This is a genomic window from Rhodanobacter sp. FW510-R10, assembly GCF_058781105.1.
The window spans coordinates 115,344-1,038,089 of the sequence record NZ_JBYSWL010000001.1 but is presented as its reverse complement, the minus strand read 5'-3'; the positions used below and the strand labels follow the sequence as shown (position 1 = coordinate 1,038,089).

Genomic DNA, 922,746 nt, shown 5'->3' with positions numbered 1-922,746 from the left:
CGAGGCCATGCGGCTGAGTATTGCCGCGCAGCGCGCTGCCTTGTACGAGAGGAACAACCAGCTCGACCAGGCCCGCCGGGAGCTCCTGAAACTACCCTTGGCCGCGCTCGATGCGCTACCGCCGAACGCCACGCAGGCGCGTGCGGACGGGTGGCGCGCCCACGCGGCACTCGCCATGCGGCGTGGCGCGGCGGCCGAAGCCGCCTCGCTGTACGAGCAGGCACTTGCCGTTGCCGCCGATGATGAAACCATCGCCAGCGCGAACTTCGGCCTCGCCGCCGCGTACGATCGCCACGGACATCACGGGCAAGCGTGGGCTGCCCTGCAGGCTGCCCACGCCGCGCAACTCAAGCTGGCGCAGGATGTGACCCCTGAACTGCTGGCCTCGGACAGCCGCCTCCTGCCGATCGCCGGGCACACGGTCAGTGCAGCCGAATATGCCGAATGGAAGCCGGCATCCGCGCCGGATGACGCTTACAGTCCGCTGTTCGTGGTCGGCTTCCCGCGCTCGGGTACCACTTTGCTTGAGCAGATGCTCGATGCGCACCCAGGGTTCGCCTCGATGGACGAGCGCGCCTTTGCCCACGAACTGACCGGATGCATGGAGCAGGCCGGCCAGAAGTATCCGCAAGACCTCGCCAAGCTGACCCCGCATGAAATCGAGCAGTTGCGTGCGGTGTACTTCGGGATGGTCGCCCGCGTCCTGCCGGATCTCGGCCAGCGTCGGCTGGTGGACAAGAACCCGCTGAACATGCTGTGCCTGCCCATGATCATGCGGCTGTTCCCGGAATCGCGCATCATCCTGTGCCTGCGCCACCCGTGCGACGTCCTGCTGAGCTGCAGCATGCAGCCGTTCCGCTCGCCGGCGTTCATGGTCCTGTGTTCCTCGCTGCCGCGGCTGGCGCAGGGTTACGTCCGGGCCTTCGAGTACTGGTACGGGCAGGCCGAGGTATTCGCCCCGCACGTGCTGGAGTGGCGCTATGAATCGGTGGTCAGCCAGTTCGATACCGAGGTTGCGCGCCTGGGCCGATTCCTCGACGTCACTGACACTTCCGCGATGACGCGCTTCGCCGAGCACGCCCGCAACAAGCAGTTCATCAGCACGCCAAGCTACGCGCAGGTCACCGAGGCCCTGTATCGCAAGCGGGTCGGCCGCTGGGAAGCCTATCGGGAGCAGTTCACGCCCGTGCTTCCTATCCTGCAGCCATGGCTCGATCGCCTCGGCTACAAAGCCTAGGAATCACCGGCTTCACAGCCCGGCCAGCCGATAGCCGACCTGCAGCTCGGTCAGCAGATATTCCGGCTGCGCCGGATCGTCTTCGAGCTTGCGCCGCAAGTTGGCCATGTGCACGCGCAGGTAGTGCGCACGATCGACATAGGCTGGTCCCCATACCTCGTGCAGCAGCTGCCGGTGGGTCAGCACACGGCCACGGCCGCGGATCATCGCCACCAGCAGGCGGAATTCGATCGGCGTCAAATGCACGACCTCGCCGCACTTGCGGACTTCGTGGGTGGCCAGATCGATATGGACGGCACCGAACGAAACCTCGCTCGAACCCGTTGCTGAATCGCCCTGTCGCCGGCGCAACTGGGCGCGGACGCGGGCCAGCAATTCCGGCACGCCGAAAGGCTTCACCAGGTAATCGTCGGCGCCGGCGTCCAGCGCGGCGACCTTCTCTTCCTCGCGTTCACGCGCCGACAGCACCACGATCGGCAAGGCCGACCAGCTTCGCACCTGGGCGATGAGAAGCTTGCCGTCCGCATCCGGCAGGCCCAGATCGACGATGGCCAGATCGGGTTGCCGCGTGGCGGCCTCGAGCAACGCGCCCTTGCAGGTTTCGGCTTCGAACACCTCGAAACCCTCATCCTGCAACGCCGTGCGCACGAAGCGGCGGATGTTGGCATCGTCTTCGACCAGCAGGATGCGTGCGGCACTCATGCCGATTCCACCTCGGGGGGCGGCGACGCAGGCAGGGTCACCACGAACACCGCGCCGTGCGGATATCGTTGTCGCGCCTCGACCCTGCCGCCGTGAGCCTGCACGATACGGCGCACCAATGCCAGGCCCAGGCCGGCGCCGGCGACGGCGGACTCCCGCCTGCCCCGCTCGAACGGATCAAACAGCTTGTCCACTGCTACGGGCGGCAGGCCGGGCCCGCTATCACTCACCTCGACCAGTGCACTGCCGCCTTCGTGACGCACCCGGACTTCGATGGGCGTACCCCCAGGGGTGTGTTTGGCGGCATTGTCCAGCAGATTCACCAGCACCCGTTCGATCAGCGTGGCATCCACTTCCAGCAGCGGAAAATCCGCAGGGATGTCGACGGTCACCGGGTGCGCGCGCAGCGGCTCGCGCAATTCGCGCAGGGCGATGCCGAGGAGCTCCTCGAGCGAGTGCCATTGCCGCTTGAGTTCGACGCCGTGCGACTGCAATCGCGCCAGATCCAGCAGGTTCTCGATCAGGCGCAGCATCGCCTGGGCCTGCTCGCCGATGGACGCCACCAGCGCCTCGGCAGGCTGGCTGCGGATCTGGGGCGCAACCGCCTGTGCGGCACCCAGAATGGTGGTCAAGGGCGTGCGCAAGTCGTGCGACATGGCGGACAGCAGCGTGTTGCGCATGCGCTCGCCCTCGATCGCCACCAGGGTGTTCTGCGCGACCTCGACGAAATGCACCCGTTCCAGCGCCAGCGCCAGCTGGTTGCAGCAGGCCTCCAGCAGGCGTTGCTCCTCCGGCTCAGCCAGTACTCCCTCCTGCGCAAACTCCAAGGCCAATACGCCACGCACCCGCATCGGCGCCTTCAGCGGCAGATAGCGCGCACGCGCGGCGGCCAGGGTGTCGGTGCCGGCGCCGGCTGCCTCGGCATGGTCGTAGACCCACTGCGCAATGCTCTCGTCCACGCCAATCGCACTGCCCCTGACCGCACGCACGCGGTCTTCCGCATCCGGCAGGGCCAGACCGACTCCGGCCAGGAAGTCGCCCTTGAAATCACGCAACGCGATTTCCTCAATCTGTTCCGCGGTCAACGCCCCGGAAAGCGCGCGTGCCAACCGTGCCAGGGCGACCGCGCGCCGCTCGCGCGCTTCCGCCACGCGTGCCGCGCGGCGCAGGCGGGCGGTGAGCTGGCCGACAATCAGCGCCACGGCCAGCATCAGCCCGAAGGTGAATACGTACTGCGTGTCGCCGACGCTCATCGACAGCCGCGGCGACACGAAGAAGAAATCAAAGCAGGCCACTGCCAGGAACGCCGCCCACGCGCCCGGGCCGCGGCCCCAGCGCAGCGCGACGATGGCCACGGTGAGCAGAAACACCATGACCACGTTAGCCAACTCGAACACCTGCAACAGCGGCGACGCGAGGGCCGTGGCCACGAGGCAGGCGAGCGTCGCCCAGGCATACGGCAGCCAGGCGATCCGGGGCCTGGGCGACTTCCGCCCAGCAGGCCGCTGGCGGTCGACATTGGCGGCCATCACCACCAGGCCAAGGTCAAGGTGGGTCCTGCCGATGCGGTCCGCGGTGGAGTGCTGCCAGAGGCGCCAAGGCTGACGTGGCCGAAGTCCCAGCACGATGCGGTTGACGTTGCGCGCGCGGGCGCAGGCGACCAGCGCACCGGCGACGTCGCTGCCCGGCAAGGTCACGGTTTCGGCTCCGAAGCTGGCGGCAAGCGCCAGGGTCTGCACGACGCGGTGACGCACGCTCCGACCGTGCCGCTGCGGCACGTCGACGTGCGCGGCGATCCAGTCCGCTTCCAGCTTGCGGGCCAGCCGTGCCGCCTCGCGTACCAGCCGCTCATCGTCCGCGGTACCGGCGATCCCCACCAGCAGCCGCTCGCGGGTGGGCCACACCGCCTCGATCGCCCGCGTGCGGCGGTAGTCGCGCATCTGCACGTTCACGCGATCGGCGGCGCGGCGCAAGGCCAGCTCGCGCAGCGCGATCAGGTTGCCCTTGCGGAAGAAGCGCTCGCGCGCACGCTCGGCCACCTTGGGCAGATAGACCTTGCCGTCGGCGAGCCGCTTCAACAGTTCATCCGCTGGCAGATCGACCACCACGACCTCATCGGCCCGGTCGAACACGTGATCGGGAACGGTTTCGTGCACGCGCACGCCGGTGATGCGCCCGACGATATCGTTCAGGCTTTCCAGGTGCTGCACATTGAGCGTCGAGTACACGTCGATGCCGGCATCCAGCAATTCCTCGACGTCCTGCCAGCGTTTGCGGTGCCGACTACCCTCGACGTTGGCGTGGGCCAGCTCGTCGACCGCGACGAGATTCGGCCGTGCCGCCAGCGCGGCGTCGATATCCAGCTCACGCAACACGTGACCACGGTATTCAAGTTCGCGCAGCGGCAGGCGCGGCAGACCCGCGAGCAACCGCGCGGTCCCGGTACGTCCATGTGTTTCGGCCACGCCCACCAGAACGTGCCTGCCTTCGGACTGCAGCTGATGCAGCGCCTGCAGCATCGCGTAGGTCTTGCCCACGCCGGGGCAGGCGCCAAAGAAGATCCTCAATTTGCCACGTGCGGCCTGGCGCTGTTCGTCGGCGACTTCGGCGAGCAACCGATCAGGATCGGGGCGCGTGGCGTTCATCGGCGCGGATTATCCTCCACGTCCGGTCGGGCGTCGTCCAGCGCCAGATTCAACGCCAGCACGTTGACCCGCGGCTCTCCGAACAGGCCCAGGGAAGGCGTTTGCGTGTGGCGTGCGATCAGCTCCCGCACCTGTGCCAACGGCAACCCGCGCATGCGCGCCACGCACGGCGCCTGCCACAACGCGGCCGGCGGCGAAATATCCGGGTCCAGCCCGCTGGCCGAAGCCATGACCAGTTCGGACGGAACCGGTCCAGGTGCATCGGGGTTGGCCGCCTGCAGTGCGGCGAGCCGGTGCTTCACGGTATCGATCAGTGCCGGGTTGCTGGGGCCGAGATTGCTGCCGCCCGAAGCCATGGCGTCGTATGGCGCCGACGTGGTGGCCGATGGCCGGCCCTGAAAGTAGCGGGGCGCATCGAAATGCTGGCCGATCAGCGCGCTGCCGACCGGCTTGCCGCCGCGCACGACGATGCTGCCGTTGGCCTGGGAAGGAAAGAACACCTGCGTGAGCGCAAAAGTGGCCAGCGGATAGATGACGCCGGTGATCACGCTCAGCAACACGAACAGGACCAACGCGGGACGAATCAGCGAGTACACGGCAGCGCCTCACAAAATGATGGATAAGGTCAGGACGGCGCGCGTGCCGCCGAGATCCTCATGCACGAACGGATCACGGAAGCTGGCAACGTGTGCATGGAACGCGGCGTTGGTGGCGTGGCTCAGGGTCGCCGCCAATGTCCAGCAGTGGTCGAGCGCGTAACTGGCCGCCAGCGCGAAATCCGCATAGCCCGGATCGCGGGCACCGTTTGCCAGGGGCATGGCCAGGATCGCGGCATAACGCGTGCGCCCGGCATGCAGGTGCAGGTTCCAGCGTGGCGAGAGCGGCACCTCTCCATCCAGCTGTAGGTAATCCGTGCCGCGCGTGCTGCCGGTGTAATGCCGTTGACGGACGGGTCGGCCACGGCCGTGCCGGAGCCGGTCAGCCCGAAGCACAACAGCAGGAGTCGGGGCGCTGTCATCGATGCGCCTCAGCCCAGGTGCAGCGCGGTCAGCAGCAGGTCGATCAGCTTGATGCCAGCGAAGGGCGCGAGCAATCCGCCGAGGCCGTAGATCAGCAGGTTGCGCCGCAACAGTTCGGCTGCAGGCCGCGCGCGCCAGGCCACGCCCTTCAGCGCCAGCGGGATCAGCAGCACGATGATCAGCGCATTGAAGATCACCGCCGACAGGATGGCCGATTCGGGCGAATGCAGATGCATCACGTCCAGGACCGCAAGCTGCGGATAGGTGCCCGCGAACGCCGCCGGGATGATCGCGAAATACTTGGCGACGTCGTTGGCGATGCTGAAGGTGGTCAGCGCGCCGCGCGTCATCAACATCTGCTTGCCGACTTCCACGATTTCCAGCAGCTTGGTCGGGTTGCTGTCGAGGTCGACCATGTTGCCGGCTTCCTTGGCCGCCGGCGTGCCGCTGTTCATCGCCACCGCCACGTCGGCCTGGGCCAGTGCCGGCGCGTCGTTGGTGCCGTCGCCGGTCATCGCCACCAGGTGTCCTTCGGCCTGGTGGCGGCGGATCAAGGCCAATTTGTCTTCGGGCGTGGCCTCGGCGAGGAAATCGTCCACGCCCGCTTCGGCGGCGATCGTCGCGGCGGTGAGGCGGTTGTCGCCGGTAATCATCACCGTCTTGATACCCATGCGGCGCAATTCGGCGAAGCGCTCGCGAATGCCGCCCTTGACGATGTCCTTGAGCTCGATCACCCCGAGCACGTGCACGCCATCCGCGACCACCAGCGGCGTGCCGCCCGCCCGCGCGATCGATTCGGCACTGGCCCGCACGGCTTGCGGCATCCGTCCGCCGGCGTTCGCGACGAACGCCGCGACCGCGTCGACGGCACCCTTGCGGATGTGGCGCCCACCCGCATCGACGCCGCTCATGCGCGAGCGCGCCGAGAACGCCACGAATCCGACGTCGTGCAACGGGTGTTCGCGCAGGGCGTATTGCTGTTTGGCCAGGACCACGATGGAACGGCCCTCCGGTGTTTCGTCTGCCAGCGACGCCAGCTGCGCGGCAGCGGCCAGTTCGCGTTCGTCGACACCAGGCGCCGGATGAAAAGCCGCGGCGTGGCGATTGCCGAGCGTGATGGTGCCGGTCTTGTCCAGCAGCAGCACGTCCACGTCACCCGCAGCCTCCACCGCGCGGCCCGAGGTCGCCATCACGTTGGCGCGCAGCATCCGGCTCATGCCGGCAATGCCGATCGCGGAGAGCAGCGCGCCGATCGTGGTCGGAATCAGGCACACCAGCAGTGCCACCAGCACGACCACAGGCACCGCGGCGCCACCGGCCGCCTGCGCGCTGTAGATGGAGAACGGCAGCAGCGTCGCGCACACCACCAGGAACACCAGCGTCAGCGCCACCAGCAGGATGGTCAGCGCGATTTCGTTGGGTGTGCGTGACCGCCTGGCACCCTCAACCATCGCGATCATGCGGTCGAGGAAGGCCTCGCCCGGCCTCGCGGTGATGCGCACCACGATCCAGTCCGAGAGCACGCGGGTACCACCGGTGACGGCCGAACGGTCGCCGCCGGATTCGCGGATCACCGGCGCGGATTCGCCGGTGATCGCCGATTCGTCGACGCTCGCCATGCCTTCGATCACCTCGCCGTCGGCGGGCACGGCATCGCCGGCTTCGACCAGTACCACCCTGTCGCGGATCAGCTCGTCGCTGGGCACCGGCAACCATGAGGCGCCGAAGTGCGGTTGCTGCAAAACCTTGGCGTACACGCGCTGCTTCGCCGCCCGCAACGCCGCGGCCTGGGCCTTGCCCCGCCCTTCCGCGAGCGCCTCGGCGAGATTGGCGAACCACACCGTCAACCACAGCCACGCCGCCACCGCAAAGACGAAAGTCGGGTCGGGTGCGGTGTGACCCCTCAGCGCGACGAATCCAAGCAGGGTGGTCAGTACGCTGCCGACCCACACCACGAACATCACCGGGTTGCGCCACTGCGCCCGAGGCTGCAGCCGCCGCAACGAATCGGCCAACGCGGGTTTGAGCAGCGCCGAGGTGAACAGGGGATGCGCGGCGGATGGTTCCGTCATGGTCGTGGCTCCGGATCAATGCGCGCCAAACAGCATCAGGTGCTCGGCGATCGGCCCCAGCACCAGGGCCGGGATGTAGTTGAGCGCGCCGACCAGCAGCACCGCGCCGATCAGCAGCACCACGAACAGCAGGCCATGGGTCGGCATGCTGCCGGATGACACCGCGAGCCGCGGCTTGGCGGCGAGGCTGCCGGCCAGCGCCAGTACCGGCACGATGGTCAGGAAGCGTCCAAACCACATCACGATGGCGAGCATCACGTTGTAGAACGGGGTGTTGGCGGAAAGGCCGGCGAACGCCGAACCGTTGTTGTTCGCGGCCGAGGTGAATGCGTACAGGACTTCGGAGAAGCCGTGTGCGCCCGGATTGAGCATGCCCGCGCGCCCCGCCTGCACCATCACCGCCAGCGCGCTGCCCACGAGCACCAGGACCGGCACCGCGAGGATCACGATGGCGGTCATCTTCATCTCGAAGATGCCGATCTTCTTGCCCAGGTATTCCGGCGTCCTGCCGATCATCAGGCCGGCAATGAACACCGCGAGGATGGCGAAGATCAGCATGCCGTACAGGCCCGAACCGACGCCGCCAAACACGACCTCGCCGAGCTGCATCATGAACATGGGCACGCCGCCGGCCAGCGGCATCAGGCTATCGTGCATCGCGTTGACCGCACCGCAGCTGGCTGCCGTAGTCACCGTGGCAAACAACATCGACGCGACCGTGCCGAAGCGCGTCTCGATACCTTCCATGTTTGGTCCCGTGACGCCAAGATGCGCCAGCGCGGGATTCGGCTGCGCCTGCCAGTGCACGCCTACCGCATACAGCGCGAGGAACAGCAGGCTCATCGCCGCCAGCACGGCGACGCCTTGCCGCCGGTCGCCGACCATGCGTCCGAACGTGAATACCAGCGCGGCCGGAATCAGCAGGATGGCCAGCATCTCCAGGAAATTGCTCAGGCCGTTGGGGTTCTCGAACGGGTGCGCCGAGTTGGCATTGAAAAAGCCACCACCATTGGTGCCAAGCAGCTTGATCGCTTCCTGTGAGGCGACCGGACCCAGCGGAATGGTTTGTTGCGCGCCCTGCAGCGTGTGCACCGCCACCGGCGCGGCGAAATTCTGCGGCACGCCCTGGTTCACCAGAATCAAGGCAAATGCGAACGACAGCGGCAACAGGATCCACAACGTGGTCCGCATCAGGTCGCACCACGCGTTGCCGAGATGCTTCGCGCCACTGTGGGCGAGGCCGCGGACCAAGGCGATCGCCACCACGATGCCGGTCGCGGTGGACAGGAAATTCTGCACCGCCAGCGCCAGCATCTGGGTCAGGTGACTCATCGTCGACTCGCCGGCGTAGCCCTGCCAATCGGTATTGGTGACGAACGAAACCGCGGTATCGAAAGCGGAATCCGGCGCCACCGCGCCCAGCTGCGCGGGGTCCAGCGGCAGCCAGCCCTGCACGCGCTGCAGGGCATAGACGGCGACCAGGCCGACGACGTTGAACACCACGATCGCGCCGGCGTAACGCCACCACGGCATGTCCTCGTTGGCGTCGCTTCCGACCAGGCGCAGCAGGCCCCGCTCGGTCGCGTTCATCCAGCGCCAGCGGGCGGCGAAACGGCCGTCGAGCACGCCGTCGATCCAGCGCCCCAGCGGCCATGCCAGCGCCATTAGAACGGCCAGGAACAGCGCAACCTGGAACCAGGGATTGGCGTTCATTCCAGGTGCTCCGCGTCGATCAGCGCGTACAACAGATACGCGAACAAAGCACAGGCCAGGAAGCCCGCCAGCAGATGGATCCAGGCTGGTTCAGCGCTCATGACGCCGCCCCAGCCGCCGGCAGGTCTGAATCAAGCCGATCATCGCCCAGCCGAAGCCGAGGATCAGCGGGATGTAGATGACGTCCATCGCCCGCTCCGCCCTTCAATTGGCACAGCGAAGCGTAAGCATGTGGCCATCAAGGAGGTGCAGGGATTGCCCCGCTGCGCATCAAGACGGCATCAAGGCGGGGCGCCATGATCAGCCGCGTCAAGTCTGGCCTGCCACGATGTTGACGCTGAGGGCGATGACAATGACGTTGAAGAAGAAAGCCAGGACGCTCTGCACCAGAACCACCCGCCGGATGACCCGCGCGTTGATCTGCACATCGGACACCTGGAAGGTCATGCCGATCACGAACGCGAAATATACGAAATCCCAGTAATCCGGATCGGTCTTGCCTGGGAAATCCAGCCCGGCGTGTTTGACTCCGTAGTCGCCGTAGAACTCGTGGGCATAGTGCAGCGCAAACATCGTGTTCATGAACAACCACGCCAGGATCAGGCTGCCCACCGCCAGCGCGATCTGCAGTCCACCCGCCTGTCTGGTCGTGTGCAATTCAGCCGCCAGCGCAAGCAATGCAACGATCGCCACCGCTGCGCTGCTGAGCAGAAAGCCCCAGTAACCCTCATCTTCCTTGCGGGCCCGGTGACGGATCAGGCGGGTATCCGCATGCGTGAACATGGCGGCGGTGGCGATCAAGAAGATCACGGCAGCGACATCGAACGACAGCAGGACACCCCGGTCCGGCTTCACGCCCAGTGCGATCAACGCCGCGGTCAGCAGCAGAAACAGCGCCGCACAGGCGCTGAAGCGCAGGTGTCGCCGCAAGTCATGCCAGTACCGGGCCAGCCACTGGTCACGCGGGCGATCTGTGGTCGGGATCATGGCAGCACTCTTCTGTGGCTGGTCGACGCGGTGGCAACCGCGCCGGTCGTGGGATTTGCGTGCGACAGCCGAATGCCGGCCACGATAGCGCGTACGGCCGGGAAGCAACGAAAAAACCCCGCCGAAGCGGGGTTTTTCCTGTGGTATGGAACGTAGTGCCGGAGCTCAGAAGTCCATGCCGCCCATGCCACCCATGCCGCCACCCGGGGCGCCGCCGTGGCTGTGCTCTTCCTTCTTCGGCAGTTCGGCAACGACGGCCTCGGTCAGGATCGCCAGGCCGGCAACCGATGCGGCGTACTGCAACGCCGAGCGCGTCACCTTGGTCGGATCCAGGATGCCCATTTCCACCATGTCGCCAAACTCGCCCGTGGCCGCGTTGTAGCCAAAGCTGCCCTTGCCTTCCTTGACGCGGTTGACGATGACGGACGGTTCCTCGCCGGCGTTGAACACGATCTCGCGCAGCGGAGACTCCAGTGCGCGCCGCGTCACGGCGATGCCGAGGTTTTGGTCCGGGTTGTCGCCGGTCAGGCCTTCCAGGGCCTTCAGCGCACGGATCAGGGCCACGCCGCCGCCGGGGACCACGCCTTCCTCGACTGCCGCACGCGTGGCATGCAGAGCGTCTTCGACGCGGGCCTTCTTCTCTTTCATTTCCACCTCGGTCGCGGCGCCGACCTTGATCACCGCCACGCCACCGGCCAGCTTGGCCACGCGCTCCTGCAGCTTCTCGCGATCGTAGTCCGAGGAGGTCTCCTCGATCTGCGCCTTGATCTGCTTGATGCGCGCCTGGATCTCGCCGGCATCGCCGGCGCCATCGATGATGGTGGTGTTTTCCTTGGTGATGATGACGCGCTTGGCACGGCCAAGATCGGCGACTGCAGCCTTCTCCAGGGACAGACCCACTTCCTCGGACACAACCTGGCCATTGGTCAGCTTGGCGATGTCTTCCAGGATCGCCTTGCGGCGGTCGCCAAAGCCCGGCGCCTTCACGGCGGCGACCTTGACGATGCCGCGGATGGTGTTGACGACCAGGGTCGCCAGGGCCTCGCCCTCGACTTCCTCGGCGACGATCAGCAGCGGCTTGCTGGCCTTGGCGACGGCTTCCAGTACCGGCAGCAGGTCGCGCACATTGGAGATCTTCTTGTCGTGGATAAGAATGTATGGGTCATCCAATTCGACCTGCTGGCTGGCCTGGTTGTTGATGAAGTACGGGCTGAGGTAGCCGCGATCGAACTGCATGCCCTCGACCACGTCCAGCTCGTTGTCCAGGCCGGAACCCTCTTCCACGGTGATCACGCCTTCCTTGCCGACCTTCTTCATCGCCTTGGCGATCAGGTCGCCAATATCAGCATCGGCATTGGCCGAAATCGTGCCGACCTGGGCAATGGCCTTGTCGTCCGCGGTCGGCTTGGACAGCTTCTTCAGCTCGCCGACGGCCGTGGTTACGGCCTTGTCGATGCCACGCTTCAGGTCCATCGGGTTGATGCCGGCGGCAACGGCCTTCAGGCCTTCGCGGATGAACGACTGCGCCAGCACGGTGGCCGTGGTGGTGCCGTCACCGGCGTTGTCGGAGGTCTTGGAGGCGGCTTCCTTGACGATCTGCGCGCCCATGTTCTCGTAGCGGTCGGCCAGCTCGATCTCCTTGGCGACGGACACGCCGTCCTTGGTGATCGTGGGAGCGCCGAAGCTCTTCTCGAGCACGACGTTGCGGCCCTTTGGGCCGAGCGTGACCTTGACTGCATTGGCCAGCGTGTTCACGCCCTTGAGGATGCGTGCGCGGGCGTCTTCGCCGAAACGTACTTCTTTGGCTGCCATAAAATTTTTGCCTCAAAAATTTTAAATAGGAATGGATTTCGTCTTTGCAAAGTGCTGCGGAAACGAGCCGCAGGCGACTGGGTGCGCGCTTTTCGCGCTCGATCAGTCAGCCCCGCCCTTACCCCTCGATCACCGCCACGATGTCGTCCTCCTTCAGGAAGACCAGATCCTCGCCATCGATCTTGATTTCCTGGCCGGCATATTTGCCGAACAGCACGACGTCACCCTCTTTCAGGGACATGGGACGGACCTTCCCATCGCTCTGGATCAAGCCGGTACCGGCGGCGATGACCTTGCCGCGCGTCGGCTTTTCCGTGGCGCTGTCGGGAATGACGATGCCGCCGGCGGAGACACGCTCCTCTTCCAGGCGCTTGACGATGACACGATCGTGCAACGGACGCATTTTGCTCATGGGTGACTCCCGATTGCGATTGAGGTGGAACAAACGATTCAATACCTGGATTGCCGCGTTGCTAGCACTCCACGGTGGTGAGTGCCAATTCTAGCGAGGCAAAACGCCGATGCAAGCGCGTTCATTCCGGGATCGTGAGAGTTATTGGGGGGCCCCGGCCCACTTTCAAGGGCCGCCTCGCGCGGCGCGGGACGGCGTCGATGCGCTCCATCCAGGACGCTCCACGCGGGTCCCGCCGCGGATAGCGTGGGCACGCTCGGATGACGTTCGCGTACCAGGATCCACGGATGAAACGTCGCGGCCCCGGGCAACATCTCAAGGCTGGGCCATAATAGATGGACGATACGCGGAACCCTCCGCCGGAGTCGCCATGCGTTTGCCTGCCATCTGCCGAACTGTCGCACTGGGCCTGCTGGTACTGGGCCTGCAGCTCGGTGCGCCTGCGCTCCAGGCCCAGGATGCCGACAACCTGCTCCCGGTCACCGAGGCGTTCAAGCTGAGCGCCGACACCAGCTCGCCCAACCTGCTGCACCTGCATTGGACCATCGCGCCGGACTACTACATGTACCGGGGTCGCATCGAGCTCAAGGCTGGCGACGGCCTCAGCCTGGGCACGCTGCAATTGCCGGCCGGCGTCAAGTCGCACGATCCGTACCTGGGTGACGTCGAGACCTACCATCACGACGTCAGCGCAAGCGTGCCCTACGCCGTGGCACCCGGCACTACCCGGCTCAAGCTGGCGGTGCAATACCAGGGCTGCCATGAGGTCGATCCCAAAATCTGCTATCCGCCGCATACCGAGCAGCTCGACTTGCTGCTGCCTGCCGGCGTCGCCCAGGTCCTCCCTGGCCAGGAGCCACCCGGCTTCGGCGGTCTCAGTGCGGCATCGGGTGCGGCGGCCGGTGGCGTGGCATCGCCATCTCCTGCGGACGCCCCCTCATCGCCATCTGCCGGATCCGCCAGCCAGGGCATGACGTCAGCCGCCGTCGAGCCGCCGCCGGCGGGCCTGGTCCCCGAACATCCGCTTTCGCTTGGGCTCCTTTCCGCGCTGCTGTTGGCACTGGGCGGTGGCTTGATCCTGAACCTGATGCCATGCGTCCTGCCGGTGCTGTCGATCAAGGCCGTGGGCGTGCTGGAAAGCGGCCGCGATGACCGCAGTGCACGCCGCCATGCCTGGCTCTACAGCGCGGGCGTCCTGTCCAGCTTCGCGGTACTCGGCTTGACCATCCTGGCCCTGCGCGCGGCGGGACACAGCCTGGGTTGGGGCTCCCAGTTGCAGCAACCGCTGGTGGTCGGCGTACTGGCCTTGGTCATGTTGGCGGTCGGCTTGTCCCTGTCCGGTGTGGTGCAATTCGGCCAGCGGCTTGGCAACACCGGCAGCGCCTTGGCCTCGCGCTCCGGCGCGAGCGGCGACTTCTTCACTGGTGTGCTTGCCGTGGTGGTCGCCAGCCCCTGCACCGCGCCATTCATGGGCGTGGCGCTGGCCTATGCCTTTGCCGCACCGATGTTCCCGGCCTTGCTGGTGTTCCTGGCCCTGGGGGTCGGGCTGGCGCTGCCTTTCCTGGTCATTGGCCTGGTGCCGGCCCTGGCCCGGCTGTTGCCGCGGCCCGGACGCTGGATGGAAACCCTGAAACAGGTGCTGGCCTTCCCCATGTACCTCACCGCCGCATGGCTGGTCTGGGTACTGGCCAAGCAACGTGGCGCCGACGCCGTCGGACTGGTCCTGGTGGCCATGGTGCTGCTGGCCATGACCTTGTGGTGGTTCGAGCACAGCCGTACGCGTGGCGGTGCCAGCAAGGTCTTGGTTGCGGCCCTGGCCGTCCTCACCCTGGCCCCGGTCTACCTGCTGGCCCAGCTGTCGACGCAGCCGGCGCAGTCGCCGGTTGCCGCCGGCAGCGTCGCCTACAGCCCGCAAAAGCTTGCGGCCTTGCGCGCCGCCCATGCTCCGGTGTTCGTCGACATCACCGCCGACTGGTGCGTCACCTGCAAGGTCAACGAACACGCGGTATTGGATACGCAGGACTTCCACGACCTGCTCGAGCGCACCGGCACGGTCTACATGCAAGGCGACTGGACCAATGTCGATCCGACCATCGGCAAGTTCCTGGCGCAATACCATTCACCGGGCGTGCCCTTGTATGTGGTGTTCCCCGCAGACGGCGGTCCGGGCCGGCAGTTGTCGACCGTGCTCACCTCGGCCTTGGTGGAAAAAGCCTTGACGGCTGCGGCCGTGCGCTGAGCCTCGATTCGAAGTGGCCGCCGCAAGTGCGGCAATCTACTGCCATCATCGGCGAACAGGCAGCAACTGGACAATGAGGTCAACTGCGCGCACACTCCCGCGGTCTTGGCTTCCCAATCAGCGGCGGACGTACACGTGGCAAACATCCTGGTGTTGCACGGCCCCAACCTGAACCTGCTCGGTACCCGCGAGCCCACGGTGTACGGCGCCGATACGCTGGAGGAGATCAACCAGCGGCTGCGCGCCCAAGGCGCGGCCGCTGGCCACGAGGTGACCTGTTTCCAGTCCAACGCCGAGCACGAGCTGGTCGACCGCGTGCAGCAGGCCCAGGCGGACGGCACGGCCTTCATCGTGATCAATGCCGCCGCGTTCACGCACACCAGCATTGCCCTGCGTGACGCCCTCGCCGGCGTCAGCATCCCGTTCATCGAGGTGCACCTGTCGAACGTGCACGCGCGTGAGGCCTTCCGCCACCATTCCTTCCTGGCCGCCATTGCAGTCGGCGTAATCGCCGGCTTTGGCGCCGACAGCTATCGCCTGGCGCTGGACGCTGCCATACACCGCTTGCAGGCCCGGCCGGTAGCGGCTTGACGCTGCCGGTCTTCCCTCCGCTCTTACGCGCCTGCCGCAACGGCGCAATCGACCAAAGGCTGAACCCATGGATTTGCGCAAAATCAAGAAATTGATCGACCTGTTGGAGGAATCCAACCTCGCAGAACTTGAAATCAAGGAAGGCGAGGAAGTGGTGCGCCTATCCCGCGTGCCGCAAAACCGCGCTGCACCGAGCACGCCCGCGCCGGCCACCGTTGCGCCGCCACCGGCGGTCGTGCCGATCCCCGCCGCTGCGTCCACGGTAGTCGCTCCGACAGCCGACGCGCTGCCGGCCGGACACGTGGTCAAGGCGCCGATGGTCGGCACCTTCTACACCTCGGCCACGCCGGGAGGGGCTGCGTTCGCCAGCGTCGGCCAGCAGGTCAAGGTGGGCGACACGCTGGGCGTCATTGAAGCCATGAAAATGTTCAACCAGATCGATGCCGAGGTGGCGGGCACGATCAAGGCCATCCTGGTCGAGAACGGCCAACCCGTGGAATTCGACGAACCGATGTTCGTGATTGGTTGAGGCCCTGGCGGTCGCCCGACCAATCGCGGCGCACATGCTACGACTGGTTCCACCGCTCCCTGCATCCAGTGCAGCGTCGAGTCACCAAGCCGAGTCTGAAGTCCCATGCTAGATAAAGTCGTCATCGCCAATCGCGGCGAAATCGCCCTGCGCATCCTGCGTGCCTGCCACAGCCTGGGCATCAAGACGGTCGCGGTGCATTCCACCGTGGATCGCAACCTCAAACACGTGGGCCTGGCCGACGAGTCGATCTGCATCGGCCCAGCGCCGGCAGCGGAGAGCTACCTGAACATCCCGCGCATCATTGCCGCCGCGGAAATCACCGACGCCAATGCGATCCATCCCGGCTACGGCTTCCTGGCCGAACGCGCCGATTTCGCCGAGCAGGTGGAGCAGAGCGGCTTCATCTTTGTTGGCCCCGGTCCCGACGTCATCCGCATGATGGGCGACAAGGTGCAGGCCATCCGCACCATGCAGGCCGCCGGGGTACCCTGCGTACCAGGCTCCGGCGGCCCTCTCGGCGACGACCCCGAAGAGAACGTCCGCATTGCCCGCGACATCGGCTATCCGGTGCTGATCAAGGCGTCCGGTGGCGGTGGTGGCCGCGGCATGCGCGTGGTGCGCACCGAGGCGCACCTGGCCAACGCGGTGATCCTGACCAAGGCCGAAGCCAAGGCCGCGTTTGGCAACGACCAGGTCTATCTCGAGAAATACCTGGAAAACCCGCGCCACGTGGAAATCCAGGTACTGGCCGACGGCCAGGGCAATGCGATCTACCTGGCCGAGCGCGATTGCTCCATGCAGCGTCGCCAGCAAAAGGTGGTGGAGGAGGCGCCGGCGCCAGGGATCAACCCCGAGCAACGCGCCGCGATCGGCAAGGTGTGCGTCGATGCCTGCCTGCGCCTCGGCTACCGCAGCGCCGGCACGTTCGAGTTCCTCTACCAGGACGGCCACTTCTATTTCATCGAGATGAACACGCGCATCCAGGTCGAGCATCCGATCACCGAACTGATCACGGGCACCGACCTGGTCCGCGAACAGTTGCTGATTGCCGCCGGCGAAAAGCTCTCGCTGCGCCAGGAGGACATCAAGATCACTGGCCACGCCATCGAATGCCGCATCAACGCCGAGGATCCGGACACGTTCATCCCCAGCCCAGGCGTCGTGAAGCGCTTCGAGGCTCCGGGCGGCCCCGGCGTCCGCGTGGACACGCACCTGTATGACGGCTATCGCATCCCGCCCAACTACGACTCGATGATCGGCAAGATCATCGTGCACGGACCGGACCGCTCGACCGCTATCGCACGCATGCAGCTGGCACTGGCCGAGACGGTGATCGAGGGCATCAAGTGCAATATCCCGCTGCAGCAGCGGATCATGGCCGATGTCGGCTTCCAGCATGGCCAGCAAAACAACCATTACCTGGAAAAGCGCATCGCCGAGCAGAAGGAAAGCTTCTCCTCCGGCGAGTGACCGGCCAACGCCATGCCGTTCCTCGAACTGTCCCTGGTCATCCGCCCCGAGCAACAGGCCGGCGCCGAAGAAGTGCTGAGCGCGGCGGGCGCGTTGTCGCTCACCCTGCGCGACGCCAACGTGGACACCCCGGACGAGCAGGCCATCTTCGAGCCCGGCGTCGGCGAACTGCCCACTTGGCACAGCAGCGTCCTGAGCGCGCTGTTCCCGGCGCAGACCGAACGCGAGACCCTGGCCGTGGCGCTCGGCCACGCGTTGCCATGGTTCGATCCATCGAAATTGCAGTTCAGCGAGGTGGCCGACCAGGATTGGGAACGGGCGTGGATGGACCAGTTCCGGCCGATGTCGTTCGGGCGCCGCCTGTGGATCTATCCCTGGAACATCGAGCCGCCCGCGATCGACGCGACGCCAGGCGGCAATGGCCCGTCGGCCGCGCCCGTGGTGGTCCGCCTCGACCCGGGCCTCGCCTTCGGCAGCGGTACTCACCCCACCACGGCCCTGTGCCTGGAATGGCTCGATGGCCTGGAACTGGCCGGACGCTCGGTCATCGATTACGGCTGCGGCTCCGGCGTGCTCGCCATTGCCGCGCTCAAGCTTGGCGCCGCACGCGCCCAGGGGATCGACAACGACCCGCAAGCCCTGCTGGCTTCTGCCGACAACGCACGACGCAACGCCGTGGCCGAGCGCCTGAGCCTGCGCCTGGCCACAGAAGGGCAATGCACACCTGCAGACGTGCTGGTGGCGAATATCCTCGCCGGGCCACTCGCCACATTGGCGCCGACCTTTGCCGAGGCCAGCCGCCCCGGTGCCGCATTCGCGATTTCCGGCATCCTGGCAGGACAGGAAGCGGAACTGCTGGAGCGTTATGCGACCTGGTTCGACGCCCTGCAGGCAACGACGCGCGACGGCTGGGTGCGCATCAGCGGCCACCGGCGGCGCTGACCCGGCAGCCGCGGCTGCCGCCGGCGGCGCTTGGGCGAAGGCGTCGCTACACTGCGGGGGATTGCGCGAGGCTCCGCCCATGTATACCCAATGCCCCGAATGCCTTTCGGTATTTGCCTTGAACGCCGTGACGTTGGGGCAGTCGCGCGGCGAACTGCTGTGCGCCTGCTGTGGCACGCGATTCAACGCGCTGGCCACGCTTGCGGAGAGCTTGCCGGGCGGCCCCTTTACGCGGCTGGAAAGCCATGCGGCAGCCGCATGTCCGGTCATACTCGAAGCGCTGGTCCAGCAACCGCAACCCACGCCGCCCGCGCTCCCGGCACTCGAAATCCCGCTGCCCGCAGTTCCCCAGGCCAGCGCGGCGCACGAGGATTTCTCACAATTGGTGTTCACGCCGCGCGCGTCGAGGACCGCCAGACGCCAGCGCAAGCCACTCTCGTATCGGCATCTGCGCCGACCCAGCCCACACCGCGGTTGGTGGACTGCGGCGTGCGTCATCCTGTTGCTGCTGCTCACGGGCCAGGTGGCTTGGGCCGAGCGCGAATTCCTGATCACCCAGCCCGTGACCGGCCACTGGCTGCGCGCGGGCTGCTCTGCCTTGCACTGCACGCTGCCCCTGGTCGCCGCACCCGAGCGATTGCAGGTGGTCGACAGCAACGTACAGGACTATCCCGGCACGACGCGTGCATTGCTGATCAGCGCCCGGATCAGGAATACCGCGGCGTTCGCACAACCCTACCCGGTGCTCGCCGTGAGCCTCTCCGACGCCCAAGGCAAGCGCCTGGCCATGCGCCGGTTGCGTCCGCGCGAGTACCAGGACGATACGCGGGCCTTGCAACGGGGCCTGGGGCCCGGCGAAAGCAGCGTGCTGATGCTCGAGGTCGCCGATCCCGGCGATCGCGCGGTGGAATTCGAATTGGGTTTCGAATAAGGCTTAATTTTGTCCGCCCGCGAGGGTAGACTTGACGGCTTACGCCAGCATCGCTGCTCGCGACGATTCGGCGGTAAGGAGACACGCTTGGCGTTACCCGTGGGCTGCCGATACGCCCGTACCGCCACGCACTACCGAGGGAACAATGCCCACCAACAGCGTCAGATCGTCTGCCCGCCGGGCGGCCAGCAAGCCCGCCGCATTGCCACAATCCGAGGGCACGCAAAGTGCCTTGGCCGAATGCGTGGAACGTACGGTGCGACGCTACCTCATCGACATGGGCGACACCGCCTGCAGCGAAGGCCTGTACGCATTGGTATTGCGCGAGCTCGAGGTTGCCATGCTGCGCGAGGCAATGGCCTTCCACGACGGCAACCAGAGCCGCACCGCCGATGTGCTCGGTATCAACCGCGCCACGCTGCACAAAAAGCTGACCCTGCACGGCCTGATCTAGAAATCCCCACCATGTCCAGCCCCTCTCCCGTACCGGTGCGTCGCGCCCTCATCAGTGTTTCCGACAAAAGCGGCCTGGTCGACCTTGGTCGCCGGCTCGCGGCGCTCGGCGTGGAGCTGCTGTCCACTGGCGGCACGGCGCGAACCCTGCGTGCAGCGGGGATTGCGGTGACCGACGTCGACGCGGTCACCGGCTTTCCGGAAATGATGGACGGCCGGGTCAAGACCCTGCACCCCAATGTGCACGGCGCCCTGCTTGGCCGCCGCGGGACCGACGACGCGGTCATGGCCAAGCACGGCATCCAGCCGATCGACCTGCTGGTGGTGAACCTGTATCCGTTCGAGGCGACGGTGGCCAGGCCCGATTGCACGCTGGAGGACGCGATCGAGAATATCGATATTGGCGGTCCAGCGATGCTGCGCTCGGCGGCGAAGAACTGGAACGACGTGGGCGTGCTCACCTCGCCTGGCCAGTACACGAGCGCGCTGGCCGAGATCGAGCAGCAGGGTGGCCTCAGTCGCACCACCCGCTTCAGACTCGCGGTCGCGGCGTTCAACGACGTGGCGAACTACGACGGTGCGATCAGCGATTACCTCAGCGGCTTGCAGCTCGATGCTGCGCACAAGAGCATCGTCGGCCACGCAGTCTTCCCGGAGCAGGCCAACTTCCATGGCGTGAAGTTGATGGACTTGCGCTACGGCGAGAACCCGCACCAGCAGGCCGCCTTCTACCGCGACCTGCATCCGGCGCCGGGCGCGCTGGCCACGTTCCGGCAACTGCAGGGCAAGGAACTCTCGTTCAACAACATCGCCGACGCCGACGCCGCCTGGGAATGCGTGCGCAGCTTCGTCAAGCCTGCCTGCGTGATCGTGAAGCACGCCAATCCTTGTGGCGTGGCGGTCAGCCTGGACGGCATCGGCCAGGCCTACGACCTCGCCTGGCAGACCGATCCCATGTCGGCCTTCGGTGGCATCATCGCGTTCAACCGCGAGTTGGACGGCGCCACGGCAGAGGCGATCGTGACGCGTCAGTTCGTCGAGGTGGTGCTGGCGCCAGCCTATGCTGCGGAGGCGCTGCATGCGTTCACGAAGAAAGGCAATGTCCGCGTGCTGAAAATCCCGCTGCCAGCCGACACCGGCATGGCTGCCACGCATCCGGGCATCAACCTCAAACGCGTCGGTTCGGGCCTCCTGGTGCAGACCGCCGACACCGGCATGGTCAAGGCCGCCGACCTGAAGGTGGTGACGAAGCTAGCGCCGACGCCGGCACAGATCGACGACCTGATCTTCGCTTGGAAGGTGGTGAAGTACGTGAAATCGAACGCCATCGTCTACGCCAGGAACCGCCAGACCATCGGTATCGGCGCCGGCCAGATGAGCCGCGTGTACAGCGCGAAGATCGCCGGCATCAAGGCTGCCGACGAAAAACTCGAAGTGTGCGGTTCGGTGATGGCGAGCGATGCGTTCTTTCCGTTCCGCGACAGCATTGACGCGGCAGCTGCGGCCGGCATCAGTGCCGTGATCCAGCCCGGGGGCTCGATGCGCGATGCCGAGGTGATTGCCGCCGCCGATGAACACGGCATGGCCATGGTCTTCACCGGCATGCGCCACTTCCGCCATTAGCAAGCCGCAGGAACTGGAGGGTACCGGGCTGATGGCAATGGGCGTGCGTTGCCAAGCGGCGTCGGATCCTTACCTGTGGAGGCAACCATGCATTACGCACTGTATTACTGGAGCGGCGTCCAGGGCCGTGGGGAGTTTATCCGCCTGGCGCTGGAAGACGCCGGCGCAGCCTACACCGACGTCGCATGCGAACAGGGCGACGACGCGATCATGCCGTTCCTGGACGGGGACCGTCCTGGCCCCCTGCCGTTTGCCCCGCCGTTCTTGAAGGCCGGCGCGCTGGTCATCGCGCAGACGGCAAACATCCTGCAGTATCTCGGGCCGCAGCTTGGCCTGGTCCCGGACAGCGAAAGCCGGCGCATCTACGCGCAGCAACTGCAACTGACGATCGCCGATCTGGTCGCGGAGGTGCATGACAGCCACCACCCGATTGCCGGCAGCCTGTACTACGAGGACCAGAAAAGCGAGGCGCGCCGCCGCGCGGCCGACCTGCGCAAGAACCGTCTGCCCAAGTTCCTCGGCTATTTCGAACAGGTACTCGAGCGTGGCGGTGGACACCACGCACTGCACACGCACAGCTACGTCGACCTGTCGTTGTTCCAGATGATGGCCGGCCTGGAATACGCGTTTCCCCGCGCCATGCGCCGCCTGCAGGGCGAGCTGCCGCAGCTGCGTGCCTTGTGCGAGCGCGTCGCCGGGCGGCCAAACATCGCTGCGTACCTGGCGTCGCCGCGACGCTGCGCGTTCAACGAGAACGGCATTTTCCGCCACTACGACGAGTTGGACGACCCGGCCTGAGGCCATGGGGCGCGGTACGATCGGTCACGCCGCGCGAACTTCCACGCCAGCGACCGGCGACTAGCCCCCGCTGGAACGCGCCGTCGCCGGCCGGCTCTTGCCCCATTCCAGAATCTTGTACATCACCGGGCGCACCGGCTTTTGCCCATGCTCATCGACCCAGCGGCCCTGCGCATCGAGCATGTAGCTGTAGGGCACGCCGTTCTTCGGCGTCACCACCACCATGTACAGCTGGCCGGCGCGCCAGTATTCCTGCACGCTGTCGTCGCCACGCTGCCGGATTGTCACCTGGGGCGCCGCCTCGTCGCGGGCACTATCGTCGTCGCGCATCGAGGGCAAGGCGACCGAAGGCGGTGCCATCGGTGAGCCGACGCTGCTCGCGGCCGGCGCCGACCCGCGTACGCCGGGATCATGCAAGGCCGGCGGCGGCAGGGCCGGGCCTGGCGGCGATGCCTGAGGCGCGGCAATGGCTGCCACATGCAGGAGCGAGCAACCCAATCCCATGGCCAGCAGCAAGCGAGCGGTTTTCATGACGGCAACCTCGACCGGATGCGGGAAGCATAGCAGTGGGCCTGCGGCGGCAGCGTAAAGCTTCCACTTGGCGCGCATGCGAGAATGTCATCCCCGGAGTGGGTCGCGCGGCCTGCACCCCTCGCCACCGGTAGCCGGCATGTCCAAGCTGATTCTCGTCGACGGTTCGTCCTACCTGTACCGGGCGTTTCACGCGCTACCGCCGCTGAGCAATTCACTGGGCGAACCAACCGGCGCCTTGTACGGCGTGGTTGGCATGTTGCGCGCAACCCTGCAGGCCAAGGCCAACTATCTGGCCTTCGTGTGCGATGCACCGGGGCCGACCTTTCGCCACGCGTTGTATGCCGATTACAAGGCGACGCGCCCGCCAATGCCGGACGAGTTGCGCGCGCAGATCCAGCCGATGCTGGATGTGGTTGGCGCGCTCGGCTTCCCGATCCTCTGTGAGGCAGGCGTGGAGGCTGACGACGTCATCGGCACATTGGCCACGCAAGCCCAGGCGCTCGGCATCGAGGTGGTGATCTCAACCAGCGACAAGGATCTCGCGCAACTGGTCACGCCGCGCGTCTCCCTGGTCAACACCATGTACAACACCACGCTGGACGAGGCTGGCGTGATGCAGAAGTTTGGCGTGCGCCCCGACCAGATCATCGATTTCCTGACCCTCACCGGGGACAGCAGCGACAACATTCCCGGGGTCCCCAAATGCGGGCCGAAGACCGCGGCCAAGTGGCTGGCTGAATACGGCAGCCTGGACGGGGTGATTGCGCACGCCGGGCAGATCGGCGGCAAAGTCGGCGACTACCTGCGTGCTGCCCTGCCGCAGTTGTCGTTGTCGCGCACGCTGGCCACGATCAAGACCGATGTGCCGCTGTCCCTGCAGCCGACCGACCTGACTCGACGCCCGCCCGACACCGACCTGCTGCGCACGCTGTACACGCGGTACGAATTCAAGAATGCGCTGAAGGAACTCGATGCAGCGGCCACCACCGGCCCAGGCGCACCGGAACCAGCCCATGCGCGCGAGCACGTGCCCGACCCGCACGCCACCGAGGCCGACGCCGGCAGCGCAGCGCCAGGCACGACAGCGCCGGCCGATCTGTCCGCCGCCGGCCGCTACCAGTTGGTGACCACCCCGACCCAGCTCGACGCTTGGCTACAGCGCCTGCGCGGCGCCAAGCTGGTCGCCTTCGATACCGAGACCACCAGTCTCGACGCCATGCGCGCTGACCTGGTCGGCATGAGTTTCTCGGTCGAACCTGGCGTCGCCTGCTACATACCGTTGGCCCACGACTACCCCGGGGCGCCACCACAGCTCGACCGCGATGTCGTGCTCGGTGCGCTGCGTCCGCTGCTGGAAGATCCACAGCGCGCCAAGCTCGGCCAGAATGCGAAATACGACATCAACATCCTCGCCCAATGCGGCATCCAGGTGCGCGGCGTGCAGCACGATTCCATGCTGGAGTCCTATGTGCTGAACGCGACCGCCACGCGTCACGACATGGACTCGCTGGCCAGGAAATACCTGGGCTATGAGACGGTCAAGTACGTCGAGGTCGCCGGCAAGGGCAGCAGGCAGATTCCGTTTTCGCAAGTCGACCTGGACACTGCGTGTCGTTACGCGGCCGAGGATGCCGACGTGACCTTGCGCCTGCATACCGCGCTGTGGCCGCAACTGCAGCACACCCCGGCACTGCAGCAGGTGTACACCGAGATCGAGATGCCGCTGGTGCCAGTGTTGGCCGGGATGGAGCGGCGTGGCGTGCTCATCGACGGCGACGCCTTGCGCCGGCAAAGCCAGCAACTGGGAAAACGCATGCTCGAGCTGCAGGCGCAGGCCCAGGCTCTGGCCGGGCGCGAGTTCAACCTGGATTCGCCCCGACAACTGCAGGCGATTTTGTTCGATGAACTGGGCCTCCAGGCCATACGCAAGACGCCAACCGGCCAACCCTCAACCAACGAGGAAGCACTCGAGGCGATTGCCGACCTGCACGAGCTGCCGCGGGTGATCCTGGATTATCGCGCGCTGGCCAAATTGCGCTCGACCTACACCGACAAGCTCTCCAGCATGGTCAACCCGCGCACGGGCCGCGTGCACACCAGCTACCACCAGGGTGCGGTCGCCACTGGCCGGCTGTCCTCCACGGATCCCAATCTGCAGAACATCCCAGTGCGCACCGAGGAAGGGCGACGGATCCGCCAGGCCTTCATCGCACCGCCAGGCTGGGTCGTGCTGGCCGCGGATTACTCGCAAGTCGAGCTGCGCATCATGGCGCACCTCTCCGGCGACGAAGGCCTGCTGCGTGCATTCCACGAGCACGCCGACATCCATCGCGCCACGGCCGCCGAAGTGTTTGGCGTGGCGCCCGCGGCCGTCACTCCCAACCAGCGTCGGGCAGCCAAGGCGATCAACTTCGGGCTGATGTACGGCATGAGCGCATTCGGGCTGGCGCGCGCCCTGGGCGTGGATCGCGGCGAGGCAGCCGACTACATGGCGCGCTATTTCGCGCGCTACCCAGGCGTACAGGCGTTCATGGAGAACACGCGTGCCCAGGCGCATCGCGACGGCTACGTGCAAACCTTGTTTGGCCGCCGCCTGTACCTGGAAAACCTCACCTCGCGCAATCACGCGCTGCGCCAGGGCGCCGAACGCGCGGCAGTCAATGGTCCCATGCAAGGTACGGCCGCAGACATCATCAAGCGCGCCATGATCCAGGTCGATGCCTGGCTGGGCGGGCGCGACGACGCGCACATGCTGATGCAGGTCCACGACGAGTTGGTGTTCGAAGTACGTGCCGAAGCCGTGGCGACGGTCCGCACCGCGGTCGTCGAACGGATGTCTGGGGCCGCCAAGCTTGCCGTGCCGCTGGAAGTCGGGGTCGGCACGGGGGCGAACTGGGACGAAGCCCATTGAAGCTGAACGGGAAGAAAACCGTCAGTACGCTGGTGCGCCGCCAGAAATCACATACGCCAGCCCGCGCTGGACGCCAATCAGCCTGCAGCAAGGCTTTGCGGCTGCCGGGGAACAAACATTAAATCGGCATGAAGGCATCCCGGCAAAAATCTTTTGCTCGCCGTTGAAACTTTCCCTGCGTGCCGTGTTCTTACTCAGCGGATGCACGCAATGGCATCCCTGGCTGACTCTCTCCCCGAGGGCAGCCCACGGACGCGAACCTCCTCCCCTGGGTATCGCGCCCGGCCCCGGCCCCGAAGACTTCCCCTGGTCTTCGGGGCTTTTTTTTACCCCACGTCCACTTCACGTGCACTTACACCTGCACATACTTCTGGACACCCGCACCAAGGAGTCGCGCATGCGCCTGGGACTGATCATCGCTGGCATCATCCTGCTGCTCGCAGGCATCTGGGTCACCTTTGGCAACGGTACCTACCGCGATACCGATACCGTGGCGCAGCTGGGCCCGGCCAAGATCGAGGCCACGCACGACAAGGCGATACCCGAGTGGCTGGGTATTGGCGGCATCGTCGTCGGTGGCGCGCTCCTGATTGGCGGCTTCGCCAGCCGCAAGCGCAGCTGAAGATCCCCGCGCCGCGCAACGCTGCTGCATGCAAAGGTGACGTCCGCACACAGCAACTACAATGAGGCATGGATGTCACCTATTTGCTCGACTCGCTCAACGCTGCGCAGCGCGAGGCGGTGTGTGCGCCACGCGGGCACTATCTCATCCTGGCCGGCGCCGGCTCCGGCAAGACCCGCGTGCTGGCCCACCGCATCGGCTGGTTGACCCAGGCCGAGGACGTGCCGCCCTGGGCCGTGCTCGCCGTGACCTTCACCAACAAGGCGGCCGGCGAAATGCGCCACCGGCTTGGCGCGCTGACTCCCGGGGGTATCCAGGGCCTGACCATCGGCACCTTCCACGGCATTGCGCACCGGCTGTTGCGCCAGCATTGGCGCGAGGCCGGGCTGCCGGAAGACTTCCAGATCCTCGACAGCGAGGACCAGCTGCGCCTGGTCAAGCGGGTGATCGCCAGCCTTGGGCTGGACGAGGCCAAGTACCCGCACCGCCAGGCCACCTGGCAAATCAACGCCTGGAAAGACGAAGGCAAGCGGGCAGGCAGCATCGAGCATCGCGACCACCCGAGCCAGCAAACCCTGGGCCGCATCTACCAGGCCTACGAGGAGGCCTGCCAGCGCAGCGGCCTGGTCGACTTCGGCGAGCTGCTGCTGCGCGCCCAGGAGCTCTGGCTGAAAAACCCAGCCGTGCTTGAGCATTACCAGCAGCGCTGGCGGCAGCTGTTGATCGACGAGTTCCAGGACACCAATACCTTGCAGTATGCGTGGATCCGGGTGCTGGCCGGCAGCACCGGCAACGTCTTTGCAGTCGGCGACGACGACCAGTCCATCTACGGTTGGCGCGGCGCCAAAGTGGAGAACATGGCGCGCTTCCTGCGCGATTTCCCGGATGTACGCACGATCAAGCTGGAGCAGAACTACCGCAGCACCTCCACCATCCTCACCGCCGCCAACGCCGTCATTGCCCACAACGGCAGCCGGCTCGTCAAGCGTCTGTGGACGGCTGGCGCGCACGGCGAGCGCATCGCGCTGTATACCGCCTACAACGAGCAGGACGAGGCGCGTTTCGTCATCCAGCGCATCCACGAATTCATGGCCGAGGATGGGCGTGCCAGCGATTGCGCGATCCTGTACCGCTCGAACGCGCAATCCCGCAACTTCGAGGAGCAACTGGTCCAGCGCAATATCGCCTACCGCGTCTACGGTGGGCAGCGCTTCTTCGAGCGCGCGGAAATCAAGGACGCGCTGGCCTACCTCCGCCTGGCCGCCAACCGCCAGGACGACGTCGCCTTCGAGCGCGTGGTCAATACGCCACCGCGTGGCATGGGCGAGCGCACGCTCGACATTCTGCGCCGCCGCGCACGCGGCGACGGCACGTCGTTGTGGGACGCGGCGGGTATCGAGCTCGCACGCGGCAGCGAACTGGGCGGCCGCGCCAAGCATGCCGCGCAAGCTTTCCGCGACCTCATTGAAAGCATGCACCAGGCGTTTCAGGCGACGCCGGACACACCGGCGGCGCCAGGCGGGGCGGAATCGGCCACCACCGCGGCACCTGTCCTGCGTGCTGCCACACCGCTCACCCTGCCCGAGCAGGTCGAGCACGCCATCACGCAAGCCGGGCTGCGCGAGTATTTCGAACGCGATGCGCGTGGACATGCCGAGACCCGGGTCGAGAACCTCGACGAACTGATCAACGTGGCCGCGCGCTTCGAGCGTACCGCTGAGGACCTGGAGGCCGGGCTGGATGAGCTTTCCGCCTTCCTTGCCCACGCCGCGCTGGAATCCGGGGAACGCCAGGGCGAGGCCGGCGACGACTGCGTGCAATTGATGACACTGCACTCGGCCAAGGGCCTGGAGTTTCGCGTGGTGTTCCTGGTCGGCATGGAAGAAGGCCTGTTTCCCAGCCAGCGGTCGGTGGACGACGAAGGCCGGCTGGAGGAGGAGCGGCGCCTGGCCTATGTCGGCATCACCCGCGCGCGGGAAAAACTCTACGTGAGCCATGCCGAGTCGCGACGCATGCACGGCACCGAAATGCTCGCTTATCCCTCGCGCTTCCTGCGCGAGATTCCTGCCGGGTTGATCGACGAAATCCGTCCGCGCATCCACGTCACGCGACCGGCCTATGCGGGCGACGGGTATCGCCCGGATACCAGTGCACTCGAAGAATCCTTGCCGGTGAGGCTCGGCCAGCGGGTCAGCCATCCCAGCTTTGGCGAAGGCGTGGTGGTGAGCGCCGAGGGCAGTGGTGCACACACCCGCCTGCAGGTGAACTTTGCCGACGCCGGCAGCAAATGGCTGGTCGCCGCCTACGCCAATCTGACCGCGCTCTAGGGACCACACCGCCGGACCCCTTCCAACTCACCCTGGACGTTACCCCACCGTCATCCCCGCGAAGGCGCACTGCTGTCCGGAACGTTTTGGGGCCGCCTTGGGCTCATCCGCAGCATCGCGCCAGCACGCGAAAAACTGCCTCGTCGTCATTCCCGCGCAAGCGCACTGCTGTCCGGAATAAATTCGTGCCTCGACACCGAAGGCGTTGCGACGCAAGGCTGGATGGCTGCCGCGTGCAACCCAGACTCAAAAATGACGGCTCACCTCTGTCGTCTCGCCCTGGGCCGCAACTCTCCATCGTCATCCTTCCCGGCGTCATCCCCGCGAAAGCGGGGATCCAGTGCCTTTGGATGTCCGTAAAGGCCAAAGCACTGGATTCCCGCTTTCGCGGGAATGACGCCGGAGTGGTGGGGCGAGTGTGGTTCCAAAAACGTTCCGGACAGCAGTGCGCGCAAGCGGGAATGACGCTGAAGGGTTGCGCTTTCGCGGGAATGACGAGAACGGAGCTTCGCGGGAATGACGATTTGGAAGTTTCTCCAATCCCGCGCCTCAGGAGGAATGCACGACCGGCAACTCGACGTAGCTGGCGTGGCCTGGTGCGTGATAGACGCGTTGGGTAGCCGGCTTGAAGTCGCCTGGCTTGGCCAGGAAGATGTTCTTGATGAAGGTCTGCGGATTGCGGTCGTACAGCGGGAACCAGCTGGACTGGATCTGCACCATGATCCGATGGCCGGGCAAAAACACATGGTCGATCGCCGGCAGTTCGAACCGGTAGGGCAAGGGTTCGTTCGGCGTCAAGGCCTGTGGTTGTGACAAGCCCACGCGATAGCGACCGCGGAAAATGTCCATGCTGGTGGCGAGCTCATAGCCGCTCATGTCGGGCTCGGCGGCATCCTGCCGCGGATAGACGTCGATGAGTTTCACCACCCAGTCCGCGTCCGTGCCGCTGGTCGCGGCCGTGAGGTGCACGACCGGCCAGCCGGCGACGTGCACGGCGTCGGTCAGCACGGGCGTCTCGTAGGCCAGCACGTCCGGCCGGGTCGCGAATTGGCGCTGGTCGTCGACCAGCCAGCTGCGCCAAGTGCCGGTCTGCGCCGCCAGGATCGGGCGCGTCCGGTACGGAACGGGCTTGGCCGGGTCGGAAACATATTGGTCATAGCCGCCCGCGACATTGCCTGCCGGCTGCTGGAAGCCCAGGCCGAAACCAGCTTGCAGGTACAGCGGGGTCGGCTGGGCCGGGCAACCCGTGGCACAGCCGGACGGCCAACTCTGCAACTCCTCCCACTGGTTGGTACCGGTGGTGAACACGTTGACCGGCGCGACGTGCTCAGGCGGGGCGGCATCCTTGAGATAGTGGGCGAGGAACGGGCGCAGGATCTGCTCGGTGAAATACAGCGAGGTGTCGGCGCCGAACCGCAGCGCGCCCAGAGAACTGCCATCGCGGTTCTCCTGGCCGTGGTACCAGGGACCGAGGGTCAGATACACCATGTCGTTGCCGGTGTCCTTCGGCTCCAGCGCCCGATACACGGCGAGCGCGCCATAGATGTCCTCCTGGTCCCATTGCCCGGCCACCAGCATCAAGGGCACCTTCAGCGGCTGGCCGGCCAGGATCTTGTCCATGGCCTGGTCCCGCCAGAACGCATCGTAGGCCGGGTGCGCGACGAGCTTGCGCCAGAAGCCGAGCTGCTGCATGCCGTGCGCCTGCGCCACCGCCGATGCCGAACCGGCATCCAGGTAAAGGTCGTAGTCGTCGCGGTAGTCGGTCCACCAATGTTCCTTGCCGCTGCGCGTGGCCTGTTGGTCGTAGATGTACGGGATCATCTGTTCGCGGAAGGCGCCGTTGTGGAACCAGTCGTCGGCCATCCAGCCGTCCACCATCGGGTTCTCGCCGATCACCGCCTTCAACGCCGGATTGGGATCGATCAGCCCGGTCAGGGTTTCGAAGCCGTCGTAGGAAACCCCGATCAAGGCCACCTTTCCATTACTCTCCGGCACGTTCTTCGCCAGCCAGCCAATCGTGTCGTAGGTGTCGGTGACGTCCGACACAGGGGTAGGATTCTGCGGGCCGTAGATCGGGCGATTCATGATGTAGTCGCCCTCCGAACCATATTTGCCGCGGACGTCCTGCACCACGCGGATATAGCCATCCTCAAGCACGATGCGGCTGGTGTTGTCGGGCCCGAGCACGGTGCCCAGCTCGCTGCTGTGCCGGCTCGAGGTACGCCGGTCGGCGTTGTACGGCGTGCGCGTCAGGATGATCCCCGCCCGTTTCGCGCCTTTCGGTATCAGGATGACGGTATTGAGCTTCACGCCGTCACGCATCGGGATCATGACCACCCGCCGCGTGTAATTGAAACTCGACTCCGCAGGCGTGAAATGCGCCGGCGTCTCGCTCGGATAATCCGGGTATTTGTCCTGGGTCGCGCTGGCGGCACAGGCGAACGCAGCGACAAATAGCAGGGAACCCATCAGCACGGATTGCCGGGCGAACCGATGCATCGGTGTCATGGCCGTACCCCCAAGTGGATGCATTTGATATACGCCCTTCACGCGCGGCACGGGAGTGACTGAAGTCATGCCTGCGTGGACACGGCAAACGCGCCGTGCGGCGCGGCGCGCACGGTTGCGGGTGCGGGCGCGGGTGCGGGTGCGGGTGCGGGTGCGGTTGCGGGTGTAGGCGCGGCCCGTATGATGGATGTCCGTGCGCAGGTCGAAGCAGAACCCGCCGCGCCGACTCTTGCGCAAACAGCCATCGAGGTTGACCCATGCAGCCCAGACACCTCCTCGTCATCGGCCTGGTGTCTGGCTTGTGCGCCTGCGGCAACCCCCAAGACAGTGGCAAAGCACCTGCCGCATCCGTATCGACGGCCGCCCAAGGGCCGGCCGCGGCGACCAGTGCCACAGCCTCGAGCCAGCCAGCCCTCACGCCGCAGACCGTCAAATCCGGCGGAGTCATGCCCGAGGCACAACGACGTGCGCATTTCGATCACGCGGAACTGCATTTCACAGTCGACCCGGCGCGTCAGCACATCGACGGCGACGCGCGGCTCACCTTCACCGCCAAGCAAGCCATCGGCGAGGTGCTGCTGGATCTGGACCGCAACCTGCAGATCAGCCGCGTCGCCGTCGACGACAAGCCGCTCGTGCGCCCGGCCTGGAGCAATCCGGACGGCCAATTGCGCATCCAGTTGCCGACCGGACTGGCTGCCGGCGGCAAGGTGACGCTGCAGGTGGTCTACGGCGGCCGCCCGCACGTGGCGCAGAAGGCGCCGTGGGATGGCGGCTTCGTGTGGACGCACACCGCCGATGGCGAGCCCTGGGTGGGTGCGGCGGTTGAAGGCGAGGGATGCGACCTGTTCTGGCCGTGCATCGATCATCCGGAAGGCGAGCCGGACCTGGTCGACACTTACGTGACCGTGCCCAAGCCGCTGGTGGCGCCGGGCAATGGCGTGCTGGTCGGCGTCACGGAAACAGCGGACCAGCGCACCTGGCACTGGCGTGTCAAACAGCCCGACACCTATGCGATAACGCTCAACATCGGGCCTTATCGGGAACTCAAGGGCGACTACCACAGCCGCTGCGGCAATGTGATCCCGATGGCGTTCTGGTACCTGCCGGGCAAGGAGGCGCAGGCCAAGGAGCTCTTCGCCACCTTGCCCAGCATCCTCGATTTCTTCGAGCAGGAGATCGGCCCCTATCCCTTCGGGGATGAGAAGGTCGGCATGGTCGAGACGCCGTATTACGGTATGGAGCACCAGACGATTAACGCCTACGGTGCCGGTTACCCGAAGGACAAGTACGACTTCGACTTCCTCCTACAACATGAGGTTGCCCACGAATGGTTCGGCAACCAGCTGACCAATGCCGACTGGGACGACATGTGGCTGCACGAAGGGTTTGGCAGCTACATGCAGCCGCTCTACGGGCGCTACCTGCACGGTGATATGGCGTATTACGCGATGTTGCACGACATGCGGCTCGGGCTGATGAATCGTTTCCCGCTGGTCTCCGGACACAGCCAGGCCGAGGAAGCGGTGTACGACAAGGATCACGGTCCCGGCAACGACATCTACGCCAAGGGCGCGCTGATGTTGCATTCACTGCGCGAGCTGATCGGCGACGCCGCATTCTTCAAGTCGACGCGCCTGCTCGTCTATGGCCGCGACGACCCAAAACCGGGCAATTTCAAGCCACGCTACGCCACCACCCGCGATTTCATGGACATCGTCAACCAGGTGACCGGCAAGAACCTGGACTGGTTCTTCAAGGTCTACCTGTACCAGGCGAAGTTGCCACGGCTGGACGTGCAGCGTGACGCGGACACGCTGAAGCTGCATTGGGTGGCGCCGCAGGACCTGCCGTTCCCAATGCCAGTCGAGGTGCAGGTCGGCGACCAGGTGCGGACGCTGCCAATGCCGCGCGGCAGCGGCGAGCTCAAGGTCCCGGCCGGCAGCCTGGTGATCGTCGATCCGCACTCGAAGCTGTTGCGGAAGGAACCCTATATCCCGGCTTACCAGGAATGGAAAAAACGGAATGCGTTGGACGCGAAGAAGCCTGGCTATCGCAACCCACGCACGCCGGCCACGAGCGACCCACCGCCGAAACACGCTGCGTCCTGAGCTGCAGGCAAGACGGGCGCAGCTTGCGCTGTGCCCGTCCCGTCACATCGACCCAAGCGTCTGCTCAGAAATCATACGTCACGCCAAACTGCACATAGCGTGGCGTGGTCGCAAACAACGGCACCCAAAAGTTCTTGGACAACTTCCCCGGCCCCGATTCCGACCCGGGCGAGAATTGCAGCATGCGCTGCTGGTCAAACAAGTTGTAGACCAGCACGCTGAAGCCCAGCTTGTGCGCGGCAAACGCCGGGCGGTAGGACACATTCAAGCTGACGATCTCCTGCCACGGCGTGCGCCCGGTACTGCCCGGAGGCGCTGGCGTGCCCTGCGGACCGCAGAAGTGGTACGAACCGCCATAGCCGGACGGGTCGGTCTGCTCGGCCCCGAAGTAACCAAAGCAAAACCGTGGCGTGCCGGACATGATTTGTGCGTTGCCACCAATGAGCCACTCCGGATTGATCTGCCAGTAACCCAGCAGCTTCACCTGGTGCCGCCGGTCGTTGGACTGGCTGCCGTTCGCATAGGTCATCACACCCGGGTTGTCCCAGTCGACGGTTTGCGCCACGTCGGTCTGCCCCGAGCTGGACCGCACCGAGCCTTCCGTGTTGCCGAAGCTGTGCGAGATCGTGTAGTCGATGCGGCCATACCAGGTGCCATCAAATGGATGCTCCAGGTACAGGTCCAGGCCAACGTACTTGCGCAGCAAGGTCGGCATGCCGAAGTCCGACCAGGGAATGCGCATGGTGCCGTAGCCGCCGGACGCCAACGGCACGTTGAACGTTGAGATTTGTCCCATGCTGCTGCCGGGATTCATGATGTAGCAGCCCGAGCCCATGGCTGCCGTCGGGTCGAAGCCCTGCGCTGCACCCTGCTCCATGAACACGTCTTCTGCGCACACGTCATCCAGCATGCGCCGCAGGTGGCGATAGCTCGCCTTGGCGCCCGCAGTCCACTTGGTGCCGAACATGTCGAACGCCTGGTCCACGCCGGCGATGTACTCGTCCTGGTATTCGGCGCCAGCGTTCTTGCTGGTCACGGTCTTGGGATCCGGCGCCTGGCCAAACTCGTTGTTGGCCGACACCGCCGGGTAATTGCCCTGCGGGATCTGGGTCAGACCGGTGGGCGCGCCAGTGGCCGGATCGATCCCGGTGTAAGTGAAGTACTGGTCGGTGACGATGCTTCCGGCGGCACCGCGGATGGCCACATTCGCCGGTTCGGCCATGTAGTAGCGGCCGGCGTTGGCATACACCTTCAGGCTGGAGTCGCCGTGCACGTCCCAGCTCGCGCCCAGTCGCGGCGCCCACTGTGGCTTGGTCAGGCGCAGGTAGGGCACGCCATCCGGGTTGTAGTTGGTGAACTGGTCATTGCGCAGGCCCAGGTTCAGCAGCAGGCGGTCGGTGACTTGCCAGCGGTCCTCGACGAACTGCGCGTACTGCGCGACGCGCACGGACTTGGCGCCCACCGTGCCAATGTGCTTGTCCACGTAGTAACCCTCGCCACCTGGCGCGGCCACCCATTGTCCGGTTTGTGTGCTGATCGGCTTGTTCGGGTCGCCCTTGCCGTAGCGCCAGATGAATTGGCCGGGACCGGAACGGTGCGAGCCCTGGTCCAGGGCCATCACGTTCATGTTGTCGATGCCGGCGGTGAGGTCGTGGCTGCCGAGTTTGTAGGTGATGTCGAAACGCAGATTGCTGGTCTTGTCGTGCGCGCCGGCGTTCGGCACCGTCTGCACGGTCTGCGGCCCAATGAGCGCGCCACCGCCGTAGGCGGGATTCTGGTTTTGCGGATTGGTGACAAAGGGTTCTTCGCTGCCGCTGAATTCGGCGTAGTTGGTCTGCGTCATCTTGCCGAACAAGGCATCGACCGTGAGGTTGTCGGTGAGATAGCCGGTGTATTTGGCGATCCACAGGTCGGCACCATTCTTGGTGTGCAAATCCGGAGCGCGGAAGGCACCGTAGGTGGCTTTGGCCGCAGTGTAGTTGTAGGCGTAGATGTTCCCCGAGTACGACGTCTTGTTCGAGGCGCCGGTCAGCTCGAGGATGTTGTTGTCGTTGATGTTCCAATCCAGCTTGACGTACCACTTCGGATCATGCTTGTTGTAGTTCGTGATTTGGCCTGCCTGGACCGTGTTGCCGCCCGCCCCGCCGTTCGTTCCACTCTCGCGGCTCGCCTCGACCGCACCAAAGAAGAACAACTTGTCCTTGATCAGCGGACCGCCCGCATACAGGTCCTCGGTCACCACCCAGGACTTGTTGTCGCCGTTATACGCATAGAGCTGACCTTGCGTGCCGCCATCGGCGTCGGAGAGGTATTGTGGTCCGGTCGGGAAGTACCAGTTGATCGGCGTGCTTGCCGTGGCCTTGGGTTGATACAACACCTGCCCGCCAAAGTGCCACTCGTTGGTGCCGCGCTTGCCGATCTGGTTGATCACGCCGCCGTCCGAGCGCCCATACCGCGCGTCGTAGCCACCGGTGAGCACCTGCTGCTGGTCGATCGCGCCATACGGCAGGCTGAGGCCGCCGAAGCCATGCAGGGGGTCGGTGGTGTTGAAGCCGTTGATGTAATACGCGTTCTCGGCAATGGACGAGCCGCCAAACGAGTTCAGCACGTCGCCTGTCGGACCCTTGTAATAGCTGGTGCCCTGGATGACGCCAGGCGCCAGCGTGGCGATCGCCTCGGCCGTGCGCTGCAGCGGCAATACCGACAACTGCTTGGACGTCACCACCGTGCGCGAGCCGACCTGGCTGATGTCGATGGGTGGCAGGGAATTGGCGCTGACCGTCACGGCACCCAGCGTGGTGGTCGCCGCCACGAACGTGACCTGGGTACCCGCGCCCACGGTCAGCACGATGTCCGTGCGCGAATCCAGCGGCGCGCCATCCTTTTGCAGCGTCACCGTGTATGTCGTGCCCAACGGCAACGACGTGGCCGAAAAACGGCCGCTGGAATCGACTGGTACGCTGCGCGTCAGGCCATTGGCGCTGGTGATGATCACCGTCTCGCCACCGGCGACCGGCGCGGTGCCGAAAATGCTGCCGGTCGAGGCTTGTGCCTGTACCGGCGCCAGGCCGCCAGCGCCATACAAGCCGCAGGCGGCGGCAATGGCCAAACTCAATGCCGAGTACGCAACCCGGTGCCCAAGGTGCCGCCGTCGCGTGTCCGTTTCACTGCTCATTCTCTTGAATCCTCTCACTTGAGTGCGAAGTCATCCGCGATCGTGTGAGAGGCTCACCTCGTTGCGCGAGTCAGCACTGCCACCAATGAAACTTGCAGAGCTCAGCGCGATCGTGCCGTATGTTGCCTTGGCGTTATGAGCGCGACTTTTTCCCTTGTCAATGTGCAATAAGTACCTGGTGACACATGCCACACGGTATGGCACACGGCAGCAAGTGCCGGCAGCAGCGGCAAAATCCGATGGGGAGTGGCTGGTCGCGGCGGGTCCCGTGTGCATAGGGAATCCACGCGGGGCGACGTCCACGGTCGTCCAACGCTCAAGCTCTCAGGGACGCAGACGCGGAAAGCCTTGTGCATCACGCTCTTCGATCGCGCTCGAGCGGGTGTCGGGATAACGGCCCGCGGGATCCGAAGACGGTGGTTCGGCCGCCGGCTCGCCACGTTCCATGGCGAACGCACTCCGATAGCTGTGCAACGCGGCCGTCGTATCACCTTGGCCCGCGCAGGCCTCGCCAAGCACTTCCCACGCCGCGACAGTCGGTGCCAAGGCCAAGGAGCGCTCGAGATATTGGCGCGACTTGCGCCACTCGCCGAGGCGCACGCCCAGGCGGCCAAGCGCCAACAGCAGCACGGCGTCGTTTGCGTGCGCCTCGAGCCAGGCCTCTGCACGCTGCATGCGCGCCTCAAGGCTGTCGCCGGGCAACGCACCATAGGCGTCGACCAACGCTGGCGACCACTCCCTGCGCAAGGCCGATTCGAGTTCATCCATGGCCGCCAGGGTCTGGCCAAAGGCCGCCGCACGCCGCGCATAAGCCTCGATGACTGCCGGCAGGCGACGCTGCGGTTTCGGTAGCTGCAGCCACAAGCGGTCGAGTGCCGCACCGTCTTTCGCCGCATCGATCAGCGCGACCAGGACCCGCGCTTCCAGGGCGGCAAACCCGCGCATGCCCAGCGCGCCGCTTTTCTGCAACGGGGCCAGCGCCGCCTGTGCACGCGCCGGGTTTCCCGTGGCCAGCGCGGCCAGCGCCAGCTCACGCCAGGCGTTTGGCGTCAGGCTGCCTTTGTCCGCTTCCGGCGCCAGCAAGGCCAGCGCTTCGGCCGGTCGGCCTTCGCGGCGCAGGACGCGCGCACGCAAGGCCCGTGCGGCACTGGGTACCGATTGCGCGGCCTGGTCCAACGCCTCCAGCGCCCGGCCCGGCTCGCCCCGCCGCAGTGCCGCCTCGGCGCTCGCCAGCAAGGCCGGGCCACGCAGGCTGGGCAAGCGCGAAGCACGATTGAGATCCTGTTCGGCGGCGCCATGCCGTCCCTCGATCAAGGCCACCAGGCCATCGCCGAGTCGCTGTTGGCTGACCCGTCGGTGCCGGCGGCTGAAGGCGCCGAACGGCCAGCGCAGCAGGTTCCAGGCCAAGGTCAGCACCAGCCACAGCAACAGCAACAGCGCCACGGCGGCAATCACGGTGGTCTCCGCGCGCCAGCCACGCAGACGCACCAGCACGTAACCGGGGTCGAGCGCCAGCCAATGCCAAGCCAGCGCCGCCAGGGTGGCGATGATGATCAGCAGAAGGAGCTGGCGCCACAGCTTCATGCGCGCGACCCGCCAGGCCGCGCCGCGTCGATCCGACGGGTCACAGCCGCGGAAGCCGCGCCAGCCCCCGCCGAGCTTGCCGACGCCGGGCCCAGGGCGCGCACGGCACGCAGGTCGCGCAGCTCGCGCAACGCCGCCCCGAGCTGCACCGGGGCGCCGACTGTCGTCGCCTGCAATTGCTGCAGTTGTGCCTGGACCTGCCGCACGGCGGGGGTTGTCGTATCGAACTGCGCCGCCACGCCCGTCGCGGCACGCTGCAGCGCGGCTCGGTAAGCCTCGTCATCGTGCGCCAGCCTGGCCGCCTGGGCCTCGACCAAGTCCAGCGCCAGCAATTCCCGGGCAAAACGCGCGTCCTGGAGCGCAAGCGGTCCACCGTTGTCGCGTTGCACCCGGATCACGCCGCGCAGTGCGTGACCAATGCGTGCCCAGACGCCATCCGGTGGATTATTGCTGGACGGTTCCAAGGGCGCGAGCGGCAAGGTCGGCACGCTGCCACGCAGCGCCTGCAGTTGCTTCAGCACCCCGGCATCACCCTGGGGGTGGCTACTGAGCAAGGCCATCCGTTCGACGCGGATCGCCTGGCGTACCGCGCCAAAGGCGCCGTCATCGACGCTCGCCAGGGTGTCTTCGGCCAGCGCATAGGCCTGTTGCGCGCCCTGGGCATCGTGAAACAGCCGATAGCGTTCCATGCCCATGCGCAGCAGCGATTCGGTCTGGTCCAGCAACATCGGCTCGCGGCCGGAGCGCGTGCGCTCGGCCAGCGTGGCCACCGCCGCTTCGAGGCTGCGCACGCGCTGATCCAGCGCGGGCAACTGGGCACTCAGGCCCTGGTCCTGCTGCGCCATCTGCGCGAGCTGCCGGGCGACGTCCGCGCGTTCGCGGTGACTGTCCTGCAGCAAGCTCTCGACCGTTGCCACGCGCCGTTGCACGGCCAGCAAGCTGGCTGCCTCGGCTTGGTTGCCGCGGGCCGACTGCCATTGCCGCCAACCGACATACCCAGCACCAAGTATCGCCAGCAAGGCCAGCAGCAGGGCCAATCCCAAGGTACCGGCGGAATGCTGGACCGGTGGCCGGCCGGTGGCGCCGGGACGCGTGGCGCCTGAACCCGCAGGCGAGGCTGGAGGGGCGCCGTCAGGCGCAGGCGGCGTATCTGCAGTACTCATGCCCGCATGCTAGAAGCCCCGGCCGCAGAAACCAAGCCGGTGGCGGCCGCATCGGTGGGTGCCGTTTCCGGAGGTCACGCCAGGGCCAGGGCGCCAGCCAGCAGGTCGGCCGAAAGCGCCGAAGCTGCCACGTGCACGCGGGCAAAGCCTGCCTCACGCGCCGCGGCAGCCAGCCGCTCGCTGCTCACCACGGCAGTGGCCGCGAGCCAGCGCGCCAACGCCGGCGCCGGCAATTGCCCATGCAGGTTGTGCAATGCTTCGGTGCTGGAGAGCAACACGCAGGCGGAGTGCGGCAGGCGCGACAGCACTGCAAAATGGCGCCGATCCAGCCGCGCCGGCGTGCGCCGGTACACGTGCACCTCGCGCAGCTGCGCCCCGCGCGCGGCCAGCCCCGCCTGCAGCACCCCGCGCCCACCCGCGGCGCCGACCAGGGCGACACGCCGACCGCGCACTTCGGCGAGGGCCGGCAGCCCAAGCACGCCCTCGCTGTCCTGGCGCGAGGGCAGCTGCGGCTCGCGCAGCCCTTGCCGGGCCAATGCCCGCGCCGTGCCCCGGCCCACGGCCAACACCTTGGCGTCGGTGCGTAGGGGCACCAGGCGGGCGGCGAAGCGTACTGCGGCCGGGCTGGTAAAAAGCACGCAGTCATCATTGAGTGCCGCCAACAGCGCTGCGCGGGCAGCCGCGGCATCGGGCACCGCGCGCAAGGCCAGGCCCGGCAGCACGATCGGCACGCCGCCCGCCGCGCGCACGCGGCGCGCCAGCGCACCGGCGCAACCGACCGGCCGCGTGATCACCACGCAGCGGCCATGCAGTCCCGGATGCCCCGCCGCGGCTGCTCCTCGCATGTGGGTTCCTCGCCGATCAATCTGGCTCCAGTGTAGTGGTGGCCATACACTGGAGCGTCCCATCGCCAACGATCCTGTCATGGTGAGTCCCGAATATCCGGTTCCGCAGCACGCCGCCAAGTCATCCGCCACCCGCCTCGCGGCCGCCGAGGCCCTGGTCCGTTTCATGCGTGAGAAGATCCCCCTCGCCCACAGCATGGATGTGCAGTTGGCCACCTGTGACGACGAGGTGCTGAGCCTGCGCGCACCGCTGGCGCCAAACGCCAACGACAAGGGCTGCGCATTCGGCGGCAGCCTGGTGAGCTTGATGACGCTCAATGGCTGGGCCCTGGTGGAGTTGCCGCTGCGCGAGCGCGGCATGGCCTGCGACGTGTTCGTCGGCACCTCGACGGTGCGCTACCTGGCGCCGTTATGGCGGGATTTTCGCAGCGAGGCTGAGCTGGCCGAAGGCAGTGACTGGACAGACTTTTTCGCCAGCCTGGAAGCCAGCGGCAAGGCGGCGGTCGAGATCGCCTGCAGCGTGCCCAACGACGACGGCACCGGACCCGCGGCGACCCTGCAAGCCCGCTTCGTGGCCAAGCGCCGGTCGTGAGCCGCCAGCTTCAGGCAGAATGTCTGCATCCGTCACCGGGGAAGCACATGCGCAGAACAATGCGTCTCGTCGGGCTCATGACCGTAGTCTTGCTTGCCGGCTGCGCCTCGCAAATCCGCAGCGACTCGCTGACCAACACGCTCAAGGCCTATGCCAGCACCCTGCGCTGGGGCGACTTCGCCACCGCAGCGCAATTCGTCGCCCCGGCGACCCTGCTTGCGCATCCCTTGACCAGGCTGGACATGGCGCGCTACCAGCAGGTACGGGTGACCGACTACAACGACGACGCCGGGCCGGTGCCGGTGAGCGACACCGAGGTGCGCCAGAGCGTGCGCATCAGCCTGGTCAACGTCAACACCCAGGCCGAGCGCACCATCATCGACAATCAGGTCTGGCAATACGACGCCACGAGCAAGCACTGGTGGCTGGCGAGCGGCTTGCCGGACATCACCCGCCCCTAGCAGCCGGCCCGAGAAGCACGGACTATGTAAGCACACGTGCAACTGCCAAGATCGCCGCCGGGCGGCGCACCCGTATAATCATCGGTCCACCCACGCCGGCGTGATGGCCGCAGCCCTGGATCGAACATGACCGAGTTTTTGCGCAAGCTGCCGGAATTCATCGGCAACCACCTGGCCCTGGTGGCACTGTTCGTGGTCCTGCTGGTGGCGCTCCTGGTGCTGCAGCTCAAATCGCTGTTCTCCGCGACGCTCGAACTCACTCCCGGCGGACTGACCGACCTCATCAACCACGACAACCCCCTGCTCATCGACCTGTCGGCCATCGTCGACTTCGAGAAAATGCACGTGCCGGGCGCACGCCACGTGGCCATGAGCCAGTTCGACCCGGAGAGCAAGGACTTGATCAAGGCCCGCGAGCTGCCGGTGGTGGTGATCGACCGTGACGGGCGCGGCAACGCCGCCAAGGCCGCACAGCGGCTGGTCAAGGCCGGGTTCACCAAGGTGCACACGCTGGCCGGTGGCACACTGGCCTGGCGCGCCGCCCAACTGCCGGTGGCCAAGGGCAACAAATGAGCCGTCGGCGGGCAAACCCAGGTCCCGCAGCGATCCGCGCAGGCAGGATATCGGCATGAGCCTCTGGTACCAGACGCCCGACCTCGGGTTGGTCAATGGCTGGAGCACGCATACCTTGATGGAGACGCTGGACATCCGCATCACCGCGTTTGGCGATGACTGGCTCAGCGGGACCATGCCCGTCGATGCACGCACGCACCAGCCGTATGGACTGCTGCACGGCGGCGCCTCCGTGGCCCTGGCCGAGACGCTGGGCAGCACGGCCGCCATGCTGACCCTGGATCCAGCCCGCGAAAGGGCAGTCGGCCTGGAGATCAACGCCAACCATCTGCGCGCCGTGCGTTCGGGGCTTGTCACCGGCACGGCCAAGGCCGTACACATCGGCCGCAGCACCCAGGTCTGGGAGATTCGCCTGGTCGATGCCACCGGCGCGCCAACCTGCATCTCGCGGCTGACCATGGCGGTCATCGCCGCGCACAATGTGGCGCCGCGGTGAACGACGGGACGCCGTATGCCGGCCTCACTCCGGACACGGTGCTGAACGCGGTCAGTGTCTGCAAGCTGCAGCCGGATGGACGCCTGCTGGCGCTTAACAGCTACGAGAACCGGGTGTGGCGGATCGGCATCGAGGGCGGCGCGCCGGTCATCGCCAAGTTCTACCGGCCGGGCCGCTGGAGCGACGCGGCGATCGAGGAAGAGCACGCCTTTGCCCAGGAACTCGCCGCAGCCGAATTGCCGATGGTCGCGCCGCTGGCCTTCGCCGGCCACACCCTGCTGCGTTACGCTGGCTTCCGTTACGCGCTGACGCCTCGCATCAGCGGCCGGCCGCCCGAGCCGGGCGCTGCCGGACAATTGCAGTGGCTGGGCCGCCTGATTGCGCGCATGCACGGCGTCGGCGCGCGGCGCGCCTTCGTGCATCGCGGCAAACTGGACCAGGCCAGCATGGTGCAGGGGCCGATCCAGGCCGTGCTCGCCTCCACGCTGCTGCCGGTGATGGTGCGCGGGCACTACCAGGCGGCTGCCACGCGCCTCGGTGCCGCCATCGCAGCGCGCTTCGCGGCACTCGGTCCGCTGCCGCAGTTGCGGCTGCATGGCGATTGCCACCCGGGCAACATCCTGTGGACGAGGGACGGCCCCGCCTTCGTCGACCTCGACGACGCGCGCATGGGACCGGCGATGCAGGACTTGTGGATGCTGGCGCACGACGAGCAGGCCATGCGCGAGGTGCTGGCCGGCTACCGCCAGTTCCGCGACCTCGACCCGACCGAGCTGGCCCTGGTCCCGGCCCTGCGGGCCATGCGTCAGCTGCACTACGCGGGCTGGATCGCCGCGCGCTGGGCCGACCCGGCCTTTCCGCTGGCCTTCCCCTTCGTCGCCGAAACACGCTGGTGGGAAGAGCACGTCAACGATCTGCACGAGCTCGCCGAAAGCATGGAGTGAAGCGGCAGCTCCGCCCGCCTACAATGCCCGCGCTCCCTTGGCCCCGGACCCCACATGCGCCTCATCCTGTTTCGCCTCATCGGCATCCTCGAAATCGCTGGCGGGCTGTATGGCGTCGCCGCCATGCTGCGGCGCGTGCTGCCGTTCAACAACCACGAGAGCGTCGTCGCACTCCTCGGCCTGGCATTGTTTGGTTTCGTGCTGGCCGCGGGCGTGCAATTGCTGGACAACGGCGAACGCGGCGTGCGCATGTCGCGCTGGGCCCAGCTGCTGCAGGTGCCCCTAGTCGCCTTGCCGGTCTTCAGCTACGCCCTGCACAGCGGTGCGTTCGTCAGCGTGTTTACGACGCTGCAGACCGCGCCGCAGTTGGGCCTGGACTGGCACGTCGGCAGCCAGGGTTTCCGCCTTGCCGGATCCGGCCCATCGGTGCCGCGGCTCGGCGTCAACGTGCTTGCCCTCGTGTCCTGGCTGGTGCTGCGCCTGCGCTGAAGCGGCGCCGGCATCCCAAGCGCCGGAGCGGCAGGATGCACCGGCTATCATGCGTCGATGCACGCTCCCGTCGAACTTCCCGTCATCCAGCTTAAGTCGGCACGCAAACCGGGCCATCCCTGGGTCTGGTCGGCGCAGGTGCGCAAGCCGCAGGACAAGCTGCCGCCCGGCACCGTGGTGGCCGTGCACGACGCCGACGACCGCTTCGTCGCGTGCGCGTTCTGGAACAGCCACGCGCGTATTGCGTTGCGCCTGCTCGACGAACTCCCCGAGGCCATGGCCGACGGCCAATGGCTGGCACGGCGCATCGCCGCCGCCGTGCAGCTGCGCCGGCAGTGGCTGCGCCTGGACCAGGTGAGCGATGCCTGGCGCGTGGTGCACAGCGACGGCGATGGACTGCCCGGCCTGGTGGTCGACCGCTACGCGGACACGCTGGTCATCGAGTATTTCACCGCCGGCATGTGGCGCCTGCGCGACACTGTGCATGCGGCGCTGCTGGCGGAGTTCCCCGCCGCGAAGTTGTACTGGTTTGCCGAGACCCGGACGCAGAAGCAGGAGTCGTTCGATTGCCGTAGCCCCGACACGCCGGCGCCGGTTGAAGTGCACGAACACAGCCTGCGCTTCCTCGCCGCCCCCGGCAGCGGCCACAAGACCGGTTTCTTCGTCGATCAGCGCGACAACCGCAGGCGCTTCGCCGAATTGGCGAGGGACCGGCGCGTCCTGGACCTGTGCTGCAACGGTGGCAGCTTCGCCGTGCATGCGATGGCCGGCGGCGCGCGCGAGGCAGTCGGCGTGGACCTGGATGCCGGCATCCTCGAGGTCGCCGCCGCCAATGCCGCCGCGAACGGCGTCGCGGTGCGCTTCGAGCAGGCCGACATCTTCGACTGGGTGCGCGCCGCCGTTGCACGTGGCGAGCGTTACGACGCGGTGGTGCTGGACCCGGCCAAGCTCACCCGCGACCGCAGCAAGGTCACGGACGCGCTGAAGAAATACTTCGCCATGAACCGCATGGTGCTCGACATCATCCCGCCTGGCGGCCTGCTGCTGACCTGCTCCTGCACCGGACTGGTTGGCGAAGCCGATTTCCTGGAGATGCTGCGTCGCGTCGCGCTCAACGCCGGCCGCACCATCCAGGTGCTGGAAGTGCGCGGCGCCGGCGCCGACCACCCGTTTCGTACCGACGTCCCCGAGGGCCGCTATCTGAAGGCCGCCTTCTGCCGCATCGACTGAGCGGCCCATCGTCGCCATCCGTGCGACAGTGTTGCGTAAACTGATCGTCACTCGCTCTTGCCACCGGTAGCCGCATGCCCGTCACCGAAATCCTATTGAGTGTCCTGATCATCGCCGTGGTACTGGTGCTGGTCCTGCAGGCGCTCTCCCTGCTGCGCGGCGAGGGTCACCAGGTGCAGCGCGATACGGAAAGCGCGCGCATCGAGGCTGAGGAGCAACTGCGCGAACTGTCATCCCAGCTCGCGCGGGCGCAGGCGCAAGCCGAACGCACCCCGGTTCTCGAGAACGAACTGAGCAGTGCCCGCGCAGAGGTCTCCACCACCCGCGCGGAGCTCGCTGGAAAATCCAGCCAGTTGGACGCGGCCGCTGCAAACCTGGCGACCGCGGAACAGCACATCGCCACGCTGACGTCCGCGAATCGTGAGCTGCTGGAAAAGCGCGGGGAGCTGCTCGAGTCCAACGCGCGTCTCGAACAGGAGATCAAGTCGGCGAAGCAGCGGGAACAGGAAACCACCACCCTGTTGGCAGGCGCAAAGGAGGAAATGGCCAAAGAGTTCAAACTGGTGGCCGCTACCCTGCTTGAGGAAAAGGGCGCCAAGCTGACCGAGCAGCAGCGCAACACGCTTTCGACCTTGCTCGATCCCTTCAGCGAAACGCTCAAGGATTTCAAGCGCAAGGTCGAGGCCGCACGCGAGACCGACGTCAAGGATCGCGCCGGACTGATCGCGCAAATCCTTGAGCTGACCAAGCTCAACCAGGACATTGGCGCGAAGGCGCAATCGCTGACCAATGCGTTGCGCGGCGAAAGCAAGACGCGCGGCATGTGGGGCGAAGCCGTGCTCCAGCGCATTCTCGAGCTGGCCGGCTTGCGCGAGGGTGCCGAGTTCCGCACCCAGGCGAGCCACCACAGCGACGAGGTCGATGGACGGCTGATTCCCGACGTAGTGCTCGATCTTCCGCACGATCGAGCGATCGTCATCGACGCGAAAGTGTCACTGGTCGCCTATGAGCGCTTCGTGTCGACAAACGACGACGAACAAGCCCGGAGAATGGCGCTGGACGATCACAGTGCTTCGATCAAGCGCCACATCAATGATCTGTCGAAGAAGAACTACCCGTCTTTGTACAACCTCAAGACCGTCGATTTCACGCTGCTGTTCGTGCCGATCGAAAGCGCCTTGATCAGCGCCAGCGAAGCCGATCCCGGGCTCGCCCAGTACGCTCTGGAACGGCATATCGCGCTGGTCTCGCCGAATACGCTGTTCACCGTGTTGCGCACGATCGAATACATCTGGCGCGTGGACAAGACGACCCGCAGCTTGGAAGAGATCGTCAAGCGCGGCGGCTTGATGTACGACGCGGCGGTGCGCTTCGGCGAATACATGGTGGCGATCAACGACGCGCTTGCCAAGGCAACCCTCGCAACGCAGGCGGCGGAAAGGGCGCTGGTCAACCCGCGGAATGGCCTGATGCGACAAGCTGAGCGGCTGCGCGAGCTCGGCATCAAGCCCAAGCGCGACATGCCGGAGCGGCTGTCGTCCGCCGGCACCGGTGAAGAACCCGCGAACGGGCTGCCACCAGCAGAGCTGCGGGATGCCCGCCTGGTCGGCGACGACGAACTGGGCAGCGAGGCCCCCCCCAGCGCAAGTCTCCCGCCCAGGTGAACGCTACACTGCGCTATCCGCAAATCCGAGGCATCCGCATGAGCGAACAGCGCGACCCCGACGACATCACCCAGGAGCAAGCCGAGGAGGCAGTGCGCACCTTGCTGCGCTGGGCTGGCGACGATCCGGCTCGCGAAGGCCTGCTGGATACGCCCGAACGGGTGACCCGCGCCTACCGTGAGTGGTTTGGTGGCTACGCGATCGATCCGGGCGAGTACCTCAGCCGCACGTTCGAGGAAGTGGCGGGCTACGACGAGATGGTGGTGTTGCGCGGCATCGACTTCGAGAGCCATTGCGAGCATCACCTGGCGCCCATCATCGGCCGCGCCCACATTGGCTACCTGCCGACCAACCGCGTGGTTGGCATCAGCAAGCTGGCGCGGGTGGTCGAGGCGTTTGCCAAACGCCTGCAGGTCCAGGAGAAACTCACCGCGCAAATTGCCCAATGCATCCAGGACAACCTGCACCCGGCCGGCGTGGCCGTGGTCATCGACGCGAGCCACGAATGCATGACCACACGTGGCGTGCACAAGCGCGGCGTGTCCATGGTCACCAGCCAAATGCTTGGCGTGTTCCGCGACGATCCGCGCACGCGGGTGGAATTCCTGCAGTTCATCGGCATCGACCGCATCGGGCACTGAACGCCCGGCGCGCGGCGTTGAGGTGATCGTGATCCGCCTTGCCTGGGACGCCGCAACGGCCGCGACCCGGCCGCCTGGCTCAGGCCGAGATTGCGAGTTTCTCGGAGCGGTACAGGCGGGCCGTCACCAGCACCACCGCCAGGGCCGCGAGGCTGGTACCGGCCAGGCACCAGCCCAGGTGTGCGGCGCCGACCTCCCCACCCCGCAGCAGGTCGAGGATGCCCAGGTGCTGGCCGAGCAAGGGCACCAGGTACATCCACGCCTGCGGCTTCACCGGCAAGGCCATCAGCAGCACGCTGGGGATGATCGGCACCATCATCAGCAGCGAGAGATAGGTCTGCGCCTCGCGGAAGCTCCTGGCAAAGGCGGCGACCAGCGATTGCAGGGCGGCAAACAAGCCCACCATCGGCAGTTGCAGCAGCAGTACGAAGGCCGCGAAGTGCCAGCCCAGGTCGACCTCCATGCCCAGCTTGTCGGCCGGTACGAGGCGCCCGACCAGCGCAAAGACCAGCAGGCACAGGAGCAGGCTGACCAGGGAAAACGCAGCAATGGCGAGGAGCTTGCCGGCCAGGATCTGCCAGCGCGGCACCGGATTGGCGAAGAGCGGTTCCAATGATTGGCGCTCGCGCTCGCCGGCGGTCAGGTCGATGGCCAGGTACATGCCGCCCATAAGGATGGTGAGGACGAAGAAGTACGGCAGGATGTTGAGCAGCAGTACCGCGCGGGCCTGCGGTGTCGCCTGGTCGCGCCGGGCGACCACGACCGGCGTGGCCAGGACCGGCGACAAGCCCCGCGCCACCAGGCGCATGGCGCCTTGTTGGCGGGCATAGGCATCGATCAGCTGGGTCACCCGCTCCACCGCAGTGGCCGCATCGCGACGCGAGGAATCGAAAAACACCTCGACCTGCACCGGTTCGCCGCGCCGCCAGGCCTGTGGGTAGGCCGCCGCAATGCGCACCACCACGTCCGCCTCCTGGTCGCGCACGGCGCGTGCGGGATCAGCCACGGCAGGCTGGGGCTCGATGCCGCCGGCCTTGAGCGCCTCGATCACATGCGGGGCGTAGATCGCGCCAATCACCGGCACCGGCAAGGGCTGCGTGGCCTTGTCCAGCTGCTGGTTCACCATGACCACGATCAGCATGACGAAAAACAAGGGCCCGAGCAGCGGCCCGGTGACGAAGGCGCTGACCAGGGTGCGCCGGTCACGCAGGTTTTCGCGTACCTCCTTGGCCAGCACGGTGGACACCGCGGACAGGCGACGCCGCGTCCCGGGCACGGCGCTCATGCCGCCAGGCCCTCGCCGCTGCCAATCAGCTTCACGAAAGCATCTTCCAGGCTGGCTGCGCCGGTCTGTTCGCGCAAGGCTTGCGGCGCCGCGTCGGCCACGATCCGGCCGCGGGCCATGATCACCACGCGGTCACACAAGGCGGCAACTTCCTGCATCACGTGGCTGGAAAAGAGCACGCAGCGGCCCTCGGCACGCAACTCGCGCATGAACTGGCGCAGCGCCCGCGTGGCCATCACATCCAGACCGTTGCTGGGCTCATCCAGGATCACGTTGTGCGGGTCGTGGACCAGGGCACGCGCAATCGCGGTCTTGACCCGTTCGCCCTGGGAGAATCCGGCGCTGCGCCGGTCGGTAATCGAGTCCATGCCCAAGGCGCGGATCAGCGTCTCCACGCGCGCGCCAAGCTCGGCTTCCGGCATGCCATGCAGGCGCCCGAAATACTCGATGTTTTCGCGCGCGGTAAGGCGCGTATACAGGCCGCGCGCATCGGGCAGGACGCCCAGGCGGCGGCGCACGCCCAGCGGGTCCACCGCTGCATCCAGGCCATCGACCAGCACCTGGCCGCGATCCGGGACCATCAGGGTGTACAGCATGCGCAGGCAGGTCGTCTTGCCGGCGCCGTTCGGCCCAAGCAAGCCGGTGATCTCGCCATCGCGGGCAACGAAACTCACCTCGTCCACCGCCACCACCTTGCCAAACGCCTTGTGCAGGGCACGCACCTCGATCATGGCAAGGCCCCATTGAAGTTGAGGAAGATCGGCACGGGCTGCAGGCGCTCCAGGCAACTTGCATCCAGACCCCTGGGGTCGAGCTTGCGGATGAACTGCTTGATCAGCTCGGGGGCGCAGCCGGCCGCCATCACTCCGTGCGCCTGGCCCTTGAGCACCAGCACGCGGGCATCGGCCAGATGGCTCGCCACCTCCTGCGCGTAGCGCGGTGGCGTCACCGGATCGTACTGGCCTGCCAGCAGCAAGCTTGGCTTGGCGCTGACCAACGGGGCATGGAAATCGGCCGGGCGCATCCCCTTGGGCCACACCGAGCAGATCGTCTTGAGCGCATCGAGCAGATGCGTGCCCAGCAACGTGTCGGCATCCTGCGGCCGCGGCCGGTACAAATCCGCATCCTCACTGCAAATCACCGAATACTGCATGCCACTGCCGGCGAGCTCAGTCAGGTCGCCGGAAAGGATCTTCGCCTGGCCGAGCAGCGGGCCGACATCGCCGTGCGCGGCCGCATCGATGGACAGCGGGAGCAGGGCGGCGGTCGCCGACGTGTAGGAAAACATGCGCACGACGCTGGCCAGCAAATCCTCATCCAGCATCTGCTGCGCGCTCTGGTAGGTTTGTGGATCGCGATACGTCACCAGGTGGGGGTTGGCCCGCAAGGCGTCGCGCAACTGCGTCAGCGTCTGCTGCGGATCCCCGAACTGCTTGCGGCAAGCCGGCTCGGCGGTACAGCGCGAAAACAACGCGTGCAGCGCCGCCTCCAGGTCACTGGCGAAGCTTTCCCCCAGCACCAGCGAATTGGGCACCACGCTGTCCAGCACCATGCTGCGCACGGAAGCCGGAAAGGCGCGCAGGTATTGCTGGGCCACGCGCGTACCGTAGGACACACCCACCAGGTCGAAACTGGACGCTCCCAGCGCGCGGCGCACATCCTCCAGATCCTGCACGGCTGCCGTGGTGGTGTAGTAGCGCGGATCGGCATGACGACGCACCGCCGCGAGGCAATCCAGCGCAGCGCGGCGCACCCTGGCCACGTCGAAGCTGGCACCGGCATCGGCCGCCTGCGCCTGGTCCTGCTCGGGGCAGTCCAGTGCATTGGACCCACCGGTGCCGCGCTGGTCGAGCAATACCACGTGGTGGCGCGCCAGCAGCGGCCCGAAGACCGGGGCGATGGTCTGCGCCGACTCCGTGGCCGCCTGCCCCGGCCCGCCGGCAAGGAAGACCAGCATGTCCGAATCCGCCACCTGGGCGCTGGAACGCAGCACCGCCAGGTTCAGCTCGATCGTGCGGCTGCGTGGATCGGCGCGGTTTTCCGGTACCGGAAATTTCGCGCACCAGGCCGGTGTGCTAAGTCCGCTGTGCGGCTGGTGAAGTTCACAGGCGGTCAAGGTCAGGCTGCCCAGGCGCCAGGTTGCCGGCCGGGCGGGAACCGCGTCTGCGCGCCGGGCTGAAGTCGAACGTGCCGCCTGGCTGCTGGCCGACGGCGCCGGGGCCAGGGCCGATGCATTGCCTGCCGGGTCTTGCTGCCTCGCGCCGGCAACCGGCAGCAGCAGGGCAGTCAGGAGTCCCGCGCCAAGCAATGCTTTCAATGCCATGCACACCCTCCGCACCGCCACGATCCAGGTTCGCAGTCCGACGCCTGCGCGGCCGTCAAAGTCATCCCGGCAAGACAGAGTAGCGAATGCACGCCGGCACGCGCCCAGCCGGAGCCGCCAAGTGTGACAGGTACGCCGCGCCGGCAGGCTTCCGGACGCGGCGGCAGGCGACGACGCGCTCAGCGCGAGGAAACGTACTTCTCGCGGCGGATGTGGGCCACCGGCAAGCCGGCTTCCTTCAGCACGGCAAAGGTCTGGTCGACCATTTCCGGATTGCCGCAGAGGTAGGCAATGTCGTGCTCGGCATGCGGCTGCAGCTCGGCCAGCACCTGCTGGACATGGCCGCGGCGATCCCACGGGCGCGGCGTGGCGCGGGCCTCGCGGCTCAGGCAGCTGTAGAACGTGAAGCCGGGGCAGGCCTCCGCAAACGCCTCGAATTGCTCGCCGTAGAGCAACTCGCGTTCGTTGCGTGCGCCGTAGACCAGCACCACCTCGCGCCCACCGGCGGCCAGCAGCCTCTCCATCTGCGGCAGCATGGCGCGATACGGCGTCACCCCGGTGCCAGTGGCCACCAGCAGATAGCGCCGATTGGCGTCGTTGGCCTGCAGGCAAAAGCGCCCGTACGGCCCGCTCGCGTCAATCACGCCGCCGATCGGCAAGTTGGCCAGCAACTGCGTGGCGGCGCCGCCGTCCACATAGCTGACGGCAATTTCAACCTGGTCGATCGGCGACGCGCCATCGCCGACCGTCGCCACCGAATAACTGCGCTTGGTTGCCGTGCCATCGGGATAGGCAAAGTGCACCTGCAGGAACTGCCCGGGCACCAGCGGCAGGGACTGGCCATCGGCGCGCGCGAAGCTCAGGTGACGGACGTTCGGCGCCAGCATGCGGGCGTCGATGAGCTGGAGTTGGAAATGTTCGACCATGGATGGATTGGTATTCCTTGGAATCCCGAGCTTGCCGCGCGCAGGCATTGCGTCATGAAGTGGTTGCTCCGACACGCCGCTTCAAGCCCGCGGGCCCCTGAGTATGGCCTGCCGCGGCCAAGCTATACTAGGCGTTCTGCCGTACGGATCGGCCGTGGATCCGGCGCCCACGGTGCGTGGGTCACGGCCAGGCACGCCAACCGTGGTGCAGCCGGAGGCGCCAGGGCCTGGCGTCGCTTCCGCTGGAAAACCGTCGCCGGGCGCGATAATGCACCTCACCCGTTGGTGGCCGCCGGCGGCGGCAGCCAGGCCGGAACGGCATGGTGCTCTTGCTTCAGGCCCTCCATTCCCTTGCCGCTGGTTCCTTCCATGACCGCAACTCCCGCCCTGGTGGTAGACAACCTGCGCAAGACCTACAGCAACGGCGTCGAGGCGCTGAAAGGGATCAGCCTCACCGTGCAGCAAGGCGATTTCTTTGCGCTGTTGGGTCCGAACGGTGCCGGGAAGTCGACCTTGATCGGCATCCTCTCCTCACTGGTCAATGCCACCAGCGGCGAAGCCCAGGTGTTTGGCGTATCGGTGCAGCGCGAGCGCAGCGCAGCCATGCGGCTGATCGGCCTGGTCCCACAGGAAGTCAACTTCAACCAGTTCGAAAGCCTGTTCGACATCTGCGTCAACGAAGCCGGCTTCTATGGCATCCCGCGCAAGCTCGCAGTGAAACGCGCGGAGAGATACCTGCGCGAGCTGCGCCTGTGGGACAAGGCGAAGATGCCCTCGCGCGAGCTCTCTGGCGGCATGAAGCGCCGCCTGATGATTGCCCGCGCGATGATGAACGAGCCGAAGCTGCTGATCCTGGACGAGCCCACCGCGGGCGTGGATATCGAGATACGCCGCTCCATGTGGGAGTTCGTCAGCGCGATCAACCAGGCTGGCACCACCGTCATCCTCACCACGCATTACCTGGAGGAGGCGGAAAAGCTCTGCCACAACATTGCCATCATCGATTACGGCAAGATCATCGAGAACACCAGCATGCACCGCCTGCTGGCCAAGCTCGACAAGGAAACCTTCGTGCTCGACGTCGTCGCCGTGCCTGACGAACTGCCCACGCTGGATGGCGTCATCCTGCGACGGCGCGACGAGCAGACCCTGGAAGCCGAAATGTCGCGCTCGCACGACCTCAACTCGATGTTTGCGGAGCTGACCGCCAGCGGGATCATGGTGACTTCCATGCGCAACAAGACCAACCGTCTCGAGGAGCTGTTCATGCGACTGGTGGAAGACCAACGGCAGAAAGCCGCGTGAGCCGGCCCATGCGCGAACCCCTCGAGGCCGTGGCCGCAGCCACCTCGCCCGCGTCCGACATCCGGACGCCAAGGCCGAGTCACCTGGATGCGAACCTGGTCGGCCTGCGCACGCTGATCCGCCGTGAAATCGCGCGCATCCTGCGCATCTGGACGCAGACCCTGATCCCGCCAGCGATCACCATGACGCTGTACTTCGTGATCTTCGGCAAGCTCATCGGCAGCCGCATCGGCTCGATCCAGGGCGGGTTCACTTACATGCAATACATCGTGCCCGGCCTGGTCATGATGAGCATCATCACCAACAGCTACAGCAACATCACCAGCTCGTTCTTCGGCTTGAAATTCAGCCATGCGGTGGAGGAGATGCTGGTGTCGCCAATGTCGAACTGGGTGATCCTGAGCGGCTACGTGGTCGGCGCCGTGGTGCGCGGCCTGGCTGTCGGCGTCATCGTGCTGGGCATTGCGCTGTTCTTCACCAGCCTGGACATCCAGCACCCTTTCATCACCTTTGCCTCGGTGCTGCTCGGCGCCGTCATCTTCTCGCTGGCCGGCTTCATCAACGCGGTATATGCGACCAAGTTCGACGACATTGCCCTGGTGCCCACGTTCATCCTGACCCCGCTGACCTACCTGGGCGGCGTGTTCTACTCGATCACCATGCTGGGCGAGCCGTGGCAGGCAATCTCGCGCGCGAACCCGATCCTGTACATGGTCAATGCCTTCCGCTACGGCGTACTCGGCATCACCGACGTCAACGTGCCGATCGCGTTCATGGTGATGCTCGGCTTCGTCGTGCTGTTGTGGATCGTCGCCTTGCACCTGCTCAGGCGTGGCGTGGGCCTGCGCTCCTGACCGGGGCCCGCCCGCAGGCGGGTCCCGCAATGAACCGCCTAGGCGGTAGGCAGGCTCTGCAGGTCCCAGCGCGGATAGACCGGCACGGTGGCGTCCTGGTGCTGGCCACTGGCCAGGCGGATCGCGCCGGCCAGGGCAATCATGGCGCCGTTGTCGGTGCAAAACGCCGGGCGCGGGAAGTACACGCAAAAGCCATCCTGCTCAGCCGCCGCGGCCAGGTCCCGGCGCAAGCGACGATTGGCGCTGACCCCGCCGGCAATCACCAGCCGCGTCGCTCCCGCCGCCTTGAGCGCACGGCGGCACTTGATGATCAGCGTGGCCACGATCGCCTCCTCGAATCCGCAAGCAATGTCCCGGCGCGTCTGCTCGCTGTGGTCGCTGGCCTGCCAGGCCAGCAGCACCTGGGTCTTCAAGCCAGAGAAGCTGAAATCGAGGCCAGGTCGGTCCGTCATGGGCCGGGCGAAGCGGAACCTGCCGGCACTCCCCTGCTCGGCCAGCTTGGCCAGCATGGGGCCACCGGGATAAGGCAGGCCCATCATCTTGGCGGTCTTGTCGAATGCCTCACCGGCCGCGTCGTCCAGCGTGTCGCCGAGGATGCGGTAGGCACCGACCGCCTCCACCGCGACCAGCATGGAGTGCCCGCCCGACACCAGCAAAGCCACGAAGGGTGGCTTGGGTGGGTCGTCTTCCAGCAGGGGTGCCAGCAGGTGACCTTCCATGTGATGCACGCCGAGCGCCGGAATGCCAAGTCCCCAGGCCAGCGCCCGTCCCACGCAGGCGCCCACGAGCAAGGCGCCGACCAGGCCCGGGCCAGCGGTGTAGGCCACGCCACCGAGATCCCGCAGGCCAAGCCCGGCATCGGCCATGGTACGGCGCACCAGCGGCAGCAGTTTGCGCACGTGGTCGCGGCTGGCCAGTTCCGGTACCACGCCGCCGTAATCGGCATGCAGCTTGATCTGGCTGTAAACGTTGTGGGCCAGCAAGCCCCGTCCCGGCGCCTCCGGCTCCCAGCGCACGACGGCCACGCCCGTCTCGTCGCAGGAACTTTCGATGCCCAGTATGGGTTTCAGTGGCCCGGCCTTTGAAAAATCAGTGTTGTCCACAGTACAATGATCGGCTCCGTCCCAATCCAATTTCCGCAAATGCGGAAGGTTACCACCTGGAGTCTTCATGCCCAACGTCAAAGTCCGCGAGAACGAACCGTTCGAGATTGCCTTGCGGCGTTTCAAGCGCACCTGCGAAAAGGCCGGCATCCTCGCCGAGACGCGCAAGCGCGAGTTCTACGAAAAGCCGACCCAGGAGCGCAAGCGCAAGCGCGCTGCTGCAGTGAAACGGCACCTGCGCCGCCTGTCGCGCGACGTTTCGCGCAAGACCCGGATGTACTGAGTCGCCCGGGTCGGCAAACGGCCCGCTCCGATACGCCTGGCCGGAACCGTCACGGCGCGGTGACGCCATTGCCAACTTTGCCCGTCGGGCCACAGGCCGGTGTTGCTGTAAAGTAACGCCGGCCTCGTCGTTTCCGCGCTGGCGCGCGACTGCCCGACCGCCATACCGCTGCCTGCCGAGGTCTCCCATGACGCTCAAGCAACAACTCGTCGAAGACATGAAGACCGCCATGCGTGCCGGCGACAAGCCGCGCCTGGGCGTGATCCGCTTGATGCTGGCGGCCATCAAGCAGCACGAGGTGGACGAGCGCACCGAGCAGACCGACGTCATGGTCATCGCCACGCTGGAGAAGATGCTCAAGCAGCGCCGCGACTCGATCCAGCAATACAGCGCCGCCGGCCGCGAAGACCTGGCCGAGGTCGAGCGCGCGGAGATGCGCGTCATCGAGAGTTACCTGCCGCCCAAGCTCGGCGATGCCGAGATCGATGCCCTGATCACGGCCGCCATCACCGCCACCGGCGCCAACTCGCCGCGCGACATGGGCAAGGTGGTCGGCGCGGTCAAGGCTCAGGCGGCCGGGCGCGCCGACATGGCCGTGGTTTCGGCCCGGATCAAGGCCCGCCTCGCGGGATAAGCCCGCCGCGATGGGCAGCCGGAGGCGCGGCCTATCCATTGCATTCACGCCGACACGGCTACAAGATTGGCGCGCCACGTGCGCGTTTCCTACGACTACCACCACAGCGGGAGTAGTGCCGTGCTGAAATGGGCCGTCATTTTCGCGATTGTTTCGCTGATAACGGGCTGGCTGGGTTTTGCCGGGCTTTCCGGCTTTACCGCGATGGTCGCCAAGGTTCTCTTCTTCATTTTCCTGATCCTGCTGGTACTCGCGATACTCGCCGTGATCGGTATCCTGCATTTGTTCTAGGGGGCCCAGTCCGCTCCAGTAGAATGGGTCCATGGGCGGACTGATTCCGGACAGCTTCATTGACGACCTGCTCGTCCGCGTCGACATCGTCGAGGTGATCGAGCGCCGGCTGCCGCTCAAACGGGCCGGACGCGAATGGGTGGCCTGCTGCCCCTTCCACGACGAGCGCTCACCCTCGTTCTCGGTGAGCCCGACCAAGCAGTTCTATCACTGCTTCGGCTGCGGCGCCCACGGTAGTGCGATCAAGTTCCTCATGGAGTACGACCGCCTGGAGTTTCCCGACGCGGTCGAGGAATTGGCGCAAAGCGTGGGCCTGCAGGTGCCCCGGGAAAGCCGTCGGGATGCGCCACGCGAGGACAAGACTGATTTGTACCAGCTGCTCAACGCGGCCGCAGGCTGGTACGCAGGCGAGCTGCCGAGCAGTGCCGCGGCGCAGGCGTATTGCGTCGAGCGCGGGCTCTCGGCCGACATCATCGAGCGCTTCCGGCTGGGCTGGGCGCCGGCGGGGTTCGATGGATTGATCAAGGCCCTTGGCCGCAATGCGCGGCGCCTGCAGCTGCTGACGGAAGCCGGCATGGTGGCCGGCGGCGACCGTGGCCGGAATTTCGATCGTTTCCGCGAGCGCCTGATGTTCCCCATCCTCGACCGCCGCGGGCGGGTGATCGCATTCGGCGGGAGGATTATTTCAAGCGCGCCTCCCACCCCGGGAGAGCGGGACGCCGGGCCCAAGTACCTCAATTCCCCGGAGACGCCGCTGTTCCACAAGGGCCGCGAGCTGTTTGCGCTGTGGCAGGTACGCCAGGCCAATCGCCAGCTGGCGCGGATCGTGGTCGTCGAGGGCTATATGGACGCGATTGCCCTGCATCAGGCGGACTTGCCGATTGCGGTCGCCACCCTGGGCACGGCAACCACGGCCGAGCATGCGGAAACCCTGTTCCGCGCCGCACCGGACGTGGTGTTTTGTTTCGATGGCGACCGCGCCGGACGCGCCGCGGCGTGGAAGGCACTGGAGGCCGCCCTGCCCAAGTTGCGGGATGGGCGCCAAGCCTATTTCCTGTTCCTGCCGGAAGGTGAAGACCCCGATTCCTTGGTCCGCAAGGAAGGCAAGGCTGGATTCGAGCGGCGACTGGACGCGGCTACCCCGCTCTCGGATTACCTGTTCAACGAACTTGGCCGGGACGTCGACACCAGCAGCCTCGATGGACGGGCCCGGCTGGCCGAGCGCGCCCGACCTTTGCTGGCGCGGCTGCCGGACGGTGCATTCCGCGACTTGTTGGAACAGGAACTGGAGAAGCGCTCCGGCGTACGCGGGCAACGCCACCGCGCGGGGACCGCCACCCCCGTCGCGCGTCGGACCGTCGAGCGCAGCCTGGTGCGCAGCGCCATCACCCTGCTGCTCGCCCAGCCCGAGCTGGCCAGCCAGGTTGCCGCGCCGTACGCCTTCCTGGCCCTCGACAAGCCCGGCGTCAGCGTGCTCGGCGAATTGCTGGACCTGGCGCGGTCCCGGCCCGATACCAATGCCGCGATGCTGGTCGAACGCTTTGCCGGTCGCCCCGAATATGGCGTGTTGCAGGAGCTGGCCGGTCGCGGCAGCGTCGGCGATGCATCGATCCAGGCGGTTGAATTCCACGAGGCGCTGCACCGCATGTGCGAGCAGGCCGCGGCGCAGCGGCGCAGCGAGCTTACCGGCAAGAGCCGCAGCGGCGAACTGGACGCCGCCGAAAAGCTCGAGCTGCGGCAATTGCTGGCCGCACGCGCTGCCCCGCATCCCGCATCATGAATTCCCCGTCGACCAGGCCCGCATCGCCACCGGTGCATGTCCTGCTTGGCCAGCATGGCCGAACATGGCGAGCCGGGCATGACGCCGTGACCGGGAACACCCATGGACCTGCTTGACACGCTGGTCAACCTGTTCGTGCAAAACGGCTACGCGGCGGTCTTCGTGGCGCTGATGATCTGCGGTGCCGGCCTGCCGCTGCCGGAGGACATCACGCTCGTCGCCGGCGGCGTCATTGCCGGACTCGGCTACGCCAACGTGCACGTCATGTGTGCCATGACGTTGTTTGGCGTGCTGCTCGGGGATTCGGCGATTTTCCTGCTCGGTCACTACCACGGCGCGCGCATGTTGGGCTGGCGCCCCATTGCGCGGGTGCTGACGCCATCCCGCTACCTGGCTGTGCAGGAAAAATTCGACCGCTATGGCAATCGCCTGCTGTTCGCGGCGCGCTTCCTCCCCGGCATGCGCACCACCATCTATGTCACCGCCGGGGCCACGCATCGGGTTTCGTTCCCACGCTTCCTGTTGATCGACACCATGGCGGCCATGATCAGCGTACCGGTCTGGGTGTATCTGGGCTATTTCGGGGCCAACAACCATGCCTGGCTGGTGATGTGGATACGCCGCGGCCAGGGCAGCCTGTGGACTGCCGCCGGCCTGCTGCTGGCGCTCCTGTTGTTGCTCTGGTGGCGGCGCTCCCGCAAGCCAAGCGTGCATGGGCAAGGCTGAGGCATACGGGACGTGGCAGACGATGCGGCATCGGCCGCCTCGGTGGCGCTGAAGAACGGGCGGCGACGGTCACAACCCACGTCGGACAGGCGGTACGTGCTCACTCTGGAATCAGCACGTAGGCTGGATTCTTGGCATAACGCCGCAACGGCTCGGCGACCTTGACGCACAACGCGCTGTCGCAGCGGGTCAGGATGCCGCTGCGGGTGGCATGCACAATTTCTTCGGCAAATTGGGCGCTGCGAACCTGCCGTATCGCGTTCCAGCTGGTGTAGCCGGCGACGCCCACTGCCAGCAGCGAGCCAACCAGCAACGCCGCTCCCGCACGCCAAGCCAGCGTGCGCCGGATTGCGGCCAGGTGGCGGCGTTGCTCCTCCAGGCCATTCGCTGCCGCCCAGGCGACCTGGGCACTGGCCTCGAGTTGCCGATTGAATGCAGCGAGCGCGCTGCCGGCTTGGGCGATGACTCCACGTGCCTCCTCGCCCACGATCCGCACGGCCTCGCGCCTGAACCGTTCGGCGCCATCGCCCAAGGTGTGCAGCTCCTGGTCGAGCGCGGTCGTACTGGCGTCCACGCGCGCCACCGCCAGCTCGCTGCGTCGATCCAGTTGCCGGGCAACGGTTGCGAGCTGCAGTACCAGTTGTTTGAGTGCCTCGGTGTCGACGCCATCCATTTCAATCCCCTGGTGGGCAAAGCCGCCGGTTGCGTTTTGGACTCGCCGGCGACAGCCGGCAAGCGCACATGCGGCACTACATGACCGGCGCCGAGTGGGCTTCCAGCGGTTGCGCTGCGCCGTATGGCAGCGCGACAGACAAGGGCCGGGTCGGCCCTGCCAGATCGGATATCTGCAGCGCAGGAACCGCGCGCAGCACCTGCTGTTGCCAGGCCTGGCCCGGTTGCGTGCGCAAATAATCCGCGGCTGCCGCATCCATGGCCTGGGGTTCGCGATGCAGTGCGGCCTGGTACAAACGCGCAATCAACAGGTCGAGCTCGCTGGGGGGCCCGGCCAACGGCGTGGGCCGCTCGAACACCGGGTTCTGCATGGCACGGGCGATGGTCTGGTGCGCAAACTTGGCGTTGAGCGCCTCGTCACGTGGTTCCGCATTCCGCGCGTCGGCAAGCCGGATCGCCAGGCGCTCGTCCACCAGCACTTCGTTGTAGCCATCCGGCGTCGCGCGATCGACCTTGTAGTCGGCGCCATACAGGAAGAGGCCGTCTTCCGAACGATGGATGACGTTCCGTTGTGGATCATCGAACTCCGGTAGCGGCTGCAGGTACCGACGATCGCTCAGCGCGTTGAGATAGGCGATCGCGACATTCCCGGCGCGATTCGACAAGCCATTCAACGAGTAGCTGCCCCCAACGTCGGAATGGGCACCGGGCAAATTGAAGCCGGCAAAGCGGCCATCCGCCGTGATACCCGGGTCGATGATGTGATCGGATTTGAACAGGCGGCGCCGCTCATCCATGGCATTGAGCTGGATGCCGGAAAGCACCGACGGCGGCAGACGCCGGTCTTCGTGCAGGGGCTGGCCGGTGCCGACTGGATCGAACAAGGCCACCACCTGTGCCGTCTTGCCAGGCCCGGCCAGCGCCGGTTCGGTGTACTCGATGGACGCGATCTGGCCGTGCGCGTCGTAGGTGTAGTGGGCACCCGCGGGATCCTGGATACCGCGCTCCGCAACCAGCCTGGCGAACAGTGCCACTTCCTCGCCGCCGCGACTGAAACCGATACTCGCGACACTGATCTGCGCATGCGGATCCTCCTGAATCCATTGCCCTACCTGCTCGATGAACATCTTGTACATCTGCTCGGCGCGCTCATCGGCGGTGTAGCCAAACGCGCCATCGGTGACGCGGGTCAGCCACTGCACCTGGGTGCCAGTCCCCTCCACATATTTGGCTGAAATCCTGCCGTCCGGGTTTTTGCGTAGTTGGCCATAGATCAAGCCGACGTTGGTGGCGTGCTGGGGGTCGTGGATGAAGTCGCTGCCGGTGCCATCGAGGGCAGCGACGAACAGGCGCTCATGCGGATTGCCGGCATGCAGGAACACCGGAGGCGCCAAACCCTCGGCCTGGCGCCGGACCTCGGCGTAGAGCGGGATGCGTGCGCCGCCCAGGAACGTCCGGATCCCTTCGTCGTGCGGTCCGTCAGGGAGCTGGGCGGATTGGTCGGCCATGGCGCCAAACGATCAGTACGTATGGGTCCAAGCCAAAATCACGTCGTCCCGTCGCTTGCTATGGCTGTTCCCCGGGATCTGCTCCGTCTTGGTGGCGATAATCGACTGCATGTAGACGTTAATCGTGCGGTCGTTCACCTCGAGGTAAATGTTTGGCTCGCGTCCCCAGGAGCCCTCGGGAATCTCCGCATCCGGTACGTTGTAGAGCGCACGCTCGTCTTTGAAGATCGCGCCAATGTCCACCTTGGCTACATGCGCCACGCCGTCCAGCGAAGTCCACTGCACGTCGGCCGGCGGCGGGAAGTTCGGCACGCCCGCAAATCCCGCGTAGCGCCAGTGCTGGCGGTAGTCGCCGGGAGGCGGCGCAGGCGATGGCGTGTCCGCATCGCTACGGTGAAAATCGTAATCGGCGTAGATCACCTTGCAACGCAGGGTGTTGTAGCAATGCACGTCGAAATCGTGCTCGGAAAACCGCAATGGGAACATCGATGACGCCGCGGCCTGATCGGCTGCGCTCCTGTCGGGCGTGGTCATGGGGGTCTGGCATCCGGTCACGAAGAAAGCGAGCGAGGCGACGGCAGAAACGTACTGGCGTACATGGTCGAATGGATACATGGTTCTGCTCCCCAGGCCCGCTGGTCATCGTATCCGCCACCCGGTGGCGACCATGTGGGCAGTCGCTGGACCAACCTGTCGTCCTCCGCTCATTTGCAGGCCGCGAAGGGATGCTCCGGATGATCGACCCAGGCTCGCCATATGCAGTAAACTACCAATGTACTTCATGGGTAGAGTTCGCATGAATCAGCCGAATCCCAGCCAGGCAGTCACCATCGACCCCGCCGGAGCCGCCTTGCGGGCATTCTTCCGCATGGCGGAAGCGTGGGATTTGCGCGTCGCGGAACAGCGCAAGCTGCTGGGCGAACCGCCGGAATCGACGTTCTACAAATGGAAGCGCCAGAAGGAGGGTGCGCTGGGACGCGACACGCTGGAACGGATCAGCTACCTGCTGGGCATCTGGAAATCGCTGCAGATCCTGTTTCCGGACCCGGCGCAGGCGGATGCGTGGCTGGCCAAGCCGAACCAGGCGCCAGTGTTCGGCGGGCAGTCCGCACTGCAGCGCATGCTGTCGGGCAACGTCGCCGACCTGTACGTGGTGCGCCAATACCTGGACGCGCAGCGCGGTTAGGGCTTGTGCATGTCGACCGCGACCGTCCCGCCCCCCGTCAAACGCATCCGCTGGACCCGGGCCTGGCGCATCGTGCCCAGCCGCTTCCCGCCCGTCGGCGTGTTCGACCGGATTGCTGATCCGGCCGACCTCGACGCCTTGTTTGCGCTCGAGGCGGCGACCAATCCGCGGCTGCGCGACGCCCTGGATGCGCTGCGCCTGGTACCGCCGGCGCGGCGCGTCAGCGGCCCGGGCAGTACACCGGTCATGGCGGCGTTCACCCATCTCGACCCGGCGGGCAGCCGTTTTTCCGACGGCAGCTGGGGGGTGTTCTACGCCGGGCACAGCGTCACCACGGCCGTCGAGGAGACGGTGTTCCATCGCCAGCAATTCCTGGCTGCCACCGCCGAGCCCGCCTGCGAGATCCAGATGCGCTGCTACCGCACGGCGGTCGACGCCAGGTTGCATGACATCCGCGGCGGCTGGAGCGCGGCGCAGGACGCCGCGAGCTACTCTGCCAGCGTGGCGCTGGCGCGCGAACTGCGCGGCGCCGGCTCCAACGGCATCGTCTACGCCAGCGCGCGGCATCGCGGCGGCGAGTGCGTGGCCGCGTTCTACCCCGACGTGGTAGCGCGCTGTGTGCAGGCACAGCACTTCGTCTACCGCTGGGACGGTCGGCGCATCACGCAGGTGTTGCAAGTCAGCGAAGTCCAGCGGCCCTAGGGAGACTCTGATCTATCGGCGTCATCCCCGCGAAAGCGCACTACTGTCCGGAACGTTTTCGGAACCGCCTTTGCTTCATCTACGGTATCGTGCCAGGACGCCGAAACCCTACCTGGCGTCATTCCCGCGAAAGCGGGGATGACGATGGAGGTTCGAGGGTCTGGGTAAGACAACGGGGTGACCACCTTTTTTTGAGTCCAGGTTGCGCGTGACAGCCGTCCAGCCTTGCGTCGCCACGTCTTCGGTGTCGCGGCACGAATTTATTCCGGACAGCAGTGCGCGAAAGCGGGGATCCAGTGAGGTCAAGCTGTTGAAGTTAAAGGGCACTGGATTCCCGCTTTCGCGGGAATGACGATCGAGAACATGTTGTTCAGAGTTCCCCTAGGCGTCCACGGCCGGGCACGGCGCCCGTGCCGCGAGTTCACACGTCGGCGTCGGTGGCCCAGCCTTCGCCGTTGCCACGGGTGAACACGCGATCATCCTCGAGGACGCTGCGTGCGGCGAACGTCGGTTGCTGCGCCAGCCTGGCGTAGATCGGTGTGAAGTCCGGGCGTGTGGCGGTGAAGAGCTGCTCGAACGCATCGATCACGAAGTAAGTCTGCTGGTAGGTGTCGATGCGATAGCGCGTGCTCATCACGCGCTCCAGGTCGAAGCCGATGCGGTTGGGCGCCGGCGAGTCGAGGCAATAGATGGATTCGCCCTTGGAACTGACGATGCCGGCGCCGTAAATGCGCAGTCCTTCGGCCGTGTTGATCAGGCCAAACTCGACCGTGTACCAGTACAGCCGGGTGAGCCTTGCCAATGCCTCGGGACCAATCGCGAACGCCTTCATACCGCCGCGGCCGTAGGCCTGCATATAGTCGGCAAACACCGGGTTGAGCAGCAGCGGCACGTGACCGAAGAGATCATGGAAGAGGTCAGGCTCACTCAGGTAGTCCATTTGCCCGGGCTGGCGGATCCACCAGGTGACCGGGAAGCGCCGGTTCGCCAGATGGTCGAAAAACACCCGGTCCGGCAGCAAACCCTCCACGCCAACCAGCTTCCAGCCGGTGGCCTTGGCCAGTACCTCGTTCAGCTCGTCGAATTTCGGGATGCCGCCGGCGCCGAGCCCGAAGCGCTCCACGCCATCCAGGAATTCGCGACAGGCGCGGCCCGGCAGCAGTTCGCGCTGGCGTTGGAACAGCGCATCCCAGACCGCATGGTCCGTCGTGCTGTACTCCGCCCATGGTTGCTCGACCACGTCGGTGGCGTACACCGGCACGTAGCCCAGATCGGTCTGTTGATGTTCAATCTTGCGTGCGGCAACCATGGCCCACCTCCCGCATTTTGCTTCGCCCTCCAGCATAGGCCGGATGCGACGCACGATAGTTGCGTTGTACGCGCCATGGCGCGTGCTCATAGGATATCATTGCGTGAAAACATGATGACGTGATTATTTATTGCTTATGACCTCATTGGACCGCACGGACCTGCGCCTGCTGGCCATTCTGCAGACCACGGGCCGCATTACGAACGCCGAGCTCGCCGAGCGCGTCAACCTGTCGGCCTCAGCCTGCCTGCGCCGCGTGCAGAGACTGGAAGATGCCAAGGTCATCCGCGGCTACGCCGTGCACATCGATCCCAAGGCCGTGGGCCTGGGTCTGGAAGCGTTCGTGCGCGTGCAACTGAGCAAGCACGAGTCCAGCGCGGTGGACGCGTTTGCGCAGTTGGTCAATGGCTGGGACGAAGTCATTGCCTGCCATGCCCTGACCGGCAACATGGATTACCTGCTGCACATCCAGGTCACCGACCTGGAAGATTTCTCGCGCTTCCTGCTGGACCACCTGCTGAATGCCGCCGGCGTCGCCGACGTCAATTCCAGCTTCGTGCTGCGCACGGTCAAGCCGCCCGGCGCCTTGCCCCTGTCGCGGGTCATGGCTGGCGGTGCGGCCAACTGACGTTAGACTCGCAGTTTCATGGATACCGATCCCGCTTCTGCTCCCTCACCCGATCCCTGGCGTCCGCTGCGTTTCGGGTGGCGCGTTGCGCTGGTGCTGGTGCACCTCGTCGTCGCCATCCTCATCTGCGCGACGGTCGTGAGCTGGAAACGTGACGCCGTCATGCGCAACGGGCACGAGCCATTCACGCATCGCGTGCAGCGCGCCTGGTCACGCCACTTGCTGCGTATCTTCGGCCTGCGCGCAATTCGTTTTGGCGAGCCGACAAGCGATCCGGCGTTGTTTGTCGCCAACCACACCTCATGGCTGGACATCGAGGCCATGCATACGCAGCGCGCGGCGTGCTTCGTGGCCAAGGCTGAGATCAAGCATTGGCCACTGGTCGGCTGGCTGGCGGCGTCCGCCGGCACGATCTTCCACCACCGCGGCAACAACGGCTCGTTGAACCACGTGATGCAGACCATGGTCGAGCGCATGCGCGCAGGCCGCTCGGTCGCGGTATTCCCCGAAGGCGGCACCAGCCACGACGGGGCCACCGGCGTGTTCCACGCCAGGATCTTCCAGACCGCACTGGATGCCCAGGCGCCGGTACAGCCGGTCGCCTTGCGTTTCGCCCGCAACGGGCAGAGGGTGCTCGATCGCAGCTTCCGCGACGGCGAGAGTTTCGTGCAGAACATCGTGCGGTTGCTTGGCGCACCGCCGCTGGACTTTGAGATCCACTTCCTCGAAGTGGTACCGGCCAGTCCCAATGCGCGCCGGCATATGGCTGAGCTCTCGCGCGCGCGCATCGCCGCCGTGCTGGACATCGACAGTTCAAACAAGCCCCGCGCATGAACCCGCCGCTGGGCACCGAGTTCCATCCACCGTGGCCGCTGCGCAGCGGTCATCTGCAAACCATGTTGTCTTCCAGCGGCGTGCGTCGGTTCCTGTTGCCACGCGCGGCGCGTAGCGTGGCGGTGGACGCACAGCCGGTGATCCTCGACGGGGGCGAACATATCCGCCTCTCCGGTGCGTATACGGCGCAGACTGCGCGCACCGACGCCCGTGGCCTGGCCGTGCTCTTCCACGGCTGGGAAGGCAGCATCGATTCCACCTATGTGCTGCAGACCGGCAGCCGCCTGCTGGCCGAAGGCTGGGACGTGTTCCGGCTGAATTTCCGCGATCACGGTGCCAGTCACCAATTGAACGAGGACTTGTTCCATTCGTGCCGCCTCGACGAAGTGGTGTACGCCGTGGCGGATGTCGCCCGGCGCTGGCCGGCCCGGCCAATGTGCCTGGCCGGATTTTCGCTGGGCGGGAACTTCGCCCTGCGCGTGGCGCTGCAGTCGAGCCGCGTCGGCATTCCGCTGAGCTACGCGCTGGCGGTGTGCCCGATCATCGACCCCAGCGAAGGCCTGTATGCGCTGGAGCGCGGCGCGCCCTGGTTCTATCGGGCCTACTTCATGCACAAGTGGCGGCGGTCGCTGCGCACCAAGCAGGCCATGTTCCCGCAGCACCATTATTTCGAGATGGCCGAGCTGAAGCAGGGCCTGCGCGGCCTGACCGAGGCGCTGGTGAAGCGGCACACGGACTTCGCCTCGCTGCAGCAATATCTGGACGGCTATTCCATCGCCGGCGACGCGCTGCGCTCGATGCAGATACCGGCATGCATCCTCGCCGCACGCGATGATCCGGTGATCCCCGCGCACAGCTTCGACGAGCTGCGCCTGCCGCCCAACATCGAGCTGGACATGGCACCCTACGGCGGGCATTGCGGCTTCATCCGCGACCATGGCCTGACCAGCTTCAGTGACGGCTACATTGCCGCGCGCTTCAACGCGGTCGCCGCGGCCGCCGGGCACTAGCCAGCTGGCGGCTATCGACCACGCGGCCACGACTGCGGACTTCAGCCGAGCACGACGCGCACCAGGTGCGCCGTACCATCGTCGGCCAAAGGCACGTAGCCTTCAGCCAGCGCCTGGCCGTCCAGTTCAAGCCGCTTGATCCCCCGGCCAACGCCGTCGGGGTTTTCCACCGTGATCGCATAGGGCGTCAGGTGCTGCGCGCCGCGACGCTGCCAGGTCATCGAGAAACCCGACCAGGTCGGCGGGATGCAGGGCTCGACGCGCAGCCTGTCCCCATCCAGGTGGAAACCAAGCAGCGCCTCCAGCCCGGCGCGATACAGCCACGCCGCGGAGCCCGTATACCAGGTCCAGCCTCCGCGCCCGATGTGCGGCGCCACCGCGTAGACATCGGCGCAGGCGACATATGGTTCCACCTTGTAGCGCTGCACCGCGGCGGGGTTGTCGCTGTGGTGGATCGGGTTCAGGATGTCGAAGGTGCCCGCAGTGCGCACACCGTCGCCGAGCTGGGCCCAGGCAAACACCGTCCAGATGGCGCCGTGCGTGTACTGGCCGCCGTTCTCGCGCACGCCAGGCGGATAGCCCTTGATGTAGCCGGGGTTCTCCTTGGCGTGATCGAACGGCGGCGTGAACAGGCGGGAGAGGCGGTGGACATGGTCGACCAGCAGCCGGTCCACTGCCGCCATGGCAGCGGCCGCGTGCGGTGCGGGCGGCGCGCCGCTGAGTGTGCTCCAGGACTGGGCAATGCTGTCGATCCAGCACTCCTGGCTGCTGCTGGAACCCAAGGGCGCGCCGTCGTCGTAGTAACCCCGCCGATACCACTGTCCGTCCCAGGCCTGCTCCAATGCCGAACGCAGGGCGTCGGCGTGCTCCAGCCAGCGCTGCGCCCGCGCCTCGTCGCCGCGCTGCCGCGCCAGTGGTGCGAATGCGGCGATGGCCGCGCACAGGAACCAGCCCAGCCACACGCTTTCGCCACGACCCTGGGCCCCGACGTTGTTGTAGCCATCGTTCCAATCGCCGGTGCCCATCAGGGGCAGCGCGTGGGCGCCAAGAGCCAAGCTCGAATCCAGGCCCAACGCGCAGTGTTCGTAGACGCTCGCCGACTCGCCCTGGCCCGGCTGGAAGAAGGCATCGGTCGCGCCTTCGGCAATGGACTGCCCGGTCAGGAACGCCACCGGCTCGTCCAGCAGCGCGACATCGCCGGTGAACGCCAGGTAATGGCTCGCCACGTAGGCCAGCCAGATGCGGTCGTCGCTGATCCGGGTACGGATGCCCTGGCCCTTCGGGGGCAGCCACCAATGCTGCACGTCACCGACCGCGAACTGGCGCCCGGCGGCGCGCAGCAGGTGCTCGCGGGCGAGGTCCGGACGGGTGACGCACAGGGCCATCACGTCCTGCAACTGGTCGCGGAAGCCATAGGCGCCACTCGCCTGGTAGCCGGCTGTGCGCGCCCACAGGCGACAGCTGGTGACCTGGTACAGCAGCCAGTCGTTGAGCATGATGTCCAAGGCACGATCGGGCGTGTGCACCTGCACGGCGTCGAGCACGCCGGACCACTGCGCCGCCACCTCGCGGAGTACCGCATCGAAGTCCCGGTCGCGGTACTTGGCGACCAGTGCCTGCGCGTGGGGCCCATCGGCCGCGTCGCCAAGCAGGAACAATACGTCGATTTCCGTGTGCGGCGGCAGCTCGATCACCGTTTGCAGCGCGCCGCAGGGATCGAGGCCGGCGCCAAGCGCGCCCGACAACGGCTTGCCACCATGCAGCGCCGCCGGTTGCGCCATGCTGCCGAGGGTACCGAGCAGCTCGGCGCGATCGCCACTCAGCGATTGCTGCACGCCGCCGAGGTCCATGAACGCCACGCGGTCGGCAAAGTCCGGACGCCACGGATTGCGTGCCAACAAGGCGCCCGTGTCCGCATCGCGGCTGGTGGCCACGAAGGGTGCCGGCACCGTGCCATTCGCCCCCAGCATCCACTCGACATAAGCGGTGACCCGCAAACGCCGCGTGCGCGCCGAGCGGTTGACCAGCCGCAGCCGCGACAGCTTGATCGAATCGCCGGTGGGCACGCATTGGGTGAGCTCCACGGCCAGCTCATGGGTGACGTGGCCAAAGCGGGTCCAGCCCTTGCCGTGGGTCACGACGTAGTCCGTGTCGGCAAGGCGGATCGGCAGCGCGGTGGCACTCCACAACACGCCAGTGTCCTCGTCGCGCAAGTACAGTGCCTCGTGTGGTGTGTCGCTCACCGCGTCGTTCGGCCATGGCGTCAGCGGGTTCTGCTGGCTGTTCAACGACCAGGTGTAGCCGGCCCCCTCGGCCGAGACGAGGAAGCCAAACGTCGGATTGGCAATCACGTTGATCCACGGCGCCGGCGTGGTATGTCCTTGCCGCAACTCGATGCGGTAGCTGCGGCCGCCATCCACGAAGCCACCAACGCCATTGGGGAACTCGAACGGACCAGGCTCGGGCGAGGCGGCAGCAGCCGGCCGGGTCGCGCGGACAGGCGTCACGGAGACCGGCGGAATCGCCGATGGCGTTGGTGCCGGCTTGGCCGCCGCCGCATCCAGGACGACCCGGGCAAACGCCGTCAGGCCGTCACGCAAGCCAGCGTCAATGCGGTCCTCGCGCAGCGCAAACACTTCGGCCTTGGGCTGCGCGGGGTGTGCCTTCAGCGCCGCCTGCTGCTCGTCGAGCAAGGGCTGCAACGCCGCATCCAGCGCATTGGCATCCGCGCTGCCGTCGGCCGCGCTGAGCAAGACCACGTCCACCGCGAAATACTGCGCCTGCCACCAGCGCTGGACCCGCAACAGTTCGCGCACCTGCTCCAGCCCGGCGCCATCGCGCAGCCGCAACAACAGCAGGGGCCGGTCACCGGATATGCCGGCGACCCACAGCGTGGGCGCGCCGCCATGGCCACGCTGGCGATCCGTGGCCATGGCGCGCTCGCCGGCATCGTTGCCGACCAGTGCGCCCAACCAGCGTTCGGCACGATCGTGCAATGGCGCATCCACGGCGTGGCGCTGCTGCCGATCAGTCGCCTCCTGGCCTGCCGCGGCAAACAAGCGTGCCGCGCTGTCGCCATCGCCAAGCTCGCTGGCCAGGGCCAGCGCCTGCGCACGGTTGTCGCCGACTCGGGTCCACAACAGGAGGGTCACGCTCTCGCGCGGGGCCAACGTGAAATGCTGGCGCAAGCTGGATACCGGATCGAGCACGCAACCCACCGTCCGTTCCAACCGGGCGCCCGGCAGCATGGCCTGCGCATTGCGCAGCGTGCGGCCACGGCCCAGCCAGCGCGCGCGGTCGGTCTCGTAACCGCAGCCATCGTCCACCGGCCGGCCCAGGACCTGCATGGCTTGCGCCAGCCACAGCGTCGGCTCATGGACATCGCGCCGACGCCGCGTCGCCAGCAACATCGCATGGGTCGCATCCCATTCGGTCTCGACGAACATCTTGGAGAATGCCGGATGGGCGTCGTCTGCCGCGGCCGGGCCCAGCACCAGCTCGGCGTAACTGGTCAGCGAGAGCCGGCGCGTGTGGTCGCCATGGTTGCTCACGCTGAGCCGGCGCAGTTCGACGTCACGCCCGGGGTCGACCGCGACCTCGAGCACGCTGTGCACGCTGTGATGGCGACGCACGAAGCGCGCACTACCGGGAGCAAACGTGACCTCATCATCAGGCATCGGCGTGCCCAAGGGTTGCCGCGTGACTGACCAGGCCCGGCCGCTTTCCTCATCGCGCAGGAACAGATAGCTGCCCCAAGGATCGGTTGTCGGGTCCTCGCGCCAGCGCGTCACCGCCGCACCGCGCCAGCGGCTGTAGCCCGAACCCGTGGCGTCGAGCAGGACACGGTAACTGCCATTCGAGAGCAGATGACAGTGCTTGACGGCCATACCGGATGAGTTGGTGGCTGGGGTCATGGTTCGATCTCCTGGCGCAGACGCAAGCTCCAGCATGCGCCGATTCCTGCCTGCATGGCGTCAAGACAACCGATACCGCTCGCCCGGGCAGACGCATTGGCATTCACCTGCACCAACAAGCACGGCAGGGTAGGATGAACGCGACCGTGCATCGCACCGCCCGCGGCCATCGCCATCATCCCGATCAAAGGTTTCGACTCGCGCCCGCATGTCCACTCGTGTGCTGCCATCCACGCAATTGATGCAGCGCCTGCAAAGCAAGGCGTTCGCCTATTTCCGCTACGAGACCAACCTCGAAAACGGCCTGGTGTCAGACAAGACCGCACCGGATTGGCCGTGCAGCATCGCCGCGACCGGGCTGGCCTTGAGCGCGTATCCGGTTGCCGTCGAACGTGGACTCATGAGCCACAAGACGGCGCTCACGCGCACCTTGAAGACCTTGCGTTTCTTCCGCGACAGCGTCCAGGGCAAGGCCGCCAATGCCACCGGCTACCGGGGCTTCTACTACCACTTCCTGGACATGCAGACCGGACGCCGTGCCTGGCACTGCGAATTGTCGACGGTCGACAGCGCCCTGCTGTTTGCCGGCATGTTGACGGCCGCTGCCTATTTCAACGCCGACACGGCGGCGCAACGGGAAGTCCGCGAGCTCGCGCAGTTCCTCTACGAACGTGCCGACTGGCGCTGGGCGCAGGCGGCCGATGGCACGATCGGGCATGGCTGGTATCCGGAACACGGCTTCATCCCCTACCGCTGGCAGGGCTACGACGAGGGCTTGATGTTGTACATGCTGGCCTTGGGCTCGCCGTCGCATGCGGTGCCGCCAGCCGCCTATACGGCCTGGTCGTCAACCTACGAATGGAAGCATTGCTACGACCTCGACTATCTCTATTGCGGGCCGCTGTTCACCCACCAACTGTCGCAGATCTGGCTGGACCTGCGCGGCGTCCAGGACGCGTTCATGCGCGACAAGGGTAGCGACTACTTCGAGAACAGCCGGCGCGCCACCCTGATCCAGCAACGCTATGCCATCGACAACCCGCTTGGCTTCAAGGGTTATGGTAGCGACTGCTGGGGCATCACCGCCAGCGACGGGCCCGGCCCTTTGACGCTGACCGTGGACGGCGTGCAGCGGCACTTCCTCGACTACGCCGGCCGCGGCGCACCCGGTGGCGTCGACGACGGCACGATTGCGCCGTGGGTGGTGGCCGCCTCGCTGCCATTCGCCCCGGACGTGGTGTTGCCGACGCTGCACCACTTCATGCATACCCTGCAGTTGCACGAGCATCATCCGTATGGTTTCAAGGCCAGCTTCAATCAGACTTGCAGTGACGCTGCGTCTCCTTCTTCGCCCGGCTGGGTATCGCCATATTTCTTCGGCCTGAACCTGGCCCCGATCCTGCTGATGGTGGAAAACCAGCGCAGCGGCATGTTGTGGAAGCTGCTGCGCTCGTCCCGGCCCGTGGTCCAGGGCTTGCGCCAGGCGGGCTTTACCGGAGGCTGGCTCCGCCATGACCAGGCATCCGGCGCGTGAAGCCACGACGACCATGACCAGGATTGCCACGCACATGGACATGGCTCTTGCCGCGCCAGCCGCGGGTACCGAAGTGGGCATCGCCGCGCTCCTGGCGCTCGACGACGACGCCTTGCTGGAGCACCTGCAGCGCGCGGCGATCGACTATTTCCTGCATGCTGCCAATCCGGCCAACGGCCTGGTTGCCGACACCACGCGCGAGGGCTCGCCGTGCAGCATCGCGGTGGTCGGCTTTGCCTTGTCGGCCTACACCATCGCGGTCGAGCGTGGCTGGTTGGCCCGCGACGAGGCGCTCGCCCGCAGCCTCGCCGCCCTGCGCTTCTTCCGCGACAGCGAGCAGGACGAGGCGCCGCTCGCGACGGGCTATCGCGGCTTTTACTACCACTTCCTGGACATGCACAGCGGCCAGCGCACCTGGCAGTGCGAGTTGTCGATGATCGACACCGCACTGCTGCTGGCCGGAGCGCTCACCGCATCCAGCTATTTCACCGCGGACACGGCGCCAGAACGCGAATTGCGTGCGATCGTCGACACGCTCTATCGCCGGGTCGACTGGTGCTGGGCGCAGGGCGGCGCGACGACCCTGCGGCAAGGCTGGAAACCGGAAAGCGGCTTCCTCAACTACGGCTGGGATGGCTACAACGAGGGCCTGATCCTGTACGTCCTGGCACTCGGCTCGCCGACCCACGCCATTGACCTTGGCCACTATGCGGCGTGGACCGCCACCTACCAGTGGGAAAACCTGTACGACATCGACTTCCTCTACGCCGGGCCCCTGTTCATCCACCAGTTCTCGCATGCCTGGATCGACTTTCGCGGCATCCGCGACGCATTCATGCGCGAAAAGCACTGCGACTATTTCGAGAACAGCCGGCGCGCCACCGAGGTGCAACGCGAATATGCGCGGCGCAATCCACACTCGTTCCGTGGTTACGCCGAGGATTGCTGGGGCTTGACCGCCTGCGATGGGCCAAGCGATCCGCCCGCGGCGGTGGCCATAACGGGGCGGCCATTGTTTGGCTACGCCGCGCGCGGCGTACCCTACGGCCCGGATGACGGCTCGATCGGCGGCTGGGCGCCGCTGGCCTCCTTGCCGTTCGCTCCGGAGCTGGCCCTGCGCGCGACCCGCGCCATGTTGCGGCGCTATCCCGAAATCCTGCCGGAGCGGCAATTTGCCAGCAGCTTCAACCCGAGCCTGGCCGCTGCCGATGGCCCGGCCTGGGTGGCTGCCGGCCACTTCGGCCTGGACCAGGGCATCGTCAGCCTGATGATCGAAAACCAGCGCAGCGGCCTGGTCTGGCGCCTGCTGCGCGGCTGCCCGGCGATCCGGCGCGGCCTGCAGCGCGCCGGCTTTCGCGGCGGGTGGCTGTAGCCGTGGCCGCTCCTGCCGCCATGCCGGAACGGGCACCACCGCGGCCTTCCGTGCCGGACGATGCCAGCGAGCACGAACGCCTGGCCAGCCTGCACCCGCCTGACTGGCACAACCCGCAGCCACAACCGCGCTACGACCTGGTCGTGGTCGGCGGCGGCACCACGGGCACGGTGGCCGCGCACGCCGCGGCGCGCGCCGGCGCGAAGGTTGCGCTGGTCGAGCGCCACCTGCTTGGCGGCAATTGCCTCAACATTGGCTGCATCCCATCCAAGGCCCTGATCCGTACCTCGCGCCTGTATGCCGAGATGCGCGACGCGGAACGTTACGGTGCGCAGGTCCCCGGCGACATCCGCGTCGACTTCCCCGCCGTGATGCAGCGCATGCGCGCAATCCGCGCCCGGCTCAGCCGGACCTGCTCGGCTGCCGACCTGGCCGCCGCGGGCGTCGACGTGTTCTATGGCCTGGGCCGCTTCACCGGGCCGGACAGCCTGCAGGTCGGTACCACCCAGTTGCGCTTCGGCAAGGCGCTGGTCGCCACCGGTGCGCGGCCGGACACGCCGCCGATTCCCGGCCTGGTGGCGGCCGGCTATTACACCAATGCCAGCGTCTTTGACCTGACCACGCTGCCACCGCGCCTGCTCGTGATCGGCGGTGGTCCACTCGGCTGTGAGATGGCGCAGGCCTTTTGCCGCTTCGGCGCGCACACCACCATCGTCCAGCATTGGCCGCTGTTCCTGCCACGCGAGGAACGCGACGCGGCCCAGATCCTCTCCGCCGCCCTGGCACACGACGGCATCGCGGTGCGCCTCAACACCCAGGTGGTGCGCGTGCGCGAAGAAAACGGGGAAAAACTCGCCGACCTGGTCAGCGACGATTACCACAGCACGATCGCGGTCGACGCAATCCTGACCGGCGCCGGCCGCGTGCCCAGCGTCGAGGGCCTGGGCCTCGAGGCCGCCGGGGTCGCCTACGACGCCGCGCGCGGCGTGCACGTGGACGATTTCCTGCGCAGCAGCAACCCGCGCATCTACGCCGCCGGCGATGTCTGCCTGGAAGACAAGTTCAACGACACCGCCGACGCCAGTGCGCGCATGGCCGTGCGCAACGCGCTCCAAGGCGGACGCGAGCGCCTGAGCAGCCTCATCACCACCTGGTGCACGTACACCGATCCGGAAATTGCCCACGTGGGCATCTACGTGCGCCAGGCACGCGCACGCGGCATACCGGTCAAGACCTATACCATCCTGATGCACGATGTCGACCGCGCGGTGGCCGACAGCGAGGAGGCCGGCTTCGTCAAGATCCACGTGCGCGAAGGCAGCGACCATATCCTCGGCGCCACGATCGTGGCGCGCCATGCCGGGGAGATGATCAACGAAATCACCCTGGCCATGCAAGGAGGCATAGGCTTGTGTGCCCTGGGCCGGGTCATGCACCCGTACCCGACCCAGGCCGAGGCGATCACCAAGGCCGCCGAGGCCTGCGCGCGCGCGCTCGGACGTCCGGCCATCACGCCGCGTTGGCGACGCTGGTTGCACGATGCGGGATGGACTCGAGGAGATTGACATGAAACTGGGCATGATTGGTTTGGGCAAGATGGGCGCCAACATGGCGCAACGCCTGCTGCTTGGCGGCCATGGGGTAACGGGCTTCGATCCCAACGCGGCCGCACGCAAGGCGCTGGAGCAACATGGCGCAGCCTCGGCCGACACGCTGCAGGCCCTGGTCCAGGCGCTGCAGCCGCCGCGCGTCCTGTGGCTGATGGTGCCATCGGGCAAGATCACCGACGACACGGTCGATGCGCTGCTGCCGCTGCTGGCCAAGGGCGACACGGTGATCGACGGCGGCAACTCCAATTACCAGGACACGCTGCGCCGCGCGAAGGTGTACGCCGACCACGGCCTCGGCTATGTCGATTGCGGCACCAGCGGCGGCGTCTGGGGCCTGAAAGAGGGCTACAGCATGATGGTCGGCGGCGCCCCCAAGACCGTCGAAGCGCTGCGGCCCATCTTCGAGACACTGGCGCCGGGCAAGGACCAGGGCTGGGGCCACGTCGGTCCGGTCGGTTCCGGCCACTTCACCAAGATGGTGCACAACGGCATCGAATACGGGCTCATGCAGGCCTACGCCGAGGGCTTCTCGATCCTGAAGCACAAGCAGGAATTCGGCCTCGACCTGCATCAGATCGGCGAGATTTGGCGCTACGGCAGCGTGGTGCGCTCCTGGCTGCTGGAGCTGACCACCGACGCGCTGGGCAAGAACCCGGAAATGGACGGCGTCGCCCCCTACGTCGTGGACTCCGGCGAAGGCCGCTGGACCGTCGCCGCCGCACTCGAGCTCGACGTGCCGGCGCCCATCATCACCGCGGCACTGATCGAGCGCCTGCGCTCGCGCGACAGCGACTCGTTTGCCGACAAGCTGCTGGCCTCGATGCGCAACGAATTTGGCGGCCACGCAGTCAAAAAGGAATAAGGTCGACTGCGCCGCTCAGTGGAGGCGATGGGGACGCCTGTGCCGGCAGATCCCGCTGCAACGCCGTGCGCGTAGGCCGCAAGCGTGTCGGGCGCAGCCATTGGATCGACGAACAAGTCGTCCAGCGTCAGCACTCGCCGTTCGTGCCGGTCGAACACGGAGCTGGTGTTCAGGGGGATTGGGTGCATTCCACCAGCAGGCTCCCACGGGTTTGTCGCCAATGGAACTGCGGTTCACCGGTGCTCAACACCTCGCGGCGGGCGGCTTGCCGGCCTTCAGTGGTGCCCCGCGGTCGGCCTCGTAGGTCAACCGGCCATCCACGATGCGGGCGGGCGCGGTGTAGGGGTGCGGGTTGCCGTGGCGTTCGTCGATGATGTGGATGACCTCGATGCCGCGCACGCTGAGAAAATCGGCGAGCATCGAGCGGTGGCAGCGCCACCACACCGCCTCGGCGCACATGACCGTGGTGCGGCGGCCGCGCGCAAAGTCGAGCAGCTCGGCCACGCCCTCGGCAAATTCAGGGCTCTCCATATAGTCCGCGTAACCCTGGAACGAGGCGTTGCGCCAGGCGGTGTTGCGCGAGCCACGCCGTACCTGGCGGCGTCCACCCAACTGCGGCAACCAGCGGTAGGCAATGCCCTGCGCCGGCAGGCTCACGGCCAGTTCGTCGCGCTGGAAGTACGGGTAACGGCGCGACCCGGGAAAGCGGCGGATGTCTGCAAGGGCCTCAATCGCGTAATGCCCGAGCAGGCCGCGGAACTCTTCCAACGTGCGCGTGGAATGGCCGATGGTCCAGATGCGCGGCACGCCGTCGGAAAAGGGGTCAGTGTCGAACGACACTTACTTAAGCCCCGTCATCCCCGCGAAGGCGGGGATCCAGTGCCTTTGTATGACTCGAAAGCGGGCGTAGTCCATGGATTCCCGCCTCCGCGGGAATGACGAAAAGTGAGGTTTCGCGCTTAAGTAAGTGCCATTCGAGGCAGGGTCATTCTTCGACCCGGCATCCTCCGCCTGACCGTGACCGTTGCCCGAAAAATGACGCTGATCCCTTTTCACGGCTCACTCGATCTTGTGCAGCGCCGAGCCCTTGTGCAGGGCGATGTGCTCGGTCTTGTCGCTCTTGATCTCGTACTGCGGATCGTCCTTGCTGCAGCGGTGCATGTGGCCCTTGTACTCGGTATCGCTGGTGTGCACCTTGATGATCTTGCCGCTGACGTGCCCCGCCTCGGAGTTCCAGCGCACGTGATCGCCCACCTTGAATGCCTGAGTCATGTCTTTACCTCCTCCACCATGCTGCCACGAAGAGAGGAAAAGGGGTCAGCGTCGTTTTTCGACGCCGCATCCACCAACCGGTTCCGACCGCAGGTCGAAAAATGACGCTGACCCCTCTCCTTCACAGCCGCAGCAGGCGGCGCACGACGGCGAGATTGCGCCGGCTGACTTCGGGCGCGAAATCGGTGCCATCCAGGCGCGCGAGGACGCGGCCGTCACCCAGGGTCTTCAAGCCCAGCAGGCGCGCGGGCGGCACCAGGCAATTGCGGTGCAGCCGGACCAGCAGCTGCGGATAGGCGTCCTCCAGCTGGCGCAGCGACTCCTCGATCAGCAACTCGCCATGGCGGTGCCTGACCACGACGTATTTTTCCTCGGCCAGCAGGCAGATCACGTCGTCCAGCAACACGCGGATTTCCTCGCTGCCCAGCCGCCCACGCAGATAGACCGGAGGCTCCTCGGCGGCCTCGGCGAGGCGGCGCTGGGCGCGCACCAGCGCGACGCGCAAACGCTCCAGGCGCACCGGCTTGAGCAGGTAGTCGATGGCATCGAGCTCGAAGGCCTCCAGCGCATGCGTGTCGTAGGCCGTGCAGAAGATCACCTGCGGGCGCCCCTTGCCCATCCAGCGCTGGGCCACGGCCATGCCGTCGAGGCCGGGCATGTTGATGTCGAGCAGCACGATCTCCGGCTGCAGTTCGTGGGCGGCGACCAGCGCGCGCTCGCCTTCTGCGAGCGCTCCCACGACTTCGACACCTTCGCATTCACGGAGCAGTGCGGCCAGGCGGGCCCGCGCCAAGGGCTCGTCGTCAACGATCAGCACGCGGCTCATGGCTGCGCGCCGGGCAGCTGCAGCGTCACCACGAACTGACCCTGCTGCGCACCAGTCTGCATGCTGGCTTGCGCGCCGTAGCGGTAGGCGATGCGCTGGCGCACGTTGTCCAGGCCGTGGCCGTTGCCGGGAGTCGAGGCCGTGTCGGGCAAGGGGTTGCGAATCTCGATCAGCACGCCGGTACCCAGCCGTTCGCCACGCAGGCTGATCTCGCCGCCCCCGCGCAGCGGCTGGATGCCGTGGCGCACGGCATTCTCCACCAGCGGCTGCAACAGCAGGCGCGGCAGTGGGAAGCCGGCCGGCAGGTCATCCAGCTCGCGGTGGACATGCAGGCGCTCGCCCAGTCGCAACTGTTCGATCCCGAGATAACGCTCGATCAACTCCAGCTCCTCGCCCAGCGTGCCGTCTCCAGCGTCATGCTGGTCGAGCGCGGCACGGAAGAGCTCGCACAGATCCTCCACGGTGCGTTCGGCGCCGGCGGGGTCGACCCGGATCAAGGCCGCCACGGTGTTCATGCTGTTGAACAGGAAATGCGGTCGGATGCGGGCCTGCAAGGCTTCCACCTGGGCGCGTGAAACCGCAGCCAGGCGTGCCTGCCACTGCGCCAGCACGTAGAAGTAACGCAACATCGCCGCGCCGAGCAGGGCCGCGATGACCACGTTGTCGCGCACGAACTCCGGCAAATCGGCGCGGATCAGCCCGGTACTCAGCGACGTATCCAGCCAACTGGCAATGCCGCTCGCCACTTGCACGATCAACACCAGGAGCAGCCACACGCCGACATAGGGCAGGCGGCCGGGCAGGCGCTGCAGGAATGGGCGCAGCTTGCACAGCGCCACGGTCATGACCAGGGCGAGCCAGGTGACGAACAGCATGCCCACGCTGTAGGCCGCCCAGTCTCGCGGCGCATCGCGCGCCAGCCACATGATGGTGACCGTCAGCGCACCCACCACGAACAACGCGAACAGCGCCGGCAAGTCGCAAAAGTCCGGCAACGGACTGTGCGAGGGGTTCGCTGCGGGTGAGCGTGAAGTTGTTTTGGCCGGCTGCATGCGCGCCAGTATGCCGCAGCAGAAAAGGTGTCAGGGTCATTTTTCGACCCCGTCTCCTGCAATTGGTCTGGACCGCCGTTCGAAAAATGACCCTGACACCTTTTCTCCCAGCCAGGCGCGCAAGTCGCCGATTTCCTCGGCGCAGACCGCGTGCCCCATCGGGTAGACATGCCAATCGACGCTGTAGCCGAGCGCGCGCAACTGATCGCGGGATTCCGCGCCGCGCCGCATCACCACGACAGGATCGGCGGTGCCGTGACCCCAGAAGATCGGCGTCGCGGCATTGGCAGCGCTGCGCTCCGCGGCCAGCGTGGTGTGGATCGGAACATAGGTTGACAGGGCAACGATGCCAGCCAGCGTCTGCGCGTGACGCAGTCCGGCGGCAAGCGCGATCGCGCCGCCTTGCGAGAATCCGGTCAGCACGATGCGTCTGCTCGGCACGCCGCGCTCGTGCTCACGGACGATGAGCGCTTCCACTTCGCCAATCGAAGCCCGCACGCCTGCTTCGTCCTGGCGCGCCATGAGGTCGAACCCCGCAATGTCGTACCACGCACGCATCGGCATGCCGTTGTTGACTGTCACCGGCCGCACTGGCGCGTGCGGAAAGACGAAACGCAGTGGCGGCCAAGAGGGATCCACCAGCTCCGGCACGATCGGTGCGAAATCATTGCCGTCGGCACCCAGCCCATGCAGCCAGATGATGCTGTGGGTCGGGTTGGGACCAGTCTCGTGTTCGACAGTCGGCAGGCCCATCGCATCCTCGCAAATTCAAACTGGAAAAGCCGTGGCCAATCTACCGCATCGTCATTCCCGCTTTCGCGGGAATGACGATGCGGTACAGGAGTGACGAAGATACGATTATTCAGAGCCCTTCAAGAGCCGGGATGATAGACGCGCTCGGTATGGTCCTTGAGCTCCTCGGGCCAGAAATAGACCGGGCGCAGGTTGCCCGTCGCATAGCGGTTTGCCTGGTCGGTGAAGTGCGCTGAATCGGCATGGCCACTCTGGCCGCCCGCCTTGATCGCGCGCGCACGCACCTTGGGCCCGAATTCAACCGCGGCGACGAAGCTGTTGCCGCTGTTGCCGTAGAAGCGCCTGGTACCGGGCCAGCGGTGGGCGCCAAACGAGGCCAGCGAGCCCCAGCGCGAGGACGTGAACGGCACCGGGATACTCGGCTTGGCATCATCGAAATGCGGCGTCAGCGTGTCGTCCAGGCGCTGGAATCGGTTGACCTCGCCCCAGGGCACGCCCCAACTGCCGAAATCCTGTTGCAGCCGTTCGACAGCTTCGGCCAGCGCGCCCAGGCGTGCCTTGGCCCCGGCCTTGTCGGCCATCGCGTCATAACGCGACAGGCCCTCGGCGGTGTCGGCCTTGCTGACCTCATCCCACAGCGTGTCGCCCCAGAACACGGCCAGGGTGGTCGGCATGGAGGCGATGCCCCAACGGTAGTCCCAGCTGCGCAGCAGGCCGATCGGGCCGGCCAATTTCGCGCGCAGTGGATCGTTCGCGGCGAGCGCATCGTAATCGGCAAGCAGCGGCGGCAGCTGCCGCGCGAAGGCCGGCAGGTAGGAATCGAACGCCTTCGTGATCAGCGATGGAATGCTGAAGCCGTTCGCGTCGGTGAGCAGTCGCGTCGCGTGCAGGCCGCGCGGGTTCTCGCCAAACGTGTCCATGTAGCGCGGATAGTCCGCCTGCTTCGGGCTGTACTTGCCTGCCGCCGAATATGGCCAGTCGTTCGTGTTGAAGACCCAGCCGTTCGGCGGATTGACGACGCTGGGCATGTCCGCCAGCGGCGTCAGCCCCTGCCAATCGGTGGCCGGATCGCTGCCGTCGACCGGCTTGGTGTAATCGAAACGGTTGTCCCGCTTGGGGATGAACTGCGGCATCAGGAATGCGATGTTGCCCTTGTCGTCGGCAAACAAGGTGTTGTTCGAGGAATTCGCCTTGAGCTCGGCCACCTTCATGTAGCTGGCGTAATCGGTCGCCTTGGTGCGCAGCCAGCTCTGCTCCAGCGCCGGGATCGGCCGGTTCATCAGTGCCTCGGCAATCCACTTGCCATTCTCCTCGCGCACGATCGGGCCGTGATGGGTGAAATACCCGGTGAACACGCGCGACTGCATCGTGCCGTCGCCGGCGCGATAGCGCACCGTGATCTGCCGCGTGGTGACCGGCCGCAGTTCCTTGCCGTAGCGATAGAACAGCTTGCCATCCTTGTGCACGATGGTTTCGGCAAATTCGTCCACGGCGTCGACGCCGGTGGACGTGTGCATCCAGCCAATGTGCTGGTTGAAGCCCTGGTAGATGAAGAACTGGCCCCAGGTCGATGCGCCATAGGCATCCAGCCCTTCGTCGCTGGACATTTGCGATTCGCTGCGGAAATAGAACGTGACGTGGGGGTTGATCAGCAGCAGCGCATGCCCGTCGGTCGTGAGCTTGGGTGCAATCGCGATGCCATTAGAACCCGTCGGCTCGGCCCAGCTGGCGGGTTCGGCGGCAGCCAGCGCCGGGTGCTTGTCACCGTAGAACGCCGCCAGCGGCTTCAGCTCCACGCGTTCGGTGTCGCCACCAATACTGCCCTCGGTGAAGGCCAGCGCCATCCACGGCTCATAGTGCGTGATGACTTTCGGCTGGACGTCTGGATGGCTGGCCAGGTACCAGTTCATGCCGTCGGCCCAGGCATCCATCAGCTTGCGCAGGTAGGCCGGGCTTTGCTTGTACAGCTTCTTCAGCACCACCGGGTCGATGAAGAGCTGCTGGCGCAGGTCTTGCCAGATCGCGGCCTCGCCGTCGGCCTGCGCGGTCCAGCCGAGTGCGGTGAGATAGTTGCTCTCGACGCGGTTGAAGTCGTCCTCGCACTGCGCGTAGATCATGCCGAACACCGCGTCGGCATCGGTCTTGCCGTGTACGTGCGCCACACCCCAGTTGTCGCGGGTGATCGTCACTGCCTGCGCCGTGGCCTGCAGCCGCGCGTGTTCGGCCGCGGACACCGCCGGTTGCGCCTGCGTCGATGCGGCGAACGCCAACAACAAGGCCGGCAGCCAAAACCGGCAACACAACGACTTCATTGCAAATGCACGCATGGGCGATGTCCCTCGAGTCCTTGTCATGACGACGGTGGAGGCAGCGGCGCGGTCATCGGTCGCGACCGCGCGTAACCCGCGACGCCGACGCCAACAATATCAGCCTGCGCGGCATGGCGCCGCGGCGCCATGCCAAGACCTGAGGCAACCGGCCGGCAGACCAGCGTACTCACCTATTTCGCCGGCACCGGACCAAGCACCTTCTGCAATGCTGCCAACTGCACATCCAGCGCCGCACGCAGCGTCTGGTAACGGTCGATCGCGTCGTGCCCGATTTTCTGGTCAGCACCATCGGTCATGCCGTAAAGGTAGGTGATGTTGCCCTGCAACTGGGGCTCGCTGTAACGCACGGGCGGGGTCTCCAGTTTGGCCGCGATGGCGTCCAGTTCACGCAGCCTGGCCTTGTCCGCCGCACTGCTCGCGTCCTTCAACCTGGCCTGTGCCGCCTTCAGTCGCTGCACCGCCAGGTTGACATCCGAGACCAGGTCGCGCACGCGCATGTTGTGCTCGAATTGCTGCTGCATGTCGGCCAGCGTCACGCCGTTGACGGCGCTGCGCGGGTCTGCCTTCAGCACCAGGGACTGGGTCTCCGTCCATGCCGCTGCGCCCGCGGAGGCGTCGACGGTCAGGCGCACGCTGTACGCACCCGGTACGGCAATCGGGCCGCGCGCGGGCCGGAAGCCGCCGCTCTTCTCACCCAGCGGCGCGGGGTAAGTCAGGTCCCAGATGAAGCGGTTGACGCCCTGGTGGGCCGGGAGATCCGCGGCCGTATGCCACAGGGGTGCCTGGCCCGGCTTGGGGGCTGCCACCTTGGCTGGCTCACCGGCGGCGGTGAAGGTCCGCACGGTCTTGCCGCTTGCGTCGAGGATCTCCAGCGTGACCTTGCCGGTCGGCTGCTGCGCGAAGTAGTAGTCGATCATCGCGCCCGGCGGCGGATACTGCGGGACCGCCGTGGCCGGGGTGCCCGGCCCGATGCCGAACATGCCGCCGCCTGCGCGGTAGTACATGCGGTAGGCATCGCGCGGTTGGAACAAATGCGCATTGCCAGCCTTGATCGCATCATTCCACTGGTGCAGTGGTGTCAGGTCATCGAGGATCCAGAACGCCCTGCCCTGGGTGGCCAGCACCAGATCCTTGTTGTGCACCGTGATGTCGGTGACTGGCGTCACCGGCAGGTTGAGCTGCAAGGACTCCCAATGGCCGCCGTTGTCGAAGGACACATACAGGCCAAACTCGGTGCCGGCGTAGAGCAGGCCCTCGCGCGAGGGATCCTCGCGCACCACGCGCGTCGGATCGTCGGCCGGGATGCCGTTCTTGCCATCGGTGAGCCGCGTCCAGCTCTTGCCGTAGTCGTCGGTGCGGTAGATGTAGGGTGCAAAATCGCCCATCAGGTAGCGGTATACGGCGATGTAGGCCGAGCCGGCGCGATGCGGCGAGGGTTCCAGATACTGCACGCGTCCGCCCGGCGGCAGGCCCTTGGGCGTGACGTTGGTCCAGGTCTTGCCGTCATCCTGCGTGACGTAGACCGGACCGTCGTTGGCGCCAGTCCAGATGAGTCCCTTTTGCAGCGGTGACTCGCGGATCGCGTACAGCGTGGCGTACATCTCCTCGCCGGTCATGTCGCGGGTGATCGGCGTGCCGCTGATCATCTTCATGTAGCGCGGGTCGTGCGCGGTAAGGTCCGGGCTGATGCGCTCCCAGGTGACGCCTTCGTCGCGGCTGCGATGCACGTACTGCGAACCGTAGTAGATGACATGCGCGTCGTGGGGAGAGAGCTCCATCGGCGAGGTGCGCTGGAAGCGATAGGTGAGCTGGCCCGGCGGCACGCCATACAGCGACTGCGCACCGACCCAATACTGCTGTTCCTGCCCGGACTTGAGCGACATGCGGCTGAACTGGCCCTTGCACGAGCCATACACGATGTCGGGGTCGCTGATGTTCGGCATGATCGGTCCCGTCTCGCAGCCGGGTCCGGTGCGCCATTCCTCGACCTGCCCGGTGTTCAGCGGCAGGCTCGGCACGATCAAGGTGGTGCTGTCCTGCTGCGCTCCGTACAGGCGATAGGGAAACTGGTTGTCCGTCACCACGCCGTAGATTTCCGCGGTGGGCTGGTTGTACTGCGTGGACCAGGTGTGCCCGCCGTCGAAGGAGACATTCGCGCCGCCATCGTTGGCCTGGATCATCACCTTGCCGTCGTGCGGGTTGATCCACATGTCGTGGTTGTCGCCGTGCGGGGTCGGCAGGCGGGCAAAGGTCTTGCCCGCATCGGTCGATTTGAAGAAGCCTTCGGCGCCAGCGTAGACCACGTCCGCATTCGTCGGGTCGGCCGCGAGCGTGGTGTAGTAGAACGGCCGGGTGATGAGCTCTGGTTTGGAGGTCACCAGCGCCCAATGCGCGCCGGCGTCGTCGGAACGGTACAAACCACCACCGGGCTTGGCCTCGATCAGGGCGTACACCCGCTGCGGATTCGCCGCGGTGACGGCGAGGTTGCTCTTGCCGAACAGGCCCGCGGGCAAGCCATTGGACATTCTCGCCCAGTGGTCGCCGCCGTCCGTGCTCTTGTACAGCCCGCCATCGGTCGATCCACTGATGATGGTCCAGGGCTTGCGTTGCCCGTGCCACATGCCGGCGTAGATGACGTTCGGGTTGCCGGGCTGGAACTCGAGATCCGAGGAACCCACGCTGTTGGAAACGAACAGTATTTTTTGCCAGGTCTTGCCGCCGTCACGCGTGCGGAAGACGCCGCGCTCGGCATTGTCCGTGAACGCGTTGCCGACCGCAGCGACATACACGACGTCCGGGTTCGTCGGATCGATGCGCACCGCGCCGATCTGGCCCGCATCGCGCAAGCCGACAAACTGCCACGTGGCACCCGCATCCGTGGACTTGTAGACGCCCCGGCCCGTGGACACGTTGCTGCGGATGCCCTCGGAGCCCGTACCCACATAGACGATGTTCGGATTGGACAACGACACGTCGACCGAGCCCATGGACCCGACGGGTATCTGCCCGTCCGAGATCGGCACCCAGCTCGCGCCCGCATCCGTCGTCTTCCACAGCCCGCCGCTGGCAACGCCCATGTAGAACGTCCGCGGCTGCGACGGCACGCCGGTGACCGTCGTGACCCGACCGCCGCGGGCCGGCCCCACCATCCGGTAGTGCAGATCCGAATGCGCACCCAGGAAATCCGGCGCGTTCTGCGCGGCAGCCGGCAGCGTCAGCGGCAACAACAACGCCGCGGCAAATACGAAGAGCGCAGTCAACCTGGTCATAAGAAACTACCCCTGTCAAACCCATGGAGTGGCGGACGACGAACCGCCCGCCCCATATTGTGTCGCGATCCCCAACTCAGGCCGTCCCTGCCATGCAGCACACGCGCCAGCTTACTTGGGAAAGATGACCGGCAGCACGTTGCCCGTCGTGTAGATGCAGCGGTCGTTGTGTCCACACTCGGAAACAATGATCACGTGGGGCTTCGCGCCCAGGTTGTCCTGGATGTATTTCGCATAAGCCTCTCCCCGTGCACGGCGGGTCGGTCCCTGGGCCATGGCGCCCGGCGAACTGTCGAAGCCACCCAGGGGCAGCACATCCACCTGGCCGAGCAGATAAGTCGTCTTGCGTTCGGCCAATTGCTTGCGCAACTGGTCGGCGCTCATGTCCTTGACGTAACCACCGAGGCCTTCCATGCCCTTGGGCCATTGGTCGTAGGTCGGGACCCTGGTCGCATCGAACGGACCGTACTTGAAGTCGGTGCTGACCGTTTCGCCCTTCATCGCCTCCTTGTAGGCATCTTTCGGATCGGCGTCGCCGACCGGCAAAGGCCGATCCGCGGACGGCCACGCGTAACTCGATGGATTGGCCACCGCATAGCTCATCGTGATGCCATCGAGCGTGCCATCCAGCTTGTTCGCCATCTCATAGCGGTTCGTGAACTGGCCGCCAGCCGAATGCCCGGCCACCACGATATGCGTGAGGTTGGGAAAGTTCTTCTTGTCGGCCAGCCTGCGCACGATCGCGTCGACGAAATCGAACGAGGTGAGCCCGGGATCGGTCACGGATACCCCGCCATCGCGCCAGTTGATCGGGTTGTCCTTGTATTCGGGCCAGACCACCTCGTTCTCCTGGCGCGGATCGCTGCGATCGATCAGGTGCGGCGCAACGACCACGGTATCGTCCAGTGCACTGCCGATGAAAGCCGCCGTGGTTGCCGTACGGAAATAGTGGTCTGCATTGCGCAGCGCCCCGTGGACCATGATCAGCGCACGCGTCACCTTCGGGTTCGGGGTGTCCAGCGCATAGGTCGAAAAAACCATGGAGCGCGCCGGACCATTGCCATAGGTGATCCAACGCTCACAGGCCGTGGCTGCCTCGACGCACGGCATGGCCACCGACGCGGAAGCGCCTTCCGCCTCGGCCGCGGCACCCGGTGTCACCGCCTGGTTCAGTCCCGCCTGGCCTGGTCCCGCGCCACCCGAACCGCACGCGCCCAACAGGCACGCGAGGACGGCGACCGCAAGCGGGCGTCTGGCGCGCGCGAATGTGCGGCCCACCCTGGAACCTGCGAGATGTTGCGTCGGCATGGAAGTCTCCTCTGTATTCCTGCCAATGGTATGCCGTGTCCGCCTTTGCGGAGTCGTAATGACCGTCAGGGATTGGGTACACGGGGCGAACACGAAAGCTTCTGGCGTGCCGGCAACACCAGCAGTGAGGCGCCCATACCTTGTCCACGCTGCGCATTCAACTTGGCGAGCGCGGGTTGCAGGGCCTGCCAGGCGGCCACGGTCGTATTGAAGTCGCGGCAGATTTGCTGGTAGGTCGCGTACTGCGCAGCCACCGGCGCGCGGTCGCTGAGGTAGGTAACCAGTTTCAGCAAGGCCGAGGCCTGGCCATTGGTGCGGCTGAAGCTGAGTGGCCCGGTGACGGCGGGCACGGCGTAGTTGCTGCCCGAGAGGCTGATCATCGCGTCGGCTGCGCGACCCGTGAGCTTGGTCACACTCTCCTCCAGGGTCTTGGCCGCAGTGTTCGTGGCCCCGGCCGGCAGTGCGGCAAGTCGGGCCTGCAGCGCTACGCCCTGCGCATAGGCGTCTTCGCTGGCGGTCATCACGGCGACCACGTCCTGGGCCAGGGCCAATTGCTTGCGCATCCCCTCCAGCACGTCGTGAGCCCCGCCAATCCGCGGATCTTCTTGCACCACCAGGGGCTGCATGGAGGTGGCGCCATCCACGGTCAGCCTGACGGTGTAGTTGCCGGGCACGGCGAGCGGGCCTTGCGGTGCGAATGGCGTGCCCCCAGGCACGGCCTGCATCATGTCGCCATAGCTCACGCGGATGGCCGGCGGAATCGGCCAGCGCAAGTCCCAGGTCACGCGATGCGCACCGGCGGTCGCAGGCAAGGGCAAGCGTGGCTGCAGCCAGTCGCTTTGCACGGGCGGCAGCGGTTGCGTGAGCGGCGGGATGGGCGCGCTGGAATAGGTGCGCACCACGTTGCCGCTGGCGTCGAGGACCTGCAGCTCGACGGCTTGCGCCGCTTGCGCGAGGTAGTAGTCGATGACCGCGCCCTGCGGCGGATTCGGCGCGTGCGGCACCTCGGCCGGGAACGGCGTGTCCTGGTTGACGTTGGCCTGGACGCGGATTGCGGTTTCGGGACGGAACAAGTGCACCGGCTGGGTCGCCAGGACCGTGCTCATCTGCTCGAGTGGGGTGATGTCGTCGAGTACCCAGATCGCGCGGCCGTAGGTGCCGGCAATGAGGTCGTGGCCGTGGATCTTGAGGTCGCGATACGACGCCGTCGGCAGGTTCAGGCGCAGCGGCTGCCACTGCCCGCCGTCATCGAAGGAGACGTAGACCGAGGTTTCCGTACCGGCAAACAACAAGCCCTGCTTGTCGGGATCTTCCCGCACGACGCGCACATAGCTCCCGGTCGGCTGGTCGGTCGGCAGGCCGGCAACGATCGTCTGCCAGGTCTTGCCGAAATCCCGCGTGCGGTAGATGTGCGGCGTGCCGTCGCCGGCGGGGCTGTTGTCGACCGAGGCGTACGCCGTGGCCGCGTCGAAATGCGAGGCCTGGATGTTGACGTCGCCAAACTTGCCGACGCCGGGCGGGGTCACGTCCTGCCAATGCTGGCCGCCATCGCGGCTGAGATAGGCCACGCCGTTGTTGCTGCCGGTCCACAGCACGCCGGCCTGCACTGTCGACGGCGACAGGGAGGTCAGCGCATCGCCGTGGTGCACGCCTTCGGGCGGCGGCTCGGGTGCCTTGCCGGGATGCGCGGTGAGATCCGGGCTGAGTTTGTTCCAGCTGGTCCCGCGGTCGCGGCTCGCCCATACGTTCTGCGTGCCGAAGTACAGGGTTTGCCCATCGGTGGAAAACACGATCGGCGCGGCCACCGCGCGGCGGTAGGCAGTATCGCTGGTGTTGCTGATGCTGCCCGCGCCCGGATCGATGATTTGCGCTTGCCAGGTGCCGCGCTGCAGTCGCGACAGGTAGCCCAGGTCACCGTTGAGGAAGATCTGGTCGGGATCGGAGGGATCCGGGGTGACGAAGCCGGTCTCCCAACCCGGCAACTGGAACCAGTCGAAGAAGCCGTTGATCTGACCGAAGTGGCCACGGCTCGCCACCGCGATTGCGCCGCTGTCCTGCTTGGTGGCATAGATCCAGTACGGGTATCGGTTGTCGGTGCTGACCTTGTAGACCTGTGCGGTCGGCTGGTTGTACCAGAGGCTCCAGCTCGCGCCACCATCCAGGCTCACGACCGCACCCTGGTCGCCGCCATAGACAATGTGGCGGGGATTGGCCGCGTCGATCCACCACTGGTTGGGATCATCGCCGCCGGGCGCGCCCTTGAATGCGACGAGGGTGTGGCCGCCATCGGTCGATCTATAGGCAGCCGTGCCCAACGTGTAGACCACGTCAGGATCGGCCGGATCGACCAAGACCTGCCTGCTCGAGGTATAGATCGTCTTGGTCCCCAGCGACCAACTCGCGCCGCCATCGTCCGAGCGGTACAGGCCGCTGCGGTTCAACAGGTAGAGGCGCTGGGCGCCGGTGTGCTCGGCAACTGCCAGCTCACCGATCGCTGCGGGCTGGTTGCGGCCCACGACCTGCGTCCAGGTGACGCCTGCGTCGGTGGATTTGTACAAGGCAGTCGGCCCCGGATGGGCGAAGGAGCGCTTCGCGCCCGGCGCATGAAACGTCTGCGCCAGCGTGGCGAACACCACCTGCGGATGGTCCGTGGCCCAGGCCAGGCCGGTGGCACCGGATTTCGCGCCGGCATCCAGCACGCGGTGCCAGCTCTGCCCGCCATCGCTGCTGCGGAACACGCCGCGCTGGCCACCCTGCGTGAACGGCATGCCCCGCGTGGCAGCCAGCAGCAGGTGCGGATCGTGCGGGTCGACCAGCAACGCGGCGATGGGGCCCGCATCGCGCAGGCCCGCGCTCTGCCAGTGCGCGCCGGCGTCGGTGGACGTCCAAACGCCGCTGCTGTAGGCCGAGCCGAAGATGCTGCCGGTCCCGGCATAGATCGTTTGCGGCTGCGACTGCGCCACGGCCAGCGCGGTGACGCCGCGGATCTCGTGCACCGCGTCGGTGAGCGGCACCCAGGTGATGCCGGCGTTCTCGGTCTTCCAGACGCCGCCGTCGTCGGCACCCATGTAGGCAATGGCCGGCTGCCCGTCCACGCCCGCCACCGAGCTCACCCGGCCGGCAATGAATGGCCCGACGTTGCGCCATTGCATGCCTTGCAGCAGCGCGGGACTGACCTGGGCCTGCGCGGGACCACTGGCGACGCCGGCGATACCGCATGCCAGCACGATGCCCAGGGCGCGCAGTAGCGCTGTCTTGACCAGTGACGCCACGGCGCAGTCCTCCTCCATGCGATGCCCGGATGCTCCCACCAATTGGATTCAAGCGACATGTGACCTTTGGCACTACGGCCGCCGCGCGCAACGCGGTTCGCTATGCTTGGGGTTTTTCACAGGGGATGGGGACGCTCATGCATCGTTTGCTGTTGGCCGGATGCTTCGCACTGCTGCTGCCCGCGGTGGCCGCCGCACAATCACCGGAGGCGACTGCGGCGCAAAGCGCACTGGACCTGGAAACCATCATGGCCAATCCCGACTGGATCGGCCAGGCGGTGGAAGAGCCGTACTGGAGTGTGGACGGGCGCAGCCTGTATTACTCGCTCAAGCGCGACGCCAGCCCGGTGCGCGACCTGTATCGGGTCGATCCGGCCAATGGCCGCAGCACCAAGCTCGATCCGGCAGCCATGGCCCGCGCCGATGGTCCGGCCGTATTCGACAGCAAACACCGGCATGCCGCCTATTTGCTTCACGATGACGTGTTTGCCGTGGACCTGGCGAGTGGCAGGCGCACACAGCTCACCCACGCCGGGCAGGTCACGCAACAACCGCAATTCTCCGCCGACGGACATGCCGTGCAATATCGGCAAGACACGGACTGGTATCGCTACGACCTCGCCGCCGGCACCACCGCGCAACTGGCCAGCCTGAAGTTTGCCGACGATCCGCAAGCAAAAGCCCCCGATGCACTGGGCGAGTTGCAGCTCGATCTCTTCAAGACACTGCGCCAGCTCAAAGCCGACCAGCAGGCCGAGCGCGACCGCGAGCAGGCGCTGCAGGCCGCCGATCCGGGGCGCACGCCGCAGCCGTTCTGGCTCGGCACGAAGATTGAGCCGGTCGGCAGCGCGCTGTCGCCGAACGGGCGCTACATGGTGGTGGTGACCGTTCCCAAGGATCACGCCAAGGGTGAGGCGCCCAAGGTCAACCATTACGTCACCGACAGCGGTTATACCGAGGCCAAGGACGCACGCACCTATGTCGGCCGCAATGATCCGGCGCCGCAGTCGCTGTTGCTGCTGGATTTGCAGACGCACCAGGTCTACCCGCTCGCGACCGACCAGTTGCCTGGCATCAAGGTGGATCCGCTGGCCGACATTCGCGCCCGCACGGTGGCGGCGCTAAAGCAGGCTGGCAAGGACGACCGGGCCAAGGCGCTCGCGGCACCGACAGTGCGGCCGGTCACGGTCAACCGCGGCCCCCTGGGCGATGGCCTGGTGTGGAGCGAGGACGGCAACCAGGCGGCAATCCAGCTGCGCGCCATCGACAACAAGGACCGCTGGATCGTCACCATCGATTTTGCCAACCACGCCCTGGTGCCGCAGCACCAGCTGCACGACGAAGCCTGGATCAACTGGGCGTTCAACGATTTTGGCTGGCTCAAGGACGGCCGCACGCTGTGGTACCTGAGCGAGGAGAGTGGTTATTCGCAGCTCTACACGAAGCCGCTTGGCGGCAAACCCACCTTGCTCACCGGCGGGGGTTCGTTCGAGGTCAGCGACCCGGTGTTGTCCGAGGACGGCAAGTGGTTCTACCTGCTGGCCAACAAGACTGCGCCCACCAGCTATGACGCCTGGCGGGTGCCCGCGAGCGGCGGCGCGCTGACCCGGCTCACGCAGTACCAGGGCGTCGAGCGCGCGTTGTTGTCGCCGGACGGCAAGCGGCTGGCGGTCCTGCATTCGGGCGCCTACCTGCTGCCGCAACTCGCGGTGCAGGACGCCGCCGGCGGCAAGCCACGCGAGCTCACCGACACCATGAGCAAGGCATTCGCCACGCGTTCATGGATCGAGCCGCAAATCGTGCAGATCCCGTCCTCGCATGGCGCCGGGGTCATCTACGCCAAGTACTACGGACCAGCCGGCACTGCCGCAGCGACTGGTCCGCGCCCGGCCATCCTGTTCATACACGGCGCAGGCTATACGCAGGATGTCTCCCTGCGCGAGACCTACTATGTCCACGAGCAGATGTTCAACAACCTGCTGGTGCAACAAGGCTACGTGGTGCTGGATATGGACTACCGCGGTTCGGCCGGCTACGGCCGCGCCTGGCGCACGGCGATCTACCGCAACATGGGCCACCCCGAGCTGGAGGATCTGCTGGACGGCAAGGCCTGGCTGGTGCAGCAGCACCAGGTCGATCCCAAGCGGGTCGGCCTGTATGGCGGCAGCTACGGCGGCTTCATGACCGAGATGGCGCTGCTGCGTGCGCCCGGCGAATTCGCCGCCGGCGCGGCCCAACGCCCAGTCAGCGACTGGACCAGCTACAACGACCGTTATACGGCGAACATCCTCAACGACCCACAGCTCGATCCCGAGGCCTACCAGCGCAGCTCGCCGATCGAGTTCGCAGCAAACCTGCGCGATCCGCTGCTGATCCAGCACGGCCTGATCGACAACAACGTGATGGCCAGCGACTCGATCCGCCTATACCAGCGCTTCATCGAGCTGCACAAGAAGGACTTCTGGATGTCGCTGTACCCGCTGGAGAGCCACGCCTTCGTGCACGCCGATTCCTGGTACGACGAATACCGCCGCATCGACGAGCTGTTCACCACCTACGTCAAGGGCCGGCGGTAGCGCGACGGGAACTGCATCCGACCCATGACTGACCTCATCCCGTCGTCATCCCCGCGGGGCGCTTTTCAACGGCCGAAGGGCCGGTCAAGCAGCACTGCTGTCCGGAATAAATTCGTACCTCGACACCGAAGGCGTTGCGACGCAAGGCTGGATGGCTGCCGCGTGCGACCCAGACTCAAAAATGACGGCTCACCTCTGTCGTCTCGCCCTGGACCGCAACTCTCCATCGTCATCCTTCCCGGCGTCATCCCCGCGAAAGCGGGGATCCAGTGCCTTTGGATGTCCTAAAGGCCAAAGCACTGGATTCCCGCTTTCGCGGGAATGACGCCGGAGTGGTGGGGCGAGTGTGGTTTCAAAAACGTTCCCGACAGCAGTGCGCGAAAGCGGGGATCCAGTGTTCTTGTGTGTGCATAAGGGCCAAGGCACTGGATTCCCGCTTTCGCGGGAATGACGACGGGCGGTGTTTCGGCGCCTGGCGCGGTGCCGTGGATGAGGCAAAAGCGGTTCCAAAAACGCTCCAGACAGCAGTGCTGCTTGACCGGCCCTTCGGCCGTTGAAAAGCGCCTCGCGGGAATGACGGTTCGGGGTTGATCGGAGTTTCCCCGATCGGTGACAAGGAGGGCAGGCAGATCTCCTGATCCACCTGCCCTCGTTGTTCAACCCGCCGCGTACCGTCGCGACGATACGGTGGCCAGCCCAGGCAGCATGGCTGCCGGGCCTGCCAACTGCATCAGTGCAGCGACGCCAGTTTGACGTTCGGGACCTTCAACGCCTGGGCGACGTCGAACATCGCCTGATTCAGGATCTTGTGCGTGTTTTCATCCGCGCCATGGCCAAACTTGGCATCGATATCCTGCATGACCTGCACATGGATGTCGTGCGACAAGGCGACATCGAACAGGTAGCCCGACCACCACACGCCATCCGGCGCAACACCCGCCTTGACCAGGGCCTCGGCAAGCTTGGCTCCCTTCAAGTCAGCTGGTGCCGCCGGCAGCTTGACGCCTGCCGCCGTGGCGCGCTTGAGGCCATCGTTGACGGCGAAAGTCATGCCGTTGATGAAGTTGGTCACGTTCTTCTCGCCATACTGTTTGTTGAGCTTGGCCACCTCGGCGTTTACGGTCTTCTCGCCAAGCATGGACACCAACGCCGTGGAGAAGCTGAAGTTGGACGCGCCACCACCGGCCTGGACCAGTGCCGCGGTCGCTTCGAGCGCGGGTGCGCCATTGTAGGTAGGACCACCAAACCAGTTCATCGCGGACGCGTTCATCTGGTGGCTGGTCTGGGCCATTTCCGGCATCGCAGGGGCAGCGGCATCGGTGCGGGCTTGCACGGCGGTGGCGGCGCCAAACGCGAGCGCGATGGCGAGGGCTAACACGGTCTTGTTCATGAATGCTCACTCCTTGTAGAAAAAGGGCCGACTTGGCCCGCGGGCGCACGCCCACGGGCTGTCAGTGCGCATGGGATGCGGCACGCGCGCAAAAGGTTCCGGACCCGCACACCGATCCATCCTGTGCGTCGGGAACCTGGAACGGCGCCGCCGCGTCTCATGGCCAACCTGCACGGAGCTCCCATTGATCATGCTCGACGGCCAAACTCTTGCTTCCCCGGCATACACGCCAATTTCCCGGGAGCAACCCGTACCCCTTTCGCGGCGGCCGAGCCGCGCCGAAGCCGAAGCCGCGGTGCGCACGCTGATCCGCTGGGCCGGCGACGAGCCCTCGCGTGAAGGCTTGCGCGACACGCCGGCACGCGTCACCCGGGCGTACGAGGAATGGTTTGCCGGTTACGCGCAGGACCCGGACACCATGCTCAGCCGTACGTTCGAGGAGGTCGACGGCTACTCCGACGTGGTGCTGCTGCGCGACATTCCGCTGCATTCCACCTGCGAACACCATATGGCCCCGATCTCCGGCACGGTCGACATCGCCTACCTGCCAAACCAGCGCGTGGTTGGCATTTCCAAGCTGGCCCGCGTCGTCGAGGCGCTGGGGCGGCGCTTGCAGATCCAGGAGCGCCTGACCGCGCAGATCGCCGACAGCCTCGAACGCGTGCTGCACCCCCGCGGCATCGCGGTGACCGTGCGCGCCAGTCACGGCTGCATGACGACGCGCGGCGTGGGCACGCCCGGCGTCGCCATGGTCACGCGCGAATTGCGGGGCCAGTTCCGTGAGGAGCCCCGGCACGCGGAAATCCTGGCCCTGCTGGCGGAGCGCACCTGATGAACGCACACGCCGGCCTGCACAGCCATGCTGTACAGCCGCGATTCCCGCGCGGACGCACGGGGTTGCGGCCCACGAACCGCGCACTGCCACGAATCGTGCTGGACGCACCAGGGGCAGACGTGCATGCTGCAGGGGTGGGCCATGCCGCGCACAAACCATGGCGATCGCGCGACCGGGTATGCCTGACGGCAGTCCACACGTCCAGGAGGAGAGCAACATGCAAGCACGCGTCACGGCCGCGGCCGGGGATCCTTCCAGTCTCGACGACCAGGCCTTGGTCGCCACGGTCCTGGCTGGCCATCGCGAGGCATTCCGGCACATCATGCAGCGCTGCAACCAACGCCTGTTCCGGGTTGCGCGAAGCGTGGTGCGCAACGACGAGGAAGCCGAAGACATCCTGCAGGAATCCTATCTGCGCGCCTACCACAAGCTGGATTCCTTCCGCGGCGATGCCACCTTGCTGACCTGGCTCACCAGCATTGTCCTCAACGAAGCGCGTGGACGCCTGCGCAAGCGCCATGACATGGTCGACCTGGACCAAGTTGATGCCGATCCCGGCGACAGCCACGTCGTCGCGTTTCACGCGCGCTCGGGCGGCGACGACCCGATGACGGACGCGGCCCGCGCGCAGATGCGTCACTTGCTGGAACGCGCGATTGACGCCCTGCCGCCATCCTTCCGCACGGTCTACGTGCTGCGCGAAATCGAAGGTTGCAGCGTGGAAGAAACCGCAGAACAGCTGACGCTCAATCCGACGACAGTGAAGACGCGCCTGTTCCGTGCCCGCAGGCAGCTGCGCGCCACGTTGCAAGGCGCGGTCGCCAGCACGGTTGCCGAAACCTTCCCGTTCATGGGCGAGCGCTGCGAGCGCCTGAGCAACGCCGTGATGGCCCGGCTCGAAGCCGAAGGACCAGCGCACCCGCGCTGACGCCAGAGTCACCGCCCGGACAAGGTTATTTGCCGCCAGTGCCCGCCACCATCAGCACCGCAAGCGCGAGCGTTTCCACGCCGCGCCTGATGGACGGCTCCGGCATGGGCGCGAAATAGGGCGAGTGGTTGACTGGGACCGGCTTGCCTTCGGCCTTGTACTTGGCAAGCATCGCCGGATCGTCGCCGCCGATGCCGAAGAAGACGGCAGGCATGCCGGCGTGGATATATTCCGAGAAGTCTTCGCTGGGCGAACCCGCGGGCATGTAGGCCGGCTCGAAGTGCACGTCCTTGCCGAACGCGGCCTGCAGCACACCGGCCGAGCGATCAGCCAAGCCAATGTCGTTGTATACCGCGCTGGCACCGCCCGGGTGCTCGACCGTCGGTGCCGGCGCGCCGGCCATGGCCGCCACCGCGTTTGCGGTGCGCGTGACGCCCTCGATCAACCGCTGGCGGGTGACATCGTCGTGCGAGCGCAAGGTCAGCTTGAGGTCGGCGTGATCGGGGATGATGTTGTCCACGGTACCCGCCTGGAACGCGCCGACCGTGACCACGCCAAACGTACCCGGCGCGGTTTCGCGGCTGACCACGGTCTGCACGTCGGAGACGAAATGCGCGCCCATGACGACCGGATCGATGCTCTTGTCCGGCATCGAGCCGTGTGCGCCGCGGCCGTGGAAGGTGATGTCAATTTCATCGGAGGCCGAACTGAGCGTGCCCTCCTTCACCGTCACCGTACCCGCGGGATCGGGGCCGACGTGCGCGGCAAAGCCGACATCGGGCTTGGGCCAACGCGTGAACAGGCCGTCCGCCAGCATCGCCTTCGCCCCGCCTACGGTTTCCTCGGAAGGCTGGCCGATGAACATCAGCGTGCCGTGCCATTGGTCCTTCATGGCGAGCAGCGCCTCGGCGGTGCCCACCCACCAGGCCATGTGGATGTCATGGCCGCAGGCATGGTCGACATAGGTCAGGCGGCCGTCGAGGGTCTGCTGGGCGCGGCTGGCGTACGGCAGTCCGGTCTTTTCCTCCATCGGCAGCGCATCGAGCTCGGTGCGGATGAGGATCGTCTTGCCCGGACCGTTCTTGTAGATGGCGACGATGCCGGTCTTGCCGACATGTTCGGTCACGGTGAAGCCGAGCTTGCGCATCCTGGCGGCGAGCAGCGACGCCGTGCGCTGCTCCTGAAAGCCCAGTTCCGGGTGCCGGTGGATGTCCTGGTACAGCGCCTCGAGTTGCGGGTAGTTCTTGTCCAGGCCGGCGTCGATCCGCGTCCGCGCCGCATGGACGTCAAAGGCCGGCGCCAGCGGCGTCCCGCCACCTGGCGGCTCCTGGGCCAGGGCAAGCGAGGGCAACAGCGCGGCGGCAAGCAGCAGGGCGGGCTTGAGCATGGAGTGTCCCCCGGTGGAGTGGCGGTCGCAGGATTGTGCGCCGCCAGGACGATGACGGCAAACGGACGGCTGGTATGCAGTCGGCGCCCGGATCAGGGCGTGATGCGGGCCAGGTGCGCCGCCAAGGTCGCGGCCGACAGCTCGCCGACCTGGGTGTCGCGCAGCGCACCCCTGGTATCGATGAACATCGTAGTTGGATAACCGCGTGCGCCATACCAGGCGGAGACGTCCATGTGCGGGTCGAGCAAGACGTGGCCGAGCTCCAGGTGCTCGTGCTCGAGGTAGTGCTGCACGGCGGCGATGGATTCGCCCTGGTTGGCAAAGACGAAGCGGACCTGTGGCATCGCCGCCTGTGCCTTGGCCAGCATTGGCATCTCGCGGCGGCAGGGCCCGCACCAGGTGGCCCACAGGTTGATCACGGTCGGTTGCCCGCGCAAATCCTGCAGCGCCACCGGACGCCCCTGCAGGTCCTGCAGCGTCAGCGTCGGCAAGGGTTGCCGCGACTCGCTCAAGGTCTGCGCGGTGAGGCGCCCCAGTCCCCAGGCCAACGTGCCCACCACCAGCACCGCCGCCAGCGGCCGACGCAGCGGCGGCCTTCGCCAGCCGATCGAGGCGCCCGCCAGCGCCAGTACGATCACGCCGGCCAGGACATCGAAGCCGGCGTCGCGGACGTTGAGCATGGACCCGGGGTCTTGTGCGTATTGCGGCCACCAGCGCAGCACGAACGCGATGCGGGAAACGACGAGGCTCACGGCCAGGGCCAGCAACGCCGCATTGTCTGCATCGGCGTAGCCGCGGCGCTTCAGGAAGGCATTGGTGCCCATGCCGGCCAGCACGCCGAACAACAAGGCCAGCACGGCAGTGGAAAACAGCAAGGGTCCGATGTTCACGAATTCCGCATCCCAAAGAGGCGGCAGCCACCCCGCAGGTGCAGCATCCGCCAGATCCGCTGCATGCCGGTTCAATCGTCCACTCTAGCGCGAGTGGATGTTGCCGCCGATGACGCGCTGGACTCACGCGCTCCAGTACACCGTGACCGGCACGCGCTGCTGGTCAAGCACCGCGCGGATCGGATAGTGCGCGGCGTCGCCGGCTCCGCGCATGGCGGCATCGAAAACCACGCGCTTGTCCGCACCGGCCATCAGCAAGTACAGCGCGCGCGTTGCCAGCAGGGTGGGCAGGCTCAAGGTCATGCGGGGTTCGCCGGCAGCCGGGGCGCGCATGGACAGCACGCGCGCGCTGCCCCGCAAGTCCAGTGCCGCAGCGAGGTGATCGCCGCCCGGAAAGAACGACGCGGTGTGCCCGTCGTCGCCCATGCCCAGGACCACCGTGTCAAACGGCAACGGCAAGGCGCCGATGCGCGCCTCCGCCTCGGCCAGGCCCAGTTCCGGCGTCGCGGCACCGGTGTACAGCGGCACAAAGCCCGCTGCCGCCGCGGCGTGCTGCAACAGCGTGGTCTGCACCAGGCGCGCATTGGAGCGTGCATCGTCAGCCGCCACCCAGCGCTCATCGACCAGGGTGACACGCACCTGCGCCCAATCCAGTTCTTCCAGCGCGAGGCGCGCGAAAAACGCCGCCGGCGTGGTGCCGCCAGAGACGGCCAGCAACGCGCGGCCGCGCTCGCGCAAGCCAGCGCGCAATTGGTCGGCCACCCGCGACGACAGGGCGCTGGCCTGGGCCGATCGATCGGCAAATTCGTGCAGTTCGACCTTGTTCACGACGCGCACCTCGATCTGCAGGCGGGTACCCAATGACCATAGCAGGGCCACGCACGCCCAGCAGGCCCGCCGCCCGCTTGCCTCGCGGAGCCAAGGTCGGCGCACATTGTCCGCTTGGCCGTCTGCAGATAAAGTAATGCCGTTCGGGTGTCCCGATGGCGCCTCGCCTAGGGATGAAACGGGAAGCCGGTGCGCAGCGTGTCAACCACACCCTGCAAGTCCGGCGCTGCCCCCGCAACGGTAAGCGAGACAAGACGCGGTCATTGGCCACTGTGCTGACACGGCATGGGAAGGCGCCGCGCCCGGCCTGCAGGTTCTACTGCAGCGACTCGCAAGCCCGGAGACCGGCCCGAACGATACCTGGTGGCTCGCGGTGGGCGAGGCCGAACCACGCGCGTTGGCCGCCGTGCCTGCCGTCGTTCGACCTTCTGCTCTCCGCCTGGTGCCAGCCCATCCCCTTGCATGGGCCGTGCGCGGGTGCGCGGCCGAGGAGCCATCTTGAACAAGACCTTGTTGAGTTTCGCCCTGCTCGGCTGCACGTCCGCCACCTGTGCCGCCGCCGTGGACCAGGCGGGCAACCTGCCTGGGGTACTGGTCACTGCCACGCGCACCGCGATCAGCGCCGAGGACGCGCTGGCCTCCGTCACCGTCATCACCCGGGCCGACATCGAACGCCTGCAACCCCTGTCGGTGGCGGACCTGCTGACCGGCCTGCCCGGCGTGAGCTTTGCCAACACGGGCGGCTATGGCCAGCAGACCTCGCTCTTCCTGCGCGGCACCAACTCCGCCCATACGCTGGTGCTGATCGACGGCGTGCGCATCGGCTCGGTCGCCAACGGCCTGGCTGCATTCGAGCAGTTGCCGGTGGAGCAGATCGAGCGCATCGAGATCGTGCGCGGCCCCCGCTCCAGCCTGTATGGCGCCGACGCGATTGGCGGCGTGATCCAGATCTTCACCCGGCACGGTTCACGCGACGGCGGCGTGTTGCCGTCCTTCAGCGTGACCAGCGGCAGCGAGCGCCTGCTGCGCGGGCAGCTCGGCGTGTCCGGCGGCGGCGCACATGGCTGGTACAACCTGGGCGTGGGCCGGCAACACACGCGGGGCATCAATTCCTGCAAGCTCGGCGCCGCCGAGGCATTTGCCGGCTGCTTCACCGACGAACCCGACCGCGACGGCTCCCGCAACCAGAACCTCGCATTCAGCGGCGGCTATCGCTGGGACAACGGCGCGCAGCTCACCGGCAACTGGCTGCGCAACCTCGGCGAAGTCCACTTCGACGGCAGCTACCAGAACCGCCATCGCACACTGCAGCAGACTGCCGGCTCCGCGCTCAGCTTCAATATGACGCCGGCGTGGAAGAGCACCCTGGGCGTCGGCCAGAACCTGGATCGCTACGACAACTACGAGAACCACGACTTCGTCGGCTACGACTATTCGCGGCGCAACCAGGCATCGTGGCAGAACGATCTTGGCGTGGGGGAAAACCAGCTGCTGAGCCTGGGCCTCGACTGGCAGGGCGAGCGTGTCGAGAGCGACACCGGCTACCTCGCCGACCGCCGCAATGACCATGGCGCGTTCGCGCAGTACCAGGGTACGTTTGGCCGCAACGACGTCGCGCTGTCCGCCCGACGCGACCACAACAGCCAGTTCGGCAACCACAACACCGGTGCGGCTGCCTGGGGCTATCACTTCGACGGCGGCCTGAAACTCTCGGCCAGCTACGGCAGCGCGTTCCACGCGCCCACCTTCAACGATCTCTACTACCCCTACGGCAGCGGCAACCCGGACCTGGAACCGGAGAAATCACGCAGTGCCGAACTGGATCTCAGTCAGCAAAACGGCTCGTGGCACTGGGCCTTGAGCGCGTACCAGACACGCATCGACCAGCTCATCACGCTGGACAGCAAGTACTTCCCCATGAACCTCAGCCAGGCGCGCATCCGTGGCGTGGAGGGACAGCTCGCCGCCCGTCTGGAAGGCTGGCAGCTGCAGGCCTACCTGACCTGGCTGCAGCCGCGCAACGATGACGGCGGCCCAAACGATGGCAAGGCACTGCCCCGTCGTCCGGAACGCACGGCGCGGGTGGACCTGGACCGCCGCTACGGCGCGTTCGGTTTCGGCGCGACAGTTTACGTGGCCGGCCGCAGCTACGATGACGTTGCCAACATCCATCGCCTGGGCGGCTACGCCACCACCGACCTGCGTGCGAGCTGGCGTTTCGGCCGTGACTGGCAGATCGAGGCACGGCTGGCAAACGCCTTCGACCGCGATTACGAGACCGTCTACTACTTCAACCAGCCCGGCCGCGCCTGGTACCTGACCCTGCGCTACAGCCCGACCGCGCCGTAACCGCCCGTTCCCTGCAGGATTCGGGAGGCGAACATGGAAGCCCGCTTGGACGCGGGGCCCCTTCTCCCCTGGCTTTGCCTGGGGAGAGGAAATAAAGGGCTGGCGGGAGCCGTTTGCGGTGCATCCCGGTATGCTTCCGGCCTTGCCCTGACCCCTGGCCCATGTTTGCCACTTTGATCCATCGCCCTGTCGGCACCTCGCTGCTCGCCATCGGGTTGGCGCTTGCGGGCGTGTGGGCATATCTCCTGCTGGGCGTGGCGGCGTTTCCGTCGATCCAGTTTCCCGGCGTCGCGGTGTTTGCGCAATTGCCTGGGGCAAGTGCGCAGACCATGGCGGCAACCGTCGTCGGCCCGCTGGAGCGGCACCTGGGGCAGATCCCAGGTATCCGGCAAATGGTCTCCAACACCCGGGAAGGCAGCACGCAGATCATGGTGCTGTTCAACTTCGGGCGCAGCACCGACGCGGCGGCACGCGAGGTGCAGGCGGCGATCAACGCGGCAGCGGCCGACCTGCCGAGGGGCTTGCCGAATCCGCCGCAATTTTTCAAATTCGATACCTCGCAGATACCGGTCCTGATCGTGTCGCTGACCTCCACCAGCCTGCCGCCGGATCGCCTCTACGACTTGACCGACACCTTGCTGAAGCCCGCGGTCATGCAACTGCCCGGCGTCGCCAACGTGCAGGTCGGTGGCGGCACACCACACGCCGTGCGCATCGAGCTCAACACGTCCGCGTTGGCAAAGGTTGGCCTGACCGCGAACGACCTGGCAAACGCCTTGCGCGCGGCCAACGTCACCGCGCCGCTCGGCACGCTCAGCGATGGCTTGACGCAGATGGCGCTCAGCACCGATACGCTGCGCAGCCCGGCGCAATTTGGACGCCTGGTGATCGCGATGCGCCACGGCGTGCCGATCCGCCTGGCGGATGTGGCGAAGGTCACCAGCGGGCAGCAGGACAAGTACGCCGCGGCGTGGTTCAACGGTGAGCGCGCGGTGACGATGCAGATCAGCAAGCGCTCCGAGGCGAATGCGGTGGCCACCGTCGCCGCGATCCGGGCCGCCTTGCCGCGCCTGCGTGCGCTGCTGCCGGCGGACGTGCAGATCATGCCGGTGTTCGACCTCACGCCGACCACGCTGTCAGCCCTGCACGAGGTGGAAGTCGCGCTGCTCATGAGCATCGTCATGGTGGCGCTCGTGATGCTGGTGTTCCTGCGCCGAACGCGGCCAACGGTGATCGCCATGTTCAGCGTGCCGCTGTCGCTCGCCGGCGCCTTGGTCGTGATGTGGGCGCTGGGTTTCACGCTCAACCTGTTTTCGCTGATCGCGCTGGTGCTGTGCGTCGGCTTCGTGGTCGATGACGCGATCGTGGTGATCGAGAACATCGTGCGCCACATGGAACGCGGCGAGCGGCCCTTGCCGGCGGCACTGGCCGGCGTCCGGGAAATCGGCTTCACGGTGATCTCGATCACGCTGTCGCTGCTCGCGGTGTTCGCGCCGCTGGTGTTCGGCAACAACGTGTTCACGGTGCTGATGCGTGAGTTTGCGGTGACCCTCGTCGCCACGATCGTGATCTCCGCAGTGGTGTCGCTGACCCTGACCCCCGCGCTGTGCGGCCGCTGGCTGACCGATACCGCGCCGCGGGCGAACGGTGGAGACCGCCTGGAGCGTAGGGCGGAGGCGTTCGACCGCGCCCTGCTGCGCGCCTACGAACGCGCGTTGGACTGGGCACTGCGCCACCGCCGCCTGATGCGCTGGCAACCGCTGGTGCTGTTGATCCTCACCGTCTTGCTCGCGGTCGCCGTGGTCAAGACGGCAGGCGGCGGCCTGATGCCGAAGGAAGACACGGGCTTGCTGCAGGCAAGCATCCGCGGCGATGCGAACATCTCGCCGACCCTGCTGGCCACCCGCGTGCGCAAGCTCGCGACGGTGCTGCAGGCTGATCCGGCGGTGCTCGACGTGTCGGCCGAACTCGGCAGCGGCAACGGCCCCAACCCCGGAGCGGTCGGCAACACCGCCAACCTGTTCGTCGATCTGAAGCCGCTCGGGCGCGGCCCAGGCACGCGCCAGGAGACGGCGCAGGAAGTCGTGGACCGGCTCAGCAAGTACTACAAGACGGTTGCGGACATGGACGTCTCGCTGACCCCGGTGCAATTCATCCAGGGCGGCGGGGGTGGCGGCAACGGTGGCGGCCAATACTCGTTTCAGCTCGACAGCACCGATGGCGCGTCGCTGCAGGCGCCGACCCTGCGGCTCGAGCACGTCATGCGCGGCATGCCGCAGTTCCGCGACGTCAGCAGCACGTTCGACAGCATCGGCCTGCAACAGAGGCTGCAGGTCGACCGCGCCGCCGCCGCGCGCCTGCACATCAGCATGGCGCAAGTGGACACCGCGCTCGCCAATGCGTTTGGCCAGACGCCGGTATCCATCATCTACGCGGACGTGAACCAGTACCGGGTCGTGCTGAGCGCGGCCAGCGCCGATTCGCTCAGCCCCGGCACGCTGCTCAACACCTATGTGCGCAACAGCGCTGGCACCATGATCCCGCTGTCGGCCATCGCGACGATCCAGCCGCGCATCGCACCAGTCACCGTGCAGCACTTCAACCAGCTCGAATCCGCCGCGATCAACTACAACCTGGCCAAGGACGTCACCCAGGCCGCCGGGCTGCAACTGGTCAACCAGGCAATGTTCGCCGCGCGACTGCCGCCGGGCGTGGTCAAGCGCTACACCGGCGACAACCAGCAACTGATCGAGGCGCTGAGCAACGCGCTGATCATGCTGCTTGCGGTCATCGCCGCAATGTACCTCGTGCTCGGCATCCTGTACGAAAGCCTGCTGCACCCGCTGACCATCATCTCGACGCTGCCGGCCGCCGGCGCCGGCGCGTTCCTCGCGATGCTGGTCACGCAGAGCCAGCTCACGCTGATGTCGGTGATCGCGGTGCTGATGCTGATCGGCATCGTCAAGAAGAACGCGATCCTGATGGTCGACTTCGCGCTCGTCGCCGAGCGCGAACGCGGCCTGCCCGCGCCCGAGGCAATCCGCGAGGCCGCGCTGGTGCGCTTCCGCCCGATCACCATGACCACGCTCGTCGCCATGGGTGCGGCGCTGCCGCTGGCGATCGGCTTCGGCACCGGCTCGGAAATGCGCCAGCCGCTCGGCATCGCCATCCTCGGCGGCCTGCTGGTCTCGCAGCTGCTGACCCTGCTCAGCACCCCGGCCATTTACCTGTGGCAGCACGACCGCCGCGAACGCAAGGCGCACAAGCGCGCACGCCGCGCCGCCAAGGCACTCGCCCGGGCCTCCGCCAAGCCGTAGGGGCGCGCGAGGGTACCATCGGCACCCGCTGTGGCCGTTTCGACTGCACGATCGTCTCCGTTCCATGGCCATTCGATCGACAAGACCTCGCGATACAGAAAAAGCAGCGCCAAAAGTGCCTGATTCTGGGTCCCCGCCACCTGTCCCTCCACCGCCAACGCACTCAGGAAGCCCTCGACTTCCGTACTCCCCATATCGCACAGATGCCGCTTGCCATTGCTCAGGATGCACCGCGTATTCATCCCGCGTAGGCTTCTTCGCTGCGCCCGGCCATGCCCAATCGGCACATGCGGCCCCGCACTTGATCCAGAAATTTCGGCGGTTGCGACCCTGCGCCATTTGACCCTAACTCCACCTCGTGGAAGGATGCCATCAACGTCCGTACTTGCCTTGGGGAATCCGGGATTAGGTTGCAGGATTAGGCTGCGACGAGCGTGGTAAGTCGTTGATTCGCGTAGATCGGGGATAAAGTAAAGCAATCGGCAATACCGACTTAGATTGCAGGATTACACTGCATTTTGAAGTCTACTAAGCGTTAGCCGTCAATAAACAGGGGGCGTTGTGGTGGATTTCCCAGGAGAAAAGCTGGTTATCAAACTTTGGGAGACCGTTGCCGAGAAGGGCATCGGAAGCCTCTTCAAGCCTTGGCAGATGCGGAGAGAAGGGCGCGTCTCCATAGAACTGAAGCAGCAAGAACTTGTTGCAATTGCGCGGGCCGAGCGTGAAGCAGAGAACATTCGGCGCGGCGACGTGCAGCTCTTAGATTGTACGCCGCAAGTTCTACTGACTAGCGACAAGGCGCCGCCGCCTCCAACGGATGAACCGCCCTGGGCGCAGCAGGCTACGCGTGCAGTTACCAATGTTTTCGTCGCGGAGACGGTGCGACGAGAGGCAAACGTTACGCGAGCACTGCTTCAAGCGGAAGAAGCGTTAGAGTCGGACCCGCAGGTGCCACCCGACGCCAAGGTCAATGAGGATTGGCTGTTTCGCTGGCGCGACAGTGCAAGTCAGGTCTCGACCGAAGAGCTGCAAAACCTTTGGGGCAGACTGCTCGCCGGCGAAGTTAAAGCTCCGGGTACGTACTCCCTTCGAACGCTGGAGTTTCTGCGAAACCTGTCGCAGCAAGAGGCGGAGGCCGTCTCGAAACTATCGCAATTCGTGATCGAGGGTACCATTTACAGGGAGGCTAAAGACCTCCTTGAGGCCGCGGGTGTCAATTATGGATTCTTGCTGCACATGCAACAGCTTGGGGTAGTCGCTGGCGTAGAGGCTGTCGGCATCGAGGTAACTTGGAAGTCGCTGGACAAAGCAAAATTCGTACGGGCTTTTAAGTGTAATTCTGTCGTCCTCATCGCCACCGCTGACGATCCGCAACTCACCATCAAGCTTCCCATCTATCAGCTCACTGCCATTGGGTCGCAGGTTCTGAGCCTCGGTAAATTTGATGCGAACGTCGGGTACCTTGAGAAAGTTGCGGAGCATCTAAAAGGCCAAGGTGTTCAAGTCGAACTCGCTCAGTACGTTGCCGTTTCGCCAACTCAAATACGGTGCTTCAATGGGAGAAGGCTTTGACGGCTAACAACTCAATCCAGCGGACGCAAACCCGCTACGCGGGTCCGCGCCGCTGATTTCGGGCGTTAGATGAAGTGTCTGATATGACAGATAACGAGTTCATTCAAGCTGCTATCGAAGCGAGAGAGGAGGCAGTGCGCTTCTTTTCTTCAGCATCCAAATCTGAGAGGGAACTCTGGGTTGCAAAGGAGTTCTTGGAGAACCTAGGCGCAGAATTTTCGGATGATGAACTCATCGTTCCTGAAAACGATCCACCTGATGTAGTGTTTAGAGATGTACTCTTCGAGGTAAAAGAGATACTGGATCAGGGCCGCCGTAGACACGCGGAATTCAAGGAATCGCTCCGAAAAGCCAAAGCTGCAAAATCCATCGACGAGCTTTTTGAGCAGAGTACTCCTCGGGACATTACGTACACTGAAATCTACGCACTTGTTCTGGAGCAGGCTTCAGAGCTTGCAGGTTCGAAATATCCTTTGGCTGTCCGCCAACAACTGGATCTGCTGTTCTACGTTAACCTAGAAGATGTATATGGATACGTTGCCAGCCCCCTTCCTCCACCAGATGCTATGCGTGCTTTGGGCTGGCGTTCGGTTTCTTTCTTGGCGGGAAAGATTAGTTGTGTGACTGCCGCGCGAACAAATGCACCGAATTTTCTTGTAAAAGTTGAGCATCAGATCAAAAGGCGGCGAACTGGGTAGATGGCGTTCATCTAACCAGTCATTCAAGCGGACGCGCGAAAAGCCGCGCACCGCTTAACTCCGGCGTTAGACCACACCAAAACACACGGCAGGTCGCATGCAAATCGCAATTGTTGACTGCGAAACAACTGGCCTTGATCAACACGACCAGCCAATAAGCATTGCAGTTGTCTTAAGCCGTATTGACGAACGCGGCTTTGGAGACATCTCTGATATTTGGTATGGGGAACAATACCCAAACGTCCCAATATCAGATGGCGCATTCGCAGTACACGGACTCACAAAAGAATCGCTACTTGGCAAGGCCTTTGACTTTGATGGGCTGACCAAAGCGCTCAGTTCAGTGCAATTAATCATTGCCCATAACGCTGATTTTGACTCAAGGATGATCACTAAGATCTATCCTGAAATTAATAAATTTCCTTGGTTTTGCTCTTATAGGCAATGGCCATTCGGGCAACTTCCAAACAAACGCCTCGACACACTCTGCGATCACTTTTCAATTGAAAAACCACTCAAACACAATGCAATTTCAGATGCCAAATGCCTTCATGCCGTCCTAACCAGACACTCCGGAAAGACCACACGGAGTAAAACTTATCTTCACCGGCTAATTAAGAACGATGCATGGATTTCACCAGCAAGGGAATCACTTCCTGACTCTAGTTGGGCAAAGCCAGCCGTAATAATTCATAGCTTTGACAAGGAAGAAATGAAACAACTCTCAACTGGGTCAAAAATTCCGCTTGAAGGCAATCCAAGCTCTGATCGCCTTGTTGCGTATCGAAAAAAACTTCTTTCTGCAGATATCCCAATCTTGTCAATCTTAAAATCTCAAAACCCGCACGTCGCGGAGAAAGCAAAAGCCGGGAAGACAATTTATCTACTTGTAACTGAGAACAATGGCCGCAGCATGGAACTCAGCTTTCAGGCTGATGATCCTGTGGTCTAACAATTCCTTAGGAGACTTCCCGTCAACCCCGGGTGCATGATGCTTTTGCCCTGAGCTTTCGGGCGACTGCTGGTGGTCGTGTTGTCCTTCGTATGGCGTGCTGCTTGGTCAGTTGGTGCGGCGTCGAACGTTGCCAGACTGCATTTCCTTAGACGGTCTTGTTGAGTCGATGCTGCCGGCTCGGACCAGGGTATAAACCGCGCCTGGAGACCTCATTCGTTCAGCGGTGTCGTCGGTGTTCGGGGATCGGCCGAATCACGTTTGGACGTCCAGAATGTTAGTCAGGTTCTCTCCGGGTGGCTCTGACCCGTTGTTGCCGCGTTGCGCTGACGGTGGAATCGGAAGAAGGGTTTCCTCAAGCGAGCTGGACTGGGCGAAGCATCGGGTGGCGCTGGCCGGCGCAGGGGTCGTAGTCCACGTCGTGGGCCAGCATTACCCACAGCTGGCGCGCATGCTTGTTGGCGATGGCGACCAGCACCTTGCCGAACGACAGCCGCGCCGCCAGGGATTGAATCCAGCGTTGTTCGGGCGTGGCCTTTTCCGTGGCGACCGCCTTGGCCCGTTGCAGGCTGCTGCGCGCGCCCTGTATCAACAGCGTGCGCAGGTAGCCGTCGCCGCGGCAGCTGATCGCGCCCAGACGCGTGTGGCCACCGCTGGAGTGTTGGGTCGGCACCATGCCGAGCCAGGCCGCCAGTTGCCGACCGTTGCGGAACTCCTGTGCTTTGCCGAGGCTGGCGATCAGGGCGTCCGCCGTGAGTGCGCCGACGCCGACGATCGCGCGCAGCCGCACGCACCGCTCGTCATCGCGCGCATGGGCTTCGATGCGTGCATCGCACGCGTCGAAGGCCGTGCGGACCTGCGTCCAGTGGACGGCGACGCTGCGGATCAGTTCCTTGAACTCCGCCGGCAGCGCGCTGTGTGCATCCAGATCGGCCAGCACTCGACACAGCGCCTTGTCGCTCTTGGCCATCACGATGCCGAACTCGGCCAGCAGACCGCGCAGGCGGTTGCCAATCGCCAGACCCTCCGCCTTGTAGCCTTCGCGCACCCGGTGCCAAGACAGCCGCGCCTGCTGGTCGACCGACTTGACCGGCACGAAGCGCATGTTGCCCTGGTGGGCGGCCGTGGCGATCGCCTCGGCGTCGTTGCGGTCGTTCTTGCTGCGCTGACTCTTGCGGTACGGCTTGACCAGCTGGGCAGCTATCAGGCGCGGCTGTAACCCGTACTCCATGCAACGCCGTGCCCAATGATGCGCCCCGCTGCACGCCTCCATCGCCACCACGGTTCCCGCCCGTCGCTGCGCCAGCCACACGGCAAAGACGTCACGCTTGAACTCTCGCCGCTCCAGCACGTGTCCGGCGCCATCCATCGCGCACACCGAAAACACGCTTTTCGCCAAGTCCACACCCAGGGTTATAGTGCTCATGGAGACTTCCTCTTCTGTTGACGGTTGTGTCGCAACACCATCATGGCCCTCGAGGCCGAAAGGGGAGGAAGTCTCTTTTTACTCGGTCAACCGGACGCAAATCCCGCTACGCGGTCTTTGCGCCGGTTACCTCGGGCGTTAGCCATCACAGGGGGAAATCATCGATGACCGAAACCACAAATGCTGTCGCCTATCGTCAACTAGGTAAAACCGTCGGAGGCGTTGGCCTTCTGTTGCTTGGCGGGGCCTCGATAGTTTTCGCGCTTAGCTTCGCGGATAAGAGCTTCGGAGGCGAAACGAGTGTGAGCGTACCAACTGTCAGCCCGGGCTTCGAAGTTATCCCAATTGAAGACACCTTCCTGCTTTTAGACCGATCATCGGGCAAAGTGCGAAAGCGCGATAAGTACTCTGGCGCTTGGTGCGAGGAATACGTACAAGGCGTCACCGTAGTGCCTGGCTCCAACGTCCAGAGCACTCACCCGAACCGCCACAAATGCAGCTAGGGAATGGCTAACAAATCATTCAAGCCGATGCCGCTTCGCGGCATGGCTTAATTCTGGCGTTAGGCATTTGAACAGGGGGTTAGAGATGTTCTGCATCCAATGTGGGCAAAAAACCGTTGCGGACTCAAAGTTCTGCGGCCACTGCGGAGCGCCGTTGGCCGCGCTAGCTGGTACGGTCACGCCGGCTGCTGCAATTCCAATTCCACCGGTGCCACGTTCGCAGCCAGCACCTATTGCAGCGCCCATCAGTCAGGTTCGGCCATGGGTTCGCTACTGGGCACGCATATTCGATATTTATGTGGCCGCAGTCGTAGGCGGCATCATCGTTGGCATCGTCAATCCGCATGCGTTCGACCAGCCAGGCAGCGACCAGCTTTTCGCAATAGTGGTCATCTTCCTATGGGTGTTCGTCGAGCCGATTTTCCTATCAACGTCGGGCAAGACACCTGGTAAGTGGCTGTTCAAGACGCGCGTTGTTCCGTCGTCGGGTGGCAAACCAAGCTACTCCGCGGCGCTCACAAGAAGCTTCAAGGTGTGGTGGCGCGGCCTTGGCATCGGGTTCCCCATTGCGAGCCTAATCACATTGATCGTTGCGCACGGCAAGCTTACAAAACAAGGTATTACTTCGTGGGACAAGGACGATAGCTTTACTGTAGTACACGAGCGCATTGGTGCGGTACGTATAACGTTCGCGATCATTGCATTCGTTGTGTTTTTTGCGTTCGTGGTAATTGGAAATGCAGCAAATGCCTAACAACTTGGTCAACCGGACGCAAATCCCGCTACGCGGTCTTTGCGCCGGTTACCTCGGGCGTTAGGGACGGTAATTGCCGTTATCCCCGCGAAAGCGGGGATCCAGTGAGATTAAGCTGTTGAAATCAAAGGCACTGGATTCCCGCTTTCGCGGGAATGACGATCAAGAGCGAATTGTTCAGAGCTTCCTTAGGCAACAAAGAGCGCTCCTCGGTTAACGGAAGCTACGAGTGACAGAGCACTGGATTCCTATCTCCCATGAAAATTGCTCGCAGCTTCGCGGGCCGTTCTATCATGGCACCAAGGCTAAACTGTCGATCGGAGACATAATAACGACCGGACATGTATCGCACTTTGAAGGCCGTGCCTTGAAGCACGTCTACTTCTCTGCCCTACTGGAGCCAGCTATCTGGGGAGCAGAACTTGCAATGTCATTATCCAATTTAGATGATCGTGGGCACATTTATGCAGTTCAGCCAACTGGACCATTTGAGGACGACCCAAATCTAACGAACAAGAGATTTCCTGGAAACCCAACCCGTTCCTATCGCACCAGTTATCCACTCAAGATCGTAGAGATTGTCGAAGATTGGCAAGGGCACTCCGCAGAAGTTCTGCAAGAAATGTTGGACTCTTTGGCAGATCTTAAGCGGCGCGGCCTAGCTTTTGTCGAGGATTAGCGGTTTGCTACCTAACAATTCCCTAGGAGACTTCCCGTCGTTCAAGGCGGATGGCTCCCCCGCCGCTTAACTCCAGCGTTAGAACCACCGGTCAAGTCTCTTGGAGAGGCGTTAGGCCTCACCCCCGCGCGCCGTGCGAAGCTCGCGCACGAGCTCCTTGAGAGCCTCGATACGCTTTCGCCCGGGGAGATCGATGAGCTCTGGCTCGACGAGGCAGAACGTCGGCTCAAGGAGCTCGATGATGGCCATGTGCAGTTGGTGTCTGCCGAAGAGGAGCCCGGCCGAACGGTGCAATGGCGCCACTTCGTACAACGCCTCTTCCGTCGCCGGGTCGCTGTAGCCGAACCAATTCTGCATCAGGCGAATGCGCGGCATGGTATCCATCGGACAGGGCCACCGAGCGTCGCCTGCCTTGGGATAAGGTTTGGATGGCTAAATGTAACCGGGTCTGTTTGGACTTGATCGGAGTTTCCTTTACTGTACGGTGGGACGCAATGAGCACGCCGGGGAGTCGCGTGTTCGCTGCTGCGTATCCAGAGATGTCCGTCGCACATCGTTGACCGCCTGCGCCCGGAGCCGCCATGAAAGCCAACCGCCTTGCCGTTGCCCTCGCCTCGCTGCTGCTGTGCAGCGCTCCTGCTTTCGCGGCGCCGCCTGCCACCGCCAGCACCTCGGCCCAGGCAGGCTCGGACAGCGATTCCGGATCGCCCAGCCTGGTCAAGCGCCTGTCCACGCCCATGGCCACCACCACGCGCGGCACGGTGACGGTGGAGGGCAAGTCCATCAGCTACGACGCCGTCGCCGGCACGCTGGTGATCAACGGTACCGGCAACCAGGAATCCATTCCCCAGGTGGCGATGAGCTACTTCGCGTATTTCAAGCAGGGCGGTGACCCTGCCAAGCGGCCCATCACCTTTGTCTACAACGGCGGTCCGGGATCATCCACGATGTGGCTGCACCTGGGCGCCTGGGGGCCCAAGCGCGTGGTCACCAGTGACCCGACGCATACGCCGGCCGCGCCCTACCAACTGGTCAACAACGACTACAGCCTGCTGGACGCCACCGACCTGGTGTTCATCGACATGCCCGGTACCGGCTTCGGCCGCCTGCTGGCCACCGGCAAGGACCAGGCGGCAATCGCCAAGAGCCACAAGGAGCTCGCCAAGGCCTACTGGGGCGTGGACCAGGATGCCCAGGCGTTCGCACGCTTCATCACGGAGTTCATGTCCAAGTACAACCGCTGGAATTCGCCCAAGTACCTGTTCGGGGAGAGCTACGGCACCACCCGCTCGGCGGTGCTCGCCAACATCCTGGAGCGCCGCTACAACGTGGGCCTCAACGGGGTGATGCTGCTCTCGACGGTGCTTGACTTCACCCTGCGCATCGACGGGGCCGAAACGCATCCGGGCCTCGACATGTCCTACGTGCTTGCGCTGCCGACCTATGCGGCGACTGCCTGGTACCACCACAAGCTGCCGAACTACAGCGGTGGTCTTGCACCACTGCTCACGGAGGTCACCAAGTTTGCGCGGACCGAATACGAGCCGGCACTTTCCGCCGGCTCCATGTTGAACGCCAAGCGCAAGCGAGAGATCGCCGAAAAGCTGCACGCCTACACCGGCCTGCCGGTGGACTATCTGCTGAAGGCCAACCTCAGGGTCGACGGGGGCATGTTCGAACAGCAGCTCCAGGCCGATGCCGACTTGACCACCGGGCGCCTGGACACGCGGTTCTCAGGTCCCGCCATGGATCCGCTGGCCAAGAACCGCAGCTACGACCCGCAATCGGCGGCAATCAGTTCGGCCTACGTCGCGACCTTCAACGACTACGTGCGCAACACCCTGAAGTTCGGCGACCAGATGTATTACCGGCCGTCCGCCTCCGGTGCGCAGGACTTCAACTGGGACTGGGATCACCCGGCACCGGGCGAGTCGTCTGGCCGCGGGAGCGGCGCCAACGTCATGCTCGACCTGGCCTCGGCCATGAAATACGACCCGCTGCTCAAGGTGCGCATGTTCGGCGGCTTGTACGACCTCTCGACGCCGTATTACACCGCCGTCTACGAAATGCAGCACCTGCCGATCCCGGCATCGCTGCAGAAGAACATCAGCTACGCGTTCTACCCCTCCGGGCACATGGTCTACGTCCATGAGCCGTCGCACAAGAAACTGCACGACGACGCGGTGAGTTTCATACGGGCGACCGAATAAAAAACAAACGACAAGACGAAGGGGACGGAGGTTTCCAAAACAATGCGGGCCGGAGGCGGTTATTTCGATTCGATTTCCTTCGTCTCCTTATCCACCTTGTTCAACGCCGCCGACGCAGACGTATAGTGGAAGGAATTTCCACAACGGAGCAGGTCATGGCCAAGGCATTGACGCAAGGCGTCCACCATCTCGGGTTGACGACGCCGGTACTCGAAGACACGGCAAGGTTCTTCACCGGATTGCTGGGCTGGCAGGAAGTCACGCGCACCGACTATCCCGCGGTCTTCGTCAGCGATGGCGCGGTGCTGGTGACCCTGTGGGCAGCCAAGGACGAGCAACCGCATGCGTTTGACCGGCACAAGAACATCGGCCTGCACCACGTCGCCTTCGCGGTCGCCGACGAGGCGGCACTGGGCGCACTGCACCAGAAGCTGCGGGCCGGCGGCGTCCCGATCGAGTTTGCGCCGCAGCCCGTGGGTGGCGGTCCGGCGAAACACACCATCTGCTACGCCCCCGGCGGCATCCGCATCGAGTTCTTCTGCGCCGGGAAATAAGAAGCGGTCCTAAACCGGTGAAGCCAAAGGCATCGCGTAACCGAAGTTCCGCGCCGTTGATGGCAAGTCGCGCTTAACGTGCATATCTCATTCCGCGTGTGAACGCCGTCACGCGAATTGTCGACAGCAGTCCTTCCGTGACCGTGCTTTCCGAAATGTGCACTGAACCCGGGGCGACCAGGTACTTGCGCAGACGGGAGTGGCAACCGGAGTATTGCCGGGAGGCATGGAGCTCCCATGCAGCTCGATCGCTGCACGACGCCAGGCATGGCACCCGGTTCCCCCATTGCTACGGGACACTTCCATGATGACCCAACCCCATCGTCCACTTGCATTGCTTTGTGCTGCCGCCTTGTCGACGTTTGCTGCTGCGGCATGGGCACAGACCCCGCCGCCCGTACCGACGCCGTCCACCAACACCAACACCGACGCCACGCGCCTCGCCGACCGTTACAGCACATTTGCCGGCTCCGACACCAACGCCGATGCCCTGGTGGCTGGCCTGCGCGACGGCACCCTCACCACCTTGGAGACGACGGTCACCGTCGACAACCCGGATGGCACCACCACGACCCAAGTCGTGCCGGACAGCTTCCAGCCCGCGACGGGCAAACTGGGGTACGGCAACGTCAACATCGCGTTGGCGCTGGCCCAGGCAGACTTGAACAAGCTTGGCATCGTCGATCCGACCGGGGCTGAAATCACTGCGGCCCTGAACGGCGGCGATGTCACCCTCGCCGATGGCAGCACGCACACCCTGCAGGGTGTGCTCGCCCTGCGGGCCCAGGGTGAAGGCTGGGGACAGATCTCCAACACCTTGGGCACGGGCAAGCTGGGCAGCGTGGTCAGCGCCGCCGAGAGTGCGAACGCACACGCCGCGCTTGCCCACGCGGGCCGCGTTGAGCGTCCTGCCGACACTGCCGACACTGCTGACACTGCCGACGTCCTGCATCCGGCAAACCCGGCGCATCCAACGATGCCGACCCGGCCCGACCAGCCAGCGATGCCCGCTCGTCCCGAGCGTCCAGCGATGCCGACTCGACCTGACCACCCGATGATGCCCAGCCGGCCTGAGCGTCCCATGATGCCAAGCCGCCCCGACATGCCAAGCCATGTGGGCCGGCCGGGCGGCGGCTAGGCAATCTCCTGCACGTTTCGTTTCCCGCGGGCGCCCAAGGCGCCCGCTTTCTATGCCTATGGGACAAACAACACAATGAACGACAAGAAGTTGCTCGCAATCCTGGTTCCGGCTCTCGCACTGGGCGCGTGGGGAGCACCCGCCTTGGCCGCCGACGCGGGACACTCCACGCTGGCCGCCGGTTTCGACTACAGCAGCGGCAGCTACGGCACCCCGTCCACCACCGATATCTGGGATGTGCCGCTCAGCCTCGGCTATATGGCCGATCGCTGGTCGGTGAAGGTGACCGTGCCCTGGGTCAACATCAGCGGCGCGAACAACGTCATTCCCGGCATCGGCCGCGTGGAGAACGGGAATCCGCAAGGCCGTGGCCAGGGACGCGGCATAGGCAACGGCAACATCATCGGCGGCGGCACCACGGTCGTGGTGCCGGTGACGGAGACCACCGGCTCGGCCTCGGGCTTGGGTGACGTCGTGGCGCAGGCGACCTATGGCGTGGTGCGCGACGACGCCGCCAGGTTCGGTCTCGACCTGACGGGCAAGGTCAAGTTCGGCACCGCCAGCACCAGCAAGGGACTTGGCACCGGGCAGAACGATTACGGCTTGAATCTCGATGCCTACAAGGGCTTTGGCGCGTGGACCGTCTTCGGCGGCGCCGGGTGGATGAAGTACGGCTCGTCGCAGTACATCGTCCTGAACAACGGCTGGAACGCAAATTTCGGCGCGGGCTACAAGCTCAGCTCCACGGATGATCTGGGCGGGTACTTCTACTACCGGCAAAAGATCGCCGACGCCGGCTATGCAGCGCGCGAACTGACGGGCTATTGGAATCACCGCTTCAGTGACGCCTGGCGCCTGCAGGCCTATGTGCTGGCTGGCTTCTCCGATGGCAGTCCCGACTGGGGCGCTGGTGCCTCGCTGCGGTACGCGTTCTGAAGTGAAACGTACGGAGCCGGCACTTCCGCATGTGTGGTACGAACTGCATGAACGCATACCAACGCGGGAGTGCCGGCTAAGCGAACACAAATGCGATGTCCATACCGTCGATCCATGCGGCAGGACCATGCCGCAGACAACCGGAACGCGGAGGTACAGCATGAAAAAAATCAGACTCCTTGCCACGGCGACTGGGCTCGCGCTCTTGGTCGCGGTACCCGCGATCGCCTCTGCCCACACACGGGTATTCGTCGGCGTCAACCTGGGCGGACTGTTCGAACCGGCGCCCATCATGTACGCGCCGCCGCCCACGGTGGTCTACACCAGGCCGGCCTATTACGCGCCGCCCCGTACGTACTACGAGCCGGCGCCTGCCTACTATGCACCGCGCATCTACTACGTGCCGCGCGATTATCGCTACGACCACCGCGGCTGGCGTGACCACGACGAATGGCGCGACCACGACCGCGGATGGCGCGGCCATGGCCGCCATTGGCGCGATGACGACGGGCAATAAGGAATAGCGTCAGAAAAAGCAGTGCCAGGGACAATTGGTACCCGGTGGAAATTGTCCCTGGCACCTTTTCAATAGGTGCTCATCGCGTACGGGCGCGCGGCCACGGCGGTACCCCACTGGCGATTTGGTTGCGCCTGCATGACGAAGTGGAGTTCGCCGCCAGCGGTGACGTCCGTGTAGTCGAGCCAGGTGCGGTCCAGCGGCTTGCCGTCCAGCGTGACACTGCCAATGTAGGGATGGGCCGCGTCCAGGTGCTCGGCGACGATGCGGAAGCTCTTGCCGTTGGGCAGGTGCATGGTGGCGCTGCGCACGAATGGGCGGCCAATCACGTACTGGTTGCTGGCCGGCGCCACCGGATAGAAGCCAAGCGCGGTAAACAGGTACCACGCGGACATCTGGCCCAGGTCGTCGTTGCCGGCCAGGCCGGTCGGCGTCGGCGCGTACTGGGTGTGCATGATCTCGGCCAGGCGCTGCTGGGTCTTCCACGGCGCGCCGGCATAGTCATAGAGGTAGGCGATGTGGTGGCTGGGCTCGTTGCCGTGGGCGTAGTAGCCGATGAGTCCCGAGATGTCCTCGACGTTGGCGAATTCCTTGGGATCGACCTTGGCCTCGAACAGCGCGTCGAGTTTGGCGACCAGCTTGGCGTCGCCGCCGAGCTCGCCGATCAGCCCGGCGATGTCCTGCGGCTCGTACCATGAGTATTGCCAGGCATTGCCCTCGGTATAGTCGCTGCCATAGCCGGCCGAGGCCGGGTCGAACGGCGTGCGGAAGCTGCCGTCGGCTTTCTTCGCGCGAACGAAACCGGTCTTCGGATCGAACACGTTGCGCCAGTTGCCGGCACGCTTGAAGAACGCCTGTGCGACGTCCTGGCGGCCCATGGCCTGCGCCATGCGGGCGATCGTCCAGTCGTCAAACGCGTATTCGACGGTCTTGGACGCGGCTTCGGGTTCGCGGTCGATCGGCACATAACCCAGCTTCATGTAGTCGCCGAGACCGCCATAAGGCGCATAGGTGGCGCTCGCGACCATGGCCTTCAGCGCGGCCTCGGCGTCGAAGCCGCGGAAGCCCTTCATGTAGGCGTCGGCAATCACCGGCACGGCGTGGTAGCCGATCATGCACCAGGTCTCCAGGCCCTGGTATGCCCATACCGGCAGGATGCCGAACGGGCTCGAGCGTTGCGCGGCGAGCAGCGAGTTCACCAGGTCGTTCACGCGCTGTGCCGGCTGGATGAACGCAAGCAGGGGCTGCTGGGCGCGGTACACGTCCCACAGCGACCAGGTGGAATAAAACGTATGGCCGTCCGCCTCGTGCACGCCGTGGTCGGGACCGCGGTACTCGCCGTTGACGTCCATCGCGAGGTTGGGCGCAAGCAGGGCGTGGTACATCGCGGTATAGAAGTTCCTCGTCACCTCCGGCGCGGCATCGACGTCGATCGCCGCCAGCGCCTGGCTCCAGGCGGCGCGCGCGTCGCTGCGGCGCGCATCGAAATCCCAGCCCTGGCCGTCGGCATCGAGGTTGGCCACGGCATTCGCCGCGCTGACCGTGGAGATGGCCACCTTGACCAGCAGCGGTGAGCGGAGCTTGCCGAACTCGAACACGCCTTCCAGTTGCTTGCCTTCCACGGCGTCGTTGCCAGCGGGGTTGGACGCCGGCCCCTGGAAGCCCTTGTAGACGATGTCCTGCTCGCGGTTGACCAGGTCGTGCGAGGTCATCGGCTGCGAGAAACGCATGGCGAAATACAGCTGCCGCCCGGGCGCCCAGCCGCGCGTCTCGCGGTAGCCGGTCACCGTGCCGTCCGCCGCCACCTGCAGCCGCGACCACAGCACCTTGCCCGGGTAGTCGTAGATGCTGGGCCGCAGGTCCAGCAGCACGTGCGCCGCCTGTCCCTTCGGGAAGGTGTAGCGATGCCAACCGATGCGCTGGCCCGCGGTCAGTTCCACGCGCACGCCACTGGTGGCGAGCGTCACCGCGTAGTAGCCGGGCTGCGCCACTTCGCTGGCGTGGCTGAACTCGGAACGGTAGCCGCTGCCGGGCCGGTCGGGACTGCCAGGGTCGAGCTGCGGCTTGCCCACGCCGGGCATCACCATGACGTCGCCCAGGTCGGAGTGCCCGCTGCCGGAAAAGTGGGTGTGCGAGAAGCCGAGGATGCTGTGGTCCTCGTAGCGGTAGCCAGCCGCCCACTTGTAGGCGTGCTTGAAGTCCGGCATGGCCGTGTCGGGGCTGAGCTGGATCATGCCGAACGGCACGGTGGCGCCGGGAAAGGTATGGCCATCGCCGCCGGTGCCGATCATGGGATCGACCGCGGCCCAACCGGTGGGCGTGGTCGGCGCCGCGGCATGCGCGGCGGACAGGTCGCCCAAGACGGTGGCGGCAACGAACAGCAGCGCCGCGCCACAAACGGCGCGCAGCGGAAGACGGGGAACAGACGGCATGGGTACGCCCCTTGGGCTGGCTTGGATCGGCGTTGAAACTAACACGCGACGTGCGCTCGGACACGCTGTGCTGCATGATGCGCACGGTCCGGCAGCGTGGAATCACCTAGGGAAGATCTGCACCATTCGCTCTTGATTGTTCAGACCGTCCCTAAGGGGAGACCTTTCGTTGCCCGAGCCACCATGTGCATCACGCAGCGACGACCAGGACCAGCCATGACCCGCCACACCGCCAGCACCCGCACCGCGCTCGTCGTCATCAACGGCGTGTTCCTGATGTGGGGGTTGATGACCGTCCTGAACGACATCCTGATCCCGCACCTGAAGACCCTGTTCACGCTGAACTACTTCCAGGCAATGCTGGTGCAGTTCACGTTCTTCGGCGCCTACTTCATCATGTCCGTGCCCTGCGGCGCGGTGCTCGCCCGCGTCGGCTACCGCGCCACGATCATCCTCGGCCTGCTGGTCGCCGCGCTCGGCGCGCTGCTCTTCCTGCCGGCGGCGATGCTTGCCTCGTATCCCGTGTTCCTCGGCGCGTTCTTCATCCTGGCCACGGGCATCACCGGCCTGCAGGTCGCGGCCAATCCCTACGTCAGCCTGCTCGGCGACGAGAAGCTGGCGTCGAGCCGGCTGAACCTGGCGCAGATGTTCAACTCGCTGGGCACGGTGATCGGCCCCTATGTGATCGGCCCGCTGATCCTCACCGGCACCACGCTCGGCGCCGTTGCCCTGGCCGGGCTGCCCGAGGCGCAGCAGGTGGCGTATCGGCTGGAGCAGGCGCGGCTGGTGCAGGGTCCGTATCTCGGCCTGGCGCTCGTGATGATCGCCCTCGCCGTCGCCATCTGGCTGTTCCGCCTGCCGCCACTCAAGACCGACGGAGACACGCAGGCCGGAGCCGAACACCGCCTGCGCGATGCGCTGCGCCATCCACACGTCGCGTTCGGCGTCGCCGCCATCTTCGTCTACGTGGGCGCCGAAGTCTCGATTGGCAGCTTCATGATCAACTACATCTCGCTGCCTGGGATCGGCGCGATCGACCCGGCCACCGCGACCCGCTACGTGGCGCTCTATTGGGGTGGCGCGATGGTCGGGCGCTTCGTCGGCTGGCTGCTGATGAAGGCGATCGACCCGCGCACGATCCTCAGCGTGTTTGCCGTAGCCGCCGGCCTGCTGGTGGTCACCACGATGACCACGCACGGCCACGTGGCGATGTGGAGCGTGGTCGCGATCGGCCTGTTCAACTCGGTGATGTTCCCGACCATCTTCACCCTCGGCATCGAGAAGATGGGCGCGCTGACCAGCCGCGCCTCCAGCCTGATGATCATGGGCATCGTTGGCGGCGCGCTGGTTCCGCCCGCGCAGGGTTTCCTGGCCGACCACATTGGCGTGCAGCCCTCGTTCGTGCTGCCGCTCGTGTGCTACGCGTACATCGTGTTCTATGGGCTGCGCGGGTCGCGCGTCGCATGAAGCCGGTGCTGTGCTTCGGCGAGGCGCTGATCGATTTCCATGCGCAGGCCGCGCTCGACGCGCAGGCGCCGCCGGTGTTCGTGCCACATGCCGGCGGCGCGCCGGCCAACGTCGCGGTCGGCGTGGCCCGGCTCGGCGGCCACGCCGCGTTCGTCGGCATGCTCGCTCGCGACATGTTTGGCGACCTGCTGCTCGCGCAGTTGCGCGCGGCCGGCGTCGACACCAGCCATGTGGCGCGCACCGCCGCGGCGCCGACCGCACTCGCCTTTGTCGCGCATGCCGCGGATGGCGAGCGCAGCTTCAGCTTTTACCGCCCGCCGGCCGCCGACCTGCTGTTTCGCGAGGTGCATTTCGACCAGGCCATGTTCCGCGGCGCCGCGGCCTTCCACGCCTGCTCCAACAGCCTCACGGAAGAGGCGATTGCGCACGTCACCGTGCAGGGCATGCGCCGTGCCCGCGCGGCCGAAGCCTTGGTCAGCTTCGACATGAACCTGCGCCCCGCGTTGTGGCCGCGCGGCGGGGATCCGACGCCGCAGCTCTGGCGGGCCTTGGCCGAGGCCGATCTGGTCAAATTGAGTGCCGAGGAACTGGATTTTTTGGCCGCCCCCGCCGGTGGCGAGGCGGTCGTGTTTGCACGCCTCTGGCAGGGCACGGCCCAGTTCATCGTCGTCACCGATGGCGCGCGCGGCTTGCGCTGGTACACGCGCAACCGCCATGGTGAGCTGCCCGCGTTCAGCGTGAGCGCGGTCGACACCACGGGCGCGGGCGATGCGTTCGTGGCCGGCCTGCTGTACCAGCTGTGCGGCGCCGGTGCGCGCGCGCCGGCCTTGACCGGTTTCGCCGAAGCCGACACGCGCCGCGACGACGCGCTACGCTTCGCCGCCGCCTGCGGCGCGCTGGCCGTCACCCGTGCCGGTTCCTTCTCGGCCATGCCGACCCGCCAGGCCGTGCACACCTTCCTGCAGCAAAACGCGTAAAGGCGCGAGCGGCGGAGGCCTGGCAGGCGGTGCGGTTCCGAAACTGCGTGGAGAACGGTCTTAAGTCAAACGCGGACCTCCATCCTCGTCATTCCCGCGAAAGCGGGAATCCAGTGCCTTCATGCGTCCCGGGAAGGCCGAGGCACTGGATCCCCGCTTTCGCGGGGATGACGAAACAGGGAGTCCCGCACCGAGCAGTTGCCGTTCGTCCATGAGCCGAGAACCGGGGCGTAAAATGGTCAGGACGGCGAAGTCGCAGCCGCCCGGCTCCCCGCCCACGCCCCAGGTTGCCCATGGACACGCAGCATTCCAGCCTTCCTGATTTCCGTTCGCCGGCGTTCCTGCGCCAGCACATCCGCGACACCATGGCGTTCTACCACCCGCGTTGCCTCGATCCGGACGGTGGCTGCTTCCACTACTTCCGCGACGACGGCAGCGTCTACGACCGCGAACACCGGCACCTGGTCAGCAGTACGCGCTTCGTCTTCGACTACGCGATGGCCGCGCGCGCATTTGGCGAGCCGGCGTACGTGGACGCCACGCGACACTGCCTGGACTATCTGCGCAAGGCGCATCGCAACGCGGGCAGCGGCGGCTACGCCTGGACGCTGGAGAAGGGTTGGCCGGACGACACGACGAACCATGCCTACGGCGTGGCTTTCGTGCTGGTCGCCTATGCGAGCGCGCACCGCGCCGGCATTCCCGAAGCCGCGGCGTGGATGGAAGAAACCTGGGAACTCCTGGAGCGCCACTTTTGGGATGCGCATGCCGGCCTGTATCGCGACGAGGCCGACTTCGACTGGCATTTCGCGCCCTACCGCGGGCAAAACGCGAACATGCACCTGTGCGAGGCGATGCTCGCGGCTTACGACGCGAGCGGCGAACAGCGCTATCTCGACCGCGCGCTCCTCCTCGCCGAGCATATGACCCGCCGCCAGGCCGCCAAGGCCGGCGGCCTGGTCTGGGAACACTACGACGCGGACTGGAACATCGACTGGGAATACAACCGCGACAACCCCAAGCACCTGTTCCGGCCCTGGGGCTTTCAGCCCGGACACCAGACCGAATGGGCGAAGCTGCTGCTGATCCTGGGCCGCCACGTCGAAGCCGACTGGCTGCTGCCGACCGCGCGCCATTTGTTCGACACGGCCGTCGCCAAGGCCTGGGACGCCGAGTACGGCGGCCTGTGCTACGGCTTCGCCCCGGACGGCACGATCTGCGACGACGACAAGTACTACTGGGTGCAGGCCGAGTCGCTGGCCGCTGCGGCCTGCCTCGCCCAGCGCACCGGCGAGGACGTCTACTGGCAGTGGTACCAGCGCCTGTGGGAATACGCGTGGACGCATTTCGTCGATCACGACTACGGCGCCTGGTACCGCATCCTCGACCGCCGCAACCGCAAGTACAGCGACGAGAAGAGCCCGGCCGGCAAGACCGATTACCACACCATGGGCGCGTGCTACGAGGTGCTCAACGTGCTGGCATAGCTTGCTGGCACCTGCTTGTGCTCGTCATCCCCGCGAAGGCGGGGATCCAGAATGGAACCCGTCCGATGAAGATTCCCAACACGTTGCTGGTCAACTTGCTGGCGCTGCTGTTGACGGCGCTGCCAGCGTGGTGCGCCAGCGCTGCGCCGCCGCCAGAGCCAGAGCCCGTGCCCGTCGACACTGCCGCGATGGCCGCCCAGGTCAAGGCTGAGTTCCTGCACGCGTGGAACAACTACAAGCGCTACGCCTGGGGCCACGACGAACTGCGCCCGCTCACGAAGACCCCATTCGACTGGTACGGCCAGTCGCTGCTGATGACCCCGGTCGACGCGCTGGACACCCTGGTGCTGATGGGCCTCAAGGATGAAGCCGATGCCGACCGCGAGCTGATCGCCACCCGCCTCGACTTCGACCAGGACATCTACGTCAAGAACTTCGAGATCACCATCCGCCTGCTGGGCGGATTGCTATCCGGCTATCAACTCACCGGTGACGAGCGCCTGCTGCACAAGGCCGAGGATCTGGGCACGCGCCTGCTGCCGGCGTTCGACTCACCCACCGGCCTGCCCTGGGAATTCATCAACCTGCGTACCGGCAAGACCCGCGGCGTGGTCACCAATCCGGCCGAGACCGGTACCTTGCTGCTGGAATTCGGCACGCTCAGCAAGCTCACCGGCAAGCCCGTGTTCTATGCCAAGGCCAAGCGCGCGCTGGTCGAGACCTTCCGGCGCCGCTCGAAGATCGGCCTGGTCGGCGCCGGCATCAATGTCGAGACCGGGCAGTGGACCAACCGCGACTCCAGCATCTCCGGCGGCATCGACAGCTACGCCGAGTACCTGTGGAAATGCTGGCGCCTGTTTGGCGACCAGGAGTGCCTGGCGATGTGGAAGGCCAGCATTCCGGCCATCAACAAGTACCTGGCCGACGAGGTGCGCGGCGAGCTCTGGTACGGCCACGCCGACATGCGCACCGGCAAGCGCACCGCCACCACCTACGGCGCGCTCGACGCGTTCTTCCCCGCGCTGCTCGCGTTGTCCGGCGACCTCGACCGCGCCGCGCGCCTGCAGGATTCCGGCTTCCGCATGTGGCAGCTCCACGGCATCGAGCCGGAGGAGCTGGACTACCGCAGCATGCGCGTGCTCGCGCCGGGCTACGCCTTGCGGCCGGAAATCGTCGAGTCCACGTATTACCTCCACCACTACACCCATGACCCGAAGTACCTGGCCATGGGGCGCACGATGTTCGGGGATTTCGTGAAGTACTGCCGCACCGCCGCCGGCTACGCGGCGCTGGAGAGCGTCGTCACCAAGCAGCAGCGCGACGCCATGCAGAGCTACGTGCTGGCCGAGACCTTCAAGTACTACTACCTGCTGTTCAAGCCCGACGCATTGGACTTCGACGCCGTCACCTTCAACACCGAGGCGCACCCGCTGCGGCGCACCTGGCCGGCGGCAGCCGCGGGTGGGGACGGGCCCACGCCGGTGTCCCCACGCCGCTGAGCCACGGCGCACGACAATGGGGGCGAAATGCACCGACGCGAGAACCGCTACATGGCGGCGCGCCGCGTGGCGGAAGCCACGCGGCCAGAACAGGCGCCTGCTACAGCGTCGATGCGGCCGGGGCCGGTTCCATGGCCGGATGAATGACGGGCTTCTCGTGGTCCATGCCAAAGAACCCCCACAGGATCAAGAGCAGGACGATGATACCCACGATCCAGCCCCAATACATCTTGTGGCGCCTGGTGGGGCCGATGGTCGGTGGAGGAGTGCCCTTGCCTGACACATTGCCGCGATCATTCTGCTCGGGCGCCTTGATAGGGTCGGACATGATGGCATCCTCTCGCCTGTGCGGGTTCCTTGATCTTAGCATCGACGCCAAACTTAAGGCCCGGCCGCCCGGCCGGTGGCCGACTGCGGCATGGCCGTCTATTTGCCCGCCACCACCGGCAGCTCGACGTAGCTGGCCTTCCCGGGCGCGTGGTAGATGCGCTGCGTGGCCTTGACGTAGTCCGCCGGCTTGGCGAAGAAAATGTTCGGCACGTAGGTCTGCGGATTGCGGTCGTAGAGCGGGAACCAACTGGACTGCACCTGCACCATGATGCGGTGGCCGGCGCGGAACACGTGGTTTGCGGTAGGCAGTTCGAAGCGGTATTGCAGCGGCTGGTCCGGCGTCAACGCGTGCGGAGTGGAGAAACTCTCGCGATAACGGCCGCGGAAGATGTCCATGGCCACGGCCAGCTGGTAGCCGCCCAGCCGTTGCTGGCCCGACGCCGGCTCAGCCGCCACCTGGTCCGGGTAGACATCGATCAACTTGACCACCCAGTCCGCATCGGTGCCGCTGGTGGAGGCGACGAGGTTCACCTGCGGCTGGCCGGCAATGGTTACGTCCTGGTCGAGCACGGCGGACTTGAACGTGGCCACGTCGGTGCGGCCGGAAAAGCTGCGCTGGTCGTCGACCAGCCAGCGTGGCCAGGTCTGGTCGCCGTCGTAGCCGACCGGCAGGATCGGCCGGGCGCGGTAAGGCACCGGCTTGGCCGGATCGGACACGTAGTCGGTGGTTGCGGCCTCGCCCGCCGACGGCGCCTCGAAACCAGCCGTGTCGCCGGCATGCAGGTAGAGCGGAGTCGGCATGATCGAACAACCCTGGCTGCAGCCCGCGGGCCAGGACTGCAGGCGTTCCCATTGATTGGTGCCGGTACGGAAGGCCGTGACCGGCGCGACGGGATTGGGCGGCGCGTCGTTCTGCAGATAATGGGCGAGGAACGGGGCCAGGATGTGTTCCTGGAAATACGTGCCGGTATCGCTGCCGAAACGGATCGCACCGAGATGGTCGCCCGGTTCAAGCTGCTGGCCGTGGTGCCACGGCCCGATCACCAGGAAGACCATGTCGTTGCCGGTGTCCTTGGGCTCGAGCGCCTTGTAGACGGCCAGGGGACCGTAGATATCCTCCTGGTCCCAGAGCCCGTGGACCAGCAGCATGGGCACCGAGAGCGGCAGCTTGGCCAGGATCTTGTCGAGCGCCTGCCCGCTCCAGAACGCGTCGTAGGCCGGATGCGCGGTGAGCTTGTTCCAGAAGCCGATCTGCCCCATCGCATACGCCTTGCCCATCGCGCCGGCGGAGCCGTAATGCAGGTACAGGTCGTAGTCGTCGTAGAAATTGCTCCACCAGGGTTCGGTGTTGCCGCGCGTCGCCACCTGTGTGTAGATGTAGGGCAGGTTCTGCTGACGGAACGCGCCATTGTGGAACCAGTCGTCACCCATCCAACCGTCCACCATCGGGTTCATCGGCACCACGACCTTGAGCGCGGGATTAGGGTGCACCAGGGCAACCAGGGCCTCGTAGCCGTCGTAGGAAATGCCGAGGACGCCGACCTTGCCGTTGCTTTCCGGGAGGTGCTTGACCAGCCAGTCGATGCTGTCGGAGGTGTCGGTCGCCTCGTCCACCGGCGTGGCGTTGAGCGGGCCACGGAACGGGCGGTTCATCACGAAGTCGCCCTGCGAACCGTACTTGCCGCGGACGTCCTGCACCACGCGGATGTATCCACCCTTGACGATCAGCGCCACCGGATTGTCGAAGCCGTCGTGGGTCTGCAGCGCCGTCGCCATGCTGCCACTCAACTGCGCATGCTCGGTCTGGGTGACCATGCCGGAGGCGTCGTACGGCGTGCGGGTGAAGAGGATCGGCGCATCGCGTGCGCCGCGTGGCAGCATGATCACCGTATGCAGCTTGATCCCGTCGCGCATCGGGATCATCACCTCGCGGATGGTGTAGCCGAAGCTGGAATGATCGGGCTTGAACTGCGCCGGCGTCTCGCTGGGCAAGGCGGGATATTTCGGTGGCGGCGGGTTGTCGGCGGCCCAGGCCACGCCCGCACAAACCAGAAGGGGGGCTGCAAGCCCAACCCAGCAACGGCGAAACGATAGGCCCATGATGGTTCCCCGAATGCAGTCTTGCGGCCACCGACGATAGCGCGATTCATGCGGCCGTGCGGGCCCTCCGTGCCCGTGGGAACCTCAGGGCTGGAGCGCCGTGCAGGGGTCCGCCACAGGGAAACCTATGGACGACCAGAACTCCGGCCTGGCAAGCACCCTACGCTCATGAATGGACACGCTCGAACGACCACATCGTGCAAACGATGCCGCAGCAAGGTGCTTGATCTGCACGGTGCCGGGCACCATATCGCCGGCGTAGGGAAGTGCGCGCCCATTGCGGGCAAGGATGGCTGAGGTGTCGACATTGAAAGTAGGCCTGCGCGCCCTTGGCGCGGTGCGGAGGGCAGCACGCTGGGCGGCGTTGACGATCGCATGGTGCGCACTTGGCCTCGCCTCGGTCGCTGCCAGCGCCGCGCAGCTCTCGGTCGAGGGCGGCCGCAGTTACATGGACAGCCATCCAGCCACGGTACTGTTTGTCGAAGGCGTATTTGCCGGCCATCCACTGGGCGGGAGCCGCATCACCTGGGCGCCGGACGTCTCGCTCGGTTGGATCGGCGGACGCCGCCTGCACCGCTACGACGGTGCCCGCTACACCCCGCGCGATGCGGTGTGGCTGGCGGCCGCGGGCATACGCCTGCAACCTGCGGCCACCGATGCCTGGTACCGGCACCTGTTCTTCAGCGAGCAGCTGGCCGTGCAGAACCGGCACTCGCTCGCCCTCAGCAGCGACTACGAATTCGTCAGCTCGGTGGGCTGGCAGGGGGAGCACTTCAGCTTCCAGCTCCGGCACATCTCCAACGCCGGCCTGCATGGCCCGAACCGCGGCGAGACCATGGCCTTGCTTGGGATCGGCTTCGCATTCTAGGAGTCCGGGCAGCCTCCCGCCCACGCTCCTAGTGCGCAGCCTGCGGCGCCGGTACGGGCGAGGATGCGGGCTTGGTGGCCGCTACGCGTGCGCCCTTGGCGACAAACGGCGGCTTGGCCAGCCAGATCACCAGGATCAGCGCAATGAAGATCCAACCCAGGGCGTAGAACACCTCGTTGAACGAGATCTGGAAGCCCTGCTGGGTGATCATGCCGTTGATCACGCCGGCGGCCCGCTGCGGGTCGCCTTGCCCGATCTGCCGCATGGCTTCGCGCGCCACGGGGTCATAGGCGGTGATGTGCTCGGCCAGCTGTTCATGGTGGCTTACCGCGCCACGGGTCCACATGAGCGTCGTGATGGATGCCGAGAAGCTGCCGGCCAGCGTGCGCAGGAACGTGGACAGGCCGGAACCGGCGGCAATCTCGTTCTGCTCCAGGTCGGAGAGCAGGATCTGCAGCACCGGCATGAAGAACAAGGCCACGCCCAGGCCCTGCCACAACTGCACCATGGCCACGCTGTAGAAGTCCACGTCCAGGTAGAAGTTGGCGCGCATGAAACAGGTGGCGCCCATGACCAGGAAGGACAGCGCGGCCAGCAGGCGCAGGTCCATGCGGTTGGCGTACTTGCCGACGAAGAACACCAGCAAGACGGGGATCACGCCCAAGGGCGCGGTCGCATAGCCGGCCCACGTCGCGGTATAGCCAAGGTTCTGCTGCAGCCACAGCGGTATCAGCAGGGCGATGGCGAAGAACGCGGCATAGCCCAGCACCATGGCCAGCGTGCCGGCGCTGAAGTTGCGGTGGCGAAACAGCTTCAGGTCGACGATGGGGTCATCGTCGGTCAACTCCCAGATCAGGAACACGAGCAGGCTGATCGCCGAGACGATGCTGGTGAGGATGATGAAGTTGGAGTTGAACCAGTCCGCATCGTTGCCCTTGTCCAGGACGATCTGCAGCGCACCCACACCAACGATCAAGGTGACCAGGCCAACGTAATCGATGCGCGGCCGCTCGGTCCTTTCGATCTTGCCACGCAACTGGTTGGCCACGACCACGCTGGCAAAGATGCCGATCGGCACGTTGATGAAGAAGATCCACGGCCAGGAATAATTGTCCGTGATCATGCCGCCCAGTATCGGTCCGGCAATCGGCGCCACCACCGTGACCATCGCCAGCAGGGCGAGCGCCATGCCGCGCTTGGCAGGCGGGTAGATGCCGATCAGCAGGCTCTGCGTGATCGGGTACATCGGGCCGGCCACCGCGCCCTGCAGCGCGCGGAACAGGATCAGCATGCCCATGCTTTGCGAGATGCCGCACATGAACGAGGTGAACGCGAACAGCAGCGTGCACCACACGAACAGCTTGACCTCGCCGAAGCGGCGGGTGAGGAAGCCGGTCAGGGGCAGGGCAATGGCCATGCTCACCGCAAACGAGGTGATCACCCACGTGCTCTGGTCGTTGCTCACCCCGAGGTTGCCGGCGATGGTCGGCAACGACACGTTGGCAATCGTGGTGTCCAGCACCTGCATGAACGTGGCCAGGGACAGGCCAAAGGTGCTGATCGCCAGGCTGGGTGGGCGGAATTGATTCGACATCGGATTTGTTCATGCCGTGTCGGAGCCCGCTGGCGACCTGCGCTCGCCAGCGGGCTTCCACGGTACCGGGGAAAGGGCTACTTGTTGCCGGCCATGTTGGCGTGGATGATCTGCGCAATTGCGGCGTCGGCATGGGCCAGCTGCTGCCGGTAGACGGTGGTGCTGAACACCGGCTCGGCCGGGGCCTGCTGTGCCAGCATGGCACCGCCTCGATGGTGCAGGTTGACATCGACCGTGACCGACATGCCGATGCGCAGCGGATGGGCCTGGAGCTGCTGCGGATCGCTGAACACCACGCGCACCGGCACGCGCTGCACGATCTTGATCCAGTTCCCGGTCGCGTTTTGCGCCGGCAGCAGGGAGAACGCGCTGCCGGTACCCACGCCAAGGCTTTCCACCTCGCCGGTGTACTTCACTGCGCTGCCGTAGACGTCCGAGACGATGGATACCGGCTGGCCGATGCGCATGTCGGTGAGCTGGGTTTCCTTGAAGTTCGCGTCGATCCAGACCTCATGCAAGGGCACGACGGCCATGAGCGGCGTGCCGGGCATCACCCGCTGCCCGACCTGCACCGACCGCTTGGCCACATAGCCGTCCACCGGCGAGACCAGCTGGGTGCGCGCGTCGGTGAGGAAGGCCGCGCGCAGCTTGGCGGCAGCCGCCTGGACATCCGGATGCGAGGCCACCACGGTATCGTCCACCAGCACCTTGCTCGTCTGGTATTGCTGCTGAGCCGCGATCAAGGCGCTTTCCGCCGAGGTCAGGGCGTCGCTGGCGTGCGCCAGCTCCTCGGCCGAGATTGCCCCGGACTTGGCCAGCGCCACGCGGCGCTGGTAATCCGCGCGGGCCTTGGCCACCGCGGTCTTGCGCGCCGCGACGTCGGCCTGCGCGCCGTTGACGCGGCTGTACAGGCCACGCACCTGGCGCACGGTGTTGGCAAGGTTGGCCTTGGCTTCGGCCAGGGCCACGTCGGCATCGCTGGGATCGAGTTTCACCAGCACGTCGCCGGCATGCGCCAGATCCCCATCGTCGGCGCCGATGCTGACCACGGTACCGGCAATCTGCGGCGTGATCTGCACCACGTTGCCGTTGACGTAGGCGTCGTCGGTATCCTCATACCAGCGGCCCTCCAGGAAGTACCACGCACCCCAGCCAATCGCGGCCAGCACGATCCCCACCGCGAGGATGCGCAGCAGCAGGCTGCGCGACTTGCGCTTGGTTTTCCCCGCATCCACGCCCTGCCCGTGGTTGGCGCCTGGCGTGGATGAAGTGGACGCCCCGGTTTCGATTTCGGTCTGGCTGGACATGGGCTGACTCAGGAATGTGCGGATGGGGTGGCGGCAGCTGACTGCGCGGATGGCTGGAAGCCGCCGCCCAGGGCCTGGACCAATTGCAGCGACAGGTCGACCTTGTGCGCCTCCAGGGTGGCCATGCCCTGCTCCGCGCGCAGCAGTTGCTGGCGTACGGTGAGCGCCTCCAGGAAGTTGCCGACCCCAGCCTCGTAACGCTGCTCGGCCAGGTCCCAGGCGGCTTGCGCGGCATCGCGTGCGCGCTGCTGCGCCGCGATTTGCGCGTCGAGCGACTGCAGTGCCGCATAGTCTTCGGCAACTTCGTTGACCGCATCGACCAGCTTCTGGTTGTACTGCGTGACGGCGAGGTCGAACGCGGCATCCTTGCCCGAGAGGTTCGCGCGCAGCCGGCCGCCGTCAAACACCGGCAGGCTCAACGACGGGCCAAGCTGGTAGAAGCGTGCCGGCAGTTTCAGCGGGCTGCCACCCCCCAGGGCAATCACGCCGGCCAGCGCACCCAGCGAGATGTTCGGCAGGAATTCGGTCTTCGCGGCCTGGATGTCCTTGCGCGAAGCTTCCACCCGCCAGCGTGCCGCGACCAGGTCGGCACGATGCCCCAGCAGGCCAAGCGGGAGATTCGGCGGCACCGTCAAGCGGGCCAGCGCCAGGCTGTGCGGACGGGCTATGCGCAAGCCCCGATCGGGACCCGCGCCGAGCAATGCGGACAAGGCCGAGCGGCTGGCCACGACCATCTGCGCGGCGGCGGCCTGCTCCTGCTGTGCCGTGGCGACTTCAGCGGCGCCCTGCTGCAGCTGGATACGGTTGTCGATGCCGGCGGCGACGCGCTGACGGGTCAGTTGCAGCGCCTGGTCGGCGCGCTTGATTTCGGCCGCGGCCAGGTCCTGCTGGGTGAAGGCGGCCCCGAGCCGGGCATAGGCGCGCGCGACATTGGCCGACAACTCGATGCGCGCCGCATGCGCGGCCACGGCGGCGGCGCGGGACTCGCCCACGGCCGCTTGCCAGGCGGCACGCTTGCCGCCCCACAGGTCCAGCCCCCACTTGAAGCTCGCATACGCATACTTGGCGACGCCAAAATGGCCGCCCATCGGCAGCACGGTCGCCGGGATACGTGCACCGGACACGCTGGCACCGGCGTTCACGCTTGGTTTGCGCACCGCGTCGGCCAGGCCAACCTGGGCCTGTGCGGCCCGCGAGCGGGCATCCGCCACTGCCAACCCGGGATTGTGCTGCAGCGCCTCGGCAATCAAGGCGTCCAGCTGCACATCGCCCAACTTCGTCCACCAGTCGGTCGCCGGCCAGGCGTCGCTGGCCTGCGGCACGCCGGCCAGGCTCTGGGCGGCATGCAGCGACGACGCCTCGGTCAAGACCTGCTGTGGGCGCACGCCCCCGCGGTCGGCGCAACCGGCCAGGATCGCGGTCAGGGCGGCCATTGCCGCTATGTATGGCACACGCATGGTTCGGCCTGGGGCAAACGTCAGGATTTATCCCGCAACGCATTCAAGACGCGCTCCAGGAGCTCGCGCAGCTGGGTGCGCTCCGCCGGTGCCAGCGGTGCCTCGGCGGTGCGCATGACGCGCTGGCCGCAACGTCGTGATTGCTGCCAAAGTTCCTTGCCGCCATCGGTCAGCTCGATGCGCAAGGCGCGTCGGTCCTGCTCATGCGGACATCGGCGCAGATAGCCCTTGCGCTCCAGGTGGTCGAGCTGGCGGGTCATGGCCCCGCTGTCGAGATCCACCGCGCGGGCCAGTTCGCCTGCCGTCATCGGACCCAGGGTGGCCAGCCGCTTGACGATGAGGTACTGGGTGAAGCGCAGCTCCGAGCCACGTACCGCAAGCTCGGCTTCCATGGCGCGGAGGATCTCGCTACGCACCAAGCCAAGCAGGATGCCGAGGTTCTCGTGGGGCGTGGTCTGGGATTGTGGCGTGGCGGGCATGGCGGGCTATTTTATTGCCGTTGCTTTAATTGTCAAGGCAACTATATGTAGCGGTGCACGTGGACCTCGGCCTGCCGGGCACACCGCGGCAGCGGCGGTGTCGGGGGGACCCGCGCCTGGCGTCCATTGGTATGTAGCCGGCGCAGGCGTAGGATGCGCGAGGGTCATGCGGCACCGCCACCAACAAGGGAGACCACCATGTTGCGCCATGTCATCATCGTCGCCCTGGCCCTGTGCCTGCCCGCGTTCACGGCGTTCGCCGCCGACACGGACACCAGCTTCTGGCAAACGCCGACCATCCACGGTGCCGGCCGGATCCATCCGATGCCGCAAGCTGCCTACCAGCCCGATCCGCATGCCACCTACAAGGTGGTGTTCAGCCTCGCCCATTTCGGCGCCAAACCCAGCGACGTGAGCCCATCGCTGGAACACGTCGCACGCGCGGTGAACCTCTACGTCAACGCCGGCGTGCCGCTGTCACAGCTGAAGTTCGTGGCCATTGCCTTCGGCCCGGCCACGCCGATCGCGCTGAACGACGCGCAATACCGCGAGAAATACGGCGTGGCCAATCCGAACCTGGCAGTGATCGACCAGTTGCGCAAGGCTGGCATCGACGTGGCGGTGTGTGCGCAGGCGGTGGCCGAGCACCAGTTCCAGTACACCTGGATCGATCCGCGCGTCACCGTGGCGCTGTCCGGGTTGACCACGATCATCGACCTGGAACAGCAGGGCTACGCGCTGGTACCGCAATAGGCCTACCGGCAGGAGAAAGCACGCATGCGCCATTTGTTTCCACGGTTGTGGCTGGCCAGCGCAAGCTGCGCCCTTGCCCTGGGCGCCAGCGCCGCCACGCAGGACGCGGCCAGTGGGAAGTTCCTGCCGCCGTGGAACCCACCGCCTGCCGGTGAACAGTTCAGCGTGCCACCGTTTGACGCCATCGCCGATCTGCATGGCGACATCGTCGATCCGCAACTGGTGGTGTTCTTCGCTGGCAACCAGTTCATGGTGGTGCATGATCTGGTGGCGGCGTTCAAGCTGGCCTACCCCCGGTATTCGCGCGTTTTCGTCGAAACCCTGCCGCCGGGCATCCTGGCCAGGCAGATCGAAACCGGGTCGCTGGTCATGGGTAACCTGCGCATTGCCTTGGCGCCGGACATCTATACGACAGGCAAGGGCGGGATTGCGGCCGCCCAGAAGCAGCATGGCTGGTTTGCCGAAACCCTGGACTATGCACGCAACCCACTGGCCATCTTGGTCGCCCAGGACAACCCGAAACACATCAAGGGCCTGGAGGACCTGGGCCGCGCCGATGTCCGGGTCAGCATGCCGAATCCGGCATGGGAAGGCATCGCCCGACAGATCGAGGCCAGCTATCGCAAGGCTGGCGGCGACGCGTTGGACCACACGATCATGCAGACGAAGGTACGCGACGGCAGCACGTTCCTCACCCGCATCCACCATCGGCAGTCGCCGCTGCGCGTGCTGCAGGGTGAGTCGGACGCGGCGCCCGTATGGTCGACCGAGGCTTATTTCCAGCAGCAGATCCTGCATCACCCGGTTGAAACCGTGGCGATTCCGGCGGCACAAAACGCCATCGCCACCTACACGGCAGCTCGCATGAAACGCGCCCCGCATGAACAGGCGGCGAAGGATTTCATGGCCTTCATGGCCAGTCCGGCAGCGCAGGCGGTCTATCGCAAGTACGGTTTCCAGGCTGCGCAACAATGACGCCCGCCAGACGCCGCCACCTGCTTGCGCTGATCTTGATCGCCTTGCCGATCGCGGCCTGGCAGGCGCAGGCCACGGACGCGGCGGCCATCGCACGCCAGGGCAACGGTCGAGGTGCCGCGCCGTGCATCGCCTGCCACGGCGTCGACGGTGCCGGCCAGGCGCAAGCCGGCTATCCGCGACTGGCGGGCCTTGACGCCGCCTACCTGGAAAAGCAACTCGGCGATTTTGCCAACGGCACGCGCGGCAGCGCGGTGATGCTGCCGACGGCCAGTGCGCTCAGCGCGGACGAGCGCCAGGCGCTGGCCACGTATTACAGCCAACTGCCGTTGCCGCCGGCCCTCGCCAACCCGGCCACCCCCATGCCAGCGGCCGAGAGCCTAGGTGCCCGGCTGGCCACGCGCGGCGACTGGGATCGGGAGGTCCCCGGCTGCGTGCAATGCCACGGTCCTGCCGGCGTCGGCGTGGGCACGCACTTTCCGCCGCTGGCAGGCCAGCCGGCAAGCTATCTCGCCGCCCAGCTGCGGGCCTGGCAACAGGGCACGCGGCACAATGATCCGCTGCAACTGATGCAACATCTCTCCGCCGCGCTGACCGCGCAGGATATCGAGGCGGTGTCGGCATGGTTTGCCGCGCAGCCGCTGCCGGCGCCAGGAATACAACCATGAACAAGGCGATGGCGATTGCCGGCGCGCTGCTCGGCCTGGGCGCATTGTCTGCCTGCACGCCGCAGCCGACGGCAAGCCCATCCGCGCCACCCGCAGCGGCAACGGAGGCAGCGACGGCGAACACGGCTACAGCCGCGTCGGCGCCGGCGCGTTTCACTCCGCCCGCCGAAGCCTCCATCCCCGCCGGACCGTTCGGCGAGGTGATCCGCGCCGGCCGCGCCATCTTCACCGACACGCCCGGCCACGCCAAGGCCTATGTCGGCAACGGCCTGAGCTGCAGCAACTGTCACCTCGATGCGGGCCGCCGGGCCGACTCGGCGCCGCTCTGGGGTGCCTGGGGCATGTATCCGCAATACCGCAAGAAGAACGACCGTGTGAACTCGTTTGCCGAACGCCTGCAGGGCTGCTTCGAGTACAGCATGAACGGCAAGGCCCCGCCGCTGGGCAGCCCCGAAATCGTGGCGCTGGAAACCTACGCATGGTGGATGGCGCAGGGTGCGCCCGTTGGGGTGAAGCTGCCAGGCGCGGGCTATCCCAAAGGCGAAAAGCCGCCGCTGCCGCCGGACTACGCGCGCGGCGCCGCCGTCTACACCAGGAGTTGCGCGCTATGCCACGGCGCGGACGGCCAGGGCCAGCAGGTCGCCGGGCGCAACGTGTTTCCACCCCTGTGGGGGCCGCAATCCTTCAACTGGGGGGCCGGCATGCACCAGCTCGACAATGCCGCCGCCTTCATCCAGGCGAACATGCCGTTCAGTCGCGGCGGAACACTGAGCGCCCAGGAAGCCTGGGACGTGGCCATGTTCATGGATGCCCACGAACGCCCGCAGGACCCGCGCTACACCGGTAACGTCAGCGAGACGCGCAAGCGCTTTCACGACACCCCGATGTCCTTGTACGGCATCGAGATCAATGGCCACGTCCTGGGCACACCGGGCCACGGCCGATGAGGGAATGTCTGAACAATATGCTCTCGATGGTCATCCCCGCGAAGTACCCCTCCGGCGTCATTCCCGCGAAAGCGCACTGCTGTCCGGAATAAATTCGTGCCGCGACACCGAAGACGTGGCGACGCAAGGCTGGACGGCTGTCACGCGCAACCTGGACTCAAAAAAGGTGGTCACCCCGTTGTCTTACCCAGAACCTCGAACCTCCATCGTCATCCCCGCGAAAGCGGGGATCCAGCGCTTTTAAGTGTCTGCAAAGGCCAAAGCACTGAATTCCCGCTTTCGCGCACTGCTGTCCGGAACGTTTTCGGAACCGCCTTTGCTTCATCTACGGTATCGTGCCAGGACGCCGAAACCCTACCTGGCGTCATTCCCGCGAAAGCGCACTGCTGTCCGGAATAAATTCGTATCTCGAGACCGAAACATTGCGCCACATAGCCAAATGGCTGTCGCGTGCAACCTGGACTCAAAAATGGTGGCTCACATCTCTTGTCTCGCCCTGGACCTCGAACCTCCATCGTCATCCCCGCGAAAGCGGGGATCCAGTGCTTTCAGGCGACCAGTAAGGGCCGAAAGCACTGGATTCCCGCTTTCGCGGGAATGACGCCAGGTAGGGTTTCGGCGTCCTGGCGCGATGCCGTGGACGAGGCCAAGGCGGTTCCGAAAACGTTCCGGACAGTAGTGCGCTTTCGCGGGAATGACGCCGGGGGAGCGCCCCGTGGGGATGACGCCGATAGATCAGCCTTTCATAGGTGTGGAAGGCGGCCTGGGCGTCAGGCCGCGCTGCGATCGCCTTGCAGGGCGGCAAGCTCGTCGTCGACCAACATGCGCAACGCCGGATCGCGCAGGACGAACAGGTCGAATACCCCCAGCGCGCGCAACACCGGCAGTTGGGCCAGGAGCTGCGGCTCGACCTGCATGCGCCGTGGTTCCGGGGTGGCCGGATCGAGCATCAGTTGCGCCGCGGCGACGAAGGTGGTGCATGCCTCGTCCTTGGACGGGGCGGTGGATCGCGATGACAGCAGGCAGACATTCATGGCAGCTCCGGTCTTTGGGGGAGGCGGACGAGCGACGTTCGGACGCGGATGGATTCGACAACAAGGACACGCAGTCTAAGCTTGGCGTCACGCGTTCTGATAACGTGGGCCAGTCAAATTCTGTCGCGAACTCGCCAATGGACGCTGCCGCAACATTCCAGCGCATCGAGCGCGCGCACGGGCCGGGCCTGATCGCGTTTGTCATCGACGGGATGGCCCCGGAAGCGGAATCGATCTGGCATCGCCATGTGCGTGGCCAGTTCATGTACGTGGAAACGGGCCTGGTGTGCGTGCGGACGCGCGCCGGCATGTGGGCGCTGACCGCCCATCATGTCGGCTGGATGCCGCCGGGCGAGGAGCACACCGTCACCGTGGTCGAGCCGACCCGGGGCTGGGGCGTGTTCGTCGCACCCGGGGCAGCGGCCAGCATGCCGGCGACACCGAGCGTACTCGGCGCGAACGAGTTGATGCGCGCCCTGGTGCACCGCGCCGCCGGCTGGGCCGACGCGGACGAGCTGGACGACGAGCAGCAGCGCATCATGGACGTGCTGCTGGACGAGATGCGCCGTGCGCGCATCCCCAGCGATCCGCTGCACCTGCCGATGCCCGAGGACCGCCGGCTCCTGCGCATTGCCCGCGCGCTGCTGGCCGAACCGCACGACACGCGCAAGCTCGAGGCCTGGGCCGGTTGGGCCGGGCTGTCCGCGCGCAGCCTCAGCCGGCTGTTCCGCAGCGAAACCGGCTGCAGTTTCGCGCAATGGCGGCAACAGGCCCGGCTGGTACGCGCCTTGGAGCGCCTGGCCGGCGGCGACGCCGTCGCCGAGGTCGCCGGTGCCATGGGCTATGCCAGCGCCAGCGCCTTCGTGGCCATGTTCCGCCGCCACTTCGGCCAATCGCCTGGCCGCTACTTGCTGGCGCGCTCGAGTGCTTGAAGCATGCCGGGCCAACACCCACGCCGACGCCATGGGTGATTTCCTGACGTCATGCCGGACAATAGCCGCTGCCCCCGGACATGGATTGCGATGAGCTTCGTCCTGTTGAGCGTGATCTGCAGCGTGCTGGTGTCGGTGCTGCTCAAACTGACCCGTGCGTGGCGCATCGACGTCGGGCAGGCCATTGCCTGGAACTACGTGGTTGCCGGCGCGCTTGCCGCCGCCCTGCTGCGGCCGCCACTCGCCAGCCTGCAGGCACCTGGCGTGCCCTGGCTGGCCTTGCTGGCGCTCGGCATGCTGCTACCGACGATCTTCCTGGGCCTCGCCGCGGCGGTGCGCCATGCCGGTATCGTGCGCAGCGACGCGGCGCAGCGCTTGTCCCTGGTGCTGTCACTGCTGGCCGCATTCCTGCTGTTCGGCGAAGAACTCACGCCCGCCAAGGCGGCAGGCATGGCCACGGGCCTGGCTGCCCTGCTGTGCATGGTATGGCGCGCGGGCGTGACGGCGCCTGGTGCCGGCGCGGCATCATGGTTCTATCCGCTGCTGGTGTTTGCCGGGTTCGGCACGATTGACATCCTGCTCAAGCGCGTGGCTGCCGCCGGTGTCCCCCTTGGCGCTTCCCTGCTCGGCATGTTCATCCTGGCCATGCTGGTGGCGTTCGCCATGCAAGGCTGGCGGGCGGTCCGTGGCAGCATGCGCTTTACCTGGCGCAGCGCCGCCGGCGGGTTGCTGCTGGGCCTGCTGAACTTCGGCAACATCCTGTTCTATCTGCGCGGCCACCAGGCCTTGCCGCAGCATCCGGCACTGGTCTTCACCAGCATGAATATCGGCGTGGTGGCGCTCAGCGCGGTGGTCGGCCTGCTGCTCTTCCGCGAGCGCCTGTCGGCGTTGAACCTCGCGGGAGTGGCTTTGGTCGCGCCGGCCATTGCGCTGCTTGCCGCCGGCTGAGCCCATCGGTGGTCGGGCACGGGCGCGCGCCGGCAGCAGCTCGGGACTTTCGGCGCTTTCCATTGCCGCCATGGCTGGCTACGGTACGAGGATGCTGGATGGAAGCCCGCCTCTCGTCGCCAGCGCCGCGAACTGGCAGATCATGCCCGACGGCCAGCGCTTGTTCGTGCGCGACTGGCCGCTGGCGCAAGCCCAACGCGGTGTCCTGATCGTGCACGGACTGGGCGAGCACAGCGGGCGCTATGCGCGGCTCGCGCGCTGGTTTCGCCAACGCGGCTTTGCGGTGCGCAGCTACGACCAGCGCGGCCACGGCCGCACGACCGGCCAGCGCGGCGCCATCCGCCGTGCCGACGACCTGGTGGCGGACCTTGGCCGGGTCTACGCCACCTTTACCCAGCAGATACGCACCCCGCCGCTGCTGCTCGGCCACAGCATGGGCGGGGTGGTGGCGCTGCGCGCCGTGCTGGACCGGTGCCTGGCGCCGCCAGGCCTGGTGCTGTCATCCCCGGCGCTGCGCAGCCGGGAACCCGCCTGGGTGCTGCGTTCGGCGCGCGTGTTGGACCGGGTGCTGCCGCGCCTGCCGCTGCGCAACCATCATCCAAAGGCGCTGGTGTCGCATGATGCCCAGGTGGTTGCGGCCTATCGCAGCGACCCGCTGCGCACGCGCTGGATCACGCCACGCCTCGCCAACTTCATTTTTCGCACCGGCGCGGCCTGCATTGCCGACGCGCCCCGCCTCGCGACATCCACCTTGCTGCTGGCGGCCGGGAACGACATGGTGGTCGATCCCACGGGCAGCCGGGAATTCACCGCCCGCGCCGAACCAGGGGGCCAATTGACCGCGCGCATGTTCCCCGAGCTGTACCACGAGGTGTTCAACGAGGCCGAGCCGTGGCGCTCACGCGTGCTGGCCGAACTCGAGACCTGGCTGGCCGTGTCGGCGGCCAGCCGCTCCGGCTACAGCGAGTAGTACATGTCGAATTCAACCGGGTGCGTGCTCGCGCGATAGCGGGTGACCTCCTTCATCTTCAGCGCGATATAGGCGTCGATGAAGTCGTCCGTGTACACGCCCCCGGCCTTGAGGAAGTCGCGATCCTTGTCCAGCGCCGCCAGCGCGCCGTCAAGGCCGGAACATACCTGCGGGATGTTGCGCTCTTCCTCCGGCGGCAGGTCGTACAGGTCCTTGTCCGCCGGCGGACCTGGATCGATCTTGTTGAGGATGCCGTCGAGGCCAGCCATCAGCAGCGCGGTGAACGTGAGGTAGCCCGAATTCATCGGGTCGGGGAAGCGCACCTCGATGCGCCGTCCCTTGGGGCTGGCCACATAGGGAATGCGACAGCTCGCCGAGCGGTTGCGTGCCGAATACGCCAGCATGACCGGCGCCTCGAAGCCCGGCACCAGGCGCTTGTAGCTGTTGGTGGTGGAGTTCGCAAAAGCGTTGATCGCGTGGGCATGCTTGAAGATGCCGCCGATGTACCACAGCGCCAATTGGCTGAGCCCACCGTACAGGTCGCCGGCAAACAGGTTTTCGCCGTTCTTGGCCAGGGACTGGTGCACGTGCATGCCGCTGCCGTTGTCGCCAATCACCGGCTTGGCCATGAAGGATGCCGTCTTGCCGTTCTCGTGGGCGACATTGCGGATGACGTATTTCATCATCATCAGCTCGTCGGCCTTGCGCACCAGGGTATTGAACTTGACCCCGATTTCGCACTGCCCGGCGTTCGCCACCTCGTGGTGGTGCACTTCCACCACCTGACCGAGCGATTCCAGCACCTTGCACATGTCTGCGCGCAGGTCGCTCAGCGAATCGCAGGGACGCAACGGCAGGTAACCGCCCTTGACCCGCGGCCGATGGCCGGTGTTGTTGCTGTCGTACTTGTAACGTGAACTCCACGCCGCTTCGGTCGAGCCGATCTCGTAGAACACGCGGCCCATGTCGTTTTGCCAGCGCACCGAATCGAAGATGAAGAACTCGGGTTCGGGCCCGAAGTACGCGGTATCGGCAATGCCGGTGGATTTCAGGTAAGCCTCGCCGCGTTTGGCGATCGAGCGGGGGTCGCGGCCATAGGCCTGCATGGTCGAGGGTTCCAACACATCGCAATGCATGACCAACTGGCGGTGCGCGCCAAACGGATCCAGTTGTGCGGTATCCGGGTCGGGCAGCAACACCATGTCCGATTCGTTGATGCCCTTCCAGCCCGGGATCGACGAGCCGTCGAACATCTTGCCGTCCTCGAACGTGGCCTCGTCGATCGCATGCGCCGGAAACGTCAGGTGATGCTGCACACCGACCATGTCGACGAAGCGCAAGTCGACGAATTCGATGTCGTGTTCCTGGATCTGGTCGAGCACGGTATTTGCGGACATGGATGAGTCTCGGAAACGGGTGGACCATGGCAGGGGGCAAGACCGCGCCACGGCGGAAAACGGCCGGCGCGCGCCGACCGTTTTGGCCTCGGTCGGCACGCGCAAGCCGCCAGTATTGCATCATGCCCGGTCCGGAAAAAGTGGATTTCGCGGGGTCCCAGCCAAGCCCCTGATCCGTCTGGCCCGCGTGGCTCACATGCCCAGCTTGAAGCCGATATACACCGAACGTCCGACCGCCGGTTCCAGGCCGGTCTGCCAGACCCGGCTGTAGTAGTGCCGGTCGCCAAGATTGCTGACACCTGCCAGCAGCGCGAGGTCGCGATTGACCTGCCATTCGCTGGAGAGGTCCAAGAGCGTATACGCCGGGATCTTCGCCGGCACGAAGGTGTTGCCGGCCCCGGCTGGCAGGTTGGAATCCTGCCAGTACTGGGCCGCCGTCGACACCCCGGTGAGGCTGATCTTGACCTGGTTGTCGACACGCCACGTCACGCCTGCCTTGGCCACGTAGCGCGGCGCATAGGCCGGGATCCTGCCAATTTGGGTGGGATTGAGGCTGGCCACGAAGCGCGCGTTCAGCAGGCTGACGCTGACGAACGTTTCCAGATGCTGGTCGCGGTCAGCCAACTCCGTGGGCGCAAAGAAGTCGTAGGCCAGTTGGCCTTCGAAGCCGCGGCTGCGGGTATCGCCGGAGTTCACCAGGATCACGTCCGTGGCGTTGAGACGCTGGGTTTCCACGCGGTTCTTGAAATCGATCCAGAACACGCTGGCGTCGTAGAACAGCCCGGCCACCGGCGAGCCATGCACGCCCGCTTCCCACGACAGCGACTTGGACGGATCGGGCGCGTGGCCCGGCACCATGTTGGAGAATGGCGAGGCCATGTCGAAGAAGCGCAATGGCCGCCAGCCTTGCGACACGTTGAAATAGGTTTCGTTGCCGGTGCCGAAATCGTTGCCGATGCCAAGCCCGAACAAGGGCAGGCTGCGCGCGTCGGCCTCGTGGATCAGCGGCCGCGTCAGGAATGGCGGACGCACGGTTTCATCCACTGCCACGCGCTCATGCTCCAGGCGGACCGAGGGCACGATGTGGATGCGGTGCGGCAGGCGGAACACGTTCTCGGCGAAGATCGAGGTGTAGTTCGACGAGCGCGCCTGGATCAGGCGCGGCTTGCCGCTGCGGTCGTGGCGGTCGACGTAGAGGTCGGCGCTGGTCCACTGACGGAATGGATCGTCGCCATGGAACGCGACGGCGCCCATGGTGAACGCATTGCCGCGACCCCACCTCATGCGCGCGCGGACATCCACGCCTCCGGTACGGAACTGCTCGTCCACCAGCGTGGTGGTGGCAGGCGGCGGGGCGCCCAACGCACCGCCCGCGCCGCGGCTGGCGAGATCCTGATAGGCGAACCACAGCTTGCCAATCAGCAGCCAGTCGCCGAATTCCTGCTGGTGGCCGAGCACCAGTTGGGTGCGATCCACCCAGTTGCGGTTGTATGGGGCCGGCGTGGCCTTCGGATTGGCCTGCCATTGCGGCAAGCTCAGGCGTCCCGGATCGCCCGCGTCGGCGCGGATCACATGCAGGTCGAGCCAGGAATATTGCTTGTCGTCCGGGCGATACTCCACGTACAGGTCACCCTGGCGCATCTGCGATTGCGCGTTCGGCCGGGTCCCGTCGCTGCGCACATAACCCGCATTGGCGCTGAACGTCCACGCGCCCTTGCTGCCCTCGACCCGGTTGAACGTCGAGTACAGGCCGTGGTTGCCCACCACCTGTTCGGTGCTGGCTGAGAACGGCGCACCAGGCTTCGGGCGCTTGGACACCAGGTTGATCACCGGCGCGGGCTCGGGGCCATACAGCAGGCTCGCGCCACCACGGATCAGCTGCACGTCGGCGATGCCCTGGATCAGCGGCATCGCATACAGGGTGGGAAAGCCGATCCAGTCGGATTCCAGCGGGATGCCGTCCTGCATGACCAGGACATATTCCGACTCCTGCGGATTGCCCAGGCCGCGATAGCTCAGGTTGAACTGCGTTGGCGTCGGCTGCTGCGACACCTGCACGCCCGGTGAGCGCACCAGCAACTGCTCGAGATTGTTGCCGACCACGATCGGCTGCAGGTCCAGGTGCGTCACCGTGGCCTTCTTGGTCACCGTGATCTCAGTGCTGGAGACTTCCGGCATCTGGTACTGCATCTTGCGCTTCTGGATCGTGCGAAAGTCGTTGGCACGCACGTCGATGCCAGGCAGGTCCGTCGTGCCCTGGTTGCCTTGCTGGCCATCGGTCGCCGGCGCCGATTGCTGGGCGCCCGCGAAGGCGGGCACGGCGGCAATGGCCAGCGCCAGCGCGGCGGCAAGACGTGAAGCGGCAATGTGGTGCATAGGAATCATTCCCCGTTGGCGAAACGAAGTACGTTCCGTGATTCGTGGTCCGCGTCGCATGTGCCAAAGGTCATGCCTCGGGCACGGATTCACCGCCACGGATGACGTTAAAGAGAGAAACGGTAGGACAGCTTGACCAGCAGTTGCTCGCTGTCGCGCAGCCGGAAACTGTCCAGGAACTGCGCGGACGCCGATTCCGATACCGGCGCGAGCTGGTAGCCGCCGCGGCCATAGACCACGTACAGGTCCGACAGCGGCGCCAGTTCATAGCGGTAGCGCACCTGCAGGCCCAGGTTGCGTATGTTGAAATCATCCACGGCGTCGGTCGAGGCCGCCGCACGCATGTCCGGGTTGACCCGGTACGGGCGCGGGGAGTTTGCGTCCAGGCCCAGCGCCTGCAGCCGTACCAGCAGGGTTTGCCGGTCGCCGATGTTCCAGGCCACGCCGCCCGCCAGTTGCAGCGATTTCGAGCGGAAGCTTGCGACCAGGTTGTCGTGCTGCCAGACCACCAGCGCCGGCGTGGCGGCGTAGGTCACTTCGGCGAACGTGCTCAGCGCATCGCTGAAGAAATACGTGGGCTGCACCTGCAGCGACCAGTCCCAGCCGTCGTGGACGCCACTGAGCTGGTTGCCGGACAGGGTGGCCTCGCCTGACCACGCCCAGTTGCCCTGCCGCGGCCGCGAGCGCTCCCAGGACAGATAGGGATCGATCGCGGTGCGCATCACGCCATGGCCGCGGGTGATGAGGTCGTCATGCCCCGGCGGCGACATCACCAGCTCGATCGTTTCCTTGCCGCCGTTGCGCAGGTCACCCTCCACGGTGAACCGCAGGCTGCGTCGCAAATCCAGCCCGTGGCTGTTGTTTTCCGCGCTGCCGCGGACCTGGACCTCACGCGCGAGGTAGGCCGAAGTCTCCGGCAGGTCGACGAAACGGCGGCGTACTTCCCAATGCAGGTAATCGAGATCGGCGCGCTGGAGGTAGCCGAAATCGTTGATGTCGAGCCGGTCGTCAAAATGCATCGCGTACCATTCGTGGCTCCAGAGGTTGTTCACCTGATAAGACACGTTCACGACCGCGCCCATGCCCTGCGTGGCCAAGCCAGGCTGGTCGATGTCGCTGCCGACGACGTTGCTGGTCACCAGCACGCGCTCGTTCGGCCGCCAGCGGTAGTCGAACCCCAGCACGGATGCCTCGCGGTCCAGCCACGGATGCCTGACCCGCGTGGCCAGCATGCCGAGGGCCTGGGTGCCGAAATCGTGGTTCAGGCGCAGTGCCGCAAACGTGCGACCGGCATCGCCACGCTCCTGCGCCGCCAGCACGCCGTAGGCCGTGTTGCCGAGCACGCCGTTGAGCTTGACCGCCCCGTCGATGTCGCTCACACCGCTGCCATCGTCCGCCGGCGCGCCGACGCGGCGGGTGTAGATCAGTTGCGAATCTTCCTGCAGCAGGGTGAAGTCGTAGGCACCGTGGTTCTCGGTGAAGAACGGCCGCTTGTCGCTGAAGAACGTCTCCTGCGCGCTGAAATTGACCACCAGGTCGTCGCTCTCCACCTGGCCGAAATCGGGGTTGATCGTGGCGGTCAGCTGGGTCTGGCCGCTGGGCTTCCAGCGCAGGTCGGCGCCGCCGCTCAGTGCGCTGCCGCGGCTGATGTTGTCGAAGCTACCCAACACATGCGGGGTCACCGCCAGCAACGACTGGCGATAGGCTGGCAATTCGACCGGATGGAGGTCGAACAGGAAGCGCGGATGGCCAAACGTGGTAGTCGCTGGCCAAGCCACGCGCTCGCCGGTGGAGCCGAACACCCGGTCCAGGTACAGGCCGACCGTGTGCATGCCGTTTTGCGCCTTTGGCATGGGCGCGGTGTACCAGGGAATCAGGATCTCGGCACTCCAACCATCGGCGTCTTCCTGTACCGCATGCTCCCAGACGCCGTCCCAGTCGCCGTTGAACTGCACCCCGGCGGTCATGGCCGAGTCGCTGATGTCGTTGCTGTTGGTGACAGTAAAGTTGTAGGCGGTACGGCCGTTGGCGTTGAAGTCGAGCACGACGTTGACCCGATCGATCGACGCGTTTTCATCGCGCCGCTTGCGCTGGTGGCTATGCATGGCCTCGGGCTCGGTGACGCGGAAGGCAATGGCCAGGCCGTCGGGCGTGGACAGGATCCAGGCGACGACCGGCAGCCTGGCCGGTTCGCCATTGAACGGCTGTACTTTGCGGAAATCGGTGATGTGCCGGGCACCGCGCCATTCCTCGGCGTCAACGCGTCCATCGACGGTGACCGTCGCCGACGCCGCGCAAGAAGCCAGCGCCAGGGCCAAGGCGGCGCCGGGGCGGCGCAAGCGGCCGGCGGCGGGACTGCGGAAAAGTGGATACGTGCACAACATGACGTGGCTCAGGCCTCTCTGGTGAGCGGCCCTGCCGTGTATTGACGGCCCTCCGCTGCATGGAAGGTCGAAGCCCGCAACCTGGCGAAGCCGCCCGCGGCAGCCTGACGCCTCGAACGAGGGTCAGGGTGCCGCGGGACTGTGGTCGAGCTACCCGACTACGAAAAACGACAGCGGGACACCCCGCTTATGACTTGGTGAGCAGAGCGGTGGCCTTGTCGATCTGGGCGCGATAGCCATCGATGACTTTCGCGGTCACTCCAGCGTATTGGTTTGCCTCATCCCAGCGCCGCGCTTCCAGTGCCTCGCGCACGCCCGGTACGGTCTTCACCCCGTAGCCGGTCAGCATGCCTGGCGCATAGATCATGTGCTTGAACCAGGTGCGGCCCGGCAGGCCCGCCTCGCTGGTCAGCGACTTCTCCATGTTGCCGATCAGCTCGTTCAGCTCCTGCTCTTGTGCCTTCGGGATGTCGTAACCGTTGTCCTGGGCCTTCTTGTAGGCTGCATCGTAGGCCTGCACGCTCTGCGCCAGCTTCTGCACCGCCTCGTCCAGCGGCTTCAGGTCGATGGCCGACATGTCGGACAAGCGTGCCGGCGGGGCAATCTTCTCTGTCGGGTCGGCGGCCAGGTCGAACGCCTTGCTGTCCAGCAATTTGTGCTGGGCATCGGTAGCAGTGCGCGTGCTGTCGACCAGCTTGTGCAGCTCGCCCATGTATTCGCCGAGCTTGGCGCTGAAGTCGCTGAAGCGCATCGGCAGGACGTTCGCATCGGCCATGCGCAGCACCAGGCGGCCAACCACCTTGCCCAAGGCCACGCCGTACTCGAACTTCGGGTCACCAAAGCGTGCGTAATGGTCGAACGTGTCGTACTTGGAGTGGTACACGCCACCCTCGCCTTCGCCGCCAAAACCGACGTTCAACGCGGCAATGCCGAGATGCTGCAGGAACGGGGTGAAGTCGGAACCCGACCCCAGCGCGCCAATGGGCAAGTCGCCGCCCTCGGCCGCAACCTTGGCCGCAGCCTTGGCTTCAGGCGAGTTGCCCTCGTAGCCCGCCACCATCAGGTGCGCACGCAGTCGCTGCTGGACGCTGACATTGGTCTCGGGATCCTGGACGTCCACCGCCACCTGGTTGACCAGATGCTGCAGCGAATGGCTGCCGCCAGCGTGGAGGAAGCCGCGCGACGTGCCGTCGGTGTTGATGTACAGCACGGCCTTCTTGGCCAGTTCCTCCGCATGCGTCTCCACCCACTCGGTCGAGCCGAGCAGGCCCGGCTCCTCGCCGTCCCAACTGGCGTAGACGATCGTGCGCTGCGGGCGCCAGCCCTGCTTGTACAACACACCCAGGGCCTTGGCCTCCTCGAGCATCACCACCGTGCTGGAGAGCGGATCGGCAGCGCCGAACACCCAGCCGTCGCGATGGTTGCCACGCACGATCCACTGGTCCGGCGCGGTCGAGCCTTCGATCTTCGCAATCACGTCGTAGATCGTCTTCTGGCCCCAGTCCGACTCGACGACCATGTGCACCTTTGCCGGGCCGCCACCCATGTGGTAGGGCATGGGCAGGGAACCGCGCCAGCTCGCCGGTGCGACCGGGCCGCCAAGCGCCTTGAGCAAGGGGGTGGCGTCACCGTAGGAAATCGGCAGCACCGGAATCTTCAGGATGGTTTGCGCATCCTTGATGTCCAGGCGCTTGGCGTCCGCGGTCGACCCGACATTCGGGGTCAGCGGATCGCCCGGGTGGATCTGCATCTTGGCCACCGAGCCACGCTGCACGGCCTGCTCCGGACGCCAGCCGCCCTCGGGATAGACGTCGCCCTGGAAATAGCCGTCCTCGTGCGGGTCGGAATAGATCAGGCAACCGATCGCGCCGTGCTCCTGCGCCAGCTCCGGCTTAAGGCCGCGCCAGCCACCGCCGTAGCGCGTGATGACAATCTTGCCCTTGACGTCGATGCCACGCCGGGCCAGTTCGGCGTAATCGTCGGGCAGACCGTAGTTGGCATACACCAGCTCGCCGGTGACGTCGCCATCGCCGCCATAGACGTTGTACGGCGGCAGCACGTCCTTGGTGATGTCGGTCGACGGGTCGCCGGGGATCGGGCCCTCGTTCAGGACGGCATCGTATTTGGTCGGCGCCACCAGCTGCACCTGCACCTTCTTCGGCGTGGGATACAGCACGCTGAACGTCTCGATATGCGCGTCCCAGCCAAACTCCTTGAACTTCTGCAGCATGAACTCGGCGTTGGCCTTGTCGTGCGGCGCACCCACCTGGTTCGGCGCCGAGGCCATGTTCTTCAGCCAGTCACGAAGATCCGTCGCCTGCAGCTGCGCGTCGAAGGTCTTTTCCAGGCTTTGTTGCTTGGTCGCGGCGCTGGGACTGAAGCCCAGCATGGCGCTGCTGGATTGGTCGCCGTTGGCCGAGCACGCGGCGCCCAGCGCAACCACCAGGCAAGCCAGAAGCAATGGCTTGGTCGTCATTCGAATCATGGTTCCACTCCAGGTTGTTGTGACGATAGGGCGCCGGAGAAGGAGCCCGTGGTTGACGCAGAAAGGAAATCACGGTGCGGAAGGCACGCCTGCGCAGCGTGCCCCGCACCCCACGCCTCAGCCGAACGGATGCTCCAGCGACGGGCTCTGCGGGGTGAACCAGCGCGCGCCGTCTTCGGTGATGTGCATGTCGTCTTCCAGGCGCACGCCGAACTCGCCGGCGATGTAGATGCCGGGTTCGTCGCTGAAGGTCATGTTCGGCTGTATCTGGCGCTTGTTGCCGCGCACCAAGTAATACCACTCGTGCATGTCCATGCCGATGCCGTGGCCGAGCCGGTGGCTGAAGTACTTGTAGTCCGGACCATAGCCGGCGTCGACCACGACCTTGCGTGCCGCCGCATCCACCGATTCCATGGCGGCGCCCGGACGGGCGGCCTTGAGCGCCGCCGTCTGCGCGTTGCGCACGATGTCGAACACCCTCTTCATCTTGTCGCTGGGCTTGCCCAGGGTGAAGGTGCGGGTGAGGTCGCTGAGGTAGCCTTCCACGTAGCAGCCGTCATCGAGCATCACCGGCGTGCCCTCGACGATGTGCTGCGGCACGATCGAGCCGTGCGGCTGCGCGGTGAACTCACCCACGTTGACACTCGCAAAGCCGCGTACGCCAAGACGCTTGTAGGCCGCATCGACCCAGGCCGAGACGTGCTGCTGGGTCATGCCGGGCTGGAGTCCCGCCCACACCGCGTGATACACCGACAGCGTGGCATCGCAGGCAATCTGCATCAGCGCCAGCTCGGCCGGACTCTTGACCGCGCGGCAGCCGGCGGTCACCGGCGTGGCCACCACCAGCCGCGCCTGCGGCATGGCCGCGGCAATTCCGGCCGAGCGGAAGAACGGCACCCGCTCCTCGATGCCCAGCGTGCCGGTCGCCGCGTGCTGCTCGGCCATCACCTGGGCCACCAGGCGGTAGGGATCCTCGTGTTCCTGCCAGGTGCGCACCTCATGGCCGAACTTGATCTGTTCGTGCGCGCGGGCTTCCTCGAACGCCGGGGTGATGTAGACCGGGTCGCCCGACTTTGGCAAGACCATGCCCATCAGGCGTTCGCTGTTGCCAAAACGCATGCCGGTGAAATAGTTGATCGTGGTCCCGCCATCCATGAAGACGGCATCCATCTTGTTCTCGGCCATCAGCCGCTGGGCCTTGGCCAGCCGCGCCCGGCGCTCATCGTCGGTGATCGGCACGATCTTGGAGGTGACTGGTTGCAGCGCCATGATGGATGGCGGCAGCTTGGGCTCGGCCGCACCCTGCGCCGCCAGCGCCGTGCCACCAAGCAGCATCGCCGGCACCGCCGCCGCACCCAGGGCCGAAGCCTGCAGAAAACGTCGGCGGCTTGAGCTTACCGAGTCGGTTGGTCCCATGAAGACTTCCTCAAAGTGGGTTTTGCGATCCTGTCACCGCGACTCAGGCCGCGGTTCCGGGGCTGGCTGAAACAATCCCATCGTCTGCCTACGTCAGGGGTGCCGGGGAGAACAACATCCGCAATACCCTGCGGCGATGTCCGCCGACTTGCCCCACAGCACAATGCACTCCAGCGCAGGCAGCCGTGAGTGCCAATGGTCACCAGCCATGCACTCGCTTGCAGCCCTTGCACCCTGGCCACCCGAAGCGCCTCGAGTCCCTGTCCCGAGGACCGCGAAATTCGACGATAACATATCCGCCCCCGCGGACGATGCCGCCGCGGCGCCGGGCGCACGGGGGAATCCCGGCCTGCATTGAAGCTGCAGGCCGGGACACTGCACCAATCAGAACTTGACCTTGGCCTGGATGTAGCCGTAGCGGTCAGGCAACGGGTAGGTGTGGGCGTCGTAGCTGTTCAGCGAGCAGGACACGCACACTGGCGGCTGACGATCCCAGAGGTTGTTGATGCCCGCGATGAGCGTCAAGTCCAGGCTCGTCGGTACCTTCCAGCTGGCGCGCAAGTCCTGCGTAATGAACGTGCCCATGTAATGCGTCCCGTTCGGGCGGAACGGTACTGGCGTGGGATCGTTGCAGATCGGGAACGCCTTCGCCGGGCCGCAATCTTCCTTGACCGGTCCCTTGTAACGCAGGATGGTGGTGACACTCCAGGCCTTGCGCGCCCAGCCCAATTGCAGGTTGGACACCAGCCAAGGGATCGAGCTGTCGCTCAATTCAGCACCGACGCGCTGCGGCTGCTGCGTGCCAGTCGCGTCATAGGCACGGAACGTGGACACGTAGGTGTTGGTCCAGTTTGCGGTGAACGTGCCAACGCTGGTTTCCGGACTGCGCCAGTCGATGCTGAAGTCGAAGCCTGAGGTGTCGATGCGGCCCAGGTTACGCAACACCGCGCTGATGTACTGGATGTCGCCCGTACGCGAACGTACGACGGCGAGGCAGTCCGGATCATTCGGATTGCCGCTGGCCACGCAGTTGACGAGCTCGGTCTTGGCATCGGGCGGCTGGATCGCGTTGCTGAGCAGGATGTGGTAGTAGTTCAGCGTGAAGTCCAGCCGGCTGGACCAGGCCAGGTTTTGCGCCCAGCCCGGGCTGTACACGGCGCCCAGGGTCAAGCTGGTGGAGGTTTCCGGCTTGAGGTTGCGATTGCCGCCGGTGCGGGTACCGATCTGGATGTTGTTCTGCGAATAGCCTTCCGGCACGCCCAGGGCCCGACAGTTCGCGGTGACCTGCGGGCTGGTCAGGAACTGCGCCGAGCAAGGATCCTGCAGCGTGGGATTGAACGTTGACGGCGAGCCGAACAATTCACCGATCGAGGGCGAACGGAAACCCTCGGCCCAGGTGCCACGCAGCACCAGGTCATCGTAGACCTGCCAACGCAAGCCGAACTTGCTGTTCGTCGTGCTGCCAAACGTGGAGTAGTTGGAGTAGCGCGTGGCAGCCGACAGGTTGAGCGACTTGACACCTGGCAGGTTGGCCAGCAGCGGTGCATTGACTTCGAGATACGCCTCGTTGACCGAGTACTCACCCTGCGCCGGCTGCGCGATACCGCCAGTCGCGATGCCCACGGCGTCCGGGATGTAGTCGGCGTAGAGATGGCGATGCTCGATACCGGTGGCGACACCGAGTCCACCTGCCGGCAGGCTGATCAGGTTGTCGGTGGACAGGTTCGCCGTCCAGTCGGTGAGCTGGTTCTGGCTACGATCGACCGCGATGTACTTCAGGTAATTGAGCATGTCCGGGGTGATCGCGCCGGGCGGCCCGAACAGGTTGAGCGGGACGCATTGGTAGATGGCGGCGCACGATGCCGCCGAACCGAGCGCGTTCTTCACATGCAAGGTATTGAAGATGCCCCGCGTCGTCTGGCTCGCCTTGTTGCTGCCGCGGGCAAAATTGACATCCCAGGAAAAGTCGCGGTCGCCCAAGCCAAACATGCCTTGCAGCCCGGTATCGAGCTGCGCCGTGTCGACCGTCTGATTGAAGATGCGCTTGCCTGCCTCGACGATGCGCTTGCTGATGTTGATCAGGTTGGTCTGCGGATTCAGGTCAAAGCCAAATGGATTGTATGGATTGTCCTTGGATATCACCGAGGCCAGGGAAAATGGATTCGTGGAATTCGCGCCATAGGAGAAGGAGTTGGGCGCTGCATCCGTCATCGACCGCCGATTGTTGTACAGGCCGCGCACATACCAGGTGATTGACGGCGTCAGGTCGTAGCGCAAGCTGGTGAACAACGCGTAGCGGTCATTCGGTGTCAGCAAGGCATTGACCGGACCGTAGTTGTAGCGGTCCGGCGTGCCGAACTTGTGGAAATCGTTCGGGTAGCTGGCGACGTTGCCGGTAAAGTTCTGGTTCTGGGCCAGATCATGTCGAACCCCGGACGGATCGACAAACGTATAGCGGCCCCAGGGCTGGGTCGAACTACAGTTGGCCGTCCCGGTACCGGCGACGCATTCGTTGCGGGTACGGTGCCAGTCGGCGCCTTCGATCTGGCTTTGCGTCACGTAGCTCAGGTCGGTGAAGAACTGGAAGCGGTCCCCGGTGTGGCCAAAGGAAAGATCGGACTGCGTGGCCTGCCCATTGATGCTGGGATACGTGCCGAAATAGGTGCTGGCCGCCGCGCCGTCTTGCGTGCGCTTGGTGATGATGTTGACCACGCCGGAAATGGCATCCGAGCCGTACAGCGACGAGGCGCCGTCCTGCAGGATGTCGATGCGGTCGATGATGCTGGCCGGGATGGTGTTCAAGTCCACCGATCCGGACATGCCCGAACCCGAGGTCTCGTTCACCCAGCGCAGGCCGTCGACGAGGACCAGGATGCGCCCTGAACCGAGGTTGCGCAGGTCCATGGCCGCCGAACCCGCGCCGGCGCCGCCGCCGTTGGGGTTGGCGCCGAAGTTGCCCGGCATGCTGAACTTGGTGTTCAGCGCCGCACCGGCCGAAGTAACCTGCTGCAGGATGTCGCCGATGCTGGTCAGGCCGGTCTTTTGCAGCGTCTCGCCGGAAATCGTGAGCACTGGAACCTGGGTCGCCATGTCGGCGCCCTTGATGCGCGTGCCGGTCACTTGCACGGCTTGCAGATTGATGGTCTGGGAGGCCTGCGCCTGCGTGTCGGCCCCCGCCGCCGGCGCGGCCTGGGCAAACAGCACCGAACTCTGCATGGCAGCGCCGGCCGCCAACGCCAAGGACAGCGAAAGCGCAAGTTTGCCTCGTCGTAAAATCGTCGTCATGTATGGTTCCCCGTCAACGTGAAGGTCGTTTACCGTTCAGTGCATACGAATGCCGCACGGTCCCGCAGCCGCAGACCGTCAGCCCCAAAACCCGCGTGCCCCGAGACCTGCAATACCGATCGGCAGGCTTGCCCCGCAACACCCCGCGCACCCTTGCTTGGTGTCGTCCCGCAAGACGACCCCGCGCATTCGTCCCTGTGAAACTGCCGTTTCCGTGACTCAGCGTGGCATGCCTCGAAGGCGACGCTCAACGCTGATCCTGCCCGATGTTAGCACGGTGTTATTCGCCGTATAGCCGTCCATCGCGTTTACGAATTGTTACCTTCTACGCGCTTCCCTGGTTAAATTCAAGGCGGCTTGTTGACGCCGCACAGCGCCAGCGACAACGCACCGCTGCCCACACGCCACCGTGCGCAAGCGAGCTGGGCACTCTTCACGGCACGCCGCGGCTCAGAGCCAGCGCCCATGCGCGGGCGTCGCGCCGCGCCGGAGAGCGGCCCACCGCCACGACCGCAATCCCCGTAAGCTATGGGGCTGCGCACCGTGGCCATGCCAATCGGTGTCCCACGGCAAACGGACGTCCCTGTGACCGATCTCCTCCATGTCATCGCCCTCGGCATCATCGAAGGCATCACCGAATTCCTGCCGATTTCCAGCACCGGGCATCTGTTGATTGCCGAGCGGCTGGGACTCGGGACGCGCTCGGACCTGTTCAACATCGGCATCCAGGCTGGCGCGATCCTGGCGGTCACCCTGATCTACTGGAAGCGCATCTGGCAGTTGCTGACGCGCTGGCGGGAGCGGGAAAACCGCGACTACCTGGTGAAATTGACCACGGCGTTCCTCCTCACTGCCGTGCTTGGCCTGGTCGCGGTGAAGCTTGGTTTCGAGCTCCCCAAGACCGTCACGCCGATTGCCTGGGCCCTGGTCATTGGCGGCATCTGGATGCTGGGGGCAGAGCACATGGCGGCGCGACAGCCAGACCGCAGCGCGGTGACGTGGCGCGTCGCCGTGCTGGTCGGCATCGCACAGATGCTGGCCGGCATCTTTCCAGGCACGTCGCGCTCAGCCGCAACGATCTTCGCGGCGATGTTGTTTGGCACCAGCAACCGAAGCGCGGCCACCGAGTTTGCGTTCCTGGTCGGCATCCCGACGATGTATGCCGCGACCGGCTACGAGTTGCTGAAAGTACTCGGCAGCGGCCGGGCGGTGCACGAGGATTGGACCGCGCTGGGCGTCGGCTTCGTCGTGTCCCTGGTGGTCGCCTTCATTGCCGTGAAGTGGCTGCTCGGCTACATCGTCGGGCACCGCTTCACCCCGTTTGCGTGGTACCGCATCGCGCTCGGGATTGCCTTGCTGCTGTGGCTGCCTGCCGGCGGTTGAGGGACGTCAGCGGCCCACGATGACCGCAAACCAGGTCCAGCCGCGCACGCGCTCGCAAACCAGCTTGGCGCAGGTCAGCATGGGCACTGCCAGCAGCGCGCCTGGAATACCCCACAGCCACCCCCACAGCAAGAGCCAGAGCAGGATCGCGATTGGGCTGAGGCGCATGCTGCGACCCTGGATCAGCGGGGTGATGATGTTGCCCTCCAGCGCGGTGATCGCGGCAAAGGTGAGCGGCGGCAGGAAGACGTCCAGGTTGACGTCCCGCGCATACAACATGCTCACCACCGCGAGCAGGATAGTGGTGAACATGGCGCCGACATACGGGACAAAGTTCGCGAACATGGCGACCGTGCCCCACAACAGCGCATCGGGTACGCCATACAACGTAAGCATGCCGGCGGTGATTGCGCCCAGCGCAGCGTTGATCGAGAAGGCCGTGAGCAGGTAACGCGAGATCTCGGTCTGGATATCGCGGGCAATCTCGACCGCGTAGCGCTTGTAGGCAAAGCCCGGGGTGATTTCGACCAGGCGCCGCAACATCGTGTCGCCGTAGGTCAGGAAGAAGAACACGAGCAGGACCACGCCAAGGATCGCGGCCAGGATCCTGGGGGCGGTGGAAACCACGCCCCAGGGTGTGATGGAAATGGAGGCGGACTCGACCGGCCGCACGCGACTGGTACCGGTGACCAGGGTCTGCGTAGCCCGGTTTGCCGCTTCCAGCGGCTTGGTCACACGGCGAAGCTGGGGCACGAAGGACTTGATCGCCGCCGGGGCGCCATGGAACCAGCCCATCGCCGGCTGAGCCAGCAAGGCGGTACCCGCTCCCATCCCGGCCAGCAAGCTCAGCATCAGCAGGCCCGCCGTCAGCCAGCGCGGGATGTGCAACCGCCGCCCGGCGACGGCAACCACCGGATTGAGCGCCAAGGCGATGAAGGCGGCCAACACCAGCGGTATGAGCAATACCTTGGTGATGGCGACCGTATACAGCAAGGCGAGGAACAGCATGGCATTCAGCACCAGGCGGATCGCCCGGACGTGTCGGCGCAGGCTGCGCATGGCCCGCGCGCGTGGCCTTGCCGGCTGCAATGGGGAGCGCTCCGCGGGGGGAATGTCACCGGCCGCAGACGCAGTGGCCTCGGGACCGCCGGCAGCCAACGGCCCGGTGCCCATGACCCCGGTCGCAAGCTCAGCTGCCCCGTTTGTCCCCATCATGCCCACCCTCGGCAACCTCGTCCGCCGCCGCACGCGTTGTCGCACCAAAGCCATCGATCAATCGCGCGGCAACGGCCACGCCTTCTGCGACGCCACCGCCCAGCAGCGCCCCCAAGCCGGGGATGCGCCACGGGCGCAGTTTCCAGCGGCCCATGACCAGGCCGATGCCGGCGGCGATTCCCAACATCAGCACCACATGCGCGCGCGCGCGCGAGGCCAAGCTGCCAACCGCAGTATGCCACCGCCGGCGTGCCGACTCCGCATCTGCATGCGCCACCCGCACCGCAGTGATGCGGCGAAAGACCTTCACGGCGCTTCCACGTCCGCGGCCCTGGCCGTGGGATCCTTGGGCGCGGCGGTCGGCGGCCCCGTGGTCGCGCGCCCCGCGTGCAGGGAATCGCGCAGCAGGCGGGCACCATGCTCGCGGCTGCGCGGCAAGCTCAACCAATGCAGACAACGCCGGAACAACGCGATCGCGGCCAGCAGGAACACCAACTGCAGGAGTGCCAGCGCCAACAACGCCAACAGCCAGGATCCCCACCATTTGGCCAGGGCCACACCAACCAGGGCCAGCACCGTCAAGCCAAAGCCGACCCCAGCCACCATTGCCGCCAGGCCGGCCATCAGCAGCCACCACACCGCACTGCGGGCCAAGTCCACCTCGGCCCGCAGCAACGCCCACTGCGCGCCCAACAACTGCTTGAACGCGCGGCCGAGCTCGGTCAGTTCGGCCCACCATCCCGGCTGCGCCGGGGGCGCTCCGGGCGACTCCTCGTCCATCGCCATGCACCACTCCGATGTTGCGCCCTCAACGACGCAGGATGCGTCCCAGCAACCACCCTGCGCCGAGCGCAATGGCGACGGACTGCACGGGCTTGTCGCGCACATAATCGCGTGCGGCCTCCAGCCACGCTTCGGTCTGGTCCGCGGTCCGGGCATAGGCCTCGCGCCCGCGCTCGCCGAGATCCGCAGCCTTGTCGCTGGCGCGGTGCGCGGCACCGGCAGCCTTGTCGGTGGTGCGGTGCAATCCTTCCTCCACGCGGTCGGCGGCGCGATCGACACGCTCGGCCGCGCGGTCGACGGCCTCCTTGGTCCCGGCCACCACCTTGGACGTGGCCTGCTTGACCCGCTCCGCATGTTCGTCAATGCGCGAACCCGCAACTTTCGGTTCGATTGGAGAATCCTGGTTGTTCATGAGTACTCCGGTTGGGTATGGGGCCGGTCAGCGCTGAGGTGGGTATCAGGTTGCCCGGCGGAAGAACGCAATGATGGCCAGAATCAGGAAGACCACGAACAGGATCTTGGCGATTCCGGCCGCGGCACCGGCAATCCCACCGAAACCCAGTACCGCAGCAATGATGGCAATGATCAGGAAAACCAGAGCGTAATAGAGCATGACAATGTCCTCGGGTAATGCAAGTGGCATCAAGTCGCGCTTGGCACGGCCAGTCGACCGGCCACGCCATTCAGCCACAGCACTTGCCATGCCCATGTGAAGATCAGCGGCCGCGCGGGGGTGCGCAGCCGCGCCCGGCCGGACGGCATGGTCAGGCTTCGCCGGGCGGATGGCCCGGCAACCAAATGGTTAGTGAGTCACGACCCGTGCCGTTGCGGCCTGGCCGGCAGGGAGCGCAGGTAGGCATACAGTGCGCTGATTTCCTGGTCGGTGAAATTGCGCGTGACGCGCACCGGCATGTAGTCGGTCTGCAGTTTCCGGCCGCCCCGCGCTATACCCTCGCGGAGCGCAGTGCGAAAGTCGGCCTCGCTCCAGTCGGCCAGACCGCCCGCGCCGGTAGTGAGATTCGCAGCGTCGGGCCAGCTCGCCGGCGTCCCGGCCACATGGCCGCCGGCGAAATCCTCATGGTGGCAGCCGGCGCAACTCGTGGCGAGGTAGCCGCCATACGCCGCAGTCGGACCCACCGACAGGGCCTGCACCGGTTTGGCGGCCGCGGCATGGTCGACGATCTCCGCCGGCAGCAGGGGCATCTCCCCAAGCTCAAACAACACGCGCGCAATCGGGCCGACGCGGTTTGCCGGTGTCGAATGCTGGACTGCAGGGATGCTGTGCAAGTACGCCAGCAGATCGCCCATGTCCGCATCGCTGAGGCCGCTGAAATCCTGAGCCGGCATGAAGAGCAGCGAGCGGCCGTCCGGCGCCACGCCATGGCGGATGGCGCGCACCCGGTCCATATCCGTGAGCCCGCCGCCGGGGCCAGCGGCCGTCAGGTTGGGGCCGGAGAAGCGGGCGAACACCGGATCGTCGATGAACGTGGCACCGGCGAGATCATGCCCGTGGCAATCGGTGCAACCTCGGGTCTGCGCGACATGGGCGCCACGTGCAACAGCCGCGGCGTCCGTGGGAACCGGCGGCAATACCGTCTGGACGTGATACACCTTGGCCATGCGCCGTTCGCTCAGCCCATAGGCCGTCGCCAGCACCACCACCAACAGCACGACCACGCCGCCCACGAGGCGGCCAAGCCACTTCCATGCCTTGCGCATAAAGTCCCCGAGCCCCGTAAGGAAGCCTGCAGGCTAGTCCACCGGCCGCTGCCGCGCCACTGTCCCGGCAGTCCCGCTACACGAGGCTGCCGGGGGCTCCATCGCTCCGCGCCCGCGGGTGGCGGTCAGCGCGCAGCCCGACTGGTCGACTCGATGAATTGAGCGACGTCGCCATGCATCTTCTCCAACGACGGCACGTGGGCATAGACCATGTGCCCCGAGGGATACATCTTGTAGCTGATGTTCTTGCGCAGGGAGTCCTGGATAGGCAGGTGCTCGAGTTCGTAGATCGCCGTGTAGAACGGTGTGGCGATGTCGTAATACCCCCCCATCAACAGCACCTTGAGGTTGGAGTTGAACTTCATCGCGTGCGCCAGATCCGGCAGGACGTTCAATGCCATGGACCGCGAGAAGCCGCCTCGGCCAGGCGCAGGCGCCCGGTTGTAGTCCCAGCGGAAATTGGGGGCGACGCGGGCGGAAGGCCGATACACCCAACCGTCGCCAAACTTGAGGTCGTTGTGCATATAGGTGTTCAACGCGGCAACGTAGGCCCCGCTGATCGCTGCCGACTGCGGATCGTAGCCCCGCGACTTGGCCAGCGGATCGATGCTGAGGCCGGTGAAGCGCGAGTCCAGGCGCCCGGCCGTGGTGTCGGTGTCGCCCAGCAACTGCTGCTCGAACATGCCGCCGTCCACCCGCAGGTTGGCCTTGACGAGATACGCCACCGGCAGGCCGATCAGGTCGCTGAGCTTCTGCGCCACGTCCTGCTTTTGCGCCGGGTCCAGGGTGCCGCCGGCCAGCAGGGCCTGCTGGAAATCACTGCGGGCGAACTTGATCGCGTCATCCACCACCTGCTCCACCGTGGCATTGGCATACTTCGGCAGCTTCTTGTGATACCAGGCGGTTGCCGCATAGGTCGGCAAGCCCACGACATAGGGCAAGTCCACGCCGGGGTTGCTGTCCGCCCCGTCCACGCTCAAGGAGAAATTGAGGATCGACGAAAGCAACATGACGCCGTTGAGCTCGACGTTGTATTGCGTCGTCAGCACGTTGGCGAGGACCGCCGAACGCGGTGTGCCGTAGCTTTCCCCAAACAGGTACTTCGGCGAATTCCAGCGGTTGTGCGTGGACAGGAACTGGGTGACGAAGCGCGCAAACGCCTGCGCGTCCTGGTCGACGCCCCAATATTCCTTGGCCAGTTTCTTCTGGCTCTCGGCACGTGCCTTCTCGTCGGCACCTTGCGGCAACAGCCGTCCAAATCCGGTCCCCGGCATGTCGATGAACACCAGGTCGCTGGCGTCGAGCAGGCTGTACTGGTTCTCGACGATCTGGTACGGCGCGGCAGGCGTGTGCGTGTCGTCGTTGGTCACGACGCGCCTGGGGCCAAACGAACCCATGTGCAGCCACATGGTGGCCGAACCCGGGCCACCGTTGTAGATGAAGGTGATCGGCCGGTTCGCCGGTGCCGCGCCCTGGCGAAAATACGCGACGTAGCCGATCGCGACCTCGGGGACGCTTTCGTTGACGCCGGTGCCATCGAGCACGAGCGTGCCGGCCTCGGCCTGGTAATCGATCGCCTTGCCGTTGACCGTCACGCGGCCGCGCGTGAGTGAGGACTGCGGCTTCATGAGCGTTTGGATCAGCTGCGTGGCAGGCAGCGTCGCACTGGATACCGGCGGCGCGGTCTTGTGCTCATCCGGTCCGGCTGCCAACGCGGGCATGGAGCAGAACAGTGCTGCCGCGAGGGCAATGGCAAGTCGATTCGCTTTCATGGGTGGTCCCTGACAAGTGGTGAAAGAGCGGGTTTTACTGGCGCGGTCAGCCCAAGACGGCGATGGCGGTTGCCTGGCGAATACACCTTCATGCGTCCCCGGCTTCCCCCGGCGTACGAGCGCCCGCTGCTCGTCACGACCCAGCGGACAAGCGCCTTGTATCGAACGGAATCGGCGGACTGGCCCCTGGGCCGACCGGCTTCGAACCTAGTCCATGCCATCTCCGGCTGTCAACGCTGAGCGCCGGGCACAGGTCGCCGCGACGCCAAGCCACCGCGCGGCACGTGGTCACCGACTCGGGCCAAATCGCGTATATTCGTGGAGGCGCTGGATCACGGGGACCTGGCCGCCTACATCCGGTCCTGCAGCTTGGATCGGCAACCACCGTCGGGGATAACCAACATGTATCGAGTTTCTGGCAGGGTCTTTGCCGTCGCAGTGCTGGCCATGGCCATTGGCGGCCTGTGCTCAGGGTGCGCCACGGCGGCCACCGCGCAGGAGACCAGCCCCAGCTCGGCAAAGGCCTCGCAGGACGTCTTCCAGCACACGACGGCGATGGAGGGCTTGTTGCCAGTGCACGTCGATGCGCGCGACGGACGCATCCTGGTCACCCTACCCGCCGCGGGTGCCGACGGCATTTCGGGACGCTTCCTCTACGCCACGTCGTTACGCACCGGCCTGGGCTCGGCGCCGACCTTCCTCGACCGTGGGCGCGTCGGGCGTACGCAGCTGATCGCATTCCGGCGCTACGGCAAGAAGCTCGCCGCGGTCTTCGAGAATCCGCGCTTCCGTGCCGCGGGCGAGGGCGCGACGCCGAGCCCGGATTTCGCAACCTCGATCGTCTGGATGGGTGACATCGCAACCACCCTGCCCGACGGCAGCATCGTGGTGGACATCTCCGGCTTCCTCGCCGCCGACACGCTCGGCATCGCGCAGTCACTCGACCAGAGCGGCGACCGCTTCGGTACCGGCGGCGGTGCACAAGGGGCAGGCAAGGGCTTCACGCTCGACGCCAAGCTGAGCGCGGCCGATGCGGGTTCGGTCAAGGTGTTCCCGGACAACGTGGAAGCGGACGCGGTGCAGACCTTCGTCTCGAAGACACCTGGCGCCGAAGTCGCGAACATCGCGCCCGATGCCGGGCAGGTCAGCTTCACCGTGCACCACAGCCTGGTGCGCCTGCCCGCGCCAGGTTTCAAGCCGCGCCAGTTCGATCCGCGCGTCGGCGGCTCGGCCACGCAGGTCGTGGACTTCGGCGCGCCCCTCGGCAGCGACGTGGTGCACGATTACGCCAACCATTTCCGGCTGGAGAAGCTCGATCCCACGGCCGCCCGCTCGCGCGTGCGCAAGCCCATCGTCTACTACATCGACAGCCACGCGCCCGAGCCGATCCGCCAAGCCCTGCTCGATGGCGTCGGCTGGTGGGCCAAGGCGTTCGATGCGGCCGGCTATATCGACGCGTTCCAGGTCAAGGTATTGCCGCCCGACGTCGACCCGATGGACGTGCGCTACAACGTCGTCAACTGGGTGGACCGTGCGACGCGCGGCTGGTCGTACGGCCAGCAGATCACCGACCCGCGCACCGGCGAGATCGTCAAGGGCATGGTGGTGATCGGTTCGCTGCGCGCGCGCCAGGACATCCAGATCCTGGAAGGCCTGGTCGGCGCCGGCCAGATGGGCAAGGGCGGCCCGAACGACCCCGTGCAGGCGGCGCTCGGCCGCATCCGCCAGCTTGGTGCGCACGAGGTGGGCCACACCATCGGCTTCGCGCACAACTTTGCGGCGAGCACGCAGGACCGTGCCTCGGTGATGGATTACCCGCCGCCGCGCGTCAAACTCGTCGATGGCCGCATCGATCTCAGTGAGGCCTATGCAAGCGGCGTCGGTCGCTGGGACATGGCCACGGTCGACTGGCTCTACAGCCAGCCAGCCCCCGGCGTCGACCCGGACCAGGCCGCCTGGGCGAAAGCCACGGCCATCGTCGCCTCGGGACTGCGCTTCATTGCCGACAACAACGCCCGCGCCGACGATACGGCGCAGCCTTGGGCCTCGCTGTGGGATGACGGCACCGATGCCGCCGCCGAGCTCACGCGCCTGATGGGCGTGCGCCGCCAGGCGATCGACCATTTCGGCCTGGCCGAACTGGCGCCGGGCGAGCCAATGGCCAACCTGCAGCGGCGCTTCGTGCCGATCTGGCTGCTCCACCGCTACCAGATGGTCGCGGCAGCGAAAGCGATCGGCGGCGTGGAGATGACCTACGCCGTCAACGGCGGTGGCCGCGAAGTCTCCGCGCCGGTCGCGCCGCAGGCCCAGCGCGCCGCGCTGGCGGCGGTGCTCGGCACCCTCGTCCCTGATCAATTGCGCGTACCGGCCAAGCTGGTGCCCTTGCTGTCGGCGGCGCGCAACGGCAGTCAGAACCGGCAGTTCTCAACCGAGCTCTTCGGCGGTTCGGCCGGCAACGTCTTCGATCCGCTGGTGGCGACCGACACCGCCGCCGAGTTGACCCTGGATGCCCTGCTGGCACCGCAGCGCCTGGCGCGGGTGGAAGCACAGCACGCGCTCGATTCCAATGCGCTCGGCGTGGGCGAGGTGCTTGACCGCCTGCTGGCAGCCACGCTGCCCGAGCGGACTCCCGACGCACTGACCCAGCGCATCGCCTACCGCACGCTCATCACCATGGCCCAGGTCGCGCACAACCCGAAGACCACGCCCGGCGTCGCCGCCGCGCTGGACCAGCGCGTGCACGACGTGGCCACCGCGCTCGCCGCGCGCAGGGGCAGCGCCGAGGAACGCGCATGGGCGGCGAGCCTGTCGCGCCAGTTGCTCGACCCGCAGCAACTCGCCAAGCTGCTGCAGAACCAGCACTCGCGCAGCGTCGCGGTACCGCCGGGTGCTCCGATCGGCGAGCCCGATGGGTTTCCGGACGGCGGCTGAGGGCAAGGGCAATTTCGGGCAGCTTCCCAACGAGGGGTGACCGCCGCTCTTTCTGGCCTCAGGCACGGACCGCCGGGTTGAGGGTGTAGGTGCCCACCAGCTCCGCCTCTGCCAGCACGTGGCCGGCCATGGCCGCACGCAGGGCCGGGAGGTCGAAACCGGGCGCCAGCGACAGGGCCGCGACGTCCAGCGCCGACAGCACGAAGTGGTAGTGGTGCAGCAGCGCGTCGTTCCAGGGTGGGCACGGACCGTCGTAGCCGAGGTAGGTTCCGCCCATGTCGGGGTCGCCGGCAAACCAGCCGGTGAAGTCGTTGACGCCCTGCACGCTGCCCGGTGGCCCCACGGGCGAGCGCTTGCCGCGCGCGGTGACGCCGTCGCTGCAGGCACCGGCCGCCAGCTCGCCGCATTCGCGCGGGATGTTCGCCATCAGCCAATGCACGAACTCCACGCGCGGCAGATTGGCCGGCACGCTTCGCCCAGCCTGGTTCACATCGTCGCCGCGGCTGGGCACGTCGGTGTCGATGCAGGTGAGCACGAACGAGCGCGTGCCCTCCGGCACGCCCTTCCACGCCAGATGTGGGCTGCGGTTGTCCGAGAGCGCGAACGTGGCGGCCGCCTTGCCAAACGCGAACTCGCTCGGAATGGCCTGGCCACCGGCAAAGTTGTCACTGCGCAGCTGCATGGGGTGTCCTCCTGACCAGCACGACGGGGAAAAGCCGAGCCTATACCAAGCGGCCAGGGCGGGCGCTGCCCTGCCCCGGTCGCGGGGCAGGCCCGGTTCACATCTTGCGCGCTACCCTCGCGGCATGCTCGACCACGACCACCGGCCAGCGCCAAAGACTCCGACCGCCCGCGCGCCGGATCACGCCACCATGCTGGGCGGCAAGCCGGCCGGTGCGCTGCTGTGCCTGGCGCTGGCCGCCACGCTTGCAGCCTGCGGCAAGAGCACGCCCGGGACGCCGGGGAATGTGGGCAAGGCCACGACCGCACCGGAAACAGCGCAACCCGCCACCACCCCGCCGCCCGCGCGCGCCGGCTCCAGCGCCAAGTCCCCCGCCACCGCCGCGCCGGCAGCGGCCGCCTCGGCATTCAAAGTCCGCAGCGTCACGCTTGGCAACGCGGTCGACGGGGCGCAGCACATCCGCGAGCCGGCCACGCATTTCGCTCCTGACGACAAGACCATCTACGCCAGCGTGGCCAGTACCGGTACGACGTCTGGCATCGCCCTCAACGCGCGCTGGCATTACCTGGAAGGCGCCGGCCAACTGATCAGCAGCGTTACCCAGCGCCTGGCCAGTGATGGCCCGGCGACCACCACGTTCACCCTGCACAATCCGGACCTGTGGCCTGAGGGCAAGTACGACGTGCAAATCTCCGTCGACGGCACGCCAGTCGACACCCGTACCTTCACCATCGGCAAATAGCCGCCCTATCCGCTGCTCCCACAATAAGGAGCAGGGGCAAGGGCAGCGGCCACGGCCGCGCATGCGGCGCCTGCAAGCCAGCCAGGCAGACGAAAGCACCTCACCCAGGCGGGGCGAGGAGGCGCCGGCGGAGCCCGCCGGCGCGGCGCACCGGCGTGGCGATGGCCGTCTCCAGGGCGGCATCCGTGGCCCACAGCTCCAGCACGCGTCGAGCCCGCGACGCGCCGGTATATAGCAGCTGGCGCGAGAGGATGCGGTTGTCCGCATCCGGTGGCAGCAACAGGGCCACGTGGTCGTATTCGGAGCCCTGGCTCTTGTGGATGGTGAGCGCAAACCCCGCCGCGTGCGCGGGCAAGTTGCCCGGTGCCAGCGCGCGCACGCTGCGCGGTCCGCCGGCTGTGGCCGCGCCGTCACCCGACGTCGCCGCAGCCTCGAACCACACCCGCAATTGGCCGTCCGTGCCCAGGAGACACAGGCCGACGTCACCATTGAACAGGCCAGCCGCCGCGTCGTTGCGCGTGATCAGCACCGCGCGGCCCGGATACCAGGGCGTGCCGCCATGGTCGTCGGCGTCGACGTGCAGCACGCGTTCGATCGCGGCGTTGATCTCGATCGCGCCAAACGGACCTTCGCGCAAGGCGCACAACAGTTGGCGCCGACGCAAGCCGTCCAGCGCCGCCAGCACCAGGTCATCGCGCCCCTCGGGCACCGCGGCATAGGCGCCGCTGTCCTGCAATGATTGCCGCAGCTCGCGGCACCATCCGCGCAGCGCCCGCTGCAGCTCGTGCCCGGTGGCCACCTGGCGGCGGATCACGGCCGCACCGGCAGCCTGCCAGGCCGCGGCAAAGGCGGCCGCGTCGCCTTGCAGGATCGCGTGGTTGATCGCCACCAGATCCTGGTGGGCACGGAAACTGTATTGCAGGCGCACGAGTTCCGGCGCGCTATCGGCCTCCAGCGCACCGACCAGGTCGAGCAGGACCGAGCCGGTGCCCACCGAGGTCAGCTGGTCGGCATCGCCGACGAGGATCAGCGTCGCGGTCGCCGGCAGCGCTTCGAGCAGGGCGCGCAGCAGGGCCAGGTCCACCATCGAGGCCTCGTCGACGACCACGATGTCGGCGGCGAGGGGATCACCGGCATGGTGACGGAAGCCGCCGGAGTGGCCCCGGCTGCCGAGCAGGCGGTGCAAGGTGCCGGCCTCGGCGGCCAGCACATGCTCCAGGCAGGGTTGCCAAGCGGCGGGCAGCGGGCGTTCCACGCGCTCGCGCAAGGCGGCGGCAAGGCGTTGCGCGGCCTTGCCGGTGGGAGCGGCGAGGCGGATCGCCGGCAGCGCCGCGCCATGTTCCGCGGCATTCCTGGCCAGCAGCAGCAACATGCGCAGCACGGTGGTGGTCTTGCCGGTGCCCGGGCCGCCGGTGAGCACGAACAAGCGCTGTCCCGGCACGCCGGCAACGGCCTCGCGCTGGGCCAGCGCAGGGCCAGCGCCATCCGGGAACAATTCGGCGAGATAGGCAGCGGGCGTCTGGACGTCTGCCCCGCGAACGGCACGACGTGCAACGAGTTGCTGCGCCACGGCCACCTCGTGGAGGAAATTCCGCCGCAAATAAAAGTGCCCGCGGTCGATGACGAATGGCGTAGTGGCACGTGCCTGCACTCCGTCCCCAACGACCTGGACCAGCGGCTCGCTGGCCAGCGCCGCCAATGCCGCCGCGTCCAGCGCGCCCATGCCATGGCGCGCAGCATCCGTCCCCTCCAGCGGCAAGGCGCTGTCGCCGTGCCCCTCGGCAAGGCTGGCCCAACCGGCCACCTGGGCAAGCAACGGCGAGCCACCATGGATGGCCACCCAGCGCGCAACGGCGCGATCCAGCGGGCGCCAGGCCTCAGGCGTCGCGGCGTCGCCCGGCAGCGGACGGAAATGATAGCTGCCACCGACTGCGTTCATGCGGCTTCCCCGGCTTGGTCCGGCGTGTCCAGCACCTCGCCGACCGCAGTCAACAGTGCGTCGGGAAAACGGTGCCGCCAGATGCCGGCGTCCGGCGCCAAACCGGCGGCACGCACAAACAGGTAGACGCACTCGCCCAGGTGCTGGTCACGGCGGTACGCGCTGCCCAGGCGCTGGCGCAGGTAGCGGTCCGCCGCCACGGTGTAGATGAGCGCCTGGAAGCGGTAGCGGTGCCGATCCATGCTCGAGCGCAGCGCCTCGCCCTGGTAAGCCTCGAGCGTATCGCCGAGATAGTTGCCCTTGTAGTCGAGCACGTGGAAACGTCCATCATGCTGGAACAAGAGGTCGATCTTGCCGTTCATCAAGCCGCCCAGCACGCGCGTGCTGTGCGGGACGATATCGGGTTCGCCGTGCCGTGCGCAGGCCTCCTGCAGCGCAGCCATGGCGACCGCGCCGAGCGCAAAGGTGAATTCCGTTTCCGGGCGCAGGTCGACCGCGGCCAGGTCGGCAAGGCGCAACGCAGGGGCGTCGCGCAATCCCAGCGGCGCCTCCACCGCCGATTGCAGGCGCTGCGTCAAGGCCTCAACCAAGGCCGACAGGCCAATGCCCGGGCGCCGCACGCCGGCATCGTCCAGGCAGCGCTCGATCAGTTCATGCTGCTCGCCCAGCGGCACGCCAACGGCGCGGTGCTCGAAGACCGCGTGGATCGCGTTGCCGATGTCCGTGCCGCGTACCGTGGCCAGGGCGAGCAGCTCCGGCTGCGGCGCGGTGACGGGGCCTTCGGCTGGCGCGGACACCGCCACGTCGTCCAAGAGGGCAGCCATTTCCGGGTCGGACTCATCGCCCGCCGCGGCCCCGGGATCGGACGCGTCGTGTGCCTCGCCACGCACCAGGGTGGTGAAGCTGTGCCGCGCCTCCAACGGGCCACCGCGCGGCGGTGGCAGGGCACGCGCCGTGCGCGCTTCGTCGCCGCCGGCGGCAGCGCGGAAATCGCGTTGGGCGGCCGGTTCCCAGCCCTCGATCCAGCGCAGCCGCGGCGTCGCCGCAACCAGTTCGCCCGGCCATCCGCCGTCCGCGGGCAGCGGCGGCTGCGCGCGCGCCAGCATCACGTCCAGCGCGCTGCGCGCCGTGCCCGCGGCGGGCTTGTCGCTCTTCCCGTTCGCCGGACGCCCGGGCGGCAGGGCGAAGACGTGGCAGGCATAGATCGCGCGCGTCAACGCCACGTACAACACGCGAAAGCGCTCATCCTGCAGATCGCGCGCTTCACTGTCCTTTGCCGCCACGGAGTATCCAATATGGCGGCAGCCGGCGGCATCACCCACCACGTGCATGCCGGCGCCCAGGCGTTCGCCGTGGTTCCACATCAAGGGCAGGAACACGAGCGGAAACTCGAGCCCCTTGCTCGCATGCAAAGTCAGCAGCTGCACGCGGGCATGGTCCGACTCAATGCGCAGTTGCGCCGCCTCGGCGGCATCGTCGCCAGCGGCCAACGCCTCCTCGCGACACGCGGTGAACCAGGCCAGCAATTCCTCGACGCCGGCCACATCCTCGCTCTGCACCTGCAACAGCTCGCCCAAGTGGCGCAGGTCGGTGAGCGCGCGTTCGCCGCCCAGGGTCTGCAGGAAGCGTGGCGCCATGTGCGCCATCAGCCCATCCACCACCGCCTGCACGCCCCGCTCGCGCCACAGGCCGTGCCATTGCCGAAACACGTGCAGGACCGGCTGCCAGCTCGCCACGTCGTCCGCGCGTTGCCGTAACTGGCCGTAGCGGTCGCCCCAGAGGCGGGTGGCGGTGGCGGCGCGCAGGGCCGGCAAGTCATCGTCGTGCGCGACGGCGTACAGCACGACCTGGAGCTCGCGTGCGAGATCGCCCTGGAACACGCTGCTGCGCGAGGAACTGGCGCAGGGCACGCCGCGTGCCGCGAGCAGGTCGCGCAAGTCGCTGATGTTGCGCCCGGTAGGCAACAACACGGCGATATCCGAAGGCGCCACCAGCCGCCCGCCAATCCGGTGCTGGCCCGATTGCAGCAGCCCGGCAATCTGGTTGGCGCACACGCGCAGCGCCAGCGCGCAGCGCTCGGGCGCGACCACCGGCGCCGCGGCCAGGTAATGGATCTGCAAGGGTTGCGCGCAAGCCTGTCCGGCAACCGTATACGGCTCGGCGGCGCGCCGGTCGCTGGCCTGCACGCGGCGGTAGCGGATCGCCTCCCCGGCGTCCTCATCCGCGCCGAGCACCACGCCGCCATGTTCGTAAAACTGGTTGAACGCCTCGACCAGCGCCGTCGAGGAGCGATGATTGACGTCCAACGTCAGGCGGCCGTCCGCATCGACCTGGGCGGCCGCGCGGCGGTAAGCGTGGATGTCGCCGCCCCGAAAGCGATAGATGGCTTGCTTGGGGTCGCCAATCATCACCAACCGGCCACGCTTGCCGCCGGCGGCGTCGCGGTAGATCGCGTCGAGGATCCCATACTGCTGGCCGTCCGTATCCTGGAACTCGTCCACCAGCGCGACCGGCCAGGCCGCAAACAACGCATCAGCCAGCGGCCGCGCGGCGCTCGCTGCGGCGTCGCGCTGCAGCGCATCGCTGACGGTGCCAAGCAGGGCATCGAATGTCATTTGCCGGCGCAACTGCAACCGCGCGTGCATTTCGTGGCGGACGAACGCACTCGCCTGGTTCCAGAAATCCCGCAGCGCCTGTTCGCGCAATGTCTCGAGCGCGGCTGCCGCCTGGATCGAGAAGCCGGCCGCGGCGATGACTTCCGCATCGTCCAGACCGCGCTTCAGGACGCCCTTGAGCTCGCTGGCGCCATGCAGGACCTCGATCAGCTTTCGATCCGGGAGCGCGCCCTGGCCCTCGATGCATAGCGCCAGCCCCTCCCAAGTCCGGCGCAGCACGCTGCCCTGGCGGAACAGTTCTTCCCTGGCGACCAGGTGCCGCAGCCGCGCCGCCCATGCCGTCGGCAGCAGCTCCTCGAAACGCACGGGGGTCGCCGCTTCGACCGCCACGCCAGGCTGGAGACACAGGGCCAATCCGTTCGCGAGCTCGCGCAGCGACAGGTCGGGCACGACCGAGCGCTGCAACGCCACCAGCGCGTCGGTGTCGTCGCCCTGCTGCAGCCGGCGCCACAGGTCTTCGGCCACTTCCGCCAACAGCGTCTCGCCCGCGACCATGTCGCCGGGGACGAAGGCCACGCCGCAGGCAAACGGATGATCGGCCAGGACGCGCCGACACAGGCCGTGCAGGGTGTTGACCGGGGCGACGTCGAGCTCGGCCAACGCGAGGCGCAGGCGGTCGAAATCGCTGCTGCGGCACGCCTCCGCATCTGCGCCCCCCCAGCGCGCCTGCAGCCACGCCGCGTCGGGCGTCGACCCGGATTCCGGCCTCGCGTCGCCGTCGGCTTGCAGCAAGGCCCATTCCAGCCTGCCCCGCAGGCGCTCACGCAATTCCTGCGCGGCGGCCTCGGTAAACGTGGTCACCACGATCTGCCGCGGGGACAGCCCGCGCTCCAGCAGCAGGCGCAGGTACAGCACGGCGATGGTCCAGGTCTTGCCGGTGCCGGCGCTGGCCTCGATCAGGCTGCGGCCACCAGGGGCCAGGTTCAGCGTGCGCCAGTCGGCGGCCGGGCCGGCGCCAGTGCCCGGGGCTGCCGGCGCGGTCACGGCGCTTCCTCCGCGGCAGCCGGCCCGAGGCTGATGCAGGCATGCAACGCCTGCGCGAACGCGTGCAACGCGTCGAACTCCGGCGTGTCCGGAGCAAAGCTCGCCTCGCCGGCCAGGAGCTGGTTGTAGCCGGGCGCGTAGTTGCGCTCGCCGCCACCACCGTGCGCCGACACCCACGCTTCCGCGGCAGCGGAGGCCACGGGCGGGGCGGGCGCTTCGGCCGCGTCGTCGGCGATGGTCTTGCCGGGTTTGGGATACAGCTCGGCCCTGAGCGACGCCCAGGCGGTTTTTGGGAAATACCGGCGCGGCGCGGCCTGGCCCGCCTGCCACCACTGCAGCAACCGGACCAGGCGCTGCTCGAGGTCGGCCAGCAAGGGCGCGCGCGCAGCCGCGGACGCCGCGAGGAAACGCGCGTCCCAGGCATTGATCGCGTCCTGCCAGCGCCGGTCCTTGCCGGCAACGAGCGCATGCAGGCGCACGGCCGGCACGGCACCGATGTTGCGCGCGCCGTGCAGGCGCAGCAGCGCCCACTCCAGGAACAGCGGCACGCGCTCCTTGAAGCCAAGGTCCGATTCCGCCTTGAGCTTGCCCTTGCCCGCCGGGAACGGGCGCAGCAACTGCCAGTGCGCGACGCCGTCGTGCCCGCCGATGAATACCCGCTCCACCTGGCCGGTGACGTGCCAGGCATCCAGCTCCAGGTCAATCGCGTGGCGGCTGGCCGGCGGCATGCCAGCGGCCCAGCCGGGCAGCGCGCGGGCCTGCTCCAGCAAGGCGTTGACTGCCGTGGACTCGCCCTCCCACGCGGCTGCGCCCGGCCGTCCTGGAGGCATGAGGCCACCCAGCCGCAGCCAGGCCGGCGGCCGCGCCAGCGCCTCGGCACCGGCGCCCAGCCCATCCTCGAAGAACAACCGCGTCGTCACTCCATCGAGCCGGGAGAACTGAGCTGCCAGCGGTTCGCGCTGCGGCAGGCGCTCGTCGTCCAGGGCGTCCAGGCTCAGGTGCAGGCGCTGCTGCAGCAATTGCCTGGCCGGGTCCTTGTAGTAGGTGGTGAGCTCGCGCAGCGTGACCGTGGTGCGCGACACGGCGTCGGCGCTCGTGGTGACGGCCGGGCTTGCAGGCCCGGTCGCCTCCATCGCTGCAGCCTCATCCAGGAACGCCGGCACCGCCGCTGTCCGGGCTTGGCCATGCATGGCGGCAAACGCGGCGCTGTAGGAAAACAGGCGCGGGTCGGCCGCGTCGAAATAGCGCCGGTCGAACGGCTGCAGCGGATGACGCACGCACCATGGTCGCGCGGCCTGCCGGTCATCGGCGCCCAGGCCGGCCTCCGCATCCAGTGCCGTCAGCAGCTCCGCCAGCGGCGCGGCCGGATTGCGCGGCTTGCCGTCGCGCACACCCTGGCCGAGGTAGCTGAGGTGCAGGCGCCGGCGTGCCGACATCAGCGTTTCCAGGAACAGGTAGCGGTCGTCGCTGCGCACATCGCGATCGCCCAGGCGGCGGCAGCGCGTCATCAAGTCGAGCCCGCCGTTGCTTTCCGCGCGCGGAAACTCACCGTCGTTCAGGCCAAGCACGGCCACCACCTGGAACGGGATCGCACGCTTTGGAACCATGCCGCAGAACGTGACCCCGCCCAGCAGGAAGTGCTGACGCTCGGGGACAGCGGCCAGGCGCTCGACCAGCAAATCGCGCACCACGGCAAAGTGCAGCAGCGGATCCTCACCGGCCGCCGCCGGCTCGCCGGCCAGGCTGCGGATGAAGCGCAGCAGCAGGGTTTGCGCATCGCGCGCCGCGCGGTCGGCCGGATCGATGCGGAAAAACGCCTCGAAGCGCCGCTCCAGCAACGGCGCCCAGGCACTCGCCGGCAGGCGCTTGCCGGCCAGGTCACACAGCGCCTGCACCTCGCCAAGCAGTTGGTCCAGCGCGCCCAGATTGCTTGCGGCCGGACCATGGATCGCGGTCAGCGGCACGAGTTCGCTGCCGTCGGGCAAGGTGACGCTGGCCTGGCGGTCGGCGTCCTCGGCATCGGCCATGAGGTAGCCGCCGAGCATGCGTTCCATGGCCCAACCAAACGTGTGCGCGGCAATGGGCGGCACGCCGAAGCGCCCGCGGTAGGCGCCATCGAGCGCCCAGGCGACGCGGCTCTGGCGTAGCCACTGGATGAGTTCATCCAGGCCCTCGGCGTCGAGATCCAAACGTCGCGCCACCTCCGGGATCGCCAGCAGGTCGACGACTTCGGGCGCGGTAAGGCGCGTGCCCGGCAGGTCCAGCCAGCGCCGGAATGCGGTAAACAGGCCGTGGCTGCGCGCCACCGCGACGTCGGCCAGGTGATAGGGCAGGCGCTCACGTGCATCGCCGGGCGCACCGAACACGGACGGAATCAGCGGCACGTAGGCCTGGATGTCCGGCGCCATGACCACGATGTCCGAGGGCTTGAGCGCGGCGCCGTCCGGCCCTGGCGTCGCCAGCGCATCGAGCAGTTGGTCACGCAGGACTTCCAGCTCGCGCAGGCGCGTGTGGCAGTTGTGGACGCGCAGGCTGGCGTCGGCGCGTTCGCTGGCGACGAGCGCCGCGTCGGCGAGATCGACCGTCCGTGTCTGCGGCTGCAACTGGCGGATGCCCTGCTGCAGGCGCTCGAGGCGATTGCGCGCCGGGCTGGACTGCGCGTCCTGCCAATGGCGCACGTCTTCCAGCACGTCGCCCTCATCGGCCGCCAGCGCCAGCATGAAGTGCTGGCCCAGGCGTCCCCAGCTCGCCAGCAGCGGATGGGTCTGCGGGGTCCAGTAGTCGCTGCCGGCGGCCACGTCGATGCGCGCCTCCTCCGCGTGCCGCAGCGCGCGCAGGTCCGGCAACTCGCGCGCCAGGCCACCCCAGTATTCGCGGCAGGGATCGGGCACATACATGGCCACCAGGCGATGCCGGGCAAACGCGCGCAGCACGGCCAGCTCGGACGGGGCGAGGTGGCTCACGCCAAACACGTGCAGGGTCTCGGCCACGTCCGCAGATGGCGCGTCGCGCTCCAGCCGCGCCAGCAGGTCGGCGACGATGTCACCACGGTGCGGGCCGAGGCGGGCGTGGACATACCGCCACAGCGGACCAAGCAACTGCGCCTCGGTGGCGACAGCCACGGCATCCGTGCCGCCGCGCGTCGCCACGTGGAAGCGGCCCTGCTCCCAGGCACGCAACCAGTCGGGCCGATACACCAGGTATTGCGAGTACACGCGGGCCAGCCGGTCGGCCAGTTGGAAACGGCGCCGGGCCGCGTCCGCGCCGTCATCGGCCTGCGCGTGCAGGTAGGCGGCGATGCGCGCGTCGGCCACGTCGGGCACCTCGGCACCCAGCGCGGCGTGCACGGTCCAGCGCAGATGCTGGCGCCGGTAGCCCGGCAGGGCGACCGCGCGCTGGCCAAGCTCCTGCTGCGCCAGCCGGTCGATCCAGGCGCTCGGCAACAGGATGTCCAGGTTCGCCGCAATACCGCCGGGTCCATACTCGCGCGCCAAGGCGCCGCCGAGCCACTGGCGCATGCCGGGATGCGCCGCGATCAGGGTGTGCGGGGTCAGCACATGGCGCGGCGGTGTGGCGGCCAGCAACTGTCGCAGCGGTGGCAGCAAGGCCTCCAGGCGGCTGGCGCGGTAGATCACCAAGCCGTGGGCCTGCGTTGCCGCATCCACTGTCCGCAATCGACCGTTGCTGCCTGCCACCGTCACTGCCTCATTCCACCCTGGACACCCATGCCCGTTTCCCACCAACACGGCATGATCCCATGGAAGCACCAGGCAATCTCAGGCCACGAGACCCGCCCTGCCGAGGCGAGCCTGGCGTACTCGTCCACGCTACTGCGGCGCGGGCGGGCTCGAGGCGGCGACGGCGATCTCCGGCACGGGCAGCGGTGGCAGCGGTATCGGCGGCAGCCACGGTGAACTGCTGGCCGGCGCCGGCACGGGCCTGGCCGCGGCGCTGGCAGCGTCGGGTTGCCAGACGAAGGTCGCCATGCTGTAAGGCGGCAGCGCATAGGAGAAGCGCAGCGTTCCCTGGGTCACCGCCAGCATTTGCTGCCGGGCCTCGCTGTTGATGACCACCAGCACCGCCGTGCCGCCGCCCGCATTGCGGAATGCCACGCTGTCGACGCCGGTGACGCTGCTGGTGGATTTCACCCGCACCGCACCGGGCAGGACAAAGCGGCTGAAGTGGGCAAACGCGTAGTACTCGACATTGCGATGCACCACGGCGGCAGGCTCGCCCAGGGTCATGGCGTGCTGCAGCAGTTCGTCGGCCACGCCAAGCGCCGCATCGAGCGCCTCACCGTGCTCGCCGTTCACGCGCAGCTCGTCCAGCCGTGCTGCCGCGCCGCGCATCGCCGCTGCCACCGCACTTTGCGGCGTATCGATGGTGACCAGCCCGGTGCAGGCATCGCAGCCGCCGGCATGCGGCCCATGCTGCTGGTCGAGCGCCAGGTTCCAGTACAACAGGCCGCCAGCCCAGTTTCGCATCGACGCCATCAGCACGTCGCGCGCATACCAGAGCAGGCGGTCCTTGCGGATCGACGCCCAGTCACCGCTGGAGCACTCGCTGAGATAGACATCCTTGGCAGGGAACGCGCGATGCACCCTGCTTTGCGCGGCGGGGCTACCCCGGTAGCAATGCCACGCGACGCCAGCGACATAATGCGCGGCGTCGCCGTCGGACAACACGCTCATGGGCTGGTCGGGCTCGTCCCAGTTGTGATCCCAACCCAGGATGACCGGCGGCGAGGCCTGGCCGGCCAGCATCGGCCCCAGGTATTGGCCAATGATCCGCGCGCGCGCCGCCGCCGACAGCAGCATGCCCGGATAGGTCTGCGGCTCGAACGCCGGTTCGTTCTGCACGGTGAGCGCGAAGATCGGAATGCCCAGCGCGCGCATGCTGTCCACGTAGCGCGCCAGGTAGGCGGCATACGTGGGCTCATATTGTTCGAGCAGGCTGCCGCTGATCAGGTTCGCGCTGGTCTTCATCCACGCCGGCGCGCTCCACGGCGAGGCGATGATGCGCAACTGTGGATCGATTGCCAGCAGCTCGCGCACGATCGGCACCACCGCCGGCTGGGCGGCCGCCAGGTTGAAATGCGCCAGCTCCGGGTCGACCTGGCCCGCCGGCATGTCATCCAGGGTGTAGTGGCGCAGCGAGAAATCCGAGCCGCCGATGCTCAGCCGCAGCAGCCTGAAATTGAGTCCCGGTGGCGGCCCGAAGAAGTCGCGCAGCACCGCCTGGCGCTGCCGGCTGCCAAGCTGGCTGTAGAGCAGCCAGGCCGAGGAATCCGTCAAAGCCGCACCGAAGCCGACCATGGTCTGGTAATGCTGGCCCAGGTCGACCACCACTTCGGCTGGCGCTGGGCCGCCGCCGGCAGCCGGCACCACGTTCGGCTGGCGTGCCAGCAGTTGGCGTTGGTCGGCTGTGCTCAGCCATACCTCCACCGGTGTTTCGACCTGCGGCAGCGTCGGCAGGGCGACCGGCACGGACACCATGCCGCGGGTGTTCCACAGCACGAGCACGACCAGCGCGAGCAGGGCCAGGAAGCCCGCAGCGGCGATCCCTGCCCAGGCGGGAAGACCGTGGTGCTCAGCCACGGCGAGCCGGTCGAAGGCGGCCAGCGCGGTGCCGCAGCGAACAGCGCGTCACTGCGGCGCGGTTCCCGGGCAGGCCGCTGGCTTGGCGCCGCCGTCCGCCTCGGCCGTGACCCGGATGTCGGCAAACGCCGCCGCGAACGGCTGCCTGGCGATCACCCCGAACGGCACCTCGACCTGGGCAAAATCCAGGTTCGCGGTACTGAAGCAACGCAGCGGTATCGACACCGCATGCCGCGTGCCGGGACGATAGCCCGCAAACAGCCGGCTCACGTCCAGCGTGCGGGTGCAGGCGTTGCCACAGCCCAGGTAGAGCTGGACCTTGCCGGCCGCCGGCGTGTCGATGACCACATCGAACTGCAACGCGCCATGGGCCGCCAGCAGCGCCCGCAGGTCGGCAGCCGGCGCGCTGCGCACGAAAAACCGCGCCGGCGCGTGCCAGGTGACCGCCTTCGCGTCCTGCTGCGTATTCACCTGCACCGTGCGCAGGCTGAGCTGCGGGTGCTGCGCCGGCCAGTCGATGCGCGCGTTGAGGTCGCTGCCCACGGCCTGCGCCTGCGTCCCATCGGCGCTACCGAGGTAGAGCGTGAATGGCGGCTTGGCCAGGGTGTGGAACACGGTGAGCGTCGAGGTCTTGGCGCAGGTGGTGACCCCGGCGTGCGTCGGCAGCGCTGCGAGTTCGCGCCGACTCGGATAGTGCAGGCCGTAGTTGCGGGCAAACAGCCAATCCGCCTTGTCGGTACGGGCATAAGGGCAGGGCACACCTGGCCACGGCATGGCCAGCGTGCCGCGGAAATCGAATGCCGGTTTGCCCGCGGCGCCGGCAAACAGCAGGTCGGCAATCCCGCCGCCCTCGCTGCCCGGCAGCCACGCCGCGATGAAGGCAGTGGACAGGTTGAGAAGATCGTTGACGAACAGCGGCCGCCCGGACAGGAAGACCGTGATCACCGGCTTGCCGGTCGCCGCCGCCGCCCTCAGCACGGCCAGGTCTTCCGGATAACGGTCGCTGTGGCGCAAGGTCGCGGCCGGTGCGAGGTCGCCCAGCATTTCCGCATACGGTGTCTCGCCAATCACCGCAATGACCGCGTCGTACGCCTTGGGATCGATTCCGCGTGCATCGGCGCTGAAGCTGACGTGCGCGGCGCCGTCAACCGCGCGGATGCCGGCAAGCACGCTGGTGGCGTTCGGGAAATCGGCATTGTCGTTGCCCGTGCCCTGCCAAGTGAGCGACCAGCCGCCCACCTGGTTCGCGATGTCGTCGGCGCTCTTGCCGACTACCAGCACCCGGCTGCCGGCCTTGAGCGGGAGCACGTTGTGATTGTTCTTGAGCAGCACCAGCGACTCGCGCACGGCGCGCCGCGCCAATGGCCGGTCCTGCAGCCGACTGGCGTCGCCGGCACCAGCGCCCTGCGAGGGACGCCGGTCGAACGCGCCGATCCGCAACTTGGCACGCACGATGCGGCGCACCGCATCGTCGATACGCGCCATGGGAACCTCGCCAGCCTGCACCTGGCGCGTGGTGTTGGCGATGAACGCGCGCCAATCATCAGGCACCATCACCATGTCGATGCCGGCATTGATGGCCTGCGGGCAGCTGGCGTTGGTGCAGCCGGGCAGCTGGCCGATCGCGTTCCAGTCGGAGACGATGAAACCGGGGAAGCCCATCTTCTCCTTCAGCGCGCCGGTCAGCAGTGCCTGGGCGCCGGTCATCTTGCCGTAATCGATGCCGTCGGCGACGTCGTCCCAGCTGTTGTATGAGGCCATCACGCTGAGTACGCCGGCCTGCAGCGCGCCGTAGTAACCGGCGCCATGCACGTTGATCATGTCGCGCTTGTCGACCTTGGCGACGCCTTGGTCGACGCCGCCGGCGGTCGCGCCATCGCCGACGAAGTGTTTCGCGGTGGCCATCACGTTCGCGTCGCCGAACGCGCCCTGCAGCCCGTCCACGTAGGCGCGCGCATAGACACGCACCAGCGGACCATCGTCGGAGAAGCTTTCGTAGGTGCGTCCCCAGCGCACGTTCTGCGCCACCGCCAGCGTCGGCGCGAATGCCCAGCCGATGCCGGTGGCGCGCATGGCACGTGCAGTCGCCACGCCGATCGCGTGGACGAGCGCCGGGTCGTGCGCCGCACCCAGGCCAATATTGTGCGGAAACAACGTGGCGCCAAACACGTTGCTGTCGCCGTGCACCGCATCGATACCCCAGATCACCGGGATCTTCACCTTGGCGTCGACACTCATCGAGGCGGCGTAATACTGGTCGGCGAGCGTCAGCCAGTCCTGGATGCCGGCGTGCTTGTTGCCATGTGGCCAGGAGCCGCCGCCGTTGAGCACCGAGCCGATGTAGAACTGACGCACCTCGTCGGGCGTGATCGACTTGATCTCGGCCTGGGTCATCTGCCCGATCTTTTGCGCCAGGCTCATCTGCGCCACGATGGCTTGCGCGCGCGCATCGAGCGTCGCGGCGTTCGCGCCTGGCGATGCGATGTGCGGCCAATCCTGGTAATGGGTCTGCGCCAACCCGGCCATCGTGGCCGCAGCGTGCGCCGCTTCAGGTGGGCTGGCCTGTGCCATGACTGCCTCGTTGCCTCCGGCCAGCACCAGCATGGCCGTACAGATCAAACCCATCCCCTTGCTGCCGCTCATCACCAACCCCCGCCGTCGACACCACGTCCACCCGCGCCACGCAGCCATCCACATTCTCGCCAATGGCGCACGCATCTGACGTCGTCGCCGCATGCTACCGCAGTCGATAAACCCTGGAAGCCCAGCTCGCGTCCAGGTGACGTCCTAGAATAGAGCGTCATCCCCACCTGGATCGCCGCTCGTGCCCCATGTCCCAACCGTTGCCTTGCCGATCGCGCTGGCGCTCGAGCTCAGCGAAGGGCAGGCACCCGCGCAACGCACCCTGAGCCGCGACCAGGCCGCCGAGCTGGCCAAGCTGATTGCCAGCGACCTGCACCCGCTGCTGCCCATGGTGGACGAAGCGCGCCTGGCAGTGGCGGGAACCTTGCTCGACACCGCCGAGCTGCTGCGCCCCGGGTTCCCGGTTTGGGCCGCGCTGGAGGAGCTGGCCCGCCGCGTGCCGCGCAGCCACCTCGGCAACGTCGTGGCGTTTGGCCACCACGAAGGCCAGATGCCGGCGCCGCAGTTGGAGCCGGCAGAGGAGTTTGCCGAAGGGCCGCTGCGGCTGTTGCCGATGAGCCTGCTGGCACCGCCCGAACTCGCCGAGGACTTGTCCGAGGCCGTGGAAGACCAGCTCATCGGCCGCGGCGAAGCCGGCAAGCTGACCTCCGATTGGCTCATGCGCAACCTGGACATGCGCCTGGACCACGCCCGTTACCTCAGCCGTAACGACGTGCTGGCGATGGCCAGCGCGCAATACTCCAGCGTCAACCTGTCCGCCTTGTGGGATCTGCTGGAGGCGGCCCTGCTGGCGCCGGAGCGCAGCGAAGCGACGATGAGCGCACGCGGCTTGCCCCTGCAGTTTGCCGACGGGCGCGCGCTCGCCCTGTCGCCGGCCCAATGGCTTGCCGCACAAACTGGCGAAGACGCGCAACGCGCGCACGATTTCGCCGGCATCCTGTTCGAGTTGCGCCAGTACGCCGTGCTGCTGGACGCCCATCGCGTGCCGCTGCATCTGCAACCCGGCGCCAGCCTGGCCAACGCGGCAGGCCCCGGCTACCTGGTGGAAATGCTGGCCGAACGCGAATCCGGCTACGACGCCCCGGAGCTCTTCGCCCATGAGGCGCCGGGGCTCGGCATTGTCGCCGTCACCGTCGCCCAACGCGGCGCCGGCGGTACGGCGCGCGTCCTTGCGCACGGCTACCCGCTGTGGCCGAAGGCGCTGGGACCGCTGCTCTCGACGCTGGCCGACCATTATGCGACCCAGGGCAACATCCAGGCCCTCGGCCGGGTGTGGCTGGACGCCAAAGGCCGGCTCGGCGCGCCCGCCGCGCCGCTGCACTAGCGCCGGCATCCCAAGGCTGGACGGCTGCCGCTCCCGATCCCGGACCAAATACCGGCTTGCCCTCCCACCCCGCCCTCGGCTCACCCTCGGCTCACCCTCGGCTCTACCCTCGGCTCTACCCTCGGCTCTACCCTCGGCTCTACCCTCGGCTCTACCCTCGGCTCACCCTCGGCTCACCCTCGGCTCACCCTCGGCTCACCCTCGGCTCACCCTCGGCTCACCCTCGGCTCACCCTCGGCTCACCCTCGGCTCACCCTCGGCTCACCCTGGACTTCATCCCCGGCGTCATCCCCGCGAAAGCGGGGATCCAGTGCCTTTAAGTGACCAGCAAAGGCCAAAGCACTGGATTCCCGCTTTCGCGGGAATGACGCCAACGGGAGGTTCCCGGCAATGACGACGGGGCGCGGGAATGACGCCAACGGGAGGTTCCCGGCAATGACGACGGGGCGCGGGAATGACGCCGACGGGAGGTCCCCGGGAATGACGACGGGGCGGGAAAATGACGCCGACGGGAGGTTCGCGGGAATGACGACGGGGCGGGAAAATGACGCCGACGGGAGGCTCGTTGGAATGACGACGGGGCGGGGGAATGACGCCGGTGAGTTCCGTGGGAATGGCGCGGGAGGTGATCGCGGATGGGTTCAGGCATCCGTGGGCGGGGCGCTGAATTCGGTCTCGTACATCGCGTAATGGCAGCGCTGCATGCCGAGGCCGGCATAGGTGGCCTGGGCCGTGGCGTTTTCGGTTTCCACATATAGCCGCAGGCCGACGGCACCCGCCTCGCGCGCGCGCTGCTCCGCGGCCCGGTACAATTCGCGGAACACGCCATGGCGGCGCGCCGCCGCCACCACGTACACGCTCTGGATCCACCAGAACGGGCCCCCGCGCCAGTCGCTCCACTCATGCGTGAGCATCAGGCAGCCCACCGGCTTGCCGTCGACTTCCGCCACCAGGTAAAGGCCACGCCCGGGCTCGGCAAACACCCCGGCCACGCCGCGGCGCAGGCAGTCGGGAGCGAGGTGCTTGTGTTCGGTTTCCCAGGCCATGGCGGCGTTCCACGCGCACAGGTTGGGGATGTCGGCAGTTGTTGCCAGGCGCACGCTCACGAATGCTTACTCCGCCATGTCAAACGATGGGTGCATGCTAGAGGCGCCCGCGCCGGAAACCAAGCTGCGGCGCGGCCGCAGGCGCGGTCCAGCGCCAAAGCGTTGCCTTCACGCCGCGCCACGTATGCTGATGGCTCCGGCCATGGGCAACCACCCAGGTTTGCTGAGGCCCCATCGCGGGCTACTGTGCCACCGTGCGCCCGGCTTGTGCGGGCATCACCAGCCAGGAACGACGGGATTTGAACATCGGCAGCTTCTTCCACTGGCCCAAATCCAGGCGTACGCAGCGCGGGCGCGAAGCACGCGGCGACTTGAACAAGGCGCGTGCCGAGGAACGCGCGCTGCGCGCCGAATTGTTCAGCGCCGAGCAGATGGAGCAGCACGGCCGCTTGTTGGCGTCCCGGCATCGGTTGAGCGAACGCTCGCGCGCGGACCTCCTGCTCAAGCGCCTGGCCGAGAACGAGGCCGTGCTGCTCCAGGTTGGCGAGCGCCTGACCGCGGCCAGCCACGCGCACCAGCGCGTCACTCCGGCGGCGGAGTGGCTGCTTGACAACTTTTATCTGATCGAGGAGCAGATCCGCACCGCGCGCCGGCACCTGCCCGAAGGCTACAGCCATGAACTGGCGCGACTGGGCGAGGGCGCCTCGGCCGGCCTGCCACGGGTCTACGACCTGGCCCTGGAAATCATCGCCCATGGCGATGGCCGCGTGGACACGATCGGCCTGAGCCGCTTCGTCCGTGCCTACCAGACGGTTTCAGCGCTGACCCTGGGCGAGCTGTGGGCGATCCCGATCATGCTGCGCCTGGCCTTGATCGAGAACCTGCGACGCGTGGCGGCACAGGTGATGACCGACTCGCGCTCGCGCAACGAAGCGGAACGCTGGGCCGAGGCGATGACCGCCACGGCCGGCACCGACCCCAAGAGTGTCGTGCTGGTGGTCGCCGACATGGCGCGCTCGACGCCACGCATGACCAGCGCCTTCGTCGCCGAAATGGCCCGCCGCCTGCAGGGCCAAAGCCCGGCCCTGGCCCTGCCGCTGAGCTGGATCGAACAGCGCCTGGCCGAGAGCGGGCAGAGCATCGAGCAGTTGGTGCAACTGGAGACCCAGGACCAGGCCGCCAACCAGGTTTCCATCGGCAACAGCATTGGCAGCCTGCGCACCTTGTCAGCGATCGACTGGCGCGATTTCGTCGAACACACGAGCACCGTGGAGCGGGCGTTGCGCACCGACCCGGCGGACGTCTATGCGGCCATGGACTTCGGTACGCGCGACCGCTATCGCCACGCGGTGGAGACGCTGGCACGCCGCCACCACCTGCCCGAGCTGGACGTGGCCATGGCCGCGGTTGGCTGTTGCCATACCGCCGAACCGGGACCGGGCGGACGCTGGCAGCACGTCGGGCATTACCTGATCGGCCGTGGCCAGCGGGAACTGGAACGGCGCCTGGGCGTGCGCCCGCCGCTGCGCGTGCGCTGGCGTCGACTGGTCGCCCGCGTGCCGCTGCCTTTCTACCTGGGCAGCCTGGCGCTGCTCACGGTGGTCTTTGCCCGCGCGCTGCTGCTGATCGCCGTGCGCGACGGCGTGGCGGGCGCCACGCTGTGGCTGCTCGGCGTGCCCAGCGTGCTGCTCGCCAGCCAGCTTGCCCTGAGCCTGCTCAACTGGGTCGTCACCTTGAACGTGGCGCCCAAGTCGTTGCCGCGCATGGACTACTCCGGCGGCATTCCGGACAGCGCCCGCACCCTGGTCGCGGTGCCGTGCCTCATCAGCAAACCGGCCGAACTGGAGGAACTCATCGAGGCACTCGAGGTGCGCTTCCTCGGCAATCGCGACGGCAATCTGCAATTCGCCCTGCTCACCGACTTCGGCGACGCGGCCGAACCCCACCTGCCGGGTGACGAGGCCCTGCTGCGCCTGGCCAAGCTGCGCATCGAAGGCCTGAACCAGCGTTATGCCAGCGCCAATACCGACCGCTTTTTCCTGCTCCACCGGCCGCGCCAATGGAGCACGTCGGAACGCTGCTGGATGGGCCGCGAGCGCAAGCGCGGCAAGCTGGTCGACCTCAACGCGCTGCTGCGCGGCCACGGCCGCGAGCGGTTTTCGTTCGTCGCCGGCGACCTCGACGCGCTGCAGTCGATCCGCTACGTCATCACCCTGGACGCCGACACCCAATTGCCGCGCGATTCGGCCCACGAGCTGGTCGGTACGCTCGACCATCCCTTGAACCGCGCCGTCTACGACGAGCGGCTGCAGCGCGTGGTCGATGGCTACGGCATCCTGCAACCCCGCGTCGGCATCAGCCTGCCGAGCAGCGCACGCTCGCGCTACGCGCAACTGTACGGCAGCGACGCCGGCATCGATCCCTACACGCGCATGGTTTCGGACGTCTACCAGGACTTGTTTGCCGAAGGCTCGTTCATCGGCAAGGGCATCTACGACGTCGACGCCTTCACGCAGGCGCTGGCCGGGCGCTTCCCGGAAAACCGCATCCTGAGCCACGACCTGGTGGAAGGCTGCCACGCGCGCTCCGGGCTCCTGAGCGACGTGCAGGTCTACGAAGAGCAACCGACGCAATACGGCGCCGACGTCAAGCGCCGCCACCGCTGGATCCGCGGCGACTGGCAACTGCTGCCCTGGCTGCTGCCCTGGGCGCCGAGCGCGCAGCATGGCTGGCGGCGCAATGCGACCACATCCCTCTCGCGCTGGAAGATCCTGGACAACCTGCGCCGCAGCCTGGTACCGACCGCGACCCTCGCCTTGCTGGTCTTTGGCTGGCTGCGCATGGACGCCGCCCTGGCCTGGACGGTGGCCGTGCTGGTCATGATCCTGCTGCCACCCCTGCTCGCCACGTTGCTGGACCTGGTGCAAAAGCCGCGCGAGGTGCTGGTTGCCGACCACCTGCGCGCCAACCTGCACAACACGGGCCAGCATCTGTTGCGCATGGGGCTGGGGCTGGCCTGGCTGCCGCACGAGGTGCACTACAGCCTCGATGCGATCGTGCGCACGCTGTGGCGCATGGCGATCAGCCGCCGGCACCTGCTGCAGTGGCGGACCTCGGCCGAAGCAATGCGCACCACCCGCAACAGCCTGGCGGGATTGTGGCGCGCCATGTGGATCGGCCCGCTGCTTGCGCTGCTCCTGCTTGCCGCATTTGCCGTCTGGCGACCGGGCGTGGTCGTGGTCGCGCTGCCACTGCTCGCGCTGTGGTTCTTCTCGCCTGGCATCGCCTGGTGGAGCGGGCAATCCCCGCAGGGCGCGGGTTACGTCCCAGGCCCGGTGCAGCAACGCCTGCTGCACGCGCTGGCACGCCGCACCTGGGCGTTCTTCCATACTTACGTGGGTGCCGGCGACCACTGGCTGCCACCGGACAACGTGCAGTTGGACCCGGTGACCGCGCTGGCCCACCGGACCTCGCCCACCAACATGGGCCTGGCCCTGCTCGCCAATCTGGCCGCGCACGACCTCGGCTACATCAGCACCGGGCGCCTGCTCGAGCGCACGCGCCTGACGCTGGGCACGATGGTCGACCTGCCACGCCATCGCGGGCACTTCTACAACTGGTACGACACCATCACCCTGGAGCCGCTGGCGCCGCTGTACGTCTCCAGCGTCGACAGCGGCAACCTGGCCGGCCATCTGCTGACGCTGCGCCCTGGCCTGCTGGAGACCGTCGACGCCCCGGTATTCGGGCGGCGCCTGCTGCACGGCCTGCGCGACACACTGGACGTGCTCGAAGACACCTACGGCGACAGTCCCGGCCACGCACTGCAGCCGATGCAGGCAGCGCTGGCAGAGGCGCTGGCGGCACCGCCGCAGACGCTGGGCGCGGCTGCCGCCTTGCTGCGCTCGCTGCTCGACCATGCTCATGCCCTGGCGCAGGCCATGGCCGCAGCCGCCGGCAGTGACCGCGCGTTCTGGACGGATGCGCTGATCGACCAGTGCAGCGAGGTCTACGACGAGATCCTCGCCCTGCAGCTGGACCCGGCGCCCGAGGACGACAGCCTCACCGGCATCCCCACGCTGCAGCAGCTGGCACGCATCGAACCCCTGTGCTGGCCGGCCGCCGCGCGCGCCGAGGACATCCGCGAGCGCGCCCGCGAGCGCATCGCGCTGGTCGAGGAGCTGGCGCAAAGCGCAGGCGAGCTGGCGCTGATGGACTACCGCTTCCTGTACGACCGTACCCGCGACCTGCTCGCCATCGGCTACAACGTCAGCGAGCGCCGGCTGGACTCCGGCTATTACGACCTGCTTGCCTCCGAGGCACGGCTGGCGAGCTTCGTCGCCATTGCCCAGGGCGAACTGCCGCAGGAAAACTGGTTCGCGCTCGGCCGCCTGCTCACCAGCAGCAGCGGGCCGCCGGCCCTGCTCTCGTGGACCGGCTCGATGTTCGAATACCTGATGCCGAGCCTGGTGATGCCGACCTACGCCGGCACCCTGCTCGACCAGACCAGCCACGCCGCCGTGGCGCGGCAAATCGAGTATGGCCGGCAGCACAACGTGCCCTGGGGCGTCTCCGAATCGGGCTACAACACCCGCGACACCCACCTCGCCTACCAGTACCGCGCCTTTGGCGTGCCCGGCCTGGGCCTGAAGCGCGGCCTTGGCGACGACGTCGTGATTGCGCCGTACGCAACCGCGATGGCGCTGCTGGTCGACCTCCGCGCGGCGGCGCACAACCTGCAGCGCCTGACCGACGCCGGTGCCGCCGGCCGCTACGGCATGTTCGAAGCGATCGACTACACGCCGGCCCGGCTGCAGCCCGGCCAGAGCTCGGCACTCGTCCGCTCGTACATGGCGCACCACCAGGGCATGACCCTGCTTGGCCTGGACCACGCGCTGTGCGACCAGCCGATGCAGCGCCGCTTTGCGTCCGATCCGCAGTTTCGCGCCACCATGCTCCTGCTGCAGGAGCGCATACCGCGCACCAGCGGCGAGTACATGCGCGTGGGCGGGTTGCCGGAAACCACGACCGCCAGCCGCAGCATGGAAACGCGGCTGCGCGTGTTTGCCGATCCAAACCGCCGGCGTCCAGCCGTCCAACTGCTGTCCAACGGCCGCTACCACGTCATGGTGAGCAGCGCCGGCGGCGGCTACAGCCGTTGCCACGACCTGGCGGTCACGCGCTGGCGCGAGGACATCACCCGCGACGATGCGGGCTCGTTCTGCTACCTGCGCGACGTCGCCAGCGGTGCGTACTGGTCCACTGCCTACCAGCCGACCGTGCGCAAGACCGAGCAGTTCGAGGCGATCTTCTCCGATGCGCGCGCCGAGTTCCGCGTGCGTGAGCGCGATTTCGACGCGCACACCGAGATCGTGGTGTCGCCCGAGGACGACATCGAGCTGCGCCGCACGCACATCACCAACCGCGGCCGCGGCCGGCGCACGATCGAGCTCACCAGCTATGCCGAGGTGGTGCTGGCCCCGGCGATCGCCGACACCCTGCATCCGGCCTTCAGCAAGCTGTTCGTGCAGACCGAGCTGGTGCCTGCCTTGCAGGCCATCGTGTGCAGCCGGCGGCCGCGCTCGCGCGACGAGCACACGCCGTGGATGTGCCACCTGCTTGCCGTGCACAACGCCGACATCGACGAAATTTCCTACGAGACCGACCGCGCACGCTTCATTGGCCGCGACCGCGATCTCGCTGCGCCGCAGGCGCTGGATGCGGACCACGCGCGCCTCTCCGGCAGCGCGGGCTCGGTGCTCGATCCCATCGTCGCGATCCGCTGCCGGATCACGCTGGAGCCCGAACAGGCGGCCGTGGTGGACCTCGTCACCGGGGTCGCCCACGACCGCGCCGGCTGCCTGCAGCTGATCGGCAAATACCGCGACCGGCACCTGGCCGACCGTGTCTTCGACTTGTCCTGGACGCACAGCCAGGTGCTGCTGCGCCAACTCAACGCCAGCCTCGCCGACGCCCAGCTCTACGAGCACATGGCCACCCCCATCATCTACCCGAACGCCCAGCTGCGGGCCGGCGCCGGCGTGTTGCGCGCCAACCGGCGCGGGCAATCGGGGCTGTGGGGGCAATCCATTTCCGGCGACCTGCCGATCGTGCTGCTGCGCATTGGCGAGTTGGCGCACATCGAGCTGGTGCGCCAACTGGTGCGCGCACACGCGTACTGGCGGCTCAAGGGCCTGGCCGTCGACCTGGTGATCTGGAACGAGGATCGCGCCGGCTACCGCCAGGAGCTGCATGACCAGATCATGGGCCTGATCACCTCAGGCAGCGAAGCCAACCTGCTCGACCATGGCGGCGGCGTCTTCGTGCGCGCCGCGCAGCAACTGTCGAACGAAGACCGCATGGTGGTCGAGGCCAGCGCGCGCATCATCCTCAGCGACAGCCGCGGCACGCTGGCCGAGCAGGTCAGCCACCGCGAGGTGGAGACCCACGTCGCCCCGCTGGCGCCGACCGGGCCACGCCAGCCGCCCACGAGCGTCGCTGCACCGACCGCGGCGCCGCCCGCCGCGCCGCGTGGCGGACTGCAGCTCGGGCATGAGCATGCCGGCTTCAGCGCCGACGGCACGGAATACGAAATCCGCCTGCAGGCTGGCACCACGACGCCCGCGCCCTGGGTCAACGTGCTGGCCAACCCGCATTTCGGCAGCGTGGTCTCGGCCAGCGGCAGCGCCTACACCTGGGCCGAGAACGCGCACGAGTTCCGCCTGACGCCATGGGCGAACGATCCGGTCGGCGACGGCAGCGGCGAAGCGCTGTACCTGCGCGACGAGGAGACCGGCCAGGCGTGGTCGCCGACGCCGCTGCCTTGCCGCGGCAGCGGCGAGTACGTCATCCGCCACGGCTTCGGCTACAGCGTCTACGAGCACACGGAAAACGGCATCCGTTCCGAGCTCTGGGTGTACGTGGCGCTCGACGCGTCGGTCAAGTTCTCGCGCCTGGTCGTGCACAACCTGTCTGCACGGCCGCGCGAGATTGGCGTCACGGGCTACGTCGAATGGGTGCTCGGCGATCTGCGCGAAACCACCGCCATGCACATCGTCACCGAAGCCGATCCGGCCACGGGCGCGTTGACCGCGCGCAACGCGTACAACATGGCGTTTCCCGAGCACGTGGCGTTCTTCGACGTGGACGATCCGCAGCGCACGATCGGCGGCGACCGCACCGAGTTCATCGGGCGCAATGGCAGCCTGCGCGCCCCGGCGGCAATGCAGCGCGAGCACCTCTCCGGCCGGCTGGGCGCCGGGTTCGATCCTTGCGGCGCCCTGCAGGTGACCATGGACCTCGAACCCGGCCTGGCGCAGGAGTGCGTGTTCCGCCTCGGCCTCGGCCGCGACCAGGCCGACGCCAAGGCACTGGTGCTGCGCTTCCGAGGCTCCGCCGCTGCCGCGCAGGCGCTGGACCGCGTACGCGCACACTGGCAGCGCACGCTCGGCGCGGTGCACGTGCGCACCCCCGATCCCGCCCTCGACGTGCTGGCCAACGGCTGGCTCCTGTACCAGACCACGGCCTGCCGCATCTGGGCGCGCAGCGGCTACTACCAGTCCGGCGGCGCGTTCGGCTTCCGCGACCAACTGCAGGATTCCATGGCGCTGCTGCATGCCGCGCCCGAGCTCGCCCGCGAGCAGCTGCTGCGTTGCGCCGCGCACCAGTTTGCCGCAGGCGACGTGCTGCACTGGTGGCATCCGCCACAGGGGCGCGGCGTCCGCACGCGTTGCTCGGACGACTACCTGTGGCTGCCGCTCGCCACCGCCCGCTACGTGCTGGCCACGCTCGACACCCAGGTCCTGGACGAAGTCGTCGCCTACATCGAGGGCCGCGCGCTGCGCCCCGACGAGGAGTCTTACTACGACCTGCCGCATCCCTCGGGCCTGTCCGAACCGCTGTACCAGCATTGCGTGCGCGCCCTGGAACACAGCCTGCCGCGCGGCGTGCACGGCCTGCCGCTGATTGGCAGCGGCGACTGGAACGACGGCATGAACCGGGTCGGCGAACACGGCCGCGGCGAGAGCGTATGGCTGGGATTTTTCTCCTGCGAGGTGTTCGGACAGTTTGCCGAAGTCGCGCGGCTGCACGGCGACGAACCGTTCGCACAACGCTGCGCGGACGAGGTCGCCAGCCTGCGCGCGGCACTGGAGCTGCACGGCTGGGACGGCGGCTGGTACCGGCGCGCCTACTTCGACGACGGCACGCCGCTCGGCACCCGCAACGGCATGGAGTGCCGCATCGACTCGATAGCGCAAAGCTGGTCCGTGCTGTCCGGGGCCGCTCCGCCGGAACGCCAGCAGCAGGCCATGGCCGCGCTCGACGAACACCTGGTGCGCCGCGACGCCGGCCTGGTGCAACTGCTCGATCCGCCATTCGACAAGTCCCCGCTCGACCCAGGCTACATCAAGGGCTACGTGCCCGGCGTGCGCGAGAACGGCGGCCAGTACACGCACGCCGCGATCTGGGCCACGATGGCCTTCGCCGAACTCGGCGACATCGCGCACGCCTGGGAACTCGCGCGCATGATCAACCCGGTCAACCACGCACGCGACGCCGGGCAAATGGACGTCTACAGGGTCGAGCCCTACGTGGTCAGCGCCGACGTCTACGCCGTCGCCCCGCATACCGGCCGCGGCGGCTGGAGCTGGTACACCGGCTCGGCCGGCTGGATGTACCGCCTGCTGGTGGAATCACTGCTCGGCCTGCGCCTGGAAGCCGGCAAGCTGCGCTTCGCGCCCGTGCTGCCCGCGGACTGGGAGGGCTACACGATGGCCTACCGCCACCGCGACACCCTCTACCGCATCGACGTGCGCCAAAGCGATGCCGGCACGCAGCGCGAGGTATGGCTGGACGGCACCCTGCAGCCGGATGGCAGCATCCCGCTCCTCGACGACGGCACCGAACACGAAGTCGAACTCAATTGGCCACGGGGTGGGTGACGGGGCTGACGCCCGGCAACTTCGGCGTCAACGGTCCAGCGGGCTCAGTACGCCCTGGCCGCCGCGATTCAGTACGTGGGTGTAGATCTGGGTCGTGGCCACATCCTTGTGGCCAAGCAGTTCCTGGATCGTGCGCAAGTCATAACCAGCCTCAAGCAAATGCGTAGCAAATGAATGCCGTAGCGTGTGGCAGGTCGCCGGCTTGACGATACCTGCCCGCATCCGCGCCGACTTCACCGCGCGCTGCAACGCCGATTCATCCAGATGATGCCGCCGCTCCACGCCACTGCGTGGATCGACACTGCGTACCGACGCCGGAAATACATACTGCCAACCCCGCTCCAGCGACGCGTTCGGATACTTGCGCGCCAGCGCCTCGGGCATCCATACCCGTCCAAACCCTGCCACCTTGTCGCGTTCATGCACGCGCGCGACTTCCGCCAATTGCGCCCGCAACCGATCCGCCAGCGATCGCGGCAACATCGTGCGCCGATCCTTGCCACCCTTGCCCTCACGCACCAGGATTTCGCCGCGCCCGAAATCCACATCCTTCACGCGCAAGCGCACGCATTCCATCAGACGCATTCCGCTGCCATACAACAAGCTGCCCATCAACGCATGCGTGCCGCTCATCTCGCCGAGCAACGCTGCCACCTCGTCACGCGTCAACACCACCGGCAATCGCTGCGGCTTCCTCGCACGCTCGATCCCGTCCAGCCAAGGCAACTCCACCTCCAGCACTTGCTTGTAGAGAAACAGCAGCGCCGAAAGTGCCTGGTTCTGCGTTGACGCCCACACCTGTCCATGCACCGCCAGCGAAGTCAGAAAGCGCTCGATCTCTGCCGCACCCATCTCTGCCGGATGGCGCTTGCCGCTGCCCAGGATGAACCGGCGTATCCAACCCACATACGCTTCCTCGCTGCGCCGCGCCATCCCCCGCCGTCGCATCCTCGCCCGTACCTGATCCAGGAGCTTTGGCGGTTGTGGCGCCCCGCCATTTGCACCATGCCCCGCCTCGTGAAAGACTGCCAACGTCATCTCCGGTCCGAGCAGACACTGCGAGATTAGATTGCACCAAGGGGAACAAGTCGTTGATTTTTGTAAGCTGACGACCCGGAATCGAACCGGCACACCGGGCTAGGCGGCGGGGATTACACTGCTTTTTGAAATCTACTTAGCGTTAGGCGTCACGGGGAGGTTCCGGGCATGCTTAAAGGCTCTTGCCACTGCGGCGCCATCCAAATTGAGGTGCCAGGGCCTCCGCAGTCGCTCATAGACTGCAGCTGCTCCATCTGTCGCCGCAATGGCGCACTATGGGCGCTTTACCAAATTGGCGCAGTTCGTGTCATCGGCTCTCCGCCGGACACTAGCGAGTACATTTGGGGCACAAAGACAATCAAGACGGTCTGGTGCAGACATTGCGGGTGCGTGACGCATTGGGAGCCTTTGCATCCAGAGCCGGACGGTAAGCTTGGCGTCAATATTCGAAACTTTGACTCAAGTGTGGTGGTATCTGTACGCGTTCGCCGCTTTGACGGTGCAGACACATGGGCGTATCTCGACGAGTAGCTTCATTACTCATGCAGCGACGCCTAACATTTCGTTCAAGGCGGACGGCTGCGCCGCCGCTTAACTCTAGCGTTAGCGGCCAAGGGGGGTATATGGGCTGGGTGTCATACTTCGAAGACAACCTTGAACGGCTTCAAGATCACATCAGGAGCGCCGAGGGCTTGCTCCAGAATTCGGAAACGAGCAATGCGGAGCGCTCTACTTCTGCGTTGAAGACATTACTGGAAGCCAAAGCCATTCTTGACGTGATTCTTCAACACGTAGATTTGGCTACATCTCCAGAGCTAGATGCAGCATACGAGCTCAACATGTACAAGCGCAAAATTTCTGCTCTCGAAGCGGAGCTTGCTGCCGAGAAGCAGCGGGTCAGTAAATTGCAAGACGCAGCAGCGATGCAGTCCAAGAGGTTGGAAGCATCAAAAGAACATGTGTCTGGGTTGGTCAAGGACAAACGACGCGTTGAGAAAGAGTTTGAAAAAATCGTCAAGTCAGACTTTGCAGCCGCAGTTGATGTCTTCTCGTCGCCAGCAATGATCAAAAAGCACAAGCCCGATGCGTAGCGTGCGGTCCGCTAACAGTTCAGTCAAGCGGACGCCAAAACCGCTACGCGGTTTCGTCGCCGCTTACTTCAAGCGTTAGACGTCATTAGGGAGAGGTTCGTGGGGCTTCTGGCCGACATTCAGAGCGCCGTAGTTCAGGATCAATCTGACATTGCCCCCATCCTGCTAAGGCTCAGGATGCTTGCGGCTCGTCTTGGGAGTCAGCCGCTCGCCGAGTGGGTGAAACATGAGTCGGAAGGATATCCATTGGAGGTCGACGTCCCCGACTATCGCATCCTCGGCGTTAGCTACACCGCCACCTTTTCGGGGCCTTTCGGTTCTGGCATCAACAACGCGCCAATATCGCCTTACCTGATTGAAAAGTTCGCTGGAGAAAACTGGACACGCTTCAAAATGCGACAAAGCATCGCCGCTGTAGACGAGTTGCTCTCCAACTCTGAAAAAGGCGGCGTACTGCACATTGAAGCCTCTAATCTAATCTTGCTGTTGCAGGGAAAGGTTTATCAAGACTACGCATGCAATGCAGTCAAGGGCACTATCTCGCGCGCATCCTTGGCAGCAATCCGACACGCGGTTATGAACCGAATCCTCGAACTGACGCTCGAAATAGAGAAATCGGTCCCTGAAGCAGCGCACGTGTCCTTGGCAAACCCAGGCGATTTATCCGGTAGCGCAGCTGGGGTTACGACCCAGATAGCTCAGCAGATAATATACGGTAACTACACAGCAGTGTCCGCCCAAGGCGGAGCCAGCGTTTCCATCTCGATTAATACCGGCAATAAGGAGTCCCTGTCCAGATATCTAGAGCAGGCAGGCATTCCTGCTGATGACGCGCGTAACCTTGCCGATCTGGCATCTTCAGAAAAGCCAGAAAGCTTCGCCGAACCAATGGGACCGAGGGTTAAAGAATGGCTCCTACAAAACCTTAAAAAAGCAGGCAGTGGCACGTGGAAGGTCGGGCTGGCTGTTGCGACCGACGTCATTAAAGAAGCACTTTTGAAGTATTATGGATTGAAATGACGTCTAACAATTTGTTCAAAGCGGACGGCTTCGCCGCCGCTTAACTCAAGCGTTAGCCAACACAGGGGGAAGGTATGGGGCTTGCAGTATGGTTTCAGGCGTTCTGCTCGAATCTACAGGTTCGAGATGGCGGGACTATTTCCACCAGATACCAGAACATATCGAGACGCTTGAACACTGACTTCTGGGACACAACGTCAGCGACAGCTCATAGTTGGTACGTCGGATCTTACGGGCGAAACACAGCCGTCGCGGGGTTCAGTGACCTTGACATCATATTTCAGCTACCGTACTCGACCTACCAAACATATGATGCTTATACGGGTAATGGGCAATCGGCGCTCCTTCAGTCGGTAAAGACATCAATTGAGAAAACATACTCAAGGACGAATCTTCGAGCTGACGGCCAAGTAATCCAAGTGCCCTTCAATGACGGAATCACATTCGAGGTGGTGCCGGCTTTCCTTAACAAAGACGACAGCTTTACATTTCCCGATGCCAACGACGGCGGGAGCTGGAAGACGACAAATCCCAAGCCAGAACTTAGGGCAATACGGGATCGAAGCGGTACTACGAACGGAAATCTGATCCAACTTTGCAGAATGGCAAGGGCCTGGAAGCGAAAGTGGAGCGTTCCTATTGGGGGTCTGCTTGTTGATACTCTTGCTTACCAGTTCATTGAGAACTGGTCGCATAAGGACAAGTCGTATCTCTACTACGACTACATGTGTAGAGATTTCTTTGCGTGGATGGCTGCTCAGGACTCTACTCAAACCTTCTGGCGTGCACCCGGAAGCGGGCAATATGTCTACGGAAAGGGACTATTTCAGTACAAAGCGAAGCGCTGCCATAACCTGGCTTTGGAGGCCATAGAACACGAAATTGCGGAACCAAAAAAAGAATGGTCAGCCAAGCAACGCTGGCGCGATATTTTCGGCACAACGTTTCCGGAGTAACACAAAATGGATCTAAAGGTTCTGGAAGGTCAGCTTCGAGAATGCTACGGCCGCGCGGTCTATTCACATAAGACGCATGAGAAGTGTGCGGACATCCTCCTGAGTCGATTAGCTCTGGTGAAACGTTGGCAAATCATTCTCTCCGCTGCCGCAACGGGTGGATTTATTACAACCATTGTGGGTGGTGGTGTTACGGCTGCAATTCTAGGCGCATTAGTCTCCGGCACATTGCTTGTGCTGAATGTGTACACGAAGGACTACGATCTTGGTGAACTTGCTCAGAAGCACAAACAGGCGGCGAATGATATCTGGCTGGTGCGAGAGCAATATTTGTCACTTCTTACCGACCTCAGGAGCGAGGGGAAGGCGCCCGGAGATTTGCTACGTGAACGCGACAGGTTAGTTGCCGAGTTGCATTCTGTTTACGCGGGCTCTCCGAGTACTAACTCTGCCGCATATAAGAAGGCGCAGGAAGGCATACAGAAGAATCAAGAGATGACATTCTCTGACCAAGAGATCGATTCTCTTCTTCCCGAATCGCTCCGTAGTGGCGGCTAACAAATCGTTCAAGGCGGACGGCTACGCCGCCGCTTAACTCCAGCGTTAGAGCACACATGAACGATCACGCCTTGCGGATGCTGAGAGACGCAGAAGATCGGCTCAATGACGCGTCGATTCTCGCCACCAATTTGGGCACCTGTTCGGACGCCGCATCCTTACTTAGAGTCTTGGCCTTTGAAGTTCTCCTAAAGAGTGCGGTCGTTGTAAGCGGCGGCACGCCACCCAGGTCGCACAACTACTGGACCCTTTGGCAGTCTCTTCCAGAGTCTGCCCGAGGCTCTGTTTTGGCCGTGGCGGTAGACCGCATGCCCGGCCATACGGATTTCTCTAACCTCCAGTTGCTTCTCGTCAACTACCGCTTCGTCTTTGAGCGAGCCCGCTACTTCTATGAGTTCTATGAGGGCTATACCCTTCAGGAACAAAAAGAGCTCGGAGACCTATGGGTCAGTCTCGGATCGCTCGAGGCAGAGGCCGATGTACAGTACAAGCCAAATGAGCTCACCTGCCTTACCGATGGCCTCCTTGCGTACGTCAAGGCGACGCTCCAAGTCAGCTAAGGTGCGCTCTAACCAGTCATTCGAGGCGGACGGCTTCGCCGCCGCTCAATTCCAGCGTTACCGGCCATGATTAGCCTCGACGAAATATTGGAGCGATGGATTCCGTACCGGCTTCAGGCCATAGAAACGCTGCAGTTTGCATGGGATTGGATAGTGGAATCGGATGCACCCCGCGAGGTTGTCGTGCTGGTTGATGGGCACAAGAAGCTACAAGGCAACGTTGCGGCCATTGCGAACCCAATGATCGAGATTGGCTTCATACATGCCCGCGCGCTGCTCGAATTCTTGGGCTTGAATGCGCATCGGGGCCGCTTGGTACAAATTACCAAGCGCCGTCCCGGCGATGTGGCGGTGGAGCACTACTCAACGCCAACAAAGCCTCTGTCAAAAGCCAGCCCAGCCAGTGCACTCGCAGCCTATCCGGGGCCACGCGAGGAAGCGGAAGGAGCACTGGTTTCAATATTTGAGCTCACAAACAAGCTGGCTGCACACATCACCGACGGCCTCTGCTCCGAGCGGTGGACCGACAAGCACTTGGATATTGCATGCCGCGGCATTCCCGTGTTGGTGCACAATCACCTGTATGCCAAACTTGACCGTCCAGCTCCAGTGGCTCCGCAAGCAATACCGCATGGCCGCTAACAACTCAATCCAACGGATGCGATAGTTCCTACGCTTTAGTGGACACCCTGAACTAACATTTCAGGAGTGCCCCATGCCCAAGCCAGGTCCGCGAACCACGACCCGCTACAGCAACGAATTCAAGGCCACCGCCGTGCGCCTGAGTGAGCTCCCTGGCGTGCGCGTGCAGGAGGTTGCTGCATCGCTTTACATCCATCCTTTCATGTTGTCTCGTTGGCGAAGACTAGCGCGCGAGGGCGAGATCATGACGAAGGGTGTGGCGGTCGATCCGGCGGTGTCCGCCGAACTGAAAGAGTTGCGTCGGGTGAAGAAGGCCTACGAGCAGTTGAAGCTCGAGCATGACCTTTTAAAAAAAGCGATCGCGTTCACTTCCGCTCGAAAAGCGAACGCTTTGCCTTCATCGAGCAGCAGCAAGAAAGCTACCCGGTGAGGCGCCTGTGCCGTCTGTTCGGTGTCAGTGCCAGCGGGTTTTACGCCTGGCGGGATCGCCCGGCCAGCGAGCGTGCCTTGGACGATGCCCGGCTGATCGATCGTGTGCGACAGGTGCATCGAGCGAGCCGGGAGACCTACGGCAGTCCGCGCGTGCATGCCGAGCTGCGCAAGCAAGGTGAATCCGTCGGCCGCCGCCGGGTCGAGCGGCTGATGCGTGATCACGCAATCAAGGCCTGTTCGGCCACGCTGTATCGGCGCCTGCCCGGACTGGGCCGCTTCTTCGCCAGTGTCGGCAACCAAGTCCATGCCACAACGGTGGAGCGCATCGACCAGGTGTGGGTCACCGATGTGACGTACCTGAAAGTGGCCGGCACCTGGCGCTATCTGGCGACGGTGATGGATCAGTATTCACGCCGCCTGCTGGGCTGGTCGCTGGGCAAGGAAAAGTCGGCCGAGCTGACCCGTCGAGCGCTGGTTGCGGCCGTGCGCCACCGACAGCCTCAACCCGGCACGATGGTGCACAGCGATCGCGGCGTCGAGTTCCTCGCCAGCACCTTCAAACACGCCTTGGCCAAAGCCGGTTTGCTGCAGAGCATGAACCGCCCCCGTCGCATGACCGACAACGCGCACATGGAGTCGTGGAACAAATCCATGAAGTCGGACATGTACCACCGCCAACACTTCACCGACGATCGGACGCTGCGCTCGGCCTTGCGCAGCTACATCGATTTCTACAACCAGCACCGTTTACACTCGGCCTTAGGCTATCGTTCACCGATCGAGTTCGAGGCCCAGTGTGTTTGACCAATGGTGTCCACTTTTTCGTAGGAACTCTCCACTCAACCGCTCCGCGGTTTCGCGCCGCTAAATTCAGGCGTTATGCGTCATCTATCACCACTTGAGGAGTACAACATGGCAGATCAATCAGTGAGCGTGTCAGGCCCCGTCACAATCGAGTCGGACTCAGTGCATCGCGTTGCATTCGATCTAGCTATGGTTGTTATGCGTAACGAGCGCGCAAACGGCAAAGCTCAGCAAGATCGGGAATACTGGCTTACCTTGTACAGCCAATGCCTAAGCGCTGTTCATGGCGGTGATGTGGGCCGCATACTCGGCAAGAAATGACGCCTAACAGTTCGTTCAAGGCAGACGGCTTCGCCGCCGCTTAACTCTAGCGTTAGGCTTAATAAGGGGGCTTATGAAGGGCGATGAATACATCCGTGGCAAGTCGATCGATGACTTGTTGGCCGCTCTGTACACAGACGCTCAAGTAAACAGCAAGGTATGGGAGCAGCAGCGCATGGCAGTCGTCGCACGATCTGCCCAAGAGGTGGCTGGCTCGATCCGCGAGTACACGGAGTCCAACAAGGTGCTTTCGGGTCGCCTACTTTGGCTCAACATAATTCTAGGCGTCTTTACGATTGTCGGCACAATTCTCGCGGTCTGGTCGCTGGTAGCTGCAGGCCGCGCCTAACCACTCGTTCAAGGCGGACGGCTTCGCCGCCGCTTAACTCAGCGTTAGGCCCGCAATCAGCTTGCCGCATCACGAAACGCCTTCAAAACGGCGTTCATTCGGGTTTGCCAGCCGATACCTTGTGCGCGGTACCACTCCAGCACGTCATGGTCCACGCGCAGGGCAATCTGTTCTTTGCGTTCTTCCGGCGGCTTGGCTGGCCGTCCGCGCTTTGCGCGCAGTTCTGCCACGCCGCGGTGCGCGGTGGCGCCTTGCCAATACTTCAGCGTCGCCGCTTTGCTCTTGGGGTCGTACGGCACGTCAGATTTGGGGGTACGCTTGGTAGTACGCTTCACGTTCATAGGGTTCTGCCTCACGGCACGAAATCAGTCGGGGTCCGTCCTCACGGTCGGTCCACACCAGCACAACCACGCGGCCATGCGCCCAGCCCAGGCTCACCAATCGTTGCTCGCCGTAGTCTTTCCGGTCGTCTTCGCGGGTAAGCATCGGGCCATCAAACGCTTCCATGCAGCCGGCCAGGTCAACGCGTGCTTGCGCAGGTTCTTGCGGCGCTTGGCGGGGTCATGGCTCATGCGTAATTACCGTATATGCACTAATGTAGGGTTGCAAGGCCCGCGTGGGCTAACATCTCCTTAGGAGACTTCCCGTCAATACCACGCGCTTGATGCTCTTGCCTTGAGCTTTCAGGCGTTCGCTGGTGAAGGTGTTGCCGTTGTACGGGTGCTGCTTTGCCAGTTTGATGCGGACGGCAACGCTGCCAGACCGCATTTCCTTAGACGGCCTTGTTGCATCGGTGTGACTGATGCGGACCAGGGTATAAACCGCGCCCGGAGACCTCATTCGTTCAACGGTGTCGTCGGTGTTCGGGGATCAGCCGAAACACGTTTGGACGTCCAGAATGTTAGTCAGGTTCTCTCCGGGTGGGTCTGACCCGTTGTCTACCACTTCGTGCTGGCGGTGAAGCGAAATCAGTCCGTCACGCTGTCTGTGTTGAACGATGCATCGGGTGATGAAGGTTGGCACAGGGGTCGCAGTCCACATCGCGCGCAAGCATCACCCACAACTGGCGGGCGTGTTTGTTCGCGATGGCCGCCATGACCTTGCCGAACGGTAGCCGTGAGGCCATTTGGCGTATCCATACTTGCTCCGGCGTGGCTTTTTCCGCGGCGACGGCTTTGGTACGCTGCAGGCTGCTGCGTGCTCCCTGAATCAACGGCGTGCGCAAGTAGCCATCGCAAGCTTCCCCGTCAAGTAGACAGTTAGCGTGGCAGAGGGAGCTTGCCACGCTATTTGCTCCGCTACATGAGTCGGCTTAACTTCGGCGTTAGGCAGCAGGCGCAGATATGGCTCAAGCCGACCGGTCAATGACAGTACACGGCAGTTGTCACTGCGGTCGTGTGCAGGTCGAATTCACTACCAGTGTGGAGCTTGCAAGCACGACACCTCGGGCATGCGACTGCGGCTTCTGCCAAAAACACGGTGCCGCGTACATTTCGGATTCATCGGGCATCCTTCGCATCACCGCTACAGAGCCAAATGCTCTCCAATCCTACCGTCAAGGTTCAAAGCTGGCGTGCTTTCAGCTGTGCAGTCGTTGCGGTGTACTGGTTGCCGTGATCTTCGAGCACCAAGGCAACACTTATGGTGCCGTCAATGTCGGCTGCCTCGATGAGCGTTTGCTCTTTGGTACTTCTGTCCCCGCATCGCCGCAGCAGTTGAGTCCAGAGGAAAAAGTATCAAGATGGTTGCAGGTGTGGGTTCCGGGCGTGCAAGTTGTAGGCCCTGGTGCCTGACGGTTCAGCCAGTGGACGCCAAACCCGCTAACGCGGGTTCGCCGCTGCTTGCCTCGGGCGTTGGTCGGCCATGGCACCTTCAGAAATTATATTGAGTCAAGTGGATAGTCCTGCGCTGGTTGCGACAGCTCGCGGACTCTTCCGCGAGTACGAAAAAGCAATTGGCACCGACCTTGAATATCAAGGATTCGCTGCGGAGCTCGCAGCGTTGCCTGCTCCGTATATGCCACCCGGCGGTGCATTGCTCATAGCACACGTTGGCGCGGACGTGGCCGGCTGTGTTGGCCTGAGACCCATCGACACCCTGACCGGCGAGATGAAGCGCTTGTATGTCCGCCCCGTTCACCGGAGCCTAGGGCTCGGCAAGCGCCTGGTAGGCGCGATGATCCAGGCTGCACGCCAAGCCGGCTACAGGGAGCTTCGCTTGGACACCCTGTCGAGCATGGCCTCGGCTCAAGCGCTCTACCAACGGCTGGGCTTCCTCGAAATTCCGCCGTACAACAGCTCGCACCTTCCAGGCACCCGCTTTTATGCACTCAAGCTGGCCCCCTGACAATTCACCCGGGCGGACGCCAAAACCGCTGCGCGGTTTCGTCGCCGCTTGACTCAAGGGTTAGACGAGGAGCCATGTTCTCTGCCCTCAAAAGCCAAGCCCAGCGGCTCAGGCAGCACACGCTTACCGTTTACTACGCCGCGCGCGATCCGCGGACGCCGTTATTAGTCCGGGTTCTTGCGTTGCTGGTCGCAGCATATGCACTTAGCCCCATCGACCTCATCCCCGATTTCATTCCTGTCATTGGCTACTTGGACGATCTGGTCCTGGTCCCGCTGGGCCTGGCCTTGGTCGTTCGTCTCACACCGCCCGAGGTCCTCCGCTCGGCCCGCGCGCGCTCCCAGGAAGCCTCCACCAAGCCGGTCAGTTATCCCGCCGCGGCATTTGTCGCAGCAGTCTGGGTCGTCGTTCTATGGTTCGTCGCCCGGTGGGCGCTCCGTCTGGCGCGTGTCTGAAGTCGGCACTGCTTCGCGGCGCGGCTGCCGTACGCTTGCGCCGCCCCTGTACCCGCCTTCTGCTACCTTGCATCCAGTGGTACCCATCGTTATCCAACGCAGGAGAAGACCATGCCACAGTATCTGATCGAGCGAGAGATCCCGGGGGCCGGCAATATGTCGCCGGAGCAGTTGCGCGATGCCTCGGCGCATTCCAATTCGGTGCTGTCCAAGCTCGGGCCGGATATCGAGTGGGTGCACAGTTACGTCGCTGGCGACAAGATCTACTGCGTATATAACGCGCCCTCCGAAGACCTCATCAAGTTGCATGCGGAGCAGTCCGGGTTCCCCGCGAACCGGATCACGCGGGTGAGCGCCGTGATTGACCCATCCACGGCGGACACTGCGGGCTGAAGCCTGGCAATCCGTTCGCGGCGCGGTTTCACCCCAGCGTCAGGCACCAGAAGAGGCAGGATGGATCGCACCCAAGCCATGGATTTCGTAAAGACCCACGGCGTCGTTCTCGCATCCGCGAAAGGGCCTGTTCCTTGTCTCACGGATGCAATCGCAGGAGAGCCCGTTCGAGGTAGTTGGTGGGCGCATCCAAAGGGCAAGGAGATATTCCGCATCCTCCAAGGCTTGGCGGAGTCTGACGAGGTATTGGTTTGCAGGCTGTGTGGCGGCAAGGTCACTTATGTACATCGCCGCCTATGGCCTGCGCTCGTGCGGGCCGCTGTGCACTTCAAACCGGAGCAATTGGCGAAGATCCGGGAGGAGCACACTGTGTCAGGCAAGCACGTCATACATGAAACCGCCTACCCTGGCTGGGTTCCGGAGGAGACAAAAATGGCGGCTGGCAAGCTCACAGAGTCTGAGGCGTTGCAGCAGTTGGGTAGGTGCACTGGTGCCTGACATCTCAATCCAACGGTCGCGCACCCGCTGCACGGGCTCGCGCCGCTGATTCCGGTCGTCAGCTGGCGGAGGGTGAACTTAATGCGCCCGAAGGGTGTCAGGTCTGGTTGATTTCAAGCACCACCACGCGGTCATGCGCCCAACCCAAGCCCGCCAGCCGCTGCTCTCCAGGAAGGCAACCTGACACCGTTTCGCGGTTGCTGCCCTTGAACGTCAGGCGCCGTGCCATGCGTTTGTGGTCACTCCACCCGAGGTATCTCGATCCGCAAGGCCTGGTTGCCTTGTGGCGCGAGGCGTTGCTGGCCAGGGCTGTCCTGCGTGGCGAAACACGTGGGTACCTCCACCATCCGCAGCTGGAACGGTTCCGGGCTCATGCGCAGCCACGGGTTGCGATCAACTCGTACCTGGTTGCGGTCTATGCCGAGGCGGTGGCGCGCGGTTATGCGTTCGACCAGGCCAAGCTGGGGCCGGCGCGGGTCGCACAGCCCATCCCGGTCTCCTCCGGCCAGCTCGCATTTGAGTGGCAGCACTTGCTGGACAAGTTGGCCAAGCGCAGTCCCGACAGGCATGCCCAGTTGCAAGGCATCGCTGTTCCCGCTTGCCATCCCCTGTTTCGTCGGCGGGCTGGGCACCTGGCATCATGGGAGCGGGCGCACCGTGGCGACTGACACGGCGCCAGTGGGTGCGCTGCGCGCCCGCCAAGGGCGAAGCAGAGGTCACCATTTCGCCTGGGTTTCTCGCCAGCACGTTCAAGATCGACTTCTACGATCACCACCGCTTGCACTCGGCCTTGAACCACGAGTTGACGATGACAACGGCTGGGCTGCTGTTCCTCATCCGTGGACGCTGATTGGAATGCCTGCCTCTCCTTCATTGAGGCCGCACGCTCACATGCGTGCTGGATCGACCGGGTCAGGCAAAGGTCGCCTTGGCCCCTTGCGCTCGGCCTTGGGGTATCGTTTACCGATCAAATTCGAGGCTCAATGTGCTTGACCTACGGTGTCCACTTCTCGTAGGAACGCTCCCGCCAAGTGCCACGCGGTTCGTCGTCGGCCGAGCTTCGGCGTCAGGCCGCACAACTTACCGCATTGCCAGTTTGGAGAAGCCCATGTTGCGCAAGATCGCTTCGGTCCTCTTTCTGCTGACGGCGCTGGTCATCGCGCTCGGCGCCCTCGGCCACGACTCGCACGCGGCGAGGCTCGCCATCGAACTGGGCAAGCAGCCGCTCGACGCGCACGAAGCCAAGGTGATCATCCTGGTCTGGCATTTTGTCAGCGGCTGCATGATCGTGTTTGGGGCGCTATGCGCCTGGGCATGGTGGCGTGCCCGTCGCGGCGAGCGCGGCGCGTTCTTTGTCAGCGACCTGATTGGCCTGTTCTACATCGTGACGGGCCTGTTGTCTGTCTGGTACTCCGGCAACGTTTTCTTCTGGCTGTTCTTCGTGCTCGGCGCGCTGCTGATCATCACTTCACTGCCATTGCGACGCGCCTGAGGAAGCTCTGAACAATTCGCTCTTGATCGTCATTCCGCTCCGCGGCCTGCCGGCGGATGAACTCAGGCGTCAGATGCTGAAGGAGGGGTCATGGCGGGCGAGGTCGCACTCAAGGCGTTTGGCTTGTGGCTTGTCATCCTTGTGCTCGCGGTGGCGAACGGTGCTCTCCGGGAAGCAGTGCTTATCCCCAAGCTGGGCAGTGCTCCGGGCCTGATCCTCAGCGGCGTGCTCTTGTCTGGCCTGGCCCTGCTGGTCGCGTGCCTGGGCTTGCCTTGGCTCGGCGCGCAAGGCTGGCGGCTCCTACTCATTGGCTTGGGGTGGCTGGTCGCAACGCTGGTCTTCGAGTTTTCGTTTGGCCTCCTGCGAGGAAAGCCGCTCCACGGGATCCTCGCCGCGTACACTTTCAAAGGTGGCAACATCTGGCCCCTGGTGCTGGTCGTCGTTGCACTGGCGCCCTGGTTCGCTGGAAAGCTCCGGGGCGCAGCGTAGTGTGTGTAGCGCCCAACCCTTCATTCGAGCCGATCCCGCATTGCGGGCCACCACCCTGATGCAGGCGTCAGACCTCAGGAGACAGCCATGCCGCGACATGAGAAGATCAACTACGTCGAGTATCCGTCCCGCAACCTTGCGGCGACGAAGCGCTTCTTCGGACAGGCGTTTGGTTGGGCGTTCGAGGATTACGGCCCCGACTACGCCGCATTCTCCGACCAGGGGTTGGACGGCGGCTTCTTCAGGTCTGACCTGGCAGCCCGTACCGAGACTGGCAGTGCTCTCGTCGTCTTCTACAGCGAAGACCTTGAAGCTACGCTTGGCAAGGTCGAAGCGGCTGGCGGCAAAGTGGTAAAACCCATCTTCGCCTTCCCAGGTGGCCGCAGGTTCCACTTTATCGAGCCCGGCGGCAATGAGCTGGCCGTATGGTCCGGAACCTGATGCCTGGAAATCATTCAAGCCGACGCCATTTCGCGGCGCGGCTTAATACTGGCGTCAGGGAAATTCTGAACAACATGTTTTTGATCGTCATTCCCGCGAAAGCGGGAATCCAGTGCCCTTTAACTTCAACAGCTTGACCTCACTGGATCCCCGCTTGATCAGCCTTCGGCTGTTGAAGAGCGCCTCGCGGGGATGACGCCGACAGATCAGAGTTTCCTTAGGAGGAAGGCACGTGATCAGTGACCTCGGCACCCTCCTCTCGAACATGCAGCCAGTTTTGAATCCTGGCCGCTTTGCTTTCGTGGTCCTGCCACCTGGCTCCGGACCCGGCCTCAATTCAATCGTTGCATCAGTCCGTGAGCCTGAAGGTCTTTCCGTTGTCCTGCCCGAAGAAGTTGCCCTTGACCAGGGTTTGCCCGTTGTCTTCACTGCGGCGTGGATTACGCTCACCGTCCATTCGGATCTTTGGGCTGTGGGCCTCACTGCCGCATTCTCCACTGCACTCGGGCAAGCGGGCATCAGTTGCAATGTTGTGGCAGGAATCCATCACGACCATGTGTTCGTCCCTGTAGAGCAGGCGCAAATGGCCATGGATGTCCTGGACGCATTACAGCGATCCGCCGCCGCCTGAGCGTTCGTTCAAGACAAATGGCAATGCCGCCCGCTCCACTCCGGCGTTCACTGGGTGACCAGACGTTTGCCTGTTGAAAAGCGCCTCCCGCCTGGCCGGCCCTTCGGCCGTTGAAAAGCGCCTCGCGGGAATGACGATATAGAGTCGATCAGCGTTTCCTTGGGGTTCCAAACAAGCCGTTCGCAATCGGGAGAAGTCGGATGAACGCATCGCCCAAGTGGTTCAAGATCGTTGCCATCGCAGCCATCGTTTGGAACTTGCTCGGCTGCCTCGCCTTCGCCTCCGAACTCAATCTGTCTCCGGAAGACGTCGCCAAGCTTCCAGAATCCCAACAAGCGCTTTACGCTGCTCGCCCCGCTTGGGCAATTGTCGCCACAGGGACGGCGGTCGTTGGTGGCGTACTTGGTTGCGTCGGCCTGCTTTGGGGCAAGAAATGGGCCTTTCCCGCCTTGGCAATTTCTTTGATTGGCATCCTGGTTCAGGATTTTGGCTTATTCGTTCTCGTAGGCGGCACGACATTGGCCGGCTCTGCAGCAATTGTCATGCAGGCAATGGTGCTGGCCATTGGTATCGGGCTGGTGCTTCTCAGCCGAAAGGCCATTGCCTTGGGCTGGCTGACCTAGTCACAGCTGCAAGCACGTCAACGGTAGCTGATGATTTACAGGACGCCCCGAACGGCAATCCAAAGTGAAAGCGGGCTCTTTGCCACCCTCGATAGTGGAAACCCGTGTGCAATCCTGTTCGGAATCCAGGATGCAAAGCGGGTCGACACGGGTGCAAGGAGGATCGTTCGAGCAGATGCACGTAGTGCCTGCCGCTCAAGCATCAGGCCCACATCCCACCACGCGAGGCGAGAAGCATGAGCAAAGTATTCGTCAACGTTGCACTCAGCCTCGATGGCTACATGGCGCCGGAAGGAATGACCATGGAGAACCCCGGGTACAAGGACTGGGGCGCGAAGTGGGGTGCGCTGATGGCCTGGCTCCTCAATCAACGCTACTTCCGCGAGAACCTCAAGTTCGGACCGGGCGGAGAGACCGGCCCGGTCAACGACCTGGTTCGCAGCACCACGGAGCGCATCGGCGCCAACATCATGGGCAAGCGGATGTTCGACCAGGGCGAGCGTTCCTGGCCGGAGGAGGCTCCGTTCCACACACCGGTATATGTCCTTACCAATGTGAAGCGCGAACCATGGGTGCGCCCTGGCGGGACGAGCTTTTGCTTCATCAATGACGGCGCTGAGCATGCCCTGGCGCTGGCTCGGGAAGCTGCAGGCCGTCGCGATATCCGTATTTCGGGTGGAGCGGACGTGATCCAGCAGTACTTGAACCTCGGCGTGGTCGACGAACTGGAGATTGCCTTGGCACCCGTGTTGTTCGGCGGCGGGCGACGGCTCTTCGAGGGGCTGCACGAGCCCCTGCCACAATTTCGCATCGACAAGGTGCTCGATGGTCCGGCCGCCACCCACTTGCGCTACGTGCGCAAGTGAGGCGAAATGCCGGGGCGTTCAGTTCGATGAATGAACCCGACCCCATCTCCATCCGCGGTTACTGGGGGATACCGGCCACGCCGTTGGACTTGGCGACGGCATTGAAGGCCACGACATCTTTTTGCTGGAAGGCATCGGCTGCCTGGCGGATGGAAGCCAGGGTCTGCGCCAGCGCCTCGTTCACTTCCACCTGCGCGGCGGTGGGGCCGAGCTCGGCGCCGGTGTTGTAGCGGCCGCTGTCCTGCAGGTTGTTGTAGAGCGAGCCCAGTTTCTCGTAGAGCTGCGGGCTGCCCTGGAAGCTGATTTCCGTGCCGTTGCCGCCGCCCGCGAAAAAGAACAGGCGGCTCTCGATGGCCGCCGCCTTCGCGGACAGCGCGTTGGCTGCCTCCCTGACCGCGGCTGCGCCGTGTCCCTCGGGCAGCTTGGCCACCAGCGTGCCGACCTGTTTGCGCGTCGTCTCCAGTGAGTTGATGAGCTGCGCGGCCTGGTTGATCTCATCGGCGATCTGCAGCAACAACGCCTGGCCCGCGCGCATCGTGGTGGCATCGCCCCAGCTCTTGGGGTCGGGGAGCACCTGCAGTTTCGCGCTGCCGACCTGGGAGCCGCCCACGGCCAGACTCACGGTAAACGTGCCCGGCAGGATCCGCGGGCCTTCGGCCGGCGAGGGTCCGCCCCACACCACCAGCGGCCGCCCGGCGTCCGGGGTCTCGAGCCAGTCTTTTCCGGGCGGGCTGGTCAGCAGCGTCGCCTTGGTGAGCGGCGGGTAGCGCAGGTTCCAGGTGACGCGGTTCAAGCCGGGCTTGCCGTCCTCGTGCAGCACGCGCACGGTCTTGCCCGTGCTGTCGGCGATGGTGAGCGTCACGGCGGCGGCCGCCGGCAGGTAGTAATTCAAGTCCGCACCGTCTGCCGCGTTCTCGCCCATGGTGACGCCGTTCGGATAATCCTGGGCACTGGTGACCACGGTGCGGAAGCGATAGGCGGGACGTGGATCGAACAGGTGCGCGGTGCCGGCCTTCGCCACTTCGGGCCAGCCGCGCAACGCCGTGATGTCGTCCAGGATCCAGATGCCGCGGCCATAGGTCGAGACGACCAGGTCGTTGAAGCGCGGCTCGACCGTCAGCCAGCTCACGGGTGCCGGCGGGAAGTTGTTGCGCAGGCGCTGCCAGTGCGCGCCATCGTCCCAGGAAACATAGAGCGCGTTGTCGGTGCCGGCGTAGAGCATGTCCTTGCGCACGGGATCGGCCCGCACGACATGCACGAAGCTGAACTTGGAGTGTGGGATGTCCCCTGAAATGTTCGTCCAGGTCCTGCCGTAATCGGCGGTCTTGAAAATATAGGGAGCGTAATCGCCGGTGAGCCGCGCATCGGCCGACACGTAGGCCGTGCCGGCATCGACACCGGAGGCTTCCAGGTTGATGGTGCTGTCCGCCGGCAAGCCCTTGATGTTGCCGCTGACGTTGGTCCAGTGCTTGCCGCCGTCCCGGGTGAGCTGGACCTGCCCGTCGTAGCTGCCCGCCCAGATCACGCCAGCCGCCACCGGTGACTCGTCAATGATCGCCAGCGTGGCGGAACTGAAGGTCATGAGGTTGTCCGCGGTCAGGCCGCCTGAACCGCCGGTGTGTTTGCCCGTGGTCAGGTCCGGGCTGATGCGCTGCCAGTGCTGGCCCGCATCGGTGGTCTCGTAGACATACTGGCTGCCGACGTAGACGCGGTTATGGTCGGCAGGCGAGATCTCGATCGGGAACGTCCAGTTCCAGCGGTCCCTGGCCTCGGAAGGCGGCGCGCCATAGGTCGCCACCGGCCACACCGCCACGTTGCGCGTCTGGCCGGTGCTCCGGTCGGTGCGCATCAGGTCGCCGTTGTAGCAACCGGTCCAGACGATGTTGCCGTCGGTCGGATCAGGCACCCCGAAGCCGCTCTCGCAGCCCGCGTAGCCGTGCCAGGCGCTGGCGGGAATGAAACCGTTGCTGCCGAAACCGTGGGTGAGCACCCGGCTCGGCCCGATGACGCCGTCCGCGTCCTGGCGGTTGCCAATCACGTTGTACGGGATCGCATTGTCGGTATAGACGTGGTAGATCTGCGCAATCGGCAGGTCCACCACGGCCCAGCTCCTGCCGCCGTTGAGGGTGATGTCGCCCCGGAAGTCGTTCGCGGTCATGATCCGCTCGGGGTTCTTCGGATCGATCCAGATGTCGTGCGTGTCGCCGCCGACGTAGTTGCCAATCTTCGGGTCCTTGGCCGGAGCCGCCGCGGCGCCACGCCGGCTGTTGTTCAGCAGCGTGCGGCCGCCATCCCGCGACACCAGGAACGATTGGGAGACGAAGTAGAGATGGTCCTCGTTTGCCGGGGAGACGGCGAAATTCATGAAATACGCCGGGCGCACCGCAAGCTCGTTGGTCTCCTTGACCAGGGTCCAGTCCGTGCCGCCGTTGGACGAGCGGTACAGCAAGCCATCGCCCTTGGGGCCCTGCATGAGCACGTACACCACTTTCCCGTTGCCCGGAGCCACGCGCACCGTGACCCGGCCAATCATGCTGCCCTTGGCCGGCAGGCCGTGGCCCGCCACCCGCGCCCAGGTACTGCCGCCGTCGTGGGTGACGAACACGCCGCCCTCCGGACCACCGCTGTTCAGGTCCCAGGGCTTGATCTGCAGCGGCCACGCGCCGGCAAACAGGGTGTTGGGATCCTGCGCATCCATGCTGATCGAGGAGCAGCCGGTGGTGTCGTTGATCTTGAGGACCTGGGTCCAGGTCTTGCCGCCGTCCCCGGTGCGAAACACGCCACGCTCGGCGTTCGGACGGTAGGCCTGGCCGATGGCGCAGGCGTAGACGACCTGCGGGTTCTGCGGATCGACGATGATCTGGGCGATGTGCCCGGTCTCGTCCAGGCCCATGTGCTGCCAGCTGGCCCCGGCGTCGGTGGACTTGTAGATGCCGTCGCCGAAGCCGGTGTAGCCGCGGATGATGTACGACTCGCCGGTGCCGGCCCAGACAACGTTCGGGTTGGAAGGGGTGACCGCGAGCGCACCGATCGAGGCCGCGTCCATGGCATCGAACACCGGCTTGAAGTGGACGCCGCCGTCCACGGACTTCCAGATGCCCCCGGACGCTGCGCCGTAATAGAGCGTGCCCGGATCGCCCGGCACGCCGACCACGGCATCGGCGCGGTTCCCCATCGGGCCGAGGTGCCTGAAATGCAGGGCGGCAAGTCCGTCGTCCGGTGCTGGAGCCGCACTGGCGACCGTGGGCTGGAAAAAGCCCAAGCCGGCAAAAGCCAGCGCGGTGAAGAGACGAAGGCCAAGATCGGCCAAGCTGCGAACCGCGCCCTTGTCAGCCATGCTGTCATTCCCCCGGATTGCCCCGGCCAATTCTACACACGGCGGTCCGCCACGCATGGATTCGCGCGGCGACACGGAAATCCCGGGGTCGGTACGATCCGCTCATCTACCCTGGCCACATGGCGGTAGCGAGACAGGCAACCCGCCACGGTCGTACCGTAGCGCGTATCCCTTGGAGATCACCGGCGAGGATTCCTTCCATGCACCATTCCAGACTTTGCGCCCTGCTGATTGACTGCAATACCGGGGACGTCGACGAAGCCGCGGCATTCTGGGCCGCGGCCTTGGGGCGCGCGGTCGATCGTGGACACCCCGAGACGCGTGGCAACTACCGCATGCTGGAGACGCCACCGGACGAGCCCATCGTGCAAATCCAGCGCGTCGACCATGAAAGCCGCGTACACATCGATATTGAAACGGACGATATCCCGGCCGAGGTGGCTCGCCTGGAAAACCTGGGCGCCACGGTGGCCCGCCGCATGGAACGCTGGGTCGTGATGCAGGCGCCGACGGGGCAACGCTTTTGCATCGTCCGGGCGCAAACCCCCGGCTTTCTGGAAAAGGCCAACCAGTGGTAGCCAGGGCAGGTATCGTCTGCCCTGGACAATGCGAGGAACGCTTGGCATGACCGATTCACCCATGCCGGCCGGCACTGCGGACGCCGGCCCGTCCGCGCGGTCCCATGAACACACTGGGCGCGACGTCGAATCGCGGCATCGATCGGCGAACGAGGACCGAGGCAATGCACGGATGACTGCAAAAGCACTGCCGGCCGGCACGGTGCACAAGCTGCCGGCCGATTTCCGGGACGCCATCGAGGCGAACGCGACGGTCCAGGAACTTTGGCGCGACATCACCCCGCTCGCGCGGAACGAATGGATCTGCTGGGTCACGTCGCCCAAGCAGGCAGCCACCAGGCAGCGCCGCATCGCGGTCGGCATCGACAAGATGCAGGGAGGCATGCGCAGGCCATGTTGCTGGCCTGGCTGCCCGCACCGTTGAGGCCAAACCGGCCGGCACGAGCGACGGCAATCCGGTACGCTACAGTCGAAGACCAACGAGACGCGACCTCCGGAGTTCCCCATGTCGAAAACGCCCCGTCCCCTCTTCCTCGGCATCAGCCTGGCCGTTGGCCTCGGCGTACCCCTGGCTGTGGCCGCCGCCAGCGCCGCCCTGGCCGCAGACAACCCGGTTGTGCAACGCCAGGCCTTGATGGATGCCACCGCGGCCGCCGCCGCCTTGTCCGGCGGCATGCTGAAGGGCGAGATTCCCTACGACCGCACCGCGGCCAAATCGGCGATCACCACGTTCTGGGCCGTGTCGCGCAACTATGGACACCTGTTCCCCCCTGGCTCGGAGACCGGCAACAACACCGAAGCCTCGCCGAACGTCTGGAAGAATCGCGCTGACTTTGACCAGCACCTGGCCAAGTTCACCACCGATGTCGACAAGGCCAAGGAAGTTTCCGGCAAGGACGGCCCAGCCGACCTGGCGAGCTTCAAGGAGGCGGTAAATCCAGTCCTGGCCAACTGCAAGGCCTGCCATCGCGACTACCGCATCACCAAGAAGTAGCCGTCCAGCCATGTCCCGCAAGGGAAAGCTCGCGTTCGGTGTGCTGGCGGCGCTGCTGCTGGTTGCCGCCACCGGCTGGGTGGCCAGCAGTCCGCGCCGGCTCGACGCGGCCAGCGTGGCCGCCGCCGGTCCAGGCGACGCCCAGGCCGGCGAGCGGGTCTTCCTCATGGGTGGCTGTGCCTCGTGCCACGCCGCGCCGGGCGCGACCGGCGATGCCCGTCGCGAGCTTGCCGGCGGCCTCGAACTCAAGACCGCCTTCGGCAAATTCGTGGTGCCGAACATTTCGCCCGACCCAACGGACGGCATCGGCCAGTGGTCGTTTGCCGACTTCGCCAACGCCGTGCAACGCGGGGTGGCCCCGGATGGCCATCATTACTACCCGGCCTTTCCTTATCCCTCCTATGCACGCATGACGCTGGCGGACACGGCCGACCTGTTTGCCTTCATGCGCACGTTGCCGCCAGTCAAACACAAGCCGCCGGCCAGCCAAATCCCGTTCCCCTACAGCCTGCGCCGCGGCATCGGTCTGTGGAACCTGGCCTTCCTGCATCCCGATCCGGTGATTGCGCTGCCGCAGGATACCGACCCGGCACTCCTGCGTGGCCGCTACATCGTCGAAGGCCCCGGCCATTGCGGCGAGTGCCATACGCCGCGCCATGCCGCGGGTGGCGTTGATCCGGGGCAATGGCTGGCCGGCGCCAGCAACCCCGATGGCGAGGGCAGCATCCCCAACCTCACCCCCGGCACGGCGGGCCTGGGCGACTGGTCGGCCAAAGACATTGCGTATTACCTGGAGGCGGGCTTCACGCCGGACTTCGATTCGGTCGGCGGCTCAATGGTGGAAGTGCAAGAAAACATGTCGAAGCTGCCGGCCAGCGACCGCGAAGCCATCGCCGCCTACCTCCAGGCCATTCCTGCCCGGCCCAATGGCTATCCGGCGCAGGAACCGAAAGACTGAGCGGTCCGCTCCCGGTCCTGGCGGCACCCGCCCTCTGGTGTTGTTTCGCGGTTGCGCTCATTCTACTGCCGTGCGGCCCTACGGACGTATCTGGTCAGGCCGGCGATAAGGGATACGCAGTGCACTGGCGCTTGTGGTGTGCGTTTTCCTGTGGTCAACCGTTGCGGGCAACGCGGCGCGAGGAACGGTCATGGACCAAATCCCGTTCGTGGAAACCGGCGGTGGCGGACAGCCGGTCCGTACCCTTTCCCTTGTCTTGACGCCGGCGGCCGGGGACGGTCGCCGCGGCGCTGATCGGCTGCGGGCCGAACCACTCGACGACGCCGAGAACCATACCCGGCCTCCCGCATACCGGACGCGATCGCGATGAACCGCGTCTTCAAGGTCATTGACCGTCGGCTCGAGCGTTGTACGCGCGGGACCATTGGCCTGCTGACGATTGTCGGCGTCCTGCTCCTCGCGGGACTCGACTACCTGACCGGGTACGAGTTGTCGATGTCGGTGTTCTATCTCGTGCCGGTGGCCCTGGGAACCTGGTACGGCGGCAAGTGGGTGGGCATCGCCGTGGCCATCCTTTCCAGCGTGAGCTGGTATTTCGCCGACGCGGCAGACGGCCATCCCTATTCGTATCCCGGCATTGCGCTATGGAATTCGCTGATGCGCCTGGGCTTCTACATCATAACCACCCTGCTGCTGAGCGCCCTGCACGAAAGTCTGCGTCGGCAACGGAAGCTGGCGCGGACCGATGCGCTCACCGGCCTGTACAGCCGCCGCGCATTCGAAGGCCGCCTCAAGCACGATCTCGCCCTGGGCCAGCGCCGCAAGAGCGCCCTGACGCTGGCCTATGTCGACCTCGATGACTTCAAGGCAATCAACGACATCCACGGCCATCCTGGCGGCGATGCCTTGCTGCGCCTGATCGGCCAGGTTCTCCGTATGTCGGTGCGCACGGCCGACACCGCAGCACGCATCGGCGGCGATGAGTTTGCGCTGATCATGCCCGATACCGACGCGCACGAGGCACAGCACGTCGTACCCAGGATGACGCTCGCCCTGCGCGCAGCCCTGGACGCCAACGGCTACCAGGTCACCTGCAGCGTCGGCGTGGTCACGTTCCTGGAATCGTCCACCACCCCCGAGGGTGCGCTGGCGGCAGCCGACAACCTGATGTACCAGGTCAAGCACGATGGCAAAGGCGCGGTTGCGTTTGACGTGATCAGCCCGGGCCAGGTGCGGCGCAGCACCGGCAACGCGGCACGCGTCCCCATGTGAAGGACGGCGAGCCGCGCCCATGCCCCGACGCTGACCGCGCGGCCGTCACGTGGCCAGGCGGTACCACCAGCGCTATGCTGCAATGCACGGCATTCGCGCCACCGGGACGATTCCATGCGTACTTCAGCGGTGCTGGACAAGACCACCAGCATTGGTTCACTGGCCGCAGCCATGTCCTGCGCAGGGTGCTTTCCCGCGTTGGGATCATTCGGCGCCGCGATTGGGCTCGGTTTCCTGGCGCAGTACGAGGGCTTCCTGTTCCATACCCTGATTCCCGCCCTGGCCCTGCTCGCGCTCATCGCCAACGCCGTGGCCTGGTACCGGCACCGCATCGCTCTCCGCGGCGTGTTTTCGATCAGCGGGCCGCTCATCATCCTGGTTGCACTGTTCGTGCTGTGGCATTCGGGCTGGGGAGTCGCGCTGTTCTACGCCGGCCTGGCGTTGATGCTGGTCGGGTCCATCCTGGATATCGCCCATCCAGCGCGCCCGCTGCGCTGCCGGCCCGGGCTGGTCGAAACAGCGCCGCGCTAGCTCCCCGCGATGACCGTGGCCATCCGCCCGTTTGCCGCCAACGACTGGCCACGCCTGTGGCCGATCCTGCACGCCACGTTCGCCGCGGGCGACACCTATACGTTTGCGCCGGATGCGCCCGAAGAGGGCATCTTCAAGGCCTGGATCGAGTTGCCGCTGGCCACGTTCATCGCCGGCGATGACGCCGGAGCGGTGCTGGGTTCGTACTATCTCAAAGCCAACCAGCCCGGCCACGGCGGGCATGTGGCGAATTGCGGCTTTGTGGTCGCGGAGTCTGCACGTGGCCAGGGCATCGCATCACGGATGTGCGAGCATGCGCAGGCGACGGCATTGGCGCGCGGTTTCCTGGCCATGCAGTTCAACTTCGTGGTTTCCAGCAACCACGGCGCCATCCGGCTATGGCGCAAGCTGGGCTTCGGGATTGTCGGCACCTTGCCACGCGCGTTCCGGCACCCACAATGGGGGCTCGTCGATGCCCATGTCATGTACAAGTGGTTGGCCGGCTGAACATCTCCGCGGGCACTCTTGGCGCAGGCTGGCAGCAGGTGGGCCCAAACCGATGCGACGCGCTGCGAGGCCACACTGATGGAAGTCGTTTCCAACCGGATGTTCGCGATCAGGCACATCGACCACGTGGTGCTGCGCGTCGCGGATATCGATGTGATGCTGCATTTCTATGTGGACGTGCTGGGCTGCACGGTGGAAAAAGTCCAGCAAGGAGTCGGCCTGTATCAGCTGCGCGCCGGCGGCTCGCTGATCGACCTGGTGCCAGTGAGCGGCAAGCTGGGCAGCTTGGGCGGTGCCGGGCCGGGCGCGGAAGGCCGCAATCTCGACCACTTCTGCCTGAGCGTCGCACCATTCGACGGCGAGGCAATCCTGACGCACCTGCGGACGCTTGGCCATCCGGCGGGGCCGGTCGAGTCGCGCTATGGCGCCGAGGGCGAAGGGCCATCGATCTACGTCAAGGATCCGGAAGGCAACACCGTCGAATTGAAGGGGCCGCCATGGGAAACGCCCGGAGATTCGGCCCATTGACTGTTGACCCACCAGTTGCGGTCACCCCACCCACCCTGGAGCACGCATGAAAACCATCGGCCTGATTGGCGGCATGAGCTGGGAATCGACGGCGAGCTACTACCGCCTGATCAACGAACAGGTACAGCAGCGCCTGGGTGGGCTGCACTCGGCACGTATCCTCCTGTACAGCCTGGATTTCGCGCCCATCGAGCGCATGCAGGCGGAGGGCGATTGGGATGGCGCCGGCATGGTGCTGGCGCATGCCGCCCGCGCGCTCGAAGCCGGCGGCGCAGACTTCCTGCTGGTATGCGCGAACACCATGCACAAGGTAGCGCCGGCCATCGAGGCGGCCGTGCACCTGCCGCTGCTGCATATTGCCGATCCCACGGCCGAGGCCGTCACGCGGGCCGGATATGCGCGGGTCGGCCTGCTCGGCACGCGCTTCACCATGGAAGACAACTTCTATATCGACCGCTTGCGCGAGCGACACGGGCTCGACGTGCTGGTGCCGGACCAGGCCGAGCGCGAGGTCATCCACCGCGTGATCTACGACGAGCTGTGCCTTGGCCATCTGGTGGACGCCTCGCGTGACGCGTATCGCCAGATCATCGCCAGGCTGGTCGAGCGCGGCGCCGAAGCGATCATCCTTGGCTGTACTGAAATTGCCTTGCTGGTGCATGCCAGCGACGCGAGCGTGCCCCTGTTCGACACCACGGACCTGCACGCCCGCGCCGCAGTGGACCAGGCACTCGCGTCGGCCTGAGCGAGACGCGCCAGCCGGCCGCGGGCGGTCCGCGTAAAATGGCGCCGGTCATCGTGCGGCCCGCTTGACCGGCCGCCGCCGCGCCAGGCGCGCACCCATCTGCCGTAATCGGTTGCCCAAGTCATGTCCACGTCCAACGCCCGCGCCGCCATGCTGCGCACCACGCGCAAGCTCGCGCACGAAGCTGATGCGCTGGCCTGGCACACGCCCAGCCACGTGTACAACCCGTTGCTGTATGCCTGGGCCGCGCACCGCATTTACCTGCAACGCTATGCCGGGGCACGCGGCCGCGTATTGCTGCTGGGCATGAACCCCGGTCCCTGGGGCATGACCCAGACCGGCGTGCCGTTTGGTGACGTGGCGACCGTGCGCGAGTGGTTCGGCATCGAATCGCAGCTCGCCGCGAGCTTGCCGCTGCAGCACGCCAAATACCCGATCCTCGGCATGGCCTGCCATCGCAACGAAGGCAGCGGATCGCGACTGTGGCGCTGGGCCGCGCAACGCCTCGGCACGCCGGATGATTTTTTCGCACGCTTCTTCGTGTGGAACTACTGCCCGCTGCTGTTCATCGGCAACAACCGCAACCTCACACCCGAACACCTCGGCCGCGACGAGGCCACCGCGCTCGCGGCCGTCTGCGACCGTGCGCTGCGCGCCGTGGTGCGCGCGCTGCAGCCCAGCGCCATCGTCGGCATCGGCCGCTACGCCGAGCGCCGCGCCACCGAACTCTTCGGCGCCGAGACCGGCATCGGCTACCTGCCCCACCCCAGCCCGGCCAACCCCAATTCGAACAAACACTGGCCCGAACTGGCCGAGCAGGCCCTGGCGCCCTGGCTGCCGCCGCCGAAGCGCTGAGCGTCGACCACCGGCCTGTGCACTCGCCCACACTACAGCGGATAGGCCTTGGCAGCGGACAGCAGCCCCACCCTGGAAGCGGCCAGGACCAGGGCCAGCACCACGCGGTAGGCGTAGGAGCCATACCATGAGCGTGCCCGGCGGGTAACCGCGTCTATCAATCGCAAACGCGGCCTCACCATCGAGATGATCCGCAACCTGCACAAAGAACCTCGGCGTTCCAGCGGAATACCTGATCGGGGCTTGATTTCTTCCCCTTCCTCAGGACGGGCGGAGCAAAAGCGAATGCATGAAGCGCTGCGAGGGGGTGGCTTCCAAACAAACATTGATATCTTGCAAAATAATATTTTGCAAGATAAAATTTTGCAGCTGGAGGTGCCTATGGACCAAGCAACGATCCGCCGCCGCCTGCAAGCATTGCGCGAACGCCGCGACGTCAGCCAGGCCGATCTATCCCGAGCACTGGGCTTCAACGACCGTCAAACCTTGTCCGATATCGAATTGGGCAAGCGCCAGGTCGCGCCCGAAGAGCTGCTGCTTGTCGCCCGATTCTTCGATGTCGGCGCCGACTATTTCACCGACCCGCTGGAACTTGCCGGCGAAGCCAACTTCTCCTGGCGCAAGGCTGCGGCAGCCGATGGCCTGGCATCGTTCGAACAGCGTGCCGGCGGCTGGATCGCCACCTATCGCCATCTGCGCCGCCTCAAGGGGGAATCGGTCAATTCCCTGCTCATGCAGGTTGGCCTGGACCGGAAAAGCTCGTTCGAGGAGGCCGCGGACGAAGGCGATGCGGTGTCGCGCTCGCTCGGTCTGGGCGACGTGCCGGCGGCGAATCTGGCATCCGTGCTTGAAGAGAAGCTCGATACGCTGATCCTGCAGGTCGACACCGTGGCAGGCGTATCGGGCGCGGCCTGTCAGCTGGGCCCGCTCAACACCATCATCATCAACCGCCATGAACCCGTCGGCCGACGTGCGTTCGACATGGGCCATGAGCTTTTTCACCTGCTCACCTGGCACGACATGCCGCCCGAGCACACCGAGGAAGAAGGCAATCTCTCCAAAGGCCAGAAGCGTGTCGAACAGCTTGCCGACAACTTTGCCGCCGGACTGTTGATGCCGCGCCGGCACATCCTGGATCTGGCCAGCAAGGCCGCACCGCCTGTAGACGATACCGCGGCCATGGCCCGATGGATCCGCGAGGCGGCCACGCAGCTGCGCGTAAGCGGCCCAGCCATGAAATGGCGTCTCGTCGCACTGAAACTGCTGAAAAAGGCCGCTGCGGAAAGGATTCCCGACGACTTGCTGCGCACCGACGCGGCAGGCGATGTGCCACCACGATTCAGCCGCCGCTTCGTAGCCACACTGGGCTGGGGCATCGAACACGGCCACTTGTCCGCGCGTCGCGCCGCGACGGTGGTGGGCATCAGCCTCGACGACCTTGGCGCCCTGTTCACCGAGCACGACCTGAAAACGCCGTTCGATCTGTAGCGGAAGCGGCAAGGAAATGGACTTCCACCCCCGCCAGATCGTGCTGATCGACACCAACGTCGTACTCGAAGCGCATCAGACCGGCTGCTGGATACCGCTGGCGCAATACTTCGCCTTGCACACCGTGGCCAAGGTCGTCGAAGAAACCCAAACCGGCTACCAGAACCGCGAGCCCGAGCATTGGATCGACGAATCCACGCTGCGCGGACAACTGGCGCACGTCGAAAACATCACCGAGATGCAACGCGTGACGTTCAACATGACACACGACCATCCCGCGCTCGATGCCGGCGAGCGTGACTTGTTGATCTATGCCGAAACCCTGACGTCGCCCGCGTGGCTGCTCAACAGTCCCGATATGGCCGCCGTGCGCTTTGCCCACCGCATGGGCTGGATCGATCGACTGGTCTCCCTCGGCGCGATGAGCGCACACTTGAAGACGCGACTGAGCCGGAACCTGCGCGACAACTACACGGAGTTCTGGCTATCCCGCAAGCGAACTGAGTTGCTGCTCGGCTAACGCAAGATTGGGGGTCAGGTTTACTTGCGTTCGCTCGGGTTGACCCAAGACAAGGCTAGGCGCTCTTCAAAATAAACCTGACACCGTTCTCGCCCGCTGCCGGCCGCACTCAATCCTCGTCCAGGGCATGGAACTGGGCGACCAGCAGGTCGAGCAAGGCGCGCACGGCCGGCAGCTGTCCGCGCCGCGAGGGATAGACGGCGTGGACGATCTCGTGCCGCGGCTCCCAGCCGGGCAGCACCTGCACCAGGGCGCCGCTGGCGTATCCGTCCCGCACCATCATCCTCGGCAATTGCACGACGCCCACCCCGGCAAGCGCGGCGGCACGCAGCGTCGGCATGCTGCGCGTGACCAGCCGTGGGTGATGGCGGATTGTGGCCCGCGCAGCATCCGGTCCGAGCAGGTTCCACGCATGCACGCCTTGCGGCGTGCCCAGGTCCATGCTTGGCAGCTTCGCCAGGTCGGCCGGCGATTCCGGCACGCGGTCGCAACGTTCCAACAGGGCGGGACTGGCCAGCAGGCACTGGCTGCGGTCGGCCAGCACGCGCAGGACCAGGTCGCTGTCCTCCAACGGCGGCGGACGTACGCGGATCGCGATGTCGACAGCTTCGCCGACCACGTCCACGCGCCGGTCGGTGGCGTCGACGTGCAGCTCCACCTGCGGGTAGCGGACCAGGTAGGCGGCAAACATGTCGCCCACGCTAGCCTCGAGCAGCGCCACCGGGCAGGTCACGCGCACGATGCCGCGCGGCGCCGCCTGGTTCATGGCGATGACCTCGTCGGCCGCATCCGCTTCGACCAGCATGGCCCTGCAGCGCTCGTAGTAGGCGCGGCCCGCCTCGGTCACGGTGAAGCGCCGCGTCGAGCGCTGGATCAGCCGGGTTCCCAACCGCTGCTCCAGCAGGGCAATGCGCCGGCTCAGCTTGGATTTGGGTATGCCCAGTGCGCGCCCCGCCGGAGCAAAGCCGCCATGGTCTACCACTTGGACGAAGTAGTAGAGGTCATTGAGGTCGCGCATGGCCGGTCGTTCCGCATATAGGACGATATGATCGAATACCAGTATCTACCGGAACCAGCGTCCCTCAAATAACATTGCCCCATTGCCGCCAAAGGGTGCGGCACCCCACTGGAGATTCGCCATGAAGAAGGTACTCGGCGTCCACAGCGCCCCCCGTCCGCACTGGGTCGGCGACGGTTTCCCGGTGCGCTCGCTGTTCAGCTACAACGACCTGGGCCGGCACCTCAGCCCCTTCCTGCTGCTCGACCATGCGCAGCCGACCCACTTCGAGCCGGCCAGCCGTCCGCGTGGCGTCGGCGAGCATCCGCACCGCGGTTTCGAGACCGTCACCATCGTCTACCAGGGCGAAGTGGCGCACCGCGACTCCACGGGCGCCGGCGGCACCATCGGGCCGGGCGACGTGCAGTGGATGACGGCGGCCGGCGGCATCGTGCACGAGGAGTTCCACTCGCGGGCGTTCACCCAGCGTGGCGGCACCATCGAGATGGTGCAGCTGTGGGTCAACCTGCCGGCACGCGACAAGCTGGCCGCGCCTGGCTACCAGACCATCCTGGCCACGCAGATCCCGAACGTGGAACTGGCCGACGGCGCCGGGAGCGTGCGCGTGATCGCCGGCGAGTTCGATGGCCAACATGGCCCGGCGCATACCTTCACGCCGTTGGACGTCCTGGACCTGCGCATCAACCAGGGTGCCACGGCACGCCTGCCCACCCGCGACGGTCACACCCTGGCGCTGGTGGTGCTGCACGGCACGGTCATGGTCAACGGTGATGCCATTGCCCGAGAGGGGCAGCTGGTGCACCTGGACCGGGCCGGCCGCGACGTGGAGATCGAGGCCAACAACGACGCCAGCGTCCTGTGGCTCTCGGGTGAACCGATCGACGAGCCGGTGGTTGGCTACGGCCCGTTCGTGATGAACAGCCAGGCCGAGATCGTCCAGGCCATCGACGACTTCAACGCCGGCCGCATGGGCCGGATCGCGGCCAAGGACATGGCCGTGCCCGCGTAAACCCGCGCGGCCCGGGATTTTCCCGGGCCGCGTCAGGCGGGAGGGACCTGGCGCGGGACGCGCGGCACACCGATCCCACACTCCAGCGCAGCCCGATCCCACGCCGCGGTATCGGCAGCGGCGACATAGGTGCTCTGCAGGAAATCCTGCACGTCGCGCTCGGGATCGTCCGCGCGGCGCACGACGTCATAAGGCAGCAGGAATTCCCCCGCGCCTTCGTGGAAGAACGCGCCCTCGGGACGCACCGGTTGGGCCCGGAAAGCTTCCGGCGTCGGATAGGCGTAGGAATAAAAAGCCGCATAGTCGACCGGCCCACCGCCTGGCCAAAATCCGGCGCTGCTCACCTCATGCGAATAGGCCTCGCGCGTCACGGCGTCGGGCAGGTTGGGAACGCCGCCAGGATGCAGCGGCGCCCGACGCCCGGAAAACCGGGTGACCGCGAGGTCGAAACTGCCCCAGAAAAAATGCACGGCGCTCGACTTGCCGAGGAAGCCGGTCCGGAAACGTTTAAGGATGCGGTCCACCTGCAGCAGGATGCGCCAGAAACGTCGCGCGTATTCCGCGTCATACGCCGCGTGCACCGTATCCTCGTGAAATGGGATAGCGTCGACCACTTCGTTTGGACGGCCATGGATGGTGACCTGCAGGCCGAGCTCGCCGAGCGCCGCAAACAGCGCCTGGTGGAACGCGGCGACGGACTGCGGCACCAGTCTTACGTCGCGGCTGGCGCCGGTGTCGACCACGATGCGCAGGACGTGGTCGAGGAAATCGAAATCGATCTGCAAGGTCCGCTCCCCGCACGGAATCGGCGTGGTGGTCAGTCCACGTGCCGTCACGTGCAGCGTGGTGTGCCACGAGTGGCACAGCCACGGCGTCTGCGCCACCCGTATCTGGCCGACGATCTGCGTCCACAGGTGCAACGTCGTGCAGGTGTCCTGCCACGCCGCGTAGGGAAGTTCCGGCCAGATTTCGTCGTTCATTTCCGAATCCGTCGAGGGTGTCCCGTGCAGTGACGGCCTGCGTCACGCAGGCGTGCTTGACCCATCTTACAGAGCGGGCTGCAGGAGCAAGGCGCACCGCTGCCACAGGCGATCCGGCGCCCCATGCGGCGAGCGCGCCATACTCAGTGCGCCGTATTCCACCCCGGCGCCGCAAACGCCTCCACCAGAAAGTCCACCAGCCGCCGCGTCTTGATCGGCAGGTGCTTGCGCGATGGATACACCGCGTGGATGCCGAGCGTCAATGTGCGCCAGGCCGGCAGCAATTCGACCAGGGCACCGCGGCGCAGGTCGTCGGCGACGATGAAATCCGGCTGCAAAATGACCCCTTGGTGCTCCAGCGCGACGGCGCGGCAGGTATCGCCGTTGTTGGCGTGGATGCGCGCATGGGTGCGCACGGCGACCTGGCCGCCGTCCGCTGCGGTGAACGTCCACTCGTTCCTGGCCGCGAAGTAGCTGTAGGAAATGACTTCGTGCCGCGCCAGGTCGCTCGGGTGCGCGGGCGTGCCGTGCTGCGCCAGGTACTCCGGTGACGCGCAGGCGACCATGCGGGTCGTTGCGAGTTGCCGGCTGACGAGTTGCGAGTTGGCCAGGTTGGTGATGCGCACGGCCAGGTCGTAACCCTCCTCGACCAGGTCGACGACGCGATCGCTGAGTTCGATGTCCAGGGACACTTTCGGATACAGCTGCGCGAAGCGGCCCCACAGCGGCGCCAGATGCATGATCCCGAAGCTGAGCGGCGCGTTGATGCGCAGCATGCCGCCGGGTTCGCCGCTGCGCGAGCTGATTTCCGACTCCGTCTCGTCGACCGCGGCCAGCATTTCCTTCGCGCGGGCGAAGAACAGCTGGCCGTCGTCGGTCAGCGACAACCGCCGCGTGGTCCGGTGCAGCAGGCGCGCACCGAGGCGCTGTTCAAGCTCGGCGACGTGCCGCGACACCGCCGCCTTCGACAGCCCGATCGCCTCGGCCGCGCCCACGAAACTGCCGGCCTCGACGACGGCGACGAAGCTGGCCATTTCCTGGAATTTGTCCATGGCGCCGACCTTTTGTCTCGGAAATCGAGACAGTTATTCAATCAAAAGCCGATTTATCCACATTTCATTGGCCAATAGAGTACTCCCCATGCCCCGGATGTCCCGGGCAACAAACGGAGACCACGCATGAACATCACCCTGATCGGCACCGGCAACATGGGCTCGGCGCTCGCCAGTCAACTCACCCGCGCCGGCCACGCCGTGCGCATCACCGCGCGCGACCTGGCCAAGGCACAGGCCCTCGCCGCCGCGAATCCCGGCGCGGTGGCGGCGGCACCTGCCGATGCGCTGGCCGGTTCGGACGTCGTGATCGTCGCCACCGGTTACGCCGATGCGGTGCCAGCGCTGCATTCGCTGGGTTCGCTGGCGGGCAAGGTGGTCATCGACATCACCAATCCGCTGACCGCCGATTTCATGGGCCTGACCCTGGGTCACGACACCTCGGCCGCCGAAGAGATTGCCAGGGCTGTCCCCGAAGCGGAGGTGGTCAAGGCGTTCAACACGCTGTTCGCGCAGGTGCTGGCCGACGGCTCGCGGTTCGCCAATGGCCAGATCGCCCCGGCGTTTTTCGCCGGCGACAGCGAACGGGCGAAGCAGACTGCAAAGGCGCTGATCGAAAGCCTCGGTTTCACGCCAGTCGATGCCGGTCCGTTGAAGAACGCGCGCTACCTCGAACCGCTGGCCGCGCTGAACATCTATCTCGGCTACGGCGCCGGCCTCGGCACCGCGATCGCGCCGACCTGGATCCACAAGGCCTGACGTGCATCGCTTCAGCCGCCCATCACCCATCTCCACTTCCCAAGGAATCGCCATGAATGCATCACTCGCGCTGTTCGGCCGCATCGGCCTCTCGCTCATCTTCCTCATTTCCGGCTGGGGCAAGATCGCCGCTTACGCCGGCACCCAGCAGTACATGGAATCCGCCGGCCTGCCCGGCGCCTTGCTGCCGCTGGTGATCGCGCTCGAGCTCGGCGGCGGCCTGGCCATCCTCAGCGGTGTGTTCACCCGCTGGATCGCGCTGGCGCTTGCGGCATTTGCGCTCGCCAGCGCCGCGCTGTTCCACGCCAACCTCGACGACGCCGCGCAGGCGATCAACTTCTGGAAGAACGTGGCGATGGCCGGGGGCTTCCTGATGCTCGCCGCATACGGTGCCGGCACGCTCAGCCTCGATCATCTGTGGCACAAACGCCGCAGCGCTTGAGCTCCGTAGCGCCATCCCTGGCGCAGCGGGCGCATCAGCGCCCGCTGCGCCAGGGAGCTTACTCCGCCGACACTGAGCAAAAACCGTGGACTGTTGTAGAGTTTGCCCGGGTCGTCGAAACCACTGCGGGCCATCGGCAGGAGAAACCAATGCTCACCAGTACGCCGGTCCGCTACAACCGCACCGCGATCGCCCTGCACTGGCTCATCCTCGCCCTGCTGATCGTCCAGTACATCGTCGGCTGGTCGATGCCGCACATCGGCCGCGACACGCCGGTGACCACGCTGATCAGCCTGCATTTTTCGTTCGGCGCGCTGATCCTCGCCGTCGTCATCGTGCGCCTGGGCTGGCGGATCAGCCATGGCGTACCCGCACCCGAGGGTGGCATCCCGCAGTGGCAGCTGCGCTTGGCAGGCGTCGTGCACCGGCTGCTGTACCTGCTGCTCATCGTCGTGCCGCTGCTGGGCTGGTTGAACGCTTCATATCGCGGCATGCCAATCACGTTCTTCGAGCTCTTCCACGTGCCGCCATTGATCGACAAGGCTGCCGCCGGCTGGGCCTGGACCGGCGACACCCATATCGTGATTGCCGAGTTCGCCATCCTGCCGTTGGTCGGCTTGCACGTCGCCGCGGCGCTGTACCATCACTTCATCCGCCACGATCGGGTCCTGCAGCGCATGCTGCCGGGCGCGTGACACCAGCCAACCCCGGCGCCGGCCATCCAGGTCACCCACCTTGCCGGATGTCCGCGGCAAACGGCAGACAGGCGACGCCTACTCCGGCGCCTGGCCTGCGTATCGTTGGTGCAGCCTCACCGGGCCGACGCGCCTCGCGCTGCGCTTGCGGATCCAGAGGTTGATCAGTTCGACGAAGACTGAGAACGCCATCGCGGCGTAGATGTAGCCCTTCGGGATGTGCTGGCCGAAGCCGTCGGCGATGAGCACCAGGCCAATCATGATCAGGAAGCTCAGCGCGAGGATCTTGACGGTCGGGTGGCGCTCGACGAAATCGCCGATGGGCTTGGCGAAGAGCAGCATGAAGCCAATCGAGACCAGGATCGCGACAACCATCACCCAGCGTTCGTTGACCATGCCCACGGCGGTGATGATCGAGTCGAGTGAGAAGACGATGTCGAGAAACATGATCTGCGTGACCACGCTGCCGAACGATGCCGCCACGGCGCTGCCCGCAGTCACTTCTTCGGTCGCGCCCTCCAGCTTTTCATGTATTTCGTGCGTCGCCTTGGCGATCAGGAACAGTCCACCGCCGACAAGGATCAGGTCCCGCCAGGAAAAGGCGTGGCCCAACAGGGCGAACAGCGGGGCGGTCAGGCCGATGATCCAGGTGATCGCAAACAGCAGTGCCAGCCGCGTGACGGCGGCCAGGGTAATGCCGACCCGCCGTGCCCGGTCGCGCCTTTTTTCGGGCACCCGCGAAGCAAGGATCGAGATGAAGATGATGTTGTCGATGCCGAGCACTAGCTCGAGCGCAGTCAGGGTCGCCAGCGCGATCCAAATCTCGGGGTTCAACAGGGCGTCCATGGGCGTTCCGTTGGGTTGTGCGTCGCGGGAGGGCGGAGCGGACGAGTGCCACCGCTCCGCGGGTTGGATTGTGGCCGCCACAACGTGCAGGCTGCGTTCTTGCGGCGCCCAGGTTGATGCAGCGGCGAACGCCGCCGCGGGCGTACGCAGTCCGCAGTCGGCATATCAGAATACTTCGCATAGACAGCCCGGCCACGTTCCGGACCTCCGGAATCGGACTGCGTGACTTTTGACGGTAATCAACATGCAGGGCATTCGTCGGTTCAAGACTGCGCCCGTATCCAGCCACCACGCTGGAAGCGCGAGGAGCATGCCCATGAACACTAGCCGGAATAGCCTGAGTCCGAGATGGTCTGATGCCATGCGTGGACCGCCATGCTGGAGAGCCCTGATCGTGCTTGCAGGGTTGCTGGGCGCCCCCACCATGGCGCTGGCGGTGCCCTCCTATGCGCGACAAACGCAGCAGCCATGCGTGGCCTGCCATGTGGGCGGCTTCGGGCCGGAGCTCACCCAGTTCGGACGCCAGTTCAAGCTCATGGGCTACACCATAAAGATTGGCGAACAGACGGACGTGCCGCTGTCGGCGATGCTGGTCGAGTCGTTCACGCACACGCAGAAAGCCCAGACGGAAGCCCCGGCCAAGGGCTTCGGCACCAACAACAATACCGAACTGCAGCAGGCCTCGGTGTTCCTGGCCGGTCGCTTGAGCGAGCACGCGGGCGTATTTGCCCAGGCGACCTACTCCGAGAACGGCAGCCTGCTCGGCTGGGACAACATGGACTGGCGCTATGCGCGTCTGTTCAATGCTGGCGGCAGCCACAGTGGCATCTGGGGCATCTCGCTCAACAACAACCCCACCGTCAGCGACGTATTCAACACCGCACCGGCATGGAAGTACCCTTACATGTCGGCCGATCTGGCTCCCGAAGCGCCTGCCCAGCCAATGCTCCTCGGTGGCCTGGCTGCCCAGGTGGCAGGTGTCAGCGCCTACATGCAGCTGGATGGCAGCTGGTACATGGAACTGGGCGGCTACCGCTCCTTGTCGCCCGCATTCCTGCGCCACGTCAACGCCGGCTACGACGGCCGCCTGAGCGGGGTCACGCCGTATGCGCGCCTGGCCTACACCTGGAATCTGCCCACCGGCAGCTTCTCGGTTGGCAGCTTCATGTTGGACATGCGGCGCGGACAGGTCGGCACCAACGCGATCGGTAACGCGGTGGCGCTGCCCGGGCCGACGGACCGGTTCCGCGACTTCGGCGTGGATTCCAGCTACCTGTACGCCAATGGCGATAACATCATCACCGTCGACGGGCTCTACGTCCACGAGAGCCAGCGCCTGGATGCCACCTATGGCGCTGGCGGGTCGGACCACCTGCACGACACCCTGCAGTCGCTCAGCCTCAAGGGCAGCTACTGGTACCGCCACACCTACGGCGTGACCCTGGCGTCGTTCGTCTACAACGGCAGCAGGGACGCCACGCTCTACGGCAACGAGGGCTCGCCTAATACGCAGGGCGAAAGTGTCGAGCTCGACTACAGCCCGTTCGGCCAGTCCACCTCCTGGCATCAACCCTGGGCCAACGTGCGGCTGGGCCTGGAATACACCTACTTCAACCGTTTCAGCGGGCGCGTGCACGACATCGACGGCGCAGGTCGCAACGCCAAGGACAACAACACGTTCTACTGCTACGTGTGGCTGGCGATCTGAGCTCGACATCTTGCCTGCCAACGGCTGTCGGCCCAGCCCGAAGGCACGCCTTCGTGGACTTCAGGCGCAACCGGTACCCGGACGGGGAGGTCGTCTTGCAGGGCTGAGTCATCCAGCGCCTTCGAGAATTTTGCCGAGCCACTGACCCCGGCTTTCGCCCGCCCGGCCTCCCGGCGGAAAGCCTGATCGGGTCCTGATCCAATCAATGGATTAGGGAAAGGACTTCCTCCGTCCCGGTTTCGTGGTTCTGGCATGACCTTCGGCCGGTGACCTTACGGCCTGCCAGTGACTAGACTTCCGTGGCCACCGCGCGCCCGGTCCGGCACCCATCCGCTCCGCCGGCAAGCGCCGGGGCACGCGCGCAAAGAATCCGGAGAAAGCCTGTCATGTGGAAGCGAAGCCTGTTCCTTGCCGTCAGCCTCCTTTTCGCCGCATGGGCAGGTCCTTCCCCGGCAGCGCCCGCGACGCCGCCGGCGCAGGCCGATGCGTTCGGCAACCTCGCGTTCCGCAACATCGGCCCGTCGATCGCCGGGGGACGCGTGACCTCGGTCACGGGAATCCCAGGCCGGCCCGGCACGTATTACATCGGCGCCGCCGGCGGTGGGGTGTGGAAGACCACGGACGGCGGCTATGCATGGACGTCCATCTTCGGCCGCCAGGCCACGGCGTCGGTCAGCGACGTCGTGCTCGATCCGTCCAATCCGGACATCGTCTGGGTGGCGACGGGCGAGACCAACCTCCGCAACGACGTGCTGGATGGCGCCGGCCTCTACCGCTCGACCGACGCCGGACACACCTGGCAGCTGATGGGCTTCAAGGATGCGGGCAACATCGCCCGCGTCGTCGTCGATCCCCACGACGGCAACACGGTGTGGGTGGCGGTGTTCGGCCACGTCTGGGGCCCCAACGCCGAGCGCGGTGTATTCAAGACGAGCGACGGCGGCAAGACGTGGAAGCACGTGCTCTTCGTCGACGACCACACCGGCGCGATCGACCTCGCCATGGCCGGCGACAACGCCAAGGTGCTGTTTGCCGGCATGTGGCAGGCGCAGCGCTATCCGTGGAAGCTCGACAATGGCGGTTCGGGCAGCGGCCTGTGGCGCTCCACCGATGGCGGCGACACCTGGCAGCGCCTGGAGGACGGCATTCCCAAGGGGCCACTCGGCCGCATTGCCGTCGCCGTGGCGCCCAGCAACACGAACCATGTCTATGCAATCATCGAGGCGAAGCACGGCGAAGGCCTGCTGTTCGATTCGAAGGATCTCGGCCTGCACTGGAAGCGCGTGAGCGATGACTACAACATCGACCAGCGCCCGTTCTATTTCTCCCGCGTCTACGTCGCGCCGAACGACGAGAACCGGCTCTACTTCGGCTCGTTCTACCTGATGCAGTCCAATGACGGGGGCCACACGGCCCATCCGCTGGACACCGACGTCACCGTGCACGTGGACCACCACGGCTTCTGGCAGGATCCGCGCGATCCGGACCGGATGATCCAGGGCAACGACGGCGGCGTGTACCTGACGCGCGACGCCGGCGCGCATTGGCGCTTTGCCGACACGCTGCCGCTGGCGCAGGTCTACCACGTCGCTGCCGACAATCACGCGCCGTACAACGTCTGCGTGGGCCTGCAGGACAACGATGGCTGGTGCGGGCCGTCCACGCCGCCGCCGGAAGAGCGCTTCGTGCGCAAGGTCGAGAACCGCGACTGGTGGGCAACGCACCTGGGCGACGGCCAGTACATGGTCCCGGCGCCCAGCGATCCCGACCGCATCTACGTCGATGGGCAGAATGGCAACATCGCCCGCTACGATGCGCGGACGCGCAACCGCATCAACATCAAGCCCTATCGCCCGCTTGCCAGCCTCGAGACCAAGGACCACGCCTGGCGCTTCAACTGGACCGCGCCCATTGCCGTATCAAGGACCGACGCCGACACCGTGTACCTGGCCGGTAACGCCGTGTTCAAGTCGACCGACGCCGGCCAGACCTGGAAGGCCATCAGCCCCGACCTGACCCGCGACGACAAGACCAAGCAGCTCTACTCGGGCGGCCCGATCAACCATGACCTGTCGGGTGCGGAGGTCTACGACACTCTGCTCGCGCTCGAGATCGCGCCGACCGATCCCAATGTCCTCTGGACCGGCAGCGACGACGGTCTCGTGCATGTGTCGCGCGATGACGGCGCGCACTGGAGCAACGTCACGCCGCCCGGAGCGCCCAAGTGGGCGCGTGTCTTCAACATCGGCGTGTCCCCGTTCGATGCCGGCACCGCGTACGTGGCGTTCGACAACCACGAGATGGACGACCGCAAGGCGTACGCATGGGCGACGGGCGACTACGGCAAGTCCTGGCACCGCATCGATCAGGGCCTGCCGGCCGAAGCGGCCATCGTGGTGCGCGAGGATCCGGACCGGAAGGGCTTCCTGGCTCTCGGCAACATGACCGGCCTCTGGTACTCGCGCGACGCCGGCGCGCACTGGCAGGCATTTGGCGCGGGCTTCCCGGTCGTGCCGGTCTTCGACGTCCAGTTTGCCCATGGCGCGCTCATCGTTGGCACCCACGGCCTCGGCACGTTCGTGCTGGACAACCTGCGCCCGTTCGAGGAAATGGACGACGCGGTCGCCAAGCAGGCGTTCCATCTCTTCACCGCGGCGCCGGGCACCCAGTATTCGGCCGCCGCCGGGCGCACGCGCAAGGACGTGCTCATCGACTATTGGCTGAAGGACGCACTCACGCCCACGCCCGAAGACAAGGCGGCAGGCCACACGCCGGTCAAGCTCGTCGTGACCGACGACAAGGGCCAAGTCATCGACACGTACTACGGCCCGGCCAAGTCCGGCGTCAACGAGTTTGGCTGGAACATGACCTACGCACCCGCGCTCGCGCTTGCCACCGGCAAGGCAGAGGGTGGAAAGCGTCGCTCCGGGCCGGCCGTGCTGCCCGGCACCTACCGCGTCACGGTCACCGCGGCAGGGCAGACGCAGGCCACGGACATCAACGTGCGTGGGGACCCGAATCTCGCCGTGGCACCCGATGTCGCGCGCGATAACCTCGCGTTCGCACTCGAGCTGCGCAACCGGACGAGCGCGTTCCACGACATGTTGAATCGGATCCGCGACATGCACCGCATGCTGCATGGCTATGCCACGTCGGTGGCGAAAAACGACGACGCTTCGCCTGCGGCTGCCGCGCTGGCCGCGCAGGCGAAGCAGCTCGACAAGACACTCACCGAGCTTGGCGACAGCGTGTACAACCCGGTGATACAGCGCGACGCAGGCGACACGGTGCATTTCCCCGGACGGCTGAACCGCGATCTCGGCAGCCTGGGCAACCCGAATCCGACCCGGCCACCCAACGCGACCGAGCGGGCGACTGCCGCCACCGCCGCCGCCGCGCTGGAGCAGGTGCTCGCCCGTTTCAACGGCCTGCTCAAGGGCGACGTCACCGCGTACAACCAGGCGGCGTTTGCCGCCGGCGCGCCCACCGTCGCGACCGGCGAACCCATCCGCGTCACGGAAGTCCAGATGTAGCGCGGACAAGGGGACGGGCGGAAACGGCGTCAGGCACGGGGAAACCCGGCACATGACACAACCCGTTCCGTCGTGGGAACCGCGGCCGCGCTGGTGCTGGCGATGCCGTCTGTGGCGCCGGCGCGTAGCCGGCCCGGCGCGGAGCGCGCAGAATGCGCCTATCCCAGGGCCGTGGGAGCGGGCCATGTCGGCACTGATCGTGTCTTCGCGGTTCTACTTGATCGTGTTCTATGTCGCGATCTTCGTGTGCTTCGCGCCGGAATGGCTGGGCACGTTTCTCCAGCGCGTGGAGCGGGGCGCGGTGAAACGCGACCGCGGTTCACACGCGTGGTTGCTCATCGCGATGGGCGCAGGCATGTTCGCGGCGTTCTTCCTGGTCAACGCCCATTTCCCGGGCACGACGTTGACGCGGAACCAGCCGTTGCAATTCTGGATCGGCATCGCGGTGATGATGGCCGGGCTTGCGCTGCGCTGGTACGCGATCCGTCTGCTGGGGAAGTTCTTCACCCGCACCGTGGCGACGCGCGAAGGCCAATACGTGGTCGAACGCGGGCCTTACCGGCTGATCCGGCATCCATCCTATTCGGGCACGCTGCTGATGTTCCTCGGCATGGGTATCGCGATGACCAACTGGGCAGCGCTGTTGGCGATCATGGCGGGAGCCGCAATCGGGTACGGTTACCGCGTGCGGGTCGAGGAACAGGCGCTGTGCGCCGACATCGGCCAGCCGTATCGCGATTACATGCTTCGCACCAAGCGGTTCGTGCCGTTTGTGTGGTAACCCAAGCGGGCTGCGGGCTGTGAATGGGTGGATCGCACCTACGCGTATGGCCGGAGGCGCAGCACGAGGCGGAACAACCAGCGCCCCGATGGCGCGGTCGGCCGTGTCAGGGGCCCAAGCAGTTGGTTGGGTGACGGCGGCACCGCGGTCATCCGATCCGGCTTCCCGCAGTCACGAAGGATCGCTTCGGCTGCATGGAGCCGTTCGTCCAACCGCCGCTCGTAGCCGCGCAGCAGTTGCGTGACCAAAAGCACCCCGACTCCCACTCCCAGCAAGTCGCGGAAGAAGCTCGTGGTGTCCGTCCCCGCCTGCTCCGTCATCCTCAGTGCCGCTCCCGGTTCGGTGCAACGGGAATGGAGCGTGGTAGCGATGGGTGGACTCGAACCACCGACCCCAGCATTATGAGTGCTGTGCTCTAACCAGCTGAGCTACATCGCCTTGGGGCTGCCGCGCGGACGCGGCGAATGCGCGCCGGCGGGCGCACGAGTGTAGTGGGGCGTCGGGGCTGGTTCAAGCGCGGCCGGTTGCTGCCGCGTCGTCCGCTGTGGTTGAATCGACCTGCAGTGGGGGAGCCCACGCAATGCGCGCGCGTGGGCGGAGAGGACATGATCGACATCGACGGCTACCGCCTGAACGTGGGCATCGTGCTGCTCAACGACGCTGGCCAATTGTTCTGGGCAAGGCGGATTCATCGTGACGGCTGGCAGTTCCCGCAAGGCGGCATCCGCTCCGACGAGACGCCGGAAGAGGCCATGTTCCGCGAACTCGAGGAGGAAACCGGACTCACCGAGCAGCACGTGGAAATCGTCGCGGCAACCCACGGTTGGCTGCGCTACCGCCTGCCGGAGCGCTACGTCCGCCGGCACCAGCGGCCGACGTGTATTGGCCAAAAGCAGGTCTGGTACCTGCTGCGGCTGCGCACCACCGAGGACGCGCTGCAGCTCGATGCCGGCGACAAGCCCGAGTTCGACCTGTGGCGCTGGGTGGATTTCTGGTATCCAGCCGTCCACGTCGTGCCGTTCAAGCGCGACGTGTACGAGCGCGCGCTGCGCCAGTTCGCGCCGCTGGTCGAGCAACTCTTCAGTATGGAGCTGGGAACCCAGCCGCCGCGGCCGGCGCAGGCAGCCGCAGAGGGCTGAGTAAACCGGTATTCCGACAGCAGCAGCCGACACCGTTGCCCCAAGGCATTGACAATCGTTCGCATTTGCGTTCTTATGCGCGCCATGTACGTGTGCAACTGCAATGCCGTGACCGATGCCGACATCCGCCGCGAGGTGGCCGGCGGCGTGCAGACGTTTGCGCAACTGCAGGAACGCACCGGCTGCAGCGACTGCTGCGGCTCCTGCGAGGCCGAGGCGCGCGACGCGCTGGCCAAGGCCCACGGTGCCGTCAACGGTCGGACGGCGTCGCTGGCGATTTCCGTCCTGGCCCGTTGCTGTCCGGAGTAAATCCGGCGCTCGCCGCATCCCGGCTCCTTCGTCGTCCTTCCCGCCTCTTCTCGTCATTCCCGCGAAAGCGGGAATCCAGATGCTCCTGCCTTCCTGTTGCCAACGGCAAAGGCCCTGGATTCCCGCTTTCGCGGGAATGACGACGGGGGGTGCGGGAAAGACGGGAGCGGCGGGGAGCGGCGAGGAGGGCGGGAATGACGAGCGGCGCGTCGTTGAATCGACCGGCATCACGCAACGGGTGGCACACCTTTGTATAGTGGCTGCACCCCTCGTGCCCCGGAGCGCGCCATGCAAGGCGACAAGAAAGTCATCGAGTTCCTCAACAAGACCTTGTTCAACGAGCTGACGGCAATCAACCAGTATTTCCTGCATGCGCGCATGTTGAAGAACTGGGGCTACGCCGAGCTGGCCGAGCACGAGTACAAGGAGTCGGTCGAGGAGATGCACCACGCTGATCATTTGATCGAGCGCATCCTGTTCCTGGACGGCCTGCCGAACCTGCAGCACCTGGGCAAGCTGCACATTGGCGAAAACGCGGTCGAAGCCCTGCAGGCGGATCTTGACCTGGAGATGGCAGCCGCGCCGGACCTGCGCGCCGCCATTGCCTACAGCGAGCAAGCTGCCGATTTCGTCAGCCGCGAATTGTTCCGCTCCATCCTGCACGACGAGGAAGAGCATATCGACTGGCTGGAGACGCAGCAGCGGCTGATTGCCGAGATTGGCGCCGAACGTTACCTGCAGGGCAAGATCGACAGCTGAGCGGCGGGATGCGGCCACTGGCCGGCCCCGGTATGCTAGGACGTGGGCGATAGAAGGCGCCCACGCTCCTTGTCCCCATCCGTATCGACCCCAGATTCCACGCCATGGAAACTCTCCTCGCCATTCCCGATTACCGCAGCACCGGCGCCCCGCTGCGCTTCACCCAGGCCGCCGCGCACAAGGTACGCGAACTGGTTGCCGAGGAAGGCAATCCGAACCTGAAACTGCGCGTGTACATCAGCGGCGGCGGCTGCTCGGGCCTGCAATACGGCTTCACCTTCGACGAGGAGCAGGCCGAGGACGACATCGCCGTGGTACGTGAGGACGCCACGCTGGTGTGCGACCCGCTGTCACTGCAGTACCTCGCCGGCGCCCAGGTCGACTACACCGAGAACCTCAGCGGCGCGCAGTTCGTCATCAGCAACCCGAACGCGAAGACCACCTGCGGCTGCGGCTCCTCGTTCACTGCCGCCTGAGGCGCTGGCGTGGACGAGGATCCGGCGGCGCCCCTGAATTGCTTCGCCGGACTCAGCCGCGCGCTCGACCGCACTTCCGAGCACCGCAACGACGCGGCGTGGATCGCCGCCCGCGCGCACACCGCCGCGACCCGCTACATATTGTTGGACGCCAACGGCGAGGCCTTCCTGCAGCGCGACCGCGCCGCGCTGCGCCTGCTTGATGACGGCGAGCGCGAGCGCCTGCTGGGTTCGTTGAAACCGAGCTTCCTCGGCAACATGGACGATCGTCCCTGGTTCCTGCTGGCGCTGGATGCAGCCCAAGACGCCGAGGACTTGGCCGCCACCTTGCACGCCCGGCGCATGGGCCTGCGCGCCGCCGGCCTGCAGTTGGAGGCCAGGCAGGCCGCGCTGTTCGCCTATGCCAAGGGCCTGGCGCATTGGCAGCGCGAGACACGGTTTTGCCCGTATTGCGGCTCGCCGTTGCTGCTGGTGGCCGCAGGACACCGCGCGGAATGCACGAACGCCGAGTGCGCCCGCCTGCAATTCCCGCGCGTCGATGCCGCGGTGATCATGCTGGTCGAGCACGAGGGCGCCTGCCTGCTCGGTCGCCAAACCGGCTGGCCCCCGGGCCGCTGGTCCACGCTGGCCGGCTTCGTCGAACCGGGCGAAGCGCTGGAGGACGCCGTACGCCGCGAAGTGGCCGAGGAATCCGGGGTGCTGGTCGAGAGCGTGCGCTACCACTCCTCGCAGCCCTGGCCATTGCCGGCCTCGCTCATGGTGGGCTTCATGGCCACCGCGGCCTCGCGCACGATTGCCATGCGCGACCTCGAGCTCGAAGCGGCACGCTGGTTCACGCCGCAGGAGATCACCGACGGCATTGCCGACGGCAGCTTCGTGCCCTCCAGCGCCATGTCGATTTCCCACCACCTGCTGGCCGATTGGCTGCGGCAGCGCGCCGGGCTGGACCTGGCCGCCATGATCGCCGCTGCGCCGCACAGCTAGGGAAACTCTGACCTGTCGGCGTCATTCCCGCGAAACAGCCCCGGCGTCATTCCCGCGAAAGCGGGAATCCAGGGCCTTTGTCCTTGCGGGTCACTTGAAGGCACTGGATCCCCGCTTTCGCGGGGATGACGCTGGGATGGTGAGTGCGCTATCGAAAACGTTCCGGACAGCAGGGCGTGTTGTTCAGACGTTCGCCAGGTTTGGAAGGTAGCCTGCGGTGGCGCGACTACACTAAGGCTTTCGCCGACCGGTGCCACCATGGCCGTCCCGCTCCTCGTCGTCCTGCTTGCGCTTGCGCTGTTGCATGCGTGGCCGCGCCTGGCCCAGCGCCGCGAGGACGGGCTGTTCCAGTACTGGGTCAGGCAACTGGCGGAGACCCGCGGCTACGCCCGGGCTGCACTCGCCGTGCTGCCGGCCGCGCTCGTGTGCCTGCTGCTCTGGCTGTTGCTTGGCCACCTCACCATGGCGCCGTGGCTGCAGGCCTTGTTTGCGTTGGCCGTGCTGGTGTATTGCCTGGGACCGCGCGAGTTCCGGACGGACGTCGAGGCGATCGTCACCGCCCCGGACCTCTCCGCCCGCGTGGCCGCGGCGCAACGCTTGTCCACCGACGGCGAGGTCGTGGGCTGGGGCGCGCGCGCGCTCGGTCGCGCCGTGGTTTACGCAGCGTTGCGTCGGCGCTTCGCGGTGCTGCTGTGGTTCTTCGCACTGGGACCGGCCGGTGCACTGGCTTATCGCCTGGTGCAACAGCTCGCCCGCGATCCCGCCCTCCAGCGCAGCGACGACGCGGAAGCCCCGCGCTACCTGGCCAACGCCGCAGATTGGCTCCCAGCCCAGGCACTCACCTTCACCCTGGCACTGGTTGGCCATTGGGAAGCAGTGATTGCCGCCTGGCAGCTGTGGCGCGTCCACGCCGCGCCGACCAGCTGGTATGCGGAGGGACCAAGCTTCCTCGGTGCCGCGGCGCAGGCGGACATCAGTCGTGACCTGGATGAAGTCGAGGCCGACGATATGGACCAGCACGCCCCCATGGCCGAGTTGCTGCGCCTGCGCAGCACGCTTTCCCGTGCGCTCCTGGCCTGGCTGAGCGTGGTGGCCCTGATCGTCATCGGCAGCTGGCTCCGCTAACCCACGGGCAGGGCTTTCGCGCGGCAAAGGCGTGCGAAACGCTCTTGATTTAAAGGAGTCGGCGCAAGCCGGGGTGAAGGCATCGGTCGCGGGCGGAATTCGACGGCAAACAAGGGGCGGGTGTGGACGGCTAGGCGGCTGAGCGGCGGGCCCAGGCGACGAAGCGGCGGACGAAGGCGGGGACGCGCAGGAACACGTAGCCGACGAAGGCGACGCCGAGCAGGGCCGCGGCGAGGAAAATCTGCGGCACGCTGAAATCCAGCGCGCCCAAGCCCAGGCCGAAACATGCAGCCAGGACGATCAGCAGCGCGTTGATGATGTTGTTGGCGCCGATCACGCGCGACAGGCGCCCGGCCGGGGCACGCTGCTGGATGAAGGCAAACAGCGGCACCACGTAGATGCCGGCAAAGGCGCCGAGCATGGTGAGGTCGAGCGCGATGCGCGCGCTGCCGGCGCTGCGCAGGAAGCCAAGCCAATCGAGGCCCTGCGCCAGGGATACGCCGGGCCGGGCAAAATACAGGTCGATGCCGAACCCAGCGAGCCCCAGCGCACCCAGCGGCACCAGTCCAATCTCGACGCGGCGCGCGGACAGCCGTTCGCAAAGCAGCGCGCCGATGCCGGTGCCGACCGAGAACAAGGTCAAGACGAGGATCGCCACCGAGCCGTCGCCTCCCAGGTTGGCGCGCGTATAGATCGGCAACTGCGCGACCAGCACGGTGGCATAAAACCAGTACCAGGAAATACCGAGCACGGTGTTCCACACCACGGGGTCGCGCCGCGCCAGCGCGATCACCTGCACGGTTTCGCGCACGGGATTCCAGGTGAGGCGCAGCTCAGGCGCGGTGGGCGGTGCAGGCGGGATTCCGCGACTGGCCAGCCAACCGGTGATGGCCACGGCCAGCAACACCCCGCCCGCAAGCAGCGGACCGGACGGCCCGACCTCGATCAGCGCGCTGCCCACGATCAGACCCGAGAGCATCGCGAGCTGGGTGCCGGTTTCCACCAGCGCATTGCCGCCAATCAACTCGGCGGGCGCGAGCGCCTGCGGCAGGATCGCGTACTTGATCGGCCCAAACACGGTCGAGTGCACGCCCAGCCAGAACAGCACGACCAGCAGCAGGCCCGCGGCGTGGTGGTACAGGCCCCAGCAGGCCACCGCCATGGCGGCGATCTCGAACAGCTTGACGTAGCCGATGATGCGGCTCTTCTCGAACTTCTCCGCCAGCTGCCCGGCGCTCGCGGAAAACAGGAAGTAGGGCAGGATGAACAAGGCCGGCGCGAGGTTGGTGTACAACGCCACGCTGCGCTCGCCCAGGCCCATGTGGAACGCCACCACCATCACCAGGGCGTTGCGGAAGGCGTTGTCGTTGAACGCGCCCAGCGCCTGGGTGCAGAAGAGTGGCGCGAAACGGCGCGTGCGCAGCAGCTGGAACTGGCTCATGCGTGGCTCCGGCGCCTGCCGGCCGGGTGCTGGCGACCATCGTCCCCGGTCGCTGCGGCGCTCAGGGCCGGCATGCGACGGCGGCTACAGCAGCGCGATATCGGCCACGCTGGCGAACTGCGCCTTGAGCTGCGCCAGCAAGGCCAGGCGGTTTGCACGCACCCGCGGCTCCTCGGCATTGACCAGGACGCTTTCGAAGAATGCGTCGACCGGCGCCTGCAGCCTGGCCAACCGGGTCAGCACCGCGGCATAGTCGCCGCGCTCCAGCGCCTGCGCCGTATCCTGGCGCGCCGACGCCAGCGCGGCGGCGAGCTTGCGCTCGCTGTCGTGCTCGAAACGAGTCGGATCGACTTCATTCGCCACTGCCGCGCCGCCGGCCTCGGCCTGCTGGCGCAGGATGTTGGCGACCCGCTTGTTGGCCGCGGCGAGCTTCATCGCCTCGGGCAGACGTCCAAATGCCAGCACCGCACGCAGGCGCCGGTCAAAATCCAGCAGGCTGGGCGGATCGACGGCGAGCACTGCTTCCAGCTGGCCGCGGTCGAATCCCTGCGCGGTGTAATAGCCGTGCAACCGCTCGATGATGAAGGCCAGCAACTCATCACGCAGCTCGGCCCGTCGCCGTGCCGCATCCAGCAGGGCCGGCTTGCCGTTCTTGCCGGGCTTGATGCCGGCCGCCAGCGCCGCTTCCGGCAGCTGCTGCAGGGCTGCCTCGAGGCTCACGCGCAAGCCGAGCTCCAGCTTGCCTTCGATCAAGGTGCGCGCCAGTCCCAGTGCGACGCGGCGCAAGGCAAATGGATCCTTGCTGCCGCTGGGTTTCAAGCCGACGGCAAAAATGCCAGCCAGCGTGTCCAGCCGGTCGGCCACCGACAGCACCTGGCCCAGGCGGTCGGCCGCAATCGCGTCGCCACCAAAGCGCGGCTGGTAATAACTGTCCAGCGCCACGGCCACGGCCGGCGCCTCGCCACTGTGCGCGGCGTAATGCCGGCCCATCACGCCCTGCAACTCGGGAAACTCGCCGACCATGCGCGTGAGCAGGTCACACTTGCACAGGTTCGCCGCGCGGCTGGCGGCTTCCGCGTCCACGCCAACCTCGCCCGCGATCAATCGCACCAGCGCGGCAATGCGCTCGCTCTTGTCCGCCAGGCTGCCGAGTGCGCGCTGGTAGGTGACCTTGGCGAGCGCGGGGCAGTGCGCCGCCAGCGGTGTTTTCAGGTCGGCGTCCCAGAAGAACTTCGCGTCGGCAAAACGCGGCCGGATCACGCGCTCGTAGCCGCGACGAATCGCCTCGGGCTCGGCGCTGCTGATGTTGGCCACGCCAATGAAATGCTCGGTCAGGCGCCCATTGGCGTCAAACAGCGGTACGAATTTCTGATGTACCACCATGGTGGCCACCAGCACCTCAGGCGGCACGTCGAGGAAGGCCGGATCGAATGTGCAGGCAATTGCCACCGGCCACTCAGTGAGATTGGCCAGCTGGTCCAGCAAGGCCTCGTCCAGGTGCGGCGTGCCGCCGGTGGGCGCGGCAACGCGCGCCACCTCGGCCTGGATCCGCTCGCGGCGTTCGACTGGATCGGCGAGCACCTTGGCCAGGCGCATGGCATCCAGCCAGCTGTCGGCATCGGCCACGTGTACCGGTTGCGGATGCATGAAGCGATGGCCGTGCGAGCGACGGCCGCTGGCAAGGCCCAGCACCTCGCCGTCGACGATGCGGTCACCGTGCAGCATCACCAGCCAGTGCACCGGGCGCACGAAGCTGTAGTCGTGGTCGGCCCAACGCATCGGCCGCGGGATCGGCAGGGCCTGGAGCGCCTCGTCGACCATGCCGGGCAACAACGCCGCCAATGGCTGTCCGGGGCGCACCGTGCGGGCGACAAACCAGGCGCCCTTGTCGGTTTCCAGCCGTTCCAGCGCGCCCACCTCGACCCCGCACGAGCGCGCAAAACCCAGCAGCGCCGGGGTCGGCTGACCCGCGGCATCCAGCCCGGCAGCCAGGGCCGGACCGCGCCGCTCCAAGGTTTGCGCCGGCTGCATGGCGGCGACATCGGGAATGTGCACGGCCAGGCGTCGCGGCGTCACATACGCGCAGGCCGCATCAAACCCGGCATGCACTCCGGCCTTGGCCAAGGCGCCGCTGAGGTCGCGCAGAAACGCGGCGCCAAGCGCATCGAGCGCCTGCGGCGGCAATTCCTCGGTGCCCAGCTCGACCAGCAGCGACTTGCCTTTAACCATGGGCCTGCTCCTGGTTGCGTGCCAGCCCCGGATAGCCGAGCTTTTCGCGCTGCGCGACATAGGCCTCGGCGACCGCCCGCGACAGGGTGCGCACGCGCAGCATGTAGCGCTGGCGCTCGGTGACGCTGATCGCACCGCGCGCATCGAGCAGGTTGAAGGTGTGGCTGGCCTTCATCACCTGCTCGTAGGCCGGAAGCGCCAGTTGGGCGGCCACCAGCTGCTGCGCGGCAGCCTCGCAGACGTCGAACCAGTGGCTCAATTCGGCCACGTTGGCATGCTCGAAGTTGTAGGCGCTTTGCTCGACCTCGTTCTGGTGGAACACGTCGCCGTAACTCACCCGGCCGCGCGGCCCGTCCGTCCACACCAGGTCGTAGACGTTGTCCACGTCCTGCAGATGCATGGCCAGGCGCTCCAGGCCATAGGTCAGCTCGCCGGTCACCGGGCGGCATTCCAGGCCGCCGGCCTGCTGGAAATAGGTGAACTGGCTCACCTCCATCCCGTCCAGCCATACCTCCCAACCCAGGCCCCAGGCGCCGAGCGTCGGCGACTCCCAGTTGTCCTCGACGAAGCGCAGGTCGTGCACAGTCGGATCGACGCCAAGTTCGCGCAGCGAGCCGATGTAGAGCTCCTGGATGTCCTCGGGGCTCGGCTTCAGCGCCACCTGGTACTGGTAATAATGTTGCAGGCGATTCGGGTTGTCGCCGTAGCGGCCATCGGTGGGACGCCGCGACGGCTGCACATAGGCGGCTGCCCAAGGCTCGGGGCCGAGCGCACGCAGGAAGGTGGCCGGGTGGAAGGTGCCGGCGCCGACCTCCGTGTCCAGCGGCTGCAGCAGGACGCAACCTTGCGCACTCCAGTAGCGGTTGAGTGTCTGGATGACGTCCTGGAACGTGCGCGAAGGCATGGCGGACCCGGGGCTCCTGGCCAAAGCGCGTTAGTATACCGCCGGCGGGATTCCCTTCTCCGCTGCCTGCCGCATGGGCTATGCGAGGTGAGACGCGGATGGCCGCTTCAGCACAAATTGCCACCCTGCTTGGCAGCCGCGGCCGGCTGCAGCTCGACGATGTGCTGGCCGCGCTGGTGGTGGATGGCTACGTCGCCGCCGAGGAGGCCAAGCGCGTGCGCATGGGTGCACGTGGCGGGCGCTCGACGCTGGAACTGCACCCGCTGGTGCTGATCGCCAACGCCAAACTCGACAACCTGCGCGAGCCCGGTCGGCCGCTCCGCCTGGAGACCCTGACCGAATGGGTCGCCGGGCACGCGGACTTGCCGTACCGCAAGATCGACCCGATGAAGATCAATGTCGCCGCCGTGACCCAGGTGGTGAGCCATGGCTACGCCCAGCGCCACCGCATCCTGCCGATCGACGTCGCCCCCGGCGAGGCGACCTTTGCCACCAGCGAGCCATTTGACGATGCCTGGGCCGAGGACCTGGCGCACATGCTGCGCCGCGACGTGCATCGCGTGGTCTCCAGCCCAATCGACATCAACCGCTACCTGCTCGAGTTTTACAGCGTGCAGCGCTCGATCCAGCTGGCCCAGGACGCGAATGCGCAGGATCCGGGGGCTGCCATCCTCAATTTCGAGCAGCTGGTGGAACTGGGCAAGGCCGGCGAGGTCGGCGCCGACGACCGCCACGTCGTGCACATCGTGGACTGGCTGCTGCAATACGCGTTCGAGCAACGCGCCTCCGACATCCACCTGGAACCGCGACGCGAGACCGGGCAGATCCGCTTCCGCATCGACGGCATCATGCACAGGGTGTTCGAGCTGCCCTCGCCGGTGATGACCGCGGTGACCGCGCGCATCAAGATCCTCTCGCGCATGGATGTCGCCGAGAAGCGTCGCCCGCAGGACGGCCGCATCAAGACCCGCTCGGCCTCCGGGCGCGAAGTGGAATTGCGCGTCTCGAACATGCCTACTGCGTTCGGCGAGAAGGTGGTGATGCGTATCTTCGACCCGGACCTGGTGGTCAAGGACTTTGCCCAGCTCGGCTTCTCGCCCGATGAAGCCCTGCAGTGGCGTGCCATGGTCGAGCGCCCGCACGGCATCGTGCTGGTGACCGGACCAACCGGTTCGGGCAAGACGACCACCTTGTATTCGACGCTCAAGCACCTGGCCACGCCGGAGATCAACGTCTGCACGGTCGAGGACCCGATCGAGATGGTGGCGCCGGAGTTCAACCAGATGCAGGTACAGGCCTCGATTGACCTGGACTTTGCCGCCGGCGTGCGCACGCTGCTGCGCCAGGATCCAGACATCATCATGGTCGGCGAAATCCGCGATCTGGAAACCGCGCAGATGGCGGTGCAGGCGTCGCTGACCGGCCACCTGGTGTTGTCCACGTTGCACACCAACGATGCGCCGAGCGCGGTCACCCGCCTGCTCGATCTCGGCGTGCCGCATTACCTGATCCAGTCCACGCTCACGGGCGTCGTCGCCCAGCGCCTGGTGCGCACGCTGTGCCCGCACTGCAAGGAGCCGGCCGCGCAGGATCCGCGCGAATGGCACGTGCTCACCCACGGCTGGCCGATCCCGCTGCCGAAGACGGTGTACGCGCCCGCGGGCTGCCTGGAGTGCCGCAACACCGGCTTCCTCGGCCGCACCGGCATCTACGAGATGATGATGCTCTCGCCGTCCCTGCGTGGCCTGATCAGCGCCACGCTGGACCTGGGCGGATTTGGCCAGGCCGCCCTCGCCGAGGGCCTGCGCCCGCTGCGCATCTCGGCTTCCGCCCAGGTGGCGCGCGGCTTGACCACCGTGCAGGAAATCCTCAGCGTGTTGCCGCCGGTCGAAGGCTTCGACGACACCCCACCTCTTGCCATCACCACCACCGGCCAGCCATGAAACCTGTACTCATCATCCGCACCGGCCACGCGCCGGACCGCATCCGCGCGCGCCACGGGGATTTTCCGCAATGGTTCCAACGCGCCGCGCGACTGCCAGCCGCGCGGGTGCATATCATCGACGTCGCCGCCGGCCAAGAGTTGCCCGCGCCACGCCTGACGGCGGGCGCGATCATCACCGGCTCGGGCGCCATGGTGACCGAGCACCTGCCTTGGAGCGAGCGCACCGCGGGTTGGATTCGCCAGGCCATGGACGTCGACTTGCCGTTGTTTGGCGTCTGCTTCGGCCATCAATTGATGGCCCATGCGCTCGGAGGGCGCGTGGATTACCTGCCGGGCGGGCGGGAAATCGGCACACAAACGATCTCCCGCCTCGGGCAGACCGGGCCGGACGATCTCGTCGATACCGTGGCAGCGAGCTTTGCCGCCCACACCACGCACGAGCAGTCGGTGCTCGAAGCCCCAGCCGGCGCCACGCTGCTGGCGCGCTCGAAGCGCGACCCACACCAGATCCTGCGTTACGGGAAGCACGCCATCAGCACCCAGTTCCATCCCGAGTTCAGCGCCGAGGTGATGCGCGCCTACCTGGTGTACAAGGCGGCCGGCGGCTCACGGCGCGAGCTGCAGCAACTGGACGTATTCCGCGAGGTGGCGGCCACGCCGGAGGCACGCGGCCTGCTGGCGCGGTTCGCACGCCGTGCCGGCTGGCTCGAGAGGCCAGCTTCAGCCGCGCAGGCGACGGGCGATAGCGCCGCGTGAGACGAATGCAAACACCAGGCCGAACAAGAATCCGCCGATGTGGGCCCACCACACATAGGCTCCGTAGCTCGGCCCCACATAGCTGAACAGCAACTGCAGCAAGACCCACAGCCCGATCAACAAGAACGCCGGCACGCGCACGAACTCCAGGTACAGCCCGAGCGGCAGCACCAGGCCCAGCTTGGCCCGCGGAAACAGCGCGACATAGGTCCCCACCACGGCAGACACCGCGCCGCTGCAACCGATGATCGGCAGGTGCACCCCGGCGAGTGACAGCGCGCCGATCAGGTTGGCGACGATGCCGCCCGCCACGAACAGCAACAAGAACCGCAGCGAACCCAGCACGCGCTCGCCGGGCAGGCCAAAGATCACCAGGAACAGCAGGTTGCCGAGCAGGTGCAGCCAGGTGACGTGGATGAACAAGGCCGTGAACAGCCGCAAGAGGGCCGGATTGGTCAGCTGCGGCAACACCGGCGCGTGCGCATGCATGATGTTCGCCGGCACGGTGCCCCACTCCAGCAGCAAGGCCACACGTTGCACCGGCGGCAGCAGGCTGAGCACGAGGAAGCACAGCACGCAGACGCTGACGATCAGCAGGGTCGCCCAATGCCATCGCGCCCGACGCCGCGTCTCCACATGCACGAACACGCTCGCTCCCCTGCCTGCGCGGGCGCCGGCTACGCGGCCACCAGCTTGACCCGCGCGAAATTACGCTTGCCGACTTGCAGCACGCCTTCGAAACCGGCGGCAAACACCTGCTGCGCATCTTCCACCACCTGGGCGTCGATACGCACCGCGCGCTCCTTGAGCTTGCGGTTGGCCTCCGAATTGCTGCCGGTCAGGCCGGCCGCGGTCAACAGCGCCGGCAACCGCAAGCCGGCCTCTGGCACCGCAATCGACGTCTGCGGCAACAGTGCCGTATCGCCTTCGCCGCGCACGACCGCATGCCAGCCGGCAATCGCCCGCTCGGCGGCCGCGGCGTCGTGGAACCGCGTCGCCAGCTCGCGGGCCAGGCGCAGCTTGGCGTCGCGCGGGTTGAGCACGCCGGCGGCGACGTCGCGCTGCATTTGCGCCAGCTCATCCAACGACACCTCGAAACTCAGCAGCTCGAACCAGCGCCACATCGCCGCATCACCAATGCGCATGGTCTTGGTGACCATGTCGATCGCCGGTTCATCGATGCCGATGTAGTTGCCGAGCGACTTGGACATCTTGTTGACGCCATCCAGACCCTCGAGCAGCGGCATGGTGAGCACGATCTGCGGCGCCTGGCCGTGGTGCTCCTGCACCATGCGCCCCATCAGCAGGTTGAACTTCTGGTCGGTGCCGCCCAGCTCCACATCCGCCTTGAGCGCGACCGAGTCGTAGCCCTGGACCAACGGATACAGGAATTCGTGGATCGCGATCGGTTGTTGCGCGGCAAAGCGCTTGGTGAAGTCGTCGCGCTCGAGCATGCGTGCCACGGTGTGCAGCGCCGCCAGCTTGATCATGCCGGCGGCATCCATGGCCCCAAACCACTCCGAGTTGAAGCGCAGCTCGGTGCGCCCGCGATCCAGCACCTTGTACACCTGGCTGGCATAGGTCTCCGCATTGGCCAGTACCTCTTCGCGGCTGAGCGGCTTGCGCGTGATGTTCTTGCCGGTGGGATCACCGATCATGCCGGTGAAGTCGCCAATCAAAAAAATCACCTGGTGGCCCAAATCCTGGAACTGACGCATCTTGTTCAGCAGGACGGTGTGCCCCAGGTGCAGGTCCGGCGCGGTGGGGTCGAACCCCGCCTTGACCCGCAGCGGCCGACCGCGCTGCAGGCGCAAGCGCAGCTCCTCACGCTTGATGATTTCATCGGCGCCGCGCGCCATCAGGGCCAGCGCCTGCTCCAGCTCAGTCATGTATTTCTCACTTTCGATGGCAAATAGGGCGGCCGTCACGGGCAAGACGCCACGCCGGCGTTAATTGTCCGTTAACCGGAAACCCCCTGCAAATCATTGACCGCAAAGGCATTGACGCGCTTTGCACACGGCCGTTATGGTACGGGATATTTTGCGAGTCCGTACGCGGGGCAGATCAGCATGACGAAGACCAGGCGAGCAGCGTTCCGCGCACGCAAGCAGGCCATTTGCCGCAAGGCACAGCGCCGGCATTCCGGATTCTACGCACGCTGCGCACACTGGTCGTTCAACCGCAGTGGGGAGATCGAGCCCTTGCAATGGGGCCGCGAGCGTCTAGTCCTGGCCGGCACCGCGGTGGTGATCACCCTGCTTTCGGGGTTCCTGATGCCGGCCTGGGCCAGCGCCATGCGTCCGGCGCCCGTCCCACCAGCCCGCGCCGTGCTGGCCGTGCGGCTGCCGCCGGTGACGACGCCAGTCGCCCCACCGGCAGTTGACGATTGGCAGATCGCGCGGGTCCAGCCCGGACAGACGCTCTCGGACATGTTCGCCAGCCGTGGCCTGAGCATGACCGACCTGCAGAACGTCATGGACGCGGCCGGCAACGAGAAATCCGCGTTGCACAACATCCAACCCGGCCAGGAATTCGATTTCCTGCTTGGCAGTGACGGCACGCTCAATGGCCTGCGTTTCGACCAGGGCGATACCAGCCGGGTCACCGTGCGCCTCGATGGGACGCAGCCCCAGGTCACCACGCAGCAGCGAGCCCTTGAAACGCGCGAAGAGGTCGCCCACGGGGTGATCACCAGCAATCTGTACGCGGCGGCGGCCCAGGCCGGCATGAACACGGCGATGGTCGGCAAGCTCGCGGACCTGTTCAAGTACGACATCGACTTCGTGCAGGATCTGCGCGCCGGCGACAGCTTCACCGTGATCTACGATGACCTCTATCGTGACGGTGTGCGCTACGGCGAAGGTGACATCACCGCCGCCGAGTTCACCAACCAGGGCAAGCGCTATACCGCCTATCGCTTCAAGAAGAGCGATGGCAGCATCGGCTGGTTCAGCGAGGACGGGCGGCCCATTGAAAAGTCCTTCCTGCGCATCCCCGTCGACTTCACGCGCATCTCGTCCAAGTTCAGCGTGGCGCGCATGCATCCGATCCTGGGCCGGGTCCGCGCCCACAAGGGTGTCGATTACGCCGCACCCAAGGGCACGCCGATCCATGCCGCTGGCGACGGCGTCATCCAGTTCCGTGGTCGCGAGAACGGCTACGGCAACTTCGTGGTGATCAAACATACCAAGGACATCAGCACTGCTTACGGACACATGTCTGCCTTCGCCAAGGGCGAGCGCGTGGGGCAGCACGTGAAGCAGGGCCAGGTCATCGGCTACGTCGGCATGACCGGCCTGGCCACTGGTCCGCACTTGCACTACGAATTCCGCGTGGATGGGGTTCAGCGCAATCCGCAAACGGTGACCCTGCCCAAGTCGCAGCCGCTCGCGCCCGCGCAATTGGCCCGCTTCAAGGCCCAGGTCGTGCAGCCACAATTGGCGCGCCTCACCGAGCTGGCCAGCCGTATGCAATTGGCGAGCACCAGCGCCGTGGCGGTGACCGGCCACCGCGGTTGACCCGCCCATGGCGAACGCCCGCGAGCTTTACCTCGGGCTGATTTCCGGCACCAGCATGGATGGCATCGACGCCGCCTTGGTGGATTTCGGCGGCGCCCAACCGCGCCTGCAGGCCAGCCGAATCCACCCCTGGGAGGCCGGCGTGCGAACCCGCCTTGCCGCCCTGGCACAGGAAGCGCCAGGCATCGGCCTGGATGCGCTCGGTCGGCTGGATCACGCCGTAGGGCACTGTTTTGCCGATGCCGCGCTGGCCTTGCTGGAGCAGGCTGGAATCGACCTGCGACACGTGCGCGCGATCGGCTCGCACGGCCAAACCATCCGCCACCAGCCCCTGGGCGATGCTCCGTTCAGCATGCAGATTGGCGATCCCACGCTGATTGCCGAGCGTTGCGGCATTGATGTGGTCGCCGATTTCCGCCGCGCCGACCTGGCTGCCGGTGGGCAGGGCGCGCCCCTGGTGCCGCCGTTTCACGCCGCGATGCTTCAGCGCGAGGGCCGGTGCCGGGTGGTATTGAACCTGGGCGGTATCGCGAACGTCACCGTGCTGCATGCCGACGGCCAAGTGCGCGGCTTCGACACCGGGCCGGCCAATGCGTTGCTTGATGCCTGGTACCGCCAGCAGCGCGGCGAGCCGTTCGATCGCGACGGCCGTTTCGCTGCAGCGGGCCAGGCTGATCCACGCTTGCTCGACGCCTTGCTGGCCGACCCCTATTTCGCGCTGGCGCCGCCCAAAAGCACCGGGCGCGACTATTTCCAGCTGGATTGGCTTGCGCGCTCCGGGATGGCCGCCGGCCTGCCACCCGCGGACGTGCAGGCGACGCTGCTGGAACTCACCTCGCGCAGCGTCAGCGCCGCCATTGCCGAACATGCGGCGGACGCCGACGAGATCCTGGTCTGCGGCGGCGGAGTGCACAACGCGGCCCTGCTGCGCCGCCTGCGCACGCTGCTCGCGCCGCGCCGCGTGGCCAGCACGGCGGAGGTTGGCATCGACCCGGATTTCGTCGAAGCCATGGCTTTCGCCTGGCTGGCGCGCCAACGCGTACTCGACCGGCCCGGCAACCTGCCGACGGTGACCGGCGCGCGCGGCCCGCGCATCCTCGGCGCGCTGCATCGCGCCCCGGGGACTGCGACGGCGTGACTCGCCGTCCCATGATCACCTCCAGCGCGCGACGGACCAGCGCCGGGGGTGCCACCGTCAGCCGTCGCGGGGTGCGCCCATCTGCGCCCGCTCGATGCGGCGGAAGCGCGGGGTGAGGAATGCAAACAGCAGCATGGCGGGAATGATCGCCAGCACGGTGACGATGAAATAGCCGCCGTAGCCGGTGACCATGGCGATGCCTCCGGCGAAGAAGCCGAGCACCTTGCCTGGCAGGTTCACCAGCGAGCTCAGCAGCGCGTATTGAGTGGCGGTGTGCTCGCGGCTGACCAGCGAGGACAGGAACGCCACGGTCGGCGGGCCCAGCATGCCCAGCGTGAGGTTCTCGACGGAAATCACCAGGGTCAGCGCCAGCAGGTTGCCGTGCTGGCTGAGCAGGGTCAGGTACAAGAGGTTGCTGCACCCGCACAGCACGATGGTCACGCCCAGCGGCCGCCACGCGCCCCAGCGCGCCACCGCCGCACCGCCGATGAACACGCCGGCGATGCCGATCCAAATGCCGTAGATCTTGGTGATGGTGCCAATCTCGGTCTTGGAGAAACCCATGTCGCGGTAGAACGGACTCATGATGCCGCCCACCGTGGCCTGTTCGGGCAACTTGAACAGCAGCAGGAACAGCAAGGTCACCCCCGCCAGCGCCCAGCCATAGCGGCGGAAGAAATCGGCGAAGGGATCGAGCACGCTCTCGCGCATCGCCGCGCGCCAGCCCACCGGCTGCGCACGTTCCACCTGTGGCTCGCGCGCTACCAGGGTGGTGATGATCGGCACCAGCATGGTCAGTGCCATCGCCACGTAGACTACGCGCCAGGCCACATGGTCGGCGAGGATCAGGGCCACAGCGCCAGCCACCAGCAAGCCGATGCGGTAGCCCAATGAATAGGTGGCAACCAGGGCGCCTTGATCCTCGATTGGCGCGATCTCGATACGGTAGGCGTCCACGGCAATGTCCTGGGTGGCGCCACAAAACGCCACCACCAGGGTGGCCACCACGAACGGGATCAGCTGCGCGGGGGTCAACGCCGCCATCGCCAACAACCCCGCCACCACGCCAAGCTGGGCAAACAGCAGCCAGCCGCGACGGCGGCCGAGTCGGGCGAAGCCGGGAATCCGGCCGTGATCAAGCAGCGGCGCCCAGATGAACTTGAACGCGTAGGTCATGCCAGCGCTGGCGATCATCGTGATGTCGTTGAGCTGGATGCCGTTTTCCTTCAGCCAGTAGGCCAACGTACCGGCAACGAGCAGGAACGGCAGACCGGAGGAAAAGCCCAGGAAACACATGGTCCACGCTGCCGGTTGCGTGAACGCCCGCCACACCGATGGTTTGGTCGGGCGGGGCGCAGCCGGCTCAGTCGGCATAGTCGACGGTGTAGGGCGCGTGGTCGGAGAAGCGCTCATCCCGGTAGATCGAGCAAGCTTTTAGCCGTCCGCGCAGCGAGGGGGTGACGATCTGGTAGTCGATGCGCCACCCCACGTTGTTCTCGCGCGCACGGCCGCGGTTGGACCACCAGGTGTAGTCCTCGCCCTCGGGATGCAGCGTGCGGTAGCTGTCCACCCAGCCACCCTCGACCAGGCCGTTGAGCCAGGCCCGCTCCTCCGGCAAGCAGCCGGAATTCTTCTGGTTGGACTTCCAGTTGCGAATGTCCTTCTCGCTGCGCACGATGTTCCAGTCACCGCAGATGACATAGTCACGGCCGCTGCCCAGCCAGCCGCCAAACACCGGAGCGATCCACTCCATGGCGCGGAACTTGAACTGCTGGCGCTCCTCCCCCGACGAACCGGAAGGGAAGTACAGCGACACCACACTCAGCTTGCCGAAGCGCGCCTCGACATAGCGGCCCTCGTTGTCGAACGCATCCCAGCCCAAGACGGTGCGCACCTCGTCCGGCTCGCGCCGGGTGTAGATGGCGACGCCCGAATAGCCCTTCTTGCTGCTGGCGTCGCGGTAGTAGCAGTGATGGCCATTGGGGCGAAACCTTGGATCGGCGAGCTGGTCTTCCTGCGCCTTGGTCTCCTGTAGGCAAATCACGTCCGCGCGCTGCCCACGCAGCCACTCGAATACTCCCTTGTTTGCAGCCGAGCGAATGCCGTTGGCGTTGAGGGTGATGATGCGCATGGCGACTCCCGGAGCGATGGCAGGCATCATAGCAACATGCCCCCGCCGCCCTTCCTCCGCGTCGTGCCGGTCACGCCCAAGCTGCGGGACGACCTGCTGCGTCTGCACGCGCGACCCGAACAGGAGGGCTTTGTCAGTCCGCCCGCCGCCACGCTGGCAGATGCCGAACAATGTCCGGGCAGCGAGCCGCTGGCGCTGCTGCTCGGCGACACCGTGGTGGGCTATTGCCGGATCGAGCGCAGCGCGCGCGCGCTCACCGGCCGCGAGGCGGATGCCGACGCCCTGGGCCTGCGCTCGTTCCAGATCGATGCGGCATGGCAGCGCCGCGGTTACGGCAACCTCGCCATGGCGGCCATCCTCGATGATCTCGCGCGGCGCTACCCCACCGCGCGCCGGCTCGTGCTGATGGTGAACTGCCGCAACGCCGCCGCGCTCGCGCTGTACCGGCGGCATGGCTTCGTCGTCGTCGACGGGTTGTACCATGGCGGCCGTTCCGGGCCGCAGCACCTGCTGTGGCGCACGCTGCCCTGAAGGGGGGTTCCATGCACGCCTACCAGCGCGAATTCATCGAGCTCATGCTGCAGCGCGAGGTGTTGCGCTTCGGCGAATTCACGCTCAAGTCCGGTCGCGTCAGTCCGTACTTCTTCAACCTCGGTCGCCTGGATTCCGGGGCGGCGCTGGCCCGCGTCGGCGCGGCGTACGCGCAGGCACTGACGCAATCGGGCCTGGCCGTCGACATGCTGTTTGGCCCGGCCTACAAAGGCATTCCGCTGGCGGCGGCAACCGCGATTGCCCTGGCCACGCAGCAGCAGCGCGACCTGCCCTGGGCTTACAACCGCAAGGAAGCCAAGGATCACGGCGAAGGCGGCATCCTCGCTGGCGCCCCGCTGGCCGGCCGCGTGCTCATCGTGGACGACGTGATGACCGCCGGCACGGCGGTACGCGAATCCCTGGCCCTCATCCGCGCCCAGGGAGCTACGCCCGCCGGTATCCTGATCGCGCTGGACCGGCAGGAACGCGGTCGCGGTGCACGCTCGGCGGCCCAGGAGATGGCCGAGGACGAGGGGGTGCCGGTCATCGCGATCGCCACCCTGGCCGACATCCTGGCCTTTGCCGGGAGCCGCGGCGAACTGGCCGCCGCTCATGCTGCGTTGCTGGCTTATCGGGCACAATTTGGCGCCTGAGTTCAAGTTCCACCGACCAGCGCCGACGAACCCGGCTGTCCTTCGTGTGATTCGCGGACGCTGGCTATACTCCAGCGTGGGGGAGTAAAAACCATGCGTCTACGCCTGTTGCCCATCATCGTGACTATCCTGGCCGCGACCCAGCTTGCGTTTGCGCAGAGCCGGAGCCATCTGCGCTACCAGTGGCAGGACGCCCAGGGCCTGACGCATTACAGCGACAGCCTGAATGCCGAGGCGATGAAGCTCGGCTATTCGGTGATCAACGACCAGGGCATCGTGGTGAGCCGCGTGGCCCGGCCGCTGACTCCCGAAGAGCGCGCGGCAGCCGACAAGCTGGCGCAGCAGCAGGCCGAGCAACAGCGCGTGGCCAGGCGCCTGGCCACGGCCGAAGCACAGATGCTCAGCGCCTATCCAGACGAAGCGTCCTACCATGCCTTCCAGCAGCAACAGTTGAGTGCCTTGGACGGCCAGATCCGCACCACTCGAACCAGCCTGCGCTCCCAGGAGAAATCGCTGGCCGACCTGCTGGGCCGAGCTGCCGAGATCGAGCGCGCCAAGGAAACGGTACCGAAATTCCTCACCGACGACATCGCCAGGCAGCGCGCCGTGGTCACCGGGCAACGCAATACCCTGGCCCTCCAGCAGACCTCGCGGGAGGCGCTGGTGAAGAAGCAGGCAGCCGCATTGGCACGTTACCGCGCATTGAAAGCGGCGCAGGATGGCGACGTGCAGTAGTCGCAGGCCAGGCGCCCGCCCAGCAGCGACGCTCAGAACGGCAATTGCAAGCCGGGCTCCAGCGCCAGCAATTGCCGGCGGAAGACATCCTGCACCCGCCGCAGCGCGGCGGGGGTATCGGCCTCGAAACGCAGCACCAGCACCGGCGTGGTGTTGGAGGCACGCACCAGGCCCCAGCCGTCGGGCCAATCGGCCCGCACGCCGTCGATGGTGGTCAAGGCAGCATCCGGGAAACTCGCCTGGGTGCGGAATTTTTCCATGAATCGGAAAGGCTCACCCTCGTGCATCGGGATTTTCAGCTCGGGTGTGGCCGCGTTGCGCGGCAAGGAAGCGAAGATCTCATCCGGCGAACGCTGCTGCAGGTCGCCGGCAAGGATCTCCAGCAGGCGCGCCGCGGCATATAGGCCGTCGTCGAAGCCGTACCAACGCTCCTTGAAGAAGAAGTGGCCGCTCATCTCGCCGGCCAGCTCGGCGTCGGTCTCGCGCATCTTGGCCTTGATCAGCGAATGGCCGGTGCGCCACATGAGCGGGCTGCCACCGGCGTCCAGGATCTGGCCCTTGAGGTGGCTGGTGCACTTGACGTCGTAGATCACCGTGGCGCCGGGTTGGCGGGATAGCACGTCGCGCGCAAACAGGATCAGCACCTGGTCCGGGCTGACGATTTCGCCGCCGTGGCTGACCACGCCGAGGCGGTCGCCATCGCCATCGAAAGCCACGCCGAGATCGGCGCCAATCTTGGTCACCGCGTCGATCAGGTCGCGCAGGTTGGCCGGGACGGACGGGTCCGGATGATGGTTCGGGAAATTGCCGTCGACATCGCAGTACAGCGGGATCACTTCGCAGCCGATCCCCGACAGCAATTCTGGCCCGAGCTTGCCCGCGATGCCGTTGCCCGCATCCACCACCACCCGCAGACGGCGCTCCGTCAAGACGTCGGAGACCACCCGTTCCAGATAATCCGGGCCGACGTCGATTTCGCGCAGGCTACCGTGTGCGTCGCCCGGCAGGTTGCCCTTGGCGATGCGCTGGTACAGGTCCTGGATGCCGGCTTCGGCCAAGGTCTCGCCACCTACGACGACCTTGAAGCCGTTGTAGTCCGGCGGGTTATGGCTGCCGGTCACCATCACCCCGCAGCCCGTGTTGCAATGGAACGTGGCGAAGTAGAGTACCGGCGTCGGCACCGCGCCAATGTCCAGCACGTCGACGCCCGTCGCGCGCAAGCCGGTACACAGGCCGGACACCAGCTCCTGACCGGACAAGCGGCCGTCCCTGCCGACGACGATCTCGTGTAGGTTCTTCTCCAGCATCAGCGCGCCGACCGCGCGACCGAGCTGTTCGGCGACGGCGACGGTCAGGGTGGTGCCCACCACGCCGCGAATGTCGTAGGCGCGGAAGATGCCAGGGTCGACAGCCACGGCCGCAGCCGGCACCACGTTCGTCGGAGCCGCCGCTTTCGGTGCTGATTTCGCCACCCCACCCGCGGCCACCGCCCGGGACGCCGCGCGCGCGAGCTTCGGCGCAGCGGTCGCTACCGGCAGCATCACCTCGGCCGGTTGTTCGACCGGCGTCCTTGGGCGTGCCGCATGCACACGCCAGAACAGCAGCGCCAGGCCACCGGCGACACCGAGCAAGGCGAGCAAGCCAGCAAGCGTCGGTGACTTCGGCAGGACGATGAAGGCCTGCGGCAAGGACCCGCCGACATTGAACGCGCTGCCAGGAACCGCTGCGGCGCCATTCAAGTCGGCCGTCGTGGCCGGGGCGCCATGCGCAAGCAGGGTCAGATAGCCTTGTGGCCCACTTTGGCGCAACTCCAGGCGACCGCCGCCTGTCGGCAACGCCGCGAAGCGCTGTTGCAAGGTCGCAAACGACAGCTCGACCCAAGCCCAGCCAAGCGGCTGACGCGCCGCTCCAACCGGAATGACAAAGCTCAGGCGGCGGTCGCCATGCGTGGCGACCACGCTTTGCGCCAACGGGGCGCCGACAAAGTCCGGCGCCGCCATGAGCTGCGCTGCCTTGGCGTATCCAAACACGCGGTAATTTGCGTGGAGCACCTCATCCAGGCTGCCGCTGAAGAGCTCCAGCTGCAGGACCTGCGGAAGCTGTCGGCGCCAAACGGCAATCGTGGTCTGCGGCGCACTCATGGCCACAGCCGGATCGACTCCGGCGAGCGCCTTTTCGATCGGTTCGCGTTCGCGGGCAATTTCCGCCGCGAGGGCTGATGCCGCCTGGTCACGCGCGGTGCGGACCTGATCCAGCAACACCTGCTCGTGCACGATCAGCCAGGCCTGCCAGGCGCAGAACAAACCCAGCGCGATGAGTACGGTAGCCCCGGCGAGCGAGAGCAGGCGACCCCAGTCCTGCGCCCCACGTGCCTGACGCGTGCCCGATCCGTTACGTGCCATGTCACTCCTCGAGAACCCGGGGTTCCTCGCTGACCTTGCGCTGCGCAACAGGGTTTCGCTCAGGTGATTCCGGTGGACCCAAAGCCACCCTCACGCCGCTCACTCGGCACAAAATCCGTCACCACATGCAGTCGGGGTGCAGCTACAGGCACCAGGAGCAACTGGGCAACGCGATCGCCGACGTCAATAGTGCAGGGCGCGCGGCCACGATTCCAGCACGAAATCATCAGTGGCCCCTGATAGTCGGCGTCGATCACGCCGACCAGGTTGCCCATGACCAGGCCTTGCTTGTGGCCCAGGCCCGAGCGCGGCACGATCAGCGCACACCAATTCGGGTCGCCGATATGCAGGGCCAGTCCCGTGGGTATCAGCGCGGTGTCTCCGGGCGCGAGCACCAGCCGCCCGGGTATCGCTGCACGCAAATCCATGCCCGCGCTGCCCGGCGTAGCGGCGGTCGGCAAGGGAATGACCTGTCCGAGCCGCGGATCGAGGATCTTCAGCGCCACATCCACGGTGGTGCGTCCAGGCATGTCGCTCATGCACGCGCGGCCCGGTAGCGCTGCGCGATACTCGCCACCAGGTCGCGCGCGAGCTCTTGCTTGGGGGCCAGCGGCAGGTTCTGCGAACCGCCAGGCCAGAACACCCGCAAGGCGTTGTCGGCCACCTCGATGCCCACGCCAGCACCCACCTCGTTGGCCGCAATCATGTCCAGACCCTTGCGCCGCAGTTTGTCCTGCGCATAGTCCGCCACGGCGTCAGTCTCGGCGGCAAAGCCCACCAGGAACGGGTGCGGCGCCTGTGCCGCCAGGCTGGCGAGGATATCCGGGTTTTGCACCAAGGCCAGGGTAATGCCCTCGTCCGCCTGCTTCTTGAGTTTGTGTTCCGCCGTCTGCGCCGGGCGATAGTCGCCGACCGCAGCCGCACCAATGTAGATATCCGCCTGCGGTGCCGCGGCGAGCACCGCTGCATGCATCTGCTCGGCACTGCGCACGTCGATGCGGCGCACGACCCCGGTAGGCGTCGGCAGCTGCACCGGGCCAGCTACGAGGGTGACCGCGGCGCCCGCTTCGACCGCCGCCTGCGCGACCGCAAAACCCATGCGTCCGGACGAGCGGTTGCCGAGATAGCGCACCGGATCGAGGTCCTCGTAGGTCGGGCCAGCGCTGACCAGGACCCGCACCCCACGCAGTACCTCGTCCACAAACGATGCCGCCAGGGCGTCCCGCAGTGCTTCGGGTTCGAGCATGCGTCCAGCACCGACCTCGCCGCAGGCCTGTTCGCCGGCTGCCGGGCCAAGCACGTGCACGCCGCGTTCGCGCAGCACGGCCAGGTTGGCCTGCACCGCCGCGTGCGCCCACATTTGGCGATTCATGGCCGGAGCCAGGTACAGCGGCGCCGTGGTGGCCAGGCACAGCGTGGTCAACAGGTCATCGGCCCTGCCGTGGGCCAGGCGCGCAACCAAGTCCGCCGTCGCCGGGGCAATCACGACCCGCTCGGCCCAACGCGCCAACTCGATGTGGCCCATGGCCGCTTCGGCTTGGGCATCCCATAGGCTGGTCCGCACGGCTTGTCCGGACAGTGCCTGGAACGTGGCCGCCCCCACGAAATGGGCCGCATTCGCCGTCATCACCACGCGCACTTCCGCACCCGCTTCACGCAGGCGCCGCACCAGTCCACAACTCTTATAGGCGGCAATCCCGCCAGACACCCCGACGAGAATGCGGCGTTGGGCAAGACGCATGTAGGGGCGGCCTGACAATGACGCAGAGTGCTAGCTTACCGGATCGGCCCGGCAATGCCGCTGCCATGCTCACGCAGCCGGCGGCATCCTCCTCGCCATGAGCATTCGCGAATGGCCAGCCGGTGAGCGCCCCCGGGAAAAACTGCTGAGCCGCGGCAGCGGCGCGCTGTCCGATGCCGAGCTGCTCGCCGTGCTGCTCGGCAGCGGCAGCCGCGGCAAGGACGCCGTTGCCCTCGGCCGCGAGCTGCTGACCCAGACGGGTAGCCTGGGGGCTTTGCTGGGCAGGCCCGAAGGACAGGTTCGCAGCGGCGGATTGGGGCCCGCCAAGCGCGCACGTTTGGCCGCAGCGCTCGAGCTGGCTCGGCGCAGCTTGTCCGAGCAGCTCCGGGAGCAGCCGGCGCTCACCAGCCCAAAGGACAGTGGGAGCTATCTGCGCGCGCAACTGCGCCATCTTCCCTACGAGGTGTTCGCCTGCCTGTACCTGGACAACCGGCATCGGGTACTGGCCTTCGAGGAACTCTTCCGCGGCACCGTCGACGGCGCCAGCGTGCACGTCCGCGAAGTTGTCCGCGCTTGCCTGCGGCATAACGCCTGCGCCGTCATCTTTGCGCACAACCACCCTTCGGGCGTGGCCGAGCCCAGTGCCGCTGACCGTGCCATCACCCGGGATCTGGGCCATGCCTTGCAACTGGTCGGTGTGCGGGTCTTGGATCACTTGGTGATCGGCAGTGGCGAGCCGGTTTCCATGGCAGCCCGCGGTCTGCTCTGACCCCAGCATCCCACGCCGTCCGGGGCGGATATGCCTGGATGAATATGTTTTGCTTGTCTATTCCGATCAAACGGTGGCCGGCAAGTGCGTGAAACTTATGCACAATCCGAACACCGCTCAGTTGCGGGCGAAATGACCTGCAACGCTTCAGGTTGTATTTGTAATTTATTGATTGTAAATGAATATATCGACGTCATGCTGTCTCTCGGCTCCACGCAGGCTTCGAGTTCGCAGCTATCGCTCCCCTTGCCCACAGAGTTATCCACAGCCGACCTTCCGGCTGGCACCGGTAACCCGGCATCACGCTGGCAACCGATACGCACGTGGCTTGGGGCTCGGGAATGGCGGCGTCTGTTAATATCGCCGGTTCCATGCAGATCCCGGCGCCATAGTGAAAACACAGCTGCACGCCTTGATGGCCAAGGCGTTCCAAACCCTGAAGGCGCGCGCCGAACTCCCCGCCGATCTGGCACTGCCATCCTTCGTGATTGAGCGCGCACGCAACCGGGACCATGGCGATTTCGCCTGCAATATCGCCCTGCTGCTGGCAGGCGCGGTTCGCGCCAAACCGCGCGAGCTGGCCACGAAGTTGGTGGCGGCGCTGCCGCCGAGTCCGTTGCTGCAAAAAGTCGACGTTGCCGGGCCAGGCTTCATCAACTTCTTCCTCGCCGCGGATGCCGCGCTGGCGCAAATCAGGCGCATCCTGGCCGAGGGCGAGCATTACGGTCGTAACCAGAATGGCGGCGGGAAGACCGTCGGGGTGGAATTCGTTTCTGCCAACCCGACCGGTCCGCTGCACGTGGGCCATGGCCGGGCAGCTGCCATTGGCGATTGCCTGAGCCGGCTGCTCGCCGCCAATGGCTGGAATGTGCGCCGCGAGTTCTATTACAACGACGCTGGGGTGCAGATCGCCAACCTCGCCGCGTCCGTGCAAGCCCGCGCCCGCGGCATCGCTCCCGAAGATCCCGGTTGGCCGGAAAACGGCTATCGCGGCGACTACGTCGCGGAAGTGGCCCGGGCCTACCTGGAACGGGTGCCGGTGGTCGCCGACGGCGCCACGCTCCTGCCCAGCGGCGAGGTCGAGGACCTGGAAGCGATTCGTCGTTATGCCGTGGCCAGCCTGCGTCACGAGCAGGACCTGGACCTGGACGCGTTCGGAGTGCATTTCGACGTGCACTTCCTCGAATCCTCGCTGTACACGAGCGGCAAGGTCGAGGACACCGTGCACCTGCTGGTGGCAAACGGCTGCACCTACGAGGCGGACGGTGCGCTGTGGTTGCGCACCACGGATTTCGGCGATGACAAAGACCGCGTCATGCGCAAATCCGACGGCACCTACACTTATTTTGTGCCTGATGTGGCCTATCACCTGAGCAAGTGGGAGCGTGGCTACAAGCGCGCGATTACCGAGCTGGGCTCGGATCACCACGGTTCGCTCGCCCGGGTCAAGGCCGGGTTGCAGGCGCTCAAGGTCGGCATCCCAAAGGATTGGCCCGAATACGTGCTGCACCAGATGGTCACCGTCATGCGCGGCGGCGAAGAGGTGAAGATTTCCAAGCGCGCGGGCTCCTACGTCACTTTGCGCGACCTGATCGACGAGGTCGGCCGCGATGCCACCCGGTATTTCCTGATCGCGCGCAAATCCGACTCGCAACTGGTATTCGACGTCGACCTGGCACGGGCCAAGAGCAACGACAACCCGGTCTATTACATCCAGTACGCGCATGCGCGCGTCTGCAGCGTGCTGCGCCAGGCGACTGAGAAGGGCCTCGTCTTCGACCGCGACCAGGGCCTGGCCAACCTCGCCCGCCTCGACACCGAGCAAGAGCAGTTGCTGTTGACCGAACTGGCCAAATACCCGGAGCTGGTGGAAGCCGCGGCCACCGCACTGGAACCGCAGCTGCTCGCCAGCGGCCTGCGCGAGTTGGCAAACGCCTTCCATGTCTACTACAACTCACACCAGTTCCTGGTCGACGACGCGGCATTGCGCAATGCGCGCCTTGCGCTCGCGGTGGCCACCAGGCAAGTATTGAGCAATGGCCTGGGCCTGCTTGGGCTCACCGCTCCGGAGAAAATGTAATGGCCGCGCGCAAGGGTAGAAACCGCCAGGCAGTCCGCAACCGGCAGGGCGGCTTCCCGGGATGGGGCTATGCCGTGGTGGCGTTCATCGTCGGCGCCTTGCTGATGGTCGTGGTGTTGCGCGGCGACCTGTTGCGTAGCATGAAGTCCGACAGCGGCCCGCAAGCGAACCCACAGGCCGTCGCCCAGGGCGATGGCGACCAGGGCGTAGCCACCGGCGCCAGCAACGCCGCGCCGAGCAAGAGGCCGCAATACGATTTTTATTCGGTACTGTCCGAGAAGGAAGTGCGCATCCCGGATGCCGAGATCAGCGCCCAAGCCCGTGCGGAGCAGCAGCAAAAGCAGCTTGCCGCCCAACAGGCGGCTCAGGCGGCTCAGGCTGCACAAGCCGCGCAAGCCGTGGCCGCGCCCCCGGCCGCACCAGCGGCAGCCCAGCCCGATCTGGAAGGCGCAGTGAGCAAGAACATTGCCGCAGCGCCCGCGAGTGCGCTGCCCATGCCCGCGGCGGGGAGTGGCTATCTGTTGCAGGTCGGCGCGTTCCCCAGCCCGGCGGATGCCGATGCACTGAAAGCCAAGCTCGCGTTGCAGGGTTTCGTGGCCCAGGTGCAAACCGCCACCATCGAAGGCCAAACTTACCATCGGGTGCGACTGGGTCCTTTCCGCTCCGCCACCGAGCTGGAATCGACCAAGCAGCGGCTGGCTGGCGCGGGTTTCAATGCCATTGCCTTGAAGGCAGGCAACTAGCGTCGTCGCGCCACACCCAGCGCACACCAATCCCACCACCACCCCTACGCCATTGCCCATGCCTGACAAAACCGTCTGGATCACCGGTGCCACCGCGGGTTTCGGTGCCGCCACCGCGGAACGCTTCCTGCATGGTGGCTGGCGCGTGATTGCCAGCGGCCGCCGCGCCGAACGCCTGCGTGCACTGGCGGCACAGCACGACACCGCGCAGCTCTATACCTGCGCCTTCGACCTGCGCGACCTGAACGCCGTGCGCACCGCCGTTGCCGACCTGCCCGAGGCCTTTGCCGGCATCGACCTGCTGGTCAACAACGCCGGCCTGGCGCTGGGCATGGCGCCGGCACAACAGGCGGACCTCGCCCAATGGCAGCAGATGATCGACACCAACGTCACGGCGCTGGTGGCCATGACGCGCCTGCTGCTGCCGCGGTTGATCGAGCGTCGCGGCGCGCTGATCAACCTGAGCTCGATTTCCGGCAGCTATGCCTACCGCGGCGGCAACGTTTACGGCGCCACCAAGGCCTTCGTCACCCAGTTCTCGCAGAACCTGCGCACCGACCTGCACGGCACGGGCGTGCGCGTGACCTCGGTCGAGCCAGGCATGGCCGAGACCGAATTCACCCTGGTGCGCACCGGTGGCGACCAGGCCGCTTCGGACCAGCTCTATGCCGGCGCGCATCCGATCACGGCCCACGACATGGCCGAGACGATCTGGTGGATCGCCAACTTGCCGCCGCACTTCAACGTCAACCGCATCGAGGTGATGCCGGTTAGCCAGTCGGCCGCCGGCCTACAGGTGCACCGCGACTGATACAGGCGTTGCTCAGCGCGCGCCGTCGGCAAGATAGGTGTAGGCGGTGAGCCCGGCTTCGAGGGTGGCATACAGCGCCTCGGCCTCGCTCCCGGCGTAACCAGCATCGGCAATGCGCCGGCGGAAGCAGGCGCGCAAAGCCGTGAGATCGTAGCCGACGTAATCCAGCATCACATCGGTGGTGTCACCACGACGGATATGTGAAAAACGGAAACCGTCGCCGTCGATGCGCACGTTCACCGCATCAGTGTCACCGAACAAGTTGTGGATGTCGCCCAGGGTTTCCTGGTACGCCCCCACCATGAAGATGCCAAGGCAATAGCGCTCACCCTCGCGCAACGCATGCAAGGCCAGGCTCACGTCCACGCCTTCGGCATCGACATAATGGTCGATACGGCCGTCCGAATCGCAAGTCAGGTCGACGATGACGCCGCGCCGCGTGGGCGTTTCATCCAGGCGGGAAATCGGTGCGATCGGGAAGATCTGGCCGATCGCCCACACGTCCGGTATCGATTCGAACACGGAGAAATTGGCGAAGTACTTGTCCACCAGTTTCTCGTCAAGTTCATCGTGCACCTGTCGATGCGCGCGCTCTGCCGGCAGCAAGCGGCCGCGCACCGCATTGATGACGGCGTAGTACAAGTCGTCCAGGCGCGCGCGGTGGGCCAGGTCAAGCTGTCCGGCGGCAAACTGGGCCTGGCCCTCGGCCAGCAACTGCTTGGCCTCGTGGAACAATTCCAGGGCCGGGCGCTGATCCAGTTGCGCCCAGGTGGCACGCATGTCCCGCAATACTGCCGGCTCGCCACTGGTCGCCGGGGCCACCATGCCCGGTGGCAGCGTCTCCACCTCGGAAACGTTCACCACCATCACCGCGTGATGCGCGGTCATCGCCCGCCCGGCTTCAGTCAGGATGTGCGGTGCAGGCAAGCCTTCGGCCCGTGTCGCCTCGGCCAGGGCTTGGACGATGGCCTGGGCATATTGCTCAAGCGAGTAATTGATCGAGTTGTAGCTGCGCGAACGCGAGCCCTCATAGTCCACGCCCAATCCACCGCCCACGTCCACCACGTCCAGCGGCACGCCCAGGTGCAGCAGTTCGACGTAATAGCGTGTGGCCTCGCGCATGCCGTTGGCGATGTCGTGCAGGTTGGAGATCTGCGAGCCCATGTGGAAGTGCTGCAACCGCAACGTGTGCTTGAGGCCGGCCGTCTCCAGCCGGGCAACCAGCTCGAGGACCTGCGAGGGCGAGAGGCCAAACTTGCCCTTGTCGCCGCCCGTGTTCTGCCATTTGCCAGCACCAATCGAGGCCAGGCGCACGCGCACGCCCAGCTGCGGCTCCACGCCGAGCGCTGCAGCCTCGTCCAGAACATAGTCGAGCTCGGACAATTTCTCGACGACGATGTACACGTTCAACCCGAGCTTGCGCCCGAGCAAGGCCAGGCGGATGTATTGGCGATCCTTATAGCCGTTGCAAACGATCGTGCAGCCAGTTCGGGCCATGCCGAGCACGGCCATCAGCTCGGGCTTGGAACCCGCTTCCAGGCCGAAGCCGCGAGTTCCGGCCGCGACCAGCTCGCCGACCACGCTGTGTTGCTGGTTGACCTTGATCGGGTACAACGCGGTATAGCCCCCGGCATACGCCGCGCTGGTCATTGCCTGCGCAAATGCGTGCTGCATGCGTGCCAGACGATCGGCGAGGATGTCCGGGAAGCGCACCAGCAGCGGTAGGCGCAGGCCCTCGGCGTGCGCGCGCTCGACGATCGCTGACAAGGCCAGCCCCGGGCCTGGCTCACCCCGTGGATACATCCGCAGCTGGCCGTTTGCGTCGACGTCGACGTAACCGTCACTCCAGTGGCGTACCGCGTAAGTGCGACGGGCGTCATCAATGGTCCATGCGGCATTCACGCAAGTTCTCCTCATGTTGAGCCATGCCCGGGGCGCCGGCAGCCGCTGGCGATCGCGCATTCGCTTACGAAAGGGCTGCGCCCTGCGTCGCGCAAGGCACGTCGGGCGTGCGGAGGCGTTCCGGCCTGCTGGCGCAGGCCAATCCACCGCGGTCGTTCATTGTAGTGAGCCGCCCCGGAGATGTGGAGCACCTGCACCCGTCATGGCGGCTTGTGGTTACACTTGCCGGTCGACTCATCCACTTTTCCAGGATCGCGCCATGTCGCAGCAGCCAGGCTGGTTCACCGAGGCTCACCAGGCTTCCGGCTCATCCATTGGTTTTCGCACCGAGCAATTGCTGCACAGCGAGAAGTCAGCGTTTCAGACGATTGACATCTACCAGACCACGGACTGGGGCAAGCTGATGGTCATCGATGGCTGCATCATGCTCACCGCCCGGGACAATTTCTTCTATCACGAGATGATGACGCATCCGGCGCTGTTCACCCATGCCTGCGCCAAACAGGTGGTGATCATCGGCGGCGGGGACTGCGGCACGCTGCGCGAGGTGTTGCGCCACGATGAGGTGGAGCACGTGGTGCAGGTGGAAATTGACGAGCGGGTCACCCGCCTGGCCGAGCAGTATTTCCCGGAGCTGTGCGAGAACAACGGTGACCCGCGGGCGGAACTGCGGTTCGAAGACGGCATCAAGTACCTCGCCGAAGCGACGACAGAGTCGATCGACCTGGTCATCGTGGATTCCACTGATCCGGTCGGACCCGCCGCCGGATTGTTCAACACGGCGTTCTACACTTCCTGCTTCAAGGCCTTGCGACACGGCGGGCTGCTGGTGCAGCAGAGCGAGTCGCCGCTGGTACACCTGGAGCTGATCAAGTCGATGCGCGCGGCCATGCACGCCGCCGGTTTCAGCGCCAGGCGCACCTTGCCGTTCCCGCAGCCCTGCTACCCCACCGGCTGGTGGAGTTGCACGATGGCGCGCAAGGGCGGCGAGCTGCACGATTTCCGCGAACGCGGCGCGCTCAGCAAGAAATTCCGCACCCACTATTACAACGCCGAGATCCACAAGGCGGCGCTGGCCCAACCTGAATTCATGCGCGAGACCTTGGTCGACTAGGAGCGTGGCGATGCCTGCCTGGCGCGACGGGTCGCGTTCAAACACCCGCCGGTATGCTGCCGCCGGTGTCCATCTGACGGAATAGGCATATGCGCGGCATGCGGGTTTTCACTTGGCTGGCTGGCCTCACCAGTGCGCTGCTGCTCACCACGGGGACCTCCACTTGGGCACAGAAGCGCAGCACCACCCCGACCCCGCGCATCACCGCCGCCGACCGCGCCCAGGACCAGGCCTTGCTGGCTTTCCAGCGCGACCTGGTCAGCGTGCTGGCCTTGCGTGCCGAGGCGCAGCCGTTGCTGGCCGCTGCGCTGCTGGCGCGGCCACTCAGCGAGCAGCCCGCGCCGCTGGGCTTCCACGCATTGATCGGGCGCGCCGCCGCCGCGCCTGGCGCCGGCCCGGTGGTCACCTGGGCGCGCCTGGCTGATTGCACCACGGTCCCGGGTCAATGTCCCAATCCGGATGCCAGCAAGGCCCTGGTGCAGGAGGCTGCGGACAACGCTGCAGTCTGGCTGCTCAAGCTCGGTGTCGACGTGCGCGCCCGCGATCACGTCGCCGCACGTGAAGACCTGGCCCAGGCTGCAGCCGCCAAGGCATATGACGATTACGTGGGCACCGGCCTGGAAGCGCTGGCCAAGACTGTCGGGACTTTGCCGCCCCCGGCCGCAACGGTCAATCCTGCATACGGCTCAGGCGCGCTGGCAACCCAGGTCATGCTGGTATTTGGTCTGGGGCATACGCTGCCGCAACCCGCCTTGCAGGTCGCGGCCAAGCTCTGCACGGCGCCCGACGCGGAGGCGGAAACCAAAGCGGAGTGCCTCAAGTTGGGCAAAATCCTGGAATGGGGCTCGAGCCCGCTGGCGCAATCCTTGGGATTGCATTTGCGCGAGACCCTGGCTGCCGATCCCGCACAGCAACGCGATGCAGCCCGACAGCGGATCAATCTCGCCTGGCAGGTCAAGAACTTTGCCGAGTTGAACGCGCGTGCGCTGCATGAGCGCGCTGTCGCCCAAGGCTTACTGGCCCTGGCGCGCAACGGCGGCACCGAAATGAGCCTGATGCTCGCGGCGCTGCGCGAAAACCACATCGGCGCGGAAGCACCTGCAGGCTGGTCTCCATCAGCCGAGCCCAAGCCCTGAGGCTTTCTGCCAAGCGACGCCGACCGCAGCTCGGACTGATGAGTGCTCGCCTGTTCCTTCCCCGAGGCTTCCCGGTTAGGCTTGTGCCACGCACGGTGGCAAGGATCGAGCGATGTTCACGACACTCGTCGCAAGCAGCAAGGGTGGCTGCGGGAAAAGCACGTTGGTGACGCAGCTGGCCGCGCAGTGGGCCCAGGCGGGCCAGCCCTCGACGATCATCGACGCCGACCGCCAGGGTTCCAGCATGCGCTGGACGACGCTGCGCCCGGACTCGGTTCCGGCAGTAACGGGATTGCCCGGAGGCCGCAAGTCGCTGGACCGGGTGCCAGGCGAGACCCGGCAACTGCTCATCGATACGCCAGCGGGCGCGGGCTTGCGCGAGCTCGGCCTGTACCTGGAGCTTGCCGACGCGCTGGTGATACCGGTATTGCCCTCGTCGTTCGACCTGGGGGCGACACAGGATTTCCTTGCCGAATTGCAACAGGTACCGGAGATCAAACGCGGCAAGTTGCCGGTTGCCCTGGTGGGCAACCGGCTCAAGCCGTGGACCCATGCCAGCCAGGACGCGCTTGCCGAGCTCGCCGGGAACGCGCCATTTCCGGTCGTGGCCCAGCTGCGCGACAGCCAGGCCTACGTGTTGCTGAGCGCGCTTGGCAAGGGCATATTCGACTACCAATCCGAACAGGTCCGCAGCCACCAGGAAGACTGGAAGCCTTTGTTGCGCTGGCTCCGGCGGCAACGGCGCTGAAGCATCCTCAACCGCGACACCAAGGCCACGCTTGCGCCTAGGCAGGCTCTGGAGTGTTTCCATGCAAGAACTGATTTTGGTGCGGCACGCTGAGGCCGAGACGGGAGCGTCGTCAGGCAAGGATCAAGATCGAGTGCTGACCCCGCATGGCATGGAAGAGGCACGCACTGCCGGAGTGTGGTTGGCCACCCATGGCGTGGTGCCCAACCACGTCCTCTGCTCCCCCGCCAAGCGTGCGGAGCAGACCGCGCGCCTGTTGCTGCAGGGGCTTGGCAGTACCTCGATTCCGAACCAGGTCGGGGAAATCTACAATGCCACGCCCGGCGAGCTGCTGGCGGTGCTGGATCGTTATGGCGACGCGCGCGCGATATTGTTGATCGGCCACAACCCTGGCATGGAGCGGCTGGTGGCATTGCTGGTCGAGGGCCGCTCCGACCAATTTCGCGGCATGCCACCCGCTGGTTTGGCGATACTGCAATTCAATGGCCCACTTGAACCCGGTAGCGCGCGCCTTGGCGCATTCTGGTCGCCATGACCCCTGGGTATAGCGTCACCACCCAGAAAGGGCCCGTATCGGCGGTGAGGTCGGAGAAGAGACCCGGTTGATGGCTCAGGCATGACCGTTTTTCGCCTCGCACTGGCATCGCTGCTGATCGGTTCGGTCCTCTCGGGATGCACGCTGACGCGGGCACAGGTGCGTCAGGCCGATGGCATCATTGCCGCCACAACGGACCGCAGCATCCCTTGCGGCGGACCGGCGCACTGCGCCGTGCCTTCGCCGCTGTGGGAGGCCGCCGAGCAGGCCATGCGCGATTCCACGCCGGGGCATCCGGTACACGTGGTAAGCCTGCTGGACGACGGTGAGACCGCCTTGGTCGCGCGATTGAACCTGATTCGGGCGGCCCGGCGGGCGGTGGACGTCCAGACGTACATCTGGGACGACGACGATGCCGGACTGGTCATGCTGGACGCGCTGGTCGAAGCGGCGCGGCGTGGAGTAAAGGTGCGCGTCCTGATTGACCAACTCGGCGCGTTCAGCGACTTGGGCCTGCTTGACGCGCTGGCACGGGCCAGCCCCAATTTGCGCGTGAAGCTCTACAACCCCACGTTCGATGATGCGCATACCTCGCCGTTGCAGTGGGCGGCCGGCATCGCGTGCTGCTTTTTCAAGTTCAATCAGCGCATGCACAACAAGGTCTTCATCATCGACGACCGGGTGGGTATCACCGGTGGGCGCAACTACCAAGACCGGTACTTCGACTGGGACCCAACTTTTGACTATGTCGACCGCGACGTCATGGTGGGCGGCCCGGCCGTGCGGCGCATGGCCGAGAGCTTTCGGCTGTTCTGGACGCATCGGCGCTCGGTCGGCTTGACGCACCTGCGCGACGTCAATCGCTATATCACGGCCCATCCGGATGGACCAGGCTGGATCACGCCCGTGTACGAACGTCCGCGCCGCGTGGCGCGCGTGCAGCTTGAAGCGGGCGATGACCCATGGTTGTCGGCACACGTCCTGGCACAGAGCCTGCGCACCGGCGATGTCGAGTTCTTCAGTGACATGCCGTCAAAGACCGAGGATCCGGATCAAACTGCGGCGGCCGCATTCACCCGGCATGTCGTGCAGATGGTCGGCGAGGCCAAGCGCGAAGTCGTCTTGCAGACGCCTTACCTTGTCATCAGCAAGCGTGCCGGCAAGATCTTTGAGCGTTTGCACGATCGGCAGCCGCCGCCTCGAATCCTGGTGTCGACGAACTCTCTGGCTGCGACAGATGCCTTCGTGACCTATGCGATGTCATATAAGCATCGCAAGCGTTATCTCGTGCGCTACGGCTTCGAGATCTATGAGTTCAAACCCCATGCGCCAATCGCAGGCGCGGCCTATCTTGACGCCAACAGTGAAGATCCGGAGCAGCCGCCCGATGCTGTCCAAGGCATTGCGCAGCGCAGGCTGGCCCAAGGCGAGCCGGCCGAAACCGGCGGTCGTGGCTTGTTTGGCAGCCGCGGCCAGCGACACCGCCCTGTGCCGCTGGTGAGTGAGGGACAACGCTTCAGCCTGCATGCCAAGTCCATCGTCGTGGACGAGGCCTTCGCGATGGTCGGCTCCCACAACTTCGACCCGCGCTCGGACCACTACAACACTGAAGCCGGGGTCATCGTCCATGACCAGCGCTTTGCGCGCCAGGTACGGGCATCGATCCTGCTCAGCACTACACCCGACAATGCCTGGGTGATCGCGCCGCGGAGCGCCACTGTACCCGTGCTCACCGACGTCAACCAGGCCATGGCGGAGGTGTCGTCGTATCTGCCAATCTTCGATCTCTGGCCATTCCGGTATGCGACCAGCTACGAACTCAATCCCGGGTGCCAGCCTTTGTCGATTTCCGATCCGGACTTCTATTCGTGTTACACCGCGGTCGGCGACTTCCCGGACGTCGCTTTGTCTGGCAAGTGGATCTACACCCGCCTGTTCACGGCTTTTGGCGTAGGAGCCAGCACCATCCTTTAGTCGACGCCAGCCATCAGGCGGTAGGACAACGTCAAAAAACACCACATCCGTATCGCGCGCAGGGGATGCCAGGCATTTTGCTTGAGGCCAGGCAATCGCCACAGCGAGCGGTAGTCACAGACGCTGGACGGGCTGGTCATGGACAATGCGGTGCCGGCATCGCGCGGCGTTATCGCCGCCAAACGAAAAGCGGCCCGCAAATGCAGGCCGCTCCCTTCCTTTAGCGTTGTTCCCCAGTCTTTTCTGTGCCTAGCCGCCGGCAAATCCAATTTTTACAAGGTCGTAGGTCTTGGCCGCAGCCAGGACGTGTGCGACATATTTGTACGCCGCGGCGTCATCCGGTCCAATCTGGATCTCCGGTTGCTCCTTCTGCTGGGCAATGACGGCCAGCTGTGCCTGCAAACCTTGATCATCCACCGGAACGTCATTCCAATAGAAGGACCCAGCACGATCGATCCGCAAGTGGATGGGATCCAGGGGTTTGGTGGTCGGCGGATTCGGATTGGGCTGCGGGAGATCGACCTTGATCTTCAAGGCCGGAATCGGTGCCGTGATCATGAAGATGATCAGCAACACCAACAGAACGTCGACCAACGGTGTCACGTTGATCTCATTCATCGGGCCCGCATGTTCAACTTTTTTCGATTTGGCCATGACGCTTACTCCTGGTGCGGCTTGCCGATCGTCATGAAGCCGACATGGACCATGCCTTGGCTCTTGGCGTCATTTAGCGCCGCCCTGACCAGCTTGAATTCGGTGTTCTGGTCAGCCCGAATCTGCAATTCGGGCTGGGGGATCTTCTGTGCAGCCACGGCCAACGTGGCCCGCAGTTCCGAACTGGTGATCGGCTGGTCATTGAAATACAAGCTGCCGTCCTGCTTGATTGCCAGATCCAATGGAGGAGTCTTGGCCACGTCTTCCTTGGCATGCGGGTTGGCAATCGGCAGGTCGATCTTGATGGAATGGGTCATCAAGGGAGCAGTGATCATGAAGATGATCAGCAGCACCAACATCACATCCACCAGTGGGGTGACGTTGATTTCCGCCATCATCCCACTGGCATTGCCTCCGGCACTCATCGACATGGGTTAAGCCCTCAATTCTGACTTTCGACGCGCGAACCCGTGGCGAAGAAATCGTGCAGGTCATTCGCGAACTCGTCGAAGCGTGCAAACGTCACCCGGTTTGCCCGGTTGAAGGCGTTGAACGCAAAGGTCGCGGGAATGGCGGCGAACAAGCCGAATGCGGTCATCAGCAATGCCTCACCGACAGGACCCGCCACGACCGCCATCGACGCGTCGCCGGATGCGGCAATACGAATCAACGCGTGGTAAATGCCCCAGACCGTACCGAGCAGACCGACGAACGGTGCCGCGGAACCGACCGTTGCCAACAAGGTCAAGCCAGCCTCGAGACGCAGACTCTCGCGAGCAATTGCCTGACGCAACGCGCGGTCAATGAACTCGGAACGAGTGAGCGCACTGGCCACCCGTCCGTCAGCAGTTGCCGTGGCCTGGGAATGTTGGTGGTGGGCCACCGCCGCTGCCGCGTCCAGGGCAATCTTTGAGAACGGCTCGCTCTTTGGCTGTGCTTCCAATTCGCGGATGGCCTCCTGCGTATTGGACGTAGCCCAAAACCCGTCGATCACCTTGTCGGCGCGCCGGCTCACTACGATGTTGCGGATCGTATTCACCACAATGTAATACCACGTCAGGAACGACATGATGATCAAGGTGACGAAGACGACCCAACCGAGCCAGTCGAAGTGTTGCATCAAGTCACCGAAGCCCATCTGCTTCATGGCTTCAGCATTGCTATTGCCACCCAATGCTGGCGCGGCACCGGTCGTATCAGGAGTCTGTAGGAACATAACGCTACCCTAAGGAAGTCAAGCGTGAACTGTAACTGTAATCGATCACCGCCGGTTACAGCCGATTGGGTTACATCTGGTTGAGGTTGAAAGTGACTGGTACACGAGCGTAGCCCTCAACCTTTTGTCCATTACGGACCGTCGGGTTGAAGCGCCATTGTTTTGCGGCATCCATGGCCGAACGATCAAGTTCTCGATAACCACTGGACTTCTCGACCTTGATGTCCTTGGGCGAGCCGTCCGTACCCACCAGGATCAGCAGGATAACCGTCCCTTCGTGCCGAGCACGCACTGCCTGGGGCGGATACTTGGGCTGGATTTGACTGTTGTAACTCAGATCCTGGCTGGCCTGGGTATCGGCCACGGGCGGCGGTGGCGGCTTCGGTGGCGCGGGCGGTACCGCCTGCACCTGGTTCTGCGAAACCTCCGCTACGGGCGGTGGAGTCGGAGTCGGCGGCGGTTGCGGCGGCGGCTCTTTCGGCGGCGGCTGCTTGGGTGGCTCGGGCGGCGGCGGCGGCGGCGGCGGCGGCGGCGGCGGCGGCTCGATGAAGTTTACCTGGACAATCTGCTCTTTCTTCACCTTCGCCGGTTGGTCCGGAGCGACAGGTGCAACCATCAGCAGAAACGCGAAAGCATGCAGCCCGACCGCCACGGCCAATGCCCAGGTGCGCTTCCAACTAAACCGCCTGTTTTCATCGTTACGAGAGGCCATCTGTCACTGTCTGAAGCTGATCGAGCGGGATAAGGACGTCACCACGAAGCCGTGACACGCAACCACCCCTGACTTGTGGGCGGTACGCACCACCGAGGAAACGCGAGGATAAGACAACCGATACTACAACAACCCGAAACTCATGTATAGCATTTTTCCCCTGTCTGGACATCACGAATGGACGTCCATCTGGCGTTGTACTGGTCAGCCGATATAGCCTTCCATTCAGCGGCCACCGTTTTGTTGTTGTTTGAGCCATTCCTTGGCCTTGGCTGCGGTTTCCGGCTGCTCCGCTGCCTTCTTCATGGCGGCGATCGCTTCGGCCTTGTGCTTCAAGCCGCGCTCACTGGCGGCCAGCACCATGTAGGCATTGCCCTTGTGGTCAGTGAGACCCTTGTCCAGCGCCTCTTGCGAATACTTCTTGGCATCCGCGTACTTGTTTTCGGTGATCAATACCTGAGCCGCACGCAAGGAAGCCTCACCGTCGCTCGCGGTAGCGGAGGCCTTGATGTAGTTGTCCACCGCCTGCGCGTTGTTGTCGGCGAGTTGCGCCGCCTCGCCGAGCAAGGTGTAGTTTGCGGTGCTCTTGGGAATGATGCCCTTGCTCATGCCATCATCAATAACTTGCGCAGCCTTGATGGCGTTCGGCTTGGGATCGTCACTGGACTGGCCGGTGATCAGGTACAGCTTGGCCAGGTTCACGTAATGTGTTTCGCTCTTGAGCGTGCCGTTGGCGCGCGCCTTCTCCATCAGGTCGATGGCTTCCGGATATTTCTTCGCGTCGGTCAGGATGGCGACGGCGTTGTTCAAGGCGGTCGCATCGTTTGGCGCTGCGGCCACCTGGTCCATTGCCAGTTTCGCGGCCAGGTCGGGCTGCCCGCTTTCGGCGTAGCTCGCCATCAGGATCTGGTCCCAGCTGGGCTCGGACTTGGTGCTCAGCGATTTAGCCTTCTGGATGGCTGCAATGGCTTCCGGGTACTTTTTCAGGCGGTAGTCGGCGTTGCCCTCCAGCGCATAGGAGTCGGCTGTTTCTCTTTTGCCTTCCTCACGCCACTTCGTCAGCGTGTTCAGCGAGGCTTGGTAGTCCTGGTCGGCCATCTGGAACTGCGCCAGCATGTACAACAACTGGAAGTAGGTGTCGTTCGGCATCACCCCGAGGTCGAGGGCCTGCTGCAGCATGGCGATGGCGCCTTTCACGTCACCACTCTGGTACTTGAGGCCGGCCAAACCTTGCAGGGCCATCGCCTGGGCGTACTTGCTCTTGCTCTTGTCGATGATCGGCTGCAGATCTTTCTGTGCCTTCTCGGCGTCTCCGGCGTTTGCGGCTTCCAGGCCTTCGTTGATGGCCTTCTGGTCGCGCGGGTTGGTCAGGTCGAGCTTCGGCTCCTTGCGCGTCGCGTTGGGATACAGCGCCTCAGGTTTGTCACTCTTGGAGGATTGCGCTGCGGCCACCGGCGTGACGTATACCGTGGCCAAGCCGGTGCCCATGCACAACACCGCCGCAAATGCGCTGGTCAACAGCTTCTTCTTCATGCAATCACCCGTACGTGTAAGTAGACGGCTCTATCTGGCGAGCCGAGCGCATAGTTAAACGGAAAGTGCGGCAAAGCTCAAGTTGCATCGCGACATCGGATTTAGACGTCGAGATTGGAAACCTTCAACGCGTTCGTCTCGATGAATTCGCGTCGCGGTTCCACCGCCTCCCCCATCAGCATGGAGAACATTTCGTCGGCAATCTGGGCGTCTTCGATGCCGACCTGCAGCATGCGCCGTGTATCCGGATTGACTGTGGTTTCCCACAGTTGTTCGGGATTCATTTCGCCCAGGCCCTTGAAGCGCTGGATGCTGCGGCCCTTCTTCGCTTCTTCCATCAACCAGTCACGGGCGGCGGCGAAGTCCAGTACTCCGCGCGAAGCAGCGCCACGACGCACGATGGCGCCGCCCTGGATCAAACCATGCAGCTCACGACTGATTTCGAGGATGGGCCGATAATCGGCACTGCCGAAGAACGTCTGCGGCATCAGCCAGGCGTGGACAAGGCCGTGCTGCTCACGTTGCACTTCCAGGCCACCTGGTTGGTCGGCCGTTGCAGGCCGCAACTTCATCCGGTAATGCGCGCGGCCGAGACCATTGGCGGCCAACCGCGCCATGGCTCCTTCAAGCCACTCTTGCATTGCTGGTACGTCGCTCCAAAGAGCGGGTTCCAGCGGTACGTGTTCCAGCAAGGCGCCGAGCATCACCGGGTCGAAGCGATGCGCCAGCTTGGCCACTTGGTCAAGCGCCCGCTGGTGGTCGCGCAACAGTTTTTCCAATGCGGTGCCGGTGATTGGCGGTGCGTCAGGCTGGAAGCTGAGCTCGGCCTGGTCCACGGCACTGGAAATAAGATAGTCGTGCAGGGCTGCGTCGTCCTTGAGATAGAGCTCCTGCTTGCCCTGCTTGATCTTGTACAGCGGCGGCAACCCGATATAGATATGACCGCGCTCGATCAACTCCGGCATTTGACGGTAGAAAAAGGTCAGCAGCAAGGTGCGAATGTGCGAACCATCCACGTCCGCATCCGTCATCAGAATGATGCGGTGGTAGCGCAGCTTGTCGGGGTTGTAGTCATCCTTGCCGATGCCCGTCCCCAGCGCGGTGATCAGGTTGCCGACTTCGGCCGAAGCCAGCATGCGGTCAAAACGCGATTTCTCGACGTTGAGGATCTTGCCTTTCAGCGGCAGCACGGCCTGGGTCTTGCGATTGCGGCCCTGCTTGGCCGAACCACCTGCCGAGTCACCTTCAACCAGGAATAACTCGCACAGCGCAGGATCCTTTTCCTGGCAATCGGCAAGCTTGCCCGGCAAGCCGGCAATATCCAGCGCGCCCTTGCGCCGGGTCATTTCCCGGGCCTTCCGTGCCGCCTCACGCGCACGCGCGGCATCGATCACCTTGGACGCGATGGCCTTGGCTTCGGTCGGGTGCTCAAGCAGGAACTCGCCGAGCTTGTCGTTGACCACCTGCTCGACCACCGTCTTCACTTCCGAGGAGACCAGCTTGTCCTTGGTTTGGGAGGAAAACTTCGGATCTGGCACCTTGACGGAGAGCACCGCAATCATGCCCTCGCGCATGTCGTCGCCGGACAGGGCCACCTTGGCGTTCTTGGCCAAGCCCTCCCTTTCCACATAGTTCTGCAGCGAACGGGTCAGGGCTGCACGAAAACCGGTCAGGTGCGAACCCCCATCCCGCTGCGGGATGTTGTTGGTGAAGCAATACATGGATTCTTGATAAGAATCAGTCCATTGCATCGCAACTTCGACCGTGATGGCGTCCTGTTCCGCGATCAGGCTGATGACGTTCGGGTGCAATGGCGTCTTCAACTTGGCCAGGTATTGGACAAACGAGCGAATGCCACCCTGGTAGGCGAAGACTTCCCGCTGCCCCTCACCGCGCTCGTCGATGAGCTCGATGGTGACGCCTGAATTCAGGAACGCCAGCTCGCGCAAACGCTTGACCAGCACCTCGTAGCGAAACTCGAGGTTGTCGCCGAACGTTTCCCGGCTCGGCCGAAAACGCACGAGGGTGCCGCGCCGGCTCGACGGGCCCTTGACCTGCAGCGCGTACAAAGGCGTGCCATGACTGTATTCCTGCTGGTGTTCGAAGCCATTGCGCCAAATGGTCAACCACAGGTGTTCGCTCAACGCGTTGACCACCGATACGCCCACACCATGTAGCCCGCCCGACACCTTGTACGAATTGGCATCGAACTTGCCGCCGGCGTGGAGGATGGTCATGACCACTTCCGCCGTCGAGCGCCCTTCTTCAGGATGGATCCCCACCGGAATACCGCGGCCGTTATCCTCGACACTGCAAGAACCGTCATCATGCAGGATCACCCTAACGCGGTCGCAATAACCGGCCAACGCCTCGTCTATCGAGTTGTCCACCACTTCGAACACCATGTGGTGCAGGCCGGTGCCATCGTCGGTGTCGCCGATGTACATGCCTGGACGCTTGCGTACCGCGTCCAGCCCGTGCAATACCTTGATGTTGCGGGAGTCGTAGGTCGGTTCAGTCATGTTGGGCTCGGCTTCTTTGGACGTGCGCCACCAAACTGCCCACGGCGGGTCGACCACCAAGTTCAGTAGGGTGCAGCGCAATCGACAATTATAGCAGGCGCGTAACCTCGCCTCGTTCCACGTGAAACCGTACCGACGCGGATGCCGAAAGACTGTCGGCCACCTGTGTTCCACTCAGAAGTACCTGGGCCCCCGCGGTCAGCAGCTCATCCGCCACGGCCTCCTGGTGAAGCTCGTCCAGCTCTGAAGCAAAGTCGTCCAGGCATACCACTGGCCACTCTGTGTGTTCGAGGGCGTAAAGCCGGGCCTGGGCGAGGACACAGGCAAGTGCGGCCAGCTTTTCCTGGCCCCGGGAGAGATGCTCGCGCAACGGTGCCCGCTCGAACACGAGGCTCCAATCGGCGCGATGTACACCGAGACTCGTATGTCCCCTCGCGCCATCCCTGCCACGTTGTTCAGCCAGCGCTGGTTGCAGGTCCACGGCGTCCGGCCAGCCACGCCGGTAGCGCACCTCCAGGGAACCCAGCTCCGGCAGCAACTTGGCGGCGCATTCCTGCAACAGCGGTGTCAGGCGTTGCAGGTAGGCCGTGCGTTGTCGGTCGATGGCCACTCCCGCATCGGCCAGTTCCCGCTCCCAAGGCGCGAATAGCGCTGAATTGGCCAGCTGACCCGAACGCAACAGTTTGTTGCGCTGTTTCAGCGCCCGCTCGTACCGTCGCCAAGTCTCCAGGAAGCGTGGTTCCACGTGGAACAGGCCCCAGTTGAGATAGCGTCGTCGGTGTTCACCCCCGCCACCCACCAGGGCATGTGTACCCGGCTCGAAACACACCACGGCGCAGGCGTGCACGAGCTGCCCCAGCGATACCGTCTTGCCGTCGATCCGCGCCGACCAGCGCCCATCACTGCAACCCAAGCCCAGCTGGTTCGTATAACCATTCGCGCGCCGCAGTTCCGCGTATACCGAAAGCTGGTCTGCGCCACGACGGACCAGCGCTTCCTTGTTGCCGCTACGGAACGATTGCGCATGCGAGAGCAGGAAAGCAGCTTCCAGCACACTCGTCTTCCCGGCGCCGTTGTTGCCCAGGAAAACATTGATGCCAGGGCTCAGCTCCAACTCCACGTGGCTCAAGCAACGCAAGTCCTGGATGCGTAATGCGAGCAGGTTCATACTGGCAAAACATTGCGCCGGAGTGGTCTTCGCTCGCTGAAGCTATGCGCCGTCAGGCTCCCTCCAGGGCTGCCGCAACCACTCATCAAAGTCGCAAGGGCATGATGACGTGTTGTGCGCTCTTGTCGTCCACTTCCTGTACCAGACAGCTCGATTGCGCGTCGCGCAGGCTGAGCCGGGCCTTCTCGCCTTGCAGGGCACCGAGCGCGTCGAGCAGATAGCCCACGTTGAAACCAACAGCCAGTTCGCTGACCTGGGTTTCGGCTTCGACTTCCTCTACTGCCTCTTCCTGCTCAGGGTTGTGCGCCACGATGCGGAGCTTGCCGGGCGACAGCTCCAGCCGTACCCCTCGGTATTTCTCGTTTGAGAGAATTCCCGCGCGCTGCAAGGCACCGCGCAACACATCGCGCGCCAGTACCGCAGTCTTGTCCGCGCTGAGCGGAATCACGGCCTCGTAGTCCGGGAACTTGCCGTCGATGAGCTTGGTGGTGAAAGTCACCTCGCCGCGATGCACCCGCAGATGATTGCGACCGAACTCCAGCTCGACCATGCCGCCATCGCTTTCCAGCAGGCCGATCAGCTCGTTGACGCCTTTACGCGGGATGATGATTCGCCGGCGCGTACTCACTGTCGTTTGTAATTGTGTTTCTTTCATGGCCAGACGATGGCCATCGGTAGCCACGCAACGCAGCGTATGCTCCTGCAAATCCAGCAGCATGCCATTGAGGTAATAGCGGACATCCTGATTTGCCATGGCGAATGCCGTGTGCTCCATCAGGTTGTGCAGCACTTCCTCGGGCAGGCTCACCTTCTCTACCAGGTCGATGCCATCGACGGTCGGAAACTCGGACGCTGGCAACGTCGTCAAGGTGAACCGGCTCCGCCCCGCCTGCAGTCCAACCCGCTCGCCCTTGAGCTTGACATCCAGCTGCGAACCATCCGGCAAAGCCCGGACGATGTCGAACAGCTTGCGGGCGGGTATCGTGACCTCACCATCCTCCGGGTTGTCGATCTCGGCCGCCGCAATCATCTCCACTTCAAGATCCGTCGCACTGATCGCCAGCTTGGTTCCCGCGACCTTGACCAGGACATTGGCCAGGACAGGCAGCGTCTGCCGCCGCTCAACGACTCCGACCACCTGCTGGAGTGGTTTGAGTAGTGCTTCGCGTTGAATGCTGAATTGCATGGCCTGGCTTTCCTCTATGAGCTGTTGTTTTCTTAAGTAAGAGGTTTTGGTTGTTGTTGTGTCTGTGGAGACAGCGGTTAAATCTAGTTTATCCTTATATATCAATTTCTTGTAATTTAATTCGCTGTGTGGAACCGCGGTGTTGCCATGTGCGCGCTTTGGGGATAACTCTCGATCTCGACTTATTGTACGTTTATCCCCAGCTTGTCCCCTGGACGCGCCCACGTCGCCCTGTACAGGTGGCCTGGTTCAACCCGTAAGTGTGCGAATCAGTTGCTCGAAGTCCAGGCGCATCCGTGGATCCGTGTCCATGAGTTTGTGGATGGTCTTGCAGGCGTGCATGACCGTGGTGTGATCGCGGCCACCGAAGGCCTCCCCGATTTCCGGCAGGCTGTGTTCGGTCAGTTCCTTGGCCAGGGTCATCGCCATCTGCCTTGGTCGTGCCAGCGACCGCACGCGGCGCTTCGACAGGAGATCCTGCAGGCGCACATTGAAATATTCGGCGGTGATCTTTTGGATGTTGGCGATGGTCACGGCCTGGGCGTGGGTGGCCAGCAGGTCACGCAGGGTCTCCTGGGCAAATGTCGGCGTGATCGGTCGGGCGTAGAAGTTGGCGCGTGCAGCCAGCGTGTTCAACGCGCCCTCGAGGTCGCGCACGTTGGAACGGATCCGTTTGGCCAGGAGCATGGCCACGTCCTCGCCGACCGCCACGCCCTTTTCGTGCGCCTTGGCCAGCAGGATCGCGGCCCTGGTCTCGAAATCCGGCGGTTCGATGGCGACCGACAAGCCCCACCCCAGGCGGGACTTGAGCCGGGGTTCAAGCTTGTCGACTTCTTTGGGGTACCGGTCGCAGGTCAGGATGATTTGCTGCTTGGCCTCGAACAACGCGTTGAAGGTGTGGAAGAACTCTTCCTGGGTGGTATCTTTGCCGGCAAAGAACTGGATATCGTCGATGAGCAGGGCATCGACCGAGCGAAAGCGGCGCTTGAACGCGTCCATGCTCTTGGCGCGCAAGGCTTCGATCATCGAGCCCACGAACTGCTCCGAGCGCAGGTACAGGACACGGCAGGCCGGATTGCGTTCGCGCATCAAGTTGCCGGCCGCGTGCATGAGGTGCGTTTTGCCGAGGCCCGTGCCGCCGTAGAGCAACAGCGGGTTGTACGCGCGGCCAGGGTTGGTGGCGACCTGCATGGCGGCAGCTTTGCCCAACTGGTTCGACTTACCTTCAACGAAGGCGTCAAAAGTGTAGTGCGGATCGAGGTTGGCGCTGAACGCAAGCGCTCCCGGGAGGGCGGCTGGAGATGTTGCCGCTCTCGCAACGGTTGGTACCGGGGCCGCCGCCGGGGTGCTCGAGCCGACTTGCAAATGAACAGTACAGGGGTGCCCGCTCAATTGTCGGAGGGTGGCCTCAATCGTGGCCAGATAGCGCTCCCGTACGGCATCGAGCGTATAGGGGTTGGGCGCAAACAAGTGCAGGCCATTATTTTCGTCGCGCGCCTGCAGCGGCATCAGCCACGTGTGCACGTCCTCGGGGCTTAGGTCGCCCTCGAGACGCTCGAGACAGCGCCGCCACAACTCGCTCATGAATACTCGTCAGCCACCGGCCCAGGCGTTTGCACGCAAAGTCACACCAGTCTAGCAGCAGCCATTGACTACCCCGGGGTCGGTAAATTGCCGCGCCGGGTGGGCGGCAAGCAGTTTGACAGCGCGGGCCTCAACGCCACATACTTCCCAGCCTTTTGAGCCTATTCTGTTCGGAGCGAACATGAAGCGCACTTTCCAGCCCAGCAAAATCAAGCGCGCCCGGACGCATGGCTTCCGCGCGCGCATGGCGACTGCCGATGGTCGCGCCGTGATCAACGCGCGCCGTGCCAAGGGTCGCAAGCGGCTCACACCGTAACGCGGCATCATGATCTTGGCGATTGCCGGGTTGCCGCGCCAGGCACGGCTTCGTCGGCGCGCCGATTTCGCGACACTAAAGAGCAGCCGCGGGCGGGTTGGAGTCCGCTGCTTTCAATTGCGCTACGCGCCGAACAGCTTTGGCGTCGCGCGCTTGGGCTTGGCCATCTCCAAGCAGGTTTCCCGGCGCGCAGTCGAGCGCAATCGGCTCAAACGGCTGGTGCGCGAATCTTTTCGCCGAGTGCGTCATCGGCTACCGGCGGTGGACATGGTGGTCATGGCACGGACACAGGCGGCAGCCTTGGATGGCGCGCAATTGTTGGCCCAGATCGACGAGCTGTGGGACAAACTGCTGAGCGCCGAAGCCGGGCGCGCCGCATCCCCTCCCCATTGATGCGAAACCGGGGCGCCGCCACAATCGGGTGTTCGCTACGCCCACCTTGCCACGTTGCCGCGCCGCGCCTCGTGCCGCCATCGGATTTGCCCTGCGATGAATCAAACGCGCACCTTCCTCACGTTCGCCTTGCTGGCTGTCGCCTATCTCCTGTTCCTGGCCTGGCAAAACGATTACGCCGTGAAGCCACCCGTCGCGTCGTCGGTGGCTACCGCGCCGGCCGGCGCGAGCTCGGCGTATGACAGCGTGCCGGCCGCCATCCCCGGCGAGCCGGCACCGTCGGCCGTTGCGGCGAGCGTCGGCCAGGCGTCCGCAGCGCCGGCGCGGAAAGCGTCACCACAGATCACGGTGAGCACCGACGTGCTTGACCTGGTACTGGATGCCCGCGGCGGCAGCATCGTGCGCGCGTCCTTGCCGGCCTATCCGCAACGGGCGCCGACGCACGCCGATCCGCACCCGCCCGCCACGCTGCTCTTGAATGTCGACGACCCCACTTACTTCGTGGCGCAAAGCGGCCTGGTCAGCAGCAGCGATACGGCGCCGGCGCACCAGCCCAATCACTTGGCGCTGTTCCAGCCCGGCCAGACGAGCTACACCCTGGCGCCCGGCCAGGACAAGCTCGAGGTCAGCCTGGTTTGGCAGGATGACACTGGCCTCAAGGTGACCAAGACCTATACCCTCAAGCGGGGCAGCTACGTCATCGACGTGGCGCAGCACATTGACAATGGGAGCGGACAGCCGTGGGCTGGCAACGCCTACGAACAACTGCTGCGTGCCGAGCCGCCCAAGGCGACCAGCTGGCTGCAGAACTACATCGATCCGGAAAACCGCAGCTTCCAGGGTGCCGCCTGGTACACCGGCGAGAAGTTCGAGAAGTTGTCCTTCAAGGACTTTGCCGAACCCAAGGACCGGCTCGATCGTTCCATCACCGGCGGCTGGTTGGCCATGCTGCGCCTGTACTTTTTCGCCGCCTGGATCCCGCCGGCGAACCAGACCGCCCAGTACGTCACGCAGACCATCGATGCGGGCAGCGCACACCCGCGCTACCTGATCCGCGCGATCGGGCCGGCCCTGCACGTGGCACCGGGGCAAAGCACCGATGTACATGCCCGCCTGTACGTCGGCCCGAACGTGCAGGGCAAGCTCGACGCCATTGCACCTGGCCTCGATCTGACCATTGACTACGGCATGCTCAAGATCATTGCCGTGCCGATGCACGCGGTGCTCTCGTTGCTGCACGGGCTGGCGCGCAACTGGGGCGTGGCGATCATCCTGCTCGTGCTGTTGATCAAGGGCCTGACCTGGAAGCTGACGGCGATGCAATACCGCTCCAGCGCCAGGATGCGCAAGCTTGCCCCGCGCCTCAAGGCCCTGAAGGAGCGCTACGGCGACGACAAGCAGAAGATGCAGCAGGCCACCATGGAGCTGTACAAGAAGGAGAAGGTCAATCCGATGGGCGGTTGCCTGCCGGTGTTGATCACCCTGCCCGTCTTCTACGGCCTGTTCTATGTGCTGGAATATTCGCTGGAACTGCGCCACGCCGCGTTCCTGTGGATTCCCGACCTGAGCGCTCCCGATCCGTTCTACATCTTGCCTATCATCTACGCGATCGTGATGCTGGGTACGCAGTGGCTAAACCCGGTGGCCGTCGGCATGGACCCGACCCAGGCCAAGATGATGAAGGTGATGCCGTTGTTGTTTACGGTGGTGTTTGCCTTCTTCCCTTCGGGCCTGTGCTTGTATTACGCGGTGAACGGCATCGTCGGCCTCGGTCAGCAGTGGTGGGTCACGCATCACGTCGATCGCGAGGGCCCTGCAGCCAAACCGGCCTGAGTGCGCCGCAACAAGGGTGTCCAACAGTGACGCAACGCCAAGCCCCAGCGGCATCGGCGCACCCGTGGGCCGCGGACGGCAAGGCGCCGCAGGACACGATTGTGGCCATCGCCAGCGCGGCCGGTCAGGCTGGCATCGGCGTCGTGCGAGCCTCTGGACCGCGGGTGCCGGACATTGCACAGGCCTTGCTGGGGCGGGCGCCACAGCCTCGCTACGCCCAATTCGCTACCTGGCGCGATGCCGGCGGCGGACTCCTCGACCACGGCCTTCTGTTGTTCTTTCCTGCCCCGGCGTCGTATACGGGTGAACACGTGCTTGAGCTGCAGGGCCACGGCAATCCCGTCGTTCTGGACTTGCTGGTGCGCCGGGTGTGCGAGCTGGGTGCCCGGCTCGCCCGGCCCGGGGAGTTCACCGAACGCGCGTTCCTGAATGGCAAGCTGGACCTGGCCCAGGCCGAGGCGGTGGCCGACCTGATTGCCGCGCGTTCGCAAGCGGCGGCACGCGCGGCGCTGCAGTCCCTGGATGGCGTTTTCTCGCAGCGGATCGACACGCTGTTGCACGAGCTGATCGCGCTGCGCGTCCACGTCGAGGCGGCCATGGACTTCCCGGAGGAGGAGATCGACTTCCTCGCCGACCCGGTGCTCGGCTCGCGGCTGCAAGGCATGCGCGAAACCGTGGCGGCCATCCTGCGCGAGGCCGAACGTGGCCTGCGCCTGAGCGATGGCGCGCGCGTTGCCATCGTGGGCCGCCCCAACGTCGGCAAGTCCAGCTTGCTGAATGCCTTGAGCGGCCGCAACCGAGCCATCGTCAATCCAGTGGCGGGGACGACCCGGGACGTGTTGCGTGAGCAGCTCAGTCTCGACGGCGTCGCGCTGGAGCTGGTCGACACCGCGGGCTTGCACGACACCGACGACGAGGTCGAGCGCGAAGGCGTGGCGCGGGCGCGTGCCGAGCTGGCCGTGGCCGACGCCGTGTTGCTGGTTACCGAGGCCAGGCAGGCGGCTGCCGATCAGGCGCTGCTGGCCACGCTGGGCGATGGTGTGCGTCGCATGGTGGTGGTCAACAAGATCGACTGTGACGGTGGCGAGCCGCGACACGAGCGGCACGGGGCGGTGGATTGGCTGTGGTTGTCAGCGAAGACTGGCGCAGGCCTCGATGCCTTGCGCGCCGAACTGCGTCGCCTGGGCGGTGGCGACGATGGTGCGTTCAGCGCGCGGCGGCGGCACGTGCTGGCCTTGTCCACGGTCGCCACGCACTTGGCCTCCGCGGCAGCACAACTGGCGAGCCGCCGTGCCGGCGAGTTGGCGGCTGAGGAACTGCGCCTGGCCCAGCATGTGCTCGGCCAGATCACCGGCGTCTACGGCAGTGACGACCTGCTGGGCGCGATCTTCAGCTCGTTCTGCGTCGGCAAATAAGTGGGCGAGTCTTGCCTGAGCCGTGCCATCGGTTGGATTTGCCTGTTGCCACCGGCGCGGAGGATTGGCCGGCGGGTCAGTGCACGCGCTGTTCGCCGGACTCGTTGCGCTTCAACGGGGGTGGCGGTCCGGCGACGTCCAACAAGGATAGGGCGTAGCCGTCTTCCAGGCTGACTGTGGACACTTCGTCCCAACTGAAAAACGAGACTTCGTGCATCCATTCAGCGTCCGGGCTGAGCTCCTGCATGTAGAAACCCTCATCGTCCGCGCTGACCCAGCGTCCGATGTAGCACACCTCGCAGTCGTCCTCGCTGTCGACGTGCACGCCGATGATTGGTGCTGCCTTCCCGGCCGCCTCGACCACCTCGCGCACGTTGTCCAGGGGGAACGCCGGCCAGGCCGTAGGCCGCAGGTGCTTCAGGGCCAGCGCGCGGGTGAGGAAGGCGTGGTGCTTGTCTGGCGCCTCGAGCTCGGTCACGTCGCGGTGGCGCATGACGTACATGCCGTCGTAGGTCACGCAGTCGCCTACGACCCAGAGCAGGAAGAACTCCCGGCCCATGCCGCAAACATAGCCACAAAAGCTACCCTGCTCCAGGTCGGCCCGCCACAGCCTGACGAGGGTCTGGTCTTTCAGGGCAGTCCGGAGTTGTATGCGTGGCCCAGTGGTCTTCAGTTCGACAACGTTGTTCACGATGTGCATTTTAGCAGATTGGCGATTGGCTGCCGGCTCACAGGATGTAGCGGCTCAGGTCTTCGTTCTGGGCGAGACTTTGCAGGTTTCTGTCGACCATTTCGGCGTCGATGACGTACTTTTCTCCGGATTTGTCGGCGGCCTCGTATGAGATTGTTTCCAGCAGTCGCTCCATGACCGTGTGCAGGCGTCGGGCGCCGATATTCTCGGTGCGTTCGTTCACTGAAAACGCCACTTCCGCCAGGCGGTCGATGCCCGAGTCGGTAAAGTTCAGCGACACGCCTTCAGTGGCCAACAAGGCGGTGTATTGCTTGGTCAGCGCGTTGTGCGGCTCACGCAGGATGCGCTTGAAATCGTCCACGCTGAGTGCGGACAGTTCCACCCGGATCGGCAGGCGGCCCTGCAGCTCCGGGATGAGATCCGAAGGCTTGGCCAGCGAGAACGCTCCCGAGGCGATGAACAGCATGTGGTCGGTCTTGATCGGGCCGTACTTGGTGGACACCGTGGAGCCTTCCACCAACGGCAGCAGGTCGCGCTGCACGCCCTCGCGGCTGACGCCGGAGTGCCCGTAGTCGCTGCGCTGGGCGACCTTGTCGATCTCATCGATGAACACGATGCCGTTTTGCTCGGCCGCCTCGATGGCCTGGGCCCGCACCTCTTCGTCGTTGAGCAACTTGCCGGCCTCCTCGTCGATCAGCAGCGGACGCGCCGCCTTGATCGCCAGCTTGCGCTGCTGGGTCTTGCCGCCGCCCAGGTTCTGGAACATCTGCCGCAGTTGGGCGCCCATTTCCTCCATGCCCGGCGGGGACATGATTTCCACGCCGACGTTCATGGCCAGGTCCAGCTCGATCTCGCGCTCGTCGAGCGTGCCCTCGCGCAGTTGCTTGCGCAGCTTTTGCCGGGTTTCGGCGAGTTCACCGCCGGCCTTGGCATCATCATGGCTCCAGTCGGTCGGGGCTTGCCTGCGAGGCAACAGGGCGTCGAGGATGCGATCCTCGGCATGATCCTCGGCCACGCTGCGCACACGCCGCACTGCCTGCTCGCGGGTCAGCTTGTAGGCTACGTCGGCCAGGTCGCGGATGATCGAGTCCACTTCCTTGCCGACGTAGCCGACTTCGGTGAACTTGGTCGCTTCCACCTTGACGAATGGCGCATTGGCCAGCGTGGCCAGGCGGCGCGCAATCTCGGTCTTGCCGACCCCGGTGGGCCCGATCATGAGGATGTTTTTCGGCGTTACCTCGTCGCGCATGTCCGCGGCCAGCTGCATGCGCCGCCAGCGGCTGCGCAGGGCGTTGGCCACGGCACGCTTCGCGTCGTGCTGGCCGACGATGTAGCGGTCGAGTTCGTTGACGATTTCGCGCGGAGTCAGTTCGGACATGCAGGCCTCGGCAAGGCAGGTGACAAGACGTGGAACGGTTTGGGCACGGCCCGGCAGCAGCGGCCTCGTTGCGACCGTGCTGCAGCTCCGGAGTGCGCGATCAGGCCGCGCTGCCGGATTCGAGTTCCTCGATCGTCGTATGGTGGTTGGTGTAGATGCAGATGTCGCCGGCAATCTTCAGCGCAGCCTCGACGATGGCGCGCGCATCCAGCTCGGTGTTTTCCAGCAGGGCCAGCGCTGCGGCTTGGGCAAACGGGCCGCCCGATCCGGTCGCGAGCAGGCCGTGTTCGGGCTCGAGCACGTCGCCGTTGCCGGAGATCAGCAGCGAGGCCTCGCGGTCGGCTACGGCCAGCATGGCTTCCAACTTGCCGTAGCGGCGATCCGTACGCCACTCCTTGGCCATCTCCACCGCTGCCCGTGCCAGGTTGCTGCCGTGCTTCTCCAGCTTTTGCTCGAAAAGCTCAAACAGGGTGAAGGCATCGGCGGTGGCCCCGGCAAAGCCGGCCAACACGTTGCCGGCCTTGCCCAGCCGCCGGATCTTGCAAGCATTGCCCTTGGCCACGGTGTTGCCCAAGGTGACCTGGCCGTCCCCGCCAATGACGACCCGGCCGTTGCGGCGCACGGAAACGATGGTGGTAGCGTGGAAGGATTCCATGGTGGCCCTGCTTGCAACGTAAACCGGACACATGGGGTCGCCGTCGCGAGGCTTCAACGCCGGATCTCCCCCGCGCCCGGTGCCGGCACCGAGCCGGTACGCCAAGCAAGCATGTCCCTGGTGGGCACTCAGGGTTTGTGTCGTGCCCGCGGATGGGCGGCGTCGTAGACCTTGGCCAGGTGCTGGAAATCGAGGTGGGTGTAAATCTGGGTGGTGGCAATGTCGGCATGGCCGAGAAGTTCCTGCACCGCCCGCAGGTCGCCGGACGATTCCAGCAGGTGGCTGGCGAAAGTGTGGCGCAGCATGTGCGGGTGCACGTGTTTGGGTAGACCGTGCAGGCGGGCGAGCTTGTCCACGCGCAGCTGTACTGCGCGTTGGCTGATGGCGGCGCCACTCCGGCCGCGAAAAATCGGGGTGTCGGGGCGCATGCCTTCCTGTGCGCCCAGGCTGCGCAAGGCTGCAACCGCGAAGCGTCCAACCGGCACGATGCGGGTCTTGGCGCCCTTGCCGTTGACGCGCACTTCGCCACCGTCCAGGTCAATGTCGAGCCACCGCAGGCCCGCCAGTTCGGACAGGCGCAGGCCGCTGGAGTAGAACAGCTCCAGCATGGCCCGGTCGCGTACCGCCAGGGGGCCATCCGCCGGGCTGTCCATCAATGCGGCTGCCTCGTCCACGTCAAGCACGGCAGGAAGGCTGGACCGCACCTTCGGCCCACGGATGCCAAGTGCGGGGTCATGGTCCAGCAGGCCTTCGCGGTTCAGGTGGCGAAACAGGCTGCGGCATGAGGACAGCAGGCGTCGGATGCTCCGTGGCGCCAACCCACGGCGGTGCTCGGCGGCAATGAAGGCGCGCAGCACGTGCTGGTCCAGCGCGCCAAAGCTGGCGATGCCCTGCGCCGCCATGAACTGGCTCAGCTTGCCGAGGTCCCGGCGATAGGCGGCAATGGTATGCGGCGACGCATGGCGCTCGACCGCCAGTTTGGTGAGCCAGGCGGAAAGCTGGGCGTCGACAGACACGTCAGCCCACGTCGTAGGAGCGCGTCAGCGCCGCGGTGATCGTGGTGGCGATCATCTTCAGGAACAGCGTGCCCATGCCTGGTTGGAACCGGTCCACATCCAGGCTGCCGATGGCCAGGATGCCGGAGGTGCCCAGGCGCATCACGGCGGCCGACCGGATGCTGGCAGCCTGATTGCCAAACAGGCGCGACAACCTTTCGGCCGAGAGGCGTCCGCATACCGGCTCGGCACTGTCCGGAAAGCTCGCGAATTCCGGCACGTCGTCCAGGCGCTCCGGGACCTGCACCAGCCAATCGCCGCGTGGCAACTCGGGTTGCCGGCCGAACAGCAGCAGGCGCACCTGCTCGCTGTGGAAGTCGGCGCTCAACCGGGCAAAGATGGTGCGCAAGGTGACCTCGATGGTATTGGCGCGCAGCAAGGCCACGGTCAGGGCGTGCACGCGTCCCATGAGAGTTTCGTTTTCGGCGGCGACCTTGACCAGCTCGGCAAGACGCAGCTCCAGTTGGGTGTTCTTGTCCCGCAGGTTCTGCAGCTGATAGGCGGCCAGCGAGGCGACCGGACCCTCGGAGCGGCTCACGGTGAGTTGCGCGGCCACGTCCGGATAGTCGCCCAGAAAGCCGGGGTGCGCGCGCAGGTAGGCGGCAACGGCTGCGGGATCGAGTACCTGGTCAGTCACGATAGCGGGCATGGCGTGGTTCCTTCGGGCCGTCCATTCGGGAGGGGACGATAGTGCAGCAAGCGAACAGGCAGGGGCGTAGGCCGGGGTACCGGGTCAGCATGGCCGTCCAGAAGTCCAACTGCAATGTCATGGCCGGGGCAACATCGCGCTGGCTGCGGTCGCCGGCGCGCTGGCACTGGTACTGGCCGCCGCTGTCGTCGCCGGCGCCGGGCGCAGTGGTCCCTTGTTGCCGCAGCCGCTCAGGCCGACGGCTGCCAGTACCGGCAGCCACCATGACCATCGGTGCATGCGGGCAGGATTTGCTGTGCTCAAGATGACCTCGCAAGCCGCTTCAACGGCGCTGCGCGGGCAGGGTATGCAGGCGTCGGCGCAACCTGGAGTATAGCGGCCGCTACCGGGGCCGCGCCGCACGGCGCGGGTCGTATCATGACGTCACGGGCGCGACGTGCGCCGAGGAACCGCGATGGATTGGAGCAACCTGTTGCGCCTGCCGACCACGTTGTTGCTGGTGCTGGCTGGGCTGGTCTTGCTGCTGGCGCTGGTGCAATTGCTCCGCGTGCGGCAACGGTTGCCTGAGCGCCGGACGCTTGCGGCTGGCGCTCACGCCCTGGCCTGCGCCGTCTGCGTGGCCGTAAGCCTGCTTCTGGCGGGCGGCGCCTTGACCTTGCGTGGCTATCGCGTGTTGACCGACGAGGCGCCGGTGGTGGATGTCGACGCGCGGATTCTCTCGCCGCAGAACTGGGCACTCACCTTGATCTGGCCTGACGGCACGACGCGGCATGCCACCGTCCTCGGCGACGCCTGGCGCGTCGAGGCGATCGTGCTGAAGTGGAAGTTGCCGGCCATGCTCGCTGGCGTGCCACCGCTATATCGGCTGGATCGTCTGTCTGGCCGCTACGATGACACGCGGCAGGAAACCACGGCCCCGCGCAGCGTCGTCGACCTGGCTCCAGAACGCGGTTTCGATATCGTCGACTTGCGTCGGCGCCACCCCGCCTGGGTACCGGGCGTGGACGCAATCTATGGCAGCGGGGTCTTCCTGCCCCTGGTCGACCAGGGGCATTACAGCGTGAGCCTCATGCGTACCGGCGCCCTGGTGGCGCGCCCGGATGCTGCCACCGAGCAGCTGCTGGCGCAGCGGCTGGATCGCTGAATGCGGGCTCAATCACCGCTGGGCAGGGGCAGACGCAGCGACGCGGGCGGCGTCCGCTCGACGAATTCGCGCCGAACACGGGCGAAGAGTTCGCGCTGGCCTTCGAACAGCAGCTCCGGCCGGGCGGCATGGAAGCTTAGCCAACGAAAGGCATCGTGTTCGCGATTCAAGTGCACGCAGGCTTCGCCCTCGAGCATGGCGACGAAGGCCGGGACGACCTGGACGCAATCGTTTTGGGCGTCGTAGAACTGCTCGCAGCTATCCGCCGAATAGAACGCCTGCGGCCGTAGCCCGGTCTCCTCGGCCAGTTCACGCAGCGCGCACTGCCATAAGGTCTCACCGGCCTCGAGGTGACCGGCCACATAGCTCCACGCGCCGTGCAGGTAGCTGCCGGCGCGACGCAGCAACAGGACCTGCGGCTCGGGCCGTGCAGCCCGCATCACCACCACGGAGGCCATGGTGCAGCGGATGGGAAGTTCTGCCATGGCGGTGGTGGCTCCCGCTCAGGCCAGCAGCTTCTCGTAGCGCCAGGCGTCGGCCCCATTTTCGTAATACCGGGTGTGCCCGCCGATGCGCACGAAGCCGAATTGCTCGTAGAGCTTGATGGCCCGGGCGTTGCCGACTTGCACCTCGAGTCGCAGCGCGCGGCAGCCACGCCTGCGGGCCGCGCGTTCGGCAGCCTGCAACAGCGCGGTGCCTACGCCCTGGCGGCGTGCCTGCGGCTGGGTGGCCAACGAATACACTCGGGCCACGGCGCTGCCCTTGCGAAACAGCAGCACGGCAGCGCCGAGGAAATGGTTGTGCGGCGCACTGGCCACCAGCACTTGTGCCGAATCGCTGTCCAGGTGCCGGCGGTACTGCGCGCGCGACAAGCGATCGCTGTCGAACGTGCGTTCCTCCAGTTTCAGAAGCTCGTCCAGGTCGGTGTTTTCTCCGCGGCGCACGCGCACCCCGACATAGGGTGCGGCGACCTGCGCCGTTGGCTGCGGTTCACGCCGGGTTAGGCTGCGGAAAATCTTGTTGGCGGTGGGAGGGGGTGCGGACATTCCGCGAACTTTAGCAGCCGCGACCACCTTGTGGGACTCCGCGACGCGGCGAAGGCGGCCAGCGGATGCGCGCCGCGGGCAGTCCCGGCCAACGTGCAAGTTCGCCTTGTCGCTGGGCGCGCATACGGGCTTGTGTCCCCCCGGCGGTGTGCGAAACTGCACGCTTTGTGCGGCCAAGCCCCGGGTGTTCCGGCGCACGCCGCCCTGGTCGAGGCTGTCATGACCCGTTTGGTCATCGTGGTGGAGAAGGTTGCGGACTGGGGCTCGTATTACCCGTCCGCCGACGTCATGGGCGCGATGGATTACCTGCGCCTGCCGGCGCTGCGTGACGATGAGCGCACCCACGTATTGAACCTGTGCCGCAGCTACAAGTACCTGGGTACGGGCTACTACGTCTCGTTGTTGGCCGAGGCGCGCGGGCACAAGGTGCTGCCCTCGGTGCGCACGGTGAACGACCTGCGGCGGCGCTCGCTGTATGGCGTGGACATAGGCGACCTCAACGCCAAGCTCACGAATTTCCTTCCCGCCGGCGGCCGGGACACCACCGATTTCGGCACCCTGGTGTATTTTGGCGAGACGGCCTATCCGGCCCTGCAGGACCTGGCGCGGCAGGTGTTCGAGTCTTTCCCCTGTCCGCTGCTGCGCATCGAGTTCGTGCGCGACCGGGTGTGGCAGGTGGCATCGATCAAGCCGGTCGGGCTGCACACCCTGGATGACGCGCAGGAAGACGCCTTTGCCGAGGGCCTGGATCGCTTCTCGAAGAAACTGTGGCGTAAGCCACGGGCACGCAAGCTGTACCGCTATGACCTGGCCATGTTGGTGGATCCGTCCGAGACTTTGCCGCCCTCCAACCGCAAGGCGCTGAAGGCGTTCGTCAGCGCCGGCCACCAGCTCGGCATCGAGGTCGATGCAGTCGGCAAGAACGATTACCAGCGTCTGGCCGAATACGACGGCCTGTTCATCCGCGAAACCACCGCTTCGGACAACCACACCTATCGCTTTGCGCATAGGGCGGAAAAAGAAAACATGGTGGTGATCGACGATCCCGGGTCGATCCTGCGCTGTACCAACAAGATCTTCCTCAAGGATTTGATGGAGTCGCACAAGCTCGCGGTGCCACGCACCGAGATCCTCTATCGCGACGATCCCAAGGGCACACACGAGGTGGTCGAAAAGCTGGGCCTGCCACTGGTGCTGAAGATCCCCGACGGATCCTTCTCCCGGGGCGTGGTGAAAGTGGAAAGCGACGAAGAGCTGGAGCGGGCCGCCGGTACCTTGTTTCAGCACAGCGCTTTGCTGCTGGCCCAAGAGTATCTGTACACCAAGTTCGATTGGCGCATCGGCATCCTGAACCGGCAACCGCTGTATGCGTGCAAGTACTTCATGTCGCGCGGGCATTGGCAGATTTACAACCACAGCGCCAAAGGCGCGGACATGACCGGCGGCTACGAGACCGTGTCGGTCAGCCAGGCGCCCGCTGCCGTGGTCAAGCTGGCGCTGAAGGCGACGGCGCTGATCGGCAACGGCCTGTACGGGGTCGACCTGAAACAGGTTGGCGACCGCCCGGTGGTGATTGAAGTCAACGACAACCCGTCGATCGATGCGGGCGTCGAGGACGGTTACCTCGGGGACAAGTTGTACCTGCAGATCATGCAGGAGTTTTTGCGCCGCATGGAGCGCAAGCGCCAGGGCCTGGGTGCCTGACGCGCACCGCGCGGGTGGGCGCCGCCTGGAACCAGCCCGGACGTGGCGTCAATTCCAGATGCGCGCATGCCTGGCGCGGCGCGGGCATCGGTGCCGGTCCAGCCACTGCGCCGGCAGGCCGGGCGCGATAAAGAACACGAGCAGTAGCGGGGTGAGGAGCAGCCAGAATGGCGCGCTCCAGCCCAGCAGGGCGCTGTGCATCGGCAGCAAGCCCGTTGCGAGGGACAGGCAGCCCGATCCCAGCCATAGGCCGAGTGGGCCGAGCAAATCACGCCGGTGGCGCGCCGCGGCGGTGCGCGATGGTCGTTGCATGGTCATGGCCTGCACTCCTCGGGTTTTGGCCCCAGCGTGCATCCTGCCGGTCGCAAGGATTGCGACAGCGCTGGCGGTCTGCGCCGCCATGATCTTGTAGACTGACCCGCTCTGCGTCCCTTTTGGCGTGGAGGCATTGGAGAACGTCGTGGTGTCAACCCGGTTTGCCGTGTTCGGCCACCCCATCGCGCACAGCCTGTCGCCGCGGATCCATCAGGCGTTTGCGCGCCAGTTTGGCATGCAGCTCAAGTTCGGCACTATTGATGCGACGCCGGAGACTTTCGAGGCTGCGGTCCGGCAGTTCTTTGCCGAGGGCGGTACCGGCGCGAACGTCACGGTGCCGCACAAGCATGCGGCCTACGCCCTGGCGGCCGAACGCGACGTGAGCGCCGCGCGGGTAGGCGCCGCCAATGTGCTCAGCCGCTTACCGGATGGCCGCCTGGCCGCCCACAACACCGATGGTGCATGCCTGGTACGGGATTTGCGCGAGCGTCATGGGCAAGCGCTGGAGGGCTGTACGGTGCTTTTGCTCGGCGCCGGCGGCGCGGCCTGGGGCGTCGCATTCAGCCTGCTCGATGCCGGCGTACGTTCGCTGACTATTGCCAATCGCACGGCGGCCACGGCTGAACGGTTGGTCCATGCGCTGGGGCACCCCGGGCGGGTGCAGGCCGTGCCATTGGCACGGCTGTCCGGAGCCGGGCACTTCGACCTGGTCATCAACGCCACCTCGGCAGGGCTGCTGGGCCATAGCCTGGATTTGCCGTTGGCACTCGGTGGGCCGGAGGTATTTTGCTATGACGTCTCCTATGCCAAGGCGGCCTTGCCGTTCCTGGCCTGGGCCCGTGCGGCCGGCGCAGGGCAGGCCGTCGATGGCTTGAGCATGCTGGTGGAGACGGCAGCCGACTCGTTTGCCATCTGGCATGGGCTGCATCCGGTCACCGAGCCCGTGTTCCAGCAACTGCGTGGGCACCTGGCCGCACCGGTGCACGAACCCAGTGCGCTGACGGCTTAGACTCAAGCTGCGGATTGGGCAGCGGCGAGATACTCGTCTTTCAACCGCACGTAATGGTCGGCGGAATAGCGCAACTGCTCGATCTGCCCAGCGCCGAGCTGGCGCACCCGGCGGGCCGGGCAACCCAGCCACAGTTCGCCGCTGCCGACCCGCGTGCCGGCGGTGACCAGGCTGTTTGCGCCGATCATCGCGTAAGGCTCGAGGAACGCGCCATCCAGCACGGTGGCGTGCATGCCAACCAGGCAGTAGTCGCCGATGCAGCAGGCGTGGACCACGGCGGCGTGGCCGATGGTGGCCCCGATGCCGACCTTGCAGGGACTGCCGCCGGGCGTGTAGGGGCCGTCATGGGTGACGTGCAGCACCGCGCCATCCTGGATGTTGCTGCGCGCTCCAATCTGGATGTGCTGAACGTCGCCGCGCAGCACCGCAGCCGGCCAGATCGACACATCATCGCCCAGCACCACGTCGCCAATGACGCAGGCGGCAGGATCGACGTAGACCCGCGCGCCAAGGCTCGGGGTACGGTCACGGTAGGCGCGCAACGGGCTCATGGCGCCATGATAGCCGGCGCACCGGCGCCACACACCCGCCTGGCGTCGGTATTGACGCGGATCGCAGCAGGCTTGCCTTCCCCGCCGACAAACGCCATCTTCCCCATTTTGCGGAGCTGCGATGAACCAGGACAACCCCTTGCTCGAGTCTGCGCCGCTGCCGGCATTCCCGCGCATCCGGCCCGAGCACGTCATGCCGGCGATCGAGGTGATCCTTGCCGACTTCCGCCAGGCGACTGCAGCGATGCTGGCCCCGGACGCACCACGCAGCTTTGCCAGCTTGCTGCTGGCCCAGCAGCGGCTTGAGCAGCGCCTGGCGAATGCCTGGGCACCGGTGAGCCATCTGCATGCGGTCGCCGACAGCGCCGCGTGGCGCGAGGTCTATGCGCCGGCTGAGGCGCTGCTTGCCGAGCACGCCGTGGAGCTGGGACAGAACCGCGGGTTGTACGCGGCAGTGCAAGGCCTGGCCGCGGCCGCGGACTTTGCGGACTTGCCGCGGCCGGAGCGGGCGTTGGTGGAACACACGCTGCGCGACTTCCGGCTCTCCGGGGTGTCGCTGGAGGAACCGGCGCGCTCGCGCTTTGCCGACATCGAGGTGGAGTTGTCGCGCCTGTCCACGGAATTCTCCAATGCCGTGCTGGATGCCACCGAGGCCTGGCGCGAGCACATCGATGACGCGCGCGACCTCGCTGGCATCCCTGCATCAAGCCGCGAGATATTGCGCCAGTATGCCCGTGAGCAGGATCTGGACGGCTATCTGGTGACCTTGAAGCAGCCGAGCGTGCACGCCGTGCTGACCCACGCCGACGCGCGCGGCCTGCGCGAACGCGTGTACTGGGCGTACCAGACCCGGGCTTCGGACCAAGGGCCGAACGCCGGTAGCTTCGACAACAGCGCGCGCATCGAGAAGATCATGGCCTTGCGCCACGAATCGGCGCGGCTGCTCGGCTTCGCCAATGCGGCCGAGGAGTCCCTGGCCACCAAGATGGCGACCTCGCCGGCCGAGGTGCTGGAATTCCTGCATGACCTGGCTGCGCGGGCGCTGCCTGTGGCACGCCGGGAGTTGGCCGCGCTGCGCGATTTCGCCCAGGCCGAACTCGGACTGGACAACCTCGAGCCCTGGGACGTCGCGTATGCGGCGGAAAAGCTGCGGCAACGCCGCTACGCCCTGGACGAGGAGCAGTTGCGGGCCTACTTCCCGCTGCCGGCGGTGCTGGAGGGCTTGTTCGCGTTGGTCGGCAAGCTGTACGGAATACGCGTCGCCACGCGTGACGGCATCGAGGCCTGGCACCCCGACGTACGTTACGTCGAGCTGCTGGACGCCAATGGCCAGGCATTTGCCGGCACCTATCTCGACTTGTATGCGCGCAACGGCAAGCGCGGCGGGGCGTGGATGGATGTGTGCCGCGCGCGTTTCGCCGACGGCCCGCAACGGCAATTGCCGGTGGCGTTCGTGACCTGCAATTTTGCGCCGCCAACGGCCGGCGCGGCAGCGCTGCTCAGCCATGACGAGGTACAGACCCTGTTCCACGAGTTCGGCCATGCCCTGCACCACCTCTTGACCGGGATCGACCTGCCGGCGATTGGCGGCATCGACGGACTGGAGTGGGATGCGGTCGAACTGCCCAGCCAGTTCATGGAAAACTTCACCTGGAATCGGCAGGCCCTCGACTTGTTCGCCCGCCATCACCAGACCGGCGAACCGCTGCCGGAGGAGCTGTTCCAGCGCCTGCTGGCAACGCGGTACTTCCACGCCGGATTGTTCCTGGTGCGCCAGCTTGAGTTCGCGCTGTTCGATTTCCGCCTGCACCTCGAATACGACCCGCAGCGCGGCGCGCGTGTGCTGGAAGTCCTGGAAGCGGTACGCAACGAGGTCGCGGTGCTGCACCCGCCGGCCTGGCAACGCTTTCCGCACGGCTTCAGCCACATTTTTGCCGGCGGCTACGCAGCCGGTTACTACAGCTACCTGTGGGCCGAACTGCTCAGTGCTGACGTGTTTGCCGCCTTTGCGGAGCACGGCGTGATCGACCGCGCCAGCGGCGAGCGCTTCCGCCGCGAGGTGCTGGCAGTTGGCGCGAGCCGGCCGGCGCTGGAGAGCTTTGTCGCCTTTCGCGGCCGCGAGCCTGAACCCGAGGCCCTGTTGCGGAGTTATGGGCTGACTTGAGGCGGCACGCCGGCCGCTCTTGTCGCACAATGGGCCGGGCCCGCAGCTGGCAACGACGCCATGGATCGATACGAGCGCATCCTCAGTCTGCACCGCTTGTTGAAGGCGGCACGTTACCCGGTGCCGCTGCCCCAGTTGCTGAGTGAACTCGGGTGTTCCCGGGCCACCTTGTACCGCGACGTGGCCTTCCTCAGGGACGCCCTGGGTGCACCGATCGAGAGCGCTGGTACCGAGCAGGCGGCGTTCCGCTACGCGCTTGGCGAGGGCGAGCGCTTCGAGCTGCCCGGCCTGTGGCTGACTTCGGACGAGCTGGCGGCGCTGCTGGCGCTGAACGAGCTGATCAGTCGTTCCGGCCCGGGCGTGCTGGCCGGAGCCCTGGCCCCGTTCCGCTCGCGCATCGAGAACCTGCTCGCCGACCAGGGCAGCGGCAAGGCCTTGCCGATCGAGCGCATCCGCGTCATTCCCTGGGGCGAGCGCCGGCTCGACCAACAGGTATTCCGCATCGTCGCCGGCGCGGTGCTCGAACGGCATCGCCTGCGTTTCAGCTACCGGGCGCGTACGACCAATGCGGACAGCCAGCGCCAGGTTTCCCCGCAGCGCCTGACGCATTATCGGGACAACTGGTATCTGGACGCCTGGGACCACGATCGCGAGGCATTGCGCAGCTTCGCCGTCGATCGCATTGTCGATCCGCACACCGTCGAGCAGGCCTGCAGGGACGTGCCCGAGGCCGACCTGGACCAGTTGCTGGCCTCCGCGTACGGCATTTTTTCCGGCCTGCCCAAGGCGTGGGCCACGATCCGCTTCTCGGCGCACGCCGCGCGTTGGGTCGCCGACGAGCGCTGGCATGCGCAGCAAAAGGGCAGTTGGCTGGCCGATGGGCGCTACGAGCTGCAGGTCCCCTACGCCAAATCCAAGGAGCTGCTGATGGACGTGCTCAAGTACGGCGCCGATGCCGAAGTCGTCGCGCCGTTGCCTTTGCGCGAGGAGATGAAGATCCTGCTGCAGCTTGCCCTGGGCAGTTACCAGCACGGTTGATCGCCCCGTGCTTACGGATGGAACGGCCAGAATATCGGGATCAGCCACATCGACAAGGCGCAGAAGATCGCGATCAGCGGGATGCCGACCTTCATGAAATCGGTGAAGCGATAGCCACCGGCGTAATACACCATGGTATTGGTCGGGTAGCCCACTGGCGTGGCAAAAGACGTGGCAGCGGCAAACGCCACGGCCACCACGAACGGCCGCGGGTCGACGTCCATGGCATGTCCGATGGACACGGCGATGCCGACCATCAACACCACCGAGGGATTGTGGCCCATGAGCTCAGTCAGCAGCGCGGTGAGCAGGTATACGACCAGGAGGGCGGCCAGCGGTCCATGGCCGCCCACCAAAACCATGGCTTCGCGCACCAGCACCGCGGACAGACCGGTCTTCTCAATCGCGATGCCGAGCGGCAGGATCGCCCCGAGCAGAACGATGATCTTCCAGTCCATGGCCTCGTATACGTCTTTACGGCCAAAACAGCCGGTAAGCGCCATGACGATCGCGCCGCAGATCGCAGCCATCGGTATCGGCAACCAATGCAGGCCCGAGACAATGACCACGGCCGCCATGATGCTGGCGGCCAGCCACGCCTTGCGCGACATGCGGCGCACGTCCTCACGTTCGCTGAGTACGATGAAGGCATCGTCCTTGCGTAGTTCGGGCATGGCGCTTTCGTCTTCCACCAGGATCAGCAGGACGTCGCCGACCGCGAGCTCGATCTCGCTGATCTTGTCGCGCAGGACCTGTCCGCGCCGGTGCACGGCCAACACCGTGCTGCGATAACGCCAGTCCAGGCCGATGTCGGAAATCCGCTGTCCATCGAGCGGACTGGCGGGCGCCACCATCACCTCGGCAATCAGGCGTCGGTGCTGGTCGTCGGCTTCGGTATAGCGTCGCTCGGGCGCGTTGCGCAGCTTCGCGCGACGGCGGAATTCCTCGATCTTGTCCCAGTCGCCGCGCACCAGCAGCACGTCGCCCTCTTTCAGTTCCTGCTCGCGGGGCGTCCACATGCGCTGGTCCCCACGCAGCAGCTCCAGCGGGTAAACCCCGTAGAGCTCGCCGAGCCTGGCTTCGGCGATCCGGGTACCGAGAAGTGGCGAGCCGCCCACCACCTCGAGTTCGGTCACGTATTTGCCGGCGTCGGTGCTTTGCGGCAAGTCGGCGGGAATGGCCTTGGGCAGCAGGTGCCGGCCGACGAGCATGAGATAGGCGATGCCCACCACCGCCAGCAGCGCGCCCATGCGGGTGAACTCGAACATGCCGATCGCCGCCAGACCGTTCTGCTGAGCCAGCGAGTCGGTGAGCAGGTTCGATGAGGTGCCGATCAGCGTGCACACGCCGCCCATTTGCGCGGCATAGGCCATCGGCATCAGCACGCCGGCCGGAGAGGTGCCGGTACGTTGGCACACCCGCAAGGCCAGCGGGAGAAAGGTGGCAACCAGGGCGATGTTCTTGACGAAGGCACCGAGTGGGGCGATCGCCAGCATCATGGCCAGGGTCAGCAGCCACGGTTTGCGGATGCGCATCAACAAGCGGGTCAACGGATCGAGCACGCCGGAGCGCTCGATCCCCAGGCTCAGCGCAAACATCGCCGCCACCGTCACCGTGGCTTCGTTGCTGAACCCGGAGAGCGCATCGACCGGTGTGACGATGCCCAGCACCACCAGGGTGCCCAGCACCACCAGTGCGACCAGGTCGATACGCATCCTCTCGCTGGCGAACAAGGCCATGGCGCCGACCACCACCGCCACGGTGGCCCAGGCCTGCCAGGTCACGGCCGGCTCCCCGCGGCACGATGTTGAAACGGCATGCTGGGGTGCGGAAAGGCAAGCATCCGCCACATGATAATGGGCTTGCGCCACAACGGCGCGTGAGGCACTGTGTGGATGATCGAACCTCCGCTGCGGTCTAGGCGCGTCATGGCCAAGACTGCAAGATCAAGGTCAGCCTTCAGGCGATGGCCATGCAATCGTCGCTCACCACCTCGCCCCAGTCCGGAGGCAAACCCACCGTTGCCCTCGCACTGGGCTCGGGCGGCGCCAAGGGGCTGGCACACATCGGCGTCATCGAGGAGCTCGAACGCCAGGGTTTCGAGATCGTCGCCATTGCCGGCAGCTCGATGGGTGCGCTGGTGGGCGGCATCTACGCCATGGGCAAGCTGCCTGTGTACCGAAACTGGGTGTGCGACCTGGCGCGCTTCGACGTGCTGCGCCTGGCCGACTGGACCTTGAGCGGCGGCGGCTTCATCAAGGGCGAGCGCATCATGAATACGTTGCGTCACCTTACCGGCGACGTGCGCATCGAGGCCTTGCCCATGGCCTACACCGCGGTGGCGACCAACCTGGACCGGGGCCGCGAGGTCTGGCTGACGCAGGGTTCGCTGTTCGATGCCATTCGTGCCTCCACCGCGTTGCCAACGGTGTTCCGGCCGTACCTGCTCAATGGCGAGCGCCTGGTGGACGGGGCCTTGCTGAATCCGGTGCCGGTGACGCCACTGATCCGCGCTGGCGCGGACTACCTGGTGGCCGTCGCCCTGGATGGCGTGGCCAGTGGTGGTTCGCCCGATGAGCCGGCCGGCGAATCGCTGCCCGAAGAGCCGCGCAGCTATCGCGAACGCCTGGCACGCTGGGCCGGGCAGTTCGTGCCGCATGGCGGCGCGCATGTCCCCGCGCATGGCACGTTTGAGCTGCTCAACCAGTCGATCGACTTGATGCAAGCCCACTTGTCGCGCCTGCGTCTGGCCGTGTACGAGCCCGACCTGCTGATCCAGCTGCCGCGTGACATGGCGAACGTGTATGAGTTCTACCGCGCGAGGGAACTGATCGAGCGCGGGCGGGAGCAGGCACGTGCGGCCTTGGCGGCCTGGCCGGCAGCGCCGACACGGGACGCGGACGAAGCCTAGGCTTTGCCGGCAGGTCGGAACTCAGCGGGCATGGTGAGTGTGCACCCAGCGTTCCAGGTAGGCTTTCAACGCCACGGCGTTGTTGTGCTCCTCATCGCGGGCGCCAAACAACAAGACCACCTTCTCCTTCCGCGAGCGCTCAGCCAGCGGCTGCCAGTGCTCGACTTGCTGGTCGAGCTCGGCGGCATAGCGCCGTTGAAACTCGTCCCATAGCGCCGGATCGTGGCCGAACCACTTGCGCAGCTCGTTGGACGGGGCGAGGTCCTTGGCCCAGAGGTCGTAGGCCACATCCGTCTTCTTCAAGCCGCGCGGCCATAAACGATCCAGCAGCACGCGATAGCCGTCCGTATCCGCGGCGGCCGAATAAACCCGCTTGACCACGATAGTCATGCGCCTGACTCCTTGCGCGAAGGCCTGCAGCATACGTCGCATGTGCGCGCTTCGCCACCACCGCGCGTTGCCTGTTTTGGCCGTCTATAATTCCTCGACTTGGGTGATCTTGGCACGGCGCATCAGCCAGGCCACGCCGCGCAGGTCGGCCAGGCCGACCCACAGCCGATCCAGCATCCCGTATTTGGACACGCCCGCGATGCGTGGGCGGTGTCCGACCGGAACGCTCAGGCAGGCGAAGCCGGCACGCTTGACCAGGGCCGGCAGGTAACGATGCATGTGATCGAAATAGGGCAGGCGCAGGAAGGTTTCGCGCTCGAACAGCTTGAGTCCGCAGCCGGTATCCGGAGTCGCGTCGCGCAGCATGCGCGAACGCACTGCATTGGCGATGCGCGAGGAGATGCGCTTGTTGAAGCTGTCGCGGCGTGTAGTGCGCCAGCCGGCGAAGAGCCGTACGTCCACAGCCGCGGCGGCGCGCGCGGTCAGCAGCTTGGCAATGTCGTCTGGATCGTTCTGGCCGTCGCCGTCCAAGGTCGCAATCCAGGGCGCGGCCGCTGCCCGCACGCCATTCCACACCGCCGTGCTTTGTCCGCTGCGGGTGAGGTGGTGTAACACGCGCAGCTCGGGATACACCGCGCGCTGGGCCTCGAGCACGGCGCGGCTGTCGTCGCTGGAATCGTCGTCGATGTAGATGACCTCGAAGCTGACGCGGCCGCGCAGCGCGCTGGCAATCTCAGCCAGCAGTGGCGGAATGTTGTCGCGTTCGTTGAATACGGGGACGATGACCGAGAGTTCCAGCATGGGACGACCCTAGTAAGGAGGCGGGCTTGGCCGGCGCGGCGCGCATGGCGTGCTCCGCCGGCCGATGACGGACAGCGCGGGGACTCGCCACCAGGCATTATCGCCTGCGCGGGCGTGGTGCGCGGCAAGGATGCTTGGCGTGGCGTGACGCGCCGAAGATCAGCGGATGCGTCCCAGGATGCCTTCCAGCTCGTCGCTGCTGTGGTAGTGGATCACCAGTTTGCCCTGGCCGCCGCGGCCTTGGGCCAGTTCCACGCGGGTGGCCAGCCGTTCGCCGAGTTCGCGTTCCAGGCTGGCGATGTTTGGATCGCGCCGGGGCTTGTGCTTGCCGCCCTCGTGCTTGCCGTCGGGGGCGCGCCGTGCGGCCTCTTCCAGTTGGCGCACGCTCCAGCCCTTGGCGACCGCGATCCGGGCCAGGGTTTCGGCCGTGGCGGTGGGCAAGGTCAGCAGGCAGCGGGCGTGGCCCATGTCCAGCGCGCCGGTGTCCAGCAAGCGCTTGATCGAGTCTGGCAGGTCGGTGAGCCGCAGCAGGTTGGACACGGCCGCCCGTGAGCGGCCCACGGCATCGGCCGCCTGCTGGTGGGTGAGGCCAAAGTCGTCGATCAGGCGCTGCAATGCGTCGGCTTCCTCCAGCGGGGTGAGATCCTCGCGCTGGATGTTCTCGATCAGTGCCATCGCCGGCACGGCGGATTCGGCGACCTGTTTCACCAGCGCCGGCAGTTCCTGTAGTTGGGCGCGCTGCGCGGCCCGCCAGCGGCGCTCACCAGCGATGAGTTCGTAGCGGTTGTTGCCCAGCATGCGCACGACGACCGGCTGGATCAGGCCCTGGGCCTTGATCGAAGCCGCCAGCTGGTCCAGCGCCGCCTCGTCCCAGTGCCGGCGCGGTTGGTACTTGCCTGGTTCGATGTGCTGGATCGGCAGCAGGCGCAGCTCGCCCTCAGGCTCGGCGCGGCCGGTGGCGGCGTCGCCGTCACCGCCCAGCAAGGCATCGAGCCCGCGTCCCAGTCCCCGTTTTTTTGCAGCGGCCATGCTCAGTCCAGGTGGTTGGGGGTCGGAGTCGCCAGCGGGTGCTCTCCGCGTGTCGATGGAGGTAGTGAGCCAGTGTCCGGGGTGGCGGCGTGCAGTTGGCGCTCGCGGCGGATCAATTCGCCGGCCAGCCCGATATAGGCGATCGCGCCGCGCGAACTGCGGTCATAAAGGTGGATGGGCTGGCCATGGCTCGGCGCCTCGGCCAGGCGCACATTGCGCGGAATGACCGAGCGCAACACCTTGTCGCCGAAATGCTGGGTCAGCTGGGCGGAGACCTCGTTGCCGAGGTTGTTGCGGACGTCGTACATGGTGCGCAGCAGTCCTTCGATTTGCAGGTGGGGATTCAGGCGTCGGCGCACGGCCTTGATCGTCTCCAGCAGGCTGGACAACCCTTCCAGCGCGAAATATTCGCATTGCACCGGAATCAATACGCCATGCGCGGCAGTCAAGGCGTTCAAGGTGAGCAGGTTGAGCGAAGGGGGGCAATCGATCAGGATCAGATCGTAGCGGTCGGCGATTGGCGCCAGCTGGTCCTTCAACCGATGCTCGCGGGCCAGCGCGTCCATCAATTTGAGTTCGGCCGCGGTGAGGTCGGAGCCGCCCGGCAGCAAGTCGAAGTGTGCCGCCGTGGTCACGATGGCTGCGCCGATCGGTGCTTCCTCCAGCAGTACGGCGCAGCCATTGACCGCGACTTCCCGCTTGTCCACGCCGGAGGCCATCGTCGCGTTGCCCTGCGGGTCGAGGTCCACCAGCAGTACGGCGCGCCGGGCCGCGGCCAGGGCCGCAGCCAGGTTGACCGCGGTGGTGGTCTTGCCGACGCCGCCTTTTTGATTGGCGACAGCGATGATGCGGGCCATGGATGAATCGCTAGGCTGCAGGTAAGAACACTAGATTAGCATCGCCGTATGCGGTACTCGGGGCGGGGCACGTGCCAGCACCAGCAGGTGACGTTCGGCGTCCAGCCCAGGAACGCTCAGCGTGTGTGCCGCACGCAGGGTGAAGCCGGGAGGCAGGGCCGCGAGCTCGGTCTCCGGCCTTTGCCCCTTCAGCGCCAGCCAGATGCCGTCGGCGGCCAGCAGGTGTCCGGCTGCGGTCAGCATGTCACCCAGGCTGGAGAGGGCACGCGAGGTGATGCAGTCGAATTGGCCGCCCAGGTTCTCCATGCGTTCCTGCACCGCCCTGACGCTGTCGAGTTTGAGCGCGCGGATCGCTTCGCGCAGGAAGCGGACCTTCTTGCCGTTGGCATCCACCAGCGAGACATGGAGCTCCGGCATGGCAATGGCGATCGGTATGCCCGGCAGTCCAGCCCCGGTGCCGAGGTCGGCGAGCCTCGGGCCACGGACATAGGGCAACACGGCGAGGGAGTCGAGCAGGTGGCGCACGACCATCTGCTGCGGATCGCGCACGGCAGTCAGGTTGTAGGCGTGGTTCCATCGGGCCAGCAAGGCCCGATACTCCAGCAGGCGCTGGACGACGTCCTCGCCCAGCGACAGGCCGAGGCCGTCGATGCCGGCACGCAGCATGCGTTCCAGGGGATCGGGATTCATGTGTTGCTCCAAGCCTCGTCGCCTACGCTCATGGTTACCTTAGCGTCACGTTCGGCGCGGGTACATCGATGCGGATACAAAAGAAGACCCGCCGAAGCGGGCCGCATCCTCATGCTGGGATGACCAGAAGCATTCCCCTTGGCGCGACGCTCTGCGGCGCCTGGCGCAAGCGTGGGAAAGTTCAGGCCGCCGTCGCCAGCTCCACGCGGGTGACCATCATCCCGCGCTGGCGCAGCTCGTGATTGAGTTGCTGCTTGACCCGGCCGTCCAGTACGCGGCCCATGCGGCCACGCCTATCCTCGTCCAAGGTCTCGTTGCGCAGCACCGCCAAGACGCTGCTGCGGATGAGCTGCTCGGCCTCGGCCATGACCGGGTCGGCGCGCTCGGGCTCCAGCACCTGCCAGTACACCGTGCCGTGCAGCGGCTGGCCACCTGCAGCGGCATCCTCAAAATGCAGCGTCTGACCCCCAAGATCGATGCGGTTGGCCACCCGGTCAAGGCCGGGAACGACCCAATGCAGGCCAGGCTGCAGCAGCCGGGGCGGCTGCTTGCCCCGGTGCACGCTATACACATGTCCCGCAGGAACGTATTTCAGGGCCGCTGCGATGGCGGCCAGGATCCCGGTGAGCATGCTGAGCGTGAGTATGGTCATGATATCGATCAACGAGTTGTCGAAACCCAATGCATCCAGCTCGAGGTGTGGTACGCAAGTAATTTGTAACACAACGGGTTAATGTGGACTTAACGAAATTTCACAACAACGTCCAGAGGCACGAACAAGCGTATTACCGAGGTCAGATCAGCACATCGGCAGCGTCACGCGTCGCTCGAGCGCCCGGCCGCCGAACTGCCCCTCAATGAGGTATGCACGTTCCATGCCGGGAGGAAGGATGGCGCAGGGCACCCGGCAGAGCGTCAGCCAGGGCGCGAGAGCGTCATTGTCTGCGGGTGGAGGGCGGTACGGGTGACCGCCAGCGGCGCATAGCGACACGCCTGCCACTCCGGGAGTGGACATGCTGCACTCAGTGCAGCCAGTGGCCTGCGCGGTGCCGCGGCGGCCCGGCCGCCTGGACCTGCTCCTGCCTGGCATCGGCGTCCGGGGTCAGGGTGCGGATCTCGTCCTCGGTGACTGGTTTGGCTTCCCAGTAGTGATTGACCGCCATCAACACGTCGGGCACCTGCGCCAGGCATTCGTCGTATTCATCCTCGCCGAGCTTTTCAAACTGGACCTCGGCCCGCAGGATGCCCTCGTCCACGGCCAGCGCCATGACCGGTCCCAGCAGTTCCATGAGGTGCGGATCCTGGTTCAACCGTACTTCCCACAATCCGGCGCGCAGGTCGATGCCGCGACTGAAGCCCTCGCACCAGCCGGCGGCGGAGACGGTGGAACCAGTGTCCAGGGCCACCTCGCCGACGATGGGCCTGTAGGCGTCGACATCGAGCTCGGCGCTGATGGAATCGTTGAGCTTGGCCAACAGCGCCAGCACGCGGTTGCCCTCCTGCTCATTGGCGAATGGTTCGTGCAGCACTTCGGGCAGCCATTCGTCAGGCAACACCGGCAACGGTCCCACGGCCAAGGCGCTGAGCAAACCATGCACGCCATCCAGCAGCAGGGCACCCTGCGCGGAGTGGTTGCGCAGGTAACGGTCAAGCTCCTGCAGTTCGGTTTCGTCCAGCGAACTGGGCCATTCGGTCTTGGCGGTCATCTCGGGTCAGCTGTCGGAGCGAGTTCCAAAGTCACGGGCGCGTGGTCGGACGGCCGCTCCCAGCGGCGTGGTTCGCGGTCAATGGCAGCGCTGCTGATCATTGATTTAAGTGCGTCGCCCACGAGGATCAAGTCGATACGCAAACCCATATTGCGGCGAAAAGCGCCCTGCCGGTAGTCCCACCAGCTGTAATACCCGGTCCCCGGTTCCAGCACCCGGAAGCTGTCATGCAAGCCAAGGTCGGTGATGGCCTTGAGCGCGGCCCGCTCGGGCGGCGAGCACAGGATGGCCTCGCCCCACGCTGCCGGATCGTAAACGTCGCGGTCGTCCGGGCAGATATTGAAATCCCCGAGTACCACCAGGTTGGGGTGGCGCGCCAACTCGTTGGCCAGGAAGGCCCGTACCGCGGCCAGCCATTCCAGCTTGTAGGCGTACTTGGCATCGCCAACGGCTTTGCCATTGACCACGTACAAATTCACCACGCGCAGCGGTCGCGATGCGTCCAGTGCCGAGGCGGGGAGCGTGGCAGCCAGGATGCGGCGCTGTGGATCGTCCAGGCCCGGGATGTCGGTGACCACGTCGACCAGGTTGCTGGCGCTGGCTTGCCGCGCCAGCAGGGCGACACCGTTGTAGCTGCGTTGGCCGGAGAACACGGCCTGGTAACCTGCCGCGGCGAGCTCGGTGGCCGGGAACTTCGCATCCTCCAGCTTGGTTTCCTGCAGCGCAACGAGGTCCGGTTGCGTCGCATCGAGCCATTGCAATAGCTGCCCCAGGCGCACGTTCAGCGAGTTGACGTTCCATGAAGCGATCTTCATGGATGCATTGTAGGTGATGTGCCGGCTCCGTCCGGCGCACGTCGCCGGGCGTCTCCACGCATCGGTCGTGGCCGTGCGGGCCGGGACATCGGCGTTTCTGGTGTATGCTGCGCCGGCACGACTGCCGGGAGACCAGCAGGTTGCTGCATGGTATTGCGGCCTACGCTGCTTCTGCAGCCGGCGGCAAATCGTCCAAACGTTTCAAAGGTAGGTTACATGTCGGATCGTCAAAGCGGTACAGTCAAGTGGTTCAACGACGCCAAGGGATTTGGGTTCATCACCCCGGAAAGCGGTGATGACCTGTTCGTGCATTTTCGCGCGATCCAGGGCACCGGGTTCAAGTCGTTGCAGGAAGGCCAGCACGTCACTTTCATCGTGACCAAGGGCCAAAAAGGCCTGCAGGCAGAAGAAGTCCAGGTGGCCTGAGGTTTGCGTGGACTTGGGTTTGCAGCCCATACCGGAAAGGCCCGCTTCGGCGGGCCTTTCCTTTTTTGGGTGCGCCCGGCAGGGCGCACCTGCTTGGAGGTGAAAGTCCTCTACCCACCCGGCAAGGGGAAGGGTTAGCGGAAGGCAAGGGCGTTGCGGGTGACCGGACGTCTGAAGGAAGCCGGAAGCAAAACGCTGGCCTGACGAACAGGAAGCGGATACGAGGCGACACGTTGGGGTGAGGCAGCCCAAAAGGCCAAAGCCCGGTACTTGCACGGACGACGTGGCGTAAATCCGACAGGCAAAAGCGGGAAGGCAGGTGTGTCATACCCGGGGAGATCTCGCCTTGTGGGTGAAAGCCCGACGGTGTGAACCGGAGCGAGAAGTCAGCAGAGGCCATAGTAGGCGCGATATGACCGAAGGGCCGAACATGAGAGACCGCGATTAGGACGGTTGAACCTCGATGATCGACGAGAAGGCAGAAGCCCGGGAAGCCGGGGCCAAGGGCCGAGAGGCGGGACAGTATCCCGTGGGCAGGCCGTGTGGTGCCGAGTCGATCACGGCGGCAGCCGGGCAAACGAAAGCGGAGGTGTCACGGCTGATGGAAGCCGTGATCGAGCGCAGCAACGTGTGGTCGGCGTATCAGAAAGTGGTCCGCAACGGTGGCGCACCGGGGGTCGATGGCCTGACGGTGGGATCGTTCAAGGACTGGTTGACGATGCATTGGCCCAGCGTGAGAGCGGCCTTGTTGGCAGGACAGTATCTGCCATCGGCGGTGCGCGCGGTGGACATACCCAAGCCCTCGGGCGGGGTACGGACACTGGGATCGCGAACTGGAGAAGCGCGGACATGCGTTCTGTCGCTATGCGGACGATTGCAACATCTATGTTCGTAGTGAAGCGGCAGGGCAACGCGTGATGGCCGCCATGCAGGTGTTCCTGGAAGAACGCCTGAAGTTGCAAGTCAATGCAACGAAGAGTGCATGTGCAAGGCCGTGGAAGCGCACGTTTCTGGGCTACACCCTGACCCACGCCGCTGGTCGAATCAGGCTCAAGGTCGCACTACCAAGTGTGGTCCGTCTGACCGGCCGCGTGCGTGAGCTGTTACGTCAGGGACGCGGGCGCAGCCTGACTCGGACTCTCGAAACACTGAATCCGGTGCTTCGTGGATGGGTTGGCTACTTCCAGCTCAGCGAGAGCAAGACGGTGTGGAAGGAACTCGACGGATGGTTGCGGCGTCGGCTACGTTGCCTGTTGTGGCGACAAGCCAAGACGCGTCAGCGGCGCACCGCGATGCTGCGCCAACGAGGGCTGCCGGAGGCGCGGGCCTGGCACTCCGGCCACAACGGGCAAGGCCCGTGGTGGAACAGCGGTGCCAGCCACATGAATCAAGCGTTTCCGAAAGCCTTCTTCGACCGGCTGCAACTGGTATCGCTACTCGACACCAGCCGGTATCTTCAGTGTCACTCGTGAACCGCCGTATGCGGAACCGCACGTACGGTGGTGTGGGAGGGGGCCGGAGGATTCCGGCTCCCTACCCGATCACATGGCCGTGTGGTGATTGTCATCGAGCGCATTGCACCGCACTACCGTTCATTGCGAGTTCAACGCCTGTTATTAATGTGTGCGTTTGTTCGATGCAGGTTCGAGGACGTTCGCAATGAAAAGAAGTTTGCTTGTCGCCGCCTTGCTGGTCGCCAGCGCGAGTCTTGCAGCCCAGGCGCAAGACGCCCCCACCGCAGCCCAAAATGGCGGCTGGACCGGATCCGGCGAGTTCGGCTTTGCCTCGACCACCGGCAATACCCGCTCGCAGAATGTCGATGCAAAGCTCGGCCTCAACCAGGAAAACGACCGTTGGAAGAATGTGTTCTTCCTGGATGCGCTGCGTTCCAAGTCGCAGCAGAAGATCATTGATGCCTCGGGGGCCACGGTGACGCAGTTCAACACCACGGCGAACCGTTACGACGGTGGGGCGTCGGTAGGTCTGAAACTCGATCCGCGCAGCTACATCGTGGGCGCTGCCCGTTACGAGCACGATGAATTCGGCGCCAACCTCTGGCAGGGCGTGGTATCGCTGGGCTACGGCTATATCGCGTTGAAGACGGCGCGCACCGAGTTGTCCTTCGAAGCCGGCCCCGGTTACAAGCGTTACCAGCCGGCCGAGGTCAACACCCTGGTGGATGGCGTGGTGGTGCGCCAGCACCAGCCCACGGTCAACGAGGCGGTTGGCCGCGGCCTGGTCAGCTATCGCTACCGGCTCACCGAAAACACCGCGTTTGAAGACAAGCTGCTGATGGAAGTCGGCTCTGAAGACAAGTATGTGCAGAATGACGCCGGCTTGTCGGTGACCATGACCAGCAAGTTGGCATTGAAGGTCGCGCTGCAGATACGCCACCACAGCAATGTCCTGCCTGGCATCAAGCGTACCGACACCTTGACCACGACCAACCTCGTTTACAACTTCTAGCGGGCCTCGCCCGCCGCGCTGTTGGCTCAAGAACCGAGCCAGGCGCCGCCGCCCTGCGCCAGGAGCCGCTCGGCCACCCGCTGGCCGAGCGCGTCGGTCTGGCTGGCATCCATGCTGGCCTCGGCGCGCAGGATACGGCCGCTGTCCGGGTCGCCGAGCAGGCCCTGCAACCGCAGGGTGTCGCCGCTGCGGGTACACCACGCCCCAATCGGGATGCTGCAACTGCCGCCAAGCGCGCGGTTCATGGCCCGCTCGGCTGCGACCGTGATCCGCGTGTCTGGATCGTCAAGCGCCGCCAGCCGGGCGACGACTTCGGTATTGGCCTGGCAAGCTTCGATGGCAATCGCGGCCTGGCCAGGTGCCGGCAGCCAGGCCGGGGCCACCAGGCGTGAACGTATGCGTCCGTCGGCCAGGCCCAGGCGCTGCAGTCCGGCGCAAGCCAGCACGATGGCATCGTAAGTGCCGGCGTCGAGCTTGGCCAGGCGGGTGCCGACGTTGCCGCGTAGATCCAGCACCTCCACGTCCGGTCGCAGGCTGCGTAGTTGGGCGCGCCGGCGCAGCGAGGAGGTACCCACGCGCGCGCCGGCAGGCAGCTCGGCGAGAGTCTCGAAGTGGTTGCTGACGAAGGCGTCGGCGGCGTCCGCGCGGGTCAGGATGGCCGCCAGCGTGAAATCCGTATCCAGCTGTGCGGGGACGTCCTTGAGTGAATGGACGGCAAGGTCGGCCCGCCCCTCCAGCATGGCCAGCTCCAGTTCCTTGAGGAACAACCCCTTGCCGCCCAGCGACGCCAGCGAACGGTCCTGCACCTCGTCGCCGCGGGTGGTCATCGGCACCAGCTCCACGCCAAGCCCCGGATAGCTTTGGCGCAGGAGGCCGGCGACGTGATCCGCCTGCCACAGGGCAAGCGCGCTTTTGCGCGTGGCAATGCGCAAGGTCGACGGGTTCATGCGGCGCTCCTTGGTGATCGGCAACCCCTTATTGTCGCGTAGTTGCGCGGCCGGCGTATGCCGGCAGGTACCGGCGCCGGTCACGCCGTCAGCTTGGGTGCTGCCTCCGCCTCCGCATGATGGTCCTGGGCCAGCAACATGTAGAACGCCGGCACCACGAACAAGGTGAACAGCGTGCCGATGGCCAGGCCGGTGGAGATCACCAGGCCCATGTTGAAGCGGCCCGCGGCGCCAGCGCCGGCGGCGATCACCAGCGGCATGACGCCGAGCACCATGGCTGCCGTAGTCATCAGCACCGGTCGCAGCCGCACCGCCGCGCCATGCTCGATCGCCTCGCGCTTGGACATGCCGGCGCGCTGCGAGTCGTTGGCGAACTGCACGATCAGGATGCCGTGCTTGCTGATCAGGCCCATCAAGGTGACGAGGCCAACCTCGGTGTAGATGTTGAGGCTGGTAAAGAGGTTGACGAAGATCAGCGCGCCAAACAAGGCCAGCGGCACCGAGACGAGGATGACGATCGGGTCGCGCAGGCTGTTGAACTGCGCCGCCAGGGCGAGGAACACGATGATGACCGCGAACAGCAGCGTGACGCCAAAGCCGCCGGACTCGTGCATGAACTGGCGTGACTGGCCGGCATAATCGACGTTGTAGCCGCTGGGCGCGACCTCGTGCACCAGGTTGCGCAGATAGGCCAAGGCGTCCCCCTGGGACATGCCCGAGACGCCGGAAATCGTGGCCGAATTCAGCTGCTGGAAGCGGTTCAGCGACTGCGGCACCACCTGGTGGGTGATCTTGGCCACGGTACCGGCCTGGACGAGGGCGCCGCCCGGCACACGCAGGTAGTAGTCGAGCACCTGGTCCGCATTCAGCCGGTCGACCTGAAGCACCTGTGGGATGACCCGGTAGGAGCGCCCGGAGATCGAGAAGTAGTTGACGTAGCCGCCGCCCAGGGCCGCACCCAGCGAGGTGCCGACGTCGGCCTGGGTCATGCCCAGCGAGGCGATCAGGTCGTGGTCCAAGGCGACCGTGGCTTGCGGCTTGTCGATCTTCAGGTCCGAGTCGATGAAGTAGAACTGGCCGCTCGCCTGGGCCTTGTCCAGCACTTCGCTTGCTACTTCGTTGAGGTTGGCGAACGGCTCGGTCGTGGTGATCACCACCTGGATCGGCAGGCCTTGCGCGCCGGGCAGTGGCGGGAACTGGAATGCGGCCACGCGGGCGCCGGCAATGCCGTTCCACTTCTGCTGCAGCACCTGCTGCAGTTCGTGGGCGCTGCGATGGCGCTGGTCCCAGGGCTTCAACACCACCCCGCCAATGCCCTGGTTGACCGTCGGCACGCCGGTGATCTGGAACATCTGCTCGTATTCCGGCAATTCCCGGGCCAGGTTGAACATCTGCGTGGAGTACACGTTCATCTGTTGCGAGGTCGCGTTTGGCGCGCCGACGATCTGTCCCACCACCACGCCCTGATCCTCCTCTGGCGCCAGCTCCGATTGCGCGGTAAGGCCCAGGGCGATCGTGGCCAGCAGCAACAGTCCGGCCATGACGATCACCACCGGCCAGGTCATCAGTACGCTGTGCAGCAGGCGCTGGTAGCCGTGATGCACGCGCTCGAACTGGCGGTCGATGAATTGCACGAAGCGGCTACTTTCCTGCTCGGCGCGGAAGAATTTGGCCGTCAGCATGGGCGACAGGGTCAACGCGACAATCGAGGACACCGCGACCGCCCCGGCCAGGGTGAAAGCGAATTCGGTGAACAGGGCTCCGGTGAGACCCTTCTGGAAACCAATTGGCACGTAGACCGCGATCAGCACGATGGTCATGGCGATGATCGGCCCGCCGAGTTCACGCGCCGCCAGCAGCGCCGCCTGCAGCGGTGGCCTGCCCTCCTCCTTCATGTGCCGGTCGACGTTCTCCACCACGATGATTGCGTCGTCCACCACCAGCCCGATCGCGAGCACCAGTGCCAGCAGGGTCAGTAGATTGATCGAGTAGCCGAGCACCAGCATGACGAAGAACGCACCGATCAGTGCGAGCGGCATGGCGATCACCGGGATGATCACCGCGCGCAGGCTGCCGAGGAACAGGAAGATGACGATGGTGACGATCAGCAGCGCCTCGACCAGGGTCTTGACCACTTCCCTGATCGAGCTGTTGACGAAGTCGGTGCCGTCGTAAACGATGGTCCCGGTCAAGCCGCTCGGCAATTGCTGCTGGATTTCCGGGAACGCATCACGCACGCGCTTGGCCACGTCCAGCACGTTCGCATCCGGCGCCACCTTGATGCCGACGAACACCGAGCGCTTGCCGCTGAAGGCGACGTTGAAGTCGTAGTTTTCCGAGCCCAGGGTGACCGTGGCCACGTCCTGCAGGCGGACGATGGCACCGTCGACCTCGCGGATCGCGAGCTGCTTGAACTCATCGACGGTGTGCAGGCTGCTGTCGGTGGTGAGGTCCACGGTCACCGCCTGGCCCTTGCTCGAACCCACCGCGGCCAGATAGTTGTTTGCCGCCAGCGCGGCGTTGACGTCGCTGGCGGTCACCCCGTGGGCGGCCATCTTGGCCGGATCCAGCCAGGCGCGCAGGGCAAACTGGCGCGCACCCAGCAGTTCCGCGGTCTGCACTCCCTCAAGCGCGTCGAGCTTGGGTTTGACCACGCGCGCCAGGTAGTCGGTGATGTTGTTGGTCGGCAGCACGTCGCTGTAGAAGCCGATGTACATGGCGTCGACGGTTTCGCCGGTCTGTACGTTCAGCACCGGCTGCTGCGCCTGCGGCGGCAGCTGGTTCTTCACCGAGTTGACCTGGGTGGTGATCTCCGTCAGGGCGCGGTTGGCGTCATAGTTCAGGCGCAGCGTCGCGGTGATCGTGGAGATGCCGGACACGCTGCTGGAGGACAGGTAATCGATGCCCTGCGCCTGCGAGATGGCCTGCTCCAGCGGCTGGGTGATGAACCCAGCCATGGTCTGCGCGTCAGCACCATAGTAGGCGGTGCTGACGGTGACCGTGGCGCTCTGGGTCTGCGGATACTGGCGCACGCTGAGGCTGGTGATGGCACGCACGCCCAGCACCAGGATCAGCGCGCTGACGACGATCGCCAGCACCGGCTTGTTGATGAACAGGTCGGTGAACTTCATCTTTGCGACTCACTGTTCCTGCGGCGAGGGCTGCGCGCTGTTGGCTGGCTGCACGCTGTTGTCGACGACGATTGGCGCCCCGTTCTTCAGTTTGATCTGGCCGCTGGTCACCACTACGGTGCCGGACTCGAGGCCCTTGACGATGGCGACCTGGTCGCCGCGGGTGTCACCGAGGGTGACGAAGGCCTGTTGCACGGTGGCCGGCAATGGCCTGCCTTGCGCGTCTTTGCCCTTGGACGGCTGCACCACGTAGACCGTGTCGCCGTAGGGGTTGTAGACGATGGCGGCCTGCGGCAGGGTCAGCCGCGGCTCTTGCTCGCCGACGTCCACGCTGAGCTTGGCGAACATGCCCGGGGTCAGGGCTTGGTCATGGTTGGGCACCCGCGCTTCGACCTGCACATTGCGGCTGTCGGGATCCACCCGGGAATTGATGGCGCTGACCTGGCCGTCAAACGTGCGCCCGGCGTAGGCATCCAGCGCGAGGTGCACGCGCTGGCCGACGTGCAGCCGACCCAGCTCGCGTTGCGGCAGGTTGAAGTCGACGAACAAGGGATCGAGCTGCTGCAGCGTGGCCACGACGGTACCCGCGCTCAGGTAGTCGCCCGGGCTCAGCGTGATGATGCCGGCCCGCCCGGCAAATGGGGCGCGCAACTGCTTCTTGGCCAGCAGCGCCTGTTGTTGCGCCACGGCGGCCCGCTTGGCCTTGAGATCCGCCGCGGCGGTGTCGTAGTCGGCCTGGCTGATGGCCTGGGCGGCCAGCTGCTGGCGCGCACGGTCGAACGTGAGCTTGGCAAGCTGGGCGGCGGCCTCGAGCTGATGCAATGCGGCAACCTCGTCGCCGTCGCGCAATTGCAGCAGCAACTGGCCCTTTTTCACGTCCTGGCCGGATTTCAGGCTGATCGTGTCGACGACGCCGGCGGCGTCCATGGCCAGGTCGGCGCCGTTGGCGGCGCGCAGCGAGCCCACGGCCCGCAGCGCCGGCTGCCAGCCTTGTGCGCTGACCGTGGCGGTGCTCACCGTGGCCGGCGTCGGCTTGGGCATGTTGTGCAGCATGCGCATCACCAGCAGCACCTTGATGCCGGCGATCAGCGCGATCAACAGCAGCACGCCGACGACCATCCACAACATGCGTTTCCTGATACTGGGTTTGTGTTCAGCGCGCGTGGACATGCGCGGTACTCCTGTGTTTGGTGCGGATGGTCGGATGGGCAGTCGGGGGAGCGGGAGGACCCTAGGGTTGCTGGTTGGCCACGTCGGCAGCGGCCTGCCAACCGCCGCCGAGCGCCGTGTACAGCGCGGCGGTATCGGCCAGGCGTGCCGTGCGTGCCCGGATGAGTGCCAGACGTGCCTGCTGATGGCTGCGTTCGGCCTGCAGCAGCTCGAGGTAGCCGGTGGCGCCGAGCTTGAATTGGCTGCGGGTCAAGGCGAGTTGTTGCGCAGCGGAGTCCTCGGCCACCGTCTGCGCCGCCACGCCTTGCGCGTCGAACTCGAGGGCCTGCAGCGCGTCGGCGACGTTCTGGAAGGCCACCAGCACGGTTTGTTGCCAGTCCGCAGCGGCCTGGTCCAATCCGGCTTGCGCCGCGCGCTTGCGATGCAGCAGCTCGCCGCCATGGAACAACGGCTGGGTCAGGCCGAGCCCCAGCGACCACGAGCGCGTACCGGCGGCGAACAGAGCGCTGGCGCGCAACGCCTGCGAGCCACCGCTGGCCGAGAGTGTGATCTGCGGCAGCATGGCCGCGGTGGCCACGCCGAGCTGTGCCGTGGCCGCATGCAATTGCGCCGAGGCGGCGCGGATGTCCGGGCGCTGTTCGACCAGGCGTGAGGGCAGGCTGACGGGAATGTCCGCCGGCAGCTTGACCTCGCCCAACTCGAGCGGAACCAACTGCAGTTGCGCCGGTGTGGTGCCGAGGTAGGTCGCCAGCTGGTTGCGGGTGGCGGCCAGTTGGGCGCGCAGCGGCGGCAGGCTGGCCTCGGTTGCGGCCAACTGGGTGCGTACCGCGAGCGTGTCGGACAACGACTTGGTGCCGATCCGCTGTTGCCGCTCGGCGATCTGCAGGCTCTGGCGCTGCGCCGCGACGATGTCCTCGGTCGCCCGTACCTGTTCGCGCAGCGATGCTTCCTGCAGCGAGGCAGTGACCACGTTCGCCGCCAGCGTCAGGTAGGTGGCATCGGTCCGTGCGCGCTGCACGTCGGCCAGGGCCTCCTGGCTCTCGATAGCACGCCGCGTGCCGCCAAACAGGTCCAGGCCATAGCTGACGTTGACTGAGGCGTTGTACACGGTCAGTGGCGGGAACTTGAAGGCGCCGCCAAACGCCGCCGCCGACTGCTTTTGCCGGGTGACCCCGGCGCCGGCGTCGATTGCGGGCCATAGCGTGCCGCCGGCGGCGTGGGCGTTTTCCAATGCCTGGCGCAACGCGGCATCGGCCGAGGCAATGCTCGGGCTGTGGGCCAGGGCGCGGTCGACGCGACGGATCAGCTGGGGGCTGTCGAATTGCGTCCACCACCGGCTCGGTACGTCGTGCCCTTGCTGGAAGCGCTGCGCGTCGCTGGCACCGTCGCCACTGGCGACCGTTGCCGCCGGCAGCGCCTGCGCCGTATAGCGGGCGACATCGGGCGCTGGCAGGCGGCGGTAGTCCGGGCCGACCGCACAACCGGTGAGCGCCAGCAGAAGTGCGCTGCAGCAGCTGGCGGCAGAGCGTCGTTGGAGCAGGTTGATATGCAAGAGACAGCCCTGGGCGAAATTATGGCGCGGTGCACAATACCATACTAATCAGTTTAGATATAGAGAGTACACGAAATGGTATGCGCCCGATGTACGACAGGAAGTGAAAGAACAGGGGCGCGCAGCAAGAAGCAGCATCGTCTGGACGCCACTCCCGCTTCGCACCCCGCACTTTCCGCTCGCCTCCGACTGGTTGCCCGTTCAGCGCTTCAGCAAGGCCCGGGCTTTCTGCACTACGTGTTCGACCGTGTAGCCGAATTCGCGCAGCAACACCTCGGCGGGCGCTGACGCGCCGAAGTGCTCGATCGAGAGCATGTCGCCGCGGGGGCCGAAATACCGTTCCCAACCTTGGGCGACGCCGGCCTCCACCACCAGGCGGGCGCCGACTGCAGGTGGCAGCACGCTGTCGCGGTAGGCCTGCGGTTGCGCATCAAACAGTTCCCAGCTCGGCATCGACACGCAGCGCACGGCCACCCGGTGTTGCCGCAGCTGGTCCGCGGCGGCGAGGATCAGGCTGACCTCGGAGCCGGTGCCGATCAGGATCAATTCGGGATCCTTGCCTTGTTCGGGATCGAGCACGTAGGCGCCCTGCTGCAGGCCACCGGCGCTGGCGTAACGCTGGCGGTCGATCGTCGGCAGGTTCTGGCGGCTCAGCGACAGGAGCACCGGCCGGCCCTTGGACTGCACCGCGACCTTCCACGCTTCGGCCGTTTCGTTCGCGTCGGCGGGGCGGATCACGGTCAGGTTGGGAATCGCGCGCAGGCTGGCCAATTGTTCGATCGGCTGGTGCGTCGGGCCATCCTCGCCAAGCGCGATGCTGTCGTGGGTGAAGACATGCACGATGTGCAGGCCCATCAAGGCGGCCAGGCGGATCGCCGGCCGCATGTAGTCGGAGAAGATCAGGAACGTCGCGCCATAGGGCAGAAAGCCGCCGTGCACCGCCAGGCCGTTCACGATCGCGCCCATCGCGTGTTCGCGCACGCCAAAGTGCAGGTTGCGGCCGGCATAGCTCCAGCCGCCGCCATCCGATCCTTCCTTGTCCATGCCCGGCCGCAGCGGTGGATTGAAGTCACCGAGGCCCTTCAGGGCGGTGAACGTGGAGGGGTCGAGATCGGCCGAGCCACCAGTCAAGGCCGGCAGTTTCGTGGCGAACGCGTTCATCACCTTGCCACCCGCGACGCGGGTGGAAACGCCCTTCGGGTCGGCGGGGAAGACCGGGATGTCCACGTCCCAGCCGGCCGGCAGCTCGCCTTGCAGGCGCGCACGCAATTCCCTGGCGAGGTCGGGGTGCGCGGCCGCGTAGGCGTCCATCCGAGCGGACCAGTCCGCCTGCGCCCGTTGCCCGCGCCGCACCGCCTCGCGGAAGTGCGCCAACGCGTCCTCCGGCACGAAAAAGTCGGCGTCGGCGGGCCAGCCCAGCTTCTGCTTGGTCAGCTTCACGTCCTCGACGCCAAGCGGCGAGCCGTGCGACTTGTAACTGTCCTGCTTGGGCGAGCCGTAGCCAATATGCGTGCGCACCAGGATCAGCGACGGCCGCGCGGCATCGGCCCGGGCTTCGTCCAGTGCGGCGTCGAGCGCGTCGAGGTCGTTGCCGTCCTCCACGCGGATGGTCTGCCAGCCGTAGGCTTCGAAGCGCTTGCCCCGATTCTCGGAGAACGTGATATCGGCACCCGCGGCCAGGGTCACTTCGTTGTCGTCATACAGGCAGATGAGCTTGCCGAGCTGAAGGTGTCCGGCCAGCGATGCCGCCTCGGAGGCCACGCCCTCCATCAAGTCGCCGTCGCTGACGATGGCCCAGGTGTGGTGGTCGATCACGGTGTGGCCTTCGCGGTTGTAGCGCGCGGCCAGGTTCGCCTCGCCGATGGCCATGCCGACGCTGTTGGCCAGGCCCTGCCCCAGCGGGCCCGTGGTGACTTCGACGCCCGGTGTGTGGCCGTACTCCGGATGGCCCGGGGTCTTGCTGCCCCATTGGCGAAAATGCTTGATGTCATCCAGTGACACGTCGTAGCCGGTGGCGAAGAGCAGGCTGTAGAGCAGGGCCGAGCCGTGCCCAGCCGACAGCACGAAGCGGTCGCGATCGGCCCAGTGCGGATCCTGCGGGTTGTATTTCATATGCCGCGTCCACAGCGCGTAGGCCATCGGCGCCGCATCCAACGGCAGGCCCGGATGCCCACTGTTCGCGTGTTGAACCATGTCCACCGACAGGAAGCGGAGCGTGTTGACACATTGCTGATCGAGCGCGTTGGACATCGGTTTCTCCGGATGGGATTCGATAAAGGCAATCCGCCTATTGTAGGTGCCTGCCCGCGACCAATGGGGCAGCATCCCGGCGTTTAGGTGGGAGCCCATGAGGAGCTCCCACTGTTCAACCGAGCGCGGCGTCGACGATGCCCTGCGCTTCCTTGAGCAGGCTCTGCAGGTGGCTCTCGCTCTTGAAGCTCTCGGCGTAAATCTTGTAGATCGCCTCGGTGCCCGAGGGCCGCGCCGCGAACCAGCCGCTGGCGGCCACGACTTTGATGCCACCAATGGACGCGTCGTTGCCGGGGGCCTTGTCCAGCACCTGTTCGATTTTTTCACCGGCGAGCCGCGTGTCCGTCACCTGCCCGGGCGAGAGTTTGGCCAATTTGGCCTTCTGCTCCGGCGTCGCCGCGGCTTCCACGCGATCACTGAAGGGCGTGCCGAGGTCCTTGGTCAGTTGCGCATAGAGCTCGCCGGGATCCTTGCCCAGGCGCGCGGTGATCTCGGCCGAGAGCAAGGCGGGCACCAGGCCGTCCTTGTCGGTGGTCCACACCGTGCCGTCGCGGCGCAGCAGTGAGGCGCCGGCGCTTTCCTCACAGCCAAAGCCGAGCGACCCGTCGAACAGTCCGGCGGAGAACCACTTGAAGCCGACTGGCACTTCGTACAGCCGGCGCCCGAGGCGCTTGACCACGCGGTCGATCAGCGCGGTGCTGACCAGGGTCTTGCCCACCGCGGCCTGCGAGCTCCATTGCGGCCGGTGGCGGAACAGATAATCCACCAGCACCGACAAGTAATGGTTCGGCTCCAGCAGGCCGCTGCTGCGCGCGACCACGCCGTGGCGGTCGTGGTCGGTGTCGCAGGCAAACGCGATGTCGTATTTGTCCTTCAGCCCAATCAGGCGCTGCATGGCGTAGCGCGAGGAGGGGTCCATGCGTATCTTGCCGTCCCAGTCCACGCTCATGAACGCAAATTGCGGATCGACCACGTCGCTGACCACGGTCAGGTCGAGCCCGTAGCGCTCGGCAATCGGAGCCCAGTAGTGCACCCCGGCGCCGCCCAGCGGGTCGACGCCCATGTGCACATGGGCGCCACGGATTGCGTCGAAATCGACGACCTTGGCGAGATCGGTGACATAGGCCTCGAGGTAATCGTGTTCATGCGTGGTCGCGGCCTGGCGCGCCTGTGCGTATGGCATGTGCTTGACGCCAGCAAGCTTCGCCTCGAGCAACGCGTTTGCGCGCTTCTGGATCCAGCCGGTGACCTCGGTGTCCGCCGGGCCGCCGTTTGGCGGGTTGTACTTGAAGCCGCCGTTGTCCGGCGGGTTGTGCGAGGGAGTAATGACGATGCCGTCGGCGAGGCCGGTGCGGCGCCCGCGGTTGTAGACCAGGATCGCGTGCGACACCGCCGGCGTCGGGGTGAACTCGCCGCCGCGGGAAATCATGGTTTCGACACCATTCGCCGCCAGCACTTCCAGCGCGTTCTCGAACGCCGGCCCGGACAGGGCGTGGGTGTCGGCGCCAATGAACACCGGCCCATTGATGCCGTGAGCCTTGCGGTACTCGCAGATCGCCTGGCTGATCGCGAGGATGTGCGCGGCATTGAAGCTGCGCGCGAGGGAACTGCCGCGATGGCCGGAGGTGCCGAAAGCCACGCGCTGGGTGGGTTCGGCCGGGTCGGGCGTAAGCTCGCTGTAGGCGGCGAGCAAGGCGGACACGTCGACGAGGATCGATTTGGGCGCGGGCTTGCCCGCGAGGGGATTGATCTGCTGGCTCATGGATTTTTGCTGGCCGTTGCTGCGGATATGGATGTGGCGCCGTCGCGCAGGGTGCGATAGCGCCGGACCAGCTCGTTCGTAGATCCGTCGTGGTGCAGGGGCGGAAGTTCGTCGGCGGTGAGCTCGGCAATCGTGGTCTTGGCCAGCTGCTTGCCGAGTTCCACACCCCATTGGTCGAAGGAATCGATGCCCCAGATCACACCCTGCACAAACACGCTGTGCTCGTACAGCGCCACCAGGGTGCCGAGTGCGTAGGGCGTGAGCCGCTGGGCAAGGATGGTCGTGCTGGGCCGGTTGCCCTCGAACGTGCGGTGCGGCACCAGGGCTTCGGCGACGCCTTCGGCGCGCACCTGCGCCGCGGTCTTGCCGAAGGCGAGCGCTTCGCCTTGGGCGATCAAATTCGCGAGCAGCAGGTCGTGCTGGTCACCGCCTGCCTGGTGCACCGGCACGGGATTCAAGGCCTGCGCAAAGCCGATGAAGTCGCAGGGCACCAGACGCGTGCCCTGGTGCAGCAGCTGATAGAACGAGTGCTGGCCGTTCGTGCCTGGTTCGCCCCAATAGATTGGACCGGTGGTGTAGCCAACCGGTGCGCCTTCCAGGGTGACGTGCTTGCCGTTGCTCTCCATGGTCAACTGCTGCAGATAGGCGGGAAAGCGCTTCAGGTATTGTTCGTAGGGCAACACGGCCACTGTCGCCGCGCCCAGGAAGTTGCTGTTCCACACTGCGAGCAAGCCCATCAGGGCCGGCAGGTTGTACGCGAGGGGCGCGTTGCGGAAGTGCTCGTCCATGGCGTGGAAGCCGGCCAGCATCTCGCCAAAACGTGGCGCGCCGATCGCCAGCATAGTGGACAAACCAATCGCCGAGTCCATCGAATAGCGGCCGCCGACCCAGTCCCAGAAGCCGAACATGTTCTCGGCAGCGATGCCGAACTTCGCCACTTCATCCGCGTTCGTCGAGACCGCGACGAAGTGCTTGGCCACCGCCGCCTCGTCACCCAGCGCGGCCAGGCACCAGCGTCGCGCAGCGTGTGCGTTGGTCAGCGTCTCCAGCGTGGTGAAGGTCTTGGAGCAGATGATGAACAAGGTTTCGGCAGGATCGAGGTCGCGCGTGGCCTCGCTGAAATCGGTGCCGTCGACGTTGGACACGAAGCGGAACGTCATGCTCCGGTCGCTGTAGGCGCGCAGCGCCTCGTAGGCCATCACCGGGCCAAGGTCGGAACCGCCGATGCCGACGCTGATGACGTTGCGCAAGCGTTTGCCGGTGTGCCCGCGCCGCTCGCCGCTGCGCACGCCGTCACTGAACGCGGCCATCCGCTCCAGCACGACATGCACGTCAGGCACCACGTCGTGGCCGCGCACCAGGATTTTCTCGCCCTTGGGCGCGCGCAGGGCCACGTGCAGCGCCGGCCGGTCCTCGCTGGTGTTGATGGTATCGCCGCGAAACATGGAGGCAATCCGCTGCGGCAGGCCGCAGGCTTGCGCCAGCGCATCGAGCAGGCGCATCGTCTCGGCGTCGATGCGTTGCTTGGCATAGTCCAGGTACAGGCCGACGGCCTCGGCGGTGTAGCGTTCACCGCGTTGAGGATCGTCGGCGAAGAGCTCGCGAAGGTGCCGTCCGCCAATCTGCGCGGCATGCCGTTGCAGTGCCTGCCACTGCGGTCGCGCGGTGAGTTCCGCTGCGTTCATGGCGCCGCCTTGGCGGGTGCTTCGGAACCCAGCGCGCCAGCCTTGTCGACGAGGCGTTGCAGCAGCTCCTTCCAGGACTTGACGAAGGCTGCGGCACCATCGTGCTGCAGCTTTTCGGCGAGCGCGCCGATGTCCACGCCGGCGGCGGCGATCTTGGCGACCACGGCATCGGCATCGCCGCCGTCCGCCGGCAGCGCGCTGCCCACGGTGCCGTGGTCGGCGAAGGCCAGCAGGGTCTTGTCCGGGATCGTGTTGATCGTGTCCGGTGCCGCCAGGGCGTCGATATACATCGTGTCGGGAGCGGCCGGGTCCTTGGTGCCGGTGCTGGCCCACAACACGCGTTGCACGGGCGCACCCGCGGCGGCGAGTTTCTTCCAGCGCGGCGAGGCCAGCAGTTCACGGTAGGCGCGATAGGTCTGCCTTGCCACGGCGATGCCGAGCCGGTTGTGCAGTTCCTCCGGCAGCTGCGGGTTGGCGGCCACGTCCCAGCGGCTGACGAACAGCGAGGCGACGGAATGCACCCGGGGGTCGAGCCCGACCTTGAGGCGTCGCTCGATGCCGCGCATGTAGGCCTCGGCAACGGCCTGGTATTGCGCACGCGAGAACAACAAGGTGACGTTGATCGGTACGCCGGCGTAGATGCTTTCCTCGATCGCGGGCACGCCTTCGCGCGTGCCGGGAATCTTGACGAACAAGTTCGCGCAGCGCGCCTGGTTGTGGATGCGCCGCGCCGCGGCAACGCTACCTGCGGTGTCGTGGGCCAGCAGCGGTGAGACCTCCATCGATACCCAGCCATCCATATGCCCGCTGGCGGCAAAGGCCGGCTCGAACAGCTTGGCGGCACGACGCAGGTCGTCCAATGCCAGCTCGATGAACAGCGCCTCGCCGGAGAGGCCGTGGCGCAGGCCATCCTGGATGCCGGCATCGTAGGCGTCACCGCTGCCAATGGCCTTGTCAAAAATGCTGGGATTGGAGGTCAGTCCGGTGATGGCGTCTTCGGCGATGTAGCGCGCGAGCGTGCCATCGTCCAACAGGCTTCGGGTGATGTTGTCCAGCCATAGGCTCTGGCCCATCTGGCGGAGTGCTTGGGTGGCTTGCATGGGTATCTCCTTGCAGCTTGCGGACGCTGCAGTCAAATGTCGGCCAGCGGTGCGGCCGCTGCCGCGCGCCTGAAATCCTCGGGCGCAAAATCACGAACGTCGCCGATACGCTCCACCTGGAGGTCCGGCGCGGGCTCGATGTCCGGCCCGGCTTGCTGCGCGTAGTGGCCCTGGCGCACGAACACCGTGGTCAACCGTGCGCCCATGTGCTGCTTCATTTGCGCCAGCACCCGTGCCTTGTCGTCGAGCATCACGTAATGGCCGGCTGGGTAAAGCGTCTGCACCGCCGCGAGCATTTCCTGCTTGTGCACGAAAACCATCACCTCACCGTGCAGCGCCTCCCATAGCCCGCTGCGCCGGATCTTGTGGGGCTGCAGGACGGCATCGCCGTCAGACAGGATCGCCGTGGGGCCCAGTGCCTGCAGGTGCGCGACCGTCGCCAGCGCCTGGGGGTAGAGGTTGCCGGCGTAGGCATAGGCGAGTATCCATTCGCCCAGCCGCAGGATTGCCGGCTCGGCTTCCAGCTCCACGCGCAGGCGCTGCAGGGCGCCGAAGTAGTCGGCATAGCCTACGTCGTCGCGCAGCGCTTCGTACAGTTGCCAGTAGCGGTCGCGGCCGCTCGCGCCAAAATCGTTCCGCAGGCGCGCGCCGAGATCGGCGGCAAAGCGGTCGTTGTCGAACAAGGTGTTGTCGACGTCCAGCAGGAACACGCAGGCGACTGGCTTGCCGCCGCTCAGCATGGCTTGGTGGCCTCTACCGCTGGGTTGTGCCAGCCCTCGGCGCTGGTGACGACGTGCTGGGCCACGGCTGGGCCCCAACTGCCCGGCTCGTAGAGCTCCACTCCGTGTTCGTGCTTCAAGGCAGGGTCCACCACCGCCCACGCCGCCTCCACGCTCTCGTCGCTGGTGAAGAGGCCGTTGTCGCCGCGCAAGGCGTCACCCAGCAGGCGTTCGTACGGCGACTTGACAGGTCCCGGTCGATGCCTGGCCACCAGCTCCACTGGCTCGCCCTGCATGGATTCACCGGCGCGCTTGACGCGCGTGCCTTCGGCGATGACCACGTCGGGACTCAGGCGGAAGCGGAAGTAGTTCGACAGTGGCGGGGTGATCGGGTCGAAGATCGATAGCGGCGGTGGCTTCATGTCCACCACCACTTCGGTGGCAGTGAGCGGCAGGTGCTTGCCGGCGCGGATGTAGAACGGCACCCCGGCCCAGCGCCAGGTGTCGATGTGCAGCGCCAGCGCCACGAAGGTTTCCACGTCCGAGTCGACAGCCACGCCGGCGATGTCGCGATAGCCCTTGAATTGACCGCGCACGACGTCGCGCGGGTTGAGCGGGCGCATGGCGCGGAACAGGCGCAGCTTTTCGGCGCGCAACGAGGTCGGGTCGCTGCCCACTGGGGCGTCCATCGCCAGCAGCGAGGTCACCTGCAGCAGGTGGTTCTGCAACACGTCGCGGATCGCCCCCACGCTGTCGTAGAACGCGCCGCGCCCGGCCACGCCGAAATCCTCGGCCATGGTGATTTGCACGCTGTCGACGTAGCGGTTGTTCCACACCGGCTCAAGCACGGTGTTGGCGAAGCGGAAGTACAGCAGGTTCTGCACCGGCTCCTTGCCCAGGTAATGGTCGATGCGGAAGATCGATGCTTCGGGAAACACTTCATGCAAGGTGCGGTTGAGTTGCCGCGCCGAAGCCAGGTCGCGGGCAAAGGGCTTCTCCACCACCACGCGCGCATCCTTCGCGCAACTGGCCTGATTGAGGTTCGTCACCACCGTCGAGAAGAAGCTGGGTGGTATGGCCAGGTAGTGCAGTGGCCGCTTGGCCTCGCCCAGGACCTTGCGCAACTGGACGAAGGTGGCTGGGTCGTTGTAGTCACCATCGACGTAGTCCAAGTGGCCGGCCAGTTGGGCGAACGCCGCCTCGTCGGGGCTGCCGCCGCTGTCCCGGGCCGCTTCGGCCAGGCTGTCGTGGGCACGTTGCCGGAGTTTCTCGACACTCCACCCCGAATGCGCCACGCCAATGATTGGCATGTCCAGTTCGCCGTGCTGGGTCAGCGCCTGCAACGCGGGAAAAATCTTCTTATAGGCGAGGTCGCCGGTGGCGCCAAAGAAAACCAACGCATCCGAACGGGGTGTAGCCATGATGGTTGGGTGCTCCATGCGAGGGAGGGAACGTGGCGACGTCGATGGCGACGTCAGGGTCGCCCGGAGCATGCATCTTGCCACCGTTGTCCGGGAGCCGCGGCCAGACGCCAAGTGTGCGCGCGCGCAGGTGAAGCAGGCGTGTGCCGCAGGTGTCCGGAGGCTTCCACCGCCCAGCCTCCCCGGGTCGTCGTCGTCGCATGCGGCACGGGTGCCCACTCCGCGCCACACGATCGCGATACGATGGCAGGACATGCGCAGCGGCAGGAGCGGGTTCAGGCATGAATGCGGCATCTGACACGACCCCCACACCCGAAGACATTGGCCAGGCCCGGCAGCGCCTCGGCGAGCGCATCCGCCAAACTCCGGTGTGGGCGTGGCGTGGCGATGCGATTGCCGCGGCGGCCGGACCACGGACCCAGGTCCTGCTGAAACTTGAACTGTTCCAGTACACCGGTACATTCAAGGCACGCGGCGCACTGTTGAACACACTGGCGCTGGACGAGGAGGCCAGGCGTCGCGGGGTGACGGCGGTGAGCGCGGGCAATCATGCCATTGCCACCGCGTTTGCCGCGCGCGCCGTGGGCACCAGCGCCAAGGTGGTCATGCCGAAGACCGCGAACCCGGCGCGGGTTGCCGCGTGTCGTGCCTACGGCGCCGAGGTCGTCCTGGCGGAAGACGTGTATGCCGCGTTCGAGGAGGTCGAGCGCATCCGCAAGGCGGAAGGCCGCAGCTTCGTGCACCCGTTCGAAGGCGAATTGACCGCGCTCGGCACCGCCACGGTGGGCTACGAGCTCGCGCGGCAGGCACCGGACCTGGACGCCGTGGTCGTGCCGATTGGCGGTGGCGGGTTGATTGCCGGCATTGCCTGCGCGGTCAAACAGATGCAGCCGCGCTGCAAGGTCTATGGCGTCGAGCCGGTCGGCGCCGACAGCATGAGCCGCAGTTTCCGCGCCGGCGCACCGCAGCGACTGGAGCGCGTCGACACCATCGCTGACAGCCTGGCCGCGCCGTACGCCTTGCCTTACACCTATGGACTGGCGCGGCGCTTTGTCGATGACATCGTCACCATCCCCGACGTGGCCATGCAACAAGCCATGGGCCTGCTGTTCACCGACATGAAGCTCGCTGTCGAACCGGCTGCTGCTGCCGCCACGGCCGCCCTGTGCGGTCCGCTGCGCGAACGCGTCGAGGGCCAACGGGTGGCCGTGATCGTGTGCGGATCGAACATCGACCTGCCGAGTTTTGCCCGGCAGGCGCAGGTTGGGGTCTTGCCGCCGCCAGCGGCCGGCTGAAGCCGACACGACATACGGCCGTGGCAGGGTGGAGCGGCCTCCCCCGCGTGGTCGCGGTACCATGCCGCACATGGAGATCTTCAAGACCTTCACGTTTGAAGCTGCGCATCGTCTGCCGCATGTGCCGGCCGGACACAAGTGCGCACGTCTGCACGGCCACTCCTTCGTCGTGGAGATCCATGTCACCGGTCCGCTAGGAGCCGACAGCGGTTGGGTGCTCGACTTCGCCGACATCAAGCAGGCGTTCGGGCCCCTGCACGAGCTGCTCGACCACCACTATCTCAACGAGGTCGAAGGCCTGGACAACCCGACCAGCGAGCGCATCGCCGTCTGGCTGTGGGAGCGCTTGCAGCCAAGCCTGCCACTGCTGTCCGAGGTCGTGGTGCGCGAAACCTGCACCTCGGGCTGCCGCTATCGCGGTGAACGTGGGAGCCTACCGGCCTGAGAGTCGAGGTATGCGGCGGCGCAGCGAAGATATAGAGGAGCGCGACCTATTGATGTAGTTGAATATGTTGTAAACACATGGCGGTAATCATCAGAATATGTTGCATTGCACCAAAAGCCTTGCTAGAGTGTGCCTCAACACCCACCCTTTGTGAGGACACCACCATGACCCAGCAACTCAACAACCAGTTGTTCAGCTTCACCAAGCAGTTCACCGACAATGTGTTCAAGGCTCAGGCCCTTACGTTGAAGAGCCTGGAGGCCGTCGCCGGCAAGCAGCTCAAGGCGCTAGAGGAGCAGAGTCAGATTTCCGCCGATTTCGTGGCCGAAGCCATGGATACCCGCGACGTCGATGGCCTGCGCAGCCTGTGGGAAAAGGGCGCCGCCCTGAACCGTGAGAGCGCCGAGCGTTCGGTCGCCTTGTCGCAGGACATCCTGGCAATCACGCAGAAGACCGCCGAGTCGTTGAACGCCCTGCTGCAGGAGCAGCGTCAGGCTGCCAACGATGCGGTTGCCGCTCCGGTTGCCGCAGCCAAGAAGGCCGCCAAGTAAATAAACCATGTTGACAGGCGGCGCGTCGTTTTGTCGCACGAGAAAGCCGGACCCCAGGTCCGGCTTTTTCATGTCCGGCTGCAGTGGCGCAGCCGACCCGGCGCTCCCGTCGCCTGGCCGATTCAAGTTGTCGCGGCGGAGCCGCAAGAGGTCGCCGCAATGCCCCCGCCGGTTTGTGAAAATGGGAGTGGCCTGTTAAACTTCAAAGGCTTTGTGACGCGGTTTTCAGTGCGGTTTCGCTGCACGCGTCCAGGCCGGGTCCGGTTGGCGGATGAGTCCAGATGATCAACTCCATTGCTGCAAGTCGCCGTTTGGCGACACGCGTGCTGGCATGGCAGCTGGCCCTGGTTCTGGTGGCAGCGGCGCTGTTCATGTTGCACGATGCGCGGGCGGCATTGGCGGCGGCACTGGGCGGGACGCTGGTCGTGCTGGGAACGGCGGTCCTGGGCCTGCGCTTGTTTGCCGGCCGGCAACGGATTGGTGCAGGCATGGCGTTGGTCGATCTGCTGGTCGGCATGATATTGAAGTGGATGGTTTTCATCGTGGGCTTGTATGTGTTGCTGGCGCTGTGGCGGATGCCCGCCCTGGCGGTACTGGCGGGCATGGGAGCGGCCATGGCGGTTAATTTGTTCGCACTGCGATTCAAGGAACAGGCATGAGCACCGAAGCGCCCGTGGGGCTCTCCGAGTACATCACCCACCACCTCGGCAACCTGACCGTCGAGGTGGGCCCAGGCGGCTTCTGGACCCTGCAGGTGGACACGCTTGCGGTATCACTGTTTTTTGCCGTCATCATCAGCCTCTGGTTGTGGCTGTTTGCGCGCCGCGCGTCTTCCGGCGTGCCCTCGCGCGGCCAGGCGTTCGTGGAGCTGGTGGTCGAATTCGTCGATGGCCAGGTCAAGGACGTGTTCCATGGCGATTCGCGGCTGCTCGGGCCCCTGGCCTTGACCGTGTTCCTCTGGGTCCTGTTCATGAACCTCATGGACGTGCTGCCGATCGACGCGCTGCCGCGCGCGCTGGGGCTGGCTGGGGTAGAACATTTCCGTGGCGTGCCGACCGCCGAGATCACCACCACGTTCGCCATGTCGCTCACGGTGTTCGTGCTGACCATCTTCTACAGTTTCCGGGCCAAGGGCTTTGGCGGCTACATGAAGGAAGTGTTCACTGAACCCTTCGGGCCGTGGCTGGCACCGCTCAACCTGCTGATGAACGTCATCGAGATGGTGAGCAAGCCGGTCAGCCTGGCCATGCGGTTGTTCGGCAACATGTACGCCGGCGAGCTGGTGTTCATGCTGTTGGCCGGCATGATCGGCGCGGGCAGCGCCGTGCTGTTCGGCCTGGGTGTCGTGGGTTACCTGGCCTGGGGCATCTTTGAACTGCTGATCATCCTCATCCAGGCGTTCATCTTCATGGTGCTGAGCGTGGTTTACATCGCCATGGCCCAGCAACATCACTGACTGCAATCTCACTTTCGATCAACCGATTTCCCCTGCAGGAGAATCCCGTGGAAACTTTGCAACAGCTCATCGGCAACATCCAGGCATTTACCGCCATCGGCGCGGGACTCATGGTCGGTCTGGGCGCGCTCGGCGCCTGCATCGGCATGGGCGTGATGGGTTCCAAATTCCTCGAAGCGGCGGGGCGCCAGCCGGAACTGATGCCGGTGCTGCAATCGCGCATGTTCCTGCTGGTCGGCCTGATCGACGCGTCGTTCCTGATTTCACTGGCCATCGGCCTGTTCTTCGCCTTCAGCAATCCGCTGCTGCAAGCGGTCAGGACTGCGGCCGGCGGCTGATGCTGTCTGGTCCGCTTGAGTTTGAGTCCATTCCTGCTGAACCACGGGTAGCGTATCCATGAACCTCAATGCCACGCTCATTGGCGAAGCCATCGCCTTTGCATTGCTGATCTGGTTTTGCATGCACTTCATCTGGCCACCGCTGTTGAATGCGATCAGCGAGCGCCAGAAGAAGATTGCCGACGGCCTCGACGCCGCCGAACGCGCGCGCGCCGAGTTGAAGCAGGCTGGCACGCAGGTGGCAGATGAGGTGCGCAAGGCCCGCCAGCAGGCGAACGAGATCCTGGGGCAGGCCCAGCAACAGGCAAACCAGGTCATGGAAAAGGCGCGCGCCGACGCGCAGCAGGAAGTCGGCCGCCAGCAGCTCACGGCCCAGGCCAATCTTGAGCGCATGACCCAGAACGCCAGGGAGCAGTTGCGCGACCAGGTCGCCAGCCTGGCCGTGCAGGGTGCCTCACGGATCCTGCAGCGCGAGGTCGACCCGGCGGTGCACAAGGCACTGCTGGACCAGTTGGTCGCCGAGATCTGACCGGCCATGGAGACTGCGACCCTGGCTCGACCCTACGCGCGTGCCGCCTTTGAAGTGGCGCGGGACACAGCCTCGCTCGAGACCTGGTCCAAGGCCCTGGCGTTTGCCGCGGACGTGGCGGCCGACCCGCGCATTGCCGCGTTGGGCAACGACCCGCGCGTGCTGCCCGAGCAGTTGGTGGCGCTGCATCGCCCGGCGGATGTCGCGGCGGATGCGCCCTTTGCGCAGTTCCTCGGCGAAATGGCCGAGCAGCGGCGCATGGCTGCGCTGCCGGAAGTGGCGCGGCTGTTTGAGGCGTACAAGCGCGAGTCCGAGTCGCAACTCCTGGTCAAGGTGACCAGCGCGATGGCGCTCGACGCGGCGCAGACCGAGCAGATTCGTTCCGCACTGAAGCGCCGCTTCCAGCGCGAGATCGAGCTGGAGTCGCACGTGGATCCGGCCCTGCTGGCCGGCGCCGTGATCGACACCGGCAGTGAGGTGATCGATGGTTCCGCGCGCGGCCGTCTCGCGCGCCTGTCCGCCAGCTTGGCAGTTTGAGTCAGCGCGAACCCGGTTTCGCGACCGCAAGACCGGCTCCCCGGGGCCGCGCTCCAGAACAGAATTTCGCTACCAAAAATTTGGGATGACGACCATGTCCAGCACCACCTTGAATCCATCCGAGATCAGCGAACTGATCAAGAACCGCATCGAGCAGTTCAAACTCGGTGCCGAGGCGCGCAACGAAGGCACGCTGATCAGCGTCTCCGACGGTATCGTGCGCATCCATGGCCTGGCCGATGCGATGCAGGGCGAGATGATCGAGCTGCCGGGCAACGCCATTGCCCTGGCGCTGAACCTGGAGCGTGACTCGGTCGGCGCGGTGGTGCTCGGTGACTACACGCACCTGCGCGAAGGCGATACCGCCAAGACCACGGGCCGCATCCTCGAGGTGCCGATCGGGCCCGAACTGCTCGGTCGCGTGGTCGACGCGCTGGGCAATCCCATCGATGGCAAGGGTGCAATTGGCGCCAAGCTCACCGCTCCGGTGGAGAAGGTCGCGCCGGGCGTGGTCTGGCGCCAGTCGGTCGACCAGCCGATGCAGACCGGCTACAAGTCGGTCGACTCCATGATCCCGATCGGTCGCGGCCAGCGCGAGCTGATCATCGGCGACCGCCAGACCGGCAAGACCGCGCTTGCAATCGACGCGATCATCAACCAGAAGCACTCCGGCATCAAATGCGTGTACGTGGCGATTGGCCAGAAGCGCTCGTCGATTGCGAACGTGGTGCGCAAGCTCGAGGAGCACGGTGCGCTGGCGAACACGATCGTGGTCGTCGCCTCTGCTTCCGAATCGCCGGCGTTGCAATACATCGCACCCTACTCCGGGTGCGCGATGGGCGAGTATTTCCGCGACCGCGGCCAGGACGCGCTGATCGTCTATGACGACTTGTCCAAGCAGGCCGTCGCCTACCGCCAGATCTCTCTGTTGCTGAAGCGCCCGCCGGGCCGCGAAGCCTATCCCGGCGACGTGTTCTACCTGCACAGCCGCCTGCTCGAGCGCGCCTCGCGCGTGTCCGCGGCCTATGTCGAGAAGTTCACGAACGGCGAGGTCAAGGGCAAGACCGGCTCGCTTACCGCGCTGCCGATCATCGAGACCCAAGCAGGCGACGTGTCCGCCTTCGTGCCGACGAACGTGATTTCCATTACCGACGGCCAGATCTTCCTGGAGACCGACCTGTTCAACGCCGGCATCCGCCCAGCCGTGAACGCCGGCATCTCGGTGTCGCGCGTTGGCGGCTCGGCGCAGGCCAAGATCGTCAAGAAGCTCTCCGGCGGCATCAAGCTTTCGCTGGCCCAGTTCCGCGAGCTGGCGGCGTTTGCGCAGTTTGCCTCGGACCTGGATCCGGCAACGCGCGCGCAGCTCGACCGCGGCCAGCGCGTCACCGAGCTGATGAAGCAGAAGCAGTACGCGCCATTGTCGATCGCCGAATTGGCCGTCTCGGTGTACGCCGCCGAACAGGGCTACCTGGACGACCTGGCGGTGGACAAGGTGCTGGCGTTCGAGGCTGGCCTGCATGCGTTCATGCACCAGAACCACGAGCAGCTGATGCAGGACATCGTGGCCAGCGGCAAGTGGGACAAGGACACCGAGAGCGCATTCAAGGCTGCACTGGACGACTACAAGAAGACCGGCAGTTGGTAACGCGCGGGACCAGGAGCATGTACGGTCACGTGCCGTGCCTGTCCTGCAATCTCCATACCTCCAGACGGGCAAAGCGAGCGAACTAGATGGCCAGCGGACGCGAGATCAAAACCAAGATCAAGAGCACGCAGAACATGCGCAAGGTCACGCGCGCGCTGGAAATGGTCTCGGCCTCGAAAATCCGCAAGGCGCAGGACCTGATGAAGGCGTCGCGGCCCTACGCGCGGGCGATGCGCAAGGTGATCGCGCACATCGCGCAGGCCAACACCGATTTCAGCCATCCGTTCCTGGTGCAACGCGATCCGGTCGCGCGCGTCGGCTACATCGTGGTGTCCACCGACCGCGGCCTGTGCGGCGGCCTCAACTCGAACCTGTTCCGCCGCCTGCTGCCGCAGATCCACGACTGGCAGCAACAACACGTGCAAGTGGATGTGGTGGCGATTGGGCAGAAGGCGGTGCAGTTCTTCAGCCACATCAAGAGCGTGAACCTGATCGGCAGCGCCGGCCAACTCGGCGAGCAGCCGAAGCTGGAGAAGCTGATCGGTGCGATCAAGATCATGCTTGACGCCTATCGCAGCAACGGCGTGCAGCGCGTCTTCCTGGCCTACAACGATTTCGTCAACACCATGGTGCAGAAGCCGACGATCGACGCGCTCCTGCCCCTGCCGCTGGTGGCCGCCGAAATGGAGGCGCATCAGGCCGCTGGCGAGTCGGCCTATGCCGGCGTCGCGCTGGAGCGGGCGCACACCTGGGACTACCTGTACGAGCCGGATGCCGAGACCGTGCTGGGCTATGTGCTTGACCGCTACATCGAGTCGGTCGTGTACCAGGCCTCGCTGGAGAATCTGGCCAGCGAGCACGCCGCGCGCATGGTGGCGATGAAGGGCGCTTCGGACAATGCGAACAAGGTGATCGACGAGCTGACGCTGAGCTACAACAAGGCGCGCCAGGCGGCCATCACCCAGGAAATCAGCGAGATCGTCGGCGGAGCCGCGGCGGTGTGATGTTCGACCCTTCTCCCCCGGGAGAAGGTGGCGCGCGGCGCCGGATGAGGGTGCGGGCAGGGCGCAACGCGTGGATGCCGAACCCTCACCCCAACCCCTCTCCCAATGGGAGAGGGGCCAACAAACAAGAGTTTGCAGGCTTGAGGAAATCATCAATGAACCAGGGCAAAGTGGTACAGATCATCGGCGCAGTGGTCGACGTGGAGTTTCCGCGGGACCAGGTGCCAGAGGTGTATGACGCGCTGAAGATCGACGGCACCGCCATCACGCTCGAAGTGCAGCAGCAGCTCGGCGACGGCGTCGTGCGCACGATTGCGCTGGGCTCCACCGAGGGCCTGAAGCGCGGCCTGCAGGCGCGAAACACGGGCGCCGGCATCACGGTGCCGGTCGGCAAGGCCACGCTCGGACGCATCATGGACGTGCTCGGCAATCCGATCGACGAGATCGGCCCGATCGACGCCGAAGACCACTGGGAAATCCACCGCGAGGCACCGACCTACAGCGACCAGGCGGCGGCGAGCGATGTGCTGGAAACCGGCATCAAGGTGATCGACCTGGTCTGCCCGTTTGCCAAGGGCGGCAAGGTCGGCCTGTTCGGTGGTGCCGGCGTCGGCAAGACCGTGAACATGCTGGAGCTGATCAACAACATCGCGACCCAGCACGCCGGCTTGTCGGTGTTTGCGGGCGTCGGTGAGCGCACCCGCGAGGGCAACGACTTCTACCACGAGATGCAGGAAGCCGGCGTGGTCAAGCTGGACGACCTGCCCGCGTCCAAGGTATCGATGGTCTACGGCCAGATGAACGAACCGCCGGGCAACCGCCTGCGCGTGGCGCTGACCGGCCTGACCATGGCCGAATACTTCCGCGACGAGAAGGACGCTTCCGGCAAGGGCAAGGACGTGTTGTTCTTCGTCGACAACATCTACCGCTACACCTTGGCCGGCACCGAGGTGTCCGCGCTGCTTGGCCGCATGCCCTCGGCCGTGGGCTACCAGCCGACGTTGGCCGAGGAAATGGGCGTGCTGCAGGAGCGCATCACCTCGACCAAGACCGGTTCGATCACCTCGATCCAGGCCGTGTACGTGCCTGCCGACGACTACACCGACCCGTCACCGGCCACCACGTTCGCGCATCTGGACTCGACCGTGGCGCTGTCGCGCGACATCGCCAGCCTGGGCATCTATCCCGCGGTGGACCCGCTGGCCTCGACCAGCCGCCAGCTCGATCCGCTGGTGATAGGCCAGGAGCACTACGACGTCGCCCGCCGCGTGCAAGGCACGCTCCAGCGCTACAAGGAGCTGAAGGACATCATCGCCATCCTCGGCATGGACGAGCTGAGCGAGACGGACAAGCAGACCGTCACCCGCGCGCGCAAGGTCGAGCGCTTCTTCAGCCAGCCGTTCCACGTGGCCGAGGTGTTCACCGGCGCGCCGGGCAAGTACGTGCCCCTCAAGGAAACGATCCGCGGCTTCAAGATGATCATCGACGGCGAGGTCGACCACCTGCCCGAGCAGGCGTTCTACATGGTCGGCACGATCGACGAGGCAATCAAGAAGGCCGAGGACATGGCCGCCAAGAAGGCCGCCTGAGGCGACCCTCAATCAGCATAGCGAGTGAACCCGATGGCAACCATCCGTGTCGAAATCGTCAGCGCCGAGGCCGAAATCTATTCGGCCGATGCCACCATGGTGATTGCCACCGGCGAAGCGGGCGAGCTCGGCATCGCGCCGCGGCACACGCCGTTGATCACGCGCCTCAAGCCGGGGCATGTGGATGTGTTGTTGTCCAACGGCGAGCGCCAGCAGTTCTATGTCTCCGGTGGCATGCTCGAAGTGCAGCCACAGGTGGTGACCGTGCTGGCCGACACCGCCGCACGCGCCGCCGACCTGGACGAGGCGGCCGCGCTGGCCGCGAAGAAACAGGCCGAGGACGCGCTCGCCAACGGCGGCGAGGAGCTCGACGTCACCAAGGCGCAGATCAAGCTGGCCCAGGCCATGGCGCAGCTGCAGGAGCTGGCGCGCCTGCGCCGCAACCTGCGTCACTGATGCGGGCTCAGAGTTTGTCTGGCCCGCCGCGCAACCAGCGGTCGAGCAAAGCCTTGTCGTAATACAGTGATTCGCCGCTGCGTGCGCCGGGTGCATTCAGGCCGCCCCGCAGGTAATTGAGGTCGCGCAGCACGCGCGTGCCCTCGCGCAACACCTTGCCGTCCTGATCGGTCAGCTGGAAGTTCAGGTCGATGCGCGGCGGGTAGACATCGCGCATCATGCGGATGTGGTTCGATTGCGCCCCGCTGCTGGGTTCGTACGCGCCGGCGAGCTGGATGTCGGTGATGTTCACGTGCAGCCGCTGCCCGGGTGGCAGGATCTTCTCCCCGCGCTTGAGCAGATAGTCCTTCAACTCGCCCAGATAATCGATGTGGTTGAAGCGGTCCTGCATGCCAAACATGCGGTTTTCGGCAAATTTATCCGGGTTCACGTAGGTCACCGAGACCCGGGCCGCCGACGAGGTTTCCTGCGTTGCCTGGGCCCGTGCCGGGGCCGCCGTCGACAGTGCGGCCACGGCCAGTAACACGGCGGTGAAAAGGGTGGGCAAGCTCAAGCGTTGCATGATCTATGCCTCCATGGGGGACGGTGCAAGCTTGGCATGCCCATTGTTGCGCTTTCGTGTGCGCGGGGCGGCGGAGGGGCGCTGCATATGCTTCGATAACGCGGCGGTCCTCCTGCCCGCCACGTGGCATTGACGCGGCAGCCCCTAGCATGGCCGTGCGCATCCGCGGAGCCGGCCATGACCTTGCTTTCCCGTCGTACGGCTGCCTGGCTGCTCGTCATCGTCGTCGTGCTGGTGGCCTTGCGCTTGGCCCTGCCCCACCTGGTCAGGGACTACCTCAACGAGCGCATGGAGCGCATGGGTGATTACCACGGCCAGGTGGCGGAGGTGGGCATCGCGCTCTGGCGGGGTGCGTACACGCTCGAGGACCTGCGCGTGGACAAGGTCAGCGGCAAGGTGCCGGTACCGCTGTTCGCCGCCATCCATACCGACATCTCGCTCAGTTGGCATGCACTTGTGCGCGGGCGGCTCCGCGGCAAGGTCGTCTTCGAGCACCCCACGCTCAATTTCGTCGATGGCAAAAGCGATGCCGAGCAGCAGGCGGGCAAGGGGGTGAACTGGCGCATGCAGTTGCAGAAGCTGATGCCGATGCAGCTCGATGAGCTGACGGTGCACGAGGGCGTGGTGACGTTCCGCAATTTCGTCTCCAAGCCGCCAGTCGACCTGAAAATGACCGGCGTCGAGGGCACGATGCGCAATCTCAGCAATGCCGACCGCCGGGAAGGCCGGCGCGTGGCCACCATGCAGGCGAGCGCCAAGGTCCTCGGCGATGCGCCGCTGCAGACCAGTGCCAGTTTCGACCCGCTCGAGAAGCGTGGCGACTTCAAGCTGGATCTGCGCATCACCGGCATCCAACTGGTCCGCCTCAACGACCTGGCACGTGCCTACGCCAAGCTGGACTTCGACGCCGGCAACGGCGATTTCGTGATGCAACTCGAAGCTAGGGACGGCCTGCTGGAAGGCTACGCCAAGCCCTTGCTGCACGGGGTCAAGGTTTTCAGCTGGAAGCAGGACGTGGAGCAGGAGCACGAGAACCCGCTGCGCGTGGCCTGGGAAGCGGTGGCGCAGGCCGTCACCTCCGTCTTCAAGAACCACAAGGAAGACCAGTTCGCCACCCGCGTGCCGATCAGCGGTCGCATCGACGACAAGCGGCTGGGCACCTGGGCGGCCATCATCGGCGTACTGCACAACGCCTTCGTGAAGGCCTATACGCCGAAGCTGGAACACTTGCCGGTGGCGCCCGACAAGGGTTGAGCGCACCCGGCGTGGCGCGCGCGGCACCGACTGCTATCCTGCATGGTTGCCACGGTCTGCCGGTCACGCGAGATGAAAACTTCCAACCTGCACGTCCTCATTCTGGCCGCCGGGTCCGGTACGCGCATGCGCTCCAACCGTGCCAAGGTGCTGATGCCGTTGGCCGGGCGTCCGTTGCTGGCCCATGTCCTGGATACCGCACGGGCCTTGCAGCCGGCGGCCATCCACGTCGTCTACGGCCACCACGGCGACCAGGTGCAGGCAGCGTTTGCCGACCAGACCGACCTCGACTGGATCCCGCAACCCGAGCGCCTGGGCACCGGGAATGCCGTGTACCTCGGCCTGGCGTCGATTCCCGATTCGGCCCAGGTGCTGGTGCTCTACGGTGACGTCCCCCTGATCAGCGTAGCCACCCTGCAGCAGTTGCTGGACGCCGACGGCGCATTTCGCCTGCTCACCGCGCGCCTGGTGGTGCCGCACGGTTATGGGCGTGTGCTGTGCGACGGCATCGGCCGCGTGCAGATGGTGGTCGAGGAGCGCGATGCCGACACCGCGCAGCGCGCGCTCGACCGGGTCAATACCGGCATCCTGGTGGCCGAGGCGCGGACGCTGCGGGGTTGGGTCGGCCGGCTCAACCGCAACAACGCACAGGGCGAGTATTACCTCACCGACATCTTCCGCATGGCCGCTGCCGACGACCAGCCCGCGTTCAGCGTCGAGTGCCGCGACCCGGAGGAGGCGTTTGGGGCCAACGACGCGGCGCAGTTGGCCGGCCTGGAGGCCGCCTATCGGCATCGCGCCGCCCGGCAGTTGCTGGATCGTGGTGTGCGCCTGGCCGACCCTTCGCGGCTCGACGTGCGCGGCGGGGTGGAGACCGGGCGCGACGTCGAGCTCGACGTGGACGTGGTGCTGGAGGGCCAGGTCCGCCTGGGCGATGACGTCTCGATTGGTCCATTTACCCGCTTGGAGGACGTCGAGCTCGCCGCCGGCACGGTGGTGCGCGCGCACTGCGACCTGCAGGGCGTGGTCACCCATGGCCCCTGCCTCATCGGTCCGTTTGCGCGGCTGCGACCGGGTACCGAGCTGGACGCGGGCGTGCACGTCGGCAACTTCGTGGAGACCAAGCAGACGTACCTTGGCGCGGGCAGCAAGGCCAACCACTTGACCTACCTGGGCGACACCACGGTGGGACGCGGTGTCAACGTCGGCGCCGGCACGATCACCTGCAACTACGACGGCGTGAACAAGTTCCGCACCACGATCGACGATGGCGCGTTCATTGGCTCCAACACCGCCTTGGTGGCGCCGGTGACCGTCGGCGCGCAGGCCACGATCGGCGCCGGCTCGGTCATCACCAGCAACGCGCCGCCCGGCGAGCTGACCATCTCGCGCGCGCCCCAGCGCAGCGTGCCGGGCTGGAAGCGACCGACGCCAAAGTCGTGAACAGGGGCGGCTTCACTTTCTTTAGCCTCGCCATCACCGTCATCGATCTGTGTGTCGTGGGGCTGGCTGCATGGTTGTGGCTGCCTTGGGGTGCGGCCAACAACTCAATGCAGCGAACCCGCTATGCGGGCCGCTGATTTCGGGCGTCAGGCATCATGTCCCAGTGTGAATCAACAGAGCTCATCCGTGCTGCAACCGCAGCAGACGCAGCGACGATTGTTCAGTTCATCGTTGAGGAAGCGCGGGAAGCAGAGGAGTTGTCGCTGGAGCGCCCCACGGTCGAGAAAGGCGTGATGAACGCTCTTGCCGGCGCCGTTCCGCGCTACTGGGTCGTTGTCAGCGGTGGAAGCATCATTGCAAGTGCTTCGGTCTATACGGAGTGGAGCGATTGGAACAACGCCAACTACTGGTGGCTCCAAAGTTTCTACCTCGTTCCTTCGGCACGTGGGCGTGGGCTGGCGCAACGCCTCGTCCAACACATTGCTGCCGAGGCCGAAACGGCCGGGGCAATCGAGCTCAGGCTCTACGTGCACGCGGGCAACTGCCGGGCCTCGCGCTTCTACGCCAAAGCAGGCTTTCTCGGTACGTCATACGAGGTACTTTCCATGAAGCTGTCGTCGGGTCCATCGAGTGATGCCTAGCCCTTCCATTAGCTGGGAACGGTGTCAGGTTCACTTATCTACCGCCATCTGCCGCCGGGGAGTGGTCCTGGCCACGTTCTTCGATGCGGCCGCTCTTGACCACGAACACGATCTTCGTCGTGTTGCGAATGTCGCGGGTCGGATCGGCAGCGAGTGTGACCAGGTCGGTGCGCTTGCCGGCGGTGATCGTGCCGCGCTGTGTGGCTGGCAGCCCCGAGCTGTCGGTGCCGACGTCGATCAGCACGCCCCGTTCGTGTGCCAGTCGGGTGACGGCGTAGCTCCACGGCACGATGCCGGCGCCGACTTTCTGCGGGTGATGCTCGGCTTCATTTAGGAACGGCAATAACGTGGCGTCGAGGATCGTGCCGCGCTCGTGCATGGCCTTCAGCAAGGCGACGATCCGCGGCGCCTCCGCGCGGATGTGCATGAAGTCCCCCATGGTGCAGTCATCCGGCACCTTCGCGACAGCCTCCCACACCAAGTACGGGCTGTGCGAAAGGACATCGACGCCGGCGGCGACAGCGGCGCTGGGCCGGGTCGGGAAAATCGTCGCATGCGACCATACCAGCATGCCCTGGCGATGCGCCTCGGCGGTGACGTTCGCAACGAGGTCCGGGCTCAGGTTCGCGTACAGCTTGAGTGCGGTTGCGCCGGTGCCTTTTGGCATTGTCGTCGTGCGAGGTCACACAGGATAGTTGCCCGATGCATGCGGGTCCGGTTTGGAGAAGCGGATCCGGCCCTGTTCGCCCGGATGCAAACAAGAATGAGTTGCATTTGCACTCACGGCGCCCTAGGATGCTCGCCACTTCCCTCGCGCCATTGGAGCTGCCCGTGCGTATCGGTTCCCCGTTGCAGGCAATCGTGCTTCATCTCGCCATCGTCACCGTGCTTGGCGCGTGCGGCACGGCAGCGGCCAGCACGCCAGACAGCGGGCCGGATGTGGCCCAGGCAAAAACCTTGTCGGCAGTAAAGGTGAATGGCTTCGCCGGCAGCGACTACCTGATGCCGAGCACGGGCACCGCGACGCGCACCGACACCCCGCTGATCGACATTCCGCAAACGATCCAGGTCATTCCGAAAAAGCTGCTCGATGACCAGTCCGCGCAGTCGCTGACCGACGCGCTGCGCAATGCGCCGGGCGTGTCCGTGCACCAGGGCGAAGGCAACCGCGATCAGATCGTGCTGCGCGGCGTCTCCACCAAGGCTGACTTCTTCATCGACGGCATGCGCGACGACAGCGAGCGTCTACGCGATCTATACAACGTGGCGCACGTCGACGTGCTGCAAGGGCCGGCAGCCGTGCTGTTTGGCCGCGGCGGCCAGGGCGGCGTGGTGAACCTGGTCACCAAGCAGCCGCTCGCCGATCCGCTGCACGAGTGGACGCTGCAGGGCGGCTCATTTGCCCACGGGCGCGGCACGATCGATCTTGGCGGCCCGCTCGGCGAAAACGTGGATTACCGCTTCAACGCGATGGCCGAGCGCTCGGGCGGTTTCCGCAGCCACGACTGGTTGCACCGTTACGCGTTCGATCCGGAACTGGGCGTGACGCTTTCCGGCGGTGGACGTCTCGTGTTGGGGATGGAACACGCCTACGACAACCGGCTGGCCGATCGCGGCATTCCTTCGCGAAATGGGCGCCCGGCAGACGTTCCGCGCGCCACGTTCTTCGGCTCACCCACGCAGAACCACGCACGCGTGCGTTACGACGCGGCGCACCTCGACTTCAGCCAGGACCTTGGTGAACACCTGACGTTGCGCAACCGTTTCCGCGTCGCGCACACCAACCACTACTACCGCAACCTCTTTCCCGGTTCCGCGGTGGCGCCGGATGCCACCTTTACGCTGTCCGGTTACTGGCGCGAAACCGCGCGTACCAGCTATTTCAACCAGACGGAGCTGGTGTACCGCTTCGTCACCGGCAGCGTGCAGCACACACTGCTCGGCGGCATCGAGCTGCTGCATCAGCAAGATCACGACGTGGTGGTGACCGCGGCCCCGATCAAAGGCGTGCCGCTGTCGGCGCCCGTCGTGGTCGGCGTATTCAACCTTCCGTCACGCGACAACGCGGCCGCCGCCAAAGGCGCGGCGACGTATCTCGAAGACCAAATCGCCTTTGGCGAGCATTGGAAAGCGCTGGTCGGCGGCCGCTTCGACCGTTTCCGCGTGCACGCGGATTATGCCTACCTGCCGTCCGGCAGCGCGACACGCCACACCGACGACGTGTTCAGCCCGCGCGCCGGCCTCATCTGGCAGCCAGTGACGAACGACTCGGTTTACCTGAGCTACTCGCGCACGTTCACGCCGCAAGGCTCGAACCTTGCGCTGTCGCTGAAGACCCCGAACGGCGCCGACCTTGCGCCGCAAAAGGCGGTGAACTACGAGATCGGCAACAAGCTCGAGCTGTTCCGCGGCGCGCTGTCGTTGCAGCTGGCCTACTTCCGCCTCGACCTGGCCAACCTCACCGCGATGGACCCGAACAATCCGACGCAAGTGGTGCTTACCGGCAAGCAGCGCAACGAAGGCTTCGAGACCACGCTGGGCGGCGCACTGGCGAAGGGCTGGAACGCGTACATCAACTTCACCCACCTGACCGACGCCACGTTGCAAAACCAGACCAGCAGTGGCGCAGCCGGTGCCCGCGCCGGGCTCACTCCGCGTAACCAGGCTTCGGTATGGACCACGTATGCGTTCACTCCGCACTGGGGCATTGGCGGCGGCGTGATGGGCAACTCGCGCCAGTACACCTCGTTCACCAACGCCGTGGTGCTGCCCGGCTACGCCCGCACCGACCTCATGGGCTGGTATGAAAACGCGGGCTACCGCGTCCAGCTCAATGTCGAAAACGCCCTGCGCCGGCACTACTACGCCACCGCCAACGGCGACAACCAGATCATGCCGGGCGCACCGACCACGATGATGCTCACGCTGCGCACATCGTTCTGAACCACATCCACGCGCCGGGTGTCGTCCTCGACTGGACGGCGGCATGGCAGGCTGAGGTTCACTTCCCTGCGGCAGGGGGATAAGTGAACCTGGTCCCGTTCGTCCGCGCTACGTGTAGCGCCAGCCGTCGATCTCCACCAGCAGTTCGCGGCGACAGATGTCCGCCTGCAGCAGCAGCAGGGGCACACCAGGCAGGCGTTGCTGCAGCAGCGTTCGCACGGCTGTGGCGTCCTCCGCGTGGCGGACGTAGACCTTGAGCGGCGAATGCGCATCGAATCTGGCCGGCATGTGCGTGCTGGCCAGCAGGGCATCCAGGTTGACTAGGATTTCCTCCGCCTGGGCCAGCAGGTCGTCCTGGTGCGCGGAGCTGTGGCCAACCACGGCCGCGGTGCCGGAGATGGCCAGCGCGTCATGCGCCGGCAGGATGGTGGCGCGAGCAAACCGCGGCGAGGCCGGTCCGTACTGGCGTGGGTAGCACCAGGCACTGACCTGGCGCGGATTCTCCACCGGCGTCCCCGCCTGGTCGCAGGCCAGCAGATAGACCTGGAGCTGATGCGGCTGGCCGTGGTGGCCAAGCGCGCTGGCCGCGGGGAAGACGTCCGCGAAGAACGCGCCCATGCCTTGCGCCCGCCCGGCGCAAAACAACTTGTAGCGTTCGGCGTCGCCGAGGCCCTGGTTGATCGCTCCCTGGTAGTTCCACACGCGCAACACGTGATGCTCGGGCCGGTTGCCGAGGAACGCGCACAGTCGTGCATAGGCATGGGCCGCCGCGCGCGCCGGGCCGCCGTGTTCGCGCTCGTCGACCTCGATGGCGGCAAACAGCCAACCGCCGCCGGCCGACCATTGTATGGCGCCGTCGCGGTCGCGGCTGACCGCCGCCTCGACCTGCCACACTTCCACCGGTGCCGCTTCCTGCAACGGTTCCAGCGGCACCTGCAGCCAGCGCGGATCCCGCGGCGGCGCGCCGTGCTGGCCGAAACTGAAGACAGCCAGTACGTCCTCAGCTTCCAGTTCGCCGCTGGCGGCGGGATCACGGTAGGCGACCCGGGGCGCGCAACGTGAAACGTCGGTCAAGAGGGGATGTTTGCGCCCTGCATCCATAGCCTGCCATTCTGGCCAAGAAACCCGCCATGGTACACTGCGCGCGCACCGCCACCGGGGGCGGCAACACACCTGCCGATGGAAGGAAAGCATGGCGGAGCAGACCACGGCCGAGCACGAATTGGCCACTTTGATTGTGGCGTGCCTGAATCTGGAAGACCTCGATGCAGCCCAGATCGAGCCGGAGGCCCCGTTGTTTGGCGGCGAACTCGGTCTCGATTCCATCGATGCGCTGGAGATCGCGCTCGCGGTGTCCAGGCATTACGGCTTCCAGCTGCGTTCTGACAACCCGGAAAACCGGCGGATTTTCACCAGCTTGCGTAGCCTGGCGGCGCACATCGAACAGCACCGCGTGCATTGAGCATGCACCGCGCCGTCACGTCGTGTTGCAAGCGCCGATGGCAGCGTGTGGTTTTTGCCGGGAGGCAGCCCGACCGTGGCTGCAGGGTACGTTGATGGGCCGAACTGACCAGGAACGCGTCACCATGGCCATGCGGGCTGCTCCGCAGGCCAGGGTTGCGCTGGCCTGCAACCGCGGCGGCGAAGCGGAGGTGAGTTTCAGCATGGCGACGCCGCGCAGGCGAGGGCGCCGATGAAGGCCGCCACGCCGGAACCGCGCCCTTACTGGCCTTTGCTGCTGGCCTGTCCCATGCTCGCGCTGGCCGGGGCGCTCAGCCATCATGTTGCCTTGGCCTTGCTGGCGCTGGCCCTGTTCGCCACCTTGGCGATGCTGCCGGCGCTGGCGCGGCGGCGACCGGGACCGTGGCTGGCATGGCTCGGACTGCAGGTGGTGCTGGCGTTGGTGGCATGGCTGGGTTTTGCCGGACTCCTGCTGGAGTCCGTGCCGGTCGCGGTCAATGCGGGCTTGGCCTGGTTGTTTGCCCGCACCGTGTCGCGGCCGCGGCCGTTGATTGCCTGTTGCATCGTCGCCGTCGAGGGTGAGGCGCGCCTGCGCGAGCCTGGCGTGGCGCGTTATGCGCGCCGACTCACTGTGTTCTGGGCGACGCTGCTGGCAGCCAACGCGCTGGTGCTGGCTTGGTTGCTGGTGGGCGTGCCCCACGTCGGCGTGCTGGCGCGCCTGGGCCTGGATCCCCTCTGGAGTGGGGGTGCCGACTGGGCCGCGATTTGGCTGGAGGTAGGCGGCTACGCGCTCCCCGCCATGCTCTTCGTGCTCGAGTATGGCTACCGGCGCTGGCGCTGGCGACACCTGCAGCATCCAGGTCCGGTGCAGATGCTGCTGCGCCTGATCACCCAGTGGCCGCGCCTGCTGCACGACCAGGGTGCGTCGGAATGACTGGCTTGACCACGTTCGCACAAGCTTGCTGCATCGATCCGCGGCACCCAGCCCTGGCCGGGCATTTCCCGCAGCGCCCACTGGTCCCCGGCGTGACCCTCCTCGAACAGGTGGCACTTGCGCTGCAGGCATGGCGACGCCAACGCCTCGCCCGGGTGGTGGAAGCAAAGTTCATCGCACCGTTGTTGCCAGCCCAGGCGGCGCAGTTGCGCCTGAGCGCGCCCGTGGACAGCCTGCGCGTGCGCTTCGTGATCGAGTACGCCGGTGCAGTCCTGGCCCGCGGCGTCGTCGAGGGCGCGCCATGAGTGCAGCCCCACAATGGCGCGAACGCCCCGAAGGCGGTGGGCGCTTCGCGATCTGGCTGATCCGCAGCCTCGCGCTGCATGGTGGCCGTCGACTCGCGCGGGCCTGCTTGTACCCGATCACCGTGTATTTTTATCTGCGCCGCGGCCCCGAGCGCCGGGCCTCGCGCGACTACCTGACACGGGTGTTTGGCCACGCCCCGACGCGCCGGCAGGAGCTGCGGCATCTGCATTGTTTTGCCGCCACCATCCTCGACCGCGTGTTCTGGTTGGCCCAGGGCGAACGACCGTTCGCGATCGAGACGCAAGGCTTGGACCGGCTCGAATCCATGGTTGCGCGTGGCCAGGGCGTGCTCCTGCTCGGCTCGCACCAAGGCAGCTTCGAAGCCTTGCGTGCCATCGGCGCGCGGCGCCCGGATCTCGCCTTGCGTGTGGTGCTGGACAAGCAGCAGACGCCGGCGCTGACCTCCCTGCTGGAGGCGCTCGCGCCAGGTGTCGGCGCCAGCGTGATCGATGCCGCGCAAGGCGGCCCCTGCATCGCGTTGGCGATGGCCGAGGCTTGTGCCGACGGTGCGCTGGTCGCCTTGCTGGCGGATCGCGGCCGCGAACGTGAGGTCCTGCGCCGGGCCGATTTGCTGGGCGAACCGGCACCCTTCCCGACCAGTCCTTGGCTGCTGGCCAACAGCCTGCGTGTGCCGGTGGTGCTGTGCTTCGGCCTGTACCTGGGCGGCAACCGCTATCGCGTGGTGTTCGAGCCGTTTGCCGAGCGGGTGGAAATCCCCCGGCACGCGCGCGAGGCGGCGCTCGACGCGCTGATTGCCCGCTATGCCCAGCGGCTGGAATATTACATGCGCGCCGCACCCTACAACTGGTTCAACTTCTATGATTTCTGGCAAGCCAATCCGGCGCCTGCGGAAGCGGCGGCTGTCGTTGCTGACGATCCCGGTGCTGCTGCTGGTCTCGGCGACCGCGCCAGCGCATAAGCCGCCCGCCCCGGCCGACGCCGGCACGGTGGCCGCGCCGGCGTCGGCCTTGATCGCGGCGCTTGGGCAGCCACCACCGGCGCGCACGCCGTTCGCCGAGGCACGCTTCCTGCGCATGCTGGAGCGGCCGCTGGTGGTCTCCGGCGAGCTGGCCTGGCTGGGCGGCGATCGCCTCGAGCGCGACGTGCGCGAACCGCGCGCGGAGCGCTTCAGCATTGCCGATGGCCAGGTCACCCAGCAGCGCCCGGGACAGGCACCGCGACACTTTGCGCTCAGCCGGGCGCCGCAGCTGCAGGCCTTGCTGGACAGCTTCGTCGCCTTGCTCAGCGGCGATGGTGAACGCCTGCAGCAGGCGTTCACCATCCAGGCCAGTGGTGAGGCGTCCGCGGCCTGGAGCCTCCGCTTGACGCCGCGCGATGCCGGGGTCGCGCGCAGCGTGGCCGGCATCGTCATCAGCGGCCGGGGCAGCGTGGCGCACTGCATGCAGGTGCGCGAAGCCGACGGCGACCTCAGCGTCGACCTGCTCGGTGCACTGGCGGCCGACATGCCGGCGCAACCGACCGTCGAGGCGCTGCAGGCGCTGTGCGACGGCGCGCACTGAAGTGGGCCGCGGCGCGCGGTTCGGCTTGTTGCTTGGCTGGCTGCTGGTGCTGGCGGCCCTGGGTTGGTTGATTGGCCAGCGCCTGCACGTCACCACCGACCTGCGCAGCTTCATGCCGGCGCCCACCACGCCGGATCAACGCCTGTTGCTGGACCAGCTTGGTTCCGGGCCGGCCTCGCGCCTGTTGCTGGTGGCGATCGACGGCGCTCCGCCTGCGCAGCTCGCCGCGCTCAGCCGCGGCCTGGCCGCGGACCTCGCGGATGACCCGCGCTACAGCCAGGTGTTGAACGGCGACCTGGACCTTGGCGCCCTCGACCCGAGCCTGTTGCCGTACCGCTACCTGCTCTCACCCACCCTGGACAGCCAGCCGCTGGACGAGGCGTTCCTGGCCGACCAGTTGCAACAGCGCGTGGACGACTTGTCCTCCCCCGGCGCCGGCCTGCTGAAACCGCTGTTGCCGCGCGATCCCACGCTGGAAGTGCTCAAGCTGGCCGAGTCCTGGGCGCCGCGGCACACGCCCGAGCTGCGCGACGGCGTCTGGTTTTCCGCGCGCGATGGCGCACTGCTGCTGGTGCAGACGGTTGCCGCCGGCTTCGATCCGGGCGCGCAGGAGGCGGCGGTCGCGGGCATCAAGCAGGCGTTCCAGGCGTTGCCCGATCACAGCGGCGCCCGGCTGCAGCTGAGCGGGCCGGGCTACTTCAGCGTGGTGCTGGGCGCGCAGACCCGCCACCAGGCCGAATGGATTGGCCGCGTTTCGACCGTGGGCTTCGTGTTGTTGCTGCTGCTGGCCTACCGCAGCGTGCGCTCGCTGCTGCTGTCCGCCCTGCCGATCGCGAGCGCGGCACTGGCCGGCATCGCCGCCTTGACCTTGGTCTATCCGCAGGTGCACGGCATCACCCTGGCGTTCGGCTTCACCCTGCTCGGCGTGGCGCAGGAATACCCGATACGCGTGCTCAGCCATCGCCGTGCGGGCGAGGATGCCGTCGCCAGCGTGCGCAGCCTGTGGCCGCTGCTGCTCACCGCGATTGCTTCGGCCTGCATTGCCTACCTGGCGTTCTACGCCTCGGGCGTCGCGGGCCTGCAGCAACTGGCTGTGTTCACGATCGTCGGCCTCCTGGTGGCGGGCTTCAGCACGCGCTACCTGCTGGTGCACCTGTTGCCGCGGCGGGTGCACGACGTGGCGGACCTGCGTTGGTTGGCGCGGACGCGGCAGTGGGTCGATCGCCTGCCGCGTCCGGCCTGGGTGCCGCTGCTGGTGGGTATGCTGATCGTGGGGTTGCTGGCGGTGGCGCCAGGGCCGTTCTGGCAAAACGACCTCGCCGCGCTGACGCCGTTGCCGCCAAACCTGCTGCAGCGTGACGCCCGACTGCGCGAAGCGCTGGGCGCGCCGGATGTGCGCTATCTGCTGGTGCTGCAGGCGCCGAACGCCGAAGGCGTGCTGGCCTTGTCGCAGTCGTTGCAGGCGCAGGCCGATGGGCTGGTCGCGCGGCATGCGGTCGATGCGCTGGAGCTGCCTTCGCGTTACCTCCCGCCGGTGGCGCTGCAGCGCGAGCGCCAGGCACGCCTGCCGGACCAGGCCACGCTGCAACGCGAGCTGCAGCAGGCCTTGCGTGGCCTACCGTTCCAACCGGGCCTGTTCGCGCCCTTCGTGGCCGATGTCGAAGCGGCCCGTCAGCTGCCGCCGTTGACTCCTGCGCGGTTCGAGCGCAGCCCGCTCGGCCAGCGCCTGGCGGCGATGCTGGTGGAGCAGGACGGGCAGTGGTTTGGGCTGGGCAGCGTGAGCGGCGTCCATGATGTCGCGGCCTTGCGCACGCTGGCGGCAGGGCACCAGGGCGAGGTGCGCCTGCTCGACCTCAAGGCCGCGTCGGAGGCGCTGGTCGTGGCCTACCGCAGCCGCATCCTGCACGCCTTGCTCGGGGCCGCGCTGCTGCTGGTGCTGACCGTAACCCTGTCCCTGCGCAGCGCGCGCCGGGCCTGGCATGTCCTGGCACCGATGGCGCTGGCGACCTTCCTGGTGCTTGCCGTGGAGCGCGCGATGGGGATCGAGATTTCCCTGTTCCATCTTGTCGCACTGATCCTTGCCGGTGGCCTCGGCCTGCACTACGCGCTGTTTTTCGAGCGCGACAGCGGCGAGCCGACCGAGCAGCGCCGCGTCCTGCATGCCACGCTGGTGTGCGTGTTGTCCGCGCTGGTGGTGTTCGGCATGCTGGCCTGGGCGACGATCCCGGTGTTGCGCGCCATTGGGCTCACCGTGAGCCTCGGCGTCGCCTTTCATTTTTGTCTTTCCATCCTGATGGCGCCGCATGCCGATGCTGCCGAAAAGTGACTGGGCCGGGCTGATCCCGCACGCCGGCAGCATGTGCCTGCTGGATGCCGTGCTGCACTGGGATGCCGAGGGCATCCACGCCGCGAGCCGCAGTCACGCCCGGATGGACAACCCGTTGCGCGGCGCCCGGGGCCTGCATGCCGTGTGCCTGGCCGAATACGGCGCGCAGGCCATGGCTGTACATGGCGCGCTGCTGGCGCGGGCGCGTGGCGAGTGCCAGGTACGTGCCGGCATGCTGGTCAGCGTGCGTGACCTGGTCCTGTACATCGAATATGTCGACGCGCTGCCCGGCCATCTGGATGTCCACGCGAGCTGCCTGCATGCCGATCCTGGTGGCGCACAATATGGTTTCCGTGTCGTGCACGACGGGCAGTTGCTGGCCAGCGGCCGTGCCACCGTGATGTATCCGGATCCTGCTTGAGCGAGGCCACCATGTCCCTTCCCGAAATCCCGCGCCGCGCCCTGGTGACCGGTGGCAGCGGCGACCTGGGCGGCGCGATCTGCCACGCGTTGGCCCGTGCCGGGTTCCATGTGATCGTGCACGCCAACCGCGGCATGGAGCGGGCAGCGGCCACCGTGGCGGCAATCCGCGCCGCCGGCGGCCGCGCCGAGGCGGCCGCGTTCGACATCACCGACGCCGCGGCTACGGCATCGGCGCTGGAAGCACTGCTGGCCGGCGGCACGATCCACGCCCTGGTGCACAATGCCGGCATCCACGACGACGCGCCCATGGCCGGCATGAGCGATGCCCAGTGGCACACGGTGATCGATGTCTCGCTGCACGGATTTTTCCATGTTGCCCGGCCGCTGCTGCTGCCCATGGCACGCGCCCGCGCCGGGCGCATCGTGGCCATCAGTTCGGTCGCGGCGCAGCTTGGCAATCGCGGGCAGACCAACTACGCCGCGGCCAAGGCCGCGCTGCACGGGGCTTGCCGCTCCCTGGCGCGGGAGATGGCGGCACGCGGCATCAGCGTGAACGTGGTGGCGCCGGGGGTGATTGCCGGGCGCATGGCCGAGGAAGCGTTTCCGCCCGGGCGTATCCGCGAGCTGGTGCCGGCGCAGCGTGCCGGCCGGCCCGAGGAGGTGGCGGCGCTGGTGGCCTTCCTGTGCAGTGACCAGGCCGCCTACATCAACGGCCAGGTCATTGGCGTCAATGGCGGCATGGGCTGACGGACCCGGGAGATCCACATGTGGCTGGGGACCCGTGCTGCGGCCATGCGAATCAGGGCGAGAAAGTGGGGAGGATGTCGCCGGGCTGGTCGTCGCCGATCACCAGCGCCTTTTGCCGCGAGCGCCGGTAGCTGGCAATGATGTCGCCGTAGTGCACGACGCGGCCGATCGTATACAAGGTGATGCGGGTGACGTCGCGGACCGGACTCAGGTGGCTGGCGCGAAACTCCGAGTGGTAGCGCGAGGCAATGGGTACCGAGACCACGCCAATACCCTTCTCCCGCGAGGCGGTGATGAGCAGCGCAGCCTCGAACACGAAATTCTCGGCCGGCAGCTCGACCAGCTCCAGCGCCGACGGTGGATACCAGCGCTGGCCGCTTTGCGTATCCGCCACTGGTTGCGCGCAGGCCCAGGAGATGCCCCAGTCGGCCACGGCATTGGCGCGGCGCCGCCCATGTGGCTGCTGTTCGCGGTTGAGCAGGCGTGCGCCGATCACGACGTGGCCGGGATAGCGCCGCGCGGCGGCAACGATGCGGGGAATGTCGCTGGCCAGGTGCTGGCCGTCGCCATCCATGGTCAGCACGGCGGCATAGCCCTGGCGCCGTGCTTCACGGAAGCCGCGGCGCAGCGCCTCTCCCTTGCCTTGCCGCGAGGCGAGTTGCAGCAAGGTGACCGGCAAGCGCGAGACGATTTCGGGCGTGCGGTCGCTGGAGCCGTCGTCGACCACGATCACCGCGGCACCGAGGGCCAGCACCGATTCGATCACGCCCTGGATTGCGGCCTCCTCGTTGAGGCAGGGAATCAGCACGCACCAGCGTTCCGGCAGCTCGTTCACGGCATGTGCTCCAGGTCGATACGCAGCCCCAGTGCCGGAGCCGCCGCAAGTTGGCATTGGCCCGCGCCCTGCGCCAGCAAGGCCAGCAGCGCCAGGGCCGGGGCCGAGGGGTTGTTCGCACGCCAGCTTGCCAGCGGCTCCGGCAAGGGCGGGTCAGGGAGCGCGGGGGTGAGCTGCAGGTCGATGCGTGCCAGCGTGTGGGTACCGGGCTCCGGGGCCAGGACCAGGGCGCAGCCAAAGGCTTCGCGACAGCCGGTCACTTCGCTCATCGGCCCGGTGCCGACGGTGTCGGCGCAGGCCAGCAGTACTGCCTCGCCGTTGCCCAGCACCTGGCTGCCGGCTTCCAGGAGACCGGCGCCGAAGCTTGCCCGCCCTGCGCTTACCGCGCTCGAGGCGGCGCGGCAGCCGACGGCGATGGTCCAGTAGCCGGCCGGGGCGTTGTGCACCGAATTGTGGAAGCGTGTCGGCGACAGTTCCAGCGGCTCGCGTGCCAGGGTCGCGCACATGTAATCGGTGGTGGCCTGGTCTCCGTGCGAAGACGCAAACACGCAAGGCAGCGTAGCCGGCTTGCGGCCGCTTGCCACTGCGGCCTGCTGCGCGACTTCCAGCGCCAGGCGCACGCTGGCGGGCGCGCGGCGGCGTTCGGCCGGCGGCAGGATCGCCGCCGTGGGCGCCCGCGCGGGTGGGGCCGGCATCGCCCCGGCCAGCACCTCGCGCAGCGCGGCAAAGCCAGCCAGCTGCGGCGACCACACGCCGACACCCTCGATGTAGAAGCGCAGGCCAGTCATGGCGCCACTCCGGCGCCGGCAAACAGCAGGCAAGCGTTGTTGCCGCCAAAGCCAAACGAGTTGCTGAGCGCGACGGCGACCGGTCGGCTCTCGTTGCGCCAGGCGAACTGCGGTCCGCAGCGCGGATCGGGCGTGCTGGCGCCGAGATTGCCCGGCAACAGGTCGTGCGCCGTCGCCAGCAGGCTGATCACCGCCTCCAGCGCGCCGGCCGCGCCGAGCGTGTGGCCGCTGTGGCCCTTGCTGGAACTGGCGCGGGTACTGGCCGGGAACAACCGTTCGAGCACGGCGGCCTCGACCTCGTCGTTCTTGACGCTGGCGGTGCCGTGCAGGTTGACGTAGTCCACCTGTGCGGGCTCGATCGCGGCCCGCTCCAGGGCGGCGCGCAGCGCCAGTTCCGCACCGCGGCCTTCCGGGTCCGGGGTCGACATGTGGTGGGCATCGCTCGATTCGCCGTAGCCGATCAGGCGCGGCTGGCCCGGCGCGGCCGTGTTGCGTTCGAGCAGGGCAAAAGCGGCTGCCTCGCCAATCGAGATGCCGTCGCGATGGACGTCGAACGGCCGGCAGGGCGCGCGCGAGACCAGCTCGAGCGCGTTGAAGCCGAACAGCACGCTTGCGCACAGGCTATCGACGCCACCGACCACGGCGGCATCGACCAGGCCCAGGCGCAGCAGGCGCTCGGCGCTGGCAAACACCTTGGCGCTCGACGAACAGGCGGTGGAAATGGTCAGGCAGGGCCCCTCGAGACCGAGTGCGGTGGCGACGAAGGCCGACAACGAATGCGGGTTGTGCAGCTCCGGACGCAGCATGGCGTCGGCAAACCCGCCGTCGGCATCGAGCGTGCGGTAGGCCTCCTCGGTGGCGCCGATGCTGGCCGTGGAGGTGCCCAGCAGCAGGGCCACGCGATCGGCGCCATAGCGTGTGCGCGCCGCCAGCACGCGTGCCAGGAAATCGTCCTGCTGCAACCCAAGCCAGGCCAGGCGGTTGTTGCGGCAGTCCCAGCCGGCGAGCGGCGCGGGCAGCGGCGCATCTTCCAGCCCGGCGACGCGCCCGACCCAGCACGGCAGTGGCGTGGGGCCGAAATCGTTCGGCTGCAACGCGGTGCGTTCGCTGCGCAGGCTGGCCAGGTGGGCATCCAAGCCGCGCCCCATGGCCGAAGTCGCCGTATAGGCGCTGATCGCCACCGGGGTCATCGGGTCGGGCATGGCGGAAGATTAATAGTCATGGAGAAACTTGCCTAGGAGCTTGGGCGCGCTCAGGCCCGCGGCGCGGTGGCGCCCATGCCGGGTGGCCGCGATTGCGCGTGTGGTACACGAGTCGGGCCCAGCATGACGCGGGATGCATGAAGGAGTCGCGAATCCGAGCGCGCGCCCGCCGGCCGACCGGCGCAACGACGTGCCGCACGGAGATAGCATGGTGGACTTGTTCCGTTTCGCGCCGAGCCCGAGGATGCCACCATGAGCGAACCAGCCGACCAGGCCGAAGCCTTCCTGCGCGACTTGCAGTTGCGCATCTGCACCGCCATCGAGCGCGCCGATGGCGGCGCCGCGTTCGTGGAGGATGCGTGGATCCGGCCCGAAGGCGGCGGCGGGCACACCCGGGTGCTGCGCGACGGCGCGGTGTTCGAGCAGGCAGGGGTGAACTTTTCCCGCGTCTCCGGCCACCAGCTTCCACCCAGTGCCACGTTGCACCGCCCGGAGCTGGCCGGCGGCGAGTTCGTCGCCACCGGGGTTTCGCTGGTGTTGCATCCGAGAAACCCGCACGTGCCGACCACCCACGCGAACGTGCGCTATTTCGAGGCGCGCAAGCCGGGGGTGGCGCCAGTATGGTGGTTTGGCGGCGGCTTCGACCTGACCCCGTTCTACCCCCAAGACGAGGACATCGTGCATTGGCACCGCGTGGCCAGGGATCTCTGTGTGCCGTTTGGCGCGGACGTCTATCCGCGTTACAAGCGCTGGTGCGATGAGTACTTCTACCTCAAGCACCGGCACGAGACCCGCGGCGTCGGCGGCCTCTTCTATGACGATCTCAACACCGGTGGCTTCGAGCACTGCTTTGCCTTCACCCGCGCGGTCGGCAATGGCTTCCTCGACGCCTACCTGCCGATCGTCGAGCGCCGCCGCGACACGCCTTACGGCGAGCGCGAGCGCGAGTTCCAGCTGTACCGGCGCGGCCGCTACGTGGAGTTCAACCTGGTGTATGACCGCGGCACGCTGTTTGGCCTGCAGTCGGGCGGACGTACCGAGTCGATCCTGATGAGCCTGCCGCCGCGCGTGCGTTTCGAGTATGCGTACGCGCCCGAGCCAGGCTCGGCCGAGTCGCGCTTGGCCGCTTACCTGCAGCCGCGCGACTGGGTCTGATCACGCGGCCGCCGCACGACAGGTTTGACCTGCGCGGCGCGGCGCCGCACCATCCGCGGTTTCACGCAGGATTGCCCAGCCATGTCCAAACTCGTCCTCGTCCGCCACGGCCAGTCGCTATGGAACCTGGAGAACCGCTTCAGCGGCTGGGCCGACGTCGACCTCACGCCGCAAGGCGTGGCCGAGGCCACCGAGGCCGGCCGCCTGTTGAAGGAATCCGGCTACGCCTTCGACGTCGCGCACACGTCCGTGCTCAAGCGCGCGGTGCGCACCTTGTGGGGGGTGCAGGAAGCCATTGACGCGATGTGGTTGCCGGTGCTCACCGACTGGCGCCTCAACGAGCGCCACTACGGCGCCCTGACCGGGCTCAACAAGGCCGACACGGCCGCGAAATATGGCGAGGCGCAGGTCAAGATCTGGCGGCGCAGCTACGACGTGCCGCCGCCGCCGCAGGAACCAGCCGCGAATGAGCCGTTGCGCGACCCCCGTTATGCCACGCTGTCGGCACAGCAGATTCCCGCCACCGAATGCCTGAAGGACACGGTCGCCCGCGTGCTGCCCTACTGGCACGAGGTGCTGGGGCCGGCCATCCGCGCCGGGCAGCGTGTGCTGGTGGTGGCGCACGGTAATTCCATGCGCGCGCTGGTGAAGTACCTGGACGACATTTCCGACACCGACATCGTCGAGCTCAACATCCCCAACGGCGTGCCGCTGGTGTATGAGTTCGACGCGGAACTGCGTCCGCTTGACCATTACTACCTGGGCGACAGCGCCGAGATCGCGGCCAAGATGGCGGCCGTGGCCAACCAGGGCAAGGCGCGCTAAGTCCGGTCGAGCGATATCGCCTGCCGGCGGGCTGCCACGGGAAGACTGGCATCGTGGGGAAACCCGCGGGGCGACGCACGGCCTGCCGCCGCGGCACTGGCTGCCGATGGGTGCCATCGCCGGATCAGGAAGATACCCTGCCCGCCCGGCGATGCCTGGTGCGCACGGGGCGCGCCGTGTGCAGCAAGCGGACCAGTTCGGACGCGATGCTGGTGCTGCTGAAATGTTCTTCGACGAATTGCCGGGCAGCCAACCCCATCGGCGCGCGGACGGCGGGGTTGCACAAGCCGAGAATGGCGTCGCGCCACGCGCCGGTGTCCCCTGGAGGCAACAGCAGGCCGCTGACGCCGGCCTGCATGGTTTCCGGGATGCCACCAAGATCGCTGCCGAGCACCGGGATGCCGGCGGCCTGTGCCTCGACCGATACGCGCCCAAACGTTTCCGGGGCCAGCGAGGGGAACGCCAGCATCGACATGGCGTTGTACCAGGACGCGCTGTCCTGGACCCAGCCGGTGAAATGGTGGCGGGACGCATTGGGGGCACGTTGCGCCAGCTCACGCAGCGCGGCCCCATCGGGCCCATCGCCAAGCCACAGGCAATGCAGCCGTGGCTCCTGCGCCATCGCCTGGCTCGCGGCGATGAGCAGCGTGAAAATGCCCTTGCCCCGTTGCAGCCTTCCGGCATAGCCGACCACGATGGCATCCTCGTCGAGGCCCAGGCGCTGCAGCAGGGCCAGGCGTTGCTGTGGATCGGGATGGCAATGGTGGACATCCACCGGATTGGGAAGGATCTGCACGCATTCGGCGGCGATGCCGCAGTCGAGATAAGCCTGGCGCGCGTAACAGGACACAGCGAAGAAGCGCTGGGCAAGACGCGGCAGCAACCAGGCCGACAGCCTCTTCATCGGCGGCGTGCGGTGGCGGAACAGCGCCACCGGGATCCCGAGCGCACGACCCAGGACGATCAGTGGCCAGTATTCCTTGCCGAAGTTGCCAATCAGCCACTCGGGTCGCGTCTGCCTCGCAGCGTGGACCACCGTGGCATACCCGCGCGGATCGAGTACGTTGCGGAACTTGCCCAGGCGCAGGTGCACCCTGCCATCCGCCAGCCTGGCGGCAATCAGGCTGTCGGGTGCGGCCACCACGGTGACTGCGTGGCCGGCTTCGGCGAGGGCGTTGGCGAGTGCGACAAAGTGCGTGGCCGCGCCGGTGTTTTCCGGATTGGTGCCGACCAGCAGGAAGTTCATGCGCGGCGATCCTCGTAGGCGGTGAGGGTGCGCATGGCGAACTGCGGCAGCAGGTGGTGGCGCGCGATCTGCACCCGCGGCAGGCGCCACAAATCGTCGCCGGCGCGGGCGCGTCCGCGGCAGGTGGCTGTGGCAGCGGCAAAGCCGGCCTCGCGCGTGGCGGCGGCAACGCGGTCATCCACGTCGCCGTAGGGGTAGCAGAACTGGGTGACGGCGACGCCAAGCGCATCCTCGAGTTCGTGCTTGGCGCCGCTGGTCTCGTCACGCAGGGCCTGGTCGTCGCAGCGCGTCAGGTGTGGATGGTTGCGGCTATGGGCCCCGACTTCCATGCCGCTTGCCACCCACTGGCGGAGCTGCGCCGCCGACATCACGGGCTTGCGGACCCCGAGCCGCTCGGCGTCCCAGCAGTTGAAACGCCCCAACGCGCCGCTGACCGCGTACACCGTGGCGGTGCAGCCGTAGCGTCGCAGCAGCGGCAGCGCGGCTTCCAGGTTGTCCTGGTAGCCATCGTCCAGCGTGATCACCACGACGCGGCCGCTGCGCTCGCCGCGCAGGTAAGGCATCGCCGCGGCCATCGACACGCCGGCATACCCCAATCGGCGCAGCAGCCACAGCTGGCGCGCGAACGCGCCGGGGCTGACATACAGGCTGCGGTACACGGGCAGCTTGCGTGGCGCCTGTGCGATGTTGTGATACATCAGGATCGGCAGTGCTGGAGGTGGCAGGACTCGGTCCATGGGATGTTTGTGGGGGCCCGCGGAGAATTGGAACGGCGAGGCTCGGCCAGCATTCCGGCGGCACGCCGCGATTCCGGTTCGCCGGCGATGCGCGCCCGGCGCGACCATTGCAGCCCGTCTGTCTTTCGGGTATCTGTCGTGCGCCGGTGCTGGCGGCAGGCTCGTTCAGCCACCGGACGGCAACGGCATGGTCGGCGATGGCGGCGGCCAACCCGGAATCGGGCTGAGCCGCAAAGCGGCGTGGGTTACTCCGGGCGGTGGGGCAAGGCCAGGTATTCCTCGCTGCCCATCTCGATCAGGCGCGACTCGGCGCGGGCGAATGCGGCGCGCAGGCGCTCGCCGGCGTACAGCTCGGTGATGGGCGCAGCGGCAGACAGCACCAGCTTGACCTGGCGGTCGTAGAACTCGTCGACCAGTTGCACGAAGCGCTGTGCCGGATCCTCGCTGTTGACGGTGAACTGCGGCACGCTGGCGACGATCACGGTGGGGCCGGCCTTGGCCAGCTCGATGTAGTCGGCCACCGCGCGCGGCCCATCGCACAAGGCGGTAAATTCAAACCACAGGACGTTGTCGGCGCGCCGCACCAGCGGGATACCGCGGCCCAGGATGTGCAGCGCGCCGCCCTCGCGTACCGGCCCGCTGGCCTGGCTGGCGAAGATGCGCTCCAGCGTCCGTTGCGCCTCCGGTCCGGGCGGGGTCAGGTACACCGAGGCCTGGGTCAGCGCGCGCAAGCGCCAATCGTGGATCGACTGCATGCCCACGACGTGGCAGCGCTGCTCGAGCAGGGCGATGGCCGGCAGGAAGCGCGAGCGCTGCAGGCCGCCGCGATAGAGCTGCGCCGGCGGCGTGTTGGACGTGGTCACCAGCACCACGTCGAGCGCGAGCAGCGCCTCGAGCAGGTTGGCGAGGATCATCGCATCGCCAATGTCGTTGACCAGGAACTCGTCCAGGCACAGCACCCGGCAGCGCCCGGCCAGCTCGGCGGCGACGATGCGCAGTGGGTCCTGGCGCTCGCCAAGTGCGCGCAGGGATTCGTGCACTTCGGCCATGAAGCGGTGGAAATGCCGCCGCAAGGCCACGCCGTGCGGCAGGCTGGCGGCAAACAGGTCCATCAGGAACGTCTTGCCGCGGCCAACCTGGCCCCACAGGTACAAGCCGGGGATGGCTGCGGCCGGTTCGGCGCCGAGCATGCTGCGCAGGCGGTCGAACAAGCCCCCGGGACGTGCCGCCGCGGCGCACAGGGCCGCATGCAGGCGATCGAACTCGGGCAGCAGGGCGAGTTGCGCGGCGTCGGCTTCCCAGCGGTGCGCGGCCACGCCCTCGGCGTAGCGCACGCTGGGTGCCAGCGGCGCACCCTCAGCCATGGGCCGCATGTCGGTGACGGTGGGTCAAGATGCGCGAACGGGTTCAGGCATGCCGCAGTGGTGGCAGCCAATCGCGCACTGCGTGCTTGATCGCGCCGCGCAGATCCATCATCCGGCGGTGGAAGAAATGCCCGGTGTCCGGCATGCGGATCAGTTCAGGCGGTTGCTTCAGCGCGGCGACCCAGTCGAACACGGCCTGCGGGTCCACGATCTCGTCGGCCTCGCCCTGGATCAGCAGCCAGGGGCACGTGGGCAACGGCACGCCCTCGAGCGGGCGCAGGCCAATCGGCGGGGCAATGCTGATCAGCGCCTTGGCCTGCAGGCGCACGGCGTTGCGCAAGGTGATCCAGGCGCCAAAGGAGAATCCCGCCAGCCACAGCACATCGTCCGGGCGCACCTTGCGCACCCAGGCGGCCATCGCCACCAGGTCGTCGCTCTCGCCCGGGCCACCGTCATGTGTGCCGGTGGAGTTGCCGGTGCCACGGAAATTGAAGCGCAGCGTATCCAGTCCGGACTCGCGCAGTGCCCGCTCGGTCATGGTCACCACCTTGTTGTGCATGGTGCCGCCCTGTTCGGGCTGGGGATGGCAAACCACGGCCACGCCGCGCCGCGCGCAGTTGCGCGTGGCGACGTCGGTGATGGTCTCCAGCTTCCCGCCCGGGCCATCCAGCAGGAAGCTGGCAGACTCGGTGGGAAACGCGGTCGGGGTCGAGGACAGGGGCGTGGGACTCATGCGTCGATGATACCTGCCTTGCGTCGCGCCCGCGGTCGGGATGGCCGGGGCCGGCCGCATGCAAGGCGGCGCAAGGTTGCACAACGCCAGTCGAACGGACCGCCAGCGGCACCGGCTGTGGCCGGCAAAGACGGCTAAAATGCCCACAGTCACCGGGCCGTACCGGGGAGCGTGCCCACCATGCAAGTTGTTTCATTGCGCCCGCTGCGCCCCTACATCGCGCTCGGCGCGGCGCTGGTGTTTTTTCTCGTTTGCGTGGCCCTGGCCGCCGGCGGCGAACCGCAGCGGCCGCAGCAGCTCTTTATCGCCAGCCTGATGCTGTGCACATTCGGCGTGCTGCTGGGCGCGCTTGCGCGTCCGGCCACCGCACTGGTGCTCGCCGGTGGCGCGTTCGTCGGGCTGCGATTCATTGCCGTGCTGAAGATGCAATACCTGGAATCCACGCTGCTGCCGGCGGACTTCGTCTACTTTGCGCGCACCAGCCTGGTCGACACCTTGCGCCACTACCCGCACCTGTACGGCCTGGGCATTGGCCTGTGCGTGCTCGGTCCGCTGCTGCTGTACCTGGTGTGGCGCGGCGACCTGCACTGGCGCGGGTGGAGTCCATGGCGGGCCGGCCTGCTGCGCGTGCTTGCCGTGGCGGGGTTCGCGGGCATGTTCTGGGTTCTGCTGCTGCCGCACGGCGCGTTTGCCCAGGTGCATGCGCGCGCGGCCTGGGATGAGATGTCCGACGATGCGCTGCTGACCGATTTCTTCGTCAACTGGCGCGATGCCGAGGTCAAACTGCCGCGGATGTCCAGCGCCCTCGCGGCGCAGCAGCAATGGGCCGGCACGGCCATCCGGTCGGCACCAGCCGCGCATGGGCCGTATCCGGACATCGTGGAGGTGTTGGAGGAGAGCACGTTCGACCCTTCCAATTTTGACGCCTGCCACGCCGTCGCGCTCTGCCAGTTCGCGCTGTTTCGCGCCGATGCCCGCACGCGCGGCGCGGGCGTGCTGCGCGTGCACACCTTCGGCGGCGGCACCTGGGTCAGCGAGTTTGCTGCCTTGACCGGCATGCCGCATGACATTTTCGGGCCCGGTGGCATGTATGCGCCGTTCGTGCTCGCGCCCCACGTGCACGATGCCTTGCCGTGGCTGCTGCGGCGCCTGGGCTACACCACGATTGCCGTGTACCCCACGGTCGGCAGCTTCCTCAACGGTCGCAATGCCTACCGCGCCTATGGCTTCGACCACCTGTACGATGCCAGCGAACTGCAGCTGGACGAATGGGAAGAATCCGACGCGCAGATGTTTGCCGCCGCGGCGCGCGCCTATGCGCTGGCCAAGCGCGAGGGGCACCCGGTGTTCATGATGGTGCTGACGTTGAACCAGCACGGACCGCATGACGATGCCGAACGCCCGAAGCTGCCCGAGCCGTGGCGCGATGGCGTGGCGCGCGGGCTCACGCCGGCCGCCGCGTTGAACTTCGACACCTACCTGTGGCGGCTGCACGATTCGGACCTCGCCATGCGCGGGCTCGAGCACGCGTTCCTCGATCGCGCGCAACCCACCATCCTGCTGCATTTTGGCGACCACCAACCCTCGTTTTCGAGCCTGCTGCGCGGGTTGCCGCGCACGCTGCCCCCCGGGCTGCGGCCGTACCGCGACGAGCTCACTTATTACGTGCTGAAGAGCAATTTCCCCGGCCCGGCGTTGCCGCATTACCCCATGCTGGATATCGCCTTCCTGCCGACCATGGTGCTGCAGGCGGCCGGCCTGCCGAAGGACGCGTATTTTTCCGCCGCGACCACGCTGCGCGATCGCTGCGGCGGGCGCTTCGACGATTGCCCGGTGCCAGGCTTGCTCGCTTCCTACGAAGCCTGGGTGTTTGAGCGTCTGCACGTCTACCAATAAAGGCGAGCCCGGCACGAAAGGCGAATCCGGCACGTCCGCACGCCCTGCCATCCACGCGCGCCCTGTTCCGCCATCCGGCGCCCATGTCATCCCCCCGGCGTCATTCCCGCTTTCGCGCACTGCCGTCCGGAACGTTTTCCGAACCGCCCTCGCCTCATCCACGGCACCGCGCTGGACGCCGAAACACCGCCCGGCGTCATTCCCGCGAAAGCGGGAATCCAGTGCCTTGGCTCTTGCGCACACCTAAAAGCACTGGATCCCCGCTTTCGCGGGAATGACGACAGAGGTGCAGGGGATGACGGCAGGGCGCAGGGGATGACGGCAGGGCGCAGGGGATGACGGAAGGTAAGGACGAGGGCAGGGCGACGGGGTGCACGGCATATTCGGTGGGCCTCACGCGACACAGTCATCCATGGGTACCGCGCCACCGGCGGGCGGTGGCCTTTGCGGGTTGAATTGCTATGATCGGGCGTTTCTTGCCAAGGGGAACCCCATGGGCTTTTTTCGCAGATTGATCCGGCACAAGACGGTTGCGCAGTTGCAGGCCGAAGCAGGTGCGAGCAGGGATTTCCGCCGCACGATGGGCGTCTGGCAGCTGACCGCGATCGGGGTCGGCGCGATCGTGGGCGTTGGCGTGTTCGTGCTCGCGCCGAACGAGGCGGCCTTGAACGCCGGCCCCGCCATCATCCTGAGTTTCCTGGTGGCCGGCATCGGCAGTGCCTGCGCGGCGCTTTCCTATGCCGAGTTTTCCGGCATGATCCCGGTCACCGGCAGCGCCTACACCTACAGCTATGCCGTGCTCGGTGAGCTTCCGGCGTGGATCATCGGCTGGGACCTGCTGGTCGAGTACGCGCTCATCGTCGGCGTGGTTGCGGCCGGCACCTCGAATTACCTGCAGTCGCTGATCACCCAGCTCACCGGTTTCCAGCTGCCTGTGTTCCTGCAGGGTGCCTATGATCCGGCGCAGCCGGACAGCGGCCGCGGCATCAACCTCATCGCCATGGTCGTGGCGCTGGCGATTGCCGCGCTGCAGATTGCCCGCACCGAGGTTGGCGCGCGCTTCAACACCTTCGTGGTCGCGCTGAAGGTGCTGGGCGTGGTCATCGTGGTGGTCGTGGGCGCGTTCTTCATCAACCCGGCGAACTGGTCGCCATTCATCCCGCCGCTGATCCATGACGCGGCCGCCACCGGCGGCACGCGCTACGGCGTGGACGGCATGTTGGCCGCGGCGAGCATCGTGTTCTTTGCCGTGTTCGGCTATGACACCTTGACCACCGCCGCCGAGGAATCGAAGAATCCGCAGCGCGACCTGCCGCTCGCGGTCCTGGCCTCGCTCGGCGTGGCGATGACCATGTACCTGGCGATCTCGCTGGTGCTGACCGGCATGGTGCCTTACAACGGCTGCGTGGATCCAAGCGAGACGGCGGGGCAGTGCACGCAGATGATCCTGGCCAGCGACGCGCCGGTGAGCGCGGTGTTTGCCGCCCGCGACCTGCACTGGGTCAGCGCGGCCATCAATGTCGCCGCGATCGCGGGCATTGCCAGCGTGGTATTTGCCTTCATGCTGGGCGCCGCGCGCATCTGGTATGCGCTGGCACGCGATGGCCTGCTGCCGCGCTGGTTTGCCAAGCCGCACCCGAAGTACCACACGCCGTATCGCCCCACCATGCTGCTTGGCGTCTTCACCGCGCTGGCGGCCGGCCTGTTGCCGATCCGCGAGCTGGCCGAGCTGGTGAACATCGGCACCTTGTCCGCGTTCATCGTGATCTGCGCCTCGGTGCTCATCCTGCGCATCCGCCAGCCCAACCTCGAGCGCCGCTTCCGCACGCCGGCACTATGGCTGCTGGCGCCGCTCGGCATCGTGTTCTCGCTGTTCCTGATCACCGGCTGGCCGTGGGTCAGCGATGGCCGCTTCCACATGATTGGCGGCCTCGACATCGTCACCATCTGGCGGTTCGTGGTCTGGATGGCCATCGGCTTGGCAATCTATTTCGGCTTCGGCATGCACCACAGCGAAATGGCGCGTCCGGAAAACCGCGGACGATAGAGGCCCCCGGGGAAGGTCTGACCCATCGGCCGTTGAAAAGCGCCTTGCGGGAATGACGCCGGGATGGTGTTCCGGTGTCATGGAGCGATGCCGGGGATGGCGAATGCGCCTGCTGGGCGCCGCCGGGTTCCTGGCGCGCTCCTGCTCAGGCGCTGATGATGCGGTCACGGCCCTGGCGCTTGGCGTTTCGCATCGCCTGGTCGGCCTGGGCCAGCAGCATTTCCACGCCCTGGTAGGCGTCCGGTGCGCAGGTGGCGACGCCGATGCTCACCGACAACTGGCCATCCGGCCGGGCGATGTCGTGCACGGCGAGGCGCAGTCGTTCAGCACGCTCCATGGCTTGCGCCGCGCCGGCGCCGGGCAGCAGCATGGCAAATTCCTCGCCGCCGACGCGGCCGATCAAGTCGGTCTGGCGGCTTTGCATGCGCATGGCGGCAGCCAACGCCACCAGGGCCGCGTCGCCCGCCGCATGGCCGTAGTTGTCGTTGATGACCTTGAAGTGGTCGACATCCAGATACAGCAATGAGGTCGGGCGCCGCCGCACGTGGGCTTCGTCGATGGCGTCCGCAGCCGATTCCAGGAAACGGTTGCGCAGCAGCAGCCCGGACAGGTCGTCCGTGGCCGCCTTGGCCCGCAACTGCCGTTCCAGGCGGAACTGCTCCACCAGCATGCCGGCCAGGAAGGTGCGCAGGACGATGCACAAGGCCATGGTCAGCGCCATGAAGACGAAATACTGCAGCAGGTGCGTGCCGTCGGTGCCGTTCCACAGCAGCATCGGCAGCGGACCCAGCGCGCACAGCAGCATGCCGAGCGCGAAGTACCAACTGCCGATCCACACCATGGCCGAGGCGGCCGGTATCAGCAGCGCGGCCGGCCACACCCAGGGCAAGTCAGGCCTGCCGTTCCAACCCTGCAGGTTCATCGCCACTTCCAGCAAGGCCACGCACAACAATCCCAGCAACCGCAGCCAGGCCGGATGGCGCAGGCGCCGGGTGGCGACCACCACCGGCAACATCGCGATCAGCGGCAAGGTCTGCACCCAGGCCGGCAACGACGAGGGATGCCCGGCCAGCGTGCCGGTCACCGCGATCACGATGGCGCCGCACACCGCCAGCACGGTCAGGGCGTGGATCGACGGACCCATGCAGCGCGCCAGGTAATGCTGGTATTGCTGCTGGTCGCTGGCGCGCAGGTTGCGCATGCTTTGGGCATGCTGGCGCCGGGCAGCGGGCGAACTTCGGGTCATGGCGAAGGATTTCAAGCGCGGTTCCCCCACAGCTCATGCAAGTTGAATGCCATGGCTTCCCTGCTGTTGGCTCGATCGGCGCCCCCCTGTGCCACGTCCGTCGACGGGCCCACACCCCGCGTGGAGCCTGGGCCTGCTTGCCGGCATGGTAGTCTGCCAGGCGCGCCAGCTGTTGTCGCCCACGCCGCGACCACGTTTGGATCGGGCACGGGCGACCGCGACCGTGGGGCAGGCTGGACTCCTGGTTTGACTGATTCCAACGGAGAATGTCGTGATCAATGCTTCCTTCGGACGCGCCACCCTGGTGGCCGCCTTGTGCGGGATAGCCTCGTTGTCGGCGCATGCTGACGTCCCGCCACCCCAGGATGTGCCGTACCAGGGCACCTTGCAGGTCACCGTGGATGCCACCGACGTGGCCCGGCGCATCTTCCAGGTGCGCGAAGTGGTGCCGGCCCAGCCCGGTCCACTGACCCTGCTCTATCCGGCCTGGCTGCCTGGCCACCATTCCCCGGTGGGACCCATCGACAAGATGGCCGGCCTGGTGATCACCGCCAATGGCCAGACCTTGCCGTGGACACGCGACCCGCTGAACGTGAATGCCTTCCACGTCGAGGTGCCGCAAGGTGCCAGCAGTGTGAACGTGGCGTTCCAGTACCTGTCGCCGCAGCACACCAACCAGGGCCGGGTGGTGATGACCCCGGAAATCATCAACCTGCAGTGGTCCTCGAACACGCTCTACCCGGCCGGCTACTACGCCAGCCGCATCATGACCCAGGCCAGCGTGAAGTTCCCGGCTGGCTGGCAGTTCGGCAGCGCGCTGGAAGAGGCCTCGCGCGAGGGCGACACCGTGCACTTCAAGCCGGTCAGCTACGAGACCCTGGTCGACTCGCCGATGTTTGCCGGCAAGTACTTCAAGCGCGTGGATCTCGACCCCGGCGCCAAACGCCCGGTGCACATGAACATTGTCGCCGACGCGGCCAAGTACCTGGAAATCAGCCCGGAACAATTGCAGGCGCACCGCAACCTGGTGCAGCAGCTCTACAAGCTCTATGGCTCGCAGCACTTCGACCATTACGACCTGCTGCTCGCGCTCAGCACCAAGATGAGCGGGATTGGCCTGGAGCACCACCGCTCCAGCGAGAACGGCAGCCAGCCCGGCTACTTCACCGAATGGGACAAGCAGCCCATGCTGCGTGGCCTGCTGCCGCACGAGTTCAACCATTCCTGGAACGGCAAGTTCCGCCAGCCCGCCGACCTCTACCGCCCCACGTTCAACGAGCCGATGCAGGGCTCGCTGCTCTGGGTGTACGAGGGCCAGACCCAGTTCTGGGGCAACGTGCTGGCGGCGCGTTCGGGCCTGTGGAGCGAGGAGCAGGCGCGCGACGTGCTGGCGCTCACCGCGGCCACCTATGATCGCGGCCGTCCGGGCCTGGCCAGCTGGCGCAACGTGCAGGACACCACCAACGACCCGGTCATTGCCGAGCGGGCGCCGCTGCCCTACCGCAACTACCAGGCCAGCGAGGAGTACTACAACGCCGGCATGATGATCTGGCTGGACGTGGACGCCAAGCTGCGCGAGCTTTCGCGCGGCAAGCACTCCATCGATGATTTCGCCAAGGCGTTCTTCGGCATGGACGATGGCAGCTACGCGGTCAAGACCTACACCTTCGACGACGTGGTGCAGGCCTTGAATGCCATCGACGCCCATGATTGGGCCACTTTCCTGCGCAGCCGTCTGGACGGCCATGGCCCGCTCTTCGGCGGCATCGGGAACCACGGCTGGAAGCTGGTCTACACGGAAGAGCCATCGGTGGCCGTGAAGGGCAACGAGGAGCGGCGGCATGTGGCGGACCTCACCTATTCCATCGGCCTGGTGATCGGCAAGGAAGGCGCCATCAACGACGTGCTCTGGGATGGCCCGGCGTTCAAGGCCGGCGTCTCCCCCGGCATGAAGTTGGTTGCGGTCAACGGCCACGACTACGACCCCGACGTGCTCAAGGACGCGATCAAGGCCGCCAAGGGCAGCGAGCAGCCAATCGAGCTGCTGGTGAAAAACTTCGACGAGTACCAGACCCTGCGCGTGGCCTACCACGACGGCCTGCAATACCCGCACCTGGTCCGCGACGAGAGCAAGCCCGACACCCTGAGCAAGCTGCTCAAGGCGCGCTGAGGAGCCGGATCCACAGGACCAGGCACCTCGCGCCACCGTCCGCGATACGCGCCCACCGTCACACTGGTGGGAGCCCGCTCGTGACCGAAGGGAATCCCTTGTGGGCGGGCGATGCCTTCCGCTGGAAAGCCCGCAACCCCCGAACATCGCCCGCCGGCTCCCGCACCGGCAACCCCGCAGGGGCAACCGAGCCGTGCAGCGGCCCCTGCGCACCGCAAGCGTGGCCGGCAACTCCGTTATACTGCCTGCCCGTGGCCGGCGCTCGGCGCCGATAAGCTCAAGCGCCGACCACGCGCACGCTTGATCGCCTCCGCACGGCGTGCATCCCCCGAGGGATGCACCTGCGCCGCTACCGCGACCCGTATGCGGCAGCCCGGCCATTGGCTTGCAGGTTCACGAGTCACCCACGCGCCCGTAGCTCAGCTGGATAGAGTACTGCCCTCCGAAGGCAGGGGTCACAGGTTCGAATCCTGTCGGGCGCACCATTTCGTTACTGGACCCGGCATTACCGATTGCTATTGGTCCAGTCCTCCGCGCACTCATTTGCCGGCGACAAAAAGTCGATGGCCAAAATAGCGTCGATGAAGGCCTGATCCTCCCGCGCGTGGGAGTTACGGGCGACAGCCAGCGCCTAGCGGCGGGCCTGCTTCTGGAAAGACGGCGAGCGCACGTCTGTCACCTAAATCTGGATCGACCGCAGTCCCAACGCACACAGCCGCTCACGATGCTTCCGCACCTTTCCTCGGGCAGCCTTGGCCTTCGATGTCGTCGTCATATCGGCCCCCATCACACTGGTTACGTGCAACGAGTCATGAGGCAGTCCTCGACATCATGTCCACCCTTGGCTCCGCTCCATGCGACGACGGATCGATCAGGCCCAAACGCCGGTCATGTCCCTCAAAAGCACCACCGAAAAATCCACCACCGTGGAAGCGCCGACCGGCAGTCAGGGCTGCTGATCTTGGCAGCCGAGCCCGTGTCGCTGCGAATCCCGGCCGAAGTGACCTTGGAGCTGTCAGGCAACTTGGTCGCCGACCCGTTGTTTCAAGCAGCGACGGGCCGATGCACGCGCGCATCCGACCGGATTTGTCGTGTCGTCCGGAAAGTACTATCGAGCAGCCGGGACCAGCAGCGAGTCTTGAAGCCATGGTGTATCAGCGTGCATGAGTCTCTCGATCACTTGCTTGCTTACGCCGGCCACCGGCTCTTTAACGATCTCCGCAACGACGTTTTCAATATGCATGTTGGTGTCGCGCGCAACCCAAGTCGAGGCGGAGCCGGGAGCGCCATATCCCGCCGCGCACTCCCGTATCGCGTGTTCTCCCCAGGAAGCCGCTGCTGTTTCTAATGCTCCATCTTCAACGGCCTGTCTTGAAAGACGCCGCATGTCCTCGGGGGCGCCCTTGTACAAGAGGTGTTCGTCGTCGGCCGTGATGCGAATCCGGCTCGGTGGGCGGCGTGGCACATCAGGTTCGGTTTGCGTCGGATAAATCGCTGCGTAGTCGCCGAATTTCGCAAGCAGGCGGCGATGACCTGAGGCGATCTGACGCCACATCCTAAATTCTGGACGCGGCACATGCATGGCCCGGTCCTTGCGCTGGCGTGCGAGGCTGTCCGGTATGCTCGATGCTGCAAAGATTGTTCGCCGGAACCCTAGGTCATCCGTGGCAACGGCTGCCTCCCGCAGGGACTGAACCAGCGCGAGTTCGTCGTCCGACTCAGTGGCAAGGCCATACAGGGATGAGGCATCCAGATATACGTCTACGAAGGTCGGTGCCGCTGAGACCAGATGCAGGGCCTCGGCAAGCACGGATTTCAGTACGTCTGTCGATGCGAAGTCTCCGCTGGGTACGCGAACGGCAATGCCGCGCCGATCGCGCGACACAATGCGTGACACGGCATCAAAGTAGGCCGTACCGGGGCCGCGCAGGTACAACGGAGCGACTACGGGGATGCATTTCAGACGAGACTGCCGAGCCAGAGCAAACGCGTACTCGACCACGCTGCGCCCGTCCTCCACGCACTCATTGGGCTCGTAGCGGGAGAAGTCGAGGTAGATCTCCTGCTCCGTGCCCCAGGACTTTGTGATTGCGACAATCTTGTCGTGCAGGAAACGTTCCAGCGGGTGATGCACATCGACTTTGGTATTGGGGAAGTCGAGCATTGGCCGAACGAGGACATGTGCCAGCGGGGAAAGCCGTGCGAGGGCCTCAAGCTCGCCCCCCTTGGCCCGCAAGATCGGGAAGTAGAGTGGCTCGGCCGCCATGCTCATGACCAGTTCACCTCGGGGAACAAGCTCCTGACCGTGTGGTAGCCCACGAGCTTCGAGAACACCGCGTAATTGCGCCGCTCGTACCGGACTCGCCCCGCGATGACCGCGGGGTTGACCTGCAGTCGGTTGGCAAGCTCACGGATCGATTCCACGGAGGGATTCAAGTGTGCACGGCTGCGGTTCCAAGTGGCCCTGTCGACAAGAATTTCGGCCGCAAGGTCGTTCGCCTCGCGTTCGATTGCGGCGATCTTTGTGGGCGGCTTTTCGATGTCTTCATCGGCGATGGCGCGCTGCTCCGTATCGTCTAGATGCTTCCACGCGTGCACGAGTTCGTGCATCAAGGTGAACCAGAAGTTGTCTAGACGATCATGGCGGATGGTCATTCCGATGACTGGCGCGCCATCGCGGCCAATCATCGCCGCGCCATCGAGCCGCGTGTGGGGCAGATGCGGCTCGATTACTAGCGCAACGCCGCGGTCGGCCAGGAATTTCATCGCCGCTCGCGGCCCGTCCTCCATCCAGCTCAGGCGCGCGATGTAGGCAAGCGTTTCCTTGTTAAGGTTTTCCTTGCGATAACGGCCGCGCAGGTAATGGCGCGAGGCCGCCACTTCGCGCACGCGGGCAAGCCAAAGTTGAATGTGCACGGGGTTGGTACCCGTGCTGTTGCCGAAAACCTGCGTGTGTCGAAACAGTACTGGGCTTGACGATGGCGCCGTCAGTCGCGTGAGGAACTGCTTCGCGGTGACACCCGCTTCGATCCAGCCGCGCTTGCGCAGCAGGGTGAGTGGAATGTCGGCCTCGTCGAACTCTGTGCCAGTTTGGTATTCCGCGGTCGATTCGCGCACCAACAAGGCTGCCGGAATATCGAGCTTGTCGTGCAAGGCGCGGATCATTGTTAGCGTCAGCGGACGTTTGCGGGCAAGCACTTCCGACGCGCGGTTACGCCCGCCGAAGAGCGGCGCGACATCCGCCTGCCGCAAACCTTGCTCTTCCATGCGGAACAGGATGGCACCGACCGGGTCGGGTTGGCCGAAGACGAAACGCTCCTTTTCGTAGTCTTCAACCAGCTTCGCCAAAAGCTCCAGGCGCGCGCCGTCGGGCGTATCGAGCGGCGGATCGATTTCGGCCAGACGGCCGACCTCCGCGAGTGTCTCTTGGTATTGTGCGTCGGTTTTGATGATTTGAATATTCATGAGCCACCGGTTTCAGCGTTTGCGATTGCGCTCGTCGTACTCGGTATGTGTGCCCGCCCATTCCACTACCACCACGCCAACGCGGTACGCGCAGGTGACTTCAAGGCGGTAGTCATTACCCTTGACGTTGAAGATCACCGTGTTGTGGGCAAGGAAGCTCGCTGAGGCGTACCTGTCCTTGATGTCTTGCGATCTTGCCCAAGCAGCACCATCCACGTCGGACAGCCAGTTCTCGATCCAGCGTCGGGCGTCCGCGTGCTTGACACAAAAGCGATCCAGGATGTTGCGTCCAACGACCTTCATCGAGTGGCCTTAACGCGTTCACGAAAACATGATAGCACCGTGTTCCCAAAAATGGAACACGGTGCGTATTCCCACATCATGTTAATTGACGGACCGGCGGCGTGCCGATTCACTCGGCTGCTTGCGCGATGCGAGTCGCGTTCTTCGCCCGAAGCTTTCCGGGGAGCAGCTTGGGCACCAGGGTATTGCGGGGGACCAAACAACCGCCCATCGGCGCAGCTGCATGCGCATGCTCAGCTTGGCGAGGCGGCCCGTATCAATCCCGTCCGGAGGCGTGGTTCGCTGCACGTGGGTGGACGCGGCGAGTACGCGCTCGCGGTCGAACGGAAAGGAGTATTCACGACGGATGGCGGTCTTGCTGCGTCCGGCGCGATCGCTTCGGTGGCACCACGCTCAGGCCGCGCGGAAGCGACAAGACTTTCGGCCGCAGCAGCTCTTCGACCATGTGCGGCTCCAACGGGAGCGAATAAAGGAAGCCCTGTCCCTCGCCACAGCCCGCCAGACGTAGAAACTGGTGTTGCTCCTCCGTCTCGATTCCCTCGGCGATGGTTGCCAAGCCGAGACTGTGGGCCATCGCCAGGATCGCCTTCGCGATGGCCGCGTCATTGGAATCCTCGGGCAGCCCGATCACGAAGGAGCGGTCAATCTTGAGGTAAGCCACCGCAGGGAGTTTCAGGTACGCCATGGACGAGTAGCCCGTACCGAAGTCATCGATCGCGACGGCTACACCATTTTTGTGGAGTGTCTCCATGGTGCGTTCCACACCGTCGCCGAGGCGGAGCATCGCGCCTTCGGTGATCTCCAGGACGATCCGGTCCGGCGGTACGCCATGTTCCTGCAACGTGCTGGTGACGCTTAGCAGAAAGCCCGGGTGGCCAAACCACCGGGCGGAAATGTTCACTGCCACGCGAATGGGCGGCATGCCGCTGCTATCCCACGCCTTGATCTGGGCGCAGGCCGCTGCCAGCACCCACTCGTCGACCAGCCGGATCAGGCCGAGCTCTTCGGCCACCGGGATGAAGTCGGCAGGAATGAGCAGGCCGCGATCCGGATGCTGCCAGCGCACGAGCGCCTCGCAAGCCACGATGCGCCCATGCTGCAGGTCTACGCTCGGTTGGTACACCACCCGCAATTCGTCGCGTTCCAAGCCTTGACGCAGCTCGGTTGCAAGTTGCATGCGCCGTCGCGAATCGGCGTGCATCACCGGAGTGTACAAACGAACGGCATTTCGCTCCTCGGTCTTGGCCGCATACATGGCGGCATCGGCATTGGCGATCAGTGAAGGCGGATCGGCGCCGTCGAGTGGATAGGCAGCCACGCCGATACTGGCGGTCAAGACGATCTCCTTGCCGTCAATGGAGATCGATTTCGCCAAAGCCGCCAGCAAGCGGTCAGCGATTGCCTGCACGTGTTCGCGCGTGGCCAGCCCGCGTATCAGGACAGTGAATTCGTCCCCTCCGATGCGGCCTGCCACGGCGTTTTCGTCCAGCTGGCCATTGATGCGCGCTGCCACCGCGACCAGAAGACGGTCGCCCACCGCATGGCTGTAGCTGTCGTTGACGTTCTTGAACGCGTCCAGGTCAATGAACAGCACAGCCACCGCCGTGCCATCGTGCTCGGCCTCGACAATGGCCCCAGCGCACAAACGTTCGAACTCGCCGCGATTGACGAGACCTGTCAATGGATCGTGGCGTGCCAGGTATTCCAGCCGGCCCTCGTTGGCCTTCGCCGTTGAGACGTCGGTGAATACGGCAACGTAATGCTGGACGTCGCCCTGCTCGTCGCGGATTGCGCTGATACTCAAGTGTTCCGGATAGCAACTGCCGTCGGCCCGGAGGGTCGCCACTTCACCGCGCCAGTAGTCGCCGGCGGCAACACGTTCCCATACCGATGACGGCAGTGGCGTGCCGTCGGGCATGGTGCGCATCTCCACCCACGACCGCCCCAGCATGGCTCTGCGGGTGTAGCCAGTAAGCAACTCGTGCGCGGCATTGACGGATGTCACGCGGTACTGTGCGTCGCTGATGATGACGCCTTCGGCGATGGAGGCCAGGGCCTCGGCGGCCACGAGGCGCTCCTGTTCCATCTTGACCCGCTCGGAGATGTCGCGAATGATCGTCTGGCGTATCGAGCGGTCAGCCCAGGTGACCAGGTTGCTTCGCGTCTCCACCAGTCTGGACGAGTCGTTTCCGGTCCACAACACGTTGGTTGCCGCGTGCCTCGGATCGCTACGCACCGGGTGTTGGAACAGGTGCACGAAGCGGTCGCCGACCAACTGGGCGCGTTCGCGCCCGGTCCAGGCCAACATGGTCTGGTTCGCGTCAACGATACGTCCCGTGGACTCATCGACCATCGCGATCGCATCGGCGGCACTGTCAAAGAGCAGCCGGTAGCGTTCCTCGGTGCCGCGGGCACTTGTCAGGATGCGCTTTGCCGTGATGAACCACAGCAGCATGGCGATCAAAGTGATCGCCACGACGCCGCCAAAGAATATCGAGCCGACCCATACCGCTCCCTCGGCAACTTCCAGTGAAAACACCTTCGTGAGGGGTTCGATGCGGTCGTTCAGCGCCAGGATGCGCTGGCGCGCTCCCAGTGAATAACCGAGCGGAACGGCACCCGTGGCGTAGGCCTTTTGCAGCTCATTGGCGATGACGTCCAACTCCGCGATGGCAGCATCCGATGCCCGCCATGCTGCCAATGCCTGTTTCATGTGTGGCGCCCAAGCAAAATGCTTGAACATGAAAATGATCCCGGGCACGGCGCTCGGGATCACGCCGCCCTCGCGAAACGCGGCAGTCAGGTCGGAATTTTGATAATGACCCGAGTCGATGGTGTCCCGTATCCACCGATCGGCTGCGACGACCCTCGCATTGCGACGGAAAGCCTCGAGCTGCTCCGGGTTCCCGGTCGACGCATAGGTACTGAGGTCAATGACTGCCTGCTTTTGGGCTTTGGACCAAAGACTCTCGCCGTTGAGAAAACCGGCGAGAGTGACTTGGACCTGCAGCGACCCCCACGTCAGCGTCAGGATCAACCCGATCATCACCACCAGCGCATAGGCAAGCGGCATCAAGCGACGTGACAATGGCCGCTGCAAACCGGTCGGGAAGGCCTCCATTCGTCTCTTTCAACACTTCGATGGGCACGACTCCATATCGACCGGCCGGGCGTTAGCTTGAACTATGCAACTGCCGCGGTGGCCAACGCCATTGGACGCGAGCGTTCCATGCAGCGACTCACGCTCACGAGTTGGCTGGTGTAAGTGCGCATGATGCACTCGCGGATATGGCTGACCTGCTCCACCTCCGGGTTGCTTCCCATGGCCGTACAAACGATCTCCAGGGCTTCCCATGGGTGCACATCGTCGTAGGCGGCATGCAATTCGAGCCAGCGCAAGGTGGCCTTGCGCTCGTTGTCCGGGAAGCTGTCCTGGTACAACTGGCTTTCGTAGACCAGCTTCGCCCATTCGCCGGCGACCCCTTCGACCGCGTAGTTGCTCGCCGCGATACTGGCCGCCAGGTTGTCCCTGGTGCAGACTTCCTCCAGCCAGGTGGCGAGCGTCTGGGTGCCCAGCGGGGCCTGGCGATGAAGCACATCCTCACGCGCTATGCGTTCCCCTTCGGCCCACTTGAGCCAGTACTCGGCATGGTTTTGTTCCACCCGGATATTGCGCACCAACCAGCGCCGCGCCAGGTCGTCAGCCCGGCTGCGGCCAAAACGTGTCTTGAGGAGGCTGAGCGCCATGTAGGCGGGAAAACGCTCGACCACCGGCCAGATACCGATCAGGAAATTGGCGGTTGAGTCATGGTCGAGCTTGGCCGTCCGCATGAGTTGAAACAACTCGTGATTCGCGCACTTCTCCTTGGCGTCGGCGCACTCAGCCACAATGTCCTGTGCCCATGACGGATAGCTGCTCAGGGATGTCAGCGCTCCGGCAAGTTCAAACTGCTTGTTCATTCATCTCTCCTCGGACTGTTGTTGGTGTTTCCGTTACGCGGCAATGGAATGCTGCCGGGCCGTCTCCAGGTGCATATGCAAACGTGGGTGCCTTGCAGCCGTGCTTTACATTCGGATGTTTGTGCTGGCGTGGTGATCGCAAATCAGGTGCAGCCTCTTTGTCCTTGGGCGTGCGCGGGTCAAACAGGTGTGGGACGTCAGCCACCCGTGGTGTCGACGTTGGGCTTGCAGCGCCAGATCGCGGTTCCTTCCAGCGTATTGAGCGCGGCAAGCAGTGCGGTAGTACGGTAATCCCCCGGTTTTGATGCCCATCGGAGTGAGCTGTGCGACAAGCGCCACTCTGCCTGGGCCATGCCGCCGAGCGCCATGTTCGGGCGTTCGTGGCCATATGTCCACAGTCAACGGGTTGCTACCTGTTGGACTAGTTCGATCGGCTCAAACAGGGCCTGCGCAAGTCACCCGCAGGATTTGCCATTGCCCACGTCGATGAGCAGCTCCGGGGTTCGGATCACGCAGGTACCGGGTCGACCGATCGTCACCACTTTACGACCGTGCTGTCCGCTACCTGGGGGCTTGCCCGGGGCCGCTTGACCAGGCTTGCGCCGCACGGCGCGAGCCGCGTCGTGGCGGCGTGGCCACCGTGCCGCAAGGCCAATGATGCGCTTGTGCATGGTCGTGCCAGCGCGGCGCCCGGCGTGACGGCCGCAAGCCTGGGGATGCTCCCGGCAAGGTTGCGCCCGATGGTGCGAGGGTCGCTCTGCGCAACCAGTGACCAACAAGGCACTCGGGGCAGGACGCGCTACCCGGCGATTTTCGCCAGCTTGCACCCGTTGTTGCGCATGGCATGACCGTTGCTTGGCCACTGGATATTCCACAAGCAGCGGACTGGAGTTGGCCATGGACGTGAACATCGACGTCGACCAAACCGAGCGGATGTTGAGCCATTTGGCGCGTCTCAGGCAACGATGCAACCGAGATGACATGGATGCGCTGGAAAGACTCAGGCCAGCATGGCTGGGGCTGGACGCGTGGGACATCGTCCTCGAGGAATTGAAGATGCACCGTTACCGGGAGCGTCCGCACATGGCCCGGCCGCGACTGGTAAGCGGGTGAAATGGGCGCCCTGCGATGTCCTGCGGCAAGCCGCTGCGGAGTGCAGAATTGCGTCGTAGTTGCCCCAAATGCGGCACGGCCACCCTGCGGATGAACACCAAGCCTGTCGGCGCAGAGTTGCGCCATGTGCGGACACTACATCGTGTTAGGCCCGGTCAGCCTGTCCCGGGACGCCAAGATGGCGGCGATGACAGGGCGAATGCGGCGTCAGGTTCATTTTCTAGATAAAGCATAATGAACCCGGCACTTTTTCCTCGCTTGTATCGCCCAGGCGGCGGCGCCTCAAGGGGCGCTGCCGCATCGCCACCGCACCACGTGCGCTGCGGCCCGGCAAGCGGCGTGCGAGTTCACGAGTCACCCATGCGCCCGTAGCTCAGCTGGATAGAGCAATGCCCTCCGAGGGCAGGTTCGAATCCTGTCGGGTGCACCGTTACGCCGATCCAGATATTGGCTCGCAGCGTCTCGTGCGTTGATGTTTCAGGGTGTGTCGCATTGGCAAGTTACTCTCCTGCGTTATTGCGGCCACGCCAAATTTGATCGTGGGGTAGTCTCGTCGGATGAGATGCCGCCGGTGCAGCATAGGTACCAGCGACGTATCCAGGGGAGTCCGACATGGACGAAATCGGCCCGACCGACCTCAAGTCGATCCTGCATTCCAAGCGCGCCAACATCTATTACCTGCAGCATTGCCGGGTGCTGGTCAACGGTGGCCGGGTCGAGTACGTCACGGACCAGGGCAAACAATCCGCGTATTGGAACATTCCCATCGCCAATACGACCACGGTGCTTCTAGGTACCGGCACATCCATTACCCAGGCGGCGATGCGTGAGCTGGCCAAGGCGGGAGTGCTGGTGGGCTTCTGTGGCGGTGGCGGGACCCCTCTGTTTTCCGCTAACGAGCGGGATTTCGAAGCGGCCTGGTTCGCGCCACAAAGCGAATACCGACCTACCGAATACCTGCAAGCGTGGGTACGATTCTGGTTCGACGACGACCTGCGCCTCGCCGCGGCCAAGGCATTTCAGCGCCTGCGCGCGCAGCGTATCGGCGCGGCGTGGCAGCAGCGCGGGTTGCACGATGTGGGGTTTGTCGTCGATGTCGCGCGACTAGTGCTGTGGCGCCCCGTCAACGCTGCATTGATCAGGTTTGCGTCATGGCCAGCGTGCACGGCTTGACGGTGTATCAAATACCGCATCATGTGATGCACAACGTGATGTATAGTGGATTTCGGAACAAGGCTGCTGGAGACACCCCATGCGCACCACGATCACTCTCGATGACGAATTGCTGCAGGCCGCGGGCAAGGCGATCGGCACCGACGAACGCTCGGCGGTCATCCACGAGGGCCTGCGGGCACTGATCGAGCGCGAAGCCGCGCGCCGGCTTATCCAGCTGGGCGGGAGCGTTCCGGGCGCACAGTTGCCGCCGCGACGCCGGTCTGAAGCCGACGGCCCGGCGCGTCGGAAGCGCGCGTGATCGTTGCCGACACCTCGATCTGGATCGATCACCTGCGCAAGCCCGATCGGCAACTCTCGTCCCTGCTGGCCGCCGGTGTGGTGCTCGTGCACCCGTTTGTCGTTGGCGAACTGGCCTGCGGCACGCTGCCCAACCGCAAGGTCCTGCTGTCCGCGCTTGCGCTGTTGCCGCAGGCCCTGGTTGCCGCCCATGGGGAGGTTCTGGGCCTGGTGGAGCGATATACGCTGGGTGGCCGCGGTATCGGCTGGATCGACATGCATCTGCTGGCGTCCACGTTGCTGACGGGACGTTCGCAACTCTGGACGCGCGACCGGCGCCTGCGCGGCGTGGCCGCCGAGCTCGGGCTCGTCTCCGGCAAATACACCTGACGGCGCGCAAGCCTGAGGACGCCAGGCGAATCGCCAGCCTGAACAAAGCGAAGTCGGCTGCGCCAATATCCCGACCGCAGAGATCAGTCAGCGCTGCAGGCCGGCACCAACCCGCGCAGGGAATTGCCGAAATAGACCTGGCTGGCGGTGTGCAGGTCCGCTGGTGTCAGTATCGCTTCGCGGCAGCGGCCGGTGGCCAGCAGCTCCCGGCGCAGGCAGCCGGGCAGCAGGCCGCAGCTGACCGCGGGGGTCAGCAGTTCGCCGCCGATGACAAGAAACACGTTGCTGCGCGAGCCTTCGCAGAGCTCGCCGCGTTCGTTGCAGAACAGCACTTCGTCGCAGCCGGATTGCCGGGCGGCGCGATCGCGTTCGGTGTCATGCGGCTCCCGCCGATCGGTTTTGTGGCGCAGCAGCAGATCGGTGCTGTCCAGGGGCTGGTCGGAGAGCACATAGCGCCAGGCGGTCGAGGTGGGGGCGAGCTCACCGGCATGGACCTCGATCTGCCCTTGTTCGTCGAGCGTCAAGCGCACGCGCCAGGCGGCCGGGCCGCGCTGAGGTTCCGTCGCTGACGCCCGGGTCTGTGGAACGGCTTGGGCCGCAGCGTCGGCCAGTGCAGCCAGGACGCGCTCGCGGTGGAACGGGAAGCGGAATGCCTGCGCGCTGGCCTGCAGGCGCTGCAGGTGCAGGTCCACCCGGACGTAGTTGCCGGCTTCGCAACGCAGGGTTTCGATCAATTTCAGGGGCCGGCGCGTGGCCTCGAAGTAGCGGGCCTTGAGGCGGCACTCGGCGTATTCGTCGGCGGCGCGCGAATCGGCCACCAGGCCGCCGCCGGCGCCCAGCTCGCCGCGGCCGCCGGCAATGGTCAGGGTGCGGATGGCCACGTTGAAGCGCGCGCTGCGGTCGGGCGCGAACCAGCCGATGGCGCCGCAATAGATGCCGCGCGGGCTGGTTTCCAGCTCGCGGATGACCTGCATGGCGCGGATCTTCGGTGCGCCGGTGACCGAGCCGCACGGGAACAGCGCCGCCAGCAGTTTTTGCACGGATGTGCCGGAGCGGAGCTGGGCCGTAACCGTGGACACCATCTGGTGCACGGTGGGGTAGCTCTCGATCTCGAACAGCCGCGTCGCCTCCACGCTGCCGGTGACCGCGACGCGGCCCAGGTCGTTGCGCACCAGGTCGACGATCATCAGGTTTTCGGCGCGGTTCTTGGCGCTGGATTGCAGGGCGGCTCGAACCAAGGCGTCTGCGGCGTTTTCGCCCGTTCGCAAGGGACTATCTTCGCCGCTCCCAAAGGGGCTTTTTTCGGTCCCCTGCAGACTCCCACCGGGATCGGGCGATCGGCGCGGCGCGGTGCCTTTCATCGGGCGGCAGGTGAGCGTGCCATCGGCGCGCAGGTCGAAAAACAATTCGGGGGAGAAGCTCAGGATCTGGCGAGTGCCGTCATCGACGTATGCGCTGTAGGCGCCGCCGCCCGCGCGGCGCAATGCGAGGTAGAGCCCGCACGGATCGCCCATGACGGCGAAGCGGCCGCGCATGCTGAGGTTGGCCTGGTAGAGGTCGCCGGCGCGGATGTGCTCTGCCACCTGCGCGAACTTTGCCGCGTAGCCCGCCTCGTCCCACTCCCATGCCAGCGGCCCGGCGTAGGCCCGGCGCGGCTGCCATGCGCGTTCCAGGGCCTCGCCCGCGATCTCGCGCGGTGGCTGCGCGAACACCGCGAACCACAGCAGCGGCGTCGGGCAGGCTGGCGGGAGCAGGTCCGCGAGCCGGGGCTCGAGCGCGTAGCCGAGCTCGTAACTGAAATAGCCGGCCACATGGAAGCCGGCGTCGATGCGTTCCTGCAGCTGCCGCAGGGCATCGGCGACCTCGGCCGCGGCATGGACGCGGATGGTGGCCACGGGCGCCTCGAAGATCCGGCAGGTTCCGCCGCCCACATCGTCAAATACCAAACTAGGCAACACCCTCGCTCCGCTCGGCTGCGTACCGGAATTGTAGTGGGGGGCCGGCGCAGCTCGGCAGCGTTGACGCGCATCAAGCCGAGCCAGGCAAGGCGCACGCTAAAATCGGTGTTCCGGGAATGGCCGTCTGCAGGGTGGAAGGACATGGACAACCAATTGTTTGCGTACAGCCCGTTGCCGGAGCGCCCGCCGCTGCGCTGGCCGGGCGGGGCGCGGGTGGCGTTCTACCTCGGCCTCAACATCGAGCATTACCGGATCGACAAGCCGTCCACCAGCATCTTTGCCGGCACCGCGGCGCTGGTGCCGGATGCGCTGAATTACGGCTGGCGCGACTACGGCGTGCGCGTTGGCCTGTGGCGCATGCTGGAGGCGATGGACCGCCACGGCGTCCGCGCCAGCGCGCTGGTCAATTCGGCCGTCTGTACGCACTATCCGCAGATCATCCGCGCCGGCATGGAGCGGCAGTGGGCGTGGATTGCGCATGGGCGCGACAACTCCACGGTGCAGGCCGGGATGACGCGGGAGGCGGAGCGCGCCTACCTGGTGGAGGTGGTGGAAACCATCGCCAAGGCCACCGGCCGCCGCCCGCAGGGCTGGATGGGACCCGCGCTCACCGAGAGCTTCGAGACGCCTTCGCTGCTGGCCGAGTTGGGCCTGGGCTACACGCTGGACTGGACCAACGACGACCAGCCCTACGAGTTGGCCGTGCCCGGCATGCTGAGCGTGCCGTACTCGATCGAGTTGAACGACGTCACCATGTTTGTCGTCAAGAGCTACACCGGACCCGAGTTCCAGCAGGCGGTCTGCGACCAGCTCGACCAGTTGCATGCCGAGGCAATGGCATCCGATTCCGGCCGGGTGATGGCGCTGGCCGTGCATCCCTTCAGCACCGGCCAGGCCTTCCGCCACAAGTATTTCGAGCAGGCGCTGGCCTATGTCACCGGCCACGAGGGCGTGTGGCTGGCCACCAGCGACGAGATTGCCGCGGCCTGGCGGGAACAGCGCGGAGTGGCCGCGCCTGCAGTACCGACGGATACCAACCCGGCGCAGCCATGACCAGGGGCGCTGCCGAGGAATTCGCCCGGCTGCGGGCCGAGTTCCGCGCCAAGGGCTACGTCGGCCGGGTGGGTTTCGGCACGCGGCCGGCGCTGCTGGTGGTCGACCTGATTGCCGGTTTCACCGACCTGCGCTCGCCGATGGCCAGCGAGCTGGGCCCGCAGTTGCAGGCGACCGTGGCGTTGCTCGATGCTGCACGTGGCGCCGGCGTCCCGGTGCTGTTCTCCACCATCGCCTACGCGCCCGACCTGCACGACGCCGGACTGTGGCCGCGCAAGATTCCCTCGCTCGGCTGGCTGCAGGCCGACAGCGAGTGGGTGCAGGTGGATGGCCGGCTGAAGCAACGCGCCGACGAGCCGACCGTGGTGCGCAAGCACGCTTCCGCCTTCTTCGGCACCGACCTGGCCGCCCGGCTAGATGCGGCTCGGGTCGACACGCTGCTGATCGCCGGTTGCACCACCAGCGGTTGCGTGCGCGCCAGTGCGGTGGACTCGTGCGCGCATGGCCTGCACACCATCGTGGTCGAGGAGGCGGTGGGCGACCGCGCGCTGTTGCCGCACCAGGCCAGTCTGTTCGACCTCGACGCCAAGTATGCCGACGTGGTCGACCTGGCTGAGGCCCTGGCCTACCTGGGCAAGCTCTCGCCTATCCGGTGATGCCGGTCTCATTTCGGGAATAGTCCGGCGCAGCCCGCTCACCATCCACTGACGGCGACTGGCCGGCTGGCGTCGCACCCTTCGCGCTTCGGGGCAAGTTCGCAGCTGCGGCGGCGCTCTGGAAGGGGAGTCCGCGGGCGGCGCGGAAATTGTCGACATGGTGGATTCACGCAATACTTCCCGCTCCCCGCCATACGGCCTCAATGGAATGCCGACATGACCAAGCTCCCGCTCCTCGCAGGCCTGCTCCTGGCCGCGCCGCTGTTTGCCTTCGCCCAGTCCACCCCGCCGGGCGCCGGCGACGCCCAGCTGCAGAAGCGCGTCGAGCGCGTGCTCGCCCGCACGCCGCTCATCGATGGCCACAATGACCTGCCGGGGGCGATCAGCATGGGCTTCGGCAACGTCGGCAACATCGATCTCTCCGCCGACACTTCCAATCTCCAGGGCAGGACCTGGGGCGGCGGCATGGGCAAGGTCTCGCTGATGACCGACATCCCGCGCATGCGCAAGGGCCAGCTCGGGGCGCAGTTCTGGTCGGTGTTCATCCCTGCCACGATCACCGGGCCGGAAGCGATCAAGCGCACGATCGAGCAGATCGACGTCGTGCGCACCATGGTCGACAAGTATCCCAAGGACATGGAGATGGCTTACACGGCCGACGACATCGTGCGCATCCACAAGGCCGGGCGCATCGCCTCGCTGATCGGCGTCGAGGGCGGCCATCAGATCGACAACTCCATGGCGGCACTGCGTGCGTATTACGTGCTGGGCGCGCGGTACATGACCCTGACCCATGCGCGCACCACCGACTGGGCGGACTCCGCCACCGACACGCCCAAGTACGGCGGCCTGAACGAGTTCGGCCGCGCCGTGGTGCATGAGATGAACCGCCTGGGCATGCTGGTCGACATCAGCCACGTGTCGCCGGACACCATGCGCGCGGCGCTCGAGGTCAGCCAGGCACCTGTGATCTTCTCGCACTCCAGCGCGCGTGCGCTCGACGACCATCCGCGTGACGTGCCCGATGACATCCTCGCCTTGGTGAAGGCGAATCACGGCGTGGTGATGGTCAACTTCTACCCGGTATTCATCTCGCAGGCCGTACTCGATTGGGAAGCCGAGCGGGCCGGGGCCAAGGCGCGCTTCGATACCCAATACCCGGGCCAGCCCGAGCGCGCCAACGCGGCGCTCGCCGAATGGACCCAGGCGCATCCGGCGCCGCGGGCGACGCTGGCCCAGGTTGCCGACCACATCGAGCACATCCGCAAGGTGGCCGGCGTGGAGAGCGTCGGCATCGGTTCGGATTTCGACGGCATCGAATCCACGCCGGTCGGCCTGGATGCGGTGGACAAGTACCCGGCACTGTTCGTTGAACTGGCGCGCCGGGGATGGAGCGACGACGACCTGGCGGCCCTCGCCGGCAACAACCTGCTGCGCGTGATGCGCCAGGCCGAAGCCGTGGCCAAGCGCCTGCAGGCCACCGAAGCGCCATCGCACGCCACGTTGACCGCAGCCGCCCAGACGTCCGGCGCGACCGGCTGAACCCAGACGCCTGCTTCCCTTGTGATCCCGGTGTATGTCCTCGTCGTCCCCCAGAAGCGATGTTCAACGACCGAAGGGCTGGCCACGCGGGAGGTGCTCCACAACGGCGAAGCTGGTCATCCGGCGCCTTTCGTGACTCGGGGACGACCTTGCATCGTGGTCCGCGGGTGCGCAATGACGGCGGTTGAAAACGAATACCAGGGAGATCGGGAACGCCATGACCAATCGCAGGGATTTCCTCAAGGCGTCGCTGCTCGGCGCTTCGGTACCGCTGCTGGCACGCAGCGGCAAGCTCGTTGCAGGACCCGAGCCGCAGGGCGCGCCAAGCACCGTGGCGCGGGTGGTCTCGACCTGGGATTTTGGCGTCGCCGCGAACAAGGCGGCGTGGACGATCCTCGGCACCGGTGGCCACGCCCTGGATGCGGTGGAGAAAGGCGTGCAGGTCCCCGAGTCGGACCTGAAGAACCACAGTGTCGGCAAGGGCGGCTATCCGGACCGCGACGGCCACGTCACGCTTGATGCCAGCATCATGGACGCCGACGGCAACTGCGGGGCGGTGGCCGCGCTGGAGAACATCGAGCATCCGATCAGCGTGGCGCGGCGGGTGATGGAACGCACGCCGCACGTCCTGCTGGTCGGCGAGGGCGCGCTGCAGTTCGCCATCGAGCAGGGCTTCAAGCAGCAGAACCTGCTGACGCCCGAGGCCGAGGCGGCCTGGCACGAGTGGCTGAAGACGGCGCATTACCAGCCCGCGATCAACAGCGAAGTGCGCGACTACGGCAAGTCCGGCGGGGCCGGTATGGGCATGCCCGGTGGCGCCGGCAACCACGACACCATCGGCATGCTGGCGATCGATGCGCAGGGCCGCCTGGCCGGTGCGTGCACGACCAGCGGCATGGCCTGGAAGATGCGCGGCCGCGTCGGCGACAGCCCGATCATCGGCGCCGGCCTGTACGTGGACGGCGAAATCGGCGGTGCCACCTCCACCGGCGTCGGCGAGGAAGTGATCCGCAACGCCGGCAGCTTCCTGGTGGTCGAGCTGATGCGACAAGGCCGCTCCCCGCACGAGGCCTGCAAGGAGGCGGTGCTGCGCATCGTCAAGCGCCGCCGCGAGGAGTCCAAGACCATCCAGGTCGGCTTCCTGGCCATGAACCGCGCCGGGGAAGTCGGCGCCTACGCGATCCAGCATGGCTTCAGCTATGCCGTGTGCGACGCGAAAAAGCAGGATGGCCTGGTGCCGGTCGACAGTGTCTACGAGACGAGCTATTCCTGATCGCACCGTACGCGAACAGCACCCCTCACCCCGACCCTCTTCTCGACGAGGAAGCCGTCAGGGGAGGGAGAGCTGCGTGAACCCTTTCCCCGTCAAGGCTCAACCCGCGCGAATGCGTCCCGGGTGAGGTTCTCGGGCGCGCCTTCGGTGCATGCCACGTCATCCTCGATGCGCACGCCGCCAAACTGGCGGAAGTGCCCGATGCGTACCCAATCCAGGTCGCTCGCATAGGATTGCTCGCGGAGCTCGGCCAGCAGCATGTCGATGAAGTAGACGCCAGGCTCGATGGTCACCACCATGCCCGGCTGCAGCGTGCGGGTCATGCGCAGGTGCGGATGGCCTGTCGGTGGCTCGATGCGCCCGCCCGTCTCGTCCCGCTGTTGGCCGGCGACGTCGTGCACCTGCGCACCGAGCATGTGGCCCAGGCCGTGCGGGAAGAACGCGCGGCTGACACCGCACTCCACGGCGCTTTCCGCGCTCATGCGGAAGAAGCCCTGCTGGCGCAGGATACCGGCAAGCACCAGGTGGGCGTGCAGGTGCAGCTGCGCATAGTCCCGTCCGGCACGTACCTTGGCGACGAAGCCCTGTTGCGCCGCATCCACGGCATCGACCAGGGCCTGGAATTCCCAGGCCTTGGTCGCTGCATGGGTGCGGGTGATGTCGCTGCCGTAGCCGGCGCAGCTTGCACCGGCGTCGATCAGCAGCGAATGGCTGCGCTCCGGCGCGGCCCGGTCGAAGGCCGAGTAGTGCAGGATCGCGCCGTGCGCGTTGATGCCGACGATGCTGGCATACGGCAGCTCCGCATCGATCTGGCGCGCCGCGGCGAGGTAGGCGAGATGCGTGTCCAGCTCGCTGCCGCCGGTGCGGAACGCGTGCTCGGCGGCGCGGTGCGCGCGCGCGCCGATACGGTTGGCTTCGCGCAGCAGCTCGAGCTCGTACGCAGTCTTGCTGCTGCGCTGCCAATTCAACGCGTCGAGTACCCCGCCCAGGTCCGGATCCGCCGCGAAGCCCTGCGCCGCCGCGTCGGCGACGATCACTGCGTTGTGGCCGGCCGGCAGCTGCGCGAGGGCCTCGGCCGCGCTGGGCACGATGCAGAGCTCGAACTCGCGCGTCCAATAGGCGTCTGGCGTCTGTGGCACCACATGCCAGTAGTCGCGTGGCTGGACGAAGACCAGCCTGGGCCGGCTGCCCGGCGTATGCACGATCCAGCTGCCGGGGGCGTCGGTGAGCGGCAGCCAGTGCCGGAACCAGGGGCTGGCGACGAACGGATAGTCCTGGTCGTCGAGGAACTTCAGCGGTGGCAGGCCGGCGCCGATCAGCAGGTGGTCGTAGCCGGCACGCGCGAGGACCTGGTCCGCGCGTGTGCACAGCGTGCGCAGGTGGTCGGGATAAAGCGTGTCGAGTTGCGCGGACATGGCGGTTTTCTTGTGTAGCGAGGGGAACGGCGGACGATCGGTCGAAAGGGCATTATCCGCCCGGCCGGTGGAAGTGCAGGCTTTGCACCTGCGTCTGCAGGTAGCGCTCGCCGTACTCCGTTCCGTAACTGCAGAGCTGGAGCAGGTGGAGATCGGCCTTTCCCGGCTCGAGCCAGCCGGACAGGTTCCAGGCGCACCGGCGCTGCGCCGACCAGCCGCAGAGCGTCACGCTGCGCAACGGTGGCATCGGCGCCATCCAGTCGGTGAAACCGCGGAGCTCACCCGGGACGTGTTGCGGATGGATTCCGCCTTCGTTCCAGGTGCCGAGGACTTCGCCGTGCTCCGTTACTTGCAGTTCCAGTCGCATCCTGGGCTCGCCCGAGGCCATGGCCCAGTTGCCGGACAGTGGATGGTCCGCGGCGATGCCGCTGCGTCCGTCGGGCCTCGCGGAGGGAAGGTCCGGCTTGGTCGTAGCTTCGTAGCCCAGCTTGTCGAGATGAAAGCCGAGGCGGTGCAGCGGCGTGTCCGAGGTTGAAACGACCAGGTTGTGCAGCAGCGTCATGCGTCCGTCCGCCGCCGTGGGCATGAGTTGGCCGCACAGCCCCGACACCCAATGGGTACCGTCCTCGTCCACCGGCTCATCGAGCTGGCGCCAGCTGATGGCCAGCGCCATGGCCCGGCCCCATCCCGGCGCGGTTGCGCCGGGCTCGATGAAGCCGACGACGGGATAGTCGCCGCTGGCTCCGGTCGTGGAGCGGTAAAGGCCCCTGAGCCAGCCGCCCGCGCCGGCCTCGAGTCGCATCAGCGAACCGAATTCGTTGCGCCATGCGCTATCCGTGAACATGGGCCGGTAGGTCAGCGATGGTGGTACACCGCGGTCGCCCGGTCCCGGGTCAGGTAGCCGTTCTTGATGTCCGACTCGATCGCCTCGGGTTTCCGCTTCGCCGGGTCGCCGTAGCCGCCGCCATTGGCGGTGACGATGCGGATGACATCGCCCTGGTCGACCTGCAGCACGTCGGCGATGGCGAAGTCCTGCGCTTCGCCGTTGGCGCGGATCACCCGGATGTAGTTGGACGATCCTTCCAGGCCGCCAGCCATGGCCCATGGCCGATGCTTGTTGCGCGAGTACGACGCGGTGAGGAAGCAGCCGTCGCTACGTACCCGGTAGTCGAGGACGATGCCCTTGCCGCCACGGAACTCGCCTTCGCCGCCGGGCTCGTCGTTGAGCGACAGCTGGTCGACATAGAGGCCGTAGCGGGACTCGGCGATCTCGGCCGGGCAGTTGAACGTATCGCCATGCATGGCACTGAACATGGCGCTGTTGCCGTCCGCGGCATGACTGGCCCCCCAGCCGCCCACCTCGGGCTCGATGATGCTGAACCAGCGGCCGGTATCCGGGTTGACCCCGCCGATCAACGTGCCGCAAATGCTGGAGAAATGCCCGCACGGCAGCGCATCGTGCAGGTACGGCGCCAGGCAGCGCCAGAGCAGGTCGTACAGGCGGATCCCGACTTCGTAGTAGATGCCGACGGCCGCCGGTGCCTTGGCCGCAAACACCGTACCTTCCCGGGTCCGCAACTCGATCGGGCGGAACGTGCCGCCGTTGGCGACCCCGTTGGGATCGGTCACGTTCTTGAACAGCATCTGCACCGAAACCATGCTGTCGTCGCGGCTGACGTTGTTCGGGCCGCTGTCCTGCGCTGGGTTGTCGCTGAGATCCACGACGAAGCGGTCGTCGCTGATGTCGATGGTGGCCTTGTAGGTCACGCCGCTGTCCTGCTCTTCCTCGATCGTGAAGCGGCCCTTGGGCAGCCTGGCGAGGCCCCGGCGGGATACCGATTCCCCGTAATCCATGAACTGTCCCATCGCTTCCAGGAACAGCGGCTTGCTGTATTTTTCGACCAGGCCCTGGATGCGCTTGGCGCCGATGCGGATGGCGGCGATGCCGGCCCACATGTCGCCTTCCAGGAGGGCGGGCAGGCGGCTGTTTGCCTTCATGATCGCGAACACCGGTCGCAGCAATTCCCCGCGCTCGAAGAGCTTGATGGCGGGGTAACGTATGCCTTCCTGGAAAATCTCCTTGGCATTGGGCGACAGCGACCCCGGTACCGCACCGCCGATGTCGGTCCAATGGGCGATGTCGGCCGTCCAGGCGACAATTTCGTCGGCCGCGAACACCGGCATCAACAATACGGTGTCGTTCAGGTGGGTGACGCCGCCGAAATACGGGTCGTTGGTGATGAAGATGTCGCCGGGGTAAATATGCTCGCGCGCATGGGCTTCGATGATGGCCTTGACCGACTTGTCGAGCACGCCGACGAAGCCGGGGATTCCCGCACCGCTGGACGCCAGGTTGCCGTGCGCGTCGGTGATGCCGGTACCCATGTCCAGCACTTCGTAGATGATCGCGCTCATGGCCGTCTTGCGCATGGCCGCGAACATCTCGTCGGCGATCGACTGCAGGGAGCTCTGGATGATCTCCATGGTGATCTGGTCGTCGGCCCGGTGGCTTGCGGGCCGCCCGGCATTTTCCCGCGCCGGCATGGCGCCGGCCGCCGCGATTTCTTTGTCGATCTTGTTCATGCCGCCACCCCGCTGATCTCGATATGCAAGTTGCCGTAGTCGTCGACCGATACCCGGTTGCCCGGATGGATGAGCACGGTCGTGCCTGAGGTCTCGACGACGGCGGGACCGGCAAAGTTCATTCCCGGCTCGAGCAGCACGCCATCGTAGATGGCCGCCTCATGCACGCCCTGCATGTCGTAGTCGACCTCGCGCGGAGCTTTGCGCGCCGCGGCGAGCGTGCGGCCGGTCACCGCCAGCTTCGCCGGAGTGAGTTTGCCGACGTCGACCAGGGCCACCAGGTGCAACCCGACCAGCTCGACCGCCGCGTCCAGCCGGTAGGTGTATTCGTGCTCGTAGGCGACGTGGAAGGCGTCGACCAGCTGCCGCATGCCGGACGCGTCGAATGCGCCATCCGGCAAGGCGACCTCGACGTGGTGCTCCTGGTTTTCGTAGCGCAGTTTCGCGTAGCGCAGGAACCTTACCTGCTGCCGGTCGAAACCTTCGGCAGCAAGTTGCTGCAATGCCGTAGCCGTCATCTCCCCGAGCCATTGCTCCATGTGGGGCGCCTGGGATGCCTCCAGGCTGGCGACCCGGGTGACGAAGTAGTCGCGGCGCAGCTCGCACATCAACATGCCCCAGGCGCTGAAGACGTCTGCCGCATAGGGAATCACCACCTTGTGGATGTTGAGCTCGGTCGCCAGGGCCACCGCATGCATCGGGCCACCGCCGCCGAACGCCACCAGCACGAAATCCCGCGGATCATGGCCGCGATTCATCGACACCAGCTTGAGGGCGTTCACCATGTTGTTGTTGGCGATGCGCACGATACCCCGGGCGACCTCCCTCGGGGTCATGTCCAGGCCGGCCGCCAGCTCGGCGAAGGCGCGGTCCACCGCGGGCAAGTCCGCGGTGATCGCGCCACCGCAGAAGAAGTTGGGGTTGATCCTGCGCAGCAACAGGTTCGCGTCGGTCGTCGTCGCCTGCGTGCCGCCGTTGCCATAGGCAGCCGGCCCCGGGATCGAGCCGGCCGATTGGGGCCCGACGTGCAGCTTTCCCATCTCGTCCAGCCAACCGATGCTGCCGCCGCCGTTGCCGATTTCGACCAGGTCCACCACCGGCACCATGATCGGGTAGCCGGCGGATTTCTCGTTGCGCTCGATCCAGTAGTCGGTCAGGATCTTGACCTGGTGGTTCTCGATCAGCGAGCACTTGGCGGTGGTGCCGCCGATGTCGATGGCCAGCACGTTGGGCTCGCCGATCAGGCGTCCCAACTCCGCGGCCCCCCAGAAGCCGCTGGCCGGGCCGGATTCGACCATGGTGATGGGGATCTCCCGTGCGTGCTCGATCGAGTCCACTCCGCAATTCGATTGCATCACGTAGAAGGAGCCGCGAAAGCCGTCCTCGTGGAGTCCGCGCTTCAGGTCCGCGAGGTACCGCGCCGCTATCGGCTGGACGTATGCAGACAATACGGTCGTGCTGCTGCGTTCGTACTCGCGCCACTCGCGGATGATCTGGTGGGAGGCCACCGCGGATACCTCCGGCCACAGGCGGAGTACTTCGTCCAGCACCTGCTTTTCGTGTGCCGCGTTGGCGTACGAGTTCAACAGGCAGATCGCGACGGCCTGCACGCCTTCGCGGCGGAAGTCGTCGATGATGGCTGGCAGCGTGGAGAGCTCGAGCGGTTCGCGTTCGCTGCCGTCGGGCGCCAGCCGGCCGGGGATTTCGCGGCGCAGGTAGCGCGGCACGAAGGGCTCCGGCTTGCGGTAGGAGAGATTGAAGAAATCCGGCCGGTTGCCGCGTGCGATCTCGATGGAGTCGCGAAAGCCCAGCGTGGTGATGAACCCGACCTTCGCCCCCTTGCGCTCGGCCAGCGCATTGATGACCACGGTGGTGCCGTGCACGTGGAAGGCAATGTCCGCCGCCTGGACTCCGGCCTTGCGGATGACGTTCAGCACGCCTTGTTCGAAATTGGGCGGCGTGGAATCCGTTTTTGCCGTGACGATGTGCCCGCGGCCGGTGTCTTTGTCGGTGTAGAAGCAGACCAGGTCGGTGAAGGTGCCGCCGATATCCGTGGCGACGTGGATGGCGTTGTCGATGCTCATGTGTGATTCCAGGCAAAGCGTGCCGGGCGGGGCCGGCGGCACACCGCCCGATACGGTGTGCCGGGCCGATTGGCGTGAAGGTCAGTAGGCTGTCGTTTCGTCTTGTGCGCCGCGCCTATCTAGAAAAAGTTGTAGCGGAAGTCGATGCCGTAGCTGCGTGGCTCGGCGATCTGGGTGAAGCCGCCCAGTACGTATTCGGCGTTGTACCGAGTGTTGGTCGCGTTCTTGGCCCATAGCGTTGCGGTCCACTTGCCGTCCCAGTTGGAGATGCCGGCCCTGAGCCCCAGCAGCTTGACGGCGTCGCGCTGGGTGCTGTCTTCCGGATCCCAGTACTGCGGGCCGATGACCTGGTAGTCGACGCGGAACAGGCCGTTGAGGCTGTTGCTCAGCGTCGGCGAATATTGCAGGCCGACATCCGAGGTGTACCGCGGGGTATAGGGCCCGACGTTGCCGACGTCATCGGGGTTGAGGGTGTAGCGCTTGATCTTGCTCTGGGTATAGCCGTAGTCGCCAAACAGCGTCAGGTCGTCGACCACGCGGTATTGCGCGCTGAGCTCGTAGCCCTGCAGCTTGACCTTGTCGATCGTGGCCAGCACTTGCGCGCCGAGGTCGCCGACGAAGACGAAATACAGCTGGTTGCGATCCTGGGTGTCGAATACGTCGCCGTGGATTTCCAGCCGGTCGTCGGCGAGCCGGCTCTTGAAGCCGAGTTCGGCGGTCTTGGCGGTTTCCGGCTGGTACTCGTCGGAAACGCCGGGTACCCCCACCGTGGCCGCCAGTGCGCCGGTGCCGCTCTGGTTGAAGCCGCCGACGCGGAAGCCCACGCCGTAGCTGCCGTACAGCGTGAAGCTGCTGTCCGGCTTGTAGGTCAAGGTGAACTTCGGTTGGCCCTTGCTGAAGGTCGCGCGGCGTACCTGGCCGGAATTCGGATCGAAGGCTACCGGCGCGGCATTCAGCTGCCTGTGGGTGTTGCGGTCGTAGCGCCATGCCAGGTCGGCCTCGAGTTGCGGGGTGAGGTCGTAGGCCACCTGCCCGAATACCGAGGCGGTGTTCTCGGTGTTGTGGTCGGCAAAGAATGCGGTGGTGGGGCTGATGCTGTCGGCCGGGGCGGGAAATTTCTGCACGTGGGCAATACCCAGGCCCAGGTCGAGCCCGGTCGTGGTGGACAGGTAGGTACGGGTATGCAGGTACGAGGCGCCGGCGATCCAGCGCAGGCGTTGGTCGGAAGGCGAGGTGAAGCGCAATTCCGCCTGTTCGGCGTTGGTGTCCACGTATTGGTTCTGCGTCCCGTCCGTTCCTGGGCCGAGAGGGGCATTCGCGGAAATGGCGGGCGTGTATGGGAGGTTGTCGCCGTCGTAGTACTCGTTGATGTGGTCGAGGGCCACGACCGAGGTCAGCGTCCCGAAATCGGTCCGGTAGTCGCCCTTGGTCGAGAAGTGCCCGAGTACGCGGCGGTCGTAGCCGGGATTGTTGGAAGTGATCGGTATGGAGGTGTCGTTGGCGTCGTCGATGCCGAAGAGCGGCTGGAAGACGTATTGCAATGCGTGGCCGATGCTGCGCGAGTAGTTGGCCTGCGTGTCGAGGGTGAAACGGTCGCCCATGTCCGCGGTCAGGCGGGCGCGCAGGCCCTGGTCCGTCACGCCGTCCACGGGCTTGCGCAGGTAGGTATTCTCGATGAGGCCGCCGAAGTAGTCGTCCATGCCGGCTACCAGGTAGCGGACGCGGCCGTTGCCTATCGGGCCGCTGAGGCTGAACGAGCCGCTCCGGCTGTTGCCGTTGCCCACGCCCAGTTGCACCCAGGCTTCGGGAGTGGCCGATGGCGGCTTGGTGGTGATGAGGATCGCGCCGCCGACCGCGTTGCGTCCATACAGCGCGCCTTGCGGGCCCTTGAGCACTTCGATGCTCTGGATGTCGTACAAGCCCTGGTTGAACTGGTTGGGGCTGACCTGCTGTACTCCGTCGACGACGGTGGCCACCGGCGGTTGCCCGTTGCGTACCTGGCTGATGCCGCGGACGGTCAGGAAGTCGGTGCCCCGGTTTTGCGCCGCCACCATGCTCACGTTCGGGGTCAATTGAACGAAGTCTGCCGGTGACTGGATGCCGGCATCGATGATCTGCTGGCTGGTGAAGGCGGTGATCGCGATCGGCACGTTCTGTATGGATTCGGAGCGTTCGCGCGCCGTCACGGTGATGGTTCCGAGCGTCGTGCTGTTCTTCGCGTTCGGCCTGGAGCGCTTCGTGTCGCTGTCCTTCGCGGCGGCGGTGGCGGTGGTTTGCCCAGACTGGATTTGTCCCGCGGTGTCGGTCCCGGAGGGTGCAGCGATCGCCTGCTGGGTCAACGCCAGTGTCCCGCACAGCCCAAGGGCGATGCCGAGGCCGAGCCGGGTCAAGCCCAACCCAGGTCGTGCCAGTGAGGCGAGCCGTATTTCCCCGTGGCGTGATGGGCGACGTTGGGACGACAAGTTCATTGGTGGTCCTCCGTGCGATGGGCAGGCGAATGGCGCTACCCCCATAGCAGTAGGACGACCACGCGGAATTGTCTATTGACGTTGCGGGTAGGGATGGCAGGTGCCGGGGCTTCACCTACCCACGTGGGTAGGTGCGCCTCTCAGCCGACGTCGGGCTGCAGTGATTGTTCCTGTGCTTTGGAAATCGCTGCCGTGCGCGAGGTTACCCCGAGCTTCCGGTACAGATGCTTCAGGTGGAATTTCACGGTGTTGTCGGAGAGCCCGAGTAGACGGCCAATCGACTTGTTCGAGCATCCTTGGCAGAGGGCACGCAAGACCTCGAGTTCGCGGCTGCTGAGTTGCGTATCCGTCGCGCTTTGCCGCATGCGCAGCGCATGTTGGACATGCAGGAGAAATTCGCGCCGTGGACCCATCGCGGGCACCGTGCCGGTGTCGCTGAGGGCATCGTGGATGAGCGACTTGGCCGTGGCGCCCAATTGAAAAAACATGCCGACCGCATTTGCAGCCACGGCAAAGTCCAGTGCCCGCGAGACACGTTCGCTGGCCGCGGATGGATGCCCCTGGGCCTTCAATGCCACTGCCGCCAAGGCATCGAGCATGGCGGCGTGTGCGCGTCTCCCTTCGGCCGTGCAGCGCACGATCTCCGCACCGGCCAATTGCAATGCGCGGGCGTGCTGGGCGTTGGCGAGTGCATGGCGGATCAAGGCCAGGGTCCACGCATGGCGTTCGCGCCAGCTGGCACCAGAACGGGCCGCCTGCTGCGAGTCGGGCGTGGCGCGGGATGCCGGGACGCCGAGCCTGCCATCCTCCACGGCCTGATATTCAACCTGCCAGGCCTCGACCAGGTGTTCGAGCTCGCTGAGGCCGCGCACCTTCGCGTAAGTGCGTACGTGTTGCAGCTTGCTGAAGCCCTTCTGGGGTCCTTGCGTGGCAAAGGCGACGCGCACCGAGGTTTCGTAGGCTGCCGCATAGACGTCGAACCACCCATCCTGGTGCTCGATGACGTCCAGCGAGGTCTCGACCAGCGTGCTGGCCTCGGCCAGCCGTCCGCGGTCGTAGAGCAGCCGGGCCGAGAGGCTGTCGGCAACGGCCTTGAGCATGCTGTCGCGGCCGAAATTCGCTACGGCCATCTTCAGCGATTCGGCGAAGACATCTTCCGCACGTTGCCACTCGCCCTGGTAGTAGTGGCTCTGTCCCAGGTGGAACATGCAGTAGGTGGCGCCGACGATGCAGTTGCCGGCATGCATGTCCTCCACTCCGGCCTGGCTGTATTGCTGCGCCTTGGCGAACTCGGCGAGGGCGATGGCCTCCAGCGCGCATACCGCGTAGGCCGTGGCGCGGATGACATGGTCGTCGGCGCCCAGGGTCTGCACGAAGCGATCGAGCTGGAGCATTTGCCTGCGCCCGGAGGATTCGTCGAAATAGCTGCTGTCCAGGGCGCTGACGATCGTGTACTCGCGGCTGTATTTCCCGCCTGACGGTCCCAGGATGGCGCGGGCCTTGCCCAGGTACTGCTGCACGTCTGCCCATTGGCCACGCTTGATGCACAGGTACGCCCGCACGATCGACAACAACGGGTACTGATCGAATGCCGCGGCGGGAAACAGGCTCATCAGGTTGCTGACGAAACCGATCCCGCGGCTCATGATCAACTGCCAGCTGCCGGCCTGATCGATGAGGTCCACGGCGTAGGCGACGTCACCGGAGCGAACCGCCTGCCGCACCGCTTCGAGCAGGTCGCCGTTGCGCAGGAACCAGCTGGACGCGCGCAGGCGTAGCGCCCGTGCCCGCAGCGGATCGTGGACCTGCGCATGGTCGCGCAGGAAGTCTCCGAACAACGGGTGGAAGCGAAACCAGTCCCGCTGCTGGTCGATCGGTACCAGCAGGGCATCGAGATAGAAAAGCTGGCTCAGCAAGGTGGCGCTGTCGTTGCACTCGCGCACCTCGTCCAGCAGCGCCGGGCAAAAGCGCTCGAACAGGGACGCATCCAACAGGAATTGCCTTGCGTTTGGCGCCATGTCCGCCAACACCTGCTCGCTCAGGTAATTGGCGACTTCGGAGTGGCGACCGTCGAACTTGAGCAGCGGGCTTTCGCGCTCGGTGCCGCGCTGTATCCAGATGCGTGCCAGTTGCGAGATCACCGCCCAGCCTTCGGTGCGCGAGTACAGCGCGGCGTGTTCCGCCGGCGTCAGCACGCCGTCGAACAGCAATTCCGACTCGCTCGGCGAGAGCGTGAGGTCCGAGGTGCTCACGGCCTGGACCACGCCACGCGCTATCAGGGTGGAGAGGTGGATCGATGGCGAGGCCCGCGAGCTGATGGCCAGGTGCAGCTTGCTCGCCGGGTGGCACAGCAAGGTTTCGACGATCTCGCTGGTACCGGTCGACTCGGCCCGCTGGTAGTCGTCCAGGATGAGGACGACAGCCGATTCGCTGGCGTGGATCTTGTCGAGCAGGTTGAAGGCTATGGCCCGTGCCGGCGTTTCGAGCAGCACGTTTTCGGCGACGGCCTCGAGGGCGCCGACGTCCAGCCCGGCGACCTTGAGCGAGAGGATGACATCGGCGACGAAGCGCGACGGTTCGATGTCGTCCTCGTTCAAGGTCAGCCACGCCGCCGCCACGCCGGGTTGGCTCGCCAGCTGGTTGTACCACTGGGTGAGCAGGGTGGTCTTGCCGAAGCCGGGCGGCGACAGGACCAGGGTCAGGGCGTGCTCGCGCCATGCGGACAGGCGCCGCAGCAACGCCGCTCGCGTAGTCAGCGCGACGCGCTGGCCCGGCGGCTCGAACTTGCCGATCGAGAGGATGCTGGTCGTCAGTGCAGTCGACACGGTACCGGAAGCACCATACGGATCCTTGGGTGCTGATCAACGCGACGTCTGGTGCCAGTGACGCCAAGCAAGTGTGTCGTTGCCACCCTTTCGGGTAGTGCCCGGAACAGTATCTGCAAAAGCTACCCGGCGATGAGCTTTTTTTGGGTTCGCAGTGAGCACCATACTGCGAGTCCACTGCCCGAGCGGTCGAGTATATCAGTCGTGTGAAGGCGCCAGCGACGATTGCGGGGGAGATGTCCAAACGGAGAATTCGATGAGTGAGCCGGCAGCTGTCGAATCCGCGCAGGAATTCGCCCACAGCGCCGTACCGACCGAAGCCACCGGGTCGGCGCTCAAGGTGTTTTTCATCGTCTCCGGAGCCTGCTTCGGCTTGTCCGTGTTCATCCTGGCCTCCCTGGTGGTGTCCGGGCTCGGCCTGCGGGAAGCGCTGCTGGCCTTCGGTGTCGGGGCGGGGATCAGCGGGGTGTTGGGCGGCGTCAGCGTCTATGTCGGCGCACGGATGCGCATGTCGGTGGCCTTGCTGGCGCAGCGTACGTTCGGGTTCTGGGGCGGCCAGGCGGTCCGGGTGCTGCTGGCGATTTCCCTGATCGGCTGGTTCGCGGTGATCACCAGTCTGTTTGGCGCGACCACCACCGAACTGGTGCAGAAGATTTTTTCCGTCCATGTCGGCTCGGCGTGGGTCTCGGTGCCGTTGACCGCGTTGATAACGCTGGTGGTATTGAAGGGCGTCCTGGGCCTGGAGCGACTCGGCCAGGTGGTCGTGCCGTGCGCGGTGGTGATGCTCGTGGCTGCGGTGGTCATGACCTTGCACCAGGCCGATCTGGCCACACCGCTGGCTAGTGGCTCCGGGGCGCTGACGTTCGGCGATGCCGTTTCTGCCATTGTGGGTTCTTACATCGTCGGCATCGTGATCCAGCCGGACTACGGACGCTTTGTACGCCGCCCGCGACGGGCGGCGCTGGCGACTTTCGTGGCCTTGGGGGCGGTGTATCCGCTCAGCCTGCTGATGTCGGCCTTGCCGATGGCCTTGCTGCACGAGGACGACGTCATCCTCGCCATGGTCTCGCTGGGCATTGGCCTGCCGGCATTGCTGGTGTTTTTGCTGGCGGCATGGATGGATGCCTCGGCCAGCCTCTACTCCGGCTGCCTGTCGCTGGCCACCCTGTTCCCGAAACTGCGCTTCCGGATCGTGGTGGTCGCCGCCGGCTGCCTGGGGGCGTTGCTGGCCGTGCTCCATGCCGAGCAGTTCTTCATGTCGTTTCTCCAGGTCCTCAGCATCAGCTTGCCGCCGGTGGCGGCGGTGCAGTGCTACGTGGTCCTGGTGCCCTTGCGCAAAGCCGGATCGGGCCCGCTCGCCGGTCCAGGATTGGCGTGGGTCGCGGTGGCGGCGTGGATCGTCGGTGCCGGGGTAGGGATAGCGAGCAGTCGCGCCTGGTTCCGGCTCACCGACATCCCGGCCCTGGATTCGATCCTCGGCGCGTTGGCGGTAATGGTCTGCTTGCCGCCCCTGGCACTGCACTGGTTCCGGATGAAGCTTTCCTCTGGCCGCTCCGGTACGCCCAGCCGCGGCAACCCTCCGTCCTGAGCTATGGGGCCTGATTCAGCTTGGACAGCGCCGGGCCGATGAACGTATTCATAGTCCGCGCCGTCGGTCTGGCGCAGCGCGTTACGCGCCCCAGACCTCGCTGGCGTAGCGCACGAAATTGCCGCCCAGGATTTTCCCGATGCGCGCCGGTCCGTGGCCACGGGCGGCCAGCAGCCGGTACAGCTTGCGGAACTGGTCGGGGCCGCGCAGGTCGTCGACGAATGGATGGGTGTCCGCCCGCTCGCCGGGGGCGGCGATGCCTTTGGCGACGCGGTCTGCGTGCTCCTTGGCCAGGGCTGCTGCGTAGGCCTGGAGGTCGTCGATCGGCGTGATGCTGCCGTCGGTGCCGATGCCGACGTGATCCTCGCCGCAGACCTTGAGCGCATGTTCGATGTGGGCGACCACGTCGGCCGCCGTGGCGTGGCCGGTCGGGCTCAGGAAGGGCATGAAATAAATGCCGACGAAACCGCCTTTCTCGGCGACCAGGCGCAGTTCCTCGTCGGTCTTGTTGCGCGGCAGGTCGACCAGGGCGCGGCAGCCAGTGTGGTTGATCGAGATCGGCTGGGTGGAAGCGTGGGCAGCGTCCAGGCAGATTTGCCGTCCGGAGTGGCTGAGGTCGACCATGATCCGGTTCGCGTTGAGGCGTTCGACCACCTCGTGGCCGAATGCGGTCAGGCCGCGCCCCTCGGGCACGATGGAGCCATCGCCAAGCTGGTTGCGCACGTTGTAGGTGAGCTGGATCACGCGTACGCCGAGGTCGGCGAAGATGTCCACGCGCGAGGCGTCGTCGCCCATCTGCGCGGCGTTCTGGAAGCCGTAGATCAGGCCGATCTTGTGCTCGGCCTTCGCCCGCCGGATGTCGGCGACCGAGAGCACCTTGACGAGGTCCTGCGGATGCTGGCGAATCATCACGTCGTAGCGACCGATGTCGGCCACGGACTTCTGGAACGGTTCCTGTGGACCGGCGACATAGCCGAGCGTGCAGTTCACCGCCGTGACGCCGGAGGCGCGGGCGTCGGCCAGCATGCGCGGCGTGAGTGTCCACGGCCGGGCGTCCGGAAAATTCGGATCGCCGATGCCACCCAGCGCGTTGATCACCGTTAGCCCGGCAAGTGGGTCGCCGGTTGGACTGGGACTGTCTGCGTTGGCCAGGGCGGGCAAGGCAAGCGTGGCGGCGGAGGCCAGGGCTGCAGCTGAGGTCGCCAGGAATTGACGGCGGTTGAGGGGCATGGGTGTTTCCCGTAAGGACCGAGGCGACGCATCACTGTACGCAGCGGCTGGCCTGTATTCCAGCTGTACGTATTGGCGGCCCTGCATCGCCGTACAACTGGAGTGCGCCGCCGGACGCCCGCAGGGGAGTCGGCCCGGTCGAAGGCACTGGATGACCAGACATTTGTCTGTTGTAAAGCGCCCCCCCCCCCGCTTTCGCGGGGATTGGGAATCCTTCGCTGGAAGATGCTCCTGCCCCCGTGCCGGCGCGCACCAACCGGGTAGCTGGTATCTGCAATACTGCGGGTTCTTTCCACCGGAGCCTGACCACGCCATGACCAAGCTTCCCATCCTTGCCTGCCTGCTGCTGGCCGTGCCGCTGACGGCATTCGCCCAGGGTGCCCCGTCGACCGCCAATGATGCCCAGTTGCAGAAGCGGGTCGAACGGGTGCTGTCCCGCACGCCGCTGACCGACGGGCACAACGACCTGCCGGGTGCCATTCGCAACGGCTTCGACAACGTCGGCAACATCGACCTGGCCGCCGACACCACGAACCTGCAGGGCAAGCTGCGTGGTGGCGGCGTGGGCAAGGTGTCGTTGATGACCGACATCCCGCGCATGCGCAAGGGCCAGCTCGGGGCGCAGTTCTGGTCGGCCTTCATCCCGGCCACGATCACCGGCCCGGCGGCGGTGAAGCGCACCATGGAGCAGATCGACATCATCCGCACGATGGTGGCCAAGTATCCCAAGGACCTGGAAATGGCCTATACGGCCGACGACATCGTGCGCATCCACAAGGCCGGGCGCATCGCCTCGCTGATCGGGGTCGAGGGCGGCCACCAGATGGACAACTCCCTGCCGGTGCTGCGCGACTACTACCTGCTCGGCGTGCGCTACATGACCCTGACCCACGGGCGCACCACCGACTGGGCCGATTCGGCCACCGATGCGCCGAAGCACAACGGGCTGACCGCGTTCGGCCGTGCCGTGGTGCACGAGATGAACCGCATGGGCATGCTGGTCGACCTCAGCCACGTCGCGCCCAGCACCATGCGTGCCGCACTGCAGGCCACACAGGCGCCGGTGATCTTTTCGCACTCCAGCGCGCGTGCCTTGGACGATCATCCGCGCGACGTGCCGGACGACGTGCTGGCCATGGTCAAGGCCAACCACGGCATCGTCATGGTGAACTTCCTGCCGACCTTCATCTCCCAGGCCGACAACGACTGGAACGCCGAGCGGGCCGGCGCCAAGGCGCGCTTCGACACCCAGTACGCCGGCCAGCCCGACCGCGCCGGCGCCGCGCTCGCGCAGTGGCTGCAGGAGCATCCGCAGCCCAAGACCACGCTCGCCCAGGTCGCCGACCATGTCGAGCACATCCGCAAGATCGCAGGCGTGGAAAGCGTCGGCATCGGCTCGGACTTCGACGGTATCGGCTCGATCCCGGTGGGGCTGGAAGCGGTCGACAAGTATCCGGCGCTGTTCGTGGAATTGGCGCGCCGTGGCTGGTCCGACGACGACCTGGCGGCCCTGGCCGGCAACAACCTGCTGCGCGTGATGCGCCAGGCCGAAGCGGTCGCCAAGCGCCTGCAGGCCACCGAAGCACCGTCGCATGCGACGCTGGCCATGGACGGCCAGACGGCCGGCACGGAAGGGTGAGCTCTCCCGTCACTTGACCTCGTCACTCCCTCTTCCGTCATCCCCGCGAAAGCGGGGATCCAGTGCCTTCGAGTAACTGGCAAGGGCAAAGGCACTGGATTCCCGCTTTCGCGGGAATGACGCCGGGGTAGTGTTTCGTTGTCATGGAGCGATGCTGGAGGCTAGAGGGCACGCTTCCGAAAACAATCCGATCAGCAGGGCTCACCGTGCTGCTTACGGCTCGTGTGGGGATTTTGGCACGTAGTCCGCGCCTTCCTCGCGGTCGCGGTGCAGGGCGGTGCGTACCAGCAGCATCAGGGTGATTGGCGTGGTCAGGGTAAGGAAGACGCCGATCAGGATCTCGTTGAAGATCGGGCGCCCATGCAGCACGGAGAAACAGGTGATCGAGGCCGCCAGCATGCAATAGGTGCCGAGCGTGGCGCCGAGCGTCGGCGCGTGTACGCGCTGATAGAAGTTTTTCAGGCGCAGCAGGCCGGATGAGCCGATGCAGGCGAACGAGGCCCCGAGCAGCATGAGGATCGCGACCAGGATGGCCGCCCACGGCGGTAGGGCGTCGAGATGGCTCATTCGATCACCTCGCCGCGCATGAGGAATTTCGCCAGGGCGAACGTGCCGGCAAAACCAAGCAGGGCAATGATCATGCCGGCTTCCACGTAGAGCAGGCTGCCGGTGCGGATCCCGATCGTGAGCAGCAGGATCATGGCGTTGACGTAGAGCGCATCCAGCGCCAGCACGCGGTCCTGCGCGCGCGGACCCCGCGCCATGCGCACGATCGAGCAGCCCATGGCCACCAGCAGCAGGATTTGCGCGATCACGATCGAGGCGGCAAGCACGAGGTGGCTCATTGGAAGATCTCCAGCAGGGGGCGCTCGTAGCGCTGCTTGATGGCATCGATCGCGGCCTGCTCGTCGCCCAGGTCGAGCACGTGGATCAGCAGCAGGTTCAAGTCGGGGTCGTGGCTGACCCAGATCGTGCCAGGCGTGGAGGTGATGATGCCGGCCAACACGGCCAGGCCATGGCGGTCGGTGAGGGTCAATGGAATGGCGACGAAGCCGGAATGCATGTGCCGATCGCGGCGCATGACCAGGCGCGCCACGGCGAAGTTTGAGCGCACGATGTCGCCGATGACCCGCAGCGCCAGGCGGGCCAACAACAGGAAGTTGCGGACCTGCGCCTTGGGGGGCTCCAGCACGTGGTAGGCGCGCCCAAGGCCGATGCCAAGCAGGGCGCCCAGCAGTATCGTGCCGGGCGCCAGGCTCTGGTTCAGCACAAGCCAGATCACGGCCAGCAGCAGCGACAGCAGCGGGTAGGGCAGCCAGCGCCGGATCATGGCATGGACTCCGGCGGCGGCGCGAGCACGGCCTGGATGTAGTGCCATGGTGCATGCAATTGATGTGCGGTGTCGCCCAGGTAATCCAGCGGCGCCTTCGCCACCACGGTCAGCACCAGGCACAGGCCAAGCAGGAGCACGATCGCGCTGACCTCGGTCACCCGCGCCTGCGGGAACGGCCGCTCGGGCTCGGTCCAGAAGATCTGGATGCCGGCGCGGCACATCGCGATCACCGTGCAAAAGCCGGCCGCGATCGTGATCGCAAACAGCGCCAGCGCACCAGGCCGGACCTGGCCATCCAGCATCGGCGCCAGCAGTGCGAACTTGGCCATGAAGCCGGACAGCGGCGGGAGCCCGGACAGCAGTACCGCGCAGGCGAAAAAGCTCACCCCCAGCATCGCCACCGGCGCCGGGATGACGACCCGGCTTTCGTCCTCGTCGGCAAACAATCCCTCGCCGCGCCCCGTGGCGTCGGCCGGGTCGTAGGGCTCGAGCACGACGTTGTCGTCGGTCTTGTCATCGTCGTCGTCGACCGCGAGCAAGCCCGCGACCAGGAAGAACGCGGCCAGTGCCAGGGTGGAGATCACGAGGTACGCCAGCGCGCCGGCAGTCACCGTGCTTTGCTGCAGGCCGAGCGCGCCAAGCAGGGTGCCGGAGGAAATCACGACGTTGTAGCCGGCCAGCTTGCCGAGGTCGCGCGCGCCCAGCATGCCGATCGTGCCGGCGCCAATCGTGGCCACGCCACCCCACAGCAGCCAGTCGCTGCCGAAGTGGCTGGAGGCTGGGCCCGCATCGTTGCCGAACAACAGCAGGCTGAGCCGCAAAAGCACATAGATGCCGACCTTGGTCATCAGCGCGAACATGGCCGCCACCGCCGGTGCGGCGGCGGCATAGGTGCGCGGCAGCCAGAAGCCGAGCGGCCACATCGCGGTCTTGATCAGGAACGCCACGCCAAGGATCGCCGCCCCGGCATGCAGCAATGCCCGGGTATGTGCCGGTACGCCCGGGATCAGCTCGGCCAGCGCCGCCATGTTCAAGGTGCCGGTGACCCCGAAGATCAGGCTGACCCCGAGCAGGAACAACATCGAGGCCGTGAGGTTGACGGCAATGTAATGCAGGCCGGCGCTGACCCGCTGCGCGCCCGAGCCGTGCAATGCCAGCCCGTAGGAGGCGGCCAGGGTCACTTCGAAGAATACGAACAGGTTGAACAGGTCGCCGGTGAGGAAGGCCCCGTTCAGGCCCATCAGCAGGAATTGGAACAGCGGTTGGAAATAATTGCCGCGATGCTGCCAGCGGCCGAGCGCGGCGGGCAGGGTGGCCAGTGCCACCACGGCGGTCAGCAGCAGCATCAACGTGGACAGGCGGTCGGCCACGAGCACGATGCCGAAGCGCGCCGGCCACTCGCCAATACGGTACACCGCGGTCAGCGAACCGCCATCGTGCCGCGCGGCGGCCAGCAGCAGCGTCGTGGCCAGCGCCACCAGCGCCAGGCACGAGGCGAGGCTCAAGGCCACCACCGTGCGTCGCCGCCGCTCGCCGGCCAGCAGTTGCAGCGCGGCGACCAGCAGCGGCAGGAGGATCGGGGCGATGACCAGGTGCATGCTCATGGCGTGCCGTCCGCGCCGTCGACGTGGTCGTTGCCGGTCAGGCCGCGCGAGGCCAGCAGCACCACCAGGAACAAGGCGGTGGTGGCAAAGCCGATCACGATCGCCGTCAGCACCAGCGCCTGCGGCAGCGGATCGGTGTATTGCGCCAGGTCGCCGGCCGTCGCGTGCAGCACCGGGTCGGCGCCGGTGCGCAGGCCCCCAATGGCGAAGATGAAGATGTTCACCGCGTAGGAAATCAGGGTCAGCCCGATGATCACCTGGAACGTGCGCGGGCGCAGCAGCAGCCAGGTGCCCGAAGTGATCAGCACGCCAATGGCAATGGCCAGCACCAGTTCCATCAGTGGCCCTCCGCCGCAGCGCCGGCCGCGGCCGCCGCCCGCGTGCGGCGCAGGGACTGGTGCGCCAGCGCGATCAGCATCAGCGTAGTGGCGCCCACCACCAGGCAGAACACGCCGAGATCGAACAGGATCGCCGAGGCGAACGGCAGCTGCCCCAGCAGCGGCAACTCGAACTCGAACAAATGCGAGGTCAGGAAGGGATGGCCAACCACGAGCGAGCCCAATCCGGTGCCCACGGCGAGCAGCAGGCCGACGCCGATCCAGCGCGTCGGCAGGACGCGCAAGTGCGCTTCCACCCAGCGCGCGCCGCGCGCCATGTACAGCAGGATCAGCGCCACCGACACCGTGATGCCGGCGGCAAAGCCGCCACCGGGCAGGTCGTGGCCACGCAGGAACAGGTGCACCCCAAACAACAGGATCACTGGCGACATCAGCTGGATGATCAGGCCGGGGATCACCAGGTAGTCGATCAGCGAATGGTCGACCGCGCGTTCCGGCGCCGCCGCGGCGCGGGCCTCGAGGCGTTGCCGCTGCGGAGCGTCGATGCTCTCCGCGGCTGGACGGAAGCGGCGCAGCAGGGCGAACACCGACAGTGCGACGATCGCCAGCACGCTGATCTCCCCCAGCGTGTCGAAGCCGCGGAAGTCGACCAGGATCACGTTGACCACGTTGTGGCCGCCGCCATGGGTGTAGGCGTGTTCGAGGAAATAGCGCGAGATCGAGTCCGCCACCGGATGCATCATGGCCGCGTAGGCGAGGCTGGCCACGCCGGCGCCGGCGACCAGCGCCACCAGCAGGTCGCGATAGCGCTTGGTCCGCGTCAGCGGGGCGTCTGGCGAGATGCCCTCGATGCGCTTGGGCAGCCAGCGCAAGCCGAGCAGGATCAGGATCGTGGTCACCACCTCCACGAGCAACTGGGTGGCCGCCAGGTCTGGCGCCGAGAGCCAGACGAAGCTCACGCACGACACTAGTCCCGCCCCGCCGGTAAGCACCAGCGCGGCGAGACGGTGGAACTTCGCCTGCCTGGCAGCGCCGATCGCGCATGCCGCGCCGAGCACCCACAGCAGCGCGAAGGCAGGATCGATGCTGTCCCAGTGCGGCATGCTGACGATGGGCGCGCTGTTTGCGGCCAGGCCGCCGACCAGCAGGGCGCTGAGCACGATCAGCAGCAGTTGGGTCTGCAGGCGCCGGGTCGGGAACAGGTGTGCCAGCAGCCAATGCGGCAGGTCCGCGCCGAGCACGGTGAGCGCGCGCTCGAACATGCGCTTGCCACTCAACCCGCCGATGAGCGGCGTGCGCTCCGTGCGCTGCGGGTACTGGTGCAGGGCGAGATAGAGCAGGCAACCGGCGACGGTGGCGGCAATGCTCATCTGCAGCGGCGCATTCCAGCCGTGCCAGACCGCGAGGCTATACATCGGCAGCCGCGGGCCGAGCACCGCGCTTGCCGCCGCGTGCAGCGATGGGCCAATGACCTGGTTTGGGAAGATGCCGACCAGCAGACACGCCAGTGCCAGCAGGCCGATCGGCACGCGCATCGAGCGCGGGGGCTCATGCGGTTGGCGCGGCATGGCGGTGGACGCGCGGCCAAAGAACACGTCGCGCACAAAGCGCAGCGAGTAGGTCACCGCGAACGCGCCGGCAGCCACCGCCAGCACCGCCGGCACCGCGTCCCACAACGCGCCGTTGCGCGTCGTCAAGGCCTCGGCAAAGAACATTTCCTTGGACAGGAAGCCGTTGAGCAGTGGCACGCCGGCCATCGCCGCGCCGGCCACGAGGGCCAGCGTGGCGGTGATCGGCATGAACTGGCGCAGGCCGCCGAGCTGGCGCAGGTCGCGCGTACCGGTTTCGTGATCCACCGCGCCGGCGGCCATGAACAGCGACGCCTTGAACGTGGCGTGGTTGACGATGTGGAAAATGGCCGCGACCACGCCAAAGGCGCTGCCCAGGCCGGCCAGCATGGTGATCAGTCCGAGGTTGCTGATCGTCGAGTAGGCCAGCAGGCCTTTCAGGTCCTGCTGGAAGATCGCCGCCCACGCGCCCATGACCAGGGTGATGAGGCCGGTACCGCCGACCAGCCAGAACCATTCGTCGGTACCGGCCAGCACCGGCCAGAAGCGCAGCAGCAGGAACACGCCGGCCTTCACCATGGTCGCCGAATGCAGGTAGGCCGACACCGGCGTCGGCGCCGACATCGCCTGCGGCAGCCAGAAGTGGAACGGAAACTGCGCGCTCTTGGTCAGCGCGCCGAGCAGGATCAGGACCAGGGTCGGCGTATACCAGGGGTGGGCACGAACCAGTGGGCCGGCGGCGAGGATCGTGTCCAGCTCGTAGCTGCCCACGATGTGCCCGAGCAGCAGCATGCCGGCAAGCAGGGCGAGGCCGCCGCCGGCGGTGACGATCAACGCCATGCGCGCGCCGTCGCGCGCCGAGGCGCCGTGATGCCAGTAGCCGATGAGCAGGAAGGAGGTCAGGCTGGTCAGCTCCCAGAAAAACACCAGCTGGATCACGTTGCCGGACATCACGATGCCGAGCATCGCGCCCATGAACGCCAGCAGCAGCGCACACAGGCGCGTCAACGGGTCGTCCGCCGGCATGTAGTACCGCGCGTAGATGCCGACCAGCATGCCGATGCCGCAGACCAGCAGCATGAACAACCAGCTGAAGCCATCCACCCGCAGGCTGAAGTCCAGCCCCAGCGAAGGCGCCCAGGTAAATGTCTGGCGCAGCACGCCGTCGGCGGCGATGGTGGGATACATGGCCAGCGACAGCAGCAGCCCAATCAGGGCGGTGCCGACCAGCAAGCCCACCGCCACGTTGCGTCCACGGCTGTCCAGCGCATACACCAGGATGCTGGCGAGGAAGGGCAGGGCGAGGACGATGCTTGGCACGGTCGGTCGGGCGTCCGTCGTAGGCTCGGTCAGAAGCCGTGGCGTCGTGCGCTGGCTGGCCACCCGGCCAGCGCAGGATTCGGCAAGCCGCCGCACGCGGGCCGCCCGGCGCATTGCCCCTCGATTCTATAGCAGTGGTCAAACGCGGAAAGGCGTGCGCCGCCGATCCGACGGCCGGCTTGCCCTCCCCGCGCCACTTACCCCGGCGTCATCCCCGCTTGCGCGCACTGCTGTCCGGAACGTTTTCGGAACCGCCTTTGCCTCATCTACGGTATCGCGCCAAAACGCCAAAACACCCCCGGCGTCATTCCCGCTTTCGCGGGAATGACGAGATGGGGGGATGGCGAGGTCTTTCTCAAAACGTTCCGGACAGCAGTGCGCTTGCGCGGGGATGACGAGCGAGGGCTTGCGGAGCCGGGGACGCGCGGTCAGGATGCGGTCGTGAGCTGGTGCATCAGGCGATAGGTGAATTCGACGGTCTGGTAGAAGTTGCCGATGGCGTCGCGCTCGTCGCGGCCGTGCATGCGGATGTCGTCGACGTCGTTCCAGCCTCCGCCCACGCCATAGCTCGGGATGCCGGCCGCACGGGTGAAGATGGAGTCGCTGGCCCCGGCCGCCATCATCGGCATCACCGGGATGTCCTTGCCCCACATGCCGTGCACCACGGCCGCCACCGCGTCCATGACCTTGGCGTCGGGCACGGTTTCCGGCGCCGGCATGACCGGGTCCGCCAGGCTCACCTTGATCGTGGGATCGGCGGCGACCCTGACCAGTGTGCTCCGCACCTGCTCGGCGCTTTCCCCGGGGAACACCCGGCACTGGATCGTCGCCGTCGCGCTCGAGGGCAGCGCATTCTCCTGTACGCCGGCCTGCAGCATGGTGGCCACGCAGGTGGTGTGCAGGATCGCGTTCATCGCCGGATCCTGGGCCAGGCGCGCGGCGGCGGCCGTGTCCACCGGCGCCTTCGACAAGGCCAGCAGATCCATCCCGCGCTGCCCGTCGGCTTCCCGCGCGATGCCTGCGAAAAATGCGCGCGTAGTGGCGTTGGTCTTGTACGGGAAGACATAGTGTGCGAGCCGGCCCAGGCCGCCGGCAAGCTGATAGATGGCGTTGTCCGGGCGCGGTTCGGAGGAGTGGCCACCCTTGTTGGTGGTCTCCATGCGGTAGGTCATGTAGGTCTTCTGTACGGTCTCGACCGCGAAGTCGAGACGCTTGCCGTTGCGGATCTCGCCCGAACCGCCGTCGGGGTTGATCACCAGGCCCACGTCGCCCACCAGGTCCTTGCGCTGCCGCACCAGGAACTGCGGCCCGTCCTGCTCCAGGCCGACTTCCTCGTCGGCGGTGAACGCAACCACGATGTCGCGATCCGGCACATAGTGCTCGCGCTTGAGCCGGATCAGCGCGGCGGCCACGGCGGCGTCCTCGTCCTTCATGTCCGCCGTGCCTCGGCCATAGAAATAGCCGTCCTTCTGCGTGAACTTGAACGGGGGCACGCTCCAGTCCTGGGCGCGCGCGTCCACCACGTCCATATGGCAGATCCACATCACCGGCTTGCCCTGTCCCTTGCCCTTGAGGCGCACCACCACGTTCACCTGGTGCGGGTATCTGGTTTCCGGGACGACATGGATTTCCTCATCGGTGAAGCCGTTTGCCTTGAGGTATTTCACGATGACATCGGCCGTGCCCTGGGTGCCGACCTCGTGCACCGAACGGATCTCCACCAGGTCGCGGAAAATGTCGTGGGCAATCTTCTGGTTCGCTTCCGGCGGCAGCGGTCCCGACAGCCCGGCCATGGCCGGCGCCGCATTGGCAACGAATGAAGCCAGCGCCAAGGCCAAGGCACTTGGCCACAGGACGTACGGAGTCTTGTTCATGCGCGTCTCGCCGGGCCTCGAGGGGTGGCGCGCCAGGCCGCGCCTGGTGCGCCACCCAAGAATAGCCAGCTGTTCCCCGGCCCGCGAACTGCTGAAAGTCATGCTTGACACCGGTGTTGAAACGGCATCCGGTCTGGGTCCATGCGCTCCCTGCCGCCAGGTTGCCCTGCCTGCCGGGTGACGCGGGCAGCACCGCGCCGGAGCGCCGTGCACTACGATGGCCCGGCCACCTTCCGGTACGGATCACCATGCCCAACGACACGCTGCCCGACGCACTTGAGCCCGTCTATGCCCGAGCCCGGGAGCGCGCATGAAGTTGCGGCCGCGGCGCCTGACGTCGGCACGGGATGGTGAAGGCGGAATCGCCTGCGCCCTGGTCCGTACCGTGGGCAACTGAGGCGACGTGGACAGCCAGCGCAAGATCGGCTTCTGGACCTGCACTGCCCTTGTCGTAGGCAACGTCATCGGCATGGGCATCTTCCTGCTGCCCGCGTCGCTCGCGCCATTCGGCTTCAATACCGTGATTGGCTGGGTCATCACGCTGGCCGGCTGCCTGACCCTGGCCGGTGTGTTTGCGTCGCTGGCGCGCGCGCTGCCGGACGCGGAGGGGCCGTACGGCTACATTCGCGGCACTTTGGGCGAATTGCCGGCTTACCTTGCCTTGTGGGCGTACTGGGTGTCGATGTGGCTCACCAATGCAGCGCTGGCGACTGGCGTGGTGGGCTATCTCACCGTGGTGCTGCCCGCCACGCAGGCAATTCCGCCGCTCGTGTTTGCCTTGGGCCTGCTGTGGCTGCTGGTGCTGGTGAACCTGTTTGGCGTGCGTACCGGCGGCGGCGTGCAAGTGGTCACCACGGTGTTGAAACTGCTGCCCATGCTGGCGATCGCGGCACTGGGTGTCTGGGTGCTGATCGCCGCGCCGGCCAGTTATGCGGCCCACCCGCCGACCACGCCGATCACCTTCTCCGGGGTCATGGCCGCCTCGACCATCGCGCTCTACGCCATGCTCGGGTTCGAGTCGGCGACCGTGCCGGCGGCGCGAATCAAGCATCCCGGCCGCACGATTCCGCGCGCCACGATGACAGGCGCGATCGTGCTGGCGGTCATCTACCTGGTCGTTTCCACAGTGCCGCTGCTGCTGATCCCGCAGTCCGAGCTGGCGGCGTCGAGCGCGCCGTTCTCCTTGTTGATGGACCGCTTTGCCGGTGCCGGCGTGGGCCGCTGGCTGGCCGCGTTCGTGGTGGTCAGCGGGCTCGGCGCACTGAATGGCTGGACCTTGCTGGTCGGCGAGCTCACGCGCACCCTGGCCAGCAACGGCGTGATGCCGGCCATGCTGGCGCGCACCAACCGCCATGGCGCGCCGGTGAGCGCGCTGCTCGTCACGGGCGTGCTGGCCACGATCATGGTGGGCATGAGCTACAGCCGCTCCCTGGTCGATGCCTTCACCTTCATCACGCTCATGGTGACGGCGGCGAACCTGCCGCTCTACCTCGGCTGCGGCCTGGCCCTGCTTGTGCTCTGGCGGCGCCGCGTGCTGCCGCGCGTCTTGCCGCTGGCGACCATCGGCATCGCCTACGTGGTTTTTGCGTTCGTCGGCATCGGCGGCGAACCATTCCTGTATGCGCTCGGCCTCATTGCCATCGGCCTGCCGCTGTATGTCTTCGTCCGCCTGCGTCGCAAGGCCCCGGCTGCCGCCGGGGAGCCGGCGCCTTGAGGGATCCACGCTATGACAGCCGGTCCACGCCGCTGCGCATCGGCCGGGTCTTGCGGTCCTGTGGGCGTGTACATGAATAGGAGGCCTGACCGAACGCGTCATCCGCCTCGAGACGCACATGGACATGCTGCTGATCGGCGCCGGCGCCAGGCCGCCCGGCAAACGCCTGCGCCAAGGAGCGGAGTGCGCGCCACGGCCGAGGGGCAAGTCCAGGCTGGTGTAGGCTGCGCGGATGGCTGCAGCACCATCCGTTTTGTCCGCTGGGGACGCGCACGCGGCGTCTGGCTTTGCGCTGGAACGGGTGGACAAGCGCTACGGCGCGGTGGTCGCGCTGCGTGGGCTCAGCCTCGCGTTTGCCGCCGGCACGACCACCGCGCTGATCGGCAGCAGCGGTTCGGGCAAGTCCACGGTGCTCCGCCTGTTGCTGGGCCTGGAGTGGCCTGACCAGGGCTGCGTGCGCGTCGATGGGCGCGTGCTCGAGCGCGACCAGGTGCTGGCCTTGCGCCGCCGGGTCGGCTACGTGATCCAGGATGGCGGCTTGTTCCCGCATCTCACCGTGCTCGGCAACCTTGCCCTGCTGCCGCGCTACCTGGGTTGGGACCGGCGCCGGACTCGCGAGCGCGCCGACGAGTTGCTGGCGCTGACCCATCTGCCGGCCGACGTGCTGCCACGCTATCCCGCCGAACTGTCGGGCGGCCAGCGCCAGCGCGTGGCGCTGATGCGCGCCTTGATGCCCGACCCGACTGCCTTGCTGCTGGACGAGCCGCTTGGCGCGCTCGACCCGGTGGTGCGCCACGAATTGCAGGACGAGCTCGTCGCCATCTTCCGACGCCTGGGCAAGACCGTGGTGCTGGTGACCCATGACCTGGCCGAGGCCGCCTGGTTTGCGCCGCGGCTGGTGCTGTTGCGCGATGGCGCGGTGGTGCAGGACGGCAGCCTCGAGGATTTCCGCGAGCGGCCAGCCGATGACTTCGTGACCCGCTTCGTAGAAGCCGGGCGCCAGCTGCCAGGGCACATGCCGTGACGCACTGGCGTGCCTTGCTCCTCGTCGCTGCCGTGTTGCCGGGGCTGGCCGCGGCCGCGCCGGTGCGCATCGGCTCCAAGCAGTTCACCGAGTCGGTGATCCTCGCCGAGGTGGCGCGCATCGACGCGCAGGATGCCGGCGTGCCGGCGGTGCACGAGCGCGAGCTCGGCGGCACCAGCATCCTCTGGACCGCCCTGCTGCATGGCGATATCGACGTCTATCCCGAATACACCGGCACCTTGACCCAGGAGCTGCTCAAGCAGGTCGAGCCGGACGCCGACATTGCCACCCTGCGGGCGCGGCTGAAGCCCATGGGCATCGGCATCACCGATGGCTTGGGTTTCGACAACACCTATGCGCTGGGCATGCGCGAGGCGCGTGCGGCGGCCCTGGGCATCCGCGGCATCTCCGACCTGCGCGCGCACCCGGAGCTGCGCTTCGGTTTTTCCAACGAATTCATGCAGCGGCAGGACGGTTGGCCGGGGTTGCGTGCGCGTTACGGCCTGCCGCAGACCCAGGTGCGCGGGCTCGACCACAGCCTGTCCTATCGCGCCGTGGCCAGTGGCGCGGTCGACGTGATCGATCTCTACAGCACCGACGCCGAGATCCCGTACTACCACCTGCGCACGCTCACCGACGACCTGCATTATTTCCCGCGCTACCAGGCGGTGTATCTCTACCGCCTGGCCCTGGAGCACGATGCGCCGGCATTCATGCAGGTATTGCGCGGCCTGGCCGGGCACATCGACGAAGCCACCATGCGGCGCATGAATGCCGACGTGAAGTTGCGTGGCGTGCGCGAAGGCGCGGTCGCCGCCGGCTTGCTGGGCGTGCGCGTCGATGCGGACGGCACCGGCCTCTGGCCGCGGCTGCTCGGGCGCACGCTCGAGCACGTGCGACTGGTGGCCGTCTCGCTGGGGCTTGCCTTGCTGCTGGCTGTCCCACTCGGCATCCTGGCGGCGCGGCTGCGGCGGCTGGGGCAGGTCGTGCTGGGTCTCACCGGCGTGCTGCAGACGGTACCGTCGCTGGCCATGTTCGTCTTCATGATCCCGCTGTTTGGGATCGGCACCTGGCCGGCGGTGGCGGCCTTGTTCCTGTACAGCCTGTTGCCGATCGTGCGCAATACGCATGCCGGCCTGGTCGGCATCGCGCCGGCCTTGCGCGAGTCGGCGGCGGCGCTGGGCCTGCCTGCCACGGTGCGCCTGCGCATGGTCGAGTTGCCGCTGGCGCTGCGCTCGATCCTGGCCGGCGTCAAGATTGCCGCCGTGATCAATGTCGGCACCGCGACGCTGGCGGCGCTGATCGGCGCCGGCGGCTATGGGCAGCCCATCCTCACCGGCATCCGCCTCGACGATATTGGCCTGATCCTGGAGGGTGCGGTGCCGGCGGCGATCCTGGCGCTGCTGGTGCAAGGCGTGTTCGAGCTCGTCGAGCGCATGTTGACCCCCCGCGGCCTCCGTCTCCGACCACGCGAATGAGAGAGCATGAGGATGCATCGATGTCTTCCATCCTGGCTTCCACATGGGTGACGGGGCTGCTGTGCGGCCAGCCATTCAGCGTTTTGGCCTTTCACCGGAATGCGGGGCGGGTTAGCCTTTGATGACTTGACAGGCAGGCTGTTGTGAGCATGGAGAAGACGCTGAGGCGGGCTGCGGTGATCGGTGGCATGCGCATCCCGTTTTGCCGCAACAACACCGCGTATGCCGATGTCGGCAACTTCGGCATGTCGGTGAAGGTGCTGGGCGCCTTGGTGGAGCGCTTTGCGCTGCACCGCATGGAACTGGGCGAGGTGGCCCTGGGCGCTGTGATCCGCCACGTGCGGGATTGGAACCTGGCCCGCGAGGCACTGTTGAGCTCCGGGTTGGCGCCCACTACGCCTGGCATCACCACGGCGCGCGCCTGCGGCACGTCGCTGGACAACACCATCATCGTCGCCAACAAGATTGCCTGCGGACAGATCGAGGCCGGCATCGCCGCTGGCGCCGACACCACCAGCGACGTGCCCATGGTCTACGACGAGCGGCTGCGCAAGCGCCTGCTCGCGATGCACCGGGCAAAGGCGCCGCTGGACAAGGTGCGCATTGCACTGAGGGGCTTTTCGCTCGGCGAGTTGAAGCCTTCCTTGCCGGGTGTCATGGAACCGCGCACCGGCAAGTCGATGGGGGACCATTGCGAGCTGATGGCCAAGGAGTGGCATATCAGCCGGGAGGATCAGGATCGTCTGGCGTTGGAGAGTCACCTCAAGCTTGCCGCGGCCTACGACCAGGGTTTTTTTGCCGACCTGCTGGTGCCGTTCCGTGGCCTCAAGCGCGATGGCTTCCTGCGTCCGGATTCCACGCTGGAAAAGCTTGCCGCGTTGAAGCCGGCGTTCGACAAGACCTCAGGCCAGGGCACGCTTACCGCCGGCAATTCCACCGGCCTGTCCGATGGCGCGGCGGCCGTGTTGGTGGCCAGCGAGGCCTGGGCGGCGGAGCGGGGCCTGCCGGTGCAGGCCTTCGTGCGCGACACGGAAGTGGCGGCAGTGGACTTCATGCATGGCGAAGGCCTGCTCATGGCGCCGACCGTTGCCGTGGCGCGGCTGCTGGCGCGCAATGGCATGCGTTTGCAGGATTTCGACTATTACGAAATCCACGAGGCATTTGCCGCCCAGGTGCTGTGCACCTTGCGCGCCTGGGAGAGCGCGGAGTATTGCCGGCATCGCCTCGGGCTGGCCGAACCCTTGGGCAGCATCGATCCGGCGAAGCTCAACGTGCACGGTTCCAGCCTGGCGGTTGGTCATCCCTTTGCCGCCACGGGCGCGCGGCTGGTGGCAACCATGGCCAAGCTGCTGGAACAGAAGGGCGCTGGCCGCGGCCTGATCTCCATCTGCACGGCCGGCGGCATGGGCGTCACTGCGATCCTCGAGCGCCCTTGAGCCGTCCAGCCGTCCGCTGGCCCGGTCTCGCCTGTTCCTGGCCCTTCTGGCTCCCTTGCCGTCGTTCCCGCGAAGCGCCGTCGCCGTTATTTCTGCGGGCCGCCATATCGTCATTCCCGCGACCCCTGCATTCGTCATTCCCGCGACTCCTGTATTCGTCATTCCCGCGACTCCTGCATTCGTCATTCCCGCGACTCCTACATTCGTCATTCCCGCGAAAGCGGGAATCCAGGTGCTCTTGCACTTCCGCGGACGGTGCGAAAAGCACTGGATGACCAGACATTCGTCTGTTGAAAAGCGCCTCCCGCTTTCGCGGGAATGACGCTGAAGGGTTGCGCTTTCGCGGGAATGACGTCGGAGTAGAGGCGGGGGAAGGGCGACGCGGCGAGCTCCAGCATGGAGCGGGAATGGATGTCAGCCCAGGATGTGCAGGTAGTTGCGCACCGTGGTTGCCAGGCCGTCGTACAGCGCCTCGCCAATGAGGGCGTGGCCAATCGACACCTCGGCCAGGTCGTCGATCGCGGCGGCGAATGTGCCCAGGTTGGCCTGGCTCAGGTCGTGCCCGGCGTTCACCCGCAGGCCGGCGTGGCCGGCATTTCGTGCGGTTTGCACGCAGGCCTCCAGCGCCGCGTCCGGCGTGCCGGCGGCAAAAGCGTGGGCGTAGGGACCGGTGTAGATCTCGATGCGCTGCACGCCGATCGCGGCAAAGCCGGAAAAGTCCAGCGCGACCGGATCGACGAACAGGCTGACGCGGCAGCCCAGGTCGCGCAGGCCGCGAACCACGGGCCGTAGCGCATCGATGTCGCGCCGCGGGTCGAAGCCGTGATCGGAGGTGATCTGGCCGTCGCCGTCCGGCACCAGGGTCATCTGGGTGGGCAGCACCTCGCGTGCCAGTGCCAGCAGGCCGGGATAGCTGCCGCGCGGTGGGGCGAACGGATTGCCCTCGATGTTGTATTCCACGCGATCCTGCAGCAGTTCGGCCAGCGCACGCACGTCGTCCGGGCGGATATGCCGCTGGTCGGGCCGGGGGTGCACGGTGATGCCGTCGCAGCCGGCATCGATGCAAGTTTGCGCCGCGCGGCAAATGTCGGGTTCACTGCCGCCGCGCGAATTGCGCAGGACGGCGATCTTGTTGACGTTGACGCTGAGCTTGGTCATGCAGTGGTCTGGCCTTGGCTGGGGTTGCTCAGTGCGGCTGGTCGGGATTGCCGGGTGCGGACAGATCCGCTTCCGCCCCGCACATGATGAGCCTGCGCCGGCCGCCGCGCCAGGCCAAAGCCGCGACATGCACGCCATCCAGCGACGGACGGTGCAGCTGCCACGCGGCCGGGTCGTCGCCTTCCAGCGCCAGCAGCCGCGGCGCGGGTCCGCTGGATACCTGCAGGCGGTGCAAGCCAAATGCCAGGCCGCGACCGAGCGCCTTCAGCAGCGCCTCCTTGGCCGTCCACAACTCGAGAAACGCGCGCGAGCGAGCCTGCGCCGGCAACGCAGCCAGGGCGGCGATTTCGGCCGGGTGGAAATAGCGTTGCGCGAGGCGCAGCGCGTTGGCGCGCTCGTCCAGGCGCTCGATGTCGATGCCAGGTGCCAGCCCACGCGCCAGCGCCACCGCGGCGTGGTCCGCGCAATGCGACCAGTTGAAATCCAGCGTGGCAGCGGGCTCGTCGGCCAGGCGCGGTCGGCCATGCTCACCGGCGACCAGCCGAATTTCCTCGGCCATCCTGCCCACATAGTGCGCCAGGACATCCAGCAGTGGCGCGCGTCCTTGCGCCCGTTCATACGGGAAATGCCAGAGGTGCACCGCGTCGTTGGCGAGATGCATGCGTGGGTTCGAATTGGCGGTCGAGGTCGTGGCGCTCATGGCTGGCAGTGCTGGACGTGGTCCGACTTGTCGGATTCCCACGGGTGCCTGTGGCGATGCAGCGACGGACTTGACCCCCTCCACCCCGACAAGTCAGGGGAGAGGGAGCAGGCAGCGCAGCCACAACCATGCTGAGTGTAGTGGAGGTGTCGCTGCGGTGGCTGGCCGTGGCAGGCGCGCTATACCCGCGGTGCGCGGCGGAACAGGCCTGCGATCACCAGCAGCACGATGGCGCCAATCAAGGCATACAGCACGGCGGTGACGAACGGATTGACGACGCTGAAGGCGATGCCGAGCATCGGCAGTAGCCAGCCCGCGAGCAAGGCGCCGACGATGCCGATGACGATATTGCCGATCAGGCCGAAGCCGAAGCCGCGCACGATGACGCCGGCGAGCCAGCCGGCAATGGCACCGATAAGCAGCAGGATGATCAAGCTGGTGGCGGTCATCACGTGTCTCCCTTGATTGACGAAGTGCCATGCTGCGCCAAGGCCCAGGCGGACTTTGGTGCCTGGCGCGTAAACGGCTTGTGACGGGGGACAGGCCTACAGCCAGCGGCCGTAGCGGCGTATGTAAAACCCTTTCACCAATTGCGTCATGACGGCATAGCCAAGCGCCGTGGCGGCAAGCCAGACGAAGTACACCGGTGGGGTCGCCACCATGCCCAGCTTGGCGCCGATCACGGTATGCGGAATCAGCAGGCCGATCGCGATGATCGCCGTCGTCAGGCCGAGCACCGGCGCGGCGGCATAGCTCTGCAGGAACGGGATCTTGCGCGTGCGTATCATGTGCACGACCAGGGTCTGCGTCAGCAGGCTTTCGACGAACCAGCCGGACTGGAACAATCCCTGCTGCACCACGCTGTTCGCGTCGAACACATACCACAGCAACGCAAACGTGGTCATGTCGAAGATCGAGCTCACAGGGCCGATCCAGACCATGAAGCGGCCGATGTCGCTGGCGTCCCAGCGCTGCGGCGTGCGCAGGTACTCCTCGTCCATGCGGTCGAACGGGATCGACAGCTGCGAGATGTCGTACAGCAGGTTCAGCACCAGGATCTGCAGCGGCAGCAAGGGCAGGAACGGCAGGAACAGGCTCGCGACCAGGATGCTGAGCACGTTGCCGAAGTTCGAGCTCGCCGTCATCTTGATGTACTTGATGACGTTGCCGAAGGTGACGCGGCCTTCCAGCACGCCTTCCTCCAGCACCATCAGGTTCTTTTCCAGCAGGATGATGTCGGCCGACTCCTTGGCGATGTCGGTGGCGGTGTCCACGGAAATGCCGACGTCGGCGTCGTGCAGCGCCGGCGCGTCGTTGATGCCGTCGCCGAGGAAACCCACCGTGCGACCCTGGCGCTGCAGCGAGCGCACCACCTGGGCCTTCTGCAGCGGCGACATCTTGGCGAACACGGTGACGCGCGCCACCAGGGCATCCAGTGCCGCCTCGTCCAGGCCCTCGATGTCCTGGCCCTGCACTGAGTGCTCCACTTCCAGGCCGACCTCGCGGCAGATCTTGCGCGTGACCGCCTCGTTGTCGCCGGTGATGACCTTCACTTCGACGCCATGCGCATGCAACGCGCGGATCGCGGTGGCCGCCGAATCCTTTGGCGGATCGAGGAAGGCCAGGCAACCGACGGCCGTCAGCTCGCGCTCGTCGGCCACGCTGTAGGGCCGCCCATGCCGCGGCTCGCGGCGAATCGCCACCACCAGCACGCGCAGGCCATCCTCGTTCAGGCCGCGGGTCAGTGCCTTGATCTCCTGGCGCCTCGCGTCGGTCAGCGGCGTGGTCACCCCGTCGACGCGCTCGAACGCACAGATGCCGAGCATTTCCTCCACCGCGCCCTTGCAGATCAGCAGGTGCTCGCCATCGCCACGGGTCAGCACCACCGACATGCGCCGGCGCTTGAAGTCGAACGGGATCTCATCGACCACCTGGTAGCGGGCGGCCGCCGCTTCCAGGTCGCGGTGCGTCAGGACGGCCTTGTCCATCAGGTTTTTCAGGCCGGTCTGGAAGTGGCTGTTGAGATAACCGAACTCGAGCGCCTCGTCCGACTCCTCGCCGTGCATGTCGAGGTGTTCCTCGAGCACGATCTTGTCCAGCGTCAGCGTGCCCGTCTTGTCGGTGCACAGCACATCCATGGCGCCGAAGTTCTGGATCGCATTGAGCTGCTTGACGACGACCTTGTGCCTGGACATGGCCAGCGCGCCCTTGGCCAGGTTCGCGGTGACGATCAGCGGCAGCATTTCCGGCGTCAGCCCGACCGCGACCGAAAGCGCGAACAAAAAAGCCTCGGTCCAGTCGCCCTTGCTGAACCCCTGGATCAGGAATACGACCGGCACCATGACCGCCATGAAGCGGATCAGTAGCCAGCTCACGCTGCGCACGCCACGGTCGAAGCTCGTTTGCACGCGCCTGCCGGACATGCTGTGGGCCAGCGATCCCAGGTAGCTGCGCGCGCCGGTGGAGACGACCACCGCGCTGGCGGTGCCGCTGACCACGTTCGTGCCCATGTAGCAGATGCTGACCAGGTCCAGCGGGCTGCCTGGCACGTCGCCACCCTGGGCGCCGGGCAACGGCGCCGACTTCTCGACCGGCAGCGACTCGCCGGTGAGGATGGCCTGGCTGATGAAGAGATCCTTCGCGCCAAGCAGGCGCAGGTCGGCCGGCACCATGTCGCCGGCGCCGAGGTGCACGATGTCGCCGACCACCAGCTCGATCACCGGCACCTCGATCTGCTCGCTGTGCCCGTCCTCGGCACGGCGCGTCACGGTGGCCGTATTGCGCACCATGGCCTTGAGGTTCTCGGCCGCGCGCGCGGAGCGGTATTCCTGGGTGAAGCTCAGCACCACGCTGATCGCCACCATCACGGCGATGATGAGCGGCCCCGTGAGGTCGCCGCGGTCGCTGGCCAGCTGCACCACGGCGAGCACCAACAGCACGATGATGAACGGGTTCTTGAACGCCCGCAGCAGCTGCCGCGACCAGTGCGGCGGCTTCTCGTGCGAGACCTCGTTGAAGCCGTCGCGATGCAGCCGCTCCTCGATCTCTTCGGCGTCGAGGCCACCCTGGCCGGTGCCCAGGTCGGCCAGCAATTCCCCGGTTGGGGTGGACGCGTAGGCTGCCGCCTGTGCCGATGCCGGTGCGCCCCTGCGCACCATACGGGCGACGCTCGCCGGAGTGAATTGCTTGTTCATCGCTCGCTTGCTTCGTCGCTGTGGAACGGTTCACGCCGCCTTGCGGAGCCGAACCGGCACGTTACGGGCCGCAAGCGGCGCGCCTCCGGCGCCGCTTCGCGCGTCATCCATGACCGCAATCCGGCCTAGTGCTGTGACGCCAAGACGGTTGCGAGATTTGGATTCTGGCTGGTGTTGTGCATGACCACGGTCGGGCGCTCGGCGAGTGGCCCGGCCTCGGTGTCGTGCGCCGGGTTCAGGGGGGCGGGTACGGTGACGCGAAAACCCTGCGGCACAGCCAAGCCACCACGAGCGGTCGCGGTGCCAGTAGCGCAGAAACGAATGACAGCGTGAAGGAGTTTCATGGCCCATCTCCTCGTAACGACGCCCGCGGCGCCGTCAGGGGTGGGCCGGAGCTTCCCTAGCCGGGAAACACGCCAGCCGACCGCAAGCGAAGACCGCAAGCGTTCAACACGTTTTGCATAGCCGACACCCGATGCACGCGGATGCCGACGTTGCGACTAGGGTAAACGTCCATATGCCTGTTTTAGTAAGGACTGGGTGTTGGCGCGGATGGAACTTCACACCGACCTGCGTATTGTGCGACGCTGCGGCATATGAGTCAACGCGCATCATTGGCCGGCAGCAACGAGGCGGGCAGGTTAGTGTGATTCCAACATGTTGTGCTGCTTGCACAAGTCCCGAATTGGAACAGCATGCAGTTCTGCTTCCCGCGGGATCGGGATGATCTGTTCTTCGCTGTGCCGCTTCTTCATGGAGTTCTCCTCAACCCAAAGAGTAAGAGAATTCACCTTCCGACCGGCTACACGTTTCGTCTCAGGTCAATAGCTCTACTTCTTAGGCACCTGCTTGCCGGCATTGGTGGCGGAATGGCCATTCAGTCGACCGAAGTTGGTGATGGCGTTGAAGACCAGGGCGTAGCTGCCGATGGTTTCGCCGCGCCAGATGGGGTTGTTGGCAAACAGCAGCACGTTGCCTTTGCCGTAGTGCGCGTTGACCACGGCCACGCGGCCGGCCATGCCTTCCGGATGCTCCAGCAGGCCGGAGAGCAATAGCTGCTTGGCATCGCCCCAGCGCACAATCACGTCGGGGCGCGCGTCCTCGGGGATCAGGCGCGGGTTGTTGCGCATCTGGTCGGCGGTGAGCGGGACGGCCTGCCACGGCTTGACCTCCGGCAGCGCTTCCGGCTGCTGGAACGGACGACCTTGCGGCACGTCGATGTCATCCGGGCCGCCGCGCCCGGTCGGGCGCTTGTAGTCGGCCGAGGTGAGGGCCCGGGAGAACGGGCTGGCGCCGTCCATGTTGGCGACCTTGAACGCGATGCCGCGTGAGCTGTAGAGCGCGAACGTGTCGTCGTATCCGGTGGCGATGGGGCTGGTCTTGTCGACCAGCTCGGCGCGCAGCACGCTGCCGACCACGCGCAGCTTGCCAGGGCTGGCCACGCTGACGCCAGGCGCCAGCCCCACGTCGACGGCAAACGCGGCGCTGTCCTGGGACGCCACCAGCAGGCCGCCGGCGGCAACAAAGCGCTTGAGGTTCGCCACGCCGCTTTCGCCCAGTCCCGGCCGCATGTCGGGCGTGGAATCGAGCAGCCCGAGGTTTGGCGTGAGCTTGGTCTTCTGCCATGGCAGCGGATTGCCGTACATCGGCAGGCCGTCGACGATGTCGCGCGTCGAGGCGTTGCCGACCGGCGGGAACAGGATCACGTCGTACTTGCCGCGCAGGTTGGCCTCGCGCGAGGCGTCCTGGGTGCTGATGTAGGCGTAGGGAATCTTGAGGCCGTCCAGCACATGGCGCCACCAGCCCTCGTCCTGCGTGCGCAGCCAGGTATGCATGAGCGCGATGCGCGGCATCTTCGCCGTCGTAGTCACGCCAATGGATGCCAGGGTGAACGCAGGGTCGTCGAACTTTCCGGCGGCGCTCTGCATCGGCACTTTCAGCACCGAGGGGTCCACGACGCGTGCGACGGTGACGCCAAACATGTCGCCAAAGGACCAACCCGTGTCGTCATAAGGTTGCTTCTGCTCGTCGTCCGGTGCCCAGTACTGGCGGTCCAGCAAGGTGTCGGCGACGCGCGAGTACGGCTGGTCCATGCGGATGATCCAACTGCCGGCTGGGAAGGTCCGCTCGACCGCGGCGACCTGGGGCGGCGTGGTCTTCTTTGCATCCTTGTCGGCCGGCTTGGCGGACAGATCCCCGGTGATGTTCGCCACCTTGACCGTGAACGGGGCGGTCGCCTGCTGGACTTCCAGCTGCTGGGTGTGCTGCAGCACGTGCAGCATGTAGCGCTGTGCGCCTGCATGCTTCTCGTCGGCGGGGAGCACGTAGGCGGCTGGTCCGGCCATCTGCGGCTTCTCGATGGCGCGCTTGGACTTCATCCAGAAGTTGTCGAGCAGGTGCTCGCGGTTCCTGGCGAAGTAGTCGAGCGCGACCAGCAGGCTGGTCTCCTCGTAGTTGTTGTTGTTGCGCTGCGACCACAGCACCTTCGGCAGCGGCGGATTGGGCCGGTACCAGGCGCGCCCGTATTCGCGCGGCGACAGGGTGCGCTCGACGGTGTCGGCACCGCCGTTGCCGTAGGTCTCGTACATGCGTGTGGCGCTGTTGCGCAGGGAGGCGATCAGCAGCATGTATCCCGGGCTCCAGTTGTCGAAGCCACCGCGGTTCCACACGCCCGGCAGGCCGAGCTTGGTGGACTGCTCGACATTGTTCGAGCCCAGCTGCTCCCATTCGGCCGCCTGGATCGGGTCGAACACCGGGTTGTACGGGCCGTTGCGCGGGCTCTGGAACTGCAGCGCGACCGATTCATGCAGGTCATGCATCACCAGCGGGTGCCAGTCCATGTAGGCGCCCATCATGTTGCGGCTCAGGGCCAGCGTCATGGTCATGTTGTCGCGGTTGTTGTCGTGCGCGATGTAGTGGCCCCAGTACACCAGGCTCGGGTAGTTTTCGCCGGGATGGGCGCGGTGCCAGTTGTAGATGTCCACCATGCGGTCGCGGCCGTCCACCTCCACCACCGGGGTGATCAGCGTGATCACGTGCTCGCGGATGTTCTTGATGTACGGGGCGTCATCCACCGCCAGGCGGTAGGCCAGCTCCATCAGCGCGGTGGGCGCGCCGGTCTCGGGTGAGTGGATGCTGCCGGCCATGTAGTACACCGGTGCGGTCTGCCTGATCAGCGCCGCGGCCTTGGCGTCGTCCATGCCGAGCTGGCGCGGGTCGGCCAGCTGCGCCATGCGCGCCTTGTTGGCGTCGATGTCCTTGATCAGCGCTTCGTCGGCCACGGCCACCGCGATCATCTCGCGGCCTTCCTCGGTCCTGCCGATCGAGAACACCTTGACCCTTGGGCTGGCCTTTTCCAGCATGCGGAAATAGTGGTACACGTCCTCCGCGTAGGGAATCATGTCCGGCGCACCGGCCACCTCGCCGAGCACCGCTTCGGGTGTCGGCACCGTGGTCGAGGCCGGCAGGTAGTCGGTCAGCGCGGTGTTGAAGTAGGGCTCGGTGGTGTACTTGGCGATCTTCGCCGTATACGCCTGGTCCACGGGCTGGTGCGGATCACGCGCGTAGGGATTGTCGGGGCCGCTGCCGATGGCAGCGTAGGGGTTCTGCGCCCACGCACCCGAGGCGCCGAGGGCCACCATACAAGCCGCACACGCGGCGGCGAACAGTTGGCGTTTCATGACGATCACTCCCCTGGTGAGCAAGATCCACGCGACACGGTCATGCCCTTGCCGTGCGGTCGATGGACGCGGCCAGCACCGCGCATGCAGTCGCAAATACGAGTAGTCGAGACCCCGAATGGTACTCAACATTGGAGCGAGACTTCCCATGTTCCGTTGGAGCGGACCCTCTGTCCCGTCATTCCCGCGAAAGCGGGAATCCAGCGCCTTGGCCGTTACGGACACCTAAGGGCACTGGATCCCCGCTTTCGCGGGGATGACGATGTTGAAGTTCCGTCGTCCTATTTTTGCGAGGATGATGGGCTTGAAAAACAACGGCGGTGTCCCGAATTGCGGGGCACCGCCGTTCCATGCGCTCGCCGGAGTCGATCCCTCGCCTCCGGTGCATCCGCCGCGTCAGACGCCCGTTGCCGCCTTGGCGCTGGCGATGTCGGCATCCAGCGTCTTCACCGCGGCGTTCGCCTCGCCCACGAACTCGTCCTTCACCTTGATCATGGCCGGGGTCGGCTGCACGAACTGCTCACCGAGGGCGGTGGTGATGTACGACAACCATGCGCGCAAACGCGGCGGATACACCAGGCCGCCTTCGCCCGACTGGATCTGCAGGTTCACGAACTTGTTGATGTCGCGGTTCAGCGCCTCCGCGGCCTTCTTGGCCTTGCCGCCGGAAGCGTTCTGCAGCGCCGTGCGGGCATCGAGCGCAGCGTTCAGGCTGGTGTTCAACCGGTTCATGGCGTCATGCACCTGCATCAGTGCGTCGAAGCGCTGCTGCAAGCCCGCCGGCGTGGTATCCAGGCGCGGATCGAGCTTGACTTCCACCGTCTGCTGCTCGGTCTTGCCGGCGTATTCCAGCGCCACGGTGTAGGTGCCGGGCAACACTTCCGGACCGACCGGCTCGCTGGCGGAGAAGTTCGTGTTCTTGATGCCCTTCACGTCCACCGCATCCGGATAGCGCATGTTCCACAGGAACTGGTTCATGCCCGCATGCAGCGACTCCACCTTGGCCGGTTTTTTTGCGTCTTTGGCATTTTTCGGCTTGAGCGGAAGCGTGTAGGTGTTGACCAGCTTGCCGCCCTGGTCGGTGAAGGTCAGTTTCACCGGCTGGCCGTTATAGTCGGCTGGCAGGTTGAAGAACACCTTGGTGCCCGGTGCCAGATTCTCGCCGGCATTGCCGGTGCGCGTGGCCGACCCAAAGCCGCCGACCCGACGCTTGACCAACCAGGCCTGCTGTGGCTTGAACAGGTACGGTGAGGCGTTATCCACTTTGGCTGCCGCCAATTGTTCCAGGAACTGCACGTCGTCCAGCACCCAATACGCGCGGCCGAACGTCGAGATCACCGCCGCGTGCTGCTCGGGCTGGAACTGGATGTCGGTGACTTCCACCGTGGGCAGGTTGAGTGTCAACGGTTGCCAGTGGGCACCGTCATCCAGACTCATGTACACCGTTGCCCGCGTTGCGGCCAGCAGCAGATTGGGCTGATTCGGATCCTGGCGCACGCTCAAGGTGTACTGGTCGCTCGGCAAGCCGTTGGAGATATCCGTCCAGGTCTTGCCGTAATCCGTGGTCTTGTACAGGTAGGGATGATGGTCGTCCCACATATACCGGCTGGCCGACACATAGGCCGTGCCCTTGTCGGTATGCGAGGCCTCGACCGAGGTCAGGGTTGACCACTCCGGCAGCTTCGGCGGCCGTACCTGCGTCCACTTCGCGCCACCGTTGGTGGTGAGCTGCACCAGGCCATCATCGGTGCCGACCCAGATCACGTCCTTGTCCAGCGGGGACACCGCGATTGCCGAGATGGTGTCGAACATCTCCTCGCTGGTCACGTCGGCGCTGATCGGGCCGCCGGGACGCTGCTGCTTGGTCTTGTCGTTGCGGGTGAGGTCGGGGCTCAGCTCCTTCCAGTTGAGGCCCTGGTCGCGGGTTTCCAGCAGGACGTTCGAACCCAGCAGATACTGCTGTGGATCCTGCTGGGAGAAGAAGCCCATGGCGTAGTGGATCCAACCGTAGCGATAGCGCACTTCCGTGCCGGCCAGGCCAAACTTCCACTCCGGCCACGGATCGACGTTGACCGTGATGCCCTGGCGGCGGTTCTCGCGCCAGATCTTGCCGTAGTAGCTGGCGCCGTAGCTCACCCAGGGCTGCTTGGGCGTCGGTACCACCCAGCTCTCCTCGCCGCCGACGACCTTGTGCCATTCGCCCGGGATGCCGCCGGCGTCGACGGCGCTGGCCGACTCCACCGAGCCGCGGTCTTGCTGCGCGCCATAGATATGGAACGGGAACTGGTCGTCCAGGTTCACGTGGTAGAACTGGCCGGTCGGCTGGTTGGTTTCCGGGCTCCAGCTTTCGCCGGCGTTGAAGGATACCGTCGCGCCGCCGTCATTGCCCTGGATCAGGGTCTGCGTGTTGGTCGGGTTGATCCACAGCGCGTGGTTGTCACCATGCGGAGGGTCGAGTTCCTTCAGGGTCTTGCCGCCATCGTGCGAGACGAACATGTTCACGTTCGGCATGTAGATGGTGTTGGGATCCTTGGGATCGGGGAACACGCGCATGTAATAGAACGCGCGCTGGGTGATTTCCTCATCGTCGTTGACGAAGTTCCAGGTCTTGCCCGCGTCATTGGAACGGAACAGGCCGCCCGGCTTGCCCTTGTAGTCGGCCTGCACCAGCGTGTAGACCACGTTGGAATCGGCCGGCGACACGGCGATGCCGGCCTTGCCCCAGATGCCGGTCGGCAAGCCAGGGTTCTTCGTCAGGTTCGTCCAGTGCGCGCCACCGTCGGTAGTCTTGTAGATGCCGCTGCCCTTGCCGCCGCTGGAGAAATCCCACGGGCGGCGATAGGCCTCCCACATCGAGGCGTACAGCACCTCCGGATTGGACGCATCCATCGCCAGCATGATCGCGCCGGTGTCGTTGTTCACGAACAGGATCTTGTTCCAGGTCTGACCGCCGTCGGTCGACTTGTACACGCCGCGCTCGGGATTTGGCGCCCATACATGGCCCATGGCTGCCGCGTACACCACGTCGGGATTGTGCGGATCGACGACGATCCAGCTGATGATGCGCGTGTCCTTGAGGCCGATGTGGCTCCAGGTCTTGCCGCCGTCGGTCGACTTGTACATGCCGTCGCCGGTCAGGAAGGTGTTGCGGATGGCCGGATCACCGGTACCCGCATAGATGATCTTCGAGTTGGACGGTGCAATCGCGATCGCACCGACGTTGTTGTTCGTGAAGTGCTGGTCCGAGATGGGTTTCCAGTGCACGCCGTAGTCGGTGGTTTCCCAGACTCCGGCGCCCGCGTAGGCCGCATAGAAGTGGTATGGCTCACTCGCGATGCCGGCCACGCTGGTCACGCGACCGCCGTAATACGGACCGACGCTGCGCCACTTCAGCGCATGGGTCAGCTGCACCGTCGAGACCGGCGCGGCAGACACGACAGGAGGGCCCAGCAGCAAGCCGCCGCCCAGGGTCAAGGTGAAGGTGAACCAGAAGCCCAACGTGCGCCGCAGCTTGCTCATTGTTGCGTCTCCCCGTTTGAGAACGTCATGTGTCGCCAGGTGGCGACGAGGTGCCGATGTGCTGTCGATGCCATCGGACACGCCGTCGCGAAAATCATTGCGGTGGTTATCGCGCCGCCGACAACGACGAGCTGAATGCGGCTCGGACGCCTGCGACACCACACAGCCGCAACCGGCCACAAGGCCGAAGGCCGCGCCGCGACCTACGCAGATGCCCGGATCGGCGATGGCCTCGGTCGGTCAGAACGGGTGCCAGGGGAGCGATGCGCGCACCGTCGTTTGGACGGCCGGCTGAAACCTACTCCGCTGCCAGGGCGATTTCAAATACCGGAAGTCATGGTCCCCGGGTGCCGGGGGAGGGCAGGCGTAACGCGCCCGTGCCGGCGGCTCAGATGCGGTCCGTCAGCGGCAACACCAGCCAGTGGTCGGCGAGCAGGAGTGCGAACAACAGCATCAGATACCAGATCGAGTACTTGAATACTTTCATCGCGTACCACTCGTCTGGCGGATTGAGCAGACGAATGGCGTACCAGAGGAACACCAGGTCGAGGCCAACCGTGCCGACGAGATAGATCCACCCACTCATACCGGTCAGCGCCGGCAACAAGGTGACCAGGAACAGCAGGATCGTGTAGAACAGGATGTGCCAGCGCGTGAAGACCACGCCGTGGGTGACCGGCAGCATCGGGATCTCCGCCCGTGCGTAGTCTTCGCGGCGGAAGATGGCCAGCGCCCAGAAATGCGGCGGCGTCCAGACAAAGATGATCAGGCATAGCTGCAGCGCGTACGGATGCACCGACCCGGTCACCGCAGTCCAACCGAGGATCGGCGGGATCGCGCCTGCCAACCCGCCAATCACGATGTTCTGCGACGAGGCGCGCTTCAGGAAGGCGGTATAGATCAGGGCGTAGCCGATCAGGCCGACGAAAGTGAGGACCGCGGTCAACGGGTTGACCCCGGTGGCGAGCACGGCCATCGAGGCGACGCCCAAAGCCAGTGCAAAGACGAACGCCTGGCGTGGCGACAGCGTGCCCGTCGCCAGGGGCCGGTGCAGGGTGCGGACCATCACCTTGTCGATGCGCTGGTCGATCAGTTGGTTGAACGCGGCCGCCGAGGACGAGGCCAGCCAGATGCCCAGCGTACCCAGCACCAGCGCGCGCCAGGGTGGCAGCAACAGGCCAGGACCGGGCACGGCGAGGAACATGCCGATGACGGCGCAGAACACCAGCAGCGCGACGATGCGCGGCTTGGTCAGTTCGTAATATTCGTGCAGCACATTCATGTCAAACCTGCCCCAGCGGGGAGAACATCGCCTGATCCCGGTGCGGTTGCGTGCGCGCCAAGGTGGCGAGCATGCTCAGCAGCAAGACCGCGGCCATGCCCGTGTGCGCCGTGGCCACGGCCAGCGGCAAGCCGAAGTACACGTTGCTGATGCCGAGCAGGACCTGGCAAGCCAACGCCAGGGCCATGCAGATGGCGTAGCCACGCAAGCCGCGGGTCGCGGTGCGGATCGACAGCACGGCAACGTAGCAGAACACCACCAGCGCCCCAAAGCGGTGCGCCATCTGGATGGCTGTGCGCGCGGCCATGTCCAGGACCCCACCTTCGTAATTGACGCCGATGCCGCGCCACAGGATGAAGCCCTGGTGGTAATCGGTGGCCGGCAGCCACTGCCCCAGGCACTGCGGGAAGGCGCCGGGGCCGTAGCCACAGGCCAGCGCCGCGTAGTTGGAAGAAGTCCAGCCGCCGAGCGCGATCTGCGCGACGAGCAGGAGGATGCCGATGCCGGTCCATCGCCGCAGGTTCGCGTAGCGCTCGTCGGGCGCGCCCACGCCGGCCAGGCGCAGGGCAGCGTAGGCGAGCAGGCCAAACGTGGCCATGCCGCCCAGCAGATGGCCCATGACGACCACCGGCTTGAGCAGCAGTGTCACCGTCCACATGCCTAGCATGGCCTGGAAGATGATCACCGCCAGGGTCAGCACGCTGATGCGCCACGCCGCCGGTCGCTGCAATCCAGCCGCCACGAGCAACGGCAACGCCATGGCTCCGGCGGCGAGCGCCGAAGACCAGACGTGTTCGCCACCGATGTACAAGCCCACCGCGGTGGCCGCAAACACGGCGCTCAGCAGCACGCCGGCGCGCGCCAGGCGCGGGCGCCAGGCAGCCAGCACGGCCATGAGCAGCACCATCACCCCGAGGGTGCCGGCCAGGAAACGGTGGACCTGCTCGCGCCAGGCCTTGTGGGTCTCGAACGGGCGATCAGGATAGGCGGCGTCGGCACGCGCAATCTCGTGCGCGTGCTCGGGCCAGGTCACCTGGCCGTAGCAGGTCGGCCAGTCGGGGCAGGACAGGCCGGCATTCGACAGGCGCACGAAGCCGCCAAACATGATCAGCCCGAGCGCAAACACCGCCGCCAGCCAGGACAAGCCGCGCAACAGCCGCGGATCGCGCCCCGGCATCAACGGATCACCTTGCGCAGGTCGCGCAGGACGCCAGCCGCATCCGTGCCGGCCGGGTACAGGGACAGCGCGGTGCCGTTCGATTCCACCAGGATCGCGTTGACCGCATCCGGCTGGTTCGGGCGCAAGGCAGCCAGGCTGTTGTTCACGTCGCGGCCGATCTGCCAGTAGTTGCGCATGCCACTGCTTTCAACCGCGGCCGGCGGCGCGCCCACGTACAGCAGGCGCAGGCGCGGCTGATTCTGGTTGAGCATGAGCCGCGCCTCGGCCAAGTGGGTGATTGCCCGCATGCATTGGCTGGCGCAATCCGGGCCGGCCAGGGCCAGCAGGGTCAGGCGTGGCTTGCTGTCGCGCCACGGCCACGTCGTGCCGTCCTCCAGCACGATCCGCACCCCTTCCTGCGCAAAGTTGCGTTGCGGCATGATCGGCTCGCCCTCGCCAGCGACCCGCGGGTGCCAGCCGGCGAGCACGAGTGCGCCGGCGACGAGCACCGGGGCGATGAAGATCAGGGCCATCAGCATCAGGGGCGTGCGGCTGCGGCGTGGGTTGGCGGGATCAACGGCGTGCACGCTGGAGTCGGGTGTCGTATTCATCGTCAATGTCGTGATTTGTCGCGGTTCACCACCAGCAGGATCACCAGCGCGGCAATGGCGAAGGCGAACCACTGGAATGCATAGGCGCGATGCCGCGCCGGTGGCATCGAGGAAAAGTCGAGTTGGTGCACGCGGACGTAGATCGAGGCTGGATCCGCGTCGAGTGCCAGCACCCGAGGGTACACTGCGCGGCCGAGATCCTGGGCGACCTGGGTCAAGTCGAGGTAGATACTGCTCTTGGGCCATTGCGTTTGCCTGGCCAGCGCATTGCCGCCCATCTCGAAGCCGACCGGCGGCGGTGGTACGTAGATCCCCTGCAGGCTGGCCGCGCCGGTCGGCAAGGGCGGCGGCTGCAGTGTGTGGCCGCTGCTGTCGGCGGCGAGAAAGCCCTGGTCGACCAGCAGCAGGCGCGATTCGCCATCCACGGCAAATGGCGCAAAGACCTCCACGCCGCCGCGCCGGTCGTGGTTCGGGTTGTCCAGCAGGTACAGGCGGTTCGCCAGGTAACGCCCGCTCACCTTGACCCGCGGGAAGCCATTGGCGGTGCCGGTGTCGGCAACGCTGCGGAAATCCCGCACCGGCTCGGACGCCGCTTGCGCATAGTGCTGCAGCAGCGCCTCCTTGTAGCTTGCGCGATGCAGCTGCCAGATGCCGAGGCGCACGAACAGGAGCATGCCCGCGGCGGTGAGGACCATGGCCCACCATGGGGGACGGCGCAGGCCAATCACGACATGCGCCCCCCGGCGGCCGTTATACTGCCGCCACTCCATTGGATCAGGTCTGTCGTGGGAACCATCTACAAATTCGTACTGCTGGTCTTGTTGCTGGTGGTGATCTTCAATCTGGGACAGGCCCTGTACTTCATGATGGTCGACAAGGACGACGATCGCCGCACGGTGTGGGCGCTGACCCGCCGCATCGGCTTGTCGCTGCTGTTCATCGCGATGGTTGTGTTCGGCATCTGGATGGGGTGGCTGCAGCCCCATGGCCTGGGCCAGTACTAGTGTAGCCGGGCCCGCCTGCGGACGTGGCCGATGCTGCTGCAGTTTGCTGGGCTGGACTGGGCCAAGAGTCGCGGCCTTGAAGCCGAAAGCCCGCCGAGCGGCGGGCTTTCGTGGTCAACTGCGACCCGCCTGGCGGCCTACAGGATGTAGACCAGGACGAACAGGCACAACCACACGACGTCGACGAAGTGCCAGTACCAGGCCACAGCCTCGAAGCCGAAATGGTGGTCCTTGTCGAAGTGTCCGCGCAGCACCCGCAGCCAGATGATGGACAGCATGATCGTGCCCAAGGTCACGTGCAGGCCGTGGAAGCCGGTCAGCATGAAGAATGTCGAGCCGTATACGCCACTGTGCAGCGTCAGGTTGAGTTCCTGGTAGGCCTCGATGTACTCGTGCGCCTGGGCATAGAGGAACAAGGCACCGAGCAGGGCGGTCACGCCGAGGAACAACAGGATCTTGCCGCGGTGGCCGGCACGCAAAGCGTGGTGGGCAATGGTGATGGTGACGCTCGAGCTGAGCAGGATCACCGTATTCAGCAGTGGCAAGCCCCACGGCGCCACGGTCTCGAACGCGCCACCGATGTGCTCGGGGCCGTTGCCGCCGCCGGCGCCCCAGGAGGCAGCGTAGTCACTCCACAGGAACTGGTGGGTGAGCACACCATGGCCCTCGCTGCCGCCGAGGCCCGGAATGGCGTACAGGCGTACATAGGCCAGGGCGCTGAAAAATGCGCCGAAGAACATCACTTCGGAAAAGATGAACCACATCATCCCTATGCGGAACGAGGTGTCCACCTGGTCGTTGTAGTTACCGCCCATGGATTCATGGATGACCGAGCGGAACCAGCCGAACAGCATGCCGAAGATGCCGAACAGGCCCAGGTAGAACGCCGTCTTGCCCAGCCCCGTGCTTTCGGCGCTGTTCAACGCATTGAACCAATGCGCCATGCCGAACACGGTGACGAACATGACCAAGGCGCCCACGATCGGCCAGTAACTCTTGGCCGGGACGAAGTAAACCTCTTGTTGCTGATCCATGGAGAACCCCGCGGACTTTCCGAACTGACTCCCCCGCGCGACGCGCGGGGAGCTGTAGGTGAGACCGGCTGCCCGTGCGGGCAGCCGGATGATTTATTGCATCCTCGCGAGAATGATCTGCACGAAGAGGATCAGGTAAAACACCAACGCAATGGCAACCAGGATGGCCACCGTACGACGCACACGCTTGCGCCGCACCTGCATGGCCGCCTCATCGAGCACCGGCGGCGGCACCACCTTGCTGCGCATGAACCCCTCACTCACCCATGTGCCCATGGGCGGCCTCGGTCATCACCGGTGGAATGGTGAAGGTATGGAATGGCGCCGGCGACGGTACTGTCCACTCCAGCCCCTTGGCACCTTCCCAGACCCGCTCGGTGGCGCGCTTCTTGGAGAAGAACACGCAATGGATCACCACGCCGATGAAGATGAACTGGGTGGCGCCGAACAGGAAGCCGCCGATCGAGCTGACCATGTTCCAGTTCGCGAACGCCACGTTGTAGTCCGGGATGCGCCGCGGCATGCCGGCCAGGCCCAGGAAGTGCTGCGGGAAGAACAGCACGTTCACCCAGATCAGGCTGTTCCAGAAATGCATCTTGCTCCAGAACGTGCTGTACATGTTCCCGCTCCATTTCGGCAGCCATAGGTAAGCCGCCGAGATGATCGCGAACAGCGCGCCGGTGACCAGCACGTAGTGGAAATGCGCGACGATGAAGTAGGTGTCGTGGTATTGGAAGTCGGCGGGCACCAGCGCCATCATCAGGCCCGAGAAGCCGCCGATGCTGAACAGCACGACGAACGCGATCGCGAACAACATGGGGGCTTCGAACGTCATCGAACCACCCCACATGGTGGCTGCCCAGTTGAACACCTTCACGCCCGTAGGCACGGCAATCAGCATGCTGCCGTACATGAAGAACATGTCGGCGCCGACCGGCATGCCGACGGCGAACATGTGGTGCGCCCACACGATGAAGGACAGGAACGCGATGCAGGCGATGGAGAACACCATGGCCTTGTAGCCGAAGATCGGCTTGCGCGCGAAGGTCGGGATGACTTCAGAGATCACGCCGAAGGCCGGCAGGATCATGATGTACACCTCGGGATGCCCGAAGAACCAGAAGATGTGCTGGTACAGCACCGGGTCACCGCCGCCGCCCGGGTTGAAGAAGTTGGTGCCGAAGAACTTGTCGGTCAGCAGCATGGTCACCGCGCCGGCCAGCACCGGCATCACCGCGATCAGCAGGAACGCGGTGATCAGCCAGGACCAGACGAAGACGGGCATCTTCATCAGGTCCATGCCTGGCGCGCGCATGTTGAGGATGGTGGCGATGATGTTGATTGCACCCATGATCGAGCTGATGCCCATGAGGTGGATGGCAAACACCGCGTAGGGCAGCGATGCGCTCTGCAAGGACAGCGGCGGATACATGGTCCAGCCGCCGGACGGGCCACCGCCCGGGAGGAACATGGACGACAACAGCAGCACGAACGCGAACGGCAGGATCCAGAACGACAGGTTGTTCATGCGCGGCAACGCCATATCCGGCGCACCGATCATCAACGGGATCATCCAGTTGCCCAGGCCCACGAACGCCGGCATGATCGCGCCGAAAATCATGATCAACCCGTGCATCGTGGTCAGCTGATTGAAGAAATACGGCTGCATCAGCTGCATGCCGGGCTTGAACAACTCGGCACGAATGAGCATCGCGAACGTGCCGCCGATGAAGAACATCGTCAGCGCAAAAACCAGGTACAGCGTGCCGATGTCCTTGTGGTTGGTGGACATGCACCAACGTTGGAAGAAGTTCTTCGGTGCGCCGTGGTGATCGTCGTGCTGATCGGTGGTGGCTGCGTAGGACATGACCTTGTACCTCTGGAGAACCTGGTGTTGTGGATGCAACGATGAAAAAGTCCGCCGATGCGGAGGTCAGTGCTGCGGCGGGTTGCTGGCCAGGGCGGCAGCGGTGATGCCCGGTGTAGCGGGCGCTTCGGCCGCGGTGGCGGTGGAGGCGGCGCTGGCCGGCTTGGCACTGGCCGCTTCCTGTTCGGCGAGCCACTTGGCGAAGTCGGGCTTCGACTTGACCACGACCACGATCGGCATGAAACCGTGGTCCTGGCCGCACAATTCGGCGCACTGGCCCCGGTAGGTGCCGGGCTTGGTGATATTGGTCCAGGCCGCGTTGATGATCCCGGGGATGGCATCCAGCTTCCAGCCGGTGGCCGGCACCCACCACGAGTGGATGACGTCACCGCTGGTGATCAGGAAGCGCACCTTGGTGTCCACCGGGATGACCAGCGGCTTATCCACGTTCAGCAGGTAGGTGTTTTCCCCATCGGTTTTCACCGCCCAGGGGCTGAGGCCCGAGCCGAGCTGGCGGGTGTCGTCGCTCTGCTGGTCGAGCTTGGACACGAAGCCGACGTTGGCGACTGGTTTGTCCAGATAGGACACGTAGTCGTAGCGCCACTTCCACTGATAGCCGGTGACCTTCACCGTCATCTGGGAATTCTCGGTATTCGCCCACGACACCAGGCCGCCGCTGGCCAGGTAGGCCAATACCGCGAGAATGATCACCGGGATGGTGATCCAGATCACTTCCACCGTGGTGTTGTGCGACCACTTCTCCGCCACCGCGCCGCGCGATTTGCGGAAACGGACGATGGAGATGAACATGGCCCCGAACACCAGCACGCCGAGCACCACGCAGATGCCCAGGGCGATGTTATTGAGCGAGTAGGGGATGTGCGACCACGTGCTGTCGCCTGGTGTCAGGTTCAACTGCCACGATCCCGGGACGGTGGGCGCTCGTGCCTGCGCTGCGCCGCACAGCATGACGGCGGCCAGCGCCGTACCTGCCTTGATGAATCGACTGATGCCGCCAAATGTCATGTCTCGTACCCTTGTTGAACCGGTCCATGCAGCTGATTGTGATATCTGGTCAGCAACGCCATGAGTTTTTTTGACAGTGCGACGCGTTCGGGCTCCGCCAGAAACACGCCGATTTCCAACGCATGTCCATGTGACGACAACACCAATCGCTGCCGTCCGTGGCTCGGTTCCAGTCGCACACGCACCCAATACGACGGAAAGCGCGTGCTGCGGCCGCTGGGCAACTCACTTACCTCCAGCGACGACCCATCCAGGGTAATGCGCTCGCCACGGTCGCCTGCGCGCCAAGCGATGCCCAGCGCGTACGCCAGAACCATCGACTCGAGGGCAGCAAACAAGGGCGCGAAGACGTTCCCCTGCCACGCCCCCAAACCAGCCGTACCCAGCACCAGCACAACCAGCACCATGATGACGCGGCGCAAGCCGCGATGGCTGAGTGTGCGATTTGGCTGAAGCCACATCGTCGTGCACCGCCGCTCTGCACCAGCTGGTCGAAGCACCACCATGAGCTGTCCGACTGGTTCGGGACTGACAGATGATAGGCCGGGCCGGTCCGGTGGGCAACAACGCCGCAGCGTCTTGACATGGGTCAAGATCCTGTTGTACCCCGCCGTGCGGACGTCCATATGTAGCCAGGGCGACGGAATTTTCGTGCTGCCGTACAATCCGTCGCTTGCCTTCGGCAGCTTTCTCTGCTCAACGACCTTGGCGTAGCCGTGAATCAACTCATTCTCAGTCCCGAGCTCCCCGCGGGCGTCACCCCGGCGCGCGCGCGCATCACTGCAGCGTGGCTGCGCGACGAAACTGAAGCCGTCAACGATTTGCTGGCCCAGGCCAGCCTGCCGCCGGTCGAGCGTGAGCAGGTGATCGACCTTGCCGCGGGCCTGGTCACGCGCGTGCGCGCGCGGGCCAAGGACCAGAGTGCAGTGGAATCCTTCATGCGCCAGTACGACCTCTCCAGCGAGGAGGGCGTGCTGCTGATGTGCGTGGCCGAGGCACTGTTGCGCATTCCGGACAAGACCACGGCCGACAAGCTGATCCGCGACAAGCTGGGCGATGCCGACTGGAAGAAGCACCTGGGCCAGAGCGAGTCGTTGTTCGTCAACGCCAGCACCTGGGGCCTGATGCTCACCGGCCGCCTGGTGAACCTGGCTGAAGAGACCCGCCACGACTTCGCCGGGGCGCTCAAGCGCCTGGTCGCGCGCGCCGGCGAACCGGCGATCCGCCTGGCCGTGCGCCAGGCCATGCGCATCATGGGCCACCAGTTCGTCATGGGCCGCAACATCGACGAGGCGCTGGACCGCTGCGCGAAAAAGGAATACGCGATGTACCGCTATTCCTATGACATGCTTGGCGAGTCCGCACTCACCGCCGAGACGGCCGAGCGCTACCAGGAAGACTATCGCCGCGCCATCGCCCGCATCGGCGCGCGCGGCCCGTTCGCCAACCACACCGAGGCGCCGTCGATCTCGGTCAAGCTCTCGGCGTTGCATCCACGCTATGAAGTGGCCCGGCGCGCCGAGGCCCGCCGCGACCTTACCGCCAAGCTGCTGGAACTGTCGCAGCTGGCGATGAAGCAGGGTATCGCGCTGTCGGTCGACGCCGAGGAGGCGGACCGCCTGGAGCTGTCGCTGGACATCATCGGCGACGTCTTCGCGCACCCTTCGCTGCAAGGCTGGAACGGGCTCGGCATCGTGGTGCAGGCGTATTCCAAGCGCACGCCGCTGGTCATCGACTGGCTGATCGAGACCGCCCGCGCCACCGGCCGGCGCTGGTACGTGCGCCTGGTCAAGGGCGCCTACTGGGACGCCGAGATCAAGCGGGCACAGGAGAACGGCCTGGCCGGTTATCCGGTCTATACGCGCAAGCCGAACACCGACGTCTCCTACCTGGCCTGCGCGCGCAAGCTGTTCGACGCCGGCGTGGAGTTGATCTACCCCCAGTTCGCCACGCACAACGCGCACACCATTGCCGCAGTCCATCACCTGTCGCAGGGCCGCCCGTTCGAATACCAGCGCCTGCACGGCATGGGCACCGACCTGTATGCCGAGGTGATCGGCAAGGACAAGCTCGGTGTGCCGTGTCGCGTCTATGCGCCGGTCGGTACGCACGAGGACTTGCTGCCCTACCTGGTGCGCCGCCTGCTCGAAAACGGCGCCAACACCAGTTTCGTCAACCGCGTGGTGGACGAGAGCCTGCCGGTGCGCGAACTGGTTGCCGATCCGTGCGAGACCGTGCGCGGCTTTGCTTCCATTCCTCATCCCCGTATTTCCCTGCCGGTCAACCTGTACGGCGAACTTCGGAAGAATTCCATGGGCGTGAACTTCTCCAACGACAATGAGCTCCGCTCCCTGGCCGAAGCGGTCGACGACCAGCAAGGGCCGTGGCATGCCACGCCGCTGGTGCCGGGCGCCACCGGCAGCGGCCCGACCGTGCAGGTCACGAATCCGGCCGACCGTCGCCAGAACATCGGCAGCTACGTCTCGGGCGACGCCGCCACGGCGGACACGGCGCTGGCCAACGCGGTCGCCGCACAGCCGGACTGGGACCGCCTGCCAGCCGCCAGCCGCGCGGCCATCCTGGAGCATGCCGCCGACCTGCTCGAGGCGCGCCGCGGCGAGTTCATCGCGCTCTGTGTGCGCGAGGCGGGCAAGAGCCTGCCCGATGCCGTCGCCGAAGTGCGCGAGGCGGCCGATTTCCTCCGCTACTACGCCACCATGGCGCGTCGGCTGTTCGGACAGCCGGACCAGTTGCCTGGTCCGACCGGCGAGAGCAACCAGCTATTCCTGAATGGGCGCGGCGTGTTCGTCTGCATCAGCCCGTGGAATTTCCCGCTGGCGATCTTCATGGGCCAGGTCTGCGCCGCGCTTGCTGCAGGCAACGCGGTGATTGCCAAGCCGGCGGAGCAGACCTCGCTGATCGGTTACGCGGCGGTCAAGCTGTTGCACGAGGCCGGCGTCCCCACCGGCGTGCTGCAGTACCTGCCCGGCGACGGTGCCGTGGTCGGCGCCGCGCTCACCCGGGACCCGCGCGTGGCCGGCGTGGCTTTTACCGGCTCGACCGAAACCGCCTGGGCCATCAACCGCGCGCTGGCCGCGCGCAACGCGCCGATCGCCGCGCTGATCGCCGAGACCGGCGGCCAGAACGCCATGATTGCCGACTCCTCCGCGTTGCCCGAGCAGATCGTCAAGGACGTGATTGCCGCCGCGTTCCAGTCCGCCGGCCAGCGCTGCTCGGCTGCGCGCGTGCTGTTCGTGCAGGAGGACATTGCCGACAAGGTGCTCGGCATGCTGGCGGGCGCCATGGCCGAGCTGAAGGTCGGCGACCCGGGCCTGCTCTCCACCGACGTCGGTCCGGTGATCGATGCCGACGCGATGAAGATCCTGGTCGAGCATGCCGCGCGCATGGACCAGGAGGCGAAGAAGATCGCCGAGGTGCCGCTCGATCCGGCGCTCACCGGCGACGGCACGTTTTTCGCTCCTCGCGCCTATGAAATCCCATCGCTGCAGACGCTCACCCGCGAGATCTTCGGACCGGTGCTGCATGTGATCCGCTGGAAGGCCAGCGAGCTCGGCAAGGTGATCGAGCAGATCAACGCTACCGGCTACGGCCTCACCCTCGGTGTCCACAGCCGCATCGATGACACCGTGCAGTTCATCCAGAGCCATGCGCGCGTGGGAAATTGCTACGTCAACCGCAATCAGATTGGCGCGGTGGTCGGCGTACAACCGTTCGGCGGCGAAGGCCTCTCCGGCACCGGCCCCAAGGCTGGTGGCCCGCATTACCTGCTGCGCTTCGCCAGCGAACGCACGCTGACCATCAACACCACGGCCGCCGGCGGCAACGCGTCGCTGCTCACGATCGGGGAATAGCCGGAAGTCGGAGGCCGCGGGAAGCCGACTCCGACGCGGTCACGGGTGCATCGGTTGATCCGGTCAACACCTGGCCGGGTACGGATGTGTCCGAGGTACCTTTGGCTTGCGCTGGGGCGGCGTTTGTCGAACCGGAGGTCAGCAAACGCCAGCATACCTTCGATAAATTCCGGAGCGTCTCATGATGGCGAGTGAGCGGGACAAACCTGTCGATCTGCGTGTGATGTTCGAGCGCATGCGTGCCGCCCAGGCTCGCGAGCCGCTACCGGCGTGGCCGGTGCGGGCGGAGCGGCTGCGGCAGCTGGAGCGCATGTTGCTGGAACAGCGCGCGGAATTTGCCGCGGCGATCGACGCCGACTTCGGCCAGCGACCGGTGGAGGAGACCGAGCTGCTGGAATTGTTTCCCGCGCTGTCGGCCATCCGCCATGCCTTGCGCCACGGCCGACACTGGATGCGTTCGCCGCGGCGGCTGGCGGCGATCGCGTTTTTGCCGGGGCGTGTCGAATTGCGGCCGCAACCGCGCGGTGTGGTCGGCATCATCGCGCCATGGAATTACCCGCTGTATCTCGCGGTCGGGCCGCTGGTGGACGCGCTGGTCGCCGGCAACCGCGTGCTGCTGAAGATGAGCGAATCCACGCCGCGCTTTTCCGCATCGTTTGCCGAGCAGGTTGCCGCCCATTTCCGGCCGGACGAAGTGCGCGTGGTGACCGGCGGTGCGGCGGTGGCGCAGGCGTTTTCCGCGTTGCCGTTCGACCACCTGCTGTTTACCGGTTCCACCGCCGTGGGGCGTGGGGTGATGCGCGCGGCGGCAGCCAACCTCACGCCGGTGACGCTGGAGCTGGGTGGCAAGTCGCCGGCGCTGATCGGGCCGGGAGCCGACTTCGGCAATGCGGTGGAACGCATCATGCTCGGCAAGCTGGTCAATGCCGGGCAGACCTGTATCGCGCCCGATTATGTGCTGCTGCCGCGCATGCAGGTCGATGACTTCATCGCGCACGCCCAGGCGACGGTGGCGCGCATGTATCCGGACCTGGCGCACAACCGCCAGTACGCCAGCATCATTTCCGATCGCCAATATGCGCGGCTGGCGGGCTTGCGCGATGCCGCGCACAACGCCGGCGCGCAACTGCACGCACTGACGGACGGCGCGGACGACCCTGCCCGCCGCCGGCTGGCGCCGCAGCTGGTCACCGGCGTGGACGCCGGCATGGCGATCATGCGCGAGGAGATTTTCGGCCCGCTGCTGCCGCTGGTACCTTACGACACGCTGGACGACGCCATTGCCCACATTGGCGCGCGCGCGCACCCGCTGTCGATGTACGTGTTCGAGCGCGATCGCGCGTTGGTGGATGAGATCCTTTCGCGGACCAAGGCTGGCGGTGTCAGCGTCAACGACACGCTGTTCCACATTGCCCAGCATGACCTGCCCTTTGGCGGCGTCGGTGCCTCGGGCATGGGCGGCTATCACGGCGAGGCCGGCTTCCGCACGTTTTCGCACCTGCTGCCGATTTTTCACCAGTCGCGGTGGAATGCCGCCGGCTGGCTGAGCCCACCCTACGGGTCACGCTTCCGCCGCATGCTGGCGCTGCTGCTGCGTTGCGGCTGACATATCCTGCGCGCACAAAAAAACCTCCCCGCCAAGGCAGGGAGGTTGCACTGCACGGCTGCCGCGCGTCGGACGTCAGAACTTGTACTGGGCCGACAGCGCCAGCACGTTGCCGTAATCGTCGAAGTTGCCGGTCAACACATCATGGGTGGCGCTGGCTGACCCGTTGAGGTGCGCGGCATTGACGAAGACGTGCAGGAACGAGGCATTGATCTCGAAGCGCTCGCTGGCCTTGTAGCCAATGCCCACCGAGGCCAGGTGCCGCGTCGAATCCGGTACACGCGGGTCACGCGTGGTTGCGCGCGTCGGGGTGGTGTCGAGGCCCACGCCGCCACGCAGGGTCAGCTTGTCCGTGACGTACCAGTCCGCACCCACCGAGGCGTACCAGGTGTTGTGCCAGTTGAAATCCAATGAGGATGGCGGTTGCGCCGGGTTGCCGTAATTGACCGTCAGCTGCTTCATTACATTCCATTGCGTCCAGCCCAGGTCGATGCCGAGTCCAAAGGCCTGGTCCTGGTGCCAGTAGCTCAGACCGGCGGTCGCCGGGGTGGTGAAATTCGCCGTGCCGGTGGTGTGCTGGAACGGGATGCCGCCGGCCAGCAACGGTGCAACGGCGGGATTGGACAACAGCAGGCCCACGGCCGCCGGGGTGTCGGTGAAGTTGGCCGTGCCTTTCAGCCGGTGCGTGATGCGCGAGCGGTAGCTCAGTGCCAGCCTGTCGTTGGCTGTCAAGTTCCACAACGCGCCCAGCTGCCAGCCCCAATCCGTGCTGTCGCCGTAGATGCGGGCGTGGCCGTCCGAACCGGGCGGCAACAGGGTGTTGACCGCGCCCAGCAAGGCCGGCGCCTGCGTTGGCGCGATGGCTCCGGCGGCTACGCCCTGCTGCACCAGGCCCAGGCCGACGCTGTTGAAGTTGATGGCGTTGGTCAACTCGGCAATCGTCTTCTCGGCGATCAGGCTGGCGCCCAGGCTGAAGTTGTCGCTGACCTTGAAGGATGCCGATAACGTCGCGTCCATGGATTGGAAGCGGGACTTGCGCGCGCTGTAGCGCCCCATCCAGTCGTGGTCGTACTCGGTCTGAAAGCCGAACGGCACACTGAAGCCGAGGCCGACATTCACCCGGTCCGACACCTTTGAGGCCACGAAGAATGCCGGTACCGGCAAGGTGGTGCCGCCGTCCCCGCCGTTGCCGCCGCTGATCGGCCGGCCCAAGGCGTCATGCGCAGTGCCCTTGAACTTGGCGCTGAAGTTGATCGCGCTGACGTCGGCCTGCAGATAGGTACCGTCGAGCATGCTCATGGCTGCCGGGTTGTTGACCACGACCGAGGCGTCACCGCCGGCCGCAACCGAGCCGGCATATGCCCGACCCATGCTCTTGGCGCTGTTTTCCTTCAGCTGGAACGCACTCGCGTCCGCCGTGCTGGGCAGGGCCAGCGCACCGGCAATGCTGGCACTCAACAAGGCCAGCAGGAGCGGGCCTGCCTTGCTGGCCGAAGAACGGATTGGGTTGGACATCGGGGCCTCCTGAGGGGCATGTGCCGCCCGCAGATGGGACGGCGAAGGGCACTCATACGCTTGTTTGAATTCCGTTTCCACTGTGCCCATTCGCGGCGTGCGTTGCAAGGGGCTGCGACCCATCGCCGCGACGGTCCGCCGAGGTGATGTCGCCAAGTGGCGCGGCGCGGCTTCCGGGCAATCCAGCCAGCTGTGCGATCGTACGCGGCCGTATCGCGTATCCCGATACAGTTTCGCCGGCGGTGTTTAACGCTTGATTATCGTCTGTGCAGAAAGTGGTTTCTATACTGTGAAGATGAGTCAACCCAAACGGCGTCGCCGTCTTTCAGTGCAAACGCTGCTGTGGTTCTTGCCCAGCCTGGTTGCGGTTGCCATGGCAGGCGCGGCGACGCATCCCTTGACGCTGATTCCGCTGCTGCTGGCCAACGCGCTATGCATGGCCGCCAGCTGCCATGCGATGGGTTTCGACCTGGAACCCGGCTTTGCGCGCACGGTGCTAAGACGCGGCGCCACGTACCTGGTCCTGTTCACCGCGTATACGGTGGTGGTTTTCGCCCTTGTGGCGTGGCCGATGTTGCGCCTGCACGACTGGCCAGGGATCAGTGCGGCGATGGTGCTGACGGCCACGCTGATCTTGGCCATCGGCGTGCTGTGGCGCCTATGGCCGGCGTTTGGCTTGGTCTGCGTTTGGGATGACGCTTATCCGACCCGCCTGGAAGGCTCCTGGATCTTTACCGCTGCCGCGCGCAGCGTTGCGTTTGGCCGCCACTTGTCGCGTGAGGAGCGCGCGCTCACCCATTTCTTGCCGACCGCGATTGCGCTGCTCGTGTTGGCCTTCGGGGCGATCGCGCTGGCCGGCTTGTATGGGGTCTTGCCGACGGAGATGCGCACGGCGGCCATGGCGTTGTATGGCATCGTGGTGCTTCCACTCGGTTGCCTGGTGATCGTGGACCGCACCTTGAACGCGCTGTTGCGTGAGCGCTGTGAGCATGCCGGTGAGGTATCGGCGTTTGCCGATGCCACCCGCGAGGCGCTGGCCGCGGTCGGCTGCCCTGACGCAGCGGGCGTCGAGGCACCGCCCGCTGTCGCGGCGCCAAGCGTGGAACCGGCCGCCCAGGCCAGTCCGGTGCCAGTGGAAGGCTTGCTGGAGGCGACCCGGGAGGGCGATATTGAGCGCGCCCTGGCCCTGGTGGCCGAAGGTGCCAACGTGGATGCGGGGCCGCCCGATGGCGATCGCGACCAGCGCCCGGTGCTGATGTTGGCCGCCTTGTTGCCGGATACGCGGTTGCTGCGCGCGCTGATCGCCAAGGGCGCCAACATCAATCGTGCGAGCGGCGGCATCACGCCTCTGCTTGCTGCCACCCGCGACAGCTGGCATGGCCGCGCCGAGGCAGTGCTGACCTTGCTGGCCAATGGCGCCGACCCATTGCTGGTGGACGTGGCTGGGAACTCCCCTTTGCACGGTGCGGTACTGAGTGCGGAGCCGGGCGTGGCGGCGATGTTGCTCGATGCCGGTGCGCCGATCGACGCGCTGAATACGGCTGGTGAGAGCCCATTGTCCGTGGCTTGCCATGCCGCCAATTGGTCGCTGGTCGAATTCCTGCTTGAACATGGCGCTGCTGCCGCCCCGGTGGGCGGCATGCCCGCGCTGGTCGCCGCCGCCGGTGTCGGAGACGACGACGCGACCGGCGTAAAGCTGCTGCTCAAGCAGCGTGCAAACGTCGATGCGGTGGATGGCGAGCAGCGCAGCGCGCTGGCGGTGGCTGCTGCCGAGGGCCACGTGGAGATCGTGCGGGCGCTGTGCCAGGCCCACGCCGAGATCAACGCCGTGGACGTACGCGGGAGCACGCCCTTGATGGAAGCGGCCCGGGCCGGAGCTGGCGGCGTGGTGCAGTTGCTGGTCGACGCGGAAGCGGATGTCGGCGCCCGCGATGCATTGGGGCGCGATGCCTTGACCCTGGCCTGCCAGTCGCCGCATGCGCAGGCCGAAACCGTGCGGGTGCTGCTGGCGCATGGCGCCGATCCCAAGTTGCGCGATCCGGACGGGCGCAGTGCGTTGGACCACGCCGCGGCGGCGGGACGCTGGGACCTGGTGGCATTGCTCGACCCGCAAACACCGTTGCCGGCCAGCCTGAGCGCAGGACTGCTGCCGGCCGGCGAGGATACGCCGGCGCACCTGCTCGATGCCTTGCGCTTTGGCCATTGGGCGATCGCTTCGACCTTTGCCGAGCGCGTGCGCGACTGGTCGCAGGCCCAGCGCGCGGCCTTGTTCGTCGAGCTCACCGAACCGGGCCTGGCGATGGGCCGGCGCTGGCTGCTGGATCATGGCCTGGATCCCGAGGCCCGCCTGGAACCGCAGGCGTCCGCGGCGCCCGCGCTCACCGAAGGCACGGCCGCTGCGCCGTCCGTCGATGTACCACCAGCCGTTCCGCCGCCAGCCGCTTCGCCACTGCCGGGCGAGCGCCTGTTCGATGCCGTGCTGCGCCTGTTGCCAGGAGCCGCCGAGGCGGCCCGCGACCTGTTGCAGGCGGGGGCGAGTCCAGCCGGCGCTGGCCTGCTGGCGCGTGCCTTGTCCGCGGGCGCTGATACGGCGGCGGCCAGGACCCTGGTCCTGCGCATGCTCGCGGCGGGAGGTGATCCGTTTGGCCTTGATGAGAGCGGACGCTCACCCTTGCACCTGGCCGCCGCCGCGGCGCACGAGGCACTGCTGCAAGCCTTGTTGCAACTCGGCTGCGACCCGAACCTGCGCGATGCAGGAGGCCGTACGCCGTTGTTCGCCGCGCTCGAACATGGTGCCGCGGCGCTGCCCATGGTGCGTGCCTTGATTGCGCATGGGGCCGATCCCGAAGCGGCGGACGCCAATGGCGAGACCCCGCGCGGGCTGGCGTTGGAACATCCTGCCCTGGAACGTTGGTTGGACTGGCGCGACTGGCCACGGCCGGCGCGGTCACTGCGCGCCGAAGACCTGCCCGCGGCGGCCGGGGCCGGTGCCCTGCTCAGCGTGCAGCGCCTGCTGGAACTCGGCTTTCCGGTCGACACACGCGATGCGCAAGGCGCCACGGCCGTATTGCGCGCCTGTGGCAACGGACACGCGGCCGTCGTCGATTGCCTGCTGGATGCGGGCGCCGATGCGACCCTCGCCGCGCACAGCGGAGTGACCCCACTCGCGGCGGCGGTCAGCGCGCGTCAGACCGGGGTGATCGCCGTGCTGCTGGGCCGTGGCGTGGGTGTCGACCAGCGCCTGCCCAATGCGGCCACCGCCTTGATGGTGGCTGCGGCGCTGGGCTATCCGGAGATCGTCGAGGTGCTGCTTGGCAACACCGCCGACGTCAACGCGGTCGACGACAATGGCCGCAACGCCTTGCACGCGGCGGCGCAGTTCAGCTTCGAACACAATGACAGCCTGCGTGCACGGCGCCTGTTCGACACCCTGCTCAAGCACGGCGTGGACGTGAACCGCGCCGATGCCACCGGCACCACGCCGTTGCTGTTGCTGCTGGGCGCGCACATGCCGCCGGGCTGCCATTGCGACGCCACCCATATCGGCGCGCTGTTGCCGCTGCTGCTCGACGCCGGAGCCTCCGGCCAGCATGCCGACCACCGCGGGGTCACCGCCCTGCATGCCTGTGCCATGCACGCGTTGGTCGCGCCATCGCGCATTTTGTTGACACATGGCGCCGAGCGCACGGCAGTCGACGGCTTCTCACGCACCGCGGCCGATGTCGCGCGCCAGTTGGGCTACGTCGACGTGGCCCAGGAGCTGGCGGTACGTGGCAGCGCCGTGCCCAGCGTGCGCCAGACCCTGAGGCGGCCGGCCCAGCCGGCAGAGTAGGCCGCGCTACTTCGGGGCAGCCTGCAGGCCACGGTATTCCAGCATCGGTTCGATGCCGGGTGCATGTCCGCGCCAGGTCCGGTACATCTGCGCCAAGTCCTGGCTGTTGCCTCGTGAGAGCACCTGCTCACGGAAACGTTGGCCGTTCGCGCGGCTCAGGCCGCCCTGTTCCTTGAACCCCACGAAGGCATCGTCGGCCAGCATCTGCGTCCATTGGTAGGCGTAGTAGCCGGCCGCGTAACCGTTGCTCCAGATGTGCAGGAAGTAGCTGGAACGGTAGCGCGGCGGCACGTAGCCGAGGTCGACGTGGCCGTCCTTCAGGGCCGTGGCTTCGAAGCGATCGGCATCCTGCAGCGGGGCGGTGGCGTCGAGCGTATGCCAGCGCAGGTCCAGCACGGACGCGGCCACCGCCTCGGTCATGTCGTAGCCGGCGTTGAACTGGCGTGCTTCGAGCAGCCGGTCGAGCACTGCCTTCGGCATGGCGGCGCCGGTCGCGTAATGCCGCGCGTAATGCGCCAGGACCTCGGGGTTGGTCGCCCAGTGCTCATTGAACTGCGAGGGGAACTCGACGAAATCGCGCGCGGTGTTGGTGCCGGACAGGGTGGGGTATTGCTGGTCGGCGAACATGCCGTGCAGCGCATGGCCAAACTCATGGAACATGGTGATGACGTCGTCGAATGACAGCAGCGCCGGTTGCCCGGCGGGCGGCTTGGCGAAATTCGCCACGTTGTAGATCACCGGCCTGTGGCCCAAGAGCTTCGACTGCTCGACAAAGTTGCCCATCCAGGCGCCGCCGCTCTTGTTGTCGCGCTTGAAGTAGTCGGCGTAGAACAGGGCCAGCGACTTGCCGTCGGCATCCATGACCTCGAACACGCGCACGTCCGGCTGGTACGCCGGCAGGTCGTGGCGTTCCTTGAAGCTCAGGCCGTACAGTCGGTTGGCGGCGTAAAACACGCCGTTGCGCAACACGTTGTCCAGCTCGAAGTAGGGCTTGAGCTGGCTTTCGTCGAGGTCATATTTTGCTTTGCGCACCTGCTCGGCGTAACGGTTCCAGTCCGGGGCGGCGAGCGGGAACGTCGGGGCGTCCCGTGCGGCCTGGTCGGCGTCGATCTGCGTCTGGATGTCCGCGGCTTCGCGCCTCGCCCGCGCCACGGCGGCCGGGGCGAGCTGGTCCAGGAAAGCGTCAACCGCCTGGGGCGTCTTTGCCATCTGGTTTTCCAGTTTCCACGCGGCGTAGCTGGGAAAACCGAGCAACCGGGCTTGTTGCGCGCGCAGTTGCGCCAGCCGTTCGATGCTTTGGCGGGTGTCGTTGGCATCGCCACGCTCGGCGCGGTTCCACGATGCCGCAAACAGGGCCTGGCGCGTGGCCCGGTCGCGGAGGTCGCGCAGCTCCGGCTGCTGGGTGGTGTTTTGCAGGCTGAGCAGGTATTTGCCCTCGAGCCCGCGCTCGTGCGCGGCGGCTTGCGCAGCCGCAAGCCCGGCATCAGACAGCCCCGCCAGCTTCGCCTTGTCGTCCACCACCAGGGCCGCGTCCTTGGTCGCGGCGAGCAGCTTGTTGGCGAACGCCGTGCTCAACGTCGACTCTTCCCGGTTCAGCTCGCGCAGCATGGCCTGGTCGGCGGCCGGGAGCTTCGCGCCATGGCGCACGAAGTCGCCGTAGACCACCTCCACCAACCGGAGCGATTCGGGATCGAGCGCAAGCGAGGCCCGCTCGTCGTAAACCTTCTGCAGGCGGGCAAACAGCCGCGCATCGAGATATACGGCATCGTCATTGGCTGCCAGTTTGGGCGCAACGTCCTCCTGCACTTTTTGCAGGGTGTCATTGGTGTCCGCGCCGGTGATGGCGTCGAATGCCGCGCGCACGCGGTGCAGCAGCGCGCCGCTCTTTTCCAGTGCCAAGTAGGTGTTGGCGAAGGTCGGCGCGGACGTCTCGTTGGCAATCCGTTCCACCTCGGCGAGCCGCTCACGCATGCCGGCCTCGAGCGCCGGGGCGTAATCCCCATCCGTGATCCGGTCGAACGGCGGCGCCTCGAACGGCAGCGTGCTCGGAGCAAGGAAGGGATTGCCGGTCATGCCTGGAGTGGTTCCTTGGGGGTGGAGACTCGCCGCGGTCGCCGTCGTGGCGGGCGCCTGGCCGGGCGGCGCGGCGCTGCCTGGCTGGCGTGAGCACGCGGCGAGGATGAGCGCGGTGCCGATGACGGCCAGGCGCGGAAGGGTCATGGGCTCGCTCGCGGGTGGACGCTGGCTCGCAGCGGGTTGCCGTCCACTTTACACGCGGTCGCGGGGGGACACTCAGGCTGCATGCATGTCCCGCAGTTGCCAGGTGCTGCCAATCAGCAGGTTCAGGCGCTGGCGCAGCACGCTCATCGGCAAGTCGGTCACCACGTCCACCTCGGTGTGCAGGTCGCGGATGCGCGCACTGACCTCGGCGGCCGGATCGGTGAGCGCGAGGCCCGGGTCCACCGCGTCCGGGTCGGCTTGCGCCTGACGCCAGCGCACGAATAATTGGTCCGTGCGCAGCGCCTGCTGCAGGGTCGCGGCAAAGGCGTCGGGGCTGCTGCCGTCCCAGGCCAGGGTCGGCTCCGGTCCGCGCGCCTTGGACAGGTCGGCAATCGACAGGTAGTAGTGGTTGCGGGTCACGGGGGCCTCCAGGTTTGGCATGTCGCACATCCATGCATGCAGGTGATTTTCCAGGCGCGCCGCCCACGAACATATCCAGACGGCCCGCCGCCATGCCTTTGCGCCGTGCGTTCCAGCACCTGGCTGGCCGCTTCGTCGCGACCGCACGGGCATAATACGGACTTTGCCGCCGATGCCCCGGGGTGCGCCGCATGTTTGAAATGAAGACCCAGATGTACGCCAACAAGCGTGAACACTATGCGGACCTCGTGCAGCAGGCGCGCGGCCTGCTGCACGGCGAACGCAACCTGATCGCGAACGCCGCCAATTTCGGTGCGCTGGTCTATCACAGCCTGGCCGGCTTGAACTGGGCCGGCTTTTACCTGTTCGACGGCACCGAGCTGGTGGTGGGCCCGTTCCAGGGCAAGCCGGCCTGTATCCGCATCGCGCTTGGCCGTGGTGTGTGCGGTACCGCGGCGACGACGCGACAGACCCAGGTGGTGCAGGACGTCAACGCCTTTGCCGGACACATAGCCTGTGACTCCGCCTCGCGCTCGGAAATCGTCGTGCCGTTGTCCAAGCCGGACGGCAGCCTGCTCGGGGTATGGGACGTCGACAGCTCCCAGCTCAGCCGCTTCGACGAAGAAGACCGTGCCGGCATGGAGGCCTTGTGTGCCGTGTTCATGGACTCGCTGGCGCACGCCTGAGCGTGTCGTCGCCGCGCCAGCGGCCGGCGCGCCGCGATCAGGTGGCCGGCGGTGCCAGCAGCAAGCCAAGTACGGCATGGCGCGCGGCGTCCACGCCGGTCCCGGCCGTGGCGGAAAACACTTGTGCAGTGGCGCTCAGGCCTTCGGCGGTGCATTGCGCCAGCAGCTGCGCCAACGCCTGGGCGGCCTGGTTGCGCGAGAGCTTGTCGGCCTTCGTCAGCAATACGTGGCAAGGCAAGCCGGTGGCGGTGCAAAACGCCAGCATCGTGCGGTCGAACTCCTTCAGCGGGTGGCGGATGTCGACAATGAGCACCAGGCCGCGCAGGCTGCGGCGCTGGTGCAGATAAGCGTCGATCTCCACCTTCCAGTGCTCGCGCATGGCCTGTGGCACCTTGGCGTAGCCGTAGCCCGGCAGGTCGACCAGGCGCAGCGCCGGCGACGGCGGCCCGCTGTTGGCGGATGGCTGCGGCAGGGCAAACACCACCATTTGCTGGGTGCGCCCGGGCGTCCGCGAGGTGCGCGCCAGGCCCTTGTGGTTGGTGAGCGCATTGAGCGCGCTGGACTTGCCGGCATTGGAGCGGCCGGCAAAGGCGACCTCCGCTCCCGTGTCGGCGGGCAGTTGCCCGAGGCGGTGTGCGGCGAGCACAAATTGCGCGCCTTGCAAGGATTGGGACATGGTTGGCGTTTGACCAAGCTGGGGACCGCAGGGATAATTCCAGAGTTTCCGCTGCTGCATGCCTTCGGCCTGCAACCAACGGCCGTGTTCGCACGCGTCTCGGGAGAGAAGTGTATGAGGTTTCAGATCGCTGGTTTTCGGCCTGCCGTACTCTGGTCGGCGATGGCGCTTGCGCTCGCCGCGCCCGTGGGTGTGTTGCTGGCGCAGGCCGAGGCCCAGACGAGCCCGGCGGCCGCCCAGTCCGCCGCGGCATCGGCAACCGGGGGCAGCGCGGCGGCTCCGGCCGTGGCGACGGCAGGCGGCGCGGCGGTCAAGCCCGGTGATGCCACCGCCGGCCAGGGCAAGGCGGCCGTTTGCGGTGCCTGCCATGGCGTGGATGGCAATTCCACCGATGCGCAGTATCCCAAGCTGGCCGGGCAGAGCGAGGAATACATCGCCTTGCAGTTGGCGGACTTCAAGTCCGGCGTACGGGAGAACCCGATCATGATGGGGATGGCCACGCCGCTGTCCGCGCAGGATATGCGCGACGTCGGCGCCTACTTCGCCAGCCAGAAGGTGACACCGGGCGTGGCCGACGAGGCCCTGGTCGAGCACGGCCAGACCTTGTTCCGCGAAGGCGATGTCGCGCGCGGCATTCCGGCCTGCATGGCGTGCCACAGCCCGGATGGCCGCGGCAATCCCGGGGCCATGTACCCACAGTTGGCCGGCCAGCATGCGCAATACGTCGAGGCGACGCTGAAGGCCTGGCATGACGGCACGGTCTGGGGCACCACCGTGCACGCGCAGATCATGCCGACCATTGCCAAGAAGCTGGATGCGCAGGACATCACCGCGTTGTCCAGCTATATCGAAGGCCTGCACACAAGCGAGCCTGCCGGCACCACCATGCCCTGAACCCCGGCCTCGCTGGCCGTGGCGGGGCTCGTTGTGGGATACGCCATACCTCGAGGTGTCCAATCATGTTCAAGCATCTACCTGTCGTGTGCGCGGCGCTGCTGGCGCTGGCGGCATGCACCAGCCATGACCAGGCCGGCGTAGCCGAGCCGGCCACCACGACTGGCTCCTCGACGCCGGCGCAAGTGGCCAGTACGCCGGGCACACCGGCCGCGACCCCGCCGGCGACCGGCAGTGCGCCGGCCCCGGCGCAGACTGCCGCCGCCAGCGACGCGCCGCCGCCCGCCCCGTTTGTCGATACCGGCAAGTGGGTGGCGGGCAAGAACTACTTCCTGATCGACCCGCCGCAACCCACCGGCCATCCGGGCGCGATCGAGGTGACCGAGGTGTTCTCCTACGTGTGCCCGGCGTGCAACGCCTTCCACGGCACCGTGGATCGCATCGCCAGCAACCTCCCGGCCGGAGCGGTCATGAATTACGTGCCGGCGTCGTTCCGCCCGGACGAGAACTGGCCGATGTACCAGCGCGCGTTCTATGCGGCGCAGGCGCTGGGGTTGGTCGACAAGACCCATGACGCGATGTTTGACGCGACCTGGAAGAGCGGCGAGCTGGCGACCTACAACCTGCAGAGCGGCGCGCCGAAGCCGCGCTCGGCCTGGCCGACGATCGACGATGCCGCGAAGTTCTATGCCAAGTACGGCGTATCCGCCCAGGAGTTCCTGGCCGTGGCCGATTCCTTTGCCGTCAACACCAAGATGAAGCGGGCCGATGACCTGGTCAAGGCGTACGGTGTCGACGCTACGCCGACGATCGTGGTCAATGGCAAGTACCGCTTTACCGTGGCCAGCGCGGGCGGTTATCCGCAGGCGTTTGAACTCACCCAATGGCTGGTGTCCAAGGAAGCAGCCGGCAAGTGATCTGGCGCCGCGGCGCGGGCCTTGCCGTCGATTCCCGGTTATGGTGTGTCGGCAGCCGAAATCTTCACGGAGGTGGGCGCGATGTTTGGGCGATCGAGCGTGTTGCGGATACTGGTGTTGCTTGGCGGGGTGCTCCTGGCCTCGGCCTGTGCGGCGCAGACGGATGCTGCGGCCCCGTACACCGAGGGTAAGGAGTACGTGACCCTCCCCGCGCCGCATCAGCGTGACAGCAGCGCCGGCAAGGTCGAGGTGGTCGAGGTCTTCTCCTACGGCTGCATCCACTGCGCGCATTTCGCCCCGATTGCGGAGAAGCTGCGCCAGGAGCTGCCCAAGGGCGTGGAGTTCAAGCTGGTCCCGGCGCCATTCAACGAACAGTGGCTGCCGTACGCGCGGGCGTACTACGCAGCCAACCAGCTCGGGGTGGTTGCGCGTACGCACCAGAAGTTGTTTCAACAGAAGTTCGACCAGCATTATCCGATGAATACCCTGGATGAATTGGCCGATTTCTATGCGCGCGAAGGCGTCGACCGGGCGAGGTTCCTGCAAGTGGCGAACTCGCCGGAGGCTACGGCGCAACTCAAGCGCGATCTGGCGCTGATCCAGCATTGGCAGGTCGACGGCACGCCGGCCGTGGTGATCGACGGCAAGTACCGGGTCGCCGACGTCAGCAGTCCGCAGGAAATGGCCGATGTGGCCTTGTGGTTGGCCAAACGCGAACTGGCCCAGTCGAAGTAGCTTGCGCCGCGTTGCTGGCGCAGGCCGGCCTGGAAATCACCGCCCGCGGGCGGTGGCATCCCATTCACCACTGAGCGATCATGCTGGGAGTACGCGCCAGTCGTTTGTTGGTGGGCGCGCGCCGTTTATCGAATGCCTGCCATCATGACCGACGCTGCCAAACCTGTCACTGCCGCGCCTGAAGCCGCGGATCCGGCTGCCTCCGCTACCGCCGAGCGTCGCCTGCGGTTGCTGAGCTGCAACATCCTGGCCGGCGCCAGCGTGGGCGGCTACAGCGACTACCTCACGCGCTCGGTCACGGCCCTGCTGCCCGGACGCGAGAAGATGGACAACCTGGACCATCTGGCCGAAGTGCTGCCGCAGTTCGACGTGATTGGACTGCAGGAAGCCGACGCGGGCAGCCTGCGTTCGGGCTTCCTCAACCAGACCCGCTACCTGGCCGAGACCTCCGGCATGCCGTTCTGGAGCCACCAGCCGAACCGGGCGATGGCGCGCGTGGCGTATTCGGCCAATGGCTTGATCAGCCGGCTGAAGCCGGAATCCGTGGTGGTGTATCCCTTGCCTTCGCGCATACCCGGCCGCGGTGCGCTGCTGGCGAAGTTCGGCGAAGGTGAGCACGCACTGGCGGTGATGATCGCGCATCTGTCACTCAGCGCCTCGGCACGCGGACGCCAGCTCGGCTTCATTGCCGAGCTGCTGCAGGATTTCCCGCATGCGGTCTTGATGGGGGATCTCAACAGCGAGCCGGACAGCGCCGAAATGAGCCAGTTGTTCGCCAAGTCCACCTTGCAGCCACCGGCGAAATCCACGCTGACCTTCCCGAGCTGGAAGCCGCGGCGGGCACTGGATCACATCCTCACGTCGCCGGCGATTCAGGTGGACCGGGTGTGGGCCCTCCCCAAGGCGTTCTCCGACCACCTGCCCCTGGCTGCCGAAATCCGCTTGCCAGCCGACGTGGGTGGCAAGCCGCGGCATCGCCGGCGGCGTCGATGAGCCGGTCGTGGAACAGGCAGCTGCTGCCTTGGCTGGCCTTGCTGGTCGTCGGCTTCGCCACCGCGTGGCTGCGCTACGGGCTGATCCAGCCCAGCCATGTCGCTGCGCTGTGCGGCGATGCCGGCAGTCCGGCGTGGTGTATCTGGCGGCAGTGGCTGGTGCTCGGGTTCCTGCACGACGTGTATGGCGTGCTGGCGCTGGTAGCCGCGGCGTTGGCCTTGTTTTCGCAGCGCCTGGCCGTCGCCTGGCTGGCGGCGGCGGTCGGCTTGTTCGCGCTCGAGCTGTATTGCTATGAGACGGGTGCGCTCGCCTTGCTGGTGGGCTGCCTACGTTTGTTGCGCCTGCAGGCGGGCGCGTCGCCACGCGTGCAGCACGGGCACGGCCAAGGCCAGGTTCAGGGCCAGCCATAGCCAGGCGGCGTGCGTGATGCCATGCTCCTGGAACAGCACGACGGCCGCCAACAGCGGCACCAGGCAGGCCAGGAAGCGCGATTCCACCGGCGGCATGGTGGATCCGCGCGGCAGGCAGGCGCAGAGCGCGTAGCCGATCGTCGGCAAGGCGAACACGCCGAGCGGGAAATCGCGGTAACGCCCATCGAAGGCGAGCAACAGACCGTAGTACGCCAGGGCCAGCAGCCAGGCGCCTTGCAGGGGGTGCCACCAGTTGCCCGGTGGCGTTTCCTGGCGTGGTACGCCAAGCGCACGCAGCGTGTCATCGACGCCGCCGGTCAGGCGCGCGACGAGCGTCCACGCCAGGAGCATGGCGGTCGCCAGGGCGGCCAGGCACGCTCCCAGGCAGATGGTCCATTCCCACCAGTCACGTGCGGCCAGGGCGAGCTGCCGGTATTGCCAGGCCAGGACGGCGCCGCTGGCAAAGCCGGCCAAGGCCAGCGCAATCCAGCCGCGGCCTTGGCGGGCGCGGCCAGCGCAGGCGAGGAATACGCCGGCGCCGAGCGCACCCGCCAGCCAGCCCAGCCACCAGCGCGGCACTTCGGTGACGGGGCCGCTCATGCCGAACTTGGGCCGCGCCCGGACGTCGAAAATACCCCAGTAGCCACCGGCGGTGCCCTCCAGGTCCCGCTTCCATGGCTGGTCGAAGGCCTCGATCACGTTGTACGGCATATGGACCTTGGCCGCATAGTCGAGGAATTCGCGCAGGTAACGCGCTTCGTTCACCACGCTGGGCACGGCGGTCTGGCGTGGCCGTCCGGCGCTTGGCCAGCCCGTTTCGCCAATCATCACCGCTTGGCCCGGAAACGCCGCGCGCATCCGTACGTACACCGCGGCCACGTGTTGCACCGCATGCTCGGGTCCGACCGGGCGGTCTTCCCAGTACGGCAGGATGTGGATGGTGACGAAGTCCACGGCGCTGGCCAGGGCCCGGTGCCGCAGCCAGAACTCCCACACATCGGCGTAGGTCACCGGCACACTGACCGCGGCGCGCACCTGTCGTATGTAGCCGGCCAGCGCGGCCTCGGACAAGTCGCCGCGCAGGAGCACCTCGTTGCCGACCACGATGCCGCGCAGTACCTGCGGGTATTGGTGGGCCGCGGCAATGCCCAGGCGAATCTGCTCGGCGTTCGCCTTCCGCTCGCGGCCGAGCCAAATGCCCATGAGCACCTGCATGCCGTGACGCTGTGCGATTTCCGGCACGGCACTCAGGCCCTGGCCCTGCGAATAGGTGCGCACGCAATTGAAGCGCTGCGACAAGGCTTGCAGGTCGGCATCGATGCGTTCGGGGCTGACAAAGGCATGCGCATCGAGCGGGCTTTCGCCGGGCAGGCGGAACGGCGCGTAGGAAACACAGGCAATGCGCCCCGACGGTGCGTCCGGTAGCGCCACAGGCTGCCCCAGGCGCCACCAGCCCCAGGCGGCGATGGCCGCCAATGCGCACAGCGCCAACCACACTGCCGCGCGCATGCCGCGAGCCCTCGCTGGCGCTGCCATATCGATCCGTTGTCAGGACAAAACGCGCACAGCTTAACAGCCGGCGGCGACGCCAGCTGTCGCTGCAGGGAGCCTGATGTGGGCGTGGGGTGCGGTGCGGTTCAAGCAGGGTCCCGTACAATGCCCGGCGTTTCGTCTGGGAGCCGCCATGTCTGCCATCCCGTCCTGGCGTGCCGCATGGGCCGGCCTGCTGCTCGCCGTGGCCTCACTGTCGCCGGTCTGCGCGTCGCGCGCCGCCGATGCCGATACGGCCCAGCGCGAAGCCTTCATGCAAGCGTACGCGGCGGCGCAGGCCGGTGACGCGCGGTGGCGCATGCTGGCCGCTGGCCTGGGTGATTACCCCCTGTATCCCTACCTGGAAGCGGCCGTGCTGGAACACGATCTGCGCGAGCTCGATCCCACCACGGTCGAGGCTTATCTGCGCCGCTACCCGGACTGGCTCCCGGCTGAAGACCTGCGTCGCGATTTCCTGCTGGAACTGGCTCGCCGCCAGGATTGGAGCGGCTTCAGTGCGATGTATCAGCCGGGCCTGGGCGACACGCTGGCTTGCGACGCCTTGCAGGCACGCCTGAGCCATGGCGAGGCATTGGATTTCGACGCAGACCTGGCCACGCTGTGGAGCCGCGCGAATCTGCCGTCGGCCTGCGATCCGGTCCTGGCCGCCGCCCAGGCACAGGGCCTGCTCACCGCAAAGCGGCTGTGGGAGCGCATCGACCGTGCGGTCCAGGCCGGCCAGGGCGGCACGATCGCGGTCCTGGCCGGCTGGCTGCCGGCAGACCAGGCCACGGGCGCGCGGGCGCTGGCGCTGGCCTTGCGCGATCCATCGGCGGCTGTCACAGACGCCCGCGAGTGGCCGGATGACCCGCGCTATCGACAGGCTGCCGCCCTGGCCCTGACCCAGCTTGCGCGCCGCCAAGTCGGCAATGCCGACCGCGCCTGGGAGGTTCTGCAGGCCCGCTTCGCCTTCAGCGTGGAGCAGCGCGACCAGGTACTGCATGCGTTGGCCCTGTTCCATGCGACCGATTTTGATGCGCACGCGCTTGCCGGCCTGATTGCGTTGCCGGCGGCGGCGCAATCCGGGGCCACCCGCGCGTGGCGGGCGCGGGTGGCGCTGGCGCGGCAATCCTGGCCGGACGTCATCGCGGCGATCGAAGCGATGCCGGAAAGCGAGCGGGAGGATGGCGAGTGGCGGTATTTCCTCGCGCGCGCGCTCGCCGCGACGGGACGCGAGGCGCAGGCGCGCCAAGACTATGCGGCGCTTGCCGTTGAGCCAACGTTCTTCGGCTTCCTGGCAGCCGACCAGGTGCGCCAGTCCTATGCCTTGTGTCCGGCAACGCTGGCTGCCGATCCGCAGCGCGAGCGCGACTTGCTGACCAATGCGGGCTTGCGCCGCGCCTTTGAACTTTTTGCGGTGGACTTGCCCGCCTATGCGCGGCGCGAGTGGACGCGTGCCCTGCGTGGCAGCGACGAGGCAAGCAAGCGCATTGCCGCGAAGCTCGCCAACCAACGCGGTTGGTACGATCGAGCCGTGTTCACCTACAACAGCGGCGATGCCCTGCAGCTGTACGATTTGCGTTTCCCGTTGGCGAGCCAGGATGGCCTGGTCGTGCAGGCCCGCGAGGCGGGCGTCTATCCGCCTTGGGCCTACGGCATCGTGCGCGCCGAGAGCGCGTGGATGAGCGACGCCCGTTCGGGCGCCGATGCCCGCGGCCTGATGCAGCTTGTGCCGGCCACGGCCGCCCAGGTGGCCAAGCGCAACGGCCTGCCCTGGGGCGGAGCACGCAGCCTCTACGATCCCGCGGTCAACGTGGTGCTCGGCACACGCTATCTGGCCCAGGTCGCTGCGCGTTTTGGTGGCTCGCCGTGGCTGGCCAGCGCCGCCTACAACGCCGGGCCAAACCGCGTGGCGCAGTGGGTTGCCGAACGCGGCGAGCTTGCGCCGGATGTCTTCGTGGCGACGATTCCGTACAAGGAAACCCGTGAGTACGTCGCGCGGGTCATGGCCTTCAGCGTCATCTACGACTGGCGCCTCAACGGCGATGCGGTGCCCCTGTCCGTGCGCATGAACGCGATTGGCCAGCCCTATGCCGCACCCGATGCGCAGACGCCACGCACCGCAGTGGCCTGTCCTGCGCCCACGCCGGCGGCTGCCGCGGCGCAGGCTCCGGTGGGCTGAAGCTCCGCGGCTCGTGGCGCGCGTCGCGTGCGATGACCCGTGCACTCGTGTTGACGCGCAGTCGCCGTTACTGGACGATGCAGCGCGATGCCCGCGCTTGCCTTGGCACCCCGTCCGCGCGGCCCGAAGCTCCAGGCCGGGCCGCGGCCGTCTGGCCCGCGTGCCACGAGACTTGGCCCGAACCCCTGCATTTCCCGCTTACAGGATACCCGCCATGAAAATCCGTCCGCTGCTGTTTTCCACCCTGGTTGGCTGCGTGCTGGCCACCGCGGCATGGGCGCAATCGTCGCCGCGCGTGGAGTTCCTGAATTCGGGCAAGATCGTCGGCCAGGGCTTGCCGTTTGCCGAGGCGGTCCGCGTCGGCGACACGCTGTACCTGTCCGGGCAGGTCGGGGTCAAGCCTGGCACGTTGCAGCTCGTGCCCGGCGGCCTCAAGCCGCAGGCGCGGCAGGCCATGGACAACATCCAGACCGTGCTGAAGGCGAATGGCGCCAGCATGGGCGACCTGGTCAAGTGCACCGTGATGTTGGCCGACATGGCCAAGTGGAACGACTTCAACGAGATCTACAAGACCTACTTCCACGGCCGCTATCCAGCGCGCAGCGCGATGGGCGTCAACGGCCTGGCGATTGGCGCGCAGGTGGAAGTCGAGTGCATTGCGGTGGTCGGCGCTGCCTGAGGCGGGGCGTCCTGCGGTGGGCGCGGCGTGGGCCGGACGCGGCTGCGGGCCCCTGCGGCTGGTCAAGCCACCTCGATCACCGAACGGCTTCGGCCGTGGAAAGCGGACAGCGCGTCCAGGCGGTCATTGATTGACGCTGCGTCCAAGGGCAGGCGGTCGGCGATCACGCTCTTCAAGTCGAGCAAGCCGCGACGGGTGAATTCCATCAAGGTGACGAGCTCGCTGCGGAGGTGATCAGAGACGCCGACGATGCACGCTTCCCGGTTGATCACGTGCACGTAGCTGTCCACCGCGAACGGTACGCGCGAAATCCCGGCGAGCGCGACCCGGCCATGCACGGCCAGCGCGGCCACGGCCTGCCGCTGGGTCACCGGCAAGCCGGCAAATTCCAGCGCCACATCGACCCCGCGCCCTTGCGTGGCGTCGCGCAGCTGGGTTTCCGGCGCGCCCTTGGCCGGGTCGATCGGGATGGCGCCGTAGCTGGCCGCGGCCTGGAGTTTGGCCGGATCGATATCCACGGCAAATACCGCGCCGGCGCCGCAGGCCCGCGCCAGTTGCACCGCGGACAGGCCCAGGCCGCCGGCGCCAAACACGACCACGCTCTCACCGGCCTGCAGGCGCGCCTGGTGCAGGGCGTGGAACGCCGTGGCGCTGGAACACATCATGATCGCCGCTTCCGCCAGGCTGACGTCCTCGGCCACGGGGATCGCATTGCGTGCCGCGGCTACCACGTATTCGGCGTAGCCGCCAGGCGCATCCTTGCCGAGCATACGCACGCTGGTGCAGAACTGCTCCAGGCCGCGGCTGCAACAATCGCAACGGCCGCAGGTGAGGAGATAATGCAAGGCCACGCGCTCGCCCACGCGCACGCCGTCGACGCCAGCGCCAAGCTGGTCCACCACGCCGGCAATCTCGTGGCCGGGGGTCATGGGCAGGAACGCGACGTGGCCGGTGCCGTCGCGATAGTGCGCGTCCGAATGGCAAATGCCCGCCGCCTGCACCTTGACGCGAATCTCGCCCGGTCCGGGTTCCGGCACCCGCAATTCGCGTCGTTGCAGCGGCTTGCCTATCTCCACGATCTGTACCGCTTCCATGTCCTTGGCTCCCGATTGGCGACCCTTCCGCTGCTGATCTTGGACGGCCGGATGACGAGGTCGCGGATCGATGCCAGTTTACTCGTCGACTGCGACCGCTGACGCCAACGTGCGGCATCGACCCGGGTCGGCCGCCGTGTTCCCGATGGTGGCGCCGTCGATCGGTGCCACTCGCGTGGCACAATCGAGCCATGCAGATTTATCTCGTCGGTGGCGCTGTCCGCGACCAGCTGTTGCAGCGGCCGGTGGTGGACCGCGATTACGTGGTCGTGGGCGCGCTGCCTGAGGCCATGCTGGCCCAGGGCTACAAACCGGTCGGCAAGGACTTTCCGGTGTTCCTGCATCCCGCCACGGGCGAGGAATATGCGTTGGCCCGCACCGAGCGCAAGACCGGCCATGGCTACCATGGCTTTGCCTTCCAGGCCGATGCCTCGGTGACCCTTGAGCAGGATCTGGCGCGGCGTGACCTCACCATCAATGCCATGGCCCAGGATGGCGAAGGTCGCCTCATCGACCCGTACGACGGCGCGCGTGACGTGGCCGACCGCGTGCTGCGGCATGTCTCGCCGGCGTTTGCCGAAGACCCGGTGCGCATCTTGCGCGTCGCCCGTTTTGCTGCCCGTTTGGCGCCGGATGGTTTCCGCGTCGCGCCGGAAACCATGGCCTTGATGCGTGGCATGGTCGAGGCCGGGGAGGTGGCGCACCTGGTGGCCGAGCGGGTGTGGACCGAATTGCGCAAGGCCTTGGCCGAGGCACAGCCTTCGGCATTCCTGCGCGTGCTGCGCGAGTGTGCGGCGTTGGCCGTGCTGCTGCCCGAGGTGGACGCGCTCTACGGCGTGCCGGAACGCCCGGAATTCCATCCAGAGATCGACACGGGCGCGCACCTCGAGCTCACGCTCGACGCCGCGGCACGGATTGCCCCCGGCAATGACCTGGTTGGTTTTTGCGCGCTGACGCATGACCTGGGCAAGGCCTTGACCCCGGCCGCCGAGTGGCCGCGCCATATTGGCCATGAGCAGCGCGGCGTGGTGCCGCTGCGGGCACTGTGCGCGCGACTCAAGGTGCCGACCGAGCACGCCGTGCTGGCCGAGCAGGTGTGCCGCGAGCACTTGAACGTGCATCGCGCGCTGGAACTGAAACCCGCCACGGTGTTGAAACTGCTGGGCGCGCTCGATGCGCTGCGCCGGCCGCAACGGCTGGAGCCGTTCCTCGCTGCGTGCCTGGCTGACAAGCGCGGCCGCCTCGGCCACGAGGATGATGCCTATCCACAAGCCGATTATCTGCGTGCGGCCCACGCCGCGGCGGTCGGGGTCGAGGCGGCGGTGTTCACCGCGAAGGGATTGATGGGGCTGGCGATTGGCGAGGCGATGCGCGAAGCGCGGATCGCGGCGATTGCCGCGCTGAAGGCAAATGCTGCGTGGCGCCAATTCGCGGTATAAAGCGCGGACTGCCCAGCCGATCGCGCGCATCGGTCATCCTCACTGCCGCCGGAGCCGTTCGTGCCCAAGCTCTTCAGCCCTCCCTCGCCCCTGCGCCAGCGCTATCGGCCGCTGTGGTGGCTCGCGTTCACCTACCTGGCCATCTCCCTGGCCACCCGGATCGTGCTGTTGGTCGTGTCCGGCGACAACGTCGCGCATACGCCGCTGAATCTGTTGTATGTGTTTGGCGTCGGCTTGGGCTACGACCTGGTGACGTTCGTCTATCTCTCCTGGCCGCTGGTGTTGTTCCTGTGGCTGGTGCCCACGCGATCCGGAGCCACGCCGCCGCTGCTGCGCTGGCTGGCGTATGCCTGCGGCGTGGCGCTTGCCTGTTTCCTGTGCGTGACCAGCCTGCACCTCATCTATCACGCCGACCTCAAGGTGACCTGGCCGGCGATCCTGCCGTTCCTGTTCGTGTTGCCGCTGGCCGCGTTCACCTATACCTCGCGGCTGGGGCAATGGGTGCTGTACGCATTTGGCTTGCTGCTGGTCTATGGGCTGCTCTTCGTGGCGGCGTCCGAGCTGGTGTTCTGGAACGAGTTCAGCGTGCGCTTCAACTTCATCGCGGTGGATTACCTCGTCTACACCACCGAGGTGATCGGCAACATCCAGGAGTCGTACCCGATTGGGCGCTGGCTGGCGCTGCTGGCGCTGCTGGCCCTGGTGGTGTTCTTCCTCGGCCGGCGCGGCCTGCGCGCGCAGGACCGCGGCAGCCGGCTCTGGCAGCGTAGCAAGCTGGTGCTGCTGTGGCTGGCGCTCACCGTGGTGTCCACGTTTGCGGTCAATGGCAGCATGAAAGACCGCACCGCGAACAACTACGTCAACGAGTTGGCCGGCAACGGCATCTACCAGTTCTTTGCCGCCTTCCGCAGCAGCCACCTGGATTACGCGCAGTTCTATCGCACGCTGCCGGATGACCAGGCCTATGCGCGCCTGCGCCAGCTCCTGGCCACGCCGGATGCGACGTTCCTGAACGACGATCCCCGGGACATCACGCGCGTGATCCGCCGCGTCGGACCGGAGCGACACCTCAATGTCGTGCTGATCAGCGTCGAGAGCTTGTCAGCCGATTACCTGGGAACGTTCGGCAACCGCGAGGGGATGACGCCTTACCTCGATGGCCTGGTTGGCCAGAGCGTGTTCTTCGACAACCTCTACGCGAACGGCACGCGCACCGTGCGCGGACTCGAGGCATTGGCGCTGTCTGTGCCGCCGACGCCGGGCGATTCCCTGGTTCGTGAACACGACAACGAGGACCTGTTCTCCCTGGCCAGCGTGTTCAACGATCGCGGCTACCAGTCGGACTTCGTCTACGGCGGCTACGGCCAGTTTGACAACATGAATTACTTCTTTGGCCACAACGGCTACCGCGACGTGGATCGCCGGGACATCCCGAAGACGGCGACGATCCACGGGCAGAACGTGTGGGGCGTAGCCGACGAGGACCTGTACACCCTGGCACTGGACCAGATGGACCAGATCCACGCCGAGGGCAAGCCGTTCTTCCTGCACGTGATGACCACGTCCAACCACCGGCCGTATACCTTCCCGGACAATCGCGTGAAGTTTGCCAACCGCACGCGCGCCGGCGCGGTGGCCTACACCGACTGGTCCATTGGCGATTTCATCCGCCGCGCGCGCGCCAAGCCGTATTTCGATGACACCGTGTTCGTGATCACCGCCGACCACTGCGCCTCCAGCGCCGGCAAGACCAGCCTGCCGATCAACCGCTACCACGTCCCCTTGTGGATTTACGCGCCGGCGCAGTTCAAGCCCGAGCGCGTGCACCGGCTCATGGGCCAGTTGGATATCCCGCCGACGCTGCTCGGCATGCTCAACTTCAGTTACCGCACGCGCTTCTTTGGCCACGACCTGTTCCAGCTGCCGGCAGGTCGCGAACACGCGTTCCCCGGCACTTATGAAAAGCTGGGCTACCTGCGCGACGACGTGCTCACGGTCCTCGAACCGCAGCGCAAGCTGGAGCAGCTGCGGCCCGACTACGCCACCGGTGATGCCACGCCGGTGCAGCCGGTGGACCAGGGGCTGGTCGACGAGGCGGTGGCGTATTACCAGGTGGCCAGCGAGCTCTTTGCCAGCGGCGCGATGAAGCGCCGGCCTGAGGATGCGACCAGGGTGGAACCGCTGCCCTTGCCGATGCCGGCCTCGTCGTCACCCGCGCCGGCGACCTCCGCGGCAATGGCCGAGCCGGCCCTTCGCTGACGCGGGTGATCGGTCACAAGCGGTCGCGGCGATCGGCGGCGAGCAGGCCGGCGGGCAGGTGCAGCTCCGGCAAGGCCTTGGCCACCAGCATGGCCTGGAAGCGCTCGCCCATGGCTTCGGGCAGGGTCAGGCGCTTGATCTCGCCTGCCAGCCGCAACTGCGCCGGCATGTCGGCAGCCTGCGCCTGTTCGCGCGCGAACACTTCCGGCAAGCCGGCACCCAGGAGAAACTGGGCCTGTGACCAATAGCCGGCAATCTCGCCGCCGGCGTGGCTGCAGGCTTCCGCCAACGCGGTGAAATCGACGGAGGCAGTCAAGTCGTTCATGCCCGGCAACCACAGCGGATCATCGTGCGCGTGGTGGCGGTAATGCACCATCAACGTGCCGTCGCTGCGCTCGGGCAGGTAGTACTCACGGCGCACGTAACCGTAGTCGACGAAGAGCATCAGGCCGCGGCGCAGCGAGCCGGTCACCGCGTCGATCCAGTACGGCAGCTGCGGCAGGAGTTCGGAGCGGTAGCCGTCGGGAAATGCCGCGCCCAGGGAACGCTCGAGATGGCGGACGGCGCCACTCACCAGCGTGTCGGCCGGGCGGTCGACGCGGCGCAAGCGGCCCTCTTCGTCCAGGGCGACGTGTTCTTCGTGCACCTCGTGGTCACGCACGGCGAAGCGTGTAGCCGGCAGCGCGTCGATCACTTCGTTGGCGAACAGCACCCCCTGCCAGTCCTGCTCCGGCGGTTGGTCGATCCAGTGCACGCGCGCGGCCAGCTCGGCTGGCAGCTGACGGTTGAGGCGCGTGCGCTGGCGTTCGCGCAGATCGGCGCTGGGCTCGAGCATCAGGTAGCGGCGCGGGATGTGGCCAACGCGTGCAAACGACGACAACGCGGCCTCGGCAAACGCACCACTGCCGCCACCCAGTTCCAGGAAGTCCGCGTCGGTGCCCAGCGCGGCGAGCGTGGGCACCAGGGCGTTTGCGGTGCATTGCGCGAACACCGTGCCCAACTCCGGAGCGGTGACAAAGTCGCCGGCCGCGCCGAACTTCATCCGGCCGGCGCTGTAGTAGCCGAGCCCTGGCGCGTACAGGCAGCGCTCCATGTATTGCGAAAACGGCAGCGGACCGTTTCGTGCAATCAGTTCGCGCAGCAGCCGCAGCAGTCGGTCGGAATACGCGCGCTCGTCGGCGTCGGGTTCGGGAAGTCGCTCGGGCATGGCTCGCTGCCGATGGCTGTTGGGGCGGCCAGCATAGCGGATGGTCCTGTCCGCACCGGAGCGGGTCAGAAATCCTTTTGCAGCCCCAGGTACACGCCGCGGCGCGGAGCGAACTGTGGTGCGCCGACACCGATGCCGCTGCCGTCGCGCAGCTCGTAGCCGCGGTCGAGCACGTTGATCACGGCCAACTGTACGTGCAGTGGGCCGGTCGCACTGAACGTGAAATCGTGCGACAGGTTGAGGTTCATCTGGAAATACGCCGGCAGCGAAGCGCCGTTGGGCACAGTGCCGTCCTTGCGCATACCGCTGCCGAACAGATAGTCGGCACCAATGCGGGTGCCATCGGCCAGCGCGTAGCTGGCGCCGCCGGACGAGGTCAGCTTCTGGTCATGGTCGAGGAAGATCCAATGGTCGTTGATGTAGGCCAGGTCGCCCGGATCGAAGTTGTACTGGCTGGTGATGATGCGCTTGCCGATGGCCTTGCCCAGCGAGGCGTTGAAGTACGCCGAAAGGGGGCCCTGGTCGTAGTTGACGGTGAATTCCAGGCCCTTCACCTGGCCCCTGGCGTAGTTGAACGTGGAGTAGACCAGGGCCGCGCCGAACTGGCCCTCGTCCTGCAGGCGGTGCACCCTGCGGTAGTAGGCATCCAGACCGACGGTCCAGGCTGCCCCGAAGTTTTGCGAGACGCCGACGTCGAAGTAGTCCGAGCGCTCGGCCAGCGGCGTGTTGTTGCCGTCGTCGGCCACCGCGTTGGTGGTGCCATCGAACTTGGCGATGTTGGCGCTGGCGATCAACTCGGTCGACGGCGGGGTGAAGTAGCGGGAATAACCGGCATGTACGGTGGTGCCGTCGCCGGCCTGCCAGACCAGGCCGAGACGCGGACTGAGCTGGCTTTCGCTGCGCACCAGTTCGTAACGGTCGCCGCGCAGGCCGTAGTTCAATGTCCAACCGTCGGCGATGCGCCATTCGTCCTGCACGTAGGCCGACCAGGTTTTCGCCACGAGGTGGCTGTCGTCGAGAATATTGATGGGCAGCGTGCTGGTCTGTTCGCCGGCATCGTCGGCGGGAAAAACCCAGGCGTCGTTGCCGCTGGCGGCGCGCTCGAAGCTGCCATACAGGCCATAGCGCAGCGTGTGGTGCAGGCCGAGCGGGCTGGAGAAGTCGGCCTGGAGCGTGCTGGCGCGGTTGTTGCGCTCGATGTTGGAGGCGACGCCGTTGAACATCAGTTCGCCGACGTGATCCGGCGTGTAGGCGAGGCTGCTGTAACGCTGGCCGATGGCCACCTGGTAGCCGGTTTCGCCCAGCTCGCCCTGCAGGGCGAGGACACCGAAGCGGGTGTTCTCGCGCTGGCGTTCGTCGAGATCGGCCGAGTCGAAATCGACGGTGTCTTGATAGCCGAATTCCGGCCGCTGACCAGGATTGTTCGGAATCTGGAAGCGGTTGTTGGCCACGCCGAACAGGAAGCTCAGGCGGGTATCGTCGTTGATCAGGTAACTGATGTCGCCGAAGCCCTTGGCCTGGTTGGTATGGTCGTGGATCGGCCGCCTGCTCGGCGTCGGATTTTCGATGCCGGCGTCGTTAGTCATGTAGTTGCCGGTGAGGAACCAGCTCCAGCGATCGGTGTCGCCCCACACCGACGCATTCGGGTTGAGCGTGGCATTGCTGCCGCCGGTGATGCCCACGCTGCCACCGTTGCCGAGGTTGCTGCCGTTCTTGGTCGTGATGTCCACCACGGCCGCCGTGCGCAATCCGTACTGCGCCGGCAGCGCGCCGTCCAGCAGCTTCACGTTGCGGATGATGCGCGAGTCCAGGCTTTGGCCGAAGCCGCCGATCGACTCGGGGATGATCACGCCGTTGATGCGGTATTGCAGGTTGCCGTGGTCGCCGCGTACGTGCAGGCCACCGTAGGAATCCTGCACCACGCCCGGGGCCTGCAGCAGTACCTGGTTGATCGGCGTGGCTGCGCCCAACGGCAGGCGCGCTATGGCCTGATGGTCGATCAGGTACTGGCTGGAGCCGGTATCCGGGGACAGTGCGTTGCGTGCCTGGTCCAACATGGCCGTCACCGACACGGCGCCCAGCTCCTGTACCTGGGGCGGCGAGTTGCGCGTACCCGTGGCCTGATCGTCGTCGTTGGCGGCCGGTGCGGGCAGGGCTGCCCTGTCGGCCACATTGCCGGCAAATGCGGGCGTTGCGGTCACGGCAGCGACCAGGCTCAGGGCTAACAGCGAACGTTTCATTGTGGGTCCGGCGAAGGTGGAAAGCAGACTGCGGCGCATTATGTTATATCATAACTAGAAGCAGCTCGTCAGCAGCTCGTCAGCAGCTCGTCAGCGGCTCGTTTGCCGCGCAGCAGTGCGGACGCTGCAGCGTGGCTGGGCCGGCAGCATTCGGCTCTGCTTCACGCGCCGTCTTTAGACTGCCAGGAACCAGGCAGGGCAGTCGCGACCCTGCCGGAGTGAGGCATGCCCAAGTCCAGCAGCCAGCAGGTACCCGCCGTGATCGCCCCGGTCGAGCCGGGGCGGATGACCGCTGCGATCCTCGATTTCGTCAGCGAGGTGCCCGGCAGCAGGGTCGGCGGCAGCGGAGATCCAGCGGGCGAGTCACGTCGCCTGGCCAAGCGAGCGGCCAGGCGCGCCGCGCTGACCGCGGGCTCGCTGGCGTTGCCGCCAGGCCCGCTGGGCTGGTTGACCATGTTGCCGGAGATGATCGGCATCTGGAAGATCCAGGCCCAACTGGTCAGCGACATTGCCGCGGCACACGGCCGGCATGCCATGCTGGGGCGCGAGCAGATGATGTGGTGCCTGTTCCGGCATACCGCGGCGCAGGCGTTCCGCGACCTCGTGGTGCGCCTCGGTGATCGCCTGATCTTCCGCCGCATGTCGCAAAGCGTGGCCCGCCGCGTGGCGCAGCAGATCGGCCTGCGCCTTGGCCGACGCACCGTTGGGCAAGGCCTTTCGCGCTGGTTGCCCGCTGTCGGTGCCATTGGCGTCGGGGCCTACGCGTATTACGACACCATGCACGTTGCCGATACCGCGATCGAGTTGTTTTCCGGCGACCTGGCCGTGGAAGATGCCTCCGCCGTCGCGTCGGCTTCGGAGACGGATGTGGCTGTCTGAGCGCCGTGGGCTCTGGTTGCGATTGACCCGGGGCGCTGCGGCAGATGACGTGCCGCGCGCTTTGCGGCAAGCTGGACATTCGCGCGGAGGGTAGGGCATGCACACACACAGCCAGCCACCGGTGGCGTTGGTCACAGGCGCCGCACGCCGGATCGGCGCGGTGATCGCGCGGCGCCTGCATGCGGCCGGGTACGACGTGGCCCTGCACTATCGGTCTTCACGGGATGACGCCGCGGCACTTGCCGCCGAGCTCGAGGCGCGGCGCGTGGACAGCACGCTGCTGCTGCAGGCGGATCTGGCCGACGCGGCGGTCATGCCGGGGCTGGTGGGGAGCGTGCACGCGCGCTTCGGGCGACTCGACGCGCTGGTGAACAACGCCTCTGCCTATTACGCCACACCGGTGGCGAGCGCGACGCCCGCGCAGTGGGACGAGCTGTTCGGCGCGAATGCCCGCGCCGCGTTTTTCCTGAGCCAGGCCGCGGTGCCGGCGTTGCGGGCGGCGCGCGGCGCGATCGTCAACATCGTCGACATCTACGCGGAACGTCCGCTGGCGGCACATACGCTGTATTGCATGAGCAAGGCGGCGCTGGTGATGCTGACGCGCAGCCTGGCGCTGGAGCTGGGTCCGGAGATCCGGGTCAACGCAGTCGCTCCGGGCAACATCCTGTGGTCCACGAATCCGGTCAAGGCGGAGACGGCGGGCATGGTCGAGCAGCGCACGGCGTTGGGTCGGCAGGGTACGCCGCAGGAAATCGCCGATGCCGTGCTGTACCTGCTGCGCGACGCCGGTTACTGCAGCGGCGTCGTGCTGCCGGTGGATGGCGGCCGCCTGCTGCACGTCTGAGCGCCTGCCGAGGCGGGCCGGTGGTCATGCCTTCGCGTTGATGACCGTCACGCCAGATTGCTGCAGCAGCGTGCGCACCAGCGGCCGGTCGAATTCGTGCTTGTCCCTGGCGTGTGCATGGGCTTGCCATTGGTTGCCGGAGAAGTGCGCGAGCAGGTCGATGTCGATCGCCACGTCGTCGCGGCGCCGGCGATCGCGCCCCAGCACCGATTCGATACGCCGGATGTCCGCTTGCGCGTCCGCCGCGTCGTGGGCCGGTTGCCAGATCGCCAAAGCGTTGTAGAACATCAAGCCGCTGTCGTCGTCCGCCGGGAAGCGTCGGATCGGCGTCAGCCAGTGCGCAGTGCCGCGGTGGCCGAGCTGCTCCAGTGCCTGGCGCATCAGCCCGTCGTCGTCGCGGCTGGAGCCCAGCAGGAGCAGCCAGCGCCCCGCGACCTCAGGCATAGTCGCGACGCACGCTGATCCCGACGCGCGCGCAGCCCAGGCTGGCCGCGGCCAGGGGCTTGTCGATCCGCAGCTCGATGCTGTGCGGGTGGAAACGTTCGGCGAGATGCGCGCAGCAGCTCTCCGCCAGCGTTTCCAGCAACTCGTCATTGCGGCCGGCGAGATGCGCGCGCAAGACCTGCGCCACGCTGGCGTAGTCGATGGCGGTGCGCAGGCCGTCGACGACCCGGTTGTCATAGCCCAGGCGCACGCTGAGCAGCAACGGCTGGCGCAATTCGCGTTCCCAGGCGTAGGCGCCAATGAGGGCGTCCACGCGCAAGTCTTCGATGCAGACGGTGTCCATCTCGTCCAGGGGTGGTGGCAGCCGGTACAGGGTCGCGGAGCCGGCGGCTGGATGCAAGTACGGCGTCGGCGGGGGGGAGCATGCGATCATGCGCACATGACCGCATTCTCGACCCTGGCCTTGTCGCCGCCCCTACTCGCCAGCCTGGACGCCCTGGGCTATGCCCGCATGACACCAGTCCAGGCGCAGAGCCTGCCGCCGATGCTGGCCGGGTGCGACGTGATTGCGCAGGCGCAGACCGGCAGCGGCAAGACCGCGGCATTTGGCCTGGCCTTGCTGCAACGCCTCGACGTCAGCCTGATTCGCCTGCAGGCACTGGTGCTGTGTCCCACGCGCGAATTGGCGGACCAAGTGAGCAAGGTGATCCGCAAACTGGCCATCCATATTCCGAATGTGAAATTGCTTACCCTGTGCGGTGGCATGCCCCTGGGTCCGCAACTGGCATCGCTCGCGCGCGACCCGCATATCGTCGTCGGTACGCCCGGTCGCGTGCAGGAACACCTGAAGAAGGGCAGCCTGCATGGTGGCGGCATCAAGCTGGTGGTGCTGGATGAAGCCGACCGCCTGCTCGACATGGGTTTCGCCGACACGCTCGACGACATCCTGGCGCGCATTGCCAAGCATCATCAAACGCTGCTGTTCTCGGCGACTTATGCCGACGAGGTCCGCGCAATCAGCCAGCGGGTACAGCACGATCCGATCACGGTGACCGTCGAGGCGCCGACCGGCCAGGAGTTGGTGATCGAGCAGCGCTTCCACGAAGTCGAGCCGGCGCAAAAGCTGGATGCGCTCGCACAACTGGTCGGAGCCTCGCGCGGCGCCGATGACGCGGCGCGCCCGCAGGCACTGGTGTTCTGCAACACACGCCGCGAAGTCGACGCCGTTGCCAAGGAGCTCGATCGCCGCGGGCATTCTGCACTGGCCTTGCATGGCGACATGGAGCAGCGCGATCGCGATGAAGTGCTGGTGCGCTTCAAGAACCACAGTTGCAGCGTCCTCGTGGCGACAGATGTCGCCGCGCGCGGACTGGATATCGTCGCGCTGCCGTTGGTGGTGTCCTACGACGTCGCGCACGATGCGCAGACGCACACCCACCGCATCGGCCGCACGGGCCGGGCTGGGCAGCGCGGTCTGGCGATTACGTTGTGCACGCCAAGCGAGCAACCCAAGGCGGCCGCCATCGAGGCGCTTGCTGGCACGCCATTGCCGTGGCGGCCGCTGAAGCTCGTGCCGACGCGCGGCAAGACCCTGCGCCTGGCACCCATGCAGACGCTGGTGATCGATGCCGGGCGGCGCGACAAGCTGCGTCCGGGAGACATCCTGGGCGCGCTCACCGGCGATGCCGGCCTGGCCGGCACGGAGGTGGGCAAGATCGATGTGTTCGCGACGCGCGCCTACGTCGCGATTGCACGCGCCCGCGCCGGCAAGGCGCTGGAGCGTCTGCGCGCCGGCAAGATCAAGGGCCGGAGCTTCCGCGTGCGCGAGCTCGGCTGAGCGGAATCGGTGTCGCAAGGCATCAGCGCAAGCCTCGTGCCTGGACCGGGACGCACGCGATCGCTTACTGCTCGGTCTGGCCGCGTGATGAGCACGGGTTCGCGGTCGCGCTCGATGTCCGCCAGGGGCTCGGTGGCCCGCCGTTTGGGGTAGGTAACCGGTTCAGTGCGCATGAAAGTGGCATTAGAGTGCCACTTGGTGCTGCGCAGGCTGCTCGCTGTCGAAAAAGGCGACAGTTGGCTGAAATGTGCGCATGGGCCGTTTCCCCAAAACCCTGATTGATATAATCCGGCGGCTTCGGCAATGAATGTCGGGCTGCGGCGGTGACGCCGGCTAACTTTTGACAGGGGATCTTAATGAACAAGACGTACGCATTACTGGCCATTGCGGTGGCCAGCGCTTCCCTCATGCCTGGTGTGCATGCAGATGATCTGACGGGTTGGTTTGTCAACGCAGGTGCCGGTCGAGCGAACTATCACGCGACCGTTGACCAGTACGACCTGGGGAGCGAACACGGATCGGCTGGGATCGTCAACTTCGGCTACCGCACGCAATTCATCGGCTTCGAAGCCGGCTATACCAACCTGGGCAGTGTCACTGGCACCGTGCCGGACATGTACCGCGGCAAGCTCTCCGGCGACGGTTGGACCACTGGCATCAACGGGCATTTCAACTTGGGCTCGCCGTGGTATATCTCCGCGCGCGCAGGCTTTTTCATGTGGAAACTGCACGCGACGCTCACCGACTACACTGTCGATCCCAGCGAAACCTATAAAGCCAGCCGTCAGTCACTCGATGGCTATGCGGGTATCGGGTTCGGTTATGACTTCACCCGCAGCTGGAGCGTCGGCGCCGCCTTCGATTACTACCGCATTTCCAAGAGCCACGAAGCGATTGGCCACCTGGATATTGGCAGCCGCGTGTGGACTTTGAACGCGGAATACCGCTTCTGAGTCCTCCCTCGCCGATGCGTGTCGGCGTAGAGAGGGGTTGGCTCACTATCTGGTCCTCTACTGACCGGGTTGTCTGTGTCAGGCCTGTGCGACAGGCGGGCAAAGTCACCGGACAGCACGATTAAATGCACCAGCCCCTTTTACCTTGTATGCGCCTTAGGGAAGGTCTGAATAATTGCCGTCATCCCCGCGAGGCGCCTTTCAACAGCCGAAGGCTGGTCAAGCGGGGGATCCAGTGAGGTTAAGCTGTTGAAATCAAAGACACTGGATTCCCGCTTGACCAGCCTTCGGCTGTTGAAAGGCGCCTCGCGGGAATGACGATCAAGAGCGAATTGTTCAGAGCTTCCTTAATTTGCCGCGTTCCCTTTAATTGGTGCGGTAGCGCTCGAACCAGGCGAGGATGGCCGCGGTTTTCGCGGCCGACTGCGAGGGCCGCGCAGCCAGGCCGCCGTGGTTGGCATCTGGAACCTTGACCAGCATGGTCGGGACGCCGCGCAGCCGCAGCGCCTCGTAGAACTGCTCGGATTCGCTGACCGGAGTGCGGTGGTCAGCCGAGCCGACCACGACCAGGGTTGGCGTCTTGACGTTGCCGGCCAGGGACAATGGCGAGCGGGCCCAGTAGCCCTGCGGGTCCTGCCACGGGAGGTTGCCAAACCAGTAGCGCGCGAACATCGGCGTCATGTCCGAGGTCAACACGAAACTGGCCCAGTTGATCACCGGCTTCTGCGCCGCCGCGGCGCGGAAACGGTCGTTCTTGCCGACGATCCAGGCGGTCAACAGGCCGCCGCCGGAACCGCCCGTCACGAACAGGTTCTGCGGATCGACATGACCCTTGGCGATGGCTGCGTCCACCACGGCCATGAGGTCGTCGTAGTCATGGTCGGGGTAGGTCTTGTCGATCTTGTTGGCGAAGGTTTCGCCATAGCCTGTCGAGCCGCGCGGGTTCGCGAAGACCACGATGTAGCCCGCGGCGGCGTAGAGCTGGTCATCCGTGGAGAACGAGGGTCCGTAAGCGGAAAATGGGCCACCGTGGATTTCCAGGATCAGCGGATATTTGCGCGAGGGGTCGAAGTTGGGTGGTGTCACCATCCAGGCATCGATCGGCTGTTGCTCGTAGCCGGTGACCGCCAACGGTTCGACTGCGCCGAGCGTCTTGCCGCCGAGCAGCCCGGCGTTGAGGTCGGTCCACTGCCTTGGCTTGGCGTTGCCGCGGGCCGTCCAGACGTCTGAGGGACGTTGGGTGGTGCCGCCCGTATACGCGATGCTGCCGTCGCGCGCGACGCTGAACGCGCCACCCGAATAGGGCCGGTCGAAGTCGCTGCCAGTCAGGTCGGTGGCAACCGTATGGATCGTGCCGTCCAGTTGCACCCGGGCGACGTCGACCGTGCCGTGCTCGCCGTAGCTGACGTAGATGGAGCGGCTGTCGGCGGCCCATTCCGGACTGCCGACGCTGCGGTCGAGCTTCGCGGTGAGCACGCGATTGTCGCTGCCGTCCGTGCGCATGACCGACAGGCGCCGGTTCTGGTAGCCGAGGAACTTGTCCTCGTAACCGACGTAGGCGATCCATTTGCCGTCCGGCGAGACGCTGGGCGCGTCATCCGGCCCCTTGCGCTGCGTCAGTGTGCTGACGGCAAGCGTGTCGAGGGCGACGGTGTGCACTTCGGTGTTGGCGGTTTCGAGTTCCCATTGCGGCGTCAGGTTGGCGCTGAAGACGACGGCGCGGCCGTCGGCCAACCACGACAGCGCGCCACGGATGTCGTGTGCGCCGAACGTCAATTGGATTGGCGCGCCCCCATCGGCGGAGATCCAGAACACCTGGTTGTAGCCCGGCTTGGCGTAGCCACCTTCATCGGTGCGGTAGACGACGGCGTCGATGATCTCCAGCGGTTTTGCCCATTCGGCGCCGGTGGGCTTGGTCTGCGCCGTGCCGAGCTTCGGCGCCGTGCCAGGTACGCGCATGGTGTAGGCGATGCGCTTGCCGTCGGGCGACCAGGCCATGCCGTGCGGCGAGTCCGGCAGGCCGGTGAGGCGCGTCGTCGCCCCGCTCTTCATCCAGCGTACGAAGAGTTGGGCACCATGCTTGCCGGGCTGGCTGGACATGTACGCAAGGCGGCTTCCATCCGGCGACCAGCGCGGCTGGGTGTACGAGCCGGCGCCGGTGACCAGCGGCGTCTGCACGCCGCTGGCGAGGTCGATCGACCACAAGGAAGAGCGTATGCGATCGGTCATGATGTCGTTGGCGCGGCGCACGTAGACGATCGTCTTGCCGTCTGGCGCGATCTGCGGGTCTGCCGCCGCTTCCAGGTTGAACAGGTCCGCACCCGTCAGCACCCGTGACGGGCCGGCGGGTGCCGGGTCGGTTGGCGCGGCGGCGACTGCCGGCAGAGCGACAAAGGCGGCAAGCAGTACAACGATGGAGCGAGTCAGCATGGCGTTTCCCCTGGGCGGCTGGTGGCGACGCGCACCGGGCCGGTGTTGTCCGGTTATGCGGCCCTGCCGATCATAGACGATGCGTGGTACAGCGGGCCGGTCGAACTGTCGGCGTCCGAAGTCGTGGAAACGGTTCTCCGAAGCAGAGCTCGGGGGGCCGCGGCAAGCGTGACCGTCCTCGGGCCGCTCCCACTGTCCGGATCAATTTTCTTGGGCTTCGAATCCCATTGGGGCGTGTGAGATCGGGTCCGGCTTGGGCGGCGATATCTGGGACAATGGGTTGATGACGGAGACGAGCTTGTTCGACATTGGCGCCAACCTGACGCATGAGGCGTTTGCGCGCGACCTGGATCACGTGCTGCAACGCGCGGCCGGGCGGGACGTGGAGCACATCGTAGTGACGGGCGCCTCGCGCAGTGGCAGCGTGGAAGCGCTGGCGCTGGCCCGCGGCCATGGTGACGCGTTGTCGGCGACCGTGGGCGTGCATCCGCACCAGGCGGCGGAATATGACGATGATACCGAGGCCGTGCTGCGCGAGCTGGCGCGCGACCCGCTGGTGCGGGCAATTGGCGAGACCGGGCTGGACTACTACCGCGACTTCAGCCCGCGCGCGGCGCAACTGCGGGTATTCGAACGCCAACTGCGGCTTGCTGCCGAGCTGGGCATGCCGCTGTTCCTGCACCAACGCGATGCGCACGAGGATTTCCTCGCCTTGCTCCGGCGCTATCGCGATCGCGTGCCGAATGCGGTCGTGCACTGCTTCACCGATACCGCCGAGGCACTGCACGACTACCTGGCCTTGGACTGCCACATCGGCATCACCGGCTGGATCTGCGATGAGCGCCGCGGCGTGCACCTGCGCGGGCTGGTGCGGGACATCCCGGCCAATCGTCTGATGCTGGAGACCGATGCGCCGTACCTGTTGCCACGCACCGTGCGCCCGGCACCGAAAGACCGGCGCAACGAGCCGGCCTACCTGCCCTATGTCTGCGCGCAGGTGGCGCACGATCGCGGCGAGCCGGTGGAAATCACGGCGGCGAACAGCACCGCCACCGCGCGCGCGTTCTTTGGCCTGCCGTCGTCCTGAGGACGGTACGCGGCGGCCGGTCGTCCGACGCAGTTACGGCCTTGCCGCCTTCACCCCCGAGCTGAAGCTGTCAGGGGAGAAGGGGCCAAGCTCAGCCTCGTGAGCAAGATTGAGGACGTGGTATCCCCCGTAACCGCAAGGCTTGGGTCAGAGGCCCCGGGCGAGGGGACCTCAGGCCAGGCGGCGGGTGGCGCCGGGAGGCAGGCCGCCGAGGCCGTAGTTGCCGATGCTTACGCGGATCAGGCGCAGGGTGGGGAAGCCGACGGCGGCGGTCATGCGCCGTACCTGGCGGTTGCGCCCTTCGCGCAGCGTCAGCCGCAGCCAGCTGGTGGGGATGTTGCGGCGCTCGCGGATTGGCGGGTCGCGCGGCCACAGCCAGTCCGGCTCCGCCACCCGCTCGGCGAGGGCCGGCAGGGTGGAGCCGCCGTTCAGGCCGACGCCGCGGCGCAGCGCTTCCAGCGCCCGGTCGTCGGGCTCGCCTTCGACCTGGACCAGGTAGGTCTTCGGCTGCTTGTGCCGCGGGTCCGTCAGGCGATGGGCGAGCGCGCCGTCGTCGGTGAGCAGCAGCAAGCCCTCACTGTCGCGATCCAGCCGTCCAGCCGCATAGACGCCTGGCTGATCGACGAACGACGCCAGCGTGCTGCGCCCCTGGGCATCGGTGAACTGGCACAGCACGCCGTAGGGCTTGTTCAACGCGATCAGCATGGCGTGGCAGGCTGGTCGCGGATGGCCCCGGATCTCAGCGTGGCGCGGCCGGCTTGACGAAGCGCAGCGTCATGCGGTCGGATTCGCCGATGGCGGCGTACTTCGCCCGGTCCTGGGCGCCCAGGGTATAGGTGGGCGGCAGCGTCCAGACACCTTTCGGATAATTCTTGGTGTCCTTCGGGTTGGCGTTGATCTCGCTGCTGGCGTCGAGCCTGAAGCCAGCGTCGGTGGCGAGTTTCACGACGTAGTCGGTGGGCAGGTAGCCGCTGCCCTTGACCGCGTCGAGCGTGGCGCCTTTTGCGGCGCGGTGGTCAACCACGCCGAGCACCCCGCCGGGACGCAGCACGTCGAAGAACGCCTTGAACATCGCCGGCGCCGTGCCCGCGCCCATCCAGTTGTGCACATTGCGGAAGGTCAACACGCGGTCGGCCGAACCAGGGTGGCCAAACACCGGCTCCTTTGGATCGAACTCGCGGACGGCGGCGTTGGCGTACCGCGCCGGGTCGGAGAGGAACTTGCGCTTCAGGCTGCTCTCGTCACGCTGCGCCTCGCGGTCCTTTGGTGCCGAAGCGACCGCGGCAATGTAGTGCCCACGGTCGCGCAAATAAGGCGCGAGCACTTCGCTGTACCAGCCGCCGCCCGGGGTGATCTCGATGACGGTCTGGTCCGGGCGCACCTCGAAGAACTCCAGCGTGGCCTTCGGGTGGCGATACACGTCGCGGGCGCGGTTGGCACTGCTGCGCCAATCGCCGGCCAGCGCGGGGTCGAGCGCGGCGGAGTCGGTGGCTTGCGTCGCCGCCCCGGCGGCCGGTGCCTGCTGGGCAAAGGCCGCGCTGCCCCAGGCCAGGCCGGCGCCGAGGGCCAGCAGCAGGCCGGCCGTGCGCAGCGGGCGATGGGCTTGATTGGCTACCGGATAAGCGTCGAGGTGTCTGGTCTGGCTAGGCATGGCTTGCACTCCTCGGAAATGGCCGCAGGATAGCGGCTGGGTCCCTGCATGGTACCGAATCGTCGCCGCTGCCGGCCTGCGGCGATTTGTGCATCGCGGTGGCCCGGTCCGGGCGCCAGTCGACATCTTTGCCGTCTTGCCCGAGCTTCCCCCTCGTCATTCCCGCGAAAGCGGGAGGCGCTTCACAACGGCGAATGCCGGTCATCCAGTGCTCTTGCTTTTCAGGCCACCCCAGCGAAAAGCCCCTGGATTCCCGCCTTCGCGCACTGCTGTCCGGAACGTTTTCGGAACCGCCTTTGCTTCATCTACGGTATCGTGCCAGGACGCCGAAACCCTACCTGGCGTCATTCCCGCGCAAGCGGGAATCCAGTGCTTTGGCCTTTGCAGACACCTAAAAGCACTGGATCCCCGCTTGCGCGGGGATGACGATGGAGGTTCGAGGTTCTGGGTAAGACAACGGGGTGACCACTTTTTTTTGAGTCCAGGTTGCGCGTGACAGCCGTCCAGCCTTGCGTCGCCACGTCTTCGGTGTCGCGGCACGAATTTATTCCGGACAGCAGTGCGCTTTCGCGGGAATGACGAGGAAGGGCGTTTCGCAGGAAGGTGATGACGTGGGGCCGCTCAGGCCTGGTCGTAGCGGATCACGGAGCGGATGGTCTTGCCGGCGTGCATCAGCTCGAACGCCTCGTTGATGCGCTCGAGCGGCAGCACGGCGCTGATCATCTCGTCGATCTTGATCTCGCCGGCGAGGTAGCGCTCGACGTAACCCGGCAACTGCGAGCGGCCCTTCACCCCACCGAACGCGGAGCCGCGCCAGACCCGGCCAGTGACGAGCTGGAATGGCCGCGTGCGGATTTCCTGGCCGGCGCCGGCCACGCCAATGATGGTGGATTCGCCCCAGCCCTTGTGGCAGCACTCCAGCGCCGAGCGCATCAGGTCGACGTTGCCGACGCATTCGAAGGAATAGTCCACGCCACCGTGGGTGAGCTCGACGATCACCTGTTGGATCGGCGTGTCGGGATGGTCGGCGCTGTTCACGCAGTCGGTCGCGCCGAGCGCGCGCGCCATGACGAATTTCTCCGGGTTGCAGTCCACCGCGATGATGCGCGCGGCCTTGGCCATCACCGCGCCCTGGATCACCGACAGGCCGATGCCGCCCAGGCCAAACACAGCCACGGTGGCGCCGGGTTCGACCTTCGCCGTGTTCAGCACCGCGCCAATGCCGGTGGTGATGCCGCAGCCGAGCAGGCAGACCTTGTCCAGCGGCGCGGCCGGATTGATTTTCGCAATCGCGATTTCCGGCAGCACGGTGTACTCGCTGAACGTGCTGGTGCCCATGTAGTGCAGCAAGGGTTTGCCGCCCAGCGAAAAGCGCGAGGTGCCGTCGGGCATCAGGCCCTGGCCCTGGGTCACGCGAATCTTCTGGCACAGGTTGGTCTTGCCCGAGCGGCAGTACTCGCACTCGCCGCATTCGGGGGTGTAGAGCGGGATCACGTGGTCGCCGGGCTTGACCGTGGTGACACCGGGGCCGACGTCCTCGACGATGCCGCCGCCCTCGTGGCCAAGAATCACCGGGAATTGGCCTTCCGGATCATCGCCGGACAAGGTGAACGCGTCGGTGTGGCAGACGCCGGTGGCCACGATGCGCACCAGCACTTCGCCGGCCTGCGGCCCGGCGACGTCCACTTCCTCGATGCTGAGGGGCTGGCCTGCGGCCCAGGCGACGGCGGCGCGTGACTTCATGTTGGTCTCCTTCGGTCCGGATTCGTGACGGTGTCCGGCCATGGTACCCGGCTCGTGCCTCGCTACGGGCGACGGCCGAGCATTGGAGCGGCGAGGCGCAGGAACAGGAAGGACCTGCCGCTGAGCGCTGCCGCCAGCATCAGCCCGAGCCGCGTGCGCCGATCGCGGTGGGGCCGGGCCGGGATCGGCAGGCGCGAGCCGCGCCGGCGCGTCGCCGTGGCACCTGGCGCATCACGTGTTGCCGGTCTGCACGGCGCTTCGATTTTCGCGATATGGTGGCGCAAGGACACCATGTCTTCCGACAGCGTTGTCAATTCCCTCAACATGGGGCGTCTTGTGGCGGTTTGCGCCGGAGCTTGGCGGGGCGCGAAGATAGTGCGGGCGGACCGCCATAACCAGCGGCCAATTCCCAACATGGACTTGAGGAACGTTCAAGATGGGACGAGTGCCGCTCAATGCGTTGCAGATCTTCGTCGCCGCCGCGCGCGCGCAAAACCTCACCCGCGCGGCCGAGCGCCTGCACCTGACCGTCAGCGCCCTGAGTCACCAGATTCGGCTGCTGGAGCAGCGGGTGGACTGCGTTTTGTTCGTGCGTGGTCCGCGTGGGCTGACCCTGACTGCCGAGGGGCAGCGCCTGCTCAGGAATGTCGCCCCGCACCTCGATGCCGTCGAGGAGGCGCTGAAACCGCTGTGCGCGCGTTCCGGCCACGCGCTCTCGCTGTCGGCGATGCCATCGATGACGACGAGCTGGCTGCTGCCGCGGCTTCCGGCTTTTGTCGCCAAGCATCCCGAGGTCGAATTGAATCTGCATTCGGCGATCGAGCTGGTGGACTTCGCTGACGGCCGTTATGACGCCGCGCTGCGCTACGGTGCCGGCCGATGGCCGAACGTGACCGTCGAGCTCCTGCTCGAGGAGTGGCTCACGCCCGTGGCAAGCCCGGCGCTGCTTGGCAGCCATAAACGCTTGCGTCCCGGCTCGCTCGGCAAACTGCCGTTGTTGGGCCCGGAAGACGCCTGGCAGGAATGGTTCGCGATGCATGGCGGGACCCAGCCCAAGCGGTACGCCACCTCGTTCAGTGATTCCGAATCGCGTCAACGTGCGGCGGTTGAAGGGCTGGGCGTCGCGCTGGGACGCACCACCATGGTTCGGCCCCTGATCGAGGCCGGGCAACTCGTCGCGCTGGTCCCCGAGCAAATGAAGGCCGACCGCGCGCACTATCTCGTGTATCCCGAACGTTCGCGCAAGCATGCGGGCTTCGTTGCGTTTCGCGCGTGGCTGCTGGACGAAGCCGCACGCTTTGCCGCGGCGCCGCCTGCTGGATTTACCGTACGCCACCGGACTTGAGCCGGACCCGGGACCGTCTTGCGGTCTTGAGCATTATTCAAGTCTGCCTTGCCGAAATATCGCTTTTGGGCCGATCACACCTTGTGTACCTTGAGCACACCGCAATATGGCAGCTCGAGGTGCAGGTCATGAATTCACTTTGGAAAGACCTGGTTTACGTCCATTCCCGCCTGCTCTGGCGGGAAGATCTGATGTGGCGGGACCAAGCCGGCACTGGCCTGGTCCGTCGCGCGCCACACGCCTGCAGCCGGCCCAGACGCCTCGACCACGGCGGAAAGGACGAGCCGGAGTCGCCGAAAAAAGACGCGTCGCACTGGCCGCGATTGGCCGCGCCACGCTGAGTCCCGCCGCCCCCGGTCGCCCGGACCGCGACCGCGGAGCGTGACGCGAATTTGCCGCAGGGTGCATGCTTGGTATCTTGGTCATGGAGGTACCTGCGATGCACAAGCGGCAGCTCGGCAATTCACCACTTTCGATCTTCCCGTTCGTCCTCGGCGGCAACGTGTTTGGCTGGACGGTCGACGAGCGCCGCGCCTTCGAGGTGCTGGATGCGTTCGTCGCCGCCGGCGGCAACATGATCGACACCGCGGATAGTTATCCGGCCTGGGTGCCAGGAAATCGTGGCGGCGAGTCGGAGACCATCATCGGCCGTTGGCTGCGCGCGAGCGGCAAGCGCGACCAGGTGCTGATTGCCACCAAGGTCGGCAAGTGGGCGCGTCAGCAGGGCCTGTCGTCATTCAACTTGAATCAGGCCCTGGAAGGTTCGCTGCGCCGGCTGCAAACCGATCGCATCGACCTCTATCAGGCCCACCAGGATGATGCCGGCGTCCTGCTCGCCGACACGTTGGGCGGCTTTGCGCGATTGATTGAGCACGGCAAGGTGCGCGTGATCGGCGCTTCGAACTACCCTGCGACCCGCCTCGCCGACGCGCTGGCGGTGGCCAAGCGTCTGGGCTTGCCGCGCTATGAAACGCTGCAGCCGGGGTACAGCCTGGCCAATCGCGCCGACTACGAGCGCGCGCTGGAACCATTGGCGCGGCGCGAGAACCTCGGCGTGATCTGCCATTCCGCGCTGGCTGGTGGTTTCCTGAGCGGCAAGTACCGCAGCCTGGCCGACGTGGCGCGGCACACTGCGCGGGGCGGGATGGTGAAGCGCTATCTCGATGACCGCGGCCTGCACCTGCTGGACGCGCTGGACCGCGTTGCGGAGGCCCATCACGCCACGGTGGCGCAGGTGGCGCTGGCCTGGCTGATTGCGCGTCCCGGCGTGGCCGCGCCCATCGTCAGCGCGACCTCGGTGGCCCAGCTGGAAGAATTGCTGGGCGCGGTGGAACTCAAGCTGCAGCCCGAAGAAATCGTCTACCTGACCAGCCTGGACACCGAATTCCCGCCCGTCCGACCGCGCGTCGAGTACCACTAAGGAAGGTCTGAATAATTGCCGTCATCCCCGCGAAAGCGGGGATCCAGTGAGGCTAAGTCGTTGAAATCAAAGACACTGGATTCCCGCTTTCGCGGGAATGACGATCAAGAGCGAATTGTTCAGAGCTTCCCTAAGCCTGGCTGCGCGGAAGCACCAGGATCTTTCGCCGCCGTCCGAACGTCTTCGGAGGCCCACACCAATGTCGTGCTGTTCTCTTCGTTGCCATTCCCGTGGAGAAACCTTCTCGGCGTCATTCCCGCTTGACCAGCCTTCGGCTGTTGAAGAGCGCCTCGCGGGAATGACGCCGAGAGTTCGCAGGGGGAAAGCCGGCTCGCCGTCAGTGCGCGGCCAGCGTGGCCAGCGCGGCGTTGAAGGCTGGGCTGGGCCGCATGGCCTTGCCGACGCGCTCGAGGTCGGGGCGGTAATAGCCGCCAATATCCACGCGCTTGCCCTGCGCAGCGTGGAGCTCGCCGATGATCCGCGTCTCCTGATCGGCCAGAGTCTTGGCCAGCGGCGTGAACACGGCCTTGAGCTGCGGGTCGTCGTCCTGCGCCACCAGCGCCTGCGCCCAGTACAGCGCAAGGTAGAAATGGCTGCCGCGGTTGTCCAGCTCACCGAGCTTGCGCGCGGGCGATTTGTTGTGGTCGAGGACTTTGCCGTTGGCTTGGTCCAGCGTCTTTGCCAATACCGCGGCGCGCTGGTTGCCGTAGTGCCCGGCGAGATGCTCGAACGAGGCGGCGAGGGCAAGGAACTCACCCAGCGAATCCCAACGCAGGTAGTCCTCTTCCAGGAACTGCTGCACGTGCTTGGGCGCCGAGCCGCCGGCGCCGGTCTCGAACAGCCCGCCGCCGGCCATCAGCGGCACGATGGAGAGCATCTTGGCGCTGGTGCCGAGTTCCATGATCGGGAACAGGTCGGTGAGGTAATCGCGCAGCACGTTGCCAGTGACCGAGATCGTGTCCCGACCCTGGCGGATGCGCTCCAGCGAAAACTTCGTGGCCGCCACCGGATCGAGGATGCGGATGTCGAGGCCCGCGGTGTCGTGGTCCTTCAGGTAGCGCTCGACCAGGGCGATCAGCGTGCGGTCGTGGGCGCGGGCGGGGTCGAGCCAGAACACCGCCGGCGTGTTGGACAGGCGCGCGCGCGACACGGCAAGCTTTACCCAGTCGCGCACCGGCGCATCCTTGGTCTGGCACATGCGCCAGATGTCGCCGGCTTCCACCGCGTGCTGCAGCAGCACCTTGCCGGATTCATCCGTGACCTTGACCGTGCCGTCGGCCACGATCTGGAAGGTCTTGTCGTGCGAGCCGTACTCCTCGGCCGCCTGCGCCATCAGGCCGACGTTGGGCACGCTGCCCATCGTCGTGGGGTCGAACGCGCCATGTGCCTTGCAGTCTTCAATCGTCGCCTGGTAGACGCCGGCGTAGCTGCGATCGGGGATCACCGCCTTGGTGTCCTGGCGCTCGCCCTTGGCGTTCCACATCTTGCCGGAGTCCCGGATCATCGCCGGCATCGAGGCGTCGATGATGACATCGCTGGGGACGTGCAGGTTGGTGATGCCCTTGTCGGAATTCACCATGGCCAACGCCGGGCGTTGGGCGTACTCGGCGGCGATGTCGGCCTCGATCGTCGCGCGCGTCGCAGCCGGCAAGGTATCGAGCCGCGCGTACAGGTCGCCGAGGCCGTTGTTCGGGTTGAAGCCGGCCTGCGCCAGCGCGTCGGCGTGCTTGGCCAGCGCGTCCCTGTAGAACTCGCCCACGGCGATGCCGAACATGATTGGGTCGGACACCTTCATCATGGTGGCCTTGAGGTGCAGCGAGAACAGCACGCCCTGCTTTTGCGCGTCGGCGATCTGTGCGTCGATGAAGGCGGCCAGCGCGTGGCGCGACATCACCGCGGCGTCGATGATCTCGCCGGCCTTGAGCGCGGTCTTCTCCTTCAGGACCTTGCTGGCGCCGTCCTTGCCGAACCACTCGATCTTCACCGCCGTGGGCGCGGCGACGGTGGCGCACTGCTCACTGCCGTAGAAATCACCTTCGTCCATGTGCGCCACGTGGGTCTTCGATTCCTTGCTCCATGGGCCCATCTTGTGCGGGTGCTTGCGCGCGTAGTTCTTCACCGAGGGTGGTGCCCGCCGGTCGGAATTGCCCTGGCGCAGCACCGGGTTGACGGCGCTGCCCTTGACCTGGTCATAGCGCGCCTTGATGTCCGTTTGCGCGGCGTCAGCCGGATGGTCCGGGTAATCCGGCAGCGCGTAGCCTTGGGCCTGCAGTTCCTTGATCGCAGCCTTGAGCTGCGGCATCGAGGCACTGATGTTCGGCAGCTTGATGATGTTGGCCTCGGGCGTGAGGGCCAGGGCGCCAAGCGCGGCCAGCTCATCGGGAACCTGTTTCGCGGCGTCGAGCAATTCGGGGAACTTGGCGAGGATGCGCCCGGCCAGCGAGATATCGCGCGTCTCCATGGTGATGCCTGCCGTGCGCGCGAATGCGCTGACGATCGGCAGCAAGGACTGTGTGGCGAGGAACGGCGCTTCGTCCGTCAGGGTGTAGATGATCGTGGGTGTGGGCGACATGGGCGCGACGGTCCTCCAGGCGGAATGGGCGTCGCGAAGGCATTGACCGCGGGCGGGCGCCCGCGGGACCCGGCGTGAGCTTGCGGCAACGGCAGGCGTTGCGGGTTTCAGGCGGGGGCGTCTCGCGACGGGCTATTGTCGCGGTTTGCGCCGCCGCGCGAAAGTGCGCAGCCGAGGCTGGAGGATGGATCGTGTTTGTGGGAGCTCACCAGCGGGCTTCCACGACGTCAATGGATTGCGAGATCAGGCGTGTTTACTGCGGGCACACAAAAACCGCCGGCGTGGCCTCACCGACGGTTCGTGTGCTGTATCAGCAGCGAATCTTTTAGTGCACCGAACCCGTGGTGGCGGGTACCGCCGGTGCCGTGCTGGTCGGAGCCGGGGCCATCGGAGGTGGCTCGGTCACGGGCGGCATGGCCGGCTGCGCGGACATCGCCGGTGGCGGTGTGCCAGCGTCTGCGGGCGGATTTTCGTTCTTGTTGCTGCAGGCGCTCAGGCCCAGCGCTGCGGCCACCAGGGTGGCCAGGATCAACTGTTGGTGGATCGTCTTCATGCGCACGTTCTCCTTGGATCGGAATGCCAGTGTAGCTCGCCAAACCCAGCGCCGGTAAGAGCCTTGCCGCGTCGCACCCGAACAAGCCGAGGTCGCGAACACGATCTTGGCGATCCGGCAGTTAAGGATCGGTGACGGGATATTCTGCCACGACACGTGCCACAACGGCATGTGCCGTGCCCCTTTGCTGTGTCCCCGGTTCGCGGCCGGTCAGAATACGAAACGGAAGCCCATGTTGATGTTGTTGAATTTCTGGCTGTCGTCGCCAAAGCGGCCACTGTAGCCGAACCAGCTGTTGATGGTGGGCGTCAGTTGCGCGGACACGCCGAGTTCGGCCGTGCCCCAACTTTTGTCCGGGGTGAAGCCGGGCAATTCGAACGTACCGTTCATGCTGTTGAGGCCGGCGAGGACCAAACGCGGATCGGCCTTGTTGTCGTGGTTCCAGGCCAGTTCCGCGTAGGGTGACATCACCATGTTGCCGGTCTGCCAGTGGCCTTGCAGACGCCAGCCCAGGGTCGTCACCAGCGCGTCGCGCTGCTGGCGCCCGAACCACATGGCCGTGCTGTCGTTGCCGTTTTCGTGATAGCCGCTGACCTTGACCGTATTCCATTCGACGGTGGCAAACGGTCCGGTGCTCAAGGCGTCGAAGTTGAACAGCCAGCCACCCGTCACACCAGCGCCCAGGTGCGTCCCATCGGCCTTGCCGGTCTCGGTGCGCCGCGCCGTACCGACGTCGAAGCGCCGCTCGATGTCCTTGAAGTTCGACTGCCCGACGTTCGCGTAGCCGCCGACGTAGGCACCGCCCTGGTGCCAGGTCAGGTAGCCCAGGCCGCTGATGTCCTGCATCTTGTAGCCACCGCCGGCACGGGAGACGTCGGCCGTGTTTTGCCCCACGCCGAGCGCGACCCCGGCGGACAGGTGGTCGCTGGCGCGCACGTCGGCGCCCAGGGTGAAGTTGACGTTGTTGCTGGTCGCCCGTGGCGAGTCATCGCTGCTCTTGAAGCGCTGGCGGGCGCCGTCGATGTTGAAGAACATGCGGGTTTCGCCGGCTTGGCTGTCGAGCAGCATTTGCTTGCGCAGCGCCCGCGTCTGCGCAGTCATTGACGCAAGCGGGGCTTCAGCCAGCAAGGACATTTGCCCTGGCGCCTGCAGTTCGGCGGTCAGGTATTGGCCGAGAATGGCGTGGGTGGCGGTGGTCGGGTGCACGCCGTCGGCAAACAGGTAGCTCTGCTCGGTGCCGGGCGCATAGGTGTAAGGCAGGCCGGAACCCTGCGGGCCGCAGGCGACCGAGCTGGAGCCGACCCCGCAGGCCGGCGTGGTGACGTTGCTCAAACCGTAGGCCTGGGGGCTGGCGATGAGTTCGGAGAACAGGCCCTGGATGTTGACCGGGATGATGCCGGTATGCATTTGCCCGAGGCCGGCATTGAGCTGGCTGTTGAAGATCTGGCTGAGGCCGCTCAAGGCGGCGGCACCGGCCGGGCCCTGGGCCAGCGCCGATGGCGTCGAGCCGATGTCGGGCAGGTTGAAGACCAGGATGTGCTTGGCCCCGGCGGCCTGTAGCTGCCCAATCAAGTTCACTTCCTGCTGTGCGGCACCGGCAATCGCGGCCTGGGCCTGTTCGGCGGTTTCCAGTGACGCGACCTGGGCTCCGGCCGCCACGGCGGCGGTGACCTGGGCGGTGACCGTCGGCGTGATCTGCGCGGTGAACGCGGCGACCATTTCCGGCGGCACGTGGTTGGCGGCAATTTGCGCGGCAATGGTCTGCGCAATCAATTGTTGCGCGGTGGCTGCCGCGCCCGCGGCAGTGGCGTGGTAGAAGATGTCGTTGGCGCCGCCCCAGACCGAATACAGGGCGTTTGCGTCTACTTTGCCGCTCGCCAGATAGCCGCCGACCTGGCTGCTGATCGTGGGTACGGCGCCCGGGGTGCCGGGGGAGTTCGTGAGTACGCCGGCCCCGCCCCAGGCGTAGTCGGAGCCACCCGTCAGCGACGGGGCGAGCGTGAAGCCGAGGTTGCTGGCCAGGTGCTCGATGCCGACCGTGCCCGGATTGGTGGTGAAGCGCAGCGGCGGTTGCAGTGTGGGGTTCGTTGCCAGCGAGATATTGCCGTCGTCGCTGAGGCTGTCGCCAAAGACAACCACCTGGCTGAACTGGCTGGCCGTGGCCGTGGCGCTGTAGAGCAGGGTGGCGGCAATGGCAGAGGCGAGGTAACGGGTGCGATGCATGGGGAACTCCTGACAGATGTGGTCATGTCGATGGTGTGCGTGGCGTTGCGTGTGGAGCGCAAGGCAACGTCCCTGGCGTCAGGTTGGCGCTGGTGCCTGGGCGCTGGCGAAGCATCGACAGGCACCCCCGCCTGCAACCGCTTCAGTCGGGCAGGTGGCGTGGCCATGGTATCCCATTGGCCGGCGCTACCGGGGGCGTGGATCAGGCACTGAGCGAACCGCGCGGGGAGTCGCCTGGCTCGGCTGGCGGCGCGATGGCATTGGCCCCGCCGGCGCGGCCATTCAGCACCAGGGTGCCGGCCATCAGGTCGTGCAGACCCTGCTTGCGTGGCATCCAGGCCACCATCAGCACACCGATGAAGATGATCATGAAGCTGATGATCTTGGCGCCGTAGCGCCCCAGAGCGCGCGGGAAGCTGATGCGCTGGCCGTGCAGATCGGTGACGTGGACGCCAAGCGCGAGCTTGCCGAGGGTCGCCTGCCAGCGGGAGCTTTCGCAGGCCGCGAAATACAGCCAGGCCAGCAGCGCCCCCAGCAGCATCGCCGGCCACATGAGGGTGTAGTAATGCTGGTAGGCCGCGAGCATCTGCGGCAGATCCCCCACCGCGTTGCTGAGCGTCTGTTCCAGCGCGGCCTGCGCCCGCGCCCCGCCCAGCGCGCGATCGATCAGCATGTTCGGGATGTACAGGACGATGGCGTCGATCAGATAGGCCAGCACCCGTTTCCAAAACCCGGCGTAGCTCGGTGCCTGCGCGATCGTCGGCGGTGGTGGCGGGGTGGCAGCCGCGGGCGCGTCGCCGGGCACGGCGTCGGGCATCAACACCGACAGCGGCTGCCAGTCGGCGAGCCCTTCGCGCCAGCCGAGGTCGGCGCCGCTCATCTTGCCTTCGCGCAACCATTGGCGCACCTCCGCTTCCGGGTATGGCCCATGGCGTTCGCCGTCGCGCCCGATCCAGATTTCCATGATCTGCTCCCTCGTCGCGGTGCTGCGCACTTGCTGGTTTGCATGATGCCACGCCGGCGCCAGGACTCGCGCGCACGGCATGCCCGCGGCAACGCGTGGGCGTGGCTCAGGCGGCGCGGCGCTGCAAGTGCACCAGCAGCAGCGAGATGGCCGCCGGGGTCACGCCGCTGATGCGCGCTGCCTGGCCCAGGGTCACCGGCAGCGAGCGCTTGAGTTTCAGCGCCACCTCGGCGGATAGGCCACGCACCCGGTCGTAGTCGAAATCAGCCGGGATGCGGGTCTGTTCGTGACGGCGCTGGCGCTCGATCTCCTCGCGTTGGCGCTCCAGGTAGCCGGCGTATTTCACCTGCACCTCGACCTGGGCGGCGACGTCCTCGGCAGGTACCGGTGGTCCGAAGCCGGGCGTGGTGGTGAGGGCGGCATAGTCCAGTTCTGGGCGTCGCAGGAGCTCGGCGGCACTGGCGTCATGGTTGATGGCGAGGCCGTGGGTGGCCTGCAGCGCATTGCCCAGGGCGTTGTGCGGGGTGATCCACAGCGCCTGCAGGCGTGCGAGCTCGTGCGCCACGGCATCACGCTTGCGGCACATGGCGTCGTAGCGCTGCTGCGGCACCAGGCCCAGGCGGTAACCGGTTTCGCTCAAGCGCAGGTCGGCGTTGTCTTCGCGCAGGTGCAGGCGGTATTCGGCGCGCGAGGTGAACATGCGGTACGGCTCCTGCGTGCCGTTGGCGGTGAGGTCATCGATGAGCACGCCGGTATAGCCTTCGTCGCGACGTGGATACCAGGGCTCGCGGCCCTGCACGGCGAGTGCGGCGTTGAGCCCGGCAATCAGGCCTTGCGCGGCGGCTTCCTCGTAGCCGGTGGTGCCATTGATCTGGCCGGCAAAGTACAGGCCGCCCACGGCCTTGGTTTCCAGCCACGGGTTCAGGCCGCGCGGGTCGAAATAGTCATATTCAATGGCGTAGCCTGGCCGCGTGATATGGGCGTTGGCGAAGCCCCGGATCGAGTGCACCAAGGCGAGCTGCAGGTCGAACGGGAGCGAGGTGGAGATCCCGTTGGGATAGATTTCGAAGGTGTCGAGACCTTCGGGTTCTATGAAGATCTGGTGGCTGGACTTGTCGGCGAAGCGCACCACCTTGTCCTCGATCGACGGGCAGTAGCGCGGGCCGGTGCCTTCGATCTGCCCGGTGTACAGCGGTGAGCGGTCCAGGCCCTGGCGAATGATGGCGTGGGTCTGCTCGTTGGTGTGGGTAATCCAGCAGCTGGTTTGGCGCGGGTGTTCGCGGGCCTCGCCGAGGTAGGAAAACACCGGCGGCGGCGTGTCGCCAAGCTGCTCCTCGAGCCCCGTGAAGTCGATGCTGCGCCGGTCGATGCGTGGCGGGGTGCCGGTCTTCAGGCGGCCGGTGGCAAACGGCAGCTCGCGCAGCTTGGCCGCCAGCGAGGTGGCTGGCGGGTCGCCGGCCCGGCCACCGGCGTACTGGGCCTGGCCGACGTGGATCTTGCCGGCGAGGAAGGTTCCGGCCGTGAGCACCACGCTGTGCGCGCGGAACACCAGGCCCATCTGCGTGGTTACGCCGATGACCCGCCCGCCCTCGAGCAGCAGGTCCGTGACCGGCTGCTGGAACAGCTGCAGCTTGGGTTGGGTCTCGACCGCATGACGGATGGCCGCCTTGTACAGCCCGCGGTCGGCCTGGCAGCGCGTGGCGCGCACCGCCGGTCCCTTGGCCGCGTTCAGCGTGCGCCACTGGATACCGGCCTGGTCGGCGGCATGCGCCATGATTCCGCCCAGCGCATCGATCTCCTTGACCAGGTGACCCTTGCCGATGCCGCCAATCGCCGGGTTGCAGCTCATGGCGCCGACCGTTTCCACGTTGTGCGTGAGCAGCAGCGTGCGTGCGCCGCAACGCGCGGCGGCCAGCGCCGCTTCGGTGCCGGCGTGGCCGCCGCCGATCACGATGACGTCGTAGGAGCAAGGATGCAGCATGGTGGATGGCGGGTGGCGTCGGGCTGGCGCGGGGCGTGTATGGTAGCGCGGCCGGCTTGTGGCATGGGCCGTGCATCCATGGATGGGCACTTTCCCCGGGCAGGCGCGGCGCATGGCGCGCCCGGATCAAACACAGGGTTCGATTGCGTACCGGGAGAGGGAGCATGGCGGCACCTGCGGGTGCCGTCTTAGTTTGCGGCGCAAAAAAAAGCCCCGCGTTTGGTTGCGCGAGGCTTTCCGCTTGAAAACTGGCGTCCGACGGCCTCTTAGAACAGGGGGAATCCAGGATGACCGTATAACCGAACGCCAGAAATCGGAAAGTCCAGCCAGGATGGGGTTTGCCGCCACCCAGGCGAAAATCCGTTGGTCGATTGGCAAAGCCTGACAGAACTCGCAGTCGCTGTCGATAGTGGGCACGAGTTGACCCAGGGCGTCAGCTCACAGGGCGCCGTCACAGGTCGGCTGTGACTGCCGTCACATGTGTTGCCGGCGGGTTTCGTGGTGCGAAGCGTGACTGCAATCACGATTGGCACGCCGGTTGCACTCTCCCCGATACCAAGAAGAAAGAGGGCAGGGGGAGAGATGAACCTGGATCTGGAAGGTCAATACGAACACCACGACCTCATCATCGAGGTGGGCAAGGTGGAGATGGCCATGGAGCGTCTGGAGGCGACCGCCGACGGCGACCGCGGTGCCTTGCGTCCCATCCTTGAGTCGCGGCTGACGCGCCTGCGCCAGCAGCTGGGCCATCTGCACGCCTGAGTCGGGCGGGCCCGGTCTGGTCGTGGGGACCGGCGCCTGGGAGCCTGGGCGGTAAAAGCCGCCCAGGCCCCTGGGCAGGATGCAGAGCCATTGGTCTGTGGAACGACGTCAGTGCCGCAGCATGCGCTGCAACAGGTCGGTCAGGTTGGATGACAGTTGCTCGCCCGCGGCGAGTGTCCCGATGGCCGCCCGCGCGGCCTCGCGGCGCACCGGTTCCAGCCGCTGCCAGTCATTGAAGGCCGTCGCCAGGCGTGCGGCAATCTGTGGATTGGCCCGGTCCAGCGTGGCCAGCCTCGCGGTGAGCAGGCGGTAGCCCGCGCCATCGGTGCGGTGGAAACCGCTGGGGTTGCTGCGCGCAAACGCGCCAAACAAGGCGTTGATCCGGTTTGGGTTGTGCCAGTTGAAATCCGAGTCGTGCTCAAGCGCTGCCACGCGCTCCAGCGCTGTCGGCCCAGGCACTTGCGCCTGCACGGTGAACCATTTGTCCAGCGCCAGCGGATCGTGCGCGTGCCGTGCGCGGAACTGCGCGAGCATGGGCGCGGCCGCCTCGATGTCGCTGTGCACCAGCACGCTCAGCGCGGCCAGGCGATCGGTCATGCCGGCGGCGCCGGCAAACTGCGCGGCTGCCAGCGGCCAGGCGCGATCCTGGTCGAGCAGGGCCAGCAAGGCCAGCAACCGGTGCTTCAGGCGCCGCCGCCCCTGGCTGGCGGCATCGAGCGCGCCGCCCGTTCCGGCGTGCAACGCCAGGTAGCGTCGCTCGATCGTCGCGGCACCCAGGCGGGCGGCCAATTGCCGGCGCAGTTGCCGGCGCAGCTGATGAATCTGCCCCGGGTCCACGGGGGTTTCGTGCGCCGCCAGCTCGGTTTCGGCCGGTGGACTCAGCAGCTCGGCGAGCAGGGCGTCGTCCACGACGCGGGCGTCGAACAGGCGGGCAAGCGCCCCAGACCATGCATCCAGTGCCTGGGTGGATCCACCGTCGCGCAGGTTGCGGTACGCGTGCACGGCGAGCAGCTGGCTGGCGTTCCAGCGGTTGAAACCGTCGTGGTCGTGCTCCAGCAGCACCGCCAGCTCCGCCGGGGTGGCGGTGTATTCCAGGATCACAGGCGCCGAGAAGCCGCGCAGCAGCGACGGGATGGGGGCAGTGTCCAGATCTTCGAAGACGAAGGTCTGCTGCGCCGAGTCGAGCAGCAGCACCTCTTCGTTGACGTCGGTGGCGGCATGCCCCTGCCGGTGCAGGGCGAGCATGTCGCCGGCCGGCGAGAACAAGGCCAGCTTCACCGGGATCGGCAGGTTCACGTGCGGCTGGTCGGCGCGGACCGTGGGCGCGTGTTGGCTGAGCGTCAAGGCGTAGCGACGGGTGGCGGCGTCGTAATGGCCTTGCGCGCGCAGCCGGGGCGTGCCGGCATGGTCGTACCAGGCCAGGCTGGGGCTGAGGTCGATGCCATTGGCTTCGCCCAGGGCGGCGAGGAAATCCTCCAGCGTCGCGGCACTGCCGTCGTTGCGCGCGAAGTACAGGTCCATGCCGCGTCGGAACGCCTCGGGGCCCAGGCGCCCGGCCAGCATGCGCACCAGCTCGGCACCTTTCTCGTAAATCGTGGCGGTGTAGAAGTTGTTGATTTCGCTGTACTGCGCCGGACGCACCGGGTGGGCAAGCGGGCCAGCGTCCTCGGGGAACTGGGTGCGGCGCAGCAGCGAGATGTCTTCGATGCGCTTGAGCGGGGCGGAGTTCATGGCGGCGGCGAAGCTCTGCTCGCGGAATACCGTCAGCCCTTCCTTGAGCGAAAGCTGGAACCAGTCGCGGCAAGTCACGCGGTTGCCGCTCCAGTTGTGGAAATACTCGTGGGCGATGACTGATTCGACGCGCCGGTATTCGTCGTCGGTGGTGCTCTCGAAATCCGCCAGCAGGCACTTGGAATTGAAGATGTTGAGGCCCTTGTTCTCCATTGCGCCCATGTTGAAGTCGTGGGTGGCGACCACGTGGAACACGTCCAGGTCGTAGTTGCGGCCGTAGGTCTGCTCGTCCCAGCGCATGGCGCGCTCGAGTGCATCCAGTGCGTAGTGGCAGCGGTCGATGGCATCGGCCTGCGCCCACATGCGGATCAACACCTGCCTGCCGTCGGCGGTGACGTAGTCGCGGTCCAGGTGTTCGAGTTGCCCGGCAACCAGCGCGAACAGGTAACTCGGCTTGCGGTGCGGATCGACGAAGCGCGCCCAGTGGCGTCCACCGGGCAGCTCGCCGGCACCATCGGGATTGCCGCCGGCCAGCAGCACGGGGAAGCGCTCGCGGTTCGCGCGCAGGGTCACGCTGTAGCGCGATTGCACGTCGGGTCGGTCGGGGAAGTAGGTGATGTGGCGGAAGCCCTGCGGCTCGCATTGGGTGAGCAGGAAGCCGGCCTCGCGGCTGCCGGAAAGGTACAGGCCTTCCAGCGCGGTGTTTGCCGCCGGACGGATGCGCACGCGGGTCTCCAGCACGCTGCCGTCGCGCGCGCCGTGGATGGTGAGCCGCCGCGCGTCGACCTGGCAGGCGTCGGGAGCCAATGCCTGCCCATCCAGGGTGGCGGACAGCAGTTCCAGCTCCTCGCCGTCGAGCTCGAGTGGCTGGGTGGGGTCGGCGCCATGCAGCACCAGGCGCGCGGCCACTTCGCTGTGTTCGAAGTCCAGGTCGAACTCCAGCGCCACCTCGTCCACGGTCCAGGCCGGGGCCCGATAATCCGCCAGGCGGGTCGGCGGGGCTGGATCGCGCGTTGCTGTGTTCATGGGCCTTGCTTCGTGTTGCGCCGGACAAAGAAGTCACAGGCTAACATGGTGGGGTTTACTCCCGACCGCAACGGAGATCTCGCATGTCGCGATATGACGTCACCCACGAGCGCATCGGCGCGCAGCCGGTGGTGGTCTTGCGCGACGCGCAGGAAGGCCGTGAAATCCGTGTCGCGCGCCGCGGTGCGGCCCTGCTGAACTTCCGGGTGCGCGGCGCCGGGGGTGCGTGGCGCGACATTGCGGCCGGCTTCCGCGACGAGGGGGAGATCGTCAGTCACCATGGTTCCCGGTTTGCCATCATGGCGCCGTTTGCCGGTCGCATCGACGATGCGCGCTACCGTTTCGCCGGGCGGGAGGAGGATCTCCAGCCTGGGGTGACCGACGCCGGCCGCGGCATCCGTCATGGTTTCGTGCGCGATGCACTGTTCGATGTCCTCGCGTTGGACGCCGATGGGCACCGAGCCCGGGTCGTGCTGGGCACCTCGGCGATCCGGCCCCGGCCGGGCTATCCCCATGCGCTCGACCTGCGCGTGGCGTTCATCCTGGATGCGGCCGGACTCACCCTGGAGGCGCTCATGCGCAACGTCGGCACCGACGCCGCGCCGTGCTTCTTTGGCTGGCACCCTTATTTTGCGATCGGCGATGGGCCGGTCGACGGCTGGGAACTGCAGATCCCGGCGCAATCGCTGATCCGCACCGGCGCCGACTTGATCGCGCTTGCGGGCAACCAGGCCTACGTGGCACTGGACGACGCCCCTGCGCTGGATTTCCGCGAGCCGCGCCTGATCGGCCCCAGCATCATCGACCAAGGCTATACCGATGTCGAAGCCGATACCGACGGCCGCATCCGCACCCGCCTGCGCGATCCGGCAGGCGGCTGGGCGCTGGCCCTGTGGCAGGAGCGCGGCGTGGTGCACGCGTTCACGGCCGATACCGTGGCGCGCGACCAGCGCCGCGCGTTGGCCATTGAACCGATGGAGTGCATGGCCGATGCCTTCAATCGTCCGGAGTGCGCCGCGGCCATCCGCCTGGAGCCTGGCGTGGAACGCGAATTCCGTTGTGGGGTGGAGGTGTTGCCGGCATGAACATGACAAACGACGCGTTGCCCGATTTTGCACAGATCCAGGAGGCGGCGGCGCGCATCGCGCCACACGCGGTGGTCACGCCCGTGTTGCGCAACGACGCCCTCGATGCATTGTGCGGGGCGCGGCTCGAGTTCAAGTGCGAAAACCTGCAGCGCGGTGGCGCGTTCAAGTTCCGGGGCGCCTGCAATGCCGTGTGGGCGTTGGACGGCGAGCAGGCCGCCCGCGGCGTGGTCACGCATTCCTCCGGCAATCACGGCAATGCGCTGGCATTGGCCGCCGCCACCCGCGGCATCACCGCGCACATCGTGGTGCCCGAGGGCGCGGTGCAGGCGAAAGTGCATGCGATCCAGCGCGCCGGCGCGGTACTGCATCGCTGTGCGCCGACCCAGGCCGCGCGTGAGGCCATGTGCGCGCAGGTCCAGCGCGAAACCGGCGCGGTGCTGGTGCACCCATATGCCGACACCCGGGTCATGGCGGGTCAAGGCACGGTCGCGCTGGAACTGCTCGGGCAGGTGCCTGGACTGGACACGCTGGTGACCCCGGTCGGCGGCGGCGGGCTGGCCAGCGGCGTCGCCATCGCCGCCCATGCGTTGGAGCCGTCCATACGGCTGTTTGCGGCCGAGCCCGCCGGGGCATCGGACACGGCCGCCTCGCTGGCACGTGGCGCGCGCGTCACCGGGCTGGTGCCGGATACCGTGTGCGACGGCCTGCGCGCCCTGGTCGGCGAGCGCAACCTGCAGGCCTTGCGCGAGCACGAGGTGGACGTCATCACGGTCAGCGACGAGGAGGCCGTGGCCGCCATGCGCCTGCTCTGGGAAGAACTGAAACTGGTGGTGGAGGTCTCCAGCGCGACCGTGCTGGCGGCCATCCGCAAGTCCCCGCAACTGTTTGCCGGCCACCACGTCGGCGTGGTGCTGACCGGCGGCAACGTCGATCTGGACGCGCTGCCCTGGCGCTGACTTAGACCGGCGTCGCCTGCGCTGCCGCACTGAGCGGCCCGGGTGTGTCCGTGGCGACAGCCGGGGCGGGGCAGGACTTCGGCGCGGAGTCCCGCGCGTGGTCGACGTGGAACGGATGGAAGTGGGCATCGAACGACACTTCGCCCAGCTTCCAGCCGTCGAGCCGCCACACCGTGCCCCAGAAGCGCCGCAGCGCCACCCAGTGCAGGCCGACCAGGCCGTAGTTGTTGTCGGCATCCACCATGGGATCGGAGACGCCGGTCGGGCGAGCCGGTTCGCCGTACAGCGCGGTACCAAACAACACGTCCCAGATCGAGAACACCTGGCCGAAATTGCAGTTGTGCAGGGTGGGCCGCGCGGGGTCGAGCAGCATGTGGTGCAGGCGGTGGAATTTCGGCGCGACCAGGACCCGGTCGAATACCCGGCCAAAGCCGAGGCGGACGTTGGTGTGCGAAAAATTCTGCACCAGCTCGCCGAGCAGCATGAGCCAGGCAAACTCGTCCGGGTCCACGCCGATCACCAGGCCAACCGTGGCCAGGATCATCGACTGGATGAAGCCATCGACCAGGCTGCCGCGGTCGTTGGTCCAGCAGCTCATCTGGCGTTGGCTGTGGTGCATGCTGTGCAGCGCCCACCACCATGGCAGCGCGTGCTGGGTGCGGTGCATCCAGTAGTACACGAAGTCGTAGATCACGTAATAGGCGGCGAACAGCGCGTACGGGTGCTGCTGGAACCACGGCACCAGGCTGACCAGCGCGAACGGTGAAGCGGGGCTGCCGGCATCGTCTCCGCCGCCGCCAAACAGATGGCTGAACGGCATGAGCACCAGATAGGTAAACACAGGAAAGATGCCGAGCAGCATCAGCAGGGTGTAGTTGCGGTCGACCAGGGTGAGCTTGCGGTCGGCCCAGCGCTCGGCCGGGAACCAGGCTTCCAGGGGGCGGAAGACCAGGCCGATGATGCCGACCTGCAGCGCCGCGATCAGCAGGGCCGCCGCGATGTCCCTGGGGTCGCCGGACAGTCCATCCAGGTGCAGCGCGCCGAGCATCGGCACGACGGCGTGGCTGCTCAGCCAGTCGACCAGATGGGACCAGAATGACGACAAGTACAGCATGACGCAGGCACATCTTCAGCGATCGGCTGATCATATCGCCGGAGCCAGGCGCCAGTGCTGAACCGGGCATCAATCCTGGCGGTGCAGTCGGATGCCACTGACCGCCAGCAGTGCGAACAGGACCAGGGCAATGCCGGCCAACTCCATCGCCGAGGGTTGCTCGCGCAGGATCAGCCAGGCCAGGAGCACGCTCGTGATCGGCACGCCAAGGCTCGACACGCTGGCGACCGTGGTCGAGAGGCGGTCCAGCACCACGCTCCACAGCCACCAGGCCACGCTCGAGGCCAGCACGGCGCTGTAGGCCAGCGCAGCCATCAACGGCAGGTTCCACACCAGTTGGCGCTGCGGCACGGCCAGCGCCGCGATGCCCAGCGCCAGTCCGCCGATGAGCATCTGCCACGCCGTGAGGTTGAGCAGCCCGGGCGCATGACGCTGGAACAGGCGCTTGGTCAACACCGTGCCGCAAGCCCAGGCCAGGCCGCCGCAGATGGCCAGCGTGGTGCTGAGCGCGCTGCCCGTGCCGCGCCACGGCTCGATGATGCACACCAGTCCGCCGGCGGCCAGCGCCAAGCCACCCCATTGCCGCGGCGACGGCCGGTCGCGCAGCCACCACCACGCGAGCAGCACGGCCCAGAACGGCATGGTGTAGGCGAGCAGCGCCACGCGGCCGGCGCCGCCGCTGAGCAGCGCCCATTGCTCCAGGCCCTGGAAGGCAGCGGTCTGGCACAGGCCGATGAGGATGGTGGGCACCAGGGGTGGTGGGCGCAGCGCCTGCCGCGTCGCCAGCATGGCGGCAAACAGGATCACCGCGCCCAGGAGGTAGCGCAGCGCGGCGAAATCCAAGGGGCCGGCATAGGCCAACGCCTGCTTCATCACCACCCAGCTGTAGGCCCAGATCAGGACAGTGACCGCGAGCGCCAGGACGGCGCCGTGTTGCCGGGACAAATTGGATGGCATGGGAGTAGACGGGCGGCGAAACGTGCCAGTCTAGCGGTGTGCATTGGCGCCAGTCGCTATCATGCGCCCATGCCCAGCCTCCTTGACCCGTCCACGACCGTCGCCGAGCCGCGGCGTTGCCCGTGGGCCGGCGGCGACGCGCTGATGCAGGCCTACCATGACCGCGAATGGGGCACGCCGCTGCACGACGAGCGGGGCTTGTTCGAGTTCCTGGTGTTGGAAGGCGCCCAGGCCGGTTTGTCTTGGCGCACCGTATTGGCCAAGCGTGAGCGCTACCGCGACGTGTTCCACCAGTTCGAGATCGATGCCGTGGCGCGCATGACCGATCGCCAACTGGAGCGCGCGTTGCTCGACCCCGGCATCATCCGCAACCGCCTCAAGGTGTTTGCGGCCCGCGACAATGCGCGTGCCGCGCAGGACATCGTGGCCGAGTTTGGTAGTCTGGACGCCTACCTGTGGTCGTTCGTCGACCGCCGGCCCCGGCGCAACCATTGGCAGCGCCCGGACGACGTGCCGGCCAGCACGCTATTGTCCGACCGCATGAGCAAGGACTTGCGCAAGCGTGGCCTGCGCTTCGTCGGCGGCACGATCTGCTATGCATTCATGCAGGCTACCGGCATGGTCGACGACCACCTTGTCGGCTGTTTCCGTCACGCCCGCGCCTGAGCCGCCCTGCGAACGGCCCGCGGTGCCGTGACTGGCGGCACTGTCTGCGACCGGCTTGGTGCGGCAACATGGGTTGGACTCGCTTTGGGGGAGGTGCGTGATGCAACGACGTTGGCAATGGGTGTGCGCGCTGTCGTGGCTGCTCTGCTGCCCGATCGCGCTGGCTTGGCCGGCGGCGCAGCCGTCCGCCACTCCCGGGTTCACGCTGGACCAGGTCCTCGGCTATCCGTTTCCGCTGGGTTTGTCCGCCGCAAGTGCGGGCAATCGCATTGCCTGGGTCGTCGACCTGGACGGGGTGCGCAATGTTTGGATGGCGCAAGCCCCTGACTTCAAACCGCGCCAGGTGACCCGCTTCACCCAGGACGACGGCCAGGAACTCACCCAGCTCACGTTTGCGCCGGACGGCAACGCCTTGGTGTTCGTGCGCGGCGGCGACCATGACGCCAACTGGGAGGAGCCGCTGCAGCCCGACCCGTCCTCGTCGCCGGCCGGGCCGCAGGTGATGTTGTGGGTGGTGGATCTCCAGGCCGGCACGGCGCGGGCGCTCACCGCGGGCGATGCGCCGGCGCTGTCCTCGACCGGCCGGCTGGCCTACATCAAGGACCATCAGGTCTGGACCGCGCCGCTGGCCACGGACGGCCAGGACAAGGCGCAGCGCCTGTTTTTCGACCGCGGCAAGGATGGGGACCTGCAGTGGTCGCCGGACGGCAAACGGCTGGCCTTCGTTTCGGACCGGGACGACCACGCCTTCATCGGGGTCTATGCCGCCGGGGACCAGCCGCTCGTTTACCTCGACCCTTCGACCGGCATCGACCAGATGCCGCGCTGGTCGGCCGACGGCACGCGCCTGGCCTTCACCCGGCGCCACGGCAAGGGTGGATCGCCGCAGCCCATGCTGCAGCAAGTGCCGCAACCGTGGTCGCTGCTGGTGGCCGATGCCCGTACGGGTGCGGCCAGGACGGTGTGGCAAAGTCCCGACACCCTGCTGGGTTCGTATCCGCGCACGGCGGGCGGTGCCAATCTGCACTGGGCTGCTGGCGACGGCCGCCTGGTTTTCCTCGCCGATCTCGATGGCTGGCCGCACCTGTATTCGATTCCCACGACGGGCGGCACGCCCCTGCTGCTGACGCCGGGCACCTTTATGGTCGAGGACGTGGCGTTGGCGCGCGACGGGCGGGCGTTGATCTACAGCGCGAACACGGGGGCGGACCGCGATGACCTCGACCGTCGGCATCTGTTCAAGGTGCCGGTGGATCGCGCGCGGCCGGTGGCGCTGACCTCCGGCACCGGCATCCAGACCGTGCCCGTCGTCGCCGGCGCGGACGCGATCGCCTATGTCGAGGCCGGCGCGCAGCGGCCGCCGCTGGTAGCCGTGATGCGCGGCGACGGTGCCGGGCAGCGGGTGCTGCAGGCGGACCTGGTGCCCACGCATTTCCCCACGGCGCAGTTGCTGGTCCCCCGCGCCGTCGAGTTCACGGCGGCTGACGGCACGACGATCCATGGCCAGCTCTTCCGCAGCCCCGGAGCCAAGGCCAGTCAACCCGGCGTGATCTTCGTGCACGGCGGCCCGCCGCGGCAGATGCTGCTGGGCTGGCACTACATGGACTATTACTCCAACAGTTATGCGGTCAACCAGTACCTCGCCACCCACGGCTTCACCGTGCTGTCGGTGAACTACCGGCTCGGCATTGGCCACGGGCACGCGTTCCATCGTCCGCCGCACGCCGGGCCCGCCGGCGCGTCCGAATACCAGGACGTGGTCGCCGGTGCGAAATTCCTGCAGGCGTTGCCTGGCGTCGATCCCGCGCGCATCGGCATCTGGGGCGGTTCCTACGGCGGCTACCTGACCGCCCTGGCCCTGGCCCGCGATTCGGACATCTTCAAGGCCGGCGTGGACATGCATGGCCTGCATGACTGGTCGCGCGACGTCGGCGACTGGTCCGCGAAGAGCCGGTCGCGCTACGAACAGGGCGATTACCAGGAGGCCCTGAAAGTCGCGTGGGAATCCTCGCCGGATGCCGCGATTGCGACCTGGAAATCGCCGGTGCTGCTGATCCAGGGCGATGACGACCGCAACGTACATTTCGCGCAGATGGAAGACGTGGTGCCGCGGCTGCGCCAGCACGGGGTGCCGTTCGAGCAGATGGTCCTGCCCAACGAGATCCACGGCTTCCTGCGCCATGCGTCATGGCTGCGCGCCGACAGCGCCACGGTGGACTTCCTGCAACGCAAGCTTGGCGTGGGCCAACCCTGAGGCTTGCGCCCGACGTCGCGCCTGACCACCACATTCCAGCCTCCGCTGCCCGGCGGTGAATGAGCCGTGGTCGGCGCCCTCCAGGGGCGGCGCCGACCACGACGGTTGCGCAGGCTGGCTCAGCGCTTCTGGTTATCGGTGGCCTCGATGAACTTGACGACGTGGTCGTGCATCGCCTGGAGCGAGGGCAGGTGCGCATACACCATGTGCCCGGAGGGATAGAACGCGTAGCTGATGTTCTGGCGCAGGTACTGCGGAATCTGCAGGTGCTCGAGTTCGTACACGGCCGCGTAGTACGGCGTGGCCAGGTCATAGAAGCCGCCCAGCAGCATCACCTTCAGGTTCGGGTTGTATTTCATCGCTGCGGCGAGGTCGGGCATCACGTTGAGCGCGCCCTCCGACGGGTAGCGTGCGCCGGGTGCCTTGTGCTTCGTGTTCCAGTCGAAATCCTGGGCGCCATAGGCCGACGGGCGGTACTGCAGGCCATCGCCGAACTTGAGTTCGGTGCGCACATAGTCGTTGAACGCACCGACATAGGCCGCGCTGATCGCAGCCGACTGCGGGTCGTAATCGGTTTCCTTGCCCATGGGATCCATCACGGGGCCGGAGAAGCGCGTATCCAGGCGGCCGGTGGCGAGATCGCCATCGATCTGCAGCTCGTGTTCGAACATGCCGCCGGTCACGCGCAGGTCGGCCTTCAGCAGGTAGTCCACCGGCAGCCCGATGAAGTCATGCAGCTTGCCGGCAATCTCCTTGCGCTTGGCGTCGCTCAGCGTGGCACCGGCGTACAGTGCCGGCTGGTATTCCTCGCGGCCGAACTTGTTCACCGCCTCGAGCAGCGGGCGCAGGCCGCCCTTGTTGTACTTTGGCAACTTGTGGTGGAACCAGGCGGTTGCCGCATAGGTTGGCAGGGCCAGGACATAGGGAAGGTCATTGCCCGGGCTCATGTCCGCGCCATCGACGCTGGTGCCGAAGTTCAGGATCTGCGAAAGCAGGATGACGCCGTTCAAGTCGACGTTGTGGCGCATTTCCAGGTCGGCTGCGAGCACCGCCGAGCGCGTGGTGCCGTAGCTTTCGCCAAACAGGTACTTGGGCGAGTTCCAGCGGTTGTACTTGGAGAGGAACTGGGTGATGAAGCGGGCGAAGACCTGGCCATCGGCATCGACGCCCCAGATCTTGCCGGCGAGTTCCTTGTGGCTCTTGGCGCGCTCCTGCGTATCCTTGCCTTGCGCCAACAGGCGGCCAAACCCGGTGCCGGGCATGTCGATGAACACCAGGTCACTGGCGTCCAGCAGGCTGAAGTCGTTGTTGACCAGCTGGTACGGCGCGGCTGGCGTGTGCGTGTGGTCGTTGGTGACCACCCGCTTCGGACCCCAGGCACCCATGTGCAGCCACACCGTGGACGAGCCCGGGCCGCCGTTGTAAATGAAGGTGATCGGGCGCTTGCTGCGATCCGCGCCGTCCTTGAAATAGGCGAAGTAGCCCATCGCCACCTGCGGCGTGGCCTCGTCGTTGCCGGTGCCATTGACCACCAGGGTGCCGGCGACCGCGGCGTAGCTGACCGCCTTGCCCTCGACGTTGACCGTCCCACGCGTGGTGGCCGCCAGCGGCTTCAGCAGTTGCTGTACCAGCTGGTCTGCCGTGGCGCTGGAGCCCGCTGAACTGGCCGTGGCCGACTGGTCGCTGGATTGGGCGGCAGCCGGCGCGGCTGCCAGCGCGGAAGCCCCGCACAACAACATGACGCCGAGGGTGACGCGGATACGCTTGGAATTCATGAGATGGCCCCTTGCGGATGGAGACGAAAGACAATCGGCCGCTGCGGGGCGGCCGGCAAACGCGGTCCAGTGTGCGTGATCGGCGCCCCCGATTCATGCCCCACAAGTCATAGGCGGGCTGCATGCCGCCGCTGCACCCGCGAACGTTACCGCTTCCGGCGCGAGCCGCGCAAACTGTCGACCGAGAAGCTGGCGATTTCCACCCCGGCGCTGCGCCGGGCCTGGCCGGGCGGCGGACCCCAGGCATGGGCAGTAACCACCTCGCAGGTCGCCGGCGTCTGGCCGCCCGTACAGGTTGCCGCATAGGCGGCCAGCATGTTGCGGTAGCGGGCCTTGCCGGTGAGCGTGCGCCGACGGGCCTGGTCGGCGTGGGTGGCGCCGAGCCCGTGCAGTTCCTCCAGCAGCTTGCGCGGCTGGCTGTAGGTCAGCGTGATGTACTGGACATCCAGCACCGGGTCGCGCAGGCCAGCCGCGAGCACTGCGTCGCCGACGTCGTGCATGTCCAGGAAGCGGCTGACGTGCGAAGCCTCGTCCACCTCGGCCCAGGCAGCGCGCAGCTCCTTGAGCGTGTCCGGGCCCAGCGTGGAGAACACCAGGAAGCCGCCAGGCTTGAGCACCCGCGTGCATTCGGCAAACAGCGCCGCCAGGTCGTTGACCCACTGGAAGCACAGGTTCGCATGCAGGATGTCGACACTGTCGTCGGCCAGCGGCAGCGTGGTGGCTTCGGCAGCCACGCGCAGGAATGGCCGCAGCCAGCTGCTGTGATGGCGCGCCGCGTGCAACATCGGCACGGCCGTGTCGATGGCGATGACTTCCGCTTTCGGGTAGCGCTTCTTGAGGGCTGCCGTCCCACGGCCGGTGCCGGCCCCGACATCGACCACGCGCCCAGGTGTCTGCAGGTAGAAGCCCAGGCGGTCGAGCAGCAGCGCTTCGACCTCGCGCTCGAGCGCATCGTGTTTCTCCACCGTGGCGGCGGCGCGCCCCGCGCGGCGGCGCACCTGGGGCAGGTCAAGCAGGAACTCGCTCATGCCGCGTTGCCCCGGGGCCCGCCGTCCGCCTGCCTTGCTGTGGTGGGAGCCCGCTGGCGACCGCAGGGGCGGGCCATGCGGTTGCAAGGCTTCTTTCGGGATACAAGGGCATCGCCCATGCATGGGCTCCTACGGAAACAACGGCGGCAGGCCGGCCATTATACGGGGTGGATCCGGCCGGGCCCTGTCATGCATCAGGCCCGGCCGGTCCATCCCGGGGGCTTATTGGGCCGGAGCCGCCGCGCGCGCCGCCTTCACCTGGTCGGCGGTGACCTGCTTGGCCTGGTGGCCCCAGGACGTGCGCTCGTGGTTGGCGATGTCGGCAATGTCGGCATCGTTGAGGCTCGCGGCAAACGGCGGCATGGCGCTCGGGTAGCTGACCCCGTCGATGGCCAGGCCCTGCAGGCCATGCAGGATCACGCTGAGGTGCTGGGCCGGATCGGCATCGAGCACTGCCTTGTTGTTCACGAGCGGGGGGAACGCACCGGGCAGGCCCGTGCCGGTGGGCTGGTGGCAGGCCGAGCAGTAGGTGGCATACAGCGTGGCGCCGCGGGTCGGGTCGAACTTGTACGGGCCGGTTGCGGCCGGCGGCGGCGTCGCGGCCGCCGACTCCGCCGCAGGCGCCTTGCTGACCGGCGGCGCGGCCAGCGTCTCACCTGGCGCCGTGATTTTCAGGATTCCCTGCGCGCCGAGCACGGCGTGCGCCATGGAGTGGTCCACGAACGGATAATTGCCCGGCTCGTCCAGCGTCAGGTCAAACACCGCACCCTCGCCTGGACCCACGCTGTAAGTGGAGACGCCATCGATAGCCTGCGCGGCGTTGCCGCCGGGGTAGACCTTGTCGAAGATCCCGCCAATGACGTGGAACGCACTCCACAGGCTTGGGCCGGCGTTGACCACGTACAGGCGCACCAGGTCGCCGGGCTTGGCGGTGAGCGGGTGGGCGACGTACTGGAAGGCCGCGCCGTTGAAGACGACTTCGTCGGGACGGACCGCCTGCATCTTCTCGTAGTTGCCGGCCATCAGCGTGCCGGCCACCTGTTGCGTGTACCACTCACCCTGCACCAGGACGTAGCTCTCGGCTGCTGGCGGCAGCGGCGTGGCCGGATCGACGATGATGGCGCCGTACATGCCGTTGCCGATGTGCAGCAGCACGGGCGGGGTACCGCAGTGATAGAGGAACGCGCCAGGTACCTTGGCCACGAAGGAATAGGTGATCGACTCGCCCGGCATGATGTCCACGTAGTGCAGGCTGGGCGGGGTGATCGCGGAATGGAAATCCAACGCATGTTGCATCGTGCCGCGGTTGGTGAACGTCACGTTCACCGTCTGTCCCTGGCGGACGTGGATCACCGGGCCGGGCACGGTCTTGCCGAAGGTCCAGGCCTGGTACTGCACGCCGCTGGCGATCTCCACCGTGTTGTCGCTGGACTCAATGTGCACGTCCACGCTGTCGCCTTCCTGCACCGGCGGCAGGCGGGCATCGCGGGCCTGCTTGATCGGGTCGGGTGATGCCAGCGACAGCGGCGTCACCGCCGCGGCGGCCGCAGCCGGGCTGGCAGAGCGCACGTTCAAGGCACTGTGCAGGCCGGCCAGCAGCAAGGCGACCAGCAGCAGCACGCCGGCCAGGGCCGGACCCTGCACGCGCCAGGACACGCGCCGGATCTCCTCCAGCGGCACGCTGGTGTTCCATTCGGAAAACCGGCGCCAGGTGGGCCAGCGCCGCTCGATCAGGTAATCGAGGCTGTAGGGACTGGTGCCCGAGCGCAGGTTGATGACGATCAACGCGGCAAAGACCAGCACGTAGCTGATGGCGGCGCCGATGTTGCTGGCGCCCACCGAATACGGGCCGCCAAAGCCCTCGGCGGTGCTCCAGATCAGCAGGCTGAAGAGGATACCGACGATATAGGTGATCTTGCGCGCGAAGCCCAGCAGCAGCGCCAGCGCCAGCAGGGTTTCGGCGATCCGCGTGGCCCACAGGAAGAAGCCGACGTTCGGCGTGACCAGGCCGATCCACATGTCGAACCACCACGCCGACCAGGCCGGTTGCCCGGTGGCCGCGTTGTGCAGGTAGCCCACGTAGTGGCTGGCGAAGTCCGCGGTCCAGGTGAGTGCCGCGCTCACGGCCCAGATGATGCCGAATGCCACGCGCAGGGCGGTGCCGGCAATGCCTGGCCAGGTCGAGGCGACGTACTTGTCGGTGTCGTTATCAGTCTCGGTCATTGGCAACCTCGTCGAGCAGATGGCACCGTGGTGTGGCGGCAGGTGCGATGTGAATGAAACGGCAAGTGTACGGGCTTGACGCGATCGATGTGCGACCGTGCCGGTGGCGTCCGATTCTGGCGTCGGCCTTCGGCGCGCCCACGGCAGCACGGTTGGGCTGCGGCGCCCGGCGCGCTGGCGACGGGTTACGCTCGATCCGCAATGCAAATGCGGAGGCGAGTGTCATGCCTGGCATGCCTCGATGGGTTGTTGCCGGCTGGCGTGGCGTGCACGACTTCGTGCTGCCGTGGCATTGCCTGCTCTGTGGCGCGGTCGGCGCGCCCGGCCTGGACCTGTGCGCCGATTGCGCCGCCGACATGCCGCGCAATATCTCCTGCTGTTTGCGTTGCGCCTTGCCGCTGCCGACAGCCGCCGCCTGCTGCGGACACTGTTTGCGGCACCCTCCGGCATGGAATGCCGCCTGGGCACCGTTCCGCTACGGCTGGCCGCTGGATCGGCTGGAGACGCGCTACAAGTTTGCCGGCGATCTGGCCTCCGGTCGGGTCTTGGCCGGGTTGTGGCAACGTGAGCCGCAGCCGCCTTTGTCAGCGTTGCCGCAAGCCCTGCTGCCGGTGCCGCTGCACCATGGACGGCTGCGCCGACGTGGCTTCAACCAGGCGCTGGAACTCGCCAAGCCGCTGGCGCGCGCGTTCGGATTGCCTCTGCATGCGCAGGCGCTGCGTCGCGTGCGCGCCACCCAGGCACAAAGCGAGCTGGATGCAGCCAGCCGCCGGCGCAACGTGCGCCATGCATTTGCGCTCGCGCCCGGCATGCGCCTGCCGGACCATGTTGCCGTGGTCGACGACGTGATGACGACCGGCGCGACCCTGGCGGAATGCGTGCGCGTGCTGAAGCAATCCGGCGTGCAGCGCGTGGACGTCTGGGCGCTCGCCCGTGCGCCACCGCCCGGTACCTAGGCGCTATTCCACGGCCAGCGCCAGCGCGATACCCACCCATACCGTGAGCCCCAGCCAGTTGTTGTGGCGGAACGCGGCGAAACAGGCGTCCCGCGCGCGGTGGCGGATCAACCGAAGCTGGTAGCCGAACAAGGCCGCCGCGACCAGCAGGCCCGCCCAGTACGGCCAGCCCAGTTCAGCGCGCTGGCCAACCAGGGCCAGGGTCGCAAGCAGCGTCGCCATCAGCACCGCGATGATCGGTACGTCCGCATCGCCAAAGAGCAGGGCGGTCGAGCGGGTGCCCGCCTTGCGATCGTCCTCGCGGTCGACCATCGCGTATTCGGTGTCGTACACCACCGACCACAGGATGTTGCCGATGAAGAGCAGCCAGCCCAGCGCCGGCACGGTGCCGAGCACGGCGGCAAATGCCATCGGGATTGACCAGCCGAACGCCGCGCCCAGCACCACCTGCGGCAGGTCGGTATAGCGCTTGCTGAAGGGATACAGCGTCGCCAGCGCCGCCCCGACAAACGCCAATTGGATGGTGAGCTTGTTGGTGAACAAGACCAGGACGAAGGAAACGCCCAGCAACACGGCAAAGATCGTCACGGCCTCGCGTGGCTTGACGCGGCCACTGGCGATGGGCCGACCGGCCGTGCGCCGCACCAGGGGATCGAGCGCACGGTCGGCGTAGTCGTTGATCGCGCATCCCGCCGCGCGCATGGAGAACACGCCGACGGTGAAGATCGCCAGCAGCTTCCACGGCGGGAAGTCGCCCGCCGCCAGCCACAGCGCCCACCAGGTCGGCCACAGCAGCAGCAGCGCGCCGATCGGCCGATCCATGCGCGTGAGCACCAGGTAATCCAGCGCCTTTTCGCGATGCCGCGCCGGCACGTTGCGCAGCAGCCAGCCGAGCACGCGCGTCGCCCGCGTCGAACTGTCGGCTGGGCGTGGTGCCACCTTGCGTACCGCGCCGCGCGCGGCTTTGGCTTTCCCTGTGGCTTTGGTCTTGGCAGTGGTCTTGGCCTTCGCGCCTCGCACCGCGATCTTGGCGCTGGCCTTGCCCCTTGCGCTTGGCGCTGTGGTCTTGGTGCTGGCCTTGTCCTTTTCGCCTGCCACCGTGGTCTTGGCGTCGGCCTTGTCCTTTTCGCCGGGTGCAGGCGCCTTGGCGGGTGCGCGCTTGCGCGGCTGACGTTTGCGGGGAGGAGCGGCCATAGGCGCATTTTAGCGTGGCCGCCGTGGAGCGCCGTTGAGCGCGGCGTCACATGACGCTCAGCGATCCAGCGGACTCACCACGTGATTCAGCGCGACTGCCCGCCACCGGGGAAGCCCGATCCATCCAACCCGTCATCCCCGCAAAAGCGGGAGGCGCTTTTCAACAGACAGATGTCTGGTCATCCAGTGCTTTTGCTCTCAAGCGACTGAAATCCAATGCGCCAGATGACCTGCCGCGTCAGCGGCTCCGGCCTTGGGGCACCGGCCGCGCGGTTGTGCAAAGCAAGCTGTCGGTTCGCAGTCGCGCCGTGCAAGCGCAGTGGACGGGCGTAGTACGGATGCTCCACGTTGGAACGTGCGGCGGCTTTCATGTGTTCGGTGTGCTTCACAGCATCCTTCAGTTCACCCTCGGGCATCGCCTTGATCGCACCGCGCTTGGCGCCGATGTACCAAGGACGACCCCGTTTGGGCGCGCGTTTCTCCGCTCCCTGATAGCCGGCATCGGCGTAGACCGTCTTCTCCTTGCCATGCAGCAGTTTGGCTACCTCCGTCACGTCGCCCACGTTGGCCGGGGTCGTCGTCACCGTGTGTACAGACCCGATTCCACGTCGACGCCGATGTGTGCCCCGAAGTACCACTATTGGCCCTTCTTGGCCTGCCACATCTCCGGATCACGTTCAGTGCCAGCAGATCGGCCCACGGCACCACCTTATCCATTTCGCCAAGAAACCTCTCTCGGCGCGTCGGCCTCTTCTTGGCATCGAAACTCAACGACGCGAACGAACGCTGCTTCAACGGGGATGTGCTTCCTGGGACTTGTCGTTATGATGCCTCGGATGGGGAATAGATCAGGGCATCCTTAGGCGCCGCCGTGAGTCTTCCATCTTTCGGTGATGATGTATGAGGCACAGCGAAAGACACCGCACTCATCGGACAGGCTGGCTTCGCGCTGCCGTTCTCGGGGCAAATGATGGGATCGTTTCCACTGCAAGCCTTGTGTTGGGAGTAGCCGCAGCTGGCGCAAGCACGAGAGCCATTCTCGTTGCGGGTATTGCCGGCCTTGTCGCAGGCGCCATGTCAATGGCCGCCGGCGAGTATGTTTCGGTCAGCTCCCAGGCCGACACTGAGCGGGCGGATCTGGATCGGGAGGGCAAGGAATTGGCCGCCAATCCCGAGCAGGAGCATGAAGAGTTGGTATCGATCTATGTCCGACGCGGATTGGATAGGCCGCTGGCATCGAGCGTTGCCACCCAACTCATGGCCCATGACGCGCTTGGCGCGCACAGCAGGGACGAGCTTGGCATATCAGATACGTTGGCCGCCAAACCAGTCCAGGCGGCGCTCGCTTCTGCCGGAACTTTCGCAGCTGGTGCCGCACTTCCCCTGCTGGCGGTCTTGATTCTTCCTGCTGCCACACTGATGTGGGGCCTGGGAGTTGGCTCGCTCTTCTTCCTTGCATTGTTGGGCCTGGTGGCTGCCCGTGCTGGCGACGCCCCGATACTCGCATCTGTATTACGTGTTTCATTCTGGGGCGCGCTGGCCATGGGCTTGACTGCCGCAGTTGGGTCCCTCTTTGGGGCACCAGCATAAGAGGCGCTGCCCTGATCCACACGGCGCCTGGCCCGTGTTGCGAAGAGCGGTTCCAGGTTCACTTCTTGGCGCGCACCTTGAGCGTACGACGTGCCTGAGTGGCTTTGGTTGCGATCACCCTGGTTGACGGTCTCGATACTGTTTTTCGACCTGGCGCCGGGGTTTCGCCCGCGGCCGCGACAAGGAGCGGTCGCAGCAGATCATGCAGGGCCTGCAGTGGTGCCCTGGTGTCCGGCTCGAATTGGGCATGCATCACGACGCCGTCGATGGCGGTGGCGATTGCGTGGGCTTGGCGCTGGCGCTGACGGGATGGCGGCAGCAACCGGGCGATGATGGCGGTCATCGCCTGTTTGTGGCGGCGGCAGGCGGCGGAGGCGGCCGGCAGTGTGGCCCCCAGCTCGGTGACCGTGTTGAGGAAGGCGCAGCCGCGAAAGTGCGGATCGGCCAGCCATTCGGCGATGGTGGGGGCGAGTGCCGCGAGTGGGTTGCCGCGGCGTGGGCGATGGCGCTCCAGCGCCGCGGTGAACCAGGCAATCCAGTGGTCGTGCTGGCGCTCGAGGTAGGCGAGCACCAGGTCGTTCTTGCCGGGAAAGTGGCGGTAGAACGTGAGCTTGGCGACTCCTGCCGCGGCGATCACGCGGTCGACGCCGGTGGCGCGGATGCCTTCGCGGTAGAACAGCGTGTGCGCGGCCAGCAGGATGCGTTCGCGTGCCGGGCGAGCCTCGAGTTCGGGTGGGGCCGAGTTGGGCATGTAAGCAGTGTAGACAGGTTTGCCGCGGTGGACTAGCGTACCGGGTAGACAGACTTGTCTACCTCATCGCTTGAGCTGGAGATTACCTTGGAAAACAAATCACCGCTGCCGCCGTTTACGCGCGAAACCGCCATCCAGAAAGTACGCCTGGCCGAGGATGCCTGGAACTCCCGCGACCCGCAGCGCGTCGTGCTGGGCTATTCGGAGGACACCACCTGGCGCAACCGGGCCGAGTTCGTCACCAATCGGGCGACGGCGCTGGAATTTCTCCAGCGCAAGTGGAACAAGGAGCTCGACTACCGGCTGATCAAGGAGATGTGGGCGTTCGACGGGCCGCGTATCGCCGTGCGTTTCGCCTACGAATGGCACGACGACTCCGGGCATTGGTTCAGGAGCTACGGCAACGAAAACTGGGAGTTCGACGCGCATGGACTCCTGGCGCGCCGGCATGCCAGCATCAACGACGTGCCGATTGCCGACGCCGAGCGCAAGTTTTTCTGGCCGCTGGGGCGCCGCCCGGACGGGCATCCCGGCCTGAGTGATTTCGGGTTCTGAGTTTTCCCGTGGCCGCCGATCGCGCGGCACACCGCGCGTCGCGGCGGTCGGCGCCTCATCGCCACCCGGCCGCGCGCGCGGCGCGTTCCTGCTGCGCATCGAAGACGTTGCCGTGCAGCCGGGCGTCGACGGCAGCCTGCACGGCGGGCGGCAGGTCACTGGCGGCTTGCCGCAGCTCGCCGCCTTCGGCCGGGGACGCCGGACCGATCGCGGGTAAGGCCCAGCCCGTTGCGGCGTGGCAGGCCAGCCCGGCGCGCGCTGGCGGCGTGCGCACGGTAAAGGTGCGGCAGATGTGGCCGTCGGCTGCGCGGAAGCTCAGGCCGATGGCGACGGGGGCGTGCGCATCCGGCTCGCTTGCCAGCGACTGGTCGAGCGCGCGGGCGAGCGCGCCGGCGGCATAGGCTTCGCCGCTCTGCATGCGTATCAGGTCGCTGCCGGCATGCCACCGCAGGCCGATGGCGAGCAGGGCCACCGATGCCGCCAGCGCGGCTCCCGGCAGCAGCCAGCGGCGTGGCCGGCGGTGGCGGGCAGCGTGCGTGCGGCGCCAGCCGGCCAGTGGCGTGGGCGTGGCAGCCACCGTGGTGCGCGGCTGCAGCATGGCGGTCAGGTGCGCAGGCACCGGTTCGCTCAGCACCGGATCGAACGCGGCCCGCAGTCGCGTATTGAGGGCCTGCAGCTCCTGCACGCGACGAGCTTGCGCAGGGTCCTGCGCCAGCGCGGCGTCGACGCGCGCGCGGGCTGCGGCGTCGAGTTTGCCGTCCACGTAAGCCTGCAAGATTGCGTCATCGATTGGGTTCATGCGTCGTTTCCAAGTAACGCCTGCAAGGCGGTGCGCGCCCGTGCCAGGCGGCTGGTGACCGTGCCCACCGGCACTTCCAGCAACGCGGCGGCTTCATCGTAGGTAAGGCCTTCGACCAGCACCAGGGCCACGACCTCGCGTTGGTCGGCCGACAGCGTCGCCAATGCCGCGGCCAGTTCCAGTTGCCGTGCCGGCTGCGTGCCGGTGTGGTCGGCCGCCGTCTCGCCGGCTTCTTCGGGCGCGAACAGGTTCGCCGTGCGTCCACGTGCGCGCAGCTCGTCGCGCCAGGCGTTGCGCGCGATGGCGAACACCCACTTGTCCAGCGGTAAATCCGGCCGCCACTGCGTGGCCCGGGCGAGCGCGCGCTCCAGTACGATCTGCACCAGGTCGTCGGCATCGGCGACCTGGCCCGCCAGCGCTCGTGCGAGACGGCGCAGGCGAGGCAGCAGCGGGATCAGTCCTTCGCGCACGGCGTCGCTCGAATGCACGCATCACCTTCCATTACGTCTGGCGGGGCCGATTCCTTCCCGCGTGCGCGGCGACGCGGTTCGGAAGGGTAAACCGCCGCAATGCTAGCATCCGGTCCGGTTGTCCCCGAGGTGCCCGGTCATGCCTTCGTGCCGTGTTTCCGTTGTCTGCGTGTCCGCCTTGCTCGCGCTGCTGGCGCTGGGCCATGCCACGCCGGCACCGGCCCAGTTGCTTGGCCCGGTGCAGCGCCTGCCCGGCAGCCTGCCGCTGCCCGCCACGCCACTGCCCATCGGGTTGCCGACGACGGACCTGCGCAGCGTGGACGACCTGCTGCAGCAGACGCAGACACTCACCCGCAAGCTGCAGATCCGCAATCTGCTGCGCAGCGCGCCACGCCAGGTGGACGTGGACCCGCAGGGCGCGCCGATCCTGCGCGGTGAATTCCTGGTCACCGGCCTGGCGGGTGCGTCACTCGACGCCGTGCGTGCGCTGGGCTTCGAGGTGGAGCCCGACGCGGCAGCGGATACGTCGTTGGGGCTGGACCTGGCGGTTTTGCACGACACGCGTCACCGCGGCACGGCGGCGGCCATGCGCGCCTTGCAGCAGGCAGCACCCGATGCAGCCTTTGCCTATCAGCACCTTTATCTGCCGGCGGGCAACGGCACGGCCGCTGCGACGCCACCGGACCCTGCGGCGGCAACCGCACCCGGGCGCCGCGTGGGATTGGTCGACGGCGGGGTCGACCCGACCGACCCCGCGCTGGTGCGGGCGCGCATCGAACGCCGCGGCTGCGCGAAGCCCAGCCCGTCGCGGCACGGCACGGCGGTCGCCGCGCGCCTGGTCGCCGACAGCCCCGACATTTTGTATGCCGCCGACCTGTGGTGCGGTGCCGCGGTCGGCGGCACCACCTCTGGCCTGGTCGACGCGCTCGCATGGATGGCGGACGCGGGCGTGCCGGTGATCAACGTCAGCCTGGTCGGCCCCGACAACCCGGTGCTTGCGCGCGCGGTGCAGGCGATGATCGCGCACGGCCACGTGCTGGTCGCGGCAGTCGGCAATGACGGGCCCGCGGCGCCGCCGCTGTTCCCGGCGGCCTATCCCGGCGTGATCGGCGTCAGCGGCGTCGACGCGCACGACCGCGTGCTGCCGGAGGCGGCCAGTGGCGAACAGGTGGCGTTCTGCGCGTCCGGCGTGGTCGGTCACGGCCGCAACCTGCTGCGCGGCACTTCGTTCGCCTCGCCGATCGTGGCGCACCTGGCCAGCGGCCTGCTGGATGCGCCGCGTCCGGGCGCCGCCGCGCAGGTGATGCAATCCCTGGTCGGCGACGCCCGCGCGCTCGGCCCGCGTTGCGGTCATGGCTTGCTGTCATCGGAAAACTGAACACTTCCCAACCGCGCCCGGGCGGCGCGGAAGGATCTTGGGGGTCGGCACGTAATGGACCCTGCAAGCCGCGGATTCGCCGCCGGCAGGAGATCCTCCCATGCGCAACACGACACTCAACTTCGCTCTGTTCGCCGGCGGCCTGGCCCTGGCCGCGCTGACGCCGGTACACGCCCAGGTCCTGGGTGGCCTCGGACGGCTGGGTGGCCAGATCCCGGCGATGACGGGGCAAATGGGCGGCCAGATCGGTGGCCAGATCGGCGGTTCCGCGCGCGGCATGGGCAACGCCGGTCTGCCCGGCAACCTGCCCGACATCAACCGCGTTGGTGCGGAGCGCCGGGCCGAACGCCTGCGCCGGCGCGCCGCTGCTGCGGCCCAAGCCGCGCCGCAGGCCATCGTCCCGCCAAATGGCCAAGCGGGCGCCAATGGTGTTGCCGGCCTCGCGGGCAGCGCGGCGGGGAACGCCGGCAACGCCAGCGGTGTCGCCGCCGGTGCCGCCAACCTGGGCGCCGGCGCAACGGGGGGCATCGATGGCTCCGGCGCGCGTGATGCCGTGGCCGGCGCGGCCGGTGCGGCCACGGGCCAGACGCGTTCCACCGCTTCGTCGGCCGTGAGCGGAACCCGCAGTGCCTTGCAGGGCGCGCGCGATGCCGCCGGCAACGCGGCGGGCAATGCGGCGGCGAATGCCGAAGGCGCGGCCGGGCAGGCCACCAGTGGCGGCTCAGCATCGGCTGCGGGCACCGGCGCGCTGGCGTCGAATGCGGCGGGCAGCGGGCCTTCGCAGGCGGGCTTGCTCGGTTCGAGCGCTGCGGGCCAGTCCTCGGGCAGCCAGCCGGTGCGGTCGACGGGGGTGTCCCACATCGTGGGCGATGGCGGCAATCATTCGCTCAATGCGTCGGGCGCGGCCGCCGGTAACGGCAGCGCGCAAGGCAGTGCCGTTTCACCGTCGGGCACCCACCAGGGGTCGGCGGCTGCGAATGGTCAGGGCAGCATGCACGCCGGCGCCCACGGCTCGACCAAGGGCGGCGTCTCCGCCTCGGCGCAGGCCGGTGGCAGCGCCAATGCGGGCGCCCAGCAGCACTGAGCCGGATCGTCGATGCGGCAAGCCACGGAGCCCCGGCCAACGGGGCTCCGTCGTTTTTTGGCGGCGCGTCCCCGCGGTGGCGGTGCGGCGCAGCAGGTCGAGGTCGTCCGGCGCCTCGTTGACCAGGCCAGCACTTTCGGCGAGCGCGACGCTCACGTATGCGCGGCAAGCATGGGCTGGCCGTAGGTGCCAACGAGCGACAGGCTGCCGGCGTCCAGCACGTCGACGAGCTTGCGCAGCTGGCGCAGGATCTGCTCCAGCGTGCCCTCATCGCCATGCAGCACCAGGGTGAGCTGCGAGACGGCCGGGTCATGCGTGGCGGCCACCGTGAGCGCGTCGATGTTGACGTGGCGTGCCGCGAACAGGCCTGCCACGCGCACCAGCGCCCCGGATTCGTTTTGCAGCAGGATGGACAAGGTGTGTTTCATTAGGGTGATCCGTGGTGAACGGTGGCCGCTGAGGATGGATGGCTATTCGTGCGGGTACATCTGTCGCGATGGTGTCGAGCAGGACCAAGGGCAAGAGCGCCCCTCACCCCTGCCCTCTCCCCCGGCGGAGCCAGGGGAGAGGAGGTCAAATTTGGTGGCTCGCGCAAGCGAAGAGGAAAATCAGAACATGTGCGTGGGGAAGGCCTCGGGCTCGACAGGGGGCGGCGGGGCGCGCGCGGGAATGAAATCGCCGGTGATCATCTGCGCGTAGCTCGCGCCGGGACCAACCATGGGGTAGACGCAGGCGTCAGGGTCCACCTCCACTTCGAGGAAAGCCGGGCCGGGGACGGCGAGGAACTCGGCGACGGTGGCCTCGAGATCTTCCTTGCGCTCGAGCCGGCGCGCCCAGGCAATGCCATCGGCCTGGGCCGCGCGCACGAAATCCTTGGTGTGCAGGTTCTTGTCGGTGGCGGAATAGCGGCCCTTGAAGAACAGCTTCTGCCACTGCCGCACCATGCCGTCGCCGTGGTTGTTGAGGAGCACGATCTTCAGCGGCAGGCCGTAGGTGGCCACGGTTTCCAGCTCGCCCACGTTCATGCGGATCGAGCCGTCGCCGTCCACGTCGATCACCGTCGCCTCCGGATGCGCGAACTGCGCGCCGATTGCCGCCGGCAGGCCGAAGCCCATCGTGCCCATCGAGCCGGAGGTGAGCCAGTGGCGTGGCTCGGCAAAGTCGAAGAACTGCGCCGACCACATCTGGTGCTGGCCCACGCCGGTCGCAATGATGGCGCGGCCGCGGGTGTGCCGGTTGATGGCCTCGATCACCGCCTGTGGCTGGATGAGCGGGCTGGCGCGGTCATAGTTCATCGCGTGTACGCGCTTGAGCGCGGCCAGGTGGCGGTGCCAGGCATCCAGTTGCAGGCTCGCGCCGCGACTGCGCGCGTGGCGCGCGATGCGCTCCAGGCTGGCGCCGAGCTGGCCGACGTGGGCCCAGTCCACCGCCTTGACCTTGCCCACCTCGGCCGGGTCGATGTCGATCTGGGCGATGAACCGGGCGCGCGGGGCGAATTTTTCCGGCACGCCGGCCACGCGGTCGTCGAAGCGCGCGCCCAGCACCAGCAGGAAATCGCAGTCCTCCACCGCGTAGTTGGCGTAGGCGGTACCGTGCATGCCCAGCATGTGCAGGGCCAAGGGCTCGTGGGTGTCCATCACCCCCAGGCCCATGAGCGAGGTGACCACGGGCAGGCCGAACGCGCGCGAGAATGCGCGCAGGGCCGGCGCCGCGCCGCTGGCCACCACGCCACCACCAGCGTAGATCAGCGGCCGCTGGGCCCGGGCCAGCGCGTCGAGCAGCCGCCCGCAGTCGGCGTCGCCGAGCCGTGCACGTTCGGCTGCCTCGAGCCGGCGACGGTAGCCCGGAATCGGCAGGCGCTTTTCGCCATCGAACGGCTGCACGGCGTTCTGCACGTCCTTGGGGACGTCCACCACCACCGGGCCGGGGCGGCCGCTGCGCGCAATCTCGAACGCGGTGCGCAGCGTGGCTTCGAGCTGTGCGGCAGCGGTGACAAGGAACACGTGCTTGGCGCAGGCGCCCATGATGTTGGCCACGGGTGCCTCCTGGAACGCGTCGCTGCCCAGCGCGACCGTGGGGACCTGGCCGCAAATGGCGACCATGGGGATCGAGTCGGCCAGCGCATCGCGGATCGGCGTGACGAGATTCGTCGCGCCGGGACCGGAGGTGACCACGGCCACGCCCACGCTGCCCGAGGCACGTGCGAAACCGGAGGCCATGAAACCCGCACCCTGCTCGTTGGCCGGTACGACCAGCGCCAGCGGGTCGCAGCCGCCGGCCTCACGATGCATGGCGTTGTAGCGATAAAGCGCGTCGTAGACCGGCAGGATCGCGCCGCCGGAGTAACCAAACAGTACCCGCGTGCCTTCGTCGGCGAGCACCTGTACCACGATGTCCGCGCCGCTCATCGGCATGCCGGCAAGCGGATGCCGAGGGGGAACGAGGGCGGGGGCGACGGCGGTGCCTGGCGGGGTGGTGCGCACGATGGTGTCCTGCGGTAAAGCTGCGGGTCGGGAAGAGAGAAGCCCGCGCCGGCCCGCCCGGCTGGGGCCGGACCGGTCAGTTGCGGATCAGTTCGCGCTCGACAGCCGGATGCACGGGGACGCCGAACGTGGTGATGATGCGCAGGTCCTGCTCCAGCGTGGAAAAGCGCTGCCACTCGATGCCGTTGACGTCGGTGTCGCTGGCGAAGCCCTCGGCGGCATCGTCCTCGAAGCCGATCTGCACCACCTGTCCAGCGTGTTTCGGATCCTTGCGGATGGAGAAGTTGAGCTGGTCGGTGCGCCACATGGCGTAGGTGTCGATGACCACGGCTTGTGGCGGCTGGCCCAGGCGCGTGCTGTAGTCGGCGATGGAAGCGTCCATGTCGGCGACGGCCAGGGCGATGTGAAAGCGTTTCATGGCGGTACCTCTCGATGGTGGATGGCTGATGGTCGCGCCGCGGGCGTGTGCGGCGCGTGGTTCAGGCGGCGGCTGGCTCCTTGTCCGGTGCCGCCGCCGCCGGCGCGGTCTGTGGGTGCAGCCAGGTCATGCGCGCGCGCAGCTTGCGGCCCACCTGCTCCAGCGGATGGTCGAGGTCGGCCTGCCTGTAGCGCCGGTAGTTCGGCAGGCCGGCGTGGTATTCGGCAATCCAGTTCTTCGCGAAGCTGCCGTCCTGGATGTCCGCAAGCACGGCCTGCATGCGCGCCTTCACGCCAGCGTCGATCACCCGCGGGCCGCTGACGTAGTCGCCGTATTGCGCCGTCTCGCTGACGTACTGGAGCATCTTCTCCACGCCCCCCTCGTAGAACAGGTCGACGATGAGTTTCAATTCGTGGAAGACTTCGTAGTAGGCGATCTCCGGCTGGTAGCCGGCTTCCACCAGGGTCTCGAAGCCAGCCTGCACCAGCGAACTGGCGCCGCCGCACAGCACCGCCTGCTCGCCAAACAGGTCGGTCTCGGTCTCTTCCTTGAAGTCGGTCTTGATCAGCATCGCGCGCGTGCCGCCAATACCGTCGGCATAGGCGATGGTCTTGTCCTGGGCCTGGCCGGAGACGTCCTGGTGCACCGCCCAGATGCACGGCACGCCGCGGCCGCGCTCGTACTCGGTGCGCACCAGGGCGCCCGGACCCTTGGGGGCGACCATGATCACGTCGATGTCCGCGCGCGGCGTGACCTGCTTGAAGTGCACGTTGAAGCCATGGGCGAACAACAGCGCGGCGCCAGGCTTGATGTTGGGGGCAATCGATTCGGCGTAGAGCGTGGGCTGCACCATGTCCGGGGTGAGTACGGCGACCAGGTCGGCGCCCTTGACCGCCTCGCCCGGCTCGGCGACGCGAAAGCCCTCGGCCTTGGCCTTGTGCCAGGACGGGCCGTCCTTGCGCAGGCCGACGACGACGTCGAGGCCCGAGTCGCGCAGGTTGAGCGCGTGGGCGCGGCCCTGGCTGCCGTAGCCGAGCACGGCGATGCGGGCGGTGGAGAGTGCGGTGTTGCTGCTCATGCGGTGACTCCCTGGTAAGCCCTCGTCCGTCAGGAGAAGGCGGGTGAGGTTCAGGCTTGCTTGGCTCCCTCTCCCGCCGGGAGAGGGTTCGTGTCGCGGGTCCGTTCCTGTTTGAGCCCCTCTCCCGTCGGGAGAGTGGTTGGGGTGAGGGTCCGGTCTGGCGAGGACACCTGGGCCGGCGCGTCACCTGGTACCACCTCCGGCTGCGTGGTCGCCCCATCGGAAGCCGAGCCCACCAGCAGGGCAAACTTGGCCAGTGCGCCGCGGGTCACCTTTGGCGCGGGCGGCGTCCAGTGCTGGCGCCGGGCGGCGAGGTCGGCGTCGGTGTTGATCTCCCGGCTGATCGCGTCGATCACCAGCTGGTCGCCGTCGCGAAGCAGGCCGATGGCGCCGCCGCGGGCAGCTTCGGGTGCGATGTGGCCGACCATGAAGCCGTGCGTGGCGCCGCTGAAGCGGCCGTCGGTGATCAGTGCCACGTCGTCGCCCAGGCCGCGGCCGATCAGCGCGGCGGTAACGCCGAGCATCTCGCGCATGCCGGGCCCGCCGGCCGGGCCCTCGTTGCGGATCACCATGACGTCGCCCTTGGTGATGCGGCCTTCCTGCACGGCGGTAAAGGCGGCTTCCTCGCTCTCGTAGACGCGCGCCGTGCCGACGAAATGGGTGGCGCCGTGGCCCGGACCGTGTTTCCCCGGAATCTTCAGGATGCAGCCATCAGGGGCCACGTTGCCGTACAGGATGGCGTAGCCGCCGCGGGTTTTCAGCGGCGCGCCGACGGGGTGGATCACTTCTTGTTGCCCGTGGCGTGGTGCGGCTGCGGCTTCGGCAAACAGGCTGCGGCCGGTGACGGTGGGCCCATCTTCCAGCATGCCGGCGGCAATCAGTTCCTGCGCCACGCGTGCCGTGCCGCCGGCGGCATACATCTCCACTGCGGTGTAGCGGCCCGAGGGCAGCAGGTCGGCTATCACCGGCGTGCGTTCGCTGGCCGGCTGGAAATCTTCCAGCGACCATTCCGTCCCGGCTTCCCGCGCAATGGCCAGCAGGTGCAGCACGGCGTTCGTCGAGCCGGCGGTCGCGGCGACCATGCGCGCGGCGTTGCGCAACGCGGTGCGGGTGATGAGCGCGCGTGGCGTGCGCTGCGCGCGCAGGCAGTCCATCACCAGCTCGCCACAGCGGCGCGCCGCGGCCAGCTTGCCCGGATGAGTCGCCGGGATGTCGTTCAAGCCCATGGGCGAGAGGCCCAGCGTGGTCAGCACCATGGCCATCGTGTTGGCGGTGAATTGGCCGCCGCAGGCGCCAGCGCCACCACAGGCGTCGCATTCCACGCGGTGCAAGTCGTCGTCGGAGATCTTGCCCGCGCCGTGCGCGCCCACCGCCTCGAACACCTGTTGGATCGTGATTGGCTGGTTCTTGTGCAGGCCGTGCGCGATCGTGCCGCCGTACAGCGCCACCGCCGGGATGTCCAGCCGCGCCATGGCCATGGCCGCCGCGGGAATGGTCTTGTCGCAACCGCACAAGAGCACCATGGCGTCGCACAGGTGGCCTTCCACCACGGCCTCGATGGAGTCGGTGATGAGCTCGCGGCTGACCAGCGAATAGCGCATTCCCGGCGTGCCCATGGCGATACCGTCGGTGACCGCGATCGTGTTGAACTCCACCGGCGTGCCCCCCGCGGCGCGGACGCCCGCGGCCACCTGTGCGGCGAGGTCGCGCAGGTTGAGATTGCAGGGCGAGACGTCCGACCAGGTGTGCACCACCGCCACCAGCGGCCTGCGCAGCGCTTCGTCGTCCATGCCGGTGGCACGCAACATGGCACGGGCCGGGGCGCGGTCAGGGCCGGCCTTGATCAAATCGCTGCGCATAGGGATTCCCGTTGCTGGAATAGGGATGGGGTGCCCCGCCCCGCGCGGCGACATTGGACATTGGTGCGCTGGCGCGGTGTCGGGGAGCCGCCGCCGGCCTCCGCCGCCAATGCCGCGGGATGCGCGGGGAAGGGCATAAAGTGGATGCAGTGGTCAGCCACGGCGTGCATCGGTCGACCTCGCGGTGGCTGCGCTGCCGGCAGCTTGAGTGGCCAGCGCGGCGAGCACCGCGTCACGAACCGCGGCGGTGCCGGCGCTGCCGCCGAGATCGGGCGTACGCGGACCTTCACGCAGCACGTGCTCGACCGCATCCTCGATGATGGCGGCCTCGGCCTGCAGGTGCAGCGAATGGCGCAGCAGCAGCGCGGCGGACAGGATCGCGCCCACCGGGTTGGCGAGGTCCTGGCCGGCCAGGTCGGGTGCCGAGCCGTGGATGGGCTCGTACAGGCCGCGCCGGCCGGCGCCCAGCGAGGCCGAAGGCATCAGTCCCAGGGAGCCAGTGAGGGCGGCGGCCTCGTCGGTGAGGATGTCGCCAAAGAGGTTCTCGGTGACGACCACGTCGTAGCTGGCTGGCCGCGTCAGCAGCAGCATCGCCATCGAATCGACCAGCTGGTGCTCGACGCGCACGTCCGGATAGTCGGGTGCGAGGCGCTGCACCGTGCTGCGCCACAGCCGCGAGGTTTCCAGCACGTTCGCCTTGTCCACCGAGGTCAGCAGCCGCCGCCGGCCACGCGCCAGCTCGAACGCCAGGCGTACCACGCGCTCGATCTCGGTCACCGTGTAGCGGCATTCGTCGCTGGCGGCATCGGCGCTGCGGGTCTTGGCGCCGAAGTACGCGCCGCCGGTCAGTTCGCGGACGAACAGCACGTCGACACCGGCGAGCCTGTCGTTCTTCAGCGGCGACAACCCGGCCAGGGCCGGGTGCACGCTGAGCGGACGCAGGTTTGCGTACACGCCGAGCGCCTGGCGCAAGCCGAGCAGGCCCTGCTCGGGGCGCACCCTGGCGCTGGGGTCGGACCAACGCGGGCCACCCACCGCGCCGAGCAGCACGGCGTCGGCACGCAGGCACGCCGCCTCGGTGGGGTCCGGCAGCGCTGTGCCGCTGGCCTCGATGGCGCAGCCGCCGATCAATTGCTCCTCGAAGCTGAACTCGTGGCCGCGCTTGGCCGCCACGGCTTTCAGCACGGCGACGGCCGCCGCGGTCACCTCGGGGCCGATGCCGTCGCCGGGCAGGGTGACGATATGCGCCTTCACGGGTTTGCTCCGATGCTGGGCGTGCGGCTCTCTGGAGAAGTGCGGCCATGGACGGCCGCTTCTCGACGTTCGCGTCCATGGACGAACGCCCTGATCAAATCTCCCTGTGCCAGCAGGAACCCAAGCTGGTCCACGCCCTCGAGCAGGCAATGGCGGGCGAACGGTTCCAGCGCGAAACTGGCGTGGCCGCCATCGGGTTTTGTGATCGACTGGGCCACCACGTCGATGGTCAGCTCCACGCCCGGGTGGTCGAGCAGCCAGCGGTGCTCGCGCGCGGACACGACGATCGCGAGCAGGCCGTTCGTCAACGCGTTGTTGCGGAAAATGTCGGCGATCTCGCTGCACAGCACCGCGCGGATGCCGTAGTCGAGCAGCGCCCACGGTGCATGCTCGCGTGAGGAGCCGCAGCCGAAGTTGTGCCCGGCAACCAGGATCGAGCAGCCTTGCGCCTGCGGCTGGTTCAGCGCGAAGGCGGGGTTGTCGCTGCCATCCGACAGGTAGCGCCAGTCGTTGAAGCAGTACTTGCCCAGCCCTGCCCGCGTGGTGGTGGTCAGGAAGCGCGCCGGGATGATGCGGTCGGTGTCGATGTTCTCGTCCGGCAGCACGGCGGTGCGTGAATGGATGGCGATGACGGGCTTCATGCGGAGGTCCTTGAACCGGCAGCTTTGGCGCCTTCTCCCGTACGCCGGGTGGGACGCAAGACGGAAACGTGGGCGCTCATGCGACGGCCTCCACGAGGTACGGCCGCGGGTCGGCGATCACGCCGGCCACGGCGCTGGCGGCGGCGGTGGCCGGGCTGGCAAGCACGGTGCGCACGCCCTTGCCTTGGCGGCCCTCGAAGTTGCGGTTGGAGGTGGAGACGACGAGCTGGCCAGGCTTGGCGCTGTCGCCGTTCATCGCGATGCACATCGAGCAACCAGGGATGCGCCACTCCGCACCGGCGGCGCGGAACACCTCGTGCAAGCCCTCGGCCTCGGCGTCACGGCGCACCTGCTCGGAACCAGGCACCACGAGCATGCGGATATTGGAGGCGACATGCCGCCCGCGCAGCACGCCAGCGACGGTGCGCAGGTCGGACAGCCGCGCGTTGGTGCAACTGCCGACGAACACCACGTCGATCTTGGTGCCTTGCATCGGCCGGCCCGGCACGCTGTGCATATATTCCAGCGCGCGCTGGTCGACCGTGTTGCGCGGCGCCGGCACCGGCGCGTCCATCGGGATCGCGGTGCCGGGGTGGGTACCCCAAGTGACGGTGGGTACCACGCCGGCGGCGTCGATGTGTACTTCGCGGTCGTAACGCGCGCCGGGGTCGCTGCGCAGTTGTTTCCAACGCGCGACGGCGGCTTCCCAGTCGGCGCCTTGTGGCGCGTGCGGACGGCCCTGGAGCCAGGCAAACGTGGTGTCGTCCGGCGCGATCAATCCGGCGCGCGCGCCGGCTTCGATCGACATGTTGCACACGGTCATGCGCTCTTCCATCGACAGGGCCTCGATTGCCCCGCCGCGGTATTCGATGACGTGGCCGGTGCCGCCGTTGACGCCGATCTCACCGATGATGTGCAGGATCAGGTCCTTCGCGGCGACGCCGGCGGGCAACTTGCCGTCGACCACGATGGCGAGCGTCTTCGGCTTGCGTTGCAGCAGGCATTGGGTGGCCAGCACGTGGCTGACCTCGGTGGTGCCGATGCCGAACGCGAGCGCGCCGAACGCGCCGTGGGTCGAGGTGTGGCTGTCGCCGCAGACGATCGTCATGCCCGGCTGGGTGGCGCCCAGCTCCGGGCCGATCACGTGCACGATGCCGCGGTTGGCACTGTCCCAGCCGTACAGCTTCACGCCGAAGGCGGCGGTGTTCTTTTCCAGTTGCGCGACCTGGGCCTTGGCTGCCGGCGTGCCGTACGGACGCTCGCCGGCGGCGTTCGGCGGTAGCGTGGGAGTGGAGTGATCGAGCGTCGCCAGCGTGCGGTCCGGCCGGCCCAGTTCCAGCCCACGTTCGCGCAGCACGCCGAATGCCTGCGGCGAGGTCACCTCATGGACCAGGTGCAGGTCGACGTACAGGATCGCCGGGGTGTCCGGCGTTTCGGCAGCCACCAGGTGCGCGTCCCAGACCTTCTCGAACAAGGTGCGTGGCCTCATGCCGGGACTCCCGTCGCCCGCGTGGCTCGAGCCTGGAGATGGGCCTCCCGGGCCAGCGTCTGCAGTTCATCGTCATTGATCTCGCCGCCGGCATCCGCGAGCTGCTTGATGCGGGCGAACATGGCGTCCAGGTGGTGGTCGTCCGGCGTGTAACCGAGCGCCTGCAGGCGCTGGCGCAGCGCGGCACGGCCGGAATGCTTGCCCAGTACCAGGGTGGTAGCGGCAATGCCCACGTCCTGCGGGCGCATGATCTCGTAGGTGCCGCGATGCTTGAGCATGCCGTGCTGGTGGATGCCTGACTCATGCGCAAACGCGTTGCTGCCGACGATTGCCTTGTTGCGCGGCACGCCCTGTCCGGTCAGCTCGCAGAGCAGGCGCGAGGTGGGATAGAGCAGCGGCGTACGGATGCCGAGGCTGACGCCGAAGTACGCCGCACGCACCTTAAGCGCCATCACCACTTCCTCCAGCGCGGCGTTGCCGGCGCGCTCGCCGATGCCGTTGATGGTGCATTCGACTTGCCGGGCGCCGGCACTGACCGCGGCCAGGCTGTTGGCCACTGCCATGCCCAGGTCGTCGTGGCAGTGGCTGGAAAACGTCACCCGCTCGGCGCCGCGCACGTGCCGGCGCAGATGGCGGAACAGGCCGGCTATTTCCCCTGGCGTCGTGTAACCCACGGTGTCCGGCGCGTTCAAGATGCTGGCGCCGGCCTCGACGGCGGCGCTGAATACCTCGACCAGGAAATCCGGCTCGGTGCGCAGCGCGTCCTCGGCGGAGAACTCGATCTCCTGGCAGTGACCGCGGGCGCGCTCGATGGCCCGCACCGCGGTGTCCAGCACCTGCGCCTTGCTCATGCGCAGCTTGTGCTCGCGGTGCAGCGGGCTGGTCGACAAAAACAGATGGATACGTGCGTGCTGTGCCGGCTCCAACGCCCGCGCTGCGCGGTCGATGTCGCCGTTCTGGCAACGCGCGAGGGCGCACACGGTGGTTTCCCGCAGCGCACCGGCAATTTCCGCCACGGCGGCAAAATCATCCGGCGAGGCCTGTGGAAAGCCGGCTTCCAGCACATCCACGCCGAGCGCCTCGAGCGCGTATGCCATGCGCAGCTTCGCATGCCGGTTCATGGAGAAGCCGGGCGCCTGTTCGCCGTCGCGCAGGCTGGTGTCGAAGATGCGGACGTGGTCGGTGGCGGCGTTCGCGGTGCCGGGAGCGCCGTTGGCTTGCGTGGGATTGTTCATGGTTTTTTTGGCGTTGCCGAGCGCAAAAAAAACCCGCATCCGTTGCCGGGTGCGGGGTCTTTGGGAGTCTTTTCAGGTTTTTCTATTTACCTGGACACATGCCCTCAGCCCGCACCTCCGCTGGTAATAAGGAGTACGAGGACGAGGAGCGCAAGCAACGTGCCGCGCAATTGCAACAAGCCGGCGACCGTCAGCGGACGGTTTCCCTTGGCGAAGTCGTGGTGGCTGTTGCGCAGCGACATGACGTGGACGCTACCTTGCCTCGCCAAGGCCTGTCAAGCGTTTTTTCCAGTTTTCTTCGATTTACCCCGATTTGTGCGGCTGGACGTCCAGATGTCCACACCCTCGCCCTCGCCCTCGCCTAGGGAAGGTCTGAATAATTGCCGTCATCCCCGCGAAAGCGGGGATCCAGTGAGGTTAAGTTGTTGAAATCAAGGACACTGGATTCCCGCTTTCGCGGGAATGACGATCAAGAGCGAATTGTTCAGAGCTTCCCTAGGGTGGGCATGCGCCGGTCTTCTCAGATCAAGAGCGTTTCGTGCGCCTATGGCGCGCGAGTTACTTTCTCTTTACCCCGGGCATCCTGCCCTCCGCCCTGCGGGCCAGCTTCGCTGTTCGCATGCGCATCCTGCGCATGCGTGGCCACTCAAAGAGAAAGTGACTCGGCTGCCGAAGGCAGACGAAAGCTCTTGATTGGACAGTGGGGCAGCGCAAGCGCGAAATGCGCAGCCCAAGAGTGAGCTCCGCAGAGGGCCTGCCCGAAGGGTGGCGGTGCTCAGTGCGGTTCGATGGGGGCACACGTGGCCAGCAGCCAGTCGCGGAGCGCGTCCTCACTGGCGGGTAGCGGCTCGGCGTGGGACGGCCTGGCCAGCATGTCCGCCAGGGCCTCCGGCACCGCCACCGGATGGCCGAGCAGCGGTTCCACCACGCTGGCGAACTTGGCCGCGTGGGCGGTGGCCACCACGGTCCAGGCCCCCTGGTCGCCACGAGCGCGCAGGCGATCGAGTACGCACATGGCGGTGGCGGTGTGCGGGCAGAACACCTCGCCATGCAAGCGTCCGTGCTGCTCGAGCGTGGCGCGGATCGCTGCATCGTCGGCCGTTTCGGCGTACAACGCGCGGCGCAGCACCGTCTCGTCTGGAAACGTCCAGCGCAGGCGCTCGAAATTGCTGGGGGCGCCAACATCCATGGCGTTGGCCAGCGTGCCGAGCGCTGGACGTGGGCGGTAATCGGCGCCCGCAAAGAACTCCGCCAGCGTGGCGTTGGCGTTGCAGGCCAGGCGCACCGCGCCAATTGGCAGGCCCATGGCGCGTGCCCACAGGCAGGCCAGGGCATTGCCGAGGTTGCCGGTGGGGACGATGAAGTTCAACGCCGTGCCATGCGTATGCCACCAGCCCAGCGCGGCGTGCGCGTAATAGCTCATCTGCGGCAGGAGGCGCCCGAGGCTGATGCTGTTGGCCGAGGACATGGGCACGGCAGCCTGCAGTGCAGCGTCGTTCAACATCGTCTTCACCAGGCGCTGGCAGTCGTCGAAACGGCCATCCACGCGCAGCGCACGGACGTTGTCGCCAAAGCAGCCGAGCTGGTGGGCCTGGCGTGGGGAAACCCGGCCGTCCGGATACAGGATCACCACCTCGATTCCTGGCCGGCGGTGGAAGGCCGCGCCGACGGCGGCCCCGGTGTCTCCCGAGGTGGCCACCAGGATGGTCAGCGGGCGGGCGTCGGCCCGCGGCAGGTGGGCGAGGCAGGCGGCGAGGAACCGGGCGCCGAAATCCTTGAAGGCCGCGGTCGGGCCATGGAACAGCTCCAGCATGGAACTGCCAGGGTGCGCCGGCAGCGGGCGCAAGGGCGCCTCGAACGTGAAGGCCTCGGCGCAAATCGCCGGCAGCGCCGTAGCCAGCGCGTCCCCGGCAAAGAACGGCGCAAGCAGGGTGCGCGCGGTGTCCGCCAGGCTGTCGCGCGGGTCGAAGTCCGCCAGGTCCACCGTCGGCAGGGTGGTGGGCACGTAGAGGCCACCGTCGGGCGCCAGGCCGGCGGCGATGGCCTGGCTGATCGCCACGGCCGCGCAGGCCCCGCGCGTACTTTGATACGTCCTTTGCCGCGGGCTGCGGCCCGCATCCTGGGGTTCGGCGCTCACGAAGGGATCTCGTCGAGGGTGGGGATGAGCCCGGCAGCCGGACCGTTGATCGGCGACACCCACGCCTCGCTGTCCAGCCCCGCTTCGGCAAACGCGGCCTGCATGCCGACGGTCGCCGCGCTGGCGTCGCCGCGGTTCGCATACCAGCCAAACACGCTGGGGCCGGCGCCGGAAATGCTCGCACCCAAGGCATGCGAGTCGAGGGCGGCTTGCTTGACCCGCGCGAAGTTCGCGATGAGGGCGGCGCGGCGCGGTTCCACCAGCACGTCGTTCAGGCCGGCCCGCACCAGGTCGGCGTCGCCGCGTTGGCAGCCGAGCAACACCAACGCCAGGTTCGCACTTTGCGCGACGAATTCGCCGAGGGCATAGCCTCCCTCCAGCGCGGCGCGCGCCCGGCGCGTTTCCAGCACGGCGTTCGGATGCACCAGGGCGCAGTGCCAGGCGTCCGGCACGTGGATGCGCACCAGCCGCTCACGCGTCGCCAGCACCAGGCCACCCAGCAGCATCGGCCCGATGTTGTCGCCGTGGCGACTGCCGCTGGCGACCGCTTCGCCATCCAAGGCAAACGGATACAGCGCCTCGCGCGCCAACGGCCGTGGCAGCAGGGCATTGGCGGCAACCAGGGCGGCCACGCACGAGGCTGCCGAACCGCCCATGCCGGAGCCGAGCGCGATGCCCTTGTGCAGCGTGAGTTCGAAACCGTGGTCGAGACCAAGCGCGTGGTGCAGCGACAGGAGCGCGGCACCGGCCGTGTTGCGCGAGGGCTCGCGTGGCAGCCCGCCGACGCAGCCACGGATCACGGCGATGCGCACCTCCAGTTCGGGAATGCGCCGGACCTGCGCGCGGTCGCCGGCGCCGGCCACGCTGTGGCCAAGCAGGTCGAAGCCGACGCCGACATTGCCGACGCTGGCCGGCGCAAACGCGCAGGCTGCCGATGCGGGCAAAATGGCTGATGGCGCTTCCATGACGGACTCCAACGATACGGCACTCATGCGCTGGCCTGCAGGGTTTCGGCGATGCGCAGCAGGTCAGTGAACACCCCGGCGGCAGTAACCTCCGGTCCGGCGCCAGGCCCCTGTACCGACAGCGGATTGTCGCAGTAACGGCGGGTGGCGAAGCGCACGATATTGTCGGTCAAACTGGTGTGCGCAAAGGCATGCGTCTTCGGCAGCACGCTCAGACGCACGCTGGCCTGCCCATGGCGGTCCAGATGCGCGACGTGCCGCAGCACGCCGCCGGCGGCGTGCGCGCACGCCAGCCGGGCCGCCATCGGCGCATCGAGCTCCTCCAGGCGCTGCATGAATTCGGCGACCGGCACGCCGGCCAACGCCTCCGGGACGAGGCCTGCGACCTCGACCTCCTCCAGCGACAACGGCCAGCCGGCTTCGCGCGCCAGGATCACCAGCTTGCGTGCCACGTCCAAGCCGGACAGGTCGTCGCGTGGATCGGGCTCGGTGTAGCCCGCGGCGCGGGCCTCGCGCAGCAGTGCGGAGAATGCCCGGGTGCCGTCGTGGCGGTTGCAGAGCCAAGCCAGCGTGCCGGAGAACATGCCTTCGATGGAAAGCAGCTCGTCGCCGGTGTCGAGCAGGTCGCGCAGGGTTTGCACGACGGGCAGGCCGGCGCAGACGGTGGCTTCGCAGCGAAAGCGGGCCTGGTCGCTGCAGGCGGCGCGGATCGCGAGCCAGCGGGACAACGGACCGCTGCCGGCGCACTTGTTCGGCGTCACCACGTGCAATCCGCTGGCGAGCCAGTCCGGGTAGTGGTTGACCACGGCGTCACTCGCGGTGGCGTCGACCAGCACCGCGGGACGCCGCACACGGCCGCGCACGTGTGCCGCGAACTCGTCCAGGTTGCTGGGCCGCCAGATTTCCGCGCGCTGCCCGGGCGATTCATCGTCGGCACGGGTCAACTCCGGGTCGTCGCAATCCAGCCACATGCGGCGGCTGGCGGCGACTCCGCACAATTGCAGTTCCAGCCCAGTTTCCCGCGCCAGGCGCGGTTGCGCGGCGCGCAACTGGGCCAGCAGGGCGGCGCCGACGCGCCCAGGTCCAATCAGCCCCACGGCCAGCGTCCGCCGGCGATGAAAGGCGGGTTGCGCGTGGATTTGCGGCGGGCGGGGCAGGACGGGTGGTGGCAATGCACAAACGTTCACGGTGGCCTCCAAAGGGGCCTCGTGCTCGTCGGCGGATTGGCTGCTTGCTGCAAGGTCACGGCCGTCCGCCTGGTCGAGGGCGGGGCCGTTGCGTGTTGCAGAGCTTAGTTGCGCGCGGCCACCGTCCTCGACGTCGAGGTCGAAATCGAACTCGCAGTCGAGATGGTGGCGGTCATGCATCCGGCGCCAAGGCCAGCGCACGACGCGGCGCAACCGGCATGGGCCGGTGTGTGCGGGACGTGCACTGGGTTGGAATGCGGATGCATGGGACGAAGGTAGCGGCATTGCCGCGACGTCGTCAAGCCGAACGTCGCATGCGGCCGATGATGCTCGTGTGGCCGACGCGCGCCTGCTGGCGCCGATTTACTTCGCCTGGTCGACCAGCCAATGCACGGCGTTGGTGACCTGCTCGTCGGTCAAGGCCGGGTTGCCGCCCTTGGGTGGCATGAAGTTGCCGTCTGGGCCGTGGTAGCCATCGATGGCGTGCTTGATCAGGGTATCGATGCCTTGGGCAATACGCGGGGCCCACTTCGCCTTGTCACCGGTCGTCGGTGCCCCGGCGACGCCGGTGGCGTGGCAGGCGCTGCACAGGTGACCGTAGATTTCCTTGCCGTCCGTGGTGCCGCCGTAGGCGACCTGGGACGCGGCAGCCTTCGTGGCTGCCGCCGCGGCGGCCTGCATGGCGGCGCGGCCGGTATTGCCGGCATAGACTGCGCCGACCGGCGCGATACGTGCCGCAGTGGCTGCCGACGCATTGGGGTTGGTCGGCAGCTCCACCTTTCGGTAGACCATGAGTGCAACGGACAACAGGAAGAGTGCGAGCAGGATCAACAGCGCGAACATGATCGAGAACTGACGCGCTGTCTTCTTGTCATCTGGATGGGTGGGGCGACTCACGCGCGTACTCCTGTCGATCTGTAGCAAAAGTGGAAGGGTGCCTGCATGGCCCCGACACGGTTTGGCCTTTGTTCCCGGGATGCTCTCAGGCGGTACCGGAATGTGGCGGGGTCCCCAACCCGTAACCGGGAAGGCCCTGGGACAGGCAACAGCGCCGGATTATAAACGAAGCGCGACCCGAAGTTTCATGCGGGCCGGGAACAATTCGCCGTGCGCGGGGCTTTGCGCGTATCAACCATGTCAACCGGCAGGTACTGAATTCGTTCAACTAGCCCTATGCTTCAACCGCAAATAATGTGGCAGCGTGGCGCTGGGCGTGCCGGTCGCGGCTCTGCTGCTTCGATGCCGCGTTCCAGGCCGGGCACGCGTTGGACAGCCACCTATGGAATCCTCGGGAGTTTCACATGTCGCGTTTCTGGAAGCTTGCAGGGCTTGTCCTTGCCGTGGTCGTGGTGGCTGCACTGGGCTATCGCTTCCTGCACAAGGACACTGGAGCGGCGGGGCGTGGCCAGGGTTCGGGTGACAGCGCGCCGGTACCGGTCACCGCGGTGCCCGTCGTCAAGCAGAACGTGCCGGTGTACCTGACCTCGCTGGGGACGGTGCAGGCACTCAATACGGTGGTGGTCAGCCCCCAGGTCTCGGGTCGCCTGCTGGGCCTGGACTTCGTCGAAGGCCAGCCGGTGAAGAAGGGCCAGGTGCTGGCCCACATCGATCCCCGTACCTACCAGGCGGCCTATGACCAGGCCGTGGCGCGGCAGAGGCAGGATGCGGCGCAGTTGGCGACCGCGAAAAGCAACCTCGGGCGCAGCGAGGCCCTGGTCGGCAAGGGCTACATCTCCAAGCAGGACCTGGACACCTTGCGCAATACCGCCAACCAGCTGGAGGCCGCCGTGGCGGCCGACGCCGCCAGCGTGCGCGACAGCAAGGTGCAGCTCGATTACACCAACATCGTCTCGCCGATCGACGGCCTGGCCGGCATCCGTGGTGTCGATCCGGGCAACGTGGTGACCACCACCTCCTCGATCGTGACCTTGACCCAGTTGCATCCGATCAACGTCATGTTCACCCTGCCCGAGCAGGATCTCGAGCTGGTGCGCGGCGCCTTTGCCAAGGATGCCTCGGCGCTGCAGGTGGCCGCGCTGGACCGCACTGATTCGCATCCGATTGCCAGCGGTGGGGTGCTGCGGGTGATCGACAACCAGATCGACACCAGTACGGGTACGTTCCGCCTCAAGTCGGAATTCGCCAACGCGGACAACGCGCTGTGGCCAGGCCAGTTCGTCAATGTGCGGCTGCTGGTCAACACCGTGAATGGCGGCCTCGTGGTTCCCGCCCAGGCAGTAAGCCGTGGGCCGGACGGCGACTATGTCTACCAGGTACAGGCCGACAACACCGTCAAGATGCAGCCGGTGGTGGTGGCCGGCGAGGTTGGCGACAGCCACGTGATGATCGGCAGCGGCCTGCAGGCCGGGGACCGGGTAGTGACCGAGGGCCAGTTCCGCCTGAAGCCCGGCAGCAAGGTCACCGCGCTCAAGCCAGGTGAGGTGCCGCCGGCGCCCACGGCCGACGAACTCAAGAAATCGACGCAGGCGCGCGGTGCCCGTGGTGGCCGGCGTGGATGACGCAGTGCGCACGCCATATGCGGAAGATCGCGTGCCATGCGGCGGACATGCGCGGTTGCCGCTGACGCCCGCTCCTCGAGGTAACGCATAGACATGGGTTTTTCGACGATTTTCATTCGCCGGCCGATCGCGACCTCGTTGCTGATGATCGCGGTGCTGCTGCTTGGCGTGCTGGGCTACCGCGAGTTGCCGGTATCCGCGCTGCCGGAGATCGAGGCGCCGAGCCTGGTGGTGACGACACAATACCCTGGCGCCAGCGCCAGCACCATGGCGTCGCTCATCACCACGCCGCTGGAGCGCAACCTCGGGCAGATTTCCGGCTTGACCATGATGAGCTCGGATTCCTCCGCCGGCTTGTCCACGATCATCCTCGAGTTCGGCATGGACCGCGACATCGATGTCGCCGCCCAGGACGTGCAGGCGGCGATCAACCAGGCGCGCGGTACCCTGCCCAGCAACCTGCCGTATCCGCCGGTGTACAACCGGGTGAATCCGGCTGACGCGCCGATCCTCACCTTGTCCCTGCAGTCCGACACCCGGCCACTGCGCGACGTCAACGACCTGGCCGATTCAATCCTCGCGCAGAAGCTCTCGCAGGTGCAGGGCGTGGGCCTGGTGTCGATCGCCGGCAACGTACGCCCGGCCGTGCGCATCCAGGTCAATCCTTCGCAGTTGTCCAACCTTGGCCTGACCCTGGAGGACGTGCGCAGTGCGCTGACCCAGGCCAACGTCAATGCGCCCAAGGGCACCTTGAACGGCAAGACCCAAAGCTACTCGATCGGCACCAACGACCAGTTGAGCGATGCCGCCGAGTACCAGGAAACCATCATCAGCTACAAGAACGGCGCGCCGGTACGCCTTGCCGACGTGGCCAACGTGGTCGATGGCGTCGAGGACGACCAACTGGCGGCCTGGGCCAATGGCCAGCCGGCGGTGCTGCTGGACATCCGGCGCCAACCCGGTGCGAACATCGTCGAGACGGTCAAGCAGATCCGCGCCGTGCTGCCGGAGCTGCGCAGCGTCCTGCCGGCGGACGTCCACCTGGACATCCTGGCCGACCGCACGGTGACGATCCGCGCCTCGGTGGTCGACGTGCAGTTCACCCTGGTCCTGGCCATCCTGCTCGTCATTGGCGTGATCTTCGTCTTCCTGCGGCGGGTCTGGGCGACGCTCATCCCATCGGTGGCGGTGCCGCTCTCGCTGCTTGGTACGTTCGGGGTGATGTCGTTCACCGGCATGTCGCTGGACAACCTGTCGCTGATGGCATTGACCGTGGCCACCGGTTTCGTGGTCGACGATGCGATCGTGATGATCGAGAACATCGTGCGCTACATCGAACACGGCAAGAGCGGCCCGGAGGCGGCGGAGATCGGCGCCAAGGAAATCGGCTTCACCGTGGTGTCGCTGACCGTGTCACTGGTGGCGGTGTTCCTGCCGCTGTTGCTGATGCCCGGCGTCACCGGCCGCCTGTTCCACGAGTTTGCCTGGGTGCTGACGATCGCGGTGACGATCTCGATGCTGGTGTCGCTGACCCTGACGCCGATGATGTGCGCCTACCTGCTCAAGCCCGACCAGTTGCCCGAAGGCAGCGAAGGGCGCGAGCACGACCGCCTGAGTGGGCAGAAGGCGGATCTCTGGACGCGCACGGTCGGCCTGTACGAGCACTCGTTGAACTGGGTGCTCGCCCACCAGCGCTTCACCATGCTGGTGGCCAGCGCGGCGATCGCGCTGACGGTGGTGCTGTACATCATGATTCCCAAGGGCCTGCTGCCCGAGCAGGACACAGGCCTGATCACCGGCGTGGTGCAGGCTGACCAGAACGTCGCCTTCCCGCAGATGGAGCAGCGCACCAAGGCCGTGGCCGCCGCCATGCGCGCCGATCCTGCGGTCGCCGGGGTGGCCGCGTTCATCGGTGCCGGCACCATCAACCCGACGATCAACCAGGGCCAGCTCACCATCGTGCTCAAGGATCGCGGCGACCGCGACGGCCTGGACAAGCTCCTGCCGCGCCTGCAGCAGGCGGTGGCCGACATTCCCGGCGTGGCGTTGTTCCTGAAGCCGGTGCAGGACGTCACCCTGGACAGCCGGGTCTCGCCCACCGAGTACCAGTACGCGCTGTCCGACGTGAACTCGGCGGAGCTGGCCGGCTATGCGCAGCAGATGACGACCGCGCTGCGCCGACGCAAGGAGCTGGTCGACGTCAGCAGCAATCTCGCCGACCAGGGCAATGCGCTCAAGCTGACGATCGACCGCGACAAGGCCAGCCGCCTTGGCGTGCCGGTGCAGACGATCGATGACACCTTGTACGACGCGTTTGGCCAGCGCCAGATCTCCACCATCTTCACCCAGTTGAACCAGTACCGGGTGGTGCTGGAGGTCGCCCCGCAGTTCCGCAACAGCGACGACCTGCTCAACGCGTTGACCGTGCGCGGCAACGGCAATGGCGCGCTCACCGGCAGCAACGCCACCAGCTTTGGCCAGCTCACCTCGAGCAATTCGGCGACACCTTCGGGCATCGGCAACCAGGGCAACGTCGGTTTCACCATCGGTGGCGGTGGCACGATCCCGCTGTCCGCGCTGGCCAGTGCGCAGGTCACCAGCGCACCGCTGGTGATCAGCCACCAGCAGCAGTTGCCCGCGGTGACCCTGGCGTTCAACGTCGCGCCAGGCTATTCCCTGTCGGATGCGGTCGATGCGATCCACGAGGTGGAGACACAACTGGCGTTTCCGCCGCAGGTGCGCGGCGAATTCATCGGCAAGGCCGCGGAGTTCGCGTCCTCGATCGGCGACGAGGTCCTGCTGCTGCTGGCCGCGGTGGTCGTGATCTACATCGTGCTTGGCGTGCTGTATGAGAGCTACATCCATCCGCTGACCATCATCTCCACGCTGCCGCCGGCCGGCGTTGGCGCGCTGCTGGCGCTGATGCTGTTTGGCATGAGCCTGTCGGTGGATGGCATCGTCGGCATCGTGCTGTTGATCGGCATCGTGAAGAAAAACGCGATCATGATGATCGACTTCGCGATCGAGGCACGGCGCACCGGCATGAATGCCTACGACGCGATCCATCGCGCCTGCCTGTTGCGCTTCCGGCCGATCATGATGACCACGTTTGCCGCCATGCTCGGCGCCTTGCCGCTGGCGCTGGGCACCGGCATCGGCTCCGAGCTGCGTCGGCCGCTTGGCGTCTCCATCGTCGGTGGTCTGCTGCTGTCGCAACTCGTGACGCTCTACACCACGCCAGTCATCTATCTGTACATGGAGCGTTTCTCGGATTGGGTGGCGGCGCGGCGAGAGCAGCGGGCATTGGCCCACGCGCAGCACGGCCTCGCGCCATGAGCATCTCGGGCCTGTTCATCCGGCGGCCCATTGGCACCTCGCTGCTGGCGATCGGGCTCTTTGTCGGCGGCATGATCGCCTACCTCCTGCTTGGCGTCGCGGCGCTGCCGAACATGCAGTTCCCGGCCATCTTCGTGCAGGCCAGCCAGGCGGGTGCCGACGCCAGCACGATGGCCGCGACCGTGGCCGCGCCACTGGAGCGTCATCTTGGCCAGGTGCCGGGCATTGATTCGATGCGCTCGCACAGCTCCGAGGGCAGCGTGTCGGTGTTCCTCATGTTCCGCGCCGGCACCGACCTCGATGCGGCCGCGCGTACGGTCCAGGCCGCGATCAATGCGGCTGCGCCCGATCTGCCCAGCGGACTCAACGGCCCGCCCCAGTATCGCAAGGCCAACCCGAACGATGATCCCATCATCGCGTTCGCGCTGACGTCCGACACGCAGTCGGCCGCCGACCTGTACAACGTGGCCGACACGCTGCTGGCCCAGCGCATGCGCCAGCTCGTCGGCGTGTCCTCGGTCGACATTGCTGGCGCGGCGACTCCGGCCATTCGCGTCGACGTCAACCTGCGCGCGCTCAATGCCATGGGCTTGTCGCCGGACCAGCTGCGCAATGCATTGCGGGCGGCGAACGTCATGGCGCCCGAAGGATTTCTTTCCGACGGCAGGACGCGGATGGCAATCGAGGCCACCACACAGTTGCAGACGCCCGAGGAGTTTGCCCGGCTGGTGATCGCGAGCCACAAGGGTACCCCGGTGCGCCTGCAGGACGTGGCGCGCGTCTACGCCGGCCAGCAGGACGCTTACCAGGCGGCCTGGTTCCAGGGCAAGCCCGCCGTACTCCTGTACGTGTACAAGAAGGCGGACGCCAACGTCATTTCCACGGTCGACCTGGTCAAGGACCAGGTGCCGGCGCTGCGCGCGTTCCTGCAGCCGGGCACGCACCTGACCTCGTTCTTCGACGGCACGCCGACGATCCGTGCTTCCCTGCACGAGGTGCAGGCCACGCTGCTGATCTCGCTGGCCATGGTGATCCTGGTCATGGCGTTGTTCCTGCGCCGGCTCGCGCCGACCCTGATCGCGGCAACCGCGGTGCCGCTGTCGCTCGCGGGCGCGTTCGTGGTCATGTACGTGGTCGGCTACACGCTCAACAACCTCACCTTGCTGGCCCTGGTGATCGCGATCGGCTTCGTGGTGGACGACGCGATCGTGGTCATCGAGAACATCATCCGCCACATCGATGCCGGCATGCCGCGACTGCAGGCGACCTTGACTGGCGCGCGGGAGATCGGATTCACGATCGTCTCGATCACGGCCTCGCTGATTGCCGTGTTCATCCCGCTGCTGTTTGCCGGCGGCATCACCGGCATGTTCATGCACGAGTTCTCGGTGACCCTGGTGTCAGCCATCGTGGTCTCGGCGACGATCTCGCTGACCCTGACCCCGGCGCTGTGTGGCCGCTTCCTGAAGCCGTATGACCTGCGCGGTCCCGGGGCCAAGCGGCCGTCCAGGCTCTCGCGCGGGCTGGACGCATTCCATGCCGGCATGCTGCGCACGTATACACGGGCGCTGGATTATTCCTTGCGTCACGCGTTGTGGTTTGCGCTGACCCCGCTCGTGCTGATCGTCGCCACCTGGGGGCTGCTCGGCGTGGTCAAGACGGGGTTGTTCCCGCAGCAGGACACCGGCCTGATCTGGGGCCGCGCCTCGTCCAATGCGACGGTGTCGTTTGCCGACAGCAAGCAGCGCATGCAGCGCCTCACTGACATGCTGCTTGCCGACCCGGACGTCGCCACGGTGGGCGCCCGCATCGGCAGCAGCTGGCGGGGTACGGCCGGCTCGTTCAATATCGATCTCAAGACGCGCGCCGAAGGCCGCAAGGACGATACCTTCGTCGTGCTCGCGCGCCTGAGTGCGAAAGCGGCGAAGTTCCCCGACCTGAACCTGCGCCTGCGGCCCGTGCAGGACCTGCCCAGCGGTGGTGGCGGTACCAGCCAGGGCGCGCAATACGAGGTATCGTTGGCGGGCAGCGACATCGCCGAACTGGAGGAGTGGTTGCCGAAACTGGCGACCCGGCTCAAGGCCGAGCCCAAGTTGCGCGACGTCGGTTCGGACCTCGACAGCGGCGGCCTGCGGCAGAACATCGTCATCGACCGCGCGCGCGCTGCCCAGCTCGGGGTTTCCATTGGCGCGATCGACGGCGCGCTCTACGACGCGTTCGGCCAGCGCCAGGTATCGACGATCTATTCGGACATCAACCAGTACAAGGTCGTGGTCAATGCCTTGCCGACGCAGACCGCGACGCCGGCGGCGCTCGACCAGGTCTACGTGCGCTCGGCCAGCGGCAAGATGGTCCCGCTTACCGCGGTGGCCAAGCAGAAACCTGGCGTGGCGCCAGCCGAGATCACCCACGAAAACCAGTTCACCACGATGAGCCTCAGCTTCAACCTGGCGCCGGGGGTGAGCATGGGCGAGGCCTTGCCGCTGATCCAGCAGACCGCTGCCAACATGCGCATGCCGGGTGACATCAAGGTCAGCATGGGCAGCAGCTTCCGGCGCTTCCAGCAATCGCAGAGCGGCATGGCCTGGCTGGTGCTGGCGGCGGTGGTGACTGTGTACATCGTGCTTGGCATGCTCTACGAGAGCCTCTTGCATCCGGTCACCATCCTCTCGACCTTGCCGGCAGCCGGCATGGGCGCGCTGCTGGCGTTGTGGCTGACCAATACCGAGCTGTCGGTGGTGGCGCAGATCGCGCTGGTGCTGCTCATAGGCATCGTGGAGAAGAACGCGATCATGATGATCGACTTTGCGCTGGTGGCCGAGCGCGAGCATCGGAAGAGTCCGCTGGAAGCGGTGCGCGAGGCGTGCATCGTGCGCTTCCGGCCGATCATGATGACGACCATGGTGGCGACGCTCGCTGCCCTGCCTATAGCCATCGGCCTGGGCGAGGGCAGCGACCTGCGCCGCCCGCTCGGCATTGCCCTGGTCGGCGGCTTGTTCGTGTCACAGAGCCTGACCCTGCTGAGTACGCCGGCGCTGTACGTCATTTTTTCCTGCCTTGCGGCGCGCCGCAAAGCCTGGGCCGAGCGTCGGCGCGAACGCCGCCTGCCCGCGGGACGCCACCGCCTGGCCGACGGCTGACCGCCCGTCAGCCGGCCGGCGGATTTGGCCGACGGGCAGCAGCGCGAGAGCGTCGGCGCGGGCTTCGTGGCGAAGCCCGTTGACCTGGATCACGCGTTGCAACGAAACCCCTGTTTGGGGCTCGTCGTTGCCTGGACTTGCCCCCGCGGGTTCAGTATAAACAGGGCAAGGCCTTGGCCATGGCTGCGCGCGCGAGGGGATCGCGCGACGCAGACTTTTCGTACACCGACATGGAACCGCGAGCCGCATGACCAGGAACCAGCGAAAGGTGCTGCTCATCCGCAAGTTGCCGCGCGGCAACGAGCACGCTTTCGGGGACAAAGATTTGCGGCGTTGATCAGCCGTAGCTTGCCGTGGCATCCGCGACGGGGGTGCCGCTTGTGGACGTCCGTGTGACTGGACCTGTTTTTCTTGCAACCCCCAACCGTTCTTGAGGGCTCACCCATGAGTTATTCGAAATTATCCCGTTGGTTCGGGCCGGCAATGCTGTCCATCGCGTTGGTGGTGGCCTCCGCCGTGCCGATGGCGCCTGCGGCCGCGGCCGACCTGCAGGTTCCCGTGCAGAGCTACGCCGCGCTGCACTACCGCAACATTGGCCCGTTCGTCGGTGGCCGCACGCTCGCGGTTTCCGGCAACAAGGCCACGCCGCACACGTTCTATGCCGGCTTCACCGGCGGCGGGGTGTGGAAGACCACCGATGACGGCCTCAACTGGAAGCGCATGACCGACCAGCAGTACGGGCTGGGCGTGGTCGGCGCGCTGGAAGTGGCGCCGTCGGCTCCCGACACCATCTACGTCGGCACCGGCGAGACCGCCATCCGCGGCAACATGATGACCGGCAACGGCATGTACAAGTCGACCGATGCCGGCAAGACCTGGCAGCACATTGGCCTGGCCGATACGCGGACAATCGGCCGCATTGCCGTGGACCCCAAGGATCCGAACCGCGTCCTTGTCGCGGCACTCGGCCATGTGTTCGGGCCGAATGCCGAGCGCGGCGTGTACAAGACGACCGATGGAGGCACGACCTGGAAGAAGGTCCTCTTCGTCAGCGACAAGGTCGGCGCCGTCGACATCGTCATGGATCCGAACAACTCCCAGGTGCTGTACGCGACGACGTGGGAAGCCTACCGTCGACCGTGGACGCTCTCCAGCGGTGGCCCCGGCAGCGGCCTGTGGAAGAGCACCGACGGCGGCGAGCACTGGACCAACATCTCGCGGAACACCGGCTTGCCCGCCGGCATCCTCGGCAAGATGGGTGTGGCCGTGTCACCGGTGGACCCGAACGTCGTGTACGCGATCATCGAGGCCAAGGAGGGTGGTGTCTATCGTTCCGCGGATGCCGGCAAGACCTGGCAGCACCTGTATGACAAGCCCAATCTCACGCAGCGCGCGTGGTATTACATGCACATCTTCGCCGACCCGAAGGATGTGAACACGGTCTACGCACCCCAGGTCGAGGGCATCTTCAAGTCCACCGACGGCGGCAAGACGTTCGCTGCCCTGAAGTTGCCGCATGGCGACGTGCACAGCATGTGGATCAACCCCGACCACCCGAACATCATGGTCTCGGCAAGCGACGGCGGCGCGGCGGTGAGCACGAATGGCGGCCAGACCTGGGGCAACATCCACAACCAGGCCACCGGCCAGTTCTACCACGTCACGGTGGACGACCAGTTCCCGTACCACGTGTACGGCGCGCAGCAGGACAATCCGTCGTTCGAGGTTGCCAGCGCCAGCGCCGATGCCGGCATCGGCCCGGGCGACGTGCGTGTTGGCGCCGCCGGCGAGAGTGGTTGGCTGGTGCCGGTCCCCGGCAAGCCATGGCTTTCCTACGGCGGTGGCTACGGCAACCAGCTCAGGTTCATGGATCGCCGCAGCCAGGTGCTGCGCAGCGTCAGCGCCTGGCCGGACAACCCGATGGGCCACGGCGCGGAAAACCTCAAGTACCGCTTCCAGTGGACGTTCCCGATCGCGGTCTCCACGCATGGCCAGAACGATGTGTACATCGGCAGCCAGTACGTCATGCGCAGCCGCGACCAGGGCATGAGCTGGGACACCATCAGCCCGGACCTGACCCGCAACATCAAGAAGTACCAGGGGAAATCCGGTGGGCCCCTGACCAAGGACGACACCTCGGTCGAGTACTTCGGCGTGGTGTTTGCGCTCGCCGAATCACCCGTGAAGCAGGGCGTGTTGTGGGCCGGTTCCGATGACGGTCTGGTGCATGTGTCGCAGGATGATGGCGGGCACTGGGAGAACGTCACCCCGAAGGGCCTGCCCGAGCTGACCACGATCAGCCTCATCGATGCCTCGCCGACCGATGCCGGCACGGCCTACCTCGCCGCGCGGCGCTATCGCCAGAACGACTACCAGCCGTATGTGTACAAGACCACCGACTACGGCAAGACCTGGACCAAGATCACCAACGGCTTGCCGAGTGACGAATCCAGCTTCGTCGTGCGCCAGGACACGCAGGATGCAAACCTGTTGTTTGCCGGTACGTTCGGTGGGGTGTACGTGTCCTTCAATGGCGGCGGGCAGTGGCAGTCGCTGCAGCAGAACCTGCCGGCGGTCGCGGTGCAGGACATGGTCATCCAGCCGCGCGCCAGCGCCCTGGTGGTGGCCTCGCACGGCCTGGGTTTCTGGATCCTGGATGACCTGCAGCCGCTGCGCGAGATGTCGCAGCGGGTGGCGACGGCGGAGCAGTTCCTGTTCACGCCGCAAACCGCGCATCTCGTGCGGCGCAGCGGCCGACCGTCCAATGCCAACGACGAGGGGCAGAATCCGCCCAATGGCGTGGTGGTGTATTACGAGCTGAAGCAGGACGTGCCGGAGAACCAGCCAGTGGAGTTGACGTTTGCCACGCAAGCCGGCCAGAAGATCGCCACGTTCACGAATCAGCCGCCCAAGGCCGAGCCGGCCGCGGAAGGGGAGGACGACGAGGAGGGCGCGAGCAGGAAGAAGCCCAGGAATCTGGTGGCGGCCAAGGCCGGCATGAACCGTTTTGTGTGGGACATGCGTTATCCCGAAGCCACCAAGGTGCCGGGTGCGGTGATCTGGGCCGGCAACATGCAGGGTCCCAAGATCGTGCCGGGAACCTACAAGGTGACGCTGACCGTGGGCGGCAATGCGTTGAGCCGCGACTTCAAGGTCGAGAAGGACCCGAACAACCCGGCCACGCAGGCGGACTTCGAGGCGCAGCTCGCCTTGCTGCAACAGATCCACGCGAAGCTCGATGAGACCAACCAGGCGATCCTCTCGATCCGCAAGGCGCGTGACCAGGGCGGCATGAGCAAGGCCAACCTGGCGAAGTTGGCGGCGATCGAGAACGCGTTGATGCAGACCAAGTCACACGCGAACGAGGATCCGCTCAACTACCCGATCCGGCTGGACAACAAGCTGGCATCGCTGGCTGCGCAGGTGGGCTCGGACTTCGGCGCACCCACCCGCCAGGACCGGGAGGTCTACGCCGAGCTGGCAGCACAGGTCGATCAGCAGTTGCAGTTGCTCCAGCCGTTGCTGAAGTAACCCCGCGCTGATCGCGGCAATCGCTCACCGGGGCTGCTTACGTGCAGCCCCGGTTTTTTTTGGCTCGGTGCGTACCAATGGCGGGCTGGTGGGCAGCCGTGGAAACACGGGTCGGAGCGTCAGCGAACGTCCGGACAATTGCCGTCATCCCCGCGCACGCGCACTGCGGTCGGGAATGACGACGAGGGACGATCCGCAGGAATAACGACGGGACTGCTCGGCGGGAATGACGAGCGAGAGCGTGTCGTCCAGACCTTCCCGGGGGCCGTGAACTGGTCAGGCACCTCGCGGGCAACACCGACATCGGGTCAGCGGCACGATGCCGGGAACCCGTCAGGCCGCGGCGGGGGCGCCTGCCAGGGTGTAGCCCTTGAGGCGCGTGGCGAAATCCTGCAGCGAGCGGATGCCGCTGGCTTCGGCTTCGCTGATCCACTGCTGCAGGCCCTTCAATGCCTGGTCGGCGCCGCGTTGATCCAGCAGCGCGGACAAGCGGGCGCGGAATTCGTACACGGTTTTCAGCGTCGGGCGCTTCGCCAGCACGACTTGAAGCCGCTCGCGCCCCTCGCTGTCCAGCCAGCGGCCACCGTTGGCGAGCGCGCGACGCATGCGCCGCGGCAGGGAACGGACGTTCTCACCGGCACGCTGGCGCTCCTCGGCCAGCGTGGGGAGGATGACGCGGCGATAGAAATCGGACAGGGCCTGGAAGCGATGGGTGAGCACCGCCTTCAAGGTGTCGGCATTCGGCAGCGGCACATTGGGCAGCACGTCCAGCGATGGCGCCACACGCAACACCTTGGCCAGGCCCAGCTTGCGCAGCGCGCAGATGCTCAGCCAGCCGATGTCGAACTCCCACTTGCGCAGGGCGAACTTCGCCGAGCTGGGGAAGGCGTGATGGTTGTTGTGCAGCTCTTCGCCGCCGATCCAGAAACCCCAGGGGATAAGGTTGCGCGAGGTGTCGCTGGTCTCGAAGTTGCGGTAGCCCGCCCAGTGGCCCATGCCATTGACAAAACCGGCAGCCCAGAACGGTATCCAGATCATCTGCACCGCCCACAATGCCCCGCCGATGACACCGAACAGCGCCAGGTCGATGATCGCCATCAGCGCTGGCCCCCAATACGGGTGCGCGCCATACACGTGGCGCTCCATCCAGTCGTCCGGCGCACCACGCCCGTACTTCTCCATGTCAGGCTTCGAGGCGCAGGCTTCCCGGTACAGCGACACACCGTCCCAGAACACCTTGTTGATGCCGTAAATCATTGGGCTGTGCGGGTCCTCGGCAGTCTCCACCTTCGCGTGGTGCTTGCGGTGCACGGCCACCCACTCGCGGGTCACCATGCCGGTGGTGAGCCAGCTCCAGAAGCGGAAGAAGTGCGCAAGCGCCGGATGGAAATCGACCCCGCGATGGGTCTGGCTGCGGTGCAGGTAGAGCGTCACGGTCAGGATGGTGAGCTGCGTGACGACCAACATGTAGACCAGCATGTCGACCCAGCTCGCGCTGGCGAGGCCGTGGTCAAGGAAGTTCAGTACCGCATCAAGCATGGAAGGTGCACCGGGTGGAAGGTGGGATGACGAACGGCAGCAGCGCAAGCCTGCGCGGGGCACTGCCCGGCCCATGATAATCGGCTGCCGCGCCGCTCGCCTGAATGCGATCACCGTGGTTCTCGCATGCAGGTCTTCGCCCGCCGCCGCAACGCGTGGCTTGTTTGAACATGGGGGCGCCGTGACAATGACGCAATGCCGAGCACCGCTACCCCGCCGCTGCTGCAATTGACCCAGGTCGGTCGCCATCGCGGTGGCCGGCTGGTGGTGTCCCGGCTCGACCTGGCCGTACGCCGCGGCGAAGTCGTCGGCCTGCTCGGCGTCAATGGCGCGGGCAAATCCACCACCTTGTCGATGATGGCCGGTGCGCTTGCACCCGATACGGGTCGGATCACCCTGGACGGCGCCGATTTCGTCGAACATCCGGAGCTGGCGCGGCGCCTGGTCGGCTGGCTGCCCGAACGTGCGCCGGTCTGGCCCGAGCTCAGCGTGCTTGAGCACCTGCGTGCGCATGGGCGCCTGCGCGGCCTGGCGGGGGCGGGGCTGCGCGAGGCCTGCGCCCGGGTCATCGAACAGTTGGAATTGCAGCCGCTGGGAAGGCGCCTTGCCGGTGCCTTGTCACAAGGCCAGCGGCAACGGTTGGGCCTGGCTTGCGCGCTACTGCATGGGCCGGCGCTGCTGGTGCTGGACGAGCCGGCCAGCGCGCTGGATCCGGTGCAGGTGGCGACCTTGCGCAGCCTGATCCGCGCCCAGGCCGCCGCCGGCGCCGGGGTGATCCTCTCCACCCACGTGCTGGCGGAAGTGACCGCCGTGTGCGACCGCGTGGCGATCATGCATGGCGGCGTGCTGCGCCACGATGGCCCGGTCGGCAGCGGTGGCCAGGCCGGCCTGGAGCGCACGTTCTTCGATATCGCCATGCGCGGCCCGCCCGCCGCCTCCGCGTCAGGGGCTTCGGCATGAACACGCTGGCCGTCATGCGCCTGGAGCTGCGGCGCCTGTTCGTACGCCCGCTGGCCTGGATCCTGGCCGCCTTGACCCTGGCCGAGCTGGCGTGGCGTTTCGTGCTGCTGCTCGGCAATTTCCTCGGCGTGCAGATCAAGCTGGCGGCGCTGCCGGGCGGCCCGGGCTTCACCGACATGGTGGCCGTGCCGCTGCTGAGCAGCCTGCTGACCGGCGGCATCGTGCCGTTCGGGCTCGCCGAGCTGGCCATCGTGGTCGTGCCCCTGCTGACCATGTCCACGCTGGCCGGCGATCGCGGCAGCGGCACCTTGCGGTTGGTGCTGGCCACCGGCACGCCGCCGTGGACCATGGTGCTCGGCAAATATCTAGCCATCTGCATCTGGATGGCCTTGTGGCTGGGGCTGGTGCTGTTGATGCCGCTGGCCCTGGCGCATGGCACCCACCTCGATTGGGGCAAGCTGGCGGCGGCGAGCCTCGGGGTGGCCTTGTTGCTGGCCATGCTGGCCGCGATTGGCGTGGCCTGCTCGGCGTTTGCCTCGCACCCGGCGGTGGCTGCAACGGCGAGCCTGCTGCTGGCGCTCGGCCTGCTGATGGTCAACCTTGGCGCGCAGACCGCTGGCGTGGCGAACGGCGTCATCGACTGGCTGGCCCTGGGCACGCACCTGGAGACCCTGCTGCGTGGGCTGGTGACGAGCGCCGACCTGGTGTGGTTTGCCCTGGTGATCGCGGTGGCCTTGATCCTGGCCACCTGGCGCCTGGGCACTGAGCGGAGGCGCGGCTGATGCGGGCCTGGCGACGGCTGGATGGCTGGTTGCTGGCCGTGGCGTTGCTGCTCTGCGCCGGCGCGATCGGCTATCTCAGCACGCGGCACAACTTCGTGTCCGACTGGACTGCCGGTGGGCGCGCCAGCCTGTCGACGGAAACGCGGGCCATCCTCGCCAAGCTCGACGGCCCGGTCGACATCATCAGTTACGCCAGTCCGCAGGGCAATCTGCGGCAGACCGTGGCCGCGTTCATCGCGCGCTACACCGCGGTCAAGCCGGACCTGCGCCTGCGCTTCGTCGACCCGACGCTCGACCCCGCGGCCATGCGCGAACTCGGCGTCAGCGTCGACGGCGCCCTGATCGTGCACTACCGGGGCCGCGAGCAGCACCTGGACGAGCTGTCCGAACGCTCGCTCAGCAACGCACTGGAGCGCCTGGCGCGTGGCGGCGAGCGCATCATCGGCTTCGTCACCGGCGATGGCGAGCGCCAGGCCGACGGCAAGGCGAATGCGGATCTCGGCATGTTCATCGGCCAGCTCGAAGGTCGCGGCGTGCGCGCCGTGCCGCTGAACTTCTCCCAGGTCACCGCCGTGCCCGAGGGTACCGACCTGGTGGTGCTGGCCAGCCCCTCGGCGCCCCTCGCGCCCGGCGCAGTGCAGGCCTTGCTGGATTACCTCGCCGGCGGCGGCAACCTGCTCTGGCTCACCGAGCCCGGCAACGCCGACCTCGGCCTGGCCCCGCTGGCCGCCGCGTTGAGCGTGCAGGTGCTGCCCGGAGTCCTGGTCGACGGCAGCGGCAGCGCGCTCGGCCTCAAGGATCCGCGCATGATCACGGTGGGCCAGTACCCGGCGCATCCGGTCACCGCCGGCCTGCGCCTGACCAGCCTGTTTCCGCAAGTCGCCGCGCTGGCCCAGGTGAGCAACGCGGCGTGGGCCGTGGTGCCGATCCTGCGCTCCGGGCCGCAGAGCTGGACCGAGTTCCAGCCGATCAGCAACACCGGCAGCTCGACGATCCGCTACGACGCCGACCTGGGCGAGCTCAAGGGGCCGCTGGATTTCGGCTTTGCCTTGAGCCGACTGTCGCCGAATCCGGGCAAGAGCGTGCAGCGCGCCATGGTGATTGGCGACGGCGATTTCCTGTCCAACAGCTACCTCGGCAATGGGGGCAACCGGGCGCTGGGCGAGCGCATGTTCGACTGGCTGCTGGGCGACGACGAGCTGGTGGATATGCCGGTGCGCGGCGCGCCGGATCGGGTGCTGCGCCTGTCGCAGGGCGAATTGAACGTGCTGAGCTTCGTCTTCCTGCTGGCACTGCCCGCGCTGCTGCTGCTCACCGGCGGCTTGATCGCCTGGCGCCGGCGTCGGCGCTGATCCGTGCAGCGCGCCAGCCGCCAGCGCCTGGGTTGGGTCGTCGCGGTTCTCGCGCTGCTGGCTCTGGCGGCCTGGCAGTGGCGCCACGACGCCAGCGCTGAGCCGGGGAGCGTGCTCGACCTGGCCCCGGAGCAGGTCACCCGCATCGCCCTGGGCATCGGTGGCGCGCCGGCGCTGCACTACGCGAAGCGCGACGGCCACTGGTGGCAGACCGACGGCACGCCGCGCCGCGCCGACGACGGCCGGCTGGCCGAGCTGGCCGCGACCGCGGCCGCGCCGGTATTGAGCTGGCGCGCCGCCAGCGATTTCGATCCGGCCAGGATTGGCCTGACCCCGCCGCAGGCGGTGCTGAGTCTGGACGGCCGTATTCTGGAGTTTGGCAGTACCGCCGCCACGGGAGCGCAGCGCTACGTCCGTGTCGGCCAGCGCATCGCCCTGCTGCCGGAGCACTACAGCCCACGCCCGCCCACCGGCAAGGTGCGCGAGCTCGACCGCTGACGTACGGCCAGACTCCTCGGGGTGGTCTGAACAAGCCCTTGCCTAGAACTTGCTGTGTTCGACCTGCCGCTCCCGCTGCATCAAGGTCCATTCGGCGTGTTCGGTCAACGCCGCGTCGCCCAGCGAAAGCAGGATCCCGCGTTGCTCGGACGGGTCGTGCGTGCGGTCCAGGGCCGCGCGGGCGCCGGCGAAAATCCGCTGCATGAAACGGTACTGCCGGATCAGTTCCCGATCGGCCTTGCGATAGGCGTAGGACTCGCGCACGGCCGCGATGATCGACAGCACCGCCATGCTCATCACCAGGGCAATCTTGGTGTCCTCCGCCAGTACCAGCGCGAACACGGCGAGATACACGCTGATCGCGATACCGCCCCACAGGCTGATCGACCCGACCGTCTCGGTGACATGGTGCAGGCGGGTGCGTTCGACCGTCTTGCACTCGTAGTAATGCAACTGTCCGGATACGCCGGAGCGCCCGACCCAGTCCTCGATGACCGCGGCCAGCGCCGTGGGCGTGCCGGCCTCGGCGTGTGACGAGGTATACAGGCTGGCCGCACGCATCACGTTGCGGATCCAGCCCAGCTCGATGTCCTGCCGCTGCAGGAAGTTGTCGTGGGCGAATTCGTGTTCGGCGCTGGTGGAGACGCCGGCGCGCCACCAGTAGGCCTGGACGCGCAGGCCCTCGGCCAGCGCGCGGTAATCGAGGTACTTGCGATGCCAGCCGCGGCGTCGCGCGAGCGTCGCCACGTAGCCGCCGCCCGCGAACATCAGCAGGAACACGTAAATCAGATAGTCTCCCGCCGGCAGGTGCGCATAGAGCGCAAAGGCGATGCCCATCAGCGCCGCCAGCGTGTAGATCAGGCGCATCGCCAGCAGCACCCGCTTGCGAAAATGGATGGCCAGCCAGTCCGCGGCATGGAACAGGTGGTCGATTTGGGTGGTACTGCCCGAAGTCACGTTATGCGGCACCGGCGCGGCCGCTACGATCTGGGCTGCGTGCTTCGCGGCATCGGTATTGAACTCCTCCATGTGCGCAAACATCAGCCGGAACTCCGCCGGCATGTGCTCATGGAGGCCCGTGGCCCCGGCGCTGCGCCACCCCGCCTGCAGCGGACGCAGATCCGCCACCGGTGCGCCATCGGCGCCCGACCGCGAACACACGATGTGGTAGAGCAGGCTTTCGTCGCCGCCGCCGAGGACATGGCGGGTCAGCCGCTGCTGGTCGATCAGGCCGGGCAAGGTCCCGGTCAGGTGGTAGTTGACGATCTGCGCCGTGCCACCGAGACGGCCCTTGGGCTGGCCATTCCAGATGGCCAGCAGCACGTGGCTGTGGCTGGCGACGTAGACGCCGGCCTTGGCGTATTGGCGGTCGCGCGCCGCGCCGGGTGCTTCAATCGCGTGGCGCGGCGCGTCCATCAGGCCCGGCAGCAGTACCACCTCCGCCTGGCTGCACAGCGTGTCGAAACGCGCCCGCACGGCCGGATCGACGAAGTCCTCGGCATACAGGTCAGGCGGCAGCGGCAGCGGCGCGACCAGCCGCGCGCCGGCGGCCAGTGCCTCCTCTGCCACGAGCTGGTCGCCACCTTCCGCGAGCGCCGAAAGCACCACCAGCGGCAGGCCGGGGAAATCACGCTGGAGCCGCGCGAAAAAATCCCTTACGCGTTGCCGGATCGGCTCGATCTCGCTTGCGCTTATATCGCGATGACTGGTGACGCCGACGACCAGTGGCGTCATGGCAGCTTCAGGGCTCGAGGACGTGCGATGGCAACCCGGCAACCCGCGGGCAACCGTTGCCGGCCCCGCATGCAAAGTCGAATCAATGCGCTTGACCGGCTGCGTCGTTGCGGTCGTCCTTGCTGCCTGATCGCCATCGCGTATCAGAGCTTGGCAGTGTGCTGCGTGGTGCGCGCCGCGCTGATCAGGCCGGACACCCAGCGAATGATCGGCAGCCGTTGCGCTTCCTTCGATGCGCCGGCGATCAGCCTGGTCGCCTGGTCGAGATCCGCGGTGCGTTGCTTGTAGCCGGCAGTGGTCACCGGCTGGGCAATCGCGCTGACGTACAGCGCGTAGGCGTAGTCGTGGCGAAAGGTGGTGCCTTTGGCGCCGGCTTGCTGCTGCTCGGCGTAGTACGCGAGCGCCGGCTGCAGGATCTTGAGGGCTTCGGCCTTGCGGTCTTGCATGGCGACGGCCAGCGCAAGAGTGTAGCGGGCTTGGGATTGGCCGACCCGGGGATCGGTGGTGGATCCCGACGCCGTGTATGGCTCGTCCAGCCGCGCGCGCGCGATCTTTTCCGCCTGCCCGTAGAGTCCAAGCCGCACGGCTGCCCAGGCGGCGGTGCGGCGGGCGATGTCGAGGAAGTTTCTCTGTCTGCCGATTGCAATGGCGTCGGTCGCCGGCACCTTGACCGCTTCGAGCAGGCGGATCGCGGCCGTCGCTTGACGCCACGCCGGTTGCGCAGCCCCGAGATAGAGGTCGATCTCGCCCCGTTGCAATTGCTCGTCGCGTTCGCGCAGAAGGCGCTGCGGGGAATTCGGCGGGAGGCTGGTGAGATTGGCGCGCGCGTCGCGGTTATAGGTTTCCACCGCTTGTTCGGCCCCCGCGCGGTCGCCAGCGATCGCCAGCGTGACGGACAGATGTTGCCAACCAATCGCCTGAACCGTGCCGAGCTGCTTGGGGCTACGCGGGTCCTTGGTCAATGCCAGCGCGGCCTGTTCCGTTGCAACCGCACGCGTCACTTCGCCGGCCTCGAGTTCATAAGTGCTGATGCTGTCCAATGCGGAACCCCAATTTGTCCAGGCGTTCATGTTGGACGGATCGAAACGCACCTGCTCCTGGGCTGCCTGCACGCTCTTGTCGGCGTAGTCCGCTGCAGCCACGGCGTCGTGCTGGCGGTTCGCGATCTCGGCCAGCAAGCCTGCGGTCCGGGCGCGACTGCCGAGCGATTGCACATCGTCTGGGCGCCTCTCCAGGATCTTGCCGGTCAGCGTGAATGTCTGCGTCGCGAGCTGCTGCGCTTCGGCGATGCGGCCAAGCACCACAAGCAGGTAGGCCTTGGTGCCGGTGGCGCCGACCCAGGAGTCGGCAGCCTGGAGATCAGACAGGTCCAGGGCGCCGAGGCCGGTGAGGATGTCGGCTGCCTCGTCGCAATCGGGGAGCCCCTTTTGTGGCGACGGCGCGGCCCCGCAAAGATCGATCAAGTTGTCTGCGTAGAGTTGCCGCACGCGGCGCGAGGGACGGACGCCGGTCGCGAGCGGCCGCAGCAAGGCGGCTGCCTGGTCGAGCGGTTCGGTGCTGCCGACGTTGCTGACAAAGGCACCTTGGCCTTGGTTGAACAGGGCCAGGGCCAAGCCGTAGATGACCGGTTCGGAGCGGTCACCGGCGGACCGGAATTTTTCGAAGGTCGCCTTGGACACAGCGAAACTCTTGGTGGCAGCGGCCAGGTCGCCGCCCGCGATTTGTACCGAACCCAGGCGTGCCAGCGCCATCGCGCGATTGATTTGCGTTTGCTTGGAGACCAGTTCCGGTGGCAGGCCGTCGTAGTAATCCACCGCCATCTGCGCGAGCCTGCCCAGCGTTTCCAGCCGGCCGGTGGGCGCGAGTTCGGTGTAGAAGTCCTCGATCAGGAAACTCACCAGTTTCTCGGCGTGGAGACGCGAACTCTGGGCCTCGGCTTCGGCCACGCGCGCACGGTGCATGGCGAACCAGCCGAACCCCGCGCTGGCCGTGGCCAACACCAGCAACACCAGGCACACGCCCGCGACCAGGCGTGCCCGCACCAGGGCGCGGTGCGTGGCGACTTCACGCTCGCGTTGCGTGGCGAGCTGGCGCTCGGCGGCGTCGCGCATCTCGCGCTCGTGGCGCAGATTGCGGCTGGCCAGCACCACGCTGCACAGCACGTCGTGGGTCAATTCCACGCGCCGCACGTCGAGGCGTTCCTCGATACGCAGCAGGCGCCGGTTGACCAGGGTCGCGAGCGCATCCGGCGCGGCGCCGGCTGCCGCCAGCGCCTTGCGTACGCGTTCTTCGGCAAGGCTCTCGCGGTAGCCGGATTCCGTCAGCAGCTCGTCCTCGATCACGCGCCGCACGCCGGCGGGCTGGTCGGCCAAAGCGCGTTCGTAGAATTCGCTCAGGATCGTGTCGCGCGAGCCGGCCAGCAGGTCGGCGGAAATCTCGTCGCGGCCCTGTTTCTGGCGCGCGATATTGAGCTCGCGGCACACCAGGCTCAACAGGGAGGGTTCGATCTCCGCGTTGCCCAGTTCCGAACCGCCGGCGACGAAGCGCACGATCGACTCGGCCACTTCCTGCGATACAAGCCGGCCGCCCGGCTTGAGCACCGCGCTCAGCGCCTGCGCCCCGTTCATGCGCGCCAGCCGCATTCGGTTCTGGGTGATCGAGGGCATGCTGCCCTTGAGACTTTCCAGGTGCGCCAGATAGTCCTCGCGCAACGCGATCAGGACACGGTAATCGGCGCGCGCGAAATCGAAATCCGCCGCGGCGTCATCATCGTTTTCGAGCCGCGCCTCCAACGCCGTCGGCGCGCGATTCTCGACCAGGTCGGCGAGATCCTCGAGGAACTGCTTGGCGCGCAGCCGGCCGGCAGCATCGGCTTGCCCCAGGGTGAAGATTTCCTCGAACTGGTCGAAGATCAGCAGCGGCGTCAGCGTGTGCTGATCGGCGTCACGCAACAGGTCGCCACGGTGGTGCAGGAACTCCCACAGCGATTCGCCCTGGACCGAGGCGCCGGGCCGGGTCCACACGCCGGCTGCGGCGGTGGCACGGAACACCGCCCGCTTGATCTGCTCGGACGGCGCCGGCGATCCTTGGGCGTAATCGATGCGTACGTAAACGGGGCAATAGCCCTCGGCACGCAACCGCGGTACCAGGCCGGCGCGCAGCAGGGAGGTCTTGCCAAGCCCGGACTGGCCGAACAGCACCGTCAACAATTTGTTCTGCACACGGCGTGCGAGTTCGGCCGTTTCCTCGTCGCGACCCTGGAAATAGGCGCGGGTTTCCTCGGAGTAGGAAAACAGGCCCAGCCAGGGATTTTCCGGGTCGGTGGTGACGATGTCGTCGGCAGCGGTGGCGCTCACGCGCGTCTCCCGTCGAACAGGTCGTGCAGCCGGCGCAGGAATTCGGGGGATGGCTCGCCCCCCGGCATGCGCAGGATATGCAGGGCCTTGAACTGTTCGGGAACCAGCGCCGTGGATTCCGGGGTATCGTCGATGCACACGGGCAGGATGAACACGCCACCCTCCGCAATGTTGCGGGAGCGATCGACCGCGTAACGCCATTCACGGCGGAAGTACGCCTCCAGCCGGTGCTGGGTCGAGGCCGAGATGATGGGCACGAAGAAACTGCAGCGCCCGATGTTGGCGCGGATCTTCCGGTCGTAATCGTCGCCGCCCTCAAGCCGGTCCAGGTCGAACCAGGTGGTGAAGCCGGCGCCGTCCAGCGCGGCCTTGAGGCGCTGCACGGCGGGCAGGTCCTCGCGCGCGTAGCTGAGGAAGATGGCGTTGTCCGGCATGTCGCGCGCCGGCGGCAGGAAGCGTTGCGGTGATGCGGCGGCGCCGCTTGCCGGCGCTGCGGCGCGCTGGCGCGCGCTCCAGTGCGCATGCAATTCGGCGACGAAGGCCTCCGCGCCCGCGTAGACCCGGGTGCGCAGGCTGACCTGCTGCAGGAACGACACCAGCCGCCCTTCCTGCGAGAGGTGGTCGTCGGCGAGCACCTCGGTGAAATCGCGCGGATCCGACAGGCGCTTGCGTTTGGCCATGCGCAGGAACAACCGCGCCAGCCAGTTGGAAAAGTCGCTGCCGATCAGCAGCAGGTGATTGTGTTCGAGTTCGTGGAAAAGCTTTTCCGGCGTCAGATGCTCGGACTGCAGCGCGCAGATGAACTCCAGCATGTCCTCGTCCGAAAGGACATACGTCGGCGAAGCCGAGAGCCGGCCGAGCAGGTGATAGACCACCGGACGCTGCAGCTGGCTGCGCTCGGTGGGCAGGTCGGCGACGCGGTTGGGTGCGTAGGCGATGACTTCGGTGGTAGGTTGGCCACCATAGCGTTCCAGGTTGATCGCGGTTTCGAGCAGCGGATCGAACGTGGTGGTCACGTACAGGTCGAAATCGGTGATCTGCGCCAGTTGCCGCAGCGCCTGCGATGGTTCGAACTCCACCTCGCGCATGATCGAGCGCAGGCGCGTGTAGGCTTCCTCGCGCCGCCCGTGCTGACCGAGATAACAGCACATGACGTCGTTGAGCGTGACCGGCTGCGGCAGTTCGGCGACGTCGACCGACAGGCGTGCGGCCAGCTTTTCGGCCAGCCATTCGTACAGCGGTCGCAGGCCACGCTCCGTCTGCACGCGCAGCAGCTCGGGCCCGATGATCGGGATGACCCGCCGCTCCTCAATGTAGTTGAGGAGGTCGTCCCAGGCGTCCTCATCGAAATCCCGCAACTGGGTCGTGCTAACCGTAGCGATCGACATGGGTTGGTTACCCTGCGGATAACGCAGTGGCTGGCATCCGGCCGGGCATGCCTGGCGATGACGTCGGCATGGTCCTTATCCGTGGGATTCTGGCACAACTGCGGCGCCGTGGCGTATGCGGTTCGGTTACGGCGTGCTGTCATCGGCAGAGCCTGGGCCGACGCGGTGACGCGGGAGGCAGTGGGCCGCGCATGTTCCCGCCCCAGCCCCATCCATGTGCGTAGGGGACGGCCCTGGCTTTCCCGTGCCACGGTCATGGCTGCGACGGAAACCCTGGGCTGCGTAGAATCGTGCAGGTCGGCCAGCGTCGCGCCGTCCCCCACCAAAGATCCGTATGCCCGAACTTCCCGAAGTCGAAACCACGCGCCGCGGCATTGCGCCTTATTTGATCGGCCGGCGCGTGCGTGCCGTGACGCTGCGGCGCCCGGACCTGCGCTGGCCAATCCCGCACGAGATTGCCGACCTGCTGCCTGGCCAGTGCATCGATGCGGTGGAGCGCCGCGCGAAATACCTGCTGCTCCATACGGCGGCAGGCAGCGCGCTGCTGCACCTGGGCATGTCCGGCTCGCTGCGCATGCTGCCGGCCGACACGCCGGCGCGCAGGCACGACCACGTGGACATCCGGCTCGAACCGCGGCCGGGCGAGCCCGGCCTGATCCTGCGCTTCACCGATCCGCGCCGCTTCGGCTCCCTGTTGTGGCAGGCGTCCGGCACCGTCCACCCGCTGCTTGCCGCGCTCGGCCCCGAGCCGCTCGGCGAGGATTTCGGCGGCGACACTCTGTGGCGCGCGTCACGGGGCCATACCGCGGTGGTCAAGACGTTCCTCATGGACAGCCATGTCGTCGTCGGCGTGGGCAACATCTACGCCAGCGAGGCCTTGTTTGCCGCGCGCATCGATCCGCGCCGCCCCGCCGGCGGCATTTCGCGCGCCCGCTATGCGCGGCTGGCGGACGAGGTGAAGCACCTGTTGCTGCACGCGATCGAGCGCGGCGGCACCACGCTGCGCGACTTCATCAGCCCGACCGGCATCCCCGGCTACTTCTACCGCGAGCTCAACGTCTATTCACGCACTGGCGAGCCCTGCCATGTCTGTGGCCACAGGGTTCGCCAGGTCACGCTCGGCCAGCGCTCCACGTTCTGGTGTCCGCATTGCCAGCGTTGATTCGTGTCGCGACAGGTGCGGACGCCCTGGTTTAGCTACCGAATCGGCGGTGGCTCAGTCCGGCCAGCGCAGGGTCACGTGGGTGTTGTTGAAGTGCGGGTCAGCCAGGTCGCCGCCCGGCTCGGCCACCAGTCCGGCCGGCAGGCCGTCGACTTCCAGCGCCTGGCCGCCATCGAGGTGCGCGCCCAACGCCTCCAATTCCACCAGCCGCTCGCACAGCATGCCGGCGCGATCAACCGCGCCCTTCGGGATATTGGTGATGCTGATGTCGGGCCGGGCAAACTTGCGCATGCCGCGCGTGCGTACCCAGGATCGGCCGGGGCGTTCCGCATCGGGGTCGAGCAGGATCAGTACGTGGTTGCGCAGCGGTGCCCCGCCCTTGACCAGGTAGTGTTCGCGCCACTCGGCGGCGCTGAACAGGCGCAACATCTGCGGATCCAGGATCGAAGTGGCGCCGACGTCGAGCAGGGCAGCAAGCGCGCCCAGGGTCTGGCGCAGGTAATCCAGCGCCGCGGCATCCTCGAGCTCTCCGCGCACTACAAGCACCTCGGGCGCGGCACGGGCGCTGGCAAAAGTTTCCGGGCTGTCCCCGCGCAGCGTGGCGCCGAGCTCGCCAAACAGCGGATAGCCATCCCACTTGCGCAGCACCGCATTCTGGAAACGTTCGAGTCCCACGCCGGCAGGCAGGCTGGCGTTGTTGTAGCGCGCCGTCGGGATGACGAGTTCCGGCGCGAATTTGCCGAACACGTAGAAGTGCAGCAGAGCCTGTTCGTCCCCCGCATGCCAATAGGGCCGTGGCCACGTGGCGTTCTGGTTCTGCTCGGTCATTGACGCACCTGTGCTTTCAATGCGGCTCATCCGCGCCCTGCTGTGCGTGCGGCAAGCCGCCGTGGCCCGCCCGCCGCATGATCTTCTTGAATTCCGCGCGGCTCACCGAGACATAACGTTCGTTGCCGCCAATCTCAACCTGCGGGCCTTCGGTGACCGGCTGCCCGCTCCCATCCATGCGCACCACCATGGTCGCCTTGCGACCGCTGTGGCAGATGGTCTTGATCTCGTGCAGCTCGTCGGCCCAGGCCAGCAGGTAGCTGCTGCCGGTAAACAGCTCGCCGCGAAAATCGGTGCGCAGGCCGTACGCGAGTACCGGCACCTGCAGCACATCGACCACGTCGCTGAGCTGCCACACCTGCGCCTTGGTGAGGAACTGCGCCTCGTCGACGAAGACGCAATGCAGGGCCCCGTTCGCGGCGATGTCGTCGCGCACCCGTTGCAGCAAGTCGCCGTCCGGAGCAAAGCGGCTGGCCGGCGCCTTGAGGCCGATGCGCGAGGCCACGGCATTCTCGGCCAGTCGATCGTCCAGCGTCGGCGCCAGGATCAGGGTGCGCATGCCGCGCTCGCGATAGTTCCACGCGCTCTGCAGTAGCGTGGTGGTCTTGCCGGCATTCATCGCCGAGTAGTGGAAATAGAGTTTGGCCACCAGGGCGCCGTGCTTGTGGAGTTCGACGGAACATAGCGGATTTACCGGTGACCGGGAAATCAACCCCGCATGCGCCAGGCGCACGCGGGGCCGACACGCTGGCGACGCGAGGCGATGGAGACTCCGGCGTCATGGGCAGCCGTGGCCACTTTGTCGGCGCGCGCAGTGCGCATCATGGGGGAACCGGTGACGATGCAGCGCATCTGATATTCGCTGCGACCGTCTATCCGGGTTGTCCTGGATGGGTCGGAAAAGCAGGAACGTTGCGTTGTGGCATTTCGCCACGCCGCACGCCGCGTCGATTCAAAATGGAACGTGGCATGATGCCTGGACCTGGATCCAGGGTTCGATCCAGTTGGATATGACTTGATCCGCAAGCGCACTCAACGTCGTTTCGTCGTTTGGCTGGCCTCGGTCGCCTTGGGCCTGCTGCTGTTTGCGCCATCGATCTCCCGCGTCCTCTACGCCTGGTCGGCCAATGACGCCGCCATCGCGGCGATGGCCGGCGAACCTGCCGGGCACCTTGCCCATGGGCACGCCGGCATGCCTGATCACCCGGGCATGCCAGAACGCCCGGGCGTGCCGTCGAATGGTGATGTCTGCGGCTATTGCACGCTGATGTGCCATAACCCGGTGCTGGCCTCGGCGCTGGCCTTCATCGTCCTGCCGCTGCCGCGAGCGCCTTACTCGACCGTTCCTGAGCAGGGGAGCACGTCCCTCCCCAGCTTGTTGGACCGCCGTTCGCGCGGTCCGCCGGCTGGCTGAGTCTTCCTGGCGCAGAGCTTCGCTGTCGGCCATTCCCGATTGGCCGCCTGGGCGTCCGCCGCCCGGCGTGCCCTGCATGAGCGCTACGCACGGTCGTCCCGTCATCGGTGACGCACCGTCGCGCGGCGTGGCCGGCACCCTCACGTAGTCGTCCGCTGCCGTGCGCAATGCGCTCGGCTGCCAACTCTCAGGCAACGAGATGAAAACAAACAGATGCAGTCGCTCCATTGGCCCGATGCCGTGGGGTCTCGCGGCCCTGGCCATGATGGCCACGGGCCCGGCCTTGGCCGCAAGCGCTCCGCAGGCCAGCCCGCAAACCGCCACCAATCTCGCCACGGTCACAGTGTCGGCCAGCCTCAACCAGACCCCGGTGGAGGATATGCCGCTGCACACCACGGTCATCGGCCAGGACGAGATCAAGCTCTCGACGGCACAGACCTTGGACCAGTTGCTGCGCACGGTTCCCGGTTTCGATTTCACTGGCGTGCCCGCCGCGATCTCCGATCCGACCGGCCAGCAGACCAGGATGCGTGGCCTCGGCAACGCCAAGGTGCTGGTACTGCTCGACGGCATCCCGATCATCGACCCGTTTTACCTGACCACGCAGTTCCACAAGGTGGCGCTGGCTGACGTCGACCACATCGAGGTCGTCCGCGGCGGTACCTCCAGCCTGTGGGGCAGCATGGCGGTGGCAGGCATGGTCAACATCGTCACCAAGCGACCCACGGACCATGCCGGGGTGGTCACCGTCGGCGGCGGCAACCATGGCACCGCCAGCCTGTCCTGGAGCCAGGATTTCACGGTGTCCGACGCGTTGGCGCTGAATCTGGCGGTCAACCAGTATCGTACGGGCGGCTATATCACCACGCCGCCAATGTACCGGTGGAAATTCCCTTTGCAGCAGGCCACCTCGGCGCGCGACACCAATGTCGAACTGTCGGCGTACTTCCAGCTCAGCGATGACTTGAAGGGATTCGTGCGCCTGGGCCAGCACCGGCAGGACCAGCTCATCGGCTACCGGCATGGACGCAACCTGCAGAAGAATCCCGATGGCGCGCTGGGTCTGGACCAGCGCATCGGCCAGGATAGCTCGCTGTCCTGGCGGGCATGGGCGCAAGAGGTGCACTTCACCAAGTACAACGGCGCCACGTGCTACTACCAGGCCACCGGCGTCTGCCAGAACAGCAATGCCAAAAACCAGACGGTCAGCGACGAGGTGGTGGAGTACTACAGCCAGTACGGCGACCAGCACTACCGCGAGCAAGGCAGCTCGCTGACCTGGTCGAAATCCTTCAACGCGTTCTTCAACAGCCTGCAGGTCGGCGCCAGCTACCGTCACCTCTCGGCCAGGGATGCCGAGTCCTTCTTCGCCACGCCCAGTGGCCCGGATACGCCGCAGGTGCTGAATGCCACGGGCTACGGGCAGGGTTCGCAGACCTTCGGCGGCGGGTTTGTGCAGGCGAAGATCTCGCCCTTTGCACCGCTGCAGATCACGTTCAGCGGCCGCTACGATTCCTGGCGCAACACCGACCAGGTCCACACCCTGGCCAAGGCGTCGACTGGCGTGGCCAGTGGCGGCGCGCTGCCCTCGAGCAGCAAGTCCGCGTTCAATCCGGGGTTGGGATTGCACTACGACCTCAGCAATGAATGGTCGCTGCGCGGCGCGGCCTACAAGGCCTTCCGTGCGCCGGGCTTCAACAACACCACGCGCAGTTATGGCGTGGGACCCACCACCGTGGCCAACCCGAATCTCGGACCAGAGTCGATGACCGGCTGGGAGGTGGGCAGCGACTACCGCGGCTATGTACTGACGCTGGGGGCGACCTATTTCCGCTACGACATCCGCGACATGATTGCCACCTACCGGCTGACCTCGCCGACGGGTGCGCCGCAGCCGGTGCTGAGCCTGTGCAGTTCATCGGCCACGATTCCCAACTTCGACAACTGCGGCGGCGCGGCGAACTACTACACCAACGACCAGAACGGGCAATCGCATGGCGTGGAACTGAATGGCAGTTGGCGGCTCAGTCCCGCCCTGCGCCTGGGCGCCAACTTCACCTGGACCAGCACCTACCTCACCGGTGAAGCGTCAGCGATCACCACGCCGCTCGATGTCCAACTGGTTGGCATCCCGAAGAAGAAGGGCTCGCTGGATGCCACCTGGAATCCGACGCCCAGGCTCACGCTGTACGGGCAAATGCTCTACATAGGCCCGATGTACCTGGACGAGACCACGACCCGCGGCACGCATTACGGGCAAGGCGGCAACCTGGTCTACAACGCCAGCGTGGGTTATGCGTTCAACGATACCATCGAGCTCTCGCTGAGCCTGACCAACATCTTCGATCGCAGCTATTCGCAGAACGCCTACGCCATTACCCAGCCGTGGTCGCGCACCTTGGCGATGCCGCGCACATTTTTCGTGTCCGCCACGGTCAAGTACTGAGCGACCCCAAAAAGGGTGCGGATGACGTGGTGGATTTCCGGCAGCTGGGAAATCGATCGCCTATACCGTGTCGTAGTGGAAGCAGGACTGCGCTGCCTCAGTTGGTTACGGCGTAGTCGATGCTTGCCACGACGCGCACGGTCTTCTCCACTTGTCGGTCCTCCTGCAGCATGGGGGCCTTGTCGCGTGGCAGGATCTGGAACACGCCCTGGTTGGCCCGCCGGATACCGCCGAGCTTGCTGCCCGAATCGTGCGCGAACTGCTCGGCGGCGGCGCGCGCGTTCTTCGTCGCCTCGGCAATCATCGAGGGTTTCAGCGCGTTCAAGCCGTCGAACAGATAGGTTGGTGCCTCGTCGTCGCCGCCGTTGGCGCCGCCCAACACCACGCCTTGCGCGATCAAGGTCCCGGTGTCCTGCGCGGCCGCGGCCACCGCGTCGACGTCCTTGGTGCGCACCATGAGCGTGCCCGTGACGATGAAGCGCGTCTTGTATTCCGCGTTGCCGTACATCTGCGCAGCGCGGTCGGTGACCTGGATGTTGCGGAACGCAATTGCCCCACTGCCAAGCTTGTATTTGGCGAGGAAGGCCGTCACTACCTCCCCGTCGTGCTCGACGCGCGCCTGCGCATCGGCAAGCTGGTTGCCGGTCTCGACGAAGCGGATGCGCCAAAGCGCAATGTCGGCCTTGACGTCCCGTTCGGCCAAGCCCTTAACGGAGACATAGCGCTCGTTGCGCGAGTGCTCGAAGCCGTTGCCGATGAACCAGCCACTGACGACCAGCCCGGCGGCGAGAAGCAGCGCGGCGATGATGCGCAGCATGGGAATGCTCCCTTGGATGCGGTGGTCCCGAGTGTGCCATGGGGGCGCGTAACATCGCCAGCGCGCGGAAAACTGCCGCAGCCGCGTCAAGCCGCAGTGTCGAATACCCGTCCATAGCCTCTCGTATTCAACGCCCAACCCGAGCCGAAACGAGTCGCCTGCGCTTGCAGTGGACACTCGCCAAGGTGACCCGCGTGGGGCGGGTCACCTGCTGGATAACCCGTCGGTGGGGGATTACGTCAAACCATCGGCCGCATTGCGCGGCGATCGAAACGGCGCTTCATCAAGATCACGGCAATTCCCACGAGCCCCAACCCGAACAGTGGAGCCGGCGACGGCTCGGGCACATCAGTCGGTTCCAGTGCCTCGGTGGTGCGAATTCCAAACGTGAAGCCGTGCCAATACTCCGGGACCGGCACAGTCCAAGAAAAATCGGAGTAGGTACCAATGAACTTGATCGCACCGCTCCCCTCATTGCCTATCAAGTTGTTCCCGGATTGCTGAAGGCAGGTGTTGCAGCCGCCCCAGTAGTCTGTGCCCTGGCTGAGTATGGTGAAGGGCGCGTCAAAACTGTACTGCGTCGTGATGCCCGAAGAGCCCAGGCTGACGATGTCCATCAGCGGGTCCTTGATGGGCGCGCCCAAGTGAACCTTGTAAATCTGATTCTGGCCCCCTGCGAGCTGGAGCATGTCGGGCAATGGAAGATTGTCGACCTCGGTGCTGAGGTAATCCGATGGGTAGGCCGCCCATCCAGCCCAATTGCCGGCTGTGTAGGCACCCACGAAACTGCCCGGCGCGCCATTGGCATAAACCGCCGTGAAGTCCACCGATACGGTCGAGGCATCCGGCAGCGTAATGACACCGTGTGCAGTGCCCGCAGCGGGATTCGCGCTGAGCCAATCCGTGTAGTAGTACGGTACGGCGAAAGCGCTCGTTGCGACGCTCAATCCGAGCGTGGCGAGTGCCATGCGGGCGCCACTCCAAATGCGAAAATCGTTCTTCATCTTGATCCTCCTTCAGAGCAGCGTGTCACCAGCAATCGGCTTTCGTACACTACGATTTTTACGTGGTTCAGCATATTCTGTGCCAAACCAATCACGTCATTAATTTTCCTGACTATTGTTATTCCTGGCCTCTGGCGGGATGTTGAAAATGTAAAGCTTATCGACGCCACGGAGTGCCAAACTCGGCTTCTGGCCTTGGGACGCGTATCTCGCCTCACATCCCTGGCTATTTCCAGACGTGGACATTCACCAAGATTCCGGAATGGAACTAGCCGTATCCGATGCTCCCGCGACACGAGGTTCAAGGGGCAATTCCATTGCCGGTCGTTTGTTCAGAGAGGGGGAAGGAGCCTGGCGCATCCGCGCGACGCTTGCCATGACTCGGTGGTGCGGGTCGCAGCGAAAAAACAACCCCGTTGCCGGGGTTGTGGGCGTTAAACCGAATCAAACCAAGGGCTTCAGACGATGCGTCGACGCAAAACCACGAGCGCGCCGATCAGCAGTGCCCCAAAGCCCAGCAAACCCAAGGAACCGGGCTCCGGGACCGAGATCGAGCGCCCGTTGAACGTGGTGTCGTCGATGCCCCAGGCGTCGTTGGTCAAATTGGTCAGCGTGATCGAGGTGAAAGGCGACGTAGTCGTGAAGCCGAAATACTGGGCCCCACCGTCCGCGTTGGGCAGCGGAGTGAGCAGTTGGTCGGTGCCATCATTGAAGGTGATCTGCAGTCTGTCGGTGCCACTAAAAACGGTCTGCAACCCCGTCAGGAACGTTCCGAAGGAATACGTCGGCATGGCGAACGTAAAGGTGGCCGACCCTCCGGGAACGCCGAGCCACTGGCTGCCACCGGACGTCGTATTGAAGCCATAGAGGTTGCCATTTGTGATGTTGCTGATCCCCGAAAACCCAGGTCCGAAATTCGGACCAGTCAACCCAATCGACACACCGGGTCCGGCGGCGATAGGTGAGTAGTAACCGGTCGCGAGGTTCTCGTAGGTGATCGTTTGCGTGGTACCGTACCCGGACGCCGCGGCGAGAAAGTTCGCTTGGGCGGTGGCCGAGTTGGGGAACGGGCCGCTCGTGGGTGCAGCATTATCCTGCCCGGAATAGATGGAGATCGTTGCATGTGCGGTACCGATCGCTGCGGTGGCGAACACACCCGCGAGGATTGCCGTGCCCAAACGTGTGGTCAGCGCGTTCATCGTAGGACCCTCTGTTGAAAGGAAATACTCCCCCTGACACAGATTTTAAAAGCACTACCCATGCCAAGAGCGGAAGGACCTTTAAATCAATTACTTGCTTGGAGTGCAAAGCCTGCCTGGCGCTGAAAAACGTAAGGTTCTTCGACGGCATCTGGAAGCAACATGAAGTCGTGGTCGGTGGCTGTCGGATAGATACCGAATCTGGGGGTCAGACATGCTCGGCGAGCACCGTCCGGCTTGGCGTAGCTCAGCACCACGACGCCCCCGAATATCGTGGCGACGTTCGATTGATGCGGTGCCGGGAAACGCCGATGACGGTCAACGAGTGAACCGCGGGCGGCGCGCGATGTGGCGCCAACGGAAACGAACTGGATCGGGCGGTGCCGCGTCGCCGCGCTGTTATGATCGTGGCCCGCTCCGCTTTGACGTTCCTTTCCATGCTCAATCCGCAACAGCAGGCTGCCGTCGAACATTGCGACAGTCCGCTGCTGGTGCTGGCCGGTGCGGGGTCGGGCAAGACCTCGGTGATCACGCAGAAGATCGCGTATCTGGTGTCACGCAAGCATCTCGCGCCGGCGAAGATTGCCGCCATCACCTTCACCAACAAGGCGGCGCGCGAGATGCGCGAGCGCGTCGGCAAGCTGGTCAGTGCTGAGGCGGCGCAGGAACTCACGGTCAGCACCTTCCATGCGCTTGGGCTGAAGTTTCTGCAGATCGAACACGAGCGGGTCGGGCTGCGCCGCGGTTTCTCCGTCCTCGATGCCGACGACAGCGCGGCGATCGTGAAGGAGCTGGCGCCCGGTGGCACGAAGCCTGATGTGCTGCGCGACATCCAGCACCTGCTCGGGCAGGCCAAGAACGCCGGCCTGTCCCCAGAGCAAGCGCTGGCCGCCGCGCGCAGCGCGCGCGAGTCGGACGTGGCTGCGCTCTACGCCCGCTACCAGCAGCGTTTGGCCGCATTCAACGCGGTGGATTTCGATGACCTGATCCGCTTGCCGCTCGGCATATTGGAAACGGATGCGGAGTGTCGCGCGGGCTGGCGCGAGCGCCTGCGCTACCTGCTGGTGGACGAATACCAGGACACCAACGACGCGCAATACCGCCTGCTGCGCGCGCTGGCCGGCGAGCGCGGCGCGCTGACCTGCGTGGGCGACGACGACCAGTCGATCTACGCCTGGCGCGGCGCGAACCCCGGCAACATCGAACAGCTCGGCCGCGACTGGCCGAACCTGCGCGTGATCAAGCTGGAGCAGAACTACCGCTGCGGCCGGCGCATCCTGCGCGCCGCGAACGCACTCATCGCCAACAATCCGCACGCGCACACCAAGAAGCTGTGGAGCGAGCATCCGGAAGGCGCGCCCATCCGCGTGCTGGAATGTCGCGACAGCGCCCACGAGGCCGAACACGTCGCCGCGATTGCAGCGACGCTCGCGGAGCGGCACCACGCGCGTTGGCACGATATCGCGATCCTGTATCGCGGCAATTTCCAGGCGCGACCGCTGGAAAAGGCGCTGCGTCTGGCGAACGTGCCTTATCACCTGAGTGGCGCGCTGAGTTTCCTCGACCGCGTCGAGGTGAAGGACCTGCTCTGCTATCTGCGCCTGCTGACCAACCCCACCGATGACGCCGCGTTCCTGCGCGTGGTCAACGTACCGAAGCGCGAGATTGGCGCGACCACGCTGGAGAAACTGGGGCTGATCGCGCAGACGCGCCACGGCTCCTTGCTCGAGGCGACGCGCAGCGACAGCGTGCTGCGCCAATTGAGCCCGCGGCCTGCCGCCGCCCTGGCCCGGTTTGCGAGCCTGCTCGACGAACTGCGCAGCGCGTCGGTGCAGCAGAATGCGGCCGAGCTGGTGGAAACCGTCATCGCGCGCACGGGCTATGCCGCGCATGTCGCCGCCGGCACCGCTGACCAGGCATTGCGCGCGCGGCGCATGGGCAACCTCGCGGAGCTCGCGGACTGGTTCCGCGCGATGCAGAAGCAGCCCGGCCCCGCCCGCGGCGCGGGCGACTTGGCCGCGCAGCTCGCCTTGCTCAGCCACGCCGACCGCGACGATCCGGGTAACGCCGTGCGCATGATGACCTTGCACGCGGCCAAGGGACTGGAGTTCCGTTTCGTCTTCATCGTCGGATGCGCCGAAGGCGTGTTGCCGCACGAGGGCGCGATCGACGAGGGGCGGGTCGAGGAGGAGCGCCGCCTCATGTACGTGGGCCTGACCCGCGCGAAGGAATTGGTGACGCTCACCTGGCCGGCGCGCAACAAGCACTGGGGTGAGGTGCACGCCAACCAGCCCAGCCGCTTCCTGCTGGAGCTGCCGCGTGCGGACCTGCATTGGCAAGGCGAGGATGCCGAGGCCGACCAGCAGTCGACCCGCGAAACCGCCCAATCCCATTTGGCGAAGATCCGGGCCATGCTCGCCGACAGCCAAGGGCTCCAATAGCTTTCGCGCGCCTGTCGGCAGCCGAAAGCTCTTCATCGATCATCGCGGCAACCGTCGAACGGCGGATGCATCGCCCGCGAGTGGGCTCCACGAACTGGGGACCACTGCAAGGCGGCGCGCGGGGGATGATCAAAGGAGCCGGTGGGCGTCCAGCTCGCTCTTCAGGTACGCGTAGTAGATCGGCGCGGCAATCACGCCCGCCAGGCCAAACGCGGCCTCCATCACCAGCATGGCGATGAGCAGCTCCCAGGCGCGGGCGTGGATCTGGTCGCCGACGATGCGGGCATTGAGGAAGTACTCGAGCTTGTGCACCAGTATCAGGAACACCAGGGCCGCGATGCCTACGCCGAGCGACACCGACAGCGCGGCGATCGTCACCGCGGTGTTGGACAGGAGATTACCCACCACCGGCAGCAGGCCGACGATGAAGGTGACCACGACCAGGGTCTTGGCCAAGGGCACGTGGATGCCAAGCAGCGGCAGTGCCACCAGCAGGAACAGGCCGGTCAGCACGGTGTTGATCAGGGAGATCTTGACCTGGGCGAAGACGATGTTGTGGAACGCCATCGCCAGCCGCTCGGCGCGCATGCGCAGGGTGGCGGCCAACGGGCCTACCCGATGCTCGGGACGGGTGCGGCTCAGGGCCACGATGGCGCCAAGGACCAGGCCGATGACGATGTGCACAAAGCCGCGCGCGGTTTCCCGCCCGGCGAGCTGCAGCGCGTTCGAGTGGCGGTGCAAGAGTTCCATCACGCCGAGGCGCAGGTCGTCCACGCTGTCCGGCAGGTTGTCGACCAGCATGGCCGGTAACTGCTGGCGCGCCTTTTCGACCAGCGGCATCAATTGGTCGCGCCACAGGAGATCCGAGCTGCCGAGTTCGGAGCGGAAAAAGGCAATCGTGGCGAAGATCAAGCCGAGCAGGAGGCCAACCACGGCCGCGCCGAGGACGGCCACCACCAGCATGCGGGCGCCGTCACCGGAAATGCGCCGGCCCAGCAGCGGCGTGAGCGTGCGTACCAACTCGTAGACCAGCAGCCCTGCCAGCAGGGCTGGCAGCAGGCGCAACCGGATCACCAGCAGCAGCGCGGCCGCCGTCAGCAGGTAACTGCTGATGCGGACGAGTGGCGACGGTTGGCGGGTAACGGGAAACGGGTAATCCATGGGATGGGCAGAGGTCGGTCAGTTTTATTCGTCATTCCGGAATCACCGGCGATATCCGGGCTCCAGTGCCTTTGCGTTTCAGTAACTTGCCGTCGATGCCCTGGATGACCAGCTTCGCTGTTGTGAAGCGCCTCCCGCGTTCGCGGGAATGACGATGTGGGAGTTGTTGGGAACGCCTATGTGGGAGCCGATCAGGGCCCCGGAAAGCCGGCAGTCTGTCAGTTGGCGGTCCCGACCGCCAGTGGGCAGGCGTGGTCGCGCGGCGCCATCGGGCCGCTAGAATGGGCCGATGCAAGACATTTCAGGTACCCGCGCGGCTCGGCGGCAGCGCGTTTCATGGTGGTTCGACCTGGCCGGCGCCCTGTTGCAGCCTTGGTTGCGCCTGCGGCGGGAGCCGGCGGAACCGGCCACCCTGCTGCCGGGCAGCGCACCGGTGTGCTACATGATCGAGCGCGACGGGCTGTCCGACACGTTGATCCTGCACCAGGCCTGCCGCGAGGCCGGCTTGCCGAACCCGTTGCAGCCGCTGGCCGGCATGCGGCGCCGGCGTTCGGTGATGGCGTTGGTGCGGCGCGAAGGCTGGGTGTTTGGGCGGACTCGCAAGCGCACCATCCAGTTGGCCTTGCGCGATTTGTTGCGCAGTTTGCAGGCGCAGCCGGAGCGCGATATCCAGGTGGTACCGGTGGCGATCTACGTCGGCCGCGCCCCGAGTCGCGACAGCGGCTGGTTCAAGGTGTTGTTCTCGGAAAACTGGGTGGTGGTCGGACGTTTCCGTCGGCTGCTGGCACTGTTGTTCAACGGTCGCGACACCGTGGTGCATTTTTCGGCCCCCATCTCGCTGCGCAGCGTGATGGAGGAATGGCCGGACCTGGACGAGGAGCGCCTGGCGCGCAAGATTGCGCGCGTCCTGCGCACGCACTTCCATCGTATCCGTGCGGCGGTGATTGGGCCGGACCTCTCGCACCGGCGCACGGTGGTGGACGCGGTGCTCAACGCCGAGCCGGTCCGCGCGGCAATTGCCGCCAGCGCGGGGAAGGACAAGATCACCCCGGCCAAGGCCTGGCGCAATGCGCACAAGATCATGTTGGAAATTGCCGCCGACTACTCGTACCCGGTGGTGCGCTCGGTGTCGATGCTGCTCAGCAATTTCTGGAACAAGCTCTACGACGGCATCACGCTGCATCATTTCGACAAGGCGCGGGCCGTCGCGCCTGGCTTCGAGGTGGTGTACGTACCCTGCCACCGTAGTCACACCGATTACCTGTTGCTGAGCTACCAGCTGCACATCTCAGGCGTGGTGGTGCCGCACATTGCCGCCGGGGTGAACCTGGACTTGCCGGTGATCGGGCCGATCCTGCGCCGCGGCGGCGCGTTCTTCCTGCGCCGCAGCTTCAAGGGCAATGCGCTGTATTCGGTGATCTTCAACGAGTACCTGGCCCAGCTGATCGACCGCGGCGTGCCAATCGAGTATTTCATCGAAGGCGGACGTTCGCGCACCGGCCGGCTGCTGACACCTCACCTGGGCATGCTGGCCATGACCATCCGCGCCTTCCTGCGCGCGCCACGCCGGCCGGTGCTGTTCCAGCCGGTGTACATCGGCTACGAAAAGCTGATGGAGGGCAAGTCCTATGCCGGCGAGCTGGGCGGCAAGCCGAAGGAGAAAGAGTCGCTGTTTGGCCTGCTGCGCGGACTGCGTGTGCTGCGCCAGCGCTATGGCCACGTCACGCTGAATTTCGGCGAGCCGATCGAGCTGACGCCGCTGCTGGATGCGACCGGTGCCGACTGGCGGCATGCCGAGGACGATCCGCAAGGCAAGCCCGAATGGCTGAACACGGTGACCAGCCGGTTGGGCGAACAAATCCAGATCAACATCAACCGCGCGGCCGACGTCAATCCGATCAACCTGCTGGCCCTGGTGCTGCTGGCCACGCCCAAGCACGCCATGGCCGAGGCCGACCTGCTGGCGCAGCTGGATCTCACCAAGGCCTTGTTCGAGGAACTGCGCTACTCCGACCGCATCACGCTCACCGCCATGAACGGCGCCGGCATCGTCCAGTACGGCGAGCACATGGGCTGGATCGGGCGGGTCCAGCATCCACTCGGCGACGTCTTGAGCGTGGGCGGCGAACAGGCCGTGCTGCTCAGCTATTTCCGCAACAACGTGTTGCACCTGACGGCCGCGGCGGCGTGGGTGGCCTGTTGCTTCCTCAACAACCGGCGCATGTCGCGGGCCTCGATCCTGCGCCTGGGCCGCATCGTCTACCCCTTCATCCAGGCCGAGCTGTTCTTGCCGTGGGACGAGGAGGGTTTTGGCCGCGAGCTGCAGATGACCATCGATTTCTTCGTGCGTCGGGGGCTGCTCGAATCCGCGGGTGCGGGTCGCGTGCTGGAGCGCAGCGCAGGCCAGGAGGACAGCGCATTCCAGCTCAGGGTCATTGCGCGCGGCCTGATCCAGGCCTTCGAGCGCTACTACATCACCATCGCCGCGCTGGTGAAGAATGGCCCGCGGGCCATGACGGCCGCGCAGTTGGAGAAAACCTGCACGCTCACCGCGCAGCGCCTCGGGCTGCTCAACGAATTGGCCGCGCCGGAGTTCTTCGACAAGGCCTTGTTCCGCGGCTTCATCCAGAAGCTGCGCGAGCGCCATGTGGTGTGGACTGACGACGAGGGCAAGCTGGACTACCTGCCGGCGCTGGAGGAAATGGTGGGCGATGCGCGCATCATCCTCTCGCGCGAGGTGCGCCATTCCATCCTCAAGATCACGCCGGTGGGCGATGGCACGCCGGCCGCTGAGCTGGCCTCCGGATCTGTGACGTCGACATCAGCGGATTCCGAAGTTCACGGGGCGGGGCGGGCTTCTGCCGGCAAGGGCCGGCAATAGCGCGGTGGATGACCCCAGTCGAACACCGTCAACAAGCCGCCGGAAGTTCTACCTTTGAAGTGTCTGCTTGACGGGGACGCTTACGGTGTCGCGTCGAAGTTGAACTCGCTGGCGTCCATATGACGTCTTTTGAAGTGTGTATGCGTTATCCGCCGCGAAGGCGCGATATGCGCGCCGCCGTACGGGTGATCTGTGCCAGCGGTTGCCCGTAACCGAACCCGTCGCGCCAGGGCAACCCTTCATTTACAGTGGTGATCCATTCCTCCAGAGCCTAGCCCCATGTCCCTGCGCCTTGCCGTGTTGTCCGCCGCCATCCTAGTGTCGCTGCCGTGCAGTGTGCTGGCCGCCGGAAGCGCTCTGTCCAACGACGTCACCGTGATGCATTGCGGGCATCTGGTGGATACCGTTGCGGGCAAGTTGCTGGGGGAGACTACGGTGGTGGCCGAGGCTGGGCGCATCAAGGAAGTGCGGGCGGGCAAGGTGGATGCGGCGCCATACCAGGCGGCGGCGAGTGCGGCCGGCGGCAACTACCGTTATGTGGATCTGGCCGATGCCACCTGCATGCCGGGGCTGATCGACGCGCACACGCACCTGACCTCGGAGATCAGCCCGACGGGTTATTCGGACCAGTTCCGCTGGAACACTGCCGACTACGCCATCCGCTCCACCGTGTATGCGCGGCGCACGCTGCTGGCGGGCTTTACCGCGGTGCGCAACCTCGCCGACGGCAACAATGAATCCATCGCGCTGCGCAACGCGATCAATGCCGGCGTCGTGCCGGGCCCGCACATCTATACCGCCGGCAAGGCGATCGGCAGCACCGGCGGTCATGCCGATGGCACGAACGGCTACCGCATGGATCTGGCCGGCGATCCGGGCGCGAAGGACGGCATCATCAATTCGCCGGAGGATGCCTGGAAGGCCGTGCGCCAGCATTACAAGGATGGCGCCGACGCGATCAAGATCATGCCCTCCGGCGGCGTGCTGGATGAAGGCGCCAGCGCCGACAATGCGCAGATGACCATCCCCGAGATCGAGGCCGTGGTGGCGGCCGCGCACGATTACGGCTTCACCGTGGCGGCGCACGCGCATGGCGCCGAGGCGATTCGGCGGGCGGTCGCCGCCGGAGTGGATTCGATCGAGCACGGCACGTTCATGGATGCGGCCGACCTGCAGCTCATGAAACAGCACGGCACGTGGCTGGTGCCGACCATCATTGCCGGCAAGTACGCGCAGGAGATGGCCGAGAAGCCGGGCTACTTCCCGCCGCAGGTGGCGCGCAAGGCCAAGCTGGTCGGGCCGGTGATCCAGGCCAATGCCGGGCGCGCCTACAAGGCCGGGGTCAAGATTGCCTTCGGCACCGACGCCGGCGTGTATCCGCACGGCGAGAACGCCAAGGAATTCGAGTACATGGTGCAGGCCGGCATGCCGGCGATGTTCGTGCTGCAGGCGGCCACCACGCATGCCGCCGAATTGCTGCACAAGTCCAATGAGCTCGGCCAGATTGCGCCCGGCCGCGGCGCCGACGTGGTCGCCGTGCCCGGCAACCCGCTGGACGACATCACCCTCATGCAAAAGGTCAGCTTCGTCATGAAGGACGGCGTGGTGTACAAGGTCGACGGCAAGCCCACGATCTAGGGAAGGGACCCGCCACACCGCTTGCTGTTGTTCCCGCGAGGCGTTCTTCAACGGCCGAGGGCCGGTCAAGCGCAATAGTTGTCCAGGACGTTTTTTGAACCGCCTTGCACCAGGATGCCGAACCACCCCCCCCCAGCGTCATTCCCGCGAAAGCGGGAATCCAGTGCTTGGGTCCTTATGGGTCGTCCGAGAGCACTGGATCCCCGCTTTCGCGGGGATGACGCCAGAGTGAATGACGCCAGGAAGGGATGACGCCAGGGGGGATGACGCCAGGGGGGATGACGCCAGGGGGGATGACGCCAGGAAGGGATGACGACGAAGCTTGGGGTTGAAGTCAAAATAGGAACGGCGAATCGGAATGATTGAGCCGTCGTTGCGCGTGGCCACCACTCGGCGGATGGCCCATGACTTCTGGCCGGTCGAGTCGTGTGGCAGGCGGGCCTATACTCCGCGCCATCGTTGCACCTCAATCTCACTCCTGGGGAATTGCCATGTCGCCACGCCTTGCCGTCCTGGCCGCTGCCGTCGTCCTGTCGCTGTCGTATGCGGCTTCGGCCGCCGACGTGCCGCCGACGCATGACGTCAGCGTGCTGCATTGCGGCCACCTGGTGGACACCGCGGCGGGCAAGCTGCTGGGCGAGACCACGCTTGTGGTCGAGGACGGGCGCATCCGCGAGTTGCATGCGGGCGCGCTCGACGTCAAGCCGTACCAGGAGGCCGCCAAGACTTCCGGCGGCAAGTACCAGTTCGTCGAGCTGGCCGATGCGACCTGCATGCCCGGCCTGATCGACATGCATACGCACCTCACCATGCAGGGCAGCCCGACCAGCTACAGCGACCAGTTCCGCCTGAATCCGGCCGACTATGCGATCCGCTCCACCGTGTATGCGCGGCGCACCCTGCTCGCGGGCTTCACCACGGTGCGCAACCTGGCCGATGGCGACAACGAATCGATCGCGCTGCGCAATGCCATCAACGCCGGCATCGTGCCGGGCCCACGCATCTTCACCGCGGGCCGCGCGATCGGCTCGACCGGCGGGCACGCCGACCCCAGCAACGGCTACCGCATGGACCTGGCCGGTGATCCCGGCCCGAAGCAGGGCATCATCGACTCGCCCGAGGACGCCTGGAAGGCCGTGCGCCAGCACTACAAGGATGGTGCCGACGTGATCAAGATCATGCCCGGCGGCGGCGTGCTCGACGAGGGCGCGGACGGCGAGAACCCGCAGATGACGATCGACGAGATCAAGGCCGTGGTGGCGGCGGCGCACGACTACGGCTTCACCGTCGCCGCCCACGCGCACGGCGCCGAGGCGGTGCGCCGGGCGATCCTGGGCGGCGTGGACTCAGTCGAGCACGGCACGCTCATGGACGCGGCCGACCGCGAGCTCATGAAGCAGCACGGCACCTGGCTGGTGCCGACCATCATCACCGGCGAACGCGTCGCCCAGCTTGCCGCCAAGCCGGGCTACTTCCCGCCGCAGATCCAGCGCAAGGCGGCGGCGATCGGGCCGAAGAGCCTGAGCAACGCCGCCGCGGCGTACAAGGCCGGCATCAAGATCGCGTTCGGCACCGATGCCGGTGCGTATCCGCACGGCGAGAACGCCGAGGAATTTGCCTATATGGTGCAGGCCGGCATGCCGCCGATGTTCACCCTGCAGGCGGCGACTACGCATGCCGCGGAACTGCTGCACAAGTCCGACCAGTTGGGTGTGATTGCCGTGGGCCGCGGCGCTGACGTGATTGCGGTTCCCGGCAATCCGCTGCAGGACATCACCGCCATGCAACACGTCGGCTTCGTCATGAAGGATGGCGTGGTCTACAAGCAGGACGGCAAGCCCGTCACGTTCCACAGTTCGGCGCCGAAGTGAGCAGCCGGCTAAGATGGCGTCCATGAGCGAACAGCCAGCTACCACCCATTTCGGCTACCGCGACGTGCCGGTTGCCGAGAAGCAGAAGCTCGTCGGCGCGGTGTTCACCTCGGTGGCGCGCAACTACGACCTGATGAACGACCTGATGTCGTTCGGCGTGCACCGCCTGTGGAAGCGCCACTTCATCGCCATCAGCGGCATCCGCCGCGGCGACCGCGTGCTCGACCTGGCTGGCGGCACCGGCGACATTGCCGCCCTGCTCAAGCCGGTCGTGGGCGAGGCCGGCGAGATCGTGGTCGGCGACATCAACGCCGCCATGCTGGATGTCGGTCGCGACCGGCTCACCGACCGCGGCCTCGTGTCAGGCCTGCGTTGGGCGCAGCTCAATGCCGAGGCGCTGCCGTTTCCCGACAACAGCTTCGATGCAGTCACGATGGCGTTTGGTTTGCGCAACGTCACCGACAAGGACCGGGCGCTGGCCGAGATTCATCGCGTGCTCAAGCCGGGCGGCCGCGTGCTGGTGCTGGAATTTTCCCGCGTGCGCAGTGCCGTGCTGGGCAAGCTCTACGACTTCCATTCCTTCCAGGTGCTGCCGCGGCTTGGACGGCTGTTTGCGCACGATGCCGACAGCTACCAGTACCTGGCCGAATCGATCCGCAAGCATCCCGACCAGGAAACGCTGAAGGGCATGCTGGAGCACGTCGGCTTCGGCCACGTCGAGGTGCGCAACCTCACCAACGGTATCGTCGCCATCCATCGCGGCTACAAGTTCTAGCTTCCGCCACCCGCCCGGTCGTCATACCGATCGACCTTCATCACCGGGCTCTCGAAGTTACCTTCCGCCGTCATCCCCGCGGAAGCGCACTGCTGTCCGGAACGTTTTCGGAACCGCCTTTGCCTCATCCACGGCATCGCGCCAGGACGCCGAAACCCTGCCTGGCGTCATTCCCGCGAAGGCGGGAATCCAGTGCCTTGGCCTTTGCGGACACCCAAAAACACTGGATCCCCGCCTTCGCGGGGATGACGCCGGGAGGGATGACGTTGGAGAGTTGAGGTCTAGGCTGAGACAACAAGGGTAAGCCGCCTTTTTTTGAGTCCAAGTTACTTGCGACAGCCATCAGGTCATGCGGCGCAATGTTTTCGGTGTCGAGGCACGAATTTATTCCGGACAGCAGTGCGCGAAAGCAGGGGTCCAGTGCTTTCAAGTGACCAGCAACAGCCAAGGCACTGGATGACTAGACATTCGTCTGTTGAAAAGCGCCTCCCGCTTGACCAGCCTTCGGCTGTTGAAGAGCGCCTCGCGGGAATGACGCCGGGGGGTGTTTCGGTGTCTTGGTGCGATGCCGTGGATGAAGCAAAGGCCGTCCCCAAACGTTCCGGACAGCAGCGCGCTTTCGCGGGAATGACGGTGGGCGTTGTCATGGCGTTCCCGCGTTCCGGGTCTCGTGCGGCTGATCCACGTCAGTGGCCTGCTCACCTCGGCAGCGTATGTTGGCGGCTCCTATCCAGAGCCGAGTACCGCCACATGTCCGATGTCATGGCCCCTGAAGAGAAAGTCTATCCGTTCGATGCGCGCGGCATTGCGCACCGCTTCCGCCATTCGGCGATTTTCGGCGCGATCGGCGCGCTGCGCTCGGGCGAGACCATGCGCTTCGTCAACGACCACGATCCCATCCCGCTGCTGGCGCAATTGCGCGACCGGCTGGGCGACAACCTCACCGTGACCTATCGCCAGCGCGAACCCGGCGCCGTGGTGATCGACTTCGGCATCGTCGACCTGCCCGAAGAGTGAGGTTGGCTGCGCCATGAACTACCCGGCATTTTTTGATCAGGCGCCACGCATCACGCTGCGCGATCCCCTGGCGGACTTCCTCGGCGCCGCCGAGGGTGGACTGATGGAATACCGCTATGTCGACGCCGTCCGCCTGGCCGGTCATTCCTGTCCGACGGTGGCCGGCGCCTATCTCATGGCGCGTGCTGCGCTGCGCGCGCTGTATCCCGATGGACCTGCCGTACGCGGCGCGGTTTCCGTGCACATTCCCGGCCCGGCCAACGAAGGCGTCAACGGCGTCATTGCCCAGGTCTTTACCCTGCTTACCGGCGCGGCAGCCGACAACGGCTTCCACGGCATTGGCGGCCATTTCGTGCGCCAGGACCTGCTGGACTATGCGGACTCGGACCAGGGCGGCGACATCCAGGTGACGCGTAGCGATACCGGCAAGACCGTCAGCGTGGCGCTGGATCTGGGCAGCGTGCCGCCGGCGGCAAACCTGCGCCCGTTGCTGATGGCGGCCTTCGCGCCGGACGCGACGCCTGCGCAGCGCAAGAACTTTGGGGACGTCTGGCAGGATCGCGTGCGCCGGATCCTGCTGGAGCACGCGGACGACACCGAGGTCGTGTGCGTGACCGCGCTGAACTGAACCTGGCAGGCTGACAGCAACGCAGCTTGTGGCTCGTGGACGCCGCGCCGGGAAACTACCCTGGCGGGGAGGTCTTCCACCTCGAATGTTTCCACCGCCCATGCGCCTGGTACTTTTTGCACGGTCATCGCGATCAGTATCTGGCTATAGTCGAGTGCGGTCTTTTTTGTTGCATAGGGGAAATTCATGCGCCACTCCATCTTGCCGTTGTTGGCCGGCGTGCTCGCGCTGGCCCTTCTTGGTCCCATCCAGGCGAAAGACGCGCCGGCGCCTGCCAAGGCCAGTTCCAGCCAGGTCGCCACCGCGCCTGCCGCCGAGGACGAGACACGCACCTCCCACGAAGTCACCATTGGTGGACGCAGCTACAAATACGAAGCGACCGCCGGCACGCTGATCATCCGCGATGACAAGAACCAGCCCCAGGCCAGTGTGTTCTACGCCGCCTACACCGTGGGCAAGGACGGTGGCAAGGGCAGCCCGAGGCCAGTGACGTTCCTGTACAACGGCGGCCCGGGCTCGTCGAGCTTGTGGTTGCACATGGGTTCGCTCGGCCCCGTGCGGGTCGAGACCGCCAGCCCGTCTGCCACGGGGCCGGCGCCGTATCACGTGATACCGAACGACGACAGCCTGCTGGACAAGAGCGACCTCGTGTTCATCGACGCCGTGGGCGCCGGCTATTCGCGGCCCGTGGGCAAGGCGACGGGCAAGGACTTCTGGGGCGTGGACCAGGACATTTCCGCGTTTGCGCGGGCGATCGAGCGTTACGTCGAAAAGAACCAGCGCTGGAATTCACCAAAGTTCCTGTTCGGCGAAAGCTACGGCACCACGCGCAGCGCCGGCCTGGTCGACAAGCTGCAAGACGACGGCATGGCAATCAATGGCGTCGTTCTCCTGTCGTCGATCCTGAACTATGCGATCCGCCTGCCCGGTTACGACGAGCTTTACATCGGCTACATGCCGAGCTACGCGGCCACGGCGTGGTACCACGACAAAGTGCCGAACAAGCCGGCCAGCCTGCCGGAGTTCATCAAGCAGGTAGAGCAGTGGGCCCGCGGGCCGTACACCGCCGCGCTCGCCAAAGGCAGCAACCTGCCGGCGGCGGAACTCGACAGCGTGGCGCAGCAGATGGCCGCCTATACCGGTCTGTCCGTGGACTACATCAAGAGCGCGAACCTGCGCGTGGACCTCAGCCGCTTCCGCAAGGAGCTGCTGCGCGACCAACGGTTGACGATCGGCCGCTTCGACAGCCGCTTCACCGGCACCGACCAGGATGCCGCCGGCGAGAATCCCGGCTACGACCCGTCGTCCACCGGCATTACCGGTGCTTTCGTGAGCGCGTTCCATGCCTACTTGGCCGGGCAGCTCAACTACCACAGTGCGCTCGAATACCGCACTTCTGCCCCCGGCGCCAACCGCAACTGGGACTGGAAACACAAGGCGCCCGGCATGTCGCGCGAGCTGCCGCTGGCCTATACCGCGATCGACCTCGCGCACGCGATCCGCACCAATCCGCGCTTGCAGGTGTTGTCGGCCAACGGCTATTACGACATGGCCACGCCGTTCTTCAACACCGAGTACGACCTCGCGCACATGCAGCTCGATCCGCCCTTGCGTGGCAACGTGCATTTCACGTATTACCCTTCGGGACACATGGTTTATCTCAATACCGACGCGCTCAAGCAGTTGAAGGCCGACCTGGTGCGGTTCTACGACGGAGCGACAGCCAAGCCATAGCGGCGCGGAGAGACAGCTTGCATGACTGAAAAGCCGACAGGTCCAGTCGTGGTACCGGACGACGGGGCGCCCGAGAGTCCCGGGCGCCGCCGCCTGCTGGGCGGGGCGACGCTGGCGGCAGCGGCCTTGGCCCTGGGCGCCGGTGAGGCCGCGAGGGCTGCACCGGCGGCAGCGGTGAAGGCTGGCGCAGCGGTGAGCGATGCGTCGCTGCGCAAGCATATCCAGCACGTGGTGGTGCTGTTTGCCGAGAACCGCAGCTTCAACAACTTGTTTGGCAGCTTCCCGGGCCTGCAGCAGCCACTGGCCGACGTGCCAGCCGAGGCGCTGCGCCAGCGCGATCGCGACGGCAGCGTGCTGGCCACGCTGCCGCCAATCTGGGGTGGCATGGTGCCGCACGCGCAGATCGTCGAGCACCGCAAGTTCCACATCCAGGAGGCTGACATCAGCGGCCTGCCGAACGGGCCGTTTGCGCTGCGCACGCCCGATGGCGATCCGCTGCCGCAGGGCGTGATCACGCGCAACCTGGTGCACCAGTTCTACCAGAACCAGTTGCAGATCAATGGTGGCAAGAACGACGGCTTCGTGGCCTGGGGCGACTCGGGCGCGTTCCCCATGGGCTATTACGCCGACAGCGGGGTCAACCTGCGCCTGTGGCAGCTCGCGCGCCAGTTCACCTTGTGCGACAACTTCTTCATGGGCGCGTTTGGCGGCTCGTTCCTCAACCACCAGTACCTGGCCTGCGCGCAGCCGCCGCACTATGCGAATGCGGACAAGAGCATCTCGCGCTTCCAGATCGTGCAGTTGGAAGGCAACGACCCCACCGGCATTCGCCCCAAGCTCGCGCCGGACGCGCCGCGCAGCGCAATGCAGGGCGCGCCGAAGTTGGCCAGCCCGGACACCATGACCCCGGATTTCTGGGTGGTCAACACCATGGGGCCGGCCTATGCGCCGGCGTTCAGCACCGACCCGCACAACCCGTTCCTCGCCGATCCCGCCAGCCCGAACACGCTCCCGCCACAGAGCCACCAGACGATCGGCGACCTGCTGAGCGCGGCCAAGGTGGATTGGGCCTGGTATGCGGGCGGCTGGCAGGCGGCGCTGGAAGGCAAGGCTGACGGCAGCCCGGAGGCCTTCCCCAAGGCGCCGAATTTCCAGCCTCACCACCAGCCGTTCAATTATTTCCGGCAGTTTGCGCCGGGCACCGCGGCGCGCAGGCAGCATCTGCGCGATGGCGGCATTGGCGAAACTTCGCGCACCAACCAGTTCCTCGCCGCGGTGGAGGCAGGAACACTGCCACCAGTGACGTTCTACAAGCCGCAAGGCAACCTCAACATGCATGCTGGGTATGCGGACGTCGATTCGGGCGACCGGCACTTGGCGCGGGTTGTCGATGCGCTGCGCAACAGCCCGCAATGGCCGAACATGCTGGTCGTGGTCACGGTGGACGAAAACGGCGGCTGGTGGGATCACGTCGCGCCGCCCAAGGGCGACCGCTGGGGTCCCGGGACGCGTATTCCGGCGCTCGTGATCTCCCCGTTTGCCAAGCAGGGCCATGTCGACCACACCATCTACGACACCGGTTCCATCCTGCGTTTCATCACCCGCCGCTTCGGCCTGCGCAGGCTGCCCGGCCTGCGTCTGCGCGAGCAAGCCATGCTGGCCGCTGGCGGCCCGGCTCCGGGCGACCTGACCGCGGCACTGGATCTTGGCTGAGCGCATGGCTCCGCTGCGGCTACGGCCTGGTGTGCGAGTCAGCTGCCGTGCGCCAGGTTCCGGGCACGCAGTCGCCGTTCGCTGAACATTGGCGGCGCCATGCCCGACGCTGACCATCCAGCCATTGATCCGCATTCCTGCGCACGACCCGGGCAGGTGCGGGTCACCCACCTGGATCTCGAGCTGGCACTCGACTTTGCGCAGCACCGCCTGGCAGGGCACGTCACGCTGCGGCTGGAATGGCTCGATCCCGCGGCCACTGCCTTGCTCCTGGATACGCGCGATCTCGATATAGCCGGGGTCGAGGCCCTCGCCGCGGATGGCAAAACGCAGGCCCTGGCCTGGTCGCTCGGTCCGTCCGACGAAATATTGGGCAGCGCGCTGCGCATCGAGGCGCCGCAGCGGCCGGCCCACGTACGCATCCACTACCGGACTTCTGAACACGCGACCGGCCTGCAGTGGCTGACCCCCGGGCAGACCGCCGACCACACGGCGCCGTTCATGTTTTCGCAGTCGGAGGCGATCCACGCGCGGTCGTGGATACCGCTGCAGGACACGCCTGCGGTGCGCTTCACCTATGTGGCGCGGGTTCGCGCGCCACGCGGTTTGCGCGTGGTGATGAGCGCGCCGAACGAAGCCCATCATGCGTTAGACGGCACGTTCGACTTTGCCCAGCCGCACCCCATCCCTTCCTACCTGCTGGCGATTGCCGCCGGTGCGCTGGCCGTGCGCGAGACGGGTCCGCGTTCGGCCGTCTATGCCGAGCCGTCGCTGATCGCGCTGGCGGCGCGCGAATTCGCCGATACCGAGCAGCTCATCGCCAGCACCGAGCGGCTGTATGGGGCCTACCGCTGGGGGCGCTACGACCTCTTGGTGCTGCCGCCCTCGTTTCCGTTTGGCGGCATGGAAAATCCAAACATGACCTTCGCCACGCCCACCGTGCTGGTGGGTGACAAGAGCCTGGTCTCGCTGGTGGCGCACGAGCTGGCGCATTCGTGGTCCGGGAACCTGGTCACGGCCGCCTCCTGGCGCGACATCTGGCTCAATGAGGGTTTCACCACCTATGTCCAGGGCCGCATCACCGAGGCGGTATACGGCAAGGCGCTGGCCGACGAGGAGGCGCTGCTCGCCGCGCGTGAGCTGCAGAAAAAATTGTCCGGCATCGTGGCCAACCTGCAAAAACTCGCTCCGGATCCGGACGGGCTCGCGGCGGACGACAGCCTGGGTGCCGTCGCTTACCACAAGGGCGCCTGGTTCCTGCGCACCCTGGAGGCGCGCTACGGGCGCGAGCTGCTCGATCCCTGGCTGCGCGGCTACTTCGATCATTTCGCCTACCGCAGCATCCGCACCGAGGACATGCTGGCCTACCTGAAGGCGACGTTGGTGGACCGGCATCCGGGGCGCATGGGGTGGGATGAGGTGCTGGCCTGGGTCTACGAGCCGGGCGTCCCGGCCGGTGCGCCGCTGCCGGAGTCGCCGCGCTTTATGTTGATCGACGCGGGGCGCCGTGATTTCCTCGCCGGCGACATCGATGCTGCCGGGCTGGCCGCACACGCATGGAACACCCAGGAATGGATGTACTTCCTGGATCGCCTGCCCGATGTCGTACCGCTGGAAAAACTCGAGCAGCTCGATGCCGCCTGGCAACTCACCGGCACGCCGAATGCCGAGATCGGCATGCGCTGGTATGTGCACGCGATCGCCGCCGGATACCAGGCGGCGTGGCCGGCCGCGAGCGAGCACATGTGCCGCATTGGCCGGCTGTACCTGACCACCCCGCTGTACAAGGCCTTCGCCAAAACGCCAGCTGGACTGGCTTATGCCGAGCAGGTCTACGCCGCAGCGGCACCCGGCTACCACCCGCTGACCCAGGCCGCCGTCGCGGCGATCTTCGCCAAGGCCAGGGCCATGATGGGAACCCAGGGGCGTGGGCGTGCTTAAATGCGCCATTCCGCGCAACGCGAGTCCCGCGTCCGCTCCACGCAAGGCTTGCCGATCGACATGTCCAATCCCGCTGTGCCGACACGGCCGCTGTGGCAGCACCTGCTGCTGCGTCGCCTGAAATTTCTTGCCTGGTTGTCAGGCCTACTGCTGGTTGCGCTCGGCGGCAGCTATTGGCTGGCGCCGCAATGGCTGATGCAGGCCGACCTGGCGCGTCGCGCGATGGTCGCGCATGTGGACGAGCAGCGCGTGGTGGCGGGTGACACCACCTGGTCGTATTACGCCGGCGGGGAAGGCCAGGACATCGTGCTGCTGCACGGCTTCGCCGCCGACAAGAGCGAATGGCTGGCCGTGGCCGAGCGACTTACGCCGCATTTCCACGTCATCATCCCCGACCTGCCGGGTTGGGGCGATTCCTCGCGCGTGCCGGGCGCGGATTATTCCATCGAGGCGCAGGCAGCGCGCCTGCAGCAGTTCGTGCAGGCGATTGGCGTACGCGGCTTCGTGCTGACCGGGCATGGCACGGGGGCAGCGGTGGCCACCGTGTACGCCGCCAGGCATGCCGACCGGGTCGCCGGGCTGGCCCTGCTCGAGCCCTTCGGGCTGCAGGCGACGCACAGCGCGTTCAGCACGGAGGCCGCCGCGGCATCGCTGTTTGAATATGACGACCGTGCCGGCCTGGCGCGCTCGCAGGCTATGCTGCTGGCGCAGCCGCCGGCCGAGCGCGGCCGCTTTGCCGACGTCCTTGTGCGCCGCAACCAGGCCGAGCGCGCATTCGTGCGCGAGCGGCTGGCCAGCCTGCGCCAGGACTCCCAGCAACTCATCGTGCAGCGCCACCTGGCGGAGCTCGACATGCCGGTGCTTGGCCTGTGGTGCCGTGAGGATTCGGTCATCGACCGTTCGGCGCTGGACAGCCTGCGCAGCGGCCTAAGCCACGCCGCGGCGATCAGTTCGAGCATGTTGACCGGCTGCAAGCACCTGCCCATGCAGGAGAAACCCGAACAGACAGCGCAGATCCTCACTGCTTTCGTGCTTTCGCATTGAGCGGCGGAAACCGCCCCCAGAGTGAAGAGGACTTGTCCTGGGTCTGTGATTGGGCGTGGGCGAAGTGGGACAATGAAATTTGTTGTCCGGATTCGCCGAGGTTGGCTTTGGAGGCAATGTCATGACACGGCGTTTGACGATGCAAGCCTTGTCCCGCTCCGGCCTGGACGGGATTGCGCGCCTGTCCAGTACACGCACCAATTATTGGGTCGAGGTGGTGGTCGATTCGGTGCTGGGCATCGCGCTGCTGGTGGTTGGCGCGCGCCTGGGAGCCGGCGGCGTACTCGGCGTGGTGCTGGCAGTGGCGCTGGGCTTGTTCGTCTTCAGTTTCATCGAATACTTTTTCCATCGCTGGATGTTTCACACCCACATCCCGCTGTTCGAGCAGGGCCACCACAAGCATCACGAGAATCCGCTGGGCTACGATTCGCTGCCGTTTTTCCTGCCGGCCATGGTGCTGGGGGTGTTGACCGCGCTGCTCGCTGCCCTCTTGCCGACGGGTTTTGCGCTGGTGCTGATGGGCGCGGTGACGATTGGCTACGTGGCGTACGGCCTCAGCCACTTCGCGATCCACCACATGCGCTTCAAGCAGCCCTGGCTGCGGCGCTGGGCCGGTGCGCACCAGATTCATCATTTCCATCCGGAAACGAATTTCGGCGTCACCACGCTGTTCTGGGACGACGTGCTCGGCACCCGTTACGTGCGCCAGCCGCGGCCGTCCGCCCAGCGGTGACCGCTCGCCTGCCGCATTGAGTGTGGGACGACTGGCGCACCGCGCCGGCCCGATCAGCCCGGATCAATCGGCCATGTCCGCGACCAGGCGGTCCAGCTCGTATTTCAGCGGTGCGCCATGCTGGCGCAGCCAGTCGCGTTGTTCCTGCCAGCCCGGCAGCAGCCTGCCCACCTGTGCCCAGAAGCGGGTGGAGTGGTTGCGCTCCTTGAGGTGGCACAGCTCGTGGACCACGACATAGCGCAGCGCCACCGGCGGCGCCAAGGCGAGCGCGAGGTCGAGGTTGATGCGGTCGCGCGTGTCCAGGCTGCCCCACAGGCTCTTCATGGAGCGCACGCGTACCGAGGTCGGGGCCAGGCCGAGCTGGGGCACGTACAGCGCCAGCCAGCGCGACACGTCGCGGCGGATCAGGCCCTCCAGGTGCATGGCCAGCAAGCCACGGGCGACGGGCAGGGCGCGCGTGTTCGGGCGCGGAATGACCAGGGTCACCTCGCCTTCGCGGGTTTCGACCTTGGGGTAGGGGCCTTCGGCCCAGTACAGGGCGGTGTTTTCGCCGCGCAGGGTGAATTCGGTGGGCGTGCCCACGTGCAGCGCGCGCGCCGGCTTGGTGACCAGGTTCAGCTCGTCCAGCTTGCGCTCCAGCCAACCGGCCTGGCTGCGCAGGAACGCGTAGACCTGGCCTGCGCGCATCCCGCGCGGGTAGGAAACCCGGGCGCCGTTCGGCGTCACAGTCAGGCGTAATTGGCGTGCACGCGGACTCGCGGCCTTCAGCACGCGGATCGTGCAGCCGCGTACGGTCACCAGTTCCAGCCAATCGCCTCGTAGCTGTTGGGTCATTGCGGGCCTTTTCCTACGTTGGCACCGACGCGATTTGCCGTCACCCGCGGCCCGTCGAGGGCCGGTATCAGGAGGCGGGGTTTTGTCGCGTGGCACAGTCGCAAGTATGCCCTGGCGCGGTCCTTTATGGGGATAGTTTTTCGTTCACGCGTCGGTCGGTCGCGGCAGCCCGAAACATTCGTCCAGTTTGGCCAGCAATTGGGCCAATTCCAGGCTCATCAGGGCAAAACCGGCGTCCAGTTCCGCCGCGGCGTCGCCCGGGCTGTCACCCAGCTCCTCCGTGACCACGTCCAGGAACCGGAGCTTGTGCACCACCAGGTCCTCGCCAAGCACGAGGCCAATGCGCTCGTTGAACACCAGGCCCAGCAGGAACACCTGCTTGCCGGTGCGCAGGTGCTGCTTGACCTCGTCGGCCTCCAGGTCCTGCCGCCGGCAGCGCACGACGGCCCCGGTGTTGCTTGCCGGGTCGCGCAATTCGCATTCGTCGCCCAGTTGCAGCCCTGCCGGCAGCTTGCCGCTACTCAGCCACTCGGTCATGAGCAGGCGCGGGCTGTTGGCAGGGGCCAGGGGGACGGCGGGGAAACTGCCCAGCGCCTGGCGGATCTGGGTCAGTGCGTCCTCGGCGGCCTTGCGGCTGGCGGTGTCCAGCACCGCCCAGCCGTGCTGCCGGTCGACATAGGCGGCCAGGCGCGAGCTGCGCACAAACGCACGCGGCAGCAGCTCGGTGAGGACTTCATCCTTGATCCGCTTGCGTTCGCGGCCACCGACTCGGCGACCGTGCTCCTCGGCAATGGCGCGGACCTTGCGCTGCAGCTCCGTGTTGACCACTTGCGCCGGCAGCAGCTTGTCCTCGCTACCCAGCGTCAGCAGCGTGCAGTGCTTGAGGCTGCGCGTCAGCGACTCGTCGTCGGCTGTGGCCATGGGCGGGACGAAGCCGCGGGTGGCCATTTCCAGGGGCCCACAAGCCCGCAGGCGATGGCTGGCAAGTGCCTCCTCGAGGCGCGCCAGGTCGGCGCCGACTGCAGGGGAGAACCGGAACAGGGTGAGATTGCGAAAAAACATGCAACATCCAGATGAGGCCCATGCGGGCGTGATTGGTCTCCGCGCCGGGTCGCGCGCGCGGTGCGGGCGGCGGGCGATCGGCGTCGGTGCGCTTAGGAGTGTGGGCGGTCCCGGCGCGGTTCAGGCGCTGACTGCGGCGATCGCGTCGGCCACCGTGTCGAGCTTTTCCCGGCTCAGCGCAGCCAGGCAGATGCGGCCGTTGTCGACCGCGTAAATGGCGAACTCGTCGCGCAGGCGGTGGACTTGCGCCTTGCTCAATCCCGAGTACGAGAACATGCCGGCCTGCCGGTTGATGAACGCGTATTGGCCGGCGCCGCGTGCGGCCAGGCGCTCGACCAGGCCGGCACGCATGGCATGGATACGCGCGCGCATGTCGCCGAGCTCGTCCTCCCAGCGGGCGCGCAACTCGGCACTGCCGAGCACCCCAGCCACCAGCGCGGCACCATGGGTCGCCGGGCTGGAGTAGATCGAACGGATGGTCTGCTTGATCCTCGAGAGCAGGCGCGCGGCTTCGTCGCGGTCCGCACCGATCATGGACAACGCGCCGACGCGTTCGCCGTACAGCGAAAACGACTTGGAATACGAGTTGCACACCACGAAAGCACGGATTGGCGAGTCCGCCAGCAGCCGCACGGCCAGCCCATCGTCTTCCAGGCCCTGGTCGAAGCCCTGATAGGCCATGTCCACGAAGGGCAGCAGGCCGCGCGCGTCCAGCACCGCGATGACCTGTTGCCATTGCGCCGCGTCCAGGTCTACACCAGTCGGGTTGTGGCAGCAGGCATGCAGCAGCACCACGCTGCCGCGCTCCATGCGGCCCAAGTCCTCCAGCATGCCGGCGAAATTCAGGCCGTGGCTTGCCGGGTCGAAGTAGCGGTATTGATCCACCGTGAAGCCGGCGGCGCGAAACACCACGGCATGATTGCCCCAGCTCGGGTTGCTCAGCGCCACCTTCGCATGCCCGCCAAGCACCTGCTTCAGCACATCCGCGCCCACCCGCAGCGCCGCGCTGCCGCCGATGGTCTGCGCCGTCGCCACGCGTCCGGCGGCGAGGATGTCCGCCTGTGCGCCGAACAGCAATTCCTGGGTCAGGTGGTTGTAGGCGGGCAGCCCATCGATGCCCAGGTAGCCGCGCGATACTGCCGCCTGCGCCAGGCGCAGCTCTACTTCGTGCACGGTGTCGAGCAGCGGGATGCGGCCCTGCTCGTCGTGGTAGACGCCAATGCCGAGATTGACCTTCCCGGGTCGCGGATCAGCGCGAAAGGTCTCCACCAGGCCCAGGATGGGATCATCCGGGGCCATTTCCACCGATGCGAACGCAGACACGGCATATCCTCGGGTTGAGTTGCCACGGACGTGGTCAGCTTCCTATTGTAACCGTGCTGCGTCCGCGCGCCGGCGCGCGGCGCAAACCGCGCTAGACTGAGGTACCGCCATCGCCGGTTAGACCTCATGCAGGTTCAGGATCAAGCCGAGATCGTCCGATTACTGGTCGAATTGCGGGCGGAACACCGTGAGCTGGATACCAGCATCGAGCTCCTTGGCGCAGCCACCGGGCGTGACGAACTGCAACTGACCCGGCTGAAGAAACGCAAGTTGCTGCTGAAGGACCAGATCGCCCGGCTGGAAAGCAAATTGATCCCCGACCTCGATGCCTAGCCTTTCGGTCGGGCGCGTACCGCTGGCCACGCCGCTTACGCTGAGCGCTGCCCAGGTGGCGCTGGAACCGCTGGTTTCGGCTCACGTGCCTGCGCTCGAAGCCGCCGCGGCTGACGGCGAGCTGTGGCAGCTGCGTTACGCCAGCGTGCCCCCGCCCGGCGGCATGGCGGCTTACGTCGACGCCGCGCTGCGGGGCCAGCATGCTGGCGTCATGCTGCCGTTTGCCGTGCGCGAACTGGAGCATGGCGAGATCGTCGGTTCCACGCGCTATTACGACATCGACCCCGGCCTGCCGCGGCTGGCGATCGGCTACACCTGGTACGCCCGGCGCTGGCAACACACCGCCATCAACAGCGCCTGCAAGCTGTTGCTGCTGGAACATGCCTTTGCGACCCTCGGTTGCGTGGCGGTCGCCTGGCATACCGACATCCTCAACCTGCGCTCGCAGCAGGCGATTGCCCGCCTGGGCGCCAGGCATGAGGGGGTGTTGCGCGCGCACAAGCGCCGGGTCGATGGCAGCATCCGCGATACGGTGTGCTTCAGCCTGCTGGCCGCGGAGTGGCCGGTCGCGCGCGAAGCCCTGCGCCAGCGCGTGGGGCGCCTGGCCGCGGCGCCTGCGGCCGGCGCTTGAGCCCCTGCTCCTAGAGCAGGCGGTTGACCAGGCGGTCGAGCCGGGTGCGCCTGAGCCGCTGCAGGTTCTTGCGTACCGCTGGCGGATACTGTGCCGGGCGCTCCAGGGCGGCATCGTCCTCGAGCAGGGTCGCGTGTTTGCGCAGGGCGGCCCACTCGGCTTGGTGCTGCGCATGCAGCAGCCGTTGCGGGTCGCGCAGCACCAGGGCGTTTTCCAGGTCCAGCCGCCAGGCGCGCGGATTGAGGTTGCTGCCGGTCAGCACCGCGATCTCGTCGTCGATGAACAGGCCCTTGGCGTGATAGCTGTTGGCGCCGTGGCGCCACAGATGGATACGTAGCTGGCCGGCGGCGATCTGTCGGCGGTGTCCGCGCATGAAGCGGCGCAGGTTGTTCTCGTAGAGGTAGGGCAGCAGGCCGATCGTCTTGAACGGCTCCCCGGGCGGGATATAGAAATCGTTGGCGGTCTTGTCGCCGACCATGATGTCGATGCGGCAACCCCGGCGCAGCAGGTTGCCCACGGCCGCGCGCAATGGCCTCGGCAGGTTGAAATACGGCGTCAGCAGGATCACCTGTTGGCGTGCCTCGCGCAGCAATTCCAGCACGGCGGCATCCAGCGCGTTGTGCGTGCGACCAAAGCCGGGCAGCGGCGTCACCGCGATCTCGCCCGCGCCGGGTACTTCATGCGGCACGGCGTAGGCTGCTTGGTCCAGGGCCGCGCGCAGCTCGTGGATGGTGCGGCCGAGGCGGCGCGGGCCGGGGGCGCCGGGCAGGTCCAGGCGACAGGCGGCGCCGGCCGGGAGCAGGTGCTGGTGGGCGAAGCCAGCCAAGGCATTGGCCAGGCCGGCATGCCGCAACAGGTGGTAGCGGTCCAGGCGGTAGGCCTCGTGGCGTGCGAGGTAGACGTCGTTCAGGCTGGCGCCGCTGTACAGCACCGTGTCGTCGAAGACGAAACCCTTGACGTGCAGCACGCCAAACAGCTCGCGGTTCTGCACCGGCACGCCATACACCTCGATGCCTGGGCCATGCCGCTCGCGGTAGCGGCGGTACATGGCCGCGTTGCCTTCGCTGTGCTGCTTGCCGATCAGGCCGCGCCGCGCCCGGTGCCAATCCAGGAACAGTGCGACCTGCAAGTCCGGGCGCCGCGCCTTGGCCGCGTACAGCGCGTCCATGATTTCGCGACCGGCATCGTCATCTTGCAGGTACAGGGCGACCAGGACGATGCGCCGCGTGGCGGTGTTTATCAGTTCCAGCAGGACGGCGCGGAACGCGGCTGGATCGGGAAGCGTGGTCACGGCGCTGGCCGGCATGACGAACGCCGGTGTCGGTGGTGCCACCCGCGGGGGCACGACGCGCCCGCGACGTGGCAACCAACGCCGGGCAATCCGTATCGCACTCGGGACCATCAGGTCACGTGCTGCGTTCGAGCCGGCCGCCCAGGCTCTGGGCCACTCAGCCGCCCTGTACCGGGAAGGTCTGCGCGCGGCTCGAAGTCGCGGCGCCTGCAGGTCGCGCTGGTGCGGCCTTCGATACGCGTGAACCGCATGCGTAGACGCCCCAGGCTTGAGCGCCGTCGCGCGCTTCGGCGAGCGGCTTGATCGTGTCGGCGCCTTGCATTTGCGCGGCGGAATTGCGCGCCAGTACTTCGAGTTCGCTCGCCACCTTGATTTCGTTGCGGTCGACGGGGCCGACCCGGTCCATGACCGAGACCGTGACCTTGCCCAGGTCGCGGCAGGCGGAGACATCGTCGTTCCAAGCGGTGCGGATGTTCTTGGCGCCGCTATCAAGTTTGATGCCCCAGTTGCAGCCGGCAAGCAGCAAGGCAGGGATGAGCAACAAGGCTTTGTGCATAAGGGCTCCTGGGTGATGCCGGAAAAATCATGCAGCGCCACGGCGCGCCGCGTCCATCGTAACGCTTGCGGGCGGCTGCGCCACTGCCTGGGGGCGTGGAGTACGCCCACGCCCCAGGCGTTCAGGGTAGCGGCTTGCCGTTGCTGTCGAGGATGTGCACTTCGCCGAGCTGCAGTGCGCGCACTGGTCCCTCGATCTGGCGCAGGTCGCCGACGATCACCCAGGTCAGGGCCCCGGGCTTGATGATCTCCTTGATGGCCGCCTCGGCGGCTGCCGGGGTCACTGCCTGCAGGCGCGCCTGCAGGGTCTGCACGTAGTCGTCCGGACGGTCGTACTGCACGATGCCGCTGACCGCACGCAGCACCGCGCTGGTGGTTTCGTAGCTGCCAGGCAGGGCGCGGATGCGCTGGTCGTTGACCTTGGCGATCTCCGCGGCGGTCAGTGGCCGGTCGCCGACCACGGCGCGCGCCTCCTTCAGCACCTCCAATGCCGACTCGGCGGTCTTGTCGGTCTGCACCGGGGCAAAGAACAGCATGGGGCGCTGGCCTTGCGCGTCGATCAGGAGGCTTTGCGCGCCGTAGGCCCAACGCTTGTCCTCGCGCAGGTTCATGTTCAGGCGCGAGGTGAAGGTGCCGCCAAAGGCCCCGTTGGCCGCCTGGATGGCCAGGTTGTTTTCCGCGCGCGTGGACGGCGCAAGCAGGCCGGCCAGGATCAGCGACTGCGGCGCGTCGTCGCGGTTGATCAGGAACACGCGCGGCTTGGCCTGCGCGTCGACGGCGACGATGTTCTTGGCCGGGACCGGGCTGGCCGGTGCCTGCCAGTCACCAAACACGGCTTCGAGCTGCGGGATGATCTGCGCCAAGGTCGTATCCCCGGCGACCAGGATGCGCAGGTTGTCCGGGCGCAACCAGTCGTGCTGGAAGGCGCGCAGGTCGCCGGCAGTGAGCGCCATGATCCCGGCCTCGGTGCCCGAGCCGCTGAACGGAATGCCATAGGCGTGCTGCGTGCCGTACAGCAAGGGCGGCAGTGTGCGCAGCGCCATGCCCGTGGGCTGGGTCTTTTCCTGGGCGATGCCAGCCAGCCACTGGCCGCGCACGCGCTCGATGTCCGCGGTTTTGAAGGCGGGGTTGCGCACGATGTCGGCAAACAGCGCGAGCGATGGCACGAGCTGCTCGTTCAACGCATTCAGCGAGGCCGAGCAGGCATCGAGGCCGCAACTCACATGCGTGATGGCACCGAGCCGCTGCTTGCGCCGGTCGAGTTCCACCGAGTCCAGGCTGGCCGTGCTCTCGTTCATCAGGGCCGAGGCAAAGCTTGCGGTGCCGAGCTTGTGGCCCTGGTCGGCGGCATAGCCGGCGTCAAACAGCAGTTGTACCTGGGTGACCGGGATGGTGTGGCGCTCGGCCAGGATCACCTCGATGCCGTTGGCCAGCTTGCCGCGTTGCAGGGTCGGGAAGCTCAATGCCGGGAATGCCTCGACGGCAGGCACGCCGAGGCTGCGGTCGAGCGTGCTGGGCGTCGTGCGATAGTCTTGCGCTGGCGGCAATTTCGCCGGCGGCCGTCCGCCGGCCTTGCCGAGCGCAACCACGGCGGCGTCTTCCGCTTCCGGGTCGAACTTCTCGCCGGCCGGCAACACGGTGAGCGCGTAATCGCCCAGGCGCAGCCAGGTGTGCGCCGCGTCCCTGACGCTGGCAATCGTGGCCGCGGCGCTGCGTTCCAGATCCTTGCGGTACGCGCCCGGATCGTCGCGGTAGACCTGGCCTTCGGCCAGGATGACCGCCTTGCCGCCGAAGCCGCCGACCTTTTCCAGGCCGCGGATGAAATGCGCGCGGTCGCCCATGCGCGCACGGTCGAGTTCGTCCTGGGTCGGGCCCGTGGCGAGGAACTTGCGCAGTTCATCGTCAATCGCTGCCTTGACCGTCGCCGGGTCGACGCCGTCCTTCACGTCGGCCTGGATCTGGAACTGGCTGGCCAGGGCAAAGGCGTGCAAGTCGGCGCTGACGTCATCGGCGAGCTTGTCCTGGTACACCAGGCGCTGGTAGAGGCGGGAGGTCTTGCCGTCGCCGAGCACGCTGGCGGCCAGGTCGAGCTGGATCGCGTCGTCGCTGCCAAGCTGCGGCACCACCCAGGTGCGGATCAGCCGCGGCTGCGCCACGTGGTCGTGCTGGATGCCTTGGGTCGGTCGCGCCAGCGGCGTGATCCAGGCCTGCTGGCGCGGCACCGGCGGACCGGCGGGAATGTCGCCGAAATACCGCGCCGCCTTTTCCCTGGCCTGTGCCTCGGTGATGTCGCCGGCCAGCACCAGGGTGGTGTTGGCGGCGCCGTAATTGGCGTTGAACCAGTCGCGCACGTCGTCCAGCGAGGCCGCGTTCAAGTCCGCCATCGAACCGATCGTGTCGTGCTGGTAGGGATGATTGGCGGGATAGGTGTGCGAGAGGATGTTCTGGTCGGTGCGGCCGTAGGGACGGTTCTCACCCTGGCGCTTCTCGTTTTGCACCACGCCGCGCTGGGTATCCAGTTCTTCCTGGCCGATCGCGCCCAGAAGATGGCCCATGCGGTCCGACTCCATCCACAGCGCCATGTCCAGCGCCGTGGTCGGCACGGTCTCGAAGTAATTGGTGCGGTCAAACCAGGTCGTGCCGTTCATGTCGGTGGCGCCGGCCTTCTCGAACGGCTCGAAGTACGTGCCCTTGCGGTTTTCCGATCCGGAGAACATCAGGTGCTCGAACAGGTGGGCAAACCCGGTCTTGCCTGCCGGCTCGTCGGCCGAGCCGATGTGGTACCAGATGCTCACCGCCACCACCGGCGCCTTGTGGTCCTCATGCACCACCACGGTCAGGCCGTTTGGCAGCTTGAAGCGGGTGTAGGGAATATCCGGGATGTCCTGCGCTGGCGTGGCGGCAGGTGCCACCGGTACCGCGGCAATGCCGCCGACGACCATGAGCACATGGGCAATCAGCCTGACGAGTGATTTCTGGGCCACGAAAAACTCCGCATACGGGGGTCAAACGTCCAGGCTACCGGTGACCAGCACTGGCGGCAAATCCTGCGGCAGCGGCATGGAGTCCGATGTAGCCGGCGTGCGGACGCGGCAGCACCGCGCCGGCTATGCTTGCAGCGGTGTCTGGTCAATGGAAGCGGCTTGCGTGAAGACCCCCCGGTCGTGGTCGACGGCTCGGCCTCTGTGGCTCTCGAGCGCGCGCCTGGAAGTGCTGCTGCTCGGTGTTTTTGCCTTGCTGCTGCTTGGGCTGGGCATGGGTTTGCGCGATCCCTGGCCTTCGGACGAACCGCGCTTTGCGCTGGTGGCGCGGGCGATGGTGGAGCACGGGTACTGGCTGTTCCCGCATCGCGGCAGCGAGCTGTATGCCGACAAGCCGCCGCTGTTCATGTGGTTGCAGGCCGGGGCCTACCTCCTGACCCGGGAGTGGCGCGTGGCGTTCCTGCTGCCTTCGCTGCTGGCCGGGTTGGGCACGCTGGCCCTGGTCTACGACCTGGGGCGCCGGCTGTGGAACCACCGCAGCGCCTGGCTGGCCACGGCAGGCTTGCTGCTGACGATCCATTTCACCTACCAGATGCGCAATGCGCAGATCGACCCGCTGCTGGTCGGCTGGATGACGCTGGCCAATTACGGGCTCCTGCGCCACCTGTTGCTTGGCCCGGCATGGCGCTGGTTTGCCGTCGGTTGTCTCGCGGCCGGGCTGGGGGTGATTACCAAGGGCGTTGGCGTGCTGGCGCTGCTGATGCTGGTGCCTTTTGCGCTGGCGCGCTGGCGCGGCACGGCCAACCTGGCATCGTTTCCCGGCGGCTGGCGCTGGGCCCTCGGGCTCGTTGCCTTCCTCCTGCCGGTGCTGGCCTGGTTGCTGCCCATGCTGCTGGTCGCCCGGGCCGATGGTGATCCGCAACACGCCGTCTACGTGCGCGAAATCCTGTTCGGGCAGACGGTCCAGCGCTATGCCGCACCCAGTGGCCATCTGCATTCGCCGCTGTATTTCCTCGGCATCATCATCGTGGACTGGCTCCCGCTCTCGCTGCTCCTGCCCTGGGCCCTGCCGGCCTGGTGGCGGCGACTGCGCCGAGGTGACGGGCGCCAATGGCTGCTGCTGGGTTGGGTGGCGCTGCTGCTCGTGTTCTTCTCGCTCAGCCCGGGCAAGCGCGATGTGTATATCCTGCCGGCCCTGCCGATGCTGGCCCTGGCGCTGACGCCGCTCTTGCCCGGCTTGCTGCGCCGGGTCGGCGTGCGCCGTGCGTTGTTCGCCCTGAGCTTGCTCCTCGGCACGGTACTCACCGCAGCGGCGCTGCTGGCCTTGACGCGCCATCCGCGCTGGGCCGTGCGCATTGGTGAGGCGCTCGATCCACGTGTCTGGTGGCTGTTTTTGGCGATCGGTCTGCTTGGCTTGGGCATCGTGGCCGCGACGCGCATACGCCGTGCCGCGCTGGGCTGGCTGTTGTTTGCCGCTGCGCTCTGGTCGCTGTATGGGTTGTGGGGCTACCCGCTGCTGAATGCCGGGCGCTCGGCCGGTGCCGTGATGGACGAGGCGCGGGCGTTGGCCGGGCCGCACTCGCCGATCGGCCTGGTGGCATGGAAGGAGCAGAACCTGCTGATGCTGGCGGGTCCGAGCGCGGAGTTTGGTTTCCTGCAGCCGTGGCCCGAGCAATATGCGCAGGCGGTGCGGTGGCTCCAGGCCGACCCGGCGCGGCGTTGGGTGTTCATCCGCGCAGCGGCCATGGGCTCGTGTATCGATCGCCGGCAGGCGCGTTTCATCGGCCTCGCCAATCGTCGTGACTGGTGGATGTTCCAGCTGCCGGCCGTGATGCCCGGCTGTGTTCCGCAGGTGGGTGCCCCGGCACAGGTCGAGGACGAGGGCTGAGCCATGCCGTTCATCCTGGATGGAGGCAGCTATCCTTAGACTCACCGCCGCGCGGTGCATCGATCCCGGCCAGCGGTATCGGCAGGTTGCCGCCGGCTTACCCCACTGTCCAAGGCCCACTGTGCAAGCCGTATTGAAGTCGTGGCAACCCGTGGCACTCTCGGTGTTGCTGGCGGGCATCCCGTTGACGGTGTCGATCGATCACCGCCTCAAAGTCCTCGTTCCGGCCATGCTGCTCGGTGCGGGCATCTGGTTCATCGTCAGCAGTGCGTCAACGCGGCGCAGTTATCGGCAGGCCTGGCCGGTGGTGCTGGCGGCGCTGGTGTTCTTTGCCTGCATCGTCGGCAACGTGTTATGGCATCGGCTGGGTTGGCGGCCGGTGGACCGAGCGGCCCACGTGCTGCTGTATCTCTTGATTGCCGCGGCATTTACCCGGGCCTTGAAGCTGCCGCTGTTGTGGGGCGGCTTTGGCGTGTGTGCGCTGGTGCTGGGCGTCGTATGCCTGGACCAGCACTATGTCCAGGGCATCGACCGGACGTATGGATTGAACGGTGGCCCTTCGGCCTCGATTGAATTTGCCACCGTGTTGCTGGGTTTGTCGCTGCTCGCCCTGTCGCGCCTGTTGGGCGCGCGGACCAGCCTGGCCGAGCGCGTCGTGCTGCTGGTGGCTGCGGGCCTGTCCGTGTACGGCGCGTTGCTGACCCAAAGTCGCGGACCGTTGCTGGCGTATATCCCGGCGTTGGTGTTCCTGTTCGTCTGGCATGCGCGACGGACCGGGCGTTGGCGCCTGGTGATGCTGGCCCTCCTCGGCATTGTCGTCGGAGCGACGGTGGCGACCTACGCCACGCATGACGAGCTGTCGGAGCGATTCGCCTCGATCGGACCGGCCGTGGCCACCTATGGTGAGCACCAGCACGACGTGCACACCGCGATCCACGAGCGTCTGGACATGTGGCGCGCTGCCGGGCGCGCCGTGCGCGAGCATCCCTGGGCCGGTATCGGCATCGGCAACTTTCACCAGTATGTCCAACGGGAAATTGCCGCCGGACGCAGCAGCCCAGCGATCGGGCGCTACAACCAGCCGCACAATGGGTACTTGGACGCCGCCGCCAGCGTCGGGGCGCCGGGCCTATTGGGATTGCTGGCGACGTTCCTGCTGCCGCTGGGCTATTTTGCGCGGGGCGTCCGCGATGCCGACCCGGCCGTGCATGTGCCGGCGTGCGCCGGCGTCGCGGTGATCATCCTGTACATGCTGTGCGCACTGACCGAAAGCGTGTTCTACCGGGTCATGCCGTTGTCGTTCTACTTTTTCGTGGTGCTCGGCATGGCGCTGTCGATCGGCCACCGGCGCTCACTGGCGCTCGCCGCCAACTGAGGCGACGCGGGGACGAGGGAGTGCCGTCGCCACCACGTTCCACCCGGACGCCGCTGGCAGTGGCCGGGCAAGCGGCCGCGGCATGATGCCCAGGGCGCGCAGGTCCAGCGGTGGACGGGCGAATTCAGCCAGGTGTTGCGCCACGCCGTCCCGGCAGCGCAGCAGGCCTTGGTCGCGCGTGGCCTGCAGGATGTGGTCGTTTGGATTGCTTGGCCCGCCATGCTTGCGCGTGGGGTGGTACAGGTGCGTGGCCAGCGCGCAGAAACGCACGTCCCGGCGCAACAGTCCGGTATGGAACGCGCGCACGGCCAGCTCGGTGTCCTCGCGGCCCCAGCCGGTCATCGCTTCGTTGAAACCGTTGACGCGCAGCAGATCGTCGCGCCAGAACGCCATATTGCAACTCTTGATGCCGCCTTGGCGCATGCCTGGACGCGTGCTCCAGTAGGCCAGCGGCGGCAGGCGCAAGGTATGGCGGCGGCGTTCGATGCCGTGCGAGAAGAAGTGCGGCATCGAGGGCGAGCGTGCTTGCGCCAGCATCTGCGCGGTGAGCGCTGAACTGCTCAGCACCCGCGAGCCCTGTACGAAATAGCCGCGACGCGCAAATGCCCGGTGGTCGGCAATGAAGTGGCGCTCGACCACCATGTCGCCGTCCAGCAGGATCACGTAGTCGCCCTGTGCCGCGGCAATGGCGCGATTGCGCGCGCGGCTCATGCGCGCTCCCTGGTCAGGCTGCCACAGATGCACCAGGCGCGTCGGATAATCCGGCGCCAGCCGCAGCAGGCAGTCGCGCGTGGCGGCTTGCGAACCATCGTCGGTGACGATCACCTCGAGCGGCAGTTCGGTTTGTGCGGCCAGCGCACGCAGCACCAGCTCCAATGCCTGTGGCCAGTTGTAGGTGATGACCGCGACGCTGATGCGCATGTTGCGCGGCGAGATGCCCGGTTCGAACAACATCACGCGGCCCCCGTGCGGCCAGCCGAAACCCGATGGCGGGTGCCATGCCCGTGCGGCACTGCCGGCAACGTGGCCATCACCTGGACTGCGTACACGTTTGTTCCCCCAAAAGGAACGTTGCCATCCCCAATGTGCGGTTTCGTGACGGGGTATGCACGTACCGTTCACGTCTGTGGCCTAGTATACCTGGTTCACAGTGTTTTTCTCGCATTGTGTCCGTGCAGGGGGACAGGGCCGAAGGCCAAGGCCGGATCGGCCTGATCGGCTAGAATCCTGCGCATGCGCACCCTGCCGTTGAGTCTGGTCGTCATCACCCGCAATGAAGCACCGACCATCGCCCGTTGCCTGGACAGCGTGCCGTTTGCGGCGGAAAAACTGGTGGTGGACAGCGGCAGCGAGGACGCCACGGTGGCTATTGCCGAGGCCCACGGCGCGCGCGTGGTGCACAACCCGTGGCCGGGTTTCGGTGCACAGCGCAATTTCGCCAGTGCCCAGTGCATGCATGACTGGATTCTTGCCCTCGATGCGGACGAATACCTGAGCCCGGGACTCATTGCCGAGCTCGAGGCACGTCTGCCCGCGCTGATGGACAGCGCCATTGCCGCAGCCTGCCTGCGCCGACGCACTATCTTCATGGGCGCGCCCATGCGCTGGTATCGCCCGGCAATGGGTGAAAAGCTGGCCCGCCTCTACCACCGCGGACGGGCCCGCTGGAGCGACGCGCGGGTTCATGAGAGCCTGGTTTTCAGCGGCGCCGCGCCGACGCTGCGGCAACCGTTTGAACACGCCAACAATCCCACCCTGGTGCACAAGCAGCTCAAGGTCCTGCGCTATGCCGAGCTGAAGTGCCTGGACTGGCGCGAGCGGGGCCGGGACGTGCGCATGTGGCAGGCACCGGGGGTGTTTGTCCTGGCGTTCCTTAAGGATTATTTTGTGCGCCTCGCATGCCTGGATGGCTGGCGTGGTTTCATCATTGCCTGGACGGCCGCCAATTACGCGCTGTACAAGCGCCTGCGCTATTACGAGATGGTGCACAACCCGGATTCGGTCGGCGCCGCCGCACGTGCGTTGGAACAGCATGCCATTGAACCTTGAGTGGTCGCCGCGCGCCGCGTGGCTTGCCCCGCGTGCCATAGAGCGGAGGTGGCCGCAAGCCGGATCATGGTGTGCCTCGCGCGCGCCGCATGAGCGGGCGGGTCGCCGGTGACAAACGTGGACAAGCCGCCGCGCTATCTCTTGTACGGCTCAGAGCGTTACGCGCTGGCGATCCTGCGCCCGGTGCAGGCGGCGATCCGCGCACGCGGAGCCGAGGCCGCCTGGTTTTTCGACGGTCCCGGCGCCGAGGACCTGGTGGCGGGCGAACGTCTGCTCAGCGTGGCCGAAGTCCGCGCGTGGAATGCGCGCGCCGTCATCACGCCCAGCAATGCGGTGCCGCATTTTTTCCCCGGGGTGAAGGTCGAGACCTTCCACGGCTTTGATGCCGGGAAGCCGCGGCACATCTATATCCGCGGCTTCTTCGATCTGTATTGCACGACTGGGCCGCGCGATACCGTGCAGTTCCAGGCGCTGGCCGGGCGGCTTGGGCATTTTTCCGTGATCGAGACCGGGTGGCCCAAGCTCGACCCGTTCCTGCGCAGCATCGCCGGGCCGCTGCCCCCGGTGCGCAAGCCGCCGGTGATCCTGTACCACTCGACGTTCTCGCCGGCATGGAGTGCGGCGGAGATTTTGTACGACGAGGTGAAGCGCCTGTCCCGGGACGGCCGCTGGCGCTGGATCGTCACTTTCCACCCCAAGATGAGCCCTGGCACGCGCGCACGCTACGAGGCGTTGCAGAACGAACATCTGCGCTTCGCGCACGACGACAACATCCTCGACCTGTTCGGGCAGGTGGACATGATGTGTTCGGACACCTCGTCGGCCTTGAATGAGTTCCTGCTGACTGGCAAGCCGGTGGTGACGTTCAAGAATCGCCGCCCAGGACCACAACTGATCGACATCCAGGAGCCAGGGCAGTTCGAGGGCGCGATCGAACGCGCGCTGCACCGCCCGCCGGAATTGCTCGAAGCCATTCGTGCCTACGGCGATGCGATTCACCCCTGGCGCGACGGCCGTTCCAGCGAGCGCGTGCTTGACGCCATTGACCGCTTCATTGCCGCCGGCGCCAGGAACAGACGGCGCAAGCCATGGAACCTCTGGCGCAAGTTCAAGATCCGCCGCCGCATCGGCTACTGGGGACCGGTTTAGCGCCTTGGGTGGCCGCAGTCGCCCCGGGGGCGACGAAGATCCGGTCGGCGGGCAGGCGGTTTTGCTTGTGCCGTCTGCGCCCCTGCGGCGTGGGTGCTACGTATTCGGCTAGGCTAGTTCGTCACCAACGCCCGCGGGGGTTTCCGTTTGCCGCTCAGTCCCTACAGCCGCTACCAACACCTGCGCTCGGTCTGGCCGTGGTTGCCACTCTGGATGGGCGTGGCGCTCATCGCGATCTTTTCGCATGGGCCGATGCCGCTGTATTCGACCCGCACCTTGGCCGTGGCCTGGGACATGTGGGCGCATGGCCATTGGCTGGTGCCGCACATCAATGGCGCTCCCTACAGCGAAAAGGCGCCGCTGTTGTTCTGGCTGATCCATGCGGGTTGGCTCGCCTTTGGCGTCAGCGATGTCTGGCCGCGCGTCCTCGAGGTGCTCTTTGGCGCCGCCGAACTCGTGCTGCTGATGGTGTTGGCGCGGCGCCTGTTTCCCGCGCGGCCCTGGGTCGCGCGGGCCGGGCCGTGGATGCTGCTGGCGCTCGGATTCGGATTCCTGTTCGGCCTGCAGATCATGTACGACGTGCTGCTGGCGGTATGGACGCTCGCGGCCCTGCTGTGCCTGGTGCCTCGGGCCGATCGTGCCGAGCCGCGCTGGTGGCTGTTTGGCCTGTGCGTCGGCCTGGGCCTGCTGACCAAGGGCCCGGTGATGCTGCTGCATGTGGCGTTCCCGTGGCTGCTTGGTCCGCTGTGGAGCGACTGGGCGCGGGACCATCGGTTGCGCTGGTATGGGCGCGGTGCGCTGGCCCTGCTCCTGGGCTTCGCGGTCCTGTTGGCCTGGGCGCTGCCGGCTGGCTGGAGTGGGGGCGAAGCGTATCGCCACCGCCTGTTCTTTACCCAGACCGCGGGCCGCGTGGTGACCGCGTTCGTGCACGCCCGGCCATGGTACTGGTATCTGCTGGCATTGCCCGTGCTGCTGTTTCCCTTCAGCGGCTGGCCGCGCGCGTGGGTGGCGCTCGCGGCGCTGCGGCGTCCGCTGGAGCCAGGCCTGCGTTTTGCGTTGTGCTGGGTGGTTCCGGTGTTGCTGGCGTTTTCGCTCATCAGTGGCAAGCAGCTGTATTACCCGTTGCCGGAACTCGGCGGCATGGTGTTGCTCCTGGCCGGAGCCCTGGCCGTGTTGCGCGAACGGCAACTGGCGCTGGCCGGCACCGCCTGGCTGGGTACCTGGCCGCTCGGGGTGGGCGGCATCGGCTTTGGATTGTTCCTGTTCGTCTTGCCGTGGCTCGCCTCCGCCCACCGCGTGCATGGCGAATGGCTGGAGGCCGTCGCGCCCTACAGCCGCAATTTCGGCATGGTGTTCCTGTTGCTCGGCATCCTGCTGCTGTTGCGTGGCCGCGGCGAAATGCGCCGGCTGGCGGTTGCCGGCCTGGTCGGGGCCTTGGCCTTGAACACGCTGTTCACCCTGACCGTGTGGCCGCGCTACAACCTGGCGCCGACATCGCGCCTGGTGCATGAGGCTGATCGGCGCGGCCAGGTCGTTGCCTATCTCGGCAACTACGAGGGGCAGTTCAATTTTGCCGCCCGGCTCACCCATCCAGTCCGCGAGCTGGTCGCGGGCCAGGCCTTGCAGAACTTTGCCCACCGGCATGCGGATGCGTTGGTTATCACCCACCCGGATCGCCTGGGCGCCAATGACCTGCGCTATGCGCTGTTGGTGCAGCCGTTCCGTTCGGGCTGGATCGTGGTGTGGCAAGCGAAGGCCTTGGCCGACCTGCACGCCGGGCGGGCGCCGGACGAGCCGCGACAGCCGACAATCATCTACACCGGCGCGCCGGTCGGTCGCGCGCAGCAATGAGCTCGCCCTCGATCGAGCGCTTGCGCCGGCAGTGCGGTGGGCCGCGCGATGGCGCGCTGCTGCGCTTTGCCCTGGGCGAGGCGCTGCGCAACGCAGGCGAGCTCCCCGCGGCAATCGATGAGCTGCATCGTGCACTGGCGTTCGACCCGATGTATTCCGCCGCCTGGAAGCAGCTGGGTCGTGCCTGCCTGGCTGCGGGCCGGCCGGTCGATGCCGCCGCGGCCTGGCGCCAGGGCGTGGCCGTGGCCGATAGGCGCGGCGACCGCCAGGCGCAAAAGGAAATGACGGTCTTCCTGCGCCGTCTGAAGCCGGAGTCGGAGTGAACTTTCGACGACGGTGCCGGTGGCACATGACGACTGCTCAATCGAAAGTGCACTCTGGCCCCGGTTTCGTGTCGTAGGGGCTGGGTCGGCCCGGCGCCGAATAGCGCTTGTACTGCCACTGGTATTGGGTGAAAGCGAGCTCGACGCAATCCTGCACGCCGCGGTTGAGCGCCGCGCAGGCGCGGTCGAGGTCGGCGTCGGCGATGCCTTCCGGCGCCGGTAGGATATGGATGCGGTAGCCGGCGCCGCGCGGCAGGCGCTCGGCAAACGCGTAGAGCACGGTCGCGCCGGTACGTGCGGCCAGGCGCGGCAGCAACACCATGGTGAGCGCCTCGCGGCCGAAGAATGGCGCAAAGCGGCCTTCGCCCTCGCGTGGCTTCTGGTCCGGGAGGATGCCCACCGTGCCGCCCTGGCCCAGGCGCTTGTAGAGCTGGCGCACCCCGGCGCCGTCGGCACGCACCTGCGCGGGGGCCAGCGCCCCCCGCACCTTGCGCAGCAAGGCCTCGAGCGCGGCAATGCGCGGTGGCCGATACAGGATGGCCATCGGCGTCTTGCGGCACAGCCAGTAGTTGAGTACTTCCCAGCAGCCAAGATGCGGGGCGGCGATGATCACGCCGCTGCCCTTGGCCAGGGCCGCGTCGAGCAGCGGCTCGCCACGGACTTCCCGCACCAGGCGGAGCGCGCGCCCGGCCCCGCCGCCCCAGATCTTGATGATCTCCCATGCCGACTTGCCGCTCTCCCTGGCCACGGCCCGCAGCAGGCGGCGATGTTCCGCGGCAGAGTCATCCGGCCGCACGATGCGCAGGTTGGCAGCCATGTGCCGGGCGGACTTGGACCGGCGCCACAGCATCAGCCCGCCCATGCCGGCCCCCAGGGCCTGCAGCGCGCGCAACGGCAGCCAGGAGAGCAGGCGCATCGACCAATAAAAGAGATAAACGTCAGCGCGCATGGCCGGAAGTGTAAGCGAGTGCCCGACACGGATGCGAAGCGTGCGCCGGGCATGTTGCTGCGACGCGCTTTTCTTGGCCGTACTTCCCGACTTAAGATTTGCGCTTCCCGATCGTGGCCCCCGCATGATTGCCCTGATCCAGCGCGTCACGTCCGCCCGCGTCGAGGTCGACGGCGCCGTCGTCGGCGCGATCGGCCCCGGCCTGTTGGCCCTGGTGGCGGTGGAGCCCGACGACGGCGAGACGCAGACTGCGCGCATGTTGCAGAAACTTCTTGCCTACCGCGTGTTTGCGGATGCGGCAGGGCGCATGAATCGGTCGCTCAAGGATGTCGCCGGGGGGCTGCTGCTGGTCAGCCAGTTCACCTTGGCCGCCGACACCCGCTCCGGCCTGCGCCCAAGCTTCACGTCGGCCGCCAGCCCGGAGTACGCGCGTGTCTGGTTCGGGCGGCTGCTCGAGTTGGCCCGCGCCGAGTACACCCCGGTGGAAACCGGGCGTTTTGGCGCCCATATGACGGTGCACCTGGTGAACGACGGCCCGGTGACCTTCCGCCTGGAGGTGAAATGAACGCTGGCTGGCCGTCGCTGTGGGCGGCAAGGCTGCGTGCCGCGAATCCGTTGCCAGGCATACGTTTACGTATCTTCCAGGCATGGCCTTTTTTCTTGAAAACCGGCCGGCGCGGCTCCACTTCAGCTACACTGCCCGGTTCTTGCACCCTGTGGTGATCGGTTGATGAATAGCAGAGCCCCCAACGAGCAACAGTCCGAGATCAAGGCGCTGATCGCCAAAGGCCTGGAGCAGGGTTACCTCACCTACGCCGAGATCAACGACCACCTGCCTGACGACGTCGTCGACCCCGAGCAGATCGAAGACATCATGGCCGTGCTCAAGGGCGTCGGCATCGAGGTGCAGGATGCTGCGCCTGATGCTGACACGCTGGCCGACGGCGCCGGTGCCGGCGACGACGATGCTGCCGCCGAAGAGGCCGTCGCGCTGCTTTCGGCCGTGGACGCCGAGGTCGGGCGCACCACGGACCCCGTGCGCATGTACATGCGCGAGATGGGCACCGTCGAGTTGCTCACGCGCGAGGGCGAGATCGTCATTGCCAAGCGCATCGAGGAAGGCCTGAGCCAGGTGCAGACCGCGTTGGCCAGCTTCCCGCTGACCATCGAGTTGCTGCTCGAGGAATACGACCAGCACCTGGACGGCAAGCGCCGCCTGAGCGAAATCCTGGCTGGCTTCCTCGACCTGGAGGAAGCCGCGGACCTGGCGCGCAAGGAAGCCGAGATTGCGCGCAAGGAAAAGGAGGCGATTGCGGCGCTGCGTCCCGAAGGGGAAGCCGACGATGAAGACGGCGACGAGGACGAGGGCGAAGAGGACGACAGCTCCGAGGATGAGGAGGCTGCCTCTTCCGGTCCGGATCCGGAGGAAGTCAAGCGCCGCATGGAGCTCCTGCGCGACTACTACGCGAAGTTCCAGAAGGCCGCGCCCAAGGCCACCAGCATTACCGACAAGAAGATCGTCAAGCTGCGCGACCAGATGGCCGAGGAGTTCCTGAAACTCAAGCTGCCGTCGGCGCTGATCGACGGCTTCGTGCGCCGCCTGCGCGAAGTGGTGAACAACATCCGCCACCACGAGCGCGCGCTGATGAACATCTGCGTCAAGCAGGTGAAGATGCCCAAGGCCGAATTCATCAAGAGTTTCCCCAGCAACGAGGGCAACCCGGAATGGGCCGCCGAGCTCAGCCGCAAGCGCCAGAAGTGGACGCCGGCGCTCAAGGCCCACCGCGAGGCGATCGATGCCGAACAGGAGAAGCTCGCCGCGATCGAGCGCAAGCTGTTCCTGCCGCTCACGGACATCAAGGAAATCAACCGCGCCATGGCCAGTGGCGAGGCGCGCGCGCGCCGGGCCAAGAAGGAGATGGTCGAGGCGAACCTGCGCCTGGTGATCTCCATCGCCAAGAAATACACCAACCGTGGCCTGCAGTTCCTGGACCTCATCCAGGAAGGCAACATCGGCCTGATGAAGGCGGTGGACAAGTTCGAATACCGCCGCGGCTACAAGTTCAGCACGTACGCGACCTGGTGGATCCGCCAGGCGATCACGCGCTCGATCGCCGACCAGGCGCGCACCATCCGCATTCCGGTGCACATGATCGAGACAATCAACAAGCTGAACCGGATCAGCCGCCAGATGCTCCAGCAGTACGGGCGCGAGGCGACGCCGGAAGAGCTGGCCAAGGCCATGGAGATGCCCGAGGACAAGATCCGCAAGGTGCTCAAGATCGCCAAGGAGCCGATCTCCATGGAGACCCCGATTGGCGACGACGAGGATTCGCACCTGGGCGATTTCATCGAGGACGGCAATGCCAGCTCGCCGGTGGATTCGGCGACCGACACCGGCCTCATGGAAACCGTGCGCGACGTGCTTGCCGGGCTGACCCCGCGCGAGGCGAAGGTGCTGCGCATGCGCTTCGGCATCGACATGAACACCGACCACACCCTCGAGGAAGTCGGCAAGCAGTTCGACGTCACCCGCGAGCGCATCCGCCAGATCGAGGCCAAGGCCCTGCGCAAGCTGCGCCACCCCAGCCGCTCCGAACAGCTCCGCTCCTTCCTCGACGTCGAATAACGTGGGGTTGCTCTAGTGTCATCTATGACGGCGGTCATGTACTTGGCGGCTGGCTTTTTGGCTCTCGCGCCATTTCGGGGTGATGTGTCTCAGCGTGGCAGTTGGCGCAGAGCAGGGTGCACTTCGCCACTTCACTTTCGATCTCCGCCAGACTCCGATTTGAAAACGCGCGCAGGTCGAGATTGAAGGATTTGCATGACGGATTGCAGTGATGCCAGTTGAGTGCAGCAAGGTTTGCCTCATAGCCGCATCGTGAGCAACGTCCTCCCGCTTTGCCCACGAACTGTCGCTTGCGCATCAAGCCGCGCGATTGCTGGTTGGAATAGTTCTGGTGTCGAACATTGGTGTCCCGGTTTTTGCAAATTCGGGAGCAGAACCTGCGCTGCCTGCCTTCCAGGACGGCGCCACAAACCACGCAAGTCAGTTTGGATTGCATACTTCGAGCATAATCCATAGCGCACGTGCGAGCAGCTTGGGGCGTGCGTGTTGTTACCATGTGCGGACGGGCCTATAGCTCAATGGTTAGAGCAGGGGACTCATCGAAAGGTGCCGCCACGCAGGAATACGTGGACGGGAACGGGATGAATTCAGGGAAACCTCAGCGGCGCGAATGCGGCCGGTGGCAACCCTGAGCCAAGCCGCCGGTACACCGGCGGAAGGTGCAGAGACTACCTGAGGGCTTGAGTGCCCTTCATCACAGGCAAGAGCGTCCCGCACCCCACTCGCACGAACGCCATGCGAAGGGTGAAGAGATAGTCCGCGCCGGGGGGAAATCTCCGGATCACGCGAATCCCTTGGTTCCAGGTTCGAGTCCTGGTGGGCCCACCATTTTCCTTTGCCTGCCCGATCGATGCGGGACAGGTCGAACCGTCCCACGGCCATCAAGAAATCCGAGCTCTACTCGTCCCTCTGGGCCTTGTGCAACGCGCTGCGCGGGGGCATGGACGCCAGCCAGTACAAGGACTACGTGCCGGTGCTGCTGTTCATCAAGTACGTCAGCGACAAGTACGCTGGGGTGTTCGAGCGCGCGGAGCGAGAGCTGCAATCCGGCGTGCGCAAGAGTCTTCGATTCGGGCAGGAAGCCGGTGTGAACGTCGGCGCTTTTTTCGTACTCAGCGGCCAAATGGTGTACGTGGCCGAAAAGGGCGAAGAAACCAAAACCCCCAACGGCACGCCAGACGCCCGCCTGCGGGTGATCTACTCCAATGGCACCGAGAGTGACTTGCTGATGCGCTCACTGCAGCGGGCGCTATACAAGGACGAAACGGGGCGCCGGCTGACGGGCACCGACGAAGGTCCTCTATTTGGCGGCGAAATGGAAGACGGGGATGCGGAAAGTGGCACCATCTATGTGCTGCGCAGCCTGTCGGAAAGCCCCTACGTGGCCGAGCACCGCGACCTGATCCACAAGATCGGCGTAACGGGGGCAAGGTCGAAACGCGAACCGCAAATGCCGAGCACGATGCGACCTATCTGCTGGCTGGCGTCGAGATCGTGGCGACCTACAAGCTGTCGGGGATCAACCGGGTCAAACTGGAAAACCTACTGCATCGCGTCTTCGCGCCCGCCCAACTTGACCTCACCATCCAGGATCGATTCGGTCAGTCGGTCAAACCGCGCGAATGGTTCCTGGTCCCGCTGTCTGCCGTCGACGAAGCTGTCGAACGCATCCGCAACGGCACGATCATCGATGCAACTTACGATCCCAAGATTGCCCGCTTGGTCGTGCGAACCGCGTAGCCAAACCCCGATCAGGCCCGCTGAAGCGCCGTCTACTGAGCGCTCTCCCGCTTGCGCCATGCGCACTCAATAGTGCGCGCAACTTGATGAAGTCGAAGCGCTTGGGAACTAACTTTCGGCGCCAGGATTCGGTGCGCAGGGCGGTCGTTGACCACTCTCATGCGCGGAACTTCAAGTTAGCGCCACCAATCGCGGAAATTGCGCTCCAGCCGGCTGCGGTCTTTTTGCCGTTCACGGCTCTCGTCAGAATGTCCATCCTGAATCGCGCTCACCGACGGATTTCGAGATGGTGTTGACCGCACGAATAACCGTACTATTTGTGGTACGATCATCCGTACGTTGAGAGAGGGCTTTCCGCCATGGGCTCGATCAGTGCCAACAACCTGAAAACGCAGGGTGTCTCCGCGATCGCGGAAGCACTCGGAGACGCACCCGAAGCGATGGTGTCGGTTCGGGGCAAGGACCGCTTCGTGGTGATGGATATCGAGCACTACCGCTACCTGCGCGAGTGCGAGCTGGCGGCCGCGCTGGCCGAAAGCCAGGCGGATATTGCCTCTGGCCGCTTCGTCAAGGAATCGGTGGAAGCGCACATGAAGCGGCTGGCGAAGCTGTGAGCTGGACGCTGGTCTTCACCGACCAGTACAACCGCCGTGCGGCGCAGTTCCTGAAACGCCACCCGCAGCAGCGCGAGCAATACCGCAAGACCCTGTTGCTGTTGCAGGCCAATCCGCATCATCCTTCACTGCGGCTGCACGCGCTGGTCGGTCGGCTCAAGGGCCTGCATTCGGTTTCGATCAACCTCTCGTACCGGATTACCATCGAGATGGTGATACGCGAGAACCAGATCGTGCCGATCAACGTGGGTGACCACGACGTGGTGTATTGAGCGCGGCGCAAGGGGAAGCATGAGCCGGCATACGGAAATCCATTTCAAGGACGACATCCGCACGCCCGTTGGCGTGTAGCGCCGGACGGAGATCTGCACCGGTCGGCCCGATGCGGTCTGGCTGCCCCGGCGCCGCGCCAGGTCCAGCTCAGTTGCCGATGGAGGTGGCGGGCGCGGCGCCAGAAGTGGCGGATGGAGCCGGCTGGACGGCGGCGGCTGGGATGTTCGGGGTCACGCGCCAGATCGTGTTCGACAGGTCGTCGGCGACGATCAGCGCGCCGCGCGGGTCGACGGTGACGCCGACGGGGCGGCCGCGGGTCAGGCCGTCCTCGCCGCGGAAGCCGGTGACGAAGTCGATCGGCCTGCCGGCGGGATGGCCGTCGCGGAACGGCACGAACACCACTTTGTAGCCGACCGGCTCGGGCCGGTTCCAGCTGCCGTGCTCGCCGACGAACACGCCATCGGCAAACTGCGCGCCCATCGTCGGCGCGGAGAAGGCGACACCGAGCGCCGCCACATGCGAGCCGAGGCTGTAGTCCGGGGCGATCGCCTTGGCGACCATGGCCGGATTTTGCGGGCGTACGCGCGGATCGACATGCTGGCCCCAATAGCTCCAGGGCCAGCCGTAGAAACCGCCTTCACGTACCGAGGTGAGGTAGTCGGGGACCAGGTCGGGGCCGAGTTCGTCGCGCTCATTGGCCACGGCCCACAGCGTGCCGGTGCCTGGCTGAACCGCGAGCGCCGTGGGATTGCGCACGCCGGTGGCGTAGGCGCGATGCATGCCGGTCTGCGGGTCGACCTGCCAGATCCTGGCGCGCTCGACTTCGGCAGTCATGCCGCGCTCGGTGATGTTGCTGTTGGAACCAATGCCGACGTAGAGGAAGCGGCCATCAGCACTCGCGGCCAGCGCTTTGGTCCAGTGGTGGTTGATGGCCGAGGGCAGGTCGGTGACCTTGACCGGGGGGCCGTCGGCCTGGGTCTGGCCGACGCGGTAGTGGAATTTCAGCAGCGCATCCTGGTCGGCGACGTACAGCGTGTCCCCGATCAGCGCGAGGCCGTAGGGCGCATTGAGGTCCTTGGCAAAGACCGTCTTCAACTCGTAATTGCCGTCGCCGTCGGCGTCGCGCAACAGGGTCAGGCGATTGCCGCCCTTGACCGGGCTCGTGCCCTTGGCCTTGATGTAGCCGGCAATCACGTCCTTCGGTTTCAGCTTCGCCTCGTTGCCGCCGCGGCCTTCGGCGACCAGGATGTCGCCGTTGGGGAGCACCAGGGTCTGGCGCGGGATGCGCAGGCCGGTGGCAATCGCCTTGATGCTGTAGCCCGCCGGCACCGCCGGCAGCCGGTCGCCCCAGGCGGCCGGCTTGGCAATCACCATGTCGGGCAGCAGGCCGCGTTGCTGGGCCGGAAGCTCAGGATTGGCGCCGTACTGCTCCGGGCTGGGGCTGCCGCCACAACCGCCCAGCACGACCCCGAGCGCAGCGCCTGCCAACAGCTCCAGGCGCTTCACGACACACCTCCGGTGCGCCCACCCACGAGGGTAACCATCAAGGCCGCCCCGGCAAGCACCACCACGATCACGGACAGCACCAGGCTGGTGGGCATGGTAGCGAAGGCATCCCGGGCATGCACCAGTGCGTCAATGAAGCCGAGCACCCAGGCCGCCAGCAGCAACAGCGCGTATAGGGCGGATCGCGCACGCCATCGTGTGCGGAACAGCCGGACGATGGCGGCCAGCAAGGCGAACGCAGCGACGACCAGGCCGCCGGCGAGCAGCCATGACGAGAAGTTGTTCCACTGGATGGCGTAGCTGCGGAAATAGGCGACGTCGCTCAGCAACGCGCCGAGGAAGAGTGCCGTCGTCCCGGCCACGAGCGCCGCGTGGAGGGGATGAAAGAGGTTGGGTGTCCGTTCCACGATGACCGCCATGACATCCTCCCGGAGGCGCGCAAGCGTGTCCCGGCAGGGTACAACAGTGACTATCACCGAAGCGTCAAAAACCTCGGTACTGCGCGCGGCGCCGATCGGCGCCTTCGTGTGTCGCCACCAATCCATCCAGCGGGTGTTACCCGGATCCGAAACCTGATGCGCGGGAGATCAAGGACCATGTGGCGTTCCGGCATGGTGTCCAGGTGTCCGATTGATGAGGCGCCGCCGCAAGAGCGCAGGCACGGCCTGGACAGCCGGCACCCGGGTGACGATCTGCTTGCCGACGCGGTCGCAGGGTCTTCCGTGGCAGGAGCGGTGGTCGACCTCTCGCCAAATGGATGGGCGCGGTCCTTTCGGGCGCCGCGTCAGACCATCGAACTGATGTCCGATGCAAAGCTGGGGTAAGCGAAGATGAGGCCCTTGATCTTGTTCGCGCCAAGGCCAGCGCTCATCGCCATGGCGAAGAGATTGATCTGTTGCTCGGCGCCGGGGCCCAAGAGATGCGCGCCCAGGATTTTGCGGCTGCCTTTTTCGACCAGGACCTTGTAGGCGCTGTACCTGGCGCCGACCCGCAGCGACGAGTACCAGTCCGCTGTTTTTTCAAAATGGGTATCGAAATCGAGTCCCTGGTCACGCGCGGCAGCTTCGGACAATCCAACAGAAGCCAGTGCGGGCAGCGTGAACACGACACTTGGGATCGGCGGGTAGTCCGCCTCGCGCTCGTCCTTGCCGGCGAGCAGGTTCTTGGCCGCGACGTGCCCTTCGTAAGCGGAGACAGGGGTCAGGTTCGGGCCGCTGTCTGCGCAGTCGCCCGCGGCGAAAATCGTCGGGTTGGTGGTGCGCATGAAGCGGCTGACCTTGATGCCCCTGCGGCCATGCTCCACGCCCGCGCGCTCCAGGTTGAGGTGATCGACGTTGGGTACGCGCCCGGTCGCATGGACGACCAAGTCGCAATGGACGGTTTTCACTCCATTTGGCGTCTCGTACGTCACCGTGAAATCCGCTCCCTTCTTCTCGACCCCCAGGACTTTGGCCTCGGTACGCAGATCGATGCCGAGATCCGCAGTTGCATCGACAAGGATCTCGACGAGGTCGGGATCGAAATGGTCAAGCGGCCGTTTCGTCATCTCCAGGACCGTCACTTCGCGTGCGCCCGCACGCTTCGAGACATGGGCAAATTCCATCGCGATGAATCCGCCGCCGACGAACACGACCCTGTCCGGTCGCCCGGGCAGCTCGAGGAAATCGGTACTGGTGGCCAGCAGCTCCTCGCCGGGAATGTCGAGCGTCATCGGCCGGGCACCGGTGGCTAGATGAAAATACCGGGCAGACAAAGGCTCGCCATTCAGCTCGATCGTGTCACGCCCGGTGAAACGCGCCTCACCGTGCAACACGGAAACACCGGCTTTCGCGAGCCCGCCCTCGATGCGGCCCGGCATCACGTCGGTGAACGTACGCTTGAAGGCGAGCATGGCCGGCCAGTCGACGGCGGCTCGGCCATCCAGCCCCTTGCCGCCAAGATTGCGGGCCCATTCGACCCCTTCGGTCACCGCGACCAGCATCTTCTTGGGATCGCAGCCGCGCAACGCGCAGGTGCCGCCGAACGGCAGGCTGTCGATGCTGGCGACCCTCCAGCCGGCGTGGGCGACCGTCCGGGCGACACCGTTTCCACCTGTGCCGCCGCCGATCACGATCAGGTCGAAGCTTTTGCCGTTGCTCATGATTTCCTCACAACAACCCATTGCCGTCATTCGATCTTGATCGCGCCATGGTTGGCCGTCGCACTGTGCAATTCAGCCCACGCCCGATTCAGCCGTGAAAAGGCATCGCCTTGTTTGGCGATACCCTGGAATGTAAAGCGTGCAAGGTGCCGGCGACGTGAGTTTGATCATCCGGCGCAACACGAGAGCTGCCGGACGTCCTTGTGGAAGGTTTGCGCAGCGAGTTTCAGGCCCTCGACCATGGTGAGGTAGGGGAACAACTGGTCGGCCAGATCCTCCGCAGTCATACCGGCGCGGATCGCCAGTGCCGCGGCCTGGATCAGCTCGCCGGCTTGCTCGGCGACCGCCTGCACGCCAAGCAAACGGCCGGAGCGTGCTTCGACGACCAGCTTGATGAAGCCCCGGGTATCGAAGTTGGCGAGGGCGCGCGGTACGTTGTCGAGCGTGAGCGTTCGGCTGTCGGTCTTGAAGCCGGCGCGCTGCGCTGCCTGCTCGCTCAAGCCCACGGTGGCGACCTGCGGGTCGGTGAACACCACCGCCGGCATCGCGGTCAGGTCGAGCGAGGCGTCGCCGCCCGTCATGTTGATGGCGGCGCGGGTGCCGGCGGCCGCTGCAACGTAGACGAACTGCGGCTGGTCGGTACAGTCGCCGGCGGCGTGGATATCAGGGGTGCTGGCGTGCATGCCGGGATCGATTTGGATGGCACCGTGCTCGTTCACCTTCACCCCGGCTGCCTCGAGGTTGAGGTCGCATGTGTTGGGCGTCCGGCCGGTTGCGACAAGCAGCCGGTCGGCGCGCAGCTCGCCTTGTCGGGTCGTCAGCACGAATTCGCCGTCCCGATATGCCACCTTGCTGGCTTGTACCTGCTCCAACACTCGTACCCCTTCGGCACGGAAGGCCGCCGTGATCGCTTCGCCGATGGCGGGATCCTCTCGCGAGAACAGCGTGCTGCGCGCCAAGATCGTCACCCGGCTGCCGAGCCGGGCGAAGGCTTGCGCTAATTCTGCCGAGATGACCGAGGCGCCGATCACCGCCAGCCGGTGCGGAATCGTGGCGCTCGCCAGGGCCTCGGCCGCAGTCCAGTACGGCGTGTCCCGCAGGCCGGGGATCGGCGGCACGGCGGCGTTGGCGCCGGTCGCGACCAGGCAGCGGTCGAACGCCAGCGTGCGCTCGCCGCCGCTGGCGAGCCGTACCGCCAAGGTATTCGTATCCTTGAACCGTGCCATGCCGTGCCATACGGTAATCGCGGAGTTGCCGGCCAGGATGTCTTCGTACTTGGTGTGGCGTAGCTCTTCCACCCGTGCTTGCTGCTGGGCCAGCAGGCGCTCGCGCAGAATGCGGGGTGCTGCAGCGGAAATGCCGTCGTCGAACGGACTCGCCGTCCGCACGTGGGCGACGTGCGCTGCGCGGATCAGGATCTTGGACGGCACGCAGCCGGTATTGACACAGGTGCCGCCAATGGTACTGCGCTCGATGAGTGTCACCCGCGCGCCTTGCTCGGTTGCCTTCAGCGCCGCGGCCATGGCGGCACCACCGCTGCCGATCACTGCGATATGCAACAGATCGCGGGGGCGGCCGGTTTCGCGGTCGTCGACAGCTCGTTCCGGCACGCAGCCGGGACCAGCGCATGGCGGCGCATCGGCCATCGTCATCCGCTCAGCCGCGTTTTCCCGCCGATCCTTGCGCGGTCGGCGTGCCCACGTAGTCCACTCCGGGCGGTGCAAAGGGATCGAGGCAGCACGTGAATGCGCGGGGGGGGCACCAGGCGAGCCGTCATCAACGTGCCGCTATTGCCATCGAGTTTGGTCATGAGTGCCTCTTGCAATTTCCATTCGGCACGACAACCCTACTTCCGTAGTCGACTACGGAGTCAAGCGTCATGCGTGCCTCGTCGCAGGACCTGACCATTGGCGCCTTCGCCAAGGCAGCGGGCGTCAATGTGGAAACGATCCGGTTCTATCAACGCCGGGGACTACTACAGCAGCCGGTCAAGCCCTATGGGGGCATTCGGCGCTACGGCACGGCCGATGTCGCCCGACTCCGTTTCGTGAAGTCGGCCCAATCCCTGGGGTTCAACCTGGACGAGATCGGCGAACTGCTGCGCCTGGAAGACGGTACGCATTGCCGTGAAGCCGGCGTGCTGGGCGAGTTCAAGCTGCGCAGCGTGCGGGAAAAGCTGGCCGGCCTGGCACGCATGGAAACGGCGTTGTCCGGGCTCGTGAAGGCGTGCCATGCGCGCAAGGGAAACGTGTCGTGCCCGCTCATCGCGTCGTTGTTCGATGCGACGCGTCCCATGGCAGCGTCACGCCGGGCCACGTGACGGCTGGAAGAATCCAAGGGCGGCCATGCAGAACCCGCGGTTGTTTTTGTGTCGATTGCGGGCAGCACGGCTTGGCGTCGGTCGGCGTGAACGGGGTCGAAATGGGCGGGCAAATCGAAGCACGCCCGCAACGCCACTGGTGCTTCGGCGAGGTTGCCGTGGAGGTCGAGCGCCAGGTGCTAGGTGCAAGGTGCACCTCACGCCATCGGTCCTGGCGTCGAACGCCGGGGCGCTGCCTGGATCCGCCCGGCGTGGTCGCGCTCCTCCTGCCCGAGGAGCGCTGCGGGCTGCAGCGCCGCGAACTGTTCGCCGCATGCGGCTCAGAAGAACTCGTACTCCAGTTGGAAGCGGATCGTCGTGTCGGGAGTACCGTGCGTCAACCCGGCCAGGATCGCCGCGTTGTAGCGTAGTTTTTTCGCATTGCCGAGATTGGCTACACCGAAGAATGCCGGCCCCACGCTCAACTTGTCGGGCCGCAGGTGGGCTGGGTCGCCCAGCGAGCCGAATACCTGAATCCCTGGCTGAAAAGTGGTGCGGAGGTTGTATTTCCACTGCACCTGGTACTTGACTTCGTTGCGGGCGCTGTCGGCTTCATCTTCGGGCAACGCGCTCAGGCGGCGCTCGAGGAACAGATTGAGGTTGAGTTGCGATCGATCGATTTCCTTCTGGAACATCGGTCCGACGACCAGGGAGTTGGTGTGTTCCAGGCGGTTGTGTGCAAACTCGGCGAAGATGCCGGCATCGAGCCAGTGCGCACCGTGCTCGGTCAACTGGAAGACGTTTTCGAGCTCGTATTCCTCCACGCGGGCGGCGCTGCCTGGCGTCTGCGAATACTCGGCCACCAACTCGGTCTTCCAGCGTGGCGCGATGCCATAGGCCAGTGACAGCTTGGCCGCACGCTCGCCCTCCTCGCCATGGCCCCAATTGAACATGCCGCCCTTCAATTCCAGCTCCCATTCGCGGTAATCGACGATCGGTGAATAGATGACGTCAGCCGGACCCGCGATGGCCGCGGTCGGTGCCGAAACTGCGCCGCCGAAACCGACGAGCGTGGCGATGGACCAGAATGCCAGCCGATTCGCCTTGTATTGCCTCATCTTCGTTCCTTGTGTTTTGAGAAACGGGAAACCCGAACGGGTGACTGGAGGTGTGTCCCGTCACTCGACGCTCGGAGATACCGATGCATTAACCCCTGCGCCGCCTGTCCGGGCACCGAGCCGTTGCCAGGCAGCCGCCAGGTATCCCGGACCGGCTCCCGACCGCTGGTAGCCAGTCGGCCTGGATCAGGTGCCGCGCGGCGCCCGGGATGTGTATGCCGTGGGCGACACCGACCTCCCATTGGTCCGCGACGCCGGGCATGTGCGTCACTCCACGGTCAGGACGCCACGCGCGGTGTCCTGGTGGAAGTCGTCAAAGAATTGGTATTGGCCTTTGCCCAGCGGACCGACGAAGACCATCACGGTGCTGCCGGGCGTGACGATCTTCTCGCGGTTGAAGTCGCTGCTCTCGAACTCGGACGGCGTGGGGTCCTCATTGGTGACCAGGACTTTGAACTTGGTCTTCGCTGGTGCCTTCAGTTCGGACGGCACAAACTGGTGGTTCCGGATCACCAGTTTGTATTCGGGCATGTCGCCGGCGTGGGCGGCGGGCCCCGCCAACAACCCCAACAACGTCAAGCCGACGGCCCAGTACTTGGAGGTCATGCGCCAACCCCTGCATAGTCGGTCAGGGCGCAGATGCTAATCGTTCGCATGCGTATTCGCAAGTGCTGACCACATATGCCGTGGTGACGGCGTGGTTGACTGGCATCGTCATCGAGACCGACTATCGGCGCCCGCCGCGTTGGCTGTGCAGGTGGCGGGCGCGCGACACCTCGACGGTCTGCACCTCGGCGGGTGCATCAGGCGTGGCCGCGACGATGGCGCATCTCCTGCCCACGGCGTGTTCCATCATGTGGCACCGGTATGCGTGGGTGCCGGCAAAGTTCCTCGACCACGCGTTCGCGCGAACGCGCCCTCCCTGACCGCGGGAGCACAGCGTCCTCACAGCCACTGCCGGTGCAACCCACGAGCACTTTGTCGGCCTAGGGGCTCGTGCGAGCTGTCCCGGCAGCCGGAGCGCAAGGATGCGGAGGTGAAATGGCGCCGTCACCCGCGGCGCTGGCTTGAACCGGAGCGCTGGCCGGATGGCTTGGAACGCAGGACTTCGCGGCTTCAGCCGAATTGGATCGACAACATCGAGATCGAGCCGCCGTCCATGCCTTCGGCCGGAAAGCTCACGACGTCGGTTTTGGCGCTGGCGCCGAGGACGTACAGCAGGGGCAGGTAGTGCTCGGGCGTCGGAATCGAGAGCTCCGCGTCCCGACCCAGCGAGAAGTAATCCACCAGTGCACCGTGGTTTTGACCCTCGATCAGCTTGCGCACACGCGCTTCGAATCGCGCAGCCCAGTCGAACGGTTGCACCGGACGCCGGCCCCAGGCATAGGTGTGCAGGTTGTGCACCACGTTGCCGCTGCCGAGGATCAGCACGCCATCGTCGCGCAATGGGGCGAGTTGCTGGCCCAGGGCGAAGTGAAAGCCGGGCGCCTTGCTCTCATCGATGCTCAATTGCACCACCGGCACGTCCGCCGCGGGAAAGATGTGGCGCAGTACGGACCAGGTGCCGTGGTCCAGGCCCCAGGCGAGATCGGCGCGTACCGGCATTGGCGCCAGCAGCTCGCGCAAGCGATGCACGAGCATGGGCTCGCCTGGTGCCGGGTACTGCACCTCGAACAGTTCGCGCGGAAAGCCGCCAAAGTCGTGGATGGTGCGCGGCGAGGCCATCGCCGTGGCTGCGGTGCCCGGCAGATACCAGTGCGCCGACACCGACAGCACCATGCGCGGCTTTGGCAGGCGTTGGCCCAAGGCGGACCAGGCACGTGACCAGGTCGAGTCCTGGATGGCGTTCATCGGGTTGCCGTGGCCGATGAACAAGGTAGGCATGCGCTCAGTCATTCGCGAATCTCCGGATCGGCTCGTGGGGTTTGAGCGCCCGCGTCATTTGACGCCAAGCCTCGGCATGCATTGGTCTGAAACTCTACGCCCTCACGGGGGCGTGTGGCGGAGTATCCAGGCCTGAGTCGCAGTCCATGCCCGGGGTGTGGGGCGCGCGACGGCGTCCCTCACGCGCATGCCGGTATAGTTGCGCGTTCAGTGCCATGCGCGGCGAACCCCCGCTGCGGCGGCACAGCTCGGGAGCAAGCGTTGATGCATGTACCACTCTGGGTTTGGCTGGCGACCGTGGCAGGCATCCTCGCGTTGCTGGCGCTGAGTTTTTTCACCCACATCCGCAACGCGCACGAGCCCTCGACCAGGGAGGCTGGGGCGTGGACCGCGTTTTTCGTCGTGCTCTCGATCCTGTTTGGCATCGGGTTGACGCTGGTCTGGGGTGTCGACCACGGCATTGAATTTTTCGCTGGATACATCACCGAGTACAGCCTGTCGATCGACAACCTGTTCGTGTTCGTGATCATCATGTCGAGCTTCGACGTGCCGCGCGCGTACCAACAACAGGTTTTGCTGGTCGGCATCATCATCGCGCTCATCCTGCGCACCATCTTCATCCTGATCGGCGCCGCGGCGATTGCGCATTTCAGTTGGGTCTTCTACCTGTTCGGCCTGTTCCTGATTTTCACTGGCGTCAAGCTGGGATTTGGCAAGGGCGACGAGAGCGGGGAATTGCAGCCGAACCTCATCGTGCGCCTCGCGCGTCGCGTGCTGCCGGTCACTGGAAAGTACGACGGCACGAAGCTGCTCACACGCATCGACGGCAAACGCCATGTGACGCCGATGCTCCTGGTCATGCTGGCGATCGGCACGACCGACATCCTGTTTGCGCTCGATTCGATTCCGGCGATCTACGGCCTCACCAGCGAGCCGTACATCGTGTTTGCCACCAACGCCTTCGCGCTGCTGGGGCTGATCGAGCTGTATTTCCTGATTGGTGGCTTGCTCACCAAGCTGGTTTACCTGAGTCTGGGGCTGGCGGTGGTGCTCGGCTTCATCGGCGTGAAGCTGGTGCTCGAAGCCATGCATACCAACAGCCTGCCTTTCATCAATGGCGGTGAGCCGATCCAGGCGATACCGGAAATCCCGACCTGGCTGTCGCTGCTCGTCATCGTCGGCATCCTCGCGCTGACGACCATTGCCAGCCTGGTCAAGAGCCGCCGCAGCACGGGCTTTTACCGCCCGAGTCCCTAGTCTTCCACCAGCGATTTCAGCCGTTGCAGCGCCGTATCCCATTGTTGTGCGATCGCATCCAGCGAACGCCGCGCCTCGTCGATCCGTGCCGGCTCGAACTCCCACAGCCGTTCGCGCCCCTGCCGGACGTCGCTCACCAGGCCGGCATCGGCCAGGGTCTCCAGGTGCCTGGTGACGGCTTGGCGGGTGACGGCGGTGCCGGCGGTCAGCTCGGCAATCGAGAGTGTGCCGCCGGCGCACAGGGCGGCAACCAGGCGCAAGCGCGTCGGATCGCCGAGCGCCGCAAACACCGGCGCGGTCTGCTGCAAGGTGGTGTGGACCCTTGGTTTGCGCATGGGGGCTCAGGGGCGCGCCAGGTATTGCGCAATCAGGCGCACCTGGTGTGTCCAGCCGCTCTCGTTGGCGGCGAATGCCTGCGCACGGCGCTTCGGCGGCAACTGGTTGAACCCCGATTCGGTGACGGTCAACAGGACGCCACCCGGGGCATCCCGCAGTTCAAACACGATCAGGGTCGTGGGCTCGTTGGCGTAGTCGATGGTCTGGTCGATGGCGTACGGATGCCAGCGGAACGCGATGCGCCGCATCGGTTCGATGCGTTCGACCAGCCACTCGAACGGCGTGCCCGCGTAGGGGGCCTGCATCGCCGCCACTTCCGCGTCGACCTCGGTCGGCGTGATCCTGCCGGTCAGGCGACGGCCCGCGACGAACGGGCCGTCGAAGCGGACGCCGAACCAGACCCCGAATTCCCCGGCCTCGCTGAGCGCGCGCCACACCCGTTCGCGCGGCGCGTTCAGGAGGACCTGTTTTTCGATACGGTCGGTCTGCGCGTTCATGGCGGCTTCCTTTGGCGTCACATGAATAGGCAACTGGCGGGCTGCACATTACGCCGGTGCCGCCTGATGCGCAACATTCCAGTTGCATTATGCCCGAGCCCGGAAACGTGGACTTGCCCTGCACGCAGACCCCGCGGCGCGGTTAGAGTTGGAGCATGGATACCATCGGCATCGGCGAGCTGGCCAGACGCAGCGGCGTGGGCCACGAGACCATTCGCTACTACGAGCGCGAATCCCTGTTGCCGCGTCCGCAACGCACGGCCGCCAATTACCGGCGCTATCCACCTGCGGCAGTCGCCCGTCTCCGGTTCATCCGCATGGCCAAGGACCTGGGCTACACACTGGATGAAATCCGCGAATTGTTGAGCCTGCAGGACGCCAATGGCCATCGTGCCCAGGTGAAAGAGCTGGCCGGACACAAGTTGCGCCAGATCAGGGCGCGCATCGTGGAGCTCCAGCGCATGGAGGCCGCCCTGGCCGACATGTATCGGCGCTGCTCGGGCCGGGGTCCGGTCGAAGGGTGTCCGATCATCGAGACCCTGGCCGGAGCGAACGCCGCCGACTCCACGCCCGTTCAATCGTCGGAGTGCGCCACGATGCTGCCGTCGGTCGGGTCCACCAGCAGATCCACGTCCTGACCGCTGGCGCTGGTCGCATCCGCACTCCACAACCCGTGCTTGTACTCGACGTCGTGGACATTGCGATAGCCCGCCGTGGCGAGGTGCGCCTTGACCTCGTCGGCGGTGATCCGCGAGGGCGCATCACTGACGTAGACCCGGCCATTGGCGGGCCCGACGCTCAAATCCACCCATTGCGCGTTGCCGCCGCGTGCCTTGGTGCGCCATACCCCATCCTTGAACTTCAGGTCCTTCACCTCCTTGAAGCCGGCGTTGGCGATGGCGGTCTTGATGGCGTCCTCGCTGAGGGCGTCCGAAGGCGGCGCCGATTTCCAGGTGCTGGTCGTGGTGGTGGTGATCGTGGTCGAGGACGAAACGGCCGGAGTGGCCTGGCCGAAGGCGACACCGCAGACAGCCAAACCAATCAGCAGTGGCAAGGTGCGCTTGAGCATGGCAATACTCCTTCAGTTGGTCAGGTAGTGCACCCAGCCTGCGCAGGCGCGGTTCAAGCCGGCGTGAAAGCCGGAACGGCCGTTTGCCCGCCGTACACGTTGCGCTGACGCCGCATTGCCGATGGTGCCCGCCAACCCGTGGGCTGCAGGAATACGCCATGCAGGCGCATGCGAAGCACGACCCCCGACGCGAGCGCTGCGGCGGTGCGCGCACGCCCCGTCGGCATGGTGCGGCGAGCGCACCGCGCGGGATTCCGGGGGCAGGATGATGTCCTGGTTCGACATGAGCATGCCGTGGTGGATGTTCGTGCCGCGCGGCGTCACGGTCTACATCGGCGTGCTGGTCCTGGTTCGCCTGGCCGGCAAGGTCACCCTGGGCGACATGTCCACGTTCAACATCCTGATGTTGATCTTCCTGGGCAGCCTGATGCGCACTGCGGTCCTCGGCGAGGACCATTCGCTGCTCGGCCCGTTCATTGCCGTCGCCACCATTCTGATCCTGGACAAGCTACTGGCGGTCGCGGCGACGCGCTGGCCACGTTGCAATCGGCTGCTCGAGGGGGTGCCCACGTTGCTGGCCCGGCGCGGGGTGCCGGATGCGGGCGCGTTGCGCCGCACCGCCGTGCCGCAGGCCGCCTTCGAACGGGCCTTGCGCACGCACGGTTTGCAGCGGGTCGACCAGGTGCAGGAAGCGCGCCTGGAACCCAATGGCAAGATCACGGTCATCAAGCGCGGTACGGATTGATCGGCCAGGGGGAGGAACCTCGCGTCGGACTATCCTCGTCCGGGTAGCGGGTGGTCGCGGGGTGGCGGCGCTCAGCGGGCCGAGCTGGTCGGCCGCTCGAGCAGCTCGTTCACCATCCGCTCCAGCGCCTGGATGCCCAGCGGCTTGGTCGCCACCAGCACTCCGGGAAAGTCGGCCTTGAGCGCTGCCGGATCGGCGCCGGTGACCACCGCGAACGGCGTGCCCCGGGCAGTCAGGCGTTGCACCAGCGGATGCGCGCTTTCACCGCGCAGGCCCATGTCCACGATTGCTGCGTCGAAGTCCGCCAGTTCGAGTTCGTTCAGCGCGTTGGCCAGGGTGTGGTTGACCAGCACTTGAAGCCCCATGCGCAACAGCACGTCCTCCATGACCATGGCGATCAGGGGGTCGTCCTCCACCAGCAAGACTCGTTTCTTTGCGATCGTCGCCACGGCAGCGCGCACAGGGGAAGCATGCCCTGCACGAGTCTACGTTGAAATATGCAGGATGGTGGCGACCATGGCATAGGCTTCACAAGCGCGGTGGCAAGCTTCATCTTTTGGGTATGCAGCCGTTACGCGGGGGCAGCGATGAGCAACGACGAAGCCAAGACCGGTCCCGGCGTGGCGGGCGTGGCGGGCGTGGCGGGCGTGACGCGCGGTGTCGGCGAATGCATCGCCCCCCACGTGACCGACCGATTGCGCCAGGCCATGCCGGCCGCGACGTTCGCCTTGCTGGTCGGCAGCGTGGTCGACTACGCCATCTACATGCTCGACGTCGACGGCTACATCGTCAGCTGGAATGCCGGTGCGGAACGCATCAAGGGCTACGCGGCGCAGGACGTCGTGGGACGTCATTTTTCGCTGTTCTATACGGCCGACGAGCGTGATGCGGGTATTCCCGGGAGGAACCTGCAGATTGCCGCGCAGGACGGGCGTTATGGCGCCGAGGGTTGGCGCGTGCGCAAGGATGGTACGCGCTTCTGGGCCAGTGTGGTCATCGACCCGATCAGGGACGACGGCAAGTTGATCGGCTTTGCCAAGATCACGCGCGACATCACCGTTCGGCGCATCAGCGACCTCGCGTTGCGAGAAAGCGAGCGCATGGCGCGCGGCATCATCGACACCGCGCTCGACGGCTTCGTCCAGGTAGACGAGGCAGGCCTCATCACCGAATGGAATCCGCGCGCCAGCGCCAAGCTTGGCTGGGCGCGCGACGAGGTCGTCGGCCGCCGGCTTGCCGACATCTTCCTGGCCGAGGCCGAGCGCGAAAGCGGCGCAGCGGCGTTGCCGCCAGCCGTTCGCGACACGTCGACCGTGGCCGCCAACCCGACCCTTGACGTGGTTACCCGCGATGGTCGCACGCTGCCCATGGAACTCAGCATCAGCACCTTGCCTTTTGGCGGCTGCGACCGCTACAACGTGTTCTTTCGCGATCTCAGCAGCAAGTTGCTGGCCGAGACCCAGCTGCGCCAGGCGCGCAAGATGGAAGTGGTGGGTCAGCTCACCAGCGGCATAGCGCACGATTTCAATAATCTCTTGCAAGGCGTCATTGGCGCACTCGAACTCATCCAGTTGCGGGTGGCCGCCGGCCGGTCGGGCGAGATCGGGCCCCTCGTCGACGGGGCGATTGCCTCGGCCAATCGCGCCGCGGCGCTCACCCACCGCCTGCTGGCATTCGCACGCCGCCAGCCACTCGATCCCCGGCCGCTCGACGCCAACCCGCTGATCCAGGGCATGGGCGAACTGTTGCAACGTACGCTGGGTGAAAACATCCGGCTCCACTTCGTACTCACGCCGGAGCTCTGGCCCACCTTGTGCGACCCCAACCAGTTGGAGAACGCGCTGCTCAACCTGGCCATCAATGCCGCCGATGGCATGCGCGGCAGCGGCCAGCTCACCGTGCGCTCGCGCAACGTCGACGTCGACGAAGTCAAGGCCCAGCGTTGGCAGGACGTATCGCCGGGGCAATACATCTGCATCGACGTCAGCGATACGGGTGTGGGCATGTCGCCCGAGGTCCTCGAACGCGCCTTTGATCCGTTCTTCACTACCAAGCCGCCCGGGCAGGGGACGGGGCTCGGATTGTCGATGGTGTATGGCTTTGCCCACCAGTCCGGCGGTCATTGCGACATCCACAGCAAGCCTGGCGCAGGCGCGACGGTGCGCATTTTCCTGCCGCGCCACGAGGCGTCAGCCGAGCTGCCAGCGCCGGCGGTCGATCCCCTTCCGGCCACGCGCGCGCAAGCCCATGGCGAACTTGTGCTGGTGGTGGAAGATGAAACAATCGTGCGTGGCATTGTCGTCGAGGTGTTGCAGCAGCTGGGTTACCGGACGCTCGAGGCGGCCGATGCCGAATCGGCGTTGGATGTCCTGCGCGGCGTTGCGGTGCTGGACCTGCTGGTCTCGGACATCGGCTTGCCCGGCATGGACGGCCGGCAACTTGCCGATGCGGCGCGCGAGCACCATCCGCAGCTGCGCGCCCTGCTGATGTCCGGCTACGCCTCGGGCGCGACAGCGGCCAGCGGGTTCCTGGGCCCCGGCATGGAACTCATCACCAAGCCGTTCACGGTCGACGCGCTGGCTGCGCGCGTCGGCCAGATGCTGGTCCCGGCTGCAGGCCTCGCCGCGAGCGTCATTTCGACACCATGAGGCACTCGCGGCCGAGTGCTTGCGCTACGGGCTTCGCTGCTGGCGCGGCTTGAGGTCAGGGCCCGCCCCGGGGCAGCTTGGCCGTCCGTCCGTCGTGAGGGCATCGAACGCGGCATGGTTGTCATCCGCGGCGGTGGCTTGCCCGGAAACCACATGCGTCGCTTGACTCTGCAGCGGACTCCAGGGTTAGAGTTCTGCCATGGATACGACCGATACCAGCAACTTGGCCACGCATGGCGGCCACGCCGATCGCGAACCCGGCTTGAGGGATCCGGTCTGCGGCATGCGCGTCACGCCTCAGGCCAAACACCACAGCGAGTACCGCGGGAAGACCTGGTATTTCTGTGGGCCACGCTGCAAGCAGCGTTTTGACGCTGAGCCCGAGGCAATCCTGGCGGCGACCCATGGCACGGGAGGGGGCCAGGCCTGCGCTGGTCATGCGGCTACACAGGCTGCCCCGCATGCGGCTCACAGCCAAGTCCCTGCCGCGTATACCTGCTCCATGCACCCGGAGGTGGTGCGGGACGAGCCCGGCAGCTGCCCGGAGTGCGGCATGGCGCTGGAACCGGCGCGTCCCATGGTCTCGCGCGTGGAATACACCTGCCCCATGCACCCGGAGGTGGTGCGGGACGGGCCTGGCAGTTGCCCGATATGTGGCATGGCGCTCGAGCCGCGCACCGTGACGGCCGACGCCACGCCGAACGCCGAGCTGGCCGACATGACCCGGCGCTTCTGGGTTGGCGTGGCGCTGTCCGTGCCGCTGCTGGTGCTGGCGATGGGCGACATGCTGCCGGGCCTGGATTTCCACGGCTGGCTGGGTGGTGCGTTCAATTGGATCCAGCTGGCTCTGGCGACGCCCGTCGTGTGGTGGGCAGGTTGGCCGTTCTTCGTGCGCGGCTGGAATTCCCTGCGCGGCTTCAACCTCAACATGTTCACCCTGATCGCGCTGGGCACCGGCGTGGCCTACGCGTTCAGCCTGTTTGCGCTGCTGGTTCCCGACGCGTTGCCGGCCGCGGCCCGCGGCATGGGGGGCGCGGTGCCCGTGTATTTCGAATCGGCCGCGGTCATCGTCACCCTGGTCCTGCTCGGGCAGGTGTTGGAGTTGCGCGCGCGCGACCGTACCTCGGACGCGCTCAAGGCCTTGCTGAACCTGGCGCCGCCGGTCGCGTGGCGCCTGCGCGACGATGGCGGGGAAGAGCAGGTCGACCTGGCCCGGGTCGGCGTCGGCGACCGGCTGCGGGTGAGGCCGGGCGACAAGGTGCCGGTGGATGGCGTGGTGGTGGAAGGTCGCTCGACCGTGGACGAAGCCATGCTCACCGGTGAGGCGTTGCCGGTAGACAAGGCCGTGGGCGATGCGGTGACCGGCGGCACGCTCAACCAGCACGGCAGTTTCATCATGCGCGCCAGCCATATTGGCGCCGACACCTTGCTCGCGCGCATCGTCGCCATGGTGGCGCAGGCCCAGCGCTCACGGGCGCCCATCCAGGGCATGGCCGACCGCGTGGCGGCCTGGTTCGTGCCAGCCGTGGTGCTGGTCGCCGTGGCCAGCTTCGGCGCGTGGTGGCTGATCGGTCCCGCGCCGGCGCTGAGCCACGCGCTGGTGGCGGCGGTGTCGGTGCTGATCATCGCCTGTCCCTGTGCGCTCGGCCTGGCCACGCCGATGGCGATCATGGTCGGCGTGGGCCGGGGCGCCGGCGCCGGCGTGCTGATCAAGAATGCCGAGGCGCTGGAATTGCTGGGCCAGGTCGACACCTTGCTGGTGGACAAGACGGGCACGCTCACCGAGGGCAAGCCGCGCCTGGTGGGCGTGGCGGCCGAAGCGGGCATGGATGAGCGCGAATTGCTGCGCCTGGCGGCAGCGGTGGAGGCCGGCAGCGAGCACCCGCTGGCCGCGGCGATCGTGGCGGGCACGCGAGACCGCGGCATCGAGCCTGCGGCGGCGGAAGGCTTCCACGCCACGGTCGGCCAGGGCGTCAGCGCCACGGTGGGCGGGCGCAGCGTGTTGGTCGGCAACCATCGCTTGCTGGAAGCGGCTGGCGTCGAAGCGGCGGCGCTCGACCAGCGTGCGGAGGCGCGCCGCGCCGAGGGCCAGACGGTGATGCTGGTGGCCGTGGACGGCCAGCCGTCCGGCCTGCTGGCCGTGGCTGATCCAATCAAGGCGACCACGGCCGAAGCCGTGCGCATCCTGCGCGCCGAGGGTATCCGCCTGGTCATGCTCACCGGCGACAACGAGCGTACCGCGCAGGCCGTGGCGAAAAAACTGGGCCTGGACGAAGTGCATGCCGGCGTCCTGCCGGCGGACAAGCACGCCATCGTGGAAGGCCTGCAAAAGGAAGGCCGGGTCGTGGCCATGGCTGGCGACGGCGTCAACGACGCGCCAGCGCTGGCCCAGGCTGACGTCGGCCTGGCCATGGGCACCGGCAGCGACGTCGCGCTGGAAGCGGCCGGGGTGACCCTGGTCAAGGGTGACCTGCGCGGCATCGCCAAGGCGCGTCGCCTGTCGCGGCAGACCATACGCAACGTGCGCCAGAACCTGTTCTTCGCGTTCTTCTACAACGCCGCTGGCATCCCGCTGGCGGCTGGCGTGTTGTATCCCTGGCTGGGCTGGCTGCTCAGCCCGATGTTTGCCGCGGCGGCGATGAGCCTGAGTTCGGTCTCGGTGATTGCCAACGCGCTGCGCCTGCGCCGGGCGCGGCTCTAGGAGCGTGGGCGGTCAGCGCCCGCCCACAGGCGCCAGTTCCAGCACAGTGAAGCTGCCCGGCAGTACTTCGCCACGCGGCCGCGGATGGTCGGCGGTGGGCTTGGGCGCCGGTCCGAACTTGGCGGCCGCGACGAAGACGTGGCCACTGTTCCTGTCCAGCGCCATCGTCCGCGCGCTGGTTTGCGTGGGCACGGTCGCCAGTACGCGATAGTGGTCGGCATCGTCCTGCCGGATCACAGTGAGCGTGCCCGACCCGCCGTTGGAACTGAACACCAGGCCTCGTTGTGCGTCGTAGCGTGCGGCGTCCGCGCCCGCGCCAATCGGGAGCGTGGCGACCGTCTTGCCGGTGATGGCATCGGTGACCACCATCACCGCGTTGTCGCACACGGAAAACAACCGGTGATGTGCAAGGTCGACGGCAAGGCCAGAAGGTTCCTCGCAACCCTTGAGCGGCCACAGCGCAACCACCTGCATGGCCACGGGGTCGAGGACGGCCAGCTGGTGGGTGCTCTCGATGTTGTCGAAGATCCGGCCGTGGCCGTCGCTTACCGCGAACTCCGGTTTGCCGGGCAGGGGAATGTGGCCGAGCAGCTTGCCGGTGGCGGCGTCAATCACGCTGGCATTGTTGCTGCGTCCGTTGAAGGTGAACACGCGTCTGGAATGGGGGTCGTAGAGGATGGCGTCCGGGTTGTGCGCAGCCACCGCTATGGTTTGCGTGACCTGAAGCGTGGCCGGGTCGAACACGCTCACTGAATCGGCCTTGCCATTGCTGATGAAGCCGCGGTGCAGCGCCGGTGCGAAGGCAATGCCGTGTACGCCGGACAGGCCGTCGATCGCGCCGACCTGCTTGCCCGAGGCGGTATCCAACACCAGTACCCGGTCCGCGTGGCTGACGTACAGGCGTGACGAATCGGGCTCGAAGGCGAGGTAGTCCCAGCCGCCGCTGCCACCAAGGACGTGGCGCTGGACCACCTGCCAGTTCGAAGCGGGCGTCGGCGTCGCCGCCCACACGCCGATGCCTGGCGCGATGGCCAGTACGGTGCACAAGATGATGCGGTGGATGGCGGCCATGCGCGTGATCTTCGTATAGAGATGGCGCATGGTGCGCGACGTCGCTTTGCGCTTCCTTATGTCGCGCCACAAAATCCAGAGCCAGCCGGGGGAGCGTGGTTCAGGGCTGCTTGTAGATGACGCCACCCTTCATCACGAAGGGCACGTGCTCGATCGCGCTGATGTCGGCGGTCGGGTCGCCTTGCACGGCAATGATGTCGGCATCCAGGCCGGGTTTGAGCTGGCCGAGATGGTCTTGCTGGCGCAGGATCTGCGCGTCGACCGCGGTGGCGGCCAGCAACGCCTGCGCGGGTGTCATGCCGTCCCGCACCATCCACTCCAGCTCCTTGTAGTTGGTGCCGTGGGTGAAGACACCGACGTCGCTGCCGTTGCCGATGGTCACGCCGGCAGCCAGGGCCAGCTTGAACGCGTGCTCGGCCTGCTGCATCTCCGCGGTGGGCGGCGCGCCCGGCTTCCAGCCGTGGAAGTAGCTGGCGATCGCGGTGACCGCTTCGAGCGTCGGCAGGTAGGCGACGTGGTGCTGTTTCATCAGTGCGAAGATTTCCGCCGTGCCGCCCTGGCCGTGCTCGATCGTATCGACACCGGCGAGGATCGAGCGGCGCATGCCCTCGGCGGTGTGCGCATGCACGGACACCGGCAGGCCGAGCGAGTGGGCCGTCTCGACTCCGGCATTCAATTCCTCCTGGGAGAAAGTCGGCACCGAGCCCGGGGTCTTGCCGCAGTGGTAGTCGGCGTAGATCTTGATCCAGTCCGCGCCGTGGCCGGCCTGGTCGCGCACGGCCGCGATCATCTCCGGCACGCCAGCCACCGGGATGCCGCCTTGCGGCAGCTCCATGTCGGTGCGAAAGCCCAGCGGGCCCGGGCCGTAGCAATCCTTGGCAATCGTGGCGCGGGTAGCGACGAACAGGTGCGGGCCGGGAATCTTGCCCTCGTCGATCGCGCGCTGCACGTCGACGTCGGCGTAGCCGGCGCCTTCCGTGCCGAGGTCACGCAAGGCCGTAAAGCCGGCCAGCAGCGTGGTGCGTACGTGTTTGACTGCCTCGATCGTGCGGTAGGGCAGCGTTTCCTTGAGCACCTGGTCGTTCCACGACGTCTCGTTGTACGGGTGCAGGAAGATGTGTGAGTGCGCGTCGATCAGCCCGGGCAGCAGCGTGGTGCCCGGCAGGTCGATCGTCTGCGTGCCGGGCGGCAGCTGCATCTGGTTGGCCGGCCCCACCGCTGCGATCTTGTCGCCCTGGACCAGGACGGCCCAGCCGGCGTGGGCCTGCGCGCTGCGCGCATCGAACACGCGGTCGGCCTTGAGCAGCCTGGTGGCGGCTTGGCCGTCCGCTGCCGCGGATGCGCCGACTGGCGCGGCCAGGATCAGCAAGCCAAGGCAACCCAAGGCGCCCAGCACCATCAGCCAGCGATGTGCAGCCATGACCCGCTCCCCGTGCCCAAGTGCGCGGAGAATACACCGCATGCCACGACCGGGCGGGTGTGCGGGCACCCCTGCCACTCGGCACCTGGCACGGGCGTCGTGGCAGCCGTACCATCATCGGGCGGGGCGTGCTCCGCGTGTCTCGCGGTTCCGTCACTCGCGGCAGGCTTCGCCACCTTTTGGCATTCCAGGGAGAACACGCATGACCGATCGTTCGTCGTTCTGGACCAGATCCGCCCCGTATCTGTTGAGCCTCCTGCGCTTCTTCGCCGCCTTCCTGTTCATGGAACACGGTGCGCAAAAACTGTTCGGCCTGCTTGGCGGAACGCCGGTGCAGTTGTTTTCGCTGATGGGTCTGGCGGGCATCCTGGAGTTCTTTGGCGGCCTGCTGATCCTGGTTGGCTTGGCTACCCGACCGGTGGCCTTCATCCTGTCTGGGGAGATGGCGTTTGCGTACTTCATGGCGCATGGGCCGGCGGCGTTCTGGCCGATCCTGAACGGGGGCAGCGACGCCATCCTGTTCTGCTTCATCTTTCTCTACCTGTCTGCGGCAGGGGCTGGGCCGTGGAGCGTGGATCGGTTGCTGCGTCGACACTGACCGCGTAAGCGGTCCCGGCGGGGCTGGCGCCGGCTCCGCCGGCGCGGGCGTTCGACGGCGCCGCGTGGTGTTTGTATCATGGGACGCACTCTAGCGTGCGATGGGCCGGTGTGCGCCCCGAAACAGCCGATGTTGCCCCTCGCCCTCGCGGCTGGTGCGGCGTGGCCCTCGGTCGGCGCTTTGCCGGCGGCGCGGGCTGATGTCCAGGGCCAGCACAGTTGCACGCCGGATGTCGTACCGGTCGGCGTTTGCACTGCGGTGGCAGATTCGCACGATCCTCCATTGCAGACAGGCTTTATGACATTACCTTCCTCGTTCAGCTACGAACAATTGCTGGCCTGTGGCCGTGGCGAGTTGTTCGGCGACGCCAACGCGCGCCTGCCCCTCCCGCCCATGCTGATGTTCGACCGCATCACCCTGGTCGATCCCAAGGGCGGCTCACATGGCAAGGGCGTCCTGCGTGCCGAATTGGACATACGTCCGGATCTCTGGTTTTTTGCCTGCCATTTCGAGGGTGATCCAGTGATGCCGGGTTGCCTGGGCATGGACGGCCTGTGGCAGCTCGCTGGCTTCTTCTTGCCCTGGTTGGGCGAACCTGGCCGTGGTCGCGCCCTGGGCGTGGACCAGGTCAAGTTCACCGGCCAAGTGCTGCCGAGCGCGAAACTGCTCAGCTATGAAATCGACGTCCGCCGGGTCATGCGCGGCAAGCTGTCGTTGGTGATTGCCGACGGCCACATGGCGGTGGATGGCCGTCCGATCTACGCGGCGACGGGCTTGCGCTGCGGCCTGTTCAAGTCAACTGAGGGCTTTTGAAATGCGTCGAGTGGTGGTGACTGGCATGGGTGTGGTGTCCTGCCTGGGCAACACGCTGGCTGCCGTTTCCGCGTCATTGCGCGACAGCCGCAGCGGTGTCTGCGCGGTTCCCGAGTTTGCCGAGGTCGGCCTGCGCAGCCAGGTTGCCGGCGTGCCACAGATCGACCTGGTCACGCAGATCGACCGCAAGCTGAAACGCTTCATGGGCGACGCCGCAGGCTATGCCTACGTGGCGATGCGCGACGCGATTGCCGACGCCGGCCTGGAAGGCGAGGCCATCCACGACCCCCGCTTCGGCATCATTGCCGGCTCCGGCGGCGCCTCGACGCGCTGGCAGACCGAGACTGCCGACCTGCTGCGTGCCAAGGGTGTGCGCAAGGTCGGTCCGTACATGGTGCCGCGTACCATGTGCTCCACCGTCTCCGCGAACCTGGCCACCAGCTTCGGCATCCGTGGCCTGAGCTACTCGATTTCCGCCGCCTGTGCCACTTCGGCCCATTGCATTGGCGCGGCCGCCGACCTGATCCGGCTGGGCCGGCAGGACGTGGTGTTTGCCGGCGGCGGCGAGGAGCTGCACTGGGCCATGGCGGCGCAGTTCGATGCCATGGGCGCGCTGTCCACGGCCTACAACGACATCCCGGCAAAGGCCGCGCGCCCGTATGACGTAAGCCGCGACGGTTTCGTCATTGCCGGTGGCGGCGGCATGCTGGTGTTGGAGGACTACGAGCACGCCAAGGCGCGCGGCGCGCGCATCTACGCCGAGCTGGTCGGCTATGGCGTCACTTCGGACGGCGCCGACATGGTCGCGCCCACGGGCGAAGGTGCGGTGCGCTGCATGCAGATGGCGCTGGCGGACGTCAGCGTGCCGGTCGATTACCTAAACACCCACGGCACGGCGACCCAGGCCGGCGACATCGTCGAGCTGGAGGCGGTGCGCGAGGTGTTTGGCCTGGAGATGCCACCGCTGTCCTCGACCAAGGCACTGACCGGGCACTCCCTCGGGGCGGCCAGCGTGCATGAGGCGATCTACTCCCTGCTCATGCTGCGTGACGGCTTCATTGCCGGCTCGGCGAACATCGAGCAGCTCGATCCCCGGGCTGACGGCTATCCCATTGTGCGCGAGAGCCGCGACGCGGCGCTGGTTACGGTGATGTCCAACAGCTTTGGCTTTGGCGGGACCAACGCCTCGCTGGTATTTGCCAGCGTGTGAGGTGCAGGCCAGGGGGCCACATGGGCGCGGCGGGATGCCGCGCCGGCGTCCGGTGGACGGGTTTACGGGTAGATTGGGCTTCAATCCCCCTCTCGTGAGGAGTCCGCCATGAAGCCCTGGTTTTCCGCCCTCGTCGTCATGCTCGGTGCTGGCCTGGCCCTGCCTGCGGTGCATGCCGTGGCGCAGGAACAGCATCAACACGACGCAGCGTCCGCGCCCGCCGCGGCACCCATCCCCGCCACGCTTTATCAACCCGATGCGCCTCTGCGCGCCGGAATGCGCACGGTCCATCGGGCGGTCGCCGAACTTCTCCATGCCGAAAAGGGCCACATGAGCACGGCCATGACCCGCGATCGCGCCAGCACGATCGAAGGCGCGGTGATGGAGATGTTCGCCAACTGCAAGCTTGAACCCACCCCCGATGCTGCGTTGCACGGCATCCTGGTGCCGCTGCTCACGGCCGCGCAGGCGCTCAAGGCAAATCCTGCCGATACGGCACCCGTGACGCGCATGCGCGACATCATTGCCGCGTATCCGCGCTACTTCAATGATCCGGGCTGGGATGCCACACCCGCGGCCGACGGCCTGTAGCACCCCGCGCTCGCCCTCATCCTTGCGCCTGTTCTCGCAGGAGCCCGCTCGCGGGCAACGCTATTGCGGTACTGGCTTGCGCCCGAGCTTGAAGAGCGTTTCGTGCGGCTCCGGCGCACGAAACGCTCTTCAAGCTCTTGATTCAAGGTCGGCCACACGAAGCAGGTGCAGCGGGCGCGGCGTCAGGTCGTGGGTGCGCGCCAGGTTCCATCGCGCATGGCGGTACGCAGGGCAGCGTCCCAGGGCGCGCGCTCGATGCCGTGCTGCATGAGCCAGGCAGGGTCGAAGAGGGTTTCGGCATAGCGCTCGCCGCGGTCGCACAGGAGGGCGACGATGCTGCCGCGTTCGCCGCGCTCCTGCATTGCCGCCGCCAGGCGCAGGCAGGCCACAAAATTCGTTCCCGAGGAGCCGCCATAGCGGTGGCCAAATTGTTCGTCCAGCATCCAGGCCGCGGCAATCGAGGCGCTGTCGGGCACTTCAACCACGTGGTCGACCACCTCGAACAGGAAACACGGCTCCACGCGTGGGCGGCCGATACCCTCGATCAGCGTCGGCTGGCTGGCGCAGACCGTGCGATCGCGCGCGTGCCAACCGTTGGCGAAGGCGCTGCCGGCCGGTTCGGCCACGCAGAGCTGGGTCTCCAGGCCGCGATAACGCAGGTAGCGGCCAATCGTGGCCGAGGTGCCGCCGGTGCCGGCGCCGCAGACGATCCATGCCGGCTGCGCGGAAGGCTCCCGCGAGAGCTGGCCGATGATCGACTCGGCGATGTTGTTGTTGCCGCGCCAGTCGGTGGCGCGCTCGGCCAGGCCGAACTGGTCCAGGTGGCATGCACCATTGGCGGCGTGCTCGGCGGCGCGCGCGTGTACCTGGCCCGGGTCGTCCACCAGGTCACAGGTGCCGCCAAGCGATTGCACGTCGCGGATCTTTGCCGGCGCGGTGGCGGCCGGCATCACCGCCACGAATTGCAGGCCGAGCAGCCGTGCAAACCAGGCCTCGGAAATTGCCGTGCTGCCGGAGGATGCATCCACCACGGTCTGCCCGGCGTGCAGGCGGCCATTGCACAGCGCGTAGAGGAACAGTGAGCGCGCGAGCCGGTGTTTGAGGCTGCCGCTGGGATGGGAGGCTTCGTCCTTGAAATAGAAGTCGATGTCCGGGAAACCCGGGAAGTTCAGCTTCAGCAGATGCGTATCCGCCGAGCGCGCGGACTCCTGCCCCAGCTCGGCAATCGCCTCGTGCAGCCAGGTGTGTCCCTCGGCGCTGGCCAAGGTGGTGGGCGGGACGGCATGGTGCATGATGGTTTTCACGGTGGCGCGGCAGGTGCCCGCAGTACGCGCTGACTGTAAGCAAGCTGGGGTCAAGCCGCAGTGATCTGGCGCAGGCCGGGCGCTCACCATCACGGGCGTGGTGCGGCCGTGGCGCGTCCGCTACTGGCGCGGCGTGCGCAGGTTCCCGGGGGGCACCGCGGACGTGCTGCGGAACGGATTGATGTCCAGTCCGCCGCGACGGGTATAGCGTGCATGGACGCTGAGTTCGCCGGGCGCGCAGCGTTGCATGAGATCGACGAACATGCGCTCCACGCAGTGCTCGTGGAATTCGCTGTGCCGGCGGAAGGAGACGATGTAGCGCAGCAGTCCGGCATGGTCGATCGGCGGCCCGGTGTAGCGGATTTGCACGCTGCCCCAGTCCGGCTGGCCGGTCACCGGGCAATTCGAGCGCAGCAGGTGCGAGACCAGGGTTTCACTAACCGGCGTGGCGTCGACAGCGGTGCGCAGATATTCAGGCCGCGGTGGCCCGTAGCAGTCGATCGCCAGATCCTGCGTGTCCAACGACAGGCCGGCCAATGCGCCTGCCGGGATGGTGGGGGCATCTGCCGCATGCAAGGTGATGGCAACCTCATCGCCGGCCGCAGCCGACAGATCCCGCGCCAGGATGGCCACGAGCGTGGCCGGCTCGTCGATGTGCTCCTGCGCGAAGCCATTGAGATAGAGTTTGAAGGACTTGGATTCGATCAGGTTGGGCGAGGCGGCGGGCACCCGGAATTCGGCAATGGCTACACGCGGCTGGCCACGTGGGCCGAGCCACGACAACTCGTAGGCGTTCCATATGTCCACGCCATGGAACGGCAACGGCGTGCCCAGGCCGAGCTGCATGCGCTGCGCTGCGCGTGGCACCGGCAGCAACACGCTGGGATCGTAGCGGTCGCGATACGTGGTCGCCTTGCCGAGTGTGGATTCGTCGAGCCTGCCCATGCTGTGCAGTTTAATGCGACGCTGTGGCAGGCAGCGGGCAATTACGAACGGCACCCTCGGTTTGCGCGAGCCTGCGGTAGCATGGCGACTCCTTGCGTGCGGCAGGCCTGCCACGCTGGGCTTTTCGGACGACGGGGATGGACATGCATGCGAAATGGGCGGGGCTTCAGTTTGGCATTGCCATCGCGGCGGCATTTTGCTGCGGCAGCGTTGCTGCCCAGGGCAGGACGATGAGTGCCGGCGATTATGCGCAGGCCGCGCGCTTCCTGGTGTACAACACCGCGCCGCTGGTCGACCACGACGTGCAGACGGTGCATTGGCTGGACGATGGCCACTTCTGGTATCGCGACCATGACGGCACCGGCGACCACTATTTGCGGATGGACGTGGCCACCGGCAAGGCGACGCCCTTGTTCGACCAGGAGCAGATGGCCGCCGCCCTGGCCAAGGCCAGTGGCAAGCCGGCCGATGCCGCGAAGCTGTCCATCACGACATACAGTCCGCGCGTGGATGGCCGCGTCGAGGTCACCATCCGCGACAAGCATTACCTGTGCGATGTCGCCGGCGGCACGATCGGCTGCGTCGATCGCGCCAAGGTCGCGGACCGCGGCAAGGAACCCGGCATGCTCTCGCCGGACAAGAAGACCGAGGCCTTCGTCCGCGACTGGAACCTGTGGGTGCGCGACGTGGCCACGGGCAAGGAGACCCAGCTCACCACCGACGGGGTCAAGGACTACGGCTACGCCACGCAGAATGCCGGCTGGACCCACGGCGACGGGCTGATTGCGCGCTGGGCGCCGGACTCGCGCAAGATCGCGACGTATCGCCAGGACCAGCGCCAGGTTGGGGAGATGTACACGGTGAGCTCGCGCGTGGGCCATCCCAAGCTGGAGGCGTGGAAATATCCGCTGCCGGGCGACGAGCACGTATTCATGATCGAGCCCGTCGTGGTCGACGTGGCCAGCCGCCAGCTCGTGCGCCTGCAGCTCGAACCGCAGCAGCGCCTGTCCAGCCTGTGCGACACGCTGGCCTGCGACGAGGGCGAGCGTTACCAGTGGAGCGATGTGAAGTGGGCGCCGGACAGCCGCACGCTGGCCCTCGTCTCCACTTCGCGGGACCGCCAGCACGAATGGTTCCGCGTGGCGAACGCCGACACCGGCGCCGTGCGCACCGTGTTCGAGTTCACCGCCAAGCCCTATTACGAAAGCGGCCACGGCCGCGTCAACTGGCAATACCTGCCGGCCACCGACCAGGCCATCTGGCCGTCCGAGGAAACCGACTGGGCCAACCTGTACCTGTACGACCTGAAGACCGGCAAGCGCCTGCATGCGATCACCGGTGGCGAAGGCAACGTCACCGAGGTGCTGCACGTCGACCGCAAGGCACGCACGTTGTGGTTCGTTGGCGTCGGCCGCACGCGGGGCGTGAACCCGTATTACCGGCAATTCTGGAAGGCCGGCATCGATGGCGGCAAGCCGGTGTTGCTGACGCCCGAAAACGCCGATCACACGATCAGCCTGTCGCCCGATGGCAAGTATTTCGTCGACAGCTATTCAACGCCCACCACGCCGCCGGTGACCGTGCTGCGTGCCGCGAGCGACGGCCGCGTCGTGGCCACCGTGGCCAAGGCCGACATCACGCGGCTCCAGGCGGCCGGCTGGGTGCCGCCGGAGCCGTTCACCGTCACCGCGCGCGATGGCAAGACCAAGCTCTACGGCATGCTGTTCAAGCCGACGCACTTCGATCCGCAGAAGAAATACCCGATCATCGACTACATCTACCCCGGCCCGCAGACCGGCTCGGTGCGCGGGCGCAGCTTCTCGCCGGCGCGCGGCGACCACCAGGCCCTGGCCGAGCTGGGCTTCATCGTGATCGCGCTCGACGGCATGGGCACGCCGTGGCGTTCGGCGAGCTTCCACCACACCTGGTACGGCGAGATGGGCGACAACACGCTGCCCGACCAGGTCGCCGGCATCAAGGAACTGGCGCAGCGCTACCCGTGGATCGACCTCGACCGCGTTGGCATCTGGGGCCATTCGGGCGGCGGCAATGCCACGGCCGATGCGATGTTCCGCTACCCGGATTTCTTCAAGGTCGGCTGGGCCGAGAGCGGCAACCACGACAACCGCAACTATGAGAACGACTGGGGCGAGAAGTACCAGGGCCTGCTGGTGACGAACGAGGATGGCAGCACCAACTACGACAACCAGGCCAACCAGCTCATCGCCAAGAACCTCAAGGGCCATCTGATGCTGGTGCACGGCGAGATCGACGACAACGTGCCGCTCGGCGAGACCATGCTGGTGGCCGAGGCGCTGCTCAAGGCGAACAAGGATTTCGACATGCTGATCGTGCCGAACCAGCACCACGGCTACGCCGCCGCCACGCCCTACGTCACCCGCCGGCGCTGGGACTATTTCGTGCGCCATCTTGCCGGCGACACGCCGCCCAAGGAGTTCGCGCTGCAGCCCTGGCCGTGGGACTGACCGCCCCAGCCTGCCACCCTCGCGTTGTCCTCTCCCCCAAGGAGAGGAGTCCGGCAGCGCTCCGCAGCCGATCAGGACCTGCAGAGGGCGCGGCGCGCATGCGTCAGGCGACGGGATGGCGACCGGGGACGGGATTTGCTCGCGGGTATGCCGCGCACGGCGGTCAAAGTGTGAGCCGGTGGATGACCTGGGTGGGGTCGTGCGGATCCCGTTCGCGGGCAAAGCCGAGGTCGCGAGCGAGGTTGCGCATGCGCGAATTGTTTGCGCTGTCGATCGAGAACATCGAACGGATACCGTGTTGGCGGGCAATCTCGATGAGGTGGCGCATCAACAAGGTCCCCAGTCCCTTGCCTTGCCATTCGTCGCTGACGGCGACGGCGCATTCGCAGGCTTTCCCGTCAGCGGCCAGGTTGTAGCGGCTGACGCCGATCCCGAGCGTTTTTCCAGCTTCCTGCACCAGCGCGACAAACGCCATTTCGTGTCCATAATCGAGATCGGTAAGTTCGTGGATCATGGCTTCGTTCGATTCGCTGACTCCGCCCAGGAAGCGCATGCGGCGCGATTCCGGGCTCAGCCTGGCGATGAGGCCGCGTTCAAGGGCCGCGTCGTCCTTATGCAGCACGCGGATGGTCACCCGGTGGCTATCCTGCAGTGTTTCCGTCCACTCCGGTGCACTCATCGGGGTGTCCAGGGCCGTGACGTCCGTGGCGGCCTTGCGGGCCCTGGTGAAGTGGCGCGTGATGGTGCCGAATGGGGAATTTCTGAACGCGCTCATGATCGGGTACCTTGCAGTCGGACGTAGGCGGAAGCGTCGACCGTCCCATGGACCCCAAAGTGACGAGCATCAACTCGGATGCATTTTCGCGCCCGTGGCCGCATGCGCCGCGGCGTGCCGGTGAAGGTTAGCGACTCGGACGGGCAGCGCACCGAAATCCTGGGCTGGTGTCGCTGGCGGTGGGCACGTTCTTCGGCTTCTATCCTGCGCGTACGGCCTGCCGTCTCGGGCCGATCGAGGCCTTGCGTTACCAGTGAACCGCACGCCGGACAAACGGCTATACGCCCGCCGGGAGCTTCGACGCCATCAGCTTGCGCCGGTCGAGCCTCCTGCCGTCCACGTTGAATGTCCCGTCACCCACCGCGTGCAGCGTGCGGGTTTCCTTGCGGTTCGGATCGAAATGCGCGGCAACGCCTTCGAGCACGATGATGTCGTGCCGCCTGACGATGTCCACGACCCGGCATTCGATGTTGGCCTTGCATTCGGCGATGAGCGGTGCCTCGACCCATTGTGCCGGAACGGGCGTGAGCCTGAACTTGGCGAATTTGTCGGTTTCCGCGCCCGAGCATGTGCCGATGCCCACCACCTGATCCAGCAGGTCCACGGTGGGAATGGCGATGACGCATGCGCCGGTCTTCTCGAGCGCCTTGAACGAGTGGTTCCAGGCTCCGGTGGTGATGGCGAAGCGCGGGATGAAGTCCACCACCATGGTCCATGAAATGGTCATGACGTTGTTGCTGCCGCCGTCGCTGGTGGTGACCAGGACAACGGGCCCCGGCTCGATCAGGGTAAAGGCACGGCTCAATTTCATCGGCCGCATGGGAGGCTCCGTTCGCCGCGGTTGTACCTGCCGCTCGCCGGCTCAAGTCCGCGCCGCGGCCGGCTCGTGGGCATGCCGGTGGCGCGGCTCGGACAGCGGTTCGACCGCCTCGGTTTCATCCAGGTGGAAGACGGCGTCGAACTGTGCCGCCATCGAGGCGTCGAAATAGTGGCTGGCGCGTTCCGTTTGCGGCAGGTAGATCACGCCGATGGCACGTTCCAGCATGGTCTCGTGCAACGGATCGGCCGCCGATTCGCGCAACGGCAGGAAGAAGCGGTCCAGGTGCGTGCTGTGGAACAGGTGCTCCCAACTTCCGGGCAGTGCGGGGCGCACCTGCTTGTACTCCACTTCGCCACCCCATTCCGACGCGGCGGAAACGGAGCCGGTATAGGTGGTGAAACCGACCAGCAAGGCGTCGTCGCCGACTCGCTCGCGAACCAATCGCCCCAGGTTCCATTCACCGCGCGCATGCATCTCCGTGGCGCGCGAGTCACCCAGGTGAGAATTGTGTGCCCACACCAGCACCCGGCCCGTGCCGCCGCGCTGCTGCCGGTGGCCGGCCAACGCGAACAACGTATCGTACATGTGCGCATCGCGCAGGTTCCAAGTGTTCACGCGGCGCCCGAACATGGCGCGGTAATAAGCTTCCGCGCTGACCACCAGTGCGGCGTTGCGCTCGGCGAGGAACTGCGCGTCCAGCGCCGCCAATCCGTCTCTCGACAGGTATTCGGCTTCCGCAGCGCGCAGCAGGCGCAGTTGCTCGAGCGCGCCCTCGCGGCCCCCCGGGCGGCTGCCGGCGGCCGCCTGCAAGCCATACAGCTGAGGCTCGCGCACGTGGTCGAGGGCGGCGTAACGCTTGCGCGCCAGTTCGGCTTCCCCGGGGTCGACCTGGTCCAGGTAGGCGATGACGGCATCCGCAGAACGGTACAAGCTGTACATGTCGAGGCCGTAGAATCCTACGTGCGAGGCGGCGGACAGTGCGGCGTTGTGTGCACGCAGCCAGCCGACGAAATCGCGCACCTCGTGGTTGCGCCACATCCATTCCGGGAAGCGCTGGAAATCGGAGAGCGAGGTTTCCGCAGTGTCATCGCTGTCGCCTTGCACGTAGCGGTTCACCCGCCATGCGTCGGGCCAATCGCCTTCCACGGCCACCGCATCGAAGCCCTGTTCCGCGATCAGGCGGCGGCTGATGTCGGCGCGCATGCGGTAGAACTCGCGGGTGCCGTGGGTGGCCTCGCCCAGCAGCACGAACCGCCTGCCTTCCGCGAGCGCCGCGATCCCGTCGTAATCCCCGGCATCGCCGTCCAGCCGTTGCGCGAGTTCGCGCACCGCCAGGAACGGCGTGGATCCAGCGCGACTCACGCGGGCGCCTTCCGCGATCCCTCGAGCAACTCGCGCACTTCCGCGTCGGTAGTCTGCTCGAAGTGTTGGTAAAACTGCCCGACCCCATGGAAGTGCGCCGGGCGGTATACGCAGACGAATTCGTCCACCGCCTCGCCAAGCCGTTCCTCGGCGTCGTGGGGCGCCACGGGAACGGCGACCACGATCCATGCCGGTTGCAACGAACGCACGGCAATTGCGGCGGCCTGCATGGAAGCGCCCGTGGCCATGCCGTCATCGACCACGATGACGGTTTGCCCCCGCACTTGCAACGCGGGACGCGACCCGCGATACAGCTGTTCGCGCCGCTGCAGCTCGGCGCGTTCCTCGGCTTCCACCGCGCGCAGCGTCGCGGCGTCCACGCCTGTATAGCGCAGGACGTCTTCGTTGAGATAGCGGGCGCCCCCCGAGGCAATCGCACCCATCGCGAGTTCGGGTTGTTGCGGCACCCCCAGCTTGCGCACGATCAGCACGTCGAGCTCGATGCCGAGCGCATGTGCCACCTCGAATCCAACCGGCACGCCGCCACGTGGCAAGGCCAGCACCAGCACATTCGGACGGCGGGAGTAGGACAGCAGACGCGTCGCGAGCTGCCTGCCGGCGTCCCGCCGATCCCGGAAATGGTGGGTCATCGTGGCTGCCTCCCGATCCCGGCCCTGGGAACAGGTGGTGGCCGTTGCCTGTCCGATGAAGGCCATGCTCGCCTGTGGCTTGCTGCCAGGCCCACATGGGGTCCGGTCTTGGCCGACTCGCGATGCAGGCAACGGCCACCGTAGCTTGCTGTCATTCCGTTGCCGTCGGTCGAGACGCGTCGACGGACGGCAGCCGGAGAGTCGTAAACAATTTTTCCCCGCGTACCGCCGGCGTTGGTGATGCAGATCAACTCAACGCGTGAAGCCGCGGATTTTCCCGGTGCGCCGGCCCCCTGCATTCACGAGGCCGGCTCCGCCAGGGGTTGCGGCGCGAGCACATGGTGCTGGAACCAGTCCGCGGCCAGCCGTGTCACCTCGTCCAGCGCGCCGGCTTCCTCGAACAGGTGCGTGGCGCCCGGCACGATCGCCAGCTGGTGCACGCAACGAAGCTGCCGTGCCGCCTGCTGGTTGAGCGCGATCACCGGCTCGTCGTCGCCGCCGACGATCAGCAACGTGGGCGCGCGCACCTGCTCGAGCGCCTGGCCGGCGAGGTCGGGGCGGCCGCCGCGCGACACCACCGCCCGCACTTTCCCGGGGCATGTGGCGGCCGCGATGAGTGCCGCGGCCGCGCCGGTGCTGGCCCCGAACAGCCCGATGGGCAGGTCCCACGCGCCTGGATCGGCCGGCAGCCAGTCCAACGCACGGGTCAGCCGCGTCGCCAGCAGCGGAATGTCGAACCGGTATTCCGCCGTCTGTGCATCGCGTACGCTTTCGCCGGCGGTCAGGAGATCGAACAGCAAGGTGGCGAGCCCCACCCCGTTCAGCGACCGCGCGACGTTCCGGTTGCGCGGACTGAAGCGGCTGCTGCCGCTGCCGTGGGCGAACACCACGATGCCGGTGGCGTTCGCGGGAATCGCGAGCGTGCCCCCCAGCGCGGGTCCGTCACCAGCCTGAATCACTACATCCCGGATGTCGCCGATCAACATGGCCTTGGCTCCTGCGCATTCATTCGACGCGGTCGCCGTTGCCATGCCCTGTGCACGCACGGCATTCCGCGGTGGCCGTGCCAGCTTCGGCGGCTGCGCGTCGGCGATGGTGATCTGGATCAACCCCATGTCATTGCCGGATGCGGTGGTGCTGGCGTTCGCCACCTATTGCCGGGGGCCCGACGCGGGCGCCGGCCGGGCGGCGGATGCCGTGGCGGCGGGGGGCGCGGAGCCGGTTTGCGGCGCCATGCAGGGCGCATCGTTCGCCGATCCAGCGGCAGGGCAGTGGTAACCCAGCGTGGCGACCAGTTCCGGGGTGATCGCGTCGAACGTGAGCACCGCACCGCCGTGCGCACGGACGAACGCCCCGGCCGCCGTGCGGTCGGCAAACGGCGCGAAGGTGGGTCCCATCGAACCCGGCAGCGGCTGCCAGGCGACGTATACCGCGCGGCGGGCGTCGATGAAGCTCGCGGCATCGCGGCCGGGATGTGGCCAGTCGATGCGTGCCGTGTCCTGCACGTAGAGTTCCCGCAGGCCGGACCGGTTTTCCGGCTGCAGCACGTAGGCGAAGAAATCGCGGGTCGAATCGAACAGCAGCGGCCGCGCCCGATCCGCCACCCACGCCTGTCCGCGAGGGCCGGGCGAGGCGGACAGCTCCATGCCGCACACCGCGCAGACGTCGTCCGGCTGCACCTCGACCGCTGGCCGCGCAGGTGCTGGCGCGCCGCTGCAACCGGCGACGAGCATCAGCAGCGCCAGCCATGCGCAGCAAAGGCCGAGGCGCGAAAGGGATGGCATGCGCGATCGCATCGTCACACTTCCTTGCCGCGGAACGCGAGCGCGGCCCACGCGAACGGCAGCACCGCCCAGCCCAGCAGCACGGCGTAGAGCAGCGCGGGCGGGTATGCGTGTCCGGCGGTCATCCCGGTCAGCAGCTCGTCGCCGGCGCCGCCGCCCAGCGTGGCGAGGTTGACCAGGCGGAATACGTCTACCGGATTCAGCAACAGCAGGTACGGGTACACCGCGCGCTCGATCGCGTTGCCGCCGCTCACCACCAGCAGCGCCAGCAGCGCGAGGTCGAACAGCACCACGCTGACCAGCCAGCCGATCAGCGCCAGGCCCGCCGCGCGCGACTTGCTGGTGGTGGTGACGCTGATGAGGCAGGCGAGGCCGACGAAACTCGCGCCGAGCAGCGAGGCGCTGAGGATGAAACGGCCGATGTACAGCCACGCCTGCAGCGTCTGCGCGGAGGCTTGCAGCCATTGCATGATGGCCACCGCCAGCGCGAAGCCCGCCAGCGTCGCCACGGCCAGCGCCGCGCAATGGCCGAGGAACTTGCCGCTGACGAGCTGGCCACGCGCCAGCGGATAACTCAGCATCAGGAGCAGCGTGCCGTCGTCGCGTTCGCCGACGATGGTGTCGTAGGCGATCAGCAGGCCGATCAGTGGGATCACGAAGGCGCCGAGCGTGGTCAGGCTGGCCAGCGTGGCGTCGAACGAGGTGAAGCCGATGCGGCCCGCGGCGGCGGCGCCGAACCACGCGATGCCCAGCGCCAGCAGCGCGAACAGCACCGCCAGCGCCACCGTCCAGCGGTTGCGGAAATCGTCGCGGAATTCCTTCCACGCCACCGTCAGCACCGCGCTCATGCGGGTTCCTCCGCCGTGTGCGCCGGCGTGGCGCCGAGCCAGTCGTAGAGTTGCGCCAGGGTCGGTTCGCGCACGTCGAGGTCGGCGACCGCGGGATCGCCGGCGAGTTCGCGCAATGCGTGCAGCTTGGCCGCGCGCGGCAGCTCCAGTTCCAGCCGTCCATCCGGCCGCTGCTGGATCGACAGCTTGCGGTTGGCCAGCCGCGTCAGCAGTTCGTGCGCGGCGCTCGCGTACGGACGCAGCAGCACGCGCGCAGGCAATGCCGCCTGTTCGCCGAGTTCGGCCAGGCTGCCTGCCGCGAGCAGGCGGCCCTGGCGCAGGATCAAGGCGCCGTCGATGTGCGGTTCCAGTTCCGCCAGCAGGTGCGAGGAGATCAGCACGCAGCGGCCGCCCGCGCGCAACTCGGCGACTATGCGGTAGAACTCGCGGCTGGCCTGCGGGTCGAGGCCGGTGGTGGGCTCGTCCAGCAGCAACAGCTCCGGCGTGCCGAGTAGCGCCTGCGCCAGGCCCACGCGCTGGCGCATGCCCTTGGAATACGTGCCGACGCGCCGGTCGGCGGCGTCGGCGAGGCCGACGCGTTCCAGCAACGCGGGCACCTGGCGCCGGTCCGCGCGCTTCAACCGCGCGAGGTAACCCAGCAGTTCCCGCCCGGTGAGGTTGGGATAGAACGCGGCGTTCTCGGGCAGGTAGCCGATGTGGAGCCGCAGCGCCGGCGCGCGCCACGGCGCGTGGCCGAGCACTTCCAGGCGGCCGGCGCTGGGCTGGATCAGGCCGAGGATCAGCTTGATCAGGGTGGACTTGCCCGCGCCGTTGTGGCCAAGCAGGCCGACCACCTGCCCGCGCGGCACGCTGGCACTGACGCCGTCGAGCGCGACCAGCGCGCCGTAGCGCCTGGTCAAACCTTCCAATTCAATGGCGTGCGACATGTTCGGGTCCGGTCGTGGCGGGGACGTGCATCAGCGGGTGGCTGTCCTGCACCGAGGGCGGGGTGAACACGGGAAACGCGCGCTGCACGTAGCGCAGCAGCTGGATCGCCGGGCTCGACATCAGGCTGCGCGCGGCTGGGTATTTCCACAGCAGCACGTCCACGCCGTCGTTGGGGCGGAACGGGATGTCGCCGATGCCGTCGCCGGCGAGATCCCAGCCGAGGTAATCGCTCCAGTAGTTGCCGCGGCCGTGCGCCGACCATTCCTGGGCGAGGTTCTGCACGTACTTCACCTGCACCCGGTTGTCCACGAAGCGGTTGCCCCAGACGCGGTTGTGCTCCGAGCCGGCGGTCATGTGGATGCCGATTTCCGAATCCGCGACCAGGTTGTCGTGGAAATCGTCGAACTGCGAAAGGTATACGAACAGGCCCTTGCCTTCGCCACCTTCGAGCGTCGCGCCCGCACCACTGGGCTGCCCGGTGATGCGGCGCACCTGGTTGCCGCTGAACCCGCTGTACGAGATGTAGTTGAGAAGGAATCCGTAGGACTCGTCGTCCTCGGCGAGGTTGCCGGTGACCTTCAGGTGGTCCGAGGACATCAGCGCAAAACCGGCGACGTTGCCGCGGCTGGTGTTGTCCAGCAGTTCGTTGTGGTTCGAATACATGTAGTGGACGCCGTAGCGCACGCCGTGCACCACGTTGCGCGCAAAGCTGTTGTGGGAGCTTACGTAGACGTAGATGCCGTCGCGCGAGCCGGCGATGTCGTTGTCTTCGATCGTGCAGCCGGTGTCGCTCCACATGTGGATGCCGTCGCCGCGGTCGGCCACGCGCAGCGCGCGCAGGCCGCGGATCACATTGCGGGTGATGCGCACGTTGGCCGGACCGTCGAGGTAGATGCCGAACAGCGTGTCCTCGATGCGGTTGTGGTCGAGCGTCACGTCGTGCGCCTTCTGTTCCACGAAGATGCCGGCGTTCTCGGCGGTGAGGTCGGTGCCGCCGTGCCGGAGCGTGAGGCCGCGCACTGTCACGTGCGCGGCGCCGACGCGCAGCACGTCACCCGTGCCGCCCGCATCGAGGATCGCGCCCGGCACGCCGGTGAGCGTGACCGGCCGGTCCAGGCGCAGGCCGCGCACCGGATGCATGCCTGCGGGCACCGTGACCGTGGCGCCCGGCGGCGCCGCGGCGATGATCGCGGCCAGCGATTCCTGCGCGCGCGCGGGCCATGCCAGCGCCAGCGCCAGCAGCGGGATCACGAGGAACGTCGGTGTGCGCATGGGACACGCATGCCGCCCGCGTGGCACGGCGGCATGTCGGACCTCAGGCCTCGACCAGCATCCGCCCCTTCATCTCCATGTGCAGCGCATGGCAGAAGAAGGTGCAGTAGTACCAGTACACGCCCGCCTTGTCCGCGGTGAACGTGGCCGACGCGGTGGCTCCCGGGCTGATCTCGAAGTTGATGCCGTAGTTCACGATGCAGAACCCGTGGCTCACGTCCTCGATCGGGTCGATGTTGGTCACCACCACCGTCACCTGATCGCCTTTTTTTACCTTGAAGTTGGTGAGGCCGAACACGGGCGCCGCCGAGGTCATGTACACGAACACCTCCTTGCCCTGCCGGATCACCTTGTTGTCGATGCGCAGGTTGATGCCGTGGCTCTTCGCCAACGCGACGGTCTCGGAGAAGAACGGATCGTTCTCGTCCCAGAGCTTCTTGACCTTGTCCACCAGGAAGCGCTTGTGCAGCAGGATGCAGTCGTGCGGCTCGGCATACACCGGGCCGTCGGCCACGAGCCTCATGGTGTCGCCGGAAATGTCGATCAACTGGTCGTTGTCCGGATGCAGCGGTCCGGTGGGCAGGAAGCGGTCCTTCGAGAACTTGTTGAGCGACACCAGCCACTTGCCGTCGGCGTCGCGGGTCTCGCCCATCGAGGAATGGTTGTGGCCGGGCTGGAACGCCACGTCGAGCTTCTGGCGCAGGTAGTTGACCTTCTTGCCGTCGTGCGCGGCGATCGCGTCGGCGATGCTCCACTTCACCACCTGGCTGTCAATGAACAACGTGGTGTAGGCATTGCCGCGGCCGTCGTAGGCCGTGTGCAGCGGCCCCAGCCCGAGCTCGGGTTCGGCGACCACCGCTTCGCGCGGGTCCTTGAACTTGCCGTCGAACCAGTCATCGATCTTCGCCCATTCGATGATCGACACGGTCGGCGAGAGCTTGCCGTTGGCCACCACGTACTTGCCGTCCGGGCTGGCGTTGATGCCGTGCGGGTTCTTCGGGATCGGGATGTACATGGTCAGCGGCGAACCGTGGCGGCCGTCCAGCACCGGCACCTTGGAATTGCCGATGGTCTTGAAGTCGCCCTTCTTCACCGCCGCCTCGATGCGCGCGATGTTGAACACCACCACCCAGTCGCGCTCGGCCTGCATCATTTCCGCGAGCGTCACGCCGCCTTCGCTGTCATAGCAGGTGGAGATCGCATACTTTCCGGCGTAGTCGGCCTCGGTGTTGTCGAGGTTGCCGTCCACCACCACCTGCCAGGCCACCGCCATGCTGTCGCCGTCGATGGCGCTGAACATGGTCTGGTATTTCTTCGGGTCGTCCAGATCGCGGCCGTCGTTCGGGGACGGCACCTGTTCCTCGCCGTTGGCGAACACGTAGCCGGTGCGCGGCGCGCGCTGCACGCGCAGGCCGTGGATCGCCTGCACGTTGGGAATATCGATGATGCGGTCGGTGCGCCACACGTCGCAGCGGATACGCGCCACGCGCGTGTGCGCCTTGTCGTTGATGAAGACGTAGCGGCCATCGTAGTGGCCGTCGGTCTGGCTCATGTGCGGATGATGGCAATCGCCGCCGGGCGGGAAGTTCGGCCCGAGCACGCGTTTGCTCTCGTTGGTGAGGCCCCAGCCGATCGCGAAGTCGGGGTTGAACACCGGGATGCGCATCAGTTCGCGCATCGAGGGCAGGCCGAGCAGGCGCACTTCGCCGGATTGGCCGCCGCTCCAGATGCCGTAGTACTCGTCGAGCTGACCCGGCGGGACGAAGTCTTCCGGCGCGCCTTTCGCTTCCGTGCCCTTGCCGGCGGCAGAGGTGGCGGCATTGCCGGCCGGGCCGCCGGCCTGCTGGCCGCAGGCGGCAAGCGCGAGGCCGGTTGCCCCCGCCAGGCCAACCGTCGCCGCGTCCTTCATGAATTTGCGGCGCGCGGGATCGCCCAGCTGGGTACCGGCGGCATCCGGAGCGGACGGAAGGGTCGGATCGCGGACCTTGCTGGATTCGTCGTTCATGGCGTTGCGTCCTCTTTCGGGGTGGTTGGCCGTGCAGGCGGTCGGAGCGGAACGGGATGGTTGATGCCGGCGCTCGCCCGTGCGGCGGCGACCGCAGCCGATTCCTCGGCACGCTCGTAGATCTTGCGGCGCTGCACCAGCGGCGGGCACTTGTATTCGTCGGCGTAATCGACCTGGCATTCCAGGCAGTACACGCATTCGTTGTAGTTGATCTTGCCGAGCACATCGATGGCCTTGACCGGGCAATCGATTGCGCAGATCTGGCAGGGATGGCCGCACTCCTTGCGCCGGCGCAGCCACTCGAACAGGTGGAACTTGCCGGATACCGCGAGGCCCGCGCCCAGCGGGCACACGTAGCGGCAGTAGAAGCGCTGGTTGAACGCCGACACCGCGACCATGGCGAGCGCGAACAGCACGTAGCCCCAGGAGCGCGCGAAGTGCAGGATGATCGCGGTCTTGAACGGTTCCACCTCGGCATAGCGCTCGGCCAGGCCGACCGACTGCAGCGAGAGCCCGAACAGCCCAAGCAGGATCACGTACTTCACCGCCCACAGGCGCTCGTGGACGAAGGGCGGGAACTCCAGCTGCGGCACCTTCAGGCGCTTCGCGGCGCGGTTGACCAGCTCCTGCAGCGCGCCGAACGGACACAGCCAGCCACAGTAGATGCCGCGCCCGAACAGCAGCAGCATCACCGCGACGAACACCCACAGCAGGAACACCAGCGGATCCATCAGGAAGGTGGACCAGCGGAAGTCGTGCAGCACCGATTGCACGAAGGTGAGGATGTTCACCACCGAGAGCTGCGCCAGGCCATACCAGCCGATGAACACCAGCGTGTAGATGAGGAAGCCGACGCGCAGGCGTTCGAACCGGCGCTTGCGCTTGACGATCCAGTCCTGGAACGTGAGTATCACCATCAGCACCGTGAGCCCCGCGACCAGCAGCGCGATGTCGATGCGGCGGCCGTTCCACACCTTCACCCACAGCGGCGCGTTGGCCGGCACGTCATGCGCGCCGAAGCGGTGCGCGCCGGATCCCGCAACGTAATCCGCGGGCATCCGGTAGGGGCTGGTGAACGTGTGGTAGATGCTGTCGAGCGGACCGACCTGGCGCCTGACCAGCAGCTGCAGCGTCCATGGCTGGGTCGCGTCGAAGCCACCGGTATGGCGCGCGATGAAAACGGCCTGCTCGGCGAACGCGGGCTTGCCCGCGAGCGGGCTGTCGCCCATGGCGACCAGGTCGCTGTCCTTGAACAGCGTGACCTTCCCGTCGTGCAGCAGGTGCACGCGGTCGAACACGCCGCCGCGCACGTAGCCCAGGCCCTTGAACGAATAGATGCCGTTCGCCATCAGCGCGACTGCGCTGTCGCCCGGTTGCAGGCGCCGCATCAACTCGTCGTACGCGGTCCGGCCCAGCAGGTTGCGCCCGACCGTGGGCGGCGTGAGGTCGGCGAAGTACAGGTCGATGAAGGTATCGCTGGCGTGCCCCGCCGGGGGCGGCGCGGTGGGGTCGTCGAGTAGGCTCGCGGCCCGTTCACCCTTGAAGGCATCGGCCACCTGCTGCCGCGTGAGATGCAGATGCGCGATCCCGCCGTTGCGGGTCAGCGTGGTCCAGTCGGCGGACTTGAAATAATCGCTGCGGACCTGGCTCATGGCCGCGCCGGCTTCAGGCTCGCCGGCGACGAGCTTGCGCGACGCGGCGACTTCGAGCGCCGAATCCATGATGGTGTCGTTCGCCACCATCGCGGTCACGGTCGCACCGCTGATCGCGTCGATGTTGACGCTGTCGGCGCCGCCGCCGCCGCCGACCACGATGTGGTCGTCGACGTGATGGCCGATGTAGCGGGCGACGAAGTCGTACAGCTTCTGCACCGGAATCCCGACCAGCAGGATCGGCTCGTCCTGGTACAGCACCTGCGTGTACTTGATGCTGCCGTCGCTGCCGATCGCGACCAGCACGTTGATCGGCTTGCCGGAGTACGCCGGGATCGGCGCCACCATCACCGTCTCGAACGCGTAGCCGATCGCCTGGTCGCCGTGATACACCGTTGCCGCGGGCGGCTTGCCCTCGATGTCGCCGAAACGCGTGGCTTGCGGGAACGCCTGGCGCAGCTCGGGATACTTGCTGTCGATGCCGGCGAACGCCGTGCCGGCCTGGAACAGCGCGAGCAGCACCAGCAGCCAGGGCAGGAACGCGCGGAGACGGGTGGCGCGCATCAGGCCGCCTCCGCCAAGCCTGCGACCAGCGGCAGGTCGCGCGAGCGCCAGCGCCGCCCACCGCTGCGCGCGAACACCAGCCATTGATGATCCTGCGCGCGCATCAACTCCTCCACCTGCGGCAGCGCCATCGAAAACGCGCCGGTGCTGAGGCCGTCCGCCAGCACCGAGCGTTCCGCCACCACGGTGACGCTGGAGTACGCCTGCGGCGAGCCGCCGGTGTACGGATCGACGATGTGGAACAGCCGGCGGTCGGCCGAGAAGTACACGCGATAGTTGCCGGAAGTGGACAGTGCCGCGTTGCGCACCTGTACCACCGCGGCGACGCGACTGACGTCGTCCGGATCGACGATGCCGACGTTCCAGTGCCGGTTTGGATCGCTGCCGCAGATCGTGCGCGTGTCGCCGCCGGCATCGACGATCGCATACTCGATGCCACCCGCGCGCAGCGCGGCGATGCCCTGGTCCACCACGTAGCCCTTGGCGATGCCGTCCAGCGTCACCGCCATGCCGGGCTTGCGCAAGCGCGCGCCGGTGGCATCCAGCGCCAGCCCGCGCCAGCCGACCAGGCGCCCACGCTCCGCGAGCGCGGCCTGCTGGCGTGGATCGAGCGCCGGCGCGCCGCGCAGGCTTTCGAAGTAGCGCAGCTCCGGCAGCACGGTGGCGTCGAACGCGCCCGCGGTGCGCTCCGACAATGCCTGGGCTTCGCGCAGCACCGCGTGCAGGTGCGGCGGCACGATCGAAAGATATGCGTCGCGATTCAGGCGCGACAAGGGACTGGCCGCGTCGAAGCGGGTCAGCTCCGCGGCCGTTGCCACCATGCACGCGAACGCCGCGTCGATCGCGCGCGCGGCGCCCTCGTGGTCGTCGGCGAGGCAGGTGATCGACACCGAGGTCGCCATCAGGCTGCGTTCGCGCTGCACCTGCCACAGGTTCGCGCCGCGCCTGGCGAACGCCCAGCCGCCGCCGGCCAGCACGCCGCCGGCGAGCGCGGCCAGGCCAGCCTGCTTCAGGAATTGCCGCCGGGCGGGCAGGGCAGGCGCAGCGGATGCGGCGCGATGATTCGGGATGGACATGCTGCGTGCTCTTGCTGGCATCGGGTGATGGGCGGCTTCAGGCCACGCGGCGGGTCGTGCGCTCCGCGTCGTCGCCGGTGTCCACGCGCACGCCAAGGCGGCGCTGCAGGCGGGGGCTCGTGGTGGTGTATTGCAGCGGTGCCGGTTCGCCGGGGTTGAGGTGCGCCTGCGCCGCGAACGCGCACAGGGCCGCTTCGTGGAAACCGGACAGGATCAGCTTTTTCTTGCCGGGGTAACGGGCGATGTCGCCGATCGCGAAGATGCCCGGCGTCGAGGTCTGGAACGTCGCCGGGTCCACCACGATCTGCTGGCGGTCGAGCGCGAGGCCCCAGTCGGCGATGGGCCCAAGCTTCGGGTGCAGGCCCCAGAACACCAGCAGCTGCCCGGCCTCGACCCGCCGCACCACGCCGTCGCGTGCGCGCACGCGCACCTGTTGCAGTTGACCCTGCGGCGCTTCCAGCCCGACGATGTCGCCTTCCAGGAATTGCATCCGGCCGGTATCGCACAAGGCCTGCATCTGCGCGACGTGTGCGGGCGCCGCGCGGAACTTGCCGGAGCGGTGCACCAGCACCAGGCTGCGCGCGCGCCCGACCAGCGCCAGCGTCCAATCGATCGCGGCGTCGCCACCACCGGCGATCACCAGGTCGCAGTCGTCGAACAGTGCCGCGTCGCCGACCTTGTAGTGCAGCGAATGGCCGAGCAGCGGCGCGGCTTCGGGCAGGTCGAGGGTACGCGGCGCGAACGCGCCGAGTCCGCCGGCGACGATCACCGTGCCGGCGTCGAAGGCGAGCCCGCCGCTGGTCTCGACGCGGAAGCGGCCATCGGCCACGCGGGTGAGCGAAGTGACGGTCTGGCCCAAATGAAATTCCGGCGCGAACGGCCGGATCTGCTGCTGCAGGCGCTCGACCAGCTCGCGTGCACTGCACACCGGTACCGCCGGGATGTCGTAGATGGGCTTGTCCGGGTACAGCTCGATGCATTGGCCACCGATAACGGGCATGGAATCGATGAGCTGCGCGTGCAGCCCGAGCAGGCCCAGCTCGAACACCTGGAACAAGCCAACCGGTCCTGCACCGATGATGACCGCGTCGCAGCTTTGCATGTCGCGCACCCAGCTCCTGGATGCCGCGAAGCATGCGGGTGCGCACGAAATCCGAATTGACGTGCATCACTTTTTGCTCGGGTTGCCATGCCACGGCATGCGGGCGGCCAGCGGATCGCCCGGGTCGCGTGACGGCACCACATGACCCAGGACGACGATGGTCCTACCATGCGATGTCCGTCGTGCCGGTCGGCACGACGGGGTCGTGTGGTCGGACGGCCGGGAATGCCGGAGCACGAGATGGGCTTGCCGTTCGAAGATCCTGCGTCCACGTCTTTCGCGCGCGAACACCAGCGCCTCGCAGCATATTTCCGGGCCCACTTGCTGGACTTGGCCGGCGGCGACTTCTATCGCGCGCAACGGCATCTGCGCCGATGACGCCGGGAGCTGGCGCGGCACATCGAGATCGAGGAGACCCGGCTGCTGCCGCACGTGCCCGACACTGCTGATATTGCGCCTGTTGTTCCGCGCGCCGCCCATCACCCCACCACCGCCCGCCTGGATGCTTTGGCTGGCGGATGCGATGTACCTGGCGTTGTATGCCTTCCTGATCGGGATGCCGCTGCTGGGCTGGATCACGCTCAGCGCGCAAGGCAAGCCGATTCCCTTGTTCGGGCTGCAGCTGCCCGCGCTGATCGGCCCCGACAAGGTGCTGGGCGGGAATCTCGAAGACATCCACGAGACCATCGGCCCCATCTGCTATTACCTCATTGGCCTGCACGCTGCCGCGGCCTTGTTCCACCACTGCTTCCTGCGCGACGACACCCTGCTGCGGATGCTGCCGTGGCGCCGGACGGGGACCGTGCCGGTACGTGGCGATCGCGGCCTGAAGGCCGGTTGAGGTCAGGACATGAACATCGACAGGATGGTGATGCGTGTGGCGGGCACGATGGTCGTCGGTGGCGTGCTGCTGGCGTACTTGCTCTCGCCGTGGTGGCTGCTGCTGGCGCTGTTTGTCGGCTTGAATCTGCTGCAGTCGTCGTTCACCGGGTTTTGCCCACTGGCGCGCATGCTGCGCCGGCTTGGCATGCAGCCGGGCAGCGCGTTCCCGCCACCGCAGAACCGCGCGTGATCGGTGCGGCGGTCGTCGCTCCACTGCGGCGCCCGCCTCGGCCCTGACCCGGCGCGCCGCCCACTGGCTGGCGTTGCCGGCGCTTCGCGGCGGGCTCGTGGCTTGCGCGACGCATTGATCCGCAAGACCCGGCGTGGCCGAACGCCGGGTTATTCCACAACGAAGCTGACGCGCAAGCACACGCGCCATTCCTCGATTTCGCCGTTGGGCCTGGTACGCACCTTGATGTCGCTGACCCATGCACCGCGGATGCCTTCGATCGATTTGGAGACTTTGCCCAGACCGACCTTGACGGCATCTTCAAGACCCTGGTTCGAGGCGGAATTGATTTCGATGACCTTGGCGACACTGCTCATTGGCGACACTCCTGTGTAGCGGTGGATGGGTACGTTCGGTCGCGTGGCTGCCGGCCTGCACCGGCCTCGCCATGGACTGGCCAACTCCACACCGATACGGCGTCGTGCCATTGATGCAGGTCAACACCTTGCCGCGTCGCGCGTCCGCGGGTGCCTCGCCGTGGACCATGGGCACCACCGCGGCAGCCGCCACGGCTGATGACGCATGCGTTCACCGGCCGCTCCCGCATCGGCTCATCCGGGCGATCGCAGGACGCCCCCGGCCACGAGCCCGGGCGGCTTGAGCAGCGACCGCGGCAGCTCGGCGTGGATGGCTTCCGGTTTGCCGCGCGTCAGGTTCTTGGCGATCCGCAGCACCACGGAGTCGCCCAATGCCTCGCCGAGGGCTGCATTGAGCACGCCGAGGAAGCGCGGTGGTGCGACCAACACCAGGTTCGCGTAGGAGTGCGCGGTCCTGCCGCGTTCGAGCACCGACTTCAGCATGTCCGCGAAGCGTGCCGCAGCCTTGTCCTGCGGCAGCGTTCGTGATTGCATGGCATGCCGGGCTGCGCCAAACCGATCGTGGACCCGCGGTGGCGGCGCACGCTCCTTTTCATGGCCGGGGACGCGCGCCTCGGCGTCGATGAAATCGCTGATCTCACGCAACTGTCCGGCGTCGAGCGAAAACAGCCGCGCCTTGGCATGATCGGCGACGAGGATCCAGGTGGGGCCTGCCATGGCCGTCAGCCGATGACCAGGTGGTCGTCGATAGAGTGCACGCCGGGTGCTGACCAGACTGCCCGCTTGACCGCCTGCAGTTCTCCCCGGTTTTCCACGTGGCCATCCAGCCGCACCAAGCCGTTGTCGAGTACATTCACGCGGACTCCGTCGGCTTCGACTTCGGCGTGCCGCTTCAATGCGTCCTGGATGCGTTGCTTCACGTCGCCAGCCTGCGCGGTGGATTGGAGCTGGATGCTGTTGCTGACGTTCATCGCGATCCTCTGCCCATGACAGGGGGTTGCATTACATGCCCATCGCCGGCCGGCCATGTGACGGAGATCAACAAGTGCGTGAATCGGCCACGCGACCTGCGTCGGCCCATGGCGTGCAGCACGGTGATCATCGTCATGCTGGCGCCGATGCCCAGCCCGATGGCCAGCACCATCAGCGCGGTGAGCACCCTGCTGCGTTGCAGGCTGCGCAGGGCCAGGGTGAAGTAGTAGCCGGGCATGGTGTCCCCCTCGGGTGGATCGGGGCGCGATGGCGCAGCGCTCCTTGCCGCCTGCGTGAAGCAGGCGGTGCATGCATGCGGGACGGCCCGGCGACGCGCGGTGTGCTGCACTGCGCGCCGGGTGTGGCTCAGCGGTGACTGACGTCCTCGGCAAGACCCTTGGCCATGGCCTCGTCGAACACGGCGCGCTGGCGTTGCACACTGGCGTCGAGCCGCGGCTGCAGCGCCGCCAGTTGCCTGCGCAGTGCAGCCATGCGCGTATCGATATCGCGCCGCCGCTGGGCGTCGAGGCTGGCCATGCGCTGCGCGGCAGCCGCTGCCTGCGGACTCGCCTTCAGTTCCTGACGCTGGGCCTCGACGCTGCGCAGCCGGTCCTGCAGGCCTTCGAGCGGGCCCTGCAGTTGCCTCTGTTCGCCTTCCAGCTTGCCGGCGCCGCGCCAGTAGGCGGTCACCGACGCGGCCGTGCGCATAGGTGCGGTCATCGAAACCGGCTGCGCGATGCCCTTGGCCAGCGCCTCCTCCAGCAGCTTGTCGACCTGCTGCTCGGCTTGTGCCGCAGCCGCACGCTGTCGTTCGCCGAGCGCCGCTTGCTGCTTGCCGAGCGCTTCCTGCTTGCGGCCCAGCGCTTCCTGCTGCGAACCCAGCGCTCTTTGCTGTTTGCCGAAGGCGGCCTGCTGATCGTGCAGGGTCTGGCGCTCGACGTCCAGCTTGGCGGTTTCGGCCTGCAGCGCCTTGCGCGCATCGACCGTCGCCTGGGCCGCGTCGTTGCCGCTGTCCAGCACGGCCCTATGGCCGGCTAGCGCCGCCTGCCGTGCGGCCAGCGCGGCCTCGCGCGCGCCGAGCTTGCCTTGCTGGGCGCCGAGGCGTCCTTGTTGCGCACCCAACTGGCCTTGTTGTTTGCCCAGCGCGCCTTGCTGCTTGCCCAGCGCGCCTTGCTGCTTGCCCAGTTCGCCCTGCTGCTTGCCCAGCGCGGTGATGGGCGCGTAGGCGGCCTTGGCGCGCTGGATCGTGGCGGCATCGTGGATCAGCCAGGACTTGTCGCCGCGGCGGAACCACAGCAGGGGCTCGCCCGGCTTGCGCAGGCGTCGGATGGCAGCGAGGTCGCCGTCGGTACCGTTGATGGTGACGGCGTCGCCATCGAGCAACGCGAAGGCGTAACCGTCGTCGTCGTGCGTGCTGATGCTCACGTGGCGGCCACTGAACCCGGCGAGGGCAATGGGTGGCGTCGGTGGTGCGGGCGGGGCCGCGGGCGATGGGGGTGCGCTGGGCAGTGGCGGCGATGCGACGGTAGGCGCGGCCGGCACCGGTGGTGGCGCGGGAGGTGCCGGCGGCGCGGCCGGCAGATAGGTGCCGGTCGCGGTGCCCGGCGACTGCTGTGCGGCGCCGGCCGTCACGCGGTACGGCAATACGCCGATCAGCGCGACAAGTGCGACGAACGGCCAGCCGCGCGTGATCGGCATGGCATCGGCGGCCTGTTGCAGCATCAGCAGCCGCCGCTTGAGGTTGTGGAAGGTGGGAGGCGCGCTGCCAAGGCCCGCGTGCAACGGGCGGGCCACGCCCAGTTCCAGCAGCAGGCAACCATAGTCGTGCGGCGTGGCGCGCTGCTGTGCGAGCGCCAGCGCATCGCAAGCCGCCTCGCGGTGCAGCGCATACTCGTGCATCGCCCAGCGCAGCAGCGGGTGGAAGAAGAACAGTCGCGCCGCCAGCGCGGGAACCCAGCCCAGCAGCAGGTCGTCGCGTTTGAGGTGGGCGAGTTCGTGGGCCAACGCCAGCGAGGCGGCCTCGGGGGCGAGCGGCAACGCAGCCGGCCACAGGATGGCGGGACGGCGCAGCCCGCATACCTGGGGCGAGACGACGGCGGGCGAGGCGAGCAGCGGCGGGCAACGACGCAGGCCGAGGGCGCGCGCCTGCCGGCCGCATTGCGCCTGCAGCGCGGCATCGTCCAGCGGCATCGCGTCGCGGCGCAGGCGGCGCGTGCGGCGATGTTGCAGGAGCAATGCCGGCAACTGCGCCAGCAGCAGGGATAGCCACAGCGCAAGCAGCAGCACGCGCCAATGCGCGGACATCCAGCCGGGAGCGCTCGCTGGCGGCGCGGCGGCAGGTTTGGACATGCCGGTCGACAAGGCAGCGGTCATCGGTGCTGGCGCGGCCTCTCGCGTCGCGACAGTCATCGGCGTGCCCGCCCCGGTGGCGGCGACAGGCGATGCGGCCACGACCACCGGCGACGCCAGCAAAGGCAGGGCGATGGGCGCCTGCCAGGTCAGGCCCAGCAGCACCTGCAGGCCCACCAGCCACCACAGCGCGCAGCGCGCGGCGGCGGGCAGGCGCGGCAGGGCGCGCAGCAGCAGGGCGATGGCGGCGATCAGTAGCGCGGCCTGCAGCGAGGTCCAGGCCAAGCGCGTCAGCAGTTCGGCGGAGATGTGTTCGAGCAGGCCCATGTCAGCTCTCCCGACGCGTGGTTTCGAGTTGGGCCACCAGGGCCTGCAACTCGGACAACTCGGCGTCGCTAACCTCGCCGCGTTCGGCCATCCAAGCCACGAACGGCGACACCGAGCCACTCAGGGTCTTTTCCACGAACTGGCCCACCGCGTTGCGCGTTGCCTCGCCGGGGCCGGTGGTGGTGCTGTAGCGGTACACGCCCTGCGCCTGGCGGCGCTTGAGATAACCCTTGGCGCGCAGCCGCTCCATCATGGTGAGCACGGTGGAGCGGGCCAAGCCGTGCACCTCGCCGAAGCTGGCCGCGACCTCACCCGCGCTGGCGGGCTGGTGTTTGCCGAGGTGGCGCAGCAGGGCGAGTTCCTGGTCGCCGATAGTGGAACGGGACATGGGCGCGACTCCGCATGACTACACGTGTCGCTACGCTACGCCTGGCGACACGTGTAGTCAAGCACATTCCGCCGTGTTGCCTCGGCTGTCTTCATCTGTCTCGCCACCAATGCTGTAGGCCGGCGGGAAGGCTATTCAATCGCATACTCGTAATCGTCGCGTACGTGTTGGTTGACGTAGGTGGCCAGGCCGCGCCCCGCCGTAGCCAGGCGCTGCATCTCGCGCACGTCGGCCATGCCCGGGTGGCTGCGGGTGTAGACGTAGACGGTGGCGCGGTCGACGAAGCGCAGGCGTATCTCGCCCGGCCGGCATTCGTAGGCGGCGACGCCAGAATCGCCAGAGCGGTTTGCGTAGCGCTGCATGGGTATCGCCCCGGAAGCTTGCGCGGTGCGCACAGCGTGCACCGCACAACGTGACGGCGGCGCCATACGGTCATGCTTGTATCGAACGTCCTGCCGCAGATTCCCCGGCGACCCGACCGGGCCCACTGGCGCAGTCGATGCGACCGTCGGCGCGGTCGATCGAAGGCGAAGAAGTACCGTGGGGCGGCTACAACGCGTCGTGGTCCAGTTCGCCGGTGCGGATGCGGATGACCTGATCCAGCTGGCTGACGAAGATCTTGCCGTCACCGATCTTGCCGGTGCGCGCCGATTGCTGGATGGCTTCGATCACGCGCTCCAGCTGGTCGTCGACCACGGCGATCTCGAGCTTGATCTTGGGCAGGAAATCGACCACGTATTCGGCCCCGCGATAGAGCTCGGCATGACCTTTCTGGCGGCCGAAGCCCTTGACTTCCGTCACCGTGATGCCCTGTACGCCGACCTCGGCAAGCGCTTCGCGCACGTCGTCCAGCTTGAATGGCTTGATGATGGCTAGGACCAGTTTCATGGATTTTCCTTGCAAGGTGGCGCCGTCATGCCGCGTCGACACCGTGTATTTTGCCCGCGGCTGCCGCCGCTGTCGCCTGCCGCGCCGTGGTAGGGCAATCCTTACCGCCTTTGCCGCGGCATCCCGATGGCGCCATCACCCGGCGACTGTCTACACTGTGGGTATTGCGAGGACGGGTAAGCAGCATGATCGACAAGCAGGACATCGACAGCCTGGCCGCGCGGCTCGCCGCGCTGGTGCCGGAGGGCTTGGCGCGGGCGCAGCAGGACGTACAGGCCAACATGCGCGACGTGCTGGCGCAGGGCCTGCGCCGCCTGGACCTGGTGACGCGCGAGGAATTCGACGTGCAGACCCAGGTATTGGCGCAGACGCGGGCCAAGCTCGAAGCGCTGGAGCGCACCGTCGGCGAACTGGAAGCCGTGATCGCCGCCCACGACCCCTGATTGGCCGGCCCGCCCGACGGGCGCGGCCAATGGAGGCCACCACGGACATGGCGCGGGACTTCTGGACGGCCGGTCTTGCGTGCCGGACTCGCCAGACATTTGGCGCGCAAGGGGGTGAGGGGTGAGCCTGGCAGTCGCTCTCAGCCGCGCCTCGGTCGGCATCGCAGCGCCACAGGTGGTGGTGGAGGTCAACCTGGCGGGTGGCTTGCCGGCGACAAACATCGTCGGCTTGCCGGAAGCGGCGGTGCGCGAAGCGCGGGACCGGGTGCGGGTGGCGGTGCAGAGCGCCGCGTTCGAATACCCCAATCGCCGGATCACGGTGAACCTGGCCCCGGCCGAGCTGCCGAAGGAGGGTGGCCGCTTCGACCTGCCGATTGCCCTTGGCATCCTTGCCGCGAGCGGCCAGGTGCCACGGCAAAAGCTGGATACCTGCGAATTCCTTGGCGAGCTGGCGCTCACCGGTGCGCTGCGGCCGGTGTCCGGGGTGTTGCCGGCCTTGCTGCGCGCCCGCGCGCTGGGCCGTGGCATGGTCGTGCCGCGCGCCAACGCCGCCGAGGCGGCGCTGGTGGGCGACATGGACGTCCGCGTCGCCGACTCGCTGGCCCAGGTCTGCGCCTGGTTGCATGGCGCAGATGACCTGGCATCGCCGGACCGCATCGCCGCTGCCCCGGCCTGCGCCGGACCGGACCTGCGTGACGTGCGCGGCCAACTGCAGGCGCGGCGTGCCTTGGAGATTGCGGCAGTCGGCGGCCACCATCTGTTGCTGGTCGGACCGCCGGGCACAGGCAAGACCATGCTGGCCGAACGCCTGCCCGGCATCCTGCCGCCGCTGACCGAGGCCGAGGCCCTGGAGACCTGCGCCGTGCTGTCGGTGGCCGGGCAGGCCGGGAACTGCCTCGCGCAGTGGGGCCGGCGGCCGTTCCGCGCCCCGCACCACACTGCCTCCGGCGTGGCCCTGGTGGGTGGCGGTTCGGTGCCGCGGCCGGGAGAAATTTCCCTGGCGCACAACGGCGTGCTGTTTCTCGACGAGCTGCCGGAATTCAGCCGGCAGGTCCTGGAGGTCCTGCGCGAGCCGATGGAATCGGGACATATCGCGATTTCGCGGGCGGCGCGGCAGTCGACCTTTCCGGCGCGGTTCCAGTTGGTGGCGGCAATGAATCCGTGCCCGTGCGGTTATGCCGGTGGGCCGCGTTGCCATTGCACGCCCGACCAGATCCAGCGCTACCGCAGCCGGGTGTCGGGGCCGCTGCTGGACCGCATCGACCTGTGCGTGCAGGTGCCGCAGATGCCCCTGGCCGAGCTGAATGCGAAGCAGCCGCCTGCAGGCGAGGATTCCGCCAGCGTGCGCGCGCGCGTGCTGGCGGCGCGGGCCCGGGGCTGGTCGCGCGCCGGGTGCACGAATGCGCAGCTTGACGTGCGTGAGCTGGAGCGCGCCTGCGCCCTGCCCAGCGCCGAACGGTACTGGTTCGGCAGCGCGCTGGAAAAGTTGGGCTTGTCGGTGCGCGCCTACCATCGCGTGCTGCGCGTGGCGCGCAGCATTGCCGATCTGGATGGCGGCACTCCGGCGCTGGCGCGCGAGCACCTGGCCGAGGCGCTGCAATACCGCAGCGGCTGAGCTCCCGGCCGCGGGTGGACGTCGCGGCGCTGCCGTGTTCCGATAGCGTCTTGGTTTTTTCCGGAAACGTGATGGTTCTCGATCTTGGCTTGACGCTGGCCGGCGTGTTGATGGTCGGCTTCCTGGCGCAGTGGCTGGCCTGGAAACTGAAGTTGCCGGCGATCGTGTTCCTCCTGCTGGCGGGCCTGGTGCTTGGCCCCATGCTTGGCGTGCTGGAACCGGACCGCATGCTGGGCAAGCTGCTGTTCCCGATGGTGTCGCTGGCAGTCGCCCTGATCCTGTTCGAGGGCAGCCTGACCCTGCGCCTCCATGAGCTGCCAGGCATCGGTCGCGCGGTGCGCGGACTGGTCAGCTACGGGGCCATTGCCACGCTGCTGATGCTGGCGCTGGCGGCACGCCTGGTTGCCGGCGTGGACTGGGCCATCGCCTTCCTGTTTGGCGCCCTGGCCTGCGTCACCGGGCCCACCGTGGTGATCCCGATGCTGCGCACGCTGCGGCCGAATGCGCGCATCGCCAACACACTGCGTTGGGAAGGCATCGTCATCGATCCCCTCGGGGCCTTGTTTGCGGTCTTGATTTTCGAGGCCATCGTGTCGCACCAGGAGGGGCACACGCTGACCGTGTTTTCGGCCACGGTGGCCAGCGGCGTGGTCATTGGCGCACTTGCCGCCTGGCTCATGGCGGTGCTGCTGCGCCGGCAGCTGATCCCCGAGTTTCTGCAGAACTTCGCCGTGCTTTCGGCGGTGCTGCTGGCTTTCAGCATTTCCAACACGCTGACCCACGAATCCGGGCTGTTGGCGGTGACCATCATGGGCATCGCGCTGGGCAACGTGCGCGACATTCACATCGACGACATCCTCGACTTCAAGGAAAACCTGACGACGGTGCTGGTGTCCGTGCTCTTCGTCCTGCTCGCCGCACGCCTCCATTGGCCCTTGCCTGGCGGCATGCTGGCGGCGGGCGTGGGCGTGTTCCTGATTGCGCAATTCGTGGTGCGGCCGTTGGCGGTGGCACTGGCGACCTGGGGCAGCGCCTTGTCCTGGCGCGAGCGCGCGCTGATCGGCTGGGTCGCCCCGCGTGGCATCGTGGCCGCCTCGGTGTCGGCCTTGTTTGCGCTGCGCCTGGACGAGCTGGGGGTGGCCGGCGCCGAAGCGCTGGTGCCGCTGGTGTTCATCCTCATCATCGGCACCGTGGTGCTGCAGAGCACGACCGCCCGCCCGCTGGCCCGCTGGCTGCAGGTGGCCGAGCCCGAGCCCAACGGCGTACTGGTGTATGGCTCCGACGAGGTTGCCCGCACGATTGCCGGTGCCCTGCTCGCGGCGGGTTTCCGCGTCACCCTGGCGGACGACGACTGGGACGGGATCCGCGTGGCGCGCATGCAGGGCATGAACACGTTCTTCGGCAACCCCGCGTCGCCGTATGCGGAACGCTATCTCGACCTGTCCGGCCTCGGCTGCTTCCTGGCCATGTCCACCCATCGCGAACGCAACACGCTGGCCAGCGTGCGCTATCGCCAGGAGTTTGGCCGTCGCAACGTCTACCGCCTGCGCCACCTGACCCCGCAGGAAAACACCGAGCGCGCGGCCCTGCCGGGCAGCGTCCTGGCACCGCCGCTGTTCGACGAGGACATGACCCATGCGCGCTTCGCGCACATGCTGGATGAAGGCTGGCGCGTCAAGTCGACCAGGCTGAGCGGCAGCTTCGACTGGCCGCAATTCCTCGCGCAGTACGGCGTCACCTCGGTCCTGCTGTTCGGCGTCGACGAGAAGGGCAGGCTGCACGTCGCCACCTCCAAGCTCGACCTGCAGCCAAGGCCCGGCTGGACCGTGCTGGTGCTGGTATCGCCGCAGGTGGACGCCGCCGAGGCGGATGCGGCCGGGGTGGACACGACTGGAACGGCGGACTCGCGCCGGCCCGATCCCGGCCAAGCGCCGCCGTCGGCATCCACGGCAGCCTGAGCCCCAGGTGCGTGGGTGGTTTCAGACGGTGCGGTGTTTGCCGCGGAACGGTGCGTAGAACGCGCGCAAGCGCGCGAGGTCGGCGTCCAGGTCCGGGCCGGTGGGCATGGGTGTACCGATGATGATGGACTTGCTTGGATAGTCGAAGGCGACCGGCAGCACCGGCACCCCCGCGCCGTGGGCAATGCGCCAGAAACCGGACTTCCAGCGCTGCACCGGCTTGCGTGTGCCCTCGGGGGCGATGCCGAGCCACAGGTACGGCTGCCGCTCGAACTGCGCGAGCAGCTGCCCGACGACGCCGGTGGTCGCACCGCGGTCGACCGCGATGCCGCCGAGCTGCCGCAGCAAGCCTGCTAGCGGGGGCCGGAACAGCTCCTGCTTGGCCATGAAGCGGATGTCGGCGCCGATCGCGACCTTCATCAGCAGGCCCCAGACGCCGTCCCACCACGAGGAGTGGGGTGCGGCAATCAACACCAGCCGGGGCAGGTCGGGAAATTCGCCATCGAGCTTCCAGCCGGCGACGCGCAGGATCAGCCGGCACAGCGCGCGGTGCGGCGTATCGCGCAGCCGGGGCATGCGCGGCGGCAGCTCGCTGGGTTTTGGCACCCGCCTCATTCGTGTTCGGGCCGGCGCGTGCGGCTCTGCTTGAGCGCACCGCGGCGCTGCTTGTCCTGCAGGCGGCGCTCCCTGGAGGCGCGCGTGGGCTGGGTCGGCCGGCGCGGCTTGGGCGGCACCAGAACGTTGCGGATGATGACGGCCAGGCGCTCGCGCACGTCCTCGCGGTTGCGCGCCTGGTCGCGGAAGCGGCGCCCCTGGATCACCAGCACGCCGGCGTCGGTGAGCCGGCGGTCACGCCGCGCCAGCAGGCGCTCGCGCACATCCCCGGGCAACGCGGCGGAGCGGCCGACGTCGAAGCGCAGCTCGACCGCGCTCTCCGTGCGGTTGACGTGCTGGCCGCCGGGGCCGTCGGCGCGCAGGAATCGCTCGATCAGCTCGCTCTCGGGAAGACTGAGGTTGGCGGTGACGATCAACATGCCGTCTGCTCGGGTTTTGCGCTGCCTGGCATGTGGAGCGGTCGCGGACGTCGGCCCCAGCGCGGCCGGCTCAGCGCTGACGCCAGCCGGCGATGAAGGCCAGGACGGCCGCGGTCCCGGCCAGCGCCGGTGGCCAGGGGCCCGCCCAGGGATCCAGGGACCACAGCAGGGTCGCACAAAGTAGCAACGACGCCCCGCCGACACTGTACAGCAGCAGCCGGCGCTGGCGGGCGGCGTCGTCGCGCAGCTGCGCGAGCGCTCGTGCATCGCCCGCCTCCGCCGACCGACCGCTGGCCGCCTGGCGCAGCGCGTCGCGCACCAGTTCGGGCAGCTCCGGGGCGTGGTGCAGCCACTCGGGGAGGCGCCTGCGCATGTCGCGCAGCGCCCGCAGCGGACTGTTGCGCTTGCGCAGGATGCGCTTGAGCACGGGCTCGGCGACCGCCCAGATGTCGATGTCCGGGTCGAGGAAGCGGCCCACGCCCTCGATGTTGAGCAGGGTCTTCTGCAGCAGGATCAGCTGCGGCTGGATCGTCAGCTCGAAGCGGCGGGCGGTCTGGAACAACTTGATCACCAGTTCGGCCAGCGAGATCTGCGCCAGCGGCCGGGTGAAGTACGGCTCGCAGACCGTGCGGATCGCGGCTTCCAGTTCGTCCAGGCGCACGCTGGCCGGCATCCAGCCGGCGGCCACGTGCAGCCGCGCGATGCGCGCGTAGTCGCGCTCGAACAAGGCCACGAAATTCTGCGCCAGCCAATATTGGTCGGCCTCCGGCAGCGAGCCCATGATGCCGAAGTCCAGCGCGATGAAGCGCGGCTCCGCGGTGCGCGTCGTGTCCACCCAGATGTTGCCGGGGTGGGCGTCGGCGTGGAAGAAATTGTCGCGGAACACCTGTTCGTAGAAGATCCTCACGCCCTTGACGGCCAGCGCCTTGCGCTCGATGCCGGCGGCGTCGATCGCGGCAATGTCGTCGCAGCTCACCCCGTGCACGCGCTCCAGGGTCAGGACCCGGGAGGTCGTGAACTCCCAGTGCACGGCCGGCACGTACAGATCCTCGCCGCTGGCAAAGTTGCGCTTGAGCAGGCTGGCGTTCGCGCCTTCGCGTTGCAGGTCGAGTTCGTTTTCCAGCATCTTCTCGACTTCGGCCACGACATCGAGCGGGCGGATCTTGTCGGCGTGCGAGTGCCAGCGCTGCACCAGCTCACCCAGGGTGCGCAGCAGGCGCACGTCACCGGCGATCTGCCCCTCGATATGCGGGCGCAAAACCTTGACCACCACCTCGCGGCCGTCGTGCAGCCTGGCCGCGTGCACCTGGGCAATCGAGGCCGAGGCCAGCGCGGCGTCCTCGAATTGCGCGTACAGCTGGTCCACGGGTTTGTGCAGCTCGCGCTCGACGATGGCGCGCGCCTCACTGCCGGGGAAGGGCGGCACCTGGTCCTGCAGCAAGGAGAGCTCGTCGGCAATGTCGGTCGGGACCAGGTCGCGCCGGGTGGAGAGCACCTGGCCGGCCTTGACGAAGATCGGCCCCAGTTCGACCAGGGCGAGGCGCAGTCGCGCACCGCGCGGCAAGCCAGCCACGTCCTGGCGCCGGCGCGCGAGCAAGGGCCGCAGCAGCTTGAGCGGCCGATACAGGTGGGCCGCGTCGACCAGCTCGTCGAGGCGGTACGCCAGCAGCACGGAGGCCACCCGCAACAGGCGCGGGACGGTCGCAAATGGGGTCATGCCGAGGTTCCGCGCGCGCGCGCGGCCAGCCGCGCCACCCGCGCCTGCAGCCGTTCGCTGCCCTCGCGCAGGGCGTCAACGCCGTCCAGGAAGTCTTCCAGTTCGCCGGGGCCCATGACCAGGCGGGCCTCGTCGCGCAGCCAGTCGGCGCTGTCCTCGCGCAAGTGTGCTGCGCTCTCGCGCACATGCCGCAACGTGGCGCCCGCGGCCCGTGCCACGGGGACGCCGAGCACGTCGCCAAAGAGCCGTGTGGAAGCTTCCTCGACGTCGGGCGCAAAGTCGCGCAGGAGCTTTTCCAGCTGACGGGCCAGGCCGGCGTCGCCGGCAAGCTCAACCTTGCCCGGCGCAATCGACTCGCCCTCGTGCTTGAACGCCAGGCTGAGCAGGGCGCCGGGCGTGGTGCTGATGCGCAGCTTGTCATCGGCCTGTGGCGGACCCATTCGCAATTGGCCACTGGCGACGGTGACGGTGAAGGCGAGCTCCGGCCCGCGCAGGTACAACTGCACACTCTGGCCATCCAGCGCGTGCAGCTCGCGCTGCGCATCCGGGTCGAGCGCCAGCGCATGCGCGAACGCGCCCTGCAGGGTACGCCCGACCAGCTTGCGCAGCGGCTGCGGCAACCAGGCGTTGGCTTCGGCACTCATGCCGGGATTGTAACCGCGCCGTCAAAGCCGAGTTGGCGCCAGGCTTCGTAGACCGCGATGGCCACGCTGTTGGACAAATTCAGGCTGCGGCTGTCCGGGCGCATCGGCAGGCGCAGGCGGGCGGCGGCCGGGACTGCTGCCAGTACCTCGTCGGGCAGACCCGCGCTCTCGCCGCCAAACAGCAAGGCGTCGCCGGCGTGGAAGCGCACCCCGCTGTAGCGCACGCGGCCGCGTGCGCTGAAGGCGAGAAGGCGTGGCGCACCCAGCGTGGCAAGGCAGGCGGCAAGGTCGTTATGCACGGCCACGCTGGCGTATTCGCGGTAGTCCAGCCCGGCCCGGCGCAGGCGTGCATCGTCCATCGAAAAGCCCAGTGGGCGCACCAGGTGCAAATCGGCGCCGGTGTTCGCGCACAGGCGGATCACGTTGCCGGTGTTGGCTGGAATCTCTGGTTGGACCAAGATCACATGGAGCATCGCCCCATTATGCCGTGCGCAAGACGGTGGGTGCCCGACGCTCAGCCTCGATCCTGCTGGGCGACGGCGAGCTGGCCCGGCAACACACGAACTGGGGCCGTGCACTGCGTGGAGCTGGCCAGAACGGTACCCGTAGGCGCCGAGCCGGCCGGCATGCGCGGCGCTCCGGCCAGCAACATGTCGCCAAACGCCACTACGCAGACCAGCAGGCTGCCGGCATATAACACGCGCAACATCAATGCTTCGAATTTCATGGTGTTCTCCTGATCGTTGCGGGGATCCGCAGACCAGGTATCGCAAGCACCATGCCAAACCTTGCGGCACGCGGAAATGGCGCTGTGATGCGCCTGGGGGTGCAAGCGCCGGCAACCGCGAGCGTCCGCGGACATCGCGTCCGTACGCTCGCGGACGGTTGTTCCGCGTGCGCTGGGTGAGCTCAGCCGGCCGGCGAGCCAGCGGCCGCCGGGAGCTTTTCCAGCACCGCGTAATACATGCCATCCAGCCCGTCGTCGCCGGGCAGGATCTGCCAGCCCGGTCCGGCGCGCTGTCCGGCCGGAAGCGTGAAGCTGCGCGCGTGGGCGTCAGGCTGCCCGCGCAGCAGGGTCTCGACGATGGCCTGGTTCTCCTCGCGCAGCACCGAGCAGGTGGCATAGACCAGTACGCCACCTGGGGCGAGCAGGGGCCACAGCGCGGTGACGATGCGAAGCTGTTGCGTGCCCAGGGCCTTGAGGTCGCTGGCGCGCCGATGCAGGCGTACGTCCGGCCGCCGCCGCAGCACGCCGGTGGCCGAGCATGGCGCGTCGACCAGGATGCGCTCGAAGGGCCTGCCGTCCCACCAGTCGTGCGGCTCGCCGGCGTCGCCGATAAGCAAGCGCGCTTCCAGCCCCAGCCGCGCCAGGTTCTCACGCACGCGCTGGGCGCGCTCGGGGTCCCATTCCAGCGCGGTCAGCTCGACCTGTGCGCGCTCCAGGACGTGGCAGGCCTTGCCGCCTGGTGCCGCACAGGCATCCAGCACGCGCATGCCGTCGGCGGCGGCAAGCAGGTCGGCCGCCACTTGCGCCGCACCGTCCTGTACAGCGAAGGCGCCATCGGCAAAGCCGGGCAGGCGGGTGACGTCGACACTGTGCGGCAACACCAGGGCGTCCGCCAGCCAGGGGTGGGTCGTGGCGTCGACGCCGGCTGCGGCCAGCCGCGTCTGCAGCTCCTCGCGTGGGGCGTGGCGCCGATTCGCGCGCAGGGTCAAAGGTGGCTCGTCGTTGTTCGCGGCCATGATGGTTTCGGCCTGGCCTGGCCAGTCGTGTTCGAGGGCGGCGGCTAGCCAGGCTGGGTGCGCATGGCGCGTGCGCGGCTGCGCATCGAGCATGGCGTTGCGGTCGGTGCGCTCGCGCTGCCAGCGCCGCAGCACGGCATTCACCAGGCCGGCAAACTGCGGGCGCCCGAGCGCGCGCGCGGCCTCGACGCTTGCGGCCACGGCGGCATAGGCGCTCAGTTGCATCACCTCCAGTTGCACCAGGCCCAACACCAGCAAGGCGTGGACGGCTGGCTCCTTGTGGCGCAGCGGCTGCGCCAGCAAGCCATCGAGGGCAGCGTCATAGCGCAACCACCAGCGCGCGCCGTGGTGCACCAGGGCGGTCAACAGCGCCCGGTCGCGCGGATCCGCCAGCTTGCCTGCATGCCGGGCGAGCGCATCGCGCAGGGAGGCGCCATGCCAGGCCACCTCGGCCAGCGCCGTGGCCGCGACGGCCCGCGCGTCAGGCTTCATGCGAGCTGGCGCAATTCGGGTCGCCCGTTGAGGTAGTCGGCGGCACTGAGGCGCCGGCCACCGGGACGCTGCAGGGCGGTAATACGCAGGACGCCGTTGCCGCAGGCCAGGTCGATGCCCTCGCTACCGGCCGCCAGCACGCTGCCGGGGGTCGTTGTATGCGACCGCTCAAGCGCCTGGGCTGCCCACACCCGCACCGGCTCGCCGGCAATGCGCGTGCTGGCGACCGGCCAGGGATCGAAGGCGCGCACCTGGCGCTCCAAGGTCACCGCCGCTTGTTGCCAGTCGAGCTCGGCCTCGGATTTTTCCAGCTTATGGGCGTAGCTGATGCCCGCGCCCGCCTGGGCGCGGGCCGTGGGCAGCTTGCCGGCAAGCAGTGCAGCCAGGGCCTCGGCCAGCACTTGCGCACCCAGCCCGGCCAGACGGTCGTGCAGGCTGCCGCCCGTATCGTCGGCATGGATCGGCGTGCTGCGTTCCAGCAGCACCGCTCCGGTATCCAGTCCGGCATCCATCTGCATGAGGGACACACCAGTGGCTTCATCGCCGGCCAGGATGGCGCGCTGGATCGGCGCCGCGCCGCGCCAACGCGGCAGCAGGCTCGCATGCACGTTCCAGCAGCCATGCGCGGGCAACTCCAGCACGGCGGGCGGAAGGATCAGGCCATAGGCCACCACCACCAGCAGGTCCGGCCGCAGCGCGGCCAGCGTCGCCTGTGCGCCGACGGCTTTCAGCGAAACAGGTTGTTCCACGGGAATGCCGGCTGCGAAGGCTGCCTGCTTGACCGGGCTGGGGCTGAGCTTGCGGCCGCGCCCCGCCGGGCGGTCGGGCTGGGTATACACGGCGACCACGTCGGCGCCACTTGCCACGCACACTGCGAGGCTGGGCAAGGCAAACTCGGGGGTACCGGCGAAGACCAGCCGCAGACGCGGCTCAGCGCTGCGCGCCGCGCTCAAGCACTTGCCGCCTGCCGGCGTTGCTTGTCCAGGCGCTTGAGCAACATGGCGCGTTTCAGCGACGACAGATAGTCGACGAACATCTTGCCGTCGAGATGGTCGATCTCGTGCTGGATGCACACCGCCAGCGGACCCTCGAGCTCGAACCGCAAGGGTTTGCCGTCGAGGTCCTGGGCAGTGACGGTGACGCCCAGGGCGCGCGTCACGTCGGCATAGATGCCGGGGAAGGACAGGCAACCCTCCTGGTACACCTGCGAGCCGTGCCGCTCCACGACCTCGGCATTGACCAGCACCAGCGGCTGGTTGCGCTCATCGCTCATGTCCGCCACCAGGACGCGCTGCTGCACGTTGACCTGGATCGCGGCCAGGCCGACGCCGTTGGCGGCATACATAGTTTCCAGCATGTCGGCGCCGAGCTTCTTGAGCTGCGCGTCGAAGACCTGCACCGGGGCAGCATGCAGGCGCAGGCGGGGATCGGGGAACTCCAGGATGGACAACATGCTCAAGGTCTCACCTCTCCTGCCGAAACTGCGGGCAAGTGGGCGAAAACCAAGCCCTGCCGCACCTTACAATCCATATTGTCTCACGGCTTTATGGCCACTGGCGCCGCGACGCTGCCGGCCGCATGGCAGTTGCGCGGGTTAACGGTTCAGTTACACTCGATCGGGCGTCTGGGGAAGGGGGGATTCCTGCCACATGAGCAAGAAAATTCTGATGCTGCTGGCCGGCGTCCTGGCTACCGCCGTGGTCTACGCGGCAGGCGCGCCGTTGCGCAGTGGCCACCCCGACAGCTACACGGTGCGCCGTGGCGACACCTTGTGGGACATCTCCGCGAAATTCCTGGCCAAGCCCTGGCTGTGGCCGGAGATCTGGCAGGCCAATCCGCAGGTGCACAACCCGCATCTGATCTATCCCGGTGACGTGCTCAACCTGTCGTTCATCGGCGGCAATGGCGACGTGCCGGCGCTGACCCTGCGACCGGCCGTGCATCGCGAGGATTCGGCGGTGACCGCGATTCCCCTGGCCGACCTGCGCATGTTCCTCCGCGATTTGCGGGTGATGGACGGGAGCGCGGTCAGCTCTGCGCCATACGTGGTCGGGCTGGAAGAGGCACGCCTGCGCGGTGCGGTTGGCCAGAACCTGTACGTGCGCGGACTGCATGGCGAACCGGGACAACGTTGGGCCATCGTGCGCCCGACCCACTTGTTCCGCGCCTTCCCGCGTGACGTGTCCAAGCCACCCGAGTCGCCGCTGGCCGCCAATCCGCTCGATGCCAACGCGGCCATGGTCGATGCGCCGTGGGATGAGGACACGCGCCACGATGGCCATTGGGAACGGGGCAAGGATATGGGCGTGGAGGTCAGCGTGATCGGCACCGCGGAAACCTTGCGCACGGGTGATCCGGCCACGTTGCTGCTGCTGGACTCGACGCGCGAAATCCGCAGCGGCGACCGCGTCATGCCAATCGACGATACGGCGTACGATCCGTACTATCTGCCGCATCCGCCAAAGTCGGTGCCGGCCACGGCCCGGGTGATCGGCCTCAACGATGCGCTGCATGCAGTGGGCTCGCGGCAGGTGGTGGTGCTCTCGGTGGGCAGCAAGGACGGGATCGACAACGGCACCACGTTCACCATGGATGAACCGGGTGAGACGATCCACGACGACGTCGCCAGCAGCAGCTGGGACCGCGGCGTCGGCCCCAAGGTCACCTTGCCGGACGAATACGTCGGCCATGTGATGGTGTTCCGCACCTTCGAGCGGGTGAGCTACGGGCTGGTGATGGACGGTCTGCGCCCGGTGAATATCGGCGCCAAGCTGCGGATGCCCGAATAAGCAACAACAGGCCATGAGGTAGCTGGCCTACAGGGCGGCGCGGCCAATGCCGCGCCGCCCTGCTGTCGCGTGCTGCCTACACTGCCGGCATGGTTGAAAACGACGAGTTGCGGGCCTGGCTGGTCGCCTTGCGCACGCCGGGGCTGGGGCCGGGCGGGTTGCGCTGGTGGCTCGAGCGCGCTGGCCAGGACGTGCGTCTCGTGCCTGCGCAGTTATGGCGGCATCGAACGGAACTGGGTGCAGCCGCCGGTGCCTGGCTGCGGCATCCGGATGAGGCGCGCCTGATCTCGGACCAGGCCTGGTTGTCGGCTCCGGGCCATCGCCTGCTGCGCTGCACCGACGTGGATTTCCCGCCACAGCTCGAACACATCCCGCAGCCACCGGCCGCGCTGTTCGTCAGCGGCGAAGCCGGTGTGTTGCTCTATCCCCAGGTTGCCGTGGTTGGTGCGCGGGCGGCCAGCGCCGGCGGCCTGGTCCACGCCGAGCGTTTCGCCCGTGGCCTGGTACGCGGCGGGTTCACCATCACCAGTGGGCTCGCCGATGGCGTCGACGCGGCGGCGCACGGCGCGGCGCTGGCCAGTGGCGGCACCACTGTGGCGGTCATGGGCACCGGCCCCGATCTCGTGTATCCGCACAAGCATGAGGCCCTGGCCCGGGCCATTGCGCGGCAGGGCGCGCTGGTCAGCGAGTTTCCCCCAGGCACGCCGGCGCGCGCCGACCATTTTCCGCGGCGCAACCGGCTGATAGCCGGTCTCGCCCTGGGCGCCCTGGTGGTGGAGGCCGGAATGCGCTCAGGCTCACTGATCACCGCCCGCCTGGCGGCCGAGCAGGGCCGGGAAGTGTTTGCCTTGCCCGGGTCCATCGACCATGCACTGGCCCGTGGCTGTCATCGCCTGATCCGCGACGGCGCGCGTCTCGTGGAGGAGGTCGCGGAGCTCGTCGAGCTGTTGGCGCCGGCCGCGCGCATGCTCGGCGCCGAGCTGACTGAGCGGCTGCTGGCGTCCGGCACCGGCGATCCACCCCCCGAGCCTGGAGTACCCGATGGCGCCATTGGCGCTGTCGACCACGGGCCCGGTGACGGGCCTGCGGAGACTGCCGCGTCCGCGGCGGCCGACCCAACCCAGGCTGCACTCCTGCGCCACATTGGCCACGATCCGGTGGGCGTGGACGAATTGGCGCGGCGTACCGGCTGGTCGCCGGCTGCCCTGGGCGCCCAGTTGCTGCTGCTGGAACTCTCGGCCCAGGTGGAGCGCTTGGCTGGCGACCGCTACCGGCGCCAGGCGGTGCGGACTCCCGATTGATCCGCGCGGGTGGAGAGTTTCCGGGGCGGCAGCGAGGGGCCAGCTTGACAGCACCGGTGGTGCATGGTTTCAACTATATAAGCCCGGCGCTGCTAAGGTGCCGTCAGATTTGTTTCACGGAAACCCCGTTTCATGGCAAAAAACCTGCTTGTCGTCGAGTCGCCGGCGAAGGCCAAGACCATCAACAAATATCTTGGCAGCGACTTCCAGGTCCTGGCCTCGTACGGCCACGTGCGTGATCTGCGGCCCAAGGAAGGCGCCGTTGACACCGAGCATGACTTTGCCATGGCCTACGAGCTTATCGAGCGCAACGCCAAGCACGTCGATGCGATTGCCAAGGCGGCCAAGGCAGCTGACACCATCTACCTGGCGACCGACTTGGATCGTGAGGGCGAGGCGATCAGCTGGCACGTCAACGAGATCCTGCGGCAGCGCGGCCTGCTCGAGGGCAAACACGTTTACCGCGTGGTGTTTTCCGAGATCACGCCGAAGGCGATCCAGGCCGCGGTGGCCCACCCGCGCGGTTTGTCATTGGACCTGGTGGATGCGCAGCAGGCGCGCCGGGCGCTGGATTTCCTGGTCGGCTTCAATCTTTCTCCGGTGCTGTGGCGCAAGGTGCAGCGTGGCCTGTCGGCGGGCCGCGTGCAGTCGCCGGCGCTGCGCATGATCGTCGAGCGCGAGGAAGAGATCGAGGCCTTCCAGAAGCGCGAATATTGGACGATCGAGGCTGCATTGGGCCACGCCGAAGGCGACTTCAATGCGCGCCTGAGCAAGCTCAACGGCCGCAAGTTCGAGCAGTTCGACCTGACCAGCGAGGCGGCCGCCCAGGCCGCCCGCCAGGCCCTGCAGCGGGCGGCGCAGGGCCGGCTGACCGTGAGCGACGTTTCCTCCAAGGAGCGCAAGCGCCGGCCGGCGGCGCCGTTCACCACCTCCACGCTGCAGCAGGAGGCCGCGCGCAAGCTCGGCTTCACCACCAGCCGCACGATGAAGGTGGCGCAGAGCCTGTACGAGGGCGTGGCGCTCGGCGCCGAGGGCAACGTCGGCCTGATCACTTACATGCGTACCGATTCGACCATGCTGGGCGTAGACGCAGTGGCCGAGATTCGCAGCTTGATTGCGCGTGACTTTGGCGCCAAGGCCTTGCCGGAACAGCCGCAGGTCTACAAGACCAAATCCAAGAATGCGCAGGAAGCGCACGAGGCCGTGCGCCCGACCTCGGCCCTGCGCACGCCGCAGTCGATCGCCGCGGCGCTCAACGATGACCAGCGCCGGCTGTACGAGCTGATATGGAAGCGTGCGGTCGCCTGCCAGATGATCCACGCCACGCTGAACACCGTGTCGGTGGAATTTGCCCTGCACGACGTGGACGGCTATCCGGTGCCGGGGGAGGCGGCCGCCGCGGGCGGCGACGCCGCGTTCCGCGCCACCGGCACCACGGTGGTCGATCCGGGTTTCCTTGCCGTGTACGAGGAAGGTCGTGACCAGAAGGCCGCCGACGATGATGACGAGGGACGGCGCCTGCCTCGCCTGGCGGTCGGCGAGCAGGTGGCGTTGCGCGATATCCTGGCCGAGCAGCATTTCACCGAGCCGCCGCCGCGCTATTCCGAGGCGAGCCTGGTCAAGGCGCTGGAGGAATATGGCATCGGCCGGCCATCGACCTATGCCAGCATCATCCAGGTGCTGCAGAACCGGGAGTACGTGTTCCTCGACAGCCGCCGCTTCAAGCCCAGCGACGTCGGCCGTGCCGTCAGCCGCTTCCTCACCCAGCATTTCACCCGCTACGTCGATTACGACTTCACCGCCAGGCTCGAGGATGAGTTGGATGCAGTCAGCCGCGGCGAAACCGCCTGGCGCCCGCTCATGGAACGCTTCTGGAGCCCGTTCAAGCGCCTGGTGGAAGAGAAGACCGAGTCGGTGGACCGCAACGAGGCCACCGGCGCGCGCCAACTCGGCGCCGATCCCAAGACCGGCAAGCCGGTGTCGGTGCGCCTCGGCCGCTACGGACCCTACGTCGCGCTCGGCACCAAGGATGACGAGGAAAAGCCGAAATTTGCCAGCCTGCGTCCAGGGCAGAGCATGCATTCGATCAATCTGGCCGAGGCGCTGGAACTGTTCAAGCTGCCGCGCCAGCTCGGCCAGGCGCCAAATGGCGACCCGGTCAGTGTGGGCGTGGGTCGCTTCGGCCCATTCGTGAAGCAGGGCAGCACCTACGCCTCGCTCAAGCCCGAGGACGACCCTTACACGATCGAGTTGCCGCGCGCCCTGCAGATCGTGGCCGAGAAGCTGGAACTGCTGGCCAACCGCCTGATCCAGGATTTCGGTGACGGCGTCCAGGTTTTGAATGGGCGCTACGGCGCCTACATCACCGACGGCGAGAAGAACGCGCGCATCCCGAAGGATCAGGAGCCGAAGCTGCTGACCCATGCCCAATGCCTGGAGTTGCTGGCGGCCGCGCCGGTGCGCAGGTCGCGCGGCACGAAGAAGGGGGGCGCCAGGACGGCGACGAAGAAAACCACGGCTGGTGCCGCGGCTGGCGACGCAGCCAAGACGACACCCAGGGCGGCCACCAAGGCGGCCACCCCCAAGAAAGCTGCGACGAAGAAGGCCGCGACGAAGAAGGCCGCCGCAAAGAAGCCGGCGGCGCGCACCACGGCCGCGGCCAAGGCCAAGGAAACTGCCACGCGCAAGCCGGCGGCGGACAAGACCGCGGGTACCAGGAGCGCCTGAATGCTGCAGCGCTTTTCGGTGGAACACGTGGCTGCAGCCGCGGCCTTGCTGCGTAGTGGCGGCGTGCTGGCCTATCCCACCGAGGCCGTGTTCGGCCTGGGCTGCGACCCGCACGACGAGGTCGCATTCACCCGTTTGTTCGCGCTCAAGCAGCGACCGGCAACCCAGGGCGTGCTGCTGATTGCCGCCGATTTCGCCCAGATCGAGCCGTACATCGACATGGCGGCGGTGCCGTCGGCAGTCATGCACGAGGTGCGGCAGAGCTGGCCTGGCCCGCACACCTGGATCTTCCCCCGCGCTGCCCAGGTGCCACCGTGGATTTGCGGCACGCACGCCGGCATCGCCTTGCGGGTCACGGCGCATGCGCCGGCCGCGGCACTGTGCCGGGCCTTTGGCGCGCCGCTGGTGTCCACCAGCGCCAATCCCCACGATGCGCCGCCGGCCCGCGACGCCGCCACGGTGGCCAGGTATTTCGGCGACGCGCTGGACGGGCTGCTGGATGGTCCGCTGGGCGGCCAGGCGCGGCCGACCACGATCCGCGACGCGCTGTCGGGTGCCACGGTGCGCGCCTGATGCTGCCTGTGCGGCTTCCGCTGCTGGGCGGCGGTGATCCGGGACGTGTGTTGGCATGGCGCGATGGCCGCGCGCTTGGCGTCCGCGAGTTCCTCGGCCACGTGCGGCAGGTGGTGGCGGCGCTTCCGGCCCGGCCGGCGGCGGTCAACCTGTGTGCGGACCGCTACGTCTTCATGGTGGCGTTTTGCGCCGCCATGCTGCGCGGCCAGGTCACCTTGTTGCCACCGTCGCGTGCACCACGCGCGGTCGCGGAAGTACTGGCCATGCATACCGGCGCCTATGCGCTCGGCGAAGAGGAGCCGCCGCCATCCTTGCCCGACTATTGGCGTCTGCCTGCCTTGGTGTCCACGCCATCGCCTGCGGCAGATGGCGCGGCGTATCCGCAGCTGCCGGCTGGGCAAGTGGTGGCAATTGCCTATACCTCGGGCTCGACCGGCAGTCCGCAACCGACGCCAAAGACCTGGGCCAGCTTCCACGCCAGCACCGCGGGTAATCTCGCCATGCTGCACGCCGCGGTCGAAGGCGTGCCGGCCATCCTTGCCACGGTGCCACCCCAGCACATGTACGGAGTGGAAACCTCGGTGCTGCTGCCTTTGCTGGGCGGCTACGCCGTGCACGCCGGCAGGCCGTTCTTCCCCGCCGACGTCGCGCAGGCGCTGGCACAGCTGCCGGCGCCGCGGATCCTGGTGAGCACGCCAGTGCATTTGCGCGCGCTGGTCGCTTCCGGAGTAGAGCTGCCGCCGCTGGCCTTGCTGTTGTCGGCCACGGCACCGCTGCCGCTGGACCTGGCGCGGGCGGCAGAAGACCGCTACGCGGCGCCGCTGCGCGAGGTGTTCGGGTCCACCGAGACCTGCGTGTTCGCCAGCCGTCGTGCCACCGTCAACGCCGAGTGGCAACTGTATCCAGGCGTGCGGCTGGAGCCGCAGGCGGACGGCACCGTGGTGCACGCGCCGCAACTCGCCCATGGCGTGCAGCTCGCCGATCTCATGGTCGTATCGGCCGACGGCGCGCGTTTCCGGCTGCACGGGCGGCATGCCGACCTGCTGGAGATTGCCGGCAAGCGCGCCTCCCTGGGCGACCTCACCCAGCGCCTGCTGGCCGTGCCCGGAGTGCGCGATGCGGTGGTGTTCCAGTTGGATACCCACGACGCGCTCGGCGTGCAGCGTATTGCCGCGCTCGCCGTCGCGCCGGGCCTGACCGAGTCGAGCATCATCGCAACCTTGCGCCAGGCGCTCGATCCGGTATTCCTGCCGCGCCCACTGCGGGTGGTGGCAGCCTTGCCGCGCAACGAGACCGGCAAGCTGCCGCGTGCTGCCTTGCTGGCCGCGCTGCACGCGCGCAGCCCCTGAGCAACGGCGGCGGTTTCCAAGCCGGCTCCGCCGCAAGCCACCTGCGCTGGGTCGTTGCCAGGCGGGACGCTACAATGTCCATTTGCGCCCCCTCGACGCGGCTGAGGTCATGCCCATGCAGGTGCTGGTTGTCGGCCACGGTGCGCGCGAGCACGCCTTGGCCTGGAAGCTGATGCAATCGCCGAAGGTGAGCGGCGTGATTGTCGCGCCTGGCAATGCCGGCACGGCGGTCGAACCCGGCGTGCGCAACGCGGATGTGGCGATCGATGACCTCGACGGGTTGTTGGCCCTGGCGCGTGCCGAGCAGGTGGGGCTCACCATCGTCGGGCCCGAGCTGCCGCTGGCCGCCGGCCTGGTGGACCGCTTCCAGGCCGCCGGCCTGCGCGTCTTCGGACCCAGCGCAAAGGCGGCGCGGCTGGAAAGCTCCAAGGCCTTTGCCAAGGACTTCCTCCTGCGCCACAACATCCCGACCGCCAGCTACGCGGTGTTCGACGAACTCGAGCCGGCGCTTGCCCACGTGCGCCGGCAGGCACAGCACAGCTCCGCACCCATCGTGATCAAGGCTGACGGCCTGGCGGCTGGCAAGGGCGTGGTGGTCGCCCTCACCCTGGCTGACGCCGAGCTTGCGCTGCACGACATGCTTGGCGCTCACCGCTACGGCGCGGCGTCGGCGCGGGTCGTGGTCGAGGAATTCCTCGAGGGCGAGGAGGCGAGCTACATCGTCATGAGCGATGGCAGCGACGTGCTGCCGCTGGCCAGCAGCCAGGACCACAAGCGCCGCGACGAGGGCGACCTGGGACCGAACACGGGCGGCATGGGGGCCTATTCGCCCGCGCCGGTGGTCACCGCGGAGGTCGAGCGGCGCATCCTCGACCAGGTCATCGGGCCGACGATCCGCGGCATGGCGACCGAGGGTGCCCCGTTCGTAGGCTTCCTCTATGCCGGGTTGATGATCGACGCGCTTGGCGTGCCGCGGGTGGTGGAGTTCAACGTGCGCCTGGGTGACCCGGAAGCACAGCCGCTGCTGCTGCGCCTGGACAGCGATTTGCTGGAGTTGGTGCAGGCGGCGCTGGACGGCCAGTTGGCCCACACCCGTGCGAGCTGGGATCCTCGTCCGGCGCTGGGCGTGGTCTTGTCTGCCACCGGTTATCCGGAGCGGCCACGCACCGGTGATCCGATCCAAGGGCTGGATGCCGCGGAAGAGACCGCGGTCAAGGTGTTCCACGCCGGCACCCGTGTGGATCCGGACGGAATCGTGCGGACTGCCGGAGGCCGGGTGCTCACGGTGTGTGCCTTGGGCGAGGACCTGGCGGTGGCGCGCGCGCGCGCGTATCGACGGGTCGACTCGTTGCACTTTGCCGACATGGCGTATCGCCGTGACATTGCTGCCAGGGCCCTGCGGCGCTGAGCCGGCGACGGCGCGAGCGGCATACGGCCGGGTACGGCAAGGTGTTGCCGCGCTTGACTTTTCCCTCGCGGCAATTTTCCGCTATGCTTGCCGCTTCGTCTGCTTCGACACTGCTGCTGAGATGCCCAATTCAGCAGACCCCCGTTTTGTCCCCTGTTTGATTGAGGCCCAGCGATGCGCAAGATGGTTTTGTTGATGTTGTCGGCCGCGGCGCTGACATTGGCCGGCTGCAATGGACAGTCGCCAGCGGCATCCCCCGATGCCACCACCCCGGCCGGTACCAACACGGCGCCGGCGGCCGGTTCCACCGCGCCGATACCGAGCCAGGTCGAGGGCACCGTCAATCTGCAGAACCCCGCCAGCTTGTCCGACCAGGCCAAGCTGGAGATCAGCCTGCTTGACGTCACTGCTGGCGCCACCTCGGCCGGGCAGGCCGTTGCCACCAAGAACGTCAGCCCCGCAACCCAGTTCCCGGTGGACTTCCAACTGACGTTCGACCCGGCCCAGATCAAGCCTGCCGACCTGTACGTGGTCCGCGCGGAGCTCGTGGATGGCGATCGCCACTACACCATGCCGATCCAGGCGCCGGTGCTGACCAATGGTAGCCCTGCCAAGGTATCGATCGAGCTGGTTGCCCAGCAGACTCCGGGCGAGCTGTTGCTGGCCAAGTTCAACACCGAGAAGGCCGACATCGGTGCAATGAAGATCACCAACGGCACGAAGCTCGAGAAGACCGATTCGCGCAGCTGGCAGGTATTCCGCCAGGCCGGCGAGATCAGGATGATCCGTGAGCTCGTGGACTACAACGAGAAGAGCTTCACCGACAGCTATTACGCCTACCAGGATGGCAAGCCCTGGGCTGCGGTGCAGGAGACCAAGGCCTCGCGCGACGGCAAGGCAACCTCGACCGACCGTGCGGGTTGGGACGAGAGCGACGCGCTGGTGCTCAAGCAACACGAGGCGGGCGGCAAGATCACCGAACTGGGTGCCAAGGATGCGCAGGACCTGAAGGACCAGGCCGTGGCCATCCTGTCAGCGGCCACCAACGGCAAGAACAAGTAATCGGAAGAGCTGGCCGCTTCCGCGCCTCCAAAGCCGCCTGCGATTGCAGGCGGCTCTTTTGTGCGGCCCGATATGGCGCAGCAAAGGAAAACCCGCCTTGCGGCGGGTTTTGAGTACCTCACTGGATCCCTGCGTTCGCAGGGATGACGTCCTGGCAAAGGCGCTCGCGCTACGCGCGGGCGCGCCAGGACGTCACTTGATCTTGCCTTCCTTGTAGATGACGTGCTTGCGTACCACCGGATCGTATTTCTTGAACTCGAATTTTTCCGGCGTGTTCTTCTTGTTCTTGCGCGTGGTGTAGAAATGGCCGGTGCCGGCCGAGGAGTTCAGGCGGATTTTGTCTTGTGATTTGCTGGCCATGATTTACCCTCAGACCTTGTTGCCGCGGGCGCGCATCTCGGCGATCACCGCTTCGATGCCATTCTTGTCGATCGTGCGCAGCGCATGGTTGGAAACGCGCAGCTTGATCCAGCGCTTCTCGCTGGGCACCCAGAAGCGTCGCTCATGCAGGTTTGGCAACCAGCGCCGACGGGTATGGTTGTTGGCGTGCGAAACGTTGTTGCCGCTTTGCACACCCTTTCCGGTGACTTGACACACGCGGGCCATGACTTTGCCTCCGTTGAATGGCTCAAGCAGGCCGCAGCCTGATGGAACCTGGTTCGTCGCCCGTTGGCCAGGGCAACATCGGCCCAGCGTCGGACCCGCCTTGGCGGGCCGCATGCGCTGCTGGAGAGGTACAGCGGGCGCTTGATCGTGAGGTCCGCAGTGCACGACGGACTGCCGGTGTCACCCGGTCGATGGCGCAAGTCAGCTATTCTCGCAGGAAATCAGTGTGCTGCGCAATCGTAGTGTTCCTCCAGACGTGCGTCGGCCCTGGAAGTGTGGAACAATCGTCCCCTTTTGACGACGCCCGCGAGGGATACCCGATGGCAGAAGTGACGCCCGCCGACCAGTCCAACGGACAGTTCCAGGGCCAACAGTTGGTGGTGCAGAAGATCTATGTGAAGGACGTTTCGTTCGAAGTCCCCAATGCGCCGCACGTATTCCAGGAAATCGGCAGTGAGGAGCAGCCGCAGGTCCAGCTCAACCTGGCGCAGAAGGCCACGGCAATGGGCAACGACCTGTATGAAGTCGTGCTCAGCCTGACCCTCACCTGCACGGTGGGTCAGCGCACCGCCTACCTGGCCGAGGTGCAGCAGGCCGGCCTGTTCGGCATTGCGGGTTTCGCCGATTCCGATCGCGAGAACATCGTCGGCAGCTATTGCCCGAACCTGCTGTTTCCGTATGCCCGCCAGCTGATTTCCGCGCTGGTGCTGGAAGGCGGCTTCCCGCCCTTCCTGTTGCAGCCGATCAATTTCGACGCTTTGTATGCCGAGCAGCAGCGCCGCCGGCAGGCAGGCGACGACGTGCCGCCGCCTGTACTGAACAGCTGATACGAGTCATGGCGGCACAGCCGATCGTAGCCGTCCTTGGCAGCGGCTCCTGGGGCACGGCGCTGGCCGCGTTGCTGGTGCGCAACGGCATCCCGGCCCGCTTATGGGGGCGCGATGCGCGTGTGCTGGCGGACATCGCCGCCGCGCATCGCAACCAGCGCTACCTGCCGGACGTGGAGTTGCCAGAGGCCCTGCTCTGTACCGGCGACCTGGCCGTGGCGCTGCGCGGCGCCACGATCGCGCTGATCGTGGTACCCAGCCATGCCTTCGCCGCCGTGCTGGCGGCCATGGCCCCGGTGCTGGAGGAGCGCACCGCGGTGGCTTGGGCGACCAAGGGTTTCGAGCCCGGCACCGGGCGTTTCTTGCATGAGCTGGTCGCGGCACAGTTTCCTGGCCGGCGCGCCGCGGTGGTCACTGGCCCCTCGTTTGCGCGGGAAGTGGCGGCCGGCTTGCCCAGTGCCGTGACCGTGCATTCGGACGATGCCGGCTTTGCCGAACACCTGGCCGGCTTGCTGCATGCGCCGAACCTGCGCGCTTATTCCGGAGCCGACGTGCTGGGCGCCGAACTGGGCGGGGCGATGAAGAATGTGTTGGCAGTCGCCACCGGCATTGCCGACGGGATGCAACTGGGATTGAACGCGCGCGCCGGCCTGATCACCCGCGGCATGAACGAGATGCTGCGCCTGGGCATGGCCCTGGGCGCGCAGCCGGAAACCCTGATCGGCCTGTCTGGCCTGGGCGACCTGGTGCTGACCTGCACCGGCGACCTGTCGCGCAACCGCCGTCTCGGGCTGGCCCTGGGCCGGGGTGTGTCCATGGACGAAGCGCTGCGCGAGATTGGCCAAGTCGTGGAAGGCGTGCTCACCACCAACGAGGTCGTGCGCCTGGCCTCGCGGCACGGCCTGGACTTGCCGATCAGTGCCGCCGTGCATGCGGTGCTGCACGGCGCCGCCACTCCAATCGATGCGCTGCATACCTTGATGGCGCGCGAGCGCAAGGCCGAGTATCCACAAGGCCTGTTTTGCCGGCATTGAGCGCTTCGTGTCGCGTGAAGGTGGCGGTGCCGTGGAACATGTTGTCGGCGACGGTTGCCATCATCGAGGCGGCGCGCTGCTAAGCTCAGGCATTTGACTGCGGCCAATCGCGTGTCAATGCATCCAGCGGCGGACGGAAAACCAGACTTCGCGGCCAATCCGGCGCCCGGGCCAGGCGATGAGCGCATGGCTCCGGAGTGGCGTCGACTGCTTGCGCCGGTCGCCGCCGCAGATGCATTGGGTGGCGAACTTGGCTTCTTCGTCGAAATCGTGGCTGCGGACGGAGGCAATTTTGCCCACGTCGATATGGCACCAGTGTGGCTGACGCTGGATGAGCACGGCCACCATGTGCGCGCGCTGGCGCTGGACAGCCGACGTTTGTTGCATACGCCGCTGCGGGCGCGCGAGCAGCGGCTTGCCGCGACCGTGTTGGGCTTGCCGCAAAGCGCGCGCAAGGAGCGCAGCTATGCCCGCTTGCGCGGGCGCGTCGGCGATGCGCTGCTGGGCGAAGTGCTGGACGCGACGCCTTGCTTCCTCGGTGGGCTCGGCGGTTTGCGCCTGGCCCACGGCGGCAACCAGCGGCTCGAGTGGTACTGGCGCATGGAGCCCGACGGCACGCAGCGCCTGTTGCCGGTGCTGCCGGCGAACCAGCGCCTGCTGTGGATCGACGCACTGTGGTACCTCGACGCCGAGCGGGCCACGCTCGGCATGCTTGAAGGCGCAGTGGAGGAATCCCGCTGGCTGGAGTTGCCGCCATTGCGCCACGAGTTTGGCAAGCGCATGCGCAGCCGCCTGTCCGACAGTCCGGTGGGCAAGCGCGTGCCGCCCCCGCAGGTCTTTGCCGAGGTGCAGCACGCCGATTTTGCGCCGCAACCGGTGCTGATCCTGCATGCGCTGACCCGCCATCCGCGGCTGGCCGCCGGGACTCCGCCACTTGGCTATGGCCGGCTCGCATTTGATTACGCCGGCGAGCGCCTGCCAAGCCGTGGCGGCGAGCCGCGGGTACGCCGCGTGCGCGGTGGACAGCTGGTGGAGATCGTGCGCCGCCGCGCCGACGAGCTGGTGGCCATGGAGCAGCTCGAGCGCATCGGCCTGAGCACCGGCGTGGATACCGATGGCCTGCCGTGGGATGTCGCCGACATCCTGCCCGACGACGCGTGGCTGTTTGCGGGTGCCGGCCCCACCGGCGCGCTCGAGGTCAATACGCCCTCCCGGTGGCTGGCCTTGCGTGCGCGCCTGGAAGAGGAGGGCTTCCACGTCGAATATGCGCCGAGTTTTCCCTTCGAGGTGCTCGATGGACCGGTGCGCTGGTACGGCAGTGCGGTCGACGACTGTGACGACCATGCTTTCGACCTGGAGATTGGGATCGAAGTCGGTGGGGTGCGCCACAACCTGCTGCCGGCCGTGGCGCAGGCGCTGGCCGAGCAACAGCTGAGCCTGCAGCCGGCAGCCAACGAGCCGGCCGATGCGGTGTGGTATGCGCCGCTGGATGCGCGGCGCCGGGTGCCAGTATCGGTCGATGAGCTGCGCAGCCTGCTGGCACCGCTGATCGAATATCTGGAAACGCCGCGCCAGAAGCTGCATCTGCCGCGGGTCCAGGCTGGCCGCCTGGACGAGCTGGCCGCAGCCTTGCCAGCCGACAGCGTGCTCGAAGCGCCCAAGCAACTGCGCGGTTTCACCGCCAAGCTGCGCGACGTTGCAGCCCGGGCCAGCGACGTGGTGCCACCCGGGCTGCAGGGCGAATTGCGGCCTTACCAGCGCGAAGGCCTGCGCTGGCTCAATGCCCTAGCCGAAGCCGATGTCGGCGGCGTGCTTGCCGACGACATGGGCCTGGGCAAGACCTTGCAGTTGTTGACCCACCTGCTGGCCTTGAAACACGCCGGCGCGTTGGAATTGCCGGCCCTGGTGGTGGTGCCGACCAGCCTGATCCCGAACTGGCAGGCCGAGGCCGCGCGCTTTGCGCCTACGCTGCGGGTACTGGTAGTGCATGGCCCGCAACGCGCTGACGCCTTTGCGCAAATGGCCGGCGCCGACATCGTGCTGACGACCTACGCGCTGGTGCCGCGCGATGCCGCGCTGCTGCGCAAGCAGTGCTTTTCCGTGATCGTGCTGGACGAGGCGCAGCAGGTGAAAAACCCGCGCACCCTGGCGCGGCGCGCGCTGCTCGGCCTGTGCACGCGCCGTTACCTGTGCCTCACCGGCACTCCGCTGGAAAACCATCTGGGCGAGCTCTGGGCGCAGATGGACCTGGCGGTGCCCGGCCTGCTGGGCGACGAGGCCTTGTTTCGCCGCCATTATCGCCAGCCGATCGAGAAGCAGCACGACGAGGCCTGCCTGCAGCGGCTGAACCAGCGCATCGCGCCGTTCATCCTGCGCCGCACCAAGTCTCAGGTGGCCACCGAGCTGCCGCCGAAGACCGAGATCACACGCCGCGTCGCCTTGCTCGGTCGGCAGCGCGAGCTGTATGACGGCTTGCGCCTCGCCCTGGCCGACGAACTGCGCGAGATCATCGCCGAACGCGGCATGGCCCACTCCGGCATCGTGGTGCTGGATGCCCTGCTCAAGCTGCGCCAGGTCTGCTGCGACCCGCGCCTGGTCAAGCTCGAGGCGGCGCGTGGGGTACGCGAGTCGGCCAAGCTCGAGTTGCTGATGGAGATGCTGCCGGCCCTGCTCGATGAGGGGCGTCGGGTCCTGTTGTTTTCACAGTTCACCAGCATGCTCAAGCTGCTGGCCGCCGAGCTCGACCGTCGGCGTATCCGCTACGTCACCCTGACCGGCGAAACCCGCGACCGCGGCGATCCGGTGCAGCGTTTCCAGTCCGGCAAGGTGCCGCTGTTCCTGCTCTCGCTGAAGGCCGGCGGCGTGGGCTTGAACCTCACTGCCGCCGACACCGTGATCCACTACGACCCTTGGTGGAATCCGGCCGCCGAGGACCAGGCCAGCGACCGCGCGCACCGCATTGGCCAGGACAAGCCGGTGTTTGTGTTCCGGCTGATTACCGTGGGCACCGTCGAGGAGCGCATCGAGGAGATGAAATCGCGCAAGGCCGAGCTGGCTGCCGCGGTGCTCGATGGCGGCGGCAGCCGCAGCCGGTTCAGCTTCGATGAGGCCGATCTGGCGCGGCTGTTGGCACCGCCGGAGTAGGAGGATTTGCTCCCACAGAAAGTGGATCCCTGCCTTCATCGGCCAGGGGCATCTTCCTGTCGGACGATCGCGGCGACGCCGAGCAGGCCGGGCTCGGCCGCGGTGATGGCGGCGATCGGTACCTTGCGCACGGCCTCGGCGAAGCGTCCTTTGGCTTCGAAGCGGGCGACGAAACTGCCGCGTTGCAGCCAGGGCAACAACACCGGCAGCAGGCCGCCAGTGAGGTACACGCCATCCCACGCGCCAAGCGCGAGCACCAGATCTCCGGCCACGCTGCCGAAGATGCCGACCATGGTTTCCACGGCGCGTACGCAGTACGGGTCGCTGCCGGCATTGGCGCGCGCCGTGACGTCTTCTGGTCGCAGCGGCTCGGCGGCCTGCCCGGCGATGGCACACAGCGTCGTGTACAGATTGACCAGCCCGCTGCCGCACAGCACGCGTTCGTTCGAAATGCGGCCGTAGCGGCTGGCCAGGCGCTGCAGCAGTTCGATTTCCGTGTCTGTCTGCGGCGCGAAGCCGCTGTGGCCGCCTTCGGTTTCCAGCGCCTCCGGGTGGCCCTCGCGTACCAACAAGGCACCGATGCCGAGGCCCGTCCCGGGACCGATGACGGCAAAGGTCTGCGTGCCGTGCGTGGCGGGTGCTGGCAGCGGGTGGCCACCAAGCGCGAGCAGATCGTCCCTGGCGAGCAGGATGGGCGCCATGGACTGGGCGGCGAAATCGTTGACCAGGCGTACCGACTGCAAGGCAAGCTCGCGTTCCAGCACGTGCGCGTCGATGGTCCACGCATGGTTCGTGATCTTGACCGTTTGCTCCGCGCTGACCCGGCCTGCCGCGGCGACCAACATGCGTTGCGGCTGTGCGACGCTGTCGCCGAGGTATCGTCGGGTGGCTGCTTCCAGCGAGGGGAAATCATCGACGCGATAGCGCCGCAGGGTGCCGGGCCGGAGCGGCGCGCTCCGGGTCGGGTCGCACGAGGCGAAACGTACGTTGGTGCCGCCCAGATCGACCAGCAAGGTGCTTGCGCAGGCCTGGTCGCCGGGGGTGGGAGTAGTGGTCGACATATCCCTAGAGTGCCGCTTTGCCCGGCGGCCGTCCATCCTGGGAGCTTGGGGTGCGCAGTACAATCACACCGTATTCCTCATCGAAGTACGGCGCACCCCATGAGCTTCCCCCATACGCGCATGCGGCGCATGCGGCACGACGCCTTTTCCCGCGCCCTGATGCGCGAGCACAGTTTGCTGCCCAGCGACCTGATCATGGTCGCCTTCGTCATCGAGGGCGAGGCGCGCCGCGAGCCCGTGCCCTCCATGCCCGGCGTGGATCGCGTGTCCATCGACGAGTTGCTGAAGCTCGCCGGTGAATGCGTGCGCCTGGACGTGCCGGCGCTGGCCTTGTTTCCCTCGCCGTCGGCCGAGGTGAAGACGCTGGACGCGTGCGAGGCGTGGAACCCCGACAACCTCATGCATCGCGCGACCCGTGCGCTGAAGGCACGCTATCCGGAACTTGGCCTGATCGGCGACGTGGCACTCGACCCGTACACCACGCATGGCCAGGATGGATTGATTGACGCCGATGGCTACGTGATGAACGAGCCGACGGTGGAAGCGCTGGTGAAGATGTCGCTGGCCCAGGCCGCGGCCGGCATGGATTTCGTCGCCCCTTCGGACATGATGGACGGCCGCATCGGCACGATCCGCAGCGCACTGGAGGCGGCCGGCCACATCCACACCCGCATCCTGGCCTATTCGGCGAAGTACGCCTCCGCGTTCTATGGCCCGTTCCGCGACGCCGTGGGCTCGGCAGCCAGCCTCGGCAAGGCCGACAAGCACACCTACCAGATGGATGTCGCCAACAGCGACGAGGCTTTGCGCGAGATCGCGCTCGACCTGGACGAGGGTGCCGACGTCGTGATGGTCAAGCCTGGCCTGCCATATCTGGATATCGTGCGCCGGGTCAAGGACCGCTTTGGCGCGCCGACCTTCGTCTACCAGGTCAGCGGCGAGTACGCGATGCTCAAGGCCGCCGCGCAGAACGGCTGGCTGGACGAGCGCGCGGTGGTGCTGGAGGCGCTGACCAGCATCAAGCGCGCCGGCGCCGACGCGATCCTTACCTATTTCGCGCTGGACGCGGCGCGCTGGCTGCGCGGCGGGTGATTGGCGGTCGCCTCACACCTCGCCTGTAGTTTTTTCCGGGAGGCCTGCATGAAAGCCGTCGGCTTCATCCGTCCCTTGCCGATCGACCAGGCCGGGTCCCTGGTGGACCTCGACTTGCCGGTGCCGGTACCGGGCGCGCACGACCTGCTGGTCGAGGTGAAGGCGGTATCGGTCAACCCGGTGGACACGAAGGTGCGCTGCAGCGCCACGCCGCCGCCGGATGCGCCGCGCGTGCTGGGTTGGGACGCCGCCGGCGTGGTACGGGAGGTGGGCGCCAAGGTCTGCCGTTTCCAGCCTGGCGATCGGGTGTGGTACGCCGGTGAGCTGATGCGCCAAGGCAGCAACGCCGAGTTCCAGGCGGTGGATGAACGCCTCGTAGGACCGATGCCGAAGTCGCTCGACTTTGCGCAGTCCGCGGCGCTGCCCTTGACGGGCCTCACCGCGTGGGAGCTGTTATTTGATCGGCTGGCGGTGCAGCGGGCCGATCCTTGTGCGGACAATCGGTTGCTGGTGATTGGCGCGGGCGGTGGGGTCGGCTCGATCCTCCTGCAACTTGCCCGCGCGCTGACCGGCCTGACTGTGATCGCCACGGCCTCGCGGGCGGAAAGCCGCGCCTGGGTGCGTTCCATGGGCGCCCAACAGGTGATTGACCATGGCCAGCCATGGCGCCCGCAGCTTGCGGCGCTGGGCATCGGGGACGTCACCCACGTGGTTGGCCTCAACCACACCGGCAGTCACCTCACGCAGATCCTGGACGTGCTGCGGGCCGAGGGACAGCTCGCGCTCATTGACGATCCCGGCGCGCTCGACATCGCGCCGTTCAAGCGCAAGTCGCTGTCGGTGCATTGGGAATACATGTTCACGCGCTCGATGTATGCCACCGCCGCCCGGGAGCGCCAGCATGAAATCCTCCGCCGCCTGGCGGCGCTGGTGGACGCGGGCGTCGTCCGCACCACGCTCACGGAGCGCATCGAAGGGATCAATGCCGCTACTCTCCGCCAGGCCCACGTCCGGATCGAGCAGGGCCACGTCTTGGGGAAAATCGTGCTCGAAGCCCGCGCCCAGGCTCCTGCCGCTCAGTAGGCGAACTCCGTAAAGACCGGATCCACGCTGCCGTGCCAAGGGCCGTGGAACAGCTCGAGCTTCTGTTCGGCCGGGGTCTGGTTGGCCTCGACGATTTTCTGCAGCGGGTCGAGGAAGATGGCCTCGTCGTTGCCCAGGGCATTGAGCCGGGCGCGCCGGCGCAGGCCGTGCTTGGCGATTTCCAGCGCCTGCGCGGCCAGCTCGCGCACGCTCGCCTTGCGGAACGGCAGCTTGAGCGCGTGCCTGGGTACGCCATCGCGCAAGGCGTGGCGCTCGTCGCGCGTGAAGTCCTTGACCAGGTCCCAGGCAGCGTCCAGCGCCTCGTCGTCGTAGAGCAGGCCGACCCAGAACGCGGGCAGCGCACACAGGCGGTTCCACGGCCCGCCATCGGCGCCGCGCATCTCCAGGTACTGCTTGAGCCGCACTTCGGGAAACGCGGTGGTGAGATGGTCGGCAAAGTCGGTCATGTTGGCGCGGATGCCGGGCAGCATCGGCAGTTCACCGGCCATGAAGCGCTTGAAGTCCTGGCCGGCCAGGTCGACGTAGCGGCCATGCTGCAGGCTGAAGTACATCGGCACGTCGAGCAGGTAGTCGACATAACGCTCATAGCCGAAGCCGTCCTCGAAGACGAAGTCAAGCATGCCGGTGCGCGCCGCGTCGGTGTCGGTCCAGATATGCGAGCGGTAGGACTGATAGCCGTTTGGACGTCCCTCGGTGAACGGCGAGTCGGCAAACAGCGCGGTCGCCACCGGCTGCAAGGCCAGGCCGACGCGGAACTTCTTGATCATGTCCGCCTGGCTCCCGAAGTCCAGGTTGACCTGCACCGTGCAGGTGCGCGTCATCATGTCCAGGCCGAGCGAGCCGACCTTGGGCATGTAGTCGCGCATGATCTGGTAGCGTCCCTTGGGCATCCACGGCATGTCATCGCGGCGCCACTTGGGCTGGAAACCCATGCCCAGGAAGCCAATGCCGTGCGACTCGGCCACCGAGCGCACCTCCTTCAGATGTCCGTTCACCTCGGCACAGGTCTGGTGCACGTTTTCCAGCGGCGCCCCGGAGAGTTCGAGCTGGCCGGCGGGTTCCAGGGTGATCGCGGCCTTGTCCCGGGACAGCGCGACGGGATTTTCGCCTTCGCGCGCCACATCCCAGCCGTAGCGCGTGGCCAGGGTTTCCAGCAGCAGCTTGATGCCACGCTCGCCCTCGAAGGTTGGCGGGCGGAGCGTATCGGTGAGGAAGCCGAACTTTTCGTGCTCGGTGCCGATGCGCCAGGCCTCGCGCGGCTTTTCGCCGGCAGCCAGGTAGTCCGCCAACTGCTGGCGGCCTCCGCTGATCGGGGTGTGTTTGACCGCACTGGGTATCGACACGCCATCACCTCACTGTGTGCCGACACTATGGGGACGCCATGCAGCCACGAAAAGGCCCCCGCGCGGCATTGAAACCAGCCCTGTCGTGGACGGTACCGGCGGGCCAGGCAATCGACTGCGTGGCTTGGTCCCGTGCCGTCCTCAGCGCTTCATGGCATTGAAGAATTCTTCGTTGGACTTGGTGTTCTTCATCTTGTCGAGCATGAATTCCATGGCCGCCAGCTCGTCCATCGGGTGCAGCAGCTTGCGCAGGATCCAGATCTTGGCCAGCAGATCGGGCTCGATCAACAAATCCTCGCGTCGCGTACCAGAACGGTTGATGTCGATCGCGGGAAAGACGCGCTTCTCGGAGATGCGGCGGGAAAGATGCACTTCCATGTTGCCGGTGCCCTTGAACTCCTCGTAGATGATGTCATCCATCTTCGAGCCGGTCTCGGTCAACGCGGTGGCGATGATGGTCAGGCTGCCGCCTTCCTCGGCATTGCGTGCCGCGCCGAAGAACCGCTTCGGGCGTTGCAGCGCGTTCGCGTCGACGCCGCCAGTCAGCACCTTGCCCGAGCTCGGTACCACGGTGTTGTAGGCGCGCGCCAGGCGGGTGATGGAGTCGAGCAGGATGACCACGTCGCGCTTGTGCTCGACCAGGCGCTTGGCGCGCTCGATCACCATTTCCGCCACCTGCACATGCCGCACCGGCGGCTCGTCGAACGTGGAGCTGATCACCTCGGCGCGCACCGAGCGGGAAATCTCGGTGACTTCCTCCGGGCGCTCGTCGATCAGCAGGATCATCAAGTGCGTATCGGGATCGTTGTGGGTGATCGCCTGGGCGATGTTCTGCAGCATCATCGTCTTGCCGGATTTCGGCTGCGACACGATCAAGCCACGCTGGCCGCGCCCGATGGGCGCAATCAGGTCGAGGATGCGGCCGGTGATGTCCTCGCTGGAGCCGTTGCCGCGCTCCAGGTGGAACATCTTGCGCGGGAACAGCGGCGTCAGGTTCTCGAACAGCATCTTGTTCTTCGACGTCTCCGGCGGGTCGCCGTTGATCGTCTCCAGGCGCAGCATGGCGAAGTAGCGTTCGCCTTCCTTCGGGTGCCGCACGCGGCCGGTGATGTAGTCGCCCGTGCGCAGGTTGAAGCGCCGGATCTGGCTGGGCGAGACGTAGATGTCGTCGGGGCCGGCCAGGTAGGACTCGTCGGCCGAACGCAGGAAACCGAAGCCATCCTGCAGGATTTCCAGCGCGCCTTCGGCCCAGATGCCGCCGCCGGAGCGGGCGTGTGCCTTCAATACGTTGAAGATCACATCCTGGCGGCGTGCGCGGGAGACGCCTTCGGAAACGCCGACGGACTCGGCGAACTCGAGCAGTTGCACGGCGTTCTTGCGCTTGAGCTCGGTGAGGTTGATGACGCGGTCGTTGCTGCCCGGGTCGGCATTGTCGTCGTCGACCGGCAGCCCGCTCGGATTGTTGTGCCGCGGGTTGTTGCCGTGTTGGCGCTGCTGGCCGTTGCCGCCGCGTTCGTTGCGCCGGCGCCGGCCGCGGCCCTCGCGCGGGTTGTTGCCGCCTTGCCGGCCAGTGTTCGGGTTGGGCCCTTCGGCTTGCATCCCGGCCCGCTCCGGCTCCGCATTGGCCGCGGCATCGGTGCTGCCGCGCGGCGTGGCGTTCGCATGCGGTTGCGGGCTCGTGGCGGGTGCCGCATCGGCGCCCTGGCCGGAGGACCAGGACGGCTCGGCGTTCGTGCTGGGGTACCTGGGCTCGGCGCTTTGTGGACGCTGTTCACCGCCATTGGCGGGTTGCGGCGGTACGGAAGATTCCGCGCGTACGGGGGCCTGGACATGGCCTGCCGACACTGCCGGCGCCGCCGCGGCAGGCGTTGCCGGCGTTGGGGTTGGCGCGTGGTCGGCTGCTGCCGTCGTGTCCTGCGTCTTGGGCGCTGCCTTGGCTGCCGTGCTGCGGCGCGGAGCGCGCGCACGTGGCGATTTGCTTTTGGCAGCGCTCGGGCTATCGCCCTCGGGATCGGGGGTATGGTTGTCAGTATCAGACACGGGCAGTCCTGGCGAGGGCCGTTGTGGTGCGGGGGGAGGAAGTGTGTCGCGCGGGGCGCGCGGCGGGATCGAAAGTCCCGACAGACGGGATGAATCTAGCACCCGCCGCACACAGCCGTAAAGGGCGCGGCGGGTGCCGGCAGCTCCGGCAGGGAGCGGATCAGATGGCGTGGTCGATCATTTGCGTGAGCTGGCGCTTGCCGACGGCGCCGATCTGCGTGCCCTCGACCTTGCCGTCCTTGAACAGCATCAACGTGGGGATGCCGCGGACGTTGTAGGTGCGCGGGGTCTGCTGGTTCTCGTCGATGTTCACCTTGACCACGCGCAGGCGCCCGGCGTACTCGGTGGCCACCTCATCGAGCATGGGCGCGATGGATTTGCAGGGGCCACACCATTCAGCCCAGAAGTCGAGCAGGACTGGGGTTTCCGATTTCAACACCTCCTGCTCGAAGGCGGCATCGCTTACGTGGGTAATCAGGTCGTTCACTGGAACCTCCATGCTGCGACGGATGCCGCATTTCGAAAAATACCCGGATCACCCACACGTGGGGCATATTGGCCTGCATTGCAAGCTGGGAGCGTGGGCGGCAGAAGCATCCGGGCTGCAAGGCCCTCCGCGCGGCCCGGTTTCCGCCGCTGCTTGACCCCTAGAAACCACCATGGGCCGGCGCAGCGTCGAAAAAACGGTCCTCGCGCATGGGACTTTTCGCCTCGAACGTTTCCACCGCCCATGCTCCCGGGGCGACTGCCTGGCGGTGATCGGCTACACTCAACCGTCCACGATGCACGGATCGGGCCCGGTAGCGTGTGCAAGGGCCCCATTCCAGCGCAACTGCGGGCGTGATTCAAGGGTGGCGATTTCGCCATCCGACCAGCCAGCCTACGCCGCCAAGCCAAGCGGCGAGCCGTGCTGCCAAGCCGGCCTGTCCGCGCGGCCCGCCATGTTTCCCGTCTTGCTGTCCCGTGGCTCCTCCGGGGGCCGCCTGCTGCAAGGCGTCACGCTGTCGTCCAGCGAGGTTATCCGCTACATGTCCCAAACCGTTCTTACCGATACGCTTTTTTCCTCCTTCCCATTGCACCCCCTCCTGCAACAGGGCATTGCCGACAGCGGTTTCGCGCAGTGCACGCCGATCCAGGACCTGGCCTTGCCCATTGCCTTGTCCGGGCGCGACGTCGCTGGCCAGGCCCAGACGGGCACCGGCAAGACGGCGGCCTTTCTGGTCGCGGTCATGAACCGACTGCTCACCACGACCGCCGTCCCCGAGCGCAAGGACAGCGACCCGCGTGCCCTGATCATCGCCCCCACGCGGGAACTCGCGATCCAGATCGAGAAGGACGCCCTGGCCATTGGCCGCCATACCGGGCTGCGCATGGCCCTGATCTATGGCGGCGTCGACTACGAGCGCCAGCGCCAGGAACTGCGTGACGGCTGCGACATCATCATCGCCACGCCCGGGCGACTGCTCGACTACTACAAGCAGCACGTGTTCGGGCTCAACGGCATCGAGGTGATGGTGATCGACGAGGCCGACCGCATGTTCGACCTCGGCTTCATCAAGGACGTGCGCTACCTGTTCCACCGTCTACCGGCGCGCGAGCGGCGCCAGGTGCTGCTGTTCTCGGCGACGCTGAGCTATCGGGTGCTGGAGCTGGCCTACGAGCACATGCGCGATCCGGCCAAGGTCGTGGTGGAGAGCGAACACGTCACCGCCGACCAGGTGCGTCAGCTGGTGTATTTCCCGGCGCGCGAGGAAAAGCTGCCGCTGCTGTTGAACCTGATGGACAAGCTCAAGCCGGCGCGCAGCATCGTCTTCGTCAACACCAAGGTGGCGGCCGAACAGGTCACCGAGCGCCTGCGGCGGCATGGTTGCCGGGTGGGCGCGGTCTCCGGTGACGTGCCGCAACTCAAGCGGCAGAAATTGCTGCAGCGCTTCAAGGCGGGGCAACTGGACATCCTGGTTGCCACCGACGTGGCGGCGCGCGGCCTGCACATACCGGGCGTCACCCACGTGTTCAACTTCGACCTGCCGCATGAGGCCGAAGACTACGTGCACCGCATTGGGCGCACCGCGCGTCTCGGCGAAGAGGGCGATGCAATCAGCTTTGCCTGCGACCGCTATGCCATCGCGCTGCCGGACATCGAGGCCTATATCGGCCAGAGCATCCCGGTTGCGCACCTAGATCCGGAGCTGCTGGTGATGCCCAAGCCGCGCGCGCCGGATCCCGAATACGTGGCCAATGTGGCGGCTGACAGTGCCTCGTTTGGCGACGTCGTGCAGCCGCATGCCGGACAGCCTCCACACCGGAGTGCGGCGGGTGGCGCGCGCCGGGGGCCGCAGTCGCGTCCCAGCGCCGACCAGGTGGCTGGCGCCAGGCCCGCGCGCAGGCGCGGTCGTGGTGCGGCGGAGCCTGCCGAGCCAGGTAGTGTGCCGGCCCAGGCCGAGGTGGCTGCTGGCGCGCCCGCCGCGAGCCCCTCGGTCGCGGCTGACGCGCCGGCCCGCAAGCCGCGTCGCCACCGCGGCGGCCGCGGACGGCGGCGACCTGTGGAAGAAGGGCAGTCGATGGCGACACCGGCCGGCGACGACAAGGCCGCGGCAGCCGATGGAGGTGCACGCGGCAGCCGGCGGGCGCCGCGGCCGCGCGGCGAGTCTGCGCCGGTGCCGTCCAGCCATCGGCCTTCGCGCCAGGTGGTCGTGACCGAAGGTGCCGGCGGCACGTATCGGGGCAAGAAGCCGGGATTGTTCCGGCGCCTGACCCGCTTGTTTACTCGACATTGAGGGGAGGTGCGCAGTGCGCCCACCCGCGTGCCGGCGCCACAGCTTCAACCCGCTTTGCGGCGGCGGCGCAGTCCGATGCGGCTTTGGCTTATCCTCTGCGCCAGCGCAATCGCCACGGACCTTGAGCCATCGCGATGATTCACTTCGATCGGGTCAGCAAGCGTTATGCCGGGGGCCGCGAGGCGCTGTCCCAACTGTCGTTTGATGTGGCGGCGGGGGAAATGGCCTTCGTCACCGGCCATTCCGGGGCCGGCAAGAGCACCTTGCTCAAATTGCTTGGCGCCATCGAGCGTCCTTCGGGCGGCAACATCATGCTCGGCGGCAAGAACCTCACCCGCCTGCGCCGGCGCGATGTACCCGGCCTGCGGCGCGACATTGGGATGGTGTTCCAGGATCATCGGCTGCTGCTGGAGCGCACGGTGTACGCCAATGTCGAGCTGCCGCTGCTGATTGGGGGCGTTGCCGTGCGCGAACGCCGGCTGCAGGTGCGCCGGGCGCTGGAGAAGGTTGGCCTGCTCGCCTGCGAGCACCAATTGCCGGACAACCTGTCGGCCGGCGAACAGCAGCGCGTGGGCATTGCCCGCGCCATCGTCGCCCAGCCGAGCCTGTTGATTGCCGACGAGCCGACCGGCAACCTCGATCCCCAGCTTGCCGTGGACATCATGGGCTTGTTCGTCGAGGTGCAGACGGCCGGCACCACCGTGTTGATTGCGAGCCACGACCTGCCGCTGATCAAACGCATGAAGAAGCGCGTCATCGTGCTCGATCATGGCCATCTCGTGGCCGACCTCGCTGCCCGGGAGATCCTGTGAGCGCGCCCGAGGGGGAGGTCGCGCCGGCGCCGGCGGCTACGCCGGGTGCCGGCAAGCCACGGCGTCGTCGGCGCCTGGCTGGCTGGTGGGAACATCATCGCTGGAGCGCGTTCACCAGCCTGGGCCGCCTGGCCTCGCGGCCGCTGGGCAGTCTGCTGACCATTGCGGTGATGGGTCTGGCGCTGGCCCTGCCGCTGACCTTCTTCCTGCTGCTGGGTAACGTGCAACGACTGGGGGCGACCCTGGGGCAGACCCAGGCGGTCAACGTGTTCCTGGCCAGCGGCCAGTCCGCGGTGCAGGCGCAGGCGCTGGCCAGCCAGATTGGCACGCTGTCCGGAGTGGCCACGGTGCGCATCAAGACCCCGCAGCAGGGGTTGCGGGAGCTGGCCACCATGCAGGGGTTTTCGAGCGCGCTGGAGCTGCTGGACAACAACCCGTTGCCCTATGTGCTGCAGGTGCTGCCGGGGCCGCAGCAGGACGCGCCAGCGGTTGCACACTTGGTCGGCGAGCTGCGCAGCCTGGCCGGCGTGGCCATGGTGCAGGATGCCGGCGCCTGGCGACAGCGCCTGGACGCCTTGCTCGCGATCGGCAACCGCGCGGTCCTGGTGCTGGCCTCGTTGCTGGCGCTCGCGGCCTTGCTGGTGGTTGGCAACACCGTGCGCGTGGACATCGCCAGCCGCAGCCCGGAGATTGCGGTGCTGGTCCTGCTTGGCGCCAGTCCACGCTTCGTGCGCCGACCCTACATCTATGCCGGGATCTGGTATGGCTTGCTGGGAGGTGCTTTGGCGGCGCTGCTGGCTGCCGCCGTGGAATGGGCGCTACTGGGACCGGCCCGCCAGTTGAATCATGCCTATGCCGGCAAGCTCACGCTCGCCGGCCTGCCGCTGTGGCTGTTGCTGGGCATGCCGCTGGCCACCGCGGTGCTGGGTTGGCTGGCTGCGCGGCTGGTGAGCGGCCGGCAGCTGCGACACCTGCCATGAGCCACGGAGTGCATGCCGCATACCGTGATCGTTGTCACATTGACGGCTGGTGACGTCAGGGCATGATGGCTCCAGGAACGGGCTGCCGCGCGCGGCAGCCCGGGACACGAGAACCGGGGCGCGAGTGGGCAGACATGGGGATGGGCCACTGGGGAATGACGGGTAACGCTGCCAGGCGGGTGCTGGTGGTGGATGGCTCGCGCGTGGCGCGCCAGCTGATCGCCCGCGTCCTGCTTGACGGTTTGCACGGCGTGCAGGTGAGCGCATGTGCGTCGGGCGCCGAGGCCCAGCAGCGGCTGGCCGCGGAGGCGTTCGATTTCATCACCATCGCGCTGCGGCTGCCCGACATGGACGGGCTCGAGCTCGCGCATTGCGTCCGTGCCACCACCACGCAGGCTTACATGCCGGTGATCGTGGTGTCGGGCGACGTCGACGACCGCCTGCGCCGGCGCGCGCTGGGCGATGAGGTGACCGATTATTTCGACAAGAGCCAGGGCTATCCCGCACTGGCCGAATTCGTGCACGGCTATCTCTCGCCGCGCACGACGGCCAGCGGCGAAGTGTTGTACGTGGAGGACAGCCGGGTCGTGGCCCTGGCGACCCGACGCATGCTGGAAAGGAGCGGCATGAGCGTGCGCCATGTCACCAATGGCGAGGATGCGCTGGCGGTGCTGGAGACCGCCAGGGTGCAGGGCAGGATTGGCCCCGACCTGGTGCTCACGGACGTCAACCTCAAAGGCGTGTTGACCGGCGGTGACCTGCTCGCGAGCATCCGCGGTGACCTGGGTTACAGTAAGGGGCGCCTGCCGGTGCTGGTCATGACCGGCGACGCAAACCGGGACAACCAGGCGGCCTTGCTTGCGGGCGGTGCCAACGACCTGGTGGAGAAGCCGGTCGAGGAGCGCCTGCTGATGACCAAATTGTTGTTCCAGGTCCGCGTGGCCCAGCGCTTGCGCGCCAACGTCAACACCCGCGCGGCGTGAGCGGGGCGACGGTTCGGCTCGAGCCGTCGTGGAAGGCGCGGCTCGGTGATTACCTGCAGCGGCCGGATATGCAGGAGCTGGCCCGTTTCCTGCGCGCCCGGCAACAGGCCGGCGTGCGCGTCTATCCGCGTGGCGGGGAAATCTTCAACGCGTTTGCCCACACCCCGTTTGCGGCGGTGCGGGTGGTCATCCTCGGCCAGGATCCCTACCACGGCCCAGGCCAAGCCCATGGCCTGTGTTTTTCCGTCCGCCGCGGCGTCCGCGTACCGCCCTCGCTGCAGAACATTTTTCAGGAACTGCAGCGCGATCTCGGCCTGGCCCCACCCGGCCATGGTTGCCTGGAGGCCTGGGCGGATCGTGGCGTGTTGCTGCTCAACAGCGTGCTCACCGTCGAGGAGGGCCGACCCGGGGCGCACCAGGGCAAGGGTTGGGAGGGTTTCACCGACGCGGCAATTGCCGCGCTTGAACGCGAACGCGAAGGCCTGGTGTTTCTGCTCTGGGGTTCCTATGCGCAGCGCAAGGGCGCCTTGATCGACCGCTCCCGGCACTGCGTGCTGCAGGCGCCCCATCCCTCGCCGCTGTCGGCCCATCGCGGCTTCATCGGGTGCGGGCACTTTTCCGCCGCCAACCGCTATCTTGCTGGTCGCGGCGAGCCGCCCATGGATTGGTCGCTGCCACCCTGAACGTGCTGCCATGCTGGATCGCAGGGGCAAATACGTGTACCATACGGTTTAGTAAATGCCCTGCCGTGGTGAACTAATGCGTGCCTTAGCACTCCAAGAGGCCGAGTGCTAAAATAGCGCGTCGATCATCACCGTTTGATCAAGGAGACACTGTCCATGTCCCAAGCTTTGGTGACTGCGAATTTTCCCTTGCCGAGTGTGGTTGGCAGCCTGGATGCCTATATTTCCGCGGTGCACCGCATTCCGGTGCTGAGCGTCGAGGAAGAACAAGAACTGTCGCGCGAGTACCAGCGTGACGGTGACCTGGCGGCGGCGCGCAAGCTGGTGATGTCGCATCTGCGCTTCGTGGTGCATGTCGCGCGTGGCTACAGCGGCTACGGCCTGCAGCTCGCCGACCTGATCCAGGAGGGCAACATCGGCCTGATGAAGGCGGTCAAGCGTTTTGACCCGGACCATGGCGTGCGCCTGGTCAGCTTTGCGGTGCACTGGATCCGTGCCGAGATGCACGAATTCATCCTGAAGAACTGGCGCATCGTCAAGGTCGCCACCACCAAGGCGCAGCGCAAGCTGTTCTTCAACCTGCGCAAGAGCAAGAAGCGCCTGGGCTGGATGAATGCGGCCGAGGTGCGCGGCGTGGCGAAGGATCTCGGCGTACCGGAGGCGACGGTGCGCGAAATGGAATCGCGCCTGTCCGGCCGCGACGTTGGCTTTGAGCTGCCGGTGGATGCCGATGAGGACACCAAGCCCGCACCGGCCGGATTCCTGGTCGACGATGGCGCCGATCCCTACGAAAGCCTGGCCGACGAGGACTATGCCGACAACCAGTCGCAGCTGCTGACGGACGCGCTCGAACACCTGGACACGCGTTCGCGCGACATCATCCAGCGGCGTTGGCTCGACACCGACAACAAGGCCACGCTGCAGGATCTGGCCGACGAATATGGCGTGTCCGCCGAGCGCATCCGCCAGGTCGAGGCGAATGCGATGAAGAAGATGCGCACCCTGGTTGCCGCCTGAGCAGTGTGATTGCCGGGGCCGGTTCGCCCGGGCTCGATGCCTGAGCCGATGAGCTTGACCGCCGCGCCGCCGATACGAAGTATCGTCGGCGCGGCTTTTGTGAGCTCAGTGCGGCGGTTGGCTGGCGCCCACCGTGCGCGTCGCCGGCCGGCGTTCCAGCACCATGCCCTTGAGCACGTTCAGGCCCTGGGCCAGCACGTAGTCGTGCGTCGCCAGGTCGGCTTCGGCCGCCGCCGCGCCACTTGAGCTTGCTGCGGCGGGCTCGGCGTTTTCGTTCGCCAGATGGTTCGGCAGGTCGGCTTCGGAGCTGACCAGCGTGGGGGCGTCGCGTACGCTGTGCACGGCCAGGGCGTCGACGGCGACGTCGGGCGTAATGCCCTCGGCCTGGATCGAGGTGCCGTTTGGCGTGTAGTAGCGCGCGGTGGTGAGCTTCACCGCGTGGTCGTCGTCCAGCGGCAGCACGGTCTGCACCACGCCCTTGCCGAACGTACGCTGGCCGACGATCAACGCGCGGTGGTTGTCTTTGAGCGCACCGGAGACGATCTCTGCGGCCGACGCGGTGCCGTTGTTGGTCAGCACCACGATCGGGGCGCCGTCCAACTGGTCACCCGGATGCGCGGCAAAGCTCATGTTGGCGTCGCGCAGCCGGCCGCGCGTGGTGACGATCGTGCCGCTGCCGAGGAAGTCGTCGCTCACCGCCACCGCCGCGGTCAGCAGGCCACCTGGGTTGTTGCGCAGATCCAGCACCAGGCCCTTGGGCGCGCCGTGCTTGCGGATCAGCTCGCCGAGCTTGCGCACCAGATCGTCGGCGCTGTCGTCCTGGAACTGGCTGATGCGCACATAGGCGTAGCCGGGCTCGAGCTCGCGCACCTTGACGCTGCTGACGGTGATGTTCTGTCGCACCAGGTGGAGCTCGATCAGCTGGTTGCTGCCCTCATGGGTGATGGTCAGGGCAATCTTGCTGCCGGGCTTGCCGCGCAGTTGCTTGAACATCGCATCGACATTGTTGCCATCGACCAGGGTGCCATTGATCTTGACGATGCGGTCGCCGGGCCGGATGCCGGCGCGGGCTGCCGGCGTGTCGTCGATCGGCGACACGATGCGCAAGCCGTCCTCCGTCTGCAGCACCTCGATGCCGAGGCCGCTGTACTGGCCCGAGGTCTCCTCGCTCAGCTGCTGCAGGCCGGTCTTGTCCAGGTATTCGCTGTGCGGGTCGAGTCCGGCCAGCATGCCGGTGATTGCCGCGTGGAGCAGGGTCTTGCTGGGGACCTTTTCCACGTAGGCTTGGCGCACCACTTCGAAGACGCGGCTGAAGTTGCGGATGTCGTCGAGGTCGACCGCGTCATTGGCGGCTGCTGCGCTCGACGCCTTGGCTGGTGCCGACGTGGAGGCTTGCGCTGCGATGCTGCTTGCCGCGGCCGGCACACTGCCGCCCGGCGCCGGTGCCGATACCTGCGCCCAGGCCAGGGGCGTGACCAGCGCCAGCGCTGTCGGCAGCCAGAAGGCGGGGCGGGGACGAAGCAGTTTACACATGGGACAACTCCAGGGGCGCAGGCCGCTATCTTGGCACGTCGGCTGTCGGCGCCTTGCGCCAGTGGCGACGCGATGTTACGCGGTGTGAACGCAGCCGACCGCGCAGGTTCCTTTCGGAGCGTGGCGGTGGAAGCCGTCCGGGCAGCGAAGCTCCCTGCCCGGTCCACTATCCGCCGCGTCTTGGCCCATGGGACCACTACGGGCCGGCGAAGTGACGAAAAGCTGGCCTCGCGCAGGGGAGTTCCCGCCTCGAACGTTTCTGCCGCCCATGCTCCGAGGTGGCGGCCGGCATCAGTGTTGCCGGCGCAGCCACTGCCGCGGATCCACCGGCTTGCCGTCCTTGCGCATCTCGAAGTATTCACCGGTATTGACGCCCGTGGGCGCACTGGCGGTGGCGATCACCGCGCCGGCAGCGACCTGGGCGCCCACCTCGTGCAGCAGCGCCTCGTTGTTGCCGTACATGCTCATCCAGCCCTTGCCGTGGTTGATGATGAGCAGCAAGCCATAGCCGCGCAGGAAGCCTGCATAAATGATCTTGCCGGCAGCCACGGCATGTACCTCGCTGCCGCCGGTGGCCTTGATCAAGACGCCGTTGCCGTAGCTGTGCACGGCGCCATTGGCCGGCCACGGCAGGTTGCCGCGAATGTTGGCGCTGCCCAGGTCGCCTGGCGCGGCTGCCGCCGTGCGCGACTCCCTGCTTTGACTGCGCGCGGCCTGGTCGATGGCTTTTTGCAGCCGGTTGATCAGCTGGTCGAGTGCCTTGGCGTCGCGCTGCAGCGCGGCGACCTTGTCCGCATCGCTCTTGTATTCGGCGTCGGCTTGCGCGGCCAGCTTCTTCTGCGCGTCGCGCTGTGCCGTCAACACCTCGGCCTGTTTCTCGCGTTCCGCCTTGTCCGCCTGCAGCGCCGCCTGCTGCGCGTTGATCTCGGTCTCGGTCTGCTGCAGGGTGTCCAGGTCGGCGAGCAAGGCGCGTACACGCCGCTCGCGGTCCTGCTGGAAATAGCGCGAATACACCAGCGCCCGCGACATGCGCGCGACATCTTCGTCGTCGAGCAGCAGGCGCAGGTCCGAGCCGTGGTCCAGGGCATAGGTCGCGCGCAGCAGGTCGGCCACTGCCCCGCGCTGCCGGTGCAGGTGTTCCTGCAGTTCGGCACGTCGTTCGCCCAGTTGCTGCAGCTGCTGTTCGCCGGTGGCGATGCGCGCATCGGTGTCGCGCACGGCACGCACCGCGTGGCTGAGCCTGGCGGCCTGTGCGGCCAACTGCGCGTTGAGTTCGGCGCGCCGCGCGGCTGTCGCCGCCTGGCGCTTGCTGGCCGTCTCGATCTGCTGCTGCACGTCCTGCAGCTTCCTGCGTGCCTCGGCCTGCTGGCCTTGTTGCGCTTGGGAGGGCGCGGCCGCGGCCAGGCCCAGCATGGCGGTGAGCAGGCACGTGCGGATGGCGGACGCGGCACATCGCGGGCGAAAAGACATGCGGCGATTATCGCCGAGTCGCCTGCCGCGGGCGAGCAGGGCCTGGGAAGCGATCCCGCGACTGGGGACGTGCCCGGCGTCCCGGTGTGGCGGGTATGCTGGTGGCGCGCCGTCCGTTGGCTGCTGCTGTAACTGCGTGGAGTCACCAGCGAACCGATGTGTCTGATAGCCTTTGCCTGGAACGTACATCCGCGCTGGCGGCTGGTGCTGGCCGGCAACCGCGACGAGCTGCATGCGCGGCCGAGTGCGCCACTGGCGCGCTGGCCCAGCACCCCGATCATGGCCGGTCGCGACCTGCTGGCCGGCGGCACCTGGCTCGGGGTGACCGCCGGTGGACGCTGCGCGGTGGTGACGAATGTGCGCGATCCGCACGCCGCGATGGATGGCGGGTCGCGCGGTCTGCTGGTCAGCAATTTCCTCGCCGGCACCGATGCCGCCGCCGCCCATGCCGGGCGCCTGCGGGCTCGTGCGGCCGGCTACCGGCCGTTCAACCTGTTGTTGTTTGCCGGCGACCAGGCCGCGTTCGTCGGCAATCACCCGGCGTCTCATGGGCGCGTCCTGGAAGCTGGCGTGCACGCGCTGTCGAACGCCGACCTGGACACGCCCTGGCCCAAAGTGCTGGCAATCCGCCAGGCCCTGCAGGCCTGGCTGGCCCAGGCCGACGGCGACCCACAGTCCTTGTTTGCGGCCTTGGCCGACGAGTGCCCAGCGGCAGATGCGGAACTGCCGGATACCGGCATCGGCCTGCCGCAGGAGCGTCGCCTGTCGGCCGCGTTCGTGCGCGGCGAAGCCTACGGCACGCGGGCCAGTACCGTGGTCGCGATCGCCGCCGACGGCAGCGGCTTCATCGTCGAGCGCAACTTTGGCCCGAACGGTGTGGCCGGAATCGAGACCCGCCTGGATTTTCCTTCCGCCTGACCTTGGGCGCCCGCCCGCGAACGGCGGAAGTCCCCCCTGGGCAGACGATCCTTCCGCCGCTACACCGGCCGCCCGCGCAGCACGCGCGCGGGCAGCATCAGCATGGCCGCGAGCAAGGCAAACACGGCGCTGACGGTGATGCCCACCAGCCGGAGCGGCAGCATCAGCAGCCACACGATTGGGTACAGCACGAGCGCGAGCAAGGCGATCGGCCAGCACACCACGAGCAGCAACAGCCAGAGCAGGAACGTGATCATGGGAGAAGCCTCGATGCAGGGGCAGGCAGGCACTGTAGCCTATGTCGCGCCCGAATCCCGCTGCTCCGATTCGTCCACGCTCCTAGCCGAACGGCGGCACACCGATCCACGGCAGATGCAGCCAGTGGGCGAAGGCCGCCCACGCCACGACGCCGATGGCCACGCTGGCGACGTCGCCGGCGAGACGACCGGCTGCCGGCCGCTTGCCGGCAGCGCGGTCGCGCTGGCGCGAGAGCACGAACAGCATCACCGCCCAGCACAGGAAGGCGCCGAACAGCACCACGTCGTGCAGCCGGCCGGTGGCCAGGAGGTGGCCGAGGGCCCACAACGCGACGCCGGCCAGCATGGGATGACCGAGCGCGCTGCGGAAATGGTTGCGTGGCATGTAGGCGGCGACAATCAGCACGAACGCCACCAGGGTAAACAGCGCATTCAGATGGCGCAGCGCGAGCACCGGCACGTAAAGTGGCACCGGTTGCTGCCGTGCCAGGCCAAAGCCCCACACGATCAAGGCCAGGCCGAGCAGCGAGACCAGGGCGTACACGCCCTTCCAGCGCTTTTCACCGAACCGCGCCAGTTGCCGGCTGCGCCAGTCGTCGGCGTAGACCCGCAACGAATGGGTGCCAAGGAAGATCAGCAGGCCGAGGATCAGGATGGACATGATGCGTGTCCCGCGCGGGTGGCGAGCCAGTATAGACGAGCCTCAGCCGGCTCCCGCATGCGGCGCGCAGATGCGCTTGCTGCGGTGGCTGTGAGCTTCCGCCAGACAGGTGTTTACCTGGGGTGCGGCACCACACGCACCGCCAAGGCCACGGCGTCCGCATCCGGCATCACGGCGGCGCCCACCGTCGGCCCGGGCCGCCACGCGTCGCCGGGGGCGAGGACGCCTTCGCTGGTTTCGACGCGCCCGCGCGCGCAGTACACCAGCACCGTGGCCAGATCGGCCTGCCGCGCGTCGGCCCCCTGCCAGACCAGGATTTCGCCGCCGGCGTAGGCCCGCTGGACCATAAGGTTGAAGTCGCGCGTCGGCCCCGCAGCCAGCTCGACCTCCACCTGCGCCTCGCCGGGAAATGCAAACGGCGCATGGGGCGTGGTCAAGGCATGCCGCTGCCGGCCGTCCAGGATCATGTCAAAGCCGGTGCCATCCAGCAGCACAATCACCCGGTCGATGCCGGGAAAACGCGAAAATGGCGCGGCGCTGTCGACCTCGGCGATGCTCACCCGCCAAAGAAATCCAGCGCCGCCGTCGATGGCCGGCTGGGCGGCCAATTCGCGGGTGCGGCCGAGACCGTTCTTCCACGGCTGCAGCGGACATTGGTCGAGTTTGATCAACATGTGTTTGCCGCCTTCGGGTTTTGTCTGCCGCACTCTCTCGCGGCGCGTGATGATTGTAGGACCCCATGGCCGTTTGCCCCGCCTGTCGCTGGACCCCGCTCGCGACCGATGGACGTCCCTTGCGGGTGACCGCCAGCGGTGGTCAGGCGGGCAGGTGCAGAAGGCGCAGGTCGGTGAGCGTCGCCGTGAGCGTGCCGGCATCGAGCCGGAACTCCAGGCGCAGGCCGAGCAATTCCGCCAGGCCCCGTGCGAGAGCCAACCCAAGACCACCATGGTCGCCGGAAGTGCGGTCCGTCGACTTGCGCCAGAAGCGCTCGCCGAAGCGGGCCAGGTCTTCTGGCGCCAGATCGGGAGCCGGATTGCTGACGACGATGCACGCACCTGTCTTGCCCAGGGCGAGCCGGACGGACACCGTGCAATCTGCTGGAGCGTAGGTGGCGGCGTTCAGGAGGACGTTATCGAGGATGCGCTCGAGCAGCGCGGGATCGCTTTCGATCCAGCACTCGGCCGGTGCGCCCAGCGTGAACAAGACGCCCCGTTGCGTGCCGACGCGTTCGGCCGGCCCCAGCATGTGGCGCAGCAGGTCAGCCAGGTCGAGTGGCTCGGTCTGTACCTCCTGCAGACCCGACTCGTAGCGCGACAGCGACAGCAGGCCATCGATGGACCTCGCCATTCGCTCTGCCGATGCCAATGCGCCATCCAGCGCTGGGGATGCAGGGGCGTCGCGGCGCGCCAGTTCCACCGCCGTGCGGATCTCGGCCAGCGGCGTGCGCAGTTCGTGCGCGACGTCGTGGGCGAAGCGGCGTTCGCGCTGCAGGGCCTGGCTCAGGCGTGCGAACGCCGCGTTCAAGGTGTCGGCCAAGGGGCGTAGTTCGCGGGCCAACCGTTGCGTTGGCAGGACCAAGGTCTCGGACGTGTGTTGTACCGTGTCGCCAAATGCCAGGAGCGGCCGCAGGCCGGCGCGGACGCTCAACACGGCGAGCAGCACGGCGACGAGAGCAGTCATCACCGCGGCGGTGGTCAAGGCGACGTGCAGGCCATGCTCGAGCGCGTCGAGTTGCTCGCGCTCTTCGGCCACCGCGAGGATCGCGTCACCCGCACGACCTCGCAGGGTCAGGCGCAGCGCTACTGCCCGCCCGCTGTGCAGGTCGGGGAGTTCGAGGTCATAGAACAACGGCTCGTTGGCCGGAACGCCGGTGGGCCGTGCAAGGTTTGCCGCGTCATTGCTGTCGGAGGCGAGCAGGGTGCGGCCGTGTGCGTCCCATAGCTGCAGGAAATCGGTGTGCTCGCCGCCGCCGTACTCGGGACTCATGGCCTGCAACTGGGCCAGCGCGTCGGCTGGCGGGTGCGACTCAAGCAGCACCGCGATCGCGTGGGCACGGGCCCGCAAGGCATTGTCGAGGTAGCCGTGGGCGCGCCGGTCAATGCCCCGATCGAGCATGACGAACAGCACCATCATCAGCACGGTCAGCCCGACGCCGAGGAACAGCAACAGGCGCACGCGGATCGACAGCGGCTGTGCCTTACGCGACCACATAACCGTAGCCTCGGCGGGTTTCCACCAGGTCGGCGATGCCGGCTTTGGCGAGCTTCGAGCGCAGCGTGCTGATCAGCACCTCGATCACCTTGTCCGAAGCTTCGCTGCGCGCATCGTACAAGTGCTCGAACAAGGTGGTGCGCGCGAACACGCGGCCGCGTTCCGCGCACAAGGTTTCCAGCAGCGCGAATTCCTTCGGGGTGAGCGCCAACGGCTCCCCACCCACGCGCGCCTGGCGTGCGCGCGGATCGATTTCCAGTGCACCCACGCGCAGACTTGGCCCGGCCGATGCCACGCCGCGCCGTGACAGCGCCAGCAGGCGTGCGATCAGCTCGTCATAGGCAAACGGCTTGACCAGGTAGTCGTCGGCACCCAGGTGCAACGCCTCGACACGGTCGCTCACCTGGTCGCGCGCTGAAAGCACCAGTACGCGCGGTCGCGGGTTGCGGCCGTGCAGCCAGCGCAGCACGCTCCAGCCGTCCACGCGTGGCAACATCAAATCCAGTACCACGGCATCATAGGCATAGCCGGCCAGGAATTCCTGCGCCTGCGCACCATCGACTGCCAGGTCGACGGCGTGGCCGTCGCGGGTAAGGGCCTCGCGCAGGTCGCGTCCGAGGTTTGCCGAGTCTTCGACCACCAGCAGCCGCACGGCGGGACTCCGTATGCGTCAACGAATGATGCAACTTAACATCCCGCGAGGCACGCTACCCGCCAGCGGAGGGCGTGCCGTGGGCAGGGAATCCAATGGGGATGGTCGGGATTCCGCCTGCCGTCATGAGCCTGCGGGGGCCGATCCACTGGCCGTGACCAGCGCACGGGCAACGCGGCATTGGAGGTACGGCGAGGTATCCAGCCAGTGCTGGTCGGGATAAAAGGAGAATACATACTGGCCAGTTTTCAGGACGTCGATCAGCGGTCGCGCAACAGCGGTGCGTACGGCCGGACACCCCCAGCTGCGGCCGATCCGCCCTTGTTGGCTGGCTGCGGCCCTGCTTACATAGGATGCACCATGGATGACCAGCGCGCGTTCGCGTGCGCGATCGTTGATTCCCGCTTCGAGCCCATCCATGCGCAGTGAGTAGCCATTGCGGCCGACATAGGCTTCGCGCGTGCGGAACAGGCCTAGACTGGATTCCAGGCTGCCAGCCTGGTTGGAGAATTTTCTGGCGAAGTTTTCGCCCGTGTTGCGGCCGTGCGCAACCAGCTCATGGAACAGCAGCTTCCGCGTGGTCAAGTCGAACACCCACATGCGCGGCTCGGTGGATGGCAGCGAATAATCGATCACTGCCAGGCGGTCGGCTGGCGATTGGCCCTTGGCTGCGGCGCACTCGGTCGCAGCCAGCGCCAAGCCGATGACTTGCATGTTGGCGCGCGGGGCCAGTTTACCCAGCGCCTCGAGCAGCGAAGTGTCGGCAGCATGCACGGGGACGAGGCCGGCGGCGAGCAGTGGCGCCGTGAGGAGGACGTGGCGCAGGTGTCGGTTCATGGAAAGGGTTTGGTTTCCGGCCCGGGCACGGAGTGCCGATCTTAGCGGCGCCCGGTTAACCACGTGTTCGAGATGCCCATCACCTCAGCTGTGTTAGGGAACCTCTGAACAATTCGTTCTTGATCGTCATTCCCGCGAAAGCGGGAATCCAGTGTCTTTGATTTCAACAACTTAACCTCACTGGATCCCCGCTTTCGCGGGGATGACGGCAATTATTCAGACCTTCCTTAGAGATAGCTTGATTTATCGCGGAGGACAGTGCCGTGACATCGACCCAAGGCTTTCGGTTGACCGTGATGCTGATGCTTGCCGTGGCCGTGCCGGCCTGGTCGGCGCCCGCGCTCAGCCTTGATCCGGTGGCCGAGCTCATCCGTGAACGCGTGGAGCCGGCGCTCAACGCGTCCGCCGCCGGGCTGAACAAGGCCGAGGCGGAGTTCTATGCGCAGGGACAGTTTGCTCCGGCATGGACGCGGCCGGCCGACGTCGACCAATTGTTGGCGGCGTTGCGCGGTGTGGCGGCCGATGGACTCGATCCAGAGGACTATGCGCTGACGGAATTGCTGCGGCTGCGCGCGGTGCTGGGCGACCCACGGGCCACGCCGTTGCAGCGCGCGCAGTTCGATCTGCTCGCCACGGACGCCTTCCTCGGCGCATTGACTCATCTGTACCGCGGCAAGGTGGATCCGGCCTCGCTGGACACGCACTGGAATTTCGATGCGCGCCAACCGGATGCCGGGCAGGGTGTGCAATCGGTGCGCGCAGCGCTGGCCCGCGGGCAGGTGGCAGACCTGTTTGTACGTGCCCGGCCGCAGAATGCGCTGTACGGCGAGCTGCGCGCGGCCCTGGCCAAATGGCGGGAGGTGGCAGCGCAGGGTGGTTGGGCGGCGATGGCAGGCGGCCCTACGCTGAAGCCGGGCATGTCCGATCCGCGGGTGCCGGCATTGCGCCGGCGCCTGCAATTGGGGGGTTACCTCGCGGCCACTGCCAATACCGATACTGATACCGCTATCGACGAATTTTATGGCCCCGCACTGGAGCAGGCACTCAAGCAATTCCAGTACGAGCAATACCTCGTCGCGGATGGCTACCTTGGTGTCGCCACGCTGGCCGCGTTGAATGTGCCGGTGGCGGCGCGCATCGATCAACTGCGGGTGAACCTGGAACGCGCGCGCTGGCTGCTGCACCAGTTGCACGGCGAGTTTGTGATGGTGGATATCGCCGGCTACAACATTGCCTATTACCAGGCTGGCAAACCGGTCTGGCGCGCGCGGGTGCAGGTGGGTACGCCGTATCGCAGGACGCCGGCGTTCAAGTCGCAGATCACCCACCTCACGCTCAATCCGACCTGGACGGTGCCGCCGACCATCCTCAGGAACGACATCTTGCCCAAGGTACGCAAGGACCCTGGCTACCTCGCCGCGAACCGTATCCGTGTGCTGGACAGTCAGGGCCGCGTGCTGTCGCCGGCCAGCGTGAACTGGGCCAATCCGCGCGGCATCGTGCTGCGGCAGGATGCCGGGCCGGGCAATTCGTTGGGACGGTTGGTGATACGGTTTCCCAACAATTACGCGGTCTACCTGCACGACACGCCTCATCAGGCAGGGTTCGCCAACCCGCAGCGTGCCAGCAGCTCGGGTTGTATCCGGGTGGAGCGTCCGCGCGAACTGGTCGAGCTACTGCTGGATGATCCCGTGCGCTGGAACCGGGCGGCCATCGACCGTGCCATCGACACCGGCAGGACGCAGACCGTGATGCTGGACAAACCGGTGCCGCTGTTGCTGGCGTACTGGACCGCGGATCTGCGCGATGACGGCCGGATCGGCTTTCGCCCTGATATTTACCAGCGTGACCCGCCGTTGCGTGCGGCGCTGGACCGTCCGCGCGTGTCGCCGTGGCTGCCACCCACCGGCGCGGCGCCGATCGGTTCGCGTGCCGAGCGCTCAGTCGATGCGGTCAGACGAACGCGCGATGAACGCCGCCGGGTTGTTGGTCAGCGTTGGACGGCGGACCGCGGAAACGCGCGGCTATGATGGAGTACGCAGCATCGTTCCAGCCCGGCGCGCCGACGCGTTCCAATGGACTCACCGCCGGTCGCTGGCAACCAGGAGGTCCCAAGCGGCATGAGACGACAAGACGAATCACAGGAATGGATGTGGGCCAAGGCATTGGCCGCCCTGGACCGTGCCGAGCGCCTGCACCGCCAGTTTTTTCGCCCGGGCCGCGCCAGTGAGCCGAGCTGGGAACCCCCGGTGGACGTGCTGGAGAACGACCGCGAGGTGCTGATCTACGTGGCCCTGCCCGGCGTTTCGGTCTCCGAGGTGCGCGCGGTCATCGACGGCATCATGCTGACCGTAAGCGGGCGGCGCGCGCCGCCCGCGTGCATCGGTGAGGCGGTGATCCACCGCCTGGAGCTTCCGCAGGGTCGATTCGAGCGGCGTATCCAATTGCCTCCCGGGCACTATGCGGGTGTGCACGTGGAAACTGATCGCGGATGCCTGGTGATCAGCCTGCAAAAGACCCGAGGGAACGCGTATGAATGAGTTCGAACCACATCCGCCTCGTGCCACTGCCGAATCCGGCGCTGGCGACCTCGTGGGTGCCGAAGGCGCGGCTGCCGACGACCGGCCGGCAGACCCCGCTGCATCCGACGCGACGGCGCCTGCGCAGTCCACCATGCAGGCGCTGCCGCCGGGCGTGTTGCCGGTGGTCGCGGTACGCGATACGGTCCTTTTTCCCGGCACGGTATTTCCGCTGGCGATCGGCCGTGCGGCTTCCGTCCGTGCGGTGCAGCATGCCATGCGCGCGGAAAGTCCCGTCGGCATCCTGCTGCAACGGAACGCGGAAACCGTCGACCCGGCTGCGGACGACCTGCACGGGGTTGGCACCATCGCCAACATCTTGCGCTACGTGAACGCGTCTGATGGCGAGCACCATATCGTCGTGCAGGGACTGCAGCGCTTCCGCGTGCTGGAGTTCGTGGAAGGGCAGCCGTTCCTGGCCGCCCGGGCCGAGCCCGTCGCAGACCCTGAAGAGCAGGGCGCGGAAATCGAGGCCCAGATGTTGTTCCTGCGCCGGCAGGCACTCGAGGCGCTGCAACTTCTACCCAGCGTGCCACAGGAGTTGATCGTCGCCGTGCAATCGGTAGGCAGCGCGGGCACCTTGGCCGACCTCGTTTCTGCCTATCTCGACATCCCCGTCGGCGAAAAGCAGGAGCTGCTGGAAACGGCGGACCTGATCGCACGCATCGAGAAGGTGTCGGCGATCCTCGCCAAGCGCATCGAGGTCATGCGCCTGACGCGGGAGATCGGCCAGCGCACCAAGGCCACGTTCGACGAGCGCCAGCGCGAGGCGATCCTGCGTGAGCAGATGGCATCCATCCAGCGCGAACTTGGCGAGCAGGGCGGCAAGTCGGAGGAAGTCGCCGAGCTCGAGAAGGCCATCGACGCCGCGCAGATGCCGGATGCCGCGCGTGAGATTGCACACAAGGAATTGCGCCGTTATGAACGCATGTCGGAAGGTGCGCCTGAAACGGGCATGGTGCGCAACTACCTGGATTGGCTGACCGCGCTGCCCTGGGCCGAACCGGAGCCGCGGCCCATCGACATTCACGAGGCGCGGCGCGTGCTCGACGAGGACCACTTCGGCCTCGACAAGATCAAGCAGCGCATCGTCGAGTTTCTCGCGGTGAGGAAGCTCGCGCCTCACGGCAAGGCGCCGATCCTCTGTTTCGTCGGACCACCGGGGGTCGGCAAGACCTCACTCGGCCAGTCCATCGCACGCGCCATGGACCGGCCATTCGTGCATGTCAGCCTCGGCGGCGTGCACGACGAGGCGGAAATCCGTGGGCACCGCCGCACCTACATCGGGTCGATGCCGGGCAATATCATCCAGGCTATCCGCAAAGCCAAGGCGCGCGACTGCGTGATGATGCTGGACGAAATCGACAAGATGGGTCGCGGCGTGCAGGGTGATCCTTCCGCGGCGATGCTGGAAGTGCTCGACCCGGCGCAGAACTCGACTTTCCGGGACAACTATCTCGGCGTGGCGTTTGATCTCAGCCGGGTCACCTTCCTGACGACGGCCAACATGCTGGAGACGATTCCGGGTCCGTTGCGCGACCGCATGGAAATCATCCCGCTGGCGGGCTACACCGAAGGCGAGAAGTTCGAGATTGCACGCCGCTACCTGGTCCGCCGCGAGATGGAAGCGAATGGTCTACGCGCCGGGCAGGTGACGGTCACCGACGCGGCGCTGCGCCAGATCATCCGCGACTATACGCGTGAAGCGGGCGTGCGCAATCTGCAGCGGGAGATCGGTCGTGCGCTGCGCCACGCTGCGGTGCGGATCGCGGAAGAGGGTGGGACCGGGCACGTGGACATCGGCGCGGACGCGCTGCACGCAATCCTCGGACCACCGCGCTTCGAAAACGAGACGGCGATGCGTACCAGTACCCCGGGGGTGGCAACCGGGCTCGCGTGGACGCCGGTCGGCGGGGACATCCTGTTCATCGAGGCGACGAGTTTTCCAGGCAAGGGCGGGTTGATCCTGACTGGCCAGCTCGGCGATGTCATGCGCGAAAGCGCCCAGGCGGCACTGTCGATCGTCAAGCATCGCGCCCACGAACTGGGTATCGACGAAAAACATCTCGGTCGCATCGATATCCATATCCACGTGCCGGCAGGAGCCACGCCCAAGGACGGCCCCAGTGCCGGCGTGGCGATGTTCACTGCGCTGGTTTCGCTGCTGACCGCCCGTACCGTGCGCAGCGATACCGCGATGACCGGTGAAATCAGCCTGCGCGGCCTGGTGTTGCCGGTTGGCGGCATCAAGGAGAAGATCGTGGCCGCCGCAGCCGCAGGCATCACGCGGGTCATGCTGCCAGCGAGGAACCGCCGCGATTTCGAGGAAATCCCCGCCGAAGCCCGCGAGCGCGTGGAGTTCATCTGGCTGGAGCGCGTGGACGACGCGGTTGCCGCCGCATTGGAGCCGGCTCCCGGCCGGGCGGAGATGGAGTCACTGCAGTAACAACGACACACGAAGCGTCGACTGCGCGCATCGGAAAAGATCATGCGCAGCGTTGTAGTAGCCTCGGGCCGGTCCATTGCCAACCAAGAACGGCTTGCATGAGCACCTATAATCTCGATGCGTTCTTGAAACCTGCGTCCGTCGCCCTGGTGGGAGCGAGCCGGCGGCCGGGTTCGGTAGGCGCGGTAGCGGCGCAGAACCTGGCCGGCTTCCCCGGCCGCGTCTTTCTGGTCAATCATCATCTTGCCCTCGACACCGCCAGCGGTGTCTATCCACGGGTCGACCAACTGCCGGAAGCACCCGGGCTGGCGATCGTCGCGGTGCCGGCACCGGCGGTTCCGGCCGTCATTGCCGACCTGGGCAAGCTCGGTACCCGCGCCGCGGTGGTGTTGTCGGCTGGGTTTGCCGAAATCCCGGCGGGCAGTGGCGGCAAGACCCTGCAGGCCGAGCTGCTTGCCGCCGCGCACGTCACCGGCATGCGCCTCCTGGGGCCGAACTGCATCGGCATGCTGGCGCCGCACGCCGGTCTCAATGCCGGTTTTGCCCAGGCCCTGCCGCCGCCCGGGCAGCTCGCGTTGCTGTCGCAGTCGGGTGCCGTGCTGACCACGCTGATCGACTGGGCCATCTCCCGCGACGTCGGTTTTTCCGCCTTGGTCTCCTTGGGCGAGATGGCCGAGGTGGACGTCGCCGACTGGCTGGACTACCTGGCCACCGACCCGGGTACGCGGGCCATCCTGCTGTACCTGGAAAGCGTCAACGACGCGCGCAAGTTCATGTCCGCTGCACGGCACGCGGCTAGGCTCAAGCCGGTGATCATCCTGAAGTCCGGACGCACCCCAGCGGCAGCCAAGGCGGCCGCCTCGCACAGCGGTGCGCTGGCGGGCGGCGACAAGGTGTTCGACGCGGCCTGCCGGCGCGCGGGCATCCAGCGCGTGGCGACCTTGCTGCAGATGCTGGACGCGGCCGAGATGCTGGCCAGGCCGCGCATGTTGTCCGGCGATCGCCTGGCCCTGCTCACCAACGGCGGCGGCATGGGCGTGCTCGCGGCCGATCAGTTGTTTGGTTCCGGTGGGCGCCTGGCGACGCTGGGCGAGGCGACGCATGCGGCGCTGGATGCGGTGTTGCCCCCGGCCTGGTCGCACGGCAATCCGGTGGACATCGTCGGCGACGCAGGCCCGGAGCGCTATCGCGCCGCGCTTGGTGCGTTGCTCGCCGCGCCCGAGGTCGATGCCGTGGCTGTGATGTACTGCCCGACCGGCATGGGCGACGCCGCCGCTGCCGCCGATGGTGTGGTGGCCGCACTCGACGCCGGAGCACTGCGCAAGCCGGTGCTGACGGCGTGGCTCGGTCCACTGGCCGACGCGGCGGCGCGGGCCGCGTTTGCGGCTCGTGGCGTTCCCAATTTCGGTACGCCCGAAGCGCTGGTGCGCGGCTTCATGCAGTTGGTGGACCGGCATCGCCAGCAAACCCAGTTGAGCGAAACCGTACCGGCGTTTCCGTTGCGCGGCGTGAGCCAGCGCCAGAAGGTACGCGAGTTGATCGACGGCTGGCTGCGCGATGGCGTGGATTGGCTGGACGAGGCCGATGCCAAGCATCTGCTCGCCACCGCCGGCTTCGAGGTCAATGCGACGCGGCGTGCGGCGACGGCGGACGAGGCAAGGTCGGCGGCGCAGTCCATTCCGGGGCCGTACGCGGTCAAGATTCTGTCCCCGGATCTGCTGCACAAGAGCGACGTGGGCGGCGTCGCGCTCAACGTGGAAAGTGCCGACGAAGTGGCGCGCGTGGCGGCCGGCATGATCGAGCGCCTGCACGCCACCTATCCGCAGGCGCGCCTGTCCGGGGTTTCGGTGCAGTCCATGGTGGCCCGTGCGAATGCCCACGAGCTGATTGCGGGCCTGACCATGGATCCAATCTTTGGCCCGGTGATCGTGTTTGGTGCCGGCGGCGTGGCCGTCGAAGCGATGGACGATACGGCGCTGGCGCTGCCGCCGTTGAACGTGAACCTGGCGCGCGACCTGGTGGCGCAGACGCGCATCCATCGCGTGCTCATCGGTGCCAAGGGGCGCCTGCCACCGGCCGACTTGCCGCGGTTGTACGCGCTCCTGATCCGCCTGAGCGAACTAGTGTGCGAGTTTCCCGAGATCGTGGATCTCGACCTCAATCCCATCCTGCTGAGCCCAGGAGGCTGCATCGCCATCGATGCGCGGGTTCGGCTGCACGCCGTACCTGCCGGTACGCCGAGTCGATTGGCCATCGTGCCCTATCCGCGCGAGCTGGAGCAGCCTTTCGTGTTGCCCGACGGTCGGCGTTGCCTGCTGCGCCCAATCCGCGCCGAAGACGAGCTGCCGATGCGCGAGGCGTTTCGCCAGCTGTCGCCGGAGCGCCGCTACATGCGCATGTTCGCCGCGCTCGACGAACTGCCGCACGAGCTGGCGGCGCGCGCCACGCAGATCGACTATGACCGCGAAATGGCATTTGTCATTGCCGAGGACAAGCCAGCCGGCGAGGCGGCGTTGTACGGCGGCGTGCGCCTGCTCAGCGACGCCAACCGCGAACGCGGCGAATTCGCCATCACCGTCACTGACACGCTGGCCGGCCACGGCATCGGCCGCCGGCTGATGCAGGTGCTGATCGATTACGCCAAGAGCCTCGGCCTGCGCGAGGTGGCCGGCGACGTGTTGGCCAGCAATCAGCCGATGCTGGCCCTCTGTCGCAGCCTGGGTTTCCAGTCGACGCGCATGGAAGGTGACGTCGTGCGGGTGCGCCTTGTCCTCTGAAGGTGGGGTCAGAGGGAGTTGATACGTGTCAACTCGACCCAGGGTGGGCGTGGTTAGTGTCGTAACCGATAGATATCAATGGCCAACTACAGGGAGCCTGACATGTACACGACCTTGATGGTGCACCTCGAACTGGACGCCGACCATGGGCCCCTGCTCACCGTCGCGGGCGACCTGGCCGAACGCTTCGACGCCGACGTGGTCGGCATCGTCGCCTGCCAGCTCGTACGCGTCGTCGTCGGCCATGGCGTGGTCCCGGTCCAGGCGTTCGAGAGCGACCGCGACGAGATCGAAGCGCAGATGGGCCAGGCTGAACAAGTCTTTCGTGCCGCGCTGGCCAAGCGTGCCGATCGCCTGCACTGGCTGGGCCTGATGACCGCAGGGCCGCCGACCGATGCGGTCGTGGCGCAGATGCGTGGCGCCGACCTGCTGATCACGGCGGTCGATGCGCAGGCCAGTTGGGTCGGCCCTGGCCGGCGCGTCGGCGTGGAAGACCTGGTGATGCGCATCGGCCGGCCAGCCCTGGTCATACCGGCGCGCGCGCATAGCCTGGTGCCGGATCGCATCCTGGTGGGCTGGAAGGACACCCGCGAGACCCGGCGGGCCGTCGCCGATGCGTTGCCGCTGCTGCGGCTGGCCAAGCAGGTCGTCGTCGCCGAGGTAGTCACCCAGGAGCCACAGCTGCCGGCAGCGCGCACGCATACCGAAGAGGTATGTACCTGGCTGCAGCGGCATGGCGTCACCGCCGAGCCGCAAGCCTTCGCTACCGGCGACCAGTACGTGGTATCGCTGGACGCGATCGCCGAGCAGGTGGGCGCCGACCTGATCGTCGCCGGCGCCTACGGGCATAGCCGCATGCGCGAGTGGGCGCTGGGCGGCGTGACGCGCGACCTGCTCAAGTACTCCAGGCGCTGCTCGCTGCTCTCGCACTGACGCGGCGCGGGCCCATCGGCTTTGAGGATGCGACAAGCGACCGCGGTCACCGGCCGCCCGGTAACAGCAATTCTTAAGCAACATGCGCAACCGTATGGATGAGCCGGCACGCAGGACGCCCTGCCGGCGCGACCCGCAGTCGTGGGCCGTCCGCAACGAAAGCATGGCGTCCGGTGGTTCCTACGTGGAGTTCAACGACATGACTCAGGATCTCCGTAATGACCGTTATCACGCGCTTTCCATCAGCGTGCACTGGCTCACCGTGGTGCTGCTGGTCGCTGTCTATGCCCTGATCGAACTGCGCGGCATTTACCCCAAGGGCAGCGCAGCGTCCGAGTTGATGAAGACCTGGCATTTCATGCTGGGCCTGACCGTGTTTGGCGTCGTGTTCGTGCGCCTGGCGCTGCGTGCGATCTTTCCCCCACCGGGCATCGAGCCGCCGCCGCCGACCTGGCAACACGCGCTCGCCAAGCTCATGCATCTGCTGCTCTACGCCTTCTTGCTGATCATGCCGATCCTTGGCTGGCTCACGCTCAGCGCCAAGGGCAAGGTGATTCCGTTCTTCGGCCTGGAACTGCCGCCGCTCATTGGTGCCGACAAGGGCTTGGCCGGGTCCCTGGAGGACATCCACGAGACCATTGGCACGCTGGGCTACTACCTGGTCGGCCTGCACACCGCTGCGGCGCTGTTCCATCACTACATCACGCGCGACAACACCCTGCGGCGCATGCTGCCGCGGCGCCAGCGGAGCCTGGCGGGTTGAAGCATTGGCTGGCTGGCGATGCCTTGACGCCCAGTTCGCGCCAAGCGCATCGCCCGCGTCCACTACACATGAGGTTGCGCGGCACCACCGGTTGGGGGATCCAACCCGTGCCTCACGGCCGCACGGTGACGGTTCAGCCGCGCAGGCTGCGCACCAGCATGAATACGGCCACGGCGGCGATGGCCAGCGCGAAGATCAGGTTCAGGGCGCCACGGGTCCGCGCCAGGCGGGTTGCGGCCAGCGCGCCCAGCCAGCCGCCCATGGCGCCGCCGAGGATGAACTCGGCGGTGACCGCCCAGGCGACGAGGCCGGAGCGCGCGTAGTTGACCGCGGCGGTGAGGCCGAAGGCACCCACTGCGAACAGCGAGGTACCGATCGCCTGGATGATCTCCATGCCGCTGGCGAACATCAGTCCCGGCACGATCAGGAAGCCGCCGCCGATGCCAAAAAAGCCGGCCAGGCTGCCGGTACCCAGCCCCACGGCGCCGAGGCGCGGGTACATGCCGGGCAAGGGATAGCGGTCGCCGTGGCCGCGCCGGCCACGCAGCATGAAGCCGGCCACGACCAGCATGAGCAGCGCGAACAGGACCAGCAGGTGGCGGCCGTCGACCGCCTTGCCCAGGCTGGAGCCGGCAAACGCGCCGACGACGCCCGCGGCCGCAAATGCAAACGCCGCCTTCCAGCGCACGTGTCCGGCGCGGGCATGCGGGATCAGGTTGGCAAACGCATTGACCGACACCGCCAAGGCGCTGGTGCCGATCGCCAGGTGCGGGTCGTGGACGCCCACGACGTACAGCAGCAGCGGCACGGCGAGGATCGAACCGCCGCCGCCAATCAAGGCCAGCGAGAACCCCACCAGCGAACCGCAGGCGATGGCAAGCGCGGCCTGCAGGAGCGCTGGCTCAAGCATGCCGATGTCGACCACAGGGGAGGAGGTGCGCGCTCAGAGTGCGTCCAGCGGGATCTTCAGGTAACGCCTGCCATTGTCTTCGGCGGGCGGGAAGTAACCCGCGCGCATGTTCACCTGCACGGCGGGCAACAGCAGTTGCGGCAGCTTCAGGGTGGCGTCGCGGGCGTTGCGCATGGCCACGAACTCGGCCTCGCCAATGCCGTCGCGGGCGTGAATGTTGCCTGCGCGCTCGGCGGCCACCGTGGTTTCGTGTGCATACTCGTCGCGGCCCGGTGCCTTGTAGTCGTGGCACAGGAAGATTCGCGTTGCGCCGGGCAGGGCGAAGATGCGGCGGATCGAGCGGTACAGCGTGGCCGCGTCACCATCGGGGAAATCACAGCGTGCCGTGCCGTAGTCCGGCATGAACAGCGTGTCGCCGACGAACGCGGCGTCGCCGATCACGTGCGTCATGCACGCTGGCGTGTGGCCAGGCGTGTGCAGCGCGGTGGCAGGGATGGAGCCCAACTGGTACTGCTCGCCGTCCATGAACAGGTGGTCGAACTGGCTGCCATCGCGGGCAAAGCCCTCGCCGGCGTTGAACAGCGTGCCAAAGCGGTCCTGCACGCGGCGGATGTGTTCGCCGATCGCAAGCTTGCCCCCAAGCTCACCTTGCACCCAGGGTGCGGCCGAGAGGTGGTCGGCGTGCACGTGGGTTTCGATCACCCAGTCCACCGCCAGCTCCGCGGCCCGTGCGAACGTGACCAGCGCCCTCGCCGATTCGTGGCTGGTGCGCCCGGATGCGGCCTCGTAATCGCGCACCGGATCGATGACGGCCGCCGCGCGCGTGGCTGGATCCCAGACGACGTAACTGAACGTGCTGCTCAGGGGATGGAAGAAGGCCTTGACCTCCGGGCTTGCCATGCGTACGCCCCCTTGGGGAATCCGGCTTTGTCTGCAAGCGCTCAACGCGCGCCCTTGCGTTGCCGGGGCTTTTCCACGGCAGCGCAATAAACATCGTACAGCGCGCCGATGACTCGTTCGGCTGGCCCGGACTCGAGCGCATACCAGATGGTTTGCGCCTCCCGTCGGGTGCGCACCAGCCCCTCGGCCCGCAGCTTGGCCAGATGCTGCGACAGCGCCGACTGGCCCAGGTCGGGCAGGCATTCGTTGATCTGGCCGACGGACATCTCCGCATCCATCAACAGGCACAGGATGCGCAGGCGCTGGGCATTGCCCAGGGCCTTGAGCAGGCTCGAGGCTTCGGTCGCGTGGGCCTGCATCGCGGACAGGTCGGCATTCTCGGGCAAGGACATGCGTTTCATTGGGCGGCTCGGCTGGGGAAGCGTCCGGATGGTTGACTTTACCACGACATGCTAATTAAGCTGTGTCTAATGTAATCGTGCCGGCGTCCCATTGCGGGTTGATTCTGGTCAATCGCCAAGGCGGGTAACCCCCCAGACTGGGTCACCTGGTTTGGTCCATCAAGGCAAGGCGAGCGAGGGCGTGAATCATGGCCAACATTGTCATCCTGGGTGCAGGTATCGGCGGCATGTCGGCCGCTTACGAGATTCGCGAGGCGGTCGGCAGCGGGCATCAGATCACGGTGGTCGGGGACGGCCCGATGTTCAACTTCACGCCGTCCAATCCCTGGCTTGCCGTCGGCTGGCGCCAGGCCGACGACATCCGGCTGGATGTCACCCGTCCCATCGAGTCCCACGGCATGCGTTTCGTGCCGGTCGGGGCACGCAAGGTGATGCCGGAAACCAATCGCGTCGAGCTGGTCGACGGCAACCATCTTGATTACGACTATCTGGTCATTGCCACCGGGCCGCGCCTGGCGTTTGAGCGGGTGCCCGGCAGCGGGCCCGAGGGCTACAGCCAATCGGTTTGCACTGGGCCGCATGCGGAGAAGGCCTGGTCCAACTACCAGGAATTCCTCAAGCACCCGGGCCCGGTGGTGGTGGGCGCAGTGCAGGGTGCGAGCTGCTTTGGTCCGGCCTACGAATTCGCGATGATCCTGGATACCGACTTGCGCCGGCGCAAGCTGCGCGACCGCGTGCCGATGACGTTCGTGACTTCCGAGCCGTACATTGGCCACATGGGCCTGGGCGGCATTGGCGATTCCAAGGGCCTGCTGGAATCGGAGCTGCGCCAGCGCCACATCAAGTGGATTGAAAATGCCCGCGTGACGTCGGTGGAACCGGGCAAGGTCAGTGTCGAGCAGCTCGATGAACGCGGCGCGGTGGCGAAAACGCACGAAGTGCCGTTTGCCTACTCGATGTTGATACCGTCCTTTGCCGGCGTCGATGCCGTGCAGGGCGTCGAAGGCCTGGCCAACCCTGGTGGCTTCATCCTGATCGACGCCTACCAGCGCAATCCCAAGTTCGCCAACGTGTTTGCCGCCGGCGTGTGTGTCGCGATCCCGCCGGTCGAGGCCACGCCGGTGCCGACCGGCGCGCCGAAGACCGGGCTCATGATTGAATCGATGGTGACCGCGATCGCGCGCAACATCCGCGACGACATCGCGCGCAAGCCGGTGCGCGCCCGCGCGACCTGGAACGCGCTGTGCCTGGCCGACATGGGTGACCGCGGCTTCGCGTTCATCGCCTTGCCGCAGATTCCGCCGCGCAATGTGACCAAGGCCATGACCGGCAAGTGGGTGCACTTGGCCAAGGTGGCTTACGAAAAATATTTCCTGCGCAAGATGCGCAAGGGCCAAGCCGACCCCGTATACGAAAAGTACGTCATGAAGGCGTTCGGCATCGAGCGGCTGAAACCGGATGAGAAAAGCGGCGCCTGAAGCGGTGCCGCCGGCGGGGAGTGCGAATGGCGCCACTCCCGGGGTGTCCAGTTGGAGGAAGTCATGTATTACATCGTTGAAACCGAAAAATCGTTCGCACAGGCCGTCGCCGATCTGGACGCTGCGGTCAGGCGGCATCAGTTTGGTGTGCTGCACGTGCATGACTTGGGCGCCACGTTGCGCAGCAAAGGCATCGATTTTGCCCACGAGTGCAAGGTGTTCGAGGTATGCAGCCCAAAGCAGGCTGCTGCCGTGCTGGCGATCGACATGCAAATCAACATGGCCTTGCCCTGTCGCATTTCGGTGTACGCCAAGGACGGCAAGACGCGGATCGGCATGATTCGCCCCGAGCAGATGCTGGCGCAGTTGTCCGACGATCCGCGACTGGCCGCGATTGCCATCGAGGTCGAGCGGGAAACCCGCGCCATGATCGATGAGGCGCGCTGAGTTCCTCACAGGGCTGGATCGACAGATTTCCTTCTCGTTTTCTTGCTGGAGGTCAACATGAACATCGACCGCGCCGTATTTGCCTTTGCCGGCACCATGGTCTTGCTGGGAGTCGCGCTGGGCTACTTTGTCTCGCCGTGGTGGTTGCTGCTGCCGCTGCTCGTCGGCGCCAATCTGCTGCAATCGGCGTTCAGCGGATTCTGCCCGCTGGCGCGAATCCTGGGCCGGCTGGGCCTGAAGCCTGGTTGCGCTTTCCACTCCTGACCTGACGGATTGCGAGTTGCCGTGATGACCTTCGACCTGCGCCAATTCGCGCTGGCGGCCGCCTTCGCTGCGCTTGCGGCTTGTAGTGGCAAACCTCCCGCCACCACTGGGGCGCCCACGCCTGTCGCGCTGGACGGCATCGTCGTACAGACGCAGTCGGTACCGGGCCGGCAGGTCTGGGATGGGGTGGTCGAGGCGGTGCAGCAGGTCACGATCACCGCCCAGACCAACGCCCGCGTCGTCGCGCTGCCACACGAGGTCAACGACCGCGTGGCCAAGGGCGACGTGCTGGTGCGCTTCAGCGATGTCGAACAGGCGTCGGCACGCCGGGCGGCGCAGGCCATGCTTGCGTCGGCACAGGCCGGGTATGACGATGCCCAGTCCAGCTATGCGCGGATCGCGGCAGTCTACGCCAAGGGCTATGTGTCGGCCGCGCAGATGGATCGCGAGCGTGCCGGCCGTGACGCGGCACGCGCGGCGCTCGATGCCGCCCAGGCCCGATTGCGCGAAGTGGCGCAGCAGCTCGACTACACCGTACTGCGCGCCCCGTTTGCCGGCATCGTCACCCACCGCTACGTGCATGTGGGGCAGGCGGTCCAGGCCGGCCCACCGACGCCGCAGCCCCTGATCCAACTGCAGGCGCTGGATGACCTGCGGGTCAACGTCGAGGTTCCGCAAAGTGCGGTCGACCCCATTCGTCGCCAGCGTGCCGCCGAGGTATCCACGGCGGACGGCGGGCAGGTGGCGGCCGCGGGCGTCGAGGTCTTTCCCTATGCCGACCCGTCGACGCATACCTTCAATGTGCGCGTGCTGCTCCCGGCCGGGGCGGCCGGCCTGTATCCAGGCATGACGGTCAAGGTGGCGTTTGCCGCCGATGCAACGCGGCGCATGACGGTACCCGTGTCGGCGCTCGTCCAGCGCGGCGAGCTGGTCGGCGTGTACGTGATTGGCGGGCATGGCGTCACGCTGCGCCAGCTGCGGATTGGTGACCGCAACGACGGTGAGGTGGAGGTGCTGGCCGGGCTGGACGCGGGGGAGCGCGTCGCGCGTGACCCCCAGGCCGCCGTGGCCTGGCTGGTCGCACACCGCAACGCTGGCGCTGCCGGCGATGAGTGAGACGCCAAAGCTGCGCATCGCCGGACGCATAGCCCGCGCGTTCCAGGCCTCGCAGATCACGCCGTTGCTGGCCTTGGCCGGCTTTCTGCTCGGCATTGCCGCGGCCATCGTCACGCCCAAGGAGGAAGACCCGCAGATCGAGGTCACCATGGCGAACGTCATGGTGCCGTATCCCGGCGCGAGCGCGCGCAGTGTCGAGAATCTCGTGAGCTTTCCGCTGGAGCAGAAGCTTTCCGAGATCAAGGGCATCAAGCACACCTATTCGGTAAGTCGCCCCGGCATGGCCGTGGTGACGGTGGAGTTCGACGTGGGCGTGCCACGCCAGCGCGCGCTGGTCGACCTGTACAACCAGCTCTATTCCAATGCCGACTGGATCCCCCGCGGGCTCGGCGTTGGCCAGCCGCTGGTGAAGCCCTATGGCATCGACGACGTGCCGATGATGGCGGTCACGCTGTGGTCGGATCGCCCCGAGACCACGCCCGAGCAACTCGCGCAAGTGGCGCACACGCTGGAGACCGACCTCAAGCGCGTGCCCGGCACGCGCGACGTCTACACCCTGGGAGCGCCCGACCGCGCGGTGCGCGTCGAGCTCGATCCAGCCAAGCTCGCCAGCCATGGCCTGACGGTGGCGGATCTTGCGCGCAGCCTGCGCGCGGCCAATGTGGCGGAAGATATCGGCAGCACGGTTGGCGGGAATCGGGACCAGCCGCTGCAGGCCGGCAGCCTGCTCGTGCACGGGCGCGACGTCGCGCAGCTCGTCATCGGCCTGTCGGGCGGCAAGCCCATCCATCTGGCCGACGTGGCCCGGGTGGTGGCAGGCACGAACTACACGCAACGCCTGGTTTCCTTCGGTGCACCGCCTGGTCGGGCCGGGCCGCGCACCGGGCTCGCCCCGGCGGTGACCCTGGCGATCGCGAAGAAGGCCGGCAGCAACGCGCACGACATTGCCACGGCCATCAGCGATCGGCTGGACGCCTTGCGCGGCGTCGACATTCCCCAGGGGATGCACGCCACCGTGACCCGCGACTATGGCGAGACCGCCAATGCCAAGGCCGACGAGCTGCTGCTGCACCTGGCCCTGGCCGCGTGTGCGGTCGTACTGCTGGTCCTGCTTGCGCTCGGCTGGCGCGAAGCGGTGACCGTGGGCGTGGCGGTGGTGGTCACGCTGGCGATCACCTTGTTTGCGTCCTGGGCGATTGGCTTCACGATCAACCGCGTGTCGCTGTTTGCGCTGATCTTCTCGATCGGCATCCTGGTCGATGACGCGATCGTGGTGGTCGAAAACATCCACCGGCACATGACACTCGGTCGCAAGCCGCTGCTCGAAGCCATACCGCCGGCGGTCGACGAGGTGGGTGGGCCAACGATCCTGGCCACGTTCACGGTGATTGCCGCGCTGCTGCCGATGGCCTTCGTCGGCGGCTTGATGGGGCCGTATATGCGGCCAATCCCCATCAATGCCTCGGTCGGCATGCTGATTTCGCTCGCGGTGGCATTCGTGGTCACGCCCTGGCTGGCGTTCCATCTGCTGCGTCGGCACCAACCCGCGCTGGGCAACGCGGAAGGCGCGGCGCCGGCGCGCGGGACTTCGCGGCTCGATCGCTTCCTGCAGCGCGTGTTCCAACGGGTCATGGCACCGTTCCTCGGCACGCCAAAGGCTGCGCGCAACCGCCATCGCCTGTTCCTCGGCATGACTGCGCTCGTGCTGCTTGCCGCCGGCCTGGCTGGGGTGAAGCTCGTGATCCTGAAGATGCTGCCCTTCGACAACAAGTCTGAATTCCAGGTGGTGCTCAACATGCCCGAGGGCTCGACCCTGGAGCAGACGAACCGCGTACTGGTGGACATGAGCCAGGTGCTGGATCGCGTGCCCGAGGTCAAGGACTATCAGCTTTACGCCGGCACGTCGGCGCCGATGAATTTCAACGGCCTCGTGCGCCAGTACTACCTGCGCAACCAGCCCTACCAGGGCGACATCCAGGTCAACCTGGTCGACAAGGATGCGCGTGAGCGGCAAAGCCACGATATTGCCCTGGCCGTCCGCCAGGCGCTGGCCGCCGTGGCGCAGCGCCACCGCGCCCACCTGGTGGTGGCCGAGGTGCCACCGGGGCCACCGGTGATGGCACCCATCGTGGCGGAAATCTACGGGCCGGATGAGCAGGGCCGGCGTGAGGTCGCGCGGTCCATGGAGCGCTTGTTCGCGGCGACGCCGGGCATTGCCGATGTCAACCGCAGCGTCGAGGATACGCAGGCGACGCGCCGGGTGCTGGAAGTCGACCGCACGCGTGCCGCGACGCTCGGTGTGAGCCAGGCAGAAATCGTCGACGCCTTGCGCGCGGGGGTGGGCGGGGAACCCGCGGGCTATCTGGGCGACCCGGACGCCAAGTATGCGGTGCCGATCCTCCTGCGCCTGCCGCAGGCCGACCTGGGCTCGGTCGAGGCCATCCTTGCCCTGCGCGTGCGCTCGGCGAGCGGGCAACTCGTGCCGCTGGCCGAGATGGTGAACGTGGTCGGGCAGCCGTGGGCCGATGCGATCTATCACAAGGATCTGCTGCCCTACACTTTCGTCACCGGCGACGACGCGGGCAGCGAGGACAGCCCGGTCTACGGCATGTTCCGGCTGGTGGGAAAGATCGCGCACACCGAGCTGGCCGGTCACCGGCTGCAGCAGGAATTCATCGGGCCACCGCTCGACGATACCGGTTATTCGGTGCGCTGGAGCGGCGAATGGGAAATCACCTATGAGACCTTCCGCGACATGGGCCTGGCCTACTCGATCGGCTTGCTGCTGATCTACCTGCTCGTGGTCGGCCAGTTCAAGAGTTACGTGGTGCCGCTCATCATCATGGCGCCGATTCCGCTCACCGTGATCGGGGTGATGCCCGGCCACTGGCTGCTGGGCGCGCAGTTCACCGCCACCTCGATGATTGGCATGATCGCGCTCGCCGGCATCATCGTGCGCAACTCGATCCTGCTGGTGGATTTCGTCAACCATTCGCTGGCCGCCGGTGCCAGCCTGGAGCAGGCCGTGGTGCAGGCTGGCGCGGTGCGCGCCAAACCCATCATCCTGACGGCCCTCGCCGCGATGCTGGGCGCATTCTTCATCCTCGCCGACCCGATCTTCCAGGGACTGGCGGTATCCCTCATCTTCGGCGTGCTCGTTTCCACCGTGCTCACCTTGCTGGTGATCCCGTTGTTGTATTACGTGTGGCTCAGCCGCGGTGGCGCGCATCGTCCTGCCGACGTGCACGCATGATTTGAGGTCATGGTCCGGGTTCGACGCGGCGGACAGGACGGGTTGGCGTTCGGGTGTTCCCTTTGATGCTGGGGTGCTGGATCACTGCGCAATGGCCAGGGCACCGCCGTCATTGTAACGTGTACGAAGGGCGGTATGCGCCGGGCATGTTCCTTTGGGATACGTCCCGCGCTGGCAATCTGCAACGCTTCCACGGTCCGTTGGCCCGGATGGCCGGCAGGTCGCCGCCAGTCTTCCACGCGCAGGAGGGCATGGCCGCGCGGGGTCGCGGACATGCAGGCACATCGACGCGTCGGCCGCGGCCGACTGACATGCATCCAGGAGTTGACCATGAGTGAGACCGAGGTACTTGGCATCACCTTGACCCAGGAAGCGGATTTCGCATTCCGCATCACCTTCGATGACCCCGGCATGCCGGCGCTGCATACCGATGAGCCCGCACCGCTGGGCAGCGGCAGTGGGCCGAACCCGTCGCGGCTGCTGCTGGCAGCGGTGGCGAACTGCCTGGGCGCCAGCCTGCTGTTTGCACTGCGCAAGTACAAGAACACTCCGGGCACGCTCGTTGCCCACGCCAAGGCGTATCTGGGGCGCAACGAGCAGCAGCGCCTGCGCGTCACCCGCATTGAAGTGACCATCGACTTGCCCGAGGCTGTCGGCGACTACGCGCACGCCGAACGCCTGCTCGGACAGTTCGAGGATTTTTGTGTGGTCACCGAAAGCGTACGCAGCGGAATTGAGGTCGACGTAAGTGTGCGTGACGCCAGCGGCGCCATCGTGCATCACGGTCCGGCTGCCTAGCCGTGATCTCTCGGATGGCGTCGGCGCAGCCCGGTCCTGCGTGGCTCAGCAGAACCGCAAGACATCACCGTTGCGATCGAAGGCGGCAAACTCCGCCACGCGCCCGTTGTTGATCGCATTGACCATGAAGCGCAGCGGCTGGGCGGCCTCGTCGGTCGACGGGGCCACGCCGGCGCGACCGGAGAGGCTGGCGACGAACATGATGTCCCAGTGCTGGCCGGTGGCCATGGACTCCTCGACCAGGGCGGCGAAGCCGGCAACTTCCTCCGGCGCCTTGTCCACGCACAGGCTTGGCGACAAATTGCCGCCCTCGCCGGCCTGCATGCGCGCGCGTTGGGCTTCGGTCGCCGCCTGCGGCAACTCGACGCGGACAAACGTGAAGAGGAGACGTTGCGGCTGGGATTGCCGGCGGCTGGCGTCGAGCAGGTCCTGGAAGCTGGTCAGGGTCATCGCGGCGGCTGGGTCGGGAGGCGCAGGGGAAACTACCATGCGTCGCCAGGCCACGGGGGTATAGTCGTGACAACGTGCCGCACCGGCGGTTGATGTCGGTCAATTGGGCGCGCGCAGGCGCTGCTTAGCCTGATTCCGGCGTGGGATTCCTGCCTCGATCCGACCTGAAGGTGGGTGCTCGTGTCCTGCACCGGAGCGCGGGCGGCGTGCCCCCACACCTGGATTCGATTGGAGGTAGAGATGGCCCTGGCAGCGGAACCCGACAGCGCTTTCCACATGGCCGACATTCGCGACAAGCGGCCGACCCGGCGACGGGCGGTCGCGGTGGGCGAGCTGCTCGCCGGCCCGGTGGCCTGGCCGCTGATTGTCGAGCGCCGCCTGCCGAAAGGCGATGCGCTGGCCATGGCGGAGGTGGCCGGGCTGCAAGGCGCCAAGCAGGCGTCGTCGCTGATGCCCCTATGCCACCCGCTGCCGCTGGAACTCGTGCGCGTGCGCTGCGAGCCGATTGCCGCGCGCCAGTCGGTCCGCGTGTATTGCGAGGTGGCGACCGAGGCCCGCACCGGGGTCGAGATGGAAGCGCTGGCCGGCGTCAGCGCCGCGCTGCTGACCGTGTACGACTTGAGCAAGCCGGTGGAGCCGGCCCTGGCCATGGAGGGCATCCGCCTGTTGTTCAAGGAAGGCGGCAAGAGCGGCCTATGGCGGCACCCCGCGGGTATGAGCGAAGCCGAATGCGCGTATTACCGGCCGCGCGGCACGGCCCGCCTCGACGATGTGCCGTGCGCCGTCATCACGCTCAGCGACCGGGCGCATGCCGGCAGTGCCGAAGATCTTTCCGGACCGCTCCTGGTGCAGCGCCTGGCCGCGCTGGGGGCGCGCGTGGAGCGGGTAGAGCTCCTGCCTGATGGTGTTGAGCCGCTGGCCACGCGGCTGCGCGAGCTGGCGCAAGCGCGGATCCGCCTGTGCCTGTGCACTGGCGGTACCGGTCTCGGGCCGCGCGACTTCACCCCGGAGGCGCTGGCGCAGGTTGCCGACCGCGACGTCTCCGGGCTGGCCGACATGCTCCGCAGCGAGGGCGCGCGCCACACGCCGCTGGCCTGGCTGAGCCGCGGCACGGCGGCACAGGTCGGGGACATGCTGGTGGTGACGCTGCCGGGCAGCCCGCGGGCAGTGCGGCAGGACATCGACATCCTCGCGCCGCTGCTGGCCCACGCGCTGGCGATGCTGCATGGTGGGGGACATCCGTGATCGGATATTACCAGGCCTTGGCGACCATCCTTGCCCGCTCGCGCCGGTTGCAGCGCGAGCGCTGCCCTTGCGATCAGGCATTGGGCCGCATCCTGGCCAGGGCGGTGGTCAGCTCGATCGACCTGCCAGCGCGTGACTGCAGCGCGACCGATGGCTTTGCGCTGCATGCCGCCAGCGGGCCGGCACCAGCCGGGAGCGTGTATGCGCTGCGCGGAAGACCGGTGGCCGGGGACGCATCGGCGCCGGCCACCGGCAGCGCCTGGGAAATCAAGGCCGGTGCGCACCTGCCGGCGGGCACGGACCGTGTGGTCGCCGTGGAGCAGGTCGAGGTCGTGCGTCGCGATGCCGCTGGCCAAGCGCTGGACATCCGCCTGGGTGCCGGGATCGCCCGTGGCCAGCACGTGCATCGCCGCGGCGCGGACGTGGCCCGCGACGCCACAGTGATGGCTGCCGGCGATCTCGTGCAGGCGCAGCACCTGGCCGTGCTTGTCGCGCTCGGGATCAGGCAGGTGGACGTCGTGCGGCGTCCGCGGCTGGCGGTGATCTGCATCGGCCGTGAGCCGGCCAACGATCCACGGCAGCCGGTCCAGGCGGAGTCGACGCGCAACTGCAACGGGTCGTTCTTGGCCGCTCGCGCGGTCCTGGCCGGTGCCGAGGTCGTGTACCGGCAAAGCGTGGTCGACGATCCGGCGACACTGGAGCAGGCACTGTCGCGGGCGCTGCAGGCAGGTGCCGATGTCGTCGTGAGCGTGGATGGGGTTTCCGCGGCGCGCCATGACGGCGTGCCGCAGACGCTGCGTGGGCTCGGGGCCAGCGTGCACTTCCAGGAGGTGCGCATCCGTCCGGGCCAGCCGGTGCTCTTTGCCAGCTTGACTGGAGACGCCCTGTATTTCGGACTGCCGGGCGATCCGGTGGCCAGTGCCGTGGGCATGCGTTTCCTGGTCGAACCCGCCTTGCGCCGCCAGCTTGGCCTGCCGCTGGAGCAGCCGCTGCGCCTGCCGCTCGGGCTGCCGTTCGACAAGCAGGTGCCATTGCGTTGCTTCCTGAAGGGCCGGGCCGAGCTGGACCGGGACGGCCGGCTGTGCGCGGCCGTGCTTCCCGGGCAGGAGTCGTTCCGGGTGCGCCCACTGCTCGACGCCAACACCTGGGTGGTGGCAGCCGAGGACCTCGGCTACAGTGCACCCGGTAGCCTCGTCGACGTGTATGGCCTGGGGCACCTGCAGCCACCGGTGATTGGAGTCACGGGATGAAGGTCGAAGTCAGCTTGTTTGGGGCTTTCCGCGACTACACCACCACGTCCCTGGTCGTCCTGGAAGTTCCCGTCCAGCCGTGCGTGGCCGACCTGCGCCGCGCGCTGTCGGCGCATGGCCAGGCGCACTGGCCAGGGTTCAAGGAAGGCTTGCTGCAGCGGTCGGCCTTTGCCACCGAGAGCAGCGTGCTGCGCGACCACGAGCCCATCCCGCCGGGCGCACGCATCGTGGTGCTCCCACCAGTCGGGGGCGGCTGAAATGGACGGCTTTCACGGTGTCATTGTGGACGTGGCGCAGCGGCGGATTGATCCGGCGGAAGCGCTGGCGTTCGTTTCCCATCCGAGCTGTGGCGGGCTGTCGTTGTTTGTCGGCCAGGTACGTGAACACAACCTGGGTCGCGCGGTGGTTGGCATCAGCTACGACGTCTTCGACCAGCTGGCGCTGACCGGCTTTGCCGAAATCGCCACGCGCGTCCGGGCGCAGTACGGTTCCCAGCTGCGCATCTACATGGCTCATGCCAAGGGACGGCTCGCCGTCGGCGACGTCGCCTTGGCCGTGGCGGTCGGTGCGGTCCACCGCGACGAGGCGTTCCGCGCCTGCCGCGAGGCCGTCGAGGTGCTCAAGCACGGCAGCCCGATCTGGAAGCAGGAGCATTACCCGGACGGCAGCAGCGAGTGGAGCGAGGGCTGTTCGTTGTGCGAGGGCGAACCCTCGCCTGTCGCCGGCGCCGCGCATGTCGCGCATGCTGGACATGTCCACGGCTGAGCCCGGCGACCGGAAGTTCGGCGGCCCCAGCGATACGCCCGGCCTGGCGTGCCTGCGCAACGGCAACACCCCTGACGAGTGGCGGGAGGTGGCGACATGAAACTGCAGATCGATGGCCAGCAATGGCGCCTGCGGGTGGACGAAGATGAATTGCGGCAGCTCCTTGCTGGTCGGCATCTGGCCATCCGCAGCCTGCTGCCTGAGGCGAACGTCCTGGGTGTCGGGCTTGGGTTGACAGCCGAGGCCGCGGCGCGTTTCGAGCAACTTGGCGACGGCTGGCGGATTCTCCTGCCGGCCGCGGCGATCGATGCCTACGTGGCGCGCCTGCCCAGTCGTGACGGTGTGAGCTTCGCGTGTCCGGTACGCCCCGACGACGTGCTCACGCTGAGTTTCCAGGTGGACGTGCGCGACAGCATCCGCAGCCGTCGCCGCGCCCCTCGCCGCGCCTGACCCCTGTTGTCCGCGCCACACCCTGCGGCGTGAAGTCGCAGCCCCATCGTGCCCACGCCGGGCTGGCACGGGCTGAACCTACGCAAGCGTATGTGTGTCGCGGCCTGCGCCGCTCCGACACCTGCCGCCCGTTGCCGGAGAGCTGCCCACGGCCGCCGAGCGTGATTGATTGAAGTCAACCGGTGATGGAAACCGCTCGCCTAGTCTGCGTTGGTCGGGGTGCTGGCGACTCCGCCGGAGCGCCGGCCAGCACTACGCAGGGTCGTACCACCGGGAGGTTTCCGCATGAGCCATTTCCTCGACCGGCTGCAGTTCTTCAAACGCAGCACGAGCACGTTTGCCCAGGGTCACGGCGTCACCCGCAGCGACAACCGCGACTGGGAAAACGCCTATCGTGCGCGCTGGCAATACGACAAGATCGTGCGCTCCACGCACGGCGTGAACTGCACCGGTTCGTGCAGCTGGAAGATCTATGTCAAGAATGGCCTGGTCACCTGGGAAACCCAGCAGACTGACTACCCGCGAACGCGTCCGGACCTGCCGAACCACGAGCCGCGCGGTTGTCCGCGCGGGGCCAGCTATTCCTGGTACCTGTACAGCGCGAATCGGCTGAAGTATCCGCTGGTGCGCGGCGCGCTGCTGCGCATGTGGCGACAGGCGCGCAAGTCCATGACGCCAGTCGAGGCTTGGGCCAGCCTCGTGGAGGACCCGCAGAAAGCCAAGGCCTACAAGAGTCGCCGCGGCATGGGTGGCTTCGTCCGCGTGCACTGGGATGAGGCCAACGAGATCGTCGCCGCGTCGAACCTGTATACGGCGCGCCAGTACGGTCCCGACCGCGTGGTGGGCTTCTCGCCGATCCCAGCCATGTCGATGATTTCCTATGCTGCCGGCGCACGGTACCTCTCGCTCCTGGGTGGCGCCTGCCTGTCGTTCTACGACTGGTATTGCGACCTGCCACCGGCCTCGCCGCAAGTCTGGGGCGAACAGACCGACGTGCCGGAGTCGGCCGACTGGTACAACAGCCGCTACATCATCGCCTGGGGCTCGAACGTGCCGCAGACGCGCACGCCTGACGCGCACTTTTTCACCGAGGCACGCTACAACGGTACCAAGACCGTGGCGATCTGCCCCGACTATTCCGAGCTGGCCAAGCTCACTGACCACTGGCTGCACCCCAAGCAGGGTACCGATGCCGCACTGGCGTTCGCGCTCGGCCACGTCATCCTGAAGGAGTTCCACGTCGAGCGGCCATCGGCGTATTTCACCGACTACTGTCGCCAGTATTCGGACATGCCGCTGCTGGTGCGCCTGGAGCGGCGTGCCGACGGGCGCCTTGTGCCCGAACGCTTCCTGCGCGCCAGCGACCTGGGTGGGCTGGGCGAGGCCAACAACCCGGAATGGAAGACCCTGGCCTACGATGAGGTGAGCGGCGAGCTGGTGGTGCCACACGGCTCGGTCGGCTTCCGCTGGGGCGAGCAAGGCAAGTGGAACATCGAGGAGCGGGACAGTGCCGGCCGCGACACCCGATTGCGCCTGAGCCTGGACAACGTTGCCCAAAGCGTGGAGGCGGTGAGCTTCCCGTACTTCGGGGGCGTCGAGCACGCCCACTGGACCGCGTCGAAGTTTGCCGACGTGCTCGAGCGCAATCTGCCGGTGCGTCGGCTGCAGCTGGCCGACGGCCAGGCATGGGCGGTGGCAACGGTGTACGACCTGTTGCTCGCGCAATACGGCGTCGACCGCGGCTTTGGCGGCGGCAACGTCGCCGCCAGCTTCCAGGACGACGTGCCGGGCACGCCGGCGTGGCAGGAGAAGATCACCGGCGTGCCGCGCGCCGAGGTGATCGAGATTGCCCGCGAGTTTGCGCGCACCGCCGACAAGACCCGTGGCCGCAGCATGATCATCGTCGGCGCCGGCATGAACCACTGGTTCCACAACGACATGAACTACCGCGGCCTGATCAACTTGCTGGTCATGTGCGGTTGCGTCGGCCAGACCGGTGGCGGCTGGGCGCATTACGTGGGCCAGGAAAAGCTGCGGCCGCAGAGCGGATGGCTGCCGCTGGCCTTTGCCCTGGACTGGTCGCGGCCGCCACGGCAGATGAACGGCACCTCGTACTACTACTTCAACACCGACCAGTGGCGCTACGAGAAGGTCAAGGTCGCGGAGCTGCTCTCGCCGCTGGCCGCACCCGAGAAATATTCCGGTTCGCTCGCCGACCTCAACTTGCGCGCCGTGCGCATGGGCTGGCTGCCGTGCGCGCCGCAGCTCAACCGCAACCCGCTGCAGGTGGCGCGCGACGCGACGCAAGCCGGCCAGGCCCCTGCCGACTACGTGGTCGGCCAACTGAAGGAGGGCAAGCTTGATTTCGCCTACGCCGATCCGGACGCGCCGCAGAACTTCCCGCGCGCAATGTTTGTCTGGCGCTCGAACCTGCTGGGTTCTTCCGGCAAGGGTCACGAGTACATGCTGCGCCACATGCTGGGCACCCGGCACGGCCTGCAGGGCAAGGATCTCGGCGCCATGGGCGAGCTCAAGCCCGAGGAGATCAGGTGGCGCGACGAGGCGCCGGAGGGCAAGCTCGACCTGCTGGTCACGCTGGATTTCCGCATGTGCACCACCGCGCTGTATTCAGACGTGGTGCTGCCGACCGCCACCTGGTACGAGAAGAACGACCTCAACACCTCGGACATGCACCCGTTCATCCACCCGCTGACCAAGGCGGTGGACCCGGCGTGGGAGGCGCGCAGCGACTGGGACATCTTCAAGGGCATTGCGCAGGCAGTGAGTGCGATGGCGCCGGGCGTGCTTGGCGTGGAACAGGACGTGGTGCTGGTGCCGACCCTGCACGACACCCCGGGTGAACTGGCCATGCCGTTCGACGTGCGCGACTGGAAGCGTGGCGAATGTGAGCCCATCCCCGGCCGCACCATGCCACAGGTCACCGTGGTCGAGCGCGACTATCCCAACCTGTACCGCAAGTTCACCTCGCTCGGGCCGCTGCTGGACAAGCACGGCAACGGCGGCAAGGGCTTGCAGTGGGACACGAAGGACGAGGTCGGCTTCCTCGGCCAGCTCAATCACCGCGTGGAGGAGCCGGGGGTCAGCCAGGGCCGGCCGCAGATCGATTCGGCGATCGACGCCTGCGAGGTGGTGCTGCACCTGGCGCCGGAGACGAACGGCCACGTCGCGGTCAAGGCCTGGCAGGCGCTGGGCCGCTTCACCGGACGCGAGCACACCCACCTGGCGCGGGGCAAGGAGCACGAGGCAATCCGCTTCCGCGACATCGTCGCCCAGCCGCGCAAGATCATCTCCTCGCCGATCTGGTCCGGGCTGGAGGATGACCACGTCAGTTACAACGCCGGCTACACCAACGTCCACGAGCTGATCCCGTGGCGCACGCTGACCGGACGCCAGCAGTTCTACCAGGACCACCAGTGGATGGTGGCGTTTGGCGAGGGCTTCATGGGCTACCGCCCGCCGGTCGACACCAAGACCATCGCCCCGCTGCTTGGCAAGCGCGGCAACGGCCATCCGGAGGTCGTGCTGAACTTCCTCACGCCGCACCAGAAGTGGGGCATCCACAGCACCTACAGCGACAACCTGATCATGCAGACGCTGTCGCGCGGCGGCCCCATCGTGTGGCTGAGCGAAGACGATGCGCGCACGGCCGGCATCGAGGACAACGACTGGATCGAGCTGTTCAACGTCAACGGCGCGATCACCGCGCGCGCCGTGGTCAGCCAGCGCGTGATGCCGGGCATGGTGATGATGTACCACGCGCAGGAGCGCATCGTGAACATCCCGGGCTCGGAGATCACCGGCACCCGTGGCGGCATACACAACTCGGTCACCCGGGTGGTGTTGAAGCCGACGCACATGATTGGCGGTTACGCCCAGCTGGCGTACGGCTTCAACTACTACGGCACCTGTGGCACGAACCGCGATGAGTTCGTCATCGTACGCAAGATGCACACCGTCGACTGGCTGGACGACGGGCAGCTCGCCGACGGCAACCCGGCGGGAACGATTGGCCTGGAGGGGCACTGAGCATGCGCGACCCGCTGCCTGACCCCAAGCGCGCTGCGACCCCCGCCGCGGTTGCCAAACCCGATTTCCGAGGTAGCCCATGAAAGTACGCGCACAGATCGCGATGGTCCTCAACCTGGACAAGTGCATCGGGTGCCACACCTGCTCGATCACCTGCAAGAACGTCTGGACGTCCCGCGAAGGCGTGGAATATGCCTGGTTCAACAATGTCGAGACCAAGCCCGGCATCGGCTATCCCAAGGAGTGGGAAAACCAGGAGCGCTGGAACGGTGGTTGGGTGCGCACCCGCGCCGGAAAGCTGGTGCCCAAGGCGGGCGGGCGTTGGCGGTTGCTGTCCAAGATCTTCGCCAATCCCGACTTGCCGCAGATCGACGACTACTACGAGCCGTTTGATTTCGACTACCAGCACCTGCACGAGGCGCCGGAGCTCAAGCACCAGCCCACGGCGAGGCCGCGCTCGCTGATCAGCGGCCAGCGCATGCAGAAGATCGAGTGGGGGCCGAACTGGGAGGAAATCCTCGGCACCGAATTCGCCAAGCGTGCCAAGGACCGCAACTTCGAGGGCATCCAGAAGGAGATTTACAGCGCCTTCGAGAAGACCTTCATGATGTACCTGCCGCGGTTGTGCGAACACTGCCTCAACCCGGCTTGCGTCTCGGCGTGCCCGTCGGGCGCGATCTACAAGCGCGAGGAGGACGGCATCGTCCTGATCGACCAGGACAAGTGCCGCGGTTGGCGCATGTGCGTGTCCGCCTGCCCGTACAAGAAGATCTATTACAACTGGAAGAGCGGCAAGTCGGAGAAGTGCATCTTCTGCTATCCGCGCATCGAGATGGGTGAGCCGACGGTGTGCGCGGAAACCTGCGTGGGCCGCATCCGCTATCTCGGCGTGATGCTGTACGACGCCGACCGCATCCAGGAAGCGGCGTCGGTGCCAGCCGAGCAGGACCTGTACCAGGCGCACCTGGATCTCTTCCTCGACCCGTTCGATCCGGCGGTCGTCGAGGCCGCGCGCAAGGAGGGCATTCCCGACAACTGGCTGGAGGCGGCCAAGGCCTCGCCGGTGTACAAGCTCGCGATCGACTGGAAGCTGGCGTTGCCGCTGCATCCCGAGTACCGCACGTTGCCGATGGTCTGGTACGTGCCGCCGCTCTCGCCGATCCAGTCGGCCGCCGAGCGCGGCCGCGTGGGGATGAGCGGCGAGCTGCCGGACATCGCCTCGCTGCGCATCCCGCTGCGCTATCTCGCGAACCTGCTCACCGCAGGCGATGAGGCGCCGGTGGTGCGCGCGCTGGAGCGGATGATGGCGATGCGCGCCTGGCGCCGCGCGCGCAACGTGGATGGCGTGGAGGATCTCGCCGTGCTCGAGCAGGCCGGGATCAGCGTGGCCCAGGCCGAGGCGATGTACCGCTACCTGGCCATTGCCAATTACGAAGATCGCTTCGTCATCCCCACCGCACACCGCGAATACGCCAATGACGCGTTTGGCGAGCGCGGCGGCTGTGGCTTCACGTTTGGCAACGGCTGCAGTGGCGACAGCCCGGCCGACCTGTTTGGCGCCCGCAAGACGACGACCTATGCGGTGCCGCCGAACCGCCAGGAAAAGGCGGAGGTGACGTCATGAGCGTGCTGAAGCTGGTGGGCGTACTGCTCGACTATCCGCAGGATGCCTTGTGGGAGCATGGCGACGAGCTGCTGCGCGCAGCCGATGAGGCAGCGCTGCCCGAGGCGCGGCGGCTCGAGCTCACGCACTTCGTACGCACCCTGCTCGGCACCGACCCGCTCGAGGCGCAGGACGCCTGGCTGCGCACGTTCGACCGCGGGAGGGCCATGAGCCTGCTGCTCTTCGAGCACATCCACGGCGAATCACGCGACCGTGGCCAGGCCATGGTTGACCTGATCGAGGCATATCGACGCCAGGGCTTCGAGCTCGCGGCGCGTGAACTGCCGGATTACCTGCCGCTCGTACTGGAATACCTGGCCCAGCGTCCGGTCGCCGAAGCGCGGGACTGGCTCGGCCATGTCAGCCATATTGTCGGCATGCTGGCAGCCCGCGCCGGCGAGCGGCAAAGTCCCTACCAGGCCTTGTTCGACGCCCTGCTCGAACTGGCCGACAACCGGCCCGACCTCGACACGTTGCGCCGCCGCGCGCGCGAGGAACCGCGCGATGACACCCCGGCGGCCATGGACCGCCTGTGGGAAGAAGAAGTGATCCGCTTCGACGCCAAGGCACCCGACGAGGACTGCGCACTGCCGTCGCGCCGACCGGCGACCACCAACGCCACTCCGCAGGTGCAGCCATGACCTATCTCGATCAGTTCGCGTTCCAGGTCTATCCGTACATCGCGCTGGCAGTGTTCTTCATTGGCAGCTGGGCGCGCTTCGACCGCTCGATGTACACCTGGCGCACCGGCTCCAGCCAGTTGCTGTCCACTCGCGGCATGCGCCTGGGCAGCAACCTGTTCCACATTGGCGTCCTCGCCATCCTGGCCGGCCACGTGGTCGGCCTGCTGACGCCGCATTGGGTCTACGAACCTTTTCTGAGCGTGCCGCACAAGCAGCTGTTGGCGATGGTGGTGGGCGGCGTGTTCGGCGTGGTCTGCCTGGTGGGCATCGTCATCCTGCTGGCGCGCCGCCTGTTCAACCCGCGGGTGCGCGCCACCGGCACGCTGGGCGACACCATGATCCTGGTGGTCCTGCTCATCCAGCTCTTGCTGGGCCTGGGCTCGATCGTGGTGTCCACCCGGCATATGGATGGCGGGGTGATGGTGGCGCTCGCCGAATGGGCGCAGCACATCGTCACCTTCCGTGGCGGCGCCGCCGATTACGTGGCTGGCGTGCACTGGCTCTATAAGGCGCACATCTTTCTTGGCATGACCTTGTTCCTGCTGACCCCATTCAGCCGCCTGGTGCACGTGTGGAGCATCCCGGTGAGTTACCTGTGGCGGCCCTACCAGGTCGTGCGCAGGCGGCAGGCAACGCTGCGCTACGGATCGAGGAGCTGAGCATGGCCCTGCGCAATCCAAACGCACGACGCATCCCGCTACGCGTCGCCAACCCGGCCAAACCGGTGCTGCCTGAGCCAGTCGGCCACCAGCATGGGCCCGCGGACCGCGGGCCGCGCAGCTTTGGCCAGCCCGCGCCGTGCTACCTCTACGTCGCCGAGCAGGCGATCAGCGAGACGGAGATTGCCCGCGAGATGCAGCATCATCGCGCGCTCAGCCCGGCGCATTCGCGCGCCGCTGCGGCCCGTGCGCTGGTGGTGCGCGAGTTGCTGCGCCGCGAGGTGCAGCGCCTCGACTTCGCCGTGCCGGCCCCGACAAGCAGCCAGGAAACGCCGGAGGAAGCCGGCATCCGCCTGCTGCTGGAGCGCGAGATTGCCGATCGCGTGCCCAGCGGCGACGACTGCCGGCGTTATTACGAACAGAACCGTGCGCTGTTTCGTGCGCCCGACCTCATCCGCGTGCGTCACATCCTGCTGGCTGCCGCGGCGGACGATGTCGACGGCCGCATCCGTGCCAGGAGCGAAGCTGAGCGGCTGCTTGCCGAGCTTACGGCGCGGCCGCACCTCTTTGCCGATTTCGCCATGCGGCATTCGGCTTGCCCCTCGAAAGACCAAGGTGGCGAACTTGGCTGGCTGCAACGCGGCCAGACCACGCCAGAATTCGACCGCCAAGTGTTTCGCCTGCACCTTGGGCTGGCCGCGTTCCCGGTCGAGTCGCGCTGGGGCTACCACGTGGTCTGCGTCGACGGGATCCGGCCCGGTGCCGAGCAGGACTTTGCCGTGGTCCGCGCGCGCATTGCCGATTACCTGGAACTGCAGGTACGCCAGCGTGAGCTCCAGATCTACCTGCTCGGCCTGCAGGAACGCTATGGGGTGCGCGGCTTGCGCGAGATCGAGGCGTTTGCCGAACAGGAGCCGGTCACGCCGCCGGCCCAGGCACAGGGAGGGCCTTCCCGGTGAACACCGAGCCTGTCGTCAGCCCGGGGCAACGCTCACGGGCGTTGTGGTTGACCACGTTGGCGTTTGGCGTGTGCTTCGCAGTGTGGGTCATGTATTCGATCGTCGGCGTCGAGCTGAAAAAGGAACTCGGATTCTCCGATTCAGCGTTTGGCCTGCTGGTTGCCACGCCCATCCTGACCGGTTCGCTCAGCCGCCTGCCGCTGGGTATCTGGACGGAGGTGTACGGCGGCCGCATGGTCTGCACCGTGCTGATGCTGGTGGTGGCGGGCTGCGTCGGCCTGCTGCCGCTCGCGGCCTCGTACCCGATGTTGCTGCTGGTCGGGCTGGGCCTCGGGCTGGCCGGTGGTTCCTTTGCCGTGGGCGTGGTCTATGTCGCCGCGTGGTATCCCAAGGAGCGCCAGGGCACGGCACTTGGCCTGTTCGGCATGGGCAACGTGGGAGCAGCGGTGACCAGCTTTGGTGCGCCGCAATTGCTCGCGGTCATGAGCTGGCGCCATGTCGCCCTGGTCTATGCCGCGGCCACGCTGGCCATGGCGTTGATTTTCTGGTTCGGCACGCAGCCTGATCCACTGACCCGCGAGCGCCGGGCCGGCGGTATCCGTCGCGCATCGCTGGGCGAGCGTCTGGAGCCACTGCGCAACCTGCGGGTATGGCGGTTTTCCCTGTATTACTTCCTCGTGTTCGGTGGCTTCGTGGCGCTGACTTCCTGGTTGCCGCGCTACTACATTGGCGCCAGCGGCCTGGACATCCGCACGGCCGGCATCCTGACCGCGAGCTTCGCCTTGCCGGCGGCGGTATTCCGTGCCGTGGGCGGCGTGCTCGCGGACCGCTTTGGCGCGCGGACCATCATGTACGTGGCCTTTGGCGTGTCGCTCGCCTGCCTCTTCCTGTTGTCCTATCCCAACACCCGATACCTGGTGGACGGCATCCACGGCACGATCGATTTCACCATTGCCCCGGCGCTGACCGAGCGCGTGGCGGTGCTGTTCGTCCTCGGCTTCGTAATGTCGCTGGGCATGGCGGCCGTGTTCAAGCACATTCCGACTTATTACCCAAACCACGTGGGCGCCGTGGCCGGCGTGGTCGGCATGATCGGCGGCCTGGGCGGCTTCTTCCTGCCGATTGCCTTTGGCGTGATGAACGACTGGATCGGCATTTGGACCAGCTGTTTCATGCTGCTGTTTGCCATTGCCGCGGTCAACTTGGCCTGGATGCACTTTGCGATACGGCGCATGGAACGCCGGCATTTCCCCGAGGTGACGCGCGAGACCGACCTGCCGGAAATCATGGAGGCCTCGCTGCCGCCCGATGGCCGTTGATCCGCGCGGCCATCGCGGGTATCGCGGCCGGCGTCGCCGGTGCCTCGGAGCTCAGGCCGATGCCGCGCGTGGACGTATGGCCAGGCGCAGCAGGTTGCGCAGCACACCGAGCAGCGCGCCGGCCCAGGCCAACAGCGCGATGCCGAAGAACAGCCGCGGCAGCAGGTGGAGGAAGCCCAGGTCCATCGCCCGGCTCAGCTCCAGCGTGCTGGTGGCATACATGCCGATCGGGAACACCGCGCCCCAGTACAAGGGGTCGTAGCGCAGCGGAAAGCGCTTGTAGACATAGCGCCACACGCCAAGCACCAGCAACATCGGGATCCACCACGTGCCGGTCGCCCAGTAGAAGATCGTGAAGCCTTTGATGAATGGGCGGAGCGAGAGCAGGAACGGCGCATCCACGACGTTTATGCTGAGCAGCGAACCGGCCAGCGTCGAGATCGCCATGGCGCCCATGTTGATCCAGTACGGCGGCGCGAGGTCGTCCGGGCGAAATGGGAAAAAGGTGTAGCGGTAGAAGATCAGCGACATCATCCAGATGTACAGCATGCCGCCCCAGAGCCACATGGACAGGGCAAAGAAGTTCATCTCCAGCTTGTACGGCTGTGCCGTGTGCGCCGCCAGCAGTGCGCTCAGCACGGCGATCGATTGCGTGGCCACCACGGCCAGCAGCCAGCCACCACTGATCCCGCGGTCGAGTGTGGGTTTGCCCTCCTTGATGGTGAAGGCGGCAAAGATCGTGTAGGTGAGCAGCACCCACAGCACCACGGCTGCGCACCACAGGAGCAGGGCGCCGCGAACGTGGTCCGCCTGCAGCAGGAACTCGCTGCCCAGGATGCTGGAGGCGGCCACCATGGTGAAGAATCCAGGGCCTTGCAGGTGGTCGACCAGGTCGCCGAGGAAGCGCCGCGGATAATGCACCAGGCGGGCGATGAAGAGCAGCCAGAGCACGCCATACGCCACCACGTTGAGCGCAAACAAGGCCCACCCCAGCGCGGCGTAGCCCAGGCGCCAGGCGCCGATGGCGACGATGCCGGTGGCCATCACCATGCCGAAATAAGCCGGCGACAGCGTGGCCAGGGCGGAAGGCGGCGTGCGCGATACCTGGTGCATGGGATTCCCCAATCGGTGAGTGGCACGTACTCGCCGGTCGGCCGGTTTCTCCTGCCGGCGTGGCGAGGCGCTTGCCTGCAGCTGGCCGGCGGTGGGTGCGGCGGGAAGCCGCGGGCGGCCAGCCACGGTGCACGCGCGTCCCAGCCTATGGGCAGCGGCCGAGTGGCAATTTGACCGCCGTCAATGCCCGACCTGCAGACGTGGCCCGATTACATCAGCAAGGCCACCGCCTTGATCTGGGCCCATACCGGCAACCCTGGCCGGAGCTGCAGGCGCGCCGCCGAGTGCTGCGAGACCCGCGCCAGCAGCAGTGCCTCGCCGGCCCGCAGGCGCACTTGCATCTGTCCGTTGGGTAGCCGGGATACGGCTTCGACCACGGCCGGCAGGATGTTCAACACGCTGCTGTCGGTGTGTGCGCTCAAGGCCACGCTGATGTCGCGCGCCTGCAGGCGCACGCGCACGTCGCTGCCGGGCGGGCGCACGGCGCCGTGCGCGCGCAGGACGCCCGCTGGGCTTTCCAGCGTGAGCAGGCCGTTGCCATCGTCGCCGCGCACGCGGGCCGCGATCACCGTCGCGGCATCGTCGCGCAGCGCCAGCGGCAGGTCGTCACGGTTGAGTACGTCCAGCGCCGGGCCGGCCACGAGCACCTTGCCGGCCTCCAGCATCACCAGGTGATCGGCCAGGCGGGCCGCCTCATCCACCGCATGCGTGACGTACAACATCGGCAATCCGGCTTGCTGCCGAACCGCTTCCAGATAGGGCAGGATGTCGGCCCGTCGTTCGGCATCCAGTGCGCTGAGTGGCTCGTCCAGCAGCAGACAGCGGGGCTGGCACACCAGGGCGCGGGCGAGCGCGACGCGCTGGCGTTCGCCGCCGGACAAGGTCCGCGGCGAACGCCCGAGCAAGGGCCCCAGGGCCAGCTTGTCGATCCATTCGGACAAGGCCTCTGCCGCAGCGCCGGAGCGGCGCCAGCCGTAGCGCAGGTTCGCGGCCACGCTGAGGTGCGGCAACAGCGCAGCATGCTGGAACACCACCCCCACCGGGCGCCGATGTGCCGGCAGGCGGTGGCCGGCGTCCTGCCAGGTATCAGCACCCATGCGGATCAGGCCGCGTGCCGCGGGTTCGAGCCCGGCAATGGCCCGCAGCAGCGTGCTCTTGCCACTGCCGGAAGGTCCAAACACCACGGTGACACCACGCCCTGGGAGCTGCAGCGCCACCTGCAGGGTGAAGTCCCGACGCTCGAGGCGCAAGTCCAGCGCGATGCCGCGGCCCGGATCAGTCATGACCGCGCGCCGTACGCCGCCCCAGCCACTGCATGACCAGCAGCATGCCGAAGGAAAACACCAGGAGGCCGGCTGCCAGGCGATGCGCATCGCCGTAGGCCAAGGACTCGACCTGGTCGTAGAGCAACACCGAAAGCACCCGGGTCTGGCCGTCGATGTTGCCGCCCACCATCAGCACCACGCCAAACTCGCCCACCGTGTGTGCAAAGCCGAACAACGTGGCCGTGACCAGGGCCGGTCGCGAGAGCGGCAGTACGACGCTGCCGAAGCGGTCGAGGGGACCGGCGCGCAGCGTGGCGGCAGCCTCGAGCAGCGTGGGGTCGATGGCGGTGAAGCCCGATTGCAGCGGATGCACCACGAACGGCAGCGAATACAGCACCGAAGCCAGCACCAGGCCTGGGAAGGTGAAGGCCAAGGTACCCAGCCCCAGGGACGTGGTCAGCCAGCCCAGCGGCCCGTCCGGCCCCATCCCGAGCAACAGGTAAAAGCCCATCACCGTCGGCGGCAGCACCATCGGCAATGCGACCAGCGCGCCGATCGGGATGCGCCAGCTGGAGCGCGTGCGGGCCAGCCACCAGGCCAGCGGCAGGCCGAGCAGCAACAGGATCAGCGTGGTCAGCCCGGCGAGCTTCAGGGTGACGATGATGGCGGCGAGCGTGGGGTTCATGCGCGGGCTTGCCCGCCGATTTCAGTCATAGCCGTGGGCGATGATGATGCGCCGTGCCGCGGCACTGCGCAGGTAGGCGAGGAAACCCCGTGCCGCCGGATTGTCGCGACCGCGTGTGAGCAGGACCGCGCTCTGGATGATCGGCCGATGCCAGTCGGCGGGTACCGGCCAGGCCGAACCGCCGACTTGGCGTTGGACCTCCAGCACCAGTGAGCGCGGCAGCAAGCCCGCGTCGGCGTTTCCGCTCAGCACGAACTGGGCGGCCTGGCCGACGTTTTCACCAAGCACCAGGCGGGGTTGCAAGGCCTGCCAGCGCCCGACATGCCGCAACACGTCACGCGCGGCGGCACCGTAGGGCGCGAGCTCCGGGTTGGCGATGGCGAGCTTGTGGAAATCATGTCGGCGCAGCGTGGCTTCACCGTCGCCGTCGACGATCAGCTTGGCGTCACGGCTCCACAACACCAGGCGGCCGCTGGCGTAGTCATACAGCGACGAGCGCACGGCCAAGCCGTCGTCGACGAGTCGACGGGGTGTGGTCTGGTCTGCGGCCAGCAGCACGTCGAACGGCGCGCCATGGCTGATCTGCGCGTAGAGCTTGCCGGTCGAGGCGGCGCTGAGCGCGATGTGGTTGCCGCTTTGCGCCGCGTATTGCCGTGCCAGCAGTTCGGCCACGGCAGTGAAATTGGCAGCCACGGCCACCCGGGCCTGACTGGCCGGGACGGCCGCTGCAGTGCTGGTTCCAATGGCCGCCCAGCCGATCGCCGCGAGCAGCCATGCCGCGCAAGCGAGGCCGCGGTGGCGCATCCACGCGGCCCGGGTGCAGCTTCGATGCGTGGAAGACGCGGCAGCGCGATGCAGGCGCAAGTCGGGCAGGTTGACGCTGGACTCCAGAGCAACCATGTGTGCCTTGCCAGGATCCTGAAGGGGCGGGACAGTTCAGTCCAGCCGGGAAATTAGCACGCCGCGCTGCGCGGCCGCCGCTGCCTGTCTGCGGCACAACCGCGCAGCTTGGCTGACGCGGCAGCCCAGGCTCCTAGGCCCAGAGTTTCGCGTAGCCCACGAAGACCGTCATCAGCGCCAGCTGGACCAGCGGGTAATGGCTGGCGCGGTTGAACAACTGGGCGGCCTGCCGGCTGGCGCCGGTGCGCAGCAGGCGGACCCCTGGCCACACCAGCAGTGCGAGGCCGGCCAGTGCCGCAAGGAGCGGATACGCCGGGCCCAACTCGAGCGGCGACATCACCGGGAGGAACCAGCCGATGACGACGACCAGGGCCAGGCTGGCCACCACGAGCCAGCCGGCACGGTCGGGACCGAGGACCAGCGGAATCGTGCGGGCGCCGATGCGTCGGTCCTCCTCGATGTCGTTCCAGTCGGCTGGAATGTTCTGGCCGCCGATTTCCCAGAGCATGATCCATGCCACCATCAGCGCGAGGAGCGGCAAGGATGGCGCGGGTTGCACCACGAAGACGGCGGCGACCGGGCCGCAGGATTTCACCAGCCCGCTGACCAGGGTACGCCAGTAGGTCACCTTGAGCAGCGCGCAATAGACGACTTCCAGGATGGCCGCCAGCAGCACCACCAGCACGATAGGTGGATTGATCAGGTAGGCGCCGACCAGGGCGAGTACGTACCACACCGCGAACCAGGCCAGCCCGCTGCGCAGGCTCAGCACGTTCTGCGCCAGCGGATGGCGCAGGGCGCCGGCCTCGACTGCGTAACCAGGATTGATGTCGCCCCCCGCGAACTTTGCCCGGTCGTCGCGGATGCCGACCAGGTCGTTCAGCGCGTAGATCGCCGTATAGCCGGCCACGGCGGTGAACACCGAGAGCAACAGCACCGGCCAGGCCGGCAGGTCGCCCAGCCAGAGCAGGGCGGCAAAGCCGGGCAAGGCCACGTCGAGGATGCCGTGGGTGGAGCGCGAGAGGGCGAGGAAGCGGCGCATCGCGGTCAGCGAGTCTTGGTGAAGGAGGCCATGTAATTGACGTCCTCGCGGTCGGCGGCAACCCGGAACCGCCGGCGCAGCGGGTGATACATGAGGCTCGCGCTGCCGGTCCACGCCAGGCCGCTGGCGCGTGCCCAGCCGCGCAGTTCATCGGGCCGGATCAGCTTGCGGTAATGATGCGTGCCCCGCGGCAGCAGGCGCAGCACATATTCGCCGCCGAGGATCGCAAACAAAAAAGCCTTGGGCGTACGGTTGATTGTCGAGAACACGGCCTGGCCCCCGGGCTTGAGTGCCTGGGCGCAGGCGGCGACCACCCGGGCGGGATCGGGCACATGCTCGAGCATCTCCATGCAGGTCACCACGTCGAAGCTTCCCGCCTGCTCGCGGGCGAGTTGCTCGGCGTCCTGGTAGTGGTAGTCGATCGCGAGCCCCTGCCCGCGCGCGTGGCGCTCGGCCACGGCCAGCGACAACTCGGACAGGTCGATGCCACTCACCCGGGCGCCACTGCGGGCCAGCGCCTCGGTGAGGAGGCCACCGCCGCAGCCGACGTCGACGATGCGCGGCTGTGGCGTCATCACCTGTTGCAGGATGAACTGCAGGCGCAGCGGGTTGATGACGTGCAGCATGCCCATCTTGCCGCCGGCGTCCCACCAGAGCCGCGATACGCGGTCGAACTTCTCGATCTCGGCAGCGTCAACATTCGACGACGGGGTCATGGTGGGTGGATGTCCGTACAGTGAGGGAGGCGATGGCGGCCGTGATCTCGGTCCGGCTGATGTCGTTGACGAAGACGCAGTGGCCCAGTCCGCGCGGCAACGGCACGCGCTGCAGGCCGTTGCGGTGCTCGACGCGGTCGAGCAGCGCCTGCCACATGAGCTCGGCGTCCAGCAAGCCGAGGTCCGGTGCGATGCCGAGGCTGGCAATCAGCGCGAATACCCGCCCGGCCTGCGTCGCGTCCAGCAGGCCGCGGCGCTGGGCGATGAGCACCGAGACGATGATGTCGAGCAGCACCGCTTCCCCGTGCAGCAGCCGATCCTCATGATGGGTCTCCAGGCCATAGCTGAAGGTGTGGCCGAAATCCACGTTGCGCGCGAGTTCGGCCTCGAACAGGTTGGGCTGCAATTCCTGCAACATGCCGGCGATCGCGCGATCGAGGATGCGGCGCCCCTCGTCGTCCTGGAAGCGCTGGGCCACGCTCCACGCACCATGGTGTTCCAGTTGCTCGAACAGTCCGACATCCTTGATCACCGCCAGCTTGATGATCTCGCACACGCCGTTGAGGATGTCCCGCTGCGGCAGCGTGGTCAGGAACGAGTGGTCGAGCAGCACCTGCAGCGGGGGCTCGAAATTGCCGACGCGGTTCTTGTGCCGGTTGAAATTGACGCCGCTCTTGACGCCAATCGCCGCGTCGACGTAGCCCATCAGCGTGGTCGGCACCTTGATGTGCGGTACGCCGCGGCGGTAGCTGCCGGCGACGAAGCCGACCACATCGGTCAGCACGCCGCCACCGATGGCGATGATCGGCTCGTCGCGGCGGTGGATCGGGAAGTCGTCCAGTTGCTGCAGGAGTTGCAGATAGGCGTCCATCGTCTTGCCCGCTTCGCCACCCGGAAATCGCACGATGCGGGCTTCGATGCCGTGGTGCGCGAAATATGCATCCAGGGCCGCCGCATGGTGCCGGGCCACTTGCTCATCGACGACCACGAAGCGCCGCCCTGGGCGCCGCCGACCACACTCCAGCAGCGCGGTGCTGTGCGGATCGAGCACGTTGGCGGCGCTGATGACGTCGTACTCGATCGGGCGCAGGTGGCTGACGTGCCAGCGGGCGGCAGCGTGGGTCATGCCGCCTCCAGCCAGTGCGCCCTGGCTCGCAGCAGGCGCCGCGCCACGGCCTGGGCCTGTTCCAGGCTGTGGTTACGGTACCGGCCACATTGCTCGACGTGCCGATAGGGCACGCCCGTGGCGCCGAGCACCTCGGTGAGGATGTCGGCCAGGACCTTGCACAAGAGTGCCGCACGGCCTTCGTTGAGGAAGATCAGGTAGAAGCCGGTTTGGCAACCCATGATGCCCACCGAGACAAAGCGGCCGGGCAGATGGCGCTGGAAGCCCTCCAGCAGGAAATGCTCCAGCGAGTGCAACTCCATCGTGGACAGATAATGTCCGGCGTTCGGGCGGCATACGCGCAGGTCCACGCAATACACGACGTCGCCATGACTGCCGCTGCGCGCCGAACGCAGTTTGACGCTGGGCGCCTGCAGCCGGCGGTGGTCCAACTCGCCCACCAGCCTGGGATCCCAACCCAGTGCCGCGAGCTCCGTCGACGGCCGGGCTTGCGCCTCCGTGGCGACGGCCGCGCGTGGCGCTGTCGGGGTTTCGAGCAGCGGGCGCAGATACCGGTAGCTGTCATCCAGTGCCTTTTGCCAGGATGCCACGTGGTGATACAGCTCGACGGCGCCGTGCCCGGAGAAACCATGCTCGGCCAGCGCGCGGAAACTCGCCGCGAAGTCCAGCGTGCCTTCGCCAGGAATCTCGTGGAAATGCACGATGCCGGTCAGGGTGTTGGCCACCATGCGCTCGACCAGGGGTGGGTGCCGCACTCCGCGCAAGTAGGCAATGATCGGCCGCGCCCGTTCCAGCACGTCAAAACCAAGGCCTGGCACGGAGATGAGGTAGGTGAAAATCTCATCGTCCAGGGGCGAACTGCCGGTGTACAGGCTGGTGTAGTCCACCCGCCTGGCAGGCTGCGCGATGCCCGCCCGCTGCAGCAACGTGGCGATCCGTCGTCGCTGCGTGGCGCCAGGTGGCTGCTCGCTGAAATACAGCGGATGGTTTGCATCCACCAGCAGGTAGTCGGCCCGGCGCGGGAAGTAGACCAGGGTGCTGGCAAAACCGAGGTCGAAATCGAGCCCGTCGCGGTCGTTGACGATCTTCAGGTTGTAGCCTTGGCGCGCGTCCGAGATATGCAGGTAGCGGGTCAGCGGTGCGGCCCGGGCGAGGGCTGCGAGGTAGTCGGGCTCGGAGCAGTACGCATGGCACAGGTCGACGTGCAGGCGGAAATGCGGCGAGTCGATGTCCTCGATCAGGGCCAGGCCCTGGTCCAGCGTCTCGATCAGCATGCCGGGCTCGGGTTCGATCAGCAGTGTGAGGTCTTCGTCGGCGCGGATGTCCCGCAGGCAATCGCGGATGCTCTCGAGCAGCAAGGCGCGGGCGTCGATGGCCGGGTTGCGGACGTGTTCGGCACGAACGAACCCGCTGCCGAACGTGACCAGCGGTATGCCCAGCCGACGTGCGACGTGGATGCCGCGCTTGACCAGGCCGATGCGACGCTTGCGCCCGGCCAAGTCCGGATCCATCAGTGAAGGTTCGTGCGGCCGCAGCGGGTCGAAGAAGTGCGAGGCGGTGGCCACGCATGCGCCCTCGATGCCGGCCTTGTCCAGGCGCTTGCGCACCGTGTCCAGGTAGTCGTCGTCGACATTGAAGGGATTGAACTGGTCGCGGTGGAAGGAGATTTCGATACCCGCATACGCCGCCGCGGCCACGGCGTCGATCGCCGCCAGGAAATCCAGCTGGGTCAGGCCGAACGTGCTGTAGCTGAGTTTGATGTTGCCCATCGTCGTCGCGCCGGTCGTCGTGAACAGCCGTCTTGCCAAGCGGTGAGGGTGTGGCCGGGGTGCGGCGGCGCGTGCCGTGCCCGCAATGGTCATGACGAGGCGAGCCGCCGCATGAACCCGGCGACCCGCCTCTCCCCCCTGACCGTGGAGCGCGGTGCCGAGGCTCAGATGAGGTTCGGCACCATCGCGTCGTCGGCGGTGACCGGATCATCCGCTGTCGCCATGCGCGCTTCCATGGACGCGAGGAAGCGCCAGACAAACAGCATGGTCACCAGCAGCAATCCCGGATAGCCCACGCCGGCCAACAAATAGGGCAGTGTCGGGTCGCCTTCCACGCGCACCCGCGGCAAGTTGAAGCTGAGCAGGCCGAGCGTGATGAGTGTGCCGAACACCCACATCCCGAGCAGCCAGATTCCGGCCTCGAAACCCGTCAGCGGTCGGTGCCAGCCAGTGTCCCGGCGGTCGGCGGCGCCAGCGGTGAACCCGGTCGGCACCTGCACGCGTTGCCCCAGCGTGATCAGGTCGTAGATCAGGGTCAGCGCACCGGCCATGAAGATGATGGCGAATATCGGCAGCATCAGCTTGAACACGCCCATCGAGCGGTAGACGTCGCCGCCGTACCAGTCCAGACCGAGGATGCGGTAGACGTAGATCTGCACCGTGCCGCCGATCGAGAACGCAAAGGCCAGGCCGAGCACGCTGAGGAACACCAGCCAGAAGCCGAGCTTGCCCAGGCGCTGGTCAAAGTGCGGCGCCTTGCGCATGATCGGGACGGCATAGTACGCCGCCGCCAGGCCGAGCATGCCGAACGTGCCGAACAACGCCAGGTGGGCATGGCCGGCGGTAACCCAGGTGCCGTGCGACCAGACATTGGTCAGCGCGAAGGTCATGACAAAGCCGAGGATGCCGGCCCCGACCAGCTCCAGCACGGTCGAGCCGAGCAGGAAGTAGAAGGCGGGAGCGTTTTCCAGCGGGCGCTTGTTGGTGTGTGCATCCAGGTAGATGTGCCAGAAGCAGAACACCAGCGGCAACGGCTCCAGCGCACTGAACAGCGAGCCCCAGAACTGCCAGAACTCCGGGGTGCCGATCCAGAAATAGTGGTGCGCGTTGCCGATCAGCCCGGACAGCCACACCAACGTGATGCCCCAGAACACCGCGAAGCCGACCGACTTGATGTCCGCCTTGAACATCAGCACGAGGAACGTGCCGATCAGGCTGATGTGGATGACTTCCCACACGCCCTCGACCCAGTAGTGCACGACGAACCAGCGGAAGTATTCCTGCAGGTCCAGGCGCGAGACGTAGAACAAGCCAAACACCCACACCACCATCAGCGCCGTGAAGCCAAGCGCGAGGCCCCAGTGCACTTCATTCCATTGGCGCATCGGCGGGAACGTGCGCAGCACCACAAAGGCAACGATGGAGAAGCCGATGAAGATCAGGACGCCGGCGACACGCCCGGCCTCGAGATATTCCAGCCCCTGCTGCAGCCATGGCTGGTTCAGCCACCATCCGGCAATGCCGCGTTCGGCGAGGAACTGGGTGAAGAAGTTCCACACGACGATGACGATCACCGCGTAGAACAGGAACTTGATCAGCCACGGCGTCACCAGCTCGCGCTTGGAAAGGAGGGGACCGACAAACAGGATGGAACCGATGAAGCCGCACACGATCCACATGATGCCGAGGTTCAAGTGCTCGGCACGCGCGACGTTGAAGTTCAGCACGCCGCTCAGGAAGGTCGGGTCCACCTGCTGGGTTGCCAGGATGAGGCCGTAGACGACCTGGAACCCGAACAACACCAGCATCAACATGAAGAAGCGCAGGCTCAGCCGTTGGGTCTTGTATTGGATTTGCATCAGTGCTTCTCCTGGCTGTGAAGCGAGGCGATGTAGGCGACGATGGCCTTGACCTCGTCTTCCTTCAGCAAGTTTGCATAGGCGGGCATGACACCGGCCGCATAGCCGTCCACGATCTTGGCGTTCGGCTCACGGATGGATTCGACCAGGTAGGCATCATCGGCGAGCACCTGGCTGCCGTCGCTGAGCTTGACCTGCGATCCGTAGACGCCGCCCCAGCCTGGACCAACCAGCTTTTCGGTGCCCGCCGAGTGGCAGGCCACGCAGCCATAGTCCTTGACCAGTTGCGCGCCCAGCACGGCCGGGTCGGCCGGCGCTGCCGTGGCGCTGGGCGCGGCAGCCGCTGCCGGGGTCGCCGCCGCGGCAGGTGGCACGGCACCAGGGCCATGCGCCATGCGCAGGCGCTCGCTCAAGTCAGCCTTGACCTCGATCTTGGCTGGCCAGCCTTCCGTATTCATCGCAGACGTGTACTTGAGATAGGCGATCAACTGGCCAATCTCTTCCTGCGTGAACGGCAGGTTCGGCATATTGGTCGTGCCACCGCCACGGCGCTCGATGCGCGCAGCAGCGCCCGGGAATTTCTGCAGATAGGCCTCGATCGTGTCGACGCCGGCCGCCGCCTGCATGTCGGGATTGGCCAGCTGCGTGCGCACTGCCGCCGCCGTGGGCCAGCCACCCGCCGAAGGCAGGAACGCCGCCAGCCAGGCCGGGCCGGTCAGCTTGTATTCTTCGGTCAGATCCGGGCCGAGATAGGCGCCGTTGCCGACCATGGTATGGCAGCCCATGCAGTTGTAGGCCTGGAAGACGTGCTTGCCCTGGTCCGCGGTATAGGTGCCATACGTGATCTGGTCGGGAACCACCTGGTTCCGCGATTTCATGAACGAGAACACCGAAAGGATGACGAAGATTGCCGTCATCACGCCCAGCATGACGAAGGCGCCGCGCCGGCGCGGTATCTCGCAGCTGCTGTCACCTGATCCGCAACTCATGGACGGGCCCCCCGGTTGGTGGTCGATACGGAATCGGCCGGGTTCGCGGCAGGCGTGTTCTGCTTGTCATGCAGGAACAGGATGTGCAGGCTGCCGATGAAGACATAAAACACGTAGACGGCGAGCACAAAGCCGACCGCGAAATAAATCCACCACGCCATGTGGGATTCCGGCCAGTATTCAAAATCGCGCCAGAAGGGCCAGGACAGCGCAAAGGCGACAATGCTCGCCACTATCGACAACGTGAGATCAATGGATCGTTGCATTGCGTGGCTCCCCAGGACAGGCTCGTTTCGCGAATCCGGCCGAATGCGTCATCCCATGCAGCCGACGCACAGCTCGGGCAGGGCGACTGTACGAGCGCGCGCACATCGTTAACCTGACACAGGTCAAAAGTTGAAGATTTCCGGATGCCCTGCACGGGGCTTCCGTTTGGGCGTCGTGTCCTGATGCCCGCGCTGGCGGTGCGTTGCGCGGCGAGACGCGGGCGATCGCGTGCGCTGCGGCAAACCGTCGCAGCGCACGCGGCAGAGGGTCCATCGTCGAGCCCGGCCAGCCACGTCGCCGGGACAACTGGGCCGCGAAGTTGCTGCTGGTCCGTGCCTGCGCGAGCAAGCGAGGAGTGGCTCGTCATCGTCGCGCGCGTTGACGACTTGCCGCCGCTTGGTGGATCGGGAGGTCGTGGCGGCGAGGAGGCGTGATCCGCGCGTCGCTTACTGGCCCGATGTTGCGCCCAGTTGCAGGATGCGGCGCCGCACGCGTTGTTCCTCGGCCGGACTGATCAAACCTTCATCCAGCAACTCCTGCAAGGTTTGCAATTGGCGCAGACGCCGCTGCGGCAGGGCTTCCGGCGCCGCCGCTCGTGTTGGTGATGCCGCCGCCGGAGAGGTTGTCACCGGCGCTGCGGCCGGCGGCGCGGGCGTCGCGGCCGGCCGCGGCGCCGGCTGTGCCGCCGTGGCGCAGTCCAGGCGCAGGTGCAGGTCCTGTTTGAAGTCGTCCAACGTTACGCGGTGGCGCAGCGGTTCGCAGCCGGCCCGGCGCAGGGTGACTGTGCCGTACAAGTCGGCGCGTGTGTCCGGGTAATTGTTGGGGTAAATATCGCGTTCGCTGACGGTGAGCGGTGTGACCCCGATCTTGCCGCCGATCAGCTCGACCTCGGCGGCCGTTGGCTCTGATTCGATGCGCAGCGTGCCGACCTGCAATGCCTGCGCATGCGTGCTGGCGGTGACGGCGAACAACACCAGGGCGGTCGCGCCGGCGCGCGGCCACGATCGCATCGGGGAGCGGCGGGCATGCATGTCAGAACGCGGTATCAAAGCCGAACAGGATGTAATTCTCGTTGCTCAGATGGCCGGTGAAGTAAGGACCGACGGGCCGGGTCTTGTTCAGAAAGTCGACATTGACCTCGATAATGCCCTTGACGTTGCGCATGAAGTAATACGACGCCGTCAGGCTGAGGCTGTTGATGGCGATGCCTTCGTAAATGGTTCCGGTATGCGCCAGGTCACCCGCGGTGGCGCGGTTGTACAGCGCCGATAATGCCCAGCGATCATTTGGAATCCAGTCGACACCGGCAAACCCGCCATTCCAGCGGTAGTTGCGCGTCGGCGCCGCGTCCAGGAATCCATCCCAACTATTCCACAAGTATTGGGCGTACCAGTGCGTGGTACCGCCGATATCGCCGGACGCATCCAGGCCAATAATGCGTTTGTCGGTATTGCGTGTGCTTTTGCCCATGCCGGCAGGTCCCGTAGCGCCAAGCTGTTTGCCGGAGGCGGCGAACAGGCCAACGGCCACCGGCCCAATATCGGTACCGAGGTGGGCAAACGTGGTCTTGGAGCTGTCGTTGTCAAACATCCGGTCGGGGCGGGCGAAACCGCCGCCGTTGAGGTTGATATTGCCGGTGATGCCGTTGCCGTTGGTGAAGCCAAGGTTGATGCCGAGCGGTCCGACATCGCGATCGAACAACACGCCGCGATCGTAAGTGATGCCAGCCAGGCGATAGACCACGTAGTCCTGGAACGGCAGGCGGACCTCGCGCGGAAACATCGAGTCGGAGAGCGAGAACTGGCCGAGCATCATGCCGATGCCGCTGCCAAGGATATCCGCGTGGCGAAACCACGCGTCCTCGACCACGATCTCGCCGTTGCCGCCTTTCTCCGCCATGATGGCGTAGAAGTAATAGGTGATGTCCTTGCTCAGTGGCGCGCTGGACAGCACCTTGAGCAGGTATGGTGACTGGAAGTCTGTCGCGGCGTGCTGGCTCACGCCCGTGATGGGATCGATCGCCCGCCCTTGGCGGGCCTGCGCGTAAGCCTGCGCGCGGATGGCGAGCGGGACATGATCGGGCAGGGCGAGTCGTTCGTCACCGAGCTGATCGGCCGTCTCCATCCAGTTGGGCAGGCGCATGTTGCTCTTGGCGAAAAGCTCGCCAAACTTGTTCAGGCGCGGGAACGCCGAATGGCAAGCGGCACAGGTCAGGCTGTAGCGGCGGGCAAACTCGGGTATCGCCGAGGCATTCTGGGCTGGCAGCACCGCCAGCCAGGCACCAAGCAACACCAGCAGGGCGCTGCGCGTGAACTTGACCACCCGTCCGGGGATCGCGCCGATACGGGGCGATTGCGCGAACAGGCTGGCATGAGCGCCTGCCGGGGCGGGAACGATGGTGATGATTGTCCGTTTCATCGCGAGCTACCCCCGGGCTGATTGGAACTGCGCTGGCGGACGCTGTCCTTGGCGCCAGCGTCACTCCCGTAGCGGTTTCCACTGTAGGGTTGCGCGGTTCAGCCCATTTGATCCTGATCAATCTCGAGGCTGCTGGCGGCAGGCCACGCGGCAGGCGCCGGGCCGCTTCAGTCCGCAGTTGCCCGCATCGGCGTACCCGGCCGTCGCACATCGACGGGCAGGTGCCACGGGTCAGTCGAGCTTGATGGGTTCGTGCAGCCCGGGTCGTTGGGCGGGGAAGCCACGCCCGCCGAGCACCTCATGCATGACGCGCATGCCACGGTCATATTCGCCGTGCACCACGAACACCTTGCGCCGTGGTGTCTCGCCCAGCCAGGCGAGCAGCGATGGCTGATCGGCGTGCGCGGAAAAGCCGTTGATCGTCCACACCTGTGCGCGTACCGGGATCTCCTCGCTGAACACGCGCACGCTGGCGGCACCATCCACGATCCGCCGCGCCAGCGTACCTTCGGCTGCGTAGCCGACAAACACGACGCTGCTGCGTTCGCGCCACAGGTTGTGCTTCAGGTGATGGCGTACGCGGCCGCCGTTGCACATCCCCGAGCCGGCCAAAATGATGGCGCCGTTGTCGATGCTGTTGATGACCATGGACTCGGCGGTGTCGCGGGTGAAATGCAGGCCAGGCATCGCGAACGGGTCGCCATGCTGCAGTTCGTCGCGGAAGTGCTGGTCGAAGCATTCTGGATGGCGACGGAAGATCTCGGTGGCGGAGATCGCCATCGGCGAATCCAGGAACACGCGCACATGTTGCGGGATCGTGCCCTCGCGGATGCCCCGATGCAGGTAGTACAGGATTTCCTGCGCGCGTTCCAGCGCGAACGTGGGGATCACCACGTTGCCACGTCGCGCCATGGTGACGCGGATCGCCTGGTACATCTCGTCCACGGAGTCGGGCACCGAGCGGTGCGGGCGGTCGCCGTAGGTGCTCTCGATCACCACGTAGTCGGTGGCGGGCGCCGGGGTCGGGTCGCGCAGGATCGGCCGGCCCGGATTGCCCAGGTCGCCGGAGAACAGCATGCTGCGCGGCTGCTTGCCGTCGTCGAGTTGCAGCAGGACCGAGGCGGAGCCGAGGATGTGGCCGGCGTCCAGAAAACGCGCGCTGATGCCCTCGGTGACAGCCACGTTTTCGTCATAGCCGACATCCGTGGCGAAAAAATCCAGCGCATGCAGCGCGTCATCGATGGTGTACAGCGGTGGTGCGGGCACTGCTTCGCGATGGTTGTTGCGTTGCGCCCGGCGCGCATCCTCTTCCTGGAGGCTGGCCGCATCGAGCAGCACCACGCGGGCCAATTCGCGCGTGGCGGCGGTGGTAATGATGCGGCCGCGAAAACCCCGCCGCACCAGCAGCGGGATGCGCCCGCAGTGGTCCAGGTGCGCATGGGTCAGGAGCAGCGCATCGATGCTGGCCGGGTCGAAGCCGAACGGTTCGGCATTCGCCTGCTCGACCTCATCGCTGCCCTGGAACATCCCGCAGTCGACCAGCACGCGTCGATCATTGCAGGTGACCAGGTGGCAGGATCCGGTGACTTGTTTGGCGGCCCCGTGGCAGCTGTAGATGATCATCGACGGCGTCGCCTGTGCTTGCGTATCCCGATCACAGTCGACCGGTCACAGGCATCATGCCAGCAAGCGGGGAGCTTGGGCGGCAAGCCCGGGCGGCTTCCACCGCCCTAGTGTTCCACCAGTACCGGCACTTCGCTGTGCACGATCACGTATTGGGTCGCGCTGCCCAGCAGCAGGCGGTCCAGCCCGCGCCAGCCGTTGCAGCCCATCACGATCAGGTCGCAGCCCAGCGCGCGAGCCTTGGCCACGATCGCGCGTGGTGGCGCGCTATTGGGTTCCAGGCTGCTTTGGCAGGGCACGCCGGCGACCTTCGCACGTTCGCAAACTTCGGCCAGGAAGTGATTTCCGGCGTCCCGGGCGACGTTCTCGTAGCTCAGGTTGCTGGCCGCGATCACGTCGTAGAGGAACGGCACCGGGGGCATTTGCGCCACGACGTGCAGCGCGTGTACCCGGGCGCCCAGGCGGGCGGCCAAGGCGATGCCGGCATCGGCCGCGCGCAGGGAGATTTCCGAGCCGTCGATCGGTAGCAGGATATGCTGGTACATGGATCGTCTCCGTCAGTGTGGGCGCCCATTCGTTTGTTGCCACCCGGTGGTCCCGCGCCAGGGAGATCGAGGGCGCCCGCAGCGTAGGTGGTCCGGCGGGCAGCCCATATGATGCGGATCAAGCAGCGGGGTGGCAGGAACTGCCATGGTGTCCGCGGCACGAGTGCACGGCAGGCCGGGTGACTGGAATCCCCTGTGCGTATGCCGCCGCCGCGGGCGTCCTGTATGGGCGCCGCCGGATGAGGCCCGGATCGACCCGTCGTGGATGGGGCGCGTGGCTTGCAGCGAGTGACGGGAGGCGATGCCGGCATGATCGGTTTCAACCAGTATTTCGACCGCTTCCTCAGCTCGCGGCGAAGCCGCAAACTGTTTCGCCGCCCGGCGCTTGTCGAGTTGCTGACGCGACGGCGGCGCACGGCCCGCCTGTCCGACCACCTCAATCGCCGCCTGGTCGACCAGGCGCAGCGCGATTTACCCAGCCTGCTGGCGCAGTTGGGCACTTCGGCACGGGGGCTCAGTGCGGCGCAAGCCGAGGCATTGCGCGCGCTGCACGGACCCAATGAAGTCGAGCACGAGCGCCCCCTGTCCTGGCGCCGGCAACTGTGGTTGAGCTACGACACCCCGTTCAACTTGTTGCTCAGCTTGCTCGCCGTGGTATCCCTTGCCACCCGCGACCGCCAAGGGGCTGCCGTGATCGGATGCATGGTGCTGCTGGCCACGCTGATCCGTTTTGTCCAGGAGCGGCGGTCCAGCAAGGCTGCGCTGGCGCTCAAGGAGCAGGTTGGCAACACGGCGAGCGTGAGGAGGCCGGCCGCGGCAGGTGGCGCGCAGGATGCTGCCGATACCGGCGACCCGGGCGTCACGGTCGAGATTCCAATCCAGCAACTGGTACCGGGCGACATCGTGCTGCTGTCGGCCGGTGACATGATTCCCGCCGACTGCCGGCTCATGACGGCAACGGATCTCTTCCTCGCCCAGTCGGCGATGACCGGCGAGGCGTTGCCGGTCGAGAAGTTTGCCGATGCCGGCAGCGCATCGGCGTCGGCGCTGGAGATGGACAATCTGGTGTTCATGGGCACCAATATCATTTCCGGTGCGGCCAGCGCCGTGGTGCTTGCGACAGGCAATGACACCTACTTCGGCACCCTGGCGACGCGGGCGATGCACGCCGACGCGCACCCGGGAGCCGATGCCCTGCAGATTGGCGTCAACAAGGTCAGCTGGCTACTGATTCGCTTTGCGCTGGTCATGGTGCCGCTGGTGCTGCTGATCAACGGCATCACCAAGGACGACTGGCCACAGGCCTTCCTGTTTGCCTTGGCGGTGGCCGTCGGCCTGACGCCCGAGATGCTGCCGATGATCGTCACCACGACCCTGGCGCGGGGTGCCGTGCTGTTGTCGCGCCAGCAGGTGATCGTCAAGCGCCTCGATGCGATCCAGAGCTTTGGCGCGATGAACGTGCTGTGCACCGACAAGACCGGCACCTTGACCCAGGACCAGATTGCGCTTGCCCGGCACACCGATGTCGCCGGCGATGAATCCGACGAGGTGCTGGGTTTTGCCTTCCTCAACAGCTACTACCAGACCGGGCTCAAGAACCTGCTCGACCGGGCAGTGCTCGAGCGTGTGGAGGTGCGGACCCAGCTGGATCTGGCGCGCAACTACGCCAAGGTCGACGAGATTCCGTTTGATTTCGAACGACGGCGCATGTCGGTGGTGGTGGCCGAGCGTGCCCATCACCACGAGCTGATCTGCAAGGGCGCGGTGGAGGAGGTGCTCGCCGTGTGTACCCAGGTACGTGACCGCGAACGTGTCTACCCGCTCGACGCCGAGGTGCGGGAGCGCCTGCATGGGGTCACCCGGCGTCTGAACCAGGAAGGCCTGCGTGTCGTGGCCGTGGCCATGAAGGAGTTGCCGCCCGAACAACGCGTTTATGCCAAGGCGGACGAGTCGGCGTTGACCTTGATCGGCTATATCGCGTTCCTCGATCCACCCAAGGAGTCGGCCTCACCCGGCCTAGCGGCGCTGGCGGCCCATGGTGTTGCCGTCAAGGTGCTTACCGGGGACAACGAACTGGTGACCGCGGCGATCTGTCGCCGGGTCGGACTGGCGGCCGATGCGCTGGTGCTTGGGGCGCAGATCGACGCCATGGACGACCAGGCCCTGGCGGATGCCGTCGAGCGGCATACGGTGTTCGCCAAGCTCTCCCCGCTCAACAAGGAACGCATCGTCCACAGCCTGCGCGCCAACGGCCACGTGGTTGGCTTCATGGGCGACGGCATCAATGATGCCCCGGCGTTGCGTGCGGCCGATATCGGCATCTCGGTCAACAACGCCGTGGACATCGCCAGGGAGGCGGCTGACATCATCCTGCTCGATCGCAGCCTGATGGTGCTGGAGCAGGGCGTGATCGAGGGCCGCAAGGCCTTCGGCAACATGCTCAAGTACATCCGCATGGCGGCCAGCTCGAACTTCGGCAACGTGTTTTCCGTGCTGGTGGCGAGCGTGCTGCTGCCATTCCTCCCCATGCTGCCGCTACAGCTGTTGACCCAGAACCTGCTTTATGACGGCTCGCAGGTCGCGATCCCGTTCGACCAGGTGGACAGCGAACTGGTCAGCCAGCCTTTGCGATGGAATCCGGACGGGATCGGTCGCTTCATGCTGTTCTTTGGTCCGCTCAGCTCGGTTTTCGACCTGGTCACGTTTGCCGTGATGTGGTTCGTGTTCAAGGCGGATTCGGTCGCGGGGCAGGCGCTGTTCCAGTCCGGCTGGTTCATCGTCGGCTTGCTCACGCAAACGCTGATCGTGCATATGATTCGCACGCCCAAACTGCCCTTTGTCGAGAGCCGTCCAGCGTGGCCCCTGCTCGGCGCGACCCTGCTGGTCATGGCAATCGGCGTCTTCTTGCCGATGGGGCCGCTGGCCGCCTATTTCAAATTGCAGGCGCTGCCGTGGCCGTATTTCGTGTGGTTGGCCGGCATCCTGGCCGGCTATGTCGCGCTGACGTCGCTGATGAAGCGCTACTACGTCCGGCGCTATGGCTGGAATTGACGGCCACCGGCAGGGGCAAAAATCAGGCGGTGCGCGGCTGCCACTGCCAGTGGCGGATTTCAGGCAGGTCCTCACCGTGCTCCACGATGTATTGCGCATGCGCCGCGAGCTTTTGCGTCATTGCGAAGCGCACGCGCGGCGCCGCTGCGAGCCCTGGGACGCGGTCGATCGCATTCAGCACCAGGTGGTAGCGATCGAGGCCGTTGCGCACCGTCATGTCGAATGGGGTGGTGGTCGTCCCTTCCTCCTGGTAGCCATGGACATGGAAATTGTCGTGGTTGGTACGCCGATAGACGAGCCGGTGGATCAAGCTGGGATAGCCGTGATAAGCGAAGATCACCGGCCGGTCGACCGTGAACATCGCATCGAAGCTGGCGTCGTCCAGCCCGCGCGGGTGCTGGCTGGGCGGCTGCAGTTTCATCAGGTTGACCACGTTCACGACACGCACGCGCAATTGGGGCAGGTGCTGGCGCAGCAGCTCTTCGGCCGCCATCGTTTCCAGGGTAGGCACGTCGCCGCAGCACGCCAGCACGACGTCGGGTTCCGCCCCGTCGTTGCTGCCGGCCCAGGACCACACGCCCAGGCCCGCGGCGCAATGTGCCGCCGCGGCGTCCATGTCCAGCCACTGCGGCGAGGTTTGTTTGCCGGCGATGATGACGTTGACGTAGTTGCGACTGCGCAGGCAATGGTCGGTCACCGAGAGCAGCGTGTTGGCATCCGGCGGCAGGTACGCGCGGATGATGCTGGCCTTCTTGTTCGCCACGTGATCGATGAAGCCCGGATCCTGGTGGCTGAAACCGTTATGGTCCTGGCGCCAGACGTGCGAGCTCAGGAGGTAGTTGAGCGAGGCGATCGGGCGACGCCATGGAATCTCCCCGGATACCTTCAGCCATTTCGCATGCTGGTTGAACATCGAATCGACGATGTGGATGAACGCCTCGTAGCAGGAGAAAAAGCCGTGCCGTCCGGTCAGCAGGTAGCCTTCGAGCCAACCCTCGCACTGGTGCTCGCTGAGCATCTCCATGATCCGGCCGTCGGCTGCGATGTGCTCGTCCTCAGGCAGGATCCGCGCCAGCGAGCGGCGAGCGGTCACCTCGAACACCGCGTTCCAGCGGTTGGAGTTGGTTTCGTCCGGACTGAAGACCAGGAAGTTGTGCGGGTTCTGTTTGAGCACGTCGCGGATGAACTGGCCCTGCGCGCGGGTCGCCTCGGCCGTGGTGGCGCCCGGCGTCGGTACGTCGACGGCGTAGCTGCGAAAGTCGGGCAACTGCAAGGGCTCCAGCAAGAGGCCGCCGTTGGCATGCGGATTGGCGCTCATGCGCCGCTGCCCGCCCGGCGCCAGCGCCGCGATCTCCGGCCGCGGGCGTCCCGTCGCATCAAACAGTTCCCGTGGCCGGTAGCTCTGCATCCAGTTTTCCAGGATGCGCACGTGTTCCGGTCGGTCCATGTCGCCCATCGGCACCTGGTGGGCGCGGAACGTGCCCTCGATGCGCTGCCCGTCGACCTCTTTCGGCCCGGTCCAGCCCTTGGGCGAGCGCAGCACGATCAGTGGCCAGCGCGGGTACCCGCTCGCGCCCCCGGCGCGCGCGGTCCGCTGGATCAGCCGAATCTCCGCCATGACCTCGTCCATGACGGTGGCCATGCGCTGATGCAGCGGGCCCGGATCGTCACCTTCGACGAAATGCGGCACATAGCCGTAGCCGCGTAGCAGGGAATCGAGTTCCCCGTGCGGGATGCGCGCCAGCACCGTGGGGCCGGCGATCTTGTAGCCGTTCAGATGCAGGATCGGCAGCACCGCGCCATCGTGGACCGGATTGAGGAACTTGTTGGAATGCCAGGCGGTGGCGAGCGCCCCGGTCTCGGCCTCGCCGTCGCCAACGACGCAGGCGACCAGCAGGTCAGGATTGTCGAAGGCGGCACCGAACGCATGCGCCAGCGCATAGCCGAGTTCGCCGCCTTCGTGGATCGATCCGGGTGTCTCCGCGGCGACGTGGCTGGGAATGCCACCGGGAAACGAGAACTGCCGGAACAGGCGCCGCATCCCTGCCGTGTCCTGCGATACCCGGGGGTAGATTTCGCTGTAGGTGCCTTCCAGCCACGCATTGGCCACGGGCGACGGCCCGCCGTGCCCAGGGCCGACCACGAAGATCGCGTCGAGATCGTGCTTCTTGATCACGCGATTGAGATGCACGTAGATGAAGTTCAGCCCCGGCGTCGTACCCCAGTGGCCAAGCAGCCGCGGCTTGATGTGCGCTGCCGTGAGCGGCTCGGTGAGCAGTGGATTGTCGAGCAGGTAGATCTGGCCCACCGACAGATAGTTCGCCGCACGCCACCAGGCATCGATGGTTTGCAGTTCGCGTGGTGCAAGCGGTTGGGAAGAGCAAGGTGCCGTGTTCATCGGAACCACCTCCGGGGCAGGTGCTGACCCGTGCAGCGGACCCCAGCTTTCAAGCATCGGTCCGTCCGCGCCAGCATGCTCGCGTACGGGGCGATGACCAAGTCCTGGCCCAGGCCTCGCTTGAATCCGGGTCCGGGCACGCTGAACGCAAGCCGGGTACCACCGCACGGCCTTAAGACTCGCATAAGCCACGCCGGTTGCAATGGCCCCCAAGGCAATCCTGCCGAGACCGGAGAAGCACCATGAAACACCTCATCACTGCACCGTTGTTCCTGGCCGCCGCGTTGTTGTCGGTGGCTGCCACAGCTGCCCCGCAGTGCACCACGGCGCCGCGCGCGCAGTGGCTGGCCGAAGCGGCCATGAAGCAGAAAGTCCTCGACCAGGGCTACACCATCAAGGTGTTCCAGGTCACCGGCAACTGCTACGAGATCTACGGCAAGGACAAGGCCGGCAAGAACGTCGAGATCTATTTCGATCCGACTGATGGCCACATCGTGAAGCAAAAGGGCGGTTGACCCGCGAGCTGTGTCCACCTGGGCGAGGAACAAGCCATGTCGACGATGATCAAGATCTGGGATCCGCTGGTCCGCGTGTTTCACTGGTCGCTGGCTGGCTTGTTCTTCGCCAACTTTTTCACCGAGGGCGGCGAGACACTGCACATCTGGTTTGGCTACACCATCCTCGCACTGCTCGCGGTGCGTTTTGTCTGGGGCTGGATCGGTACCCGCCATGCCCGTTTCCGCGACTGGGTGCGTGGCCCACGTGCCACGCGGGCTTATCTGCGTGCCCGGCTGGCTGGCCGCTCCCGGCGCCAGCTTGGCCACAACCCCGGTGCGGCGGCGATGATCCTGGCGCTGCTCACCGGGGTGTTCGCTACCGGTGTCACCGGCTGGTTGCAGACCACCGACCGCTTCTTCGGGGTCATGTGGCTGCAGGACCTGCACGAAGTGTTGGCGTATGGCGTGCTGGTCCTGGTCGGTGGCCATGTGCTTGCCGCGGTGGGCGAAAGCGTCCATTACGGCGAGAACCTGATTGCCGCGATGATCCATGGTCGCAAGCGCGCGCTGGACGAGGGCGATACCGACCACGATTGAGGCAGAGTTGCGTTCGATCAAGGCCTGGGCAGTGACGACGGGTACAGTGAGTCATGCGCATTCTGTTGGCCGAGGATGATCTGGCACTGGGGCAGGCGCTGGCCGACGGCCTGCGCCACCTTGGCTATGCGGTGGACTGGATCACCGACGGCAACCAGGCCGCCGCCACACTGGCCGACACGACCTACGCCGCCGCCGTGCTGGACTGGAACCTGCCACGCAGCACTGGTCCGGCGATCATCGCCGGCATGCGCCGCCGTCAGGATGCCACGCCCGTGTTGTTGCTGACCGCGCGTGACGGCCTCTCCGATCGCGTGGCCGGACTGGATGCCGGCGCCGATGATTACGTGGTCAAGCCGGTGCACCTGGATGAATTGGCCGCCCGCTTGCGTGCGCTGTTGCGGCGTGCCGATGGACAGGTCGAGCCGGCGATCCGCGTGGGTGGGCTCGAGGTCAGTCCGGCGGCACGCGTGGCCACGCTGGATGGTGCCGCGCTGGAGCTCACCGCCCGCGAGTACCAACTGCTGGAAACACTGGTGCGCCACCCCGGCCGCGCCTATTCGCGCGACCAGTTGGAGGAAGCCCTGTATGGCTGGGACCAGGAAGTTGCCAGCAACGCAGTGGAGGTACACATCCACCACCTGCGCCACAAGCTCGGACCGGGTTGGATCCGCACCCTGCGCGGCATTGGTTACGCCATCAACCGGCCCGGCGGGCCGGCCGCGTGATCCGCCCCTCGCTCAACCGGCGGCTGGTGCTGCGGCTGGTGGCTGGCATCGTGCTGGTATGGTGTGCCGCCGCCGGCTGGTTGGCCTGGCGCAGCCTGCACGAGGTCGACGAGATCTTCGACCAGATGCTCGTACGCACCGCCGCCAGCGTGTTCGCGGTGATGCCGGAGGACACGGCCGGCGTCGGCGCGGTGCGCCTGCCGGACAAGCAGCTGGTCGACTCCGATGACAGCGCCCAGCGCCCGGCCATCGTGCTGCGCGATGCGCGCGGCGAGCTGCGCGTCGAGAGCGTCGAGCTGCCGCCGCTGCGCTTCGATCCGCGCGACGCACCCCTCCATTCCATCGTCCACGACGGGCGGCGCTGGCGAGTGTTCCAGCGCTGGGACGCGCACCACCGGTACTGGATCCAGGTTGGCGCACCGTTGGACGAACGCGACGAACTGCTGCGCAAGCTGCTGGCGCCGGCGCTGCTGGCCCTGCTGGCGCTGCTGGTGCTGGTGCCGCCGACCGTGTTTGCCGGCTTGCGCAGCGGGCTGAAACCGCTGCGTCAGCTGGCGCGCAGCCTGTCCGCTGGCGCCGACCCGGCGGCCGCCTCGCTCACCGACGCGCGGGTGCCGGCCGAGCTGGCGCCGTTCACCGAGGCGATCGACAAGCTCGTCGACCGCCTGCGGCTCAGCCTGGAGCACGAGCGCCGCTTCACCGCCGACGCCGCGCACGAACTGCGCCATCCGCTGGCGGCGCTGCGGCTGGAGCTGGATCTCGCCGGACGCGGCGATGACGCTGCCGAGCGCGCGCGGCATTTGCAGCGCGCGCAGGATGCGCTGGACCGCATGCAGCGGCTGGTGACCCAACTGCTGCTGTTGGCGCGGGTCGAGAAGTTGGCCGAGCTGGATGACGCCGGCCCATTGCGCCTGGCGGGCGTGGTCGAAGCGGCCCTGCGCGACGTCAGCGAACGCGCGGCGGCGCGTTCCATCGAGCTGTCGCTGGACCATGACGGCAACGACTTCGTGCTGGGCAGCCGCAGCCTGCTCGGCATCCTGGTGCAGAACCTGCTGGACAACGCGCTGCGCCACGCGCCCGAGCATGGCGCGGTGAACGTACGCGTCGGCGGCCACGACGAACAGGTGATGCTGGAGGTCAACGACAACGGCAGCGGCATCGCGGCGGCCGACGTGGCGCGGCTGGGCGAGCGCTTCCACCGCCCCGAAGGCAGCGTGGGCGAAGGCAGCGGGCTGGGCCTGTCGATTGCGCAGGCGATTGCCCGCCTGCATCACGGCGAGCTGGCCTTCGGCCGTTCCACGCTGGGCGGTGCGCGCGTGAGCTTCAGCTTGCCGCGCGCGGCGACCGATGCGGCACCGAACGTGCCCGGTCACCTGTAGGCCACGCCGTCTGGTGCTACCGGCCGGCGATGCGCGAGCAACCGGGACCGGCCCTCAGGCCGGCGGTTCGCCGCCGTAGAACGCATGGATGGCGGCCACAGCTTGTTCGGCGTCATCGACCACGCTGACCAGCTCGACGTCTTGGGCATCGAGCATGCCCTGCTCGAGCAGGAACCCGAGGTCGCAGGCGCGGCGCCAGAACGCGCTGCCGACCAGCACGATCGGCAGGCGCGGCATCTTGCCGGTCTGCACCAGGGTCAGCACCTCGAACAATTCGTCCAGCGTACCGAAGCCGCCGGGAAAGGCGACGAGCGCCTTGGCGCGCATCATGAAATGCATCTTGCGCACGGCGAAATAATGGAAGCGGAAGGCCAGCTCCGGGGTGATCCAGCTGTTGGGCTGCTGTGCGCGCGGCAGCGTGATGTTGAGCCCGATCGAGCGCGCGCCCACCTCATGGGCGCCGCGATTGGCGGCTTCCATGATGCCTGGGCCGCCGCCGGTCACCACGACGAAATCGCGGCGCCCCTCGCGCTGGAAGCGGCACGAGACGATCTCCGCGAAGCGGCGCGCTTCCTCATAGTAGCGGGCGTTGTCCAGTCGGCGCCGCGCCGCGGCGAGTTCGCGTGCCAGCTCCGGCTGTTCCGGATGGGCCCGCGCGTGCGCCGCCAGTCGCACTATGTCGGCCTGCGCCTGCTCCGGTGCGCAGGTTCGCGCGCTGCCGAGCACCACCACGGTGGAACGGATGGCATGTTCATGCAGCGCGATCTCGGGTTTGAGCAGTTCCAGCTGCAGGCGCACGCCGCGCAGTTCGTCGCTGGCGAGGAACGCGATGTCTTCCTGTGCCAGCCGGTAGGCGTCGCCATGCATGATCGCCTCCTGCCGCCGCTTGCTCTCGTCGCTGCCGTTCATGCCGGGACTCCGCTGCTGACGCCATGCCACTGCACCTGCTGGCCGGCCGCCGGAACGCTCACGTTCCAGCCGGGGCGCGCGCGCAGCCCGCTGGCCAATGCTTGCGCCGCCGTCGCTTCGCCATGCACCACGAAGGTCTGCGCCGGCGGCCGCGCGAAGCCGGCGGTCCACTCCAGCAGCGCCTTCCGGTCGGCATGCGCGGACAAGCCGCCGACGGTGTGGATCGCGGCGTGCACCGGGATTTCCTCGCCGAAGATGCGCACCTGGCTGGCGCCATCCACCAGCCGCCGGCCCAGCGTGCCCTGGGCCTGGAAGCCGGTGATCAGCACGCTGCATTCGGGCCGCCCGAGGTTGTGCCGCAGGTGGTGCCTGATGCGGCCGGCGGTGCACATGCCGCTGGCGGAGATGATGATGGCGCCGGAGCGGATCTGGTTGAGCGCGATGGATTCCTCCACGCTGGCGGTGAAGACGAGATGGGGCGCGTCCCTGCCGAGCGCATGCCAGTGGGCGAGGCGGGTGGCGTTCTCGTCGAACAGGTCCAGGTGCCGCTGCGTGATGCGGGTAGCCGCGGCGGCCATCGGCGAGTCGACGAAGATGCGCAGGTTGCGCAGCCTTCCTTCGTGGCTCAGCCGGTGCAGGTGGTACAGCACCTCCTGGGTGCGGCCTACCGCGAAGGCCGGCACGATCACGTTGCCGCGAGCCAGGGTGCGCTCGACTACCGCGACCAGCTCGTCCTGGGTGGCGGCAAGGTCCTTGTGCAGGCGGTCGCCGTAGGTCGATTCGACGAACAGGATGTCCGCTTCGGCGATCGGCGTCGGGTCGCGCAGGATCGCCCGGCCGGGTTGGCCGAGATCGCCGCTGAACACCAGCTTGGTGGTTCGCTCGCCTTCGCTCACCCAGACCTCGAGGATCGCCGAACCCAGGATGTGGCCGGCGTCGCGGAAGCGGCAGCGGACGTCCGCGTGCGGCTGCAACTCGCGCCCGTAGCCGTGGGGCTGCAGCTGGCGCAGGCAGGCGTCGGCGTCGCGCAAGGTGTACAGCGGCGTGGCTGCGGCATGGTCGTCGCGCGATCTGGCCGCGCCGCGCCGTGCGCGCTGCGCCTCCGTCTCCTGGATGTGGGCGCTGTCCGGCAGCATCACCTGCAGCAGGTCGGCGCTGGCGGCGGTGGTGTGGATCGCGCCGCGAAAACCGGCGCGCGTCAGCTTGGGCAGCAGGCCGCTGTGGTCGATGTGCGCATGCGTGAGCAGCACGAAGTCGAGCGCCGAGGGGTCGAAGCCGAACGGCCGCCGGTTGCGCTGGGCCGCGTCGCGTCCGCCCTGGAACATGCCGCAGTCGACCACGAAACTCGTCGTGGCGGTTTCCACCAGGAAGCATGAGCCGGTGACTTCGCCGGCGGCACCGAGAAAGGTGATCTGCATGGAGGCGTTTCTCCGGGTTCGTTCGGTCGTGCCGGCGGCAAGGGCGGCTGCCCGGCGCCAGCCGGACGGTCAGGGTGGCGTGGTCTGGGTATCGGGCAATCCATGGCCATCGACCGGGTTGGCGGTCAGCGGCTGCCAGTCCGGGTCCGCGAAATAGCGCGGGTACAGTTCGAGCGCGTCGAGCAGTTGCGGCAGTCCGTCGGCGGCCAGCACGCGGCCGAGCAGCAGGCGCAGGTTGGCGTCCATGCCGTCGCCGCGGGGTGGGTGGTCGACGATGGCGGCCACGCTGTCCTCGATCGACGTGGTGGCGGCGCGCGATTGCCGAATCGACAGCGCACCTTCGGCCTGCGCCTGCTGCATCCACAGTGCGACGGCGCGGATGCGGCGCATGCCTTCGCGCAACGCGGGATCGGCAGGCCAGCGCTGGCCGTGGTCGAGCTGGAGCTGGCGTGGGGCGGCGGCACGAGGGCGGTGCGTGTCGCCGGCCGCGGCCTGCGCGCGGGACGATGGCGTTCCGGCCAACGCTGCGATCAGCAGGAACACAAACAGAGCCAAGCGCGAGTATCCGGAACGCGCGCGTCCCACCGCCGTGCCGGCCCGGTGCGCGACGACAGCGCACGGGCGGTGTCCCCGCCGGGGCAGCCTTTCATCCATGGCTCGGCTCCGCGTCTCGTACCGGTGGTTGCGGCCCGGCCGCGCCCCGGCCGCGCGCATCGGTGGCGGAATCCCAGCCGCCGCCCAACGCCTTGTACAGCGCCACCAGGTCGATCGCCGCGGCGGTATGCGTGCGGGCGTAGCCGTCTTCGGCGTCGCGCAGTACGCGCTCTTCGGCCAGCAGGTCGGTCAGCGCGACGTCGCCCACGGCGTAGCGCGCTTGCGCATGGGCGTAGCTGCGCCGGGCAGCTTCCAGTGCGGCCTGCTGGCGGCGCACCGCGTCCAGGCCCAGGCGGTAGTCGCCCAGCGCGCGCTCGGCATCACCCAGCGCCGCCAGCACGGCCTTTTCATAGCCCAGCGCCGCCTGCTGCTCCCGCGCCTCGCTGGCGCGGATCTCGGCGCGCACGCGGCCACCGTCGAACACGCGCCAGGAGATCAGCGGCATGATCGAGAACCGCTGGCTGGCCGATTCGAACAACTGGCTTGCGTCCAGTGCCTGGAAGCCGCCGCTGGCTCCAATCGAAAGCTTCGGGAACAGCTCGGCCGTCGCCACGCCAATGTCGGCGCTGCGTGCCGCCAGGCGGCGCTCGGCTGCGCGCACGTCGGGTCGGCGACGCAGCAGGTCGGCGCGTTGGCCCACCGGGATCGGCGCCAGCGTGACCGGTGCGGCGTTGGTGTCGAGCAAGGCCAGCTCACGCTCGGGCGGCGCGCCCAGCAACACGCCCAGGCCCAACGCCGCGGCGCGCGCTCGTGCCTGGATCGCGGGCAGGCCGGCGGCAGCCGCGTCCCGGCGCGCCTGTGCGGCATCCACATCGGCCTGCGCCGCATCCCCGGCGCGGAAGCGCCTGCTGACGAGGTCGGCTGTATGCGTGAGCGCCGTGACCGCGGCCTCGCGCGCAGCCAGCTCGTGTTGCGCGCCGCGCAGGCTGAGATAGCTGCGCGCCACTTCGGCGGCAATGCTGACGCGCACGCCCGCGGCATCGTCCTGCGCGGCCTGCAGGCGCGCGGCGGCGCCCTGCACGCTGCGCCGGGTACGGCCGAACAAGTCGATTTCCCAGCCGGCGTCGAAGCCGGCATCGTAAATGGTTTGATCCCGTGCCATGCCGGGAATGGCACCGATCGGCAGCGGGCCGTTCTCGCTCTGCCGGCGCCGGGTGACGCTGCCGCCGGTGCCGATCGCGGGTGCCAGCCCGCCGGCGGCGCGATCGCGCAAGGCACGTTCTTCGGCAATGCGAGCCTGTGCCTGGCGCACATCGAGGTTGTCCGCCAACGCCGTCGTGACCAGCCGGTCCAGCGTCGGATCGCCCAGCGTGGTCCACCAGGTCGACAGGCCCACCGGTGCCGGCGCGGCGCGGTCCGGTTGCGTCCAGCCGCTGCCGGTGTCGACCGGAGGCGGCCCGCGGTAGTCGGGACCGGCCGCACAGGCGCCGAGCAGCAGCGCGCCCAGTGCGACCGCGGCCACGCGGGGTACGCAATACCGGTGATTCAATGGGCGGGTCATGGCAACTCCTTCATGCATGGCTGGGTGGCGGTCACTGCAGGCGGCTGCGCACCAGCGCCGTGGCCATGGTCAGCGTCACCAGCGCGATCACGGCCAGTGGCCAGAGGTTGGCGAGGATGTCCACTGCCGGCATCGTCTTCAGGAAGGTGCCTTCGACGATGACCAGGAAGTGGGTGAGCGGTATCGCCTGCGCCAGCCACTGCAGCACCACCGGCATGTTTTCCACCGGCGTCGCGAAGCCCGACATCAGCACTGCCGGCACGCCAATGGCGAAGGCACCGAGGATGGCCTGCTGCTGCGTCGCGCTGACCGCGGAAATCATCAGGCCAATGCCGACCACCGACAGGATGAACAGCATCAGGCTTGCCAGCAGCAGGGCAAACGAACCGGTGAACGGGATGCCGAACAGGAATACGCCGGCGCTGATCATGAACAGGCCCAGCAGGGTGCCGATGGCCAGCGCCGGCAGCGATTTGGAAATGATGATCTCCGGCGTCGAGGTGGGCGACACCAGCAACTGGTCGAAGGTGCCGAGTTCGCGCTCGCGCGCGATCGACAACGAGGTGATGAGCAACGCGCTGAACAGCGCCAGGATGCCGGTCAGGCCGGGCACGATGAACCAGCGGAAAACCAGGTTCGGGTTGAACCAGTGGCGCACGACCACGGGTGTCGGCGCTTGTGCGCCCGGCACGAGCGCGGCGCCGACCTCGGTCGCAATGGTGGAAAGATAGGCCACCGTGATCTGGCCCGAGTTGCTGCGCCGGCCATCGACCAGCACCTGCGCGTGGCCGCTGCCGCCGGCGGCGATCGTGCGCGAGAAGTCAGCCGGAATGGCGAGCGCCGCGATGACTTCGCCACGGTCGATCAGTTCGTGCAGTTGCCGCAGGCTGTCCACGTGCCGCACCTGGGTGATGAAGCGGGCGTTGTCCAGCCGCTGCACCAGCTCATAAGACCAGCGGCCGGCGTCCTGGTTGTAGACGGCAATGTCGACGTTGCGCACTTCGAGCGTGGCAGCGAACGCAAACACCAGCAGCTGCAGGATCGGCGGGACAAACACCACCATGCGGCTGCGCGGGTCACGCAGGATGCTGAGGACTTCCTTGATGAACTGCGCCCGCAGGCGGGTGAAGCTGAGCAGGGAGCCGGGCATGGGCGCTACTCCAGGTTCTTGCGCGTGGCGCGCTTGGCCAGGAGGAAGAACACCATGCCGATCGCCAGCATCGCGAACAGGCTGGGGGTGAATACCGCCCAGATGTCGCCAGCCAGGAACACGGTCTTCAACGATTCGACGAAATAGCGCGCCGGGATCAGGTGGGTCATGATGCGGAGCGGCGCCGGCATGGCATCGATCTCGTACAAGAAGCCTGACAGCATGAAGGCCGGCAGGAAGCCGGTGAACAGCGCAATCTGTGCCGCCAGGAACTGGTTGCGCGCCAGCGAGGAGATCAGGAGGCCCTGGCCGAGCGCGGGCACCATGAACACCGCCGAGAGCAGCAGCAAGGCCGCCAGCGAGCCGTGCAGCGGCACGCCAAACACGAACACCGCCAGTGCCGCGGCGCCCAGCGTGGAGAGCATGCCGAGCACGAAATAGGGCAGCAGCTTGCCGATCAGGATCTCGACCACCGAGGCCGGCGTGGACAGCACTGCTTCCATCGTCCCGCGCTCCCATTCGCGCGCCACCACCAGCGCCGTGAGCATGGTGCCGATGATGGTCATGACGATCGCAATCGCCCCGGGGATCAGCGCGCGGCGGCTTTCCAGCTCGGGGTTGAACCAGTAGCGCGGTTCCAGCACGACGGCCTGCGCCGGGGCGATGCCGAGCCCGGCGCGCCAGGTCTGCACCACGCCGCGGGCATAGTTCTCGACGTAATTGGCGGTATTGGGGTAGGAGCCGTCGGTGATGATCTGCACCAGCGGCTCGCTGCCGCGCCGGGCCAGGCGTTGCTCAAAGTCCTGCGGGATCACGACGTAGCCGCGCAGTTCGCCGGAGACCAGCCGGTCGGCCACCTCGCGCCGGTCGCGGGCGTAGTGCACCTGCAGGAAGCGGGTGCCCGAGAAAGCCGCAGCCAGGGACTGCGCCGAGGCGCCGGGCGAATCCAGCACCACGCCGATGCGCACCGCCTTGGCATCGAGCGACACCGCGTAGGCAAACAGGAACAACAGCACCACCGGCAACACGAACGCGATGAGCAGTGTCGAGGGGTCGCGCAGGGCCTGATGGCTTTCCTTGGTGACCAGGGCCAGGAGGCGGCGCACGTCGAAGCGGCGGAACTGCGCCGGCGGCGCGCCAGCCCCCTGCTTGTGCTTGGCGGGGCTGTTCATGCGGCCGCCCCCAGCTCACGTTCGGCTGATTCCACCAGTTGGATGAAGGCATCCTCCATCGTCGGATCGGGCCGCTGCGGGCCGACGACCATGCGCTTGAGCGCATCGGGCGTGTCCAGCGCAATCAGCCGCGCCCGCGAGAGCATGGCGACCCGGTCGCAGTATTCGGCCTCGTCCATGAAGTGGGTGGTGACCATGATGGTCACGCCCTTGCGCGCCAGGCCGTTGATGTGGGTCCAGAACTCACGGCGGGTGATCGGGTCCACGCCCGAGGTGGGCTCGTCCAGGAACAGCACGGGTGGCCGGTGCATCAGTGAACACGCCAGGGCGAGGCGCTGCTTGTGCCCGAGCGGGAGGGCGTCGGGCGTGGCGGACAACCAGTCGCCCAGGTCGAAGGTCGCGATCATCTCCTCGATGCGCTCGCGTCGCGTGGTGCCTTCCAACCCATACACGCCGGCCGAGAATTCCAGGTTCTGCCGTACCGAAAGCAGGCCGTAGAGCGAGAACTTCTGCGCCATGTAGCCCAGCCGGCTCTTGGCCGCGCCGGTGGCGCGGCGCAGGTCGTGCCCCACCACATGCGCTTCGCCCGCGGTGGGTTTCAGCAGGCCGCAGAGCATCTTGAAGGTGGTGGATTTCCCGGCGCCGTTGGGGCCGAGCAGGCCGAAGATTTCGCCCTTGTGCACCTCGAAGCTGACGCTGTCGGTCGCGGTGAAGGCACCGAAGCGCTTGGTGAGATTGCGGCAGGACACGGCGATGTCGGAACCCAGTTCGACCGGCGGCAGGCGCTCGGCCAGGGCCGAGGTGCCGCCAGGGCCGCCCCCGAGCAGGTCGATGAAGGCGTCCTCGAAGCGCGCGGGCACCGGCGCGAGCTCCACCCGCGCACGCTCGGCCAGGGCCTGGAGCGCCTGCGCACCGGCGCCCGCGCGCAGCACCACGCGCACGCCGGCGCCCTGGATCACGCCATCGCTCACGCTGGGCAGGTCGAGCGCCTCGGTCAGCACCGCCCGCCGCTCGGCGCCGACGTCCTCGAGGCGGAAGCTGCGGCCTTCGAGCTGCGCGGTGAGGTCCTGCGGCGGTCCATCGAACAGGAGCTGCCCCTGGTTCAGCAGCAGCACGCTCGCGCAGCGCTCGGCCTCGTCGAGATAGGCGGTGGACCAGATCACGGCCATGCCCTCGTCGGTCAGCGCCTGCACCATGCGCCACAGATCCTGGCGACTGACCGGGTCGACGCCCACCCCGGGCTCGTCCAGCAGCAGCACCTTGGGCCGCGCCATCAGCGCACAGGCCAGGCCAAGTTTCTGCTTCATGCCGCCGGAGAGCTTGCCGGCCAGACGCGCGGTGAATGGCCCGAGCCGGGTGAAGTCGAGCAGCTCGTCGAACAGGTCGGTGTTGTGCTCCGCGTCCATGCCGCGCAGCCGTGCGTACAGGCGCATGTTCTCCAGCACCGACAGGTCCTCGTACAGGCCGAAGCGCTGCGGCATGTAGCCGCTGGCGACGTGGATGGCGTCGTTGTCCCTGACCACGTCGAAGCCGGCCAGGGTGACGGCGCCGGCGTCGGGGACGAGCAGCCCGGTCATGATCCGCATCAGCGTGGTCTTGCCGGCGCCATCGGGACCGACCAGGCCGGTGAGGCGGCCGTAGCGGATGCTGGCGCTGAGTCCGCGCAGCGCGTGGGTCTTGCCAAAGCGCTTGTCGACGCCGTCAATGAGCACGGCGGCGCCCGCATCGTGCTCGCGCGAGTTGTCACTGGCGGGCGGCGTGTTCAACTCAACTCCTGCGCGCGGGTTTGCCCGCTGCGCCGGCAGTGTCGACGTCGAGCGTCACTGGCATGCCCTGGCGCAAGCCCGCGTCGGCGTCGGACACCACCACGCGCAGGCGATAGACCAGGTCGGTGCGCAAGTCGGCGGTCTCCACCGTCTTTGGCGTGAATTCCGCGCGCGGCGAGATGAAGCCGATCTGCCCGTGATAGACGGTATCCGAGGAATCGGTGTGCACGCGGACCTTGGTGCCCGGGGCGATGCGGCCCAGTTCCGCTTCGCTGACGTACGCGCGCAGGTACACGGGATCGCGCAGGCTCAGGCTGTACACCGGCGTGCCGCTTGCGACCATGCTGCCCGGTTCACGCACGCGGGAAATCACGATGCCGTCGCTCGGAGCGACCAGGGTTGCATCGGCCACGGCGGTGCGCGCCTGGGCCAGGGCGGCTTCGGCCGCGGCGACGCGCGCCTGGCCGGCGGCAATGTCCTCGCGGCGGAAGCCGGCGGTGGCGAGCGAGAGCGATGCCTGCGCGGCGGCCAGGTTGGCGGCCGACTGGTCGCGTGCAGCGCGTGCGGCGTCGGCGGTGCGCTGGCTGCTCGCGCCTGATCTGAGCAAGGTGTCCTGGCGCGCGAAGTTGCGCGCGGCCTCGTCGGCAGCGGCCTGCGCCTGGCGGACCTGCTCGCGGGCCTGGGCGATTTCCTGTGGCCGGTTGCCGCGGTGCAGCTTGTCCAGCTGTGCCTGCGCCGCTGCGAGTTCAGCTTCGGCCGCGGCCAGCTTCTCGCGGTAAGGCGTGGCGTCGAGCTGCGCCATGACCGCGCCCCTGGTGACGGCGTCGCCTTCGTCGAAGGCCATGTCCGTCAGGCGGCCGGGCTGGCGAAACGCCAGCTCCACCTCACGGATGTCGACGTTGCCGTACAGGCGCAGCGCGTCCTGGTTGCCCTGGTCGCGTGACAGCCAGAACGCCAGTGCGCCGCCAACGACGATCACCGCGGCGGCGATCACGATCCGGCGGATCTTGCCGGTGGTCGAGCTCGGAGTTTTCATCGCGACAGGTCCCGCCAGATGGAGGATGGTGCTTGCGCGGGCGCCGCCGGCGCCTCGCGCGCCGTCAGCCGCCAGGCCATGATCGCGATGCCGGTCCACACCAATGTGCGCAAGGTCATGGCAATCGGCGTGCGGCGCTCCCAGGCGCCGCCCAGGTCCACATGCAGGCCGAAGGCGAGGAAGACGAGCGCCGTGGCGACGGCAATGGCCAGCGCCAGCCGGGCCGCCCAGCGCCGGCGCAGCCACAGGCCGACACCGGCGGCGACGTAGGCGAACCCGGCCAGGAAATTGAACCAAAGCACGAGCGGCACGTAGTGGCCGGCGGCCTGGCGCGCCGCGCCATCGACAAACAGGACCGCGCCGCCTTCCCGGAGCGTCAGCAGGCCGAAGGCGATGGCGAACAGGGAAATCAGCCGGATCCAGATGTGGCGTTGCGGGTGGGTGCTCATCTTCGTGGCCCTCGGTTGGTCAGGGGTTCGCTGGTTGCGGGATGGAACGCGCTTCACGGGGCACGTGCGATGCCCCGGCGGTAGATGGCAAATGTGCCCGGGGCCTCCCGGCGCATGCGCCGGGTGTCGCCGGCCAACAAGGCCTGCATCACCAGGCCCTGGATGCTGCCGATGAACAGCGCGGCCGCCGCGGCGGAATCGACCTGCGGATCCACCTCGCCGGCCGCCTTGCCGTCCTCGATCAGCGCGCGCAGGCGCTCGCCGTAGCGGCGGATCATGGTCTGCACCATCCGCTTGGCGGCGGTGTCCTCGGCCCGCTGCAACTCGCCAAACAACATGCGTGGCACGCCGGCGTGTTCGGCGACGAACGCGATGTGCGCCATGAACATCGCCTCCAGCGCGGCCAACGGGCCGGCGGCACTCCGCGCGGCGCGCTCGACCCGCGCCAGCAGGTGGCCGGCCACCCATTCCATCACCGCCTGCCAGATCGCGTCCTTGTTCGGGAAGTGGCGGAACAGTGCGCCCTGGGTCAGGTGCATCGCGCTGGCAATGGCCGCGGTGGTGATCTCGCTCGGGTTTTGCTCGGCCGCGAGCTTGACGACCGCCTCGACCGTGACCGCGCGGCGCTCGTCCGCAGGCAGGTGTTTGCGCTGGATGTGCATCGTGCAGACCCGCTTGAAGTAAGTAAGTGGTTACTATCTTATCTGGCCTTGCACGCTTGTCAACGGATGCCATGGTGCAGCGGGCCGGGTGCCACGCGCCGACCCGGCGTATGCGGTTGCTTCAGCGCGCCGCGGCGGCGGGCGGTCGTGTCGTGCGGCGCAGCAGTTCCAACCAGGCGATGGCGGCTGCCAGCATCCCGGCGCTGGCGAGCAGCATGGCCGTGTCCGGCAGCGCCAAGCTCATGACGCCGCGGAAGAAGGGCACGCCGATGACGACCGCGAGCATCAGCGCCACGGCGCCGAACATCCGCACCAGCCAGGGGTTCTTTGCCGGATGACGGGCCAGCACCGGGCGGGACAAGTCGCGGTTGGCCAGGGTCAGCGCGAACAGGCCGGTCACCAGCGCGATGAACACCGCGCTGCGGCTGGTCGCGGCGTCCAGCCCCTGGCCGAGCAACAGGCCATAGCCGAGCAGCAGGATGCCGGCGAAGCCCAGGCCCTGGATCACCGCGTAGCGCAGGTTGGCAACGACGAACGGGGAAGCCGACGGCGCCCGCGGCTTCCGCCGCATGATGTCCTCATCGGCGGGTTCGGCCTCGAACACCACCGAGCAGGCGGGATCGATCAGCAGTTCCAGCAGCACGATGTGCACTGGTGTCAGCAGCGCTGGCCAATGCAGCAGGGTTGGCACCAGCGCCAGTGCGATGACTGGCACATGCACGGCGAACACAAAGCGGGTGGCCTTGGTGACGTTGTCGTAGATGCGCCGGCCCTGGCGGATCGCGCTGACGATGCTGGCAAAGCTGTCGTCCAGCAACACCAGTGCGGCAGCTTCACGCGCCACATCGGTGCCGCGCTCGCCCATGGCCACGCCGACATCGGCGGCCTTCAGCGCAGGTGCGTCGTTGACGCCATCGCCGGTCATCGCCACCACTTCGCCGTCCCCGCGCAGCAGTTGCACCAGGCGCAGTTTCTGCTCGGGCTTGAGCCGCGCGCACAGGTCGACCTGGCGCAGGCGATCGCGCAGCGCGGCATCGTCCAGTGCGTCGATTTCCGCGCCGGTGACCACCTCGGCGCGTTCGCTCAAGCCCACCTCACGGGCGATGGCACGCGCGGTGACGGGATGGTCGCCGGTCAACATGAGGATGCGCACGCCGGCGCCGCGGCATTCGGCAATCGCTGCCGGTGCCTCCGGGCGCGGCGGGTCGACGAGGCCGACCAGGCCGAGAAAGCGAAAGTCAAAGTCGTGCTGGCCGCGCGGCCAGGCCTCGCCTTGCCACTCGCCGCGGGCCACGCCAAGCACGCGCAGGCCCCGTTCGGCCATGGCCTCGACCTGGTGCAGGATGGCCGCGGCGTCGGCGGCGCCCAGGTGGCACAGGTCGATCACGGCTTCCGGGGCGCCCTTGGTGGCCAGCAGGTGTGCATCGCGGCGCGCGTCGCCATGAAACACGCGGGTCATCGCCAGGATTTCCGGCGACAGCGCGTATTCGAACTCCGGTGCCCACTCGGCGTGCACGTGCCCGGTGCCGGTGAGCCAGCGCAGGCCAAATTGCTGGATGGCCTTTTCCATCGGATCGAACGGATCGGCTGGCGTCGCCAGCATCGCGAACTCGACCAATTCGTGGAACGCTTCGGGCAGTCCGGTCGCCTGCTCATCGTGTGTGCCGCCATCGGCCAGCCGCAACTCGGCGACCTGCATGCGGTTCTGCGTGAGCGTGCCGGTCTTGTCCGCTGCCAGCACCGAGATCGCACCCAGCGCCTCCACCGCGGGCACCCGACGGGTCAGCACCTTGTGCTTTGAAATCCGCCACGCGCCGAGCGCGAGGAACACGGTGAGGATGACCGGGATCTCCTCGGGCAGGATCGCCATGATCAGCGCGATGCCGGCCAACACGCTTTCCAGCAGGCCGCGCCCGTTCCACAGCCAGCCCAGCAGCGTGTACGCCGTCGCCAGCAGGAGGCCACCGATCGTGAGGTTGCGGATCAGCCGACGCGAGGCCCGCTGCAGGCCGGACACCGGCTCGACGGTGTCAGCCAGCGCCTGGCCGATCCGGCCGACCGCGGTGGCACCGGCGATCGCATGGACCTCGGCGACGCCGACGCCCTTGGTCGTCACGGTGCTGGCGAACACTTGGCCGGCCTCTGCGCCCGGCAGCTTGGTGACCGGCACCGCCTCGCCGGTGAGCAGCGATTCGTTGACGTCGAGGTGACCGTCCAGCAACACGGCATCGGCGGCAATGCGATCACCCTCACGCAGCACCAGCAGGTCGCCGACCACCACCTCACGCCCGGGAATCCGCACCTCCTCGCCGCCGCGGATCACCAGCGCGCGCGGCGCCGACAACTCGCGCAACGATTCCAGCGCACGCTGCGTCTTGCGTTCCTGCACCAGGGTGATGCCAATGATCACAAACACGGACGAGAGCAGGAACGCCGCCTCGGCGTGATCGCCCAAAGCGAGGTACAGGCCGCCGGCAACCAGCAACATGAGGAACATCGGCTCGACCAGCACGCCGACGGCGATCGCCAGGAACGTCTTCGGCGTACTGCCGGGCAGCATGTTCGGACCGTGCTTGGCCAGCCGGCGGGCCGCCTCAGCCGGGTCGAGGCCTCGGTGTCTGGTGGCCTGCGTTGTGTGCGCTGCGCTCATGTGGCGGACTCCAGTGCCCGTCGTGCTCGCCTTCGGGGTTCGGCGGCAAGTCGCAGCGTGCCGCTGCCGGCCCATGGTAGCTACCGGGGCGCGTGATGCGACACGGTCCACGACGCTTTCCACACGCCCTCGTCATTCCCGCGAAAGCGGGAATCCAGTGCCTTTGTCGCCAGCAACGGAAGTGCGAGGGCATCTGGGTTCCCGCTTTCGCGGGAATGACGAGGGGAGTTTCGCGGGAATGACGCTGGAGGAGGAGGGTGGTGCGCTCAGCGGGCGGCGGCGCAACTGGCCGTCTGCGCGGCCGTGGCCGGGGCGCCGCGCATGCGGCCCGAATTGGACACCACGATGCTGAGCGCCGGGGTCGTGCTGGCCTGCTGGCAGATCAGCAAGGTGAGGTTGCTGCCGCCGGCCGAGCCGTCGGGCTGGTAGCGCACGATGTGGCGCCCGACACTGCTGCGGATGTGCAACTGGTGGCCGTGGCCGGCGCCGGTGTAGCGGGCGCGGCCGTCCGGCTGGTTGTCGTGGTCGGCATCCAGGCCCACCACCCAGCCGTGCTCCCACTGCGTCGTGGCGGCGCAGTGGCGCTGGTCGACGCTGGGGCAGATCACGGTGCGGATGCCGGTCTCCAGCGCGGTCGAGCGGGCGTATTGCAGCGCCGCCATCACCTCGTCCTGCGCCACGCGGACCTCGTTGCGCCGGATCAGGCGCAGCAGGCCCGGGCTGGCCAAGCTGGCCAGGATGGCGATGATCGACACCACCATGACCTGCTCGATCAGGGTGATGCCGCGTTGCCGGCAGGTGGACATGGGTTTGGTTCCGGTGGCCCCGGAACCGCAAAGCTAGGCTTCCGGCTGCGCTGCCGGCAGCGGCCGCCGCAGGCCGCGGGCGTAGGTTGACCAAGGCGTGTGGTGTCGGGGCGGCCGATTTAAAATGGGCGCCTGCGCCCACATGTGTAGCCGATGACTGATCGATTCGAGCTCGTTGCGCCCTACCGGCCCGCCGGCGACCAGCCGCAGGCGATCGAGCAGCTGACCGCCGGCTTCGAGTCCGGCCTGGCTGCGCAGACCCTGCTCGGCGTGACCGGATCGGGCAAGACCTTCACCGTGGCGAACGTCATCGAGCGGATACAGCGCCCGACCCTGGTGATGGCGCCAAACAAGACCCTGGCCGGGCAGTTGTACGGCGAGTTCAAGACGTTCTTTCCGCACAACGCGGTGGAGTACTTCGTCAGCTACTACGACTATTACCAGCCCGAGGCCTACGTCGTCGCCTCCGACACCTTCATCGAGAAGGATGCCTCGATCAACGAGCACATCGAGCAGATGCGGCTGTCGGCGACCAAGGCGCTGCTGTCGCGGCGCGACGCGATCATCGTCGCCACCGTGTCGGCAATCTACGGCCTGGGCAACCCCGAGGATTACCTCAGCCTGCGCCTGATCCTGGCCGTGGGCGAGCACATGGACCAGCGCAAATTGATCCACCAGTTGACCGAGCTGCAATACACGCGCAACGAGACCGAGCTGCGCCGCGGTACCTATCGCGTGCGCGGCGAAGTGATCGACGTGTTTCCGGCCGAGTCGGAAACCGAGGCGCTGCGCATCGAGCTGTTCGACGGCGACGTCGAGCGCATGGCCTTGTTCGACCCGCTGACCGGGGAGACCATCCGCGGCGTGCCGCGCTACACGGTGTATCCGCGCACGCACTACGCCAGCACGCGGGCCAGCGTCCTGAACGCGATCGAGACCGTCAAGGTCGAGCTCAAGGAGCGGCTGGAAGTCCTGTACAAGGAAAACAAGCTGGTCGAGGCGCAGCGCCTGGACCAGCGCACGCGCTTCGACCTGGAGATGATGGCCGAGGTGGGCTATTGCCAGGGCATCGAGAACTACTCGCGGCACCTGAGCCGGCGCGGCCCCGGCGAGCCGCCGCCGACCCTGTTCGACTACCTCCCCGCCGACGGCCTGCTGGTGGTGGACGAGTCGCACGTCACCGTGCCGCAGCTCGGCGCGATGTACAAGGGCGACCGCTCACGCAAGGAAACCCTGGTCGAGTTCGGCTTCCGCCTGCCCTCGGCGATGGACAACCGGCCGCTGCGCTTCGAGGAGTGGGAGGCGCGCGTGCCGCGCGCGATCTTCATTTCCGCCACGCCACGCACGTACGAGCTGGCCAAGTCCGGCGATGCCGTGGCCGAACTCGTGGTGCGGCCGACCGGCCTGGTCGACCCGCAGGTCGAGGTGCGCCCGGTGCGCACCCAGGTCGACGACCTGCTGAGCGAAATCCACAAGAACGTGGCCGCCGGCGAGCGGGTGCTGGTGACCACGCTCACCAAGCGCATGGCCGAAAACCTCACCGAGTACTTCGACGAGCAGGATGTCCGCGTGCGCTACCTGCATTCGGACATCGGCACGGTCGAGCGCGCCGACATCATCCGCGACCTGCGGCTTGGCGTGTTCGACGTGCTGGTCGGCATCAACCTGCTGCGCGAAGGCCTGGACATGCCCGAGGTCTCGCTGGTGGCGATCCTGGACGCGGACAAGGAAGGCTTCCTGCGTTCCACCGGCTCGCTGATCCAGACCATCGGCCGCGCGGCGCGCAACGTGCACGGCCGCGCGATCCTGTACGCCGACGCGGTCACGCCTTCGATGCGCGCGGCCATGGACGAGACCGCCCGCCGGCGCGAGAAGCAGGTGGCCTACAACCGTGAGCACGACATCACCCCCACCACCATCGTGCGCCGCGTCGCCGACATCATGGAAGGCGCGCATGCCGCCAACGGCGGGCGCCAGCGCCGCGGCGGCACCACGCCATCGCGCCAGCGCGCCGTGGCTGAGGAGCGCGCCGAATACGCTCACCTCAGCGCTTCGGAGGTGACCGCCATGCTGAAGAAGCTGGAGATCCAGATGTACCAGCACGCCAAGAATCTGGAGTTCGAGGACGCCGCCCACGTGCGCGACCAGATTCACGCCCTGCGCGAGCAGGCACTGCGCTGACGTCGCGCCGCGGGGTACGTGGCCGTTCCCCTCTTCCTCCGGCGACCGTCAGGGAGTCCCCTTGCGGGTGAGAGGGCAGGGTGAGGAGGCGGACTGGGGAGGCAAGCCCGACTCTGGCCGCGCCTTCACCCGTTCCTGAGTTAGTCACAGGGCAGGCGCGACCGGTTCAGCCTGCGCCGCCGTCCCGCCAGGCCGGCGTTGTTGCCCGGCCGATGCTCCTTTATACTGCCCCGCTTGCATCGCTCAGCACGGCGATACGGGCGGTTAGCTCAGCGGTAGAGCACTACCTTGACATGGTAGGGGTCACAAGTTCGATCCTTGTACCGCCCACCACATTCAGTAACTCATGAGCGGCCGGTTCCAGTAAACCGGCCGCTTTCGTTTTTCGGTGTCCCGAGCTGTCTCCGGATTTCCGTTCCGTTCCGCACGTTTCCGTGCAGCTACGGGACGCTATCCGAGAATCGCCCCGGATCGCGCTGAACCCACGCGATCAGTCTCTGCCGGACAAGGCGCATGCGGGCCAGAGCGTTCGCGCCATGCCGCGTTCGCCTACTCGTCCGTCAGTCTGTTGCCCGCGAGTCTCACCGGATGAGGCGATATCATGCTTCACTGCGTACAAGCCGGGCATGACGACGCGGCAAACCGCGTCCAGCCCAGGCCATCAGGGGAAGCCGAGTGAAACTCGAAGAGCTTGTCAAAGGAGCGCAGGTCGCTGGCATCGATCCCGCAGGGCCGGTTGCAATCATCTCGGTCGATGCGGTAGGGGACGAAGCGGCGACCGTCGTATACAAGGACGCGAACGGAACACCGGCAGAACGCATGTTGTTTCGCAGCGACGAAGGCTCGCTTGCGCTCGCGTCAACCCAGGCGCATTGGTCCTTCAACGCCAATGGTGCCGACTTCAAGTTGGCGGCCGAGGCGCTCCGGATCGAGCTTGCGCACCTGTTTGACCCGATGATGGCGGTCCACACGTCCAATGTGGAACCCCTGCCCCACCAGATTTCCGCCGTGTACGAGGCGATGCTGCCGCGGCAGCCGCTGCGCTTCGTGCTGGCGGACGATCCCGGCGCAGGCAAGACCATCATGGCTGGTCTCCTGATGCGCGAACTCATCATGCGGGCGGATGCCGCTCGCATCCTCATCGTCGCGCCCGGCTCACTGGCCGGACAGTGGCAAGACGAACTACACGAGAAGTTCGACCTCGACTTCCAGATCTTCAGCCGTGAAATGCAGGGAAGCTCCGTCACCGGCAACTATTTTTCCGAACAGGACAGATTGATCGTTCGGCTGGACCAGCTCGCCCGCAGCGACGACTACTGCGGCAAGCTGGGCGAAACCCACTGGGACCTGATCGTCGTAGATGAGGCGCACAAACTCGCCGCCCACTACTTCGGCAACGAGATCAAGAAGACCCAACGCTTCGCTTTGGGCGAGCAGCTCGGCGGATTGTGCCGGCACTTTCTACTGATGACCGCGACGCCCCACAACGGCAAGGAAGAGGATTTCCAACTGTTCCTCTCGTTGCTGGATGGTGACCGGTTCTTCGGCAAGTTCCGCGAAGGCGCGCACAAAGTGGATGTCAGCGACGTGATGCGCCGGATGGTTAAGGAGAAATTGCTGAAGTTTGATGGCAAACCCCTGTTCCCGGAACGACGCGCGTACACCATCAACTACACGTTGTCGCCGTTGGAAGCCCACTTGTACGAAGCCGTCACCGCCTACGTTCGCGACGAGATGAACCGGGCCGACCAACTCGATGGCAAGCGCAAGGGAACGGTGGGTTTCGCGCTCACCCTGCTGCAGCGCCGCCTCGCTTCCAGCCCCGAAGCCATTTACCAGTCACTGAAACGTCGCCACCGAAAGCTGCAGAACCGGCTGGAGGAAGAAAAGCTGCTGAAACGCGGCCAGCGTGTCGGTGAGGAAGCCGAGCTCTATGTAGCGCGCACTCTCGACGTGCCGGACGATCTGGACGACGCCGAAGACGAACTCAGCCCCGACGACTACGAGCGCTATTCGGAGCAGGTCGTCGATCAGGCCACGGCTGCGCGCACCATTGAAGAACTGCAAGCTGAAATCGAAATCCTCAAAGGGCTTGAGGAGCAAGCGCGCCGTGTCGTCGAGTCACACAGTGACAGCAAATGGAAGCAGTTTTCGCGGCTGCTGCAGGACGATCCCGAGATACGCGATGCCGCAGGCAATCGCCGCAAGCTGATCGTGTTCACCGAGCACAAGGACACGCTCAACTACCTGAGGCAGCGCATCATCGATGTGCTCGGCAGCGCAGAAACGGTGGTCACAATCCACGGCGGCGTAAACCGCGACGACCGTGCGAAGGCGCAAGAGTTGTTCCGTCAGGACAAGGACGTGCTGGTGATGGTCGCCACCGACGCTGCCGGCGAAGGCGTGAACCTGCAGAACGCCAACCTGATGGTGAATTACGACCTGCCTTGGAACCCCAACCGCATCGAACAGCGCTTCGGGCGCATCCATCGCATCGGCCAACGCGAGGTGTGCCACCTCTGGAACCTCGTCGCAAAGGAAACCCGCGAAGGCGCGGTCTTCCAGCGCCTGTTCGACAAGCTGGAGATCGAACGTGACGCGCTGGGCGGGCAGGTGTTCGACATTCTCGGTGAAGCCTTCGACAACGAATCGCTCAAGGATCTTTTGATTCGGGCGATTCGATACGGCGACGATCCCGAGGTCCGCGCGCGCCTGGACCGCGTCATCGATGGCGCTCTGGACACCGAACACCTCAAGGCCATCCAGGAACGCAATGCGCTGGTTGACAACGCCATGTCGATGGACCAGTTGTTCCGGGTGAAAGAAGAAATGGATCACGCACAGGCGCGCAAATTGCAGCCGTGGTTCCTGCGCAGCTTCTTCCTGGAAGCATTCAAGCGCGTTGGCGGCGACGCGCGGCGCCGCGAGGGTGATCGATACGAATTGCCGCATGTACCCGCAGTCCTGCGCGAGGCGGATCGCCGCATCAGCGACACCCGCAAACCGGTGCTACGCCGCTACGACCGTATCTGCTTCGACAAACGCGAAATCCATATCCACGGCGCGCCGGACGCAGACCTCGTGCATCCCGCACACCCGCTCATGGCGGCCCTGATCGACGCCATCCTTATCGACGACCGCGCACTGCTCAAGCAAGGCGCGGTGCTGGTCAATCCGGCCGACCCCGGCGACAAGCCTTCGCTGCTGCTGATCCTGGAGCACACCATCCGTGAGGGTACCGGCGCCGACGCGCGAATCCTCTCGCAACGCTTGCAGTTCGTATGGGCCGACGCGGATGGCACGATGCGGGCCGCCGACGCGGCGCCGCATCTGGGCCTTGAACCGCTGGATGACGCCGACCGTCCACTGCTGGCGCACCTGCTCGACGAACCATGGCTCAAGTCGGACCTGGAACCCCGGGCTATTGCGCACGCCGTGAAGGCGCTGGTACCGCAGCACTACGAAGAAATCAAAACGCGGCGGATCGAGCGACTCGACAAGATCCGCGATGCAGTGCGCGCGCGTCTCACTCACGAGATCAACTATCTCGGCGCCCGCGCTGCCAAGCTGGATGAGCAAGTCGCCGCCGGCAAGCAGCCGCGCATTCAGCCCGACAACCTGCGCAAGCGGGCCGAAGAGTTGGTCGCGCGTCTCGACGCGCGACAACGTGAAATCGAAGCCCACCGTCATATCGTCTCGGCCACGCCAGTCGTGCGCGGCGGCGCATTGGTCATCCCGATGGGTCTGCTCGCCCACCTGCGCGGGCAACCGCTACCCGCCAGCTTCACCGCCGATGCCGCCGCACGCGCAGCGATCGAAAAGCGGGCAATGGACGCGGTGATCGCGGACGAGAAGGGCCGCGGCTGCATCGTCACCGACGTGTCGATGGAAAAATGCGGCTGGGATGTCACCTCGCAACCGCCGATTGCCGACGGCGTGCTCCCCGAATCCCGTCACATCGAGGTCAAGGGTCGGGCCAAGGGCGCGGACGTCATAACCATCACCCGCAACGAAATCTGCACGGCGCTCAACCAAGACGACAAGTTCATCCTCGCCATCGTGCTGGTGGATGGCGACAGCGTCGATGGCCCGCACTATGTGCGTCAGCCCTTCACGCAAGAACCGGAGCTCGGCGTCACCTCGATCAACTACGAGATCGCCAAACTGCTGGCGCGCGCAAAGCCCGAGACCGCGTGATGCTGGCCGGCCCGCATTGGCCGCGCAGCTACCAAACGCGCCATTGAATCGAAACAACTTGCGTATTTTGCATTTTTCATGCATATTTAGCATCCTAATATCTTGTCGGAGGCCATCATGCTGGTTGAATTCAGCGTCGCCAACTTCCGATCCTTCCACGAACGCCAGACCTTGAGCCTGGCCGCGTCCAGCGGGAAGGAACTGCGCGAAACCAATGTCGTGGCCGCACCCGCACCGGCGACCCCGGACTTAGTGCGAACGGCTGTCATGTATGGACCGAACGCCGCCGGCAAGAGCAATGTGTTGCTTGCTCTGCAGACCATGTGGCAGTTGGTGCATGGTTCCGCACAACTTCCTCCGGGCAGCAAATTCACGATCACGCCGTTCGCGTTCGCCGCAGCGGCAGCGGATGAGCCGAGCGAATTTGAGCTTGTATTCGTCCAGAATGGCGTGCGCTTTCAGTACGGGTTCTCGCTGACGCGGGACCGCATCTGCGACGAGTGGCTGTTCGCATGGCCGGAAGGCCGTCAGCAACGATGGTTCGAGCGCCGCTGGAACCGGCAAACCAACAAAACCACCTGGCGCTACGGCACCAGCCTGACCGGGCAGAAAAAGGTCTGGCAGGAGGCGACGCGCGACAACTCTTTGTTCCTGTCCACGGCAGTGCAACTCAATGCCGAGACCCTTCTGGTCCCGTTTGAGTGGATCACCCAGCGGTTGAAGCCAGTGATCCCCTACGCACGCTTCGCGCCGAACTTTTCGCTGGAGCACTGCGAACGCGATACCGAGTGGCAACAGCGTGTCGTGGAATATCTTGCTGCCGCCGATACCGGCATCGCGGGCATGCACATAGAAAAGCGCAAGGTGGAAGCGCCAGTACTGCCGAAATCGCCGGAGCCCTCGATCCCTCCAGCCGTCCAGATCACCATCGGGCCGCCCGAGCTCTACGAAGTGCGCTTCACACATCGCGCGATGGCCGGTACTGAAGCCGAAATCGGCTACAACGATGAATCGGGAGGCACGCAAAAGCTATTCGCCATGGCCGGTCCATGGATCGACGTGCTGCAAAACGGCTATGTGCTCTTAGTGGATGAGTTGGATACCAGCCTTCACCCTTCCCTGCTGCGTCGCCTTGTTGGCATGTTTCACGATCCAGCTATCAATACCAACGGTGCGCAACTCATCTTCACCACGCACGACACCAACATGCTCGACGGCGAACTGTTCCGCCGCGACCAGATCTGGTTTGTGGAGAAAGACCGTGACCTGCAGAGCCACCTGTACCCGTTAACCGATTTCAGTCCACGCAAGGAAGAAAACTTCGAGCGCGGCTACCTGCAGGGCCGTTATGGTGCCCTTCCGTTCGTCGGCGAACTGCGAGCGTGAACCGTGGCTCGACCGAAGAACAGGGGATCTCTGCAAAGGCGCAAGCCACAGCGCGAGGCGTATGACCGCGTCCTAGTCGTGTGTGAAGGCGCCAAGACCGAGCCCAACTACCTGCGCGAACTGCAAGCGCATTACCAGCTGAGCAGCGCCAATCTCCAGATCACGGGAGAAGGCGGTTCCGCGCCAAAGTCGGTCGTCGATCTTGCCATCAGGTTGTTCGAGCAGGACCCGGACTACGACGCGGTGTTCTGCGTTTTCGATCGTGATGGCCATTCGACCTTCGACGAGGCCATCCAGCGCATCCGCGACAAGAAGCTCATTCGCCGGGCCGGAAAGCGCAAGATCGGTGAAGCACGTTTCGAATCCATTGTCTCCGTACCGTGCTTCGAGTACTGGATTCTCCTGCACTACGAGGACACCACGGCGCCGATGCATCGGTACGCCGACCTGCTACACCGGCTGCACCGGGTCCATGGCTTTGAAGCCTACGACAAAGGTGCGCGCGGACTGTTCGCGACGACAAGAGAGCATCTGGGAACTGCGCTCATCCGAGGCGACCGAGCCAATATCGCCGCGCGAGCCGCTGGCACCGACAATCCATCGACGCAGATGGCGGACTTGGTACGGTACCTAATGCAGCTACGTCACCCATGAGTGGGCGAGCTCGCAACTCAGAAAAAAGCATCGTCGCGAGACGGGCAGGCCGGAGATGCTATCTCAGGCTGGGAGTCACATTGTCCCGACGTTGCAGAGCGACTTGGTTTTTTGGCTGTGACCGATCAGAACTCGACAATGACGAAGGATGAAATTTTCAACAACCTGGTCGAAAGCGCGTTCGACTTTATGGGATACGCGCTCGACACCGTCGCGGACAAGCCGAAGTACGCTTTGATGAGTCTCGCATCAGGCATCGAGCTCATTTTCAAGGCCAGACTGGTTTGCGAGGGTGCGCAGTGGGTTGCGAGCGAGCCGACGGAGGCGTCGCTTGGGCGATTCAAGCAAGGTCGCATCAAGACGGTGGGGTTCGATCTGGCGCGCAAGCGGATTGAAGCGCTCTCTGGCACATCGATAGACAAGGCTGCTTGCAACGCGTTTTTTGTCGTCGCCAGTCACCGTAACCGCGTCGTGCATTTCTTCCATGCCGACCTCGACAAGTTGCGCGCGCAGGTGGCATCCGACATCTACGTTGCTTGGCACTTCCTGTACAAACTCATGACTGGCCAGTGGCAGTCGTACTTCGACAACCACCAAAACACTATGCGAGCCCTCGGCACGCGCTTGCAGGGCCTGAAGCCGTTACTGCAGGCCGTCTTTGATCGGGTCGTCTCGGGCTCCGCAGATACCGAATCCCTGGCGCAGTGCCCATGTTGTGACTTCCGGGCACTCGACCCGACCACAAAAGGCGGTCCGTACGTAGGTGCAATCTGCCGCGTGTGCGGTTACCAAGCGTTGTCTCACAGGGCAATCAAGCACGGCGAAGAAGTGTTCTGCGGAAGCTGCGGCGAGTGCAACGGTATTCAAACCGTCATCGACACTGGCCTGTGCTTCAAATGCAGAGACTGCGAGGAGACATTCTCCGGTTACACCATGTGCGAGTTCTGCGGTGAACACTGGGTGGGTGTGAGCGGCGACTTTGGCGATTATCTGGAAGGGTGTCCCCATTGTGGCGGCGCGGCGGCGCACTGGAAAGACGAATGAACATTGAAATCAAATCCCCCCGCAAGCTCATCGAAGTGGCGCTGCCGCTGGATGACATCAACACCGCGGCGGCGCGCGAGAAGTCGATCCGGCATGGGCATCCGAGCACGCTGCACCTGTGGTGGGCGCGGCGGCCGCTGGCGGCGGCGCGGGCGGTGCTGTTTGCGCAGCTCGTCAACGATCCCGGCTACCAGACGGGCGAGGGCTTCACTCGCGGCGTCAACAAAAAGGATGCCGCGCGCGAGCGCGAGCGGCTGTTCAACATCATCCGCGAGCTGGTGAAGTGGGAAAACACCAACAACGAGGAGGTGCTTGCCACCGCGCGCGAGGAAATCAAAAAGAGCTGGCGCGAAACCTGCCATCTCAACCGTAACCATCCGCAGGCAGCCGAACTGTTCGATCCGGACAAGCTGCCCGCCTTCCACGATCCCTTCGCCGGCGGCGGCGCGATTCCGCTGGAAGCGCAGCGGCTCGGCCTTGAAAGCTACGCGAGTGATCTGAACCCGGTTGCGGTGCTGATCAACAAGGCGATGATCGAGATTCCGCCGAAGTTTGCCGGCCGCGCGCCCGTCGGCCCGATCCCGGCGGACGAAAAGCAGCCCGACATGCACGCCGACTGGTCGGGCGCCAAGGGCCTGGCCGAAGAAGTGCGCCGCTACGGCCGCTGGATGCGTGAGGAAGCGCAAAAGCACATCGGCCACCTGTACCCGAAGGTGAAAGTCACCGCGGAGATGGCAAAGGCCCGCAAGGACCTGAAGCCCTACGTCGGCAAGGAACTCACCGTGATCGCGTGGCTGTGGGCGCGCACCGTGGCGAGCCCCAACCCCGCGTATGCCCACGTCGAAGTGCCGCTCGCCAGCACCTTCCTGCTCAGCACCAAGCAGGGCAAGGAAGCCTGGGTCGAACCGGTCTTGAATCATTCGCCCGCCGATGCTTCGCTCCCCTCTCCCCCCGGGAGAGGGGCTGGGGGTGAGGGTCCGGACTCGCGCGACGCCTACCACTTCACCGTACGCACCACCGCCGCTGGCGACGGCCACCCGCCCGTCAGCGCGAAGAACGGCACCAAGGCCGCGGGCCGCGGCGCAAACTTCCTGTGCCTGGTGTCGAATACGCCGATCAGCGGCGACTACATCAAGGCCGAAGGCCAAGCCGGACGCATGGGCGCGCGCCTGATGGCGATCGTGGCCGAAGGTGAACGCGGTCGCGTGTACCTGTCGCCCACCGACGAAATGCAGCGCATCGCGGAGTCCGCGCAGCCGACGTGGAAGCCTGACGGCGACGTGCCGGCGCGTCTTACCGGCGGAACCTGTGTACCGTACGGCCTGAAACACTGGGGCGACCTCTTTACTCCGCGCCAGCTCGTCGCGCTGACCACGTTCTCCGACCTCGTGGGCGAAGCACGCGAGCGCATCCGCGCCGACGCCGCGAAGGCCGGTACGCCCGACGATGCCCGCAGCCTCGCCGCCGGCGGCACCGGCGCAACGGCCTACGCCGAAGCGGTGGCGACGTATCTCGGACTGGCATTGAGCCGCTTCGCCGATCGGAACAATGCCCTCTGTACGTGGGACGCGGGTCCCTCTGGCACGAAAGCGTCCACCGGTGGCTCCGCTCGTACCGCATCTATCCGCAATCTGTTCGCGCGCCAAGCAATTCCAATGGCTTGGGATTTCGGCGAGGCAAACCCCTTCAGCGAGTCAGGGGGTAGTTGGGACAGCGCATTCGTCTGGATCATTCCGGCGGTCGAGCGACTGGTTGCGGGCCGCCCCGGCAGTGCGTCGCAGAGTGATGCGCAATCGCAAGCCATCAGCGAAAACAAAGTCGTTTCCACCGATCCGCCGTATTACGACAACATTGGCTACGCGGACCTCTCCGATTTCTTCTACGTCTGGTTGCGACGTTGCCTGCGACCGACATATCCAAAGTTGTTCGCAACCGTCGCGGTGCCCAAAGCCGAAGAACTGGTGGCGACGCCGTACCGTCACGGCGGCAAGGACGAAGCGGAACAATTTTTCGTCGCTGGCATGACCGCGGCCATGCACAACCTCGCCGAGCGCGCGCACGCCGCGTTTCCCGTCAGCATCTACTACGCGTTCAAGCAGTCGGAAACGAAAGAAGCCGGTACCACGTCCACCGGCTGGGAAACCTTCCTCGAAGCAGTATTGCGCGCGGGCTTCGCGATCGGCGGCACCTGGCCCATGCGCACCGAACTCGGCAACCGCATGATCGGCAGCGGCACCAACGCACTCGCCTCCAGCATCATCCTGGTCTGCCGCCGTCGTGCGGCCGATGCGCCATCCATCGCGCGCCGCGAGTTCCTGCGCGAACTGAAATCCGAACTCGCCGAAGCGCTGGAAGCAATGCTGGGCGGCGCGGGCGGCGCTTCGCCCATCGCGCCGGTGGACCTGGCGCAGGCCGCGATCGGCCCCGGCATGGCGGTGTTCTCCAAGTATTCCGGCGTGCTCGAAGCCGACGGCTCGAAGATGAGCGTGCACGTGGCGCTCACCCTCATCAACAAGCAGGTGGACGAAGTGCTGGGCGGCGAGAACTTCGACGCCGACACCAACTTCTGCCTCGGCTGGTTCCAGGAACGCGGCTGGTCCGCCGGCGCCTACGGCGAAGCCGACGTGCTGGCCCGCGCCAAAGGCACCAGCGTCGCGGGCGTGGAAGAAGCCGGCGTCATCGAAGCGCACGGCGGCAGGGTGAAACTGCTGAAACCCGCCGACTACCCGGCCGACTGGGACCCGCGCGAAGACAACCGCACCCCGGTGTGGGAAGCCCTGCATCAACTGGTGCGCGCCCTGAACCAGGGCGGCGAATCGGCCGCCGGTGCGCTGCTGGCCCGCATGCCCGAACGCTCCGCCGACATCCGCCGGCTCGCGTTCTGGCTTTATACCCTGTGCGCCGAACGCAAGAGCCTGCCCGAAGATGCGCGCGCCTACAACGAACTCGTCACCGCCTGGCAGGGCATCGAGATTGCGTCACAATCGGCAGGGGAAATCCATGCGCAAGGCGCGCTGGATGTTTGATTGGGGATGGGGGACTGCTCATGTCAGTTGCATCATGGCCCTATCCAGGGTCGCGCTGGTGGAAGTTTGATTTCCATACACACACGCCGGCGTCGCTTGATACCCGCCCTTGGCAGGAGGCCAAGGGCACAGCAAACGAGATAACACCCGAGAAGTGGTTGCTGCAGTACATGGCCACCGGCATCGATTGTGTCGCGGTGACGGACCACAACACCGGCTCGTGGATTGACGATTTGAAGCGGGCCTACGCTGGCCTAGAACAGGCAAGGCCTGCCGACTTCAGACCATTGACCATCTTTCCGGGTGTGGAAATCTCGACCAATGGCGGGGTGCACATTCTCGCCATTTTCGATACGTCTGCCGCCACGGCCGACATCGACAGCCTGCTCGGTGCCGTTGGCTATCGCGGCACCAAGGGCGACAGCGATGCCGAAACCAGCGAGAGCATCGAGCACGTCCTCGCCAAGGTTCGGGAAGCCGGTGCCATTGCGATTCCCGCTCATGCCGATACGGCCAAAGGCCTGCTGCGGTGTCAATCAGGCACGCAAAGGTCGGAAGTCAGCGCGCACGCGATTGAGCAAGCTCTTTCCGTGGAGGGTTTGCTGGCCATCGAATGGACAGACAATGGAGCGCCTTTCCCCGAGTGCACAAAGCAACACGCTCACTCTCTGGCGCAAGTGCTGGGCAGTGACTGCCACAACTTCCGCGGCGGGAACACGCCGGGCAGCCGCTATACCTGGGTCAAGATGGCCAAACCAGCGCTGGAAGGTTTGCGGCTAGCCTTGCTGGATGGCAACGATATTTCCCTTAAGCGCGTGGAAGATGGTGCCGCCGATCATTTCAAACCGTTCGACGTGCCGAAGCATGTCATCCGCGCCATCGAGGTGGCGGATGCGCGCATCATGGGGCGTGGCAATCCCGCGCGCGTCGCCTGCTCGCCGTTCTTCAATGCGATTGTAGGAGGTCGCGGTACGGGCAAATCGACACTGGTGCACACGCTTCGATTAGCGCTCGGGCGTGCTGATGAGTTGGAGGGCAGCGAGCCAAAGCGGCAGCTTGATGCCTTTCTCACCATTTGCCGTGGGCGCGATGGTGATGGTGCACTGCTCGCAAACACCGAAATCCGCGTCGAGTGGCAGGACGATGGCGAGGACTTCCGACTGTGCTGGCAAGCGGGACCGAGCGCCGTCACGGTAGAACAACGGCAGGGCGGGGCCTGGGTGCAGTCCCCGAGCCAGGCCGTCAACGCCGACCGGTTCCCGGTGCGCATCCTGTCACAGGGGCAGATTGCTGCGATGGCCAGCGGTGCGCGCGGCAGCTTGCTTTCCATCGTGGACGAGGCTGGTCAGGTGAAGGCGCTGAAGGAGGCGTTTACCGAAGCCGGGCGCACCTTTCTCACCCAGCGCGCACGCTTGCGCGAACTGGACGGCCGCTTGGCTGCGATGCCGGAAGTGGAGCGCAAGTTGACTGAGGCTAACCGCAAGCTGGAAACGTTGGCGCAATCCGACCAGGCCCAAGTGCTGCGCGACTATGCGATGACCCAGCGACAGTTACGCACGGTGAAATCCACCTTCGAACAATTGCGCGACAACGCGACGAAAGTTCGGGCACTGTCGAATGATCTGCCACTGGATGACTGGCCACAGAATTACTTTGACGCGACTCAGAACGCCGAAGTGCTCGCGTGGCGACGCGAAATGGAAACAAAGATGGATACCGTGCGCAGTCAGCTGCGCACGGTGGCCACTGAGTTTTCGAGCTTGATTGAGACCGAGAGCAAAGATCCGCGGCTACTCGCCATGTGGGAACGCAGCAAGGCAGCCACGGCAGCTCATGGCGCATTGCAGAAACAGCTGGCCGAACAAGGCGTGGAGGACCCGCAAGCGTTTGCTCGCCTGACCCAGGAGCGGCAGACGTTAGAGGTGCAGCACAAATCATTGGTACAACTGAAACAAGAGCGCTCAAGCCTCGTTCAGCAGATCGCGGCGCAGCAAACACTCATCAAGCAGCGACGAGAGGCCATTACGGCAGCACGCATGGAATTCCTCGGGCAAACCATCAGCAACAACCCCCATGTGCGCATAGATGTGGCCCCGATGGGCTTTGACGCCGAAGTGATCGAACGAGAATTGCGTGAGTTGTTGGATGCACCGGAACATTTCGAGGGTGACATTCTGTCAATGTCGGGCGGCGAGCAGGAACGTGGCCTTGCTTGGGATTTGGCGACAGCCGATCCAGCAATGAAGGACACCGTGTTGGAGGGAGTAAAGAGCCGTCTTTTAAGTCCCGACGACCGAGTCGGCGGGTATTTCCGCAAATTTCTGATCAAGGCTGCGCAGAAGCCCGAGTTTGCCGACCGCATACTTGCTTGGTTCCCCGAAGACGATCTGCGGATCGAATACCAGCGCCAAGGCAAGTGGCATTCGATCCGCGAGGGTTCGCAGGGTCAACGTTCGGCGGCATTACTCGCGTTTCTGCTGGCCTTCGGTAAGGAGCCGATCGTACTCGACCAGCCGGAGGACGATCTCGACAATCATCTGATCTACGAGTTGATCGTGCAGCAGATTCGGCAGAACAAATTGCGCCGTCAGTTGATCGTGGTAACGCACAATGCGAACGTGGTGGTCAACGGTGACGCCGACTTGGTGCACGCGATGGACTTCGGTGGTGGCCAGTGCTTCGTTACGCAGTCCGGTGCCTTGCAGGAAAAGGCGGTGCGAGAGGAGGTTTGTCGGGTAATGGAAGGTGGCCACGAGGCTTTCAAGCGCCGCTGGAAGCGCCTGGGCAAAGAAATCTGATACCTCTGATCCGCGTGTAATGCGCGCTACTCACTTTGTGTTTTGGAGTTGATGATGAATCTTAAACCCTGGCGTGAAGTCGCCGTCCCGCACGAAGACGTGCGCAAGGGCACGTTCGTACAGGCGGAGTTCGCGGCCGACATCAGCCGCGTGCACGATCATTCGGCAACCGACGAATATCAGAATCCGGAACTGTTCTTCCAGCGCACCTACATCACCGAGGGGATGGCGGCGCTGCTGACGTCGGTCGCCAAGCGCCTGGTGCAGGGCGAAGGCGATCCGGTGATCCAGCTGCAGACCGCTTTCGGCGGCGGCAAGACACACACGCTGCTGGCGGTAATGCACATGGCGTCCGGCCTGCGTGCAGAAAAACTGGCGGGAATACCGGAATTGCTGCGCAAGGCGAGACTGGATGCGGTGCCGAAATCCACGATCGCGGTACTGGATGGCATCAAACTCTCGCCCAACCAGCCGCGGCAGGTCGAAGGCGCGACGCTGTGCACGCTGTGGGGCGAACTCGCGTGGCAGCTTGGCGGCGCAAGCGCGTACGCGAAGGTGGCCGATGCTGATGCCAGCGGCACGTCGCCCGGTAAGGTCGTGCTGGCCGACCTGCTTAAAACGCATTCGCCCTGTGTGATCCTGATCGACGAGCTGGTGGCGTACCTGCGCCAGTTCGAGGAAGGCAAGTCATACACCGGCGGCACGTGGGATTCCAACCTCACGTTCGTGCAGGCGCTGACCGAAGCGATGAAAGTCGCGCCGAACGCGGTACTGCTGGCTTCGTTGCCGGAATCGGATCAGGAAGCCGGCAGCGCGCGCGGTATCGCGGCGCTGCACACGCTGGAACATTATTTTGGCCGCGTGCAGGCGATCTGGAAGCCAGTGGGAACCGAGGAATCATTCGAGATCGTGCGCCGCAGGCTGTTCTCGGAAATCCGCGACCGCGCCATGGCCGACGCCGTTTGCCGTGCGTTCTCGGATTGCTACGTCGAGCACGCTGATTCGCTGCCGGGCGAAACGCAGGAAAGTCGCTATCACCAGCGCCTGTGTTCGGCTTACCCGATCCATCCCGAGGTGTTTGCGCGGCTGTACGAGGATTGGTCCTCGTTGCAAAACTTCCAGCGCACCCGCGGCGTGTTGAAGCTCATGGCGCGCGTGATCCATCGCCTGTGGCAGGACAACAACCAGGACCCGCTGCTGATGCCGGGCAGCTTGCCGCTGTACGACGGCGACGTGCGCACCGAGCTGACCACGTATCTGGGTCAGGGCTGGGATCCGGTGCTGGAGCACGACGTGGACGGCGAACGCAGCGAACCGGCCGAGCTCGACGCGCGCGATGCTCGCTTTGGCGCCGTGCAGGCGTGCCGGCGCGTGGCGCGCAGCGTTTTCCTTGGTAGTGCACCGGGCTCGGTGAATCAAACCGCGCGAGGCATCGAAACCTTAAGCGTGGTGCTGGGCTGCCTGCAACCGGGCCAGCAGCCGCACGTCTATCGCGACGCGCTTGGACGGCTGGAAACACGGCTGACTTACCTCAACAAGGGCAATGATCGCTGGTGGCTGGACGTGCGCCCGAACCTGCGCCGCGAGATGGAGGAGCGCAAGAAGCGTTTCGCCGATGCCGACGTGCTGGATGAAATTCGTACCGCCGTGAATCGCGTGATGGGGGCAACGTCGTTCGGTCTGCATGTGTTCACGCCAGCCGCCGATATTCCGGACGAATGGAGCCTGCGCCTGGTGGTGCTGTTGCCGGATCAGGCTTGGTCGCGCTCCGGTGCGAACGCCGCACGCGATGCAGCGGCCTCCATCCTGCGTTCGCGCGGCGACCAGCCGCGCCAGAAACAGAACCGGTTGCTGTTCCTGGCGGCCGACGCCGACCAAGTGCGGCATCTGAAGGACACAGTGCGGGCGCTGCTGTCGTGGCGCAGCATCGAAAACGACGGCCGCGAGTTGCGAATGACGCTGGACAATCTGCAGGCGCGACAGGCGACCCAGTATCGCGAGCAGACGCACGACACTGTGCTGAGGCTGATACGCGAAACGTTCAAGTGGCTGGTCGTGCCGGTACAGTCACCGAAGCGCGGCGGAGGCATCGGCGAGATCGAATGGGAGGCCTATCCGCTGAACCCGGCCAGCGCTGGGCTGGGCAAGGAAATCGACCGTGTCTGCGCCGAGAACGAGCTGGTGGTGACGCAGTGGGCGCCCATCCACCTGCGCAACCTACTGAAGCGCTGGTTCTGGAAGGAGGGCGTGCCGGACGTGGCGGCGCAGGACGTGTGGCAGAAAATCTGCCAATACCTCTATCTTCCGCGCCTCGCCGGATCCAGCGTCATGCGCGACACGATCAGTGAAGGCGCGGCCAGCGAGGAGTACTTCGGGCTGGCAACCGCCAAGGATGGCGACGCGTATCGCGGCTTCTCGTTCGGCAACACGGCAGCGATCTACATGGACGCGCTGTTGCTGATCGAACCATCGGCCGCCGCACAATACGCGGCGAAAGTGAAAGCCGCCGAGCCGGCCACACCTCCTGCCTCGAATAGGGGCGCTACGACTGGAGCGGGAACTGCCGCGGCAACCGGCAACTCCGCTGGGAGCACGGTAACAGCGGGCGGGGCGCGACCGACGCGTTACTTCGGGACTCTGGAACTTGACCCAGTGCGAGCGTCGCTGCAATTTGCGAGCATTCAGAAGGAGTTGATCGGGCTGTTCACTTCCGACGCATCCACCCGCGTCCGCATCAGGGTGGACATCGAGGCCGAACACGCGGCAGGGTTTGACGAGACCACCGTCCGCGCCGGCAAGGAAAACGGCAAGACGCTGGGGCTGCAATCATCGAACTTCGAATAGCGGAGGGCCGACTCCACGGCCACATCCGTGCCGGCGCCGATCGCCACGCCCAGGTCGGCCTGCACCAGCGCCGGCGCATCATTCACGCCGTCACCGACCATCGCGACCGACAGGCCACGTGTCTGCAGTTCCTGGATCTTTTCCGATTTTTGGCTGGGCAGCACTTCGGCGAAGTATTCCGTGATGCCGAGCTCCCCGGATACCGATGCAGCCACGCCGCGTGCATCGCCGGTGAGCATCACCGAACGAATGCCCAGCCGGGTCAGTTCGGCAACGGCGTCTTTCGACTCCGGCCGCACGATGTCCGCCAGTGCGAACAGCGCGCGCGGAACGCCGTCGCGCTCCAGCACGACGACCGTCTTTCCGGCCGATTCGAACTGGTCGAGCTTCCCGTGGGCGACCGGCTGGCCTTGGCGGGCCAAGTGGCCGGGACTGACGATGCGGACTTGCTGGTTGTCGACCCGCGCGGTGATGCCCTCGCCGGTGATGTTGCCGACATCGCTGGCTTTTGGCACGGGAACGTTGCGGTTCTTTGCCTCGGCCACGATGCCCCTGGCGATGGGATGCTCGGACTGGCTCTCGGCAGCGGCCGCGAACGCGAGCTCGTCACGCTCGTCGCCAGCGCCGAGCAGCACGATGTCGCTGACGCCAAAGCGACCCTCGGTCAGCGTGCCGGTTTTGTCGAACACGACTGCATCGAGCTTGCGCGCCCGTTCAAACGCGGCCCGGTCACGGATCAGCAGGCCATGGCGGGCGCTGAGCGATGTGCTTACCGCAACGACCAGCGGCACGGCCAACCCCAGTGCATGGGGGCAGGCCACCACCATGACCGTCACCATGCGCTCGATGGCGAACGTGGTCGGGGCCCCGAGGACCAGCTTCCAGACGATCAGCGTGCCGAAGCCGACGGTCAGCGCGATGTACGTCAGCCAGACGGCGGCGCGGTTCGCGATGTCCTGGGTGCGCGAACGGGTCTGCTGCGCCTTCTTCACCAGTTCGATGACTTGCGAAAGGTAGGTGGCGTCCCCGGTGGCCGAGACGCGGATGGTGACCGCGTTCGCTCCGTTGATTGCCCCGCCGATGGCAGTTGCACCGACGCCCTTCGTCACGGGTCTGGATTCGCCGGTGAGCATCGCTTCGTTGAAGCCCGACGAACCTTCGGTGATTTCACCGTCCACGGGCACCTTGGCGCCGGGCCGGACGATGACGCGGTCACCTGGCTGCAACGAACTGATTGGCACCTCGTACGTGCTGCCGTCGGCCTCGACACGGGTGGCGCTGTCGGGCAGCAGCTTGACGAGCTCTTCCAGGGCGCGGGAGGCGCCCATCACCGAACGCATCTCGACCCAGTGGCCGAGCAGCATGACGACGATCAGCGTCACCAGCTCCCAGTAGAACTCCTGGCCGGGGAAGCCGAAGGTGACGGCTGCCGAGAAGAAATAGGCGGAGGAGATTGCCAGCGCAATCAGGGTCATCATCCCCGGTTGCCGCCTGCGCATTTCGGCGGCGAAGCCGCCCAGGAAAGGCCAGCCGCCGTAGCCGTAGGCGATGGTCGAAAGCACAAACAGCACATGGCGATCACCGGGGAACGCAAGCCCCGTGATGCCCAGCATGTGCTGGATCATTGGCGAGAGCAGCAGGACCGGCGGCGTCAACAGCAGCGTGATCCAGAACCGCTTGCGGAAATCGCCGACCATGGCGGCGTGATCGTGGCCTGCGTGCCCTGCATGTTGGGCATGGGAAACGCTGGCGGCTGCGCCGCTCGGGCCGCCCGGGTGCGGTGCAGGTGGGCCCCCATGAGGGTGGCCGCCGTGGTGCGGAGCGTGTGGATCGTGCATGTTCAGGTCCCTACGTGGGCGAATGCCTGGGCCTCGTCAGGCCACCAGGTAGCGCATTTGCCTTGGGCACGGATTGATCGGGCAACGTGTTTATCGATAGGGCCGATCGTGTCATCCAAGTGCGCATAGGCGTTGAGGCCGGTCAGGCGCCCTCACTTCCCTGTGCCGCCAGCCGCCGCAGGCGCTGCCGCTCCAGGAGGCGAAATGCCGCCGGGATGGCCAGCATCGAGAGGATCGGGGCGATCAACATGCCGCCCACCATGGGCGTGGCAATCGTACGCACCAGGTCCGCACCCGCGCCCTGGCCGAGCATGATGGGCAACAGGCCGCCGAGGATCACGGCCACCGTCATCGCGATCGGGCGCACCCGCATCTGTGCGCCTTCCCGGATCGCCTCTTCCAGCGCGGTTTCGTTGGCGCCATCCGCGGCGGCGCGTCGTTCCCAGGCCTGCCGCAGGAACAGCATCATCACGACCCCGAACTCGGCGGTGACCCCGGCGAGCGCGATGAAGCCAATCACGGTGGCGACCGACACCGATTCGCCGAGCAACCAGACCAGCCACAAGCCGCCTGCCAATGCCGCCGGCACCGTGAACAGCACGATCGCGACCTGTGCGGCATCGCGGAAGATCAGCCAGATCAGCAGGAACACGATCGCGAGCGTCAGCGGCACCACCAGTCGCAGTCGTTGTTCGGCATGCTGCAGGTACTGGAACTGGCCGGCCCAGCCCAAGGTGTACCCCGAGGGCAACTGCACTTGATCCGCGGTCGCGCTTTTCAGCGATGCGACCAGGCCACCCAGGTCGCTCTCCGCGGTATCCACATAGACGTTGGTGACGAGCTGCCCGTCTTCGCCCGTCAGCATCGAGGGACCGCTGGCCAGCGTGACGTCGGCAACCTGGCCTAGTGTGACCTGCGCGCCGCCTGGCGCCAGGATGGGGAGCGCGCGCAACGCGGAGAGCGTGTCGCGCGCGAGGCGCGGATAGCGCAGCACGATGGGATAACGCTCCAAGCCCTCGATCGTCTCGTCGATCGGTTCACCGCCGACCGCGGTGGCAATCAGGGACTGCACGTCCTGCTGGGTCAGGCCGTAACGGGCGGCGGTCTCGCGACGAATCCGCACATTGAGGTAGCGGCCGCTGTTGGCGCGATCGGCGGCGGCCGAACGCACGCCCGGCACCCCTTTTGCGACCGTCTCGATGCGTGCGGCGAGCGCCTGCAGGACGGCCGGGTCGGGGCCGAACACCTTGATGCCGATCGGACCCTTGATCCCGGTGGCGAGCATTTCCTCGCGGTTGCGGATCGGATAGACGAACAGGTTGGTGAGCCCTGGCACCTTGACCGCGTGATCCAGCTCGGCCTTGAGCTTGTCCATGGTCATGCCGGGCCGCCATTGGTCTTTCGGCTTGAACGTGATGATCGTCTCGAACATGTTGAGCGGTGCCGGGTCGGTCGCGGTGTCCGCGCGGCCGGCCTTGCCGAACACATGCGCGACCTCGGGGACGGTCTTCAGCATGCGGTCGGTGAGCTGCAGCAGTTGCGCGGCCTTGCCCGCCGAAAGCTCCGGCAGCGCGGTGGGCATGTACAGCAGGCTGCCTTCGTCCAGGGGCGGCATGAACTGGCTGCCAAGGAACCGCAACGGCACCAGCGCGGTCAGGACGACCAGGGTCGCAACCAGCAGGGTCGCTTTCGGCCAGCGTTGCACTCGCGCGAGCAAAGGCCGGTAGGCGGCGATCAAGGCGCGGTTGATCGGGTTCGCGTGCTCGGCACGGACCCGCCCGCGCACGAGATACCCCATCAGCACCGGCACGAGCGTCACGGACAACGCCGCGGCCGCTGCCATCGAGTAGGTCTTGGTGAACGCCAGTGGCTTGAACAGCCGGCCCTCCTGCGCCTGCAACGCGAACACCGGCAGGAACGAGAACGTGATCACCAGCAGGCTGAGGAACAGCGCCGGTCCCACTTCCGCCATGGCCCCGGCGACCAGACGCCAGCGCTCGGCCGGTGCCGGTTCACGCCCAGGGTGTGCCTGCTGCCAGGTCTCCAGATGCTTGTGGGTGTTCTCGATCATCACCACCGCCGCATCGACCATGGCGCCGATCGCGATCGCGATGCCGCCGAGCGACATCAGGTTGGCCGATACCCCTTGCGCGTGCATCACGATGAAGGCGGCGAGCACCCCGAGCGGCAGCGTCACCACCGCCACCAGCGACGAGCGCAGGTGCCAGAGGAACAGAAGGCACACCAGCGCCACCACCAGGAATTCCTCGATCAGCTTTTCGCTGACGTTTTGGACGGCGGCCTCGATGAGGCGCGACTGGTCGTAGACCGGCACGACCTCGACCCCCGTCGGCAGGCTCTTCTGCAGCTCGGCCAGCCGCGCCTTGACCGCGTTGATCGTGGCGAGCGCGTTTTTGCCGTAGCGCATCACCACCACGCCGCCCACGACCTGGCCGCGGCCGTCCAGTTCGGCGATGCCGGTGCGCAAGGTGGGGCCGCGCCGGATCTGCGCCACCTCGCGCAGCAGCACGGGCGTGCCGTCGGCTCCCGTGGCCACCGGAATCCGCGCGAAGTCCCCGGCGGTCTTGAGATACCCCTCGCTGTTGATCATGAGGTCGGCTTCGCCCTGTTCGATCACCGAGCCGCCGCTGGCGCCGTTGGCGGCGCGGATCGCGTCGGCCAACTGCGCCACGGTCAGGCGGACTGCCGCCAACTTGGCGGGATCGGGCACGACCTGCCACGCGCGCACCTGGCCGCCCACGCTCGCGACCTCGGCGACGTTCGGCACCGCCTTCAGGCGATAGCGCAGGAACCAGTCCTGCAGGGCACGCAACTGGCCAAGGTCGTGCTGCCCGGTCGGATCGACCAGCGCGTACTCGTAAATCCAGCCAACCCCGGTCGCATCCGGCCCGAGGCTCGGCACCACGCCCGCGGGGAGCTTGCCCTGCGCCTGGCTCAGGTATTCGAGCACCCGCGAACGCGCCCAATAGAGGTCCGTGCCGTCGGCGAACAGCACATACACAAACGAATCGCCGAAAAACGAATACCCGCGCACCGTCGTCGCGCCGGGCACCGACATCATCAGCGTCGAGAGCGGGTAGGTCACCTGCTGCTGGACCAGTTGCGGCGATCGGCCCGCCCAAGGAGTGCGGATGATGACCTGGGTGTCCGACAGGTCGGGCAGGGCTTCGAGCGGCGTCCGCAGCAGGGACAGCGTGCCGACCACCGCCAGCACCACCGCGCCCAGCAGCACCAGGAGCCGGTTGCCGATCGACCAGTGGATCAGGCGCGCGATCATGGCTGGTGCTCCTTCGCACCGGAGGTGCTTGCCGGCATCGGCATGTCATGCAGCATGTGGTCTGCCGCTGCCTTCGGGAGATGGTTCGAGTGCCCGGAGGTGGCTGCTGGCGTCGGCACGCCGTGCGTCGGCCCACCCGCGTCCTGCCGGCGGAGAGTGGTTGCAGCGGAGGGTTCGCCCGCGGTGTCCAGGCGCTGCACGGCGCCCGCAAGGCTTGCTTCCGAATCGATCAGGAATTGCCCGGAGGTCACCACGTGTTCGCCCCCCGCCAGGCCGGCGAGGATGGCGGTCTCGCCGTTCGCCGAGCGTCCAGTCTTGACCGGCACCGCGCGAAAACGCCCATCGCCGATCGCGACGATCACCCGGCTGGCGTCGCCGGTCGCGATCAACGCATCGTCCGGGACGAGCGGATGCGGCGCGCCGGGCGGCACATGGATCGCCACTTCCGCGAACAGGCCCGGTGCGAGCCCGCGCTGCGGATTGGGCAGTTCGATGCGCACGCGCTGGGTGCGCGTGGCCGGGTCGACCTGTGGCAAGACCGCCTGCACGGTTCCGGAGAGGGCCTCGTCCGGCGCCGAGCTCACCGTGACCGTCACCGGCGTGCCAGGGGCGACGCCAGCCATCTGGGCCTGGGGCACGTCCGCTTCCACCCAGACGTGATCGAGCGCATTGAGCGTCAGCAGGGGCGAACCCGCGCTGACGTGCGCACCCTGCGCGACCTGCAATTGGGTGACGACGCCGTCGATCGGCGCCCGCAGGGAGATCCGCGGATCGGCCGCGCGCAAGCCCGCGACCGTCGCGGCATCCATGCCGAGCGTGTGCAAACGCTGCAAGGCGGCGCCACGCAGGCTGCGTCCGGCTGCCGAGTCCGCGTGCGCCAGCGCCAGATACTCGGCGGCGGCGGCGCTCCATGCCGGCGCCAGCACTTCCGCCAGTGGCTCACCTTTGCGCACCGTGTCGAACGGTGCGCGCACATACAGGCGATCGACCGTGGCATCGACCCGGGCGCTGACCGTGACCGACTCGCGCGCGTCCCAGGTCACCGTCGCCGGCACGCGGATGGCTTCGTCGAGCGGCGCGACCTTCACGGGAGCCGTGCGGACGCCGAGGTTTTCGGTCACGCTCGGATCGATCCGGACCACGCCGGGTTCTGCCGATCCCGTCTCGTTTGCGTATTTGGGCACCATCTGCATGCCCATGGGTGAGAGGCCCGGCTGGTCGAAGTGCTGCTGCGGCGCCATCGGGTCATACCAGTACAGCACCTCGCGCTCGGGTTCGGCGGTGGCCGGGGTCCGCGCGGGGGCGGCCTGTCGGGCGACGAAATAACCAATCGCACCGGCGATGGCGAGCGCAAGCAGTGCACCGGCCGTCATGAGGATTCGTTTCATTGCGGCAGCTCCTGGGCAGAGTGGTCGGGCAGCAGGTAGGCAAGCGCCACCCAGGCCTTGCCCTGCGCCGACAACGCGTTCGCGTAATCGACGCGGATGCGGATTTCATCGCGGCGTGCGGCCAACCAGGGTTCCAGGGAACCTCCACCGCGGTAAGCGGCGAGTGCGGTGCGCGAGCGGTCGGCGGCCAGCGGCAGCAGCTGCTCGCGGTAGCGGCGCACTTGCCGGTTCCAGCCTTGCCAGGCCGCTACGGCCTGGGCGATCGCTTCGCCCTGGGCCCGACGTGCATCCTCGAATTGCGCGCGCACTGCGGCGTGATCGGCGTAGCGCGCGCTGACGTTGCGATCCTGCCGATTGCCGGAAAACAGCGGCAGGCTCATCCCAAATTCAATGCCGAGCATGTCCGGGCGATGGATGCGCTCGCCGTACATCAGCGACACGCTCCAGTTCGGACGCTGGTCCGCGCGGGCGAGTGCGATTGCCGCCGCGGCCTGGTCCTGGCGCGGGCCCCAGGCCAGCAACGGTCCCTGCCGGTCCAGGCTGTCTTGCAGTTCGGCCTCGGGCACCCGCAGCGACGAAAAATCGGGTGGTTCTCCGAGTGGCCGGTTGGCGGCCTCGCCCAACCAGCGCTCCAGGCCCGCACGCGCTGCGTTGACAGACGCGTCCGCCGCATCGACCTGGTTCGCCAGCGCCTCGGCGTCGGCACGCGCGGCCAGGGCATCCGTGGCCGTGCCAGTGCCGGCGGCAAGCCTCGCCTGGCTGGTCGCGACGGCAAGCTGGGTCGGGTCGCCAAGTTCCTTGAGCAGCGTGTGTTCCCGCTCGGCCGCCCACAGCGTGACCCAGGCACTCGCTGCGACTTCCTTGGTGGCCAGCCGCAGGCTCACTGCATCGGCATTGGCCAGTTGCACGCCGGCCTGGGCGACCTGGGTTTCCGCCACGCGCCTGGCGCGCGAAGGAATTTCCTGCGTCAGGCCGACCTGGCGCATGGTCATGTCGTCAGCTGCCGCATTGAAGGCTCGCGGTCCCGTCGCCGGCAGACTGCTGATGCCCGCGACCAGCATGGGGTCGGGCAGGCGACCGGCGCGGACCGCATCTTGCTGCGCGGCCTCGATGCGGTACTGGCTGGCCTGCACCTGTGGCGCGCGGGATGCGGCGACGCGGATAGCCTCCTCGAGGCTGAGCGGCGTGCCGGTGACGACATCGCGGGTGGTCGCCGGTGCTTGGGGGACGGGTGCGGTTGGCATCAAGCGCAGACGTGGCGACACGACGTCTTGCGCGGCACTGGCGGCGGATGCCGGCAGCAGCGCAAGGAGTGAAAGCAGCACGGTGCAAGGCGCGGGCGCGCGCCATGAGGGCGGAAAAATACGCATATGACCTCCGGAAACAAGCAGACGCAGCCGCGAAACGCGGCTGCGGGCTCACCTGGGGAGGTCTAGATCAGGAGTACGCGAAATTGCAGCGTCGGCGGGATGCCCGATAGTCGCCACGCCGCGGCACGCGCGTGTTGCGTGCTCGCCGCGGGCAGGGCGGTCAGCGCCAACGCAGACGTCGGCGGCAACGCCGGCATCAGCAGCGGCGGCACGACCGGCGCATGCAGGTCTGGCGTGGTCATCGGCTGTTGCGAACAATGCGCCGGGCACAACGCCGGAAGCTGTCCGGTCTGCGTCATCGGCATCCCTTCGCAATGTACCGCCATCGCCGTGTCGTGCGCCGGCATGTCCGCGCTCGAACACACGTAGGCAGCCAGCGCCGTCTGCTGGAACAGCAACGCCAGCACAACCAGCAAAGCCAGTCGCAGGCGGGTGCGTCGCGTCGGTTTCATGCAGGACCGCATGTCGTGAGTGTAGTGCAAGCCTTCGGGACGATTGTTTGATGCCCGTCAACTTGCCCGGTCTTTGCCGGGTGACGATGCCCTGCAGGCGCGGAGTCGAGACGCGGGTTGACCTGTCGTGCACGGCGGCGCTTGCAGTTTGGCGGTTCCATCACGGATAACAGCGGAGAACCATCATGAAAATTGTTTCAGGCAAGACGTTGGCCTCGATGGCGGGTGCGTTGGTGCTCGCCTTCGGGATGGTCGTCACCGGGTCGGCGCAGAACATGATGCCGGCCAGCGGCAGCAGCCAGGGCATGATGGGCGGCATGCACCGCGGCCAAGGTGGCCCGGGCGACATGCGCGGCATGATGTCGTGCATGCACGCGATGCAGGGCATGCAAGGGATGCGCGGGATGCAAGGCGCGGCGGGCGCCCCCTGCGCACGGGTGAAAGGCATGCACGCCATCGAGGCGACCGTGACAGCGGCTGACGCCAAGACCGGCGTCGTGGACGTGCAGTCCGGCGGCAGGGCGCTGAAGCTTCAGTTCCCTGGTCTCACCCAGGACAGCTTGAAGCGTGGCGACAAGATCACGGTGATGATGGCGTACAGCAAACCCTGAATTGGTGACGGGGAGCGGTGGCGGTCGTGCGATGGGGTGCTTGACTCGATTTGCCGCGTCGGTCAGACGAGTACGTCAATCCCGAGGAGGGCAAACCCCGCCACCGCGAGCAGGAAGTGCAGGTTGGCCGCGGCCGCCAGCGCATCGACGGGGTATGGCCGCCAGGCGGGAAGCTCGTCGCATCGGTGCCCCTGGAGCTGCCCGGCATATGCTTGCCCGCATGGGACTGGATCGGCGCACTTTCCTGAGGTGGGCAGTTTGGCGGCGCTCGAAGCGTGCATGCCGGCTGGGTGCAGGCGCGGCCGGCAATTTTCATCGGGCTACCAGGCGTTTGCGATCAATGGCCGCATGCTCGGCTCCGGCGAGCCCCTCCGCGTCAAGCGCGGCGAACGCGTCCTGCTGCACGTGCTCAACGGCAGCGCCACTGAAATCCGCAGCCTCGCGCTGCCGGGGCATGCGTTCCAGGTGGTCGCGTTGGATGGCAATCCGGTCCCGCGGCCGGCGCACGTGCCGGTGTTGTGGATCGGTACCGCCGAGCGCGTCAGCGCGGTCGTCGAAATGGATCATCCCGGCGTCTGGATCCTGGGCGACCTGGACGATGACGATCGCGGACGCGGCATGGGGCTGGTGGTCGAATATGCCGGTGCGGCCGGCAAACCTGCCTGGCAAAAGCCGCCGCCGTTCCGCTGGGATTACCGGCGCTTCGCCCAACCGGATGCGCGGCCCCCACGCGCGCCCGATGAAACCATCGATCTGCTGATTGCCAAGGACAATGCCGCGGCGCACGGCTTCAACCGGTGGATCATCAACGGTGTCGCCTACGACAACGCGGCCATGCCGACAACCCGGACGCTGCGACTCGGCAAGCGCTACCGCCTGCGCCTGCGCAATGTGAGCGACGACATCCACCCGATGCACCTGCATCGCCACAGCTTCGAGATCACGAGCATCGCCGGCGAGGCGACGGCGGGCGTGCGCAAGGACGTGGCGATGCTGGGCGGCTACCAGACCATGGAAGTGGATTTCACCGCCGACCAGCCGGGCCTGTCCCTCCTGCATTGCCATATGCAGTTGCACATGGATTACGGCTTCATGGCCCTGTTCGATTGCGCCTAGCCGATCGCTGGCGAAGTTCGCCTTGATTGCTCGCCACCCTGGTGGACGCCCATGCCGCCCGATGCCGTGGACGCTGCGGCAAGACGGCGTGCAGGCCACACTGCGGCATTCGGAGGACAATGCGCTTGCACGTGCAAGTTTGGCGTGGTCCGCAGGACATGGGAGAGCACACGTTGGCCGGAGACTTTTCGCAGGGACCTGATTCCTTCATGGGCGCAGCTACGTCGGCAGTCGGGCTGCTCGACCGGCCGGTCTGGGCCAGCCTGACATCAAGGCATGCGCATTTGGCCGAGGGCGGCGGGCTGGCGCTGCGCTATGCTCCGGACGTCAACCGGTTTGCTTCCGCGCGGGACGACAGCGGTCCGGCGCTGGCGGCCTTGGCGGGCCTGGTGCGGCCGCGGGATCCGGTCTACATCCTGCAGGTGCCGGAGATCCGCATTCCGCCCGAACTGGTCGCGCTCAAGCAGGCCATGTGCGTGCAGATGGTGGCCGAGGCGCCGATCGCGGCCGAAGAAGCCGGAACCGGAGCCGGGCCCATCGTGCCGCTGGGCGAGGCCGATGCCGAGGAGATGCTGGCCTTGGCCACGCTGACCGAGCCCGGCCCCTTCCTGCGTGGTACCGGCCGCATGGGTAACTTTTTCGGCATCCGCATCGATGGGCGGCTTGCGGCCATGGCCGGCGAGCGCTTCCGCTTTCCTGGCTACGCGGAAGTCAGTGGCGTGTGCACGCATCCGGATTTCCGTGGCCGCGGCTTGGCCTCGCATCTGTCGCGGCACGTCATGGCGGATATTGCCGCGCGCGGCGATACGCCGTTCCTGCATTCCTGGAAAACCAACCACGCGGCCATTGCGCTGTATGAACGCCTGGGCTTCCACTGGCGCTGCGACGTGCACGTTGCCGTACTCGAGCATCGCACGGCCCAACCGGCCTGAATGGCGGCGCTGCGGAACGAGGGTTGGAGCCCGGATCGCTCCGCCGTATTGGTTTCTTCATCGGCGGCTGCTGGACGGATGGGCCAAGCAAAAGCGCCCCCTCACCCCCACCCTCTCCCCTGGCTTTGCCAGGGGGTGAGGGGGCGGCTTTTGGCTTTCGGGCTTATTGCTTGTTGCCGTTCTCGTCGCTGGGCAGCGCGGCGGGCAGGCGTAGCGGCGGCAGCGTCAATGCAGCCTGGCCCTTGCTGGTCAGCGCGGTGTTGAAAGCAGGCAGATACTTGGCCTTCACCTCGTCCCATTTCGCGTTGACCGCCTGCCATTGCTCCTTGGCGCGTAAGGTCGCGGCCGTCTGGGCGGCCGTGGGCGCCGTGTCCGCGGACTGCAGCGAGCGCAGCGCGGCAAGCGCCGCGTCACCCACGCCGTTGAGCGTCGTAGCCACCTGGTAGCCGCGGCCAAAGCCACGGAAGCCGCGGACCTCATCCGGCGCCAGGGCGTCGATCCGTGCCTTGAACGCATCGCGGGTGGCGCGTGGTGCGGCATCGAGCTTCGCCACCATCTGGCCCAGGTCATGGGCTTGCCCGTAGGCCATGCGCGCATCACGCGCCAGCTCGTACATTTCCATGGCGAGCTTGTCGTTCTGCGCCAGATCGGCGGACGAGGTGGTGACGCGCGGGTCCATGTGCAGCGTCAGTGGCTGCGTATAGCTCTGGCCGCCGACCGTGAGGCGCACGGTGTACTCGCCGGCTGGGGCCCAGGCGGAGCTTGGCGCAGGCGAGCTGCGCTTCGGCACCGCGCCGGTGGCTTCGGGTTCGCCGCGCTGGCTGGCGAGCGGTTGGTAGCGCAGGTTCCAGCTGATGCGGTGCATGCCCGCGCTGGTTGGCATGGAGCGGATGCGCGCCGGCCAGTACAGCGGCACGGAGCAGTCCGGGGCATGCGGATTGGCCTGGCACACCTTGTCGTAGGCTGCCGGGTCCACGGCCGGATCGACCTCGCGCTTGAGCTCGCTGGAATAGGTGCGCACCACCTTGCCGGCGCTGTCCACGATGTCGATCGTGAGCGGGCCGGCCATGTCGGCGGCGAGGTAGTAATCGATGAGCGCGCCGTTTGGCGGGTTTTCGCCGGCCGGCAATTCCGGCGCCCACGGCGTCGGATCGTTCGTGCCCATGCGGATGCGCACCGCGGTCTGCGGCTTGAACAGGTAGGCTTCCTTGGCGCTACGTGCTTCGGCCACCTGGCGCAGCGGCGTGACGTTGTCCAGGATGTAGAAACCGCGGCCATGCGTGGCGGCGATCAGGTCCGAGCACAGGCAGCCGGGGTCGTCCTTGAGTTCCAGGTCACGCACCGAGATGGCGGGCATGTCCAGGCGCAGGGATTCCCAGTGGTCGCCATCATCGAACGACACCCACACCTGGGTGTCCGTGCCGGCGTAGAGCAGGCCCGGCTTGCGTGGATCCTCGCGAATGGTGTTGGTGACGGCGCCGGACGCGATGCCGTTGTTGATCTCCGTCCAGGTCTTGCCGCCGTCGCGCGTGCGCCACAGGTGCGGGTTCATGTCGTCGATGCGCATCGTGTTCGCGGCGGCATAGGCGGTCTGCTTGTCGAAATGCCCGGCCTCGATGTTGAAGATGCGCGTCCACGGCTTGATTGCTGGCGGGGTCACGTTGGACCACTTGGCGCCACCGTCGGTCGTGACCTGGATGTTGCCATCGTCGGTGCCGGCCCAGAGCACGCCCGCGTCCAGCGGGGAAGCCGAGAGCGCGGTGATGCTGCCGGCCTGTTCGGACTTGACCTGCTTTCCATACTTGCCGGTCGTGGCCGGCACCTTCCAGGTCTGCCGCGAGAGATCCGGACTGATGCGCGTCCAGCTGTGCGCCCGGTCCGTGGACTTCCACACCACGTTGGAGGTGTAGTACAGCGTGTTGTCATCCACTGGCGACCACAGGATCGGCATGGTGCGCACGTTGCGGTTGAATTCCGTGCCGCGCGCCGCCGCGTCTGGGCCGACCTGGGTGGTCTGGCCGGTCTTGCGGTTGTACAGCGACACGTTGCTGCGCTGGCTGCCGAAGACGAGGTCCGGATCCGTCGGGTCCGGTGCGGCGATGCCGTATTCCTGGATGTTCACCGGGTGCCAGTCGTGGAACGTGATGCGGCCGTCCATCGAGCGGCTGTCGACGCAGGCTGAGCCCGAATCCTGCTGGCCACCGCAGACGCGGTACGGGAACGCGTTGTCGGTGGAGACGTGGTACATCGCGGCGGTCAACTGGTTGTACCAGTTGCTCCACGACGCGCCGCGGTTGCCGGAGACGATCGCGCCCTGGTCGGCGACCACGAAGAGGATGTTGGTGTCGTTCGGGTTGATCCAGATGTTCTGGTAGTCGTCGCCGCCAGGCGCGCCACGTACCGCGCTCCAGGTGACGCCGCCGTCCTCGGTGCGCCAGAACACGGTCGAGCCGCTGTAGACCACGTTCGCGTTTTTCGGGTCGACGGCAATCATCGGCAGGTCGCCGCCGCCAATGCGCACGAGCGGCCGCGGGTCGAGCGTGGCGGTCGGCGAGGAGCCCGGGTTTGCCGGGTCGCGCGCGGCGAGGTGCCAGTGCGCGCCGGCGTCCGTCGACTTGTAGAGGTTGATCGTGCCGCCCGTGCCTTCCTTGGCCGTTGGTACCTTGCCCGCGGTGCCGGCGACCATGGCGTAGACCACGTTCGGCTCGCTCGGGGAGACGCTGAGGTTGGCCTGGATCACGCCGCCGGGCAGGCCGTCGGTGAGCTTGCTCCAGGTGCTGCCGCCATCGGTGGACTTGAAGATGCCACCGTCGGTGCCGCCGAACTCCTTGCCTTCGATGTAGGCCTCCTGCTGCTGCCAGAGCGCGGCGTAGACGACGTTCGGGTTGCTGGGATCGATGCGTACGTCGTTGCCGCGGACGTATTCGTCCTTGTACAGCACCTTCTGGAACGTCTGGCCGCCGTCGGTGGAACGGAAGATGCCGCGCTCGGCGTTCGGGCCGTAGGGATGGCCGAGTGCGGCGACGAACAGGCGGTTTGGATCGTGTGGGTCGACCGCGATGTTCGCGATCATCTGGCTGTCGCGCAGGCCGAGGTGGGTCCAGGTCTTGCCGGCATCGGTGGATTTGTACATGCCGTCCCCCGTGGCCAGGTCCGGGCGGATGATGCCGGCGCCGGTGCCGACGTAGATGACGTTGGGGTCGGACGGCGCGACCGCGATTGCGCCGATCGAGCCGGTCGGCTGGTCGTCGAACAGCGGGACCCAGTTCGAGCCGTAGTCGGTCGAGCGCCAAACGCCGCCGTTGTCGAAGCCGGCGTAGAACACGTTGGGTTGGCTGGGGACGCCGTCCAGCGCCCTGGCGCGGCCGCCGCGGGTCGGGCCGATGCCGCGCCAGTGCATCTCACCGTACGTGCTGGGTGTCGTGGCGCCGGTGTTGGCGGGGGTGGCTTGTGCGTTGGCAACGGTGGGCAGCGTGACCAGGCCAAATGCGGCCGTGGCCAGGCCGATGGCGGCAGCGGAGAGCAGTCGTAGGATCGGCATTGCGGCATACCTTTGGTCGGTTGTAAGGCGCGAAGGACGTCTGTGCAACCCGCGTCAGGCCGCCATTCCAGCAATGCGCTTCACCGTCATGAAGCGCATCGGGCGGAATGACGGCCAGGCCGGCTGGACGTCCCGATTTGGAGAATCCCCAGCTAACCCACCCCAATCCCTGACGTCATTCCCGCGCAGGCGGGGCTCTCGACAGGCGGACGTCCGGTCATCCAGCGCTTTTGTGCTTCAACTGTTTTTTGCAATGAAGCCGCTGGTTGCAATGAGAGCCACTGGATTCCCGCTTGCGCGGGAATGACGATCGGGTAAGGTCGGCCGTGCATCGTAAAGCTCTGGAACTCTAGCATTGAAGTCGCCAGCGGCCAACCGTGTCCGGCGGGAGTGACACCCCCGCCGGATATGCTTGTCGGGGAGCCCGCGAGCGGGCTCCCACCGATCCCACAAGGATGAGTTCGAGTTACTTGAGCTGCTGGTAGAAGTTGCCGTTGGTATCCGCCGGCAACACCTTCGGCAGGCGCGGCGCCGGCAGGCTCAGGGCCGGCTGGCCCTTTGCGGTGAGCTTGGCGTTGAAGGCGGCGAGACCTGCCCCCTTCACCTCGTCCCACTTGGCCAGCACGGTCTTGGCAATCGCGCGTGCCTGGTCGCAGGCCTCGAGCTGTGCCTGGGTCGGGGCGCGGTCTGCCGATTCGAACGCCAGCGAGGCGGCCAGAGCGGCGTTGCTCACGTCCTTCAGCGTGGCCGGGGTCGGATAGGGCAGGCCGAAGCGCCGGGCGCCGCCGGATTCGGCAATGCCATCGAGGCTGGTCTTGAACGACTTGGCGGCCGGATTCGCGCCTTCCAGCTTGGCCACGGCCGCGCCGAGATCATGCGCCTGGCCGTAGGCCATGATCGTGGTGCGCGCGAGCTCGTACATTTCCACCGAGAGCTGGTTCGCCTGGGCGAGCTCAGCCGCCGGCACCGTCACGCGCGGGTCGAGGCGCACGGTCAGCGGCTGGGTCCAGGTCTTGCCCGCGGCCGTGAGGCGCACGGTGTACGTGCCGGGCGGCGCCCAGGGCGAGCTGGGCACGACCGAGCTGCGGTGCGGGATCACGATCGGCCGCCGGATTTCCGAGCGCTCCTGCGCCAGCGGCTGGTAGCGCATGCTCCAGCTGATGCGGTGCATGCCCGCCTTGGTCGACAGGGCCCTGGTCGGTGCCGGCCAGTACAGTGGGATGCTGCAGTCCGGCGCATGTGGGGTCGCGTGGCACACCTTGTTGTAGGCGTCCGGATCGAGCGCGGGATCCACCTCGCGGGTGAGGCCGCTCTCGTAGGTCCGCACCACCTTGCCGGCTGCATCCAGGATGTCGATGGTCAGCGGACCATCCACGTCGGAGGCAAGGTAGTAGTCGATGATGGCGCCGTTTGGCGGGTTCTCGCCCGAGGGGACTTCCGGCGGGAACGGCATCGAATCGTAGGTGACCAGGCGCACGCGCGTCGCCACCTGCGGCTTGAACAGGTAGGCCGGATCGGCCTGGCGTGCCTCGGCAATCTGGCGCAGCGGGGTCACGTCGTCCAGGATGTAGAAGCCGCGGCCATGCGTGCCGGCAATCAGGTCGGAGCAGCCGCACTTCTCGTCGTCCTTGATCTTCAGGTCGCGCACCGAGATCGCCGGCATGTCCAGGCGCAGGGATTGCCAATGGTCGCCATCGTCAAACGAAACCCAGACCTGGGTGTCCGTGCCGGCGTAGAGCAGGCCCGGCTTGCGCGGGTCTTCGCGGATGGTGTTGGTCAGCACGCCGGGATCGATGCCGTTGTTGATCTCGGTCCAGGTCTTGCCGCCATCATGCGTGCGCCACAGGTGCGGGTTCATGTCGTCGATGCGCATGGTGTTGGCGGCGGCATAAGCGGTCAGCTTGTCGAAGTGCCCGGCCTCGATGTTGTAGATGCGCGTCCACGGCTTGATTGCGGGCGGGGTCACGTTGGACCACTTGGCGCCGCCATCCAGGGTGACCTGGATATTGCCGTCGTCGGTGCCGGCCCAGAGCACGTCGGTGTCGAGCGGGGAAGCGGCGAGCGCGGTGATGCTGCCTTCGGCGCCTGGCTTGACCTGCTTGGAATACTTGCCTACGGAAGCCGGCGTCTTCCAGTCCGGCCGGGCCAGGTCGGGGCTGATGCGGGTCCAGCTATGCCCCTGGTCGGTGGTCTTCCACACCACGTTCGAGGCGTAGTAGAGCAGCGTCGGGTCCTTCGGCGACCACAGGAGCGGCATCGTGCGCACGTTGCGGTCGTAGCTCTTGCCGCGCTGCTCGCGCGACGGCCCGACCTGGGTGCTTTGCCCGGTGCGACGGTCATACAGGGTGACGTTGTTGCGGGCACTGCCGAACACCAGGTCCGGATCCTTCGGGTCGGGGGCGGCGATGCCGTACTCCTGGATGCTCACCGAGTGCCAGTCGTGGAACGTGATACGACCGTCCATCGAGCGGCTGTCGACGCAGGCCGAGCCCGAATCCTGCTGCCCGCTGCACACGCGATAGGGGAACGCATCGTCCGCAGTCACGTGGTACATCGCGCCGGTGAGCTGGTTGTACCAGGTGCTCCACGAAGCGCCGCGGTTGGCTGAGACCGTCGCGCCCTGGTCGACCACGACGAAGATGATGTTGGAGTTGTTTGGGTTGACCCAGGGCTTCTGGTAGTCATCCCCGTTCGGCCCGCCGCGGACCGCGTTCCAGGTGACGCCGCCATCCTCGGTGCGCCAGAACACGGTGGAGGCGGCGTAGACCACGTTTGCGTCCTTGCCGTCGACGGCCAGGGTCGGCAGGTCGCCGCCGCCAATGCGCGTCGCCGGCCGCGGGTCGAGCACGGCGTCCGGCGATGCGCCGGGATTGGCCGGGTCACGCGCGGCCAGGGTCCAGTGCTCGCCGCCGTCGCGGGACTTGTAGAACTGCACCGTGCCGGTCGTGCCTTCCTTAGCCGTAGGCACCTTACCGGCCGTGCCGGCCACCATGGCGTAGACGATGTTCGGGTTGCTCGGGGCGATGCTGAGGTTGGCTTCGATCACGCCGGCGGGCAGGCCGTCGGTCAGTTCCTTCCAGGTGCTGCCGCCGTCCGTGGACTTGAAGATGCCGCCCGCGGTGCCGCCGAACTCCTTGCCCTCGATGTAGCTCTGCTGCTGCTGCCACAGCCCGGCGTAGACGATGTCCGGGTTGCTGGGATCGATGCGCACGTCGTTGCCGCTGACGTACTCGTTCTTGTACAGCACTTTCTGGAACGTCTTGCCCCCGTCGGTGGAGCGGAAGATGCCACGCTCCTCGTTCGGGCCGTAGGGATGGCCGAGCGCGGCGACGAACAGGCGGTTTGGATCGCGCGGATCGACCGCGATGTGCGCAATCATCTGTGTGTCGCGCAAGCCGAGGTGGGTCCAGGTCTTGCCGGCGTCGGTGGATTTGTACATGCCATCGCCCACGGCGAGGTCCGGGCGGATGATGCCGGCGCCGGTGCCGACGTAGATGACGTTGGGGTCCGAAGGTGCCACGGCAATGGCACCGATCGAGCCGGTCGGCTCCTTGTCGAACAGCGGCACCCAGTTCGAGCCGTAGTCGGTCGAGCGCCACACGCCGCCGTTGTCGAAGCCGGCGTAGAACACGTTGGGTTGGCTGGGCACGCCATCCAATGCCCTGGCGCGGCCGCCGCGGGTCGGGCCGATGGTGCGCCAGTGCATCTCTGCGTAGTACTGCGTGGACCGGTCGGTTGGCGCCGTGGCGTTCGCTTGCGCCTTGGCCACCGAAGGCGGCGCCACGAGCGTGGTGACAGCCGCGACGAAGCCGGCAATGGTGAGGCCGAGCAGGCGTGAGATCGACATTCGGAGGCTCCGCAGGGAATGGGAAGAGGCGAACCCGGAACAATGACACTTGCTGGAGCGCCGTCACGCCTATGCGGGAATGACGAAATCCACGGAAAGTCTGATCTATCGGCGTCATCCCCGCGAAAGCGGGGATCCAGTGAAGTCAAGTTGTTGAAGTTTAAGGGCACTGGATTCCCGCTTCCGCGGGAATGACGATCAAGAGCATGTTGTTCAGACGATCCTCAAGGACCCCTGCGCTTGAGACAAGTGTTATTTGAACCCGGAACCTTACCAGCGCCCCGTTCCACTGACCAGCGTTTGGCCTCCCAGCCTCACGGTCCGTACCGCCCCACGCAGCGCGAAGACGGCCGGCTGCGCTTCTACCGGCTACCCTAGGCCGCTGGCGGCGACGGAGGTGAGTGTGGCGACGGAATGGGAAGCGTTGGTGGACGACGCGTTTGCGCGGCGCGACGTGCTGGGGGCGGCCGAGGTCGATGGGCGTCTGCGCCCGGCACTCGAGCGGATCCTGGACGAGTTGGAAGCCGGGCGCCTGCGCGTCGCGCAGCCCGATGGCGACGGTGGCTGGAGCGTCAACCAGTGGGTGAAGAAGGCGGTGCTGTTGTATTTCCGTGTCGCTGCCAACGCTGTCGTCGATGGTGGCCCGGCGCTGGCCTACGACAAGGTCCCCTTGCGTTTTGGCCACGGGGACGAGGCCAGCTTGCGCACCCTCGGCGCGCGCGTGGTTCCCGGCGCGCTGGTACGCCGGGGTGCGCATGTCGCGCCGGACGCGGTCCTGATGCCAAGCTACGTCAACATCGGTGCCTACGTGGGCCCCGGCAGCATGGTCGACACCTGGGCGACGGTCGGTTCCTGCGCCCAGATCGGTGCCGGCGTGCACCTCTCCGGCGGCGTCGGCATCGGCGGCGTGCTGGAACCGCTGCAGGCGGCGCCGACGATCATCGAGGACGGTTGTTTCATCGGCGCGCGTTCGGAGGTGGTGGAGGGCGTGGTGGTCGAGCGTGGCAGTGTCATCGGCATGGGCGTCTTCCTCGGCCAGTCGACGCGCATCTACGACCGCGCCAATGGCCAGACCAGTTACGGCCGCGTGCCCGCGGGCAGCGTGGTTGTCGCCGGCAGCCTGCCTGCCGCCGATGGCAGCCACAGTCTGTATGCGGCCATCATCGTCAAGCGGGTGGACGAGCGCACGCGCAGCAAGACCAGCATCAACGAGCTGCTGCGCGAGGCTTAGGGAATCCTGATTTGACGCCAGGTAGAGCTTCGGCGCCCTGGCACGATACCGGATGAGGCAAAGGCGGTTCCGGAAACGTCCACGCGATATGCTTCTGTGCTGATCATCTTCAATGACTTTGCGCCCGTACCCGGTGGATTTCCGGGCCGGCGCGCTCCGGGAATCAACATGGCGACGACCACCCTGTATGGCCTGCCCAACTGCGACACCTGCCGCAAGGCGCGTCGCTGGCTGGAGCGCTTCCACATCGAGCACGCGTTCGTGGACTACCGCGCCAATCCGGTGCCGGCGGCCACGCTGAAGCAATGGGCCGCGGCGCTCGGCGGATGGGAACACCTGGTCAACAAGTCGTCCACCACCTGGCGCCAGTTGTTGCCGCAACGCAAGGACCCGGGGCCGGGCAGCGATCCCGAATGGACGCTGCTGCTCAAGGAATATCCGGCGCTGATTCGCCGTCCAGTGGTCGTGCTGGCCGACGGCACGATCAGCGTGGGCTTCACCGACAACGCGTTCAAGCGCCTGTTTCCATGCTGACGCAGCATGGCCACGGCTTCGTTGCTACGCTGCGCGGTGGCGCCACAGTCCTCCTTCGTCATGCCTGATCGTCAACTCCTCGAGCTGCCCGCGGCACGCTGCGCCCCGCGCCCGCCAAGCGCCGGCGGGGCCGGGGCGTGAGCAGGCGTCCAGCCCAGCGCTATCGCGACAACCTGCGCATCGAACGCGACAACGAGGCGTTGTACGAGCGGCTCGCGGCGCTGGCCGACAGCGCCCGCCTGGGCCAGGCCTACCGGCGCATCGCCGCCGGCGAGCGGGCCAACGCGCAGTTCTGGGAGGAACGCCTGCGCCAGCTGGGCGAGCCGGTTCCGGCACTGCGGATCGGCGTGCGCGTCCGCATCCTGGGCTGGTTTGCGCAGCGCTTCGGCACCGGTTTCGTGATGCCGACCGTGGTGCGCCTGGAGCACGCCGATCATGCCGCCACCCCCGTTGACCGCAGCGGGCATCGCGACCATTTTGCCGACGCGCTTGCCAGCCCGGTCCAGCGCCATCGCCACCGCACCGGCAGCGGCAACACCCTGCGCGCGGCCGTGCTCGGCGCCAACGACGGCCTGGTGTCGAATGTCAGTCTGGTCATGGGCATGGCCGGTGCCGTGGCCGGCGACCACGCCGTGCTGCTGGCCGGCCTGGCTGGCCTGGTGGCAGGCGCCTGTTCAATGGCCATGGGTGAGTGGCTGTCGGTGAACAGCTCGCGCGAGTTCTATCAGGCCCAGATCACCGCGCGCGCCGAACGCTTTGCCGTGGCGCCCGAGGACGGCAAGCGGCACATCGCCGATCTTTATCGCGACAAGGGCCTGCAGCCGGCTGCCGCCGAGCATTTGGCCGGCCATGTCGCCGAGGCGCCGCGCGCGGCGCTGGACATGCTGGTGCGCGAGGAGCTCGGCGTCGACCCGGGTGAACTCGGCGGCTCGGCGTGGAGCGCGGCGGTGTCCTCGTTCTGCATGTTCGCGTGCGGCGCCTGGTTTCCCGTGGCGCCGTATTTTTTCCTGGGCGGGAAAGCCGCGCTGGTCGCCAGTGCCGGCACGACGTTGCTGGGCCTGACCCTGATCGGCCTCGGCACGGCGCTGTTCACCGGCCGCGGCGTGTTGTTCTCGATCGCGCGGCAGGCGGCGATCACCACGGCCGCGGCAACGATCACCTATGCCGTGGGCCATCTGCTGGGCGTGGCACTGGGGACCTGAGGGCTTGCTATGCTGCGGCGTCGCCATTGCGCCAAGCAGGCTGCCCATGTCCGCCGTCCTGGATCTTGCCCGCGAGTTGATCGCCCGCCGGTCGCTGACCCCGGACGACGCCGGTTGCCAGGCGCTGATTGGCACGCGGCTCGCGCGGGCCGGGTTTCGCGTCGAGTACGCGCACCACGGAGCGGTGGACAACCTCTGGGCCACGCATGGCGAAGTTGGTGCCCGGGACGACGCTCCGCTGCTGATGTTCCTCGGCCATACCGACGTGGTGCCGAGCGGGCCCGAGGCCGCCTGGCACAGCCCGCCGTTCGCGCCGACGATCCGCGATGGCCTTCTATACGGTCGCGGTGCCGCCGACATGAAGGGATCGGTGGCGGCCATGGTGGTGGCGCTCGAGCAGTTCGTGGCGGCCTGTCCGGCGCATGCCGGCCGCGTCGGTCTGCTGCTGACCAGCGACGAGGAAGGGCCGACCAACCTGGATGGCGTGCGCAAGCTGGCCGAGCGCTTCCGGGCCATTGGCGAGCGCATCGACTGGTGCGTCGTCGGCGAGCCATCGGCGAGCAGCGTGTTGGGTGACCGCATCCGCGTGGGGCGCCGCGGTTCGCTGTCGGCCACGCTGCGCGTGCGTGGCGTGCAGGGTCACGTGGCTTATCCGGAAAACGCACTGAACCCGATCCACGCCTTCGCGCCGGCGCTGGCCGAGCTGGCCGCCGAGCGCTGGGATGAGGGCGACGCGGACTTCCCGCCCACGTCCATGCAGGTCTCCAACCTGCACGCCGGCACCGGTGCGGGCAACGTCATCCCGGGCGAGCTGACGGCGCTGTTCAATTTCCGCTACGGCACGGCCAGCACGCTGGAGGCCTTGCGCGCGCGCAGCGAGGCGATCCTGTGCCGGCATGACCTGGATTTCCAGATCGAGTGGAGCGCGTCCGGCGCGCCCTTCCTGGCCCCGGCCGGCGGCCGGCTGCGCGGGGTCGTGGTCGACGTCTGCCGCGAGTTGTGCGGCCGCGAGCCGGAGCAGAGCACCGGTGGAGGCACCTCGGATGGCCGCTTCATTGCTCCGCTCGGCGCAGAGGTGGTGGAGCTCGGGCCGGTCAATGCCAGCATCCACAAGGTTGACGAATGCATCGCGCTGGATGAGCTGGAAATGCTTCCGGCCGTCTACCGAGCCATTTGCGAACGCCTGCTGCCCTGATGGTGATTTTCCCTCTCCCCCCACGATGAAGCCGTCGTGGGAGAGGGAGAGTTACCTGAAGCCATCGGCGAGAGAGAGGTTTACGTAAAGCCGGCACGGAAGAGGGAGTTCCAAGCCGAAGCAGTCAGCGATCCATCTCGCGGCGGGCGCGGCGTTCGCGTTTCCAGTGCAGGTAGCGCCGTTCGATGCACAGCGTGCCGCGCCGCGCCGGACGGCGCAGCAGGGGCACGTCCAGCGCGAGCAACAGGACGCCGAGCGGCAGCATCCACAGGCCGAACACGGGCAGGATGGCGAGCAGGCCACCCACGATCAGGAACATGCCGAGTGGCACGCGCACCCAGCGCGACGCGGGCGCGCGCAGCCAGCGCAGGATGCGCATCAGCCATCCCGGCAGCTGCCGCTCCATGCGGTCCAGCAGCCGGTTCAGGCGATACAGGTCGTCGTACTTGCTCATCGTGCGGGGGTCAGCGTCAACGTGTGGCGGACCGGACCGGGCAGCAGGGGCATCGGGTGTCCGTCAGCCCAGGCCGCGTATCCGGCGCCAAAGAACGGCGACAGCGGATTGTCACTCTGTCCGCCGGGCATGCCCAGGCGGCCGTGCGCTTCGTCGCCGGGAGCGACCGCGAGACGTTCGGAGGCGCCAAATCCCGGTGCGGCGACGCGCGGCATGTCGCGGTCGCCGGGCAAGGCTTGATCGGGCATGTCGATGAAACGCGCCAGCCACGCTGGCAGTGCCGGGGCGAGTGGATGGCGGATGGCGCTGCGGTTGTGCTCGCCCCAGGTGCGTGCGGCCAGGCCACCAGGCTGGGTGCCGAGCGTCGCAACGACCTTGCGGGCAGCGGCCAAGAGCAGGGCATGCCAGTCGGCGTACTGACGGTCGAGTAGATGTTCGGGCCGGGCGCGGAGCAGCATCCATACCGCGGCTTCAGCTGGGCTGCCCTGTGGCCAGGTGAAATCCGGATAGCGTTCCCTGACCATGGCCGCGAACGGTGCCAAGGCGGCATCGGTGACCTGGATGCGGAACTCGCGCACCAGCCGGTAATCCACGCTGCGCGTCGCGGCCCGATCCTGCCAGTTGGCGGTGAGCTTGCGCAGCTGTTGCAAGCCGGGATCGGTGGCGTCGGCCAGTGTTCTTTGCAGCAGGCGCTGCCAGCGCGTGAGCAGCACGGCACGGTCGTCGAGCTGGATGTCGGTGAGGTTGCCGGGCACGAAGGACCGGTGTGCGTAGAGGTCGTTGCGGATCTGCTGCGCGCGGGCGCCAAGGTCGTAGCCGCCGTCACCGAGCAGGGCCAGCGCAGTCCCGCCGGTGGTGCGGTTGTTGGCCGTCCACAGCCGACCGGACGCCGGGTCCTCGATGCGCGGGTACTGCGCGGCATCAGCCCAGCCCCGCCAGCCAGCGCCGGCGCTTGACCAGTCGGTCGGCACCAGCGGGTTGGCTGGACCACGCAGCGGCAGGCTGTTGCCGGCAATGGTCCAGCCAATGTGCCCGGCATCATCTGCCACCAGCAGGTTTTGTGCCGGAATGCCGAGTTGTGGTCCAAGATCGAGCGCGGCGTCGACCGTGGCGGCATGCTCCATGCGCACCAGATTCAGGTTGTACGCCCGCGGCTGGGCGCCGACCCAGGACAGCGCCAGCGGCACGCCATCGGTATCCGCGCCCATGATCGGTCCCCAGCGGGTCTGTGCGATGTCCAGCTCGACGTCCGCGCCACCCTTGACTGCAATGTGCTCGACGTGGTGCTCGATCCGCGCCCAGCCATCGGGCACCTTGTAGCGTTCCGGGTCGTCGGGGTCGCGCAGCACGCGCACCCAGTCGGCCCAGTCGCCGGCGCTGTTGGTGAAGCCCCAGGCGACCTGGCCGTTGGAGCCGACGACCAGGGCCGGCATGCCGGGCAGGCTCACGCCATTGAGGTCGCGCTCGCCGCCTGGCGCGGCGGGGTCGGGGTAACGCAGGCGGGTACGGAACCAGATGTTTGGCACGCCGAGGCGCAGGTGCATGTCGTTGGCGAGCAGGGCCGCGCCGTTGGCGGTCAGCTGGCCGGCGACGGCAAAGCTGTTGCTGCCGATATATTTCGACTGGGTGGCCGGCTGCAGTGCCGCGGCGAGGCTGGCGCTGGCCGGGCGCGACGGTTGCGAGCGCAGGTCGATCATCCCGGCGTCCGGCAATACCGGGCGGCGCGACAGGGCACCTTGCAGCGGCGCCTCCCAGTCCGGGTCAGGGGCCAGCAGGAAATCCGCCAACGGCCTGGGCAGGACCGCCCGCATTTGCGCCAGGCGCAATTCGCGCAGGTTGTTGCCGTTGTCCTGCAGCTCCAGGTACATGGCGGCGATCATCAGCATGCTGTCGTCCACCTGCCAGCGCTGCGGCTTGGTCCGCAGCAGCAGATATTCCCAGGGTCGTACGCGCAGCGCGGCGAGCCCGGCGTTGACCCCGTCGCGATAGCGCTGCAATTGCGCCTGCTGCCCGGCCGGCAACTGCAGGTAGGCGGCATGCACCACGGCGCGCAGGCGGTGCCGGCGATGGTCCAGGTCGAGCGGCAAGGCGCGTGGGCCCAGCAGGGCGGCCAGTTCGCCGGCCGCGGCGCGGCGCATCAGGTCCATGGCGAAGAAGCGTTCCTGGGCATGCACGAAACCCAGGGCATAACTGAGATCCGCCCGGTCGGCTCCGGTCACGGTAAGCGTGCCGAGGGCATCGCGCTGCAGCGTGACGCGGTCATGCAGGCCGGGCAGCGCGCGCTGGCCATCCAGCTGGGCGCGGCTGCTCGCCAGCAGCCACCACCCCGCGCCGGCGAGCACGATCGCTGCGGCCAGGAAGGCTGCGCCCGTCCAGCGCAGCAGGTGCCAATGCCGTGCGGTCATGGCTTGGCAAACACGGCAAAGATCCCGGCATAGGGCTTGACCATGAAGTTCGGTGCCCCGGCGTAATCCTGACCGTCCACGTAGAGCTGTGAAATGCTGCCATCCAGGTACAGGGCGTCGCGGCAGCCAAGCTTGTCGCGAAACAGGCTGGCGAAGGCATGGAAGTTCACTGGCACCTCGCTGACCGCAAACACCACCCTGCCCGGCGTCTGGGCGCACACCCCGCTGCGGAATTTCACGCTGCCCGAATCATCGATGAATTGGGCGTTGAGCTTGCCGTCGATGACCAACATGGGCCCCGATTGCGTGGCCCATTGCACAGGCTGATCGGCGGCCTTGAACGCCTCGCTGGTGTGTACCGCGGCGTGCCCATCTGGATAAATGGCGAACACGCCGTTGGGCAGCAGGGAGAAGTTGCCGGAAGCCGGGTTGCCGTGGGTCAGGTTGAGCGGTACCAGGGTCTTGCCGTTTTCCACGTGCAGGCCCAGCGGTGCGGACTGCTTGTCATAGATGCCGGCATTGGCGGCAAACAACAGGCGCTGGCCATGTTCGGCGCCCCAGGCACGCAGCGATTCGATGCTGCCGAAGGCTTGGCCGTTTTGCGGGTTGCGCCAATGCAGCGATAGCACTTCGTGCTTGAGATCGATGCGCACCACACGGTAGTTCAGGCCGGCATAGGTGATCTCCTTGCTGTCCAGCGGAGATGCGGCGCCGGCGCACGCACACAGGCTGGCCAGCAGCGCTGGCAGCAACAGGTTGCGCCACGTGCAGGGGTGACGACGTGACTTGGCAATGGAGGATCGGGTCATCCGGGGATGGTCGCTGCGCACGTGGATGGACGCAAGGGCGTCGGGAAGCTGCGGGCCGGCAACGTTGGTCACCGTTACAATGTCGGTTTTGAATCGTGGGATGGCACCATGCCGTATGCGCCGATCATGGGTACCTTGGGATATGTGTTGTCGCCCGACGGCACGCAAGTCCTGATGATCAACCGCAATGCGCGCCCGGACGACCAACATCTTGGCAAGTACAACGGCCTGGGCGGCAAGCTGGAAGCCAATGAGGACGTGGCGGCGGGCATGCGCCGCGAAATCATGGAAGAGGCCGGCATCACCTGCACCTCGATGCGCCTGCGCGGCACGGTGAACTGGCCGGGATTCGGCATCCACGGTGAGGATTGGTTCGGCTTCATCTTCCTGATCGAAAGCTACGAGGGTACGCCGCTCCCGGGCAACCATGAAGGGACGCTGCAGTGGGTTGCCCGCGAACGCTTGCACGAGCTGCCGATGTGGGATGGCGATCGCTATTTCCTGCCGCTGGTGTTTGACGACGACCCGCGCCCGTTCCACGGCGTGATGCCGTATCACGGTGGGCATGTAGTGTCCTGGTCGATGACCCGCATGTAGCCGGGCCACGCGGCATCAGGGCACGTCGGCGGTCCATGTCGGGTTGGCGAACTTTTCTGCCGCCCGGACCTGGGCGGCGGCGATTTCCTCGCTGCGCAAGGCATCGTCGTGCAGGCCGTGCAGCCTTCGGAACGTACCGATCATGGCCTCGATCACGCTGGCGCGCGACAGGCCGGTTTGGCTGCGCAGCGGATCCACCCGCTTGGCGGCACTCTTGGTGCCCTTGTCGGAGAGTTTTTCCCGCCCGATGCGCAGCACCTCGAGCATCTTGGTGGTGTCGATGTCGTAGGCCATGGTGACGTGATGCAACACGGCGCCACCGCGCCGGACCTGCGCGGCGCCGGCAATCTTGCCGCCGGCCGAGGTGATGTCGTTCAGCGGCTGGTACCACGCCTCGATGCCCAGTTCGCCCAGTGCCGCCAGCACCCATTCGTCCATGTAGGCATAGGCGGCGCTGAAAGGCAGGCCCTGGATCAGCGACTGCGGGGCGTAGATCGAATAGGTGATGGTGTTGCCGGGTTCGATGAACATGGCGCCGCCGCCGCTGATGCGCCGCACCACCTCGATGCCGTGCCGCTCGGCGGCCTCGGCGTCGACTTCGTTGCGCAGCGACTGAAAGCGGCCGATCACCACCGCCGAGGACGCCCACTCCCAGATGCGCAAGGTCGGCTGGCGCCGCCCGCTGCCCACTTCGTCGGTCAGCACCGCATCCAGCGCCATGTGCTGGCTCGGGGTCTGTGCGTCGGTGTGGATTAACTGCCAATCGTGGTCACGCCAGGTCGTGCGGCTCATGCGCCGTGCTCCCCGTGCAGCGCGCGTTGCACCGCGGTGGCCACCGCGTCGGGCGAGATGCCGTAGAGCATCGCCGTGGCGGGAATGGCGGCCTCGATGGCGCGGGTCATGGCGGCTTGCGGGAGGTTCGCCTCCAGCCCGTCGAGTGCGGCGTCGATGACATGCAGCACGCCGTCGGGCTCGAGGAAAAAGTCCCCGCTCAACTGGACATTGGCCAGCCTGCCGGCCCGTACCTCGAGGTCGATCACCACCAGCTTGCCGCCTGGCATCTTGTATTCACCGTGCATGGCTTTCTCATGGGCGTATCGCCCAAGAATACCGGCCCGGCGGCGGCTGGGCCAATGACCGTGGTCATGCGGCGTGCACTCCACTCCCCGGCGATGTGGCCGTCCGGGGAGTGTGCGCGGATAGCGTGCAGGCCTGGACTTCCGGCGCAACTGAAGCCATGACTCCTTCTCCCCCAAACGATGGAGCCGTCAGGGGCAGAGGGAGTGCTACCAGCGACCGCGCGGGCTCAAATGGCCCTGGCCGACGCTGATGGACATGCGCACCCCGCCGGTGGGTTGGTCACAGCTGCCGTAGCGCTTGCTGACGTTGACGGTGCCTGATTCATAGCTGCCGGTGCCGATGCGGCTGCCGCTCATCACCCCCGCGCCGACGCTGCCGTGGACCTGGGGTTCGTTGTAGGTCGAGTCATCGCAGGGCGGCGCGACCGGTGCGTCGGCCACGGTATTGCCCATGCGTCCGCTGGTGTCGCCGTAATACACGCCGGGCGCCGTGTTGGCTGCCGGCACCGCGGTTGGCGATGGTGTCCTGGTGGTGCCGGCCGCTGTTGGCGTCGCCTCGCCAGGCAACTTGAGGTTGAGCGGTGGTGGCGCCTGGGCGCAGGCGGCCGCAGCGATCAGCAGACCGGCGGCGGCAAGGAGGGTAGCGGTGAGGTGGTGCATGGACGTACTCCGCAAGACAGGGATGTAACGCGCCACGGACCACGGCGTGCACACGTCGACTTGGAAACGTGGCGCGACGGTAAGTTCATCTGCTCGCGGGTGGTTCCGGGACTCCAATGCGGGCGGAGCCAGTGTGCCTACCACGCAGGATCGGTGAATGGCGCCACCCGGACGAGCGCACCAACATTGCCCAACCTGGTTTCGGCTAAAGTCTGGGCATGAACAACCGCCTCGACGCCTGGCAACTGTCCGGGCAAACCATCCTAGTCACCGGGGCCAGTCGCGGCATTGGTTACGCCACGGCGAGGGAATTGGCCGGGCTCGGTGCCGACTTGCTGCTGGTCGCACGCGATGCCGACCGCCTGGAGCAGGTCCGTGGCGAGCTCGCTGGCGAATTCGACGCGCGTGAAGTGCTTGCCTTTGCGGCCGACCTCACCGAGGCCGAGGAGCGCCTGGCGGTGTTCGACTGGATCCATGATCTGGGCATGTCGCTGTCAATGCTGGTCAACAATGTCGGCGGCAATCATCCGGCCGCCACGCTCGATTATGCGGATGCCGATGTCCAGGCCATCTTCGAGCAGAACCTGTTCAGCGCATTTGCCATGTGCCGCCTGGCGCACCCGCAACTCGTGCAGCACGCGCACGCGGCCATCGTCAACGTCGGTTCGGTGTCGGGCGTGACCCATGTGCGTACCGGCTCGGCCTATGGCATGAGCAAGGCTGCATTGCACCAGCTCACCCGCAACCTGGCCGTGGAGTGGGCGGTGGATGGCATACGCGTCAATGCCGTGGCGCCCTGGTATATACGTACCCAGCGCTCGGAACCGGCACTCGCCGATGACGATTATCTCGACCAAGTGCTGGAGCGCACGCCGCTGGAGCGAATTGGCGAACCTGAAGAGGTTGCCGCGGCCATCGCCTTCCTGTGTCTTCCGGCAGCCAGCTACATCACAGGCCAGGTGTTGGCCGTGGATGGCGGCTTTCTCGCCTGCGGGTTCTGAGCCGTAACTTGGTTATCTTCCGGGATCCCGCAAGGCCCCACCCGGAATTCCCTGGTAATGAAGGGATGCAAGCCTGAACGAGGTCCCGCGGCCATGGGCTTGGGCTGCCGGATAATGCGCGCGCAGTCAAAACCACGTGATGATATCCGGATATATGTCTATACCGCGTGAAGCCAAATACCTTGCTCTAACTTGTTGATTTGTCGGTAAAGGCATCCATTGGTAAAGTGGCCGTCCTGCATTATCTGAACCTCGCCATGAGGTCAAACTGCGGCGTTTTGCCGCGGGATAGTTGCAGTTGGAACTTTCGTAATTTTTATGTTACGTTGGCCCCATTCCACCCACGCAGCCATGGAAGATACGCGAGTGGTTCGACCGGGGCCAAGGCACTCGGATTGTTCCGCACGCCGCACTATTGCGGGCAAAGCCGCCGACTGTGGCCAAGTACGCGCCATCCCCCCTTACCGAGGGCTACATGATGAATCATCGCAGCAAGCAAACAGTACGCATCGCAAGTCGCCGTACGGCCGTGGCCGTGGCCATGGCATTGGGATTGGGTCTGGCCGGTTCGGTGGCCGCACAATCCACGACCGGACGCATCTTCGGTCAGGCCACCGCCGGCGAAACGGTGACCGTCCAAGGCACGTCCGGTACCACGCGTGAAGTCACGGTCGACAGTTCCGGCCGGTTCGACCTGTCTGCGTTGCCGCCTGGCAATTACACCGTGACCCTGAAGAAGGACGGCGCCGTCGTGGATACACGCGAGAACGTGTTCGTCGTCGTCGGCGCCGGTACTGAAGTGCCATTTGCGGCGGTGACCTCGCTGGCCACGGTCAGCGTTTCGGCCAACGCCTTGCCGGCCATCGACATCAGCGGCGTGGATTCCCGAACCGTCGTGACTTCGCAGCAGTTGGCGGCCTTGCCGATCGTGCGCACCGCCGAGGCAATCGCACTGCTTGCGCCGGGCGTGGTGCCTGGCAGTGCGCTGTTCACCGATGCGAACGGCTTCTCCCGCAACCTGGTGTCGTTTGGCGGTTCATCGGTGGTTGAGAACGCGTATTACCTGAACGGCTACAACACCACCGATCCGCTCAGCGGCATGGGTGGCCTGACTCTGCCGTACGGCGCCATCGACCAGCAGGAAATCCTCTCCGGCGGTTACGGTGCAGCCTACGGCCGTTCCGATGGCGGTGTGATCAGCCAGATCGGCAAGCGCGGCACGAACGAGTGGCACTTTGGCGGCCAGCTGCTGTACACCCCGAAGGAACTGAAGGCGGATCCGCGGAGCTACTACTACGTCAACCCGGATGGTTCACGCGGCAAGATCCGCCAGGACCGTTATGACAACAAGACCTGGAATGCTACGGCGGATGCGTATTTCGGTGGCCCGCTGATCGCCAACAAGCTGTACATCTTTGGCGCCGTGGAAGCCGACCGTGTGCAGGGCCAGTCCACTGGTTCCGACGTGGCGCCTTACGTTACGCATTACCGTACTGACAATCCGAAATGGTACGGTAAATTGGATTGGAACATCACCGACAACAACATCCTGGAAATCACGGGTGCGTCGAACAAATCATCGTACGCAGGCGTCAAGAACAAATACGACTACGCCACCCATACCGAGGGTACGTTCAACAGCTACGACACGTCCACCAAGGTCGGCAGCGACCTGTATACGGCCAAGTTCACCAGTTATATGACGGACAACCTGACCTTCAGTGCGTTGTATGGCCAGATGCGCGGCACGCTGTTCAGTGAAATCCCTGGTTACGATCCCACCTATCCAAACATCATTAACCCGAACCTCGAGAACCCTGCGATAACTGGCGGCAACCAAATCATCAATAGTCAGACAGAGTTGCGCATCACCGACCCGGCGCATACCTCGAAGAACACCAACCTGCGGTTGGATGTGAGCTACAAGCTCGGCAGTCACACCCTTACCGCGGGCATCGACAACCAGAACGTGCGGGATACGCATGATGGTCAGACGACGTCAGGCCCAGGTTATGCGTGGGAATACAGTCATCCGGTTGACAAAGACGGCAACGCCTTGGATCCATCTACATGGATCGTCGGTGGTCCCGCCGCGAGTGCTGACTGGCAGGCATTGCCGTGGGTCCAGGCACCCGGCGGTTATGCCGGCGGCGAGACTGGTTACTACGTCGCAAGATATATCTATCAGGCCAGTGGCTCGGTTCGTACCACCCAGCGTGCGCAGTACCTGGAGGACAGCTGGCAGGTGACGGACCGCTGGCTGGTCAAGCTCGGTCTGCGCAATGACCAGTTCACCAATTTCAACAGCGACAGCATTCCGTACCTGCGCCTGACCAGCCCGCAGTGGGCGCCGCGCGTCGGCTTCAGCTGGGATGTCAATGGCGACTCCAGCTTCAAGATTTACGGTAATGCGGGCCGTTACTACCTGGCCATGCCGGCCAGCGTTGCGCTGCGTGCGGCGGGTGCCTCGCTGTATACCCGTCAGTACTACACCTACACTGGCATCGATGCCCACGGCATCCCCACTGGGCTGACCGAGATCCCGACCAGCACCGGCGGTCCGATCTCGGCCAACCTGGAATACGGCATCCCGCGCGATCCCAGGACTGCGACTTCGACCAACCTCAAGTCGGAGTACCAGGACGAGTACATCCTGGGCTTCGACAAGCAGCTGGGCCCAGCCTGGACCTATGGCGTCAAGGCCACCTACCGCAACCTGCGCAATGCGATCGACGATATCGGTGATGCACCGTCGATCCAGGCCAAGATGGACGCGATGGGCATCGACCCGGCCACCTACGACCCGGACAGCATCCAGGGCAGTTACCTGATCAATCCGGGCCGCACCTCGATCTTCCAGATTCCGAAGCTGGCCGGTGGCTACTATGACGTGCCCATGGACTGGGTGAAGGACTTCCACTTCAACACCACGCTGAAGCGCAAGTACTACGGTGTGAACTTCTACCTGGAGCATCCGTTCGACGGCAAGTGGTTTGGCCGCGTGGACTACCTGTACTCGCGCAGCTACGGCAACAGCGAAGGCCAGGTGCGTACCGACATCGGCCAGACCGACGTCTCGGCCACGGTGGACTGGGACTACGCCGCGGTGATGGACTACGCCAACGGCGACCTGGCCAACAGCCGCCGGCACCAGATCAAGGCGTATGGTTCGTACAAGCTGGCGCCCGAGTGGATGGTTTCCGGCAACGTGTTCATTGCTTCCGGTGCACCGAGGACATGTCTGGCGCGCTACGGCGGTCCAAACGGGACCAACCCAGGCCTCGGCTACGGCCCTTACTATCACTTCTGCAGGGATGGCCAGCCGTATTCGCCGGGCAAGCAGCATGAGCCGTGGACCTACCAGGTCAACCTCGGTGCCGAGTACCGTCCGATGTGGGCGCAGCAGAAGCTGGCGTTCAACGTGAACGTGCTGAACGTGTTCGACAACCAGGCGATCACGCAACGTTATCCGCGGTCCGACAACGTCAATTGGCTGCGGCCGTACTCCTCGCTGACCCCGCGGTCGGTGCGCTTCGGCATCACCTACGACTTCTGATTTTGGAATCGTGTGCTAGAAAAGGCCGCTGGATTCTAACCTAGCGGCCTATTTTTCTATAGCGTGTGAGTGGACCCGGTAGGACAAAATCGACTCTATATTAGTCATGCAGGGTTTACCATCCTATATTGATATTCAGGGGTTCCATCCATTCAGATAGGGATACGAAGACTGCGGAACTTCTGTTGGCGCAGGCAAGCCACACGAAGGATGACCAGCAAACGCCCCATTTATGCCAGAGCTTTGACAGTATTGGGCTTGTGAATATCCCAGTGCCGATCTGAAGTACACTATTTCCGAATAATTCGAACTTTGCCCAGGTTCACAATTAAAGACATATGTGGGTTCATGGGTGACGGTGTCCGTCATCATCTGGCCGCTACATGTAACACTCCGATCGCCACAGCTAAATTCTTCTTCAACCCGATATGCGTTTGATGGGTCTATTTGCCCGCCGTGGTGGCTGATATTGTTACAATAAAGAACCTGTTGTCCGATAATATTGTCATGCGCATCAAAGTAAATGATGCTCCTTGCCGCGAAGGGTAACGCCATGGATGATAAAGGCATCAGGGTGGCCAACACTGCGAAAAGAGGCAGATAACAGGACTTGAAGGTTTTCATCGATTTCCCCTTGATATATGCGTCGCCTATGAGCGGCGATATGGAGCATATAGCTGGACCCGTGAGGTTTTTGGAAGCCCTATCTTAATTTAACCCGTCGATTCGCTTTTCGCGCAGTGCTGCTTTCTACCGTTGGTGACAAGCTGCCGGTGACCGCGGGTTCGGCGACTTTGACTTTGGCGATCATGTCTTAGCCCTCAGCAGATGCGTAGCAACGCATTCAATCCCGCCCTTTTGATCCGGCATCGCTCTCTGTGAGAGGGGAAGAGCCCTCTCACGGTATCTGCGAAACGGACTCGATTAGAAATTGGCTTGATGTTGTCGTGTGGCGAAGCCGACGGTGAGCGCACCCTCACCGACATTGACCATGCCGGTGATGCCCATCGGCGCCTGGAGCAGCGTCACGTTGGTTGCCGCGCAAGCGTCGTGCAACTCGGAGTATCCGGGCAGCCCGTTCAGCGTCGACACGTCGCCGCCATAGCTCAGGCACACCATCGGCACCAGCAGGCCCGCCCGTACCTGGCGTGCGGCATAGGCAAACAAGGTCTTGGCTCCAGAATCGAAGCCGCGGATCTTGCCGACTGGCCCGGTTTCACCGCGATAGCAGCGCAGGAGCGGCTTGACGTCCAGCGCCGAGCCCAGCACGGCGCTCAGCAGGCCCACGCTGCGATCGTTCTTTTTCTTTGCCCTGGCACGCAGGTAATACAGGTCACGCGGCAACATGTAGCCGTAGCTGTTGTCGGCAATGTAGGCGAGCCGCGTGCGGATAGCCGTCGGCGCGTGGGCCTCGGCGATCATGCGCGTGGCCTCGAAAACCGCCGGTGCCGCGCCGGCGAAAATGTTGCGCGTGTCGATGATGCGCATCATGAATGGCCCGGTCAGGCCCGATGCGGCGCGCGCCCTGCGGTAATTCATCAGGATGCGGTAGCTCGCGCGGTGCACGTTGTCGTTGATCGGACTGCGCGTGGCAGTGATCGTGAGACAGAACACGCAGTCGTGTTCCAGCGCCAGTTTGTCGAGGAACAGATGCTCCACTTCCTCGACCGAACACGGCGCGGTCTCCGCCTCGTGGTTGCGCTGGCCAAGTTTGCGTTCAATGAAGCGCCGTATTTCGGCCGGGCTGCGGTCGTCCATGAATACTTCGCCGTCTACCTTCACCGTGATTGGCATCACGGTGATCCCATGCTGCAGCAAATAGTCGTGCGGCAGGTCGCAGGCGGCGTCGATGGTCACGGCGTAACGCATCATGAATTCCGGCTGGGGCGTACTTGGAAACATAGCACGCACGCCCCGCAACCGCCGTCCCAGCAGGTCCTCCGTCACCCCCGCTATCCCGTCATTCCCATGAGGCGCTTCACAACAGCGAAGCTGGTCAAACGGGGATCCGCCGCACTCCCTACCTCGTCATTCCCGCCTGCCGGGAATGACGAGATGTGGGGTGGAGGCCTTTCTCAAAACGTTCCGGACAGCAGTGCGCGGTAGCGGGAATTCAGTGACAACGCCAGGCGCTTGATCGTGTTGCGGGTGCCACCTATCCTGAGCCGACCACCGTGGAAACTCCGTCATGCCATTGACCCGCGCCATGCAGGTGGAGGGCCGCCCGATCCGCGTGTATGACGGACTGGTGCCCTTGCCGCTGATCAAGCAGCTCACCGACGCATTCATGGGCGCGAACTTCGTCAAGGATGAAATTGCCCGCGCCGAAACCTCCCAGTTCCGCCATTGGGAAATGGGCATACCGCTGGAGACTGCCAGGCAGCTCGCGGTGTACCAGCCGACGCTGGAAGCCTTGCGTGATTTCGAGGGCGCCGCCGCCTATCGCGTCGAACGTTGCTACTGCAACCATGCCGCCTACGGCGAGATGCTGTTCATCCATACCGACACCAGGGTGCCCGGGCAGAAGGCGCTGACTGCCTTGTGGTATATCGCGCCGGAGTGGAACCCGGAGTGGGGCGGCGAAACATTGTTCTACAATAGTGAGCTCGACGCGATGGCCGCGGTGACACCACGGCCAGGCCGGCTTGCGGTGTTTGACGGCAACATCCCCCACGTCGGCCGGCCACCCAACCGCATCTGCTACGCCCCGCGTTATACCTTGGCGTTCAAGCTGGAGCCCGCAGCTGGCTGAGCCCCTGGGTACCCGTATGCAGGCCACCTCTTCCGTTTCCAGCGACGCCCGACTTGCCGAGGCGAAAGCGCTGTTCCAGGCCAACGAACCGGTGCAGGCTGAGGCGATGTTGCGCGCATTGCAGCGGGACGATCCAGTCCGGGAAGACGTCGGCATGTTGCTGGCCAACGTGCAGCGCAGCCAAGGCCGCTTCAGCGCTGCCGCCCAGACCCTGTACAGCTTGTGCGAGGCGAGCCGCTTCGACGCAGGGGTGAGCACACGCAGCGTGGGTTTCATCCGCGAATGTGACCGGCACGCAGTGGCTGAGACGATCTGCAAGGCCGCGCTGGCGCGTGGTGCGGCGTCGGCGGAGTTGCTGATGCAGGCGGGCAACGTCGCCCGTGAGTTGGGCCAGTTCGACACGGCACGCACGCGCTACCTGGCAGCGCTGGATGCGGGTATCGACCTCGACCGCCACCACGTGCTGAACGCGCTGGCCAATACCCGGCGTTATGTCGATCCGGCAGATGTCGAGATTGGCTGGTTCGCCCGGCATTTCGCGGCAGGGCGCCTGCCGCCCCGGCCGCTGGCCTCGGCCGGCTTCGCCCTGGCCAAGGCGCAAGGCGACCTTGGCGACCATGCGGCGGCGGGCCGGACCCTGCGTCGGGCCAACACGATCCTGCGTGACGTCTGGCGTTGGGATGCTGCCGCGTGGCAGCAGGCCGTCGCTACCCGGATGCGGGAGGTGGTGGTGCCAGCAGAGGGGGTGTCCAGGCAGGCGTTCGTCCCCGTCTTCGTCATTGGCATGCCGCGTACCGGCACGACCCTGACGGCGACCTTGCTCGCCCGGGCGACCGGGGCGCGGGACCGTGGTGAACTGCGCACCCTGCGCTTCGTCGCAGAGCGTCTGGTCGCCGGTGGCCACCTGGGCCAGGGTGCAGTGATTGCCGAAGCGGCCGGGCTCTATCGCATGCTGGCGGTCCAGGACGATGCACCGGCAAATTGGTACATCGACCAGGACCCGATGAACTTCCGCTACCTGCATGTCGTCGCAGCCATGTTTCCGCAGGCTCGGGTGATCCACCTGCGGCGCGGGCGGGCGGATACCGCCTTGTCCCTGTGGACCCAGGATTTCGCCCACCCCGACCTTGGCTTTGCCTATGACTTTGCCGACATACAGGCGGGGATGGCGGGGCACGATGTGCTGATGCAGCATTGGAAGCGCACCCTCCGCCTGCCCATCTTCGAGCTCGATTACGAGGCCTTGGTCGACGAGCCCGACACCACTGTGGCCCGCTTGGGCGAGTTCATCGGCGCCCCGTCTCGGACTGAGGCTGCAGTTGAGGCGACTCCGGTCCTCTCGGCGAGCGTCTGGCAGGCGCGTCAGCCGGTGTATCGGACCTCGGTGGGGCGTTGGCGCGCGTACGCACCATTCATTCCCGAGCTCGCGCGCTTCGCCGACGCCCCATGACTGGTCAGTGGTGTGCCGTCGCGGCACGTGGCTGCGGATCATGCGCGTACTGGCGCATGGGCTTGTGCCGCTGCGACGCTGCGGGCACGCTTGGCTGATGGCTACGTCCTTGTCCACGCAATCCCTGGCGGTGTTGCAAACCGCTGCCGGCCTGCTGCAAGGCGGCCGCCATGCACAGGCGCGCCCCATGCTGCAGGCGCTGCTGCAGGCCTACCCCAACATGGCGCAGGCCCAGCGGCTGCTGGCCGGGTCGTTTTTCCAGACCGACGAACACGTGCTGGCCTTGCAGGCCGTGCAGGCCTGGCTGGAGCTGCAGCCGGACAATCGCGAGGCCCAGGTCCTGCGCGCGCGGGTGTTGGTGGCGGCTGGGCAGCACGCCGAAGCCGAACGCGCCTTGCGGCAGATGCTGGCCCTGGTGCCCGACGATCTGGCTGCGGCATCCATGCTGGCGCGCCTCCTGCTCGGCGCCAACCGCGCCGCGGAGGTGGGCAGCTTGCTCGAGCCGCTGTTCCGGGGCGGTCGCGCCAATGCTGAAATCCTGATGCTGTATGGCCACGCCTTGATGGCGCAAGGGCAAGCCAACCAGGCCGAGCGGGTGTTCCGTCGCTGGCTCGAGCTCGAGCCCAATGATGGCGACGCGCGCCTGCGCCTGGCTGCGGTGCTGGTCGACACAGGGCGTTACGAGGAGGCGGCGCGCGAAGCACGCGCCGGCATCGCCAAGGTCGGCAAGACGGCTGAGGCTGCGTTCGTGCTGGTGCGTACGCTCCTGGGCCAGAGCAGGTTCGATGAAGCCGAAGCGGAGCTGCGGCAGTTGGTCCGGGCGTGGCCTGGCCATGCCCTGGCGCAGGCCAACCTGGCCGAATTGGTGTGGATGCGCAGTGATGACGCCGAGCTGGCATGCGCCGAATTGGACGCGGCCCTGGCGCGGCAACCGCAGTTGCACGCCTTGCGGGCCAGCAAGGCGCGTCTGCTGCTAAGCGCGCGGCGCGCGCGCGACGCCCTGGCGGTCATCGATGCCGGCTTGGCGCTGGCGGATCGCGATCCTGAGCTGCTGCGCACCGCAAGCGCGATCGCCCTGGAGTTCGATGGGCCGCGTGCGCTGGATTACGCGCAGCGCCTGCTGGCCGTCGCACCGAATGACTATGGTGCCCGGGTCGCGTTCGGCAATGCCTGTCTGGCGGTCGGGCGGGCCCAGGCGGCACTTGAGGCGGCCGATGCATTGCACCGGGCAAACCCCACCGATGGGCAGGCCCTGGCGATGCGGGCCGATGCTTTGCGCATGCTGGGTGACGCACGCTACCGCGAGCTGCTTGATTATCAAGGCCTGGTACGGCCCGCGCTGCTGGACGTGCCGGACGGCTGGCCGAACCTCGCGGCTTACCTCGACGACCTGGTGGCCGATCTCACACGCTCGCATGTCTTGCGTGCGCACCCGGTGATCAACTCGCTGCGCGGCGGCACCCAGGTGCAGCTCATTCCGCAGGATTCGACATATGCGTCGATCCGTGCGTTCCCGCAGGCCATCGATGGGCCCATCCGGCGCTACATGGAGGCGATTGGCCACGGCACCGATCCCATGCGCAGTCGCAACACCGGCCGCTACCGGATCAGCGGCATGTGGTCGGTGCGGCTGCGTCCGCATGGCTTCCACGTCAACCACTATCATCAGGATGGCTGGATTTCCTCGGCGTGCTACCTGCACTTGCCGCCGGCACTGGATCGGCATACCGGCGAAGGCTGGATTCAGTTTGGCGAGTCGGCGTTTCCGACCCGGCCGCCGCTGGAACCCGAGTACGCGGTCAAGCCGGAGCCGGGCCTGCTCGTACTGTTTCCTTCCTACATGTGGCATGGCACCGTGCCGTTTTCCGGCGGCGCGGACGAATACCGCATGACTATTGCCTTCGACGTCGTGCCGGTGGCTGCCTGACGCCGCCTCTGCACCACTTCCGCATGCCCAAGGATCCTTTGGAATGGCCGACAACTGGCTGATCGACCCGATCGTCACCGCGCTGCAGGCAGGCGATGCGCCGCTCGCCGAGCAGCACTGCCGCGCCGCGCTCGAACAGATGCCGGATGACATCAACGTGCTCGTGTTGCTGGCCCTGGCCCTGCAGCAGCGTGGGCAGCCGGCGCAGGCGCTCGCGGTGTTCGCCCGGTTGGTCGAGCTGTGCCCGGAGGACAGCCTGCACTGGTCCAATTACGCCTCGGCGCTGGGTCGCGCGGGCGACCTGGAAGGGGCCGAGCGGGCGGCGGAAACCGCGGCCCGCTGCGCGCTGAACGATCCCGAGCGCCTGGACGAGCTGGGCCTGATCCAGCTCGAGAGCGGCAAGCCGGCCATGGCGTTGGCCACCTTGATGCGCGCGTTCGACCTCGCGCCGGATGCCGTGGGCATCCGCCTGCACGCCGTACGGGCGTGCCTCGCCTGCCACGACCATCGCGCCGAGATCCTGCTGCAGCCCTGGCGCAACTGGCTGCCACTCGCGGACGAGGAAATGGCTGAGTTGGCCCAGTTGCTGGTGCAGGTCAATGAACTCGATGATGGCATGGAACTGCTCGAGGACCGGGTGCGCCGCGCGCCGGGCGACTGGTCCGCGCAATTGCTCTTGGCGAAGGTATACGAACGCGTCAACCGGTTGGATCAGGCGCAGGCCAAGCTGCAATGGATCCTCGCGGCCATGCCTGGCGATGCCGATCCCGGTATCCGGCGCGAGGTGGAAAGCCAGGAGGCCCAACTCGCCATGCGCCGGCGCGACTATGCCGCCGCACACGCACTGCTGACGGCGGTCGGCCCCGCCCACGCCGACCACGACGCCTATTACTTTGCGCTGGCGAAGGCCTGCGACCGGCTCGGTGATACGGACGCGGCGATGCAGGCGTTGCAGACGGCACATGCCATCCAGGTCCGGCTGCTGGGCGTGTCCAACCCCCATCTGCTGGAATCCGACGCGCCCCTGCTGCCACACGTCGACGACCGGGTGGACGAAGCGGACTACCGGACCTGGCCGCAGTTGAAGGCGCCCGACGCCAGCCAGTCGCCGGTCTTCGTGGTGGGTTTCCCGCGCTCGGGCACGACACTGCTGGAGCAGATGCTCGATGCGCATCCACGCCTGCAGTCCATGGACGAGCGACCCTTCCTGAACCGGCTGGCCAATCAGCTGGGGGACATCGGCATCGAGGTTCCACGCGACCTCGGCAGGCTGACCCAGCGCGATTGCGACGAGCTGCGCAAGGGTTACCTGATCATGGCCTGCGGCAAGGTACCGCGGCGCTGGGATGCGCGCCTGGTGGACAAGAATCCGCTCAACATGTCATGGCTGCCCATGATCCATCGCATCTTCCCGCGGGCCAAGTTCGTGTTCGTGTTGCGCCATCCGTGTGATGTCCTGCTGAGCTGCTTTCTGCAGAATTTCCAGGCGGCACCGCTGATTGCCGCCTGCCGGTCGCTCGAGCACCTCGCACGTTCCTACGTGGCGACCATGGAGCACTGGCTGCATCACGTGGATGTCTTCCAGCCGGACGTCTTTGTGTCGCGCTACGAGGACCTGGTGGCCGATACCCCGATGCAGACCCGCCGGATCGCGGACTTCCTCGACCTCGGCGCGGCGGAGAACATGCTGCGTTTTGCCGAACGGGCCCGGGAGAAGGGCTATATCCGGACCCCGAGTTATTCGCAGGTGGTCGAGCCGATCAGCGCCAGGGCAGTGGACCACTGGCGGCAGTATGCGGCGTACTTCGAGCCGGTGTTGCCGATCCTCGCGCCCATGCTGGCGCACTGGGGCTACGCCGACACGCCCGGACGACCTCCTGCCGCATGACGCGCACGGCCTGTCGGGTGGCGTGCGGGCCTGCTTGGACTCCAGAGTGGATACCGCGTATCGGGAGCAGACACCGACTCCCGAGAGTCCCAGTGCGCGAAGTTGACCTCAGTCAATTGTGAAACGGAAATTAATGTTTCACTTTTCGGACGTGAAATGGGCGGGAATGAAGGTTAGGGGTGTGGGCGGTGGAAACGTTTGCAGCCCGGACGGCGGCTACCACCCACGCTCCTAAGGGTTTGGTGGAACCGGTGACGGCGGGCAGCCAGGGAGCGCGTCCCGTGTTTGCCGGCAACTGACGCCACCCTCGTTCGCGTGGTGAGTCGCAATGTGCGTCGTTTGCACCGGACCCCAAGCTGGGCCCGGCGGCCTACTGCGGGGCGGCGGTTCGTCCCGGAGGCCGTATCCAAGCGTCAGCTGGCAAAGGGCCTCGCAGCTGCGCGAGGTTCCGAATATTTCTCAACGTGATACCCGGAGAGCGCAATGAAATTCAATCCAAATCGGCTTTCGTTGGCCGTCCGCGCGAGCCTGTCCCTGGGCGCCGTGCTGGCCGTTGGCGGCGTCGGCGGAGTGCACGCCCAGGACCAGGCGGCGGCGCAGGCGGACCAGGGCCAAGCGACGACCCTGAAAACCGTCGTCGTCACCGGCTCGCACATTCGCCGCGTCGACCTGGAGACATCCAACCCCGTCATTTCCGTGTCGTCCGAGCAGATCCAGGCCACCGGCAAGCTGACCTTGGGCGACGTGGTGCAGAACCTGCCGGCGGTCACCGGTGGCCTGCTGACCCCGACCGTCAACAACCAGAACAGCCCGAACGCCAATCCGCGCAGCCGCACCATGGTTGGCCTGCGTGGCGTGGGTTCGGACCGCACCCTGACCCTCGTCGACGGCCAGCGCGTGATCAATGCCGACATGAATGCGATCCCGGCGGCCGCCGTGGAGCGCATCGAGGTCCTGACCGACGGTGCATCGGCTGTCTACGGTTCCGACGCGATCGGCGGCGTGATCAACGTCATCCTGAAGTCCGATTACCAGGGCGCGCAGGTTTCGACCAACTACGGTATCTCCGACCGCGGTGACGGCGAGACGCGCGGCGGCAGCTTTGTGTTTGGCCAGGTATCAGACAACGGCAACCTGATCGCGGGTGTCAGCTACAACAAGATGGACATCATCTTGCAGGGCAACCGCAAGTTTTCCCAGTACGCGCTTTCGCTCACCGCCGACAGCCCGAACGGCCCGCTGTACGTGGTCAAGGGCGGTTCCGGCACCGGCATCTACGGCAACATCCGGCTTCCGCGGGACATCGCGGCGCAGTTTGGCTGCACGACCAAGAACAACCTGGCGGCGAACCACGATGCCATCAAGTCCGGCAAGAGCCCGCTGGGCCCGGGCGACTTCCATTGCTTCGGCAACGACGACCGCTACAACTACGCGACGGTGCAGGCCTTGCGCGCGCCGCAGGAGCGCGTCAACGGCTTCTTCAAGGGCACCTACCACCTGACTGACCACGTCGACGCGTACATGACCACGTACATGAACAAGTCCACGGCCGCGATGCAGTTGGCGCCGAATCCCTGGGGGATCAGCACGAACCAGCCGATTTCGGCGCAGAGCTACTACAACCCGTTCGGCATCGACTTCACCCGCGCCAACGGCAACACCATGGGCTTCCGCCAGGTCGCCGCCGGCAATCGCGTGTATGCCTCCAGCGAGCGCACGAACCAGTTGCAGGCCGGGCTCAAGGGTTCCCTGACCTTGTTTGACAAGGACTGGACCTGGGACGCCGGCGTCAACTACGGCTACTACACGTTCACCACCACCACCGGCGGTTCGCCCAGCGGTTCCTTGCTGGCAGCCGGCCTGGGGCCCTCGTTCATGAACAGTGATGGGGTGGTGCAGTGCGGCACGCCGAGCGCGCCGATCTCGCTCAACTCTTGCGTGCCATGGGACATTTTCAGCGGCCAGTCGGCTTCCGCTGCCGCGGCCTTGAAGAAAGCCTCGGTGCAAACCCTGATGCAGCAGTGGACGCTGCAGCGCCAATACCACGCCGATGTCACGGGCGCCTTGTTCGATCTGCCCGCGGGCACGATGCAGTTGGCGGCTGGTGTTTCCTACCGCAATGAATTCACCAACAACACGATTCCGTATCAGCAGCTGATCGATCCGACCACCGGCAACTGCCCGGGTGCCGGCTGTGCCAGCCCCCTGCGCGGCAGCGACAACGTCAAGGAAGCGTACGCCGAGCTGTTCATTCCGCTGCTCAGCGACCTGCCGTTTGCCAAGTCGCTGAACGTGACCCTGGGTGACCGCTACTCCAAGTACAACATGGCGGGCAGCACGAACAACTGGAAGGTTGCGTTCGAGTGGAAGCCGATCACTGACCTGATGCTGCGCGGCACGGTGGCCTCGGTGTTCCGCGCCCCGAGCATCCAGGACATCTTCGGCATGCCGGCAAACAGCACCTCCAGCCTCGGCAGCGATCCTTGTGATGGCGCCACCACGCCGAATCCGGCCTGCGTGAATGTGCCGCTGGATGGTACGTTCCGCAACCAGACCGTAGCCGAGCACGGCCAGGGCAGTGGCTTGTTCTCGGGTGCCAAGTACCTGAACTTCCCGCTGAAGCCGGAAGAAGGCAAGTCCTTCGACTTCGGCGCGGTGTATTCGCCGGAATTCGTCCCGGGCCTGTCGCTCAGCATCGACTACTGGCGCATCTACCTGAACGATACGATCACGATCCCTGGCGAGCAGACCGTGCTGGATCTTTGCTACAACGGCCTGTCCCAGTACTGCCCGCTGATCCAGCGCTTCCCCGAGGGCGGCAACATCGGACAGATCAAGCAGGTCTACCTGCCCACGACCAACCTCGGGCGGCTCGATGTCAAGGGTACCGACTTCTCGGCCACCTACCGCTTGCCGGAGTTCGGCTTCGGCCAGTTCGTCTTCAGTGTGAACGGGACCTACATGACCCAGTACCAGATCCAGATTGCACCGGGGACGGGGGCAAACCGGGTGTTCCAGGGTGCCGGGGTGATGGGCTCGCAAGGCTCTGGACTTGGGTCGGCGTGTGCGACGAACTCAGGTGGCCTGTGCTTCTTCCCGCGCTGGAGCATCCAGCCGGCGATGAACTGGCAGCTGGGTTCCTGGGACGCAACCTGGCGGATGCGCATCAGCAGCCCATTCAAGATGGGCTCCAAGGACCTGAGCCAGCAGGCGACGGCGTACCCGGGTCGCGATGGCGTGGTGTTCCAGTATGGGAGCCACGCGTACAGTGACGTGAGTCTGGGCTACAACATCAAGCCGATCAACACGCAGGTCAGCATCGGTGTCAACAACCTGTTCGACAAGCAACCGCCGTTGCTTTACACGAACAATTCATTGAACGCGAATACCGACCCGGCGGACTTCGATGTCGTGGGACGCTACTACTGGGGGCGGGTTACCGTGAGCTTCTGAACCCACATTGACGTTTACGTCCAGAGGCCGCGCCGATCCGTGACGCGGCCTTTTTTTGTGCCCGGTGTTCAGGAGGCGCGCGGCTTGGACGCCCGCCGGGGTCGGCGGAACCATGTTGCCATGGTCAGTTTGGCAGGCAAGAACGATGCCATGGACTTGCGAGGACTTGACACTTGTCAAGTCTGCGGAGCGGAAATTTTGACTTGCGTCATTTGTGTGCTTTGCGTTAGCCTTCCGCAAATGTAAGGGAGATGGGACTGTTTTGTAAAAGAATTGGCAAGGCACGCAGTAGATGTTTGCCCGCCTTGTCGATTCGACCTTCTCTCAGCTCACTCGCGGCGGGACCGCGTGGGTGACTTGGCAAGCTGGCCCGCGCGAACGAATCGCGGACAGCACGACACTTGGCAACACTCGCAAGACCCTAGGGCAGAACCTCGACATGGCACGGGGTACTGAAATGTCATTGATACCTCAAATCCGGAGAGCGTAATGAAATCCAATCGAAACAAGCTGTCGCTGGCGGTGCGAACGGCCCTGTCCCTGGGCGCCGTGATGACCGTTGGCGTTGCCGGCAGTGCATTTGCCCAGGATCAGGCCGCATCGCAGCCCCAGGCAAGCCAAGCCACCGAACTCAAGACCGTCGTGGTGACTGGTTCGCACATTCGCCGCGTGGACCTCGAAACATCCAACCCGGTCATTGCGGTCTCCGCCGAGCAGATCAAGGCGACCGGCGCCCTGACCCTTGGCGACGTGGTGCAGAACCTGCCGGCGGTCACCGGTGGCCTGCTGACCCCGACCGTCAACAACCAGAACAGCCCGAACGCCAATCCGCGCAGCCGCACCATGGTTGGCCTGCGTGGCGTGGGTTCGGACCGCACCTTGACCCTGGTCGACGGCCAGCGCGTGGTGAATGCGGACATCAATGCGATCCCGGCGGCCGCCGTGGAGCGCATCGAGGTCCTGACCGACGGTGCATCGGCTGTCTACGGTTCCGACGCGATCGGCGGCGTGATCAACGTCATCCTGAAGTCCGACTACCAGGGGGCCCAGGTCACCACCAACTACGGCATCTCCGATCATGGCGATGGCGAGACGCGTGGCGGTGGCTTTACGTTCGGCCAGAGCTCCGACAAGGGCAGCCTCATCGCCGGCGTCAGCTACAACAAGGCGGACATCATCCTGCAGGGCAACCGCAAGTTCTCCGAGTACGCCCTGTCCCTGACCGCCGACAGCCCGAACGGCCCGCTGTATGCCGCCAAGGGTGGTTCCGGCACGGGCATCTACGGCAATATCCGGCTGCCAAAGGACATCGCGGCCCAGTTTGGTTGCGCCACCAAGAACAACCTGGCAGCCAACCACGATGCCATCAAGTCCGGCAAGAGCCCGCTGGGCCCGGGCGACTTCCATTGCTTCGGCAACGACGACCGTTACAACTATGCGACGGTGCAGGCACTGCGCGCACCCCAGGAGCGCATCAACGGCTTCTTCAAGGGCACCTACCATCTGACCGACCACGTCGATGCGTACATGACCACGTACATGAACAAGTCGACGGCGTCGATGCAGTTGGCGCCGAACCCCTTTGGGATCAACACCAATACGCCAGTTTCGGCACAGAGCTACTACAACCCGTTCGGCATCGATTTTACCCGCGCCAACGGCAACACCGTGGGCTTCCGCCAGGTGGCTGCCGGCAACCGTGTGTATTCCTCCAGCGAGCGCACCAACCAGCTGCAGGCAGGACTGAAGGGATCTCTGACCTTGTTCGACAAGGATTGGACCTGGGATGCCGGCGTGAACTACGGCTACTACTCGTTCACGACGACCACCGGCGGTTCGCCCAGCAGTTCCTTGTTGGCGGCCGGCCTGGGACCCTCGTTCATGAACAGTGACGGGGTGGTGCAGTGCGGTACGCCGAGCGCGCCGATCTCGCTCAACTCTTGCGTGCCGTGGGATATCTTCAGCGGCCAGTCGACCTCCACCGCGGCCGCCTTGAAGAAAGCTTCGGTGCAAACCTTGATGCAGCAGTGGACGCTGCAGCGCCAATATCACGCCGATGTCACAGGCGCCTTGTTTGATCTGCCCGCGGGCACGATGCAGCTGGCGGCTGGTGTTTCCTACCGCAATGAATTCACCAACAACACCATCCCGTTCCAGCAGCTGATCGACCCGACCACCGGCAACTGCCCGGGTGCCGGCTGTGCCAGCCCCCTGCGCGGCAGCGACAACGTCAAGGAAGCTTATGCGGAGTTGTTCATCCCGTTGCTCACCGACATGCCGTTCGCCAAGTCGCTGAACGTGACCTTGGGTGATCGTTATTCCAAGTACAACATGGCGGGCAGCACCAACAACTGGAAGGTCGCCTTCGAGTGGAAGCCGATCACCGACCTGCTGCTGCGCGGCACGGTGGCCTCGGTGTTCCGCGCCCCGAGCATCCAGGACATCTTCGGCATGCCGGCAAGCAGCACTTCGAGCTTGAGCAGTGACCCCTGCGATGGCGCCACCACGCCGAATCCGGCCTGCGTGAACGTGCCGCTGGATGGTTCGTTCCGCAACCAGACGGTGGCCGAGCATGGTCAGGGTGGCGGCTTGTTCTCGGGCGCGAAGTATCTGAACTTCCCGCTCAAGCCGGAGCAGGGCAAGTCCTTCGATTTCGGCGCGGTGTATTCGCCCGAGTTCGTGCCAGGGCTCTCGGTCAGCATCGACTACTGGCGCATCTACCTGAACGACACGATCACGATCCCGGGTGAGCAGACCGTGCTCGACCTTTGCTACAACGGGATTGCCGAGTACTGCCCGCTGATCCAGCGCTTCCCCGCTGGTGGCAATATCGGACAGATCAAGCAGGTCTACCTGCCGACGACCAACCTGGGCCGGCTGGACGTCAAGGGTACGGATTTCTCGGCCACGTACCGCTTGCCGGAGTTCGGCTTCGGCCAGTTCATCTTCAACGTGAACGGGACCTACATGACCCAGTACCAGGTGCAGATCGCACCGGGAACGGCCGCGAACCGGGTGTTCCAGGGTGCCGGCATGATGGGCTCGTTGGGTTCTGGCTTGCAGTCGGCCTGCGCGTCGAACACCGGCGGCTTGTGTTTCTTCCCGCGCTGGAGCATCCAGCCGTCGTTGAACTGGCAGATGGGTTCCTGGGATGCGTCTTGGCGGATGCGCATCAGCAGCCCGTTCAAGATGGGCTCCAAGAACCTGAGCCAGCAGGCGACGGCGTATCCGGGTCGCGATGGCGTGGTGTTCCACTATGGCAGCCACGCCTACAGCGACGTGAGCCTCGGCTACAACATCAAGCCGATCAACACGAAGCTCAGCATCGGTGTCAACAACCTGTTCGACAAGCAGCCGCCAATGCTGTATTCGAACAACTCGTTGAATGCGAACACCGACCCGGCGGACTTCGATGTGGTGGGCCGCTACTACTGGGCTCGCGCCACGGTCAGCTTCTAAGTCCCGAGTCGACTGCTGTAAATCTCAAGGCCGCGCGAGCAATCGCGCGGCCTTTTTTTCATTGTAGAGATCAGTATCCCCGGCGAGCTGCCGCGCGCCAAACCTCTTGTGCTGGCGGATCGTGACGTCGATGCGTCACCGTGCGTTCAGGAAAGGTGTCTATAAGGAACTCGTTAAGAAAGCACGCTGATTTGCCTAGCCCCGCGCGCCAGATCGGACCAGGCGTACCGTCGGGAGGCATTGCCATGACACGTCGTCAGCATCTCATCGAGTTATTTCATCGCCGGGCCGGCACGCTGGTCCGCTCCACCCTGAGTATCGCCATCGCCGGTGCATTCGGCCTGTACGGACTGGGGGCCATGAGCGCGGTGCAGGCACAATCGTCCACCGGCAGCATCTACGGCACGGCGCCTGCGGGCGATACAGTCACGGTACGTGGGCCGAGTGGGGTGACCCGCACGGTGACGGTCAACGCCGCCGGCAGCTTCAGCGCTTCCTCACTGCCGCTGGGCGCTTACACGGTAACCCTGCAGAAGGATGGCGTCACCACCGATACACGCAACAACGTCACCTTCCCGGTGGGCGGCGGTACCCGCGTCGACTTCAACATACCTGCAGCAGTCCAAACGCTGGGAACCCTGACGGTGACCGCGAACAGCCTGCCGCCGATTGACATCAGCCAGGTCGACTCGCGCGTGGTGGTGACGTCGACGCAGCTGGCCAAGCTGCCGTTGCAGCGCAACGCCGAGGCGATCGCGCAGTTGGCGCCGGGCGTCAATGCCGGTACCAGCGCGTACGTTGGTTTGCGTGGCCCTGAAGGCCAGGTGCTCAATTCCTTCGCCGGTTCGAGCATTGCCGAGAACGCGTATTACATCAACGGTTTCAATACCACTGATCCACTGCACAACTTTGGCGGCCTGAGCCTGCCCTACGGCGCGATCGAGCAGGAACAAGTGTTGACCGGTGGCTACAGCGCCATGTACGGCCGTTCGGACGGCGGCGTGATCAATATGGTTGGCAAGCGCGGCACCAACGAGTGGCATTTCGGGGTTGCCGAACTGTGGCAGCCCGATTTCGGCATGGCCAGCCCGGACAACCAACGCTACCCCAGCGGTCCCATATACCTGACTGGCCCCGATGGCGCGCAAGGCAAGCCATACCGCTTCCGCAACGACAACAAGGCTTGGCAGCATACCGAGGATTTCTACCTTGGCGGATCACTGATCCCGGATCGTCTGTTCTTCTTCGGTGCATATGAAGCGAACCGGCAGGTGAGTGGGCAAAATGTCGGCAGCGTGGAAGTAAACCAGGCCACGCGTTATTCATACAATAATCCAAAGTGGTACGGAAAACTGGATTGGAACATTACCGATAATAACATCCTGGAATTGACCGGCGCATCGAACAAGTCATCCTATTCCGGTAACGTCTATGCCTACAATTACGCCACTGATGGCTCAAATCGCGGCACCTATGGCGCATTCAAGGGACCGGATACGCATACCAAGGACGGCGCCGACATGTACAGCCTCAAATATACCGGCTATCTTACGGATAGCCTCACGGTCGATGCACTGTACGGCAAGATGAAGCAGACCAACTATAGCGAAGCGGGCAGCGGCGACGATCCGTTTATCGCCCGGGCCCAGTTCCAGAATCCAGCCTACACTGGTGGCAGCGCCATTGTCGGGCCGCAGACCATCGCCACGGTGAATAACCCGGGTGCTGAGGACAAGACTCGTAACCTGCGCCTGGATATCAATTACAAGATCGGCACCCACTCGATTACCGCCGGCATCGACAACATGGATACCCAGGCCCTGAACATTGGCCAGCAACGCTCGGGAGCCGGGGCTTTCGCCTGGTTTTATGGCAAGGGTGATCCCAGCCTTGCCATCAGCTCGCTGACCGGCCAGGAAGTCGGCGCGCCTGGTGGTCAGGGTTATTACGTTTTCAAGGACATCTTCACCACGGGTGCCAAGAGCGTGCGTGTCAAGCAGCGTGCACAATATATTGAAGACCGCTGGCAGGTCACGAATAACATCCTGCTGTCGATTGGCGTACGCAGCGACCAATTCACCAATTACAACCCCGACGGTCAGGCTTATTTGCGCCTGACCAAGCCAAACTGGTCGCCACGCCTGGGTGCTACTTGGGACGTCTATGGTGATTCCAGCCTCAAGGTCTATGCGAATGCTGGCCGTTATTATTTGGACGAACCAGCCAATGTGGCCATTCGCGGTGCTTCAGGCAGCGTCTTTACCGACCAGTACTTCACCTACACCGGCATCGATCCGACCACCGGCCAACCGACTGGGCTGACCCAGATTCCGCAAGGGCATTATCCAGGCGTGTCCGCAAACAACGAATTTGGAGTGCCGCCAGACCCGCGCCAGGTCACCAGCAAAAACGCCAAGGCCGAGTATCAGGATGAATATATCGCCGGCCTGGACAAGGCATTCGACATGTTCGGCATGCATTGGACCACGGGCGCCAAGGCAACCTATCGCCGCCTGCGCAACATGCTCGATGATGTGTGCGAGACCGATGTATTCGTCAATGCCGGCGTCGCGCAAGGTTTCGATCCGAATGCGGCCGAAGGCCAAGGCTGCTACATCATGAACCCGGGTCGCAATTCCTCGTTCAACGTCCCGTTGGTCTACGGTTCCACCACGAGCGGCTACGGCACCATGACCGTGCCGTGGTCGGCATTTGGCATGCCGGACCTGCTGCGCAAGTACGTTGGCCTGGATCTTTACCTGGAGCATCCGTTTGACGGCAAGTGGTTTGGCCGCCTGGACTACACGATCAGCCACAGCTTCGGCAACTCGGAAGGCTCGGTGCGGTCGGATATCGGCCAGACGGACGTGGCGCAAACCGAGGACTGGGACAACTCGGGCGTGATGACCTACGCGAACGGCGACCAGGCGAACGACCGCCGTCACCAGATCAAGTTGCGCGGCTATTACCAGGTCACCCCGGAATGGCTGCTCGGTGGCACGGCGCAGATCCTCTCCGGCACGCCGCGTACCTGCCTGGGCTACTTCGGGCCGGAACAGACGGACCCGTTTGGCTACGCCGCGGCGTATCACTTCTGCGGGCCGGAGGGCAAGCCGGCGCCGGGTGGCGCCACCGGACGCACGCCGTGGCAGGAAATCGTCAGCCTGAATGCCGAGTACCGGCCGGCGTTCGCCGGGCATAAGCTTGGCTTCAGCGTGCTGGTCTACAACCTGTTCAATCAACAACGGGTGACTCAGTACTATGCGATCTCGGAGTCCGGCCCTGGCGTCCTGTCGAAGGACTTCTGGGTACCGATAAGCCAGGCGACGCCGCGTTACATCCAGCTCGGCGTGACCTACGACTTCTAGCGCGAACGCTGCTGGCCGGGGCGGGCCGCGTGGTGTTCCGCGCGGCCTTTTTGTGCGGGCATCGAAATTCGCCGACAATGGCGTGGCCCTCGATGCCGCGTGCAGCGGCGCACCTGGCGTGGGCGTCGCGCCGCCCTGCCATCGGATAGTGAGATGCCTGTCACCGCCACTGAAATCATCGCCACGGCACTGAATGCCGGACGCTTGGTCGAGGCCGAACGTCTGTCCAGGGCCGGGCTCGACGAGCAGCCCGACGACGGCAACCTGCAGCTGCTGCTGGCTATCAGCCTGCATCTGCAAAAGAAGCTCGACGTCGCGCTTCCGCTTTATGCGCAGCTCACCCGCCGCTATCCGCAATCCGGGGTGCACTGGAGCAACTACGCCACCGCGCTGCGCGAATCCGGTGACCTGGACGCTGCGGCCCAGGCGTATGCCACGGCGTTGCAGTGGGATCCGAAGAACGCCCAGACCCTGCTCAACCTGGGGCTGCTGCAGATGCAGCAGCAGGCCTATCCCGAGGCGCGCGAGACCCTGCTCGATGCGCATCTGCTGGACCCCGAATCCATCCCCATCCGCATCCGCGCGGCCAGCGCCTGCAGCGCATGCCGGGATATGCAGATCGACAAGCTGCTTCAGCCTTGGCGAACCTGGACCGGGCTGGATGACGAGCTGCAGCTCGAGCTTGCCCACCTGCTGATGGCGCAGGGCGATCCCAAGGGCGCCGAAGCGCTGCTGCGCGAAATCCTGCAACGCACACCGGCCTATCTGCCGGCGCAGCTCCAGCTGGCTGTCACCTACGAGCGCATGAACCGGCTCGACGCCGCCGATCAGCTGCTGCGCCGGATCATGGGCGAGCAATTGATATTGGACGAGCCGGCGCGCAAGGAGATCGCGCACCAGCAGGCCAGGCTGGCGCAGCGCCGGGGCGACTGGGCCGGCTCACGTGCGCTGCTGGAGCGTACCGGTCCGGGTACTGATGGCGACTATGTGCACTACTTTGCGCTGGCCGAGAGCTGCGACAAGTTGGGCGACACGGCGGCCGCCATGCAGGCCTTGGCCTTGGCGCATGCGCGCCAGGGCGAGGAGATGCGCCGGGTGGTGCCCTCGCACTTCCTCCCCGACGCGCCGCTGTTGCCGGCGGCCGTCACGCGCCTGAGCGTCGAGGAATTCCGCGCCTGGCCGAAATTGCGCGCGCCGGAAGCCAGCCAGTCCCCGGTGTTCATCGTGGGCTTCCCGCGCTCGGGCACCACCCTGCTGGAGCAGATGCTGGACGCCCATCCGGCCCTGCAGTCGATGGATGAACGCCCGTTCCTCAACACTTTGGCCGACGGCCTTGCCAGCTACGAAGTGCGCGTGCCGCAGGACTTGTACAAATTGAACCAGCGCGACTGCGACGAGCTGCGCAAGCATTACTGGTCATTGGTGTGCGAGAAGATCCCGCGCAACTGGGAGGCGCAACTGGTCGACAAGAACCCGCTCAACATGCTGTGGCTGCCGCTGATCAACCGCATGTTTCCCGAAGCCAGGTTCATCCTGGCGCTGCGTCATCCCTGCGACGTGATCCTCAGTTGCTACATGCAGAATTTCCGTTCCACGGTGCTGGCCACGGCCTGCGCGGACCTGGAGCGGCTGGCCACGGCCTACGTGACGGCGATGGCACATTGGCTGCATCACGTCGAGGTGTTCCAGCCGGCCGTGCTGGTGTCGCGTTACGAGGACCTGGTTGCCGATCTACCCGCGCAGAGCGAGCGCATTGCGGCGTTCCTCGGCCTCGAGGATGCCGCACCGCTGCAGCAATTTGCCGCGCACGCACGCGGCAAGGCATACATCGGCACGCCCAGTTACGACCAGGTCATCCAGCCGGTGAGCACCCGCGCAGTCAATCGTTGGACGCGCTACCAGGCACAACTCGAAGCGGTCTTGCCGATCCTCGCGCCGATGCTGCGCCATTGGGGCTATCCCGACGGGTCCGCAAGCGGCGGATAGCCGAGCGCCGCGCGCAACGGATCGAGCAGGGCGCCGTAGCGCGGCGCGCGCGCAGTGTCGCGCTGCAGCGGTTGGCGGACCTGGGCGGCACTGGGCGAATGGACGTCCCGCTGGGTGGCGTGGAATTGCAGGCAGGCGGCTTCGAACGCCAGGCCGCAAAAGGCCAGCAGGCGGCGGATCGAGGCGTCCGGGTCGGCCAGCAGGTCTTCGTAACCGTGCTCGAGGACGTGGCCGGGGTGCAGCGCCGACCAGTGCCGGACGCTGCGGTCGAAGTCGCGCCAGAAACTCGCCAGGTCCTCGAATGTGCGTGTGTACTCGTTGCCGGCAAAACGTTGCCGGTAGCACGACAGGCAGGTCTCCAACGGATCGCGCCGGCAGGCGATGATGTGGGCGCCCGGCAGCATCGCGCGGATGGCACCAATATAGATCCAGTTGTTCGGCAGCTTGTCGGTGAACCTGGTCCGGCGTCCTTGCCAGCGCTGGCTGCGCTCCAGGTAGCGCCGACCGAGGCGCTCCCAGTCGACTGGCTGCATGGCGGGTACCCAGCGCGGGAACGGCTGGCCGCGGCGCTGCGACTCCTCGGCCAGTACAGCTGGCAGGTCGACCAGTTCCCCGGCGCCTTCGACGGCGCTGTGCGAGGCCAGGATCTGTTCGACCAGGGTGGAGCCCGAGCGCGGCAGGCTGGTGATGAAAATGACTTCATGGCCAAGCGTCGGCGTGCGGGCTGTGGGCGGAGGCGGGGAAAAGGCTGCAACGACGTCGGCGACACTGGCGGAAAAACCGGCGGCATCCCAGGTCTGCCGCCGCCGCGCGACTGCATTGGCTTGCGCGAGCGTGGCGAGGGATTCCGCGTAGCGTCCGGCATCCCCCAGCGCCTTGGCCAGGGCGAAGCCAATCGCGATCAGGTCGTCGTCGCTGGCCTCCGGGCGTCGCATGGCGATCTGCATGCGCTGGATGTCGTCGTCGGCGAAGCGCGTGGTTTTGAGGTCGGCCAGGCCCCACCAGGCCTGGCCGACCCAAGGCTCCCGGGTGATGATTTGGCGGTACTGGGCCGCGGCCTCGCTCACCGCCCCGCGGTTGCGCAACTCGTCGCCGAGCAAGGCGCGCGCCGCGGACTGCCCGGGATCGAGCTCCACCGCCTTGTGCAGCGCGGCCTCAGCCTCCCCATGGCGTACGCCGCGGATCAGCATCACGCCAAGGTTGAACCACGCCAGGGCCAGCGTCGGTTGCAGCTCGCAGGCGCGCTGCAGTGCCTCGACCGCCGCATCGTAGTTGCCGGCGTTGCCATAGATCGTGCCCAGCGTGTTGCAGTACAGCGCGTCGTCCGGACGCTGTGTCACGGCCCGGCGCATCACGGCGACGGCTTCGCGATGTTGCCCCTGCAGGCTGTGGATGCCGGCACGCATGCGCAGCACCTCGGGGTGTCCGGCTTCGGCCGCCGGGATCGCCGCAAGGCTTTGGCTGGCCGCATCGAGCCGACCGGCATCCAGCGCCGCACCTGCGCTCGCCACGTGCCGCCAGCTGGCGTCGCTCAATCCTTGCCGTCGTGAAGTCATCTGCGGGCGTCTATATCATCGGTGAGGGCCGCCGCCGGGCTGCGCGGTGCACGCATATGGTCAGCGGAAGCCTGGCGCAGTGCGGCATCGCGTATTATGCCGGTCAGTCACCAGTTACGCAGTCCATCACGGTATCGCCATGGCCATTGAAGCAAATCCGCAACCGGTCGATTTCCGCGCGCGTGCGCGCTTCGCCGTGCAGCACGGGGACGAAGCCCTGGCGGAGTCCGCGTATGCGCGGGTTCTCGACAGTGAGCCCGGGGACGTCGAAGCGCTGCAATACCTGGCCCATCTGCAACTGGTACGAGGCTTTGCCCATCGCGCGGTCGAGATGTTGCGGGTGGCGGCCAAGGCGCACCCGGACGTGGCTGGGACCTGGCATCAGCTGGGGGCTTCGCAGATGATGGATGGCGACCTGCGCGGGGCCGCGGACAGCTTGCGCCAGGCGTTGCAGCTTGGCCCGCAGATGTTTGTCGCGCGCCTGCGCCTGGGCACGGTGCTCGAACAGTTGGGCGAATCGCACCAGGCGCTGGTGGAGTATTTCGGGGCGATCAACGTGGCCCAGGACCAGGGGCGCTGGTTGAGCGAGGACACGACCGCTCCCGGTATCCGCGAGGCGGTCAAGCACGCCATCCGCTACGTCGATGTCGGGCGCCACGCGTTGTTCGAGCAGACCATGGAGCCGCTGCGCGAGCGCTATGGACGTGCGGAGATGGCGCGCGTCGACCAGGCGCTGGCCATCTATCTCGGCGAGCAGCCGGCGAACATTCCCGATCCGCGGCAAAAGCCGAAGTTCCTGTACTTCCCCGGGGTGCCAAGCCGGACCTATTACGCCCGCGAGAACTTTCCGTGGTACGAGCAACTGGAAGCCAGCACCGACATCGTCCGCGAGGAACTGCGCCGGGTGCTGCTGGAAGGGGAAAACGACCTGGAGTCGTTCCTGGGCGGTCCGGCGGGTGACCTGCCCGGCCTGCTCAAGGGCTCGGGTGGGACGCCGGCTTCGTGGGACGCGTTTTTCTTTTTCCGCCACGGCGAGCGCTTCGACGAGCACCTGCAACGGTGCCCGCACACCGCGGCGCTCCTGCACGATTTGCCGCTGGTGCGCGTCCGCGCGCATGCGCCCGAAGCGCTGTTCTCGGTGCTGCGCCCGGGCTCGCACATCCTGCTGCACCGTGGGGTCACCAATACCCGCCTGGTCACGCATCTACCGCTCATCGTGCCGCCGGATTGTGCCATTCGCGTGGGCGGCGAGATTCACGCCTGGCAAGAGGGACGCGCAGTGACGTTTGACGACACCATGGAGCACGAGGCGTGGAACCGCAGCGGCGAGACCCGCGTGGTGCTGATCCTCGATTGCTGGAACCCGGACATGACGGTGGCCGAGCAAGGCGCGATCACCGAGCTGGTTGGCGCGATAGGCGACTTCAACGCCGCCAGCCGCGTCCCCATGCCAGTGGGCTGAGACGCTCAGTAGCGCGGCACGCTCGGGTCGATCCCGACCGACCACGCATCCATGCCGCCCTCGACGTTCGCCACGTTGCTGAAACCGTGGGCGGCAAAGCGTTGCGCCACGCTCTTGCTTGACACCCCGGTATGGCAGATGAAGGCCAGCGCGGTGTCCTTCGGCAGGCTGGCCAGGCTTTCGTAACCCTCTTCGTCCAGGATGCGTGCCGCCGCCAGGGGGGCGGCCAGGGCGCGGGCGGCGGCGGGCCGCACGTCGATGAGCGTGATGTCCTGGGCGGCCAGCCGGGCTTGCAGTTGTTGCACGCTCATGGCCTTGATCGTTTGCGCGCCAGGGAAGGTCAGGCTGAGGCCCTCCCCCTGCACGGTGGCGACCCAGTCGATGACGATGCCGCGGGCGCGCTTGGCGCTGGCCGGATCGAAGTGCACCTCCAGGCCGTTGGCGTGGGCGACGATGTCGTGCTCGTCAGCCGGCGCAAGCTGGAAGCCCGCGCTGTGGTCCGGGCCGATCTCCAGGTGCAGGGCGGCACCCTCGGCGTTCGTGGTCGCGTCGCGGATGGCTTCGGCGGCGGCATCGGTGATGGTGATTTCCGGCGCGGTGCGGTCCGGCGCGGGCAGGCCAAACAAGGCATGCAGCTCGCCGCTGGTGTACATCTGCTGGATGATGTCCGCGCCGCCGACCAGCTCGCCCCCTACGTAAAGCTGGGGAATCGTGGGCCAGTCGCCGTACTCCTTGATGCCCTGGCGAATCTCGGCATCCTCGAGCACGTTGACGGTGTGGTAGTCGGGCAAGAGTTCATTGAGGGTATTGGTGGCGGCCAGGGAAAAACCGCACATTGGCTGCTGGCGGTCGCCCTTCATGAACAGGACGACCGGGTGTTCATGCAGCAGGGTCTCAATACGTTCGCGCGTGGTGCTATCCAGGGGCATGTCGAGCTCCGGCAAATAAGCTCAATGATACGCTGCCGCCCTGCCGTCTTGCGGCTCCCGCATGAAACGCGGGTTCAGCCGAGCGCGGTGCGGGCGGCAGCCGCAATTGGCGCGGCCCAGGCCGCATACTGCGCGCCCGTCGGATGCAGGCCGTCAGTGCCGATCCAACCAGGCGTGGCCTGCCGGGACAGCGGCGTGATGTCGATCCATGGCGCGCCGGCGCGTGCGGCCTCATCCCGGGCCACGGCGTTATAGGCGTCCAATTCGCGCGCAACCTGCGCGGGGTCACGTTGTTGCTGGCGGGCATAGGGCGTGTGGCCCCAATCGGGAATCGAGGGCACGATCACCCGGCCGGCATGCCCACCGGCCAGCTCGCGCGCATGCGCGAGCAAGGCGCGCAGCGAAACCCGGTATGACTCCGGGGATTGGCCGCGATACTGGTCGTTCACGCCGATCTGCAGCGAGACCAGGCCGTAGGGTGGTTGCAGGTCCGCCTGCTCGATGCCGGCAGCCAATTCCTGCGTGGTCCAGCCAGTGCGTGCCACGATGCGGACTTCGCTGATCGCCTGCGATTCGGCGCGCAAGCGGCAGGCCAATTGTTCCGGCCACCGCTCGGCGGGGGCTACGCCTTCGCCGCAGGTGTAGGAATCGCCCAAGGCGAGGTAGCGCAGGGCAGTGGGGGTCACGGTCATGCATGCACCAGGCAGGTGAGGGGAGGCTGTAAGTCGCAACTTACAGCCCCGTCCCCTTTTACACCACGCGGCGAGGTCTTACGATCGGGGCTTGGTGTGCGCGCATTGCTTGCACCGCGCCAACTGGTTCGGCTTGAGGGGATTGCCATGCGTTTGACTCGACTTGCGGCAACGGCAGCCAGCGCCGTGGCGCCGTTTGGACTTTCGCTGCTGCTGGCCAGCCCGGTCATCGCGCAGCAGCGGCTCACGCCGGAGGAAGCGCTGATTGCCCAGCGCAACAGCATCGAGCAGCAGCTCGAGCAGGTGGCCGTCATCGACCGCAAGGTCATGGTCAAGATGCGCGACGGCAAGCTGATGGCGGCCGACATCTACCGGCCGAAGAACGCTGCCGGCAGGGTGCCGATCATCTTCGTGCGCACGCCATACAACTTCAATTACTGGGACGTGAAGCTGGGCGCCCCGCGCGACATGAGCCGCGAACTCGAGGCCGTGAAGCGCGGCTACGCCTACGTGCAGATCAACGAGCGTGGGCACTTCTTCTCGCAAGGCGAGTACGACATTCTCGGCCCGCCGCTTTCCGATGGTTCCGATGAGATCAAATGGATGTCCTCGCAGCCCTGGTCGAACGGCAAGGTCGGCACGACCGGCTGTTCCTCCACCGCGGAGTGGCAGTTGGCCGTGGTGGCACAGAATGATCCGGGCTTGGCCACGTTCAACGTGCAGGGCTTTGGCGCCGGCGTGGGCAAGGTCGGCCCGTATTGGGAGCAGGGCAACTGGTATCGCGGCGGCGCGGTGCAGATGCTCTTTATCGACTGGCTGTATGGCCAGCAGAACCAGGTGCGGCCGATGTTTCCCGCCGACGCCTCGCAGGCGCACCTGATCCGGGTGTCCAAGGCATTCGACCTGGCGCCGCAGATGCCGCCGGTGGACTGGGACAAGGCGTTCCGGCATCTGCCGGAAAAAGACATACTGCGCGCGGTCGGCGGTCCGCCGGGCATCTTCGACACGGTCATGCCGGTTGCCACCGGCGGCAACATGATTGCGCGCACACCAAACAGCCCGGCCTGGACCCGTGGCGGGCTGTGGAACGAGAGCATGCGGGTGAGCAAGCCGGGCCTCTGGTTCGTGAGCTGGTTTGACGTCGGTGTGTCGCCGAACCTGGCCGCCTACAACGAGGTGCGACGCACCGCGCCGAAGGCGATCGCCGATCAGCAATACCTCGTCATTTCCCCGGTGCTGCATTGTGCGTATACCCGCGCCACCGAGCACACGATGATCGGCGACCTGGACGTGGGCGATGCGCGCATGGACTTCAACGGACTGATGTACGGCTGGTTCGATCACTTCCTCAAGGGCGAGGACAACGGCATCCTGCAGAAGCAGCCCAAGGTGCTGTACTACGTCATGGGCGAAAACAAGTGGAAGCAGTCGCCGACCTGGCCGCCGGCCGGCGCCACCACGCAGAGCTTCTACTTCACCAGCAAGGGCCACGCAAACACCTTGTACGGCGACGGCGCACTGGCAACGGCGCCAGCGGTGACGGACCAACCCGATTCCTTCATCTACGATCCGGGTAATCCGGTGCCGACGTTCGGTGGCGGTGGCTGCTGCCAGGGCAATGCGGTGAAGTTCGGTTCCTACGACCAGAGCGGGCACGAAACCCGCAACGACATCCTGGTCTACGACAGCGAGCCGTTCAAGCAAGGTGTCGAGGTCAGTGGGCCGATCACGGTGACGCTGTATGTGTCCTCCAGCGCCAAGGACACCGACTTCACGTTCAAGGTGATGGACGTCCATCCGGACGGCAAGGCCTACAACATTACCGAGAACATCCAGCGCATGCGCTACCGCGACGGCTACGACCAGCCGCTGGCGTGGATGTCGCCGGACAAGGTGTACAAGGTGACATTCCAGCCGATTGACACCAGCAACTACTTTGCCGCCGGGCACAAGTTGCGCGTGGCGATCTCCAGCAGCAATTTCCCGCGCTTCGACCGCAACCTCAACACTGGCGGCAACAACTACGACGAGACCAAATGGGTGGTGGCGCACAACGCGGTGCACCACAGCGGCGAGTATCCCTCGAGCATCACCATTACCGTGGTGCCCGGCGGTGGCCAACCTGTGCAGGTGGCCCTTCCCAAACACGACTGAGCGCGACTGGCACGGCTGATCGGCTGTGCCGGCCGGGGCATCACCCGTCGGCTCGGGGATGCCCAGTGGATCCGCCACACCGCCATGCTGCCACGTCTCTACGTCTCTACGTCTCTACGTCGTCATTCCCGCGAAAGCGGCAATCCAGTGCTTTGGCTCTTACGGATCACATGAAAGCACTGGATGACCAGACCTTCGTCTGTTGAAAAGCTCTTCCCGCTTTCGCGGGGATGACGACGGGGAGGGGATGACGACGGGGAGGGGACGACGACGGGGAGGGGACGACGGCGAAGCCGCGGTGTTACACCGTCTCGAACAGCGCCATGAAGCCGTAGTCCATGTGGCTTTGCATGTGGCAGTGAAACAGGCTCAGGCCGGGCTGGTCGGCGGTGAAGTCGACCTCGGTGGTCTGGAAACCAGGTACCAGGACCACGTCCTTCATTACCCCGCCCGTGGGCTGGCCCATCACGCTCACGATCTCGAAGCTGTGGCGGTGCAGGTGCAACGGATGGATGTCGTCGCTGGCATTGCGCAGGCGCAGCCGGTAGCGGCCGCCGAGCCTGAGCCTGCGTGTCACCGGCATGGTTTTCTCGTCGTAGGGCACGCCGTTGATGGACCACAGGTCGAAACCTTCGCCCGCGCTCTGCCGGGCGGTGATCAGCAGGTCGATGATCTCGTCGGGCTTGACTGGCTTGCGGGGTGGACCGGCAAAGCGCCGGTAGTCCCACCTGAACCCCGCCGGGGGCGCCTGCCACTGCGGCTTGCCGCCGGCGCCAGCATATTCGACGACGATACCCATGCCAGCTTCGCGGTTGGCATCGATCGTGTCGCCAAGCACCCACACGCCCGGGCGGTTCATTTCCACGATGGCGGAAACGCGCTCGGCGGTGCCCAGCCACAGTACCGGCACCTCCGCCGGCGTCGGCACCGGATTGCCATCCAGCGCTATCACCTTGAAGGCATGCCCGGGCAGGGCGAGGCTGTAATTTTCGGTGGCGCTCGCGTTGATGACGTGGAGCAGCACGCGCTCGCCGCGCCTGACCTTGATTGGCTCGCCCTCGCCGAGCATCTTGCCGTTAATGGCGAACGCTTCGTAGTTGAGCTCATAGCCCGGTGGCACCGAGCCGGCGTCGGCATCGGCCTTGGCGGCGATGCCGACCAGGTCGATGTCCATGCCGTCCGGCGCCATGAACGGACTGTCCATGTCGACCCGGTTGAGGTAGGGCTGGAATTCCTTGAGGGTCAGGAACACCTCGCGGTCGTAGGCGCCCGGATCGTGCCTCGGCTCGATGTACACGGGGCCGGCGAGGCCCGTGTACAACCCGCGCGCGAGGTCGATGCCCGCGCGCACGTGGGTATGGTAGTAGCGCAGGCCCGAAGGCGTGGGCGTAAAGACCAGGCGGCGATGGCCGTTCGCGGGTACGGGCGGGGTGTGCTCCTCGAACGCGCCGTCCACGCTGTCTGGAAGATGTTGGCCGTGCCAATGCACCTGTTCGGCGATGTCGGTGTCGTTGAAGACGTCGACGATGGCGCGCTGGCCTTCCTTGAAGCGCAGCAGCGGGCCAGGGAAGTCGCCGTTGTACAGGGTGGTGGAGACGAAGCGCTTGGGGCCGAGCTCCAGGATGCCGCTGGCGATGCGCAAGCTGTAGTCGGACTTCGCGGCGCGTTCGGCGGCCGTGAGCGGAATTTCTTTGGGCGCCACCATGCGCCCGGCTGCCGTGGACGACGTCAATGGGACGCCGGCCGCGAGCGCGGCCAACCCGGTGCTTTTGAGGAAATCACGCCGATCCACGATGGCTCCGCCCGGTGGGGAATAGCCCTCAATGGTATGCCCCATTGGCGCCACGGTACACGGCGACCCTGCCGTGCACCGTGGTCGTGGCTGGCCGGCCTATTGGCCCAGCATGGCGTCCACGCGCTGCCTGAGTTCGGCCACGGCGGCAACCTGCTGGGTGGTCGGCGTGGCCGTGGTGGAAGGGTTGTCGCCTTCGCCGCCATAGGCGCCGCCGTACAGCGAGTTGTATTGCGCAATCAACTCGCCGTTCAACTTGCGCAGCTCCGGGTTCTCCTTGCCGTTGGCCTGCTTCAGCGCCGTGTAGGTGCGTGCGATGTCGGCGCTGAGTTGCATGCCGAGCTGGAACTGTTGTTCGAGACCGGCCATGGGCTTGTCGACGCGCGGGTCGGCGCGGACGGTCAGCGAGCGGGTCAAGGTCTGCCCGCCGGCGGTGAGCTTGACCGTGTACTGCCCGGGCAATGCCGGCACGCCGGTGAGCCCCATCGGCGTGTCGCGGTAGATCACACCCATGGGCGCATGCGGCTCCAGCGAGGGCGGCGAGGGATACAGCAGGTCCCACACGAAACGGTGCATGCCCGGCTGCGCCGACAGGATCTGTGGTGCGCGCAGCCAATAGGTGGGGAAGTTGATTTCGTTGGGGTCGACCGTGGGTGGCTGGTCGGTGGAGCTGAAGTGGCGAACGATCTTGCCCCCGGCATCCAGGATGTCCAGAGTCACCGGGCCGGTCGTGCCGGGCTTCAGCAGGTAGTCGATGATGGCACCGCTGGGCGGGTTTTGTCCGGCCGGGAATTCAGGCTCCAGCTGGGTATCGGAATAGGCATTGCGCGGCAGCTGGTAGGCCGCGGCGGGTTGGTACAGGTAGGCCCCCGTGGCCGCCTTCGCGGCGGCGAGCTGGCGCAGCGGACTGATGTCGTCGAGGATCCACAGGGCGCGGCCGTGGGTGCCAAGCACGATGTCGTTGTCGTGGATCACCAGGTCGCGCATGGACGTCTGCGGCAGGTTTTGCTGCAGCGATTGCCAATGCGCGCCATCGTCGGCCGAGAACCACACCGCGCGCTCGGTGCCGGCAAACAGCAGGCCTTTCTGTACCGGATCCTCGCGCACGACGTTGGCCGAGGCATTGTCCGGCAGCCCGTTCACGATCAACTGCCAGGTCTTGCCACCGTCATGCGTGCGGTAGATGTAGGGCTTGAGGTCGTCGAGGCGGAAGCGGCTGACCGAGGCATACGCGGTCTGCTCGTCGTAGTGCGAGGCCACCAGCTGGGTCACCTTGCTCCACGAAGTCATGCCCTTTGGGGTGACGTCCTGCCAATGCTTGCCGCCGTCCCGGGTGAGCCAGATGAGCCCGTCGTCGGTGCCGGCCCAGATCGTATTGGCGTCCTTGAACGAGGGTCCGATGCTGTAGATCACGCCACGGTGGTCGAGCGGGTTCTCGTGCGCGGCAAACGGCTTCAGGTTTGCCGGTATGCCGGGATTGGGCCGGGACAGGTCAGGGCTGATCGTCTGCCAGCTGTGGCCGCCGTCCGTGGTCTTGAACAGGACGTTCGAGCCCAGGTAGAGCACGTGCGGATCGGCCGGCGAGAACAGCAGGGGCGCGGTACGGTTGAAGCGGTACTTGCCGGTGAAGAGCGCCACCTGCGGGCCCACTTGCTGGCTTTCGCCGGTCCGCCAGTCGTAGCGCACCACGCGGCTGGAATAGGTGATGTTGGGGTCGAGCGGGTCGGGGGCGATATAGGCATATTCCTCGCCACCTACCGGATGCCAGTCGCGGAACGTGATCTGGCCGTCATTGCTGCGGCTGGTGATGGCCAACGAGCCGGTGTCCTGCTGCGAGCTGTAGACGCGGTAAGGGAACTGGTTGTCGGTGGCGACGTGGTAGGACTGGGCGAGCGGCTGGTTGTACCAGGTGCTCCAGGTCTTGCCGCCGTTGACGGTGATCGTCGCGCCCTGGTCGACCCCGACCGCCATGATCCCGGGGTTGGCCGGGTTGATCCAGGTGTGGTGGTAGTCGTTGCCGCCGGGGGCGCCGCGCAGCGTGGTGTAGCTCTTGCCGGCGTCGGTCGAGTGGTACCAGGCGGTGGAGCTCACGTAGATCTCGTCGGGATTGTTTGGGGCGACGGTGATCCAGCCGCCGGCATTGCGCGGATCGTGGTTGACGGGACGAAAGCTCAGCCCCGCATCGTCGGAGAGATAGAGCCCACGCTGAGCGGAGGAAGCGCCGACGCTGGCATAAACGCGGCTGGGTGCGCTCGGCGCGATGCCGAGCCAGATCCTCCCCAGCCCCTGGGCGACGGTCGGCAGGCCCTTGCCGACCTGCTTCCAGGTGGCGCCGCCGTCGGTCGACTTGAACACGCCGCTGCCGTCCACGCCCTGGTGAATCTGCCAGCGCCACGGCGAGACCCGGCTCGCCCAGAGCACCGCATACACCGTGTCCGGATCGGCCGGATCCAGCACGACCTGCGCCGCGCCGACGTCCGGGCCCTTGTACAGCACCTTCTGGAAGGTCCTGCCGCCATCGGTGGAGCGGAAGATGCCACGCTCGGCGTTCGGGCCGTAGGGATGGCCGAGCACGGCGACAAACAGCCGGTTTGCGTCATGCGGGTCGACGGCGATCGCCGGGATTTGCTGGCCGTCGCGCAAGCCCAGGTGCTGCCAGGTCTTGCCGGCGTCACCGGATCGGTACAGGCCGTCGCCGGTAGACAGGTCCGGCCGTTGCGTGGCCTCGCCGGAACCGGCGTAGACGACGTTCGGATCGGAGGGCGCAATCGCGATCGAGCCGATGGAGTTGTTCTCGTCGGCGGTGAATGACGCCTTCCAGGTGGCGCCGGCGTCGGTGGTCTTCCATACCCCGCCGTTGTCGGCGCTCATGTAGAACACGTTGGGCTGGTCGGGAATGCCAACGACGGCGCCAATGCGCCCGCCACGAAATGGCCCGATCAGCCGCCAGTCGAGCGCGCTGTACAGCCCGGGGTCCACCTGGGCCATGGCTGGCCATGCCGGGACCACGAGGGTGAGGGCGAGGAACAGGGCGATACGTGCCCGCGTGGCGCGGCCGTGTATGTTCATCTGCTGTCTCCTGCGATGTCGAGGTTCGTGCGCGAGCGCGCGTGCTTCGAGGCCGATCCGGATTGTTCCGATGCTGGCGGCGTGTCCCGGTGCGGTAGTGTCCCTGTCGCCAAAGTATGCCATCGACTGGGCCGCCACATGCGCCCGGAAAGCACCTGCCTTGGAGTTTGCCGCGACCCCGAGGCCGGAGGTTTTGGGCGTCCGGAGGCGAGCCTCGCTACATGGTGCGGCCGCCACGGCCAGTGTACGCGGCGCTGGTTGACACCCTGCCTGCGTTCGAGTTGAATCCAAGGACTACCTGCGCCACTCCATACTGCCATGTGGATTCGACTGCAGGCCCGTGGGGTTTCAATCGTCGATCCAGTGCCTTATCCATCCAGGGGATGTCCATGCGCATATCACTCCGAGCTTCTGCTGTCGTTTTCGGCCTGTTGGCACCATGTGTTCTGTTCGCCCAGGAAACGCCCACCGAACGGATTGCCGCCGCCGATGTGGTGACGAAGCTGGACGCACTGCAGACATCCCTCGACCTGCCGGCGTTGGCAGCCAAGCTCACCGGCCCGAACGTCCAGCGCGACCAAGTGGTGGCGCGCGCCAAGCAACTGATGGATACCGAACTGTTGGCGATGGGCGATGACATCACCAAGCATCCGGAAATCGGCTTCAAGGAAACGCGCTCGGTGAAATTGCTCACCGACTGGCTCAAGAAGCACGGCTTTGAGGTGACCACGGATGTCGCCGGAATGCCAACCGCGTTCGTGGCCCGCTACAAGAAGGGCACGGCCGGACCGAACCTTGGCATCATCGTCGAGTATGACGCCTTGCGTGGCACCAAGGGCGCGTTCCACGGCGACCAGCACAGCACCCAGGGTCCGATTGGGCTGGCCGCGGCCGTGGCGGTGTCCGAGTTCCTGACCAAGTCCGGGACGCCGGGCACGGTGACCGTCTATGGCACGCCGGGCGAGGAAATGATGCCGCCCAATGCCAAGACCGACATGCTGAAGGCCAAGGTCTTCGACGGCGCCGACATCCTGGTGCGCAGCCACTCGACCAGTCGCACCAGCCGTCCGGCGGCCGGCTTCGGCACCTGCTGCATGAACATCAATGGCGTCAAGTACACCTTCAGCGGCGCACCGGCACACCAGCTCGCGGCGTGGAACGGGCGCAACGCCTTGACCGCGGTCATGCAGCTCTTCAGCAACATCGACGGCATGCGCAGCAACATGCGCCCGGAAACGCGCATCCAGGGCGTGATCACCGAAGGTGGCGCGGCACCAAACGTGGTGCCGGACAAGACCGTGGCTGATTTCTACGTGCGCTATCCGGACGAGGTGTACCTGGCCCAGATCCAGGACATCGTCGACAACGCGGCCAAGGCAGCGGCGCTCTCGACCGGCACCAAGGTGAAGATTGACCGATATGGCGAGGACCGCGACGGCATCAGCGTCGGCTCGCTGGCCGAGGTCGCGTTTGCCTATATGAAGAAATACGGCGCAACCGATGTCGAGGCGGCGCCAGGCAAGCCACAGGGCTACGAGGAAACCGGCAGCGTCTCCAGCGCCATCCCGGGCGTGGGCTTCTCGGCCAAGACGTCCAATGCGCCGAACCACACCTACGAGATGGAAGCCGACGCGTTAAGTTCCGTGGGGCATGACGGTTTCGTCGTCGATGCCCAGGCCATGACCGCGCTGCTGTACGACTTTGCCACGCACGCCGATTATCGCGAGACGGTCAAACATGAGTTCCAGACCATCCAGGGCTTGAAGACCGAATACATCGATGCCTTGCACAAGGCTTATATGTTGCCGAAAGTCCCCGACCCGCAATAAGCAGATAAAGGGGACGGTCTGAATAATTGCCGTCATCCCCGCGGAAGCGGGGATCCAGTGAGGTCAGGTGCTGAATTCAAGGACACTGGATGACCAGACGTTCGTCTGTTGAGAGCCCCGCCTTCGCGGGAATGACGATCAAGAGCGAGTTGTTCAGAACTTCCCTTACGCCCACCAGCAGAGGAACGACGCATGGATACGAACGATTCAATACGCCCAAGCCGCCGTAATTTCCTGAAGACTTCCGCGCTTGGCCTGGCCGCGGTGCCCGCGGTCATGCTGGGCGGCAAGCTCATGGCGGCGGAGCCCGCCGGCGCCGGTGCGAAGCTGCCGGCTTCCATCCTTTCGCTCAAGCCGGTCATGGACAAGGCCGTGCCGATCACCGATGCCGAACGCAAGCAGCGCCTGGCGAAGGCGCAACGGCTGATGGCCGGGAACAAGATCGACGCCATGTACGTGGATGGCGGCGCCTCGATGGAATATTTCACCGGCATGCACTGGTTCACCAGCGAGCGCCTCATGGGTTTCGTGCTGCCGAAGTCAGGCGACCCCATCTACATCACGCCGGCGTTCGAAGAGAGCCGCGCCCGCGAGCAGATCAAGTTTGGCCACGACGTACGGGTGTGGCAGGAGCACGAGGATCCGTACCAGCGGCTGGCGCAGGTCATGGCCGACCTGCACGTTTCGACCGGCACGCTGGGCATCGAGGAGCAGGTGCCGTATTTCCGCTCGTCGCGCATCGGCGAGGCGTTGCCGCAGGCGCGCCTGGTCTCCGCCATCCCCGTCACCGCGGGCTGCCGCGCGATCAAGAGCCCTGCCGAACTGGCGTTGATGCAGGTTGCCAACGACGCGACCCTGGCGGCGTACCACGCCATCTATCTGGGCCTGCAACCCGGCATGACCCAGCAGGATGTGGCGGCATGGCTGGCGGCCGCCTACGAGCGCCAGGGCGTCACCGGCGGCGCGGGCATCAACGTCGGCAAGTACACGGCGCTGCCGCATGGCTCGATCATGCCGCAGAAGATCGTCGATGGCACTCCGCTGATGATGGATGGCGGTTGCACTGTGCACGGTTACCAGAGCGACATCACGCGTACGTTTACCCTCGGCAAGCCCAGCGACAAGATGAAGAAGGTGTTCGACATCGTGCACCGGGCCCAGGCTGCTGCGCTGCGGGCCGCGCATCCTGGCGCCACCATGGAATCGGTGGACGCCGCCGCGCGCAAGGTCATCGTCGACGCCGGCTACGGCCCCGACTACAAATACTTCGGCCACCGCCTTGGCCACGGCATCGGCATGCGGGGACACGAGTGGTACTACCTGGTGCGTGGCAACACGCGCAAGATCGAGTCAGGCATGACCTTTAGCGACGAACCGGGCATCTACATTCCGGAGGAATTCGGCGTGCGGCTCGAGGACGACATGTACATCACCGCGGGCGGTGCGCGCCTGTTCACGCCGCAGAGCCCTTCGCTGGAGCACCCGTTCGCATAAGGTATAAAGGGGGCGTGGTAAAAGGGGACGTGGCGAATCTAGAAGCTACTTGATTTGCCACGTCCCCTTTTCCTTATCCATGCGGAGGGTCGGTACCCACATGAACAAGGCGAAAGCAGCGACCAGCTGGATCGCCGCGGCGGTCATCCTGGTGGTGGTCATCGTCGCCGGCGTGTTCCTGGTGCGCCGGGCGCTGCATCCGGCATCCGACCAACAGGCGACTTCGACGGCAACGGCAGATCAGGCCAGCGCATCGTCCTCGCGGCTTCCGCCGGAGGCGTCGCGAGCCGGTGTCGCTGCCGCGTCGACGGCGACGTTGCCTGCGCTGGGTGACAGTGACGCCGAGGCGGCCGCTGCATTGACCGCACTTGCCGGGGGCGAGCTGGGTGGCTTGCTGGTTCCGCGCCAGATCATTCCCCGGATCGTGGCTACCATCGACGCCTTGCCGCGGCATGCAGGCCTCGGCCCGACCATCCTGCCGGCACAGCCGCCGAAGGGTGCGTTCCTCACGACCGAGACGAACGGCGGCAGGGTCATGGCGACGGAAAACGCTGCCCGCTACGCGCCCTACGTAACCCTGGTGGAAAACACCGATGCGCAAGCACTGGTCGACTGGTACCGGCGCGATTATGCGTTGTTCCAGGAAGCCTATCGGCAGTTGGGCTACCCCAAGGCGTCATTCAACGACCGCCTGCTCGCGGCGCTTGACGATTTGCTCGCCGCGCCCGAGCCGGCACAGCCGGCCGTGCTGCGGGCAAGCAAGGCCTACTACGTGTATACCGACGCCGCCCTGGAGTCGCGCTCGACCGGACAAAAGCTGCTGCTGCGGCTTGGGCCGGCCAACGAGGCCAAGGTGAAGGCCAAGCTGCGCTCGATCCGTGCCGCCCTCGTGGCGAAATAAAGGGGGCGGGGCAACAAGTTGCCACGTGTTGCCCGCCCCTTTATTTCCTTTGCCATGTTCCCTTTGTCATGGCCCTGTCACATCCGCATGTTGCAATAATCGTGTCACGTTGCTGCCACAGTCCCGCCCATGCAGAAGCGCATCCTCATCGTTGAAGACGAAGCTTCCATTCGCGAGATGGTGGCGTTCGCCCTGCGCAAGGCGGACATGGCCGTGGCCCAGGCCGCCGATGCCCGCGAGGCGCTGGTCGCGATTGCCGATGCGCCACCCGACCTGATCCTGCTGGACTGGATGCTGCCCGGCATGAGTGGCCTAGATCTGGCCAGGCGCCTGCGCCAGGACGCGGCGAGCGCCGAGGTGCCGATCATCATGCTGACTGCGCGCGGCGAGGAGATCGACCGGGTCAACGGCCTGGAGGCCGGGGTGGACGACTATGTGGTCAAGCCGTTCTCGACCCGCGAGCTCATCGCGCGGATCCGGGCCGTGCTGCGGCGCAGCCAGGGCGACGACGGTACCGGGTCGATCGAGGTTGGTGGCCTGCGCATCGACGCGCCAGGGCAGCGCGTTTACGCTGGGGATGAGCTGGTCTCGATCGGGCCTACTGAATACCGGCTGCTGCATTTCTTCCTGACCCATGCCGAGCGAGTGTATTCCCGCGCGCAGTTGCTCGATCATGTGTGGGGCGGCAATGTCTACGTCGAGGAGCGCACCGTCGACGTGCACGTGCGCCGCCTGCGCAAGACCTTGGAACCGCACGGCCTGGACCACCTGCTGCAGACGGTGCGCGGCACCGGCTACCGGCTGTCAGTCAAGGCATGAAGATGGAACTGCGCGCCCAGCGCCTGTTGGAGGAGCTGCACGACGTGCGCGATGCCGCGGCCAGCTTGCCGGATGCGCTGGTCCTGCTGGATGCCCATGGCGGCGTCCGCTGGTGCAACCGTTCCGCGGAGCGGCTGCTGGCCTTGGCCTGGCCACGCGATCGCGGGGTGATCCTGGCCAGCCATTTTACCGGTCACAAACTTGGCGACTGGCTCGAGGGAGGCGGGGTCGAACCGGTCGAGGACATTCCCGCACCGGCCGACACGACCATGCATCTGCAGGTCACCATGATGCCCTACGGGCGGCACCAGCGCTTGTTGCTGGCCCGTGACATCAGCCGGCTGGCGCGCCTGGAGCAGGTGCGCCGCGACTTCGTGGCCAACGTCTCGCACGAGTTGCGCACACCGCTCACCGTGATCCATGGTTACCTGGAGCTGCTTGATCCCGAGGATGTGCCTGCGCTGGCGCCGGTGCTTGGCGAGATGCGCGCGCAATCGCAGCGTATGCGGCAAATCGTCGAGGACCTGCTGGCCTTGTCGCGGCTGGAGATGGAGCGGCGCCTGCCCGAGGAGCGCGTGGCCATGCAGCCGCTGCTGCTCTCGCTGCGCCGCGAAGCCGAGGCGCTCAGTCATGGCCGCCACCGCATCACGCTGGAGGACGCAGCACACTGCGATCTGCTGGGCTCTTCAAAGGATCTGCACAGCGCCTTCGGCAATCTGGTCAGCAACGCGGTTCGCTACACGCCGGATGGCGGTGCGATCGCCATCCGCTGGCGGCGCACCGCCGCTGGCGCCGAATATTCCGTCACCGACACCGGCTACGGCATTCCGGCTGAGCATCTCTCGCGCCTGACCGAGCGCTTCTACCGGGTGTCGTCGAGCCGCTCTCGCGCCAGCGGCGGTACCGGTCTTGGCCTGTCCATCGTCAAGCACGTGCTGAACCTGCATGGCGCCGAACTGCGCATCGAGAGCGAGGCCGGCGTCGGCTCGACCTTCACCTGCGTCTTCGACCGCTCGCGCCTGCTGAAATAAAGGAGGTGGGGCAATTTAAATCGGGAGCCGGGCTGGTGGCTGCAACGACCGCCTCCCCCCGGTTTAATTTGCCCCGTCCCCTTCATTTCCTTCATTTCATTAGAACGACACCTGACCGAACAGGCCGATTTCGTTGGTCTTTACATTGGTCAGCGGCAAGGGCAGTGGCGTGGTGCCGGAGGCGTCACCCTTCTCCTGCTTGTACACCAGGGCAAGCTGGAAGCCCTTGTTGATGTCGTACTGGACGCCGGTGTGGTAGTAGGTACCCGTCGCCGAGGGATTGAGATCCTTGCTCGGGGAGGTGTGGTCGTAGCGGGCGAATACGCTGAACTTGTTTGGCAGGTTCACACTGCCCCAGAACGAATAGCCATCTGCCTTGTCGCCCAGCGGGGTCAATACGTTGCCCCAGTTCTTGGCGCTGAAGTATTCGCCGCCGACGCGGAACAGTGGGCCGGCATAGGCCAGCATGACGTCGAAGCGCTGGGCGGTGTGCAGGGCGTTGACGTTTTCCAGCTCCTGGCCTCGATGGCCGGTGTAGCCGCCCACCGCCACGACCGTGTTCTTGAATGGCACGAAGCCGACCCGTCCTTCAAAGTCCACGCCATTGCTGCGGCTGGGGTTCTTGTAGCCGTTGCCGTTCACCGCCGAGATCGAGTAGTTGAAGTACTTGCCCTGGCCAATGTCGCCACCGACGTTGACGCCCCAGTCAGCGGAATTGGCGTACTTGAGGCGGTCGGTGATGGTGGGCTCGATGTAGCGGAAGCCATAGTAGTTCTCTACGAACGGGATCCACGGCATGTCGTAGGAGCCGATCCGCAACACCGCGGCCTGGTCGAACTTGCCCTGCACGTAGGCCTTCTTGACGAACAGGTTGGTTTCGCCATCGTTGCTGACGTAGTTGAAGTCGGTGGTCAGGTTAGCCGACCAGACGTCGTCGAACTGGTGCGTGGCGCTGAGGTAGAAGCGCTTAACGTCGAGGCCGGTACCCGAGGCGTTGGTCTTGCCGCTGAGGCTGCTCTTCTGGTCGATGGTGCTGAAGTCGAAGAACATCTTGCCGCCGATCGTCGTGTCGTTCACCACCTTCTCCACCGCCGCAAGGCGCTTGTCGGTGGCAGCGGACGGGGCGGTCGTCGCCTGCGCCTGCGCATCGGCTTGCTGTTGCTGCAACTGGTCGACCCTGGCTTGCAAGGCTTGCAGTTGCGCTTGAAGTTGGGTCAGTTCGGCGTTGCTGCCGCCAGAGGCCTGCGACTGCGCTGCTGCTGCGAGAGGGATGACGCCGCTGCCGAGGCTGGCGGCAATGGCTACCGCAAGGAGTTTCGAATTCATGTAAATCTCCGCGTCATGGTATTGGTCGGCTTGGCCGCTCCCGTTGCTCCGGGAGGGCTCAGCAAAGGAACGGGTGCAGGATGGCGGTGGCTGTTTACCGTTCGATGCCGGTTGCATGACAACTTGGTGACACGCGCATGGGGGGGCGGCATAGGATGATGCTGCCGCCCCTTGTCATCTGGCCGCAACATTCGGTTCATCGTGCTGCAACACATGGGTCATTAAATGGTGTCGTTCATTCGACGACCCCACAGGAGTTACCCGTGTTGAACTCATTCAAGACATTCGCCGCGAGCGCTGCGATCGTCGCGGCCTCCATGTTCGGCCTGGCCGCGCACGCCACCGACGTCACCGGTGCCGGCTCAAGCTTCGTCTATCCCGTGGTTTCCAAGTGGTCGGCGACCTATGCCGAGAAAACCGGAAACCGCATCAACTACCAATCCATCGGCTCGGGTGGCGGCATCGCCCAGATCAAGGCCGGTACGGTCGACTTCGGCGCCACGGACATGCCGCTCGACGAGGCTGAGCTGCAGAAATTCGGCCTGGGCCAGTTCCCCGACGTCATTGGCGGCATCGTGCCGGCGCTCAACGTCGAGGGCATCGCCCCGGGCAAGCTGGTTCTGGACGGACCGACCCTGGCCGGCATCTACCTCGGCAAGATCACCAACTGGAATGATGCCGCCATCGCCGCGCTGAACCCGGGCACGAAGCTGCCGGCGGCGAAGATTACGGTGGTCCATCGTTCGGACGGCTCAGGCACCACGTTCAACTTCAGTAATTACCTATCCAAGGTGAGCCCGGAATGGAAAGCCAAGGTTGGCGAAGGGTCGGCCATCCAATGGCCGACCGGCATTGGCGGCAAGGGCAACCAGGGCGTGTCGGCCTACGTCAAGCAGATCAGGAATTCGATCGGCTACGTCGAGTATGCCTATGCGCTGCAGAACAAGATCGGCTACGCGCTGATGAGGAATGCCGCGGGCAAGGTCGTGGCGCCGACCATGGCCACGTTCCAGGCCGCAGCCGACACGGCCGAATGGAAGAACGCCAAGAACTTCAACTTGCTGATGACCAATGCGCCGGGTGCAGGCGCTTGGCCGATCACCGCGACGTCCTGGGTGATCATGTACAAGCAGCCGCGCAACGCGGCCAACGCGAAGGTCGCGCTGGATTTCTTCAAATGGGCCTACGAGCACGGCCAGGAACAGGCGCGCGCGCTGGACTACGTGCCACTGCCCGATTCCCTGGTCAAGCAGATTGAGACGTACTGGGCGACGGAGTTCAAGCCTTGATCCACACAATCGACCTTGCACTCGAAGGCCGACAGATGAGCCCCTCTCCCTCGGGGAGAGGGGTGGGGGTACGGCGAGCTGGGACCCTGCATGCTCCACGCGCACCCTCATCCGCCCTTTGGGCACCTTCTCACCCGCAAGGGGACTCCCTGCGGTCGCCGGGGGAGAAGGAATAACGTTCCCTGCCACGTGGATGCGACATGTCATCGATTCCAGCCATCATCGACTCGGTCGACACTGATCGGCGCAGCCGCGCCGATGCGCGGAACGACCGGCTCTTCCAGGGCATCCTGAAGTTCTGCGCGCTGCTGGTCCTGGCGGCCCTGCTCGGTGCGGCGCTGTCCACCTTGTGGGGTGGGCGCGAGATCCTGTTCGGCCAGGGGCTGCATTTCCTGACCAGTTCAGCATGGAATCCAGTCGAGGACGACTACGGCGCGCTGTCGCCGGTGTTTGGCACCCTGGTCACCTCGCTGGTCGCGATCGCGCTGGCAGTGCCGGTGAGCTTCGGCGTGGCGATGTTCCTCACCGAAATCTCGCCGAACTGGCTGCGCGCCCCGGCCAGCACGGCGGTGGAATTGCTTGCGGCCATCCCCTCGATCATTTATGGCATGTGGGGCTTGTTCGTGTTCGTGCCGTTCATGGCAAGCATCGAGCCGGCGCTCAGCGACACGCTGGGCCGGATCCCGCTGGTCGGCAAACTGTTCCAGGGTCCACCGCTGGGGCTCGGCCTGCTCACCGCCGGCATCGTGCTGGCGGTGATGATCCTGCCGTTCATCACCTCGGTGATGCGCGAAGTCTTCTTGACCGTCCCCACCCGCCTCAAGGAATCCGCCTACGCACTCGGCTCGACCCGCTGGGAGGTGTTGTGGGACATCGTGCTGCCGTATACGCGTTCGGCAGTCATCGGCGGCGTCATCCTGGGCCTGGGGCGCGCGCTCGGAGAGACCATGGCAGTCACGTTCGTGCTGGGCAATTCCTACAACATCACCTCGTCGCTGCTGATGCCGGGCACCTCGATCTCCTCGAGCATCGCCAACGAATTCAACGAGGCCGTCGGCCTGCACCGCTCGGCATTGATCGCGCTGGGCTTCCTGCTGTTCGTGGTGACCTTCATCGTGCTGCTGATTGCGCGCCTCATGCTGCGCCAGCTGGCCAGACGGGAGGGCAGGTGATGTCCGCTGCCAGCCTGTACGCCCGCCGCCGCATCACCAATGCCGTCGCCATGGGCCTCGGCACCGCGGCCACCGCGCTGGGGCTGTTCTTCCTGGCCTGGATACTCTGGTTGACATTGCGCAGCGGCATCGGCGCCCTGCACGGCAGCCTGTTCACCAGGATCACCGCCTATGGACCCGAAGGCGGCCTCGCCAATGCCATCGTCGGCAGCCTGATGATGGATCTCATCGCGCTGGCGATCTGCGCCCCGATCGGCGTGATGGCCGGCATGTGGCTGGCCGAGTACGCGCGTGTCACCAGGCTGGGCACGGTGATCCGCTTCCTCAACGATATCCTGCTCTCGGCGCCGTCGATCGTATTGGGCCTGTTCGTGTACATGATCATCGTGTTGCCGATGTCGGACCTGACCGACGGCGCCGTGTCCTTCTCAGGCCTGGCCGGCGGCGTGGCGCTTGCGCTTATCGGCCTGCCGGTGATTGTGCGCACCACCGACGAGATGCTGCAACTGGTGCCGGCGACGTTGCGCGAGGCGGCGCTGTCGCTGGGCGTGCCACAGTGGAAGCTCACCGTGCAGCTATTGCTGCGCGCGGCCAGCTCGGGCATCGTCACCGGCGTGCTGCTGGCCCTGGCCCGGCTGGCGGGCGAGACGGCGCCGCTGCTGTTCACTTCCTTCGGCAACAACTTCATGACCGTGCATCCGCTGGACAAGATGGCCAGCGTGCCAGTGGCCATCTACCAATACACCAACGACCCGGACCCGGGCCTGCATGCCATCGCCTGGGCCGGTGCGCTGCTGATTACTCTGTTCGTGCTCGCGCTCAGCCTGCTGACGCGCCTGTTCCTTTCGCGCAAGAAGGCAAGTCATGGATAACCGCACCACCCTCATTGCCGCTGCCGCCGTCACGCCCGTGGCGACCGATGCCTTGCACCGTACGAAGATTCGCGTGCGCGACCTGCATTTCCAGTATCACGACTTCCATGCCCTGAAGGGCATCAGCCTGGACATCCCCGAGCGGCAGGTCACCGCCATCATCGGCCCCTCGGGCTGCGGCAAGTCCACGCTGTTGCGGGTCTTCAACCGCATCTATGCCATCTATCCCGGGCTTGCGGCGCACGGCGAGATCCTGGTGGACGGGGTGGATGTCCTCGATCCTGCCTACCCGGTAAACCGGCTGCGCAGCAAGATCGGCATGGTGTTCCAGAAGCCGGTGCCGTTCCCAATGACGATCTTCGAGAACGTCGCCTACGGTATCCGCCATCACGAGAAGCTGTCCCGGGCGGCGCTGGCCGACCGCGTGGAGCAGGCGCTACGCCGTGCCGCGCTGTGGGACGAGGTGAAGGACAAGCTGAAGCAGAACGCGCTGGGCCTGTCCGGCGGCCAGCAGCAGCGCCTGTGCATTGCGCGCGCCATCGCCCTGAAGCCCGACGTGCTGCTGCTGGATGAACCCACCTCGGCGCTGGATCCGATCGCCACCGGACGGGTGGAGCAGCTCATCGACGAGCTCAAGCGCGACTACACCATCGTCATCGTTACCCACAATATGCAGCAGGCCGCTCGCGTATCCGACTGCACCGCCTTCATGTACCTGGGCGAGCTGGTCGAGTTTGGCGACACGGCGACGCTGTTTACCAAGCCGGCGAAACGGCAGACCGAAGACTACATTTCCGGGAGGTTCGGATGAACACAGGTAGCCATGAGCACATCGTCAGGAGCTTCGACAAGGAAATGTCGCGCCTTACCGGCGAAATCGCCGCGATGGGCCATCTCGCGGTCGCGCAGCTCGAAGCCGCCATGGCTGCGCTGGCCGCCCGCGACAGCGCCGCGGCGCGGGGCGTCGTCGACAACGACGACACCCTGGATGCCCAGGAACGCCGCATCAGCGACGACGTGCTGCGCCTGCTGGCCCTGCGCCAGCCCATGGCGCGCGACCTGCGCGAAATCCTTGCCGCGCTGCGCATTGCCTCCGACATCGAGCGCATTGGCGACTATGCCGCCAACGTGGCCAAGCGCTCGCTGACGTTGAACCTGTCTGATCCGGTGCCCTTGGTGGGCGGCCTGGCGCCGATGGCTGGCATGGCCGGGCGCATGGTGCGCGAGGCGATGCAGGCCTATGTCGCCCACGACGCCCCGATGGCGCACGCGGTGCGCGAGCGCGATGCGGACCTGGACCGGCTCTACACCACGCTGTTCCGCGAGCTGCTGACCTACATGATGGAAGACCCGCGCAGTATCAGCGCCTGCACGCACCTGCTGTTCATCGCCAAGAACATCGAGCGCATCGGCGACCACGCCACGAACATTGCCGAGAACGTCTGGTTCGTGGTGCATGGCGAGCTGCCCGGCGAATCACGGCCCAAGCAGGATCACACCGTGGAGTGAGGAACAAGGTGTCATGGCCGGCTAATCGATTCCAAAGATTTGGGCGTCAGACTGCCGACGTCCCGGAGCGTGCGCACGGATATCGCCGGATTCGCCGCAGGCCAACTCATGAATCGAATGCACAAGGTGCTGGCAGCGTTTTTCGTGTCGGCCATGCCATGGGTGGCCCAGGCGGCGGGCGGCCCGTTCGGCATTGACCATCGGCTGCCCTATGACAACAGCGGTATCTGGGCACGCGGCGACCAACAGGCGTTGATGTACGCCACGGTCGCGACCGTGCTTGGCGGTTCGTTGCTCCTCGGCGACCAGGACAAGCTCGGCGACACGTTCTGGCGGTCACTGGATGCCACGGCGGGTTCGGCCGTACTGGCAGAGGCTGGCAAGCTGGTGTTCCAGCGCGAACGGCCGCGGCAGGATGCAAGTCCCAATGACTTTTTCAAGGGCACGAAATACGCGAGCTTCCCGAGCGGCGAGGTGGCCACGATTGCCGGCGCGGTAACCCCGTTCGTCGTCGCTTACGGCCATGACCATCCCGCGGTGTATGCACTGGAGTTGTTGCCGCTGTACGACGCCGTCTCCCGGGTCAAGGTGCAAGGGCATTGGCAGAGCGACGTGCTGGTTGGTTGGGCGCTGGGGACGGCGGTGGGCATCTGGGCCTCCCATGAAGATTCACCGCTGATCCTGAGCTGGCTGCCCGGCGGCTTCGAAGTCGGTTTCGTGCATCGCTTCAAGCCGTAATTTACGTCCCTTTATTTGCCAAGTGCCGCGGGCTGGCGACGTAGGTGTAGATGACCGGTACCACGTACAGTGAGAACAGCGCGCCAATGGTCAGGCCACTGGCAATCACCAAGCCAATGTCGAAGCGGCTGATCGAGCCCGGGCCGACCGCCAGCAGCAGCGGCACCACGCCGAACACCATGGCGCCGGTCGTCATCAGGATCGGCCGCAGGCGGATGCTGGAGGCCTTCTGCACCGCTGCGCGCCGGTCCAGTCCTTCCTCTTCCTGGATCACGTTGGCGAACTGCACGATCAGGATGCTTTGCTTGGTGATCAGCCCGATCAAGGTGACCAGCCCGACCTCGGTGTAGATGTTGAGCGGCGCCACGTCAAGGAACAGGAACACCAGGGCGCCAAATACCGACATCGGCACCGCCACCAGCACGATCAGCGGGTCGCGGAAGCTCTCGAACTGCGCTGCCAGCAACAGGAACACCAGCAGGATGGAGAGGCCAAACGTCACCATCAGGCTGTTGCCGGCCTCGGCAAACTGGCGCGACTGGCCGACGTAGTCGAAGCTGTAGGTGCTGGGCAGGATCGTGGCGGTCAGGCGCTGCAGCTCCTGCAGGGCCTGGCCGAGCGTCACGCCCTTGGCCATGGTGCCCTGGATGGTGACCGCGTTGAGCTGCTGGAACTCCGGCAGGTACTCGGGCTGCACCGTATGGCCGATGCCCACCAGGGTGGACAAGGGCACCTGCTCGCCGCTGGCGGCGCGGAGGTAATAGCTGCGCAGGGCGTCCGCGTCGGCGCGCAGCGCGTCGGGTACCTGCGGGATGATCTCGTAGCTGTGGCCGGACAAGTCGAAGCGCCCGATGTAGCCGCCGCTCAGCAGCGGGCTCAGGTTCCTGCCGATGTCGTCCATGCTGATGCCGAGGTTCGCGGCCACGTCGCGGTTGATGTCGAGCGTGATCTGCGGCTGGTCGTAGCGCAGGTTGGTGGTGAGGAAGGCAAACAGGCCGCTCTGCATGGCGGCGTCCACCAGGCGGTCGGCGGCGGCATTCATCTGCGCGTAGTCGTTGGTCGAGGTCAGCACGAATCCCACCGGCAAGGTGCCGGTATCGCCGGGCAGGGTCGAGCGTGGGTAGGCGACCACATGCATGCCGGTGATCGCGTTGATCTTGTCCTGCACCAGCGGGATCAATTCCTGCTGGCTGCGCTCGCGCTGGTTCCAGTCCTTGAGGATCATACCGACCAGCACGCCGTTGGCACCGGCGCCGCCGGGGCCGGCGGTGCCGTTCATCTGGAACACGTGCCCGGTCTCCGGGAAACTGTCCATCATGCTGCGGATCTGGCCGCTGTACTTGTTGAGATAGGGCACGGTGGCCGTGGCCGGTCCGGTACCGCCGACGAAGATCTGGCCCTGGTCCTCGACCGGAGCCAGGGCGCTCTTGCTGCCGGCAAACAGGAACGGGATGCTGACCAGCACGCAGGCCGCCGCCACCAGCACCAGCGGACGCTGGTCCAGCGCCGCATGCAGGGTGCGGTCATAGGCCACGCGCAGCCGCGTGTAGCCGCGCTCGAGCGTGTGGCTGAGCCCGCTGGGTGGGGTGGGGCGCAAGATCTTGGAGCTCAGCATCGGGGTAAAGGTGAGCGCCACCACCAGGGACACCACCACGGCCGCCACCAGGGTGAAGGCAAACTCGGTGAACAGGCTGCCGGTCAACCCGCCGACGAAACCTACCGGCAAAAACACGGCGACCAGGGTGGTGGCCATGACGATCAGCGGCACCGCCAGTTCGCGCGCGCCACGGATGGCCGCGGTCACCGGCTCCACGCCCAGGTCGATGTAGCGGTGGATGTTCTCCACCACGATGATCGCATCGTCCACCACCAGGCCGATCGCGAGCACCACTGCCAGCAGGGTCATGAGGTTGACCGTGAAGCCCAGCGCCAGCATCAGCAGCCCGGCGCCGACGATCGACAGCGGGATGGCCAGCGCCGGCAACACCAACGAACGCCACGAGCCAAGGAACAGGAAGATCACCGCCACCACCACCGCCAGGGTGATCAGGATGGTGATCAGCACGTCGCGGATGGCGGCATCGATGTACACGCTGGCGTCGGCCACCACGCTGGCCTGCATGCCGGGCGGGAGATTGGCACGGAGCTTGGCAAACGCATCGCGCACGCCTGCCGCCATGTCCAGGTCGTTGGCGTCGGGCGTCGGATTGATGGTGAGGAACACGGCGGGGATGCCATCGTAGTAGACGTCCTCGTTGTAGTTCTGGCTGCCGAACTCGACCTTGGCCACGTCCTTGAGGCGGATCACCGTGTTGCCCACGGTCTTGACCACCAGGTTGCGAAACTGGCCCAGGTCGTCCAACGAGGTGTTGGCGGTGATGGTGACTTGCCGGCGGGCATTGCGCGTGCTGCCCACCGCGGAGACGAAGTTGTTGGCCTGTAAGGCTGCCGACACGTCCGCCGGGCTGACGCCGTGCGCCGCCATGCTGGTCGGGTTCAACCAGGCGCGCAGCGCAAAGGCATTGCCGCCCTTGCCGGTACCGGCCGGGATGATGCTGGCCTCGCCCACCCCATCCACGCCCTGGACCAGCGGTTGCGCCACGCGCAGCACGTAGTCGTTGAGCTGCTGCTGGGTCAGGTTCTTGCCGGAAAACGCCAGCGCCATGAAGGAGTGCGAGCTGCCGATGGTTTCGGTGATCACCGGCTGCTGGCTGGCGGGCGGCAGCTGGTTCTTCACCTGGTCCACCTTGGACATGATCTGCGAGATCGCGGCGTTGGGGTCGTAATTGAGGCGCATGAACGCGCTGATCGTCGACACCCCGGCCGCGCTGCTGCTGGTCAGGTAATCGATGCCCGGGGCGCTGGCGATCACCTGCTCCAGCGGCGTGGTGATGAAGGCCTTGACCGTGTCCGGGCTCGCGCCCGGATAGGCCGTGCTCACTTTGACCACGGTGGTGATCACCAGCGGGTACTCGCGCACGGCCATGCCTGTCCAGGCGCGTACGCCAAGCAGCAGGATCACCAGGCTCACGGCCGTGGCCAACACTGGGCGGCGGATGAAAATGTCGGTGAAGTTCATGGACCCGTCGGCCTTACGGCTGCACGCTGTTGTTGACCGTGACGCCGGTACCGTCACGCAGTTTCTGCTGGCCGGCGGTCACCACGGTGTCGCCGACCGCGAGGCCGGAGGCGACCAGGGCAAGGCCGTTGCGCTGGTCGGTGATCTGCACCACGCGCTGGTGCGCAATGAGGCCGCGGGCCGCATCACCGGTCACCACGTAAATGTTGTCGCCGAACGTGCTGTAGGTGATGGCCGAGTCGGGCACCACGATGCCGTATTTCGCCTGTCCCACCGTCAAGCGCGCGGAACCGTACATGCCGGGCCGCAGCATCTCGTGCGGATTGGGCAGCGTGGCCTGCAGCGCGACATTGCGGGTAGCCGGATCCACGCGCGAATCCAGCGCGGTGACCTTGCCGACAAAGGCCTGATGCGGATATGCGTTCACGCTGAAGCTGACTTCCTGGCCGACTTTCAGCTCACCGACGGTGCTTTGCGGCAAGGAGAAGTCCAGCAGCATGGGGTCGTAGCGCTGCAAGTCCACGATCGCCGTGCCCGGCGATACATATTGACCGAGGCTCACCGCGCGGATGCCGGCCTTGCCGGCAAACGGCGCGGCGATGTCCAGCTTGCGCAGGATTGCCTGGTCGCCTTCCACCGCGGCCCTGGCGCCGGCCGCGCCGGCTTCGGCCGTCTGCAGGTCGGACTGGCTGGCCGCATGCGCGGCATACAGCTTGCGCGTGCGCTCCAGGGTTGCCTGCGCGAGCGTGAGCCTGGCCTGGTCGGCATGCAATTGCGCCTGCTGGCTGCTGTCGTCGAGGCGCGCCAGCAATTGCCCGCGCTTGACCTGTTCGCCGGAGCGGAAGGCAATCGCAGTGACGTTGCCGGCGATCTGGGCAGTGATCTGCGTGCCCTCCACGGCCTGCAGGCTGCCGACCACGTTCAGCTCCGGGTCCCATGGCATGTTGCGGGCCACGGCCGTAGAGACGGCCACCGCTGGAGCCGCGCGATGCTGGGCGGCCACGGCGGCGCGGTGGGTGGCGTAATACTTCGTGCCGAACAGCCCGCCAAATACCACGATCAGGATCGCCACCACCCAGAGCACTTGCTTGCGCTTGCGCATCACCACCCTCCGCCGGCACGCCCCTCTGGGCTTGCGCCGGCCATTGTCGATCGATCAGTTTCCGGAACCCGCGCCCGCTAGGATGCTGGCCGCACCCCGCGCTGCGCCGTTGCCGTCGCCTGCATCCCAGGGGCCACCGCCCAGCACCAGGTACAACGCCGCGGTGTCGGCGTAGCGCTGTGCCTCGGCCTGCACGAAGGCAATGCGCGCGTTCTGGAACTGGGTTTCGCTGGTCAGCAGGTTGAGGTAATCCACCGCACCGGCCTGGTATTGCGTGCGGACCAGCTCGAACGCGCGCTGCGCCGATTGCAGCGCGCGGGCTTCGGCATCCAGTGCCACGGCGTCATGCTGCAGCGCGCGCAAGACGTCGGCCACTTCGCGGAACGCGGCGAGCACGGTGCCCTGGTAGTCGGCAAACACGGCGCGGTAGGCCGCTTCGCTGGCATGCTTTTGCGCACGCAGCGTGCCGCCCTCGAATACCGGCGCGAGCAGGCTCGCGGCCAGGTCCCAGACGCGGCTGGCTGGATCGAACAGCTTGCCCGCGCGGGTGCTTTCCGCGCCGAAATCACCGTTGAGCTCGAGCGATGGATACATGCGCGCGACCGCCGCGCCTACTTGCGCATTGGCAGCGCGCAGTTGGGCTTCGGCCGCACGGATATCGGGCCTGGCGCGCACCAGGGTGGAGGGCAGGCTGAGAGGCAGTGCCGCGGGCAAGCGCAGCGCCTGCAACGCCGGCACGTCCAGGCTGGCGGCCGTGGACGGGAACTTGCCGAGGTAAGTGGCCAGCAGGTGGCGTGCCTGGTCCTGCGCCTGCTGCAGCCGGGGCAGGCGCGCCTCACTGGAGGCGAGCTGGCTCTGCTGGGTGAGCAGGTCGAATTCCGAGGCGGCGCCCAGCTCGTAGCGGGTGCGGGTGAGCTCGAGGATCTGGCGCTGGTCGTCCAGCGTCTTCCGCGTCGCGGCCACCTCCTCGACCAGGGCCGCAAGATTGAGCGCGGTGTGCACCACGTTGCCGGCGATGGTCAGGCGTGCCGCGGCAAGCTGGTCGCGCGCCAGGTCGACTTGCGCCCGGGCGCTCCGCGCCACGGCATGGTTCAGGCCGAACACGTCGGGGTTGTAGCCCACCGACACCTGGCCGGTGTACAGGTTGTACAGCCGCGCGCCCGGCGTGGCGCTGCCGGCCTTGGCGGAAACCCGCGTGCGTTGCGCGGCCAGTCCCACCGCCACCTGCGGGTAGAACGCGCCACGGGCGGCCTTCAATTGGAATTGGGCCTGTTCCAGCGTGGCCTGCGCGGCGGCAAGATCAGGGTTGTTGGCCAAGGCCTGGGTCACCAGCCCGTCAAGCGCAGGGGAACCGAAACCCTCCCACCAATGGGGTGCCACGGCGGTATCCGGCTGCAGCACTTGGGCCGCGGCGGCGGGGCCGGGCGCCGAGCTGGCGGCCGGAATCGCGGTGGGCTCTTGCGCTGCGCTGTAACCCAGGACTTGCGGCGCCGCCGGCCGCTGGTAGGCAGGACCGGCGGTACACGCCGCGAGCGCCAGGCCGGCGCCGCCCGCGAGCAAGCGGCACGCCCACCTCGCCAGCAGCGCGTGGCCGGGATGCGGTGTGAAGTGCGTGATCACATTTGTTGCTGTCAGCGGGACGTCCCCATACCGGTGTCGCGTGCCAGGCGCCGTGACGCAACCGGGCGGCACCATCGCTCCCCGGATGGTAACAGCCGTCCAGACGCGGGCCACGGGCCATTGGTCATGGATGGGAGTGCGATGAGACTAAGATGGACCGGCAAGATGTGCGGTGATGCAGGAGGCGGACGATGGGCAAGCCGGTATGTGTGGTAACAGGGGTCGGGCCGGGCAACGGAGCGGCAATCGCGCGACGCTTCGCGCACGAGGGCCACGCGTTGGCGCTGCTGGCGCGCTCAAGCGCATACGCCACGGCGCTTGCGGCCGGGCTGGATGAGGCCAGGGCTTACGCCTGCGACGTGGGCGACGGGACTGCCGTGGCGGCGAGCTTCGCACGCATCGCCGAGGAGTTCGGCCCGGTGGAAACCCTGGTCTGCAATGCCGGCTCCGGCATCTGGGGGGACGTCGAGCACATCAGTCCGGCCGACTTCGAGGCTACCTGGCGGGTCAATGCGCTGGGCACCTTGCTCACCGCGCAGCAAGTCATCCCGGGCATGCGGCAACGCGGCGGCGGCAACATCATCGTGATTGGCGCCACCGCATCGCGGCGCGGCGGCGTGCGCAGTGCGGCGTTCGCGCCGGCCAAGGCGGCGCAGCGCAGCCTGGCCGAATCCATGGCGCGCAGCCTGTGGCCCGCCGGCATCCACGTGGCCCTGGTGATCATCGACGGGGTGGTGGATCTCGAGCGCACGCGCCAGGCCATGCCGGACAAGCCGGACAGCTTCTTCGTCCAGCCCGACGCGGTGGCGGCCACGGTGCACTGGCTGAGCCGGCAGGACCGTTCCGCCTGGTCCTTCGAGGTCGAGGCGCGGCCGTTTGCCGAGCATTGGTGAGCATCCCGCATCCTCTGCCCGGTGCCAGCGAGGTCCGTTCCAGGACCAGCTGATACCGGCAATACCGGAGGGGTCGACGATGAGCGAGGTTGATGACGCCGAAGTCCGCACCACCGTGCATCGTGGCCACGACGACTTGCTGAGCGCCGGCCTGGGCCTGGCTGGCCTGGCCGGGGCGCCGTCGGCCTTCGCCAATCCGTTGGCACCAGCCGCGGAAGAGCTGCGCCGCCGCGCCATCCTGGCGGGCTGGAAAGGCATTGCCCAGCTCCGGATCAAACATTCCCCAGCGGACGACGTCCTTGCGGATGCGTGGGTCAGGATGGCGCGGCCCGGCTTCGTCGACCGGCCCACCGATGTTTGACTAGACCACGTGGCGCACCTTGGCGCCGAAGCGCGCGCTGGTGGTCAGCAAATTCGGCCAGTGTTGCAGCACGGGCAGCAGCGGACAGGACAACGCCGGCCGCATCGCCAGGTGGGCGAAAGCGGCCGCCAGGCGGATGCGCGGCGCGAAATTGCGGCGCCAGGCGGCGGCATAATCGCGCCCGACCTCGTTCAGCGAGTCTGTGCGCCGTGCGGATTCGGCGCGCAGGTCCGCTTCCCGCGCCAGCAAGCGTTCGCACAGCAGCCACGCGGACTGGATCGCCATGCTGATGCCCTCGCCCAGGATCGGGTGCGCTTCGCCGGCGGCGTTGCCGATCGCGAACATGCCATTGCCGCGCCAGGGTTCGCGGATGGCCGGACGAATCGGACCCGTGCTGAGCCACGGCGCCACCAGCATGGCCGTCGCCAGCACGCGGCGTACCCCCATGCATTGCGTGTGCACGTGCGCGGCGGCGGCCAGCGCCGCCGGCAAGCCGCGCTGGCGGGCGCGGCAGTCGCGCAGCGCATCACGCCGGATGCAGAACGCGAACGTGGTGCGCCCGTGGTCACCCAGCACCACGCCGCCGTAGCCGCCGGCGAACGCCAGCACGGGCAACACCCCCGCCGCGATGTCGGCGTTGCCAAACGTGGCCTTGAAACCGAACAGGTCGCCGCGGTGTGGCGCGGACGCAACGCTGGCGCCGGCCGGATCGCGCTCCCACGATCCATGGGCCGCGATCAGGATTGGCGCGCTGAGCGTCGCGGTGGCGCCGCGCTGCCCCGCCGACAACTGGCAGATGTGCCGGTCGCCCTCGCGGATGATGCACTTGACCGTCCACGGTTGCCAGAGCGTGGCGCCGACCGCCGCGGCGCGCTGCAGCAGCAGGCTGTCGAGATGCTCGCGTCCGAGCGCCCGTCCCCACGGATGGGTGGAGCCGCCATCGCGCGGCAGCGGCGCCACCAGTTCATGCGAGCCGACAAACAGGCCGACGTGATGCAATTCCGGTCCGGCAAGGGCGGCGAACGCGGCGCCCACGTCCAGCGCATCGAGCAGCGGCAGATTGGTCGCGGCGATGCATTCGCCGCAGACCTTGCGCCGCGGAAACGCATGCTTCTCCACCACTGCCACCGACCAGCCCGCCCGTGCCAGCAGGATGGCGGCGGTCGAACCGGCCGGACCGCCGCCCACGATGATTGCGTCGTAGGCGTTGCTCATGGCGGCTGGCGCTCGGCCGCGAAGTGGTGGCTGAACAGGCCAGCGGTTGTCTCGTGGAGCAACCAGCCGCTGGCATTCGGCCAGCACGACGACAACTCCTGCGAGGCGAAGCCGGCGCGCACGCTGACCACGGCATCGTGCCGGGTGACCGCGTTGCAGCCGATCACGCCGAGCAGCTGGCTGCCCAGCAGGGCGGTCGCCGAGCGACGCGGTTCGAGGCACACGAAGGCTTGTGCACGGTCGGCGATGCCCGCCAGCAGCGCGTGCAACCGTGCACCCTCGAAGTGATGCACGAACAGGTTGGCGAACATGATCGGGCGTGCGGTTGTTTCCGCCATTGACGGCGCCCATCCCAGCCACTCAAGCGCGTCAGCCTGGATCACCTGCACGTCCCAACCCAGCGCATCGAAGCCGTGCCGTTTCGTGTCGCTGATCACTGGATGCAGGTCGAGCAAGCTCAACGTGAGCTTCGGCCAGCGAGGCGACAGGAGTTGGGCCAGATGCAATGCCTGGCTGCCGTCACCGGCGCCGAGTTCGACCAGGGGCGCGCCCGGTGTGCGTGCAAGCAGCGTATCCAGCGAGCGCGCCAGCAAGGGAGACGTACCCATCAAGCGGTTGATGCGGCGCAAGTCGCCACGCGAGCGACGCGCGCGCGGATCATCCGCGGCCAGCGTATCGAGCCATTCCGGCTTGAGCGCTCGCGATTTCAGCATGGCTCGGACCACGGTCGTCTCATGTCACTTCCAGCAACGCGCCATAACTGCTGAAGCCGGCGCCGAAAGCGGCCATCCACCACAGCCCGCCGGGCATCGCATCGGTCAGCGCCGCCTGCAGCACGAAGTAGACGAAAGCGCTACTGAGATTGCCGTACTCGCGCAGCATCGCCGCGCTGTGCCGCTGGTCGGCCTCGGTCAGGTCGAGCCGCTCGCGCAGCGCAGCCAGCACATCGCGGCCACCGGCGTGCAGGATCCAGCCATTGAGGTCCGCGCGCGTGAGGCCCTGGCCGGTCAGCGCCGTGGCCAGCACGCGCGCGGCGTAGTCGCCCGCCATGGCCGGCACTTCGCGGGTCAGGATATTGCGCAGCAGGCCATCGCGTTGTTCGAAGCGCAGGGCGTCGCGCGCCGCCGGATCGATCAGCGAGGCGGCCGCCCGCCAGCGCACTGCGCGCCGGCCGGCCGGCTGCCTTGCGCACAGCACAGCGGCGCCGGCCCCGTCGCCGAACAGGCAGGCGCTGATCAGCACGCCCGGATCGTTGTCCAGATACATCGCCGCACTGCACACTTCCACGCACACCGACAGCACGCGCTCGCAATGGCCTGACGCCAGCAAAGTCGCGGCTATGCGCCAGTTCGGCAACGCCGCGCCGCAGCCTTGCCCGACCAAGTCCAGCGCCTGCACGTCCGGGCGCAACCCCAGCCGCTGGGCGACGTAGCTGGTCAGGCCTGGACACAGATAGCCGGTGCAGGTGCTGATGACCACGGCGTCGATGTCGTCCGTGGTGCATCCGGCATCAGCCAGCGCCCGTTCCGCCGCCTGCGTGGCCAGCGCTGGCGCATGTGCCAGGAAACGCGCGTGCAGCGTGTCCGGATCGATGGCGAACACCTCATGCAGCGAATCGACCGCCAGCCGCCGTGCCTCGATGCCGTTGTCGCGCAACAACACGAACTCCGCGATCGCGCGCGCGCGGCGATCCAGCCGCTCGAACCACGGCGATACCGTGAACGCTGCCCAGCAGTCGGCTTTGGTGTAGCGCTGCGCAGGCGTCGCTGTGCCCAATCCGGCGAGATACATCGGCATCCAGTGCGTGAACGGCAAGTCGCATGGTATGGGCCTAGGCCGTTAACGGCGCGTGTTGTGACCTCCAGCCGTACCGTCGCTGGCGAGGCGGACACGTGACTCTCGGCTGGTCGGCTTGCGTGGCTGCCACGCGGGTGATCGCGCAATGGCGCGGTACCAGACAGCAGGAACGCGGCGCCACCTGCTAGCTTGGCAACTGCCAGCGGATCGTGTCGAAATCGCTGGCGGCGTGGCGCTCACGCAGCGTGGTGCCGTCATCCGCGGTGTGGTTGACGGCGCGCCCGCGCTGCACGGCGGGTCGTGCCGCAACGGTGTCCGCCCAGCGGCAAACGTGCCGGTAATCACGCACGGAGAGGAACTCGGCGGCGTGGTACACCTCGTTGCGCACCAGGCCGCCGTACCACGGCCAGATCGCGACGTCGGCAATCGTGTAGTGCTCGCCGGCCGCGTACTCGTGCTTGGCGAGCTGGCGGTCCAGCACGTCCAGCTGGCGCTTGACTTCCATCGCATAGCGGTCGATCGCGTACTCGATCTTTTCCGGCGCATAGGCGTAAAAATGGCCAAACCCACCACCGACAAACGGTGCGCTGCCGACTTGCCAGAACAACCAGGCCAGGCATTCGGCGCGTGCGGCCGGCGTCGTCGGCAACAGCGTGCCGAATTTCTCGGCGAGGTGGACCAGGATGGCGCCGGATTCAAACACGCGGATCGGTTGTGGGCCGCTGCGGTCGACCAGGGCGGGGATCTTGGAGTTTGGATTGACGGCGACAAAGCCGCTGGAGAACTGGTCGCCGGCACCGATGTCGATCAGCCAGGCGTCATATTCCGCTTCCTTGTGGCCCGCGGCCAGCAACTCCTCGAGCATGATCGTGGCCTTCTGGCCGTTGGGCGTGCCCAGCGAATACAGCTGCAGCGGGTGCTTGCCCACCGGCAAGGCTTGCTCATGCGTCGACCCGGCCACTGGCCGGTTGATGTTGGCGAACTTGCCGCCATTGGGCTTGCCTGGGGTCCAGATTTTCGGCGGTACATAGGCGGAGGTGTCATACATGGGCTTGGCCTCGGGTTCCGGCGTCATGCCGCGCCGATCCCCTGGTAATGCCGTCCGCCGGCGGCGTTTTCAAGGCCGCCCGGCGTGACGGCGCCGCCGGCCGGCTCGGACTCACTTGGCGCCGGGGAGCCCGGCCGCGCGCTTGACCGCGGCCACGAACGCGTTGCGCGCCGCGATCTGCGCCTTGCTCGTGGCGACCGGCCAGGCGGCCACCTGGGCGATGACCAGGTGCCGGTGGGGATCGACATAGACCATCTGCCCGAAGATGCCGATCGCGGCAAAGCTGCCGTCGGCGTCGGTCCACCACAGGTAGCCGTACCCGCGGCCGGGCTCTTCCAGCGCCTGCTGCTGGTCCAGCCCGCCCGCGAGCCAGGCGGCGGCGATCACCGGCTGGCCAGCCACCTTGCCGCCGTCGAGCATGAACTGGCCGAAGCGCGCATAGTCGGCCAGCGTGGCCGACAGGCCGCTGCCGCCGGTGTCGCTGTCGCTGCAGCCGTCCTTGATCCAGTAGGCGTCGGCGGCCATGCCGTAGGGCTTCCAGATCGTCGCCGCCAGCCAGGCGGCCAGCGACCGGCGCGTGGCATGTTGTACCAGGTCGCCCAGCAGGTCGGTCTCGGCGGTGTTGTAGTTGAAGTGGGTCCCCGGTGGCCAGGCGCGCGGCAGTCGCTTCAGGTAGCTCACCGCGGCTGACTCGCCAGGCACGCAGGCGCCGCGGTACATCTGTGCAACGTCCGATTGCGCGTCCGCATAGTCCTCGTTCCAGCGCACGCCCGAGGTCATGGTCATGAGCTGGCGCACGGTCACCTGGGCGTAGGCGCTGCCCTTGAGCGCCGGGATGTAGGTGTCCACCGTGTCGTCGAGCGAACGGATATAGCCCTGTTGCAGGGCGATGCCGGCCAGCACGGAAGTTACCGACTTGGCGACCGAGAATGACGTCCAGCGCTGCTCCGGGCCGAAGTTCGGCGCGTAGCGCGCCAGCCGCACGCGGCCGTCCTGCAGCACCATCACCCCGGCGATGTGGTGGCCCTGCATATAGCCGTCCAACGTCATTGCCGGATCGTTCCACTCCGGGGCGAGCGGCGCGCCCTGGGGCAACGGATGCGGCTTGGCACCATGGGGCACCAGGTCGGCGGGGAAGATCCGGTACATGCGAGGAAAATCCACCTCACGCTTGGCCTGCGACCAGAACAACACGCCCTCGCGCCGTTGGCCGATAGTTTGTGCTGCGTCCTCTTGTGCCGCCGCTACTGATGCCTGCGGCGCCGTTGCCGCGCGGAGATCGGCAGCCGACGTCGGCAGCAGCGGGTTGAGCGCGAACAGGGCGCCAAGCAACAGCACCGCGTGGATCTTCCGGTACATGGCAATAGTCATCGAAGCAGGGATGGGGCCGGCTCACTGCGCGGGACCGACCATGATGCCAGGTTGGGTGCGGCTTGCCGGTACATGCCGTGGCTCTACCGGCGGGCAGTGGGCAGATGCTATCGGGCCGAGCGCCACAGTATGGCCGCTGCCCACACCAGCACCAGCGCGGCGAGCGAGAGCGCGGCAGCCAGGCCGTGGGCGAGATGGGCGACGGCGCTGACCACCAGTGGGCCGAGCACCTGGGTGACGGCAAACGCCGCGGTCATCGCGGCGATGAAGCGGGTGGCGTCGACACCGCCCACGCGGCGCGCCTCGCGCAGGCCGAGCATGGTCACCACCATGAAGGTGCCGCCCACCAGCAGCGCGGCGAGCAGGATCGCGGTGAGCGACGGCCAGACCACCGGCAGCACGACGCCAGCCGCCATCAGGAGGTAGCAATCGGCCCACAGCCGGCGGATGTTGCGCGCCTGCAGCCAGCGCGACACGCCCCAGGTCGACAGCGCCGCCGCCGCGCCGAACACCGGCCACGCCCAGCCGAACACCGCGGGGTTGCTGAGGTGCTGGCGCGCCATCGCCGGCAGGAAGGTGGCCGGGATGATGTAGCCGAAGCCGAAAGCCGCATAGCAAGCGATCAGCCGCCATTGGTCTGCGTGCCATCGGCTGCGGCGTAGCGCAGGCGCGGTGGGCGCCGCTTGCGCATCCTGCGGCAGCCGGCCAAACGCGGCCCAGATCGGCAGCACCAGGACCAGCGACACCGCGCCGAAGATCTGCCAGGTGCGATCCGCGTCGATGCCAGTCCGCATCATCAACATGCACAGCAGGCCAGCGCCGGCGATGCCTATCCCCACTCCGGCAAACACCACGCCGCTGGTTGCCGGCCGTTGCAGCTCGGCCAGCCATCCCAGCGCCCACGCCGACACGTGCACCAGCACCCAGGCGCTGGCGATGCCGGCAATCAGGCGCAACACCGATTGCATGCCCAGTCCGTGCGCGATCCCCATGCCGAAAGTGACCAGCGCAATCAGTACCAGGCCGCCGCGTACGGCCCACGCCGTCGTCAGGCGCGCCGCAGCCAGCGCACCGACCAGGTAACCGAGGTAGTTCGCCGCGGCGAGCCACCCGGCGGCGGCCAACGACAAGCCGGTGTCGGCCTGCATCATCGGCAGGATCGGGGTGAAGGCGAAGCGGCCTACGCCCATGGCCACCGCGAGTGCCAGCAGGCCTGCGCTTGCCACCAATGCGGGCGCGGAGCCGCTCGCCGCCGTCTTGGTCACGCGTGCTTGAAACATCGGGTGAGCTCGCCATAGCCGACCAGGTTGGCCAGGCCATCGAAGCGGCCTTCGGCGAGTGGCTTGGCGGCAGCCATGAAACCGGTCCATGCCGCGCGCGCCAGCGCACCGCCGACGCTGATCCGGCGCACGCCGAGGGCGGCCAGTTCGGCCACGGTGAACGGCGCGGCCGAGCCCATGAGCACGTTCACCGGTTTGGGCGCCACCGCCTCGACCACGGCGGCAATCTGCTCGCGCGTGCGCAGGCCCGGCGCATACAGGCAGTCGGCGCCGGCGCCGGCGTAGGCGACCAGGCGGCGCAGCGCTTCGTCGAGCGGCTGCGGGTGCCCGGTCAGGAAGCATTCGGCGCGACCGACCAGCAGCACGTCCTGGCCGCTGGCATCGATCGCCTGGCGCGCCGCGCGCAGGCGTGCCACGGCATCATCCAACGCATACAACGGCTGCGCGGCATCGCCGGTGGCGTCCTCGATCGACAGCCCGGCGACGCCGGTATCCACGCAGCGGCGCACGTTGGCGGCGAGCTGCCGGAGATCCCGCGCGTGGCCGTCCTCGAAGTCGGCGTTGACCGGCAAGACCGTGGCTTCGACCATCTCCCGGCAGTAGCGCAACACCTCATCCACCGCGATCGCGCCATCGGCTTCGCCGCGCGAAAACGCATAACCCGAACTGGTGGTCGCCAGCGCCTTGAAGCCGAGCTGTGCCAGCCAGCGCGCCGAACCAGGATCCCATGGATTGGGGATGACGAAGCAGCCGCTGGCGTGCAATTGACGGAAGGCGGCGCGACGCTGCCCGATGTCTGGGGTATCCATGGTGACCTCCTGTGGCCGGAAAGCTGTACCGGCATGATGCGCTCTGGCGAACCCGCACCGCGCGTTGGCGCCGGGTGGGGCGCGGTCGTATGCCGCCGTGCGGCCAATGTCGTCCGCGGTTGGCTGGCTGGCGGGCGGGCAGGCTGCCGGCGCATGATGGCACGGCATGCGGCGGTGGCGGAGTGCGTGTCGCGGAGGGCAATTGGCATGGCAGTGGACAATGCGGAAATCGCGCGCCTCATCACGCGCTACGCCGACCTGCTGGAAATCGACGGCGCCAACCCGTTCCGTGTCCGCGCCTACCGAAATGCCGTGCGCTTCCTGACCAGCACCGGCCAGGACATGGCGACCCTGGTCGGCGAAGGGCGTGAGCTCGAAGGCTTGCCCGGCATCGGCAAGATCCTGGCCGATAAGATCACCACCATCGTGCGCACCGGCAGTTTGCCGCAGCTGGAGAAGCTCGAGGAGCGCGTGCCGGCAGGTCTCGCGGATTTGCTGGAACTGCCTGGGCTGGGTGTCAAGCGCGTGGACCTGCTGTACCGCAAGCTCGGCATCGAGGGCCCCGCCGACCTGGAGCGGGCAATCGAGCGGGGCGCGCTCGACGCCCTGCCGGGATTCGGCGGCAAGACGCTCGAGCACCTGCGGGCCGCGCTGGCCAAGCGCGGCGATGCCACGCGTTGACGCGCCAGGCGCTGCACCGCGCCGCGCGCCGGCACCGCGCTTCGACAGCGCGTGGCGACGGTTTAGGCCCCGCGCACAGCCGCTTCGATCGCGGCGACGTCGATCTTCTGCATCTGCATCATGGCCTGCATGGCGCGGCGGGCAGCGGCACGATCGGAGCTGGACAAGGCATCGATCAGCACGCGCGGCGTGATTTGCCAGGACAGGCCGTAGCGGTCCCTGCACCATCCGCACTCGCTGGCCGCGCCGCCATTGCCGATGATCGCGTCCCAGTAGCGGTCGGTCTCGCCCTGGTCGCCGGTGTAGACCTGGAACGAGACGGCTTCGTCGAAATGGAACTGCGGCCCGCCGTTCAAGCCGATAAACGGCATACCCAGCACGGTGAACTCGACGACCAGCACGTCGCCGGAATGGCCTGCCGGGTAATCGGCCGGCGAACGGACGACCGCGTCGACGCGCGAATCGGGAAAAGTCTCGGCATAGAAGCGGGCGGCTTCCTCGGCGTTGCCGTCAAACCACAGGCAGGCGGCGATTTTTCGCTTGGGATGGGACATAGGACAATCCTCGTTGTCGGATGGAAATAAAACACTGGACCCGGCGGGGCTCAGTCGATCGGTGGCGCCGCATCGAAAACCGCCCGCTGGGCGGCAAATGCACGCTGGTAGGCGGGGCGTGCTTCACCGCGGGCGACGTAGGCGGCGAGCTTGGCGTGGGCATCCAACATGCCTGAGGCTTTCAACCTGAGCAGCACCGCCACCATCAGCAGGTCGCCGGCGCTGAAACCACCGTCGAGCCAATCGGCATGGCCGAGTCGGTTCGCGAGCTGGCCCAGCCGGTCGTGCACGCGCCCTTCCACCACTGGCAGGCGCGCCTTGCTCCAGGGCTGCCCGGCTTCCAGCAACCGGGCGTTGGCGAGTTCAAGGATGGGCGGCTCCACCGTATTCAGCGCGGCAAACATCCATGCCAATGCGCGGCCCCGGGCATTGGCGTCCACTGGCAGCAGGCCGGCATGGTGCTCGGCAATATGCAGCACGATCGCACCCGACTCGAACAGGACGAGATCGCCCTCCGTATAGGTGGGGATCTGTCCGAACGGATGCAGGGCAAGGTGCGCCGGCTCCTTCAAGGCCGGGAACGAAAGCAGGCGTACCTGGTAGGGTTGGCCCACTTCCTCGAGCGCCCAGCGCACGCGCATGTCGCGCGCCAGGCCCCTGCCGCGGTCCGGCGAGCGGGCAAAGGCCGTGATCGTGGGCAGTGTGGAGGTGCCCTGGATCCTGGGATGCGGCGGAGCGTTGGTCGCGTGGGGTTGGCTCATGCTGCCGATCCTCGGCCGGCGGGTCTTGCCAAGGCGACGAATGGAGAGGGCCGAAATCGACCATGCGCCGGATCAGGCGGCCGCGGGTTCAGTGTGGCCGCACGCTCGGCCGCAGCGGGCCGGTCAGCCCAGGTAGCAGGGTCCGGTTTCCCGCACCTCGAGCGTGGCCCACTGCGCCGCCGGGCACCTGGCGGCCAATTCCAGGGCCTGCTCCCGCGTTGCACAGTCCACCAGGAAGAATCCGCCGATCATCTCGCCGGCCTCCGTGAATGGCCCGTCGCGTACCGTTTGCTTGCCGCCGCGGACTTGCAGGCGTTGGCCCTCGGCGTCATTGCGCAGGGATGAATACGCACGCAATACGCCGCGCGTCTTGAGTTCGTCGGCATAGGCCTGCATGCGGGCGTAGGCGTCGTGGGCCTCGGCGGTGCGGCGCTGGGCGCGTTGCCCGTGGGGCTCGAGTACCATCAACAGGTAGGACATGCCTGGGCCTCCCTCCGTCATGCGGCGCACGCCGCGGCGCGCTGCTGCAGCAGCGTGGATTCGCGCGTGTTGCCGGTGAGTGTCGCCGCGCGCTCGAACTCGGCCCGCGCCTCGGCGTGCCGGCCCAGCTTGAACAGCAGGTCGCCGCGTACGCTGGCCAGCAGGTGGTAGCGGGCGAGCGCGCCCTCGCGGCACAGTCCGTCGACCAGCACCAGTCCTGCCGCCGGGCCATCGGCCATCGATACCGCGACGGCGCGATTCAATTCGACCACCGGCGAGGGCGCCACGGCGGCCAGGCGGGCGTACAGCGCGGCAATGCTTGGCCAGTCGGTGTCGTCCGCGTGCAGGGCGCGTGCATGGCAGGCGGCGATGGCCGCCTGCAGCGCATAGCTGCCGTCCGCGCCGCCGAGCTTCTGCGCGCGGAGCAGCGCCGCCAATCCGCGCTGGATGAGCAGGCGGTCCCAGCGTGTACGGTCCTGCTCCAGCAGCAGGATGGGCGTGCCGTCGGCGCGGCTGCGCGAATGCAGCCGCGAGGCCTGGATCTCCATCAATGCGACCAGGCCGTGGACCTCGGCTTCGTCCGGCGCCAGCTCGGCCAGGACGCGGCCCAGGCGCAATGCTTCCTCACACAGGTCCGGTCGGGCCCAGGCGTCGCCCGCGGTGGCGGTATAGCCTTCGTTGAAGATCAGGTAGATCACCTCGAGCACGCTGGCCAGGCGGGATGCGAGGTCCTCGCCGCGGGGCACGCAAAAGGGAACCTGCTTCTCCGCCAGCATGCGTTTGGCGCGCACGATGCGCTGGGCGACGGTCGCCTCCGGCACCAGGAACGCGCGGGCGATTTCCCGGGTGGTGAGGCCGCCCAGCATGCGCAAGGTCAGCGCCACTTGCATGTCGCGGCCCAGCGCGGGGTGGCAAGCGGTGAAGATCAGCCGCAGCAGGTCGTCGCCAATGTCGTCGTCCAGCATGTCGGCCTGGTCCGGTGCAGGCGCTATCGGCCCGTTCCCGAGCTCATATTCGAGTGCGGGGCGCTTGGCATCGCGCATCTGCCGGTGGCGCAACATGTCGATGGCGCGGCGCTTGGCCGTCGTCATGAGCCAGGCCCCGGGATTGCCCGGCACGCCGTCGCGCGGCCAGCGCTCGAGGGCGACCAGCAACGCCTCCTGCAGCAAGTCCTCGGCCTGGCCGACATCGCGCAACATGCGCGCCAGGGCAGCAATCAGGCGTGGCGCCTCGATTTTCCACACTGCCTCGATGCTGCGATGGGTATCGGTCGCGGTCATGGTCCCCGATCACACCATTGCCTGGGGCCTCCCGCAAGTGCTGCATCCGGCACGGTTCAGTGCCTGGCTATTTTCTCGCGCACGCGCGCCGCGCGAGCCCGGATTTCCGGTGTGGCGGCGTCGCCGAAATCGTCCACTTCGAACAGCGGCCGGAGCTCGATTTCAGCGCCGCCGTCGAACGGCGCCCGCTTGATCCATTCGATGGCCTCTTCGAGCGAACGCACCTGCCACAGCCAGAAGCCGGCAATCAGGTCCTTGCTTTCCGTGAACGGGCCGTCGATGACCCGGCGTTGCGTGCCGTCGAAGCGTACCCGTGCCCCTTTGGACGTCGGGCGCAGGCCGTCGCCCATCAGCATGATGCCGGCTTCGACCAGTTGTTCGTTGAACTTGCCCATCTCGGCCAAGCCCTTGCTGTCCGGCATGACGCCGGCTTCGGACTCGGCGGTGGCTTTCACGATCACCATGACGCGCATGATTGTCCTCCCGTATCCCGGCACGGCCGGTGGTATGGAGGTGACGAACGGGCGGCCCGGGAATCGACAGCGTCGCTGGTCGATGCCTGGGGTCGGCCGACGAGCAATCCGTACGGGGCGCAGGCCAGTCGCGCAGTCGGGCTGGCGCAGGTGGGCGGTTCTTGCGCGCTGTCGCGGTCCCGGCAAACGGACGCATAATGGTGCGGGCGACAACTGCAAGGAGCGGATGATGCAAAGCAATCCAGTGGCCGGATCACCGGCTGGGGCCGCGGGCGCGGCGACGCAGGTAGCGCGCATGCGCGCGGCGGTCGACCAGGCGGTGGCGGTCGGGCCGGATTTCCTGCACGGCAAAGTCGATGCCGACCACATGGCCCACGCCATGGTCAAGGCCGTGCGTACTTATGCCGAGCAGGAGCGGGCCATGGGCGGCGATGGCCGCGCGCATGGCGCGGACGCCGAACAGCTGCAGGATGTATTGGCTGAGCTGATGGCCTGCGGTTCGGGCTACCTTGCCGGTCGTTGCGACGCCGCCTGCGTCGGTCGCACCATGACCCAGATGGTGCGCGAATTCGGCGCGCACTAGCGTCCCCGCGGTTCCGCTTTTGCTGCTTTAAATCAAGAGCGTTTCGTGCGCCTTTGGCGCGCGAAAGCTCTGAAGCTCTTGGTCCAAACCCGCGGCATGGCCGAACAGCAACAACGAGGTCATCGCATACTGGCGCGCCCCGGCAGGGAACGGGCCGGGACGCGAGGTGGGATCAGGAGGGGAGGTCGAAGACCAATACTTCGGCCTGCGCGCCGTCGGCGATTGTCACGTGCGGTTCGTCGCGGTACAGCAGCGCGTCGCCGGCGCGCAGGCGCTGGCCGTTCACCGTGACCGCGCCGCGCGCCACATGCACATAGGCCAGGCGGCCTGGCGCGAGATCGTGGCTGGCAGCCTCGTCACCATCGAACAGGCCGGCGTACATGCAGGCATCCTGGTGGATGCGCACTGAGCCTTCGCGCCCATCCGGGCTCACCACGAGGCGCAAGCGACCGCGTTTTTCGGATTCCGCATAGGTCTTCTGCTCGTAGCCCGGGGTGAGCCCGGTCTGCGCCGGCAGGAACCAGATCTGCAGGAAGTGGGTGATGGCGTGCTGGTCGTGGTTGAACTCGGAGTGGGTGACGCCGGTGCCGGCAGTCATGCGCTGCACTTCGCCGGGCACGATGCTGGAGCGGTTGCCCATCGAGTCCTGATGCCCGAGCGCGCCTTCCAGCACGTAGCTGACGATCTCCATGTCGCGATGGCTGTGGGTGCCGAAGCCCTGGCCGGGTTGCACGCGATCCTCGTTGATCACGCGCAGCGGTCCCCAATGCATGTGTCGGGGGTCGTGGTAGTCGGCGAAGGAAAAGCTGTGCCAGGAGTCCAGCCAGCCGTGATTGGCGTGGCCGCGCTCGGCGGCCGGGCGAACGATGAGCATGGTTGCTACCTCCTCGCAGTGGACTCGATGCGTGCAGCCGGTACTGTTCGCTCCTGTCGTGCGTGGCGGTACCGGCTTGCGGGTGGATCAGGCGGCAACTTCCTCAGCCGTATCGGCCGGGGCTGCCGCACCGACGACGCGGGACTCGGCCGCCGCGAGCTTGGCCGCGATACGTGCCACGTACTCGCCCTGGGCGCGTGCGATCTCAAGCTCGTTGGCGCTGGGCTGGCGCGAACCATCCCCACCGGCAATCGTGCTCGCGCCATAGGGTGAGCCGCCGCTGACCTCGTCGATCACATGCAGGCCGGGGGTGGTCGGCGGCACGCCGAGCACGATGAAGCCGTGGTGGAACAACAGATTGTGGAACGACTTGATCGTGGTCTCCTGCCCCCAGTGCTGCTGGCCCGAGCTGGTGAAGACGCCGCCCACCTTGCCGGCCAGCTTGGCGGCGGCAAACAGGCCGCCGGTCTGGTCCAGGAAACTGCGCATCTGCGCGGCGACATTGCCGAAGCGCGTGGGCGTGCCGAAGATGATCGCGTCGTACTCGGTCAACTCGGCCACGCTGGCGAGCGGGGCCTGCTGGTCGAGCTTGAAGTGGGCCTGCTTGGCGACGTCCATCGGCACGGTTTCCGGCACGCGGCGAATGGCGACTTCGGCGCCGGCGCGGCGCGCACCCTCAGCCTCGGCCTGGGCCATCTGCTCAATATGGCCGTAACTGCTGTAGTACAGAACCAATACCTTTGCCATGTCGCTTGCTCCTGCGTGCTTGGGCCCGGTGGCCGATGTAGACAATCTACAATTACGTTTGTTGATTGAATAGCGCAAAATTATCGGGCTATACATTGGATAAACTGATAAGTATGACGACGGGCAATCCTCGTGGACCACGCGTCCCGCTGGAGCACTGGCGGGCATTGCGTGCCGTGGTGGAAGCGGGAAGCTACGCGGCCGCGGCTGGGCAGTTGCACAAGAGCCAGTCCGCGATCACCTATGCGGTGCAGAAGTTGGAACAGACCTTGGGCGTCAAGGCGTTCGCGGTGCATGGGCGCAAGGCCGTCCTGACTGCGGCCGGCCAGGTTTTGTACCGTCGTGCCGGTGCCCTGCTGGACGAGGCGGCGGCCCTGGAAAGCGCGGCTGGCGAACTGGCCAAGGGCGGCGCGACCGAAGTACGCCTGGCGGTCGAGACGGTATTTCCGACCTGGCTTTTGCTGCAGGCCCTGCAGCGCTTCGGCGAGGAATGGCCGGCGACGCGTATCGAGTTGTTCGAAACCGTACTGGGGGGTACCGAAGAAGCGCTGAGCGAGCGTCACGCCGATCTCGTGATCACTGGCATCCTACCGCAGGGTTTCCTCGGTGATCCCCTGCTGCGCTTGCGTTTCATTGCCGTGACTGCGCCAGGCCACCCCCTGCAGCACCTGGGCCGCGCGGCGACACAGCGCGATTTGCGCCGCCATCGGCAACTGGTGATCCGCGATTCCGGCGCGACGCGCAAACGCGATGCTGGCTGGCTGGCGGCGGAGGCGCGCTGGACTGTCAGCCACAAGGCCACCTCGATCCGCGCCGTATGCATGGGGCTCGGCTTTGCCTGGTACCCGGAGGATGTGGTACGCGACGAACTGGCGTCAGGTGCGCTCAAGCAATTGCAGCTGGAGACCGGGGCCGAACGTTACGCAGACTTGTACCTGGCCTTTGCCGACCGTGACTGCGCCAACCCTGGCGTGCTGCGCCTGGCCGAGCTGCTGCAGCATGCCGTGGCCGAAAATAAAGAAAAATAAAGGGGCGTGGCCAAATTAAACCAGTGGAGCGGACGCAGCGGATTTGACCGTGACGGGTCATGGATTAATTTGTCACGTCCCCTTTATCGACAATCGCGGCCCAGGCCTTGCTCTCGACTGCCTCGGCCGTGATGCGCAGGTCGATGCGGTCGCTCACCGCCGGCACGTAGGCACCCATGCCGAATTCCGAGCGGTTGATCTGGGTGGTGGCGTCGAAGCCCGCAGCCGGCACGTTGTGCATGCCGTGCATGCCGACCTGGTTGACGTGCACGTCGAGGGTTACCGGCTTGCTGATGCCGCGGATGGTGAGCGTGCCGGTCACCAGCAACTTCCCGGCTGCAGGGCCGCGTTCGACCTTGGTACTCCGGAAATGGATCTCGGGGAACTGCGCCGCGTCGAAGAACTCCACGCTGCGGAAATGCTCGTCCTGCCTGGGTACCGTGGTCCGCACGCTGGCAACCGGGATGGTCACTTCCACCCGCGAGCGCTCGGGTTGGTCGGCAGCATAAGTCAGCGTGCCCCGGATCTGGCAGAACACGGCGGCGGGGGTGGAAAAGCCGAAATGATTCCAGCGCGCAACGACCTCGGTATGTCCCGGATCAAGTGAGTAGGTGACCAGGCCGCTGGGAGTCGAACCGCCGCTCGCCGCATGGGCGTCAGCGGCAAGAACCGCATATGGCAAGAGATGGCGCATCGTATCGTTCCTCGAACTGAAGTTGGACAGCGCTGCCAGGCGGCGCCGTCGCCGCAGTGGCAACACTGGACCACATGCGTCCCTGCCACCTTGAACTCAAGTTGCATCGCGTGTTACGCGCCGAAGCACGAGTGGGGTGCTTGCCCACTCAACCGGGAGCGTCCATGGCGACGTAAGCGCCGGCAAAGCCGCGTACCGGATCGCCATAAATGTCGACGAGGTGTTGCGCTGGCGCCCACGACTGCATGAAGGCGGAGATTTGCCGTGATGAGCCAACCAGGCAACCGATCTTGGTGCGGCCGTCGCGGACCTTCACCGCCGAGAGGCAGCATTGCCCCTCGCGGGCCGCGGCGAGCAGCAGCTCGGGTACTGCCTGTGCACGCATGTCGGCGACCTCGATGCCTGGCGCCAGGGCCATCCGCGGCGCCTCGCGCAAGGCCAGCCGCGAAGCTGCCACGTCGCGCAGCAATGCGACGCTCGAGCGTTGTTCGAAGGCCGCGCGCGAGGCCACGTGCCAGGCGAGCAGCGCGTCCGGCTCGACAGCCGGACACTCACCGCGATAGGCGGCGCCCAGGCAATGATCGGCGGCGGCCACCAGGCGCATGCTCGGCGTCACCACGATGTCGCAGGCCAGTTGCGCGCGCAGCACCGCCACAGTCTGGCCGAGGCTGGAGGCGGCCCAGAACCCGGTGGGTGGCTGCCCGTAGCCAGGGTCGCCCGGGCGGTGGTGGTCGATGCGTCGTGCAGCGCGCGGCGCATCGCCGACGCATTCCACCAGGTAGACGTCCTTGTCCATGTGCAGGGCGGCCATTGCCGCCGGCGGCATGACGGCGCGGTAGGCGTTGCCCGGGTAGACCCGCTTCCTGCCGATGGTGGCGAACACAAACGGCAGGCCGAGTCCGGCGAGCAGCTCCTCGATCGCGTGCATTTCCGGGTCGGCGGCGCCCAGGACGAACAGCGCTGGCCGGTGTCCCCCGGCTGTGGTTGACGCGCTCGAGGTCAATGCGGCGCCGTCGCGCAGACCCAGCCTTCGGGTGCGTTGGCATGGCCGATGGCCGCGGCCAGGGCGGCGTCGTCCAGGCGGTCGGCGGCGGCGTAGACGATTTGTTCTTCCTTGGTGTTGTGGATCTGCAGCAACTGGAACAGCTGGCGCGCCGGCTCGTGCAGTTCCGCCACCGGCGTTGCCGCAGCGCAGGCCGTGGAGAGGCTCGTCAGCAGTGGCCACATCTGGCCGTGTTCGCGTTTCATGACGAAGACCGGCATGGCCAGGCCTGCCTTCATCAGCGGCGGGAACAGCAGCGCCTCTTCCAGGTACAGGTGCCGGCGCAGGAGGTCCATGGTGGCGGCCAGGTTGTCGAGACTGCCATGGCCATCGATGATGCCCTGTACGCCGTCGTCGATCTGGCGGTGCTGGCTGGCCAGCGTTGCGCTGAGTGGAACCGTAGCCATGCGTGGTGCTCCTCTGGTTTCCAGCGACGGCGGATGTCTCAATCGAGGTAGGCGTCGTCGACGTAGCACCATGCCCAGTCGGGGCCGGCCTCGATCGTCTTGATGATCGGGTGGCCGGTGGCGGCATGATGCGCGCTCGCATGGCGGTTCTTTGAGCTGTCGCAGCAACCGACGTGGCCGCAGGTCATGCAGATGCGCAGTTGTACCCAGGTGTCGCCGTTGGCAGCGCATTCTTCGCACACGCGCTTGGCATAGCTCACCTCGAATGCCGCGTCTGTATGCGTGCAGTGCTTGGAAGCGCGCTGCTTCGCAGTCAAATCTACCTTCGGCATGCCAACTCCTCGGCGTGGGATGCATTGGTGCCAGCTTACGCCGGCGTTGTTATCGCCAGGTGCCGTTGCGGAAATGCTCCATCACCTCGCCGTGGTCGGCGTCGGTCGGCGGCGGTGACACCACCACCAGCACGGTGGTGCGCTGGTCGGCGCGGATGCCGCGCGCCTGACCGGCCCCGACGACCAGCATCGCACCCGGTCCGGCTTGCTCCAGTTCCTCGTTGCCGGCCACCAGGGTGGCCTGGCCTTCCAGCACCAGCATGGTGATGTCGCTGCCTGGGTGATGCACCGGGATGGCCTGTCCCGGCTCCAGGCCGACGACCATGGTGCGGCTGTGTGCAGTCTGGGCCAATACATTCGGGGTGAAACGCTGCGGCTGGAACCTGGCCAGCTCCTTGACGGATGCGACGATCATGCTCTCTCCTCGACTCGGATCACGGCGCGGCTGGGTGCGCCGCCGTCCCGGCAGCATCCCGCGCGTCATGCACGCTGTCCATGTCCAGGATCAAGTGCGACGACATCCGCCGCCGCGTGCCGTCAGGCGGCCGCCTGGGTACGGATTGCTACAGCAGCGCCGGAGTGGCGTGGGCGCGGATGACCTCGGTCATGCCCTGCACGATGTGGTGGTTGCCGGCGATCAGGTTGCCACTGGCAGGGATGCCTTCGCGGCCGGCGAAATCCCCGAATTGGCCGCCCGCTTCCTGGACCAGCAGCACGCCTGCGGCGAGGTCCCACGGCTTCAGGCCGGTCTCGAAATAGCCGTCGAAACGCGCTGCCGCGACGTAGGCGAGGTCGAGCGCGGCCGAACCGATGCGGCGGATATCCTCGGCGCGCTCGAGCAGCGCTCGGGTCATGGCGAGCTGGGCGTCCACGTGCTCGCGCTGGCGGAAGGGGAAGCCGGTGGCGATCATTGCGCCGTCCAGGCTTTCGCGGCGGGAAACGCGCAGGCGCCGGTCATTGAGTACCGCGCCATCGCCCTTGCTGGCGGTGTAGAGCTCGTCACGCAACGGATCGAACACCACACCGTGCATCGGGACGCCCTTGTCCAGCAATGCGATGGAGACGCAGAAATGCGGGATGCCACGCAGGTAGTTGTGTGTGCCGTCGAGCGGGTCGATGACCCAGGTCAGCGGGTTCTTGCCGCTCGCGCCGCTCTCCTCGGCCAGGATTGCGTGGTCCGGGTAGGCGCGCCGCAGCTCGCGGATGATTTCCTTCTCGGCCAGCTTGTCGACCTCGGAGACGAAATCGAGCTGGTGCTTCTCGACCACATGCAGCGCATCGATGCGGTTCATGTAGCGCAGGATGATGTTGCCCGCGGCGCGCGCGGCGCGCGCCGCGATCGTGACGGCAGGACGGGACATGGATGGGTGCGAACGTGGTGGGGTGGGGCGTGGATTCTAGCAGAGGCCTGCCTGCGCTCCGGCGCGGGCCGGCCAATGCGCGCGGCCAATGCACTATTCTTGGTGCCTTTCCGCCGCTTGCTGCCGCACATGCCGACGCTTGCCGATGCCACGGTTCCGTTCCGCTTCGTGCTCGTGCGCACGGCGCATCCGGGCAATATCGGCAGCGCCGCGCGGGCCATGCGCACCATGGGTTTCACGCGCCTGGAGCTGGTCGCGCCAACCCGCTTTCCCGATCCGCAAGCGATTGCCATGGCCGCCGGCGCCGATGCCGTGCTGGACTCGGCGGGCGTGCATGCGGACATGATCGCCGGCCTGGCCGGGTGCAGCCTGGCCATTGGCTTGTCGGCGCGACGGCGCGGCGTGGCTTTGCCGGAGTGGTCGCCGCGTGAGGGTGCGCAACAGGCGCTGGCCGCCGCCGTGCGCGGCGAACAGGTGGCTCTGGTGTTTGGCAACGAACGCACTGGCCTGGAAAATTCCGAGCTGGCGCATTGCCATGGCATGGTGCGCATCCCGAGCGTGGACGATTTCAGCTCGCTGAACCTGGCCCAGGCGGTACAGGTGATGGCCTACGAGATGCGCCTGGCCATGCTCGCCGAGGCGCCGCCGGGCGTTCCCGCGAGCGCTGTCGAGCGGCCCGCGGATGCCGTGGAAATGGAACAATTCTTCACGCATTTGGAGCAGACGCTCGACGACATCGATTTCCACAAGGGCCGCACGTCGACGACCGTGGTGTTGCGCCTGCGCAAGCTCTTCCAGCGCGCACAGATGGACGAGCGCGAAGTGCGCATCCTGCATGGCATCCTGGCCGATGCGCAGCGCATGGCCTACCTCGCCGGCGTGGCCGACCGCGACGCTTCCGCGGGCTGAGAGCCGGGGCAGCGAATGGCTATGGGTGAAGTGCACCGTGCAGCGGAAAGGCGGCGGAAAGAGAGCGCGCGTTAGGGTGGCGGTCGATCCCAATAGCGATGCGGCTGACCCCATGTCCTCCTGGACCATCCTGTGCGATTTCGACGGCACGATTGCCGTGGAAGACGTCATTGACTCGCTGCTCGACCGCTACGGCCGACCCGGCTGGGAAAAGCTGGAGCGCGATTGGCGCGCGGGCCGCATCGGTTCGCGCGAATGCATGGGCGCGCAGGTGGCGCTGCTGGACGTGAGCCGCGAGGAACTGGACGAACACCTGGCCGGATTGTGGATTGACCACGCCTTCCCCGCGTTCGTGGCCAAGGCGCGCGCACTTGGCGTGCCAATCCGCGTGGTAAGCGATGGGCTCGATTACGCCATCCAGCAGATCCTTGGCCGTTATGGCCTCGATGACCTGCCCGTCGCGGCCAATCACCTGCAGCCGGCCACGCCGCCGCAGCGCTGGCAGCTGACTTCGCCCTGCCAGGCCGCTGACTGTGCCAGCGGCACCTGCAAATGCGCGTGTGTGGCGCAGGCGCGCAGCAGTGGTGCGCGTACCCTGCTGATTGGTGATGGTGCATCGGATTTCTGCGCCGCGAACCAGGTCGATTTTGTTTTCGCCAAACACCGCCTGATCGAGCACTGTCGCGCCGCCGGCATCCCCTACGTGCCGATTACCGGCTTCAAGGATGCGCTCGAATTCCTGCCGCTCCTGCTCGACGGCCGTCTGGACGCCGAGACGGCTCCCGCCTTCACCGAGGCCGCGGCTGCCTGAAATCCGACCTGAGAGGTCCGCATGAACGTTTTTGACAAGCACGCCAGCCTGGTGATCGATGACGCCGAGCTGCTCGCCGACGAGGCGAAGTACAGCTCCTTCGGCGATACCGTGCATTACGTCGACCCGCCGAAGATCTTCCGCAGTTGCCACGGCAGTTACATGTTCGACACCGCCGGCGTGCCGTTCCTGGACCTGCAGATGTGGTACTCGGCAGTCAATTTCGGTTACGGGAACAAGCGCCTGAACGACGCGCTCAAGGCGCAGATCGACCTGCTGCCGCAGGTGGCCAGCCAGTACCTGCACCAGAGCCGCATCGAGCTGGCCAAGGCCGTGGCACTGGACGCCAAGGCGAAGTTCGGCCTGGACGGCCGCGTGCACTTCAACGTCGGCGGCGCGCAGGCAATCGAGGATTCGCTGAAGCTGGTGCGCAACTACACGCACGGCAAGAGCCTGATGTTCGCGTTCGAGGGCGGCTACCACGGCCGCACCCTGGGCGCCTCGTCGATCACCTCGAGTTACCGCTACCGCCGCCGCTTCGGCCACTTTGGCGAGCGCGCGATGTTCCTGCCGTTCCCGTATCCGTTCCGCCGGCCCAAGGGCATGAGCGCGGAGGAATACTCGGACAGCTGCGTGCGCCAGTTTGCCCGCCTGTTCGAGACCGAATACAACGGCGTATGGGATCCCAAGACCAACCAGTGCGAGTACGCGGCGTTCTACGTCGAGCCGATCCAGGGCACCGGCGGTTATGTGATTCCGCCGCCGAACTTCTTCAAGGATCTGAAGAAAGTACTCGATCAATACGGCGTGTTGCTGGTGGTGGACGAGATCCAGATGGGCTTCTGGCGCACGGGCAAGTTGTGGTCGATCGAGAACTTTGGCGTCAAGCCCGACGTGCTGGTGTTCGGCAAGGCGTTGACCAACGGCCTCAACCCGCTGTCGGGACTGTGGGCGCGCGAGGAGCTGATCAACCCGACGGTGTTTCCGCCCGGCTCGACGCACTCCACGTTCAACTCCAACCCGCTGGGGACTGCGCTTGGCCTCGAAGTGCTGCGCATGGGCAGGGAGATGGACTACGAGGCCAGCGTGCCGCGCAAGGGCGCGCACTTCCTGGATGGCCTGCGCGACCTGCAGAAGCGCCACAAGGAGATCGGCGACGTGGATGGCCTTGGCCTCGCGCTGCGTGCCGAGATCTGCACCGGGGACGGCTACACCCCGAACAAGGCGCTGCTCGACCGCATGGTCGACATCGGCCTGGCCGGCGACCTCACGCACCAGGGCAAGCCGATCGGCCTCGTGCTGGATGTGGGTGGCTGGTACAAGAACGTCATCACGCTGGCGCCCTCGCTGGAAATCAGCGACGAGGAAATCGACCTGGCTATCATGTTGCTGGACCAGCTCATCACCAAGGCGAAGCGGAGCCTGTGAGCTGCCGAGCGGCCGCGGCCGCGCATCGCGCAAAGCGGAGATACCCATGACCGAAACTCTTTCCCCGGACGAAGTCGCCAGCCAGGTGATCGCGATTGTCGCCAAGCAGGCCAAGGTCGACGCGGCGGCGATCAAGCCCGAGTCGACGCTGAAGGATTTCGGCATCGCCTCGCTGGACGCGATCGAGATGATCTTCGACATCGAGGCACACTTCGACATCACGATCCCCGACGAGGGCGCGAACTTCGACACCGATACGGTGCAGAGCCTGATCGATGCGGTGGCCAAGGCGCTGGCGGCAAAAGCCGCCGGCCCGGATGCTGCCGCGTGACCCAGCCGCTTGCTTCGGGTGTCGCGATCACCGGCATGGGCGCGGTCAGCGCGTTCGGCGAGGGCGCCGAACGCCTGTGGCAGGGCTTGCGCGAAGGCCAGTCCGGCATCCGGCCGCTGCGCCATGCACGCGCGGACAAGATGCGCATCCGCGTCGCCGCGCAGGTGCCGGAAAGCTTCGATCCGGCCGAGCACTGCAGCGAGCGGACGCTGCCGCTGCTCGATCGCTGCTCGCAGCTCGCGCTGGCCGCGGCGGGGGAGGCGATCGCCCAGTCCGGACTCGATTTCGGCACCGGTGACCTGGCGCTGCGCACCGGCGTCATCATCGGCACCGGTGTCGGTGGCGAGACCACGCATGACGAACAAAGCCGCCTGATCTACGAGGAGCACACCGGACGTGTGCACCCCTTTACCATCGTGCGGCTGATGGTGAATGCGCCAGCCAGCCAGATCAGCATCGCGCACGGCCTGCATGGCCCGACGTTTGCCGTGGCCAGCGCCTGCGCCTCGGCGAATCATGCGCTGGCCCAAGCGGCCGCCATGATCCGCGCCGGCCTGGTCGACGTGGTCGTCAGCGGCGGCGCCGAGGCCTGCCTGGGCTTCGGTTCGCTCAAGGCCTGGGAGGCCATGCGCGTGGTGGCCGACGACACCTGTCGCCCGTTCAGCAGGGGCCGCCGTGGCCTCGTGCTGGGCGAGGGCGCGGCCATCTTCGTGCTCGAATCCATGACCCACGCGCGCGCGCGTGGCGCGGCGATCCTGGGCGAGCTCGCGGGTGTCGGCATGAGCGCGGACGCAGGCGACATTGCCGCGCCCGATCCAGCCGGCAGTGCGCGTGCCATGGCGCAGGCCCTGGCCGATGCTGGCCTGGCGCCGGAGGATGTCGACTACATCAACGCCCACGGTACCGGCACGCAGGCCAACGACGTGGCCGAGACCGCGGCCATCCACCGCGTGTTTGGCCCGCGTGCCGGCAAGCTCGTGGTGTCCTCGACCAAGTCCATGCACGGCCATGCACTGGGCGCCTCCGGTGCGCTGGAGCTGGTGGCCGTGCTGGGCGCCATGCGCGATGGCGTGGTGCCGCCCACCATGAACTACGTCGCGGCTGATCCGGACTGCGACCTGGACTACGCGCCCAACGCGCCGCGGCCGATGCAGGTGCGGGCGGCCTTGAGCAATTCCTTTGCGTTCGGCGGCCTCAATGCCGTACTGGCGATCCGCGCGCCGAGCTGAGGCGCCGCCGGACGCGTCGCGACCGGGCAGGCCGGGCATGGACTACATCGCGCAACTGGAACCGGGCCAACTGCTGGACCAGTTCCTTGCCCATCCGCCGGTCGGCTTCGAGGCCGCGCGCATGGCTTGCGGCCTGCCCGCGTTCGTGGCGCCGTACGACCTGCTGACCACGCTCGATGACGCCGTGCGCCGCCGCGTGCTGCGCCTGCCCGGTTATCGCCTGTGGGGGCGCGCCCTGCGCTGGCGTACCCGCTTCATCGGCGCCACGGTCACCGAATTCATGCCGCTGCCAGCGGACGTGCCACCGGAGCGGCTGGCCGCGGCGGTGTTCGACACCTGGCGGCGCGAGCGCGCGCTGCTGGTCGTGAAAGACATCAGTGATGCCACGCCGCTCCTCCCCGCCGCCGAGAACGCGCAGGCGCAAGCATTCGCACAGGCCTGCGAGGCGCACGGCTGCGTGCTGCTCGAAGGCATGGCGCTGGCCTGGGTGCCGATCGATTTCGCTTCGGTGGACGATTACCTGGCCAGGCTGTCACGCAGCCGGCGCAAGAACATCCGCCGCAAGCTGCGTGCGCGCGAGGCGCTGGGCATCGACTGCCTGCGCACGGGCGATGCACGGTTCGCAGATCCGTCCGTGCTCGCGGAGTTTTATGCCTTGTACCGCCAGGTCTACGCGCAGAGCGAGATCCACTTCGACCTGCTGAGCGAGGCGTTCTTCCGCGTCGTGTTGGGCGACGTCGGCAGTGGAGGCCTGGTCTTCACCTATCGTGTGGACGGCCAATTGATCGGCTGGAACCTCTGCTACGTGCATCGCGGCATGCTGGTGGACAAGTACATTGGCCTGGCCTATCCGCAGGCGCACGAGTACAACCTCTACGTGGTGAGCTGGATGGAAAACCTGGAATACGCGCGGTGCCATGGCCTCAGCCACTACGTGGCCGGCTGGACCGATGCCGGGATCAAGCGCCAGCTTGGCGCAAGCTTCAGCACCACGCGCCACGCGGTGTATGTACGCAATCCCCTGCTGCGCTTCGTGTTCCGCCGCTGCGCGCACCTCTTCGAAGCCGGGCCCGTGCAGCCGCATGCCGCCGGGGACGCCTCATGACGCGCACCGTGGTGCTCGACCTCGACCACTCCGTCGGCGCGCTGCCGCAGCGGCTGGTGATCCCGCTCGAGCATTGGCAGGAGACGCTGCGCTTCAGTTGTTCGCTTGCCGCGTTGCGGCGCTTCCGCGGCGTGCTGGGCGACACGCTGCCCGCCGATTGCGGCACCGTCATGCTGGGCAGCGGCGACTTTCACCACCTGAGCTGGCCCCTGATCGAGCGCGTGCCGGGCAAGGGCGAATTCCAGGTGGTCGTGCTGGACAACCATCCCGACAACATGCGCTTCCCGCTCGGCGTGCACTGCGGTTCCTGGGTGCGCCGGGTGGCGGCGCTGCCGCGCGTGCGCCATGTGCACGTCGTGGGCATCGGCTCCGCCGACATCGGCCGCGGCCACGCCTGGGAAAACTACCTGACGCCGCTCCGCCGTGGCCGGCTCAGCTACTGGAGCGTTGGCGTGGACGTCGCTTGGGCCGCGCACATGGGCTTGGCGCAGGCGTTCCACGGCTACCCCGACATCGATGCGATGGTCGCGGCGTTCTGCGCCGCGCAGCGCACGCAGCCGCTGCCGACCTATCTGTCGATCGACAAGGACGTCTTCGCTCCGCAGGTGGCGCGCACCAACTGGGACCAGGGCTGCATGCTGCCGGTGCACGCCATGGCGATCATCGAGAGCCTGACGGGCGGCCTCGTCGGCAGCGACATTACCGGCGAGGTTTCCAGCTACCGCTACCGCAGCTGGTGGAAACGCCGCTTGTCGGCGATCGATGAGCAGCCTGAAGTGGACGAGCGCGAACTCGGCCGGTGGCAGGCCCAGCAACACGCGCTCAACCTGCGGCTGCTGCAGGCCATTGACGCCATGCCGCTCGCCGCTGCCTGAGCGGTTCGTTTGGCGCGTGGCGCCTTGGTTTATCCGTTTTGGTGGAGCCGATCGCGGGCGATGCCCTGCCGTAATTCAATTTCACGATTGCACTGCCGACCGCCGCTCCATTAGCCACTGCACCGGTAGCCGCGACGCCAGCTCATCACCCATCGTGCACTCCAGTTGGCTAACTTTAACTGGAGGTCCCCTTTGCCCCATTGCCACGGCTGACTCACCAAGTCTAGGATGAATCCCGACCAGGAAGGTCGTGGCCAGTTTGAGGGCAGCATTATTGAGCGATGTAGCCGCGCTGCCCTGCTCGTTCAGCGGCGCGGATTGCGGACTGTGGGCGATGGAATCGAAGGGGTGCGGTGCGCCTGCAGCGGATACGCAAGTGGGAATGCGGCAACAACAACAGGGGGTCTACAGAGATGAACCACCGTCGCACGCACGCGCTCGCCTTGGCCATCACCACGGCGCTCGTCGCCATGGCGCCCCTCTATCTCGCTGCTTGTGGTGGCGGCGGCAGCGGGGTGAAATCCAGCTCGGCGGCCCCTCCGCCGGTGACCCCAACGACACCGGGAACGGGTGGAACACCAGGGACACCGTACGACCCGGCATATAACCACTTGATCCCGACCGGCGCGCAGGCGGCGCAAGGTCAAGGTTTCACGGGACAAGGCGTCAAAGTCGGCATCCTGGATTCCGGCGTCGATCCGACGCTGCCGCCCATGGTCGGGCGGGTCGCATGGTTCAAAAGCTATCTGCCCGGTGGCTCCCAATCGCCCAACGACATCTCGGGGCACGGCACCGTCGTCGCGGGCATCCTGGGTGGGGTTGCCGCCGGTACCCTGCCCCCGGACAACACAGAGACTTTCCCCGGAGGCGTCGCGCCAGGCACGGATCTCTATTTCGAGCAGGCCTGCATGAGCGCCGGCTCCTCGAGCTGCTTGATCGACAGCACGAATTTCAGCGATTTCGCCGCCCAGCGCGTCAAGATCATCAACGGCTCTGTCGGTTCCGGGAATGTCCAAACCACGTTCACGGGCTCCAGCGATCCCAACATCGCCACGACCCGGGCGATATTCCAGCCTGCGGTGGACGCCGGCATCCTGCTGGTGTGGGCCGCCGGCAGCGGCGGCGCGGCCCAGCCTTGGGACCAGGCGGGTTTGCCGCATTGGATCCCGAGCTTCCAGCCCAACTGGCTGGTGGCGGTCGACATGGCCATCGACAGCAACGGAAAGCCGGCCGGACTCTACACGGGCTCGGACGCCCCTTCCAATGCCTGCGGCGTCGCCATGGCATGGTGCCTGAGCGCGCCGGGGAACGTGAAGTTTCCGGCGGTGGGCAGGTTCACCACCGGGGTCGCCAACGGCACCTCGGCTTCAGCCGCGGTGGTCAGCGGCGTGGCCGCGCAGGCATGGCAGGCGTTTCCTTGGATGACCGCGGCGAACATGAGCGACACCATCCTGACCACTGCGACTCCCTACGACGACGGCAGTCACCAGACCCCGAACCCGACCTATGGCTGGGGCATGATCGATGCCGTCAAGGCGGTGAAGGGTCCCGCACAGTTCGCGTTTGGTAACTTCGACGCAAACGTATCTGCAGGCATTACTTCGACCTTCAGCAACGACATCGGCGGCAGCGGTGGGTTGATCCTGTCCGGCCCCGGCACGCTGGTACTTGCGGGCAACAACACCTACAGCGGCGGCACCACCATCAACGCGGGTACCTTGCAGGCAACGACAACACTGCCAGGAAACGCCACCGTCAACAGTGGCGGCACGTTGAGCGGCATCCTGGGAGTGGGCAACAACCTTTCCAGTTCCGGCAGGGTGGCCGTCCACGGCGGCGACACCACCGTCGGCGGCAACTACACTAACTCTGGCAGCTTGGCCGTCAGCCTCGGCAGCAAGCTCGCGGTGAACGGCATGGCCACGCTCAACGGCGGCACGCTGGAAGTGACCGGGGCCGACAGCGGCTACGTCGCCAGCACCCATACCCAGGTGCTCACCGCGACCGGCGGCGTGACCGGCACGTTCGGCCAGTTGGTCAAGGACAGCGGCGTCGTGTTCACGTCCACGACCATCGGCTATGGCGCGAACGACGTGTATCTGGACACGACCGGCCTCAACATCACCACGGCCGCGATGTCGATGGGCATCATCACGCCGGCCTCGGTGTCCGCGGCACAGCGCGTACAGCTCGGCTTCGAGACACTCAACACCAGCGTGGCCTCCGGAAGCACGCTTGCGCCGGGAGTACTGCAGGGCGCCGGCGCCATCCAGCAAAGCGCCACGCCCGCCATGGCAGAGGCCACGCTCACGAGCCTCTCCGGCCAGTTGCATGCGGCCAGCGTGAGCATGCTGTTCAATGGCATGGACGCTCGCGGCAATGCGTTGTCCGAACATTTCGACGATCTCGTGAGTGGCCGGGCGAACTCCGGCGTCTGGTACAGCGATCTCGGCTGGCAGGGCGACCTGCAGCGCAGCGGTTACGCCAGCGCGACCTACCGGAGCGGCGGCGGCATGGCCGGCGCGGACCTGTACATCGGGTCGCACGCGCTGCTGGGCCTGGCGGCGGGACAGAGCCTTGGCTACGGCCAGCTCGATGCCGCCTGGGACCACGCGCGCATGCGCATGAACAACATCGCCCTGTACGGTGGCCTGGTAGGCGGGTCGTGGTACGCGAACGCGCAGGTCACCGGCGGCTGGTACCACGAGGACATGCAGCGCCTGCTGCAACTTGGCGCGCTGGGGGCGCCGGTAGGCAGCGGGTCCACGGGCCGCTACGTTGCCGGTGCCGTGGAAGGCGGTCATCTGTTCCGGCTCGGTGCCACCCGGGTCGTGCCTTTTGCCGACGTCCGTTACCAGCGCATCGGCTTGGGCAGCTTCGCTGAACAAGGCGGCTTGGGCTTCGGCCTCATGGCCGGGGAGCGTGCCGCCGGGCGTCTCCAGGCGGGGCTGGGCCTGCGCGCCGAGCGCAGCTGGCAATGGACCAACGGCATGCGGATGGAATTTGATGGCAGTGCCGGCTGGCGGCATACGCTGCATCAGTACGGCAGCGTGTTCGACGCGAGCTTTACCGGCTTCAACGAATGGTTGCCCGTGGATGGCATCGGCTTGTCGCGGAACACGGCAATCCTGCGGGCCGGCCTGTCGTTGTGGCCGACCAGCAGCTTCGGGCTGCGCCTGGGCTACACGCGTGAACAAAGCCAGCGCGCGCGGGGCGACAGCGCGATGCTGCAGGGCACCGTGACGTTCTGAGTCGGCGGCAAAGGGAACAGCGACAAGGGACGTGACCAAGTCGCGCCCGGCCTACCCCGGCGCCACCTGGCCTGTCGGGGCACGCAGGCGTGCTCAGGCTCATGACCGACATCGCCCTTTCCCCCTCGGCTCGCCTTGCCGCATGCACTCTCGTCCAGTTTCAATTTGCCACGTCCCCTTTTTGCTGGTCCTGATGCACGTCAGCGCCGACCCGTCGCCACGTGGAGTAGGTTCAAGGCCATCCGCCCTCGAACCAGCATGCTGACCTCAACCGATCTCGATCACCTGCGCCGCTGCGTGCAACTCGCACGGCAGGCGCTTGCCGGCGGCAGTCCGCCGTTCGGTTCGCTGCTGGTCGGTGCCGACGGCACGGTGCTCACCGAGGACTACAACCGGATTGCCACGGGCGACCGCACCTTGCACCCGGAAATCGGCGTGGCGCGCTGGGCGAGCACGCACCTGGCACCGGCGCAGCGCGCCGTGGCGACGGTCTATACCTCGGGGGAACATTGCGCGATGTGCGCGGCGGCCCATGGCTGGGTCGGGCTGGGACGCATCGTGTACGCGACCTCAGCGGCGCAATTGGCGGCTTGGTTGGCGGCCTGGAGCATCCCGCACTCTCGCGTCCGTGACCTGCCGATCCAGCAGGTGCTGAAGGACGTCGAGGTGGATGGCCCGGCGCCCGAACTGGCCGAGGAAATCCATGAGCTGCAGCGGCGCTTCTTCCGTCCGCACCTGCCGCACGATCCCTCGTCTCCGTGATGCCGCGCCAGCCGCGCAGCGTCGACGGGCCGCTGCCGACGGAGTCGGCGCCACCCGCCACCCCGATGCAGCCCGCGACGGCGGGGACTGGCCAGGCCGGGCCGGAGCAGTCACGCCTGCTTGGCCGTCCACGGGTTTGCATCGCCGCGGACATGCCGGATCGCCTGCGGCGCTGGCACGCGCCGCGCATCAACCGCTGGGAACAGCTGCATGTGGTCGCCGGGATGCTGGCGATCGAGTATCTCGACGCCGGTGGCGTGGCGCGCGAGACGCTGGCCGATGACGAGTACCGCTGGCTCGCGCCGGGTACCCGTTGGCGTGTTGCCGCGCTGGCCGCGGGGGCCCGCTTCGAGCTTGGCATGTACGCTGCGGCAAAGGGACAAGCCGAGGCGCCGCAGCCGCTGCGGTCCGACTTGCTCGATGCGGCCAGGCGCGTTGCCGTTGCCGATGCGGCTGGCCTGCTGGAGTCTGCACGTGCACTTGCCGTTGGCGAGCGGTGCATCGTGGAGGGGCCGTTCGCGGCTGACGCGTTGCCCGCAGCGTTGTTGGGCACACACAGTTTCTTCTGGCATCCGCTGGCAGCGACCACCAGGGGCTGCGTCGCCCTGCTCGCACGCAGCTCGCAGCCATTGGATCTCGCCGCCTACCTGGGCCGCGACCACGCCGTGATCGAAGCCGCACTCGGCGGCATGCTCGCCGGCGACCTCGAGCGCGGCCGTTGGCTGCACTCCACGCTGGAGCGGCACCTGCATATCGAGGAGGAGCTCATCTTCCCGGCCTATCTCGAAGCTGGCGGGCAGGATGGCTGGGTGCGCGGGCTGGAGAACGAGCACCGTTATCTGCGCCAGTATCTGGCCACGCTCGACCAGGCGGCCAGCCGGCACAAGCTGCTGCGGCTGCTCGATGGCCACGACGAGAAAGAGGAGTGCATCGTCTATCCGGACATCCTCGCTCGTCTCGATGCGGGCGCCGACACGCTGCTGGTGCGGGCGCTTGGCTACCCGTTGCCGGATGCCGTCGGCCCGGGCGATCCTGGCACCTGCACCGTCGCGAGGCACCCCGGCCAGGCTATGGCCCTGATGGAAGAAACAAGCGGACGAGGTTTGCATATTGCCCGCCATACGAATACGTGACTCCGGGTAAATGGGGCCATGACCAGTTGGCCCGACGGATCGGGATAGTCATTCATTCCGTCCGTGGTTCGACCCATCACGGAGCGCAGCGACCAATTCGCGCACCAGCTTGCGTTGACGCTCGGGCAGCAGCAGGAAGTCCTCGAAAGTCAGGCGATCCCGGCCGCTCAGGTGATCCGGCCAGGCGGTGCGCGCCTCGCGCACGCCGCGGCCGAGCCCGTCATTGCCGTATTGCAACTCCTCCGGCGGCAGGTTCACCATCCTCGCCAGCGCACGCATGTTGCCCTGCTTCGGCATGTGCTTGCCGCTGAGCCAGCCGGAGATCGCCTGGGGAGTCACCGGAGTGCCGCCGTACCGGGCCAGCAAGCGCTCGAGCTCGACGGGGCTGGTCTCGATTTTCGCGTCGGCCAGGGCGGCGGAAAGCCGCTCCGCGAATGCCGCCTGTTCCTTCTTCATGGCCCGGAAGGTAGGGCCGCGCACGGAATAGATCGAAACTATTACTTTCGATATTGATAAAGTATTACTTTCGATCCGACGTGACGCATTCCCATGCCCAAATCCCTGCTCGAACAGCTGCCCGAGATCGTCGCCCGCGGACGCCAGCAGGCCGAGAAGATCCTGGAGAGCCTGGAAGGGCGGCACCGCGTGGGCCTGCAGACGCGCGAGTGGGTGCTGCCGTCGCGGGACACGCGCGACGACGACTGGATCGCCGTCGCGAACCGGCAGTCGCACCTGGATACGGAAGGCGAGGGCGGCTGGACGAACCGGTTGATCTACGGCGACAACCTGCTGGCGATGACCGCGCTGCTGGCCGGCGACGAGCACACGCCCAGCCTGCGCGGCAAGGTGGATCTGATCTACATCGATCCGCCGTTCGACTCGAAGGCCGACTACCGCACCAAGGTCGAGCTGCCCGGCGTGGAGCTGGAGCAGAAGCCCACGGTGATCGAGCAGTTCGCGTATTCCGACACGTGGTCGCATGGAACGGCGTCATATCTGGCGATGATCACGCCGCGGCTGATTTTGATGCGGGAGCTACTGAGAGATGCGGGGTCAATATATGCGCATCTGGACTGGCACGTAGGTCACTACGTTAAGGTTGTGATGGATGAAATTTTTGGCAAGGATTTTTTCGCCAACGAAATCGTATGGCAACGCACCGGCGCTCATAACGATTCGAACAGATATGGCAATATCCACGACACCCTGTTCTTTTACGGGAAAACCGATTCCCGACCATTTTTTCAAACATATACTCCCTACGACGAAGAGTACATACAAGAGCGTTTCAGGAACGCTGAAGAAGGAACAGGCCGACGCTATTGGCTCAACACTGCTACGGCCGCCGGGGCTGGGCCTGCTCGTATCTTCAATGGAGAGCTCAGAGCCCCTCCGCCGGGAACCCATTGGCGATACAGTCAAGAAACCATTGATGAACTGGTAGGAACAGGCAAGATTGTTTTTTCCAAAACTGGAATGCCTTACGTCAAGCAATATCTCGACGAAAGTCCCGGCAGGCCCATCCAGTCAGTATGGGCAGATATAAAAATGACGAAATCCGGTGCGGAAAGGCTGAACTACTCGACACAAAAGCCCGAAGCCTTACTGGACCGAGTCGTTCGCAGTTCATGCCCAGAAGGTGGCCTTGTCGCCGACTTCAACGGTGGTTCCGGAACCACTGCCGCCGTCGCCGAGAGACTTGGCCGCCGCTGGATCACCACCGACCTCGGCAAACCCGCCTGCATGATCATGCGCAAGCGGCTGATCGACCAGGGTGCGAAGCCGTTCCTGTACCAGGCGATCGGCGATTACCAGGTGGAGGCGGCAAAAAGCGAGCTGGGTCGCAGGTTCCGCGTGGGCGACCTGTCGGCCATCGTGCTGTCGCTGTATGGCGCGCAGCCGCTCCATCCTGACGACAATCCGCTGCGCAATCTCGGCAAGGTGGTGTTCAACGGCAAGAAGACGCTGGTGCTGGTCGATTCGCCGAACAAGCTCACCGGTGACGCCACGCTGCGCAAGGCCATCGCCCAACGTGACAACCTTCTTGGCGGCTGGGACCGCGTGGTGGTGCTGGGCTGGAACTTCGAGCCGGCCATTGGCCAAAGCATCGCCGCGCTCAACGACGAGCGGCTTGAAGTGCTGGTGATCCCGCCGGACCTGCTCGACCGCCTGCGCAAGAAAGGCGGTATCGAGAAGCTGCGCGGCCAGGTGCGCTTCTCCAGCCTGCAGTACCTCACCATCAAGCCGGTGCGGCGCCTGCGTAGCGGTGATGGCGAGCAGTTGCAGGTGACGCTGGACAATTACGTCCTGTTGTCGCCGGAGGCGATCAATCTCGACGAGGCCAACCGGGTCAAGCTGCACAAGGTGATGAATGCCGAGCCGCTGGCGTTGATCGAGTACTGGGCCGTGGACCCGGACTACGACGGCACGGTGTTCCGCTCGGTGTGGCAGGACTATCGCGGCAACACCGCCAACGACGACGATCCGCTGCGCGTGGTGACCGAGGCGCGCTTCGACGTGCCGCGCAAGGACGGCGCGCGCCGCGTCTGCGTGCGGGTGGTGGACGTGTTCGGATTCGAGGCCGAGGTGGTGCAGGCCGTGGCGGAGTGCGCGCCATGATCCGCGCTGCATCGCCCGACGACCAGCTCGCGCTGGCGAAGGCGCTGACGCAGCGCGCGCAGTCGCTCTGCCTCGGGCTGGAGCATGGTGAGGCGGATATCCTCGAATTGGTCACTCCGATGACGGCGGAGCTGCTGCGCTGGTGGTTCAGCGAGGATGCCAGCCAGTCGCGTGCCTTCAATTTCCATCCGGGGCAGCGGCAGGCCATCCTCAACACCATCGTGGCACACGAGGTGCTGGACAGCCCAAACCTGGCCGACCTGTACCGGCAGGCGTGCGCGGACGAACTCCTGAAGGGTGAGCGGCTCGCCGAAGTCGTGCTGGGCAAGCACGCGTACCCGAAGTATTGCCTGAAGATGGCCACCGGCACCGGGAAGACCTGGGTGCTGCTGGCGCTGCTGCTCTGGCAGATGCTGAACCGCACGGCCACGCTGGCGGAAGACGTCGACGATCCGCGTTTCACTCGGCACTTCCTGATCGTGGCGCCGGGACTGATCGTGTACGAACGCCTGCTGGATGCGTTCCTGGGCAAGGAAGGTGTCGGCGGGCAGCGGCACTTCGAGACGTCTGACACGGCGGTCTGCCGCGAGCTGTTCGTGCCGCCGGCGTACCGCGAACCGGTCGAGCAGTTCGTGCGCGGCAACGTCTGCACGAAGCAGGAGATCGGGCTGAAGGCAACCGGCAGCGGCATGATCGCCATTACCAACTGGCACCTGCTGGTGGATGCCGAAGCGGAAGAAGAACAAGAGGAAACCGGGGACGCCGCCCTGGCGATGCCGGGCATGGTGGCGGACGCCGCTGCCGTGGCCTACGACGTGCTGCCGTTGACGCCGGGGCGGGCGACTGGCAACAGCCTGGAGGTACTCGATCGACGCTGGGCGCGCGGCAACGTGCTGGCATACCTGGCCGGCCTGCCCAGGCTGATGGTGTTCAACGACGAGGCGCACCACATCCATGAACTGAAGCACGATGGCGAGGCCGGCGAAGTAGAGTGGCAGAAGAGCCTGTCGCGCCTCGCTGCCGGCAAGGGGCGACATTTCGCACAGGTGGATTTTTCGGCCACGCCCTACAACGACGTCGGCGGCGGCAGGAAGAAGCGCAAGCTGTACTTCCCGCACATCGTGGTGGATTTCGATCTGAAGGATGCGATGCGCGCCGGGTTGGTGAAATCGCTGGTGCTGGACAAGCGCAAGGAGATCGGCGCGCTGCCGCTGGAGTTCAAGGCCGAGCGCGACGAGGGCGGCAATCCGCTCCTGTCGGAAGGTCAGCGCGTGATGCTGCGCGCCGGTCTGCAAAAGTTGCGCAAGCTGGAGGCCGATTTCGCCAAGCTCGATCCCCTGCGCAAGCCGAAAATGCTGGTGGTCTGCGAGGACACCAAGGTTTCGCCGTTGGTATCCGATTTCCTGCGCGACCAAGGCTTGCAGGCGGACGACGTGCTCACGGTGGATTCCGGCAAGAAGGAAGCGCTCGGCGAAAAGGAATGGCAGCGTGTCAGGCAGCAGCTGTTCGACGTGGACCGGCGCGTGCAGCCCCGCGTGATCGTCAGCGTGCTGATGCTGCGTGAGGGCTTCGACGTCAACAACATCTGCGTAATCGTCCCGCTGCGTTCGTCGCAGGCGCAGATCCTGCTGGAGCAGACCATCGGGCGCGGCCTGCGGTTGATGTGGCGCGATCCCGAATACGCCGACAGCAAACACGAAAACCGCGAGCGCATCAATCGCGGCGAAGAACCGGAAAGCCTGATCGATATTCTCTCCATCGTCGAGCATCCGGCGTTTCAGAGCTTCTATGACGAGCAGCTCGGCAAGGAACTGGTGGGCGGAACCAGCGACGATCTGGGCAGCAGTGTCGGCGACCTGATCCCGGTGGAGCTGCGGCCGGACTACCAGCAATACGATTTCGCGATTCCCTTCATCCTGCGCGAGGCGGAAGACACGCTGGAACACCTGCCGATCGAGGTTGCCGGCCTGCAGCCGTTTGGTGGCATGACGCGCGGGCAGTTGAGCGAGCTGATGGGCAAGAGCGACGTATTCACCTCGCACGACCTGCAGAGCAGCACCCTGTTTGGCGACTATCGTGTGGACGGCGCGGTAATGAACGTCGGCGGCTACAACGAATGGCTGTCAAGGCTGACGCGCCGGATCACGCACACGTTGAGCCAGCCGCTGTCCGAAGGACGCAAGGTTGCGGCTCACCTCGCCAAGCCGTACACGCAGGTCGGGTCGGTGGTGTTGGCCACGGCCATCGACGACTACATCCGCTCACGGCTGTTCGGCGAGGACTTTGAGCCTTTCGAAAACGAAAACTGGCGTTTGCTGATGTTGCAGCCGGTGGTCGATCACGTGGTCAAGGTGTTCGCGCTGGCGCTGGTGAAGGCAGGGGACCGCAACACGAGCGGCGAGAGCGAGGTGCGCCATCGGCACCTGTCCGAGGTGAGCCGGCTGCCGATGCGCGAGAGCGCGTCGCTGGAGGTGGAGAAATGCATCTACCCACGACTGCCGTATCCCAGCCGCAGCGGCGGCCTCGAACGCGCCTTCATTGAATGGGCGCTGCACGACACGGGCGTGGCGGCGTTCTGCAAGATCAGCGAGACCCGGCACGACTTCGTGCGGCTGCGCTACGTCAAGGACAATGGCATGCCCGCGTTCTATTCGCCGGACTTCCTGGTGCGCACGGCAGAAGCCATCTATCTCGTCGAAACCAAGGCGCAGGATCAGACCAGCCATCCAAACGTGCTGCGCAAGCGCAAGGCCGCGGCGGCCTGGTGCGAGCGCGTCAACGCCTTGCCGCCTGAACTGCGCAGCGGCTTGCTTTGGCACTATGCGCTGGTGGGGGAGTCGATCTTCCACGACTGGCAACAGAACGGGGCGCGGCTGGGTGAGCTGCTCTCATTCTCGAAGGTACGCACCACCCCGTCGGCACAATCACAAGGTGGCCTGGCGTTGGGCGACTAGGTTCGATTCGCACGCGGAGCAGTCCTGCCACTGTGATGCATTAGGGAAGCTCTGAACAATTCGCTCTTGATCGTCATTCCCGCGAAAGCGGGAATCCAGTGTCTTTGATTTCAACAACTTAATCTCACTGGATCCCCGCTTGACCAGCCTTCGGCTGTTGAAGAGCGCCTCGCGGGGATGACGGCAATTATTCAGACCTTCATTAGTGCGGTTCGTTGCGTCGGTTGACCTGGCATTGGCTCATTATGCCGTGCGTGCTTTCATCGGATTTTGATTTGCCACGTTTGCCCTATTGCCGTGTTTCAGCGATTCACAGTGCTTTCCGGAATTCTTCCACGGTCACGCCGGCCTGTTTGAGGATGCTGGTGAGTGTTCCTCTCTTGATTTCGCGGTGTTGTGGAACGACGCAGCCAATGGAACCACGGCGCATCACGGCGTGGCTGCTTTTTGACGCAAGACTTCAAAGCCAAGCTTCTCGAGTGCGCGTACGGTCTCCGCACCTGAAACTTGCGGCAGACTAGGCGGCACGCAATGCCACTTCGAAAGTCGTCAGCAAGGGCTTGCCGTGGAGCTTCAACGGAAACTCTTCCAGATACAGTTCCGTCGCTTCACGCAGATTGGCGAGCGCTTCTTCGACCGATTCGCCCTGTGTCGCCGTGCCGGTCTCGGGGTTGATTGCCGTGAAGCCGCCTTCCTCGGCGGGAATCAGTACGGCGGAAAGCTGCATGGTGGCCGGTCCGGTTGTCATGTGGGCAGTGTATCCGTTGGGCGTGGTGGCAGCCATGGAGGCGCAAGCCGTCTCAAGCCCCTCTCTCGTACGCGGGCGAACTCCCAGCGCCGCAACCATGTCGTCTACGTTTGCGGATGTACCGTTGTGGGAGCCCATTTACAAGCGATGCTCTTCGGCGGATGGTCGGAGAGCATCGCCCGCGAGCGGGCCATCGGACAAAAGCCGCGAAACCTCAGGGTCGGGGCGGACTCTGACCCGGTTGGCCCCGGGTCCGGCTTGCGGACTCGATCTGCCCCGCGCCTGCGGACGTCCCGTTGTGGGAGCCCGTTTACGGGCTATGCTCTCCGGTCATCCGTCCAAAGGCACCGCCCGTAAACGGGCTCCCACAACCAGCGGGGGGTCACTTGGTGGCTCGCTCGAGCACGGTGCAGATGCGCTCGAACGCCGCGTCGTCGAGCCACGGGCTGTTGCTGATGGTGAGCGTGCGGGCGGCGAAGTCGCGGGCGTTCAGCATCGGCGTTTGCGGCACGCGGTCGGCGAGGTAGGCGTAGTCGGGCAGGGCGTGGATGAAGAGGCGGCTGACGCCCAGGCCAGCGGTCCACAGCGCGGCGAGCGCCGCCTCGCAGCGCGCGGCGCTCGGCAGTTGCAGCAGCAGGAACGGCCAACTGGCCTCGGTCTCCGGCGCGGGTTCGAGGACGCGCACGCCGGGCAGGCGTTGCAACTCGGCCACTCGGCGCCTCGCCTGCTCGCGCAGCGTCTGCAGGAATGCCGGCAGGCGTGCTGCGGCGCGTGTCCCGACGCCTTGCCGCCAGCGGCCCACGCGGTGCAGAGGAATCGCCGGCGGGAACGCATCGCCGACGGCGGCGACCGGGTCGCCGCGGCGCAGGGCCCGGCGCAACGGCCGGCCATACGCCAGGCCGAGGCCGGCCGGCCGATAGAGCAGGGCCAGGCCGAGCAGTTCCAGGCTGCGCCGCAGTTCCCAGCCGGACCGCTGTGGCACCATCGCCGCGTGCGTGCGCGTGAGTGCCGCGCGCAGCTCCGGATCGCGTGCGATCAAGAGGCCGCCTTCGTAGATCGACAAGCCCTTGCCGGCGGCCAGGCTGAAGAAGCCGATGTCGCCGCGCAGGCCGACGCTGCGCCCACGATCATGCGCGCCCATGGCTTGTGCGGCATCCTCGATCACCCGGGCGCCGCAACTCCGGGCAACCTCCAGCACGCCGTCCAGGCTGGCGACCAGGCCGCCGAGATGGGCGGGCACGATCGCCAGGGTGCCGCTGCCGCAGATCGGGGCCAGGGCCTGCGCGTCCATCTCGAAGTGGCCAGGGCGTGTGTCGCACAGGCACAGTTCCAGGCCAAGGCTGCGCACGGCGATCGCGACCAGCGGGCAGGTATACGCCGGCACCACCACCACGCGGCGCTGTGGCGCTTGCCGGCTCAGTGTGAGCAAGGCCACGAGCAGCGCGGCCGTGCCTGAGCATTCCAGCAGTGGCGCGGGGAGGTCGAGCTGTGCCGCCAGCGTTGCGGCCAGCGCCGGTCGTGCCGGCCACAGGTCGCTGGCGTGCAGCGGCAGGCCGGCGGTGGGTGGGATTTCGGGGCGATGGCGCCGCGGCACGGCTCAGCCCGCCGCGGTTCCGGACGGCGCGCTCGCGCCTGGCTCGCTGGCGGCCTCCTCGCGTTCGGCCACGGCCAGGCAGGCGATGCCGGCCAGGATCGCCAGCGCGCCAATCACCTTGGCCGCCGTAAGCGGCTCGTGGAAGATCCAGATCGAGAGCAAGGTCACGCTGATTACTTCCAGGTGCGAGGCGGCAAATGCCGGGCCGATGGGCGCGTGCTTGAGCAGGCTCATCCAGGTGAAGAAGGCGCCGATGTAACCAAGCACCGCGCCATATACCCACGGATGGCCAAACAGCCGCAGCAGCCAGGCGGTGCTGGCCTCCACCGGCAGCGCGTGCATGCCGGCCAGCTTGAAGCAGATCGCGCCGAACGTGTCGAACGTCATCAGCAGGCCGAAGCCGATCAGGTAAAACACGGCCCGGTTTTGCCGCCGCGCGCTCATTCGCCCAGCCCCACGATGGTGACGCCGAGCGTGACCAGCAGGATGCCGGCCACCCGCAGCCGGGTCAGGCGCTCGCCGAAGAGCAGGCGCCCGGCGAGCATGATGGCGACGATATTGATTGCGCCGAGCAGGATGGCCCGCGACAGTGGCAACAGCGACAGGAAGGCGATCCAGGCCAGGAATTCGCCGACGTAGCAAGCCACGCCCAGCCAGATCCAGCGCCGCGTCAGCATGTAGCGCCAGCGCGCCAGGCCATCGCCCGCGGCGGGGTCGCCGGCCGCAGCCTTGAAGGCCAGTTGGCCGCTGGTGTCCAGCACGATGTTGGCCAGCCACAGCGCAAGGGCGAGCGGCGACATTGGCCTCCCCTAGGCCGCCGCGCGTTCGGTCGCCTGCGCCGCCACGATGTGGTCGAAAAAGCGCGCCGAGCGCTCGGCCAGCAGATGGCGCTGCCGATCGATGGTGATCATGTGGTAGCTGTCATCGAGCAGCAGCAGCTCGGCCGGGCCGCGCACCTCGCGGAGCACCAGTTTGGCGTTGCCCAGGCTGGCCACGTCGTCCTCGCTCGCGTGCGCCACCAGGCAGGGCGCACCCACCTGAGGCAACTGGCGGCGCACCTGCCGGGAAAGCCGGAACAGCTCGGCCAACGATGGCCAGGGATTGCCGGGCAGGCCGGCGACGCTGCTGTCGGAGCCCTGCATGGCGGCGCTGACGTGCGCGCGCAGGCGCTCGTCACGCAAGCCGTAAGGCGGCCGCTCGAAGAACATCCACCGCCGTCCCAGGCCGAGCTTTGTCGCCAGTGGCAGCATGAATGCCAGGCGCGCAATCCTGGGAATGCTCCAGCCGTCATAGCGGAACGTGGCGCCATACACGCCCACGCCGGCGACCTGGTGCGGGCGGTCGGCGGCCAGCTTGAGCGCGAGCAGTGCACCCATCGACAGGCCGCCGACAAACAAGTGGTCGACCCGTTGCAGCAGCCGGTCGGCGGCTTGTTCCACGCTGGCGTACCAGTCGTGCCAGCCGGTGGCGAGCAGGTCCTCGACGTCGCCGCAGTGCCCGGCCAACTGCATGCAGTACACGGTGAAGCCGGCGCTGTTGAGCCCTTTGGCCAGCAGGCGCATTTCCAGCGGCGTGCCGGTGAGCCCGTGGATCAGGAGCACGCCGCGGCGGTCGCCCTCGAGCATGAAGTCGGTAGGTTTGATCACGTACGCGTTCCGTCCATTACGTGTTCCGTCCCTGCGGGGAGGAATCGTCGGGCGGCCTATGGCTTGCCCATGCCCCCCAGCATGCCAGCGCTACTTTTCAGCCGTCTTTCGCGTGGAAGCAGCGGTGGCCGGCGCGCCGAAGCGCACCAGCACCCGCTGCCCGATGCGCAGCTCCTGGGGCTGGTCGAACGCCAGCACGCAGCTCACCGTGCGATCGTTCGCGCGCTGCTGCGGATCGTCGTCGAGCGTGGAGGCGCCGACCACGTCGCCCAGGCGCAGCACGTGGGCCGCCCAGCTCTGCGCGCCGCCGAGGTCATCGGCAGTCACCGTGGCCGCCATGCCGGGGTGCACCGCGTCCAACATGGACACGCTGAGCTCGGCCCGCACGATCGGCGGGGTACGCGGCAACAGTGTGAACAAGGGACCGGACTGCGGCGCGACGCTGGCGCCCGGCTGGGCCAGGACGTGGACCACGCGGGCGGCGATTGGTGCACGCAGCGTGCGCAGGCCAAGCTCGTAGCGCGCGGCAGCCAGTTTTTGCCGGGCCAGGTCGACGGCCGCCTTGGCCGCGGCCTGGTTTGCCGCGAGTTCGCTGGCGGCGCCGCGCGCCTGCTCGGCATCCTGCACGCCGCCGGCGCCGGCCTTGGCCGCCTGGGTCAGGCGTTCGGCCTGCGTATGGGCGAGAGCCAGCTTGTCGCCGAGCAGCCGACCCTGGGCCTCGGCCTGCTTGAGCTCGGCCTGGGCAGCCTGCAACTGCAGTTTGGCCGGCTCCGGGTCGAGCGTGGCTAGGATATCGCCCTTGGCGACCAGGTCGCCCTCGTGCACGGTGACGCTGGCCAGCGTGCCGGCGCGCGGCGCGTCCAATTGCAGCAATCCCCCTTCGACCGCGATGCGGCCGCGCGCGACCGCGGCATAGGCAGGCTCCACGGCCGAGGCGGTGGGCGCTGCCGGTTGCGTGCAGCCGGCCAGCAGGGCCAGGGCGGCGATCAGGGCAAGCCGGGACGGGTAGATTGAACCATTCATGCAATGGGTCCTGCCAGCGGGACGACCGGGGTTGCCGGTCGCGTGTCGCTCAGTATGCGGCCGTCCTCCATGGCCAGCACGCGATCGGCATGGTGGATCAGGCGCGGATCATGGCTGACGCACAGCACGGTGGTGCCGTGGGTGCGGGCGATACGGTGCAGGATGTCGATCACCATCTGTCCGTTGGCGGCGTCCAGCGCGCTGGTCGGCTCGTCGGCAAACAGCAGGTCCGGTTGCTTGGCCAGGGCCCGGGCAATCGCCACGCGCTGCTTCTCGCCGCCCGAGAGCTCGGCCGGGCGCAGGCGCATGCGGTGCCGCAGGCCCACCTCGTCCAGCGATTGCACCGCGCGATGGCGGGATTCCTTGCGTCCCAGGCCAAGGTAGTCCAGCGGCAGCTCCACCTGTTCCAGCGCACTCAACGCGGGGAAAAGATTGAAGCCCTGGAACACGAAACCGGTGTGCAGCAGGCGGAAACGCTCCAGCGCGCGCAGGTCGAGTCCGGCCAGGTCGCTGTCCAGTGCCGTCACCCGGCCCTGGTCCACCGGCTGCAGGCCGCTCAGGATGGCGAGCAGGGTGCTCTTGCCGCAGCCTGATGGCCCGGAGATCAGGGTCAGCTCCGCCGGCTCGATGCGCAGCGACAAGCCATCCAGCACCTGGATGCGCACCCGCCCGGAAATGAAGGCCTTGCACACGCCCTCGGCCACCAGGGTTGGGCCGTGGTGCGGGCGTGCGGACGCTGGTGCTGCGTTCCTGGCCACGGCGTTCATCGCAGCAGGGTCGCCGGATCGGCGCGGCGCAGGCCGCGCATGGCCACCAGCCCGGAGATTGCCGCCAGGCCCACCGCGAGCACGATGCAGGCCAGGGTGATCGGCACATCGAGCACCACCGGCACGTCCTGGCTGCGCGCCAATACGATGATCACGATACCCAGCACGGTGGCGCCGAGCAGGCCAAGCGCGCTGACCCAGAATGCCTGCTCCAGCACCACCCAGCGCAGCCTGGCGACGCCCACGCCGAGCGCGTTGAGCGTGGCGTATTCGCGCGCCGAGCCGGCCACCGCGCCCATCAGGGTCTGGCTGGTGATCACCGCACCGACCAGGAACACGATGCCCGCCAGGAACAGTACGCCGGCGCCGGCGCCGGTGTCGAGCATCCAGTACAGCACCGAGCGGCGGGCAAAATCCGACGCGGTCCATACCTGGTAGGGCCCAAAGCCGCCATGGTCGCGCAGGCGGGCAGCCACCACTTCGGCCTGGGCCGGATCGCGCAGGCTGGCCACGAGGTAGGTCGGGCGGCCGGCGTCGACGGGGTCGATGTCGAGCTCACGCGCGGTGTCCAGCGAGCTCACCACATTCACCCCGCCCAGGGCGCGCAAGCCCCTGGCCACGCCGACCACGCGCACGCGCTGGCCGTTGATCGCGGCGCTGTCGCCGACCTGCACACCGAGCTTGCCGATGTCGGCGCGGTCGACGATGACCGCGTCCGGTTCACGCAGGCGGGCGCGCAGCGCAGGCGGCAGCGCCTGGGAAAACATCAGCGCATCCGGACGCGGATCGATACCGGAGACAAACACCGATTCGCCACCGGTGCCGCGCGGGCCGCGCCAATCGGCATCCACCCAGTAAAACGGTTCCACCCGGGTCACGGCCGGATCAGTGTGCAGCAGCATGGCCAGGTCGGGGTTGATCGCCCGGCCCAGGTTGACGCTCTGCGTACCGGGATAACCGACCCAGAGATCGGCCGAGGAGCCGGTGATATACACGCTCGCGCTGCCGAAGATGCCCAGCACCAGCCCGGCTTGCAGCAGTTGCAGCAGGCCGGCGAAGCCGATCGCAACCATCGCCGGGAGAAAGCGGCGCCATTCGTAGAGCAGCGTCTTGCGTGCCAGCGCGACCATCAGGGTCGTGGCTCCGCCGCGGGCGCATCATGGGTGTCGCCGGTCGCGGCCGGCAACGGCGCGCCGCCGAGCGCCTTGTACAGGCTGACGAAGGCCAGGCCGTGCGCGGCGCGGGCGTCGATGGCCGCGAGCTGTGCCTGGCGCTCGGCCAGCGCGCTGTCGAGCTCCTGCAGCGGGCTGTCCAGGCCGAGCGCGACGCGCTTGGCCATGGCCACGCGGGTGTGCTTGAGCGCGGCCGCGGCCTGCGCGCTGGCTTGCTCCTGGCCGCGCAGCGTGGCGAGGCGACCCAGCGCGGTCTGCACTTCGGCCACGCCATCGAGCACAGCCTGGCGATAGGCGAAGACCGCGGCCTTGAGTTCGTGGGACTTCGCCTGCGCCTCGGCACGGCGCAGGCCCCAGTCAAACAGCGGAATGTCCAGCAATGGTCCCGTGGAGGCGATGGCGCTGTCGCCCGGCTTGCGATAGGTGGCCAGGTTCGTGGCCCATACGATCGAACCGCCAAGCTTGACGCTGGGGAACATGTCGGCATGGGCCACGCCGGCATCCCCGGCGGCGGTGAGTACCGCGGCTTGCGCCTGGGCAATTTCCGGCCGCGTGCGCAACAGGTCGGCCGGCGCACTGCGCAGGGCCAGGCCTCCCAGGTCGGGCTGGACGCCGGATGCAAGCCAGGCCGGATCGGGCGCGGTCCGCCCCAGCAACGCCGCCAGCGCCTGTGCCGCGTCACGCACGGCTTGCGCGGGTTCGGCTGCGGCAGCGCGTGCCCGGGCCGCTGCAGCCGCGGCCTGTTCGACGGCGCCGGGGTCGGCCAGGTGCAGGCGTTCGCGGGTTTGCCACAGTGCCAATTGCTGGTCGCGCTCGTCGCGCATGGCCTCCAGGGTGTGCTGGCGCTGCTGCGCCGCGCGCAGGTCCAGCCAGTTGCGCACCACTTCGGCCACCAGCGAGACGCGTGCTTGCTGCAGGTTCGCCGATGCCAGGTCGAGATGCCCCTGTGCCTGGCGTGCGGTGGCCTTGCCGCGGCCGAACAGCGGCAGTTCCCACAGCGCGTCGAAGCCGGCGACGAAATACGTGGCGCGCGCATCCGGGTCGATCGCGTCCAGGGTCTTGGCGCGCAGGCCGGGGTAATAGAGGAAACGCGAACTGCGTTCCAGCGCGCGCGCCGCCAGCAGGTGTTCGTGGGCGGCGGCCACATTCAGGTTGTCGCGCAGCGCGGTGTCGACGAGCGCGTCCAGTTGCGGGTCGTGGAAGGCGTGCCACCAGCCGCGCAGGTCGACGGTCCCGGCGTCGGCCTGGGCGGCCTGCCGCCATTGCGCCGGGACGGCTGGCACGAGGGTGGGCAGCGGCGGCGAGATGGCGCACGCCGCCGATGTGGCCACGAAGGCCAGCGTGGCAAGACGCCAGGCAAGTTTGCGTGCCATGTGGACTCAGCTTCCGCCGCGACCGTGCAGGTCATGCTGCCACACTGGTGCCGTCGTGCCACGGGTTGCCGGCAAATGTTGGCGCGGCGGCAAGGAAGCTGGCGAATACGACATGGCGGGAAGTGTGGTCCAGGACACTTTACCTAGGCTTAGGAAAGGCCGGGTCCGGGCCTCATCAGGATGGTGTAGCGATATCGGGATCGGATGCGGTCCCAATGAATTGGTTGCGGCTAGGACGCTTGAGCCTTGCCTGGGCTGAAATCAGCCGCCTCCCAGGCAGGGCGGCTGGATGCTGGCGGGAACTGCACGCTGACGCACAGGCCGCCGCTCTTCGCCGACGAGTATACGAGCTGCGCGTGGTGCTGGCTGGCGATTTGTCCGACGATGGCCAGGCCGAGGCCACTGCCGCCCTCATGCGCGCCCGGTGCGCGGAAGAAGCGTTCGCCCAGGCGCGGCCAGAGCTCCGGCGGCACGCCGGGGCCGTCGTCCTCGACTTGCAGCACCACGCCCTCGCCAGGCGGGCAGCGCACACTCACCGTGACTCGGGCCCCTGGTCCGGCATAGCGCACGGCGTTGTCGATGAGGTTGTCCAGCAGCTCGCGCAGGCTGTCGGCCGCGCCCATGACCATCGCGCGGCCCCGCGGGCCGTGGTAGCCAAGATCGATGTCGGCCTGCAGCGCCTCCTGCACGCGCGCGCCGACGATGTCGGGAACCAGGACGGCAAGGTCCAGCGAGGCGAAGTCATGCAGCTCGCTGCGCGGGTCGCTGGCCCGGGTCAGCGCCAGCAGCTGGGTCGCGGTCCGGGTGGTGCGGCCGGTGAGCTTGTGGATGTGCTCGAGCGCATCATGCAGGGTTTCCGGGGTGGGGTCGGACAAGGCGCGCTCGGTGTGCAGGCTCAGGCCGGCCAACGGCGTGCGCAGTTGGTGCGCGGCGTCGGCCATGAAGCGCTTCTGCGCCTCGAGCACGGCGCCCAGGCGTGCAAACAGCGCGTCGATGGTTTGCGTCAGCGGCAGGATCTCCACCGGCACGTCGGCGCCGCTGATCGGGCCCAATTCGTGCTCGCGCGCCGCCAGGCGTCGGGTCAGTGGTTCCAGGATGCGCAGCCCGCGCGTGACGCCCAGCCACACCAACGAGAGGATGCCGACGATGAGCACGCTCTGCAGCGGGATCGTCAGGAGCAGGATCTGCCGCGCACGCAGGCGCCGGTCGTTGAGCGTCTCGGCGATGGCGATGGTGAGGATGTTCTGTGCATCGCTGGGCGAGCGCAAGCTGAGCTCGGCGGCGCGCAGGCGCTTGCCACCCAGTTTCGAATCGTAAAGGCGGGGCTGGGCGTCAGGTGGCGGCGCCTGCGCTTGCAGGAACGCGCCATTGCCGCTGATCAGCCCATGCTTGCTGCTGCGCACGGCGTAGTAGTTGTGGCCGTCGGGGTCGTATTCGAGCAGGAAGCGCGCTTCCGGGGGAAGCTCGCCCGAGGTCTGGTTCACACGGAACAACTGCGCCAGCGTGGCGAGGTCATCCTCCAGGCCGCTGTCGTGCACCCGGTTTGAGTAGCTCAGGGCCACGAAGTAAGTCACCGCGGCGTCGACCAGCAGCAGCGCAAGCATCGGCACGAGCAGGAACAGCAGCAGGCGGCGCCGCAGGCTGGGCGATTTTCCGTGGCGGCCGGATTCAGTCATGCGGTGCTTCCTCAAGCAGGAAACCCAGGCCACGGATCGTGCGGATTCGCGCGCCGCTGCCCTTGAGCTTGCGGCGCACGCGATGCACGGCGATGTCCAGCCCATTGCCGGTGAGGTTCTGGTCCCACTCGCACAGCGCGTCGACCAGTTGCGCGCGGTTGGTGACCCGGTTTACGCGGGCGGCCAGGGCCTCGAGCAGGCCGAACTCGCGCGCCGTGAGGCCAAGGGCCTCGTCGCCCACCCAGGCGCGACGGCCCGGGAGGTCGAGGCGCAGCCGTCCCAACGTCAGCAGGTTCGTGCCGCCGCTCACGGCGCGGCGCAGGAGCGCACGGACGCGGGCCTCGAACTCCGCCAGCGCAAAGGGTTTCACCAGGTAGTCGTCGGCGCCCAGGTCGAGCACGCGCACCCGCTCGTCCAGTCCGTCGCGTGCGGTGATGACAAGGACCGGGACGGCGGTCTGGCGGCCACGGAGCAGCCGAAGCACTTCGGAGCCGTCCAGCCGCGGCAAGCCGAGGTCCAGGATCACGAGCTCGTAGTCGACCTCCTGCAGCGCTGCATCGGCCGCAACGCCGTCGGCCACCTGGTCCACGGCATGGGCGCGCCCGCGCAGCGTGGCGGCTATGGCCGCCGCGATCGAGGTGTCGTCTTCCACCAGCAAGATGCGCACGAAGTCGAGCCTGTCAGTCACGCGCCGCAAGGCGCCAAGGTCGGGCCGGTCGGCCGCCGCGCTCGCCACCCGCCTTGCGCGTCGGCAACTCGCGTCCTCCACCCGCCATCATCGCTGCTGCAGACAACGCCGGAGGTGGGGAAGTGCCTCACCCGCAAGCATGACGCGGAACAGCGGATGAATGCCACTGCGGCGCGCGTCCGGCGCCGCCAATGACAGATCATTCATCCCGCGTCGGCTATCTTTGCCACTCTTCTCTGCACGGGAGCGGCGCATGTCCTTCAATCACCAGTCTATTGTCTTGTCCGTTGCGGTCGCCGCAGCACTTGGCCTGGCAGCTTGCAGCTCGCCGTCCGCGCCGCCGGCAACCGACACCGTGGCGCCGCCTGCGACCGTTGCCCCGGCCAACCCGCCCGTCGCCACAAGCGGACAGGCAACTGCACCAACGGCGCAAGTCGTGCTCAAGCCCACCCAGGGCAATGATGCCAACGGCACCTTGACCCTGCGTGCCGAGGGCAATGGGGTGCGCATCAGCGGCGAGCTTGCCGGCCTGAAGCCAGGGACCGAACATGGCTTCCATGTCCACGAGAACGGCGATTGCAGCGCGCCGGACGCGACCAGCGCGGGTGGCCATTTCAATCCCGCGGGCCAGGCCCACGGCAGCATGGATGCCGATCCCCATCATGTCGGCGACATGCCCAACCAGACGGCCAACGCCCAGGGTGTGGCGGATGTGAACGTGCTCGTACACGACATGTCGCTCGAACCCGGCAGTGACCACAACGTGATTGGCCGCGCCCTGGTCGTGCACGCGCAGCCGGACGACTACCAGAGCCAGCCCTCAGGCAATGCCGGCGCACGGATCGCGTGCGGCGTCATCGAGGCTGCCGCCGCACCACAGGGCTGATTGCCCGCACGCAGTGACTGGCAAGCGCGTGCGAGTGGCAATGCGCTCCCGTCGCGGGCGGTCGTTCCCAACCAGCCACAGCCGCCCAGACGGCCGCGTACCCAGCCATCTCTCCCGGCTTTCGCGGGGACCGCAGATGTCCGCCTCTCCCCGGCTCTGCTGGGAGAGATGGCTGGGGTGAGGGGCACCATTGCTCTGGAGTTCAACGGGCCATGCAGTGGCCCAGGAGTGGTTTGCTCCCATCCCTCTGACCTGTACGCTAGGCGGCCGCGCGCGGCGCGATGCGAAGTCACCGGTGAAATCGAGACTGGCCCCCACCAGCATGCTGCTTGCTGTCTGCCTAGCCGCGCCGGCTGATGCCCAGGTCGTGCTGGGGCGGCTGGGTGGCACCACGGTCAACACCAGTGGCCTGGTGCAGGCTGATGCTGCCTGGTACCGCAGCGACGGCGTCGCATTGAGCGGCAATCCACAGTCCCCGGACGGGCCGAACCATGACTTGCGCGTGGCCATACTGTTCCTCAACGGCCTGGGGCCAGGTGGGTTCGACTGGCGTGTTGGCTATGAACGCAATACCGCCAAATGGCTGGACATGAACGTGCGCTACCGGTTTGGCGCCGACCGCCGTTCGTTTGTGCGCGCCGGCCAATTCAAGCAGCCGAGCGGTCTGGAACGCCTCTCGTCGCTGACTGCGCGTGAGTTCATGTCCACCGCCATGATGACCAAGACCTTTACCTTGGGTAGCCGCCTCGGCGTGGCCTACGGCCATGAGTTCCGTTACGGGGAGGCCGACCCGGCGGACAACCGCCCGGCGCTGGCGCTCACCGCAACGTATTTCGACCATGAATTGGCCGCCACCAGGCGAATTCCAAATTACGCGCGTGGCGACGGCATGGCGCTGCGTGTCACCTGGGCGCCGGTCAACCACGCAGGCCGGATCGCGCACCTCGGCCTGTCCTGGGCGGATTACGACACGCGCAATGCCGAATTGCGCTGGGGGGTACAGCCAAACATGGAATTGACCCCG

Annotated in this window: 760 protein-coding genes, 3 tRNA genes, 13 pseudogenes and 1 riboswitch (2 of these 777 running past the window's edge); of the genes and pseudogenes, 382 read left to right on the top strand and 394 right to left on the bottom strand. The window is 66.5% G+C overall.

All coding sequences use genetic code 11. The annotated features are described in order from the left end of the window. Positions 1-1,237, top strand: partial view of a tetratricopeptide repeat-containing sulfotransferase family protein gene (locus AC3WJB_RS04285; protein WP_492679053.1) — the 3' portion only. 626 nt of this gene lie to the left of the window's left edge; 1,237 of the gene's 1,863 nt are visible here — the last part of the coding sequence; its start codon lies beyond the left edge, outside the window; its stop codon occupies positions 1,235-1,237. 12 nt (positions 1,238-1,249) lie between these two features. On the opposite strand, the gene AC3WJB_RS04280 is transcribed toward AC3WJB_RS04285, so the two are convergent. The 10 genes from AC3WJB_RS04280 to AC3WJB_RS04235 all read right to left on the bottom strand — a co-directional run bounded on the left by AC3WJB_RS04280 (position 1,250) and on the right by AC3WJB_RS04235 (position 12,599). Further along, complete coding sequence (locus AC3WJB_RS04280) at positions 1,250-1,939, bottom strand: response regulator (protein WP_492679051.1); 690 nt, start codon at positions 1,937-1,939, stop codon at positions 1,250-1,252. Then, positions 1,936-4,584, bottom strand: coding sequence for a DUF4118 domain-containing protein (locus AC3WJB_RS04275; RefSeq protein ID WP_492679049.1), 2,649 nt, complete (start codon positions 4,582-4,584; stop codon positions 1,936-1,938). Before AC3WJB_RS04275 ends, AC3WJB_RS04280 begins: the two co-directional genes overlap by 4 nt. Then, a complete protein-coding gene (gene kdpC, locus AC3WJB_RS04270) occupies positions 4,581-5,180 on the bottom strand; it encodes a potassium-transporting ATPase subunit KdpC (RefSeq protein WP_492679047.1) in 600 nt (199 codons plus the stop codon). The genes AC3WJB_RS04275 and kdpC overlap by 4 nt, the downstream gene beginning before the upstream one ends. 9 nt (positions 5,181-5,189) lie before the next feature. Further along, positions 5,190-5,471, bottom strand: a complete 282-nt coding sequence (locus AC3WJB_RS04265) for a hypothetical protein (protein ID WP_492679045.1) — start codon at positions 5,469-5,471, stop codon at positions 5,190-5,192. A 140-nt stretch (positions 5,472-5,611) separates the two neighbouring features. Then, the gene (gene kdpB / locus AC3WJB_RS04260) at positions 5,612-7,675 is read right to left on the bottom strand and encodes a potassium-transporting ATPase subunit KdpB (RefSeq protein WP_492679043.1); all 2,064 of its coding nucleotides are present in this window, start codon (positions 7,673-7,675) and stop codon (positions 5,612-5,614) included. Positions 7,676-7,690: 15 nt separating this feature from the next. Beyond that, complete coding sequence (gene kdpA, locus AC3WJB_RS04255) at positions 7,691-9,388, bottom strand: potassium-transporting ATPase subunit KdpA (protein ID WP_492679041.1); 1,698 nt, start codon at positions 9,386-9,388, stop codon at positions 7,691-7,693. Further along, the gene (locus tag AC3WJB_RS04250; RefSeq protein ID WP_492679039.1) at positions 9,385-9,489 is read right to left on the bottom strand and encodes a potassium-transporting ATPase subunit F; all 105 of its coding nucleotides are present in this window, start codon (positions 9,487-9,489) and stop codon (positions 9,385-9,387) included. Before AC3WJB_RS04250 ends, kdpA begins: the two co-directional genes overlap by 4 nt. Positions 9,490-9,697: 208 nt before the next feature. After that, entirely contained in the window at positions 9,698-10,375 is a 678-nt protein-coding gene (locus AC3WJB_RS04245; protein WP_492679037.1) for a DUF1345 domain-containing protein, read from the bottom strand. A 165-nt stretch (positions 10,376-10,540) separates the two neighbouring features. Then, complete coding sequence (gene groL, locus AC3WJB_RS04240) at positions 10,541-12,187, bottom strand: chaperonin GroEL (protein WP_492679035.1); 1,647 nt, start codon at positions 12,185-12,187, stop codon at positions 10,541-10,543. 118 nt (positions 12,188-12,305) lie between these two features. Continuing rightward, entirely contained in the window at positions 12,306-12,599 is a 294-nt protein-coding gene (locus AC3WJB_RS04235) for a co-chaperone GroES (protein ID WP_492679032.1), read from the bottom strand. Positions 12,600-12,969: 370 nt separating this feature from the next. On the opposite strand from AC3WJB_RS04235, the gene AC3WJB_RS04230 reads away from it, so the two are divergent. The 9 genes from AC3WJB_RS04230 (at position 12,970) to AC3WJB_RS04190 (ending at position 22,178) form a co-directional block, all read left to right on the top strand. Next, a complete protein-coding gene (locus tag AC3WJB_RS04230; RefSeq protein WP_492679030.1) occupies positions 12,970-14,838 on the top strand; it encodes a protein-disulfide reductase DsbD family protein in 1,869 nt (622 codons plus the stop codon). A gap of 135 nt (positions 14,839-14,973) precedes the next feature. Continuing rightward, positions 14,974-15,429 carry a type II 3-dehydroquinate dehydratase gene (gene aroQ / locus AC3WJB_RS04225; protein WP_492679028.1) on the top strand — a complete coding sequence of 152 codons (456 nt, stop codon included), beginning with the start codon at positions 14,974-14,976 and terminating at the stop codon, positions 15,427-15,429. Between the two features lie 67 nt (positions 15,430-15,496). Further along, positions 15,497-15,958, top strand: a complete 462-nt coding sequence (gene accB / locus AC3WJB_RS04220; protein WP_492679026.1) for an acetyl-CoA carboxylase biotin carboxyl carrier protein — start codon at positions 15,497-15,499, stop codon at positions 15,956-15,958. Between the two features lie 105 nt (positions 15,959-16,063). Next, complete coding sequence (gene accC, locus AC3WJB_RS04215; protein WP_492679024.1) at positions 16,064-17,431, top strand: acetyl-CoA carboxylase biotin carboxylase subunit; 1,368 nt, start codon at positions 16,064-16,066, stop codon at positions 17,429-17,431. A gap of 12 nt (positions 17,432-17,443) precedes the next feature. Further along, positions 17,444-18,373: a 50S ribosomal protein L11 methyltransferase gene (prmA, locus tag AC3WJB_RS04210; protein ID WP_492679022.1), complete on the top strand. Its 930-nt coding sequence runs from the start codon at positions 17,444-17,446 to the stop codon at positions 18,371-18,373. Between the two features lie 79 nt (positions 18,374-18,452). Further along, complete coding sequence (locus AC3WJB_RS04205) at positions 18,453-19,304, top strand: zinc-ribbon and DUF3426 domain-containing protein (RefSeq protein ID WP_492679020.1); 852 nt, start codon at positions 18,453-18,455, stop codon at positions 19,302-19,304. A 145-nt stretch (positions 19,305-19,449) separates the two neighbouring features. Continuing rightward, positions 19,450-19,758, top strand: a complete 309-nt coding sequence (locus AC3WJB_RS04200) for a helix-turn-helix domain-containing protein (RefSeq protein WP_492679018.1) — start codon at positions 19,450-19,452, stop codon at positions 19,756-19,758. Positions 19,759-19,769: 11 nt separating this feature from the next. Continuing rightward, positions 19,770-21,380, top strand: a complete 1,611-nt coding sequence (gene purH, locus AC3WJB_RS04195; protein ID WP_492679016.1) for a bifunctional phosphoribosylaminoimidazolecarboxamide formyltransferase/IMP cyclohydrolase — start codon at positions 19,770-19,772, stop codon at positions 21,378-21,380. 87 nt (positions 21,381-21,467) lie between these two features. Then, positions 21,468-22,178 carry a glutathione S-transferase gene (locus AC3WJB_RS04190; protein WP_492679014.1) on the top strand — a complete coding sequence of 237 codons (711 nt, stop codon included), beginning with the start codon at positions 21,468-21,470 and terminating at the stop codon, positions 22,176-22,178. A gap of 60 nt (positions 22,179-22,238) precedes the next feature. Here the strand turns inward: AC3WJB_RS04190 and AC3WJB_RS04185 are convergent, their stop codons facing one another. Further along, positions 22,239-22,709, bottom strand: coding sequence for a DUF2782 domain-containing protein (locus tag AC3WJB_RS04185; RefSeq protein ID WP_492679012.1), 471 nt, complete (start codon positions 22,707-22,709; stop codon positions 22,239-22,241). Between the two features lie 139 nt (positions 22,710-22,848). On the opposite strand from AC3WJB_RS04185, the gene polA reads away from it, so the two are divergent. From polA to AC3WJB_RS04170, 3 genes are all read left to right on the top strand, one after another. Continuing rightward, a complete protein-coding gene (gene polA, locus AC3WJB_RS04180) occupies positions 22,849-25,623 on the top strand; it encodes a DNA polymerase I (protein WP_492679010.1) in 2,775 nt (924 codons plus the stop codon). A gap of 397 nt (positions 25,624-26,020) precedes the next feature. Continuing rightward, positions 26,021-26,245: a hypothetical protein gene (locus AC3WJB_RS04175; protein WP_492679008.1), complete on the top strand. Its 225-nt coding sequence runs from the start codon at positions 26,021-26,023 to the stop codon at positions 26,243-26,245. Positions 26,246-26,313: 68 nt separating this feature from the next. Next, a complete protein-coding gene (locus AC3WJB_RS04170) occupies positions 26,314-28,572 on the top strand; it encodes a 3'-5' exonuclease (protein ID WP_492679006.1) in 2,259 nt (752 codons plus the stop codon). A gap of 549 nt (positions 28,573-29,121) precedes the next feature. Here the strand turns inward: AC3WJB_RS04170 and AC3WJB_RS04165 are convergent. Further along, positions 29,122-31,080, bottom strand: coding sequence for a CocE/NonD family hydrolase (locus AC3WJB_RS04165; RefSeq protein ID WP_492679004.1), 1,959 nt, complete (start codon positions 31,078-31,080; stop codon positions 29,122-29,124). Positions 31,081-31,526: 446 nt separating this feature from the next. Between AC3WJB_RS04165 and AC3WJB_RS04160 the strand changes: the two genes are divergently transcribed. Next, positions 31,527-33,191 (top strand): M1 family metallopeptidase, encoded by a 1,665-nt coding sequence (locus tag AC3WJB_RS04160; RefSeq protein WP_492679002.1) that lies wholly within the window; start codon positions 31,527-31,529, stop codon positions 33,189-33,191. Positions 33,192-33,255: 64 nt separating this feature from the next. On the opposite strand, the gene AC3WJB_RS04155 is transcribed toward AC3WJB_RS04160, so the two are convergent. The 4 genes from AC3WJB_RS04155 to AC3WJB_RS04140 form a co-directional block, all read right to left on the bottom strand. Then, entirely contained in the window at positions 33,256-36,366 is a 3,111-nt protein-coding gene (locus AC3WJB_RS04155; protein ID WP_492679000.1) for a TonB-dependent receptor, read from the bottom strand. A 324-nt stretch (positions 36,367-36,690) separates the two neighbouring features. Beyond that, the gene (locus tag AC3WJB_RS04150; RefSeq protein ID WP_492678998.1) at positions 36,691-37,950 is read right to left on the bottom strand and encodes a heme biosynthesis HemY N-terminal domain-containing protein; all 1,260 of its coding nucleotides are present in this window, start codon (positions 37,948-37,950) and stop codon (positions 36,691-36,693) included. Continuing rightward, complete coding sequence (locus AC3WJB_RS04145; protein WP_492678996.1) at positions 37,947-39,113, bottom strand: uroporphyrinogen-III C-methyltransferase; 1,167 nt, start codon at positions 39,111-39,113, stop codon at positions 37,947-37,949. The genes AC3WJB_RS04150 and AC3WJB_RS04145 overlap by 4 nt, the downstream gene beginning before the upstream one ends. A gap of 74 nt (positions 39,114-39,187) precedes the next feature. Further along, positions 39,188-39,958, bottom strand: coding sequence for a uroporphyrinogen-III synthase (locus tag AC3WJB_RS04140; protein ID WP_492678994.1), 771 nt, complete (start codon positions 39,956-39,958; stop codon positions 39,188-39,190). Positions 39,959-40,037: 79 nt separating this feature from the next. On the opposite strand from AC3WJB_RS04140, the gene AC3WJB_RS04135 reads away from it, so the two are divergent. The 9 genes from AC3WJB_RS04135 to folE (AC3WJB_RS04095) all read left to right on the top strand — a co-directional run bounded on the left by AC3WJB_RS04135 (position 40,038) and on the right by folE (AC3WJB_RS04095) (position 47,048). Continuing rightward, positions 40,038-40,550, top strand: a complete 513-nt coding sequence (locus AC3WJB_RS04135; protein ID WP_492678992.1) for a YiiD C-terminal domain-containing protein — start codon at positions 40,038-40,040, stop codon at positions 40,548-40,550. Positions 40,551-40,597: 47 nt separating this feature from the next. Next, positions 40,598-41,011: a hypothetical protein gene (locus AC3WJB_RS04130; protein WP_492678990.1), complete on the top strand. Its 414-nt coding sequence runs from the start codon at positions 40,598-40,600 to the stop codon at positions 41,009-41,011. A gap of 126 nt (positions 41,012-41,137) precedes the next feature. Continuing rightward, a complete protein-coding gene (locus AC3WJB_RS04125) occupies positions 41,138-41,584 on the top strand; it encodes a rhodanese-like domain-containing protein (protein ID WP_492678988.1) in 447 nt (148 codons plus the stop codon). A 55-nt stretch (positions 41,585-41,639) separates the two neighbouring features. Continuing rightward, complete coding sequence (locus tag AC3WJB_RS04120) at positions 41,640-42,080, top strand: hotdog fold thioesterase (protein WP_492678986.1); 441 nt, start codon at positions 41,640-41,642, stop codon at positions 42,078-42,080. Next, positions 42,077-43,024, top strand: coding sequence for a serine/threonine protein kinase (locus tag AC3WJB_RS04115; protein ID WP_492678984.1), 948 nt, complete (start codon positions 42,077-42,079; stop codon positions 43,022-43,024). The genes AC3WJB_RS04120 and AC3WJB_RS04115 overlap by 4 nt, the downstream gene beginning before the upstream one ends. 54 nt (positions 43,025-43,078) lie before the next feature. Further along, positions 43,079-43,513, top strand: a complete 435-nt coding sequence (locus tag AC3WJB_RS04110; protein ID WP_492678982.1) for a hypothetical protein — start codon at positions 43,079-43,081, stop codon at positions 43,511-43,513. 57 nt (positions 43,514-43,570) lie between these two features. Further along, the gene (locus tag AC3WJB_RS04105) at positions 43,571-44,743 is read left to right on the top strand and encodes a class I SAM-dependent rRNA methyltransferase (RefSeq protein WP_492678980.1); all 1,173 of its coding nucleotides are present in this window, start codon (positions 43,571-43,573) and stop codon (positions 44,741-44,743) included. A gap of 74 nt (positions 44,744-44,817) precedes the next feature. Next, a complete protein-coding gene (gene rmuC, locus AC3WJB_RS04100) occupies positions 44,818-46,407 on the top strand; it encodes a DNA recombination protein RmuC (RefSeq protein ID WP_492678978.1) in 1,590 nt (529 codons plus the stop codon). Between the two features lie 38 nt (positions 46,408-46,445). After that, positions 46,446-47,048, top strand: a complete 603-nt coding sequence (folE, locus tag AC3WJB_RS04095; RefSeq protein WP_492678976.1) for a GTP cyclohydrolase I FolE — start codon at positions 46,446-46,448, stop codon at positions 47,046-47,048. 79 nt (positions 47,049-47,127) lie between these two features. Here the strand turns inward: folE (AC3WJB_RS04095) and AC3WJB_RS04090 are convergent, their stop codons facing one another. The 4 genes from AC3WJB_RS04090 to AC3WJB_RS04075 all read right to left on the bottom strand — a co-directional run bounded on the left by AC3WJB_RS04090 (position 47,128) and on the right by AC3WJB_RS04075 (position 51,582). Further along, entirely contained in the window at positions 47,128-48,333 is a 1,206-nt protein-coding gene (locus AC3WJB_RS04090; protein WP_492678974.1) for an ABC transporter permease, read from the bottom strand. Continuing rightward, positions 48,330-49,064, bottom strand: coding sequence for an ABC transporter ATP-binding protein (locus tag AC3WJB_RS04085; RefSeq protein WP_492678972.1), 735 nt, complete (start codon positions 49,062-49,064; stop codon positions 48,330-48,332). Before AC3WJB_RS04085 ends, AC3WJB_RS04090 begins: the two co-directional genes overlap by 4 nt. Next, positions 49,061-50,656 (bottom strand): alpha/beta hydrolase, encoded by a 1,596-nt coding sequence (locus AC3WJB_RS04080; protein WP_492678970.1) that lies wholly within the window; start codon positions 50,654-50,656, stop codon positions 49,061-49,063. Before AC3WJB_RS04080 ends, AC3WJB_RS04085 begins: the two co-directional genes overlap by 4 nt. Before the next feature lie 179 nt (positions 50,657-50,835). Then, positions 50,836-51,582, bottom strand: a complete 747-nt coding sequence (locus tag AC3WJB_RS04075; protein ID WP_492678968.1) for an FAD-binding oxidoreductase — start codon at positions 51,580-51,582, stop codon at positions 50,836-50,838. Between the two features lie 369 nt (positions 51,583-51,951). Here AC3WJB_RS04075 and AC3WJB_RS04070 point away from each other — a divergent pair, with 369 nt between their 5' ends. Continuing rightward, positions 51,952-52,887, top strand: a complete 936-nt coding sequence (locus AC3WJB_RS04070; RefSeq protein WP_492678966.1) for an ABC transporter ATP-binding protein — start codon at positions 51,952-51,954, stop codon at positions 52,885-52,887. Between the two features lie 8 nt (positions 52,888-52,895). Continuing rightward, positions 52,896-53,741 carry an ABC transporter permease gene (locus AC3WJB_RS04065; protein WP_492678964.1) on the top strand — a complete coding sequence of 282 codons (846 nt, stop codon included), beginning with the start codon at positions 52,896-52,898 and terminating at the stop codon, positions 53,739-53,741. Positions 53,742-53,779: 38 nt separating this feature from the next. Here AC3WJB_RS04065 and tsaD read toward each other — a convergent pair whose 3' ends face one another. Further along, complete coding sequence (gene tsaD / locus AC3WJB_RS04060) at positions 53,780-54,802, bottom strand: tRNA (adenosine(37)-N6)-threonylcarbamoyltransferase complex transferase subunit TsaD (protein WP_492683062.1); 1,023 nt, start codon at positions 54,800-54,802, stop codon at positions 53,780-53,782. Between the two features lie 109 nt (positions 54,803-54,911). Between tsaD and rpsU the strand changes: the two genes are divergently transcribed. From rpsU to AC3WJB_RS04035, 5 genes are all read left to right on the top strand, one after another. Continuing rightward, positions 54,912-55,127 carry a 30S ribosomal protein S21 gene (rpsU, locus tag AC3WJB_RS04055; protein ID WP_492678962.1) on the top strand — a complete coding sequence of 72 codons (216 nt, stop codon included), beginning with the start codon at positions 54,912-54,914 and terminating at the stop codon, positions 55,125-55,127. Between the two features lie 187 nt (positions 55,128-55,314). Continuing rightward, positions 55,315-55,761 carry a GatB/YqeY domain-containing protein gene (locus AC3WJB_RS04050; RefSeq protein ID WP_492678960.1) on the top strand — a complete coding sequence of 149 codons (447 nt, stop codon included), beginning with the start codon at positions 55,315-55,317 and terminating at the stop codon, positions 55,759-55,761. A gap of 120 nt (positions 55,762-55,881) precedes the next feature. Further along, positions 55,882-56,052 carry a DUF1328 domain-containing protein gene (locus AC3WJB_RS04045; protein ID WP_492683060.1) on the top strand — a complete coding sequence of 57 codons (171 nt, stop codon included), beginning with the start codon at positions 55,882-55,884 and terminating at the stop codon, positions 56,050-56,052. Positions 56,053-56,083: 31 nt separating this feature from the next. Then, entirely contained in the window at positions 56,084-57,832 is a 1,749-nt protein-coding gene (gene dnaG / locus AC3WJB_RS04040; protein ID WP_492678958.1) for a DNA primase, read from the top strand. A 102-nt stretch (positions 57,833-57,934) separates the two neighbouring features. Beyond that, positions 57,935-58,558 (top strand): DedA family protein, encoded by a 624-nt coding sequence (locus tag AC3WJB_RS04035; RefSeq protein WP_492678956.1) that lies wholly within the window; start codon positions 57,935-57,937, stop codon positions 58,556-58,558. A 100-nt stretch (positions 58,559-58,658) separates the two neighbouring features. Here the strand turns inward: AC3WJB_RS04035 and AC3WJB_RS04030 are convergent, their stop codons facing one another. The 3 genes from AC3WJB_RS04030 to AC3WJB_RS04020 form a co-directional block, all read right to left on the bottom strand. Next, a complete protein-coding gene (locus AC3WJB_RS04030; RefSeq protein ID WP_492678954.1) occupies positions 58,659-59,231 on the bottom strand; it encodes a hypothetical protein in 573 nt (190 codons plus the stop codon). Between the two features lie 76 nt (positions 59,232-59,307). After that, positions 59,308-60,738 carry a phospholipase effector Tle1 domain-containing protein gene (locus AC3WJB_RS04025; RefSeq protein WP_492678952.1) on the bottom strand — a complete coding sequence of 477 codons (1,431 nt, stop codon included), beginning with the start codon at positions 60,736-60,738 and terminating at the stop codon, positions 59,308-59,310. 12 nt (positions 60,739-60,750) lie between these two features. Then, positions 60,751-61,353, bottom strand: coding sequence for a hypothetical protein (locus tag AC3WJB_RS04020; RefSeq protein ID WP_492678950.1), 603 nt, complete (start codon positions 61,351-61,353; stop codon positions 60,751-60,753). A gap of 181 nt (positions 61,354-61,534) precedes the next feature. On the opposite strand from AC3WJB_RS04020, the gene AC3WJB_RS04015 reads away from it, so the two are divergent. Together AC3WJB_RS04015 and AC3WJB_RS04010 are read left to right on the top strand one after the other, a co-directional pair. Then, positions 61,535-61,924, top strand: a complete 390-nt coding sequence (locus AC3WJB_RS04015; protein WP_492678948.1) for an MbcA/ParS/Xre antitoxin family protein — start codon at positions 61,535-61,537, stop codon at positions 61,922-61,924. A 9-nt stretch (positions 61,925-61,933) separates the two neighbouring features. Further along, positions 61,934-62,626: an RES family NAD+ phosphorylase gene (locus AC3WJB_RS04010; protein ID WP_492678946.1), complete on the top strand. Its 693-nt coding sequence runs from the start codon at positions 61,934-61,936 to the stop codon at positions 62,624-62,626. Positions 62,627-63,047: 421 nt separating this feature from the next. Here the strand turns inward: AC3WJB_RS04010 and phhA are convergent, their stop codons facing one another. Further along, a complete protein-coding gene (gene phhA, locus AC3WJB_RS04005; RefSeq protein WP_492678944.1) occupies positions 63,048-63,935 on the bottom strand; it encodes a phenylalanine 4-monooxygenase in 888 nt (295 codons plus the stop codon). Between the two features lie 136 nt (positions 63,936-64,071). On the opposite strand from phhA, the gene AC3WJB_RS04000 reads away from it, so the two are divergent. From AC3WJB_RS04000 to AC3WJB_RS03990, 3 genes are read left to right on the top strand one after another with little or no spacing between them, the layout of a single operon-like run. Beyond that, complete coding sequence (locus tag AC3WJB_RS04000; protein ID WP_492678942.1) at positions 64,072-64,563, top strand: Lrp/AsnC family transcriptional regulator; 492 nt, start codon at positions 64,072-64,074, stop codon at positions 64,561-64,563. Between the two features lie 18 nt (positions 64,564-64,581). After that, complete coding sequence (locus tag AC3WJB_RS03995) at positions 64,582-65,397, top strand: lysophospholipid acyltransferase family protein (protein ID WP_492678940.1); 816 nt, start codon at positions 64,582-64,584, stop codon at positions 65,395-65,397. Continuing rightward, positions 65,394-66,407, top strand: a complete 1,014-nt coding sequence (locus tag AC3WJB_RS03990) for a YheT family hydrolase (protein WP_492678938.1) — start codon at positions 65,394-65,396, stop codon at positions 66,405-66,407. Before AC3WJB_RS03995 ends, AC3WJB_RS03990 begins: the two co-directional genes overlap by 4 nt. A gap of 41 nt (positions 66,408-66,448) precedes the next feature. Here AC3WJB_RS03990 and AC3WJB_RS03985 read toward each other — a convergent pair whose 3' ends face one another. Then, entirely contained in the window at positions 66,449-70,321 is a 3,873-nt protein-coding gene (locus AC3WJB_RS03985) for a GH36-type glycosyl hydrolase domain-containing protein (RefSeq protein ID WP_492678936.1), read from the bottom strand. Positions 70,322-70,529: 208 nt separating this feature from the next. Between AC3WJB_RS03985 and AC3WJB_RS03980 the strand changes: the two genes are divergently transcribed. From AC3WJB_RS03980 to gnd, 4 genes are read left to right on the top strand one after another with little or no spacing between them, the layout of a single operon-like run. Continuing rightward, a complete protein-coding gene (locus AC3WJB_RS03980; RefSeq protein ID WP_492678934.1) occupies positions 70,530-71,855 on the top strand; it encodes a glucoamylase family protein in 1,326 nt (441 codons plus the stop codon). Beyond that, the gene (locus AC3WJB_RS03975; protein WP_492678932.1) at positions 71,833-73,227 is read left to right on the top strand and encodes a glucoamylase family protein; all 1,395 of its coding nucleotides are present in this window, start codon (positions 71,833-71,835) and stop codon (positions 73,225-73,227) included. The genes AC3WJB_RS03980 and AC3WJB_RS03975 overlap by 23 nt, the downstream gene beginning before the upstream one ends. 2 nt (positions 73,228-73,229) lie before the next feature. Then, a complete protein-coding gene (locus tag AC3WJB_RS03970) occupies positions 73,230-74,792 on the top strand; it encodes a mercuric reductase (RefSeq protein WP_492678930.1) in 1,563 nt (520 codons plus the stop codon). Position 74,793: 1 nt separating this feature from the next. Beyond that, entirely contained in the window at positions 74,794-75,699 is a 906-nt protein-coding gene (gene gnd, locus AC3WJB_RS03965; RefSeq protein ID WP_492678928.1) for a phosphogluconate dehydrogenase (NAD(+)-dependent, decarboxylating), read from the top strand. A gap of 243 nt (positions 75,700-75,942) precedes the next feature. Here the strand turns inward: gnd and AC3WJB_RS03960 are convergent, their stop codons facing one another. From AC3WJB_RS03960 to AC3WJB_RS03920, 9 genes are all read right to left on the bottom strand, one after another. Further along, complete coding sequence (locus AC3WJB_RS03960; protein ID WP_492678926.1) at positions 75,943-76,539, bottom strand: DUF488 domain-containing protein; 597 nt, start codon at positions 76,537-76,539, stop codon at positions 75,943-75,945. A 219-nt stretch (positions 76,540-76,758) separates the two neighbouring features. After that, positions 76,759-76,971, bottom strand: a complete 213-nt coding sequence (locus AC3WJB_RS03955) for a hypervirulence associated TUDOR domain-containing protein (RefSeq protein ID WP_492678924.1) — start codon at positions 76,969-76,971, stop codon at positions 76,759-76,761. A 121-nt stretch (positions 76,972-77,092) separates the two neighbouring features. Next, complete coding sequence (locus AC3WJB_RS03950) at positions 77,093-77,797, bottom strand: LytR/AlgR family response regulator transcription factor (RefSeq protein WP_492678922.1); 705 nt, start codon at positions 77,795-77,797, stop codon at positions 77,093-77,095. Next, positions 77,794-78,849: a sensor histidine kinase gene (locus AC3WJB_RS03945; protein ID WP_492678920.1), complete on the bottom strand. Its 1,056-nt coding sequence runs from the start codon at positions 78,847-78,849 to the stop codon at positions 77,794-77,796. The genes AC3WJB_RS03950 and AC3WJB_RS03945 overlap by 4 nt, the downstream gene beginning before the upstream one ends. A 36-nt stretch (positions 78,850-78,885) precedes the next feature. Beyond that, positions 78,886-79,602, bottom strand: coding sequence for an alpha/beta hydrolase (locus AC3WJB_RS03940; RefSeq protein WP_492678918.1), 717 nt, complete (start codon positions 79,600-79,602; stop codon positions 78,886-78,888). A gap of 119 nt (positions 79,603-79,721) precedes the next feature. Next, positions 79,722-81,929, bottom strand: coding sequence for a penicillin acylase family protein (locus AC3WJB_RS03935; RefSeq protein ID WP_492678916.1), 2,208 nt, complete (start codon positions 81,927-81,929; stop codon positions 79,722-79,724). Positions 81,930-82,102: 173 nt separating this feature from the next. Further along, entirely contained in the window at positions 82,103-85,201 is a 3,099-nt protein-coding gene (locus AC3WJB_RS03930) for a VPS10 domain-containing protein (protein ID WP_492678914.1), read from the bottom strand. Between the two features lie 111 nt (positions 85,202-85,312). Further along, on the bottom strand, positions 85,313-86,509 hold the full coding sequence (locus AC3WJB_RS03925; RefSeq protein ID WP_492678912.1) for an alpha/beta hydrolase family protein: 1,197 nt from the start codon (positions 86,507-86,509) through the stop codon (positions 85,313-85,315). A gap of 65 nt (positions 86,510-86,574) precedes the next feature. Continuing rightward, complete coding sequence (locus AC3WJB_RS03920) at positions 86,575-89,781, bottom strand: hypothetical protein (protein ID WP_492678910.1); 3,207 nt, start codon at positions 89,779-89,781, stop codon at positions 86,575-86,577. A gap of 137 nt (positions 89,782-89,918) precedes the next feature. On the opposite strand from AC3WJB_RS03920, the gene AC3WJB_RS03915 reads away from it, so the two are divergent. Then, positions 89,919-92,357, top strand: a complete 2,439-nt coding sequence (locus tag AC3WJB_RS03915) for a S9 family peptidase (RefSeq protein WP_492678908.1) — start codon at positions 89,919-89,921, stop codon at positions 92,355-92,357. 730 nt (positions 92,358-93,087) lie between these two features. Here the strand turns inward: AC3WJB_RS03915 and AC3WJB_RS03910 are convergent. After that, positions 93,088-93,747 carry a hypothetical protein gene (locus tag AC3WJB_RS03910; protein ID WP_492678906.1) on the bottom strand — a complete coding sequence of 220 codons (660 nt, stop codon included), beginning with the start codon at positions 93,745-93,747 and terminating at the stop codon, positions 93,088-93,090. Positions 93,748-93,937: 190 nt separating this feature from the next. On the opposite strand from AC3WJB_RS03910, the gene folE (AC3WJB_RS03905) reads away from it, so the two are divergent. Together folE (AC3WJB_RS03905) and AC3WJB_RS03900 are read left to right on the top strand one after the other, a co-directional pair. After that, positions 93,938-94,579 (top strand): GTP cyclohydrolase I FolE, encoded by a 642-nt coding sequence (gene folE / locus AC3WJB_RS03905; RefSeq protein ID WP_492678904.1) that lies wholly within the window; start codon positions 93,938-93,940, stop codon positions 94,577-94,579. A gap of 220 nt (positions 94,580-94,799) precedes the next feature. After that, positions 94,800-95,510: an RNA polymerase sigma factor gene (locus AC3WJB_RS03900; protein ID WP_492678902.1), complete on the top strand. Its 711-nt coding sequence runs from the start codon at positions 94,800-94,802 to the stop codon at positions 95,508-95,510. Positions 95,511-95,535: 25 nt separating this feature from the next. Here the strand turns inward: AC3WJB_RS03900 and AC3WJB_RS03895 are convergent, their stop codons facing one another. From AC3WJB_RS03895 to pgl, 3 genes are all read right to left on the bottom strand, one after another. After that, complete coding sequence (locus AC3WJB_RS03895; protein ID WP_492678900.1) at positions 95,536-96,897, bottom strand: amidohydrolase; 1,362 nt, start codon at positions 96,895-96,897, stop codon at positions 95,536-95,538. A gap of 92 nt (positions 96,898-96,989) precedes the next feature. Further along, positions 96,990-97,787: a TlpA family protein disulfide reductase gene (locus AC3WJB_RS03890; RefSeq protein WP_492678898.1), complete on the bottom strand. Its 798-nt coding sequence runs from the start codon at positions 97,785-97,787 to the stop codon at positions 96,990-96,992. A 123-nt stretch (positions 97,788-97,910) separates the two neighbouring features. Next, positions 97,911-98,615 (bottom strand): 6-phosphogluconolactonase, encoded by a 705-nt coding sequence (pgl, locus tag AC3WJB_RS03885; protein ID WP_492678896.1) that lies wholly within the window; start codon positions 98,613-98,615, stop codon positions 97,911-97,913. 128 nt (positions 98,616-98,743) lie between these two features. Continuing rightward, positions 98,744-98,982: riboswitch (cobalamin riboswitch) on the top strand. A gap of 131 nt (positions 98,983-99,113) precedes the next feature. Here pgl and btuB point away from each other — a divergent pair. Continuing rightward, entirely contained in the window at positions 99,114-100,964 is a 1,851-nt protein-coding gene (btuB, locus tag AC3WJB_RS03880) for a TonB-dependent vitamin B12 receptor (RefSeq protein ID WP_492678894.1), read from the top strand. Positions 100,965-101,125: 161 nt separating this feature from the next. Then, positions 101,126-104,281 (top strand): efflux RND transporter permease subunit, encoded by a 3,156-nt coding sequence (locus AC3WJB_RS03875; RefSeq protein WP_492678892.1) that lies wholly within the window; start codon positions 101,126-101,128, stop codon positions 104,279-104,281. On the opposite strand, the gene AC3WJB_RS03870 is transcribed toward AC3WJB_RS03875, so the two are convergent. Further along, a complete protein-coding gene (locus AC3WJB_RS03870; RefSeq protein WP_492683058.1) occupies positions 104,188-104,475 on the bottom strand; it encodes a phage integrase N-terminal SAM-like domain-containing protein in 288 nt (95 codons plus the stop codon). The two genes, AC3WJB_RS03875 and AC3WJB_RS03870, sit on opposite strands and share 94 nt — an antisense overlap. Before the next feature lie 370 nt (positions 104,476-104,845). On the opposite strand from AC3WJB_RS03870, the gene AC3WJB_RS03865 reads away from it, so the two are divergent. The 3 genes from AC3WJB_RS03865 (at position 104,846) to AC3WJB_RS03855 (ending at position 107,503) form a co-directional block, all read left to right on the top strand. Further along, complete coding sequence (locus AC3WJB_RS03865) at positions 104,846-105,853, top strand: DUF2806 domain-containing protein (protein ID WP_492678891.1); 1,008 nt, start codon at positions 104,846-104,848, stop codon at positions 105,851-105,853. Positions 105,854-105,936: 83 nt separating this feature from the next. Then, positions 105,937-106,551 carry a DUF1780 domain-containing protein gene (locus AC3WJB_RS03860; RefSeq protein WP_492678890.1) on the top strand — a complete coding sequence of 205 codons (615 nt, stop codon included), beginning with the start codon at positions 105,937-105,939 and terminating at the stop codon, positions 106,549-106,551. Between the two features lie 97 nt (positions 106,552-106,648). Then, positions 106,649-107,503, top strand: coding sequence for a 3'-5' exonuclease (locus tag AC3WJB_RS03855; protein WP_492678889.1), 855 nt, complete (start codon positions 106,649-106,651; stop codon positions 107,501-107,503). Between the two features lie 355 nt (positions 107,504-107,858). Here the strand turns inward: AC3WJB_RS03855 and AC3WJB_RS03850 are convergent, their stop codons facing one another. Then, the gene (locus tag AC3WJB_RS03850) at positions 107,859-108,929 is read right to left on the bottom strand and encodes an IS110 family RNA-guided transposase (RefSeq protein ID WP_492678888.1); all 1,071 of its coding nucleotides are present in this window, start codon (positions 108,927-108,929) and stop codon (positions 107,859-107,861) included. 588 nt (positions 108,930-109,517) lie between these two features. On the opposite strand from AC3WJB_RS03850, the gene AC3WJB_RS03845 reads away from it, so the two are divergent. Beyond that, entirely contained in the window at positions 109,518-110,186 is a 669-nt protein-coding gene (locus tag AC3WJB_RS03845) for an RDD family protein (RefSeq protein ID WP_492678887.1), read from the top strand. 229 nt (positions 110,187-110,415) lie between these two features. After that, positions 110,416-110,865 carry an NAD(+)--rifampin ADP-ribosyltransferase gene (gene arr / locus AC3WJB_RS03840; RefSeq protein WP_492678886.1) on the top strand — a complete coding sequence of 150 codons (450 nt, stop codon included), beginning with the start codon at positions 110,416-110,418 and terminating at the stop codon, positions 110,863-110,865. A gap of 300 nt (positions 110,866-111,165) precedes the next feature. Here arr and AC3WJB_RS03835 read toward each other — a convergent pair. Next, positions 111,166-111,285 (bottom strand): annotated as a pseudogene (locus AC3WJB_RS03835) (IS5/IS1182 family transposase); the annotation flags it as partial. 161 nt (positions 111,286-111,446) lie between these two features. Between AC3WJB_RS03835 and AC3WJB_RS03830 the strand changes: the two are divergent. The 5 genes from AC3WJB_RS03830 (at position 111,447) to AC3WJB_RS03810 (ending at position 116,220) form a co-directional block, all read left to right on the top strand. Beyond that, positions 111,447-113,075, top strand: a complete 1,629-nt coding sequence (locus tag AC3WJB_RS03830) for a S10 family peptidase (protein ID WP_492678884.1) — start codon at positions 111,447-111,449, stop codon at positions 113,073-113,075. 155 nt (positions 113,076-113,230) lie between these two features. Further along, entirely contained in the window at positions 113,231-113,629 is a 399-nt protein-coding gene (locus AC3WJB_RS03825) for a VOC family protein (RefSeq protein ID WP_492678882.1), read from the top strand. 304 nt (positions 113,630-113,933) lie between these two features. Further along, complete coding sequence (locus AC3WJB_RS03820) at positions 113,934-114,767, top strand: hypothetical protein (protein WP_492678880.1); 834 nt, start codon at positions 113,934-113,936, stop codon at positions 114,765-114,767. 75 nt (positions 114,768-114,842) lie between these two features. Continuing rightward, positions 114,843-115,703 (top strand): transporter, encoded by an 861-nt coding sequence (locus AC3WJB_RS03815; RefSeq protein WP_492678878.1) that lies wholly within the window; start codon positions 114,843-114,845, stop codon positions 115,701-115,703. Between the two features lie 160 nt (positions 115,704-115,863). Next, positions 115,864-116,220, top strand: coding sequence for a hypothetical protein (locus tag AC3WJB_RS03810; protein ID WP_492678876.1), 357 nt, complete (start codon positions 115,864-115,866; stop codon positions 116,218-116,220). Positions 116,221-116,288: 68 nt separating this feature from the next. Here AC3WJB_RS03810 and AC3WJB_RS03805 read toward each other — a convergent pair whose 3' ends face one another. Next, positions 116,289-118,652 (bottom strand): GH92 family glycosyl hydrolase, encoded by a 2,364-nt coding sequence (locus AC3WJB_RS03805; RefSeq protein WP_492678874.1) that lies wholly within the window; start codon positions 118,650-118,652, stop codon positions 116,289-116,291. Positions 118,653-118,868: 216 nt separating this feature from the next. On the opposite strand from AC3WJB_RS03805, the gene fucP reads away from it, so the two are divergent. From fucP to AC3WJB_RS03785, 4 genes are all read left to right on the top strand, one after another. Beyond that, positions 118,869-120,119 (top strand): L-fucose:H+ symporter permease, encoded by a 1,251-nt coding sequence (gene fucP, locus AC3WJB_RS03800; protein WP_492678872.1) that lies wholly within the window; start codon positions 118,869-118,871, stop codon positions 120,117-120,119. After that, the gene (locus AC3WJB_RS03795) at positions 120,116-121,096 is read left to right on the top strand and encodes a carbohydrate kinase family protein (protein ID WP_492678870.1); all 981 of its coding nucleotides are present in this window, start codon (positions 120,116-120,118) and stop codon (positions 121,094-121,096) included. Before fucP ends, AC3WJB_RS03795 begins: the two co-directional genes overlap by 4 nt. A 293-nt stretch (positions 121,097-121,389) precedes the next feature. After that, positions 121,390-122,583, top strand: coding sequence for an AGE family epimerase/isomerase (locus tag AC3WJB_RS03790; RefSeq protein ID WP_492678868.1), 1,194 nt, complete (start codon positions 121,390-121,392; stop codon positions 122,581-122,583). A 65-nt stretch (positions 122,584-122,648) separates the two neighbouring features. Continuing rightward, positions 122,649-124,082: a glycoside hydrolase family 47 protein gene (locus tag AC3WJB_RS03785; protein WP_492678866.1), complete on the top strand. Its 1,434-nt coding sequence runs from the start codon at positions 122,649-122,651 to the stop codon at positions 124,080-124,082. Between the two features lie 100 nt (positions 124,083-124,182). On the opposite strand, the gene AC3WJB_RS03780 is transcribed toward AC3WJB_RS03785, so the two are convergent. Both AC3WJB_RS03780 and AC3WJB_RS03775 read right to left on the bottom strand, forming a co-directional pair. Continuing rightward, positions 124,183-124,410 carry a hypothetical protein gene (locus tag AC3WJB_RS03780; RefSeq protein WP_492678864.1) on the bottom strand — a complete coding sequence of 76 codons (228 nt, stop codon included), beginning with the start codon at positions 124,408-124,410 and terminating at the stop codon, positions 124,183-124,185. A gap of 98 nt (positions 124,411-124,508) precedes the next feature. Then, positions 124,509-126,512 carry a CocE/NonD family hydrolase gene (locus AC3WJB_RS03775; RefSeq protein ID WP_492678862.1) on the bottom strand — a complete coding sequence of 668 codons (2,004 nt, stop codon included), beginning with the start codon at positions 126,510-126,512 and terminating at the stop codon, positions 124,509-124,511. 298 nt (positions 126,513-126,810) lie between these two features. Here AC3WJB_RS03775 and AC3WJB_RS03770 point away from each other — a divergent pair, with 298 nt between their 5' ends. Next, positions 126,811-127,380, top strand: coding sequence for a lipid A 3-O-deacylase (locus tag AC3WJB_RS03770; RefSeq protein WP_492678860.1), 570 nt, complete (start codon positions 126,811-126,813; stop codon positions 127,378-127,380). A 28-nt stretch (positions 127,381-127,408) separates the two neighbouring features. Here the strand turns inward: AC3WJB_RS03770 and AC3WJB_RS03765 are convergent, their stop codons facing one another. The 4 genes from AC3WJB_RS03765 to AC3WJB_RS03750 all read right to left on the bottom strand — a co-directional run bounded on the left by AC3WJB_RS03765 (position 127,409) and on the right by AC3WJB_RS03750 (position 132,217). Then, on the bottom strand, positions 127,409-128,974 hold the full coding sequence (locus AC3WJB_RS03765; RefSeq protein WP_492678858.1) for a DHA2 family efflux MFS transporter permease subunit: 1,566 nt from the start codon (positions 128,972-128,974) through the stop codon (positions 127,409-127,411). Between the two features lie 77 nt (positions 128,975-129,051). Next, the gene (locus AC3WJB_RS03760) at positions 129,052-130,281 is read right to left on the bottom strand and encodes an HlyD family secretion protein (protein WP_492678856.1); all 1,230 of its coding nucleotides are present in this window, start codon (positions 130,279-130,281) and stop codon (positions 129,052-129,054) included. An 8-nt stretch (positions 130,282-130,289) separates the two neighbouring features. After that, entirely contained in the window at positions 130,290-131,738 is a 1,449-nt protein-coding gene (locus AC3WJB_RS03755) for an efflux transporter outer membrane subunit (RefSeq protein ID WP_492678854.1), read from the bottom strand. Between the two features lie 20 nt (positions 131,739-131,758). Next, complete coding sequence (locus AC3WJB_RS03750) at positions 131,759-132,217, bottom strand: MarR family winged helix-turn-helix transcriptional regulator (RefSeq protein ID WP_492678852.1); 459 nt, start codon at positions 132,215-132,217, stop codon at positions 131,759-131,761. Between the two features lie 198 nt (positions 132,218-132,415). On the opposite strand from AC3WJB_RS03750, the gene AC3WJB_RS03745 reads away from it, so the two are divergent. Genes AC3WJB_RS03745 through AC3WJB_RS03730 form a run of 4 tightly spaced genes read left to right on the top strand, consistent with a single transcriptional unit; the run spans position 132,416 to position 135,560 of the window. Continuing rightward, a complete protein-coding gene (locus AC3WJB_RS03745) occupies positions 132,416-132,970 on the top strand; it encodes a DsrE family protein (RefSeq protein WP_492678850.1) in 555 nt (184 codons plus the stop codon). 24 nt (positions 132,971-132,994) lie between these two features. Further along, entirely contained in the window at positions 132,995-133,945 is a 951-nt protein-coding gene (locus tag AC3WJB_RS03740) for a substrate-binding domain-containing protein (RefSeq protein ID WP_492678848.1), read from the top strand. Beyond that, the gene (locus AC3WJB_RS03735; protein ID WP_492678846.1) at positions 133,942-134,613 is read left to right on the top strand and encodes a c-type cytochrome; all 672 of its coding nucleotides are present in this window, start codon (positions 133,942-133,944) and stop codon (positions 134,611-134,613) included. Before AC3WJB_RS03740 ends, AC3WJB_RS03735 begins: the two co-directional genes overlap by 4 nt. Continuing rightward, positions 134,610-135,560 (top strand): c-type cytochrome, encoded by a 951-nt coding sequence (locus AC3WJB_RS03730; protein ID WP_492678844.1) that lies wholly within the window; start codon positions 134,610-134,612, stop codon positions 135,558-135,560. Before AC3WJB_RS03735 ends, AC3WJB_RS03730 begins: the two co-directional genes overlap by 4 nt. A gap of 770 nt (positions 135,561-136,330) precedes the next feature. Here the strand turns inward: AC3WJB_RS03730 and AC3WJB_RS03725 are convergent. Further along, positions 136,331-136,594: a hypothetical protein gene (locus AC3WJB_RS03725; RefSeq protein WP_492678842.1), complete on the bottom strand. Its 264-nt coding sequence runs from the start codon at positions 136,592-136,594 to the stop codon at positions 136,331-136,333. A gap of 137 nt (positions 136,595-136,731) precedes the next feature. On the opposite strand from AC3WJB_RS03725, the gene AC3WJB_RS03720 reads away from it, so the two are divergent. The 3 genes from AC3WJB_RS03720 (at position 136,732) to AC3WJB_RS03710 (ending at position 139,444) form a co-directional block, all read left to right on the top strand. Continuing rightward, entirely contained in the window at positions 136,732-137,526 is a 795-nt protein-coding gene (locus AC3WJB_RS03720; protein WP_492678840.1) for a helix-turn-helix domain-containing protein, read from the top strand. 90 nt (positions 137,527-137,616) lie between these two features. Further along, a complete protein-coding gene (locus AC3WJB_RS03715; RefSeq protein WP_492678838.1) occupies positions 137,617-138,474 on the top strand; it encodes an EamA family transporter in 858 nt (285 codons plus the stop codon). A gap of 91 nt (positions 138,475-138,565) precedes the next feature. Next, positions 138,566-139,444: an alpha/beta hydrolase gene (locus tag AC3WJB_RS03710; protein WP_492678836.1), complete on the top strand. Its 879-nt coding sequence runs from the start codon at positions 138,566-138,568 to the stop codon at positions 139,442-139,444. Here AC3WJB_RS03710 and glnA read toward each other — a convergent pair. From glnA to AC3WJB_RS03680, 6 genes are all read right to left on the bottom strand, one after another. Then, a complete protein-coding gene (gene glnA / locus AC3WJB_RS03705) occupies positions 139,432-140,841 on the bottom strand; it encodes a type I glutamate--ammonia ligase (RefSeq protein ID WP_492678834.1) in 1,410 nt (469 codons plus the stop codon). The two genes, AC3WJB_RS03710 and glnA, sit on opposite strands and share 13 nt — an antisense overlap. Before the next feature lie 192 nt (positions 140,842-141,033). Next, positions 141,034-143,217, bottom strand: a complete 2,184-nt coding sequence (locus tag AC3WJB_RS03700) for a TonB-dependent receptor family protein (protein WP_492678832.1) — start codon at positions 143,215-143,217, stop codon at positions 141,034-141,036. A 107-nt stretch (positions 143,218-143,324) separates the two neighbouring features. After that, positions 143,325-145,601, bottom strand: a complete 2,277-nt coding sequence (locus AC3WJB_RS03695; RefSeq protein WP_492678830.1) for a DUF5916 domain-containing protein — start codon at positions 145,599-145,601, stop codon at positions 143,325-143,327. 187 nt (positions 145,602-145,788) lie between these two features. Next, the gene (locus tag AC3WJB_RS03690; protein WP_492678828.1) at positions 145,789-148,086 is read right to left on the bottom strand and encodes a M28 family metallopeptidase; all 2,298 of its coding nucleotides are present in this window, start codon (positions 148,084-148,086) and stop codon (positions 145,789-145,791) included. 117 nt (positions 148,087-148,203) lie between these two features. After that, positions 148,204-149,502 carry a M24 family metallopeptidase gene (locus tag AC3WJB_RS03685; protein ID WP_492678826.1) on the bottom strand — a complete coding sequence of 433 codons (1,299 nt, stop codon included), beginning with the start codon at positions 149,500-149,502 and terminating at the stop codon, positions 148,204-148,206. A 384-nt stretch (positions 149,503-149,886) separates the two neighbouring features. Continuing rightward, complete coding sequence (locus AC3WJB_RS03680; protein ID WP_492678824.1) at positions 149,887-152,787, bottom strand: TonB-dependent receptor plug domain-containing protein; 2,901 nt, start codon at positions 152,785-152,787, stop codon at positions 149,887-149,889. A 585-nt stretch (positions 152,788-153,372) separates the two neighbouring features. On the opposite strand from AC3WJB_RS03680, the gene AC3WJB_RS03675 reads away from it, so the two are divergent. Continuing rightward, positions 153,373-154,170, top strand: coding sequence for an undecaprenyl-diphosphate phosphatase (locus tag AC3WJB_RS03675; protein ID WP_492678822.1), 798 nt, complete (start codon positions 153,373-153,375; stop codon positions 154,168-154,170). 6 nt (positions 154,171-154,176) lie between these two features. On the opposite strand, the gene AC3WJB_RS03670 is transcribed toward AC3WJB_RS03675, so the two are convergent. From AC3WJB_RS03670 to AC3WJB_RS03640, 7 genes are all read right to left on the bottom strand, one after another. Then, positions 154,177-155,229 (bottom strand): AI-2E family transporter, encoded by a 1,053-nt coding sequence (locus AC3WJB_RS03670; RefSeq protein WP_492678820.1) that lies wholly within the window; start codon positions 155,227-155,229, stop codon positions 154,177-154,179. Between the two features lie 130 nt (positions 155,230-155,359). After that, positions 155,360-155,695 (bottom strand): hypothetical protein, encoded by a 336-nt coding sequence (locus tag AC3WJB_RS03665; protein ID WP_492678818.1) that lies wholly within the window; start codon positions 155,693-155,695, stop codon positions 155,360-155,362. Then, positions 155,692-156,171, bottom strand: a complete 480-nt coding sequence (locus AC3WJB_RS03660) for an ABC transporter ATP-binding protein (protein WP_492678816.1) — start codon at positions 156,169-156,171, stop codon at positions 155,692-155,694. The genes AC3WJB_RS03665 and AC3WJB_RS03660 overlap by 4 nt, the downstream gene beginning before the upstream one ends. 22 nt (positions 156,172-156,193) lie before the next feature. Continuing rightward, the gene (locus tag AC3WJB_RS03655; RefSeq protein WP_492678814.1) at positions 156,194-156,580 is read right to left on the bottom strand and encodes an ElaB/YgaM/YqjD family protein; all 387 of its coding nucleotides are present in this window, start codon (positions 156,578-156,580) and stop codon (positions 156,194-156,196) included. Positions 156,581-156,625: 45 nt separating this feature from the next. Then, positions 156,626-156,781 carry a DUF1328 domain-containing protein gene (locus tag AC3WJB_RS03650; protein ID WP_492683056.1) on the bottom strand — a complete coding sequence of 52 codons (156 nt, stop codon included), beginning with the start codon at positions 156,779-156,781 and terminating at the stop codon, positions 156,626-156,628. Positions 156,782-156,978: 197 nt separating this feature from the next. Continuing rightward, positions 156,979-157,887: a c-type cytochrome gene (locus AC3WJB_RS03645; protein ID WP_492678812.1), complete on the bottom strand. Its 909-nt coding sequence runs from the start codon at positions 157,885-157,887 to the stop codon at positions 156,979-156,981. Positions 157,888-158,012: 125 nt separating this feature from the next. After that, positions 158,013-159,659, bottom strand: a complete 1,647-nt coding sequence (locus AC3WJB_RS03640) for a S10 family peptidase (RefSeq protein WP_492678810.1) — start codon at positions 159,657-159,659, stop codon at positions 158,013-158,015. Positions 159,660-160,061: 402 nt separating this feature from the next. Here AC3WJB_RS03640 and AC3WJB_RS03635 point away from each other — a divergent pair, with 402 nt between their 5' ends. Beyond that, positions 160,062-162,590 carry a zinc-dependent metalloprotease gene (locus AC3WJB_RS03635; RefSeq protein ID WP_492678808.1) on the top strand — a complete coding sequence of 843 codons (2,529 nt, stop codon included), beginning with the start codon at positions 160,062-160,064 and terminating at the stop codon, positions 162,588-162,590. Between the two features lie 58 nt (positions 162,591-162,648). On the opposite strand, the gene AC3WJB_RS03630 is transcribed toward AC3WJB_RS03635, so the two are convergent. Continuing rightward, positions 162,649-163,272, bottom strand: a complete 624-nt coding sequence (locus AC3WJB_RS03630; protein ID WP_492678806.1) for a YbhB/YbcL family Raf kinase inhibitor-like protein — start codon at positions 163,270-163,272, stop codon at positions 162,649-162,651. Positions 163,273-163,396: 124 nt separating this feature from the next. Here AC3WJB_RS03630 and AC3WJB_RS03625 point away from each other — a divergent pair, with 124 nt between their 5' ends. Continuing rightward, positions 163,397-164,014 (top strand): hypothetical protein, encoded by a 618-nt coding sequence (locus tag AC3WJB_RS03625; protein ID WP_492678804.1) that lies wholly within the window; start codon positions 163,397-163,399, stop codon positions 164,012-164,014. 100 nt (positions 164,015-164,114) lie between these two features. Here AC3WJB_RS03625 and recD read toward each other — a convergent pair whose 3' ends face one another. The 5 genes from recD to AC3WJB_RS03600 all read right to left on the bottom strand — a co-directional run bounded on the left by recD (position 164,115) and on the right by AC3WJB_RS03600 (position 177,852). Beyond that, positions 164,115-165,953 carry an exodeoxyribonuclease V subunit alpha gene (recD, locus tag AC3WJB_RS03620; RefSeq protein WP_492678802.1) on the bottom strand — a complete coding sequence of 613 codons (1,839 nt, stop codon included), beginning with the start codon at positions 165,951-165,953 and terminating at the stop codon, positions 164,115-164,117. Beyond that, a complete protein-coding gene (locus AC3WJB_RS03615; protein ID WP_492678800.1) occupies positions 165,950-169,612 on the bottom strand; it encodes a UvrD-helicase domain-containing protein in 3,663 nt (1,220 codons plus the stop codon). Before AC3WJB_RS03615 ends, recD begins: the two co-directional genes overlap by 4 nt. After that, the gene (gene recC / locus AC3WJB_RS03610; RefSeq protein ID WP_492678798.1) at positions 169,609-173,277 is read right to left on the bottom strand and encodes an exodeoxyribonuclease V subunit gamma; all 3,669 of its coding nucleotides are present in this window, start codon (positions 173,275-173,277) and stop codon (positions 169,609-169,611) included. The genes AC3WJB_RS03615 and recC overlap by 4 nt, the downstream gene beginning before the upstream one ends. Before the next feature lie 162 nt (positions 173,278-173,439). Beyond that, the gene (locus AC3WJB_RS03605; RefSeq protein WP_492678796.1) at positions 173,440-175,209 is read right to left on the bottom strand and encodes a glycoside hydrolase family 30 protein; all 1,770 of its coding nucleotides are present in this window, start codon (positions 175,207-175,209) and stop codon (positions 173,440-173,442) included. A gap of 48 nt (positions 175,210-175,257) precedes the next feature. Then, positions 175,258-177,852: a glycoside hydrolase family 3 protein gene (locus tag AC3WJB_RS03600; RefSeq protein ID WP_492678794.1), complete on the bottom strand. Its 2,595-nt coding sequence runs from the start codon at positions 177,850-177,852 to the stop codon at positions 175,258-175,260. Between the two features lie 181 nt (positions 177,853-178,033). On the opposite strand from AC3WJB_RS03600, the gene AC3WJB_RS03595 reads away from it, so the two are divergent. Then, entirely contained in the window at positions 178,034-179,176 is a 1,143-nt protein-coding gene (locus AC3WJB_RS03595; RefSeq protein ID WP_492678792.1) for a hypothetical protein, read from the top strand. 641 nt (positions 179,177-179,817) lie between these two features. Here the strand turns inward: AC3WJB_RS03595 and AC3WJB_RS03590 are convergent. Next, positions 179,818-180,282 (bottom strand): GNAT family N-acetyltransferase, encoded by a 465-nt coding sequence (locus AC3WJB_RS03590; protein ID WP_492678790.1) that lies wholly within the window; start codon positions 180,280-180,282, stop codon positions 179,818-179,820. A gap of 239 nt (positions 180,283-180,521) precedes the next feature. Here AC3WJB_RS03590 and AC3WJB_RS03585 point away from each other — a divergent pair, with 239 nt between their 5' ends. Beyond that, positions 180,522-189,164, top strand: a complete 8,643-nt coding sequence (locus AC3WJB_RS03585) for a glycoside hydrolase family 94 protein (protein WP_492678788.1) — start codon at positions 180,522-180,524, stop codon at positions 189,162-189,164. A gap of 27 nt (positions 189,165-189,191) precedes the next feature. On the opposite strand, the gene AC3WJB_RS03580 is transcribed toward AC3WJB_RS03585, so the two are convergent. Then, positions 189,192-190,202, bottom strand: a complete 1,011-nt coding sequence (locus AC3WJB_RS03580; RefSeq protein ID WP_492678786.1) for an integron integrase — start codon at positions 190,200-190,202, stop codon at positions 189,192-189,194. A gap of 168 nt (positions 190,203-190,370) precedes the next feature. On the opposite strand from AC3WJB_RS03580, the gene AC3WJB_RS03575 reads away from it, so the two are divergent. The 10 genes from AC3WJB_RS03575 to AC3WJB_RS03530 all read left to right on the top strand — a co-directional run bounded on the left by AC3WJB_RS03575 (position 190,371) and on the right by AC3WJB_RS03530 (position 196,935). Then, on the top strand, positions 190,371-190,733 hold the full coding sequence (locus AC3WJB_RS03575; RefSeq protein WP_492678784.1) for a GFA family protein: 363 nt from the start codon (positions 190,371-190,373) through the stop codon (positions 190,731-190,733). Between the two features lie 92 nt (positions 190,734-190,825). Continuing rightward, positions 190,826-191,293 (top strand): hypothetical protein, encoded by a 468-nt coding sequence (locus tag AC3WJB_RS03570; protein ID WP_492678782.1) that lies wholly within the window; start codon positions 190,826-190,828, stop codon positions 191,291-191,293. A gap of 99 nt (positions 191,294-191,392) precedes the next feature. Beyond that, on the top strand, positions 191,393-192,313 hold the full coding sequence (locus AC3WJB_RS03565; protein WP_492678780.1) for an AbiTii domain-containing protein: 921 nt from the start codon (positions 191,393-191,395) through the stop codon (positions 192,311-192,313). 74 nt (positions 192,314-192,387) lie between these two features. Then, the gene (locus tag AC3WJB_RS03560; protein ID WP_492678778.1) at positions 192,388-193,269 is read left to right on the top strand and encodes an SMODS domain-containing nucleotidyltransferase; all 882 of its coding nucleotides are present in this window, start codon (positions 192,388-192,390) and stop codon (positions 193,267-193,269) included. Positions 193,270-193,275: 6 nt separating this feature from the next. Beyond that, on the top strand, positions 193,276-193,827 hold the full coding sequence (locus tag AC3WJB_RS03555) for an SLATT domain-containing protein (RefSeq protein ID WP_492678776.1): 552 nt from the start codon (positions 193,276-193,278) through the stop codon (positions 193,825-193,827). 56 nt (positions 193,828-193,883) lie between these two features. Continuing rightward, positions 193,884-194,387, top strand: coding sequence for a hypothetical protein (locus AC3WJB_RS03550; RefSeq protein WP_492678774.1), 504 nt, complete (start codon positions 193,884-193,886; stop codon positions 194,385-194,387). Positions 194,388-194,453: 66 nt separating this feature from the next. Further along, positions 194,454-195,029, top strand: coding sequence for a hypothetical protein (locus tag AC3WJB_RS03545; RefSeq protein ID WP_492678772.1), 576 nt, complete (start codon positions 194,454-194,456; stop codon positions 195,027-195,029). Between the two features lie 73 nt (positions 195,030-195,102). Next, on the top strand, positions 195,103-195,459 hold the full coding sequence (locus tag AC3WJB_RS03540) for a transposase (protein ID WP_492678770.1): 357 nt from the start codon (positions 195,103-195,105) through the stop codon (positions 195,457-195,459). Beyond that, positions 195,429-196,265, top strand: a complete 837-nt coding sequence (locus tag AC3WJB_RS03535) for an IS3 family transposase (protein WP_492683054.1) — start codon at positions 195,429-195,431, stop codon at positions 196,263-196,265. The genes AC3WJB_RS03540 and AC3WJB_RS03535 overlap by 31 nt, the downstream gene beginning before the upstream one ends. A 394-nt stretch (positions 196,266-196,659) precedes the next feature. Next, the gene (locus AC3WJB_RS03530; protein ID WP_492678768.1) at positions 196,660-196,935 is read left to right on the top strand and encodes a hypothetical protein; all 276 of its coding nucleotides are present in this window, start codon (positions 196,660-196,662) and stop codon (positions 196,933-196,935) included. Positions 196,936-196,991: 56 nt separating this feature from the next. Here the strand turns inward: AC3WJB_RS03530 and AC3WJB_RS03525 are convergent, their stop codons facing one another. The 3 genes and pseudogenes from AC3WJB_RS03525 to AC3WJB_RS03515 all read right to left on the bottom strand — a co-directional run. Further along, the gene (locus AC3WJB_RS03525; RefSeq protein WP_492678766.1) at positions 196,992-197,276 is read right to left on the bottom strand and encodes a BrnA antitoxin family protein; all 285 of its coding nucleotides are present in this window, start codon (positions 197,274-197,276) and stop codon (positions 196,992-196,994) included. Then, the gene (locus AC3WJB_RS03520; protein WP_492683052.1) at positions 197,236-197,421 is read right to left on the bottom strand and encodes a BrnT family toxin; all 186 of its coding nucleotides are present in this window, start codon (positions 197,419-197,421) and stop codon (positions 197,236-197,238) included. The genes AC3WJB_RS03525 and AC3WJB_RS03520 overlap by 41 nt, the downstream gene beginning before the upstream one ends. 490 nt (positions 197,422-197,911) lie before the next feature. Further along, a pseudogene (locus AC3WJB_RS03515) lies at positions 197,912-198,169 on the bottom strand (IS110 family transposase); the annotation flags it as partial. A 109-nt stretch (positions 198,170-198,278) separates the two neighbouring features. Here AC3WJB_RS03515 and AC3WJB_RS03510 point away from each other — a divergent pair. The 4 genes from AC3WJB_RS03510 to AC3WJB_RS03495 all read left to right on the top strand — a co-directional run bounded on the left by AC3WJB_RS03510 (position 198,279) and on the right by AC3WJB_RS03495 (position 200,129). After that, positions 198,279-198,728 carry a GFA family protein gene (locus AC3WJB_RS03510; protein WP_492678764.1) on the top strand — a complete coding sequence of 150 codons (450 nt, stop codon included), beginning with the start codon at positions 198,279-198,281 and terminating at the stop codon, positions 198,726-198,728. A gap of 70 nt (positions 198,729-198,798) precedes the next feature. Then, on the top strand, positions 198,799-199,281 hold the full coding sequence (locus AC3WJB_RS03505) for a GNAT family N-acetyltransferase (RefSeq protein ID WP_492678762.1): 483 nt from the start codon (positions 198,799-198,801) through the stop codon (positions 199,279-199,281). Positions 199,282-199,355: 74 nt separating this feature from the next. After that, positions 199,356-199,736: a YkvA family protein gene (locus AC3WJB_RS03500; RefSeq protein ID WP_492678760.1), complete on the top strand. Its 381-nt coding sequence runs from the start codon at positions 199,356-199,358 to the stop codon at positions 199,734-199,736. 111 nt (positions 199,737-199,847) lie between these two features. Beyond that, positions 199,848-200,129 carry a DUF4242 domain-containing protein gene (locus tag AC3WJB_RS03495; protein ID WP_492678758.1) on the top strand — a complete coding sequence of 94 codons (282 nt, stop codon included), beginning with the start codon at positions 199,848-199,850 and terminating at the stop codon, positions 200,127-200,129. Between the two features lie 595 nt (positions 200,130-200,724). Here the strand turns inward: AC3WJB_RS03495 and AC3WJB_RS03490 are convergent. After that, positions 200,725-200,856: a hypothetical protein gene (locus AC3WJB_RS03490; protein ID WP_492678756.1), complete on the bottom strand. Its 132-nt coding sequence runs from the start codon at positions 200,854-200,856 to the stop codon at positions 200,725-200,727. Here AC3WJB_RS03490 and AC3WJB_RS03485 point away from each other — a divergent pair. From AC3WJB_RS03485 to AC3WJB_RS03450, 8 genes are all read left to right on the top strand, one after another. Then, positions 200,855-201,295, top strand: coding sequence for a pyrimidine dimer DNA glycosylase/endonuclease V (locus AC3WJB_RS03485; RefSeq protein ID WP_492678754.1), 441 nt, complete (start codon positions 200,855-200,857; stop codon positions 201,293-201,295). The genes AC3WJB_RS03490 and AC3WJB_RS03485 overlap by 2 nt on opposite strands. A gap of 14 nt (positions 201,296-201,309) precedes the next feature. Then, positions 201,310-201,477 carry a hypothetical protein gene (locus tag AC3WJB_RS03480; protein WP_492678752.1) on the top strand — a complete coding sequence of 56 codons (168 nt, stop codon included), beginning with the start codon at positions 201,310-201,312 and terminating at the stop codon, positions 201,475-201,477. Positions 201,478-201,735: 258 nt separating this feature from the next. Then, complete coding sequence (locus tag AC3WJB_RS03475) at positions 201,736-202,119, top strand: hypothetical protein (protein ID WP_492678750.1); 384 nt, start codon at positions 201,736-201,738, stop codon at positions 202,117-202,119. Positions 202,120-202,209: 90 nt separating this feature from the next. After that, positions 202,210-202,608 (top strand): hypothetical protein, encoded by a 399-nt coding sequence (locus tag AC3WJB_RS03470; RefSeq protein ID WP_492678748.1) that lies wholly within the window; start codon positions 202,210-202,212, stop codon positions 202,606-202,608. Positions 202,609-202,695: 87 nt separating this feature from the next. Beyond that, the gene (locus AC3WJB_RS03465; protein WP_492678746.1) at positions 202,696-203,049 is read left to right on the top strand and encodes a VOC family protein; all 354 of its coding nucleotides are present in this window, start codon (positions 202,696-202,698) and stop codon (positions 203,047-203,049) included. Positions 203,050-203,281: 232 nt separating this feature from the next. Further along, positions 203,282-203,680, top strand: a complete 399-nt coding sequence (locus AC3WJB_RS03460; RefSeq protein ID WP_492678744.1) for an ACT domain-containing protein — start codon at positions 203,282-203,284, stop codon at positions 203,678-203,680. 200 nt (positions 203,681-203,880) lie between these two features. Then, positions 203,881-204,303 carry a hypothetical protein gene (locus tag AC3WJB_RS03455; RefSeq protein WP_492678742.1) on the top strand — a complete coding sequence of 141 codons (423 nt, stop codon included), beginning with the start codon at positions 203,881-203,883 and terminating at the stop codon, positions 204,301-204,303. A gap of 236 nt (positions 204,304-204,539) precedes the next feature. After that, complete coding sequence (locus AC3WJB_RS03450) at positions 204,540-205,169, top strand: dihydrofolate reductase family protein (RefSeq protein WP_492678740.1); 630 nt, start codon at positions 204,540-204,542, stop codon at positions 205,167-205,169. A gap of 58 nt (positions 205,170-205,227) precedes the next feature. Here AC3WJB_RS03450 and AC3WJB_RS03445 read toward each other — a convergent pair whose 3' ends face one another. Next, positions 205,228-208,506: a WD40/YVTN/BNR-like repeat-containing protein gene (locus AC3WJB_RS03445; protein ID WP_492678738.1), complete on the bottom strand. Its 3,279-nt coding sequence runs from the start codon at positions 208,504-208,506 to the stop codon at positions 205,228-205,230. Positions 208,507-208,706: 200 nt separating this feature from the next. Between AC3WJB_RS03445 and AC3WJB_RS03440 the strand changes: the two genes are divergently transcribed. The 4 genes from AC3WJB_RS03440 to AC3WJB_RS03425 all read left to right on the top strand — a co-directional run bounded on the left by AC3WJB_RS03440 (position 208,707) and on the right by AC3WJB_RS03425 (position 211,036). Beyond that, positions 208,707-209,084: a VOC family protein gene (locus AC3WJB_RS03440; RefSeq protein WP_492678736.1), complete on the top strand. Its 378-nt coding sequence runs from the start codon at positions 208,707-208,709 to the stop codon at positions 209,082-209,084. Positions 209,085-209,130: 46 nt separating this feature from the next. Further along, on the top strand, positions 209,131-209,508 hold the full coding sequence (locus AC3WJB_RS03435) for a YdeI/OmpD-associated family protein (RefSeq protein ID WP_492678734.1): 378 nt from the start codon (positions 209,131-209,133) through the stop codon (positions 209,506-209,508). 81 nt (positions 209,509-209,589) lie between these two features. After that, a complete protein-coding gene (locus tag AC3WJB_RS03430) occupies positions 209,590-210,078 on the top strand; it encodes a c-type cytochrome (RefSeq protein ID WP_492678732.1) in 489 nt (162 codons plus the stop codon). A 10-nt stretch (positions 210,079-210,088) separates the two neighbouring features. After that, positions 210,089-211,036, top strand: coding sequence for a c-type cytochrome (locus AC3WJB_RS03425; protein WP_492678730.1), 948 nt, complete (start codon positions 210,089-210,091; stop codon positions 211,034-211,036). 154 nt (positions 211,037-211,190) lie between these two features. Here the strand turns inward: AC3WJB_RS03425 and AC3WJB_RS03420 are convergent, their stop codons facing one another. Next, the gene (locus tag AC3WJB_RS03420; RefSeq protein ID WP_492678728.1) at positions 211,191-211,370 is read right to left on the bottom strand and encodes a hypothetical protein; all 180 of its coding nucleotides are present in this window, start codon (positions 211,368-211,370) and stop codon (positions 211,191-211,193) included. Between the two features lie 32 nt (positions 211,371-211,402). Between AC3WJB_RS03420 and AC3WJB_RS03415 the strand changes: the two genes are divergently transcribed. From AC3WJB_RS03415 to AC3WJB_RS03390, 6 genes are all read left to right on the top strand, one after another. After that, positions 211,403-212,308 carry a GGDEF domain-containing protein gene (locus AC3WJB_RS03415; RefSeq protein ID WP_492678726.1) on the top strand — a complete coding sequence of 302 codons (906 nt, stop codon included), beginning with the start codon at positions 211,403-211,405 and terminating at the stop codon, positions 212,306-212,308. Between the two features lie 114 nt (positions 212,309-212,422). Further along, positions 212,423-212,839 (top strand): organomercurial transporter MerC, encoded by a 417-nt coding sequence (gene merC, locus AC3WJB_RS03410; protein ID WP_492678724.1) that lies wholly within the window; start codon positions 212,423-212,425, stop codon positions 212,837-212,839. Positions 212,840-212,848: 9 nt separating this feature from the next. Beyond that, a complete protein-coding gene (locus AC3WJB_RS03405; RefSeq protein WP_492678722.1) occupies positions 212,849-213,346 on the top strand; it encodes a GNAT family N-acetyltransferase in 498 nt (165 codons plus the stop codon). A 78-nt stretch (positions 213,347-213,424) separates the two neighbouring features. Continuing rightward, on the top strand, positions 213,425-213,874 hold the full coding sequence (locus AC3WJB_RS03400) for a VOC family protein (protein ID WP_492678720.1): 450 nt from the start codon (positions 213,425-213,427) through the stop codon (positions 213,872-213,874). 46 nt (positions 213,875-213,920) lie between these two features. Beyond that, positions 213,921-214,619, top strand: coding sequence for an aspartate/glutamate racemase family protein (locus tag AC3WJB_RS03395; RefSeq protein ID WP_492678718.1), 699 nt, complete (start codon positions 213,921-213,923; stop codon positions 214,617-214,619). A gap of 123 nt (positions 214,620-214,742) precedes the next feature. Next, positions 214,743-215,474 carry a uracil-DNA glycosylase family protein gene (locus tag AC3WJB_RS03390; protein WP_492678716.1) on the top strand — a complete coding sequence of 244 codons (732 nt, stop codon included), beginning with the start codon at positions 214,743-214,745 and terminating at the stop codon, positions 215,472-215,474. Between the two features lie 32 nt (positions 215,475-215,506). Here the strand turns inward: AC3WJB_RS03390 and AC3WJB_RS03385 are convergent, their stop codons facing one another. Beyond that, the gene (locus AC3WJB_RS03385) at positions 215,507-215,656 is read right to left on the bottom strand and encodes a hypothetical protein (RefSeq protein WP_492678714.1); all 150 of its coding nucleotides are present in this window, start codon (positions 215,654-215,656) and stop codon (positions 215,507-215,509) included. A gap of 103 nt (positions 215,657-215,759) precedes the next feature. Between AC3WJB_RS03385 and AC3WJB_RS03380 the strand changes: the two genes are divergently transcribed. Further along, positions 215,760-216,962 carry an ImmA/IrrE family metallo-endopeptidase gene (locus AC3WJB_RS03380; RefSeq protein WP_492678712.1) on the top strand — a complete coding sequence of 401 codons (1,203 nt, stop codon included), beginning with the start codon at positions 215,760-215,762 and terminating at the stop codon, positions 216,960-216,962. A 16-nt stretch (positions 216,963-216,978) separates the two neighbouring features. Continuing rightward, the gene (locus AC3WJB_RS03375; RefSeq protein WP_492678710.1) at positions 216,979-217,482 is read left to right on the top strand and encodes a hypothetical protein; all 504 of its coding nucleotides are present in this window, start codon (positions 216,979-216,981) and stop codon (positions 217,480-217,482) included. A 109-nt stretch (positions 217,483-217,591) separates the two neighbouring features. On the opposite strand, the gene AC3WJB_RS03370 is transcribed toward AC3WJB_RS03375, so the two are convergent. Continuing rightward, the gene (locus AC3WJB_RS03370) at positions 217,592-218,500 is read right to left on the bottom strand and encodes a LysR family transcriptional regulator (RefSeq protein WP_492678708.1); all 909 of its coding nucleotides are present in this window, start codon (positions 218,498-218,500) and stop codon (positions 217,592-217,594) included. A 121-nt stretch (positions 218,501-218,621) separates the two neighbouring features. On the opposite strand from AC3WJB_RS03370, the gene AC3WJB_RS03365 reads away from it, so the two are divergent. Beyond that, positions 218,622-219,509 (top strand): pirin family protein, encoded by an 888-nt coding sequence (locus tag AC3WJB_RS03365; protein WP_492678706.1) that lies wholly within the window; start codon positions 218,622-218,624, stop codon positions 219,507-219,509. 32 nt (positions 219,510-219,541) lie between these two features. Here the strand turns inward: AC3WJB_RS03365 and AC3WJB_RS03360 are convergent, their stop codons facing one another. After that, positions 219,542-220,489: a DUF5996 family protein gene (locus AC3WJB_RS03360; protein WP_492678704.1), complete on the bottom strand. Its 948-nt coding sequence runs from the start codon at positions 220,487-220,489 to the stop codon at positions 219,542-219,544. A gap of 143 nt (positions 220,490-220,632) precedes the next feature. After that, on the bottom strand, positions 220,633-221,541 hold the full coding sequence (locus AC3WJB_RS03355; protein ID WP_492678702.1) for a LysR family transcriptional regulator: 909 nt from the start codon (positions 221,539-221,541) through the stop codon (positions 220,633-220,635). 105 nt (positions 221,542-221,646) lie between these two features. On the opposite strand from AC3WJB_RS03355, the pseudogene AC3WJB_RS03350 reads away from it, so the two are divergent. The 3 genes and pseudogenes from AC3WJB_RS03350 to AC3WJB_RS03340 form a co-directional block, all read left to right on the top strand. Next, positions 221,647-222,300, top strand: a pseudogene (locus AC3WJB_RS03350) (NADPH-dependent F420 reductase); the annotation flags it as partial. Between the two features lie 52 nt (positions 222,301-222,352). Beyond that, complete coding sequence (locus AC3WJB_RS03345; RefSeq protein WP_492678700.1) at positions 222,353-222,742, top strand: DoxX family protein; 390 nt, start codon at positions 222,353-222,355, stop codon at positions 222,740-222,742. A gap of 149 nt (positions 222,743-222,891) precedes the next feature. Then, positions 222,892-223,437: a cytochrome b gene (locus AC3WJB_RS03340; protein WP_492678698.1), complete on the top strand. Its 546-nt coding sequence runs from the start codon at positions 222,892-222,894 to the stop codon at positions 223,435-223,437. A gap of 78 nt (positions 223,438-223,515) precedes the next feature. Here the strand turns inward: AC3WJB_RS03340 and AC3WJB_RS03335 are convergent, their stop codons facing one another. Continuing rightward, complete coding sequence (locus tag AC3WJB_RS03335) at positions 223,516-224,283, bottom strand: TerC family protein (RefSeq protein ID WP_492678696.1); 768 nt, start codon at positions 224,281-224,283, stop codon at positions 223,516-223,518. Between the two features lie 394 nt (positions 224,284-224,677). Between AC3WJB_RS03335 and AC3WJB_RS03330 the strand changes: the two genes are divergently transcribed. The 3 genes from AC3WJB_RS03330 (at position 224,678) to AC3WJB_RS03320 (ending at position 230,305) form a co-directional block, all read left to right on the top strand. Then, the gene (locus tag AC3WJB_RS03330; RefSeq protein ID WP_492678694.1) at positions 224,678-225,991 is read left to right on the top strand and encodes a cytochrome C; all 1,314 of its coding nucleotides are present in this window, start codon (positions 224,678-224,680) and stop codon (positions 225,989-225,991) included. A gap of 386 nt (positions 225,992-226,377) precedes the next feature. Next, positions 226,378-229,524 (top strand): hypothetical protein, encoded by a 3,147-nt coding sequence (locus AC3WJB_RS03325; protein ID WP_492678692.1) that lies wholly within the window; start codon positions 226,378-226,380, stop codon positions 229,522-229,524. Between the two features lie 184 nt (positions 229,525-229,708). Further along, the gene (locus AC3WJB_RS03320) at positions 229,709-230,305 is read left to right on the top strand and encodes a methyltransferase family protein (protein WP_492678690.1); all 597 of its coding nucleotides are present in this window, start codon (positions 229,709-229,711) and stop codon (positions 230,303-230,305) included. Between the two features lie 361 nt (positions 230,306-230,666). Here the strand turns inward: AC3WJB_RS03320 and AC3WJB_RS03315 are convergent. Beyond that, positions 230,667-230,743, bottom strand: a tRNA-Met gene (locus AC3WJB_RS03315). Between the two features lie 167 nt (positions 230,744-230,910). Between AC3WJB_RS03315 and AC3WJB_RS03310 the strand changes: the two genes are divergently transcribed. From AC3WJB_RS03310 to AC3WJB_RS03285, 6 genes are all read left to right on the top strand, one after another. Then, a complete protein-coding gene (locus tag AC3WJB_RS03310; protein ID WP_492678688.1) occupies positions 230,911-231,444 on the top strand; it encodes an RNA pyrophosphohydrolase in 534 nt (177 codons plus the stop codon). A gap of 75 nt (positions 231,445-231,519) precedes the next feature. Next, positions 231,520-231,753 carry a (2Fe-2S)-binding protein gene (locus AC3WJB_RS03305; protein ID WP_492678686.1) on the top strand — a complete coding sequence of 78 codons (234 nt, stop codon included), beginning with the start codon at positions 231,520-231,522 and terminating at the stop codon, positions 231,751-231,753. 288 nt (positions 231,754-232,041) lie between these two features. After that, complete coding sequence (gene bfr / locus AC3WJB_RS03300) at positions 232,042-232,512, top strand: bacterioferritin (protein WP_492678684.1); 471 nt, start codon at positions 232,042-232,044, stop codon at positions 232,510-232,512. A gap of 104 nt (positions 232,513-232,616) precedes the next feature. Continuing rightward, on the top strand, positions 232,617-232,988 hold the full coding sequence (gene erpA, locus AC3WJB_RS03295; protein ID WP_492678682.1) for an iron-sulfur cluster insertion protein ErpA: 372 nt from the start codon (positions 232,617-232,619) through the stop codon (positions 232,986-232,988). A gap of 9 nt (positions 232,989-232,997) precedes the next feature. Continuing rightward, positions 232,998-233,972 (top strand): NAD(+) diphosphatase, encoded by a 975-nt coding sequence (gene nudC, locus AC3WJB_RS03290; RefSeq protein WP_492678680.1) that lies wholly within the window; start codon positions 232,998-233,000, stop codon positions 233,970-233,972. 258 nt (positions 233,973-234,230) lie between these two features. Continuing rightward, positions 234,231-235,097 (top strand): beta-lactamase induction protein, encoded by an 867-nt coding sequence (locus tag AC3WJB_RS03285; RefSeq protein ID WP_492678678.1) that lies wholly within the window; start codon positions 234,231-234,233, stop codon positions 235,095-235,097. A gap of 130 nt (positions 235,098-235,227) precedes the next feature. On the opposite strand, the gene AC3WJB_RS03280 is transcribed toward AC3WJB_RS03285, so the two are convergent. The 3 genes from AC3WJB_RS03280 to glyQ all read right to left on the bottom strand — a co-directional run bounded on the left by AC3WJB_RS03280 (position 235,228) and on the right by glyQ (position 239,671). Then, entirely contained in the window at positions 235,228-236,538 is a 1,311-nt protein-coding gene (locus AC3WJB_RS03280; protein ID WP_492678676.1) for an MFS transporter, read from the bottom strand. A gap of 84 nt (positions 236,539-236,622) precedes the next feature. Beyond that, positions 236,623-238,767, bottom strand: a complete 2,145-nt coding sequence (glyS, locus tag AC3WJB_RS03275) for a glycine--tRNA ligase subunit beta (RefSeq protein ID WP_492678674.1) — start codon at positions 238,765-238,767, stop codon at positions 236,623-236,625. Next, entirely contained in the window at positions 238,760-239,671 is a 912-nt protein-coding gene (gene glyQ / locus AC3WJB_RS03270) for a glycine--tRNA ligase subunit alpha (RefSeq protein WP_492678672.1), read from the bottom strand. The genes glyS and glyQ overlap by 8 nt, the downstream gene beginning before the upstream one ends. A gap of 98 nt (positions 239,672-239,769) precedes the next feature. Between glyQ and tfpB the strand changes: the two genes are divergently transcribed. Both tfpB and AC3WJB_RS03260 read left to right on the top strand, forming a co-directional pair. Further along, positions 239,770-241,614, top strand: coding sequence for a type IV pilus assembly ATPase TfpB (gene tfpB, locus AC3WJB_RS03265; RefSeq protein WP_492678670.1), 1,845 nt, complete (start codon positions 239,770-239,772; stop codon positions 241,612-241,614). Continuing rightward, entirely contained in the window at positions 241,611-242,372 is a 762-nt protein-coding gene (locus AC3WJB_RS03260; protein WP_492678668.1) for a glutamine amidotransferase, read from the top strand. The genes tfpB and AC3WJB_RS03260 overlap by 4 nt, the downstream gene beginning before the upstream one ends. Here the strand turns inward: AC3WJB_RS03260 and AC3WJB_RS03255 are convergent. Both AC3WJB_RS03255 and tyrS read right to left on the bottom strand, forming a co-directional pair. Continuing rightward, positions 242,337-243,020, bottom strand: coding sequence for a rhomboid family intramembrane serine protease (locus tag AC3WJB_RS03255; protein ID WP_492678666.1), 684 nt, complete (start codon positions 243,018-243,020; stop codon positions 242,337-242,339). The two genes, AC3WJB_RS03260 and AC3WJB_RS03255, sit on opposite strands and share 36 nt — an antisense overlap. 29 nt (positions 243,021-243,049) lie before the next feature. Next, a complete protein-coding gene (tyrS, locus tag AC3WJB_RS03250; protein WP_492678664.1) occupies positions 243,050-244,261 on the bottom strand; it encodes a tyrosine--tRNA ligase in 1,212 nt (403 codons plus the stop codon). Positions 244,262-244,441: 180 nt separating this feature from the next. Between tyrS and AC3WJB_RS03245 the strand changes: the two genes are divergently transcribed. Both AC3WJB_RS03245 and AC3WJB_RS03240 read left to right on the top strand, forming a co-directional pair. Beyond that, positions 244,442-245,890, top strand: coding sequence for an OapA family protein (locus AC3WJB_RS03245; RefSeq protein WP_492678662.1), 1,449 nt, complete (start codon positions 244,442-244,444; stop codon positions 245,888-245,890). Between the two features lie 7 nt (positions 245,891-245,897). Next, positions 245,898-247,028: an anhydro-N-acetylmuramic acid kinase gene (locus AC3WJB_RS03240; protein WP_492678660.1), complete on the top strand. Its 1,131-nt coding sequence runs from the start codon at positions 245,898-245,900 to the stop codon at positions 247,026-247,028. Positions 247,029-247,085: 57 nt separating this feature from the next. On the opposite strand, the gene AC3WJB_RS03235 is transcribed toward AC3WJB_RS03240, so the two are convergent. Continuing rightward, positions 247,086-248,402 carry an AmpG family muropeptide MFS transporter gene (locus AC3WJB_RS03235; RefSeq protein ID WP_492678658.1) on the bottom strand — a complete coding sequence of 439 codons (1,317 nt, stop codon included), beginning with the start codon at positions 248,400-248,402 and terminating at the stop codon, positions 247,086-247,088. After that, positions 248,392-249,159: an exodeoxyribonuclease III gene (locus AC3WJB_RS03230; protein ID WP_492678656.1), complete on the bottom strand. Its 768-nt coding sequence runs from the start codon at positions 249,157-249,159 to the stop codon at positions 248,392-248,394. Before AC3WJB_RS03230 ends, AC3WJB_RS03235 begins: the two co-directional genes overlap by 11 nt. Positions 249,160-249,195: 36 nt before the next feature. On the opposite strand from AC3WJB_RS03230, the gene AC3WJB_RS03225 reads away from it, so the two are divergent. The 3 genes from AC3WJB_RS03225 (at position 249,196) to AC3WJB_RS03215 (ending at position 251,078) form a co-directional block, all read left to right on the top strand. Further along, positions 249,196-249,690, top strand: coding sequence for a GNAT family N-acetyltransferase (locus tag AC3WJB_RS03225; RefSeq protein WP_492678654.1), 495 nt, complete (start codon positions 249,196-249,198; stop codon positions 249,688-249,690). An 11-nt stretch (positions 249,691-249,701) separates the two neighbouring features. Further along, entirely contained in the window at positions 249,702-250,343 is a 642-nt protein-coding gene (gene pyrE / locus AC3WJB_RS03220) for an orotate phosphoribosyltransferase (RefSeq protein ID WP_492678652.1), read from the top strand. 93 nt (positions 250,344-250,436) lie between these two features. Further along, a complete protein-coding gene (locus AC3WJB_RS03215; protein ID WP_492678650.1) occupies positions 250,437-251,078 on the top strand; it encodes a DUF4124 domain-containing protein in 642 nt (213 codons plus the stop codon). Between the two features lie 32 nt (positions 251,079-251,110). Here the strand turns inward: AC3WJB_RS03215 and AC3WJB_RS03210 are convergent, their stop codons facing one another. Genes AC3WJB_RS03210 through coaBC form a run of 3 tightly spaced genes read right to left on the bottom strand, consistent with a single transcriptional unit; the run spans position 251,111 to position 255,221 of the window. After that, complete coding sequence (locus AC3WJB_RS03210; protein WP_492678648.1) at positions 251,111-253,480, bottom strand: phosphomannomutase/phosphoglucomutase; 2,370 nt, start codon at positions 253,478-253,480, stop codon at positions 251,111-251,113. A 59-nt stretch (positions 253,481-253,539) separates the two neighbouring features. Next, positions 253,540-254,010, bottom strand: coding sequence for a dUTP diphosphatase (gene dut, locus AC3WJB_RS03205; protein WP_492678646.1), 471 nt, complete (start codon positions 254,008-254,010; stop codon positions 253,540-253,542). A 5-nt stretch (positions 254,011-254,015) separates the two neighbouring features. Next, positions 254,016-255,221, bottom strand: coding sequence for a bifunctional phosphopantothenoylcysteine decarboxylase/phosphopantothenate--cysteine ligase CoaBC (gene coaBC / locus AC3WJB_RS03200; protein WP_492678644.1), 1,206 nt, complete (start codon positions 255,219-255,221; stop codon positions 254,016-254,018). A 97-nt stretch (positions 255,222-255,318) separates the two neighbouring features. On the opposite strand from coaBC, the gene radC reads away from it, so the two are divergent. The 4 genes from radC (at position 255,319) to AC3WJB_RS03180 (ending at position 259,624) form a co-directional block, all read left to right on the top strand. Beyond that, positions 255,319-255,990, top strand: coding sequence for a RadC family protein (radC, locus tag AC3WJB_RS03195; protein WP_492678642.1), 672 nt, complete (start codon positions 255,319-255,321; stop codon positions 255,988-255,990). Positions 255,991-256,381: 391 nt separating this feature from the next. Then, positions 256,382-258,070 carry an arginine--tRNA ligase gene (gene argS / locus AC3WJB_RS03190; protein ID WP_492678640.1) on the top strand — a complete coding sequence of 563 codons (1,689 nt, stop codon included), beginning with the start codon at positions 256,382-256,384 and terminating at the stop codon, positions 258,068-258,070. After that, positions 258,070-258,813, top strand: coding sequence for an SPOR domain-containing protein (locus AC3WJB_RS03185; protein ID WP_492678638.1), 744 nt, complete (start codon positions 258,070-258,072; stop codon positions 258,811-258,813). The genes argS and AC3WJB_RS03185 overlap by 1 nt, the downstream gene beginning before the upstream one ends. Before the next feature lie 58 nt (positions 258,814-258,871). After that, positions 258,872-259,624, top strand: a complete 753-nt coding sequence (locus AC3WJB_RS03180; protein WP_492678636.1) for an SDR family NAD(P)-dependent oxidoreductase — start codon at positions 258,872-258,874, stop codon at positions 259,622-259,624. Positions 259,625-259,636: 12 nt separating this feature from the next. On the opposite strand, the gene speA is transcribed toward AC3WJB_RS03180, so the two are convergent. Next, on the bottom strand, positions 259,637-261,541 hold the full coding sequence (speA, locus tag AC3WJB_RS03175; RefSeq protein ID WP_492678634.1) for a biosynthetic arginine decarboxylase: 1,905 nt from the start codon (positions 261,539-261,541) through the stop codon (positions 259,637-259,639). A gap of 244 nt (positions 261,542-261,785) precedes the next feature. Between speA and speE the strand changes: the two genes are divergently transcribed. The 5 genes from speE (at position 261,786) to AC3WJB_RS03150 (ending at position 267,033) form a co-directional block, all read left to right on the top strand. Then, positions 261,786-262,640, top strand: a complete 855-nt coding sequence (speE, locus tag AC3WJB_RS03170) for a polyamine aminopropyltransferase (RefSeq protein WP_492678632.1) — start codon at positions 261,786-261,788, stop codon at positions 262,638-262,640. A 98-nt stretch (positions 262,641-262,738) separates the two neighbouring features. Continuing rightward, complete coding sequence (locus tag AC3WJB_RS03165; protein WP_492678630.1) at positions 262,739-263,776, top strand: hypothetical protein; 1,038 nt, start codon at positions 262,739-262,741, stop codon at positions 263,774-263,776. 112 nt (positions 263,777-263,888) lie between these two features. Beyond that, a complete protein-coding gene (locus AC3WJB_RS03160; RefSeq protein WP_492678628.1) occupies positions 263,889-264,524 on the top strand; it encodes a nucleotide-binding protein in 636 nt (211 codons plus the stop codon). Between the two features lie 61 nt (positions 264,525-264,585). Further along, a complete protein-coding gene (locus AC3WJB_RS03155; RefSeq protein ID WP_492678626.1) occupies positions 264,586-265,059 on the top strand; it encodes a SixA phosphatase family protein in 474 nt (157 codons plus the stop codon). 81 nt (positions 265,060-265,140) lie between these two features. After that, entirely contained in the window at positions 265,141-267,033 is a 1,893-nt protein-coding gene (locus tag AC3WJB_RS03150; protein WP_492678624.1) for a phospholipase D-like domain-containing protein, read from the top strand. Positions 267,034-267,282: 249 nt separating this feature from the next. Here AC3WJB_RS03150 and AC3WJB_RS03145 read toward each other — a convergent pair whose 3' ends face one another. The 9 genes from AC3WJB_RS03145 to dnaA form a co-directional block, all read right to left on the bottom strand. After that, entirely contained in the window at positions 267,283-267,687 is a 405-nt protein-coding gene (locus tag AC3WJB_RS03145) for an ExbD/TolR family protein (protein ID WP_492678622.1), read from the bottom strand. 5 nt (positions 267,688-267,692) lie between these two features. After that, positions 267,693-268,118 (bottom strand): ExbD/TolR family protein, encoded by a 426-nt coding sequence (locus AC3WJB_RS03140; protein ID WP_492678620.1) that lies wholly within the window; start codon positions 268,116-268,118, stop codon positions 267,693-267,695. 11 nt (positions 268,119-268,129) lie between these two features. Further along, the gene (locus tag AC3WJB_RS03135) at positions 268,130-268,903 is read right to left on the bottom strand and encodes a MotA/TolQ/ExbB proton channel family protein (RefSeq protein WP_492678618.1); all 774 of its coding nucleotides are present in this window, start codon (positions 268,901-268,903) and stop codon (positions 268,130-268,132) included. A gap of 70 nt (positions 268,904-268,973) precedes the next feature. After that, the gene (locus AC3WJB_RS03130) at positions 268,974-269,615 is read right to left on the bottom strand and encodes an energy transducer TonB (protein ID WP_492678616.1); all 642 of its coding nucleotides are present in this window, start codon (positions 269,613-269,615) and stop codon (positions 268,974-268,976) included. Between the two features lie 225 nt (positions 269,616-269,840). Continuing rightward, positions 269,841-271,148 (bottom strand): tetratricopeptide repeat protein, encoded by a 1,308-nt coding sequence (locus AC3WJB_RS03125; RefSeq protein WP_492678614.1) that lies wholly within the window; start codon positions 271,146-271,148, stop codon positions 269,841-269,843. Between the two features lie 101 nt (positions 271,149-271,249). Next, on the bottom strand, positions 271,250-273,670 hold the full coding sequence (gene gyrB / locus AC3WJB_RS03120; protein ID WP_492678612.1) for a DNA topoisomerase (ATP-hydrolyzing) subunit B: 2,421 nt from the start codon (positions 273,668-273,670) through the stop codon (positions 271,250-271,252). An 88-nt stretch (positions 273,671-273,758) separates the two neighbouring features. Then, positions 273,759-274,838: a DNA replication/repair protein RecF gene (recF, locus tag AC3WJB_RS03115; RefSeq protein WP_492678610.1), complete on the bottom strand. Its 1,080-nt coding sequence runs from the start codon at positions 274,836-274,838 to the stop codon at positions 273,759-273,761. A gap of 85 nt (positions 274,839-274,923) precedes the next feature. After that, positions 274,924-276,024, bottom strand: coding sequence for a DNA polymerase III subunit beta (gene dnaN, locus AC3WJB_RS03110; protein WP_492678608.1), 1,101 nt, complete (start codon positions 276,022-276,024; stop codon positions 274,924-274,926). Between the two features lie 249 nt (positions 276,025-276,273). Further along, complete coding sequence (dnaA, locus tag AC3WJB_RS03105; protein WP_492678606.1) at positions 276,274-277,608, bottom strand: chromosomal replication initiator protein DnaA; 1,335 nt, start codon at positions 277,606-277,608, stop codon at positions 276,274-276,276. A 181-nt stretch (positions 277,609-277,789) separates the two neighbouring features. On the opposite strand from dnaA, the gene rpmH reads away from it, so the two are divergent. From rpmH to mnmE, 4 genes are all read left to right on the top strand, one after another. Continuing rightward, a complete protein-coding gene (gene rpmH / locus AC3WJB_RS03100) occupies positions 277,790-277,924 on the top strand; it encodes a 50S ribosomal protein L34 (protein WP_492678604.1) in 135 nt (44 codons plus the stop codon). Between the two features lie 9 nt (positions 277,925-277,933). Next, positions 277,934-278,317, top strand: coding sequence for a ribonuclease P protein component (gene rnpA / locus AC3WJB_RS03095; protein WP_492678602.1), 384 nt, complete (start codon positions 277,934-277,936; stop codon positions 278,315-278,317). Positions 278,318-278,413: 96 nt separating this feature from the next. Next, positions 278,414-280,150: a membrane protein insertase YidC gene (yidC, locus tag AC3WJB_RS03090; RefSeq protein ID WP_492678601.1), complete on the top strand. Its 1,737-nt coding sequence runs from the start codon at positions 278,414-278,416 to the stop codon at positions 280,148-280,150. Between the two features lie 98 nt (positions 280,151-280,248). Further along, a complete protein-coding gene (gene mnmE / locus AC3WJB_RS03085) occupies positions 280,249-281,565 on the top strand; it encodes a tRNA uridine-5-carboxymethylaminomethyl(34) synthesis GTPase MnmE (RefSeq protein ID WP_492683050.1) in 1,317 nt (438 codons plus the stop codon). Between the two features lie 76 nt (positions 281,566-281,641). Here mnmE and AC3WJB_RS03080 read toward each other — a convergent pair whose 3' ends face one another. The 6 genes from AC3WJB_RS03080 to lptM form a co-directional block, all read right to left on the bottom strand. Continuing rightward, on the bottom strand, positions 281,642-282,265 hold the full coding sequence (locus AC3WJB_RS03080) for a hypothetical protein (protein ID WP_492678599.1): 624 nt from the start codon (positions 282,263-282,265) through the stop codon (positions 281,642-281,644). 28 nt (positions 282,266-282,293) lie between these two features. After that, a complete protein-coding gene (hslU, locus tag AC3WJB_RS03075) occupies positions 282,294-283,634 on the bottom strand; it encodes an ATP-dependent protease ATPase subunit HslU (protein ID WP_492678597.1) in 1,341 nt (446 codons plus the stop codon). 100 nt (positions 283,635-283,734) lie between these two features. Then, entirely contained in the window at positions 283,735-284,289 is a 555-nt protein-coding gene (gene hslV, locus AC3WJB_RS03070) for an ATP-dependent protease subunit HslV (RefSeq protein WP_492678595.1), read from the bottom strand. Positions 284,290-284,417: 128 nt separating this feature from the next. Further along, complete coding sequence (gene xerC / locus AC3WJB_RS03065; RefSeq protein ID WP_492678593.1) at positions 284,418-285,305, bottom strand: tyrosine recombinase XerC; 888 nt, start codon at positions 285,303-285,305, stop codon at positions 284,418-284,420. Position 285,306: 1 nt separating this feature from the next. Then, on the bottom strand, positions 285,307-285,993 hold the full coding sequence (locus AC3WJB_RS03060; protein WP_492678591.1) for a DUF484 family protein: 687 nt from the start codon (positions 285,991-285,993) through the stop codon (positions 285,307-285,309). A gap of 117 nt (positions 285,994-286,110) precedes the next feature. Then, positions 286,111-286,272, bottom strand: a complete 162-nt coding sequence (gene lptM, locus AC3WJB_RS03055; RefSeq protein WP_492678589.1) for an LPS translocon maturation chaperone LptM — start codon at positions 286,270-286,272, stop codon at positions 286,111-286,113. Positions 286,273-286,447: 175 nt separating this feature from the next. Here lptM and AC3WJB_RS03050 point away from each other — a divergent pair, with 175 nt between their 5' ends. Then, a complete protein-coding gene (locus AC3WJB_RS03050) occupies positions 286,448-287,137 on the top strand; it encodes a hypothetical protein (protein WP_492678587.1) in 690 nt (229 codons plus the stop codon). A gap of 8 nt (positions 287,138-287,145) precedes the next feature. Here the strand turns inward: AC3WJB_RS03050 and AC3WJB_RS03045 are convergent, their stop codons facing one another. Then, positions 287,146-287,622, bottom strand: coding sequence for an NUDIX hydrolase (locus AC3WJB_RS03045; RefSeq protein ID WP_492678585.1), 477 nt, complete (start codon positions 287,620-287,622; stop codon positions 287,146-287,148). Between the two features lie 18 nt (positions 287,623-287,640). Continuing rightward, entirely contained in the window at positions 287,641-288,183 is a 543-nt protein-coding gene (locus AC3WJB_RS03040) for a GNAT family N-acetyltransferase (protein WP_492678583.1), read from the bottom strand. 219 nt (positions 288,184-288,402) lie between these two features. On the opposite strand from AC3WJB_RS03040, the gene AC3WJB_RS03035 reads away from it, so the two are divergent. Then, complete coding sequence (locus AC3WJB_RS03035; protein WP_492678581.1) at positions 288,403-289,887, top strand: RimK family ATP-grasp domain-containing protein; 1,485 nt, start codon at positions 288,403-288,405, stop codon at positions 289,885-289,887. Between the two features lie 48 nt (positions 289,888-289,935). On the opposite strand, the gene AC3WJB_RS03030 is transcribed toward AC3WJB_RS03035, so the two are convergent. Then, positions 289,936-290,205, bottom strand: a complete 270-nt coding sequence (locus tag AC3WJB_RS03030; protein ID WP_492678579.1) for a hypothetical protein — start codon at positions 290,203-290,205, stop codon at positions 289,936-289,938. A 142-nt stretch (positions 290,206-290,347) separates the two neighbouring features. Here AC3WJB_RS03030 and aroE point away from each other — a divergent pair, with 142 nt between their 5' ends. Then, positions 290,348-291,211, top strand: coding sequence for a shikimate dehydrogenase (aroE, locus tag AC3WJB_RS03025; protein ID WP_492678577.1), 864 nt, complete (start codon positions 290,348-290,350; stop codon positions 291,209-291,211). A 2-nt stretch (positions 291,212-291,213) separates the two neighbouring features. Here the strand turns inward: aroE and AC3WJB_RS03020 are convergent, their stop codons facing one another. Beyond that, positions 291,214-291,762 carry a gamma carbonic anhydrase family protein gene (locus AC3WJB_RS03020; RefSeq protein WP_492678576.1) on the bottom strand — a complete coding sequence of 183 codons (549 nt, stop codon included), beginning with the start codon at positions 291,760-291,762 and terminating at the stop codon, positions 291,214-291,216. 121 nt (positions 291,763-291,883) lie between these two features. Here AC3WJB_RS03020 and AC3WJB_RS03015 point away from each other — a divergent pair, with 121 nt between their 5' ends. Then, positions 291,884-293,926: a M3 family metallopeptidase gene (locus tag AC3WJB_RS03015; protein WP_492678574.1), complete on the top strand. Its 2,043-nt coding sequence runs from the start codon at positions 291,884-291,886 to the stop codon at positions 293,924-293,926. A gap of 60 nt (positions 293,927-293,986) precedes the next feature. Next, complete coding sequence (locus tag AC3WJB_RS03010; RefSeq protein WP_492678572.1) at positions 293,987-294,964, top strand: helix-turn-helix transcriptional regulator; 978 nt, start codon at positions 293,987-293,989, stop codon at positions 294,962-294,964. Between the two features lie 11 nt (positions 294,965-294,975). Here AC3WJB_RS03010 and AC3WJB_RS03005 read toward each other — a convergent pair whose 3' ends face one another. Then, entirely contained in the window at positions 294,976-296,748 is a 1,773-nt protein-coding gene (locus AC3WJB_RS03005; protein ID WP_492678570.1) for an SLC13 family permease, read from the bottom strand. 188 nt (positions 296,749-296,936) lie between these two features. Here AC3WJB_RS03005 and AC3WJB_RS03000 point away from each other — a divergent pair, with 188 nt between their 5' ends. After that, positions 296,937-297,875: a patatin-like phospholipase family protein gene (locus AC3WJB_RS03000; protein ID WP_492678568.1), complete on the top strand. Its 939-nt coding sequence runs from the start codon at positions 296,937-296,939 to the stop codon at positions 297,873-297,875. Positions 297,876-297,896: 21 nt separating this feature from the next. Here AC3WJB_RS03000 and AC3WJB_RS02995 read toward each other — a convergent pair whose 3' ends face one another. From AC3WJB_RS02995 to xth, 8 genes are all read right to left on the bottom strand, one after another. After that, positions 297,897-298,265, bottom strand: a complete 369-nt coding sequence (locus tag AC3WJB_RS02995; RefSeq protein WP_492678566.1) for a DUF488 domain-containing protein — start codon at positions 298,263-298,265, stop codon at positions 297,897-297,899. An 84-nt stretch (positions 298,266-298,349) separates the two neighbouring features. Then, complete coding sequence (locus AC3WJB_RS02990; RefSeq protein WP_492678564.1) at positions 298,350-299,066, bottom strand: glycosyltransferase family 2 protein; 717 nt, start codon at positions 299,064-299,066, stop codon at positions 298,350-298,352. A 159-nt stretch (positions 299,067-299,225) separates the two neighbouring features. Beyond that, a complete protein-coding gene (locus tag AC3WJB_RS02985) occupies positions 299,226-300,095 on the bottom strand; it encodes a ParB/RepB/Spo0J family partition protein (RefSeq protein WP_492678562.1) in 870 nt (289 codons plus the stop codon). Positions 300,096-300,097: 2 nt separating this feature from the next. Beyond that, positions 300,098-300,952, bottom strand: coding sequence for a ParA family protein (locus tag AC3WJB_RS02980; RefSeq protein WP_492678560.1), 855 nt, complete (start codon positions 300,950-300,952; stop codon positions 300,098-300,100). Between the two features lie 30 nt (positions 300,953-300,982). After that, a complete protein-coding gene (rsmG, locus tag AC3WJB_RS02975; protein WP_492678558.1) occupies positions 300,983-301,642 on the bottom strand; it encodes a 16S rRNA (guanine(527)-N(7))-methyltransferase RsmG in 660 nt (219 codons plus the stop codon). 181 nt (positions 301,643-301,823) lie between these two features. Beyond that, positions 301,824-302,294 (bottom strand): SPFH domain-containing protein, encoded by a 471-nt coding sequence (locus AC3WJB_RS02970; protein WP_492678556.1) that lies wholly within the window; start codon positions 302,292-302,294, stop codon positions 301,824-301,826. 370 nt (positions 302,295-302,664) lie between these two features. After that, entirely contained in the window at positions 302,665-303,348 is a 684-nt protein-coding gene (locus tag AC3WJB_RS02965; protein ID WP_492678554.1) for a YecA/YgfB family protein, read from the bottom strand. After that, on the bottom strand, positions 303,345-304,163 hold the full coding sequence (gene xth, locus AC3WJB_RS02960) for an exodeoxyribonuclease III (RefSeq protein WP_492678552.1): 819 nt from the start codon (positions 304,161-304,163) through the stop codon (positions 303,345-303,347). The genes AC3WJB_RS02965 and xth overlap by 4 nt, the downstream gene beginning before the upstream one ends. A gap of 216 nt (positions 304,164-304,379) precedes the next feature. On the opposite strand from xth, the gene AC3WJB_RS02955 reads away from it, so the two are divergent. The 4 genes from AC3WJB_RS02955 to AC3WJB_RS02940 all read left to right on the top strand — a co-directional run bounded on the left by AC3WJB_RS02955 (position 304,380) and on the right by AC3WJB_RS02940 (position 307,055). After that, positions 304,380-304,589 (top strand): cold-shock protein, encoded by a 210-nt coding sequence (locus AC3WJB_RS02955; protein WP_492678550.1) that lies wholly within the window; start codon positions 304,380-304,382, stop codon positions 304,587-304,589. Between the two features lie 463 nt (positions 304,590-305,052). Then, positions 305,053-305,484 carry a hypothetical protein gene (locus AC3WJB_RS02950; RefSeq protein WP_492678548.1) on the top strand — a complete coding sequence of 144 codons (432 nt, stop codon included), beginning with the start codon at positions 305,053-305,055 and terminating at the stop codon, positions 305,482-305,484. Beyond that, positions 305,423-306,061 carry a group II intron maturase-specific domain-containing protein gene (locus AC3WJB_RS02945; RefSeq protein WP_492683048.1) on the top strand — a complete coding sequence of 213 codons (639 nt, stop codon included), beginning with the start codon at positions 305,423-305,425 and terminating at the stop codon, positions 306,059-306,061. The genes AC3WJB_RS02950 and AC3WJB_RS02945 overlap by 62 nt, the downstream gene beginning before the upstream one ends. A gap of 187 nt (positions 306,062-306,248) precedes the next feature. Continuing rightward, entirely contained in the window at positions 306,249-307,055 is an 807-nt protein-coding gene (locus AC3WJB_RS02940; RefSeq protein WP_492678546.1) for a DUF481 domain-containing protein, read from the top strand. A gap of 26 nt (positions 307,056-307,081) precedes the next feature. Here AC3WJB_RS02940 and hemC read toward each other — a convergent pair whose 3' ends face one another. From hemC to zwf, 10 genes are all read right to left on the bottom strand, one after another. Next, on the bottom strand, positions 307,082-308,002 hold the full coding sequence (gene hemC, locus AC3WJB_RS02935; protein WP_492678544.1) for a hydroxymethylbilane synthase: 921 nt from the start codon (positions 308,000-308,002) through the stop codon (positions 307,082-307,084). An 80-nt stretch (positions 308,003-308,082) separates the two neighbouring features. Further along, positions 308,083-311,133: an efflux RND transporter permease subunit gene (locus AC3WJB_RS02930; protein ID WP_492678542.1), complete on the bottom strand. Its 3,051-nt coding sequence runs from the start codon at positions 311,131-311,133 to the stop codon at positions 308,083-308,085. Positions 311,134-311,142: 9 nt separating this feature from the next. After that, positions 311,143-312,303: an efflux RND transporter periplasmic adaptor subunit gene (locus AC3WJB_RS02925; protein WP_492678540.1), complete on the bottom strand. Its 1,161-nt coding sequence runs from the start codon at positions 312,301-312,303 to the stop codon at positions 311,143-311,145. A 61-nt stretch (positions 312,304-312,364) separates the two neighbouring features. Then, complete coding sequence (locus AC3WJB_RS02920) at positions 312,365-313,855, bottom strand: efflux transporter outer membrane subunit (RefSeq protein WP_492678538.1); 1,491 nt, start codon at positions 313,853-313,855, stop codon at positions 312,365-312,367. A 201-nt stretch (positions 313,856-314,056) separates the two neighbouring features. Next, positions 314,057-316,105, bottom strand: a complete 2,049-nt coding sequence (gene tkt, locus AC3WJB_RS02915; RefSeq protein WP_492678536.1) for a transketolase — start codon at positions 316,103-316,105, stop codon at positions 314,057-314,059. Between the two features lie 115 nt (positions 316,106-316,220). Beyond that, positions 316,221-317,867: a phosphoglucomutase (alpha-D-glucose-1,6-bisphosphate-dependent) gene (gene pgm, locus AC3WJB_RS02910; protein WP_492678534.1), complete on the bottom strand. Its 1,647-nt coding sequence runs from the start codon at positions 317,865-317,867 to the stop codon at positions 316,221-316,223. After that, complete coding sequence (gene pgi / locus AC3WJB_RS02905) at positions 317,864-319,552, bottom strand: glucose-6-phosphate isomerase (protein WP_492678532.1); 1,689 nt, start codon at positions 319,550-319,552, stop codon at positions 317,864-317,866. Before pgi ends, pgm begins: the two co-directional genes overlap by 4 nt. Continuing rightward, the gene (gene tal, locus AC3WJB_RS02900) at positions 319,549-320,652 is read right to left on the bottom strand and encodes a transaldolase (protein WP_492678530.1); all 1,104 of its coding nucleotides are present in this window, start codon (positions 320,650-320,652) and stop codon (positions 319,549-319,551) included. Before tal ends, pgi begins: the two co-directional genes overlap by 4 nt. A 32-nt stretch (positions 320,653-320,684) precedes the next feature. Then, entirely contained in the window at positions 320,685-321,392 is a 708-nt protein-coding gene (locus AC3WJB_RS02895) for an HAD family hydrolase (RefSeq protein ID WP_492678528.1), read from the bottom strand. Next, positions 321,386-322,792: a glucose-6-phosphate dehydrogenase gene (zwf, locus tag AC3WJB_RS02890; RefSeq protein WP_492678526.1), complete on the bottom strand. Its 1,407-nt coding sequence runs from the start codon at positions 322,790-322,792 to the stop codon at positions 321,386-321,388. Before zwf ends, AC3WJB_RS02895 begins: the two co-directional genes overlap by 7 nt. A gap of 281 nt (positions 322,793-323,073) precedes the next feature. On the opposite strand from zwf, the gene AC3WJB_RS02885 reads away from it, so the two are divergent. The 12 genes from AC3WJB_RS02885 to AC3WJB_RS02830 all read left to right on the top strand — a co-directional run bounded on the left by AC3WJB_RS02885 (position 323,074) and on the right by AC3WJB_RS02830 (position 332,637). Beyond that, on the top strand, positions 323,074-324,087 hold the full coding sequence (locus AC3WJB_RS02885) for a pyridoxal-phosphate dependent enzyme (RefSeq protein WP_492678524.1): 1,014 nt from the start codon (positions 323,074-323,076) through the stop codon (positions 324,085-324,087). Between the two features lie 61 nt (positions 324,088-324,148). Then, a complete protein-coding gene (gene queD / locus AC3WJB_RS02880) occupies positions 324,149-324,532 on the top strand; it encodes a 6-carboxytetrahydropterin synthase QueD (protein WP_492678522.1) in 384 nt (127 codons plus the stop codon). A gap of 164 nt (positions 324,533-324,696) precedes the next feature. Continuing rightward, the gene (locus AC3WJB_RS02875) at positions 324,697-325,083 is read left to right on the top strand and encodes a phasin family protein (protein ID WP_492678520.1); all 387 of its coding nucleotides are present in this window, start codon (positions 324,697-324,699) and stop codon (positions 325,081-325,083) included. A gap of 281 nt (positions 325,084-325,364) precedes the next feature. Then, entirely contained in the window at positions 325,365-325,742 is a 378-nt protein-coding gene (locus tag AC3WJB_RS02870) for a hypothetical protein (RefSeq protein WP_492678518.1), read from the top strand. Continuing rightward, entirely contained in the window at positions 325,739-326,539 is an 801-nt protein-coding gene (gene atpB, locus AC3WJB_RS02865; RefSeq protein WP_492678516.1) for a F0F1 ATP synthase subunit A, read from the top strand. Before AC3WJB_RS02870 ends, atpB begins: the two co-directional genes overlap by 4 nt. Positions 326,540-326,586: 47 nt before the next feature. Further along, complete coding sequence (gene atpE, locus AC3WJB_RS02860; protein WP_492678514.1) at positions 326,587-326,877, top strand: F0F1 ATP synthase subunit C; 291 nt, start codon at positions 326,587-326,589, stop codon at positions 326,875-326,877. Between the two features lie 58 nt (positions 326,878-326,935). Then, the gene (locus AC3WJB_RS02855) at positions 326,936-327,406 is read left to right on the top strand and encodes a F0F1 ATP synthase subunit B (protein WP_492678512.1); all 471 of its coding nucleotides are present in this window, start codon (positions 326,936-326,938) and stop codon (positions 327,404-327,406) included. A 6-nt stretch (positions 327,407-327,412) separates the two neighbouring features. Continuing rightward, complete coding sequence (locus AC3WJB_RS02850; RefSeq protein ID WP_492678510.1) at positions 327,413-327,943, top strand: F0F1 ATP synthase subunit delta; 531 nt, start codon at positions 327,413-327,415, stop codon at positions 327,941-327,943. Between the two features lie 94 nt (positions 327,944-328,037). After that, a complete protein-coding gene (atpA, locus tag AC3WJB_RS02845) occupies positions 328,038-329,588 on the top strand; it encodes a F0F1 ATP synthase subunit alpha (protein ID WP_492678508.1) in 1,551 nt (516 codons plus the stop codon). Between the two features lie 86 nt (positions 329,589-329,674). Beyond that, entirely contained in the window at positions 329,675-330,592 is a 918-nt protein-coding gene (atpG, locus tag AC3WJB_RS02840; RefSeq protein WP_492678506.1) for a F0F1 ATP synthase subunit gamma, read from the top strand. A gap of 155 nt (positions 330,593-330,747) precedes the next feature. Beyond that, complete coding sequence (gene atpD, locus AC3WJB_RS02835) at positions 330,748-332,181, top strand: F0F1 ATP synthase subunit beta (RefSeq protein ID WP_492678504.1); 1,434 nt, start codon at positions 330,748-330,750, stop codon at positions 332,179-332,181. 33 nt (positions 332,182-332,214) lie between these two features. After that, positions 332,215-332,637 (top strand): F0F1 ATP synthase subunit epsilon, encoded by a 423-nt coding sequence (locus tag AC3WJB_RS02830; RefSeq protein WP_492678502.1) that lies wholly within the window; start codon positions 332,215-332,217, stop codon positions 332,635-332,637. 7 nt (positions 332,638-332,644) lie between these two features. Here AC3WJB_RS02830 and AC3WJB_RS02825 read toward each other — a convergent pair whose 3' ends face one another. Further along, a complete protein-coding gene (locus AC3WJB_RS02825; RefSeq protein ID WP_492678500.1) occupies positions 332,645-333,199 on the bottom strand; it encodes a DUF3016 domain-containing protein in 555 nt (184 codons plus the stop codon). A 177-nt stretch (positions 333,200-333,376) separates the two neighbouring features. Between AC3WJB_RS02825 and AC3WJB_RS02820 the strand changes: the two genes are divergently transcribed. The 3 genes from AC3WJB_RS02820 to AC3WJB_RS02810 all read left to right on the top strand — a co-directional run bounded on the left by AC3WJB_RS02820 (position 333,377) and on the right by AC3WJB_RS02810 (position 336,537). Then, the gene (locus AC3WJB_RS02820) at positions 333,377-334,453 is read left to right on the top strand and encodes a hypothetical protein (RefSeq protein ID WP_492678498.1); all 1,077 of its coding nucleotides are present in this window, start codon (positions 333,377-333,379) and stop codon (positions 334,451-334,453) included. A 72-nt stretch (positions 334,454-334,525) separates the two neighbouring features. After that, on the top strand, positions 334,526-335,896 hold the full coding sequence (gene glmU, locus AC3WJB_RS02815) for a bifunctional UDP-N-acetylglucosamine diphosphorylase/glucosamine-1-phosphate N-acetyltransferase GlmU (protein WP_492678496.1): 1,371 nt from the start codon (positions 334,526-334,528) through the stop codon (positions 335,894-335,896). A 155-nt stretch (positions 335,897-336,051) separates the two neighbouring features. Beyond that, complete coding sequence (locus AC3WJB_RS02810) at positions 336,052-336,537, top strand: GNAT family N-acetyltransferase (RefSeq protein ID WP_492678494.1); 486 nt, start codon at positions 336,052-336,054, stop codon at positions 336,535-336,537. Between the two features lie 34 nt (positions 336,538-336,571). Here the strand turns inward: AC3WJB_RS02810 and AC3WJB_RS02805 are convergent, their stop codons facing one another. Beyond that, the gene (locus AC3WJB_RS02805; protein WP_492678492.1) at positions 336,572-337,204 is read right to left on the bottom strand and encodes a hypothetical protein; all 633 of its coding nucleotides are present in this window, start codon (positions 337,202-337,204) and stop codon (positions 336,572-336,574) included. 128 nt (positions 337,205-337,332) lie between these two features. Here AC3WJB_RS02805 and AC3WJB_RS02800 point away from each other — a divergent pair, with 128 nt between their 5' ends. Continuing rightward, complete coding sequence (locus tag AC3WJB_RS02800; RefSeq protein WP_492678490.1) at positions 337,333-339,480, top strand: TonB-dependent receptor; 2,148 nt, start codon at positions 337,333-337,335, stop codon at positions 339,478-339,480. A gap of 108 nt (positions 339,481-339,588) precedes the next feature. On the opposite strand, the gene AC3WJB_RS02795 is transcribed toward AC3WJB_RS02800, so the two are convergent. Next, positions 339,589-340,581 (bottom strand): chorismate transformation FkbO/Hyg5 family protein, encoded by a 993-nt coding sequence (locus AC3WJB_RS02795; protein ID WP_492678488.1) that lies wholly within the window; start codon positions 340,579-340,581, stop codon positions 339,589-339,591. 91 nt (positions 340,582-340,672) lie between these two features. Between AC3WJB_RS02795 and AC3WJB_RS02790 the strand changes: the two genes are divergently transcribed. The 8 genes from AC3WJB_RS02790 (at position 340,673) to fabG (ending at position 347,257) form a co-directional block, all read left to right on the top strand. Continuing rightward, entirely contained in the window at positions 340,673-340,942 is a 270-nt protein-coding gene (locus AC3WJB_RS02790; protein ID WP_492678486.1) for a phosphopantetheine-binding protein, read from the top strand. 231 nt (positions 340,943-341,173) lie between these two features. After that, entirely contained in the window at positions 341,174-341,875 is a 702-nt protein-coding gene (locus AC3WJB_RS02785; RefSeq protein ID WP_492678484.1) for a COG4648 family protein, read from the top strand. Beyond that, on the top strand, positions 341,872-342,180 hold the full coding sequence (locus tag AC3WJB_RS02780) for an ApeI family dehydratase (RefSeq protein WP_492678482.1): 309 nt from the start codon (positions 341,872-341,874) through the stop codon (positions 342,178-342,180). Before AC3WJB_RS02785 ends, AC3WJB_RS02780 begins: the two co-directional genes overlap by 4 nt. Continuing rightward, positions 342,177-343,160 (top strand): lysophospholipid acyltransferase family protein, encoded by a 984-nt coding sequence (locus tag AC3WJB_RS02775; protein WP_492678480.1) that lies wholly within the window; start codon positions 342,177-342,179, stop codon positions 343,158-343,160. Before AC3WJB_RS02780 ends, AC3WJB_RS02775 begins: the two co-directional genes overlap by 4 nt. Continuing rightward, the gene (locus AC3WJB_RS02770) at positions 343,108-343,761 is read left to right on the top strand and encodes a LolA-related protein (RefSeq protein ID WP_492678478.1); all 654 of its coding nucleotides are present in this window, start codon (positions 343,108-343,110) and stop codon (positions 343,759-343,761) included. Before AC3WJB_RS02775 ends, AC3WJB_RS02770 begins: the two co-directional genes overlap by 53 nt. A 1-nt stretch (position 343,762) precedes the next feature. Then, entirely contained in the window at positions 343,763-346,087 is a 2,325-nt protein-coding gene (locus tag AC3WJB_RS02765) for an MMPL family transporter (protein ID WP_492678476.1), read from the top strand. Then, the gene (locus AC3WJB_RS02760) at positions 346,071-346,508 is read left to right on the top strand and encodes a hotdog family protein (protein WP_492683046.1); all 438 of its coding nucleotides are present in this window, start codon (positions 346,071-346,073) and stop codon (positions 346,506-346,508) included. Before AC3WJB_RS02765 ends, AC3WJB_RS02760 begins: the two co-directional genes overlap by 17 nt. Before the next feature lie 11 nt (positions 346,509-346,519). Then, positions 346,520-347,257 carry a 3-oxoacyl-ACP reductase FabG gene (gene fabG / locus AC3WJB_RS02755; protein WP_492678474.1) on the top strand — a complete coding sequence of 246 codons (738 nt, stop codon included), beginning with the start codon at positions 346,520-346,522 and terminating at the stop codon, positions 347,255-347,257. 52 nt (positions 347,258-347,309) lie between these two features. On the opposite strand, the gene AC3WJB_RS02750 is transcribed toward fabG, so the two are convergent. The 3 genes from AC3WJB_RS02750 to AC3WJB_RS02740 are packed head-to-tail and all read right to left on the bottom strand — an operon-like array spanning position 347,310 to position 350,070. Further along, entirely contained in the window at positions 347,310-348,092 is a 783-nt protein-coding gene (locus tag AC3WJB_RS02750) for a glycosyltransferase family 2 protein (RefSeq protein ID WP_492678472.1), read from the bottom strand. Continuing rightward, the gene (locus AC3WJB_RS02745; RefSeq protein WP_492678470.1) at positions 348,089-348,880 is read right to left on the bottom strand and encodes a beta-ketoacyl synthase chain length factor; all 792 of its coding nucleotides are present in this window, start codon (positions 348,878-348,880) and stop codon (positions 348,089-348,091) included. The genes AC3WJB_RS02750 and AC3WJB_RS02745 overlap by 4 nt, the downstream gene beginning before the upstream one ends. After that, entirely contained in the window at positions 348,877-350,070 is a 1,194-nt protein-coding gene (locus AC3WJB_RS02740; protein WP_492683044.1) for a beta-ketoacyl-[acyl-carrier-protein] synthase family protein, read from the bottom strand. The genes AC3WJB_RS02745 and AC3WJB_RS02740 overlap by 4 nt, the downstream gene beginning before the upstream one ends. Positions 350,071-350,334: 264 nt before the next feature. On the opposite strand from AC3WJB_RS02740, the gene hemF reads away from it, so the two are divergent. Then, positions 350,335-351,237 (top strand): oxygen-dependent coproporphyrinogen oxidase, encoded by a 903-nt coding sequence (gene hemF, locus AC3WJB_RS02735; RefSeq protein ID WP_492678468.1) that lies wholly within the window; start codon positions 350,335-350,337, stop codon positions 351,235-351,237. Between the two features lie 81 nt (positions 351,238-351,318). Continuing rightward, complete coding sequence (gene gpmA / locus AC3WJB_RS02730) at positions 351,319-352,062, top strand: 2,3-diphosphoglycerate-dependent phosphoglycerate mutase (RefSeq protein WP_492678466.1); 744 nt, start codon at positions 351,319-351,321, stop codon at positions 352,060-352,062. A 124-nt stretch (positions 352,063-352,186) separates the two neighbouring features. Here gpmA and AC3WJB_RS02725 read toward each other — a convergent pair whose 3' ends face one another. The 4 genes from AC3WJB_RS02725 to AC3WJB_RS02710 form a co-directional block, all read right to left on the bottom strand. After that, on the bottom strand, positions 352,187-353,308 hold the full coding sequence (locus AC3WJB_RS02725; RefSeq protein ID WP_492678464.1) for a glycosyltransferase family 4 protein: 1,122 nt from the start codon (positions 353,306-353,308) through the stop codon (positions 352,187-352,189). Further along, positions 353,305-354,045, bottom strand: coding sequence for a polysaccharide deacetylase family protein (locus tag AC3WJB_RS02720; RefSeq protein ID WP_492678462.1), 741 nt, complete (start codon positions 354,043-354,045; stop codon positions 353,305-353,307). Before AC3WJB_RS02720 ends, AC3WJB_RS02725 begins: the two co-directional genes overlap by 4 nt. Positions 354,046-354,290: 245 nt before the next feature. Then, a complete protein-coding gene (zapE, locus tag AC3WJB_RS02715) occupies positions 354,291-355,409 on the bottom strand; it encodes a cell division protein ZapE (protein WP_492678460.1) in 1,119 nt (372 codons plus the stop codon). A gap of 43 nt (positions 355,410-355,452) precedes the next feature. Next, complete coding sequence (locus AC3WJB_RS02710; RefSeq protein WP_492678458.1) at positions 355,453-356,142, bottom strand: alpha/beta hydrolase; 690 nt, start codon at positions 356,140-356,142, stop codon at positions 355,453-355,455. A gap of 180 nt (positions 356,143-356,322) precedes the next feature. On the opposite strand from AC3WJB_RS02710, the gene AC3WJB_RS02705 reads away from it, so the two are divergent. Then, positions 356,323-358,038, top strand: a complete 1,716-nt coding sequence (locus AC3WJB_RS02705) for a sulfatase-like hydrolase/transferase (protein WP_492678456.1) — start codon at positions 356,323-356,325, stop codon at positions 358,036-358,038. A 493-nt stretch (positions 358,039-358,531) separates the two neighbouring features. Next, positions 358,532-360,085 (top strand): amino acid permease, encoded by a 1,554-nt coding sequence (locus AC3WJB_RS02700; RefSeq protein ID WP_492678454.1) that lies wholly within the window; start codon positions 358,532-358,534, stop codon positions 360,083-360,085. Between the two features lie 145 nt (positions 360,086-360,230). On the opposite strand, the gene AC3WJB_RS02695 is transcribed toward AC3WJB_RS02700, so the two are convergent. Next, positions 360,231-361,286 carry a GGDEF domain-containing protein gene (locus tag AC3WJB_RS02695; protein WP_492678452.1) on the bottom strand — a complete coding sequence of 352 codons (1,056 nt, stop codon included), beginning with the start codon at positions 361,284-361,286 and terminating at the stop codon, positions 360,231-360,233. Positions 361,287-361,602: 316 nt separating this feature from the next. Here AC3WJB_RS02695 and AC3WJB_RS02690 point away from each other — a divergent pair, with 316 nt between their 5' ends. Continuing rightward, complete coding sequence (locus AC3WJB_RS02690) at positions 361,603-363,501, top strand: M61 family metallopeptidase (protein ID WP_492678450.1); 1,899 nt, start codon at positions 361,603-361,605, stop codon at positions 363,499-363,501. A gap of 408 nt (positions 363,502-363,909) precedes the next feature. After that, a tRNA-Arg gene (locus tag AC3WJB_RS02685) sits at positions 363,910-363,986 on the top strand. 623 nt (positions 363,987-364,609) lie between these two features. Here the strand turns inward: AC3WJB_RS02685 and AC3WJB_RS02680 are convergent. From AC3WJB_RS02680 to AC3WJB_RS02655, 6 genes and pseudogenes are all read right to left on the bottom strand, one after another. Beyond that, a complete protein-coding gene (locus tag AC3WJB_RS02680; protein WP_492678448.1) occupies positions 364,610-365,773 on the bottom strand; it encodes a beta family protein in 1,164 nt (387 codons plus the stop codon). Beyond that, entirely contained in the window at positions 365,770-366,966 is a 1,197-nt protein-coding gene (locus AC3WJB_RS02675; protein WP_492678446.1) for an ImmA/IrrE family metallo-endopeptidase, read from the bottom strand. Before AC3WJB_RS02675 ends, AC3WJB_RS02680 begins: the two co-directional genes overlap by 4 nt. A 12-nt stretch (positions 366,967-366,978) precedes the next feature. Continuing rightward, positions 366,979-367,269, bottom strand: a complete 291-nt coding sequence (locus tag AC3WJB_RS02670; protein ID WP_492678443.1) for a type II toxin-antitoxin system HigB family toxin — start codon at positions 367,267-367,269, stop codon at positions 366,979-366,981. 337 nt (positions 367,270-367,606) lie between these two features. Continuing rightward, positions 367,607-370,390 carry a putative bifunctional diguanylate cyclase/phosphodiesterase gene (locus AC3WJB_RS02665; RefSeq protein WP_492678441.1) on the bottom strand — a complete coding sequence of 928 codons (2,784 nt, stop codon included), beginning with the start codon at positions 370,388-370,390 and terminating at the stop codon, positions 367,607-367,609. Positions 370,391-370,452: 62 nt separating this feature from the next. Beyond that, positions 370,453-371,229, bottom strand: a complete 777-nt coding sequence (locus AC3WJB_RS02660; RefSeq protein WP_492678439.1) for an iron-containing redox enzyme family protein — start codon at positions 371,227-371,229, stop codon at positions 370,453-370,455. Between the two features lie 341 nt (positions 371,230-371,570). After that, positions 371,571-371,684, bottom strand: a pseudogene (locus tag AC3WJB_RS02655) (IS3 family transposase); the annotation flags it as partial. 442 nt (positions 371,685-372,126) lie between these two features. Here AC3WJB_RS02655 and AC3WJB_RS02650 point away from each other — a divergent pair. The 4 genes from AC3WJB_RS02650 to AC3WJB_RS02635 all read left to right on the top strand — a co-directional run bounded on the left by AC3WJB_RS02650 (position 372,127) and on the right by AC3WJB_RS02635 (position 374,184). Then, positions 372,127-372,342 carry a hypothetical protein gene (locus AC3WJB_RS02650; RefSeq protein WP_492678437.1) on the top strand — a complete coding sequence of 72 codons (216 nt, stop codon included), beginning with the start codon at positions 372,127-372,129 and terminating at the stop codon, positions 372,340-372,342. 612 nt (positions 372,343-372,954) lie between these two features. Then, entirely contained in the window at positions 372,955-373,515 is a 561-nt protein-coding gene (gene cas1f / locus AC3WJB_RS02645; RefSeq protein WP_492678435.1) for a type I-F CRISPR-associated endonuclease Cas1f, read from the top strand. 79 nt (positions 373,516-373,594) lie between these two features. Further along, positions 373,595-373,816: a type II toxin-antitoxin system VapB family antitoxin gene (locus AC3WJB_RS02640; protein ID WP_492678433.1), complete on the top strand. Its 222-nt coding sequence runs from the start codon at positions 373,595-373,597 to the stop codon at positions 373,814-373,816. Then, positions 373,813-374,184 carry a type II toxin-antitoxin system VapC family toxin gene (locus AC3WJB_RS02635; RefSeq protein ID WP_492678431.1) on the top strand — a complete coding sequence of 124 codons (372 nt, stop codon included), beginning with the start codon at positions 373,813-373,815 and terminating at the stop codon, positions 374,182-374,184. The genes AC3WJB_RS02640 and AC3WJB_RS02635 overlap by 4 nt, the downstream gene beginning before the upstream one ends. An 83-nt stretch (positions 374,185-374,267) precedes the next feature. Here the strand turns inward: AC3WJB_RS02635 and AC3WJB_RS02630 are convergent, their stop codons facing one another. After that, positions 374,268-376,142 (bottom strand): chorismate-binding protein, encoded by a 1,875-nt coding sequence (locus AC3WJB_RS02630; protein WP_492678429.1) that lies wholly within the window; start codon positions 376,140-376,142, stop codon positions 374,268-374,270. A gap of 141 nt (positions 376,143-376,283) precedes the next feature. Between AC3WJB_RS02630 and AC3WJB_RS02625 the strand changes: the two genes are divergently transcribed. The 4 genes from AC3WJB_RS02625 (at position 376,284) to AC3WJB_RS02610 (ending at position 380,666) form a co-directional block, all read left to right on the top strand. Beyond that, positions 376,284-377,195 (top strand): polysaccharide deacetylase family protein, encoded by a 912-nt coding sequence (locus AC3WJB_RS02625; protein WP_492678427.1) that lies wholly within the window; start codon positions 376,284-376,286, stop codon positions 377,193-377,195. After that, positions 377,192-377,851 carry an isochorismatase family protein gene (locus tag AC3WJB_RS02620; RefSeq protein WP_492678425.1) on the top strand — a complete coding sequence of 220 codons (660 nt, stop codon included), beginning with the start codon at positions 377,192-377,194 and terminating at the stop codon, positions 377,849-377,851. The genes AC3WJB_RS02625 and AC3WJB_RS02620 overlap by 4 nt, the downstream gene beginning before the upstream one ends. Before the next feature lie 216 nt (positions 377,852-378,067). After that, positions 378,068-379,393, top strand: a complete 1,326-nt coding sequence (locus AC3WJB_RS02615; protein WP_492678423.1) for a dipeptidase — start codon at positions 378,068-378,070, stop codon at positions 379,391-379,393. 217 nt (positions 379,394-379,610) lie between these two features. Then, positions 379,611-380,666, top strand: coding sequence for a glycosylasparaginase (locus AC3WJB_RS02610; protein ID WP_492678421.1), 1,056 nt, complete (start codon positions 379,611-379,613; stop codon positions 380,664-380,666). Positions 380,667-380,758: 92 nt separating this feature from the next. Here the strand turns inward: AC3WJB_RS02610 and pepQ are convergent, their stop codons facing one another. The 6 genes from pepQ to AC3WJB_RS02580 all read right to left on the bottom strand — a co-directional run bounded on the left by pepQ (position 380,759) and on the right by AC3WJB_RS02580 (position 392,041). Beyond that, on the bottom strand, positions 380,759-382,081 hold the full coding sequence (gene pepQ, locus AC3WJB_RS02605; RefSeq protein ID WP_492678419.1) for a Xaa-Pro dipeptidase: 1,323 nt from the start codon (positions 382,079-382,081) through the stop codon (positions 380,759-380,761). A 52-nt stretch (positions 382,082-382,133) separates the two neighbouring features. Then, entirely contained in the window at positions 382,134-382,883 is a 750-nt protein-coding gene (locus tag AC3WJB_RS02600) for a hypothetical protein (RefSeq protein WP_492678417.1), read from the bottom strand. Positions 382,884-382,936: 53 nt separating this feature from the next. After that, the gene (locus tag AC3WJB_RS02595; protein ID WP_492678415.1) at positions 382,937-384,664 is read right to left on the bottom strand and encodes a hydantoinase B/oxoprolinase family protein; all 1,728 of its coding nucleotides are present in this window, start codon (positions 384,662-384,664) and stop codon (positions 382,937-382,939) included. Next, the gene (locus tag AC3WJB_RS02590) at positions 384,661-386,748 is read right to left on the bottom strand and encodes a hydantoinase/oxoprolinase family protein (protein ID WP_492678413.1); all 2,088 of its coding nucleotides are present in this window, start codon (positions 386,746-386,748) and stop codon (positions 384,661-384,663) included. The genes AC3WJB_RS02595 and AC3WJB_RS02590 overlap by 4 nt, the downstream gene beginning before the upstream one ends. A 119-nt stretch (positions 386,749-386,867) precedes the next feature. Further along, positions 386,868-389,216: a TonB-dependent receptor gene (locus AC3WJB_RS02585; protein WP_492678411.1), complete on the bottom strand. Its 2,349-nt coding sequence runs from the start codon at positions 389,214-389,216 to the stop codon at positions 386,868-386,870. Between the two features lie 140 nt (positions 389,217-389,356). Beyond that, a complete protein-coding gene (locus tag AC3WJB_RS02580; protein ID WP_492678409.1) occupies positions 389,357-392,041 on the bottom strand; it encodes a winged helix-turn-helix domain-containing protein in 2,685 nt (894 codons plus the stop codon). 256 nt (positions 392,042-392,297) lie between these two features. Between AC3WJB_RS02580 and AC3WJB_RS02575 the strand changes: the two genes are divergently transcribed. Further along, a complete protein-coding gene (locus AC3WJB_RS02575; protein WP_492678407.1) occupies positions 392,298-393,629 on the top strand; it encodes a cytosine permease in 1,332 nt (443 codons plus the stop codon). An 81-nt stretch (positions 393,630-393,710) separates the two neighbouring features. Here AC3WJB_RS02575 and AC3WJB_RS02570 read toward each other — a convergent pair whose 3' ends face one another. After that, the gene (locus AC3WJB_RS02570; protein ID WP_492678405.1) at positions 393,711-394,859 is read right to left on the bottom strand and encodes a dipeptidase; all 1,149 of its coding nucleotides are present in this window, start codon (positions 394,857-394,859) and stop codon (positions 393,711-393,713) included. 313 nt (positions 394,860-395,172) lie between these two features. Between AC3WJB_RS02570 and AC3WJB_RS02565 the strand changes: the two genes are divergently transcribed. Then, the gene (locus AC3WJB_RS02565; RefSeq protein ID WP_492678403.1) at positions 395,173-396,498 is read left to right on the top strand and encodes a dipeptidase; all 1,326 of its coding nucleotides are present in this window, start codon (positions 395,173-395,175) and stop codon (positions 396,496-396,498) included. A gap of 213 nt (positions 396,499-396,711) precedes the next feature. On the opposite strand, the gene mnhG is transcribed toward AC3WJB_RS02565, so the two are convergent. The 7 genes from mnhG to AC3WJB_RS02530 form a co-directional block, all read right to left on the bottom strand. After that, entirely contained in the window at positions 396,712-397,065 is a 354-nt protein-coding gene (gene mnhG, locus AC3WJB_RS02560) for a monovalent cation/H(+) antiporter subunit G (protein WP_492678401.1), read from the bottom strand. After that, positions 397,062-397,343 (bottom strand): K+/H+ antiporter subunit F, encoded by a 282-nt coding sequence (locus tag AC3WJB_RS02555; protein ID WP_492678399.1) that lies wholly within the window; start codon positions 397,341-397,343, stop codon positions 397,062-397,064. Before AC3WJB_RS02555 ends, mnhG begins: the two co-directional genes overlap by 4 nt. Beyond that, positions 397,340-397,828: a Na+/H+ antiporter subunit E gene (locus AC3WJB_RS02550; protein ID WP_492678397.1), complete on the bottom strand. Its 489-nt coding sequence runs from the start codon at positions 397,826-397,828 to the stop codon at positions 397,340-397,342. The genes AC3WJB_RS02555 and AC3WJB_RS02550 overlap by 4 nt, the downstream gene beginning before the upstream one ends. After that, a complete protein-coding gene (locus AC3WJB_RS02545; protein ID WP_492678395.1) occupies positions 397,825-399,435 on the bottom strand; it encodes a monovalent cation/H+ antiporter subunit D in 1,611 nt (536 codons plus the stop codon). The genes AC3WJB_RS02550 and AC3WJB_RS02545 overlap by 4 nt, the downstream gene beginning before the upstream one ends. Continuing rightward, positions 399,432-399,773 (bottom strand): Na+/H+ antiporter subunit C, encoded by a 342-nt coding sequence (locus AC3WJB_RS02540; RefSeq protein ID WP_492678393.1) that lies wholly within the window; start codon positions 399,771-399,773, stop codon positions 399,432-399,434. The genes AC3WJB_RS02545 and AC3WJB_RS02540 overlap by 4 nt, the downstream gene beginning before the upstream one ends. Beyond that, positions 399,773-402,661 carry a monovalent cation/H+ antiporter subunit A gene (locus AC3WJB_RS02535; RefSeq protein WP_492678391.1) on the bottom strand — a complete coding sequence of 963 codons (2,889 nt, stop codon included), beginning with the start codon at positions 402,659-402,661 and terminating at the stop codon, positions 399,773-399,775. The genes AC3WJB_RS02540 and AC3WJB_RS02535 overlap by 1 nt, the downstream gene beginning before the upstream one ends. A 428-nt stretch (positions 402,662-403,089) precedes the next feature. Next, complete coding sequence (locus AC3WJB_RS02530) at positions 403,090-404,535, bottom strand: M20/M25/M40 family metallo-hydrolase (RefSeq protein WP_492678389.1); 1,446 nt, start codon at positions 404,533-404,535, stop codon at positions 403,090-403,092. 403 nt (positions 404,536-404,938) lie between these two features. Between AC3WJB_RS02530 and AC3WJB_RS02525 the strand changes: the two genes are divergently transcribed. The 4 genes from AC3WJB_RS02525 to AC3WJB_RS02510 all read left to right on the top strand — a co-directional run bounded on the left by AC3WJB_RS02525 (position 404,939) and on the right by AC3WJB_RS02510 (position 410,187). Continuing rightward, positions 404,939-406,249 carry an amino acid permease gene (locus AC3WJB_RS02525; RefSeq protein ID WP_492678387.1) on the top strand — a complete coding sequence of 437 codons (1,311 nt, stop codon included), beginning with the start codon at positions 404,939-404,941 and terminating at the stop codon, positions 406,247-406,249. Between the two features lie 232 nt (positions 406,250-406,481). Then, on the top strand, positions 406,482-407,273 hold the full coding sequence (locus AC3WJB_RS02520; RefSeq protein ID WP_492678385.1) for an ATP-binding cassette domain-containing protein: 792 nt from the start codon (positions 406,482-406,484) through the stop codon (positions 407,271-407,273). Next, positions 407,270-408,751, top strand: coding sequence for an ABC transporter permease/substrate-binding protein (locus AC3WJB_RS02515; protein WP_492678383.1), 1,482 nt, complete (start codon positions 407,270-407,272; stop codon positions 408,749-408,751). The genes AC3WJB_RS02520 and AC3WJB_RS02515 overlap by 4 nt, the downstream gene beginning before the upstream one ends. 149 nt (positions 408,752-408,900) lie before the next feature. Beyond that, complete coding sequence (locus AC3WJB_RS02510) at positions 408,901-410,187, top strand: acetyl-CoA C-acetyltransferase (protein ID WP_492678380.1); 1,287 nt, start codon at positions 408,901-408,903, stop codon at positions 410,185-410,187. 414 nt (positions 410,188-410,601) lie between these two features. Here the strand turns inward: AC3WJB_RS02510 and AC3WJB_RS02505 are convergent, their stop codons facing one another. From AC3WJB_RS02505 to AC3WJB_RS02455, 11 genes are all read right to left on the bottom strand, one after another. Next, positions 410,602-411,345, bottom strand: a complete 744-nt coding sequence (locus tag AC3WJB_RS02505) for a pyridoxine 5'-phosphate synthase (protein ID WP_492678378.1) — start codon at positions 411,343-411,345, stop codon at positions 410,602-410,604. A 28-nt stretch (positions 411,346-411,373) separates the two neighbouring features. After that, positions 411,374-412,045, bottom strand: coding sequence for a 4'-phosphopantetheinyl transferase family protein (locus AC3WJB_RS02500; RefSeq protein ID WP_492678376.1), 672 nt, complete (start codon positions 412,043-412,045; stop codon positions 411,374-411,376). A gap of 179 nt (positions 412,046-412,224) precedes the next feature. Beyond that, positions 412,225-412,494 carry a GlsB/YeaQ/YmgE family stress response membrane protein gene (locus AC3WJB_RS02495; protein ID WP_492678374.1) on the bottom strand — a complete coding sequence of 90 codons (270 nt, stop codon included), beginning with the start codon at positions 412,492-412,494 and terminating at the stop codon, positions 412,225-412,227. 96 nt (positions 412,495-412,590) lie between these two features. Continuing rightward, positions 412,591-415,239, bottom strand: coding sequence for a magnesium-translocating P-type ATPase (mgtA, locus tag AC3WJB_RS02490; RefSeq protein WP_492678372.1), 2,649 nt, complete (start codon positions 415,237-415,239; stop codon positions 412,591-412,593). A 125-nt stretch (positions 415,240-415,364) separates the two neighbouring features. Further along, on the bottom strand, positions 415,365-415,583 hold the full coding sequence (locus AC3WJB_RS02485) for a hypothetical protein (protein WP_492678370.1): 219 nt from the start codon (positions 415,581-415,583) through the stop codon (positions 415,365-415,367). Positions 415,584-416,069: 486 nt separating this feature from the next. After that, complete coding sequence (locus tag AC3WJB_RS02480; protein WP_492678368.1) at positions 416,070-418,919, bottom strand: M14 family zinc carboxypeptidase; 2,850 nt, start codon at positions 418,917-418,919, stop codon at positions 416,070-416,072. A gap of 396 nt (positions 418,920-419,315) precedes the next feature. Then, complete coding sequence (locus AC3WJB_RS02475) at positions 419,316-422,438, bottom strand: WD40/YVTN/BNR-like repeat-containing protein (protein WP_492678366.1); 3,123 nt, start codon at positions 422,436-422,438, stop codon at positions 419,316-419,318. A gap of 388 nt (positions 422,439-422,826) precedes the next feature. After that, positions 422,827-423,720 carry a heme o synthase gene (gene cyoE, locus AC3WJB_RS02470; RefSeq protein WP_492678364.1) on the bottom strand — a complete coding sequence of 298 codons (894 nt, stop codon included), beginning with the start codon at positions 423,718-423,720 and terminating at the stop codon, positions 422,827-422,829. Position 423,721: 1 nt separating this feature from the next. Beyond that, positions 423,722-424,897: a COX15/CtaA family protein gene (locus tag AC3WJB_RS02465; RefSeq protein WP_492678362.1), complete on the bottom strand. Its 1,176-nt coding sequence runs from the start codon at positions 424,895-424,897 to the stop codon at positions 423,722-423,724. Further along, positions 424,897-425,490 carry a redox-active disulfide-containing membrane protein gene (locus AC3WJB_RS02460; RefSeq protein WP_492678360.1) on the bottom strand — a complete coding sequence of 198 codons (594 nt, stop codon included), beginning with the start codon at positions 425,488-425,490 and terminating at the stop codon, positions 424,897-424,899. The genes AC3WJB_RS02465 and AC3WJB_RS02460 overlap by 1 nt, the downstream gene beginning before the upstream one ends. 2 nt (positions 425,491-425,492) lie before the next feature. Then, a complete protein-coding gene (locus AC3WJB_RS02455; RefSeq protein ID WP_492678358.1) occupies positions 425,493-426,218 on the bottom strand; it encodes an SURF1 family protein in 726 nt (241 codons plus the stop codon). 57 nt (positions 426,219-426,275) lie between these two features. Between AC3WJB_RS02455 and AC3WJB_RS02450 the strand changes: the two genes are divergently transcribed. Then, a complete protein-coding gene (locus AC3WJB_RS02450; RefSeq protein WP_492678356.1) occupies positions 426,276-426,494 on the top strand; it encodes a twin transmembrane helix small protein in 219 nt (72 codons plus the stop codon). A 137-nt stretch (positions 426,495-426,631) separates the two neighbouring features. Here AC3WJB_RS02450 and AC3WJB_RS02445 read toward each other — a convergent pair whose 3' ends face one another. The 5 genes from AC3WJB_RS02445 to AC3WJB_RS02425 all read right to left on the bottom strand — a co-directional run bounded on the left by AC3WJB_RS02445 (position 426,632) and on the right by AC3WJB_RS02425 (position 431,146). Continuing rightward, positions 426,632-427,528 carry a cytochrome c oxidase subunit 3 gene (locus AC3WJB_RS02445; protein WP_492678354.1) on the bottom strand — a complete coding sequence of 299 codons (897 nt, stop codon included), beginning with the start codon at positions 427,526-427,528 and terminating at the stop codon, positions 426,632-426,634. A gap of 93 nt (positions 427,529-427,621) precedes the next feature. After that, a complete protein-coding gene (locus tag AC3WJB_RS02440) occupies positions 427,622-427,777 on the bottom strand; it encodes a hypothetical protein (RefSeq protein WP_492678352.1) in 156 nt (51 codons plus the stop codon). Positions 427,778-427,784: 7 nt separating this feature from the next. After that, entirely contained in the window at positions 427,785-429,395 is a 1,611-nt protein-coding gene (ctaD, locus tag AC3WJB_RS02435; protein ID WP_492678350.1) for a cytochrome c oxidase subunit I, read from the bottom strand. A 66-nt stretch (positions 429,396-429,461) separates the two neighbouring features. After that, positions 429,462-430,421 (bottom strand): cytochrome c oxidase subunit II, encoded by a 960-nt coding sequence (coxB, locus tag AC3WJB_RS02430; protein ID WP_492678348.1) that lies wholly within the window; start codon positions 430,419-430,421, stop codon positions 429,462-429,464. Further along, positions 430,418-431,146, bottom strand: coding sequence for a DUF2244 domain-containing protein (locus AC3WJB_RS02425; RefSeq protein WP_492678346.1), 729 nt, complete (start codon positions 431,144-431,146; stop codon positions 430,418-430,420). Before AC3WJB_RS02425 ends, coxB begins: the two co-directional genes overlap by 4 nt. Here AC3WJB_RS02425 and putA point away from each other — a divergent pair. Together putA and AC3WJB_RS02415 are read left to right on the top strand one after the other, a co-directional pair. Then, positions 431,138-434,293, top strand: coding sequence for a bifunctional proline dehydrogenase/L-glutamate gamma-semialdehyde dehydrogenase PutA (gene putA / locus AC3WJB_RS02420; protein WP_492678344.1), 3,156 nt, complete (start codon positions 431,138-431,140; stop codon positions 434,291-434,293). The two genes, AC3WJB_RS02425 and putA, sit on opposite strands and share 9 nt — an antisense overlap. A gap of 181 nt (positions 434,294-434,474) precedes the next feature. After that, on the top strand, positions 434,475-435,899 hold the full coding sequence (locus tag AC3WJB_RS02415) for a coniferyl aldehyde dehydrogenase (RefSeq protein WP_492678342.1): 1,425 nt from the start codon (positions 434,475-434,477) through the stop codon (positions 435,897-435,899). Positions 435,900-435,974: 75 nt separating this feature from the next. On the opposite strand, the gene AC3WJB_RS02410 is transcribed toward AC3WJB_RS02415, so the two are convergent. Beyond that, positions 435,975-437,414, bottom strand: coding sequence for an OmpP1/FadL family transporter (locus AC3WJB_RS02410; RefSeq protein WP_492678340.1), 1,440 nt, complete (start codon positions 437,412-437,414; stop codon positions 435,975-435,977). A 295-nt stretch (positions 437,415-437,709) separates the two neighbouring features. On the opposite strand from AC3WJB_RS02410, the gene AC3WJB_RS02405 reads away from it, so the two are divergent. Beyond that, a complete protein-coding gene (locus AC3WJB_RS02405) occupies positions 437,710-441,246 on the top strand; it encodes an ankyrin repeat domain-containing protein (protein ID WP_492678338.1) in 3,537 nt (1,178 codons plus the stop codon). A gap of 6 nt (positions 441,247-441,252) precedes the next feature. Here AC3WJB_RS02405 and dcp read toward each other — a convergent pair whose 3' ends face one another. Both dcp and AC3WJB_RS02395 read right to left on the bottom strand, forming a co-directional pair. Then, a complete protein-coding gene (gene dcp, locus AC3WJB_RS02400) occupies positions 441,253-443,466 on the bottom strand; it encodes a peptidyl-dipeptidase Dcp (protein WP_492678336.1) in 2,214 nt (737 codons plus the stop codon). Between the two features lie 72 nt (positions 443,467-443,538). Continuing rightward, a complete protein-coding gene (locus tag AC3WJB_RS02395) occupies positions 443,539-443,907 on the bottom strand; it encodes a hypothetical protein (RefSeq protein WP_492678334.1) in 369 nt (122 codons plus the stop codon). Between the two features lie 170 nt (positions 443,908-444,077). On the opposite strand from AC3WJB_RS02395, the gene AC3WJB_RS02390 reads away from it, so the two are divergent. Beyond that, positions 444,078-444,572, top strand: coding sequence for a GAF domain-containing protein (locus AC3WJB_RS02390; RefSeq protein ID WP_492678332.1), 495 nt, complete (start codon positions 444,078-444,080; stop codon positions 444,570-444,572). Between the two features lie 37 nt (positions 444,573-444,609). Here the strand turns inward: AC3WJB_RS02390 and yihA are convergent, their stop codons facing one another. Beyond that, positions 444,610-445,248 carry a ribosome biogenesis GTP-binding protein YihA/YsxC gene (yihA, locus tag AC3WJB_RS02385; RefSeq protein ID WP_492678330.1) on the bottom strand — a complete coding sequence of 213 codons (639 nt, stop codon included), beginning with the start codon at positions 445,246-445,248 and terminating at the stop codon, positions 444,610-444,612. A 114-nt stretch (positions 445,249-445,362) separates the two neighbouring features. On the opposite strand from yihA, the gene AC3WJB_RS02380 reads away from it, so the two are divergent. The 5 genes from AC3WJB_RS02380 (at position 445,363) to AC3WJB_RS02360 (ending at position 449,197) form a co-directional block, all read left to right on the top strand. Next, on the top strand, positions 445,363-446,142 hold the full coding sequence (locus AC3WJB_RS02380) for a c-type cytochrome (protein ID WP_492678328.1): 780 nt from the start codon (positions 445,363-445,365) through the stop codon (positions 446,140-446,142). 65 nt (positions 446,143-446,207) lie between these two features. Continuing rightward, complete coding sequence (locus AC3WJB_RS02375; protein WP_492678326.1) at positions 446,208-447,059, top strand: thiol:disulfide interchange protein DsbA/DsbL; 852 nt, start codon at positions 446,208-446,210, stop codon at positions 447,057-447,059. Between the two features lie 81 nt (positions 447,060-447,140). Further along, positions 447,141-447,794 carry a thiol:disulfide interchange protein DsbA/DsbL gene (locus tag AC3WJB_RS02370; protein WP_492678324.1) on the top strand — a complete coding sequence of 218 codons (654 nt, stop codon included), beginning with the start codon at positions 447,141-447,143 and terminating at the stop codon, positions 447,792-447,794. 144 nt (positions 447,795-447,938) lie between these two features. Further along, positions 447,939-448,787: an endonuclease/exonuclease/phosphatase family protein gene (locus AC3WJB_RS02365; RefSeq protein ID WP_492678322.1), complete on the top strand. Its 849-nt coding sequence runs from the start codon at positions 447,939-447,941 to the stop codon at positions 448,785-448,787. Continuing rightward, positions 448,784-449,197 carry a hypothetical protein gene (locus AC3WJB_RS02360; protein WP_492678320.1) on the top strand — a complete coding sequence of 138 codons (414 nt, stop codon included), beginning with the start codon at positions 448,784-448,786 and terminating at the stop codon, positions 449,195-449,197. Before AC3WJB_RS02365 ends, AC3WJB_RS02360 begins: the two co-directional genes overlap by 4 nt. On the opposite strand, the gene AC3WJB_RS02355 is transcribed toward AC3WJB_RS02360, so the two are convergent. Beyond that, a complete protein-coding gene (locus AC3WJB_RS02355) occupies positions 449,114-450,706 on the bottom strand; it encodes a glycoside hydrolase family 17 protein (protein WP_492678318.1) in 1,593 nt (530 codons plus the stop codon). The genes AC3WJB_RS02360 and AC3WJB_RS02355 overlap by 84 nt on opposite strands. A 175-nt stretch (positions 450,707-450,881) precedes the next feature. Between AC3WJB_RS02355 and AC3WJB_RS02350 the strand changes: the two genes are divergently transcribed. Next, positions 450,882-452,909, top strand: a complete 2,028-nt coding sequence (locus AC3WJB_RS02350; protein WP_492678316.1) for a transglycosylase SLT domain-containing protein — start codon at positions 450,882-450,884, stop codon at positions 452,907-452,909. A gap of 214 nt (positions 452,910-453,123) precedes the next feature. Next, positions 453,124-453,588 carry a RidA family protein gene (locus AC3WJB_RS02345; protein ID WP_492678314.1) on the top strand — a complete coding sequence of 155 codons (465 nt, stop codon included), beginning with the start codon at positions 453,124-453,126 and terminating at the stop codon, positions 453,586-453,588. Positions 453,589-453,650: 62 nt separating this feature from the next. Here AC3WJB_RS02345 and AC3WJB_RS02340 read toward each other — a convergent pair whose 3' ends face one another. Beyond that, on the bottom strand, positions 453,651-454,682 hold the full coding sequence (locus AC3WJB_RS02340) for an alcohol dehydrogenase catalytic domain-containing protein (protein WP_492678312.1): 1,032 nt from the start codon (positions 454,680-454,682) through the stop codon (positions 453,651-453,653). A 191-nt stretch (positions 454,683-454,873) separates the two neighbouring features. Here AC3WJB_RS02340 and AC3WJB_RS02335 point away from each other — a divergent pair, with 191 nt between their 5' ends. After that, a complete protein-coding gene (locus AC3WJB_RS02335; RefSeq protein ID WP_492678310.1) occupies positions 454,874-456,121 on the top strand; it encodes a multifunctional CCA addition/repair protein in 1,248 nt (415 codons plus the stop codon). Between the two features lie 60 nt (positions 456,122-456,181). After that, positions 456,182-458,380, top strand: coding sequence for an LTA synthase family protein (locus AC3WJB_RS02330; protein ID WP_492678308.1), 2,199 nt, complete (start codon positions 456,182-456,184; stop codon positions 458,378-458,380). 13 nt (positions 458,381-458,393) lie between these two features. On the opposite strand, the gene AC3WJB_RS02325 is transcribed toward AC3WJB_RS02330, so the two are convergent. Further along, positions 458,394-459,587: a class I SAM-dependent methyltransferase gene (locus tag AC3WJB_RS02325; protein WP_492678306.1), complete on the bottom strand. Its 1,194-nt coding sequence runs from the start codon at positions 459,585-459,587 to the stop codon at positions 458,394-458,396. A gap of 65 nt (positions 459,588-459,652) precedes the next feature. Beyond that, positions 459,653-461,827, bottom strand: coding sequence for a TonB-dependent receptor (locus tag AC3WJB_RS02320; RefSeq protein ID WP_492678304.1), 2,175 nt, complete (start codon positions 461,825-461,827; stop codon positions 459,653-459,655). Positions 461,828-462,052: 225 nt separating this feature from the next. On the opposite strand from AC3WJB_RS02320, the gene AC3WJB_RS02315 reads away from it, so the two are divergent. Both AC3WJB_RS02315 and AC3WJB_RS02310 read left to right on the top strand, forming a co-directional pair. Further along, complete coding sequence (locus AC3WJB_RS02315; protein ID WP_492678302.1) at positions 462,053-462,706, top strand: hypothetical protein; 654 nt, start codon at positions 462,053-462,055, stop codon at positions 462,704-462,706. Between the two features lie 97 nt (positions 462,707-462,803). Further along, positions 462,804-463,550 carry a pteridine reductase gene (locus AC3WJB_RS02310; RefSeq protein ID WP_492678300.1) on the top strand — a complete coding sequence of 249 codons (747 nt, stop codon included), beginning with the start codon at positions 462,804-462,806 and terminating at the stop codon, positions 463,548-463,550. 24 nt (positions 463,551-463,574) lie between these two features. Here the strand turns inward: AC3WJB_RS02310 and AC3WJB_RS02305 are convergent, their stop codons facing one another. Both AC3WJB_RS02305 and AC3WJB_RS02300 read right to left on the bottom strand, forming a co-directional pair. After that, positions 463,575-463,994, bottom strand: coding sequence for a 2-amino-4-hydroxy-6-hydroxymethyldihydropteridine diphosphokinase (locus AC3WJB_RS02305; protein WP_492678298.1), 420 nt, complete (start codon positions 463,992-463,994; stop codon positions 463,575-463,577). Then, complete coding sequence (locus AC3WJB_RS02300; RefSeq protein ID WP_492678296.1) at positions 463,987-464,427, bottom strand: dihydroneopterin aldolase; 441 nt, start codon at positions 464,425-464,427, stop codon at positions 463,987-463,989. Before AC3WJB_RS02300 ends, AC3WJB_RS02305 begins: the two co-directional genes overlap by 8 nt. Positions 464,428-464,433: 6 nt before the next feature. Here AC3WJB_RS02300 and dbpA point away from each other — a divergent pair, with 6 nt between their 5' ends. Then, the gene (gene dbpA / locus AC3WJB_RS02295; protein ID WP_492678294.1) at positions 464,434-465,831 is read left to right on the top strand and encodes an ATP-dependent RNA helicase DbpA; all 1,398 of its coding nucleotides are present in this window, start codon (positions 464,434-464,436) and stop codon (positions 465,829-465,831) included. A gap of 80 nt (positions 465,832-465,911) precedes the next feature. Here the strand turns inward: dbpA and AC3WJB_RS02290 are convergent. Then, positions 465,912-466,004, bottom strand: a pseudogene (locus tag AC3WJB_RS02290) (type II toxin-antitoxin system prevent-host-death family antitoxin); the annotation flags it as partial. 183 nt (positions 466,005-466,187) lie between these two features. Here AC3WJB_RS02290 and AC3WJB_RS02285 point away from each other — a divergent pair. After that, a complete protein-coding gene (locus AC3WJB_RS02285; protein ID WP_492678292.1) occupies positions 466,188-466,784 on the top strand; it encodes an outer membrane protein in 597 nt (198 codons plus the stop codon). Between the two features lie 366 nt (positions 466,785-467,150). On the opposite strand, the gene AC3WJB_RS02280 is transcribed toward AC3WJB_RS02285, so the two are convergent. After that, entirely contained in the window at positions 467,151-469,214 is a 2,064-nt protein-coding gene (locus tag AC3WJB_RS02280; protein WP_492678290.1) for a prolyl oligopeptidase family serine peptidase, read from the bottom strand. Between the two features lie 283 nt (positions 469,215-469,497). Here AC3WJB_RS02280 and AC3WJB_RS02275 point away from each other — a divergent pair, with 283 nt between their 5' ends. After that, positions 469,498-470,301, top strand: coding sequence for a TatD family hydrolase (locus AC3WJB_RS02275; protein WP_492678288.1), 804 nt, complete (start codon positions 469,498-469,500; stop codon positions 470,299-470,301). Positions 470,302-470,472: 171 nt separating this feature from the next. Here the strand turns inward: AC3WJB_RS02275 and AC3WJB_RS02270 are convergent, their stop codons facing one another. From AC3WJB_RS02270 to AC3WJB_RS02260, 3 genes are all read right to left on the bottom strand, one after another. Further along, positions 470,473-471,006: an rRNA large subunit pseudouridine synthase E gene (locus tag AC3WJB_RS02270; RefSeq protein WP_492678286.1), complete on the bottom strand. Its 534-nt coding sequence runs from the start codon at positions 471,004-471,006 to the stop codon at positions 470,473-470,475. Between the two features lie 34 nt (positions 471,007-471,040). After that, the gene (locus AC3WJB_RS02265; RefSeq protein WP_492678284.1) at positions 471,041-471,952 is read right to left on the bottom strand and encodes a class I SAM-dependent methyltransferase; all 912 of its coding nucleotides are present in this window, start codon (positions 471,950-471,952) and stop codon (positions 471,041-471,043) included. Positions 471,953-472,573: 621 nt separating this feature from the next. Beyond that, positions 472,574-473,695 carry an S-(hydroxymethyl)glutathione dehydrogenase/class III alcohol dehydrogenase gene (locus AC3WJB_RS02260; protein WP_492678282.1) on the bottom strand — a complete coding sequence of 374 codons (1,122 nt, stop codon included), beginning with the start codon at positions 473,693-473,695 and terminating at the stop codon, positions 472,574-472,576. Between the two features lie 436 nt (positions 473,696-474,131). On the opposite strand from AC3WJB_RS02260, the gene AC3WJB_RS02255 reads away from it, so the two are divergent. Beyond that, positions 474,132-475,040 carry a LysR substrate-binding domain-containing protein gene (locus tag AC3WJB_RS02255; protein ID WP_492678280.1) on the top strand — a complete coding sequence of 303 codons (909 nt, stop codon included), beginning with the start codon at positions 474,132-474,134 and terminating at the stop codon, positions 475,038-475,040. 439 nt (positions 475,041-475,479) lie between these two features. Continuing rightward, entirely contained in the window at positions 475,480-476,460 is a 981-nt protein-coding gene (locus AC3WJB_RS02250; protein WP_492683042.1) for an aldo/keto reductase, read from the top strand. A 337-nt stretch (positions 476,461-476,797) separates the two neighbouring features. Here AC3WJB_RS02250 and AC3WJB_RS02245 read toward each other — a convergent pair whose 3' ends face one another. From AC3WJB_RS02245 to mnmG, 5 genes are all read right to left on the bottom strand, one after another. Next, positions 476,798-479,032 carry an NADP-dependent isocitrate dehydrogenase gene (locus AC3WJB_RS02245; protein WP_492678278.1) on the bottom strand — a complete coding sequence of 745 codons (2,235 nt, stop codon included), beginning with the start codon at positions 479,030-479,032 and terminating at the stop codon, positions 476,798-476,800. A 325-nt stretch (positions 479,033-479,357) separates the two neighbouring features. After that, positions 479,358-479,585, bottom strand: a complete 228-nt coding sequence (locus AC3WJB_RS02240) for a hypothetical protein (RefSeq protein ID WP_492678276.1) — start codon at positions 479,583-479,585, stop codon at positions 479,358-479,360. Positions 479,586-479,795: 210 nt separating this feature from the next. Further along, entirely contained in the window at positions 479,796-481,808 is a 2,013-nt protein-coding gene (locus AC3WJB_RS02235; protein WP_492678274.1) for an autotransporter domain-containing protein, read from the bottom strand. 202 nt (positions 481,809-482,010) lie between these two features. Further along, the gene (locus tag AC3WJB_RS02230) at positions 482,011-482,772 is read right to left on the bottom strand and encodes an RDD family protein (RefSeq protein WP_492678272.1); all 762 of its coding nucleotides are present in this window, start codon (positions 482,770-482,772) and stop codon (positions 482,011-482,013) included. 106 nt (positions 482,773-482,878) lie between these two features. Then, positions 482,879-484,753: a tRNA uridine-5-carboxymethylaminomethyl(34) synthesis enzyme MnmG gene (gene mnmG / locus AC3WJB_RS02225; RefSeq protein ID WP_492678270.1), complete on the bottom strand. Its 1,875-nt coding sequence runs from the start codon at positions 484,751-484,753 to the stop codon at positions 482,879-482,881. 582 nt (positions 484,754-485,335) lie between these two features. On the opposite strand from mnmG, the gene AC3WJB_RS02220 reads away from it, so the two are divergent. Further along, positions 485,336-485,515, top strand: a complete 180-nt coding sequence (locus AC3WJB_RS02220) for a hypothetical protein (RefSeq protein WP_492678268.1) — start codon at positions 485,336-485,338, stop codon at positions 485,513-485,515. A gap of 108 nt (positions 485,516-485,623) precedes the next feature. Here AC3WJB_RS02220 and pepN read toward each other — a convergent pair whose 3' ends face one another. Beyond that, complete coding sequence (gene pepN / locus AC3WJB_RS02215; protein WP_492678266.1) at positions 485,624-488,272, bottom strand: aminopeptidase N; 2,649 nt, start codon at positions 488,270-488,272, stop codon at positions 485,624-485,626. An 83-nt stretch (positions 488,273-488,355) separates the two neighbouring features. On the opposite strand from pepN, the gene AC3WJB_RS02210 reads away from it, so the two are divergent. Both AC3WJB_RS02210 and AC3WJB_RS02205 read left to right on the top strand, forming a co-directional pair. Next, entirely contained in the window at positions 488,356-489,357 is a 1,002-nt protein-coding gene (locus tag AC3WJB_RS02210; RefSeq protein WP_492678264.1) for an aldose epimerase family protein, read from the top strand. Between the two features lie 2 nt (positions 489,358-489,359). Beyond that, positions 489,360-490,316, top strand: coding sequence for a pyridoxal-phosphate dependent enzyme (locus AC3WJB_RS02205; protein ID WP_492683040.1), 957 nt, complete (start codon positions 489,360-489,362; stop codon positions 490,314-490,316). Position 490,317: 1 nt separating this feature from the next. Here AC3WJB_RS02205 and AC3WJB_RS02200 read toward each other — a convergent pair whose 3' ends face one another. Beyond that, entirely contained in the window at positions 490,318-491,430 is a 1,113-nt protein-coding gene (locus AC3WJB_RS02200; protein WP_492678262.1) for a sterol desaturase family protein, read from the bottom strand. A gap of 69 nt (positions 491,431-491,499) precedes the next feature. Then, a complete protein-coding gene (locus AC3WJB_RS02195; RefSeq protein WP_492678260.1) occupies positions 491,500-492,387 on the bottom strand; it encodes a DMT family transporter in 888 nt (295 codons plus the stop codon). 69 nt (positions 492,388-492,456) lie between these two features. On the opposite strand from AC3WJB_RS02195, the gene AC3WJB_RS02190 reads away from it, so the two are divergent. After that, a complete protein-coding gene (locus tag AC3WJB_RS02190; protein WP_492678258.1) occupies positions 492,457-493,053 on the top strand; it encodes a DNA-3-methyladenine glycosylase I in 597 nt (198 codons plus the stop codon). Positions 493,054-493,153: 100 nt separating this feature from the next. Beyond that, positions 493,154-495,307, top strand: a complete 2,154-nt coding sequence (locus AC3WJB_RS02185) for a S9 family peptidase (protein ID WP_492678256.1) — start codon at positions 493,154-493,156, stop codon at positions 495,305-495,307. 119 nt (positions 495,308-495,426) lie between these two features. Here the strand turns inward: AC3WJB_RS02185 and AC3WJB_RS02180 are convergent, their stop codons facing one another. The 3 genes from AC3WJB_RS02180 to AC3WJB_RS02170 form a co-directional block, all read right to left on the bottom strand. Then, complete coding sequence (locus AC3WJB_RS02180; RefSeq protein WP_492678254.1) at positions 495,427-497,082, bottom strand: S10 family peptidase; 1,656 nt, start codon at positions 497,080-497,082, stop codon at positions 495,427-495,429. Between the two features lie 146 nt (positions 497,083-497,228). Then, on the bottom strand, positions 497,229-498,110 hold the full coding sequence (gene bioC, locus AC3WJB_RS02175; protein WP_492678252.1) for a malonyl-ACP O-methyltransferase BioC: 882 nt from the start codon (positions 498,108-498,110) through the stop codon (positions 497,229-497,231). Between the two features lie 222 nt (positions 498,111-498,332). Then, entirely contained in the window at positions 498,333-500,333 is a 2,001-nt protein-coding gene (locus tag AC3WJB_RS02170; RefSeq protein WP_492678250.1) for a multicopper oxidase domain-containing protein, read from the bottom strand. Between the two features lie 233 nt (positions 500,334-500,566). On the opposite strand from AC3WJB_RS02170, the gene AC3WJB_RS02165 reads away from it, so the two are divergent. Beyond that, positions 500,567-501,289, top strand: coding sequence for a ComF family protein (locus AC3WJB_RS02165; RefSeq protein ID WP_492683038.1), 723 nt, complete (start codon positions 500,567-500,569; stop codon positions 501,287-501,289). A gap of 3 nt (positions 501,290-501,292) precedes the next feature. Here the strand turns inward: AC3WJB_RS02165 and ubiA are convergent, their stop codons facing one another. The 3 genes and pseudogenes from ubiA to AC3WJB_RS02150 all read right to left on the bottom strand — a co-directional run. Then, positions 501,293-502,186: a 4-hydroxybenzoate octaprenyltransferase gene (gene ubiA, locus AC3WJB_RS02160; protein ID WP_492683036.1), complete on the bottom strand. Its 894-nt coding sequence runs from the start codon at positions 502,184-502,186 to the stop codon at positions 501,293-501,295. Between the two features lie 629 nt (positions 502,187-502,815). Further along, a pseudogene (locus AC3WJB_RS02155) lies at positions 502,816-503,162 on the bottom strand (transposase); the annotation flags it as partial. Further along, positions 503,135-503,278, bottom strand: a pseudogene (locus AC3WJB_RS02150) (IS5/IS1182 family transposase); the annotation flags it as partial. The pseudogenes AC3WJB_RS02150 and AC3WJB_RS02155, both read right to left, overlap by 28 nt. A gap of 105 nt (positions 503,279-503,383) precedes the next feature. Here AC3WJB_RS02150 and AC3WJB_RS02145 point away from each other — a divergent pair. Next, positions 503,384-504,073: a VIT1/CCC1 transporter family protein gene (locus AC3WJB_RS02145; protein WP_492678248.1), complete on the top strand. Its 690-nt coding sequence runs from the start codon at positions 503,384-503,386 to the stop codon at positions 504,071-504,073. Between the two features lie 58 nt (positions 504,074-504,131). Here the strand turns inward: AC3WJB_RS02145 and AC3WJB_RS02140 are convergent, their stop codons facing one another. Continuing rightward, positions 504,132-504,824, bottom strand: a complete 693-nt coding sequence (locus tag AC3WJB_RS02140; protein ID WP_492678246.1) for a TetR/AcrR family transcriptional regulator — start codon at positions 504,822-504,824, stop codon at positions 504,132-504,134. Positions 504,825-504,911: 87 nt separating this feature from the next. Between AC3WJB_RS02140 and AC3WJB_RS02135 the strand changes: the two genes are divergently transcribed. Next, a complete protein-coding gene (locus AC3WJB_RS02135) occupies positions 504,912-505,379 on the top strand; it encodes a nuclear transport factor 2 family protein (protein WP_492678244.1) in 468 nt (155 codons plus the stop codon). 55 nt (positions 505,380-505,434) lie between these two features. Here AC3WJB_RS02135 and AC3WJB_RS02130 read toward each other — a convergent pair whose 3' ends face one another. Together AC3WJB_RS02130 and AC3WJB_RS02125 are read right to left on the bottom strand one after the other, a co-directional pair. Then, positions 505,435-506,178: an anti-sigma factor family protein gene (locus AC3WJB_RS02130; protein ID WP_492678242.1), complete on the bottom strand. Its 744-nt coding sequence runs from the start codon at positions 506,176-506,178 to the stop codon at positions 505,435-505,437. Then, entirely contained in the window at positions 506,175-506,666 is a 492-nt protein-coding gene (locus AC3WJB_RS02125; protein WP_492678240.1) for an RNA polymerase sigma factor, read from the bottom strand. Before AC3WJB_RS02125 ends, AC3WJB_RS02130 begins: the two co-directional genes overlap by 4 nt. Before the next feature lie 151 nt (positions 506,667-506,817). Here AC3WJB_RS02125 and AC3WJB_RS02120 point away from each other — a divergent pair, with 151 nt between their 5' ends. Together AC3WJB_RS02120 and AC3WJB_RS02115 are read left to right on the top strand one after the other, a co-directional pair. Then, positions 506,818-508,026, top strand: a complete 1,209-nt coding sequence (locus AC3WJB_RS02120) for a S8 family serine peptidase (protein WP_492678238.1) — start codon at positions 506,818-506,820, stop codon at positions 508,024-508,026. Between the two features lie 100 nt (positions 508,027-508,126). After that, positions 508,127-509,110, top strand: coding sequence for a hypothetical protein (locus AC3WJB_RS02115; RefSeq protein ID WP_492678236.1), 984 nt, complete (start codon positions 508,127-508,129; stop codon positions 509,108-509,110). A 152-nt stretch (positions 509,111-509,262) separates the two neighbouring features. Here AC3WJB_RS02115 and ilvN read toward each other — a convergent pair whose 3' ends face one another. The 14 genes and pseudogenes from ilvN to AC3WJB_RS02045 form a co-directional block, all read right to left on the bottom strand. Next, positions 509,263-509,538, bottom strand: coding sequence for an acetolactate synthase small subunit (gene ilvN / locus AC3WJB_RS02110; RefSeq protein ID WP_492678234.1), 276 nt, complete (start codon positions 509,536-509,538; stop codon positions 509,263-509,265). Between the two features lie 180 nt (positions 509,539-509,718). Next, the gene (gene ilvB / locus AC3WJB_RS02105) at positions 509,719-511,518 is read right to left on the bottom strand and encodes a biosynthetic-type acetolactate synthase large subunit (protein ID WP_492683034.1); all 1,800 of its coding nucleotides are present in this window, start codon (positions 511,516-511,518) and stop codon (positions 509,719-509,721) included. A gap of 151 nt (positions 511,519-511,669) precedes the next feature. Further along, positions 511,670-512,011, bottom strand: a complete 342-nt coding sequence (locus tag AC3WJB_RS02100; RefSeq protein WP_492678232.1) for a VOC family protein — start codon at positions 512,009-512,011, stop codon at positions 511,670-511,672. A 61-nt stretch (positions 512,012-512,072) separates the two neighbouring features. Next, the gene (gene ilvC / locus AC3WJB_RS02095; RefSeq protein ID WP_492678230.1) at positions 512,073-513,089 is read right to left on the bottom strand and encodes a ketol-acid reductoisomerase; all 1,017 of its coding nucleotides are present in this window, start codon (positions 513,087-513,089) and stop codon (positions 512,073-512,075) included. 50 nt (positions 513,090-513,139) lie between these two features. Then, complete coding sequence (gene ilvD / locus AC3WJB_RS02090) at positions 513,140-514,948, bottom strand: dihydroxy-acid dehydratase (protein ID WP_492678228.1); 1,809 nt, start codon at positions 514,946-514,948, stop codon at positions 513,140-513,142. A gap of 153 nt (positions 514,949-515,101) precedes the next feature. Beyond that, positions 515,102-516,202, bottom strand: coding sequence for a 3-isopropylmalate dehydrogenase (gene leuB / locus AC3WJB_RS02085; protein WP_492678226.1), 1,101 nt, complete (start codon positions 516,200-516,202; stop codon positions 515,102-515,104). Beyond that, complete coding sequence (gene leuD, locus AC3WJB_RS02080; RefSeq protein WP_492678224.1) at positions 516,199-516,843, bottom strand: 3-isopropylmalate dehydratase small subunit; 645 nt, start codon at positions 516,841-516,843, stop codon at positions 516,199-516,201. Before leuD ends, leuB begins: the two co-directional genes overlap by 4 nt. A gap of 76 nt (positions 516,844-516,919) precedes the next feature. After that, positions 516,920-518,332 (bottom strand): 3-isopropylmalate dehydratase large subunit, encoded by a 1,413-nt coding sequence (gene leuC, locus AC3WJB_RS02075; RefSeq protein WP_492678222.1) that lies wholly within the window; start codon positions 518,330-518,332, stop codon positions 516,920-516,922. Positions 518,333-518,370: 38 nt separating this feature from the next. Continuing rightward, positions 518,371-519,567, bottom strand: a pseudogene (locus AC3WJB_RS02070) (2-isopropylmalate synthase); the annotation flags it as partial. A gap of 104 nt (positions 519,568-519,671) precedes the next feature. Beyond that, entirely contained in the window at positions 519,672-519,809 is a 138-nt protein-coding gene (locus AC3WJB_RS02065; protein WP_492678220.1) for a hypothetical protein, read from the bottom strand. A 533-nt stretch (positions 519,810-520,342) separates the two neighbouring features. Beyond that, a complete protein-coding gene (gene thrC / locus AC3WJB_RS02060; protein ID WP_492678218.1) occupies positions 520,343-521,704 on the bottom strand; it encodes a threonine synthase in 1,362 nt (453 codons plus the stop codon). Further along, positions 521,701-522,669 (bottom strand): homoserine kinase, encoded by a 969-nt coding sequence (locus tag AC3WJB_RS02055; protein WP_492678216.1) that lies wholly within the window; start codon positions 522,667-522,669, stop codon positions 521,701-521,703. Before AC3WJB_RS02055 ends, thrC begins: the two co-directional genes overlap by 4 nt. 23 nt (positions 522,670-522,692) lie before the next feature. Next, complete coding sequence (locus AC3WJB_RS02050; protein WP_492678214.1) at positions 522,693-523,856, bottom strand: homoserine dehydrogenase family protein; 1,164 nt, start codon at positions 523,854-523,856, stop codon at positions 522,693-522,695. 363 nt (positions 523,857-524,219) lie between these two features. Then, positions 524,220-524,699, bottom strand: a complete 480-nt coding sequence (locus tag AC3WJB_RS02045; RefSeq protein ID WP_492683032.1) for a c-type cytochrome — start codon at positions 524,697-524,699, stop codon at positions 524,220-524,222. A 458-nt stretch (positions 524,700-525,157) separates the two neighbouring features. Here AC3WJB_RS02045 and AC3WJB_RS02040 point away from each other — a divergent pair, with 458 nt between their 5' ends. The 4 genes from AC3WJB_RS02040 to AC3WJB_RS02025 all read left to right on the top strand — a co-directional run bounded on the left by AC3WJB_RS02040 (position 525,158) and on the right by AC3WJB_RS02025 (position 536,382). Beyond that, a complete protein-coding gene (locus tag AC3WJB_RS02040; RefSeq protein ID WP_492678212.1) occupies positions 525,158-526,375 on the top strand; it encodes an efflux RND transporter periplasmic adaptor subunit in 1,218 nt (405 codons plus the stop codon). Between the two features lie 93 nt (positions 526,376-526,468). Further along, positions 526,469-529,711: an efflux RND transporter permease subunit gene (locus AC3WJB_RS02035; RefSeq protein ID WP_492678209.1), complete on the top strand. Its 3,243-nt coding sequence runs from the start codon at positions 526,469-526,471 to the stop codon at positions 529,709-529,711. Further along, positions 529,708-532,851, top strand: a complete 3,144-nt coding sequence (locus tag AC3WJB_RS02030; protein WP_492678207.1) for an efflux RND transporter permease subunit — start codon at positions 529,708-529,710, stop codon at positions 532,849-532,851. The genes AC3WJB_RS02035 and AC3WJB_RS02030 overlap by 4 nt, the downstream gene beginning before the upstream one ends. Before the next feature lie 444 nt (positions 532,852-533,295). Next, a complete protein-coding gene (locus AC3WJB_RS02025) occupies positions 533,296-536,382 on the top strand; it encodes a WD40/YVTN/BNR-like repeat-containing protein (protein ID WP_492678205.1) in 3,087 nt (1,028 codons plus the stop codon). Between the two features lie 333 nt (positions 536,383-536,715). Here AC3WJB_RS02025 and AC3WJB_RS02020 read toward each other — a convergent pair whose 3' ends face one another. Next, positions 536,716-537,921, bottom strand: a complete 1,206-nt coding sequence (locus AC3WJB_RS02020; protein WP_492678203.1) for a DesA family fatty acid desaturase — start codon at positions 537,919-537,921, stop codon at positions 536,716-536,718. Positions 537,922-538,116: 195 nt separating this feature from the next. Here AC3WJB_RS02020 and AC3WJB_RS02015 point away from each other — a divergent pair, with 195 nt between their 5' ends. The 4 genes from AC3WJB_RS02015 to AC3WJB_RS02000 are packed head-to-tail and all read left to right on the top strand — an operon-like array spanning position 538,117 to position 541,513. Continuing rightward, on the top strand, positions 538,117-538,881 hold the full coding sequence (locus AC3WJB_RS02015) for an ABC transporter ATP-binding protein (RefSeq protein ID WP_492678201.1): 765 nt from the start codon (positions 538,117-538,119) through the stop codon (positions 538,879-538,881). Continuing rightward, a complete protein-coding gene (locus tag AC3WJB_RS02010) occupies positions 538,878-539,663 on the top strand; it encodes an ABC transporter permease (protein WP_492678199.1) in 786 nt (261 codons plus the stop codon). The genes AC3WJB_RS02015 and AC3WJB_RS02010 overlap by 4 nt, the downstream gene beginning before the upstream one ends. Next, positions 539,663-541,015: a GldG family protein gene (locus tag AC3WJB_RS02005; protein ID WP_492678197.1), complete on the top strand. Its 1,353-nt coding sequence runs from the start codon at positions 539,663-539,665 to the stop codon at positions 541,013-541,015. The genes AC3WJB_RS02010 and AC3WJB_RS02005 overlap by 1 nt, the downstream gene beginning before the upstream one ends. A gap of 3 nt (positions 541,016-541,018) precedes the next feature. Next, positions 541,019-541,513 carry a hypothetical protein gene (locus AC3WJB_RS02000; protein ID WP_492678195.1) on the top strand — a complete coding sequence of 165 codons (495 nt, stop codon included), beginning with the start codon at positions 541,019-541,021 and terminating at the stop codon, positions 541,511-541,513. 42 nt (positions 541,514-541,555) lie between these two features. On the opposite strand, the gene AC3WJB_RS01995 is transcribed toward AC3WJB_RS02000, so the two are convergent. From AC3WJB_RS01995 to AC3WJB_RS01985, 3 genes are all read right to left on the bottom strand, one after another. Then, positions 541,556-543,247 (bottom strand): hypothetical protein, encoded by a 1,692-nt coding sequence (locus AC3WJB_RS01995; RefSeq protein ID WP_492678193.1) that lies wholly within the window; start codon positions 543,245-543,247, stop codon positions 541,556-541,558. A gap of 143 nt (positions 543,248-543,390) precedes the next feature. Further along, positions 543,391-546,603, bottom strand: coding sequence for an nSTAND1 domain-containing NTPase (locus AC3WJB_RS01990; protein ID WP_492678191.1), 3,213 nt, complete (start codon positions 546,601-546,603; stop codon positions 543,391-543,393). Continuing rightward, positions 546,600-547,991: a toll/interleukin-1 receptor domain-containing protein gene (locus AC3WJB_RS01985; protein WP_492678189.1), complete on the bottom strand. Its 1,392-nt coding sequence runs from the start codon at positions 547,989-547,991 to the stop codon at positions 546,600-546,602. Before AC3WJB_RS01985 ends, AC3WJB_RS01990 begins: the two co-directional genes overlap by 4 nt. A 334-nt stretch (positions 547,992-548,325) precedes the next feature. Here AC3WJB_RS01985 and mutM point away from each other — a divergent pair, with 334 nt between their 5' ends. Then, positions 548,326-549,153: a bifunctional DNA-formamidopyrimidine glycosylase/DNA-(apurinic or apyrimidinic site) lyase gene (gene mutM, locus AC3WJB_RS01980; RefSeq protein WP_492678187.1), complete on the top strand. Its 828-nt coding sequence runs from the start codon at positions 548,326-548,328 to the stop codon at positions 549,151-549,153. Positions 549,154-549,207: 54 nt separating this feature from the next. Here the strand turns inward: mutM and AC3WJB_RS01975 are convergent, their stop codons facing one another. Then, positions 549,208-550,011, bottom strand: coding sequence for a hypothetical protein (locus AC3WJB_RS01975; RefSeq protein WP_492678185.1), 804 nt, complete (start codon positions 550,009-550,011; stop codon positions 549,208-549,210). Next, positions 549,998-550,630: a thymidine kinase gene (locus tag AC3WJB_RS01970; protein WP_492678183.1), complete on the bottom strand. Its 633-nt coding sequence runs from the start codon at positions 550,628-550,630 to the stop codon at positions 549,998-550,000. Before AC3WJB_RS01970 ends, AC3WJB_RS01975 begins: the two co-directional genes overlap by 14 nt. A 366-nt stretch (positions 550,631-550,996) precedes the next feature. On the opposite strand from AC3WJB_RS01970, the gene AC3WJB_RS01965 reads away from it, so the two are divergent. Further along, positions 550,997-551,395 carry a DUF2946 domain-containing protein gene (locus AC3WJB_RS01965; RefSeq protein WP_492678181.1) on the top strand — a complete coding sequence of 133 codons (399 nt, stop codon included), beginning with the start codon at positions 550,997-550,999 and terminating at the stop codon, positions 551,393-551,395. A gap of 199 nt (positions 551,396-551,594) precedes the next feature. Beyond that, positions 551,595-553,841, top strand: coding sequence for a TonB-dependent receptor plug domain-containing protein (locus AC3WJB_RS01960; protein ID WP_492678179.1), 2,247 nt, complete (start codon positions 551,595-551,597; stop codon positions 553,839-553,841). Between the two features lie 97 nt (positions 553,842-553,938). Here the strand turns inward: AC3WJB_RS01960 and AC3WJB_RS01955 are convergent, their stop codons facing one another. From AC3WJB_RS01955 to AC3WJB_RS01940, 4 genes are all read right to left on the bottom strand, one after another. Continuing rightward, complete coding sequence (locus AC3WJB_RS01955) at positions 553,939-554,658, bottom strand: SIMPL domain-containing protein (protein ID WP_492678177.1); 720 nt, start codon at positions 554,656-554,658, stop codon at positions 553,939-553,941. A gap of 239 nt (positions 554,659-554,897) precedes the next feature. After that, a complete protein-coding gene (locus tag AC3WJB_RS01950; protein ID WP_492678175.1) occupies positions 554,898-555,662 on the bottom strand; it encodes a PEP-CTERM sorting domain-containing protein in 765 nt (254 codons plus the stop codon). Between the two features lie 458 nt (positions 555,663-556,120). After that, positions 556,121-556,861, bottom strand: a complete 741-nt coding sequence (locus AC3WJB_RS01945; protein WP_492678173.1) for a PEP-CTERM sorting domain-containing protein — start codon at positions 556,859-556,861, stop codon at positions 556,121-556,123. 86 nt (positions 556,862-556,947) lie between these two features. Beyond that, entirely contained in the window at positions 556,948-557,334 is a 387-nt protein-coding gene (locus AC3WJB_RS01940) for a hypothetical protein (protein ID WP_492678171.1), read from the bottom strand. Between AC3WJB_RS01940 and AC3WJB_RS01935 the strand changes: the two genes are divergently transcribed. Then, positions 557,299-559,302: a UvrD-helicase domain-containing protein gene (locus AC3WJB_RS01935; protein WP_492678169.1), complete on the top strand. Its 2,004-nt coding sequence runs from the start codon at positions 557,299-557,301 to the stop codon at positions 559,300-559,302. The two genes, AC3WJB_RS01940 and AC3WJB_RS01935, sit on opposite strands and share 36 nt — an antisense overlap. 129 nt (positions 559,303-559,431) lie before the next feature. Here AC3WJB_RS01935 and AC3WJB_RS01930 read toward each other — a convergent pair whose 3' ends face one another. Further along, positions 559,432-560,463 carry an AI-2E family transporter gene (locus AC3WJB_RS01930; RefSeq protein WP_492678167.1) on the bottom strand — a complete coding sequence of 344 codons (1,032 nt, stop codon included), beginning with the start codon at positions 560,461-560,463 and terminating at the stop codon, positions 559,432-559,434. Between the two features lie 289 nt (positions 560,464-560,752). On the opposite strand from AC3WJB_RS01930, the gene plsB reads away from it, so the two are divergent. The 11 genes from plsB to AC3WJB_RS01875 all read left to right on the top strand — a co-directional run bounded on the left by plsB (position 560,753) and on the right by AC3WJB_RS01875 (position 576,438). Next, positions 560,753-563,344 carry a glycerol-3-phosphate 1-O-acyltransferase PlsB gene (gene plsB, locus AC3WJB_RS01925; protein ID WP_492678165.1) on the top strand — a complete coding sequence of 864 codons (2,592 nt, stop codon included), beginning with the start codon at positions 560,753-560,755 and terminating at the stop codon, positions 563,342-563,344. A 279-nt stretch (positions 563,345-563,623) separates the two neighbouring features. Continuing rightward, positions 563,624-564,982 (top strand): metal-dependent hydrolase family protein, encoded by a 1,359-nt coding sequence (locus AC3WJB_RS01920; protein ID WP_492678163.1) that lies wholly within the window; start codon positions 563,624-563,626, stop codon positions 564,980-564,982. Between the two features lie 491 nt (positions 564,983-565,473). Further along, entirely contained in the window at positions 565,474-566,853 is a 1,380-nt protein-coding gene (locus AC3WJB_RS01915) for a metal-dependent hydrolase family protein (RefSeq protein WP_492678161.1), read from the top strand. 22 nt (positions 566,854-566,875) lie between these two features. Continuing rightward, the gene (gene ubiE, locus AC3WJB_RS01910; protein WP_492678159.1) at positions 566,876-567,628 is read left to right on the top strand and encodes a bifunctional demethylmenaquinone methyltransferase/2-methoxy-6-polyprenyl-1,4-benzoquinol methylase UbiE; all 753 of its coding nucleotides are present in this window, start codon (positions 566,876-566,878) and stop codon (positions 567,626-567,628) included. A gap of 750 nt (positions 567,629-568,378) precedes the next feature. Continuing rightward, positions 568,379-568,645, top strand: a complete 267-nt coding sequence (locus AC3WJB_RS01905; RefSeq protein WP_492678157.1) for a DUF2249 domain-containing protein — start codon at positions 568,379-568,381, stop codon at positions 568,643-568,645. A 13-nt stretch (positions 568,646-568,658) separates the two neighbouring features. Next, positions 568,659-569,273: a hypothetical protein gene (locus AC3WJB_RS01900; RefSeq protein WP_492678155.1), complete on the top strand. Its 615-nt coding sequence runs from the start codon at positions 568,659-568,661 to the stop codon at positions 569,271-569,273. Positions 569,274-569,459: 186 nt separating this feature from the next. Further along, positions 569,460-571,007 (top strand): S10 family peptidase, encoded by a 1,548-nt coding sequence (locus AC3WJB_RS01895; protein ID WP_492678153.1) that lies wholly within the window; start codon positions 569,460-569,462, stop codon positions 571,005-571,007. A gap of 21 nt (positions 571,008-571,028) precedes the next feature. After that, the gene (gene acpA / locus AC3WJB_RS01890) at positions 571,029-572,720 is read left to right on the top strand and encodes an acid phosphatase (RefSeq protein ID WP_492678151.1); all 1,692 of its coding nucleotides are present in this window, start codon (positions 571,029-571,031) and stop codon (positions 572,718-572,720) included. A 99-nt stretch (positions 572,721-572,819) separates the two neighbouring features. Next, positions 572,820-574,661, top strand: a complete 1,842-nt coding sequence (locus AC3WJB_RS01885) for a M1 family metallopeptidase (protein ID WP_492678149.1) — start codon at positions 572,820-572,822, stop codon at positions 574,659-574,661. A 60-nt stretch (positions 574,662-574,721) separates the two neighbouring features. Next, positions 574,722-575,705 (top strand): alpha/beta fold hydrolase, encoded by a 984-nt coding sequence (locus tag AC3WJB_RS01880; RefSeq protein WP_492678147.1) that lies wholly within the window; start codon positions 574,722-574,724, stop codon positions 575,703-575,705. Positions 575,706-575,826: 121 nt separating this feature from the next. After that, a complete protein-coding gene (locus tag AC3WJB_RS01875; protein WP_492678145.1) occupies positions 575,827-576,438 on the top strand; it encodes a sterol desaturase family protein in 612 nt (203 codons plus the stop codon). Positions 576,439-576,501: 63 nt separating this feature from the next. Here AC3WJB_RS01875 and AC3WJB_RS01870 read toward each other — a convergent pair whose 3' ends face one another. The 3 genes from AC3WJB_RS01870 to AC3WJB_RS01860 all read right to left on the bottom strand — a co-directional run bounded on the left by AC3WJB_RS01870 (position 576,502) and on the right by AC3WJB_RS01860 (position 579,657). After that, on the bottom strand, positions 576,502-577,272 hold the full coding sequence (locus AC3WJB_RS01870) for a M48 family metallopeptidase (protein WP_492678143.1): 771 nt from the start codon (positions 577,270-577,272) through the stop codon (positions 576,502-576,504). 144 nt (positions 577,273-577,416) lie between these two features. Further along, the gene (locus AC3WJB_RS01865) at positions 577,417-578,334 is read right to left on the bottom strand and encodes a recombination-associated protein RdgC (RefSeq protein WP_492678141.1); all 918 of its coding nucleotides are present in this window, start codon (positions 578,332-578,334) and stop codon (positions 577,417-577,419) included. 120 nt (positions 578,335-578,454) lie between these two features. Continuing rightward, the gene (locus AC3WJB_RS01860; RefSeq protein ID WP_492678139.1) at positions 578,455-579,657 is read right to left on the bottom strand and encodes an amino acid aminotransferase; all 1,203 of its coding nucleotides are present in this window, start codon (positions 579,655-579,657) and stop codon (positions 578,455-578,457) included. Positions 579,658-579,783: 126 nt separating this feature from the next. On the opposite strand from AC3WJB_RS01860, the gene AC3WJB_RS01855 reads away from it, so the two are divergent. Together AC3WJB_RS01855 and AC3WJB_RS01850 are read left to right on the top strand one after the other, a co-directional pair. Continuing rightward, positions 579,784-579,990, top strand: a complete 207-nt coding sequence (locus tag AC3WJB_RS01855; RefSeq protein WP_492678137.1) for a YdcH family protein — start codon at positions 579,784-579,786, stop codon at positions 579,988-579,990. Then, positions 579,983-580,621, top strand: a complete 639-nt coding sequence (locus AC3WJB_RS01850; protein ID WP_492678135.1) for a GNAT family N-acetyltransferase — start codon at positions 579,983-579,985, stop codon at positions 580,619-580,621. The genes AC3WJB_RS01855 and AC3WJB_RS01850 overlap by 8 nt, the downstream gene beginning before the upstream one ends. Before the next feature lie 10 nt (positions 580,622-580,631). Here the strand turns inward: AC3WJB_RS01850 and pssA are convergent, their stop codons facing one another. The 3 genes from pssA to AC3WJB_RS01835 form a co-directional block, all read right to left on the bottom strand. Continuing rightward, positions 580,632-582,023: a CDP-diacylglycerol--serine O-phosphatidyltransferase gene (gene pssA / locus AC3WJB_RS01845; protein WP_492678133.1), complete on the bottom strand. Its 1,392-nt coding sequence runs from the start codon at positions 582,021-582,023 to the stop codon at positions 580,632-580,634. A gap of 46 nt (positions 582,024-582,069) precedes the next feature. Further along, positions 582,070-582,468, bottom strand: a complete 399-nt coding sequence (locus AC3WJB_RS01840; RefSeq protein WP_492678131.1) for a DUF4156 domain-containing protein — start codon at positions 582,466-582,468, stop codon at positions 582,070-582,072. 121 nt (positions 582,469-582,589) lie between these two features. Continuing rightward, on the bottom strand, positions 582,590-585,409 hold the full coding sequence (locus tag AC3WJB_RS01835) for a M16 family metallopeptidase (protein WP_492683030.1): 2,820 nt from the start codon (positions 585,407-585,409) through the stop codon (positions 582,590-582,592). Between the two features lie 241 nt (positions 585,410-585,650). On the opposite strand from AC3WJB_RS01835, the gene AC3WJB_RS01830 reads away from it, so the two are divergent. Further along, on the top strand, positions 585,651-587,336 hold the full coding sequence (locus tag AC3WJB_RS01830; protein ID WP_492683028.1) for an ArnT family glycosyltransferase: 1,686 nt from the start codon (positions 585,651-585,653) through the stop codon (positions 587,334-587,336). Between the two features lie 133 nt (positions 587,337-587,469). Beyond that, positions 587,470-588,711, top strand: coding sequence for an O-antigen ligase family protein (locus AC3WJB_RS01825; RefSeq protein WP_492678129.1), 1,242 nt, complete (start codon positions 587,470-587,472; stop codon positions 588,709-588,711). On the opposite strand, the gene AC3WJB_RS01820 is transcribed toward AC3WJB_RS01825, so the two are convergent. Beyond that, positions 588,688-589,665 carry a glycosyltransferase gene (locus tag AC3WJB_RS01820; protein ID WP_492678127.1) on the bottom strand — a complete coding sequence of 326 codons (978 nt, stop codon included), beginning with the start codon at positions 589,663-589,665 and terminating at the stop codon, positions 588,688-588,690. The genes AC3WJB_RS01825 and AC3WJB_RS01820 overlap by 24 nt on opposite strands. A gap of 279 nt (positions 589,666-589,944) precedes the next feature. Between AC3WJB_RS01820 and AC3WJB_RS01815 the strand changes: the two genes are divergently transcribed. From AC3WJB_RS01815 to AC3WJB_RS01800, 4 genes are all read left to right on the top strand, one after another. Then, positions 589,945-590,760, top strand: coding sequence for a glycosyltransferase family 2 protein (locus tag AC3WJB_RS01815; protein WP_492678125.1), 816 nt, complete (start codon positions 589,945-589,947; stop codon positions 590,758-590,760). A 117-nt stretch (positions 590,761-590,877) separates the two neighbouring features. Next, entirely contained in the window at positions 590,878-591,909 is a 1,032-nt protein-coding gene (locus AC3WJB_RS01810; RefSeq protein WP_492678123.1) for a CDP-glycerol glycerophosphotransferase family protein, read from the top strand. Between the two features lie 147 nt (positions 591,910-592,056). Then, complete coding sequence (locus tag AC3WJB_RS01805) at positions 592,057-593,760, top strand: ArnT family glycosyltransferase (RefSeq protein WP_492678121.1); 1,704 nt, start codon at positions 592,057-592,059, stop codon at positions 593,758-593,760. Then, complete coding sequence (locus AC3WJB_RS01800) at positions 593,757-594,083, top strand: tetratricopeptide repeat protein (protein WP_492678119.1); 327 nt, start codon at positions 593,757-593,759, stop codon at positions 594,081-594,083. The genes AC3WJB_RS01805 and AC3WJB_RS01800 overlap by 4 nt, the downstream gene beginning before the upstream one ends. Before the next feature lie 37 nt (positions 594,084-594,120). On the opposite strand, the gene AC3WJB_RS01795 is transcribed toward AC3WJB_RS01800, so the two are convergent. Continuing rightward, positions 594,121-595,032: a lysophospholipid acyltransferase family protein gene (locus AC3WJB_RS01795; RefSeq protein WP_492678117.1), complete on the bottom strand. Its 912-nt coding sequence runs from the start codon at positions 595,030-595,032 to the stop codon at positions 594,121-594,123. A 124-nt stretch (positions 595,033-595,156) separates the two neighbouring features. Here AC3WJB_RS01795 and dtd point away from each other — a divergent pair, with 124 nt between their 5' ends. The 6 genes and pseudogenes from dtd to AC3WJB_RS01765 all read left to right on the top strand — a co-directional run bounded on the left by dtd (position 595,157) and on the right by AC3WJB_RS01765 (position 600,287). Then, the gene (dtd, locus tag AC3WJB_RS01790; RefSeq protein WP_492678115.1) at positions 595,157-595,597 is read left to right on the top strand and encodes a D-aminoacyl-tRNA deacylase; all 441 of its coding nucleotides are present in this window, start codon (positions 595,157-595,159) and stop codon (positions 595,595-595,597) included. 165 nt (positions 595,598-595,762) lie between these two features. Then, positions 595,763-597,661, top strand: coding sequence for an RNA polymerase sigma factor RpoD (rpoD, locus tag AC3WJB_RS01785; protein ID WP_492678113.1), 1,899 nt, complete (start codon positions 595,763-595,765; stop codon positions 597,659-597,661). Between the two features lie 850 nt (positions 597,662-598,511). Next, positions 598,512-598,631 (top strand): annotated as a pseudogene (locus AC3WJB_RS01780) (hypothetical protein); the annotation flags it as partial. Positions 598,632-598,912: 281 nt separating this feature from the next. After that, complete coding sequence (locus AC3WJB_RS01775; RefSeq protein ID WP_492683026.1) at positions 598,913-599,401, top strand: GIY-YIG nuclease family protein; 489 nt, start codon at positions 598,913-598,915, stop codon at positions 599,399-599,401. Positions 599,402-599,760: 359 nt separating this feature from the next. Then, positions 599,761-600,015 (top strand): hypothetical protein, encoded by a 255-nt coding sequence (locus AC3WJB_RS01770; protein WP_492678111.1) that lies wholly within the window; start codon positions 599,761-599,763, stop codon positions 600,013-600,015. Beyond that, positions 600,012-600,287, top strand: a complete 276-nt coding sequence (locus AC3WJB_RS01765) for a type II toxin-antitoxin system RelE/ParE family toxin (RefSeq protein WP_492678109.1) — start codon at positions 600,012-600,014, stop codon at positions 600,285-600,287. The genes AC3WJB_RS01770 and AC3WJB_RS01765 overlap by 4 nt, the downstream gene beginning before the upstream one ends. A 148-nt stretch (positions 600,288-600,435) precedes the next feature. Here the strand turns inward: AC3WJB_RS01765 and AC3WJB_RS01760 are convergent, their stop codons facing one another. The 4 genes and pseudogenes from AC3WJB_RS01760 to merA all read right to left on the bottom strand — a co-directional run. Beyond that, positions 600,436-601,794, bottom strand: coding sequence for a PQQ-dependent sugar dehydrogenase (locus AC3WJB_RS01760; protein WP_492678107.1), 1,359 nt, complete (start codon positions 601,792-601,794; stop codon positions 600,436-600,438). Continuing rightward, entirely contained in the window at positions 601,791-602,213 is a 423-nt protein-coding gene (locus tag AC3WJB_RS01755) for a DUF2231 domain-containing protein (RefSeq protein WP_492678105.1), read from the bottom strand. The genes AC3WJB_RS01760 and AC3WJB_RS01755 overlap by 4 nt, the downstream gene beginning before the upstream one ends. A 365-nt stretch (positions 602,214-602,578) precedes the next feature. Continuing rightward, positions 602,579-603,934 carry a dihydrolipoyl dehydrogenase family protein gene (locus tag AC3WJB_RS01750; protein WP_492678103.1) on the bottom strand — a complete coding sequence of 452 codons (1,356 nt, stop codon included), beginning with the start codon at positions 603,932-603,934 and terminating at the stop codon, positions 602,579-602,581. A 167-nt stretch (positions 603,935-604,101) separates the two neighbouring features. Beyond that, a pseudogene (gene merA, locus AC3WJB_RS01745) lies at positions 604,102-605,511 on the bottom strand (mercury(II) reductase); the annotation flags it as partial. 302 nt (positions 605,512-605,813) lie between these two features. Here merA and merR point away from each other — a divergent pair. Further along, positions 605,814-606,254 (top strand): mercury resistance transcriptional regulator MerR, encoded by a 441-nt coding sequence (gene merR, locus AC3WJB_RS01740; protein ID WP_492678101.1) that lies wholly within the window; start codon positions 605,814-605,816, stop codon positions 606,252-606,254. Positions 606,255-606,574: 320 nt separating this feature from the next. On the opposite strand, the gene AC3WJB_RS01735 is transcribed toward merR, so the two are convergent. The 3 genes from AC3WJB_RS01735 to ygiD all read right to left on the bottom strand — a co-directional run bounded on the left by AC3WJB_RS01735 (position 606,575) and on the right by ygiD (position 609,247). Then, entirely contained in the window at positions 606,575-607,351 is a 777-nt protein-coding gene (locus AC3WJB_RS01735; RefSeq protein ID WP_492678099.1) for a hypothetical protein, read from the bottom strand. Between the two features lie 267 nt (positions 607,352-607,618). After that, entirely contained in the window at positions 607,619-607,957 is a 339-nt protein-coding gene (locus tag AC3WJB_RS01730; protein ID WP_492678097.1) for a cupredoxin domain-containing protein, read from the bottom strand. Between the two features lie 510 nt (positions 607,958-608,467). Beyond that, positions 608,468-609,247 carry a 4,5-DOPA-extradiol-dioxygenase gene (ygiD, locus tag AC3WJB_RS01725; RefSeq protein ID WP_492678095.1) on the bottom strand — a complete coding sequence of 260 codons (780 nt, stop codon included), beginning with the start codon at positions 609,245-609,247 and terminating at the stop codon, positions 608,468-608,470. A 252-nt stretch (positions 609,248-609,499) separates the two neighbouring features. Here ygiD and AC3WJB_RS01720 point away from each other — a divergent pair, with 252 nt between their 5' ends. After that, on the top strand, positions 609,500-610,492 hold the full coding sequence (locus AC3WJB_RS01720) for a TerC family protein (RefSeq protein ID WP_492678093.1): 993 nt from the start codon (positions 609,500-609,502) through the stop codon (positions 610,490-610,492). Here the strand turns inward: AC3WJB_RS01720 and AC3WJB_RS01715 are convergent. After that, the gene (locus tag AC3WJB_RS01715) at positions 610,489-610,827 is read right to left on the bottom strand and encodes an ArsR/SmtB family transcription factor (RefSeq protein ID WP_492678091.1); all 339 of its coding nucleotides are present in this window, start codon (positions 610,825-610,827) and stop codon (positions 610,489-610,491) included. The two genes, AC3WJB_RS01720 and AC3WJB_RS01715, sit on opposite strands and share 4 nt — an antisense overlap. A 6-nt stretch (positions 610,828-610,833) precedes the next feature. Then, positions 610,834-611,325, bottom strand: a complete 492-nt coding sequence (locus AC3WJB_RS01710) for an SRPBCC family protein (protein WP_492678089.1) — start codon at positions 611,323-611,325, stop codon at positions 610,834-610,836. Positions 611,326-611,480: 155 nt separating this feature from the next. On the opposite strand from AC3WJB_RS01710, the gene AC3WJB_RS01705 reads away from it, so the two are divergent. Continuing rightward, complete coding sequence (locus AC3WJB_RS01705; RefSeq protein WP_492678087.1) at positions 611,481-611,963, top strand: heavy metal-responsive transcriptional regulator; 483 nt, start codon at positions 611,481-611,483, stop codon at positions 611,961-611,963. On the opposite strand, the gene AC3WJB_RS01700 is transcribed toward AC3WJB_RS01705, so the two are convergent. Further along, positions 611,900-612,394: a PepSY domain-containing protein gene (locus tag AC3WJB_RS01700; RefSeq protein ID WP_492678085.1), complete on the bottom strand. Its 495-nt coding sequence runs from the start codon at positions 612,392-612,394 to the stop codon at positions 611,900-611,902. The genes AC3WJB_RS01705 and AC3WJB_RS01700 overlap by 64 nt on opposite strands. 265 nt (positions 612,395-612,659) lie before the next feature. On the opposite strand from AC3WJB_RS01700, the gene AC3WJB_RS01695 reads away from it, so the two are divergent. After that, complete coding sequence (locus AC3WJB_RS01695; RefSeq protein ID WP_492678083.1) at positions 612,660-613,139, top strand: DUF421 domain-containing protein; 480 nt, start codon at positions 612,660-612,662, stop codon at positions 613,137-613,139. A 71-nt stretch (positions 613,140-613,210) separates the two neighbouring features. On the opposite strand, the gene AC3WJB_RS01690 is transcribed toward AC3WJB_RS01695, so the two are convergent. After that, the gene (locus AC3WJB_RS01690) at positions 613,211-613,588 is read right to left on the bottom strand and encodes a response regulator (RefSeq protein ID WP_492678081.1); all 378 of its coding nucleotides are present in this window, start codon (positions 613,586-613,588) and stop codon (positions 613,211-613,213) included. A gap of 138 nt (positions 613,589-613,726) precedes the next feature. Here AC3WJB_RS01690 and AC3WJB_RS01685 point away from each other — a divergent pair, with 138 nt between their 5' ends. Together AC3WJB_RS01685 and AC3WJB_RS01680 are read left to right on the top strand one after the other, a co-directional pair. After that, positions 613,727-615,787, top strand: coding sequence for a hybrid sensor histidine kinase/response regulator (locus AC3WJB_RS01685; protein ID WP_492678079.1), 2,061 nt, complete (start codon positions 613,727-613,729; stop codon positions 615,785-615,787). A 199-nt stretch (positions 615,788-615,986) separates the two neighbouring features. Then, entirely contained in the window at positions 615,987-618,488 is a 2,502-nt protein-coding gene (locus AC3WJB_RS01680) for a heavy metal translocating P-type ATPase (protein ID WP_492678077.1), read from the top strand. 12 nt (positions 618,489-618,500) lie between these two features. On the opposite strand, the gene AC3WJB_RS01675 is transcribed toward AC3WJB_RS01680, so the two are convergent. Together AC3WJB_RS01675 and AC3WJB_RS01670 are read right to left on the bottom strand one after the other, a co-directional pair. Beyond that, on the bottom strand, positions 618,501-619,589 hold the full coding sequence (locus AC3WJB_RS01675) for a YncE family protein (RefSeq protein WP_492678075.1): 1,089 nt from the start codon (positions 619,587-619,589) through the stop codon (positions 618,501-618,503). Positions 619,590-619,659: 70 nt separating this feature from the next. Beyond that, entirely contained in the window at positions 619,660-620,979 is a 1,320-nt protein-coding gene (locus AC3WJB_RS01670) for a metal-dependent hydrolase family protein (protein ID WP_492678073.1), read from the bottom strand. Positions 620,980-621,181: 202 nt separating this feature from the next. On the opposite strand from AC3WJB_RS01670, the gene AC3WJB_RS01665 reads away from it, so the two are divergent. The 4 genes from AC3WJB_RS01665 to AC3WJB_RS01650 all read left to right on the top strand — a co-directional run bounded on the left by AC3WJB_RS01665 (position 621,182) and on the right by AC3WJB_RS01650 (position 624,191). Further along, positions 621,182-621,577 (top strand): DoxX family protein, encoded by a 396-nt coding sequence (locus AC3WJB_RS01665; protein ID WP_492678071.1) that lies wholly within the window; start codon positions 621,182-621,184, stop codon positions 621,575-621,577. A 297-nt stretch (positions 621,578-621,874) separates the two neighbouring features. Then, the gene (fabA, locus tag AC3WJB_RS01660; protein ID WP_492678069.1) at positions 621,875-622,390 is read left to right on the top strand and encodes a 3-hydroxyacyl-[acyl-carrier-protein] dehydratase FabA; all 516 of its coding nucleotides are present in this window, start codon (positions 621,875-621,877) and stop codon (positions 622,388-622,390) included. Position 622,391: 1 nt separating this feature from the next. Then, positions 622,392-623,600 carry a beta-ketoacyl-ACP synthase I gene (fabB, locus tag AC3WJB_RS01655; RefSeq protein WP_492678067.1) on the top strand — a complete coding sequence of 403 codons (1,209 nt, stop codon included), beginning with the start codon at positions 622,392-622,394 and terminating at the stop codon, positions 623,598-623,600. Positions 623,601-623,708: 108 nt separating this feature from the next. Further along, entirely contained in the window at positions 623,709-624,191 is a 483-nt protein-coding gene (locus AC3WJB_RS01650; RefSeq protein WP_492678065.1) for a DnrO protein, read from the top strand. Between the two features lie 182 nt (positions 624,192-624,373). On the opposite strand, the gene AC3WJB_RS01645 is transcribed toward AC3WJB_RS01650, so the two are convergent. After that, positions 624,374-625,483, bottom strand: a complete 1,110-nt coding sequence (locus AC3WJB_RS01645; RefSeq protein ID WP_492678063.1) for a PLP-dependent cysteine synthase family protein — start codon at positions 625,481-625,483, stop codon at positions 624,374-624,376. Between the two features lie 132 nt (positions 625,484-625,615). Next, on the bottom strand, positions 625,616-626,440 hold the full coding sequence (queF, locus tag AC3WJB_RS01640) for an NADPH-dependent 7-cyano-7-deazaguanine reductase QueF (protein WP_492678061.1): 825 nt from the start codon (positions 626,438-626,440) through the stop codon (positions 625,616-625,618). Positions 626,441-626,670: 230 nt separating this feature from the next. On the opposite strand from queF, the gene AC3WJB_RS01635 reads away from it, so the two are divergent. Further along, positions 626,671-628,926 carry a S9 family peptidase gene (locus tag AC3WJB_RS01635; RefSeq protein WP_492678059.1) on the top strand — a complete coding sequence of 752 codons (2,256 nt, stop codon included), beginning with the start codon at positions 626,671-626,673 and terminating at the stop codon, positions 628,924-628,926. 163 nt (positions 628,927-629,089) lie between these two features. Here AC3WJB_RS01635 and AC3WJB_RS01630 read toward each other — a convergent pair whose 3' ends face one another. The 14 genes from AC3WJB_RS01630 to AC3WJB_RS01565 form a co-directional block, all read right to left on the bottom strand. Beyond that, entirely contained in the window at positions 629,090-629,701 is a 612-nt protein-coding gene (locus tag AC3WJB_RS01630) for a GNAT family N-acetyltransferase (protein WP_492678057.1), read from the bottom strand. A gap of 277 nt (positions 629,702-629,978) precedes the next feature. Next, positions 629,979-630,521 carry a flavin reductase family protein gene (locus tag AC3WJB_RS01625; RefSeq protein ID WP_492678055.1) on the bottom strand — a complete coding sequence of 181 codons (543 nt, stop codon included), beginning with the start codon at positions 630,519-630,521 and terminating at the stop codon, positions 629,979-629,981. A gap of 42 nt (positions 630,522-630,563) precedes the next feature. Next, positions 630,564-631,883, bottom strand: coding sequence for an erythromycin esterase family protein (locus tag AC3WJB_RS01620; protein WP_492678053.1), 1,320 nt, complete (start codon positions 631,881-631,883; stop codon positions 630,564-630,566). Continuing rightward, positions 631,880-632,533 (bottom strand): phosphoribosyltransferase, encoded by a 654-nt coding sequence (locus AC3WJB_RS01615; RefSeq protein ID WP_492678051.1) that lies wholly within the window; start codon positions 632,531-632,533, stop codon positions 631,880-631,882. The genes AC3WJB_RS01620 and AC3WJB_RS01615 overlap by 4 nt, the downstream gene beginning before the upstream one ends. Positions 632,534-632,832: 299 nt before the next feature. Next, the gene (locus AC3WJB_RS01610; protein WP_492678049.1) at positions 632,833-633,642 is read right to left on the bottom strand and encodes a dienelactone hydrolase family protein; all 810 of its coding nucleotides are present in this window, start codon (positions 633,640-633,642) and stop codon (positions 632,833-632,835) included. A gap of 42 nt (positions 633,643-633,684) precedes the next feature. Further along, positions 633,685-634,317 carry a nitrous oxide reductase accessory protein NosL gene (locus AC3WJB_RS01605; protein ID WP_492678047.1) on the bottom strand — a complete coding sequence of 211 codons (633 nt, stop codon included), beginning with the start codon at positions 634,315-634,317 and terminating at the stop codon, positions 633,685-633,687. A gap of 14 nt (positions 634,318-634,331) precedes the next feature. Then, positions 634,332-635,165 (bottom strand): ABC transporter permease, encoded by an 834-nt coding sequence (locus AC3WJB_RS01600; protein ID WP_492678045.1) that lies wholly within the window; start codon positions 635,163-635,165, stop codon positions 634,332-634,334. Continuing rightward, complete coding sequence (locus AC3WJB_RS01595; protein WP_492678043.1) at positions 635,162-636,091, bottom strand: ABC transporter ATP-binding protein; 930 nt, start codon at positions 636,089-636,091, stop codon at positions 635,162-635,164. Before AC3WJB_RS01595 ends, AC3WJB_RS01600 begins: the two co-directional genes overlap by 4 nt. After that, entirely contained in the window at positions 636,075-637,364 is a 1,290-nt protein-coding gene (locus AC3WJB_RS01590) for a nitrous oxide reductase family maturation protein NosD (RefSeq protein ID WP_492678041.1), read from the bottom strand. Before AC3WJB_RS01590 ends, AC3WJB_RS01595 begins: the two co-directional genes overlap by 17 nt. 43 nt (positions 637,365-637,407) lie before the next feature. After that, positions 637,408-639,369 (bottom strand): TAT-dependent nitrous-oxide reductase, encoded by a 1,962-nt coding sequence (nosZ, locus tag AC3WJB_RS01585; RefSeq protein ID WP_492678039.1) that lies wholly within the window; start codon positions 639,367-639,369, stop codon positions 637,408-637,410. Next, the gene (locus AC3WJB_RS01580; protein WP_492678037.1) at positions 639,366-641,585 is read right to left on the bottom strand and encodes a 4Fe-4S binding protein; all 2,220 of its coding nucleotides are present in this window, start codon (positions 641,583-641,585) and stop codon (positions 639,366-639,368) included. Before AC3WJB_RS01580 ends, nosZ begins: the two co-directional genes overlap by 4 nt. Further along, entirely contained in the window at positions 641,585-642,661 is a 1,077-nt protein-coding gene (locus AC3WJB_RS01575) for an FAD:protein FMN transferase (RefSeq protein WP_492678035.1), read from the bottom strand. Before AC3WJB_RS01575 ends, AC3WJB_RS01580 begins: the two co-directional genes overlap by 1 nt. Positions 642,662-642,698: 37 nt before the next feature. Next, positions 642,699-643,763 (bottom strand): NAD(P)/FAD-dependent oxidoreductase, encoded by a 1,065-nt coding sequence (locus tag AC3WJB_RS01570; RefSeq protein ID WP_492678033.1) that lies wholly within the window; start codon positions 643,761-643,763, stop codon positions 642,699-642,701. 66 nt (positions 643,764-643,829) lie between these two features. Further along, positions 643,830-644,243 (bottom strand): hypothetical protein, encoded by a 414-nt coding sequence (locus tag AC3WJB_RS01565; protein WP_492678031.1) that lies wholly within the window; start codon positions 644,241-644,243, stop codon positions 643,830-643,832. 43 nt (positions 644,244-644,286) lie between these two features. Between AC3WJB_RS01565 and AC3WJB_RS01560 the strand changes: the two genes are divergently transcribed. Together AC3WJB_RS01560 and AC3WJB_RS01555 are read left to right on the top strand one after the other, a co-directional pair. Next, positions 644,287-644,604: a cytochrome b gene (locus tag AC3WJB_RS01560; RefSeq protein ID WP_492678029.1), complete on the top strand. Its 318-nt coding sequence runs from the start codon at positions 644,287-644,289 to the stop codon at positions 644,602-644,604. Between the two features lie 9 nt (positions 644,605-644,613). After that, entirely contained in the window at positions 644,614-644,835 is a 222-nt protein-coding gene (locus AC3WJB_RS01555) for a YgaP family membrane protein (RefSeq protein ID WP_492678027.1), read from the top strand. Positions 644,836-644,984: 149 nt separating this feature from the next. Here the strand turns inward: AC3WJB_RS01555 and AC3WJB_RS01550 are convergent, their stop codons facing one another. The 8 genes and pseudogenes from AC3WJB_RS01550 to glnK form a co-directional block, all read right to left on the bottom strand. Further along, positions 644,985-645,191, bottom strand: coding sequence for a dodecin family protein (locus AC3WJB_RS01550; protein WP_492678025.1), 207 nt, complete (start codon positions 645,189-645,191; stop codon positions 644,985-644,987). Between the two features lie 234 nt (positions 645,192-645,425). Further along, entirely contained in the window at positions 645,426-645,908 is a 483-nt protein-coding gene (locus AC3WJB_RS01545) for a host attachment protein (protein ID WP_492678023.1), read from the bottom strand. A gap of 5 nt (positions 645,909-645,913) precedes the next feature. After that, on the bottom strand, positions 645,914-646,162 hold the full coding sequence (locus AC3WJB_RS01540; protein WP_492678021.1) for a BON domain-containing protein: 249 nt from the start codon (positions 646,160-646,162) through the stop codon (positions 645,914-645,916). A gap of 107 nt (positions 646,163-646,269) precedes the next feature. Then, positions 646,270-646,401 (bottom strand): annotated as a pseudogene (locus AC3WJB_RS01535) (ABC transporter permease); the annotation flags it as partial. Positions 646,402-646,529: 128 nt separating this feature from the next. Continuing rightward, positions 646,530-648,839 (bottom strand): M56 family metallopeptidase, encoded by a 2,310-nt coding sequence (locus AC3WJB_RS01530; RefSeq protein WP_492678019.1) that lies wholly within the window; start codon positions 648,837-648,839, stop codon positions 646,530-646,532. A 1-nt stretch (position 648,840) separates the two neighbouring features. Continuing rightward, on the bottom strand, positions 648,841-649,227 hold the full coding sequence (locus AC3WJB_RS01525; RefSeq protein ID WP_492678017.1) for a BlaI/MecI/CopY family transcriptional regulator: 387 nt from the start codon (positions 649,225-649,227) through the stop codon (positions 648,841-648,843). Between the two features lie 131 nt (positions 649,228-649,358). Next, on the bottom strand, positions 649,359-649,589 hold the full coding sequence (locus AC3WJB_RS01520; protein ID WP_492678015.1) for a hypothetical protein: 231 nt from the start codon (positions 649,587-649,589) through the stop codon (positions 649,359-649,361). Between the two features lie 187 nt (positions 649,590-649,776). Then, on the bottom strand, positions 649,777-650,115 hold the full coding sequence (gene glnK, locus AC3WJB_RS01515; protein WP_492678013.1) for a P-II family nitrogen regulator: 339 nt from the start codon (positions 650,113-650,115) through the stop codon (positions 649,777-649,779). A 185-nt stretch (positions 650,116-650,300) separates the two neighbouring features. Between glnK and AC3WJB_RS01510 the strand changes: the two genes are divergently transcribed. The 3 genes from AC3WJB_RS01510 to AC3WJB_RS01500 all read left to right on the top strand — a co-directional run bounded on the left by AC3WJB_RS01510 (position 650,301) and on the right by AC3WJB_RS01500 (position 654,131). Then, entirely contained in the window at positions 650,301-650,558 is a 258-nt protein-coding gene (locus AC3WJB_RS01510; RefSeq protein WP_492678011.1) for an accessory factor UbiK family protein, read from the top strand. Positions 650,559-650,679: 121 nt separating this feature from the next. Further along, positions 650,680-652,173 carry a YifB family Mg chelatase-like AAA ATPase gene (locus tag AC3WJB_RS01505; protein WP_492678009.1) on the top strand — a complete coding sequence of 498 codons (1,494 nt, stop codon included), beginning with the start codon at positions 650,680-650,682 and terminating at the stop codon, positions 652,171-652,173. A 71-nt stretch (positions 652,174-652,244) separates the two neighbouring features. After that, positions 652,245-654,131, top strand: a complete 1,887-nt coding sequence (locus AC3WJB_RS01500; RefSeq protein ID WP_492678007.1) for a cation:proton antiporter — start codon at positions 652,245-652,247, stop codon at positions 654,129-654,131. A 21-nt stretch (positions 654,132-654,152) separates the two neighbouring features. Here AC3WJB_RS01500 and AC3WJB_RS01495 read toward each other — a convergent pair whose 3' ends face one another. The 9 genes from AC3WJB_RS01495 to def form a co-directional block, all read right to left on the bottom strand. Then, positions 654,153-654,746, bottom strand: a complete 594-nt coding sequence (locus tag AC3WJB_RS01495) for a 1-acyl-sn-glycerol-3-phosphate acyltransferase (RefSeq protein WP_492678005.1) — start codon at positions 654,744-654,746, stop codon at positions 654,153-654,155. Next, the gene (gene arfB, locus AC3WJB_RS01490) at positions 654,743-655,165 is read right to left on the bottom strand and encodes an alternative ribosome rescue aminoacyl-tRNA hydrolase ArfB (protein ID WP_492678003.1); all 423 of its coding nucleotides are present in this window, start codon (positions 655,163-655,165) and stop codon (positions 654,743-654,745) included. The genes AC3WJB_RS01495 and arfB overlap by 4 nt, the downstream gene beginning before the upstream one ends. Positions 655,166-655,235: 70 nt before the next feature. Then, positions 655,236-656,882, bottom strand: coding sequence for a ubiquinone biosynthesis regulatory protein kinase UbiB (gene ubiB / locus AC3WJB_RS01485; RefSeq protein WP_492678001.1), 1,647 nt, complete (start codon positions 656,880-656,882; stop codon positions 655,236-655,238). After that, on the bottom strand, positions 656,879-657,526 hold the full coding sequence (locus tag AC3WJB_RS01480) for a ubiquinone biosynthesis accessory factor UbiJ (RefSeq protein ID WP_492677999.1): 648 nt from the start codon (positions 657,524-657,526) through the stop codon (positions 656,879-656,881). The genes ubiB and AC3WJB_RS01480 overlap by 4 nt, the downstream gene beginning before the upstream one ends. After that, the gene (locus AC3WJB_RS01475; protein ID WP_492677997.1) at positions 657,523-657,999 is read right to left on the bottom strand and encodes a tRNA (cytidine(34)-2'-O)-methyltransferase; all 477 of its coding nucleotides are present in this window, start codon (positions 657,997-657,999) and stop codon (positions 657,523-657,525) included. The genes AC3WJB_RS01480 and AC3WJB_RS01475 overlap by 4 nt, the downstream gene beginning before the upstream one ends. A gap of 41 nt (positions 658,000-658,040) precedes the next feature. Continuing rightward, positions 658,041-658,253 (bottom strand): hypothetical protein, encoded by a 213-nt coding sequence (locus AC3WJB_RS01470; RefSeq protein WP_492677995.1) that lies wholly within the window; start codon positions 658,251-658,253, stop codon positions 658,041-658,043. A 182-nt stretch (positions 658,254-658,435) separates the two neighbouring features. After that, positions 658,436-659,761, bottom strand: a complete 1,326-nt coding sequence (gene rsmB / locus AC3WJB_RS01465) for a 16S rRNA (cytosine(967)-C(5))-methyltransferase RsmB (RefSeq protein WP_492677993.1) — start codon at positions 659,759-659,761, stop codon at positions 658,436-658,438. After that, positions 659,758-660,714 carry a methionyl-tRNA formyltransferase gene (gene fmt, locus AC3WJB_RS01460; protein ID WP_492677991.1) on the bottom strand — a complete coding sequence of 319 codons (957 nt, stop codon included), beginning with the start codon at positions 660,712-660,714 and terminating at the stop codon, positions 659,758-659,760. The genes rsmB and fmt overlap by 4 nt, the downstream gene beginning before the upstream one ends. Beyond that, positions 660,711-661,220, bottom strand: coding sequence for a peptide deformylase (gene def, locus AC3WJB_RS01455; protein WP_492677989.1), 510 nt, complete (start codon positions 661,218-661,220; stop codon positions 660,711-660,713). The genes fmt and def overlap by 4 nt, the downstream gene beginning before the upstream one ends. Before the next feature lie 190 nt (positions 661,221-661,410). Here def and AC3WJB_RS01450 point away from each other — a divergent pair, with 190 nt between their 5' ends. The 7 genes from AC3WJB_RS01450 to AC3WJB_RS01420 all read left to right on the top strand — a co-directional run bounded on the left by AC3WJB_RS01450 (position 661,411) and on the right by AC3WJB_RS01420 (position 670,970). Further along, on the top strand, positions 661,411-662,550 hold the full coding sequence (locus AC3WJB_RS01450; RefSeq protein ID WP_492677987.1) for a LysM peptidoglycan-binding domain-containing protein: 1,140 nt from the start codon (positions 661,411-661,413) through the stop codon (positions 662,548-662,550). An 89-nt stretch (positions 662,551-662,639) separates the two neighbouring features. Then, on the top strand, positions 662,640-663,851 hold the full coding sequence (dprA, locus tag AC3WJB_RS01445) for a DNA-processing protein DprA (protein WP_492677985.1): 1,212 nt from the start codon (positions 662,640-662,642) through the stop codon (positions 663,849-663,851). 132 nt (positions 663,852-663,983) lie between these two features. Beyond that, positions 663,984-666,578, top strand: a complete 2,595-nt coding sequence (locus tag AC3WJB_RS01440) for a DNA topoisomerase I (RefSeq protein ID WP_492677983.1) — start codon at positions 663,984-663,986, stop codon at positions 666,576-666,578. After that, positions 666,579-667,151, top strand: coding sequence for an L-threonylcarbamoyladenylate synthase type 1 TsaC (gene tsaC, locus AC3WJB_RS01435; RefSeq protein ID WP_492677981.1), 573 nt, complete (start codon positions 666,579-666,581; stop codon positions 667,149-667,151). Then, positions 667,151-668,500: an AMP-binding protein gene (locus tag AC3WJB_RS01430; RefSeq protein ID WP_492677979.1), complete on the top strand. Its 1,350-nt coding sequence runs from the start codon at positions 667,151-667,153 to the stop codon at positions 668,498-668,500. The genes tsaC and AC3WJB_RS01430 overlap by 1 nt, the downstream gene beginning before the upstream one ends. A gap of 115 nt (positions 668,501-668,615) precedes the next feature. Beyond that, the gene (gene purD / locus AC3WJB_RS01425) at positions 668,616-669,908 is read left to right on the top strand and encodes a phosphoribosylamine--glycine ligase (protein WP_492677977.1); all 1,293 of its coding nucleotides are present in this window, start codon (positions 668,616-668,618) and stop codon (positions 669,906-669,908) included. Positions 669,909-670,082: 174 nt separating this feature from the next. Further along, on the top strand, positions 670,083-670,970 hold the full coding sequence (locus tag AC3WJB_RS01420; RefSeq protein ID WP_492677975.1) for a YbaY family lipoprotein: 888 nt from the start codon (positions 670,083-670,085) through the stop codon (positions 670,968-670,970). A 192-nt stretch (positions 670,971-671,162) separates the two neighbouring features. On the opposite strand, the gene rpmG is transcribed toward AC3WJB_RS01420, so the two are convergent. Together rpmG and rpmB are read right to left on the bottom strand one after the other, a co-directional pair. Then, positions 671,163-671,330 carry a 50S ribosomal protein L33 gene (gene rpmG / locus AC3WJB_RS01415; RefSeq protein ID WP_492677973.1) on the bottom strand — a complete coding sequence of 56 codons (168 nt, stop codon included), beginning with the start codon at positions 671,328-671,330 and terminating at the stop codon, positions 671,163-671,165. 9 nt (positions 671,331-671,339) lie between these two features. Next, positions 671,340-671,576, bottom strand: a complete 237-nt coding sequence (gene rpmB / locus AC3WJB_RS01410; RefSeq protein WP_492677971.1) for a 50S ribosomal protein L28 — start codon at positions 671,574-671,576, stop codon at positions 671,340-671,342. Positions 671,577-671,896: 320 nt separating this feature from the next. Here rpmB and secB point away from each other — a divergent pair, with 320 nt between their 5' ends. The 3 genes from secB to AC3WJB_RS01395 all read left to right on the top strand — a co-directional run bounded on the left by secB (position 671,897) and on the right by AC3WJB_RS01395 (position 676,581). Then, positions 671,897-672,403, top strand: a complete 507-nt coding sequence (gene secB / locus AC3WJB_RS01405) for a protein-export chaperone SecB (RefSeq protein ID WP_492677969.1) — start codon at positions 671,897-671,899, stop codon at positions 672,401-672,403. Between the two features lie 8 nt (positions 672,404-672,411). After that, positions 672,412-673,437 carry an NAD(P)H-dependent glycerol-3-phosphate dehydrogenase gene (locus AC3WJB_RS01400; protein WP_492677967.1) on the top strand — a complete coding sequence of 342 codons (1,026 nt, stop codon included), beginning with the start codon at positions 672,412-672,414 and terminating at the stop codon, positions 673,435-673,437. Positions 673,438-673,623: 186 nt separating this feature from the next. Beyond that, entirely contained in the window at positions 673,624-676,581 is a 2,958-nt protein-coding gene (locus AC3WJB_RS01395; protein ID WP_492677965.1) for a DEAD/DEAH box helicase, read from the top strand. A 35-nt stretch (positions 676,582-676,616) separates the two neighbouring features. Here the strand turns inward: AC3WJB_RS01395 and glk are convergent, their stop codons facing one another. Further along, positions 676,617-677,642, bottom strand: a complete 1,026-nt coding sequence (gene glk, locus AC3WJB_RS01390) for a glucokinase (protein ID WP_492677963.1) — start codon at positions 677,640-677,642, stop codon at positions 676,617-676,619. A 99-nt stretch (positions 677,643-677,741) separates the two neighbouring features. Between glk and hemB the strand changes: the two genes are divergently transcribed. Together hemB and AC3WJB_RS01380 are read left to right on the top strand one after the other, a co-directional pair. Beyond that, positions 677,742-678,734, top strand: coding sequence for a porphobilinogen synthase (gene hemB / locus AC3WJB_RS01385; protein WP_492677961.1), 993 nt, complete (start codon positions 677,742-677,744; stop codon positions 678,732-678,734). Positions 678,735-678,782: 48 nt separating this feature from the next. Beyond that, entirely contained in the window at positions 678,783-679,817 is a 1,035-nt protein-coding gene (locus tag AC3WJB_RS01380; protein WP_492677959.1) for a zinc-binding alcohol dehydrogenase family protein, read from the top strand. Here the strand turns inward: AC3WJB_RS01380 and AC3WJB_RS01375 are convergent. The 3 genes from AC3WJB_RS01375 to trxA form a co-directional block, all read right to left on the bottom strand. Beyond that, the gene (locus AC3WJB_RS01375; RefSeq protein ID WP_492677957.1) at positions 679,811-681,181 is read right to left on the bottom strand and encodes a glutamate--cysteine ligase; all 1,371 of its coding nucleotides are present in this window, start codon (positions 681,179-681,181) and stop codon (positions 679,811-679,813) included. The genes AC3WJB_RS01380 and AC3WJB_RS01375 overlap by 7 nt on opposite strands. 141 nt (positions 681,182-681,322) lie before the next feature. Then, entirely contained in the window at positions 681,323-683,221 is a 1,899-nt protein-coding gene (gene rho / locus AC3WJB_RS01370) for a transcription termination factor Rho (protein WP_492677955.1), read from the bottom strand. Between the two features lie 160 nt (positions 683,222-683,381). Further along, positions 683,382-683,708 (bottom strand): thioredoxin, encoded by a 327-nt coding sequence (gene trxA / locus AC3WJB_RS01365; RefSeq protein ID WP_492677953.1) that lies wholly within the window; start codon positions 683,706-683,708, stop codon positions 683,382-683,384. 541 nt (positions 683,709-684,249) lie between these two features. Between trxA and AC3WJB_RS01360 the strand changes: the two genes are divergently transcribed. The 6 genes from AC3WJB_RS01360 (at position 684,250) to rpoH (ending at position 690,473) form a co-directional block, all read left to right on the top strand. After that, the gene (locus AC3WJB_RS01360) at positions 684,250-685,998 is read left to right on the top strand and encodes a DEAD/DEAH box helicase (protein WP_492677951.1); all 1,749 of its coding nucleotides are present in this window, start codon (positions 684,250-684,252) and stop codon (positions 685,996-685,998) included. Positions 685,999-686,126: 128 nt separating this feature from the next. After that, positions 686,127-686,810, top strand: a complete 684-nt coding sequence (ftsE, locus tag AC3WJB_RS01355) for a cell division ATP-binding protein FtsE (RefSeq protein ID WP_492683024.1) — start codon at positions 686,127-686,129, stop codon at positions 686,808-686,810. Beyond that, entirely contained in the window at positions 686,807-687,790 is a 984-nt protein-coding gene (ftsX, locus tag AC3WJB_RS01350) for a permease-like cell division protein FtsX (protein WP_492677950.1), read from the top strand. Before ftsE ends, ftsX begins: the two co-directional genes overlap by 4 nt. Positions 687,791-687,945: 155 nt before the next feature. Continuing rightward, positions 687,946-688,773, top strand: a complete 828-nt coding sequence (locus AC3WJB_RS01345; RefSeq protein ID WP_492677949.1) for a response regulator — start codon at positions 687,946-687,948, stop codon at positions 688,771-688,773. Then, positions 688,770-689,456: a uracil-DNA glycosylase gene (gene ung, locus AC3WJB_RS01340; protein ID WP_492677948.1), complete on the top strand. Its 687-nt coding sequence runs from the start codon at positions 688,770-688,772 to the stop codon at positions 689,454-689,456. Before AC3WJB_RS01345 ends, ung begins: the two co-directional genes overlap by 4 nt. 156 nt (positions 689,457-689,612) lie before the next feature. Then, on the top strand, positions 689,613-690,473 hold the full coding sequence (rpoH, locus tag AC3WJB_RS01335) for an RNA polymerase sigma factor RpoH (RefSeq protein ID WP_492677947.1): 861 nt from the start codon (positions 689,613-689,615) through the stop codon (positions 690,471-690,473). A 105-nt stretch (positions 690,474-690,578) separates the two neighbouring features. Here the strand turns inward: rpoH and AC3WJB_RS01330 are convergent, their stop codons facing one another. Further along, positions 690,579-692,006 carry a S41 family peptidase gene (locus tag AC3WJB_RS01330; RefSeq protein ID WP_492677946.1) on the bottom strand — a complete coding sequence of 476 codons (1,428 nt, stop codon included), beginning with the start codon at positions 692,004-692,006 and terminating at the stop codon, positions 690,579-690,581. A gap of 291 nt (positions 692,007-692,297) precedes the next feature. Continuing rightward, complete coding sequence (locus AC3WJB_RS01325) at positions 692,298-693,476, bottom strand: murein hydrolase activator EnvC family protein (protein WP_492677945.1); 1,179 nt, start codon at positions 693,474-693,476, stop codon at positions 692,298-692,300. Positions 693,477-693,632: 156 nt separating this feature from the next. On the opposite strand from AC3WJB_RS01325, the gene AC3WJB_RS01320 reads away from it, so the two are divergent. Further along, positions 693,633-694,394 carry an NRDE family protein gene (locus AC3WJB_RS01320; protein ID WP_492677943.1) on the top strand — a complete coding sequence of 254 codons (762 nt, stop codon included), beginning with the start codon at positions 693,633-693,635 and terminating at the stop codon, positions 694,392-694,394. A gap of 59 nt (positions 694,395-694,453) precedes the next feature. Here the strand turns inward: AC3WJB_RS01320 and AC3WJB_RS01315 are convergent, their stop codons facing one another. The 6 genes from AC3WJB_RS01315 to AC3WJB_RS01290 form a co-directional block, all read right to left on the bottom strand. Further along, a complete protein-coding gene (locus tag AC3WJB_RS01315) occupies positions 694,454-694,651 on the bottom strand; it encodes a hypothetical protein (protein WP_492677941.1) in 198 nt (65 codons plus the stop codon). An 82-nt stretch (positions 694,652-694,733) separates the two neighbouring features. After that, complete coding sequence (locus AC3WJB_RS01310; RefSeq protein ID WP_492677939.1) at positions 694,734-695,312, bottom strand: NnrU family protein; 579 nt, start codon at positions 695,310-695,312, stop codon at positions 694,734-694,736. A gap of 113 nt (positions 695,313-695,425) precedes the next feature. After that, positions 695,426-695,986, bottom strand: coding sequence for a HutD/Ves family protein (locus AC3WJB_RS01305; protein WP_492677937.1), 561 nt, complete (start codon positions 695,984-695,986; stop codon positions 695,426-695,428). A gap of 142 nt (positions 695,987-696,128) precedes the next feature. Continuing rightward, positions 696,129-697,523, bottom strand: coding sequence for a sensor histidine kinase (locus tag AC3WJB_RS01300; protein WP_492677935.1), 1,395 nt, complete (start codon positions 697,521-697,523; stop codon positions 696,129-696,131). Next, positions 697,510-698,175: a response regulator transcription factor gene (locus AC3WJB_RS01295; RefSeq protein ID WP_492677933.1), complete on the bottom strand. Its 666-nt coding sequence runs from the start codon at positions 698,173-698,175 to the stop codon at positions 697,510-697,512. Before AC3WJB_RS01295 ends, AC3WJB_RS01300 begins: the two co-directional genes overlap by 14 nt. A gap of 123 nt (positions 698,176-698,298) precedes the next feature. Continuing rightward, positions 698,299-699,012 (bottom strand): murein L,D-transpeptidase catalytic domain family protein, encoded by a 714-nt coding sequence (locus AC3WJB_RS01290; RefSeq protein WP_492677931.1) that lies wholly within the window; start codon positions 699,010-699,012, stop codon positions 698,299-698,301. A gap of 263 nt (positions 699,013-699,275) precedes the next feature. Between AC3WJB_RS01290 and AC3WJB_RS01285 the strand changes: the two genes are divergently transcribed. The 6 genes from AC3WJB_RS01285 (at position 699,276) to AC3WJB_RS01260 (ending at position 708,510) form a co-directional block, all read left to right on the top strand. Beyond that, the gene (locus tag AC3WJB_RS01285) at positions 699,276-701,042 is read left to right on the top strand and encodes a L,D-transpeptidase family protein (protein ID WP_492677929.1); all 1,767 of its coding nucleotides are present in this window, start codon (positions 699,276-699,278) and stop codon (positions 701,040-701,042) included. Positions 701,043-701,132: 90 nt separating this feature from the next. Continuing rightward, positions 701,133-701,552, top strand: a complete 420-nt coding sequence (locus AC3WJB_RS01280) for an Hsp20/alpha crystallin family protein (RefSeq protein WP_492677927.1) — start codon at positions 701,133-701,135, stop codon at positions 701,550-701,552. Next, positions 701,545-704,037 carry an endopeptidase La gene (lon, locus tag AC3WJB_RS01275; protein WP_492677925.1) on the top strand — a complete coding sequence of 831 codons (2,493 nt, stop codon included), beginning with the start codon at positions 701,545-701,547 and terminating at the stop codon, positions 704,035-704,037. Before AC3WJB_RS01280 ends, lon begins: the two co-directional genes overlap by 8 nt. A gap of 98 nt (positions 704,038-704,135) precedes the next feature. Next, entirely contained in the window at positions 704,136-706,814 is a 2,679-nt protein-coding gene (locus AC3WJB_RS01270) for a bifunctional acetate--CoA ligase family protein/GNAT family N-acetyltransferase (protein ID WP_492677923.1), read from the top strand. Positions 706,815-706,916: 102 nt separating this feature from the next. Continuing rightward, positions 706,917-707,747, top strand: a complete 831-nt coding sequence (locus AC3WJB_RS01265; RefSeq protein WP_492677921.1) for a universal stress protein — start codon at positions 706,917-706,919, stop codon at positions 707,745-707,747. A gap of 199 nt (positions 707,748-707,946) precedes the next feature. Continuing rightward, a complete protein-coding gene (locus AC3WJB_RS01260; RefSeq protein WP_492677919.1) occupies positions 707,947-708,510 on the top strand; it encodes a cytochrome b in 564 nt (187 codons plus the stop codon). Positions 708,511-708,643: 133 nt separating this feature from the next. On the opposite strand, the gene AC3WJB_RS01255 is transcribed toward AC3WJB_RS01260, so the two are convergent. From AC3WJB_RS01255 to AC3WJB_RS01245, 3 genes are read right to left on the bottom strand one after another with little or no spacing between them, the layout of a single operon-like run. Beyond that, a complete protein-coding gene (locus tag AC3WJB_RS01255) occupies positions 708,644-709,420 on the bottom strand; it encodes a sulfite exporter TauE/SafE family protein (RefSeq protein WP_492677917.1) in 777 nt (258 codons plus the stop codon). Between the two features lie 33 nt (positions 709,421-709,453). Then, positions 709,454-710,320: an MBL fold metallo-hydrolase gene (locus AC3WJB_RS01250; RefSeq protein WP_492677915.1), complete on the bottom strand. Its 867-nt coding sequence runs from the start codon at positions 710,318-710,320 to the stop codon at positions 709,454-709,456. 41 nt (positions 710,321-710,361) lie between these two features. After that, on the bottom strand, positions 710,362-710,712 hold the full coding sequence (locus AC3WJB_RS01245) for an ArsR/SmtB family transcription factor (RefSeq protein WP_492683022.1): 351 nt from the start codon (positions 710,710-710,712) through the stop codon (positions 710,362-710,364). 197 nt (positions 710,713-710,909) lie between these two features. Between AC3WJB_RS01245 and AC3WJB_RS01240 the strand changes: the two genes are divergently transcribed. The 6 genes from AC3WJB_RS01240 (at position 710,910) to AC3WJB_RS01215 (ending at position 718,077) form a co-directional block, all read left to right on the top strand. Continuing rightward, entirely contained in the window at positions 710,910-712,199 is a 1,290-nt protein-coding gene (locus AC3WJB_RS01240) for an NAD(P)/FAD-dependent oxidoreductase (RefSeq protein WP_492677913.1), read from the top strand. Positions 712,200-712,262: 63 nt separating this feature from the next. Further along, on the top strand, positions 712,263-712,646 hold the full coding sequence (locus AC3WJB_RS01235) for a DUF302 domain-containing protein (RefSeq protein ID WP_492677911.1): 384 nt from the start codon (positions 712,263-712,265) through the stop codon (positions 712,644-712,646). Between the two features lie 57 nt (positions 712,647-712,703). Next, the gene (locus tag AC3WJB_RS01230; protein ID WP_492677909.1) at positions 712,704-712,910 is read left to right on the top strand and encodes a YgaP family membrane protein; all 207 of its coding nucleotides are present in this window, start codon (positions 712,704-712,706) and stop codon (positions 712,908-712,910) included. Positions 712,911-712,934: 24 nt separating this feature from the next. Then, a complete protein-coding gene (locus tag AC3WJB_RS01225) occupies positions 712,935-714,026 on the top strand; it encodes an efflux RND transporter periplasmic adaptor subunit (protein ID WP_492677907.1) in 1,092 nt (363 codons plus the stop codon). Beyond that, positions 714,019-717,279 (top strand): efflux RND transporter permease subunit, encoded by a 3,261-nt coding sequence (locus tag AC3WJB_RS01220; RefSeq protein WP_492677905.1) that lies wholly within the window; start codon positions 714,019-714,021, stop codon positions 717,277-717,279. Before AC3WJB_RS01225 ends, AC3WJB_RS01220 begins: the two co-directional genes overlap by 8 nt. A 330-nt stretch (positions 717,280-717,609) precedes the next feature. Further along, positions 717,610-718,077 (top strand): OsmC family protein, encoded by a 468-nt coding sequence (locus AC3WJB_RS01215; protein ID WP_492677903.1) that lies wholly within the window; start codon positions 717,610-717,612, stop codon positions 718,075-718,077. A 45-nt stretch (positions 718,078-718,122) separates the two neighbouring features. On the opposite strand, the gene AC3WJB_RS01210 is transcribed toward AC3WJB_RS01215, so the two are convergent. Then, the gene (locus AC3WJB_RS01210; RefSeq protein ID WP_492677901.1) at positions 718,123-718,527 is read right to left on the bottom strand and encodes a ribonucleotide reductase subunit alpha; all 405 of its coding nucleotides are present in this window, start codon (positions 718,525-718,527) and stop codon (positions 718,123-718,125) included. 240 nt (positions 718,528-718,767) lie between these two features. Here AC3WJB_RS01210 and moaCB point away from each other — a divergent pair, with 240 nt between their 5' ends. The 11 genes from moaCB (at position 718,768) to AC3WJB_RS01155 (ending at position 731,567) form a co-directional block, all read left to right on the top strand. Continuing rightward, positions 718,768-719,772, top strand: coding sequence for a bifunctional molybdenum cofactor biosynthesis protein MoaC/MoaB (gene moaCB, locus AC3WJB_RS01205; RefSeq protein WP_492677899.1), 1,005 nt, complete (start codon positions 718,768-718,770; stop codon positions 719,770-719,772). After that, positions 719,769-721,022 carry a molybdopterin molybdotransferase MoeA gene (locus AC3WJB_RS01200; RefSeq protein ID WP_492677897.1) on the top strand — a complete coding sequence of 418 codons (1,254 nt, stop codon included), beginning with the start codon at positions 719,769-719,771 and terminating at the stop codon, positions 721,020-721,022. Before moaCB ends, AC3WJB_RS01200 begins: the two co-directional genes overlap by 4 nt. Continuing rightward, entirely contained in the window at positions 721,019-721,279 is a 261-nt protein-coding gene (locus AC3WJB_RS01195; protein ID WP_492677895.1) for a MoaD/ThiS family protein, read from the top strand. The genes AC3WJB_RS01200 and AC3WJB_RS01195 overlap by 4 nt, the downstream gene beginning before the upstream one ends. 1 nt (position 721,280) lies before the next feature. Beyond that, a complete protein-coding gene (locus tag AC3WJB_RS01190; protein WP_492677893.1) occupies positions 721,281-721,787 on the top strand; it encodes a molybdenum cofactor biosynthesis protein MoaE in 507 nt (168 codons plus the stop codon). Between the two features lie 96 nt (positions 721,788-721,883). Beyond that, a complete protein-coding gene (locus tag AC3WJB_RS01185) occupies positions 721,884-722,237 on the top strand; it encodes a hypothetical protein (RefSeq protein ID WP_492677891.1) in 354 nt (117 codons plus the stop codon). Positions 722,238-722,522: 285 nt separating this feature from the next. After that, complete coding sequence (locus AC3WJB_RS01180) at positions 722,523-726,284, top strand: nitrate reductase subunit alpha (protein ID WP_492677889.1); 3,762 nt, start codon at positions 722,523-722,525, stop codon at positions 726,282-726,284. A 79-nt stretch (positions 726,285-726,363) separates the two neighbouring features. Next, complete coding sequence (gene narH / locus AC3WJB_RS01175; RefSeq protein ID WP_492677887.1) at positions 726,364-727,908, top strand: nitrate reductase subunit beta; 1,545 nt, start codon at positions 726,364-726,366, stop codon at positions 727,906-727,908. Then, entirely contained in the window at positions 727,905-728,588 is a 684-nt protein-coding gene (gene narJ / locus AC3WJB_RS01170; protein ID WP_492677885.1) for a nitrate reductase molybdenum cofactor assembly chaperone, read from the top strand. The genes narH and narJ overlap by 4 nt, the downstream gene beginning before the upstream one ends. Then, complete coding sequence (narI, locus tag AC3WJB_RS01165; RefSeq protein WP_492677883.1) at positions 728,585-729,289, top strand: respiratory nitrate reductase subunit gamma; 705 nt, start codon at positions 728,585-728,587, stop codon at positions 729,287-729,289. Before narJ ends, narI begins: the two co-directional genes overlap by 4 nt. A gap of 2 nt (positions 729,290-729,291) precedes the next feature. Then, the gene (locus AC3WJB_RS01160; protein WP_492677881.1) at positions 729,292-730,248 is read left to right on the top strand and encodes a peptidylprolyl isomerase; all 957 of its coding nucleotides are present in this window, start codon (positions 729,292-729,294) and stop codon (positions 730,246-730,248) included. Then, on the top strand, positions 730,245-731,567 hold the full coding sequence (locus AC3WJB_RS01155; RefSeq protein WP_492677879.1) for an MFS transporter: 1,323 nt from the start codon (positions 730,245-730,247) through the stop codon (positions 731,565-731,567). The genes AC3WJB_RS01160 and AC3WJB_RS01155 overlap by 4 nt, the downstream gene beginning before the upstream one ends. A gap of 51 nt (positions 731,568-731,618) precedes the next feature. On the opposite strand, the gene AC3WJB_RS01150 is transcribed toward AC3WJB_RS01155, so the two are convergent. The 15 genes from AC3WJB_RS01150 to AC3WJB_RS01080 form a co-directional block, all read right to left on the bottom strand. Further along, complete coding sequence (locus tag AC3WJB_RS01150; RefSeq protein ID WP_492677877.1) at positions 731,619-732,680, bottom strand: tellurite resistance/C4-dicarboxylate transporter family protein; 1,062 nt, start codon at positions 732,678-732,680, stop codon at positions 731,619-731,621. 209 nt (positions 732,681-732,889) lie between these two features. Then, on the bottom strand, positions 732,890-733,963 hold the full coding sequence (gene modC, locus AC3WJB_RS01145; protein ID WP_492677875.1) for a molybdenum ABC transporter ATP-binding protein: 1,074 nt from the start codon (positions 733,961-733,963) through the stop codon (positions 732,890-732,892). Next, entirely contained in the window at positions 733,956-734,630 is a 675-nt protein-coding gene (gene modB / locus AC3WJB_RS01140; RefSeq protein WP_492677873.1) for a molybdate ABC transporter permease subunit, read from the bottom strand. The genes modC and modB overlap by 8 nt, the downstream gene beginning before the upstream one ends. A gap of 21 nt (positions 734,631-734,651) precedes the next feature. Further along, the gene (modA, locus tag AC3WJB_RS01135; protein WP_492677871.1) at positions 734,652-735,530 is read right to left on the bottom strand and encodes a molybdate ABC transporter substrate-binding protein; all 879 of its coding nucleotides are present in this window, start codon (positions 735,528-735,530) and stop codon (positions 734,652-734,654) included. A 133-nt stretch (positions 735,531-735,663) separates the two neighbouring features. Continuing rightward, the gene (locus AC3WJB_RS01130) at positions 735,664-736,572 is read right to left on the bottom strand and encodes a UbiA family prenyltransferase (protein ID WP_492677869.1); all 909 of its coding nucleotides are present in this window, start codon (positions 736,570-736,572) and stop codon (positions 735,664-735,666) included. Positions 736,573-736,577: 5 nt separating this feature from the next. Further along, a complete protein-coding gene (gene ubiG, locus AC3WJB_RS01125) occupies positions 736,578-737,288 on the bottom strand; it encodes a bifunctional 2-polyprenyl-6-hydroxyphenol methylase/3-demethylubiquinol 3-O-methyltransferase UbiG (RefSeq protein WP_492677867.1) in 711 nt (236 codons plus the stop codon). Further along, entirely contained in the window at positions 737,266-738,414 is a 1,149-nt protein-coding gene (locus AC3WJB_RS01120) for a sedoheptulose 7-phosphate cyclase (RefSeq protein ID WP_492677865.1), read from the bottom strand. The genes ubiG and AC3WJB_RS01120 overlap by 23 nt, the downstream gene beginning before the upstream one ends. Next, a complete protein-coding gene (locus AC3WJB_RS01115) occupies positions 738,411-740,183 on the bottom strand; it encodes an S-ribosylhomocysteine lyase (protein ID WP_492677863.1) in 1,773 nt (590 codons plus the stop codon). The genes AC3WJB_RS01120 and AC3WJB_RS01115 overlap by 4 nt, the downstream gene beginning before the upstream one ends. A gap of 164 nt (positions 740,184-740,347) precedes the next feature. After that, complete coding sequence (locus AC3WJB_RS01110; RefSeq protein ID WP_492677861.1) at positions 740,348-742,042, bottom strand: cbb3-type cytochrome c oxidase subunit I; 1,695 nt, start codon at positions 742,040-742,042, stop codon at positions 740,348-740,350. Further along, entirely contained in the window at positions 742,042-743,031 is a 990-nt protein-coding gene (locus AC3WJB_RS01105; RefSeq protein WP_492677859.1) for a c-type cytochrome, read from the bottom strand. Before AC3WJB_RS01105 ends, AC3WJB_RS01110 begins: the two co-directional genes overlap by 1 nt. Continuing rightward, complete coding sequence (locus AC3WJB_RS01100) at positions 743,028-743,297, bottom strand: hypothetical protein (RefSeq protein WP_492677857.1); 270 nt, start codon at positions 743,295-743,297, stop codon at positions 743,028-743,030. Before AC3WJB_RS01100 ends, AC3WJB_RS01105 begins: the two co-directional genes overlap by 4 nt. Positions 743,298-743,744: 447 nt before the next feature. After that, the gene (locus tag AC3WJB_RS01095; protein ID WP_492677855.1) at positions 743,745-744,308 is read right to left on the bottom strand and encodes a peptidase associated/transthyretin-like domain-containing protein; all 564 of its coding nucleotides are present in this window, start codon (positions 744,306-744,308) and stop codon (positions 743,745-743,747) included. Positions 744,309-744,330: 22 nt separating this feature from the next. Then, complete coding sequence (locus AC3WJB_RS01090; protein ID WP_492677853.1) at positions 744,331-745,716, bottom strand: hypothetical protein; 1,386 nt, start codon at positions 745,714-745,716, stop codon at positions 744,331-744,333. A 231-nt stretch (positions 745,717-745,947) separates the two neighbouring features. After that, the gene (locus AC3WJB_RS01085) at positions 745,948-747,339 is read right to left on the bottom strand and encodes an MBL fold metallo-hydrolase (RefSeq protein WP_492677851.1); all 1,392 of its coding nucleotides are present in this window, start codon (positions 747,337-747,339) and stop codon (positions 745,948-745,950) included. Positions 747,340-747,446: 107 nt separating this feature from the next. Continuing rightward, on the bottom strand, positions 747,447-747,884 hold the full coding sequence (locus AC3WJB_RS01080) for a universal stress protein (RefSeq protein WP_492677849.1): 438 nt from the start codon (positions 747,882-747,884) through the stop codon (positions 747,447-747,449). A gap of 309 nt (positions 747,885-748,193) precedes the next feature. On the opposite strand from AC3WJB_RS01080, the gene mgtA (AC3WJB_RS01075) reads away from it, so the two are divergent. After that, the gene (gene mgtA, locus AC3WJB_RS01075) at positions 748,194-750,935 is read left to right on the top strand and encodes a magnesium-translocating P-type ATPase (protein WP_492677847.1); all 2,742 of its coding nucleotides are present in this window, start codon (positions 748,194-748,196) and stop codon (positions 750,933-750,935) included. A 22-nt stretch (positions 750,936-750,957) separates the two neighbouring features. Here the strand turns inward: mgtA (AC3WJB_RS01075) and AC3WJB_RS01070 are convergent, their stop codons facing one another. After that, positions 750,958-753,333 carry a phosphoketolase family protein gene (locus AC3WJB_RS01070; RefSeq protein WP_492677845.1) on the bottom strand — a complete coding sequence of 792 codons (2,376 nt, stop codon included), beginning with the start codon at positions 753,331-753,333 and terminating at the stop codon, positions 750,958-750,960. A gap of 242 nt (positions 753,334-753,575) precedes the next feature. On the opposite strand from AC3WJB_RS01070, the gene AC3WJB_RS01065 reads away from it, so the two are divergent. The 4 genes from AC3WJB_RS01065 to AC3WJB_RS01050 are packed head-to-tail and all read left to right on the top strand — an operon-like array spanning position 753,576 to position 756,534. Beyond that, on the top strand, positions 753,576-753,848 hold the full coding sequence (locus AC3WJB_RS01065) for a PepSY domain-containing protein (RefSeq protein ID WP_492677843.1): 273 nt from the start codon (positions 753,576-753,578) through the stop codon (positions 753,846-753,848). Positions 753,849-753,884: 36 nt separating this feature from the next. After that, positions 753,885-754,427, top strand: a complete 543-nt coding sequence (locus tag AC3WJB_RS01060; RefSeq protein ID WP_492677841.1) for a cytochrome b/b6 domain-containing protein — start codon at positions 753,885-753,887, stop codon at positions 754,425-754,427. 53 nt (positions 754,428-754,480) lie between these two features. Continuing rightward, positions 754,481-755,155, top strand: a complete 675-nt coding sequence (locus AC3WJB_RS01055; protein ID WP_492677839.1) for a winged helix-turn-helix domain-containing protein — start codon at positions 754,481-754,483, stop codon at positions 755,153-755,155. Beyond that, positions 755,152-756,534 carry an ATP-binding protein gene (locus AC3WJB_RS01050; RefSeq protein ID WP_492677837.1) on the top strand — a complete coding sequence of 461 codons (1,383 nt, stop codon included), beginning with the start codon at positions 755,152-755,154 and terminating at the stop codon, positions 756,532-756,534. The genes AC3WJB_RS01055 and AC3WJB_RS01050 overlap by 4 nt, the downstream gene beginning before the upstream one ends. A 54-nt stretch (positions 756,535-756,588) precedes the next feature. Here AC3WJB_RS01050 and AC3WJB_RS01045 read toward each other — a convergent pair whose 3' ends face one another. The 12 genes from AC3WJB_RS01045 to AC3WJB_RS00990 form a co-directional block, all read right to left on the bottom strand. Further along, positions 756,589-757,443: an LOG family protein gene (locus tag AC3WJB_RS01045; RefSeq protein WP_492677835.1), complete on the bottom strand. Its 855-nt coding sequence runs from the start codon at positions 757,441-757,443 to the stop codon at positions 756,589-756,591. Continuing rightward, the gene (locus AC3WJB_RS01040) at positions 757,440-758,861 is read right to left on the bottom strand and encodes an MBL fold metallo-hydrolase RNA specificity domain-containing protein (protein WP_492677833.1); all 1,422 of its coding nucleotides are present in this window, start codon (positions 758,859-758,861) and stop codon (positions 757,440-757,442) included. Before AC3WJB_RS01040 ends, AC3WJB_RS01045 begins: the two co-directional genes overlap by 4 nt. 69 nt (positions 758,862-758,930) lie before the next feature. Next, positions 758,931-759,416, bottom strand: a complete 486-nt coding sequence (locus AC3WJB_RS01035) for a hypothetical protein (protein ID WP_492677831.1) — start codon at positions 759,414-759,416, stop codon at positions 758,931-758,933. A gap of 91 nt (positions 759,417-759,507) precedes the next feature. Next, the gene (locus AC3WJB_RS01030; RefSeq protein WP_492677829.1) at positions 759,508-761,016 is read right to left on the bottom strand and encodes an efflux transporter outer membrane subunit; all 1,509 of its coding nucleotides are present in this window, start codon (positions 761,014-761,016) and stop codon (positions 759,508-759,510) included. A 31-nt stretch (positions 761,017-761,047) separates the two neighbouring features. Next, positions 761,048-762,166 carry an ABC transporter permease gene (locus tag AC3WJB_RS01025; protein WP_492677827.1) on the bottom strand — a complete coding sequence of 373 codons (1,119 nt, stop codon included), beginning with the start codon at positions 762,164-762,166 and terminating at the stop codon, positions 761,048-761,050. 5 nt (positions 762,167-762,171) lie between these two features. Then, a complete protein-coding gene (locus AC3WJB_RS01020) occupies positions 762,172-763,338 on the bottom strand; it encodes an ABC transporter permease (protein WP_492677825.1) in 1,167 nt (388 codons plus the stop codon). Beyond that, positions 763,335-765,104, bottom strand: coding sequence for an ATP-binding cassette domain-containing protein (locus tag AC3WJB_RS01015; protein WP_492677823.1), 1,770 nt, complete (start codon positions 765,102-765,104; stop codon positions 763,335-763,337). Before AC3WJB_RS01015 ends, AC3WJB_RS01020 begins: the two co-directional genes overlap by 4 nt. Before the next feature lies 1 nt (position 765,105). Then, entirely contained in the window at positions 765,106-766,140 is a 1,035-nt protein-coding gene (hlyD, locus tag AC3WJB_RS01010; RefSeq protein WP_492677821.1) for a secretion protein HlyD, read from the bottom strand. After that, positions 766,137-766,589 (bottom strand): hypothetical protein, encoded by a 453-nt coding sequence (locus AC3WJB_RS01005; protein ID WP_492677819.1) that lies wholly within the window; start codon positions 766,587-766,589, stop codon positions 766,137-766,139. The genes hlyD and AC3WJB_RS01005 overlap by 4 nt, the downstream gene beginning before the upstream one ends. Positions 766,590-766,642: 53 nt before the next feature. Continuing rightward, a complete protein-coding gene (locus AC3WJB_RS01000; RefSeq protein ID WP_492677817.1) occupies positions 766,643-767,251 on the bottom strand; it encodes a TetR/AcrR family transcriptional regulator in 609 nt (202 codons plus the stop codon). Positions 767,252-767,372: 121 nt separating this feature from the next. Further along, positions 767,373-769,901 (bottom strand): cation-translocating P-type ATPase, encoded by a 2,529-nt coding sequence (locus AC3WJB_RS00995; RefSeq protein ID WP_492677815.1) that lies wholly within the window; start codon positions 769,899-769,901, stop codon positions 767,373-767,375. A 266-nt stretch (positions 769,902-770,167) separates the two neighbouring features. Then, entirely contained in the window at positions 770,168-770,707 is a 540-nt protein-coding gene (locus tag AC3WJB_RS00990) for a GspH/FimT family pseudopilin (protein ID WP_492677813.1), read from the bottom strand. A 153-nt stretch (positions 770,708-770,860) separates the two neighbouring features. Between AC3WJB_RS00990 and uvrB the strand changes: the two genes are divergently transcribed. The 9 genes and pseudogenes from uvrB to AC3WJB_RS00945 all read left to right on the top strand — a co-directional run. Further along, complete coding sequence (gene uvrB / locus AC3WJB_RS00985) at positions 770,861-772,888, top strand: excinuclease ABC subunit UvrB (RefSeq protein ID WP_492677811.1); 2,028 nt, start codon at positions 770,861-770,863, stop codon at positions 772,886-772,888. A 258-nt stretch (positions 772,889-773,146) separates the two neighbouring features. Further along, a tRNA-Val gene (locus AC3WJB_RS00980) sits at positions 773,147-773,221 on the top strand. A 342-nt stretch (positions 773,222-773,563) separates the two neighbouring features. Further along, entirely contained in the window at positions 773,564-777,085 is a 3,522-nt protein-coding gene (locus tag AC3WJB_RS00975; protein ID WP_492677809.1) for a helicase-related protein, read from the top strand. Positions 777,086-777,202: 117 nt separating this feature from the next. Continuing rightward, a complete protein-coding gene (locus AC3WJB_RS00970) occupies positions 777,203-778,471 on the top strand; it encodes an AAA family ATPase (protein ID WP_492677807.1) in 1,269 nt (422 codons plus the stop codon). Between the two features lie 78 nt (positions 778,472-778,549). Next, positions 778,550-779,125, top strand: a complete 576-nt coding sequence (locus tag AC3WJB_RS00965) for an RloB family protein (RefSeq protein WP_492677805.1) — start codon at positions 778,550-778,552, stop codon at positions 779,123-779,125. 138 nt (positions 779,126-779,263) lie between these two features. Continuing rightward, the gene (locus AC3WJB_RS00960) at positions 779,264-780,169 is read left to right on the top strand and encodes a hypothetical protein (protein ID WP_492677803.1); all 906 of its coding nucleotides are present in this window, start codon (positions 779,264-779,266) and stop codon (positions 780,167-780,169) included. Then, positions 780,166-783,195, top strand: a complete 3,030-nt coding sequence (locus AC3WJB_RS00955; RefSeq protein WP_492677801.1) for a DUF1156 domain-containing protein — start codon at positions 780,166-780,168, stop codon at positions 783,193-783,195. Before AC3WJB_RS00960 ends, AC3WJB_RS00955 begins: the two co-directional genes overlap by 4 nt. A 20-nt stretch (positions 783,196-783,215) precedes the next feature. Beyond that, the gene (locus AC3WJB_RS00950; protein WP_492677799.1) at positions 783,216-785,993 is read left to right on the top strand and encodes a TrlF family AAA-like ATPase; all 2,778 of its coding nucleotides are present in this window, start codon (positions 783,216-783,218) and stop codon (positions 785,991-785,993) included. Positions 785,994-786,044: 51 nt separating this feature from the next. Beyond that, a pseudogene (locus AC3WJB_RS00945) lies at positions 786,045-787,538 on the top strand (ATP-binding protein); the annotation flags it as partial. Between the two features lie 1,136 nt (positions 787,539-788,674). On the opposite strand, the gene AC3WJB_RS00940 reads toward AC3WJB_RS00945, so the two are convergent. The 5 genes from AC3WJB_RS00940 to AC3WJB_RS00920 all read right to left on the bottom strand — a co-directional run bounded on the left by AC3WJB_RS00940 (position 788,675) and on the right by AC3WJB_RS00920 (position 797,183). Further along, a complete protein-coding gene (locus AC3WJB_RS00940; RefSeq protein WP_492677797.1) occupies positions 788,675-790,534 on the bottom strand; it encodes a heavy metal translocating P-type ATPase in 1,860 nt (619 codons plus the stop codon). A 283-nt stretch (positions 790,535-790,817) separates the two neighbouring features. Beyond that, complete coding sequence (locus tag AC3WJB_RS00935) at positions 790,818-793,973, bottom strand: efflux RND transporter permease subunit (RefSeq protein WP_492677795.1); 3,156 nt, start codon at positions 793,971-793,973, stop codon at positions 790,818-790,820. Beyond that, entirely contained in the window at positions 793,970-795,361 is a 1,392-nt protein-coding gene (locus AC3WJB_RS00930; protein WP_492677793.1) for an efflux RND transporter periplasmic adaptor subunit, read from the bottom strand. Before AC3WJB_RS00930 ends, AC3WJB_RS00935 begins: the two co-directional genes overlap by 4 nt. After that, positions 795,358-796,686: a TolC family protein gene (locus AC3WJB_RS00925; RefSeq protein WP_492677791.1), complete on the bottom strand. Its 1,329-nt coding sequence runs from the start codon at positions 796,684-796,686 to the stop codon at positions 795,358-795,360. The genes AC3WJB_RS00930 and AC3WJB_RS00925 overlap by 4 nt, the downstream gene beginning before the upstream one ends. Before the next feature lie 107 nt (positions 796,687-796,793). Next, a complete protein-coding gene (locus AC3WJB_RS00920) occupies positions 796,794-797,183 on the bottom strand; it encodes a hypothetical protein (protein ID WP_492677789.1) in 390 nt (129 codons plus the stop codon). A gap of 185 nt (positions 797,184-797,368) precedes the next feature. Here AC3WJB_RS00920 and AC3WJB_RS00915 point away from each other — a divergent pair, with 185 nt between their 5' ends. The 3 genes from AC3WJB_RS00915 to AC3WJB_RS00905 all read left to right on the top strand — a co-directional run bounded on the left by AC3WJB_RS00915 (position 797,369) and on the right by AC3WJB_RS00905 (position 799,842). Beyond that, positions 797,369-797,794, top strand: coding sequence for a hypothetical protein (locus AC3WJB_RS00915; protein ID WP_492677787.1), 426 nt, complete (start codon positions 797,369-797,371; stop codon positions 797,792-797,794). A gap of 279 nt (positions 797,795-798,073) precedes the next feature. Continuing rightward, positions 798,074-798,910 (top strand): multicopper oxidase domain-containing protein, encoded by an 837-nt coding sequence (locus tag AC3WJB_RS00910; protein WP_492677785.1) that lies wholly within the window; start codon positions 798,074-798,076, stop codon positions 798,908-798,910. A gap of 209 nt (positions 798,911-799,119) precedes the next feature. Further along, positions 799,120-799,842 carry a GNAT family N-acetyltransferase gene (locus AC3WJB_RS00905; RefSeq protein WP_492677783.1) on the top strand — a complete coding sequence of 241 codons (723 nt, stop codon included), beginning with the start codon at positions 799,120-799,122 and terminating at the stop codon, positions 799,840-799,842. A gap of 163 nt (positions 799,843-800,005) precedes the next feature. Here the strand turns inward: AC3WJB_RS00905 and AC3WJB_RS00900 are convergent, their stop codons facing one another. Both AC3WJB_RS00900 and AC3WJB_RS00895 read right to left on the bottom strand, forming a co-directional pair. Continuing rightward, entirely contained in the window at positions 800,006-803,383 is a 3,378-nt protein-coding gene (locus AC3WJB_RS00900; protein WP_492677781.1) for a WD40/YVTN/BNR-like repeat-containing protein, read from the bottom strand. Between the two features lie 466 nt (positions 803,384-803,849). Further along, on the bottom strand, positions 803,850-807,230 hold the full coding sequence (locus AC3WJB_RS00895) for a WD40/YVTN/BNR-like repeat-containing protein (RefSeq protein ID WP_492677779.1): 3,381 nt from the start codon (positions 807,228-807,230) through the stop codon (positions 803,850-803,852). 382 nt (positions 807,231-807,612) lie between these two features. Between AC3WJB_RS00895 and dapD the strand changes: the two genes are divergently transcribed. From dapD to dapE, 4 genes are all read left to right on the top strand, one after another. Then, positions 807,613-808,461: a 2,3,4,5-tetrahydropyridine-2,6-dicarboxylate N-succinyltransferase gene (gene dapD / locus AC3WJB_RS00890; protein WP_492683020.1), complete on the top strand. Its 849-nt coding sequence runs from the start codon at positions 807,613-807,615 to the stop codon at positions 808,459-808,461. A gap of 168 nt (positions 808,462-808,629) precedes the next feature. Beyond that, positions 808,630-808,995 (top strand): Spx/MgsR family RNA polymerase-binding regulatory protein, encoded by a 366-nt coding sequence (locus AC3WJB_RS00885; protein ID WP_492677777.1) that lies wholly within the window; start codon positions 808,630-808,632, stop codon positions 808,993-808,995. Between the two features lie 137 nt (positions 808,996-809,132). Beyond that, positions 809,133-810,197: a VIT1/CCC1 transporter family protein gene (locus tag AC3WJB_RS00880; RefSeq protein ID WP_492677775.1), complete on the top strand. Its 1,065-nt coding sequence runs from the start codon at positions 809,133-809,135 to the stop codon at positions 810,195-810,197. Between the two features lie 46 nt (positions 810,198-810,243). Beyond that, positions 810,244-811,392 (top strand): succinyl-diaminopimelate desuccinylase, encoded by a 1,149-nt coding sequence (gene dapE / locus AC3WJB_RS00875; RefSeq protein ID WP_492677773.1) that lies wholly within the window; start codon positions 810,244-810,246, stop codon positions 811,390-811,392. Positions 811,393-811,516: 124 nt separating this feature from the next. On the opposite strand, the gene AC3WJB_RS00870 is transcribed toward dapE, so the two are convergent. Genes AC3WJB_RS00870 through AC3WJB_RS00860 form a run of 3 tightly spaced genes read right to left on the bottom strand, consistent with a single transcriptional unit; the run spans position 811,517 to position 815,060 of the window. Then, on the bottom strand, positions 811,517-811,846 hold the full coding sequence (locus tag AC3WJB_RS00870) for a hypothetical protein (RefSeq protein WP_492677771.1): 330 nt from the start codon (positions 811,844-811,846) through the stop codon (positions 811,517-811,519). Next, on the bottom strand, positions 811,843-814,251 hold the full coding sequence (locus tag AC3WJB_RS00865; RefSeq protein ID WP_492677769.1) for a penicillin acylase family protein: 2,409 nt from the start codon (positions 814,249-814,251) through the stop codon (positions 811,843-811,845). The genes AC3WJB_RS00870 and AC3WJB_RS00865 overlap by 4 nt, the downstream gene beginning before the upstream one ends. Further along, on the bottom strand, positions 814,248-815,060 hold the full coding sequence (locus AC3WJB_RS00860) for a phosphodiester glycosidase family protein (protein WP_492677767.1): 813 nt from the start codon (positions 815,058-815,060) through the stop codon (positions 814,248-814,250). Before AC3WJB_RS00860 ends, AC3WJB_RS00865 begins: the two co-directional genes overlap by 4 nt. Positions 815,061-815,168: 108 nt before the next feature. On the opposite strand from AC3WJB_RS00860, the gene AC3WJB_RS00855 reads away from it, so the two are divergent. Beyond that, positions 815,169-815,657 (top strand): NUDIX hydrolase, encoded by a 489-nt coding sequence (locus AC3WJB_RS00855; protein WP_492677765.1) that lies wholly within the window; start codon positions 815,169-815,171, stop codon positions 815,655-815,657. Between the two features lie 15 nt (positions 815,658-815,672). On the opposite strand, the gene AC3WJB_RS00850 is transcribed toward AC3WJB_RS00855, so the two are convergent. The 3 genes from AC3WJB_RS00850 to AC3WJB_RS00840 all read right to left on the bottom strand — a co-directional run bounded on the left by AC3WJB_RS00850 (position 815,673) and on the right by AC3WJB_RS00840 (position 817,396). After that, positions 815,673-816,449, bottom strand: a complete 777-nt coding sequence (locus AC3WJB_RS00850; protein ID WP_492677763.1) for a lipoate--protein ligase family protein — start codon at positions 816,447-816,449, stop codon at positions 815,673-815,675. Next, the gene (gene lplB, locus AC3WJB_RS00845) at positions 816,446-816,736 is read right to left on the bottom strand and encodes a lipoate-protein ligase small subunit (RefSeq protein ID WP_492677761.1); all 291 of its coding nucleotides are present in this window, start codon (positions 816,734-816,736) and stop codon (positions 816,446-816,448) included. Before lplB ends, AC3WJB_RS00850 begins: the two co-directional genes overlap by 4 nt. Before the next feature lie 207 nt (positions 816,737-816,943). After that, complete coding sequence (locus AC3WJB_RS00840) at positions 816,944-817,396, bottom strand: hypothetical protein (protein WP_492677759.1); 453 nt, start codon at positions 817,394-817,396, stop codon at positions 816,944-816,946. A gap of 218 nt (positions 817,397-817,614) precedes the next feature. On the opposite strand from AC3WJB_RS00840, the gene AC3WJB_RS00835 reads away from it, so the two are divergent. Then, positions 817,615-818,397: an SDR family oxidoreductase gene (locus AC3WJB_RS00835; protein WP_492677757.1), complete on the top strand. Its 783-nt coding sequence runs from the start codon at positions 817,615-817,617 to the stop codon at positions 818,395-818,397. A gap of 475 nt (positions 818,398-818,872) precedes the next feature. Next, a complete protein-coding gene (locus AC3WJB_RS00830; RefSeq protein ID WP_492677755.1) occupies positions 818,873-821,953 on the top strand; it encodes a TonB-dependent receptor in 3,081 nt (1,026 codons plus the stop codon). Between the two features lie 135 nt (positions 821,954-822,088). On the opposite strand, the gene AC3WJB_RS00825 is transcribed toward AC3WJB_RS00830, so the two are convergent. Continuing rightward, a complete protein-coding gene (locus AC3WJB_RS00825) occupies positions 822,089-822,577 on the bottom strand; it encodes a hypothetical protein (RefSeq protein WP_492677753.1) in 489 nt (162 codons plus the stop codon). 300 nt (positions 822,578-822,877) lie between these two features. Then, positions 822,878-823,822: a DegV family protein gene (locus AC3WJB_RS00820; RefSeq protein WP_492677751.1), complete on the bottom strand. Its 945-nt coding sequence runs from the start codon at positions 823,820-823,822 to the stop codon at positions 822,878-822,880. A gap of 319 nt (positions 823,823-824,141) precedes the next feature. Here AC3WJB_RS00820 and AC3WJB_RS00815 point away from each other — a divergent pair, with 319 nt between their 5' ends. From AC3WJB_RS00815 to AC3WJB_RS00780, 8 genes are all read left to right on the top strand, one after another. After that, positions 824,142-824,705: a 2OG-Fe(II) oxygenase gene (locus tag AC3WJB_RS00815; RefSeq protein WP_492677749.1), complete on the top strand. Its 564-nt coding sequence runs from the start codon at positions 824,142-824,144 to the stop codon at positions 824,703-824,705. Positions 824,706-824,721: 16 nt separating this feature from the next. Continuing rightward, positions 824,722-826,155, top strand: coding sequence for a tetratricopeptide repeat-containing sulfotransferase family protein (locus AC3WJB_RS00810; protein WP_492677747.1), 1,434 nt, complete (start codon positions 824,722-824,724; stop codon positions 826,153-826,155). A 109-nt stretch (positions 826,156-826,264) separates the two neighbouring features. Further along, entirely contained in the window at positions 826,265-828,082 is a 1,818-nt protein-coding gene (locus AC3WJB_RS00805; RefSeq protein ID WP_492677745.1) for a tetratricopeptide repeat protein, read from the top strand. Between the two features lie 43 nt (positions 828,083-828,125). Then, positions 828,126-829,970, top strand: a complete 1,845-nt coding sequence (locus AC3WJB_RS00800) for a sulfotransferase (protein WP_492677743.1) — start codon at positions 828,126-828,128, stop codon at positions 829,968-829,970. Between the two features lie 483 nt (positions 829,971-830,453). Further along, positions 830,454-833,423: a TonB-dependent receptor plug domain-containing protein gene (locus tag AC3WJB_RS00795; protein WP_492677741.1), complete on the top strand. Its 2,970-nt coding sequence runs from the start codon at positions 830,454-830,456 to the stop codon at positions 833,421-833,423. Between the two features lie 489 nt (positions 833,424-833,912). Continuing rightward, positions 833,913-836,882 (top strand): TonB-dependent receptor plug domain-containing protein, encoded by a 2,970-nt coding sequence (locus tag AC3WJB_RS00790; RefSeq protein WP_492677739.1) that lies wholly within the window; start codon positions 833,913-833,915, stop codon positions 836,880-836,882. A 245-nt stretch (positions 836,883-837,127) separates the two neighbouring features. After that, positions 837,128-840,250 (top strand): TonB-dependent receptor, encoded by a 3,123-nt coding sequence (locus AC3WJB_RS00785; protein ID WP_492677737.1) that lies wholly within the window; start codon positions 837,128-837,130, stop codon positions 840,248-840,250. Positions 840,251-840,403: 153 nt separating this feature from the next. Next, a complete protein-coding gene (locus AC3WJB_RS00780) occupies positions 840,404-842,236 on the top strand; it encodes a tetratricopeptide repeat-containing sulfotransferase family protein (protein WP_492677735.1) in 1,833 nt (610 codons plus the stop codon). On the opposite strand, the gene AC3WJB_RS00775 is transcribed toward AC3WJB_RS00780, so the two are convergent. Continuing rightward, positions 842,206-843,771, bottom strand: a complete 1,566-nt coding sequence (locus AC3WJB_RS00775; RefSeq protein WP_492677733.1) for a tetratricopeptide repeat-containing sulfotransferase family protein — start codon at positions 843,769-843,771, stop codon at positions 842,206-842,208. The genes AC3WJB_RS00780 and AC3WJB_RS00775 overlap by 31 nt on opposite strands. Before the next feature lie 160 nt (positions 843,772-843,931). Between AC3WJB_RS00775 and AC3WJB_RS00770 the strand changes: the two genes are divergently transcribed. Then, positions 843,932-845,254 (top strand): aspartyl/asparaginyl beta-hydroxylase domain-containing protein, encoded by a 1,323-nt coding sequence (locus AC3WJB_RS00770; protein ID WP_492677731.1) that lies wholly within the window; start codon positions 843,932-843,934, stop codon positions 845,252-845,254. A gap of 5 nt (positions 845,255-845,259) precedes the next feature. Here AC3WJB_RS00770 and grxD read toward each other — a convergent pair whose 3' ends face one another. Then, positions 845,260-846,183, bottom strand: a complete 924-nt coding sequence (gene grxD / locus AC3WJB_RS00765) for a Grx4 family monothiol glutaredoxin (RefSeq protein WP_492677729.1) — start codon at positions 846,181-846,183, stop codon at positions 845,260-845,262. A gap of 74 nt (positions 846,184-846,257) precedes the next feature. Then, positions 846,258-846,875 carry an SGNH/GDSL hydrolase family protein gene (locus AC3WJB_RS00760; protein ID WP_492677727.1) on the bottom strand — a complete coding sequence of 206 codons (618 nt, stop codon included), beginning with the start codon at positions 846,873-846,875 and terminating at the stop codon, positions 846,258-846,260. A 147-nt stretch (positions 846,876-847,022) separates the two neighbouring features. On the opposite strand from AC3WJB_RS00760, the gene AC3WJB_RS00755 reads away from it, so the two are divergent. Next, positions 847,023-849,029 (top strand): CocE/NonD family hydrolase, encoded by a 2,007-nt coding sequence (locus AC3WJB_RS00755; RefSeq protein ID WP_492677725.1) that lies wholly within the window; start codon positions 847,023-847,025, stop codon positions 849,027-849,029. A gap of 301 nt (positions 849,030-849,330) precedes the next feature. On the opposite strand, the gene AC3WJB_RS00750 is transcribed toward AC3WJB_RS00755, so the two are convergent. Further along, positions 849,331-850,821: a multicopper oxidase family protein gene (locus tag AC3WJB_RS00750; protein ID WP_492677723.1), complete on the bottom strand. Its 1,491-nt coding sequence runs from the start codon at positions 850,819-850,821 to the stop codon at positions 849,331-849,333. A 99-nt stretch (positions 850,822-850,920) separates the two neighbouring features. Beyond that, entirely contained in the window at positions 850,921-853,890 is a 2,970-nt protein-coding gene (locus AC3WJB_RS00745) for a WD40/YVTN/BNR-like repeat-containing protein (RefSeq protein WP_492677721.1), read from the bottom strand. Positions 853,891-854,279: 389 nt separating this feature from the next. Here AC3WJB_RS00745 and AC3WJB_RS00740 point away from each other — a divergent pair, with 389 nt between their 5' ends. The 5 genes from AC3WJB_RS00740 to phoR all read left to right on the top strand — a co-directional run bounded on the left by AC3WJB_RS00740 (position 854,280) and on the right by phoR (position 859,964). Beyond that, positions 854,280-855,719, top strand: a complete 1,440-nt coding sequence (locus AC3WJB_RS00740) for a peptidase dimerization domain-containing protein (RefSeq protein WP_492677719.1) — start codon at positions 854,280-854,282, stop codon at positions 855,717-855,719. Positions 855,720-855,911: 192 nt separating this feature from the next. After that, positions 855,912-857,213: a M24 family metallopeptidase gene (locus tag AC3WJB_RS00735; RefSeq protein WP_492677717.1), complete on the top strand. Its 1,302-nt coding sequence runs from the start codon at positions 855,912-855,914 to the stop codon at positions 857,211-857,213. Between the two features lie 100 nt (positions 857,214-857,313). Continuing rightward, positions 857,314-858,114 (top strand): DUF3014 domain-containing protein, encoded by an 801-nt coding sequence (locus AC3WJB_RS00730; protein ID WP_492677715.1) that lies wholly within the window; start codon positions 857,314-857,316, stop codon positions 858,112-858,114. A 129-nt stretch (positions 858,115-858,243) separates the two neighbouring features. Further along, positions 858,244-858,933, top strand: coding sequence for a phosphate regulon transcriptional regulator PhoB (gene phoB / locus AC3WJB_RS00725; protein ID WP_492677713.1), 690 nt, complete (start codon positions 858,244-858,246; stop codon positions 858,931-858,933). Then, positions 858,930-859,964, top strand: coding sequence for a phosphate regulon sensor histidine kinase PhoR (gene phoR, locus AC3WJB_RS00720; protein ID WP_492677711.1), 1,035 nt, complete (start codon positions 858,930-858,932; stop codon positions 859,962-859,964). Before phoB ends, phoR begins: the two co-directional genes overlap by 4 nt. Before the next feature lie 99 nt (positions 859,965-860,063). Here the strand turns inward: phoR and AC3WJB_RS00715 are convergent, their stop codons facing one another. Then, on the bottom strand, positions 860,064-861,290 hold the full coding sequence (locus AC3WJB_RS00715; RefSeq protein ID WP_492677709.1) for a porin: 1,227 nt from the start codon (positions 861,288-861,290) through the stop codon (positions 860,064-860,066). Between the two features lie 263 nt (positions 861,291-861,553). Here AC3WJB_RS00715 and pstS point away from each other — a divergent pair, with 263 nt between their 5' ends. The 6 genes from pstS (at position 861,554) to AC3WJB_RS00685 (ending at position 866,870) form a co-directional block, all read left to right on the top strand. After that, a complete protein-coding gene (pstS, locus tag AC3WJB_RS00710; RefSeq protein ID WP_492677707.1) occupies positions 861,554-862,579 on the top strand; it encodes a phosphate ABC transporter substrate-binding protein PstS in 1,026 nt (341 codons plus the stop codon). 200 nt (positions 862,580-862,779) lie between these two features. Further along, entirely contained in the window at positions 862,780-863,751 is a 972-nt protein-coding gene (gene pstC / locus AC3WJB_RS00705) for a phosphate ABC transporter permease subunit PstC (protein WP_492677705.1), read from the top strand. Then, positions 863,751-864,623: a phosphate ABC transporter permease PstA gene (gene pstA / locus AC3WJB_RS00700; protein ID WP_492677703.1), complete on the top strand. Its 873-nt coding sequence runs from the start codon at positions 863,751-863,753 to the stop codon at positions 864,621-864,623. Before pstC ends, pstA begins: the two co-directional genes overlap by 1 nt. Next, positions 864,616-865,434 (top strand): phosphate ABC transporter ATP-binding protein PstB, encoded by an 819-nt coding sequence (gene pstB / locus AC3WJB_RS00695; RefSeq protein ID WP_492677701.1) that lies wholly within the window; start codon positions 864,616-864,618, stop codon positions 865,432-865,434. Before pstA ends, pstB begins: the two co-directional genes overlap by 8 nt. Continuing rightward, entirely contained in the window at positions 865,431-866,132 is a 702-nt protein-coding gene (phoU, locus tag AC3WJB_RS00690; protein WP_492677699.1) for a phosphate signaling complex protein PhoU, read from the top strand. Before pstB ends, phoU begins: the two co-directional genes overlap by 4 nt. Before the next feature lie 108 nt (positions 866,133-866,240). After that, complete coding sequence (locus tag AC3WJB_RS00685) at positions 866,241-866,870, top strand: phosphatase PAP2 family protein (protein ID WP_492677697.1); 630 nt, start codon at positions 866,241-866,243, stop codon at positions 866,868-866,870. A 1-nt stretch (position 866,871) separates the two neighbouring features. Here the strand turns inward: AC3WJB_RS00685 and AC3WJB_RS00680 are convergent, their stop codons facing one another. From AC3WJB_RS00680 to AC3WJB_RS00670, 3 genes are read right to left on the bottom strand one after another with little or no spacing between them, the layout of a single operon-like run. Beyond that, entirely contained in the window at positions 866,872-869,949 is a 3,078-nt protein-coding gene (locus tag AC3WJB_RS00680) for an efflux RND transporter permease subunit (protein WP_492677695.1), read from the bottom strand. A gap of 13 nt (positions 869,950-869,962) precedes the next feature. Then, complete coding sequence (locus AC3WJB_RS00675) at positions 869,963-871,051, bottom strand: efflux RND transporter periplasmic adaptor subunit (protein ID WP_492677693.1); 1,089 nt, start codon at positions 871,049-871,051, stop codon at positions 869,963-869,965. 54 nt (positions 871,052-871,105) lie between these two features. Next, complete coding sequence (locus AC3WJB_RS00670; RefSeq protein WP_492677691.1) at positions 871,106-872,671, bottom strand: efflux transporter outer membrane subunit; 1,566 nt, start codon at positions 872,669-872,671, stop codon at positions 871,106-871,108. Positions 872,672-872,862: 191 nt separating this feature from the next. On the opposite strand from AC3WJB_RS00670, the gene AC3WJB_RS00665 reads away from it, so the two are divergent. Both AC3WJB_RS00665 and AC3WJB_RS00660 read left to right on the top strand, forming a co-directional pair. Beyond that, the gene (locus AC3WJB_RS00665) at positions 872,863-873,564 is read left to right on the top strand and encodes an SDR family NAD(P)-dependent oxidoreductase (protein ID WP_492677689.1); all 702 of its coding nucleotides are present in this window, start codon (positions 872,863-872,865) and stop codon (positions 873,562-873,564) included. A gap of 79 nt (positions 873,565-873,643) precedes the next feature. Continuing rightward, positions 873,644-873,925 carry a 3-hydroxybutyrate oligomer hydrolase family protein gene (locus tag AC3WJB_RS00660; protein ID WP_492677687.1) on the top strand — a complete coding sequence of 94 codons (282 nt, stop codon included), beginning with the start codon at positions 873,644-873,646 and terminating at the stop codon, positions 873,923-873,925. Here the strand turns inward: AC3WJB_RS00660 and AC3WJB_RS00655 are convergent, their stop codons facing one another. The 7 genes from AC3WJB_RS00655 to AC3WJB_RS00625 all read right to left on the bottom strand — a co-directional run bounded on the left by AC3WJB_RS00655 (position 873,926) and on the right by AC3WJB_RS00625 (position 881,445). Continuing rightward, entirely contained in the window at positions 873,926-875,140 is a 1,215-nt protein-coding gene (locus AC3WJB_RS00655) for an NAD(P)/FAD-dependent oxidoreductase (RefSeq protein WP_492677685.1), read from the bottom strand. Beyond that, positions 875,137-875,853: a class I SAM-dependent methyltransferase gene (locus AC3WJB_RS00650; protein ID WP_492677683.1), complete on the bottom strand. Its 717-nt coding sequence runs from the start codon at positions 875,851-875,853 to the stop codon at positions 875,137-875,139. Before AC3WJB_RS00650 ends, AC3WJB_RS00655 begins: the two co-directional genes overlap by 4 nt. Before the next feature lie 19 nt (positions 875,854-875,872). After that, positions 875,873-876,931 (bottom strand): type III polyketide synthase, encoded by a 1,059-nt coding sequence (locus AC3WJB_RS00645; RefSeq protein WP_492677681.1) that lies wholly within the window; start codon positions 876,929-876,931, stop codon positions 875,873-875,875. 190 nt (positions 876,932-877,121) lie between these two features. Beyond that, entirely contained in the window at positions 877,122-878,012 is an 891-nt protein-coding gene (yghU, locus tag AC3WJB_RS00640; RefSeq protein ID WP_492677679.1) for a glutathione-dependent disulfide-bond oxidoreductase, read from the bottom strand. Between the two features lie 84 nt (positions 878,013-878,096). Beyond that, positions 878,097-879,344, bottom strand: a complete 1,248-nt coding sequence (locus AC3WJB_RS00635) for a serine hydrolase domain-containing protein (RefSeq protein ID WP_492677677.1) — start codon at positions 879,342-879,344, stop codon at positions 878,097-878,099. 119 nt (positions 879,345-879,463) lie between these two features. Further along, positions 879,464-880,636 (bottom strand): YbfB/YjiJ family MFS transporter, encoded by a 1,173-nt coding sequence (locus AC3WJB_RS00630; RefSeq protein ID WP_492677675.1) that lies wholly within the window; start codon positions 880,634-880,636, stop codon positions 879,464-879,466. Then, positions 880,618-881,445 carry an isocitrate lyase/PEP mutase family protein gene (locus AC3WJB_RS00625; RefSeq protein WP_492677673.1) on the bottom strand — a complete coding sequence of 276 codons (828 nt, stop codon included), beginning with the start codon at positions 881,443-881,445 and terminating at the stop codon, positions 880,618-880,620. The genes AC3WJB_RS00630 and AC3WJB_RS00625 overlap by 19 nt, the downstream gene beginning before the upstream one ends. Before the next feature lie 207 nt (positions 881,446-881,652). Here AC3WJB_RS00625 and AC3WJB_RS00620 point away from each other — a divergent pair, with 207 nt between their 5' ends. Beyond that, positions 881,653-882,126 (top strand): helix-hairpin-helix domain-containing protein, encoded by a 474-nt coding sequence (locus tag AC3WJB_RS00620; RefSeq protein ID WP_492677671.1) that lies wholly within the window; start codon positions 881,653-881,655, stop codon positions 882,124-882,126. Between the two features lie 62 nt (positions 882,127-882,188). Here the strand turns inward: AC3WJB_RS00620 and AC3WJB_RS00615 are convergent, their stop codons facing one another. The 5 genes from AC3WJB_RS00615 to AC3WJB_RS00595 form a co-directional block, all read right to left on the bottom strand. Further along, entirely contained in the window at positions 882,189-882,680 is a 492-nt protein-coding gene (locus AC3WJB_RS00615) for a VOC family protein (RefSeq protein ID WP_492677669.1), read from the bottom strand. A 50-nt stretch (positions 882,681-882,730) separates the two neighbouring features. Then, positions 882,731-883,441 carry a glutathione S-transferase family protein gene (locus tag AC3WJB_RS00610; protein ID WP_492677667.1) on the bottom strand — a complete coding sequence of 237 codons (711 nt, stop codon included), beginning with the start codon at positions 883,439-883,441 and terminating at the stop codon, positions 882,731-882,733. A gap of 123 nt (positions 883,442-883,564) precedes the next feature. Continuing rightward, positions 883,565-883,921, bottom strand: a complete 357-nt coding sequence (locus tag AC3WJB_RS00605; RefSeq protein ID WP_492677665.1) for a YciI family protein — start codon at positions 883,919-883,921, stop codon at positions 883,565-883,567. Between the two features lie 17 nt (positions 883,922-883,938). After that, complete coding sequence (locus AC3WJB_RS00600; RefSeq protein ID WP_492677663.1) at positions 883,939-885,201, bottom strand: RNA polymerase sigma factor; 1,263 nt, start codon at positions 885,199-885,201, stop codon at positions 883,939-883,941. A gap of 56 nt (positions 885,202-885,257) precedes the next feature. Continuing rightward, positions 885,258-885,674, bottom strand: a complete 417-nt coding sequence (locus tag AC3WJB_RS00595) for a YciI family protein (RefSeq protein WP_492677661.1) — start codon at positions 885,672-885,674, stop codon at positions 885,258-885,260. A gap of 229 nt (positions 885,675-885,903) precedes the next feature. Here AC3WJB_RS00595 and AC3WJB_RS00590 point away from each other — a divergent pair, with 229 nt between their 5' ends. Further along, positions 885,904-886,257 (top strand): hypothetical protein, encoded by a 354-nt coding sequence (locus tag AC3WJB_RS00590; protein WP_492677659.1) that lies wholly within the window; start codon positions 885,904-885,906, stop codon positions 886,255-886,257. A gap of 172 nt (positions 886,258-886,429) precedes the next feature. Here AC3WJB_RS00590 and AC3WJB_RS00585 read toward each other — a convergent pair whose 3' ends face one another. Further along, entirely contained in the window at positions 886,430-887,131 is a 702-nt protein-coding gene (locus AC3WJB_RS00585) for a pirin family protein (protein WP_492677657.1), read from the bottom strand. Positions 887,132-887,218: 87 nt separating this feature from the next. Beyond that, positions 887,219-887,878 (bottom strand): NAD(P)H:quinone oxidoreductase, encoded by a 660-nt coding sequence (gene wrbA, locus AC3WJB_RS00580; RefSeq protein ID WP_492677655.1) that lies wholly within the window; start codon positions 887,876-887,878, stop codon positions 887,219-887,221. A gap of 113 nt (positions 887,879-887,991) precedes the next feature. On the opposite strand from wrbA, the gene AC3WJB_RS00575 reads away from it, so the two are divergent. Further along, entirely contained in the window at positions 887,992-888,906 is a 915-nt protein-coding gene (locus AC3WJB_RS00575) for a LysR family transcriptional regulator (protein ID WP_492677653.1), read from the top strand. A gap of 64 nt (positions 888,907-888,970) precedes the next feature. Here the strand turns inward: AC3WJB_RS00575 and AC3WJB_RS00570 are convergent, their stop codons facing one another. The 6 genes from AC3WJB_RS00570 to AC3WJB_RS00545 all read right to left on the bottom strand — a co-directional run bounded on the left by AC3WJB_RS00570 (position 888,971) and on the right by AC3WJB_RS00545 (position 892,742). Next, positions 888,971-889,600: a YceI family protein gene (locus AC3WJB_RS00570; protein ID WP_492677651.1), complete on the bottom strand. Its 630-nt coding sequence runs from the start codon at positions 889,598-889,600 to the stop codon at positions 888,971-888,973. Between the two features lie 148 nt (positions 889,601-889,748). Further along, entirely contained in the window at positions 889,749-890,528 is a 780-nt protein-coding gene (locus AC3WJB_RS00565) for a hypothetical protein (RefSeq protein WP_492677649.1), read from the bottom strand. A 71-nt stretch (positions 890,529-890,599) separates the two neighbouring features. Continuing rightward, a complete protein-coding gene (locus AC3WJB_RS00560) occupies positions 890,600-891,049 on the bottom strand; it encodes a hemerythrin domain-containing protein (protein WP_492677647.1) in 450 nt (149 codons plus the stop codon). A gap of 38 nt (positions 891,050-891,087) precedes the next feature. Next, positions 891,088-891,381, bottom strand: a complete 294-nt coding sequence (locus AC3WJB_RS00555) for a UBP-type zinc finger domain-containing protein (protein ID WP_492677645.1) — start codon at positions 891,379-891,381, stop codon at positions 891,088-891,090. Between the two features lie 49 nt (positions 891,382-891,430). Then, positions 891,431-891,796, bottom strand: coding sequence for a cupin domain-containing protein (locus AC3WJB_RS00550; protein ID WP_492677643.1), 366 nt, complete (start codon positions 891,794-891,796; stop codon positions 891,431-891,433). A gap of 148 nt (positions 891,797-891,944) precedes the next feature. Then, positions 891,945-892,742, bottom strand: a complete 798-nt coding sequence (locus AC3WJB_RS00545; protein WP_492677641.1) for an inositol monophosphatase family protein — start codon at positions 892,740-892,742, stop codon at positions 891,945-891,947. 129 nt (positions 892,743-892,871) lie between these two features. Here AC3WJB_RS00545 and AC3WJB_RS00540 point away from each other — a divergent pair, with 129 nt between their 5' ends. From AC3WJB_RS00540 to AC3WJB_RS00495, 10 genes are all read left to right on the top strand, one after another. Continuing rightward, positions 892,872-893,651, top strand: a complete 780-nt coding sequence (locus AC3WJB_RS00540) for an RNA methyltransferase (protein WP_492677639.1) — start codon at positions 892,872-892,874, stop codon at positions 893,649-893,651. 112 nt (positions 893,652-893,763) lie between these two features. Beyond that, positions 893,764-894,462 (top strand): MtnX-like HAD-IB family phosphatase, encoded by a 699-nt coding sequence (locus AC3WJB_RS00535; RefSeq protein ID WP_492677637.1) that lies wholly within the window; start codon positions 893,764-893,766, stop codon positions 894,460-894,462. A 21-nt stretch (positions 894,463-894,483) separates the two neighbouring features. Continuing rightward, entirely contained in the window at positions 894,484-895,890 is a 1,407-nt protein-coding gene (locus AC3WJB_RS00530; RefSeq protein ID WP_492677635.1) for an aspartate aminotransferase family protein, read from the top strand. Positions 895,891-895,936: 46 nt separating this feature from the next. Next, positions 895,937-896,221 (top strand): phosphopantetheine-binding protein, encoded by a 285-nt coding sequence (locus tag AC3WJB_RS00525; RefSeq protein WP_492677633.1) that lies wholly within the window; start codon positions 895,937-895,939, stop codon positions 896,219-896,221. Continuing rightward, positions 896,218-897,450 carry a beta-ketoacyl-[acyl-carrier-protein] synthase family protein gene (locus tag AC3WJB_RS00520; protein ID WP_492677631.1) on the top strand — a complete coding sequence of 411 codons (1,233 nt, stop codon included), beginning with the start codon at positions 896,218-896,220 and terminating at the stop codon, positions 897,448-897,450. Before AC3WJB_RS00525 ends, AC3WJB_RS00520 begins: the two co-directional genes overlap by 4 nt. A gap of 37 nt (positions 897,451-897,487) precedes the next feature. Continuing rightward, complete coding sequence (locus AC3WJB_RS00515) at positions 897,488-898,555, top strand: GNAT family N-acetyltransferase (protein ID WP_492677629.1); 1,068 nt, start codon at positions 897,488-897,490, stop codon at positions 898,553-898,555. Then, positions 898,552-899,430, top strand: a complete 879-nt coding sequence (locus AC3WJB_RS00510; RefSeq protein ID WP_492677627.1) for an arginase family protein — start codon at positions 898,552-898,554, stop codon at positions 899,428-899,430. Before AC3WJB_RS00515 ends, AC3WJB_RS00510 begins: the two co-directional genes overlap by 4 nt. A 413-nt stretch (positions 899,431-899,843) precedes the next feature. Next, positions 899,844-902,681 carry a S8 family serine peptidase gene (locus tag AC3WJB_RS00505; protein WP_492677625.1) on the top strand — a complete coding sequence of 946 codons (2,838 nt, stop codon included), beginning with the start codon at positions 899,844-899,846 and terminating at the stop codon, positions 902,679-902,681. A gap of 258 nt (positions 902,682-902,939) precedes the next feature. After that, a complete protein-coding gene (locus AC3WJB_RS00500; protein ID WP_492677623.1) occupies positions 902,940-903,443 on the top strand; it encodes a nucleoside deaminase in 504 nt (167 codons plus the stop codon). Then, positions 903,443-904,576 carry a hemerythrin domain-containing protein gene (locus AC3WJB_RS00495; protein WP_492677621.1) on the top strand — a complete coding sequence of 378 codons (1,134 nt, stop codon included), beginning with the start codon at positions 903,443-903,445 and terminating at the stop codon, positions 904,574-904,576. Before AC3WJB_RS00500 ends, AC3WJB_RS00495 begins: the two co-directional genes overlap by 1 nt. A 48-nt stretch (positions 904,577-904,624) precedes the next feature. On the opposite strand, the gene AC3WJB_RS00490 is transcribed toward AC3WJB_RS00495, so the two are convergent. Next, entirely contained in the window at positions 904,625-905,032 is a 408-nt protein-coding gene (locus AC3WJB_RS00490) for a helix-turn-helix domain-containing protein (protein ID WP_492677619.1), read from the bottom strand. A gap of 93 nt (positions 905,033-905,125) precedes the next feature. Between AC3WJB_RS00490 and AC3WJB_RS00485 the strand changes: the two genes are divergently transcribed. Both AC3WJB_RS00485 and AC3WJB_RS00480 read left to right on the top strand, forming a co-directional pair. Continuing rightward, positions 905,126-907,195: a site-specific DNA-methyltransferase gene (locus AC3WJB_RS00485; protein ID WP_492677617.1), complete on the top strand. Its 2,070-nt coding sequence runs from the start codon at positions 905,126-905,128 to the stop codon at positions 907,193-907,195. Continuing rightward, entirely contained in the window at positions 907,192-910,149 is a 2,958-nt protein-coding gene (locus tag AC3WJB_RS00480) for a DEAD/DEAH box helicase family protein (protein WP_492677615.1), read from the top strand. Before AC3WJB_RS00485 ends, AC3WJB_RS00480 begins: the two co-directional genes overlap by 4 nt. Positions 910,150-910,459: 310 nt before the next feature. On the opposite strand, the pseudogene AC3WJB_RS00475 reads toward AC3WJB_RS00480, so the two are convergent. The 12 genes and pseudogenes from AC3WJB_RS00475 to AC3WJB_RS00420 form a co-directional block, all read right to left on the bottom strand. Next, positions 910,460-910,585, bottom strand: a pseudogene (locus tag AC3WJB_RS00475) (type II toxin-antitoxin system HicA family toxin); the annotation flags it as partial. Between the two features lie 81 nt (positions 910,586-910,666). Next, complete coding sequence (locus tag AC3WJB_RS00470) at positions 910,667-910,933, bottom strand: type II toxin-antitoxin system HicB family antitoxin (protein WP_492677613.1); 267 nt, start codon at positions 910,931-910,933, stop codon at positions 910,667-910,669. Positions 910,934-911,279: 346 nt separating this feature from the next. Further along, positions 911,280-912,491, bottom strand: coding sequence for a DegT/DnrJ/EryC1/StrS family aminotransferase (locus tag AC3WJB_RS00465; RefSeq protein ID WP_492677611.1), 1,212 nt, complete (start codon positions 912,489-912,491; stop codon positions 911,280-911,282). 3 nt (positions 912,492-912,494) lie between these two features. After that, on the bottom strand, positions 912,495-912,935 hold the full coding sequence (locus tag AC3WJB_RS00460) for a DMT family transporter (RefSeq protein WP_492677609.1): 441 nt from the start codon (positions 912,933-912,935) through the stop codon (positions 912,495-912,497). Next, positions 912,932-913,291: an EamA family transporter gene (locus AC3WJB_RS00455; RefSeq protein WP_492677607.1), complete on the bottom strand. Its 360-nt coding sequence runs from the start codon at positions 913,289-913,291 to the stop codon at positions 912,932-912,934. The genes AC3WJB_RS00460 and AC3WJB_RS00455 overlap by 4 nt, the downstream gene beginning before the upstream one ends. Before the next feature lie 9 nt (positions 913,292-913,300). After that, positions 913,301-914,137: an alpha/beta hydrolase gene (locus AC3WJB_RS00450; protein WP_492677605.1), complete on the bottom strand. Its 837-nt coding sequence runs from the start codon at positions 914,135-914,137 to the stop codon at positions 913,301-913,303. A 90-nt stretch (positions 914,138-914,227) separates the two neighbouring features. Beyond that, on the bottom strand, positions 914,228-915,160 hold the full coding sequence (locus AC3WJB_RS00445) for an efflux RND transporter periplasmic adaptor subunit (RefSeq protein WP_492677603.1): 933 nt from the start codon (positions 915,158-915,160) through the stop codon (positions 914,228-914,230). Next, a complete protein-coding gene (locus tag AC3WJB_RS00440; RefSeq protein WP_492677601.1) occupies positions 915,157-915,918 on the bottom strand; it encodes an ABC transporter ATP-binding protein in 762 nt (253 codons plus the stop codon). Before AC3WJB_RS00440 ends, AC3WJB_RS00445 begins: the two co-directional genes overlap by 4 nt. A 5-nt stretch (positions 915,919-915,923) precedes the next feature. After that, positions 915,924-917,057, bottom strand: a complete 1,134-nt coding sequence (locus tag AC3WJB_RS00435; protein WP_492677599.1) for an ABC transporter permease — start codon at positions 917,055-917,057, stop codon at positions 915,924-915,926. Beyond that, positions 917,057-918,472: a TolC family protein gene (locus AC3WJB_RS00430; RefSeq protein WP_492677597.1), complete on the bottom strand. Its 1,416-nt coding sequence runs from the start codon at positions 918,470-918,472 to the stop codon at positions 917,057-917,059. The genes AC3WJB_RS00435 and AC3WJB_RS00430 overlap by 1 nt, the downstream gene beginning before the upstream one ends. Before the next feature lie 230 nt (positions 918,473-918,702). Continuing rightward, positions 918,703-920,148, bottom strand: coding sequence for a sensor histidine kinase (locus tag AC3WJB_RS00425; RefSeq protein WP_492677595.1), 1,446 nt, complete (start codon positions 920,146-920,148; stop codon positions 918,703-918,705). Next, on the bottom strand, positions 920,141-920,815 hold the full coding sequence (locus AC3WJB_RS00420) for a response regulator (RefSeq protein ID WP_492683018.1): 675 nt from the start codon (positions 920,813-920,815) through the stop codon (positions 920,141-920,143). The genes AC3WJB_RS00425 and AC3WJB_RS00420 overlap by 8 nt, the downstream gene beginning before the upstream one ends. A gap of 274 nt (positions 920,816-921,089) precedes the next feature. Between AC3WJB_RS00420 and AC3WJB_RS00415 the strand changes: the two genes are divergently transcribed. After that, on the top strand, positions 921,090-921,722 hold the full coding sequence (locus tag AC3WJB_RS00415; protein WP_492677593.1) for a superoxide dismutase family protein: 633 nt from the start codon (positions 921,090-921,092) through the stop codon (positions 921,720-921,722). A 295-nt stretch (positions 921,723-922,017) separates the two neighbouring features. After that, on the top strand, positions 922,018-922,746 hold the 5' portion of the coding sequence (locus AC3WJB_RS00410; RefSeq protein WP_492677591.1) for an OprO/OprP family phosphate-selective porin. 468 nt of this gene lie beyond the right edge of the window; only the first 729 of its 1,197 coding nucleotides appear in the window; its start codon is at positions 922,018-922,020; the stop codon falls past the right edge of the window.

Bases quoted from the DNA above. Each gene is read 5' to 3' on its own strand.
- AC3WJB_RS04280 (WP_492679051.1), bottom strand. From the start codon at position 1,939: ATGAGTGCCGCACGCATCCTGCTGGTCGAAGACGATGCCAACATCCGC.
- AC3WJB_RS04275 (WP_492679049.1), bottom strand. From the start codon at position 4,584: ATGAACGCCACGCGCCCCGATCCTGATCGGTTGCTCGCCGAAGTCGCC.
- kdpB (WP_492679043.1), bottom strand. From the start codon at position 7,675: ATGACGGAACCATCCGCCGCGCATCCCCTGTTCACCTCGGCGCTGCTC.
- kdpA (WP_492679041.1), bottom strand. From the start codon at position 9,388: ATGAACGCCAATCCCTGGTTCCAGGTTGCGCTGTTCCTGGCCGTTCTA.
- AC3WJB_RS04250 (WP_492679039.1), bottom strand. From the start codon at position 9,489: ATGAGCGCTGAACCAGCCTGGATCCATCTGCTGGCGGGCTTCCTGGCC.
- AC3WJB_RS04245 (WP_492679037.1), bottom strand. From the start codon at position 10,375: ATGATCCCGACCACAGATCGCCCGCGTGACCAGTGGCTGGCCCGGTAC.
- groL (WP_492679035.1), bottom strand. From the start codon at position 12,187: ATGGCAGCCAAAGAAGTACGTTTCGGCGAAGACGCCCGCGCACGCATC.
- AC3WJB_RS04235 (WP_492679032.1), bottom strand. From the start codon at position 12,599: ATGAGCAAAATGCGTCCGTTGCACGATCGTGTCATCGTCAAGCGCCTG.
- AC3WJB_RS04230 (WP_492679030.1), top strand. From the start codon at position 12,970: ATGCGTTTGCCTGCCATCTGCCGAACTGTCGCACTGGGCCTGCTGGTA.
- accB (WP_492679026.1), top strand. From the start codon at position 15,497: ATGGATTTGCGCAAAATCAAGAAATTGATCGACCTGTTGGAGGAATCC.
- accC (WP_492679024.1), top strand. From the start codon at position 16,064: ATGCTAGATAAAGTCGTCATCGCCAATCGCGGCGAAATCGCCCTGCGC.
- prmA (WP_492679022.1), top strand. From the start codon at position 17,444: ATGCCGTTCCTCGAACTGTCCCTGGTCATCCGCCCCGAGCAACAGGCC.
- AC3WJB_RS04205 (WP_492679020.1), top strand. From the start codon at position 18,453: ATGTATACCCAATGCCCCGAATGCCTTTCGGTATTTGCCTTGAACGCC.
- AC3WJB_RS04200 (WP_492679018.1), top strand. From the start codon at position 19,450: ATGCCCACCAACAGCGTCAGATCGTCTGCCCGCCGGGCGGCCAGCAAG.
- purH (WP_492679016.1), top strand. From the start codon at position 19,770: ATGTCCAGCCCCTCTCCCGTACCGGTGCGTCGCGCCCTCATCAGTGTT.
- AC3WJB_RS04190 (WP_492679014.1), top strand. From the start codon at position 21,468: ATGCATTACGCACTGTATTACTGGAGCGGCGTCCAGGGCCGTGGGGAG.
- AC3WJB_RS04185 (WP_492679012.1), bottom strand. From the start codon at position 22,709: ATGAAAACCGCTCGCTTGCTGCTGGCCATGGGATTGGGTTGCTCGCTC.
- polA (WP_492679010.1), top strand. From the start codon at position 22,849: ATGTCCAAGCTGATTCTCGTCGACGGTTCGTCCTACCTGTACCGGGCG.
- AC3WJB_RS04175 (WP_492679008.1), top strand. From the start codon at position 26,021: ATGCGCCTGGGACTGATCATCGCTGGCATCATCCTGCTGCTCGCAGGC.
- AC3WJB_RS04170 (WP_492679006.1), top strand. From the start codon at position 26,314: ATGGATGTCACCTATTTGCTCGACTCGCTCAACGCTGCGCAGCGCGAG.
- AC3WJB_RS04165 (WP_492679004.1), bottom strand. From the start codon at position 31,080: ATGACACCGATGCATCGGTTCGCCCGGCAATCCGTGCTGATGGGTTCC.
- AC3WJB_RS04160 (WP_492679002.1), top strand. From the start codon at position 31,527: ATGCCCGAGGCACAACGACGTGCGCATTTCGATCACGCGGAACTGCAT.
- AC3WJB_RS04155 (WP_492679000.1), bottom strand. From the start codon at position 36,366: ATGAGCAGTGAAACGGACACGCGACGGCGGCACCTTGGGCACCGGGTT.
- AC3WJB_RS04150 (WP_492678998.1), bottom strand. From the start codon at position 37,950: ATGAAGCTGTGGCGCCAGCTCCTTCTGCTGATCATCATCGCCACCCTG.
- AC3WJB_RS04145 (WP_492678996.1), bottom strand. From the start codon at position 39,113: ATGAGTACTGCAGATACGCCGCCTGCGCCTGACGGCGCCCCTCCAGCC.
- AC3WJB_RS04140 (WP_492678994.1), bottom strand. From the start codon at position 39,958: ATGCGAGGAGCAGCCGCGGCGGGGCATCCGGGACTGCATGGCCGCTGC.
- AC3WJB_RS04135 (WP_492678992.1), top strand. From the start codon at position 40,038: ATGGTGAGTCCCGAATATCCGGTTCCGCAGCACGCCGCCAAGTCATCC.
- AC3WJB_RS04130 (WP_492678990.1), top strand. From the start codon at position 40,598: ATGCGCAGAACAATGCGTCTCGTCGGGCTCATGACCGTAGTCTTGCTT.
- AC3WJB_RS04125 (WP_492678988.1), top strand. From the start codon at position 41,138: ATGACCGAGTTTTTGCGCAAGCTGCCGGAATTCATCGGCAACCACCTG.
- AC3WJB_RS04120 (WP_492678986.1), top strand. From the start codon at position 41,640: ATGAGCCTCTGGTACCAGACGCCCGACCTCGGGTTGGTCAATGGCTGG.
- AC3WJB_RS04110 (WP_492678982.1), top strand. From the start codon at position 43,079: ATGCGCCTCATCCTGTTTCGCCTCATCGGCATCCTCGAAATCGCTGGC.
- AC3WJB_RS04105 (WP_492678980.1), top strand. From the start codon at position 43,571: ATGCACGCTCCCGTCGAACTTCCCGTCATCCAGCTTAAGTCGGCACGC.
- rmuC (WP_492678978.1), top strand. From the start codon at position 44,818: ATGCCCGTCACCGAAATCCTATTGAGTGTCCTGATCATCGCCGTGGTA.
- folE (WP_492678976.1), top strand. From the start codon at position 46,446: ATGAGCGAACAGCGCGACCCCGACGACATCACCCAGGAGCAAGCCGAG.
- AC3WJB_RS04090 (WP_492678974.1), bottom strand. From the start codon at position 48,333: ATGAGCGCCGTGCCCGGGACGCGGCGTCGCCTGTCCGCGGTGTCCACC.
- AC3WJB_RS04085 (WP_492678972.1), bottom strand. From the start codon at position 49,064: ATGATCGAGGTGCGTGCCCTGCACAAGGCGTTTGGCAAGGTGGTGGCG.
- AC3WJB_RS04080 (WP_492678970.1), bottom strand. From the start codon at position 50,656: ATGGCATTGAAAGCATTGCTTGGCGCGGGACTCCTGACTGCCCTGCTG.
- AC3WJB_RS04075 (WP_492678968.1), bottom strand. From the start codon at position 51,582: ATGGTCGAACATTTCCAACTCCAGCTCATCGACGCCCGCATGCTGGCG.
- AC3WJB_RS04070 (WP_492678966.1), top strand. From the start codon at position 51,952: ATGACCGCAACTCCCGCCCTGGTGGTAGACAACCTGCGCAAGACCTAC.
- AC3WJB_RS04065 (WP_492678964.1), top strand. From the start codon at position 52,896: ATGCGCGAACCCCTCGAGGCCGTGGCCGCAGCCACCTCGCCCGCGTCC.
- rpsU (WP_492678962.1), top strand. From the start codon at position 54,912: ATGCCCAACGTCAAAGTCCGCGAGAACGAACCGTTCGAGATTGCCTTG.
- AC3WJB_RS04050 (WP_492678960.1), top strand. From the start codon at position 55,315: ATGACGCTCAAGCAACAACTCGTCGAAGACATGAAGACCGCCATGCGT.
- dnaG (WP_492678958.1), top strand. From the start codon at position 56,084: ATGGGCGGACTGATTCCGGACAGCTTCATTGACGACCTGCTCGTCCGC.
- AC3WJB_RS04035 (WP_492678956.1), top strand. From the start codon at position 57,935: ATGGACCTGCTTGACACGCTGGTCAACCTGTTCGTGCAAAACGGCTAC.
- AC3WJB_RS04030 (WP_492678954.1), bottom strand. From the start codon at position 59,231: ATGGATGGCGTCGACACCGAGGCACTCAAACAACTGGTACTGCAGCTC.
- AC3WJB_RS04025 (WP_492678952.1), bottom strand. From the start codon at position 60,738: ATGGCCGACCAATCCGCCCAGCTCCCTGACGGACCGCACGACGAAGGG.
- AC3WJB_RS04020 (WP_492678950.1), bottom strand. From the start codon at position 61,353: ATGTATCCATTCGACCATGTACGCCAGTACGTTTCTGCCGTCGCCTCG.
- AC3WJB_RS04015 (WP_492678948.1), top strand. From the start codon at position 61,535: ATGAATCAGCCGAATCCCAGCCAGGCAGTCACCATCGACCCCGCCGGA.
- AC3WJB_RS04010 (WP_492678946.1), top strand. From the start codon at position 61,934: ATGTCGACCGCGACCGTCCCGCCCCCCGTCAAACGCATCCGCTGGACC.
- phhA (WP_492678944.1), bottom strand. From the start codon at position 63,935: ATGGTTGCCGCACGCAAGATTGAACATCAACAGACCGATCTGGGCTAC.
- AC3WJB_RS04000 (WP_492678942.1), top strand. From the start codon at position 64,072: ATGACCTCATTGGACCGCACGGACCTGCGCCTGCTGGCCATTCTGCAG.
- AC3WJB_RS03995 (WP_492678940.1), top strand. From the start codon at position 64,582: ATGGATACCGATCCCGCTTCTGCTCCCTCACCCGATCCCTGGCGTCCG.
- AC3WJB_RS03990 (WP_492678938.1), top strand. From the start codon at position 65,394: ATGAACCCGCCGCTGGGCACCGAGTTCCATCCACCGTGGCCGCTGCGC.
- AC3WJB_RS03985 (WP_492678936.1), bottom strand. From the start codon at position 70,321: ATGACCCCAGCCACCAACTCATCCGGTATGGCCGTCAAGCACTGTCAT.
- AC3WJB_RS03980 (WP_492678934.1), top strand. From the start codon at position 70,530: ATGTCCACTCGTGTGCTGCCATCCACGCAATTGATGCAGCGCCTGCAA.
- AC3WJB_RS03975 (WP_492678932.1), top strand. From the start codon at position 71,833: ATGACCAGGCATCCGGCGCGTGAAGCCACGACGACCATGACCAGGATT.
- gnd (WP_492678928.1), top strand. From the start codon at position 74,794: ATGAAACTGGGCATGATTGGTTTGGGCAAGATGGGCGCCAACATGGCG.
- AC3WJB_RS03955 (WP_492678924.1), bottom strand. From the start codon at position 76,971: ATGACTCAGGCATTCAAGGTGGGCGATCACGTGCGCTGGAACTCCGAG.
- AC3WJB_RS03950 (WP_492678922.1), bottom strand. From the start codon at position 77,797: ATGAGCCGCGTGCTGATCGTTGACGACGAGCCCTTGGCGCGGGCCCGC.
- AC3WJB_RS03945 (WP_492678920.1), bottom strand. From the start codon at position 78,849: ATGCAGCCGGCCAAAACAACTTCACGCTCACCCGCAGCGAACCCCTCG.
- AC3WJB_RS03940 (WP_492678918.1), bottom strand. From the start codon at position 79,602: ATGGGCCTGCCGACTGTCGAACACGAGACTGGTCCCAACCCGACCCAC.
- AC3WJB_RS03935 (WP_492678916.1), bottom strand. From the start codon at position 81,929: ATGCGTGCATTTGCAATGAAGTCGTTGTGTTGCCGGTTTTGGCTGCCG.
- AC3WJB_RS03930 (WP_492678914.1), bottom strand. From the start codon at position 85,201: ATGACCAGGTTGACTGCGCTCTTCGTATTTGCCGCGGCGTTGTTGTTG.
- AC3WJB_RS03925 (WP_492678912.1), bottom strand. From the start codon at position 86,509: ATGCCGACGCAACATCTCGCAGGTTCCAGGGTGGGCCGCACATTCGCG.
- AC3WJB_RS03915 (WP_492678908.1), top strand. From the start codon at position 89,919: ATGCATCGTTTGCTGTTGGCCGGATGCTTCGCACTGCTGCTGCCCGCG.
- AC3WJB_RS03910 (WP_492678906.1), bottom strand. From the start codon at position 93,747: ATGAACAAGACCGTGTTAGCCCTCGCCATCGCGCTCGCGTTTGGCGCC.
- folE (WP_492678904.1), top strand. From the start codon at position 93,938: ATGCTCGACGGCCAAACTCTTGCTTCCCCGGCATACACGCCAATTTCC.
- AC3WJB_RS03900 (WP_492678902.1), top strand. From the start codon at position 94,800: ATGCAAGCACGCGTCACGGCCGCGGCCGGGGATCCTTCCAGTCTCGAC.
- AC3WJB_RS03895 (WP_492678900.1), bottom strand. From the start codon at position 96,897: ATGCTCAAGCCCGCCCTGCTGCTTGCCGCCGCGCTGTTGCCCTCGCTT.
- AC3WJB_RS03875 (WP_492678892.1), top strand. From the start codon at position 101,126: ATGTTTGCCACTTTGATCCATCGCCCTGTCGGCACCTCGCTGCTCGCC.
- AC3WJB_RS03870 (WP_492683058.1), bottom strand. From the start codon at position 104,475: ATGGGGAGTACGGAAGTCGAGGGCTTCCTGAGTGCGTTGGCGGTGGAG.
- AC3WJB_RS03860 (WP_492678890.1), top strand. From the start codon at position 105,937: ATGACAGATAACGAGTTCATTCAAGCTGCTATCGAAGCGAGAGAGGAG.
- AC3WJB_RS03855 (WP_492678889.1), top strand. From the start codon at position 106,649: ATGCAAATCGCAATTGTTGACTGCGAAACAACTGGCCTTGATCAACAC.
- AC3WJB_RS03850 (WP_492678888.1), bottom strand. From the start codon at position 108,929: ATGAGCACTATAACCCTGGGTGTGGACTTGGCGAAAAGCGTGTTTTCG.
- AC3WJB_RS03845 (WP_492678887.1), top strand. From the start codon at position 109,518: ATGTTCTGCATCCAATGTGGGCAAAAAACCGTTGCGGACTCAAAGTTC.
- AC3WJB_RS03830 (WP_492678884.1), top strand. From the start codon at position 111,447: ATGAAAGCCAACCGCCTTGCCGTTGCCCTCGCCTCGCTGCTGCTGTGC.
- AC3WJB_RS03825 (WP_492678882.1), top strand. From the start codon at position 113,231: ATGGCCAAGGCATTGACGCAAGGCGTCCACCATCTCGGGTTGACGACG.
- AC3WJB_RS03820 (WP_492678880.1), top strand. From the start codon at position 113,934: ATGATGACCCAACCCCATCGTCCACTTGCATTGCTTTGTGCTGCCGCC.
- AC3WJB_RS03815 (WP_492678878.1), top strand. From the start codon at position 114,843: ATGAACGACAAGAAGTTGCTCGCAATCCTGGTTCCGGCTCTCGCACTG.
- AC3WJB_RS03810 (WP_492678876.1), top strand. From the start codon at position 115,864: ATGAAAAAAATCAGACTCCTTGCCACGGCGACTGGGCTCGCGCTCTTG.
- AC3WJB_RS03805 (WP_492678874.1), bottom strand. From the start codon at position 118,652: ATGCCGTCTGTTCCCCGTCTTCCGCTGCGCGCCGTTTGTGGCGCGGCG.
- fucP (WP_492678872.1), top strand. From the start codon at position 118,869: ATGACCCGCCACACCGCCAGCACCCGCACCGCGCTCGTCGTCATCAAC.
- AC3WJB_RS03795 (WP_492678870.1), top strand. From the start codon at position 120,116: ATGAAGCCGGTGCTGTGCTTCGGCGAGGCGCTGATCGATTTCCATGCG.
- AC3WJB_RS03790 (WP_492678868.1), top strand. From the start codon at position 121,390: ATGGACACGCAGCATTCCAGCCTTCCTGATTTCCGTTCGCCGGCGTTC.
- AC3WJB_RS03785 (WP_492678866.1), top strand. From the start codon at position 122,649: ATGAAGATTCCCAACACGTTGCTGGTCAACTTGCTGGCGCTGCTGTTG.
- AC3WJB_RS03780 (WP_492678864.1), bottom strand. From the start codon at position 124,410: ATGTCCGACCCTATCAAGGCGCCCGAGCAGAATGATCGCGGCAATGTG.
- AC3WJB_RS03775 (WP_492678862.1), bottom strand. From the start codon at position 126,512: ATGGGCCTATCGTTTCGCCGTTGCTGGGTTGGGCTTGCAGCCCCCCTT.
- AC3WJB_RS03765 (WP_492678858.1), bottom strand. From the start codon at position 128,974: ATGTCGAATCAATTCCGCCCACCCAGCCTGGCGATCAGCACCTTTGGC.
- AC3WJB_RS03760 (WP_492678856.1), bottom strand. From the start codon at position 130,281: ATGTCCAGCCAGACCGAAATCGAAACCGGGGCGTCCACTTCATCCACG.
- AC3WJB_RS03755 (WP_492678854.1), bottom strand. From the start codon at position 131,738: ATGCGTGTGCCATACATAGCGGCAATGGCCGCCCTGACCGCGATCCTG.
- AC3WJB_RS03750 (WP_492678852.1), bottom strand. From the start codon at position 132,217: ATGCCCGCCACGCCACAATCCCAGACCACGCCCCACGAGAACCTCGGC.
- AC3WJB_RS03745 (WP_492678850.1), top strand. From the start codon at position 132,416: ATGTTGCGCCATGTCATCATCGTCGCCCTGGCCCTGTGCCTGCCCGCG.
- AC3WJB_RS03740 (WP_492678848.1), top strand. From the start codon at position 132,995: ATGCGCCATTTGTTTCCACGGTTGTGGCTGGCCAGCGCAAGCTGCGCC.
- AC3WJB_RS03735 (WP_492678846.1), top strand. From the start codon at position 133,942: ATGACGCCCGCCAGACGCCGCCACCTGCTTGCGCTGATCTTGATCGCC.
- AC3WJB_RS03730 (WP_492678844.1), top strand. From the start codon at position 134,610: ATGAACAAGGCGATGGCGATTGCCGGCGCGCTGCTCGGCCTGGGCGCA.
- AC3WJB_RS03725 (WP_492678842.1), bottom strand. From the start codon at position 136,594: ATGAATGTCTGCCTGCTGTCATCGCGATCCACCGCCCCGTCCAAGGAC.
- AC3WJB_RS03720 (WP_492678840.1), top strand. From the start codon at position 136,732: ATGGACGCTGCCGCAACATTCCAGCGCATCGAGCGCGCGCACGGGCCG.
- AC3WJB_RS03715 (WP_492678838.1), top strand. From the start codon at position 137,617: ATGAGCTTCGTCCTGTTGAGCGTGATCTGCAGCGTGCTGGTGTCGGTG.
- AC3WJB_RS03710 (WP_492678836.1), top strand. From the start codon at position 138,566: ATGCTGGATGGAAGCCCGCCTCTCGTCGCCAGCGCCGCGAACTGGCAG.
- glnA (WP_492678834.1), bottom strand. From the start codon at position 140,841: ATGTCCGCAAATACCGTGCTCGACCAGATCCAGGAACACGACATCGAA.
- AC3WJB_RS03700 (WP_492678832.1), bottom strand. From the start codon at position 143,217: ATGCACCACATTGCCGCTTCACGTCTTGCCGCCGCGCTGGCGCTGGCC.
- AC3WJB_RS03695 (WP_492678830.1), bottom strand. From the start codon at position 145,601: ATGTTGTGCACGTATCCACTTTTCCGCAGTCCCGCCGCCGGCCGCTTG.
- AC3WJB_RS03690 (WP_492678828.1), bottom strand. From the start codon at position 148,086: ATGATTCGAATGACGACCAAGCCATTGCTTCTGGCTTGCCTGGTGGTT.
- AC3WJB_RS03685 (WP_492678826.1), bottom strand. From the start codon at position 149,502: ATGGGACCAACCGACTCGGTAAGCTCAAGCCGCCGACGTTTTCTGCAG.
- AC3WJB_RS03680 (WP_492678824.1), bottom strand. From the start codon at position 152,787: ATGACGACGATTTTACGACGAGGCAAACTTGCGCTTTCGCTGTCCTTG.
- AC3WJB_RS03670 (WP_492678820.1), bottom strand. From the start codon at position 155,229: ATGCGCAGCCTGCGCCGACACGTCCGGGCGATCCGCCTGGTGCTGAAT.
- AC3WJB_RS03660 (WP_492678816.1), bottom strand. From the start codon at position 156,171: ATGGCGATGGACGAGGAGTCGCCCGGAGCGCCCCCGGCGCAGCCGGGA.
- AC3WJB_RS03655 (WP_492678814.1), bottom strand. From the start codon at position 156,580: ATGAACAACCAGGATTCTCCAATCGAACCGAAAGTTGCGGGTTCGCGC.
- AC3WJB_RS03650 (WP_492683056.1), bottom strand. From the start codon at position 156,781: ATGCTCTATTACGCTCTGGTTTTCCTGATCATTGCCATCATTGCTGCG.
- AC3WJB_RS03645 (WP_492678812.1), bottom strand. From the start codon at position 157,887: ATGCGCAAGGCATGGAAGTGGCTTGGCCGCCTCGTGGGCGGCGTGGTC.
- AC3WJB_RS03640 (WP_492678810.1), bottom strand. From the start codon at position 159,659: ATGAAAGCGAATCGACTTGCCATTGCCCTCGCGGCAGCACTGTTCTGC.
- AC3WJB_RS03635 (WP_492678808.1), top strand. From the start codon at position 160,062: ATGTATCGAGTTTCTGGCAGGGTCTTTGCCGTCGCAGTGCTGGCCATG.
- AC3WJB_RS03630 (WP_492678806.1), bottom strand. From the start codon at position 163,272: ATGCAGCTGCGCAGTGACAACTTTGCCGGTGGCCAGGCCATTCCGAGC.
- AC3WJB_RS03625 (WP_492678804.1), top strand. From the start codon at position 163,397: ATGCTCGACCACGACCACCGGCCAGCGCCAAAGACTCCGACCGCCCGC.
- recD (WP_492678802.1), bottom strand. From the start codon at position 165,953: ATGAACGCAGTCGGTGGCAGCTATCATTTCCGTCCGCTGCCGGGCGAC.
- AC3WJB_RS03600 (WP_492678794.1), bottom strand. From the start codon at position 177,852: ATGAGCGGCAGCAAGGGGATGGGTTTGATCTGTACGGCCATGCTGGTG.
- AC3WJB_RS03580 (WP_492678786.1), bottom strand. From the start codon at position 190,202: ATGACGTTGGCAGTCTTTCACGAGGCGGGGCATGGTGCAAATGGCGGG.
- AC3WJB_RS03575 (WP_492678784.1), top strand. From the start codon at position 190,371: ATGCTTAAAGGCTCTTGCCACTGCGGCGCCATCCAAATTGAGGTGCCA.
- AC3WJB_RS03570 (WP_492678782.1), top strand. From the start codon at position 190,826: ATGGGCTGGGTGTCATACTTCGAAGACAACCTTGAACGGCTTCAAGAT.
- AC3WJB_RS03560 (WP_492678778.1), top strand. From the start codon at position 192,388: ATGGGGCTTGCAGTATGGTTTCAGGCGTTCTGCTCGAATCTACAGGTT.
- AC3WJB_RS03555 (WP_492678776.1), top strand. From the start codon at position 193,276: ATGGATCTAAAGGTTCTGGAAGGTCAGCTTCGAGAATGCTACGGCCGC.
- AC3WJB_RS03550 (WP_492678774.1), top strand. From the start codon at position 193,884: ATGAACGATCACGCCTTGCGGATGCTGAGAGACGCAGAAGATCGGCTC.
- AC3WJB_RS03545 (WP_492678772.1), top strand. From the start codon at position 194,454: ATGATTAGCCTCGACGAAATATTGGAGCGATGGATTCCGTACCGGCTT.
- AC3WJB_RS03540 (WP_492678770.1), top strand. From the start codon at position 195,103: ATGCCCAAGCCAGGTCCGCGAACCACGACCCGCTACAGCAACGAATTC.
- AC3WJB_RS03530 (WP_492678768.1), top strand. From the start codon at position 196,660: ATGAAGGGCGATGAATACATCCGTGGCAAGTCGATCGATGACTTGTTG.
- AC3WJB_RS03525 (WP_492678766.1), bottom strand. From the start codon at position 197,276: ATGAACGTGAAGCGTACTACCAAGCGTACCCCCAAATCTGACGTGCCG.
- AC3WJB_RS03520 (WP_492683052.1), bottom strand. From the start codon at position 197,421: ATGCTTACCCGCGAAGACGACCGGAAAGACTACGGCGAGCAACGATTG.
- AC3WJB_RS03510 (WP_492678764.1), top strand. From the start codon at position 198,279: ATGGCTCAAGCCGACCGGTCAATGACAGTACACGGCAGTTGTCACTGC.
- AC3WJB_RS03505 (WP_492678762.1), top strand. From the start codon at position 198,799: ATGGCACCTTCAGAAATTATATTGAGTCAAGTGGATAGTCCTGCGCTG.
- AC3WJB_RS03500 (WP_492678760.1), top strand. From the start codon at position 199,356: ATGTTCTCTGCCCTCAAAAGCCAAGCCCAGCGGCTCAGGCAGCACACG.
- AC3WJB_RS03495 (WP_492678758.1), top strand. From the start codon at position 199,848: ATGCCACAGTATCTGATCGAGCGAGAGATCCCGGGGGCCGGCAATATG.
- AC3WJB_RS03485 (WP_492678754.1), top strand. From the start codon at position 200,855: ATGCGTTTGTGGTCACTCCACCCGAGGTATCTCGATCCGCAAGGCCTG.
- AC3WJB_RS03490 (WP_492678756.1), bottom strand. From the start codon at position 200,856: ATGGCACGGCGCCTGACGTTCAAGGGCAGCAACCGCGAAACGGTGTCA.
- AC3WJB_RS03475 (WP_492678750.1), top strand. From the start codon at position 201,736: ATGTTGCGCAAGATCGCTTCGGTCCTCTTTCTGCTGACGGCGCTGGTC.
- AC3WJB_RS03470 (WP_492678748.1), top strand. From the start codon at position 202,210: ATGGCGGGCGAGGTCGCACTCAAGGCGTTTGGCTTGTGGCTTGTCATC.
- AC3WJB_RS03465 (WP_492678746.1), top strand. From the start codon at position 202,696: ATGCCGCGACATGAGAAGATCAACTACGTCGAGTATCCGTCCCGCAAC.
- AC3WJB_RS03455 (WP_492678742.1), top strand. From the start codon at position 203,881: ATGAACGCATCGCCCAAGTGGTTCAAGATCGTTGCCATCGCAGCCATC.
- AC3WJB_RS03450 (WP_492678740.1), top strand. From the start codon at position 204,540: ATGAGCAAAGTATTCGTCAACGTTGCACTCAGCCTCGATGGCTACATG.
- AC3WJB_RS03445 (WP_492678738.1), bottom strand. From the start codon at position 208,506: ATGGCTGACAAGGGCGCGGTTCGCAGCTTGGCCGATCTTGGCCTTCGT.
- AC3WJB_RS03440 (WP_492678736.1), top strand. From the start codon at position 208,707: ATGCACCATTCCAGACTTTGCGCCCTGCTGATTGACTGCAATACCGGG.
- AC3WJB_RS03435 (WP_492678734.1), top strand. From the start codon at position 209,131: ATGACCGATTCACCCATGCCGGCCGGCACTGCGGACGCCGGCCCGTCC.
- AC3WJB_RS03430 (WP_492678732.1), top strand. From the start codon at position 209,590: ATGTCGAAAACGCCCCGTCCCCTCTTCCTCGGCATCAGCCTGGCCGTT.
- AC3WJB_RS03425 (WP_492678730.1), top strand. From the start codon at position 210,089: ATGTCCCGCAAGGGAAAGCTCGCGTTCGGTGTGCTGGCGGCGCTGCTG.
- AC3WJB_RS03420 (WP_492678728.1), bottom strand. From the start codon at position 211,370: ATGGTTCTCGGCGTCGTCGAGTGGTTCGGCCCGCAGCCGATCAGCGCC.
- AC3WJB_RS03415 (WP_492678726.1), top strand. From the start codon at position 211,403: ATGAACCGCGTCTTCAAGGTCATTGACCGTCGGCTCGAGCGTTGTACG.
- merC (WP_492678724.1), top strand. From the start codon at position 212,423: ATGCGTACTTCAGCGGTGCTGGACAAGACCACCAGCATTGGTTCACTG.
- AC3WJB_RS03405 (WP_492678722.1), top strand. From the start codon at position 212,849: ATGACCGTGGCCATCCGCCCGTTTGCCGCCAACGACTGGCCACGCCTG.
- AC3WJB_RS03400 (WP_492678720.1), top strand. From the start codon at position 213,425: ATGGAAGTCGTTTCCAACCGGATGTTCGCGATCAGGCACATCGACCAC.
- AC3WJB_RS03395 (WP_492678718.1), top strand. From the start codon at position 213,921: ATGAAAACCATCGGCCTGATTGGCGGCATGAGCTGGGAATCGACGGCG.
- AC3WJB_RS03390 (WP_492678716.1), top strand. From the start codon at position 214,743: ATGTCCACGTCCAACGCCCGCGCCGCCATGCTGCGCACCACGCGCAAG.
- AC3WJB_RS03385 (WP_492678714.1), bottom strand. From the start codon at position 215,656: ATGGTGAGGCCGCGTTTGCGATTGATAGACGCGGTTACCCGCCGGGCA.
- AC3WJB_RS03380 (WP_492678712.1), top strand. From the start codon at position 215,760: ATGCATGAAGCGCTGCGAGGGGGTGGCTTCCAAACAAACATTGATATC.
- AC3WJB_RS03375 (WP_492678710.1), top strand. From the start codon at position 216,979: ATGGACTTCCACCCCCGCCAGATCGTGCTGATCGACACCAACGTCGTA.
- AC3WJB_RS03370 (WP_492678708.1), bottom strand. From the start codon at position 218,500: ATGCGCGACCTCAATGACCTCTACTACTTCGTCCAAGTGGTAGACCAT.
- AC3WJB_RS03365 (WP_492678706.1), top strand. From the start codon at position 218,622: ATGAAGAAGGTACTCGGCGTCCACAGCGCCCCCCGTCCGCACTGGGTC.
- AC3WJB_RS03360 (WP_492678704.1), bottom strand. From the start codon at position 220,489: ATGAACGACGAAATCTGGCCGGAACTTCCCTACGCGGCGTGGCAGGAC.
- AC3WJB_RS03355 (WP_492678702.1), bottom strand. From the start codon at position 221,541: ATGGACAAATTCCAGGAAATGGCCAGCTTCGTCGCCGTCGTCGAGGCC.
- AC3WJB_RS03345 (WP_492678700.1), top strand. From the start codon at position 222,353: ATGAATGCATCACTCGCGCTGTTCGGCCGCATCGGCCTCTCGCTCATC.
- AC3WJB_RS03340 (WP_492678698.1), top strand. From the start codon at position 222,892: ATGCTCACCAGTACGCCGGTCCGCTACAACCGCACCGCGATCGCCCTG.
- AC3WJB_RS03335 (WP_492678696.1), bottom strand. From the start codon at position 224,283: ATGGACGCCCTGTTGAACCCCGAGATTTGGATCGCGCTGGCGACCCTG.
- AC3WJB_RS03325 (WP_492678692.1), top strand. From the start codon at position 226,378: ATGTGGAAGCGAAGCCTGTTCCTTGCCGTCAGCCTCCTTTTCGCCGCA.
- AC3WJB_RS03320 (WP_492678690.1), top strand. From the start codon at position 229,709: ATGTCGGCACTGATCGTGTCTTCGCGGTTCTACTTGATCGTGTTCTAT.
- AC3WJB_RS03310 (WP_492678688.1), top strand. From the start codon at position 230,911: ATGATCGACATCGACGGCTACCGCCTGAACGTGGGCATCGTGCTGCTC.
- AC3WJB_RS03305 (WP_492678686.1), top strand. From the start codon at position 231,520: ATGCGCGCCATGTACGTGTGCAACTGCAATGCCGTGACCGATGCCGAC.
- bfr (WP_492678684.1), top strand. From the start codon at position 232,042: ATGCAAGGCGACAAGAAAGTCATCGAGTTCCTCAACAAGACCTTGTTC.
- erpA (WP_492678682.1), top strand. From the start codon at position 232,617: ATGGAAACTCTCCTCGCCATTCCCGATTACCGCAGCACCGGCGCCCCG.
- AC3WJB_RS03285 (WP_492678678.1), top strand. From the start codon at position 234,231: ATGGCCGTCCCGCTCCTCGTCGTCCTGCTTGCGCTTGCGCTGTTGCAT.
- AC3WJB_RS03280 (WP_492678676.1), bottom strand. From the start codon at position 236,538: ATGAGCCAGTTCCAGCTGCTGCGCACGCGCCGTTTCGCGCCACTCTTC.
- glyS (WP_492678674.1), bottom strand. From the start codon at position 238,767: ATGGTTAAAGGCAAGTCGCTGCTGGTCGAGCTGGGCACCGAGGAATTG.
- glyQ (WP_492678672.1), bottom strand. From the start codon at position 239,671: ATGCCTTCGCGCACGTTCCAGGACGTCATCCAGACACTCAACCGCTAC.
- tfpB (WP_492678670.1), top strand. From the start codon at position 239,770: ATGGCCGCTTCAGCACAAATTGCCACCCTGCTTGGCAGCCGCGGCCGG.
- AC3WJB_RS03260 (WP_492678668.1), top strand. From the start codon at position 241,611: ATGAAACCTGTACTCATCATCCGCACCGGCCACGCGCCGGACCGCATC.
- tyrS (WP_492678664.1), bottom strand. From the start codon at position 244,261: ATGACTGAGCTGGAGCAGGCGCTGGCCCTGATGGCGCGCGGCGCCGAT.
- AC3WJB_RS03245 (WP_492678662.1), top strand. From the start codon at position 244,442: ATGACGAAGACCAGGCGAGCAGCGTTCCGCGCACGCAAGCAGGCCATT.
- AC3WJB_RS03240 (WP_492678660.1), top strand. From the start codon at position 245,898: ATGGCGAACGCCCGCGAGCTTTACCTCGGGCTGATTTCCGGCACCAGC.
- AC3WJB_RS03235 (WP_492678658.1), bottom strand. From the start codon at position 248,402: ATGCCGACTGAGCCGGCTGCGCCCCGCCCGACCAAACCATCGGTGTGG.
- AC3WJB_RS03230 (WP_492678656.1), bottom strand. From the start codon at position 249,159: ATGCGCATCATCACCCTCAACGCCAACGGCATTCGCTCGGCTGCAAAC.
- AC3WJB_RS03225 (WP_492678654.1), top strand. From the start codon at position 249,196: ATGCCCCCGCCGCCCTTCCTCCGCGTCGTGCCGGTCACGCCCAAGCTG.
- pyrE (WP_492678652.1), top strand. From the start codon at position 249,702: ATGCACGCCTACCAGCGCGAATTCATCGAGCTCATGCTGCAGCGCGAG.
- AC3WJB_RS03215 (WP_492678650.1), top strand. From the start codon at position 250,437: ATGCGTCTACGCCTGTTGCCCATCATCGTGACTATCCTGGCCGCGACC.
- AC3WJB_RS03210 (WP_492678648.1), bottom strand. From the start codon at position 253,480: ATGGCACGTAACGGATCGGGCACGCGTCAGGCACGTGGGGCGCAGGAC.
- dut (WP_492678646.1), bottom strand. From the start codon at position 254,010: ATGCCTGGACGCACCACCGTGGATGTGGCGCTGAAGATCCTCGATCCG.
- coaBC (WP_492678644.1), bottom strand. From the start codon at position 255,221: ATGCGTCTTGCCCAACGCCGCATTCTCGTCGGGGTGTCTGGCGGGATT.
- radC (WP_492678642.1), top strand. From the start codon at position 255,319: ATGAGCATTCGCGAATGGCCAGCCGGTGAGCGCCCCCGGGAAAAACTG.
- AC3WJB_RS03185 (WP_492678638.1), top strand. From the start codon at position 258,070: ATGGCCGCGCGCAAGGGTAGAAACCGCCAGGCAGTCCGCAACCGGCAG.
- AC3WJB_RS03180 (WP_492678636.1), top strand. From the start codon at position 258,872: ATGCCTGACAAAACCGTCTGGATCACCGGTGCCACCGCGGGTTTCGGT.
- speA (WP_492678634.1), bottom strand. From the start codon at position 261,541: ATGAGGAGAACTTGCGTGAATGCCGCATGGACCATTGATGACGCCCGT.
- speE (WP_492678632.1), top strand. From the start codon at position 261,786: ATGTCGCAGCAGCCAGGCTGGTTCACCGAGGCTCACCAGGCTTCCGGC.
- AC3WJB_RS03165 (WP_492678630.1), top strand. From the start codon at position 262,739: ATGCGGGTTTTCACTTGGCTGGCTGGCCTCACCAGTGCGCTGCTGCTC.
- AC3WJB_RS03160 (WP_492678628.1), top strand. From the start codon at position 263,889: ATGTTCACGACACTCGTCGCAAGCAGCAAGGGTGGCTGCGGGAAAAGC.
- AC3WJB_RS03155 (WP_492678626.1), top strand. From the start codon at position 264,586: ATGCAAGAACTGATTTTGGTGCGGCACGCTGAGGCCGAGACGGGAGCG.
- AC3WJB_RS03150 (WP_492678624.1), top strand. From the start codon at position 265,141: ATGACCGTTTTTCGCCTCGCACTGGCATCGCTGCTGATCGGTTCGGTC.
- AC3WJB_RS03145 (WP_492678622.1), bottom strand. From the start codon at position 267,687: ATGGCCAAATCGAAAAAAGTTGAACATGCGGGCCCGATGAATGAGATC.
- AC3WJB_RS03140 (WP_492678620.1), bottom strand. From the start codon at position 268,118: ATGTCGATGAGTGCCGGAGGCAATGCCAGTGGGATGATGGCGGAAATC.
- AC3WJB_RS03135 (WP_492678618.1), bottom strand. From the start codon at position 268,903: ATGTTCCTACAGACTCCTGATACGACCGGTGCCGCGCCAGCATTGGGT.
- AC3WJB_RS03130 (WP_492678616.1), bottom strand. From the start codon at position 269,615: ATGGCCTCTCGTAACGATGAAAACAGGCGGTTTAGTTGGAAGCGCACC.
- AC3WJB_RS03125 (WP_492678614.1), bottom strand. From the start codon at position 271,148: ATGAAGAAGAAGCTGTTGACCAGCGCATTTGCGGCGGTGTTGTGCATG.
- gyrB (WP_492678612.1), bottom strand. From the start codon at position 273,670: ATGACTGAACCGACCTACGACTCCCGCAACATCAAGGTATTGCACGGG.
- recF (WP_492678610.1), bottom strand. From the start codon at position 274,838: ATGAACCTGCTCGCATTACGCATCCAGGACTTGCGTTGCTTGAGCCAC.
- dnaN (WP_492678608.1), bottom strand. From the start codon at position 276,024: ATGCAATTCAGCATTCAACGCGAAGCACTACTCAAACCACTCCAGCAG.
- dnaA (WP_492678606.1), bottom strand. From the start codon at position 277,608: ATGAGCGAGTTGTGGCGGCGCTGTCTCGAGCGTCTCGAGGGCGACCTA.
- rpmH (WP_492678604.1), top strand. From the start codon at position 277,790: ATGAAGCGCACTTTCCAGCCCAGCAAAATCAAGCGCGCCCGGACGCAT.
- rnpA (WP_492678602.1), top strand. From the start codon at position 277,934: ATGATCTTGGCGATTGCCGGGTTGCCGCGCCAGGCACGGCTTCGTCGG.
- yidC (WP_492678601.1), top strand. From the start codon at position 278,414: ATGAATCAAACGCGCACCTTCCTCACGTTCGCCTTGCTGGCTGTCGCC.
- AC3WJB_RS03080 (WP_492678599.1), bottom strand. From the start codon at position 282,265: ATGCACATCGTGAACAACGTTGTCGAACTGAAGACCACTGGGCCACGC.
- hslU (WP_492678597.1), bottom strand. From the start codon at position 283,634: ATGTCCGAACTGACTCCGCGCGAAATCGTCAACGAACTCGACCGCTAC.
- hslV (WP_492678595.1), bottom strand. From the start codon at position 284,289: ATGGAATCCTTCCACGCTACCACCATCGTTTCCGTGCGCCGCAACGGC.
- AC3WJB_RS03060 (WP_492678591.1), bottom strand. From the start codon at position 285,993: ATGCCCGCTATCGTGACTGACCAGGTACTCGATCCCGCAGCCGTTGCC.
- lptM (WP_492678589.1), bottom strand. From the start codon at position 286,272: ATGCACCGATGGTCATGGTGGCTGCCGGTACTGGCAGCCGTCGGCCTG.
- AC3WJB_RS03050 (WP_492678587.1), top strand. From the start codon at position 286,448: ATGGATTGGAGCAACCTGTTGCGCCTGCCGACCACGTTGTTGCTGGTG.
- AC3WJB_RS03045 (WP_492678585.1), bottom strand. From the start codon at position 287,622: ATGGCAGAACTTCCCATCCGCTGCACCATGGCCTCCGTGGTGGTGATG.
- AC3WJB_RS03040 (WP_492678583.1), bottom strand. From the start codon at position 288,183: ATGTCCGCACCCCCTCCCACCGCCAACAAGATTTTCCGCAGCCTAACC.
- AC3WJB_RS03035 (WP_492678581.1), top strand. From the start codon at position 288,403: ATGACCCGTTTGGTCATCGTGGTGGAGAAGGTTGCGGACTGGGGCTCG.
- AC3WJB_RS03030 (WP_492678579.1), bottom strand. From the start codon at position 290,205: ATGACCATGCAACGACCATCGCGCACCGCCGCGGCGCGCCACCGGCGT.
- AC3WJB_RS03020 (WP_492678576.1), bottom strand. From the start codon at position 291,762: ATGAGCCCGTTGCGCGCCTACCGTGACCGTACCCCGAGCCTTGGCGCG.
- AC3WJB_RS03015 (WP_492678574.1), top strand. From the start codon at position 291,884: ATGAACCAGGACAACCCCTTGCTCGAGTCTGCGCCGCTGCCGGCATTC.
- AC3WJB_RS03010 (WP_492678572.1), top strand. From the start codon at position 293,987: ATGGATCGATACGAGCGCATCCTCAGTCTGCACCGCTTGTTGAAGGCG.
- AC3WJB_RS03000 (WP_492678568.1), top strand. From the start codon at position 296,937: ATGCAATCGTCGCTCACCACCTCGCCCCAGTCCGGAGGCAAACCCACC.
- AC3WJB_RS02995 (WP_492678566.1), bottom strand. From the start codon at position 298,265: ATGACTATCGTGGTCAAGCGGGTTTATTCGGCCGCCGCGGATACGGAC.
- AC3WJB_RS02990 (WP_492678564.1), bottom strand. From the start codon at position 299,066: ATGCTGGAACTCTCGGTCATCGTCCCCGTATTCAACGAACGCGACAAC.
- AC3WJB_RS02985 (WP_492678562.1), bottom strand. From the start codon at position 300,095: ATGGCCGCTGCAAAAAAACGGGGACTGGGACGCGGGCTCGATGCCTTG.
- AC3WJB_RS02980 (WP_492678560.1), bottom strand. From the start codon at position 300,952: ATGGCCCGCATCATCGCTGTCGCCAATCAAAAAGGCGGCGTCGGCAAG.
- rsmG (WP_492678558.1), bottom strand. From the start codon at position 301,642: ATGAATCCCGATCCCCTGGAACGCATGCTGCGTGCCGGCATCGACGGC.
- AC3WJB_RS02970 (WP_492678556.1), bottom strand. From the start codon at position 302,294: ATGACCATACTCACGCTCAGCATGCTCACCGGGATCCTGGCCGCCATC.
- AC3WJB_RS02965 (WP_492678554.1), bottom strand. From the start codon at position 303,348: ATGACCGCCAAGACCGAATGGCCCAGTTCGCTGGACGAAACCGAACTG.
- xth (WP_492678552.1), bottom strand. From the start codon at position 304,163: ATGAAGATCGCTTCATGGAACGTCAACTCGCTGAACGTGCGCCTGGGG.
- AC3WJB_RS02955 (WP_492678550.1), top strand. From the start codon at position 304,380: ATGTCGGATCGTCAAAGCGGTACAGTCAAGTGGTTCAACGACGCCAAG.
- AC3WJB_RS02950 (WP_492678548.1), top strand. From the start codon at position 305,053: ATGATCGACGAGAAGGCAGAAGCCCGGGAAGCCGGGGCCAAGGGCCGA.
- AC3WJB_RS02940 (WP_492678546.1), top strand. From the start codon at position 306,249: ATGAAAAGAAGTTTGCTTGTCGCCGCCTTGCTGGTCGCCAGCGCGAGT.
- hemC (WP_492678544.1), bottom strand. From the start codon at position 308,002: ATGAACCCGTCGACCTTGCGCATTGCCACGCGCAAAAGCGCGCTTGCC.
- AC3WJB_RS02930 (WP_492678542.1), bottom strand. From the start codon at position 311,133: ATGAAGTTCACCGACCTGTTCATCAACAAGCCGGTGCTGGCGATCGTC.
- AC3WJB_RS02925 (WP_492678540.1), bottom strand. From the start codon at position 312,303: ATGTCCACGCGCGCTGAACACAAACCCAGTATCAGGAAACGCATGTTG.
- tkt (WP_492678536.1), bottom strand. From the start codon at position 316,105: ATGTCCAACGCGCTCGATCAGCAATGTGTCAACACGCTCCGCTTCCTG.
- pgm (WP_492678534.1), bottom strand. From the start codon at position 317,867: ATGAGCCAGCAGATCAATCCCCTCGCGGGCAAGCCCGCGCCCAAATCG.
- pgi (WP_492678532.1), bottom strand. From the start codon at position 319,552: ATGAACGCAGCGGAACTCACCGCGCGACCGCAGTGGCAGGCACTGCAA.
- tal (WP_492678530.1), bottom strand. From the start codon at position 320,652: ATGCAAGCCACCCAAGCACTCCGCCAGATGGGCCAGAGCCTATGGCTG.
- AC3WJB_RS02895 (WP_492678528.1), bottom strand. From the start codon at position 321,392: ATGCTGAGCGGCGGCAAGCCAGTCGCCTGCGTGTTCCTGCTGGACGTC.
- zwf (WP_492678526.1), bottom strand. From the start codon at position 322,792: ATGGCTACACCCCGTTCGGATGCGTTGGTTTTCTTTGGCGCCACCGGC.
- AC3WJB_RS02885 (WP_492678524.1), top strand. From the start codon at position 323,074: ATGAATGCGGCATCTGACACGACCCCCACACCCGAAGACATTGGCCAG.
- queD (WP_492678522.1), top strand. From the start codon at position 324,149: ATGCCGCACATGGAGATCTTCAAGACCTTCACGTTTGAAGCTGCGCAT.
- AC3WJB_RS02875 (WP_492678520.1), top strand. From the start codon at position 324,697: ATGACCCAGCAACTCAACAACCAGTTGTTCAGCTTCACCAAGCAGTTC.
- AC3WJB_RS02870 (WP_492678518.1), top strand. From the start codon at position 325,365: ATGATCAACTCCATTGCTGCAAGTCGCCGTTTGGCGACACGCGTGCTG.
- atpB (WP_492678516.1), top strand. From the start codon at position 325,739: ATGAGCACCGAAGCGCCCGTGGGGCTCTCCGAGTACATCACCCACCAC.
- AC3WJB_RS02855 (WP_492678512.1), top strand. From the start codon at position 326,936: ATGAACCTCAATGCCACGCTCATTGGCGAAGCCATCGCCTTTGCATTG.
- AC3WJB_RS02850 (WP_492678510.1), top strand. From the start codon at position 327,413: ATGGAGACTGCGACCCTGGCTCGACCCTACGCGCGTGCCGCCTTTGAA.
- atpA (WP_492678508.1), top strand. From the start codon at position 328,038: ATGTCCAGCACCACCTTGAATCCATCCGAGATCAGCGAACTGATCAAG.
- atpG (WP_492678506.1), top strand. From the start codon at position 329,675: ATGGCCAGCGGACGCGAGATCAAAACCAAGATCAAGAGCACGCAGAAC.
- atpD (WP_492678504.1), top strand. From the start codon at position 330,748: ATGAACCAGGGCAAAGTGGTACAGATCATCGGCGCAGTGGTCGACGTG.
- AC3WJB_RS02830 (WP_492678502.1), top strand. From the start codon at position 332,215: ATGGCAACCATCCGTGTCGAAATCGTCAGCGCCGAGGCCGAAATCTAT.
- AC3WJB_RS02825 (WP_492678500.1), bottom strand. From the start codon at position 333,199: ATGCAACGCTTGAGCTTGCCCACCCTTTTCACCGCCGTGTTACTGGCC.
- AC3WJB_RS02820 (WP_492678498.1), top strand. From the start codon at position 333,377: ATGACCTTGCTTTCCCGTCGTACGGCTGCCTGGCTGCTCGTCATCGTC.
- glmU (WP_492678496.1), top strand. From the start codon at position 334,526: ATGAAAACTTCCAACCTGCACGTCCTCATTCTGGCCGCCGGGTCCGGT.
- AC3WJB_RS02810 (WP_492678494.1), top strand. From the start codon at position 336,052: ATGTCCCAGTGTGAATCAACAGAGCTCATCCGTGCTGCAACCGCAGCA.
- AC3WJB_RS02805 (WP_492678492.1), bottom strand. From the start codon at position 337,204: ATGCCAAAAGGCACCGGCGCAACCGCACTCAAGCTGTACGCGAACCTG.
- AC3WJB_RS02800 (WP_492678490.1), top strand. From the start codon at position 337,333: ATGCTCGCCACTTCCCTCGCGCCATTGGAGCTGCCCGTGCGTATCGGT.
- AC3WJB_RS02795 (WP_492678488.1), bottom strand. From the start codon at position 340,581: ATGGATGCAGGGCGCAAACATCCCCTCTTGACCGACGTTTCACGTTGC.
- AC3WJB_RS02790 (WP_492678486.1), top strand. From the start codon at position 340,673: ATGGCGGAGCAGACCACGGCCGAGCACGAATTGGCCACTTTGATTGTG.
- AC3WJB_RS02785 (WP_492678484.1), top strand. From the start codon at position 341,174: ATGAAGGCCGCCACGCCGGAACCGCGCCCTTACTGGCCTTTGCTGCTG.
- AC3WJB_RS02780 (WP_492678482.1), top strand. From the start codon at position 341,872: ATGACTGGCTTGACCACGTTCGCACAAGCTTGCTGCATCGATCCGCGG.
- AC3WJB_RS02775 (WP_492678480.1), top strand. From the start codon at position 342,177: ATGAGTGCAGCCCCACAATGGCGCGAACGCCCCGAAGGCGGTGGGCGC.
- AC3WJB_RS02760 (WP_492683046.1), top strand. From the start codon at position 346,071: ATGCTGCCGAAAAGTGACTGGGCCGGGCTGATCCCGCACGCCGGCAGC.
- fabG (WP_492678474.1), top strand. From the start codon at position 346,520: ATGTCCCTTCCCGAAATCCCGCGCCGCGCCCTGGTGACCGGTGGCAGC.
- AC3WJB_RS02745 (WP_492678470.1), bottom strand. From the start codon at position 348,880: ATGACTGGCCTGCGCTTCTACATCGAGGGTGTCGGCGTGTGGTCGCCG.
- AC3WJB_RS02740 (WP_492683044.1), bottom strand. From the start codon at position 350,070: ATGACCCCGGTGGCGATCAGCGCCTATACGGCGACTTCGGCCATGGGG.
- hemF (WP_492678468.1), top strand. From the start codon at position 350,335: ATGAGCGAACCAGCCGACCAGGCCGAAGCCTTCCTGCGCGACTTGCAG.
- gpmA (WP_492678466.1), top strand. From the start codon at position 351,319: ATGTCCAAACTCGTCCTCGTCCGCCACGGCCAGTCGCTATGGAACCTG.
- AC3WJB_RS02725 (WP_492678464.1), bottom strand. From the start codon at position 353,308: ATGAACTTCCTGCTGGTCGGCACCAATCCGGAAAACACCGGCGCGGCC.
- AC3WJB_RS02720 (WP_492678462.1), bottom strand. From the start codon at position 354,045: ATGGACCGAGTCCTGCCACCTCCAGCACTGCCGATCCTGATGTATCAC.
- zapE (WP_492678460.1), bottom strand. From the start codon at position 355,409: ATGGCTGAGGGTGCGCCGCTGGCACCCAGCGTGCGCTACGCCGAGGGC.
- AC3WJB_RS02710 (WP_492678458.1), bottom strand. From the start codon at position 356,142: ATGAGTCCCACGCCCCTGTCCTCGACCCCGACCGCGTTTCCCACCGAG.
- AC3WJB_RS02705 (WP_492678456.1), top strand. From the start codon at position 356,323: ATGCAAGTTGTTTCATTGCGCCCGCTGCGCCCCTACATCGCGCTCGGC.
- AC3WJB_RS02700 (WP_492678454.1), top strand. From the start codon at position 358,532: ATGGGCTTTTTTCGCAGATTGATCCGGCACAAGACGGTTGCGCAGTTG.
- AC3WJB_RS02695 (WP_492678452.1), bottom strand. From the start codon at position 361,286: ATGCGCAACCTGCGCGCCAGCGACCAGCAGCAATACCAGCATTACCTG.
- AC3WJB_RS02680 (WP_492678448.1), bottom strand. From the start codon at position 365,773: ATGAGCATGGCGGCCGAGCCACTCTACTTCCCGATCTTGCGGGCCAAG.
- AC3WJB_RS02675 (WP_492678446.1), bottom strand. From the start codon at position 366,966: ATGAATATTCAAATCATCAAAACCGACGCACAATACCAAGAGACACTC.
- AC3WJB_RS02670 (WP_492678443.1), bottom strand. From the start codon at position 367,269: ATGAAGGTCGTTGGACGCAACATCCTGGATCGCTTTTGTGTCAAGCAC.
- AC3WJB_RS02665 (WP_492678441.1), bottom strand. From the start codon at position 370,390: ATGGAGGCCTTCCCGACCGGTTTGCAGCGGCCATTGTCACGTCGCTTG.
- AC3WJB_RS02660 (WP_492678439.1), bottom strand. From the start codon at position 371,229: ATGAACAAGCAGTTTGAACTTGCCGGAGCGCTGACATCCCTGAGCAGC.
- AC3WJB_RS02650 (WP_492678437.1), top strand. From the start codon at position 372,127: ATGGACGTGAACATCGACGTCGACCAAACCGAGCGGATGTTGAGCCAT.
- cas1f (WP_492678435.1), top strand. From the start codon at position 372,955: ATGGACGAAATCGGCCCGACCGACCTCAAGTCGATCCTGCATTCCAAG.
- AC3WJB_RS02640 (WP_492678433.1), top strand. From the start codon at position 373,595: ATGCGCACCACGATCACTCTCGATGACGAATTGCTGCAGGCCGCGGGC.
- AC3WJB_RS02625 (WP_492678427.1), top strand. From the start codon at position 376,284: ATGGACAACCAATTGTTTGCGTACAGCCCGTTGCCGGAGCGCCCGCCG.
- AC3WJB_RS02620 (WP_492678425.1), top strand. From the start codon at position 377,192: ATGACCAGGGGCGCTGCCGAGGAATTCGCCCGGCTGCGGGCCGAGTTC.
- AC3WJB_RS02615 (WP_492678423.1), top strand. From the start codon at position 378,068: ATGACCAAGCTCCCGCTCCTCGCAGGCCTGCTCCTGGCCGCGCCGCTG.
- AC3WJB_RS02610 (WP_492678421.1), top strand. From the start codon at position 379,611: ATGACCAATCGCAGGGATTTCCTCAAGGCGTCGCTGCTCGGCGCTTCG.
- pepQ (WP_492678419.1), bottom strand. From the start codon at position 382,081: ATGTCCGCGCAACTCGACACGCTTTATCCCGACCACCTGCGCACGCTG.
- AC3WJB_RS02600 (WP_492678417.1), bottom strand. From the start codon at position 382,883: ATGCGACTCGAGGCCGGCGCGGGCGGCTGGCTCAGGGGCCTTTACCGC.
- AC3WJB_RS02595 (WP_492678415.1), bottom strand. From the start codon at position 384,664: ATGAACAAGATCGACAAAGAAATCGCGGCGGCCGGCGCCATGCCGGCG.
- AC3WJB_RS02590 (WP_492678413.1), bottom strand. From the start codon at position 386,748: ATGAGCATCGACAACGCCATCCACGTCGCCACGGATATCGGCGGCACC.
- AC3WJB_RS02585 (WP_492678411.1), bottom strand. From the start codon at position 389,216: ATGAACTTGTCGTCCCAACGTCGCCCATCACGCCACGGGGAAATACGG.
- AC3WJB_RS02575 (WP_492678407.1), top strand. From the start codon at position 392,298: ATGAGTGAGCCGGCAGCTGTCGAATCCGCGCAGGAATTCGCCCACAGC.
- AC3WJB_RS02570 (WP_492678405.1), bottom strand. From the start codon at position 394,859: ATGCCCCTCAACCGCCGTCAATTCCTGGCGACCTCAGCTGCAGCCCTG.
- AC3WJB_RS02565 (WP_492678403.1), top strand. From the start codon at position 395,173: ATGACCAAGCTTCCCATCCTTGCCTGCCTGCTGCTGGCCGTGCCGCTG.
- mnhG (WP_492678401.1), bottom strand. From the start codon at position 397,065: ATGAGCCATCTCGACGCCCTACCGCCGTGGGCGGCCATCCTGGTCGCG.
- AC3WJB_RS02555 (WP_492678399.1), bottom strand. From the start codon at position 397,343: ATGAGCCACCTCGTGCTTGCCGCCTCGATCGTGATCGCGCAAATCCTG.
- AC3WJB_RS02550 (WP_492678397.1), bottom strand. From the start codon at position 397,828: ATGATCCGGCGCTGGCTGCCCTACCCGCTGCTGTCGCTGCTGCTGGCC.
- AC3WJB_RS02545 (WP_492678395.1), bottom strand. From the start codon at position 399,435: ATGAGCATGCACCTGGTCATCGCCCCGATCCTCCTGCCGCTGCTGGTC.
- AC3WJB_RS02540 (WP_492678393.1), bottom strand. From the start codon at position 399,773: ATGGAACTGGTGCTGGCCATTGCCATTGGCGTGCTGATCACTTCGGGC.
- AC3WJB_RS02530 (WP_492678389.1), bottom strand. From the start codon at position 404,535: ATGAACAAGACTCCGTACGTCCTGTGGCCAAGTGCCTTGGCCTTGGCG.
- AC3WJB_RS02520 (WP_492678385.1), top strand. From the start codon at position 406,482: ATGGCTGCAGCACCATCCGTTTTGTCCGCTGGGGACGCGCACGCGGCG.
- AC3WJB_RS02510 (WP_492678380.1), top strand. From the start codon at position 408,901: ATGGAGAAGACGCTGAGGCGGGCTGCGGTGATCGGTGGCATGCGCATC.
- AC3WJB_RS02505 (WP_492678378.1), bottom strand. From the start codon at position 411,345: ATGACCAAGCTCAGCGTCAACGTCAACAAGATCGCCGTCCTGCGCAAT.
- AC3WJB_RS02500 (WP_492678376.1), bottom strand. From the start codon at position 412,045: ATGAGCGCCACGACCTCGACCGCCAATTCGAACCCACGCATGCATCTC.
- AC3WJB_RS02495 (WP_492678374.1), bottom strand. From the start codon at position 412,494: ATGACCGCCACCAGCTTGATCATCCTGCTGCTTATCGGTGCCATTGCC.
- mgtA (WP_492678372.1), bottom strand. From the start codon at position 415,239: ATGAACAAGCAATTCACTCCGGCGAGCGTCGCCCGTATGGTGCGCAGG.
- AC3WJB_RS02485 (WP_492678370.1), bottom strand. From the start codon at position 415,583: ATGAAACTCCTTCACGCTGTCATTCGTTTCTGCGCTACTGGCACCGCG.
- AC3WJB_RS02480 (WP_492678368.1), bottom strand. From the start codon at position 418,919: ATGAAACGCCAACTGTTCGCCGCCGCGTGTGCGGCTTGTATGGTGGCC.
- AC3WJB_RS02475 (WP_492678366.1), bottom strand. From the start codon at position 422,438: ATGAGCAAGCTGCGGCGCACGTTGGGCTTCTGGTTCACCTTCACCTTG.
- cyoE (WP_492678364.1), bottom strand. From the start codon at position 423,720: ATGAATGTGCTGCACGAATATTACGAACTGACCAAGCCGCGCATCGTC.
- AC3WJB_RS02465 (WP_492678362.1), bottom strand. From the start codon at position 424,897: ATGCCGGGGCGCGATCCGCGGCTGTTGCGCGGCTTGTCCTGGCTGGCG.
- AC3WJB_RS02460 (WP_492678360.1), bottom strand. From the start codon at position 425,490: ATGAATACGACACCCGACTCCAGCGTGCACGCCGTTGATCCCGCCAAC.
- AC3WJB_RS02445 (WP_492678354.1), bottom strand. From the start codon at position 427,528: ATGGATCAGCAACAAGAGGTTTACTTCGTCCCGGCCAAGAGTTACTGG.
- AC3WJB_RS02440 (WP_492678352.1), bottom strand. From the start codon at position 427,777: ATGCGCAGCAAGGTGGTGCCGCCGCCGGTGCTCGATGAGGCGGCCATG.
- ctaD (WP_492678350.1), bottom strand. From the start codon at position 429,395: ATGTCCTACGCAGCCACCACCGATCAGCACGACGATCACCACGGCGCA.
- coxB (WP_492678348.1), bottom strand. From the start codon at position 430,421: ATGACATTTGGCGGCATCAGTCGATTCATCAAGGCAGGTACGGCGCTG.
- AC3WJB_RS02415 (WP_492678342.1), top strand. From the start codon at position 434,475: ATGATGGCGAGTGAGCGGGACAAACCTGTCGATCTGCGTGTGATGTTC.
- AC3WJB_RS02410 (WP_492678340.1), bottom strand. From the start codon at position 437,414: ATGTCCAACCCAATCCGTTCTTCGGCCAGCAAGGCAGGCCCGCTCCTG.
- AC3WJB_RS02405 (WP_492678338.1), top strand. From the start codon at position 437,710: ATGAGTCAACCCAAACGGCGTCGCCGTCTTTCAGTGCAAACGCTGCTG.
- dcp (WP_492678336.1), bottom strand. From the start codon at position 443,466: ATGACCCTTCCGCGCCTGGCCGTCATCGGCACCGCGCTCATCCTCGCC.
- AC3WJB_RS02395 (WP_492678334.1), bottom strand. From the start codon at position 443,907: ATGCCAAACCTGGAGGCCCCCGTGACCCGCAACCACTACTACCTGTCG.
- AC3WJB_RS02390 (WP_492678332.1), top strand. From the start codon at position 444,078: ATGTTTGAAATGAAGACCCAGATGTACGCCAACAAGCGTGAACACTAT.
- yihA (WP_492678330.1), bottom strand. From the start codon at position 445,248: ATGTCCCAATCCTTGCAAGGCGCGCAATTTGTGCTCGCCGCACACCGC.
- AC3WJB_RS02380 (WP_492678328.1), top strand. From the start codon at position 445,363: ATGAGGTTTCAGATCGCTGGTTTTCGGCCTGCCGTACTCTGGTCGGCG.
- AC3WJB_RS02375 (WP_492678326.1), top strand. From the start codon at position 446,208: ATGTTCAAGCATCTACCTGTCGTGTGCGCGGCGCTGCTGGCGCTGGCG.
- AC3WJB_RS02370 (WP_492678324.1), top strand. From the start codon at position 447,141: ATGTTTGGGCGATCGAGCGTGTTGCGGATACTGGTGTTGCTTGGCGGG.
- AC3WJB_RS02365 (WP_492678322.1), top strand. From the start codon at position 447,939: ATGACCGACGCTGCCAAACCTGTCACTGCCGCGCCTGAAGCCGCGGAT.
- AC3WJB_RS02360 (WP_492678320.1), top strand. From the start codon at position 448,784: ATGAGCCGGTCGTGGAACAGGCAGCTGCTGCCTTGGCTGGCCTTGCTG.
- AC3WJB_RS02355 (WP_492678318.1), bottom strand. From the start codon at position 450,706: ATGCGCGCGGCAGTGTGGTTGGCGCTGTGCGCATTGGCGGCCATCGCC.
- AC3WJB_RS02350 (WP_492678316.1), top strand. From the start codon at position 450,882: ATGTCTGCCATCCCGTCCTGGCGTGCCGCATGGGCCGGCCTGCTGCTC.
- AC3WJB_RS02345 (WP_492678314.1), top strand. From the start codon at position 453,124: ATGAAAATCCGTCCGCTGCTGTTTTCCACCCTGGTTGGCTGCGTGCTG.
- AC3WJB_RS02340 (WP_492678312.1), bottom strand. From the start codon at position 454,682: ATGGAAGCGGTACAGATCGTGGAGATAGGCAAGCCGCTGCAACGACGC.
- AC3WJB_RS02335 (WP_492678310.1), top strand. From the start codon at position 454,874: ATGCAGATTTATCTCGTCGGTGGCGCTGTCCGCGACCAGCTGTTGCAG.
- AC3WJB_RS02325 (WP_492678306.1), bottom strand. From the start codon at position 459,587: ATGCCCGAGCGACTTCCCGAACCCGACGCCGACGAGCGCGCGTATTCC.
- AC3WJB_RS02320 (WP_492678304.1), bottom strand. From the start codon at position 461,827: ATGAAACGTTCGCTGTTAGCCCTGAGCCTGGTCGCTGCCGTGACCGCA.
- AC3WJB_RS02315 (WP_492678302.1), top strand. From the start codon at position 462,053: ATGCCCAAGTCCAGCAGCCAGCAGGTACCCGCCGTGATCGCCCCGGTC.
- AC3WJB_RS02310 (WP_492678300.1), top strand. From the start codon at position 462,804: ATGCACACACACAGCCAGCCACCGGTGGCGTTGGTCACAGGCGCCGCA.
- AC3WJB_RS02305 (WP_492678298.1), bottom strand. From the start codon at position 463,994: ATGCCTGAGGTCGCGGGGCGCTGGCTGCTCCTGCTGGGCTCCAGCCGC.
- AC3WJB_RS02300 (WP_492678296.1), bottom strand. From the start codon at position 464,427: ATGATCGCATGCTCCCCCCCGCCGACGCCGTACTTGCATCCAGCCGCC.
- dbpA (WP_492678294.1), top strand. From the start codon at position 464,434: ATGACCGCATTCTCGACCCTGGCCTTGTCGCCGCCCCTACTCGCCAGC.
- AC3WJB_RS02285 (WP_492678292.1), top strand. From the start codon at position 466,188: ATGAACAAGACGTACGCATTACTGGCCATTGCGGTGGCCAGCGCTTCC.
- AC3WJB_RS02280 (WP_492678290.1), bottom strand. From the start codon at position 469,214: ATGCTGACTCGCTCCATCGTTGTACTGCTTGCCGCCTTTGTCGCTCTG.
- AC3WJB_RS02275 (WP_492678288.1), top strand. From the start codon at position 469,498: ATGACGGAGACGAGCTTGTTCGACATTGGCGCCAACCTGACGCATGAG.
- AC3WJB_RS02270 (WP_492678286.1), bottom strand. From the start codon at position 471,006: ATGCTGATCGCGTTGAACAAGCCCTACGGCGTGCTGTGCCAGTTCACC.
- AC3WJB_RS02265 (WP_492678284.1), bottom strand. From the start codon at position 471,952: ATGCCTAGCCAGACCAGACACCTCGACGCTTATCCGGTAGCCAATCAA.
- AC3WJB_RS02260 (WP_492678282.1), bottom strand. From the start codon at position 473,695: ATGAAGTCACGCGCCGCCGTCGCCTGGGCCGCAGGCCAGCCCCTCAGC.
- AC3WJB_RS02255 (WP_492678280.1), top strand. From the start codon at position 474,132: ATGGGACGAGTGCCGCTCAATGCGTTGCAGATCTTCGTCGCCGCCGCG.
- AC3WJB_RS02250 (WP_492683042.1), top strand. From the start codon at position 475,480: ATGCACAAGCGGCAGCTCGGCAATTCACCACTTTCGATCTTCCCGTTC.
- AC3WJB_RS02245 (WP_492678278.1), bottom strand. From the start codon at position 479,032: ATGTCGCCCACACCCACGATCATCTACACCCTGACGGACGAAGCGCCG.
- AC3WJB_RS02240 (WP_492678276.1), bottom strand. From the start codon at position 479,585: ATGAAGACGATCCACCAACAGTTGATCCTGGCCACCCTGGTGGCCGCA.
- AC3WJB_RS02235 (WP_492678274.1), bottom strand. From the start codon at position 481,808: ATGCATCGCACCCGTTACCTCGCCTCTGCCATTGCCGCCACCCTGCTC.
- AC3WJB_RS02230 (WP_492678272.1), bottom strand. From the start codon at position 482,772: ATGGAAATCTGGATCGGGCGCGACGGCGAACGCCATGGGCCATACCCG.
- mnmG (WP_492678270.1), bottom strand. From the start codon at position 484,753: ATGCTGCATCCTTGCTCCTACGACGTCATCGTGATCGGCGGCGGCCAC.
- AC3WJB_RS02220 (WP_492678268.1), top strand. From the start codon at position 485,336: ATGAACCTGGATCTGGAAGGTCAATACGAACACCACGACCTCATCATC.
- pepN (WP_492678266.1), bottom strand. From the start codon at position 488,272: ATGAACACAGCAACGCGCGATCCAGCCCCGCCGACCCGCCTGGCGGAT.
- AC3WJB_RS02210 (WP_492678264.1), top strand. From the start codon at position 488,356: ATGTCGCGATATGACGTCACCCACGAGCGCATCGGCGCGCAGCCGGTG.
- AC3WJB_RS02205 (WP_492683040.1), top strand. From the start codon at position 489,360: ATGACAAACGACGCGTTGCCCGATTTTGCACAGATCCAGGAGGCGGCG.
- AC3WJB_RS02200 (WP_492678262.1), bottom strand. From the start codon at position 491,430: ATGCTGTACTTGTCGTCATTCTGGTCCCATCTGGTCGACTGGCTGAGC.
- AC3WJB_RS02195 (WP_492678260.1), bottom strand. From the start codon at position 492,387: ATGCCATCCAATTTGTCCCGGCAACACGGCGCCGTCCTGGCGCTCGCG.
- AC3WJB_RS02190 (WP_492678258.1), top strand. From the start codon at position 492,457: ATGCCCAGCCTCCTTGACCCGTCCACGACCGTCGCCGAGCCGCGGCGT.
- AC3WJB_RS02185 (WP_492678256.1), top strand. From the start codon at position 493,154: ATGCAACGACGTTGGCAATGGGTGTGCGCGCTGTCGTGGCTGCTCTGC.
- AC3WJB_RS02180 (WP_492678254.1), bottom strand. From the start codon at position 497,082: ATGAATTCCAAGCGTATCCGCGTCACCCTCGGCGTCATGTTGTTGTGC.
- bioC (WP_492678252.1), bottom strand. From the start codon at position 498,110: ATGAGCGAGTTCCTGCTTGACCTGCCCCAGGTGCGCCGCCGCGCGGGG.
- AC3WJB_RS02170 (WP_492678250.1), bottom strand. From the start codon at position 500,333: ATGACCGAGACTGATAACGACACCGACAAGTACGTCGCCTCGACCTGG.
- AC3WJB_RS02165 (WP_492683038.1), top strand. From the start codon at position 500,567: ATGCCTCGATGGGTTGTTGCCGGCTGGCGTGGCGTGCACGACTTCGTG.
- AC3WJB_RS02145 (WP_492678248.1), top strand. From the start codon at position 503,384: ATGAGGCACAGCGAAAGACACCGCACTCATCGGACAGGCTGGCTTCGC.
- AC3WJB_RS02140 (WP_492678246.1), bottom strand. From the start codon at position 504,824: ATGCCCAACTCGGCCCCACCCGAACTCGAGGCTCGCCCGGCACGCGAA.
- AC3WJB_RS02130 (WP_492678242.1), bottom strand. From the start codon at position 506,178: ATGAACCCAATCGATGACGCAATCTTGCAGGCTTACGTGGACGGCAAA.
- AC3WJB_RS02115 (WP_492678236.1), top strand. From the start codon at position 508,127: ATGCGCAACACGACACTCAACTTCGCTCTGTTCGCCGGCGGCCTGGCC.
- ilvN (WP_492678234.1), bottom strand. From the start codon at position 509,538: ATGAAACACACCTTGTCCATCCTGCTGCAAAACGAATCCGGGGCGCTG.
- ilvB (WP_492683034.1), bottom strand. From the start codon at position 511,518: ATGAGCGGCGCGGACATCGTGGTACAGGTGCTCGCCGACGAAGGCACG.
- AC3WJB_RS02100 (WP_492678232.1), bottom strand. From the start codon at position 512,011: ATGAAACGCTTTCACATCGCCCTGGCCGTCGCCGACATGGACGCTTCC.
- ilvC (WP_492678230.1), bottom strand. From the start codon at position 513,089: ATGAGCAGCAACACCGCACTCTCCACCGCCCGCATCGCCGTGCTCGGC.
- ilvD (WP_492678228.1), bottom strand. From the start codon at position 514,948: ATGCGCAGCGATTTGATCAAGGCCGGCCCTGACCGCGCCCCGGCCCGT.
- leuD (WP_492678224.1), bottom strand. From the start codon at position 516,843: ATGAAGCCCGTCATCGCCATCCATTCACGCACCGCCGTGCTGCCGGAC.
- leuC (WP_492678222.1), bottom strand. From the start codon at position 518,332: ATGAGGCCACGCACCTTGTTCGAGAAGGTCTGGGACGCGCACCTGGTG.
- AC3WJB_RS02065 (WP_492678220.1), bottom strand. From the start codon at position 519,809: ATGTCGCTGCGCAACAGCCACCACGACTTCGCCAAGGGAAACCGTCCG.
- AC3WJB_RS02055 (WP_492678216.1), bottom strand. From the start codon at position 522,669: ATGGAAGCGCCATCAGCCATTTTGCCCGCATCGGCAGCCTGCGCGTTT.
- AC3WJB_RS02045 (WP_492683032.1), bottom strand. From the start codon at position 524,699: ATGTTCGCGCTGTTGATCCTGCTCGCACTCTTCCTGTTGTCCGTTGCA.
- AC3WJB_RS02040 (WP_492678212.1), top strand. From the start codon at position 525,158: ATGTCGCGTTTCTGGAAGCTTGCAGGGCTTGTCCTTGCCGTGGTCGTG.
- AC3WJB_RS02035 (WP_492678209.1), top strand. From the start codon at position 526,469: ATGGGTTTTTCGACGATTTTCATTCGCCGGCCGATCGCGACCTCGTTG.
- AC3WJB_RS02030 (WP_492678207.1), top strand. From the start codon at position 529,708: ATGAGCATCTCGGGCCTGTTCATCCGGCGGCCCATTGGCACCTCGCTG.
- AC3WJB_RS02025 (WP_492678205.1), top strand. From the start codon at position 533,296: ATGAGTTATTCGAAATTATCCCGTTGGTTCGGGCCGGCAATGCTGTCC.
- AC3WJB_RS02020 (WP_492678203.1), bottom strand. From the start codon at position 537,921: ATGCTTGATGCGGTACTGAACTTCCTTGACCACGGCCTCGCCAGCGCG.
- AC3WJB_RS02015 (WP_492678201.1), top strand. From the start codon at position 538,117: ATGCCGAGCACCGCTACCCCGCCGCTGCTGCAATTGACCCAGGTCGGT.
- AC3WJB_RS02010 (WP_492678199.1), top strand. From the start codon at position 538,878: ATGAACACGCTGGCCGTCATGCGCCTGGAGCTGCGGCGCCTGTTCGTA.
- AC3WJB_RS02005 (WP_492678197.1), top strand. From the start codon at position 539,663: ATGCGGGCCTGGCGACGGCTGGATGGCTGGTTGCTGGCCGTGGCGTTG.
- AC3WJB_RS01995 (WP_492678193.1), bottom strand. From the start codon at position 543,247: ATGACGCCACTGGTCGTCGGCGTCACCAGTCATCGCGATATAAGCGCA.
- AC3WJB_RS01985 (WP_492678189.1), bottom strand. From the start codon at position 547,991: ATGTCGATCGCTACGGTTAGCACGACCCAGTTGCGGGATTTCGATGAG.
- mutM (WP_492678187.1), top strand. From the start codon at position 548,326: ATGCCCGAACTTCCCGAAGTCGAAACCACGCGCCGCGGCATTGCGCCT.
- AC3WJB_RS01975 (WP_492678185.1), bottom strand. From the start codon at position 550,011: ATGAGCCGCATTGAAAGCACAGGTGCGTCAATGACCGAGCAGAACCAG.
- AC3WJB_RS01960 (WP_492678179.1), top strand. From the start codon at position 551,595: ATGAAAACAAACAGATGCAGTCGCTCCATTGGCCCGATGCCGTGGGGT.
- AC3WJB_RS01955 (WP_492678177.1), bottom strand. From the start codon at position 554,658: ATGCTGCGCATCATCGCCGCGCTGCTTCTCGCCGCCGGGCTGGTCGTC.
- AC3WJB_RS01950 (WP_492678175.1), bottom strand. From the start codon at position 555,662: ATGAAGAACGATTTTCGCATTTGGAGTGGCGCCCGCATGGCACTCGCC.
- AC3WJB_RS01945 (WP_492678173.1), bottom strand. From the start codon at position 556,861: ATGAACGCGCTGACCACACGTTTGGGCACGGCAATCCTCGCGGGTGTG.
- AC3WJB_RS01935 (WP_492678169.1), top strand. From the start codon at position 557,299: ATGCTCAATCCGCAACAGCAGGCTGCCGTCGAACATTGCGACAGTCCG.
- AC3WJB_RS01940 (WP_492678171.1), bottom strand. From the start codon at position 557,334: ATGTTCGACGGCAGCCTGCTGTTGCGGATTGAGCATGGAAAGGAACGT.
- AC3WJB_RS01930 (WP_492678167.1), bottom strand. From the start codon at position 560,463: ATGGATTACCCGTTTCCCGTTACCCGCCAACCGTCGCCACTCGTCCGC.
- plsB (WP_492678165.1), top strand. From the start codon at position 560,753: ATGCAAGACATTTCAGGTACCCGCGCGGCTCGGCGGCAGCGCGTTTCA.
- AC3WJB_RS01920 (WP_492678163.1), top strand. From the start codon at position 563,624: ATGTCCCTGCGCCTTGCCGTGTTGTCCGCCGCCATCCTAGTGTCGCTG.
- AC3WJB_RS01915 (WP_492678161.1), top strand. From the start codon at position 565,474: ATGTCGCCACGCCTTGCCGTCCTGGCCGCTGCCGTCGTCCTGTCGCTG.
- ubiE (WP_492678159.1), top strand. From the start codon at position 566,876: ATGAGCGAACAGCCAGCTACCACCCATTTCGGCTACCGCGACGTGCCG.
- AC3WJB_RS01905 (WP_492678157.1), top strand. From the start codon at position 568,379: ATGTCCGATGTCATGGCCCCTGAAGAGAAAGTCTATCCGTTCGATGCG.
- AC3WJB_RS01900 (WP_492678155.1), top strand. From the start codon at position 568,659: ATGAACTACCCGGCATTTTTTGATCAGGCGCCACGCATCACGCTGCGC.
- AC3WJB_RS01895 (WP_492678153.1), top strand. From the start codon at position 569,460: ATGCGCCACTCCATCTTGCCGTTGTTGGCCGGCGTGCTCGCGCTGGCC.
- acpA (WP_492678151.1), top strand. From the start codon at position 571,029: ATGACTGAAAAGCCGACAGGTCCAGTCGTGGTACCGGACGACGGGGCG.
- AC3WJB_RS01885 (WP_492678149.1), top strand. From the start codon at position 572,820: ATGCCCGACGCTGACCATCCAGCCATTGATCCGCATTCCTGCGCACGA.
- AC3WJB_RS01880 (WP_492678147.1), top strand. From the start codon at position 574,722: ATGTCCAATCCCGCTGTGCCGACACGGCCGCTGTGGCAGCACCTGCTG.
- AC3WJB_RS01875 (WP_492678145.1), top strand. From the start codon at position 575,827: ATGACACGGCGTTTGACGATGCAAGCCTTGTCCCGCTCCGGCCTGGAC.
- AC3WJB_RS01870 (WP_492678143.1), bottom strand. From the start codon at position 577,272: ATGACCCAACAGCTACGAGGCGATTGGCTGGAACTGGTGACCGTACGC.
- AC3WJB_RS01865 (WP_492678141.1), bottom strand. From the start codon at position 578,334: ATGTTTTTTCGCAATCTCACCCTGTTCCGGTTCTCCCCTGCAGTCGGC.
- AC3WJB_RS01855 (WP_492678137.1), top strand. From the start codon at position 579,784: ATGCAGGTTCAGGATCAAGCCGAGATCGTCCGATTACTGGTCGAATTG.
- AC3WJB_RS01850 (WP_492678135.1), top strand. From the start codon at position 579,983: ATGCCTAGCCTTTCGGTCGGGCGCGTACCGCTGGCCACGCCGCTTACG.
- pssA (WP_492678133.1), bottom strand. From the start codon at position 582,023: ATGGTCCCGAGTGCGATACGGATTGCCCGGCGTTGGTTGCCACGTCGC.
- AC3WJB_RS01840 (WP_492678131.1), bottom strand. From the start codon at position 582,468: ATGCACAAAGCCTTGTTGCTCATCCCTGCCTTGCTGCTTGCCGGCTGC.
- AC3WJB_RS01835 (WP_492683030.1), bottom strand. From the start codon at position 585,409: ATGGTCGTCGGCGGCATTGCCGCGGTACCGGTGGCACCTGCCGCCACG.
- AC3WJB_RS01820 (WP_492678127.1), bottom strand. From the start codon at position 589,665: ATGTTGTTCGAACCGGGCATCTCGCCGCGCAACATGCGCATCAGCGTC.
- AC3WJB_RS01815 (WP_492678125.1), top strand. From the start codon at position 589,945: ATGCGCACCCTGCCGTTGAGTCTGGTCGTCATCACCCGCAATGAAGCA.
- AC3WJB_RS01800 (WP_492678119.1), top strand. From the start codon at position 593,757: ATGAGCTCGCCCTCGATCGAGCGCTTGCGCCGGCAGTGCGGTGGGCCG.
- AC3WJB_RS01795 (WP_492678117.1), bottom strand. From the start codon at position 595,032: ATGCGCGCTGACGTTTATCTCTTTTATTGGTCGATGCGCCTGCTCTCC.
- dtd (WP_492678115.1), top strand. From the start codon at position 595,157: ATGATTGCCCTGATCCAGCGCGTCACGTCCGCCCGCGTCGAGGTCGAC.
- rpoD (WP_492678113.1), top strand. From the start codon at position 595,763: ATGAATAGCAGAGCCCCCAACGAGCAACAGTCCGAGATCAAGGCGCTG.
- AC3WJB_RS01770 (WP_492678111.1), top strand. From the start codon at position 599,761: ATGGGCTCGATCAGTGCCAACAACCTGAAAACGCAGGGTGTCTCCGCG.
- AC3WJB_RS01755 (WP_492678105.1), bottom strand. From the start codon at position 602,213: ATGGCGGTCATCGTGGAACGGACACCCAACCTCTTTCATCCCCTCCAC.
- AC3WJB_RS01750 (WP_492678103.1), bottom strand. From the start codon at position 603,934: ATGAGCAACGGCAAAAGCTTCGACCTGATCGTGATCGGCGGCGGCACA.
- merR (WP_492678101.1), top strand. From the start codon at position 605,814: ATGCGTGCCTCGTCGCAGGACCTGACCATTGGCGCCTTCGCCAAGGCA.
- AC3WJB_RS01735 (WP_492678099.1), bottom strand. From the start codon at position 607,351: ATGAGGCAATACAAGGCGAATCGGCTGGCATTCTGGTCCATCGCCACG.
- AC3WJB_RS01730 (WP_492678097.1), bottom strand. From the start codon at position 607,957: ATGACCTCCAAGTACTGGGCCGTCGGCTTGACGTTGTTGGGGTTGTTG.
- ygiD (WP_492678095.1), bottom strand. From the start codon at position 609,247: ATGACTGAGCGCATGCCTACCTTGTTCATCGGCCACGGCAACCCGATG.
- AC3WJB_RS01720 (WP_492678093.1), top strand. From the start codon at position 609,500: ATGCATGTACCACTCTGGGTTTGGCTGGCGACCGTGGCAGGCATCCTC.
- AC3WJB_RS01715 (WP_492678091.1), bottom strand. From the start codon at position 610,827: ATGCGCAAACCAAGGGTCCACACCACCTTGCAGCAGACCGCGCCGGTG.
- AC3WJB_RS01710 (WP_492678089.1), bottom strand. From the start codon at position 611,325: ATGAACGCGCAGACCGACCGTATCGAAAAACAGGTCCTCCTGAACGCG.
- AC3WJB_RS01705 (WP_492678087.1), top strand. From the start codon at position 611,481: ATGGATACCATCGGCATCGGCGAGCTGGCCAGACGCAGCGGCGTGGGC.
- AC3WJB_RS01700 (WP_492678085.1), bottom strand. From the start codon at position 612,394: ATGCTCAAGCGCACCTTGCCACTGCTGATTGGTTTGGCTGTCTGCGGT.
- AC3WJB_RS01695 (WP_492678083.1), top strand. From the start codon at position 612,660: ATGATGTCCTGGTTCGACATGAGCATGCCGTGGTGGATGTTCGTGCCG.
- AC3WJB_RS01685 (WP_492678079.1), top strand. From the start codon at position 613,727: ATGAGCAACGACGAAGCCAAGACCGGTCCCGGCGTGGCGGGCGTGGCG.
- AC3WJB_RS01680 (WP_492678077.1), top strand. From the start codon at position 615,987: ATGGATACGACCGATACCAGCAACTTGGCCACGCATGGCGGCCACGCC.
- AC3WJB_RS01675 (WP_492678075.1), bottom strand. From the start codon at position 619,589: ATGCGCCATCTCTATACGAAGATCACGCGCATGGCCGCCATCCACCGC.
- AC3WJB_RS01670 (WP_492678073.1), bottom strand. From the start codon at position 620,979: ATGGCTGCACATCGCTGGCTGATGGTGCTGGGCGCCTTGGGTTGCCTT.
- AC3WJB_RS01665 (WP_492678071.1), top strand. From the start codon at position 621,182: ATGACCGATCGTTCGTCGTTCTGGACCAGATCCGCCCCGTATCTGTTG.
- fabA (WP_492678069.1), top strand. From the start codon at position 621,875: ATGACATTACCTTCCTCGTTCAGCTACGAACAATTGCTGGCCTGTGGC.
- fabB (WP_492678067.1), top strand. From the start codon at position 622,392: ATGCGTCGAGTGGTGGTGACTGGCATGGGTGTGGTGTCCTGCCTGGGC.
- AC3WJB_RS01650 (WP_492678065.1), top strand. From the start codon at position 623,709: ATGAAGCCCTGGTTTTCCGCCCTCGTCGTCATGCTCGGTGCTGGCCTG.
- AC3WJB_RS01645 (WP_492678063.1), bottom strand. From the start codon at position 625,483: ATGCACCATGCCGTCCCGCCCACCACCTTGGCCAGCGCCGAGGGACAC.
- queF (WP_492678061.1), bottom strand. From the start codon at position 626,440: ATGGGCAGGCTCGACGAATCCACACTCGGCAAGGCGACCACGTATCGC.
- AC3WJB_RS01635 (WP_492678059.1), top strand. From the start codon at position 626,671: ATGAGTGCCGGCGATTATGCGCAGGCCGCGCGCTTCCTGGTGTACAAC.
- AC3WJB_RS01630 (WP_492678057.1), bottom strand. From the start codon at position 629,701: ATGAGCGCGTTCAGAAATTCCCCATTCGGCACCATCACGCGCCACTTC.
- AC3WJB_RS01625 (WP_492678055.1), bottom strand. From the start codon at position 630,521: ATGCGGCCGATGAAATTGAGCCGTGCCTTTACCCTGATCGAGCCGGGG.
- AC3WJB_RS01615 (WP_492678051.1), bottom strand. From the start codon at position 632,533: ATGACCCACCATTTCCGGGATCGGCGGGACGCCGGCAGGCAGCTCGCG.
- AC3WJB_RS01605 (WP_492678047.1), bottom strand. From the start codon at position 634,317: ATGCCATCCCTTTCGCGCCTCGGCCTTTGCTGCGCATGGCTGGCGCTG.
- AC3WJB_RS01600 (WP_492678045.1), bottom strand. From the start codon at position 635,165: ATGAGCGCGGTGCTGACGGTGGCGTGGAAGGAATTCCGCGACGATTTC.
- AC3WJB_RS01595 (WP_492678043.1), bottom strand. From the start codon at position 636,091: ATGTCGCACGCCATTGAATTGGAAGGTTTGACCAGGCGCTACGGCGCG.
- AC3WJB_RS01590 (WP_492678041.1), bottom strand. From the start codon at position 637,364: ATGCGCACACCGACGTTCCTCGTGATCCCGCTGCTGGCGCTGGCGCTG.
- nosZ (WP_492678039.1), bottom strand. From the start codon at position 639,369: ATGAACGACGAATCCAGCAAGGTCCGCGATCCGACCCTTCCGTCCGCT.
- AC3WJB_RS01580 (WP_492678037.1), bottom strand. From the start codon at position 641,585: ATGCGCGCCACCCGTCTCCGCGCGTTCCTGCCCTGGCTGCTGGTGCTG.
- AC3WJB_RS01575 (WP_492678035.1), bottom strand. From the start codon at position 642,661: ATGTCCATCCCGAATCATCGCGCCGCATCCGCTGCGCCTGCCCTGCCC.
- AC3WJB_RS01570 (WP_492678033.1), bottom strand. From the start codon at position 643,763: ATGCAAAGCTGCGACGCGGTCATCATCGGTGCAGGACCGGTTGGCTTG.
- AC3WJB_RS01565 (WP_492678031.1), bottom strand. From the start codon at position 644,243: ATGGGCGGCGCGCGGAACAACAGGCGCAATATCAGCAGTGTCGGGCAC.
- AC3WJB_RS01560 (WP_492678029.1), top strand. From the start codon at position 644,287: ATGTACCTGGCGTTGTATGCCTTCCTGATCGGGATGCCGCTGCTGGGC.
- AC3WJB_RS01555 (WP_492678027.1), top strand. From the start codon at position 644,614: ATGAACATCGACAGGATGGTGATGCGTGTGGCGGGCACGATGGTCGTC.
- AC3WJB_RS01550 (WP_492678025.1), bottom strand. From the start codon at position 645,191: ATGAGCAGTGTCGCCAAGGTCATCGAAATCAATTCCGCCTCGAACCAG.
- AC3WJB_RS01545 (WP_492678023.1), bottom strand. From the start codon at position 645,908: ATGGCAGGCCCCACCTGGATCCTCGTCGCCGATCATGCCAAGGCGCGG.
- AC3WJB_RS01540 (WP_492678021.1), bottom strand. From the start codon at position 646,162: ATGAACGTCAGCAACAGCATCCAGCTCCAATCCACCGCGCAGGCTGGC.
- AC3WJB_RS01530 (WP_492678019.1), bottom strand. From the start codon at position 648,839: ATGGGCCTGCTCGAACACATCTCCGCCGAACTGCTGACGCGCTTGGCC.
- AC3WJB_RS01525 (WP_492678017.1), bottom strand. From the start codon at position 649,227: ATGTCCCGTTCCACTATCGGCGACCAGGAACTCGCCCTGCTGCGCCAC.
- AC3WJB_RS01520 (WP_492678015.1), bottom strand. From the start codon at position 649,589: ATGCAGCGCTACGCAAACCGCTCTGGCGATTCTGGCGTCGCCGCCTAC.
- glnK (WP_492678013.1), bottom strand. From the start codon at position 650,115: ATGAAACTGGTCCTAGCCATCATCAAGCCATTCAAGCTGGACGACGTG.
- AC3WJB_RS01510 (WP_492678011.1), top strand. From the start codon at position 650,301: ATGATCGACAAGCAGGACATCGACAGCCTGGCCGCGCGGCTCGCCGCG.
- AC3WJB_RS01500 (WP_492678007.1), top strand. From the start codon at position 652,245: ATGGTTCTCGATCTTGGCTTGACGCTGGCCGGCGTGTTGATGGTCGGC.
- AC3WJB_RS01495 (WP_492678005.1), bottom strand. From the start codon at position 654,746: ATGAGGCGGGTGCCAAAACCCAGCGAGCTGCCGCCGCGCATGCCCCGG.
- arfB (WP_492678003.1), bottom strand. From the start codon at position 655,165: ATGTTGATCGTCACCGCCAACCTCAGTCTTCCCGAGAGCGAGCTGATC.
- ubiB (WP_492678001.1), bottom strand. From the start codon at position 656,882: ATGACCCCATTTGCGACCGTCCCGCGCCTGTTGCGGGTGGCCTCCGTG.
- AC3WJB_RS01480 (WP_492677999.1), bottom strand. From the start codon at position 657,526: ATGAGTGCCGAAGCCAACGCCTGGTTGCCGCAGCCGCTGCGCAAGCTG.
- AC3WJB_RS01475 (WP_492677997.1), bottom strand. From the start codon at position 657,999: ATGCTCCATGTGATCTTGGTCCAACCAGAGATTCCAGCCAACACCGGC.
- AC3WJB_RS01470 (WP_492677995.1), bottom strand. From the start codon at position 658,253: ATGAAATTCGAAGCATTGATGTTGCGCGTGTTATATGCCGGCAGCCTG.
- rsmB (WP_492677993.1), bottom strand. From the start codon at position 659,761: ATGAAGCCTGACGCGCGGGCCGTCGCGGCCACGGCGCTGGCCGAGGTG.
- AC3WJB_RS01450 (WP_492677987.1), top strand. From the start codon at position 661,411: ATGAGCAAGAAAATTCTGATGCTGCTGGCCGGCGTCCTGGCTACCGCC.
- dprA (WP_492677985.1), top strand. From the start codon at position 662,640: ATGGTTGAAAACGACGAGTTGCGGGCCTGGCTGGTCGCCTTGCGCACG.
- AC3WJB_RS01440 (WP_492677983.1), top strand. From the start codon at position 663,984: ATGGCAAAAAACCTGCTTGTCGTCGAGTCGCCGGCGAAGGCCAAGACC.
- tsaC (WP_492677981.1), top strand. From the start codon at position 666,579: ATGCTGCAGCGCTTTTCGGTGGAACACGTGGCTGCAGCCGCGGCCTTG.
- AC3WJB_RS01430 (WP_492677979.1), top strand. From the start codon at position 667,151: ATGCTGCCTGTGCGGCTTCCGCTGCTGGGCGGCGGTGATCCGGGACGT.
- purD (WP_492677977.1), top strand. From the start codon at position 668,616: ATGCAGGTGCTGGTTGTCGGCCACGGTGCGCGCGAGCACGCCTTGGCC.
- AC3WJB_RS01420 (WP_492677975.1), top strand. From the start codon at position 670,083: ATGCGCAAGATGGTTTTGTTGATGTTGTCGGCCGCGGCGCTGACATTG.
- rpmG (WP_492677973.1), bottom strand. From the start codon at position 671,330: ATGGCCAGCAAATCACAAGACAAAATCCGCCTGAACTCCTCGGCCGGC.
- rpmB (WP_492677971.1), bottom strand. From the start codon at position 671,576: ATGGCCCGCGTGTGTCAAGTCACCGGAAAGGGTGTGCAAAGCGGCAAC.
- secB (WP_492677969.1), top strand. From the start codon at position 671,897: ATGGCAGAAGTGACGCCCGCCGACCAGTCCAACGGACAGTTCCAGGGC.
- AC3WJB_RS01400 (WP_492677967.1), top strand. From the start codon at position 672,412: ATGGCGGCACAGCCGATCGTAGCCGTCCTTGGCAGCGGCTCCTGGGGC.
- AC3WJB_RS01395 (WP_492677965.1), top strand. From the start codon at position 673,624: ATGGCTCCGGAGTGGCGTCGACTGCTTGCGCCGGTCGCCGCCGCAGAT.
- glk (WP_492677963.1), bottom strand. From the start codon at position 677,642: ATGTCGACCACTACTCCCACCCCCGGCGACCAGGCCTGCGCAAGCACC.
- hemB (WP_492677961.1), top strand. From the start codon at position 677,742: ATGAGCTTCCCCCATACGCGCATGCGGCGCATGCGGCACGACGCCTTT.
- AC3WJB_RS01380 (WP_492677959.1), top strand. From the start codon at position 678,783: ATGAAAGCCGTCGGCTTCATCCGTCCCTTGCCGATCGACCAGGCCGGG.
- AC3WJB_RS01360 (WP_492677951.1), top strand. From the start codon at position 684,250: ATGTCCCAAACCGTTCTTACCGATACGCTTTTTTCCTCCTTCCCATTG.
- AC3WJB_RS01345 (WP_492677949.1), top strand. From the start codon at position 687,946: ATGACGGGTAACGCTGCCAGGCGGGTGCTGGTGGTGGATGGCTCGCGC.
- rpoH (WP_492677947.1), top strand. From the start codon at position 689,613: ATGTCCCAAGCTTTGGTGACTGCGAATTTTCCCTTGCCGAGTGTGGTT.
- AC3WJB_RS01330 (WP_492677946.1), bottom strand. From the start codon at position 692,006: ATGTGTAAACTGCTTCGTCCCCGCCCCGCCTTCTGGCTGCCGACAGCG.
- AC3WJB_RS01325 (WP_492677945.1), bottom strand. From the start codon at position 693,476: ATGTCTTTTCGCCCGCGATGTGCCGCGTCCGCCATCCGCACGTGCCTG.
- AC3WJB_RS01320 (WP_492677943.1), top strand. From the start codon at position 693,633: ATGTGTCTGATAGCCTTTGCCTGGAACGTACATCCGCGCTGGCGGCTG.
- AC3WJB_RS01315 (WP_492677941.1), bottom strand. From the start codon at position 694,651: ATGATCACGTTCCTGCTCTGGCTGTTGCTGCTCGTGGTGTGCTGGCCG.
- AC3WJB_RS01310 (WP_492677939.1), bottom strand. From the start codon at position 695,312: ATGTCCATCCTGATCCTCGGCCTGCTGATCTTCCTTGGCACCCATTCG.
- AC3WJB_RS01305 (WP_492677937.1), bottom strand. From the start codon at position 695,986: ATGTTGATCAAACTCGACCAATGTCCGCTGCAGCCGTGGAAGAACGGT.
- AC3WJB_RS01300 (WP_492677935.1), bottom strand. From the start codon at position 697,523: ATGTGGTCGCGTAAGGCACAGCCGCTGTCGATCCGCGTGCGCCTGTTG.
- AC3WJB_RS01290 (WP_492677931.1), bottom strand. From the start codon at position 699,012: ATGAACCGACACCTGCGCCACGTCCTCCTCACGGCGCCACTGCTCGCC.
- AC3WJB_RS01280 (WP_492677927.1), top strand. From the start codon at position 701,133: ATGAGACGACAAGACGAATCACAGGAATGGATGTGGGCCAAGGCATTG.
- lon (WP_492677925.1), top strand. From the start codon at position 701,545: ATGAATGAGTTCGAACCACATCCGCCTCGTGCCACTGCCGAATCCGGC.
- AC3WJB_RS01270 (WP_492677923.1), top strand. From the start codon at position 704,136: ATGAGCACCTATAATCTCGATGCGTTCTTGAAACCTGCGTCCGTCGCC.
- AC3WJB_RS01265 (WP_492677921.1), top strand. From the start codon at position 706,917: ATGTACACGACCTTGATGGTGCACCTCGAACTGGACGCCGACCATGGG.
- AC3WJB_RS01260 (WP_492677919.1), top strand. From the start codon at position 707,947: ATGACTCAGGATCTCCGTAATGACCGTTATCACGCGCTTTCCATCAGC.
- AC3WJB_RS01255 (WP_492677917.1), bottom strand. From the start codon at position 709,420: ATGCTTGAGCCAGCGCTCCTGCAGGCCGCGCTTGCCATCGCCTGCGGT.
- AC3WJB_RS01250 (WP_492677915.1), bottom strand. From the start codon at position 710,320: ATGGCAAGCCCGGAGGTCAAGGCCTTCTTCCATCCCCTGAGCAGCACG.
- AC3WJB_RS01245 (WP_492683022.1), bottom strand. From the start codon at position 710,712: ATGTCCTTGCCCGAGAATGCCGACCTGTCCGCGATGCAGGCCCACGCG.
- AC3WJB_RS01240 (WP_492677913.1), top strand. From the start codon at position 710,910: ATGGCCAACATTGTCATCCTGGGTGCAGGTATCGGCGGCATGTCGGCC.
- AC3WJB_RS01235 (WP_492677911.1), top strand. From the start codon at position 712,263: ATGTATTACATCGTTGAAACCGAAAAATCGTTCGCACAGGCCGTCGCC.
- AC3WJB_RS01230 (WP_492677909.1), top strand. From the start codon at position 712,704: ATGAACATCGACCGCGCCGTATTTGCCTTTGCCGGCACCATGGTCTTG.
- AC3WJB_RS01225 (WP_492677907.1), top strand. From the start codon at position 712,935: ATGACCTTCGACCTGCGCCAATTCGCGCTGGCGGCCGCCTTCGCTGCG.
- AC3WJB_RS01220 (WP_492677905.1), top strand. From the start codon at position 714,019: ATGAGTGAGACGCCAAAGCTGCGCATCGCCGGACGCATAGCCCGCGCG.
- AC3WJB_RS01215 (WP_492677903.1), top strand. From the start codon at position 717,610: ATGAGTGAGACCGAGGTACTTGGCATCACCTTGACCCAGGAAGCGGAT.
- AC3WJB_RS01210 (WP_492677901.1), bottom strand. From the start codon at position 718,527: ATGACCCTGACCAGCTTCCAGGACCTGCTCGACGCCAGCCGCCGGCAA.
- moaCB (WP_492677899.1), top strand. From the start codon at position 718,768: ATGGCCCTGGCAGCGGAACCCGACAGCGCTTTCCACATGGCCGACATT.
- AC3WJB_RS01195 (WP_492677895.1), top strand. From the start codon at position 721,019: ATGAAGGTCGAAGTCAGCTTGTTTGGGGCTTTCCGCGACTACACCACC.
- AC3WJB_RS01190 (WP_492677893.1), top strand. From the start codon at position 721,281: ATGGACGGCTTTCACGGTGTCATTGTGGACGTGGCGCAGCGGCGGATT.
- AC3WJB_RS01185 (WP_492677891.1), top strand. From the start codon at position 721,884: ATGAAACTGCAGATCGATGGCCAGCAATGGCGCCTGCGGGTGGACGAA.
- AC3WJB_RS01180 (WP_492677889.1), top strand. From the start codon at position 722,523: ATGAGCCATTTCCTCGACCGGCTGCAGTTCTTCAAACGCAGCACGAGC.
- narH (WP_492677887.1), top strand. From the start codon at position 726,364: ATGAAAGTACGCGCACAGATCGCGATGGTCCTCAACCTGGACAAGTGC.
- narJ (WP_492677885.1), top strand. From the start codon at position 727,905: ATGAGCGTGCTGAAGCTGGTGGGCGTACTGCTCGACTATCCGCAGGAT.
- narI (WP_492677883.1), top strand. From the start codon at position 728,585: ATGACCTATCTCGATCAGTTCGCGTTCCAGGTCTATCCGTACATCGCG.
- AC3WJB_RS01160 (WP_492677881.1), top strand. From the start codon at position 729,292: ATGGCCCTGCGCAATCCAAACGCACGACGCATCCCGCTACGCGTCGCC.
- AC3WJB_RS01150 (WP_492677877.1), bottom strand. From the start codon at position 732,680: ATGCACCAGGTATCGCGCACGCCGCCTTCCGCCCTGGCCACGCTGTCG.
- modC (WP_492677875.1), bottom strand. From the start codon at position 733,963: ATGACTGATCCGGGCCGCGGCATCGCGCTGGACTTGCGCCTCGAGCGT.
- modB (WP_492677873.1), bottom strand. From the start codon at position 734,630: ATGAACCCCACGCTCGCCGCCATCATCGTCACCCTGAAGCTCGCCGGG.
- modA (WP_492677871.1), bottom strand. From the start codon at position 735,530: ATGGTTGCTCTGGAGTCCAGCGTCAACCTGCCCGACTTGCGCCTGCAT.
- AC3WJB_RS01130 (WP_492677869.1), bottom strand. From the start codon at position 736,572: ATGCGCCGCTTCCTCGCCCTCTCGCGCTCCACCCACGGCATCCTCGAC.
- ubiG (WP_492677867.1), bottom strand. From the start codon at position 737,288: ATGACCCCGTCGTCGAATGTTGACGCTGCCGAGATCGAGAAGTTCGAC.
- AC3WJB_RS01120 (WP_492677865.1), bottom strand. From the start codon at position 738,414: ATGACCCACGCTGCCGCCCGCTGGCACGTCAGCCACCTGCGCCCGATC.
- AC3WJB_RS01115 (WP_492677863.1), bottom strand. From the start codon at position 740,183: ATGGGCAACATCAAACTCAGCTACAGCACGTTCGGCCTGACCCAGCTG.
- AC3WJB_RS01110 (WP_492677861.1), bottom strand. From the start codon at position 742,042: ATGCAAATCCAATACAAGACCCAACGGCTGAGCCTGCGCTTCTTCATG.
- AC3WJB_RS01105 (WP_492677859.1), bottom strand. From the start codon at position 743,031: ATGAGTTGCGGATCAGGTGACAGCAGCTGCGAGATACCGCGCCGGCGC.
- AC3WJB_RS01100 (WP_492677857.1), bottom strand. From the start codon at position 743,297: ATGCAACGATCCATTGATCTCACGTTGTCGATAGTGGCGAGCATTGTC.
- AC3WJB_RS01095 (WP_492677855.1), bottom strand. From the start codon at position 744,308: ATGCGATCGTGGCCGCGCGCCGGCGCGACCGCCCTGGTGTTGTTCGCC.
- AC3WJB_RS01090 (WP_492677853.1), bottom strand. From the start codon at position 745,716: ATGAAACGGACAATCATCACCATCGTTCCCGCCCCGGCAGGCGCTCAT.
- AC3WJB_RS01085 (WP_492677851.1), bottom strand. From the start codon at position 747,339: ATGATCATCTACAGCTGCCACGGGGCCGCCAAACAAGTCACCGGATCC.
- AC3WJB_RS01080 (WP_492677849.1), bottom strand. From the start codon at position 747,884: ATGTACCAGCATATCCTGCTACCGATCGACGGCTCGGAAATCTCCCTG.
- mgtA (WP_492677847.1), top strand. From the start codon at position 748,194: ATGATCGGTTTCAACCAGTATTTCGACCGCTTCCTCAGCTCGCGGCGA.
- AC3WJB_RS01070 (WP_492677845.1), bottom strand. From the start codon at position 753,333: ATGAACACGGCACCTTGCTCTTCCCAACCGCTTGCACCACGCGAACTG.
- AC3WJB_RS01065 (WP_492677843.1), top strand. From the start codon at position 753,576: ATGAAACACCTCATCACTGCACCGTTGTTCCTGGCCGCCGCGTTGTTG.
- AC3WJB_RS01060 (WP_492677841.1), top strand. From the start codon at position 753,885: ATGTCGACGATGATCAAGATCTGGGATCCGCTGGTCCGCGTGTTTCAC.
- AC3WJB_RS01055 (WP_492677839.1), top strand. From the start codon at position 754,481: ATGCGCATTCTGTTGGCCGAGGATGATCTGGCACTGGGGCAGGCGCTG.
- AC3WJB_RS01045 (WP_492677835.1), bottom strand. From the start codon at position 757,443: ATGAACGGCAGCGACGAGAGCAAGCGGCGGCAGGAGGCGATCATGCAT.
- AC3WJB_RS01040 (WP_492677833.1), bottom strand. From the start codon at position 758,861: ATGCAGATCACCTTTCTCGGTGCCGCCGGCGAAGTCACCGGCTCATGC.
- AC3WJB_RS01030 (WP_492677829.1), bottom strand. From the start codon at position 761,016: ATGACCCGCCCATTGAATCACCGGTATTGCGTACCCCGCGTGGCCGCG.
- AC3WJB_RS01025 (WP_492677827.1), bottom strand. From the start codon at position 762,166: ATGCCCGGCTCCCTGCTCAGCTTCACCCGCCTGCGGGCGCAGTTCATC.
- AC3WJB_RS01020 (WP_492677825.1), bottom strand. From the start codon at position 763,338: ATGAACAGCCCCGCCAAGCACAAGCAGGGGGCTGGCGCGCCGCCGGCG.
- hlyD (WP_492677821.1), bottom strand. From the start codon at position 766,140: ATGAAAACTCCGAGCTCGACCACCGGCAAGATCCGCCGGATCGTGATC.
- AC3WJB_RS01005 (WP_492677819.1), bottom strand. From the start codon at position 766,589: ATGAGCACCCACCCGCAACGCCACATCTGGATCCGGCTGATTTCCCTG.
- AC3WJB_RS01000 (WP_492677817.1), bottom strand. From the start codon at position 767,251: ATGCACATCCAGCGCAAACACCTGCCTGCGGACGAGCGCCGCGCGGTC.
- AC3WJB_RS00995 (WP_492677815.1), bottom strand. From the start codon at position 769,901: ATGAGCGCAGCGCACACAACGCAGGCCACCAGACACCGAGGCCTCGAC.
- AC3WJB_RS00990 (WP_492677813.1), bottom strand. From the start codon at position 770,707: ATGTCCACCTGCCGGCAACGCGGCATCACCCTGATCGAGCAGGTCATG.
- uvrB (WP_492677811.1), top strand. From the start codon at position 770,861: ATGACTGATCGATTCGAGCTCGTTGCGCCCTACCGGCCCGCCGGCGAC.
- AC3WJB_RS00970 (WP_492677807.1), top strand. From the start codon at position 777,203: ATGCTGGTTGAATTCAGCGTCGCCAACTTCCGATCCTTCCACGAACGC.
- AC3WJB_RS00960 (WP_492677803.1), top strand. From the start codon at position 779,264: ATGACGAAGGATGAAATTTTCAACAACCTGGTCGAAAGCGCGTTCGAC.
- AC3WJB_RS00955 (WP_492677801.1), top strand. From the start codon at position 780,166: ATGAACATTGAAATCAAATCCCCCCGCAAGCTCATCGAAGTGGCGCTG.
- AC3WJB_RS00950 (WP_492677799.1), top strand. From the start codon at position 783,216: ATGTCAGTTGCATCATGGCCCTATCCAGGGTCGCGCTGGTGGAAGTTT.
- AC3WJB_RS00940 (WP_492677797.1), bottom strand. From the start codon at position 790,534: ATGGTCGGCGATTTCCGCAAGCGGTTCTGGATCACGCTGCTGTTGACG.
- AC3WJB_RS00935 (WP_492677795.1), bottom strand. From the start codon at position 793,973: ATGATCGCGCGCCTGATCCACTGGTCGATCGGCAACCGGCTCCTGGTG.
- AC3WJB_RS00930 (WP_492677793.1), bottom strand. From the start codon at position 795,361: ATGAAACGAATCCTCATGACGGCCGGTGCACTGCTTGCGCTCGCCATC.
- AC3WJB_RS00920 (WP_492677789.1), bottom strand. From the start codon at position 797,183: ATGAAACCGACGCGACGCACCCGCCTGCGACTGGCTTTGCTGGTTGTG.
- AC3WJB_RS00915 (WP_492677787.1), top strand. From the start codon at position 797,369: ATGAAAATTGTTTCAGGCAAGACGTTGGCCTCGATGGCGGGTGCGTTG.
- AC3WJB_RS00910 (WP_492677785.1), top strand. From the start codon at position 798,074: ATGCCGGCTGGGTGCAGGCGCGGCCGGCAATTTTCATCGGGCTACCAG.
- AC3WJB_RS00905 (WP_492677783.1), top strand. From the start codon at position 799,120: ATGGGCGCAGCTACGTCGGCAGTCGGGCTGCTCGACCGGCCGGTCTGG.
- AC3WJB_RS00900 (WP_492677781.1), bottom strand. From the start codon at position 803,383: ATGCCGATCCTACGACTGCTCTCCGCTGCCGCCATCGGCCTGGCCACG.
- AC3WJB_RS00895 (WP_492677779.1), bottom strand. From the start codon at position 807,230: ATGTCGATCTCACGCCTGCTCGGCCTCACCATTGCCGGCTTCGTCGCG.
- AC3WJB_RS00885 (WP_492677777.1), top strand. From the start codon at position 808,630: ATGGCGACGACCACCCTGTATGGCCTGCCCAACTGCGACACCTGCCGC.
- dapE (WP_492677773.1), top strand. From the start codon at position 810,244: ATGTCCGCCGTCCTGGATCTTGCCCGCGAGTTGATCGCCCGCCGGTCG.
- AC3WJB_RS00870 (WP_492677771.1), bottom strand. From the start codon at position 811,846: ATGAGCAAGTACGACGACCTGTATCGCCTGAACCGGCTGCTGGACCGC.
- AC3WJB_RS00865 (WP_492677769.1), bottom strand. From the start codon at position 814,251: ATGACCGCACGGCATTGGCACCTGCTGCGCTGGACGGGCGCAGCCTTC.
- AC3WJB_RS00860 (WP_492677767.1), bottom strand. From the start codon at position 815,060: ATGACCCGATCCTCCATTGCCAAGTCACGTCGTCACCCCTGCACGTGG.
- AC3WJB_RS00855 (WP_492677765.1), top strand. From the start codon at position 815,169: ATGCCGTATGCGCCGATCATGGGTACCTTGGGATATGTGTTGTCGCCC.
- AC3WJB_RS00850 (WP_492677763.1), bottom strand. From the start codon at position 816,449: ATGAGCCGCACGACCTGGCGTGACCACGATTGGCAGTTAATCCACACC.
- lplB (WP_492677761.1), bottom strand. From the start codon at position 816,736: ATGCACGGTGAATACAAGATGCCAGGCGGCAAGCTGGTGGTGATCGAC.
- AC3WJB_RS00840 (WP_492677759.1), bottom strand. From the start codon at position 817,396: ATGCACCACCTCACCGCTACCCTCCTTGCCGCCGCCGGTCTGCTGATC.
- AC3WJB_RS00835 (WP_492677757.1), top strand. From the start codon at position 817,615: ATGAACAACCGCCTCGACGCCTGGCAACTGTCCGGGCAAACCATCCTA.
- AC3WJB_RS00830 (WP_492677755.1), top strand. From the start codon at position 818,873: ATGATGAATCATCGCAGCAAGCAAACAGTACGCATCGCAAGTCGCCGT.
- AC3WJB_RS00825 (WP_492677753.1), bottom strand. From the start codon at position 822,577: ATGAAAACCTTCAAGTCCTGTTATCTGCCTCTTTTCGCAGTGTTGGCC.
- AC3WJB_RS00820 (WP_492677751.1), bottom strand. From the start codon at position 823,822: ATGCGTTACGCCGTGACCATCGACGCCGCCTGCGACCTGCCGCACGAC.
- AC3WJB_RS00815 (WP_492677749.1), top strand. From the start codon at position 824,142: ATGCCATTGACCCGCGCCATGCAGGTGGAGGGCCGCCCGATCCGCGTG.
- AC3WJB_RS00810 (WP_492677747.1), top strand. From the start codon at position 824,722: ATGCAGGCCACCTCTTCCGTTTCCAGCGACGCCCGACTTGCCGAGGCG.
- AC3WJB_RS00800 (WP_492677743.1), top strand. From the start codon at position 828,126: ATGGCCGACAACTGGCTGATCGACCCGATCGTCACCGCGCTGCAGGCA.
- AC3WJB_RS00795 (WP_492677741.1), top strand. From the start codon at position 830,454: ATGAAATTCAATCCAAATCGGCTTTCGTTGGCCGTCCGCGCGAGCCTG.
- AC3WJB_RS00790 (WP_492677739.1), top strand. From the start codon at position 833,913: ATGAAATCCAATCGAAACAAGCTGTCGCTGGCGGTGCGAACGGCCCTG.
- AC3WJB_RS00785 (WP_492677737.1), top strand. From the start codon at position 837,128: ATGACACGTCGTCAGCATCTCATCGAGTTATTTCATCGCCGGGCCGGC.
- AC3WJB_RS00780 (WP_492677735.1), top strand. From the start codon at position 840,404: ATGCCTGTCACCGCCACTGAAATCATCGCCACGGCACTGAATGCCGGA.
- AC3WJB_RS00770 (WP_492677731.1), top strand. From the start codon at position 843,932: ATGGCCATTGAAGCAAATCCGCAACCGGTCGATTTCCGCGCGCGTGCG.
- grxD (WP_492677729.1), bottom strand. From the start codon at position 846,183: ATGCCCCTGGATAGCACCACGCGCGAACGTATTGAGACCCTGCTGCAT.
- AC3WJB_RS00760 (WP_492677727.1), bottom strand. From the start codon at position 846,875: ATGACCGTGACCCCCACTGCCCTGCGCTACCTCGCCTTGGGCGATTCC.
- AC3WJB_RS00755 (WP_492677725.1), top strand. From the start codon at position 847,023: ATGCGTTTGACTCGACTTGCGGCAACGGCAGCCAGCGCCGTGGCGCCG.
- AC3WJB_RS00745 (WP_492677721.1), bottom strand. From the start codon at position 853,890: ATGAACATACACGGCCGCGCCACGCGGGCACGTATCGCCCTGTTCCTC.
- AC3WJB_RS00740 (WP_492677719.1), top strand. From the start codon at position 854,280: ATGCGCATATCACTCCGAGCTTCTGCTGTCGTTTTCGGCCTGTTGGCA.
- AC3WJB_RS00735 (WP_492677717.1), top strand. From the start codon at position 855,912: ATGGATACGAACGATTCAATACGCCCAAGCCGCCGTAATTTCCTGAAG.
- AC3WJB_RS00730 (WP_492677715.1), top strand. From the start codon at position 857,314: ATGAACAAGGCGAAAGCAGCGACCAGCTGGATCGCCGCGGCGGTCATC.
- phoB (WP_492677713.1), top strand. From the start codon at position 858,244: ATGCAGAAGCGCATCCTCATCGTTGAAGACGAAGCTTCCATTCGCGAG.
- phoR (WP_492677711.1), top strand. From the start codon at position 858,930: ATGAAGATGGAACTGCGCGCCCAGCGCCTGTTGGAGGAGCTGCACGAC.
- AC3WJB_RS00715 (WP_492677709.1), bottom strand. From the start codon at position 861,290: ATGAATTCGAAACTCCTTGCGGTAGCCATTGCCGCCAGCCTCGGCAGC.
- pstC (WP_492677705.1), top strand. From the start codon at position 862,780: ATGTCATCGATTCCAGCCATCATCGACTCGGTCGACACTGATCGGCGC.
- pstA (WP_492677703.1), top strand. From the start codon at position 863,751: ATGTCCGCTGCCAGCCTGTACGCCCGCCGCCGCATCACCAATGCCGTC.
- pstB (WP_492677701.1), top strand. From the start codon at position 864,616: ATGGATAACCGCACCACCCTCATTGCCGCTGCCGCCGTCACGCCCGTG.
- phoU (WP_492677699.1), top strand. From the start codon at position 865,431: ATGAACACAGGTAGCCATGAGCACATCGTCAGGAGCTTCGACAAGGAA.
- AC3WJB_RS00685 (WP_492677697.1), top strand. From the start codon at position 866,241: ATGAATCGAATGCACAAGGTGCTGGCAGCGTTTTTCGTGTCGGCCATG.
- AC3WJB_RS00680 (WP_492677695.1), bottom strand. From the start codon at position 869,949: ATGAACTTCACCGACATTTTCATCCGCCGCCCAGTGTTGGCCACGGCC.
- AC3WJB_RS00675 (WP_492677693.1), bottom strand. From the start codon at position 871,051: ATGCGCAAGCGCAAGCAAGTGCTCTGGGTGGTGGCGATCCTGATCGTG.
- AC3WJB_RS00665 (WP_492677689.1), top strand. From the start codon at position 872,863: ATGGGCAAGCCGGTATGTGTGGTAACAGGGGTCGGGCCGGGCAACGGA.
- AC3WJB_RS00660 (WP_492677687.1), top strand. From the start codon at position 873,644: ATGAGCGAGGTTGATGACGCCGAAGTCCGCACCACCGTGCATCGTGGC.
- AC3WJB_RS00655 (WP_492677685.1), bottom strand. From the start codon at position 875,140: ATGAGCAACGCCTACGACGCAATCATCGTGGGCGGCGGTCCGGCCGGT.
- AC3WJB_RS00650 (WP_492677683.1), bottom strand. From the start codon at position 875,853: ATGCTGAAATCGCGAGCGCTCAAGCCGGAATGGCTCGATACGCTGGCC.
- AC3WJB_RS00645 (WP_492677681.1), bottom strand. From the start codon at position 876,931: ATGTATCTCGCCGGATTGGGCACAGCGACGCCTGCGCAGCGCTACACC.
- yghU (WP_492677679.1), bottom strand. From the start codon at position 878,012: ATGACGCCGGAACCCGAGGCCAAGCCCATGTATGACACCTCCGCCTAT.
- AC3WJB_RS00635 (WP_492677677.1), bottom strand. From the start codon at position 879,344: ATGTACCGGAAGATCCACGCGGTGCTGTTGCTTGGCGCCCTGTTCGCG.
- AC3WJB_RS00630 (WP_492677675.1), bottom strand. From the start codon at position 880,636: ATGTTTCAAGCACGCGTGACCAAGACGGCGGCGAGCGGCTCCGCGCCC.
- AC3WJB_RS00625 (WP_492677673.1), bottom strand. From the start codon at position 881,445: ATGGATACCCCAGACATCGGGCAGCGTCGCGCCGCCTTCCGTCAATTG.
- AC3WJB_RS00620 (WP_492677671.1), top strand. From the start codon at position 881,653: ATGGCAGTGGACAATGCGGAAATCGCGCGCCTCATCACGCGCTACGCC.
- AC3WJB_RS00615 (WP_492677669.1), bottom strand. From the start codon at position 882,680: ATGTCCCATCCCAAGCGAAAAATCGCCGCCTGCCTGTGGTTTGACGGC.
- AC3WJB_RS00610 (WP_492677667.1), bottom strand. From the start codon at position 883,441: ATGAGCCAACCCCACGCGACCAACGCTCCGCCGCATCCCAGGATCCAG.
- AC3WJB_RS00605 (WP_492677665.1), bottom strand. From the start codon at position 883,921: ATGTCCTACCTGTTGATGGTACTCGAGCCCCACGGGCAACGCGCCCAG.
- AC3WJB_RS00600 (WP_492677663.1), bottom strand. From the start codon at position 885,201: ATGACCGCGACCGATACCCATCGCAGCATCGAGGCAGTGTGGAAAATC.
- AC3WJB_RS00595 (WP_492677661.1), bottom strand. From the start codon at position 885,674: ATGCGCGTCATGGTGATCGTGAAAGCCACCGCCGAGTCCGAAGCCGGC.
- AC3WJB_RS00590 (WP_492677659.1), top strand. From the start codon at position 885,904: ATGCAAAGCAATCCAGTGGCCGGATCACCGGCTGGGGCCGCGGGCGCG.
- AC3WJB_RS00585 (WP_492677657.1), bottom strand. From the start codon at position 887,131: ATGCTCATCGTTCGCCCGGCCGCCGAGCGCGGCCACGCCAATCACGGC.
- wrbA (WP_492677655.1), bottom strand. From the start codon at position 887,878: ATGGCAAAGGTATTGGTTCTGTACTACAGCAGTTACGGCCATATTGAG.
- AC3WJB_RS00575 (WP_492677653.1), top strand. From the start codon at position 887,992: ATGACGACGGGCAATCCTCGTGGACCACGCGTCCCGCTGGAGCACTGG.
- AC3WJB_RS00570 (WP_492677651.1), bottom strand. From the start codon at position 889,600: ATGCGCCATCTCTTGCCATATGCGGTTCTTGCCGCTGACGCCCATGCG.
- AC3WJB_RS00565 (WP_492677649.1), bottom strand. From the start codon at position 890,528: ATGCACGCGATCGAGGAGCTGCTCGCCGGACTCGGCCTGCCGTTTGTG.
- AC3WJB_RS00560 (WP_492677647.1), bottom strand. From the start codon at position 891,049: ATGGCTACGGTTCCACTCAGCGCAACGCTGGCCAGCCAGCACCGCCAG.
- AC3WJB_RS00555 (WP_492677645.1), bottom strand. From the start codon at position 891,381: ATGCCGAAGGTAGATTTGACTGCGAAGCAGCGCGCTTCCAAGCACTGC.
- AC3WJB_RS00550 (WP_492677643.1), bottom strand. From the start codon at position 891,796: ATGATCGTCGCATCCGTCAAGGAGCTGGCCAGGTTCCAGCCGCAGCGT.
- AC3WJB_RS00545 (WP_492677641.1), bottom strand. From the start codon at position 892,742: ATGTCCCGTCCTGCCGTCACGATCGCGGCGCGCGCCGCGCGCGCCGCG.
- AC3WJB_RS00540 (WP_492677639.1), top strand. From the start codon at position 892,872: ATGCCGACGCTTGCCGATGCCACGGTTCCGTTCCGCTTCGTGCTCGTG.
- AC3WJB_RS00535 (WP_492677637.1), top strand. From the start codon at position 893,764: ATGTCCTCCTGGACCATCCTGTGCGATTTCGACGGCACGATTGCCGTG.
- AC3WJB_RS00530 (WP_492677635.1), top strand. From the start codon at position 894,484: ATGAACGTTTTTGACAAGCACGCCAGCCTGGTGATCGATGACGCCGAG.
- AC3WJB_RS00525 (WP_492677633.1), top strand. From the start codon at position 895,937: ATGACCGAAACTCTTTCCCCGGACGAAGTCGCCAGCCAGGTGATCGCG.
- AC3WJB_RS00515 (WP_492677629.1), top strand. From the start codon at position 897,488: ATGGACTACATCGCGCAACTGGAACCGGGCCAACTGCTGGACCAGTTC.
- AC3WJB_RS00510 (WP_492677627.1), top strand. From the start codon at position 898,552: ATGACGCGCACCGTGGTGCTCGACCTCGACCACTCCGTCGGCGCGCTG.
- AC3WJB_RS00505 (WP_492677625.1), top strand. From the start codon at position 899,844: ATGAACCACCGTCGCACGCACGCGCTCGCCTTGGCCATCACCACGGCG.
- AC3WJB_RS00500 (WP_492677623.1), top strand. From the start codon at position 902,940: ATGCTGACCTCAACCGATCTCGATCACCTGCGCCGCTGCGTGCAACTC.
- AC3WJB_RS00495 (WP_492677621.1), top strand. From the start codon at position 903,443: ATGCCGCGCCAGCCGCGCAGCGTCGACGGGCCGCTGCCGACGGAGTCG.
- AC3WJB_RS00490 (WP_492677619.1), bottom strand. From the start codon at position 905,032: ATGAAGAAGGAACAGGCGGCATTCGCGGAGCGGCTTTCCGCCGCCCTG.
- AC3WJB_RS00485 (WP_492677617.1), top strand. From the start codon at position 905,126: ATGCCCAAATCCCTGCTCGAACAGCTGCCCGAGATCGTCGCCCGCGGA.
- AC3WJB_RS00480 (WP_492677615.1), top strand. From the start codon at position 907,192: ATGATCCGCGCTGCATCGCCCGACGACCAGCTCGCGCTGGCGAAGGCG.
- AC3WJB_RS00470 (WP_492677613.1), bottom strand. From the start codon at position 910,933: ATGGCTGCCACCACGCCCAACGGATACACTGCCCACATGACAACCGGA.
- AC3WJB_RS00460 (WP_492677609.1), bottom strand. From the start codon at position 912,935: ATGAGCGCGCGGCGGCAAAACCGGGCCGTGTTTTACCTGATCGGCTTC.
- AC3WJB_RS00455 (WP_492677607.1), bottom strand. From the start codon at position 913,291: ATGTCGCCGCTCGCCCTTGCGCTGTGGCTGGCCAACATCGTGCTGGAC.
- AC3WJB_RS00445 (WP_492677603.1), bottom strand. From the start codon at position 915,160: ATGAATGGTTCAATCTACCCGTCCCGGCTTGCCCTGATCGCCGCCCTG.
- AC3WJB_RS00435 (WP_492677599.1), bottom strand. From the start codon at position 917,057: ATGGTCGCGCTGGCACGCAAGACGCTGCTCTACGAATGGCGCCGCTTT.
- AC3WJB_RS00430 (WP_492677597.1), bottom strand. From the start codon at position 918,472: ATGGCACGCAAACTTGCCTGGCGTCTTGCCACGCTGGCCTTCGTGGCC.
- AC3WJB_RS00425 (WP_492677595.1), bottom strand. From the start codon at position 920,148: ATGACTGAATCCGGCCGCCACGGAAAATCGCCCAGCCTGCGGCGCCGC.
- AC3WJB_RS00415 (WP_492677593.1), top strand. From the start codon at position 921,090: ATGTCCTTCAATCACCAGTCTATTGTCTTGTCCGTTGCGGTCGCCGCA.